Source organism: Mycobacterium sp. (assembly GCF_965229105.1).
Classification (GTDB): domain Bacteria; phylum Actinomycetota; class Actinomycetes; order Mycobacteriales; family Mycobacteriaceae; genus Mycobacterium.
The window spans coordinates 2,612,775-3,535,520 of the sequence record NZ_OZ245858.1; the positions used below are offsets into that span (position 1 = coordinate 2,612,775).

Genomic DNA, 922,746 nt, shown 5'->3' on the forward strand with positions numbered 1-922,746 from the left:
ATCTCTACGCCGCCAAGACCGTTCAGCTCTGCGATCCCGGTGACCCGGTGTGCTTCCCCGGCGGACTGGATCGAGCGGCGCACAGCGCATACAAGAGCAACGGCTCAGCTGATCAGGCCGCCGCCTTCGTCGCCAACTTGTTGGCACCGGTTCCAGCATCGGCGGCTCCGGGGTCGGCCGCGTAATCGCTCAGAGCACCAACCCGTCCACCGCGATGATCCCCGACGGTGACACGATCACCGGATTGGCTTCGACGGCATCGAGTACATCGCTGAGTTCGGTTGCCATGTCCGAGAATCCGACGATGACATCGACAAGGCCGTCGACATCCACAGCGGGGGAACCCCGCCAGCCGTCGAGAAGCGGCCGAATCCGCAGACCATCGAGCAGGCTCCTCGCCTGCGGGCGGGCCAGCGGCGGACACGCCACCACCCGGTCGGCGAGCAACTCGACGAGCACCCCGCCCGCGGCCACCACGATCAACGGCCCGAAGGCTGGATCGCGGACGAACCCGACCGAGATCTCGACGCCGGCACCGGCCATCGTATCGACGCTGACCGCCGGGCCGAGCGCATCCGACATTGCGGCATACGCGGTGCTCAGGGCGGCGCCGTCAGTGAGCCCGAGGACCACTCCGCCGACATCGCTCTTATGGGCGGCACCAAGGGTTTTCAGGGCAACGGGGTAGCCGATCTCGTCGGCCGCGGCCAGTGTCTCGCTCAGGGAGTGCGCAGACCGGGACTGGACCACAGGCACGCCGTAGTCGGCCAGCAGATCGAAAGCGCGTACGGCCCCGGACGCCAACCGGTCTGTCCAGCGCTGCTGGCGCTCGACGTTCACCACATCCGCAGCGACGGGACGTTCACGCGGCCAGGACGCCAGGTGACCCAACGCCGCAAGTCCGCTGCGGGTGCTCTCCAGAACGGGAATACCGTTGTCCCGTAAGTGCTGCGCCACGACGGGATCGATCGCCGACGGTACCGAGGCCATCACGGCCAGTGGCGCATCGGTGTGCGCAGCGATATCGAGCACGGCATCGGGATAGGCCGTGTCACCGTCATATTCGGTCACCAGATCGACGGCCAGCGCGGTTACCGCGACGGCGTCATCGTCACTGATCACCCGAAGGCACGCACCAAACAGCGCCCTGGTATCGGCCCCGGTGCCCCAGACATCGAGCGGGTTGGTGGCGACCAGACCATCGTCGAGCACGTCGCTGATCGACGCCAACGTCGAAGCATTCAGGTCGGCAAACGGCACCCCGAGGTCATGGGCCAAATCAGCACACAGCGCCCGCTCGGCCCCGGAGTCGTGCACGGTGGCGACACCACCCTTGACCTTGGCGCGCCGGCTGGCAGCGAAAAGCTCAACAGTGTCGGTGAATTCGGCCAGATCGGTGACCCTCACCGCGCCGGTGGCTGCGCAGAACGCCGCCCAGCCCGCGGCGTCGCCGGCCAAGGCACCGGAATGTGCGGCCACCATCGCGCGGCCCTGCGGAGAACCGCCGACGGTCAGTATCACTACCGGTACGTCCTGTTCGGCGGCCCGGCGCAACGCCGCCTGTAGCCGCGGAGCTGCGCGTGGGGTCTCCAGGAGCAGGGCGATGAGCCGGGTGCCGGGATCGTCGAGTGCGTACGAGACGTAATCGGCGGTATCGGTCACCAGCTCCTGACCCGACGATACGGCGAGCCGGAAGCCGAATCCGCGGTGGCTGCGCAGCAGGGTGGAGAAGGCCGAGCCGGAGTGCGTGACGAGCGAAACATTTCCCGCTGCAACGGGATCGGGCTCCAGATAACCCAGTGCGCGTACACCGAGAGCATTGTTGACGAATCCCATGCAACCCGCACCGCAGACGGCCATCCCGGCCTGATCGGCGATCGTCCGCACCGTGTCGCGCAGACCGTCACTGTGTGCCGAGCCGAACAGCACCGCCGAGCGTGCTCCAATCTCCGCCGCAGCGGAAAGCTGTTCGGCAAGTGCGGCATCGGGCACCCCGAGCAGGACCAGATCGGGTGAATCGTCCAGCGCCGCCAATGACGGCAGGCACACCCGTGAGCCGATGCGCTCATAGCGCGGGTTCACCAGATGCACCTGAGCCGAGCCGCGCTGTGCCTCGAACACCATCCGGGCGCCGAAGCTGTCGGGACGGGCGCTCGCACCGACAACCGCCACCGTGCGGGCACCGAGCATCGCGGCGACAGCCGCGGCGCGGTCGGTCACCTCGGCCGGATCGTTCGGCAGCGCGCTCAGGAGCGCCTGCTCAGCACCGCGCGAATCCTGCTGTTACTGCGCTTCTTATCGGCCAGTGCGGCCTTGGCGGCCTGCCAGCCGGGTATACCGCAGACACCGCCGCCGGCGTGGGTGGCCGAGCTGCCGTTGTAGAGCCCGGCAACGGGGGTGCGGTAGTCGGCGAACCCGGGCGCGGGCCGCATGTGGAACAGCTGCTCAAGAGACAGCTCGCCGTGGAAGATGTTGCCGCCGATGAGGCCGTACTCCACTTCCATCTCGTGCGGGCCGACGATATCGCGGTGCAGGATCGACGATTTGAAGCCCGGTGCCACCTGGTCGTAGAGGTCGATGAGCCGGTCGGCGTAGGCGTCGAGTTCCTCGGTGTGTGGTGCGGCGGCCCATTCGGCGGGGCACCATTGCGTGAACAGCGACATGATGTGTGTGCCATCGGGATTGAGTGTTTTGTCCAGCGTGGTGGGGATGACCCCGTCGCTGAAGGGTGCCAACGCGGCCTTACCGGTGCGGGCATCCTGGAATGCGGCTTCGATGTAGTCCATGGTGGGCGCCATCTCGACCGATCCAGTGTGATGCTCGGCCTGTCCCGAACTCGGGTCCGCGGTGAAGTTCGGCAGCTCGCCAAGGGCCAGATTGATCTTCACCACGCCGCTGCGGGTCTTCCAGTGCTCGATATCGTTGACGAAATCGTCCGGGAGTTCGTTACGGGGGATCTGGTCGAGGAATGCGATCCGCGGATGCAGCGTGGTGACCACCAGCGGCGCGGTGATCTCATCACCGTTGTCGAGCACCACACCCTTGACCTGTCCGCCGCGCACCAGAACCCGTGAAACACCTGCCTTGGTGCGGATTTCGGCGCCGAAGCTGCGGGCGGAGCGGGCGATCGCCTCAGATACCCCGCCCATACCGCCTTCGGGGTAGCCCCAGCTGCCGAGCTGGCCGTCCCCGACGTCGCCGATCGAGTGGTGTGCCATCACGTAGGCGGTTCCCGGCTCGTAGGGCCCAGCCCACGTTCCGATCACGCCGTTGACCGCCAGCGCGCCTTTAATCTGCGGTGATTCGAACCAATCGTCGAGTAGGTCGGCGATGCTCATCGTGAGTAGGCGGGTGACGTCTGCGGTCATCCGGGTGGTGATGCCCTTCTGGCTCCAGGCCAGCTTCGCCAGATCGATCAGATCGCCCGGTTTGTGGGACCCGATGTTGGGTGGCACCTGGGTCAGCAGGGGGCCCATCACCTCGGCGATACCCTCGAGCCACTCGTTCCATTTGGGAAACGCGTCGGCGTCCTTCTTCGAGAATTTGGCCAGTTGTTCGTGCGTGCGGGCCGGGTCGTCCTCGAAGATCGTCAGCGATCCGCCTTCGGGAAAGGCCTGGTAATAGGGGCCCATGGGGTGCACTTTGTAGCCGTGGCGTTCCAGATTGAGCTCGTTGACGATGGTCGGCGGCATCAGGCTCATCACGTACGAAAGCCGGGTGACCCGCAGATGCGGGGCGTCCTCCCAGGGGGACTCGGTGGTGGCCGCGCCGCCGAGGGTGGCACGGGATTCCAGCACCAGCGTCCTGGCGCCCGAACGCGCCAGATACGCCGCTGACACGAGCCCGTTATGGCCACCGCCGATGACGATGGCGTCATAGGCGTTCTGATTCATCGACATCCGAGTCTCGACTTTCCGTCCCCCGTCGGGGCATCGACAGGCACTTCCTGACTGACTGTTCAATCTAACCAAGTGTTAGGCTTCGGACAAGAGGCAGCGTTGCCACGCGAAGGGGAGACTGAGGGAACCATGGCCGAACCTGCACCCGCGACAGAGAACAACGAGGGCAGGCGCATCCAAATGCTGCGCGCTGCCGCGGAGCTCATCTGCGAGCGCGGCTTTTCCGAGACACGCATCGCCGATGTGGCCAAACGGGCCAGCGTCAGTTCCGCGCTCGTCATCTACTACTTCGGCACCCGCGACCGGCTGCTCGTCGACGCGCTGCGTTACTCGGAGGAATCGTTCTACGAGGCCGGCGAAAAAATGCTGGCCGAGGTGACCTCACTGCGGGAGCGGCTGTCTCTGCTCATCCGCTGGACCTGTGTGCCCGAAGGGCATGGCGCAGACGAAATCCCTGGCGCCTGGGGGTTGTGGTTCGACTTGTGGGCCCAGGCATTTCGTCATGACGAGGTCAAGGCGGGCCGGATTGAGCTCGATGCCCGCTGGCGGCGCATGATCGTCGACGCGCTGCGGGTGGCCGACTCGACTGAGATCGGCTCAGAGGTCGACGCCACCATGTTCGCCCTGGAATTCTCCGCATTGCTCGACGGGCTGTCCATTCAGGTGGCGCTGGAGGATCCCGAGGTCGATTCCGAAGTGGCTTATCAGATCGCGATGCGCTTCGCCGAGCGTGAGCTCGACCTGGCTCCCGCGGCGAGACCGGCGCGCAAGAGCACCAGAGCCGCCAAGCCCGACAAGCTCACGCCTGGAAAGGTGTTATCGCGCGGCAGGCGTTGACATTTCAGGCTCGTTGAGCTTATGACCGGGTCAGTGCGGTCTGTGGTTCGACAGGAGTTTCCGCCACCGGGTCGTCGATGACAGGTGTCTCGCTGCGCTTGAGGACCCGCACCGCATCGGTGGTGCACACGCAGTGCACCCGTGCGCCGAGCTGGTGCATCACCGATCGAGGCCCGGCGTGGTTGGGCACCTCCACCACCAACTTTGTCGGCTCGCCGACATCGACGTGGACCTGGGTGGCGGAGCCCAGGTAGACCACCTCGGCGACCGTCCCGGCGATCACATTGCCACCAGGGTCGACAGCGTCATCGGGATTCTGCAGCGTGATCCGTTCCGGCCGGATCACAATCGCTGCCGGGCCGAGGGGGTAGTGCCCCAGAACATCTGAGCCGGCGGCGTGCACGCGCGTCGACATCGCCGAACACATCGCAACCCCGCCGCTGGATTCGATCACCTCGGCGTCAAAGATGTTGGCAGCGCCGAGGAACCCGGCCACGTATGTGGTCGCCGGCGCGGAGTAGATCTCCTCCGGCGGACCGATCTGCTCGACGCGACCACCGGCCATCACGGCGATCTGGTCACTCATGGTGAGCGCCTCTTCCTGGTCGTGCGTCACGTAGACGAAGGTGATCTCGACTTCGCGCTGGACGGCACGCAATTCCAGCTGCAGCTGCTTGCGCAGTTTGGCGTCCAAAGCCCCGAGAGGCTCGTCGAGCAGCAAGACCCGCGGCCGCAGCACCAGCGCCCTGGCCAGTGCCACGCGCTGCTGCTGACCACCGGAGAGCTGAGCAGGGCGGCGTTTGGCGAAATCACCCATCCGAACCAGCTCGAGGGCTTCCCCGACGCGACGTTTCGTCTCGTCCTTCGACGTCTTGAGGTAGCGAAGTCCGAACGCGACGTTATCGGCGACGCTCATGAACGGGAACAATGCGTACGTCTGGAAGACGGTGTTGACCGGTCGCTTATGCGGAGGGTCGCCTGCAACATCTCGGCCGTCCAGCTCGATGCGGCCGGAGTCCGGTTTTTCGAATCCCGCGATCATCCGCAGCGTCGTCGTCTTCCCGCAGCCCGAGGCGCCCAGCAGTGAATAGAACTGTCCGGCCGGGATATCGAGGTCGATACCGGTCACCGCGGGAACGCCGTCGAAAGCTTTGACCAGCTGGTGCAGCCGGATCGCGCCGCCGGTCACCGGACGGCACCTTCCCAGGCCGGTCCTAAGGCCGGCACTGAGGCCGGTCCGGACGGGATCAGGGCGTCACCGCCGAGGCGAGCCGCGCGAAATTGGTCGCGAACCGGTCGACATCGGCGGTGTCGTGCTGGACCGAAAGCAGCCATTGCTCCACCTTCCCCCATGGCGGCAGAAAAACGCCGCCGTTGTGCTGCATCAGCCAGTGAAGATGGCCCAACCGATCATCGACACCCAGGAAATCGCGGAATTCACGGACCGGGTCCCGGCGGAATGTCACGCAGCCCTTCGCGCCGACGGTGACCACGTGCCAGTCCAGACCGTTATCGGCGATCACGGTTTCCAGTCTGGCGCGCAGATGCTTCGCCAGCATCTCGAGATGCTCATAGGCCTGCGGAGTCAGCACATCGGTGAGCGTGGCCCTGGTCGCGGCCATCGCCAACGGGTTGCCATTGAAGGTGCCCACCTGCTCGTAGCGCCCATCGGCGATCTGCGACATCACGTCCTCGGTGCCGCCGATCGCTGCGACCGAGATCCCGCCACCGAGCGCCTTGGCGAGGCAGACCATATCGGGCACCACGCCTGAGAGCGCGGTAACCCCACCCGGGCCGGTGGTGAATCCGGTCTTGACTTCGTCGAAGATCAGCAGCGCACCCGCCGCGTGCACGAGATCGCGGATGGCGGCCAGATAGCCGTCGTCGGGCGGGATGATGCCGGCGTTCATCATCACCGGTTCCAGAATCATCGCGGCGATCTGACCCTCGTGTTCGGCCAACGCGCGGGCCACTGCCGCGGGATCGTTGAACGGGACCACGACCACCAGATCGCGGATCGCTGCCGGGATACCGCTGTTACCCGCAACGCCGATGGGGTGATCGCGGGGTCCGATCTCGTCGGCCTCGGGCAACACCGAAACCTGCACCGAGTCGTGGTGGCCGTGGTAGCAGCCCTCGACCTTGATGATCAGGTCGCGACCGGTCAGCGCTCTGGCCAGGTGCACAGCGTCCATGGTGGCCTCGGTACCGGAGTTGGCGAAGCGCCACAACGGCAGGCCGAAGCGGCGGGAGAGTTCCCCGGCGATCCAGATCGCGTCCTCGGTCGGCTGGGCGAAATGTGTTCCACGCCTTACCTGTTCGCTAACAGCGGCGACGATCGCCGGATGCGCGTGCCCGGCGATGGACGCACCGTAGCCGCCATGCATATCGACGTACTCGGTACCGTCGACGTCATAGACCTTCGAGCCCGCGCCGTGGCTCATCCAGACCGCCTGCGGCTGGGCGATCTGCCAGTTCGAGGTGGCGCCGCCGGCGAGGTGTTCACGAGCCTGCGCGATGAGTTCGGTACTGCGCGGCTGGCGCCGAAGGAACACCTGCTCCTCATCGGCGATCAGTTGACCAATCGAATCCTCTTGGACAACATCTGCCGGACTTTCGACCACCGACGAAGACACGGGGTTTACCTCCACTCAGAGATCAATTTTCAAACACCCGAAACGGGTGCTGAAATATTGACTGAGCGTTCAGTCTATGCGAGAGTCCATGCAGCGACAAGGCTGCGAATCTGGGAGGCCCGGATGTCCGTACCCACCGGAAGTGAACTGCCGCATGGGATGCCCCGGCGCGGCCCAACGCGACGACAGTTCATTACGCGCGCCGCGCTTGTGGCGGCCAGTGCCCCTGCGCTGGCCGCGTTTCTCGACGCATGCTCCAAGGGTGGTCCCGCATCGTCGGGTCCCAGTCTGACCCTTGCGGCGCCGAACAATCCGGTCAAGTGGAAGATCGCCGACGACAACAAGGCGATTGCCGACGGCCTTGCCCCAGAGCAGGGCGCGACGCTCAAGATCTACAACTACGCCGATTACCTCAGCCCGCAGGCCATCAAGGGTTTCGAGGACAAATACAACTGCAAGGTCGAGGTGTCGACCTTCAATGACGGTGACGAGGCGATCACCAAGCTGCGCAGCGGTGTCGACTTCGACATCTACAACGCGAACTACACCGAGATCGGCAGACTGGTGACCGGTGCGCTGGTCCGCCCGCTGAACCACAGCTACATCCCCAACATCTCCAATGTCTGGCCGACCTTCACCAACCCCTGGTACGACCAGGGCTGGCAGTTCACCGTGCCCTACACCATCTACACCACCGGAATTGGTTGGCGCACAGACCAAGTGCCCGCCGATATCGGTAAGCTGGCGAACCCCTACGAATCCCTGTGGGATCCGCAGTACAAGGACAAGACGGCCATTCTCGACGACTGGCACACCGCGATGGCGATGGTCTTGCTCAAAGAAGGCAAGACCGACGTCAACACCTCATCGGCCGACGATCTCAAGATGGTGGGCGAACAGCTGACCGCCCTGGTGGCGGCGACCTCGCCGAAGGTGACCATCACGATGTACAGCGATCTGCCCGCCGGGCAGATGGGGTTGTGTCAGATGTGGTCGGGTGACGCCATCAATGCCCAGTCCTACCTGCCCGAGGGCGTGGGCACCGAGATCCTGCGGTACTGGTTCCCGCAGGACGGTAAGGGCCTGGTCGACAACGACATGCTGGTCACGCTCAAGGGTGGCAAGAACCCGGTCCTGGCGCATCTGTTCCTCAACCACATGCTCGACCCCGACGTGGCCAAGGAGAACTTCTCGGCGATCGGCTACCAGCCGCCACAGAACACCATCACCGCCGATGCGCTCGTGGCAGAGGAGTTCATCCCAGAAAACCTGCGAGAAGCAATCGTCAAGCCGGAGTACTTTGACGCCGGCTATCGATTGCTGGAACTCGATGCGGCCAATGATGCTGCCTGGCACAATGTCTGGAACGCGTTTAACGCCGGCGGATCCTGATTCACCTACCAAAGAGATAGAAAGTGCTGCAACGGCGCCCGAGCGAACGCAATAACCGGCTGTGGATGGCGCTGGCCGCGCCGGGTGTCGGCTGGTTGCTGCTCTTCTTCCTGGCCCCGCTCTATGTCGTCCTCGCCATTGTCTTCGGGCAGATAGATCCACTCTTTCGCACCGCAGTCCCGGTGTGGAATCCGTTGGAGTGGAACCCCGATCAGTTCATGTACGTGCTCACCCGGATCGGTCCCGGGGGGGTGTACTTTCCGGCGCTGATGCGCACCGTGGTCTATGTCGGCGCGGCCAGTATCCTGTGTCTGGCCATCGCATTCCCGGTCGCCTACTACGTATCGCGCCTGGCGGGCCGGCGCAAGGGCGTGCTGATCGCCCTGCTGATCGCACCATTCTGGATCAGCTACATGATGCGGATGTTGGCCTGGGTCAACCTTCTTCAGAACGACGGCCTGGTGAACCGGGTACTGAACTTCGGAGGGCTGTTCCACGTCCAGGTGGACTGGCTCACCGGTCAGCCTGCGGTGGTGATCCTCGGCCTGGCATACGGCTATGTGCCGTACATGATCCTGCCGCTCTACGCGGGCCTGGACCGGCTTTCGCAATCGATGCTTGAGGCGTCACGCGATCTCGGGGCCAGCCGCGTCTCGTCGTTTCTGCGGGTGACGCTGCCGCTGTGCCGGCCGACGATCCTGGCGGCGGTCCTGCTGACGTGTCTGCCCATGCTCGGTGACTACTTCACCAACGACCTGTTGTCCGCATCGCCGAAGACGGCCATGGTCGGCAACCTGATCAACGACAGTGTGCAGGCGCCAGGCCAGACCGGTCAGGCCGGCGCCTTCGTCATGCTGGTGCTGATCGCCACGGTCCTGCCGATGATCTACTACGTCCGAACGACGTTGCGCGGTGACGAGGTTCGCACATGAGCACTGCGAGTGCATTGGGGGCACTGCGAGGTCCGGTCGCCTGGTACCGCGATCCGTGGCGCCGCCCCAGGGTTCTGGCCGGCGTCACCGTGCTCTATTTGGCGTGGTCGCTGCTGCCGGTGCTGATCGCGGTGATGTTCTCGTTCAACGACGGTCGCTCCCGAACCAATTGGCAGGGTTTTTCTTTTCGGTGGTACTGGGGTGACCAGACGCGGTCGGTATGGCACGACGCTGCCCTGCATACCGCCTTGCTGCAGACGCTGAAACTCGGTGTCATCACCACGCTGATCACCATTCCGCTCGGTGTCTTGTTCGCGATCGGTATCGACCGCTGGCGCGGCAGGCTGCCGTCCGGGGCGAATGTCTTGATGCTGATCTCATTCGTCATCCCCGAAGTCCTTCTCGCGGTCGCGCTGTTGTTCGTCGTGACGACGCTGGCGCTGCCCATCGGGCTCGGGACGTCGGCGCAGGTGATCGGACTGGTGACCTATCAGGTGGCCTATCCCGCTGTGCTGGTGCGGGCCCGGCTCGCCACCATCGGTAAGCAATACGAGGAAGCCGCAACAGATCTCGGTGCTTCGGCGTTTGGCGCGTTGCGTCGGGTCACGCTGCCGATGCTGATGCCCGCCATCTTCGCCAGCACGGTCTTGGTATTCGCTGACGTCATCGACGATTTCGTCTTGGTGCGCTATCTGTCCATGGGGGCGTCCACCGAGCCCGTCTCGGTGAAGATCTACAACACCGCGCGCGCCGCCCCGACGCCGGCGCTGAACGCATTGGCCACGCTGCTGTTGGTGGCCTCATTGGCGGCGGTGGTCATCGGCTTCCTGATCTTCCGGCGCCTGACCCGTAACGATGACACCGCCGGTGACCGCGGTATCGGCACATTCGCCGGCGAACTCTAAACCGCTCGCGCTGTCACATCTATGGACCAGCGACGCCGGAGCCAGTATCCTGACTGTATGTTCAAACAGCTTGGTCCGGCCCCCGTTCCTGCCGATGATCTCGCCGCTTCGCTGGCGCCGTTCGGGCAGTCCCGCATGCTGCCCCGCGAGGCCTACGTGGACCCAGCCGTTTTCGAGTGGGAGCAGAGCGGGATCTTCTCCGGGTGGAGATGCGTCGGGCACGCCGACGATATCGCCGCGATCGGCAGCCAGAAGGCAATCGGATCGGGCGCCAACGGCGTGTTGCTGGTTCGTGGTGAGGACGGTCAGGTCCGCGCCTTCGCCAACACATGCCGGCACCGCGGTCACGAATTGCTCACCTGTGGAGCCGAAACCAAGCGTCGGACCATTGTCTGCCCGTACCACGCGTGGTCCTACCGCCTGGACGGAAGTGTCCGCAACGCACCGGGTTTCAAGGACTCCGACGGTTTCGACGCCAGCGGTTTCGGGCTGGCTGAGCTGCGCCTGGTGAATTGGCACGGTTGGCTTTTTGTCGACCCCAGCGGTCAGGATGTGGACTTCGACGCACACGTCGCCGGTCTGGAAGATGTCGTCGCGCCCTATCGGCCCGAAGAGCTGACGGTCGTGGCGCGCCATTCCTACGAGCTGGCGACCAACTGGAAAGTCATCGCCGAGAATTACCAGGAGTGCTACCACTGCTCGTCGATCCATCCGGAGCTGTCCCGGATCAGCCCACCGGACAGCGGAGAAAACCTCGACCTGCCTGGCTCCTGGATGGGCGGCTGGATGTCGATGATCGATGGCGCCGAGACGATGTCGCTGGACGGCAAGAGCGGCGGCGTGGCCATCAAGGGTCTCTCCGAGCATGAATTGCGGAGCGTGATGTACCTGGTGGGATTCCCGAATCTGTTGGTCAGCCTGCACCCCGACTACATCATGACCCACCTGATGACGCCGCTGGCGGTAGACCGGACCCACGTCGAATGCGCATGGGCCTTCCCCAAAGAGGTGGCCGAGAAGCCAGGCTTCGACCCGTCCTATGCCGTGGACTTCTGGGACCTGACCAACCGGCAGGACTGGACAGCCTGCGAATCGGTCCAACGGGGGCTGAGCTCACCGCATGCCCGACCCGGGCCGTTGGCGCCCGATGAAGACGGCGTCTACCAATTCGTCACCCGGGTGGCCAAGGCCTACCAAGGGTCCACCGGCGGCTAGCTCGGGTCCTGTTCAGTCGTCTTCGGCGACACCTGGACGAGCTTTGGGCGGCGAACAAGGCAACTGATATCGACCTCGCGTGACACCCTAGGGAGTCAGGCGGGCCCGAGACGAGCGTGGCCCGCCCCGGCCCGAGGGGGAGTGTCACGTCCGCCTTGCACCCTGATGTCACATTGCGCCAGCTGAGGTACTTCGTCGTGCTCGGTGAAGAGCTGAACTACCGGCGGGCCGCAGAGCGACTTTTCATCACCCAGCCCGCCCTGTCGACGGCGATCAAAGCGCTCGAGCATCAGTTCGGCGTGGCGTTGTTCACCCGGAGCACCCGCGAGGTGTCCATGACGGAATGTGGCACCGCGTGGCTACCGCAGGTCCGGGCGGCGCTACGCGGGGTGGATTCGGCCGTCGAGAATTTGGTTGTGCTGTCGCGGGGTAACCGCCGGATCAGGTTGGGCTACCTGATCGGCACCGGGGCCGACATCTTGTTCCGCCTGGTTCGGCACTTCGAGGCTGCCTATCCTGAAATACGGGTGGATTCAAAGGAATTCGACTTCAACGACCCCACTGCCGGGTTGGCCGATGGCAGTACGGAAGTGGCCATCATCCGGCCACCGGTAGACCTACCTGACCATCGGATGCTGATCCTGGATGCCGAAGACTGGGTGGCCTGCCTGCCGAGGGACCATCCGCTGGCGCGGCGGTCTGAAGTGCAGATCACCGAATTGCTGGACGACCCGATCGTGGTCGCGCCTGGCAGTGCAGGCCGGTGGCGCGACTACTGGATGGCCATGGACGCGCGCGACGGTACTCCGCCGACCATCGCCGCCATCGCCGCCACCTACGAGGAGGAGACGACGACGATCGCCCGCGGTCTCGGCATCAGCTTCACCAGTGAGGCCAGCGCCCGGCTCTATAACCGGCCGGGTATCGCGTACGTGCCCATCGTCGGTCGCCGTCGCAATTACACGGCCTTGGCCTGGCATCCGGATCGGTTGAGTGAGGATGCCGCACTGCTGATCCGCCAGGTCCACGACGAGTGGAGTTTCGACGAGGGGCAGTCGATGGAACAGCCCGCCACCTATTTCTAGACACGGGACACTCGAAAGGTTGAGCACATGAAGGTTGCACTCGCAGTAGTGGGTATCGCCGCAGCACTGGTATCGGCCCCGCAGGCGGCCGCGGAACAGGACGGCGTCTTTTTCGTATCGCCGCTCGCAGGGCTCAGCTGCGAAATCGACTGGCAACGTGATGGCATCCCGAATCAGGTGTATTGCCAGACCGACTCGCCCCCACAGACCGTGACGATGGATGACGGCGGAGTCATCAAGAGCTGTATGGACATCGACCGCCCCGATTTCAACTCGAAATGTGAACACGGCGACCCCGGCGACGCGCCTACCCTTGCCTATGGTCAGAACGCGGCAGGCGGTCCGTTCACGTGTCTGTCGGCGGCCACCGGAGTGACCTGCACCCTGCCCACCGGGCACGGCTTCTCTATCTCGGCGGCAGGAATCACCAGGGTCAACTGAAGTTATCGGTGCCCACTGATAACCCAGGGTTATCAGTAGATCAGAATTTGCAACTTCCGCTGTGGCCCCCACATGGGGTTATCTCGCTTCACTTGGCCACGATCTCTTCACGACGGCCTCATTCTGATCTGGAGCACCGATGACCGAAATCGCACCACCAGCGACATCACCAGCATCCTCATCGCCGACCGATGACGAAGACAGCAAGCTCGCCGAGTTCGGCTACACCCAGAAGCTCGACCGCTCGGTCGGTCGGCTGGCCTCGTTCGCGATCGGCTTTGCAACCATCAGTGCCACCACAGCGGTCTTCACCGGATTCGGTGCCGGCTACTTCACCGCGGGTGGGCCGTTCGTCTGGACGCTGCTGCTCGCCGCGGCGGTCTTCATCATCTGGACGCTGATCGCCGCAGACCTGACCGCCAAGATCCCCTTGGCCGGCTACTCGTACCAATGGACCAGTCGCCTCGTCGGCTCGACGATGGCGCTGTTCACCGGCGTGCTGGCGCTGGCCGGATGGATCTGCGGCATGACCGGCGTCGGCTACATTCTGTCCGGTTACCTCGGCAGCCTGTTCGGTTGGAACATGGGCCAGACCGCACAGATCCTGGTGGCCATCGGCGTGATGGCGGTCTGCATGCTCATCAACCTCTACGGCGTGCGGTTCGCCACGATGGTCAACAACATCGGCGTCAGCCTCGAATTCGTCATCACTGTCGGTGCAACGATTCTCGTCGCCGTGGTCGCGTTCTCCTCGCCGGACAACCATCAATCCGTCTCAGTACTCTTCACCGGCGGCACGTCGGATGGCAGTACCCCGTACGTGTTGGCCTGGCTGGCCGCGTCGCTCGGTCCCTTCTTCGGGCTCATCGGAGTGGAGGCCAGCGCGGACATCGCCGAGGAGACCGTCAACGCCCGCCGCGTCATTCCCCGCACGATGTTCTACGCGTTGACCGCCTCAATCGTGATCGAGTTCGGCATGTACGTGGTCTACGTGCTGGCGATCAAGGACCAGGCCGCAGTTCAGGCCGCCACCGCCGCGCCGATCGAAGAAATCATGACCCAACAGGTCGGCCCGGTGATCAGCAGGATCGTCGTCGCGGTGGCATTGACCAACGTGTTGGCCTGCATTCTGGCCAACATCCTGGTAGCCACCCGGCTGACCTACTCGATGGCCCGCGACAACATGCTGCCGTTCTCCCACATCTGGCGGCATGTGTCCCCGTCCAACCGCACGCCTACCTACGCCGTGCTCGGGATCTTCGGTTTCTCGACGATTCTGTTGCTCTTCGCACTGGTCAGCGAGAAGGCGTTCTTCCTCATCCTCGGGCTCTCCTCACTGGCGGTCTGCGCGATGTACCTGCTGCAGACGATCGCGGTACTGATCGCCACCCGACGCGGGACCATCCCAGCGCCCGAGCCGGGAACGTTCGATCTCGGCAAGGCCCGCATTCCGGTGGCCGTGCTCGCGGCAATCTGCTTCACGCTGGTGTGCGCCGCGCTGATCTTCCTGCCACAGTTCGCCGGCAATGGCTATGTGTTCCTCGGCCTTCTCGCACTCGCCACGCTCTGGGCCTTCACCGGCCTGCGTAAGCGGCTGGCCACCGGCGAGGCCGGACCGGACTACGCGCGAACCCACACGGCCAACACTCAAATCTCCTGAAAATTACTAGCTGTCAAAGGAATTGAACTGACATGACACTGACCACCAGCCTCACGAGCAATCTCGTCGCCGTCGAACCCGGCGCCATCCGCGAGGACACCCCGCCGGGATCGGTGATCCAGTACAGCGACTACGAGCTCGACACCACCAGCCCGTTCGCCGGGGGAGTGGCCTGGATCGAGGGCGAGTACATGCCTGCCGAAGAAGCCAAGATCTCGATCTTCGATACCGGCTTCGGGCACTCGGATCTCACCTACACCGTCGCGCATGTGTGGCACGGCAACATCTTCCGCCTCGGTGACCACCTGGACCGGTTGCTCGACGGTGCGAGCAAGCTGCGCCTGGATGCCGGTATGAGCAAGGACGAGCTGGCCGAGATCACCAAGAAGTGCGTATCGATGTCGCAACTCCAGGAGTCGTTCGTCAACCTGACCGTCACCCGTGGCTACGGCAAGAAGAAGGGCGAGAAGGATCTCACCAAACTCACCCATCAGGTCTACATCTACGCCATTCCCTACCTGTGGGCTTTTCCGCCGGCCGAACAGATTTTCGGCACGACGGCGATCGTGCCGCGCCACGTGCGCCGGGCGGGCCGCAACACCGTCGACCCGACGATCAAGAACTACCAGTGGGGTGATCTGACCGCGGCCAGCTTCGAGGCCAAGGACCGCGGCGCCCGCACGGCGATCCTGCTGGACTCCGATGGCTTCGTCGCCGAGGGGCCCGGTTTCAACGTCTGCATCGTCAAGGATGGCAAGCTGGCCTCACCGTCGCGCAACGCGCTGCCCGGTATCACCCGCAAGACGGTGTTCGAACTCGCCGACCAGATGGGGATCGAAGCCACCCTGCGCGACGTCAGCAGCCGCGAGCTCTACGACGCCGACGAGATCATGGCGGTCACCACAGCAGGCGGTGTGACGCCGATCAACTCGCTCGACGGCGAGGCGATCGGCAGCGGTGAGCCCGGTGCGCTGACCGTCAAGATCCGGGATCGCTTCTGGGCGTTGATGGATGAGCCGTCGCCGCTGATCGAGGCCATCCAGTACTGACCCTGCTCAACCGGCGGTGTCGAACCCCTTGATCACCTTGCTGGGAGCGATGCGGACGACCAGCTCACCGGGTACGCCGTTGCGCTTGCCGAACTCCTCCGCCCGGTCGGCGCCCATATAGCGGCCACCGGCCCTGGTGGCGATGTCCAGGACCTCGCCGGGTTCCTCCGAGAGCGTCGCGATCCCCTGAACCTGTACAAACCCGTACGGCGGATGGGGATCGTCGACGCAGAGCACCACCCGTGGATCACGGGCCAGGGCCCGGCCTTTCGCAGTGTCTTTCCCGGTGTTGAACACCAGCTCGTCGTTGTCGACGATGAACCAGATGGGGGCAACCAGCGGGCGTCCGTCGGAGGCGAGGTAGCCGAGCATCCCGGTTCTGGTCCCCGTCGACAGGAACTCGATCACGTCATCTGTCAGTGCACTCATAGCGATAACGGTAGAACCTTGTGGGTTGGTCGTCAGAAGCGGTAACGCTCGCGACCCATCGCACCCGGTTCGAAATAGCTGATGGAGCGCGCCGACCGCCTCTTCGGTGTCGACGCCACCGGCCGGCGGGCCATGAGTCCTCGGTTGATCAGGTGAGCGAATATCCTTGCGGGACTGGTCAAAACGTCTGTTCGTGGCGCGATTGCGGTCATTGGATCTCTCCCCGGCCGGTGAAGTCTCGGCCCGGCGGGTGCCGGGTATGGGAGAAATGTAGAAGGGCTACCCGGGGGCGATCACGCGTAGTTGCCTACCTGTGACGGGTGACGCAGTACCCAGTGTGGGTGGATCGGAGCGATCACCGCATGGTCCGGTGTTCGTCGAAAAACTCTAAGAGATACTGACTTTCGTCGATATCGCCGATGGTCTTGCGGGCTTTCTTGCGGGTGACCAGAACCGCGACGACGGCGATCGCCCAGATCACGTACTGCACCGTCCAGGCCAGATGGAATGATTCGAACGAGTACCCGCCTGCGGCACCGATGATCATTCCCATCGACTGCATGACGAGCAGCGACGCCAGGAATCCGCCCATGTTCACGATCCCGACGGCCGTACCGAGTGTCCTGCTCGGGTTGAAGGTGCGCGCGAAGTCGAAGCCGACCATCGACCCAGGGCCGCCGGCGGAGATCACCACGATGAGTAGGACCAGCAGCCAGAGCGGCGCCGGCCCCGGCAGTGCCAGGACGACCGTCCAGATCAGGGCATTGCTGACGATGATGCCGAGAACCACGAGGGACCGGCGATGCGGATTCCGGCCGGTGAAGATACCGATGACGATGCCCGATGCGATCGCTGCGGCGACCGATACCGTCAGCAGGGTGCCCGCGAGCTCGCGGGACAGGCCCTGCGCGACGGTCAGGTAGGGCACGCCCCACATCAGGGCGAAAACGGTGACCGAGAACTGGGTGCCCATATGGGTGAAAAATCCCAGCCGGGTTCCTGGCCGAAGCCAGGTGGTCTTCAGGCTGTGCAGCGTCTCGCGCACCGTTGCCGATTTCACCGGCGCGGCCCGGCCCGTCGGGGTGTCCCTGACCAAGGCAAGGCCCAGCACCACGGCCAATACGCCGAACGCCGTCACTGAGAGGTACGCGGTACTCCACCCTGGCCCGAGCAGAAGGGCCAGGAACGGTAACGCCGACAGCACCTGGCCGAGCTGGCCGAAGATACCGGTCAACTGCGTGACCAACGGGATGCGTCGCTCTTCGAACCAGTAGGGGACCAGGCGCAGCACCGAGATGAAGGTGAAGGCATCACCGAGGCCCACGATCGCGCGTGCGGCGACGGCCGTGGGCAGCGATTCGGTGAGCGCCATCGTCAGCTGCCCGCCGGCCATCAGCAATCCGCCGCTGACGATCATCACCCGCGACCCGTAGCGATCCAGCAGCAGCCCCGCTGGTATCTGGGCGCCCGCGTAGACCACGACCTGCAGCACGACGAAGGTCGACAGCATGCTGGGGCTGGCGCCGAACCGCTCGGCGGCATCGAGGCCCGAGACGCCAAGTGTGGTCCGATCCAGCACGGCGACGACGTAGGCCAGGAGTCCGGTGGACCATACGATCCAGGCGCGCACGGTTGGTTCCACCTTTCCGTCGGTATACCCGGGCAGCATCGGAAGCGGCAGAGACGACGCAGCAGACACGACGTCGTCGTCGACGGCGGGAACGGCCGAGCTGGCGAGCGAACGCCGCGATTTGTTCGAATGTCCGGCCTTGCCATCGTGCCTCATCAGGGCGTGTACCCCGTAATTTGTTTCCGGTGAGATCTCTCACCAAGATGAGGGGTCGGCGCCCATGTTCGGTGGGCTCGATCTTGGCTGATTTTGACTGCTCGTGCGGTGTTTTTGGGTATGCGCCGGGAGTAAAGCCAGTTGGAACGAGATTTCGCCGGGGATATGGATTGGTCCGGACACAGTCGATAACTTTGCTAAGAATGCACTACTCCGTATAAAGTCATCGTCATGCACCACTGCGCTCAGAGGTCGGGTAGGCACCGTGGCTGAATATCGGATCGAGGACTTGGCGCAGGTTTCGGGTGTGAGTACGCGCAACATTCGCGCCTACCGGGAACGGGGACTGCTCGAACCGCCACGTCGAGTCGGTCGCACGGCTATCTATGACGAGCACCACCTGACCCAGCTGCAGATCATCAATCGATTGCTTGCCAAGGGTTTCAGTTCGGTGCACATCGCCGAATTCTTCGAGGCCATGCGTGAAGGCCAGGACCTCGCGGACCGCCTCGGCCTGCGGGCGATGGCACAGCATCGACGGCTCGAAGCCAAACGCGCGCCATCCCAGCGCGCCGCAGGCTAGAAGGCCGACTCAGACCCTGGTGGTCGCGGGATCGCCGCCGATCCTCTGCGCAATCCAGACCGGCACGATCGCGACCAATGTCAGCGCCGCGGCGACGACGTTGATCACCGGCGCCTGGTTGGGCCGGAACAGGTTGCCGAAGATCCAGATCGGCAGGGTCTGCACTGCCGGTCCCGCGGTGAATGTGGTCACGACGATCTCGTCGAATGACAGAGCGAAGGCAAGAATTGCCCCTGCCACGAGAGCGCCACGCATCATCGGGAACGTGACGAACCGGAAGGTCTGCCAGGTTGATGCACCGAGATCGGCCGAGGCGTCTTCAAGGTGGGTGCCAAGGCGTCGCAACCGCGCCTGGGTGTTGTTGAAAACGATGACGACACAAAACGTAGCGTGCCCGACGATCACCGTGGCCAGGCCGAGCGTGACGCCGAGCGCCGAGGTGAAGGTCGCATTCAACGCGATACCCGTGACGATTCCGGGCAGCGTAATCGGCAGCACCACAAGGAAACTGATCACGTTCTTGCCGAAGAACTCGTACCGCTGCACGGCAAAGGCGGCCATGGTGCCGAGGACAAGCGCGAGAGCGGTCGCCCCGAGTCCGACGACTACCGAGTTGGCCAGGGAGTGCCACATACCGTCGCTGTGCCATGCGACTTTCCACCACTGCACGGTGAAACCACTGGGTGGGAATGCGAACGACTTCGACGAGTTGAATGCGTTGACGACGACGAGAAGCAGTGGTGCATAGAGGAATACCAGCACCAGGATCGTCCAGATCCGGGTGGCACGGCGCATACCCGTGGAGAGCATCAACGCACCGCCTTAGACATTTTCCAGCGCACCCGTGCGTCGCATCGCCAGCAGATACAAGATGATCGCCGCCAGCGGGATGATCGACAGGGCGGCGGCCAGTGGCTGGTTGTTGGCCGTGACCAATTGGCCATAGATGATATTGCCGAGCATCTGGGTCTTTCCGCCGACGATCGTCACCGCGATGTAGTCGCCAAGCGATAGCGAGAAGGTGAAGATCGAGCCCGCGGCGATACCGGGAAACACCAAGGGGGCCATCACCGATCGCAGCGTCATCAGGCTGGAGGCACCGAGGTCGGAGCTGGCGTCAATCAGCGGGTCCGGCACCCGTTCGAACGCGGCGAACACCGGTATCACCATGTAGGGCAACCACAGGTAGGACAACGTGATCACCGTCGCGATCAGGCCGTATCCCGGTGTGTACCCGGTGGCCCAGGACAGCGGGCCCTCCGGGGACAGCATCATCCGCCACGCGTAGGCCTTGACCAGGTAGCTGGCCCATAACGGTGTGGTCACCGCGATCACCAACGCCAGCCGGATGGCCGGTGTCGCGACCTTCGCCATGTACAGCGCCAGGGGCACCGCCAGCGCCATGCAGATCACCGTGACCGTCAGTGCGACGCCGATGGTGCGCACCGCAACGGTCCGATACACCGAGTCGGTGAAAACCTTCACCAGGTTATCTCCTGTGAAGGTGTGCACCACCGCACCAGTGAAGGTGTTGGTACCCCAGAACGCCGAAACCAGAAGCACGGCAAGCGAACCGAGATAGGCGATGCCCAGCCACGCAAGTGGCGGGATCAGCAGGAAGGCCAGGCCTGCCCGCCGTCTCATTGTTGAGTCAACTCCGCCTCTACCCCTAGCCCTTCATTTGCTGCCACTTGGTCACCCATTCGTCGTAGGACGTGCAGTTATCCCCACTGCCGTCAACGCATTTGGTCTGCGGTGTGGTCCAGTAGTGGATCTGTGCTGCGTACTTCTCGTCGGTGGCGTGGTAGATATCGCAGAAGGACTTATCGGAGGTCAGCTCGCAGGACTTCGTCTGCGCCGGCGCTTCACCGAAATACTCGGCCACCTGGGCGTTCACCTCGGGGGAGGTGATCCAATCCATCCACTTGTACATGCAATTGGGGTGTGCGGCCTTCGATGAGACCATCCAGGTGTCCGACCAGCCGGTGGAACCCTCCTTGGGCAGCACCGTGTTGACCTGAACCTTGTTATCGGTGCCGATGGTGTTCGCGATCACCTGCCAGGTGGTGCCGATCACCGAGGTTCCGGTTTCGAAGGCCTGCACCTCTTTGGTGTAGTCGGACCAGTATTCGCCGACATTCTCCTTCTGCTGGGTGAGCAGCTCAACCGCGGCGGTGAGCTGATCATTGGTCAGCGAGTACGGGTCTTTGATCCCGAGCTCCGGCTTGGTCTTCGACAGGTACAGCGCGGCGTCAGCGATGTAGATCGGCGAGTCGTAGGCGGTGACCTTGCCCTTGAACTCTGGAGCACCGGGGAACACTGCGCCCCAGGAATCCGGCGCGCCCTTGACCACTTCGGTGTTGTACATCAACAGGTTGGCACCCCAGCCGTGCGGAATGCCGTACATCTGGCCGTCGACCGCGTTCCACGGCTTGTCCTTGAGGAAGGACGAGATCGTCGAGTAGTTGGGCACCAGATCGGTGTTGACCGGTGCGACATCCCCGGCGTAGATCAGCCGCAGGGTGGCGTCACCGGATGCCGATACCCCGTCGTACTGTCCGCTGCGCATCAGCTGCACCATCTCGTCAGAGGTGTTGCCGAGCTTGACGTTGACCTTGCAGCCCGTCTTCTCGGTGAACGGGTGCACCCAGTCGATCGTCTTGTCGTTGGAGCCGTCCTCGGCGTAACCCGCCCAGGCGATCAGGTTCAGCTCGCCTTCACCGTCGCCAAGTGTTTTGGGCTGCTCCAGCTTTGGTGGTGCGCCCGATGAGCCGGAGCTGTCTGAGCCCGAACAGGCGGCGATCAATGCCGAGCACGCCACCAACGCGAACGTGAGGCGGCGGGCTCTGGATGTCGTGGTGATCATCGGGGGTCCTGCACTTTCTTTCAGGTCGGCGAGCGGGGGCTAGTTGTTGAGGTTTCGGACGGCGCTGTCGGGCCAGGCAAGGACGACCGCCGTGCCATGGGCCAGTTCGTCGGAGGCTTCGGCGCTGAGCAGCGTCGCGGTCAGCGCGACGCCAGCCTGATTGCGTGCCGCGATCCGGGTGATAGGTCCGGCGTAGACCACTTCGTCGACCGTGGCCTCGATACTGCGCATACCTGTCGGCGGGGCACTGGCCGGATCGAGGACCAGGATGCGTTCCGGCCGAACTGCATACGAGCCGCTGCGGCCGAGGACGGCCTCGGCGGCCTCCCCGTCGAGCACGTTGGAGGTGCCGACGAAATCGGCGACGAATCGGTTCGCCGGATTTTCGTAGACCTCGCGGGCGGCGCCAATCTGCTCGATACGGCCGTCGTTGAAGACGGCGAGCCGATCGCTGAGCGTCAGCGCTTCGTCCTGGTCGTGGGTGACGATGACGAAGGTGATGCCCACCTCACGCTGGATGGCCTTGAGTTCGACCTGCATCTGCTCTCGCAGTTTGAGGTCGAGTGCGCCCAGTGGCTCATCGAGTAACAACACCTTGGGCCGCCCCACCAGGGCACGGGCCAAAGCAACGCGTTGCTGCTGGCCGCCGGAGAGTTGCGCGGGTTTGCGCTCCGCCAGTCCGGACAGCTGAACCATTTCCAGAGCCGCACCTGCGCGCTGGCGTCGTTCGGCTTTACCCACCCCGCGCACCCGCAGTCCGTACTCCACATTCTGGGAAACGGTCATATGGGGAAACAAGGCGTACTGCTGGAACACCGTGTTGGTATCGCGTTTGGCCGGGGGGAGTGCGGTGACGTCCTGGCCGCCGAGTCGGATCACTCCCGACGTGGGTTGCTCGAAACCCGCGATCATCCGGAGCACCGTGGTCTTACCCGACCCGGATGGGCCCAGGATGGCGAAAAGTTCGCCATCAGCCACGGTCAGGTCGGCGCCCTCGACAGCGATGACGTTCGTGCCACTGGCGCCGCTGCCGAACTCTTTGCGAACGCCGATCAACTCGATCTGTGGATTCGTGACCGGGTTGCCACTGGAGTGCTGACGCAGCGACGCTGTCCCAGATGGCATGCAGGGATCCTATGGATACCGTTGTGAGAGCGCAGCGCCATCGCGGATTTCGTGGTTCCAGCGTTGATAGGTCGCTGAAATCCCCGGTTCCGCGCGGTACGGACCGATCTCGCACGGTGAGTCTCAATGCTCGAATTTTGATATGGCTGTGACCTCGGCCGTCGTCGGCCTCGGTGCGGCCGCCTCTGCGGTCTCTGCTCCCACTGTTTCGGCGGCCCCCCTGGGGGTCTTGCTGGACTACGCTGCGGGCGTAATCGGGGCCGACGCACTTGCATCTTCCGGAGCCATCGGAGCTATCCGGTACGTCCCCGATCGGCGACCGGGTGGGCAGTGGATGTTGAGCAAGCCGATACAGCTTCCCGAGGCCCGTGACCTGTATCACAAGGGTCTCAAGATCGTCTCCTGCTACCAGTACGGGAAGCAGGACACCGCAGACTGGCTCGGCGGTCAGGCGGCCGGCGCCGCGCATGCCAAGCGGGGCTGGCAGCTGCACCGTGCGGCGGGTGGCTCATACGGTGCACCGATCTACACCTCGATCGACGACGATCCCAGCCCGGAACAGTACAAACACCAGGTCGCGCCGTATCTTCGCGGCTGGGAGGCTGTTCTCGGCCATCAACGTGTCGGTGTGTACGCCAACTCCACAACCATCGACTGGGCACTCCAGGATGGACTGGGGACCTGGTTCTGGCAGCACAACTGGGGATCGCCGAAGGGCTTTACCCACCCGGTCGCGCACCTCCATCAGGTGGAGATCGATAAGCGCACCGTCGGCGGTGTCGGCGTCGACCTGAACAACATCATGAAGCCCAGTTTTGGGCAGTGGGACTAGAGAAACGGACCCAATTCACTCGCAAATCCCCGACCCGGCGGCCGCACAGAGGCCGCCGAAGCGGGTGTGCACGGTTGGTTCCAGCAAACTTTTTCAGGCTTTTTTTGAGACGGTGTGACGTCCGATACGTTGACGGGTGTCATTTTGCCGCCCTCGGACGAGGCGCTTCGCGCCACGGCCCGGGTCCAAAACTATTACATAACGATTTCATAACAATACTGCTTTGATCTGCGCGGTTATAGCTACTCAACCGTAACCACCTGCAAGCAGGACGTTTGTCCTCTTAGTCACGGGGTGCTGTTGAGCGCCCTGTTACCGAACGTGTGGTTACTCGTGCGTAGAACTCGCCAGTAACCATATCGAGCGCCAAAATAGCCTTGGTCCTTATGACACTCTTAGTGCAGTCGGGATTGCCCGGAATCGGGCCGAAGAACCTCCCGGGACGCATCGGAAGCTGACCGCAGGTCGCGCACCGATCTCAGCCCGGCCCGGACTGAGAGGCCGCACGAGACGCCAGGACGCCAGGACTGATTCGACGGTGAATCACCGACTACCTCCGCAAGGCCGCGCAGGTCGGAAACGCAGTTCTCAGACGTAGTTATCAAACGTTGGCCCCAACGGCACATCGCCGGGCCACAAGAACACTGACTTAAAAGCAACACCGAAAAGCACTAGGGAGATATACAAGGTGACGATTTTCGAGCACGACAGAGTTGCTGACGGTTCCACCACCCCGCATGGCAGCGCTGCCGAGCCCGCGAACACTACCCACGCCCTGGTTGACCGGTTGACCGCAGGTGAGCCCTACGCCGTCGCCTTCGGCGGCCAGGGCAGTGCCTGGCTGGAGACCCTAGAAGAACTGGTGTCCTCGGCAGGTATCGAGTCGGAACTGGCGACGTTGGCCGGTGAGGCAGATCTGCTGCTGGAGCCCGTCGCGCGCGAGCTCGTCGTGGTGCGGCCCATCGGCTTCGAGCCGCTGCGCTGGGTGCGCGCGCTGGCCGCTGAGGAGCCCGTGCCGAGCGCCAAGCAGCTGACGTCTGCGGCAGTGTCGGTTCCGGGCGTGCTGCTCACCCAGATCGCCGCCGTCCGGGCGTTGAAGCGCCAGGGCATGGACCTGGCCGAATATCCGCCGGTGGCCGTTGCCGGGCATTCGCAGGGTGTGCTGGCTGTCGCGGCGCTGGCGGCCCATGGCGCACAGGACGTCCAGCTACTCGCATTGGCTCAGCTGATCGGCGCGGCAGGCACCTTGGTGGCCCGTCGCCGCGGTATCTCGGTCCTCGGTGATAAGCCGCCGATGGTGTCGGTGACCAACGCCGACCCCGAACGCATCTATGCACTGCTCGAAGAGTTCTCCCAGGACGTGCGGACGGTGCTGCCGCCCGTGCTGTCGATCCGCAACGGCCGGCGGTCCGTCGTCATCACCGGCACCCCCGAGCAGCTGTCCCGCTTCGAGCTGTACTGCCAGCAGATCGCCGAGAAGGAAGAGGCCGAGCGCAAGTCCAAGCTGCGCGGCGGCGCCGTCTTCGCGCCCGTCTTCGACCCGGTTGCGGTCGAGGTCGGTTTCCATACCCCGCGCCTGTCCGACGGTATCGATATCGTCGGCCGCTGGGCCGAGGCGGTCGGTATCGACGTCGGACTCGCCCGTGAGATGGCCGAGGCGATCCTGGTGCGCCAGGTGGACTGGGTCGAAGAGATCACCGCACTCAATGACGCCGGAGCCAAGTGGATTCTCGATCTCGGCCCCGGTGACATCCTCACCCGGCTGACCGCTCCCGTGATCCGCGGACTCGGCATCGGCATCGTGCCCGCTGCCACCCGCGGCGGCCAGCGCAACCTGTTCACCATCGGCGCCGTGCCCGAGGTGGCGCGCCCGTGGTCGAGCTACGCGCCGTCGTTGGTCACCCTGCCCGACGGTTCGGTCAAGCTGTCAACGAAGTTCACCCGGCTGACCGGGCGCTCGCCGATGTTGTTGGCGGGTATGACGCCGACGACGGTCGATGCCAAGATTGTCGCCGCCGCGGCCAATGCCGGTCACTGGGCCGAGCTGGCCGGTGGCGGTCAGGTCACCGAGCAGATCTTCAACGATCGCATCGCGGAGCTGACTTCGCTGCTGGAGCCGGGTCGCGCGGTGCAGTTCAACACGCTGTTCCTCGACCCGTACCTGTGGAAGCTGCAGGTGGGCGGAAAGCGCCTGGTGCAGAAGGCCCGTCAGGCCGGTGCGCCGATCGACGGCCTGGTTGTCAGCGCCGGTATCCCCGAGCTCGAAGAGGCCGTCGACCTGATCGACGAGCTCAACGAGATCGGCATCAGCCATATCTGCTTCAAGCCCGGCACCGTCGAGCAGATCCGCTCGGTCATCCGTATTGCTGCCGAAGCCCCGACCAAGCCGGTCATCGTCCACGTCGAAGGCGGTCGCGCCGGCGGCCACCACTCGTGGGAGGACCTTGACGACCTGCTGTTGGCCACCTACTCCGAGCTGCGCAGCCGGTCCAACATCACCGTGTGCGTCGGTGGCGGTATCGGCACACCCGAGCAAGCCGCCGACTACCTGTCCGGTCGCTGGTCAGCGGCCTATGGCTACCCGCTGATGCCCGTTGACGGCATCCTGGTCGGCACTGCGACGATGGCCGCCCTGGAGGCCACCACCTCACCCGCGGTCAAGCAGCTCCTGGTCGACACCGTTGGTACCGATGTCTGGGTTGGCGCCGGTAAGGCGCAGGGCGGCATGGCATCCGGGCGCAGCCAGCTCGGTGCCGATATCCACGAGATCGACAACGCCGCATCGCGCTGTGGCCGCCTGCTCGACGATGTCGCCGGTGACGCCGAGGCAGTTGCCGCGCGCCGCGAGGAGATCATCGCGGCGATGGCCGTGACCGCCAAGCCGTACTTCGGCGATGTCGCCGAGATGACCTACGGGCAGTGGCTGCGGCGCTACGTCGAACTGGCCATCGGTGCAGGCGATTCCACCGCCGACACCAAGAAGGCAGACTCGCCGTGGCTGGATATCAGCTGGCGGGACCGCTTCACCGAAATGCTGCAGCGCGTCGAGTCGCGGCTGAACACCCTTGACTACGGTCCGATCGAAACCCTTTTCGGCGCAACCGAATCCGGTGAGGCTCTGCTGGAGAACCCCGAGCAGGCCATCGCCGCTGTCAGCGCCAGGTACCCGGATGTCGACAGCGTCATCCTGCACCCGGCCGACGTCCCCTTCTTCATCACGTTGTGCAAGACACTGGGCAAGCCCGTCAACTTCGTGCCCGTCATCGACAAGGACGTTCGCCGTTGGTGGCGCAGCGACTCGCTGTGGCAGGCCCACGATGCCCGCTACACCGCCGACCAGGTATGCATCATCCCGGGCACTGCCGCGGTCGCCGGCATCACCGTCGTCGACGAGCCCGTCGGTGACCTGCTGGACCGTTTCGAGCAGGCCGCCATCGACCAGGCGCAGACCGCAGGTATCCAACCGACACAGGTGATCTCGCGCCTGCAGAGCCGCACCGACGTGTCCGGCCCGCTCGCCTTGGTACTCGACGCGCCCGACGTGCTGTGGGCCGGTCGCACTGCGTCCAACCCGGTGCATCGGATCGCCGACCCGGCAAGCTGGCAGGTCCATGGAAGTGCGGATAGCACTGGAAAGCTAACAGCCACAGACCATTCCACCGGTGCCCGGCTTGAAGCCGTCTCCGCGGATCAGGTCGTGCTGAGCGTGCCGCTCTCGGATACCTGGATCGACATCAGGTTCACGTTGCCGGCCACCACTGTCGACGGCGGCGCCCCGGTGGTCTCCACCGACGACGCCTCCGCCGCCATGCGGTCGGTGCTCGCGATCGCCGCCGGTGTCGACGGACCGGAGGCCCTGCCCGTCGCGGTTGACGGAGCTGTCACCGTCACGGTCGACTGGGATCCGGAGCGAGTGGCCGATCACACCGGCGTCACCGCCACCTTCGGTTCGCCGCTGGCCCCGACGCTGACTGTCGTGCCCGACGCACTGGTCGGCCGCTGCTGGCCGGCGGTCTTCTCCGCGATCGGTTCGGCCGTCACCGATTCCGGGTTCCCGGTGATCGAGGGTCTGCTGAGCCTGGTGCACCTGGATCACGCCGCAGAACTGGTCGATACGCTGCCGACGGTTCCGTCTCAATTGACCGTCACCGCAACCGCTTCCGTTGCCTACGACACCGAGGTCGGCCGGGTTGTTCCGGTCTCAGTCACCGTTAGAGAAGGGGGAGCTGCCGACGGCCGCATCATCGCCACCCTCGAAGAGCGTTTCGCGATCCGCGGACGCACGGGTGCCGCCGAGCTCACCGATCCGTTGCGGGCCGGCGGTGCGGTCTCCGATAACGCCACTGACACCCCGCGCAGGCGCCGTCGCGATGTCACCATCACCGCGCCGGTCGATATGCGGCCGTTCGCAGTGGTCTCCGGTGACCACAACCCCATCCACACCGACCGGGCAGCGGCGCTGCTTGCTGGTCTGGAATCGCCCATCGTGCACGGTATGTGGCTCTCGGCTGCCGCCCAGCATGTCGTCACCGCGACCGACGGTCGGGCCACCCCGCCCGCGCGTCTGATCGGCTGGACCGCCCGCTTCCTCGGCATGGTCAAACCCGGTGATGATGTCGACTTCCGGGTCGACCGGGTGGGTGTCGACCTCGGTGCCGAGGTGCTCGAGATCTCCGCCCGCATCGGGTCCGATCTGGTGATGTCGGCAACCGCGCGATTGGCCGCGCCGAAGACGGTCTACGCCTTCCCCGGCCAGGGCATCCAGCACAAGGGCATGGGCATGGAGGTGCGTTCGCGCTCCAAGGCCGCGCGCAAGGTCTGGGACGACGCCGACGTCTTCACCCGCGAGAAGCTTGGCTTCTCGGTGCTGCATGTGGTGCGCGACAACCCGACCAGCTTGATCGCCGCCGGTGTGCACTACCACCACCCCGAGGGCGTGCTGTTCCTGACGCAGTTCACTCAGGTCGCGATGGCGACAGTCGCCGCGGCGCAGGTCGCCGAGATGCGTGAGCAGGGTGCTTTTGTCGAGGGCGCCATCGCCTGCGGCCACTCTGTCGGCGAGTACACCGCACTGGCCTGTGTCAGCGGCGTCTACCAGTTGGAGGCTCTGCTGGAGGTGGTATTCCAGCGCGGCTCCAACATGCACGACATCGTGCCTCGCGACGAGAAGGGTCGATCGAACTACCGACTGGCCGCGATCCGGCCGTCGCAGATTGACCTCGACGACGCCGACGTCACCGCATTCGTCGCCGAGATCGCTGATCGCACCGGTGAATTCCTGCAGATCGTGAACTTCAACTTGCGCGGTTCGCAGTATGCGATCGCCGGTACGGTCCGTGGGCTGGAAGCACTTGAGGCCGAGGTCGATCGTCGTCGTGAGATCAGCGGCGGCAAGCGGTCATTCATCCTGGTGCCCGGCATCGACGTGCCGTTCCATTCCAGCGTGCTTCGGGTGGGCGTCAACGATTTCCGCCGCAGCCTCGAGCGTGTCATGCCCCGCGACGCCGATCCGGCACTGCTGGTCGGGCGCTACATCCCGAACCTGGTGCCCCGGCCCTTCACCCTGGACCGCGATTTCGTCCAGGAGATCCGGGATCTGGTACCGGCCGAACCGCTCGACGAGATCCTCGCCGACTACGACACATGGCGTAACGAGAAGCCGACGGAACTGTGCCGCAAGATCGTCATCGAACTCCTGGCCTGGCAGTTCGCCAGCCCGGTGCGGTGGATCGAAACCCAGGACCTGCTGTTCATCGAAGAGGCCGCTGGCGGTCTCGGGGTGGAGCGGTTCGTCGAGATCGGGGTGAAGTCCGCGCCGACTGTTGCCGGACTGGCCACCAACACCTTGAAGTTGGCCGAATACGCCCACAGCACAGTCGAAGTGCTCAACTCCGAGCGCGATGCCGCAGTGCTGTTCGCTAACGACACTGATCCCGAGCCTGAGCCTGACGTCGATGAGGCTCCCGCCGCTTCGGCCGACAGCGCTCCGTCGGCTGCGGCCGCACCGGCACCTGCTGCCGCGCCGGCCGCCCCGTCGGGTGGGCCACGCCCCGATGATGTCGTTTTCGACGCGGCCGATGCCACCGTGGCATTGATCGCACTGTCGGCGAAGATGCGGATGGATCAGATCGAGGCGCTGGACTCCATCGAATCGATCACCGACGGTGCATCGTCGCGACGTAACCAGCTGCTGGTCGACCTGGGTTCCGAGCTGAACCTCGGCGCCATCGACGGTGCGGCGGAAGCGGATCTGGCCGGGCTCAAGGGCCAGGTCACCAAGCTGGCGCGGACCTACAAGCCGTTCGGACCGGTGCTCTCCGATGCGATCAACGATCAGCTGCGCACGGTGCTCGGACCCTCCGGTAAGCGACCGGCCTATATTGCCGAGCGTGTCACCAAGACATGGGAATTGGGCCCCGGCTGGGTCAAGCACGTCACCGCTGAGGTGGCACTTGGTACCCGCGACGGGTCCAGCGTCCGAGGCGGCAGCCTCGGTGGGCTGCACGAAGGTGCACTGGCCGACGCGGCATCGGTGGACAAGGTCATCGATGGTGCAGTCGCTGCGGTCGGGGCCCGAAAGGGGATCGCGGTGTCCCTGCCGTCCGCGGCGGGCGCCGCTGGTGGTGTCGTGGATTCGGCGGCGCTCACCGAGTTCGCCGAAACGGTCACCGGCCCCGACGGCGTGTTGGCCTCGGCGGCGCGGACGATCCTCGGCCAGCTCGGGCTCGATACCCCGGTGTCGACCCCGGAAAAGTCCACCGACGCCGAACTGATCGACCTGGTCTCGACCGAACTCGGCTCGGACTGGCCGAGATTGGTCGCGCCGGCATTCGACTCGAAGAAAGCCGTCGTCTTCGACGACCGGTGGGCCAGTGCCCGTGAAGACCTGGTCAAACTGTGGCTGGCGGACGAAGACGAGATCGACGCTGACTGGCCGAAGCTCTCTGAGCGGTTCGAGGGTGCGGGGCATGTCGTTGCCACGCAGGCGAACTGGTGGCAGGGCAAGGCGCTCGCAGCCGGGCGCAACGTGCACGCATCGTTGTTCGGCCGCATTGCCGCCGGTGCCGAGAATCCGGGCAAGGGCCGCTACACCAACGAGATCGCTGTGGTGACGGGCGCGTCGAAGGGTTCGATCGCCGCATCGGTGGCTGCCCAGCTCCTCGAGGGCGGCGCCACCGTCATCGCCACGACGTCCAAGCTCGACGACTCGCGCCTGGGCTTCTACAAGAAGCTCTACCGCGACAACGCCCGCTTCAACGCGACGCTGTGGGTAGTGCCCGCCAATATGGCCTCCTACGCCGATATCGACGCACTGGTGGCCTGGGTGGGTAGTGAGCAGTCTGAAAGCCTTGGGCCGCAGTCGATTCACCTCAAGGATGCGCAGAACCCGACGCTGCTGTTCCCGTTCGCGGCGCCGCGAGTGGCCGGCGATATGTCGGAGGCCGGATCGCGCTCCGAAATGGAGATGAAGGTCCTGCTGTGGGCCGTGCAACGGCTGATCGGCGGGCTGTCCAACATCGGTGCCGAGCGCGATATCGCGTCCCGACTGCATGTCGTGCTGCCCGGCTCGCCCAACCGCGGCATGTTCGGCGGTGACGGCGCCTATGGCGAGTCGAAGGCCGCACTGGATGCCCTTGTCACCCGCTGGAGTGCGGAATCGTCCTGGGCGCAGCGGGTCAGCTTGGCGCATGCGCTGATCGGCTGGACCAAGGGCACCGGGCTGATGGGGCATAACGACGCCATCGTCAGCGCCGTCGAAGAGGCCGGCGTCACTACCTACAGCACGGCCGAAATGGCCGCCATGCTGTTGAGCTTGTGCACTGTCGAGAACAAGGTGGCCGCGGCGGCGTCGCCGGTCAATGTCGACTTCACCGGCGGTCTGGGTGAGATCGACATCGATATGGCCGAACTGGCTGCCAAGGCGCGCAAGGACATGGAAGGAGAAGCGTCCGAGTCCTCGTCCGACGAGGACGATCTCAGCGGGACCATCCCGGCTCTGCCGTCACCGCCGCGCGGGTACACCCCGGTCCCGCCGCCGGCCTGGGCCGATATCAACGTCGACCCGGCCGACCTGGTGGTCATCGTCGGTGGCGCCGAGCTCGGACCCTTCGGGTCATCGCGCACCCGCTTCGAGATGGAGGTCGACAACGAACTGTCCGCCGCCGGTGTCCTCGAATTGGCCTGGACCACCGGACTGATCAAGTGGGAGGACGACCCGAAGCCGGGTTGGTATGACACCGAATCCGGTGAACTCGTCGACGAGGCGGACCTGGTCGAGAAGTACCACGACGTGGTCGTCGAGCGCGTCGGCATCCGTGAATTCGTCGGGGACGCCGCGATCGATCCGGACCATTCGGCATCACTTCTGGTGTCGGTGTTCCTGGACAAGGACTTCTCGTTCGTGGTGTCGTCCGAGGCCGATGCTCGATCATTCGTTGAATTCGACCCGGAACACACCATCATCACGCCGGTGCCCGACAGCGCTGACTGGCGGGTTATTCGCAAGGCCGGCACCGAGATTCGCGTGCCGCGCAAGACGAAGCTGTCCCGTACCGTCGGTGCTCAGATCCCGACCGGATTTGATCCGACGGTCTGGGGCGTCACCCCGGACATGGTCAATTCCATTGACCGGGTGGCGTTGTGGAACCTGATCGCCACCGTCGATGCGTTCCTCTCTGCCGGCTTCAGCCCGACAGAGCTGATGCGCTGGGTGCATCCCAGCCTGGTGGCCAGCACGCAGGGCACCGGTATGGGCGGCTTGACGTCGATGCAGACCATGTTCCACGGCAACCTGCTCGGGGTGAACAAGCCGAACGACATCCTGCAGGAGACTCTGCCGAACGTTGTTGCCGCGCACGTGATTCAGGCGTACGTCGGTAGCTACGGTTCGATGATCCACCCGGTCGGCGCTTGCGCCACCGCAGCGGTGTCATTGGAAGAGGGTGTCGACAAGATTCGTCTCGGTAAGGCCGAACTCGTGGTGACCGGTGGTTACGACGATCTGACCGAGGAAGCCGTCATCGGCTTCGGTGACATGGCGGCCACCGCCGACACCGCGATGATGCGGGCCAAGGGCATCAGCGATGGCAAGTTCTCCCGCGCCAATGACCGGCGCAGGCTGGGCTTCGTCGAGGCCCAAGGTGGCGGCACGATCCTGCTGGCCCGTGGTGACCTCGCGCTGAAGATGGGTCTGCCGGTGCTGGCCGTCGTCGCCTACGCGCAGTCCTACGCCGATGGTGTGCACACCTCGATCCCGGCTCCCGGGCTCGGCGCGCTGGGCGCCGGACGCGGCGGTAAGGACTCGGTGCTGGCCCGATCGCTGGCCAAGCTGGGAGTGGGCGCCGACGATATCGCCGTCATCTCCAAGCACGACACCTCGACGCTGGCCAACGATCCCAACGAGCAGGAGCTGCACGAGCGGCTCGCCGACTCGATGGGCCGCTCCGAAGGCGCACCGTTGTTCATCGTGTCGCAGAAGAGCCTCACCGGGCACGCCAAGGGCGGCGCCGCGGTGTTCCAGATGATGGGTCTGTGCCAGATCCTGCGTGACGGGGTGATCCCGCCGAACCGCAGCCTGGACTGTGTCGATGACGAGTTGGCCAGTTCAGGTCACTTCGTCTGGGTGCGCGAGACACTGAAGATGGGCGAGAAGTTCCCGCTCAAGGCCGGTCTGGTCACCAGCCTCGGATTCGGACACGTATCGGGTCTGGTTGCGCTGGTGCATCCGCAGGCGTTCCTGGCGACGTTGAGCCCGGCAGAGCAGGCGGACTACACCGCAAGGGCCAACGAACGGACCGTGGCCGGACAGCGTCGACTGGCCTCGGCCATCGCCGGTGGTCAGCCGATGTACGAGAAGCCCGCCGACCGTCGTTTCGATCACGATTCGCCGGAGAAGCGTCAGGAGTCGGCGATGCTGCTGAATCCTGCCTCACGACTCGGGGACGATGACATCTACATCGGGTAGGGGATCGACTAAGGTCGCGGACGTGAGAATGGTCGCCAGATGTCGATAGTCGGAATTGGTATCGACCTGGTGTCCATTCCCGAATTCGCCGAGCAGGTGGACCAGCCCGGAACGGTATTCGCCGAGACGTTCACTCCCGGCGAGCGTCGCGACGCCGCCGATAAGAGTTCGGTCGCCGCGCGGCATCTCGCCGCGCGGTGGGCGGCCAAAGAGGCGGTCATCAAGGCGTGGTCGGGTTCGCGTTTCGCGCAGCGTCCGGTGCTGCCCGAGGCCATCCATCGCGATATCGAGGTGGTCACCGATATGTGGGGACGGCCCAAGGTCCGACTCACCGGTGCCATCGCCGAGCATCTGGTCGATGTGACGATTCACGTGTCGCTGACCCATGAGGGAGATACGGCCGCAGCGGTCGCCATCTTGGAGACCACCTAGCTCTTCTGTGCCGAGCAGACGCAAACGGGTACAAAATCCGCCCAGATACTGCCAGTTTGTGTCTGCTCGCGGGGGATTAATCTCGTAGGCATGAGCGATCTCGTCGAGCGTGTCAAAGAGGTACTGCCATCAGTCCGCAAGGACCTTGAGGACCTGGTGCGTATCCAGTCGGTCTGGGCGGACCCCGCTCGGCGCGATGAAGTGCACCGCAGCGCGCAGGCAGTCTCCGATCTGTTCACCGGCGTCGGCTTTACCGATGTACGCATCGTCAGCGAAGGCGGCGCGCCCGCGGTCATCGCCCGTCACCCCGCCCCGGCTGGGGCGCCGACCGTGCTGCTGTACGCCCACCACGATGTCCAGCCCGAAGGCGACCCCGCGCAGTGGGAGTCCGCACCGTTCGAGCCGACCGAGCGCGACGGCCGGCTCTACGGACGCGGCACCGCCGACGATAAGGCCGGTATCGCAACACATCTGGCCGCGTTGCGCGCCTTTGACGGTAAACCGCCGGTGGGTGTCACGGTCTTCGTCGAAGGCGAGGAGGAGTCCGGTTCGCCGTCATTGGGCAAGCTGCTGACCGCTCACAAAGATCTGCTGGCCGCCGACGTCATCGTCATCGCCGACTCCGACAACTGGAGCACCGAGATCCCCTCGCTGACGGTATCGCTGCGGGGGATGGCCGATTGTGTGGTCGAGGTCGAGACACTCGATCACGGCCTGCATTCGGGCATGTGGGGCGGTGTGGTGCCCGACGCCGTGTCAGCACTGGTCCGGTTGCTCGCCACCCTGCACGATGACGACGGCAATGTCGCGGTGGCGGGTCTGCACGTCGGCACTGCCAGCGAGGTGGATTACACCCCGGAGCGGGTGCGCGCGGACACCGGCATGCTCGACGGCGTCCAAGAGATCGGCTCCGGTTCGGTGCCGCAACGACTCTGGGCCAAACCCGCGATCACCATCATCGGCATCGACACGACGTCCATTGCGGCGTCCTCGAACACGTTGATACCCCGTGCCCGCGCGAAGGTGAGCATGCGGATCGCCCCCGGCGGCGATGCCGTCGCGCATCTCGAGCTGCTCCGCAAGCATCTGGAAGAGCACGCCCCGTGGGGAGCCCACGTGACGGTCACGCCTGGCGATTCAGGTCAGCCGTACGCCATCGATGCCACCGGCCCGGTGTATGACGCCGCCCGCGTGGCGTTCCGCCAAGCGTGGGGAGTCGACGCGGTCGACACCGGGGTGGGCGGATCCATCCCGTTCATCGCCGAATTCGCCGATGCGTTCCCGGCGGCGACGATCTTGGTGACCGGCGTCGAAGATCCAAATACGCAGGCCCACAGCATCAACGAGAGCCTTCACCTTGGGGTGCTCGAACGCGCCGCCACCGCAGAGGCACTTCTGCTGGAAGCTTTGGCGGGGTTAGACCGATAGGTCGCGACGCAGCTTGGCGACGTGGCCGGTGGCCTTGACGTTGTACTGCGCCACTTCGATGTTGCCCTTTTCGTCCACGACGAACGTCGACCGGATGACGCCCTGCACGGTCTTGCCGTAGAGCTTCTTCTCGCCGAACGCACCCCAGGCGGCCAGCACCGACTTGTCGGGGTCGGAGAGCAGGGGGAAGGTCAGACCCTCGGCGTCGCGGAACTTCGCCAGCTTCTCCGGCTTGTCCGGTGACACTCCGATGACGTCCAACCCGGCCTCGTTGAGCTGGGCGAGGCTGTCGCGGAAGTCGCACGCCTGCTTGGTGCACCCTGGTGTCGACGCGGCCGGGTAGAAGTAGACGATGACCTTGCGGCCCTTGAAGTCGGCCAACTTCACCGTGTTGCCATCAGCATCGGGGAGGCTGAATGCGGGGGCCTTATCGCCCTCAGCGAGTCGCGCAGTGTCGGTCAACGCTTTTCCTTTCGGCTCATGTGGTCAGGCCTCGTCCTACCGGTGCAGCGGTACGGGGCCGGGCTGATCTAGGGTAGTTCCGCAAGGCGGCAAACTGAGCGACCAGCCCACGCAGGCGGCGCCGGTAGCGATGGCGAGGAGAGCGAGGAATCGTGGCGGACCGGGATCCCGATGTCATCAAGCAGGAGATCGATGCTGCCCGCGATCAGCTGGCCGCGACGGTCGACTCGCTCGCGGTTCGGGCGAATCCGCGCAGGATCGCAGACGACGTCAAAGCGGGCATCGTGAATTTCGTGAAGAAGCCTGCGGTGGCGGCCTCGCTGGTCGGGGTGGGCCTGGTGACTGTGGTGATCGTCATCCGCAGAATCCGCAACAGCTGATCGCTGCGCCAAAACGGCTTCGCTGAATCAGCGGCGGCGAAACCAGCCGCTGGGTGACAGCCATGACGTGGGCGGGTTGGCACGTAAGCCGATTCGGCTACAACTGTGCACATACGACGGGCCGGGTTCCGATGCTTGCGCAGTTACGTCGGTGTGCACGTGGGCATTCGATGCGCCTACCCCGCAATGACACATTGTCATCGGCATTGGCTAAGCCCTCGATCCGTTACGTGATTACTGGTTGCTCCGCTAGCGCGGAAGTTCAGCTAACTAGATGCTAACAGCTCCCAGCTAGATCTGTGCTGGAAGAGTGACTAATCTTGTCCGACACGCGGGGTATCCGTTACCGCGGGTATGACCCGAAAGTACCTTCCGCGGTCACCCGTGCGGGCCTCACCAGCACATAAAGGTCTGGTCCGGCACAGGAAACCCGCAGGTGGTGTCGATCCAGGCGAGGCAAATACTCGAATGTTGCTCGACTTATTGACGTTCGCTGTGCAGGTGCCCGAAAAGCATGGCCGTCCCGCCGACATGCGTGCCGTCGCCAACTATTTACGCCCATATCAGGAATCGGCAATACGACTACCGCTCGGATGGCCTAACTGGACCGTCACCAGACCAACAGGTGTCGTCACCCGGCGTGTGAGGTGTTGTCGGCGCGCAGCTGGACTGGCCCAGCCAGTGAGGTAGCGAGACACCGTGACGGCGCGGCGCACTACATCGTCGGCTTCGTCGTGAAGCGGGTCGCTGTAGGCGAGGTGGACCTGCGCGGCGGCGATGGTCTGCTCGGCGGTAGCGCCGTCGCTTCGAGGCATGTCGAAGGGCGGCAGGCCACCACGCATCAACGCTGCGGACACGTATCCGTCGGGGGTGTCGTCCCGGAGCAAATATGACGGAAGCGCCAATATTGGTTTTTCTCAGGTTTTTCTCAGCTATGTTGACCTCGTCACTGTCGACACATCAAAAGGACTGCGAAATGCAAATCTCACTACGTTCACACCTCATTGCGGGAGTCGCCGCGGTAGTCGGGGCAAGTGCCATCGCTATGACGCCGGTCCCTCAGGCCGACGTCCATTTGCCCGCGCCTCACGTGCCGTCGGTTCAGCAGATTGCGTTGAGCGGTTTCGACAACCCCATCTCAGAGTTATTGCTGAGCGCGGGTGTGTTGAATACCTACACATTCCTTGACGCTGGTCCGGTACCGCTGCCCGGCCCGTGGTCGACCTTGAAAAAGACAGGCCTCATTCCGCAGATCATCGCCGACGGTCTGCCGATCATCAGTCAGTTGGGCTTCAACGGGTCTGATTATCTGTACAACTCGGTCAAGGGTCTGGGGACCAGCGCACTCGCACTCAGCGAAGGATTCTGGAATGCCACCGGTTACCTGCTGACCCTCAACATTCCCGCCGCAATCAACACGTTGAGCCAAGCCATTCAGGTGGCGGGCCAGGCTGCTCTGAACTCAGGGATCTACGTCGCGACGGGCGTCATCACCCGCGCCGTGGCAGTGGTCACCGCGGTTGCCGCGCTGGCGCCCGACATGATCACCGCGTCGATCAACCGGCCCCTGGTCGTGCTCGGTTCGCTAGTGCAGACCGTGCAGAACACGATCGCCGCGCTGAGCCAGCCGAACCCTGCCGAAGGGGCATGGAACGCAGCCGTCAACGGGCTCTTCGGTCCCACCGGTCTTCCCGGCGTACTGACCGCTCTGACTGTCGGGGTGGGTGTCCCCGCACCGGCTCCGATCTCGGCATTTGTCCCGAGTATCCGCACAGAGATCTCCACGGTCGTGCAGACGATCAAGGGGGCTCTTGCGACGGCGAACCCCGCGCCGCCGGCTGCGGCGGCGCCTGCCCAGGCACCAAAGGCACTTGCTGCGGCGCGGAACGTCTCGGCTGCGGCGACCGATGAGGACCAGGCCGCCACATCCAACGACAATTCCGTTGGGGGCAGCAGTTCCACGCCGGCTGACGTCAAAGGCAGCGGTTCAGCTGGTGGCAGCAGCGCCACACCGGGCGACAACTCCACGGGCAGCAAGTCCGTCGGTGGCAGCGACAGCCCCAAGACCGGCAAGCACAGCGGCGCTGCGGGCTCCAAGAGGACGACAGCTAAATCGGGCAGCAACTCGTCTGAGTGACATCCGCAACTGACGGTAGGCCCCCTCTTTTCAGAGGGGGCGTATCGCCATTATTTAGGGTTTCTTCACTATTAACCCCACTCCTCTGATCATTTCTCTCGAGGTGTGGGCCTCATTCATCCTTATCTCCGAATCCGTAGGCTCCTCGACCTCGTCCACGCGCCGTCGAAAAATGGACCCGGCGCGGCGACCTCGGTGAGAATTGCTGGCCCATCATCGGTGCGGTCCGCAACAAATTCGGCATGCAGAAAATTGCGACCGTCGGACTATTCCTGTCGCGGCCATCCTGTTCGATCCGGTAAACCTTCCACCGTCCTGCGGAAAGAGCTCCGCTGCGAGGGCTCTCGCGCGATAGTGAGAAGTGCAGGAATCGATGTTGAAACGCAAACTAAGCAGGTGACATCCGCACGGCCGGTGCGGAAGTACCCGCCGGGCAACACGAGTCTCCGAGACTTTTCTGCCCCGAGGAATGGTGATCCATGACCGCGTACCCCCTCTCGGTTTCCAAGCTCGCCTCTCGTGGTGCCAGTCCCGGCTATGCCCGTTACGTGGGGCGTGTGGGTGCGTTGGCGGTGGCGTTGGGTGTGGGTGCCTTGTTCGCCTCGACTGCGGTGGCGCTCGCTGACACCACCGGTTCGGCGGGGTCGGCCGACTCAAGCGCGGGGCCTGCGTCGTCGTCGCCATCTCCGGCGCGGGGTGCGTCACGATCAGGCGCGCGCGTCAGCCCCGTAGTTGCAGGACCGTCCGCGGGTGGCATTGAGGTGCGTTCCGGTGGGCGTGGTTCCGGACCAGGCGCAGCGTCGGTGGTTTCGCTCAGCGGCCAGTCGGTGGTCGTGCATACGCCGGCCACCGCCGCGGCGCAGGCGGACGTTGGTGACACCGGTGACGGTTCGGCGCCGAGAACCTCAAGTGGAGGGCTGGCAAGCCCACCTGAATTCGGTGGGGCTGCTTCTTCGGCGCGACTCTCGCCCAGAGTCGTCGCGACCGGCGTGAAAACCGTGGCCACGCCGCTGACGGTCGCGCCGGCCGCCGTCGTGCCGACCACGCAGATCGGTGGCATCACTTTGCCGATGGGTCCGGTAAGGGCGGCGCTCCTTGCCGTGCAGGCCTACATCTACGGCTATCCATTGCTGGCCGTACAACGCGTCCAGGCACTCCTTGGCCCGTTGAACACTCTCAACCTGAACACCACCTTCGCCTCCCCGGATGCGGCCCCGTTCTGGAAGGCGATCGGCGGGGGATCTCATCCGAACGTCAACGTGCTCTACTCGTTGGCCTCACTCGACCTCAGTAATGGACCGGTGGTGTTGTCCATCCCGGATATGGGCGACCGGTACTACAGCTTTCAGCTGACCGACCCCTACATCAATGTCGACAACTACATCTCGTCCAACCCCACCGAGGCGAATCCGATAGGGGGGTTGGGGCCTGGTACATACGCCATCACATGGATCGGAAAGCAGGTGGCTGTCCCGGGCGCACAGACCGTACTCGTCGACTATTCCAGCGAGTTGTTGCTCGGACGCGTTGAAGCCACGCCAGCCGACCAGCAGCAGGTGGTCGATCTGATGCATCAGTGGACGCTGACTGCGACCGGGGCGACCTCCGTCAACAATGCGGTGATCCCGGCGGCCTACCTGTCGCCGATCTCCGTGCTCAACGCCATCAGTACCGCGATCACCCAGAATCCGCCGTACCCGCCTCAGCAGGATGCCGCGGAACTGGCCAATCTGGCCCTGATCGGCGTCGGGCCGGACCCCACCGATCCGACGATAGCCCTGCAGGTCGGTGACCGTCTCGGCCCGCTGTCACAGCTGGCCGCGGCGATGGCGGTCCAAGTGACCGCCATCCTGCTTCCCCCATTAACCGACGTTATTCAGGCGGTGTCGGCGATCCAGCACCATGGCTGGGCCGTCACCCGACCCGAGATCGGCGACTTCGGCACCAACTACCTCTACCGCGCGGGGGTGGCCTACGTCGGTTTGGTCGCCAACACCCCGGACCAGGCGCTGTACTACCCGGGCATGCTGGACGCGAATTACCTACCGCTGAACGGCAATAGGACTTATGTCCTGCATTTCGCACCCGGGCAGGCGCCCCCTGTCGATGCCGGCGGATTCTGGTCACTCACGGTGTACAACAGCGCTGGGCAGCTGGTGAATTCGACGACTCCGAACGTGTACAGCAACGGGCAGTTGATCACGCGGCCGGACGGGTCGATCGATGTCATCCTCTCCCCGCAGGACCCAGGCGATTCCGGAGCGAACTGGCTGCAGGTGCCCGCCGGCGGATTCAGCGTCTATCTGCGGATCTACGCCCCCGCGTCGGCAGCGTATGAGGGGATTTGGCTCCCGCCGGCCATTGCGCCCACCTCAGGTCTGTTTGGGGTCTGAACAAAAGGTGACGACTTGACCTGGGTCACCCGATGGGGGAGTGCGGCTCGCGACGACTGCGCAGAAATGACAAAAACCCCGCCAAAGCAGGGTTTTTGGGTGGTGCGCCGTCAGGGTTTCGAACCCCGGACCCGCTGATTAAGAGTCAGCTGCTCTACCAACTGAGCTAACGGCGCGTCAACTGCGTGTGAGACGATAACAGGCCCGAGCGTTCCCGGCGAAATCCGTACACTTAGCAGCAGCTGGAGACCCGTGACGCTGTAGTCGCGTTCGGTGTCCATGTGCCCTTAGACTATTGCCAAGATTGCTGGTTGGCGGTCCGTTTGACGAGGTGGAGCAAAGTATGTCGCAGGTCCGTTCCGTGACCCGTCGGCGAGGCTATCGGCCCTGGTTGGCGGCTTTGGTGCTGCTGCCTGCCGTCGTCTTGGGCATGAGTGCATGCACCACCAACTCTGCTCCGCCGGCACCGCAGGTCATCTCCGACAAGGGAACGCCGTTCGGTGACCTGCTGGTACCCAAGCTGGCCGCGTCGGTCACCAACGGCGCCGTTGGAGTCTCTGTCGACCAACCGGTGACCGTCACCGCCGAAGATGGCGTTCTGGGGGCGGTGACCATGACCAACCAGGACGGCACCACGGTGCCGGGCAAGCTGAGCAAGGACGGCCTGACGTGGTCGACCTCCGAACCGCTGGGGTACAACGAGCGCTACACCCTCAGCGCACAGTCGCTGGGCCTTGGTGGCGTCACCAGCAGGCAGATGACGTTCGAGACGCATTCGCCGGAAAACCTGACCATGCCCTACGTCATGCCCAACGACGGTGAGACGGTCGGTATCGGACAGCCGATCGCGGTGCGGTTCGACGAGAACATCCCCAATCGCGCAGCGGCCGAGCGGGCCATCAAGGTGACCACCACACCGGCGGTCGATGGTGCGTTCTATTGGCTGAGCAACCGCGAAGTCCGTTGGCGGCCACAGAACTACTGGAAGCCGGGCACCACCGTCGACGTTGCGGTCAACACCTACGGCGTTGACCTGGGCGACGGCCTGTTCGGCCAGGAGAACGTCACCACGCACTTCACCATCGGTGACGAGGTGATTGCCACCGCCGACGACAACACCAAGACGCTGACCGTCCGCATCAACGGTGAGGTGGTCAAGACCATGCCCATCTCGATGGGCAAGAACAGCACTCCGACCAATAACGGCACCTACATCATCGGTGATCGGTTCTCGCACATGGTGATGGATTCATCGACCTACGGTGTGCCGTCCAACGCGCCCAACGGATATCGGACCGAGGTCGACTACGCCACCCAGATGTCCTACAGCGGTATCTACGTTCACGCCGCGCCGTGGTCGGTGGGCAGTCAGGGCTATTCGAATGTCAGTCACGGGTGTTTGAACGTCAGCACCAGTAACGCGCAGTGGTTCTACAACAACACCAAACGCGGCGATATCGTCGAGGTGGTCAACACTGTTGGCTCCGTCTTGCCCGGTGTCGATGGTCTTGGCGACTGGAACGTCCCGTGGGAGCAGTGGCGCGCGGGTAACGCGAACATCTGACCACCGCGCGGACTACGGTTCTGGCAGCGCACATTTGCGCAAGGCTGACCGGGGGGTTGCGCGCAATGTCTGGATTCACTTCACCCGCGCTGCGTCGAGTTGCGGTCGTCAGCCTCAGCGCCGCGGTGATATGCGCCGCGACCACAAGCAACACCCTCGCGCACCCGACCGCCGTGGTGGCCAGGGCGCTGCACCTCCCCGTCGTGCTGACCGGGGCGATCGACGAGACGCCGACCACCTTGGGCATCGCCGACTCTAATCTCTACAGGTTGTCCGACGCGGACATCGACGCCACGCTTGATCGGCTGAAAGGCATGGGCGTCAACGATATTCGCATTGCGGTGCCCTGGATTTACACCCAGCCGGCGGACAACGAGGACTACGACTGGACCAAGCTCGACTACGTCGTGCACGCCGCTAGCGAGCGCGGGATGAACATCGTCGGCGCGATCTCCGGGACCCCGGCATGGGCCGGCTTCCCGATCAACGGGCACTCCGACCCCGCCGACTACGCCCGGTTCGCCGCAGCCGTGGCGGACCGCTACAAGGACGACACCATCGGTGAGATCGACGCCTACGAGGTGTGGAATGAGCCCAACGGCTCGCTGTTCTATAACCCGATCGACGCCGCGGCCTACACGGCGATGCTCAAAGCCGCCTACCCGGCGATCAAGGCGAGCAACCCGAACGCGGTGGTGATCGCCGGCGTGCTGGGGTCGGTGTCGACGATCCCCGGACTCTCACTGCAACCGGAGACGTTCCTCGCGCAGATGTATGACGCGGGCGCACAGGGCAACTTCGATGCTTTGTCGTTTCACCCGTACCACTACACGCTGCCGTTCTCGCTGGGGGAGGACGTCACGAATTCGCCGTTGAATCAGGTGAAGGCGATCCGGGCACTGATGGATGCCCACGGTGACGAGGCGTTGAAGATCTGGGCCACCGAATACGGTCTGCCGACCAACCCGCAGATCTCGCAAGCGCAGCAGGCCGCCTTTATCCACGACTTCGTGGTGTCCTGGCAGGGTGTCGACGGGGCCGGGCCGATCTTCATCTACACCACGCGCGACACCAACACCGGCGCCTTCGACGACGAGGACAACTTCGGGATCTTTCACACCGATTGGACGCCCAAGCCGGCGGTGGACACCGTCGAAGACCTGATCGAGGACCTCGCCGACGGTACGGCGGAACCATTCGACGTCACCCCCTTCGTGCCGGCCAACAACTTCCTGGACCAGCTGCTGATCGTGGGGCGGCAGGTGATCAGTCTGCTGTTGATCGTGCCGAGGGCGCTCTTTCAGATCGCCGTCTCGGCGGTGACGTACGTCGTGCAGGCCGTCGGTGCACTGCTCGGCGGGGCCTCGGCCGCCAAGGTACCGGCGGCAGTCGGCGTTGCCGCCGCGGTTGAGCGAAACGCGACAGCCAGCGGCACGTCGCCAGCGCCGAGAGCTGCGGCGGCGAAGAGTAGCCGCAACCCGGCCGAATCTCCCGCGGCAACAAAGACATCCGCTGCGGCTAGCGCGGGTGGGGTGGGCAGTCGTAAGAGCAATGCGGCCCCGAAGCGGGTGCCTGCGGGCGCTGCGGCGCGAAGCGCAACCGACCATCAACAGACCTCACCTGGGGCGTCGAAAAAGACAACATCGCGTTCCGCGGCAGGCGCGTCGGGATAATAAAAAAGGTCAGGGGGCGAAAACGCCCCCTGACCTGGTGGGGTGGCTGACGGGACTCGAACCCGCGACAGCCAGGATCACAACCTGGTGCTCTACCAACTGAACTACAGCCACCATTGCTGAATTCGGGCTGACCCGACGTGCAGCGTGGTCGATCTTAACCGGTCCGACCGCCTGTGGCCGAATCCATTCACTCGTGCGTTGCCGCCGGCGGTCCGAGCTCGGCGGCTACAGCCGCAATATCGCTGGTAGAGGGTCCGGGAGGGGCGACGAACGCGGTACGGCGGTAGTACTTCAACTCGTTGATCGACTCATGGATATCGGCCAGCGCGCGGTGGGCGAGGCCTTTTTCCGGCTGACCGAAGTAGATGCGCGGGTACCACCGGCGGCACAGTTCTTTGATAGAGCTGACGTCGATCATCCGGTAGTGCAGGAAGTCGTCGAGCGCGGGCATATCGCGGGCGATGAAGCCCCGGTCGGTGGCGATCGAATTACCGCACAGCGGCGCGGTCTTGGCCGCTTTGACGTGTTGGCGGATGTAGTCCAGCACCGCGGTCTCCGCGGTAGCCACATCGATGGTGGATGTCTTGACCTCGTCGATCAGCCCCGACCGGGTGTGCATCCGCGTGACGATTTCGACCATTCCGTCCAGTGCGGCGTCATCGGTGTGAATGACCACGTCAATACCGTCACCGAGGATGTTCAGGTCGGCGTCGGTCACCAGGGCCGCGATTTCGATGAGGCGATCTGAACCGAGATCGAGCCCCGTCATCTCGCAGTCGATCCATACCAATTCTTCGCGCACGGGGTTCAACAGTATTCGCCCGCAATCTGCCGCGCGCGCCCACACCCGCCTGCGTGAACTTTGCCAAGTAATGTGCGTGGATTGCTGGATCCAGAAAACCCGCCAGGAGGACCGCGTCTGTGAGCTCTCAAAGATGAGCACCGATTCCGCGCCCGCCGGGCCACCGTTGACACCGTCGCAGAAAATCGCCGCGGGTTACGCCGTCGATGGTCCCGCACTGCAACTGGGTTCGGTCGTCGTCGACGGTGTGGCCGATCCGGCCGCCCACGTCCGCATTCCGCTGGCCACTGTCAACCGCCACGGCCTGGTGGCCGGCGCCACCGGCACCGGAAAGACAAAGTCGCTGCAGGTGATCGCCGAGCAGCTGTCTGCTGCCGGGGTGCCTGTGCTGATGGCTGACGTCAAGGGTGATCTGTCCGGACTGTCGCGTCCCGGCACGCCGGGGGAGAAGACGGCCCAACGGGCTGCCGACACCGGGGACGACTGGACCCCGACGGCATATCCGGTGGAATTTCTGTCACTGGGCACCTCTGGTATCGGTGTGCCGATCCGGGCGACGATCACCAGCTTCGGCCCCATTCTGCTGTCGAAAGTGTTGGGGCTCAACGCCACCCAGGAATCCACCCTGGGCCTGATCTTTCACTGGGCCGACCGGCAGGGCTATGCGCTACTCGACCTCAAAGACCTACGCTCGGTCATCCAATTCCTCACCAGCGATGAGGGCAAGCCCCAGCTCAAAGCACTTGGTGCGGTGTCCCCGACGACGGCAGGGGTCATCCTGCGGGCGCTGGTGAATTTGGAAGCCGAAGGCGCAGATACGTTTTTCGGTGAACCGGAACTGCGGCCAGAAGATCTGATGCGGGTCGACGCCCAGGGCAGGGGCATCATCACGCTGCTCGAGCTCGGTAATCAGGCCGCCCGGCCGGTGATGTTCTCGACGTTCTTGATGTGGGTGCTTGCCGATCTGTTCACGTTCCTGCCCGAAGTCGGCGATATCGAAAAGCCAAAACTGGTCTTCTTCTTCGACGAGGCGCACCTGCTGTTTACTGATGCCTCCAAAGCGTTCCTGGAGCAGGTGGAACAGACCGTCAAACTGATTCGCTCAAAGGGCGTCGGCGTCTTCTTCTGCACGCAGTTGCCGACCGATATCCCCAATAATGTTCTGTCGCAGCTCGGTGCACGTATCCAGCACGCGCTGCGGGCGTTCACCCCCGACGATCAGAAAGCGCTCAGCAAGACCGTTCGGACCTACCCGAAAACCGATGTCTACGACCTGGAGTCGGCGCTGACGTCATTGGGTACCGGCGAGGCGATCGTCACGGTGCTCTCCGAGCGGGGCGCGCCGACACCGGTGGCTTGGACCCGGATGCGTGCACCCCGGTCATTGATGGACACCATCGGTCCCGACGCGATCGCCGCGGCCGCGAAAGCCAGTCCGCTGCAGGCCGAGTACGGCCAAACCATCGACCGCGATTCGGCCTATGAGCGGTTGGCCGCAACGCTGGCGCCACCACCCCCGCCTCCCGCCGCACCCGCGCCTGCTGATCTGCCACCGCTCCCACAGCAGGTGGAGGTGCCGCCGATGCCAGCGCCGGCGCAACGCGAGGAGCCGGGCATGTTCGACAAGATGATGGACAATCCGGCCGTCAAGAGCGCACTGCGTTCGGCGGGCACCGTCATCGGCCGCGAGATCACCCGCAGCATTTTCGGTACCGGTCGCCGCCGACGCCGTTGAGTCTGTTACTCGCCGCCGAGCTTCTTGTACACCGCACCGACGATCGGCGAGACGATACTGCGGGGCGCGTACCCGCTGGCGACCGACATGGCTTTGGACGTCAGCCCCGGGACCACCCGCATCTTGTTGTGTACCAAGCCATCCAGTGACACCTTGGCGGTGTATTCGGTGTCGATCCACAGGAAGTCGGGGATGAGTTTTTCCACCAGCGAGCGTTCCGAAGGGTCGGGCAGATCGGTGCGCACGGGCCCCGGCGCCAGCACCGTCACATGCACGCCGGCCTTGCGCACCTCACCGCGCAGTGACTCGCTGAAGGTGTTCGCAAACGCCTTCGACGCGGCGTAGGTGGCGTTGTTCGGAATGGGCGAATTGCCCGCCGCCGAACCGGATATCAGGATTCCGCCGGCACCGCGGGCGATCATCCCCGGCAGCACAGCCAGCGTAAGGTCATGTACCGCATTGACATTGAGCTGGACTTGGGACTTCTCGCCGGCGGGGTCGAGGGTGGCCACGGGTCCGAAGGTGGCCGTTCCGGCGTTATTGCACAGGATCGAGATATCCCGCCCGGCCAATTCGTCGGCGAGGATGTCGCGTTCCATCTCGTCGGTGAGATCGACCGCGCGCACCTCCACGGTGACGCCGTAGCGCTCGACGAGGCGCGCCGCCAACTCGGTCAGCACCTCTTCTCGTCGTGCGGTCACGATCAGGCTGTAGCCACGGGCAGCGAGTTCGGTCGCCAATGCCTCACCGATGCCTTGGGAGGCGCCGGTGACGACGGCTCGGGCGTCCGGACGGGGTGGGGGAACTGGCATGCCGCAATGGTAGACAACACGCTGCCCGCCGCGAACGACGGACAGGGCACCGTCCCGCGGACCGATAGAGTGCCCGGCATGAGCAACCCCGCAGTGGGTTCGCGCATGTCCGACCGATCCAGGGTTATCGCCTGGGCTTTGTGGGACTGCGGTAACACTGGTATGAGCGCGATCGTCGTGACGTTTGTGTTCTCGGTGTATCTGACGGGCACGGTCGGCGAGGGCATGCCGGGCGGCGCTTCCCCGGCGAGCTGGCTGGGCCGAGCCCTGACCCTCGCCGGCCTTACTGTGGCGGTGCTGGCGCCGGTGACGGGGCTGTGGGTGCAGGCCCCACGGCGCCGTGGACGAGCGCTCGGTGTCCTGACCGGTGTGGTTGTCGCGTTGACGTGTGTGATGAGCTTGATCCGCGACGACCCGGCCTATCTCTTCCCGGGACTGGCCCTGCTGGCGCTTACCGCGGCCTTTGGCGAGCTCGCGAGCGTTCCCTACAACGCGATGCTGAAACAGCTGTCCACGCCGGAGAATTCTGGGCGAATATCTGGATTCGGTTGGGCGTCAGGCTATCTGGGTAGCGTCACGCTACTGCTGCTGGTTTATGCCGGGTTCATCGTGGGCGATGGGTCCACGCGTGGATTGCTCGACATCCCAACCGCCGACGGTCAAAACGTCAGGTTCGCGATGCTGTTGGCCGCCGCCTGGTTCGCGGTGTTTGCGCTGCCGTTGCTGTTCACTGCCCATCACACCGTGCCGGCGGTGAGCGAACCGCAGCACCGTGTCGGAATATTCGGCGCATATCGCAAGGTGTGGGCAGACATCGTGCTCGAGTGGCACCGCGACCGTAACCTCGTCTACTACCTGCTTGCCAGCGCGATCTTCCGCGACGGCCTGGCCGGTATTTTCACCTTCGGTGCGGTGCTGGGGGTATCGGTATATGGGATCTCCCCAGCCGACGTCCTGATCTTCGGGGTGGCCGCCAGTGTGGTCGCCGCAATCGGTGCGGTGATGGGCGGCTTCCTCGATGACCGCGTCGGGTCCAAACCGGTGATCGTCACATCCCTGATGGCGATGATCGCCGCCGGACTCGCGCTGCTGGCGCTGTCGGGGCCGGTGTCGTTCTGGGTGTGCGGTCTGGTGTTGTGCCTGTTTCTCGGCCCGACGCAATCATCGGCGCGGACGCTGCTGCTGCGGATGTCCGCCGACGGCCGTGAAGGTGTCTCCTTCGGGCTCTACACGATGACGGGCCGGGCGGTGTCATTCCTGGCGCCGTGGTTGTTCTTTGTCTTCGTCGACGCGTTCCACGCCGACCGGGCCGGCATGGGTGGGCTGTGCGTGGTGCTGGCTGCGGGCCTGTTGGCGATGCTGGCCGTGAAGGTGCCGCGCCGCTAGCCCTGAACCGCTAACCCGCTGGATCTGATTGCCGGGCTATCCTCTGCGGGAGCTCGTTCCTCGCTCCCGCATCGTCACCCGGCTGAAGCGCAGATCGTCAGGCCCGTACCCGTCCGCTGCCGCACCTGATCGCCATCGACGGTGACCGAGCAGGTGACCTGTCGACCCACGTTGAGCACCGTCACGCTTGCGGCGCTGGAGGCCGGCGCGGTCAGGCTGACCTGCCTGGTCCACGGCAGCACCACGTTGAACTCCATCTGCAGCACGCCGCCGTCATCGACGTAGGTGATGCTGATGGCCCTGCCTTCGCCGGTCACGCTGTACGTCACGGTCTGGGCGACGCCCGGCTCGGAGGTGGTCGAGCGGGTCGGCGGGATGGCCGCGGTGGTGCTCGGTGCCGTCGACCGGGTGGTACTGGGGCTCGGTGTCCGGGACGTCGTCGTCGGAGCCGAGCTGGTGCTGGCATCGGGCATCGGGGGCAGTGGCGCAACGAGCGTGTCGTCCTTGGACGAACCATTGGCGATCACCAGCGCGATCACCAACCCGACGACGAGCAGAACTGCCAGGCCCGCAACGATCCACAGCCAGCGTGGCGACTTCGGTGGCCCGGCCGGCGGCTCACCGGGCGGTGGCGCACCCGGCGGTTGGTACTGCGTCGTCTGCGTCCAGTACGGCGGGAGCTGCTCGGTGGGGTTGGGCGACGACGGCGGAACGTAACTCGGATAGGTGTACTGGCCCGAGTACGCCGGATCGGTATAGCCCAGCTGCTGGGTCGGTTGCGACCAAGGGGGCTGATTTGGATCAGGCCCATCTGGTCGACGTGGATCGCTCATGCCCACCTCATGCCTGCAGGCTACCTCCGGTTTGAAGTCGCAGAGTGTCTCCCACTGTGTTTACCTCTTCTCAGCAGTGTGAATACAGGGGCCCTAACTATCCCGTCAATACCCTGACGAAACGAGGCTCCATGCCGAGATCGCTGGGAATCGAGGAGGAGTTCCACCTCGTCGATCTCAAGTCACGACGGCTGGCGGCGCGCGCACCTGAGTTGTTGGACCGGTTGTCCGACACCTATGTCGCGGAGCTGCAACGCTGTGTGATCGAGATGAACAGCGGTGTCGTGCATACGCTTTCGGGCTTGCGTGACGAATTGGTCACCCATCGCCGGGTCCTCGTCGACAATGCCGCAGAGCTCGGGATGGGTGTCGTCGCGGCCGGGGCGGTGCCGTTGTCGGTCCCGGCGGAAATGGCTGTCACGGCAACCGCACGCTACCGCCAGATGCTTGCCGACTACCAATTGTTGGCTCGCGAACAACTCATCTGCGGCACTCAGGTACATGTCGGAATCGACAGCCGAGACGAGGCTGTCCTTGTTGGGCACCGGGTCGCGCCCTATCTACCGACTCTGCTCGCGCTCAGCGCCAGCTCACCGTTCTGGTCCGACGGATCTGATACCGGTTACTGCAGTGCCCGCACGTTGGTCTGGCAGCGGTGGCCCACCACTGGTCCCGCCGCACCGGTGGAGTCGGCCGCAGAATACGACGCCTTGATCGCGGACCTGGTGGCCAGCGGGGTCATCGCCGACAGCGGGATGGTGTATTTCGATGTCCGCCCGGCCAGTTCGGCACCATCGCTGGAGCTGCGGATCTGCGACAGCTGTCCGTCCGTCGACACCATCGTGCTGATCGCCGGCCTCTTTCGCGCGCTGGTGGAACGCGAGGCGCAAGCGCATCGGGCCGGCATCCCTGCGTTGCAGATCTCCCCGACGATCGGTCGGGCCGCGCTTTGGCGAGCCGCCCGCTCGGGTCTGGAGGGCGAACTCGTCGACGTGTCTGGACCCGTCGGCAGACCGGCCGCGGAAGTCGTCAGCGAGCTGGTCCGCTCACTGCGACCCCAGTTGGAGGATGCCGGTGACTGGCCGTTGGTCAGCAATCTGACCCACGAAGTACTGATCGCGGGCACGTCATCGGCTCGGCAGCGTCGTGCCCTGCGCCGTCGCGGCAGGCTCACCGATGTCGTCGACCAGTTGATCGCCGAAACCGCAGGTCGGTGGCCGAACACTGCCGCCGCCGTCGTCCAGACCCCGACGCTGTTGTTCGGCTATCAGGCCGAAACCGTCTACCAAAGCTATGACGAGGCGGTGGACCCCGATGGCCGGCCCCGCCCGCGCTACACAGAGATGCTCGACACCGTTGCCACGCTCGGGGTGTCCGCGCTGCGGTCGCGGGAAGGCGGTATCGAGCAGGAGCAGCGTGCCGACAACATTCTGTTCAAGGTCAGCGGTCAGAGTCGCGCGCAGGTCTTCCCGATCGACCTCATGCCCCGGGTGATCGAAGCCGACGAATGGGACCAGTTGGCGGCCGGGCTGGGGCAGCGGGCCAGGGCATTGAACGCTTTCCTGCGCGATGTCTACTCCGAACAGCGGATCATCGCCGATGGTGTGATGGAGGTGGCGGCACTCGATCGCGCGCCCGGCTTCCGCTCCACCGGGCGGCTCAGTCCCGCGGCGGTACGCGCCCATGTCAGTGGCACCGACCTCGTCTGTGACGATCGTGGGCACTGGATGGTGTTGGAGGACAACCTGCGCATTCCCTCCGGTGCCGCCTACGCGATCGTCAACCGCAGGCTGCTGAATAAGCACCTGCCCGAACTCATCCGGCCCGCTGGTATTGGCGACGTCGAAGACCTCCCGCGCATGCTGCTCGAGACGCTGCGCGCGGCCGCTCCCGCCGATGCCGGGGCGGAGCCAGCCGTGGTGTTGTTGTCCGCTGGTTGGGAAGACTCAGCCTGGTTCGAACACACCTTTCTCGCCGAACAGATGGGCGTACCGCTGGTGCGTTCCTCTGATCTGTCGGTACGCGACGGAAAACTGATGCGCCACAACGGTTCTGCCACCCACCCAGTCGATGTGGTCTACGCACGGATCGACGAGGACATGTTGTTGTCGTCGATCGGTCACGATGGACAACCGTTGCGGATGGGTCTGATGGCAGCCGTCGCGGCCGACACTCTTACGATCGCCAACGCGCTGGGCAACGGCATCGGCGACGATAAGGCCATCTACCCCTACGTGCCGGCGATGATCGAGTACTACCTCGACGAGAAGCCGTCATTGGCGCAGGTGCCCACCTGGATCTGTGCGGAACGCACCCAGCGCGACTATGTGCTGGCGCATTTGGACGAACTCGTCGTCAAACCCATCGACGGTTTCGGTGGCAACGGTGTGGTGATCGGACCCGACGCGTCGCAGGAGGCGTTGGATGCCCGCAGGCAGGAGCTGGCGACCCATCCCGAGCGCTATATCGCCCAGGAGGTGGTGGCGCTGTCGACGCACCCGACCTTCGACGGCGAGGGCATGTACCCGCATCACGTCGATCTCCGTACCTTCGTGCATCTACGTGCCGATCGCGACGGCGATGTCACCGCCTTGGTGATGCCGGCCGGACTGACCCGGGTGGCCAGCCGAGGGTCACGAATCGTGAACTCGTCATCGGGTGGCGGCAGCAAGGACACGTGGGTGCTGGGCGCGGCGAGTTGAGTGCGCGCGTGAACAGAGGGGCGACCTGTGTGTGGCTTATGCGGTGAGATTCGGTTCGACGGAAATGCCGCCGACGTCGATGCGGTGGCGCGGATGACCGGTGCCATGGTCTCCAGAGGCCCTGATTCTGACGGTGTCGTCGCGCACGGCCGGATCGCGCTGGGTCACCGCAGGCTGTCCATCATCGACCTGTCGGCGCGCGGTGCCCAACCGATGACCGATAGCGAACTCGGGTTGACGCTGGTGTTCAACGGCTGCATCTACAACCACGAGTCTCTGCGAAAAGAGTTGGAGGCCTTCGGTTACCGCTTCTTCTCCAACGCCGACAGTGAAGTGCTGATCAAAGCGTTCCACCGGTGGGGTCCACGCTGCGTCGATCGTTTCAAGGGTATGTTCGCCTTCGCGATCGTCGACCGCGAAACCGGGGTGGTGACGCTGGGGCGCGACCGGCTCGGCATCAAACCGCTCTATCTGGCCCAGCGGCCGGGGCGGTTGCGATTCGCATCAACGGTGCGCGCCCTACTCGACGCCGGCGATGTCGACACCGGCATCGACCGAGACGCTCTTCACCACTACATGACCTTCCATTCGGTGGTGCCCGCGCCGCTGACCCTTTACCGCGGTGTCCGCAAACTCCCACCGGCGACGGTCCGGGTGATCCAACCCGACGGGACCTACGAGGACATCGTGTACTGGGCGCCGGGCTTTCGCCGCGATCCCGCCCGTGCCGACTGGTCAGCCGTTGACTGGCAGGACGCGCTGATGGAGTCGCTGCGGACCGCCGTCGAACGACGGATGGTGGCCGATGTCCCCGTCGGTGTCCTGCTGTCCGGCGGGATCGATTCCTCCATCGTCGTTGCGCTCCTGGCTGAACAGGGGCAGCAGGGATTGTCCACCTTTTCCATCGGATTCGATTCAGCCGGTGGGGAATCCGGTGATGAGTACGCCTACTCCGATCTGATAGCGAAGACCTTCGCCACTGACCATCACCGGATCCACATCGATTCGTCACGGCTGTTGCCCGCAGTGCCGAAAACCGTTGCCGCGATGAGTGAGCCGATGGTCAGCCATGACTGTGTGGCGTTCTATCTGCTGTCCGAAGAGGTCAGCAAGTCGGTGAAGGTCGTCCAGTCCGGGCAGGGTGCCGACGAAATTCTGGCCGGCTACGACTGGTATCCGCCCCTTGCCGACACCCCACGCGGGCAGACCACCGACGCCTACGCGAACGTCTTTTTCGATCGAGGGCATGCGGGTGTCCAGGCGCTGCTCGCGCCGGACTACAGCATCGCCGAGGATGTCAGCCGCGCGTTCGCGGCCGCGCACCACGACGCTCCGGGAGCCGATACCGCAGTGGATGCCGCGCTGCGCCTCGATACCACCGTGATGTTGGTCGACGACCCGGTCAAACGGGTCGACACGATGACGATGGCCTGGGGTCTTGAGGCGCGAGTGCCGTTCCTCGATCACGACTTCGTCGACCTCGCGGCGACCTGCCCGCCGGAACTGAAACTGGCCGGCGGCGGCAAAGGCGTACTGAAAGAGGCGTCCCGCGCACACCTTCCGGCCGAGGTCATCGACCGGACCAAGGGATATTTCCCGGTGCCGGGTATCCGTCACCTGGATGGGCCCGTGCTGGATCTGGTCCGCGACGCGCTGACCAATGACGCGGCGCGCGCCCGAGGGTTGTACCGTTCGGAGACCGTCAACGCGATGCTGGCCGCCCCGAACGACACCCGCACCACGCTGGGTTCGAATGCGCTGTGGCAGCTCGCCGTGCTGGAGATGTGGCTGCAGGCTATGGAGGAGTAATCGTGGGACAGCAGGTGCGCGCTATCTACGGCGCATCCATCTCACCCGATGCGACAGCCTTCGCCCATATCGTCGATGACGGCGGATATCCCCGCGCGGTGCAACGCTTCATGCGCGGCTCGCGGGCCAGTTCCTCCCGTGATGTCGATCTACCGGTGGAGGGTCCGGTCACCAAGGTCATCCACTCCGCCGACGGTCACTGGCTGGCGTGCGAAGTGGCTCCCGACGGAGCGTCCCGGACCCAGATCTGGGTGGTGACCACCGACCCGGACGATCGCGACGCGCGGCGCATCGACGGCAAGGCCGGATTGGACGATCAAGGCTCAGACGACGGCACAGCCGAACTCATCGGGTGGGACGGCACCCAGGTGGCGGCGATCCTCACCGGGCAGGACGGGGTCGGTCAATCCTGCCTGATCGACCCGGCCACCGGGGACCGCATCATCTTGGACCGGCGCTCGGCTGGCCGGTTGGTGGATTCGTGGGCAGGTTCGGCATTGATCCGGGTGGGCCCGCGTGGCTACCGGGAGTTGATCATGCTGCACGGGCTGACCGAGATAGCTCTGCTTCCATACGAACCGGGCTCGACCACCGATGCGGGTGTGATCCTCGATGACCACAGCCCACGGCGGCTGCGATATGGCACCGACGGCGACGCAACCAAGCTCTATCAGCCCGCCAACACCTACGGCCCGAACAGCTCCGAAGGTTTCGTCCGCGCGCTCATCCGCAGTGACAACGGATCCGACCACGCCCGCCTGTTGGAGGTGACGACCACCGAAGACGGGGTGCTCTACCACGTCGTAGCGGAGAAGCCGGGGTTCGAGCTGGAGGAATTCGTCATCAGTGATGACCTCTCGACGGTGGCTCTGCTATGGAATATCAATGGCTGCAGCGAATTACAGATTCTGCAGTATGTCGACAACACGCTGAGCGAGCCGATCCCGTTACCAGGTCCGGTGGTGGGGGAGCTGTCGATCAGCGCCGGCGGATCCATGGTCGCCATGACAGTGCAGGGCCCGTCGCAGCCGCCGACGGTCGAACTGATCGACACCCGAACAGGGGTCTGGGAGCCGGTCGACCGGGTGCCGACATCGGGCCCGTTGGCTGCGGCGCCGACGCTGGACACCATCACCGCACGCGATGGATTGACCCTGACGGCCTGGCGTTACAGCCCGCCACCTGGCGCCGGTGATCACGGCGCACTGATCTATCTGCATGGCGGACCGGAGGGGCAGTCCCGGCCGGACTACAGCGAGGTGTTCCCCCTTCTGCTCGACGCCGGCATCACCGTGTTCACGCCGAATGTCCGGGGATCCGGCGGATTCGGCAAGGCCTTCATGCACGCCGATGACCGCGAACGGCGATTCGCCGCCATCGACGATGTGGCCGACTGCGCGAACTATTTGATCGCCAACGGCTTTGCCGATGCTGCGCGGATCGGTTGCGCCGGTTGGTCCTACGGTGGCTACCTCACGTTGGCCGCCTTGACGTTCCATCCTGACCTGTTCGCCGCTGGGATCAGTATCTGCGGGATGAGCGACCTCAGCACGTTCTACCGAAACACCGAAGCGTGGATCGCGGCGGCGGCCTATCCCAAGTATGGACACCCCATCAGCGACCGGGATCTGCTCGATCAACTCTCACCTCTGCTACGCGTTGATGCCCTCACCGCACCGCTTCTGTTGATACATGGCGGCAACGACACCAACGTCCCGGTCAACGAGTCCACCCAGATGGCCGAGGCGTTGCGAGAGCGCGGCCGCACGGTGGGCTATCTGGTCTTTCCCGATGACGGCCATGACATCGCCAAGCGAGAGAACCGGGCCACTTTGGCGGCCGCGGTCAAGGAATGGCTAACGTCAGCCTTCGTCGCCGGTCAACCTGTGTAGCTAGCTGTAGCTAACAATCTCCTAGCGGTGCTCATTTGTGATGTTTGGATAACTTGCGCGCGGGTAAACCTGCTCACGCAGCAATGGTGCGAACACGAAAAACGGAGGCGACAACATGCGAGGTGGCGGACTTCTCGGCGTGATCGTGCTGGTCTGGTTATTGATCGGGGTGGTTGCGGCGTTCCAGCGTGGCTATTTCGAGAACACCCAAACCAATTGCGCCACAGCAGGAACCATCGCACTGACGGTGGTTGTGGGGCCCTTGAATTATGCGGGTGTCAACCCGAAGGTTGAGGGTTGCAATCTTCCTCAGCCCAGCCAGTAGTAAAACCCGCAACTGGTTATTCACTCATCGAATGGAGTAACAATGATCGTCCTCGGAGCAATTTTGCTCATCCTCGGGTTCGTTCTTCATATCAGCATCCTGTGGACCATCGGCATCATCCTGCTGGTCATCGGTGCGGTCTTCTGGATCCTCGGCGCCACCGGCCGGGCCGTGGGTGGCCGAAAAGTCTGGTACTGACCCGCGTAGCACCTAACGCCGCCTACTGGCCCTCCTCATTGGGGAGGGCCAGTAGGCGTTTGCGTGCGTGACCCGATGACAGGCGCTCGGATTGTTCGTAGGCAGAAGCGCACTGGCACCGGGAGCTCATCATCTGCAACGAGCGCTGCGACACCGATGTCTCGTTTCATCGTCCCTTCTCGCCCGACATCGGGCCACAGGAGTCTAAAACTGGTTGGACTCACTCACCGGGAACATGTCACGCGAATCTTACTGCAGGACTTGACAATTACCTTCGCTACTACAACCATGGACAAACGGCACAGCTCACTGGGAATGATCTCACCCATCAACTTTAAGATCACCTCACGGATCAATCAGCAATCAAGCTAACCGTGTCCACTTTTCCAGGGGAATCCCACTCGAGGACTTCGGCAGCGAAGAGCGTCGGAGCGTCCCGGCTATGTTTCGTGGAAATAGCGATTATCCATGTAGGCGTGGTCGCGGTGCGCCGAGGTGAGTTGACGGCGACTCCCACGGCAGATATTTCGCGCAAAAAGCGGAGAATTCGTTATCAGTACGAGCGCTAATCATCGCGCCGGCGGTCACCTGGGTTTCCCGGAATTACAGTCGCGATGAGGGCGCCGATGAATGCCGCAGCAAGGCCCGCAATAATCCACTTCCGATACGCTTCGATGTCGGCTATCCACCATTCTGCGGTGGTGCCGCGGATCGAGATGTCTTCGCTGGAATTTCGGAGGGTCCAGAGGGCGACGTCTGCTTTCACGTCAACTGGTGACGGGTCTAGGCTGCTGAAATCTATGGCGACATCGTCGCGCTTAGAATCGTAATCAGAGTTTGGTTCTAGCGTGACGCCGAAGCCGCGTTCAAGTCCACCAAGTCCGGGCGTGAGCCCAATTGCAGCTGCTTGCCGCGGCAAGTAAGAGAGTTCGAAGTTTTTTGAGGCGATGCCGGCGGACGTAGTATTGAAATCCTCCGAATCACATGATATTTCGTACCGCGCCATCGAGCGACCCGAACCTTGATCTAGCGTGCGCGAAATCGCTCGCACTTCGAAGACAGCGCTGTCCCCTGCCGAGGGGCGTCTCTTGATTTCGGAATTGTAGGTCGTGAGCTTTTGGACTGTGCCGTCCGAACCGTAGGCCACCTGTGGGCCAGGTTCGCAATTTGTCGCGAACAGCGGCATCACGACGACGACGGGTGGGAGGTCCTCCGGCCGGCTGTCTTCGGTGGGTAGCAGCACGCTGACTGTGAAAAATACAGTCCAGCTCAGGTTCGAGTGCACTCTGAACTGAAACATCGGGGGTAGACCCCATGAAAGCCCATTAAAGTCGTTAGGATTGTCTACCCCGACCGCAACGGTTCGAAATTCCTTGATGCGAGCAAGGGGACGGGGCTCCGCAACGACCTCTGACGAATAGAGCGATATCCCGATCATTAAGATCGAGATCACCGCAGCTGCGGCCGCGACCTTCCGCCAGAATTTATGCGAGCCCATTTGCCATCTCCCCAAGTCCCCGTAGCGGCAACCGTCAAGATAACCCACAAGCGAAATCTGTGCACGGCTCCGCTGGATTGCAATGTCATTGGTAGGAGGACGGGCCTGGCACACCACGCCCTACGATTCGCCGCATCAATGCCAGCTTCGTCACTCGTACGCAACCGCTGCGCGACGGAGGAGCATTTCCAGCGCGATCCGGTTGAGTCACAAATCCCTCGACGCTATCAAGACGGAACCGCCATATGACGGCGCTTCCATGGAAGCCTTCATGCGCCGTCTTGGTTAGCTAATTGCATGCTCCTCAGGCTGTCAGTGATAGGCCCCGTTCCTGGGCCATCCGGGCTGCAGTCACCTCCGGCAGTCAGACGACACCTCGGCTCCCACACCGCTCCCGGTCGGCGCTCGACTTCGACCGGATGGGGGTGCAGAATTCAGAGGTCGGCGAGAAACGACGCGAACCAGGCCGGCCGGCGATCAGCTGGGAAGGTCTCATTCACTCCATCAGTATTTTCATGGAAAATAACAACTATCCATGAATCTCCGAGGTCACTGCTTAGGAACCCAAGACACTGCATTGGGTGGGGGAGTGGACGATTGCGACGCGAATCACGCTTTACCATGGTTTGCGCTACAACCCGCTTGGCTGAATTTGGTTGCCGCGAATCCTGGTGAAACAGCGTTCAGTGCCTTGATCGATCGGATATAGGCAGCGTTGCCCTCAGCAGGTCGCTCTGCCTGGATTGTCCACGAAGTTGACTGGCGCCAACAGTTTTGGGCACTGGTGCGGGATGTCGATGGCGGTAAGATCCTCGAACAGGGACGTGACGGAGTGCGGGACAGGTCTGCCTTGCTTCACAACCACCAGTCAAGAAAATCGGCATGCTCATGCGACGCGTATGCCCGTGGCCATCAATTTCGAGTGTGAATCCGCCCGTGAGCGCGGGCAGAAGCTCAAGAGTGCCTGTGATGATCGCTTCAACGGCGATCCCGAGTTCTATTACTCCCGCTCCTGCTATCACGGTACTTTTTGTTGTCATACCGTCGCCCGCGGTATGACGCCGCAACGTAGCGCGAAACCCCCTACCGACTACGTTTCCAGCGTAGTCATAGATGTTGTCTGCCCGACCTGAGTCTTTATCGATGCCGACCACCGATTCGTGCTCCTTTCGCCATCTGTGAAAGTTTTCCGCGCCGACCTGACAGAGGGCTTTCCAGGCAGTTGAATCAGCGAGCTCTTTTAGGGCGGTGACGGAGCGGCTGTGGCATTCCGGGATGGTTTTGCGCAACGACTTGACGGTCTCGATGTTCAGTGACAACCACGCGTCATAATCCTCGGTGACGAATGGGATGTAGTTGTCCCCGAGCAGGCGGAGCTTCGGATGGGAAGAGAACTGCGCGCGGGTCTCTGGGGCGGTCCTCGCCACTCTTGCGACAAAGTTGATGAGTCGGTGTCCGACACTTACCGCGGTATCTATCGCGCTATCGGCCAGGTAACGCTGTGCGATGGCCATTCCTGCTCGCGCAGTTCCCGCTGTGATAGCTCTGCTGTGCCAAACTGCCTCCAGATAGGTTGCGCTGCTTAGAGTCAGTGACTCTGCAATCCAGCCGGCGAGCGCACATGTCTGGCGCCACTGGCTGGTCCGCAAGTCGGCGACGCCGCTGGGTTCAAAGTCGGCGCGGCTATACGCCCGTGCCCGGTCGCAGATGCGGTAGACCTCGTCGAGGCCAAGATCGCTGAGCTCTGGCCTGAGATCGACCGCCCCTTGATGGACCCCAATGTGCCATAGCTTGGACCAGTACGGTAGTTAGGGTGGCCGACGCCTTCATCCGTGTTCCTAGCCAGAGTAGTTGCGGTGCTGTAGGTTTCGGCGTACTGGGCGATCACTGCGGCGATCCCGTACTTCGGCAGCCTCTTCGATGCGCGAGGCCGGCCGACCTGGGGCATCGGGTGCGGAGACGTCATCCACTGCGTCAGTATTTCACGGATAATAACAGTTCTCCATGACTGCTGAAAATCAGAAACATTACGCTGCTGCATCTTTCATGGCAACGTTGCTCCACTCCCTGTACGGTCGCCCCGGCACGGCGGGCGACTCGGTGGTCGACGATTCACCGTCAGAGTCCGCTTACCAACAACGACTGGACAAGTCGGTAGGTTGTGCTGATCGGAAGTCCGGTGCGGGCCGCGATCGAGGTGAGGGTCAGATCGAGGTCGGCGTCACTGAGGGCGCTTAGCGCAGCAATGGCTCGGTGCACAGACTGTGGACTCGATGTCGACACTCTGGGGATGCTCGTGCCTGGCTACCACTTACACAACGGTTCGCAGGCCCAGCGATTTCTAATCACGACGCGTGGTCTTTGCGGTGCAGGGAGCCTCGCCTACAGCTGTGTAGCGGCCTTATCAAGGACGACGGTCGCCCGCTGAGAGCAGCGCGGCGACCGTCATCGCACGTAGCACCGCTCGGGATCGCGCAGTGCCGCCGGCCGGTTTACCCCCGGCCGGCTTTGTGCTGTACGGGGTCGAGTTGAGCAACCCGAATGCCGCGTGCGCCACCAACCGCGCATCCGCTTCGTCGAGGGCGCTATCGACGTCGCGCAACACCCTGACCCAGATCTCGACGTATTGGCGCTGACTACGGCGCACCTGACGCAGGGCCGCGGCCGGAAGATGAATGAGGTCGCGATCCTGAATCCGGATCAGATCCGGCTCGCCGAAGGCGAAATCCAGGTGGAAATCCACCAGGCCCGCCAAGGCGTCATCGGCCGAATCCGCCTCTGCGACAACGGCCCGCCCACCGTCGAGTAACCGCGCGCTGATGCCGACGAGTAACTCGACCAGCAGAGCTTCCTTATTGGGGAAATGCCGGTAGATCGCGGGTCCGCTGACATCGGCGACGCCGCCGATGTCTTCGAGTCGGACTGCAAGGAATCCTCGTTCGGCGAAGAGCCGCTCCGCCGCCGACAACAACTGCGACCGACGATCGGACTTCATCCGACTGCGTCGGGTGGGTTCTTGGTCGTCGGGCGATGCGTTGGTAGACACGGTGCTCCCATCGACTCATCGAACTCAACCTGGACAACTCGGTTAATCGTGACTAACATACCACCAGTTAGTGGTGATTAACTCAAACGATATCGATGGGCGGCACGATGACAGTGGGGGTGGTCAACCGCAACGAGCATCTCGTGCTGGTGACGCAGCTGCGCGAAAAGCTGGCGACGGCGGCACTGGGCGGGCCGGAACGCTCCCGCGAGCGGCACGTGTCGCGCGGCAAACTGCTACCCCGTGACCGGGTCGACGGTCTGCTCGATCCCGGTAGCCCGCTGCTGGAAATCGCCCCCTTGGCCGCCGACGGGATGTATGACGACGATTGCCCCGGTGCGGGCATCATCACCGGAATCGGCAGGGTCTCGGGCCGCGAGTGCATGATCGTCGCCAACGACGCGACGGTCAAAGGCGGTACGTACTACCCGGTGACGGTCAAAAAGCATCTGAGGGCGCAGGAGATCGCGGGCCAGAACAGGCTGCCGTGCATTTACCTGGTCGACTCCGGTGGTGCCTTCCTGCCGCGGCAGGACGAAGTGTTCCCCGACCGCGACCACTTCGGCCGGATCTTCTTCAACCAGGCGACGTTGAGCGCCCAGGGCATTGCGCAGATCGCAGCAGTGCTCGGCTCGTGCACCGCCGGCGGCGCCTATGTGCCGGCCATGAGCGATGAGGCGGTCATCGTCCGCAATCAGGGCACGATCTTCCTCGGCGGCCCGCCGCTGGTGAAGGCGGCGACTGGCGAGATCGTCACGGCCGAGGACCTCGGCGGCGGTGACCTGCATTCGAAGGTGTCCGGGGTTACTGATCACCTGGCCCACGATGATCGCGACGCCCTGCGGATCGTGCGGCGGATCGTGTCGACCCTCGGGCCCGTCGAAAGCCCACCGTGGAACGTGCGGCCCACCGTTGCGCCGCTCGCCGACCAAAGCGAGCTTTACGACATCGTTCCCGTCGACTCCCGGGTGCCCTACGACGTCCACGATGTCATCACCCGCATCGTCGACGGTGGTGAGTTCACCGAATTCAAGGCCGAATACGGGACCACCCTGGTGACCGGCTTTGCCCACATCCACGGTCATCCGGTCGGCATCGTGGCCAACAACGGTGTGCTGTTCGGTGAATCAGCACTCAAGGGAGCGCATTTCATCGAGCTCTGCGATAAGCGCATGGTGCCCTTGCTGTTCCTGCAGAACATCGCGGGCTTCATGGTGGGCCGTGACTACGAGGCCGGCGGGATCGCCAAGCACGGCGCGAAAATGGTCACCGCGGTGGCATGCGCGCGGGTACCGAAGCTCACCGTGGTTATCGGCGGATCGTACGGAGCCGGTAACTATTCGATGTGCGGCCGGGCGTACTCGCCGCGCTTCTTGTGGATGTGGCCCAATGCGCGCATCTCAGTGATGGGCGGTGAGCAGGCCGCCTCGGTATTGGCGACCGTCCGTGGTGACATGACCGCGGAGCAGGAAGAAGATTTCAAGGCCCCGATCCGGGCCCAGTACGAAGAGCAAGGCAACCCCTACTACTCGACCGCGCGGTTATGGGACGACGGCGTCATCGATCCAGCTGATACCAGAACCGTGGTGGGTCTGGCACTTTCAGTGGTCGGTAACGCGCCGGTCGAGCCCGTTTCCTACGGCGTCTTCCGGATGTGAGCGACATGACGTTCGATACCGTGCTGGTGGCCAACCGTGGCGAGATCGCGGTCCGTGTCATCCGAACGTTGCGGTCGATGGGTATCCGTTCGGTCGCGGTGTACAGCGATGCTGACGCGGGAGCCCGCCACGTGGCCGAAGCCGATACCGCGGTACTGATCGGGCCGGCGGCCGCGCGGGATAGCTATCTGAACATCGCTGCGGTCGTCGACGCCGCGGTACGCACTGGTGCCGATGCCGTCCACCCAGGGTATGGGTTCCTCTCGGAGAACGCCGATTTCGCTGCCGCGCTGCGCGATGCCGGCATCGTCTTCATCGGGCCGCCGGTGAGCGCCATCGCGACGATGGGCGACAAGATCACCGCCAAGAAGACGGTCTCGGCGTTCGGCGTTCCGGTGGTACCCGGTATCGCGCGTCCCGGTCTGACCGATCCGGAGCTCATCGCCGCCGCCGGTGACATCGGCTACCCGGTGTTGGTCAAACCCTCCGCAGGCGGCGGGGGCAAAGGGATGCGGTTGGTCGAGGACCCCAGCGAGCTGGGAGCTGCCCTGGTCTCTGCACGACGGGAATCGGCCGCCGCCTTCGGTGATGACACCCTGTTTCTTGAACGATTCGTGCTGCGCCCCAGGCATATCGAGGTACAGGTGCTCGCCGACGGTTACGGCAATGTGATCCATCTCGGCGAGCGGGAATGCAGCCTGCAGCGCCGCCATCAGAAGGTCATCGAGGAGGCGCCGTCGCCACTGTTGGATGAGGCCACCCGGGCACGGATCGGCGCGGCCGCCTGCGATACCGCGCGCAGCGTCGACTATGTCGGCGCCGGCACGGTGGAGTTCATCGTCTCCGCCGATGCCCCCGACGAGTTTTTCTTCATGGAGATGAATACCCGCCTGCAAGTGGAACATCCGGTCACCGAAATGGTCACCGGCTGGGACCTGGTCGAATGGCAGGTGCGGATCGCGGCAGGGGAGAAGCTGTTGGTACCCCAGCAGGACATCGTCCTGCGCGGGCACGCCATCGAGGCGCGCGTCTACGCCGAGGATCCGGCCAGGGGTTTCCTGCCCACCGGCGGGCACGTCTTGGATCTGGTTGAGCCAGAAGGGGATGGCGTGCGGGTCGACTCGGGCTTGCGCGCGGGCACCGACGTTGGCAGCGACTATGACCCGATGCTGGCCAAGGTGATTGCCTATGGTCAGGACCGGGCTGCGGCGCTACGCGGACTCGACCGCGCCCTGGCCGGCAGCGCCGTGCTCGGTGTCGTCACCAACATCGAGTTCCTACGATTCCTGTTGGCCGACCCCGAGGTGATCGCCGGACGCCTGGATACCGGGCTATTGGACCGTCGGGTCGCGGATTTCGTGCCGGCAGCCGCGGACGATACCGAATTCATCGCCGCCGCGGCGTACCGGTGGCTGCAGCGCTGGCGCGCGGCCGATGACCTGTGGTCGACCCCGTCGGGCTGGCGCATCGGGGCACCCGCGGCGACGATCACCCGGTTACGGGCGGGGGAGCGGACCGACCATGTCAGCATTACCGGCACCCCAGTGTCGGCGACGGCCACTGTCGAACACGGTGAAACGCATTCGCTGACAGTGCATCTGGATGATCCCTATTTGACTGTGACGTTGGACGGACTGCGCACCCGCTACCGCGTGGCGAGTTGCGGTGACAGCATCGGTGGCGGCCAGATCTGGCTGTCCTGCGCCCGCGGCGTCGCGGTGCTGGACGAAGTGCGGGAAGCGCCGGTACGGGCGGAGGACGAGCACAGCGGTGACGCGGAGCTGACCAGTCCGATGCCGGGGGCGGTCGTGGCCGTCAACGTCGACGACGGTGCGCAGGTGACCGCGGGCACCGTCGTCGTCGCAGTCGAGGCGATGAAAATGGAGCATGCCCTCTCTGCGCCGGTCGATGGTGTGGTCGAACTTCTTGTCGCCGTGGGCGATCAGGTCAAGGTGGGCCAACTGTTGGCCAGGATCACCGCAACCGAACACTCGATAAAGGAAGAAACATCATGACCGACTATTTGTCGACTGGGTCGCTGCCCGAGGATTACGCGCAGCTGGCCAAGACGGTGCGCGACTTCGCGCAGAGTGTCGTGGCACCTGTGGCCGCCAAACATGATGCCGAGCACTCCTTTCCATATGACGTGGTCGCGGGGATGGCCGAGATGGGCCTCTTCGGCCTGCCCTTCCCGGAGGAATACGGCGGCATGGGCGGTGACTACTTCGCATTGTGCCTGGCGCTGGAGGAGCTCGGGAAGGTCGACCAAAGCGTCGCGATCACTCTGGAAGCCGGTGTCTCGCTGGGCGCCATGCCGGTATTCCGATTCGGCAACGACGAGCAGAAGCAGGAATGGTTGCCGCAGTTGACCAGCGGGCAGGCGTTGGGTGCGTTCGGCCTGACCGAAGCCGGCGGCGGCAGCGATGCGGGAGCCACCAAGACCACCGCGCGCCTCGATGACGGGCACTGGGTGATCAACGGCTCCAAGCAGTTCATCACCAACTCCGGCACCGATATCACCAAACTGGTGACAGTCACTTGTCTTACTGGGGGTTCACCGGCTCGCCGGGAGATCTCCTCGATCCTGGTGCCGGTTCCCACCGCGGGATTCACGGCGGAACCGGCCTATAACAAGGTCGGCTGGAACGCCTCGGATACTCATCCGCTGAGCTTCGACGATGTGCGTGTGCCCGAGGAGAATCTGCTTGGCGTGCGCGGTCGCGGCTACGCGAACTTCCTGCGCATCCTCGACGAGGGTCGCATTGCGATCGCCGCGCTGTCGGTGGGTGCGGCACAGGGCTGCGTGGACGAAAGCGTCAAATACGCCAAAGAGCGTTCTGCGTTCGGACAGCCGATCGGCAAATATCAGGCCATCGAGTTCAAGATCGCGCGGATGGAAGCCCGGGCGCACGCCGCACGCACGGCCTACTACGACGCGGCTGCCTTGATGCTGGCCGGGAAGCCTTTCAAGAAGGAAGCGGCTATTGCCAAGCTGGTGTCCAGTGAGGCGGCCATGGACAACGCCCGTGACGGCACCCAGATCCACGGCGGCTACGGGTTCATGAACGAATACGCCGTGGCACGGCACTACCGCGATAGCAAGATTCTCGAGATCGGTGAGGGCACAACCGAAGTGCAGTACATGGTGATCGCCAGGCAGATGGGCCTCTAAAATGAGTGCAGAAGAGAAGGTCATCGTCCAGCGCGGCTTGTGGTTTGAGGAACTCGAGCCCGGCGTGCGCTACCTGCACCGACCGGGGCGCACCATCACCGAAGCCGATAACGTGCTTTTCACGACGCTGACGATGAATACCCAAGCGCTACACCTCGATGCGGCTTTCGCCGATGCGCAGCCGCCGTTCCATCAGCGGCTCGTCAACTCGATGTTCACTCTCTCGACGTTGGTCGGCTTGTCGGTCGCGCAGTTGACGCAAGGCACCATCGTCGGAAACCTTGGCTTCTCCGATATCGCCTTCCCCAAACCGCTTTTCCACGGCGACACCCTGTACGCCGAAACCGTGATCAGCGAGAAGCGTGAATCGAAAAGCCGCCCGGGGGAAGGCATCGTGACCTTCGCCCATACCGGCCGCAACCAGCATGGCGATATCGTTGCCACCGCCAGCCGGAAAACGATGGTGCGTAAACAACCCGCCGCGGGGTCAGACACAGAGGAGAGCTAGTGCCGCTCGACAACGCCGGACCTGGGTGGCTGTTCTGCCCCGCTGACCGCCCCGAGCGATTCGAAAAGGCCGCTGCTGCAGCCGATATCGTCATTCTGGACTTGGAGGACGGCGCCGGTGACAAGGCAGCTGCCCGCGATGCGCTGGTGCGCACGCCGCTGAATCCGGCACGCACGGTCATTCGGATCAATGCGGCCGACTCCGGTGAGCAGGAGCTCGACCTGCAGGCGCTGGCGCGTACCGACTACGTAACCGTGATGCTGCCGAAATGTGAGTCCGCCGAGCAGGTGACTGCGCTGGCTCCGTTGGAGGTGGCGCTGATCGTGGAAACGCCGCTGGGTGCACTGAAAGTGGACGAGACGGCGGCCGCTGCCAACACCGTCGCCGTCATGTGGGGTGCGGAGGACCTGTTCGGATTCCTCGGCGGCACGGCGAACCGTTTTGCCGACGATTCCTATCGGGATGTCGCGAAGTATGTGCGGTCGCGCTCGCTGCTGGCCGCGAAGGCCTACGGCAGGCAGGCGCTGGATTCGGTGTACATCAACATCAAGAATCTTGACGGACTCCGCGTCGAGGTCGACGACGCCGTCGCCGTCGGTTTCGATGCCAAAGTTGCGATCCATCCCAGCCAGGTGGCGGTGATCCGAAGCGGATACGCGCCGACACCTGAACAGGTCACGTGGGCCCGGCATGTCCTCGACGCAGCCTCCGATCAGCGCGGAGCCTTCGCTTTCGAGGGCCTCATGGTGGATGCGCCGGTATTGCGGCGAGCCGAGCGGATCGTCTCACTGGCGCCGTAGCAGTCCACCCGTGGCTACGAACGCTGCTCGATGGCGCGGATGGCCAGCCAGGCTGCGGTTCGATCGTCCGGGTTCGACATGGACAGGCCGGTGAGTTCCTCGATGCGACGGATCCGGGTGGTGAGCGTCTGACGGTGCACCTGCAGCCTGCTGGCGGTCGCACCCCACACGCCATGCTCGGCCAGATACACCTGCAAGGTGCGCAATAGGGTGTCATGGTGGCCGTCCTCGCCGCGTAACGGGTCGAGGACGGCGGCAATCCGGGTCGTGGCGCTGTCATCGAGGTGCTCCAGCACGTAGGACACCGTGGCCAGCGAGCGGTACCAGACGACCGGGTGGGCGTCGACGATCGCGATCTCCAATGACTGCTTGGCCTCGGCGGCTGACCGGGCCAGAGCATGTGGTTCCGCCGGTGAACCCAGGCCAAGGCGCAACGGCATACCTGCATCGCCGGTGACGCGTTCGACGATGGCGGCGAGCTCGGCGGCGCGGTTATCGCCGATGAAGCCGAGCACCCGGCCCTGTGATGCCGCGAGCACATGGGCCGCACCCAGTTCGTCGAGCCAGCGGATCGCGAGGCGCTCAGGATCGATGGCCCTGGACCGGGAGGCGACGGCGAACGCCGTCAGCGAATCCTCGTGCACTCCCCAGCGCCGCAGCAGCGCAGCCGCTTCTGGCCCGCCACGCAACAAGGCAGACAACATGACCTCTCTGCCGAGTCGCTCGGTCGCCGGCAGATCAGCAGTACGCAGCAGCAGGTCAAGTAACGCCGCGGCCTGGGACCCCAGATCCCGACTGCGACTGGTGGGTCCGCGTGCGCTGATCACCAAGTGGGCACTGATGTCCTCGCCTTGGCCGACCGGATGTACCTGTAGGCCGCGATGACGTACGCGCACAGGACGATTGAACGCCACGGCCACCGCATCGCGGACGTGCAGCCCGCCCGCCCCTGCGGTGGTGATCATCTGGCCGTGGGCGTCGAGCAGGACCACCCAACCGTCGATCCGATGGGCCAGCTCGGCGACCACGGCGACGACGCCACCGCGGCGGGCCACCTGGGTGAGCACCTTGGTTCCGGTGGTGACGCGGCGGTCCTCGGCAGCCTGGTCCGACGCGATCAACGCAACCACGCGCAAATGCAGCACCTCGACCGACAACAGAGGTGCGTACAGCGTCGTGATAGCGCTCTGTTCGAGAGTCGCGCGTAACTCGGCATCGGCCACCTCGCCGGCGATGACGACGACGCAGTCGGCCAACTCCGCACGTCGAGACTCCTGCGACAGCGCTTGGCGCACCTGAGCCGGGGACCCGATCACCAGGGTCGCGAATCTGGCCGAACCGGCCATCACGAACTCCGTCAGCTGCACCGACCCTTCGACCGGCGCCGCGGCCTCGACACTGCCCACCGAGAGCTCTGCGGCCAGGAACTCGCCGATCGACCGAACGTCGTACGCCACGGTGAGAGTGTACGAAATGTCGAAGAGGCGTATCGCATCCACACTTTTTCTCAATGACGGATGGGTACCTGACTTCGTAGCATTCGACGGATTCATCCCCGAGCTGAGGATTCATGTGAAAGCTGTCGTCTTCCGAGACCCTGCCAGTGCGATCGAATTCACCGACGTCGAGCTCGCGGGTCCCAAACGGGGCGAGGTCCGGGTGAAGATCGCCGCAGCCGGTGTCTGCCACTCCGATCTGCACGTCAAGCGCGGCGACTGGGAAGCGCCCGCACCGTTGGTGATGGGACACGAAGGCTCAGGCGTGGTGGTCGAACTCGGTGAGGGCGTGACGTCACTGGCTCTCGGCGATCACGTCGTGCTGTCGTGGGTCCCCCCGTGCGGCGAATGCCGCTACTGCCGCTCCGGCCACGAGGCCAGGTGCCAGAAGGTCGCCACCGAGGTCGCGCCGAAAGGCGTTCTCTTCGATGGCACTTCGCGGCTGTCGAAATCAGGCGAAACCTTGCATCACTACCTCGGGGTCTCATCCTTCGCCGAAGAGGTGGTGGTGCCGGCGTCGGGCGCGGTGAAGGTGCGCGACGACGCGCCACTGGACGCCATCGCGGTCGTTGGTTGCGCGGTGGCTACCGGCGTTGGCGCGGTACTGAACACCGCCGCCGTCGAACCCGGTGCGACAGTGGCGGTGATCGGCTGCGGCGGCGTGGGACTCAACGTGGTGCAGGGAGCCAAACTGGCTGGCGCAGAGCGGATCATCGCCATCGATGTGTTGGCCGACAAGACTCAGCTTGCCATCCAGTTCGGGGCCACCGATCGGATCGATGCATCCCGTGATGACGCGGTGGCGCAGCTGTTCGAACTCCTGCCCGACGGGGTGGATTACGCGTTTGACGCGATCGGGCACACCAGTACCACCGAACAGGCCATTCGCATGCTCGGACTCGGTGGGGCCGCCGTCGTGGTCGGCCTGCCGAAGACCGGTGCCAGAGCGTCATTCGAGCCGCTGGTGCTCGCCGAGGCGGACCAACGAATCCTGGGCTCCAACTATGGATCGGTGCGGCCCTCGATCGATATCCCGGCATTGGTCGACCGGTACATGGACGGTCAGCTCAAACTCGATCCGCTGATCTGGGCGCGTCGTCCGCTGTCTGAAGCTGCTGCCGCGTTCGAGAACCTCGAATCCGGCGAAGCTCTGCGCACCCTGCTGATTCCCTGACCGCTCGTCTCCACCCGAAACTCGTAGGAGAACACAGCATGTCCACCCCCACTCGCGACGCCGGACCCACCGACGCGGGACTTCGCCATGGCGTCATGTCAGGCCCCGAACTTGCGGCCCAAGCCATCGCCAACATCGCCCCCAGCGCCGTCATCGCCTTCACCGCAGCGGCGATCTACCTCAGCGCGGGCAAGGCCACCGTCTTGTCGTTCGCGCTGGCCACCGTGGCGATCCTGGCCGTCGGCTACTGCGTCGTCGTGTTCGCGCGCCGCAACGCTTCGGCCGGTTCGCTCTACACCTACGTCTCCAAGGGCCTCGGTCCGTTCGGCGCCTACCTCGCCGGCGTCGCACTGCTGATCGGCTGTTGGGGCATCGCGGCCGGCTCACTCGGCGGTGCGGTCTCCTATATGAACGATTTCCTGAACCTGATCGGAATCCCCATCGCGGGTGCCGGCTGGCAGATCGCGTTGGCAGTCGTACTCGGTGGTCTGGCAACCCTTTTCACCATTCGTGGCATCCGGCTCTCGGCGCGAGTGTCGCTGGTGTTGGAGCTGGTCTCGGTCACCATCATCACCATCCTGCTTGTGCTCGCCCTGGTGTGGGCGGGCAAGTCGGCGTGGGATCCGGCGCAGTTCTCCCTGACCGACGTGCCGGCTCAAGGGGTGGCGACCGGCATGGTGCTGGGCATCCTCGGCTTCGTGGGGTTCTCCTCGGCCGATGCCTTGGGGCGTGAAGCGCGAAACCCCTACACGGCCATCCCGCGAGCGATCATGTGGAGCGCCGTGGTCGTCGGGGTGCTTTATGTGTTCGCTGCCTACACCCAGATCGCCGTTCTCAAAGAGGGATTGGCGGACAGTGCGAGCCCGCTGCAGGACATCGCCACGCTGATCGGCATGCCGTCGTGGTTCGCCCCCATCCTCACCTTCGGCGTCGGTGCGTCGTTCTTCGCCGTGGTCGTCGCACCACTGAACGTCGTCGGCCGCATCGTCTACGTGATGGGCAAGGAGGGTGTCGTCGCCGAACAGTTCGGCCGCACCCACGAAGGCCACCTGACCCCGCACCGGGTGTTGTTGGTGGCGGGCCCGTTGGCCGTCCTGTGCGACGTCATCATGTTGGCCTTCGGGGTGCACCCGATGGACATCGTGGTCTGGGTTGATACCTACGGGACCTACGGCTACATGGTCGCCTACGCGTTGGTGGCAATCGCCTGTGTGGTCTACACCAAGCGTGAGGGCCTGCCCAACGGGCTGGTGTGGGTGGCCGCCGTCATCGCGGTCGTCACGATGGCGTATTCGTTCTTCGCCAACGTTTACCCCGTTCCGGCGTTCCCGCTCAACGTCATTCCGTATCTGTTCCTCGCGACGGTCGTCGCAGCACTGGCGTGGTACTTGTTGCTCGCGCAGCGTCGTCCCGAGGTGATCGCCCGCATCGGCAAGACCGAAACCGATTTCTTACAGGGCGTGGGCTGACCGAGGGTCAGCGACGTTGCGCGGCGGCAAGGCGGGCAGCGAACTCCGGTGAGGCGATGGACGTCGCCTGAGGTCCGAGTTCCGTGCGCAGCGCGAGCTGATGCAGATCGGTATCGATGAAGCCAGGTGATGCGGTGGCGCGCATGCTGGCTTTCGTTGCCAGCACGACTTCCCGTGGTGCTGACGCCGGGCCTGCCGCCAGCGCCAGCGCAGCGGCCACCGGATCGTCGGCGAGGCTGAGAGCCAACCCGTGGGCAACGGCGGCATCGGCATCGAAGCGCATACCGAACAGCAGCGCCGCCCGGGCGGCCTGTGGACCGATGGCTCGTTGCAGCATCCACGTGGCACCGCCGCCGGGGTGAATGCCCAACTTCTGGAAGCGCGGGTCGAACAGTGCATGCGGTCCGGCGATCCGGACGTCGGCGGCCAGTGCGAGATTGAGCCCGGCCCCCACCGCGGCACCGTTGACCGCGGCGACTGTCGGGAGGGTGCAGTTGGCGATCGCCATGAAACCGTCGTAGATCCGCAACAAACCCTCTTCGGCAGCCGCGCCGAGTGCACTGAGATCAGCGCCTGCGCAGAAGGCCTTGCCCGCTCCGGTGACGACGACGGCGTGGACGCCGGTATCGGCTTCGGCCTCGTCCACCGCGGCGCGAAGGGCCGCCGACATCGCGTCGGTGACGGCGTTGCGTCGGTCTGGATCATTGACGGTGATGAGTGCGACGCGATCGTCGACGCGGTACTGCACGAGGTCTGAGCTGGCCATATCGGGCACGCTACCTTGCGGTTCACCGGCGCTATCGCGGGCCCGACCGCGGTGCGGTCAGTGGCTGTCCTTGCTGATATTCGAGAAGAACACGTCCAGATACACCCGATAGAGGTCAACACCGTCGATATGGCTTGCCAGAACAAGCCCGTCACTGGTGGCCATCAGCACACGGGCCAACCCGACAGCTGGGATGCGGAGCGTGCCGCCGAGCTTGTCGACGCGGGCCGTGATGAATTCCGCCAGCGATTCGACCGTCTGGTTGCGCTGTTCAGCCAAGCGAGCCCTGGCCTCGGGATTGCGGAACAAGAACAGCGTGAACTCGTAGCCCAGGGCAGCCTGAGTTGCGTCGTTGGCGTTGAGTTCACGCCATGTGGCGGCGATTTCGTCCAGATCAAGGTCACTGACTTCGGTGAGCGACGAGACGATATCGGCGAAACCGTCCAGAAAGCGGTCCCGGTAACGCTGACTGACCGCGAGAAACAAGTCTTCCTTTGCGCCGAAGTGGGCGTAGATCGCCCCGCGCGTGTAGCCGGCCTCCTCGGCGATGTCCTCGAGCGCCGCGCCACCGAACCCTTTGCGTGCGAACACGTCTTCGGCTGCGTCGAGCAGAAGGGTGCGGGTGTGCTCGACCCGTCGCTCCCTCGTCCACCGCTCTGCCATCCGCACATCATGCCAAACGCGCAAATACACCGATATGCATCGATGTATTTGATATACATCCTTGTATATCCCCGCATTCGACCGTCCAAAGGAGGCGCCGTGACCACCGCCGCGCTGGTGTTCGATCCGTTTTCCGAAGACTTCTTCAATCAGCCGTATGACACCTACCGGCGGATGCGTGATGAGGCGCCGGTCTACTACAGCCAGGAGTACGACTTCTATGCGCTGAGTCGTCACGACGACGTAGCCAGTGCGCTCAAAACGCCTGAGACGTTCTCCTCGGCCAAGGGCATCACGATGGACCAGGTTCAGTCCGACGAACCGTTGCCGCCATCGCTGATCTGGATGGATCCGCCCGATCACCGGCGTTTTCGCGGCCTGGTCAACAAGGTCTTCACCCCACGCGCGATCACCTCACAAGAGGAGATGGTGCGCTCGACCATCGAGAAGTTCCTCGATGCTGTGGACCCTGCCGGATTCGATGTGGTCACCGATTTTTCGGCATTGTTTCCCGTCGAGGTCATCACCGCCATGCTCGGGGTTCCGCCCGAACATCGGCAGTCGGTGCGGATGTGGATCGACAAGTCGCTGGAGCGTCAGCCAGGTCAGATCGGGATGAGCGAGGAAGGTCTGCAGGCCGGCTTCGCGAGTTGGATGCTCTATTACGACCTGATCCAGCAGCGCCGAGCACAACCGCAGGACGACATGATCAGCGCCTTGATCACGGTCGAGGTGGAACGCGACGATGGCGAGCGCACCTGCCTTGACGACGGTGAGATCGCCGGTTTTGCCGCCCTGCTGGGCGGCGCGGGGGCAGAGACCGTGACCAAGTTGATCGGTAACGCGGTCGTGACGTTCGGGCGTGAGTGCGATCAGTGGCGGCAGCTGCGCGATGACCGCAGCAAGATACCGGGCGCGGTCGAGGAATTGCTGCGCTTCGAAGCGCCGGCGCAGTACGTCGTGCGCTTCACCAAACAAGAGGCCCACCTGCACGGCGTGACAATCCCCGCAGGTAAGGCGGTGCTCCTGATGGTCGCCGCGGCGAACCGCGACGACCGGGCGTTCACCGACGCCGATACCTTCGATATCAACCGCGACCGCACCCAGGCCCAGAACATCGGCCTCGGTTACGGCATCCACAGTTGTCTTGGTGCTGCGTTGGCTCGGATGGAAAGCGCCATCGCCATCGACTACCTCTTGGACTTCATGCCCGAGTTTGAGTTGCAGCACGACGGTCTGCGTCGTGTGGCGATGACGAATGTGGCCGGCTGGTCCAACGTCCCAGTCCGGGTGAATCGGTAGGTCGACGCACTGAGGAATTTCTTCCTGACATTCACGGTTTCTCAGCTTTCCTTAAGGTAGGGTTTGCTGGAATCCGGAATCAGTCTGCGCAGGAAGGGGGTCACATGCAGGCCGCAGTTCGTACGTGTTTGACAGCGGGTGTCGCGCTCGTCGGCGTCGGCGTCATTGCCATGGCCCCTGTCGCACCCCCGATGCCCGATGTCGAGATTCCTGCGATGGCTGCATCTGCGTCCGGAGTGCATCTTGCCGGCACCAGCGGAGCGAACAAGCCCGGAAATGCGTGGCTGCAGGTCTTCGAGCACGTCTTCCAAAACGTCACCCAAGTCGGTACTTCGGTGGCCGGCGAGCCAGTTCCTGAACTACAGCAGCTCATCGCCAGTCAATTCGATTACGCACACGGTCTCGCGGACGGGACCATCGGCGCTGGCCAGGCGGTCGGGGAGTGGGCGGCGGCCGTCATCTCGACGGAACTGCAAAACATCACCGCGGCCATCGACAAGGGTGACTACGTCGCCGCTGCTGCCGCTGTCAACAGTGCCCTCAACGGCGGCATCTTCGTCCCATTGGCACTGGAAGTCCTGCAAATCCCCGTTCAGATCACCGGTCACCTGGCGAATGTGGTTCGCGCAGTTGTCAGCCTGGACACCCTGCTCACTCTTCTCGTCGGTGCTGTCGGTCCCATCGAGGCCGTGCTCACGGCAGGTATCGACAGCAGCCAGGCGATCCTCGCTGGGATTAGCGCCGGAGACACCGATGCGGCACTCGCCGCGCTCATCAGTACTCCAGGTGTGCTTGCCGGCGCGTTCCTCAACGGATATCGAAATGCGGCGGGCGATCTTTACCCGGGCATCTTCACCGTTGACATGAACAACCCAAGTCAGGGCGGCCTGCTCCAGACCCTGTTGGTGACTTTGCCGCGCGCGATCGCGGTGGCGCTTGGTCTGAAGCCGACGCCCGTCGAGCTGGAGTCCACTAAGACCGTGACAGCGGTTCCCGATTCGAACGCACCCAGCGTGACGGTGAAGGTTACGCACGCACCCGCCTCGACCGGGCCCAAGACTGAGCCGACATTGGAGGCTGCAGACGCCCCGGAGACCGCGGCACCGGTCACCACGAAGGTCGCTGAAAGCGCCGATGACACCGCAGTAGTCAAGGGCGGCAACAAGGTTGGCGAAGGCCCCAAGCGTGCCACCAGCAAGCCCAGCGATGGGTCCACGCCGGGTGCGACGAAGTCCACCGGTAGTCGCAGTAGCGCGGGCAACCGCAGCAGCGCAAGCAGCGGCAGCGACGCAGGCAGCGACAGCGAGTAACGCTGCCGGCCTAGGTATTTCGACGATCGGCCATCGTGTGCGGGTTGGGGCCGGCGAAGATCGATTCACCCCAGCGAGACAACGAGTAGTCCGTCAGTTGCCGCTGCACGTTGACGGCAACGAGGATGTACTCGATCTGTGGAACCGATAGGCCTGACGCAGCACTGATTTCGACCAGTGAGCTGCCGCCGGTGTTCGCGACTGCCACTTCCTGCGCGATGTCGGCACTGACATCCCTGGCAGTGTTGAGTGCGGTCAGGTAGATGCCGCCGAGTTCTCGAAGGCGCTCCATGGCGTCGTCGCTGTCAGGCCGGCACGCTGGCTGTCGGAGCATGGCTTTCCCCCTGTCGTCGGGCACTCGACTTCGTGACCGACGATCGTTATATCTCTGACCTATCCGAGCCCGCAGTCTCCGTGGCGAGGGCCTGTGGATACACGGTGCGTCCACCGCCCGCCAGGGCGTCAGCCGCTTTCCGGACATGGTTTGCTCGGCTCGGTGCATATGACGACGTTCGGTCAACCGTCGGGATCGGCCGTCGCACCACATTTCGGTTTCTAATAGTTTCATAAAAGTAACTGCCGAGTAACAAGCGAATCACGCGTAACAGTTAATTTGCGCGGATCAGATCAAAAGATAAGTCTTTGTGTTTGGCACGCTGGTGGCAGGCACTTTGTACCGTGGGTTGTGTCGATCTTGCGTCTTCGACTGACGTAGATAGCAAATGAGCTGCGAAATCAGCCCATCGGGGCGCGGCAGAGAATCAAAGGTCGGACAATTTTTTCATCGTCAGATGTGTCACTTCTCAGGTTTTTATCAGGTAGCTTCACCTTCATCAGCCAGTCATCTGGGTAGTGAAAGGGATCACATGCAAATCACAGTTCGCTCATGTCTCACGGCCGGTGTGGTATTCGCGAGTGCTGGTGCGATTGCCATTACTCCGATCGCGCCGACGTTGCCAAACGTCCATACTCCTGCGGTCTATATGTCGGCCGCGGCCGTCGATCTGGCAGCCACTGTCAACCCCATCGAGGCCTGGCTGCAGGTGTTTGGTCAGGGAGCGCAGAACGTGGCCACGATCGGCGGTCAGGTGATTGCCGATCCCGCGCCGGCCCTGCGGCAGCTTCTGGTCAATCAACTCGGCTATGCGCAGACCGTCACCGAGGGACTCATCGGTACGACGCAGGCCTTGTTCGACTATGCGACCCAGACAGTGCCGGCGGCTTTGCAAGCAATCGCCGTCCAAATCGCCCAAGGCGATATCACTGGCGCTGCTGCCACATTGAACGACGCCCTCGGCGGGCTGGTACTGGCTGCCGCTCCTCTGTTCGAGACCTTGGCCATCCCAGCTCAGATGACGGAGAACTTGAACCGGGTCGTCCAGACTCTCACCGGTTTACCAACTCTGCTACCTATCGTCATCGGCGTACTGGGACCGGTGGAGGCCGTCGTCGCTGCCGCGGGTAACAGCGGACAGGAATTCGTGGACGCCCTTGGCGGTGGTGATGCGATCGCGGCCCTCAATGCACTCATCAACACTCCGGCAGCTATTACGGGTGCCTTCATCAACGGCTACGCGCCCGGCGACGGGTCGGTCATCCCTGGTCTGCTCACGGTGAGTGATGATCAGTTCAATACCGGCCTGGTGCAGACACTCTTCGTCAACCTGCCGAAGGCAATAGCCGCTGCTTTGACCCCGCCGGTGAATCCCCTGACCGCCAACCAGGAGGTGAGTGCGGTGCCGAAGCTCGACACCGCCACGCTGGTCAGTGTCGGCTCAACGGACAATGCGGCGCCCGCGCCTGAGGTCAATGCGCCAACAACCAAGAGCGGCAGCAGTGTTCGGACCTCTGGCAGCAAGAGCGCCGCCACGGCGGCGCCGAGTGCCCGGACTCAAGCGGCAGCGGTGCAGTCTGGCGGCGATAACAAGTCCGCAGCGCCGGCCAAGGCCGGTGGCGGAGGCAAGAACGCCGGCGGCGGAGCCAAGGGCACCGGTGCTAAGAGTGCGCGCGGTGGCGACGGCGAGTAACCAAAGCGACATGAGGGGTCAGCAGCCCCCGCTTCCGGTAGGAAGTGGGGGCTGCTGTCATCACTACACCTGTGGGTCAAAGTGTCTCGCCCCCTTCTAGTATCAATGTTATGGAGTACACCGACGTCGATGAAAACACCCGCATCATCAGTCTTCTCGACGCCCAGGACAAGGCCGCCCAACTGTTCGACGCAGTTGCGGCTCAGGGTTTGGTTCGGGCTGGGATCAGCGAGCGGGTGCTGTCCGACGAAATTCGCGATCTGGCCAACAGCATGTTTGGCCTGACACGCCATTGGCACAAGCGCATCGCACGAGCAGGCGAGAACACCCTGGAAACCGCCCGCGACAACCCGCCCGACCGGGTAATCGCCGACGATGACATCCTGTTCCTCGATTTCGGGCCGATCTTCCAAGAGTGGGAAGCCGATTTCGGGCGCACCTACGTAATTGGCACGGACCCAAAGAAATTGGCGCTGCGGGATGATCTTCCCAAAGTGTGGCAGGCAGGTCGTGAGCATTTTCTGGCCCGCCCGGACATCACCGGGGAGCAACTGTTCGACCACATCGTCGCTCTCAGCCAAGACGCTGGGTGGGACTTCGGCGGTGTGATCGCCGGACACCTCGTCGGTGAGTTTCCGCACGAGAAAATCCCTGGTGAGGAGATCGACTCCTACGTCGCACCGGGGTCAACCCTCCCGATGCGACGAAAAGACCGCTCCGGCAGGCAATGTCACTGGATCCTGGAGGTGCACCTCGTCGATCGGGGTCGCCGCTACGGGGGCTTCCACGAGGAACTCCTCGACATTTCCTGACCGGACGTTCGGCTCAGTGCCGCAAAGCGGCGAAGACCGCGCCTCGTGTCAATGGCGCCAACTCGATATCACCCGGCGCCGCCGGGTCAACCCACGCGATCTCGTCGATCTCTGCCGCCGCCCGGGGTGCGCCCGGCAAGCTCACCATGAACAAGTCGGCCTCGACGAGGTGGCCGGGTTCGTTGGCCGCGTCGGCGACATGGCGCCCGAGCGGGCGCAGGTCCGACGCTTCGACGACAACACCGAGCTCCTCGGCGATTTCGCGCCGCAACGCCGCCGCTGCGGTCTCACCTGCCATGAATTTGCCGCCCGGCTGCATGTACGCCGTGGTTCCCCGTTTGCGGACGACAAGGACACGACCCTCTGTGTCCACGATCACCGCAGCGACGATGCGGATGACTGGTCGAGAGTCTTTATCTGCCAACGCTTCAGCGGACCGGGTGGCGTGCACATAGACCCAGGCGTGGTCGCCGGTGCGCAGCGGCACGGAGACCCGCTGATAGTCACCGACCTCATACTCGTCAGCGGCAAGGAGATCTGAATCGCTGACCGTGAACACCGTGCCGTCGACTGCGGCGTTGCCATCGTCGCTGGGATGCAGAATCGGATGGCGGTCACTACCGCTGGCCGAGATCACGTCCGGATCGGTGATGGTGACGTACTGCAGATCGAAACCGACGATCGCGTCGGGATGTCCGTCGAGTTCCCGGCCGAAAATGCGACGCTGCACGTCGCGTTGGCGCAGTGTGCCGTAGGAGAACAGCAGCTGGGTCATACCTGCCAGTCAACCAGGCGCCCCGTCGAGCCTCGGTCTGGCCGGCGCGGCGACCGGGCCGAACGAGCTCTAACTAGCCGCGCCGTACTCCAATGCCGGCTCCGCGGAGTCCACGTGACCGTTGCTCAGGATCGTCAGCTCGCCGGGGCGCACCTGGTACCTGGCACCGTCGGCGGGGTTCGTCGCATCGAAGCCGCCGCCCGTTGGAATGGCGTTGGCCAGCTGCACATTGGCACCGTCACGCAGCCGTTCGCCGTGGTAGTAGTAGGCGCCAGATGTCGTTTCGCAGATCACCGCCAGCGAACTGGCGGTCCTGATCGCCGCGGTGAGCGAGCTCCCCGGGTCGCAGCGCGCCGCGTGACCGGTGAAGCCCTGCGCGTCGGTGCCCGATACGCCGGAGATCGGAGCGGCGCGGTTCGAGGAAGTCGTCGTCGTCGTCGACGTGGTGGTCGGGTCGGTCGTCGACGGTGCCGGCGTGGCCAGCCTGCTCGTCGGCCCGGCGGGACCGGTGGCATCGGTGGACACGATCGCTACGGCCAACCCCGCCGCCACGACGAACATGGCGACCGTCCCCCCGAGCAGCGCCACCTGCATCCGGCTGAACCGTGACCGCTTGACCGGTGCCGGCGGTCGGGGAGGGGGAGACGGCGCATACGGCCTCGGTTGCCCGGCGGGGAACTGGCGGGTGCTGTGCGGCGGGCTCGGCCGAACCGCCGCTGCAGGCCCGGATACCCCGTGCATGGCAGCGGCCGCCGCTCTGGCGAGTTCACCGGCCGAGGCGAACCGCTCGACCGGGTTCTTCGCCATGCCCCTGGCGACGACGTCGTCGAACGCTGGGTTGATTCCCTGCCGCACGTCGCGTGGTCGCAGCGGTGGCGCGAACATGTGCGCGCTCATCACCTGCCGAATGTCTCCGGCTTCGAACGGCGCCCGACCCGTCAGGCATTCGAACAGCAGACACGTCAGCGAATACACGTCCGACGGGGGCCCGCCGGGCAGGCCGCTAAGGCGCTCGGGCGCCATGTAGGCGCACGAACCGATGATCAGACCGGTTTTCGTCACGGTCGCCTCGCCACCGCCGTTGGCGATACCGAAGTCGACCAAGTAGGCGAAGTCCTCCGGTGTGAGCAGCACGTTCTCCGGTTTGATGTCACGGTGCACCAGGTCGTTGGCGTGCGCAGCATCGAGTGCGGCTGCGACCTGTCCGATGACCGACACCGCTCGGGCTGGCGGAAGGACGCCATTGACGCGGAGCTCTTCCTTGACGCTGGCGCCCTCCACGAGGCGCATGTCGATGAACAACACCCCGTCGATCTCACCGAAGTCGTGCACGGGGATGACGTGCGGCTCCTGCAGCCGCGCCGCGATGCGCGACTCGCGCCGAAACCGGTCGCGATAGCTCGGGTCAGCTGCCACATCGGTTCGCAAGAGCTTCAAGGCCACCATCCGCTGCCGGACGGTGTCGTAGGCGCGATATACCTCGCCCATCCCGCCGAGGCCGATCAATTCGTGCAGCTCGTACGGGCCGAAGCGCGTGCGCGGACGCGGCCCAGCACCCGGGGGGCCCATAGCTGTTCCTTCCGCCTTTTTCGCGTTCATCGCGGCACGTTCGTGGTGACCACGCGTGTGTACACCACCCAGTGGTGTTCCCGCTTCTTCGCAGCTCAACCGGCTGGCCGCAGCAGATGTGCACGGGAGAGCCGAAGTCGAAGCGACGCAAGACAATTGCTTGTTGGCCAGGGTACAGGTTCGGTGCGACGGTCTCCGCGTCCACACATCCGAGAGGGGCCAGAAACCTGTATCACCATCTCCACCCGTTGGCCGAATTCCATATCCGGAATCGGGCGCCTGATTGGGACCACACCCAATTCGTGATTGATGATTCGTGAAGTGGCTTTGGTGTCAATGTGCTCTGGCCATCGACAGGCGTAGTGCACTAAGACGAGCTGGTTTTCCTATCGTCAGGGAGTCGGTCTCCCGCGGTTGAGGAATAGCCGCTGATTGGCCATCGCCACGTCAATCCCTACGCCCAGGTGGCGGCGCTTTACCTCGGATACGTGCCCACATCGGAGACACCCTGCCAACCATCGCCTACGTGGGCTGATGCCGCGGACCGAGGCGCGTCTGTCCGCTGTCAGACCGTTGAAGGGTGATTTGGGTGGCACGCTGGCCAACAAATGCGCGCAGTGGTCTCATTCGAATTCAAATCTCTGACCGAGCACTGGACCCAAGGAAGTCTCGAGAATTGTTCGCAGGCTTGATTTGCTTTCCGCATACGTCTGCGGTGGATGCAGCTGGGCCTGGCCAGTAGTTCAATTCCGGTCAGCTTTGGATCACCGACACGTACCATCCGCATTTATGCGCACACGTTTCATCGCGCTTGGCGCGTCAGGCCTTATCGCTATCATCGGCGTCGTTGGGTGCGGAAACGACAACAGCGCCGTTGGCACGTCTACACCTGCGATGCCGGCGACGGCTACCTCTTCAGCCGCTGCGGCGTCGAGCCCGCCTGAGAATCCCTATGGTGCGCCCTCGGTCGACCCGCCCGCGCCGAACGAGCCCGTCCTCACGGTGACCGGCGGTCGGACGCCACTGTCGTTGACGATGGACCAGCTCAACGCGCTGGGGAACACCACGATCACGGTCGACGAACCATTCGTCAAGAAGCGTCAGACCTTCAGCGGGGTGCCGCTGGCTGTTCTCCTTGAGAAGGCGGGTATCCCGGAGAGCGCGACGATCAATACCGTCGCGTTGAATTCGTACCACTACGCCAGCGCGGCCCAACCGATGACTGCCTCGGATGCGTTGATAGCGACGATGCGCGACGGTGCGCCGATTCCCTACGACCAGGGCGGACCGACGCGCCTCGTATTTCCCGACGGCACGGCGCTGTCGTCGGTACTCGACGCGTGGAACTGGAGCCTGGAGTCGATCTCAGTCGCCGATGCGAGTGCCGGCGGTTCCTAATGCCCGATCAGCCGGCGTCGTTAGCTCCACGTCTTCGGCCGACGCGCGGACAATTGATAACGGCGGGAATCCTCGCCCTGGTGCTCATCGCCCTGACGGTGACCCATTTCGCGGACTCGGCTGCCCAGAATAGGCACACAGAGGAGTACGCCCGCACCGAAACTGGCACTAACAACTTGCTGTACACCATGCGTGAGACGCTGGCGTACGTCGACGCTTCGGAGCGCTATCTGCTGAGTGTTCTGCCTCGGCGCAACGTGCAACTGGCCCGCGCGCTGCTCGGTCAACGGTTGGCGGTGGTGGGTGAGAACGGGATCACTGCCGGTGACAGCGCCACCGCCGAATACCGGACCGCCCTCAAAGCGATGGACGACGCGGTCCAGGAGATGCCACCAGGTGTCCTGCCCGCCGACCAGCGCGACCGGGTGGCCGCCGATGTTCTTCCCCGAGCTCGTGACCTGTCCGACGCCGGCCGCCGGCTGGTGGACACGACGGCGGCCGACCTTCATACGGACGCGCGGGCCAGCGATGCGGCTCTGCTGCGCAGCCGGTTAACGCAGCTGGTGCTGCTTGTCGCTTCCCTGGTTATCGGTGCGGCACTCCTCGTCTGGGTGGCGATCAACGTCGCGCGCCAATACCGCGGTGCGCGCGAGGCCCTTGATAAAGAAGGCCGCGAGCTACGCGAGACCCAGAATCAACTGGAACGTGTGTCGGCGCTCGAGCGCGGGCAGGCTCAGGTGCTCGAGCGGATCGCCACCGGCGCACAAGCCTCGGTCGTCGTGCGGCTGATAGCGGAACTGGCATCGGAGGTGTCCGCGGGGTGCAGCGTGTGCATCACCACTGGCGCCCGATTGGTTGTGCATCCCGTCGGCGCCGATATCTCGGGGCCGACGGCGTGGAAAGACACGCTCGAAGCCAATGTGGCGGCCGCTACGGGGACGATCGAGGTGTTCGGGGAGCCCGACTCTCTCGACGATCTGGTCCGCACCGCACTTCGCCGGTGCCGGGACCTGGTCACCCTCGCCCTCGACCGCGAAGCGGCAGCCCGGCAGCTATCGCACCAGGCCAGCCACGACGCGCTGACCGGCCTGGCTAACCGAGGCCTGCTGATGGCGCGTCTGGCAGATGCTTTGGCCGCGGCGCACGAGACCCATGTGTACCTCGCCCTGCTTTTTTGCGACCTCGATCGTTTCAAAATGGTCAATGACTCCATCGGCCATGCGGCGGGGGACCAGCTCCTCATCGAAGCGGCGCGGCGCCTGACTTCGACGGTTCGTGACTCGGACACCGTGGCCCGGCTCGGTGGAGACGAATTCGTGGTGCTCTGCCCCCAGCTGCCTGATCGCGAACAAGCGATCGGTCTGGCCGAGCGGGTGCGCTGTGAGTTGAGCCAGCCTTATCAGATCGACGGTAAGGAAGCCTTCGTCGGTGCGAGCATCGGGATTACCTTCGCTGACGAGTCCACGTTGTCGGGGGCAGACCTCATGCGCGAGGCCGACGTGGCGATGTACCGCGCCAAGCTGACCGAGGGCAGCCACATCAATATCTTCGACTCTGAGCTGGAGGCCGAGGTCGCGCAACGCCTTGATCTGGACGCGGCCCTACGACGGGCACTGGAGCGAGACCAGCTCAGGGTCGCGGCTCAGCCCATCGTGATGCTCGAATCCGGCGTTGTCACCGGCTTCGAGCTGTTGTTGCAGTGGCAGCGTCCGGGACTGCCCGATCTCAGCCCGGTCGCCTTCATCCCACTCGCCGAGGACAACGGGGTGATCGTGGAGATCGGCCGGTGGGTGCTGCAGGAGGGGATATCGGCACTCGCGCAATGGCGGGCAGCGGGATTGGCGCACAAGCTGACGATTTCGGTGAACGTATCGGCACGTCAGGTACGCGAAGCGGGTTTCGCCGATGAGGTGCTCGCGATGCTGCATGGCGCGCACGTCCCACCGGAGTGCCTCGTCATCGAGCTCACCGAGCACGCGCTCATTGACCTCAAGATTGTGCACGGGACGTTGGGCCAGCTGCGCGATGCGGGTGTTCGAGTTTCCCTGGACGATTTCGGTACCGGCTATTCGTCGCTGACCCAACTGCGTACGCTGCCCGTCGACCAGCTCAAGCTCGACCGTTCGTTCGCTGCCGCCCTTGACGACGGTAACTTCAAGCACGGCGCCGTCGTGAAGTCCGTTGTGTCGCTTGCCAATGCGCTAGCCCTCGATTTGGTGGTCGAAGGCATCGAGACTGTCGCCGAACGGGATGCGCTCGTCAACATGGGCGCCTGCAAGGGCCAAGGCTTTCTCTATCGCCGGCCGATGACATTCGCCGATGCCCGCCGGTTGCTGGAGGAGGGCGCCGTCTGCGCCACTCCTGCGGCCCGGCAGCTGGTTGGCCCGAGGAGGGCGGAGCCTCGGGAGCGTCGAACAGAGGTAGTGGCATGCCCGGAATAGTTCGGACTTGTCCAGATCCGGCCCGTGCCGACTGGTCTGTTTTTCCGTCACCTGCTAGGCAGCTGACGCCAACTCGTATCCATAAGGGAGTGTCGAGATGAGCGATTCATTGGGGGGCACAGGCGAATCCGCCGACGTGCGTTATGTGCTCGGTAGCGATGGCGAGCCAGTAATCGGGCCCGATGGTCAGCGGATCATCGATCGGCGCCGCAGCGCGAACGAGCGGCGCCCCGCCGATCCGCGGATCACTGTTGTCGTGCCCGCCAAGAATGAGGCGCCGAACATCCGCGAGATCCTGCCCTATCTCGCAGAGTTCCACGAGGTGATCGTCGTCGTCAGTGAAGACGACCATGAATCGGCGGAGGCCGCTCGCACCGCTTTGCCGTCGGCGAAGGTCATCTACCAAACCCGCAAGGGTAAAGGCAACGCATTGGCATGCGGTTTCGCGGAGGTCACCGGCGATGCCATCGTGATGTTCGATATCGATGGTTCTGCCGATCCGCACGAAATCCCCCGCTTCGTCAAGGCTCTGACCGACGGTGCTGACCTGGCGAAGGGGAGCCGGTTCTGCCCCGGCGGTGGCAGCCAGGACATCACGCTGATTCGTTCCTGGGGTAACACTGGGCTGAACCTGTTGGCAAGTGTGCTCACCAATACCCGGTTCACTGACCTCTGCTACGGCTATAACGCGTTCTGGAAAGACCAGCTGTACATGCTCGATCTTCCTCAGACAGATGTCGGGGATGCCCCCGAGATGATGCGCGGTGACGGTTTCGAGATCGAGGCGCTGATCATCGGCCGCTTTGCACTCTCCGGAGCCGCGATCACCGAGGTGCCGAGCTTCGAATACGACCGATATCACGGTCGCACGAATCTCAACACATTCAGAGACGGGTTCCGGGTGCTGTGGACGATTCTGCAGGATCGTCTCTACGCCAGGCAGACTCGCGCCTTGGCGAAGCGGCGGCACGCGAGCAGGATGGGCACTCCCCAACGTCCTGGATGGATGCGAGAAGAGGTTGCGCAGCACGGGGTCCGTCGCCTCAAGCGCCTCGAACCAGCCGACGATATTGCCACTATCGGTTCGTGGCAGGCCAATTCGCATTGACATTGGCCCTGCTTTAGCCGCCCGCCTTGTTCGGTGGCTCCGCATTGCGTTGTCGGTCGTCGCTGGGCTCGGTTTCCTTATCGCCTCGGCAGGCCTCGCGGCGCGATACATGCCGGTCACCAACCACATCATCCTGCGCTGGGCGGCGTTATCGCCCTATCTGATGGGTGGTACGGCTGTGGCCGCCGTCCTGCTGCTGTTCACCCGACGGTGGTGGGCTGCGGGAGCTGCTGCGATTCTCACCGGGGTGGTGGTCTTTGTGGAATTGCCGCTGTTCCTGGGCGACCAGGTGCCGCCCAATAGTGTCCCAGTGCGGGTATTGACGGCGAATCTTCGTGAGGGAAAGGCGAATTCGCGGGCGTTGGTCGCGATCGCTCGGACGCGCGCCGACATCTTGATCTTCGAGGAGCTTACTCCCGGGCTCGTCACCGCCCTTGTACACGATGGCCTCACTGCGGATTTTCCATATCGGGTAACAGACGCACAACCCGGCGCGGGCGGAGTCGGTATCTGGAGCCGGTACCCGGTCACCGGATCGAGTTTGATCGCGGGTTACGAACTGGGGGTTCTCAGCGCTGACATTCGAGCACCTGGCACGGCCGATGACCTGGCGGTGTTGGCCGCCCACCTCGCGGGGCCCTGGCCGCAACCGATCGATGATTGGCGCGACGAAATAGCCCGCCTGCCTGCCACGATGGGCGAGATTGCAGCGAAAGTCGGCAACGGGGCCGTGATAATCGGCGGCGATTTCAATGCCACCTTCGACATGGCGCCATTTCGCCGGCTGTTGCGAAACGGCTTCCGCGATGCCGCTGAACAGTCCGGCTCCGGATTCACCCCCTCCTTCTCAGCCGAGAGCTGGACACCGCCACTGATCGGAATCGACCACATCCTGACCTACAACAGCGCAGCGGGTTCTGTCGAGACCGTCCGGATCCCAGGTTCAGACCATCTCGGGCTGATCGCGACGGTGTACGTCCCAGGTCGGTGACCTAAGGCCGCTGCCGTTTATTGCTCAAGTATGTCGTTGATCGAGCATCTGAGTTCGTCTCGGTCGTTCCACACCATTGTGAAATTGGGATGATTTTCTTTGATGGTCAGCGCTTGCTGATACAGCTCAATGCAGGGTTTCGGTGCTATCGGTTCAACCGTTTCGGCAGCCCATACGGTTAGTGCCGGAGCCGGTATTGCTATCAGCAGGGGACCTATCAGCCATTTCAGATATAACCCAGCCCGACCCAGCTCATGGGCCGATACTGTTTCCTGCGGGGTCTCGACCTCGTGGCCGTACCCGTCAAAGTGTCGCAGCGCGATCGCATACACAATCAGCGCGAGGCCGATAAAGAAGCTTATCGTCATCAGCGTGAAGCAGACGGTGTTTGGTAGATTAGCCCGGGATAGTAATTCCAAATTGCTGAAATATACCGACCGCCACAGGCGGGTTACTGCCAAAAGATTCAGAGCACAAATAAATAAACCCAGCAGTATGGGAAATGTGAATAAGAGGCGAAGCTGTTTTTCCCGCACCGATGGGACGTCTTCTGCGCCGTGCGCACTGTCCTCAGCGAAGGCGTCGTTGACATGGTCCTTCGGGGTCCCGCCATCAGTCCCCGCATGGTCTGGCACGCAGGAAATACTAGTACGCACCCGGTGGAATTTTGGCTGCTCTCCGCAAACCCAAGCGAAAGATCCGGGACCGTAAAAGCCTGAGTCGCCATCGTCCCCGAAAACGACTGGGTCGAGTCTAATACTCGGTGCGGACAACTATGACCCAGGTGTGAAAATCAGCAAGCACCGTCGCTCGTCCCAGCGGCCGTCGGGCAGCGTGATTACCTTCGTCGCTTCGAAGTTCGTGAGAGACGAAGATTCATAATCGTCGATGACATGGCGCTGGATTGCCTACCATTCGGGAGTGGATAATCTGCTGCGTCGCCTTGGAGCATTTGCTGGGGTCTTCGCAATGCTTATCTGGGTGGCGCCGTGCGCAATCGCAGAACCATCCGGCGGCGGTCCTCTCCTCGATTCTCCGACGATTTCCCTTGCCGACTTGGGCTCCTCCACAATGCTGACGTTCAAGGGGGATCGGCAGACCACCACTGCGACACTGTCGTTTCCAGTCCCGGTGGGACTGATACCTGTCTCGCTGACCGCGACTCTCAAGCTGCCGACGCCCGCTCGATTCGGCAGCCTGACCGTCACCCAGGACGACAGGTTCATCAGCAGGATCGTTGTGGGCCCCCCGGACGTCGCTCCGGTGAACATCCCACTCGCCGGAACGCAGGTCTTCGGCAACTATGTGAGTCTCACGTTGACGTCCACCATCCTCCCGGTCGACGGGTATTGCTTCGATGCGCTGAATCCAGTGCAAATCTTCGACGGCGCGGTCACATTCGCCGGAACTGAAACCGCACCGACCACCGTCGCCGCATTCCTGCCGCCGGTGCTTCGCAAGCTGACGGTCGCCTTGCCGCCGAAGCCGTCACGGGCGGAATCCAATGCGGCAGTGCAATTGATCGCCGCCGTCCAGGCCCGCTATGGCGGGTCGAAGAGGGAGTACGCCGTCGTACCCCTCGCCGAAGGCGCGACCACACTGCCTGGCCCATCGGCACCCCTGGAGCGGCAGATCATCATCAAAGAGGGTCCAGACCAAGGACTTTCACTGCAGGGCGGCCCAGGCGTTCCTGCCTTGCTGGTTTCGGGGCCGGGCGATGAACTCACGAACCAGGCGCGGTTGCTGACCGACGATTCAGTGAATCTCGCGCTGACTCGCAAAACGATAGCCGGACCGCTGGAAACCAAGCAGAAGATCGTCGGCGACACTACGACGCTGGCAGGAATGGGTATGGGTGAGTTCACCTCGATAGGGCTCTGGCCGGAGGTGGGAATCGATCTCGATCAAAGCAAGTTCGGTCACGCCCTGCAGGGGGTGCGGGTGCATCTGCTCGGCTCGTACACGCCCCTTGCACCTGATTTCGGCGCTGAGGTGACCGCCGAGGTCGGCGGGGAGACGATCGGTCGATGGCCGAGTGAAGCCAACGCGACCATCGACCACTGGGTGGACATTCCAGACCGCTTGCTGAAGCGCAGCACCAGCCTCACCGTTTCGGTCCACACCACCGGCGACGCTGGATACTGCGGCGCCTACCTGCCGCTGACTCTCAGGATCGACGGCAGCACCGAAGTTCAGGTCGCCGGCACATCCAGACCGCCTTTGCCGCCCGGGCTCACGTCACTGCCCCAGGCGTTGATGCCGTCCGTTCAGATCGGCATCGGTGAGGATGCGTTTGCCGACACCGTGCGCGCAGCCCAGATCATGGTGGGACTCCAGCGGTTCAGCTCGGTGCCCATTGTGACCCGGGTGACCAGCCTCCAGGAGGCTGTCGGAAGCAAGGACCCGGCGATTCTGATCGAAGCGGATAACTGGACGGAGAAGTCGATCGGACTTCCGATCACCGCGGAGAACGGGCAGATCACCGTCAAGGGCTTCGACGGCGACGGCACGTTCGTGACGCTGACCCTGGAGCCCGCGATGGAGGTGGGATCGCTGCAGGTCGTGTTCGACGGGCAACGCACGGTACTGATCGCGACGTCCAATGGTTCGGCCGCGCAGCTCGACGAACTGCTGACGTGGCTGTCTAGCGATCCGCAACGATGGCCAGGGCTGAACGGCAGGGCGATCATCTCGGTCCCCGGCCAGTTGCCGGTGGCCATTCCCATCCCGGTCACCGACCTCCTGGCAGAGGGGGCATCGAGCAGCGCAGATGGCGGGTTCGGTTTGGTCTGGTGGATCGCCGGCGGTGTGGTGGCTGCCGCAACGGTCGGTGCCGTCCTGATACTGCTGAAGTTGAGGGCCCGCCGATCGTAGTTGGACGGCGGACGGCGACGTAGTGATTCCGCTTCGCAGACACCTTGCGCACGGCTTGAGTCGTTGCCGTACTGATAAACGCGATGATTACCGTGTGATCCTCCTGGTCTGGCAGACGTGTGGGCTGGCCCTCCAGGTCGGCGCCGTGTATCTGGCGCGCCGGAGTCACGGCTATGAGGCCGCGCTGTTGGGATTTGCCGGGTTTGCGATCGTGTACGGCAGCGCGCTCTGGGTTCTCATCAGCCCGCAGCTGACCCGACGGGCACGCAACACCGCTGTGCTCTGCCTCGGCGTCGTGCCTACGTTGATGTGGCGCACCACCAATCCGCTGCTGTTCACCGGATTCGACGAGCAACTCCATATGCGCACGCTCGGTGACATTCTGTCGTCCCACCGACTCTTCGAAGCTAACCCTCTGCTGCAGGTCAGCCCGCGGTACCCGGGCATCGAGACGATCACCGTGCTGGTGCATCAGACCGGCATCCCGACGATGGCGTCAGCGGTGATCGTCGTCTTTGTGTGCCGTGTCGTACTGGTCACAGTGCTGTGCGATGCCGTCGAGCAGTTGACCGGCAATATGCGGGCCGGCGGACTGGCCGTCGCGGTGTACGCGCTGGGGCCTCAATTCATCTTCTTCAACTCCCAGTTCTCCTACCAGACGCTGGCTATCCCGCTGGCCCTGGCGGGGGTCAGCCTCATTGCCCGCTCACGCTGGTCCGACGATCCGCTCCCGCTGTTCTTCGGTGCGACGGTCTGCCTGTTCTGCGCCGGTATGTCGCATCACGTGACCGGTTTCGTCACGATGGCGTTCCTGCTCCTGTGGACGCTCGTTCAACGGGGGCCCGCCAGGTTGCGCGTCCTGTACGGCGCGCTGGCTGCCATAGCGACGACGGTGGCCTGGATGATCGTGCAGCGCGCACTTCTGGAGGAGTACTTCGGTCCCATCATCGATGACGTGACCGGGTCGGCCGCGAAAGGCGAGAAGCGCGAGGCCTTCAAGGACTCGGCGGGAACGCCCACACCATTTCGGGACACCCTCCTGCTTCTCTATTACGCCGCGGCGGTGGTGTTGGTGGTGACGGCGTTGGCGATGCTCGCCTTGTACTGGTGGCGACGGGGTGATCGCCAGATCTTGCGGTGGGGTCCCCGCTTGTTCGTCTTCATGCTGTCCGCGTTGATCCCGGTGACCATGGCAGCACGCGTGCTCCCCAAGGGCGGCGAGCTCTTCGACCGAGGAAGCAGTTTTCTCTTCTTCGCGCTCGCACTGACCGTCGCGATCTTCGCCATCCGGCTGTGGTGGCCGGACTCCCGTGACCCACCGACCAGGCCTCCGGGACGGCTGAGAGCGCGGTTGCAGACGATTTCGACAGCCGCGAGCGACCGCGTCGGCCTGAGCCGCCGACCATGGATGACACGCCTGCTGGTGGTCATCATCGCCTCGGGAGTCTTCGTCGCCGGCTTCGTGCTGGGCGCCGGGCCCTTCTGGGCCCGGCTACCCGGTCCCTACCTGGTTGCCGCCGACACCCGGTCGATGGACGCCGAAGTCCTCGCAGCCGCCAGGTGGGCTCGCGACGAACTGCCCGCAGGCAGCCGCATCGTCGGCGACCGGGTCGGCTCAGACCTGCTGGCCTCCCAGGCCGGTGTATGGCCGGTGATGAAGGCGAACGGCGTCTCCGCGCCGCCGCTGTACTTTGCAGACGAATTCGGGCTGACGGAGCAGGACATCATTCGCAGTCTGCGATTGCGTTTCCTCTACGTCGATCGCCGGCTCGCCCTCGAGCTGCCTCATTTCGGATCTTATTTCGAAAGCGGCGAGCCCGGCGACGGCCACTTGAAACTCACGGACGCCCAACTCAGCAAGTTCGACACGGTGCCCGGGATCAAGGAGATCTACCGGCATGGACCGATATCGATCTACGACCTGAAGGAGCTCGGCGTGCCGGAGCAGCGCAACGGCTGGTACGGGGAAACCCCGTCGGTCAGTCTCGCGCGACAGTTGTTGCTAGGCCTGCTCTTTGGACTCCTGTTCGCGTTCGTCCCTCGTAGCCCGATCTGGCCCCGCGTGGTCAAGACGGTCGGCAGGCTACGCCGCGCCGCCGGGCCCGCCCTTGTCGGCGCGATCGCCTTGGCCATGACGAGCGTCCTGTCGGCAGCCATGATTCTGATGGGAATCTGGCTGACTCCACTCGTCTTCGGCGCGGCTGCGATCGTCGTCGTACTCTGCGCCCCTCATCGGACCGCCGCCGTCGTGCGGCGCGCCGCAGCCACGGTCACCCCACGGCGAGTTCGTTTTTGGGGACTTTTGGCCCTACCGCTGGCCCTCATCGTGGCGGTGTCGGTGTACGACGCTGCCAGAAGCGACATTATCGGTGTCCGGCAAATTCTTGATGACCCGAAAGCGGTGCATATATCGCCGAACGCCCCACCAGGCTGACAGTTTGGAGAAGTATTCGACCATGCTGACCAACCCTGTCGGGCACGAGCAAGGCGGAGTTACTCTGCCTGCCTGCACGGTGGTGATCTGCGCCTACACCGAGGACCGGTGGGACGAGACGCTCGAGGCGATTGCCTCGGTGCAGTCGCAGCGACCGCCGCCCCACGACCTCATCGTGGTGGTGGACCACAATCCGCAGCTACAGGCCCGGCTGGCCGAGAAACTTCCCGATGTCCGGATCGTGGCCAATCACAACGCCCGCGGCTTGTCAGGAGCCAGGAACACCGGGGTGGAAATCACCGACGCCGAGGTGATCATCTTCCTCGACGACGATGCCGCAGCGGAACCAGGATGGCTCGCGGGCCTCGCACGCCACTATGCCGACCCGAATGTCCTCGGGGTGGGCGGACGGATCGATCCCGCTTGGGCGACCGGACGACCGAAGTGGTGGCCGCCCGAATTCGACTGGGTGATCGGCTGCAACTACATCGGTCAGCGGGCCGGCGTCGTCCGGAACCTCATCGGCGCCAACGCCTCCTTTCGGCGCGAACTCTTCGCCGACGGCGGATTCGTCACGGGGATCGGTCGATCGGCGACCGTGCAACGGCCCATCGGATGCGAGGAAACCGAGTTCTGCATTCGGGCAGGCAAGGCGCGACCGAATGGAGTCTTCCTCTACGACGACCAACCCGGGGTCCGGCACCGCGTGCCGGCCCCGCGGCAGACCTTCGCGTACTTCCGTACCCGCTGCTACTCCGAGGGGCTGTCGAAAGCGCAGGTCACCGACAGTGTCGGAGTCGGAACCGGGCTCGCCTCCGAGTGGACGTATTCGACCGTGGCGCTTCCGCTGGGAGTGCTGCGCGGGCTCGGCCGGGCGCTCCGCGGTGACCTCGCCGGGCTTCAGACCGCAGCAACCATAGTCATCGGCTTGGCCTACACCACCGTGGGTTACGTGGTGGGCGTGCTGACGGGGCTGCGGCACAGATTACGAGGGGGATCACGATGAACGAGCCGGAAAGGCAACGCCCACTTCGTGTTGCGATGGCGTGTGCGAGAGCGCTGCCGCTGATGGGGGGTATCGAGACCCACGTGCATGAGGTCAGCCGCCGACTTGCCGCTGTGGACGGTGTGGAGGTGACGGTGCTGACTACCGACACCTCCGGCGCGCTACCGAGCGAGGAGTCGTTGTCCGGCTACCGAATTCGGCGATGGCCGGCCTACCCGCGCTCCCGCGACTACTACTTTGCGCCCGGACTTGCGCGCCATCTCCGCAACACCCACGACTATGACGTCGTGCACATCCAGGGCGTGCACTCGCTCGTAGCGCCGATGGCACTGGCGGCAACGCGGCGGGCGGGCGTCCCGTCGGTTCTGACATTTCACACCGGAGGAAATTCGTCAGGCCTGCGAGAAAAGTTGCGCCCTCTGCAATGGAAGCTACTTGCGCCATTGTTGCGCTCGGCCGCGGCGCTGGTGGCCGTATGCGAATTCGAACGCAAGAATTTCGCCAGCACCCTCGGCGTCCCGGAATCGAGCATCCGCTTGATCAGGAACGGTTGCGATCCGCTGCCTTTCGATCCTTCGACGCCCAAACCGCCGGGCGACCCGCTGGTCATCTCTGTCGGCCGGTTGGAGCGCTACAAGGGCCACCACCGAATCCTGCAGGCGATGCCGGCCATTTTGGCGCGGAAACCTGACGCCAGGCTGGTCCTGATCGGAGGTGGCCCCTATAAGCAACCGTTGCAAGACATGGCCGAAGAACTCGGTGTCGCCGACCGACTGACTATCCGCAGCTTCGGTCCCGACGAGCGCGCCGATATGGGCAATATCGTCGGCAATGCCGACGTGGTGTGCCTGCTCAGCGAATATGAAGCCCATCCGGTCGCGGTGATGGAGGCGCTGGGCACCGGAAGCAAGGTGCTCGTTGCCGATACCTCGGGGTTGTCTGAACTCGGACGCGACGGGCTTGTCACCACCGTCGCACTTGAGGCGTCGCCCGAACAGGTCGCGTCCGCGACGCTCGCCTTGGCGGCGGCGCCGCGCACGGCACCGCCGCATGTGCCCACCTGGGATGACTGCGCGCAGGACCTTCTCCGGTTGTACCAGGAGGTGAGGGCGTGAAGATCCTGCTGCTGGCTCAGTTCCTACCGCCGGTATCCGGCGGCGAGGAGCGGCACGTCTGGAATCTGGCCCGGGCCTTGGCATTCCGGAAGCATGATGTCACCCTGCTCGGATTCGCCACGGGCGGTGACGAACCCGGCGAAGCCGTGTCGGAAGGTGTTCGGGTGGTGCGGGTCCGCACGGCGGCCTCTCGGCTGCCAGTGCTCTACAGCGATCCGACGCGCCCACATGCGCTACCCGTGCCCGATCCCGTGGTCAGCCGCGCGATCCGCCACGAGCTCTCCGCCGGAGACTACGACGTGGTGCATGCGCACAACTGGATCGTCAACAGCGCACTGGGTCCCGCGGCGCGCGCCAAGGTGCCGTTGGTCATGACGCTCCACGATTACAGCCACATGTGCGCGACGAAGCGACTCATGGAACACGGGAAGGCAAGGTGCCCCGGCCCGGCGCGGTCACGCTGCTTATCCTGCGCCACAGCACATTACGGCCGTGTCAACGGGACGGTCACGTTGGTCGGGAACGTGTGGTCGGCGCGCCGTAGAGCGAAACGTATCACCGATGCCGCGGCGGTCAGCAGTGCCGTCGGCGACGCCGTCGCGCTCCGCGGTAATCGCTGGTTGCATAACGCCGGGCTCGATGCGCGGGTCATCCCGAACTTCATCCCCGACGAGATCGTCCTCGATGAAATCCCCCCGACAGCGCCGGATGCGCCGTTGCTGTTCGTCGGCGACCTCAGTCCGGACAAAGGGGTGCAGACGCTCCTCGACGCCTACGAGCGGCTGAGTTTTGCCCCGCCCCTCGTGCTCGCCGGCCGCTCCGCGTCTCCTACCGCATGGCGGTTTCCGCCCGGGGCCCACTGGGCGGGTCCACTGCCGCACGACGCCGTCGTGACACTGTTCCGGACGGCCCGACTGGTGGTCGTCCCCTCGGTGTGGGCCGACCCGTGCCCGACCGTGGTCCTCGAGGCCATGGCGGCGGGTAGGCCTGTCGTGGCCGCCGCATCGGGAGGCATCCTGGACATGGTCGTCGATGGCGTTACCGGCCTGCTGGTGCCACCGGGTGACGCCGCCGCGCTTGCCCAGGCGATCGTCTCAGTGCTGGGCGATCCTGACTCCGCACACGACTTCGGTGTGGCGGGACGGGACCGCGCCCGCCAGTTCACCGTGAGTTCCGTGGTGCAACGCATCGAGCAGATGTACGCCGACGCCGTTGCCGGCGCGTAGGTTTCGGTAAATGAAATGACAAATGCTGGCACGTCCGGCAACGACGATGCCGGCGCGATGAACGACGATGAAATTCACGCCGAGCATAGGAACAAGCTCCGCTTCCTGCTCCGCAGTGCCGCCGCGCTGGTCTCGACGTCGATCGTCACCTCGGGTCTCGGATTCATCTACTGGGCGGTTGCTGCCAGAGCCTTCGCGGCGGTAGACGTGGGTGAATCCGCGACGGCAATCGCGGCGATGAGCCTCATCGCGCCGTTTACCGTGCTCGGGTTGGGCACGGTGCTGGTGACCCAGCTCCCCGCCATGCGTGAGGGCCGCGCCGAATTGGTCGCCACCGCCGCCTTGGTCAGCGGGGTGGTCGGAACCATCGTCGCTCTCCTTTGTGCGTTCACCTTGCCCAGTGACTTCCTTGGGTTGCCCGGTATCGGCAGGGACGTCGGCATCACCGTCCTTTTCACCATCGCTGTCGCGACCCAAGGCATCGGGTACATGCTCGACCAGGCGCTTCTGAGTCTTATCGGCGGTGGAATGCAGCTTGGCCGCAATACAATTCAAGCGATCGTCAAGCTGGTATTGCTGATCGTCATGGCGCTGACACTGGCCCGGTTCGGCTCGCTCAGCATCTTTGCCAGCTGGTTCGTCGCCAACATCGTTTCGGTCGTGGTGGTCACCGTCGTGCTGATGCTCCGATACCGGGTAACGGTCCGTCGGATCATGCCCAGGCTGTCGGTCCTACGTGGACTGCATTTCGACGCAGCCAAACACCACATGCTCAACATCGCGTTGTTCACGCCCTTCTTCGCCATGCCGATCCTGGCCAACGTCATCCTTGGCTCCGAGCAGGCCGCCTATCTCTATGCGACGTGGTCGGTGGCCGGGTTCCTTTTCTACGTGCCTATTGCGTTGGCGACGGCACTGTTCGCTTCCGGCTCGCGTGATTCCCGGACGTTCGTCATGGAGTTTCGTTTCACGCTGCGCTCGGCCCTGCTCATCTGCACCGCCGCCAATCTCGCGGTCCTTCTGCTCGGCCATTGGGTGCTGCGCATTTTCGGCGCCGAGTATGCCGCCAATGGTCGTGCGGCGCTCATTCTGATGTGCTTGGGCGGGTTTGGGCTGATCATCAAGGACCACCACGTGGCCCTGGCGCGGGTCACCAGAACGGTGGGGCGCGAAGCGATCCTGATCGGCGCGCTGGGCGTGGGGGAGTTGGTCGGGGCGGCGATCGGCGCTTCGCGTGGTGGGCTCACCGGACTCGGTCTGGGCTGGCTGGCTGCGGTGGTGCTGGAGGCCCTGGTCTGCGGGCCCCTGGTGTGGCGTGCCTACCGGGGCCGCCTCGAGCTGAAAGCGCATGTGGCCGACAGTCAGGGAGGGTCGAACGAATGCGGCAGCTGACGGCGACGGATTCTCGGACCGGTATTTCTCGGATAGCACCCGCCGATGCGTGGTATCTGTTTGCGAAAGATCGCCATACCGACCAGTTGTTGGTCTATGGGTTCGCTGGCTGCCCACCCTCCGTCGAGCGGGCGGTCGAGGAGGTTCTCGCCCGCGCTCGATCGTGTCCGGAACTGCGATTGCGAGCCGGCTATCGCCATGTCCACCTGGGATTTCCCGAGTGGGTGTCGGCGGATGTCGACCCTGGGCAGATCGTCGTGCACAGCTCCGACGAGCGCGACTGGTCGGGATGCTTGAAGACCTTCGGCCGCCTGGCCGAGCAGCAACAACTCGACCCCCGGCAGGCGTTGTGGCGGGTTCACGTTTTCATCGGGGTACGCGGCGTGCCGGCCAGCCCTGGGCAACCGTCGACGGTGATCATCGTCCAGATCAGCCACGCGTTCGCCGATGGCACACGTTCTGCGGCCTTGGCGGGCATCCTGTTCGGGCGCACCGCGGAGCTGCCAGCCTTGACGGCACCACCGGTCCGTGGGCGGGTCGCCCGTGTCGTCGAAGCCGTCCGGCGGCGCCGGCAGCTGGTCCGCGATACCGAGACCGGGGCCATTCCACCTCCGCCGGCGCCGGTGCCGGCACTCAGCATCAACGACGAGCCGACCGGCGCACCCATCCTGCGTACGTTCGTCCGACACCGGACGCAGCTGCCCGGTCCGTCGGCAACGGTGGGAGCCCTCGTCGCGATCTCTGAGGCGCTGTCCGGTTACCTGCGCGAGCGGGGCGAGGATGTGTCGGCACTTACCGCACTCGTACCGATGACCAAACCCGGTGTCGCCCATGCGCGTAACCACTCTGGGCCTGAATTCATCAGGCTGCATCCCGAAACCACCGCGAAGGATCAACGGGCGACTCTGATCGCCGCCGAGCTCGAAGTCTGCCAACGCCGGCGCCTGCATCCATCGTTTGCCGCCGACGAGTTGGCGTTGGCTGCGCTGCCGGGGCCGTTGCTGCGCTGGTTTGCGACGCGGGCGAAACCTTCCACGGTAATGGCCCACACAGTGGTCTCCAGTGTCAATCGCGGACCAGCTGATCTCAATTTCGGTGGTTGTCCGGTGATCATGACCGCTGGATATCCTTTTCTCACAACCAATCTCGGCCTGACGCACGGGGTGCACGGCATCGGCGACATGATCGCGATCAGTGTCAACACCACCGAGTCGATCATCACCGATATCGACGACTACCTCGACCGCCTGTCAGCTAGTCTGCGCCCGTAGGACACCAGCGCAAGCCGACGGCCACGGGCCAAGAGTATCGAATACCTTGGCTCACATGGGCAGTGCAACCCGTTTGTCATCTCTGCGGGCTACTTGTTGTCAGGGTGGGCGGGCGCCGTAGCTCGGCGGTATGGGACTCCCGGTAGGCGTGCCTTGATCGACAGGCGGGCCTGGTGCAGGACTGTCGCCACGACCGGCAACGGGTCGTCGCCGGCGAGCCATGCCGCTCGCGGCCGGCCGAACCCGCCAGCCCACGGTATGGGTTGACGCCTGTTGGCGATCAGACTGGCTACGTCCCACGGCTCGACGATGAACCGCTCTCCCTCGATCATGTTGCCGGACGGGATGTCTCGCCCTGAGAGGTCCAGATGTATCGCCCGCACAACGTCGATCCCTGCGTCGTCTTCGAACATCCTGAATTGGGCACCGACTCGGGGGTTGAAGTCCAACAGGTTGTACTGCCCGGTACGGAGGTCGCGGCGCCAGTCGAGGTCGAAGATCCCGCGGTAGCCCACCTTCGCGCAAAAGGTAGCGGTGAGCTGGGCCAGCTCGGTGTTGGCCGCCGTGAAGCCGGCGGCTGTGGAGCCGCCGCGAGCGGGCCAGGATCTCACCTTCCTGCCGGTGAAGACAACCCGCGCCACGGCATCTGCGTCGCAGTACCCATGAACGAACCAGTCCTCGGACGCCTCGTCCGGAATGTACTCCTGGATCAGTGTGCGAAACGGCTCCGTCCATGTTCGGGCCAGATCCATCAGGTCCGAGCGGGTGGGGACGACGGTGGTGTTTTCCACGCTCTGGGCTTGGCCGCGAAGTGCCGTGCTTTTCACCACTACAGGTGGATTCAGGTCATCGATGACGCTCTGCAGTTGATGCATGGAGTCGATGAACACAGATTGCGGGGTCGCGACACCGTGGCGCTGACACAGGTCGTGCAGCGTGCGTTTGTCGGCCAACTCGGCGGGGAGGTGCGGCGCTACATGAGGCAGTACGAAGAAATCCTCGAGAATGTCGCGATGGGTGGCGACAAGTACCGCCATCTCGTCGCTGGTGCACACGATCAGCGAACGTCTGCCCAACTGGCGCCCGAAGTCCACGAGGTGATCGACGAAATGGGCGGGCGTGTCGCGCCAATCAGGCGGCGACAGGCTCGTGCCGATGACATGGCGGGACCGGGCAACGGGCGCATCACTATTGGCGACCACCGCGTATACCGGGACTCCGGCTCGGCCGAGACTGCGAAATATGCCCAGGCAGCCGTGTTGGAGCGGAAAGGGCGAGACCCACAGCACCAGGGCCGGCAGAGTGGTGTCGAGTCCCGAACAGGGTCCAGATCGGTCCAGGCGCGGTACCAGGTCAAGGAGCCGTTCCATCCGGGAGCGTCGGCCCTGGCGCCGATAGAGCGGTCCAGGCCTTGCGGGGTCGACGGCCATGGTCGGATTGTGGCACTTGCGGCACTCAACTTCACCGGCTTCCTCGCTTCTAGAACGAATCCATACTGATTCTCGCCTCGAAACACGTTGGTGGCGTTGCAGGTAATGGACGTCCGGGACTGGACAGTGCTCGACTGGGTGGATCAGGGTGCGGCAGCTCGCCATGTGAGCGCGAACCGGCGGGGCAGCACGTGTTCTTCCGTTATCGAGAATCGATGCCTAGGCCGTAGCTAAGCTGATGGCAACGTCATTTTGACGTGGTGGAGGGCAGGGGGCTGCCGGTGCTCAGGACTGCACGTGTCGCCGCCGTCGCAGCCGTTACTTTCGCCGCCATCGCAGTCTGGATCCTTGGTGGTTGGTCGTCGGGAACGACGCTCAAGATTATCGATGACATCGTTCTGTTGGTCCTCGCAGTGGTAGCCGTCGTGTTGACGGGTCTGGCAGCTGGTGCCACCCATGGCAGACTGCGTGCCGCCTGGTTGTCGATGATGGTTGGCGTACTCGGCTGGGCCATCGGCGAACTCATCTGGACCTACTTCGAGCTCAAACTGCACCAGGTGCCGTTCCCAACCGTCGCCGACGCTGCGTACCTGGTGCTCCCCGTCGGCGCGTGTTTGGCCCTACTTCTGTTCCCCGCCGAGTACACCACTCATTCCATCGGCCGCCTCTTCCTCGACGGTTTGATCGTGGCGGGATCCTTGTTCCTGGTGAGCTGGGTGACGATCCTTGGCGCAGTGTACGAAGCCGGTGCGAACAGTCGGCTCGAACTCATCGTCTCGTTGGCCTATCCGGTTTCCGATGTCGTCCTGCTCACCGTGGCCGCCGTCGTCCTGGTCAAAGCGGGCACGGCCCAGCGTCTGGCCCTCACGCTGCTGACCGTGGGAATGGCCTGTATCGCGCTGTCGGACAGCACGTTTAGCTATCTGGCTGCTAGGGACGAATACGCTTCAGGCAATCCGATCGACATTGGTTGGGCGGCTGGTTTACTCTTCATCACAGTCGCCGCGGCCGCCGGTAGGGAGGACGCGCATTACGACCAAAGTGCGGCGGGACTACCCGGCTGGGCATCGATATGGTTGCCTTACGCGCCACTGCTTTTGGCGGCGATCGTCGCGGCAGCTAACCCGCCCAGGATCATGCAAAGTGGACCGGTCGAGGCCATCGGCGCTCTGCTCGTGGCTGCCGTCCTGTGCCGGCAGTTCCTGGCCGTCAGCGAGAACCGCCGCCTGTTGGCGACGGTAGCTGAGCAGGCGCTGCGAGATCCGCTCACCGGGTTGGCCAACCGCATGCTCTTCAATGACCGTCTCAACCAGGCCATGAAGCTGCGCGACCGCGATCGCCTTTCTGTCGGAGTCATTGCACTTGACCTCAACGACTTCAAGCTCGTGAACGACACTCTCGGCCATCCAGCGGGAGATGAGCTGTTGAATCGCGCCGGTGAGCGGATTCTCGGTTGCGTCAGGGCCGGCGACACCGTCGCACGGCTTGGCGGCGATGAATTCGCGGTGTTGATCGTTGGCACGGACGATCACTCGCATCTTCTCGCCCACCGGATTGCGGAAGCATTCGACCAGTCGTTCGAGGTCGCCGGCCACGAGCTGGCGATGCATCCGAGCATCGGTCTTGCGGTCGCGGAGCCGGACGAGCCCGAGGTTTCCGCAGCGGTGTTGCTCAGCCGTGCCGACCTGGCGATGTACGCAGCTAAGAGGTCGCGGACCCGGGGCGTGCAGACCTTCAGTTTGGAGATGGAATCGCTGGGAGTCGTCGACAAGAACCTACTGCGCCGCGCCCCGTCCCCGCGCGGCACCAGTGGGGCCGGACCAGTGCACTTACTCGCGGAACTGCGTCGGGCCATCGGTCAATTTGAGCTCACATTGGTGTATCAGCCGAAGCTTGACTTGCGGACGGGGAAGATTGTGGGAGTGGAGGCGTTGCTTCGCTGGCCGCATCCCGAGCGGGGCCTGCTCGGTCCAGCAGAGTTTCTGCCACTGGTGCGCCGGCACGGACTGATGGGAGCGGTCACCGAGTTCGTGTTGAACAAGTCTCTCGACGACGCCGTGACGTGGCGTGCAGCATCGGTTGACGTGCCGGTGGCTGTCAACATCTTCGCGCCGTCGCTATCCAACCTCAGCTTGCCTGCGAGTATCGCCACAGCGTTGGCCGACCGAGGTCTCAGTGCGTCTGCGCTCAGCGTAGAGATCACCGAAGACCTGTTCCTCGATAACCTAGAACGAACTCAATTGGTTCTAGAGAAGTTGCGGCAGAACGGAATTCGAATCGCGATCGACGATTTCGGCAGTGGCTACTCGGCGCTGTCCTATCTGCGCGATCTACCCATCGACGAGGTGAAACTGGACCGGGACTTCATTGCGCCGATCTTGGTTGACGAGCGAGCCGCGGCGGTTGTGCGGGCGGTGGTGGAACTCGCCCACGTCCTGGGTCTGGTCATCGTCGTTGAGGGTGTCGAGGATGCTGAAACCGCCGCCCGCCTTGCCGAATACGGATGCGATATGGGGCAAGGTTACTTCTACAGCCCGCCCGTCGCATCCGGTGAGTTGATCGAATTGTTGAAGCGACGCTCGGGGGAGCCCCGCACCCTCGCCGGCATCTGATCCGGACACGCCGCCAGCTGATGCCACCGAAGCGCCCCCGGCAGGACTCGAACCTGCGACCGACCGCTTAGAAGGCGGTTGCTCTATCCGCTGAGCTACGGGGGCCAGTGTCACCTCACCCTATTGGCCTCGGGGTCGATGGCTAGACATCACACGAAGGATAAATGGCGTTTTGGGCATGGCCAAAGTGCACGCCGACTGGCGGCAACGCGAGTTCAGCGTGTCGAGCACAAATCGTGACCTTTCCGCAGCGCGCCACGCGACCCGGAAAAGGTGTGGAGACGGCCCGTCTTTGGTTAATGTGATCCGCGACACGGCTCCAGGCAGTCGGCGGTGTCCACAGTCGGGCGACGATGCCCGTCCTCCCAGTGCGAAGGTGCGTGCGATGAGCGTGGCAGCTCGTTGTTCACAGGCGTATGCAGACGCGATGAGTCTGGCCGCCCATCCAGTTGATACGTTCCGCGCGGCTTCGCTGCTGGTGCGTGGCTGCCCGCAGGTCGCAGCATGGGCTGCCGGCTGGGCGTCGCGCGAGTTCACCGCGCGGGTGGTGACAGGGCATGCGCTCTCGGCCATTCCTGCGTCGCAACTGGAACAGATCACCGCCGGTCTGGCCGCGCAGCGTGCCGACACGGTCCTCACCACTGCGCTGACCGACACCTTCGGGGCGGACTACGCGACGCAGGTCGAGCACCCGGTCACCCTCGCCGCCCGCCGTCCGACCGTGGCCGGCCTGTGGCACGCCACCCAGCACCGGCGTCGCTACGCCACCCACACCACCAACATCGCGTACGGCCCGAACGGGCGGGACCATCTGCTCGATATCTGGCGGATGCCCGAACAGGTCGCCGGTCGCCGTGCCCCGGTGCTGATTCAGGTACCCGGCGGTGCCTGGGCGATCAGCGATAAACGTGGCCAGGCCTACCCGCTGATGAGCCGGATGGTCGAGCTCGGTTGGATCTGCGTCTCGATCAACTACAGCCGGAGCCCGCGCAGCGCATGGCCCGCCCATATCGTCGACGTCAAGCGCGCCATCGCCTGGGTGCGCGAGAACATCGCCGACTACGGCGGCGACCCGGACTTCATCGCCATCACCGGCGGTTCCGCAGGCGCGCACGTCGGTGCATTGGCCGCGCTGACCGCCAATGACCCGGGCCTGCAACCCGGCTTCGAACATGCCGATACCACTGTCCAGGCGGCGGTGCCTTACTACGGTGCTTACGACCTGACCGATGCCAGCCAGATGCACCCATTGATGTTGCCGTTCCTGGAGCAATTCGTGATGCGCGCCCGCCTCGCCGATAATCGGGCAATGTATGAATCGGCATCGCCGATTTTTCACGCCCACCACGACGCGCCGCCATTCTTTGTTCTGCATGGCCAAGACGATGCGGTCATCCCCAGCGCGCAGGGCCGGTCCTTCGCGACCGCCTTGCACGGCGCCGGTGCGGAAACCGTGGCATATGCCGAACTGCCCAACGCGCACCACGCTTTTGACATGGTCGCGACCGTTCGCTCACAGCTGGTCGCCAACGCCGTCGCTCAGTTCCTCGGTGTCACCTATGGCAGGCACATCGCGGCAGAGGCCAATTCGATCGAGGCGTTTGCCGCCCCGGCAGGCTGAAATTTCGCGGCCAGAAAATCTCAATTCGGCAGGCCGCCAGAATATTTCGCGGAGAAGCGATTTGACGCTTTTTTGACATCTCCGATCCGCACAATTGACTCCCGTCGTCGCGCGCAGCGGACTAGCGTGGTGCTCGCACCGCAGAGGGATGGGGACGTGACTGGAGGGTTTGAGTGACGAGCAAGTCGCAGATCGGAGCCGACCGTGGGTGATGCCGGAGGTCGCGACGAGCTTGGCGCGGTTGATCAGTTGCTACATCGCGGTGAGGCCAACCCGCGGACTCGGTCTGGAATCATGGCGCTGGAACTGCTGGACACCGTCCCCGACTGGGAGCGCTACCGCACCAACTTCGAAAACGCCTCCCGCAGAATTCCGCGGCTGCGCCAGAAGGTGGTCACACCGACGCTGCCGACGGCCCCACCGCGCTGGGTGATAGACCCTGATTTCAACCTCGACTTTCACGTGCGCCGCGTCCGTGTCCCCGAGCCTGGCACCTTGCGTGAGGTCTTCGATATGGCCGAGGTCATCCTCCAGTCACCGCTGGACATCTCACGCCCGCTGTGGAGCGTCACGCTGATCGAGGGCCTTGCTGACGGTCAGGCCGCGCAGTTGCTGCACCTGAGCCACGCCGTGTCCGACGGTGTCGGCAGCGTCGAGATGTTCTCGACGATCTACAACCTCGAACGCGATCCCGAAGTCCAGCCCGCACCGCCGATGCCGATTCCCGAGGACCTGACTGCCAACGACCTGATGCGCCTGGGCATCAATGGGCTTCCTGGCGCGATCGCCGGCGGGCTGCGTGACGCTCTGACCGGCACGATCGGCACGGTAGGTAAAGCGCTGAGCAATCCTGGCTCCACAGTCTCGGGGATCCTGGAGTACGCGTCATCGGGTACCCGGGTGATGCGCCGGGCCGCTGAGCCGTCGCCGCTGCTGCGCCGGCGCAGTCTGTCCAGCCGCAGCGAGGCGATCGATATGCGGCTCTCAGATCTGCGTCAGGCCGCGAAGGCGGCCGGTGGCTCGATCAACGATGCCTACCTCGCGGGAGTGTGTGGTGCACTGCGGCTTTACCACGAGGCGCTGGGGATTCCGATCGAGACATTGCCGATGGCAGTACCGGTGAACCTGCGCTCCGATGCCGACCCGTCCGGCGGCAACAGATTCGCCGGGGTGAACCTCGCCGCCCCGGTCGGTGTCGTCGACCCGGCCAGCCGGATCCAGCAGATCAGGGCACAGATGATCCAGCGCCGCGAGGAATCCGCCATCGATATGCTCGGCTCGATCGCGCCGGTGCTGTCCTTGCTGCCCTCGGCGGTGCTCGAAGCCATGACAGGTTCGGTGATCGGCTCGGACGTGCAGGCCAGCAATGTGCCGGTGTTCCAGGAGGACACTTTCATTGCTGGAGCAAAAGTGCTGCGGCAGTACGGACTTGGGCCGTTACCGGGCATCGCCATCATGGTGGTGTTGGTCTCGCGCAGCGGCTTTGTCACGATCACCGCGCGTTACGACAGGGCGTCGATCACCAGAGAAGCGTTGTTCGCCCGCTGCCTACAGGCAGGTTTCGACGAGGTACTCGCCCTGGCGGGCGAACCGGCACCCCGGTCGACGCCGGCGTCGTTCTCGGCGGCTGAAGCCGCCACCGGTAGCAGCCCTGACCCCTCGACCAACGGATCGGTGAGCTGATGGCACCAGCGAAAGACCTGCGACTACCCGGCTCGATCGCCGAGATCAAGGCCAGCCCGCCAGGTCCGAAGATCGGCGCCTTCTTCGATCTCGACGGCACCCTGGTCGCCGGCTTCACCGGCGTCATCCTTACCCAGGAGCAGTTCCGCAGCCGTGAACTGGGCCTGGGCGACATGATCGGCATGATCCAGGCCGGCCTCAACCACCAGTTGGGGCGCTCGGAGTTCGATGACCTGATCAACCAGGCCGCCAAAGTGTCGCGCGGCCGGCATCTCAGCGATATGGACGAGGTCGGAGAGCGGCTGTTCAAGGACAAGATCGAAGCCCGGGTCTACCCCGAGATGCGCGATCTGGTGCACGCCCATCTGGCCCAGGGTCACACCGTCTGTCTCAGCTCATCGGCACTGACCATCCAGGTCGAACCGGTGGCCCGTTTCCTTGGCATCCCGAACACGCTGACCAACAGGTTCGAGCTCGACGATGACGGACTGCTCACCGGCGGGATCGTCAAGCCGATCCTGTGGGGACCCGGAAAGGCCAATGCCGTACAGAAATTCGCGACTGAACGCGGTATCGACCTCAAGGACAGCTACTTCTACGCCGACGGTGACGAAGACGTTGCCTTGATGTACCTGGTGGGCAACCCCCGACCCACCAACCCTGAAGGCAAGATGGCCGCGGTCGCCAACCGGCGAGGCTGGCCCATCCTGAGGTTCAGCAGCCGCTCCGGCACCGGAATCAGCGGTCCCATCCGGACATTGGCCGGAGTCGGGACGATGTTTCCCGTGGCGGCCGGTGCGATCGGCTGGGGCCTGCTCACCCGCAATCGGCGACGCGGGGTGAACTTCTTCACCAACAACTGGTCGAATCTGCTGCTGGCAGCCAGTGGGGTGAACATCAATGTCATCGGCGAGGAGAACCTCACCGCACAGCGGCCCGCGGTGTTTATCTTCAACCACCGCAACAACTTCGACCCGTTCATCACCGGATCCCTGATCCGAGACAACTTCACCTCGGTCGGAAAGAAAGAGCTGGAGAAGGACCCGCTCGTCGGAACGATCGGCAGGGTGTTGGACGCCGCCTTCATCGACCGCGACGATCCCAAGGCGGCAGTCGAAGGGCTGCGCAAGATCGAGGAACTGGCCAAGAAGGGCATCTCGGTGATGATCGCCCCCGAGGGCACCCGCTACGACACCGTCGAAGTCGGCCCGTTCAAGAAGGGGCCGTTCCGGATAGCGATGGCGGCCGGTGTCCCGATCATTCCAGTGGTCATCCGCAACGCACAGGTGATCGCGGCCAAGGACTCCACCAGCATGAATCCCGGAACAGTGGATGTTGCTGTCTTCCCGCCCATTTCGGTCGCCGACTGGACCCCGGAAAACCTCAGCGAGCGGATCGCCGAGGTGCGTCAACTGTATCTGGACACCCTGCTCGACTGGCCAGAGGGCGAATTGCCCGTCCCGGACTTGTACACCAGGGCGCCGGCCAAGACGGTGCCGGCCAAGAAGGCGCCCGCCAAGAAAGCGCCCGCCAAGAAAGCTCCTGCGAAGAAGGCTCCTGTGAAGAAGGCGGCGGCCAAAAAGGCTGCCGCTAAGGAAGTTCCGGCTCAAAAAGGTGTGAACAAAGCCGTGCGGGGTCGGCCGTGACGAACCGCACCGACACCTCCGACGACGTCGTCGCCGCCAGCACGTCCGATGACGTGCTGGTGCTGGCGTCGGTGTCATCCGCTGCCGAGGCAGGTCTGCTCAACGACTGGTTGCGTGAGCAGCGTTCCGCCCATCCCGGTTCCAAGATCGACGTACTCGAACTGCCCGGTGACGAGCCGCCGCCGGCCGTCGTCGCCCGCCTGGTAGCTGAGCTCGAGGCCGGTGAGGACCGGTCCGTGGTTCCGGTGCGGGTGTTCTGGGTGCCTGCGGGGTTGCCGACCCGCGTGAAGGTGGTCGGCTGGCTATCAGGGCGCGACACCTACCGCCCGCCGGAATTGCTGCAGCGACGCATCCTGCGTAAAGACGCCTCTCGCGCGAAAGTCGTTGCCGGCGAAGCGGCTAAGGTGTCCGAGCTGCGCCAGCTATGGCAGGACACGACAGTGGGGGAGAGCCCGCGCGAGTTCGCCCGGTTCGTCCTGCGCCGGGCCAGCCTGGCTATCGAACGCATCGAATACCGCATGCTCGGGCCAGAGTACAAATCGCCGCGCCTGGTCAAGCCGGAGATGCTGGAGTCGGCGCGGTTCCGGGCCGGGCTGGCAGAAATTCCCGGTGGAACCATCGAGGCGGCGGGCAAGATCCTCGACGAGCTGGCCACCGGGTGGAGCCGATTCTCCATCGACCTGATCCCGACGCTGTCGCGCCTGATTTACAGCCGCGGTTTCGAACCCAAGATCGATTACGACCGCGAGCAGGTCGACTCGATGCGCCACGCCCTGGAGACCCATCCGGCGGTGATGCTGTGGTCGCACCGGTCCAACCTCGACAGCGCGGTGCTGGCGGTCGCGCTGCAGGAGAACCAGTTGCCGCGGGCCAACCTGTTCGCCGGTATCAACATGTCGTTCGGGCTGATGGGTCCGCTGTTGCGGCGCTCAGGGGTGATCTTCATCCGGCGCAATATCGGCGCGGATCCCGTCTACAAATACTCCCTCAAGGAGTACGTCGGTTACCTCGTCGCCAAGAGGTTCAACCTGAGCTGGTCCATCGAGGGCACCCGGTCGCGCACCGGAAAGATGTTGCCGCCCAAGCTCGGTCTGCTCAGCTACGTCGCCGATGCCTACCTGGATGGCCGCAGCGAAGACATCCTGCTGCAGCCGGTTTCGATCAGCTTCGATCAGCTGCACGAGACCGCCGAGTATGCCGCCTATGCCCGCGGTGGCGAGAAAGCCCCTGAAGGTGTCGGCTGGTTGTACAACTTCATCAAAGCCCAGGGTGAGCGGAACTTCGGCAAGATCTATGTCCGCTTCCCCGAAGCGGTGTCGATGGCCCAGTACCTCGGCGAACCCGGCGGGGAGATGGTCGATGACGAAGATGCCAAACGGCTGGCCATGCAGAAGATGGCGTTCGAGGTGGCCTGGCGCATCCTGCGCACCACCCCGATCAACGCGACCGGCCTGGTCGCTGCGCTGCTGCTGACCACGCACAACGTCGCGCTGACATTGAATCAGGTCCATCACACGTTGCAGGACTCGCTGGATTATCTGGAACGCAAACAGACCCCGATGACCGGTAGCGCGCTGCGGCTGCGATCCAACGACGGCGTCCGGTCGGCTCTGGACGCGCTGTCCAACCGGCACCCGGTCACCCGCGTCGACGGCGGCCGAGAGTCGGTCTGGCAGATCGCGCCTGAGCAGGAGCACGAGGCGGCGTTCTACCGCAATACGATCATCCATGCGTTCCTGGAGACCTCGATCGCCGAACTTGCTCTGGCCTATGCCCGCCGCGCCGACGGGGACCGGTTGGAAGCATTCTGGCGGCAGGCGATGCGGCTGCGCGACCTTCTGAAGTTCGACTTCTACTTCGCCGATTCGGCGGCGTTCCGTGAGCATCTCGCCGAAGAGATGGCGTGGCAAGAAGACTGGGAAGCGCACGTCGCTGCCGGCGGTGAGGAGATCGACGCGCTGCTGCACGACAAACAACCCCTGATGGCGCACGCCATGCTGCGACCCTTCTTCGAGGCATACGAGATCGTCGCTGACGTCTTGCGCGATGCTCCCCCCGAGATCCCGGAGAAGGACCTGACCAACCTTGCGTTGGGGGTCGGTCGCCAATACGTCGCGCAGACCCGCGTGCGGAGCAACGAAGCGGTGTCGGCGCTGCTGTTCGCCACCGCCCGTCAGGTCGCCGCCGATCAACATCTACTGGAACCGGCAACCGACCTCGCCGAACGGCGCAAAGCCTTCATGCTCGAGCTGCGCGGGATTCTCGGCGATATGGACCGGGTGCACGCGATGTCGGGCCAGCAGTTCCGGGAACGTGAGATGCGCTCGCGTAGCCAGTCGAACGGTCACACAGCAAGGGCTAATACGCTGGACGGGTGACGCTATCGGTTGATTCGGCCCCCGTGACCCGCGGTCGGTCCGTGGTGTGGCCGATCCTGGTCGGCGTCGCCCTACTGGCGGGATGCACTGCGGCCGGTCTGGCGGCGTTGTCGATCGCCGATGCGCTCACTGCCACCGGGCTGCCCGACCCGGGTCCCGTCACCACAATCGGACTGCCTTTCGTCCGCGCTGCCGGAGAGATCGCGGCAGTTCTGGCAGTCGGATCATTCATGTTCGCGGCGTTCTTCGTGCCGCCACAGGACTCCGGTGTGCTCGATGCGGCCGGTTACCGAGCCTTGCGGATGGGGACAGCCGCCGCCGGCGTCTGGGCGGTGTGTGCTGCTCTGCTGGTGCCGCTGGCCATCTCCGACGTATCTGGACAGCCACTGCTGGACAACCTGAGCCCGACCACCCTGTGGTCGCTGGCCGGCCTCATCGAAACCGCTTCCGCATGGCGCTGGACCGCTGTCCTTGCTGCCGCGGTCGCCATCGCCAGCATCCCCGTGCTGCGCTGGGCCTGGACGCCCGCCCTGTGCGCTGCCGCCCTGATCACGCTGCTGCCGTTGGCCCTGACCGGGCACTCGGCGGGCGGCGGCTCACACGACGTCGGGACCAACAGCCTGCTCATCCACCTGTTCGCCGCCGCGCTATGGGCCGGTGGCCTGCTGGCCCTGCTGGTGCACGCGCTGCGCGGGGGCGGGCACACCGTGCTGGCGGCGCGCAGATTCTCGGCGGTCGCGCTGTGGTGCTTCATCGCGATGGGGCTGTCCGGGGTGGTGAACGCCCTGGTGCGCGTCCAGCTCACCGACCTGCTGCACAGCAGCTACGGCTACCTGGTGATCGCCAAATTCATCGCACTGTGCGCGTTGGGGTTCCTCGGCTGGCGCCAACGCCGCAGCGGCCTCGTCGCGTTGCAGAAAGACCCCGATGCCCGCGGACCGCTGCTGCGGCTGGCCCTGATCGAGGCCGGGTTTTTCGGGCTCACCTTCGGTATCGCCGTCGCTCTTGGCCGGACACCTCCGCCGCCGCCGGAAGTGTTCAACCCCTCGATCCCGACCGTCGAGATCGGCTACGACTTCGCCGGCTCACCCACGCTGGCCCGGGTGCTCTTCGACTGGCGGTTCGACCTCATCTTCGGTACCGCGGCGATTGTGCTGGCCTTGGTCTACCTCGCCGGGGTGATCCGGTTGCGCCGACGTGGCGACGCCTGGCCGGTTGGTCGGACGGTGGCGTTCCTCTGCGGCTGTGCGGTGCTGCTGTTCGCGACGTCCTCAGGTGTCGGCCGGTACATGCCGGTGATGTTCAGCATGCATATGGCCGCCCACATGCTGCTGTCGATGCTGACTCCGGTACTGCTGGTCCTCGGCGCACCCGTGACGCTGGCGTTACGGGCGTTGCCCGCCTCAGGACGCAGCGACCCCCCGGGGCCGCGTGAGTGGCTGCTGGCGGCGCTCCACAGCCGGATATCCCAGTTCTTCACCAACCCGATCATCGCCACGGTGATCTTCGTAGCCGGCTTCTACGGGCTGTACTTCGGCGGTATCTTCGACGCCGCGGCAGGCAACCACGCGGCACACCTGGCGATGAATCTGCACTTCCTGGTGTCGGGGTACCTGTTCTACTGGGTGGTCATCGGTATCGATCCGACGCCCCGGCCGATCCAACCGCTCGTCAAGCTGGCGATGGTGTTCGGATCGCTACCGCTGCACGCCTTTTTCGGGGTCGTGCTGATGAGTATGAACACGGTGCTCGCGGGTACGTTCTACCGCTCGCTGCAACTGAGCTGGCAGACCGATCTGCTCGGTGACCAACGAACAGGCGGCGGAATCGCTTGGGCGGCAGGCGAAGTCCCACTGGTGGTGGTGATGCTCGCCTTGCTGGTGCAGTGGACCCGTAGCGATCGGCGCACCGCGACCCGACTCGATCGAGCCGCCGATCGCGATGATGATGCCGATCTGGTCGCCTATAACGCGATGCTCAAGCAACTGTCGGAGCAGGATCCGGCGCAACGCGGTGAGCGCTACTAGCCGGCTAAGTCTGGGCGGAAGCGAATCCGAGGTATAGCGAGTACAGCCAGAAGGTCACGAGGAAAGCTAGCCAACCCACGCTGGCAGCTATAAATCCGGTCGCTAACGAGCGCGCGCCCTTGAATAACCACAGTAGGACGCCGATGACGCCGGGTATCAACCAAATGTAGGGCAGCAGCGTGATCAGTCCGGGATTGAACACAGCAGATAGCGCCCCGAGAAATAGCCCGACAAGCATCTGCAGTGGCTTAGGTGAGAAGGACAGGGTTCTTGGCGGCAGTTTGGGCTCGCCTACCTCATCCCAGTTTTCGGTCATGGCTTCCGTTTCTAATCGCCAAAGATCGCAAAGTATCCGAGGACTGGCAGACCGAGAAGTGCACCGATCGCAATCGCCAGGCCGATGCTCTTCGCTTTCCTACTCGGGATCAGGTAGATCACAACACCAATGATCGTTACGGACCCTGCCGAGATCAGCACACTGATGTGTTCGCGAGGGTCGGTCGGTGAGTGCAGAAATCTCAACTTGGCTGCCAGGACCATCCAGAACGCGCCACCGAAAATAGCGCCGGCATATAACGTCGGAATCCAGTCCTTCGCCGGAATCGCCCACTGTCGCTTACTCATTTGGAGACTATTCCGGGAACAATGACGACCGCAAGCTCATCAATTTCGACGCGCAATGTCATCGTCCACCCCCTTCTTAACAGCTGGGGCGAGGGTTCGCCAGTCACTCGGGCGCCGGGTACAGAGGACTCGTCCGCGCTCGTCATCATATGGTGACGACTTGTGAACGACCTAGCCCGGTCGCGCGATCCACCGTCAGCCGAGCGCGCCGGCTTCCTTTGCCGCAGGCCAGCTTCCGTAGGAGCTGATGTCTTTGCCGCCTGCCGCGGCGACGCCGTCGCAGCCGAATGCGGTTCGCCATGTGCCGTCGGCGAATTCGACCTTGCCCAATTGCATCGGGGCGGGCAGCGCGGCCAGGAAGATACCGAGCCCGGCAGGGGAGAGCACCCACCGATGCCCGTATAGGGCCGCGCCGTCATCACCGTCGGCGACCCGGCCGATCGCGGGTTTGACGGGCACGGTGTCCAGCACCGACATCCGGTAGTGCGGTGCGGTGTGGAACTCACCTGCCCAGCGGGCACCGACGTCGGTCAGCTGATGCACCAGTGGGCCGCCACGAAGATGTGCGCCGAAGACCAGCAGCTCGGTGCTTGCTGCGGCCGCCAGCGGCCAGACCTCTTGTGGTGCTTCCGTATTCGTCACCAGCGCAGCGATGTCGAGCGCGACCGCATCGTCGAATGCGCGGCCCAAGATGGTGACGCCGAACTGAGCATCGCCGGCCATTCCGGCGGGTACCGAGACCGCGCACATATCGAAGAGATTGCAGAAATTGGTGTAGGTGCCCATTGTCGAATTGACCCCGACCGGGTCGGCGGCCACCTCAGCGAGGCGCGGGTGCATCGGTGCGGTCGGCACCATCATGGCGTCGGCGCCGTCGAGCAGGGTCATTGCGGTGCGGCGCAACTCATCGACGTCACGGCGGTCGCGGACCAGTCGGTGCGCGGGGATATCGCGGGCTTTGCTCACGATGGCGGCCACTACCGGGTCGAGTGCTGCGTCCTGGTGTGCATCGATGAATTCGCCTACGGCGGCGTACCGTTCGCTGACCAGGGCGCCGTCGTAGAGCAGCTTGGCGGCGGCCAGGAACGGCGCGATGTCCACGGTGATGATGCGCGCTCCGGCGGCGGCCAGTCGGTCGACGGCGGCGTGGAACGATTTCTGCCACGTCGCGTCCAGGCCGGGCAGTTCGTCGGGCACCGCGACCACCGGCTGAGGCGGTGCGGCCAACGCGGTGTCTGCGGGCCACGCCCGCCCGGGTGCTCCGCTGGCCATCGCTGACATCGCGCGGTTGGCCAACTCCAGATTGGCAGCGAATATGGTTACGCAGTCATAGGATTCGCACGCCGGGACGACGCCGACGGTGCTGATGACACCGACGGTCGGTTTGATCCCGACGATGCCCTGCAGCCCGGCGGGCACCCGTCCCGATCCGGCCGTGTCGGTGCCGATCGCGATATCGGCTTCGCCGAGCGCGACGGCGACCGCTGATCCGGCGCTGGATCCGCCGCTGATGTACTCCGGTCGACGGCTGTCGGAGACTGCGCCGTAGGGAGAGCGGGTGCCGACCAGGCCGGTCGCGAACTGGTCCAGGTTGGTCTTGCCGACCACGACGGCGCCTGCCGCACGCAGGGCCGCCACGACGGGGGCGTCAGCGGCCGGTGCGTAGGCGAATTCAGGGCATGCCGCGGTGGTCGGTAGGCCGGCCACGTCGACGTTGTCCTTGACTGCGAGCCGGATACCGGCCAGTGGGCCCTCGAGGGAACGGCTTTGCGCCAGCTCAGCATCGGTGTCTGCCTGTGGTCGGCGGCTGATCCAGACGGCCATCCGACAAACCTAGCGGGCGACAGGTATTTGCGCGACTCCACAGTGCGGCCTTTGTCCACAGCCCGGCGCCGTACTGCGGTCGACCGCAGTTCCCTGTCACCGGTCCCGAGGTCAATGGCAGCTACGGCACCGCGGGGTGTCGCCTGGAATGCACCATCCGAGAGAAGGAATGTAGTGATGTTCGAAACACCATTGACCGTGATCGGCAGAATCGTCACCGACCCACAGCGCCGCCGTGTCGGCGAACAGGAAGTCGTGAAGTTCCGGGTGGCCAGCAATGCGCGGCGCCGCACCGACGAGGGCACCTGGGAGCCGGGCAACTCGCTGTATGTCACCGTCAACTGCTGGGGCAGGTTGGCCACCGGGGTCGGCGCCAGCCTCGCCAAGGGTGACGCGGTGATCGTCGTCGGTCAGGTCTACACCAGCGAGTACGAAGACCGCGAAGGTATCCGGCGGTCCTCGATGGAACTGCGGGCCAATGCGGTCGGACCCGACCTGTCGCGCTATATCGCCAAGATCGAGAAGCACGGCCAGTCAGGCAACGCGGCGGGTTCCGCCGAAACTTCCGAAGGGTCCGATGCCGTCGAGTCCACCGAGGTCGATCCGGCTGGCGGCGCCGCCGAAGAGACGGAGGAGGCTGCGGCCTGACGCTACGTGCGCCGTCTGGCCGCGGCGGACGCGCGCATAGGATGGTCTGCGAGCAATACATATATGTGCAGACCAGAAAGGCAATACTGCGGCATGGCTGAGTTCATCTACACGATGAAGAAGGTCCGCAAGGCGCACGGCGACAAAGTCATCCTCGACGATGTCACCCTGAACTTCCTTCCGGGAGCCAAGATCGGCGTCGTCGGTCCCAACGGGGCTGGTAAGTCGAGCGTCTTGCGGATCATGGCAGGTCTCGACCAGGCCAACAACGGTGACGCCTTCCTCGCGAACGGCGCGACGGTCGGCATCTTGATGCAGGAACCGAAGCTGGACGAGACGAAGACGGTCCGCGAGAACGTCGAAGAAGGCGTTCCGGTCAAGGCGAAGCTCAACCGGTACAACGAAGTCGCCGAGCTGATGGCCACGGACTACACCGACGAGCTGATGGAGGAGATGGGTCAGCTCCAGGAGGAGCTGGACGCGGCCGACGCCTGGGATCTTGACTCCAAGCTCGAGCAGGCGATGGATGCGCTGCGCTGCCCGCCGCCTGACGAGCCGGTCACTCACCTCTCCGGTGGTGAGAAGCGCCGCGTCGCGCTGTGCAAGCTGCTGCTCTCGGAGCCCGATCTGTTGCTGCTCGACGAGCCCACCAACCATCTGGACGCCGAAAGCGTGCTGTGGTTGGAGAAGCACCTGGCCGATTACCCGGGTGCCATTCTGGCGGTCACCCACGACCGGTACTTCCTCGACAACGTCGCCGAGTGGATTCTGGAACTCGACCGTGGCCGCGCGTACCCCTACGAGGGCAACTACTCCACCTACCTGGAGAAGAAGGCCGAACGTCTGGCCGTCACCGGCCGCAAGGATCAGAAGCTGCAGAAGCGACTGCTCGAAGAGCTGGCCTGGGTCCGTTCGGGCGCGAAGGCCCGCCAAGCCAAGAACAAGGCGCGGCTGAGTCGCTACGAAGAGATGGCGGCTGAAGCGGAGAAGACCCGCAAGCTGGACTTCGAAGAAATTCAGATCCCGACCGGCCCGCGTCTGGGCAACATTGTGGTCGAGACCAAGAACCTCGACAAGGGCTTCGATGGTCGGATCCTGATCAAGGATCTGTCCTTCACCCTGCCGCGCAACGGCATTGTCGGCGTCATCGGTCCCAACGGTGTCGGCAAGACCACGCTGTTCAAGACCATCGTCGGGTTGGAGCAACCCGACAGCGGCACGGTCAAGGTCGGTGAAACGGTCAAGCTGAGCTACGTCGACCAGAACCGCGGCGGCATCGATCCGAAGAAGAACGTCTGGCAGGTTGTCTCCGACGGTCTGGACTACATCGAGGTCGGTCAGAACGAAGTACCGTCTCGTGCCTACGTCTCGGCGTTCGGCTTCAAAGGCCCCGATCAACAGAAGCCGGCGGGGGTGCTCTCCGGTGGTGAACGTAACCGCTTGAACCTGGCACTGACGCTCAAAGAGGGCGGCAACCTGATCCTGCTCGACGAACCGACCAACGACCTGGACGTCGAGACGCTCAGTTCTTTGGAGAATGCCCTCCAGGAGTTCCCCGGCTGCGCTGTGGTGATCTCGCACGACAGGTGGTTCCTGGACCGCACGTGCACCCACATCCTGGCCTGGGAGGGTGACTCCGACAACGAGGCGAAGTGGTTCTGGTTCGAAGGCAACTTCGGTGGCTATGAGGAGAACAAACTGGAGCGCCTCGGTGCCGACGCCGCGCGTCCGCACAGGGTGACCCACCGCAGGCTCACACGCGACTAATGTGGGCGGCTGCGTGCCAGCGCCGGTACGCAGCCGAGTCAGGGAGCGATCCGCATGACGGTGAATCCAGGGTCAACCGGTGTCGACGGTGGAGCAGAGCTCGACCGCAGCGTCAGCGATGACCTCGCTAAGGCCTACGCCGATACCTATCGGGGCCCGCACGGCGATGCGCCATCGGCAGAGGCCGATGCACTGAGCTCCGGACCGCTGCACCGTGTGGTCGATGCCGACGTCGCCTCACCGGCTCTGGTGGCCGCGCAATACGCACTGGCCCGTCATCGTCAGGCCGGGGAGACCGCGGTGGCGATCTACCCTGCCGACGATCCGGGTGGTTTCGGCCCGGCGCTGCAGGTGGTGACCGAGAACGCGTCCATGCTGATGGACTCCGTCTCGGTGCTACTGCACCGGCTCGGTGTGGCCTATGTCGCGATCATGAACCCGGTACTGCGGGTGCACCGCAACGCCGAGGGCGATCTGCTCGACGTCACGAGCGTCGGGCCGGATGAGGTGCCAGGCAGCGGGACCGACGAGACGTGGGTCCATGTCGAGCTCTCACCGTCTGTCGATCGCAAGGCATTGGCCGAGGCGCAACGGCTGCTGCCTGACGTCCTGGCCGACGCGCGGCAGGTTGCCACGGACTCCACAGCTATGGCAACCACTCTGTTGGCACTGGCCGACGATGTCGACGCCGACCAGGGTTCACGGTTCCCGGGGCCGGACCGCACCGATGTCGCGACGCTGCTGCGCTGGCTGGCGGACGGACATTTCGTCCTGCTCGGTACGCAACGGTGCCCGGTGCGCGACGGGCAGGCGACAGTCGATCGGGCCAGTCGGCTCGGCGTACTTCGGCTGCGCAAAGATGTCCTGCCCCAGCTGACCGATACCAACGATCTGCTGGTACTGGCGCAGGCGACCATTCCGAGCTTCCTGCGCCACGGCGCGTACCCCTACATCGTCGTGGTCCGGGAAGACCAGGACGGTGCCACCGCCATCGAACACCGTTTCGTCGGGTTGTTCACCGTCGCCGCGATGAACGCCAATGTTCTGGAGATTCCGCTGATCTCGCGGCGCGTGCAGGAGGCGCTCGAGCTGTCGGCCAAAGATCCGAGCCATCCGGGTCCGTTGCTGCTCGACGTCATCCAAACGGTGCCCCGCTCGGAGCTGTTCGCGCTGAGCGCCCACGAACTACTCGATATGGCCCTGGCGGTCGTCGACCTCGGCTCCGGCCGACGGACTCTGCTGTTCATGCGGGCCGATCAGCTTGGGCACTTCGTATCGTGTCTGGTCTACCTTCCCCGTGACCGCTACACGACGGTGGTCCGGCTGGGGATACAAGACATCCTGGTCCGCGAACTCGGCGGTGTCAGCATCGAATACACCGCACGTGTCAGCGAATCACCCTGGGCGCTGGTTCATTTCACCGTCCGGCTGCCCGATGGTTCGCGCCCACAGGATATCGACGTCTCCCTGAGCAACGAGACACGGATCCAGAGCCTGCTGACCGAAGCGGCCCGAACCTGGGGCGACCGGCTGGTCGGCGCGGTACAGGTTGGTTCGATCGGGCTGGCCGAGGCCAAGCACTACGCGATGGCATTCCCCGAGATGTACAAGCAGGCTGTCGCGCCGGTCGACGCGATCAACGACATCGCCATTATCGCTGAGCTGCACGATGATTCGGTCAAGCTGGTGTTCTCTGATCGCGGGGAGGACGGTAATGCCCAGCTGACCTGGTACCTCGGCGGCCGATCGGCATCGCTGAGCCAGTTGCTGCCGATGCTGCAGTGCATGGGCGTCGTGGTACTCGAAGAACGACCGTTCACCGTCGTGCGACCCGACGGCCTGCCGGTCTGGATCTACCAATTCAAGATCGCGCCGCACCGCAGCGTGCAGGAAGTCGAGCAGGGACCAGCCAGGCAGGAGCAGGCCGAGCGGTTTGCCGATGCTGTCACCGCGATCTGGCAGGGCCGCGTCGAGATCGACCGGTTCAACGAGCTGGTTCTGCGGGCCGGCCTGACCTGGCAACAGGTGGTGATTCTGCGGGCCTACGCAAAGTACTTGCGGCAGGCTGGTTTTCCGTACAGCCAGGCCCATATCGAATCCGTGCTCAACGAGAACGCGGGCACTGCGCGGTCCCTCGTCGAATTGTTCGAGGCGTTGTTCGATCCGGCGGTCGGCTCGCCCGATGCGCCCAGCGGCCGCGACGCGCAGCGGGCCGCTGCCGCCGTAGCCGCCGATATCGACGCCTTGGTCAGCCTCGACACCGATCGGTGCCTGCGGGCGTTCGCCGCGCTGGTTCAGGCCACCCTGCGAACCAATTACTTTGTGACGCGGCCAGATTCCGCGCGGTCACAGAATGTGCTGTCGATCAAACTGAACCCAGGACTGATCGACGAGCTGCCCTTGCCGCGGCCCCGGTTCGAGATCTTCGTCTACTCCCCGCGCGTCGAGGGCGTACACCTTCGGTTCGGTCCGGTGGCGCGTGGTGGGCTGCGCTGGTCGGACCGCCGGGAAGACTTCCGGACCGAGGTCCTTGGACTGGTCAAAGCTCAGGCCGTCAAAAACGCCGTCATCGTGCCCGTCGGAGCCAAGGGTGGCTTCGTCGTCAAGCACCCACCCGAAGCCACCGGTGACGCGGGTGTGGACCGAGAGGCGACCCGTGCCGAGGGTGTCGCCTGCTACAAACTGTTCATCGCCGGTCTGCTCGACGTCACCGATAACGTCGACCAGACCAACGGCCTGGTCGTCACCCCGTCCGAGGTGATCCGGCGCGACGGTGATGACGCCTACCTGGTGGTGGCCGCCGACAAGGGCACGGCCACGTTCTCCGATATCGCCAACGATGTCGCCAAGTCCTACGGCTTCTGGCTCGGAGATGCTTTCGCCTCCGGCGGCTCCGTGGGTTACGACCACAAGGCGATGGGAATCACCGCGAAAGGCTGCTGGGAGAGCGTCAAACGGCACTTCCGCGAGATGGGCATCGACACCCAGTCCGAGGACTTCACCGTCGCGGGCGTCGGCGATATGAGCGGCGACGTGTTCGGTAACGGCATGCTGTTGTCCAAGCACATTCGGCTGGTCGCGGCATTCGACCATCGGCATTTCTTCCTCGACCCCAACCCCGATGCCGCGACGTCCTGGGCCGAACGGCGGCGCCTGTTCGAGTTGCCGCGGTCGAGTTGGGATGACTACGACAAGTCCTTGATCAGCGCGGGCGGCGGTGTGTTCAGCCGCGAGCAGAAGTCGATTCCGCTCAGCCCGGAAGTGCGTGCCGCCCTTGGCCTCGACGACGACGTCACCGAGCTTTCGCCACCGAAACTGACCAGCGCAATCCTGCGGGCCCCGGTGGATCTGTTCTACAACGGCGGTATCGGCACCTATTTCAAGGCCGAAAACGAGTCCGATGCGGCGGTCGGTGACCGTGCCAACGATGCGGTCCGGGTGAATGCAAATCAAGTGCGTGCCAAGGTGATCGGTGAAGGCGGCAACCTGGGCATCACCCCGCTGGGCCGCATCGAGTTCGAGCTCAACGGTGGTCGGTGCAACACCGACGCGCTGGATAACTCTGCGGGTGTGGATTGTTCCGATCACGAGGTCAACATCAAGATTCTCATCGATGCGATGGTGACAGCGGGCAAGGTCCAGCCGGCTGACCGGACGAACCTGCTGCTGTCGATGACCGATGAGGTCGGCGAGCTGGTGCTCGAAGACAACCGCGATCAGAACGACCTGATGGGCACCAGCCGGGCCAACGCCGCGAGCATGCTCAACGTGCACGCCAGTCAGATCAGGTATCTGGCCGATCAGCGCGGATTGAACCGTCAGCTGGAGGCGTTGCCGTCGGAGAAGGAGTTCCGGCGCAGGCACGAACTCGGGTTGGGGCTGACCTCACCGGAACTCGCGACCCTGATGGCGCATGTCAAGCTAACGCTCAAGGACGATGTGCTCGCCACCGACCTGCCCGATCAGGAAGTCTTCGCGTCCCGGTTACCGCGCTACTTCCCGGCCCGGATGCAGGAGTTGTTCGGCGCCGATATCCGGTCGCATCAGCTGCGTCGAGAGATCGTCACCACGATGCTCGTCAACGACCTCGTCGACACCAGCGGTATCACCTACGCGTTCCGGATCACCGAAGATGTCGGCGTCGGCCCGGTGGACGCCTTGCGGACCTACGTCGCCACCGATGCCATCTTCGGCGTCGGAGATGTGTGGCGGCGGATCAGGGCGGCGGATGTGCCAGTGCATGTTTCGGACCGGATGACGCTGGATCTGCGACGCCTCATCGACCGGGCGGGCCGCTGGTTGCTGAACTATCGGCCGCAACCGTTGGCGGTCGGTGCGGAGATCAACCGGTTCGCCGCGAAGGTCGCCACCCTTACTCCGCGGATGTCGGAATGGCTGCGCGGTGCAGATCAAGCGATCGTGGAGAAGGAGGCCGGTGAGTTCGCGGCCAGTGGCGCCGCGCAGGACTTGGCCTACACCGTCGCGACCGGTCTGTACCAGTACAGCCTGCTCGATATCATCGATATCGCCGATATTCTCGACCGAGACGAAGCCGAAGTGGCCGACACTTACTTCACGCTCATCGACCACCTCGGCACGGACGCGCTGCTGACCGCAGTCTCCGGTTTGCCCCGCGATGATCGCTGGCATTCATTGGCGCGCTTGGCTATTCGCGATGATATTTATGGCTCGCTGCGCGCGTTGTGCTTCGATGTACTCGCCGTCGGTGAGCCGGAGGAAAACGGCGAGGAGAAGATCGCCGAATGGGAGCACACCAACGGGTCGCGGGTGGAGCGCGCCCGCCGGACGTTGGGCGAGATCTACGCCGATGACGAGCGTGACCTGGCAACGCTCTCTGTCGCGGCACGACAATTGCGCAGCATGGCGCGCACCAGCGGAACGAGGTCCAACGGTTGAGTGAGGGTGTGGCAGCGAGCCCGGCCAAGAAGGGGTTCGTCGCGGCTGTGCCGGTGCGGTGGTCGGATATCGACATGTATCAGCACGTCAACCACGCCACCATGGTTACCATGTTGGAAGAGGCCCGGATCCCTTTCCTGGCTGACGCATTCGGTGCCGATATCACCACCACTGGCCTGTTGATCGCGGAAGTGAAAGTGGGCTACAAAGGCCAGCTGCGGCTGGTCGATTCACCTCTGCAGGTGACGATCTGGGTGAACAGGCTGCGTGCGGTCGACTTCACCCTCGGATACGAGGTGCGCTCGGTCAACGCCGATCCGCAATCCAAACCTGCCGTGATCGCCGAAACCCAGCTGGCCGCATTCGATATCGACGAACAGCGGCTGGTGCGGCTATCGCCACATCACCGGGAGTACCTGCAGCAGTGGCAGCGGTAGCGGAGCGGGGGGTATGGCTGGCCGATGAGGCTCAGCGGGTCGACCTCGCCGCGTTCACCGAACGGGCCCTACGCCTGGACGACGCAGCTGTGCTGCGCTTCCGGAAGCGCTCCGATACGACGGTGATGGCCTGGGTGGCAACAGGGTTCGATGTGCTGGCGGCGCGCGCATTGCGCGCCACGGTGCGGCCCGACGATTTGTCTGCCGGCGCCGATGCCCTGACTCGGGCGTTGTCGGCGACCGAGGACTCGGGATATGTGAACCCGGGCTTCGCGATGGATTCCGCATGGCGCGGTGTGCTGCCGCCCGACGCGGGCTTTGTGCACCTCGATGACGTACCGGCACGGGTGATGTTGGATCTGGCGCAACGCGGGGTGGCCCTGGCCCGCGAACACGGTGCGCAGGGTCCGCCGGTATCGCTTCTCGATCAGGAAGTGGTCAGCGTCAGCTCGGGGGAGCACTCGGTGGGCATCCCGATGCGATGCGTATTCGCTTTGACAGCAATGGGTTTCCTACCGCAGTCGGTCAGCGCTGGTGATGACTTTGCGCCGGATTCGGTCGCCGCCGACGAGATCGTGCGGGTACGGGTGATGCCCACCTGGCTGCGGATCGACGCCAGGTTCGGTTCGGTGTACCGCAGGCGTGGTGACCCTGCGGTGGTATTGCGCTAGATCTCCCGCGAGCAGCATGGAAACGGCTTGTGCGGTCCGATGATGGCGGTGCTTATAAACTGGGTCAGCTCGAAGGACCGGGCCGTCGCAGTTTCCTGATTAATTAAGCGGGGGAGGTCTGCTCATGTCTGACGCCGAGGTGGCAGACGGTAGTTCTAGGCTGAGGCAACTTATTGATCAATTGCCAGCGATGGTTGCCTACTGGGACGGCAACCTTCGCAACGTCGTTGCCAACCAGGCCCATGGCCTGTTCTTCGGCAAGACTCCCGAAGAGATCCACGGTTGTCACATCTTCGAGTTATTGGTCGGGGAACTCGGCGAGGTGAGCCGTCCGTATGTCGAAGCCGCTATGGCCGGCCACGACCAAGTCTTCGAAAAGACACTGACCGACCACAACGGCGTCACTCGTCACGTGCAGGCGTCCTACATACCCGAAGTGGTCGACGGGCAGGTCCAGGGTCTATACGTCCAGGTGGCCGATGTCACCGCGCGAGTGGAGGCCGAACGGGCTCGCGACGACGCGCAACGGCTGCTCCACATCAGCAGGGAAAACGCCCCATTCGGCGAGGCGCTGTTCACGACGTCCGGGTACGCCCTCTATGTCAATCCGTCGCTATGCCAGATGCTGGGCTATCGCCGCGAGGACGCACAGGGGTTGGGTTATCTCGACGGTGTGCATCCCGACGACCGTGACGCTGCAGAGCGGGAGTGGCGTGAGCTCGTCGAGGGTTCGGTGTCCCAGGTCTTTGCCGAATCGCGTTACCTTCGGCGCGATGGCACCACGATATGGGTACAGCGCCACTCGGTGTTGGTGCCTGGCGCTCGCGCCAGCACCAGCGCCGATGTCGTACTCAGCCAATTTCAAGATGTCACCGACCGGAAGGTGGCCGATGCGGAATTCGCTCGGCTGGCGGTGACTGATCAGCTCACAGGGCTGCACAACCGGCATTCGCTGGTGGCCCAGATCGCCGATCGCCGAACTGTCGATCCCTCGGCGTTGGTCGGAATCGTGTTCGCCGACCTCGACGGGTTCAAACACGTCAACGACGTTTACGGCCATGCTGCGGGGGACGCGGTCCTGCAGGCCGCGGCCCATCGTCTGGCTGATGCGGTGGCGCAACCAAACTCGGTCTATCGGCTCGGCGGCGACGAGTTCGTTGTCTTAGTGGTCGACTCGGTCACCGAAGGTCTGGTCGCGCGGCTGGCCGATCGTGTTGGCGCGGTGTTGAGCGGGAGCTATCCCGTTGACGGCGGCGAGGTGACGCTCACTGCGTCGGTGGGGTGGACGTGCAGCGCCACCAACGACATTGGCGAACTCATCCGTGAAGCCGACATGAACATGTACCGCCATAAGGCACGGCGGAGAGTCGCCGAGGAGGTCGACGCTGAGCCTGGATTCGGCCCTTGAGGACCTACCGGGTCGGTTTACCCTAGTCGGCGAGACCTTGCTGGTGCTTACCGGCTTTCCCCGTTGACCGCCTCGACCACGCTTGCGGTTTTGCGCGCGGTGAGCGCAGAGCGAATCCTGTTGGCCAGGCGCGGGACCGTGACGCCATCCAAGTCCACCGGATCAACGAAGACCTACCCTCGACCCTCTTCACTGGCTGGGACAGCCCGAAGGGCAAGCTCTTCGAGGACGCCGCCGTCGTAGACGAACATGACGGAGTCACCCCGTTCCCCCTCGTCGGTCTGGTGATCCAGCACCAGCAGTCGCCCGACTGCTATATCGATGCCCAGTTCTTCCAGGCACTCTCGCGCGCACGCTGCTGATGGCGACTCGCCACCTTCGACAGCACCACCTGGTAGTTCGAGATGGTCGCGGTATGTCACGTCGTACATCACCACACGCCCATCAGGGGTGGTGATCAACGCCCCGGCACCTTGTCTCACTCGGGCGAGCTGCGCGTAGTACTGCTCCGGGGTCACGAAATCCTTCGGCATCGGCTCAAGTATCGAGCACCCGTTCAGGAGTTGTCCACGGACACAGGCGCTATGGCCGTGTGCCTCCTTGGATCGTGCGTCCTGGCTGCGAAGATGTTCTGCGTTAGGCCCAAAGTGCGTCGAGGTCCTCAACGTTGGTGACGTGGCTGTGTACGGGAAACAGCTTGGTGACGAGAAAGCCATGGGTGTCCTGGTCGCGGTCGGCGCAGGCGTCGCGCAGGACGATGATCTGGTAGTCGAGGTCCATTGCTTCGCGCACGGTGGAAAGGACGACGCCGCTGGTGCTTATCCCGGCCAGGATGAGGGTGGTGACTGCGCGTGCGCGCAGTTGCTGCTCGAGGTCGGTGGTGGAGAACGCACCGACTCGTGTCTTGCGAACGGTGATGTCGCCAGGCTGAGGTTTGAGGTGGGCATGAATTTGGGTGGCAGGGTCATCGGCGTGCAGCGTCGATCGTCGCTCACCGGAGGTTATCGTGGCGAAGATGCTGGTCTCGGGGATGGCGTCGAAGTCTGTGTCGGTGAACGCGACCCGTACCCAGCCGATGTGCGCGCCGCACTCGCGAACGTTGTTAACCGCGGTAGCAGCCCGGTCGAGGAGAGACTCGGCGTGGGGTAGCTGAGCGACGATCCCATTCTGGTAGTCCATCACGAGCAATGCTGTGTGTTGGGGATCGAAGATGGGTCGGTCAGGCATCTATCTTGTCCTTTCGAGCAGTGTCGGTTTGAGCGAAAGTTGGTTACTGCCCGTAGAGGAGGGACGGTCCACGTCGAGCGAGTGGGGCACGGTGCCGTCAGTTTATGCCCGGTAGTTTGCACATCGTCGATCGTCGCAGCTGGATCTGGGACCTGTCGTATGCGTCGAGATGGAGAGCACCCTGTAGTTCGTGTCTTGATGCGCAGTACGGAAAGCCATTGCCTAGGAAGGGATCTGATCAACTATCTCATCCTTCGAAAATGAGTAGGCCGGCGTGACTGCTTCCCCTAGGGTGAGTATGTGCAGTCAGTAGGGACAGTGCGCGAGTGGCATCGCGAGCAGGGGTGGGGAGTTATCGATTCCCCCGACACTCCAGGCGGCTGCTGGCTGCACTTCAGTCATCTTTGGAACGATGACATTCCCAAGGCTGGGCCCGGTGAAGTCGTCGAGGTATCCGGCGGATTCCGCGAGGTGTTCGAGGGTGACACCGTGGATTTCGACTGGGAGGCGCCGGGTCAGGACGGATACGATTTCCGCGCCACCACCGCGCGGCCACGCGGACGGCAAGCACCGCATCGCGTCATCCGTCACTACAAGGCTGGTGAACATCCAAATCCTTCCGCTGGATTCGAGTTGGAGATAGGTCCTTTCTCAAGCGGAGAGAAGTAAAGCCGGCCAGAACCAACTGAATTGCCCTGACTCTGCAGACGCAAAAGTCCCCCGACACGCCGGGGCGGCAGGGATATATACGTCTGCTCGCGGGTACGAGGTGGGCTCAGGCCAGCCACACCGCGGTGTCGGGCGGCAGTTCGTCTCCGGTCAGCGGTCCGCTGGCCAGCAGCACTTCGCCGGACGGAAGGGCAACGGGGACGCTGCCGGTGTTCAGCGCACAGACCAGACCGCCGGCGGTGCGAAATACCAACGTGTCATCGTCGGTGTGCTGCCAGGTGAGAGTGCCACCCCTGAATTCTGTTCTGTCCTTGCGTAAGTGGATGGCGGCCTGAAAGAGCGCCAACGTCGACTCGGGGTCGTCGCGCTCGTTCTGCACCGTCAGGTCAGCCCATTCGGCGGGCATCGGTAGCCAGGTGTCCGGGTCGGTCGAGAAGCCGAACGGCGGCGCGTCACCCTCCCACGGCATCGGCACCCGGCAGCCGTCGCGGCCGCGCTCCTGATGCCCGGAGCGCTCCCACGTCGGGTCCTGCAGCACCTCGTCGGGCAGATCGACGTTGGGCAATCCAAGCTCTTCACCGTTGTAGATGAACGTGATTCCCGGCAGTGCCAGCATGACCAGGGCCATCGCCCTGGCCCTGGTGATGCCTAAGGCTCCGCCGCCGTATCGGCTGACTTCCCGCTCGACGTCGTGATTGGACAGCGTCCACGTCGCGGGCGATCCTGCCAGATCTGCTGCGGCCAAGGAGTTTTCGATCGCTTCACGAATCTCAGCCGCGTCGAACTTTGCCCGCACCAGCCGGAAGTTGAAGCCCAGATGCAGTTCATCGGGTCGGAGATATTTGGCGAAGTCATCGTTGTTGAACACCCAGATTTCGCCGATCGCAACGGCATCCGGGTAGTCGTTGAGGACGCGACGGATGAAGCGATGGACCTCGTGCACACCGGGCTGGTTGAACCGTGGGTCATCGTCATCGGTGTGCAGGATCGCTAAATCAGCGTTCTTCATATCGGGCAGCCCGGCCGGTTTCGCCATGCCGTGCGCGACGTCGATGCGGAACCCGTCGACACCGCGGTCCAGCCAGAACCGCAGCGTCTCCTCCAGATCCTGGTAGACCGCGGGATTGTCCCAGTTCAGGTCTGGTTGCTCGGGGTCGAACAGGTGCAGATACCACTGACCCGGGTTACCGTCCGGCTCCACGACGCGGGTCCAGGCAGGTCCGCCGAATACCGAGACCCAGTTGTTCGGCGGATGCAACCCGCGTGGACCGCGCCCGTCGCGGAAGATGTAGCGCTCACGCTGTGCACTGCCGGGACCTGTCGCAAGTGCTTCCTGAAACCATAGATGTTGTGAACTGGTGTGATTGGGCACCAGATCCATCGTGATCTTGATATCGCGGGCGTGGGCTGCCTCGATCAACCGGGTCAGTGCGTCGATCCCGCCGAATAGCGGGTCGACGTCGCGGGGGTCGGCGACGTCGTAACCGTGATCGGCCATCGGCGAGACCATCACCGGATTGAGCCAGATGGCGTTGATGCCAAGCCGGGCCAGATAGTCCAGGCCGTTGGTCACCCCGTCGAGGTCACCGACTCCGTTGCCGGTGGTATCGCGGAAGGAGCGCGGATACACCTGATAGAAGACGGCATCTGACCACCAGGGGGCATCGAGGTCTGTCACTACACCGACTGTAGTCAGAACGCCGAGTTCACCATCGACTGTGCAGCCATCTCCAGGTAGTCGAGCAACTGCTTGCGGTGCTCGTCGTCCAACGTCTCCCGGTCGATCGACGCGATGGCGTTGTGCATGCACCGCAGCCACGCGTCGCGCTCGATGAAGCCGATCTTGAACGGGTGGTGGCGCATTCGCAGCCGAGGATGTCCGCGCTGCTCGGTGTACGTGCGCGGCCCACCCCAGTACTGCTCTAAAAACATCCGGAGCCGAATCTCGGCACCGGGCAGGTCGTCGTCTGGATAGAGCGGACGCAGGACCTCGTCCTCGGCGACCTGCTCATAGAAGCGGGCAACGATCGTATGGAACGTGGCGGCGCCGCCGACGGCGTCGTAAAAGGACTGCAGTTCGTCAGGCATCTCCACCATTGTCGCCGATGGCGTTCAGCCCGGAACTTTGGCCAGGATTTGATCCGCAATGATGGCCGGTTGATCGGCCAACGTGCGGGAGAACACATTCAGGTCGACGATGACGTTGTTCTTGGCCGCCACGATGCGGACCTGTGGTTCGGACCGCGCGGCGGCGATGACGTTGTTGAGCGTTATCCGGTCGCCGAGCGTCGTGACAGTCCCGACAGTCCAGTTCAGCGTGGGCTGGCCGGGGGTCGAAAACGTCACCCGTTTTCCGGCACAGCCGCGCCACTGATCCACCATCTTGGAGACGAACCTTTGCGCGGAGTCAGCGTTAGCGAGGGCGAAGACGGATTCGCCGACGAATGTGCCGGTAGACGGGTCGGCGAAGCCGGCTTGCTGGAAACCCTGGGCGCCTGAGCTGGCGTAGACGGTGTCGATACCGTTCAGCACCGCACCGACGCATTCGGGCGGGTTGGTCGTCGCTTCACCGCTCGGGGCGCCGGGAGGGCTGTCGGGGCGCGGTCGTAGGGGCGGCGTTCCCATGGTCTGCGTGAGCTTCGGCGTATCCATGATCGCTTTGACGTCGTCGATCGTCAGCAGCAGCTGCGGCAGGTCCGTCGGGGTCACCAGGGGTGTGTTCGGTCTGGGCTTGGTGCTCGGCGCAGAGAACGACGGCGTGGGCATCGGTGGGGGAGTCAGCGTCACTTTGATGGGCGCGGTCGCGGAAAGCAATGGGCGCGTCGGCGTGATCGACCACACCACCAGGGCTCCGACGGCGATCACGATGAACGTGTAGGACAGCATCAACCCGAGTACGGCACGATCCCGGCCCCGCTGGTGATAATCGCGGATATTAGCCAGTGCAAAGTGACCCAGCACCGCGCCGATCGGGGCGAAAACAAACGCAAAGACGATCGACCAGGTGGCCATCTTGCTGGTCTGTAGCAGGGGATAAGACTGGGTGTGTCCTGGCGACCACTCGTAGCTGTACGGGTATTGCGGTTCATTCGGGCCGGGACCGTCGGGGCCGTAGGTCATCTGTCTTTCCCCCTCGTGCGTCCCGGTATTCAATCGCACCTTGGCTGCTCAGCGCACTCAGGTGGGTCGCATACCGCCCCGGTAGGGAAAACGTCAAATGAAGTTCACCGGATTGACCTGCGAACACGACACAAATTGCCGTGCGACGAAACCAGATCCGTGGTGGACTGTCGACGGAGGATCAATGTCGCAGCGCAAACGTAGCCATCTGAATAGGGTTGGTCACCGCGCCGCTGCTGGCGGGTCTGTGCCGCCCCCACCTTCGGGTCTGCACAGCGTGGAGGCCCTGGAGAAGCTAGCTCCGCAGCTCCACGCCCCGCATGATGGCGGGTCGGTATGGGGTCGGCGCCGGGTGCTCCTGCTCAATTCCACCTACGAACCGTTGACTGCGCTGCCGATGCGCCGCGCCGTCGTCATGCTGCTGTGCGGTAAGGCCGACGTCGTGCACGACGATCCGTCGGGGCCGGTGATCCACTCGGCCAGCCGGACCATCACGGTTCCGTCGGTGATCCGGCTGCGCAGCTACGTCCGGGTGCCATACCGGGCCCGAATCCCGATGACCAGAGCCGCGCTCATGCACCGCGACAGGTTCCGCTGCGCTTACTGCGGCGGCAAAGCCGACACGGTCGATCACGTGATACCACGCAGCCGAGGCGGCGAGCACACATGGGAGAACTGTGTGGCGTGCTGTTCTAGCTGCAATCACCGTAAGGCCGACAAGCTGTTGTCCGAGCTGGGCTGGGCACTTCGGATGGCCCCGATGCCGCCGAAAGGCCAGCACTGGCGGTTGCTGTCGACGGTCAAGGAGCTCGACCCGGCGTGGGTGCGCTACCTCGGTGAAGGCGCCGCCTGACGACCGGTGCGGCGAGGTGTGGGCTTAGCCCGACATCGCTGTGGCCGTGCGATAGATTTACCGCGTGTCCATCGCTGAGGTTCACCTGATTTTCGTGGGTATCCCGCTGCTGCTGACCGCGGTGCTGGCGGCGCTGATCTACCGCCACAAGGGACCGCATCCAGAGCCGTACACAATGTCCGAGTCCTGGACGCATCCGCCGATTCTGTGGGCAGCCACCGAAGAGGTCGTCGGAGACTCGCACGGCCATGGCGCCGGTGAGCTGACAGTAGGAGGTGGCGCAAGTGGCAAGTGGTGAAGTGCGTAGCGACGTCGCGACGATCGTTGAAGAGGATCTGCCCATCGGCTGGGCGCTGACCTACAGCGGGCGGCTCTCGGGCGTGATCGAACCGGGCACGGTCTCGGAGACGTACCCGTTCTCGATCAAGGATCGGGTCGAGTTGGATGACGCGCTGAAATATGGCTCGCGGGCGTCGAAGGCCAGGTTTGCCGTCTACATCGGTGACCTCGGTGCCGACACCGCAGCCAAGGCGCGTCAGCTCCTGGCCAGTGTCCCCACGCCAGATGACGCGGTGCTGATCGCGGTCTCACCTGATCAAAAGGCAATCGAGGTCGTCTACGGCTCGCATCTGCAGGGCCGCGGCGCCGAATCGGCCGCCCCGCTGGGTGTCGCTGCCGCCGCGTCCGCCTTCAAAGAGGGCAACTTGATCGACGGCTTGGTCAGCGCGGTTCGGGTGCTCTCGGCCGGTATCGCGCGGCCCTAGCTTTCTTTCGCAAGCGCGCGTGCCTGTATGTGGGCACGCGCGTTTTTGCGTACCCCGGTGAGTGTCCGGCCGTACACCCTCGCGAGCGCGCAAATTTGTCCAGATATAGCGGCGTGTCGCCGGACAAACACGCGCGCTCGCGGGGGGTGGAAAAGGGTCAGCTGGCGTCGAAGATGCGGGCCTTCAGCGCTCGCTCCACACCAGCCCGGCCTTCCAGGACCAGTCGGCGCAGCGCGGGCGGAATATCCCCGGCCAGGAATCGGTCGGCGGCGTCGAGCCCAGCCTGGTTGATATCCCACGACGGGTACAGGCCGACGACGACGGTCTGCGCGACCTCGCTGGAGCGTCGCTCCCATACCTGGGCAATCGCCTCGAAGTACCGCTCGGTGAAGGGCAGCAGTAGTTCGCCCTGCCCCGGTCGCACGAAGCCACCGATGATCGCGCGGCTGGTGATATTGGCCAAGGTGTCATCCTCGACGACCTGCTCCCAGGCCGCCTCCTTGACGGCGATCTGCGGCCTGGCTGCCGCAGCAGCTGCGGCCTGGCGCTTACCGGCAGCCGTGGGATCGTTCTCGGCCTCGCCGTCGATGAACGGTGATTCGATGCCTTCGGAATCCAGGTCGCCGCTGGCGGCGAGAGCGGTGACGATCCGCCAGCGCAGATCGGTGTCGATCACCAGCCCGGCCAGGTTCACCTCGGCCGGCTCGTTGTCCAGCAGTGTCGCCAGGACCGCGACGTGCCGCAGCGACAGCACCGACGTGCAGAGTGCGTTGACGAAGGCCAGCTGATGATCCGAGCCCGCTTCGGACTCGCGCGCCAGATCGAGCAGGGTGTCGGCGAACGCGGGCCAGCCGTTCTCGCACGCCCAGCCCTGCTCGGCGTAGGAGCCCAGCGCGGTCTGCGCCTGCAGCAACAGCCGTTGCGCGACGCCCACCTCGGATTCGGCGTGCACCCCGCTCATCACCAGCGCCACGAAATCACGGGCGGTCAGTTCGGCGTCGCGGGTCATCTCCCACGCCGCCGACCACGCCAGCGTCCTCGGCAGGGGTTCGGCGATATCGGCAATCCGGGACAGCACCGTCTGCAGCGACTCCGGATCCAGCCGGATCGAGCAGTAGGTGAGGTCGTCGTCGTTGACCAGGATCAGCTTGCCGCGCGAAACACCCTGCAGCGCAGGGACTTCAGTGAGCGGGCCCTCGACGTCGAGCTCTTCGCGGTGCACGCGGACCAACTTGCCCGTGACGGGGTCGTCGTCGTAGATGCCGATCGCTAGCCGATGCACCCTGGTCTCACCCGCGCCCGGTGCCGCCCCGCTCTGGGCAACGGCGAAACGGGTGAAGGTGCCGTCGTCGGCAAGGTCGAAATCGGCGCGCAGCGTGTTCAGGCCGGTGGTCTTGAGCCACTGCTGCCCCCAGTTCGACAGGTCGCGACCCGACGACTTCTCCAGGGCGCCAAGCAGATCAGAGAAGCCGGCATTGGCGAATGCATGGTCGCGGAAGTAGTCCCGCAGCCCGGCCAGGAAGGATTCGAGACCGACGTAGGCCACCAGCTGCTTGAGGACGCTGGCGCCTTTGGCGTAGGTGATGCCATCGAAGTTGACCTCGACGGCGTGCAGGTCGGGAATGTCGGCGGCGACGGGGTGCGTCGACGGTAACTGGTCCTGTCGGTAGGCCCACGATTTCTCCACGTTGGCGAACGTCGTCCAGGCCTGCGTGTACTCGGTGGCCTCGGCCTGGCACAGCACCGAGGCGAAGGTGGCGAAGGATTCATTGAGCCACAGGTCATCCCACCAGGTCATGGTGACCAGGTCGCCGAACCACATATGCGCCATCTCGTGCAGCACCGTCTCGGCACGCCGCTCATAGGAGTAGCGGGTGACCTTGGACCGGAAGACGTAGTCCTCCAGGAACGTCACCGCGCCGGCGTTCTCCATGGCACCGGCATTGAACTCCGGGACGAAGAGTTGGTCGTACTTGCCGAACGCGTAGGGTGTGCCGAAGTTGTTGTGGTAGAAGCCGAATCCCTGTTTGGTTTCGGTGAAAAGCCGCTCGGCGTCCATGAACTCACCCAGCGAGGCGCGGCAGAAGATGCCGAGCGGAATCTCGCCGTGCTCGTCGGAGTAGACGTCGTCCCAGCGGGCATACGGACCGGCGATCAACGCCACCAGGTAGGTACTCATCCGCGGTGTGGTCGCAAAGGTGTGCAGCTTGCCTGCGCCGGCGTCCTCCACCATGGTGGTGGCGCCGTTGGAGATGACCTGCCAATGCGCGGGTGCGGTGACGGTGATGTCGAAGGCGGCCTTCAGGTCGGGCTGGTCGAAGCAGGCGAACATCCGCTTGGCATCGGCGGTTTCGAACTGCGAGTACAGGTAGATCTCGCTGTCGACGGGGTCGACAAATCGGTGCAGGCCCTCGCCGGTGTTGGAGTAGCGGCAATCGGCGTCGACGATGACGACGTTGTGTTCGGCCAGGCCCCGCAGGGCGATGCCGGTGGACTCGTCGTAGCCGGAGACGTCGATATCGTGGCCGTTGAGGCTGGCGCTGCGGATCGTGTCGGCGGCGATGTCCAGCACCGTGTCGGCGCCGGCGAGGGCGTTGAACTCAACGGTGGTGGTGGAGCGGAAGGTGCGCTCATCGGTGGTGAGGTCGAGGTCGATGCGGTAACTGTCGACGGTGACCAGTGCTGCGCGTTCGCGGGCCTGGTCCTGAGTCAGATTGGGGAGTGCCACGTCGATCAACACTAATCGTCGCAGCGCGGGTTGGCCGCCCGGTCGGCCGTTAGGTCAGTCCGGGGATCCCCATACCGCTCAAGCCGTCCAGCCCCGGAATTCCGGTGAGTCCGCCCAGCCCGTTGAGCCCGCCCAGCCCGTTGAGCTGGTTGAGTACGGTGCCGTCGCCGATGGAGTTGATCATCGACGGGCAGTACATGGAGATCGCGATCCCGGTGAAAAAGGACGACATCTCGGGGGAGATGCCGTTGTTGTTGCCGCGGATGGACGACGCGACGCTGGCGAAGTTCTTACCCGGTTCGACCAGGGCGGGGCAGATGGACTGGCCCAGCGACACCGTGTCGGCCGGGTTGCCGTAGTTGATCCCGGCATTGCTCAGCGCGGCCAAGAATGCGTCGCTGGTGGTGTCAGCGTCCGCGGGGACGTCCGTCGTCGCGGAAACTGTGGCCAGCGCTGTCACGCCCACCGCGACCGCGAGCACGCGCTTGCGCATCGACCAGATACCCGCTCCGACAACAGAATTTGAATAACCCGTAGGTGTGGTCACAGTGAACTCCTCGATTTCGGGGAGTGCACTTCAGTCACCCCATTCGCAGGGGTAACACTGCTCTACAACAGTCACAGAAGTAACACGGTCCGGTAAAGGTTCGCACCCTATGCGTGTCCTGTGCGAGTCCGGCGACGGCGTTGAGGTAGCCCGCCCGGCGGGTATGTGGAACACACCGTCGCCGCGCAGGGTTGTGTTGACAGGATGTCTGTGCCCGCCGCTTGATCGAGAGGAACAACGCAATGAAGGACAAGGCCGATTTCTGGTTTGACCCGCTCTGCCCGTGGTGCTGGATCACCTCCCGCTGGATCCTCGAAGTGGAGAAGGTTCGCGATATCGAGGTGAACTTCCACGTCATGAGCCTGGCCGTGCTTAACGAGGGCCGCGACCTGCCGGAGAACTACCAGGAGATGATGAAGAAGGCCTGGGGCCCGGTACGGGTGGCGATCGCCGCCGAGCACGCCAAGGGGCCGGACATCCTCTCGCCGTTGTACACCGCGATGGGCACCGAGATTCACAACAAGGGCAACAAAGATTTCGACGACGTCATCCTCAAATCGCTTGAAGAGGCCGGTCTGCCCGTCGAACTGAGCGAAGCGGCGACGTCGGAGAAATTCGACGAGGCCCTGCGCAAGAGCCACCATGCCGGAATGGACGCGGTCGGCGATGACGTCGGAACCCCGACCATCCACGTCAACGGTGTCGCGTTCTTCGGCCCGGTGCTATCGCGCATTCCGCGCGGCGAGGAAGCCGGCAAGCTCTGGGACGCCTCGGTGATCTTCGCCAGCTACCCGCATTTCTGGGAGCTGAAGCGGTCTCGCACGGAGTCGCCCGAATTCGATTAACGCCACTCCGGTTGCGCGTCGGCACGGCGGGCATCACGGTATACCGATGACAGTCGCCGAGCCCAGTACCGACGGTTCCTACGGCAAGAAGATCGTCGCCGTCGAACCCGGCGGAAACGAGTTCATCGCCGAGGCTGACCGACACGGTAAGCCCAGCCAGTTGTTCTGGACGTGGACGTCGCCGAACCTGGAGTTCGCGACCATCTTCGTCGGCGTGCTCGCGGTCGCGGTCTACGGCATGAGCTTTTGGCAGGCCGTCGTCGGCATCGTGATCGGCACCGGGCTCGGGGCGCTGGCGCACTACTTCCTGTCGGCGCGTGGTCCGCTGCACGGTGTGCCGCAGATGGTCCTCGGCAGACTGCCGTTCGGCTTCAAAGGCAATGCCCTGCCCGCGGTGCTGATGTCCGTCACCGCGGGCGTGGGCTGGTTCGCCACCAACAGCGTCAGCGGCGCCTACGCGCTGGCCGCGCTGTTCGGCATCGGACCGCTGCTGGGTCTGGTCATCATCGTGCTGGTCCAGACCTCATTTGCGTTCTTCGGCCACAACCTGGTCCAGGCGTTTGAAAAGTATTCGTTCCCGGTGCTCGCGATCATCTTCGCGGTCGCATCGGTCGCCATCTTGACCAAGTCCCACGTCGGGGCACCCGCGCTGGAGCCGCTGGTCGGCGACGGTTCGCTGGGCGGTTTCCTGCTGACCGTCGGCACCGCGTTCGGCTATGCGGCCGGCTGGACGCCGTATGCCGCCGACTACACCCGCTACCTGCCGTCGACGGTGTCCACGGCCCGGACCGGCCTGTTCGCCTCCGCGGGGCTGTTTCTGTCCTGTGTGGTGCTCGAAGTTGTCGGTGCGGCCTCGGTGACCATCGGCCCGGCCATCTCCGAGAACCCGACTGAGGCTTTCACCGGCGAGCTCGCCTCACCGATCGCCAAGGCCACCCTGTTGGCCATTGCAATCGGTGCGATCGCGGCCAACTCGATCAACATCTATTCCGGTGCCATGGCGTTCGTGACGATCGGGATCAAATTGCCCGCTCACATCGCCCGCGCGCTGGTCACCGTGTTCTTCGGAGTCGCCGGCTTCCTGGTGGCCTGGTGGGCACTGCCCGACGCCGCCGCGAGCTATGAGGCGTTCCTGCTGATCATCGCCTACTGGATCGGACCATGGCTGGGCGTGGTGTTCGCCGATCAGTATCTGCGCCGCGGCCAGAAGATCGCCGGGTTCCTCTACGACCGGTCCTACACCAACTGGAACGGCCTGCTGTCCTTCATATTCGGTCTGGTGGTGTCGGTGCTGTTGTTCTCCAATCAGGAGAAATTCACCGGTTTCATCACCAGGGCTGTCCCGCAGCTCGGCGATATCACCTTCTTCGTGGGCTTCGTGCTGGCCGGCGGTGCGTACCTGCTGGTGTGCCGGTCGAAGATCGCCGCGGAACGCGCCGTTTACACTTCCGGAGTATGACCCCCCAGGAGATGCTCGAGGTTGCCGTCGCCGAAGCCCGAAAAGGACTGGCGGAGGGCGGTATTCCGATCGGAGCCGCACTGTTCAGCAACGACGGTGTGCTGCTGGGCAGCGGCCACAACCGGCGGGTGCAAAACGATGACCCGTCGGTGCACGGCGAGACCGATGCCTTCCGCAACGCCGGACGCCAGCGTGATTACCGTTCGACGGTGATGGTCACGACGCTCTCGCCGTGCTGGTACTGCAGTGGCTTGGTGCGGCAGTTCAACATCGGCGCTGTGGTGATCGGGGAGAGCCGAACGTTCAGCGGCGGCCACGACTGGCTGGCCGAGCACGGTGTGGCGATTACGCTGCTCGACGACGAACGCTGTGTGTCCATGATGACGGAATTCATCGCGGCCAACCCGGCGGTATGGAACGAGGACATCGGGGTTGCAGAATGAGGATGCGATGAGTGCTATTGCCACCATTGACATTTCGCGCTGGTATGCCGGCGGCGCGGCCGCCGACGAGGTGGCTGCCGAAGTCGACGAAGGTCTACAGCGCGCCGGTTTCATCGTCGTCACCGGTCACGGTGTCGACACCGACCTGGCCGCCAGGGTGCGCGCCGCCAGCCGGGAATTCTTCGCCCTGCCCCATGAGGTCAAGCAGCGTTACTCGGTGCCGGTCGGCGGGCATGGCTGGATCGGCCCCGGCGCGGAGGCCAACGCCTACGCCGAAGGCACCGAGACGCCGCCGGATCTCAAGGAGAGCTACAGCCTGGGCGCCGAAACCGCCACCGGCGACGAGGACGTGGACCGAATCTGGTTCGCCCCCAACGTGTGGCCCGCAGAGGTACCGGCACTGCATGCGTTGGTCGATGAGTACACCGCGGCGATGCGCAAAGTCAGCGACGACCTGCTCGCGCTGTTCGCGCGGGCCCTTGGCCTGCCCGCCAACCCGTTCGCGGCCCTGGCCGACCGGCCGACGTGGACGATGAATATCAACCACTATCCACCGGTCAGCGTGGTCGGCGAGCCCGAGCCGGGCCAGTTCCGCATCGGACCGCACACCGATTTCGGCACCGTCACCGTCTTGGACCGCGAACCCGGCGCCGGGGGACTGCAGGTCTACTCCGAGGCGCAGGGCTGGGAGGACGCCCCGTGGGAACCGGGTGCGTTGACGGTCAATATCGGTGACCTGCTTGAGTATTGGAGCGGGCGGCGATGGCCGTCGGGACGGCACCGCGTCCTGCCGCCGCAGCCGCACGCCCCTGAAGAAGATCTGGTGTCACTGATCTACTTCTATGAGGCCAACCACGATGCGCTGGTCACGCCGATGGAACCGCCGATCGGGAAGGTGTCAGGACTGCACCCCGTGACTTGTTCGGACTTCATCAAGGAACGCCTCGACGCCATCACCGTGGGGTAGCTCCGCGTTCGGCACCGCGTCGAGTTCGGCGAGCTGCGCGGCGGTCAACGTGATTTCGCCTGCCTGCACGTTGTCCTGGAGATGGCCGATCGAGACGGTTCCCGCGATCAGCAGGGTGTTCGGCGCGTGGGCCAGTAGCCAGGCCAGTCCAACTTGGGCCGGCGTCGCACCGATTTCGCCGGCGATGCGGCGCACGACGGCGTTATCGGCCACCTTGGGAAAGCCAGGAAAGGACGACCCGAGCGGAAAGTATGGCGCCCAGGCGATGTCCTGTGCGGTGCAGAAATCGAGGGTGGCTTCCTGGCTGCGATCGAGCACGCTGTACGCGTTCTGGACGCAGACGATGCCCGCGGGTAAGGCCCGTTCCACCACGTCGAGTGGAACGGCGCTGATCCCGATCGCGCCGATCTTGCCCTCGTCGCGCAACGCGATCATCTCGGCCAGTTGGTCGTCGAGGTCGACGATCTGATCACCCTCGGCCCGCAGACCCGGTCCGAGGTCGAGTCGGCGCAAGTTCACCACCGGTACCCGGTCGATACCCAGTTGCGTCAGATCGGCCTCGACGGCGGCCCGCAGATCCGCGGGCTTCTGGGCGGGTGCCAGGGGGATGTCACCGGCGACGCTGCGGGCACCGACCTTGCTGACGATGACGAGGTCTGTAGGAAAGGGCGCCAGCGCGTGGCGGATGCGCCGGTTGACCTCGCCGTCGGAGTAGAACGAGGCGGTGTCGATGTGGTTGATCCCCAGGTCGATAGCCCGACGCAGCAACGCGTCTGAATCGTCCATCGACATCGTGTCGTCCCGGAACATCGCCCCGTAACCGATTCGGGCCACGGGTAGTTCGCCGATGTGGCCGAGACCGCCGGGGTGTTGCGTGGGTGCCATGGTGCTCCTCAGGGCATACTGGGCAAAGGCGGAGGAACCTCCGCTTAATCGACCGTAGCAGAAACGGAGGCACCTCCGCTATGGCTGATCGCGTCCGTGCCGATGCATCGCGCAACCGAAATAGCCTCATCGCAGCGGCGACCGCCGCCTTCACCGCCAGCGACGGCACCACCGTCTCGCTGGAGGGCATCGCCCGTGACGCCGGCGTCGGCATCGGCACGCTGTACCGGCACTTCCCCAACCGCGAGGCGCTGGTCGAAGCTGTCTTCTGCAACGAACTCGCTGAGGTAGCGGCCTCGGCTGGGGAGTTGCTCGGCCAGCATCCACCCGTGACGGCGCTGCGCCGATGGATGGATCGGTACGCCGGGTTCGTCGCGGCGAAGCGGGGGATGGCTCAATCGCTGCACGCGATGTTCGCCTCCGGTGCCGTGCAGCCCAGTCAGACCCGAGAGAGCGTCGTCGGTGCGGTCGAGACCTTGCTGAAAGCCGGCGCCGAAGACGGCAGTCTGCGCGCCGACGTCCACGCCGACGACGTCGTATCCAGCCTGATCGGCATCTTCCTGGCTAGCCACTCCACCGAGCAGACGCAACGCATGCTCGATCTGTTGGTCGATGCTCTGGTGACAACCCGCTGAGCCCCGCGACGCGCGAAGTAGGGTTACCGCCATGCGCGTTTACCTCGGCTCTGACCATGCCGGCTTCGAGTACAAAGAGAAGATCATCGAGCACCTCAAGGCGACCGGGCACGAGCCGATCGACTGCGGGGCCTACGTCTACGACGCCGCCGACGACTACCCGGCGTTCTGCATCGCCGCCGCTCTGAAAACTCGCGACGACCCAGACAGTCTCGGCATCGTGCTCGGGGGATCGGGCAACGGTGAGCAGATCGCCGCCAACAAGGTGCCGGGGATCCGCTGTGCACTGGGCTGGAGCGTCGAAACCGCTTCGCTGGCAAGGGAACACAACAACGCCAGGGTGATCGGCATTGGTGGCCGGATGCACGAATGGCCCGAGGTTCTCGCCATCGTCGATGCGTTCCTGACCACGCCATGGTCGGGTGCCGAACGGCACCAACGGCGTATCGACATCCTCTCCCAGTACGAGAAAGATCACGTGGCGCCGCCAGTGCCTGGCGCACCCGCGTAGCCCATGCCAGAAGGTCACACACTGCACCGACTGGCCCGGCTGCACCAACGCCGGTTCGGTCGTGCGGTGGTGCGCGTCGGTAGCCCCCAAGGCCGCTTCGTCGACGGTGCCGCCACGGTCGACGGCCGCATCCTGCGCAAGGCCCACGCGTGGGGTAAGCACCTGTTCCACGAGTACGACGGCGGCAGCACCGTGCATGTGCACCTCGGCCTGTACGGGACGTTCACCGAGTTCCCGGCGGCCGACGTCGACGAGATTCCCGATCCGGTGGGCCAGGTGCGGATGCGGATGATCGGCGCCGAGTACGGCACCGATCTGCGCGGCCCGACGGTGTGTGAAGTGATCGCCAAGGCCGAGATCGCCGATGTCATCGCCAAACTCGGACCCGACCCGTTGCGCCCCGACGCCGATCCTTCACCGGCTTGGGCGCGGATCACCAAGTCCCGCAGACCTATCGGCGCACTGCTGATGGACCAGTCGATCATTGCCGGAATCGGCAACGTGTACCGCAACGAACTGCTCTACCGCCACCGCATCGACCCGTTCCGACCCGGTGTGCAGATCAGCGCCGACGAATTCGACGCGATGTGGACCGACCTGGTGGCGTTGATGAAAGTCGGGGTGCGACGCGGCACCATCGTGGTGGTCCGTCCCGAAGATGACCACGGCGCCCCGTCGTACCGGCCGCACCGGCCGCGCACCTACGTGTACCGCCGGGCCGGTGACCCCTGCCGGGTCTGCTCCACAGCGATCCGCACCGTGGAACTGGAAGGTCGCAACGTCTTCTGGTGCCCCCACTGCCAGACCTGAGTTTGCCCACATCCCTCGGTGGGCGCGTGCACAATGAACCACAGCGCAATCGCCCAGTGGCTGTCTCGGCCGGGCAGGTTCGGGTAATCCGATCTCTTCGTAGGTCAGAAGCGACGCATTTCTGGGGTGGCGTGCTGCGTCAAGGGGAGGGGGGTAGAAGCGTTGGCCATCGGTGATGGAGAGGAACGCGCACTACGGGCGAAGCTGAGGATCGCGACAAGTCAAGAACGTATCGACGAGTTGCGACAGCGCCTTGAGCAGTTGTCCCACACGCTCGCATCCACCCGCGATGATGCGGAGCGGGCCCGGGCGCGGGCGGCCGAGGCTGCGCTCTACGCCGCCGAGGCGCACTTGGGTGCAGCCAATCAATATGAACGGACGGCGCTTGCACATGAGAGCACCGCCAGGGTCCACGCCGCCGCCGCTGCCCTCGAACGCGATCTCCTGCGCATTTCACACCTGCACGCCGCCGAAGCACACCGCAACGCCGCGAGACAAAACCGTGTCCTGGCCGACGAGAAGCGGCGCCAGGCAGAGGCGGCGGGCATCTGCCAGCACTGACCGGGCGCGTCACCGCATTTGACGGGACAATCTGCGGGTGGAACTGATCCTGGTTGTCGTCGGTGCGATCGTGGTCACCGCTTTGGCACGCCGGCGCGGCCTCGAACCGGCGCTGATCATCGTCGTGGTGGGCATCGCCGTCTCGTTCCTGCCGGGCTTCGAGGCTCCCGAACTCGACTCCCACATCCTGCTCGCCGTGGTGCTGCCGCCGCTGCTGTACTCGGCGGCGTTGAATTTCTCCTTTCCGACGTTCGTGCGCAATATCCGCCCGATCCTCGGCCTGGGTGTCGGGCTGGTGGTGGTCACGGCCTTCGCGGTGGCAGCGGTGTCGGCATGGCTGGTGGTCGTGCCGTTGACCTTCGGCACTGCGTTGGTCTTGGGTGCGATCGTGGCCCCACCCGACGCGGTCACCGCCGTCGCCGTCGGCCGCAAACTCGGACTGCCCAAAAAGGTGATGGCCATCCTGACCGGGGAGAGCCTGATCAACGATGCCGCCGCGTTGGCGCTGTTCTCGGTGGCCGTCGCTCAGGTAGCCGGTACCCACACGTTCATCGCCAACCCGTTGCTGCTCTTCGGCTACAGCGCCGTCCTCGGCCCCATCGTGGGTGCCGCGCTGGGTTACGTGACACTGTGGATCCGCAAGCGATTGGCGAGTCCGGGACTGGAGACGGTCCAGGGGTTGGTGGTGCCTTTCGCCGCCTTCCTCGCCGCCGAAGAAATTCACGCCTCCGGGGTGCTGGCGGTGGTGGTGGCCGGGTTCGTCGTCGGTAGCGGGACGCTGGGGTCCGGCTACCAGACACGGTTGCAGGAACGCTACGTCTGGAACTCGGTCGACGTCCTGTTGGAGGCGTTCGTTTTCGCCTATATCGGCCTGCATCTGCGGTTCGTCCTCGAAGACCTGCGCGAGGCGCACGAGTCGCTGACGGAAGTGTTCGTCGCATCGGCGATCGTCCTGCTGGTGGTGCTGGTGATCCGGCCCGTGTCGGTGTTTTTGATGTTCGGTCGCGGGGTGCTCTCTCGCCACGTCGAATCGCGGCTCAGCGTGCCGGTTCCCGAACACGGCGGCCGCGGTGCGCTGGGTACTCGCAAGCGGCGACGAGAGCCGGGGAAATGGCGGTCGATGATCGACCGCCGCACCCTGTCCTGGCAGGACAGTGTGGTGGTGTCGTGGACGGGGATGCGGGGGGTGGTGACGCTGGCCGCGGCCGCCGCCATCCCGCTCACCACGGTCTCCGGTGAACCGTTCCCGGAGCGCGCGACCATCCAGGCCATCGCGTTTGTGGTCAGCGTCGGCACGCTGCTGCTGCAGGGCTGGACGCTGCCGCTGCTGATCCGTCGCCTCAAGCTGTCGTCGCATGACGACGACACCATCTACGACCGGGAAGAAACGCTGAAAGCCGAACGGCTGGTGCACGAGGCGGCCGATGAGGTGTTCGCCGGTTTCCGGGCGAATCCACCCGACGGCCTCGACCCACGGGTGCTCACCGAAATTCGCAATCTGGTCGCCCGGCAATCCCAGGACGCCGACGAAATGCCCGACCCAGAAGCCCACACCCTGCGGGCCGAAGTGTTCGCGGCGCTCTACCGGGATGTGCTCGCCGCCCAGCGAGCGGCGCTGATCGGCGAGCGGGACTCCGGCACGATCGACGACGAGGCGGTCCGCGCGATGCTCGAGCGCCTCGACCTGCAGGAGGCCGGCGTGTCCGCGCGGCTGGAAAGCCGGCTTTAACCGGCGGGGTAGGTGGCCGGGAAGTTCGCGGAGGCCAGGTCAAGGATCTCGGCGCGGTCCTCGGGCACGATGAACCCCCCGGCGATCGCCAGTTCGAGTGCAGCAGTGAAGCGTTCGAGGTAGTCCTCGACACCACCGGGATAGCGCCGCGCCAGTGTATCGGCGTCGAACAGTTCCCCCGAGCCGAACAGGAACGCCATATCGACGTCACTGTCGACGACGCCGGACGTGCGGGCAATGGGCACATCCACCCACGGGGTTCGGATGCCACCGACGGCGATACCGGCTGCGTCGAGCTGCAACTGAGGCGGAGCGTCATCCGTCAGCTGCAGCAGCGGGCCGGACGGGGCTGGGTCACCGTCGCGCACCCACGAACACAACCCGGCCAACGCCGCCTGCAGCACGTAGTGGTGCTGAGGTGCGAAGTTGATGGAGTGCGCCAACTGCCGGCCCATCAGCGTGTCGGTGGGCGCATAGGCCGCGACGATATCGCTCAGCGGTGCCGCACCGGTGTCGATCGGCGCGACCTGGATTGTGTAGTTATCGGCGTGCGCCGTCCCCGGGATCTCCCACGTCCGCAGCATGCCGTTGTCCGGTTGCCGGGCCGCGTGATAGCCCGGTAGCCGACCGTCGATCAGGTCAGTTTCGGTGATCACCGTCATCGTCGGCACCCGAAGCCTGGGCCGGAACCGGACCTGTTGGGGCACATCGGGTGAGTCGAGAATCGACTGGCCGTCCAGTGGGGCGGCGGGACCGAACCGCGAATGGACCAAAAAGCCGTCGAATACTCCTGCCAGCGGGTCCACGGCATTGATGTAGGTGGTCAGGAACATCGCTGACTGCGATTCACCCACTGCCACAACCGCTTCGATGGCGTCGGGGGCGTCTAGATTCGGTGCCGTCAGCTCACCGCTGCGGACCAACCGGCCGACGTGGGTGAATATGTCGTAGGAGAAAGCGTCGCCGGGATGCGACAGCGACGCATACCGTTGCGGATCAAGCGTTTTCAGCGACATATCGAGACCGTTGAGGCTGGCTCCGCCCTGGACTCCGACCTGTTGCGCGGAGACGGCGACATACATACAGCCCTGTCGAAGCACCTCGCGGTGCGCCATGAACCACAGCGCAGGCGCATCGATACCGCCGCTGACGTTGAGCCACTCGACCAGGACAGTGCCGTTGAACGATGCAGTATCCACCGGCGCCAGCACGACCACCCGAGTGGTGAAGTCTGCGGCATCCGCTGGCGCAGCGTCCCAATGCCCATCCGAAAGGGCTTTCGTGACAAGGGAATACGAGGTGGCCGACCCAGAGACGAAGAACTCGGTGGCGCTGTAACCGACATCGGCAATGGAGAATGCTCCAAGGAGCAGGTTCGGTTTGCCCGGAACTGGCGTGACGATCGGTTGCGACATCTGACCGATGTTAGAAGTCGCCGAAACCGCCGAAGTCGCCGCCACCGAAATCGCCGCCGCCCCAGCCGCCGCCGTCACCGCCGCCGCCCCAACCGCTGTCGCCGCCGCCACCGCCCCATCCGCCGTCACCGCCGCCGCCATCCCAGCCGCCGCCGTCACCGCCACCAGTGTCGCCGCCGCCCTGGTCGAACCCGGCGTCCTGGCCCTGATCAAAGCCCTGGGCGAAGCCCTGCTCGTAGCCCGAGCCGGACATGCCGGAGAACATCGCATCGAACAGCAGTACCGAACCGAGGCCCCAGGCGCCGGCGACCAACGCCGGTTTCCACCACGGTTCGGAATACCAGCCCGCGGGGACCGGGCGTCCGGCCACGCGGCCGCCGGGGTAATAGTTCGGTGTGTTCTGCGACGGCGACGGGGAGGCTTCGATCTGACGGCCTTCGAACTCCACCCGGCGGTCCTCGGTGACGGTGCCCGCGGAGCGTTGTCCGGCCAGCGTCTCGAGCTCCGGTCCCGGATCCATTCCCATCGCGACGCGCGCGGCGCGCACGTAGTAGAGCCCTTCTACGGCGCTCTCCTTAGCCAGCAGCGCCTGCTTGGCGGTGGTGGCCTGCTCGATCTGTGAACCCGCCGCGGTGTAGCGCTCCGACGCGTCGGCAAGCGCCTGCTTGGAGGCTTCATCGGTGCCGGTCAGGCCGATCACCTGCCCGCCGAGGCGTTCGATGAGGCGACGGGCGTCGGCTTTGGCGTCGGCCAGCGACGCGGCATTCCGCTTCCCCGACGCACGTGATGACGACACCACGGCCAGTGCGATGGCAGCGACGACAATGATGATCAGGACGAGCAGGACGCCGTTCATGACGTCCAGCGTACCCACAGGAAACAAGCACTCAGCATGGCTTTACAACGCTGGGGGTGGTCGATGAGTTCCTTGGGCAGAGGTGATGGCGTGGGTCGACGGTTCGGGTCAGTGCGCGTCGACAAATCGCTGACGATAGGTGTCGAAGCGTGCCGCCAGTTCCGCGGCGTCGAGGCCAACATCCTCCGGGTGATAGGTGACGCCTCCGTAGCGGCCGCGGGGGTGCTCGGCGCGAAATGCGGCCATCGCTGCCCGGGCCGCCTCGTCGAAGGGCTGCCCGGCGAGTGCGTAAATGGCTGCGACAGTGGACTCTTCGTCGGCCATGAAATCGTCGAACCGCACATCGATCGACTGCCCCGCGGGCAGTACCTCTCGGTCGCGCACGCAACCGTCGAGAAGATCTCCGCCCCGGTAAACCCACTGGCGCGCGATCTTCTCGGGATCGGGCTTGCTGCAGGCCATCCGCGCCGCGTAGCTGATCATGGTGGTCATCGACTGCATCACCTCCACGGGATCGCGATGTGTGACAACGAATGTCGCGTCGGGAAAGGTGGCGAGCAGCGTCGGGAACTGTTCGAGGTGTTGTGGAGATTTCAGCAGCCAACGCGTGCCGCCACGCAGCCACTGCAGCGCCTGCAGACTCCGCTTCAGATAGGCATACGACGGGCCCTGGTCATGGGCTTTGTAATGTTCGGCGAAGCTCGGCAGGTGGTAGGTGGTATCGAACAACATGCCGGAGATGTCATTGGCCAGCAGCTGGATCTCTTCGTGCGCATGGTCGACCGTCATATCGTGCATACGCTTGAATTCGGGCATCGAGGTGTTCAGCAGATCGAGGCCGACGGCGCACCGGTCCCGGCGGGCCTGCTCGTCAGGCTCATCGGGTACCGGGAAAGGTTCCAGGCTCTCCCAGTACGGCAGGTACCGGATCGCGGGGTCGGCGGCAATCAGGTTGTGCAGATGAGTGGTTCCGGTGCGCGGCAGGCCACAGATGATGATCGGGCGTTCGATCACCACGTCTTCGATCTCGGGATGCGCCGTGATCAGCGCCTCCAGCCGCAGCCGGTTGGCGAGGTTGCCGACGAGCTGCTCGAACACGATGGCAACCCCGACATCGGAAAGCCCCGCCTCATCACGCAGCGAACGGCACAGGACCTCTAGTCGCTCCCGGAAGGCAGGATCACCCCAATCGGACAAACCGGTCCGCTCCTGGGCTGCTGCGAGCATCGCCGCCGGCGTCAGCTCCAGGGTCGCGCCGTAGTCGGCCAGCGCGTCGCGGATCGGCTGCGCTTCAGCTGGATAGGTGGGTGCGGCCAGGTCTGTCAGCCGAATCGGAGCGGGTCGGGCTGTGCCGGTGGTCATTTCGCGATCCCGGGAACATCAGCGAGCGCCACCACCCGGCACACCTGCCGGGTCGGGGTTTCCTCGGGCAGGAACCAGCGCAGCCAAATCAGGCCCTTGTGCCGTCCGGCGGTGGACACCCAGTTGGGGTGACCGGGATCGGTGTCGCTGATCACGATTCGCCATGACCCGTCGGGTTCGTAGGTGACCTGCGCGCCGTTGATCGTGACCCGCTCGTGGGTGTGGTCGTAGGTGTGCAGGAACGGGTTCCACAGGCACAGGTTCCAGAACACACACTCCGGGGATGTGCCCTCGACGACGAGTGCCTGACCGGGTTCGAGTTCGTACGCGCCCATCGCGTATGCGGCGTCGGCCGCAGACCATCCATAGGCGTTCTGCGGCACCGGGAATGGCTCATGGATCTCGTTGGCGGGCTCGATGCGGGTAGGCAGGAACGACAGCTGTTCATGCAGCCAGGTGCGGGCAGCCCGGAATCGTCGGGTCAGGTCCTCGGGGCTGTCGTGTCGACGGGCGGGCGGGTCGACCGCCTCGATCTTCCACTGCACGCGTTTGTCGGTGGTCGGCTCGTTGAGGTAGTCGCGGGTCAGCGCCACCACCGCATCGGGGTCGAGCTTGAGCCAGGTGCCTGGCTGCGGGTCGGGGCTGATGGTGAATTCGAAGTTGCCGTCCGCGTCGAACTCCAGGTCGCGATCGTTGATGGTCCCGACGATGCGGTTGCTGTAGCTGCCGTCATCTGGGCCGCCATAGACGGTGATCGACAGGTAGACCGAGTCGCCGCGATTGCCGGTGACGCGGTAGGTGCGCGCCGGGTCGACGGGCGCGAGCTGGTAGAACGCGTCGGAGTTGTCGCCACCCCATTTCAGGTAGGGCCCGATGACGTCGACCAGGATCGGATTGTCCTTGTCGCCCCATACGTAGGCGTCGACGGCGACCCGCAACAAGCTGAAGGCCAGGCGGTAGCCGTCGAGGAGATCAGGTTCGGGTAGTGGTGGATCGGCGGTGAGCAGTTTCTGCTCGATGGCTCGGACCTCGTCGAGGAGTTCGTTGTATGCGCCGGACAGGGTGGGCACTATCTCGTGATTCTGGGCGAGGTCCGTCATGGGGTTGCTCCATTCGTGTGCGGTGGATCGGGTGGTGCGGGTCGTGCTCCTTGCAGGGCCAGGGAGCAGAGTCTTTCGATCACGTCGTCGACGTCGTCGTCGCGCTGTAGCACCTGTGAGGTGTAGAAACTGGTGCCGACCAGCAGGTCGAAGAGCATGTCGATGTCGACATCCGGTCGGACGGCCCGTTGCTCGATACCGGATTGGATCAGGGCGCCGAAGGACGTTCGGGTCGCGGCGTCGAGGAGCTGCTGGGCGCGGATCTGCAGCTGTGGGTCGCGGGTGCGCTCGGCGAGGATTCCCAGCGCGGCCGCGGCGACCACCGGTTCACGCCAGAACTCCACTACGCCGCGGACAAACCGGCGCAGGTCGCTGGCGAATTCTCCGGAGCTGGCCAGGATGTTCTCGATGCCGGACGGCAGACCGAAGGCGGCATCGAAGACCACGTGCGCCTTCGACGGCCAGCGCCGGTAGATGGTCGGACGGCCGACGCCGGCTTCCCGCGCGATCGATTCGATCGACACCTGGTCATAACCGGTTTCGGTGAGCTGCCGCCGGGTGGCCAGCATGATCGCCTGATCGGTGCGGGGATCGCGGGGTCGGCCAGGGCCCGGGGTCGGCGCACTCACCACGTTGTGATCCACTTCACGATGATTATGTTCCGTAACGTAACGTAATTTGTCAACGGTGTCGTACTCATGCGGCGCGCGCGCCGCCGCATTAGAGTGCGTCTCGCTAAGTAGGTGCAGTCGACTCAGAAGGGCATCGATGCCGCGGTGGCGCACCCTTTCCGGCTCGGCGCACTCGCTGACTCCGTACGCACCGCCAGGACACCTCTGCGGGTGGGGATCGCGCTGGTCGCCGTCGTGGCGCTGGTGCTGGCCGTGATCGAGATCCGTCGCGCCCCGGATTCTGGTGTACCACAGGCGATTTCAGGCCCGTTTGCGCTGCTGCTCGGAGCCTCGACCAAGCTCGGGACGTCGAAGGTGGCCACCGTCGAGATCACTGCCGAGCTCCGCGGCCACGACAGTCCGGACCGCTTCATCGGCTGGGCGAAGGACAGCGGTCTGTCGGTGCGCTGGCACCCCGGTGACAACTGGGCGGTGCTCCAGGGCCCACCCGCCGCCGTGGCCACAGCGTTGCAGGTGCCCGTCGACGACTATCGCGGCCGGCGAGGACAGGTGTTCTACGCCTCGGCCAGTCAACCCCTGGTGCCGGTGTCGGTGCGCGATGACGTGGCCGGCCTCGGCAGGATCCTCAGCTACACGCCGTACCACTCCAAACGTCCGTCGATCCTGCCGCTGGAAGTGCCCAACCAAAGTCTGCAGCCCGACGCCCTACGCACCACGTACAACGTCACCCCGCTGACCGCGGCGGGTTTCACCGGCAAGAACACCACCATCGTGGTGTTCGCCTTCGACGGTTTCAATCAGGCCGATCTGGATAAATACGCCGAGACATTCGCCATGCCGAAGTTCGCCCCGCAGGTTGTCGGCGGTATGCCAGAGCAGCGCAGCGGCGAAGCCACGATGGATCTCCAGGTGGCACACGCCGTCGCCCCTGACGCCAAACTTGTTCTGGTCAATGCCCGTTCGACGGTCGAGGGTGGCGGCACCTACGTCAAGATCGCTGAACAGATGGCCTCGGTCGATGAACAGTTTCCCGGTGCGGTCTGGACCCTGTCGATCGGCTGGGGATGCGACAAACTGCTGACCGCGGCCGATCTCGCGCCGGTTCGCTCGGCGATGGCCGCGGCGCTGGCCAACGGAACCACCGTGTTCAACGCCAGCGGTGATCTGGCCGGCCTGGAATGCAAAGGGGGACACGACTGGTCGTCACCGCCTGGGCCGGCCGATGTCGGGTTGGATGCGGTGGCCTCGTTGCCGGAGGTGACCAATGTGGGCGGCACCGCATTGACCACCGACGAGAACTACCGGTGGCTCGGCGAGCAGTCGTGGATGGACCCGGCATTGACCCAGGGCAGCGGAGGTGGGGTGTCGAACCTCTTCGATCGGCCGCGCTGGCAATCCGGGGTGTCCGCCCCGACCAACACCTTGCACCGGATGACACCGGATATCGCCGCCGTGGCAGACCGCTCCACCGGCGTCATCATCGTGGTGAATCAGCAGTTGGCGGTTGGCGGCGGTACATCGCAGTCGGCGCCGATCTGGGCAGGGATGGCCGCGGTGATGAACCAGTTTCTGACGGCCAACGGTGGCCGCCCACTCGGCGAGCTCAACCCCACCCTGTACCGCCTCGCAGCGGGTGCGCCCCGGCCCGGTTTCAACGACATCACCCTTGGCGCCAACGCCGTGGCCGTCGCCGGACCCGGCTACGACATGGTGACCGGGCTGGGCAGCCCGAACGTGGACAACCTGGTGCGCAACATCCTCGATCTGCAGCAGTCACCGCGATGACCGATCAGCCAGCCGCCACCGACGACGTTCGCCCCGCGACCATGCCGTGCCAGCGGTGTGAGCACGACGTTCCGCCCGGCAGGTTCTGTGGGCGTTGCGGTGCATCCCTGACTCCGGCGGGCGGTGACGGCCCCGGGTGGCTCAGGATCCGTGATTACGCCGCGGCTCCCGGCGAGAACGTGCTGACGCCGTCGATCGTCAGCTCGATGTTTCCGTATCTGCCGAATCGGTCTTGCGGCACGTTCCGGGTCGCGGTCTGGTTGGTGGCTGCCGTTTTGGCGATCCTGTGTGTGCTGCAGCAGGAGGTGGCGATGGTGACCACCACGACGTTCGCACCGCCGCTGCTGTTGCTGATCTATCTCAAGGAGACGGGGGTCATCACCGATCTGCTGTGGCGGGTGTGGGTGCCGACGCTGGTGGTCGGGATTGGCGTCGGCGTGTGTTGGGCGCTGTGGACCAATGCCATCGTCGCCGAGTCCTACAGCCTCGGGCTGGGTATCGAAGTGCCCACCGCACAACTGATGCGCGATGCGTTGGTGATTCCCTTCGGCGGCTTGTTCGCGTTGCAGCTGCCCGCCGTGCTGATCCGGCTGACCCGCCCACCTGCCCGAGAGTCCTTATACGGCTTCGGTGTTGGCGCGCTGGGCGGCACGATGTTCGCGGTGGGTGCCACCATCGTCAGGTTGGTGTCACAGATCGACGCGGGGGAGCGGGTCAGCGATCAACCCGTCGCGGACCTGCTGTTGGAGGCGGGTGTTCGCGGGATCACCCAGCCGTTGATGGCGGGCGCGATCGGTGGACTGATCGGCGCAGCACTGTGGTACCGGGGACCCGACGGCCAGGGTCGTCGCGGGCTGTGGACGGCCATCGTGGTCGGTTCGCTGGCCGCCCCTGCCATCTACGCCAGCGTCGGCCTGGTCGATGTTCTACGCGTCACGCCGTACCTCCAATTCGTCGTGCACGTGACGATCGCGGTGGTGGCCCTGTTGGCGCTGCGGATCGGTCTTCAGCTGGCTCTGCTGAACGAACGCCATGACGTGACCGACGCCGAATTGCCGATCCTGTGCGCCGATTGTGGCCATGTTGTGCCCGATATGGCGTTCTGCCCCGCCTGCGGGGTGGCTTCGCAGGCGGCGTCGCTGGAGTCACGGGCGGTGCGCAGGCGCGACCGGCCCAGGCCGACCGAAGAACCCAAGCCGACCGAAGAATCGGTGGACCGATGACCGCGCCGACGATTGACGCGCCGACACACGAACTGTTCCCCGGCTACTCGATGCAGTCGCCGACCTACTCGGCCGCGCCGCTGCGGTACACGCCGCTGTATCGACTGCTGCTCATTCTCGGTGTGACCCTGGGGGCGATCGTCATCGCGGTTGCGACGGTGTCGACGCTGACCATCAAACCGGCTGCGGTATATCTGTGTCCGCCGGAGTGTGGTCGGCCGCCGACGGGAATCCCGGTGCAGGAGAGCCCGCGCTTCACCGCCGCCGACGACAGCTTCTCGGTGGCCTATCCCTCACCGGGGACCAATTACACCGTCACCAAGGAAGACGACGGGGTCTCGGCGGTCTGGACCGGCGGTGACGGCGGCACGCTGGAGCTGTTCGGTGTCCCCGCGGCGGGCCGCACCCCGGCGCAGGTGCTCGACGATCTGATCCGGAAGGCGCAACCCGACGCGACCGTTGCCTACCAGCTGCCCAACGCGATGGTGGGATTCCAGCTCGGTCACGGCGAAGTGCTCGATGTGTACCCGCAAACAAGTTCCGGAGATCGCAAGCGCACGCGAATCGTGGTGCTGGTCGCCGTCAAGAACGATGTCGCACTCATCGGTGCCGCGATAGGCCCATTCCGCGAATTCGGACCCAACAGTGGGCCAGGACTCCCGTCGGGGGCCAACCTTCAGTTGGCCGAAGATCTCGGTAAGTACGTCAACAGCTTTCTCTGGAAGGGCGATCCGCCCCGCTAGGTGTCGAATTCGAAGGATATTCGACAACCGTTCAGGCACATTTCGCTCAGCGTTGCGATGGCGCCAGATCGGCGCAACACTAAGGAATCTCGTTAATTTCGCGCTCGGCCGCCGCGGACATGACGCCACCTTCAGGTTTCCCCTTACCTGCGATCCTGGTCAAAGCCCGTCGTAGAGCGGCTAATTCGGCTGCCGATGCACTTTGCTACGGGATGCTCAGCTGATATCGGCATTGCGGTGCTGCTGCGGGATTCTCTGGGATTGAATGAATCTCAGCCGTACGGCGACCTGGGAACGACGATATATTGACGCGCCGAGAGAATTGGCCGCTGCGAACGAAACTTTGATAGGTGGGGCCGGTGAGCAACGACAAGCGCATCAGCGCCGCGCTCCCGGCCTACGTACTCGGTCAGGTAATAGGCCACGGCAGATGTGGACAGCTTTGGCTGGCTTCTGAGGAGACGCCGCAGCGCACGGTGGCCATCAGGCTGATCCCGGCGCAGTTTGCCGACGATCCTGTCGCACGACGCCGATTCAAGGACAAAGCAAAGCTCCTGGCCGACCTCAGCCAACCTCATGTCGCGTCGGTCTACGACCTTGTCGAAGACGGCGACCTGTGTCTGCTGGTGATGGAATACCTTCCGGGTGGAAGCGTCGCGAGCAGGTTCACCGACGATGGTCTCAGCGCGGCCGCGGCGGTGGCGATCGTGCTGGCCGCCGCCGCCGGGCTCGAGGCGGCGCACCGGCAGGGAATCCTGCACCGGGACGTCAGGCCGGCCAACATGCTGTTCGCCGAGGACGGCACGGTCAAGCTCGCCGACTTCGACATCATCGACGGTGACGGATCGCCGTTGTACTCCGCCCCGGAACATGCTCGTGGAGAACAGGTTTCGCCGGAGACTGATGTCTATGCACTGGCCACGACGCTCTATGAACTGTTATCGGGCGTGTTGCCGTTCCCCTCCGGTGGTGGCACCTCGGCAATAGTGTCCAGGCGCAAGTTTGAGGATCCGATTGCTCTTACGGCGGTCGCGCCCGGTGTGCCCGGATCGATCGCGGACGTGGTGATGCGGGGCTTGGCGCGTGAACCGGCCGACCGATTTGGCTCGGCGGAGGACTTCGGGGTTGCTTTGGCCGCCTCCGCTAAAGAGTCCTGGGGGCCGCACTGGCTGACCGTCAGCGGTATCGCCGTCAACGGCAGTGACCCGATTGTCGAAGCCGCGACAAAGTCGAATTCCGGTGAAGCCAAACAGCATTCCACCGTTCTCCCCGAGAGTGCGACCACCAAGACCAAACCCACACAGACTGCACCGCCGCACCGGGTGGAGACCGCCGATAGCGCCGCGCCTTTTTCGGCGATCGCGGCGTTCGGTATCGCCGGGGTGCTCGCCTTGGCGGCACTGGTCCTGGGGCTGGTGGGCATCGGGGGACCAGAACACGGTGGCGATCTCCTGCCCGGTACGGTCCGGGTCGCCGGGCAGGATCCCGTCACGACCCGCGACATTGCCGTAGACGCGACAGTTCCCATCCCCATCACGATGACCGGACGCCCGGGTGAGCAGGTCACCCTGGCGCTGAACATCCTCGGTCGGTCGGTGGGTAGGCGCGCCACCGAACCTCTGCCCGCCGGCCAGCGGAGCGTCGCGACGGCCCTGACGGTGAATCCGTGGTTACTCGCCGGGCGCACCACCGCAGAGGTGACGGTGATCAAAGGCCAGTCGACGATCGCTATCCACCGTTTCCGGATGTCTGCGACGCAACCCGCGTCCAGGACCGCCGCCGCCGCAGTCGCCGTCGTGGCGGCGTTCCTCGCGGTGGCCGCGATGGAGTCACAGCTGCGTGCGCTGGCCAAGGGGGCTGCGCCTGCCGGCGGGGCGATCGCCGTCTCGGTCAGCGGGGCCGTGCTCGGGGTGGCCGTCGTCGGCTTGGCCTGGATCCTGTTGGGCCAGGAGCCGTCGGTACCCGGGCTCATCGGCTGTGCAGCGCTGACCACAGCGGCCGCTGTGGTGGCCAGGCTGGGTGCCCTAAAAGTCGGGCGCCGGGTCCGCAAGGGCTGAGCAGCCTGCCCGTACAACAAAAAAACCGCCCTATCAGGGCGGTTCGTTGGAGCGGGCGACGGGAATCGAACCCGCGTAGCTAGTTTGGAGTTATATACGCGACCGAACAAACGATCGAGAAACGCCTGGTGGGAGACTCGGCCGTTGCGACGAAAGAGCAGGTGGAAGCCACCTTGGCCGGTACGACGCTCCGCCTAGGAAACGCCATCGCCGGAGGGACGAACAAGGGACCGTAAGGGTGCTACCGAGGTCGCTCACTTCTCGTTGATCTGGCTTTGGCTCGTCCGGCTCAAGAGGGGCACTTTGTAAGCACGCATCGCGACGGCTACGTCCCTCAGACACTCAGTGTTGTTCGTCTTTAGAACCACGAATACGCAGAATGACAGGTAGGCCAGGAAGCAGATCGCAGCGATCACGGGCACGGCTAGTAGCGCCAATCCGAGGTACATCGCGGCGTCCACCGGCCCTCTGGTCCTGGACTCAGTTGCCGTCGACAGCGGGTGGGTAGACTTCGCCTGAAGCAGGTTCCGGTGGAGGCTTCAGCAGTTCCTCCATCTTGGCGGCGACTTCTGCCATCTCCGCCATCAAGGCGTAGATCGCGGGAGGCATCGCCTTGGGGGTCCTAATGACGAACTCAATCTCGCCTCCGTCGATGGGCCAGGCCTGACGCAGAGCGACTGGGATGTCCTGCTCGCGCTCGGCATCCGCAATGAGGCGACGTTGCAGCTGTTGGCCCTCCCGCACCTGTTCCATTGCCGATGGGCCTTCTGATGACACGGAAGCCGACGGTGGGTCGGCATCGACCGGGCCGTCATTGGGCTGTCCAGCGGCCTTGAACGCGCCGTCGCGGGGGAAGAGTACGAGCCGTGTGCCGTCGTACTTGCCAAGGCCCGCGTACACAGCGCTATCCGTAAAGGACTCGATGAACTTGTCTGCCTGCTCGGTGGAGACGCCATGACGCATGACGACCACATTGCGCAGTCGCTGCTCTTCCAGGGGAGTTTCTTTTGCGCTATCGGCGTAGAGCATGCCGAAAACACGGCAGGATTCAAATGCCGCCAAAAGCAGGTGTCGAGCGCTCTCGTGGTAGGGCGCTTCCAAAACCAGCTGCTGCGCTAACTCGCTGAGTGTTACTCGGCTGCTGTCACCACGAGCTAGGAGTCCCCAGTCGCGCAAGGCGGCCAGCTTGGTTCGGAACGCGCCACTGTTCGCGGTCTGGTGGCCGAGGTAGGCGGCTGCGGCGTCGTGGCTGTGGTCCGCGCCGTGTTGCCCGATCGCGATGATGGCCTCGACCGCGTCTCGCAGCGAAAGCTGTGGGAATCCGATCCCCCGTTTCTTCGATGGTGATGCGGGAGTCGATGACTGTTCGTTCATTACTAATCTCCTGTTGTACTCAGGATGTTAGTCTATACACGGACTAACAGACTTTTCAAGCACGTACGCGCAAATCTGGCAAAGTTCAACGCCGGGTAGCCGAGGCGCACGCGGTTCACCTGATGCAGTGGGCTCCAGCCCCGCCCCGACCGTTCTAGGGGTCCGTCGTCCTAAAGCCCTGCACTGTCGCTGCACCGCTGCCGAGTACCGACCGGTGGATCGGGCCGGTAACCCGATCGGCAGTGGCTCTCAAGCGACCAGCGGACGTGCTGGCCCGGCGCGTCGGGTGGGTGACTCGACGGCCCGAAGTTCAGGCCCGCCGCTGCCGGGCTCACCGCCGGAAAAGCGGTGGCGTCCAGTGCGGGAAAGTCGCGATGGAATTTCAGCAGGTCCGTGGAACGCATGGAGGCGAGCGCAGGCCGCAAAAGCCAAGGCGCGCAGGCTGTATGAGGAAGCTACCGTCCCCATGGCAAAGATTCAGATTGCGATGGTGCACGATGCTGAAACGCCGCCGCAGGTGAAGCTGAACGCGATCAAAGACATTGTGGGCCGCGGTGTCGGCGGTTGTTCTGTTGCGTATCTGCAGTTGCTGGCAGGCCATAGCCTGGGTGCATGCCTGCTCTTGACCCCCGTGACCGGGTACAGCGTTTCGTCCTCCGCGCCCGAAAGATGATGGCGCACTCCTTGGTGCGTGAGAATTTCGATCTCCTGAACGATCTCGCTGCAGGCACGTACAAGGCCACCATCGAGGTGAGAGACATCTCGCCAGCCGCCGTCGCCCGGGCGAACCGGCAGCACCCCGGAGCCTCCTTGCCGCCAAACACCCACCCCCACACCTACGCGAGCCTGTGCGTCGCCGCAGGTATCCCGATGTTCGAAATCAGCCGGTTCATGGGACATGCGAAGCCGAGCACGACGGAGACCGTGTATGCGCACCTGCTACGCGACGACCACAGCACCGCAATGGCTGCGCTCGGTGCGATTGGAGCGCCAACCATGCGGAATGTCGTACACCTTCGGCGCTAGAACGGCGGGGTCATGTCTTCTAGTCGGGCCACGAACCTGCGCAGAGCGGGGTCGCCGTCCGTGATCTGTCGCAATTTCGAGACAGCCTCCCATTCGATTTCACGCTTTTCGAAGTAGACCAGCTCAAGCATCTCAATCAAGGTCCGCCGGATTGTGCTATCCCGCGTCTTAGATGGACCTCTCTCGAAGGGGTTTTCCATCTTGCGGAGTCGGAGATCGATGCGCTCGACGGCCTCGCCGATTTGAGCAAGTTCCTGCCCCCGAGGGTCCGTCGACTGCTCAAGTTGCTGCCTGTTCACTGCATGGGTAACGGGTGACTGGATAGGAGCGCCCCCTTCGATGTCCTTGACCATGTTCTGCAACGTCTCTTTAGCTTTCGCCGCACTCTCAAGATCCTTATGATTGACAAAGATTGTTCGGTAAGCCCGCACATCGAACGGGATATCCTCGCCATCTTCGATCAGTTGAACGTAGGGCTTTCTGAATGAGTGCCGGATAGCAAGCTCGTAGAACACATTCGCGTTGTGACCAGTGAGATCGGCAATCAATAGGTCTGCTTCTATGAGATCTCCGACGATTTGGGTCGTGATCTCCCCTGACTTGTCGATCTCGTCCGCACGGCGAGTTTCATACCCGAGAGGGATCAGCGCCTCATCGATGATGTAACGCTTAACAAGGTCGCTGCGCCTTCGGCTGTCGCTGCCGGTCGCGCCAATCGGTGAAGCGATGAAGCACACCTTGGCACCGAACAACGTGCCAGTGTCTTCGTTCGCCTGTGGTTCTGCTTCGATGTCGTGCGTGTCGTCCCCCATGAGCTGAGATCATGCCAAACTCGCTCGTTTGCGTTGTGGTTTGTGGGTTCAGCCGCTGCCGTCCTTCGGTAAAGGAACAGGAAGCGGAGACACGAAAGTCGATCTAGCGGCAGAAATGACTCTGGGCGCTTCGTCTGGATTGCGCCTTGTTACCCAGGCGCAAAAAGCGAGCCACGAAGTCCAGCGGATTATGCGATAGCCGGTATACACCGCGACGGGAACAACCATAGGGTCAGTAAGCACGACAACCTCCAGGCACTGTTCCTGGTTGCGTCGGAACCAAGGGCCGTGCAGAGGTTGAGCGGACAAAACAGGCCGATCGCCTTCGAGCACTGCCGACGCTGTGCTCATCCCTTTCGAGTCACCTGGACTCGTCCGGTACCTCTGGGTCTCCTGGACTCAGAGTGGGTACTACCCCGCCGGTTCGCAGGCCGGACGGTATGTCATTCCCGGCACATAGCACAGGACAGAACGACGACCCGACGATACCAGCAACGGGCACAAGCGTTCGATGTGGCAGTCGGCGGCGTGTCGCAGCAGACGGCGATCTGCACCTGACCTCAGAGAAACCGCTGATCCTGCAGGAGCAGGGCCAACCTGCGCGTTTACCCCAGAAACAAAAAACCGCCCTATCAGGGCGGTTCGTTGGAGCGGGCGACGGGAATCGAACCCGCGTAGCTAGTTTGGAAGACTAGGGCTCTACCATTGAGCTACGCCCGCGTGTATTACTCGAGCCACAATGTACGGCCCGCCGGAGAACATCTCCAAATAGGGGCCGTTCTCGACGTCACTGTGAATGTCGGTGCCGATATGGCCCGTGTCCGGTCATGCGCGTGGGGGCCGTAGGATGCCGTGGGCTTGTGAAGCGAGTTTGCGGCATCAAAAACGCAAGACATGCAGCACGGGGTGTAGCGCAGCTTGGTAGCGCATCCGCTTTGGGAGCGGAAGGCCGCAGGTTCAAATCCTGTCACCCCGACCAGCACGACCCTGTCCCCCGAACGCACAGATGAAGACAGCCAAGGAGTTACCCGTGAAGAGCACCGTCGAACAGTTGAGCCCCACCAGGGTTCGCATCAATGTGGAGGTGCCCTTCTCGGAGCTGCAGCCCGACTTCGATCGTGCCTACAAGCAGCTCGCCAAGCAGGTTCGGCTGCCCGGCTTCCGTCCGGGCAAGGCACCCGCGAAGCTGCTTGAGGCGCGCGTCGGTCGTGGTGCGGTGCTCGATCAGGTCGTCAACGACGCACTGCCGGCTCGCTACAGCCAGGCCGTCACCACCACCGAGATCAAGCCCTTGGGCCAGCCCGAGATCGAGATCACCAAGATCGAGGACGGCGAGCAGCTGGTCTTCACCGCCGAGGTCGACGTCCGGCCGGAGATCACCCTTCCTGACCTCAGCGAGCTGAAGATTTCGGTCGATCCCATCGTCATCGCCGATGAGGACATCGATACCGAACTGCAGAACCTGCGCGCGCGCTTCGGCACCCTGACCGGTGTTGAGCGTCCCGCCGCGGACGGCGACTTCGTCTCGATCGACCTGAGTGCCACCGTCGATGGCGAGGACGTGCCGGAAGCCAAGACCGAGGGCCTGTCCCACGAGGTCGGCTCGGGTCAGCTGATCGAGGGTCTCGACGAGGCGATCATCGGGCTGTCCTCCGGCGAGAGCAAGGTCTTCACCACCACCCTGGCCGCCGGCGAGCACGTCGGGCAGGAAGCCCAGGTCACCGTCACCGTCGGTTCGATCAAGGAGCGCGAGCTGCCTGAGGCCGACGATGAGTTCGCGCAGCTGGCCAGCGAGTTCGACACCATCGACGAGCTCAAGGAGAGCCTGTCCGAGCAGGTGCGTCGGCTCAAGAGCATCCAGCAGGCCGAGCAGATCCGCGACGCGGCCCTCGAAACGCTGCTCGACCAGGTCGAGGTCCCGCTGCCCGAGAAGATCGTCCAGGCCCAGATCGACGACACCGTGCACAACGCCATCCACGGCCTTGACCACGATGAGGCCAAGTTCGAAGAAGCACTCAAAGAACAGGGCAGCTCACGCGAAGAGTTCGACGCCGACGCCCGTAGCAGCGCCGAGAAGGCCGTCAAGACCCAGCTCCTGATGGATGCGATCGCTGACGATCTCGATATCCAGGTCGGCCAGAACGATCTGACCGAGCGCCTGGTGCTGATGTCGCGGCAGTACGGCATCGAACCGCAGCAGCTGCTGCAGGTCCTGCAGGAGAACAACCAGCTGCCCGCCATGTTCGCCGATGTGCGCCGCGGCCTGACCGTCGCCGCCGTCGTCGAGGCCGCCACGGTCAGCGATACCGACGGCAATGTCATCGACACCAGCGAGTTCTTCGGGTCGCCGACGACCGAGGCGGATATCGCCGAAGCGCTGCAGGCTGACGACGATGTGGAAGAGGCGCTCGAGGAGGCCGACCTCATCGAGGATGAGGCCGACCAGGATGCCGATGTCGCCGAATCCGACGCCGAGGCAGCCGACGCGAAGTGACGCTGTGAGCGAAAGCGCGCTCCTGTGGGAGTGCGCTTCGCTGGTGTTTGGTTAGTGTCGATTAGACGAAGGCGGACGCCAGCTCGTCCGTAACACAAGAAAGCAGGTAACCGGTTGTGAGTGACATGCGATCTGGTTCGGGGCTCAACCTGACCGATTCGGTCTTTGAACGGTTGCTGTCCGAGCGCATCATCTTTTTGGGGTCACAGGTTGACGACGAGATCGCCAACCGGCTGTGCGCACAGATTCTGCTGCTGGCCGCCGAAGATCCCACCAAGGACATCAACCTCTACATCAACTCGCCTGGCGGCTCGATCAGCGCCGGCATGGCGATCTACGACACGATGGTCCTCGCGCCGTGTGATGTGGCGACCTACGCGATGGGAATGGCCGCTTCGATGGGCGAGTTCCTGTTGGCCGCAGGCACCAAGGGCAAGCGGTTCGCCCTGCCGCACGCCCGCATCCTGATGCACCAGCCCTTGGGTGGTGTCACCGGTAGCGCGACCGATATCGCTATTCAGGCCGAGCAGTTCGCGGTCATCAAGAAGGAAATGTTCCGGCTCAACGCCGAATTCACCGGCCAGACGCTGGAACGTATCGAGGCCGACTCGGATCGTGACCGTTGGTTCACTGCCCCCGAGGCCCTTGAGTACGGCTTCGTCGACCACATCATCACCCGCGCCCACCTCAACGGGAGTGCCTCATGACCAACCCCATTCACCCCTCTCTGGACGCCCGGGTGCAGCCGCAGGCTCGGTACATCCTCCCGTCCTTCATCGAGCACTCCAGCTTCGGTATGAAGGAATCCAACCCCTACAACAAGCTGTTCGAGGAACGCATCATCTTCCTCGGCGTGCAGGTCGACGACGCGTCGGCCAACGACATCATGGCCCAGCTGCTGGTGCTGGAGTCGTTGGATCCCGACCGCGACATCACCATGTACATCAACTCGCCTGGTGGCTCGTTCACGTCGCTGATGGCGATCTACGACACCATGCAGTACGTACGCGCCGACATCCAGACGGTGTGCCTTGGCCAGGCGGCGTCGGCCGCAGCGGTGCTGCTGGCCGCCGGTACCCCCGGCAAGCGGCTCGCGCTGCCGAACGCCCGCGTGTTGATCCACCAACCTTCTCTCGGTGGCGTCATTCAGGGCCAGTTCTCCGACCTGGAGATCCAGGCCGCTGAGATCGAGCGGATGCGCACCCTGATGGAAGTGACACTGGCCAATCACACCGGCCGGACACCGGAGCAGATTCGCAAGGACACCGATCGCGACAAGATCCTGACGGCCGCGGCGGCCAAGGAATACGGGATCATCGACACGGTGCTGGAGTACCGGAAGTTGTCCGCTCAGAACGCGTAAAACTGCTCGGCGCCCCCCACTAGACGTGACCCAGTGGGGGCGCCGCGCATCCCGGTTCGGTAAAGCCAGCGACACGCCAGAGACACGGCCGCGCGTTGCGGGCGCCCGGAACCGAAACAGGGGATATGTTTTGGCGACAAACGAATACCACCGACGCTATTCGCTTTATCGGTCGCCCCTCGCGCGAAGATACGGGTAGCGTCGGAACAGGATCGAGTAGAAACCGACACTCCGGTGAAGTTGTCCGGCGGACAGGAAGAAGAACCTACGCACCATGGCACGCATCGGAGACGGCGGTGACTTGCTCAAGTGCTCGTTCTGCGGAAAGAGCCAGAAGCAGGTCAAGAAGCTCATTGCGGGCCCTGGCGTATACATCTGTGACGAGTGCATAGACCTCTGCAACGAGATCATCGAAGAGGAGCTGGCCGACGCTGATGACGTCAAACTCGACGAACTGCCCAAGCCCGCGGAGATCCGCGAGTTCCTTGAGGGCTACGTCATCGGGCAGGACACGGCCAAGCGCACACTCGCTGTAGCGGTTTACAACCACTACAAGCGCATCCAGGCTCAGGAGAAATCGCGCGACTCCCGCGCCGAGCCCGTCGAGTTGGCCAAGTCCAACATCTTGATGCTCGGCCCGACCGGCTGCGGTAAGACCTACCTGGCTCAGACGTTGGCCAAGATGCTCAATGTCCCGTTCGCCATCGCCGACGCGACGGCACTGACCGAGGCCGGCTATGTCGGTGAGGACGTCGAGAACATCCTGCTCAAGCTGATCCAGGCCGCCGATTACGACGTCAAGCGCGCCGAGACCGGCATCATCTACATCGACGAGGTCGACAAGATCGCCCGCAAGAGCGAGAACCCGTCGATCACCCGCGACGTCTCCGGTGAAGGCGTGCAGCAGGCCCTGTTGAAGATCCTCGAAGGCACGCAGGCCTCGGTGCCGCCGCAGGGCGGACGCAAGCATCCGCACCAGGAGTTCATCCAGATCGACACCACCAACGTGTTGTTCATCGTCGCCGGCGCGTTCGCCGGGCTCGAGCGCATCGTCTCCGACCGGGTCGGCAAGCGTGGCCTCGGCTTCGGTGCCGAGGTGCGCTCCAAGGCCGAGATCGACACCCAGGACCACTTCGCCGAGGTCATGCCCGAGGACCTGATCAAGTTCGGGCTGATCCCCGAGTTCATCGGCCGCCTGCCGGTGGTGGCATCGGTGACCAACCTGGACAAGGAATCCCTGGTCACCATCCTGTCGGAGCCGAAGAACGCGCTGGTCAAGCAGTACAACCGGCTGTTCGAGATGGACGGTGTCGAGCTGGAGTTCACTCCAGAGGCACTGGATGCCATCGCCGATCAGGCCATCCACCGCGGCACCGGTGCCCGCGGCCTGCGCGCGATCATGGAAGAAGTCCTGCTACCGGTGATGTATGACATCCCCAGCCGCGATGACGTCGCCAAGGTCGTCGTGACCAAGGAGACCGTGCAGGACAACGTGCTTCCGACCATCGTGCCGCGCAAGCCGACCCGCAGCGAGCGTCGCGACAAGAGCGCATAACTCGCCTCACATTCGTCGAGATCGACATCAGGGCTGCGATTCCTTGCGGAGGATCGCAGCCCTGATGTCTTTTTCGGTGCGATTGCGCGGGGTCAGCGTGCGGCAGGGTTGCGTTCGCGTACGAGTTCGTCGACGAGCGCACCGATTTCGGCAACCCCGTCCCGGCGCGCATACGCGGATTCAAGCTCACGGGCCCGGCGCAGATAGTCCGGGTTGTCCAGGATGTCCCGTACCGCGCGGCGGACCTGCGCAGCCGACGGGGTTCCGGTGCGCAGATTGATGCCGACCCCCGCCCATTCGGTTCGGGCGGCGACCTCGGGCTTGTCCTCGGTGTTGCCCGCCACCACCAGAGGCACACCAGTGGCCAGCGCTCGCTGCACTGCGCCGAAGCCACCGTTGGTCACCATGACGTCGACCTTGGGCAACAGTTCGTGGTGCGGAATGTATTCGGCAACATAGGTATTGCGCGGGAGTCGGTTGCTGATGCTGAGCTCACTGACATCACGACCGCCGGTGGTGGCGACGACGATGACGTCTTCATCGCGCAGCGCCTCGATGGTCGGTTCCAGAAGCCGGCCGAGATCGGCGTTGTCGATAGTGCCTTGCGTGACATGCACGATGGGCCGGTCCGTGTCGAGTTCCGACCACCAGGGTGGCGGACGGAATCCGCGCGCCGGTGCGGGATGCACGGCCCCGACATAGCGGACATTGGCAGGCAGGTCGCTGCGCGGATAGTCGAATTCGGGAACGGTCGGTGCGATGTAGCGGTCCGCCAGCGTCCCGGCATCGAGAACGAACATGGGCAGCTTCTTTGCGTTCAGGCGATCGAGCTCACGGTTGGCGGCGTTGTGGCAGTCACGCAGGAGAACCTTGTGGGACAACAGGTTCAGTGCCCGATTCCGCATGCGACCCAGTGCTGTCGACGACGGGGCAAGACCCACACCGAACGGCGCGGTATCGCAACTGCTCACCATCAGCGGTGTGGTGGAGTACATCAGCACCGGTGGTCGCTGGGAGGCTTCCCCAAGCAGGAACGGCAGGATCCCGAAAAACCCGGCGTCGACAATGATCGCGTCGAACTGGGTCTCTTTCATGACCTGAGCCAACGCCGCGGTCTGGTATCGCATCGGCGCGAGAAACAGGTGCTCGATATCGAAGTTCACCCGCTTGATCCCGGTGGTCGCTGCGCGGGCCGGCAGGTCGATGTCGAGACGGCTTTCGTCGAATTCGGCCTCTGCCGGCAAGGCGTAAGCCCGGGCACCGACCGCGCGGATTTTGGCCGCGTGGCGCTTGGCGGTGAGAAAGCTGACCCGGTCGCCGCGGTCGATCAGACCTTCTGCGACGTTGAGCAGCGGACCGAAATGGCCGACCGGTTGCATGGCGGCAATGAGAATCTCTGCCATCGTTGGCTCCTTGGATAAATGTGATTTCCGTCGGAGTCGATGGTCGTGGAGGTGGGGGTGGTCGAGCTTGGAGGATGGGTGGAGATCGGGTGGAGATTGTTGGTAGAGGGCTAGGCGCTCAGTGCGTGATGCGATCGGGCCGGCTGTAGACGTTCATCGAGTCGCCACGCAGGAATGCCACCAGGGTCAGCCCGGACTGGGTGGCCAGGTCGACCGATAGCGATGACGGTGCGGACACCGCAGCCAGGATCGGGATGCCTGCCATGACCGCCTTCTGGGTGAGCTCGAAGGAGGCTCGACCGCTGACCAGTAACACGGTGCCGGACAATGGCACTCGGTCCGCTTCCAGTGCCCAACCGATGACTTTGTCCACCGCGTTATGGCGGCCGATATCTTCCCGCACCGCCAACATGGTTCCGTCTGCGCTGAACAGCGCCGCCCCGTGTAGGCCGCCGGTGCTGTTGAAGACCTTCTGCGCCTGACGAAGTTGGTCGGGCATCGCGGTGAGGGTTTTCACCTCGACCCGAGCCGGGTCGTCGCCAGGACCCCACTGGCTGATTTGGGTGATGGCATCGATCGAGGATTTACCGCACACGCCGCACGACGACGTGGTGTAAAAGTTGCGGGTGACATCCAGCGACGGTGTGGCCACCCCCTCGGCGAGGGTGACGTCCAGGACGTTATAGGTGTTCATCCCGTCGTCGCCGGTGCCACGGCAGTATTGGACCCTTGACACCTGATCCCGGTGGGTGATGATGCCCTCGGTGAGCAGAAACCCCTGAGCGAGTTCGAAATCCGCGCCGGGGGTACGCATGGTCACCGTTGTGGCCGAGCCGTTGATCCTGATCTCCAGCGGCTCTTCGACAACGAGGGTCTCCGGGCGCATCACCGCCTGGCCGGCAGTCAGGTGACTGACCCGTCGGCGCGCGGTCACCCTACCCACCGCTGACCGCCTCCAGCCGGATGACGACGGCCTTGGACACCGGCGTATTCGACCTGGCCGCAACGTGATCCAGTGCGACCAGTGAATTGGTTTCCGGATAGTAGGCGGCCGCATTGCCCACCGGGGTGGAGTACTCCACGATCATGAAGTCCTTGGCCCGTCGCTCCTCGACATGTCCGGTGCTGTCGGGGAATTCGGAGACAAGGTCGACCCGGTCACCTGCGGTCAGCCCGAACCGGGCGATATCAGCCGGGTTGACGAACACCACCCGCCTGCCGCCCTTCACGCCACGGTAACGGTCGTCGAGCCCGTAGATGGTGGTGTTGTACTGGTCATGGCTGCGCAGGGTCTGCAAGATCAGCCGACCCTCGGGCACCGGCAACCATTCCAGCGGGTTGACCGCAAAGTTGGCTTTGCCTGTGCTGGTATGGAACTCACGCGAATCTCGGGGCGGGTGGGGGAGCTGGAAACCGTCGGGTTGGCGCACCTTCCGGTTGTAATCGGCGCACCCGGGAACTACTGCGGCGATGGCGTCGCGGACGCGGTCGTAATCGGCCGGGAACTTCTCCCATGGCACCGGGTGGTCGTGGCCCAGCACCGCGCGGGCCAACTGCGAGACGATGGCCACCTCGCTGCGGACCTCCGGTCCCGGCGGTTGCAGACTGCCGCGGGACAGATGCACCATCGACATCGAATCCTCAACGGATACCTGCTGTTTGACACCGGACTGTAGGTCCTTATCGGTGCGGCCGAGCGACGGCAGGATCAGCGCCGTGGTGCCGTGCACGATATGGCTGCGGTTGAGTTTGGTGGAGATCTGCACGGTCAGTGAGCAACTGCGCAGGGCAGCTTCGGTGACCTCGGTATCCGGCGTCGCCATGGCGAAGTTGCCGCCCATGCCGACGAACACCGAGGCGCGCCCGTCGCGCATCGCCCGGATCGCGTCGACGGTGTCCATCCCGTGTTTGCGCGGGGAGACGATGCCGAACTCGGTGTCGAGCGCGGCCAGGAACGTCTCGGGCATCTGCTCCCAGATGCCCATGGTGCGGTCACCCTGGACGTTGGAGTGCCCGCGCACCGGGCACAGGCCTGCACCGGGTTTGCCGATCATGCCGCGCATCAGCAGCACGTTGGTGATCTCGGAGATCATCGCGACGGCGTGGCGGTGTTGGGTCAGACCCATCGCCCAACAGGCGACGGTGCGATCCGATGCGATGAACATCTGCGCCACGCGCTGGAGCTGCTCACGGTCGATACCCGTGGCCTCAAGGACGGTGTCGATATCGACAGCTCTGGTCTGAGCTTCGTAGGCCTCGAAGTTGGCGCAATGGGTGGCGACGAAGTCGCGGTCGATGATGGTGCCGGGGGCCCGGTCGTCGGCCTCGAACAGCAAGCGACCGATGCCGGCGAACAGGGCCATGTCGCCGCCGAGGCGGATCTGCACGAATTCGTCGGCGATACCGATGCCGTGCCCGATCACCCCATGCACCTTTTGCGGGTCCTTGAACCGCATCAGGCCGGCTTCGGGCAGCGGGTTGATCGCGATGATCTTTGCGCCGTTCTCCTTGGCCTTCTCCAGCACCGACAGCATTCGGGGATGATTGGTGCCGGGGTTCTGCCCGGCGATGACGATGAGGTCGGCCAGTTCGAGATCCTCGACGGTGACCGAACCCTTACCGATGCCGATCGAGTCGCTCAGCGACGTGCCCGACGACTCGTGGCACATGTTCGAACAGTCCGGCAGGTTGTTGGTGCCGAAGCTGCGCACCAGCAATTGGTAGAGGAAAGCGGCCTCGTTGCTGGTACGTCCCGAGGTATAGAAGACCGCTTCGTCGGGGCTGTCGAGCGCGTTGAGGTGCGTGGCGATCACGTGAAAGGCGTGCTCCCAGCTGATCGGCTCTTAGTGGTCGCTATCTGCTCGCAACACCATCGGATGGGTCAGTCGGCCCTGTTGGCTGAGCCAGTATTCGGGTCGCTGGGCCAGATCGGCAACGGAGTGCCTGGCGAAAAAGTCGGGAGTGACAACGCGTTTGGTGGCCTCCTCGGCGACCGCCTTGGCCCCGTTTTCGCAGAACTCGGCGAACTTGCGCCCGCCGTGCTCCTCCGGCCACGCGCAGCCAGGACAGTCGAACCCCTTTTGCTGGTTCAACCGGATCAGGGCGGCCGCGGTGCGCAACGGTCCCATCGATGTCACACCGCGTTGCAGCGACACCATCACGGCTTTCACCCCGGCCGCTTCGTGCTCGGCACCGGTGCTGACAACCGCGTGTTCGTCATAGGTCACTGCGATGTCTTGAGTGACATCGCGGCCAGTCAGTCGGCGCCGAATTCCCATGGCTTCTAATCTATGCCGGTACGTCGATGATCTGAACCACGCCTGCTGTGACACCCGCGACGAACAGTCTCCCGGTGGTCGCGTCGACGCCGAGCGTGTAGGGGTTCTGCACGGTTGGGATTCGTTGCACCTCCCGCGGCCGCGGATCGGTCATGTCGTAACCGATGACTTCGTTGGTGCCCGATGACGCCACCCATAGCCGGTCGCGCACCGGGTCGTAGGCGATGCCGTAGGGGCCGCCGGGCTGGGGAACAGTGGCGAGCTCGCGGGGTTCGGTGCTGAAGACCCGCACAGCATCCCCGCGGGTGTCGGCGGCGATCAGACGACCGTGCTTATCGGCCACCAGATGGGTGGGGCCCGCACCGGCTTGCGTCGACCCGACGATCGTCAGCGACTCGGTGTCATAGACGGTGAGATCGTTCTTCCTGACGTCCAGCAGCCCCATTGCGGTGCCGACGGGGGCCAGCCCGGCAGGTTGCACGCTGTCGGTGAACACCTTCACGATCTGATCGCCGCGCAGCACCGTGACCGTGCCGCCGTGCTCGTTGGCGACGAAGACGGTGCCATCGGGGGCTTCGGAGGCATCGTGGGGCACGGTGCCGGTGATGATCTGTGGCTCGGCCCGTCCGTCGGGCAGCTCGACCCGAACCAGGGCGTTGGCGCTTTCGACGGGCACCAGCACGGGACCGCCGGGCGCGGCCAACTGCAGATGTCGCACCACCCCTGGTAGCGGGGTGCGGCCCCGGACTGCCCCGGTGTCGGCGTCGAGCAGGACGAGTTCATTCGGATTCCTGGTCGCGACGGCGACGGTGCGGGTCACCGCGTCGACGACGACGCCCTCGGGGGCCTGGCCGACCGGTACGAGCCGGCCGGGGATTGGCCCGGTCGGCGCGGGCGCGTTCTGCGGCTCGGCTGGTGGCGGCAAGTTATCGGCCGGCGGGCGAGAACCCTCGGTGGGCACCCCGCTCGGCAGCAAGCCTGTTGTCGTAGGGGGAGTGGGGCTCTGTCCGGCAACCGGCTGCGGTGAGGCGCAACCCGCCAGGAAAATGGCCACAATTATTACTGTGGCGAATCGTCGGGTGACCATTACTACTCGATACCCGTTGTCGGGGCCGTTGACGCGTAGAGATAGCGAACTCTGCATTCTGTCGTTGACGCGCACGTAACAGAATCGGAACTCGACGTTTCTAGTGTGGGCCGGTCAGTGCCCGCGATCCACGGTGGGCGCATCGCACGAATAGGAACTCAATTGAGCGGAAATGCAGTTCGTCTCCAGGCGATCAACAACGTCGAGGCGTACGTGCCTCCCCCTATCAGCTTCGATCCCGGTGAGGCGCCCGGTGAGATCTTCGGCGCCAACGTCTTCACCCAGGCGGAGATGCGCTTGCGGCTGCCGAAGTCGGTCTTCAAGTCTGTCGTCGCGACCATCGAGAAGGGCGCCAAGCTCGACCCGGCCGTCGCCGACGCCGTCGCTTCGGTGATGAAGGACTGGGCGCTGTCCAAGGGTGCCACCCACTACGCACACGTCTTCTACCCCATGACCGGGCTGACCGCGGAGAAGCACGACAGCTTCCTCGATCCGGTCGGCGACGGGACCACGCTCGCCGAATTCGCGGGCAAGACTCTGATCCAGGGTGAGCCAGACGGCTCCAGCTTCCCCTCGGGTGGCCTGCGCAGCACGTTCGAAGCGCGCGGTTACACCGGCTGGGACGTCACCAGCCCGGCCTACATCCTGGAAAACCCCAACGGCAACACCCTGTGCATCCCGACGGTCTTCGTGTCGATGACCGGTGAAGCACTCGACTACAAGACCCCGCTGCTGCGCAGCCAGCAGGCGATGGGCGCGCAGGCCGAACGCATCCTGAAGCTGTTCGGGCACAAGGATTTCGATCACATCGTGTCCTTCTGTGGACCCGAGCAGGAGTACTTCCTAGTCGACAGGCACTTCTTCCTGGCGCGCCCGGACCTGATCAACTCCGGCCGCACGCTGTTCGGTGCAAAGCCGCCCAAGGGCCAGGAGTTCGACGACCACTACTTCGGCGCCATCCCGGACCGGGTGCTGGCCTTCATGATGGACACCGAGCGTGAACTGTTCAAGCTCGGCATCCCGGCCAAGACCCGGCACAACGAGGTCGCGCCCGGCCAGTTCGAGATCGCGCCGATGTTCGAGCGGGCCAACATCGCCGCCGACCATCAGCAGCTGTTGATGACGACGTTCAAGGCCATCGCCAAGAAGCACGGCATGGAATGCCTGATGCACGAGAAGCCGTTCGCCGGCGTCAACGGATCGGGTAAGCACGTCAACTTCTCCTTGGGCAACGCGCAGTTCGGCAGCCTGTTGGTGCCCGGTGACACCCCGCACGAGAACGCGCAGTTCCTGGTGTTCTGTGCCGCGGTCATCCGCGCCGTGCACAAGTTCTCGGGCCTGTTGCGGGTGTCGGTGGCCTCGGCCACCAACGACCATCGCCTCGGCGCCAACGAGGCCCCGCCCGCGATCATCTCGATCTTCCTCGGCGATCAGCTGGCCGACGTGTTCGAGCAGATCGCCAAGGGTGCCGCTACGTCGTCCAAGGGCAAGGGCACCATGATCATGGGCGTCGACACGCTGCCTGCGCTGCCGACCGATCCGGGCGACCGCAACCGCACCAGCCCGTTCGCGTTCACCGGTAACCGCTTCGAGTTCCGCGCGCCCGGCTCGGGGCAGACCATCAACGTGCCGATGATCATCATCAACACGATCATGGCCGATTCGCTCGATTACATGGCGAGCTGGTTGGAGAAGGCCGTCGAAGGCGGCGAAGAGTTCGATATGGCCGTGCAGAAGCTGCTCACCGAGATCATCACCGAGCACGGTGCCGTGGTCTTCAACGGTGACGGCTACTCGGAGAACTGGCAGACCGAGGCAGCCGCCCGCGGGCTGCCGAACCTCAAGACCACCATCGATGCCATTCCGGAGCTGGTCAAGCCGGAGGCCATCGAGGTCTTCGAGAAGTACGGCGTCTTCAACTCACGAGAGCTGCACAGCCGCGAAGAGGTCCGCTACGAGACGTACATCCTGACCGTCGGCGTCGAGGCCAAGCTCACCCTGGAGATCGGCTCGACGGTGATTTTGCCTGCGGCCGTGCGCTACCAGACCGAGTTGGCCTCGAATGTCGCAACGCTCAAGGCGGCGGGGCTGGAGCCCGATCTGACGCTGCTGGAGTCTGTCAGCACGCCGATCTCCGAGCTCACGAGTGCACTGACTGCGCTCAAGACGGCGATGGGCGAGCACGGCGGCGAGACGGCGGCCGAGGAGGCAAAGCATGCGCAGAGCCTGCTGCCCCTGATGGACGCGGTCCGCGCGGCCGCTGACACGCTCGAAGGTGTGGTGGCCGACGACCTCTGGCCGCTGCCGACCTACCAGGAGATGCTCTACATCCTCTGAGTTCTCCGCGCGAACAGTCCCCCAGAGGGGGTACCCCCAGCAAAGGCCCCCTTTTCTCGGCGAAAAGGGGGCCTTTTGCGTCTGCTCGCGCAGAAGGCGGGCCGGTCAGCTGACCAGCGCCACCGAGTGGGCGCGCCGTAGCTTGCCCGACGGTGTCTTCGGGATGGTCCCCGGACCGAGCACCACGACGTTGCGCGGCCGCATATCGACCTCTGCGACCACCTCGTGGGCCACTTCATGTTTGATCCGACGGACCTCTCCGGCGTCTTCGAACGCATTGGATTCCACGGCCACCGCGAACGATTCCCTGGAATGACCGGCGTCGAGGCGGACGGCCACGGCGCACCCGGGTCGGACGCCGACGACGCGGCTGGCGGCGCGTTCCACATCGGTGGGAAAGACGTTGCGGCCGCCCATGATGATGACGTCCTTGATCCGGCCGCAGACCACGACGTGGCCGCGCTCGGTCAGGTAGCCCAGGTCGCCGGTGTTGAACCAACCCTGCCGGTCCTGGGTGGCGACATATCCGCCCATGGTGAGGTAGCCGCGGCTGAGCGGCTTTCCGCGCAGCTCGATGACCCCGACGCCGCGCGCGGGCAAGATGGTGCCCACCTCGTCGACGACGCGGGCCTCCAGATCGGCCAGTAGCGGTCCCAGCGTCGCCAATCGGATGGTGTTGCCCTTGGCTGCGGGGACCGCGCGGTGCAGCGCGCAGAGCATGTCGGCGTCGACCTCGTCGATGACCAGGCCGGCGGACAGCTCGGAGAAGGACACCGCGACCGTCGTCTCCGCCATACCGTAGGCAGGCAGGATCGCTTCGGGTTTCAGTCCGAACGGCGCACCGGCCGCACAGAGTTCCTCGACGTCTCCTGGATCGACAGGTTCAGCGCCGGAGAGCGCAAAGCGCAGGCTGGACAGATCGAATCCGCCCGGCGTGGTCTGTTTGCGCAGCCGCTTCGCCAGTAGCGCGTACGCGAAATTGGGCGCCGCTGTCATGGTGCCCTTGTACTTGTCAATCAGCTTGGCCCACAACAGAATATCGCGCAGGAAGTCCATCGGCGTGATCTTCACCAGCTCGGCGCCGAAGTACATCGGCACTGTCAGGTAACCGGTCATCCCCATATCGTGAAACAGCGGCAGCCAGCTCACGATCACATCGGTGTCCATATCGAACCCCGCCCCGACGAACATCGCCTCGGCATTCGACACCAGGTTGCTGTGGGTGATCTGAACGGCTTTGGGGGACCCGGTGGAGCCGGAGGTCAACTGCATCAGTGCCAGGTCGTCCTCGCCGGTTGCTACCGGGTCGATCGGGTCACCTGCCAGCAGTTCGGGTGCGGTCAGCACGGTGACCCCGCGCTCGGCGAGTACCGGAGCGGCGACCATGAAGGGTTCGGAGACGATGACCGCGCGGGCCGAAATCATGTCGATGACGTTGGCGGTGTCCTCGGCCCACTGCACCAGGTCGGTGCGAGGAGTGGGCTGATGCAGCATGGTCAAACTGGCGCCGCGCATCCACAGCCCCTGCGTGACCGGCGCGATCTCTACGGGTGCGCCCGCCAGTACGCCGACGGCGTCACCGGGCCCGACCCCCGCGGCGGCCAATGCGCCGGCCACCCGGCGGGCCCGCTGGTGAACTTCGCCCCAGGTCTGTCGAACAGGCGCCGAGGGTTCGCCGGTGACCAGTCCGTTGCGGCTGGTGCGGGCGTTTTCGTACATGGTTTCGGTGAATCTGCTCATGACTGCTGCCTTTCGCGGGGGAAAAGCGCGGAAGCCAGGGTCCGGCGGCGGCGGCGCTGAACATGTCGAGACGGGCGTCCCCGGGTTGCTCGCGAGGACGTCTTTAACGGTCCAATAATCGCACCGTAAGAGATCACTGAGAAGATGGTAAGGCCCAAAAGCCCGATAACGCGTGCTCCGGCGCTCGGGCGATTCGTCTCACCGGCCGCCTCCGTAGCTCTGACGTGCAGGTACGGCCCACATGTGAAATTTCCTCAAAGCGTCCGCCCGCCAGCGGTATCGGGGGCGCGCTGGTGATTGCCCAGGCTCGCCTGCGGCCGGGCACCTACTTTCAATAGGGTATTGACACGCTCCGCGTAATTGCCTGTTCACAGTAGGCAAGTGGACTTCTGGGACGGTCGATAATTTCAATACTCCATTCATCACCGGGAAACAGGACGGCAACAGTGCACTTCTATCGTTCCCACTGTCGCAACGGTGATGACGCCGCCCAGGCACGGAGCTTCGCCTCCGTGCCGTCCAGAAGACTTTCCTGGTAAAGGAATCCGAACACATGAGCTTCGACTACTCGCGGATGTTGGCCACCTGCGCGGTGGAATCTCCGGATAAGGCAACCACCCTGCCGCCGGAGGCGTACGGCAGCGACGACCTCTACGCCGACGAGGTGGACCTGGTCTTCAAGCGAGGCTGGATCCCGCTGTGCCGTATCGAGCAGGTATCCAGCTGCGGGTCCTACTACAGCATCGACATCCTCGGCACGCCGATGGTGGTCACCCGCGACCGCCAAGGCGATATCCGGGTGTTGTCACGTAACTGCAGCCACCGTTGGATGGAGGTGTGCTCGGGCGCGGGGGAGGCCAGCGTTCTGCAGTGCCCCTATCACCTGTGGTCCTTCGGTATGGATGGTCACCTCGCCGGCGCTCCGGAGATGAAGGAATCGACCGGTTTCAACCGAGCCGACTACGGGCTCAAGCAGTTTCGGCACGAGATTTGGAAGGGTTTCGTCTTCGTCAACATGGACGGCCAGGCGGCGCCGGTCGCGGAGCAACTCGCCGGCCTTGACTCGTTCGTCGATCCCTACGATTTCGAGAACTACCAGACCGTTGAGCAGACCGATTGGGGTGTCTGCGAATGGGATTGGAAGATCATGGTGGACAACTTCATGGAGTGTTACCACCACCTGGGGCCGCATAGGCAGTCGCTGGAATCGCAGTTCCCCGCCGCCTTGAGCCACGCGGGCGGTGGCGGTGACTACTTCACCACGATGTGGGCGCAGCAGGCGCCCGGCTATCCCGCTGACCCCCCGTTCCTTGCGCCGGGTGCGGACACCCTGAGCCCCGAGCACAGTCATAAGAACCTCATCTTCATCGCCTACCCGTTGCTGCAGGTCTCGCTGGGGCCGGGATTCATGTACTGGCTCAAGACACTTCCGCTGGGCGCGGGCCGCATCGAACTGCAATTGGACATCGCGATGTCGCCCGCAGCGCTCGCCGCGCCGGGTGTCGAGGAACGTCGCAGCCAGCTGGTGAAGTCGATCTGCGATATCCACCGTGAAGACCTCGACGTGTGTGCCGCGGTGCAACGGGCAGTGCGCTCGGGCGTCACCAGCGTAGGTCGGCTGTCACATCTGGAGGCGCCGTTATGGGAGTTCTACCGCTACCTCGGACGCGAACTCGGTCTCTTGACCGGAGACGCCGATCTTGCGTCCGCGGGCTGAAAGGAGCAGGGCAGATGACCGGCACATTGAATGGTAAGGCCGCGCAGACGGTCGATGAGCCGTCGGTTCATGAGGTTGCCGAACGCCTTGGGGCCGCCGGCGTCAAGTACGCGGCGATCAGCTTCGTCGACATGCACGGTAAGCCCAAGGCCAAGATGGTTCCGCTGAACCATCTTTCGCAGGCAGCAGCCGGGTCGGAGATGTTCACCGGTGCGGCACTGGATGGCGTACCGCAGGATGTGAACGACGATGAAGTCGCTCCGCATCCGGACCTGGGCGCGGGAGTCATCACCCCGTTCAACCGTGAGGTCGCATGGTTTCCCGGCGACCTGTGGATCGGCGACACTCCGTTCGAGGCATGCAGTCGGCAGATCCTCAAACGCGTCACTGCCGATGCTGCTTCGTTGGGGTACACGTTCAACCTCGGGATCGAGACGGAGTTCTTCCTGCTGAGTGACGCGAGCGGGACACCGCAGCCGGCCAGCCGCGACGACAGCTTGGACAAACCCTGCTACGACCTCCGCGGGATGCTGCACAACTACCCGGTGATCGACGAGATCGTCTCGGCCATGAACGAACTCGGTTGGGACGTCTACTCCTTCGACCACGAAGACGGTAACGGCCAGTTCGAGACCGACTTCATCTATACCGACGCGGTGGCCATGGCCGACCGGTTCGTCTTCTTCCGGATGATGGTCGGCGAGATCGCCCGTAAGCACGGCCTTTTCGCGTCATGGATGCCTAAACCGTTTGCGGACAAGACCGGTAGCGGCGCCCATTACAACATGTCACTGGCCAACACCGATGGCGTGAACGCTTTCGAGCAAGCCGATGACCCACGCGGTTGCGGCCTATCTAGGCTCGGCTACCAGTTCATCGCAGGTATACTGCGGCACGCCCCGGCCATCTGCGCCGTCATCGCCCCGACAGTCAACAGCTATAAGCGACTGGTCAAGCAGGGCAGCATGTCCGGTCTCACCTGGGCGCCGGTATTTGCCTGCTACGGCGATAACAATCGGACGAACATGCTTCGGATCCCGTTGGGCGGCGGTCGAGTCGAATGCCGTGCCGCCGACAGTGCGAACAACCCGTACCTGGGTGCGGCACTGATGCTTGCCGCCGGTTTGGAGGGTATCCGCGAAGGCCTCGATCCCGGAGACCCCAACCGCGACAACCTCTACCGGCTATCCGAACCAGAGCTCGCCGACCGTGGTATCGGCTGGCTACCGAGAACACTCGACACCGCTCTGGATGCGTTCGAGTCGGACCCGCTGGCACGCGCAGTCTTCGGGGACGCGATGTTCTCGGCATTCCTAGCGGAAAAGCGACTCGAATGGGAAAGCTACAGCGCCCACGTGTCGGCTTGGGAGTCCGACCGCTACCTGAGGTTCTTCTGATGACGGCCGCGTCGGGCCACCGCTGGGAGGAATTCACTTCTGCAACGCTTGCCCGCCGCGTCGCGGGCGATCCGGCGTGTGTGGCATTGATCCCGGTCGGAGCGATCGAGCAGCACGGCCCGCACCTGCCCGTGGGTACCGACACCATCATTGCGACCGCCATCGCCGAAGCAGCCGCTGGTGATGAAGCGATCGTGCTCCCGCCGATTGCGTTCGGCGCCAGCTTCTTTCACGGTACTGATCTGGCCGGTACCGTCGCCTTCGCGAGTGAGGACATCGCGGCGACGGCGCTGCAGGTGGCGGAGGCCTGCCTGGAATCGGGTCTGCGGCGGGTGATGTTCGTCAACGGCCACGTCGGGAACTCGGCGGCGTTGTGGATCGCCTGCGATCGGTTCCGTCGCCGCCATCCAGACGATCGGATCGGTGTCATGCAATGGTGGGATTCGACGCCCGATATTGCGCGGCGCGCTACAGCCGATGCCCTCGATTGGCATGCGAACGCCGCGGAAACTTCGATCATGCTGGTGCTCCGGCCCGAACTGGTCGATACGGTTGCCATGGCAGGTGCCGATGACCCCGACCGGACGGCGGGCAGTGTTTTTCGGTACGCAGTGCAACACGTCTCCACCAACGGGGTCACCGGCAGCCCGTCGTTGGCGACGAAAACCGCGGGTCTTGAACTATGGCGGGATATCGTCGCCGCTGCTCGCGATATCGTCCGGCGCGCCCACGACGAGGTGGCACCGCTGAGTTGACTTCGGACATCTCCGACCGGCCGGGCTCTAGACTTCGCCACGTGTCGTCCCCCGGTGACCCCCAGGCCCAAATCCGGGCAATCGGGCGTCCGCGCAACACCGATTCCACGCCGATCGGATCGCCGCGGGCGGCGATCATCGACGCGGCGACGCGACTGTTCGCCGAGAAGGGCTACGCCCAGACGACGATGAGCGATATCGCCCGCGCTGTCGGTCTCCAACAATCGTCGCTGTACTACTGGTTCCGAAATAAAGAGCAGCTGCTGCAGGAAACGCTGCTGGTCAACCGTGCGCCGCTGAAGTTCATCGCCGACGTCGGTGCCGGTTCCGGGTCGCCGGCGCTGAAGCTGTACCGGCTCTTGCGGTTTGACACGATGCAACTCGCCCTGTCACCGATCGACTTCAACGAGATTCAGCGGACCGCGCATCAGCAGCGCACCGAATTCGCCCAGTTCTGGACAGACTACGAACGCCTCAAAGACTGGGTGGTCATGTTGATCGGTGCGGCTATTGCCGAGGGCAAGTTCATCGATTGCGATAAAGACGACACTGCGAGCCTGCTGTTGAACTTCGACGAGGGTGCGCAGAAGCGGACCCGGCTGCACACCGATGAGGGTGACCGGGTGGAAGAGGCCATCCGGGTCGCCGAACAGGTCGCCGTCATCTCCGTGCGGGGACTTCTCAAACGTCCCAGCGATATCGCCAGGATCACCGCACAAGCCGCACAGTTCGATGATCTGGCCCTTGTGCTGAAGGATGACCACACCCGATAGATCATTAAGTCTGCGATGGTTCTAACCGTCTGATCTCAGGTTCGATAGCAATGTCATCAGATTCGCCCGCTAAATCATTGATGACTCTATTGTTCGGGGATGACTTCACTGGAGGGCAAGGTTGCGATCGTCACCGGGACCAGCCGCGGGGTCGGCGACGGCATCGCCGAGGAATTGCTGCGGGCAGGTGCCACCGTCGTCGGGTGTTCTCGTTCGCCGCTCGATGAGCTACCCGCGGCAGCCAGGGTGCCCGGCGGCCGCGAACGCTCGGCCCAGTGGGTGTGCGATCAAGGCGATTACCACGCCATCGACGCCTTCGTCGGCAAGGTCGTCGACACCTACGGGCGGATCGACATACTGGTCAACAACGCCGGCGGGACGGTGCCCAGTCCCAGCGTCGAAGCGGTTCCCGAGCTGGTGCAACGCATTCAGGGCACCACGCGCAGCGCGGATGATTTCGAGCGCAGCGTGCTGTTCCACTCCTTTGCCATCCAGATGAACCTGATCAGCCCGCTGTGGTTCGCCATCCGGGTCTGTCCCGAAATGCGCCGCGACGGCGGCGGATCGATCATCAACATTTCCAGCGGCGCCGGGCATCCGGCCGGCTCACCCACCCTGGTCTCCTACGGGGCCGCGAAATCCGGCCTCAACCATCTGACCCGGTCGCTCGCCGAGGAGTGGGGCCCGACGATCCGGGTGAACTGTCTTGCCCTCGGTCCGACGATGACCGACAACTTTCAGAGTTTCGTGCTCCCCGCCGACGACAAAGATGGCAGCACATATTTCGCCAAGGTGCCGCTCAAGCGGGCCGGCGGCACCGACGAAGTGGGTCGGACATGTGTCTTTCTGTGCAGTGGGCAGGTCGACTACATCAACGGCACCACCATCGAGATCGACGGCGGAATGCTGCCCGGCGTGCTCTACGAAGCCGGACTGAAAACGATCACGGACCTGATGTAAACCCTCAACCAGTGGAGTTCCTTTGACGTATCGAGTGATTCAGTTCTCTACCGGCAACGTCGGGCAGCATGCGCTGCGCCATATCATCGAACACCCTGATCTTGAGTTGGTCGGTGTGCACGCCAGCAGCCCGACGAAGCTTGGCCGCGACGCCGCAGAACTGTGCGGGCTCTCAGCGCCGACGGGTATCACCGCCACTGACGACCTGGCTGCGCTGGTCGGGCTCGGCGCGGATTGTGTGGTCTACACCTCGCAGGGGGAGACCCGCGGCAGTGGTGCCCTGGAGGAGATCACCGCATTCCTTCGTGCGGGCACGAATGTGGTTGCATCATCAATGGTTTGGCTGGTAAACCCCGATACCGCTGACGCATGGCTGCGCGAGCCGCTGGAGGCAGCGTGCCGCGAAGGCGGAACGACGATGTACGTCAACGGAATCGATCCCGGGTTTTCCGGTGACATGCTGCCGTTCGCCGCCTTGAGTCTGTGCCAGTCCGCGACGTCGGTTCTCGTGCAGGAGATCTTCGACTACGGCAGCTACGACGATGCGGAGTTCACCGGGGTAAGTTTCGGTTTCGGCTTCACCCCCGAGCAGGATACGCCGGTGATGTTCCTCCCCGGCGTCCTGCGCTCCATCTGGGGTGGGCCGGTCGCGCACCTGGCGAAGTGCCTCGGCATCGAGCTCGACGAATTGCGCGAGAGGCACGAAACCTGGGTGACGCCAGTGGAGATCGAGTGCACGATGATGCGCGTCCCGCCCGGGCATATCGCCGCTGTGCGTTTTGCCGTCGAAGGGATCAAGGACGGCCAACCCGTCATCGTGATGGAACACGTCAACCGCCTCACGCAGGCCGCCGCCCCTGACTGGGCATACCCGCCGGACGGTCGCGGTGGGGTGCACCGCGTTGTCGTGACGGGCAGGCCCGGTGTCGAGATCAATGCCCACGTGGGTTCTGGTGACCTCGACCAGAACGACGGCGGTGTGATCTCCACGGCCGCAAAGGTTGTCAACGCCGTCGCGGCGGTGTGTGCGGCGCGGCCGGGGTTGGTGGCGCTGCGGGACCTACCCATCGACCAGGTCCATGGACTGATGCGGTGACCGCGCCCACTCGGCGCGGGGAAACCCGGCAACAACGCGGTGATGACACCCGAGCGGTGATCATCGCCGAAACCGTCGCCTGCATCCTGGAAGAGGGATTCGGCGCGGCCAGCGCCAAGCACATCACCGAGCGGGCCAACGTGTCCTGGGGTGCTATCCAGTATCACTTCGGTGACCGGGATCAGCTGCTGATGGCGGTGGTGGACCAGGGTTTCGCCGGGCTCCAGCAATGCCTTGCCGAGATAGATATTCCGAACGGCCCACTGCGCGACCGGGTGGCCGCGGTCGTCGAGGCCGCCTGGCCGGCGTTTAGTGAATCGACGTCGATGGCTGCCATCGAGATCCTGGTGGCCACCCGGGTCACCCGCGATAAGAAACTCAACCGGCACCTCGTCGAGATGAACGACGGACTCAACGCGCTGGGTACCAGGCTGGTCCCCGACCGGGACGGCACCGATATCGCCGATCTGATCTGGGCGTGCCTACGCGGTTTGATGTTGCCGCAGATGATGTCGGCGGTGCCCTATGATTCCAGCCGGCAACGGCGCACGCTTATCGACGTCTTGACGTTGTATCTGTCGGCCCAAAGCCTCTTCGCGGGTGGTTAAAGCACCGTCAGTGCCGAGTCGGCGGCGAGCTTGAGGGCTTCATTCACCGGAAGTGCCCGATAGGTCATGGACAAGATTTCCACCCCCCACGGCCCGTGGAAGCCGAGCTCGCGCAACACCGCCACCAGGCCGGGCAGGTCGAAAATGCCCTCACCACACAGCAATCGGTGTTCGACGGTGTCCTCGAACAATGTCCCGACGGTATCGGCTGCGGCATCGTCGAGTTCCACGGCGAAAATCATCTCTGGCGCCAGTGTGGCGCGTAGCTCGGTCAATGTGGTGCCAGCCCGAAAGACGTGCCAGGCGTCCACCAGGAGCCCGGCGGCCGGATGACCTGCTGCGGCAACGATTTCGGCACCCATGGGTACTGTCGCGATGGCCGAGAACGGCATCGTCTCGATCGCTATCCGGGTGCCATGTGCGACGGCCTGTTCGGCCAGTTCCCGGAGCGGCGCAACCAGGGCCAGCGGATCCGACGCCGGCGGACCGTTCTCCGAACCGATCTTGATCTGCACCGGACCCAGCACATCGGCAGCCTCGAAGAGCAGGTCGCGGGTGTCGTAGGTGTGTCCGGGGTGCCCGCGTGGAATCCACCAGCGCTCCAGCAGTTCGATCTCGACGTGGGACAATCCGGCGTCGGTGATCAGCCCGCGCAGCGCGTCGAACCCAATGCTGTTCCGGATTGCCGCCAGGTCGTCGGCGATCAGACCGAACCCGATGAAGCCCGCAGCGGCGACGGCGTCGATGCGGTCGGCGATGGGCACCGGGCTGGTCCCCGGAGTCCGCATCGGTGACGCGTTACCGGCACTGCTCCATGACGTGGCGACCAGTTGTGGCGCTACCACTGGATTCTCCTTCTAGGCGCGCGGTGGAACGGGCGGAGCGTTGTTGACGAAATGAGTGATCGTCTTGGTCGACATGGCGTATCTCAATTCTGATACTTGTTGAAGTACTCGGTCATCGTGGCGAGCTGATAGCGCGAAACATCCTGCGCACTTTCGTCTTCGGCAAAGACTGACGACACCATCACTGTGTCGGGGCGGTCATAGAAACCGATTTCGCTGAGGCCGCCAAAGAACTCGTCCCAGTTGACGTCACCGTCTCCGATCTTGAGGTGCTGGTGGACCCGGGCTGCGTTCCCCGGCGGGTTGGTGATGTAGCGCAGGCCGTGGCTGCGGTGATGGTCCATCGTGTCGGCGACATGCACCAGGCGCAGCTTCTCGCCGGCCGCGCGCATGATGGCGGTCATGTCCCCACCCATATGGAAGCTATGGCAGGCCACGTAGACCATGCCGATATTGGGGGAGTTGACCCCGCGGATGATCCGCACTGCTTCGAGCCCGTCCTCGACGAAATCGTCTGGGTGCGGGTCGATCCGGACGTCAATACCCTCGCGCTCGAAGATCGGCACCAGTTCCTCCATCGAGCGGAAGAACGCGCGTTCGGATTCCTCGGCCTTCTCTGGCCGGCCGGAGAACTCGGTGTTGATCACGTTGACGCCCAGGTCGACGGTGATCTGGATGACCCGCTTCCAGTTGCGCACCGCGGCTTCACGGGCATCCTCGTCGGGCCCTGACCAACGCAACACCGGCAGCACCGAGGCGATCCCGACACCGGCATCGGCGCACGCCTTGCGGAACTTGGCCACCAGGTCGTCATCGGCGCGGGGATGGTTGTAGAACGGGATGAAGTCCCGGTGCGGGGTCAGCTGTAGGTTCTCGTAGCCGAGATCGGCCACCACACGGGGGAAGTCAAGCAACTCGTAGTCGTGATGGAACGGCGTCGGATCCAACGCGATCTTCATCAAGCCCTCGGAACCGTTCGGCGGTCGACCATCTTCACCTCGACGGGGCGGCCGCTTTCCAGCGACTCGACCCCGGCTGCGCACACGGCGGCGGCGGCGTAGCCGTCCCACGCCGTCGGCCCGTCGGTGAAGTCGCCGGTGGATCGACCCAGGTGCACAGCGTTGACCCAGCGCTGGATCTCGGTGTCGTAGGCCGCGCCGAACCGCTCACGGAAGCCGGGCGTGATCTGGCCGCCCCAGTGGCCGGGTGCGGTCTTGCGGACCAGCCCGACATCCAGACCGATCATCGCGCTGCCCTTTTCACCGACCACCTCGGTACGTACCTCGTAGGCGACCCCGGTGGTGACGAACACCTCGACATCGACGTGCTTGCCCGTCGCGGTGCGCATGATGGCGATCTGGGGGTCGGCAAGCCCGTGTGGTGCTGCGGGATTCGCGGCCGGCTTGATGATCTGGATCGACGTAATCTCCTCATCGAACAGGAACCGGGTGACATCGACCTCGTGGACCAGGGAATCCTTGACGATCATCGCCGAGTCGAAGTGCGGCGGCACGGCCGGATTGCGGTGCACGCAGTGCAGCACCAGCGGGGTGCCAAGCTCACCGTCATCGAGCATCGCCTTGAGCGCGGCGTACTCGTGATCAAACCTGCGCATGAAGCCCACCTGGATGAGACGGGTGGACAGCTCGGCTTCACGCCTGACCACGGCGAGGGAGGTCTCCACGTCGGTGGTCAGCGGCTTTTCGCACATCACCGGTTTGGTGTGTTCCAGACATGCCAGCAGCTGCTTCTCATGCGTGGGCCCGGGCGTGGCCAGCAGGACTGCGTCCACCTCCGGGTCGGCAATGGCATCCAGCGGATCGGCGATGGCCCGGCAGCCGGGAATGGTCGCGGCGAGCTGCTCGGCCTTCTCGGTGACGTAGTCGTTGACGACCGACACCCGGGCACCGGAGATCCTGTTCTCGATTCGGGCGACGTGATCGGCGCCCATGATGCCGACGCCGAGGACCGCGATGCGCAGGTCAGACATGTTCGGATCCTTACTCATTGAAGCGGACGGACGGGATGCCGCAGGACCCCAGGTATGTGCGGGTGCGCTGGGCGATGGGCAGCGGCGCGTCGACGTCGCAGGGGTACATGTCCTGCTCGACGATGGCGAACACGTCGATGCCGAGGCGTTCGATCGCGGCCAGCAGCGGTGGCATATCGGGGATTCCGCGGGGCGGTTCGGTCATCGCGCCGAGTTTGACGGCCTCACCGAAGGGCAGGTCCTCGACCGCGACCCTGGCCCGCACCTCTTCGTCGACCTGTTTGAGGTGCAGGTAGCCGATGCGGTCGGGTGCCTTCTCGATGATCGCGATGTTGTCGCCGCCGCAGTAGCTGATGTGACCGGTGTCCAGGCACAGGTTGACGAACTCGCCGTCGGTGCCGTCGAGGAAGCGGTAGACGTTCTCCTCGGTATCGACGTGGCTGTCGGCGTGCGGATGGTATTGCGCACGCACGCCGTACTTCTCGAATATGGCCCGGCCCAGCTCGTTCATCCCGTTGGTCTTTTTGGCCCACTGCTCGGGGGTCAGGTTGCGGTCTTCGAGAACCGCTCCGGTAGCCGGGTCACGCCACATCTCCGGGATGACCACGACGTGCTTACCGCCGACGGCCGCAGTCAACTTCGCGACGTCTTCGATCTGTTTCCAGACCGCATCCCACGAGTCATCCTGGTGCAGATGCTCGAAAACCGTTCCTGCCGAGAGCTTCAGACCGCGCGAGCCCAGTTCCTCAGAAAGCTGTTGAGGATCAGTGGGCAGATAGCCGAAGGGGCCGAGCTCAATCCACTGGTAACCGGAGGCGGCCACCTCGTCGAGAAAACGCTTATACGGGGTCTGGTTCGGGTCATCGGGAAACCAGACACCCCAGGAGTCGGGCGCAGACCCCACCAGGATGGTGCTCATTGATGTCGGCCTTTCACTGGCGCTAGCTGGGGTTGAAATACGGGCGTTGGATCTTCTTCCAGTCCGCATACGTCTGGTAGGCCTTCTGGGTGGATTCCAGGGTCGATGCCTCGGAAACAGGTACATCCCACCAGGATTCGCTGTCCGGGGCGAAGATCATCGGGTCGGTCTCGACATGGATCACCGTGGTGCGGTCACTGGCCTTGGCCACTTTGACCGCGTCGGTGAACTCGGCGGCGGTGACCACCCGGATGACATCGGCGCCGAGGCTGGCGGCATTGGCGGCCAGGTCGACCGGCAGCTTCTCGCCGTCGAGGCGGCCGTCATCGCTGCGGTACCGGTAGGCGGTGCCAAAGCGCTGGGACCCCAAAGCCTCTGACAATCCACCGATAGAGGCGAAGCCGTGGTTCTGCACCAGCACCACGATGACTTTGATGTTCTCCTGCACCGCGGTGACCAACTCGGTCGCCATCATCAGATAGGAGCCGTCGCCGACCAGGACGAACACATCGCGGTCAGGCTCAGCCATCTTGGCGCCGATACCGCCCGCCACTTCGTAGCCCATGCAGGAATAGCCGTACTCAACGTGATAGCCCTTGGGGTCGCGGGTCCGCCATAGCTTGTGCAGATCGCCCGGCATCGAGCCGGCCGCACAGACCACCACATCGCGTGGGTCCGAGAGGGTGTTTGCCAGGCCGATCACCTGGTTCTGGTTCAGTGCCGCCCCCTCTTCGACGCGGTACGCCGCCGACACCGCGTCCTCCCACTCTCGGGCGAGGTCGGCAGTGCGGGTGCGATATTCGGCGGCGACCGAGTAGTTCGTCAAGGCGACCCCCAGAGCCTCGATGGCTTCGCGGGCATCGGAGACCACGCTGACGCCGCCCTGTTTGACCGAGTCGATCGACGCCACGTTGATGTTGACGAAGCGGACGTCCGGGTTGTTGAACGCGGTGCGCGAGGCGCTGGTGAAATCGCTGTAGCGGGTGCCGATTCCGATGACCACATCGGCCTCGGTGGCCAGCGCATTGGCCGCGGTGGTCCCAGTGGAGCCGATCGCGCCGACGGATTGCGGATGGTCATAGCGCAACGAGCCTTTACCGGCTTGGCTCTGACCGACGGGGATACCGGTCTGCTCGCAGAAGGCCGCCAGTGCGGCGGTCGCGCCGGAGTAGATAACGCCACCGCCCGCCACGATCAGCGGTTTCTTCGCCGACCGAATGACCTCGGCGGCATGAGCGATCACCGAGCGTTCCGGGAGTGGTCGCGCGACGTGCCAGGTGCGTTCTGCGAAAAGGGATTCCGGCCAGTCATGGGCTTCGGCCTGCACGTCCTGCGGGATGGCGACGGTCGCCGCCCCCGTTTCGACGGGATCGGTGAGCACGCGCATGGCGCCGAGTAGGGCAGCAGGCAGTTGCTCGGGCCGCCACACCCGGTCGAAGTAGCGGGACAGCGGTTTGAACGCATCGTTGACGGTGACATCGCCGGAGGAAGGCAGCTCGAGCTCCTGCAGTACCGGGGAGCTGACCCTGGTGGCGAACGTATCGGCGGGCAGCAGCAGAACGGGCAGCCGGTTGATGGTGGCCAGCGCCGCGCCGGTCAACATATTCGTCGCGCCGGGACCGACGCTGGCGGTGACCGCCCAGGTCTGCAGGCGGTCCTTCTGCCGGGCGAAGGCGACGGCGCTGTGCACCATGGCCTGCTCATTGCGGCCCAGCACGTACTTCAGCGCGGGCTCGCGATCCGCAGCGGCAGCGTCTATTTCGTCCTGCAGCAACGCCTGGCCGAGACCGGCGACGTTACCGTGGCCGAAGATGCCGAAGGCGCCGGCGAAGAATGTGGTCCGTTCGCCGTCGCGCTCGACAAACTGGTTGCCCAGAAAGCGAATGGTGGCCTGGGCGACGGTGAGCCGCACAGTCGCTTCGGCAGCGGGGGTCTTCTCCGCCTTCTTGGGCGCGGTGGAAACCATTGACTCAGGCTCCTCGGGGGTCGTGAAGGGGTAGTCGTGGATCGATGGGCTGGTCATCCCAGGTACCGCGGAGCCAGGCGTGTTCGGGATCGTCGACGATCTTCCAGGCCCGTTCGGCGCCCGGTCCGGCCATCACGTTGAGGTAGTACATGTGGTAGCCGGGCGCGGCCACAGACGGCCCGTGGTATCCGTGCGGTACCAGAACGACATCACCGGTGCGAACTTCTTCGAGGACTTCGATCGGGCGGTCCGGAGTGCCGTACACCCGGTGATAGCCGAAACCACGCGAATCATCCGGTCCGGCAGCGATTTCGAAGTAGTAGATCTCTTCGAGCTCGGACTGGGTGGGCGTGTTCTCGTCGTGCTTGTGTGCGGGGTAGCTCGACCAGTTGCCGCCCGGGGTGATGACTTCACACGCAATCAGCGAGTCGGCTTCGAACACGCCTGCGGTACCGAAGTTGTGCACCTGCCGACTGCAGTTGCCCGCACCGCGGAGTTCCACCGCGACATCGGCTGCCGCCACCCTGCGGTTGGGAAATGACCGGGTGGCCCTGGCGCCGCAGATCGCATGCCTACCTTCACCGCTGAGCGAGTAGGTCTGGTCGATGCCGACGTAGACCATGTCGGCGGGTCCGTCGAAAACCGATGCCCGCGGTGACAACTCGAATGAGCCGTCGTCACAGGTCACCTGGCCGGAACCGGCCAGCGGCAGGATCATCACCTCGGTGTCGCCGGTGCTCAACGTGATGGCCTGACCCGCGACGAGTTCGACGACCTGTAGAGAGGATTCGGTCCACCCGGCCGACTCCGGCGTGACATCGACGGTGTAGGGCGCCGCCGCGCTGCGCGCTGGGATGTAGAGCTTGCTGTGCATATCAGCGCACCATCGCGACTGCGGTGGCGACCGCCGAGCTGACATCGTCGTCGGTCGGATACAGCAGCGTGCGGCCCACGATCAGCCCGCGCACCGACGGCAGGGCCAGGGCCTTCTCCCAACTGGCGAACGCTTCGTCGGGGTCGGCCGGGTCGCCGCCAAGGAGCAGGGTCGGCATCGTGGTCGAGTCCATCACCCGGTCCATCTCGTCGACCACCGGCAACTTCATCCAGGTGTATGCCGACGTGGAGCCAAGGCCTTGGCCGATGTGCACCGATTTGATGACGGCATCAGGGCTGAGGTCGTTGCGAACCTTGCCGTTGACCCGAGATGACATGAACGGCTCGAGCATCGCGATCAAACCGTGCGAGGCCAGCTCGTCGACAGCCTGCGCGCACGCGGTCATGGTGTCGACCGTGCCGGGATCATCGAGAGCGATGCGGCACAACATCTTTCCGCCGTTCATCTTCGCGGCGGCGGTCGATGCCGCAGTTGCCCCGGTCATCTTGTCGTCGAATTCGAATGACGATCCGGACAGGCCGCCGCGGTTGAACGACGAGAACACCACCTTGTCTTCGAGCGCACCCAGGAGCAGTAGGTCGTCGAGAATGTCCGAGGTCGCCAGCACGCCGTCGACACCTGGATCGGCCAGGGCGGCGCGGAGTCGGTCGAGCAGATCGGTCCGGCTGTTCATCGCGGTCGGGCGGGCACCGACGGACAGGGCGCCGCGGGCGGGGTGGTCTGCCGCGACGATCATCAACCGGCCGTTGCCGCGCAGCGTGGGACGGGTGGTGCGGGCTTGCCATGCGCGGGCAACGGCGCCGGGGTCCGACGCGCGCACATCAGTGATTGCCGCGTAGTCCTTGCAGACCGGCATGTTGGTCATGGTGCTAGACATTCACGGCCTCCACGGCGGTTTGGTCGGCGAGTTCGGCCACCTCTGCGGCGGTCGGCATCGCAGTCGAGCATTCGAGTCGGGAGGCGACGATGGCGCCGGCAGCGTTGGCGTAGCGCAGCGTCTTCTCCAGTGGCCAGTCATGGAGCAGCCCGTGAATCAAGCTGCCGCCGAAGCTGTCTCCTGCGCCGAGGCCGTTGACGACGTCGACATCGTTGGGCCGGACTGTCACCGACGAGTGTCGGGTCTTACCGAGCACACCCCGGGGCCCCTGCTTGACGATCGCCAGTTCCACACCGAGGTCCAGCAGGGCGTCGGCGGCTTTTTGCGGGTTGGTCTCACCGACAGCGATCTCGCATTCTTCGCGGTTTCCGACGGCGACGGTGACGTGCTGCAAGGCCCGCTGGACCTGCGCTGAGGCATCCGCCGGGGTGGCCCAGAACATCGGCCGGTAGTCGAGATCGAGTACCGTCAGGGGAGCCCGACCGCGCGCCGACCACGCTGCGAAATGTGCGCTCCGGCTTGGCTCTTCGGACAATCCCGTCACCGTTGACCAGTACAACCGGGCAGCGCGCACGGCATCGAGATCGAGCTCGTCGGAATGTATCTGAAGGTCAGGTGCCGACGGTTTGCGGTAGAAGTACAGCGGAAAATCGTCGGGCGGGAAGATCTCGCAGAAGGTGACCGGTGTCGGGTACTCGCCGTGCGTGGTGACAAAGCGGTTGTCGACACCGAGTCGGGCTAGTTCGTTGCGCACGAACCTGCCGAACGGATCATTGCCGACCCCGGAGATCAACGCGGTCTGATTACCCAGCCGTGCTGCTGCGACGGCGACATTGGCCGCACTACCACCGAGGAACTTGCCAAACGACGTGACGTCTTCGAGGCCGACGCCGACCTGGAGCGGGTAGATGTCGACACCACTTCGCCCGATGGCGAGGGCGTCGAAACGCTGTTTTGCTTGGTCGGACACGACTGACTCCCGGGTTGCGTACGTCTACAAACGTGGGCTGGCTCAAGATCTCCTGACGAATGCCTGGCGCCTTTTTCACTGTGCGCCCGGTCACCACGTGATGTCAAGAGTTTGTCCTGACATTCTTACTTTCGAACATCGCAAGGTACGCTGAGGCGCACTGATAGCAACCCGCCGTGGGTGGTAAACGGATCGGAGCGAGGGTGACGACGACGCTGCCAATAGAACTCGAGCGGTCTAGCCCGATTCCGCTGTACTTCCAGGTTGCGCAGGCATTCGAAAAGGCCATCGTCGACGGTCACCTCAAGCCTGGCGACCGGTTCGAAAACGAGCTTGCTCTGGCAAAGCGATTGAGCCTTTCCCGGCCCACGACCCGACGTGCGATACAGGAACTGGTCGACAAGGGCATGCTGGTGCGCAAGCGCGGTGTCGGCACCCAAGTTGTCCAGACGCCGGTGCACCGCCCCGTCGAACTCACCAGCCTGTTCGACGATCTGGCCCGAGCCGGGCAGGAACCCGCGACCAAAGTCCTGGACTACAACATCGGCCCGGCGCCTGACGATATTGCCGCGCAGCTGAACCTTCCGGTGGGTAGTGACGTGCTGACGATGCGCCGATTGCGCAGTTCCGGTGGACAGCCGCTGGCACTGATGACCAATCATCTGCCTGCTGCCATTGCTCCCGACCAGGACGAACTCGAACGGGCCGGGCTCTATCAGGCGCTGCGGTCGCGCGGCGTGCACATCCGACTCGCACGTCAACGCATCGGAGCCAAGGCTGCCGACCGCGAAGAAGCACGACTGCTCGACGAAAAGCCCAAGGCGCCCCTGTTGGTGATGAACCGGACGGCCTTCGATGACTCCGGTCGCATTGTCGAGTACGGAAGCCACGCCTACCGCGCCTCGCGCTACTACTTCGAGACCACGCTCGTCGATCGCTAGCGAAATTGCCTGTTGCACAGGGCGTTACGCTGTTCAGCGTAAGCTCCGCCGCAATGGCAGAGCTGCGGCAGCCTCTGGTTTCACGCTGGGCTGGCCTGCGGCCGCGGCGACGTGCACGGCGTACCGATCGCTTTCCTGACATTTGACATGCGGTCCTAATGTCAGAACAAAGTCTTGACTTTCCGATGTGATCGGTATTACATCGGTGCGGAGGCCGTATCGCTTGTCACTGGAGTCCAGGCGCCCAAGCATCGCGGCGATGTCGAGGACAAGGAGAAACAATGAGGTTCAGTCGACTCGTGGCGACAGCCGGAGCGGGCGTGCTGGTCTTAGGGGTTGCATCGTGTTCATCCACCGGAGGTAAGCCGGACAGCTCCGGCGGCGGTATGGGTGCCGGCTCCGCGGACACCCCACGGATGACGATAGCGATGATCACCCACGAGGCACCCGGTGACTCATTCTGGGATCTGGTTCGCAAAGGCGCGGAGACCGCAGCCAAAAAAGACAACATCGAACTGCGTTATTCCAGCGACCCCGAGGGGCCCAGCCAAGCCAACCTCGTGCAGACCGCGGTCGACAGCGGCGTCAAGGGCATCGCGGTCACCCTCGCCAAGCCGGACGCCATGAAGCCCGGTGTCGCAGCGGCAATCGCCAAGAACATTCCGGTGGTGGCATTCAACGCCGGCCTGAGCGATTGGCAGGCAATGGGCATCAAGGAGTACTTCGGCCAGGACGGTTTCATCGCCGGGCAGGAAGCGGGTAAGCGGCTGGCTACCGAAGGCGCGAAAAAGGTGGTCTGCGTCATCCAGGAACAGGGCCACGTCGACCTCGAGGCTCGCTGCGCCGGAGTGAAAGACGCTTTCCCGGCGACCGAGGTTCTGAACGTCAACGGTAAAGACATGCCTTCGGTGGAAGCGACCATCACCGCCAAGCTGCAGCAGGATCCAGCCATCGATTACATCGTGGCTCTTGGTGCGCCGTTCGCGCTGACCGCCGTGCAGTCGGCCAAGAGTGTGGGCAGCACCGCGAAGGTCGGCACGTTCGACACGAACGCTGCGCTTGTCGACGCAATCAAGGGCGGCGATGTCCAATGGGCCGTTGACCAGCAACCGTTCCTGCAGGGCTACCTCGCGGTTGATTCGCTGTGGCTGTACCTCAACAACGGAAACGTCATCGGCGGAAATCAGCCCACCCTGACCGGGCCGTCCTTTATTGACAAGACAAACGTCGAGGCCGTCGCCGAATATGCGAAGAACGGAACTCGATAATGTCCACTCAGGCGGATCTCGACCTTGGTACGCACAAGGTGGTCACCGACGAACGGGTAAAAGAGCAGAACAAGCTGCAGCGCATCCTGATTCGTCCTGAAATGGGTGCCGCCGTAGGCGCCATTGGCATCTTCATCTTCTTCCTGATCGTGGCTCCACCGTTCCGATCTCCGGAGTCACTGGCAACCGTGCTCTACGCCAGCTCGACCATCGGGATCATGGCTGTCGGTGTCGGTCTGCTGATGATCGGCGGGGAGTTTGACCTATCGACGGGCGTCGCGGTCACCACTAGTTCCCTTGCGGCATCGATGCTGGCCTACAACTTGCATCTGAACCTCTGGGTGGGCGCGGTGTTGGCCCTCGGCGTCGCGCTGGCCGTCGGATTCTTCAACGGTTACATGGTGATGAGGACCAAAATCCCGTCCTTCTTGATCACCCTCAGTACGTTCTTCATGCTGGCTGGTATCAACTTGGCCGTCACCAAGCTGTTGTCCAATCAGGTTGCGACGCCCAGTGTTTCCAATATGCAGGGCTTTGAGTCCGGCCGGACCGTCTTTGCCTCGACCATCTCCTTGGGTCCGGTCAACGTTCGGATCACGGTGCTGTGGTGGATTCTGTTCACGGTGATCGCCACCTACGTCCTGTTCAAGACCCGAATCGGAAACTGGATTTTCGCGGTGGGCGGCAATCAAGACAGTGCGCGGGCGGTCGGTGTGCCGGTCACCGCGGTCAAGATTGGTCTGTTCATGTTCGTCGGATTCTGCGCCTGGTTCGTCGGTATGCATCTGCTGTTCTCGTTCAACACCGTTCAGTCGGGTCAGGGTGTGGGCAACGAGTTCTTCTACATCATCGCCGCGGTCATCGGCGGCTGTCTGCTCACCGGCGGCTACGGCACCGCGATCGGAACTCTGATCGGCGCGTTCATCTTCGGGATGACCAACCAGGGAATCGTCTATGCCGGTTGGAACCCTGACTGGTTCAAATTCTTCCTGGGCGCGATGCTGCTGTTCGCGGTGATCGCCAACAACGTGTTCCGTAACTACGCAGCGAAGAGGTAGATCGATGAGTACTACTGCTGAAGCTCCCGTCGCCGAAAGTCCTTCTGGCGCTGAGACACCGCTGATCGAGCTCAAGGGCGTCGGGAAGAGCTACGGAAACATCATCGCGCTCAAGGACATCAACCTGCGGGTGGGTGCCGGCCAGGTCACCGGAGTGCTCGGTGACAACGGTGCGGGTAAATCGACGCTGATCAAAATCATCGCCGGACTGCACAAGCAGACCGAGGGGGAGTTGCTGGTCGACGGCAAAGCGATGACCTTCGACTCGCCAAAAGACGCACTGGACAATGGCATATCGACGGTGTACCAGGATCTCGCTGTCGTCGCGTTGATGCCAGTCTGGCGGAATTTCTTTCTCGGACAGGAACTCCGGAAGAAAGGCATCCTCAGGTCGCTCGATATCAACGCGATGCGTGCAACCACCATCTCCGAGCTGCACAAGATGGGCATCGATCTGCCTGATGTGGACGTACCCATCGGCTCGCTCTCGGGTGGTCAACGTCAGTGCGTTGCCATCGCCCGGGCGGTGTTCTTCGGTGCACGCGTGCTGATCCTCGACGAGCCGACCGCCGCCCTCGGCGTCAAGCAGTCCGGAATGGTGTTGCGCTACATCACCGCAGCCAAAGAGCAGGGTTTCGGCGTCATCTTCATCACGCACAACCCGCACCACGCGCATATGGTGGGCGACCACTTCGTCCTGCTCAACCGTGGCAGGCAGAAACTGGATTGCACCTATGACGAAATCACCTTGGAGCACTTGACCCAGGAGATGGCCGGCGGTAACGAGCTCGAGGCCCTCTCGCACGAGCTCGGTCGCAAATAGGTCCGACGACGACGATCCAGAACTGAGAGCGAAGAATCTGAGAATTCTTCGCTCTCAGTTCTGGATCGATGGGAAGTTCTCGCCCACATCGAATTGACATCGTGACACCCCTTGGCCCAGTTAAGGTGCCCAAAGATGCTCTGGTCAAGAGCATTTCGATTGTGTGACCACACGGGAAAGCTCATCTGCCGGTAGCGCAAGTTTCGATGAGCGAGCGCTGGGGTAGGCGGGCATGATGGAAACCGACACCAGCTCGCCCGATGAGGTGAGCGTGCCCGAATCGATCGGCGACGCGCAGATCAGCGAAATCGTCGAGCAAGAACTCGCCATCGCGGTCGCTGACCCGGATTCGGTGTACGTGGTGTTCCTGCAGTACCACGGCGACAGCTACACATCGGTGCATACCTCGCAGGACGGCGCGGACGCCCGAGTGCTGGAAATCGCGGCCCAGTGGGGGATCAGCGACATCCTCGTCGCCGATCAACTGACGCACCAGATCACCAAGGTGCCCGTCGAGACGCCGTAGCCGTAGTCGCCGGTGTCCACCGATTGGGGGACAGCGGCCTCCACCGGCTTAGGGTCCGATCACCCGACAGACCCCAACTCCTCTGTGCAGCACAGTTGAGCTATCTCCGCCGATCCCTCGGCGGATAAGCGGACTGCAAGTTACACAGGAGAATTCACAATGAGCACGAGTGCGCGTCGTTTCGCGGCCTTCACCGCCATCGCGGTGGCGCCTCCACTGCTGGCTCTGGGTTTCGCCGCCGCCAGCAAGGCCACCTGCGAAGTGACCACGCCGAATGGACAGATCCAGGTCACACAACAGTGCGAGGGGCGCTGACAGCCTGCCGTCAGCACCGCGTCAGTGCGAACAACCGGAGCTCACGGTCGGTCCGGGTCAGGTACGCGCGGTACATCGGGTACTCGCAGAAGCGCTGCAGTGCGCGGTCGTGATCGTCGCCGGTGAGTAGCGTCGCCATCACGGGCACCTTGGCGCCCCCGATGGCTGCGGTTGCGTGCGGGTTCGCCAGCAGATTCGACGACCATGCCGGGTGGTGGTCCTGGCCGAAGTTGCTGCCGATGATCAGCAACCGGTCACCATCGCGGAGGAAGCTGAGCGCACTACTGCGCGGCTGTCCGGACTTCCTGCCGATCGTGGTCAGCAGCATCTCGGGGATCGTGGTGGGCCCGAAGAGGGTGTACTTGCCGTTGGTCGCCTTCAACACCCGACGGTCCCAGGGCACCAGCACGCGGATGAAACGTGAGCCCCATGAGGTCGACGCGAACGCGACCACTGGTTTGAACAGGGCAGGCAACGAGTCTTTACCCCAGTGGGTCTGTGGGAACGCATCACCTGGCATCAGGTGATCGTCGCATGCGCCACTCAGACGCTAAAGGCTGCCCTGAAGTCCGCCAACGCGGTGACACTGTCACCTGACGCCCAGCCTTCCATCGCGACGGTCCCGGTAAAGCCCATCTCGTGCAACGTCTTAGCGATGGCCGGAAAGTGGATCTCCCCGGTACCGGGCTGGCAACGGCCGGGAACGTCGGCGACCTGGATCTCGCCGATGGCGTCACCGCACCGACGAATCAGCTCGATAAGGTTCCCCTCGCCGATCTGAGCATGGTAGAGGTCGAGGTTCATTTTCACGTTCGGATGCCCGACAGCTTCCACCAGCGCCAGGGTGTCCTTCGCGCGGGCTAACGGGACGCCGGGATGGTCGACGATGGTGTTGAGGTTTTCGAGGCAGAACGTGACGCCCGCGGAGTCGCCGAGTTCGCCGAGGGCTGCCAGCCCACGCTGCGCGCTGAGCCACATCGCGCCGGTGGCCCGGTACTTCGGCCGGGCAGCCTGTCCGTCGATGAGCTCACCGGTGTGCAGATTAAGACGCGGAACACCCAGGACTGCAGCGGCTTTGATGCTCAACTCGGCAGTGCGCAGCACCTCACGAGCACCGTCAGGATCGGTCAGGTCGCCATGCAGATAACCCGTCATCGACCCGAACCGCGCCCCGGTCGCGGCCAGCGCATCCACGTCTTTGTCATCCCAACTCCAGATCTCGACGCCGAAACCCAGGTCGTCGATCCGACGGACCCGCTCGACGATCGGAAGATCGGCGAAGACCATCTCGGCGCAGACGGCCAGATCGAAGGTGCTCATCGGGGTTCCATTCCGGCGGCGAGATACGCCTGATCGATGAAGGCCATGTTCGCCACGGCATCGGCGGTGTCGATCGGCAGGGTCGCCCCGTGCAGCACGTGGGCTGCGAACGCCTCCAGCTGGTAGGTGTACGACGCGCGGTTACCGTGTTTCTCGACCCAGGTGTCAGCATCTGTGCGAATAGTCAGTCGATCATCGTCGTTGGGTTTGATGAAGTTGTGCACCAACGGATCTCCGGTGCTGCCGATGACGCGAATGGTGAACCGGTACTGGTCAGACACCATCGTGACGCTGGCGTGCCCGGTAGCCCCACCGGGATATACCAGATCGACGTCACAGCTCTCATCGACACCGGGGTGGCGCTGCACCGCCGCAGCACCGGTTATTTCTGGCGCGCCGCCGGCTGTTTCGCCGACCATCCGCATGACGTGCAGGGCGTAGCAGCCGAGGTCCATCAGTGCGCCGCCGGCCAGGTCCAGCACCCATCGCGGATCGTCGTCGCCGGGCGTCGGCATCGTCATGTGCACTTCGATGCGCTGGAGCTCACCCAAGGTGCCGTCACCGGCGAGTTCCAGCAGCCGTCGAGTGACCGGATGGAACAGGTAGTGAAAACCTTCCAGGACGGGGACGCCGGCAGCCTCCGCCGCCTGCGCCACCGTTTGAGCCTCCAGGAGATTGCTCGCGAACGGTTTCTCCGAGAGCACCGGCTTGCCCGCTGCGATCGCCGCAAGATTCCACGGTGCGTGCAACGAGTTGGCCAGCGGGTTGTAGATGATATCGACCTCGGGGTCGCCGATCACGTCGTCGTAGGAATCGAGAACCCGCTCGACACCGTACTTTTGGGCAAAGTTGTTGGCGCGCCCACGATCACGGGCGGCCACCGCCACCAGTCGGTAACCCAGTTCGTTGGCAGGCCCGACAATGGCTTGCTCGGCGATGCGGGATGCGCCGAGCAGGCCGATGCGCAGGCTCATGCCGGGCTCTTCACGCCCCGCAGGAACTCCACGCTGGCCAGCACATCGGCCAGTGGTCCGGTGCCCGCCGGCTCAGCTTCGAGGATGTTGTCCTGCTCCATCACGTACCAGCCGTCATAGCCGTTGTCCTCCAACGTTTTCACGATGCCGGCAATATCGACATCACCGGCACCGAGTGGCACATACATACCCGCTGCCACCGCCTCGGTGTAGGTCATCGCACCGGACTGCACCTTCGCAGCCAGTTCGAGGTTGACGTCCTTGAGGTGGGCATGCTTGATGCGCTCGGGAACTTGGCGGGTCAGCGCCAGTGGATCGGTACCGCCGATGAGCAGATGCCCGGTGTCTAGGCACAGCGCAATTGTGGAACCGGCCAGCACCCGATCGACATCGTCACGGGTTTCGACCATGGTGCCCACGTGGGGATGCAGTGTCGCGGTCAGGCCACGCGCAGCCACCACTTCGCCGATCCGGTCCAGGTTGGCGAAGACGGTGGCCCACTGGTCGTCATCGAGCGTGGGACGAGAGTCGTAACCATCGGAACCCGTTGCGGCAGCGAGCACCACCACCTCTGCGCCGGCGGCCACCAAGGATTCCAGCGGACCGGCCAATTCGTCCATCGGGTCGTGGGCAGGATCGTGCAGCAGTACCGGTACGAACCCACCGACACAGCTCAAGTGAAAGTTCGCCAGCGTCGCCGTCAGCTCCGCGGTATCGGTAGGCAGGAAGCCGTCGGGACCGAGTTCGGTGGCGGTCAGACCGGCGTCGCGCATCTCGGCGAGCACACGATCCGGGGAGAGTTGATAACCCCAACCAGGTACTTCGCAGACACCCCACGAGATCGGGGCGCCGGCAATGCGAATCTCACTCATGCTCCGCGAACCTCCTTGATGGTGACCGGGGCGCCGCGGCGCAGTGACTCGGCGGCGGCCTCGGCAATCCAGGCCACCTCGACGGCATCGGCCACGGTGGCGCCCAGGACGGGACCACCCTTGACGACATCGACGAACCCGGACAGTTCGGTCCGGAACGCCTCGGTGAACCGGTCCATGAAGAAGTTGTGGGGCTGTCCGGAGGGAAAATCGTTCTGCGGATCCATGTTTCGCACCGGGACGCTCTGGTCCCAGCCGGCCACGACCGTGTCATTGAAGCCGTGTACTTCAAGGCGGCAATCGTAGCCGCGGCCGTTGTAGCGGGCATTGGAGATCACGCCGAGGGCGCCGCCATCGAACCGCACCACGATGGCAGCGGTATCGACATCGCCGTACTCGGTGAACAGCGGGTCACCCTGCACGGTGCCGGTGGCGTACACCTCGACGGCCTCCTGGCCGGTGATCCAGCGGACCGTGTCGAAATCATGCACGGCGCAGTCGCGGAAGATGCCGCCGGAACCCTTGATGTAGTCCAACGGCGGGGGAGCGGGGTCCATCGTGGTGCTCCGGACGGTGGTCAGTGCGCCAAGCGCGCCGCTGTCGACGGCCAGCTTCGCCGCGGCGAACGCGGCGTCGAAACGGCGCTGATAGCCGATCTGGACGGGGACGCCGTTGCGCGCGATTGCCTCGGCGACCTTCGCGCTGTCGGCGGCTGTCGAGGCGACGGGCTTCTCGCAGAAGGTGGGCAGGCCACGTTCGACCGCGGCCAGCGTCAGCGACGCGTGTGCCGGGGTGGCGGCCGCGATGACGATGCCGTCGACACCGGAGTCGAACAACGCCTGGACCGAATCAACGGGGGTGGCACCGTATTTGGTGGCAACCTGCTTGACGACATCGAGTCGCTCATCGGTGATCACCAGGCCGTCGAGCCCGGGGAGGTTCATCAGCGTCTCGGTGTGGAAGGCGCCGATGCGGCCGAGACCGATCAGTCCGAGGGTGGTCATGGAATTCTCCGTTCGTCGTGGCCGCGAAGTGCGGCATCGAGTTGTGCTGGGGTGTGATCACCGGCGAGCGCGGCCAATACGACATCGACTTGGCTGGGTGGGGCCAGGCTGCCGATGGGCTGGTCACGATCGAGGTTGGTGGGGAAGGGGTAACCCTCGGCGGTGGCGACGACGGCGTTGAGAATTTCCTGCGGGGCGCGACCGGCGGTCTGCATGGCGCGCAGCGACGGATAGATCGCCTTGACCATGGCGCTGCGATCCATTGCCTCCATCGCGCGACCGAACGGTGAAGACACCTGCAACAGGTTTGCCATCCGCTCGATATCGGCCGACTTGTTCGTACCCGCACCGTGATAGAGCGCCGGGTTGAAGAAGACGGCGTCGCCCTTGCGCAGCGGAACCTGCACGTGGTGCTCGGCAAAGAATTCGATGAACTCGGGACGGTAGAAGGCGATATAGCCGGCGGCGAACCGCTGTGAGTTCGGCAGCAACATGGTCGGTCCGCTTTCCACTGGCATATCGCAGTGCGCGACCGCCCCCTGCAGCGTCAGCACCGCCGACATGCGGTGCATGTGAGGCGGGTAGGCGTGCAATTGGTCTTCGTTGACGAAACCCAGGTGATAGTCGCGGTGCGGAACCTGTGCTGCGCCTCCGGGATTGACGACGTTCACCTGCGAGGTCACCTGATAGCGCGGTCCCAGCCACGCTTGCGAGACCATGGCCAGCGCATCGTTGGCGTAGTAGTCGGCGAAGACCTCCGGCGAGTGCAGCGCCAATTTTTGGGCGGCATTCCAGATGCGGTCGTTGGCGCCCGGTTTACCGAAGTGGTCGCCTGCGGCTGTGCCCGCGGCGCGCTGGGTGGCGATCAGATCACGGAACGCCGCGGTGGCCGCGTCGACACTTGCTTCGGGGAATGCGCCCTCGATGACGACCACGCCGGGTCCGTCGGCGAAGGCGCGGATCAATTCGGCCTGCAGGGCCCGTCGGTTCGCGGTCGCGGTAGCCGCGGCCGAATAGACCAGCACGCCGGATCGGAGGTCGTGGGCGTGCGGGTAGTCGGCGAGATCGGTGTCGCGGAGCACCTGATCGCGGAAATCGTCGAGACGACAATCGGACTCGTCGATCCAGGCGTCGTCCCAAGCCGGCGACGCAGCCTTCGCGGAGGTGAGAAACGGTGTGGACATGGCCATCAGTCTTGCTGTGTACTGGGGCACAATCAACACCAGAAAACCGTCAAAAAACCATCACCAACGCGACGGCCCGAGCGAGGAGGCGAAATCGTGGCACACCGGTACAAGGTTCGCGAGATCGCCCAGCAGTCCGGACTGAGCGAGGCCACAGTCGACCGTGTCCTCAACGACCGGCCCGGCGTACGCGAGAACACCAGGGCCGAAGTGCGGCAGGCCATCGCCGACTTGGACAAACAGCGCGCTCAGCTGCGGCTCAACGGGCGCCGCTACTTGATCGACGTCGTCATGCAAACTCCGCGACGGTTCTCTGATGCGTTCCGCGATGCGGTCGAGGCGGAGTTGCCCACGTTCGCCCCGGCCATGCTGCGGGCACGCTTTCACCTCTGGGAGACCGGCGCGACGGAGGCGACAGTCGACCAGTTGGCGCGCCTGCGGGGCAGCCATGGCGTCATCCTCAAGGCGCCGGACGAGCCCGCGGTGGCAGATGCGATCGATGGGTTGGTCGACAGCGGTATTCCGGTGGTCACCTATAGCACCGACGTTCCCACCAGCTCGCGGTGCGCGTATGTGGGTATCGACAACCACGGTGCGGGGGTGACTGCGGCCTACTTGATGCAGCAGTGGCTGGGGCCTGATCGTGCGGCAGTGCTGATCACCTTGTCGAAGAATGTCTTTCGGGGTGAAGGCGAGCGGGAGGTCGGATTCCGGTCGGCGCTGCGCGGGGCGGGGCTCGACGTCATCGATGTCACCGACAGTGACGGTATCGATGCCACCAACGAACGGCTGGTGCTCGACGCGCTGCAGCGCCACCCCGAGATCGAGGCGGTCTACTCGGTGGGAGGCGGCAACGCGGCCACGGTCTCGGCATTCGAGAGATTAGGGCGGGTCTGCCGAGTGTTTATCGCCCACGACCTCGACGCCGATAATCGCTTGCTTTTGCGCGACGGCCGGATCTCGGCGGTGCTGCATAACGACCTGCGGGCGGATGCGCGGCTGGCACTTCGGTCGATCCTGCAAGCGCGCGGCGCGCTGCCGGTCGAACCGGTGCGGCCGGTGCCGGTGCAGATCGTCACGCCCTACAACATTCCGGGCTGATTCCTGTGCGCTGAGCGGACGCTCAGCAAGAGCTCAGAAGGTCTGAGGGCTAAGTTACTCACGCGTACGTAACTGTTCTTAGACTTTCTCGGCCAGCAAAAGTGACGAAAACCACAATATTGTCTCAATCACTGCTTGTTCAGCTTCCTGAGCTGCGCGTTAATCTGAACGTTACCGGCGTGTTGACATGCATCAGCGTCAAGGCGTGACTAAGGAAAGTGCAATAATCGGTACTGCGAGTGACACCAACTTTTGCAGGCATTCACTTGACGGCGCGTCCGTGCGGACAGCGACGGGAATGTAGGTGGCAGCGCGCGGCGATGCAGTCGACTGAAAGACACTGAGAAAGGCGGGGACGTGGGCCCGAACGGGAACGAGACCGTCGAGGGAACACCTTCGCATCCTCGGGAAAAACTCGAAAAGGTCGTAATCCGTTTCGCGGGTGACTCCGGCGACGGTATGCAGCTCACGGGCGACCGATTCACCTCAGAGGCAGCGCTCTTCGGCAACGACCTGGCGACGCAGCCCAACTACCCCGCAGAGATCCGGGCACCTCAGGGCACGCTGCCCGGAGTGTCGTCGTTCCAGATTCAGATCGCCGACTACGACATCCTGACTGCCGGTGACCGCCCCGACGTGCTGGTGGCGATGAATCCCGCAGCGCTGATGGCCAATATCGCTGACCTGCCGCGTGGTGGCCTGATCATCGCCAACTCCGATGAGTTCACCAAACGCAACCTGGCCAAGGTCGGCTACGAAGCCAACCCCCTGGAAGACGACAGCTTGTCCGACTTCGTCGTGCAGGCCGTCGCGATGACCACGCTCACCCTCGGCGCCGTCGAGCAGATCGGTGCGTCCAAGAAGGACGGGTCGCGGGCCAAGAACATGTTTGCGCTCGGTCTGCTGTCGTGGATGTACGGCCGCCCGATCGAGACCAGCGAGACCTTCATCCGCGAGAAGTTCGGCCGCAAGCCCGATATCGCCGAGGCCAACGTCCTCGCCCTCAAGGCCGGCTACTACTACGGCGAAACCACCGAGGCGTTCGGCACCACCTACCTGATCTCGCCGGCCAAGCTGGCCTCAGGCGAGTACCGGCAGATCTCCGGAAACACCGCACTTGCGTACGGGATCGTCGTGGCCGGCCAGCTGGCCGATGTCCAGGTGATGCTCGGCAGCTATCCGATCACCCCGGCGTCGGACATCCTGCACGAGCTGTCCAAGCACAAGAACTTCAATGTGCTGACGTTCCAGGCCGAAGACGAGATCGCCGGCATCGGTGCCGCCATCGGGGCGTCCTATGGCGGTTCGCTCGGCGTGACCACCACCTCAGGCCCGGGCATCTCGCTGAAGTCCGAGGCGATCGGACTCGCTGTGATGGCCGAGCTTCCGCTGTTGGTCGTCGACGTTCAGCGTGGCGGCCCGTCCACCGGTCTGCCGACCAAGACCGAGCAGGCCGACCTGCTGCAGGCGCTGTACGGGCGCAACGGAGAGTCTCCGGTTGCCGTTTTGGCGCCGCGCTCACCGTCTGACTGCTTCGAGGTTGCCGTCGACGCCGTGCGGATCGCGCTGAAGTACCGCACCCCGGTGATCATCTTGTCGGACGGTGCCATCGCCAACGGCTCCGAACCGTGGCGCATCCCGGATGTCGAGAGCTTCGAATCGATTCCGCATATTTATGCCAAGGCCGGCGAGCCGTTTCAGCCCTACGCGCGTGATCCCGAGACGCTGGCCCGGCAGTTTGCCATCCCCGGCACACCTGGCCTAGAGCACCGCATCGGCGGCCTCGAGTCGGCCAATGGCTCGGGCAATATCTCCTACGAGCCGGCGAACCACGATCTGATGGTGCGTCTGCGGCAAGCCAAGATCGACGGCATCACTGTTCCTGATCTAGAGGTCGACGATCCGACCGGTGACGCGGAGCTGTTGTTGCTGGGCTGGGGCAGTTCCTACGGCCCGCTCGGTGAGGCCTGCAGGCGGGCTCGCCGCAAGGGCATCAAGGTCGCGCATGCGCAACTGCGGCACCTGAACCCGTTGCCTGCCAACCTCGGTGAGGTTCTCCGCCGTTATCCCAAAGTTGTCCTGCCCGAGATGAATCTGGGTCAGCTGGCGCTCCTGCTGCGCGGCAAGTACCTGGTGGACATTCAGTCGGTGACGAAGGTGGAAGGCATGGCGTTCCTGGCTGAAGAGGTAGAGGGCATTATCGATGCCGCCTTTGATGGAACGCTGGGCGACAAAGAACGCGATAAGGCCAAGTTCGCACGGTTGGCAGCGGCCACCGTCGAAAGCGGCGTAGGAGCTGACGCATGACTGACGTAATGGGAAGCCTCTCGGGTGTCGATCTCGGTCTGACCGCCGGCTTGACGAAGACCAGCCTGGTGCCGACCACCGACGAGCCGCAGAAGGCCAAGGACTTCGCCACGGACCAGGAGGTCCGTTGGTGCCCCGGCTGCGGTGACTACGTCATCCTCAACACCATCAAGCAGTTCCTGCCCGAGCTCGGACTCCGGCGCGAGAACATGGTCTTCGTCAGCGGCATCGGTTGCTCCAGCCGTTTCCCGTACTACTTGGAGACCTACGGCCTGCACTCGATCCACGGCCGGGCCCCGACGTTCGCGACCGGGTTGGCGCTGGCTCGGGACGACCTGTCGGTGTGGGTGGTCACCGGTGACGGCGATGCCCTGTCCATCGGCGGTAACCATCTGATCCACGCGCTACGACGCAACGTCAACCTCACGATCCTGTTGTTCAACAACCGGATCTACGGTTTGACGAAGGGCCAGTATTCCCCGACCTCCGAGGTTGGCAAGGTCACCAAGTCGACGCCGATGGGTTCGCTGGACCATCCGTTCAATCCGGTGTCGCTGGCGCTCGGCGCCGAAGCGTCCTTCGTCGGTCGCGCGCTCGACTCGGATAAGAAGGGTCTGTCCGAGGTGCTGCGCGCTGCGGCCGCCCACCGCGGGTCCGCATTGGTCGAGATCATGCAGGATTGCCCGATTTTCAACGACGGTTCCTTCGACGCGCTGCGTAAAGAGGGCGCCGAGGAGCGGGTCATCAATGTCCGCCACGGCGAACCGATCACATTTGGCGCCAACGGTGAGTATTGCGTGGTCCGATCCGGTTTCGGCCTCGACGTAGCCAAGACAGCAGACGTCTCGGTCGACGAGATCGTGGTGCACAATGCCACCGCAGAAGACCCGGCCTATGCGTTCGCTCTGTCGCGGCTGTCTGATCAGAACCTCGAGCACACCGTGATGGGTATCTTCCGGCAGTTCAGCCGGCCGACCTATGACGATATGGCGCGCGGTCAGGTCAGCTCCGCTGTCGAAACGATCCCGAGCGATCGGTCCGCGTTGCAGTCACTGCTTCGTGGTCGCGATACCTGGACCGTCGACTGACGCTTGGCGTAACCTGACCGCCATGTCTTCGGAGTTGGCCGGTGTCGTGCTGGCAGGCGGAGCGTCGCGGCGAATGGGCCGAGACAAGGCGACCCTGGTGATCCCCGGGGCCGACTCCGGCCCCGATGGACCCAGAACCATGGTGGAACAAGTGGTTTCGGTCGTCTCGTCGACCTGTACACCGGTTTTCGTCATCGCGGCACCCGGTCAACCGCTGCCTGAGCTGTCCGCGACGGTGCTGCGCGACGACGTCCGCGGTGTAGGGCCGCTGCTGGCCACGGGGCGCGGACTGCGGGCGGCGGCCGAAGCCGGTGCCGAGCGCGCCTTTGTGTGTGCGGTAGACATGCCGCTGATGACGGCAGCATTGATCGATGAACTCGCCACCCACCACGGCGTCGATGTGGTGCTGCCATGGGACGGTCGTGACCATTACCTCGCCGGGGTGTACCGCACGTCTTTGGTGGCCCGGATCGACGAGTTGGTGGCCGCGGGGGAGCGCAGCATGCGCGCCTTGGTCAATTCAGTGAACACACAGCGGATCGTCATGCCGCATTCGGAGGCGCTGACCAATATCAATGCCGCCGCTGATATCGCCTGATAACTCCCAGCAAACAGAGCTGCCAATCCGCTCCGGCCTTGCTGGTGCAGTTTGTACACGTCATATCCTTGCTACCCGGATCGGCGCCGACCTGAGGTTCGAAGCGGTTGGTGGCACCTTTCGCACTGATAGTGTTGCAGCGCAACATCTTTAGGCTTCTGGCTCCGATTCTGACCCGTTTGGTCGACCACCTACCGGTCGATAGCCCAGAACGCGGCAACAAAGAGGTGGATATCCGAAGGTTTGAACTGATGGTGGTCGATACTTGACCGTGTCGAGAGCCGGATAGCTGAGCTTCCCGAAAACGTTTGATGTGCGTCATATTTGGGACCCGATGGGTAGATGCCCAGTGGCAAGTCCTCGGCCACCGACAGATTCGACTATTGCACTGCAATTCGCGACGTGTCAGCCTAAATGGCTGCGCCACAGCCTATTTGGATGTCCTTACTGACAGGTGGCGGTCGAGTGCATCAGCTAATTTGCTGGGGCGCAGACCTTCTCGCCGTTGCGGCCTAAGTCTCATTGGTCACTTCGGCAACGCAAACACCAAATTGCGTTGTGGCGCAAAGGGATTTGAAGAGCCCTCTGAGGTGGCCCAGCTCACAAAATTGTGGTGATTTGGATCACGTTGGGCGATTTGGCGGATCGTTCGCAGTGTCTGGAGAATCGCAGTCTTGACCTGCGCAGACAGTTATTCGAGCGTTCCGTGATCTGTCCGTTATCTAAACGAGATACCCGCTCCACCGATGTGACTAAACGGAATCTGATCCGTACGGTCCAATCTGTCCCGCAAGGGAGCAAATAACTCAAGAAACAAACCCTGCGTGTGAGTGGGGCTGGCGGAGGCCCGAGCGGGCTCGCCAGCAGCCGGATGAAAACTCCTCCGGCGAGGCGTCTGCCTCCCCTGTCGTGCCTGACCGAGATGGCACGCCTCAAGAAATCACTCGGTCTCTCAGAGGGATCTGAGAGACAGATCAACGCCCACCCCGGTGGGTGTTGCCTTGGCGCGCGCGTGGCGAAAGGAACGATGTTGAAGAACCTCCGCAAGAAGCTCTCCATGGCTGCAATCGGTGGAGCGCTCATTGCGGCGCCCATGGCCCTGTCCACGGCCACCGCGAACGCGGACGTGAACTGGGACGCGGTTGCCACGTGCGAGTCTGGCGGAAACTGGTCCATCAACACCGGTAACGGTTACTACGGCGGCCTGCAATTCACCATGGGCACCTGGAAGGCCAACGGCGGCAGTGGATCGCCCCACAACGCCAGCCGCGACGAGCAGATCCGCGTGGCCAACAACGTGCTGCACAGCCAGGGCATTGGTGCCTGGCCGGTCTGCGGCCGGCGCGGTTAGTCCGACCACACACTTTTATGACGGTGCCGGGCCTGTCCGATAGGCCCGGCACTGCTCGTCCTAACCAGACGGCAGCGCCTAACCAGACGGCAGCGCGAAAGCCGACCGTGATGCCAGACGTGCCAGGTGGCGCGTCACCAGCGCCTCGGGAATCAGCGCGGTAGAGCGACTGGCCGCGGCACTGAACACCGCTGGACGCAGGTTGACGATCCGGCCGATCATCCTCGATTCACGGGTCAGGCCGGTGGTTCGCGGTCGCCGGAACGCCTCGAAGCGGCTAAATGCAGTCGGCAGGTCGTCGGACAGATCGACGAATTCAGCCAGGATGGCCGCATCCTCCAGTGCCTGGCAGCCACCCTGGCCCAGATGTGGGCGCATCGGGTGGGCCGCATCCCCGACCATGACCACGGGCCCGCGGGACCACTGCCGCACCGGCGTCCGATCGTAAAGGTCGTTGCGCAACACATTCTGCGGCGCCGTCGCCGCCAAGATCGCCGGTACCGGCTGCGCCCAGTGCGCGAACTTGCGGCGCAGATAGTCGAGCTCGCCTCCGGGCATCTGCTGACCCTGCGGTAGCCGTTCCGTTGCGAACCAGTAGGTGCGGTCCGGACCGAGCGGCACGTGGCCGACCTCTTCGCCTGGTGCCATCGTCTCGCCGGCCAGCTCGGCGGGCAGCGCGTAGTCCGCGATGCCGCGCCACGCCGTGTATCCGGCGTAGGTATCGACAAGGCGGCCATTGAGATGGCGGGCCACCATCGAGTGCGTGCCGTCGGCACCGATCGCTGCCGCGGCGTCTATTCGGGTTCCGTCGGAGAGCGACACCTGTACCCCATCGGCGGTGGCGATCAGGGCGGCCACCCCGGCCCCGTATCGGAGGGTGCCCGGCGCGATCGCGCCGGCGAGGATCTTCCTCAGCGCGGCGCGCTCGATCACCGCCAACGGCTCACCCAACGCAGTGACCAGTCGCTCGGGCGATGGTCGGCGCAGCCAGGTGCCGTCATACCAACGCACCGCTCCTGCCGTTACCCGACCGCCAGCGGCTCGCACTGCATCGCCGAGCCCGATCTCATCCAGCGCGGCCAACGCGTTGGGCCAGATGCTGATCCCGGCGCCTTCGACAACGCCGGCGGTGTCGTCACGCGCCTCGATCACCGTGACGGCGCGTCCCCGACGCTGTAACGCGACGGCCGTGGCCAACCCGGCAATCCCTGCTCCCGCAACGACGATCGGCTCGGACATCCATCGAACGTAGCCGACTACAGGTCGAAGATCAGAAGCGTGCTCGTAGCGGTCGCCACCAAGGCTCCCGATTCGTCGATCACCGTACCTTCGGTGAAGCCAACTCGCGCACCGGATTTCACGACGGTGCCGGTAGCGGTGAGCAGGCCGCTGGTCAACCGGACCGCCTTGAGATAGTTCACCTTGATTTCCACCGAGGTGTAACCCTTACCCTGCGGCAGTGCGCTGTGCAGAGCGCAGCCGGCGACGGAATCCAGCAGGGTGCACACCAACCCGCCGTGGATGGCTCCGATCGGGTTATAGGCGGATTCGTCGGGTTTGCAGGTGAACACGACCCGACCGACCTCGGCCGAGATGAGGTCGAACGCCATCAACCCCGCGATCGGTGGCGGCGGGAGTTCGCCGGCGACCATCGCGTTGAGGTAGTCCACGCCAGGCATCGCAAGACCTTTGGCAGTGGACGGGCCGGGCTCGTACCAACTGACGGTCTTCGAGCGTTGCGGGCCCCATTCGTCGCGGGCGGTATCGGTGAGCTCTGCGGTCATGTGGCTGCGCTCTCTGTGCTGGTTACGGCTGGGTGGGGTCGGATTCTGCTGAGATGGCGGTCGCGGTCGGGATCATCGGGCGCCACCGCGTGCTGCGTGCCCCACATCAACAGCGCATCCAGGACGGGCAGCAGTGCCCGACCCGACTCCGTGAGCTGGTAGTCGAACCGAGGGGGTGCGGATTGGTAGGCCACCCGGGTGAGGACGCCGGCGTCTTCGAGGGTTTTCAACCGCGCCGAGACCCGGTCGCGCGGCGCGCCGATACCGGCCACGATGCCGCTGAACCTGCTGTTCCCCAGCGCGAGCTCACGGATCACCAGAAGCGTCCACCGGTCGCCGACGACCTCGAGGGCGGCGGCGATGGGGCAGGGCCGTCCTGGCAGGTCGGCCAGCGGCAGGAGGGGCATCAAACCAGCCTGACACTTGTAGGTTTGATTATCAAACTGACATATGGAGACACTCGGGCGCGGAGCTGGGAGACTGAACCGCAGTATGAGACCCGCTCTGGAATCGACGAGCGTGCCCAGCTGGGCCAGCGCACCTGAGCGCCCGGACGCCGACGTGTCCGGGCGGTACTGGACCGTGGTCGCGTTGTGCAGGGGGGCCGAGGAGGTCGCCGCCGACTGGACCGCGCAGATTTTCGCTCACGATCCGCGCGCCGACGTGCGGGTCCACCTCGTCGCCGACGATCGAGCGGCAGCTCAAGCAGTGACTGACGACCTCGCCGACGCGGTGGTCGGGTGGAGGTTGATGATCGCCGGACCGGCCGACGCCTGCCTGCGCCTGCGCGCCCTCGCTCTGCAGGCCGGGGTGGCCGACGACGAGATCACCGTGGCCAGCATCGCCGTGGCCGCCCGCGATGTGCGTTGCGCTCATTGCGGGACAGTCACCAATGCCGAAGTGGACCTGGAGGATGTCCTGCAGTGCTCCGGCTGCGCCCGCAAAGTGGTTGTGCACTATCACGTTTCGCGGCGCCTCGGTGCGCACCTTGGCTTCATGACCGGTGCGGGCGGCTCATGAGTGCATTGGCTCTGGTGGTGCGTGCCATCGACGATGACGTGCCCGGTATCCGTACGCTGACACTCATCCGAGCCGACGGTGCGGTATTGCCGTCGTTCACCCCGGGCAGTCACATCGTGATCGAGTGCGGCCCCGGCTTGTCGGCCAACGCTTATTCGTTGACCGGGGAGAGCGTGGCCCCACACGATTACGTCGTATCGGTGCTGGAGTGCCCGGCCGGATCCGGCGGATCGCGCTGGATCCACCAACTGAGCGTGGGGGACAGCGTCATGGCCCGCACGCCGCGCAGCGCCTTCGCGCCGGTACTTCTGGCCAAGCGTCATCTGCTCATCGCGGCGGGGATCGGCATCACTCCGATGATCTCCCATCTACGCAGCGCCAAGCGATGGGACCGCGACGTACGTCTGCTCTATCTGCACCGCGACGGCCGCGGTGCCTACGTCGACGAGATCAAGGCCCTCACCGACAACGCGCAGATCTTCACCGACCGCGCGGCGTTCATGGCCGAAGTGGCACCGGAACTCGGCGACCAGCCGTTGGGCACTCACCTGTATGTCTGCGGCCCATCGGCATTCATGGCCGATGTCACCGCCATGGCCGCCACGCTCGGCTGGCCACCAAGCCGAATTCACGTGGAACGCTTCGGAATCGACACGTTCGACCCAGGCCAACCGTTCGCGGTGACACTCACCGAAAGCGCGGAATCCTTTGTCGTCGAACCCAGTATGTCGCTGCTGGAGGCGCTGCTCGCGCACGGCCATCAGATCCCCAACCTGTGCCGACAGGGCGTGTGCGGCGAGTGCCGAATTCCCGTGGTCGGCGGCGGGATCATGCATCGGGACCTCTATCTCAGCGACGCCGAAAAGGCCGCCGGGGACTCGATGATGAGCTGTGTGTCCCGCGCCGACGGTGACCGATTGGAGCTGCGCCTGTGACGATCGCGTCCGAACCGCTGTCCGCGCCGGATCTGTTGGCGGGCTTTCCATTTCCGTTCACCGGCGACACCTACCGGTACAGCACCAACATCGAGCCGGCCGGAACCACCGTCACCACCCCGACCGGCAGCTGGGGCCGGCCGGTGATCGACATCGACAGCGAATACGAGCACGAGCTGGCCGACCGGGCTCGAATTTTGGCGGCCGACCCCTCCCGGTACGCGGTGCTGCCCCATATGCGCCCTGCCGGCTGGGACGCGATGCTGGCATTGATGACCGAACTGGCCACCGCCTACCCGGACGTCATGTCGCTGACTCAGACCGAGAGCGGTTGGCGATGGTGCAACCAAAGACTAGGTTTGTCACAGGTTTTCGTTTTCGGTGACGAGTCGACACTCCCCGCGGACCCGTTGGCCTATATCGGTGCTCAGGTACAAGAAGACATCGTCCTGCTCGATCAGCGCGACGGCGACCTTTTCGCCGATGCCGGTGTGGTCACCTTCGCCTCCGGCTGGTCCTTCGGTTTCAACGTCGGCATGACATTTCTGGAAATCCACGGCCCCGTTCCGCGATTACGCGCATCCGGTGTGATCGATCGCGCCCGAGAATTCCTGCTGCGACTGCAGGCCGGCGAGGTGTACCGACGCACGAACTGGACTTTGGGTGTCGGCCGTCGACTGGATGCCTCCACCGAGTCCTATCCCGAATGGGGCCCGGAGGTGGCGACGGCCGGGACGGTCGACGACGAGACATTCGGGCGGCTGATCCAGCTGCGGGTCGAGGTTCAGCATTTGATCCGACTACCCGAGTCCGCGGCGATCTGCTTTCTGATCCGCACGTACATGCTGCCGCTCGCCGATGTGGCCGGGGTGGTGTCATGGCGGACCCGGATGGCGTCGGTCCTGGCCGAACTACCCGACGACCTGGCGGATTACAAAGGTTTCCTGTCGTATCGCGACCGGGCAGTGTCCTGGCTGAACCAGCATTGAGCAGCTACCAGGCGGATATCCTCGCGCGGGGACTCGATGTGGTGTTCTGCGGACTCAATCCTGCTGCCAGCGCCGCAGCCGATGGTCACAATTTCTCGAACCGGAGCAATCGCTTCTGGCCGGTGCTGCATCTGGCGGGGTTCACCGATGTGCGCCTGCAGCCGCAGGACGAGCGTCGGCTGCTCGAATACGGCTGCGGCATAAGCGCAGTGGTGGCCCGTCCGACCAAACGGGCTGAGGAAATTCAGACGGCAGAGTTCCGGCTGGCCCGCCCCGAATTCGAGGCGAAGATGCAGCGGTACGCGCCGCGGGTGATCGCCTTCCTCGGTAAGCGGGCGTTCTCGGCAATGATCGGTCATCCAGATATCGGCTGGGGTCGCTATCCGCAGGAGTTCGCCGCGACGACGGCCTGGGTCCTGCCTAATCCGAGTGGTCTTAACCGAAGTTTCACCCTCGATGCGCTGGTGCAGGCCTACGCCGAGTTGCACCGCGCGCTGACGACCTGACCCCAGTTGTGCTACCACGTAGCGATGGCTGACGTTCCGCAGGCAACCCCCCTTGCTGGTCCTTTTGGTGACCTCGACGATTACCTCGCGTACCCACGCGTAGCGGGGCTGGCGGTCAGCGCCGACGGATCGCGGGTTGTCACGACCGTCGCCGAACTCAATGCCAAACGCACCGAATACATCAGGTCCGTCTGGGAGCTGGATCCGACGGGCGCGCGTCCGGCGCGGAGGCTGACTCGCGGAGCCAAGGGTGAGACGTCGCCGGTGTTCGCCGCCGACGGCGATCTGCTGTTCGTTGCCGCCCGGCCCACCGATGACGATGACAAACCGCCGGCGGCGTTGTGGCGGTTGCCCGCCGCGGGTGGTGAGGCGCAGGAACTGCTGTCGCTGCCCGGCGGGGTGAGCGCGGTGCACACCGCGAGGGCGGCCGGTCGCATCGTGGTCACCGGGCCCATGCTGCCGTCGGCCACCGATATCGACGATGATCGCCGACTGCGAAAGCTGCGCAAAGACAACACTGTGACAGCGATCCTGCACACCGGATATCCGGTGCGCTATTGGGATCACGACCTGGGACCCGACGAGCCCCATCTGTTGGAAGCAGCCGGCCCGGCTGATCTCACCCCAGCCCCGGGCTCGGCGCTGCGGGAGACCGATTTCGACATCAGCCCCGACGGAGATTTCCTCGTCACCTCCTGGCGAGTCCCTGGACCGGGAGCAGCGCAGCGGTCGGTCCTGGTCCGCATCGATCTCGGCACCGGTGCCAGGGAGGTGATCGTCGATGATCCCGACGCCGACCTTGAGCACCCCGCCATCGCACCCGACGGGACAGCGGTGGCCTACACCAGGGAATCGATCTCGACCCCCCACCAGGCGCCCCGAATCACCCTGTGTTGCTTGCACTTCGGTTCCGATCCGGTGCCGGTGGCCGATGGCTGGGACCGCTGGCCGGAGTCGGTGACCTGGACGCGCGACGGCTCGGCGCTACTGGTGACCGCCGACGACGCCGGCCGCAAGCCGGTGTTCCGGGTCGAGCTGGCCGGACAGGTGAGCGCGCTGACCGCAGATGATTTCGCCTATACCGATGTCACCGCCGCACCCGATGGAACGGTTTACGCGCTGCGCAGCTCCTATGCCGCACCGCCACACCCGGTACGCATCGACACCGATGGCAGTGTGACTGTGCTGCCGAGCGTCGATCTACCGGCGCTGCCCGGTTCGCTGACCGAGATCTCAGCGGTGACCGCCGACGGCCGGACGGTCCGCTCGTGGCTGGTGCTTCCACGCGGTGATCAGCCGGCACCGCTGCTGTTGTGGATCCACGGCGGCCCGCTGGGTAGCTGGAACGCCTGGTCGTGGCGATGGAACCCATGGCTGCTGGCGGTCCACGGCTATGCGGTGCTGCTGCCGGACCCGGCACTGTCGACCGGATACGGCCAGGATTTCATCCAGCGGGGCTGGGGCGCGTGGGGTGGCCCGCCATTCGAGGATCTGATGGCCGCCACCGACGCCGCCTGCGCAGATCCGCGGATCGACGCCACCAGGACAGCCGCGATGGGCGGTTCCTTCGGCGGTTATATGGCCAACTGGGTGGCCGGGCACACCGACCGCTTCACAGCCATCGTCACCCACGCCAGCCTCTGGGCACTCGACCAGTTCGGTGCCACCACCGATGCGTCCTACTACTGGATGCGGGAGATGACCAGAGAGATGGCGCAGGCGAATTCCCCGCACCGGTATGTCGGGCAGATCAGCACCCCGATGCTGGTCATCCACGGCGACAAGGACTATCGCGTCCCGATCGGCGAGGCGCTGCGGCTGTGGTTCGAGCTGCTGACCGAGTCGGGCCTGCCTGCCGCTGCCGATGGCAGCACGGCCCATCGCTTCCTGTACTTCCCGTCGGAAAACCACTGGGTGCTCACACCGCAACACGCCAAGATCTGGTACCAGGTGGTGACGGGCTTCCTGGCCGAGCATGTCCTGGGGCAGACGGCCGAACTGCCGGAAGCGCTGGGTTGACCACTCTGGGCCCTGGGTAAGTTGGGCGGCATGACTGCATCGCAGCGCGAATTCGATATCGTCCTCTACGGAGCCACCGGTTTCGTCGGCAAACTGACCGCCGAGTACCTGAGCCGGGCGGGCGGGGACGCGCGCATCGCGCTGGCCGGCCGGTCCACCGACCGCATTCTCGCGGTGCGGGAGACGCTGGGGCAGGCCGCGCAAGCCTGGCCGATCATCGCCGCTGATGCCGATTCGCCGTCGACGCTGAACGCGTTGGCGGCGCGCACGCAGGTCATTGTCACCACTGTTGGCCCGTACGCGAAGTACGGGCTGCCACTGGTGGCGGCGTGCGCGGCGGCGGGTACCGATTACGCTGATCTCACCGGCGAGCCCAACTTCATCCGCGACAGTATCGACCAGTACCACAAGCAGGCCATCGACACTGGCGCCCGCATCGTGCATTCCTGCGGATTCGATTCCATCCCTTCAGATCTCACCGTCTATGCACTGCATAAACGCGCGCAGGCCGATGGGGCAGGCGAATTGGGTGACACCAATCTGGTGGTGCGGTCCTTCGCCGGTGGCGTCTCCGGTGGGACCGCCGCCTCGATGGTGGAGCTGTTCCGAGCCGCCTCCAACGATCCCGATTTGCGGGCCCAGATCGAGGACCCGTACACACTGACACCGGACCGCGGGGCCGAACCTGAGATCGGCCCGCAGCCTGATCTGCGCTGGCGGCGCGGTGCGGCCATCGCACCGGAGCTTGCCGGATACTGGACCGGCGCCTTCGCGATGGCTGGGGTCAATACGCGAATTGTGCGGCGCAGCAACGCCTTACTCGACTACGGGTATGGTCGCCGATTCGCCTATGCCGAGCAGATGAGCGTCGGGCGTTCGCTGGCTGCGCCGGTGGCGGCACTGGTGACCACCGGGGTCAGCGCGGCGGTGTTCGGGCTGGGATCGCGTTACCTGCGATTGCTGCCTGCGGGGCTGGTGGAGCGGGTTATGCCCAAACCGGGTACGGGGCCAAGCGAACATGCCCGCGAGAACGGTCACTACACCGTCGAGACCTATACGACCACCGACACCGGAGCGCGCTACCGCACCACGATGGCGCAACGCGGAGACCCCGGTTACAAGGCCACCGCGGTTCTGCTCGGCGAGAGCGGCCTGGCACTGGCGCTCGACCGCGACGGGTTGTCTGACCTGCGCGGGGTGTTGACGCCGGCTGCGGCCATGGGCGATGTTCTGACCCGCCGGTTACCTGCCGCAGGTGTCACTCTCGACACCGTTGCGCTCGGGTAAAGCGCTTCTGCACGAACAGCTGTCAGACGCTCGCGATGGGGCTAATGTCGTCTCCGAAATTGCCCCAAACCCAGCAATGAAGGTGGCGACGTGGCCGGTCTCGACGATCTTTACGCACAGATTCCCGTCCAGGACATCGCGAAGCGGCTCGGTGCGCCCGAAAGCGACGTCACCACCGCCATCCACACCCTGGTGCCAGCCCTGGTCGGCGGCGTGCAACATAACTGCGCGGCCGATGACATCGACTCCAGCACGCTGGAGAACGCCGTCACCACCCAGGGCGCCAGCGGCCTGCTCGACGGCGGCGTCAGCCTCGATCAGGTCGATGAGCGTGAGGGCGACAACATCGTCGCGAACATCTTCGGTGGCAATGACAGCACCGCGGTGGCATCCGCGTTGGGCGGTAAAGGCGCAGGCGGCAGTGACCTGATCAAACAGCTGCTGCCGATCCTGGCGCCCATCGTGCTGGCCTACATCGGCAAACAGCTGACGCAGAAGACGGGCGCACCGGCGGGTGGCGGTGGCCTCGGCGACGTGCTCGGCGGCATCCTCGGTGGCGGTTCCGGCGGCGGTAATAACCCGCTCGGCGGCATTCTTGGCAGCGTCCTCGGTGGCGGTTCCGGCGGTGGCGCAGGCGGCAAAGGCAACGTCATCGGGGACATCCTGGGTGGTCTGCTGGGCGGAAAGAAGTAGCCCACTAGAATTGCCCGGTGACTGCCAGCCCCCAATCCGATGCCGACACCGCGCCGACTGCCCTGCCGAAATCATGGGAGCCGGGCGCGGTAGAGAGCGAGCTGTACCAGGGCTGGGTTGAGGCGGGCTACTTCACGGCCGATCCGGCCAGCACCAAACCGCCCTACTCGATCGTCCTGCCGCCGCCCAACGTGACCGGCAGCCTGCACATGGGCCACGCACTGGACCACACCCTGATGGATGTGTTGACCAGGCGTAAGCGAATGCAGGGCTTCGAAGTGCTGTGGCTGCCCGGGATGGACCATGCCGGTATCGCCACCCAGTCGGTGGTCGAGAAGCAACTGGCAGTCGACGGTAAAACCAAAGAAGACCTCGGTCGTGAATTGTTCATCGACAAGGTGTGGGACTGGAAGCACGAATCCGGTGGCACCATCGGCGGCCAGATGCGCCGCATCGGCGACGGGGTGGACTGGAGTCGCGACCGGTTCACCATGGATGAGGGGCTCTCTCGCGCCGTCCGCACCATCTTCAAACGGCTCTACGACGCCGGTCTGATCTACCAGGCCGAGCGGCTGGTCAACTGGTCACCGGTACTGGAGACCGCGATTTCCGACCTCGAGGTCAAATACGACGACGTCGAGGGCGAGTTGGTGTCGTTCCGGTACGGGTCGATGGACGACGCCCAGCCGCATATCGTCGTGGCCACCACCCGCCTGGAGACAATGCTCGGAGATACCGCGATCGCCGTGCACCCCGACGACGAGCGTTACCGAGACCTCGTCGGCACGTCCCTGCCGCACCCGTTCCTCGATCGGCAGATCATCGTCGTGGCCGACGGGCATGTGGACCCTGAATTCGGCACGGGTGCAGTCAAAGTCACTCCCGCGCATGATCCAAATGACTTCGAGATCGGCCTACGGCACAACCTGTCGATGCCGACCATGCTGGATACCAAGGGCCGAATCGCCGACACCGGAACAGATTTCGACGGGATGGACCGCTTCGAGGCGCGGGTCGCGGTCCGCGAGGCGTTGGCCGCCCAAGGTCGCATCGTCGCCGAGAAGCGACCGTATCTGCACAGCGTCGGCCATTCCGAGCGCAGTGGTGAGCCGATCGAGCCCAGGCTGTCACTGCAGTGGTGGGTGAAGGTCGAGTCGTTGGCGCAAGCGGCTGGGGATGCGGTTCGCAACGGCGACACCGTTATTCACCCCGCGAGCCTGGAGCCGCGGTGGTTCGGCTGGGTCGACAACATGCACGATTGGTGCATCTCGCGGCAGCTGTGGTGGGGGCACCGGATTCCGATCTGGCACGGCCCGGACGGGCAGAAAGTCTGCGTCGGCCCCGACGAGACGCCGCCGCCGGGATGGGAACAGGATCCCGATGTGCTGGACACCTGGTTCTCGTCGGCGCTGTGGCCGTTCTCGACGATGGGCTGGCCCGATCAAACCCCTGAGCTGGCAAAGTTCTATCCGACCAATGTCTTGGTGACCGGTTACGACATCCTGTTCTTCTGGGTGGCGCGGATGATGATGTTCGGCACGTTCGTCTCCGGCGACGGTGTGATTGCGTCCAATGAGCATGGGCGCCCACAGGTGCCGTTCACCGAGATCTTCCTGCACGGGCTGATCCGCGACGAGTTCGGCCGCAAGATGAGCAAGTCCAAGGGCAACGGAATCGATCCGCTGGACTGGGTCGAGACCTTCGGCGCTGACGCGTTGCGATTCACCCTGGCCCGCGGTGCCAGCCCCGGCGGTGACCTCTCCATCGGTGAGGACGCCGCGCGTGCCTCCCGTAACTTCGCCACCAAACTGTTCAATGCGACGAAGTTCGCCTTGATGAACGGTGCCGCTCCGGCCGCGCTGCCCGATACCGCCGAGCTCACCGATGCCGACCAGTGGATCCTGACCCGGCTCGAACAGGTGCGCGTCGAGGTGGATGCGGACTTCGATGCCTACGAATTCAGCCGCGCCTGCGAAGCGCTCTATCACTTCGCATGGGACGAATTCTGTGACTGGTATCTCGAGCTGGCCAAAGTCCAACTCGCCGATGGTATTTCGCACACCAATGCGGTACTGGCGACGGTTCTCGACACCTTGCTCAAGATGCTGCACCCGGTGATGCCGTTTGTCACCGAGGCGCTGTGGAAGGCGCTCACCGGCTGCGAATCGTTGGTGATTGCCGACTGGCCTTCCCCGCTTGGGCTGCAGCTCGATACCGCTGCTGAGCGTCGGATCGCCGACCTGCAACGGTTGGTCACCGAGATCCGCCGGTTCCGCAGCGATCAGGGTCTCAATGACCGGCAGAAGGTGCCGGCGAAACTGTCGCGCATCGCCGAGGCGGATCTGAGCAACCAGGTCTCCGCCGTCGCCGCCCTGGCGTGGCTGACCGAGCCTGCGGACGGTTTCACCCCGTCAGCCTCTATCGAGGTCTCACTGTCCGGAGGCATCGTGCTGGTGGAGGTCGACACCTCGAGCACCATCGACGTCGCCGCTGAGCGTCGACGCCTGGACAAGGACCTCGCCGCCGCGCACAAGGAATTGGCAGGGACCACAGCGAAACTCGGTAACGAGGCGTTTCTGGCCAAAGCCCCAGATGACGTGGTGGCCAAGATTCGCGATCGTCAGCGACTGGCCGGCGAAGAGGTCGACCGGATCACGGCACGCCTGGCCGGATTGGCATGACAGACGAGACTTTCGAACAGTTTCCGGAATCGCTGCCGGACCCGGAACCGACTCCTGATGAGATCGCCGCGCTGCTTCAGGTCGAGCACCTGCTCGATCAGCGGTGGCCGGAGACCAAGATCGAGCCGAGTACCGCGCGGATCAGTGCGCTGCTGGAACTGCTCGGTTCACCACAGCGCGCCTATCCATGTATCCACATCGCCGGCACCAACGGTAAAACCTCGGTGGCACGGATCGTCGATTCGTTGCTGACCGCGCTGCATCGGCGCACCGGCCGGACCACCAGCCCGCATCTGCAGTCTGCCGTCGAACGAATCTCCATTGACGGCAAGCCGATCAGCCCCGCCAGGTACGTGGAGACCTATCGGGAAATCGAACCCTTCATCGAACTCGTCGACCGGCAGTCTCAAGAGGGTGCGCTCGGTGAGCCTGGGCCGCGCCTGAGCAAATTCGAGGTACTCACGGCGATGGCGTTCGCGGCATTTGCCGATGCGCCCGTCGATATCGGCGTCATCGAGGTAGGTCTTGGCGGCCGCTGGGATGCCACCAACGTCGTCGATGCCCCTATCGCGGTGATCACCCCGATCAGCGTCGACCACACCGAATACCTCGGCACCGAGATCGCCGATATCGCCGGCGAGAAGGCCGGCATCATCAAGAAGGCGGAGGATGACCTGGTCCCGGTCGACACCGTCGCGATCATCGGTCAGCAAGTGCCGGAGGCAATGGAAGTCATTCTGGCGCAGACAGTTACCGCCGATGCCGCGGTCGCGCGGGAGGGCTCGGAATTTGCCGTACTGACTCGCCAGGTGGCGATCGGCGGACAGCTCCTCGAGCTGCAAGGCCTCAGCGGTGTCTACTCCGATATCTTCCTGCCGCTGCACGGTGAGCACCAGGCCCATAACGCCGTGGTGGCGCTGGCCGCAGTAGAGGCGTTCTTTGGCGCCGGTGCCGATCGGCAACTCGATATCGACGCCGTGCGTGCCGGTTTCGCCGCGGTGACCAGCCCCGGCCGGTTGGAGCGGATGCGCAGCGCGCCAACGGTATTCATCGATGCAGCGCATAACCCCGCCGGCGCGGCCGCGCTGGCGCAGGCCCTGGCGGACGAGTTCGACTTCCGGTTGCTGATCGGTGTGGTCGCCGTGATGGCCGATAAGGATGCCGGCGCCATCCTGGCCGCACTGGAACCGGCGTTCGACCAGGTGATCGTCACGCACAACGGTTCGCCGCGGGCCATGGACGTCGATGAACTCGCCCTGCTCGCCGAGGAACGCTTCGGTCCCGAGCGGGTCATCACGGCAGGGACCCTGGCCGACGCCATCGAAACCGCGACCGCGTTGGTGGAACAGGCAGGCGAAGACGATGGGCTCTCCGGCAGCGGGATCGTGATCACCGGGTCGGTCGTCACCGCGGGTGTCGCCCGCACCCTCTTCGGTAAGGATCCGGCGTGACCCAGGATTCCGGCGAGGGCGCCGACCGCGACGAGATGCGACCGACTCCACCGGATCCGTGGAAGAGCTTCCGCGGGGTGATGGCCGGCACGTTGATCCTGGAATCGATCGTTGTGCTGCTGGCCCTGCCGGTGGTCGGGACGGTCGGCGGCGGCCTGACGGCCTTCTCGATGACCTATCTGATCGGTTTCGCCGTGCTGCTGGTGGTGATGGCCGGAATCCAGGGTCGGCCGTGGGCTATCTGGGCGAACCTGGGGGTGCAGGTCGTACTGATCGCAGGTTGGGTGATCTACCCGGGCGTCGGGCTGATGGGACTGCTGTTCGCTTTGGTGTGGCTGGTCATCGTCTACCTGCGGGCCGAGGTACTGCGCAGGCAGCGAAACGGCCTACTCCCGAGCCAGCAGCAGCCGCCGGAGTAGAACCACCCGTTCGAGCTTGGGTACGCTGTGCGCCGTGACTGAGCGGACTCTTGTCTTGATCAAGCCTGATGGTGTGGAACGGCAGCTGGTAGGTGAGATCATCGGCCGCATCGAGCGGAAGGGTCTGTCCTTCGCGGCGCTGGAGCTGAAAAGTGTCAGCGACGAGCTGGCCCGGGCCCACTACGCCGAGCATGAAGGTAAGCCCTTCTTCCCGTCGCTGCTGGAGTTCATCACCTCGGGACCGGTGGTTGCGGCTGTCCTTGAGGGTCCCCGTGCCGTCGCGGCCTTCCGTCAGCTGGCCGGCGGGACCGATCCCGTCGAGAAGGCCACACCGGGAACCATCCGGGGCGATCTCGGACTGGAAACACAGTTCAACTTGGTGCACGGATCGGATTCGCAGGACTCTGCAGAGCGCGAGATCGCACTCTGGTTCCCAGACCTGTAGATCGGGTCAGGACGCGGCCCCAGGTCCGCTAACCGCTACTTGGTCTGTTCACTGTCGCCGGTATGGGATACTGACAAAGGGTGTACGACGTCACACAGGCGAAGAACGCCCGGATGAAGACTTAGACGAGCGCGACCACCGCTATAGCGATGCGGCGCCGACCGTCTCAGCCCTCATTCAACCCAGGCACCGGGTGTGTTCCACACGAGCCGCACGGGGCGAGACCATGACAAGTCCGGGTGAAGTTAACCGGGCACATAGCGGAAGTCCTCGCGCGGCCGCGTCTATGTATGACGCGCCCGGGGGCTTGAAGGAGATTACGTGGACGACGATGCCCGAATCCAAGAACAGCCAGTCACCGAAGCCGCAGGCACCACGCCTGAAGCTGACCTGCCTGAGCGCTTGAGGGTTCACTCACTGGCGCGGGTGCTTGGCACCACCAGCAGGCGGGTGCTCGATGCGCTGGCTGAGCTGGATGGCCGATCGCGCAGCGCGCACTCCAGTGTTGACCGCACCGACGCCGTCCGGGTGCGCGACGTACTGGCAGCTGCCGAGACTCCTGAGGTTGCCGCCCCCGCCGAGCCGGTGGCCGAACCGGCCGCCGCTGAGGTCGTCGTCGGATTCGACGAGACCCCGGCGCCACCGGCCGACGGTGCTGTCACAGACGAACCGGAGTCACGGCTTCTCCTTGAGACGCCGCTGGATAACGAGGACGCCAATCCCGCCGAAATCCCGCAGCATGAACAGGTTAATCAGGCCGATTACCTGCCGTTGTTCGTGGCTCCTCAGCCCGTTCAGGACATGCCCAAACGCAGACCCGCGCCCATCGTGGAATCCGCGGTGGAACCCGTCGCCGACGATGATGACGACGACGCCGATGAGGCCGATGCTGACACCGATACCGACGGTGACGGTGACGACGATCAATCGGGCCGACCCGCAGCCAACCGGAGGCGACGTCGTGGTCGCCGCGGCCGTGGCAGAGGCCGTGGCACCGAGGGTGACACCGAGGGCGGCGACGACGACTCGGATTCCGAGGACGACACCGAGGCCACTGCCGAGGACGACAACGACAACGGTGACGCCGACGGGGACGAGGAGTCCGGGTCAGGCGACGGTGCCACCCGGCGCAGGCGTCGCAGGCGTCGGCGCAAGTCCGGCACCGCCGATGACGGCGAAGCGGTCTCACCCGATGACCCGCCGAACACTGTGGTGCACGAGCGGGCGCCGCGGGAGAAGGCGGCCAAGGGCCGCGATCCCGACGAGATCCAGGGCATCAGCGGGTCGACCCGGCTAGAAGCCAAACGGCAGCGCCGGCGTGACGGCCGCGACGCCGGACGCCGTCGGCCCCCGATCCTGTCCGAGGCCGAGTTCCTTGCCCGTCGCGAGGCCGTCGAACGGGTGATGGTGGTGCGCGACAAGGTGCGCTCCGAACCCCCGCACGAAGGTGCGCGCTACACCCAGATCGCCGTCCTCGAAGACGGTGTTCTGGTCGAGCACTTTGTGACGTCAGCGGCATCTGCATCGCTCGTCGGCAATATCTACCTCGGCATCGTGCAGAACGTGCTGCCCTCGATGGAAGCCGCGTTCGTCGACATCGGTCGCGGCCGCAACGGTGTGCTCTACGCAGGCGAAGTGAACTGGGAGGCGGCCGGTCTCGGTGGCGCCCAGCGCAAGATCGAACAGGCGCTGCGACCGGGGGACTACGTCGTCGTCCAGGTCAGCAAGGACCCTGTCGGACACAAGGGCGCCCGTCTGACCACGCAGATCTCGCTGGCCGGCCGGTACCTGGTTTACGTACCCGGGGCATCGTCGACGGGGATCAGCCGCAAGCTGCCCGATACCGAGCGCCAACGGCTCAAGGAGATCCTGCGTGAGGTGGTGCCGTCCGACGCCGGGGTGATCATCCGCACCGCATCCGAGGGTGTCAAAGAGGACGACATCCGCGTCGATGTCACGCGGTTGCAGGAGCGTTGGAACGAGATCGACGCGCGCGCCAAGGAGACTCAGGCCAAGGCCGCGGGTGCCGCGGTATCGCTCTACGAAGAGCCCGATGTGCTGGTCAAGGTCGTCCGCGATCTGTTCAACGAGGACTTCTCGGGGCTCATCGTCTCCGGTGACGACGCCTGGTCGACGATCAACGATTACGTCAATGCCGTTGCACCGGAACTGATGCCGAAGCTGACCAAGTACGACGCTGCCTCCCGCGGCGGTCCCGACGTGTTCGCCGTGCACCGGATCGACGAGCAGCTGACCAAGGCGATGGACCGCAAGGTATGGCTGCCCTCGGGTGGCACCCTGGTCATCGATCGAACCGAAGCGATGACCGTCGTGGACGTCAACACCGGGAAGTTCACCGGTGCGGGTGGCAACCTCGAACAGACCGTCACCAAGAACAATCTCGAAGCCGCCGAGGAGACCGTCCGCCAGCTGCGGTTGCGCGATATCGGCGGGATGATCGTCATCGACTTCATCGACATGGTGCTGGAGTCCAATCGGGATCTGGTGCTGCGACGGCTCACCGAGGCACTGGGCCGCGACCGCACCCGGCATCAGGTCTCCGAGGTCACGTCGCTGGGCCTGGTTCAGTTGACCCGTAAGAAGCTCGGAACCGGGCTGATCGAGGCCTTCTCCTCCACCTGCCCGCACTGCGCAGGCCGCGGCCTCGTGTTGCACAGCGATCCGGTGGACTCCGAGTCGGCGCCGGCGCGTAAGTCGGAGCCGGGCACCAGCCGCCGAAGCAAGCGCTCCAAGAAGGTCACCAAACCCGAGGATGAAGCGCCCGTGGTGCGGTTGCCGTCCCATACCGTCGGCGAGCACCCGATGTTCAAGGCGATGGCCGCGGCCAATGGCAAGCCTGAGGGCGAGCACGACGCCGACTATGACGGCGACGCCGACGAGGACGACGACACCACGTCTGAGGATTTTGTCGGTGACGACGAAGACTCCGCCGTCAGCACCGCGCAGCAGGTCGCCAGGGAAGTCGCCGATGACGATCTGGACGACGATTCCGACGAGGACTCTGAGGACGACGATTCCGATGAGGATGACATCGACCTGGTCGCCGATGACGACGATGACGATGACGAAGATATCGAGGTCATCGTGATCGACGACGACTCCGACGACTCCGATGATGACGATGATGACGACGACGATGACGACGACTCGTACGATGATGACGACTCAGACGAGGACTCAGATGACGCCGACGAGCCGCAGGAGCTGCAGCCGGTGGCGGTGGCAGCCGGTCGTCCACGGCGGCGTCGCGCGGCCGCACGACCCGCAGGTCCACCCGTGTGACAAGGCACAGGCAGGCGGTTTGACCCTTTAGCCGCTGGTCACGTAACCTTGAGCAGTTGTCGCCAGGCTCTGACGAAGAATTGAGCCGGTGACAGTGGGATGAATAACGTTCCCGCACCGAGTTTTCGCAACACGTTGCGCAAACCAGACCCGCGCTCGCAGCCCTCGGGTGGCGCGCGCCCGCAGATGAACCGAACGAACAGAGGACAGGCAACGATGGCGACGTACGCAATCGTCAAGACCGGCGGCAAGCAGTACAAAGTCGCGGTCGGGGACATCGTCAAGATCGAGAAGCTCGAATCGGAGCCCGGCGCTTCCGTTTCGCTGCCCGTGGCGCTGGTCGTCGACGGAGCCACCGTGACCACCGACGCCTCGGCCCTGGCCAAGGTCGCGGTCACCGGCGAGATCCTCGAGCACACCAAGGGTCCCAAGATCCGCATCCACAAGTTCAAGAACAAGACCGGCTACCACAAGCGGCAGGGTCACCGGCAGCAGCTGACGGTGCTCAAAGTCACCGGCATCAAGTAAGGGAGCGGAACACATGGCACACAAGAAGGGCGCTTCCAGCTCTCGCAACGGTCGTGACTCGAACGCGCAGCGCCTCGGCGTCAAGCGCTTCGGCGGTCAGGTCGTCAAGGCCGGCGAGATCATCGTCCGCCAGCGCGGCACTCACTTCCACCCCGGCATCAATGTCGGTCGTGGCGATGACGACACCTTGTTCGCCACGGCCTTCGGCGCCGTCGAGTTCGGTGTCAAGCGCGGTCGCAAGACCGTCAACATCGTTCCGGTCGAGGTCTAACACGTCGAGGACTTTCACGCGCATGTGACGCCGCTGCGAGTTTTCGAGATAATTTTCGCAACAGCGTCACGTTCGTCCTGTGAAAGGACCTGTAATGCCTCGGTTTATCGACCGGGTGGTCATCCACGCCAGGGCTGGTTCCGGTGGAAACGGCTGCGCCTCAGTGCATCGGGAGAAGTTCAAACCCCTCGGTGGTCCTGACGGCGGTGATGGCGGTCGGGGTGGCAGCATCGTGCTGGTCGTCGACCCGCAGGTGCACACACTCCTGGATTTCCACTTTCACCCGCATGTCGATGCCCCTTCTGGCAAGCAGGGCATGGGCGGCGACCGCGACGGTGCGGCCGGTGCGAATCTTGAGGTCAGGGTGCCCGACGGCACCATCGTGCTGGACGCGAACGGTCGGCTTCTTGCCGATCTGGTCGGTGCGGGTACGACCTTTGAGGCCGCCGCTGGTGGTCGGGGTGGCCTCGGCAACGCGGCCTTGGCGTCGCGGGCCCGTAAGGCACCCGGCTTCGCTCTCCTCGGGGAAAAGGGTGAAGAGCGCGACCTGACTCTGGAACTCAAGACCGTCGCCGATGTCGGCCTGGTCGGTTTTCCCTCGGCAGGCAAATCATCGCTCGTCTCGACCATCTCGGCAGCCAAACCCAAAATTGCCGACTATCCCTTCACCACGCTGGCGCCCAACCTCGGGGTGGTTTCCGCCGGCGAGCACACCTTCACCGTCGCCGACGTCCCCGGCCTGATCCCCGGCGCCTCGCAGGGCCGTGGTCTGGGCCTGGACTTCCTGCGGCATATCGAGCGTTGCGCGGTATTGGTACACGTCGTCGACTGCGCCACCCTGGAACCGGGTCGCGATCCGATCTCCGATATCGACGCACTGGAAGCAGAGTTGGCGGCCTATCAGCCCACCCTGCAAGGCGATACCACCCTGGGCGATCTCGCCGATCGGCCACGGGCAGTGGTGCTCAACAAGATTGACGTACCCGAGGCCAGGGAGCTCGCGGAATTTGTGCACGAGGAGGTCGCGGCGCGCGGCTGGCCGGTCTTCGAAGTGTCGACCGTGGCTCAGGAAGGCCTGCGGCCGTTGATCTTCGGACTGTGGGAGATGGTGTCGGCCTACCGCGCGGCGCAACCGGTGCAGGCCGCCCGACGCCCGGTGATTCGCCCCGTTGCCACCAACAGCAGCGGTTTCACCATTGAGGTCGACCCGCAGAATCCCGGTGGTTTCATCGTTCGTGGCGTCCGGCCCGAAAGGTGGATCAGCCAGACGGATTTCGTGAACGACGAAGCCGTCGGCTATCTCGGCGACCGGCTGGCCCGCCTGGGCGTCGAAGACCAGCTGCTCAAGCTGGGCGCCAAGCCTGGTTGTGCGGTCACCATCGGCGACGTGACGTTCGACTGGGAACCACAGACACTTGCCGGCGTCGACGTCACGATGTCCGGACGCGGCACCGATATTCGCATTGAGCAGAACAACCGGATCGGCGCCGACGAGCGCAAGGTCGCGCGAAAGAAACGACGCGAGCACGACGAGGGTTGAATAGCATCGTGACCAGCCCTTCACCCCATCGGCAAGCGGTACGCACCGCGCGCAGCATCGTCGTCAAGATCGGCACCACCGCGCTGACCACACCTGCGGGCATGTTCGACGCCAGTCGGCTGCAGCAGCTGGTCGACGCCATCGAGGCGCGGATGAAGGCGGGCTCCGATGTCGTCATCGTGTCATCGGGTGCGATCGCAGCGGGTCTCGAACCTCTCGGATTGACCAGGCGCCCAACCGATCTGGCCACCAAACAGGCGGCTGCCAGTGTGGGGCAGGTGGCGCTGGTGAACTCATGGAGCACTGCCTTCAGTCGCTATCAGCGCACCGTTGGGCAGGTCTTGCTCACCGCGCATGACATCGCGATGCGCGTGCAGCACACCAACGCTCAGCGCACTCTGGACCGGTTGAGGTCGCTGCACGCGGTCGCGATCGTCAACGAGAACGACACCGTGGCCACCAACGAAATCCGTTTTGGCGATAACGACCGGCTGTCGGCGTTGGTCGCGCACCTGGTCGGCGCCGACGCACTGGTGCTGCTGTCCGATATTGACGGCCTCTACGATGCCGACCCGCGAAAGGGTAACGCGCGCTTCATCTCTGAGGTAGCTGGGACGCAGGACCTCGACGGTGTGACAGCCGGCGGCGGCAGTCGTCTCGGCACCGGCGGGATGGCGTCGAAACTGTCGTCGGCGCTGTTGGCCGCCGATGCGGGAGTGCCCGTGCTGCTGGCGGCGGCCTCCGATGCGGCGGCGGCGCTCTCGGATGCGTCGGTGGGCACGGTGTTTGCGGCCAGGCCGGCCCGGATGTCGGCGCGACGGTTCTGGGTGCGCTACGCCGCGGAATCCGTTGGCGGCCTTACCCTCGACGACGGTGCGGTACGGGCCGTGGTCAAACAGCGCCGTTCCTTGCTGCCTGCCGGTATCACCGCGGTGACGGGCCGGTTCTTCGGCGGTGACGTGGTCGAGCTGCGCGCCTCCGATGGGACCGTCGTCGCGCGCGGTGTGGTGGCGTATGACGCGGGTGAGCTGACCACCATGTTGGGCCGGTCGACCTCGGATCTACCCGCCGAGATGCGCCGCCCTGCCGTGCACGCCGACGATCTGGTTGCTCTCTAAGGGTTACGCCGAAGCCGCTTTGAGATACAAAGTGGCGACGACGATTTGGGTCAGAGTCTCGGCCAGTTGGGCGTCGTGTTCGGGACCCGTGAACGGCAGATTCTGGTGACATGCCCGCTCGACCATCCACGTCAGGGCATCGGCGGAGGAGCGTGCGTCCAGTTCGGGCCGGATCGACCCGTCGGCCTGGCCGTCGGAGATGACGTGGCTCAACCGTTCGACGATGCCGGTCAGGATGTCCCGGTAGGCAACGGATACCTGCGGGTCGTAGGCGGCCATCTCATTGAGCGCCACCAGCAGCGGCTGATGACTGCGATAGCCGGCGATGACGCCGGCCATGGCCGACCGGACGTCGGCGGGGTCGCGCCGGGCTGCCACGCTCCACCAGCGCTGGGCGGGATCGGCCAGATCGTCGAACACGCCGACCGCCAGCCGTCGCAAGAGTTGGCCCTTGTCTTCGAAGTAGATGTAGAAGCTGGCCCGCGAGATACCGGCCTCGGTCGCCAGTCGGTCGACGCTGAGCTCGGTGAAGCTGGTGCCGTCACCCATCAGGCGCTCGGTGGCCACGAGCAGGCTGCGCTCGATTTCAGCGCGTCGTTCCTGGCGGGTGGCCTGCGGTTTACGGGTGACCGACGGCATGACACGCAGCGTATCGGACTGATCCACACCTTGACTAGACATACCGTCTAGACCTAGTGTCACCCACTATGAGTGTGCCCTCCATCACATCGGTTACCCCACGCCCCTATGACCCGATCGATCTGTCGTCGCGGGCGTTCTGGTCCACCACCGCGGCCGAACGCGAACGGTCCTTCGCGGTGCTGCGCGCCGAGCGTCCAGTGAGCTGGCATCCGCCGGTGCAGGACTCACTGCTGCAAGACCCCACCGATCCGGGTTACTGGGCGGTGACCAAACATGCCGATATCGTCGCGGTCAGCCGTAACAGTGAGGCGTTCCTGTCAGGCAAAGGCGTGCTGTTCGAGAGTTTTCCCGAGGAACTCCTGGAGGCGTCGCAGTCCTTCCTGGCAATGGACCCGCCACGACACACCCTGATCCGCAAGCTCGTGCACGCGGCATTCACCCCGCGCCAGGTCCGCCGCATCGAGGATTCGATCAAGGCCAACGCCGCGGCCATCGTGGCCGAACTCAAATCCGAGGGCAGCGGCGCCGATTTCGTGGACCACTGCGCGAAGGAACTACCCATCCGCACGTTGTCGGACATGATCGGGATTCCGGAATCCGAACGTCAACAGGTGGCAAGCGCCGCCGACGCACTGGTGTCCTCCGGTGACCCGGTGTTCCTGGCGGGCCGCAACCCGCTGGAAGTCCTGATGGAAAACCAGATGTATCTGCATCAGGTGGCGGGCGCGCTGGCCGCCGAACGGCGCGAGAATCCCGGTGATGATCTGATCAGCGCCCTGGTGCATGCCGAGGTCGACGGTGACCGGCTCTCCGATTTCGAGGTGTCCGCGTTCTTCGTTCTGCTGGCGGTGGCCGGTAACGACACCACCCGGCAGACGAGCAGTCACGCGATGAAAGCGCTGACCGACTTCCCGGACCAACGTGCTTGGCTGAGTGAGGATTTCGATGGCCGGATCGGTGGTGCGGTCGAGGAGTTCGTGCGGTGGGCCAGCCCGGTGATGACCTTCCGCCGCACGGCGGCGACAGACATCGAGCTCGGCGGTCAGCAGGTGGCCGCGGGGGAGAAGGTGGTGATGTTCTATTCGTCCGGCAACTGGGACACCGAGGTGTTCGACCACCCAGAGCGATTCGATCTCGGCCGAACACCGAACTCGCACCTCGGGTTCGGCGGCGGCGGTAGGCACTTCTGCCTTGGCGCGCACGTCGCCAGAACCCAGCTGCGGGCCCTGTTCGGCGAGCTGCTGCGGCAGTTGCCCGATATTGCGGCGGGCGATCCGGCCTACGTTCCCGGTAACTTCATCCACGCCATCCGGTCGATGCCCTGCACCTGGTGATCCGGGCGCGCAAACCCGCGCTCAGCGCGGCTCAGCGCGCCGAAATCGCGGGGGAGAGCTCGTCGGCGAGCAGCGCCAGCATCTCCGAGCACCCGCTGTTGACCTTGACGGTCGCCAGGTCGTCACCGCGGGTGGGGCCACGGTTGATGATGGCGACGGGTTTGGCGTGCGCGGCGGCGTGCCGCACGAATCGGTAGCCGGAGAACACCGTCAGCGACGAGCCGGCCACCAGGAGCGCATCGGCGGCGTCGACCATCGAATATGCCTGGGTGACACGGTCTTTGGGCACATTCTCGCCGAAGTAGACGATGTCGGGTTTGAACATCCCGCCACAGCGCGGACAGTCCAGATACCGGAACGTCGAGGTCTCCTCGACCATGGCGTCGGCGTCTGGCGCGACGGCGATCCCGCCGACCTGTTCGGCGCGTTCGATGAACCCCGGGTTCAGTGCTTCCAGCTCCGTGGCCAGCTCGGCGCGCGTCATGGTCAGCCCGCAGGACAGGCACACCACCTGCGCGTAGGTGCCGTGCAAGTTCACCACGGCCCGACTGCCTGCTTTGGTGTGCAGTAGATCGACATTCTGGGTGATGAGTCCGGTGACAACCCCGGCGTGCTCAAGACCGGCCAGCACCCGATGTCCGGCATTGGGCAGGGTGGAGTCCATATGGCGCCAGCCCACATGGTTGCGAGCCCAGTATCGCTGCCGGAAAACCGGATCGGAGGTGAACTGGCGGATGGTCATCGGATTGCTCGGCGGCGAATCCGGTCCCCGGTAGTCCGGGATTCCCGAGTCGGTCGACATGCCGGCACCGGTGAGAACGGCGATGGTGCGACCGTCCAACAGCGCGACGAGCTCGGGTGCTTCCACCCCATCGAGAGTAGCGCCGAGCCACCCAAACCAGCCCAATGGGGCTGTGAGCAGGGGTCTCAGGAGATACTGGAGAGGTGAGCTTCTTCTCCGCGTACCGCCACGGGTTCGTTCGGGTCGCCGCCTGCACGCTGCACACGACGATCGCGGACCCTGCGGCGAACGCGCAGGCAGTCCTGCAGACCGCCCGCGAATGCCACGACGACGGTGTCGCGCTGGCGGTGTTCCCCGAGCTCACGTTGTCCGGGTACTCGATCGACGACATTCTGCTCCAGGACACGCTGCTTGAGGCGGTGGAGACCGCGTTGCTCGATATCGTGGCGGCATCGGCGGATCTGCTGCCGGTCCTGGTGGTCGGGGCGCCCCTGCGCTATCGGCACCGGATCTACAACTGCGCGGTCGTCGTGCACCGCGGCACTGTGCTCGGCGTCGCGCCCAAGTCCTATCTACCGACGTACCGCGAATTCTACGAGCGACGCCAGGTCGCTGCCGGCGATGACATCTACGACGAGATCAGCGTCGGCGGGGTATCGGTGCCATTTGGACCGGATCTGCTGTTCGCCGCGACCGACCTGCCCGGCTTCGTGTTGCACGTAGAAATCTGCGAGGACATGTGGGTGCCGGTGCCGCCCAGTGCCGAGGCGGCGCTGGCGGGTGCGACGGTACTGGCCAATCTGTCCGGTAGTCCGATCACCGTGGGGCGCGCCGATGATCGCAAGCTGCTGGCCCGTTCGGCATCGGCGCGTTGCCTGGCCGCCTACGTCTATGCCGCTGCGGGAGAGGGCGAATCGAGTACCGATCTGGCCTGGGACGGGCAGACCATGATCTACGAGAATGGCGTCCTGCTCGCCGAATCCGAGCGATTCCCCAAGGGGCCGGCCCGCAGCGTCGCCGATGTGGACACCGAGCTGTTGCGCTCCGAACGCCTCCGGATGGGCACCTTCGACGATAACCGTCGACATCACGGTATCGACGACGACGCCGTGCGGCGGGTGGAGTTCACCCTCGATCCCCCCGAGGACGATATCGGGCTGCGGCGCACTATCGAGCGCTTTCCGTTCGTGCCTGCGGATCCCACACGGCTACAACAGGATTGCTACGAGGCATACAGCATCCAGGTGGCTGGCCTTGAGCAGAGGTTGCGGGCATTGCATTATCCGAAGGTCGTCATCGGGGTGTCCGGCGGCCTGGATTCCACGCATGCGTTGATCGTCGCCGCCAGGGCGATGGACCGGGAAGGCAGGCCGCGCAGCGATATTCTGGCCTTCACGCTGCCCGGCTTTGCCACCAGCGACCACACCAAGGGCAACGCGATCGCGCTGAGTAAGGCGCTCGGTGTGACATTCGAAGAGATCGACATTCGAGACACCGCGACGTTGATGCTCAAAGAGATGGATCATCCCTTCGGTCGCGGTGAGAAGGTGTACGACGTCACCTTCGAGAACGTCCAGGCGGGGCTGCGCACCGACTACCTGTTCCGGATCAGCAACCAGCGCGGCGGGATCGTGCTCGGCACCGGTGATCTCTCCGAACTCGCCCTGGGCTGGTCGACTTACGGTGTTGGCGACCAGATGTCGCATTACAACGTCAACGGCGGCGTCCCGAAGACCTTGATCCAGCATCTGATCCGCTGGGTCATCTCTTCGGGACAGTTCGAAGACGAGGTCGACCGGGTGCTGCAGTCGGTACTGGACACCGAGATCACGCCTGAGTTGGTGCCGGTCGGGGAGGACGAGGAGATTCAAAGCAGCGAGGCCAAAGTCGGACCGTATGTGCTGCAGGACTTCTCGTTGTTCCAGATACTTCGTTACGGGTACCGCCCGTCGAAGGTCGCGTTCCTGGCCTGGCATGCCTGGCGCGATGCCGACGAGGGGCACTGGCCCTTGGGCTACCCGCTGGACAGGCGGCCGGCCTATACCCTCGCCGAGATCCGCGGCTGGTTACAGGTTTTCGTGGCTCGGTTCTACTCGTTCAGTCAGTTCAAACGCTCAGCCATGCCGAACGGGCCGAAAGTCTCGGCCGGGGGCGCCCTGTCACCGCGTGGGGACTGGCGGGCACCGTCAGATATGTCCGCGCGGATCTGGCTCGACGAGATCGAGCGCAACGTCCCGGAGTCCTGAGCGCGACCAGAGCCTCAGAGCGCGACCGATGCAGAGCGAGGAACGAGCGATGAGGAGGAGCGCGACCAGAGCCTTAGAGTCGGCCGTCGATCCGAAGATCGGGATGCACCCAAGACGGTGACCGTCGTTCCTTGAAGGCCATGAACCCTTCGATCGATTCGGGCGCACCCAGGCTGGTCTGCATCCCGATGCGGTCATAGAGCCCGATGTAGTTGTCCAGACTCGATTTGACCACCGCCCGTGCCACCGGGGCGGTCCTGGCGCATTGAGCCAGCACGTCGGCGGCCGTATCCAACAGCTCGTCGTGCGGGACCATGCGGGCCATCAAACCCCAGTCGAGCGCTTCCTGGGCCGTCAGCACGCGTCCGGTGAACATCAGGTCGCGGGTGCGAACCGGGCCGATCAGCCGGGCCAGCATATGGCTGTAGTAGGTATCGGCGATGCCGCGGTAGAGCTCAGGGACCCGGAACGTGGCGCGGTCGCTGACCACCGCCATATCGCTGCATAGTGCGATTTGTAGCCCGCCGCCCTGGCACAGGCCGTTCACGGCAGCCACCACCGGCTTCGACGATTGGCGAAGCGTGTCGAACGGCAGGATGTCCAACCCGAAACCGGCGCCGCCGAAGTTCATCCAGTCATCGATGCCACCGCCACCGCCGAGGTCTCCGCCGGGTGCGAAGACGTCACCGGTCCCGGTCAGCAGCAGCCCGGCGAGGTCCGGGTCGGCGTCGACATGGCTGACGGCATAGCGGATTCCGAAGTACATCGCCGGGGTCATCGCGTTGCGGGCCTGCGGCCGGTCCAGTGTGACGATGGCCAGCGGCCCGCGGCGTTCGAATCGCAGGAACGGGGTGCCCAACCAGTCGCCGTCCGGGGGGCGTGGAGCGTCCGGTGCAGGGGTGGGTGCTGACATCGCGTCTCCTCGGCAGGTATGTGCGACCTGACTATAACGACAACAGTTGTCACCTCAGTCCGGCGCCAGCGCGTCCTCGATCGATTCGTCATACGGCGCACAGTCACCGGCACCGGCGACCAACGTCGCCAACGCACCTGCCGCGCACGCCCGGCGCAGCGCATGGTGGCGGTCAGCGGTCCAGCCCGCAGCCAGCACACCGGCGAACACGTCTCCCGCCCCGGTCGTATCGAAGGCTTCGACCGGGGGTGCGGGTATCGCGGTCTCCTGGCCGTCATGCAGATAGGTGGCGCCCCGCTCGCCGCGGGTAGTCACCAGATGCGGTACCGGCCACTGCCAGGCCCGGCCCTCGGACTCGTTGACGATCACCACGTCGGCAACCCCGGCGAGATCGGCCAGTCCGGATGAATCGGCGCCCGCCGGTGAGGCGTTGACGATCACGACGGCCCCCGCAGACCGCGCTTGACGGGCAGCGGCGAGTGCCGTCGCAATCGGAATCTCCAACTGCACCAACAGCACATCGCAGTCGGCGACGATCTCGCGTAACACGGGCGAATCCAGCGTCAGGTGGGCGTTGGTGCCCGGTGCGACGACGATCGTGTTCTCGGCCTCTGCGTCGACGACGATGACCGCCGTACCGCTGGGCCCCGGCAGCGTCACCAGCCCGTCGAGTCCGACGCCGTTGGCCTGCAGGTGGGCACGCAACTGTGCGGCATGCCCGTCGCCGCCGACCGCGGCCACCAACTGCACATCGGCACCCGCCCGGGCCGCCGCGACCGCCTGGTTGCCGCCCTTGCCGCCGGGCAGCGATTGCGCCGAGGTGGCCAGCACGGTCTCCCCGGGTGTCGGCAGCGTCGGCACGGCAAATACGGAGTCCATGTTCACGCTGCCGACGACGCACACCCGAGCGCGGGGCACGGTGGTCACGCGGTCACCGAGAACGACAGCGGCAATGGCGCGCGGCCGGTCAGCGCCCGCAGCACCGGCTGGCCGTGACCGAGTACCACCGCGATGCGCGCAGCCAGGGTGGTAGTCGCCATCAGTACCTCCTCGGGTAGCTCGAACTCGAGGCCGGTGGCGTCGGCGATATCGAGGCTGTGCACGGCCAATTCGAAGACCCGGGTCGGCAGATAGGCGAACAATCGCATCCCGGCGCCGCCCAGGACGGAAATCAGATCGTCGCCCCGGCCGTCGAGTTTCGCCAGCGCCTCGGTGGCCAGGGCGGCGACGGCGGCGGCCGGATCGTTGCCGAGTTCGGCACCCGCCCGTCGACCGCGGTCGAGAACGCCAGCGCCCTCCGCCGCCGCGATGGCCGCCGCTCGCCGGTAGTACTCCTCGGGACCGGGGATCTCGACACGGTCAGCGGGGATGTCCAGGTAGGTGATGACGGTGGTCAGCGACCGGGAAGTGTGCCCGACCAGCGCCCGCAGGTCCCACTCACCGAGGCCGGGGCCGTCGAAACGGTCGGCAGGAATCACCCGGACCAGGCCGGCGAAACCGTGCGCGGCGGCCCGATAGACCTCGACGACCTCCGGGCCGACAGTTGGACCGCTGTAATCTTGACCGCGAAAATCAGTCATGCCGGAGAACTTACCGGGGCCGACCGCCGCGATCGGGGTGCGCTCTGCCGTCGCGTGGCAAGCCCGTTAAGCTGCGGTAATGACTCTGCAAGCATCGCTGCTTTCGGAACTGACCCCGGAGTTGCGTGACTCCGTGCACGACGCTGCCCGGCGTGCCCGGGTGGCCGCCCGAACGCTGGCGTCGCTGACCACCACCGCCAAGGATCGTGCTCTGCACGCGGCCGCGGATGCGGTACTGGCTCACGCGCATCAGATCCTGGCCGCCAACGCCGAGGATCTGGAAACCGCCCGCGCGGCGGGCACTGGAGAGGCGATGCTCGACCGGCTGGCGCTCAACCCGCAACGGGTCGACGGTATTGCCGCGGGACTGCGGCAGGTTGCCGGTCTGCCCGACCCGATCGGTGAGGTGCTGCGCGGCCGGACGCTGCCCAACGGACTGCAACTTCGTCAGCAGCGGGTACCCCTCGGGGTGATCGGCATCGTCTACGAGGGCAGGCCCAATGTCACCGTCGACGCTTTCGGCCTCACCCTGAAATCCGGCAATGCTGTTCTGCTGCGCGGGAGTTCGTCGGCGGCGCGATCCAACGAGGCATTGGTGTTCGCACTGCGCGGAGCGCTGGACGCCGAAGGCCTGCCTGCCGATGCGGTGCAGTTGCTCTCCAGCGTGGACCGCTCCACGGTCACCCATCTGATCCGGGCTCGCGGGCTCGTCGATGTCGTGATCCCACGTGGGGGAGCAGGTCTGATTGACGCGGTGGTGCGGGACGCGTTGGTGCCGACCATCGAGACCGGGGTCGGCAACTGCCATGTCTACGTCCATTCGGCAGCCGATCTCGATATGGCCGAACGGATTCTGCTGAACTCGAAGACCCGGCGCCCCAGTGTCTGCAATGCCGCCGAAACCCTGCTGATCGATCAGGCGGTCGCCGATATCGCCGTGCCGCGGCTGCTGGGTGCGCTGCAGGACGCCGGGGTGAGCGTGCATGTCGACCCGACCGAAGAAGAGTTGCGGGCCGAGTTCCTTTCGATGGATATCGCGCTGGCCGTCGTCGACGGACTCGATGCGGCCATCGAGCATGTCAACGAATACGGGACGGGTCACACCGAGGCCATCGTGACCACCAATCTTGCTGCGGCACAACAATTCACCGAACAGGTGGATGCGGCCGCGGTGATGGTCAACGCGTCGACGTCGTTCACCGATGGTGAACAGTTCGGCTTCGGCGCCGAGATCGGCATCTCCACCCAGAAGTTGCACGCCCGCGGCCCCATGGGGCTGCCGGAATTGACCTCGACCAAGTGGATCGTCTGGGGAGACGGCCACACCCGACCGGTCTAACCCGACCGGTCGCAGAAGAAGGAGCTCACCAATCTTGGACACCCCCGCACCTCCTACGCCGTTGTTCGCCGATATCGACGACGTCGCGCGCAGGCTGGCCGAAACCGGCTATCTTCCTGATACCGCCACGGCCACCGCGGTTTTCCTGGCCGACCGGCTCGGGAAGCCCCTGCTCGTCGAAGGCCCGGCCGGTGTCGGCAAGACCGAGCTGGCGCGGGCGATCGCCCAGGCGACGGGGTCCGAACTGGTCCGCCTGCAGTGCTACGAGGGTGTGGACGAGGCACGTGCGCTCTATGAGTGGAACCACGCCAAGCAGATCCTGCGGATCCAATCCGGTTCCGATAACTGGGATCAGACCAAGATGGACGTCTTCTCCGAAGAGTTCCTGCTGTCGCGACCGCTGCTGACGGCGATCCGGCGTACCGAGCCGACGGTGCTGCTGATCGACGAGACCGATAAGGCCGATATCGAGATCGAGGGTCTCCTGCTGGAGGTGCTCTCCGATTTCGCGGTGACCGTGCCGGAGTTGGGCACCATCACCGCCACCCGGCGACCGCTGGTCATCCTGACCTCGAACGCCACCAGGGAGCTGTCCGAAGCGCTCAAACGGCGGGCCCTGTTCTTGCACATCGACTTTCCCGATGCCGATCTGGAGCGTCGCATCCTGCTGTCGCGGGTGCCGGAGCTGCCGGAGAAGCTGGCCGAGGAGCTGGTCCGCATCATCGGGGTGCTGCGCAACATGCAACTCAAGAAGGTGCCGTCGGTCGCCGAGACCATCGACTGGGGACGCACCGTGCTGGCGCTGGGCATGGACACCATCGATGATGCGACGGTGGCCCAGACGCTGGGCGTCATCCTCAAACACCAGTCCGATCAGCAACGCGCGACCAGTGAGCTCAGGCTGAACTGATGGCGACTCGACGCACCCGCCCCGCACAGCCGCTGGCCCCCCACGGGTTGCCGGGCCATCTGGTCGGATTCGTCGAAGGACTGCGCGCGCACGGTATTTCGGTCGGTCCTTCGGAGACGGTCGACGCCGGCCAGGTGCTGGCCACTCTCGGGCTCGGTGACCGCGAAGTGCTGCGAGAGGGCCTGGCGTGTGCGGTGTTGCGCCGGGCCGATCATCGTGAGACCTACGATGCGATGTTCGACCTGTGGTGGCCGGCCGCGTTGGGCGATCGCACGGTCATCTCCGACGAAGATGACAGCGACGACGACTCCGATGCGCCGCAAGGGTTACCGCCCGAGGACGCCGAAGCCATGCGGGGCATGCTGCTCGACCTGCTCAACGACAACGAAGACCTGGCCGGCCTCGACGACCGACTGATGGCGATGATCGCCCAGATCGTCGAGGCCTACGGCCGTTACAACTCCAGTCGGGGGCCCTCGTACTCGTCCTATCAGGCGCTGCGCGCCATGGGACTTGACGAACTCGAGGGCAAGTTGCTGGCCGGGTTGCTGGCACCCTACGGTGACGAGCCCAGCCCGACGCAGGAGCAGATCGCCAAAGCCCTTGCCGCACAGCGGATCACCCAGATCCGCAAAATGGTCGAGGCCGAGACCAAGCGGCGCACCGCCGAACAGCTGGGCCGTGACCACGTGCAGATGTACGGCATCCCGCAGCTGGCCGAGAACGTCGAGTTTTTGCGGGCCTCCGGCGAGCAGCTGCGTCAGATGCGCCGCGTCGTGCAACCGCTGGCGCGCACCCTGGCCACCCGGCTGGCCGCCAAGCGGCGCCGGCACCGGCACGGGCAGATCGATCTGCGTAAGACGCTGCGCAAGTCGATGTCGACCGGCGGGGTGCCGATCGACGTCGTGTTGGCCAAACCCCGACCGGCCAGGCCCGAACTGGTGGTGCTCTGTGACGTATCGGGTTCGGTGGCCGGCTTCAGTCACTTCACGCTGCTGCTGGTGCATGCGCTGCGCCAGCAGTTCTCGCGGGTCCGGGTCTTCGCGTTCATCGACACCACCGATGAGGTGACCCATTTGTTCGGTGCCGACGCCGACCTGGCCGTCGCGGTCCAGCGGATCACCCGCGAAGCGCGCGTCTACACCCGCGACGGCCACAGCGACTACGGCCACGCCTTCGTGTCGTTTCTGAACCAGTTCCCCAATGTGCTCTCGCCGCGCAGTTCGCTGCTGGTGCTGGGCGACGGCCGAAACAACTACCGCAATCCCGAGGTGGAGCTGCTGACCCAGATGGTCAGCGCCAGCCGGCATGCGCACTGGCTCAATCCCGAACCCAGACATCTGTGGGGCAGCGGCGATTCCGCGGTGCCCAGATACGAAGGTGTCATCCCGATTCACGAGTGCCGTTCGGCCAAACAACTCGCCAGTGTGGTCGACAAGCTGTTGCCGGTCTGATTTCGCCTGCCGCTGCCCCGCCAGCGGCCAGACCTGACCTGGGGACGGGCTCCAGTAAGCTGGCCTACCGTGCAAACAGGCGGCCCGCGGCCGAGACGACTGGGCGTGATGGGTGGGACATTCGACCCCATCCACAACGGTCACCTAGTCGCGGCCAGTGAGGTCGCCGACAGGTTCGGACTCGACGAAGTGGTGTTCGTGCCGACCGGGCAGCCCTGGCAAAAACACGGTCGCTACGTCACGGCCGCGGAGGACCGCTATCTGATGACGGTCATCGCCACCGCATCCAACCCGCGCTTCTCGGTCAGCCGGGTCGACATCGACCGCGGCGGCAAGACGTACACCACCGACACCCTGCGTGACCTGCAAGCACTGAACCCCGACACCGATCTCTACTTCATCACCGGCGCCGATGCGCTGGCGTCGATCCTGTCATGGCAGAACTGGGAGAACCTCTTCTCGATGGCCCGGTTCGTCGGAGTCAGCAGGCCGGGTTTCGAACTCAACGGCGAACACATCGCCGCCGCCATGGCCGAGTTGCCCGCCGACGCACTGTCGCTGGTGGAGATCCCGGCACTGGCCATCTCCTCGACCGATTGCCGCCGACGGGCCGCACAATCGCATCCCATTTGGTATCTGGTGCCCGACGGGGTGGTCCAGTACGTGTCGAAACGCGGCCTGTACCGAGACGACGCTGCCGGCAACGGCGGCCTCAACCGACCCACCCAGTCCACGCCGACGAAACAGGACATGCCATGACTGCAAATGATGAAGCCATCACCATGGCAACCGTGGCCGCCAAGGCCGCCGCAGACAAACTCGCCGAGGACGTCATCGTCATCGACGTCTCCGGGCAGCTGGTGATCACCGATTGTTTCGTGATCGGCTCCGGCGCCAACGACAGGCAGGTCAATGCCATCGTCGACGAGGTCGAGGATCAGATGCGGGCGGCCGGCTACAAACCGGCCCGCCGGGAGGGCACCAGGGAAGGCCGCTGGGTGCTGCTCGACTACGTCGACATCGTCGTGCACATCCAGCACCGCGACGAACGTGACTTCTATGCCCTCGACCGGCTGTGGCGCGACTGCCCGGTGATCGCGGTCGATCTCGAGGCCAGTACATGAGCATCGAATCCATGCCGTCTCGGGTTCGTCGGCTGGTGATGCTGCGACACGGGCAGACGGAATACAACGCAGGCAGCCGGATGCAGGGTCAGCTCGATACCGACCTGACCGACCTGGGTCGGGCGCAGGCGGTGGCCGCCGCCGAAATCCTGGCCAAGCGCCAACCCCTGCTGATCGTGTCCTCGGACCTGCGCCGCGCCTCGGACACCGCCGCAGCGCTAGGGGAGCGCAGCGGACTCCCGGTCGGCCTCGACACCCGGCTGCGCGAAACACACCTCGGCGACTGGCAGGGACTGACCCACATCGACGTCGACGGGGTAGCTCCGGGGGCGAGGGTGGCCTGGCGTGACGACGCCCGGTGGGCGCCGCATGGCGGCGAGAGCCGGGTCGACGTCGCCGACCGCAGTGTCCCGTTGGTCGCCGAGCTGGTCGAGTCCCTTGGCGAATGGGGGTCCGCTGACGGTGGGGCGCCTGAGCGCCCGGTGGTGCTGGTGGCGCACGGCGGTCTGATCGCGGCACTGACCGCCGCCCTGCTCGATCTTCCTGTCGATAACTGGCCCATCCTCGGGGGCATGGGTAACGCCAGCTGGGTGCAGCTGTCCGGGCATTCCGCCGCCGATGCCGACCTCTCCGGAGTGAAGTGGCGTCTGGACGTGTGGAACGCGTCGGCACAGGTTGCCAACGATGTGCTCTGAGCCGACGCCCCCCGCTCGGCGTACGCTGCTGGTTTTCGCCGACTCGCTGGCCTATTACGGCCCGACCGGGGGACTGCCCGCCGACGACCCCAGAATCTGGCCGAATATCGTTGCCACTGCGCTTGGTTGGGATTTGGAGCTGATCGGCCGGATCGGCTGGACCTGCCGCGATGTGTGGTGGGCGGCCACTCAGGACCCGCGGTCGTGGGCAGCGCTGCCGCGCGCGGGTGCGGTGGTGTTCGCGACCAGTGGGATGGACTCGTTGCCATCGCCGGTGCCGACCGCGCTGCGTGAGCTGATCCGCTATGTCCGTCCGCCGTGGCTGCGGCGCTGGGTCCGCGACGGGCACGGCTGGTTACAGCCCCGGCTCTCGCCGATCGCCCGGTCCGCGCTGCCACCGCATCTGAGCGTCGAGTACCTCGAAATGACCCGTGGTGCTATCGATTTCAACAGGCCCGGGATCCCGATGGTGGCTACGCTGCCGAGCGTGCACGTCGCCGACGCCTACGGCCACTCGCACCGCGGCCGGGCGGGTACCGTTGCAGCGATCACCGCCTGGGCGGCCGAACATGACGTACCGCTGGTCGATTTGAAGGCGGCAGTCGCTGAGCATGTCTACGGCGGTGACGGCAATCCCGATGGGATCCACTGGAATTTCGCTGCCCATCAGGCGGTGGCCGAGCTGATGCTCAAAGCGCTGGCCCAGGCCCAGGCCCAGGCACACCCAGAGACGGCCGGCTGAGCGATGGCCGTGGTCGTCGTCACCGACTCGTCATCGCGGTTACCAGCCGATCTGACCCAGCAGTGGGGTATTCGGGTTGTGCCCCTGCATATTCTGGTCGACGGCACCGATCTGCGCGACGGCGTCGACGAGGTGCCCGCGGATATCCACGAGCGCAACGCCACCACCGCGGGTGCCACCCCGACTGAGCTTTGCGCGGCCTACGAGCGAGCGCTGGTGGCCAGCGGTGGCGACGGGGTGGTGGCGGTGCACATCTCCGCGGCCCTGTCCGGCACCTGCGGTGCCGCGCAGCAGGTCGCCGAACAGCTTGGCGTGGGCATCGTCGTGGTGGATTCGAAATCGGCGGCGATGGGCACCGGATTCGTCGCTTTGGCTGCGGCGCGATCGGCTGCCACCGGCGCTGATCTGAATACCGTTGCCCACGAGGCGCTTTCGGCGGTGGGTAGGGGGCACAGCTATATCGTCGTGCACCGGCTCGACAACCTGCGGCGCAGTGGTCGGATCGGCCGCGGCACATCGTGGCTCGGCAGCGCGCTGTCGCTCAAGCCGCTACTGCGCATCGACGACGGTAAACTCGTTCTGGCCCAACGGGTCCGAACGGCGACCAAGGCGACCGCAGCGATGCTCGAGCAGGTGTGTCAGCTCGCGGGCGACCGGCCCGTCCGGCTTGCTGTGCACCATGTGGCGAATCCAGAAGGGGCCGCTGAAGTGGCCGATGCGCTACGGACCCGGCTTCCGGCCCATACCGAGCCGATCATCATCACCGACCTGGGGCCGGTGCTGGCGTTGCACGTCGGGGCGGGCGCAGTCGCAGTGGCACTGGACATCCCGGACTAGCCGCGAAAACGGCCCGTCACCGGTGGCAGATCGGCCAGCGTCACGATGCCGGGCCTGGCCGCGACCACCGATGGCACCGCATTGGTGACCGGCATCGCCGTGTAGATCATGCCCAGTCCCATGAACCCGGGTTCGGTCCAGTCCTTCGGTGGCAGGCAGTGCAACACGGTGCGCATATTGGGCATCCCGAACACCTGGATGACATGGCCGTGTTCGAGGGGCTTTGGTGGTGTGACGTGATCACCCATCGTCCAGTTGAACCCGACACTGACGACGTTGCGCTCACCGACCCAGCCGCGGTGGTACCCGTAGACACTACCCACGGTACCGGCAGGGATCTTCATGAATCCGAGGTCGGAATCACCAGTGGCGGGGGTGAATTGGACGTCGAAGGTCAGCTTGTCGAGATCTGCTCCGATGGCGTCTGCCATCATGGCGGCCGACTCGGCGAAGACTTCGCTTTCCTGTCGCACACTTTCGGCCAGCCCTGGCGTCTCGGGATCCTGGCCAAAACCCATCGCCGACTGGGTGTCCGCCGACTCATAGGTGGAACAGTCCACCGACTCGGTGATCCTGATCTCGTCGACGCGCTCGCACGAACCGGTCAACACCATGCCGACCATATTCGTCATACCGGGATGCGCGCCGTTGCCGAAGATGGTCGATTTGCCTGTCTCACAGGCAGTCAGGATGCGCTCGCGGTCCTGCGGGGTTTGTTTACCCCCGGTGATCCAGGCCGCGCTGGTACAGACATTGACGCCGGATTCCAGCAATGCGACGAGTTCGTCGATCTTCGGCCACAACGGGTTGTAACAGCAGGCATCCGCCTGCAGTGCGAGTAGCGCGTCGATATCGTTGGTGGCCTGCACGCCGGTGGGTTCCGGCCAGCCGGCCAACTCCGCCGCATCCTTCCCGACCTTGTCCGCGCCATGTGCGTACACCCCGACCAGTTCCATATCCGGCCTGCCGATGATGGCGTGCAATGATCGGCGCCCGATGTTGCCAGTGGTCCACTGGATCACCTTGAGGGGGCTGTTGGCGGACGTGGCGGTCATCGACACTCCTTAGATCGCTCTGTAGATCATCGGCAAGGTAGACAGTATTGCGAGTATGTACACAGCACTGTCGGTCGATACCGTCGGGGTGGCCGGTCCGCGCGGCGCAGTGGCGGGCTCAGAAGGTTTTCGACAGCCCTCGGGTGACATCGGCGAACTCGGCAAACGTATCCACCAGCCGTCGAGACATCAGGTCCGGAAGGCTCTCGGCAGAGCTGATCTGTGGCCCGGCGGGTGTGCCGAGGGCGCCCCAGGCGTTGGCGATGATGGCCGCCCAGACCGTGCTGATCAGTTTGACGGCGCGATCGTCGGCGCTGACCCTGAGCCGCTTCGCCATCGCGTCGCCGATTCCGTGCCGTCGAACGTCGGTGGCTGGGCTCTGCAAGGCCGGTGAGTTGTTCAACGTTCGTAAAAACGACAGGATCCGCTGACCGCTCATCGGCCCCGCACCGCGCCTGGCCTGTGCGATCACCGTGAGGCTCGCGGCGAGCAGTGCCTCGAATGGGGGCACGTCGGTGGGCTGGCGGGCCAGCTCTGCCTGCACCTCGGCGGTCACCTTCTCCAGTACGGACAGGATGACGCTGTCCTTCGTCGGGAAGTAGCGGGTGAAGGTCCGGGGTGAAACGTCAACCGCATAGGCGATTTGCTCCACCGTGGTCCGGTCGTACCCCTGGCGTTCGGACAGCGCGAGCGCTGCATCGACCAGATTGTCGCGGGTCCGACGCTTCTTGCGTTCGCGTAGCCCCTCGCCAACTGCGTCATTACCCCGCGACATCAGGCAAAGATTACCGCGATCGATAGCGAAGGTGTCGGCGCTGTTGACTGGCACGGTCAGACGCAATGTTCGCGATCGGCAGAATGGTCGGCACAGGCCGCTGAGCAGCTGTTTTACCAATCTTTGGCGATCTGTCGCTCACTAGGGAGGTCATTGGTGGGCTACCCACGTAGTTCTGCGTGCAATTGCCGAAGCGGCCAACTAGAGTTCGGGTCACCGTGATCTGTCGGGGAGGCGACCTCGCTGCTTGCGGATAGATGGGAATTGATCATGAAGCCGACTCGGATGGCCCGCCGCCGCGTTGCGGCCGGTGTTGGCGCACTCGCATTGGTTGCGATGGGCGCCCTGTCAGCCTGCGGTGGCGGCTCAGAAGAATCCCCGTCGACCACAACCACGACGACGACCACCGCACCCTCGGTGTCGCCGACGGAGAAAGGCCTCGAACCCGGTGGCGGTAACAAGTTCACGCCCACGGTCAAGGCGCCGACACCGGCGACGGCCATCCCTGGCGATAACTAGCACCGACCGCACGAGGGTCAACCGACGATCTGAAGGCGGCGCGCGGCGATGACGGTGTGGCGCCGTTCCTGGCAGCGTTATCTGGCGATCGTCTGCGCCGTGGTGCTGGCGGGTGCGTTGGTGTTCTCGGGTGATATTCGTGCCGGTATCAGCGACGAGGCCCGCGACGACGGCGGCATTATCGGGGGTCCGTACGCGCTATTACTCGGCGCATCAACCGATCTCGGCCCGGCGACCGCCGAGGAAGTGCAGTTGACTGCCGCCCTGCGCGATACCGCCAAGCCCAATGACCTGATGGTCTGGGCCAGGGATGTCGGGCTCTCGGTGCGTTGGCGTCCCGGCGATGACTGGGCGATTGTCGAGGGTGCACCCGATGACGTGAGTAAGGCGCTCGGCGTGGAGGTGCACGACTACCGCGGACAGCAGGGCCAGGTCTTCTACGCGTCACCACAACAGCCTGCGGTACCGGCGAACCTGCGTACCGTGGTCTCCGGTCTGGGCCGGATCATGAGCTACACACCGCATCACATGTCGCTGCCCACGATTGCCCCTGTGCCCCTTGATGTCCCGGATCAGGGTCTGGCGCCGACCGCCTTGCGGAACACCTACAACGTGGCACCGTTGACGGCGGGCGGCTACACCGGCAAAGGCACCACCATCGTCATTTTCGGGTTCGATGGTTTTGATCAGGCCGACCTGGATTTGTTCGCCACCAGTTTTGATCTGCCGAAGTTCACGCCGCAAGTGGTCGGCGACATGCCCACCCAGCGCAGCGGCGAGACCACGATGGATCTCGAAGTGGCGCATGCGATCGCACCTGATGCCAAGAAAGTTTTCGTCAACGCCAGGCCGACCGTCACCGGTGACGGCCCGTACGAAAAAATCGGCCAGCTGCTGGAATCGGTGGATGAGCAGTTCCCCGGCGCGGTGTGGAGCTTCTCCATCGGCTGGGGTTGCGACAAGCTGCTGACCGCCGCCGATCTCATGCCAGTGCGCTCCGCGCTGACCACGGCGCAATCCCATGGCACCACGGCCTTCAATGCCAGTGGCGATCTGGCCGGATTGGAATGCAAGGGCGGCCAGGACTGGTCGGCGGCCCCGTCCGATGACGATGTCGGGCTCGATGCGGTGGCCTCGCTGCCGGAGATGACCAATGTCGGTGGGACCACGTTGTCGACGAACGACAAAGGTGACTGGCTCGCGGAGCAGGCCTGGTTCGATGTGCCGCTGTCCCAGGGCACCGGCGGCGGGGTGTCCTCGCTGTTCGACCGACCGTCCTGGCAGCAGGCGGTCCTGCCGGATACCAGTCCCGACCGGCGGTTGGTGCCCGATGTGTCCGCGGTTGCCGACGCGTTCACCGGGGTGAAAATCGTCTTCAAACAGCAGGTTCTCGTCGGCGGCGGCACCTCCCAGGCTGCCCCCATCTGGGCCGGGATGACCGCGGTGATGGACCAGTACATGGTCGAAAACGGTGGCCGACTGATCGGCGACCTCAACCCGCTGCTGTACGGGGTGGCGGCCATGGGTTCCCGCTTGCCGTCCTTCCGCGATGTCGTCCTCGGCGGCAACGCGGTCAGTTCGGCGGCGCCCGGCTACGACCTCGTCACCGGACTCGGTACCCCCGACGTCGACAATCTGGTGCGCAACCTGCTGATCGCCCAGGCGGTGGTCCAGTGAGCACCGGAGACGACACGGAGAACCCGCAGGAACCGCCAGTGCCGGTAACCGAATGCCCGGTGTGTCGGGTCGACGTTCCCGCAGGCGAGTACTGCGGGTTGTGCGGCCTGCCCTTAGACGAGCACAAGCGCAATGGTCCCACCTGGTTGCGCATGCGCGCTTTCGCATCGGCGCCCGGAGAGCACCTGCTGCTGCCGTCGGTGGCCAGTTCGCTGTTCCCGCATCTGCCTGCGAAGTCGCGTGCGCCGTTCCGGATCGCGCTGCTCATCGTGGTGGTCGCGCTGGTCGTCTTCGCGGTGTTGCGGTTACCCGCGGCGCTGATCGCGGTCGCCGCGTTGGGGCTGCCGTTCCTGTTCGTGCTCTACCTGCATGAAATCGATGCCCACCGCGATATAGCGCCAAATATTCTGGTCCTCACCGCGGTACTGGGTATCGGTCTTGGTGTCTGCTGGGTGCTGCTCACCGGGGCCATGGTGGCGCGTTCCTACGGTATTCCCCTCGGCAGCGGTGTCGCGGCCACCCGACTCATGCGGGAGGGGCTAGGCGTCCCATTGGGCAGTGCGATCCTGGCGCTCATGCCTGCGGTCCTGGTCCGGTTCACCCAACCGACTGACCGAGAGGCATTGGACGGCTTCATGATCGGCGCACTGGGTGCGCTCGCCTTCGGTGGCGCCGCCACCCTGACGCGGCTTGCGCCGCAGTTCGCGACGGGCATGATCGCCCGCGCCCGCCCGATGGAGGGCCTGTTGGTGGAGGCCGGTATCCGCGGGATAGCCATGCCGTTGACCGCCGCAGCAGCCGGCGGACTGATCGGCGCCGCCCTGTGGTTCCAGCGGCCGCCGAGCAAAGCCGATCAGCACCCCGGACTGGTTCGGGCGGTATTGCTGTCTTTCGGTCTGATTGTGCTGCTGGTGTACATGTCGCTGGGGCTCATCGATGTGGTCAACATGCCGCAGCTCCTGCAGCTGGCCTGCCATCTGGTCGTCGCCGCCGTGGCGCTGCTGGCGCTGCGCATCGGCCTGCATCTGGCACTGCTGCACGAGGCGCATGACGAGGTCCACTCCGATCAGCCGATTCTGTGCCCGCACTGCGGACACGTGGTTCCCGATATGCCGTTCTGCCCCGCCTGTGGTGCCGCCACCCACGCATCGTCGCGGTCCTCGCGAACGGCGCGCCGGGAACTGCGGCCGGTGCGCACTGCCATAGAGGGAACTGCCACAGAAGGTCCAGCAGGTGAGCAGCAATGAGCGCGCCTACCACGCCACGACAGGAGTTTTTCCCTGGTTACGCCGTCCCGGCGGGTTCCTACGCCGCCGAGGCGCCGCATCGGACGTCGCATCTGCGGCTGGCGGCCACCTGGGGTATCGCCATCGCGGTGGTGGTGGTGGCGCTGGTCGGGTTATCGGGCATCGTGACGAAACCGTCAGCGCGGTTCATGTGCCCACCTGAGTGCGGCAGTCCTCCGACCGGTACCCCGGTGACCACCAACCCCCGTTTCACGGCCGCGGATGGCAGCTTCTCCGTTTCCTACCCGGCCGAGGGCACCGCCTACAAGATCACCCAGAACCCGAATGGAGTGACGGCCGAGTTCACCGCCGGCGACGGCGGCACGTTGCAACTCTTCAGCACGCCCGCGAGCGGCCGGACGCCGAAGGAGATCGCGACCAGCCTGGTCAAGAAGACCTTCCCCGACACCAAAACCGCATATCAGATCCCGAATGCGATGGTCGGCTACGTACACGGATACGGCGAGGCCGCCGACTGCTGGCCGCAGGGCGCCAACAGCAGCTACGCCAGGATGCGCATCCTGGTGATGGTCGCGGTGAAAGACGATCTGGCCCTGGTCGCTGCTGCGGTGGGCCCGTTCCACGAGTTCGGACCTGATTTCGGTCCTGGGCCACCGTCCGGGGCGAACCTGGAGATCGCCCAAGACATGGGCAAGTACGTGAACAGTTTCAGCTGGCGGGGCGATCCGCCTCGCTGAGCCGGTAGGACTACTGGCTGTTCACAATCACGTTGCTGCGGTTGGGCACCTGCACCTGACCCGGGCTGTTCACGAACTGCGACAGGCAGCCGGGGATGTTGCGGCACGCCACGATCGCGCCCGCGCTGGGGGCAGCGCCGATTGCCGCAGGAGGCTGCACCGCGAGGTCACAGTTGGTCGTATAGGCGCCGAGTCCTTCGAGGCCGACGGGTATGCCGCTGCAGTCCGCGAGTGGCTGCGGAGCGGAATCCACCGAGGTGCCTGACATCAGAATCACCGCAGGCGCCGCCAGTGTTGCCGCAGCGAATGCCCCCGCAGTAAGGAAACGCCGCACAGACTGTCCACCAAAAGCCATCATCACGCCCATCCACAAGGTAAAACCCGACCCGCCGAGACTACCCCGGTGACCCATGCTGCGGGGCAGCTGCGCAGCCCCCAGATGTTATGCAGTTGCTATGTGAGCTCGACGGTGACGTCACCGCCGGCCGGGTTCGCCCCGGAGACCAGGCTCCAAGGGGCCCGGTAGATACGGCCGGGCGCGGCGGGCCACGGTGTCCGTTTGGTCGCGATGACGCGACCATCCTGAACGGCCCGCAGCCGGGGTGCGCGGCGGTACTCGTCAACCCACAGCAGCAGATCCCCGCGCGGCGCTGCGCCACCAGCGGGGTCGACGAGCTGCGGGGTGACCCAACGGAACGGTGCTGCGGCCCGCACGCGAATACCCTGCGCACCGCGCCCACGAGAGGTGTCAGCGCGCAGCCAGTCCCGGACCTTGGCGGCGACGTGTCGGCCGTCGAGGGCAGCGCCGTCGGCGGTATCGACGGGATGCACCAGGTTGCCCACCGCGAACACACCGGGGGTGGTGGTGCGCAGGCCGGCATCGACCAATGGGCCGCGGGTGCCGGGATCCATGTCCAGACCGGCGGTGCGGGCGAGTTCGTGATCAGGGATCCAGTCGCCGGTGGTGACGACGGTGTCGCACGCGATGCGCGATCGTGTTCCGGTGTCCAGGTTTTCGACGATCACCGAGGTGACGCGGTGCTTACCCTCGATGCTGATCAGTCGGGTTCGGGTGAGCACCGGACCGTCCAGGAGGAACCGGCCGGGGATCCGGAACGCCGCATAGGCCTCAGAGTGGGGGTAGCTGCTGGTCATCGCGACAGTGGCGCAACCGGCCTCGCGCAGCGTCATGACCGCCGACCAGCTGACCAGTTCGGCACCGACGACGACGGCACGGGTACCGACGTCGGCGTGATGCAGATGCACCAGGTTCTGCAACTGGCCGGTGGTGTAGACGCCATCGGGTCGGCCGCCGGGGATCAGGCGCGCCGGGCGGGGCCGTTCGCGGGCACCGGTGGCCAGGACGACGGCGTCGGCGTGCACCACGCGTCGGCCACGCGGTGAGGTGACCTCGAGTCGACGGTCACCGGTCCAGCCGGTCACCATGGCCTCCGTCTCGAGCTGTGCGCCCGCCTCGCGGGCGCTGTCAGTGAGGCGCCGCGCATATGCCGGCCCGCTGATGAAGCGTTTCAGATCGCGGATGCCGTAGCCGGGATGGTCGCTGTGCCGGGGGATTCCGCCGGTCTCGGCTTCGCGTTCGATGACCAGCACCTCCCCGTCGATCAGGGGGGCGAGCGTGGCGGCTGTTGTCAGTCCGGCCGGACCGCCGCCGACGATCGCTACCGCAACCTTGTGAATAGTCTTCTCCTGGTTTGTCATCGACCCGTACCGGACTGCAGGAGCGCCGTGGTGTTGGCGCCGCAGTAGAAGCCCTGGCACCGGCCGTTCATCACCCGGGTCCGTCGGCGCAGACCGTCGAGGTCGGCAGGGGGGATAGGGGAGGTGAAGGTATCGCGGATCTCGCCTGCGCTGACCCGCTCGCAGAAGCAGACGATGCGGCCGTACTCCGGGTCCGCGGCGATGCGTTCGGCGTCCTGGTAGGGCCTGGTGTACGCCTCACCGATGTTGGGCATGTGCGGTGCCGGCGGGAGGTCGGACCGTGGCGTCAGGTCCAGATCGGTGGCAGCCAGTAGGCCCATCAGGTGTTCGGCGATGGCCATGCCCGCGGTCAAGCCGGTGGAGCGGATGCCACCGACGAGGACGTAGTGCTGGGTGTCGTCGACGTCGATCAGGTAGTCGCCGTGGTCGATTGCGGCGCGCAGACCCGCGTAGGAGGCAGTGATCTCCTCGTCGAACAGGGTCGGCATCAGCGCGCGGCCTTTGCTGAGCAGGAACTCGAAGCCCTCCTCGGATGTGCCGGTGGCACTGCGGTCTTCGAGATCCTCCGACGTCGGTCCGACCATCACATTGCCGTAAATGGTCGGGCTGATGAGCACGCCTTTGCCTCGCGAGGACGGCACCGCCAGCACGATGCACGGCACCATTGGACGGGTGAGTTTGTCGAAGACGAACAGTTCACCGCGACGGGGGGTGACCGTGAAGCGCCGATAACCGAATTTGTTGTCCAGATGGTCGGCGCCCAGCCCCGCGGCGTTGATGACCCAGCGGCCGTGGAGCTCGCCGTCGGTGGTGACCAAGGTGGTGTGGTCGGTCTCGGCGGACCGGGGGATGACGTCGGTGACTTCTGCGCCGCGGCGCAGCTCCGCGCCGCGCTGGACGGCTTCGGTGGCCAGCGCCAGATTCGTGGTCCAGGTGCAGATGATCGCCTCACCCGGCACGGTGAGCCCGGCCAGGGCGCCGGCCCCGAGTTGGGGCACGCGGCGGTACACCTCGGCGGCGTCGACGATCTCGCAGGCGTCATACCCGTTGCGCTCGGCTTTGGCCTTGAGCCCGGGCAGCGCCTGGACCTCCTCGTCTGTCCAGGCGACCAGCAGGGCACCGGTTCGCTCGACGGGGATCCCGGTCTGCTCGGCGTACTGACCGAGTAACTCGTAACCTCGTGCCACCAGCCGTGACTCCAAAGTGCCAGGGGGAGCATCGAATCCGGTGTGCAATAGGGCGGTGTTGGCCTTGCTCGTGCCGTCGCCGACGTCGTCGCGGCCGTCGACCAGCGTTACCGTCAGGCCGGTGCCCGCCAGTTCGCGGGCGATGGCACTGCCGACAATCCCGGCGCCGATCACGATGACATCGCGGATGTCCGCCGGGGCGATCATGTACTGCTCTCCTTCGTTGTGAGCGTGGATGAGCGCTCGCGCGAAGACCTTGTCGTCGCCTCGGCCGCCTGCTTCCACCTTGCGAGGTGGTCGGCGGCCCGGTCGGGTGACCAGACGGGCTCGTAGGTGTGTTGTGGTGTCCAGGTTCCGACGATCTCGGCGGGACTGCGTGACGGGTCGAGCGCCAGTCGGGCACAGGCGGCGGCGCCCAATGGCGTGGCATGCGCGGACGGATAGATCTCGACGGGTACGCGGGTGAGATCAGCTTGGGCCTGCATGAGGACAGCGGAGCGGGTCAACCCGCCGTCGACGCGGAGCCGGTTCAACGGTTGGCCCAGGTCTTGGGCCACCAGCTCGGCCAGGCAGGCGACCTGCGCCGCAATACCTTCCAGCAGTGCACGCACCAGATGTCCCCGGCTGCTACTGAGCGTCATACCGGTGAACGACGCGCCGGCCTGGGCGTCCCACCACGGTGCGGCCAGACCGGCCAGCGCCGGGACACAGAACACGCCGTCGCTGGTCTCACCCGCCGAGGCCGATACGGCGTCCAACTGATCGGCGGCAGGGACCAGACCGAGGTCGATCGCCCAGCGCACCGCCGAGGCGGCGGTATAGACCTGCCCGTCGGCGCAGTAGGAGGTGTCACCGCGCAGCTGCCAGGCCACCGATGTGGTCAGGCCCGCACTGGATCGGGCGGGGTTCTCTCCGAGTTGGGCCAGCAGGAACGCCCCCGTGCCGAAGGTGCACTTCGCGGCGCCGGGTTCCAGGCAGCTCTCGGCGAGCAGCGCGGCCTGCTGGTCGACGATCAAGCCGGCCACTGGTAGCGCTGTCGGGCCGAAAGCATCTGTGGCGCCGACGATCTGGTCGCAGGCAACCAGTTCGGGAAGTGCCTCGCCGGACAGGCCGAACAGCTCGAGGAGCTCCTCGCTCCACGTCGCGGTATCCAGGTCGAGGAGCAATGAGCGACTGGCAGTGGAGGTATCGGTGACGAACGCCCCACACAACCTGTTGATCAGCCAGGTATCGGTGGTCGTGACGACACCGTCGCGGGTCAGGTTTTCTCGGATCCAGGCCATCTTCGGTGCGGAGAAGTACGGGTCGAGCACCAGCCCGGTTCTGGCGGCGACGGCGGTGGCCGACGAGGCGAGTGGCGCGCAGATGGACTCTGCGCGGCGGTCCTGCCAGACGATTGCCGGGGTCAGCGGTCTGCCGGTGTTGCGCTCCCAGGCCAACACCGTCTCGCCCTGATTGGCCAGCGCCACCGCAGCGACGGCCACCCCGGCCTCGTCGAGAGCGCGCCGGCCCGCGACGAGGACGGAGTTCCACAGCGCTTCGGGATCCTGCTCGACGCCACCGCCGGGCAGGTAGGACGGCCGCAGGGCGACCTCGGCGATGGAGACCACCTGGCCGGCGTCGTCGACGACGATGGCCTTGGTGCCCGAGGTGCCCTGATCAACGGCCAGTACGTGGCTCATGGCCTCCCGCTGCCTGCTTCCTGATCGAGGACTGCGTCGATCGAGATCTGATCGGGCATGGCCAACCCGTCGCGTCCGTGCCGAGCCAGCAGATAGCCAAGATAGCCCGCGCCGATCACGACCATCACGATGACATAGAGCCAGGCGTCGATGAAGCTGGCATCGCGGAACAGGGCCAGTTCGAATACCAACCAGATCACCGCGACCACGAGGATCGGCTTCTCCCACGCGCCGAGGTCGAACTTGCCATTGACCGGCAATTCCTTGCGCTTGACCAGATACAGCAGCACTGTGGCGGCATAGATGATGGCAGGCAGCAGCGTCGCCGCGCCGAACAACGTGAACAGCGCGGTTTCTGACTGCGAGAAAATCGCGAGAATCAGTTCAGCAAGGACGACGAACAACACGGTGGCCTTGAGCGGGGTGTGGAACCGCGGCGAGATATCGCTCCACTGCTGCCAACCGGGGAAGCGCTCGTCGCGAGACATGGCCCACGTCAAGCGAACTCCGGTCATCATGATCACCAGCCCGCAGGCGAAGATGGCGATCACCACCATCAGCAGAAGCAGCGTGCTGACCGTCGAACCGAGGGTGTGCTTGATGACGTCGGCGATCGGCGTGCCGGATTCTGCCAGCGCCACCGGATCGCCTGCGGCCAGTGTCACCGCGATCAGGAAGAGGAAACCGAGCACGCCGGAGGCGAGCACGGCCTGGCACATCGCTCGCGGAACCACGCGCTCCGGGTCAGTGGTTTCCTCGGCGAGGTTGGCCGCGGATTCGAATCCGACGATGGTGAATGCGCCGAGCAGAAAGCCCAGCATCCACGGGCCGGCTGAGGTCCAGTCGCCGAAACTCCAGAACCCTTCTGCGGCAACAGCTCCCTTGCTGAACAGGTTACTGGCATCCATATCGCCACGGACGGCGGCGACGATCAGCAGCAGCACCGTCAGCGCGACCATCCCGATTAGTTCCAGTGACACCGCGCCATTGTTGAAGCGCTGACTCCACTTGGTGGACAGTGCGAGCAGAACGGCCTGAGCCAACAGCACCAGTGCGGTCACCGCCCAGGTGACGGTGCTGGTGCCCTCGTAATTGAGCAGCACCGGCAGCACGGTCGAGGCGATCGTGTAATCGACTGCCACCACGACGATGGCCAAGAACGTGAACGAGATCCAGCCGATGATCCAGCCGAGAATCGGGTTGGCCAGCCGCGACATCCACTGGTAGGCATACCCGGTCACCGGCATCCTCGACGCGATCGTGCCGAGCACGAACGCCACCGCGAGTTGGCCCACCACTGCGATCGGCCAGGTCCAGATTCCAACGGGCCCAGAGGAATTCAGTACGGCGCCGTAGGTGGTGAAGATGCCGGTCGCGATGGAGACGAAGGCGAACGCCACGGCGAAGGACGCGAATTTGCCGGTGCGGCGCTCCATTGACTGCCGGTACCCGAACTGGGCGAGTTCGGCCGCGTCACCGCCGCCGGGGGTGGTCGGATGTGCCATGTGCTGGTTCCTCCAAGTGGTATAGACCATGCGGTTGAGCCAAAGTATTGGGTGTGGCGCACCGCACTGTCAATCCCGGAAATCAACTGTTAACACGCCCATGGCCTAGACCAAGTGGTTCACATGCGTCACAAACTCGCCGCGGGCGTTTACGCTGGCGAGATGCCGGCCCCGCGCTATATCAGCATCGCGGAGTCGGTGCGGGACCGAATACTCACTGACCAGCTCGGACCGCACACGTTGCTCCCGTCGGAACGCGAACTAGCCGAACAGCACGCGGTCAGCCGGATGACGGCGCGTCAGGCGCTGACCCTTTTGGAGAGTGAGGGTGTGGTTTACCGGAAGCCGCCCCGCGGGACGTTCGTCGCCGAGCCCAGGGTGCGCTTTCACGTCGGGAGCTTTTCCGAGGAAGTGGCCCGGCTCGGTTTACATCCCGCCGCGCGCCTGCTCTGGGCCGAGCGCCAACAGCCCAGCCCCTCGGTGCGGCTGGCCCTGGAACTCGACGATGAGGCCAGCGTGCACGTGTTCCATCGGCTGCGGACTGTTGATGACGTGCCCTTCGCCCTGGAAACGACGTATCTGCCCGCTGACCTGACACCGGGCATCCTCGACGAATCGGACGAGGGTTCGCTGTGGGCGGTGCTTCGAGACCGGTATGGGATAGCACTGTCCCGGTCGACGGCGGTGCTGGAATCCATCGTCCTGGACGACGCCTCCAGCGCCCTGCTCAAACTGCGGCCTGGCTCGGCCGGCACCCTGCTCACTCGCCGAACGCTCGACACCTCCGGTCGCTGTATCGAGTATGCCCGTGATGTCTACCGTGCGGACCGGACCGCCTTCGAGGTCTCTGAGAACCTGGCGTAAATCTCGGCCCAGTTGTGCACAGTCTCGAATTCATGCACAGGCCGGGCTGATTCGGATTCGCCGACGCCTGTGGTGACTGGCGGCGTCCCTACGGTTTACCCATGCGAGAAGAACTGCCGGCCGCGCTGTTGCATCGCCGCCTGGGCGGACTGCGGCAGGGCGCCGAAACCGCCGGCGCGGTCGCTGACGACCCCCACGGTGATCCCGACGATCCCGACGATCTCGACGCCGGTGATGATCCGAAGGCGCTGCTACCGCGTTGGTTACCCGACGGCGCGGCCGGCAGTGGCCGCGGCTGGGTGGCGGCGGCGCGGGCAGACCCGGGCCGGGCGGGAGCGCTGGCCCTGGCGGTGGTCGCCGGCCTGGCCGTACTCGTCACCGTGTTCACCCTGATCCGCGACGATCCAGCACCGGTCGTATCAGCGAAACTACCGCCGGTGCAGATGGTCTCATCGGCCAGCCCACGTCCCAGCGGCGCCCCGAGCCTGTCGCCTGATCAGCCCGTGGTGGTCAGCGTGGTCGGTCTGGTCACCACACCTGGCCTGGTCACCCTCGCCCCGGAAGCACGTGTCGCAGATGCACTTTCGGCTGCCGGCGGAGCGCTCGACGGCGCCGATACCATCGGCCTGAACATGGCCCGCCACCTCGCTGACGGTGAACAGCTTGTTGTCGGGCTGGCCCCGATACCGGGTCAACCCGCGGCCCTTGGCAGCTCGGTGTCCGCAACCGATACCAGCGCCCCTGCACCCGGCGCGCCCGCGCCACCTGCGGGCGCCGCCGCATCGGGTGGACCGGTCGACCTCAACGCAGCCACCGTCGAACAGTTGGACACCCTGCCGGGGATCGGCCCCGTCACCGCGGCGGCGATCGTAGCGTGGCGGGACGCCAACGGATCATTCGCCAGCGTCGAACAGCTCGGCGATGTCGACGGGATCGGCCCCGCTCGCCTCGACAAACTGCGTGACCTGGTGCGTGTCTGAAGCGCCGTCGACCGAAGCCGTCGACCTGCGGTTGGTGCCCGCGGCATTGACCGGCTGGGCGGTAACTGCGCTGGGCATCGTCTGGGACGTCGGTGCCGCGGTTGCGGCTCTGTGCGTGGCGATAGCGCTGGTGGCTGCCCTGATCCGAGGCCGAACACCGGCTCACCGCCCGCTGGCTCGTGCGGTCGGTACCGGACTGATCGCGGCCGCGGTGGTGGGCGCCGGATTCGGGTTCGCTGTTGCCCTGCGCGCCAACGGAGTTCGCGATCACCCCGTCACCCAGTTGTTCGGCAGCGCCACCGAGGTGACGGTCACGCCGACAGAGAGCCCTCGATCGGTCGGCACCGGCAGGGTGTTGTTCAAGGCCGATCTGGTCATCGTCGGCGATCGCGAAACCAGCGGCCGCGTCGTGGTTTTCGCCCCAGCGGGAGACTTCGGCCACATCGACGCCGGTCAGCCGGCGCGTTTCGCTGCGCGGATTGGCCGTCCCACCCGGCGCGACCTGACCGTCGCATTGCTGATGGCCACGGGGAAGCCCACCCTGGGGCAAGCGTCGGTAGTGCAGCGGTTCGCCGCATCGGTGCGTAGTCGTTTCGCCGTCGCCGCCCGCGATGCGCTGCCTGCCGGTCAGGCGGCGATATTGCCCGCACTGGTGCTCGGCGACACCAGTGCGATGACGAATGCGGTGACCGCCGAATTTCGCGCGGCGGGATTGACCCATCTCACGGCAGTATCGGGTGCCAACGTGACGATCGTCTGCGGCGCGGTGCTGATGACCGCCTACGTGGTGGGGCCGCGGCTCGCGGTCGGGATGGCGGCGGTGGCACTGACCACCTTCGTTATCGTGGTGCAGCCGACGGCCAGCGTCCTACGTGCCGCCGTGATGGGTGCGGTGACGTTGTTGGCCATCCTGTCCGCACGGCGCCGACAGGCGATTCCGGCGCTGTCGACGACGGTACTGGTGCTCTTGATCACCGCCCCGCAGCTTGCAGTCGACGTCGGCTTCGCGCTATCGGTGTCGGCGACCGCGGCATTGGTGGTCATCGCCCCGGTGTGGTCGAAGCGACTCGTCGCTCGCCGGTGGCCCAAGCCACTTGCCGACGCGGTCTGTATCGCCGCCGCGGCCCAGCTGGTGACCGCACCACTGGTGGCAGGCATCTCGGGGACATTCAGCCTGGTGGCCATCGTCGCGAATCTGGCTGTCGCTGCGCTGATCGCTCCGATCACGGTGTTCGGCACCATCGCGGCGGCGGTGGGTCTGTTCTGGCCCGCCGCCGGGCAGCTGCTGATCCGATTCACCGGTCCTGAACTGTGGTGGTTGAGCACTGTCGCGCACGGCGCCGCCGGCATCCCCCATGCGACCGTGCCGGTTCCGGCGGGGGCCGCCGGGGTGCTGCTGGTCGCTTTGGCAGGGGCGGCCGTGGTGATGCTGTGGCGGCGACGGTGGTTCCGGTGGACGCTGGCGGGGGCACTGGCGGTCCTGCTCGCCTGGTCGATTTCGGGGCTGGTGGGCGGGCACGGTGCGACGGTGTCGGCGGACCGTGGCACCATCGTCGCGTGAGCCAACAGGTCCCGGGGTTGCATTTGGTCCTCGGTGAGGAAGATCTTCTCGTCGACCGGGCGATCACCGCCGTGCAGCGTGCCGCCCGCAAGCAGGCAGGCACCGACGATGTGCCGGTAAATCGGTTGCGGGCCGGTGAGGTCAGCACCAACGAGCTGGCCGAGCTGCTCAGCCCGTCACTGTTCGCCGACGAGCGGGTGGTGGTCCTCGAATCAGCTGCCGAGGCCGGCAAGGATGCTGTCAACCTGATCGCTGCCGCGGCCGCCGACCTACCTGAGGGCACCGTGCTGGTCGTGGTGCACTCCGGCGGGGGGCGGGCCAAGGCGCTGGCGGGTCAGCTGCGGGACCTCGGCGCCACCGTCCACCTCTGCGCCAAGATCAGCAAGGCAACCGAGCGGGCAGATTTCGTCCGGCGCGAATTCAAAGCGCTCAAGGTGTCGGTCGGCGACGCCACGGTCACCGCGTTGATCGATGCCGTCGGCTCCGATATCCGCGAACTCGCCTCTGCCTGTTCACAATTGGCGGCCGACACCGACGGAAATGTCGACCCCGCCGCGGTCCGCCGCTATCACAGCGGTAAAGCGGAGGTGAAAGGCTTCGATATTGCCGACAAAGCCGTCGTCGGCGACGTCGCGGGTGCTGCCGAGGCCCTGCGGTGGGCGATGATGAGTGGCGAGCCCCGTGTCGTGCTGGCCGATGCGCTCGCCGAGGCCGTACACACGATCGCGCGGGTCAAACCGCTGACCGGTGACCCCTACCGGCTGGCCGGCGATCTGGGGATGCCGCCGTGGCGCGTGCAGAAGGCGCAGAAGCAGTCGCGTCGATGGTCACGGGACAGTGTTGCCACTGCAATCCGGTTGGTCGCGAAGCTCAATGCTGACGTCAAGGGTGCGGCCGCAGATGCTGACTATGCGCTCGAAGCCGCCGTGCGCGGGGTGGCCGAGTTGGTCGCCGACAACGGCAGATAACGGCCTGGGTCGCTATGACCGGGCGGGCTCGGGTATCCCGAGCCCCTGGTGATCGTTAGTTCAGAGCTTGTTCAGCGCGAGAGCGAGAGCCGACTTCTTGTTGGCTGCCTGGTTCTTGTGGATGACACCCTTGGTGGCGGCCTTGTCCAGGCTGCGGCTGGTCGCGACGAGCAGCTCGGCGGCCTTGTCCTTATCGCCGGCGTCCAGCGCCTCACGGAACCCGCGGACCGCGGTACGCAGCGCCGACTTCACCGACTGGTTGCGCAGACGGGCGCGCTCGTTGGTGAGAATTCGCTTCTGCTGCGACTTGATGTTGGCCACGCGTGTTAGTCCTTCGTACTGTCTGGGTTCGAATACTGGATTGCTGATCTTGAAGTTCTGGCGCGCCCGGCGGCGGGCAGCGACTGTTCAGGTTACCAGTTCGGTTACTAAACACCCAAAGCTGAGGTCACAGTCCTGGTACTGGCCTGCCGAAACTCCGATCGTGGGGCAGCATGTCACACGTGAGTCTTCGATCCTTGCCCAACGAGACCGGACGGCAGTCGCGCAGTTCGTCGCGCTCGCCGAAAAAGCACGAGCAAATCTTCGACGGCTATAACAAACGTGGCGGCTACGCCAAGGCGTTCGACGAGATGTTCGACGCCGATGGCAACGTCCGCGGGCCGTACAAGGGCATCTATGCCGAACTGTCGCCGTCGAATGCTTCCGAACTGGAGGCCCGGTCGGAGGCGCTGGGCCGGGCGTTCATCGACCAGGGCATCACGTTCTCCCTGTCGGGGCAGGAGAGACCCTTCCCGCTCGATCTGGTGCCGCGTGTCATCTCGGCGGCGGAATGGTCGCGGTTGGAGAAGGGCATCACCCAGCGCGTCAAGGCGCTGGAGATGTACCTCGACGATATCTACGGTGACCAGGAGATCCTGCGTGACGGTGTGATCCCTCGTCGGCTGATCACCTCGTGCGAGCACTTCCACCGGGAGGCCGCAGGCATCGTCCCGCCGAATGGGGTGCGCATCCACGTCGCCGGTATCGACCTGGTTCGGGACGGACAGGGCACCTTCCGCGTGCTGGAGGACAACCTGCGGTCACCGTCGGGCGTCTCCTATGTCATGGAGAACCGCCGCACGATGGCGCGGGTGTTCCCCAATCTGTTCGCCACCCATCGCGTGCGCAGCGTCGGCGATTATTCGTCGCATCTCTTGCGGGCACTGCGTAATTCGGCGGCTACCAACGAAGCCGACCCGACCGTGGTGGTGCTGACCCCTGGCGTCTACAACTCGGCGTATTTCGAGCATTCGCTGTTGGCCAGGCAGATGGGTGTGGAACTCGTCGAGGGCCGAGACCTGTTCTGCCGCGACAACTCCGTCTATATGCGCACCACCGAAGGTGAACGTCAGGTCGACGTCATCTACCGCCGTATCGACGATGAATTCCTCGATCCGATGCATTTCAAGCCTGATTCGGTATTGGGCGTGGCCGGTGTGCTCAATGCCGCGCGCGCGGGCAACGTGGTGATTTCCAGTGCCGTGGGCAACGGCGTCGGAGACGACAAACTCGTCTACACCTACGTACCGACCATCATCGAGTACTACCTCGGTGAAAAGCCCGCGTTGGCCAATGTCGACACCTTCCGGTGCTGGCTCGACGATGAGCGCGAGGAGGTGCTCGACCGGATCGATGAGCTGGTGATCAAACCGGTCGAGGGTTCCGGCGGCTACGGCATCGTGTTCGGCCCCGACGCGTCGGAGAAGGAACTCGCGACCATCTCCAAGAAGGTTCGTAACGATCCGCGCGGCTGGATCGCCCAACCCGTGGTGCAGCTCTCCACCGTGCCGACGCAGATCGACGACTGTCTGGCGCCGCGCCACGTGGACCTGCGCCCATTCGCGGTCAACGACGGCGAGAAGGTGTGGGTGCTCCCTGGTGGCCTGACCCGCGTGGCGCTACCGGAGGGCTCGCTGGTGGTGAACTCCAGCCAGGGTGGCGGTTCGAAGGACACCTGGGTGCTGGCCTCGCGGTCCTCGGTCGCCGATCGTGAGCTGGCGGCCGCCGAGATCGTCCGGTCTCTACCGAAGAGCGCGAAGGCGCCAGCGGGGGATAAGGGTCCGGAGATGTCGACTCAGCAGCAGCAATCCAGGACGCTGAGGCAAGGCGAAGAACAGCAGCAGCAGCAACAGCAGCAACAGCAACAGCAGCAGGCGGTGATCGGCTGATGCTCGCTCGTAACGCCGAGGCGCTGTACTGGATCGGGCGCTATGTCGAACGCGCCGATGACACCGCCCGCATCCTCGATGTCACCGTGCACCAGCTGCTCGAAGACTCCAGCGTGGACCCCGACCAGGCCTCGCGGACCCTGTTGCAGGTGCTCGGCATCGACTCGCCCGATGATGCGGCGCTCGATGTGTGGTCGCTGACCGATCTGGTGGCGTTCGGCCGCGGTACGACGGGCGCCTGTTCGATCGTGGAGTCGATCACCGCCGCCAGAGAGAATGCGCGATCGGCCAGGGAAGTCACCTCCAGCGAGATGTGGGAGTGCCTCAACACGACCTACAACGCGCTGCCCGAGCGTGAGCGAGCCTCCCGCCGCCTGGGCCCGCACGAGTTCTTGTCCTACGTGGAGGGCCGGGCCGCGATGTTCGCCGGGTTGGCGGACTCGACACTGTCGCGTGACGACGGCTACCGCTTCATGGTGCTGGGCCGCGCGATCGAACGCGTCGATATGACCGTGCGGATGCTGTTGTCCCGTGTCGGTGACAGTGCGTCCTCACCGGCGTGGGTGACGGTGTTGCGGTCGGCCGGAGCCCACGACACGTACCTGCGGACCTATCGCGGCGTGCTCGACGCCAATCGGGTGGCCGAGTTCATCCTGCTCGACCGGCTGTTCCCTCGGTCGATTTTCTACTCGCTCAAGCTGGCTGAGCACAGCCTCGAGGAGCTGCTGCACAGTCCGCACAACCGGGTCGGTGCGACCGCCGAAACTCAGCGCCTGTTGGGCAGGGCGCGTAGCGAGCTGGAATTCTTACGGCCCGGCGTGCTGCTCGAATCGTTGGAGGAGCGGTTGGCGGGTCTGCAGCAAACCTGCTCGGATGTAGGAGACGCGTTGGCACTGCAGTACTTTCACGCTGCCCCCTGGGTGGCCTGGACCGACGCCGGCCGTAACGGAACAGTGGTCATCGAGGAGGGGGAAGTCTGATGTGGCGCATGCGGGTCGTTCACGCAACTGGTTACGCCTACAAGACGCCGGTCACCGCCTCCTACAACGAGGCACGCCTTACGCCACGGTCGGACTCGCGGCAGAACGTCATCCTCAACCGGGTGGAGACGACGCCTGCCACTCGCTCCTACCGGTACGTCGACTACTGGGGGACGGCGGTCACCGCCTTCGACCTGCACGCGCCGCACACCGAACTGGAAGTCACCGCGTCCTCAGTGGTGGAAACGGATAAGGCTGAGGCGCCGACCGAGGTGGTCACCTGGGAGGACCTGGCGTCCGCAGCGGTGATCGACCGGTTCGACGAGCTGCTCACGCCCACCGCCTACGCACCGGCCAGCAGGCGCATCCAGGCAGTGGGCAAGCGCATCGCGAAGTACCACGATCCGCAAGAGGCGGTCATCGAAGCCGCGAAGTGGGCGAACAGCGAATTGGATTACGTGCCGGGAACCACCGGCGTGCACTCGTCAGGTCTAGATGCGCACCGGGAGGGTAAAGGGGTGTGCCAGGACTTCGCACACCTCTCGCTGATCCTGTTGCGCAGCATGGGAATTCCGTCGCGGTATGTGTCCGGCTACCTGCACCCGAAGAAGAAGGCGGCCATCGGCGAGACCATCGACGGGCAGAGCCACGCGTGGATCCAGGCGTGGACCGGTGGCTGGTCGAGTTACGACCCGACCAACGACACCGGAATCAACGAGCAATACATCAGTGTCGGCGTCGGCCGTGACTACGCCGATGTGACGCCGCTGAAGGGGATCTACTCCGGCGCGGGCTCGACCGACCTCGACGTCGTTGTCGAGATCACCCGCCTGGCCTGACTTTGCGCGCCGCGGGCTAGCCGACTTCGACCTTCAGCAGATCGTCGCCCAGTGCGATGGTGCCGGCGAATTCCGTTGCGGCCAACGCGCGCCACTGGTCTTCGGTGCCCGGCACCAACGGTGGCACATAGTGGGTCAGCACCAGGGTGCCGACGCCCGCGCGGGCCGCGGTGGCGCCGGCCTGTTCGACCGACGAGTGGTAGTCCAGGATGTCCTTGAGCCGTTGGTTCGGTACCAGCGCGATAAGATCTTTCCGAATCACCGTGTGCACCAGGGCATCCGCACCCGCGGACAGCCCGTCGAGGGTGCTGCACGGCACTGAGTCGCCGGCCAGCACCACCGATGTGCCGTCGTATTCGATCCGGAAGGCGATTGTCGGCTCGACGGGCCGGTGGTCCGTCGGCGCGACGCGGATGTTCACGCCGCCCTGATCCCACACCGGGCCGTCGGTGTACTCGTAGACCTCCAGCGTCGGCGGCTCGGTGATATCTGCGTGGTGGGCGATGCGGTAGCTGATATCGGGGGCGAGCGCCGTCAGGAGGCCGTCCACCACCGCCTTGGTTCCAGGAGGGCCGATAATCGGCAGCGGCGTGCGGACGAACGTCGTCACCCAGCGCGTCGTGATGACATCGTTGAGATCGGTGATGTGGTCGCTGTGCAGATGCGTGAGCAGCACCGCGGTCAGGTCCGCCGCGCCCACCCCGACCGCCGCCGCCCGCTGAAGGACGCCGCGGCCGCAGTCCACCAGAAACGTCTGGTCCCCAGCCTTTACCAGCGTCGACGGCCCAGCCCGATTCGGGTCGACCATCGGGCTTCCGGTGCCCAACAAAGTGATCTCGATCATGACGTCATCCCTCCGAGCCCGACCAAAGCGCGGGCGTGTTCGATTTCGCCCATATGGCGAAGACCGTGTTGGTAGATCCAGCACTCAGTGCCGTCGAGGCGGGTGATGCCGGCCGGTCCGGCCACCCGCGCGCTGTAGGTGGTGGCGATGTGCGGTGGGAACGGACGGGTGACGAGCACTTCCGTCAAGGACTCCGGGTCGAGGTCGGCCAGCCACGCCTCTGTTTTGTCGAACACCTGCCGCTGGTAGTCACGGAACGCCTCGATATCGTCGATACGCTGTGCCATCATCTCGTCGACGCTGCGGTGCTTGCCGTGATCAGGCACACCCAGGCCGATCCGCTGCTCCCAGGTCGGATCCCAGATCGGTGGCAGCCCGCTGAGCATCACCAGCGACACATCCTCCATTTGAGTCAGATGAAACAGCGAAAAAGCAATGGGCAGAACACCTTCTCGCTCGACATGGTTGACCTGTTCGGTATCCATATCGCTTATCGCCTGGTACCACAGCGAGTGCATCGCGGACATTCGGCGCTGCAGGGAATCGAGGATCAGCTCAGTGCTCACGGGTATCAGCTCCTTTGATCACGCCTAGGTATGCCACATCGGGCAGGCATCTGCGCTGGTTCGTCCAATTTCCCGCGTGTCGCGGTGACATCGACCTAGCCTGGTGTGAACTGAATCACACCTTGGGGGTAACGATGCGCATCGCAGACGTCTTGAGAGTCAAGGGTGCATCAGTGGCAACGGCCAGCCCGGAGATGACCGTCAGGCAACTGGTCGCCGCACTCGCGGCCTACAACATCGGCGCCATGGTCGTGGTCGGGCCGGAAGGGGTAGCGGGCATCGTCTCCGAGCGCGACGTGGTGCGCCAACTCCATGAGCGCGGAGCCGACATTCTCGACAGCCCGGTGTCGGAGATCATGACCACGGTCGTGGCAACGTGCGGACTGGCCGCGTCGGTGGATGACCTGAGCGTGGTGATGACGCAGAACCGGGTGCGCCATGTGCCGGTGATCGACGGCGGTCACCTGGTCGGGATCGTCAGCATCGGCGACGTGGTGAAAACACGGATGGAAGAGCTGACCACCGAACAGCAACAACTACAGGCCTACATCAACCAGGGTTGAGCGTTTTATGCGAAAGTCGATCGGTGAATTTCGTCGATGTCCGGCCGGCGCAGAAGGCCGATCTCAGGCAGATGTCCCGGGCGCTGGCTCGGGCCTTTTACGACGATCCGGTGATGTTGTGGCTCTACCCGGACGAAGCGATGCGACGCCGGAGGCTGCCGCGGCTCTTCGACGCCCTGGCCCGGCATCACCACCTGGCCGCAGGCGGGTGCGAGGTCGCCGTCAACGATTCGGCGATCATGGCCGCTGCTGTGTGGGATCCACCGGGGCTGTGGCGTTACACCCCGGCCGAGCAGCTGCGCGCAGTCCCGGGCCTGCTTCGCGCCCTCGGTGCGGGTTTCGGCCGGTCGTTCGCCATCAACGCGAAGATGGAACGGCTACACCCGGAGGAACCGCACTGGTATCTGGGGTTCATCGGTTCTGATCCCGCTGTGCGCGGAGGTGGCTTCGGTCATGCGCTGATGCGCTCCCGGCTGGACCGGGTAGATGCCGAGCACGCACCGGCCTATCTGGAATCCAGTAAGGCCGACAACCTGCCCTACTACTTACGGTTCGGATTCGACGTCACCGGCGAGATACAGCTTCCCAACGGCGGTCCGACATTGTGGCCGATGTGGCGGGCGCCGCGCTAGATCCCCGTCGACCGGGTTAGCTCCAGGCGTATCTGGCTCGCAGCCGCGCCGCCACCACGTCGAACACCGGGCGGTCGATGATCGCGCCCTCGCGGCGGATCCCTTCCTCCGGCACGTCGAGCACGCGGTCCAGGCGGACCCAGCTCGGCCTGCCTTCGTGGTCCCACGGCCCGGCGCCGATGCCGACCCAGTCGGTGTCGTCGGCGTGATAATTCTGGCTGGACAGCATCAACCCGAGCAGCGTCTGCCGGTCGCGGCCCACCACCAGCACCGGTCGGTCCTTGCCACGGCTGGGATCGTCTTCGTAGACCACCCAGGTCCAGACAATTTCACCGGGATCGGCACGTCCGTCGAGGTCAGGTGCGTAAACGATGCGACGGGCGCGGTGTGCGGTCGGCACGATGTTATTGGTCACAGGCCGACCGGCGGTGATCGCGATCTGCGGCTCGGCGGCCGCGTTCGCGAGCACGTCGATACCGATCTTGATGCCCTGGACCAGGCCCCTTTGCAGGCCTTCCTGCAGGTTGCGCTGCATGGCCTGCGGATTCTGCAGTTGCCTGATGAGTTTGGGGGCCTCGTTGAACACCAGGTGCTCGGTGACCTTTACAACCCGCTGCAACGTCTTCCACTGCGACGCCATAGGGGAAAGCATAGGCGAGGTTCGCGGTGCGCGATTGTGTCGCGACGGCCACCTCTCGATACTCTTGACGTGCGAGTCCCGGGGTCGACCTGGGGCTTAGAAGGATTCGGATAGCCATCCACCAGGAGATTCCCATCAGCAGTTTCGCCGACAAGACCTTCACAGCGCCGGCGCAGATACGGAACTTCTGCATCATCGCTCACATTGACCACGGCAAGTCGACGCTGGCGGACCGCATGCTGGGGATCACCGGCGTGGTCTCTGATCGCAATATGCGGGCCCAGTACCTCGACCGGATGGATATCGAACGCGAGCGCGGGATCACCATCAAGGCGCAGAACGTGCGGCTGCCCTGGCAGGTCACCGACGCCGACGGCACCGTCACCGATTACGTGCTGCATCTGATCGACACCCCCGGACACGTGGACTTCACCTATGAGGTGTCGCGCGCGCTGGAAGCGTGCGAGGGTGCGGTGCTGCTGGTCGACGCTGCCCAGGGCATCGAGGCGCAGACCCTGGCGAACCTGTACCTGGCGCTGGACCGAGGACTGACGATCATTCCGGTGCTCAACAAGATCGATCTGCCCGCCGCCGATCCCGATCGCTACGCCGGCGAGATCGCCCACATCATCGGCTGCGAGCCCGACGACGTGCTGCGGGTGTCGGGTAAGACCGGCGTCGGTGTGCGGGAGTTGCTCGATGAGGTGGTGCGGACCGTGCCGGCGCCCGTCGGTGACTCCGACGCCCCGGCCAGGGCGATGATCTTCGACTCCGTCTACGACATCTACCGCGGCGTCGTCACCTACGTTCGGGTGGTCGACGGCAAGCTCAACCCGCGCGAGAAGATCAAGATGATGTCGACGGGCACCACGCACGAACTCCTCGAGGTGGGCATCGTCTCACCCGAGCCGAAGGCCACTGTCGGCCTCGGAGTCGGCGAGGTCGGTTATCTGATCACCGGTGTGAAGGATGTCCGCCAGTCCAAGGTCGGCGATACCGTCACCTCGGCGCGGCACGGCGCCACCGAGGCGTTGACCGGTTACCGCGAGCCGCGGCCGATGGTCTACTCCGGGCTCTATCCGGTGGATGCCTCGGACTATCCGAACTTGCGTGACGCGCTGGAGCGCCTGCAGCTCAACGACGCGGCCCTGACGTGGGAGCCGGAAACGTCGGTGGCCCTCGGGTTCGGGTTCCGCTGCGGCTTTTTGGGCCTGCTGCATATGGAGATCACCCGGGAGCGGCTGGAACGCGAATTCGACCTCGACCTGATCTCGACCGCGCCGAACGTGGTGTACCGGGTGGTGATGGAAGGTAAAGCTGGAGTTGACGCTGAGGCCCTGAAACTGACCGTGACCAACCCCGCCGACTGGCCCGAGGGCAAGATCCGCGCCGTCTACGAGCCGATGGTGAAATGCACCATCATCTCGCCGAGCGAATTCATCGGCACCATCATGGAACTGTGCCAGTCCCGACGCGGCGAACTCGGCGGCATGGATTACCTTTCGCCCGAACGGGTTGAGCTGCGTTACACGATGCCGATGGGCGAGATCATCTTCGACTTCTTCGACATCCTGAAGTCCCGCACCCGCGGCTATGCCAGCCTCGATTACGAGGAGTCGGGTGAGCAGGAGGCGGACCTGGTGAAGGTGGACATTCTGTTGCAGGGTGAGGCCGTCGACGCGTTCAGCGCCATCGTGCACAGGGACTCAGCACCCGCCTACGGCAACAAAATGACCTCGAAGCTCAGGGAGCTGATACCGCGTCAGCAGTTCGAGGTGCCGATCCAGGCCGCGATCGGCGCGAAAATCATTGCCAGGGAGACTATCCGGGCGCTACGCAAGGATGTGCTGTCGAAATGCTATGGCGGTGACATCACCCGTAAGCGCAAACTTCTGGAGAAGCAGAAGGAGGGCAAGAAGCGGATGAAAACCATCGGCCGGGTCGATGTGCCCCAAGAGGCATTCGTGGCAGCCCTGTCCACTGATTCCGCCGCCGACGCCAAAAGCGCCAAGAAGTAGCTGACCATGCGACGGTCCCGGCTGGCGGGCAGCCTGTGCGCGGTCGTCCTCCTCGCGGCGGGCTGTGTTCAGACCACGGACGGAACGGCCCGACCCGCGGACGCGGCCGGACCGAGTTCGTCGAGTACGCCGACGAAATCGGGCCAGCCAGGCGGCGACCTCGAACGTATCCTGCTCAGCGCAGCCGACATCAACAAGCTGATGGGCGCAACGGATATCGAACTGATGGATTCGGCCAACGATATGGCCGATCACAGTGCCGATATCTCGGAGGCCAAATGCCTTGGTGCGCTGTATAACGCCGAAGAGTCGGTGTACAACGGGACCGGTTGGAAAGACGTCGTCGACCAGGTGCTCACCGAGCCAGAGGACGACAGCGCGCACTGGGTGGAACAGACGGTCGTGCAGTTCCCGGCAGCGACCGGCGCCAAAGCGTTCCTGGAGTCATCGTTCAAACAGTGGATGGATTGCATCGGCAAGTCCGTGATGGTCAACGACGGCGAGTACGAGTACCACTGGCAGTTCGAAGGTATCTCCCGCGACGGCGGCACCATCAGCCAGACCGCCCGGCAGACCGACAGTGACGGCTGGGCCTGCCAGCACGCACTGGCCGCGGTCGACACCTACATCATCGAGGGATCGGTCTGCGGGACGTCGCTGCAGGACGAGGCGGTCACCCTGGTGAATGCGCTCACCGCCAACGCGAAATAGGGATTTGAATCCACCCTGATTCTAAAGCCGGCGGGGAAATGACATCGTCGGGCATCTTCGCTAAATATCTTGCTGGCCAGGCTCTTCCGCTGATGTGACGGTGCGCTTTGCACCGTATCCCAGCGATGTCGGTCGACAGCACGGACAGTGCCGGTCCGGTGATCGCTCTAGCCTTTCGGCGGGGGATCACTGACTGACTAATGCAACCGGAGCTGCACTCGAATGCCTGCACCTGGCAAGAATCGTCCACTTTATTTCTCGGCGTTCGTGATGAACACGCCTTCGCACGTGATCCACGGCCTGTGGCGGGACGAGGCAGCGGCCAACCATGAGATGAACTCGCTGACGCACTGGGTGGACCTGGCCCGCTATCTCGACGGCGCCGGGTACGACCTGATGTTCTTCGCCGATGTCATCGGGCTGCGCTCGCCATGGAACGGGTCCTATGAACTGGTGGCCCGCGAAGGGATGCAGATACCGACCAACGACCCGTCGGTATTGATTTCGGCGCTGGCGACAGCGACGAAGAACCTGGGTCTGGTGTACACCAGCTCGATCGTGCAGAGCCAGCCCTTCGACTTCGCCAGGCGCATCTCCACTCTGGATCACTACACCGGTGGTCGCGTCGGCTGGAATATCGTGACCAGCTTCTCGGATAACACCTACCGCAATTTCGGGCACGAGAAGCTGATCGAGCACGACCTGCGCTATCAGATCGCCGACGAGTACGTCGACGTGCTGTACAAGCTGTGGGAGGGCTCCTGGGACGAGGACGCCCTGCGTGCGGACAAGGTAGCCGGAGTCCACGCCGACGCGTCGAAGATCCACAAGATCAACCACGTCGGCGAGCACTACTCGGTGGAGGGCCCGCACTTCGTCACGCCGTCGCCACAGCGCGTACCGCTACTGTTTCAGGCCGGGTCATCGCCTGTGGGACAGCGGTTTTCGGCCCGCAATGCCGAGGGCGTCTTCATTGCCAGCCCGGATCCGGCGTCCGCAGGCCGGCTGATCAACGAAACCCGAGAGTTGGCCGCCGGATACGGGCGGGATCCTTACGACGTGAAGTTCTTCCAAGGCCTGTCACTGGTGGTGGGCCGCACCTCCGAGGAGGCCAGGGAGAAGGAAGCGCGGATGGAGGAACAGCTCAGCGTCGAGGGTGTGCTGTGCCACATCCTCGGTGACGCCGGAATCGACGCTGGTGCGCTACCCCTGGACACCCCGATCTCCGAACTCGGTGAATTCCGTGGCATCCAGGGTTGGTTGCGTTCGGTAGAGGATGCGGCCACCACCGCCGAGCCGACCATCGCCGACCTCGGTAGGGCTTTCGAACGCAGCAGTCGTATCGTCGGGTCAGCCGAGGAGGTAGCCGACAAGCTCGAGGAGTGGCGCGACGCCGGCCTCGACGGGGTCAACGTGTTCCACGCGGTGCGACCCGACACCTTCAAGGACATCGCCGACCTGCTGTTCCCGGAGCTGCGCCGTCGCGGTCTGCTCAGCTCGGACAAATCAGGCACGTTGCGGCACAAGCTTTCTGGTGGGGGTCCCGACCGGCTGCCTGATACCCATCCCGCCGCGAAGTATCGCGGTGCCTTCAGCGACAACTCGCTGGCGGACAAAGTGTCCGAGCCGCTGACGGTGCCTGCGCGGGTAACGGTATGACCATCACTGGACACACCGAAGACGCCGTACGCACCGTGCCCCTGCTCGGCTCCGTCGACGACGCCATTGCGGCTGCCCATGCCGTCGCCGCTGAGGTGGCCGCCGGCGCCGTCGAACGCGAGCTGAACGGACAGTGGCCGCTGGAGGCACTGGGCCTGGTGGCCGATTCCGGTCTGCTCGGCATTCTGGTACCTGCCCAGTTCGGTGGACCTGAACTGCCGCTGTCCACTGCGGTCAATGTGCTGCGCATCTTGTCCACCGCGGATTCTGCTGTGGGACAGCTGTTATTGGCGCATTATGTGCTCACAGGCGTGTTCCGCGGGCTAGGTGATACCCAGCCTGCCCCGCAGCTGTACCGCGACGTCCTCGGTGGTGCTCACCTGGGCAACGCCACCGTCGAGCGGGGAACCCGCACCAGCGCCGACCGCCTGACCACTGTTTCCCGCAGAGCAGAGGGCGGCTGGGTGCTGACCGGCAAGAAGTACTACGCCACCGGCTCACTCGGTGCCACCTGGATCGCGGTGGCCGCCCGCATCGAAGGGACCGAACCCTCACATGGGGCAACGGCTTTCGTCCGGCCGACGGATCCGGGTGTGACACTGAACCTGGAGAAGTGGTCGGCGTTCGGCCAGCGGGGTACCGCCAGCGGCGAGGTCGTCCTGGACAATGTCGTCGTCGATGATGTGTTCGTCATCGACGAGGGTCCTGATCTGGATCCCTTCACCGCACCACCGACTGTGCTCGGCGCGTACGACCAGGCTCTTCATGCCGCCATCGATATCGGAATCGCGAGGGCTGCCTTGCAAGACGGTGCCCGCTTCGTGACGACCAGAAGCCGGCCCTGGTGGGAGGCGGAGGTCGACTCGGCGGCCGAGGAACCGCATATCGTGCGCCGGTTCGGTGAGCTGACCGCACGGCTGTATGCCCTCGAAGCCCTGCTGGCCCACGGCGCCGCATTGGTCGACGCCGCCTCTGCGCTGCCCGAACTGACCCGCGAAGCCGCCGCGGAGGCGTCATTGCAAGTGGCGGCCGCCAAGGCGCTGGCCCAGGAATTCGCGGTCGAGATCGCCAGTGGGATATTCGAACTCGCCGGAACCTCGGCCACCGACGGGCAATACGCACTGGACCGGCATTGGCGCAACGTCCGGGTGCATTCGCTGCACGACCCCGCCCGCTGGAAGTACGTCCACCTCGGCAACTACACGCTCAACGGAACCCTGCCACCGAGGCGTGGTCTGCTGCTGTAGCACTTCTGATCAGGCCGATTCGTAACCTGTGCGACGCCGCGCCCCATTCCAACCCAGAGAGCCGACATGATCGAAATCGAGAATCTGACCACAAGATTCGGGGATCGCACAGTCCTCGCCGTCGTCGACCCCAGCCGCCTCGAAGGCGTCATCTTCCAGACCGCGCCCCTGCTTCGCCGGCGCGCACGTGAGCGGGGCCTGATCAGAAGGGACAAGTCTGGGACGTTGCGGCAGAAGTTGGTTGGTCGAGGTGACGGGTTGCCTGACACACACCCGGCTGCGGCCTATCGTGGAGCGTTCACCGATAACGACCTGCTGGACAATGTCGGTGTGGCGGGTTGAGGGAGAGAAGAACATTGAGTGCCTTGAAGTTTCACTGGTTCCTACCGACCAACGGCGGTGATAGCCGCAACGTCGTCGGTGGCGGCCACGGTGTGATGGCCGGCGCCGCTGGGCGTCCTGCGTCGGTGCAGTACCTCGGGCAGATAGCGCGTAGCGCCGAGCAGCTCGGATTTGAGGCCGCTCTGACCCCCACCGGAGCCTGGTGCGAGGACGCCTGGGTCACCACCGCGATGATCAGCAGTCTCTCGGAGAGTCTGAAGTTCTTGGTGGCTTTTCGTCCTGGTGCGGTCGCCCCGTACCTGGCCGCTCAGATGGCCGGATCGTTCCAGAAGCTCTCTGGTGGTCGGCTCCTGCTCAATGTCGTCACCGGTGGCGAGGACCACGAGCAACAGATGTTCGGTGACTTTCTCGGAAAAGACGAGCGCTACGCGCGGGCGGATGAGTTCCTCGAAATCGTCCGGCGGCTGTGGACCGGCGAGACGGTGAACTTCGAGGGGGAGTACCTGTCGGTAGCGGATTCCGCGCTGCATCAGATCCCCAACCCACAGCCGCTGATCTATTTCGGTGGCTCGTCCCCGGCTGGTATCGCGGTGGCAGCCAAGCACGCCGATGTCTATCTCACGTGGGGTGAGCCCCCCGCAGCTGTCGCGGAGAAGCTCGACCGGGTCCGCAAGGCCGCCGCCGACGTCGGTCGCGAACTGACCTTCGGCATTCGTCTGCACACCATCGCCAGGGAGACTTCGGCCGAGGCCTGGGCGGAAGCAGACCGGCTGCTGGAACACATCTCTGAAGATGAGATCGCGAAAGTCCAAGCCGGACTGAAACGGTCGGCGTCCGAGGGACAGCAGCGGATGCTCGCGCTCAACAACGGTTCCAAAGATGGACTGGAGATTTATCCGAACCTGTGGGCCGGTGTCGGGTTGATCCGCGGCGGAGCCGGGACAGCGATGGTCGGCTCCTTCAGCGAGATCGCCGATCTGATCGAGGCTTATCGTGAGGTCGGGATCGAAGAATTCGTGCTCTCGGGCTATCCGCATCTGGAAGAGGCGTATTGGTTCGGCGAGGGCGTGCTGCCCGAACTGGCCAGCCGGGGCTTGTGGCAGCACCCCGCGGGATCGGACGTGCCGCTACGGTGACCCAGGCGTCGAGTGAGTCATCGGGGCCTACCCGCATCGTCATCATCGGCGGTGGATACAGCGGTGCCATGACGGCGGTGAACATTGCCCGCCTCAGCGACCACCCGGTACACATCACCGTTGTCAACGACCGTGGGCCGGTGGGTCGGGGCCTCGCCTACGCGCTGCGTCGACCCGAATATCTGCTCAACGTGGCGGCGCGCAATATGTCGGCGTTTCCCGACGAGCCCGACCACTTCCTGCGGTGGCTGCAGACCCGGTCAGACTTCGGCTCCATGTCAGAAACCGAGCTGCGGGAGCGCTTCATTCCCCGCCAAATCTACGGTGATTATCTGTGTTCCATCGTGCAGCACCACTTGCAGAGCCACGGTGGCAGGTCCCCGGTCTCCGCGGAGTTCGTCATCGGTGAGGCGATCGATATCGAACCGGGGGAGCCCGGCTGCGTGGTGCGGCTGGCGGACGGGACGGCATTGGAAGCTGACCGGGTGGTACTGGCCACCGGCAATGAATCACCGGCACCGCTACCAGGAGCCGAAACACTCGCGGACCACCCCGCGTGGGTCGGGAATCCCTGGGAGACATGGGAAGACCGCCTGGCGAAGTTAGACGTCGGTGCAGGGGCCAGTGTTGTCATCCTCGGGACCGGGCTGACGGCCGTCGACATCATCATCACCCTGCGCGCGATGGGATGGATGGGCAGCATCCACACGGTCTCTCGCCACGGCTGGTTCCCGCATGCCCACTTCCGCGGCATCGAGTATCCGGAATTTCCGCCGACGGACGTCGATCTGGCGGCGCTGGGGCTCGACGGTTTGCTGGAACTGATCCAAGAACATTGCGCAATCCTCAACGAGCGCAATGAAAATCCCGCAATCATCGTCGACAAACTGCGGCCGCATACCCAGCGCATCTGGAGTCGCTTCAGCTATGAAGACCGCCTGGCCTTCGCGAGAAAGCACGCTGCCCGCTGGAATGTATACCGGCATCGGATCGCACCGGTCCTGCACGCCCAGATCACCGGTTCACAACTGACCGGACAGCTGCGGGTACACGCGGCCAACATCGAGAATCTGGAAGCGTCCAGGGACCGGATTCTCACCAACGTGGAGAATCGTCAGCCACTTCTCGGCCACCTGGTGATCAACGCCACCGGACCTTCCACGAAGTTCACCGCGACCCGCTCGGTGCTGCTGCAGAATCTGCTGCGACGCGCACTGGTGGCTCCGGACGAAACGAATATGGGCGTGCGCATCGACCCCGACCACACTCTTGTCACCGCCGATGGGAGTCGGTCGCCGTGGCTGCTCGCGCTGGGCCCGCTCCTGCGCGGCACGTATTGGGAAACCATCGCCGTGCCCGAGTTGCGCGGGCAGGCCAGGCGGGTTGCCGAGACCGTGCTCGGCAGTGCGGGCACACGGCACGAGCCCGAACAGCTGGTCCTGGAATACATGATCTGACCTCCGTCAGAGTTGGAGCAATGATGAGTCACATTGAGACGCTGGAACGTTGGGTGGCATCCAGTGATCTCCGCAGTCACCCGGTTCTGCGCTGGTGGCCGTGGGCGACTCTGATTCTTGGTGTGGTCATCATTGGCGTCGGGGCGGTGCTATTTACGCCAGGACGGTAATTCGACTCGTGGCGAGCGCAATGCTGAGCCCCTGGCGGTGAACGCAATAGCGTCAGAGCGATGGTACAGAGCCTGGCCGACGCGCGGATTGACGGTGACTATTGGCACCAGCGGGCCGACACCCGGCTGCGGCGGGAGCGCCAGGCCAAGCAGATCTGCGCATCCTGGTTGTGTTGCTGTGCCGCAGCTAGGCGATGAATGTCAAAGAGAATTAAGGGATTTGGGGGGCAACCACACCACGTGAGCGCCAGCGCCTGACGCACGCGCCCTAGACCGCCTTGCCGGGCATGCTTATTCCGGCTCGTTTCCCTGGTCCTTGGGTGGGTGGAGGAGTTCTTCGGGGTGGTGGTTGAGGTTGACGCGGCCTTGGCCGGTGTCGAGGTGTGGGGGTGGGATCCATTCGGTGCGGCCGTCGCGGCGTTTGCGGGTGCGCCACCCACCGGGTCTGACGAACTTGTTGTGCGATCCGCAGGCCGCGGCGAGGTCATCGACATCGGTCAATCCACCCTCGGCCCAGTCACATTCGGCGTGGTGAGCTTCGGTGAGATAGCCGGGCACATCACAACCCGGGAAGGTGCAGCCCCGATCCCGGGCGTGCAGCACGATACGTTGATCCGCTGAAGCGATCCGTTTCGAGCGACCCAAATGCAGGGCCCGGCCATTGTGGTCGAAGATCACCAGATAGTGGTAGGCGTGGCTGGCCATCCGGATGACATCAGACATCGTCAGCAATGATCCGCCGGCGGTGCGGGCCACCCCGATCTTGGCTTCCAACTCCGCCAGGGTGGTGGACACGATGATCGTGACCGGCAGGCCGTGGTGTCGGCCCAGTTTTCCCGACGAGAGCAGGGAGCGGCCCATCGCGACGGTGGCGTCGTGGCGGCGTTGCGCCGGAGTGCGGTGATCACCTTTGATATGGGCTTCGGAGGGGGTGCCCTTGGTGCACGGGACGTCATCGTCGGGGTTGCACATCCCGGGGCCAGCCCACTTACTGAAGATTGCTTCCAGGGTGGCCCGCGCTTCCGGGGTGAGTTGCCCGCTAATCGAACTCATCCCGTCGGGGCCTTGCCGGCCGAACGTGACACCGCGCTTGCGGGCCCGATCGGCATCAGAGAAATCCCCATCGGGGTTGACCAACGCCGCGATCAACGCTGCCGCCGACCGGAGCTGCTCGGGACCGAACTCACTGGCCACCCCGGCCAGCTCGGCTTCGGCTTTGTCCCGGGTCGGCAGGTCCACCCACACCGGCAACTGCGTGAAGAACGTACGAATGATCCCGATGTGTTCGGCACCGATGCGCCCGGCGGCTTGCCCGGCCGCGACGTGCGGCATCACCGGTGGCAGGGGTTCACCGGTCAACGATGTGCGCTCACCCAGAACCTCAGCATCAGCAAGGCGCCGTTTGGCGTCCTTGCCTCCGATCCGCAGGGCGGTGGTCAACACATCAGCGAAGTTCTTGGCACCCAACTCTTTCGCGGACCCCTCGCGCACCAGCTTGGCCAACAACCGATGCTCAATCACCGGTTGGCGCCGGGTCAGGGTTTCCAGCCGGGCTAGGACATTGACCACTTCGGGGTTGGTCAGCCCGTCAAAGGACACCCCGGCCATGGCGTCGACTGCGGCTTCCAACCCCGACAACGCCGCAAGGACGGTGTCACGATCAGAAACCAACGCCGAACTCATACCCAAACACTACTAACCCCCACCGACACAAAACCCACATCTGAAACACAAGTGACAGAAGAGGTTTCACTAATTATCGAGATCGACGCAATGCCGAAAACCACTCGCACTTATCGGCCCAAAGGTGAATATGGGCGAACGCCGCGTTCATCGAAAGCCTGCTGCACGAGGCAGGCGCGTTAGACCGACGAGGACACCCACAGGGATGCTTATCACCCGTCGGGAGTGCGGGTCGCACACCGTACGACGCTTGGTGCCGAGCACGTTGCGCAAGCAAGGAAATCGACCGGTTGAGTGCCCGCCGCCGTGCGCCCGGAGTCGTTGTGCGGCGACCGCGTGTCACACTGCACAGATGGCAGGTCCCGGGCGAACGACCCTAAGTGCAGCCCGGATCGTCGATGCGGCTATTGAGCTGATCGGGGATCGCGGTTTGGACGAATTCAGCATGCCTAAAGTGGCGGCGTCGCTTGGAGTGCGGACATCGTCTCTCTACCGATACTTCGCCGACAGGACTGCAGTGCTGGCGGCGGTGGCCCGCAAAGTGGCGACGATGGACGAAGCGCCCAAGGTGCCTCCAGCGGGTTCTGGGTGGACTGAGTTCATGGTGGCGCAGGCCGTCGGATTGCGGAGCCGCATCCTTCGATATCCGAACTGCTCGCCGCTGATCATCCAGTTCAACACCAAAGAGGGCGTTTTCGACGAGTACGAATTGATGTGCCAGTTTCTGACCTCGGCCGGTGTGCCGGCGGCGTACCACGTCCGGATCGTCGACGGGCTGACGGCGGTGACCGTGGGATCGGCGGTCTTAGCCGAGAGCGCGGCGGATTACGCGCCTGGCGGATCCGGACCTACCCCAGACGCCGGGCAATACCCGTTGTTGACGACAGCACTGACCGCAATCGGCACCGAAACTGCCGACGAGTTGTTCGCCGGGTTTCTTCGCACGTATCTCCGCGCCATCGTGGACGAAATCGCCGCCGCGCACGACCTCCAGGGCAGCGTCGTCAGCTAGCCAAAACTCTTTAGCAATGTGAATTGTCAGCGCTTGTGGACATTGTCGATAGGGGGTCAGTGAAAAGATTTCGCTAAAAGATTTTGCGAGTTATCTAGCAACTTGCCCCGGATGGCCCCTAATATCCAAGCGCGACCGCTTACTGAGACGTCAATAGGGCGTCCGGCGCGCTGCAGGCAGGGGGATGGGTGTCGATGGCTACCAAGTCTGAGTCGGAGCGGTTCGACGGTGTCGGGACGGCCGGCGTTGCGGGGCGCCGTAAACGTGCAGGCAAGGCACATCGGCGGTCGCAGGATTTCGGGGTCCGTCAATGGCTGCAACTAGGCGCTGCCTCTGGTGGTCTGGGTGCCGCCCTGGTCGGATTCTCATTGATGAGCCCGCAGGTCGGTGTTGCCGCGGCCGATGACGGCGGAAGCTCCTCATCGACGTCCGCAAGTTCCTCATCGAGTTCGTCGCATTCGAATTCGGCTGGGCCCAAGGTGAATTCCAGCTCAAAGCAGTCAGGTGCAGCCGCCAAGCACACCAATGCGGTGAGTACCGCGGTGTCCTCGAGAACGGTGACGGCATCGAAGACTCCTGCCACCGCCAACGCACCCAGCGATGCATCAGGCGCGAGTCCCACGACAACCACCGCTTCGGCGAAGAACTCGGTGACCCTCAAGTCCGCCGCCGCCGTGACACCTGCCGCCGCGCCAGATCTCGCGCAGATCTTCTTCGGCAACGGCACCGCAGACCACCCCAACGGGGGCATCATCGTCGGCAATGGCTACACGTGGACCGCTGACACCTGCGCAGGGAGCGCTGCCTGCAAGGGCGGTAACGGTGGGATCTTGGGCAACGGTGGCAACGGTTTCAATGGGGGTAACGGCGGGCAGGCCGGCTGGTTCGGAAACGGTGGAAATGGCGGAAATGGTGTCGTCACCATCAACGGCGGTGCCGGCGGCGACGGTGGCAACGGTGGGCTGATCACCGGAAACGGTGGCAAGGGCGGTGCCGGGGCCCAGATTGCGAATGGATCGTCGGGTGGCAGCGGCGGCGCTGCTGGGCTCTCCGGGAACGGCGGCAGCGGCGGCAAAGGCGGGGCGTCCACGGGCGCCTTCCACGGCGGTACCGGCGGCCAGGGCGGCGCCGCGGGCTTGCTGCAGGGTAACGGCGGCGCTGGCGGCGTCGGTGGTAACGCGATCCTGATCGGCCAGACCGGCGGTGCCGGGGGCCGGGGCGGGGACACGGGACTGATTTCCGCGAACGGGAGCGCCGGCAATGGTGGTGCTGGTGGAAACGCCAGCTTCGGCGGTGTGGGTGGCAATGGTGGAAGTGGAGGCGCGCTTGCGTTATTCGCCCTCGGCGGCGCCGGCGGAACCGGCGGCAACATTCCGCCCGACGGTGCGCCGGGCGATTTCCGCGGTGTCGGTGGCGACGGCGGCACTGGCGGTACCGGCGGCCTGTGGTCGGGTAACGGCGGTAGGGGCGGTGACGGCGGTCTCGGTGCCGGTGGCGGTGGAGATGGCGGCAACGTCGGATTGCTATCGCTGGTCGGTAAAGGCGGCGACGGTGGAAATGGCGGCGAGGGCCAGGCAGGCTTTGTCGGCTTCAACGGTACGAAGATCAGCCCCAACGGCCAGGTCGGAGAAGTCGGTGGCATCGGCGGTGTAGGCGGCAGCGGCGGTTCAGGCAGCCTGATCATTGGTAGCGGTGGAAATGGTGGCGACGGTGGCGCCGGTGGCACCGGAGGTCAAGGTGGTACCGGGCTGAGCCAGTACGGCGGTAATGGCGCCACCGGTGGTGTCGGTGGTCCGGGTGGCGCCTCCGGCGGTGCGGCCGGAACGGGCAGCTTCTTCTTCGTGATTTCCGCGAACGGTACGGCGGGCGGCAGTGGTGCCGGCGGTATCGGCGGCAAGGGCGGGAAAGGTGGCGACGGGGGCGATGAAGCCGGCGCCATCAGCACAAACGGTGGTCGTGGCGGCAACGGCGGCCTCGGTGGCGTCGGTGGTCCGGGTGCGGCTGGCGGTGCCGGCGGTGCAGGTGGCGCCGGCGCAGACGGTGCCGACGGCGGCGAGGGAGCAGGCGGACGGGGCGGCGACGGTGGTACCGGTGGAGTCGGCGGCGCAGGCGGTCCGAGCACAGCCACGGACCCCGGCGGCACCGGTGGTGTCGGCGGTTACGGCGGCAACGCCGGTAACGGTGCGGGTGGCGTCACCGCCGGAGTCGGCGGTAACGGCGGCAATGGTGGAAATGGTGGTGCCGGCGGTGCGACAGGTGGCACTGGTGGTGAGGGCGCGGGTGGCGGTAAGTCCGGAATTGGCGGAACCGCAACAGATCAAAGTCAAGGCGCACCCGGTACCGACGGCACCAAGGGTGCCGACGGCCCCAGTGCGACAACGGCGAGTGCGACAACCTTCACTGCTGCCACCGCTGCGGTCAGCGCGGTTACGGCAGAGCCCGCCAACCCGCTGTCGGTGTTCTCCGATATCGGGCGCCAGCTCGCGTACATCCTGTTCAATCGGGCTCCTAGTGTTTCGGAGAACGTCGGCGGTTCAGACGAACAAACCGGGCAGGTCAGCGTCGACATGAACGGATCGAGCAACAACGGGTATGGGTTGACCTACACCATCAAAACCCAACCCAAATACGGGACACTGGAAGCCGGCGAGACTCCCGGCTCGTACACCTACATTCCGAATAGTGCGCTGATCACGCCCGGAATCGTCGACACATTCACGATCACGGTGGACAACGGCCAAGAGGCGAAATTGCCTGGATTCGCCGGTGTGCTACAGGGATTCGTGCATGACTTCGCCGTCAAGATAGGTCTCGCTCAACCTGACACCATCGACAAGGTCGTCACTGTCACCGTGGACGGTAACGGCGTGTACGGCAACCTGGTGGAGGGCAAGAAGTACTGGGTGAGTCAGAGCTACGACAATTGTGTCCTGCAGGCGGCCGCCTCGGCGACACTCCAGGCCACCGGGACGTTGCCCACGCCGACGACCGAAGCGCAGTGGGTCGAATGGGCGAAGACCAATGACAGCGTGGTGACGCCAGGTAAGAAGATGTACCTCAGCGAGAACACCAACGAAGCCATCGCTCCCGGCGACGCGCGGGTGCTGATGGAGAAGTACTTCGACGTGACGGCGACGGTGAAGCAGTACGGGACTTTCGATGCCGACGGTAAGCGGCTGACCCAGGCAACTCAGGACGATGGACAGCAGGCCCTCAGAGATATGGAAGCCGCACTGGCCCAAGGGAACGCGATCATGATCGGCTATCCCACTGCCGTCGTCTGGTCCGCTGTCACCGACGTCAAGCCTTCCGGTGATGACAGCTTCACCGAATCCGACCATGCGGCAACGGTTATCGCTGTCGATCTGAAGAAGGCTGTCGTCTATGTCAACGACAGCTCGATGACGAATAAGGGCCAGCTGGTCGGGCAGGGTAAAGCTATCCCGATCGGTGTGTTCATGAACGGGTGGCAGGCCGATAACTACGAGCTGACCATCGTCTCGCCCAACGCGCCGGTGGCCAATGTCAATGCTGCCTAGTTAGTTCCACATCCGAGTCAGGCTCTCAGCTCCATGCTGGGGGCCTGATTCGCTGGTTAACCGGGTGATGCAGGGGTGCGCACTGCGGTGAACCAGGTATCGCGGCGCAGCTGAAAGCCCAGCGATTCGTAGAGGCGGATGGCGTTGGTATTGGTCGCTGCCGTGTGCAGGAACGGTCGCTCGCCGCGGTCTCGAATCTGTTGCACCAGAGCATGTATCAGCCGCGTCGCCAGCCCGGCGCCACGGAAGTCGGCGTCGGTGCAGACGGCGCTGATCTCGGTCCACCCCGGAGGATGCAGTCGCTCACCGGCCATGGCGACCAACCGGCCGTCGCGCCGGATACCGAGGTACGTGCCCATCTCGATGGTGCGCGTGAGAAATGGCCCCGGCCGGGTCTGCTCGACCAGCGCCAACATCTCGGGCACATCGGCGGCGGTCAAGCGGACCGCCTCGGAATCGGCGGTGCCCGAGACACCGTCATCGGCCAGCTGCACGCCCTCCAAACGCCAGGTGGTCTCCCAGCCATTCGGCGGATCGGCGTCGACACCGGCGAGGGCGACCTGCGCACCCGCACCGGCCAGCTCTGCGAGATCGGACCAGTCTTGCGGACCTGGATCATCAGGTAATCCGACAAAGGGGCACATATCGATGGGATACCGCGCCACCCCACCCTTGCGCTGCGCGAAATGTGCGTGCGGACCGGTCAGTGAGGCGTAGGCAGCGTTATCCAACAGGTGAGCGGTCACCAGTTACGAAGCGACGCTGGACTGACCAGGTTTCGCAGATAGGGGTGCCAGACCGAGGTGATCGCGCAGCGTGGTGCCTTCATACTCGGTACGGTATACCCCCAATTCCTGCAACAGCGGCACCACCTTGTCGACCAGTGGGGCCAGCCCGTCTGGCGTGACGTGCGGCACCAGAATGAAACCGTCGGAGGCATCGGCCTGGACAAATTCGTTGATGGTGTGCGCGACGGTTTCCGGTGCGCCGATGAAGTTTTGGCGGCCGGTGACTTCGATGATCAGTTCACGGGACGTCAGATTCTCGGCTTCGGCCTTGGCGCGCCATTCCTTGGCGGTGGCGATGGGGTCGCGGTACATGCGGACGCTGGCGCGACCGCGCGCGATCGTATGTTCGCCAAGGGTCGGATCGACAGTGGGCAGCGGACCGTCGGGATCATGGTCGGACAAATCCCGATTCCACAGTTGCTCAAGGAATTTGATGGCCGTCTGCGGTGAAACCTGGGCCAGCCGCACCTCATGTGCCAACTCCGCAGCCTCGGCGTCGGTATCTCCGAGTACGAAGGTGGCGGCAGGCAGGATCAGCAGTTGGTCGCGCTGGCGTCCGTATTTGGCCAGCCGTCCTTTGACATCGGTGTAGAACGCTTGTCCGGCATCGAGGGTGCTGTGCCGGGAGAAGATCGCATCGGCTCCGGAGGCGGCGAACTCCCGGCCCTCCTCGGAGTCACCGGCCTGGAAGATCACCGGTCTGCCCTGCGGGCCGCGCGGCACGTTGAACTGGCCGGCAATATCGAAATGTGCGTCCTGGTGGGCGAATGCGCCGGGATTCGGGTTCGCCAGGAATGTGCCCGTCGCCTTGTTCGCCACGATCTCGTCGCCACGCCAGGAATCGAAGAGTTCCTGCGCCGTCTGAAGGAAGCTGCGGGCCCGTTCGTAGCGCTGATCCTGTGGTAGGAAGCCGCCACGGCGGAAGTTCTCACCGGTGAACGCGTCCCAGGAGGTCACGACGTTCCACGCGGCACGGCCCCCGGAAAGGTGATCGAGGCTGGCGAACTGACGGGCCACGTCGTAGGGCTCGTTGAAGGTGGAGTTGATGGTGCCCGCCAGCCCGAGGTGCTCGGTGACCGCCGCAATCGCCGCCAGCACGGTGAAGGTATCGGGGCGACCGACCACGTCGAGGTCGTAGATCTGGTCGTTCTGCTCCCGTAAGCGCAATCCCTCGGCAAGGAAAAGGAAGTCGAACTTGCCTCGCTCGGCGTCCTGGGCGAAACGGGCGAACGAACTGAACTCGATATGGCTACCTGCCGCCGGATCGCTCCACACCGTCGTGTTGTTCACGCCGGGGAAGTGGGCAGCCAGATGAACCTGCTTGAGGGGTTTGCTCATGGTGTCGTCCTCTATCTGCTCAGGCGTTCGCGTAGCGGTTGGCTGGGCGCGCCAGCCCGAGCAGCCCGCGCAAGGTATCGGCTTCGTAGGTCGTGCGGAACAGGCCCCGCCTGCGCAGTTCAGGAACGAGCCCTTCGGTGATCTGGACCAGGTCATCGGGCAAGGCGGCGGGGCGCAGTCGGAACCCGGCCAGCCCGCCCGCGTGCCACTCTTCGATAAGGTCGGCGAGCTGGCTCGGCGTTCCGACGAAAGTGTGTGCGTCGCTGACATATTCACTGCCGGCCAGCTCATCGAGGCGTGCGCGCCGGGCCGCGGCGGCCTGCTCGGTGTCGGCGAGGAACACGGTCAGGTCAGAAAACACCCGTACCGGTGCATCGGTCCGGTCGCTGCGGTGTTGCTCGTCCGTGATCTGTTCGACGATGGTGGCCACCTCCGCGGCGTCGTGGGGCGTGACGAAGCCGACGTCAGCGCTGCGGGCGATCAGCCGATATCCGTCAATGCTGTGGGCGAGCGCGGCGACAATCGGTTGACCCTGGGGCGGTCGCGGCGTGATCGACGGTCCCTTGACCGAGAACCACTCGCCCTTGAAGTCGATGTAGTGCAGTTTGTTTCGATCGACGAACCGCCCGGTGGCCACATCGCGGATCTCGGCGTCGTCCTCCCAGCTGTCCCACAGTCGACGCAGTACCTCGACGTAGTCGGCGGCCTCGTCGAAATGTGCGACGACGGTTTCCGGTGACAACGGTGGAATCTCGCGACGACCGAAGAGCTTGGCCGCGTCGGGCCGCACAGAGATCTGCACCCGCACGCCCGCCCGGCCGGTACTCACGTAGTCCAAGGTGGCGATCGCCTTCGACACATGGAACGGCTCGGAGTGTGTGACCGTCGCGGTCGGGACGAACCCGATGTGGCTGGTCCGTGGCGCGACCCGGGCGGCGATCAGCACCGCATCCAGACGTCCACGGACCCGGTCGAGGCGTTGATCGGGGGTAAATGTGTCATCGGATTGCAGGGTGAAGCTGTCCTCGATGGTGACCAAGTCCAGCGTGGCCCGCTCGGCTTCGGTGACCAGGTCGGTCCAGTACTTGGCGGTCAACAACTCGGCAGGGCGCGCGTTGTCTGCACGCCACGCGGCTGGGTGCCACCCGGCGCCCTCGAGCGCGACGGCGAGATGAACGAGATTCGACGGATCAGTCATGGGAGCTCAGCTTTCGTCTCAGGATGCAACTACGCGGCCACTGAGTACATTCCTGGCGCGGCGAACGCGATTTACAGCGGGTTGAGAATGCGGTCCAAGAACTGCCGCGTCCGCTCTTCCTTGGGGTCGCCGATGACCTGGTCCGGCGGGCCCTTTTCCAAAATGATTCCTTGATCGGTGAAGAGCACCTGATTGGAAACCTGCCTGGCGAACTGGATTTCGTGCGTCACGATCACCAGCGTCCAGCCTTCGACGGCCAGATCCTTGATGACAGAAAGCACTTCGCCCACCAGTTCGGGGTCGAGGGCCGATGTGGGCTCGTCGAACAGCACCAGCTTCGGTTTGAGCGCTAAGGCCCTGGCGATACCGACGCGCTGCTGCTGCCCACCGGAGAGCTGATAGGGGTACTGGTCGAGCTTGTCAGCCAGACCGACCTGGTCAAGCAACACTTCGGCCTCGGCGACGACCTCGTCCTTGGGCCGCTTCTGCACGATCACCGGCCCCTCGATGACGTTCTGCAGCACCGTCTTGTGCGGGAACAGATTGTGCCCCTGGAACACGAAACCGCTGCGCGATTGGAATCTGCGCACCTCGGGTTTCGGTGTCGGCGTGGAGAAGTCGATCTCCACATCGTCCACTCGAATCACCCCGGCATCGGCCCGGTCGAGCGCGTTCAGCGTGCGCAACAGCGTCGTCTTACCAGACCCGGACGGCCCGATGATGGCGGTCGCTGTCCCTGTTTCCACGGTGAACGAGACACCCTTGAGGACCTTGATATCGCCGAACGCCTTCTCGACGCCCTCGGCGGTGACGCGGTACTCGACCTTGTCCGTTCTGGGTTCGCTTGCGGTGTCAGTCATCGAGCCACGTGCCTTTCCAGTCGATGTTCAAGGCGGCTCTGACCGAAGGAGAGCACCAGGCAGATGATCCAGTAATACACAGCCGCGGTCCCGTAGAGCGCGAAGAATTCGAACGTCGGTGCAGCGACCACCTGGGCAGCGCGCAGTAGTTCGGTCACCAAGATCGTCGAGGCCAGCGAAGTATCTTTGACCAGGGAGATCAGCGTGTTCGACAGCGGGGGGACGGCCACCCTGGCGGCCTGCGGCAGGATGATCCGTCGCAACGCTCCGACGTAGTTGTAGCCGATCGTCTCGGCCGCCTCCCATTGGCCCTTCGGGATGCTCTGGATCGAACCGCGGATGATCTCGGCGGCGTAGCCACCGACGTTGAGGCTGAACGCGATCACCGCGGCCGGGAACGGTTCGAGTTTGATCCCGAGCTGGGGTAACGCGTAGAAGATGATGAACAACTGCACCAGTAGCGGCGTACCCCGGATGATCGAGATGTAGAACCGCGCGATATTCGACAGGACGGCCTTCGACGACAACCGGGCCAGTGCCACCAGCAGCGCGATAGCCAACCCGATCACAAAGCTGATGATGGTCAGCGGAACGGTAACGGTCAGAGCGGCTTTCGCCAACGGCCACAGGTTGTCTGCAATCAGCTTCCACACCGAGCGATGCGCGGGTTGGACGCCCTCGGGCGACGGGGCTCCGGTGACGTTCGCGTTCAGGTACTTCTGCGAGATACTCGCCAGTGTCCCTTCGGCCTTCAACTCATCGATGGCCTTGTTCAGCTCCGGCAGCAGGCCGCTGTCCTTACGGGCGGCGAGGCCTTGCTCGCTCTTCTCCCCGATCGTCGCTGAAATCTTGACGGACTGATCGTTGGTCTCGGCCTGGTAGGCGTGGAAGGCGATGCTGTCGTTGACCACTGCGTCGACGCGACCCTGGTTGAGCAGGGTGATCGCTTGGGTGAACCCCTCTACCGGAGCCACCGTCGCACCGGCTTTGCGGGACACGTCGGCCCAGTTGCTGGTGATGGTCGCCCCGACAGTCCTGCCGTTGAGGTCGTCGAGTGACGTGATCGAGTCGTCGTCCGCCCGGGTGATGATGACGCCTTCACCCACCGAATAGGGCTCGGACAAGTCGTACTTGCTCTGCCGCTCCGGGGTGATGGTGACCTCGTTGGCCACCACGTCGAACCGGTTGGCTTCCAGCGCGGCGAAAATCGAATCCCACGGCGTCTGGACGAATTCCACTTTCTTACCGAGCTTCTCGCCGATGGCGTTGGCCACGTCGACGTCGAAGCCTGCGAGCTGCCCGGTCGCTGGATCCTGGAAACTGAACGGCGCGTAGGTGCCTTCGGTGCCGACCCTGAGCACATCAGAGGACGCGCTGTCTTGATTTGATCCGCAGGCGGCGGCGGTCAGGAGTGCGGCGAGGAGGGCCACCGCAAGCAGAGCTCTTCGGAGGTTATGGGCCACCGGCGCAATCTAGCAATTAGCTGGGGGTCGCCCAAGGGTTCTGCTCATCCGGGTTGCTAAGGCCTCGGCGACGGCAAGCACTGCCCGCGGTAGTCATGGTGTTCTCTTTGCTGGGGTCAGCGTGAAACCACCCGCCGCGGGCGCGGCGATCAGGTCCGCGCAGCGCCGCGGGTCATACCGGGCGATGAACTCGACCTCCTGTGCCGCCCACCGATCCCAGTGCGGCCGATAGGTGTCGCCGTCTCGGCGCAGGGCCCGTCGCTTTCGGTCGTCATCGTCGGCATCGACCCAGATGGCGAGGTCGGCCAACATTCGCGTACGCGGGGTCAGCGTTCCGATTCCTTCGATGATGAGCCGACGTTGCGGTTGCACCACGTGCCAGCTTCCCGGTCGGTCTGTCGCCCAGTCCCAGCTGCGCCAGCGCCCCGCGCGGTGCTCGGATCGAGGTTGCAACAGGGACGTCTCGATGTGTTCGGCCGCCCACTGCAAGCCATCCCAGCCGGGATAGATATCGTCCAGCCGAACCAGCAGGCTGTCGGCCCAGACCTGGCATAGCTGGGTGGCCAGCGTTGTCTTGCCCGATCCGGACCGCCCGTCGATCAACACGGTTGTCGCAGCGGCGGCGTCCAACAGGCGCAGGGCCTCATCGAGTGCCAATGAAGTTCCATGCTCCCGTGGCGACGGAGACTGTGATCGCCGTCGCCGCGATCACAATGCCTGCGCCGATGAGGGCGATCTCGCGACCCCCGAACGGCGATGGCCGAGCCCAGGTCCGTGTCGGATATGCGCCGAAGCCACGCGCCTCCATCGCAGTGGCCAACTTGGATCCGCGGCGCACCGCGAAGACCAGGAGCGCGAACGCCTGCCCGGCTGTTCGACGCAGCCGGGCCTGATCTGCGACGCCACGTGCCCTGCGCGCATAACCGAGGTAGCGCCAGTCCTCGCCGAGGAGCCCGATCAGTCGCAGGCCCGCCAGCGCGCCGAGCACAAATCGAGCGGGCAGCCTGACCACTTGGCCCAGTCCGTCAGCGAGCTCGGTGGGTTCGACGTCGAGGAACAGAAACACCGAGGGTAATGCGATGGCCAGGACGCGCAGAAAGGTCGCGAGCGATAAGGCGATGGAACCGTCGCTGACGTTGATGAGCAGAAAGTGCCAATGCACGGTACCGCTCGGTTCCCCGTACAGCAGGATGGTGATGGCGGTCAGGCCGGCGGCGACGGTAATCACTGCGCTGCGAACGAGGAAGGGCCGCAACCGAACCCCGAGCGCAAAGATCAACACGATCTCAAGAATCAAGGCGGTCAGGGCCGAGACCCAGTCGACGCTGAGAACCAGGGCGGCGGCGATCACGAGTGCGGTCAACAGTTTCGCGACGGGGTTCAGGGTTCTGGTCAGCGCGGGCGCGTCGATGGCGTCGTGCGCTGTCATCGCGCACCGTCCGGCACTGACACTGGGGCCCGCGCTGGCAACGTGATGGTGTGATCGGCCAGTGTGACCGCAAAGTCGAGATCGTGGGTGATGGCCACGACGGCCGTCCCAGCATCGACGATCTCAGCGAGCAATCGGATCAGTTCCTCCCAGGTGCGGCGGTCCTGGCCGAAGGTGGGTTCATCAAGGACGATCACATCGGGTGTGGTCGCGAGCACGGTGGCCACCGACAACCGCCGCTTCTCACCACCGGAGAGGGTGTACGGATTGGCTTCCGCGAGGTGGGTGAGCCGAAGTCGTTCGAGCAGTTGATCTCCGAGGGTGGCGGTCGCGTCGCGGCTGTGTTTGAGCGCCCGCGGTCCGAGCTCAAGTTCGTCGCGGACGGTACCGGTGAGGAACTGGTGCTCAGGGTCTTGGAAGACACTACCGATCCGATTGAGCAGCTCCTTGGCGCGCCACCGGATAGGCTCGCGGCGCTTCGAGGCCGGGGAGAAGTCCACGTCGGCCACCAGATGTCCCGCGGCCGGGGGAAGCAGGCCGCCGAGTGTCAGCGCCAGGGTCGATTTCCCGGCTCCGTTCGGTCCGGTCACGACAGTGGTTCGGCCCCTGGCGATCTCGAAGTTCAGACCGGTGTGCAGCGCAGGACCGGACCCGTAGCCGAGCGCGAGATCGGTCGCCGTCAGCAGCGTCCCCGCTGGGGTCGATCCAGTGCGGCTGATCGCGGGTAGAGGTGCCCCGGGAACCCACACCCCGGACTGCAGGAGGTAGTCATGTTCGTGCTGGATGACGTGCTCTGGCGTACCGTCGGCCACGATCTCACCATCGGAACCCAGGACGATGACCCGGTCGACGACGGGTAACCAGACCTCGGTGCGGTGTTCGATCACGACCACCGTCGCCCCGGTCTGGTCGGCGGTGGCGGCGATAGCGTCGCGCACCTCGATGACACCGGCCGGGTCAAGGTTGGCCGTCGGCTCGTCCAGGAGGATCAGGCCGGGATCCATCGCGATGACGCCCGCGAGCGCCAGCCGTTGTTTCTGGCCACCCGATAACGTAGATGTGTTGTGGCCCAACGGTACCTGCAGGCCGACCGCGCGCAGTGCCTGGCTGACGCGCGGCCAGATCTCTTCGCGGGGGACGTTGAAGTTCTCCATCCCGAACGCGACATCGTCGCCGACGCGGGACAGGATCACCTGCGAATCCGGATCCTGTAACACCATGCCGATCCGCGACCGTCGCTGGCTGGGATGCGCACCGTCCACCAGCAGGCGGCCGGCTTCCACACCGTCTTCCGAACCGCCGAGCAGTCCGGCCAGACCGTGCAGCAGGGTGGATTTGCCCGCACCGGACGGGCCGAGGAGCAGCACCCGTTCACCGGGGGTGATGGTCACTTCGAGGTCGTGTATGGCCCAGTCGGGACGGCCCGCATGGCGCCAGCCCCAGCCGGTGGCACTGACGGCGGCCCCGTCGGCGGTAGTCGGCCGTGCAGTCATCGATCCAGCTGATCAGCCAGTGCCGCGCCAAGCCGGTGACCGGATAACCAGGCCGATTCGACGCGTGGCGCACCGGTAGGACACCACGAGTCACCGCACACTCCGAGCGGGCGGCCCTGATGTGTGGTCAGTTCAAAGGCCTTGTCGCCGTGTGTGCCCGCTGGTTTGGCGAAGGTCCAGCGGTGCGCGTGCGTCCACTGTGGTTCGGCCGTGATGTTCAGAATCCGCCGGAGCGCGCCGATGAGGGGCGCGACCGCATCATCGGGTGTCTGCAGGTGGACTTCGGCGCGTTGTGCTGTGGTGTGCGCGACAAGGACCGCGGCGCCGTCGCCGCGGCGGGCGCCGTCGTCGGCGACCAAGGTGAGATCGGGATCATCGTTGATGAAGGCGGCATCGGTGACCGGCCAACACCGCTGCGGCCAGGCCGCGGCCACCGCGATCACCGGTTCGTAGACCACCCAGTCGGCTGCCTCCGGGGCCAGTCGTGCGGCCTGCGGGTCGGGCATCGCCAACACCACCGCATCGTGGTCCAGTTCCCCCAGCGTGCCGATCGCCCGATCCGGCTGGACCTCGTCCGACGCCAGGCCTGTCGCCAGGTCCCGCACCAGCGCGCGTAGGCCGTCGGGGGAGGCGTACCGCATCGGACCAGAGGTACGACTATGGCCGCCGGCGCCGAATACGTCGAAGGTGTCGGTCCAGTCCCGGACCAGGCCGCGCGACGCCCACCTCTCGGCGACGGCGATGAACTCCGGCTCTTTGGTGGTGAAGTACGCCGCGCCCACGTCGACCCGGCGGCCGTGCAATGTCGGTGACGCCATCCGCCCGCCGGGGACCCGGCCTCGGTCGATCAGGTCGACATCGACACCGCGGTCGCGCAACGCGCGGGCGCAGGCCGTCCCGGATAGCCCGGCTCCGATGACTGCTACCCGCGATGACATAGGTCAACGCTAGTCGCGTGAGTCAGCGCGGGTTCTTCTCCCCGGCTTCGACCGCGATGGCCAGACGGTTCTCCGGGGGAGCCACCGGGCAGGTCGCATAATCGGTGAACGAGCAGGGCAGGTTGGCCGCCCTGTTGAAGTCAAGTGTCACCGTACCGGCAGCGTCCGGTGCGCCGATCGGTAGCGATCGGGCACCGGGATAGGTGGTCACCCCGCTGGTGGCGTCGGTGAACAACACGTGCATTTCGCCGTCCGCGCGGCCGAAGGCGATGAGCTGCAACGCGGTACCGGCCAGTTCGAAGTCGATGCCGCCGACCGCGGTGTGATGGTGTTCTAGTCCTTCGACGACGGCCCCGGTGGTGACGGTTGTCGGTTGCTCGTACGGGGTGAACGTGCCTGCCACCCGCCAGGTTTCGCTCGGAGCGTAGGTAGGGATGCCAGTGTAGTTCTGCAGGTGCGGAGATTTCGGATCGTGCACCCGCAGGGCGACGGAGCCGGTTCGGCGAATGACCTCGATGCGGCGGTCGCCGGCGTCGACCAGCAGCCCTGGTGCCCCCTCGGCCGGTGCGAGCCGCTGGGTGCCATCGATGCCTTCGACATACACCGCTTCCGCGTCCGCCCGCCAGCGGCCGGGGAGATCGGCGATACTCGCGAATTCATTTGTGAGCCAATGCAATCCGGTGATACTCACCCAGCCCAGGGGCTCACCGTAGTAGCGCTCCCGTTCACTGTGCCATTCGTTCCAGGCCGTTTCGAACGTCGCTTCGGTGGTGGTTGTCATCTCACGCCTTCCTGATCGTCGTGTGTGACCTCTCGGGCCGGCTGAGTCCGAGGCGCTCGATCACCAGTGTGCACTCAGGGTCGTGATTTTCTAGAGCACACGACCTTGAGTGCAATTTCGTGCAAGGCCAGCACAACTCACACTTGACGTTCTACCAAATTGCTGACCCTTGAGTACCTCAAGTCCGGCACCCTGGCCGTTATGGAGTACTCCATTATCCTTGATGCGACCACCCCCGACTGACACGCAGGGAGACTACTGATGAGCGGTTACAACACAGCGATGCAAAAGGCGAGTCTCGCTGATGTGCCGCTGGACGTGCACGGGTTGATCTCGAAGCGAACCGCCGAGCTCGACGGTGTCTCGGTCACCGAAGTGACCTTCGGAGTCGGCGCTCGATGGTCAAACGACCTCAAGGATTACGCGGGCACCGACCTGTGCCAGCTGCCCCATGTGGCGTTGGTGACCGGTGGGACATTGGCCGTCGTGATGGCCGACGGGACCAAAGAGGAATTCTCGGCCGGCGACGTGATGCTCTTGCCTCCTGGCCACGACGCGTGGACGGTCGGTGAGCAGGCGTGCACCTTCGTCGAGTTCTCCCGCGGTGGCGATTACTACGAAAGTCACTGAGCGGTTAGGGGCCCGCCGATGTCACCTTGGCTCACCAGGTTGGTTGCACTCGCATTGAGCGCAGAGGTTGACGCTGTGGCGAGACTTCATGACGATGTCTTCTATGACCGCACCTGAGCCGTACGAAACCGATACCACCCCGGGGCTCGCACCGATTGCCTCGAAGCTCGAGAGCATCGCGGCGCGGCTAGGAGTGAAATCGATTTTGGTGATGCGCTCCGAACCCGACTCGATGGTGGTGGCCGCAACGGCGGGGGAGGCAACCAAGCATTACACGGTGGGTGCCGCGGGAAAGAAAGCCGGTGACGACTCCTCCCGGGTCCCGTTGTACTGCGAGCGGGTGGTCGATACCGATTCTGATCTGTTCGTTGCGGACTCACGTGCGGATCCGACGTTCGCGGGCAACGAGGATGAGACGGAATTCGGACTGCACAACTATTTTGGTTTGGCTGTGCATGACTCGGCCGGAGCTGTCGTCGGGACTGTCTGTGTGTTGGATGACCATGCCAGGGACTACACCGAGGATCAGCGCGACGAACTTCGTCGACTGCGCTCCGAGATCGAAAGCGTCGTCGGCCGCGACGGTGGCGCGCTGAAATGACCTCACCCGCTGCCTAGTCGGGCTGATGATCCGGCTGAGGCCAACGGAATCACCTCGGTCAGCAAGGTGTTGGATCGGTCCATGGCGATAGAAGACTTGTTCCAGCCCCTCACCGTCGGTTCCCTGACCGTGCCGAACCGGTTCGCGATGGCGCCGATGACCCGCCAAGCGTCACCCGGCGGCGTGCCCGGTGCCGATGTCGCCGAGTACTACCGGCGCCGCGCCGCAGGTGGCGTCGGGCTCATCATCACCGAAGGCGTCCGCCTGCCTGACCCTGCGGCTGGGTACCCGTACGCCATTCCCACGCTGGCGGGTGACGACGTCCTCACAGGATGGAGCCGCGTCACCAAAGCCGTACACGGTGAGGGTGGCACCATCGCCGCGCAGCTATGGCACCAGGGCATACAACGTGATGACTCCGACGGTGTGGTGCCGGTCGGCCCGTCTGGCGTGGACGGGCTCGGTGCGCCGAGAGGCCGAGCACTAGAGACCGACGAACTCCCACACATCGCAAACCTGTTCGCGCAGAGTGCGGTCAACGCTCGCGACGTCGGTTTCGACGCGGTCGAGCTCCATGGTGCGCACGGCTACCTGCTGGACGAATTCTTCTGGGAGCGAACCAATCTGCGCACCGATGGATACAGCGGATCACTGGCCGCGCGCAGTCGCTTCCCCGCCGAGGTGGTGGCCGCTGTCCGTGCCGCGGTCGGGCCGGACTACCCGATCATCTACCGCTTCTCCCAGTGGAAAGGCACCGATTACACGGCGTCGATCGCTGATGACCCGACCCAGCTGCAAGAGCTGTTGGCACCGCTCGTCGATGCCGGTGTCGACGTTCTACATCCATCCACCCGCAGGCATTACACGCCGGCATTCCCCGATTCGAACAGCGACTTGAGCCTGGCGGGCTGGACGAAGAAGGTCACGGGCCTTCCGGTGATCGCCGTCGGCTCCGTCGGGCTGGAGACCCAGTTCCGCAGTGAGAAGCGGGGTCAGGTGATTCAGCCTGCCCCGGTGGACCGTGTGGTGGAGCAGTTTGAGGCGGGGGAGTTCGATGTGGTGGCCCTTGGCCGTGCGCTCCTGGCCGACCCAGGATGGGTGAATCGGTTGCGCGACGGTGAACTCGACGGCTTCGCGGGGTACAGCCCTGAGGAAGCACTTTCGGCGCTGCGCTGAAGCGGGAGCGTCACCCCTTAGATATACATCGCCGGATCGATGTAACTGGTCGGATCAACCCCCTGTTCGCGCTGCTTCTCGGTACGTGACCGGATCACCGCGGGAATACCGGTCGCGATCGAATCGGGGGGAACGTCATGGGTCACCACGGAGTTGGCGCCGATAGCGCTGTCGTCGCCGACCCGGAGCGGTCCGAGGATCTTTGCGCCCGCGCCCACCGTGACCCGATTGCCGATCGTCGGATGCCGCTTGACCTGTTGCAGGGTCCGTCCGCCCAGTGTCACTCCGTGATAGAGCATCACATCGTCGCCGATCTCGGTGGTTTCCCCAATCACCACACCCATACCGTGGTCAATGAAGAACCGGCGTCCGATGGTCGCGCCCGGATGGATCTCGATGCCGGTCAGGAAGCGGGTGAGTTGCGCGAGGATCCGTGCAGGGCCGCGCAGAGCAGGCCTCGCCCAGAGTCGGTGGGACAGCCGATAGGCCCAGATTGCATGCAGCCCCGAGTAGACCAGCGCGTTCTCGATATCCCCCCGCGCGGCCGGGTCATGCACCCGGGCGTTCTGTAAATCCTCACGCAGGGCAGATAGCAGATTCACCCGAGATCAGTCCCTGATGTGCTCGAAGAGCAGGGTGGAGATATAGCGCTCACCGAAGTCGCACACCACCGTGACGATGAGCTTGCCTGCGTTTTCGGGGCGCTTCGCCACCTCCAGCGCGGCCCAGATGTTCGCGCCGGTGGAGATACCTCCGAGGATGCCTTCCTCGGTGCCAAGTGCCCGAGCGACCGTGATGGCGTCATCGAACGCGACGTCGATGATTTCGTCGTAGATTCCTCGGTCCAGCGCCTCGGGGATGAAGTTGGCGCCGATGCCCTGGATCTTGTGTGGTCCTGGATCTCCACCGTTGAGGATCGGGGAGTCCACCGGTTCGACACCAATGATCTGCACCCCGGGCTTGCGCGCCTTCAGATTGCGCCCGACGCCGGTGATCGTTCCCCCTGTGCCGATACCGGCGATAAAGATATCGACCTTACCGTCGGTGTCGTCCCAGACCTCGTTGCCGGTGGTGGCCTCGTGGATCGCCGGGTTGGCAGGGTTGGCGAACTGGTCGGCGGCGACCGAGTTTTCGGTCTCGGCGATGATCTGCTTCGCTTTCGCGACGGCACCTGCCATTCCTTCGGCGCCAGGGGTGAGGACGATCTCCGCGCCGAATGCGCGCAACATCACCCGCCGCTCGGTCGACATGGTCTCCGGCATCGTGAGGATCACCTTGTAACCCCGGGCGGCGCCGACCATCGCCAACGCGATGCCCGTATTGCCGCTGGTGGCCTCGACGATGGTGCCACCGGGTTGCAGTTCACCGGAGCGCTCGGCGGCGTCGATGATCGCTACGCCGATGCGGTCCTTGACGCTGTTGGCCGGGTTGTAGAACTCCAGCTTGGCCACCACCTCGGCGTGCAGCCCCTCCGTCAGCCGGTTCAGCCGCACCAGCGGTGTGCGCCCGACGAGCTGGGTGACGTTGTCATAGATCCGCGCCATAACCGAACCCCTTCTTACGGTGCGAGCATCCGTCCGCACACGTCACGGCAGTTTGCTTACACCGTAACCGGTTCCGCCGACTGGGCACCACCGCGGGCAGGCCCACTTAAGCTGAGAGCAGATTCCGGCACTTAAAATCATCGTGCAATTAACTGGCGACACGAATCGAAAATGTTGGTATAAGGGCTCTTTGAGCGGGTGTTGAATTCACCGCGATTCGTACGGTCGGCGATACCGGCCTCCGACACTAGCGTCGAGTTTGCAGGGCCAGCACTGTCGCGTTCGGCGACAATCGCGGGCCGCTGCAGCGAAGGAAAGTCCTAGTGTCCGATCTGGGTTCGTACGACTGGATGCGCCACGTCATGGGTGACGACGAAGCCGAGCAGGTGTACGTCGAGCTCTGCAGCGGGGGGAGCGCCAACGCGCGTGCCATCGCAGGCGCCGCGTCCTATCGGGCCCGTGAGTATTGGCCTGACTTCTTCTCCATCGCCAACGTGCCCGCTCTGGCGGCGTGCGCACGACTGTTCGACAACTACTTCTGGCTCAGTCCCACCCTGGTGGAGCGTGCGGTCGAGCAACTGCGGGGCAGGAGATTCATCTCGCCAATGGATATCGTCGAGGCGGCCCAACTGCTGGACGACGTGCCCTGACCTCGGGCGGCGGAGGGCCTCGGCTCACCAACGACAACGCCGCGCTCTTTGCCCGTCACTTCTTGATCGGATGGTTCTTCGCCCGCCGCAACAGGTTTGGTCGCAAGCTCATCGTGAAATGGCCCCGACGTGGACCCCTCGGGGTACAACCGAGCCCAAATCCCAAGCTACATAGGGGCGTTGGCGGGTTGGAACACCCCGGAGCTGTCTGACTCGTCCTCGGCGCGGATGACGTGGACGACGGCGTTGATCAGTGCCAGGTGGGTGAACGCCTGCGGGAAGTTACCCAGATGGCGGCCGGTTCGTGGCTCGATCTCCTCGGCGTAGAGATGCAGCGGGCTCGCGAAGGACAACAGGCGCTCGCACAGGTGGCGGGCGCGATGGATCTCACCGATCTCCACCAGCGCCGACACCAGCCAGAACGAGCAGATGGTGAAGGTGCCCTCCTCGCCGGCCAAGCCGTCGTCGGTCTCCTCGACGCGATACCGCAACACCAGTCCGTCCTCGGTGAGCTCGTCGGCGATCGCCAGCACGGTGGCGCGCACCCGCGGATCATCCGGGGGCAGGAACCGGGTCAGTACCACCAGCAGCAGTGAGGCATCCAGCGCGTCATCGCCGTAGCGCTGGGTCAGCACCCCGCGGGCGTCCACGCCGTGTTCGAGGATGTCGGCCTTGATCTCCTCGGCGATGGCCCGCCACTGCTGGGCGTAGCTCTTCTCGCCTTCGATTTCCGCCAGTTTCGCGCCACGGTCCAATGCCACCCAGCACATCACCTTGCTCGAGGTGAAGTGCTGCGGTTCACCGCGGACCTCCCAGATCCCGCGGTCGGGTTCGCGCCAATGTTTGATGGCTTCCTCGACTTGATTTTTGAGCACCGGCCACAGCGTCTCCGGGATCTGCTCGCGGGATTTGGTGTGCAGGTACACCGAATCCAGCATCGTGCCCCAAATATCGTGCTGCATCTGGTCGAAAGCACCGTTTCCGATGCGCACCGGTCGGGAATTGTCGTAACCGGAGAGGTGGTTGAGCTCCTCCTCGACCAGGGTCCGCTCGCCACCGACGCCGTACATCACCTGAAGTGGGTGGCGCTCACCGTTGTTCGCACCAGACACGTCGGCGATGAAGGCGAAGAAATCGTCGGCCTCCCGGTCGAGCCCCAGGGTGTAAAGGCCCCACAAGGCGAAGGTCGAATCACGAATCCACGCATAGCGGTAGTCCCAGTTGCGTTCACCCTGCGGAGTTTCCGGCAGCGACGTGGTGCTGGCCGCCAGTAGGGCACCCGTGGGCGAATAGGTCAGCCCCTTGAGCGTGAGGGCGCTGCGCTGCAGGTACGCCCGCCACGGGTGGTCGGGGAAATCGCCGACGTTGATCCACTGACGCCAGCATTCGCTGGTCTTCCACATCTTGTCGGCAGCCTCTTCGTAGGTCTGCGGCGCCGGGTGCTTTGACCAACTCAACGCGACGAAGACGTTATCGCCCTCGGTCAGGCGGGTACGGGCCCGCGCCTCATGGCCTTCGAGGCCCAGGCGCAGGTTCGTCGTCAGGCGCATCGTCGGGTGGGCATCCGGATCCTTATGCGCCCGCGCGATCGCTTCACCGTAGGCCCCGGCCGAGTATTCCCAGGTGGCGCTGTTGCGGTGGTAGTCGAAGGACGGCTCACAACTGAGCACCATCTCCACGGTGCCGCTGACGCACCGCACGGTACGCAGGAGAATGTGCTCGGCGTCCCAGTCCATCGGTGTGCGGCGGTGGGTCCGTGACCGCGACTCGATGTCATGCCAGGGGCCCATCACCAACGCGTCGCGGACGATGACCCATCCGGTATGCGTCTGCCAGGTGGTCTCCAGGATCAGGCTGCCCGGCAGATAACGACGGGCAGCCGGGACGGAGACGCCGTACGGTCCGAGCCGGAAATGCCCGGCGCCGCGGTCGAGGATGGCACCGAAGACGCTGGGGGAGTCGGGGCGGGGCACACACATCCACTCCACCGACCCGCTCGATGAGATCAGGCAGGTGGTTTCGCAGTCCGAAAGAAACGCGTAGTCCGCGATCGGCGGGAACGGATTGCGCAAGGCGCCGGAGGCGACATAGGGCACCGGTGCGGTGACGGTCAGGGGGGCTTCCACAACGTGACCTGCCGTGTTGTCGCCGAGCTCGGTGTCTGTCGTCATGCGGACATCATCGACCGCAGGGACCATCGGCGTCTACTCGTGGCCGGGCGTGTTGAGCAAGTCCTGCCGGGTCGCCACGCAGCTGATCGTAGGGTGGTGTGAATGGATGGGTTTCTGAGTTGGTGGGACGGTGTCGAATTGTGGCTTTCGGGCCTCGGGTTCGTGCTGCAGACCATCGTGGTGATGCCCGTCGTGCTGCTCCTGGCCTACGGCACCGCGCTACTACTGGACGGGGCGCTGGCAAGGGCCATCGTGTTGGTCCGCTGGGTACGAGGTAAGGACCGGTCGCCCCAGTGAACGGCCTACCGCGTTCACGGGTGACGCTGATCCTGGTGATCCTGATCGTTCTGGTGTTGGTGACCTGGCTGCTGGCTCGCTGAGCTGCAGTGGAGGAGTTAATCGGCCGTTGGCAGGTGGTTCACAACAACTCTGTTAGGCTTCCCGCCATGCACGCAGCGTCCGGCATCACCGAGGGCCATATTCTGGCCCTCATTGCCGTGGGTACATGCGCCGTTGCTGATATCGCTTGTTGTCGCTGACCCCATACCCGCCCGCGGTCTGGTGTCGGTTTCGGCGATTGCCTTACGTCTGAACCAAGTCGTTTTACCTTTCCGCGAGGTCGAGAAATGTCGTTTTGCGCATTCCCGAAAAACACCCTCGAATACATTCAGGAAAGGTCACCCATGAAAATCCCCACACCCACACTGCGTTGGCGAACCGCCGCCGCACTCGCCGTGACAGCGTCAGTTGTCGCGGCATGTGGTGGCGGGGCCAGCGATGTCGTGGGCGAGAGCGCGGGCCCGGCGGCGGCGACCACCTTGACGCTGGTCGCGTACGCGGTGCCCGAACCAGGGTGGAGCAAGATCATTCCGGCCTTCGCCGCCACGCCGGAAGGCAAGGGCGTCGCGGTCACCACGTCCTATGGCGCTTCGGGCGACCAGTCTCGTGGCGTGGTCGACGGTAAGCCCGCCGATATCGTGAACTTCTCGGTGGAACCCGATGTCACCCGCCTGGTCAAAGCCAACAAGGTCGACAAGGGCTGGAACGCCGACGCCACCAAGGGCATCCCGTTCGGCTCGGTGGTCACCCTCGTGGTGCGCAAGGGCAATCCCAAGAACATCAAGGACTGGGACGACCTGCTGCAGCCGGGGCTCGAGGTCGTCAGCCCCAGCCCCCTGAGTTCCGGCTCGGCGAAGTGGAACCTGCTGGCGCCGTATGCCGCGAAGAGCAATGGCGGCGCGGACGCACAGGCCGGTCTGGACTTCGTCAGCAAGCTCGTCGGCGAGCACATCAAGACCCGGCCGGGGTCGGGCCGCGAAGCCACCGACGTGTTCCTTCAGGGCACCGGCGATGTGCTGATCAGCTACGAGAACGAGGCGATCAACACCGAACGGGCGGGTAAGCCCGTCGAGCACATCACCCCGCCACAGACGTTCAGGATCGACAACCCAGTCGCCGTGGTGAGCACCGGAACACATATCGAGCAGGCCACCGCGCTGAAGAACTTCTTGTTCACCCCGCAAGGCCAGAAGCTGTGGGCCGAGGCAGGATTCCGGCCGGTCGACCCGTCGGTGGCCGCCGATTTCGCCAGCGATTTCCCGACGCCGCAGAAGCTGTGGACCATCGACGACCTCGGCGGTTGGAGTGCGGTGGATCCGGCGCTGTTCGATAAGGACAACGGCACCATCACCAAGATCTACAAGCAGGCCACTGGATGACAGTAGGTCCAGCGGTTCGGCCCGAACTCACCGAAACCGGTGATTCGGGCCGGCCGTCCGGTCTTTTCAGGCATCGGTACGGCAGCACCTCGCTGCGGGTGGGCGCCGCGACGCTGTGGCTCAGTGTCATCGTGCTGCTGCCGTTGGCTGCCATTCTGTGGCAGGCGGCCGGCGGTGGCTGGGGAACCTTCTGGTCGGCCATCTCCTCGAATGCCGCGATCCAGTCGTACCGGGTGACGTTGACGGTGTCGATCGGGGTGACCGTGATCAACCTCTTCTTCGGTCTGCTGGTCGCCTGGGTCCTGACCCGCGACGACTTCCCCGGTAAGCGACTGGTCGACGCTGTCATCGACCTGCCGTTCGCGTTGCCCACGATCGTCGCGAGCCTGGTGATGCTGGCGCTGTACGGCCCCAACAGCCCCATCGATCTGCACCTGCAACACACCCAGTGGGGTATCGGTGTCGCACTGTTGTTCGTGACGCTGCCGTTCGTCGTGCGATCAGTTCAGCCGGTGTTGCTCGAGCTCGACCGGGAGGTCGAGGAGGCGGCCGCCTCACTGGGCGCCAGCAACTACACCATCTTCGCCAAGGTGGTGCTGCCCGCGCTGTTGCCGTCGCTGTTATCCGGAGCTGGGTTGGCGTTTTCGCGCGCGATCGGCGAATTCGGCTCTGTGGTGCTCATCGGTGGCGCGGTCCCGGGGGAGACCGAGGTGTCGTCACAGTGGATCCGGACCCTGATCGAGAACGACGACCGCACCGGTGCTGCTGCCATTTCGATTGTGTTGCTGGTGATTTCGTTCGTCGTGCTGTTCGTCCTGCGCGCTGTCGGTTCACGGGCGGCCCGGCGTGAGGAACTGGCCCGATGACGCTGTCGCCGGTGGTGCGTTACCTCATGCGGTACCTGGCGCTGGCCTATATCGGCGTGTTGGTCGTCGTGCCGGTGGCGTTGATCCTGTGGCGCACCTTCTCCCCGGGGATCGGAGAGTTCTTCGCCTCGATCACCACGCCCGCGTCGCTGTCAGCGCTGCAACTGTCGCTGTTGGTCGTCGCGATCGTGGTACCGCTCAACGTGCTGTTCGGCGTCCCAACCGCACTGGTGTTGGCGCGCAACAAGTTTCGTGGGAAGAGCGCGCTGCAGGCGGTCATCGACCTGCCGTTCGCCGTATCCCCGGTGGTCGTCGGTGTCGCCCTGATCCTGTTGTGGGGATCTGCCGGGCTGTTGGGCTTTGTCGAGACCGATCTCGGCTTCAAGATCATCTTCAGTTTCCCTGGCATCGTGCTGGCCAGCATCTTCGTCACGGTGCCGTTCGTCATCCGTGAGGTCGAACCGGTCCTGCACGAGCTGGGCACCGATCAAGAAGAAGCCGCCGCGACGCTGGGCTCCCGGTGGTGGCAGACGTTCTGGCGGATCACGCTGCCGTCGATCCGGTGGGGGTTGACCTACGGCATCGTGCTGACCATCGCCCGCACGCTCGGCGAGTACGGCGCGGTAATCATGGTGTCCTCCAACCTGCCCGGTCAGTCGCAAACCATGACACTGCTGGTGTCGGACCGCTACCTGCGCGGTAACGAATACGGCGCGTATGCGGTGTCGACAGTACTGATGGGCGTCGCTGTTCTGGTGCTCATCGTGCAGGTGGTACTCGATGCCCGTCGCACCCGTGCGGCAAAATGATGGCCAGCCAAGGAGAACTGAGATGACCAACGCGATCACCGTGACGGGCGCCAATAAGCACTACGGCGACTTTGCCGCGCTGGACAATGTCGACTTCGTGGTGCCGAAAGGCTCACTCACGGCGCTACTCGGGCCCAGCGGTTCCGGAAAATCGACGCTCCTGCGTGCGATCGCCGGTCTGGATCAGCCGGACACCGGGACGATCACCATCAACGGCAAGGACGTCACGGGCGTACCACCGCAGAAGCGCGGGATCGGTTTCGTCTTCCAGCATTACGCCGCATTCAAGCATCTGACGGTGCGCGACAATGTCGCCTTCGGGCTCAAGATCCGGAAGCGGCCAAAGAGCGAGGTCAAGGACAAGGTCGACAATCTGCTCGAGGTGGTGGGGCTGGCCGGTTTTCAGACCCGGTATCCCAACCAGCTCTCCGGTGGCCAGCGCCAGCGGATGGCGCTCGCGCGTGCTCTCGCGGTCGACCCCGAGGTGCTGCTGCTCGACGAGCCGTTCGGCGCGCTGGATGCCAAGGTCCGCGAAGATCTGCGAGCGTGGTTGCGCCGCCTCCATGACGAGGTCCACGTCACCACAGTGTTGGTCACCCACGATCAGGCCGAGGCACTCGATGTCGCCGACCGGGTTGCGGTGCTGAACAAGGGCCGAGTCGAACAGATCGGCAGCCCGACCGAGGTCTATGACTCACCGGCCAATGCGTTCGTGATGTCGTTCCTGGGCACCGTCTCGTCGCTGAACGGAATCCTGGTGCGCCCGCACGATATTCGGGTCGGCCGGAATCCGGAAATGGCACTGGCATCCGATGACGGCACCGCGGAATCCACCGGTGTCACCAAGGCGACCATCGATCGTGTCGTGGTGCTGGGGTTCGAGGTGCGCGTCGAACTGACCAGCTCTACCACCGGCACGCCGTTCACCGCGCAGATCACCCGAGGAGACTTGGAGGCGCTTGGTCTCAAAGACGGTGACACCGTCTATGTCCGGGCCACCCGCGTGCCGGAAATCTCTGGCAGCCTGCAGGTGCCCGCGGCCGATAAGGCCGACGAGGCGCTCAGCACCGCCCGCTGACCTCAGTGCGGGGAGTCGCGCCAGGTAAAACTGTTGACGTACTTGCCCATATCCATCGCGAGCATGAAGTTTGCCCCCGAGGGGTGGCCGCTGCCATAGCTGGGGCTGAACTCGTGATACGGACCCGCCGCGGCGGCGATCAACGCGTAGCCGTTTTTCACTGCGACCATCACCATCACCCGTAGCCGAACCGGGTCACCTGTCGTCCCAGCCTTGTAGACGTCGGCGACGACGCCATACCCAAGTTGGTAACCCACTTGTGCGTTGGGGATCTCGTAATCGAAGGTCGCGTCGGGAAAGTTTTCGGCGAGTACGTCGTCGGCGATCTGCTGTGGCGTTCGGCCAGCCGCGATTTGGCCGAACAGATGGAGCGTGCCGCCATCACCGGCCTGCAGTTCCAGCACGACACCGTCGGGTTGCAGGGTGGCTGTGTACGCCGTTCCCGGCCCTGGATACGACACGAAGAACTCGCCGTCGGCGGAGGCGAAACGCGGATTGGTGAGCACCGGTTCACCGAATGGTGGGCGCCCGCAGTCGGGTGGACAGGTGTAGTTCGCCGGCGGCGGGGTGAGCCACAGCGATAGTGAGACCGACGCCGCCACGACCAGCGCCAATGTCGTGCCCAGCATGACAAAGAGGCGAAGTGGCGAGGTGTGATGCGCGGGGGCGGCGGCGTACGTCGCGTCGGGTACCGAACTGCCCGGCCACAAGCGTGCCGGGGCCTGGGGTGCGGGGGTATTCATCGATCTTCGGGCGCCGTGGTGGCGGGAACCGGGCGGCTGGCGCGTCGCGCCGCCCGCGCTGATGGCGATGCCACATCGGCCGCGCCGCCGCAGTTTACGCAGAACGTGAGGTCGGGCACCACGTGATCACACTGAGGACACAGCATGGGCTGATGGGCGGCGATGCCGTCGGTCGCCGCATCGAGAAGCGCGAAATGCAGCACAACTCGCAGCGCCAGGACCGTCAACAGCGCGATGGCCACGTATAGCGCCACGATCTGGCCGTAGGAGATCCATGCGTAGTCGATGCTGTTCTGCCCGATGTAGGCCAGGACGACGAGGAGAACCGTGAATGGCGACGACGTGATGAAACGCCAGCGGCGCGCCAACGTCGGGGCAGGTCGCCGTCGAAACCACAGTGCCGCACCCATCATTCCGCCGGCCGCCAGTGCGGTCAACGGGGCGGCGCAACCTCGGACGGCTGCGGATGCAACGAGCGCGTCGAGGGGAAAGTCCTTGGCCACCAAGCCGTTCGAGAATTCCGTTGCTTGCTGGGTGACGGTCCCTGCTGAGGTGAAGCACAGTCCTGCAAGTGCGCCGATACCGAACCCAGCCAATGGTTCGCGGCTCCCGGGCCGCCACACCCGAACAATGATGATCGGTACGAGAATCAGTGCCACAGCGGCGATGGGGATGATGACAAGGTTGATCAATCGCTGTGAGCTGGTCATCGGTGTGCCGAGGACATCGTCGAACGTCAACGACCAGATGGTGTCGAGGGCACGTGCCCAGCCGACGCCGATCCCCGCGGCCAGGATTGCGGTGGCTGCCAGTGCCGTGACGGATATGTCCTTGAACGCATCCGTCTCTTTCAAGTAGATGACGAAAAGCAGTGGCAGTCCGAGGGTACTGATTCCGATCAGGGCAGGTTGCCAGCGCAGGAGGGCGAAGAGCAACAACAGGAACGTCACCGCCACCAAGCCGGCGCGGAACGCCGATCGGGAGCGACGGGGTACCCGCGGAAATACCGATGTGGTGAGCCACGGGCGAATGACGTGTTCATCTGGCGCCACGGCAAATGTGTTCAACCGCAAGCTCGCTCGCGCGCCGGGCGGTCGCGACGGGTCGGCGCCGCAATACCCACAGAATCTGCCTGCTGGTCCGTCATGCCCGCACGAAGGACACGACGTGTGCGCAACGGACTGCCAGTCGTCTGTCGAATCGGCTGCGGTCACCGCGGCGCCTTCCCGCGCTGAATGTCGAGGAGATCTTTGACCAATGCTTCGACGTTAGGACTGCCGAGTCCGGTCACCGGGTCGAATCCCGGCGCAGATACGTCCACTGCGTTGGCGCCGAGGGTGACGTCGCGGAAACCGGGCGCGTTCGCCCCGGCGGCCACCCGGTACAGAAGCGGGTTGAGAAATCCGAGCGCATGTCCGCCGTTGGCGATCAGGTATTGATTCATGATCGCGGCGAGCGCGGCCCAGATCGGCGCGGACACCGACGTTCCTGCACCGACGAGATCCTGGTCGTTGAACCGGATCCGGACGCCGGTGAACGGATCTGCGACTGCGGAGACATCCGGGACCAACCGACTCTGTGCCTCCGGGTCGCGGGCGGCGACAACACCGCGCTGCCAGGCCGGGCGCGGAAAGAGCCGCGACACCCCGCCGCTGCTGCCCAATGACTGCGGCGAGTCGACCCACGCTTGCTCGGCCAGCCACTGCCCCTTGTCGTCGGTTGAGAGGGTGGTGCCGCCGACCGAGGTCATCGCAGGTAGGGAGGCGACGGCGTCGAGGCCGATATCGTCAGGACCGGGCGGTGACGAATAGTTTTCCCCGCCTTTGCATTCCAGTCCGGCAGTGTCCCCTGAGGCGTCGAAGGCGGTGGTGCCGTGTGACAGCGCGCGTTGCAGTGCCGCCTGCACTGGCCGCAGATCGGCGGCGGTTACCAACGCATCGCAACCCCAGCCGATGGACAGACTCCAGATCGCACCGGGGAACTGCTTGTCGACGGAATCGAACAGTTTCCCGACCTCCACGTAGGTACCGCCGTTGGGTACCAGGGTATTTCGCGCGTTGACCACCACCAGCCGCGCATCGGGTGCGATCGCGTGTGCCACTTCGAGGTCCTGGACGATTTCGCCGTGTGGCTCACCGGGCTGCCCGCCGACCAGAATGGGCTTCAGTGGCGGTAGATCGAACGCGTCGGCGAAATAATCCAGGTCGTCCTGGTCGTAGCCGTCAAACGAGTAGAAGACGATGGTCTGCCCCTTGCCGGTGAAACCCGCCGCCGCCAGGGGGGCGGCGTTGTACGCCGTCAGCAAAGCGCTCGGTGTCAGGCCGTTGTCGGGGACATCGAGGGGGATCAGGTCGGGGCGGGACTCGTGGTGCGGGCTGTATCCGAGAATGCGGCCCAGCTCGGTAACCGTGCCCAGCAAGGCTTTCGGAATGGCGGGTTGCTGGGGCGAGGCGTAAAACGTCTGTCCCTGCCTGCCCCGATAGTCGTGCACCGAGACGTTGAATGCCTCGGCGACGTCACGGGGCGCGCCGTGCACGACGGCCCAGTTGTCACCGATCTGCCAGTGCACCAACAGATCGTTGGCGGCAGCCCATGTGATTAACGGCTGGGGGCTCGCAGAGTGGGTCAACGCGACGGTCAATTGAGCATGGTCGAGGCGGGACGGCCCGAGGTCGGTGGAACTGGCGAGTAAATGTGCATAAGGGCCGCCGATGGCGCCCGATTGCGCTGCCGGTGAAGGGGTCTGGCGATCGGATATCAGCACGACGATGGCAGCGACCATCGATGCTGTCAACCAGCATGCGAGTAGACGTACCCACAGCTGACGTGGCCGACCCCCGCCCTTCACGGCTGATGCCGTAGTGGGCAGGGGTCGGCCTACGCGATTATTCGTAGCGGACATCTAGGGACTTTCGGGCCTCGTACTAATGGGTACCGATGTCATGTCGCTACGCTGATCGATTCAAGTTCTTGGGAGAACGGCTTCGCGGCGCCGTCCTCCGTACTGAACACCTCCGCTGGATTACCGGTACTTCGGCGCCTCGGCGGAAAAGCGGTGCGTTCTTACGTCAGCGTGCAATCGGTCCGAATTACGGGCCGGTGTTGCGCTCGTTGCCGGGGACTGCTGTCTTCGGCGTCGGAGCAAGCACGGTCGGTGAGAACTGGTTACCGCCGGTGGGGTTCAGATTTTTCTCGGTCGGCGAAGGAGCCGGTGCCGATGTGGTGGTGGTTGTAGTGGTGGTTTCGGCTGGCTTTTCGCTGCTACTGCAGCCAACGGCCAACGTACCCATAGCGATGATCGCCGCACCCCCGGCAAGAACCGGAAGACGACGAGCCATGAGACCTGTCTTCATATTTCTTTCCTATCTAATCCGCAACTTGCTCATGCGAATGTTGCGAACCCTGGTTGTTGGAACGAGAACGTCAATATGATGTCATACTCCGAGCAAACTCGTCGAGCAAATCTCCGAGAGCGGAATCAACAGCGGTGCGCATCGGCGGAAATTGCCCTCATCTTCGCCTCTATGCAGCCCTTCGGTGTTTCTCTTCGGCGCTGCAGAGCGCGTGAGAATCACACTTCAGTTACCTCGCCCAGAGTCATTCGCCGGTCCACTTCAGGCGGTCAATGCACGACGTCGCGCACCCGGGTGGCGGGTGATTGAAACGATCCAACGCGGACACAGCGATATCAGGCGGCAGTGCGCACGGCGAATACGTCGTCGAAACGGTCGAGCACGGTGGCGGCTACCAGGTTGTGTGAACCCAGCGGCTCTGACATCGAAAAGCCGTGTCGGACAGCGAATTCGGCCACCCGGTCGGTGATTCGGCCCGGCGCGAGGAACCATGGTGCGATCATCACGTGCTGCGCGCCGCGTCGGCGAAGGTTGTCCACCGCGGCGTCGAGATCGGGGCTCGGACCGGTCGCAAACGCCACCTCGGTGCCCGTCCAGCTGGTGCCCGCCGCCAGCGCGGCCGCCACGGTGGCGGTGCTCGCGTTGGCTGCGGCGTTGGTCGAACCCACAGCCACCACGACCACACCGAGGCCTTCGTCGGCCGCGGAAACGCCCGCCTCGGCCAGTCGATGCCGCAACACCGTCAGCAGAGCCGGATCCTCGCCGAGCACCGCTGCCTGTCGGATTCCGGAACCCTCCCGGTGATCAGACGCCTGGATCGCCGCGGGGATATCGACTCGCGCATGATAGGCGTCGGCGAGCAGGAACGGAACCACCACGCCACCGCATACGGTGTCCAACACGTCACTCAGGTTCGGTTCGGTCTTCTCCAGGAACGCCACCCGCACATCGAGCCAGGGCCGCAACCGGCGGATCCGGCCCGCCATCGCCTGCGTCACCGCTGCCGACCGCGGATCGGCGCTGCCGTGTGCGGTGAGGATCAGCGGGTGGTGGGTGGGCGGTCCTAGCGGGTGGTGGGTGGGAGGTCCTAGCGGGTGGTGGGTGGGAGGTCCTAGCGTCACGAGACGTGCAGTCCGCATTCTGTCTTGTTCAAGCCCTGCCAGCGTCCGCTGCGCGGATCGGCGCCCGCGACGGGTTTCGCCGTGCACGGTGCGCATCCGATCGACGGATAGCCCTCATCGACGAGCGTATTGACCAGCACCCCGTTGGCGTTGACGTAATCCTGCATATCGTCATCGGACCAGGCGGCCAACGGGTTGATCTTCACCAATTTGAACGCTTCGTCGAAGCTGATCAGCGGCGCGTTGGCGCGGGTGGGAGCCTCGACCCGGCGTACCCCGGTGACCCAGGCCGAGTAGCCGCGCAACGCCTTGCTCAGCGGCTCGACCTTGCGCATCCGGCAGCATTCGTTGGGTTCGCGGGCGAACAGGTCCTTACCGAAGAGCGCGTCCTGTTCGGCGACGGTGTTCTCGGGCGTGACGTTGACGATGTGCACGTTGTAGACGGACTCGACGGCGTCACGCGTGCCGATGGTCTCGGCGAAGTGATAGCCGGTGTCCAGGAACAGCACGTCGACACCGGGCCGGACCTTAGCGGCCAGGTCAACCAGCACCGCGTCCTGCATATTCGAGGCGACCACGTATCCCGATGTCGCCGCTAGCGCGGCTCCGGCCGGCCCGCCAAAGTTCTCATCCGTCCAGCGCAGCAGCTCCTCGGCACTGGCTCCCTCGAGTTCGGCCGCACCACGTGCCGCCAGCTCCCGCAGGTCCGTCTCCGTCAAACCACTCACCTCAACAGTCATCGTCAATCCTCAAGTTCAGCGCAAATCGGAATCGTCGGCTCGTACCGCCCACTGGGCGAAACGCTCACCGGACTCTCGTTGTTTCACGAAGTTGCGAACAACCCGTTCGATGTAGTCGCCGAGTTCAGCGCTGGTGACCTTGTGCTGGCGCAGTTTGCGGCCAAATCCGCTGTCCAGGCCCAGGCTGCCGCCCAGGTGAACCTGAAAGCCCTCGACCTGATTGCCTTCGCCATCGTCGACCATCTGGCCCTTGAAGCCGATGTCGGCGATCTGGATGCGTGCGCACGAGTTAGGGCAGCCGTTCAAGTTGATCGTCACCGGCACGTCGAGCTCGGCGTTAATGTCCTCGAGGCGTTGCTCCAACTCGGGCACCAGCACCTGGCTGCGCTTGCGGGTCTCGGCGAAGCTCAGCTTGCAGAATTCGATGCCGGTGCAGGCCATCAGGTTCTTGCGCCAGTGCGACGGCCGCGACGGCAGCCCGAGCGCGTCCAGTCCGGCGCGCAGCTGATCGAGCTTGTCGTCTGGTACGTCGAGGATGACCAGCTTCTGGTACGGCGTGAACCGGATTCGGTCGGAACCGGCCTGCTCGGCCAGGTCGGCCACAGCAGAGAGAATGGTGCCGGACACCCGCCCGGCGATCGGGGCCACCCCGACGGCATTGAGGCCGTTCTTGAGACGCTGCACCCCGACGTGGTCGATGGGGCGGGGGGCGGGCTCCAGAGCAGGGCCGTCGATCAGCGGACGCTTGAGGTACTCGGTTTCGAGGACTTCCCGAAACTTCTCGATACCCCAGTCTTTGATCAGGAACTTCAGCCGCGCCTTGGCCCGCAACCGGCGGTAGCCGTAGTCGCGGAAGATGCTGACGACACCCTCCCAGACGTCGGGTACCTCGTCGAGCGGCACCCAGGCCCCGACCCGCTGGGCGAGCATCGGGTTGGTGGACAGACCGCCGCCGACCCACAGGTCAAAACCGGGTCCGTGTTCGGGGTGATTGACGCCGATGAATGCGACGTCGTTGACCTCGTGCACGACGTCCTGCAGGCCGGAGATCGCCGTTTTGAACTTGCGCGGCAGGTTGGAGTATTCGGGCTTGCCGATGTAGCGCTTGACGATCTCGTCGATGGCGGGGGTGCCGTCGATCACCTCATCCAGCGATTCGCCGGCCAGCGGTGACCCCAGCACCACCCGCGGGCAGTCGCCGCAGGCCTCGGTGGTCTGCAGGCCGACCTCATCGAGGCGCCGCCAAATTTCCGGCATGTCCTCGACCCTGATCCAGTGATATTGGACGTTCTCGCGGTCGGAGATATCGGCAGTGTCACGCCCGAACTCGGTGGAAATGCCGCCGAGGGTGCGCAGCGATGCCGCGGTCAGCGCGCCGCCGTCGCAGCGGACCCGCAGCATGAAGTACTCGTCTTCGAGCATGTCGGTGTTGTCGTCGCCGGTCCAGGTGCCGTCGTACCCGGGCTTGCGCTGGGTGTAAAGACCCCACCAGCGGAAACGGCCCCGCAAATCGCCCTTATCGATGCTTTCGAAGCCGCCCTTGGCGTAGATGTCCTCGATGCGCGCCCGCACATTGAGCGGGTTGTCGTCCTTCTTGGCCTGCTCATTGGCGTTGAGCGGCTCACGGAAACCGAGCGCCCACTGACCTTCGCCCTTGGGGCGCTTGTCGGGCTTCGGCTTGGGTTCTGCGGTGGTCATGCGATGAATGCCCTTCGAGAGGGCTGGCGTGAATCGCGCACACGTACCGGTGGCTGTTCCGGCGGCGCAGATCCGGCGGCCAGCTGGGTAACAGGTGGTCTGGTTCTACGGCGTCAAAGCAAACAGGTACAGCTGCATACGCGCTTGAAATCAACGTGCCGACGCACCACCAGCGAGACGCCGTGATTCAAACTGCGGGCTGCGGACACCCGGCCATTCTGCCACGAATCGGGGGACCCCTCCTAACCGGCCAATACTTTGGCTCACGGTGAGTGGAATGGTGGGCACCTTGGTTCTGGGAGACTTGCCTGATGGCGGTCAGCTCAGAGTTGACGAGCCCGCTCCAGCTGACGATGCGGCCGGGCGGGCCATTCGGCATCTATATCCACGTGCCGTTCTGTGCCACACGCTGCGGGTATTGCGATTTCAACACCTACACACCTAGCGAGCTGGGTGGTGCCAACCCGGACGGCTGGCTCGACGCGCTGAGGATCGAGTTGGAACTGGCCGCGGCGGCGCTACCGGCGCCGGTGGTGGACACCGTGTTCGTCGGGGGCGGAACTCCGTCGCTGCTCGGCGGTGACGGGCTGGCTGCCGTACTCGACGCGGTGCGGTCCACCTTCGTCCTGGCCGCCGACGCCGAGGTGACCACCGAAGCCAACCCCGAGTCGACCTCGGCCGCGCTGCTCGACCGCATTCGCGGTGCCGGTTACACACGGTTGTCGTTGGGTCTGCAGTCGATGGCCCCCAACGTCCTTGCGGTTCTGGACAGGGTGCATTCGCCGGGCCGGGCGCTACAGGTCGCCCACGATGCGACGACGGCAGGTTTCGAACACGTCAGCATCGACCTGATCTATGGCACGCCGGGCGAGTCCGACGACGATCTGCTGCGCTCGGTCGATGCGGCCATCGGCGCCGGGATCGATCATCTCTCGGCGTATGCGCTGGTCGTCGAGGACGGCACCGCGTTGGCTCGGCGGGTGCGCCGTGGTGAGATGCCGCTGCCCGACGACGACGTCCTCGCCCAGCGTTACGAATTGCTGGACGCACGGCTCTCGGGCGCCGGTTTCGACTGGTATGAGGTGTCGAACTGGAGCAGAGCAGGCGGTGAGTGTCGGCATAACGTGGGCTACTGGAACGGTGGCCAGTGGTGGGGCGCCGGCCCAGGCGCGCACGGCTACGTCGGCCGGCATCGGTGGTGGAATGTCAAGCACCCCAATGCCTATGCCCTCGCGTTGACGGGCCGGGCACTGCCGGTCGCCGGATTCGAGGAGCTCAGCGATACCGATATGCACACCGAGGATGTGCTGCTGCGGATCCGCTTGCGCAGCGGCCTGCCGATCACGGCACTACGCCCCGACGAGCTGGCCCGCGCCGAAAGTGTTGTCGCGGAAGGACTTCTGGTCAAGGAATGCGATCGGCTGGTCTTGACCGACCGGGGTCGGCTGCTGGCCGACGGTGTGGTGCGGCGCCTACTGGATGACCGCCGATAGTACGGCCGCGAGCGTGCACTGACGTGCACCTGCCGGCCGGAAAAATGCACATAGGTGCACCCTCGCGGCTGAATCGGGGCGACAGCTCAGGATTGCGGGCCTAGGTTTGAGCAGCTAGGGCGTCCAGATCGAAGACACGAGCGTGCATCACCGTGCGATTTCGCAGGGCCGCCCGCACCGCACGATGCAGACCGTCTTCGAGGTAGATGATGCCCTGCCACCGGACGGCATGCGGGAAAAGATCGCCGTAGAAGGTGGAGTCCTCGGACAGCAGCCGGTCCAGCGCGAGCACGGTCGTCGTCGTGACCAACTCGTCGAGACGAATCTGCCGTGGCGGAATCTGAGACCAATCGCGGTATGACAACCCATGCTCGGGGTAGGGCTTACCGTCGCGAACACCCTTGAAGATCATCCGACATTCGTCCTGGCAGTAACCCCCCGAGCAGTAACCCCCCGAGCCGATATCGCCATGGCAAAAGGCTAGCCCCTACCGGTGGAAATGCCACCGGTACGCGCGTACCGGTTACGCCACGGGGTGTTCGTGCGGTGCGGGGTCCGCGGGTGCCGGTAAAATAGGCAAACTCAGGAGGTGACATCTATGGGCAGCGCCGACGATCGTCGTTTTGAGGTACTGCGCGCCATCGTCGCCGACTTCGTTTCCACCAAAGAGCCCATCGGCTCCAAAGCACTGGTGGAGCGTCACAATCTCGGTGTCTCCAGCGCGACGGTCCGCAACGATATGGCCGTTCTGGAGGCCGAGGGCTACATCGCGCAGCCGCACACCAGTTCCGGTCGAGTCCCCACCGAAAAGGGCTACCGCGAGTTCGTCGACCGGCTCGCCGACGTCAAACCGTTGTCCACGCCCGAACGGCGCGCGATCCTGACCTTCCTGGACACCGGCGTCGACCTCGACGACGTCCTTCGGCGCGCGGTCCGGCTATTGGCGCAGCTGACCCGGCAGGTGGCCGTCGTGCAATATCCGACGCTGTCGGCGTCGACGGTCCGGCACCTGGAAGTGGTGGCGCTATCACCGGCCCGGCTGTTGTTCGTCGTCATCACCGATTCCGGCCGGGTGGATCAGCGCATCGTCGAACTCGGCAACGTCATCGAAGACCACCAGCTCTCGCAATTACGTGAGCTCCTCGGTCAGGCGCTGGAGGGTAAGAAGCTGTCCGCGGCCTCTATTGCGGTAGCCGACTTGGCCAGCCAGCTCGACGGTTCTGGGGGACTCGGTGACGCCATCGGCCGCTCGGCGACGGTATTGCTGGAGTCACTGGTCGAACACACCGAAGAACGCCTGCTCATGGGCGGTACCGCCAACCTGACGCGCAATACCGCTGACTTCGGCGGCTCGCTGCGGTCGGTGCTGGAAGCCCTTGAAGAACAAGTGGTGGTGCTCAAGTTGCTGGCCGCTCAGCAGGAGGCTGGAAAGGTCACCGTCCGCATCGGGCACGAGACCGATTCAGAGCAGATGGCGGGCACGTCGGTGGTATCGACGACATACGGCACAATAGACACGGTCTACGGCGGCATGGGCGTGCTCGGACCCACTCGAATGGATTACCCGGGAACTATGGCCAGCGTCGCCGCTGTTGCCTTGTATATCGGTGAGGTGCTGGGCGCCCGCTGAAAACGGGTTCAGCACCACCAAAACGGTTCCACTACGACGGTTACACCAAGAAGAAGTATGGGGAAAAAGCGTGGCACGCGATTACTACGGTCTGCTCGGTGTGAGCAAGGGCGCGAACGATGCGGAGCTCAAACGCGCCTACCGCAAGCTGGCTCGCGAGCTGCATCCGGACGTCAACCCCGATGAAGAGGCACAGGCCAGGTTCAAGGAGATCTCTGCCGCCTACGAGGTGCTCAGCGACCCCGAGAAGCGCCGGATCGTCGATCTCGGCGGTGACCCGTTGGAGAACGCCGCCGCCAACGGCGGCGGTTTCCCCGGCGGTTTCGGTGGTCTCGGCGATGTCTTTGAGGCCTTCTTCGGCGGCGGTGGCGCATCCCGAGGCCCGACGGGCCGCGTCCGGCCGGGTTCGGATTCACTGCTGCGGATGCGGCTGGACCTGACCGAATGCGCGACCGGCGTGACCAAGCAGGTCACTGTCGATACCGCGATCCTGTGCGACCGATGCCAAGGTAAGGGCACCAACGGGGATTCCACCCCGGTCTCGTGTGACACCTGTGGCGGCCGCGGCGAGGTGCAGAGCGTGCAGCGCTCGCTGCTGGGCCAGGTCATGACGTCCCGGCCGTGCCCCACCTGCCGCGGCGTCGGCGAAGTGATTCCTGACCCGTGCCACCGCTGCGGCGGCGACGGACGCGTACGGGCCCGCCGGGAGATCAGCGTGAAGATCCCGGCCGGTGTCGGCGACGGTATGCGGGTCCGGCTTGCCTCCCAAGGTGAGGTCGGTGCAGGCGGCGGCCCCGCGGGCGACCTGTATGTCGAGGTCCACGAGCAGGCCCATGACATCTTCGTGCGCGATACCGACGATCTGCATTTCACCGTCGAGGTACCGATGGTCGATGCCGCGCTCGGTACCACCGTCACCGTCGACGCCATCCTCGATGGCCTCATCGAGATCACCATCCCGCCAGGCACCCAGCCCGGTTCGGTCACCACACTGCGCGGCCACGGGATGCCGCATCTGCGCTCGGGAGTGCGTGGCGATCTGCACGCCCATATCGACGTTGTCGTTCCCGCCCGGCTCGACCAGCAGGACACCGAACTTCTGCGGCAGCTCAAGAACCACCGTGCCAAGGACGTGGCCGAGGTCAAGTCCACCCATTCCGCCGCCGCTGCCAACGGCGGTATCTTCAGCCGGCTACGCGAGACCTTCAGCGGTCGTTGAGCGGCGAAGTCCCCGATGTCTGGGCCGCTGTTCTATCTCGACGAGGTGCCCGAGGACGGCATGCTCGCCGTCCTCGACGGTGACGAGGGTTTTCATGCGGCCTCGGTGCGCCGCATCCGGGTCGGGGAGCGCATCGTTCTCGGCGACGGGGCGGGGCAGCTGGCCGACTGTGTGGTGGAAGAGACAGCCAAACAGAGCCTCTCGGCCCGGGTCCTGACCCGCCGGACGGCTGTCCCTGCACAACCACCTGTGATCGTCGTTCAGGCCATCCCGAAGTCCGAACGTTCGGAATTGGCAATCGAATTGGCCACCGAGGCCGGCGCCGACGGGTTCTTGGCCTGGCAGGCCACCCGGTGTGTGGCCCGCTGGGACGGTCCGCGCGCCGAGAAGGGCCTGCGGCGTTGGCGGGCGGTAGCCCGCTCGGCGGCCCGGCAGTCGCGGCGCGCCTATATCCCGGCTGTCGATGGGGTGGCGTCGACGTCCGCACTGGTACAACGGATCCGCGATGACGTCGCCGGGGGAGCGCTGGTCTTGGCGTTACATGAATCGGCCACCGTCCCACTCACCGATCATCGCGTGGCCCAAGCGGTCTCGCTGATGCTGGTGGTCGGCCCGGAGGGTGGACTGACCGATGAGGAAATCGCCGCGCTCACGGCGGCGGGCGCGCATGCGGTTCGGCTGGGGCCCACGGTGTTACGCACGTCGACGGCCGCGGCGGTCGCGCTCGGCGCGTTGGGGGTACTGACCTCGCGCTGGGATTAGCCGCGCTAGGCGACGACGGTGACGAAATTCATCGTCGGATCCGAGGAACTGATCGGATTGCCTGCCGCGCGTAGGGCTTTCAGCAAACCGAGAATCTCGTCATTGAGCAGTTCCCCAGGCATGACCAACGGGATACCCGGGGGATAGGGGGTGATGGCCTCGGCCGCGATCCGTCCCGCCGCAGCCGACAGTGGCACCGACTCCGCGGGTGCGAAAAACGCCTCCCTCGGTGTGAGCACAGTCTCGGGGCGGACGGCCAGCAGATCGGCGACCAAGGGCGCCGCCGCTTGCTCCGCGCGCACACCGGCGTACCGAGCGACCTCGGTGAACGCTGCTACCAGCCGCTCCATATCGGCATCAGTATTGCCGATTGTGGTGATGCACAAGACGTGGCCGGCACCGGCCAACTCCGGCTGGACTCCGTGCACCCGGTTGAGCCGGGCGAGGATGTCGCGGGCATCGAGTGCCAGGCCGGCGGTTCCGATCAGCAGCTTCGTTTCGTCGAGCTGATGCAGCCCAGTGCCTGCGCCGGCGAGATGCTCGCGCCGCAAGACCTTCAGGCCCGGCACAGTGGCCAACCGGATCGCCGCACGCCGCGCCCGGTCGAGGGCTTCGTCCAGCATGTCGCGGCCGTGCAGCGCCATCTGCCGCCGGGCCAGATCGATCGACGCCATGATGGCGAAGTGCGGGCTGGTGGTCTGGATCAGCTGCAGCCCGCGCCGCACCGATGCCGGGTCGAGCACTGTTGGGTCGATGTGCAGCACCGCCGCCTGGCTCAGGCCCGACAGAATCTTGTGTACCGACTGCACGGTGGCCGCCGCCCCGGACTTCTCACCCGGCGTCGGCAGGTCGGGATGAAAGGCGAAGTGCGGTGAATGTGCGCCGTCGACAAGCAGTTTGGCGTCGTGGCGGCGGCAGAGCCCGGCCAGCGCCGCGATATCGCCGGTGGTGCCGTAATAGGTGGGATGAAGCACCCAGAGCGCGTCTGCGTCGTTGTCGGAGAACGCCTGCGCCACCACATCGGCGTCAAGCCCGTGCGCCACCCCGAATTCCTCGTCCCAGCGCGGATCCAACCAGATCGGTTGGGCACCAACCTGTACCAGGCCGGCGAGGACGGATTTGTGGGCGTTTCGTGCGACCAGCACCGACGCGCCGGGTCGTAGCGCCGACAAGGCGACGGCGATGTTGCCGGTTGTCGAACCCTGCACCAGGATGAAGCTCTGGCCGACACCCCAGGCATCGGCGATCAGCCGTTCGGCTTGCAGGATCGGCCCCTCGGGGCAGTGCAGGGTGTCGGTGTCGGGCAGGTTGTTCAGGTCGACGGCGGCGAGGTGCTCGCGAAACCACGGATCCAGCGTCCGGCCGCCCTTGTGGCCGGGGCTGTAGAACGGTGCCTGATCGCGTTCGACGAATCGCCGTAAGGAATCGAATAGCGGTGCGGCTTGATGTTTTTCGTCTTGGTGTGTTTCGGAGCCTGTCACACCCCGTACACCCGCGAGGCGTTGTGCACGCCGATCATATCGACGATCGCAATCGCATCGGCGGTGGTGCAGTCGCCGGTACGTACCCAGCTGCCGAGCACCAATCCCATTGCGCGACGCCACAACACCGAACCGAGCACATGCAGTTCCGGTGGCCCGAACGCGTCGGACGAATAGAGTTGTTTGGCGAAGGGTGCCGTTTCGAGCGCTTCGGCCACCAGACCCGTCGAACGTACACCCAGGTAGTTGATGGCCAGTCCCACATCGAAGTTGACGTGATCGAACGCCTGTGCCAGATAGCCGGCCTGCCGCTGGAACGGGTAGCAATGCAACAGCAGAACCGGGACCGGGGTCATCGACCGCAGCAATGGCAGCAACAACATCGGGTCGGTGCGATGCAGGTCGAGATCGCGGTCACCGAATCCGACGTGCACCTGGATCGGCAGACCGTGCGCCGCCGCCTCGTGCACGGCGAAGGCGATCAGTACCGGGCTGTCGAGTCGAAGTGACCCGGATCTGTCGGCGAGTTCGTGCGCGTGCCTGACCACGTCAGCATCGTCTGGTCGGGACCAGTCGATATCGAACCCGCAGCGATAGGCGCAGATTGTCTTGGTGCCCACCACATCCGGATTGTCCACCGCGGCCCCGAGTGCGGCGCGGAACGCATCGGGGAAGTCCGAGGGTGGCGTGCCGTCGGCCAGCAGGTCCTCGGCGAGGCGTTCGAGCCGCAGGATCTCCGACGATGGGACATCGCTGAGTTTGGTGAGCTGCTCGGGGGTGGTGATGAGGTCGCCCTTGAACCCGGTGTCGACGATCCACCGCCCGACGTTCGCGGCGGGCAGCATGGTCCTGGCCAGCTCGTCGGGGGAGAATTCAGCGCGTCGCGCCCAGTACTCGTCGGCGCTCGCGAGGGGCTCGAGCCCGAGCAACGGCGAGCACCAACGCCGAATCGACAGGCCCAGCGGCGAATCGAATTGGGTCATGAAATCGGGAACGGGGTCGGTCGAGCCCTCGTTGATCGACGCCTCGAACGTGCCGCGGTCGACGGGTTCGTTGTAGTTGCCGTGCACGTGGTGGTCGATCAGTGCGACCGCGCGCAGGTGCTGGGCTAGATCATCGGGCACCTCGGCGGACACCCCGTCGAATACGTCGGGCAATTCACCAGCCGGCATAACGGGCCACCTCCTGTGCGTTCACTTTTCCAGCTGCGGCGTCGGCGATGGCGGCGCCGAGGATCTCGACCGCCCGGCTCGCCTCGGCTTCGGTGAGCACCAGCGGCGGCGTGATCTCCAGGACATTGCCGCCGACGTAATAGACGACCGCTCCCAGCTCCCACGCACGGTAGACCACCTCCGCGGCGAGGCGGGCATTGCGCTCCCCAGTCTGTGGGTCGACGAGTTCAAGTCCGATCGCCAGGCCGCGCCCGCGGACGTCACCGATGTGCTCGCCACCAGGTGCGCCGGTCAGGGCGCGCAGCCCGTCGATCAGTAACGCGCCGATGGTGGCGGCGCGGTCTGCCAGGTGATCGCCGACGATGGTGGCCAACACCGCCCGACCCGCCGCGGTGCAGACCGGGTTGCCGGCGGTGGTCAACAGCGCAGCTGCGGGCGGGTTGTCCAGAATCTCTGCCGGTCCCACCGCCGCCGACAATGGCAGGCCCCCGCCGAGCACCTTGCCGAAGGTGACGATGTCGGGCGCGATGCCGTCGTGGTCGAAGGCGTGCAGGGTGCCTGGCCGGCCCAGCCCCATCTTGACCTCGTCGCAGATCATCGGCACGCCGTGGCGACGACACAGTTCCAGCAGCCGGGCCAGGAAACCGTCAGGCGGCACGATGAGGCCGCCGTCAGACAGGATCGGCTCAACGATCAGGCACGCGATGGTACCGCTCCTGAGGTGGGTGTCGGCGAGCTCAAGGCAGGCGGTGACGTCGGCGTCGACGTCACCGCGGACGGGCCGAAAAGGATTGGGGAAAGGCAGAAAAACGGCATCGGGATCCGGTGGCACGCCCGCATCGACGTGCACGCCCGACACACCCATGGCGACCCCGACACCGCCGTGGTAGCTGTGCTCGAACGCGATGACCGTGCGTCGTCCCGTGGCGTGCCTGCAGGCGCGCAGCGCGACGTCATTGGCGTCCGAACCTGCGTGCCCGAGGTAGACCCGCCGTTCGCCGTCGCCGGGGACCAACGCCAGCAGGTCCTCGGCCAGGCCGACCGAGTCCGGGTGGACCGCGGACAGACCACTCGAACCGGGGGCGTCCCGAACGGCGCGGGTCACCGCCTCGACGACGGCCGGGTGCCCATGCCCGAGGCCGCTGGCCGTCCAGGTCGCCGACAGATCGAGCAGCTCACGGCCGTCGGGGGTGACCAGCGTCGAGCCGTGCCCCGAGACCACTTCCAGGGGGAAGAAGCGCAGCTTCTCGATGCCCGCGACGGCTGCCTCGTCACGCGCATACAGCGTGCTCATTCGGTCTGCGCGGTCAGATCGAGCTCTCGCGTCAGCGACTCACCGACCCGTTTGGCGATGCGCGACGCGGCGATGGCGATAACCAATCCGATTGCGCACCAATAGAGTCCGAGCAGGGGAGCTGCGGACCACTCGGTGGCATCCTTGACGTTGAACCACAAGACCACTGCGATGACCACGGCGCCAAGCAGTGGCAGCAGCAGCCCGAGCACCTTGCCCTTGCCGCCGTGCACGTGGGCGAATTTCGGCGCGCTGGTGAACCAGGCGGCGGCGATCTCAACCAGCAGATAGCAGACCATCAGGCAGACCGAACCGGCGACCGCGAACAGGAAGTAGGTGTTGATCGCGGGGTTGCCCGTCCCCATGTCGGGCCATCCTGTGGCGCCGCAGATCACATCGACCACCAGGGCGACGCCGACCACCAACCAGGTGGCGCGACGCGGACCGCCGGTGCCTTCGTGGATGTGAGCCAATGCCTTCGGGCCGAAGCCGTCGCGTCCGAACGCGTAGAGCATGCGGCCGGACGTCGCCGAACAGGCCAGATGACACCCGAACGCCGAGACGATCGCCGTGAAGATGATCAGCAGACTGAACCACTGCCCGATGTACGTATTGCCGAGGTCGCCCAACGTGTTTCCCGAACTTCCGAATGCTTCCAGACCTGCTGCGTCCGTGCCGAAGCCGACGACCTGTGCGAACATCACGACGACGAACAGCACGCCGGTCAGGATCAAGGTTCCAGCGAGCGCGCGAGGGATGTTGCGACCGGGGTTATCGGTCTCCTCGCCCATCGACGCACAGGCCTCGAAACCCGCCCAGGACAGGAAGGCGGCCACCACACCGCTGATCACCGCCGAGGCGGAGACCCCGTCGAACGTGAATGCGCTGAAGTCGACGCCGGTGGCCGGCGCCCCGCCCTTGGCGAAGATCACCACGACGAGCACGACCATCGACACGATGCCCACGCCCTCGATAGCCAACAAGATCTTGCCCAGCAGTCGGACGTCACGGCCGGAGAGCAGAAACGAGATCACCGCGCCGACGACCACGACGGCCAGCCATGGCAGCTGATACGGATTATCGTTCCCCGATTGCAATTTCGCGATGAACGCGTTGACGAACGCCGCCGTCAGAGCCAGCGTGCCGATGGCGAAGCCGACATACGCCCCGAGCATCGCGAAGCCGGAGAAGAATCCCGCTCGCGGCCCGATGGTGCCGCCAACCAACCCATAGGCCGAACCAGCGTGATTGAGGTGGCGGGTCAGCCGGACGAAGCTGTAGCCGACCAGTGACACTCCGATCAGGCCGATGACGAACACCAGCGGGATGGCCTTGCCCACGGTGGCGATCAGCCCCTGACCGTTGCCTGACATCGCCAGCGTCGGGCCGACCAGGGCCACGGACATGGCCAGTGCCACCCAGAACGGCAGCCTGCGGTGCGGTATCTGGTCGGTTCCCTCTGGCGGGGTCGCCGGCGAGGTGCTGGTGCTCATCGATATCTCCTTGCGGTGGTGGGTCAGCGGTGGTGGGTCAACAGCTCCACGCCAGGCGCAGTGCCTGGGTGGTCTCGGCCGGTGAGAGGTTGCCGAAGGTGTTCAGCTCGTAGCGGCGCACCGCCACCACGGCTTCGATGACCTCCGGTGTGAGTAGCTCCGCTGCCACCACCGACGCCTCGAGAGCCTCGATCGCGGCACGCTGACCGGTGGGCAGCGCGGCCGGGGGCGACGCCGACTGCGCAGGGTTCTCCGGTATCTCGGCGGGCAGCTCGAGTCCGGCGTCGATACCGCGCAATGCGCTGCTCAGAAACGCCGCCGCCGCCAGGTACGGGTTGGCGCTCGGGTCGATCAGTTTGAGCTCGGAGTTGGCCCCGTGCGGGCTGCCGGGGGTGGCGGCGATGAATCGCACCGCAGCCTCGCGGTTCTCCAGGCCCCAGCAGGCGGCGGCGCCGGCCCAGTTGCCCGGCTTGAGGCGCAGCGCCGACAACGCCGAGCCGGCATACACCCCGATGAGGTCCGGCAGGGTGTCGATGACACCGGCGATGGCCGATCCGCCGGCCGGTCGGATGCCGTATGGCCCGTCGCCGCCGGAGAGGAGCGGACCGTGTTCATCGGTCAACGACAGGTGCAGATGTGCCCCGTTACCCGCCGCGCCCTCGAAAGGCACCGGCGCGAACGAGATTCGCAGGCCGTGGCGGGCCGCCGCCCGGCCCAGCACGATGCGCGTCAGGATGACGGCGTCGGCCGCGGCGACCGGGGTGGTCGGTGCCAGCGACACCTCGAGTTGATCGTGGCCGTACTCGGTGTGGATCTGTTCGATGCTCAGCCCGGCGCGTTCGGCGGTGGTGGCGAGGTCGACCAGGAATGACGAACGGTCCAGTGAGGTGCGGATTCCATACGGCGACCAGGGTTCGGTCGAGGCTGGGCCTGCGTCGGGTGCGAGCATCGTGCATTCGAGTTCCGCGCCGATGCGGGCCGTCAGACCGCGTTCGGCGGCGGCCTGTTCGGCGCGGGCCAGAACGGATCGCATGCACAGTGGTGCGGGATCCCCGGCCTGGTCGGTGAGGTTGCCCGGGGCCCAGGCGACGCCGGCATCGACGATTCGGGCTTCGTCCGGGTCGATGCGGATGCGCAGGTCGCCGGCGACGCCGATGCTCGGGGTGAAGGCGATACCGCTATCGACGCAAAAGACGCTCCACGACGGAGACACCCCCATTCCGGAGCGCTGGAAGTCGCCGAGGCGACGCAATGGGGCGTACTTGGCCCTGGTGACGCCGGCCGGATCTGTCACCGAACCGGCAATGAGCTCAACACCTTTCGCGCGCAATTCGTCAATCTTTCGCGCGACCTCACTTCCGTCGGACTGCACCCCGGCATCACTCGCCCTCGGCATCGGACCTCCTTCGACATTTTGAGTCTGCGAGAAATCTATGTCATGAATGTTTCAGAATCTTTAAATTCGACGGTTTATGGTTGATCCGTTAGATCCGAGATCGGAGGATGAACACATGTGTCGACTTCTGGGCGTCGTGTCCGCTACGCCGATCTCGATTGCCGACGCTGTCGGGGACGGGGTGCTCAAGGATTTTGTCGCGTTGACCAAAATTCACGGCGAGGGTTGGGGAGTGGCCGGTACGGACCACGTCGGGGGCACGCCGCACGTTGAGGTGTCCGCGGGTAGCGCACTGGGTGACCCCCAGTTCGATGCGGCCACGCACAACCTGCGTTCGGAAGCCGCTCTGGTGCACCTGCGCTGGGCGACGAACGGACTCGCCGTCGAACCGCAGAACTCCCATCCGTTCCTCGCCGACGGTCTGGCGATGGCCCACAACGGCTCGATCAAACCCATGGCGCCGCTCGACGCACTCCTTGAACCAGCGATCGCCGCCGCGTTGCGCGGGACCACCGACAGCGAGCGGTATTTCGCCGTCATCCGTCAACATCGCCGCACCGCACCGAATCTCGCGGAGGCGGTCCGACGCGCTGTCGTTCAGCTGCGACAGATCTATCCCGATGCCAGCCTCAACGCGCTCGTGCTCGGCGAGGACCAGTTGGTCGTTGTCCATGCGCACGCCCGCAGCCGCCTGCTCGATGAGGACATCGAGGAGATCAGTGCCACCGATCTACCGACAGAACACCTCGAGGACTACTTCTCCCTGCGGATTGCCCGCCCCGCCGACGGGGTGCTGGTGGTCGGTTCCACCGGTTTCGGCGACCTGGCGTGGGAGCCCATGGAGCCGGAGTCGGTGACCGCCATCTCGATGGGTGACCTGGCAGTAACTCAGATGCCCCTCATGGCAGATTGATGGCCGTGGCCGTCGAGAGCGCAGACACCGTGGACCCTGAACCCACCGTAGCTGCGCGCGCCGGTGCCGCCCTGCCGGTACTCAGCCGGGCGGAGCGGCGGGTAGGGCGGACGTTGCTCGCCGACTACCCCAGCGCGGGGCTGACGAGTGCGGCCCGGCTGGCCGAGCGGGCCGAAGTCAGTCCACCGACCGTGCTGAGGTTCGCGCAATCCCTTGGCTACGAAGGCTTTTCGGACCTACAGGTGGCGCTGCGGGCCGAGCTGACAGCGCGGTCCAACGGGCCGATCACCCGGTTGCCGAGCACGCCGGCAGCCGACGGGCTGCTCGACCGCCTTCTATGGCAGGCGCACGCGCAGAACGACAGGGCCGAGGAGACGCTCGGCCAGTTACCTGCCTCTGCGGTCGAAGCCGCCGTGGCTCTGCTCTCGGATACGCGCCGCCCGCTGCACCTGCACGGTGGGCGCTTCTCGCACCTGCTGGCGATGCATCTGGGCGCCCACCTCGAGCAATTGCGTCCAGGGGTGCGGTTCCTCGCCGACCCGATCGGTCAGGACCTCGGCACAATGATCGACTTGACGCGCAGGGACGTCGTGGTGCTCTTCGACTATCACCGCTATCAGCGCAGCGCGGCCGAACTCGCGGCCAGTGTGCACCGCGCGGGTGCGACGGTCCTCCTGATCACCGATGACCTCGCCTGCCCCGTGGCACCGGAAGCCGAAGTCGTGCTGGCGGCGTCGAGCACCGTGGGGACGACGTATCAGAGCATGGCGGCGGGCTTTCTTCTCACCGAATTACTTGTTCCCCTGGTGATGGATGCCGTCGGTGAGTCCGCACGTACCCGGATGGCGCTCTGGGAAGACCAGCGCAGCACCGAGCTACTGGACTGACCTCGCGCTGAATTGCCTGCGATGCACAACCTAGGTTTCACGTACGTCGTACGTCTATGGAACGCGTACGATGTACGTGTCAACTTTGTGGAGATCGTCGCGAGGAGCGAATGCCATGCGGGCGCGGTACACCCTTGCTGAGGTCCAAGCCGCAGCGTTGGGAATCGTCGACCGAGACGGCTTGAGTGCGCTGAGCATGCGCACCCTGGGCACGGTGCTCGGTACCGGGCCGATGACGCTCTACAACTACGTCAAAAACCGCGATGAGCTCGAGGAGCTGGTCGCGCAGGCGGTGATCGCCGATATGGAATTGCCGGATCCGTGCGACGAATGGTCCGCCGAGGTGCGGGCGGTCGCCGGCGCCATGTGGGACGGGGTGCGGCGCCACCCCAATGCCGTACCGCTGGTGCTGACGCGACGAACTGTCTCAGCGTCGAGTTACGAGTCGGCCGAACGTCTCGTGGGTGCCTTCACCAGCGCCGGACTGGCTGATGAAGCTCTGCTGGCCGCCTTTCGTGCCGTGCTCGCCCTGATCATGGGCAGTGTCCAGGTGGAGCTGGCCGGTCCGTTCGCCGATGACCGCGAACTGGGGGCGGCCGCCGCCCAGATCGGCTCGCTGGCCGGTGATCAGTACAAAAAGCTTTCAGCGCTGGCCGAGGTCAGTCGGCGCTCAACCCCCGCCGACGATTTCACCCGCGCCCTGGACATGCTTCTTGCGGGTCTTCCGTCTGGCGCAGGAACATAACCGCTGGGCCAGCAGAGCGCCCGGCGCTAGACTGGGCTATCCGATCAACCGGCGCGGCACAACATCGCGCCACCGTGAGAAAGCAGGCAAGCAAACCCACGTGACGCCCCGCGAAACCAACGCTGCTCCCGCTGGCAACTCCGTACGCAGCAGCATGAATGTTCCGCCCGACCTCGTCGTGGGCCTGCTGGGTTCCGCCGATGAGAACCTGCGTGCGCTCGAACGCACCCTGACCGCCGACCTGCATGTGCGGGGTAACACCGTCACCCTGTCCGGTGAGCCTGCCGACGTCGCGCTGGCCGAACGGGTGCTGACCGAACTGATCGCGGTCGTGTCCAGCGGGCAACCGCTGACGCCCGAAGGGGTGCGGCACAGCGTGGGGATGCTGGTCGGTACCGGCAACGAGTCACCCGCCGAGGTGCTGACGCTTGACATCTTGTCGCGGCGCGGTAAGACCATCCGGCCCAAGACGCTCAACCAGAAGCATTACGTCGATGCCATCGATAACCACACCATTGTGTTCGGCATCGGCCCGGCAGGCACCGGTAAGACGTATCTGGCGATGGCCAAAGCCGTCAACGCGCTGCAGACCAAGAAGGTCACCCGCATCATCTTGACCCGCCCCGCGGTGGAAGCCGGTGAGCGCCTTGGCTTTCTGCCGGGCACGCTGAGCGAGAAGATCGACCCGTACCTGCGCCCGCTCTATGACGCGCTGCACGACATGATGGATCCCGAGCTGATCCCCAAGCTGATGGCCGCCGGCGTCATCGAGGTGGCACCGCTGGCCTACATGCGTGGCCGCTCCCTCAACGACGCGTTCATCATCCTCGACGAGGCGCAGAACACCACGCCCGAGCAGATGAAGATGTTCCTCACCCGCCTCGGGTTCGGCTCAAAGATGGTCGTCACCGGCGATATCACCCAGATGGATCTACCCGGGGGCACCAAGTCCGGCCTGCGGGCCGCCGTGGACATCCTCGACGATATCGACGATATCGGGGTCGCCGAGCTGACCAGTGCGGACGTGGTCCGGCACCGGTTGGTCGGGGAGATCGTGGATGCGTATGCGCGAGCAGAAGATCCGGGCTCAATGAACCGGGCGCAACGACGGGCGTCCGGATCCGGCTCCGCCAGCCGTCAGCGACGGTGACGGCGGTATGAGTATCGAAGTTTCCAACGAGTCCGGCCTTGACGTCTCCGAAGAGGAGTTGATCAGCGTCGCCCGCTTCGTCATCGCGGCGATGAAGGTCAATCCAGGCGCCGAGCTCTCCATGGTGCTGCTGGACACCGCAGCCATGGCCGACCTGCACATGCGCTGGATGGACCTGCCCGGTCCGACCGACGTGATGAGTTTCCCGATGGACGAGCTGGAACCCGGCGGCCGACCCGATGCATCAGAACCCGGTCCGTCGATGCTGGGTGACATCGTGTTGTGCCCGCAGTTCGCCGCTGACCAGGCCGCCGCCGCAGGACACGGGCTCGAACACGAACTCGCACTGCTGACCGTGCACGGTGTGCTGCATCTCCTCGGCTACGACCATGCTGAGCCGGACGAGGAGAAAGAGATGTTCGCGCTGCAGGGTCAGCTCCTGGAGGACTGGTACGCCGATCAGGCGAAACTGTTTCATCAGGGACGGCAGACCGAGAAGGACCGCCGCCTGCTCGACAAGTCAAGGTATTTCGACGAATCGTGAGTGGATTAGCGCCGCTGCTCGGCGCGATTGCATTGGTAGCACTGGGTGGTCTCTTCGCGGCGATTGACGCCGCCATCAGCACGGTATCGCTGGCGCGGGTGGACGAAATGGTCCGCGACGAGCGCCCAGGCGCCGCCCGGCTGAGCCGACTGATGGCGGAACGGCCCCGCTATATCAACCTGGTGGTGCTGCTGCGGATTGCGTGCGAGATCACTGCGACCGTACTGCTGGTGGCCTTCCTCTATGAGGATCTCGGGCTGGAATGGGGGTTGGTCGCGGCCGCCGCCATCATGACCGTGACGAGTTTCGTGGCGATCGGGGTGGGCCCGCGCACCGTCGGCAGGCAGAACGCGTACTCCATCGCGTTGGCCGCCGCGCTTCCGCTGCAGGCGATTTCCGTCCTGCTGACGCCGATCAGCCGGCTGCTGATCCTGCTCGGCAACGCGTTGACGCCCGGCCGCGGTTTCCGCAACGGGCCGTTCGCCTCCGAGATCGAGTTGCGCGAAGTGGTCGACATGGCCCAGCAGAGCGGTGTGGTGGCCGACGACGAGCGCCGGATGATCCAGTCGGTCTTCGAACTCGGCGACACCCCGGCCCGCGAGGTGATGGTGCCGCGGACCGAAATGGTCTGGATCGAATCGGATAAGACCGCCGGGCAGGCGACGTCGCTGGCGGTGCGCAGCGGGCACTCCCGAATGCCCGTGATCGACGAGAACGTCGACGATGTCGTCGGCGTCGTCTATTTGAAAGATCTTGTCCAGCAGACCTATTACTCGACCAACGGCGGCCAGGACACCATGGTGTCGCAGCTGATGCGGCCCGCGGTATTCGTGCCGGACTCCAAACCCCTCGACGACCTCCTTCGGGAAATGCAGCGCGACCGCAACCACATGGCGTTGCTGGTCGACGAATACGGTGCGATCGCGGGTCTGGTCACCATCGAGGACGTGCTGGAGGAGATCGTCGGGGAGATCGCCGACGAATACGACACCGACGAGGTGGCCCCCATCGAGGATCTTGGGGATCTGACATTCCGGGTGTCGGCCCGGTTGCCCATCGAGGACGTCGGCGAGTTGTACGACGTCGAGTTCGCCGATGACCTCGACGTGGATACGATCGGCGGCCTGCTGGCACTGGAACTGGGCCGGGTGCCGTTGCCGGGAGCCGAGGTCGAATCGCACGGTCTGCGCCTGCGCGCCGAGGGCGGCCATGACCACCGCGGTCGGGTGCGCGTCGGCACGGTGCTGATCAGCCCGACCGAGCCGCTCGCCGGGGACGACGAGACCAACGATGACAGGGAGTCCCACCGCGATGACTGAATTCCATTCCGGCTTCGTATGTTTCGTGGGCAGGCCGAACACCGGCAAGTCGACACTGACCAACGCACTCGTCGGGGAAAAGGTCGCGATCACCTCGAACCGCCCGCAGACCACGCGGCACACCATCCGCGGCATCGTGCACCGCGAGGACTTTCAGATCATCCTCGTCGACACGCCCGGTCTGCACCGTCCGCGCACCCTGCTCGGTAAGCGACTCAACGAGTTGGTCAAAGACACCTACTCCGATGTCGACATCATCTGCCTGTGCATTCCGGCCGACGAGACCATCGGGCCGGGGGACCGCTGGATCTACGAACAGGTCTGCGCCGTCGCACCGAGAACCACGCTGATCGTCGTCGTCACCAAGATCGACAAGGTGTCCCGCGACCGGGTGGCACTGCAGTTGATGAAGGTCAACGAGGAGTTCGGCGAGCACGCCAGCGAGATCATCCCGGTCTCGGCCACTGCGGGTGAGCAGATCGACGAGCTGACCGCGCTGCTGGCCTCGAAGCTACCGCCAGGCCCGGCGTTCTACCCCGACGGTGAACTGACCGATGAGCCAGAAGAAACGTTGATGGCCGAACTCATCCGCGAAGCCGCGCTGGAAGGGGTGCACGACGAACTGCCGCACTCCCTGGCCGTGGTCATCGACGAAGTGGAACCTCATGAGGGTCGTGACGACATGATCGACGTGCACGCCATTCTCTATGTCGAGCGTGACAGCCAGAAAGGCATCGTCATCGGCAAAGGCGGCGCCCGTCTGCGTGAGGTCGGTACCGCCGCGCGCACCCAGATCGAAAAACGGCTCGGCACCAAGGTGTATCTGGACCTGCGGGTCAAGGTCGCCAAAAACTGGCAGCGCGACCCCAAACAGCTTGGCCGGCTCGGCTTTTAAAGCTTGGGGCTTTTAAAGCTTGGGGGCTTTTGGCCGATTGAGGCTAGGGCGTCCAGCCGGGGACCTGGCCGAACTGCCGGACCGGCGGCGCCGTCACCGGCTGCGCCGAATCGCCCTTACCGTAGACCGCGACGACGACGCTGCGGTCGAAGCTGTTCACCGACCACACGCCGATATCGACATTGCTGCAGTCCGACATGGTCGCGAAGTAGTCGGGGCGGTAGTACCAGTTGTTCATGATCTCGATGCCACTGATCGCCAGAGCGGGGTTGATGGCGGTGGTCTCGGCGACGGCGCCCGCGTAGCCCGCATTGCGCGCTCGGTCGGCCACGGTGGTGCCGTCGGAGCCGATATCGCCATCCAACGCGCGGTTGTTCACCACATCGTTGGCCTGCCATTCCGCGGCGAGGCGCAACTTCGGGTTGATCTTGATATTGGTGGCGCAACCGGCCTGGCCTTGGATGGTGTACACGTTCTCGACGACGCTGTTGTTGAGGCGTCGGTTGTCGGCGTGCGCGGTGGGCACCGTCATCGCCACGCTCGCACTGCACAGCACCGCCAATGCCGAGATCGCGGTGGCGCGCCCGCGTGCGGTCAGTCCGGCAGTCATCGTCTCAACCCCTGGTGTACGCGTGTATCCGATCGGTGGATGACATTACGCGAGCCGCGGTGCCAGGGAGTCACGAACTGACTCAATCGAGGAGTTCAGCGGCCGGTTCCTTGTTGACCGGCGTGTTCCACCAGATCTCGGGTTGGCGGACACTCCAGTCGCTGACCGCTTCCAGCTCGGCGGCCAGCGAGACCAGCAGCGGCTCGCTGTTCTGCGGTCCCATCAGCTGCACACCGATGGGCAGGCCGTCGGAGGTGAACCCGGCGGGCACGTTGATCGATGGCCAACCGAGCATGTTCCACGGCCAGGTCACGGGGCAGGCGGCGATCATTTTCCGGTCGGTGCCGATACCACCGAGGTCGTCGAACGCGCGGGCCAGCGGCGGCGGCTGGGCGGTGGTCGGCGCGAGGATGACATCGACCGCATCGAAGATCGCCCCGATCCGCCGTTGCGACTGGGCCTCGTGGGCGCGGGCTTTGCGCAGCACCTGCTCCGAGAGCAGCCTGCCCATCCGCATATTCGCCAAGGTGCGACGGTCGAGGTGCACCCCGTCACCGACTCGGTCCGACCAGTCCAGCAACCCCGACGTCGAGCGGGACAGGAAATTCCACGACAGCCGCAGGCCGTAGTCGGGGTTACCGTCCATGATGGTGTGGCCGAGGTCCTGGAGCTGCTCGCCGACGGCCTTGTGTGCGGCGCGGATCTCCGGATGCAGTGTGGCGCGGAAACCGGTGAACGGGAACCGTGTCGACATCGCGACCCGCAGCGGTCCAGGGCTGATCCCGACCCGCTCGGTCAGTGATACCGGCGGCGGTTGGTGCAGATCGCCTGCCACGTTGCCTGCGGCGGCATCGAGCACCAGCGCGGCGTCGGCTACCGTCCGCGCCAGCACCCCGTAGACGGTGATCCCGTTGAACGCCTCCGGGAGCGGCCAGGTGGAGATGCGGCCGCGCTGAGGTTTGATGCCAACGAGGTTGGTCCAGGCTGCCGGGATCCGGACGCTGCCTGCGCCATCGGAACCTATCGCGGCGGCGACCAACCCGGCCGCGACGGCCGCGGCGCTGCCGCCGGACGAACCGCCGGGCGTGTGTTTGCGTTCCCAGGGATTGCGGGTGTGCCCGAACCCCGGTCCGCTGGTGAACGGCCACTGGCCGAACTCACAGGTGTTCGTCTTGCCGACGATGACCGCGCCCGCGGCGCGCAGTCGGCGCACCACCTCGGCATCGGCCGTCGCGGGCAGCACGCGGCCGGAGGTGCCGAAAAATGTTGGCAGCCCGGCAATATCGACATCGTCTTTGACCGCGATCGGGATCCCGAGCAGCGGTGCGGTATCGCCGGCGGCGCGGCGCCGATCGGCCTCGCTCGCCTCGGCCAGCGCCGATCCGGTCAGCACCACCCGGAACGCGTTGAGGGTGGACTGGCTTGCGGTGATCGCGTGCAGCGACGAGCGCACCAGCTCATAGGACGTGGTCCTTCCGCTGGCCAGCTGGTACAGCTGGTCGCCCAGGGTCGGGAACCGCTGCGATGTGGGCCGCATCTTGTGGACACTATCGGCGCGCGATACCCGATTTGTCGCATTGCAATGGGAAACTTGTGCGATGCGGTTGTATCGGGATCGGGCGGTGGTGCTGCGCCAGCACAAGCTCGGCGAGGCCGACCGCATCGTCACCCTGCTGACCCGCGAGCACGGTCTGGTCCGTGCGGTGGCCAAAGGGGTGCGCCGCACCCGCAGCAAGTTCGGCGCCAAGCTGGAACCGTTCTCCCACGTCGACGTGCAGCTGCACCCGGGACGCAACCTCGATATCGTCACCCAGGTCGTCAGCCTGGACGCGTTCACCACAGACATCGTCAGCGATTACGGTCGCTACACCAGTGCCTGCGCGGTACTGGAAACCGCCGAACGCCTCGCAGGTGAGGAGCGCGCCCCGGCGCCGGAGCTGCATCGGCTCACCGTCAGTGCGTTGCGCGCAGTAGCCGATGGCACCCGTCCGCGTGAACTGTTACTCGACGCCTATCTCTTGCGGGCCATGGGTATCGCGGGCTGGGCGCCAGCGCTGATCGAATGCGCCCGATGTGCAGCACCCGGTCCGCACAGGGCATTTCACGTCGCCGCGGGTGGCAGCGTATGTATGCACTGCCGCCCGGCCGGTTCGACGACGCCGCCCCAGGGCGTGCTCGATCTGATGGCGGCGCTGCACGACGGTGACTGGGAGGCCGCACAGGCGTCGACGTCGTCGCACCGCAGTCAAGCCAGCGGCCTGGTCGCCGCTCATCTGCAGTGGCACCTGGAACGTCAGCTCCGGACATTGCCTCTGGTAGAGCGCATGCACCGGGTTGATCGCACGGTCGCTGATCATCGGCTGTCGCTGGTCGGGCAGGATGTCGGGGACCAACATCGCGGCGGACACCCGCCCGTCAACAGTTACAGCCCGCTGGTCGGGCAGGATGGGACGCATGGCTACGACACGGGGCAGGAGCAAGAAAGCGACCTACCCCCAGCTGCCGCCGGCGCCTGACGACTATCCGAGTTTCCCGGACACGTCGACGTGGCCGGTGGTATTTCCGGAATTGCCGCCCAAGACCAACGGTGCCTTCTCGCGACCACCGCAGCACACGTCGAAGGAGGCCGCGCCGCAGATCCCTGCCGATCAGGTGCCCAACCACGTCGCCGTCGTGATGGACGGGAACGGCAGGTGGGCCACCCAGCGGGAGCTCGGGCGGACCGAGGGCCACAAGATGGGCGAGGCGGTGCTGATCGATATCACCTGCGGCGCCATCGAAATGGGAATCAAGCACCTCACGGTCTATGCGTTCTCCACGGAGAACTGGAAGCGCAGCGCCGAAGAAGTGCGGTTCCTGATGGGGTTCAACCGGGAGGTCGTGCGGCGCCGTCGGGAAAACCTCAATGCGATGGGCGTTCGGATGCGCTGGGTCGGTTCGCGGCCGCGCATGTGGAGCAGCGTTATCAAGGAATTCGATATCGCCGAGCAGATGACCGTCGACAATGACGTCATCACCATCAATTACTGCGTCAACTACGGCGGTCGCACCGAGATCGTCGAGGCCGCGCAGGAACTGGCGCAGCTGGCGGCCGACGGCAAGATCAAGCCCAGCCGGATCACCGAGGCCGCCTTCGCAGACCATCTGCACCGCAAGGACATTCCGGACGTCGACCTGTTCATCAGGACATCGGGGGAGCAGCGGGCCAGCAATTTCCTGCTGTGGCAGGCGGCTTATGCGGAGTTCGTGTTCCAGGACAAATTGTGGCCCGACTACGACCGCCGCGACCTGTGGGAGGCGTGCGAGGAGTACGTCTCGCGCAACCGTCGCTTCGGCAGGGCTTGAGCGTCCTGATGGACCTGTCGGAGCGACTGCCCGCGGTACTCGAAGCGATTCTCCCCGTCACCCGTGAGGACGACGGAGCACTGACCGTGCATCACGCCGACACGTTCGCCTCGCTGCGAGTGGTCACCATCGCCGAGGACCTCGACCTGGTGTCCCTGACGCAGGTGCTGGCGTGGGATCTGCCATTGGACAGCAAGATTCGCGCACGAGTCGCCAAGCACGCAGGCGACACACTACTGGGCACCGTGTCGCTGGTCGAGAAGATCGGCGCGGGCAACAGCGGCGCGAAGAAAACTGGTGACGTGTTGCTGCGCTACAACTTCCCGGCCGCCGGGCTCACCGACGACGCGCTGCGCACGCTGGTGGTGATGGTGTTGGACACCGGTGCCGACGTACGGACCGCGCTCGTTAGCTGAACACCTGGTCGCGTTGTGGGTGTTTTTCGACGTTGCCGTCAATTGTGGGCTATCTTGCGAGCCTCATCCCTGGACGGAAGGTCTTTCCTGTGCCCGTATGCAACCTTGGTCGGGCAGGCGTCACCGTCGGCGCGATTGTCCTGGCTTTGTCTTTTGGGCTGCCGCTCGGCGAAGTGTTCGCGGAGCCCTCCGGTTCCGGTTCCGGTTCCGGTTCGTCGTCGGACTCAGGCAAGTCGGAGTCGAATGGCACCGACCCGGGTCCTGATACCGGTGTTGCTAGCACCGCCGTCAGTGTCGGCCCCAATGCCTCGGACGACGACATCAAGAGGGCCGAAGACATCGAGGACAAGGCGTGGCGAGAGGCCGAAGAGATGACCGCTAACAAATTCACGGACCTCGGGAGCGACGCGCTCGACGATGTCGTTGGGATGATGAACGAGGCCAACGAGCTGAACCGGGCAGCCATAGAAGCGAGATTGCGGATGCGCGACGACGCCCGCGCAATGCAGGAAGCTGCCCGAGCGGATGAGCAGGCCGCCCTGGACTTGTTGCGGATGAACGAGCCGCAGCTGGCGAGCGGGATTGTCTCCGGCGTGATCGGGATAGCCCCTGAGCTCAAGGGTTTGGCTTCACAGCGCAAAAAGTCGACGGCCGACATGGATGCCGCGGTAAAGGATCGGGCGGCGGCCATCGAGTCGATCAAGCCACTGGCTGCGGGCAATTACGCGAAGATAGGTGCTCTTGCTGAGCTGCAGCACGAGCAGACTGCGCTGACTCAACTGCAGACCGGGCAGTCTGCCAAAACTGACCAGATCATGGCCGACGCCGCGAAGGCGGAGGCGGAGGCGGGTCAGGCGCCGATCGATAGAGCCGCGTTCGTCAATGAGATTTTGGCGAATTCGGCGGATATTCGGGCCAAGCTGCAGCAGATCACCGATGCGCAGACCGCAGCACTGGGAACCATCGCGCGCCCCTGACAAGCAACCAATTGCAGGCTCAGTGTCGTGACGCGTCAGCCCCGGCACGCTGCACAGGTGCCGAAGATTTCGATGGTATGGCTGACATCTGAAAAGCCTTGGGCGGCTGCCACTTCCGCGGCCCACGTTTCAACTTCGGGCCCGGCGACCTCGACAGTGGCGCCGCAGTCGCGGCAGACCAGATGATGGTGATGGTGCGACGAGCAGCGCCGGTACACCGACTCGCCGGTGTCGGTGCGCAAGGTGTCCACCAGATTCGCCGCCGACATGGACTGCAGTGTGCGGTAGACGGTCGTCAGGCCGATGTTGTCGCCGCGCCTGCGGAGTTCGTCATGAAGCTCCTGCGCGGAGCGGAACTCGCCGATGCTGTCCATCAAAGTGGTGATGGCTGAGCGCTGGCGGGTGGCGCGGGTGACGCGGGTGACTTCGGTATCTGTCACTGGCGGTCCTCAGCTGCATGGGCTTCGGAGTGAGCTTCGCCCGCATGAGCGATGGCATCGGCGACGATGTGGGCCAGGTGATGGTCGACCAGGCGGTAGAGCACCTCGCGCCCGGACCGTTCCCCGGCGACCACACCCGCTGCCTTCAGGATGCGCAGATGCTGGCTGACCAGCGGTTGGGGCACCTCGAGGGTGTCGACCAGTTCATGAACGCACCGCTGCGACTCCTGAAGTTGGAGGACGATCGCGATCCGGACCGGCGCCGCCAGCGCGCGCAGGATATCGCCGGCGCTGTCGAGAATTTCGCGCGGCGGCAGGGTGGATAGATGACCGTGTCGATGCTCGTCTTCGGTCGCGATGGGCACTTGTTCCACTCCAGGCACAATCTATTGGAAACCGTTTTCACTTACGCAGTCCACTTTTACATGCATGATGACGCATGTCAAAGGTGACGCGTGACCGCGTGCCGCAGGAGCACGGCTAGGCTGATTGGGTTGTATCCCCATCCAGCACAGGAGTTCATACACCGTGGCGTCCGTCATCGACACCATCGCGAACCTGGCCAAGCGTCGCGGTTTGGTCTACCAGTCCGGCGAGATCTATGGCGGTACCAAGTCGGCGTGGGATTACGGCCCGTTGGGCGTGGAGCTCAAGGACAACATCAAGCGCCAGTGGTGGCGCTCCATGGTGACCAGCCGCGATGACGTCGTCGGCCTGGACAGCGCGATCATCCTGCCGCGCCAGGTGTGGGTGGCCTCCGGTCACGTCGAGGTCTTCAACGATCCACTTGTGGAGTGCCAGAACTGCCATAAGCGGCATCGGCAGGACCATCTGCAGGAGGCGTACGCCCTCAAGAAGGGGACGCGCGACACCGCCGTTGATCCAGATAGCGTGTCGATGTCTGAGATCGTCTGCCCGGACTGCGGCACCAAGGGGCAGTGGACCGAGCCTCGCGACTTCAACATGATGCTCAAGACCTATCTCGGCCCGATCGAGTCCGAAGAAGGGCTGCACTATCTGCGCCCGGAGACTGCTCAGGGCATCTTCGTCAACTTCGCCAACGTGGTCACCACCTCGCGCAAAAAGCCGCCGTTCGGCATCGGCCAGATCGGCAAGAGCTTCCGTAACGAGATCACCCCAGGCAACTTCATCTTCCGGACCCGCGAGTTCGAGCAGATGGAGATGGAGTTCTTCGTCGAACCGTCGACGGCCCCGGAGTGGCACAAGTACTGGATCGACACCCGGCTGGCCTGGTACCACGACCTCGGGATCAATCCGGACAACCTTCGGCTCTACGACCACCCCAAAGAAAAGCTGTCGCACTACTCCGATGGCACGGTCGACATCGAGTACAAGTTCGGTTTCGCCGGTAATCCCTGGGGCGAGCTCGAGGGTATCGCCAATCGGACAAACTTCGATTTGTCCACCCACTCAAAGCATTCCGGCGTCGACCTGTCATTCTTCGATCAGGCCACCGACACCCGTTACGTGCCGTACGTGATCGAGCCGGCAGCCGGGTTGACCCGGTCGCTGATGGCCTTCCTCGTGGATGCCTATTACGAGGACGAGGCACCCAACGCCAAGGGCGGCGTCGATAAGCGCACCGTGCTCAAGCTGGATCCGCGCCTTGCGCCGGTGAAGGCTGCGGTGCTGCCGCTGTCGCGGCACGCCGACCTGTCGCCGAAGGCCAGGGATCTCGCCGCGGAACTGCGGAAGTCGTGGAATATCGAATTCGACGACGCCGGTGCGATCGGGCGGCGCTACCGCCGTCAGGACGAGATTGGCACACCGTTCTGCGTGACGCTGGACTTCGACTCACTTGAGGACCACGCGGTCACCATTCGCGAGCGCGACACCATGGCCCAGGAGCGGGTTTCCCTCGACGCGGTATCTGATTACCTGGCGGTGCGGCTCAAGGGCGCCTAAACCTCTTTCCGCGAGCGCGCGTGTTTGTCCGGCGACACGCCGCATTTTCTGTGCAAATACGCGCGCTCGGCACGGGTATCCACAGGCCTGACTACCCCTGGCGATGTCGTGATTCCACACTGCGTGGGTGGTTTACGACCTTGACGCTCTGCTCCGTGAGCAGGGTGGTGTGGCGACGTCGGGACAGCTCCTTCGTATCCTGAGCCGACGGGAACTGGCGGCCAGGCTCGATTCGGGCGCACTCGCCAAAGTGTGGCCGGGAATCTACGGCTGTGGCGAGCTCGACAACGCAATGCGGTTGCGCGGGCTTGATTTACGGGCCGGCGAACCAGTCGCGGTGTGTCTGGGCACCGCGGCGGCAGCGTATGGATTCGACACCGAGGACGTCTTGGATCTGCATGTGCTCAATCCGCACGGCCACTTGCTTCGAGATAGCGATGGCTTGGTGGTGCACCGACGTGATGGCGCACCGTTGGTCGCAATCGACGACAGACCTGCGGTAGCGCCGGCCTGGACGGCGGTGGAGGTTTCGCGCGGGCTGCGACGGCCCCGTGCGCTGGCGACACTGGATGCGGCGCTGCGCAGTGGAGCGTGCAACGGTGGCGACCTGTTGAGGTCCGCGGCCCGACAGGCGGGCCGGCGGGGCATCGTCGCGACGCGCGAGCTGATCCCGCTGGCCTCGCCGCTTGCCGAATCGCCGATGGAGAGCGAAGCCAGGTTGGCGATGCACGATCACGGCTTGATGCCGCCGGTGCTGCAGTACGAGATTGTCGACAGGAACTGGCGGACCTGGAGGGTTGATTTCGCCTGGCCTGAGTACAAAGTCGCGGTGGAGTACGACGGATTCGACTGGCACAGCGGTCCCGAGGAGTTCCGGCGCGATCGGCAGAAGAAAGCCGCGCTTGGCGAGCTGGGTTGGTCCGTTCTGTCGATTGTCAGCGACGATGTCCGACGACAGGCGTGGGACATGGTGCGGCGCATCAGGGTTGAGATGGAACGGTCGGTCGCGTGAGCGTACAGATTTGTACGAAAAATGCGGCGTGTCGGCGGACAAACACGCGCGCTCGGCAGGGAAGGCGAAAGTCCTAGAAACGGCCGCCGCCGCCACCGCTGTAGTTGCGGCCGGAGGAATGCGACGACCCTCCGTATGAGGTCGGGCGACCCATGCTGCGGCCACCGCCGTAGCTTCCGCCCCAGCTGCCACCCATCCCGGTGCCGCTGAAACCGCCCCGCAGCACGCTGCCGATGATGATGCCGCCGAGCACCGACCCCAGATCGGAACTGTTGCCGCCGTACTGCGGGGCGTAGGCCTGCGCGGCGTTGCGAACGTCGTCGTTGGCCAGTGTCTGCGCCTGGGCGGCGAGAGTGGCCGCCCCATTGGCATAGGCGATTGCCTCGGCCGGATTGGTCGTCTTGGTGGCCTGGGCGGCGTCGAGTTGGCGAATGGCCTCCGAGAGTCGCGTTCGCGCCTCGGGACCGATGCTGCCGCGCCGGGTGTCGATGAAATCTGACACCGCCGTGACCCTGGACTGCCCGGTGAACAGCGCCTGCTCCAACGTCCTGGCCTGTTTCTCGGCCTCTTGGCGAAATTCCGCGATACCCGCCAGCACCCGGTCGAGGTCGGCATCGGCCTTGATGAGTCGGGTGAACACGCCCAGCGGATCGGTACTTCCGCCGCTGTTGGCCTCGCCGACGGCCTTGACGGCGGCATCCCTGGCCGATGTCAGCTCGGCCGATTGCGGTGTATTCGGTTGTCTCAGTTGCTCACCCGCCGCATGGATACCGTTTTGGATATCGGCGATGGCCGCGGGCAGTCCGGCGATGGCCCGGTTGATATCGGTCGATGCGTTGTCGACGGCATCGAGCAGCGTCTGAGCCTGACCCAGCGCGCCCTCGGCGGCCCTGATGGCGTCGATGAGACCCGTCTGGTCACCAGCGGGTCTGCTGACCAGATTCCGTCCTGTGCTGATGTTCTGGTCGGCGAACGTCAGGCGTTGTTGCGCAGCCTCGACATTGCCTGCGATCGATGCCAGCGCCGCGTCGGAGAACTGTTTGTGCAACCCCGCCAGTGTCTGCTCAGACGGGGTGAGCCTGGCGCTTTGCGCCACCATCTGCTGGGTCAGCGCGTCAAGGCGCGTCGGGGCGTTGATCAACAGGTCGCGCAGCTTCTCGAAGGCCTCGCTCTGCGTGTCGAGGGCCCGGTCGGCCCTTGCGGCCGCGACGATCACCCGGGTCAGAAGGTCCCGTTGCTGCAGTGGTGTCTCCGGGGCGGCGTCATCGAGGATCTGGCGCACGTTGAATGCCTGGGCCAGTGTGGCTTTCGCGTTCGTCACCGCTGCGGTGAAGGGTTCGGTCTGCTGGGCGCCGAATTCCTCGACCGCAAGCGCGAGTTCGCCTTCGCTGGTGCGGACGGCGTTGTCCACATCCACCACGATGGTCTTGGCCAGGTCATCGAGCGCTTCGAGGGACACCCCCGCCAGCGCAGTCGGATCGGTGGGGTCCACCTGTTTGGCCGCGGCGAACTCGGCGTCGCGGCGCCTGCGCTTGCGGTGCCGCATCCACAGCCAGAGCGCCACGACCAGCACGGCCAGGATCGCGCACGCGATGAGCAGGCCGATCCAGGACACCCCCGAACCGGTCGAACTGGAGACATTCAGACCGGTCGCGGCGGCGATGGCCGCACCGGTCCAGTTGTCGTCGTGCAGCGCCGGCTCGATGTTGTTGCGCCGCAACGACGCCGCATCCGAGTCACGCATACCGCCCGGTGGCTGAAAGTAGTAGGCCCGGTCGGTGACGGCAACGGCCAGCAGCGCGTCCTGTTCGCCGAAGCTGCTGTCGTCCATGGTTTCTTGGGCCCATTTCACCGGGGTGCGCCCGGAGAAGGTGTCGACGTACACCACCCACAGGCGGGTGCGGTTCTCGGTGTAGAGCTGATCGACGGCGTCCTGGACCTGCGTGCGCTGCGCACTCGACAGCACGTTGGCGCTATCGGTGACATAGTCCCGCAGGCGCAACGGGGGATCGGCGGCAACGGACGGAGCGAGGAAGGCGGCCGCGGTGAGAATCGTGAGCAGCATGCCGAACACCCGGACAATGGTGATGCGCATGACCGCCAATGTAATGCGCACGACGATAGAGACGGACCTCCCTGGCAGACTGTGCCCCAGTGAGCACCAATCAGAAGGACCACTACGACGATTTCGATCGTGAGCGTCCGGTGCGGGAAGTCGAGAAGACCGCGTCGCTGCCCGGGACCAACACCGAGCACCGCAGCGATTTCGCCCGCGACCGGGCCCGCGTGCTGCATTGTGCTGCGCTGCGGCGGCTGGCGGATAAGACGCAGGTGGTCGGTCCACGCGAGAGCGACACTCCACGCACCAGGTTGACGCATTCCTTGGAGGTGGCCCAGATCGGTCGCGGGATGGCGATCGGCCTCGGCTGCGACCCGGACCTGGTGGATTTGGCGGGCCTGGCCCATGACATCGGCCACCCGCCCTACGGGCACAACGGGGAGCGGGCGCTCGCGGAGATCGCCGACTCGTTCGGCGGGTTCGAGGGGAACGCGCAGAATTTCCGGATCCTCACCCGGCTGGAACCCAAAGTGCTTGACAGCGAAGGTCGTTCGGCAGGTCTGAACCTGACCAGAGCGGCGTTGGATGCGGTGACGAAGTATCCGTGGCGGCGGTCGCCTGGCCGCAGGAAATTCGGCTTCTACGACGACGACGCCACCGCTGCGGCCTGGTTGCGCGCCGGCGCCCCCGCGGAGCGGCCGTGCCTGGAGGCCCAGGTGATGGACTGGGCCGATGATGTCGCCTACTCGGTGCACGACGTCGAGGACGGCGTGATCTCCGGACGCATCGATCTGCGGGTACTGGCCGATCCGGTGGCCGCGGCGACGCTCGCGCGCCTCGGGGTCGAATCGTTCCCGGCCGCAGCATCTGATGACCTGCTGGCCGCCGCGGACCGGCTCTCGACAATGCCGGTGGTGGCCGCGATCGGAAAATACGATGGCACGCTGGCCGCATCGGTCGCCCTGAAGAGGTTGACCAGCGAGCTCGTCGGGCGGTTCGCCAATGCTGCGATCTCCGAGACCAGGGCCGTTGCCGGGGCACGGCCGTTGGGCCGGTTCGACACCGATCTGGCCGTGCCCGACCTGGTGCGTGCCGAAGTGGCGATTCTGAAGATGCTGGCGCTGCAGTTCATCATGTCTGACCACCACCACCTTCAGATTCAGGCCGACCAGCGAACGCTGATCCACGAGGTGGCGCTGGCGCTGTGGGCACAGGCCCCTGGCAGCCTGGATCCGCAGTTCGCGCCCGAATTCGTGTCGGCGAATGATGACGGTGCCCGGCTGCGTGTGGTGATCGACCAGATCGCGTCGTACACCGAGGGGCGATTGGAAAGAGTGCATGAGGCGCGGTCGCCTCGCCCGTTGTGACTGGCCACTAGACTGACCGAATGGCCGGCCGCATCCCCGATCGCGATATCGCGGCCATCCGAGAACGCACCCGCATCGAAGACGTCGTCGGTGACTACGTTCAGCTGCGCCGCGCCGGGGCCGACTCCCTCAAAGGGTTGTGCCCGTTCCACGACGAAAAGTCGCCGTCCTTTCACGTCCGGCCCAACCACGGTCATTTTCACTGCTTCGGGTGCGGTGAGGGTGGTGACGCGTACGCCTTCCTGCAGAAGATCGAGCACATCTCGTTCGTCGAATCCGTCGAGATGCTGGCTGACCGGATCGGCTACACGATCACCTACACCGGTGCGTCGACCACCAACGTGCAGCGCGACCGGGGTAGCCGAAGCCGGCTGATCGCCGCGAACGCCGCCGCCGCCGAGTTCTACTCCGCCGAGCTGGAAACCGCGGAGGCCGAACCGGGTCGCAAGTATCTGACCGACCGCAATTTCGACGCTGCCGCGGCCAAACACTTCGGCTGTGGCTGGGCGCCGTCGGGCTGGGACAAGCTGACAAAGCATCTGTTGCGTAAGGGTTTCGAGTTCAAGGAGCTCGAAGCCGCCGGGCTGTCGCGCGAGGGTAAACGCGGCCCGATGGACCGGTTCCATCGCCGGCTGCTGTGGCCGATCCGCGCGGCCAGCGGTGAGGTGATCGGGTTCGGTGCGCGCCGGATGTTCGACGACGACCCGATGAGTGCGAAATTCGTCAACACCCCGGAAACGGTGCTCTACAAAAAGTCGTCGGTGCTCTACGGGCTCGATCTGGCCAAACGCGATATCGCCAAGGGGCATCAGGCGGTCGTCGTCGAGGGCTATACCGACGTGATGGCGATGCATCTGGCCGGCGTCACCACTGCGGTCGCCTCCTGCGGTACCGCGTTCGGTGACGAGCACCTCTCGATGCTGCGGCGACTGATGATGGACGACAAGTTCTTTCGCGGTGAGCTCATCTACGTCTTCGACGGTGATGCTGCCGGTCGCGCCGCGGCGGTCAAGGCGCTCGAGGGTGAACAGAATCTGGCCGGGCAGTCGTTCGTCGCGGTTGCCTCCGACGGGATGGACCCGTGCGATCTACGGCTGAAATCTGGCGACGGCCCGCTGCGGGACCTGGTGGCGCGGCGAACTCCGTTGTTCGAGTTCGCGATTCGTACGGCCCTGGCCGAGATGGACCTCGACAGCGCCGAGGGCCGAGTCGCGGCGTTGCGTCGCTGTGTGCCGATGGTCGCACTGATCAAGGACCCGACCCTGCGCGACGAATACGCCAGGCAGCTGGCCGGCTGGGTCGGCTGGGATGACGTCGCGCAGGTGATCAGCCGGGTCCGCGACGGTGCCAAGACCGGCAGGAGCGCCCAGGGCGGCAACGGCAACCAGGCTCAGCACGGCAGGGGAGCCCGCACCGACAGCCGGCGACCGGGCACCGCGCCGGCACCGGAGCATTCTGCCGCGGCGCAGCGGCCCAACCCGAAAGATCCCACGCTGTGGCCGCAGCGGGAGGCGCTGAAATCGGCGCTGCAGTACCCGGCCCTGTCCGGGCCGGTATTCGACTCGTTGACCGTCGAGAGCTTCACCCACCCCGGGTACGCCGCCGTCCGCAGCGCGATCGAGGCGGCCGGCGGAACGGCCACGGGGATCGGCGGCGCGCAGTGGATCGATGCCGTACGTCAGCAGGCGCCGTCACCGGCCGCGGGCGCACTGGTCAACGAACTGGGTGTCGAGGGCATCCGGGTCGAAGACGAGGAGAGACTGCCGCGCTACATCTCCAGCGTGCTGGCCCGCCTGCAGGAGGTGTGGGTCGGCCGCCAGATCGCTGAGGTGAAATCCAAGCTGCAGCGGATGTCGCCGGTCGAGCACAGTGATGAATACCACGCACTGTTCGGTGACCTGGTCGCGATGGAGGCCTACCGGCGCAGCCTGTTGCAGCAGGCCAGCGGCGACGATGTGACGGCGTGAGGTTGCGGACGGGTTTACCCTGGTACTGCTGATGTCGAAGAAGGGGCTTGTCATGGGAATCGTTGCGGGTCGTGCACGTCGGATCATTGTCATCGGTGCGTTCGCGGCGGCAGCTGTCGCGGCGCCGGCCTACGCCTCCTTCAGCGCCCCCGCGGTCAGCTCCACGCAGGCAGAATGCATCTCCTGGCTGGGCGCGCGCGGGACCGGGACGTGCCTGTCGTATTCGAATTCCAGCGGGGCAGGCCAGACCGGCTTCGGCAGCCCCGGCATCTCCATCGGCGGCCCCTACAGCGGTAGCCCCGGGATCAGCACCGGCCCGCTGCTTCCGGGCCAGACGATCAACGTCCCGCTGGGCTGACCTTTAAGGCCGCGGTGGTTGCCGCGGCGGGATCACCACGGTCTGACCATCGACTTCGGTGAGTTCGACCATGCCCGCATCAGGGGACACCCGGTTGGCGATCTTGCGCCGTCCCGCGTCGATCACCGATTTGGCCACCGGGCTGTCGGTCACGGCGTGATACGTGCCGACGATCTGTTCGTAGCGGCGCCGGCCGGCCTTAGAGCCCAGCACGTAGCCAACTCCCAGTACGGCGACAAAGCGGATCACTCAGATGCCTCCAGGTCCTTCTTCAACGAAAATACGCAAGTTTGTTGCTCTCCATCCTGCCTCACCCGCGGCCGTGCGCGCCGCCGCAGGAGCGACTTTGGGTAGGACGGGGCCAGTACGCTAGAGTCACTCCTCGGTCCGCGGGAGTGCACCGCGGAGATGCCAATCCCCTGTAGCTCAATTGGCAGAGCAGCCGACTGTTAATCGGCAGGTTCCTGGTTCGAGTCCAGGCGGGGGAGCAAGTACGTCAGTCGGCCAGGTTCTCCGGGTGCAGCATCTCGGCGTAGCGCAGCTGCTCCGGAATACCGAAACCGTCGACCAGGATCTCCGCGTAGGGCCGCAGCAGCCGGCAGCGGTCATTGATACCCCGGGTCACCGCCTTGGCACGTTCGGTCGACAGATACCGGTGTTCGATGTACCAGGCCTTGTCGGCCTCGATCACCGACAGCGCGTACAGATCACACACCAGGCCGAGTACCTTGCGGGCCTCTGGGTCTTCACACGTGTCGATACCCGCTACGAACGCTTCCAGCACGATCCGGTCGATATGGGCCTTGGCGGTGTGCAGGACGTGGTCCTGGACGGCGTTGAACGCGTCGAAGGCCGACATCTCTTTGGACTTGCGCTGCAGGCGTCGGGCCACCGACGAAATCAGGTACTCCTCGCGGTCCTCGAACATCTTGACCTGGGTGCCGCGGTTGAAGAGGCTGCCCTCCTCCTCGTTGTCCTGGCGGGTGTCGAGGATGGTCTGCATAATCGCCTCGGCGGCGGTGCGCTTCATGACGCGGTCGCTGGCGAAGTTGGCCGCGAACTTCACCCACTCGACCGGGCTCATACCCTTGACGTCGTCGGCGTAGGCCGTCAGCAGTTCCTTGGCCACCAGTTGGGTCAGGACGTGGTTATCGCCCTCGAAGGTGGTGAAGACGTCGGTGTCGGCCTTCAACGCGATCAGCCGGTTCTCGGCCAGATAACCGGCGCCACCGCAGGCCTCGCGGGCCTCCTGGATGGCGTTGGTGGCATGCCAGGTGTTGGCGGCCTTCAGGCCGGCCGCGCGCGATTCCAGCTCACGCTGTTCCTCGGCGTCGGGTGACTCCGCGGATTGCAGCTCGTGGCATTTGGCCACCAACTCGTTCTGGGCGAACTGCAGGGCATACGAGCGGGCGATCAACGGGAACAGCCGACGCTGATGCACCAGGTAGTCCATGATCACGACCTCGTCGTCACCGTCGGGTGCACTGAACTGCTTGCGCTGCAACGCATACCGCGTGGCGATGTCCAACGCGACCCGCGCCGCGGCGCCGGCACTGCCGCCGACGGTGACGCGGCCACGGATCAGGGTGCCCAGCATGGTGAAGAACCGGCGGTTCGCATTCTCGATCGGCGAGCTGTAGGTGCCGTCTGCGGCGACGTCGCCGTACTTGTTCAGCAGGTTCTCCCGCGGCACCCGGACGTGGTCGAACATGATCCGGCCGTTGTCCACCCCGGGCAGGCCGCCCTTGTAATGGCAGTCCGAGGTGGTCACACCAGGCAGGTCGTTGCCGTCGGCGTCGCGGATCGGCACCACCAGACAGTGCACACCATGACTGACCGGCTTGCCGTCCTCTTCTGTCACCAACTGGGCGAATACTGCTGCGACCGTGGCGGTCTGAGCGGCACCGCCGATGTAATCCTTACGCGACGACGGCGTCGGGGAATCGATGACGAACTCGGCGGTGGCGGGGTCGAAGGTGGCCGTGGTTTCCAGGGACTGCACATCGCTACCGTGACCGGTCTCGGTCATCGCGAAGCAGCCGAGCAGGTCCAGCTCGATGATGCGCCGGACGTAGGCCTCGTGGTGCCGTTCGGTGCCCAGATTCTCGATCGCGCCGCCGAACAGGCCCCACTGGACACCGGCCTTGACCATCAAAGACAGGTCGGACATGGCCAGCATCTCGATCTGGGTGACTGCGGCGCCGACGTCGCCGTTGCCGCCGTGTTCCTTGGAGAAGCCGTCCTCGGCGGCACCCGCCGCGGCCATAATGCGTAGCTGCTCACCGACCTTCGTGCGTGCGATCACGGTGTTCGGGGTGTAGTGCGGCCGGAAAACTTCGCCGCTGAGTTCCTCTCGTACCCGGTTCTTCACGTCTCGCCAGCGACCGTCGAGGGTATTGCGCAAATGTTCCGCCGTGGAAGTCATACTCGACGGTAACCCGTGCGGCCGATTCGCAAACGTGAGTCGGCTAACGCAGGTCAACCTGAGTGAAGGGCGTGATTCTGCAGGGCGTTCAATAGCCCCATGTCCGAGGTTCAGCCAGGAGCGCAGCCACCTGATCAGGAGTTGCCGCATGACTTTGACCACACGCACGCCGACGTCAGCGGCGGCTGGCTGCGGGCCGCCACGTTCGGAGCGATGGACGGACTGGTCAGCAATACCGCGTTGATTGCTGGTGTGGCCGCCAGTGCGAGCGCCCACACGGTGGTGCTCAGCGGTGTGGCGGGTCTGCTGGCCGGCGCCTTCTCCATGGCACTAGGTGAGTACACCTCGGTCACCACCGCCAACGAGCAGATCGACTCCGAGGTCAGGGTGGAGCGTCGCTCGTTCGCCGATCATCCCAGGGCAGAGCGGGCCGAGCTGACCAAGATGTTCATCGATATGGGTCTGAGCCCCCAGACCGCCCAGCAGGCCACCATCGACATCCATCGGGACGAGACCAAAGCCGTCAACTTTCACCTGGTGCAGGAGCTCGGGGTGGATCCAGACGGTAAGCCTTCGGCGAAGGTGGCCGCGATCTCGTCGTTCGTGATGTTCGCGCTCGGCGCGATCATTCCGCTGCTGCCATATCTGTTGGGATTCGAATCGCTACCGGCCGGGCTGGTGTGCGGTGGGATCGGTCTGCTCATCGCGGGCGGGTTTGCGGCTCACTTCGCCGGCAGGCCCAAATGGGCGGGGTCGCTGCGCCAACTGGCCTTCGGTGGTCTCGCGATCGCCGCAACCTACCTGGTGGGGCATCTCATCGGTGCAGCGCTGTCGTGAATGGCTGAGTGACACAATGATTCGAAGCGTCGGGCCCGTCGGCCCGGTCAAAGTCGCCGGTAAGGTCATCGTGGCGTTGCGCTACGACCTGCTCGCCATCCTCGTCGTCGCGGCCGTCCTGCTTCCGCTACCCGACAGCCTGCAGCTGGAGAACTCGGTGGCGGCACTGTCGGTGCTCGGCATCGCCGCGTCAGTCTTCATCGCCTTTCGCAATACCAACGCCTACGCCCGGTGGTGGGAAGCGCGCACGTTATGGGGTGCGGTCATCAACGACTGCCGTTCCATGCATAACGACCTGTGCGCCGTTGATGACGGCTCACCGGAGATGGCCGCGGTACTCGACCGGATGCGTCGTTGCCAGGTCCGCTTCGCCTGGCAGTTGGCCGCCGAGTTGCGCGGTGTCGCGCCCCCGCCAGGAGTCACCGACCTCACGCCCGAGGACGCCGCCGATACGACCGCCAACAGCTTGCTGAATCGCCAGGCACGCGACGTGCAGGCACTGGCCGCCGGTCGCCATGTCGACGATTCGGCCAGGGTCATGTTGATGACGGTCAACCGGGGGTTGGTGTCCTCGCAGGGCGGGTTGGAACGGATCCGCAATCAACCCATCCCGGTTCACTACGACTTGTTCATCCGAGCGCTGGCCTGGCTGTTTGCGATCGTCGCGTTCAACCGGCTCGATGGTTCCGGGCACTACGTGGGCAGCATCGTTGTCGGCTTCCTGCTGATGGCTGTCTTCGTTGTCGCCGAACGGCTGGGGCATTTCATCGAGCAGCCGATGAGCAACCGCGTCTTCGATCTTCCGATGTACCGGTTCTGCTCCACAATTACCGCCAATCTCCTCGGCCGCGACCATCCGTTGGCCGTCCCGCGCGAGGGAGATCGCGCCTCAGTCTGGTGGTGAGGTCCTCAGTCCGGTGCGACGCCATAGCCGCCGCGCAGGTCTTTTCGTGCAGCGAGGACAGTGCGGTCACACAGCGCTAACAGCGCGTCGACGTCCAGGTTCGATGCTTCGCCAAGTCGCTTGAGCCACAACGCTTCTTCGGTCTTCAGATCAGTCCATTCCTGCTGGTCGTCGCACGGCTGCAGCAACTGCTGTTTGCAGGTATCCAGCTGGGCCAGCGAGTATCCGTGCTCGCGGAACTGTCGGTCCCATTCGTCGAGCAGCTCTTCGGTGAGCTGGCGAACGGGCTCCGCGGCGTAGATCAGCACCTCGGCCACCCCATCGTCGAGACCCAGCCTGGCCCGGAATTCGTAGAGCTCTTCGATCGCCTCCGCACGACGTTGGTCTTCGGTCTGGTCCGCGCCTGCCAGCGGCTCGGCTCCGCGCCGGACCCGCATGGTGGCGGAGAGCAGGTTCTTCAGTGCGGCCTTCTTCTCCTCAGCGGCCCGCTTCTCGAAGTCCAGCAGCAGCGCCTGGGCTCTGTCGTCTGCCCGTGCTTTTGTGTCAATGCGTTTCGACCAGATCGCCACGGTCGCGGTCGATACGACCGAGATCACCGGCACCAACGTGGTCGACAGCAGGGTCAGCACACTCATGGTGGCTTAGTCTGCCCGACTCCGCGTTCGTCGACTCCGTGTTGGTGCAGGCGAATTCGCTCAGCTGTCGCTGCCGACGGTCAACGCGATTGCCTCATCGCTGGTTTCCTGCTCAGGCGTTTCCTCGTCATCGATGTGCGTGAGGTACCGACGCGTGGCGAGCAGGACGCCCGCGGCCGCCAGCACCGCACCCGCGCCCACCCAGAACGGCACGTGCGCGTTGAACGTTTCGCCGAGCACGCCGGCCAGCCATGGTGCGGCGGCAGCGCCACCGAACCGCAGGAAGCTGTAGGCCGCCGATGCGACGCCACGCTCGACGGGGGCGGCCTTCATCACGGTCTCGGTGATCAGGGTGTTGTTGACACCGATGAACAGCCCCGCCACCACCACGCATGCCGCGAGCACGGCCTTGTGGTCGGCGCCGACCGCCATCACCGCAAGCAGCAGTGCGAAGGCCGTCAGATTGATGACCAGGACCCGCACGGTGCCGAACCGGTGTTGCAACCGCGGCGCCACCACCACCGAGGTGAAGGCCAGCGCCAGTCCCCAGCCGAAGAAGATCAGGCCGATCTGATGGGCGTTCATATCGAGGGGGAACGGAGTGAAGGCCAGCAGGGTGAAAAAGCCAAAGTTGTAGAGCAGAGCGGTGATTCCGACGCCGAGCAGTCCGCGATGGCGCAGTGCGCGCAGGGGATCGACCACACTTGTGGTCTGTGCGGCACGGGGTGTCGCGGGCAGCAGGAAGACCGTCACCACCAATGCCACAGCCATCAGCGCCGAGACGCCGAAGAACGGACCGCGCCACGAGATAGAGCCCAGCACGCCACCGACCAGAGGTCCGACGGCGATACCAAGTCCCAGCGCGGCCTCGTACAGGATGATGGCTTGGGCGACGGACCCCCGCGCGGAGTTGACGATGGTCGCCAGGGCGGTCGCGATGAACAAGGCGTTACCCAACCCCCACAGCGCGCGCCAGCCGACAATGCCCGTGACGGTGTCCGACATACCGGCCAGCCCGGCGCCGGCAATGATGATCACCAGGCCCAGCAGCAGGGTGCGTTTGGGTCCGATCCGGCTCGATACGACACCGGTGATGAGCATTGCCACCCCCATCACCGCCATGTAGCTGGTGAACAACAGCGACACCTGCGATGGCGACGCGTTGAGGTTGTCGGCGATGGGCTTCAGGATGGGGTCGACGAGGCCGATCCCCATGAAAGCGACGACGGAAGCAAAGGCAACGGCCCAGACGGCCTTGGGTTGGCGCCACATACAGTGCTGGCACTCCTCACTATTTTCAGTATTTGGGTGTTTGTGCGTTATCGAGCAGACGACGAATGACCCCGACGGCCACCCCGAGAACCTCGCGGTCGCCGTCATCCAATTGCGCCAGCAGGGGATCGATGACAGCCGCCCGGTCAGCGCGCACCCGGGTCAGGGTTGCCACCCCCTCAGGGGTGATCCGGATCAGGACCGCCCGCGCATCGCCAGGATCGACGGTGCGCGTCACCAGGCCGGCATCTTCGAGCCGTCTGACTTGGGTGGTCATCGTCGGTTGCGAGCAGTGATCCAGCGCGGCGAGGTCCGATATTCGGGCCTCGCCCTGGAGCTCGATGGTCGACAAGAGCCGGGCCTGAGCCCACGGCAACGGGGGTTGCGTGCGCTGGCTGGCCAAGCGGTTGAGCCGGGCGACAACACCGAGCAGGCTGGACCCGAGCTCGGTATCGGCAGACGGGGCACTGGCGGGGGTCATGGGGCCCAATTTACATAGAATTACTATGTAGATCAACCGTGGCGGCGAAGGTGCGGCACCGGCCACCCTCGGCTGGCTGGCAGAATCGAGAAATGACAGCGACCAGCCAGCCAGTTCCACCGCGGCGGGCACGGTCAATGCAACCCGGTGAGATGGCGCAGGCAGCGGTGATGGCCGCGTTGTGTGCGGCGACCGCCATCATCGCTGTCATCGTGCCCTTCGCCGCGGGGTTGTCGCTGCTCGGGACGGTGCCGATGGGTCTGTTGGCCTATCGCTACCGGATCAGGGTGCTGATCGCCGCGACCGTGGCAGCGGGCATCATCGCGTTCCTGATAGCCGGGCTCGGTGGGTTCATGACGGTGGTCAACTGCGCTTATATCGGCGGTTTGACCGGCATCGTGCGACGTCGGGGCCGGGGGACTCCCACGGTGGTGGTCACCTCGGTGGTGGCCGGCGCCGTCTTCGGGGTCGTGATGATCGGCGCGCTGAGCGTGCTGACCCGGCTGCGGCACCTCATTTTCGAATCCATGGGCGCCACCGTGAACGGGATGGCCGCGATGCTCTCGCGGATACCGCCACTGGCTCCCGCCGCCGATGAGCTCAAGCGCCTTTTCGCGGTCACCTTGGCGCACTGGCAGTGGCTGATCCTGGGCTACGCCATCCTCGCGATCATGATGGTCTCGCTGCTCGGCTGGTGGGCACTGTCGCGCGTACTGGAGCGATTGCGCGGCATCCCCGACGTGCACAAGCTGGAACTGTCCGGAAGCGACTCGCCGGTCGGTCCCGTACCGGCGCGGCTGCGCGACGTGAGTTTCCGCTACCCGGGTGCCGGGCATGACGCGCTCAGCCCGACGAACATCACGATCGACGCCGGCGAACACGTCGCCATCACCGGCGCCAACGGATCCGGGAAGACGACGTTGATGTTGATTCTGGCCGGCCGCCCACCTACCGCGGGGGTCGTCGAGCGACCAGGGGTGGTGGGTCTCGGGCGGTCCGGCGGTACCGCGGTGGTCATGCAACATCCCGAGAGTCAGGTGCTGGGCACCCGGGTGGCCGATGACGTCGTCTGGGGACTGCCGCCGGGGACGTCGACCGATATCCCACGGTTGTTGGACGAAGTCGGTTTGGCCGGTATGGAGGAACGGGACACCGGCGGACTGTCCGGCGGTGAATTGCAGCGTCTGGCCGTGGCCGCGGCGTTGGCCCGCGAACCCGCCTTGCTGATCGCCGACGAGGTCACCAGCATGGTCGATCAGGTCGGCCGGGAACAGCTTCTCGACGTGCTGTCAGGCCTGACCAGCCGCCGCCGAATGTCGTTGGTGCACATCACCCATTACAACAACGAAGCAGCGTCGGCCGAGCGGACCATCAGCCTCAGTGAATCGTTGGACAACGCCGCCATGGTCGAGCAGGCAGAGGCGCCCGCCGCCACCGTCACCGACACCGTCGGCAGGCCGCAGTCCGGGGTGCCCGTCCTCGAACTCGACCGGGTCAGTCACGAATACGGACACGGAACGCCATGGGCCAAGGAGGCGCTGCGCGATATCAGCTTCGTGGTCGGAGAAGGCGACGGCGTCCTGATCCACGGTGGCAACGGCTCCGGCAAGTCGACGCTGGCCTGGATCATGGCCGGGCTGACCACCCCGAGCATCGGCACGTCTCTGATCGGCGGCAAACCCGCGCACGAGCAGGTCGGTGAGGTGGCGATCGCGTTCCAGGCGGCTCGACTTCAGCTGATGCGGGCCAGGGTCGACCTCGAAGTCGCCTCAGCCGCCGGCTTTTCCTACCACGATCGTGAGCGCGTGAGTGCCGCCTTGGCTGCCGTCGGACTTGACGCCTCACTGGCCAAACGCCGTATCGACCAACTCTCCGGTGGCCAGATGCGCCGGGTGGCGCTGGCTGGTCTGTTGGCGCGGTCACCGCGGGCGTTGATCCTCGACGAGCCACTGGCCGGTCTCGACGCCGACAGCCAACGCGGACTGCTGCGGCTACTGGAGGACCTTCGCCGCGATACCGGCCTGACGGTGGTGGTGATCTCCCATGATTTCGCCGGACTGGAGGGGCTGTGCCCGCGGATCCTGCATCTGCGCAACGGTGTGATGGAACCGACGGTCGCCCCGACGGGAGGCATGTCATGACCGCCGGTATGTCAAACGCGAAAAACGATGCGCCGCCGAACAACCCGCAGCCCAAAGCTGTTGTGCTGCTGAGGCCAGTCCCCGGCCGCACCGTCATCCACGAAATGTGGGCAGGCACCAAGTTGATCGTGGTGGCCGGCCTCGGCGTGCTGTTGACTTTCTATCCGGGCTGGGTGCCGATTGCCGCGGTTGCAGTGATGGTGGCAGTCGCGGCACGTCTGGGCAACATTCCTCGCGGCACGTTGCCGTCGCTGCCGAAGTGGTTGTATGTCTTGCTGCTTCTCGGTGCGGTGACCGCGGCGTTCGCCGGTGGAAGTCCATTCATCGACGTCGGCTCGGTTCATCTCGGGCTTGGTGGACTGCTGAACTTCCTGCGCATCACCGCACTGTCGATCGTGTTGTTACTTCTCGGGCTGATGGTGTCGTGGACCACCAACGTCTCCGAATTCGCCCCTGCGGTAGCCACATTGGGACGACCGCTGCGCTGGTTTCGGATTCCGATCGAGGACTGGGCTGTGGCACTGGCGTTGGCATTGCGGGCCTTTCCGATGCTGATCGACGAATTCCGGGTGCTCTTCGCCGCGCGTAAACTACGGCCGCGGCCTGTCCTGACCTCGCGCCGGGATCAGCGCAGGCGATGGGCGCTGGAGATGGTCGACCTGCTGGCAGCGGCGATCACCGTCGCGCTGCGCCGTGGTGACGAGATGGGCGATGCGATCGCCGCACGCGGTGGCAGCGGTCAGATCTCTGCCGCGCCGTCGGGACCGAAAGCCCGTGACTGGGTGACGTTGGCGATCGTCGTTGCGGTCAGCGCCATTTCGCTGGCTCTTGAGCTCACGATTCTCGGCACCAGCGCGGCCAGTTAGCAGCTCACTAGGCCGTGAACAACGTTCCGGCGGCCGAGGCGGCCTGTGCCGGCTGGGGAATCGTCAGGTCCCCCCAGCCGGTGTTGACCGGGCCCATCGTTGACCCCAGCCATGGCACCACCCCGGGGTCGGGGCTGACACCCAGGTTGTAGGCCTGCATACCGGGCAGGTGATGCTCGAAGAAGTTGCCCAGCAGATCCACCGAGAAGATGATGTCCCCGATGAGGTTTGTGCCTTGCAGCGACGAGGCATTGATCAAGGGGTACATGGCCTCCGGGTCGCCGATCATCACGATCGAGCCGTAGTGCGGTTTGCTGCCCCCGCCGGGCACGTAGGGCGGCATGAACGGTTGCAACCCGGGCAGATCGGTGGAGAAGTACGCCGCCGGGTCGCCATAGGTCTCGACGTTGAGGAACCCGGAGTTGACCCCGTTACCCGGCACGGTGGTGTTGATGCCGGGACTCTCAAATCCGATGCCGCCCAGGCCGGTCTGCTGTGCCACGTACTCGGCTTCCCAACCGCCGAGCGAATGTCCGGTGAGGAAGATATCGGTTCTGCTGTACCCCTGCTCGGCCGCCGCGGCCTCGACCTGCTGCTGGAACACCAGTGCATCGGTGAACGCCTGCGGGGTGGTGTCGGTAAACATGATCTGCAGGTCGGTGATGAGTTGGGACACGGCGATCAGCGGATTGAACAACAGGTTGGTGCCGCCCGTCGTGCCCTGATAGGCGATGATGATCTGCTTTTGCGGCGTCACCCACACCTGTGCGGATTCACCCGAGAGAAGATTGGTCGACGTCATCTGAACACCGTTGACCGTGAACGGCTTCAGCCCGCCGGGGGTGCCGCCGAGCACGTATCCGGCGGCCGCTGCGTTGAGGAACTGCTCGACCGTCGGCGTCGCCGTTGTGGTGGGACCGGTATAGATCTCGGTCGGGGGCACCAGGACGACGGCCGGTGTCGCGGCCAATCCCAGTGCGCCTTCGATGCGCCGGAAGACGGCAAATAACGCCTCGTCGAGCGGTGCAAAATTCAGCGGGCTCTGGGGGCCGTCGGCAGCGACGGTGAGATCCAGCACCTGCAGCACCGTGTTGATGACACGGCCGGGCAGGGCGACGATCTGCGCGATCGGCGACAGCGGCTCGGGATCACCGGGTGCGGTGATCGGTGTGGAGGGGCTTGTTGTGGAGGGTTGTGGTGTGGACGGATCGGCGGTTCGGGCGGCGGTGTTGGCGGCACGAGGGGGCTCAGGAGCCAGGACTGCGGCGGGTGCGCGCGTCGCAGTCATTGTATAGCGCTGCGGTACAGCTGAATTCGCTGCAGCGCTGGACGACGTGTCAGTGGTGGTGCTGTTGGTGTGGGCTGAGTTCGGGTTCTGATGGCTACGGCCGTAGGTGGACTTTTTGGGTCCGTTACCGGTTCCCGCACTCGAATGAGCCGAGGAGTTGCCTGATGAACCGGTGTGGTCGGTATCTGCCCAGGCCACCTCGTGTCCGTGGGTGAGCGCGATCCCTACCCCCACAGCGGCCGCGACCAGGCAGCAGCGGCGTAGGACGTGATTGCCCTGGTGTGCGCTCTGCGAGGCAGGCACCGTCATCAACGTCCCCTTTGACATCCGCGATGTGGTCGTCGAGAGCCTATGACATCGCGTGATGTCAGTCTGGGTTTTGTCGCCACTTCAGGGCGTGGCCGTGGAGTTGGCCGCCGCCTGAGCCTGCGCCAACGCTTCCTCGACCGGCAGCCGGCCGAGGAACATCTCATCGAAGTACGGGGTGATCGCCTGGTATCCGGCGGCGAACCCGGCTCCGCCGGGTGCTGGAATCCGCGGCCCGTCGAGCACCCGGAAGAAGGGGCTGACATCGACTCCGCGTCCTGACCAGTAGTCGAAGTAGGCCCGCTGCGCCCCCAGCACGGCCGGGACCGCGGCACCGTCGGCGCCGACGAATGCGTTGCCTTGCGCGCTGCCCAACCAGGCCAGCACCTGGCGCACCTCGGCGGGGTGTGTGGTCGCGGAATTGCCTGCCGCAGCAATGCCATTGGTTACGCTGACCCGACCCGCGGGCCCCTCAGGCAGCATCGCCAGACCCCAGTGGAAGCCGGCCTGCTCGGCGATGGCAGCGAGGTTGTAGGTGCCGGACTGGAACAACGCCATCCGCCCGGCCAAGAACTGGTTGCGGGAGAAGTCGCCGTTGTTGTTGGTGTCCGATGCCGGCGGCGACACCTGATCGGTGTTGATCAGTGACACCAGATAGCGGAAAGCCGTTGTCGCCTGCGGATTGTCGAAGGCATACCGATCGCCCTGCTCAAAGACGCCGCCGGCCGAGCCGATGTAGTTGAGATAGATGCCCTGCAGATCGTTGGCGGCGTTATAACCCCATTGTCGTGGGCCGGTGAGCCGCGCCAGGAGTGGGCGCAGGGTGTCCACGGCTGGGTTCGGGTCCCAGCGCAGCGTAGCCAGTGTTCTCGGCGAGATACCTGCAGCGGCGAGCAGGTCGGCGTTGTAGTACACCGCGATCCCCGCGTCGGTGAGTTGCGGTACGCCCCAGAGCTTTCCGCCGCGGCTGAACTGTGCGACGACCGAGGGATCCCAATCATCAGTGGGCGCGATGTCCATCAGTCGACCGTTATCGGCGTAGCCGGACAGGTAGGCATTGGACAGCCAGAAGATATCGTCGGCGCCGCCACCGGCCACGTCGGTGCGCAAGGTGTCGAAGTATGACGAGTAGGCCACGACGTTGATCCGCACCTCGATACCGGGATGGCCGCGGGTGAACTCGTCCAACGACTGCCGGTACGCCGCGGCCACCTGGGCATCCCATAACCGCACGGTGATGACCGTTTTGCCGCTCGGCTCGGTGCTGTTGCCCAGGGCCACCGCGACGGCCAGCAGCAGCACCGCCAACAGTGCCAGTCCGCCCGCGAACAGCGTCGAGAATCGGGGCCGCGTCATTTGAGTCCCGTCACGACAATCGACCGCACGATATGGCGCTGGAAGACCAAGAACACCACCAACAACGGCACGATCGCCACCGTCGTCGCCGCCATCACCAGCGTCCACTGCGCGTTGTACTGTGACTGCAATCCGGCGGTGGCAACGGTCAGTACCTGCCAGCTGCGGCCGCTGGTGATCACCAGCGGCCACATGAAGTTGTTCCACTGCGATACGACGGTGATCAGCGTCAGGGTCACCAGAATCGGTCGGCTGGCCGGTAATACGACGTGCACGATCACGTCCAGGGTGTTGGCCCCGTCCAGGCGGGCGGCGTTGATCAAGTCGTCGGGGATCGAGCGGAAGTACTCGCGTAACAGGAAGATCGCGTAGGGCGAGCCGAACACGAACGGCAAGACCAACGCCCAGAAGGTATTTCGCAGGCCAACCTGAGCCATCATCAGGTAAAGCGGGACCACCGTCACGGTGGCGGGAACCATCAGCGTCGCCACGTACGCCCAGAACAACGCGTCCCGGCCGGGGAAGTGGAGGCGGGCGAACGCATAGGCGGCCAGCACCGAAAAAGTCAGCTGACCGAGCACGATCACCGCGGTCATCAGCGCGGTCACCACGATGGCGCGGCCGAACCCGGCGCCGGCCAGATCCGAGTAGTTCTCCAGTGTCGGCGGACTGGGCAGAGATAACGGCTGATCGGTGGCGAACTGGTGCGCTGAGGTCAGCGACGTCAACAACCCCAGCAGCAGCGGCAGCAGGGTGACTACCGCCCCGACTGCCAGCCCGAGATAGATCAGGCCGGCCGAGCCTGCCCGGTTAGCCAGCAACGTCATAGGTGATCCGTCGTCGGAAGTACAGATGCTGCACCAGGGTGACGCCAACCAAGATGACGAACAGCACGATGGCCATCACAGCGGCCCGGCCGATCGCCGCAGCGCCGAATGCTTCGGCGTAGATGCGGTGGGCGATCAGGTCGGTCCGTCCCTTCGGGCCGCCGTCGGTCAATGCGTAGACGGTGTCGAAGACCTGCGCGGCACTGACGAAACCGGTGACGAGAACGAAGAACAGTGTCGGGCGCAGCATCGGCAGGGTGATCCGTCGGAACCGCTGCCAGGCGTTGGCGCCGTCGGTGCTGGCAGCAGCGTGCACCTCGGCCGGGATCGCCAGAATGCCCGCCACGAAGAACAGCGTCACGTAACCCACATTTGTCCACACCGTCACCGCCGATACCACCGGCAATGCCAGCCCGGGATCGGTCAGCCATTCGATTCGGGTGCCCAGCACGGTGCTGACGGCGCCGTCGGTGGGGGCCAGGATCCAGCGCCACAGCACGCCGATCGCCAACGGCGCGCAGATCCACGGCAGGACGTAGATGGTGCGAAAGATCCCACTACCGGGTAATTCTCGGGCCAGCATGGCGGCCGCGGCCAGCCCGAGCATCGTCTGCACGGGGACCACGATCGCGATGAAAACCATCGTGACCACCAGCGAGTTGCCAAACATCGGATCGGTCAGCACTGCCCGCCAATTATCCAGGCCCACATAGTCGATGGGCCCGAGCAGATCCCACCGGTGCAGGCTGAGCCAGACCACCACCAGCATGGGTAGCAGCAGGAACACCACGACGCCAAACAGGCTCGGTGCCAGCAGTGCGTAGCCCAGCGCGGCGTTGCGATGGTGTGGCCGGGCCATGTAGGTATTAAAGCGGTAGCTGGGGCGTGGGCGTTACGGTGGAGCCGTGACAGCCCGGACCGTGGACGCAGACTTCGTTGCCATCCCGCGCCATAGCCTGGCGGATGCCGCGCTATCGGCAGCTCGTGCCGCCGGCGCCAGCTACGCCGATCTGCGCATTCATCGCATCACCGACGAGATCGTGCAGCTGCGCGACGGTGAGCTGGAGACGGCGGTGGTCGGTCGGGAAATCGGGCTGGCGGTGCGGGTCATCGTTGCCGGTACCTGGGGCTTCGCCTCCCATGCGGAGTTATCGCCGGAGGTCGCGGCCGAGACCGCACGCCGTGCCGTCGCGGTGGCGACCACCCTGGCACCGCTCAACGGTGAGCGGATCGAGCTGGCCGCCGAACCCGTCTACCGCGACGCCAGCTGGGTGTCGAGCTATCTCATCGACCCGTTCGACGTGCCGACCACCGAGAAGATCGCGGTCCTGGCTGAGTACTCGGGACGATTGCTGGCCGCCGACGGAGTCGACCACGTGTCGGCCTCCCTCAACGCCGTCAAGGAGCAGACGTTCTACGCCGATACGTTCGGCACGAGTACCACCCAGCAGCGGGTGCGCATCATGCCGACGCTGGAGGCGGTCACCGTCGACTCCGCGCAGGGCAGCTTCGAGACCATGCGCACGCTGGCCCCGCCGATGGCGCGCGGGTGGGAGGTGCTGCGTGGCGATGAGGTGTGGGACTGGTCGCAGGAGTTGGCCCAGATTCCGACGCTGCTCGCCGAAAAGGTCAAGGCCCCCGGCGTGACACCCGGTCCCACCGACTTGGTGATCGACCCGTCGAACCTGTGGCTCACGATTCACGAATCTATCGGTCATGCAACGGAATACGATCGAGCCATCGGATACGAGGCGGCCTATGCGGGCACCTCGTTCGCCACGCCGGACAAGCTCGGTGTGATGCGCTACGGGTCGCCGGTGATGACCGTGACTGCCGACCGAACCGTCGAATTCGGTTTGGCAACAACCGGATACGATGACGAGGGGGTGGCTGCGCAGAGCTGGGATCTGGTGCGCGACGGCAGCTTCGTCGGCTACCAGTTGGACCGGGTGTTCGCCCCGAAGTTGGGTCAGCAGCGTTCCAACGGCTGCTCGTACGCCGATTCGCCCCACCACGTGCCGATTCAGCGGATGGCCAATGTGTCGTTGCAGCCCGCCTCCGGGGTAGACGCTGAGACGACGACTGCCGATCTGATCGCCAAAGTCGAGAACGGTATCTACATCGTGGGTGATAAATCTTGGTCAATCGATATGCAGCGCTACAACTTCCAGTTCACCGGCCAGCGGTTCTTCCAGATCCGCGACGGTAAGCTCGACGGCCAGGTGCGTGACGTCGCCTACCAGGCCACCACCACCGACTTCTGGAACGCGATGGAAGCCGTCGGTGGCCCGTCGACGTGGCGGCTCGGGGGTGCGTTCAATTGCGGGAAGGCGCAGCCAGGCCAGGTGGCCGCGGTCAGTCATGGTTGTCCCTCGGCGCTGTTCCGTGGCGTGAACGTGCTCAACACGCGTGAAGAAGGGCGGGGCCGATGATCACCGCACAGCAGGCCATCGATATCGCCCTGGATGCGGCTGCCGCGGCCGGTGGCGCCGACGAAACAATCGTGTTGGTCACCGACAACGCCGAAGCGTCACTGCGCTGGGCGGGCAATTCGATGACCACCAATGGCGTCTCCATCAGCCGCAGCACCACGGTGGTTTCCGTTGTCCGCCAAGGAGATACCGCCCACGTCGGGTCGCGCCAATCCAGCGAAGTCGATCCGGGGGCGATCCCGGGGCTCGTCGCGGCGTCCCAACTGGCGGCCCGCTCGGCACCGGAAGCGCGCGACGGTTATCCGCTGCTGACCGGTTCCGATGTCCCCGATAACTGGGATGCGGCGGTACCTGGCACCGGCGCGGAGGTGTTCGCGAATATCGCCGACTCGCTGAGCCGGGGTTTCCGCGGACCTGACACCCTCTACGGGTTCGCGCACCACGTGGTGGCGACGACGTTCCTGGCCACCTCGACGGGTGTGCGCCGTCGCTATACCCAACCCACCGGTTCGGTTGAGATCAACGCCAAGCGGGACGGCGCCAGCGCGTGGGCCGGTACCAGCACTCCGTGGTTCATCGATGTGCCCACCGATCGGCTGCTCGAGGATCTGTCGCTGCGGCTGGGCTGGGCGCGGCGCACCGTGGAACTGCCCGCCGGCCGTTACGAGACGATCATGCCGCCCTCGACGGTGGCCGACATGATGATCTACCTGGGTTGGTCGATGGACGGCCGGGGCGCGCAGGAAGGCCGGACCGCACTCTCAGCTCCCGGTGGCGGAACGCGGGTGGGGGAGAAGCTGACGGCCCTGCCCCTGACCCTGTACTCCGATCCGTACGCCGCAGGCCTGGAGTGCTCGCCCTTTGTCGCCGCGGGCAGCTCCTCGGAGACCGTGTCGGTATTCGATAACGGGCTGGATATCGGGCGGGTGGACTGGATCCGCGACGGCGCCATCAATGCGTTGGCCTACCCGCGGCCCACCGCGGCAGAATTCGGCACGCCCGTCGCCGTGCCGGCCAGCAACCTGCTGATGAGCGGGGGCACCGCGGAACTGGCCGACCTGGTCGCCGGAACCGAACGCGGTCTGCTGCTGACCACCCTGTGGTACATCCGCGAGGTCGACCCCACCACGCTGCTGCTGACCGGACTGACCCGCGACGGTGTCTACCTGGTCGAGGACGGCGAGGTGACGGCGGCGGTGAACAACTTCCGGTTCAACGAGAGTCCACTTGATCTGCTGCGTCGGGCGACCGAGGCCGGCGTCAGCGAGGTGACCCTGCCCAGGGAATGGGGCGATTGGGCGACCCGCGCCTCGATGCCGTCGCTGCGGATCCCCGACTTCCACATGTCATCGGTCAGTCAGGCGCAATAATCGGGCGATGACTTCAGCCCCGTCTTCGACGGCCGCGCGTGATGTGCTCACCGGTGAACTGGCCCGCCTGGTCGCGCATTCACCTGACGGGGATGCCCGGGTGACGACGCTGGTCCGCACGGCGTGTGCGGCGGCGGTGTCACTGCCGTCGCTGCCTGTCGAGGTCGCGGCCACGCAACCGCAGACCGACACCGAGACCGTCATCGTCGAATTCGCCGAGCAGTTCAGCACTGACGTTTCGGCACTGACCGCCGATCAGCGCGCCCGATTCCTGGCCGCGGTCGGCCGCAAAGCGTTCAGCGTTGCGGCGCTGACCTTCATCGCCGATTTCGTGCCGCGGGTCTCCTCGGGTTTCGACGCGCTGGGCGTGGACTGGTCGGTAGGCGACGTCGAGTGGGACCACACCGGTGATCCCGGGGATGGGTTGCTCAACGTGTTCGCGCCCGCCGTCGCCCGGCTCCGGGGGCTCGACCCGTTGACCACCGAGATCATCCGGTTGCGCGGCGCCGTTGCGCATAACTGCCGGCTGTGCCGGTCGCGACGCGAGGTCGCCGCCCTCGATCAGGGAGGCAGCGAATCGCTGTACGACGATATCGAGCGGTTCGAATCGTCTGTGGTGCTCAGTGAACGTCACAAGGCGGCGCTGCGCTACGTCGATGCCCTGATCTGGTCACCAGCCGACATCGATGCCGATATCGCCACCGGCGTGCGCGCACACTTTTCTCAAGACGAGGCGATCGAGGTCACACTCGATGTGATGCGTAATGCCACGAACAAGATCGCCGTCGCGCTGGGTGGGGATACGCCGCGTGTCACCGACGGGGTCGAGCACTACCTACTGGACGCTGACGGCCAGGTGAAGGACGTCTAGCACGGTCGCGGCTAGGCGGCGTTCTCCAACGGGGTTCCGATACCGCGCAGCTCTCTGGGGACGAATCGCACTGCCGGTGCGCTGATGGCGACGGACCGCGAACGGACAAGTCGGAGCGGCTGCGGAGGTGCGAATCGGGCCAGGCCGGATGCCGGTAGTGACAGAGCGGCCTTGGCCTGGCGGTACCCGAACCGGATGCCGGCACCGGTGATGACGAACAGTCCGAGGACGCCGGGGAGCGCGAGGGCGGCCAGCGCCGACAGTGACGGCGAGCGCAGCACTTCCCGGACCGCGTTGCCGAAGAATTCCTTCACACTCATCGGAATAGCGGCGATGCTGGGCAGCGGCTCTACAGGCGCTGTCTCCAGTTCACCCGCGCGCGTTGTCGCAGCGGTCCCGACCGTGGCGATCTCGGTTTCGTTGCTCATCCGCAGTCCGGCCAATGCCTCGGCGGGAATCTCAGGCAGAGGTGAGAGCACCGATGATGCCGCGGACAGCGGCACGGCCGTACCTGGCACCGGTGCCGGGCCGTCGGAGCGGATGGTGTTGACGGCCGGACTCCACTGCGCGACGCCAAGCAGCGAGCTCAGATCGTTGGCGATCGGGGTGAGGGTATAGACGACCGAGGTCACCATGTACTGCACCGAGGAGATGACATCGATGACGGGATTGGTGGGCCAGGAGATTGCTACGGGGACGGGAAGGGGCACGGGCGCGGGGAGGGGCGCCGCTGGAACGGGCGCCGGGTCCACAACCGGCGGCACGGCCTCGGTGACGACGGGCGTCGCGGGGTCAACAGCAGGAGGGTCGGTGTTGGTCACCGGGGTGGTGATGGACGGGGTGGGCGAGACGGTGTCTGAGGTGCCCTCGCTCGGGGTGTCGGCGCTGGCGGCAGAGGCCACGCCCGCGTCGTTGTTCTCCGAAGAGGCGGTGACCGGGGTGTCGACTTTCGCGGGTTCCGGAGTCTTCGGCGGCTGCTGTCCAGGCAACCGGCCCGAACCGAACACGCTGGTGACGTCGGAAATGGTTTTGCGCAGAATCTCCGCGGCCCTTATTGCGGGGTTCTCGCCCGGTGCGGCCTTGCTCCGGTGCTGCGGGCCTGGCCCGGCGCCGCTGCTCTGAGATTGCCCGGGCCCGCCGGTATCTGGCTCGGCCGCCGACACCGCGGTGCCGGTACCCATCATCAGGCCAGCGCAGACCACGCAGCTACCCACTGCGCGGTACACGTTAGACCGAACCACGGTGTCAACCCCCATGTGATGGACCCGGAGAGCGGTCCAATAGTGAAATGGTGCCACAATTTCACCGGAAAGCCGCATTGATTCGAGTCAAACTTCTTTTCGGGATTTCGGCGCCAGGCGTTACAGATGCCGATGGGCGCCACATAAAACGTGGATCCAAATAAGGCCGAGAGGCCGGATGTGATAACTGCCCGGCCTTCGGCCCGCTTCCGCGGCAGTGGTGGCACACGTGTTGTGCTGGTGACCGTGGTGCTTTGGGGTGCCGGGCCTGATCGTTGTTGCGTTGACGCCCGAGGGGCCGGCCGGAAGCGGCAACTCCGACGGCGAGCGGTGGGCGCGATGGCCATGGCGGTGCCGGTGAGTGCGCGGCGACAGTTACATACAAGGATGAATTTCCTTGTCTGAGCTGGCTTTTAGTCCCTCTGCCAGTGCTTTTCCGGTGATGAGACACCGATGTCGCACTCACCAGCCCCGACCTGTCAGCCGACTGGCATCCACCGATCGAGGAAGAGTTGCCGCAGAGGCAGGTCGCGTGCAGGTGGGTCCGACACCCGCAGGATTACTCGATGACGAAGGTGGCCGAGAGGCATGCGAACATTGTTGCCGCGCAAGTTGCAGGCCAGCTGCGTACGGGGCGGTAGCTCAGTCGGTTAGAGCCGCGGACTCATAATCCGTTGGTCGTGGGTTCGAGCCCCACCCGCCCCACCGATATCAGAGTCTTTTTCAAGTTCGTTTTCGTAACTAACGTTTATTCGAGTTTTCTTTCTTCGATCGCCGGTCCAGCACGATCACTACCTGGGTACGTATTCGGCCGTGGGTTGGCGCCGATGCGGGCCGAATGACATTCGCCGTCGATCAGGGTCGCCGACGGTCCACTTGGTGGACCGGAAGATCATCGTCTGCTCGCCGAGGTAGTAGGCCCCTTGCCGTATCCGGTGTCGGGGCCTGGTGCACGGCGTCGCGCAACTGATCGGCAACGACGGCAAGTTCGTCGAACCGCCACGACTCGCATCACGTGGTCATGTGGGTGCGGATGAATGCGCCGGCGCTGGCCAATGCCGCGCCTGCTTCATCGAGGATGCCGGCAAATCCTTGGAAGACGTGTGGCACATTGGCTGTGATCTCGAGGCTGACGGTGAGGTCGGCGGAAGCGGCGTGCACGGCGAGTCGTGTTGCGTCGTCGAGGAGGACTTCGTGCGATCCAGCTTGAATCAGCAGCGGCGGGAGACCGTGAAGGTCGGCGAACAGCGGGCTGATCAGCGGCGTGGTGCGGTCACGATTTCCGACGTAGTCGTCGGCACGCCGCCGCAGAGCAGCTGCACTCAGCACGGGATCCACGGCGGCCTTTGTTGTCATGCTGGTCGCACCGAGCGACAGGTCGACCCAGGGTGACATCAGGACGGCGGCGCAGGGCAAGGGTAGGCCGGCGTCCCTGGCCGCGATGAGGGTGGCCAACGTCAGTCCGGCCCCGGCTGATTCGCCGGCGACCGCGATGCGCGACGCCGGTCGGCCCTCCTCGAGCAGCCCCCGATACGCGGCGAGTGCGTCGTCGACTGCGGCGGGGTGGGGATGTTCGGGGGCGAGTCGGTAGTCCACCGAGATAGCTCGGGTCTTCGCTCGGCGGCTGAGGTCTGAGACCAGCCCTACCGACGCTGAGGCCGATCCCAATGCGTATCCGCCGCCGTGGAAGTAGACGATGACGTCGGTGGTGTCGACAGTGGCGATCTCGACGTCGATAACGGGGATGCCGCCCAGGAGGCGCTGGGTGACCGCTACGTCACCAGGCAGTGGCTGTGCGCCTGCCATCGCTTCGAAGACGGGGCCGTTGGACCTCCAGGTCGCCGCCGATGTCCAGCGGCCCATCCCGCAGCAGTTGGTCCAACGCGTCGCGCTGTTGTCGGGTCATCGGGTCGCCGCGATCACATGCGCCCGCCGGAGGCGTCGATGGTGGCGCCGGTTAGGTAGGACGCCTCCGGGGAAAGTAGAAAGGCTGCGACGGAAGCAATTTCGCTGGGTTCGGCGCGTCGACCCAGAGCGCAAATCGACTTCAGTATGGCCTCGGGTGGAGCAACGCCGCGCAGTGCCGGCGGGGTGTATTTCGGCCCATTCTCCGCTGCCATGTCGGTCACGGTGCCTCCGGGGGCGATGGCGTTGATGGCGATGCCCCGTTCGGCCAGTTCCGGCGCGAGGTTGAGCACCATGGCAGACACCGCGGCCTTGCTGGCGGCGTAGAGGGAGTGCTGATAGACGGCGATGCGAGCGCTGACCGATGACATGAGCAGGATGCGGCCACCCGATTCCATTGAGGCTGCGGCAGCTTGGGCGGTGAACAGTTGACCGGCCACGTTGATGTGGAAGACGCGGTCGAAGTCGGCGGCGGTGATGGTCTCGAGCGCGCCGAAGTGCTCGACGCCGGCGTTACTGGCCAGCACGTCGAGGCCGCCGAATTCGGCGACGACCCGCGCCACCAGGGCCTGGGTCTGCTGGGGATCGGCGACGTCGGCCTGGAACGCCGAGGCGCGATGGCCAGCCTCGTTGAGCTCACCGACCAGCGCTTCTGCAGAGGCCGCGTCGTTGACGTAGTTGACGGCGACGAGGGCGCCGTCGGCTGCCAGGCGCCGCACGATCGCCGCGCCGATGCCACGCCCGCCTCCGGTGACCAACGCCCGCCGGCCCGCGAGCCGTCCTTCTGTAGCCACGTTTACCGCCTCCCGTTTCCGGACGAAATCGTCCGCTTCAGTGTAGGCCGGTATTGCAGCGCGCGTCAGCCGGCAGCGTCGTTGGCGAAGGCGGATTCAACGTCCTGGCTGCTTATGGGCGGTGCCGACAACCCCGGGGCATCGGTGGCCCGCAAGCCGGATACGAACAACGCGACGTGACGATGGGCGAGGCGCTCCCAAGTCGGACCATGAGGCAGCGGCTGGGTGATCATCGCGCCGCAGGCGATGACGTCGGTGGCATTGACGTCCGCGTGCACGGTGCCTTCGGCCCGCCCATCGGCGAGGAACTGCTCCAGGGCGTTGTTGATGCGTCGCCGCGCATCGATGGAGGTGGGGTCGGTCAAGGGTGGCGCCCCACGCAGGGGGAGCACCAGTTGGTCCCCCAACCGCAGACATTCCTCCAGATAGGCCTGCACCGCAGGGGCGCCGGTACGCCCGGATTCGCCGATGTGGTCGAGTGCGGCAATGAGCAGACCGTAGGCGCGGTGTTCCAGGGCGTGCAGCAGCGCGGTGCGGTCGCGATATCCCCGATAAAGAGTGCCCACGCCGACGCCGGCCGCCTCTGCAATGTCGGCGAGCGGAACGTTGCGCCCACGGCGGCCCATCAACTCGGCGGCGACCGTGAGAATGCGTTCCCGATTGATCCGAGCGTCATGGCGTACCGCGCGTCGGCGCCCTGTCTGGCCTGTGGGCTCTTCGGTCATTCGTCGAGTGTTCCACCGCCTGCAGACGCCAGGAGCCGCGACGGAGCGATGTAACGGTCGGTGGCGCGACGTGCCTCCGGACAGGCCGACGCGGCGCGGCTCGCATTGCCTAAACGCCGGTAAGCGACCTACCCTACTTTTATGCGGAATAATTCGTCCGCTAATGAGCGCCGCCGCACCCGCAACGACGCAACTGCTGCACTTCGCGAATGGAGAGAACGTGGCGCTATCTGGCGTGTTCGCGGTCGTCGGAGCAACCGGACAGCAGGGCGGCGCGACCGCGCGGGCTCTGCTGAGCGCCGGGGTGGAGGTACGCGCGTTGGTCCGCGACCCGGAGAAACCGGCCGCACAGGCCCTCTTCGCCGCGGGGGCGCAACTGGCCGTTGCCGATTTCGACGACCCGGCGAGTCTCCAGACGGCCCTCGATGGGGTTGCGCGGGTCTTCGCGATGACCACGATGGCCTCGGGTCGCGGCACGACGGGTGAGATCGACGATGGCATCCTCATCGCGGATGCGGCCAAGTCCGCCGGCGTGGAGCACCTCGTGTACAGCTCGGTCGGCGGCGCGGAGCGGCACACCGGGATCCCACACTTCGAGAGCAAGCGCCGCGTCGAGGAGTACATCGAAAGCCTCGGAGTACCGACCACATTCGTGCGACCGACGTTTTTCTACGACAACCTTCTGAGTCAGTCGCCGGTGCCTGAGGACGGCGAAATGGTGGTGCGTCTGCCGATGCCCGACGGCGTTCCACTACAAATGGTGGCCGTCAACGACATTGGCGCCGTCGCCGCCGCGGTGCTCATCGACCCGTCTCGCGTACCAACGGGTGCGATCGAAATCGCCGGCGACGAGTTGACCGGCTCGCAGATCGCCGACGCGTTCGGGCGCCAGGCAGGACAGCCCGCCCGTTTCGAAGGGCTGCCGCCCGCAGCCGCTGGTGACGACGACCTGCGCGCGATGTTCACGTGGTTCGCCACACCGCCGTCCTATCAAGCAGATCGGGCGCTCACCGCCGACCTCGATCCGCAATTGCAGACATTCGAACAATGGCTCCATGAGCGCTGGAGCCCATAGGCGCCCCACGTGCGCGCATGCGAAGCCCACTGAGCGCGGGAAAAGAGTGGCTACGAGGTGTTCACCGCAGAGCCCGCCGCGTTGTCAACACTGTGGAACTCGCGGGACGTCGAAAGGACACACCAATGCCTCAGAGCTCCGGATTGATCTGCGCACCACCAACCCGATCGAATCGGGTGTGACCGTGGCGATCCCTGCCCTCATTACCACGGCCTTTACCGCAACCAGTACCGCAGCCGAGGTCCTCCAGGGAGTCGATCTCACCGGTCTGCGGGCGATCGTCACCGGCGCGTCCTCCGGCATCGGCGTCGAAACAGCACGCGCCCTGGCCGTCGCCGGCGCCGAAATCACACTCGCAGTTCGCAACACGACAGCCGGGGCGGGCGTCGCTGACTGGATCGAGAAGGGCAACGGCAGGGCTCGGCCACACGTTGCCCGACTCGACCTGGCCGACCAGGCATCCGTCCACGAATTCGTCGACGAATGGCAGGGGCCGCTTCATCTGCTGATCAACAACGCCGGCCTGGTCACCAGCGGACTGGAACGAACGTCCCAGGGATGGGAGCTGCAATTCGCGACGAACCATCTCGGTCACTTCGCTCTGACCAGCGGCCTACACCGTGCCCTCGCGGCCGGTGCTGCCGAGCGAGACGGGGCAAGGATCGTCTCGGTCAGCTCGACGGCTCATATGCGAGCCGGAATCGACTTCGCCGACATCCACTTTCGCGATCGCGACTATGACCCGCAGATCGCCTACGCCCAATCCAAGACAGCGAACTCTCTGTTCGCCGTCGAAGCAACCCGGCGGTGGGCAGCTGAGGGAATCGTCGCGAACACTGTCAGCCCCGGCGGCGTCGCCACCGGTCTGCAACGCAATTTCACTGTGGCGCAGAGGGAGTCACTCGATGCGGCGGAGGCTGCAGGCGTGTTCGCCTACAAGACCATAGAGCAGGGTGCCGCAACCAGCATCGTCGCTGCAGTCGCTCCCGAGTTTGCCCACACAGGTGGTCACTATCTTGATGATGGGCAAGAGGCTTACACCGTCTCCAACGACGCCGACCTGGCCCAGCACCCCCATGGCGTCAAAGAGTGGGCGCTGAACCCCGCAACCGCCGAGCACCTTTGGGCGATCTCCTCACAACTGGTCCACCAATGACCTCACCAGTGGCATGCGGTCTTCGACTGCGCGACAAACTATTTCGTCACAGACGTGCTGTCGGCCCAATTGCGCGATCTGAGCCTTAGGCTCCGGGAGTCGTGAGCGTGCTGAGGGCGCTGAGCGGATTCTCAGTAGCCGCTCCGGTGATGGAGGACAGCGGGTTTGCAGCTGGTGTCGCCATCCCGAGCATGCTTGCCGCATTGGACAGCACCGAAAAGTCGCCGTTGGCCAACGAAGTCATGAAGTTGGGGCACTGGGATTGAATCGCCAGTCCCGCAACCCCGCCCGCTAACTGTGATCCTAAGGTTCCGCCCTGACCACTTGCAGTCGTCGCCGTGCTGGCGAGCTGGCTGCCAGGTTGAACAAACAGCGGACACAGCGATACGCCGATTTGCGCGATCGCCTGGCTGACTGCACCATTGCCGCCGATCCCTATCTCGCTCAACAGAGTTGACGTTCCGTTGTCGGCGTTCGCCGATGCTGACAATGCGGTTGCGAGGCCGGCCGCTGCGCCAGTCAGCGCGATGACGCGGATCACGGCCGAGGTAGCGGTGACGACGTGCGACGTGGACGCGGTCCGGTGTCTTGGAGCCTTGACTTCGCATCTAGTCAATGGATTGAGTTCATCCAACGGAGTCGGTGTTGTTGTAGCCATGTTGGTGCCTTCCGGTTCCAGTGATTGCACCCAGACATCAAGCACAAGAGGTACTCGGATAACAATCTGGCACACCAGTCACATTAGTAACACGAAACGGTCACCATCTGGAACCTATGTGTTTCGCATCAGCGAGCTGTGTAGAACATATGTATATTTGCGAGTTTTTTCGCATGGGGCACCCGCAGGTTTCCTCTACCCGGCCCAACTACGTTCACGGTCAGGTGCCCCGAAACTGTCAGCGGGGCAGAGCTTTTCGCTCACAAATATGGATGGTTTCGCCAGGTCCGGATTTGCGGTGAGGTATCACAAGAACGCTGTTGTTGCGTAAAAGGTTTGTGCTCAAGGGAAGTGATGTAGGTGGAGTGCGACGGTCTGGCCACCAGGGGTGCCCCGGCACTTCGATAACCGGACAGGTAGTCGACTACTCACCACATGCATATCGCAGCGACGGATGCTCAGTGCAGTTTCGGACACTCCGAAGTGGCGACAGCAGAAAGCGGTGCAACGTGACTACTCAAGGAACATTTTCGGTGCGGCGGTTCATCATTGAATCGGCGCGCAGGGCCGCTGCGGCCACCGTAGCGGCCGCGACGTGTTTTGCGCTCGTTACGGCGCCCCCCGCGCAGGCGGCCGCAGGTCGGATCTATGGATGTGTGTACAACGCCAGGGCACAATTGGTGGCTTACGCCAACATTCAGCTCCTGCTGGCGCCTCCTGGCAGGCCAACGTCGCTGTACCGGAACGGGCAGACAAACGCGCAGGGTTGCTACGAGTACATCAATCTCCCAACGGGAGTTACGTTCAGGGCGAGGTCTTGTAACTCATTTCTGAGCGGGTACTCGGACAACTTTGGACCTCTCGGGGCCAACCAAAAGCAGCCCGTCTATCTGATGTACATGCGTCCGTGTTGATGAGCCCACCGATCTGCAGACTGCTGGTCGCAACCACTACCGCGATGCACACAGCCACGTCCCGGCCGCCCGGTTCGCGCCAAGCCTGGTCGGACTGCATTAATGTAAGGTTCGTCAACATCGCGCGCGGAAGGGCCAGGCACTGAGTACACGAGCGTCCCGTTCCGGCGAGGACACCTATCATCACGGCAACCTGCGGCAGACCCTTCTTGAGCACGCCGTGGAACTGGCGCGCTCGGGTGGGCCAGAGGCGGTGGTGTTACGCGACGTCCAGCGCATGGCGGGGGTGAGTAATTCCGCGGCCTACCGGCATTATTCCGATCGCAACGCATTGCTCGCCGCGGTGACCGATTACGCCGAGACGTGCCTGGCCGATGCGATGGTGGCCCGGCTCAATGCGGTGCCACGTCGGGGGCCCAAGGGCATCAGGGCGCTTGGGCGCCTGCGCGCCACCGGCCAGGGGTATATCGACTTCGCGCTTGCCGAACCCGGCTTGTTTAGGACAGCTTTCGCGCACCAGGACGCGGCGCGCCTTGCGCACACCCGCCCGACAGAGGATGCGAAAGTCTCTGTCCCAGAGCATCATCCGTTCCAGATCCTGGTCGGCTGCATCGACGACCTTGTCGCCACGGGTGTGCTCTCCCCGGACCGGCGCGACGGTCTCGACGAAGGTGCCTGGGCCGCGGTGCACGGTCTGTCCACCCTGTTCCTCGACGGCCCCTTGAGTGAGGCCGATGCGACGCGCAAGCAGCTGATCGCCGACCGGCTGCTCGACGTGATCTCCGAGGGACTCCACTAGCCTCCGCCTAGATGTTGACAGCAGTTACATTCTCTGTCATTCTCGGCATGTTACTGCTGTCAACATTAGGGCGTTAACCATGGCAACCATCGCTTCGCGTGACCACTCCCGGGGCGCCCACTCGGCTCCTGCGCGCGCACGGCCGATCCTGATCCTGACCGTCGTGCTGGTGGCGGCCCTGTCCATCAACGTCGAGACCACGATCGTCAATGTGGCTCTCCCGACGCTGAATTCGGCACTGGGCGCCTCGACGCGCGGCCTGCAGTGGATCGTCGACGCCTACAACTTGGCCTTTGCCGCGCTGGTCCTGGCCGGCGGCACCGTCGGTGACAAGTTCGGCCGGCGCGGCACATTGATCGCGGGTCTGGTGCTGCTCGCGGCCAGTAGCGTCGGGGCCGCGTTGTGCACGGCGACTGGGCCGCTGATCGGTATGCGGCTGGTGATGGGCATCGCGGCGGCATTGATCTACCCGACCACGCTGGCGATCATCACCGACACCTTCCGCGATCCCAAGCACCGGGCCGCAGCCATCGGCGTGTGGGGAGCGGTGACCGGTCTCGGCGTCGCCATCGGGCCCATCCTCGGTGGCGCACTGCTGGAGACGTTCTGGTGGGGCAGCCTGTTCTTGGCGCTCGTGCCCATTGCGCTGGTCGCCGCGATCGGTGCCGTGGTGTTCGTACCGGCGTCGGCCACCGAATCTTCCGCACGGCTCGACCGTGGTGGGTTGCTGCTGTCGATCGCGCTGCTCGGTGCCTTGGTCTACACCATCATCGAGGCGCCCGATCGCGGCTGGACGGCCAGCTGGACCCTGCTCGGCTTCGGTGTGGCCGCGGTGGCCATGGTGGCCTTCATCTGGTGGGAGCGGCGCTGCGATGATCCGCTGATTGATGTCAGCCTGTTCACCAATCTGCGGTTCAGCGCGGCCAGCGCCGCGGTAACCGTCGCCTTCTTCGCTCTCTTCGGCTTCATCTTCTTGATCACCCAATTCTTCCAACTGCTACAGGGTTTCGGCCCGCTGGAGACCGGTGTGCGCATCCTTCCGGTCGCACTGTCGATTGCTGTCGGCTCAGTCCTGGGTACCCGCCTCGCGGTGACCAGGATAGGCACCAAGGCTGTCGTGTTCGTCGGCCTGGTGATGCTCACCGCAGCGTTCGCGTGGGTGGCCACTGTGGCGGTCGACGTGTCCTATCTTCAGGTGGCCGGGCAGATGGTCCTTCTCGGCGGCGGCCTCGGGCTCACGACAGCGCCTGCCACCGACTCCATCATGGGGGTGGTCCGGCCCGAACAGGCCGGCGCGGGTTCAGCCGTCAACGATGCGACGAGGCAGATCGGCGGCACGCTCGGCGTGGCGGTGGTCGGCAGCATCTTCTCGACGCTCTACATCAGGCACCTCGCTGATAGCGAAATTCTTCGGGCGGCACCGCAATTCGCTCAGGACACCGCACGCGAGGGACTGGCCCAGGGTTTGCAGGTCGCCGCTTCGTCACCGCCGTCAGTGGCAGCAACGCTCCGAGACACCGTCAGTGACGCATTCATGTCCGGCCTTCACGCAGGGTGTCTGACCGCCGCGGGCGTATGTCTGGTGGGGGCATGCTTCGTGCTCGCGTTCCTGCCCGCCCATCCTGCGAAGGCCATCGCATCATGAGAAGCGGGTATGGGCCGTGGGCCCTGGTCACCGGCGCCAGCGACGGGATCGGGCGGGCGCTGGCCTTCCACATCGCCGCGGCGGGCATCAACGTCGTGCTGGCCGCTCGTCGCGAAGGTGCGCTCCAGGCCTTGGCCGCGGAACTGGTGGCCGCCCATGGCATCGAGACGATAGTGGCACCGGTCGACCTCACCGAGCCGGGGGCCGCCGACACCATCGAGGACCTCACCAGCCGGCTCGACGTCGGGTTGGTCGTGCTCGCTGCCGGGTTCGGCACCACCGGCACCGTCCTGGAGACACCACTGGCGGCCGAGCTGGACCTACTCGCGGTCAACGTCACTGCGGTGATGCACCTGTCGCACACCTTCGCGCGCCGTCTCGTGGACCGCGGGCGGGGCGGGATTGTGCTGTTCGGTTCCATCGTCGGGTGGCAGGGCGTTCCGGGCCAGGCCAACTACGCCGCATCGAAAGCCTATGTGCAGGCCCTGGCCGAGGGCCTGCACGACGAACTGGGCCCGCAGGGCGTCGACGTGATCGCCGTAGCTCCCGGTCCGGTCGATTCCGGGTTCGGTCAGCGGGCAGGCCTGACGATGACGTCGACCACGACACCCGACATCGTCGCCGAGGCCGCGTTGACGGCACTCGGACGCCGACGGACCGTGGTGCCCGGGGTACGCGGGAAGGTCCTGACCTCGTCGTTGGCGCCGTTGTCCCGACGGATGCGCAGCCGCATATTGGGCAGGGTGATCCACGGTATGCGCACGCCGGTTACTGCGGCGCGCTAAGGGGACAGCACTACCTCGACCTCGGCTAAGTCAGCGACGATCACATCAGCGCCGTTAAGCAACAGTTCCTGGGCGTGGCCCGTGCGATCGACGCCGATGACGAGCGCGAATCCACCATTGCGGCCGGCGGCGACGCCCACTTCGGCGTCCTCCACGACGACCGACCGCTGCGGCTGCGCACCCAACCTGCGCGCCGCTTCGGCCAGGACGGCAGGATCGGGCTTTCCGGGAAGTCCGAGTTCGGCGGCGACGACACCGTCGACGCAGACACCGAAGAGGTCACCGATCCCGGCGGCACGCAGCACATGTCCGCAGTTGCGGCTGGACGTGACGACGGCAGTTCTCACCCCCACCTTCTGGAGCGTGCACACCAGCGCAACCGTCGAATCAAACAGCGGCACACCGTTGTCCAGCAGCCCGAGAAACACCTGTTGCTTGCGGTTACCGAGGCCGTAGACGGTGGCGTCGGTCGCGTCAGACGGCGTACCCGGCGGCAGGGACACCCCGCGCGAGGCCAGAAAGTCGGCTACCCCGTCATAGCGCAGTTTGCCGTCGACGAATCGCCGATAGTCGTCATCGGTGAAGGGGGAGTGGTCCTCGTTCACCCGCTGTGGGCGGCGCGCCAGAAACTCGTCGAACGACATCGCCCACGCGCTCCGGTGGATCGACGCGGTATCGGTGACGACGCCGTCGAGATCGAAGATGACCGCGTCGTAGCAGCGCGGGTCAATCGTGACCGGAGGCTGCAGGGTCGAGTTACTCATGTCGTGTTCTCAGGCAACGTTGGTGGCTGCCGGATCGTCGTGGGGATCGGGATGCCAGGAGTCCAGCGTCGGCATGAGGGCGGTCTTCTTGTAGTGGTGATCCGCCATCCGTTGCAGGATGTTGGCGAGGACCGACACCGCCTCGTCGATATAGGGACCTTTGTTGAGCATCACGCATTCGGCGCGTTCGCTCAGTGCCGCGTCGCTGATCTCGGCCCGGGACGGGTTGCCTGTCTTGGCCAATTGTTCGAGCACTTGGGTTGCCCAGATCACCGGGAGGTGCGCGGACTCACACAGCCACAGGATTTCCTCCTGTAGTTCGGCGAGTCGTTCGTATCCGCATTCCACGGCAAGGTCACCTCGCGCGATCATCACCCCGACTCGCGGACGACGCATCACGGTCAGCAACAGCTGCGGCAGATTCTCGAACGCTTGCCGGGTCTCGATCTTCAGCACGATCCCCAGTGACTCGTCGCCGAGACGGCTCAGCTCGTCGAGCAACTGTGTGACGTCGGCAGGGTCTCGAACAAAAGACATCTCAACGAGATCCGCCAGCTCGACCACCGTGGCCAGGTCAACGATGTCCTTCTCGGTGAGAGCGGAGATCGGCAGCTTTGCATCGGGCACATTGATTCCCTTGCCCCCGTGCAGTCGCGACCCGTTGTCGGCGGCGTGGTCGATCCGCACGCCCAGCAGTGTGGAACTCACGCTGATTACCTCGCCGCGGATCAGTCCGTCGTCGAGGTGCACTTTCTGGCCAAGGCGTGCGTGGTCGAAGACCTCGGGCAGTGTGCAGCCGATGCGCGGTGGGCGATCGGAGGCCACTGAAGCGGGTGCACAATCCCTGGTCAGCTGCAGGGTGTCGCCCCGGTGCAGGGTCAGGTGCTGTTCGGTTTGAGGCAGTTCGCACAGGTGCGTCGAATCCTTGGCGCCGTGGACATGCAGAACTGTCCCGGTGGCGAGGTAGGTCGTCTGGTCGGCATGGACCACGAATCCACCGCCGTGTGCGGCTGACTGATCGACGGATTCAAGTACCAGTCGGCGCTTCGAACCGCGGGTGTCGTGCAGATCCACGGTGTCCCCGTCCTGGCGGCGGCGCAGCCAGTCCCCGGACACCGGTAACGACAACAGCTTTGGGTCGGGTGGGTCGATGGGGTCTTCGGCGGCGGTCAGCCAGGCACGTGCCGGGGAGGTCACCTGTCCGAGTTGGTTTCTGGCCGGCCGGAGTTTCACACATCGTGGCCCGGGTTCGAGTGGACCGGTGCGCAGCTTCGGTCCGGCAAGGTCCATCGCGATGAGACAAACTTTGCCGGTGGCCTGGGCGGCCTGCTTGACATGATCTGCCATCGTGCGCCATGCCTCGGCATCGTCGTGCGCACAGTTGATGCGTGCGACGTTCATCCCGCGCTCCACCAGATCGCGAACCAGATCGGCGTCCTTCGCAGCCGACGAGGGCAATGTGACCATGATGCGGGTCACGCGGTCGACCGGCTCTGGCCCCAAGAGCATTCCGGTTCGGTGCCGCAGCAGTTCAGCTCCCTGGTCGGTGAGCACGCCTGCTGCTAACGGCTGTTGCCACCGACCGCCGAGCATGGCGGCGATGGCTGATTTGACCAACAGAAGTGTGGCCTGCACATGCGGTTCACTACGCCCCAGTGACGACAGTCCATATGCGCTGAGGCGAGCTTGCAGGTCGCGCAGATCTTCTTGTCGAAGAGCCCAGTAATGCAGCATGTTTCGGGCGCTGGACCGATGCGTTGCGGCTACTTCGCGCAGCCACCAGGACCACAGCGACTCGGCACCGGCCAGCCTGCCCAAGAGCTCGTCTACATCGTCGCGTAATTGGATCAATTGCGCCGCCGTGTTATCGGCGTCGATCTGTGTACCCGGCACCGGAGGCTCCTGTGTGTGTTGCTCTTGTCTCCACCCCGACATTACGGCGGCCCCGACGCCCCGCCCTAGAGGCTTTGGTCCCCTCACGTCATTGGCCGGCGAGCAGCAGCGTCGATGGCAGGTGAGGTGTTCAGCAACTATTCACCGATATCGGGTTGCGCATCAACGGATTTGGGCGAGACCGCTTTAGTGGATGTAGGCCAGCACCGCGAAAGTCTCAGGCGAGCGCCGATTCGTTATCGGGTGCGGAGACGAAATCGAATCGACGGCCGGAGATGCTCATTGGGCGGATGCGGACAAAATGCGGATGTGGTGTTGGCTGCCAAGGAGATAGACATGCCCGCCGGGCCTCCTCGATCTCCTCGTCGGAGCGAAGCGCGCGGGCTGTCCCCTTGACGATCACGCTCCAGCCCTCCTGCGCTGTGCTTCCGTCGGCCTCGAACAGCACCTGATTGTTGATCGCCGCGCTGACCAACTTTGTACCTTCCGCGGTGCGGAACAGTACGGTGCGGTTCTGCACGACGAAGTTGACGGGAAAGATCTCGGGTTGGCCATCAACGCTTGTGACGAGTCGTCCCAGCGTGACGCCCCCCATGAGATCCCAGCTCTCGGAATCCGAGAGAACCGACACTGCCGGCGCATTTGTGGACATGGCGGCAACGTTATCGAGAGGTATCGGCTACCGGGAGGGCCATTGGTCCCAAAGTGCCCGGTCCGAAAGACTTTTCAGGTGCAGTTTGCGCTCGCCGCTGTGCGCAGCGCTCGATCAGGTGTAGAGGGCATCGAGGATGTGCTTGTTCTGTTCGGCGACCACCGAGCGCTTCACCTTCAATGAGGGTGTCAGCTCACCGCCCTCGATGGACAGGTCGTGGTCCAGCAGCTCCCATTTCTTGATGGTTTCCCATCGGTTCAGTGCGGCATTGAGCTTGACGACGTGCTCCTCGATCAGCGCGTGTACCGCTGGAGCTTTGGACAGTTCCGCGTAGGTCGCCCCTTTGAGGCCGTTCACCGCAGCCCACCCCGCGATCAGGTCGGCATCCAGGGCGATCAACGCCACGCAGTAGTTGTGGGCTTCCCCGAACACCATGAACTGGCTGGCGTAGGGGCACAGCGCCATGAACTTTGCCTCGATCGCCGGCGGGGCAACGTACTTGCCCCCGGAGGTCTTGAAGATCTCCTTGATCCGGCCGGTGACGGTGAGGAAGCCGTCGGAGTCGATGGTGCCTACGTCCCCGGTGCGCAACCAACCGTCATCGGTGAACGCTTTCGCTGTCATGTCCGGCAGGCCGTGGTAACCGTCCATCACACTGCCGCCGAGGATCTGGATCTCCCCTTGGTCGTTGCTGATCCGAATCGACGTGCCCTCAAACGGCAGGCCAACGGTGCCCAACTTGTAGTGATCAGGCCGATTGATGCATGCGCCCGCCGCACATTCGGTGAGTCCGTAACCCTCGAGGATCAGCAGTCCTGCCGCGTGGAACCACTCACCGATATCGCGATTCAACGGTGCCGCACCCGAGACGAAGAATCGGATTCGCCCGCCGAAGACCTCACGTACCTTGCTGAATACCAATCGGTCGAACAGGCGAGAAAGCAGCGACATCGGCAGAGATGGCGCACGGCCTGCGCGCTGTCGACGGTCCACCTCGAGGCGAACCTTGAATGCCGCCGCAAACAGTCGCGCCCGCAGTCCTCCTTGGGCTTGCGCGGTGGTGACAATCCGGGCGTGCGCCTTTTCGAAAATGCGGGGTGCGGCGCCCATGAACGTCGGCTTGACGACCGCCAGGTTATCGACGATCTTGTCGACCCGCCCGTCGATCGCAGTGGCGAACCCGCAGGCCAGCTGCGTGGTGACCAGCACCTTGCCGAACGCGTGTGCCATCGGCAACCACAGCAACTGCACATCGTCTTCGCCGAGGAAATTCAAATTGGCGACCGAGGTCCCCTCATATACCCACGCAGAATGCGGTAATCGCACGCCTTTGGGCCGTCCGGTGGTCCCCGAGGTGTAGATCAACGTCGCCAACTGTTCCGGACGGATCGCGTCGACTCGTGTTCGCACACATGACGGATGCTCAAGCAGATACTTCTCACCCAACTCGACCAGGTCGGCGAGGGTCAGCACCCAATCGCTGTCGTCGGTGCCGTCGAACAGCACCACCTGGGTGAGACCGGGAAGCTCGGCGCGGCGCTCGGTCAACTTGGCCAGCTGGGTGGTGTCCTCGGCGAACACGATTCTGCATTGCGAGTCGGCAAGGATGTACACGGTGTCATCGGCGTTGGTGTTGGAATACACGGTGGTGGTCGCGGCGCCCGCACACATGATCGCCAGGTCGGCCAGGATCCATTCGTATCGCGTGCTCGAGCCGATACCGACGCGCTGTTCGGTGTCGATGCCTAGCGCCAGCAGACCGGCCGCCAGTGCCTCGACGCGATCCGCGGCTTGCTGCCAGGTCGCCGAGACCCATTCGTCGGCAACAAGATAACGAAATGCCTCCTTATCCGCCGACTTGCGGACCCGGTCGAGAAACATCTCCGCCACATTCGCGGCGCTTACCCTGGTAGAGCTGAGGGTGCCATCAATGGTCATGGCTGTCTTTCGGCGTTCGTGATGCTCGCGATGGCCATGTCGACGCCCCCTTCGCTGGCTCGTACCCCTGACTGCTCTCGACTCAACGCCGCTGTCGGCGATGCCATAAGGGCACAAAGTCCTCAGTTGCGCCGAGTGTGCTGACGTGCTGCGTCGCGGCACGTACGTTTGCGTATGGGAGTAGAGATGACTGAATTCATGCGCAGCAGCGACGCATTCACCTGGGCAATGGAGAGCGATCCACGACTGCGATCCACTGTTGTGACGGTGTTGACACTGGACAAGGCGCCGGACTGGGATGACGTGTGCGAGCGGTTCGACCGCATCACCCGCACACTGCCGATGTTCCGGCAACGAGTGGTGGAGTCGCTCGCTCCCGCCCCGCCCCGGTGGGAGCAGGCCCCGGATTTCGATCTGCGCTTCCATATCCGGCGAGCAGCAGCACCCAGTCCCGGTGACATCGACGGGGTGCTCGAGATGGCCCGCCTGGCCGCGATGGAGGACTTCGACCGGGCTCGTCCATTGTGGAACGTCACGCTGATCGACGGGCTCGATGACGGGGGAGCGGCGATGCTGTGCAAGTTTCACCACTGCCTCACCGACGGTGTCGGCGGGGTGCAGATCGCCATGACCCTGTTCGACCTCTCAGAACTGCCTGAACAGCAGGGCCGGCTACTGGCTCTACCGGTGGTCGCCCCGCAGCCGTGGTTGCGTGGTTACCGTGATGCGCTGGGCTACGACGCCGGCCTCGTTGCGACTGCGCTGTCGAGAACAATCACCTCGGCCCCGAAATTCTTCTTCAACAGCCTCCGGCAGCCGGTGGGGACCATCGAGTCGGTAACGGCCACAACGGCTTCGATCTATCGGACCGTCCGGCCGGTGAACCGCACCGGGTCCCCGCTGATGAAGAACCGCACCCTGACCCGTCATCTCGGCGTCTATGACGTGCCGAAGTCTCAGCTGCGGCAAGCGGCGCACAGGTGTGGCGGGGCGTTGAACGACGCCTTTGTGGCAGGCCTGGCCGGCGGGTTGCGCCTGTACCACGAAAGGCACGGCGTCGTAGTCGGCGACCTACACCTGAGCATGCCGATCAACCTGCGCGTCGAGGGTGACGAGATGGGTGGTAACCGGATCACGCTGATGCGGTTCGACGTACCCGTCGGAACGGTTGACCCGGCAGAGCGAATCACCGCCATCAAAGAGCAGACCGCCAAAATTCGAGGTGAGAAATCCTTGCCCTATACCGAGGTGATCGCGGGAGTGCTGAACCTGATGCCCCGCTGGTACATCGGCTCGATCTTGCGCCACGTCGACTTCCTGGCCAGCGATGTTCCGGGCATCCCGGTTCCGGTGTTTCTCGGCGGGGCCAGCGTGCTCAGACAGTATGCGTTCGGTCCAACGGTCGGCTCGGCGGTCAATGTCACACTGCTCACCTATGTGGACACCTGTGCGTTCGGCATCGACGCCGACACCGGCGCGATCCCCGATTTCGACGTCTTCTACGAATGCCTCGTGGCCGGCTTCGCCGAGGTCCTTGCCCTCGCCGACTGACGCATCACCATGAACCGAAGTCTCTGCTGTTAGCTCCCCGCAGTGCGCTGACGTAGTCGCCGCGCTCACGAGTGGCCTCGTCGGCGCCGATGGGGACGGCGAGCAGCCCGCGAAAATCGTCGACTGTGCTGTATCCCTTGCGTGCCATCCATTCCCGCAGTCCGTCCAGCAAGGCGGCGGCATACTCCGGGCCGTGCCGCAGCAATGCTGACGCAGTCATCACCACATCCGCGCCGGCAAGCAGGTACTTGATCAGCTCGGTGGAACTTTCGACGCCGGTGGTCGCGGCCAGCGATGCACCAATCCGTCCGTGCAGCAACGTGATCCAGGTCAGCGGCAGGCGAACTTCCGCCGCGCAGGACAGTGATACCGCGGACACGACGGCCACGGTCTCGGGGTCGATGTCAGGTTGCAGGAATCGGTTGAACAACACCAGCCCGTCCGCGCCGGCCAAGTCCAGGCGCCTGGCCATCTCAGCGGTCGCGCTGAAATACGGGCTGAGCTTCACCGCCACCGGCACGCTCACGGCATCCTTGACCCCGGAGAGGATCTCGAGATGACGTTGCTCGACATCGCGGCCGCTGATATGCGCATCGCCGGGCAGGTAATAGATGTTCAATTCGATTGCGGCCGCACCACACTCCTGCATCGATCGCGCGTAGCGGGCCCAACTGCCGGGGCTGCTGGCGTTGAGGCTGCCGATCACCGGAACCGATGCTGACGTCGCCGCCCGCTCGAGCAGGCTCAGATACCGGCGTGGACCGTGGTCGTCGTCGGCTCCGGCCGGAAAGTAGGACAGGGCTTCGCCGAAGCTGTCGGAGCCGGCATCAGCCAGCCGGGCGTTCCGCTCCGCCTCGCGGTGCAGTTCCTCCTCGAACAGCGAATAGAGCACCACTGCACCGACACCGGCGTCGGCCAGGCGTTGCACACCCTCGACGGTGCGCGACAGCGGGGACGCCGACGCGACCAGTGGATTGCGCAAGTTCAGGCCTAGGTAACGCGTTGAGAGGTCCATCAGCGCTCCCTGCGGGCGTCGGGGTGGAAGTGCTCCGGGCCGCGAGAAGCCATCTCCTCGTAGGTATTCCACCGCTGCTCGATCGCCAGCTCGGCCAGCGCGAGCAACCGTTCGGCCTCGACCGGATCGGAGTTGGCCAGGGTGCGGTACCGCAACTCCCGGTAGACATAGTCCGACAGTGGTATCCGCGGGCGGTGCGAATCGAGCAGGAACGGGTTCTTCCCGGCGGCCCGCAGTACCGGGTCATAGCGCAGCAGCGGCCAGTGCCCGCTGGCGACCGCCCGATATTGCTGATCCATCCCCAGCCGCATATCGATGCCATGCGCAATGCACTGGCTGTAGCCGATCACCAGTGACGGCCCGTCGTAGGCCTCCGCCTCGCGGAATGCCTGGAGTGTCTGCTGCGAATCGGCACCCATGGCGACCTTGGCGACATAGACGTTTCCGTAGGCGATCGCTTGGAGGGCAAGGTCTTTCTTCGGCACCGTCTTGCCTGCGGCGGCGAACTTCGCGACCGCGCCCAGCGGTGTCGACTTGGACGCCTGGCCGCCGGTATTGGAGTAGACCTCGGTGTCGAGCACCAGCACGTTGACGTTGCGTCCGGTGGCCAGCACGTGGTCGAGCCCGCCGGATCCGATGTCGTAGGCCCAGCCGTCACCGCCGACGATCCACACGCTGCGCCTGACCAAGCTGTCGACCACGCTGAGCAGGTCGGCGCTCAGAGCGGGATCGAGTCCGCCCAGACGCGCTCTGAGTTCGGTCACCCGCTCACGCTGCGCCGCCAACTCCGACTCCCGCAGCTGTGGCGACGAGAGGAGATCGTCGACAAGTCCGCCGCCGAGGATGTCGCGTAACTCGGCGAGGCGTCGGCGGGCCAGCGCGGCGTGCCCGTCGCTGGCCAACCGCAGGCCAAGGCCGAACTCCGCGTTGTCCTCGAACAGCGAGTTCGACCAGGCCGGGCCCCGACCGTCGGCATTGGTGGCCCAGGGGGTGGTGGGCAGGTTGCCGCCGTAGATCGACGAGCAGCCGGTCGCGTTGGCGATCATCAACCGGTCACCGAACAACTGTGAGAGGAGCTTGAGGTACGGCGTCTCGCCGCACCCCGCGCAGGCGCCGGAGAATTCGAACAACGGCTGCAGGAACTGGGTGCCACGCACCGTGCCGAAGTCCACCCTGGCCCGGTCATTGGTCGGCAGTGTCTCGAAGAAGCCGATGTTCTCGCGCTCGATCGTCAACCGCGCCTCGGCGGGAGCAAGGTTGATCGCCTTGGTCACGCCCACCCCGGGGATGACGGTCCCCGCGGGGACGGTGACGGGGCAGGCCTCGACACACAGGCCGCATCCGGTGCAGTCTTCGACGTATACCTGCAATGAGTACCGGGCGTTCGGCAGGCCGACGGCATCCAACGGCGCGGAGGCGAATTCCTCAGGGGCCCCGTCCAGTTGGGAACCGTCGTAGAACTTGGACCGGATCACGCTGTGGGGGCAGACGAAACTACAGTTGCCGCACTGGATGCAGCTCTCGGAATCCCATACCGCGACCAACTCGGAGATGTTGCGCTTCTCGAAGGCAGTCGTACCGCTGGGATAGGTGCCGTCCACCGGAAGTGCGCTGACCGGCAGCAGGTTTCCACGTCCGGCCATCATCTCCGCGGTCACGGTGCGGACGAACTCCGGTGCCGACTCCGGCACCGTCGGTACTGGTGTCGCGGTAGAGGTGGCTTCGGAAATGCCGGCCGGCAACGCGATTCGCGCCAGCCCGGCCACGGCGCCGTCCACGGCGGCCAATTCCTTGGCCAGCACCTCGGCGCCACGGTTGCCGTACATCTTGTGCACCGATTCCCTGATCCGGTCGATGGCCCGTTCCCGGGGCAGCACCTCCGAGATCGCGAAAAAACACGTCTGGAGCACGATGTTGATGCGGCCCGCCAACCCGGCCTCGCGCGCGATCCGGTCGGCGTCGACGGTATAGAGCGTGATCCGTTTGTCCAGGATCTGTTTCTGGACCAGACGGGGCAGCGCGTCCCACACCTTCTCCGGCGCAAGTCGGCAGTTCAGCAGCAGCGTCGCGTCGGGGGCGGCGCGACCGAGAACGTCGATCTTGTCGAGGAAGCGGAACTGTTGGCAGCCAACGAAATTGGCGCCTCCGACCAGATAGGGCGCGTGAATGGGATCTGGCCCGAAACGCAGATGCGACTCGGTTTGCGAACCCGACTTCTTCGAGTCGTAGACAAAGTACGCCTGGGCGAACAGGCCTTCCGATCCCATGATCTTGATCGTGTTCTTATTGGCACTGACGGTCCCGTCGGAGCCGAGCCCGAAGAAGACCGCTCGAAATGTGGTGGGTGACTCGATGTCAAAGGACGGGTCGTAATCGATGCTGGTGCCCGAGACGTCGTCGTCGATACCGATGGTGAACCGTCGCCGCGGTCGCTCGCGGGCGAGTTCGGCGAACACCCCCGCGACCATGGCGGGGGTGAACTCCTTCGATGACAAGCCGTAGCGTCCGCCGGTGATGCGCGGCATGACCGGTCGTTCGCCGTCGGAATGGGCCTCGGCGAGTGCCGCGACGACGTCCAGGTACAAGGGTTCGCCGATCGATCCTGGCTCCTTGGTGCGGTCGAGCACGCCGATTGTGCGCACGGTTGCCGGCAGCGCATCCAGTAGCGCCCTGGTGGGAAATGGTCGGTACAAGCGCATCTGGACCACGCCCACCCGCTCACCTTGTTCGACGAGGGCGGCGACGGTCTGCACCACAGTCTCGGCGCCCGAGCCCATCAGCACCAGTACGCGCTCCGCCTCCGGATGCCCGCTGTAGTCGACGATGCCCATCCTGCGACCGGTGCGCTCGCCGAACCGCGCCATCAGGTCCGCGACCACACCCGGCACCCTGGCGTAGAACGGGTTCACCGTTTCACGCGCCTGGAAGTAGACATCCGGGTTCTGTGCGGTGCCACGGATGAACGGCCGCTCGGGAGACAGTGCGCGTCCACGATGTGCCCACACCAAGTCGTCGGGTATCAGCGCCCGGAGGTCGTCGTCGGTCAGCGTCTCGATCGTGTTCAGTTCGTGCGAGGTGCGGAAACCGTCGAAGAAATGCACGAAAGGTACCCGGGTGGCCAGCGTGGCTGCCTGCGCGATGAGCGCCATGTCCTGGGCCTCCTGGACCGAGGCCGAGGCCAGCATCGCGAACCCGGTTTGCCGCACGGCCATCACGTCCGAGTGATCACCGAAGATCGACAATGCCTGCGCAGCAACCGATCGCGCTGCGACGTTGATGACGGCCGAGGTCAGCTCGCCGGCGATCTTGTACATATTCGGGATCATCAGCAGCAGGCCCTGCGACGAGGTGAAGGTGGTGGTCAACGCCCCGCTCTGTAGGGCACCGTGCAGAGCACCCGCCGCGCCACCCTCGCTTTGCATTTCGACCACGGTCGGGACGGTGCCCCAGACGTTGGTCCGCCCGGCGCTGGACCATACGTCGGCCAATTCGGCCATCGGCGAGGACGGCGTGATCGGGTAGATGCAGCACACCTCGTTGAGTCGGTAGGCGACCGAAACGGCGGCCTCGTTCCCGTCGACCGTGGTTCGTGTCATATGGGCTCCGGGAACATGTCGATGGCGTGGACTGGGCACTGGTCGGCGCAGACACCGCAGCCGGTGCACGCGTCGTAATCGAACTCGTAGCGGTGCCCGACCCCGAGTTTGATCACCGCGTCCTCGGGGCACGCGCCGAGGCAGCCGTCGCATTCGAAGCAGTTGCCGCATGACAGGCAACGACCCGCCTCGTAGATCGCCTGGTCGGCGGATAAGCCTCCGACGACCTCCTCGAAGTTCGTGACGCGCTGTGCCGGTTCGAGTTCGGGCTGCTGGCGCTGTGATGCGTCGCCGAAGTACCACAGGTGTAGCGAGTCGAACGTCGCCGTCGGGTGTTTCGTCGTGCCTACCACCGGTGCGTCACGTAGCCAGGCATCGATGCGGTGGGCGGCCTTCTTCCCGTGCCCGACACCGACGGTCACGGTGCGCTCACTGGGCACCATGTCACCTCCGGCGAACACCCCCGGGCAGCCGGTCATCAGCGATTCCGAGACGCACACGCTGCCGTCGGCGTCGAACTCGACTCCCGGCAGTGTCCGCATGAACGCCGATTCCGTCTCCTGACCCAGCGCCATGATCAGGGTGTCGGCGGCTAGGCTCTCGAAGCGTCCGGTCGGCCGCGGGTAACCCGACTCGTCGAGTTCCATCACCTCGACCTGCAATTCGGGGCCGTCGAAGGCGGTGATCGTACGTAGCCAGTTGATTCGGACGCCCTCACGTTCGGCATCCTCGGCCTCCTGCTGGTGGGCGGGCATCTGCTCACGGGTGCGGCGGTAAACGATGACCGCGTCGTCGGCACCGAGGCGCCGCGCCACCCGGGCGGCGTCCATGGCGGTGTTGCCGCCACCATAGACAGCGACGTGCCGCCCGATCGTCGGCGTTTCGCCGGCGGCAACACCGTGCAGAAATGACACCGCGTCCAGCATCGAGCCGGCGTCGCTGGCCGGGATGTCGATACGTTTGGCCAGGTGCGCACCGATCGCGACGAACACCGCGTCGAAGCCGCCCTCGTCCCGCTCGGCCGCGAGGTCCTCGACCCGATGGTTAGCGGTCAACCGCACGCCCATGGCCGTGACCCGGTTCAGCTCGTCGTCGAGCACGTCTCGTGGCAGCCGGTAGGCCGGAATGCCGTAGCGCATCATCCCGCCCGGTAGCGGACCCGCGTCACGAATCTCGACCTCGTGGCCGAGCCGGGCCAAATGGTAGGCGGCCGAGAGCCCGCTGGGCCCCGCGCCGATCACCAAGACGCGCTTGCCTGTTCGGATAGGCGGTGGATCGAAGGTCCAACCGCGTTCCCGGGCCAGGTCGCCGAGGAACCGCTCCACCGAATGGTTCGACACGGAGCTGTCGAGTTGTGCGCGGTTGCAGACGGTTTCACACGGGTGATAACAGACCCGGCCGTGGATCGCGGCAAACGGATTGTCGGAAACGAGCTGCCGCCAAGCCTTTTCGTGGCGGCCAGCGGTGGCATGGGCAAGCCAGGATTGGATATTCTCCCCGGCTGGACAACCGGAGTTGCACGGTGGCAGGAGGTCGACGTAGACCGGTCTGTGCTCGCGTACCGGGCCGGCCCGCGACTGTCCGTGAGCCAGATCGGCAAGCGGCGTGACATCTTTCGTCGGTCCGGTAGCGGGCCGGTGGAGCGCATCGTCACTCATGGCGGTGTCCTCTCGCTGTCAACGCGATACCCATCCCGGCGAAAGCAGCTGCTCGCAGTACCGCGGCCACCAGTTGCACGCCCGCGGGCGCAGTTTGGGTCGCGGCGACAGCCACCACTCCCAGCGCCAGGGCGACGCCTGTCCGTCGAGGCAGAACCCCGGCCCGGATCACCGCCAGCCCGAAGCCGATCCCGGCGATCACCATGATCGCGCCGTGAATGGTCATCGACGCACCCAGTTTGTCCGTGAGTGCCGCGTAGTCCCTGGTGCCGTTCATCATCGCGTAGATGACTGTGCCGCTGAAGAATACGTAGCTATATGCATACGCGATGGCGCTGAATAAACCCAACCGGGCCATCTGCGGGCGCTGCACGACGTAGAGGCCCACTACAAAGAACGGGATCGCGGCCTCGCCCACGAGGGTGAGGATGAGCTGTAGGCCGGAGAAGCCTCCCTGAGCGGCTTCGATCACGTCGGAAACCACGTATAGCCCGGAGAAGACGACGGTGGCCAAGCCGAGTGTGCGTGCTTCGGCGGCAGTTGGTCTGTCCGCAAGCGGCGTGAGACCCCGTGGGGCAACCATCAGCCGGGAAATCGAACGGTGGTTCCGGGCATCAGCTGAACGATGCGGCCGTGGCATTCCACGTCGATCCCTGCGGCGTCGCGCGGATCAACACTGATGATGACGCCCTTTCCGCTGACCCGCAGGTGCAGGTGCAGTCCGCGGTAGTGGATCGGGATGGCCAGCACCCCAAGTGATTCAGGCCAGTGCGGTGACAGAATCAAGCGATTGGACCGGGTTTCCAGTCCGGTGAAGCACCGCTGCATGAGGTCGACGGTTCCCGCCATGGCGGCCAGATGAATACCCTCGGATGTGGTGCCGCCCTGGATGTCCGATACATCGGACTTCAATGCCTCGCTGAAGAACTCCATGGCCCGGTCGCGGTTGGCCCTGGCCAGTACCCAGGTATGCACCACCCCGCTGAGTGTCGAACCGTGCGAGGTGCGGGCCAGGTAATAGTCCACCATCTCCGGCACTTGTTCTGGTGAAAGGTGATAGCCGAGCCGGCCTAGGAGCTCGCGCAACTCTGTGGCCGAGAGAAGGTAGAGCAGCATCAGTGCGTCGGCCTGCTTGGACGCCTTGTAGCGGTTGACGTCGTCATGTTCTGCCTCGAGGATGCGATCCAGGCGTTGGATGTTGCCGTACTGCTGACGAAGGCGGTCCCAATCCAATTCCGCCAGCTCGCCGTACCCCTGGAACTGGCTGATGAACCCATCGTGGAACGGGACGTACATCCGGCGGCTGACGTCGTCCCAGTGCGCCAGTTCGGCACTGCTCAGTCCCAGCGTCTCCAGCAGATCCAACCGGTTCGGTAGCGGCAGAAGGTCCAAGGCGTCGATGGCCCGCATGATCACCCACACCGCCATCACGTTGGTGTAGGCATTGTTGTCGATACCGTCATACGGGGCGTCGGGATAACCCGAGTGGAACTCGTCGGGCCCGATAACGCCCCGGATGCCGTACCGGGCGAGCTCGACGTCGTAGGTCGCCCTGCTGACGAAGAAGCGTGCCACCTCGGCCAGCAGCTCTGTGCCGTAGTCGATGAGGTAAGCCAGGTCGCCGGTGACCTGGTAGAACTGCCAGGCGCTGTAGGCGACGGCGATGCCGATATGGTGTGCACGAGCGCTGGCGTCGGGGTTCCAGTGGCCGCTGCGCGGATTGAGATGCAGCCGTTGACTTTCCTCGCGCCCGTCGCTGCCGGACTGCCATGGGAACATCGCACCCGCGTAGCCGGCTGCCGCGGCGGCATGCCGGGCTTCTGGCAGCCGCCGATACCGGTAGCCGAGCAGTGAGCGGGTGATCATCGGCAGCCGCAGGTTCAACACCGGGTAGATGAACAGTTCGTCCCAGAAGATGTGACCGCGGTATGCCTCACCATGCAATCCGCGGGCCGGCACCCCGGCATCGAGGTCGGAGGTGTTGAGCGAAACCGTCTGCAACAGGTGCAGCATGTGCAGCCGTAGGATCCGCAATTCGTCGGTGAAGCCGTCGAATTCGATGGAGAGCCGCTCCCACAGATGCACCCAGTCGGTCAGATGCCCGTCCAATATCTCGGCGAACCGGCCTAATCGGGCGAGGCAGCGCTCGGCGTCGACGGCAGGTTCGGATGTAGCGGCATCCCGGCCCGTGTACAGGGTGACGATCTTCTCGACCGTGACCGACTCACCAACCGACAACCGAACAGTGATGTCGTGACCGATCCTGGTGGCGTCCTCGAACAGCCGATAGGAGGTGGGCACGGCTTCGCCGTCGCGCCACACGGCGGTTCGCTGCGCCATCGCGATGGGGATGCGAGATTGCGTCGTCTGGGTGGAAAGCAGCACCGAATCATCAGAGATCTCGTGCTTCTGCGGCGGGCCGAGGTGCTGGTTGGCCAGATCCCGGTACCGCTCGACCAGCGAGTTCGTCACGCCGCCATCCAGGGCGGAGCGTATCTCGATGGTCCCCGACCAATCCTCGGCAAGGATCGTGGACTCAAGAGCGCCGACGTGGGGCATGTGCATGGCGACGAAACGTCGTTGTTTGAGTGTGGTCGTCTGGCCGGCATCATCACGGAACCGAACATCCCGGGTCAGCACCGCGCCGCGAAGATCCAGTGTCTGCCGGTAGGACAAGATTTCGACCTCGTCGAGGTCGAACCAGTTGGCGCCTTCGCACCGGAACGTCAGCGCAAGCCAGTTGGGCAGGTTTACGAGGCTTTCGTTGTCGATCTCGGTGCCGGAGACGTTGTCGACGAGACGGTTGTACACCCCGGCCGCGTAGGTGCCGGGGTAGTGCACCTGCCCCGCCGCCGATTCCGGTGCGGCCCCCCGGGTAGCGAAATAGCCATTTCCCAACGTGCACAATGCTTCCCGAAGCTTCTCGCTCTGTGGGTCATATCCATCGAAGGTGTATTCCCACGACTCGCCCGACGCAAGGTGCTTGTAGGCAAGCCATTTCGAACCGCGCTGCATGAACTCGCATACCTGCTGGGGACTCTGCAGACTGAATTGAGCAGCAGTCTTACGATCCCCGTCCTCATCGTGTCCGACGACGATCCCGATTCCGTCGAAGTGCACCGCGTCGAAGGCGTCCTCGTCGGTGAGGTCGTCGCCTATATAGATCGGCAGCAGGTCACCGGCCGGGTCGATCCGATCACGGATCCAGGCCAGCGTGGTGCCCTTGTCCCACTCGATATCCGGCCGCAGCTCGACGAGCTTGCGTCCGCTGGTCACTCGTAGGCCCTCCTGCCGGCCGACCTGGTGGACCAGTGCGACGATCTCGTCGACGTGCTCTGGTGCGACCTCGCGGTAGTGCACCGCGACGGCAAAGCGCTTGTGCTCGACGCGAACACCCGCAATCGAGGCCAGCGCGTGGGTCAGTTCGGCGGCGGCTTGCTCGAGCAGAGGGACCGACGGCGCGGCCGTTTCGTTGCAGTGGTAGGTGCCATCCGGTTCGATCAGCTCGAAACCGTGGCTGCCGGCATACCAGATGCCGGGTGTGCTGACTCGCGTGCGGATATCGGCAAGGTCCCGGCCGCTGAGGATGGCTACCGGGCAGACTGCCGCAACGAGTTCCAGTGCCTCGGCCGCGCCGTCGACAAGCGCGGCCGCATCGGGGTCGGAAACGATGGGCGACAGCGTCCCGTCATAGTCGAGGAATACCAACGACTCTCGAGCACCGGTTATCCCGATCAGTTGACCGTAGGACGCCAACGCATTAGGGAGTTCGGAGACCCGTTTGTCGCCGCGCCGGACGGTGACATCTGTCAAGTCGGCGACGATGGCGCCTGCGCCGGCGCGGAGCAAGTCCCCGTTCCCGGTGCGGTCGATACCGATGACGATCGCGAACCCGGCTTCGCGGCCCGTTGCCACTCCGGCGTAGGTGTCCTCGACAACAACGCACCGTTGCGGGCGCACACCTAGTCGGCGCACCGCTTCCTGCAGAACAGCAGTCCCGTGTTCGCCACCCATTCCATCGATGCACACGTCGAACAGGTCATCGACCCCGGCGGCCTTCAAGGTGCCCTGACAGTGCGGGCTCGACGAATGGGCCGCCGTGGCGACGCCGATGCTCTGGAGTTTCCTCGCCAGATCGACGGTCGACTCAAAGAGCGACGCGTCGGTGGTCGGCGCTCCGTCGAGGTTGAACAGCACCGCGTCGTAGTGACGCGGGTCGATGGTGATCGGCAGTTTCATGGCGCGACCATGAGCTGTCGTTCCAATTCCAGGATCTGACGGGTGGTCTTGACTACGGTGTCGGGGTTCAGGCTTATCGAGTCGATGCCGAGCCGGACCAGGAACTCGGCCATGTCCGGGTAGTCCGACGGTGCCTGCCCGCACAGACCGGAGTGAATCCCGTTGCGGCGACATCCTTCGACGGCCAACCGGATCATTTCCTTGACACCGTCGTCGCGTTCGTCGTAGTCGAACGCCACGATCTCACTGTCCCGATCGACACCGAGGGTGAGTTGAGTCAGGTCGTTGGAGCCGATGGAGAAACCGTCGAAGCGCTTGGCGAATTCGTCGATCAGGATCACGTTGTTCGGGATCTCGCACATCGCATACACCTTGAGCCCGTGCTCACCACGCTTCAGCCCGTGTTCTGCCATCGTCTTGAGCACGAGGTCCGCCTCGGCGATTCTGCGCACGAACGGGAGCATCAGAATCACGTTGGTCAGGCCCATCTCCTCGCGAACCCGGCGCATCGCGCGGCATTCCAGCGCGAAGCCTTCGGCGTAGGCCGGATGCGCGTAGCGCGATGCGCCGCGGAAGCCCAGCATCGGGTTGCTCTCGGACGGTTCGAAGCCCTGCCCGCCGACCAGGCTGGCGTACTCGTTGGTCTTGAAGTCCGACATTCGCACCACCACGGGCTTGGGCCAGAAGGCGGCGGCGATGGTGCCGATCCCCTCGGAGAGTCGCTCGGTGAAGAATGCGCTGCCGTCCGCGTAGCCCTGGGTGAGTCGGGCGATCGTCCGGCGTGCCTCCGGGTCGTCGACCTTCTCCGGGTGCAGCAGGGCGAGCGGGTGAACTCGGATGTACTCGCTGATGATGAATTCCATCCGGGCCAGTCCCACACCGTCGTTGGGCAAGAACGACGTCTTGAACGCGAGGTCGGGGTTGCCGAGGTTGAGCATGATGTGCGTCCGGGGCCGGGCCATGTCGCCGACTTCGGTGCGATCCACGTGGAAACCCACCGCACCCTGGTAAACCCGGCCCGAGTCGCCCTCGGCACACGAGACGGTCACCACCTGGCCGTCGGGCACACAGGTGGTCGCGTCGCCGGTGCCAACCACGGCGGGGATGCCGAGCTCGCGGGCGATGATGGATGCGTGGCAGGTGCGCCCGCCGCGGTTGGTGACGATCGCCGCGGCGGTCTTCATCACCGGTTCCCAGTCGGGCGTGGTGGTGTCGGCGACAAGCACCTGGCCTGGCCTGAATTCATTGAGCTGCGTGAGGTTCTCGATCTTTTTCACCGCACCGGAGGCGATCTTCTCACCCACCGACCGGCCCTCGGTGAGGATCTCGCCGCGCCCTTCGAGCACATAGCTCTCCAGTGCGGTCACGCTGTGCTGGGAGGCCACCGTCTCGGGGCGGGCCTGGACGATGTAAAGCTGACCGTCGAGTCCGTCCTTGGCCCACTCCATGTCCATCGGCCTGCCGTAGTGCGCCTCGATGGTGCATGCGTAGCCGGCCAGCTCGAGGACATCGGCATCGGAGAGGCAGAACCGGGAGCGGTCGGCCTTCGGAGTGGGGATGTTCCTCGTGGTGTTCTTGGTCTCGCCCTCGACGAGGATCATCTTCACGGCCTTGTCGCCGAGGAGGCGGCGCAGCACGGTGCGATGGCCTGCGAGGTAGGTCGGCTTATGCACGTAGAACTCGTCCGGGTCGACGGCTCCCTGAACCACGTTCTCGCCGAGTCCGTAGGCGCCGGTGATGAAGACGGCATCGCGGAAGCCCGATTCGGTGTCGAGGGAGAACATCACCCCTGACGAGGCGATGTCGGAACGCACCATCTTCATTACGCCGATCGAGAGCGAGACCTTGAAATGGTCGAAGCCCTGGTCGATCCGGTAGTGGATGGCGCGGTCGGTGAACAGGCTGGCAAAACAACGGCGACAGGTGTCGAGTAGGCTCTCCTCGCCCTTGACGTTGAGGTATGAATCCTGCTGTCCGGCAAAGCTTGCCGTCGGCAGATCCTCTGCGGTCGCCGAGCTCCGCACAGCCAGGCTGACATCCTCGCCGTACTCCTGCTGGAGTGCGCGATAGCCGTCCAGGATCTCAGCCGCCAGGTCGGGTGGGAGGCCGGCGCCGTAGACGATCTCCCTGGCACGCTTGGCTTTCCGGGCGAGCGCGGCCACATCGGTGGGGTCGAGTTCGTCGAGTTCGGCATGCAGACCCTCCCAGGCGCCGGCCTGGTCCAACATGTGGCGGTAAGCCGCGGCGGTAATGGCGAACCCGTGCGGGACACGGACGCCGTTGCTGGACAGCTTCTGCAACATCTCGCCCAGCGAGGCGTTCTTGCCGCCGACCAGCGGTACATCGTCTATGCCGAATTCCTCGAAGAAACGGACGTACTCAGATGTGCTCATAACCTGTCCCTCTCGTGGCGGGTCATCCACGTCGTACAGCCAACGTCGTACAGCCAACGTCGCACCCCAGCGCACCCGATGACAGAGCCGAAGGTCACTTGATTTGGTTACAACATCGAGTAGAAGAGGCCGAAGCACGGACGGGAAGGAAGGAAGGCGCGAAATCGAGGACGTTGTGCTCTGCTGCTCGGCCGTATGCGAGGTCAGACTCGATTTTGCCCGCAGCCGAAGCGGAGCTGGGCCACAACATATGAGGAGAATTCATGGCGATTCGAGTGGGCGTGAACGGCTTTGGCCGGGTCGGTCGAAACTTCTTCCGAGCGGTGGCCGCGCAGCAAGCGGCGGGAACCACGGACATCGAGATCGTGGCGGTGAACGACCTCACCGACAACGTGACCCTGGCGCACCTACTCAAGTACGACTCCGTCCTGGGACGCCTCCCACATCAGGTGTCGGTCGATGGCGAGAACATCATGGTCGGGGACCAGGTGATCAAAGCGTGGTCCATCTCCGATGGCCCGACAGCGATACCGTGGGCAGATCTTGGTGTGGATGTCGTCGTCGAAGCCACCGGCCGCTACACCAGCGCGGAAAAGGCCCGAGGTCACCTACATGGTGGGGCGAAGAAAGTGGTGGTGTCCGCGACGTCGAAAGGCGCCGACCTCACCGTGGTGATGGGCGTCAACCACCGCGACTATGACGGCACCCAGACCGTCGTATCGAACGCTTCCTGCACGACCAACTGCCTGGCCCCGATGGCGAAGGTGCTCGACGAGGCTTTCGGTATCGAGCGCGGCCTGATGACCACCATCCACGCGTACACCCCTGATCAGAACCTGCAGGACGGTCCGCATCGCGACCTGCGCAGGGCGCGCGCGGCGGCTATCAACGTGGTGCCAACCTCAACCGGCGCTGCCCGTGCGATCAGCTTGGTGCTGCCACAGCTGGAGGGCCGCCTCGACGGATACGCATTGCGGGTGCCGGTTCCCACCGGTTCCGCCACCGATCTCACCGTTACCGTCCGCAAGCCGGCCACAGTGGAAACCGTCAACGCCGCGTTTGCGGCCGCCGCCGACGGAGAACTCAACGGCTTCCTTACCTACACCGAGGATCCCATTGTCTCCTCCGACATCGTGACCGATCCGTCGTCATGCATATTCGATGCCGGACTGACCAAAGTGACAGGCGACCTGGTCAAGATCGTCGGTTGGTACGACAACGAGTGGGGCTACTCTCAGCGGCTGGTCGACCTGACCGGCCTTGTCGCATCCACCCTGTGAACCGCTGCAGCCTCGCCGATGCGAACCAGGCCATCACTACCGTTGGGGCGCTTACGGATTCGCCCACCCATCCGCTGATCCACATTATAACCAAAACGACTACTCGGCACGGCGAAAGTAGGTCGATCGTGGTAGCGTCGCGGCCTCGCTTACTTCTGACGTGGAGCGGCGGATGACTACCGATATCGCGACGATTCTCGACCGGTATGCGCGCGACCGCACCGGGCTCATCGACATCTTGTGGGATGTGCAGCGCGAGTCCGGTTACATCTCTGCGCAAGCCGCTGCCGGGATAGCCGACTGGCTCGGGTTGAGCGTAGGAGACGTGCTGGAGACGGCGACGTTCTACCACTTCTTCCACACCACTCCGTCGGGCCGTCACCGCATCTATCTGAGCAACACCGTCATCGCCAAGACGCGCGGCTACCGCCAGGTCTATGCCGCCCTGGAAGACGTGACCGGAACACGTTTCGGCGGGCCCGGATCGGCCGATTTCGGATTGTTCGAAACCGCGTGCATAGGGTTGAGCGACCACGAACCCGCGATGCTGATCGACGATGTCGTCTTCACCGATCTGACACCGGAGACCATCGCCGAGATCATCGGCCGCATGAAAAACGGTGAGTCCGCGGCGAACATCGCCAATCCCGCGGGCCTGCCCCGCGACGAGATGGCGTACGTCGAGGCATTGGCACCCAGCACAGTGCATACGGCGGGGCCGGCGTTCTTCTGTGGCGATACCGATTACCGAGCGCTACTGGAGGTTTGCCTGGGCATGGCGCCCGACGATGTCATCGCCACCATCGCCGAATCCGGCCTGCGGGGACGCGGCGGTGCGGGTTTCCCCACGGGCACCAAGTGGAGTCTGTGCCGGGCGACCGCCGGCGACGAGAAGTACATCATCTGCAACGCCGATGAGGGCGAACCGGGGACTTTCAAGGACCGGGTATTGCTGACCTACTCACCCAAGCAGGTCTTCTCGGGTATGGCGATCGCGGCCCACGCCGTCGGTGCCCGCCACGGAATCCTCTACCTGCGTGCGGAATACGTGTATCTGCGGGACTACCTGGCCAGACAGTTGGCCGAGCTACGCGTCGATGGGGTGCTCGGCGCAGGGTTCGACATTCGCATTCAGCTCGGCGCCGGCGCCTACATCTGTGGTGACGAATCCGCGCTGATCGAATCGAGCGAGGGTAAGCGTGGAACGCCGCGCCTCAAGCCGCCTTTCCCGGTCGAGCACGGTTTCCTGGGCCGGCCGACATTGGTGAACAACGTCGAAACTTTTGCCGCGGCGAGCCGCATCATGTCCGAGGGCGCCGAGTGGTTCGCGACGATGGGGGTGCCGGGCTCAACGGGTACCCGGTTGCTCAGCGTCTCCGGGGACTGCGCTGCGCCAGGGATATACGAGGTGGCGTGGGGGGTGACATTGCGTGAGGTACTCGACATGGTCGGGGCAGGCGATGCCAGGGCCGTTCAAATCAGCGGACCGTCGGGCGAGATGGTTTCATCGGCCGCCGATGCCGACCGCAGGATCGCCTATGACGATCTGTCCTGCAGCGGCTCGTTCATGGTGTTCAACCACGATCGGGACTTGATCGATGTCGTCGCGGACTTCACGCAGTTCTTTGCCGATGAATCCTGCGGCATCTGCCTGCCGTGCCGAGCCGGTAACCTGCTGCTCCGCCAAAAGGTGGGTCTGGTCGCCGCCGGACGAGCAATGCAGTCCGATCTCGATGACTTGCGCACCTGGGGCGGGATCATCGCGCACACCAGCCGATGCGGCTTGGGCGCCACCTCACCGAACCCGATCCTGACCTCCCTGAACAAATTCCCCGAGCTCTATTCGGCCGGGCTTCGTGAGCGCAAAGACACTGTGCTGCCGTCCTTCGACGTGGAAGCTGAGCTAACTGGCTATGCCCAAGCCGTATCCGAACTCGCACAACGGGAGTCACTGTGACCATCCGGTTCGAAATCGACGGCCGTTCGATCACCACCGAAGAGGGCAGGGTGCTCGTCGACGTCGCTGCGGAGGCTGGTGTCTACATCCCTACGTTGTGCTACCTGCCCGAACATCCGGCCCTGGGCACCTGCCGGGTGTGTTCGGTCAGAGTCGACGGCACCGTCGCCGCCGCGTGTGCGGTCCAGGTCAGTGACGGGATGCGCGTGCAGGTCGACGACCCCGAACTCATCGACGCGCGCAAAGCGTTGGTGGAGATGCTGTTCGCCGAGGGCAACCACAACTGTCCCAGCTGTGAGAAGTCGGGCCGGTGCACCCTCCAGGCGGTGGGCTACGAGGTGGACATGGTGGTGTCCCGCTTTCCGTATCAGTTCCCCGAGCGGGCGGCTGACCATGCCTCGGAGACGATCTGGTTGGAGCGAGACCGTTGCATTTTCTGCCAACGATGCGTGGAGTTCGTCAGGGATCGCGCAACTGGCAAAAAGATCTTCAGTATCAACGGCCGTGGGGCACAAGCTCGTATCGAGATTGACGCAGAACTTGCCAACGCCATGCCCCCCGAGCAGGTTCGGGAGGCCGTCGATATCTGCCCGGTGGGAACGATCCTCGAAAAGGGGGTGGGTTATGACCAGCCCATCGGCCAGCGGAGCTACGACGTCGAATCTGTCAGGGACCGGGCGCTGGATCCGTCATCCAGGTGTGACTCGTGACCACCTCGGACGCTAATGAGGTTGCGTCGCATGAACTTCCAGCGACGCCACTTGACCCTGAATTGGTCGCCAAACGCGCCGACAAGATCAAGGTGTCGATGATCAGCCTCTGCGGCTGCTGGGGATGCAACTTGTCGTTGCTCGATATCGACGAGCGAATGATCACCTTGCTGGACAAGATCACGATACTGCGATCATCGTTCACCGATATCAAGCGCATTCCGGAGCGGTGCGCCATCGGATTCATCGAGGGCGGGGTCGCCAACGAAGAGAATATCGAGACATTGCGGCACTTCAGGGAGAACTGCGACGTTCTGATTTCGGTGGGGGCCTGTGCGATCTGGGGTGGCGTGCCTTCGCTGCGTAACCTGGTTGGGCTCAAGGATTGTCTTGCCGAGGCCTACACGGACTCTCCGACAGCGCCGCCGGGCGCACGTCCGGCAGTGCCTCTCGACCGGCGGATCCCGCTGCTGACCAACAACGTGTACCCGTGCCACGAGGTCGTGCACATGGACTACTTCGTTCCCGGTTGCCCGCCGAGTGCGGATGCGATCCTCGACGTGCTCGAGGATCTGATCAACGGGCGCCCAGTGCATCTGCCCACATCACTGAACCACTTCGACTGATCGGGGACAGCGGGCATGGCGACGACGATTGTGATCGATCCGATCACCCGCATCGAGGGACACGGGAAGGTGGTCATCGAACTCGATGACCACCACAACGTCACCGATGCCAAGCTGCACGTGGTGGAGTTTCGCGGCTATGAGCGATTCATCCAGGGCCACCCCTACTGGGAGGCACCGGTTCTCATGCAGCGGATCTGTGGCATCTGCTGTGTCAGCCATCATCTGGCTGGAGCCAAGGTACTCGACGACATGATCGGGGTGGGGCCGGTATCCGGGACTTGTCTGACTCCCACCGCCGTCAAGATGCGCCGTCTCGGTCACTACGCGCAGATGTTGCAGTCACACGTCACGGCCTACTTTTACCTGGTCGTGCCGGAGATGCTGTTCGGTATCGACGCCGCGCCCGAGCAACGCAATTTTATCGGGCTGATCGAGGCCAATCCAGAACTCATGAAACGTGTTGTCCGGCTGCGTAAGTGGGGTCAGGAGATTCTGGAGGCCGTCTTCGGAAAGCGCATGCATGGCATCTCCTCGGTGCCCGGCGGCGTGAACAAGAGCCTCTCTGCCGCCGACGTGGATCGATTCCTGCGTGGCGAGGATGGGCTGCCGTCTGTCGACGAGGTCATCACCGACGCCCAGTTGGGTCTGCAGATGTTCTACGACTTCCACGAGAAGCACCGTGACGAGGTCGACGGCTTTGCCAACGTCCCCGCGCTGAACATGTGCCTGGTGGGCGATGACGGGAATGTCGACTATTACGACGGCCACCTCAGGGTGACCGACGAGCACAGGAAGCTCGTACGTGAGTTTGATTACCGCGACTATCTCCAACATATCTCCGAAGGAGTGGAGACGTGGAGCTACATGAAGTTCCCCTACCTCACCGACCTCGGCCGCGATTCCGGTTCGGTGCGAGTGGGTCCGCTGGCGCGGCTCAACGTCACGCGATCGCTGTCGACCCCGATTGCCGCGGAGGCGCTGGAGAAGTTCCATGCCTATACCGGTGCGCGTGCCAATAACAAGACGCTGCATACGAATTGGGCGCGAACCATCGAAATCATCCATGCCGCCGAAGTGGTTAGGGAGCTGTTGAACGACCCGGACATCGTGAAGGACGACCTGATAGTGACACCGGGTGTGGATGCCTGGGTCGGGGAGGGAGTCGGCGTCGTGGAGGCACCTCGGGGCACCCTGGTCCATCACTACCGTGCCGACCGCGAAGGGAACGTCACTTTCGCCAACCTGATCGTGGCAACCACCCAGAACAACCAGGTCCTCAACCGGACGGTGCGCAGCGTCGCCGAGGACTATCTCAACGGCCAGACGGAGATCACCGAGGGCATGATGAACGCGATCGAGGTGGGGATTCGCGCCTATGACCCCTGCTTGAGCTGCGCCACCCATGCCCTGGGCCAAATGCCGTTGACGGTAACGATTCTCGATGCGAAAGGCCGCGTGCTTGATGAACATCAACGCTGAGCCGCACTGCCTATCGCGCGAATTCTTCGATAGCCCGACCTCGCTGATCTATGGGATCGGAAACGTGGGTCGTCAGGACGACGGACTGGGCTGGGCATTCATCGACCGGCTCGAGCAGTGCTTCCCTGCGCGACCCCTGCGCCTGCGGCGTACCTATCAGCTGGGCTTCGAAGACGCGGATCTGATCAGTCGATACGCGCGGGTGCTGTTCGTGGACGCCACGAAAGATCATGCGGTCGAATCGTTTTCGCTCATCCGGCCGGAGGCCAAACTGGACATCAGTTTCACCTCGCACGCAATCTCGGTGGGGGCGATTCTGGCGACCACCCGGCAGTGTTTCGGACAGCTCCCCGACGCACACCTGTTGGCGATCCGCGGCTACGAGTGGGAACTCCAGGAGGGATTGACCGGACCCGCCGAACGCAACCTTGAGCAGTCACTGGACTTGATTCTCGGGTTCGCGCGCGACGTCGACAGCGTGCCGGGCTGAGCGCGCAGGCGTCGTCGAGGTGATTCGGGGGAGCTCAGTCCAGGTCGGCCAGAGCCCGGCGGGCGGCTTCCAGTTCGGTTTCCAGCGCGGCAACCTTGGCGGCCTGCTGGGAACGAGCCTCTTCGATGACCGCGTCGATCGGGGTGGAGAGGTCCTCGTGCAATTCCTTGGCTGCGCGGGAGACCGCGGCGGCCGCAACCGCGAGGTCGCGGGCCAGGTAGGCGGAGCCCTGCTTGAGCTCGGCGCGCCATTCGCCGTCGGCGGTACCTGTGACAGTCAGGGTCAGCTCGAGAGTCTTGGTCTTCTTGCCCGCGGCCCTCTTGGCCGGAGCCTTCGTGGGCTTTTCCTCGATAGCGGCCTCGGCCGCGATAGGCGCCGCCGGACTTTCCGATGTTGCGGTGTCGAAAGAGGGGATGGGCGGCGCTTCTACTGTCAGGGTGTCTACAGTCATCGTTGCGGCGAACTCCTTTTCGAATATCGCCCGCAGTGAGCGGGCCGGCACTACCGAGATATTAGAACACATGTTCGACTGCTGGCCAACTTCGCCACGCCAGGCGGCCATCAGCCCATCGTCGATCACCAGCGCGTCGGTCACGGTGTCGCTGCGGCCAACGCCCTTGTCTCGCAGCGCAACCGGACCGCCAGCAGCACAGCGTTCAGAACGGTAAATGTGACGGCGGTGATCCACGCCGAGCCGGCCAGGGGGAGCGCCGCGCCCTCGAGGACGACCGCCACGTAGTTGGGATGCGAAAACCATTGGTACGGGCCGGTATTGACCAGCGGTAGGCCGGGAAGGACGATCACTCGCGCCGTCCATCGCGTGCCCAACGTGGTGATACACCACCAGCGCAGCACATTGGCGGCCACTACGAGGGCGATCATCGGCCACATCAAAGCCGGGACGAAAGTGCGGTGCAGCGCAATGGGTTCCACCCAGCAGCCAACCAACAACGCCACGTGAAGCACCACCATCACGGGGAAGTGTCGTTGGCCGTATTCGACACCACCGCGACGCAGTAGCTCGGTGGCGTGTCGCTGCGATACCACCAACTCGGCCAGCCGCTCGAAGGTGATGATGACAAGCAGCGTGTAGTAGACGGTCACCACCGCAGCAACACCAACTCGACACTCACCCCTGGGCCCAGCCCGATCATCAGGCCGGTCGATCCCTTCGGCGGCGGTTCTGCGGCGATCGTCTTCTCCAGCACGTGCAGGACAGACGCCGAGGACAGGTTGCCGACTTCGGCGAGCGAGCGACGGGTCATTTCCACCGCGCTGTCGGGCAGCTTGAGGCTGTGCTGGATGGCGTCGATGACCTTCGGTCCGCCCGGATGGCACACCCAGGTGGTGATGTCGTCGACGGTCAGTCCGTGTTCGGCCAGGAAGGAGGTGACGCTGCCTTCCAGTCGTCGCTCGATCACATCGGCGAGTTCCGCCGTCAGCACGATCCGGAAGCCGTCCGATCCCAGCCGCCACCCCAACATATCGCCGCTGTCCGGGTAGACCTCGCTGCGCGAAGCGAGCACCCTGAGGTCGTCGGCGGCCGGTCCTGTGGCCGCCCGCCTGCCGCTGGCCACCAGGGCTGCCGCCCCGTCACCGAACAGGCCGCTGCTCACCAGGTCTGCCGTGGTGACGTCGGTCATCGGCCAGCTCAGCGTGCAGAGTTCGACCGCGAGCACTGCTGCGTGATGGTCCGGCCAGGCCAGCAGGTAATCGTGCAGCCGGCCCAGTGCGGCGGCGCCCGCGACGCAGCCGAGGCCGAAGATGGGCAGCCGCTTGATGTCGGGCCGCAGCCCGAGCCGGGGGATGAGGCGGGCGTCGAGGGACGGCACGGCCACTCCGGTTACCGACGTCACGATCAGCAGGTCCAGATCGCGCGCGGTCAGCTCCGCCGCGTCCAGGGCTCCGCGGAGCGCCCGCTCCCCGAGGTCGGCAGCTTGGTCGATATAGAGGTCGTTGGCCAGCTCGATCCCGCGCAGGCTTTCGTATTGCGGCAAGGGCAGGACGGTGTGGCGGTAGTCGACGCCGGCTTTACCGTGCAGCCGCTCCAGCAGTTCCCGCTCGGTCGGGCCGAGGCCGCTGAGCTCGGCGACCTTCGAGGTGAGCTCGGCCTGTGGGTATCGGTGCACCGGGAAGGCGGACTGCACCGCCATGATCCGGGTGCTGTCAGGTCTGGGCATAGCCGCCTGCGGCTAACACAACGACGTCGACGGCGGCGATACCGAACGCGGCCGCGAACGGCACTCGGCCCGCACCGCGGGCACCGATGGCGGTGAACACGACGGCGACGCCCAACCCGATCAACGCCACCCACCGCAGGCTCGACGCCAGCAATAGCAGCACCGACGCCGATAGCAACAACACCAGTGCGATGGCGCGCACCGCTCCCGCGCCCCAACGGGCGTACACCAGTTGCGGTAAACCGCTCACGCCGGTGGCCCGGTCGGCGGCGAGATCGGGGAGCACGTTGGCGAAGTGGCCGCCGAGGCCGACCAGGGCCGCCGCCGCCGTCGCATACCAAATGGGGATGGGCTGGCCCGGCAGTGTGCTTGCCGCATAAGCGGGAATCGGGCCGAACCCGAGGATGTACATCAGGCCCGACGCCGGCGACGACTTCAGTCCGAGGTTGTAGGCCCACGCTGCCCCGACGATCACCGCCAGGATGAGCGCGGTCAGCACGCTGATGAACAGCGCCATGGCCAGCGCGGCAAGCAGCGATACACCGGCGGCTATCCACACCGCGCGAACACTGATCGCACCGCTGGCGACCGGCTTGTCTGTCCGGCCCGCCGCAGCGTCTCGGCCCGCGTCCGCGGCATCATTGGACCAGCCGATAGAAAGCTGGCCGGCGAGCATCGCGGGCGCCGTCAGTGCGGGGCCGATGCCGTGAGGTGCCGCCTGCGCCGCCAACACGGTGGTGATGGCCGTGATGGCCAGCGACGGTCCCGGGTGGCTGGCGATGATGAGTGCTCGCGTGCGGCTCACGACGAAGGGCGCTGTCCGAGTGCGGACCGTAATCGTCGGTCTCCCCTCGTGTCTGCGCGTATGCGGCGCCAGAATCCGTAAGTCGGCATGGAATAGAGCATTTGACATGGTAGTAAATTCCGTGACGAAAAATCGCAAAAGGTGAGGCTTGCTCTGCGCGGCGCCAACCCGGCCGAGTGGCTGGCACTGCGGGCGGGCATCGTTCCGACCGCCGCTGCCGAGGCATGGGGTGGGATGGCGCTCTCAGCGGTCGTCACCACCGCGGTCCGGACCGGCATCACCGCCCGCCTGGCGCGGCAACCATCGAGCGCGGCCGATCTCGCCGCGGATCTTGATCTTGATCCGGTGCCGACCCAGCTCCTGCTCGACTGTCTGCGATCGGGCGGTCACGTCACATTCCGGGCCGGGCGCTACCGGCTCAGTCGCGCGTCACGGCGCTGGTTGGACCCCGAGTCCGCGTTGTCGGTCGCGCAGTATGTGGCCGGCACGTCCGATTACTGGTCGTGGTGGTCGGAGCTGGACGAGGTAACTCGCAGCGGACAGCCCGCCGGGCATCACGATGCGCCGCCAGGAGATCCCTACTGGCGGCGGTACATCGGCGGACAGGTTGAACTCGCCAGGCTCAGCGCTGACGAAGTCGCCAAAAAGCTTGTGTTGCCTGCTCATTCGCGAACCCTGCTGGACATCGGTGGCGGCCACGGCTGGTATTCGGCGCAACTGTGCCGCCGCTATCCGCAGCTGAGCGCCACGGTGTTCGACCTGCCTGGCAGCGCTGAGATCGGCCGCGAGGTCATCGCCAAAGCCGGAATGTCCGACCGGGTGACGCACCGCGACGGAGACGCCACGACAGACGATCTGGGCGACGGGTACGACGTCGTACTGTGCTTCAACCTTCTGCACCACCTCACCGCCGATCAGATCGTCACGCTCTTCGGCAGGATCCATGACGCGCTCGCGCCGGGCGGGATGTTGGCCGTCATGGACGCCTTCGCCGAGCCGAACCGGCGTAGCTCGGCGCAGGCCAACGTCCTGGGACTGTTCATGTACCTCAGCTCCGGGTCACAGGTGCATCCCCCGGAGAGGTTGTACAGCTGGCTTCGGGAGGCGGGCTTCGCGCAGCCGCCTCGGCGTATTCGGATTCTCCGGATTCCCGGGCAAGCCATGTATGTGGTCAGTAAAGGCAATTAGGCGGAGTGCATTGCTAGACAGGCGATTTGGGAAACTTGGCTGTCACCGCGTCGTCGTCGTATTCGTCTAGGTGCAGCAACTCCCGCACCATCTGGCGGGTCCCTTCGGACCGGAGCATTTGACTTGCCGGCCGCGGCCGAACGATCTGTGGCCACCAGAACCACCGTCCGAGCAACACGGCGATGGTCGGTGTCATGAACGACCGCACGACCAGGGTGTCGAACAGCAGGCCCAGGCCAACGGTGGTACCGACCTGACCGATGATCTGCAGATCGCTGGCGACCATCGCGGCCATGGTGAACGCGAACACCAGGCCGGCGTTGGTCACGACCTTGCCGGTGCCGCCCATGGCCCTGATGATGCCGGTGTTGATACCCGCGGACAGTTCTTCTTTTATTCGGGATACCAGGAGCAGGTTGTAGTCGGAGCCGACGGCCAAGAGCACGATCACCGACATCGGTAGCACCATCCAGTGCAATTTGATGCCCAGAATGTATTGCCAGAGCAGCACCGACAGCCCAAATGACGCACCCAACGAAAGCGCCACCGTGCCCACGATGACCAGGGCTGCGACCAGGCTGCGGGTGATGATCAGCATGATGATGAAGATCAGGCAGAGTGCGCCGACCGCCGCGATCCAGAGGTCGTATTTGGAGCCGTCGCTGAAGTCTTTGAACGTCGCTGCGGTGCCGGCGATAGAGATCTTTGCGCCCTGCAGCGGAGTGGTCTTGAGGGCTTCCTCGGCGGCCGTTCGTATCTGGGAGATGCTGGCTATACCTGCCGGGGACGCGGGGTCGTCCTTGTGCGAAATGATGAATCGCGCGGATTTCCCGTCGGGGGACAGGTAGGCGCTCATCGCCCGCTGGAAATCCGGGTTTTGGAAAACCTCAGGCGGCAGATAGAAGGAGTCGTCGTCCTGCGCGGCGTCGAATGCCTGCCCCATGGCGCCGGTATTCGTGTTTGAGTCGTCCAACACGCCAAACGTGCCGGACATGGTGCTGTGCATTTTCAGCAGCATGTCCCGCATGCCCTCCATGATCGTGATTATCTGCGGGATCTGTGCGGTGAGCTGGGGCATCAGCTCGTCCAATGTCGCGAACTGGACGAGTGTCTCTTTGAGCTTGTCATTCAGCTGGCTGATGCCATCGATGGCGTCGAATAGCGATCGAGTTGCGAAGCAAATGGGAATGTCGTAGCAGTGGGGTTCCCAATATAGATAAGCGCGGATTGGCCTGAAGAAGTCGTCGAAGTCAGCCGCGCTGCCCATGAGCAATTTGACCAATTGCGACATTTCTTTCGTCGTGACGAATGAGTCGTGCGTAATGTCGTTGAGTTGCTTCTGGAGTTCATACATGCGCTTCATCAACACGATTTGTCTGTCGAGCATCTTGACTTGCGCCAGCAGGTCGGTCATGCGGGCCTTGAGGAAATTAATGCTGCTCTGCATACCCGCGTTCTGCATGTCCATCAGGAATGGCACCGAGGTGTGCTCGATCGGTGTGCCCTCGGGTCGGGTTATTCCCTGTACCCGGGAGATGCCGGGTACCTTGAAAATCGCCTTGGCCAATTTATGCAGGACAAGGAAATCGGCCGGATTCCGCATATCGTGATCGGATTCGATCATCAGAATTTCGGGCATCATCCGCGCTTGGGAGAAATGGCGATCGGCGGCAGCGTTCCCGACGTTCGCCGGAAGATCCTGTGGAATGTACAGCCGATCGTTGTAGCTGGTTTGATAGCCGGGCAGCGCAAGCAGGCCAACCAGGGCGATCGCTATGGTCGCGATGAGAATCGGAACGGGCCAACGAACCACCGCCGTGCCGATCCGCCGCCACCGCGCAGTTTTGATCCGGTGCTTGGGATCGAACAGTCCTAGGCGGCCTCCGATGGCAAGAAGCGCAGGAACCAAGGTGACCGCGACGGCGACGGCGACGAACAGACCCACCGCGGAAGGAATGCCCATGCTCTGGAAGATCGGTATCCGGGTCGCGCTCAGGCACAGCATTGCGCCGGCAATGGTTAAACCGCTACCCAGGACGACGGGCGCGACGCTGCGGAAGGTGCTGTAGTAGGCGGTCTCGATGTCCTCGCCCGCCTGACGCGCTTCCTGGTAGCGACCAAAGAAGAAGATCCCGTAGTCGGTTCCGGCCGCCATCGCCAGGCCTACCAGCAGGCTGGTGGCAAACGTGGATAGGCCAATGACGTTGTGATCGGCCAGAAATGCGACAGCGCCACGGGCGATCAGAACCTCGAGACCGACCGTGAGCAACAGTCCCAGGACCGTGACTATCGAACGGTAGACGAAAAGCAGGACCACCAAGATGATGACAGCGCCGACAGCGGTCATCTTGATCATGGAGTGGTCGCCCGCATGCTGCATATCGGACACCAGTGCCGCGGGTCCGGTCACGTACACCTTGATGCCGGGCGGAGCCGGAGTCTGTTCGGCGATGTTGCGGACCGCGGCAATTGACTGCTGGCCCAACGTCGTTCCGGTGTTGCCGGCCAGATTCAATTGGATATAGACGGCCTTGCCGTCTTTGCTTTGCGCGCCGGACGCGGTGAGTCGATCACTCCACAGATCCTGTACGTGCTGGACATGTTTCGTATCGCTCTTCAGCGCACGAATCAGTTCGTCGTAGTAGGTGTGCGCTTCGGCGCCGAGCTCCTGCTGCCCTTCCATCACCAGCATGGCGAAACTGTCGGAGTCAGACTCCTTGAAGTTGCTCCCCATGTGCTGCATCGCGATCACCGATGGCGCGTCCTGCGGTGCCATCGGCACGGAATGGTCGCGGCTGACGGTCTCCAGCCAGGGAACGAAGAACGTCACCAGAACGGTGACCGCTAACCACGCCAGAACGATGACCGGTGACAGTGTGCGGATCATCCGCGCTATCGCCGGTCGACGGATCGGGGTGGTCGGTTCGGCCGGCTGCGCTGCGAGTTGGGTGTCCGTCACTTACCGCTCTTGGTTCTGCAACAACGCGCGCACCAACGGACGCGGTCCGGTGGGGCGCAGCATCGTGCTGGCGGGGCGGGGACGAACCTGTTGTGGCCACCAGAACCAGCGGCCCAGCAGTGCGGCGATGGATGGTGTCATGAACGCGCGCACGACCAAGGTGTCGAACAGCAGCCCGACGGCAATCGTCGTACCGACCTGGCCAATGCTGATCACGTCGCTGACAATCATCGACGCCATCGTGAAGGCGAACACGAGGCCCGCAGTGGTCACGACTTTGCCGGTGCCCGCCATCGCGCGAATGATGCCGGTATTGATACCGGCATGGAGTTCTTCCTTCATTCGTGCGACCAGCAGCAAATTGTAATCAGAGCCGACGGCCAGAAGAATGATCACCGTCATCACGAACACGGACCAGTGCAACTGTATTCCGAGCAGATATTGCCAGATGAAAACAGCCAAGCCGAATGATGCACCCAATGAAAGCAGTACCGTTCCGACGATAACCATGGCGGCAATTAAGCTTCTCGTCATGATCAGCATCACGACGAAGATCAGGCACAGGGCAGAAACGACGGCGATGATCAGATCGTATTTCGTGCCAGTGACCGTGTCTTTGACGAGGGCCGCGGTACCGGTGAGAGAGATTGGTGAGCCCTCCAGCGGGGTGCCTTTGAGGGCCTCCTCGGCCGCGCTCTTTATTGCATCAACTCGGCCGATCCCGTCGGGTGAGGTGGGGTCGCCTTTTTGGGAGATGAGCATGCGGACGGCCGTGCCGTCGGGTGAGATGAAGATCTTCATGACCCGCTTGAAGTCCTCGTTCTTGAAGACCTCCGGCGGAACGTAGAACGAATCATCGTTCTGCGCGGCGTCGAACGCCTTACCCATGGCGGTCGAATTCGTGCTGTTGTCGTCCATCTGGCCGAAGACGCCCGACATGGTGCTGTGCATGGTGAGCAGCATTCCCCGCATGCTCGTCATGATCGCGATCATCTCCGGGAACTGCGCGAGCAGCTGCGGCATGATGACGTCCATTTGATCGAGATTTGCGGTCAGCTGTTGCAGTTTATCGGTCAGCCCGTCGACCCCGTCGAGGACGTCGAAGATACTTCTGATTGACCAGCAGAGCGGAATGTCGAAGCAGTGCGGTTCCCAGTAGAGGTAATTTCGAATGGGCCGGAAGAAATCTTCGAAGTCGGCAATATGGTCACGCAATTGCATAGTGATGTCAGCCATCTCATGCGTGCTCTTGACCATTTGGTGCATCGTGTCCGCCAACTGCTTCATCAAGTCGTACATATGCGACATGATGGTGATCGTTTGCCCTAATTGATCGGCCTGAGTGAGAAGGTCCTCCATGCGCTGTTTCTGGAAAAACATGAACTGCTGCTGGCCGGCCTGCTGCGCGCTCATCAGATACGGGATCGTCGTGTGGGCGATCGGCGTTCCCTCGGGACGCGTGACGGCCTGAACTTTTTCAATACCCGGAACGGCGAGGACGGCCTTCGCCAGCTTGTTCAACACGAGGAAATCTGCTGAATTGCGCAGATCATGATCGGTCTCCACCATCAGGATTTCGGGGGTCATCATCGCTGACGGCGGAAAGTGTCGGGCTGCTGCGTTGATGCCTTGAGTGGCGGGAATGTTCTTGGGCAGGAAGTGCTGGTCGTTGAAGTCGGGCTTGAATCCGGGCAGGGTCAACAGTCCGACCAGCGTGATTGCCAACGATGCGATGAGGATGGGCCCAGGCCAACGGACGATCGCCGTTCCTATTCGTCGCCATCCACGAGTGTTGGCAGTCCGTTTGGGCTCGAACAGGCCGAAACGGCTGCCGACGGCAATGACGGCCGGAACAAGGGTGAGGGCGACCGCGACGGCGACCAAGATGCCTACGGCACAGGGCACGCCAAGGGCTTGGAAGGCGGGGAGTCGGGTGAAGCTGAGGCAGAAGGTGGCACCGGCGACTGTCAGGCCGGTGGCCAACACGACATGGGCGACTCCGTGGTACGTCGTGTAGAACGCCGTCTCCCGGTCTTCGCCGGCCAGGCGCGCCTCGTGATAGCGCCCGATGAAGAAGATCCCGTAATCCGTTCCAGCCGCGATCACGAGGGCCACCATCAGGTTTACCCCGAGGCTGGTCAGTCCGATGATTTCGTGGTGGCCGAGCAGTGCGACGATTCCGCGGGCGGCTTGCAACTGGACGAAGACCACCAGCAACAACGCAATTACGGTCAGGGGCGAGCGGTAGACGATGAGCAGCGTCACCAAGATGACGGCGATGCTCACCAACGTGATGGTGGTGACCGTGCTATTGCCGCTGACGCTTACATCGGCGGCGAGCGCCGCGGGGCCGGTGACGTACGTTTTGATCCCTGGCGGCGCCGGAGTCTCCGTGACGATGTGCTGCACGGCTTGGACCGACTCGTTGGCTGCGGCGTCACCGGGTTTGCCGGTGACAGCTATCTGAACGTATGCGGCCTTACCGTCATCGCTCTCTGCGGCCGCACTGGTGAGCGGATCACCCCAGAAGTTCTGGATGTGCTCTACGTGTTTGGTGTCGCTTCGCAACTGGCGGATCAGCCGGTCGTAGTACTCGTGTGCGTCGTCGCCGAGGCGCTGCTGACCTTCCAGCACGATCATTACCGGGGCGCCGGAGGACGTTTCCTCGAAAACCTCGGACATGCGCTGTGACGCCATGAATGACGGCGCATCGGTCGGGTTTTGCGATACCGCGTGCTCCGCCTCGACCTGCTCCAAGGTGGGAACTCCGAGGGTCAAGCCGACGACGATCGCCAGCCAGCCCAAGATGACGAGTGCCGAGAATCGGCGGATCGTATCCGCAACGAATGGGCGGCGCGCCTGCAACTGATGGTTACTCATGCGGCCTTCAGCAGACAGGAGATAAAGGAACTCACTTCATGAGTCGTGGTCTTCTCGTCCTTGACGACGCCGTCCACGGAGATCCGGCAGCCGACGGTGTCGCTGTCGGCCTGTGCGGCGATGCTTCCAATACCCGCTGCGGGGGAGATCGGGAATTCCAATGACCACGGCAGCGTCGCGTCTGTATGCACCGGGTTGCCGTTTTCGTCGAAATAGCTGATCTGGGCCGAGGTTCCCGGTGGTCCGAAGATTTCGTATTTCATCTTCTTGGGGTTGTAGGGCTTGCCCTTGTCGCTCTTGGTGTCGCCATAGGAGAGGGATTTCTCGGATCCGAATATGCCGTGTAGGCGCGACACGGTGAGCCCGCCGCCTGCGAGCACGGCGACGACGACCAGCGGAATCCACAATCGCTTCACCAATGTGGACACGAGTCCCCCATCTCGCCTGCCTTTGCGAGGTCGACCACCCGCTGCGGGTGGGGGCGAGGGTCGCTCGGCAGGCTCCGGAGGGTCGTCCTCGCGGGGTGTGTCGGTGACATCGGGCTGAGTTTGCTCAACGTCGGGCAAACGTCCATCGATCACCGCAAGACGACCTTTCCCATCTTCCAAGCGTTTCCGTTCCTAGTGCCAGCCGTCGGATGGAGAGCACAGCTACACATCGACGCGGTACTTCCGATTACCGCCGATGTGGCGGGCGTCACAGTCCACTCGTCCGGCGATCCCCGCAAACGAGCGGAGTCGCGGAGTGCGCGACCGATCTCGACGAGAGTCAATCATGCTGATGGCCTCCGTAAGGGCTCTTTCGAGATGCAACAGTGGGTATACGCTCACGCGCTTACGCACTGCTGCACTGGTAGCTAACTCGCATCCGGCTTCCAGGCTGGCTAAATTAACGCGTCCGCAAGCAAAAGGGCGGTGTGGGGCCACGGCCCACTTGGAGACGAATTCACTAATCGATCTCGCCGGTGAGGCCGAATTCAGTCAGCGTGCGCTCGGCCAACTCCCGTAACTCGGACTTGGTAGTCACAGATCCTGATTGGTAGCCACGGACGCAGACGCCAACCTGGTTCATCTCGTTCGAGGTGCCGACGAAAACGTGCAACTGGCTGCCCGTTCGCTCAAGCCAGCCTCGCGTGACGTTCTGGCTGGCCCCTCGAGCGAACATCCCGTCGCTGAGCGTGCCATCGGGGCGGCTCGCCGCCGGACCTGTGTCGCCGAGATTCGAACACACAGCCGGTTGCTCCGGGTCGCTGACCGCGTAGTCCATCAGATGCTTCCACGCCCGCTTGGGTGTGAATGGCGTCAGGGCGACAAGCTCCGCTGATTCATCGGGGGTGTCTTTCGCATCCTTGAGCGCCCGTTTTATGGCGGCCCGGGCATCAGTGAGATCGGTCGTCGCCCCCGCCGGGTCGATGCCGACCCGGACGAACGAGACGGCGACCGCCCGCGCATCGTCCATGGTGCGGGTGTTGACGGTGAGCAGCAATCTGACATCGTCGGCATCCCCGTGCTTGCGTCCCATGTGCCGGTCGAGTCTCGCGGTGAACGCCGCAGCCAGCGCGCTCACCGTCCCGCCCAAAGCCTCCGCACGCGCATTCCACTCGTCCAGCCGGATTCGGATCCAGATGTTGGGCACGATCACGGGGTCGCCCGCACCGCTGGTTGGCGGGGCCGGCAACGACGCCTGCGCCTGAGTGTGGACAACATCCTGCTGGCGGCGTCGGGCCTCTTTCACCGCGGCGAGAAATGCCCGTCCAGTATCCGGGGCGTCCCGTGCAGTTTCGCGGGCGTCTTGAACAAGGGCCTGCAGTCGAGAGCGCGACCGAGGGGGTGGGTAGCCAAGATCGACGGGCAGGGAGAGGAGCGCCTGGGTCACCGCGACTGCCGCGCCGATGCCGTCGATGACGTAGTGGGACAGCACCAGGCTGATAGCGGTCGAGCCGTCGCCGAGGCGGACCACGCTGATACGCCAGCCGGGTCCCGATTCCGGGTCGATAGGGAGTTGCGTGCACTCGTCGAACCAGTCACCGAGCTCATCTCGCGGGCGAACGGCCTCAGCGATATCGAGTGGGGCCGGATTGGGGTCCGATACCCACCGCCACCGGCCGAATGGCACCGGTGAGCGCTCGATGAGCCGCCCCATCATCCCTTGGCTGAGTTTCTGGCGAAACCGTTCCAGCGCGTCAAGGTCGACCGCGTGCTGATACACCCATCCGACCTGCATTACTTCCCGCTGGCCGGCGGCGTGATGCCCGGAATAGAAGGCTTGATCCATCAAAACGAGCCGATTGTCCAGCCGTGCATCGCCGTTGGACGCGTGTGCGAGACGGTCTTGAATTGACACGAGCGTCAGAGTAGCTGACCGGTTGTTCGATTTTGCGAGGTTGAGCGGGGTACCGCAATGGCGCAATTTCTTGTCGAAGCGCTCGCGAGAACCCTATTCTGCGGCGGTGACCACAAGCCGGCCCAGTGCCGAGAATCCTCAAGAGGCCCCGCCGTCGCAGACGCGGAGTCGCCCGGTAGCGCTCTTTGTGTTGGGCAACGGCCGGTCTGGCACGTCGGCGCTGGCACGTGTTCTCTCCCTGTGCGGCGGCGCGCTGCCGCCAGGTCTGCTGGGCGCCACTTCGGAGAACCCGCGCGGCTTTTTCGAACCGCGCGAAGTCATCACCCTCAACCAGGCGATCCTGCACGACCACGGCAGCTCCGGGTACGACATGGCCCTGACGCCGCACGATGACGGCTTGTTCGATGTCGAACGCAACGCGGCCTGGGTCGCCAAGGTGAAGGACTATCTCAGCGGATTGTCCCCAGCGCCGGTTGTGGTCATCAAGGAGCCGAAGACGACGGCGGTGTCCGGCATCTGGTTCGAGGGGGCGCGGCAGGCCGGCTTCGCCGTCGCGACCGTGATAGCCGTGCGCAATCCGGACGAGATCATCGGGTCGCTGGAGAAACGGGCCGGCCAGCAGAACTACGTCGATTCCTCGCCTGAGCTCACCACCGCGTGGTGGCTCAAATACAGCCTGCTGGCCGAACGCGACACTCGTGGCGTGCCGCGAGTATTCATCGAATACAACAACCTCCTCGAGGATTGGCGCCGCGAGGTCAAGCGAATTTCCACTGCACTCGCAATCGATCTCGACGCACAAGACGAAGCAGTGGTCGACGCATTCCTCACGCCAAGCCTTCGGCACCACCAGAACCGTGGCCCGGTCACTGAGCCCTTTGGTACGGATTGGATCAGCGCGGTCTACGAAACGCTGGCGGCGGCCGCACGGGACGAGCACGTGGATGAGGCAGCGCTGGATCGTGTCTACAAGGCCTATGGGGCGAGCGCACGTGGCTTTGGGCAGGCGTTCAAGGACGCGCGTCGGTACGAGAACCTCGACCGGCTGTTGCCGCCGTTCGTCGTGAAGCTGGGTCTCGAGACCCTGGCGCTGGCTCACCGACGCAAAGGGACATGGGCATAGTCGAATGAAAATTGTGCTGGCTTTCTACGGAACCCGTGGGGACGTCGAGCCCGGCATCGCTATCGGCCGTGAGCTGATAAGACGCGGCCACGATGTGCTCATCGCCGTCCCGCCCGACCTGATCGGCTCGGCCGAATCGGTTGGCCTCGCGGCGATCTCATACGGACCCGACACCCAGGCGTGGCTAGAAGATACCCGCGACTTCTGGGGGTACTTTTTTCGCAACTTCTGGAGAGTCCGGGATGTGCAGAAATACTTCCGTGAGTCTCGGGAGCCCGGCATGCGAGCGTGGACCGAGATGAGCAGGACGCTCACATCGGTAGCGGGTGGAGCCGATGTGCTCGTGACGGGCGTCAGCTACGAGGAACTCGTGTTCGACGTCTCGGAATACTGCGGTGTCCCGCTGGCCACGGTGCTGTGGTTCCCGATGCGGGTCAACGGTCGGCTCTTACCGAATCTACCTGCGCCGGTGCTCCGCACAGCGATGAAGCTATATGAGTGGCTGATCTGGCGCGGCGTGAAGAACGTCGTTGGCGTGACGCGGCGTGAGCTGGGCCTCCCGCCGGCGACAGGTCCCGTGCCGGATCGGATCGCCGAACGCGAACTGCTGGAGATCCAGGCCTATGACGAGGTGCTCTTCCCTGGGCTGGCCGCCGAGTGGGCGCAATGGCGTGACCAGCGGCCCTTTGTCGGCACACTCACGCTGGAGCTGGCGACCGAAGCGGACGAAGACGTCATGTCATGGATCGGGGCGGGGACGCCGCCGATTTGCTTCGGGTTCGGCAGCATCCCAGTGGAGTCGCCCGCCGACATGATCCGGATGATCGCGGGTGCGTGCGCTCAGGTGGGTGAGCGGGCGCTGGTGTGTGCCGGCTGGACCGACTTCAGTAATGTCCCGCAGTTCGACCACGTCAAGGTGGTGGGTGCGGTGAATTACGCGACGATCTTTCCGTCGTGCCGGGCGGTCGTTCACCACGGCGGGGCGGGCACCACGGCGGCAGGCCTTCGCGCCGGCGTCCCGACGCTGGTCCTGTGGATGGCCGACGTCCAGGTGATCTGGGGAGCCGCTGTCAAGGGACTGAAGGTGGGGGCTTCGCGGCGCTTTACGGCCGCCACGGAGAAGACGCTGGTTACCGACCTGCGCACGATCCTGGCGCCGGATTACCTCACCCGCGCGCGTGAGGTCGCGGCCCGGATGATCAGCCCCGCCGACAGTGTGACAAAGGCTGCCGACCTCCTGGAAGATTTCGCCCTTCGCCAGCAGGTTGGCTGACGTGACGATCCGATCCGGGGAAACGCCGTAAATTGACGGCGCTGCAAGTTTAGACTCAGCGCCGAATTGCCGGCAAGCGAGATAGGGCCATTTTGACCATCACCGACTACGACGTGCGTTCGCTGTACCTCGACCTGCTCCGACGTAACTTGACCAGGTTCGGGATGCATGAGCGGATGCCCTCCGACTGGCCGTTGCGCCGGCGCCTCCTGCTCAAGGCGGCCAACACCTTCGGTCCCAAACTTCGCGGTGCGGGCGTGCGTGATCAAAACCTGCGCGAAGCGGGCCTGGACTGGCCGGCCGAGGCCGAGACGATGATCGGGATGAAGCGGCTCACCAGTCTGCAGGAGTGTGTGGAAACGGTACTGGCCGAAGATGTCCCCGGTGATCTCGTCGAAACCGGCGTGTGGCGCGGTGGCGCGTGCATCTTGATGCGGGCGGTCTTGGCCGCCTACGGCGACACCACCCGCAACGTGTGGCTGTGTGACTCCTTCCAGGGTGTCCCGCGCTCGGACACGGTGAACTACAAGGCGGACAAGGGAATTCGGGCCGAGCTCGCCGCAGGCATCCTGGGTGTGTCGGAAGCCGACGTCAAGAAGAACTTCGAGCGCTATGGGCTGCTGGATGGCCAAGTCCGCTTTCTCCCGGGCTGGTTCAAAGACACGCTGCAGGACGCCCCGATCGATGCCATCTCTGTGTTGCGGCTTGATGGCGACCTCTACGAGTCCACGATTCAGGCTCTCGACGCGCTCTACCCGCGTCTGTCGCCCGGTGGCTTCTGCATCGTCGATGACTATCTGGCGGTGAAGGCATGCGAGCAGGCCGTCACCGACTACCGCACGCAGCATGGGATAACGGCGGAGATCATCGATATCGACGGCACGGGCGTGCTGTGGCGCAAGTAGCGCATGCCTGACGGTTTGGTACGGATCGGAGTTCTCGGGGCGGCGGGTGTCACGCCAACGGCGGTGATCAAGCCGGCACAGGGCAACGCTGAGGTCGAGGTTGCCGCGGTGGCCGCGCGCGATGTGGTGCGCGGCCGCGCCTATGCCGCCAAATACGGCATCCCACGGGTGCACGACAGCTATGCAGCGCTGATCGCGGATACCGGAGTTGACGCGGTGTACATCCCGTTGCCAAACGCCCTGCATGGCAAGTGGATTCGTGCCGCGCTCGAAGCGGGCAAGCATGTGCTGGTGGAAAAGCCGCTCGCCGCCAATGCTGCCGAGGCCCGGGAGATAGCCGACCTCGCGGCTGCCTCGGGTCGCGTGGTGATGGAGGGTCTTCATCATCGCTATCACCCTGCGTCGGTGCGGATCGAACAGATCCTCGCCTCAGGAGAACTGGGAACGATTCAGAGGGTCGAGGCAGTCAATTGCTATTGGCTGCGCGACTTCTCGGGTTCCCGCTACAGCTATCCGCTCGGCGGCGGGGCAACGATGGATCTCGGGTCATATATCGTTGACACCGTTCGCACATATGGCGGTTCGACCCCGGAAGTTGTTTCCGCACAGGCAAAACTGCGCGGCCCGCTGATTGACCGGGTGATGACGGCCGAGTTGCGGTTCGCCGGCGGGCACACTGGCCGGCTGCACTGTTCGATGTGGTCCGCCGAGCCTCCGCATTACAGCACCAAAGTGGTCGGTGACCGCGGCGAGCTGCGGCTGCATCCGCTGCAACCGTTCCAGCGGTTTTCGGTTCGATCCTCCGACGGCAAACGCGACGAGAAGTTTCCGTTGCGTGCAACCTACGCGTATCAATTGGATGCGTTCGCCGCGGCGGTGCTGCGTGGCGAGCCGGTCAGGACGTCCGTGGCGGACGCGGTCGAGAACATGACGGTCATCGATGCGATCTATCGCGCCGCCGGCCTTCCTGTCCGCGAACCGGCCTAACCACTAGTCGGCGGGCAGTGTGCCGGCTCCCACATCCACCCGCTCATGATTCCGCCGTGCAGGAACACGATGGCGGGCGCGTCGACTGGGCCGGAGTCGCGCACGAGCAGATAAAGGTGGCGATGCTATGTCAGTTAGCGAAGTGCACTTCACTGATGTGTTCGGCGACCCGTAACGCATTGGCTGCCACGGTCAGGCTCGGGTTGATGCCGCTGCTGGACGGGAAGAACGATGCGTCAACCACATACAGGTTGTCCACCTCGTGTGCGCGGTTCTGCGGGTCCAGCACGCTGGTGGCCGGATCGGTCCCGAACCGGACGGTGCCGCAGACATGGCCCAGGGTTCCGTTGTTCTCACCCGTGCGCAGCGTGAGTGTCCGGAACGGCTGCAACACCTCATTCAGCGCGCTCAAGAACACCTCGCGCCGCTCAATTTCGTTGGGATGCAAGCGGTACTGAAGTCGCAGCCGCTGGCGTCCGTCGACAGTCGGCCGATCGCTTGGCAGGACGCGGTTGTCCCGATAGGGCAGGTCTTCCATGATCGCGGCCAGGACGAGTCCGCCGCTGATCACCCTGTCGTAGATCGGCCGCGCAATGGGGCTACTCCAGCGCAGCGCCTTCGACACGAAGCCCGGCTGGTTCATCATCATGTCGAGCGGTGCCAACGAGGCCATCGAGCTGGCTGATTGCACCGTGCCGTACTTCTGGCCGTCGATGAAATAGAAGTCGTTGAGCCCGATCTCCTTGTTCTCGGCGGTGATCTTGCTGCCGCGTTGTGGCCAGATCTCGATCCAGTCCATGACGTGGCGCATGAGATTACGGCCCACCATGTCTGAACCGTTGGCCAGCCCGCGGTTCCAATCCCCGGACCGGGAATTGAGCAACAGCACGGGGGTGGCCAGCGCGCCGGCCGCCAGCACCACCACTTTGCCTCTCAGGGCCAGCATGTCGTTGCGGCGCTGGCAGATCACCTGTCGCACGCCGGTGCGGTCTGACTCGAGTCGCAAGACTCGGCATTCGGCGAGCAGCTCAGCGCCGTATTCGGTGACGGCGGGCAGCACACCGGCGCGGGCGCCGTCGTTCTTGCACCCCTTGGGGCAGAGGTACGCCTGGCACGTCGCGCAGTCGTCGGTGTAGTCACAGGCCATCGGCAAGTGATAGGGATGCAGGCCTCGCCCTGCCAGATAGTTCACCAACGGCTGATTGTCGGCGGAAAACGGTGGTGCGGCAGGCAGCCTGACATCGGCCGACTCTGGCCGCAGAGGATCCGGCTGGCCGCGCACCCCGAGAAGCTTCTCGGCCTCCGCATACCAGGGCGCCAGCTGTTCGTAGGAGATCGGCCACGACTCGGGGACGGTGGATTCGCCGGGATCGGTGAAGAATTGGCGAGGCGCGAAGTCGTCGACGAAGAACCGTTCGCAGACCATGCCGTAGAGCGCCGACGATCCGCCGGGACCGGCGCCGATATATGGCACGAACTTTCTCGGGAATCGCCCACTGATATCAGTGATTTCGTCGTTGCTGCGCCCTGCCCGGGCGAGGGTGTCGTAGTAGGTCTTCTTCGACCGGGACGCCTGTGGCTCGGCCATTTCGGGCATCGCCGCGCGAATCGTGCCTTCAGTGCCGGGCAGTGTCGAGCGGCCCTTTTCGACGAAAAGCACTCGGCGGCCCGCGCGTGCCAGCCGTTGCCCGAGCATGCCGCCACCCATCCCGGCGCCGACGACGATGACGTCCCACTCGATGCGCTCCGCCTCGCGCCCGGTCAATTCGCCCTCAGGCACTATCTGGCTCCTCGGTGCTAAGGCCCACTGCCGGCCTGTTCTGGGCGATTCGGGATGCTATCAACGCAGGCCGAGAAAGGTGGCGAGTTCGTCGTCGTGACGGTCGCGCTGGAAATGCTGCGAAGACTTCTGTGCGCCTTTGGCGAGACGGCGGCGGAGGTCTTCGTCGGCTTCGAGTGTCATCAGGTTGGTGGCGAGGGCGTCGGCGTCTCCGGTCGGGCTCAATAGTCCGGCGACCCCCGGTTCGATGATCTCCGGGGTGCCACCGGAATTGGTCCCGCAGACGGGGAGCCCGGCCCTCATCGCCTCCACGGTCACGCGACCGAACGCCTCGCATTGGCTGCACATCAAACCGATATGGGCGGCGGCCCAGTAACTTGGGACATCGCGGGTCGGTCCGTCGATGGTTACCAAGTCGTCGACGCCCAAATGCCGCGCAAGGTTGCGAAACGGTTGGTGACTTCCAGCACCTACCAGCGTCAGCTCGATATCGATGCCAGCTTTTCGAGCGATGGCAATAGCTTCGATGGCCAGCTTTTGCCCCTTGGCGTCGGAAAGGTAACCGACGAGGACGGTGCGCATGCGCTCGCCGGGCTGCCGCTGTGGCGGCGTGCCCATTGCGCTGTCGACGACGGGGTAGATCACGTTCGCCGTCATCGTGGGGTCCAGGTCGAGCATCGCTTGCTCGACCGCGTGCGAGTTGCAGATCACCGACTCCGACAGCCACCCGACCAGTCGCACGGTTCTGCGATAGCCGAACAGAAACCAGAGTTGATGGTCGTCCCTCCCGAACTCGCGGATGATCCAGTGGTGCGGGATGCCGAGGATCTTGGCGGCGATAGCGTGCGAGGGGATGGTCATCGTATTGGTCAAGACCATCGTCGGACGTTGTCGGCTGAAGTACACCAGCGCCTGCACGATGCCGGGCAGAAGTATGACGGTATAGGGAAGCCAGCCGATCACCACGTGCGGATCGACGTATCGGAACCGCGACCATTTTCCAAAACCCCACCACGGAGTCCAGGCGATCTTCGTTTCGATACCGTCGTGCGCGCACCGCTGCGATACGTCTCCTCTTTGTGGGAGGACAGCGACCAGATGAACATCCGGTCGCTGTCGACGGATTGCGAAGAGTATGTCGCGGAAATCGACTACACCGCCCCCACCGAAGCTGCTTACGTTGGAGACCACCACGATTCGTGTCGGCGGCTTCGCCTCGTGTGTGGTTCTGTTCGTGCGACGCCGGGCCGTTAGGCGGCGCAACGCTCGAGCGGAAAACACGGCCAGAGTGTAGCGACAATGTGCTGGCCTCGATCCGTAATGGTTGTGACGACCGTTGCGCCCGGGGAGGGCTCAGACTCTTCGCGTCCTGGGCTGCAGGCCAGGTGTTAGCATCGCGCGCATGACTGACGGCCGGGGGCCGGTACGGATCGGTGTCCTGGGGGCAGCCCAAATAGCGCCGGAGGCGCTGATCAATCCGGCGAAGAACAACGCCGAGGTTGTGGTGGCCGCGGTGGCAGCGCGGGATGTGTCGCGCGCCCAGGCTTTCGCGGCCAAGCATGACATCGTTCGGGTGCACGACAGCTATGAGGCGCTGATCGCGGACCCGGACGTGGATGCCGTGTACAACCCGCTCCCAAATGGCTTGCATGGCAAGTGGACTCGCGCCTCGCTGGAGGCGGGCAAACACGTCTTGTGCGAGAAGCCATTTACCGCCAATGCAGCAGAGGCTCGCGAGATCGCTGATCTGGCGGCGCGCTCGGACAGGGTGGTGATGGAGGCGTTTCACTACCGGTACCACCCCTTCGCCTTACGGGCTGAGGAGATCATCGCCTCGGGAGAGCTGGGCACCCTGCAGCGGGTGGACGTTGCCTTCTGCTTTCCGTTGCCCAAGTTCTCCGACATCCGCTACAACTATTCCCTCGCCGGTGGAGCCACCATGGATGCCGGCTGTTATGCGGTGCACATGCTGCGCACGTTCGGCGGTTCGACGCCGGAAGTTGTTTCGGCACAAGCGAAGTTGCGTGACAGCACGGTGGACCGGGCGATGACGGCCGAAGTGCGGTTTCCGGCCGGGCACACCGGCCGGCTCCGCTGCTCCATGTGGTCGGCAGACCTTCTGAGGATAAGCCTGCGAGTAACAGGTGACCGCGGCGAGTTGCGCGTGATCAATCCGTTGCTGCCGCACATTTTTCATCGGTTCTCCGTGCGGTCCGGCGGCAAGAAGCGGTTCGAGCGCTTCCCGCGGCGTGCCACGTATGCCTATCAGCTGGACGCATTTGCCGGGGCGGTGCTGCGGGGCGAGCCGGTCAAGACGACACCCGAGGACGCGATCGAGACCATGACCGTCATCGACTCGGTCTACCGTGCCGCCGGCCTTCCCTTGCGGCAGCCGACTTGAGTGAGGTTACTGACGGTTATGTCAATAACTGAAATTTTTAGTTACCCGTCTTCTAGTATCGCCGCGGTGGTGTGACGGAGGAGAGAGAACGCAATGCCAGACAGCGCTGGGCGGGTACGTATCGGCATCTTGGGAGCTTCGAGCTTCGCGCCGACGACGATGATCAACCCGGCTAAGGACAACGACGACGTCGTGGTGACGGCGGTGGCGTCACGTGATCAGCCCAGTGCCGACGAATTCGCCGCCAAGTACGACATACCGACGGCCTATGGCAGCTACGAGGCACTGATCGACGATCCTGACCTCGACGCCATTTACGTCCTGGTACCGACCAGCATGCACGGCAAGTGGACGAAGTTGGCATTGGCGGCGGGCAAGCATGTGCTGGTCGAGAAGCCGTTCACCGCCAATGCCGCCGAGGCTCAAGACATCGCCGACCTGTCGGCCAAGTCTGACCGCGTGGTGATGGAGGCGATCCAATTCCGCCACCACCCGCTCACTCGTCGTGTCGAGCAGATCATCGCCTCGGGCGAGATCGGCACCTTGCGAAGGGTGGATGTCAACCTCTGCGTGTTGCTGCCGAGGTTCAAGGCCAACTGCTACAACTACGCCATGGCAGGCGGGGCGATGATGGATGCCGGCAGCTATGTGACAAACATGGCCCGCACGTTCGGTGGATCCACCCCGGAAGTTGTTTCGGCACAAGCGAAGTTGCAGAAGCCCCAGGTGGACCGGGCTATGACGGCCGAGTTGCGGTATGCCAGCGGCCACACCGGCCGGCTGCGGTGCGCGCTGTGGTCGGGGAATCTGTTTCGGGCGAGTGCCAAAATCGTGGGTGATGACGGTGAGCTGCGCTGGCTCAGTCCCGCGGCGCCCAACGTCTTCCCGCTACTCTCGGTCCGGTCGGGCAACGGTAAGAGGAACGAGCGGTTCTCCCGTCGCACCACCTATTCCTTCCAATTGGAAGCGTTCGCCGGGGCGGTGCTGCGCGGCGAACCGGTACGTACGTCGCCGCAGGACGCGGTCGAGAACATGAGCGTCATCGACGCGGTGTACCGCGCCGCCGGCCTTCCAATCCGCGAGCCGAGCTGACCGATTTGGTCGGCCACCAGCACGGGACCTGCCAGTTGGCCGAACGCTTACTTGGCCGTCAAAAAGCCGGCAATACTGACCGGTGTTCGAAGGAACGTGCGCATTCCGCACGTGGTTGAGAGGCTAGATCAGCGATGAAAGTGGTCCTGGCATGCCACGGCGTGCGTGGCGATGTTGAGCCCAGCATTGTGATCGGCCGGGAATTGCTGCGCAGGGGCCATGACGTCCATATCGTCGTCCCGCCAAATGTGGTCGGCTTTGCCCAGGCGGCGGGTCTTTCGGCGATCGCCTGGGGGACGGACTCGCAGGTCATGATGGACGCTCAGCGCGACTACTGGACGTGCTTCTTCCAGATGCCCTGGAAATCGAAGGATCTGGCCAGGCTGGGAGAAGAAATCGGGGAGATCGTCACCCGATGTTGGACCGAGGAAGCCTTCTCGACCCTGATGTCGGTAGCCGAAGGCGCCGATCTCATGATCGCCGGCAACGGTTTCGAGCAGTTCGCGGCCAATGTCGCGGAATATCACGGTATCCCGCTGGTCACTGTGGATTTCTTTCCGATGCGAGCCAACGGGAAGGTTCTGCCACTTCTGCCGGCACCGTTGGGCCGTGCCGTGATGACGGGCTACCAGCGGATGTCCTGGAGCGGTGTGGTGAAGGACGTGGAGGACACGCAACGTCGTTTGCTTGGGCTGCCGCAGGCAACGACGCCCTGGCCAGGTCGCATCGCGGACCGTGGATCCTTGGAAATCCAGGCCTATGACGATGCGTTCATTCCCGGGCTGGCAGCGGAATGGGCGACATGGGGTAGCCGGCGCCCCTTCGTCGGCACCCTGACGCTGGAGTCGCCGACGGAATCCGACGACGAGGTCACGTCGTGGATCGCCAAGGGGACGCCGCCGATCTTCTTCGGGTTCGGTAGCGTGCCGCTCGGCTCGCCGGCCGACACGATCGCCATGATCAGCGCCGTCTGTTCGCAGTTGGGCGAGCGGGCAGTGGTGGGTGCCGGCTCCTCTGACCTCAGCGCGATCTCCTGCCCGGAACATGTCAAGTTGGTGGGCCTGGTGAATTTCGCAGAGATCTTCCCGCTCTGTCGCGCGGTCGTGCACCACAGCGGCGCAGGCACGATCGCCGCGTGCTTGCGGTCAGGAGTTCCGCAGGTGGGTCTCTGGACGCTGCCTGATCAGTGGTTGCGGACCACTCAACTCAAGCGGTTGAAGGTGGGCACGGGACGGCGCTTCGCCACGACGACCGAGAAGTCACTGATCGCGGATCTGCGCAAGATTTTGGCCCCGCAATACCTTACGCGGGCGCGCGAGTTCGCGAACCACGTGACGACGCCTGCCGAAAGTGCTGCTGCTGCCACCGATCTCGTGGAAGATTTCGTCCGCGTCGGTCGTGTTTGCTGAACGATGAGCGCAAATCCGGAAGTCGTCGGCGATAGCGAAGGCGAGAGCGTTAGTCGCCGGTGGAAACGCTCCCTCGGCGAGGTATTCGACCCGCAGAACAATGCGCTCAATGTGTGGCGTTTGATCTTGGCGACGGGCGTCATCCTTTGGCATGCGTGGCCGCTGACGGGTCGTACCATTTCGTTTGAGCCAATCCACCAGCTTCTTCGTGACGGGTGGGTCGACGGGTTTTTTGCAATATCTGGATTCCTCATCACGTGGAGCTGGTTCAGAAAACGACGGATTCGGGATTATTTTTTCGCCCGAGGACTGCGCCTGCTACCTGGGTTGTGGGTGTGTTTGGCCGTCACCGCATTCGTGATCGCACCGATTGCCGTGCTCATACAGGGGGGCTCGGCCAGCAAGCTGCTGTTATCGCGCGCTCCGTTCGAGTACGTCCTCGGAAACAGTGCGGTGTTGTTGACCAGACACGATATCGCCGGAACGCCGGGTGGGATCCCGTGGGCTGGGGAGTGGAACGGTTCGCTTTGGACGCTGTATTGGGAGGCGTCGTGCTACATCGTGATCGCTGGACTCGGTGTTGTCGGCGTACTGCGCCGTAAGTGGGTGATCCCGGCGCTGGTGGCGTTGATGCTGGTTTGGTCGGCGATACTGCCGCCCTTCGCCGATCTCACCGACGCTCCTCCTGGCGCGCATGTGCACCTCGACGCAGCGACCCAGCAGTTGGTGGCGAGCGGAATGGCCGCGCGGTTCGGACTCATGTTTCTCGCCGGTGCGCTCCTGTATCACTTCAAGGATCGGATTCCCGCGCGATGGTCACTGGTCGCACTGAGTCTGGTGCTCGTTCTCGCTGCGAGTTTCATGCCCAACTACCGAGTGCTTGGCGCTATTCCGCTGGCTTACGCCATCATCGTGTCGGGTGCTCTTATCCGCAACAAGCGTTTGACGCTTCGGACGGACTTGTCGTACGGCGTCTATATCTACGCATTCCCGATCCAGCAACTGCTCGTCATATGTGGTCTTGCGTTCCTGGCTCCGCCCGTGTTCGCGATCATTGCCGCCGCGGTCACGCTGCCGTTGGCCGCGCTGAGTTGGTTCCTGATCGAAAAGCCCGCGCTCAAGCTGAAATCGCGCCTCAATCGGAAGAAAGGCGCTCAGGCTGATCAGCCGGCGCCGGGCGACAGCGGTGTTAAAAGCGGTTGAACCGTCGCTTATCTCTGCGTCATCTGGCTCAGATTACTTGATGAGCGTCGTAGCGAAATGTGCCTCGTTAAGATGTTCGGCCACCCGCAGCGCGTTGGCTGCCACCGTCAGACTCGGGTTCAAACCGGCGCTGGATGGAAAGAACGAGGTGTCCACGACGTAGAGGTTGCCCACTTCGTGCGCGCGGTTCTGAGCATCCAGCACGCTGGTGGCGGGATCGGTGCCGAATCGGCAAGTGCCGCAGACGTGGCCCATGTTCGAGTTGTCTTTGCCGCTGCCCAGCCCGCGGGTGCGAAACGGCTTCAGCACATCCTTGAACAGCCGCAGGAAAGTCGCGTGGCGCTCGAGTTCTCCTGCGTGCAAACGGTATTGCATCCGCATCCGCTGGCGACCGTCGGAGCCGGGGCGGTCGGACAGCAGCACGCGGTTATCCCGATAGGGGAGGTCCTCCATCATCGCGGCCAGGATCAGCCCGCCGGTGAAGAATTTCTCGTAGACCCGGCGCACCGCGGGGCTCATCAGACGCAGCGCCCGCCCTTGTGGGCCTGGGCGGTTGATCAGCCATTCCATCGGCGGTATCGCACCGAACGACTGCACGGTTCCGTATTTCTGGCCTTGGTGGAAATAGAAGTCGTTGAGCCCGATCTCCTTGTTGGCGGCCGTGATTGTCGAGTCGGATTCTGGCCAGACTTCGATCGGGTCGAGGAGGTGGCGCATCAGGTTGCGGCCCACCATGTCTGAACCGTTGGCGAGTCCACGCGGCCAATCGCCCGATCGGGAATTGAGCAGCAGCACGGGGGTCGCCAACGCGCCCGCTGCCAGGACCACCACCTTCGCCTTCAAGGCAAGTCGGCCGGATGGATGCTCGCAGATCACCTGTCGGACGCCGGTACGGTCGGCTTCCAGATGCACGACCCGACACTCGGTCAACAGCTGGGCACCGTGCTCGGTGACGGCGGGCTCGACGCAATTGCGGGCCGAGTCGTTTTTGCACGACTGGGAGCACAGGTAGGTCTGACACGTGGAGCAGTCGGCGGTGTAGTCACAGGCCATCGGCAAGTGATAGGGGTGAAGGCCACGCCCTGTCAGATGGTCCACCAGCGGCTGGTTATCGGCCGAAAATGGCGGTGCAGCAGGCAGATTGACGTCAGCGGCCTCGGGCCGCAGCGGATCGAGCTGACCGCGGACCCCTAACAGCTTCTCGGCATCGGCATACCAAGGCCGCATCTCGTCGTAGCTAACCGGCCAGGCCTCCGGCACAGTGGAGTCGCCGGGGTCAGCGAAATTCTGTCGAGGAGTGAAGTCCCGGGCGAAAAATCGCTCGCACACCATGCCGTAGAGCGCGGAAGAGCCGCCGGTTCCGCTGCCGATGAAGGGGATGAACTTCTTTGGCATGCGTCCGCTGATGTCCTCGACCTCGTCGGTCGAGCGTCCGCCACGGGCCAAGGCGTCATAATAGGTTGCCATGGACCGCGCTGCCGCCGGCTCGGCCAACTCCGGCACCGCCGAACGAATCGTTCCTGGTGTCCCGGGCAGTGTCGAGCGGCCCTTTTCGACGAAAAGCACTCGGCGGCCCGCTTGGGCCAGCCGATAACCCAATGTCCCGCCGCCCATGCCGGTGCCCACCACGATCACGTCCCACTCGATGCGTTCCGTCTCGCGCGCAGAGAATGCGCTGTCGGCCAAAATCGAGCTCCTCAGCGTGATGGCCCAAAGTTTGGCCTGGGCGCGGCGATTCGGGATCGTATCAACGTTGAGCCGGCGGCATGGCCGAATGCTTACGGCCGCGTCAAAAAACCGGTAATAATGTCCGTTGCTGCTGACGGTGTGCCCGCAGGACGACCGAGAGGCCAGAACCGGCGATGAAATTTGTGCTCTCCAGCTACGGCGGTCGCGGCGATATCGAGCCCGCCGTGGTTGTCGGTTGCGAGCTGCTGCGCAGAGGACATGACGTACTCATGGCCGTCCCGCCCAACCTCGTCGGATTCGCCGAGGCCGCGGGTCTTCCCGCGGTCGCCTACGGGCTGGATTCCACGGACATTCTCGAGCTGCAATGGCGGTACTTCACCGTTTACGGGCGCACTCCCTGGAAGCTCAAGGACCTCAACCGGATGGCCGGCGAGACCGCGCGATTCGCCGACGAGTGCTGGGCGGACATGACCAGGACGCTGGCCTCGGTGGCGCAGGACGCTGACCTGCTTCTCACCGGTCTGATTTTCGAACAGCCCGCGGTCAACGTCGCCGAGGCCTACGACATCCCGCTGGTCACCCTGCACTACTTCCCCTACCGGGTGCACGGGCAGCTTCTGCCCCTGTTGCCGGCGCCGCTGAGCCGGATGGCGATGACCGTGAACGAGTGGACCGCGTGGCGCGGGACTCGCAAGGGAGAGGACGCCCAGCGCGCCGAATTGGGGCTGCCCCCCGCCACCAGTCCCGCACCGCGCCGCGTCGCCGGCCGAAGTTCGCTAGAAATCCAGGCCTACGACGAATTGATCTTTCCCGGACTGTCGGGCGAATGGGCCAAAGGGAATCGCCGTGGGCCTGTCCATCGGCCGTTCGTCGGGGCGCTGGCAATGGCGTCGCCGACGGATTCCGATGCGGAGGTGGCGTCGTGGATCGCCGATGGGACGCCGCCGATTTTCTTCGGGTTCGGTAGCGTGCCGATCGGATCACCGACCGACACGATCGCCATGATCGCCGCAGCGTGCGCGCAGTTGGGGGAGCGCGCAATCGTCGGCGCGGGCGGTACCGATTACAGCAACGTCCCACGGTTCGACCACGTCAAGGTGGTCGGCCAGGTGAACTACGCGACCATCTTCCCGTCGTGCCGTGGGGTAGTGCATCACGGCGGCTCGGGCACCGTGGCCGCGTGCCTGCGGGCGGGGGTGCCGCAGCTGGTTCTCTGGACGCTGCCTGACCAGCCGTTTTTCGCGGCCCAGCTGAAAAGGCTGAAGGTGGGGGCTGGCCGGCGCTTCTCGACTACCACAGAGAAAACGCTGGTCAGGGACTTGCACCGGATTCTGGCTCCGGAATACGCCGTGCACGCCCGAGAGATCGCCCCGGCGATGACGACGCGCTCCGACAGTGTCGTTGCTGCAGCCGACCGTGTGGAGGATTTCGCCCGCCTGACGTGTCGGACTTGATCATTTCGGTCAGCACTTCGATTTTCCTGTCGAGGGCGTCAATATTCGATTAGGCTGCCGAGCGACCAGCCGAGGGCGCGAGGCCCGGTTCGTTCGCAGGACGCGCACAGGGGAATCGAAGGGGCTAGGTACGGCGATGGCTAGAGGCGCGTTCGGACGCAGCGATGCCGAGATTGACCTCCTGATCCGTGGCATGCGGTCGGGGATAGCAGTGGTGGGCTTCGGCTACATCGGCACGGTGATCGGTGCAGTTTTGGCTGACCGAGGCTGGCCCGTGACAGGTATCGACGTGCGACCAAATATCGTCGACGAGATCAATCAGGGCATGACCAGTGTGCCCGAGCCGGGACTCGGCAAGCTTGTCGCCGACAGCGTCCAGGTCGGTCGCCTTCGCGCCACGTCGGATTACAGCGTCATCGCCGATAACGACTTCATCATCGTGACGGTCGGTACACCACTGGGTCCGGACTACGAGCCCATCGTCGATGACATCAAGGCAGCGGCGCGGGCAGTCGGGGAGCACCTGCGCCCCGGCCACCTTGTCATCCTGAAGAGCACCGTGCCGCCTGACACCACCGAGACTCTGGTGCGGCCGATCCTGGAAGAGGCGTCCGGGCTGCGGGCCGGCGTCGACTTCGGCTTGGCGTTTTGCCCGGAGCGGCTCGCCGAAGGGCAAGCCATCCGAGAGCTGACATCGATTCCCGTCGTGGTTGGCGCCGTGGACGAACGCAGCGCGCGCAGCTGTGCCACGTTGTGGCGCCACGCACTTGGGCTGGAATCGATCATCGTCGAGGACCCGCGGACGGCCGAGATGGTCAAGCTCGCCGACAATCTCTGGATCGACCTCAACATCGCGATGGCGAACGAGCTCGCGAAGGTCTGCGACCGCCTCGATATGGACGTACTGCAGGTCATCGCCGCGGCGAATTCGATGCCGAAGGGCAGCCACAACGTCAACATCCTGGCGCCCAGCATGGGTGTCGGCGGCTACTGCCTGACGAAGGATCCTTGGTTCGTCAACCACCTGGGTGAGACGTTGGGACTCGATCTGCAGGTGCCGAAGACGTCGAGGACCGTCAACGACACGATGCCCAGCTACACCTACGGATTGCTCACCCAGCTGTTGGCGGATCAGGGCAAGACGATCGAGGACAGCAAGATCGCAGTGCTGGGCATCGCGTTCAAGAACAACACCGGTGACTGCCGGCTCACGCCCACCAAGTACGTCGTCGCCTTGCTCGAAGAGTCGGGTTGCCAGCTGTCCGTCCATGACCCGTGGGTGCCCGACGAGGAAGCCCACACGGTGACGAAGATCCCGCTGAGCCCGGACATCGAGTCCGCGGTCAAGGATGCCGATGCCCTGGTCGTCCTTGCGGGGCACCGGGAATTCCACCAGATTCCTCTGGTCCGGCTCGCGGACCTCGCAGCAGACCGCTGCGTATTTCTTGACGGACGCAACAGCTTCGACCCGGCGGCCGCGCGGGCGGCCGGCTTTGTCTATAAGGGGATCGGCCGATAATCGGCTGCTAGCAACTCGATAACCCACCCGCACAACGAAAGAGCAACTATGTCTAATGTCGTCGTCACGGGCGGCTACGGCTTCATCGGATCGCATTTGGTGTCTGCTCTGCTGGAACGCGGCGACAACGTGACCATTTTCGACTTCGCGAAGAACACCCGTGATAGCAGCATTGATTTCGACAGCCATCCCAACTTTCGGTTCGTACAAGGCGATGTCACCGATCTGGTGGCCCTCGAGAAGGCCTTGACCCCCGAAATCGACAGGGTGTTCCACTTGGCGGCGGTCGTCGGCGTCGAGAACTATATGAACGACCCGCTTCGGGTTCTCGATGTGAACGTGATCGGGACCCGCAACGTGCTGGAATTGAGCCAGCGCAACGGAATTCGGGTGGTGTTCGCCAGCACGTCGGAAGTGTTCGGCAAGAACCCCAACCCACCATTCGCCGAGGACGACGACCGGGTGCTCGGTTCGACGAAGACCGCGCGTTGGAGCTACAGCACCAGCAAGGGGATGGCCGAGCATCTGGTCTTCGCGATGCATGCCGCCTACGGACTACCGGTGACAGTGGTCCGCTACTTCAATGTGTACGGTCCGCGACAGAATCCGATTTTCGTGGTGTCCCAAACCATCCACCGGATCCTCAACGGCCGCCAGCCGTTGCTCTACGACACCGGTGACCAGACCCGCTGCTTCACCTACGTCGACGACGCCATCGCCGGCACCCTGCTGGCCGCTGATAGTGATGCGGCGATCGGTGAGGCCTTCAACGTCGGCAGCATGGTCGAGACAAGCATGCGTGAGGCGGTGGATCTGGCGATCAAACTTGCCAGTGTCGACTCGGTGTCCAGCGCCGAAACCGTAGACACTGCAGCACGTTTCGGCACCCGTTACGAAGATATTCTCCGTCGCATCCCGGACTCGACCAAGGCGCAGCGAGAGCTGGGCTGGAGCCTGACGATCGACGTCGAAGAAGGGATCCGTCGCACCATTGAGTGGGCACGAGCCAATCCGTGGTACCTCGAAGAGCCCGCTGGAAATCGGTAGGCAACGGTCCCAATGAAATTCGTCTTGGCGAACTGGGGAACTCGTGGCGAGGTGGAGCCATTCGCCGCTGTTGGCCGCGAACTGGTTCGCCGCGGACATGATGTGCATCTCGTTGTCGCGCCGGAGATGGTGGGATTCGCCGAGTCCGCTGGCCCGCAGGCCGTCGCCTACGGGCCGAGCCTGCGCGTTGCCGACGACCAGCACCACGAATACTGGAAATTGTTCTTCAGCAAGCCCTGGAAACTCCAGGAATTGAACAGGCTACTGCGGGAGTTTTCGACACCCCTTGACGAGCACCGGGGACAGGTTGAAAAGTCCCTTCTGTCCTTGGCTGACGGGACTGACCTGCTGCTGACCGGCATGAACTACGAGGACGTCGCTTCCAACGTTGCCGAGTATTGCGGCACCCCGCTTGCCACGTTGCAGATTTTCCCGTTGCGGAGCAACGGTTTTGAGATGCCGTTCCTCCCGCCAGCGTTGTGTCGCGCGGCGATGACCGCACTGGACTGGCTGACCTGGCGCGGACACAAGGCGCAGGACGACGCCCAGCGCCGTGCCCTCGGCCTGCCGAAGGCGACGGGCCACTGGACGCAGCGGATCGCCGAAGGCCGAGCGATGGAAATTCAGGCCTACGACGAAGTGTGCTATCCCGGGCTGGCGGACGAGTGGTCACACTGGAATGACCAGGACATTCCCGAACGTCCCTTCGTCGGGGCGCTGACGATGCAATTGCCTGCCGCCGGAGACGCCGACATCGCGTCATGGATAGCCGTCGGGACGCCGCCGATCTTCTTCAGCTTCGGCAGCATGCCGGTCGACTCCGCGGCCGACACGATCGCGATGATCGCCGCGGCGTGCGCGCAACTGGGAGAACGGGCCTTGATCGGCGCTGGTTGGAGTGACTTCAGCGGCGTTCCCACCTACGACCATGTCAAGATCGTCGGCGCGATGAACTACGCAGAGGTTTTCCCGGCCTGCCGCGCGGTTGTCCACCACGGCGGTGCCGGCACCACCAACGCGGGTCTGCGCGCCGGGCGCCCCACGTTGATCACCTGGATGTTGCCCGATCAGGCGTGCTGGGGCTCTCGGGTCAAGAAGCTCGGGGTGGGGACCGGTCGACGCTTTGTTGCCACCACGGAGAGAACTCTGGTGGCCGACCTGCGCACGATCCTCGCTCCCGAATATGCCGACCGCGCCGAACAACTCGCCGCCCGGATGATAAGACCGGCTGACAGTGTTGCCCTCGCTGCCGACCTAGTGGAGAAGTTCGCCCTGTCCCGCCGCGGCTGACGTCAACCGCGGACGCCTCCGGATTCGGCGGCAGCCCGGTATCCGCGAACAGCCAGCGGGCCGACCACTGCGGCGCCGGCAATCGTCCAGAGAACACCCCAGAGCAGTGGCCACCATGGAAGACCACCTTGAGCGAGTGTCCGCATGGACTCCACGATCGGTTCCATTGGCTGAAAACGCAGCAGCGGCCACATCCAGGACGGTAGCGATTCAACCGGTGGAGAACCGGAGCTGGCGAATACGGCCGTAATCGCGGGCAGCCCAAGCCAGATCAACACTGTGCCGTCTTTCGCTCGCACCGCGATCGCTATCACAGCCATCGCGAACACGATCACCACCATCACCGGGACTAGCAGGTACAGCAGCAACTCGACAGGGCCGCCACGGAACCGCAGTCCCAGCCCGATGCCGACCGCGGTGATGACGGCGGTGCTCACCAAAGTCCGTACCGCTTCGGCAATAAGCCGGCCAGTCAGGGCGCTGGCACGGTGAACCGGCAGCGCCCATAAGCGGCTGAGAAGGCCGGTGTCGCGTTCGAATGAGATGCCGAGGCCCACCGCGAGCGACCCGGAGAACGCTCCGGCGATCGCGCACGTCGGCACCAGACCGTAGAGGCTGTCGGTGCCGGTGATGCGCATCACGGATCTGCCGACGAGCAAATAGTACGTAATCAGCAAAACAGTTGGGAAAACGACAGATTGGATCGGCACCAACGGACTACGACGCCAGTGGGCGAAATGCTGGCGAGCGAACACCCAACTTTCGTAGGGTAGCGAGCTGCGCAGCGGCGCGGAGGTAGTCACTGGGTCCGCCTCTGCATCCGCACTGCAATCGCCCCGAACGCCACCAGCAGGCCCAGACACCAGGCGAAGCTACTCGCCACGCTGCTGCCCGCGACATTGCCGGCGGCGAGCCCGCGAAGGGTGTCGGTCACCTGCGAAACCGGTTGGTAGCGAACGAAACCGTGCAACCAGTCAGGAAACGAATCGACAGGAGCCATGCCTGTAGACAGCATGGTGAGCATCATCTGGGGAACGAGGAGGATCTGACTGGATCCGCCGGTCTTTCCGATCTGAGCATTTGATACTCCGACCCCGATCGCATCCGCGCCTAGCGATAGCGCCAAGGTCAACGCCAGGACGAACAAGACGAAGAGTGCGAGGTGACCAGGGCCACCGAGCAATCGGAAGCCGAATGCATACCCGGAGACGATCGTGGCGACGAGGGCGACGACGCCGCGGAGGAGGCAGTACAGCATGCGAGCCGTCAGCGGTGTCAATGACGATATGGGCAATGTGCGAAGTCGAAGACCTAGCTCGGACTGATGATCTCGGGTGGCCCGGTCGACGGTTGTCAGCGCGCCGAGCAGGGTCACCTGGACGATGATGACCGGCAGTAGGTACTGGGGATAGCCGATTCCGCCGGTGTCGATCACATTGCGCAGCGCGAGGTTGAAGATGATGAAGTTACCGACCGGCGCTAATACCGCGAACGGCAAATCGCTGCGCAGCGTATTGCGGACCATCCGTTCGGTGAGAGCAGCAACTGCGGTCACGCGGTGACGTTCCCCGTGAGATGGAGGAAAACCTCGTCCAAGGACGGCTTACGCAGTGAAATGTCGGCCAGCTCGACGTCGAGCTGGTCGACCCGGCGAAACACCTCACTGAGTGTCGCAACGCCGTTGGGCGCCAACACCGAAACGGTGTTGGCGTCTTCGTCGGTCTGAGCGTCTTCAAGATCGGCGACCACGGCGAGGATCTTCGGCAGGTCGTCGGGATTGACCGGACTGACTGTGCAGTAGCTGAATCCGACGCGGCCCTTGAGTTCCTCGGCGGTCCCGGTGGCGACCACGCGGCCCTGGTTCATTACCACGATCGAATCGCTGAGTACGTCGGCTTCTTCGAGATACTGGGTGGTGAGTAGCACCGTCGTACCGCCGGATTTCAATGAGGACACCAGGTCCCAGACGCTGCGGCGGCTGCGCGGGTCCAAGCCGGTTGTCGGCTCGTCGAGGAACAGTACCTTCGGCGGAACTACCAGTGCTGCAGCGATATCCACGCGTCGTCGCATACCGCCGGAGTAGGTGACCACGTTCCGGTCGGCGGCGGCGGTCAGATCAAACTGCTCGATCAACTCGTCGGCGCGCGCTCTGGCCTCCTTGCGGCGCATACCGTGCAGCCGGCTGAACATCACCAGGTTTTCCCGCCCCGTGAGCTGCCAGTCGATGGCCGCGACCTGCCCGGTCATCGAGATGGATGCACGCACTTTCGTCGGATCCTTGGCGACGTCGTAGCCAGCCACGATCGCTTTGCCGTAGGAGGGCTTCATCAACGTGGAGAGGATGTTGATCGTGGTCGTCTTTCCCGCGCCGTTATGGCCGAGCAATGCGCAGACCGATCCAGTGTCAACGGAAAAGCTGACATCCTGCAGGGCCAGGATGTCTCCGTCGAACGTCTTTGCTACGTTTTCAAGCTCGATCACAAATATTGACCATAGCGTTAGCGGAGGCGCTGCGGGCCAAGTCGCGCGACCTTGGTAAGAGGTTCACGCGCTGAGACGACCTAGGCTGGTGATTTCGATGCTGACGGACTTTCGCTGCCCAACTGCACCCAGCATGAAGCGGATGTCGTGCCACGGGGCACTTAACCAGAATCGCCAAAATCGCCTGTCCCAGACCTTCCACACGAAACTGCCGTCCCCTATCAGTCGCTGCGCCTGGAACGCCTCGATCCGGTGGATAAGTCGCTTCAGGCGATTGTTGACCATGGCGGTGTTCATCTCCATGATCTCTAAACCCCATGCGCGATAGCGGAATTCGAGACTGTACTTCTTCTGGAACTGGTAGAAGGCGCTCAGCTCACCATTTGTCACCAGGTATTCGTCGAATACGAGGACTGATCCCACCTCGAAGCGTCCCTTGCACGTTTCGAGTGCGTGCAGGCAACTCTCATAGGTGTCCAAGTCCATGTGGAACAATCGGATCGGCCCTGGGTGGGCATCGAGGAAGGGCGCCAACGTATCGTAGGTGCTTCCCTTGACGAACTCGACGTCACGGCCTAGTGCGGTGGGAATTCCGTCCTCGAGTGTGACGCCGGTGTCCTCGATGAGGCGCTGCGCGTACGGCTCCGAGATCGATAGGGCACCCGCCTTCACTAGTGGCCTGTCGTCGACTTGCCAATCCTCGACGAGACCCTCGAACGTGTCGAAGCCGAATACCCGGCGGCCCGTCTCATCGGCTAGCAGTCGGGTCGACCAGCCGATCCACACGCCGAGATCGAGCACCAGCCCGTCTCCCCGCAGCCGAGATGCTTCCCATAGCAAGGTGTGGCCGGGAATCGTGCGTTGCCGCAGATCCGCCAACGTCCGGCGAATGAAGTCCTGATATTCCACGTCGTAGACACCGATGTCGCGGGAATAGAGGTTCGGGATATACCGATCGACTTGTCGCGCCACGTAAGTCCTCATTTTCGGGTCGTTGATCGCTTTCGTATGTGCGGCTAGTCAGTTCGACAGGGGATCGGCTACTTGCCGATCCAGTCGAGTAGGGCCCGCATACCTTCCTCGAGCGACCACTTGGGACGCCAACCGATTTCGTTCGTAGCGGGCTCGATATCGCACCGCGCGGCCCGTACGTCGCCGTCGCGGAATTTCGCCACGATGACGGGCTCGGGTGCACCGCAGATGGTCGCGAGTTGTTGTGCGAGCTCATGGATCGTGGTCGGGACGCCCGACCCGATATCGACGTAACGCGACGGCGCGGCAGGACTCTCGATCGCCATAAAGAGCGCCTCGACAACATCGTCGATATAGACGAAATCCCTGATGATTCTGCCGTCTTCGTAAACTTCCAGGGCCTGCTTCTCCCGCGACAGCCGGGCGAAGAGCGCAACGATGCCGGTGTAGGAATTCGTCAGCGACTGGCCCGGTCCGTAAACATTCTGCAAGCGAAGCACGCTGAGCTTTGTGTCGTGCGCGCTCGTCCACGCCGCGAGGATGTGCTCTTGGGCGAGCTTGGTCGCGGCGTAAATGTTGGTGGGCCGAGGCTCGGTCCGCTCTGTGCTGCTTGCAAGCGGGAGGGCGGGATCGCCGTTGGGTCCCTGCGGATCCCAGATTCCGGCGACGAGCTGAGCATGGCTGCGCGGCGGCGGATAGAAGACGTGGTCGCCGGATTGCCAGGCGCCCTCGCCGTATACGGCCCGTGACGATGCCAGTACCAGCTGGGCGGGCACGTGCCCGCAGCGACTCAGTGCGTCGAGCAGTTGAGTGGTCCCGACAACATTGACCGAACCGTGGCGGCTGGCCTCCGAAAGCGATTGCGCCGTGCCAGTTTCGGCCGCCAGGTGCACGATCTGCGAAGGCTTGAACAGGCGCAGCACAGCATCGCAGTCAGGGGCGTGCGTGACGTCACCGGTGAGCAAACGCACCGATGGCGGTAGGTCGATCGTGGCGCCTTCGGCGTGCACCTGCGGGTGCAATATGTCCATCACGGCGACCTCGTAGCCGGCTTCGACGAGACGGCGCGCGAGCGTGGACCCGATGAAGCCGGCACCGCCAGTGATGAGTACCGATCTTGACGTTGACAAGGTGAGCCTCCTGATAGCTAACCGTGGGCGAGTGCGCGGTCGCTCAGCGCTCCGACGGCTGGTGCTAGCGCTCGCGCGTACTGGGACGTCAGGTGACTCTCGTCTTGGTAGACCAGAGTGTCTCCGACGATGACGGGACAACGTTGTGGGGTGCAGAACAGGTCGGTGATATCGACATACTGTCCGCCGCCGGCCATTGTCGCTGCGGCCTCACCGGCGATACCGGGGCTGTTCACCGCGGCAGACCTTGGCGGCGAGCATGCGGTCGCGTTATCAAGATGAACTGACAGACAGTTCGGCACGACTGAGCCTGGGTCTGGAATCGGCCCAAGCACGAGCACTTGTGCGCCGGTCGCGCGCAGCTGTTTTACCAGGCGGGTCATGCTGTCGAGCCACGGCGTTTCGTATGACGTGAAACCCACCGCCCAGCCGAAGCGAGCACCGTATCGCCGCAGCATGCTGAGGACGATCAGCCGCGGATGCTCGGCCTGCAACCGGTCGATGATTTGTGTGCGCCACTGCTCGCACTCGATGTATTCCCGGCTCACAATTGGATTGATGATGGGCAGGTCCAGCATAGGACAAACACCCTTAGTGAGGGTCTCGAGGCGCCAGTGCCGCTGCGCGGCGAGCTGATCGAAAGCCGGGCTCCACATTGCGGCATTCGAGTCGCCAATCACGGCAACCGTTGTCTTCGACGCGGTATCACCGGTCGCGCACTCAGGCTGCTTGACGTCGAAGTAGCCAAGAACGCAACCATTGGAGGCGGTACGTGATTTCTTCGACGTGTCAGCTAACGGCGGCTGCAGGTTTGATGGCACCGCCTTGAGGTCGGCTGATGCTGCGACGGCGGCCTGCGCTTGGGCGAAAGTCTGCTGCACTGCGCCGTCGTATGCGCCGCTACTCGAACCCGGGGGAGGCGGTGAGGCACTTAGTTCCATACGTGCAGCCGGCGCGCCATGTCCGACCGGGTCGGTCGGTAGCAACGCGGCGCCGACACACACGGCCACCACAGTGGCGACGGCGCCGACTGCGAGGCTGCGCTGCGGCGACTGCCGCAGGCCGGGGGCGAAGCGCAACGGATTTTCGACGAAACGCAGTGTGAGGGCCGCAAGCCCGAGTGAAAACAATGCACCACCAAGGCCCAGCCAAAGGCCATGACCTGTGAACGGCGCGACAGACCAAAGCGCCACCATCAGCACTGGCCAGTGCCACAGATACCACGAGTAGGACACCCGGCCGATCGCCTGCATTGGCCGAAATGCTAGGACGCGTGCGCACCCTTTGGTTGGTGTGGCGCAGCCCGCGCCGATCACCATAACGGTGCCCAGCACGGGCAGCAGCGCCGCAGTTCCCGGGTAGGGGGTAGTCGCACCCAACTGATTGCAGGCCACCAGCACCACGCTCAACCCGGTCCAGCCGACGACTGCCGCGCCGCGTGGTGACAGGCGATGCCACTGGTCGGCGGTCATGGCCACCAAGCCGCCAGCAGCCAACTCCCAGGCTCGCGTGGGCAGTGAGAAGAACGCGACGATGGGTGCCCAGTTCGTGACGAACAGTGACAGCGTGAATGATCCGGCCAAGACCACCGCGAGAACTACCAGATAGGGGCGTCGCGAAATCGTCGCCTCCGCCGCCGGTCTTCGGCGTGCACGCTGGATCAGCCAGGTCGTGCCCAGGATCAGGGGAGCCCACACCAAGTAGAACTGTTCCTCGACGCCCAATGACCAGTAGTGCTGAAACGGCGAGGGCGGCGTGATGACAGCGTGGTACTCGGTTCCCTGCAGGATGAATCGATAGTTGCTGACATACAGCGTGCTGGCGATACCGTCCGCGATGATTGCCTTGGCCTGCAGCGGGGGCAGTAGGAAAGCCGATCCCAGCATGATGAAAACGCCGACGAAGGCGGATGCCGGCAGCAACCGGCGCGCCCGGGCGCCATAGAACCGCGCCAGCCGTACTTTTCCGGTGCCGTGCACTTCGCGCCATAGCAATCCGGTTATCAAGAAGCCCGAGATGACGAAGAAGACGTCGACGCCGACGAAGCCGCCACTGACGCCCGGGATATCGGCATGGAACAGGACCACCGCGAGCACCGCGACAGCACGCAAACCCTCGATATCGGGGCGAAATTTGCTCTGTTCTGGGTGCCGGCTCTGCTGTGTTTCAGCAGAGCTGAGGCTGTCGGCGTGGGCCAAGGTCATCTACTTTCTAGATCTGTCTTGCTCACCGACGGCGAGCGCGCGGTCGGTCAGCGCGGCGATCGCAGGCGTCAGCACCCGCGAGTATTGAAGGGTCAGATGGCTCACGTCGAGATAGATCAGCGTGTTGCCGACAATGACGGGGCAGCGATCCGCGGTGCAGAACAGATCGGACAGATCGACGTACTGCCCACCGCCGGCCGTCGTGGCGCGGGCCTCGGCGCTGATACCAGCCGATTCCACCGCCGCCGACCGGGACAGCGAGCAGGTCGCGGCATCGTCCAGATGGCCGGACACGCAGATCGGCACATTGGCGTGTGGGCTCGGTATCGGCCCGAGCACCAGCACCTGTGTGCCCATATCGCGCAGTTGCCGCACCAACTGGGTCATGCCGTCCAGCCAGGCCTTGTCGTAGGCGCGGAAGCCCGACATCGTTTCGTCGATGCCGTATCCCCGCCACACGCTCACCACGACGAGGCGAGGGTGTTCGGCCGCGACGCGCGCCAGGATCTCGTCGCGCCAGTGCTGGCAGTGCTGAAGATCCTCGACCAGGTTGGCGAAGGCGCCGCCAGCCCGGGCGTCCATCAGGGCGCAGGCTTCCTTGGCCATCATCTGCAGACGCCAGTGCCGTTGGGTGGCGATCTGCTGGAACGCGGGAGTCCACATCGCGGCGTGCGAATCACCGATCAGCGCAATGGTATTCGTCGACGCGGTGTCACCCATGAAGCAGTCGGGTTGTCCGTTTTCGTAGGGCGTGCGCAGGCAGCCCTGGTAGGTGAAGTCCGCCTGTTCAGCCGCCAGGTTGTTCAGCGGCGGGGTCAGGTTGGACGGTACGGCGGCGTTGCTGCTGACCGCAGCCGAGAGCGCGGTTTGCACCTGCGCGAAGGTCTGAGCAACGGCCGCGTCGTAGGCCGCGATGGCTGAGCCGCTGGCGACCGCCGGACCGTTGAGGGTCACCGCGGTTGCCGGTGCGCCGCGCCCGACGGGGGTTGGCACAACCTGCAGGAGCCCGAGGCCGACGACGACGGCGATCACGGTGGCCACGGCGCCGAGGCCGAGACTGCGCCAGGGCGAGTCGCGGATCTTGGGGGCGAAGCGCAGCGGATTCTCCAGGTAGCGCAGCGTCAGCCAGGCCAACCCCGCGGAGATCAGGACCGCGATGATCCGCTCGGCCAATCCCAACGGGTGACCCAGCAGCGCCGGCGCGAGTACCAGGACCGGCCAGTGCCATAGGTACCAGGAGTAGGAGATGCGGCCGATAGCGCGCATCGGCGAGGTGCTCAGGAACTGTCCGCAGCCCTGCGACGGTGTGGCACAGCCGGCGCCGATCACGAGCACTGCACCAAGAGTGGGCAGTAGTGCTGCTGTGCCGGGAAAAGGTGTGGTGGAGGTGTACCACACGCTGGCGAGCGCGATCATGCCCAGGCCGGACCAGCCGACAATCGCCGCCATCTGGGCGGAGAGGCGTTGCCAATGAAGAGCGGTCAGCGCAACGAGCCCGCCGATGGCCAACTGCCAAGCCCGAGTGGGCAGCGAGAAGAACGCCATGGTGGGCACGACATAGGTGATCACCAGCGACAGCGCGAACGATACGACGGTGACCAGTGTGAGGACGACGAGGTAGGGGCGTGGTGACGACGAGACGGCACGCGCCTTGTTCCGTCGGAAACGCCGGATGGCCCACGCTGTGCCGAGGAGCAGTGGCGCCCAGACCAGATAGAACTGCTCTTCGACGCCCAACGACCAGTAGTGCAGGAACGGCGAGGGAGTCAACAGGTCCGAGAAGTAGTTGATGTCGTCGATGACGAACCAGTAGTTGCCGACATAGAGCGCGCTGGCGATGCCGTCGTACAAGACAGTCGGAACCCGCAACGGAGGCAACAGGAGTATCGACGCGACCATCGTGACGACGCCGACCGCGGCTGATGCGGGCAACAGCCGACGGGCGCGGGCCCCGTAGAACGTACGTAGTCGAACGCTGCCGGTGCTGCTCACCTCTCGCCACAACAGTCCGGTGATCAGGAACCCAGAGATGACGAAGAACACGTCGACGCCCACGTAGCCGCCCCCGATGCCAGGTACGGCAGCGTGGAACAACACGACGGCTGTCACGGCAATGGCGCGTAAGCCCTCGATGTCCGGGCGGAAGTGGGACTTTTCGGGGCGCCGACTCTGCTGTACTTCGCTAGCCCTGAGGCTGTCGGCGTGAGCCAAGATCACCTACCTGCCTTATTAGCGAACGCGTCAATTGAGTCGAGGCATTCTTACACTCAGGCGGGGGCCGTGAGTGGTGGTTTTGCGAACGGGTTGTCTTTGACTAGCTCAGCGCGAGTGCACGATCCGCCAGCGCTCCGATGACCGGTGTCAACAACCGCACGTATTCGATCGTCAGATGATTCTTGTCGAGATAGACCAACGTGTTGCCGACGATGACAGGGCAACGCTCTGAGGTGCAGAACAGGTCAGTGAGGTCGGCGTATTGACCGCCGCCCGCCGTAGTAGCGGCGGACTCGGCTCTGATACCGGATTCGTTGACCGTGGTCGACCTCGCCAGCGAGCACACCGTCGCATCGTCAAGGTGGCCGGACAGGCAGATCGGCGGAACCGATCGCGGGTCCGGGATCGGTCCGAGCACCAGCACCTGGGCGCCGGTTTCGCGCAGCTGCCGGACGAGGCGCGTCAGACTGTCGATCCACGCCGGGCTGTATGACGTGAAGTCTGCGGTGTAACCAGAGCCCGGGCCGTACTGCCGCCACATGTTCACCACAATCAGTTGGGGGTGCTCGGCACGGAACCGGTCGACGACCTGGCTGCGCCACGTCTCGCACTCGGTGTACTCCCGGTGCAGTTGTGGGCTGGTGATGGGCAAGTCCAGCAATGGGCAGCCCGCCTTGACCACCATCTCCAGGCGCCAGCCGCGCTGCTCGGCGATCGTGCGGAAACCCTGATTCCACATCGCGGCATTCGAGTCACCGACCACGGCGACCGTTGTCTTCGATGTTGTGTCGCCTGACGCGCAATCAGGCTGCGCGACTTGCCAACCGCTCAGCATGCAGCCGCTGAGGTACATGTCGTTGAGCTCGGCTGCCGCATCGGCCAATGGCGGCTGCAGGTTCGACGGCACCTCTTTGAGGTCTGCCGATGCTGCGACCGCAGCCTGCACTTGGGCAGTCGCTTCCTTGACCGCCTTGTCATAGCCCGCTATGTCCGCCCGCGCGAGCGGCGGCGGCAGTGCGGTGAAGGTCAGGGGCGCGACCGGGGCTCCGCGTCCCACCGGGGTCGGTACTACGACGAGCAGCGCTACGCCCACACACGCTGCGGCAGCGGTGGCCACCGCACCCAGCCCGAGACTGTGCCACGGTGAATCGCGAATTTTGGGGGCGAACCGCAACGGATTCTCGACGAAGCGCAGCGTCAGAACGGCGAGCCCGGCCGACAGCAGGGCCGCGGTCAGCCGGGCGGCCAGCCCCAGCGAGTGGCCGAAGATCAGCGGCGCGAATATCAGTACCGGCCAGTGCCACAAATACCACGAGTAGGAGATGCGGCCGATCGCGCGCATCGGTGCCAATCCCAGGAAGCGGCCGCATCCCTGCGCAGGCGCAGCGCAACCGGCACCGATGACCAGAGCCGCGCCCAGGGTCGGCAACAAAGCAGCCGTACCTGGATACAGCGTGCTGGCGCTCAACTGATTGCAGGCCACCAGGATCACGCCGAGCCCGGCACACCCGATGATCGCGGCGGTTCGCGACGACAAGCGGCGCCACTGGCCGGCAGTGAGTGCGATCAACCCGCCGACCGCCAACTGCCAGCCCCGGGTGGGCAACGAGAAGAAGGCCACGAACGGTGCAAAGTGAGACGCGACCAGCGACAGTGCCAGGGAGACAACGGCGACGATCGCGAGGAGCACCAGATAGGGGCGTTGAGAGGCGGTCGCCTCGCCCCTGGTGCGCTTACGCACCCGCCGGATCAGCCACGCTGTGCCGAGGATCAGTGCCGGCCACACCAGGTAAAACTGTTCTTCGACGCCGAGCGACCAGTAGTGCAGGAAGGGCGACGGCGGGAGGTACGGCGCGGAGTAGTCGACTCCCTGCAGAAGAAACCGGTAATTGCTGACGTACAGCGCGCTGGCGATCCCGTCGCCGAACGCGGTGCGGGCTTGTAGCGGTGGCAGCAGCACCGCCGCGCCGATCGCGGTGACAATGCCGACCAGTGCCGAGGCCGGCAGTAGCCGGCGGGCCCGGGCGCCATAGAAGCCACGCAGCCGAACCGTGCCGGTGGAGTTCGCCTCGCGCCACAGCAGTCCGGTGATCAAGAACCCCGAGATGACGAAGAACACGTCGACGCCGACGAATCCGCCGCCGACCCCAGGCACCTCGGCGTGGAACAGGACCACGGCCAACACCGCGATGGCGCGCAGTCCCTCGATGTCCGCACGAAACCCTGGTTTCCCCATCCGGACCCGGCCCCTCTACTTCTGCGCCAGGGCGCGATCGGCGAGGGCCTCGGCCACCGGCGCCAGCGCCCGCGCGTAGGTCTGAGACATGTGGTTGTCGTCCAGGTAGACGAGGGTGTTGCCGACGATGACCGGGCAGCGTTCGGCAGTGCAGAACAAGCCGGTGGTGTCGATGTACTGTCCGCCGCCTGCTGTGACTGCGGCGGTTTCGGCGGCGATACCCGACTCGTTGACTGCGGCTGACCGGGTGGGTGTGCACGCTGGTACGTCGTCCAGAAACCCGGACAGGCAAGCCGGTACGTGGAAGCGCGGGTCCGGGATCGGACCGAGCACCAGCACCTTCAGCCCGGAATTGTGCAGTCGCTGCACGAGGCGGGCGAGGCTGTCGATCCACGCGGCGTCGTAGGCCTGGTAGCCCGAGAGGGATTCCGTGGTTCCGTAGCCGTGCCAGAGGCTCAGCACGATCAGCTGGGGCCGCTCGGCTTCCAGCCGGCTGACGATCTGATCCCGCCATTCCGCGCAGTGGGCGAAGAGCTCCGCCATCCGGCTCAGCGGATTGGCGATCGGCACATCCAGCAACGGGCAGGCACCCTTGGCGAGCAACTCCAACCGCCAATGCCGTGCCGTGGCGACCTTTTGGAACGCCGGGGCCCACATTGCGGCGTGCGAGTCACCGACGAGGGCGATCCTCGTCGGCGACGACACATCGCCCATCGCGCATTCGGGCTGTCCACGTTCGAAAGGCTCGCGCAGACAGCCACTGAACGACATGGCCTGCTTCTCCGCGAGGGCATCGAACAGCGGGGGCGCCAGGTTGGATGGCACGGATTTGAGGTCGGCCGACGCCGCAACGGCGGCGCGCACCTGGGCGAACGTCTGCTGTACCGCTTCGTCGTATGCCCCGACAGGGGAGCCGCTGGGGACGGTAACGCCGGTGATGCTCAACGGGGCTGCGGCAGCACCGCGCCCGACGGGAGTGGGCGCCACCTTCAGAAGCCCGAGGCCGACACAGACCGCGATGATGGTGGCGACAGCGCCGAGTCCCAGGCTTCGCCAGCCAGAGTTTCGGATCTTCGGGGCGAAGCGCAGCGGATTTTCCAGATACCGCAGCGTCAGCCACGCGAGCCCCGCGGACAGCAGAGCCGCAATGATCCGTTCGGCCAAGTTGAGAGAGTGGCCCAGCGCGAACGGGGCGAGAACCAACACGGGCCAATGCCACAGGTACCACGAGTAGGAGATCCTGCCGATGGCGCGCATCGGCGGTACCCCGAGCAGGCGTCCGCCGCCCTGTGTCGGTGTCGAGCAGCCGGCGCCGATGACGAGTGCCGCGCCGAGCGTCGGCAGCAGTGCCGCGGCACCCGGGTACACGGTGGTCGGGCGCAACCACACGCAGGCCAGCACGATCAGTGCGAGCCCGGTCCAACCCCCGATGGCGGCGATCCGCGGCGAAAGGCGTTGCCATCCAACAGCTGTCAGCGCCACCAACCCGCCGATGGCGAGCTGCCAAGCCCTGGTCGGCAGGGAGTAGAACGCCGCGGCAGGCAAGATGTAGCTGCCCAGGAACGAGAGGAGAATCGAGACTGTCGCGACCACGGTGAGCAACGCGATGAACGGGCGTTTCGATGCGGTGACGTCCGAGGTTGGTCGTCGTCGTGCACGCCGCAGCAACCTGATCAGCCACACGGTGCCGAGCAACATCGGTGCCCAGACCAAGTAGAACTGCTCTTCGACGCCTAGCGACCAATAGTGCAGGAATGGCGACTGCGCGATGTGGTTGCTGAAGTAGTCGACGCCTCGCAGCACGAACTGGTAGTTGCTGACGTAGAGGGCGCTGCCGATGCCGTCGGTGATGGCAGGCCGAACCTGCAACGGCGGCAACAGGATTACCGACGCGATCATGGTGATGACGCCGACGGTGGCCGATGCCGGCAACAGTCGGCGGGCGCGGGCGCCCCAGAAGTTGTGCAACCGTACCGAACCCGTGCTGCTCACCTCACGCCAGAGCAATCCGGTGATCAAGAACCCGGAGATGACGAAGAACACGTCGACGCCGACATACCCGCCGCTGATACCGGGGACCGCCGCGTGGAACAGGACGACGGCCAGCACGGCGACGGCGCGCAATCCCTCGATATCCGCGCGGAATGTCTTCTGTTCGGGGCGCTGAGTCTGCTGGTTCTCGGTAGGGCTAACGCTCTGCGCCTGGCGCAAGTTCACCTACTTCAAATGAGTGACGCGTCGGTGGGTCGAGGCATTGTTACATTCGCGCGCGTCAATAAGGGGTGCTTTATCCGTGTTCGGCCACCCATGTGGTCGTGTAGCGCAGCGTCGCGGGGATGCTCGTGGCGAGACTCGCGCCGATCGACTTCTCGAGTTTGCCGCCGACCAGAGGGATTTTGACGTCGACTTTTCCGGCCGCGCGCAGCGTGGAGGCGGTGCCCGCCGGCGTCAGCCAATTGTCTGCGCGGCTTGATCCCAATCCGCCGGAAGCCGAGACATTGCTTTCGCCACGCACGTGGCCGTCGCCGGTTGGTCGCCACGTCTCGCGGTACAGCAGCTTGAGGTCGCCCCTGACGAAGTTCGCAATCAGGGCGGGAAGGATCTGGAGTCCGAGGTGTTGGGTGATGTGGACTTCCACCGCACCGTCGTCATCGACAATCAGTGAATCGAGGGTGGATCCGGCGTCGCCGGCCAGCCGGTCCAGCCAATAGTCCTCACGGCGGAATGCCGCGTGAATCGCCTCGACGCTGGCGGCTGACTCGCAGACGATTTCGAATGAACGCGACATAGCCGACCATTCTTACGCCACGTGGTATCGAGCCGAAACACTCATGCCACGGAACTGCTTTGTGGTAAGGATCTTCGCGTGAATATCAACGGCGTCAGTTTCAACAGCGGCCTGGTCATGTTGGCAGATGCGATGCCAGGCGTGAACCGGATCAGGGCCGTGCAACAGGCCCTCGGCATGCGACCCAACCCCGTCTACCTGGAAATCGGCGTTTCCCGTGGACAGGCCTTTCAGCGGATCAGCGCCGATCTGAAGATTGCCGTGGACCCGGCGTTCCGGCTCACCGAGCGCACCCGCGAGCTTGCCAACGCCAAAGGGCGCGTCACCAAGTATTTCGAGACCACCAGCGACGCATTTTTTGACAACGAGACAGCTCTTCTGGAACAGCACCCCGTTGACGTCGCGTTGATCGACGGGCTGCACACCTACGAGCAGGTGGTGCGCGACGTGGAGAACACGGTGCGCTATTTGAACGACGACGGCGTCATCTTCCTGCACGATTGCAACCCGCCGTTCGAACTGGCCGGCCGCCGCGCCGAGTCGTGGGACGAGTTCATGGCGCAGCAGTCAGGGCCGTTGAAGATCGGCATCTGGAACGGCGATGTCTGGAAGGCCATCGTCGAGCTCCGCAGCACCCGCCCTGACCTGGTGGTCGGGGTGCTCAAGTGCGACCAGGGCGTCGGATTCGTCCGAAAAGGCTCCCCGGAATCGACGCTGCCCTACTCACCGGAGCAGGTCCGAGCGCTCACCTACGCCGATCTCAAGGCAAACCGCAAGCGACTGCTCAACCTGAAACCGCCCGGGTTTCTCGACGAATTCCTCGCAGCATCCACCGCGTCCCCGCAGTAAAGGTCGACGAGCGATGAAGTTCGTCTTGGCCACGTGGGGGAGTCGTGGCGATATCGAGCCCACCGCGGCTGTCGGCCGTGAGCTGGTGCGCCGCGGGCATGACGTGTCCATGGCGGTCCCGCCGGACCTGGTCGAATTCAGCAAGGCGGCGGTGCCTGCCACGAAAGGATTCGGGCCGAACTCGCGGTCGATTCTGGACGCGCACCGTGATTACTGGACGTGCTTCTTCAGCAGCCCGTGGAAAATCCGGCAGATGGCCAGGGCACGGGCGGAAATATCCGGGCCCCTGTTTCAGGGCTGGCAGGACATGAGCGCGACGTTGATGTCGCTGGCCGAGGGAGCCGACCTGTTGTTCAGCGGCATCAATTTCGAGGACGCCGCCTCCAACGTCGCCGAGCATTACGGCATCCCACTAGCGACGTTGCATTACTTTCCGCTGCGCCCCAACGCCAGGGTCCTGCCTTTCCTGCCGGCACCCCTGGGCCGTGCGGTCGTGCGGGCGTTCTGGTGGATGTCGTGGCGCGGGACCAAGAAAGTCGAGGACGCCCAGCGCCGTGAACTGGGCTTACCGAAGGCGACGAGGTCGGCACCGTGGCGGATCACCGAAAATGGGTCGCTGGAAGTGCAGGCCTATGACGAGGCATGTTTTCCCGGGCTCGCGACCGAATGGGCGCAATTCGAGGACCAGCGTCCGTTTGTCGGGACGCTGACATTGGAGTTGGCCACCGAGACCGACGACGAGGTCGCGTCGTGGATCGCTTCGGGCACCCCGCCGATTTTCTTCGGCTTTGGCAGCATTCCGGTCGAATCTCCAGCCGACACGATCGCCATGATCGACGCGGCATGCGCCCGGCTAGGGGAACGGGCGTTGGTCGGCGCCGCCGGAACGGACTTCAGCAACGCCCCACATTCCGAGCGTGTCAAAGTGGTCGGCCTGATGAACTACGCGACCGTCTTTCCCGCCTGCCGTGCCGTCGTTCACCACGGCGGCTCGAGCACGACGCCCATCGGCATGCGCGCAGGAGTCCCGCAGCTGATCCTCTTCTGGGACCTCGTCCACGCCATCTATGGAGCCGCAGTCAAGCGGCTGAAGGTGGGCACCGCCCGGCGGTTTTCCACCGTTACCGAGGACTCGTTGGTCGCGGACCTGCGCGCCATCCTTGCCCCCGACTACGTGGCCCGGGCGCGCGCGTTGGCCACCCGGATCACCGAACCGGCGGCGAGCGCTGCATTTGCCGCCGACCGCCTGGAAGAGTTCGCTCGCCTGGGACGGGTTCACACACGTTAGTCACGTCGGACCTACCAGCGGACCAGCATCGCCGATGATCCCGCGTTTGCTGGCCTACAACTACTGGTCGTAGCTAGAACAATCGATCGCACCGAGTGTGGTCGCGGCATCTCTCGAACCCGACGCAAACTTCACTATCCGATAGAAGTAGCTGGTCAATACCCGTTGTCGGTTTGCCAGAGTGTGACAAGGCCGCTGCTAGTGATGTGAGTCACAGTCGACTTCGTGACATGCGTCATAGCCGCGAAGTATGGTTTGGAACTTGTTCTACTTATATTGACGAGACTGTCAGGAGATGCGGTGAGCGCCAATCCGTTCGATGACGACGAGGGCAGCTTCATCGTCTTGGTCAACGACGAGGAGCAGCACAGCCTGTGGCCGACATTCGCTGATGTCCCCGCTGGTTGGCGGATTGCGTACGGCGAGGCCGACCGCGCGTCATGTCTGGACTACATCGAAGCGAACTGGCCCGACATACGGCCGAGGAGTCTGCGCGAACGGTTGGCAGATAGCCGAGCGTCTGACAGTTGAGCGGTTCGGGTCGGGGAGTTTCAATGGAGTTCAACCAGGGCGCGTTTCCTCTGACGCGCGCACAGCTGGACATTTGGCTGGCTCAGGAGACGGGTCACGCCAGTACCGACTGGCAGCTCGGCATGCTGCTGAAAGTGGAGGGCGCGCTGGAACGTGACGCGTTCGAGTGGGCACTGCACCGTGCGACGCGAGAAGCCGAACCGGTCCGGGCGGCGTTCTTCGAGGAGGATGGCCAAGTCGTCCAGCGGGTGATCGATTACCCCGAGATCGACCTGGGTTTCTATGACTTCACCGACTCGAGCGATCCGGCGCGCGACGTGCAGGAGACTGCGCTGTCGATCCAGCGCACGCCAATGCCGTTCACCGGCCCGCTGTTCAAATACGCATTGTTCGAGACCGGTCCGGCGGAGTTTTACGTATTCGGGTGTTTCCATCACATCGTGATAGACGGTGCTGGAATTTGGCTGCTGGTCAACCGCGTCGCATCGATTTACTCGGCCACCATTTCTGGAGACCTCATTCCGCCCGCGTTCTTTGGTTCATTGCGGGACTTGCTCGAATGCGAATCGGAATACGAACAGTCCAGCGATTATCGCGAAGACCAGGCCTACTGGACCGCGAACCTTCCTGCCGAAAGTGGACCGGACAGCCGGGCGACACAAGCCGCCGAGGAACCCGATCCGGGTTGGCGTTCGGTGCCGGTTCCGCTGGACCCGGCAGTCCTGCGGCGAGTCGACGAGCTGGCCCACGAATGGGATATCCCCCGCACGTCGGTGATCGCTGCGGCGAGTGCACTCTTGGTGCGCGGGCGCTGCGCCGAGGGCTCCGACGTGGTGTTCGACTTCCCCGTTAGCAGGCGAATCCGTCCGGAGCTGAAAACCCTGCCAGGGATGGCTGCCGGTTTGGTGCCGCTGGTCGTGCGCACCCCGGCGGAGTCGTCGGTGCGCGACTTCTGCAGGCAGGTCGACACGCAAATCTCTGATGCCGTACAACATCAGCGGTTTCCGGTGCACGCGCTCGAGCGCGGCGCGCACACCGCCAACCGGATCGTCATCAACTTCTTCCCGGCCGCGTTCACGTTAGATTTCGGTGGCGCGCCGGCATCGGCAAATATGACCAACTCCGGTCTTGCCGGAAGCACCGGGTTTACCTTCTCCGGGCTTGGCGACGAGCTCTATCTGAGCACGCTGGGGACAGGTCACCTGTTCGCGGATTGGGACGCCGACGAGGTGACCAGGCGTCTGCTGGAGGTCTTGGTGGCGATGACTGCTGATCCTGCGCGGCGGTTGTCGTCGATTGATGTTCTCGATGCTGCGGAGCGGGATTGCCTTGGGGTGTGGGGTAATCGGGCGGTGCTCGGGGAGCCGATGGGCGCGCCGGTGTCGATTCCTGCTCTGTTTGCCGAGCAGGTGGCTCGTGTTCCGGAAGCTGTGGCGCTGTGCTGTGGTGAGCAGTCGTGGACGTACCGGCGGTTGGACGAGGCGGCGAATCGGTTGGCGCATCTGCTGGCGGGTCGTGGTGCGGGACCGGGGCAGCGGGTGGCGTTGTTGTTGCCGCGGTCGGCTGAAGCGATTGTGGCGATCCTGGCGGTGTTGAAAACCGGGGCGACGTATGTCGCGGTGGATCCGGCGGTGCCGGAGTCGCGGATGCGGTTCGTGCTCGATGATGCGGCACCGGTTGTCGCGATCACGACGACTGAGCTGCGCTCGCGTCTGGACGGACGGGACCTGCTGGTCGTCGACTTCGGTGATCCGGCAGTCGACGATCAGCCCAGTACCACATTGCCGGGGCCTGGTCCAGACGATATCGCTTACATCATCTACACCTCGGGCACCACGGGAACGCCTAAGGGTGTGGCGATACCGCACCATAACGTGACCCGTCTGCTTGAGGCGTTGGCTACCGAGATGGACCTGGCGGAGCAGGTGTGGACGCAGTGTCATTCGTTGGCTTTTGATTTCTCGGTGTGGGAAATTTGGGGCGCCCTGCTTTACGGCGGGCGGGTGGTGGTGGTTCCCGACGCGGTGGTTCGGTCGCCGGAAGATTTGTACGCCTTGTTGGTATCTGAGCGGGTCAGTGTGCTGAGTCAGACCCCGACGGCGTTCTATGCGCTGCAAAGCGTCGATGTGCCCACCGCCGACCCGACCCAGCAGCTCGCGCTCAAGGCTGTGGTATTCGGAGGCGAAGCCCTTGAGCCGCAGCGTATTCGGGCGTGGTTGCACAGCCATCCGGGGTCGCCGCGGATGATCAATATGTATGGCATTACCGAGACGACCGTGCATGCGTCGTTCCGCGAGATCGTCGAGGCTGACACCGAGAACGCGGTCAGCCCGATCGGGCGTCCGTTGGCCAATCTGGGTTTTTTTGTGCTCGACGGTTGGTTGCAGCCGGTTCCCGCGGGCGTGGTCGGTGAACTGTATGTGGCTGGATCCGGGTTGGCCTACGGCTACGTGGGCCGGGCGGGGTTGTCTGGAACACGGTTCGTGGCATGCCCGTTCGGGGTCGAAGGGGGCGCCGCGGGACAACGGATGTATCGCACCGGTGACTTGGTGCGCTGGAGTGTCGACGGGCAGCTGGAGTACGTGGGGCGTGCTGATGAGCAAGTCAAGATCCGCGGTTACCGCATCGAGTTAGGTGAGATCCAGGCTGCGTTGAGCGATTTGGGCGGTGTGGAGCAGGCGGTGGTGATCGCCCGTGAGGACCGTGCCGGTGACAAGCGGCTGGTGGCTTACATCACCGGTTCCGCCGATCCTGCGGCGGCGCGTGCTGCCGTGGCCGAGCGGCTCCCGGCTTATATGGTGCCGTCGGCGGTGGTGGCGATCGGCGTGTTACCGCTGACGGTCAACGGCAAACTCGACACCAAGGCCCTGCCGGCGCCGGAGTATCAGGATGCCGATTCCTATCGCGCTCCGGGTGACGCGGTCGAGGAGATCCTGGCCGGGATCTATGCCCAAGTCCTCGGGCTGGAACGCGTCGGCATCGACGAGTCGTTCTTCGAGCTAGGCGGCGACAGCATCCTGTCGATGCAGGTCGTGGCTCGGGCGCGGGCCGCGGGCGTGTTGTGTCGTCCCCGCGATGTTTTCGTCGAGCAGACCGTCGCCCGGCTGGCCCAGGTCGCCACGGTGATCGACACCGACAGCGACCTGGCGGCCGACGGAGTGGGCCCGGTGATCGCGACCCCGATCATCCGTTGGCTCGAGAGTCTAGAAGCCGCGGGCAGCCCGGTTGCCCACTTCAATCAGACCGTGGTGGTACAGGCACCCGTCGGAACCACCGAAGCCGATGTGCTGGTGATGCTGCAGCTCTTGCTGGATCAGCACGCCATGCTGCGGCTGCGGGTCGACCGCGACGATGCCGGCTGTTGGTCGCTGGAGGTACCCGAGGCCGGCTCAGTGGATGCCCGTTCGCGCTTGCACACCGTCGATGTGCTCACCGACGACGCCGTGTTGCACGCCGGAACGCAGTTGAACCCGGCCGCCGGCGTGATGCTGAGCGCTGTGTGGGTGACCTCGACGAGTCGCTTGGTGGCGATCATCCACCACTTGGCCGTCGATGGGGTGTCATGGCGAATCCTCTTGGAGGACCTCAATTTTGCCTGGGCGCAGCACCGTGCCGGCCAACAGGCTGTGCTGCCAGAGCCGGGGACGTCATTCGCCCGCTGGGCGTCCCTACTCGCAGAGCACGCACACCGAGCCGATGTCGTCGGCGAGGCTGACACATGGCGGCAGATCGCAGCGACACCTGCCGCATTGCCCGCGGTAAACCCCGAGACGGACACGTTACGCACCGCCGGGAACCTGCCGGTGTACCTGGACACCGAAACCACCCAGATGCTGCTCGGTGAGGTACCGGCGGCGTTTCACGCTGGAGTGCAAGACATCTTGCTGATCGCATTCGCCCTCGCGGCAACGGAGTTCCTGGGTACAGGTGGGTCGCCGATCTCCATCGATGTCGAGGGCCACGGACGGGACGAGGAGCTGGCAGCGTCCCCGGGCGAGCCCGTCGACCTGTCGCGCACCGTGGGATGGTTCACTGCGAAGTACCCCGTATCGCTGGACGTAGGCGGACTCAGCTGGGCACAAGTCGTGGCCGGTGATGCGAGGCTGGGCGCGGTGATCAAGGCCGCAAAGGAACAACTGCGCGCGATCCCGGAGGGCCTGAACTACGGTGTCCTTCGCTACCTGCACGGCGACGTCGACTTGGAAGGATCCGATCCGGTGATCGGGTTCAACTACCTGGGACGCCAGGGTGCGACGTCGGCCGAAACATCCGGTGACGCATGGCAGATCGCCTGGGACGGGTTGGCGAATATCAGCCCTAGCGTGAAGCCGGCCATACCGCTGATGCATACCTTGGAACTCAATGCCGGCACCATCGATACCGACGCTGGTCCGTGCCTAGGCGGAGCGTGGATGTGGGCACCCTCGGCGCTGAATCAAGCGCAGGTTAGCCGCCTGAGCCAGTTGTGGTTTGACGCACTGACCGGCATCTGCGCGCACGTGCAAAGTGGCGGGGGCGGGTTGACGCCGTCGGATATCGCGGCCTGTCTGACTCAGGAGCAGATCGACGAGCTTCAGCGGCAGTATGCGGATAGCTGATGTTCTGCCGTTGACTCCGCTGCAGCAGGGGCTGTTGTTTCATGCCAGCGCGGCGTTGGGTGGCGATGACGTCTATGCGGTGCAGCTGTATGTGAGTTTGAGTGGTCCGCTGGATCAGGATCGACTGCACGGCGCGGTGCAGGCGGTGGTGGCCCGGCATCCGAACCTGGCGGCCCGGTTCTCCCAGCAGTATGCCGAGCCGGTGCAGATCATCCTCGCCGAGCCCGAAGTGCCCTGGCATTACGTTGAACTGGATGTCGAAGACCAGATCGCGCAGGTGTGCGCGGCTGAACGTGTTGCGGTGTGCGCGTTGGGCAATGGGCCGGTGTTTCGGGCGGCGTTGATTCGCACGGGGCCCGATCAGTACCGGTTTGTGTTGACCAACCATCACATTGTGCTCGACGGGTGGTCGCTTCCGATTCTGCTGGGTGAGGTGTTTGCGAGCTATTCCGGGCAGCGGTTGCCGCCGGCGGCACCCTATCGGAGGTTCGTCACGTGGTTGGCCGGTCGTGATCTCGATGCCGCCCGTGCGGCGTGGGGTCGGGTGCTGGCCGGTTTCGATACCCCGACGCTGTTGGGTGCCGCAGGCCGTGCGAGTCTGGGACAGCGCAACGTTGTCTCATCGGCGATGTCTGAAGAGATGACCCGAGCGCTGGGCGCATTGGCGCGGTCGTGTCACACCACGGTCAGCACGGTGTTGCAGGGTGCGTATGCGCGGGTGTTGATGTCGCTGACCGGGCAGGGTGATGTCGCGTTCGGCACCACGGTCTCGGGGCGGTCCGATGAGGTGTTGGGTGCGGACTCGATGGTGGGCCTGCTGATCAACACGGTGCCGGTCCGGGCCAGGATTTCCCCGGCGACCACGACCGCCGAGTTGCTCGATCAGCTGCAGAACGATCATGCCCAGACGCTGGATCATCAGCATCTGGCGCTCAACGAGATTCATCGGGTGACCGGTCAGGATCACCTGTTCGACACGTTCTTCGTCTACGAGAACTATCCCATCGACGCCGCCACGTTGTCGGGAACCGACGGGCTGTCCGTCACCAACTTCTCACACCACGAATACAACCACTATCCCATCGCAATCCAAGCCGTGCCGGGCGTCGAACTGACCCTGCGCGTTGAGTACGACACCGATGTGTTCGACGCGGCCGGCATCGAAGCACTGATCGGGCAACTCAAACGCGTCTTGGTGGCGATGACTGCTGATCCTGCGCGGCGGTTGTCGTCGATTGATGTTCTCGATGCTGCGGAGCGGGATTGCCTTGGGGTGTGGGGTAATCGGGCGGTGCTCGGGGAGCCGATGGGCGCGCCGGTGTCGATTCCTGCTCTGTTTGCCGAGCAGGTGGCTCGTGTCCCCGAAGCGGTGGCGCTGCGCTGCGGTGAGCAGTCGTGGACGTACCGCCGGCTGGACGAGGCGGCGAATCGGTTGGCGCATCTGCTGGCGGGTCGTGGTGCGGGACCGGGGCAGCGGGTGGCGTTGTTGTTGCCGCGGTCGGCTGAAGCGATTGTGGCGATCCTGGCGGTGTTGAAAACCGGGGCGACGTATGTCGCGGTGGATCCGGCGGTGCCGGAGTCGCGGATGCGGTTCGTGCTCGATGATGCGGCACCGGTTGTCGCGATCACGACGACTGAGCTGCGCTCGCGTCTGGACGGACGGGACCTGCTGGTCGTCGACTTCGGTGATCCGGCAGTCGACGATCAGCCCAGTACCACATTGCCGGGGCCTGGTCCAGACGATATCGCTTACATCATCTACACCTCGGGCACCACGGGAACGCCTAAGGGTGTGGCGATACCGCACCATAACGTGACCCGTCTGCTTGAGGCGTTGGCTACCGAGATGGACCTGGCGGAGCAGGTGTGGACGCAGTGTCATTCGTTGGCTTTTGATTTCTCGGTGTGGGAAATTTGGGGCGCCCTGCTTTACGGCGGGCGGGTGGTGGTGGTTCCCGACGCGGTGGTTCGGTCGCCGGAAGATTTGTACGCCTTGTTGGTATCTGAGCGGGTCAGTGTGCTGAGTCAGACCCCGACGGCGTTCTATGCGCTGCAAAGCGTCGATGTGCCCACCGCCGACCCGACCCAGCAGCTCGCGCTCAAGGCTGTGGTATTCGGAGGCGAAGCCCTTGAGCCGCAGCGTATTCGGGCGTGGTTGCACAGCCATCCGGGGTCGCCGCGGATGATCAATATGTATGGCATTACCGAGACGACCGTGCATGCGTCGTTCCGCGAGATCGTCGAGGCTGACACCGAGAACGCGGTCAGCCCGATCGGGCGTCCGTTGGCCAATCTGGGTTTTTTTGTGCTCGACGGTTGGTTGCAGCCGGTTCCCGCGGGCGTGGTCGGTGAACTGTATGTGGCTGGATCCGGGTTGGCCTACGGCTACGTGGGCCGGGCGGGGTTGTCTGGAACACGGTTCGTGGCATGCCCGTTCGGGGTCGAAGGGGGCGCCGCGGGACAACGGATGTATCGCACCGGTGACTTGGTGCGCTGGAGTGTCGACGGGCAGCTGGAGTACGTGGGGCGTGCTGATGAGCAAGTCAAGATCCGCGGTTACCGCATCGAGTTAGGTGAGATCCAGGCTGCGTTGAGCGATTTGGGCGGTGTGGAGCAGGCGGTGGTGATCGCCCGTGAGGACCGTGCCGGTGACAAGCGGCTGGTGGCTTACATCACCGGTTCCGCCGATCCTGCGGCGGCGCGTGCTGCCGTGGCCGAGCGGCTCCCGGCTTATATGGTGCCGTCGGCGGTGGTGGCGATCGGCGTGTTACCGCTGACGGTCAACGGCAAACTCGACACCAAGGCCCTGCCGGCGCCGGAGTATCAGGATGCCGATTCCTATCGCGCTCCGGGTGACGCGGTCGAGGAGATCCTGGCCGGGATCTATGCCCAAGTCCTCGGGCTGGAACGCGTCGGCATCGACGAGTCGTTCTTCGAGCTAGGCGGCAATTCGCTGTCGGCGATGCGCCTTATCTCGACGGTCAATACCGCTCTCGATACGCGGCTTTCGGTGCGGGCGCTGTTCGACGCGCCCACGGTCGCCAGACTCGGCGCGCTGATCGGCGGTGGGGAAGCCAGGCCGGAGGTCGTGGCGGCCCAGCCGTCTGCACCGCAGCGTGTTGTCGCCAAGGTCAGCTCGACGGGCTCAAGCGGGCCGATGCGGATTGCTGATGTTCTGCCGTTGACTCCGCTGCAGCAGGGGTTGTTGTTTCATGCCAGCGCGGCGTTGGGTGGCGATGACGTCTATGCGGTGCAGCTGTATGTGAGTTTGAGTGGTCCGCTGGATCAGGACAGGTTGCACGGCGCGGTGCAGGCGGTGGTGGCCCGGCATCCGAACCTGGCGGCCCGGTTTTCCCAAAGGTTCGACGAGCCCGTGCAGGTGATCCCGGCTGATCCGGTGTTGCCGTGGCAGTATTTCGAACTCGACGGTGGCGATGTCGAAGACCAGATCGCGCAGGTGTGCGCCGCTGAACGTATCGCGGTGTGCGCGTTGGGCAATGAGCCGGCAATTCGGGCGGCGTTGATTCGCACGGCACCCGATCAGTACCGGTTTGTGTTGACCAACCATCACATTGTGCTCGACGGGTGGTCACTGCCCATTCTGCTGGGTGAGGTGTTCGCGAGTTATTACGGGCAGCGGCTACGTCCGGTCGCGCCGTACCGGCGGTTCGTCACGTGGTTGAACGGTCGTGATCTCGATGCCGCCCGTGCGGCGTGGGGCGACGTGCTGGCCGGTTTCGACACCCCGACGTTGGTTGGCCCGGCGGGCCGGGTGCCGGCCGGGCGGGACGTTGCTTCGTTTGCGCTGCCCGAGGACACCACGCGGGCGCTGGGTGAGCTGGCACGGTCGTGTCACACCACGGTCAGCACCCTGTTGCAGGGTGCGTATGCGCGGGTGTTGATGTCGCTGACCGGTCAGCGTGACGTCGCGTTCGGCACCACGGTCTCGGGGCGGTCCGACGAGGTGTTGGGTGCGGACTCGATGGTGGGCCTGCTGATCAACACGGTGCCGGTCCGGGCGAGCATCGCGGCTACGACGACCACCGCCGATCTGCTCGATCAGTTGCAGAACGATCATGCCCAGACGTTCGATCATCAGCATCTGGCGCTCAACGAGATTCATCGGGTGACCGGTCAGGATCACCTGTTCGACACGTTCTTCGTCTACGAGAACTATCCCATCGATGCCGCCACATTATCCGGCACCGATGGATTGACCGTCACCAACTTCTCACACCACGAGACCAACCACTATCCGCTTTCGTTGCAGGCGATTCCGGGCGATGAGCTGACGATGCGCGTCGAGTACGGCACCGATGTGTTCGACGGGGCCGGCATCGAAGCGCTGATCGGGCGACTCAAGCGCGTCCTGGCGGCCATGATCGCCGACCCCACATCGCCGTTGGCCTCGATCGACATGCTGGATGTCGACGAGCACGCCCGGCTGGATCGGTGGACTAACAAGGCGGTGCTGGAACAGCCAGCGCCAGTGTCGTCCTCGATTCCCACATTGTTCGCCGCCCAGGTCGCGCGTGCCCCGGAAGCGGCGGCGCTGAGTTTCGAGGGCCGTTCGCTGACGTATCGCGAGCTGGACGAAGCTTCCAACCGGTTCGCGCATATGTTGGCGGCCAAGGGGATTGGCCCGGGCCAGCGGGTGGCGTTGCTGTTGCCGCGGTCGGCGGAGGCGATCGTGTCGATTCTGGCGGTGCTCAAGGCCGGCGCGGCGTATGTGCCGATCGATCCGACCGCGCCGTCGGCGCGGATGCAGTTGGTGCTCGACGATGCCGCGCCGGTGGCCGCGATCACCAACGCCGATCTGGCCGGACGGCTTTCGGGGCAGAGCCTACGCATTATCGATGCGACCGACCCCGCCCTCGCCAGCCAACCCAGCACCGCGCTGGCCGGTCCGGCTCCCGATGACATCGCGTATCTGATCTACACCTCGGGCACCACTGGTATCCCCAAGGGTGTTGCCATCACGCATCGCAACGTTGCCCAGCTGATGAACTCCCTGAATGCGGCACCCCTTCCGCCGGAACAGGTTTGGTCGCAGTGTCGGTCCTACGGCTTCGACGTCTCGGTTCAAGAGATCTTCGGCGCGCTGTTGGGTGGCGGGCGATTGGTGGTGGTGCCCGAATCGGTGGCCCGCGCCCCGGAAGATCTCCAGGCCGTACTGGTCGCTGAAGGCGTCAACGTATTCAGCACCACCCCATCCGAAGTCGGAATGCTGTCGCCTGCGGTTCTCGAATCGGTGGCGCTGATCATCGGCGCCGAGCCCTGCCCGACCGAGCTGATGGACCAGTGGGCGCCGGGGCGCGTCATGATCAACGCCTACGGTCCCACCGAGACGACCGTCGATGTGGCCCTGAGTGCGCCGCTGGCAGCGGGATCTGGGTCGGTGCCGATCGGGCCGCCGATATCGGGGGCGGCCCTGTTTGTGCTCGACAGTTGGTTGCGGCCGGTTCCGCCCGGGGTGGTCGGCGAGTTGTATGTCGCCGGCCACGGCGTGGGCGTCGGTTACCTGGATCGCGCCGGTCTGACCGGATCACGTTTTGTGGCATGCCCGTTCGCGGGGGCGGGAGCGCCCGGAACAAGGATGTATCGCACCGGAGACCTGGCATGGTGGGGTGCTGACGGCCAGCTGCGTTATTCGGGGCGCGCCGACGAGCAGGTCAAGATCCGCGGCTACCGTATCGAACTCGGCGAAGTTCGCGCGGTACTGGCCGGGGTGGTCGGCGTCGAACAGGCGGTCGTGATCGCCAGGGAGGACCGCCCCGGCGAGAAGCGACTCGTCGGTTACGTCACCGGAGCTTCGGCTGAGCTCGACCCCGCCGCGTTGCGCGCCGCCGTGGCGGAACGACTCCCGGAGTACATGGTTCCGGCCGCGGTCGTGGTGATCGATGCCGTGCCGTTGACGGTCAACGGAAAACTCGACCGGCGCGCGCTTCCCGCACCGGAGTTCTCTGACACTAACTACCGCGCCCCGACCACCGTCGTGGAAGAAGTGCTGGCCGACATCTTCGTCAAGGTGCTCGGTGTGAAGCGCGTCGGCGTGGACGAGTCGTTCTTCAATCTTGGCGGCGACTCGCTGTCGGCGATGCGGCTGATCGCTGCGGTCAATACCGCTCTCGATACTCGGCTTTCGGTGCGGGCGCTGTTCGAGGCGCCCACGGTCGCTCGGCTCGCGGCGCTGATCGGCGGTGAGGAGGCCACGCCGGAGGTCGTGGCGGCCCATCCGTCTGCACCGCAGCCTGTTGTCGCCAAGATCAGCTCAAGCGGGCCGATGCGGATTGCTGATGTTCTGCCGTTGACTCCGCTGCAGCAGGGGTTGTTGTTTCATGCCAGCGCGGCGTTGGGTGGCGATGACGTCTATGCGGTGCAGCTGTATGTGAGTTTGAGTGGTCCGCTGGATCAGGACAGGTTGCACGGCGCGGTGCAGGCGGTGGTGGCCCGGCATCCGAACCTGGCGGCCCGGTTCTCCCAAAGGTTCGACGAGCCCGTGCAGGTGATCCCGGCTGATCCGGTGTTGCCGTGGCAGTATTTCGAACTCGACGGTGGCGATGTCGAAGACCAGATCGCGCAGGTGTGCGCCGCTGAACGTGTTGCGGTGTGCGCGTTGGGCAATGAGCCGGCGATTCGGGCGGCGTTGATTCGCACGGGGCCCGATCAGTACCGGTTTGTGTTGACCAACCATCACATTGTGCTCGACGGGTGGTCGCTTCCGATTCTGCTGGGTGAGGTGTTTGCGAGCTATTCCGGGCAGCGGTTGCCGCCGGCGGCACCCTATCGGAGGTTCGTCACGTGGTTGGCCGGTCGTGATCTCGATGCCGCCCGTGCGGCGTGGGGTCGGGTGCTGGCCGGTTTCGATACCCCGACGCTGTTGGGTGCCGCAGGCCGTGCGAGTCTGGGACAGCGCAACGTTGTCTCATCGGCGATGTCTGAAGAGATGACCCGAGCGCTGGGCGCATTGGCGCGGTCGTGTCACACCACGGTCAGCACGGTGTTGCAGGGTGCGTATGCGCGGGTGTTGATGTCGCTGACCGGGCAGGGTGATGTCGCGTTCGGCACCACGGTCTCGGGGCGGTCCGATGAGGTGTTGGGTGCGGACTCGATGGTGGGCCTGCTGATCAACACGGTGCCGGTCCGGGCCAGGATTTCCCCGGCGACCACGACCGCCGAGTTGCTCGATCAGCTGCAGAACGATCATGCCCAGACGCTGGATCATCAGCATCTGGCGCTCAACGAGATTCATCGGGTGACCGGTCAGGATCACCTCTTTGACACGTTCTTCGTCTACGAGAACTATCCCATCGACGCCGCCACATTATCCGGCACCGATGGATTGACCGTCACCAACTTCGCACACCGCGAATACAACCACTACCCCATCGCGGTGCAAGCCCTGCCGGGTGAGGAACTGACCCTGCGCGTTGAGTACGACACCGACGTGTTCGACGCGGCCGACATCGAAGCACTGATCGAGCGACTCAGACACGTCCTGGCGGCCATGGTCGCCGAGCCCTCCCGCCCGCTGTCCTCGATCGACATGCTTGACGACGCCGAACTCACGCATCTGTTTGAGTGGGGCAACCGAGCCGCGTTGACCGGACCCGGGACGGCATCGTCCTCGATTCCCACGTTGTTCGCCGCCCAGGTCGCGCGTGCCCCGGAAGCGACGGCGCTGAGTTTCGAGGGCCGTTCGCTGACGTATCGCGAGCTGGACGAAGCTTCCAACCGGTTCGCGCATATGTTGGCGGCCAAGGGGATTGGTCCGGGTCAGCGAGTGGTGTTGCTGTTGCCGCGGTCGGTGGAGGCGATCGTGTCGATTCTGGCGGTGCTCAAGGCCGGCGCGGCGTATGTGCCGATCGATCCGACCGCGCCCTCGGCACGGATGCAGTTGGTGCTCGACGATGCCGCGCCGGTGGCCGCGATCACCAACCCGGAGTTCGCTGCGCGGCTTACAGGTGCGAACCTGCGCATTATCGACGCGACCGACCCCGCTCTGGCCAGCCAACCCAGTAGCGCGCTGGCCGGTCCAGCTCCCGATGACATCGCCTACCTGATCTACACCTCGGGTACCACCGGTATCCCCAAAGGCGTTGCCATCACCCATCGGAACGTGACCGAGCTGCTGGGCGCCATGGACGCCACTATCGATATGGCGAAACAGGTGTGGTCGCTGTGGCATTCGTTGGCCTTCGACGTCTCGGTCTGTGAGATATGGGGCGCGCTGCTGTACGGCGGCCGACTGGTCGTGGTGCCCGAATCCGTTGCCCGCGCGCCGGAGGAATTCCACGCCCTGATCGCCGCCGAACAGGTCACCGTCCTGTCCCAGACGCCCTCGGCGTTCTACGCGCTGCAAACCGCGGACGCACTGCAGCCCGACGTCAGCCGTCAGCTGAAGTTGAACGCGGTGATATTCGCCGGTGAAGCGCTTGAGCCACAACGTCTTCGGACCTGGTTCGATAGCCACTCAGATTCACCCCGTGTGTTCAACCTGTTCGGCACCACCGAGACCACGGTGCACGCGTCGTTCCGGGAGATCGTCAAAGGCGACGCTGGCGCCGATGTCAGCCCGGTCGGTGGGCCGCTCGCGGACCTGGCGTTCTTCGTGCTGGACCAGTGGTTGCGCCCCGTGCCCGCTGGAGTTGTCGGTGACTTGTATGTCGCTGGGCCGCAGACTGGTTTGGGGTATTGGCGCCGTCCGGGGTTGTCGTCGTCGCGCTTCGTCGCCTGCCCCTTCGGCGCGCCGGGGATGCGCATGTATCGCACCGGGGATCTGGTGTGGTGGGGCGCCGATGGCGAGCTGCGGTATGTGGGGCGCGCGGACGAGCAGGTCAAGATCCGTGGGTACCGGATCGAACTCGGCGAAGTGCGCGCCGTACTCGCGGAGGTGGACGGAGTGGCGCAGGCGGTTGTGATCGCCCGCGAAGACCGGCCCGGTGAGAAGCGCCTTGTTGGTTACGTCACCAGCGCTTCGGCTGCCCTCGACCCCGCCGCCCTGCGCGCGGCAGTGGCCGAACGCCTGCCGGAGTACATGATTCCCGCCGCCATCATGGTCATCGATGCCCTGCCGTTGACCGTCAACGGCAAACTCGACCGGCGGGCGTTGCCTGCACCGGAATTTGCGGGCACCGACTCCTACCGCGCCCCAACCACTGCAGTCGAGGACATCCTGGTTGGCATCTACACCAGGATCCTCGGTCTGAGTCGTGTCGGCGTGGATGACTCGTTCTTTGATCTCGGTGGGGATTCGCTGTCGGCGATGCGTCTGATCACTGCGGTCAATACCGTTCTCAACACGCGCTTTTCGGTTAGGGCGCTGTTCGAGTCGCCCACGATCGCGAAGCTCGCGGCGCTGATCGGTGGGGAAGAGGCTCGGCTGAAACCGCTGGTGCCGATGGAGCGGCCGTCGGTGATCCCGTTATCGTTCTCGCAGAACCGGTTGTGGTTCCTCGACCAGTTGCAAGGGCCGTCACCGACCTACAACATGGCAGTGGGTCTGCGATTGAACGGCCCGCTCAATGCCGGGGCGCTCGGCGCTGCACTGGCCGACGTGGTCGGTCGGCACGAGAGCCTGCGCACGAAGTTCGCCGCGCCCGAGGGGACACCGCGTCAACTGGTGGTGCCCGCGGAGCAGGCTGACTTCGGCTGGGACGTCATCGATGCGGGTGGGTGGTCACAAGAACAGTTGGATGAGGCTGTCGGCGCGGTTGCGCTGCACTCGTTCGACCTGGCCGCCGAGATTCCCATGCAGGCAAGGCTGTTCCGCGTCACCGACGACGACCACGTCGTGGTGGCCGTGGCACACCACATCGCTGCCGACGGTTTGTCCATGGGCCCGATGGTCAACGACCTGGGGGTGGCGTATGTGTGCCGAAGCGCGGGGATGGACCCTGTTTGGACCGAATTGCCAGTCCAATACGTCGATTACACGTTGTGGCAGCGTGCGCAATTCGGTGACCTGAACGACGGCAACAGCCTGATTGCCGCACAGCTTGCGTACTGGCAAGACGCGTTGGCTGGCATGCCCGAGCGGACGCAGTTGCCGACCGACCGGCCGTATCCACCAGTGGCAGACCAGTGCGGCGCAACCATCGGCTGGCAATGGTCCATCGAGTTGCAGCAGCGGATCGCTGCGGTGGCCCGGGAGCACAATGCGACCAGCTTCATGGTGGTTCAGGCTGCGCTCTCCCTGCTTCTGGGCAAGATGAGCGCGAGTTCCGATGTGGCGGTCGGATTCCCGATCGGTGGGCGCAATGACCCCGCGCTTGACGCTCTGGTGGGATTCTTCGTCAACACCTTGGTGTTGCGGGTCGATATCGGCGGTGACCCCACTGTCGCCGATCTCCTGGCTCAGGTGCGCACGCGAAGTCTGGCCGCCTACGAGCACCAAGACGTACCGTTCGAAGTGGTCGTCGAACGGATCAACCCCACTCGATCGCTCAACCACCATCCGCTGGTCCAGGTGATGCTGGCCTGGCAGAGCTTGCCGGGGGAGACCAGCGACGATATTGCGCTGGCGTTGGGGGACCTGAAGGTCACCCAGCTGCCCCTGGACACCCACACCGCCCGGGTCGATCTCGCATTTTCGTTGACCGAACGCTTGACCCACGCGGGCGAGCCGACCGGGGTCTTTGGCATGGCCGAATTCCGTACGGACGTCTTCGATGCCGCGAGCATCGAGACATTGGTCCAGCGGCTAGAACGGGTGTTGGTGGCGATGACCGCTGACCCAGCCCAGCAGGTGTCGTCGATCGATATTCTCGACTCCGCCGAGCATGCGCGTCTCGACACGGTGGGCAACCGGGCGGTCTTGACAGAGCCTGTGCCAGCGGCCTTCTCCGTGCCGGAGTTGTTCGCCGCGCAGGTGATTCGTGCCCCGCAAGCCGTCGCGCTGACCTCCGGTGAGAAGTCGATGACCTACCAGGAGCTCGAGGACTCGGCAAACCGGTACGCGCACCTGCTGTCCAGCCACGGTCTTGGTGCCGGTGATTGTGTCGCGCTGCTGGTGGACCGCTCGGCCGACGCCGTCGTCGTCATGCTGGCCGCACTGAAAGTTGGGGCGGCGTATCTCGCGATCGACCCCGCGCTGCCGGAGGCCCGCATCGAGTTCATGCTCGCCGATGCCGCGCCGGTCGTCGCCGTCACCACCGACGCCCTGCGGTCGCGGCTGCACGGCCACGATGTCGCGGTCATCGACATCGACGACGAGGGTGTGGATCGCCAACCCAGCACCGCGCTGCCTGCGCCGTCCGCGGACAACATCGCGTACCTGATTTACACGTCAGGCACCACCGGCACCCCCAAAGGTGTTGCGCTGTCACACCGTAACCTGGCGCACCTGGCGGCCTCGGCGCATCCGGCCCTGCCGGCCGACCAGGTATGGACGCAATGCCACTCGTATGCGTTCGATTTCTCGGTGTGGGAGATCTGGGCTGCGCTGCTAGGCGGTGGGCGACTGCTGGTGGTGCCCGACGCGGTAGTCCGCTCACCGGAGGACTTTCACGCCCTGCTGGTCGCTGAACATGTCAACGTGCTCACCCAAACACCGTCGGCGGTGGCAGCCCTGCGCCCGCAGGGGCTGGAGTCGGTGGCGCTGCTACTTGGCGGCGAGGCCTGCCCGCCCGAGGTCGTGGAGCAGTGGGCGCCCGGTCGGGTGGTCGTCAACGCCTACGGCCCCACCGAGGTGACGGTATATGCGTCGATGAGCGCGCCGCTGGTGGTGGGTGCTGAGGTGCCGATTGGCGCGCCGCCACCGACGGTCGCGTTGTTCGTCCTCGATGAACGGTTACACCCCGTGCCGGAGGGGGTGGTCGGCGAGCTGTATGTGGCCGGTCGCGGCGTGGGCGTCGGGTACATCGGCAGGACCGGTTTGACAGCTTCCCGGTTCGTGCCCTGCCCATTCGGCGAGCCCGGCACACGCATGTATCGCACCGGAGACCTGGTGCGGTGGCGAGCTGATGGGCAGCTGCAGTATCTCGGGCGCGCTGACGAGCAGGTCAAGATCCGCGGGTACCGCATCGAGCCCGGTGAGATTCAGGCCGTGCTCGCCGGTCTCGACGGGGTCGAGCAGGCAGTGGTGATCGCCCGCGAGGATCGCGCCGGTGACCCGCGCCTGGTTGGTTATTTCACCGGCACAGCGGATCCGGTGAAGATCAGGGTCGCGCTGGCCGAGCGGCTACCGGCCTACATGGTTCCCGCCGCGGTCGTGGAGTTGTCAGTGCTTCCGCTGACGGTCAGCGGCAAATTGGACCGGCGGGCGCTACCGGCGCCGGACTACCAGGACGCGGAAAACTACCGTGCCCCAAGCACTCCCACCGAGGAGATCCTGGCCGGAATCTTCGCCGAGGTGCTGGGCACCGACCGGGTTGGGCTGGATGACTCGTTCTTCGATCTGGGCGGGGATTCACTGTCGGCGATGCGTCTGGTCGCGGCGATCAACACCAGCCTTGGCTCCGCTCTTGCGGTGCGCGCGCTGTTCGAGACACCCACCGTTGCGCAGCTGGCGCCCCGTGTCACCGGGGACGAGACCCGGTCCGAGCCATTGGTGGCCGGCCCGCGGCCTGAGGTGGTGCCGCTGTCGTTCGCCCAGAACCGGTTGTGGATCGTCGACCAGCTGCAAGGGCCATCCCCGATTTACAACCTGCCGGTCGCGCTGCGGCTGCACGGGCAGCTGGACGCCGATGCGTTGGGGGCTGCCCTTTTCGACGTGCTGGACCACCAGCAGAGCCTGCGCACGCGGTTCCCAGCGGTGGACGGCGTACCTGCACAGCTCGTCGTTGCCACCGATGTTGCCGACTTCGGCTGGGCCGTGATCGATGCCACCAGCTGGTCGGACGCCGAATTGATGGATGGCATCGAAACGGCGACGCGCTACACCTTTGACCTGGCGGCTGAAATCCCGATGCAGGCAAAGCTTTTCCGTATCGCCGACGATGAACACGTACTCGTGGCCGTGGTGCACCACATCGCTGCCGACGGCTGGTCCATCGCCCCGCTGGTGCGCGATCTTGGCGTCGCCTATGCCAGCCGGTCAGCCGGCGAGGCGCCCGGGTGGGCCGATCTGGCGGTGCAATACGTTGACTACACGTTGTGGCAGCGTTCGCGACTGGGTGAGCTGTCTGACGCCGACAGCCGCATTTCTGCGGAACTGGCCTACTGGGAAGACGCTCTGGCCGGGATGCCCGAGCAGTTGGCGCTGCCCACCGACCGGCCGTACCCCTTGGTCGCCGACTACCGCGGCGCTCGGCTGGATGTGGAGTGGCCGGCCGAGTTGCAGCAGCAGGTTGCCCGGGTGGCCCGCGAGCACAACGCGACCAACTTCATGGTGATTCAGACCGCCCTCGCGGTGCTGCTGTCCAACCTGAGCGCCAACAACGATGTGGCGGTGGGCTTCCCGATCGCAGGCCGCGGTGACACCGCGCTCGACGAGCTCGTCGGTTTCTTCGTCAACACCCTGGTGTTGCGTGTCGACCTGACCGGTAATCCCACCTTCGCCGATCTGCTGGCCCAGGTGCGCCGGCGGAGCCTGTCCGCCTACGAGCATCAGGACGTGCCGTTCGAGGTGCTGGTGGAGCGGCTCAAGCCGACCCGCAGCATGGCGCATCATCCGCTGGTGCAGGTGGTGTTGGCGTGGCAGAACTTCGGCTGGCAGGCCGGCGACGCCGCCGGGTTGTCCCTGGGCGACCTGCGGGTCGAGCCGATGGCGGTGGACACCGAGACCGCTCGCATGGACCTCACGTTCAACCTGGCTGAACGCTGGAACGATGCAGGCGACCCGGCCGGGATCGGTGGCGGCGTCGAATTCCGCACCGACGTATTCGATGCCGCCAGCATCCAGAATCTGGTGGACCGGCTGCAACGGGTGCTGACGGCGATGACCGCCGACCCGGCTCAGCCGATGTCTGCGCTGGATATCCTCGATGCCGCCGAGCATGCCCGTCTCGACCAGGTCGGCAACCGCGCGGTACTGACCCGGTCGGTGAGTACCCAGGACACGATCGCGTCGATGTTCGCCGCGTCGGCGGCCCGCACCCCCGACGCGTCGGCGGTCACGTTCGATGGCCTGTCGATGACGTACCGCGAACTCGACGAGGCGGCAAATCGCGCGGCGCACGTATTGGCCAGTCGCGGAGCAGGACCCGGACAACGGGTCGCGCTGTTGTTGCCACGCTCGGCCGAGGCGATCGTGGCAATGGTGGCGGTGGTCAAGACCGGGGCCACTTATGTGCCGATCGATCCCTCGGTGCCCGAGGCGCGGCGCCAGTTCGTACTCGGCGACGCCAAGCCGGTCGCTGCTGTGACCACCGCTGAACTTGCCGAACTGCTTGACGGACACAGTCTCTCCGTCATCGATGCGGGCGACCTGATTGACCCCGCGGTCGATACCGGGGCCGCGCTGCCGGTGCCGTGCGCGGATGATATCGCGTACATCATCTACACCTCCGGAACCACGGGAACGCCCAAGGGCGTGGCGATTCCGCATCGCAATGTGATTCGTCTGCTGCAGACGTTGGACGCCGACATGGACATGGCGGGGCTGGCTTGGTCGCAATGCCATTCGCTGGCCTTCGACTTCTCGGTGTGGGAGATCTGGGGGGCGCTGCTCTATGGCGGCCGGGTGGTCGTGGTACCCGATGCGGTGGTGCGCTCGCCCGAGGATCTGCACGCCTTACTGGTTTCCGAGCAGGTCGGTGTGCTGAGCCAAACCCCTTCGGCGTTCTACGCGCTGCAGACCGCCGTCGCCGCGCATCCCGAGCTCGGCGCCCAGCTGAAGCTCGAGGCCGTGGTGTTCGGTGGGGAAGCGCTTGAACCACAACGGATGCGGTCGTGGCTGGAGAATCATCCTCCGGGCACGCCGCGGTTGCTCAACATGTACGGCATCACGGAAACGACGGTGCACGCCTCGTTCCGGGAGATCGTCGCAGCAGATGTGGCCGGCTACGGCGGCAGCACAGCGAGTCCGATCGGCGTGCCGCTCGGTCATCTCGGCTTCTTCGTCCTCGACACCTTGCTGCGGCCGGTGCCGGCGGGCGTCGTCGGTGAGTTGTACGTGGCCGGCGCCGGGGTCGCCGACGGATACATCGGCCGGGCTGGGCTGTCGTCGACCCGGTTTGTGGCGTGTCCGTTCGGGGAGCCGGGGGCGCGGATGTACCGCACCGGTGACTTGATGGCGTGGGGCGCCGACGGCGAGCTGCGCTACATGGGGCGCTCCGACGAGCAGGTCAAGATTCGCGGCTACCGGATCGAACTCGGCGAAATCCAGTCGGCGCTCAGCGAATTGGATGGTGTCGAGCAGGCGGTGGTGATCGCGCGCGAAGACCGTCCGGGCGACAAGCGTCTGGTTGGGTATGTGACCGGCGATGTGGACCCGGCCGCCGCGCGTGCCGCACTCGGTGATCGGCTGCCGTCGTACATGGTGCCATCCGCTGTGGTGGCCATCGACGCGCTGCCGCTCACGGTCAACGGCAAACTGGACACCAAGGCGCTGCCTGCACCGGACTACCAGGACGTCGACTCCTACCGTGCGCCCTCGGATGCGGTGGAGGAGATCCTGGCCGGCATCTACGCGCAGGTCCTCGGGCTGGAGCGGGTCGGCGTCGACGAATCGTTCTTCGAACTCGGCGGCGACAGCATCCTGTCGATGCAGGTGGTCGCACGAGCACGGGCCGCCGGGGTGCTGTGCCGCCCGCGTGACATCTTCGTCGAACAGACCGTGGCCGGACTTACCAGGGTCGCAACGCTTTCCGACGGCGACAACGACGTCATCGACGAGGGCGTCGGCCCACTGCTGGCCACCCCGATCATCCGGTGGCTGAACGATGTCCAGGGCCCGGTCGATCAGTTCAACCAGACCGTCTTGATCCAGGCGCCGGTCGGTGTGACCGAGGACGACGTGCTGGTGGTGCTGCAAGCGATTCTGGACCGGCATGCCATGTTGCGGATGCGCGTCTCGGCCCAAGAAGGGGAAGACGGTGCCGGGGGCTGGACGCTGACCGTGCCCGAGCCCGGATCGGTGGACGCCCGCGCGTGCCTACACACGGTCGACGTGTTGTCGGACGAGACGGTCGCCAAGGCTCGATTCAGGCTGAACCCGGCGGCGGGTGCGATGGTGAGCGCGCTGTGGGCAGCGCCCACTGGCCAACTGCTGATGATCGCGCACCATCTTGCGGTCGACGGTGTCTCGTGGCGAATCTTGCTGGAGGACTTCAACCTCGCATGGGCGCAGCTGCATGGCGGGCAGCAGGTTGAACTGCCACCGCCGCGGACATCCTTCGCCCGGTGGGCATCGGTGTTGGCCGAGCATGCCTACCATCCGGAGGTCGTTGAGCAGGCAGCGCATTGGCGGCAGATCACGGCGGTTCCCGCACCACTGCCCGCGGTCCAGCCGGCGATCGATACCTACGCCAACGCCGGCAGTCTGTCGGTTGAGCTTGACCCCGAGACCACCAGGATGCTCCTCGGTGAAGTGCCAGCAGCCTTCCATGCCGGTATCAACGACATTCTGCTGATCGCGTTCGGGTTGGCGCTGACCGAATTCTTGGGCACGGCAGGCTCACCGGTCGTTATCGACGCAGAGGGACATGGGCGCCAAGAAGAGGTCGCTGATGCCGACCTGTCGCGCACGGTCGGTTGGTTCACCACCAAGTACCCGGTATCGCTCGCGGTGGGTGGGCTGGACTGGGATCAGGTGCTCGTCGGCGACGCGGACCTGGGGCCAATGATCAAGGATGCCAAGGAGCAACTTCGCGCGGTGCCGGATGGTCTGACCTACGGCTTGCTGCGTTACCTGAACAACGATGTCGATCTGGCCGGCGCCGACCCGACGATCGGCTTCAACTATCTGGGCCGCATGAGTGGCGGTGGCGGCCAGATGTCCGGTGACTACTGGGAGATCCGTGAGGACGGCTGGAAGGTCACCGGCGCCGCCGCAGCGGTCCCGATGCCGCTGATGCACACTGTCGAACTCAACGCAGGCACCGTGGAAACCGCTGACGGCCCACGCCTTCGTGCCGGCTGGACCTGGGCGCTGTCGGCGCTTGACCACACACAGGTCACCCGCCTATCGGGGCTGTGGTTCGATGCTTTGGCCGGCATCTGCGCCCACGTCCATGGCGGCGGTGGGGGATTGACGCCGTCGGATATCGGGCCCGCCCGGTTGTCTCAGCAACAGATCGACGAACTGTGCCAGGCACATGACGTCGTTGATATCCTGCCGTTGACTCCCTTGCAGCAGGGATTGCTGTTCCACGCCAACGTGGCTCACGCTTCCGGCGATGATGTGTACGCGGTGCAGATGGGTGTCACGCTGAGCGGGCGGCTCGATCGGTACCGGCTGCAGGAAGCCGTGCAGGCGGCAGTCCAGCGGCATCCGAATCTGTTGGCGCGGTTCTGCAGTGCGTTCGACGAGCCCGTCCAGGTCATCCCGGCTGATCCCATGGTGCCGTGGCAGTATGTCGACCTCAGCCGAGTGTCCGACCGCGATGAGCAGATCGCGCAGCTGTGCCTCAACGAGCGCGTTGCGGTCTGTGATCTCGCCGCGCGGGCTGCTTTCCGCGCCACGTTGATCCGTATCTCACCGGATCAGCACCGTCTGGTGCTGACCAATCATCACATTCTGCTCGATGGCTGGTCGCTGACCGTGCTGTTGCAGGAAGTGTTCGCAGGCTACTACGGGCAGCGGCTGCCCGCGGCGGTGCCCTACCGCAGGTTCATCACCTGGTTGGCCGATCGCGACGTCCCCGCGGCTCAGTCGGCTTGGCGCGAGGCCCTGGCCGGCTTCGACACCCCGACCTTGGTGGGCCCAACGGATTTGGGAGTGGGGCCGCGAAACGTTATCTCGCTTCGGGTTTCGGCGGAGACCACGCAGGCGCTGAACGAGCTGGCGCGCACGCACCACACCACCGTCAGTACCGTCCTGCAGGCTGCCTGGACGCAGCTCCTGATGGCGATGACCGGTCAGCGTGATATCGCCTTCGGTGTGGTGGTGGCAGGGCGGCCAGCCGAGGTGGCCGGTGCGGATTCGATGGTGGGCCTGCTGATCAACACGGTGCCGATGCGAGTGCGTACCTCGGCTGACACAGGCGTCGCCGGCCTGCTCGATCAGCTGAAGGACAGCAGAAGCCGCACATTTGAATATGAGTACCTGGGGCTCAATGAGATTCACCGAGTCGCCGGTCAGGCAAAGCTGTTCGACACCGTGTTCGTCTACGAGAACTATCCGACCGACACGTCATTGTTGTCGGGTGCGGATGGGTTGACGGTCGCCGATGTCGCCAGTCGCGACTACTACCACTACCCGCTCACGGTCCAGGCGGTCCCGGGCGATGAACTGGACCTTCGTATTCAGTATCGAACGGATGTGTTCGACGACAACAGCATTCACCAGCTGATCGGGCAACTCGATCGATTCCTGGAGACGATGGCCGCCGATCCTGACCAGCCGTTGCCTGCTGTTGACGCGTGGAGCATCGAGCCGCAACCGTCAGCGCCATTACCGGACCGCCGCGCCTACACTGCGCCGGCCACCGACGTCCAACACATCCTCTGCGGCATCTATGCCCAAGTGCTGGGCGTAGAGCATGTGGGACTGGATGATTCGTTCTTTGATCTCGGTGGGGATTCGCTCTCGGCGATGCGGACAGTCGTAACAATCACAGCCGCACTCGGCGTTCAGGTGACGCTGTCCGAGTTGTTCGCGACGCCGGCGGTGCGCGAGTTGAGTCAGCGGGTGGCGGGTTAGCCCTGCGATGCGTGGTTCTCCGCGGTGTACCACCGGGTGACGTCGTAGCCAGCGTCGTAGCGGGCAAGCCACTCAATGGCGAAGCGGGGGATCTTCTGTTTCGCGGGATTGTGGCCGGGCAGCTGGCTGCAAATCACCCCGTATGCAGCGGCCGCCTGCTCTCGGAGCGGAATGTGCGAATAGAGTCGTTGGAGCGGCCCGTCGCTGGGCAGGGCGAACCGCCGGTACTTCCGCAAGGAGGGAAACCTCTTTGTGAGTACGACTTTCCACAACTCACTGCCGAATATCGATGTGGCGTCGACTCTCCGCTCCTCGAGCGGGATGCGTTTGTTGAAGCTGCTGGCGGTCTTCACCATCAGCGCCTCGCCGTGTCGGAAGACTGTCGGCGCTATCCGCATGCGGTACCACGGGTCGGCGACGACGGCGTCGTAGATGATCAATGCCGAACTGCGGTGCTCGATCTCTTCGACGAAGTGCCACAGGAACAATGAGGCCACTCGATCGTCGCCGGGTGCGAACAAGGTGTCGGCGTTGTTGAGCATCATGCTGAACGTCGGTGTGAAGGTTGCCTCGAGATCGGCGATGTACGCCAACCGATACTTCACCGGCGTGGTGGCGGTCAGCTCGTCGTAGACCGCCATCACTTCATCGAGGGTTTCCTGCAGCGCGGGATAGGCCTTGATCAGACCCTTCGCATGCTGACGGTGCGCCATGCTGTGCTGGCCCTCTTGGCGGACAAATGCCAGGGCCTCCTCAGCGACCTCCGGATCGGTGATCGTGGGCAGCACCTCCTGGACCGTCGCGCTGATCATCTTCTCGATGGCGAGAAACAGGAAGGACAGCATGTTGGTCGCGCAGGAGAACGCTGGATCGGCTGGATTCCAGTTGAACGGAACGGGATAGTCGGCGAAGCCGAAGCGCATCTTTCGCACTTGCAGATCAGTCACCGCAATTGCACCTCACCTTCTCGAGTCTGCCGACAACAGGAGTGGGTCATCCGGCGGTCACCATACTTGCGGAATCAGCCGCGAGCGGACCTTTTTCGTGTACTCGCGGTAACCGTCCAATTCGTCGCCGAGCAGCTTCTCCTCGTCATGGATCCGCGCGGCAAGCACGGCCACGCCGGGCAGCACAAAGATGAGTGCCCAGTAGGAGCTGAGCGCCAGGGGCAGGCCAACCAGCATCAGTACGTTGCCGGTGTACATCGGGTGCCGTACCAGCCCATAGAGCCCGGTACTGACGACTTTCTGATCCGACTCCACCTGCACGGTTGTGGACGCGTATCGATTCTGGATGGTCACCAATACCACCACGCCCAGGCCAACGGCCACCACAACATCACCGATGATGCTGAAGGCCACCGGCATTGATGACCAGCCGAAGCGATGGTCGACGCCGCTGACCACACAGATCGCTACCAGTGATCCATAGAGGCCGGCCATCACGATTTTCTGTACCGTCCGGCCTTCCGCCACCGGGCCGCTCCGCATCCGCCGCTCCAGAACAACGGGATTCGTGATCTGCAGGTAGATGCTCGGGAACCACGCAGTCAGGGCAAAGACCGCCAGAAAAACCCAGGCTTGCCAGTAGTCGAACGTGCCTGCCGGCAAGAAAATCAGCAATCCGATTGCGACCAGCTGAGCAAAACCCAGCGCGGCCACTTTGAGAACTGCGTTCACGATCCTCCCAAACTGTCTGTCTCGTAGCACATGCCGGCTAAGGTGACGCGTCACTGCCCGCAGGTGCCAGCTTTTCGCACAATAGCTCCGCCAAACCGCGAACGGTGCCGACGGCAAGGTCATTAGGCGTCAGCCGCACTCCGGTCTCAGCTTCGAGGCGGGTACGTAACTCCAGAGCGCCCAGCGAATCAACGCCGTATTCGGCGAGCGGCCGGTCGGGCTCGATGTTGCGACGCAGGATGAGGCTCACCTGGCCCGAAATCAGATGCCGCAATCGGGTGGGCCATTCCGCGCGCGGCAGGCCGTTCAGCTCTGCGCGCAGTTTGGCTGTGCCCGAATGGCTTTCGCCGACAGCGCCGTACGCTTCAGCGAACGGGCTCCGCTCGGCGAACGCGGTCAACCACGGGCTGTCGACGATCGGCGCGTATCCGGTGTAAGCACGGTCGTGGCGCAACAGCACGTCGAGTGCGTAAGCTCCATCGTCCGGGTCGATCGCAGCGCCAGCACTCGCGGCGATTTCTGTGGCGCGCCCGATCTGGCTCCAGGCACCCCAGGCGATCGCGGTGCCCGGGAGGCCGTTGCTCCGCCGCCAGCGGGTGAAGGCATCCAGCCAGCTGTTGGCCGCTGCGTAGGCTCCCTGCCCGGGCGAGCCCACCAGTGCGGCCGCCGATGAGAACGAGCAGAACCAGTCCAACGGCTGATCGGCGGTGGCGCCGTGCAAATTCCAGGCTCCGTAAACCTTTGGCGCCCAGTCGCATTCGATGATCTCGTCGGTGATGTTGGCTAAGGTGGCGTCCTCGATTACGGCGGCGGCGTGCAGTACGCCCCGCACTGGCAGACCGGTGGCTGTACCGGCCTCCACCATCCGCTGCGCAGTGCCCGGATCGCCGATATCACCGCAGTGCACCACGACCTCGGCGCCCATTGCCCTGATCAATTCGATCGTTTCCAGCGCCTTGAGTGTCGGCTGTGAGCGGGATGTCAGCACGATGCGCCCGCAACCGGCTACGGCCATCTTCTCGGCGAGGAACAAACCAAGGCCCCCGAGGCCGCCGGTGACCAGGTACGCGCCATCGCGTCGGAAGGGGTTGGCCTGCTCCGGGAGCACTACCGCGCGACTGCTCCCCGTTCGAGGAATCTCGAGTAGGAGCTTGCCGGTGTGTTGGGCCGCGGCCATCACCCGGATCGCGGTGGCGGCGTCTGCCAACGGATACTCGGTGTGATTGGCTGGCGGCAACTCACCGTCTGCCACCAGCTTGTAGACGGTGCGAAGCAACTCGCCGACCCGTTGGGGGTGGCTGAGGGACATCAGCGCCAGGTCGACGTAGTAGAACGTGAGGTTCCGCCGGAAGGGGAACAATCCCAACCGGGTGTTGCCGTAGACGTCGCGCTTACCGATCTCGACGAACCGTCCGCCGGTGGCGAGCAGTTCGAATCCCGCCCGCTGGGCTGCGCCAGTCAGAGAGTTGAGCACGATGTCAACTCCATAGCCATCTGTGTCATGGCGGATCTGGTCGGCGAATTCGGTGCTGCGTGAGTCATAGACATGCTCGATCCCCATGTCGCGCAGCATTTGCCGGCGCTCTTCGCTACCCGCGGTGGCGAATATCTCGGCACCTGCCGCTCGCGCGACCCCGATGGCGGCCTGGCCCACGCCACCGGTCGCGGAGTGAATCAGTACCCGGTCACCGGTCGCGATCCGGGCCTGGTCGTGCAGGCCGTACCACGCGGTCGCGGTCGCCGTCGCCACCGCCACCGCCTGGTGATCAGTCAGGGCGGGCGGAAGCGTAGCGGCCAGTCTGTCGTCGCACGTGACGAACGACCCCCAACAGCCTTTTCCGGAGAACCCTCCGACCCGGTCACCGACGCGATGATTGACGACGTCGGGACCGATCGCGGTGACCACACCGGCGAAATCCATACCCAGCTCGGGCAACCCGCCGTCGATAGCCGGGAACAGGCCCATGGCAACCAGCACGTCGGCGAAGTTGATGCTTGATACGCCGACGGCGACCTCGATCTGTCCCGATCCGGGCGTAACCCGTTCGCAGGCAACCAATTCCAGAGTCTGTAGGTCGCCGGGTGTGCGGATCTGCAGCCGCATTCCCTCGGAGTCGTTGTCGGCGAGGGTGTTTTGACGCTCATCGGGCCGCAATGGGCTTGGCAACATGCGGGCCGTGTACCACAAGCCGTCCCGCCAGGCGGTCTCGTCTTCCTTGGATCCACTGAGCAGCTGCCGGGCCAGCTGCTCGGGTTCGGTGCTTTCGTCGAGGTCGATCTGGGTGGCGTGCAGATGCGGGTACTCGGCGCCGATCACCCGGACCAAGCCACGCAGCCCGCCCTGCTCCAGATTGGCCACGTCGCCGGTCAGGACGGCTTGGGCAGTGCGGGTCACCACGAAGAGGTGCGGAATATGGCCCGACGTCTGGGCCAATTCGCGGGTGATACGTGTCAAATGTTGGACATACTCCCGGCCCACCACTGGGGACTGGTCATCGTTGTTGTTCTTCGCTCCGGTCAGGATCACGGCGCCGGTGACTTTCCCGGTCCGCAGCTGCTCGGCCAGATGCCCGGCGTTGGACGTGTGGTCGGCGTTCGGTGGCCAGTACATCGTGCTGCACTGTGCGCCTTGAGCTTTCAAGGTGTCGGTGAGGTTGGTGGCGACCAGATCCGGGATGGCGGTGGTGCTGATCAGCAGCCAGATTCCGGCGTCGGCGTGCGGCGGCTCTGGCAGCTGCCGCTGCTGCCAATCGATGGTCAGCAGCCGCTCGCTCAGTACCCGGTCCAGCTGGGCGTCCTCGGATTCCCCAGTGCCGCAGCGTAACCCCTGCACGCTGAGCAGGACTACCCCGTGCTGGTCAAGCACGTCGAGGTCGGCCTCGATCCCGCCGGCGTCGACTTGGGTCACTTGTGCATAGCAGTAGTGGGCGTTTCGAGCCGAGCCGAATGCGCGCAGTCGCCGGGCACCCAGTGGTAATCCCAACACACCTTCGGCCATTGCCTGGATCTGCGGATTGGCGGCAACGGACTGGAAGCAGGCATCCAGGATTGCCGGGTGCACTCCGTAGGAAACTTGCTGCGTGCGTATTTGGCTGGGCAGCGTGACTTCGGCCAACACTGTGCCGGTTGCGGCGTCGCCGACGTGGATCGCGCCGAGGCCGCAGAACGCCGGGCCGTATTGGACGCCGCGCTGATCTAGTCCCTTGCGCACCGCATCGCCATCGGTGCGGTGCGGATGGGCGGCAAGGAGTGCGGCGATGTCGTATGCGCTCGGCTGCTCATCGTCTGCTGCGGACAGGACTGCGCTGGCCTGGCGCTTGGGCCGACCGCCCTCATTGGATTCAACGAGGAAGTCAACGACACCGGGTGACGAGAGCGATGCCGAGGCGGCGACGGTGGTTTGCGCATCGAGCAACAACGCCTGTTCGAAGCGGATGTCGCGGACCTCGGCAGTGTCGCCCAGAACCGTCTGTGCGGCAGCCAAGGCCATCTCGCAGTAGGCCGCCCCGGGGAGGACCGCCACGTTGCGGATCATATGGTCGGCAAGCCAGGGCTGTGCAGCGGTGCCGACTTCGGCCTGCCACACGTGGCGCTCCGGCTCCTCCTGCAAGCACACGTGCGGGCCCAGGAGCGGATGCACCGAAACGGTGTTGCCCCCGTGTGTCTGGGACTCGTCACTCTCGTGGTCCAACCACAGCCGACGGCGTGTCCAGGTCGGCAGCGGCGCATCCATCAGTCGCCCATTCGGATACATAACAGAGAAATCGATTGCGGCGCCCGCACTATGCAGGTCCGCTACCAAGTCGCGCAGTCCGTGCGTCAGCGTCTGCTCACGACGCATGCTGGCAAACGTGGCAACCGGCGCGTCCAAACTGGCCGCCGTCCGGTCAATAGCGTGGGTGAGCATCGGGTGTGGTGACAGTTCGGCGAACGCCCGGTACCCGTCCTCCAGGGCGGCCCGCACTGCTGCGGCGAACCGCACTGTGTTGCGCAGATTGCGCACCCAGTACTTGTTATTGCAGAGCGGTTCTTCGCGCGGGTCGAACCCCGTTGCCGAGTAGAACGGAACCTCCGGCGGTAGGGGCTTGATTTCTGCGAGCTCCTGCGCGAGGTCGTCGAGGATCGGATCAACAAGGGGAGAGTGCGCCGCAACATCGATGACGGCTTGGCGAACCATCAAATCGCGTAATTCGAAAGCTGCCATCAGATCGCGAACGGTTTGTGTTGAGCCACTGATCACCGTGGACTGTGGTGAGGCAACCACCCCGACGACGACATCCTTGATGCCGCCCAGCGTCAGCTCCGAAAGCACCTGCTTTGCCGGCATTTCCACCGACGCCATGATGCCGGCACCAGCGATTCTCGACATCAGCCGCGAGCGCCGGCAGATCACCCGCACCCCATCTTCGAGTGACAGCGCGCCAGAGACCACCGCCGCGGCGACCTCACCCATCGAGTAACCGATAACCGCGCCGGGACGCGCGCCGTACGCCTTCATGGTGGCCGCCAGCGCAATTTGCACGGCGAACACCGTTGGCTGCAGCCGAGCGTCGCCGGTCACTACCTCGGGTGCGGTCATCGCAGCGGTGACCGAGAACCCTGACTCGCCTGCGATCAGTGTTTCTAACTGAGCGACCGTGGCTGCAAAAACTGGTTCGGCGACAAGCAGCTGAGCACCCATCGCAGGCCATTGCGAGCCTTGTCCGGAGAACACCCACACCGGTCCGCGGTCGTCGTGTGCCAGCACTGTCTGATAAGGAGCATCGCCGCCGGCGACCTCCAGCAATGCCTGTGTCAACCCCGACCGGTTGCTTGCATGTACAGCGGTGCGTACCGGGCGGTGGGCCCGCCGTCGCGCCAGGGTGTAGCCAAGGTCCGGTAACGACACGTCGTCGTGAGCTTGAACCCAGTGGGCCAGCTGGCCGGCTGTACGTCGCAGCTCGTCTGCCGAGGTCGACGAGAGCGGAAACAGCAGTGGTGCGGCCAGGGTCCCGCTGGGATCTGCGCTCATCGACGGTGCTCCCGGTGGTTCGGGAGCTTGCTCCAGAACGGCGTGAACATTGGTTCCCGACACCCCGTACGACGACACCGCCGCCCGGCGGGGATGTTGCCCGAGCGTCGGCCATTCTGTGTTCTCTTGTGGCACAAATAGATTCGTGGTGATCCGGGCCAAATCGTCAGGCAGGCGGGTGAAGTGCAGATTCTGGGGGACCGTACCGTGCTGCAAAGCGAGGATCGCCTTGATCAGACCGATGGCGCCGGATGCCGATTGGGAGTGCCCAAAATTGGTCTTCACCGATCCCAGCGCGCAGGGTCCGTCGACGCCGTATACCTCGCTGAGACTGGCGTATTCGATGGGATCACCCACCGGGGTGCCCGGGCCGTGCGCCTCGACCATGCCGACGCTGCTTGCGTCGACGTTCGCGGCCGCCAGCGCTGCCCGGTACACCTCGGCCTGGGCGCTGGCCGACGGTGTGGAGATGTTCACGGTGTGGCCGTCTTGGTTTGCCGCCGTGCCGCGGATGACAGCGAGGACTCGGTCGCCGTCGCGTAGCGCGTCCGGTAAGCGTTTGAGAAGTACCATCGCGCATGCTTCTCCGCCGACGTAGCCGTCCGCAGCCACGTCGAAGGCATGACAACGTCCGGTCGGAGATAGATGGCCCGCCGCTGTCCCCGCGACGTATTTGAGCGGGTCCAGCATCACGTAGGCGCCGCCGGCGAGCGCGAGATCGCTTTCGCCCTCACTTAGGCTGCGACACCCCATATGGACCGCGACCAGCCCAGATGAGCATGCGGTGTCTACAGCCATCGCGGGGCCACGGAGGCCCAAGGTGTAGGCGATGCGCCCCGACGCCAAGCTGAACGTGTTGCCCGAGTAGCCGTACGGCCCCGCCATGGCGTCGGACTCGGCCGATACCAGCCGATAGTCGTAGTGCGTCAGCCCGGTGAACACGCCGGTGAGCGACTCTTTCATCTCTTCCGGAGTGAGCCCGGCGTGCTCCATAGCCTCCCAGGAGGTTTCCAGCAGCAACCGGTGTTGCGGATCGATCGCGGCGGCCTCGCGCTCGTTGATGCCAAAGAACTCGGAATCGAAGCCCGCAACATCGTCGAGGAATGCACCCCACTTCGACGTCGTCCGGCCTGGCACGCCTGGCTCGGGGTCGTAGTACTTGTCGTTGTCCCAGCGGTCCTGTGGCACTTCGGTGACCAGGTCAGCGCCGCGCAGCAATGCCGCCCAGAGCTGCTCGGGGGACTCGATACCGCCGGGAAGCCGGCAGGCCATGCCGATAACGGCGACCGGAGTGGTCGATTTGGTGCTCATAGTGGTCGGCAAGTTCGCCGCGCCCGAGCTGCCTGGTCGATCGTCGATCGCACCGAATGAAACCATCCCGTCTCTCACAGCAACGAATCACTAGTTCGGTTCGCTGCTTGTCTCGCCTGGTTTCACCACCGCAGGCAAGGCAATTATTGACGCAGACGCAGTTTCTTGGGTCGTGTTTGCCCGATTCGCAAGCAAGCGCACCGCGCATCCGGGTCGCTGTGCGCTCACCACGGAGCGTTGTCGGCGGGTTACCGGCGCGCGGTTATTGACCCAGGCGTCACTCATCTTCGTTGTTTGAAGGCGTCGCAACGACGGCTACTGATAACTTGCTTCGCGTGACAAAGGCGATTGAGGCTTCAATTCCGGCTCTGTTGCGCGAACGCGCCAGCCTGCAGCCGGATGACGTCGCGTACACCTTCATCGATTATGACCAGGACTGGGCCGGCGTACCCGTGAGCCTCACGTGGCCGCAGTTGTATCGGCGGGTGGCCAACTTGGCCCGTGAGCTCAGACTGTGCGCGGCGCCGGGCGATCGCGCGATGATCATCGCTCCTCAAAGCCTGGAATACATCGTTGCCTTCCTGGGCGCGCTGCACGCCGGGGTGATCCCGGTTCCGCTGTCGGTCCCCATGGGTGGCGTTACCGATGAGCGGGTCGATTCCGTCATGCGCGACGCGTCGCCCGCTGCCGTTCTCACGACGTCTTCCGTGGTGGCTGAGGTGGCTCGGAGCATCGTCCCGCAGCCCGGGCAAGCGCCGCCGACCATCATCGAGGTCGATTTGCTGGATCTCGACGCTCCGCCTCGGCCTGGCGCGCCGGCGATGTACGAGGACGATAATCCCCTCGCCACCGCATATCTGCAGTACACGTCCGGTTCAACCCGTTCACCCGCTGGCGTAATGATTTCGTACACAAATCTTTTCACCAATCTGCAGCAGATCACCACCGACTACTCGAGGCATGCTGGCGTCACCCCGCCCGACCTGACATTTGTGTCGTGGCTGCCGTTCTTCCATGACTTGGGGTTGATCTTAGGAGTTTGCTCACCGATTGTCTTGGGAACCAGCGCGGTGCTGACGAGCCCGACGTCGTTCTTGGTGCGGCCTGCGCGCTGGATGCAGTTGCTCGCGACCAATCCGTGCCCCTTCACCGCCGCGCCGAACTTCGCGTTCGACCTGGCGACACGGAAAACCTCCGACGAGGACATGGCTGGGCTCGACCTCGGCGGCGTGCACACCATCCAAAGCGGGGCCGAGCGGGTTCAGCCGGCGACGATCAAGCGGTTCACCGACCGATTCGCGCGCTTCAACCTCAGTGACACGGTGATCCAGCCGTCGTATGGCATGGCCGAGGCCACGCTGTACATGGCGACCCCGAAGCCGGAAGATCCCATCAAGGTCGTGTACTTCGACACCGATGCCCTGACCGCAGGCGAGGCCAAGCGAGTCACCGGCGAGGACGGTACGCCGTTGGTCAGTTACGACGGCCCGATCAGCCCGCGTTCGCCCGTCCTGCGGATCGTCGACCCAGAGACCCGCACCGAGGTTCCTGACGGCAAGACCGGCGAGATCTGGTGCCACGGTGACAATGTCAGCATCGGCTACTGGGAAAAGCCGGAGGAGACCGCACGCACATTCGGCGCCACGATTGTCGGGCCGTCGGCGGGCACGCCGGAAGGTCCGTGGCTGCGGACGGGTGATGTCGGCTTCATCTCTGACGGAGAGCTGTTCGTGGTGGGCCGCATCAAGGACCTGCTGATCATTTATGGACGCAACCATTCCCCCGACGACATCGAGGCGACGGTCACGGAGATCACCAAGGGTCGGTGCGTGGCGATCGCCGTTCCGGACGACGCAGTGGAGAAGCTGGTCGTTGTGATGGAAGTCAGGATGCGTGGCGGCTCCGATGAGGAGGCCAAGGAGAAGCTCGACAGCATCAAGCGTGACGTCACATCGGCTATCTCCAACACACACGGCATCGCAGTGTCAGATCTGGTTTTGGTTGCAGCGGGATCGATTCCGGTCACAACCAGCGGCAAGCTCAGGCGCCAGAGCTGTGTCGGCATCTATCAGCGCACAGGGTTCGATCGCTTGGATGCTTAGGCGGCGCCGCTTCGCCGCTTAACCCAAGCAGACAGAGATCAGACAGCTCCCCACGGCTGCCAAGTCGGGCATTGGGAGGCCGACGCCGGGAAGACCACCCAGAGCCAGACCGGCGAAGCCGATCCCGCCAGCGCCGCCAGCGCCACCTGAGGCATTGGCCGGATCTACCGCGTAGCCCGTGCCGCCGGCGCCGCCGACTCCGCCCACTGCTCCCAAGTCCAATAGTCCTGTCGCGCTACCGCCCGCGCCGCCGATTCCGCCCTTGGCCGCTCCCGTGAGGACCGATCCGGTGCTCAGGAAGTTGTACGCATCGCCGGCGGCGCCGCCGGCGCCGCCGATCAACGTCCCCGTTCCGCCCGCCCCACCGGTCCCGCCAACAGCGGTAGCCGGATCGGCGGCGATGCCGGTGAACTGGGTGACCGCAGTCAGGAAATAGGTCGTCTGGTCGAGCCCCCAGACGATGGCGGTCCCGCCCGAACCGCCGGCGCCACCCACCCCCAGCGCGCCGGTGCCGGCGCCGCCCGCCCCTCCGGTCCCGCCCGTGACGGTTCCCGAGTGGTAGGCCCCGTCGAAGTATCCGAGTGCGAGGCTGAACGCGTAACCGCCGGAACCGCCGGCACCGCCGATAACGCCGGTCCCGCCTGCGCCACCGGTTCCGCCGTCACCCTTGAGTAGGCCACCGCTGCCGCCCTTACCGCCGCTCCCACCGATGCCGGCAGCACTGTCGCCACCCGCGCCGCCTGTGCCACCGGTGCCGAATAACAGTGCTGTCCCGCCATTTCCACCGTTTGCGCCGCTCTGAATACCGGTACCGGCCGCACCGGCACCACCGCTGCCGCCATTGCCAATCAGCCCGGCGGCACCGCCGTTACCGCCGGCCAGCCCTGAGCCGGCTGGCTGCGAATAACCGTCGCCACCGTTGCCGAATATCCACCCACCGGACTGGCCGTCCGGACTGGCCGCTGTCCCGTCAGCGCCGTCGCCGATGATCTGCCGCCCCTGCCACTGATTGGTGGTCAGCGCGATGTAAACGTCCTCGAGGCTGATATCTATCGGAGTGACGAAGATGTTGAGCAACGTGGGGCCGGTGCCGTTGATCACCGCGGCGAGGGCGTCGCAAGCCACCTGCTGGATTGGAGTCAGCAGGGGGTTCGCAGCGCTGGCCTCAGAACGGGACGTACTCGGTGAGGCGGTTGCCGCGGTGGATGTTCTACTCGCGGACACGCGGGCGGATGGCGCCACCGCGGCGGCTGTCTCAGTGGTGTCCGACGCCGTGGACGTCGAGTCGGGGTCGACCGCAGCGCTCGTCGAGACGGTGGCTGTGGTGGACGCTGCGCTGGCCGTCGACCGTGGTGCGTCCGTTCCGCCGGTGGCTGCGACCGTGGAACTGGTGATGCGCGGGGTCGATGAATCAGGTTTGCCTGATGCCTTTTTCGCGCCGGTTGCAGTGCCGTGGCTCGATGAAGTGGTGCGCCCGGTGGCTGCTGCCTTGGAGGTGGCGCTGTGGCTCGAGGAGGTGGAATCGCCCGTATCGGGGCTGGCGTGCGCGACGCCGATCGGGCCGGCCAACGAAGCGCCGACCCCGAGCGCGACAGCGCCAGTCCCGAGCCATGCGGAAACGTTGCTGCCGTCCTGCTTGACCCGATGGCGTGCCTCAGCACTCAGCGGCTTGGCCTTCGCCCGGACATTCGCCCGGTGTTTTGCCGCCATTTTTCGTTCCCGGTTCTCTAGTGATCCAGGATCGCATCGTAGCTAGGCGCGAGGTGAGTTCGGGGCAATTACGACATCAGCCTGTCGTCGTCGTTCGACGGCCGCTCCGGCGAAGTGCCCCGGAATGGGCACCGCTATTTCTTTGCGTTCGTCTTGCTGCCGGTGGACTTCTTGTTGCCGGTGCCTGAGTTGGCCGCGGCGCTGTTTTTGGCGGAGTCGGTGTCGGTGCTGGAGTTGGCTGCGGCGCTCTTCTTGTTGTTACCGACGATCGGCGCCGCCGTGGCCGAGCTCTTGGCGAGGCTTCGGGCAACCGGGGCCGCAGTACTGCCGAAGCCGTTGATGTTGACACCGGGACCGGTTTGGGTGACGGTCGCACCGTTCTGTGAGATCGACCCTGCAAATGCCAGCGGCCCGCGACCGGCGGTCACGGTGTTGCCGTTGCCGAAAAGATTGAACGATGTACTCAACGTGGTGTCGGGGATGGGTCCCACCGTCGACACGGTGCTGTTGCTGCCCGCGACGTTGGCGGCTGTGCTCAAGACGCCCTGCGAGAATACCGAGGTGTTGTGGCCAAGAACGTTGATGGCCGAGGTCAGGAAGCCCTGTGTAACTGCGGAATTACCGCTATCCGGGTCCGCGGTCCCGAAAAGGTTGAGGGCGAGGGTGCCAAAGAGGCCCGCAGTGGTGGTCTGGCCGACAGTGCCTGGGGCAGAGGCGCCGATCGCGAAGTTGATGATGCCGATCGCTGTCGCAAGCCCCGGTCCGAATTGCGCGACGATGTTACCGATGCCGCTGGCGCCGGTGGATGCCCCAGCGCCGGAGCCGATGGCGAGGTTGGCAGCGCCGACCGTCGCTGAACTGCCCGGTCCGAATTGCGCTGCGATGTTGCCAATGCCGATAACGCTAGTGCTCGATGCTCCGCTGCCGGATGAAGCACCAACCGCGAGGTTGAGTGCGCCAATATTGGCCGCGGAACCGGCACCGAATTGCGCCGCGGTGGCAAAAGCAGAGAAAAGTGCCGTTGCTGAGGCGCCGTCACCGATCGCCGCCGTAAAGGTTCCGAGACTGACACTGTTGACGGATTTGGCATTGGTGCCGATGGCGAGCGCTGAGCCGAAGAGTGCGGCGCCGGCGTCTGCCACCGCACCATCGCCGATACCGATCGCAATAGTGGTCAGGTTGCTGGTACAGCCATTGCCATTGCCGATCCCGAAGAATGAAGCGCACGACGCATTTGCGCTCTGAGCGCCGGATAGCGCTCCAGTGGCAAGCGCACCGGATACCAACGCGCCGAGTAACACGCCGCCAGTAACTCGAACCTGATCCATCGAAATCCGCCATTACTTGTAGGTGGCTATACGGGGTGGGACCATACGGGAACACGGGCCCTTGGAGTGCAGCTTTCTGCCAGATAGTACGCAGTGGATTAAATCTAGCAACCGAACCTCAGATGCCGCGTCGTGCTTGGTCACTACGCCAAAGGGCGCCATCATCTTTGCCAATCTGGGCCCGGTGCCAATGACACCTTCCACCCTCGACCCGGGGCGGAGCAGGAAGTCCAACATTGGGGCCGGTGGTGCAACGCCCTTATTCTGCGTGATCGCAGCATTCGGATCTGCATCGTCTGGCGTCCATGCCGGTAGGTCGCAACCGGGCAACTGCAATAGCAGCAAGCAATCCACCCGGAACCCCACGCGCCCATCCTTGCCTGCATGTACTGCTGAACTCTCGCTCCCACGCATGTGCGGGTGGAGGGTCGCAGGTACGTCGACCGGGCGCCAGTCGCCCACTCCCGCGAGCTGATCAAACGCGGTGTCATTTTGTTCACTTCGCAAATAGTTTTGTTGATCCCGTCGCGGAGGGCGCGGGGCTCGAGCTCGCCGTTTGGGCGACGTTTCGTTGCTAAAATCTGCGGCAACGTCAAAAACCGGGACTGGACACCCGTCCACCCGTTACAGTCCCGCATCATGCGTGCTTCGTTGGCCGCGTCTGGTCGGGCAGACGTCGCCTCGACGGCGTTGATCCCTGGATCAAACGTCGACGAGGCGCTTGCCGCGATCCGGACGCCAGTAGCTGTGGTGGGGTCGGCCCTGGGGCCGTCCCCTGTTGTGCTGTACGACGGCGGGCTGACGCCTGAGATCCTGCAACAGGATCTCCTGGCCGTCCTGCCGCCCATCTATCCGGAATGGCTGGGCGATCGCAGCTTCACCGCGGCGCACGGGGTGCGTTTCCCGTACGTGGTCGGTGAGATGGCCCGCGGAATCGCGACAGCACGGATGACGGTCGAAGCCGTACGTGCTGGTGTGATGGGATTTTTCGGCAGCGCGGGGCTCGATCTGGACACCGTCGAGACGGGCGTGCGCGAGATACAGAATGCCCTCGGACGCGACGCTGGCGGCTGGGGTGCCAATCTCATTCACAACGTCCAGGACGATCGTCTCGAGCTCGCGACGATCGACCTCTTCCATCGTCTTGGCGTGCGCTGTGTTTCGGCATCGGCGTTCATGCGACTCACGCCCGCGATCGTCCTTTACGCCGCGAAAGGCCTGCGCCGTGGTGCGGACGGTCAAATTCTGCGTGCGGGACACATCTTCGCGAAGGTTTCCCGAGACGAGGTCGCGCGGCACTTTCTGTCCCCCGCTCCGGAACCGATGTTGCGTGCGCTGGTCGCCGAGGGCCGGCTCACAGCGGACGAAGCTCAACTCGCCAGCGGGATTCCGATCGCGGAAGACATTACCGCCGAGGCGGATTCGGGTGGTCACACCGATAATCGCGCGCTGACGGTATTGCTTCCGCGCCTGATCGCCCTGCGCGACGAACTCGCTGAGGCTTACGGCTACTCTGTGCTGCCACGCGTGGGTGCGGCAGGGGGGCTCGGCACGCCCGCCGCTGTGGCTGCAGCATTTGCCGCGGGTGCGGCCTATGTCCTCACCGGCTCGGTCAATCAGTCGGCAGTGGAAAGTGGTCTGTCCGAAGACGGCCGGAACCTGCTGGCGCTGGCCGCCTCCACCGACGTGGCGATGGCGCCGGCCGCCGACATGTTCGAAATCGGCGTGACGGTGCAGGTGCTCAAACGGGGCACGATGTTTGCCCAACGCGGCCAACGGCTTTCCGACTTCTACCGTCGTTACTCCTCCCTTGAGGACGCACCGACGCATGAGTTGCAGAATCTCGAGACGACCGTGCTCGGGCGCAGCATCGAACAGATCTGGGCTGAGACCGAGTCATTTTTCTCCACGAGGGATCCCCGTCAGGTGACCCGTGCGGCGGAGGACCCCAAGCACCGCATGGCGCTGGTGTTCCGGTGGTATCTCTTCAGTGGCGCCCAGTGGGCGCGCGAAGGTCATTCCGAGCGGCGCGGCGACTATCAGATCTGGTGTGGCCCGGCGATGGGCGCCTTCAACGAATGGGTTCGGGATAGCTTCCTCGAACCGGTGAGCGCACGCACCGTGCGCCAGATCGCACTGAATCTGCTCGAAGGCGCGGCAACGGTGACGCGCGCAGGGCAACTCCGTGCTGCCGGCGTCGCGATGCCGGCTTCCGCCTTCGATTTTCGTCCACGACCCCTCGGATGACTGTCGTCCCCGCCCTCTACCACAACGTCCTTTCCGATAACGGATAAGAGGTATCTTGACCGAGAACACGAAGGCTCCGAGCGCTATTCCCGTCGCGGTAGTCGCGATGACCGCCATCTACCCGGGGGAGTCGGGGCTCGATGGCTATTGGCGCACAGTCACCGGTGGTCGTGACGCCATCGGTGATGTGCCGCCGTCGCACTGGCTGATCGAGGACTATTACGATCCCGACCCCAAGGCGGTCGACAAAACCTACTGCAAGCGCGGCGGCTTCATCGACCCGGTGTCATTCGACCCGATGCAGTTCGGACTGCCGCCCAACGCGTTACCGTCGACCGATACCGCGCAGATACTCGCGCTCATCGCGGCCAAGCAGGTGCTCGACAAGGCAACGCGGGTCAGCGCCGTCGACCTCGACCGCGTGGACATCGTGCTGGGCGTTGCTTCCACGACCGAACTCGTCGTCCAGATGGGCTCGCGGATGCAGCAACCGGTCTGGCGGAAGGCGATGCTGGAGAACGGTTTGCCCGAAGATGAAGCGGACGAGATCTGCCGCGATATCGCCGACCACTACGTGCCGTGGCAGGAGAGCACGTTCCCCGGCCTCCTTGGCAATGTGGTGGCCGGCCGTGTCGCCAACCGCCTCAACCTCGGTGGCAGCAACTTCGTTGTTGACGCCGCCTGCGCCAGTTCGCTTTCCGCGCTCCAGGTAGCACTGCACAAGTTGTATTTGAACGAAGCCGATATGGTGCTGACGGGCGGCGTCGACGCACTGAACGACGTGATGATGTACATGTGCTTCTCCAAGACGCCGGCGTTCTCCCAGACGGGCGATTGCCGGCCGTTCTCGGACGGCGCCGACGGCACCATCATCGGCGAAGGCGTGGGCATGGTTGCGCTGAAACGCCTCAGCGACGCTGAACGCGACGGTGACGAGATCTACGCCGTCATTCGCGGTATCGGCTCATCGTCTGACGGGCGGGCCTCGAGTGTCTACGCGCCTCGTTCTGAGGGACAAGCCAAGGCGCTGCGCCGGGCCTATGAGCGGGCCGGTTATGAGCCGTCCACAGTCGGGCTCCTCGAAGCGCACGGTACCGCCACCAAAGCCGGTGACCTCGCCGAGTTCGCTGCGCTGAAGTCGGTGTTCACCGATCCCGACTCACGCATCGCGCTCGGCTCGGTGAAGTCCCAGATCGGTCACACCAAGGCCGCGGCCGGCGCGGCCGGCCTGATCAAAGCAGTTCTTGCACTGCAGCATTCGACCCTTCCCGGGACGCTCAAAGTCGGGCAACCCAATCCGGCCATGGGGTTGGAGGAGACACCGTTCTACCTCAACGCGCAGACCCGCCCGTGGGTGCGCACGGGTGACCAGCCTCGTCGCGCCTCGGTCAGCTCCTTCGGTTTCGGTGGGAGCAACTTCCACGTGACGTTGGAGGAGTACCAGGGCGTCCAGCGCGCGAAGCGACTCAGGACGCTGCCCACCGAGTTGGTGGTGCTCAGTGCCGGTAGCCAGGCCGACCTGGAGAAGCGGGCCGCGGAGGTCGTGGCCGCGGTGCGCTCGGGGGAGAGCCTCGCTCGCATCGCATTCGAGTCCGCAGGTGAGTTCGACGCATCGCAGGTGGCTCGCGCGGGTTTGGTTGCTGCGGATGCCAAAGCCCTTGAGGCGCTGGCAGAGCGGTTGCGCACGGCGCTCGCCGACGACACTGCCGCCGGGCTTCAGGACCCCAACATCGCAGTGGGGTTCGGGCCTGCCCGCGAAGGAAAGACGGCATTTCTGTTCCCGGGCCAGGGCAGCCAGTACGTCGGGATGGGCGCCGATCTGGCACTCGATTTTCCCGAGGCACTCGGGGTGTGGGACGGCCTGGAAGGCGATCTCGCCGATCTGCACGGGGTGGTATTCCCCGAGCCGGCTTTCGACGCATCGACCTCGGAGGCCCAAAAGGCCGAGCTGACCGCGATGGCCAACGCCCAGCCGGCCATCGCGACCACCAGCCTTGCGCAGCTCGCTCTGCTCGACGTGCTGGGCGTCAGCGCAGATGCGGCAGCGGGGCATAGCTTCGGCGAGGTCACCGCTCTTGCGACCGCAGGCGTTATCCCGATGGAGCGACTGGTCGAAACGGCTCGTACCCGCGGGGTTCTGATGAACGAGGCCGGGCAGGGCAAGGATGGCGCGATGCTGGCGATCGCTGCCAGTGCCGCCGACGTGCGCGCACTGCTCGACGCGCAGCCGGAGGCGGCTGGATCGTTGGTGATTGCCAACGACAATGCGCCCAAGCAGGTGGTGCTGGCTGGACCGGCGTCTGATATCGCCTGGGCCGAAACCGCGGCGAAAGCGGCGGGTTGGACCGCGCGCCGGCTGCCGGTGGCGTCGGCCTTCCACTCGCCGATCGTGGCCGCGAGCTCAGCACCGTTGGCGGAGTACCTCAAGACCCTCAAGCTCGGGGAGCCGAACTTGGCGGTCTATGCGAACGCGACAGCGCAGCCGTATGGCAAGCAGGTGGCACAGCAGCTCGCCGATCAGGTGCGCCAGCCGGTGAAGTTCCGCGAGATGATCGAGACGATGGCTCGCGACGGGGTCACGCGGTTCATCGAGGTCGGTCCGGGACGGGTGCTGACAGGATTGGTCGGTCAGATCCTCGATACGCCGCATATTGCGGTACCGCTTGATGATTCGAAGGCCGGCGGGTTGCGGGGTTGGCACCGCGGGCTGGCGGCGTTGGCCGCCGACGGCGTGGCGCTCGATCTCGTCTCGCTCTTCGACCATTTCGACGTGCCGGATAAGCACGTGCCTACGCCTGCGCATGCCGTCTTGGTAGGCGGCGCGAACCTCGGAAAGCCTTATCCGCCTGCAGACGGCAAGAAGTCGATCACGCCCAAGCGCACCCGTGCGGCTGCGCCACCGGCACCGGCACCAGTTAGCAAAGGACACCAGGTGAGCCCAGCAGCTCAGCGCATCGATGTGCCTGCCCCGGCCCCGGCACCTGTGCGCGTGGCGGCGCAGACGCCCGCAGTCCAGGTGCTGACACCCTCGGTTGACGAAGTCCAGGCGCCACGTGCTGACCTGTCGGTTGACGCGTGGAGTGTGATCGACCGCATCCAGCAGGAGACCGCCGAGCAGCACCAGCGCTATCTGGACGTGGTGACGCACAGTCATCAGGCGTTCCTTGATGTCGCCACCCAGATGATGGCCGAGATCGTGGGCGGTCGTTCGGCCGTCCCGCAGGCCGCCCTGCCGGCCTCGACCGGCGTCATGCAGGCGCCGAGGCCGGTGGCGAATGCGGTTGTGCAGACGACGGTTGCCCCTGTCGTCACCGTGAGCCCGGTCCAACCCGTTCCCGAACCGGCCGTGGCGCCGGTGCCGCGGCCGACGCCGACGCCGGTCGCCGAGGTGCGGCCGGCCGCCCCTGCGGTGTCCGCGGGTGATGTGGTGTTGGCGATTGTGTCGGAGAAGACGGGTTATCCCGCCGATATGCTCGGGCTGGATATGGAGATGGAAGCCGAGCTGGGGATCGATTCGATCAAGCAGGTCGAGATTTTGGCTGCGTTGCAGGCGAAGTTCCCTGGTGCGCCGGAGATTCCCGCGTCGGAGCTGTCCCAGTTGCGGACGTTGCAGGACGTCGTGGATTCCATTGCCGATTTCGCTTCCGCGGTATCCGCGGGACAGCCTGCGGCAGTGTCGCATTCGGCCCCAAGTGTCTCGGCCGCACCTGCGGTGTCCGCGGGTGATGTGGTGTTGGCGATTGTGTCGGAGAAGACGGGTTATCCCGCCGATATGCTCGGGCTGGATATGGAGATGGAAGCCGAGCTGGGGATCGATTCGATCAAGCAGGTCGAGATTTTGGCTGCGTTGCAGGCGAAGTTCCCTGGTGCGCCGGAGATTCCCGCTTCAGAGCTCGCCAGTCTGCGGACCCTGCAGGACGTCGTGGATTCCATTGCCGATTTCGCCTCCGCGGTATCCGCGGGACAGCCTGCGGCAGTGTCACATTCGGCCCCAAGTGTCCCGGCCGCCCCTGCGTTGCCCGCGGGTGATGTGGTGTTGGCGATTGTGTCGGAGAAGACGGGTTATCCCGCCGATATGCTCGGGCTGGATATGGAGATGGAAGCCGAGCTGGGGATCGATTCGATCAAGCAGGTCGAGATCTTGGCCGCGTTGCAGGCGAAGTTCCCCGGCGCGCCGGAGATTCCCGCCTCAGAGCTCGCCAGTCTGCGGACCCTGCAGGACGTGGTCGATGCCATCTCGGGTTTCGCCGGTGAGCCCACCGACGCTCCTGCAGAGGAGGATTCGGCTCCTGAAGGTGCACCGTCGGGAGGTCTGCGGTCCACCGAGGCGCAACTTCGGGACGTCCCGCCCAGCGGCTTTGCGATGGCTGGTCTGCGCGACGGGGAAGTCTTCATCACCCGTGAAGACCCGGTATTCGCCGATGCCCTCGAGCGCGTGATGACCTCACACGACATCAAGGCTCGTGCGGTCGATGACGTGCCGGAGGGGGCGGGCGCGGTGATCTGCCTGGCTGCCCTGGCGCCGGTCGCCTCGGCGGAAGAATGCCTGGATTTACACGTTCGGGCCTTTCATGCGGCCCGCAGCGTCGCCAAAAGCAGTTCGCACTCAAGACTTTTCGTCACCGTACAGTCCACCGGCGCTTCCTTCGCAGCGGCGGAGGTGCCGGTCGGCGTGGCCAGCCTGGTGAAGACCGCCGCATGGGAGTGGCCCAATGCCTCCGTGCGGGCGATCGACATGGAGACACTCGATGCGGAGCGTTTGACCGCCGAGTTGCTCGCGGGTGGTAGCGGTGTTGAGGTCGCTTTGCGCGCCGACGGCCGGCGGCTGGTTGTCGACGATGTCGATATCGCGCTGCCGACGGAGACGATCAGCGTCGCCGATGGTGGCGTCGTGGTCGTGACCGGCGGGGCACGCGGTGTGACGGCGGAGTCGGCCCTGGCACTGGCCAAGCGGCACGGTCTGCGGTTGGCCCTCCTCGGTCGCACACCCCTACGTGAGACGACGACGGCGGAGCCTGCTGGTGCCACCGTCACCGAAATTGCCACGGCACTGGCGACTTCGGCCCGTGCCAGGGGCGAGACCATCGGTCTGCCGCAAGCGAGGGCGCAGGCGGAGAGCGTGTTGGCCGAGCGGGAGGTTCGGGCGACGCTCTCGACCGCGCAGCAGCAAGGCACACCGGCGCGGTACTTCCCCACCAACATCACCGATGGCACGCAGCTGCGGCGCATCCTGGATGAGGTGCGGCAGGACTTCGGGCCGATTGTGGGCATTGTCCACGGTGCAGGCGTGCTCGCAGACAAGCGCCTGGAAGACCTCGACGATGACCAGTTCGTCCGGGTGTTCAGCACGAAATTCCTTGGCGCAGAGACGCTGCTGGAGGCCACATCGGCTGACGAATTGCGGTTCATCTCGCTGTTCTCCTCGATCGCGGCGCGAGCCGGTAATCCCGGTCAATCCGCCTACGCCGCGGCCAACGCAGCACTGGAGGCCATCGCGGCGCGAGAAGCGGCGCGGCGCGGCAGCGAGTGCGTGGTCCGCGCGTTCGGCTGGGGCCCATGGGACGGCGGGATGGTGGACGCGACTCTCAAGAGCCGATTCGCCGACGCCGGTGTTGGTGTCATCCCGATAGCCGAAGGTGCGCAGTTTTTTGCCGACCACGCGTTGTCACGGTCATCGGCGACGGCGGTGGTCGTCGCGGCGCCGGCGGGCCCGCGTATGCGTGCAGCGCGCCTGGAATGGGATGTGTCGACCGATAACCTGCCGGTCCTCACCGATCATCAGGTGCGTGGTCGCGTCGTCGTTCCGGTGGTGATCGCACTCGATGCGATGCTGCGCGCCGCACGCGGCCTGGTGGGCCACGGATGCCCTGTCGTACGCGATTTCCAGGTGCTGTCCGGGGTCACGTTCGCCGAGCATGAGCAACAACCACTGACCATCGATTTCGATCCGGTCGGTGCGTCCTACACAGTGACCATTCGTGACTGTGAGGGCCGCCCGCGTTACCGTGCCACATTGGACACCGAACCCGATGGTTCCCCAGATGTAGTGGTCCCCAAGCTGTCTGGAACGTCGTGGCCGCTGAGCGTCGAGGACGCCTACGCGGGCCCACTGTTCCACGGGCCGAGCTTTGCCGTGATCGACAGCCTCGATACCTTCGGCCCTGCCGGTGGCACAGCGAGTCTCAAGGGTCTCGATGATCTCGGCTGGCCGGACAGCGGCTGGGCCATCGATGCCGCCACTATCGACGGTGGGCTGCAACTGGGTATCGTCTGGGCCAGTGCGCACGGTCGGCCACTGGTGCTGCCGGTGCGCATCGAACGCGTCGTGCTTCATCGCCCGTTCGGCGAGGGCGCCATTCGGCGCTGCCGGTTGGTCGCGCGTCCGGTCAACGACAAACGGGTCGACGTCGATATCGCTTTCGAAACCGCTGACGGTGCACCGGTCGCGACGCTGGCGGGTGTGGAGTTCTACGCCGCAGGCACCGTGGCGGATGCCTCGGCGTGAGCAGTTTTGAACCGGTCGCCATTGTCGGCCGCAGCTGTGTGCTGCCTGGTGCGGCCACCCCGGAAGCGCTGTTCGAGGCAACGCTGGCTGGGCGAAGCCTGCTCACGCCCACCCCGCGCGGTCAGTGGCGTGGAGTGGATCCCGCGTTGCTCAAGGCCAGCCAGAAACCCGGGCTACGGGTTGCCTCAGCCACCGGAGGCTATGTCGACGCAACCTTCGATCTCACCCATATCGCTTCGCAGATAAGCGATTTCGATCGACTCGATCCGATCGTCCCGTGGCTCGCGCAATGCGCTGCGCAAGCGCTCGGGGCGCCCCTTGCGGCACCGCGGACCGGGTTGGTCGTCGGTAACCTGTCGTATCCCAGCACCCTGGGCACCGCGTTCGTGGAAAGTGTGTGGAACGGGCGCGGTGACGTCGATCCCCGCAACCGCTTCTCGTCGGGACTGCCGGTACACCTGATCGCCGGCGCGATGCAGATGACGGGGCCGGCGTACGCGCTCGACGCGGCCTGCGCCTCGTCGCTGTACGCAATCAAACTGGCCTGCGACGCTCTTCACGACGGCGAAGCCGATGTGATGCTGGCCGGCGGCGTCAACGGTTCCGACGACCTGTTCCTGCACCTGGGTTTCACGTCACTGCAGGCCCTGAGCCCGTCGGGCCGGTCACGTCCGTTCCACGCCGAAGCCGACGGGCTGGTCCCGTCAGCGGGTGCCGCCCTGGTGGTTTTGAAACGCCTCGCCGATGCCGAGCGCGCGGGCGACCGGATCTTCGGTGTGGTGATGGGAATCGGGTTGTCCAACGACGGACGCCAGAGCGGCTTTCTGGCACCTGCGGTGGCCGGGCAGACCAGGGCCATGGCGGCGGCGCTCGAGCAGTCCGGCCTCGCTCCGGCAGATATCGACTACGTGGACTGCCACGCCACCGGAACCCCACTCGGCGATGCGACGGAGCTTCGCAGCATCGCCGCCGCGTATGGCGATGTGCCACTGCGGCTGGGGGCGCTGAAGGGCAACCTGGGCCACACCATCACCGTCTCCGGTGCGGCGAGCCTGGTGAACGTGCTCTCGGCCATGCAGGCATCGGTGACACCACCGACACGCTGCGATAAGCCGACACCGGCACTGCAGGACACCGCTTTCACATTGACGACCGAGCCCGCACCCTGGGACTCAGAGATCAAACGGGCAGCGATCAGCAACTTCGGGTTCGGCGGAAACAACGCGCACCTGATCGTCGAGAACTACGTCGGACAAAAATTCGCGGGCCACCACAACGGCTCCCACCGACCGGCGCCGCCACCGTCCGATGACATCGTCATCTGCGGGATGGGCGTGCTGACCGGCGATGCACGCGACGTCGGGGCGTTTCGTCGTCGAGCCCTGGGTCCCACGGTTGAACCCAGCCCGCTGGAGACCGTCGAGCTCGACCTTGTCGGGCTCGGCTTTCCGCCCAACGAACTCGCGGGCAGCCTCACCCAGCAGACCGCGATGCTGGCGGCCGCGGCGCAGGCACTCAACGACGTGGACACCGACCCGGACCGAACGGGGGTGATCGTCGGCATGGGCTGCGACGCCACCATCGCCCGGCAACGGTTGCGGGTCTTGCACACTGACGATGACGCATGGCTGGCCGCCAACAAGGACGCGGCCCCGCAACTGACGGCCGACGGTGTCATCGGAACCATGCCGAACATCCCGGCCAACCGCATCCACGCGCAGCGCGACTTCCGCGGGTTCGGTTTCACCGTTTCCAGCGAAGAGCTGTCTGGGATCGACGCCCTGCGGATCGGCGCGCGGGCACTGCGGCACGGCGAACTCGACGCAGTCGTCGTCGGTGCCGTCGACATGTGTTGTGAGCCAGCACATGCGCGGGCAGCAGATGCGCTGGCAGCGGATATCAGCGTCCCACACGGTGATGCTGCAGTGGCCTTCGTGTTGAAGCGACGAGCAGATGCACAGGCGGCCGGAGACGACATCATTGCCGTCGTCGATACCGCCGACGCCGACGGCGTGCAGAGTGGCGTGGATGCGAATTCCGCCCACGGTCGCTTCGGTCGCACGCATGCGGCGAGTGCCGCCACCGAGGTGGCCGCCCGCGCAGCGGCGGTGCGGTCACGGGTCCGCGTGGACCAGGCCGGCGCGCAGCCCGCGCCGGGCGGAGCGCAGACGCAGGTCTGGCTGGAGTCGATGGCAGGACGGGCAGGCGGTATCACCGTCTCAGCCGTCGACGGTGCACCCCTGCCGCTGGCCCTTGGCACCGTGCCCTTCGCGGAGCGTTACGCCGGCGACAGCAGAGCCGATCTGCGCAGCCGGATGGAGCGGCAGGAACCGGGCGGGACCGGGCCTGTGCGTTGCTCTTTGGTGGCCGGGAGCGAATCCACCCTGGACGGATTGCGGCGTGAGTCAATCCAGCGATTAAGCCGTGGCGAGGCACCGGCAGGTATCGGTGTGGCGTTTGCCGACGCCCCGATCGCCGGTGAACTCGCCTTCATGTTCACCGGGGCCGCAGCGGCCTATCCGGGTGCGGGCCGAGATCTCCTCTTGGCGTGGCCTGAGATCGGTGACGCACTCGCTGCGCGTCTGCCCGGCGTCGGCGATTTGGCGCGCGCACTCTACGGGGCGGGTATCACCACGCTGGATCCGCGCACGCAACTCACCGGTTGCGCCCTGGTCTGTCAAGCGCAGGCCGAATTCTCCCGCACCGTCCTCGGTCTGGAACCCACTGCGGCGATTGGGCTTTCGTCGGGGGAGACCAACGCGCTGTTGGCCTTCGGGGTCTGGCGTGATCTGGAACCGATGCTCGACGAGATCGAGGCTTCGGGTATGTACGGTGACGAGCTGACCGGCACCTGCCGGGTGGCGGCGCAGGAATGGGGTGTTGGCGATGCGCCGGCGCCGTGGGAGTGCTGGCGGATCACCGCGCCAAGGGCGGCTGTCGAGGCCGCGCTGACCCGCGAACCGCTCGCCTACATGACGATCGTCCAGGCACCTGATGACTGTGTTATCGGCGGCGATCCCGCGGCGTGCCGACGGGTGATCGACTCGATCGACGGCGCACGCGCGATGCCACTGGGTCTGGATATGGTCATCCACTGCCAGGCGATGGCACCGTTCGCCGATGTGTGGCGCAGTATCCACACCAGGGACACCTATCCGGTCCCAGATGTGCGGTTCTACACCAACGCCGTCAACCGTGCCTACACCCCGACGCGGGATGCGGCCGCCGAAGCGATCACCCGGCAAGCCCTGGAGCCCATCGACTTTCCCAAGACAGTGCTCCAGGCGTGGGAAGACGGGGTCCGCATTTTCGTCGAGCACGGGCCCCGCGGCATCCTGACCGGTGCGATCCCGAAAATCCTCGGCGACCGGCCACATCTGGCGGTCACCTTGGACGCTCAGGAACGCCGCGGGCTACGGGCGCTCGCCGAGAGCGTGTCCAAGCTGTGGGTGCACGGGGTGCCGGTCCAGATCGAGGCTTTCGAGACGCGGATGCGCCAATTGCATGAGCAGAATGCCCCCTCGGCACCTCGCACCGCCCGCACGTTGACCTTCACCGCCCACTGGCCCGATATCGCTTCGGTCCCTGAGGCCGCCGCAAACGCGGTTGCACCGAAACCGGAATCAGATCCGGAGACTGACCAGGAAAGGATGCCGGACGTGGATAACGGAAGTTTCCAGCCCATGCCATCGGCTCCGCTGCACCCGGCGCCGCTGACCGTCGTTGCACCCGCAGTGACTCAAATGGTCACGCGGCCAAGCCCTCTGACCATCCCGGCGCCTGCGGCAACCGCTGACCGCGCGATCAGCGACCAGACAGCCGCCGCGTTGAGTCTGGTCGCGTCGGTCAGCCAGGCGCATGCGACGTTGGTTGCCCGACAAGCCGAGGCGCACGCATCGTTTTTGAAGACGCGTGGCGATATCTTCGCGCTGGCGGCGGGCCGGCGCGGACCCCTGCCGACGATCGCACCGGTGACAGCCACGGCGATCGCGAGTGCGCCGACGGCAGCGCCGAGCGTGCCATTGCCGCCTGCCGTGCAGAAACCTGCCGTGCACACGCCTGCCGTGCACACGCCCGTCGTGCCGAAGCCCGCACCCGTACCGAGCCCGCCAGTGGCCGCGCCGGTGGTGCCGCAACAACCTCTGTGGTCGCGCGCCCAGCTTGAAGTCCTTGCCGGCGGCAAGGTTTCGGAGGTGATGGGGCCGAAGTTCGCCGAGTACGACCGGTACGAGCGTCTGGTGCGGATGCCCATGCCACCGCTGCTGCTGGCCGATCGGGTGATGAGCATCGAGGGTGAGCCCGGCGCGATGGGCACCGGCCTCATCGTCACGGAAACCGACGTCGATGGAGGCGCCTGGTACATCCATAACGGCCGGATGTCGCCGGGTGTGGTGATCGAGAGCGGTCAGGCCGACCTGCTACTCGCCTCCTATCTGGGCGCGGATTTCACCAACCGCAGTGAGCGCGTCTACCGTCTGCTCGGCTGTGATCTGACGTTCATGGGCGAACTGCCCAAGGGTGGCGACACGCTGCACTACGAGATCCACATCGACGGCCACGCGAAAACCGGTGATACCCGGTTGTTCTTCTTCCATTACGACTGCTACATCGGCGACCGGCTGATGATCTCGGTGCGCAACGGACAGGCCGGGTTCTTCTCCGACGCGGAGCTCGCCGAGTCCGACGGGGTGTTGTGGGATGCCGCCGACGACGCACCGCGGGAGGGCGCAGTTCGCGACGAGCCACCCGTTGTCACCCAAAAGCGTTCGTTCGGCCGGGACGATCTCGACGCCTTCACCCAGGGGCACGCGTATCGGTGCTTTGGCGCCGGTTTCGAGCGGGCGGCCGCCCACACGCGGACACCGTCGCTTCCGACCGGGAAGCTGCGGTTGATCGACGAGATCGCCGAGTTCGATCCGACTGGCGGGCCGTGGGGCCGGGGTTACCTGCGTGCCACGGCCGCCGTGCCGAAGGACATGTGGTTCTACGACGGACATTTCAAGAACGACCCTTGCATGCCCGGGACGCTGATGGCCGACGCAGCCACCCAGGCCCTGTCCTTCGCGATGGCTGCCTACGGCTTCACCATCGAAAAGGATGGTTGGCGCTTCGAGCCGGTGCCCGACGATATGGCGCGCTTCGTGTGCCGGGGGCAGGTGACTCCGGACGCCGACCACATGCTCGATTACGAGGTGTTCATCGAGGAGATCATCGACGGGCCGACACCGACGGTCTTCGCCGCATTGCTCTGCCGCAGTGACGGTTTCAAGGTTTTCCACGCGCGGCGATTCGGTATGCGCCTGGTGCCGGACTGGCCGATGCCCCCCGGTGCGCCGGGCCCGGTGCAGATCCTGGCCGGTACGAATGATGTTCGCGGCGACCAGGGTGCGCTGCTGGCCTGCGGCCGGGGCATGCCGTCCGACGCGTTTGGCGCGTTGTACGCGCCGTTCGATGGCACCCGCCGGGCCCCTCGCCTGCCCGACGAGCCCTACCACTTCATGTCGCGCATCATCAGCGTCGACAGCCCGCCGGGAGTGCCGACCAAGGGCGGCACGGTCGTCGCCGAATACGACGTGCCCGCCGGCGAATGGTATTTCGAGGACGGCAAGACCGACGCGGTGCCGATGCCGGTGCTCATCGAAATCCTGCTGCAGCCCTGCGGCTGGCTGTCCTCGTACAACGGCTTCGCTGCCAATCGACCCGATGACGTGGTGTTCCGCAATCTCGACGGTGGTGACGTCGTGCAGCGCCGTCCAGCTCGGGTCGGGACGCTGCGCGTGACGTCGACGCTGGAGCGGTTCGCCGACGGGGCCGGGTCGACCATTGTGTTCTTCGAAGTCCTCTGCACCCAAGACGACGAAGTCGTGATGACGATGAAGACAGCCTTCGGATTCTTCAGTCCCGACGCGTTGAAAAATCAAGTGGGCCTGCGGGCGAAGCCGGGTGCGCTGGAAGCACTTTCCGAGCCCGCTCCGGTCGCATTGTCGTACAACTCCTCAGAACTCACCGGCGCACCATGGCTGGACCAGGGCCGTCTTCAGGTTCTCGACCGGGTCAACTTCTGGCCGGGCGGGGGACAAGCAGGTCTGGGCCGACTGGTCGCCGAATACGACGTCACCCCCGAGGCGTGGTTCTTCAAGGCCCACTTCTTCCAGGACCCGGTGCAGCCCGGATCGCTCGGCCTGGAGGCCATGCAGCAGGCGGCTCGCGCAGCGGCCAAACTTGCGGGATTGGCCGACGGGGGAACAGCATTCGAGCCCGTCGCATTGGATCAGGTATTCAGCTGGAAGTTCCGCGGTCAAGTGACGCCGACCAACAAGCGCACCCGATCCGAAATCGAGATCCTCTCCACGGAGCGAGATGACCGTGGCATCCTGATCGTGTTCGACGGCACGTTCTGGGTCGACGATCTCTGCATCTACGAAACCCGGGGGATGGGTGTCCGCGTCATCGAGCGGCCGCACCCATGAAGGGAATCATTCTGGCGGGCGGTTCGGGCACCCGCCTGAATCCGATCACGCTCGGAGTGTCCAAACAACTGATCCCGGTCTACGACAAGCCGATGGTGTACTACCCGCTGGCCACGCTGATGCTGGCGGGTATCCGTGACATCCTGGTGATCACGACGCCGCATGACGCGTCGGGTTTCGAGCGGTTACTGGGGGACGGATCGCGGTTCGGCGTGTCGATCACCTTCGCCCAACAGCCGTCGCCGGATGGGCTGGCCCAAGCCTTCACCATCGGCGCTGAATTCATCGGGTCCGACAAGGTCGCCCTGGTGTTGGGCGACAATCTGCTCTACGGGCCGGGATTGGGTAATCAGCTCAGAGGCTTCACCGATATCGACGGTGGCGCGATCTTCGCGTACTGGGTGGCGGAGCCCTGTGCGTATGGCGTGGTGGAATTCGATGCCGGCGGCACGGTGGTATCACTTGAGGAGAAGCCCACCAAGCCGAAGAGCAATTACGCAGTACCGGGGCTGTATTTTTACGATAACGACGTCGTGGCGATCGCGCGGGACCTCACCCCCAGTGCACGTGGTGAATACGAGATCACCGATGTCAACCGCGCCTACCTGGGGCAGGGCCGATTGCGGGTGCAGGTGCTGCCACGGGGAACCGCCTGGCTCGATACCGGGACGTTCGACCAGATGACCGACGCCGCCGACTTCGTCCGCACAATGGAGAGGCGGACCGGTTTGAAGATCGGGGTGCCCGAGGAAATTGCCTGGCGCCAAGGCTATCTCACCGATGACGAGCTCAAGATTCGTGCCACCACCCTGGTGAAGTCGGGCTATGGCGGCTACCTGCTGGATTTGCTGGAAAGGGGTTCCTAGTGGCTCGGCTCCTCGTCACCGGGGGCGCCGGCTTCATCGGATCCAATTTTGTGCACTATCTGGTCGAGCACACCGACCACCACATCACGGTGCTGGACAAGCTCACCTACGCCGGCAATCGCGCGTCGTTGGCCGACCTGCCGGAAAGCAGGATGAGCTTCGTCCACGGTGATATCGCCGATGCCTCCCTCGTCGACCGGCTGGTGGCGGCTGTCGATGGGGTGGTGCACTACGCCGCGGAAACACACAACGACAACTCACTTGAGGACGCGCATCCCTTCCTGCACACCAATGTGATCGGTACGTTCACGATCCTGGAGGCGGTACGCAAATACGGGGTCCGCCTTCACCATGTATCCACTGACGAGGTCTACGGGGACCTGGAGTTAGACGATCCGAGCAGGTTCACCGAATTCAGTGCCTACAACCCGTCTTCGCCGTACTCCTCGACAAAGGCCGCCAGCGATATGTTGGTGCGCGCCTGGATCCGGTCTTACGGTGTGGCGGCAACGATTTCGAACTGCTCCAACAACTACGGCCCGTACCAGCACGTCGAGAAGTTCATCCCGCGCCAGATCACCAACGTGCTCTGGGGTATTCGACCCAAGCTGTACGGCGAGGGCCGCAACGTCCGCGACTGGATTCATGCCGATGATCATTCGTCGGCGGTGCTGCGGATTCTCGACGACGGTCGAATCGGCGAAACCTACCTGATCGGCGCCAACGGCGAACGGGACAACAAGACCGTCGTCGAATTGATCCTCACCACGATGGGTCACGACGCCGATGCCTACGATAACGTCGTGGACCGCAACGGTCATGATCTGCGATATGCCATCGACTCGACAAAACTGCGCACCGAACTCGGCTGGAGCCCCGGGTACCGCGATTTTGAGCACGGCCTGTCTGCGACCATCGAGTGGTATCGCGACCACCGGGACTGGTGGGCGCCCGCCAAGGATGCCACCGAAGCGTTCTACGCTCGCATCGGGCAGTGACGACAGGAGCTCAAAGCGTTGACGGAGCATGGACAATCACTCTTCGGTAAGGCGTTGCACGCCGTCAGCACACCCATCCCTGGGCTGACGGTGTGGGAGCTTCCCGTACACGGTGACAACCGCGGATGGTTCAAGGAGACCTGGCAGCGCGAGAAGATGCTGGCCGCCGGAATGCCGGATTTCGGGCCGGTACAGAACAACATCGCATTCAACGAATCAGCAGGTACCACACGGGGTATCCACGCCGAACCGTGGGACAAGTTCATCTCGGTGGCGACCGGACGGATTTTCGGCGCCTGGGTCGATATGCGCGCCGGCCCGACGTTCGGGACCGTGTTCACCGCGCAGGTCGATCCGTCGCGCGCGGTCTTCGTGCCGCGCGGAGTCGGTAACTCGTATCAGACGTTGGAGCCGAATACCGTCTTCACCTACCTCGTCAACGATCATTACTCACCTGACGCCAGCTACCCGTCGGTGAACCCTGCGGACAGCACCCTCGCCATCGACTGGCCAATCCCGTTGGAGCAGGCCGAACTATCGGCCAAGGACCGTGCCCAGGGGGGCCTGGCCGAGGTCACCCCCATTGCGCCGCTAAAGACGCTGGTGTTGGGTGCCGGCGGGCAGCTGGGCCGGGCATTGCGTGAGGCGTACGCGGGCGCATCGCACGTCGAATTCGCCGACCGGGCCGATCTCGATCTCACGGCCGCTGACCTCGAGGGTGCGCGCCCATGGCGCGACTACGACACGATCATCAACGCCGCGGCCTACACGGCTGTCGATGCGGCTGAAACCGCGGACGGGCGCGCCGCCGCGTGGGCCGCCAACGTCACCGGGGTCGCCGCACTGGCCCGGGTCGCCACCGCGCATCGCATCACCCTGGTGCACATTTCCAGTGACTACGTGTTCGACGGTGCCGCAACGCAGCCCTACCGCGAAGACGACGCGATAGCCCCCCTCGGTGTGTATGGGCAGACCAAGGCGGCCGGCGACCAGATCGTGGCCACCACGGCGCGCCACTACATCGTGCGGACATCGTGGGTGATCGGCGATGGGCGCAACTTCGTACGCACCATGGTCTCGCTTGCCGCCAAAGGTGTTGACCCGTCGGTGGTTAACGACCAGTTTGGCCGACTGACCTTCACCTCGGAACTGGCAAGGGCGATCCGGCATCTCACCGAAACCCTGGCGCCCTACGGGACCTACAACGTCAGCGGGTCCGGTTCGGTGAGTTCGTGGGCTGAGGTCGCCCAACGCGTCTTCGCCTTGGCCGGCCACGACCCGGATCGGGTCAGTGGAGTCTCCAGTGCCGAGTACTTCGGCGCCGCCGTGGCGCCCGTCGCGCCGCGCCCAGCTCGGAGTGTGCTTGATCTGGCGAAGATCACGTCCACTGGCTACGTGCCTGCCGACGCCGACGAGACCCTGGTCAACTACGTTCGGCAGGCAGGAAACACGCCAACTTAGCGGAATTGACTCCGGCGCAGGTTTTCTCCCGTAGACAGAATCAATGGAGGCGTCTGCATATATCGGTCGTGTCGGGGGTTTGGCCATCTCGCTGGGTATCGGCGTCGCGCTGACCTGGGGGGCCGGCGCCGCGTGGGCTGATACCGGTGACTCAACCGGCAGCAGCCACGCCAGTGGTGCGGCAAGCTCGTCAGGACCGAAGGCGTCCGCCGCGAAGACTTCCACCTTCAAAGCAGAGCCCCCGATCCTCAGGGCGGCGGCCACCCCCTCTTCGCGAATCACAGCGCTGAGGGCAACGTCAACACAACAGCCGACGACGCCCATCGCGCCTGCGGATCCGCCACTGGCCCTACTGACGATGGCCGCATCGCGCCGTGAAACCTTTGGCGCCGCGCCGACTCCTCGGGTTTCCACCACCGTGACGAATCCGAGCACCGCGGCGGCAGGCGGGACGCCCACGTCATCCATCAACCTGACTGCGGTGTTCCAGCACATCGTCTACACCCCGATCCATGGCGTCGTCGAGGCCTGGATCGACAGCGACCTGGGCCAGCAGATCGACGGTGTGATCAACACGTTGGCCGGGTCCTACGTGATCGGCGACGGCGCCGACGGCACGGCGGCCCATCCCGACGGTGGGGCAGGCGGCTGGCTGTTGGGCGATGGGGGAGCCGGTTGGGATAGCACCGGGTCGGGTGTCGGTGGTGGTAGTGGTGGCGCTGCCGGATTCCTGGGCAACGGGGGCAAGGGCGGCTCCGGCGGCGCGGGCGCGGCGGGCGGGACCGGTGGCGTCAGCGGCCTGCTGGCAGGTATCGGCGGTGTCGGTGGCGCGGGGGGATCAGGCGGACCTGGTGTTGGCGGAGTCGGCGGTGCGGGTGGCGACGCCCGTGGCCTGGTGTTCGGTGTCGGCGGGATGGGCGGCGCGGGCGGTGCTGGCGTCGACGGTGGTCGAGGCGGTAACGGCGGTGACGGCGCGGCACTGCTGGGCAGCGGCGGCGACGGCGGTAACGCGGGCAACAGCGGGGTGGGCGGTGACCCCTCCGGACTGCCTGCCCTTGGCGGGGCAGGCGGCAATGCCGGGTTGCTCGGCAGCCATGGCGCGGTCGGTGCCTTCGGCACGGTGCCCGACAGTTCGGCACCGCAGCCCGCCGATGGAGCGTTAGGGCCCATCTCGACCACCGGCACGTGGTTGACCAACAGCGCCGGACAGGTCGTCATCCTCCATGGCGTCAACGAGGTGTACAAGCTGGCGCCGTACCTACCGTCGGCCAGTGGATTCGACGATGCCGACGCAGCGTTCCTGGCGGCCAACGGTTTCAACGTGGTGCGGTTGGGTGTCATCTGGGCTGGTGTGCAGCCGCAGCCCGGCGTCACCGACACCGCCTACCTCGCCTCCATCAAACAGACCGTGCAGATTCTGGCCGACCACGGTATTTACACGATCATCGATATGCACCAGGACAACTACAGCGAGATGTTCCAAGGCGAAGGTGCCCCGGACTGGGCGACGCAAACCGCCGGGCTGCCCAATCCGGAGTTCGGGTTTCCCGGAAACTACTTCCTCAACCCCGCCGAGAACTACGCCTGGGACAGGTTCTGGTCGAATGCCGATGCCCCGAACGGGCTTGGGCTGGAAGATAATTTCGCGCTGGCCTGGCAGAGCATTGCGAGTTCGCTGGCCGGAACCCCGGGTGTAATCGGCTACGACATCATGAACGAGCCGTGGCCGGGCTCAACGTGGATCCCGACACTGGTCGGCAGCGGGTTCTTCGCCGAGCAGCAGTTGGCCCCGATGTACAACCAGGTGGCCGCCGCGATCCGCTCCGTCGACCCCAATACGACGCTCTATATCGAACCCGCTAATCCGGGTGCGGTCGAAGAGGGCAATATCTTCGGTCTTCCCGTCAACATCGGCACCATCGATGACCCGAATATTGTTCTGGCGTTTCATAATTACTGTGGTGGATTCGGCCCCCTGTGCTCGTTTATCGCCAACGCGCTGTCCGACGGGGCGCAGCGGTACGCAGTGCAGCACAACATCCCGGCGTTCATGAACGAGTTCGGCGCCACCGGTAACACCGCGGAACTGACCGATGAGATGCGTTCCGGTGACAAGTGGCAGATGAGTTGGACGGAGTGGGCCTACACCGGCGTTGGTGACATCACCACCAGCGACACCAGCGGCGAAGAGGGGCTGGTCTATGACCCCGCCTTGGCGCCGATCGGTGACAACGTCAACACCTCCAACCTCAAGACCCTCGCCGCGCCCTATCCGCAGGTGACCTCGGGCACCCCGCAGGGCTGGTCGTTCGCCGACGGCAACTTCGAGTTCAGCTACACCACCGAAAAGGTAGATGGCTCAGGCAATTTCGCCGTGGGTGCGCAGACCATCATTTCGGTACCTGCCATCGAGTTTCCCAACGGCTACTCGGTGAGTGTCACCGGTGGGCATGTCGTCTCGGTCCCGAACGCTCCGGTGTTGGTGATTGCCTCCGATACCGGCGCGGGCACCGTCAGCGTCGTCGTGAACGGTAATGCAGCGGGCACGCAAACATCACAGCTGTGACGGTCCGCTCGTCAGGGCCGCGCCACCACCCTGGTCTTCTTCTCGGCGTACATCAGCTCGTCGGCCCGGGCGAGTAGTTCGTCCACGGTGGCAGATTCCCCGGCAGGCGCGCTCATCAGGCCGATACTGGCCGACAACCGGTAGGGTCTGCCACCCACCGCGTTGAAAGTGTTGAACGCATTGACAAGTCGTGTCCGGAGCAATTCCGCCTCGGCCGAGGCATCGGTGATCAGGACACAGAATTCGTCACCGCCCATGCGGGCCACGATGTCCGATGGGTGCAGCGTCGCGCGCAACACCTCGGCGACATCGACGATCAGGGCATCACCGACGAGGTGCCCCTTGTCGTCGTTGACGCCTTTGAGGCCATCGACGTCGATGAAGGCGAGTAGACAGCTGTGACCATCACGGCGCGCGGCGTAGAGCGCCGGCTCGGCCAGGTAATAGAAGCCGCGCCGGTTGTTCAGCCCGGTCAGCTCGTCGGTCACCGACAGCTGGCGGATGTCCTCGTTGGCCCTTTCCAGCTCGGCGGTGCGATCGCGGACCCGCTGTTCCAGTTCGGCGTAGACCTGGATGTTCTCCATGGCGATCGAGGTCGAGTCGGCCAGCGCCTGTAGTAGAGAGATCTCCTGGTCCGACGGCTGCCGCTCGTCGGCCCAGTAGTTCCCGATCGCCCCGACCGGCGCGAGCGTGCGAATCGGCACCATCACCAAACTCTTGACGAAGGTCGGACGGTAGACGGCATGTGGGATGCGGTGATCGACATAGATGTCTGGGATCACCGCCGCTTCCCTGTTGAGCATCGACCAGCCACTGATGCAGGCATCGAGCGGGAAACGACTGCCCTTCCACAGCGGGGCGACGGCATCCTCGTCGGCGTAGTAGCACATATCGTTTTCTCGCAGGACGAAGGAAACGCCGTCACACCCGGTCAGCTCGCGCGCGGCGGTGCCCACGATGCGCTGGACATCGGCGAGGGTACGGGCCAACGACAGTTCTTGGACGGCGCGAAGCAACCGCTCCATCCCACGGAGATAGTCGGCATCACCACAATGTGGATCGGTCATGCATACCCCCGCGCAGAATCGGTAGCCGGAGATCAAAGATCCGATACCGTTGCGCCGACTGTAGAGCACAAAACTGGGCCACGCCGCCTTGGGATCACGACGGAGCGGGCCCGGTGAGCAACTGCCGGAACACCGGCCCCGCCCAGCGGGTGAGTTCCTCGCGGCTGAGATTGGCCACCGGTCCGTTGGCCAGAACCATTCGGGTCATCGCCAGCCCGATGACGAAGGCATCGGTCAGCGCCACCCGCTTGACGTGGTGATCCGGCGTGGCGGACTTCAGCGTCGGCGCCACGTTCGTCGCTAGCGTCCGGTTCAAGGTGTCGGCGGCGACCCGACTCGTACCCGATGCCCGCAGCAGCGCCAGGAAGGATTGGTCGTCCTCCCAGACCGCGAAGTACCGCGGGAGCAGGACGTCGGCAATAGCGTCGGGGCGCACCGCAGACATATCCGGCAGCTCGATGGTGAAGTCGGTGGCCGTCGCGAACAGGTCCTGTTTGTTTCCGAAATAGCGACTCACCAGCGCGGCGTCAATCCCGACATCCGCGGCGATGGCGCGCAGGGTGGTGCGCTCGTAGCCTTCCGTCGCAAATCGCCGGCGCGCGGCGGCGAGGATATCGGCCCGCGTCTGGGCGGCGTGGCGCGGCCGTGGGATAGGCATCCCCAAACTCTATGTCGGCGACTGTTGACTTAGGTCACCGGCGGGCGTAATTTCCTAAGTCACCAACTGATGACAAAAGTCTTCGGGTGTTGAAATAGTTGATTCCGAAGGGTTGGTGGTCCAGTGATCGGCGATATCGGGCAGGCGTCAACGACACCACGGACCGGCGCGCTGGAGCGCATCGCCTGGCTCGCTATCGGCGCACCCAAGGCGACGATTGCCGCCGCGGTCCTGCTGATGATCGCAGCGGGAATCTTCGGCATTCCGGTGGCCAATCACCTGTCGGCGGGCGGATTTGCCGACCCGTCTTCTGAATCAGCCCGCGCGACAGCGGTTCTTGTAGACAAGTTCAACCAAGGCGACCTGCAACTGTTGTTCGTGGTGTCCGCGCCGGACGGTTTCGACAGTGCATCGGCCCGGGCTGTCGGCACCGAGATCACCGACCAACTGGCCCAGTCGGCGCACGTGACGAGCGTGACCTCGGCATGGACGGCGCCACCGGGTGCGGCGTCCGCACTGGTCAGTGAGGACCGCACATCGGGGCTGATCGTCGCCGGTATCGGTGGTGGCGAAGCCGTCGCGCAGACCTACGCCGATGCGCTGTCGGGCCGACTCGCCCATGACCGCAACGGCGTCACCGTGCAGTCCGGCGGTGTCGCGATGGTGAATGCACAGATCACCGAACAGGCGCAGCGCGACATGCTGGTGATGGAGGCGATCGCCATTCCATTGAGCTTCCTGGTGCTGGTCTGGGTGTTCGGCGGCCTGCTTGCGGCCGCGTTACCGGTGGTGATCGGCGGTGTCGCTATTCTCGGCGCGCTTGCCGTGCTGCGGGTGATCACCTTCGCCACCGACGTGTCGATCTTCGCGCTCAACCTCACCACGGCATTGGGCCTGGCTCTGGCGATCGACTACACACTGCTCATCGTCAGCCGGTTCCGTGACGAGATGGCCGGTGGCGCAACACGTAACGATGCACTGGTGCGCACCATGGTGACAGCGGGCCGCACGGTGATGTTCTCGGCGACGACGGTCGCGCTGTCGATGGCAGCGATGATTCTGTTCCCGATGCACTTCTTGAAGTCGTTCGGCTACGCCGGAATTGCCACGGTCGCGTTCACGGCGATCGCCGCGGTGGTGCTGACCCCGGCGGCCATTGTGCTGCTCGGAGACCGGTTGAACAGCATGGCCGTCCGCCGGCCGGTGGCGACGGAGTCCTGGTATCGCTCAACAAGATTCGTCATGCGCCGCGCCCTTCCGATCGGGCTGGCTGTCGTCGCGCTGCTCGTGGCCCTCGGCGCCCCGTTCCTCGGCGTGCGGTGGGGATTTCCCGATGACCGGGTGTTACCCGGATCGGCCTCGGCGCGCCAGGTCGGCGACCAGCTGCGCACCGATTTCGCGAACGACTCCGCGACCGCTGTCAGTGTCGTGATCTCCGATGTCAACGGGCTCGGGGATGCCGACATCGCCCGCTACGCCACGGAGTTGTCACGGGTGTCGGATGTGGCGGCAGTGTCGGCACCGACCGGCACTTTCGTGGCGGGGATGCTAGCCGGTCCGCCGTCGGCACCCACCGGAATCGTCTCGGGAAGTGCGCTTCTCACCATCAGCAGCACGGCGCCGTTGTTCTCGGATACTTCGCAGGCTCAGTTGCGCAGCCTGCACGAGGTCGCTACCCCCGAGGGGCGGACGGTGGAGCTGACCGGTACCGCGCAAACCAACAGCGACAGCGTCGATGCCATCACCGCACGCCTACCGCTGGTGCTGGGGCTGATTGCCGTCATCACCTTCGGCCTGCTCTTCCTGCTGACGGGCAGTGTGGTGATGCCACTGAAAGCACTTGTCCTGAACCTGCTTTCACTGACGGCAGCCTTCGGTGCGATGGTGTGGATATTTCAGGATCACCATCTCGGCGGGTTCGGCACGACATCGACCGGGACGCTCGTGGCCAATATGCCGGTACTGCTGTTCTGCATAGCCTTCGGATTGGCGATGGACTACGAAGTCTTTGTGGTGTCCCGGATTCGTGAGTTCTGGCTCGAATCCGGCCGAACCCGCGCCGATAACACCGAGAGCGTGGCGCTCGGCGTGGCCCGCACCGGGAAGGTGGTGACCGCGGCGGCGCTGGTGATGTCAATTTCGTTCGCCGCGTTGATCGCCTCGCAGGTGTCGTTCATGCGGATGTTCGGCGTCGGGCTGACACTCGCCGTCATCGTCGACGCGACGTTGGTCCGAATGGTGCTGCTACCAGCGTTCATGCACGTTCTTGGCGCCCGCTGTTGGTGGGCGCCGGCCTGGCTGAGGGGTTTCCATCAGCGGTTCGGCATCAGCGAGGGACCACCCCGGATCTCGGGGGCCGGCAATGGCGCCGGCACACACACAAACGCCACAATAGCTGAGAGGAATTAAGAGAATATGTCAAAAGCGCAGAGCGCCAACATGTTTGGGGAACGACAGGCCGGCAGCGTGATAGCCGGGGTGCAGGGCGCGTTACCGCCCCATCGCTACACCCAGGACGAGGTGACCGAAGCATTACTGGCCATTCCAGGCTATGCGCAGTACGCCGAACCGATCCGCAAACTGCACCGCAGCGCGAAGGTGGACAGCAGGCATATGGTGCTGCCGCTGGAAGATTACGCCGCGCTCAACGACTTCGGGCAGGCCAACGACATCTTCATCGAACATGCCGTCAAGCTGGGTTCTGCCGCGGTCCTCAGCGCGTTGGAGGAAGCCGGTCTGACACCGGCCGACGTCGACTTGATCATGTCGACGACGGTCACCGGCCTCGCGGTTCCGACGCTGGACGCCCGTATCGCGGCCCACATCGGCCTGCGCCCCGATGTCCGCCGGGTGCCGCTGTTCGGGTTGGGCTGTGTTGCCGGCGCCGCCGGAGTGGCCAGGCTCAATGACTACCTGCGCGGCGCTCCTGACTCCGTGGCAGTGCTTGTCGCCGTGGAATTGTGCTCGCTGGTGCCCAAACGCAATCCGTCGATGGCCACCGTCGTCGGCAGCAGCTTGTTCGGTGACGGCGCTGCGGCGGTGGTGGCCGTCGGTGAACGACGTGCCGAAAGCATTGGCGCGAGCGGTCCGGAAGTGCTCGATTCACGCAGCCATCTCTACCCTGACTCGCAGCGCACGATGGGCTGGGACGTCGACTCCAGCGGTTTCCGCCTGGTGCTCTCGCCCGACGTGCCCAAGGTCGTCGAACAGTACCTCGGTGATGACGTCACCAATTTCCTTGGCAGCTATGGCCTTGACGTCGATGAGATGGGGGCCTGGGTGAGCCACCCCGGAGGCCCGAAGGTCATCGAGGCGATCACCGCCACCCTCGGCCTGAGCAACGATGCGCTCGAGTTGACCTGGCGCTCACTGGCCGAAGTCGGCAATCTCTCATCGGCGTCGGTGCTGCACGTCCTGCGGGACACCATTGCCAAGCGCCCACCCGCAGGCCGCCCAGGGCTGATGATGGCGATGGGCCCGGGGTTCTGCTCGGAGCTCGTGCTGCTGCGTTGGCGGTGATTGCATGACCTGGTTTGCGTTGTTGATCGGGCTCGTCGCGGTGGAACGTCTCGCCGAAATGGTGGTGGCAGAACGTAACCGGTCCTGGAGCCGCGCTCAGGGCGGTATCGAGTTCGGCGCGGGTCACTACCCGGTGATGGTCGTGCTGCACGTCGGGTTGCTGGTCGGCTGTTTGGTCGAGCCAGTTGTGTGGGACCGCCCCTTCATCCCCGTGTTGGGCTGGCCGATGCTGGCGATTGTCGTTGCCGCCCAGGGTTTGCGCTGGTGGTGTATCAGCACGCTGGGGCGCCAGTGGAACACCCGCGTGGTGATCATCCCGGGCGCCGCCAGGGTCAGCGGCGGTCCCTATCGGTTTGTGCCCCACCCGAATTACGTCGCGGTGATCATCGAAGGGATCGCGTTGCCGTTGGTGCATACCGCCTGGCTCACCGCGGTGGTGTTCACGGCGCTCAATGCTGTGCTGCTGAGCACCCGGATCGGCGTGGAGAACACGGCGCTTTCGAGCCTGCGATGATCGACCTGTTGGTGGTCGGCGGAGGGCCGGCCGGGTTGGCGACTGCGGTGCGCGGGGCCAAGGCGGGTCTTGAGGTCGCGGTCGTCGAGCGGCGCACCGGGCCGATCGACAAGGCCTGCGGCGAAGGGTTGATGCCGCACACACTGCGCCAGCTCGACGGCCTCGGTGTCACCGCACCCGGCCAGCCGTTTCATGGCATCAGCTATACCGACGGTGTCCGGCAGGTCAACGCACCGTTCAGCTTTGGCAGCGGGCGCGGAGTGCCGCGGACGGCGCTGCATGCCGCACTGCTGGATGCGGCGACGACGGCGGGTGTGCAGATCGTCAACGAAAAAGTCGACGAGATCAGCCAGGACGCGGACTCGGTTCGGGTCAACGCGCTGCGGGCGCGGTATCTGGTCGCCGCTGACGGGTTGCATTCGCCGATCAGGCGGTCACTCGGTCTTGAACAACCCAATTCGGGGCCACGTAGGTGGGGTATCCGCAGACACGTGCAGATGGCGCCGTGGTCCGATTACGTCGAGGTGCACTGGGCGGCGGGGGCTGAGGCGTACGTGACTCCGCTCGGTGACGACTGCGTGGGTATCGCGCTTTTGTCATCGCGGCGGGGCGGATTTGATTGTCATCTCAAGGAATTCGCCGTGCTGCAGGACCGGATCGCCGGCCGGACCCATGGCCCCGACCGCGCCGCAGGCTCACTGCGACAGCGGGTTTCGCATCGTCGGGCCGGACGGGTGCTCTTGGTCGGTGATGCGGCAGGATATGTCGACGCGCTGACGGGGGAGGGGCTCGGGCTGGCGTTTGCCGCCGCGGAGCTGGCAGTGAAATGCGTTGTTGCGCAGCGGCCGGAGGACTACGACCGGCAATGGCGGACGATGACGCGTCGCTACCGGATGATGACCGCCGGCCTCCTTGCGGCCAGTGGCTGTGCTCCGGTGCGCGCGGCCATCGTCCCCGCCGCCCACGCTCTGCCTCACATCTTCGCCAGACTCGCCAACCTACTGGCCCAATAGCGCTAGAATCCGCGAAGTTCACATCGAGGCACCGGGGGAGTCATGGGACGCATTTCACGCGGCTGGGCGCTGACACGGCAAAGCTGGGAGGTGTTGAAAAGCGATAAGTCGCTCGTCATCTTCCCCGTCCTGTCGGCGATTTTCGCCATCGTCGCCACAGCGGCGATCTGGGTGCCGGCCGCGATCATCAGTGGCCTGTTCACCGGCCAGGAAGTGGATCAAAGCAACCCCGTTTACTACATCGCCGCAGCGGTGACGGCCTACGTCGCCACGTTCATCGCAATCTTCTTCAACGCAGCGCTCGCCGCCTGCGCGGTGCGCGCCATGCGGGGCGAAGACACCACGGTCGGCCAGGGTATCGGCGCCGCCATGAGCCGGCTCGGTCCGATCCTGGGCTGGACGTTGGTCACCACCACGGTAGGACTGCTCCTGCGGGCACTGGAGCAGCGGTTACCGCTGCTGGGTCAGATCGCGGTATGGCTGGTCGGCGCCGCATGGTCGGTCGCTTCATTTTTCGTCATCCCGGTCGTCGCACTGGAAGGCGGCGGCCCGGTGCATTCGCTGAAACGCTCGGCGTCCATCGTCAAGGCGCGCTGGGGTGAGGGTGCAACAGGGGCTGCCACCATATCCGTTGGGACTTTCGTGATCAGCGCCGTCATCGTGCTCGTCGGCTTTGGGGCCGGTGCCGCCCTGGTGTCGATCGGGCAGCAGGCGCTGGCCATCGTCGTCGCGGTGTTCGCGACCGCCGCGATCATCGTCGTGGCGATGATCTCGACCGCTTTGAGCCAGATCTTCCGCGTCGCGGTGTACCAGTTCGCCGTGACCGGTGAAACGCCAGCAGGTTTCGACGGTGCGATGATGCAGGCCGCGTTCAGCGGGCGCTGATATGTGACGCAGGTCGCCCACCGTCCCGCCCTGACAGGACGCGGTATCGCGGCTACCGTCGATGGGAGTCCCTGACCCCAATCTCCGGAGCTGATCTTTTTAATGCCCGAAGAAACTCAGTTGGAAAACGCCACAAACTTCGCGGTCACCGCAGCATGGGTGGTCGGCGCCGTGGTCGTCGCCTTCGTCATCGGAACAGCGGTGTCGTGGTTACTGGCCCGCATCGGCAGGCGTAGTCACGTGCTCAGCGACGTCGCGGCGCTGACCCGGATGCCGGTGCGCGCGACACTGGTGGTGCTCGCCGCCACCGCCGCAGTACGGCGCACCTCGGACCCGTCGGCCAGCTGGCGTGGCTGGTTTGACCATGTCCTCGTCATCGCGCTGATCGGCGCCATCACCTGGCTGGTCGCCGGTTTCGTGAAGGTCGTCGAGCGTCGGATGATCTCGCGATTCGGTGGCGGCGACGCCGAGATGACCGATGCCGACCGCCACCAGCGACGGGCCCGCACGCAGATCACCACGCTGCGCAGGCTGGTGATCGCCGTCGTGGTGCTGCTCGGCGCCGCCGCTGCGTTGATGACGTTCCCTTCGTTCGCCAATATCGGCGCCACCCTCTTTGCGTCCGCGGGGGTGTTGTCGGTGGTCGCCGGCCTGGCCGCGCAGACCTCCCTGGGGTCGGTGTTCGCGGGAATGCAGATCGCCTTCTCCGATGCCATCCGCGTGGGTGATGTGGTGGTCCTGGAGGAGGAATGGGGGCGGATCGAGGAGATCACCCTGACCTATGTTGTGGTCCAGCTCTGGGATCAACGCCGCCTCGTGCTGCCGACCACCTACTTCACCGCGAAACCGTTCCAGAACTGGACCCGCAATGCGACCGAATTGCTGGGCACCACCGAACTCGACGTCGACTTCACGGTGCCCTTCGACGATATGCGTGCCGAGTTGGCCCGGATCTTGGCGCGCAGCGAGCTGTGGGACGGCCGGGTCGGCATCCTGCAGGTGACCGACGCCGTCGGCGGCTACGTGCGGGTCCGCATGCTGGTGAGCGCGCCAAATGCGGCCGCCCTCTTCGACTTACGCTGCGAGGTGCGCGAGGGCATCATCGACTGGCTGCAACGTGAATGTCCCGCAGCGATGCCGCATATCCGGACCGAGCAGGCGGCGCCGCGCAGCCACACTGTGCGATCGGGCCGTCCGACACGACGAGCCAAGGCCGAGTCGGGGCTGTTCACCGGCAGCGCCGAGGCCGAGGAACGCGGTAAGGCCTTTGAGGCGGTCGGCGATGATGCTGGCGCAAACATGTCCGTCAACGCCGGTACCAACGGACACTCGCGCTAGCCAGGCGACCAATATGTTTGGCGGTGCTATGGCCGAGTTCACCATGACGGCTGTGGATGGTTGTGGATCCGTGGAAAACCACAGCCATGCGCGACCCTGACGGTGAACTCGGCCATAGCACCTCGAGAGAACTAGTCGGCCTCGTTGGCAGGTTGGCCGCTTTTTCGCCCACGCCAGTGTCGATAACCGCGATGCGCGGCGAACGCCCCGATGACGGCTGTCACGCACCACACGGCGATCGCCGCATAGGCCAGCGGCGCCGATAGATCCCCGATCGAGGCGCCCAGCGCGGTATAGACGAATGCCCGCGGTGCAGAACCGATGAACGAGCCGATGGCCATCTGCCACAACGGAACTCCAAAGGCCCCGAACGTGTAGGAGGCCAGCGCATCGGAGATGCCGGGGATGAAGCGCTGACCGACCACCGCCCACAGGCCGCGCCTCTGGATCTGCGCGTCGATCTTGTCGGCCCGCTCCTGGCCGAGCAGCGCGCGGGCGCTCTCGCGACCGGCCCGTCGCCCCAGCAGACTGGCGATCATCGCGGTGCCCATGGCCGAACAGAGCGTCACGAACGTGCCGAGCACCGGGCCGAACAGCACCCCACTACCCGCGGCCAGAATCGGGCCAGGCACGAAAAGTGCACCGAGAACCGCAGATAGCACTACATACGTCAGTGGAGCGGCAGGCCCCGTTGCCGCGACGGTGTTCCGCACATCGTCGATATTGATGACACGGGTCACCGCAACGACATAGAACAATCCGAGCAGGAACGCGGCGAACAACGCCAGTCGGACAATGTGGCGCCGTCGGCTGATGGTTAGTCTTCCTTGCGGATCAGCCGCTGCAGCGCCGCGCGGTCGGGTGCCAGCAGCTCGTCGATCCGCGGCTGGTTGACATCGGCGACGACGATCTCGCCGACATCCTCATGCACGTTGCTGAAAATGCCGTGGGATTTCATCTTTTCGGTCTGATAGATGTTGTCCTCGGTGGGCGTGACGTAGTAGACCGCCTCGGCCTTGAAGCGGTGCACCAACCAGAGGTGCACCAGCGTCATCAGCCGCTTCTTACGCAGCTTCTCGGCGAAGGTGTTCTGATCTCGGACCGTCAGGATGCTGCGGCCGTGCCGGTCCTTGATGGGGTCGACCAGGACATTGGCGACCAGTTCCTCTTCTTTGTCGTCACCGCCGCCGTCCCTGACGCCGTAAATACCGAGTTCGAGCACTTCGCCGCCGGCCCGGCGGGGCCGCAGCTGCACCCGCAGCGTCTCGTCGAGCTGGTAGTGCTCGCTCCACAACGCCAACCATTCCTCCAACAACTTCTTGGGCACCTCGGTTTGCACGAGATGTTGGTGCTGGGTGGAACCCTTACCCATGGACTTCGTGGTCGCCGTGCGTCCCGACGACGCGGCCAACGCGGCATCGCTTCGCGGTCCACCGACGAGCGTTTGTGGTGTGCGGTAGGGCGATTCGACCAGGCGCATCTTGCGCTGCAACCGGGCCAGCGCCAGCATGCCGTCCTGAACGAGTGCCGTGGCGAACTCTTCGGCCGCCACCCCGTCGATCTGGTGACCGCCGTAGGTCATGAAGTTGAAGACGAAGCCCATCTTGCCGATTTCCTCGGGGAAGGCTCGCATCTCGTCGTCAGTCATCCCGGTGGTGTCCCAGTTGAACGAAGGCGACAGGTTGTAGGCCAACATCTTGTCCGGATACACCGCGTGGATGGCCCTGGCGAACTGCCGCGCATCGGCGAGGTCCGCGGTCTTGGTCTCCATCCAGAGGATATCGGCGAAAGGTGCTGCGGCCAGCGACTTTGCGATGGCATAGGGAATACCGCCGCGGACCTGGTAGTAACCCTCGGGGGTTTTCGCCCGTTCGCAATCCCACGGGACGTCGACGCCCAGTTCCCTGGCCTTCTCCCTGGCGGCATACAGCGACGCATTCTCGGCGAACTGCCGCCACTCATCGACCTTCAGATCGAGTGGCTCGCCCTCGCGTTCGCGGAAGGCCAGCAGTTCGGCCACGGCCTCGCCGTAGGTTTCCAGACCGGCCTCGGCCTGCCAGGCGTCCACGAACTGGGACTCGACCCGGTCGAACAGGTCGTCGATCGACGACTCGCTGCCCGAGCGCCACGTTGCCGCAGCGTCGGCGACAGCGCTGGCGATGCCATGACGGTCCAGCCATGCGTCCGCGGTGACGTACTCGCCGTCGGGAATCGCATAGAGCAGGTGCCCACGGATCTCGGTGACACCCAGGTTGTAGAAGCTCCGCATCATCGCCAGGTAACAGGACTTGTACGGGGGCACCTTCAGATTGGTCACGCCGAGCAGGAACGGTTGATCACGCTCGTCGGCGCGGCTGTCGATCAGGTTCGCCGCCTCTGCGTCGGTGCGCGCCACGATGATGCCGGGCACCCGCATGATGTCGAGCTGGAAGCGGGCGGTGTTGAGACGCTTGATCTGCTCATCCGACGGCACCAGGACTTTGCCGCCCTGATGACCGCACTTCTTGGTGCCTGGCCGTTGATCCTCGATGTGATACCCCGGCACGCCCGCTTCGACGAAGCGGCGGATCAGGTTGCGCACGTGCGGATCTCCGCCGTGTCCGGTGTCCGCGTCGGCGATGATGAACGGCCGGAAGTCTGTCGCAGGCGTGGCGGCGCGTTGGGCATCGGTCATCTTCAGGCGCAGATACTGCTGGTTGCGATCGGCGGTCAGCAACGCCCGCACCAGACCGGCGGCTTCCTCCGGTACCTGACTCAGGGGGTAGCTGGCCAGGTCCGGGCCGGGATCCTCGCTGATCGAGCCCTTCGCCGAGGTGGCCCAGCCGCCAAGGTAAATGCCCTCGATTCCGGTCCGCTTGATCGTCACGGCCTGACCGGGGGAGTAGGGGCCGAAGGTGGTGATGCTCTTGTGCTCGGCAAACAGTTCGCGCAGCCGAGCGTAAAACGCGGCGGCGGCGTCGCGCGCCACGGTGTACTCGGTCGGTATTGTGCCGCGCTGTTCGACCACCTGGCGGGCCGTGTACAGCCGAACAATCCCGTCAAAGCGCGGACTGTCGATGTACCGCTGGGTGGCGGCGACATCGTCGTCGTAGGGGTTCGCGCTTGTCTCGGTGTCCGCCTCGATGATCGACATGGGTTAACGCTCCTCTTTGAGCCAGGTACGACTGATATCTGTCGAGTGTATGGCGGCTCACTGCAGTGGTAAGGAAATCTCGATTTCGGTACCAGGAGATTTCTTGCGGATGTCGAAGCGCCCACCGCAGGCCAGGATCCGCGCGCGGGTCGAGGCCATCCCGATATGGCCGTTGGCCACACTGCGTTCCAGGGCGTCATCGCTGATGCCGATACCGTCATCGGCGATTCGCAGCACAGCCGTCCCGTCCGCGCGCTCCAGATCGAATTTGATGGTGTCGGCGTGCGCGTGCTTGATCACATTGGTCGAAATCTCCCGCGCCGCACCGTAAAGCACATAGTCGGCATCACTTCGTTGATCGTCCGGCCAGGTGTCTGCGTCGAGTTCGACGGCAAGTTCGTTGCGGGCGGCGATGCTATCGGCCAGTGCGGCAATCGCCGCCTTGAGACCAGACCGCGACAGCACCTCCGGATGCAGCTCACGCACCACATCGCGCAGTAGTTTGGCACACTCGGTCAGCGCCGAGTTCACCCGGGCGATTTCAACGGTGGACGCCGTTTCGACCTCTTCAAGATCGCCGCGCGCGACGAGGACGTATTGCAGCGCGCCGTCATGGAGGCGTTCGGACAACGCCTGGCGCTCGCGTTTCTCCAGGCCGACGAGTTCCTCCAACAGATGTGTCCGCTGCAGCGCCAGGTTTCCGATGACCTCCTCTTTGGCCCGCTGAATGATCGACAATGCGACAGCCCCGCAGGCCAGGCCCACCAGGACCACCGCATTGAGCAGGATCGAATTCCACGGTTCGACGTTTTCGGTTCGCGTTATCAAGGCCACGGCAAGGTAGGCGCCCAGGGTGGGGATGGCCACGATCGCGCTGATGAAGGGATCGAGTTGCGCCGCCGCGATCAACGGGATCAGGAAAAGCCCGATCCGCAGCACATTGGAAGTCCAGCTTTCCGGCGAGGACCAGCCGGTCAGGACCGTCAGCACCGAGATGACCGCGACATCACAGCCGATGGTCAGCAGCGTGATGGATTCCCGCGTGGACACACTCGCGGGTCCGGTCCGGCGAAATGCCCACATCCCCCACGTTGCCGCGATCACCACGTATGCGGCCAGAATCGCGAAGCACACCTCGACGTCGACGGTGGGCGGGATGAGTAACAACGTGGCCGAGATGAAGGCAATCAGCAGCACGCGCAGCGCGGCCTGCAACGAATCCTGACGAAGCCGCGCGGTGTGGCTGTCGGGTTCGCGCAGGTGGAATCCGAGCATGGCGGCCCCCGTTGCGCGCATTGGTCGACGATCAGAAGTGGGGGAAGTATAGCGGCGCGCAATCGTTCGGAAAGCGGCTCAGCGCCGCTGCGGCCATCGCTGTCAGGCTAAGACAGTCACGCTAAAACGTCGAGGCAGTAGATCGTCAGGAATCCGACGAAGAACATCACCGCCATCCAGGGCCGATGTGGTGTCTCGTGCGCCTCGACGAGGAGCTCCTCGACGACGAGCCAGAGCAGTGCCGCCGCGGCCAGGGCCAGCACCACGGTCAGGGTGCCGGAGCCGGCGTGGGGCAGGACCAGCGCGCCGAGTAGTGCGCCGATACCGATCAGCACGGTGAGGCTGCTGGTGATCAGGGCGGCGCGGGTCCTGGCCACGCCTGCGGTGGTCAGTTGCAATGAGGTGGCCACACCGAGGAACAACACCTCAAGTGTCAGCGCGATGGTCACCAGGACCGCGGTGCTGGTGGACACCACTGCACCAGCGCCGACCAGCAGCCCATCGATGAACAGGTCGACGCCCAGCACGATGAGGAAGGACACCGGTACCACTCCGCCTGCCTCGGGCTCCTCACCTTCGAAACGCTCAAGAACGACCAGAAGTGTTACACCGCAAGAGAATCCGATAACAACCAGCCACAACGGTCCGCGTTCGCGCAGATCGGGCAATACCTCGACCGCGACGGCGGCCATCACCACGCCGGCGGCCAGATGCTGTACGCCGGCCACCAACGATGCCGGCGGTGTTCGCCGGACAGCGACGAACGACCCGATAATGCCTGCCGCGATCGGGAACATGACAAGCAGTGCGGCAGTGGCGAGAACGCTCGTAGGCACGGGGGGAACATACCGTCGCGGCGAGCTGTCCGCGCAACGTTGCCCGTTAGTGGGCCGACGTTCACCTCGGCGCCGTACGGTGCCGGACGACAGGCAGGGCTCACTTCAGGGAGAGATCACGATGACCGACGTCATTTCACAGCCAGTCGTACAGCGCACCGTCGGCGACCTGCGCCAGGCGGTCGCCAACCATCTGCGTTACTCGATCGGGCGCCCCGCCGCCGCATTGCGTCCCGAGCACTACTACCAGGCCTTGTCGCTGGCCGTCCGGGATCGCATGCAGGACAACCGCTCGGCGTCGACGCAGACCTCTCTCGACGCAGGCGCAAAGGTGACCTGCTACCTGTCGGCCGAATTCCTGATGGGTCCGCAGCTCGGTAACAACCTGCTCAACCTCGACATCGAAAGTGAAGCCCGCCTCGCGCTGGCCGAGTTGGGCCAGGACCTCGACACCGTGCTGGCCTGCGAGGTCGAGCCGGGTCTGGGCAACGGTGGTCTCGGGCGGCTCGCCGCGTGCTATCTGGACTCGCTGGCCACCCTCGAGCGGCCAGCGATCGGCTACGGCATCCGCTACGAGTTCGGCATCTTCAAGCAGGAACTGCACGACGGGTGGCAGGTCGAGAAGACCGACAACTGGCTGGTCAACGGAAACCCCTGGGAGATACCGAAACCCGACGTGAACTACCTCGTCTACTGGGGTGGCTTCGCCCAGCACTACCTCGACGAGAACGGCGTCGACCGGGTCAGGTGGGTCCCCGGCCGGGTGATCAAGGGCGTCGCCTATGACACCCCGATCCAGGGATACGGTGTACACACCTGCAACGTGCTGACGTTGTGGAGTGCGCGGGCCGTCGAGTCATTTGCGTTGGACGCCTTCAACACCGGCGACTATTACAAAGCGGTCGAGGACGAAGTCACCTCCGAAACCGTGACCAAGGTGCTGTATCCCAACGACGAGCCGGAAGCCGGCAAGCGACTCCGGCTGTTACAGCAGTACTTCTTCGTGTCGTGCTCCTTGCAGCATGTACTGCATATCGTCGATGATTTGGCTGATCTCTCCGTCTTTCAGCTCCCTGACCGCTTTGCGTTGCAGCTCAATGACACCCACCCGTCGATCGGCGTCGCCGAGCTGATGCGGCTGCTGGTTGACGAGCGTCGGCTCGGCTGGGATGAGGCCTGGGCGATCACCGTCGCCACCTTCGGCTACACCAACCACACGTTGCTGCCGGAGGCTCTGGAGAAGTGGCCCCTGGAGATGTTCGGGGAGTCGTTGCCCCGGCACCTGGAGATCATCTACGAGATCAACCGCCGCTTCCTCGACGAGGTGATGGACAAGTTCCCCGGCGACACCGATCGCCTGCGCAGGATGTCGCTGATCGGCGAGGACGGCGGAAAGACCGTCCGGATGGCGCACCTGGCCACCGTCGGCAGCCACGCGATCAACGGGGTGGCAGCGCTGCATTCCGACCTGCTGAAGTCCAGCACACTCAAGGACTTCTACGAGATGTGGCCGGAACGCTTCTCCAACAAGACCAACGGTGTGACGCCCCGCCGGTTCCTCGCCCTGTCGAATCCCGGTCTGCGCGGGCTGCTGGATCGCAGCATCGGAGAGGGGTGGCTGACCGACCTCCAGCGCCTGCGCGGGTTGGAGGCGTTCGTCGACGACGCCGACTTCCGTCGGCAGTGGCGCGATGTCAAGGTCGCCAACAAGACGCGGCTGGCGCAGTTCGTGTCGTCGAGCACCGGGATCGAGCTGAATCCGAACTCGTTGTTCGACATCCAGGTCAAGCGCATCCACGAGTACAAGCGGCAGCACCTGTCCGTGCTGCACATCGTCGCGCTGTATCACCGACTCAAGAGCAACCCCGGGCTGGAGATTCCCCAGCGGTCGTTCATCTTCGGCGGTAAGGCTGCGCCCGGCTACTTCATGGCTAAGCGAATCATCAAGTTGATCAACGCTGTTGGGGAGACTGTGAACGCTGACCCCGCGGTCAACCAGTTCCTCAAGGTGGGCTTCATCCCGAACTTCAGCGTGCAGAACGCCGCGCTGATCTATCCGGCCGCCAACCTGTCGGAGCAGATCTCGACGGCAGGGAAAGAGGCCTCGGGCACCGGCAATATGAAATTCATGCTCAACGGTGCACTGACGATCGGCACCCTCGACGGGGCGAACGTAGAGATGCGCGAGGAAGTCGGCGCCGAGAACTTCTTCCTGTTCGGTCTGACCGAGTCGGAGGTGGAACAGGTCAAACGAGACCGTTACCGACCGGCGGACTACATCGAGCGCGACGCCGAACTGAGCGTGGTCCTCGACCTGATCGCGGACGGCGCGTTCTCCCACGGTGACACCGAGGTCTTCAAGCCGGTGGTGGACAACCTGCGCTACGACGATCCCTTCCTGGTTATGGCCGACTACCGGGCCTATGTCGATTGCCAGGGCCAGGTCAGCCAGGCGTGGCTGGATCAGGAGCGCTGGACGCGGATGTCGATCCTCAACACGGCCCGCAGTGGGAAGTTCTCCTCCGACCGCGCGATCACGGAGTACTGCGATGACATCTGGAAAGTGGGGCCCGTATCGGTGCGGGTCTGATCGCACCATTTGGCGGGCGAATAAATCATGAACCACCGAAATTGACGAAGCCGCTGCTTTACTGTGAATTCTGCCCAGAATGTCGGCATCTCAAAGGGGACAAATTCGTCATGGTTGTCATGAATGGTTCGCACCAACGGGTAGCGCTCAGATTTGCCATCGCCGGTATGGCGTTGGGTTTGGTGGTTGCCGGTTGCAGTAAGGACGACAAGTCCGCCGATTCGTCGACGAGCTCATCGGCGAGTTCGGCCACCTCGTCCGCGGCCGCGGCGACCAGCAGCGCCACCAGCGACGCACCGTCCTCGGAGGCGGCCGGTCAGCCGGACTACGCATCGCTGTTGATGAAGCCCGAAGATGTTCCCGCCACGCCGGATGGACCGTTCACCGCCGATGCGCCCAAGGTCAACACCAGTGAGCCGCCGGACGTCGAGCAGAACTACAAGTCGGGCCCCAACACGATCAACTCGTCGATCCTGATCGCTGCCGATCCGGAGGCGGCCGCCAAGGCGCTCGCGGACGTGACGGGCAAGGTCACCTCGACGATCACCGGCGCCAGCACCCCGTTGCCCTCGGTCGCACCTGATGCGACAGTCGTGGCCGGGACGTCGACCGACAAATCGAAGGCCATGACGGCTCTGATGTTCACCGAGGAGAACACCGCTGTGGTGATCCTTTTCGACAGCGCGCCAGGTGATCTCAACCCCGTCCCGACCGACTATGTGGAATCGGTGGGCAAGGTTCAGCAGGCCGCCATTGCCCAGGCTCTCCCTGAGCTCGGATGACCTACTCCGGCAATCGGACCGCGGCGGGTTGTGCCGCCGCGGCTCTGGCGGTGGCCTTATTGGTGGCCGGCTGCGGCAAGAGCGGTGATTCCTCCAGCGAAACCTCCTCGGCGGCTAGCACGTCAGCGGCGACATCGTCGGCGGAGACCTCAGCTCCGGAGACCAGCGCCGAGGCCAGTGCGGCTCCGGGGTCGGTTGCGGCGCCCGCCGCCTACTTCCCGCTCCTGATGAAAGCGGAGAGCATCCCGCCCACCCCCGCAGGACCGTTCGTCGGTGAGCCGCCGGAGGACCACACCAAGGCCGGTGGCGCTCCGGATGTGCGGCAGACGTACAAGTCTGGAGACAACTCCATCATGAGCTCCATCGACGTTCTCCCTGATGCGGCGACCGCCACCGAGTACGCCAAGGCCACCGCCGACGCGACAACGTCCGAGATCGTCGGTGGCGCGCCCGCACCCGCGCCCAACGTCACCACTGACGCGAAGGTGGTCAACGGCACGTCGAAGGACGGCACGGCATCGATGTCAGTCCTGGTGTTCAGCGAGGAGAACACTGTGGTGACGCTGATGTTCATGGGCAAGCCCGGTGACGCTGTGTCACCTGATTATCTGGACTCGGTCGGTGTCATTCAGCTCGACGCGATCCAACAGGGACTGCCGGAAATTGGCGGATAGGGGGGTTGCTGACGCATGTGCCGTGCCGTAATTCGGCGCGGCGCAGATGTCGTTCGCGAACCCGTTCGCAATTTGTTTGCATTTGCAACAATTGACGGCCTTGTCCGTTTGCGGTAAACCTCTGAGTCGCGGGTGCTTCTTTTTGAAACCGCGTCCACATTTCGTGTACGGATGTGCATGAATTGCAGCCACGAGAAACTAGGAGCACGTCGCCATGAACGTTCCCCACAAGCGAGCGGCCGCAAGCGTAGCCGTCGCGGGTCTGGCCCTAGGATTGGTCCTCGCCGGCTGCAGCAAGGATGAAGAAAAGTCGACGACGTCATCGTCGTCGGCGTCTTCGTCGGCCGCTGAGACGACGACCAGCGCCGAGTCGAGCGAAGCATCAACTCCCGCCGCCGCGGCCGCGGACTACAGCTCACTGCTGATGAAGCCGGAGGCCGTTCCGCCCGGCCCCACCGGTCCCTTCATTCAGGATGCGCCCCAGCTGAATCCGAACGGTGTTCCCGGCGCGGCTGCGCTCTACCACACCGAAGACAACACCGCGCTGATCGGCGATACCGTCCTCATCGCCGATAACCCGGAGCAGGCCGGGAAGATCCTGGCGAAGACCATCGAGGGCCTTGGCAGTGCGGTGACGGGCACACCGACACCGTCGACCATCATCAGCCCCGATGCTCAGATCATCGCCGGAACGTCGCCCGACGGTAAGAAGGCCGTGACTGTGCTGGTGTTCACCGAGCAGAACGCCATCGTGACGCTGGAGTTCGACAGCGCCGAAGGCGATCTCAATCCGGTGCCGACCGATTTCGTCGAGACTGTCGGCGTCATGCAGCAGGACGCGACCAAGACCGGACTCGCGGCTCTGCCGAAGTAGCTCTCCAGCATGACTTTTCGCGACCGCGCTGCCGCAGGGATCTCCATGGCCGGTTTGGCGCTGCTGCTGGCGGTCGTCGGTTGCAGCACTAGTGACAGAGCATCTACGGCAGCCACCTCCTCGGCGTCCGACACCAGCAGCTCTCCTGCGGCACCGACATCGGCGGATGCAGCGCAGGCCGGACCCGCCACACTGACCATCGACGGCCAACCGGCGAATGCCGCAGGTGCAGTGGTGTGTTCCACGACCGACGGTAAATTCTCGATCGCGGTCGGCGATCTGGGAACCGGTTTCATCGTTGGGCTGGAGCCTGATGGTTCTGTGGTCCACAACGTCGGGCTGCCGATCATGGACAACGGTTTGGTGCTGTCGTACACCGAGGGTGTCCCCGGTAACGAGGCCTCCGCCAGCAAGGACGGCAGTACCTATACGGTCACCGGCACCGCGACCGGTACCGACAACGCCAATGCACCGATCAGCAAGCCGTTCGAGATCGAGGTCACGTGTCCATGACGGTCCGGACGCGCCGCTTTCGCTAGGCCAATGAAATGCTCATCGAGGGCCAAGAATTCGACGATCGCCGAACGGCCGGTGACAAATCGAGTGTCCGGCTGGGCTAACGCTCGAGGCCGAGTGTGCGGCGTGGCCAACACTCGGCCTCGGTCACTGCGCTATACGTCTACCTCCATGGGCCAGACCTTCCAGATATCGTCGCAGTACTCCGCGATGGCCCGGTCTGACGAGAATTTCCCGCTGCGCGCCGTGTTCAGAATCGACATATGCGACCAGGTGTCCCCGTTCTCCCAGGCCGCGCTGACCTTCGCTTGACAGTCCACATACGCGCGGTAGTCGGCCAGGGCCAGGAACGGGTCGTGGTAGAGCAGCGAATCCAGCACCGGACGCAGAATCTCGGTGTCGCCATGGGTGAACCGGCCCTCGGCGATGAGCTGCAGCACGTCGGCCAGTTCGGGGTCGTTCTCGACGAAGGTCGCGGGCCGGTATCCCTCAGCCTTGACCCGCTCGACCTGATCCTCGGTCAGACCGAACAGGAAGAAGTTTTCCGGACCGGCCTCCTCGCGGATTTCGACATTTGCGCCGTCGAGGGTGCCGATCGTCAGCGCACCGTTGATCATGAACTTCATGTTCCCGGTACCGGAGGCCTCTTTACCGGCGGTGGAGATCTGCTCGGAGAGGTTGGCCGCCGGATACACCAGATGGGCGCTCTTGACGTTGAAGTTCGGCAGGAACACCACCTTCATGCACCGATTGACATCGGGATCGGCGTTCACGGTTTCGCCAACGGCGTTGATCATCTTGATGATCCGCTTGGCCATGAAATAACCCGGCGCGGCCTTCCCGCCGAAGATGAAGGCGCGCTGCGGGATTGACATGCCGGGATTGTTCTTGAGCTTGTTGTACAGGGCGATGATGTGCAACACCATCAGGTGCTGGCGCTTGTACTCGTGGATGCGCTTGACTTGGACATCGAACATCCAGGTGGGATCCAGCTCGATACCTGTCGACGAGTGCACGAACTCAGCCAGGCGGGACTTGTTGGCGCGCTTGACTTCCCGCCAACGTTCACGGAAGGACGGATCGTCGGCATAGGACTCGAGGCCGCGCAGTCGGGTCAGGTCCGTCAGCCAGCCGGCACCGATGGTCTCATCGAGCAGTCCGCGCAGCCCCGGGTTGGACAGCGCCAGGAACCGCCGCGGGGTGACACCGTTGGTCACATTGCCGAACTTCTCCGGCCACAGCTCGTAGAAGTCTTTGAGCACACTGGCTTTCAGCAGCTCCGAATGCAGAGCGGCCACCCCGTTGACGGCGTGGCTGCCGACGGTGGCCAGATGCGCCATCCGTACGCTCTTGCCGCCACCCTCGCCGATCAGCGACATCCGTGACACGCGTTCTTCGTCGTCGGGGAACTTCGCGCGGACCTCGTCGAGGAAGCGGTCGTTGATTTCGTAGATGAGCTCCAGGTGCCGCGGCAGCGCCTCGCCGAAGATGGACAGCGGCCAGGTTTCCAGCGCCTCGGGCAGCAGCGTGTGATTGGTGTAGGCGAACGTGGAGACCGTGATGTCCCACGCCTCGTCCCAGCTCATCTGATGGTCGTCGATCAACAGCCGCATCAGCTCGGCGACGGCGATCGACGGGTGGGTGTCGTTGAGCTGGATCGCCCATTTCTGCGGTAACGCGCTCAGCGGAAGATTGGCCCGGTCGGTGTGGATCCGCAGGATGTCCTGCAGCGAGCAGGTCACGAAGAAGTACTGCTGCAGCAGTCGCAGCCGCTTACCGGCCTCGGGCTCGTCGTTGGGGTAGAGCACCTTGGACACCGTCTCGGAGATGACCTCCTCGTCGACGGCCTTGTAGAAGTCGCCGGTGTTGAAGGCTTCCAAGGCGAACGATTCGACGGCCCGCGCGCTCCACAGCGTCAACGTATTGCAGGTGTTGACGCCGTAGCCCTGCACCGGGGTGTCGTAGGAGACGCCCTGGAGGACACGCTGGGGAATCCACCGGACCCGGAACCTGCCGGTGACGTCCTCGTAGGTCTCGGTGTGGCCGCCCCAGTTGACCAGGTAGCTGGCGTCCGGCTTGTCGATCTCCCAGGGATTACCCCGAACCAGCCAGTTATCGGTCTTCTCGACCTGCCAGCCGTCCTGGATCTCTTGCTTGAAGATGCCGAACTCGTAGCGGATGCCGTAGCCGATCGACGGCCGCTCCAACGTGGCCATCGAATCCAGGTAGCAAGCAGCGAGCCGGCCGAGGCCACCGTTGCCAAGGCCCGGTTCGGGCTCGACGGCGATGATCTCGTCCAGGTCCTGGCCGAGCATCGCCATGGCTTCGCGGACCTGTTCCTCGATCTGCAGGTTCAGCAGGTTGTTGCCCAGCTGGGGGCCCATCAAAAACTCGGCGGACAGGTAACACGTCACCTTGTTGGTGAGGTCGAGCCAGTCCTGGGTGGTGGCCATCCAGCGTCGCTGCATGCGATCGCGCACGGCCAGCGACAGGGCTCGGTAGTAGTGCTCGGCGGTCAGCACTGCCGCCGGTCGCGCAATCGAATACAGCAGGTGATCGGCGACCGCCTGACGAAGCGCTTCTGCCGTCATCCCGCTGCGGGTCTGCCCGGTCGGGCCGGGCACCGTCTCTGCCCCGTTGATCGCCGTATCGGTCACTGGCCTTCTCCCTGCCGCTGCATGCTGCCATCCTGGTAGAGGCGGGCAACTCCTGCATCTCGGCGGGAGCCGGGCGGGCTTAGACGGTGGTGGTCTTGAGCGAGCTCAGATCGGTCTGCATCATCACGACGTTGTAGTCGCCCCAGATCGACATGTTCCAGTACAGATTGCTGACGTCGGGGTTGCCGGTGCTGTCGGTCAGCTCGCCCGTCCCGGACCAGGGATGGATGAACGGCGCGTACAGGCCGGGGTACTGCAGCGATGTCGCGACTGTGATCGGAGCCGACCACGTACCTTCCGGGGTGTCGGCGATCCGCATCTGGACGTTGTTGTTGCCGTCGCCGTACATCATCACGTACTTGCCGAGGTACTCGTTGTACTGCACCGACATCTCGCTGACGTTGCCGCCTTGCTTGGCGCCGACCAGACCGCCGAACACGCCGCCGAAGAAGTTCGGGTCGTTGGCGATGTCGACGAACGTGCCGATGATCGGCCGGGTGTCGGTCTGGCTGCCGACGACGGCGGTGGCCACCGCCGGGTTGCCCTTGACCCAGGTGCTGGTGTTGCCATTCCAGTACTCGTACTGGGACAGGTCGGTCACGTCACCCTCGGCAACCCGCGACAGATAAGCCGAACCCTGCCGGCCTGACGGGGTACCGAAGGCGTACAGGTAGCGGACGCCGTCGGCGCCGACCTGGTCTTCGGGCTGAAGTACGTACGCGGCCTGCTGGAAGTTCTGGCTGCCGGCGACGTATGGCGTCGATGACCGGAACCAGCCCGCCGAGCGGATGGTCGACGGCGCCAACACCCACTTGTCGGTGATCGGGTTGTATACCGAGACCGCCGAGTAGTTGGTGGTCCACGATCCCGGGGTGTCCCACGACTTCACCGACATGTAGTTGACGTACTGGTTGCCGAGCACGGCGATACCCGAGGTCGGGATGATCGTGACCTCGGTTCCGCCAAGGCCCAATGCGCTGGGCGAACGCGGGATGAACTGGTAGGCGGGACCGGTCTGCAGCAGGGACAGCCCGTTGTACAGCTTGGTATCAGTGCTGAGCAGCAATACGTTGGAGCGCCAGTCGCCGGTCATATTCGGGCCGCTGAAGGTGTCCCCGAACGCCGTCAGGATGTAGTGCGTGTCACCCGACTGCATGTTGTCCCACATGATGCCGAGGTCGGTGCCGTAGATGTTGAAACCCGACGTGTTGTTGGTCTGCGGGATGTAGGGGGTCAGGACCCCGATGGGCTGGGGGTTGTTGACGCCGGTCACCCAGCCGACCGGCTTCGAGGGCAGGCTGCTCGGCACGGACGGCGTGACCGCGGCTGTCGTCACGGCTGCCGCTGATGTGACCGTCGGCGTCGATACCGCTGACGTGGATGCCGCTGAGGTGGATACGACGTCCTTGGCAGTCGCGCTGGTGGTCGTCTTGGCCAGGGGAGTGACGCCGAATTCGCGACGGGCCGCTGCCAATGCCAACAGGGTCAGCGGTTCGGTCGGCGCGACGGGGGGATCGACGGCCGGCGCCGCAGATACTGCGGGTTGCGGTGTGGCCGCGACAGCGGAAGTGACGGTGGCTGTCTTGGTTTCTGCCAGTGTGGTTGTCGTCGTTGTCGCACTGGCCTTGCTACTGCTCGCCGTGGTTTGCGAGCCCGTGGCCGCGGCGGTGGATGGCGAAGCCTTGGCGGCTTTGCGCTTACCTGGCGACGTGCTGGCCGATTTCGACGGCGCGGACGACGAGTCCTTCGCCGAGGTTCCGGTGCTCCCGGTATCGGCCGACGCCACCCCGTGACCGGTGGCTATCGCCGCGCCGACACCGAGGGCTACCGCCAGTGCACCGATTCGGCCTACCTGTGCGGCGGCGCCCAGAGCTGGTCTCATTTGTCGTCATCCTCTGTTGTGGGTCGCGTCAATTATTGCCGCTGCAAGTACCAACGGAAGCGTTTCGGTCAGATCGTGGCTCGGCTCCGCAAACGAGAATCGCAGACCAGCCGCCCATCATTGCGTTCACTCTAACCACTCCAGTCGCACACTGGGAAAAGGCGCGACCAGATTGCTCTGGCGCTATTGCCCTGGGCGCAAGGCCGCTGTTCGACCAGTCGACCCGGGATCGCCCCCCGGGCCAGCCGCGGTCGCGTCATTTGCTGGGGTTTGTGCAAAAGGTGCGCACAATGCTCCCGGCAGTGCGAAGATGGTCGTCTCTCATCGGATGCATGTTGGCCCGGTCGGAGTGTCATTGGTCGATGACGGGGGCTTTCCTTGGAGGGGAACAGTGCCCGCATCTGCATGTATAGGACGAGTGGGGGGGTTGGCCGTCGCCCTGGGTATCGGGGCCGCGATGGCCACCAGTCACGGGGTGGCATCGGCCGATACCGCCGGATCGTCATCGACGGGCAGTGCTTCATCAGCCTCACGAGGTTCGCCATCGGGATCCTCGGCGGCTGATCAGCCCAGGCGTGAGCCGGCATCGCGGAGCTCGCGCCGGGCGACGACCTCGGCACCTTCGCCGACCCAGACACCACGACGCTCGGTGGTGGATGTGCCGACCACTGCCGCACCGGCCCGCAAAGCACCAGCGGGCAAGGCTGTCCCAGTCAGCGAGAGCACACCTGCCAGCGCCAAGCCAGTGACAGCCGCTCCGCCTGCTGTGCCACGGCGGGTGCCCAGCACGCTGCAGGCGGAGCTGCCTGCGGCGGCGGCACCACCTAGCCCGCAAAGCGTGGTTCCCAGCTCGGTGGCGCTGGCACTCCCAGCCGCTGCGCTACCGGTCGCTGCGAGTGCACCGATGGTCGCCACGGTCACATCTGCTACGACCACCGTGCGCACCGTCGTCCAGGGCGTGCTCGCCGCCCTCGGCTTCGGCTCATCGGCCACCAACTCACCGGTGGGTCCCGCGCAGTCGCCGATAGCGTTGGCGCTGATGGCTTTTGGGACACGACGCGAGGTCGCGCAGACCGCTACGCCCGTGGCGGCCGCGACATTCACTGCCGCGCCGCTGGCTGCCGCGGCGGTCACCACACCCGTCACGACACGGGTGGGGTGGGTGACCGGCGCAAACAGCATCAACAACACCGTGAGTCGGTTCGGTATCAACGGCACCGACGTCGGACTCATGTGGGACAACGGGATCACCGGCGATAACCCCGCCACTGCGATCGTCGAACAGCGTCAGGTTCTCATCGCGTTCGGCGATACGTTCAGCGGCGCCGGGATGACCGGGGTGTGGCGCAACAACGTGTTGCTGCGCAGTGCCGATTCCGTACTGTCCAACGGGTTGTACGTGCCCGACGGCATCATCCACGATCCGGGCGCCTACAGCGGGTCACCGATGTCGAACCCGAATTTCTCGCGGGAGATCATCGGCAAGTACGGCTACGCCGTGGGCTCGGAAGTCACCATCATTCCGACCGCGGCCATCTCGGTCCCCGGCGCGGGCGCGAACGGTGCCACCAGGCAATACGTGAACTTCATGTCGGTGCGGTCCTGGGATACGCCGGGCCGCTGGACCACCAACTATTCGGGCGTCATCTATTCCGATGACAACGGCCAGAACTGGACCGTCGTCCCGAGGTCGTCCATCCGGGCGGCCGCGACAGGCCGCTCGACGGTGCCCTTCATCTCCGGCAACCAGAACTTCCAGCAAGGCGCGTACGTCAAGCCGCCCGCAGGAACCGCGGACGCCGCCGCCGGCTGGGTGTACTCCTACGGCACGCCCGCGGGGCGTGGTGGGACGGTCTACGTGTCCCGGGTGAACCAGTACCAAATTCTCGACCAAACGAAATACCAGTACTGGAACGGGTCGTCATGGGTGGCGAACAAACCGTCGGCCGCCACCCCGATCCTGCCGGGCACCACCACCGCCGGCTTCTTCGGTTTCGGGAAGACCACCACATATCCGTCCGTCAGCGAGATGTCGGTGCAGTACAACCCGTATCTGAAGAAATACGTGATGCTCTACGGCGATCAGAACAACAACATCGTCATGCGCACCTCGACGACACCGCAGGGCACATGGTCGGCACCGCTGACACTGGCCACATCGACGCAGTACCCCGGTCTGTACGCGCCGATGATCCATCCGTGGTCGGGCTCGACGCTGCTGCGCAAGGCGGACGGCACTCCGGAGGATCCGCAGTATCTGTACTGGAATCTGTCGCAGTGGAACGAATACAACGTGGCCTTGATGCGCACTGACCTGAGCCGGGTGTAGCGCGCAGGCCGGCGCCTACGATACGTCGAGCATGAAGCAGACCAGAGCAGTGCCCGTGACGGTGTTGCTGGCGGCGGCATTGCTCGCCGCGCCCGCAGCCGCGCACGCAGATCTCGTTGAGCCCCAGCTCGGGGCGCCCTGCCTGGAGACCCTGGCCGGCGCGCTCACCGAGTTGCCCAAAGAGAAGACGTTCCTGGAGTGCACTGCGGTCGCGGGCCGCTATCAGTGGTCGGCGTTCACCAGTCCCTATCCGTCCAGCGACCGCTGGTTCTCCTACGGGCCCGCGCTCACGCTGCATGGTCAAGGCATGCGCAATCCACAAATCCTCTCCGGCCACTGGATCGGGTCCCCGCAGGAATCCGGCACATTGTGTGCTGCCGAACAGGCCGCGGTCGTCAGCGCGGGGGAGGTCGGTCCACCGCAGATCACCACCGGTGAACCCGGTCAACCCCTGGACGTCGAGGTGCTGCCCGTCGTCTTCTCCATCACGCTGACCGGCAATTGTTTGTGGGAAGCTGTTCACTGAACCAATGCCAGAGACCGCGCACCCCCCGCCGACGAGGCTTCAGCGCTGGGAGGCCATGACCGAGTGGCCGTTGGCCACTATCGCCCTGATTTTTCTCGTCGACTACTCGGTGTGGGTGCTGGCCCAGCCACACGGCCGCAGCGCCGAACTGGCCAACGGCATCATGTTGGCGCTCTATCTGGTGTTCGTCGTCGACTATGTCGCGCGCTTGGCCCTGGCCTCTGACCGTCGCAGTTGGTTCTTCCACCACCTACTGGACCTGGCGGTCGTGGCGTTACCGTTCCTGCGGCCCTTGCGGGTGCTGCGGTTGATCGTGCTGTTCGGTGCCATGCAACGCGCGATGGGGCAGGCGGTCCGCGGCCGGGTGATCGCATACACCGGGGCGTGCGCTGTCTTGCTGGTTTACGTTGCGTCGCTGGCCATTCTGGAGGCCGAGCGGTCCGATCCCAGTTCGCCGATCAATAATTTCGGTGACGCGCTGTGGTGGTCGATCTCGACGATCACCTCCGTCGGCTACGGCGATCTGGCGCCTACCACGCTGGCGGGTCGGCTCATCGCGGTCATGCTGATGCTCGGCGGAATCAGCCTGATCGGTGTCATCACCGCGACGGTGGCGTCGTGGATCGTGCAGCGGGTGAGCGAAGAGGAAGTGGCGCACCAGGCGGCCACCGTCGAGCAGATCGATCTGCTGCGCGACGAGATCGTCCGGTTGCGCGAGCGGATGGATCGCGAACCGACCCTCGGTGGTCAGGCGGTGTCGGGGGACCAGTAGGCGAGCAGCTCGGCGAAGGTGTCGAACGCCGGCGCGGAAAGGCCGTAGGCGGCTTCGAAGTGAATGCTGAGCGGGAAGCCCAGATCGGCGACGCCGTCGATGACCCGCTTGTATAAATCGACGATGAGCTGGCGCTTCTTGGCCGGTTCGCTGGTCGCCAAGGTGGTGACGAAATCCTGTTCCGCGGCGACGGCAGCGTTGCCGGGATCCTGGATGAGCCAATTGATCAACCCCACCCGGGTTTCCACCTTCGGCACGAAACCGAAGGACAGCAGGATTTCGGGCCGGTGCTCGCTGGTTTTGGCGAAGTTCTGCAGGAATCCCACGATGGCGTCGGAGTACAACAGCTGCGTCATGCCGTAGGTCGCGCCCTGATTGCATTTGAAGGTGAATCGGCCCTGCTCACCCTCGCGGGTCGGGATCAGGATCGCACCGCGGTTAGCGACCAGCTGGTCATAGAGCGACAGCGCATCGGTCGGGGCGACGCCGCCGCCCTCGCCGTCAGACATGGTGCGGGGCACGCCGACAAACGCAATGCCCTCGACGTCGGCACTGACCAGATCGCCGAGTCGCTGGCGCAGGGCAGGCTCGTCCATGAAGGCCGTGACCTGGGTACATAGCCCCTTGACCCCGGGCAGTTTGGGCTTAATGAGCGTCCAGAAGTCCAAGACATCCATCTTCGGCTTCATCTCGAGCGGGCGGTCGCCGTCCTCCTCGATCATCCCGGGGATCATCACGTGCCCGATGCGGCCGTCAAGGCCGGCGCCCTTGGAGAACTCCAGCACTTTGCGCGCTTCGTCCAGGGCGTGGTCGTGCCCGAGTTCGACGTTCGGTGGCACAAGCTCCAGTGCGATGGTGTTGAGGGGCACGAACCTGGTCTCCTGGGGTTCTCGAGGATGAATCAGCGCCAACCGTACCGGGGCCCGAATGGGTTCGCTGAGGGGCGCAGCGCTACGGGCGGTTGTAGAGAATCCCTGGGTTCAGAATCCCGGCGGGGTCGAAGCTCTGTTTGATCCGGCGCATCAGCTCAATGTTGACGGGGTCTTCCAGCTCCAGGAAATAGTCTGCCTTGCTACAACCCAGACCGTGTTCGCCGGAGATCGCACCGCCAAATCCCATGGCGCACCGAAAGATATCGAGGAGAAGGTCTTTGCGGATATCCGGGTCCTTGCAGAAGACTCCGAGGTGCACGTTGCCGTCTCCGGCGTGGCCGCAGCCGAGCACGTTGGCGCCGACGGCCAAGGCAAACCCGCGGGCCTCGTCGAGGAACTGGGGCATCGATGCGCGCGGGATGACCACATCGATGATGTCGTCGACGCCGAGCGCCTTCGCGGCCCAGAAGGCCTTCTCCCTTGCCTCGATCAGCTTGCGGGCTGAGCTGCCTTCGAGCACATAGATATCCGCAGCGCCCAGCCCGATCAGCAACTCACCGATGGTCTCGGCGTCCTCTTGGAGGCGGCCCGCATCGCGGCTGTCGAGCGCGACGATGAGGTAGGCCTCGCAGGTGTCGCGAATATGGTCAGGTACACCGAGTTCGATGTGCTGACTGGAGACGATCGCGCCCATCGTCATGGTGTCGAGGTACTCCAGGATGGTGGGACCGATCCCACTGGCCAGAATTTTCGGCACGGCCCGCATCATCTGGTCGAGGTTGTTGAACGGAGCCAGCACGGTGGCGCCGAATTCCAACCGAGGGTGCAACTTGACGATCACTTCGGTGGCCAGGGCCAATGTGCCCTCGGACCCGATGATCAGCTGGGTGAGGTCGTAACCGCTGGAGACTTTCGCAATTTTGCCGCCAGTCCGGATGATGTCACCGCTGGGCAGCACCGCCTGCAGACCGAGAACGTTGTGCCTTGTCACGCCGTACTTGACTGCGCGCATCCCGCCGGCATTTGTCCCGACGTTGCCCCCGACACTGGCGGACAGCTCTCCTGGGTAGACGGTGTAACTCAGCCCGACTGCGGCAGTTCTGGTATCCAGCTCGGCCAGCGTCACCCCGGGTTGGACCACGGCGACCTGATTGGTCTCGTCGACCTCCAGTACTGCGTTCATCCGCTCGAAGGTGATCACCAGCCCGCCCTCGCGCGGTTGGGCCGCACCGGACAGACCGCTGCCGGAGCCTCTGGCGGTCACGGGCACCCGGTACTGCGTTGCGGCTTTCAACAGGTCGGCGACTTCTTCGGCGGTGGCGGGCTTCGCCACGTACGCAGGGCGTTGTGGTGTGGCGGTGAGGGATTCGTCGTGTCCGTAGTCATCCGGGATCGCGTCACCGACCAACACGTGCTTGGCCCCGACGATCTCTGCCAGCCGGATCGCCAACTCCGTCATCTGACTACCCCTCCCCGCCGGTTATCGGCAGCGTAGCCCGTAGCACTGCGCTGTCCACCGATTGGTGGACACGTGGTTCATCTCATGCAGGGGCCGGTCGGGTGACAGGTCGGGGTGCCTGGGTGCGACATAGTTATCTCAACGCCGGAACATACCGGACCAGAAACTTAAAAAGCCACTCGCACAAGGAGATTCACATGAACGCCGTTACTCGCCGCATTGCAGCTGCCACCGCTCTGCTCGCCGCCCCGGTGATGATCGCCCTGGGTACCGCCACCATCAGCCACGCTGCCACCTCGGTGACGAACACTGGGCCGTCGATCAGCCACCCGGCCTTCCCGCACCAAACCAACACCCCGCAGCCCGGCACCGCGGTTCATCACCACCACCAGAACCACAAGTAATCCACAAAGAAAAGCCACCACTGTCGCGGAAGTGGGGTCAGGGCCCGGATGCTCACGCATCCGGGCCCTGGGCTTATCTGTAGGGCACCGTAGGAGAGTGCGGTCAGACGGCGAGCAACCGGTCGAAGAAATCGCGGTAACGCTTCAGTGCCAGGCGTAGATCCTCGGTCGACGCCTGTTCGCCTCGCGCCCACTGCTCTTCGAGCCGGGACCGGGCGTGGGAGAAGCTGCTGGTCAACTGCTCGACGGTGTCGGAAACCAGGCCGTCGGCCTTCTGGACGCATTGCCTGGGGTCATCGACGAAGGTGGCCTGGACGTCGTTCCAGCGCGACCGCAGATCCGAGAGATCGTGATCGGCGAAGAGCGCCTCGTCGGTGGTATCAACTGCGGGTGCGGGGTTGCCGGCGGCAGGGGTGGTGGCAACCGCTTCGTGAGGAACCGGATCATTTCGGACAGCATCGCTGGCGAGCCCGTCGTCGGCCCCTGGCCGCGGGGCCAGACCTTCGGACGGATCGGCCACGGGCGGGGGGGTGCTACCGGTTCTGTCGGCGAAATCGGCAGGGGAGCTGGTGAATTCGGGGTCTTCCTGGTGCTGGTTATGAGTGGTCATGCGCGTGCCTCCTTTGGCTCGTCCTGCGTGGTTTCCAATAATTTCTCGAAGAGCGCCCGGTAATGGACGAACGCTTCGCGCTGGTCCTCCGTGCTGATATCGCCGTGCTCCTGCGACAGATAGATGTTGTGCGCTGCGCGGTAACTCTCGACGACCTGTGGGTGGTCAACCGAGATATCCGCCGCGCGCTGGTCGAAATCGTCGACGGGATAACCGCGTTCGCGCATGACATCGTTGACCAGCCGATCGGCGTCGCCGACGGCGTCGGACGGACTGTCGATGAACGATGTCTGCACGGCCCGCCATCGATCGGCGTAGTGCTCCGCGGTCTCCGGCGCCAATGCGACGATGTCGAGTTTCTCGCGGTTTCGTTCCCGCGCCTCGAGTTCGCTTTCCGCGGCCCTTGGGTCATCCGCCTCGGCGACGACACGCTCATACTCGGGACCGAAGCGTTCCTTCAGTCTCTGCGTTTTGTTCCGAGTGCTGCTTGTTGCCCTGACCGCGACGATAACCGCCACGACGGCAACGACAGCCAGCACTGCGATGAGAATCCAACCCCAGTTAGGCATTGTGTGAACCTCCTCGTTCGCACAGACGCATACCCAGGCGAGGCTTGCAGAAACGTCAATAGCTCGCCGGTCCTCAAAGTCGCGGCGCCCCTTACCATCAATCGATGGGGTCGGTCGTTGCCGGTGCGGGGCTCGACCAGCTGGGTGACTGGGTGTGGCAACGCCACCACAACGTCCTCAGCTGGTATATCCGTCCGCTGTTCCTCATTCCGCTGGCCTGGCTGGCCTACCGGCGCAGCGGGTCGGGTATTGCCATCACGCTGACGGCCCTGGCCACCAGCATGTTCTGGTTCCCCGCGCCGACCGACACCGATCCGCGGGTCGAAGAATTTCTAGCGTTCGAGCGAGACTGGCTGACGGGGGATTGGGATACCGCCAAGATCCTCCTGACACTGCTTGTTCCGTTTTCGCTGGCTGCATATTGCGCCGCGTTCTGGCGTCGGTCGTTGTGGTGGGGTCTGGCAGTCCTCAACGTCATGGCGCTCGGGAAGCTGTGCTGGGGTGTGGTTGCCGGGCAGGGCACCGGTTGGGCGATGACCGTTCCTGCGCTACTCGGGTTGGCCATCGGTAACGCAATCCTGATCGGTACCATCGCCGCCAGTCGACGTCGGGATCGTCGGCAGCAAATCTGACCTCGGCCCAACGTTGAGGTCGCGACATCAAGCCGGTAGGGCTGGCAGCGATCTCTACTGGCTAGGCGGCGTGCACGTTGCGCTGCCCGACGGCGTTGCGCAGACCAGAGCAGTTGAAGCAGCCCACGCAGCCGACGCAGTCGGTGCACCCGACGCAGCCAAAGCAGGCAAAACACCGTTTGCAGAATGCGCAGGCCACACAACCGATGCTGCCGGCGATCGCCAAAGACATTGCAGTGACGATGCTTCCAGCCACCGCGGTGCTGGCCACGGTGGCCACGGAACCAGCCACACCGGTACTGGCGACGGTGGCTGCCGAGCCGACGACGCCGGCGCTGGCCACCGTGGCAGCCGAACCAGCCACTACGGTGCTGGCGACGGTGGCGGTCGAGCCGGCCACGATGCTGCTGGCTGAGGTAGCCATGGATCCGGCTACGACGGTGCTGGCCGCCGTGCCGTCCGAATTGACGACGCTATGTTCGGTATCGGGCAGTTGGTCCACGGCAGTCATCCTGCCAGTTCAGCCGGCGCTTTTCCCGTTATCGACGGTGTACACGGCGCCATGGATGGCCACCGCGTCATCGCTGGCCAGAAAGGCAACCATCTTGGCGACATCCATCGGATCCATCAGTCCGCGTGGTGACGCGATCCGCATGATCAGGTTCCAGTCGGCGTCCTCGGGGGCGGCGAACTCCGTTGCCTGAGGTGTCACCATGCCGCCTGGGCAGACGGCGTTGACCCGGATCCGGTCCTTGGTGAACTCGATGGCCAGCGCGCGGGTCAGCCCGACCAGTCCGTGCTTGGCGGCGCAGTATCCCGCGGAGTAGACCTCACCCTCGATACCGGCAATCGATGACACGTTGACGATGTTGCCGCCGGACTCCAGCAGGTGTGGAAGGGCGGCCCGACAGAGCTGAAATGGTCCGTGCAGGTTGACGGCAAGGTCGTGGTCCCACTCCTCGTCGGTCATCGTCAGCGTGTGCCGCATCTGATGGAAGCCGGCGACGTTGGCCAGGACATCGAGACGGCCGAACTGCTCGACGCAATCGGCGACGGCTTTCCGGCAGGCGGCCGGATCGCTGATGTCGACCCCCGAGTACGTGCCACCGGGCACCTTTTCGAAAACGCCTGCCATCCGCTCGGTGTCACGGGCTATCCCGAAAACGGTGGCACCCCGTTCGGCGAATAATTGCGCCACTGCGGCGCCCATGCCTGAGGAGGCTCCGGTGACCAACGCGACTTTCCCATTCAATGCAGTCATGTTGTGAGCTTCGCATGGGCCTGATTTCGCCAGTTGGGCGCCTGCCATCGTCGATATTTCGACACCGACTTCACCGACCAATCCCCATGTGGCGCAGGGTGGGCTGTCGGACGAAAAACGCTGTCCCGCAGAGACCCTCGTCGGCCGGCCTAGTCCTGAGCCGGGGTGTCAATCTTTGGCGGTGTCCGCCGGGTTGGTGGGGCCGAGATCCGTGGTGGGCCTCTTGGCGCTGGCACCGGCTGACTTCTTCGGGGTGAGAGCTTTGAGAACCGATCGCACCGGCTTGGGTAGTGCCGGTCGTTGGGCGGTGGCGGCCACCGGCGAGACGACCTTCGCCGGCCGCGGTCTGGCTTCGGACCGGGGTGCTTGCGCTTTGGGGGCGTCTGCCTTCGCCGCCGTCGGGCTTGGCGTTTTGTCAGGCGCAGTCGAGGGTGTCGCGGCCGGGGCGACGGGGCTGAGCGCCGGAATCAGTTTGAACGGTGTCGAAGCACTGTAATCGGTTCTGTCATAACCGAGTTCGATGATCGCCCGCAGCGGCGCGTCGAGCGCATCGAGGATCGAGGCAGGCACGATTCCGTTGAGTGGCATCAGCAACGGAAGCTGCGCTGACGGGATCACGTAATACGTCGAGCTGCCGTGTTGCTGGTAATACATCGGATCGCCGTCGTTTTTGATATCGGTCAGCACAGCGGGATCGACGATGTTCTGGGTGTTCCCATGCAGCAGAATGATTCCCGCGATGGCGTTGGCGGTGGCCAGCGCATTGAGGGGATAAGTGGGGAAGTCCGACCAGCCATCGTATTGGCGGGAGATGTCGATGGTCGGGGCACCGGTGTCGGCCGTCGCGCCGTTGAAGGAGACGTCCAGAATGGGGATATAGAGGCCGTGAAACCGCTCGAGAATCCCACCGTTGGGCCGGTTGGGATTCTCCACCAGGACGTAGGTGATATTCGTATTTGGATCAGACGCTTTGTATTTCGAGGCGACCACGGCGCCCTGGGAGTACCCGAAGATGACATCGCCATCACCGGGATGCGCGGCATTGAGCTTGCCGAGGCCGATATCGACGGAGTTGTCATACGTCGGATCACCCAACCCGCCAACCGATACCGGCCAGAATCCGCCGGGATAGTCGATGTAATCCGGTGTGCTGCCGGTGACTCCGCTGCCCGTGATCATCGCATCGGCGAATGTCACGTACTCGGCCTCGGGTCGAAAATCGCCGATCTTGGTGCCGGGCAGATAATGCACCTGGGCCATCAGAGCCGGACTGTTCGCCACCATCGGGGTCACGCCGAGCAACGCGGCACCGGCGACGGCAATGCCGGCGGCAGGCAGGGCGCTGCCGCCTCGGGCCAACGCCCTACGCCGTGGGCTGGCCTCGACCGCACGATGCCGACCTGTGAATTTGCGCACGCGCTTCGCCCCTCACGACTTCCCTGTCCCAAGCCGATCGGATCGTTCGGGATGACTTTGCTGTGACGGTACCCGGGCGGGGCGTGTGCGTGGGCCACTATGGCGTTCAGTTAATGATTTCGTCGTCGTGGGGGTGTCCGTCGGGTGCGATGCCGACGCGATCTTCGATGGTGCAGGCCTCGACTGTGCGGCTTTGGTTGTCGACGGTTTGGGTTTGACAGTGGACGTTTTCGACGGCACCGACGCGGGAGCTGACGCCGCGGCAGTGCTCTCGGCCACCCCAATACCGATGCCGGTGATGATGGCATTGACCAGATCCTTCGTCACCGTGACGGGATCGATCTGAGGTATCAGCGCCGCGGCGGTCGCGGCGCCGTAGTCCGTCCTGTCATAAGCGAGTTCGACCAGAACCCGCAGCGGTGGGTCGAGTGCGTCGAGGATGGCATCGGGGACAATCCCTTCGAAGGGCATCAGCAGGGGGAGTCGGTCGGTGTGGACGAGGTAATAGGTGGTGCCCGTCTCTGCGTCAACCTGCTTGTCGGTTTTGGTGGGGTCATTCAGATCAGCAGCCGAGATCTCCGTGTCATACCAGCCGTGGAGGTAGTAGATGCCGAGCAGGGCATTCGCAGTCGCCAGCAGATTCAACGGGTATTTGGGGAAGTCGGCCCACCCGTCGTACTGCCGGGCGATGTCATAGGTGTTGTCGCCAGTGGCGGGGGTCGGTTCGTTGAACGTGAAATCGAGGATCGGGATGTGCAGCCCGCTGAAACGGGCCAGCAGTCCGCCGTTGGGCCGATCGAGGTTGGCCACCAGCACATAGGTGGCACCAGATCCTGGGTTGTCGCCTTTGTACTCCGACGCCACCACCGCGCCCTGGGAATAGCCGTAGATGATGGTTCTGCTGATACCGGCGACCGCAGCCGAGAGGCTGGCCACCCCGTCGGCCACCGAGACATCCCAGGTCGGATCGCTGAGGTAGCCGTGTGAGAACGGCCAGAACGAGCCCGGATAGTCCACCTTGGCGGCGTCCTGATGGACACCGACGATGTCGGTGATGACAGCGTTGACCCACGCCGCATAGTCCTGATCGGGTGGCACGTAGCCGACGTTCGATCCCCGCACATAGAACGTGGTCGGCGTCTCGGCGGCCGCGAGGCGGGTGCCTGCGGAAATCTCCGTAGTCGTGCTAATTGCCGTGATGCTGGCAACCACCATGCCGGCCAGCAGTAATTTGCTGGTCATCGGTCTGATCCCCGTCCGCCGAATGTTATTGCCAGCGTAGGGGTTTCGTGCGTCCGCCGCATTTCCGCGCGAGGTGATTTCTGGCACTTATGTATCAGGCCCAGATCGGATAACGACGACCTTCGCGAATCGATGCCTCCCATTTAGTGCCTGCAGATGCCGATGACATGCCACTGTGGAGGCGCTGAATCGGGGGATCGAGAGAAAGGGCATTCATGGCAGTGCGGACACCGAAGAGGGTCGTGATCTGGGGTACCGGATTCGTCGGCAGGATGGTGATCGCCGAGATCGCCAAACATCCGGATTTCGAACTGATCGGTGTCGGTGTCAGCAATCCCGACAAAGTCGGTCGCGACGTCGGCGAGATCTGTGGCCTGGCCGAACCGCTCGGCATCTCCGCCACCGACGATGTCGACGCCTTGATCGCACTCAAACCCGACGCGCTGGTGCACTACGGCCCGACGGCTGCCCATGCCGACGACAACATCCGGTTGATCGGCCGTTTCCTGCGTGCGGGGATCGACGTCTGCTCAACAGCCATGACGCCGTGGGTGTGGCCGCAGATGAAGGTCAACCCGCCGAACTGGATCGAGCCGATCACCCAGGCGTGCGAAGAGGGCGGGGCGTCCTGTTTCACCACCGGCATCGACCCGGGCTTCGCCAACGATTTGTTCCCCATGACGTTGATGGGTCTTTGCTCTGAGGTGCGCACAGTGCGGGCCTCCGAACTGTTGGACTACACCAACTACGAGGGCGACTACGAGTTCGAGATGGGTATCGGTCGCGAGCCCGAATTTCGGCCACTTCTGGAGAACCCGGACGTGCTGATCTTCGCGTGGGGCGCCACCGTGCCGATGATGGCCTACGCCGCCGGTATCGAACTCGACGAGATGACCACCACCTGGGAGAAATGGGTGACCCCGACCGAACGGAAAACGGTCAAGGGCGTCATCCAGCCCGGCCAGGTGGCCGCCGTCCGATTCACCATCAACGGCATCTACCAGGGCAAAACGCGGATCCAGCTCGAGCATGTCAACCGGATCGGGCATGACGCCGCACCCGATTGGCCGTCAGGCAACGACAACGACGTCTATCGGGTCGATATCGAGGGAACCCCCAGCATTTTTCAGGAGACGGCGTTCCGGTTCACCGACGGTTCGGGACGCGATCCGGCCACGGCAGGCTGCCTGGCCACCGGGATGCGCGCTTTGAATGCCGTGCCTGCGGTCAATGACCTGCCACCGGGCTGGGTGACGCCGCTCGATCTGCCGTTGATCGCGGGGGTTGGCACCATTCGCTGACGTAGCGCGGGGGCACCGGGGAAGGTAACGCTGCGGGCGGAAAAACCGACATCTCTACCGAGATGACACACGCAACGAGGTCCGCGCTGGGCTTGTCGGTTGGGGCGACCCAACTGACGGCTGTGACGGCCGATAACGCCGTCTCCCGGACGCCGGTCCTGACGCTGTCCGATCACCGTCCACCCGAGGTGGGGTTGCTCTCCGAAATCAGTGGATACCGCCAGGGCGAGCGTGGCCTGGTGATCGGCGATTTCGTCGACCGCGTCGGCGACCCGGTCGCGATGCTGGCCTCGGACGGTTCGAGCCACCGTAGCGAGACACTGCTGGCCGACGCGCTGCGCGCGCTGGCCTATGCGGCCACCGGTGGTCGGCCACTGCCCGATGTCACTGCGCTCAGCTATCCGACGCACTGGCGGCCTGCTGCGGTCGATGCACTGCGCCGGGCGTTGCGACAGGTACCTGAATGGTCGCGGAAGCCGGTCACTCTGCTGCCCGATGTGACGGCAGTGCTGACAGCGCTCGCGAGTGATCCCGGGCTGCCGACCCGTGGCGTCATCGCGGTCTGCGATTTCGGCGGTAGCGGCACCAGCCTGAGCCTGGTCGACGCCGCCGCAGGCAATCGGCCGATCGGGCCCGTCGTACGGCATCTGGACTTCTCCGGTGATCTCGTCGACCAGGCCATCCTCACTCACGTGATCAGCGACCTGGCCGGCGCAGGTTCGGTCGATCTGGCCTCCACGTCTGCCATCGGCTCGCTGGGCCGGTTGCGCGTGCAGTGCCGCGCCGCCAAGGAACGTCTCTCGGCGAGTGCAGTGACAGCGCTGTCGGTCGAGCTGCCCGGTTACCGCGGCGACGTGCGACTCACCAGGGCCGAACTCGACGACGCGATCCGCGCTCCGCTGGACGACATCGTCGAACTGATTCATGACACCATGCAGCGCAACGGAATACGCCCCGGCGACCTGGTTGCCGTGGCGAGCGTCGGTGGCGGCGCCAGCATGGCTGCGGTGACAGCGGCGCTGTCGGAGCACATCCGCGTACCCGTGATCACCACAGCGCGACCGGCGTTGTCCGCCGCCATCGGGACCGCCCTGCGGGCTCTGCGGGGTCCGGCCGATGACAGCGCGACGGCCGGATTTTTCGAGGCAGCCGCACCGCTGGCGACGACGTCGGCCGCGGTGGTCCGGCCATCCTCAGAACGGGTCCCGGCCCTGGCCTGGTCGCAGGCCGAGGAGCTGCCCGAGCTGGAACTGACCGGTTTGGAGTTGGCGGACGGCGTTTTTTCCAACGACACCCCCGGCGGCCTGACCAGCGCACGGCCGCAGATCGCGTTCGAAGAGGAGCCGGCCATCCCGGCGGTCGCCGAACCCAAGAGTCACTGGTACCGCAGCCCGCTGGCTGTGATGGCTGCGGCGGTCGTCGTGATCGCCGGCGCAGTCAGCGCCGTCGGCGTCGTCCTGGCTAACGACTCCATCAGCACCCCGGCCAGCACGCCCACCCCGAGTATCAGTGCCACCCCCGATGCGCCTGCGCCTGCTCCCGCGGCAGCGCAACCCGAACCGCAACAGCAAGATTCGGCCCCCGCGCAGGCGGTCCGGACGGTCACCGCCATACCGCCGCCGGCGACCCGGACGCAGGTCGTCCAGCAGGCGGCCCCCGCACCGCCTGCACCGCCCGCGCCGGAGGCTCCGGCGCCGGTCACCGTCACCGAAACTCCGCCGCCGGACACTCAGACGGTGGCGCCGAGTGCCGAGCCGCCGGTGGAGCAACCCGCTGCGGAACCCACAAGCGCACCGCCGCAATGGTTTCCGCAGATACCGACGATCCCGCCGATACCCACCATTCCCGGTTTACCGCAGCTCTTCCAGCCGGCTGGCTAGCCGCGGCGGCGCGTCCCTGACACCGCCGAACGCGGCAGCCGTCCCGCCCGGGAGTGTCCGGTGAGCTGGTCGCCGTCGACGTCGACCTCGAAGGCGAGATTCAGTCGCATTGGCTTGGTAATCGACTGCCGCCAGGTCACTCGGTCACCGTCGACGGCGATATCGACCAGGGGCACGGTGTCGCCCCGCAATGTCGCCGCACCGGACAGTCCGTCGATATCAGCAGTGAAGACGTATTCGACGGCCAGTGAGCCGATCGGAGTCTTGATCGCCACGTCCCACGTCCCTGCAATGCCCGTCATACCGTCACCGGGGTCCGACCGGTACTCGTCCACACCGTGCCCCGGCGTTCGTATTCGAACAGCGCCTCGACGGCCAGGGCCACGCGGGCACCATAGGTGCGCTCCAGCAGATGCAGCGCCAGGTCGAGTCCGGAGGTCACGCCGCCCGCGGTGACCAAGTCACCGTCGTCGACGACACGGGCATTGATGACATTCACGCCGGTGGCCTCGAGCACGTCGTTGCCCAGTACATGGGTGACCGCGTTGCGGCCCTGGATCAGACCGGCCATCGCCAACGCCAGTGAGCCGCCGCAGACGGTCGCGACGGTGATCTCCGGGTTCGCCAAAACCTTTGCCAGCAAGGGATTCAGCGCGGTTTCGCCGACGCGGGCCAGCAGGACCGGGATCGTCTCGACACCGTCGTCGGGATCGCCGTCAATCGGACCTGCTGCACCAGGGACGATGACGAACCCCGGTTTGTCTGGATCCAACGCAGCGGTGGCTTGCAGGACCAGCCCACGGCTACCGCTGCGCACGGCACGAGGCCCGTCGGCCGACACCAGTTCCACGGCTAATTCACCGCCGACGGCATCACTGCCGGCGACCAGCACTTCGAAGGGTGCGATGACGTCGAACGGGTCGAACCCGTCGAACAACACAATTTGAGCGATCATCCGATAACCCTGTCGCACTGAGGCACTCGCTCGCGAGTGGCCAGATAGCCAGGTTCCGATGGGATATTGCCACTGCGACTGCTACCGTCGGGCCATGCATACCGTGGGTGTTCTGGCGTTGCCCGACACCATTGCGTTCGACCTGGCCACGCCGATCGAGGTATTTGGCCGGGTGGTCCTGGCCGACAACACCCCTGGCTACCGCGTGCTGGTCTGTGGTTCCGAACCGGTGGTGAGTGCAGGTCCGATGCGGATCGCCACCGACCACGGGCTGGACGCGCTTGCGGCAGTGGACACCATCATCGTGCCCGCGCGCTACGACCCGATGGCGCCAACACCGGAGGGGGTCGACGCCGCCCTGCATGCGGCGCTGACCCGCGGCACCAGGATCGCATCGATCTGCGCGGGCGCCTTTACCCTGGCCGCCGCGGGATTGCTCGACGGCAAGCGCGCCACCACGCATTGGCTGGGGGCTGAACTGTTCCGGGCGGCCTTCCCTGCGGTCCATCTCGACGCCGACGTGCTCTACGTCGACGAGGGGCAGGTGCTCACCTCGGCGGGGGCATCGGCAGGTCTGGACTTGTGCCTGCACATGGTGCAGCGTGATTACGGCGCCTCAGTCGCCGCCGACGCCGCCCGCCTGGCCGTCGCTCCGCTGCATCGCACCGGCGGGCAGGCGCAGTTCATCGTCCGCAATCGACGCGCGACAGGAACCGAACTGCCCGACCTGCTGGCGTGGATCGAGACGCACGCGCATCGTGAACTGACGCTGGAAGACCTTGCGGCACAGGCATCGACGAGCGTGCGCACCCTCAACCGCCGATTTCAGGCCGAAACCGGGCAGACCCCGATGCAGTGGGTCAACGGAGTGCGGGTGCGCCACGCCCAGGCACTGCTGGAGTCCACCTCACACAGCGTGGAACGCATCGGCCGTGATGTCGGGTTCAGCTCCGCGGCGAACTTCCGTGAGCAGTTCCGCCGGATCGCCGGGGTGGCACCGCAGGGCTACCGCACCACGTTTCGCGAGCGGTCAGCGTGACCGGCCGGCTTTGACCAGCACCACCTTCGCCTGCGGAATACGCATCTGCTCTGGCGCGGCCGCCAATCGCTGCGCCAGGCCCTGTTCCAGACGGTCGAAGAACTCGGCGCGGCGCGGATCATCGGCACCACCAGATAGCGCTGCGGCCAACGCGGGAGCCGCCGCGGCCCGGGCAAACGAGGCCCACTTCTCGCCGAATGCCTTGGCGTCCTTGTCATTTTGGTACTGCGTCCAGAACCGGTCCTCGGCGTTGAACACTTCGAGATGCTCAACTGTGAGGTGCTCGAATTTTCCCTTGGGGGAGAACGGGGCGACGAAATCCGCCGCCGACCTACCGACGATGGGTAGCGACATGGCGGCCAGTTCATCTTCGGTCAACAGCCCGTCGTTGACGAGGTCGCGTAACACGGTGAGCAAATGATCGAACACCGGGCGCAGGCCGGGCTCGCCTGACTCGTCGATGGCCATCGTCAGCACCACCAGACGGCCGTGCGGACTTAGTTCGCGGCCACGGAATGCCACGAATTCGTGCCAGTCCTGCGCGCCCTGGCGGGCGTGGGCGGCCCGGACACCAGGATCGGCACTGCAGTCGGCCTGAATGTGGTCCGGGATCGGTCCGGGCGTCTTGCTCAGCCACTGAATCGCCCAGGAACTCCAGCCGAGTGTGACGCTGTCGGACGGCAGAATCTGCTGGTAGAACGAGCGTCCCACCGCGGAGGCGTACGTCGCGGTGTCGTGTTTGAGGTAGCTGGCCGGATCCTCGGCCAGGGTCTTGAACATCTCGGTGAAATCATTCTCGCCGGCATCGGTATGGGCGACGAGGATGGACTGGTCGCGTCGGGTCCGGGTGCGCAACTGGGTGATCGCCGTGCCGATCGGCAGCAGCGAGTTGTGCCCTGTGCCGGCGCCGTAGTCGGCGATGACGATCGGATGCGGAGCTCTCGGCAGCGGCACTTCATTCGCGGCATTCTCGAAAAGCCCTATCGCGGCGCGTAATCCGGCGGCCTGCAATCGCAGCGACTCGGTGTAGGAGGCGCTGCCGATCGGTTCGGGGCGGACAACGATGCTGGACTCAGGCACGATCACCCCCGGCGGCGCCGACGTAACAGGAGACCTACGAGGATGCCCACCGCCAGCATCACCGTCAGAATGAACCACATCGGGGACTCCACGGTGATCCACAAAACGTGGATCTGCGGCCGGTCGCGGTTCTGCGCGATGAAGATCGCGGCCAGTGCGACGAGGATCAACGCGACCCAGAACCGAAACGGAACCCGCCTGGACCGCCGCGGGGACCCTCCCGCTGCGGGGGCCTCAACCTCGTCTGCAGCCATAGCGAACAACGTAGTCGTCAGCCACCGCTCGCACCGCCCGGATGCGTAATCAGCCCGGCACGATGCCCGTCGTGGCACACTTCGCCGATGAGCAGGCGAAGTGTCCCGCGCATCTTGCGCGCTGTTGCGATCGCGACCATGGTGATCTCGCTCATCGGTTTCGTCGTGACACTGATCCTCAACGCGTTCGTGCTGGACAAATACGACGCCTACGGTGAGGTGCCGATCCCCGGGTCGGCGAGTCTGCAGTTGCCTGCAGGCGAGGCCACCATCAGTTTCCACACGCAGATCATCGGAACCACCAGTGGCGGCGGGTTGCCCGTGCCCAACCTCGGGATGGACATCGATCCACCGCCCGGCGTCGCGAAGCCCGTGGTCACTGAAAGCTTCGGTAGCACAACAACTGTCAACAGCGATTCCCGGGTGCGGGTGTGGGTGGTGCAGATTCCCGAAGCGGGCACGTACACGATCCGCACCCAGGGTGATGTCAGTGCCTACATCAGTCCCCGGCTGGCATTCGGCCATTCCAGTTCCTACGGCATGCTGCCGTGGATTTTCGCCGCGGTGTTCGCCATCGCCGTGCTGGACCTGATCATTTCGCTGATCTGGTTATCGCGGCTGGCCCGGCGGCCAGTGCCGATACCGATGTCGGACAGCGGGATGTACGGCGGCCCAACCGTGTCGCCGTTCCCCAACCCACCGATACCGCTGTTCTCGCCGAGTTCGTCGTCAAAACCCGCCGACTCGTACACCGTGTCCGATGACGGGGTCCGGATCGAACAGCTGAAAACCCTGGCCGCACTGAGACAATCCGGCGCGCTGACCGAGGACGAGTTCCAATCCGAGAAGCGCAGGCTGCTCGACGGCCGCTAGTTCCGCATCGTGACGCGGGTATTCGGGTAGTCGACTACGCGAGTCTTCGTATTGCCCTGATCGGACGATTGTGGGGTCCGATCCGTCGGGGATCGGCACCGATCACGGGGGGAACTATGTTGCCGATCAATGCCGACGTCATGTGGGCTGTCGCACCGTCTCTAACAGGCGAGAGAGGCCAGAATCAGTCGCGGATCATCACCGCCGTCGGTGCGGTGCTCCAGGAGACCCTGGAGCGATACGACATCAGCACGCGCTTTCGGATCGCACATTTCGTGTCCCAGACCTGTCATGAGTCGGCAAGCTTCTCAACCACCGAGGAGTTCGCCACCGGCGACCAGTACGAGGGAAGAGCCGACCTTGGGAACACCCAGCGCGGCGATGGACGTCGCTACAAGGGGCGCGGTCTTCTTCAGTTGACCGGGCGTTTCAACTACCGCAAGTACGGCCAGGCGCTCGGTATCGATCTGGAGGGCGATCCGTTCCGGGCCGCCGACCCCGTGCTTTCACTGCAGATCGCGTGTGAGTACTGGAAGAGTCGCGATATCAACGCGGATTGCGACCGCAACGAGGTAGTCCCGGTCACCCGAAAGATCAACGGCGGCACCAACGGACTGGCGCAACGTCGAGAGTTCTTGGCCAAGGCGCTGGCGGCGCTGTCGCGCATCGAGGCGCTCGGCCTTGATGCGCTGGTGCATGATTCGCGACCGGTGGTGCGCCGAGGATCGCGCGGGGATGCGGTCGCCAAACTGCAGACATTGCTGCGTCAGGCAGGTATCGACCTGTTGGTCGACGGGGACTTCGGGCCCGCGACAGAGCTCGCGGTCACTGTCTTCCAACGCGACCGCAACCTTGTCACTGACGGTGTGGTCGGGCCGATGACGTGGGACGCGCTTGAGCACGTGACACCGCTTCCGCCAGCGGAAGTGCCTGCCGTGGCGCCGCCTGCCGTGCAGTCGACACGTTTCTGGCCGGTCGGATTTGGCAACGTGATCACGTCACCCTTTGGGCCACGTGACGGCGGCTTCCACACCGGTGTTGACTTCGGATGGCCAGGTGGCGCGAGTAATAAGCCGGTGTATGCCGTCCAGTCCGGCACCGTCATCCATTCCGGTTCCGCGCAGGGATATGGCGGCCCCGACCCTGCTGGCTGGCTGGTCATCGATTCGTCCACCGAAGAGGGTGGGGGTTGCGTCGAGTACGGACACATCGTTCGTGAGGTCGAACCTGGAGCCCATGTGACCGCCGGTCAGCGCATCGCCCACATCAATCCGAGCAGTAACAGCAATGGTGGGGTCGCCCCGCACCTGCATCTGGCAGTGATGCCGCGGGAGTACAACCCCGGCGCCAAGATGGACCCGCTGCCGTGGCTTGGCAATGCACCGTCTCCCGAGACCGTCGCAGCTCCGGTGCTGGTCTCAGCCGTCAACGGCGCGCACGCGTGAGCGGGCCATCCCAATTCCGCGCATTGACTTCTGGGAAAGGACAGTGAAATGGCAGTTATCTCAATGGGAATCCGCGCTGCGCTTCGCACAGTGCAGGACGCTGAAGGCTCGGGTGGTGGGTCGGTGGTGGCCGCTATCGCTCAGACCGACGGGCAGAGCAGACTGATCGGCGCGCCGGCGGTCGCAGTCAGCGCCCCCACCGAGTGGGTGGAGAAGATCGCGGCGTGGATACCGTCGGAATCGATTGCGGTGTTCCTGACTCTCGGCGGCACCGCAATCGCCGCCAGGGGGACCGAAAAGGAGCTCGTGCTGGTGGTTTTCATCGTTGGACTGACGGGGCTACTCGCCGCGATATCGACAATGCAGGCGCATAAACGCCGAGATACAGCGCGTCAACGTGGGAAGGCAGTGTCGGCGGCCGTCGTCTCAATGCTTGCGTTCCTGGTGTGGTGGGTGGCGATACCCGGCACAGCTCCGACCGCCGACTGGCATCTCGACCCGCTTTACGCCAGTTTGGTCTTGGTCGCAGGCGTCATCGGGTTGCCGTATCTTGCACAACTTCTGCGCCTCGATCCGCTGCGGAACTCGAAGTCGCCCAACGACTCTGACGTAGCCAAGGAGCCAGACTCGCCGGCGTCGTCATCAGTGACTCGTGGTCAGTGAAGCGCCGTAAGTGGCTCTGCTCGTACCTCGCCGCTCGTCGTCAGTGGCCGCGGACCATCCACTCGTAGTAGTGCGGCATCTCGTCACCGATGGTGGTGTTATCGCCATGGCCGGTATAGACGACGGTCTCATCGGGTAGCTTGCCGACCTTGTCCGAGAGCGACGCCAAGATGGTGTCGAAATCTGAATACGACCGGCCGGTCGCGCCCGGGCCGCCCTGGAACAGGGTGTCGCCCGAGAAGACCGCTTTGAGCTCGGGGGCGTACCAGCACACCGAGCCGGGGGAGTGTCCCGGGGTATGCAGGGCGCGTAGCTCGACGCTGCCTGCGGTGAGCGTCAGCCCGTCTTCGACAGCGTGGAAGTCGGTGTCCGGGTGCGTCATCCGCCACAGCACGTCGTCGGCCGGGTGCAGGAAGATCGGCGCGTCGAGCGCCTTGGAGAGTTCGGGGGCGACAGTGACGTGGTCGTTGTGGCCGTGCGTGCACACCACGGCGACGACGTTGCGCCCGCCGACGGCCTCAATGATCGGTGCCGCGGTATGGGCCGCGTCGAACACGATGACATCGGAGTCGTCGCCGACGATCCAGATGTTGTTGTCGACATCCCAACTGCCACCATCGAGTTCGAAGGTACCGCTGGTCACCAGGCGCTGAATTGCGTCGGACATCAGAGGATCACCACCGAGCGCAAGACCTCACCGGCGTGCATCTTGTGGAACGCGTCTTCGATACCGTCGAGGCCGATGCGTTCGGAGACGAACTTCTCCAGCGGAAGCCGGCCCTGCATGTAGAGGCTGATCAGGGTGGGGAAGTCACGTTCGGGCAGGCAATCGCCGTACCAGGACGATTTGAGTGACCCGCCGCGAGAGAAGAAGTCCACCAGCGGCATCTCGAGTGTCATCGACGGTGTCGGAACACCCACCAGCACAACAGTTCCCGCCAGGTCGCGGGCGTAGAATGCCTGCTTCCAGGTTTCCGGCCGGCCGACCGCGTCGATCACCACGTCCGCGCCGTTACCGTCGGTCAGATCCTGGATGGTCTCGACGACGTCGAATTCCTTGGCATTGATGGTGTGGGTGGCGCCAAACTCGCGGGCCCAGTTGAGCTTCTGATTGTCGGTGTCCACGGCGATGATCCGTTTTGCGCCGACCAGCGCCGCGCCGGCGATCGCCGCGTCGCCGACTCCGCCGCAGCCGATCACCGCGACGGTGTCATCGCGCGACACATTGCCGGTGTTGATCGCCGCGCCGATTCCGGCCATCACACCGCAGCCCAGAAGGCCGGCCACCGCCGGGTCGGCCTCGGGATCGACCTTGGTGCACTGGCCTTCGGCCACCAGGGTCTTATCGGCGAACGCTCCGATACCCAGCGCGGGGGTGAGCTCGGTGCCGTCGGTCAGCGTCATCTTCTGCGTGGCGTTGTGGGTGTCGAAGCACAGGTGCGGGCGGCCCCGCTTACAGGCGCGGCACTGACCGCACACCGCTCGCCAGTTCAGGATGACGAAATCGCCGACCTCGACGTTGGTGACGCCTTCGCCGATCGCCTCGACTGTTCCCGAGGCCTCATGTCCGAGCAGGAAGGGGTATTCGTCGTTGATACCGCCCTCGCGGTAGGTCAGGTCGGTATGGCAGACGCCGCAGGCGATGATATCGACGACCACCTCACCGGGGCCTGGATCGGGAATCACCACGTCGACGATCTCGACGGGCTCGCCCTTCTTCCTGGAAATGACGCCGCGCACTGTTTGACCCATGCGTCAGACTTTAGATCACCCGATCCGCAAGTAGGCTCCAGCGCCATGGGCGCACTCGAAGTCCTCAACGATTGGCCGGTGCCGACCTCCGCTGCGGCCGTGGTCGGGACCGCGGGCCTGTTGGCCAGCCACGGCGCCACCGATCAGGTGTTCCGGCTGGCTTCGGTGACGAAACCGTTGGTGGCGCGGGCGGCGCAGATCGCGATCGAAGAGGGTGCGGTGGAACTCGACACTCCAGCCGGTCCGCCCGGGTCGACCGTTAGGCACCTGCTGGCGCATGCGTCCGGTCTGGCGATGCTCGATGACAAGGTGCTGGCCGCGCCGGGCACGCGGCGGGTCTACTCCAATTACGGCTTCCGGGTACTGGCCGAGGAGATCGAGCGCGCAGCTGGCTTCGGGTTCGACCGCTATGTGCACGAGGCGGTGTTCGAACCGCTCGGGATGACGGATTCGACGCTCGACGGTGGTGCCAGCGCTGCGGGTTACGGGGCGTCGTCGACGGTGGCTGATCTGGCGCGGTTCGCCGGTGACCTGCTGGCCCCGGTGACGGTCTCAGAAGAGATGCATACCGACGCGATATCGGTCCAGTTCCCCGATCTGGCGGGAGTACTGCCCGGTTATGGGGTGCAGCGGCCCAACGACTGGGGTCTGGGCTTTGAGATCCGCGCCACCAAATCGCCGCACTGGACAGGGTCGGCCAACTCGCCCGCGACGTTCGGGCATTTCGGTCAGTCAGGCACCTTCATCTGGGCTGATCCGGTGGCGAAGCTGGCTTTGGTGGTGCTTACGGACCGGGATTTCGGCGACTGGGCACTCCCGCTGTGGCCCGCAATCTCTGATGGAGTCCTGAGAGAATTCGGCGCACACTAGCGCAACAGGCGCCTCACAAGGCACACTAGACACGCGCGACACACGGATTGTGATGGTCGTTCGGATTTCAGCAAGGTCGTTGGGGAAGACGTCCCTTGTGGAGCCGAAGGAGCAGCCATGCGTGAGTCGAACCAGTTCGCCGAAGCGACAACAGGCGTGGTCTACATCCATGCCTCGCCCGCGGCGGTGTGCCCACACGTTGAGTGGGCGCTTTCGTCGACCCTGAACGCCAGGGCCGACCTGAAGTGGACGCCGCAGGCGGCCATGCCCAACCAGCTTCGTGCTGTCACCAACTGGGTTGGTCCCGTCGGGACCGGTGCTCAGTTGGCCAACGCGTTGCGGTCCTGGTCGGTGCTGCGCTTCGAGGTCACCGAGGATCCCAGCCCTGGTGTCGACGGGCATCGCTTCAGCCATGTTCCTCAGCTGGGACTCTGGCACGGCGCGATGAGTGCCAACGGCGATACGGTCGTCGGCGAGATGCGCCTGCGATCCTTGATGGCCGCCGGCGCCGACGTCTTGGCTGCCGACCTCGATTCGGTGCTCGGCACCGCCTGGGACGACGCTCTGGAGCCCTATCGCAGCAATGGCGATATCGGCAGTGACATCACCTGGCTTCGAGGCGTCGGCTAACCCCCGCGCACACCGAGAACCGGCTGCCGTCGTCGGGCGTGGTTGAATTTCGCGCTCCACGGCCAGTGGCCGAACTCGTCTGCCCACACCACCTGCTTCGCGCTGATCCTCGGGCCTTCCAAGGCGATGGCCATGCCCATATGTGCGTCCGGGTGCTCGACGTCCACGATCTCGATACGCGGACCGTTAGGCAGCACCAGCTGTTGCCCGGCGTCGGGTAACTTGCCGCGGCCAACCAGGTCGATCATCCGATTCATCAGCGTCACAGTTGGTTTCGGGTCGAGACCGGTGACAAGAAGCTCGGGTAGACCGAGCGGATGCAGGCCGATGGTGTAGGCGAATGGCGCGTCTTCGTCTTCGATGTATTGGATGACCCAGCCGCGTCGATCGACAGCGGCGCGGATCTCCTGTCGCCAGTCTTCGAAGGTCGCTTCGGGGTGGTCGCACTTCCAGCACATGGCGGCGTTACCTTTCTGTCTGAGTTACCGCCATGGTGTCCCCGGGCTACGACAAATTCAGGCCGGCACCAGGATCTGCAGCGCGCCCGGCACAGCACTGATCTCGGCGGGCAACGGACAGGCGTATTCGCCGTCGGCGTAGGCGTTGATCCCCAGCGATTCCACGGTGACCGTCGCGGCGCGGGCGGTGGTGACCTCGGCGAGGTCGATGTGGGTGCCCTTGAACACGGTCGGGAACAGCCGGACCAGTTTCGTCCGTGAGGCCGAATGCACCATGGTGATGTCCAGCAGTCCGTCGCTGTGATCGGCGTTCGGGGTGATGCGCATTCCGCCGCCGTAGGTGCGGGTATTGCCGAATGCGACCAGCGTCAGATCAGCTTCGATGGTGCGCTCACCGTCGAGGACCAGCCGGAACGGCAACAGTCGGAGCTTCGATAGTTCGGCGACCATCGCCAGGTTGTAGCGCATCCGGCCATGCGGCCAGCTCATCCGGTTGGTCCGATCGCTGACCAGCGAATCGAAACCCGTGGCGACGACGGTGCCGAACCATTTCTGGGTGCCATCCGAGGCCACGATTCGGCCCAGGTCGACGGTTTCAGCCCAGCCGTCGGCGACGATATCGGCCGCTGCCTCGGGGTCGCCGGTGGGCAGCCCGTATTCCCTGGCGTGGTCGTTGCCGGTACCCGCGGGGATGATGCCGAGCGGGACGCCACTGCCGGCCACCGCCTGCAGCGCGATGGAGATGACGCCGTCGCCGCCCACCACGACCAGCGCGTCGGTGCCGAGCTCAAGGCTGGCGCGGACCAGGCGGCCGGCATGTTCGGCGTCGGTCCCGACAATCTGCACGACGTTCACCCCGGCCTGCTGGAACCGGGCGATGGCGCGCTCGGCCGCGTGCGGGGCGTTGCCATGCCCGGAGGCCGGGTTGGTCAGCATGGTGACGCGGCCGATCTCCAGCCGGGCCCCGTGCCGGGTCATGGGATGAGCTTGCCGGGGTTCAGGATTCCCGCCGGATCAAGCGTTGCTTTCACCGCGCGCAGCACCTGCACGCCGAGATCGCCCACCTCGGCACTCATCCACGGCCGATGGTCCGCACCGACGGCGTGGTGATGGGTGATGGTGCCGCCGGTAGCCATGATCGCCTCCGACGCTGCGACTTTGGCGGTATGCCACTGTTGCAGGGGGTTACCCCGCTGGCCCGCAACGACAGTGAAATACAGGGATGCGCCGGTGGGGTACACATGCGAAATGTGGCACAACACCAGTGCGGGCGTGCCGGTTTCGGCCAGCGCGGTGGTCAATGCCTCGGTGACGGCGGATTTCAGCGTCGCCAGATTCGACCATGTGGTGGCGGTTTCCAGCGTTTCGCATAGTGCGCCGCCGGCCAGCAGCGAGTCGCGCAGGTACGGCGCATTGAACCGACCGCTCTCCCAGGCGCGGGCGGGTTCCTCACCCAGTGAGGTGGCGCCATGCGCGATCAGCAGCTCGCGTGTTTCGGTGTGCCGACTCTCGGCATGGGCGGCCGTACCTTCGAAAAGGGTGATCGCGAGGCAGCCGCCGGTGATCTGCTGTTCGCCGATGTGCTCGGTTGTGGCCAGGTTGACGCCCGTCTCGGCCTCGTCGGAGAGCCGGACCACCGTTGCGCCGGTGGCCGTCTGCGTCACTGCGCGCAGCGCAGCAGCGCCCGTGGCGAAATCGGGAAACGACCACGCCTCGTAGCGGGTGGTCTCCGCGACAGGATGTACCCGCAGTCGGACCCGAGTGATGATCCCGAAGACGCCTTCGGACCCGACGATGAGTTCGCGCAGGTCAGGTCCCGCTGCCGAGGCAGGTCCGCGTCCGAGCTCAAGTACGCCGGCCGGGGTGACCGCCGTCAGGCCGCGGATCATGTCATTGATGCGGCCGTAGCCGGCCGAGTCCTGACCAGACGATCGGGTCGCGGCGAATCCGCCGATGGTGGCGAACTGAAAGCTCTGCGGGAAGTGGCCGAGGGAGAATCCGCGCTCACCCAGGAGTCGCTCCGCGTCGGGGCCGGTGACACCAGCGCCGAGTTCGGCGACACCGGACACTTCGTCGAGGGTGTACAGCTGGTCGAATCGGCGTAGATCCAGCGTGACCGCGGCAGTGAAGTCGCCGCGGATCGGGTCGACACCGCCGACGACGCTGGTCCCACCGCCGAACGGGACGACGGCGATGCCGTGCTCGGAGCAGTACCGCAGGACCTCGGCGACCTCGTCGTCGGAACCGGGGGTCAACACCGCGTCAGGTGCATCCTGGGGACCGGTTTCGGCCCGCCGCAGCAGGTCAGGGGTGGACTTGCCGCCGGCCCGCAGTAACCGTGCATGGTCGTCGACCGCGCAGTTCTCGGGCCCGACGATAGCCGCCAACGCGTCGTTGTCGGCCGCTGACAGCGCTGACGGAATCAGCGCCACGTCCCCGGGTTGGAGTTCGGGCTTATCCGATGGGGTGACGCCCAGCGCCTGCTCGAGCAGGGACCGGATTTCATCGGAGAGGGGTTTGGCCGCTGCCGGATCGCCCCAGGCATTCCACTTCATTGTCGGATGCTGCATGAGTTACAGTATTACAGATGCTGTCAATCAGTAATGCAACCGACATGGGCGACCGGATTCTCGCGGCCGCCGCCAGTTGCGTGGTGGACTACGGCATCGACCGGGTCACGCTGGCGGAAATCGCCCGCCGGGCCCGGATCAGCCGACCGACCATCTACCGGCGCTGGCCTGACACCCAGTCGATCCTGGCGGCGCTGCTCACCGATCGGGTCGTCGCTGTCCTGCGCGAGGTGCCACAAGTAGGGACCGGCCGCACTGCCGTCGTCGAACGCGTCATCACCGTCGCCGCCGGACTCCGCCAGGACGAGATCATCATGGCGGTGCTGCATTCCGCGCCCGAATTGGCGATGACCTACATCTCCGAACGCCTCGGCTCGAGTCAGCACATCCTGATCGACGCCCTGGCGGCGGATCTCAAAATTGCCCAGGCGGACGGCAGTGTGCGCGCCGGGGACCCGGGCCAATTCGCTGCGATGGTCCTGCTGATCGTGCAGTCGACCATCGCGTCAGCACAGATCGTCGAAGACATCCTGCCGGCCGATGTGCTGGCCACCGAACTGCGGCACGTGCTGAATGGATACCTGATCTGATGGCGCCCAACACTATTGGATCGACCGCACTCAACGCCACGCGTCGCAGCGCAGAACTGGCGGCGCTGGCAGACTCGTCGCACCCCGTGGATGTCCTGGTCATCGGCGGCGGCATCACCGGCGTCGGTATCGCACTTGACGCGGCGTCGCGTGGGCTGTCGGTGGCGTTGGTGGAAAAGCATGATCTGGCGTTCGGTACCAGCCGGTGGAGCTCCAAACTTGTGCACGGCGGCCTGCGCTACCTGGCGACCGGCAATATCGGCATCGCCAGGCGCAGCGCGACCGAGCGCGGAATCCTGATGACCCGCAACGCTCCTCACCTCGTGCACGCGATGCCACAGCTCGTTCCGCTGCTCCCGTCGATGGGTCGTGCCGAACGGGCCATGGTGCGTGCGGGATTCCTGGCCGGCGACGGGTTGCGAAAGATGGCCGGGACGTCCGCGACGACGTTGCCGCGATCGCGGCGGATCGGACCCGGCCGGACGGCCGAACTCGCCCCCACGGTGCGTCGCGACGGGCTCGACGGAGGCCTCCTGGCCTATGACGGCCAGCTCATCGACGACGCCCGGCTGGTTACCGCGGCCGCCCGCACCGCCGCCCAGTACGGCGCGCGCATCCTGACCTATGTCGCGGCCTCCCACGTCACCGGAACCTCGGCCCGGTTGACCGATCAGCGCACCGGTGAATCCTTCGACGTGACAGCCCGCGCGGTCATCAGCGCGACAGGCGTGTGGGCGGGGGAGATCGATACCGGCGTCAAGCTGCGGCCCAGTCGCGGTACGCATCTGGTGTTCGATGCCGCGGCATTCGGCCACCCGACTGCGGCCCTCACGGTGCCGATTCCCGGTGCGCTCAACCGGTTTGTCTTCGCGATGCCAGAACAACTGGGTCGGGTCTACCTCGGTCTGACCGATGAGGACGCCCCGGGGCCGATACCTGATGTGCCAGAACCGACTTCGGCGGAGACCGACTTTCTCCTCGATACCGTCAACACGGCGCTCGGCGTCGCGTTGACCACCGGGGACGTGATCGGTTCGTATGCCGGGCTGCGGCCTCTGATCGACACCGGTGCCGGGAATACCGCCGATATCTCGCGCAACCATGCGGTCATCGAGTCGTCGACCGGAGTGATCAGCGTCGTCGGCGGCAAGCTCACCGAGTATCGGCATATGGCGCAGGACGTCCTCGATCGTGCTGTCGCCCTGCGGGGATTGCCGGCCGGGCCGTGCTGCACCCGCAACCTGCCGTTGATCGGGGCGCCGGCCAACCCGGGCGCGCAGGCGAGCACGTCGGGACCGCTGCCGTCATCGCTGGTCGGGCGATTCGGGGCGGAGGCGGCGAGCGTCCTGGCGTCGGCCTCGTGCGAACGTGCCGGTGAACCCGTCGCCGACGGTATCGATGTGCTCCGCGCGGAATTCGCCTACGCGGTCACCCACGAAGGCGCGTTGACTGTCGACGACATCCTGGACCGTCGTACCCGTATCGGCCTGGTGGCCGCCGACCGGGCCCGAGCCGAGCCCGCAGCACAGGACTTCCTGTGATTCGGGCGCGCAAACCCGCGCTCACCCTCTTTGCCAGGCTGGTTGTGAGTCAGTTGCAGCCAGTGTGAAGAGGTTGGGTTATGTCGATCAGTCCGGGGTTCACCCCCACCGAGATTCGTGAGCTTGTCGTGGACTACCAGCTGTTGGGTCGTGGGCAGAAGGGGCCGTTCCTTGCTGCTGTGGGGGTGTCGAACCGCCAGTTCCGGCGGTGGCAGTCGGCGTTGTTCGACGGTGACCTCGACCGGGGACTGATTCCGCGAGAAGGTGGAGCCATGACAGTTCCCCCAGCGAAACGCAGGGCGTTGGCCAAGGCGGAGGCGGACAAGCACGATCGCGACGAGATCGAACTGGTCCGGCTGCAGGCACGGGTGCGCGAGCTCGAGGTGACCAACGAGGCGTTGGGAAAAGCTATCGGGCTCTTGCACGAGATGAACGTGCACGAGCCCGACGTGACCCCGACGATCCACGATCTCGGTGCTTCCTCGACGCCGAGAACGGACTCGTCGCCGAGCTGACCGCGGCGATCGGATCGCAGCGCCGGGCGCTGGCGATGATCGATCTGTCACGTTCGACGTGGCATTACCGATCGCATCCGCGCACCCCGGTGCCCGACCCGTTGCCGCACCGGGACCGGGCCTACCCGTCGCGTATCGGTGAGGCCGACCGCACCGCGATCCGCGACGAGATCATCGCCGGCTGGCTCGCGGGCACCTCGGTGGACCAGGCGTTCGCCTCGACCTGGGATGCCGGCACGATGCTGGCCTCGCGGCGGTCGTGGTGGCGCATCGCCGCAGCCATCACCGATCAAAGTGTGCGGCCGATCGCACCGACCCGGGCGACGAACCAGACGCCGCGGGTCGCGCCGGTGCTCAAAGCAACGGGACCGCAACAGATCTGGAGTTGGGACATCACCGATCTACGCACCCCGTGGCGCGGGGTGGCGTTCAAGGCGTACTCGGTCATCGACATCTACTCCCGCAAGATCGTGGGCTGGCGGGTCGAGGAACGCGAGTGCGACGACCTCGCCGTGGACATGTTCGAGACCGCGTTCACCGACCACGGACTGCCCACGGTGGTGCACGCCGATTCCGGACCCGCGATGCGCTCGACACTCCTCAAGGACCTGCTGGCCGATCAGGGCGTCGGCCAGACGCACAACCGGCCGCGGGTCAGCAATGACAATCCGTTCTCCGAATCGGAATTCCGCACGATGAAATACCGGCCCAACTACCCGGGCGTCTTCGACGACCTCGAAACCGCCCGGCAGTGGGTGGACGCCTATGTGTCCTGGTACAACCAGCATCACCGCCACACTGGCATCGCACTGTTCACTCCCGACGAGGTCCACAACGGCACCTGGACGCGGCACTGGAATTGCCGCGACCACGCCCTACAGGCCTACTACGACGCCCACCCAGAACGATTCCGCAACCGCCCATCCACAACACAGCCCAGCCCCATCGTCGGCATCAACCTCCCCGCCGAAAACAATCCCGACCGACTCCACGCAGCTTGACAACGCCCGTCACCGCGGCTTAGCGCGCCCGAATCCCAAGGGCTACAGCGGGATGTTCTTGTGGCGGCCGCGACGGGCGGGCGCCTCGGCCAGCGCCTGGGTGACGACGCTGCGGGTGTGCGCGGGATCGATCTTGGCGTCGACCACGCCGATCTCGATGGCGCTGTCCACACCGCCGGCGATCCGCTCGTGCTCAGCGGCCAGCTCTTCGTGCAGGGCCTCGCGATCCTCGGGGGCAGCGGCGGCCAGCTTCTTCTTGTGCAGGATGCCGACCGCGGCCTTGGCGCCCATCACGGCGACCTCGGCGTCCGGCCACGCGAACACCTTGGTGGCGCCCAGTGATCGGGAGTTCATCGCGATATAGGCGCCGCCGTAGATCTTGCGGGTGACCAGCGTGACGCGGGGAACGGAGGCCTCACCGAACGCGTGCAGCAGTTTGGCACCGCGGCGAACCACGCCGCCCCACTCCTGGTCGACGCCGGGCAGGTAGCCCGGCACGTCGACGACGACGACGATCGGGATGCCGAACGCATCGCAGAGACGGACGAAACGTGCTGCCTTCTCGGCACTTTCAGAGTTCAGGCAACCGCCGAGGCGCAACGGATTATTGGCCAGCACGCCGACCGTCCGCCCGGACAACCGGCCGAGGCCGACCACCATCGACGGGGCCCACTTGGCTTGGAACTCCTCGAACGGCGAGTCTGGATCGTCTCCATCGAGCAACGCATTGACCAGCGGGTGCACGTCGTAGGCGCGGCGAGCCGAATCCGGCAGTAGCGCGCGCAGATCGGTATCGCCCGCCTCGGCCTTGGCGCGGTCGAAGAGGCCCTGCTGGCAGAAGTAGCCGACCAGGCGGCGGCCACGGGTGTAGGCGTCCTGCTCGTCATCGGCGACGATGTGGCAGACACCGGACTTCTTGTGGTGCGTGTCGGGGCCGCCGAGGGAAGCCATATCGACGTCCTCGCCGGTGACACTGCGAACCACATCGGGGCCGGTGACGAACACGCGGCCTTCCGGGGCCATGATCACCACATCGGTCAGTGCGGGCCCGTAGGCCGCACCACCCGCGGCGAAACCGACGACCACCGAGATCTGGGGGATGTAGCCCGACGCCCGGATCATCGCCTCGAAGACCAGTCCGACCGCGTGTAGGGCCTTGACGCCCTCGGCGAGTCGGGCGCCACCGGAGTGCCAGATACCCACAATGGGGCTCTGGTCCTCGATAGCGGTGTCATAGGCATTGACGATGTGGCGGCAGCCGTCGACGCCCATCGCGCCGCCCATGACCGTGCCATCGGTGCAGAACGCGACGGTGCGCACACCGTTGACGGTGCCTGCGCCGGCGAGCACGCCGGAGCGGTCCCGCTCATGCAGCAATTCCACGGCGCCGTCATCGAAAAAGCGGCTCAGACGCAGCAGCGGGTCACGCGGGTCGAGCGATTCGTTTACGGCTTCAGGCGCCATGGTCGTCATGTAAATCTCCTAAGTGGGCGTGTCAGTACCGGCCAAAGGCGAGAGCGACATTGTGCCCGCCGAATCCGAATGAATTGTTGACGGCGTACCGGTAGTTACCGGTTCGCGGTTGTCCCGCCACCACATCGAGATCAATCTCGGGATCGAGGTTGACCAGATTCAGTGTGGGCGGGATGACGCCGTCCCGCAGCGCCATCACGGTGAGGATCGATTCCACTGCACCGACCGCGCCGACCGAATGGCCCAGCGCGGATTTGGGCGCATAGACAGCCGCATGGTTGCCTACCGCTTTGTTGATGGCCTTGCCTTCCGCCACATCTCCTACGACGGTGCCGGTGGCGTGCGCGTTCACGTGATCGATGTCACTGGGTTGCAGGCCGGCCAGTTCGATGGCCCTGGTGATTGCGTGCGAAGCCTGTTCGGCGTTGGGATCGGGTGCGACGATGTGGAAGCCGTCCGAGTTGACGCTGGCCCCCATCAGCCGGGCCAGGATGTTCGCGCCACGCGCCTTTGCGTGTTCTTCGGTTTCGATCACCAGCAGCGCGCCGGCCTCGCCGAATACGAACCCGTTACGGTCTTTGTCGAAGGGCCTGCAGGCGCCCTGCGGATCATCGTTGGTGGTGGACAACACGATTCGCATCTGTGCGAACCCTGCGATCGGCACGGCCTCGATCCGGGTCTCGACTCCGCCGCAGATCGCCACATCGGCCTCACCGAGGATGATATTGCGCCACGCATTCGCGATGCCCTCCGAGCCGGAGGCGCAGGCGGAGATCACGGTGGTGACACCGGCCCTCGCCTTGCGCTCCAGCCCTACCGCGGCTGCGGCGGAGTTCGGCATGTACATCTGTACTGCCAGCGGGGAAACCGCTCTGAGGCCCTTCGCTTTCAAAGCTTCGTAGGCAAAGAGCAGTTCCTCGCTTGACCCCATCCCCGTGCCGATGGAGACCATCAGACGCTTGGGATCGACCTCGGGTGAGCCGGCGTCCTTCCAGACCCGCCTGCTCAACACCGTCGACATCTTCTGCAGATAAGACAGCCGCCGTAGCTCGACCTTCGTCAGTTCACTGTCGAAGTCTTCGAGAAGGTGACCACCGATACGAACCGGTAGATCGAATTCCGTCACGAAGGGGTCGTCGAGTGTGCGGATGCCGCTCTGTCCGTCAAGCAGCGCTTTCCATGTCGACTCAGCATCAGTCGCCACGGCAGTCGTCATCGCGATTCCGGTGACGACTACATCAGGAAGTCCGTTACCCGTTGTCAGCGCTGCCATTGGTAGTGCAGATGCCTTTCTGGTCCGTTTCGGCGAAACCCCGTCCTAGTACCGCCCGAAAGCGAGCGCCACGTTGTGCCCGCCGAATCCGAAGGAGTTGTTGATGGCGTACTGGTAGTCGCCGTAGCGCGGTTCACCCGCGACGACATCCAGGTCGATCTCCGGATCAGGTGTCTCGTAGTTCAGCGTCGGCGGGATGACCCCGTCACGCAACGAGAGCACCGTCAGGATCGACTCCAACGCACCCACGGCGCCGATCGAGTGGCCGAGCGCACCCTTGGGTGCGTAGACCGCGGCATGCCCGACACCGGCGACCCGAAGCGCGTTGGCCTCGGCGGTGTCACCGATCGGAGTGGCAGTGGCGTGCGCGTTGACATGCTGAATGTCCTTGGGGGACAACCCAGCTGTCTCCATCGCGCGCTTCATGGCCGCGCCGGCTCGAAGACCGTCCGGTGCAGGTGCCACCATGTGGTAGGCGTCCGACGAGATGCCAGCACCCATGATGCGAGCCAGTGGCTTTGCACCGCGGGCCAAGGCATGGTCTTCGCGCTCGATGACCATCATCGCGCCGGCCTCGCCGAAGACGAAGCCGTCCCGGTTCTTGTCGAACGGACGCGACGCGCCTTCGGGATCGTCGTTGTTGGTCGACATGGCCCGCATCATCGAGAACGCCGCGATCGGCAGCGCTTCGATGATGCCTTCCACACCGCCGCAGACGGCGAAATCGGCGTCACCCATGACGATCTGCCGCCAGGCGTGGGCGATGGCCTCCGACCCCGACGAACAGGCGGACACCGGGGTGATGACCCCAGCGCGCGCGCCCAGTTCGAGGCCGACGACCGCCGCCGCACCGTTTGGCATCACCATCTGAACAGCAAGCGGGGATACCTTGCGGGGCCCGCCCTCGTTCATGGCGTCATACATCTCGACGATCTTCTCGCCGCCACCGATTCCGGTGCCGATCACGACCGAGAAACGGTCCGGGTCGACCTCAGGCGCGCCTGCGTTTTCCCAGATTCGCTTGCTCAGGTACTTGCCCATCCGCTGGACATACGACATGCGTCGCAGGTCCAACCTGGTCATTTCGTCGTCGATGGGCTCCTTGAGGTGCCCGCCGATTTTCGCTGCCAGATCCCACTTGTGGACGAACTCGTCATCGAGGGCGCGGATACCGCTCTCGCCGGCTAGCAGGCCCTTCCACGTGCTCTCGATGTCCGCCGCGAGGGAGGTCGTCGCCGCGACCGCGGTGACGACGACGCTGGGAAAGTTGCCGTTAGCAGTGGAAGGACGGGTCACTGTGCGAACTTCTCGCGGAGAGCTGCGGCCGCCTCGGGGTTCTCGCTCTCGAGCTTCTGGATGTAGGAGACGACGTCACCGACGGTGCGCAGTCCGGCCAGATCCTCATCGGGGATCTTCACGCCGTACTTGTCTTCGGTCTGCACGGCGATTTCCACCATCGACAGCGAGTCGATGTCCAGGTCGTCGACGAACGACTTCTCAGGGGTGACCTCGGACGGCTCGATGCCCGTGACCTCTTCGATGATCTCGGCGAGGCCGGCGATGATTTCTTGCTCGTTAGCCACAGTGTGGCTCCCTTCATATTGGTTGTTACTGCGTAAAAAAGATCGAGATGTCGTACTTATCTGGTTGTCCTGGCGGACCCGGGGCGATTTAGAGCCCGGCGAGTCCATCCAGATCTGCAGGGGATTTGACGGCGTGCGTCGGCACCCCCCGAAGCTCACGCTTGGCGATTCCGGCGAGGGCGCCCGCAGGCGGGAACTCGACGATCGCACTCACGTTGTTATCTCGCATCCAGTCCGTGCACAGATCCCAGCGCACCGGCCGGGTCAGTTGCGATACCAACTTGGTCATGGCGTCCGCGGCCGAGGTGACGGGCTGGCCGTCGGCATTCGACAGGAGGATAACGCCAGGTGCCAGTTCGGCGGTTTCCACCTTTGATGCCGCGGTGGAGTAGCCCTCCAGAGCAGAGGACATGAACTCGGTGTGGAAGGCGCCCGCGGTGGCCAGCGCGCGAACTCGGGCTTTGGCCGGCGGGTTCTCCGCCAGCTTCTGCAGTGCGTCGAGGCGGCCTGCGGCGACGATCTGGCCGGCGGCATTGCGGTTCGCGGGCACCAGGTCGAGATCTGCCAGGGTGGCCAGCACTTCGGCCTCGTCGCCGCCGAGGATGGCGGACATGCCGGTGGGCTCGTTGGCGCACGCCTTGGCCATCTCGGCACCGCGGGTGGCGGCCAGCGCGACGGCGTCGTCGGCGGAGATGAGTCCGGCGATGGCATATGCGGCGATCTCACCGACCGAGTGGCCGGCGATGATGGTGTCGGTACCGGCGAGCAGACCGCGCTTGGTGAGCTCCTGGTGGGCCAGCAGCGTCGCAGCGACGACCAGGGGCTGGGTGATGGACGTGTCGGTGATTTCCTCCGCGGTCGCGGTGGTACCGAGCTGGGCGAGATCCAGACCGCTGGACTTTGACCAGGACGCGATCTGGTCGCCCGCGCCGGGCAGTTCCAGCCACGGGGCGAGCATTCCAGGAGTCTGCGAACCCTGTCCGGGTGCAAGCAAAGCGATCACGTAATTAAGAGAACACTGTGAAGTCGGATTTAACCGGTGTAAGAGATTATGAACCTTGTCTTAGGTTTTTGTGGAGACCCCACAAAACAGCACGTGATGGGACTTCATCGATACCGCGCTGCGACCTATTACATGGGATGCGTCACAGTCTGGGGCAGGCCCAAGTGCCCAACGACCGCCACATTGGGCGCAGTTGACGTGCTCGAATGATGCTCTTGACGGGCAAGCCGACCCACAGTTGAGGCAACTCTGAGAACGTAGGCGTCGCGGGGAAGGGTGGGATCGCGACCGGTGAAGTCTCCTATCCGCTTCAGGCGGTATCGCACGGTATTTGGATGAACGAACAACTTGCGGGCGCAGGCCTCGATGGCACCCCCAGAGTCCAGGTAGGCATCGAGGGTTTCGGTGAGGGCGGGACCCGCATCAGTCAGCGGCCGCATCACATCGGTATGCAGTGCGGCGATCGCCGCCGTATCGCCCATCAAGGCCCGCTCGGGCAGCAGTTCCCTGGCCAGCACTGGCCGCGGCGCGCCCGTCCAGCCGCCCACGGCATTCATTCCCGCGATCGCCTCTGTCGCGCTGTGATAGGCCGCGGTCAGCATCGGCACCGTCGGCCCGATCACCACCGGGCCCTCGGAATACGCGCCGAGGAGGTCACCGAGGAATCGGTCGGTGTGCGACAGCGGACCGGAGACGATCGCGATCAGCCAGGTGCCGTGCACATCGGTCAGGGCGGCCCGGCCGTGATTGGTGGCGACCTGCCGAATGTCTTCGCTGGCCATGGCTACTCGGCCCTCGGGTGGGGTGCCCACGATCACTGTTGCCGGAGCCGTGGTGTCCCAGTTGAGTGCCGCTGCGCGCGACAGGAGTTCCGCGCCGGCGTCACCGCGGACGACGGCGTCGACGACGCTGGCTTCCATCCGGCTGTCCCAGGCGCCGCGGGCTTCTGCCGCATCGGCGTAGCCCGACGCCGCCGCGAAGGCGAGGTTGCGGCTGTAGCGCAGGATGCCGACCGTCAGGGCGATCTGCTGTTCGTCCGAGCGGGCCAGCATGGGCACCACTTCCTCGAAGAACTCCATCGTGACGCGCACCATGTCGACGGTTTGAGCCAGCGCAATGTGGCGGGTCAATTCCTGGGGGACCAGCGCAAACGCCTCGGCGGTATAGCCGACGTTGCTGCGCGGATCCCGCATCCATTCGGCGAAGTTCACCAGGGCCGTCTGTACGACGAGTTGCACGCTGGCTCGCTGCGAGGCCTCCAGCTCGGCGAAGAACGGCAGTCGTTCCTGCATGACGTGCACGGCTTCGGTCGACAACCGGCCCGAGTACTGCTTGAGCCGACGGGTCAGCGACTCGGGGAGGTTCTCCAGCAGCGCCAGTGGCGTGCGCGTCGGAGTGGCTTTGTCGGTCACCCCTAAAAGCTACGCCCGAGTTCTGGCGGGACTCCACAAAGTGGCCGAGCCGATCCGACTCGGCCACTTGTCAGTGGGTTACGCGGCGGGGTTACGCGCTGCCGGTGTCCTTGAAGGACACGCCGGCTGCCAGCACATCGTCGATCTTGTATTGCTTGGCTGCCGCGACGGCCACCGACGGGTCGATCTCGCCGTCACGTGCCAACGCCTCCAGCACCGCGACGACGACGGATTCGGCGTCGGTGTTGAAGTAGCGCCGGGCCGCCGGGCGGGTGTCGGAGAAGCCGAACCCGTCCGTGCCGAGGGTGACGTAGGTGCCGGGCACCCAGGGCCGGATCAACTCCGGCACACCGCGCATCCAGTCCGAAACCGCGATCACCGGGCCCGAAGCCTTTTCCAGCGCCTTGGTGACATACGGGGTCCCTGCCGGTCGTTCCGGGTGCCGCAGCATCTCCTTCTCGATGGTGACGCCGTCGCGGTTGAGCTCACCCCAGCTGGTCACCGACCAGACGTCGGCAGCGACATCCCATTCGGCGGCGAGCATGTCGGCCGCGCGTAGCGCCTCTGGCATGGCGACGCCGGAGGCCAGGATCTGCGCCACATTGCTGCGTTTCTCCGTGGCCGTGCGGTAGCGATAGATACCGCGCAGCAGACCCTCCGGGTCGAAATTCTCCGGCTCGGCGGGCTGGGTGTAGGGCTCGTTGTAGATGGTCATGTAGAAGAAGACGTTCTCCGGGTCCTCCCCGAACATCCGAGCCAGACCGCTTTCGATGATGTAGGCGATCTCGTAGGCGAAGGCCGGGTCGTAGGCGACCACCGCGGGGTTGGTGGACGCCAGTAGCAGTGAGTGCCCATCGGCATGCTGCAGACCTTCACCGGTCAGCGTGGTGCGACCGGCCGTGGCGCCCAAGACAAATCCGCGCGCCATCTGATCAGCGGCCGCCCAGAACCCGTCACCGGTGCGCTGGAAACCGAACATCGAATAGAAGATGTAGATCGGGATCATCGGCTCGTTGTGGGTGGCATAGGACGTACCCACCGCGGTGAACGAGGCCGTCGACCCGGCTTCGTTGATGCCCTCGTGCAGGATCTGTCCGATCTCGCTCTCCTTGTAGGCGAGCATCAGTTCGGCGTCGACAGCGGTGTACAGCTGGCCGTTGCGGTTGTAGATCTTCAGGCTCGGGAACCACGAGTCCATGCCGAACGTGCGCGCTTCGTCGGGGATGATCGGGACCAGACGCGGTCCAATTTCCTTGTCGCGCAGCAGTTCTTTGAACGTGCGTACCGTCGCCATGGTGGTGGCGACCTCCTGGTTGCCCGACCCCTTCTTCAGCGCCTTGTAGACATCGCGCGGCGGAAGCGGGAGCACCTTGGCTTTGGTGCGACGTTCAGGAAGGAACCCGCCCAGCGCGCGGCGCCGGTCGAGCAGATAACGGATCTCCGGGGACTCCGGTCCTGGGTGGTAGTACGGCGGAAGGTACGGGTTCTCTTCCAGATCGGCATCGCTGATCGGGATCCGCTGAGTATCGCGGAAGTCCTTGAGGTCTTGCAGCGCAAGCTTTTTCATCTGATGCGTGGCGTTGCGGCCCTCGAAGTGCTTGCCCAGTGTGTAGCCCTTGATGGTGTGGGCCAGGATCACCGTGGGCTGACCCTTGTGATCGTTGGCCGCACGGTAGGCGGCGTAGACCTTGCGGTAGTCGTGGCCGCCACGTTTGAGGTTCCAGATCTCGGCGTCGGTCATCGGATCGACCAGTGCCTTGGTACGGGGATCCCGCCCGAAGAAGTGGTCGCGGACGTAGCCGCCGTCGTTGGCCTTGTAGGTCTGGAAGTCCCCGTCGGGGGTGGTATTCATCAGGTTCACCAGCGCGCCGTCGCGGTCGGCGTGCAGCAGCGCATCCCACTCGCGGCCCCACACCACCTTGATGACGTTCCAGCCGGCGCCGCGGAAGAACGACTCCAGCTCCTGGATGATCTTGCCGTTACCGCGGACAGGGCCGTCGAGGCGCTGCAGGTTGCAGTTGATGACGAACGTCAGGTTGTCCAGGCCCTCCAGGGCCGCCATATGGGTCAGGCCGCGGCTCTCGGGCTCGTCCATCTCACCGTCGCCGAGGAATGCCCACACGTGCTGATCGGTGGTGTCCTTGATGCCGCGGTCGCTCAGGTAGTGGTTGAAGCGGGCCTGGTAGATGGCGTTCATCGGGCCAAGGCCCATCGACACCGTCGGGAACTCCCAGAAATTGGGCATCAATCGCGGGTGCGGATAGGACGGGATTCCGCCACCGGGGTGGCTGTGCTCCTGGCGGAAGCCATCAAGTTGGTCAGCGGAGAGGCGACCCTCCAGGAAGGCGCGCGCGTAGATGCCGGGGGAGGCGTGGCCCTGGATGAACACCTGGTCGCCGCCGCCGGGGTGCGATTTACCGCGGAAGAAGTGGTTGAACCCGACCTCGTAGAGCGCAGCCGACGATGCGTACGTCGAGATGTGTCCACCGACGCCGACGCCGGGCCGTTGCGCGCGGTGCACCATGATCGCGGCGTTCCACCGGATCCAGGCTCGGAACCGTCGCTCGACGTCCTCGTCGCCGGGGAACCACGGTTCCAGCTCGGTCGGAATGGTGTTCACGTAATCGGTGGACGTCAGCGCGGGGATGGCCACCCGCTGCTCGCTGGCACGTTCCAACAACCGCAACATCAGATAGCGGGCACGAGCCGGACCCGACCGCGACAACAGATCATCGAAGGATTCCAGCCATTCGCCGGTTTCCTCGGGATCGATATCGGGCAGGTAGGACGCAACGCCTTCACGAATCACCCGTACCCGATCGGGTTCGGCTGCGGTGCCGGAGTTTTGGGCCAGGTCTTGGCGCACGAACTCGGTTGTCAACGCACTACTCCTAGTTAGAGAAGACAAGGAGTACCCCTGCCAGTGTCTATCGTGCCGCACTTCGACCGTTCGCGGTGACCGGATCCCCATTGGCGATGACCTGCCCGCGGTAGCCGTGGACTGGCCATGTGCCAACCAACTAGCCGGTAACGTTTGCGGCTGTGCTGATCAGATGGCCGCGAGAGGTATCACGCGGGTCCCGGATCGGCGCACTCATCGTCGGGGGTACTGCCGCAGCCCTGATCGGGCTGCTGGGGTGTACCGCCGTCGTCGACGGGTCGGCGGGTGTCGACACCAACGATGCGCCCGTCTACAAAGCGTCGGTGACGGCGTCGGTCGAGGAATCGGCGGCCAGTTCCAGCGCGATGGAAACCGAACGGCAGCTGTCATCGACCACCCAAGTGGTGCACACCGCGTGCGAGTCGATGAGCACCAGCAGCGCTGAGGCCATCGATGCGCTCAACTCTTTCGTCGCCGCGATGAACTCCGGCACCGACCCCACCGGACCCGAGGGCGCGGCAGGCGCGGCGCTCAATAGCAGCGCGGACCTCGTGGTCAGCAGCGTCAACAGCACCTTGCCCCAGGCCATGCAGGACGCGTTCAACGCCTGGGGCGACGCCGCGCGCGCGACGGCTACCGCCGTCCTCGGGCACCTGCCGCCGGCGGATTTCAACGCCGCCGTGACGCGGCTGAACGACACCAGGGCGAATGCCTTGAATCTCTGCGATGCGGCTTACTGAGCCGCCGCTACCGTGTTGCCTGTGACCAGCTTGTCCGCACTGTGCGACGATTAGTCCCATCGCACATTCAGCGCACACTTCTGAAGGAGGCCCTATCTTGGTCGCGGCGGACGACGCCCCGGACTACGCCCGCAAACTGGGCATCGTAAAAGAGCAGATCGTTCAGGAACTCGGCTGGGATGAGGACACCGACGACGACATTCGTGTCGCCATCGAAGATGCCTCTGGCAGCGAGTTGCTCGACGAGGACGCCGACGAGGTCATCGACGTAGTGCTGTTGTGGTTTCGCGACGGTGATGGTGACCTGGTAGATGCTCTGATGGATGCAATCACTCCGCTGGCGGACGACGGTGTTATCTGGGTTTTGACACCCAAGACGGGGAGGCCGGGCCACGTGATTCCGGCTGAGATCGCGGAATCAGCACCGACAGCTGGCCTGATGCCGACTTCATCGGCCAACCTCGGTGATTGGAGTGCCAGCCGACTGGTGCAGCCAAAGTCGGAGGGCAAGACGCGCTGATGCTGGCGGTCGGGACACCCGCGCCCGATTTCACGTTGAAGGATCAGAACGGACAGCCTGTTTCGTTGGGCGCGTTTCGTGGCGCCAAGAACGTGCTGCTGGTGTTCTTTCCGTTGGCGTTCACCGGTATCTGCCAGGGCGAACTGGACTATCTGCAGGAGCATTTGGCCTCGTTTAGCCATGACGGCCTGGCGACGCTGGCGATTTCTGTCGGGCCGCCGCCGACGCACAAGGTGTGGGCCACCCAGAGCGGGTTCGGTTTTCCGGTGCTGTCGGATTTCTGGCCGCACGGTGGCGTCGCGTGTTCCTACGGGGTGTTCAACATTGACGCCGGTTATCCGAATCGGGGCACCTTCGTCGTCGATCGCTCCGGTGTCATTCGATTCGCCGACGTGAAAGAACCGGGCGAGGCTCGCGATCACAGCGTGTGGACGGCGGCGCTGGCAGCGGTGGGTGGTTAGGTCGCTTGGCGGGGCCGTCGCGTTTTGAGTGACGGGCCCGTCGCCGCTGCGTCGAGTCAGACATCAGGGTGGTGAATTGGCCGTGGTAGCAGCACCAGCGTCTGACTCGATGGTTTTGAGTTGGCCGCCGGTTCCCGTGTAACCTGCTCCGGCACGGGCGTGTAGCTCAGTGGTAGAGCTCTGGTTTTACACACCAGCGGTCGGGGGTTCGAAACCCTCCGCGCCCACCATTATTTCCGCAGTTCAGAGGCTTTTGATCCTCTTTCGAGACTCACAAAATCCCTGGGTTGACTGCGGTTCAGTCGCGCCGCCCGGTGCGTTCGCGGTCCATTGGTTCCCAACGAACGCTCTCGTAGGTGACAGGGCGAAGTTACGTCATCGCTCCTGCGTTGACTTCACTTGAGATCGGTAGGGCGACCGCTGAGGTCTGGTTGCATATCGCGCGGAACCACTACGGCGCTTGATCCATGCCGGTGGCAGTTGCGGTACGCCGCGAAGTTCGATGTCTGACAACGATATTGGCAGTCAGCGCGGGCGCCCCATAGGCCGGGGTAGACGACGCCCGCCCCGGCTCGTCCTGTTCCCATTCTCACTATAAGCCCAGGGTGGGGGCTTGCCGCAAGACCCCGAGCGTCGTGCACAATCGCCCGGCAACTGACACTCCAGGAGGTTCTTGATGGCAGCAGAGATGGCCGATACGCCGGAACGTTTCGTGGCACACGAGTCCGGCGCGTACTTTCACGGCACCAAGACCACCCTTCGGGTGGGGGATTATCTAGAGCCTGGTCATCCGTCGAACTATCGGCAAGGGCACATCTCCAATCATGTCTATATGACCAGGGTCTTAGACGGTGCGGTGCTGGCAGCGGAGATGGCTGTGGGGCAGGGTCGTGGTCACGTGTACATCGTCGAACCGCAAGACGCCGTCGAGGATGACCCGAACGTGACTGACAAGAAGTTCCCGGGAAATCCGACCCACTCCTACCGCACCCGGAAGCCGGTGAAGATCGTCGGTGAGATTACCGACTGGGTGGGGCACTCGCCTGAGTATCTTCAGGCGTTCCGCGATGGATTGAACGACCTCAGGCGTAGAGGACTTGATGTCCTCTACGACTGATGGGCCATTTTCTTCAGGGGACCCCACGGTGTGTATCAGTTCGCGTTCTGGATCCAGACGGCCCAGGGCACGACTGAGGGGGCTGGGTCGGCGTAGGTGTCGGGGGTGGCGACCATGCCGCCGTGGCCGTCGAAGGTGACGTCGGCGCTGGCCGTGCTGGCCAGTCCCAGTGCCCCACCGAGGATTCCGGCGGTCAGCAGGGGCAGGGCGAGGATGCGGGTGATGCGGGCCATGATGAAAGTCCTTTTCTCTTCGGTGGGCTCCGGTCGGAACCGTTGAGAAAAGACTGCGCCGGGGCCCTGCAAGGATTCTTGGCAGATTCTCTATGCGAGCGCCGCTGCCTCCCAGACGCGCGAAAATTAGGCCATTCGCCCGATGAACTGAGCCAGGCTGCCGCCGCAGAATCGTAGGCAGTCCAACTCAGAGCAGACACTGGGGAGAAAACGATGAATCGAACAGCCATCGTCGGCGCGGCCGGTTTCGCCACCGCCACCGCGCACGCCGACACCATGACGCCGGGCCGGTGGTGTTCAGGCGATCCCAAACAGATGCCGTATGTCGTCAACAGCGATATCGATTGGGATTGGAACATCTGCCATACCTGGTAGCCCACCAATTACGGTTGGGGCAATGTGACGAGCCAAGGTCGGCCGAATTCGCTTTGGGACGGCGACAATCCGCCGCCGGAAGCTATTGGGAGACGGCATTGCCCGCCGATTGCGTTCCTTTGTCCGTGAGTTCGCGCGAGTCGGGGACAGTCGCGGTGGCAGAACGCCGAAGGTTCATGCGAAGGTGCTGGTATGACAGTTTTTGTCATCGATGCACAGGTGGCCATCGACCTCGCCGTTGACGGCGCGACCATCCCGCCGGAACACAGCCTGGCGGCTCCCACGCTGCTGCGCTCGCAGGCGCTCGCCTTGGTCTACGCATCGGTGCACCGCGGCGAGATCGATGAGCGGGCCGGCCGAAAGGTTCTCGACGATATCCGCGGGCTGCGCATCCGACTCCTCGGTGACCGATCGTTGCAGGACCGCGCATGGCACATAGCTGCCCAGCTGAACTGGCCGGATACCTATCAGGCCGAGTACATCGCACTGACCCAGCTGCAGGCGGACGCGCTGGCCACCGCGGACCGGGAACTCGCCACCGCGGCCCGCGTATTCGTCGAAACCGTATCTCCTGCTGAGATTCTGCGGCCGTAGAGTCGGCTCACCGACCCGGCTCGATAGCATGCACCACATGCCCATCAAACTCGAGAACGTCGGAATCGCCGTTCGAGACCTGGAAGCAGCGATCGCCTTCTTCACCGACCTCGGTCTCACGGTCATGGGCCGTGACACCGTCTCTGGCGAATGGACCGACACTGCTGTCGGCCTCGATGGCAACCACGCCAACATTGCGATGCTCCAGACGCCGGACGGACACGGTCGCCTCGAGCTCTTCGAGTACATCCACCCCACCGCAATCGAGTCGAAGCCCGTTAGTCCCAACGAAATTGGCATGCACCGCGTCGCTTTCTCCGTTGACGACATCGACACAGCCCTCGAGATAGCCGCGAGGCACGGCTGCCGTCCGCTTCGCGGCGTGGCGACCTATGAGGACGCGTACAAGCTCACTTACGTTCGCGGTCCCAGCGGCATCATCGTGATGCTCGCGCAAGATCTGAAGAAGAACTGACGGCTCTACCAGGCTATAAAAACCAGTTGGCTTTGCGCGGCTGAGTGCGGATGCTGTGTCAGGTGGAGGGTCTCACGCGCTGGTCATCGTTGAGCGATCAGGTCGAGCTGGCGCACCAACTGTTCGGCCGGCCCACCGGCAAGCAGAAGGTAGCCGATTGGCTGGCCGAGCAGATGAGTCTGGTCGAAAACGTCGACTTTGCAGAGGAATTCGCCGCACACGTTCAGCTGCCCGGCATTGAGGCCCTGGACTACGCCCACCGGCGCGTTGGCTCCACACGCGGGGAACTGCTCGGCGGAATTCGGTTCTACGGGCGCGATACCGCGCGCCCGTTCGTCGACGTCCTCGCCCACAGCTTCGATGACATCGACGCTCTCACCGACTGCGTTCGTAGCGAATGGTCGGCTTTTAAGGCCCCCTATCTCCGCCTGCGAACCGCGCCGGGGCTCCTCGCTGATCGACCTGACGTCATCGTCGATGAGACCATCCACTTAGCCCGTTACCGGGATATGGCAGCTCCCGACGGCCGTGTCACCCTCGACAGGTTCGACGACGTCGATGACGCCCTCGAACTCGTCGCCACCCGCTATGCCCGTCTCGCCGACGCGGACCCGGCCTTGGCCAACAACCTCTCCCCAGCAGAACCCGAGGACCTTCGGCACTGGCAGCACTGCGATCAATTGCGCGCGATCCGACGGCACGGCAATATCTTTGGCGTCCTGGCGATAGGGCCGGGCGCGATCGGCTGGATTGCTGGTGATGAAATCAAAGAGGAGGTCATCGGCGAAGCACACGCCGGCCAGGGCTACGCCGCCTCGGCGCAAACTGCCTGGGCACGTTGCGTGGCCGCCGATACCAACCAACTGCTCATCGGCACGATCGACCGCCACAACCACGCCTCACGTGCCACCGCCGCCAGGGCAGGCAGACCACGGGTGCTCGACGACATCTTCATCGCGCTGCGTTGCACTCTGGGGCAGGGGCCTTCGGCACGGTCGGCGGACGCGATGGATCCATAACCTGGCTGTTGCGGAAGCGAGGTCCGATTACGGGCAGTGGCACATTGCGGCGGGCGACTATCCGAGCGACCGGCACACAGTCGATCGTATCGAGTTTCTTCTGAGGGATGGATTCTGGCGCCCGCCGTCGGCTTGCGCACGGCGACTGCGTCAAGTCGACCCGCCTACCGATACGCAGATTGCCCGGGGTAAGGCAGCAGGGCCATCTCACGGGCGTTCTTGATTGCGGCAGTGACCTGTCGCTGTTGTTGGACCGTCAACCCAGTCACTTGTCGCGACCTGATTTTCCCGCGCTCGGAGATGAACAGCCTCAGGTGCGTGGAGTCCTTGTAGTCGACGGCGTCCAGGCCCAGACCCTTGAGGATATTTTTCCGACCGGGTCTGATCTCCGTGCGGTTGGCACGGCGCGGTTTCACAGATTTCTTGGGGGCCATTTACCAGCTTGCCTTCCGTACGCCCGGCAGTTGGCCCTCGTGCGCGAGTTCGCGCATCCGCACCCGGGACAGCCCGAATTTCCGCAGATGTCCACGGGGGCGCCCGTCGACCGCGTCGCGGTTGCGCAAGCGCACGGGGCTGGCGTCCCTGGGTTGGCGGGCCAGCGCTGATTGCGCGGCGAGGCGCTCCTGGGGACTGCTCATCGGCGAACGAATGATCTCTTTGAGGGCGGCGCGACGGTCTGCATAGCGGGCGACGGTGGCCCGACGTTGTTCGTTCTTGGCGATTTTCGACTTCTTGGCCATCAGCGTTCCTCTCGGAACTCGACGTGCCGTCGAATGACGGGGTCGTACTTCTTCAGGGTCAAGCGGTCGGGGTCGTTGCGGCGATTCTTGCGGGTGACATAGGTGTACCCGGTGCCTGCTGTCGACTTCAGTTTGACGATGGGGCGAATAACATTGGCGGACAAAGGAAACCTCCTTCAAGGTTTGTGTGGATCTTCAGTTTCTGACCCGTTGCGCGGCCAGGTTTGCCCCGGCGCGCAGGTGATCGGGCAATGCCGCGTCATCCCAGTTGCCTTGTCCGATCCAGTCGCACACGCTGTCTACATCTGCGGCGTCATCGATGGGGCCCACCCACTGTGCCGGTCCAACAGGCGTACGGGCCCTGGTGCAGGGTTGCAGCACCAGCATCACCCCGCCGAGCCCCGGCCGGGCGGCGCAGTTGAGTTGTCCAAGAAGGCACCCTGTCGTGACCAACATGCCGTGCGGGCACGCGCGAACGGCTGCGCGCAGCATCGGCACGAGGCCAGACTGCGAGTCGTTGGTGCATTGCGTGCACAGGACCACCGTGAACGGTTGACGGGTCGGGAACCGGGCCGTTGTCATCACGGTCTTCTGGGCTGCCGCTGGCCGTAGCGGCGATGGAACTTCTCAATCTGCCCGGCGGTGTCGGTGTGGCGTTGCGATCCGGTCCAGAACGAATGAGACTCCGACGACACATCGACGACGACCAACGGAAGACTTTGGACCCCAGCAGGAGTCGGCCAATCGATAGTGCGAGAACTCGCGATGGTGGACCGGGTCATAAAGGCTGTGCCGGTGTTGGCGTCTTGGAAGACCACTTGGTGGTAATCGGGGTGGATTCCTGGTTTCACTTGTCGTCTCCATCTGTGGTGCCGTGGGTGGCTATCTCGTCGAGGAATTCGGACGCGGATCCGCAGGGGTCCTCGTGCCAGTCGCCGAACGGGTCGTCGTATTCGGACCATTCCCACGGTCGGGCCAGTTCGTCATCGGTCAGCAGGGCGCGCTGCAGTCCCTCGGTGATCAGGCGCGGGTCGGCGCCACACACCAGGACCGTCATCGACACATGCCGATCGCCATAGCGGGGATCCCAGTGCAGCGCCGCCATCGCCTGGCGTTCGCGATCGGCATAGGCCAGCTGGGAGGGACCCATTGCGGCTAGCCAAGCACCGGCCCTGGCAACCCGCAGACCGCCACCCGCCGACTCGACCCACACCACGCTCTCGGGTTGCGAGGCCAGCCAGATGCGGCCCCGTGCGCGGATCACCCCATCAAGGACAACGTCGAGTGCGGAATGCAGGCGCTGCGGATGGAACGGCCGTTGCGCGGAGAACTCGATCAACGCCACGTCGCCCTCGGGACTCAGCGGGGGTTGGCCGGCAAGCAGCGGTTCGTGCGGGTCGGAGTCAGCGCCGCGACGGGCCCGCGGGTCGAGATGGTGTAGAGCCATTTCCAGGTTGTGGTTGCCAACGGTGATGCGGGCCAAGGGCGTCAACCTCTTGAGGACGGCGAGGGTGGTGCGCTCGGGCTGATTGAGCACCACGACGTCAGCGAATTCGGCCTGGCCCACAACAACTTGCGCGATGGTGCGACCGTCGTCGAGATCGTCGTCGCTGAGCGCGTGCCCCAGCCAAGTGTCGGCCTCGATCGACGTGACGACCGCGTGTATCTCGACATCGCGGGCGGCCGGGCCGTCGATGTATCCGATGCCCACTCGCACGCACACGTTGTTGATCGCGTAGCAGACCGGTTCTGGCTCCATCCACGGTGCGAGTAGCACCACGATCCGTTGCACGTCGTCGCGTCGATGCACCCGGCGCAGCAGAACCAACAGGTCGTTGCGGGTGGTGCAGCAGACGCAGCCCTTACTCAGCTCCAACGCGACTTCGCTGGTGCAGACCTCGCCGTGGCGCACGATGCTCACCCAGCGGCGCACCACCTGGCCGTCGAACTCGTGGCCGATCACCGCCGTACCCGGTGTTTTCATCAGTGTGCCGGCTATGCCGTCGCTATCGCCTTGGCCGCAGACCATCACTACGGGAGTACGCATCGCCCTCCTTATTGAAAATGATTATCATTAAGTTCGAGACCCAGGCTACCGTCCCGGTGGCCTGTTGTCGAAAATGATTTTCATTAAGCGTGTCGAGGAGCGGTTGTGGGCGCCATGGGAGTGCAACCCAAGCTGGACGGATTCGATGTCGGGTGCGCGGGTCTTGACGAAATGTTTTACGGCTCGGTGTATCTGAGCGTTCCGCTGCTCGATGACACCATCCAGGTCGGTGTCGGCGGTGACCTCGCCACCGCCACCATCGTGGTGACCAGATCGTCCGCGGCGTTGTCCGTGCGGCGAGCCGACGGCACGCCAATGCAAGTGCAGATCCATCACGAACAGCAGGGTTGTCCCGGCGCCACTGTGCGCAGGGATGTCTTTCGACGACCCGTGCACTCCCTGCATCTGCGCCGGGTGGCCGGCGGTGATGGCAATGGTCGCTGGTTGGTCGTGGGAATGCGCGACGAGCCACGACGCAGTGAGTTGGCGCAGTTCATCGCCACCGTCGCGCGTTTCGCGCTGACGAAGCAACGCGAAGAGGGTCCCAGCTAGATTCGCTGGCCCTGACGGCGCAGGCGGGCCACGACGGCCTCGATACCGTCGCGGTCGATGACCTTTATGCCTTTGGTGCTGACGCGCAACCGAATTCGGCGACCTTCAGACGGTAAAAAGTAGGTCTTCCGTTGAATATTCGGCGACCATCGTCGCGGACTACGGCGATGCGAATGGGACACGGAGTTCCCGAATCCTGGTGTGCGGCCGGTGACTTGGCAGTGGGCAGACACAGCGGTGCTCTTCCTGGTCGTGATCGATGCGACGGCTCGGTGTAATCGTTGTCAACACCTCGTGCAGGCACTGTACCGCCCGACGGGCCATTATTGAAAACGATTGTCGATAAGGCCACATCCGGCCCGGGTCAACCGCTACCGCGGCGTGACCGCTACCGCTACCTCATTGCGTCTGCGGAACGGGATCGTCCACGGTGGATCGTAGAACCACGCAACCGGTGTGCCGTTGGGCTTGAAGCCGTTGTCCTGCAACGTATCCAGCAGCTGGGCAGTATGCGACTCAACTGCTGATGGGCTGCGGTCGCCGGTGAACCGCAGCACAGCAACGGTTTCCCCGGGCACCGTCACCAGCACGACGCTGTCGTCGTCGGGCGTCGGCAGCATCTCCATGGTGTATTCGGTCGGCATGAAGAACCGGATCACCGACCCGCCATCAGGCCCGGGTTCCTGGGCTACCGGCGCTGTCATGGCGATCTTCTCACCGGCCTGCTGGGACACCGGCGCCGTCATGGCAATCTTCGTGCCCTGGTGGTTCTTCCCGAAGATGTAGCCCGCCAGCCGCCGAAACCCGGCGCTGCGCGCAGCGGATTCATCGCCGCCGAACACCGTCGTCTGCGCCGCGATCCGGGTGTCGTAGTGCCGGATCTCCACTCTGCGGGTGAGCGCGGTGTGCGTGTACGGCGGCTCCTCGGTCCCGAAACGCAGGCCAACCACCGATCCGAGTCCGTCGAGCACCTGATGAGCAATCGTGCCAAGAGAAATCCCCATGCTGGCATCTATACCCGCTCACACGCCGGCCGCGCCGCCGGAAAGTGTGGCTATTGTCTTACGAAGCTGTCTTACGAAGCCATCGGACCTGGTCAGCAACAGCGCGGAGCGTTCGGTTGTTCTGCCAGTGCAGCGTGTTCGGCGGCGTCGACCCCGCCGACGGCTCCGAGGAACGTATCGAGGTCGACGCGCTGCCCACCCACCCACGTGCCGGCCACCTGTGCCGTCGACGCCAGCTGAGCCGGGTCGACGCTGTAGGGATCGGCTGTCAACTCCACGAAGTCGGCGTACTTACCGACGGCGATCGAACCCACCAGCTTGTCTCGATGCAGGGTGCGCGCGGCATTGATGGTCTGCGCGCGTAACGCGTCATCGAGGGAGATGGCCTGCTCGGGGCCGTGCACGTTGCCGGCGCGGGTGCGTCGCGAGACCGCCGTCTGGACGTTGAGTACCGGCGTCGGCGGTGACACCGACCCGTCATTGTGCAGTGACACGCAGGCCCCGGAGGCGACAGCGTCGGCGAATGACTGCCAGGGTCCGCCATGCTCGTGGTCGAAGATCTGCCCGTCGAGCAGGTCGCCCCAGTAGTAGTACTGGAATGGCGACATCGAGACATACACCCCGAGCCTTGCTGCCCGGTCGAAATGCTTGCGGGTGCCTGCGCCTGCGTGTTCGAGGCGCCAGCGATGGTCGGTGCCGATCAGGTGATGTCGTTGCAGCGCATCCTCATACGCATCGAGCGCCAGGTCGATCGCCAGATCGCCGTTGGCGTGAAAAGCCATCTGCCAACCCGCGGGTGCGGCCCGATCCAGGATGGCGTCCAGTTGCTCACGGGTGTAGTTCATCGACTCAGGTCCGCCGGCCACCGCGGGATCGATCCCCGCGAGCCGGGTGGCCTCACTATCGAGATACGGGAACGAGATCGCGACATTGCCGACCCACACCGACCCGTCGGTCCACAGCTTCACCCCGGCCTTGGTGAGCATCGCCTCACCGGTGGAGAACGTCACCGGCTCGGTATAGGTGTCGGTGGTCGACACTTCCCACATGCTGACCCGCAGTGGACAAGACGGCGCCGACGCCAGCGCCTCGTACCCGGCTTGGAACTTGGGGTCGTAGGTCATATCCGAGGTCGAGGTGTAACCACCGCGGGACATCAACGCGAAATAGTGCGCGGCACTGACCAACGGATTGGCCATCTCGGCCATCAACGGCCCGGCGACGGCCATCACCGCGGGCAGCTCGAAGCCCTGGCCGTCCAAGCTGCCGTCGGGATTGCGTCCGAAATGCGAAGCCACCGGGTCGGCTGGCGGGGCGACATCCCAGCCGTAGCGCTTGATCAACGCGGTGTTGAAGTACACGCCGTGCCCGGAGTTGTCGCTGACCATCGTCACCCGGTCGCCGAAGATCGCGTCGAGGTCGACGGCCTTGGGGGAGGGATGCTGATGCAGCAGTGCGTCGAATCCGGCGAACCACAACGGTGCGGAGGGGTCGGTATCGGCGATCGCGTCGGCGAAGATCGCCTCCACGTCGGCCCACGTCGGGGCGTCCCACGGCGCAATCGACCGAGCCGGCGGTTGGGTAGCCACCCCGCTGACCAGCGGATGACCATGGGGCTCAACGAAACCCGGTAACAACGCGGCCGCGCCGGTGTCGATCACTTGGGCGTCGGGCAGTGCCGCGGTGCACTCTTGCAGTGACCCGACCGCGACGATCCGGTCACCTGACACCGCCACCGCCTGCGCGCGCGGAGTGTCCTCGTCCATGGTGATCACCGTCGTCGCGGTCAGTATCCGATCGGTCATGGCCTCAGTGTGCCCGTCTCACGCCGGAGGTGCGAAGAACTCCAGCGCAATGCCGTCGGGGTCGCGGAAGCTCAGCCCGGAACCGTAATGTGCATCGACGATGCCGCCGTGGTCGATGCCCAACGCGTCGAGCCGCTCCACCCAGGCCTCCAATTCGGTCCGCGACGCGCACCCGAATCCGACGTGGTCCAGACCGGCCCGGTATTCGCTGAAGGGTTGATCGGCCCCGCTGACACTGTGCTGGTGAATGCCGAATATGGTGCCGTCACCGAAGGCCCAGACGACGTGGTGGAAACCGGCGTCGGTGTCCTCGTCGAGGATCGGGTCGGCGCCGATGAGCTCGCGGTACCAGGGGGTGCTCACTGCCAGGTCACGCACCGTGACGGCGACGTGATTCAGGGATGGGAAGGTGGGCGAGGGAGACATTCGGACGTCCTTGTTCGAGTGTGTTGGTCACCCAGAGTACGAAGTGGCCGACCAAACGGTTCAGACAATCCCCACCGCGTCGTAGGCGTCGGTGACCGCCTGCAGCTGGGCCGCGGTGAAGCCGTACTCCGTGGCCGTGTCCAGCACTGCGGCCCGGCCGTCGCTGAAATCGGCGCCAGGGAGCAGCCGGTACATCGAGTGGTAGTACACCTGGGCCCAGGTCGCTTCCGAGATATCGGCAGTATCAGAATCGGTCATCATCAGGTACGCGGCATGGCTGAAGATGGTGCTGTTGTAATGTTCGCCGCCATTGTCGTCAGTACCGGTGTAGCGGTCGGCGTAGTTGTCTTCATACCCTGCGATCGAGGTCGGATCCGCCAGGTTGCGCAGTGGCCCACCCGGGAAGTCGGAATCCTCGCCCATCAGCCAGCGGTCGGCGCCCGTCTTTCCTTCAACCAGGCTGCCCATGATATCGGCATAAGCTTCGTTGAGCGCGCCTGACTCTCCGCCCGACAAGGGCGAATCACCATCTCCGACAGCGTAACTCACGACCGCATGGGTGTATTCGTGTGCCACGATATCCAGTGCCGAGCCCAGGTTGCCCGCATCGCCAAAGGCGAATTGCTGTGCGTCCGGATCCCAGTAAGCGTTGTTGTATCCGGACAGGGCGCCGAGCAGTGCGCCGCTGGGGTTGTACCGCACGCTGAGGTTGACCGCCGCACCGTTACCGTCGAACGAGGTCAGCCCGAGTACGTCGCTGTAGTAGTCGTAGGTTTCCGCGATGTTGGCCTGTGCGGAGATCGCCTGGGGATCCCAGCCGAACAGAGTCTCGAAAGTGATGTTGCCCGGCAGCGTCGGGAAACCGATGAAGAAGAAATATGTGGTCTCGTATGTCGAGATGGCCCGTTGCACATCCTGCAGCGTGTTCAGGCTGAACAGAAGCAGGTTCAGGCTCGACGTATTCACCGTCCGGGAGTTGCCGAGCTCGTCTTGTGCGGTGACCGTCGCGGCGTCCGCGTTGGAACTGCTGACGATCACCTTGCCCGCGTTCGCGCCGTTGGCGGCTACGTAGTACGTCACCCCGGTGTCGGACGCGGTCACTCCCAACGCTTTCGCTGTCTGGGATGGGTCGACCACCACCTTCCAGGCCAGCTGCGGGGTGGAATCCCCGTTGAGTGCGTAGACCACCAATTGCGGTTCGACTGTCGGCTGGGCCAGGACTGTCGAGATCGCCCGGCCCAACGGATCGCCGGTGCTCGTGCTCGCATAGGCCGAGAGGGCCGCGGACGCGGCCTGAGCACTGGTGGAGCTGGTGGTCAGGTCGACATCATCGATACGGGCATCGAGATAGTTGAACACCGACGTCACGGTGCCGCTGTCATCGGTCACCACGATCACCTGGCTACCCAATACAGGGACGCCGTTGACGGTGTCGTGGAAGCGGTAGAACGTCTCGGAGATATCGCCGGTGGACGGATCCGTCGTACCCACCTTTTGCACGGTGATGGCATCGGCGGTGGCGAAATTGGCGGACGCGCCGAGCACCGGCGCCAACCCGTTGAGCAGCGTCGCCGCCTCCTCGGCGGAAGTGATCTTCGTATCGGTGAACGTGCCGTCGATGACGCGGACGGAACCGTCGGTGTTCTGGCTAACGGTCACGTCGGGCTGGGCCGCCAGATCGGCGATTTGGTCCGGGTCGACGGTTGCGCTGGAGCGGTCCGGGCTCTGGCTGGTCACGGTGGTCTGTGCGACGGCGCGACTGCTACTGGAATGAGTGGAGCGGACGCCCACCAACAACGATTCCAGGACGGCCTGCGCGGGGGCGGCGGTCTTCTTCGCGGTCGCCGACGTCGAGACAGCGCTCTTCTGCGATGACCGGGCCGAGCTCTTCGCATTGCCCGCGGGCTTGGCGCTGGCACCAGCGCTGGCGCTGTGTGTCGAATCAGACGAGTCCGACGGACTGGCCGACGCAACGCCCTGGCCGACGGCGACGGCGGCTCCCAGCCCGACGGCCGCGGCCGCAGCTCGAAGCCACATGGTCTGGGTATCCGCGGGTCGGCGGTGTCGTGCAGTCACATTTCCCCCTTGGCAGTGCTCACAAGCTACCAACACAGCAACCCTGTGGCGCGGTTTCCGACATCGAACCGGCTTTGCTGTGTCATACCCCGGCTGCCAGCCCCCTGGCGGTGTGAGACGCTGCCGGGGTGATTGCGCCGACAGATTCGAAACGGGGCAGTCGTGCCGCCGGGGTGCTCATCGGTTATCTGTCCGACGTCGCATTCGCAGATCCGCGGCGGGGCCACCCGGTCGCAGGCTTCGGGACGGCTGCAGCGCAGCTGGAACGGCTCACCTATCGCGACTCGCGGGCTGCGGGTGCGGCGCACACCGCGGTCCTGCTGGCCGCCGTCGTTGTCGGCGCTGCAGGGCTCGACCTCGCCGCGACCCGGCGTGGCGGGTTCTGGTCGACGACCGCGGTAGCGGCAGCGACCTGGGTATCTCTGGGTGGCACATCGCTGGCGCGGACCGGTCTGCAGATGGCCGAGCTACTCGACGACGCGGATATCGCCGGTGCGCGGATGCTGCTGCCGTCGCTGTGTGGGCGCGACCCCGCGCTGCTCGATATCGACGGCCTGACCCGTGCGGCGCTGGAATCGATTGCCGAGAACACCTCCGATGCTCAGGTCGCGCCGGTGCTGTGGGCGGCCCTGGGCGGGACGCCGGGTGTTCTCGTCTACCGCGGTATCAACACCCTCGACGCGATGATCGGACACCGGTCACCGCGCTACGCGAAGTTCGGTTGGGCGGCGGCACGCATCGATGACGTTGCCAATTATGTGGGCGCCCGTGTCGCCGGGGCCCTGGTGGTGGGTTGCGCACCGCTGGTCGGCGGGTCGGCGTTGGGTGCGCTGCGAGCGTGGCGCCGCGATGCGCGCAAACATCCCAGCCCCAACGCCGGTGTGGTCGAGGCCGCCTTCGCCGGCGCCCTCGGTGTCCAGCTCGGCGGGCCCACGCAGTACCGCCACGAACTGCAGATCCGGCCGACCCTCGGCGACGGACCTGCCCCCGGGGTGGCGGATCTGCGGCGCGCGGTGGCGTTATCTCAGGTGGTGCAGGCGGCGGCGGCCGTGGGGGCGGTCGCAGCGGCGGTCGTGCCCAGTATGTTCAGTGCCGTCGGCCGTACCGGTCGGCGAGCTTCTGTTCGACGGTGATCGGAGCCGGCTGGTCCTCAGCTTCGTTGTGGGCCAGGACCGATGCCTCGGCTCGCTCGCGTTCGCGTCGACGCACCTTGATCTCCGAATAAGCGAAATACCCAAGACCGATCGGCGCGACGATGCCGAACACGATCCACTGGATGCCGTAGGACAGGAATGGGCCGGCGTCCAGATGCGGCAGCGCGATGACGCCGAGGCCACCGGGCTGGTTGTCCACCAACTGCAGATAGGCGCCGGTCAGCGGGACGCCGACCAGGGTCGAGATCTGCTTGGTGTCGATGGCATACACCTGCTGACCGCCCTCGGCCTGGAACGGATCCTTACCTACCGGTGCGGTTTCGGAATCCCGCAGCCGGGCGGTGATCGTCACGGTGCCCGTCGGGGCCGCGGCGAAGGCAGGCACCCGCGAACCCCCTTCCGGTCGCACGTAACCGCGGTCGACCAGCACCGTCGGACCGCCATCGACCACGAACGGAACCAGCACCTCGAAGGCCGGATCGCTGTCGATGACGCGGAGCCGGGCCAGCACCTGGCGGTCCGGCAGGTAGTGCCCCGTCGCCGTCACCCGGCGCCATTGCGCATCGGGGGCGGACGAATTCTGTTGTGGCAGAACAGATGTCAACGCCACCGGATCTGCCGTCAGCGACGAGGCGATCTGGTTGTTCTCGCGTGAGGTCGTGGTGTTCTTGCCCAGCTGCCACGGGGCCAGCACGGTGAAGCACAGGTAGGCGAACGCCCCCACGACGACGGCCAGTGCCAGCCACCCCGGCTTGAACAGGAACGCCAGGCGCCTCATGAGGTGGCTGCCCCGAGTTGTTCGTCGACCCAACTGTGCAACCCGGGCAGCGATGCCTCGATAACGGTGAAGACGTCCTCGAATTCGCTCTGGTCGCCGTAGTACGGGTCTTCGACGTCGTCGGCGTGGGCCCCGGAACGCGGGTCGAACGATCGCAGCATCCGGATCCGCTCGGGCTGCACGCCGAGCTGAGTCAGCAGCCGGACATGGTTACGGCCCAACGCCACCACCAGATCTGCCGACAGATGGTCCTCGGCGAGCTGGGCCGCAGCATGCGCGGTGGGGTAACCGTGCGCGTCGAGCACCCGATTCGCGCGCGGGTCGGCACCGTCGCCGACATGCCAGCTGCCGGTGCCCGCGCTGCTCACCCTGACCTGATCACCCAGCCCGCGACGCTGGATCTGCTCGGCGAACATCTTCTCGGCCATCGGCGAGCGGCAGATGTTGCCGGAGCAGACGAACGTCACGTGTAGCGGTTCAGACACCGAGCACCTCCCGCAGTGCGCTCACGTTCGCGACGTGCGCGAATGGGGTAGGCCCGGCGTGGCCGTCCGGACTCTCGCCGAAATCGCTCTTGCCATAACCCCAGCCGACGATCACGGTGGAGATCCCATGCTCGGCGGCACCTTCGACGTCATGGCTGCGGTCACCGACCATCAACACGTGCTCCGGTAGCGGGGCCAACTGGGCCAGTGCATGGGCCACCACATCGGCCTTGCTCGACCGAATGCCGTCGACGCTGGCACCGGCGATGACCTCGAAATACTCGTCGAGACCGAAGTGGGTGAGGATCCGCCGGGCGGTCGGCTCGGCCTTCGACGTCGCCACCGCCAGCCGCACACCGGATGACTTCAGGTCGGCCAGCAGTTGCTCGACACCATCGAACAGGCTGTTCATCGACCAGCCCCGGGTGGTGTAGTCGGCGCGGTAGGCCGCGATCGCGGCATCAGCCTGCTCGCCGAGGCCCATCCCGCTCAGTGTGTGATGCATCGGGGGTCCGACGATCCGGCTGGCCAGGTCGCCGTCGGGGGCCTGCGCGCCGATCTGAGCCAGCGCGTGGCGGAAGCTGGCCACGATTCCTTCGGCGGAATCGGTCAGGGTGCCGTCCAGGTCGAAGATCACCAGCTGAGGTTTGTCGGTCCGGAACGGTTCGGTCACGCTCGCTATTCTCCCTGATCGTTTCGCCGACCGAATCGCCAGCGCACTACTGTTCGGTGTGTGGTGAAGCTCGCGGACGTGATCGACGTGCTGGATGCGGCGTACCCCCCGCAGTTCGCGCAGTCGTGGGATTCGGTCGGCCTGGTCTGTGGCGATCCGCGCGACACCGTTGATTCGGTCACGATCGCAGTGGATGCGACGGCCGCCGTGGTCGACGACGTCCCCGACGGCGGGCTATTGCTGGCTCACCATCCGCTGCTGCTCCGCGGGGTGGACACCGTCGCGGCCAGCACGCCCAAGGGCGCGCTGGTGCACCGGCTGATCCGGTCCGGACGCGCACTGTTCACGGCCCACACCAACGCCGATTCGGCCGCCCCCGGGGTTTCCGACGCTCTGGCGCACGCGCTGGGCCTGACCGTGGCGGGTGTTCTCGAACCGCGGTCGAGCGGTGCGGAGCTGGATAAATGGGCAATCTTCGTGCCGCCGGTCAACGCCGATGCCGTCCGCGCGGCTGTCTTCGGCGCCGGCGCCGGGCAGATCGGCGACTATTCGCAGTGCAGCTGGAGCGTCACCGGTGCCGGGCAGTTCCTGCCGCGCGATGGCGCGCAGCCGGCGATCGGCACCGTCGGCACCGTGGAGCGGCTGCCGGAGGACCGGATCGAATTTGTCGCACCTGCGGCGCTGCGCGGCGCGGTGCTATCGGCGATGCGTGCAGCCCATCCCTATGAGGAACCGGCCTTCGATGTGATCGCACTGGCGCCGTTGCCTGCCGGGGTCGGGATTGGCCGGATAGCGGTATTGCCGCAACCAGAACCCTTGCGTGACTTCGTCACCCGCGTCGCGGCCCGACTACCGGCCACCAGCTGGGGAGTGCGGGCAGCGGGCGATCCCGAGCTGTTGGTATCCCGGGTTGCGGTCTGCGGCGGGTCAGGTGATTCATTATTGGACGCGGTGGCCCGTGCCGACGTGCAGGTCTATCTGACGGCCGACCTGCGACACCACCCGGCCGATGAACATCGTCGCGCATCGTCGGTGGCCCTGGTCGACGTGGCGCACTGGGCCAGCGAATACCCATGGTGCGGACAGGTGGCTGAGCTGTTACGCACCCATTTCGGCGCGGCACTGGACGTGCGGGTATCAGATATCCGCACCGATCCTTGGAACCTGGACGCACGTCCAACGAGTGAGAGCGATACCGAAGACAAATATGAAAGCTGAAGTGATACAGCAGCGTTCGCTGCTGGAGTTGGCCGAACTGGACGCCGAGCTGAGTCGGCTCGCGCATCGCGGGACCCACCTGGCTGAGCAGCAGGAGTACGAGAAGCTCCAAGGTGAACATCAGGCCGCCAACGATCAGCTGGCCGTCCTGCAGATCGCGCTGGACGATCTCGATGGTCAGGCGGCCCGATTCGAAGCGGAGATCGACGGGGTCCGGCAACGCGAAGACCGAGACCGCTCGCTGCTTGCATCCGGGGCCACGGGCGCCAAACAGCTCGCCGAGCTGCAACATGAGCTGGAGACGCTGGAGCGGCGTCAGTCGTCGTTGGAGGACTCGCTGCTTGAGGTGATGGAACGCCGTGAGGAACTGCAGAAGCAGCAGTCCGAGGCGCTGGGTGTCATCGACCGACTGCAGAACGAGCTCGGTACCGCGGGACAGGCCCGGGATGCCGCCACCGACGATATCGAGTCGACCCGCCGGCTGAAGATCCAGCGGCGGGACGGTGTCATCGCCTCTCTCAACGCCGACCTGCTGGCACTCTACGAACGGTTGCGCGCCTCATCGGGTATCGGCGCGGGTGCGCTGCAGGGCCGGCGCTGCGGTGCGTGCCGGATCGAGATCGACTCCGGTGAGCTGTCGCGGATTGCCGCGGCAGATGAAGACGAGGTGCTGCGCTGCCCCGAGTGTGGCGCAATCCTATTGCGGGTCAAGGGGTTCGCGTAGTGAAGGTGGTCGTCGAGGCGGACGGCGGATCGCGCGGTAATCCAGGTCCGGCCGGTTACGGGTCGGTGGTTTTCACTGCTGATCGGTCGACGGTGCTCGCCGAGGCCAAACAGGCGATCGGGCGAGCCACCAACAATGTGGCCGAATACCGCGGTCTGATAGCAGGTTTGGAAGAGGCTGCCAGTCTTGGCGCGACAGAGGTCGCCGTGTCGATGGACTCCAAATTGGTGGTCGAACAGATGTCGGGACGCTGGAAGGTCAAGCATCCCGACCTGATCGAATTGCACCGGCAAGCCAGCGCATTGGCATCGCAGTTCGAGCGGATCACCTATCGGTGGATACCGCGGGCGCAGAACTCACATGCCGACCGGCTGGCCAATGAGGCGATGGATGCGGCCGCCGACCTCGGTGCCGTCGTTGCGGCTCCGGCGGAAGTGGCCAGCACCGAGGTGCGGACCAACCCGGCCGGCTGGACCGGTGCCCGCGGCGAGCCGACCCGACTGTTGTTGCTTCGGCATGGGCAGACCGAATTATCCGTGGAGCGGCGCTATTCCGGCCGCGGGAACCCGGCGCTCACGGAGCTGGGCCGACGCCAGGTCGACGCGGCGGCGGCTTTTCTCGCCGACCGCGGTGGTATCGACGCCGTGGTGACCTCACCGTTGCAGCGGGCGTATGACACCGCCTCGGCGGCCGCCAAGGCGCTCGGCCTCGATGTGACCGTCGACGATGATCTGATCGAAACAGATTTCGGCGAGTGGGAAGGGTTGACCTTCGGCGAGGCGAACGCGACAGACCCAGCGCTGCATGGTCGTTGGCTCGGTGACACCAGCGTGCCGCCACCGGGCGGGGAGAGCTTTGATCAGGTGCACGACCGCATCCGTCGCGCCCGCACCCGCATCATCTCCGAGTACGGTGGCTCCACCGTACTGGTGGTATCGCATGTGACACCGATCAAAACCATGCTGCGGATGGCGCTCGATGCCGGCCCGTCGATTCTGTACCGGCTGCACCTGGACTTGGCGTCGCTGTCCGTCGCCGAGTTCTATCCCGATGGTGCGGCATCGGTCCGATTGGTGAATCAGACGTCGTATCTGTAATGGCGGTACATTTTCCCAGCGTAAGGCGCTAGTTAAGAGCCTCAGTCCGCAGACAGTGCGCACGGAGCAGTCTTCAGTGAAGATACCGAAGGCCTTCGAGTCGCGGAACTGTTCGCAACGTTCGACCGGATTTTCACTTTGCAGGTCATGTGAAGTCGTCGCACTCCTTCCTTTTAGCGGCCAGACAATCACATGGCTACGGCCGCCACGTTGTCGGAGGTTCGAGAAGCTTCGGTCCACGAAATGCCTTGGGCGGCATGAACTCTTTCATGGAGCAAGGCCAGGTAACATGGCGTCACCCGCGGACAGGCCCTTATCTTGCATCAGCCGATCTACCGTGCACGCGGCGCAACGGTCGCCTGCGCGGTGCAGGTAGGCGGTCATTTTGCGTCGCCCGTACCTGTCCTCCGGGGTACCTATCGTGGCCCGCAGTGCGTCCGTGAGCTCGGCATCGGTGATGATCCGATCCGACGGCGGGGCGGTTTCCAGTTGCGGTACGTGCGTGGGGCGACCTGGACACTTTGTTCGGTGAGCACTCGGGAGATCGACTCGACCCGGAATCCGCGGGCCCGCATCTGGTCGATGAATCCGCAGATCAGCGGTGGCGCGGGTCGAGCTCCCGCGCGAAGAAAATCGAGACCCTTCTCAGAATCTCTTTGGCCCCTTGATATCTCGTACTTCTTGCTCAAAAATCGCGGATGCGCTGTTGCTCAGTAGTTGTGATGCCCGGACGTGCGCTGTCATCGACCTGGGCCTGCAATACCCACCGCCTCAGCGACTCGACTCCGACACCGACCTTCGGGCCGATCGCCACCCAGGCGGCGTACACCGACCGGTACTCGTCCAGATGGTCGAGCACCATCTTCACCGCACGCTCACGCTGCTCGACCGGGTAATGCTTGGCCATAATCGCCATCCTCCACACAGAAGGAAGCGGCATCAAACCTGGAACGGTTCACGTCTCGAAATAGACCACATACGAGGGTCGCGAAACTCGGTGTCGAAGGGCTATTGCGAGCGCTGAAATTCCGTCGTGTGGTGTCAGCCGTTTGTATGAAAACGCAAGTACCTCAAGGAGGTTTGCTGATTTTGAACGCTCCTTCGTCACAGCATTCTGATATATATCGTCCAGCACAGTGACAGGAAAGTTGGGGGCAGCGGTAATGGCCAGTAGGCATCGGGCGAAATCGTCAGAACGCCGCAAGGGCGCTAAGGGCTGCCGTCGGACTTACCGCCTCGCGCCCTATGTGTGGCTCGGTGCCGGTGCGATTTCACTTGGCGTAGGTGCTGCGTTGTCGAGCGGATCTGGGCTGGCCCACGCCGATGACTTCGGATCAAGCCGCGCATCGATGGACCGCGATTCTCGGAAAATCGCATCGACGGCGCCACACACGGTGCGCTCGACGGCGCAAGTGGCCGGCGTTAGTTCATCGGGAAAGCCCCCCGTTACCCGACAGGGCAAAACGAGCACGACGGCAGCGCCATTCACTCATTCGATGTCGCTGCCCGCCAAGTCAGTGCATTCTCCGGCTTCGACTGTCAGCAGACCTTCTGCAAACACTTCGGGGGCACGTCAAACGCCAACAGAGCAAACGTTTGCGGCTGCTAACCCCCCTCTCTCCACGTCGGTGGTGGCCTCAGCTGATTCAGTGATCGAAACCGTCTCCGCAACAACGGAATTGACTGCCACTGTGGCTGATTTTCAGGTGCTGGAGAGTGCGACACCCATTGTGCCTGTGGGTGATTCGGGTGATTCGGTCTTGGCTGCGATCCGCAGCGAAGCTGACGACATAGTCAGCAGTCAGGTATCAACCGCTATCGTTTCGACTACTGATGTGGTGAAAGCTTCTGCGGCGACTGCCAGGGCCGCTGCACTTAGTGCGGCCGCCGCCAGCTCGGCGGTCGTCGCGACGATCCCGCTCGGCGACAATTTCGAGTATGGAGGCGATCTGGCGGTCAGCCCCGATGGCAGCCGCGTCTATGTTGTTGGTTATTCCAACGCCGACGATGACGCTCTGGTGGTGATCGATACAGCCACGAACACCGTCGCCGCAACTATTGATGTTGAGTCCTACCCCGTAGGTGTCGTAGTGAGTCCGGACGGTAAACGCTTATACGTCAGCCACAGCAGTGTCGGGATGCTATCGGTGGTCGATACGGCAACCAATACTGTTACCGGCACAATCTCGCTGAACGACGGTGCCCTCGATGTGACCAACGGTGGCGCTCTGGCCGTTAGCCCCGACGGGACCCGCGTCTACGTGACCGGATGGCAACCTTTAAGCGACCCATACGACGGCCACGGCACCTATGTAATTGCAGTGGTCGATACGACCAGCGACACCGTTACGGCCAGGATCTTCGTCCCTGGAAACGAGGTGCTCGGGCCCAATGGCGTGTGGTATGTCAACGGGGGGGCTCCCCTTGGTGTGGCGGTAAGTCCTGACGGTAGCCGCGTATACGTCGGCGTCGACGGCATCGAAGGCAATGCAGGCGTTCCCTTGACCGTCGGTTCGCTGACGGTAATCGATACCGCCAGCAATTCAGTCATTGACACGGTCTCCATCGGCCACCCACGCGTGCGTGTGGCGGCCGTAAGTCCAGACGGCAGCGGCGTGTACATCATCAGCGAAGCCTGGAGGAGCGACGCCGGTGCGGTGTCAGTCTGGGATACGGCCACAGGTGCCTTCTCTAACATCGCTGCGATTGATGCGCCCCACAGTCTGGCAGTCAGTCCTGACGGCAGCCGCGTGTACATCAGCTCACGTAACAACATCGTGTCGGCAATTGATGCAGCCACCAACACCGTCATTTCAGCAGCTACGATCGACAACCCCGGCGTTCTGGCAGTCAGCCCAGACGGCAGTCGCGTCTACGACCTCAACTGGCATGCCAACGGGTTGGACCCCACCCTTTCGGTGATCGATGCGGGGCAGTTAGCCACAGATACGGAGCTGGACCCCCTGTCGGCGCTGGCGTTGGCTTTCAATAATGGACTGCTGTCGTTCCGCGATTTCAGCAACATGCTGGCCAATACCTTCAGCGGATGGGTCAACGGGGTGGTTAGTTCTATCCGCGAAAGCCTTCCCACCGGCGGTAGTGGCCAAGTCCGGATCGATACTCCGACGACGACGGTGGGGCTGTGGAATCGTCTCCTCACCGTCACTGGTGGCTTCTTCAATGACGGTTTCTATATCGACAAGGTGAAGTCTGCCGACGATGGTCAGGCAAAGCTGGTCGTATACATCGGTGGTACCGATCCCTTCAGTCCGTTCAACCAACCTGCTTTGCAGAACAGTGTGGGATGGACGGGCCAGGCACAGTATTGGCAGGTCAGTCAGATCGAGGCCGCTCGCGGCGGCAACCCGAATATCGAGATCATGCTGGTTGGCTTCAGCCAGGGAGGTATGGATGCGCAGAACCTCGCAGCGCATGCTGATGACCTGGGCCTCAACGTAACGACAGTTGTCACCTTCGGATCGCCGGTTGTCCAAGACGCCCCGACAGACACCGACGGGTATCAGGTAGTCCACCTCGAAGCCAAGAAAGATCCAGTTCCGGACTGGGGACGCCCAGGGGAACGTTCGGCAGCGCGGAAAGCAAAAATCCTGTTTGAGGGAACAACCGCAACAAGCAATAATTTCTGGGCGAACGTGAACGGCCTCGGGGTAGTTCACGGCGACCCCGCCACCTATCGTGAGCTGGCGCAGCAATTTGACACTTCTCAACAGTTCAAGACGATCAAGGCGAACATCGATGGATTTGAAGGGCAGTACCTCGGCCACTACTGAATAACCACGCCTTAGCTTGCCGAAGAGGCTGTGGGCGGAGAATCTCAAATCAGACCACATATTAGGCATTCTGGGTGACCCAGTGCCGCTCGATGATTTCCCAGGCCGTGGTGTCTCAATAATTATGCTGATCGCATTGTGAGGCAACAAGAATTGGTCGCAGCGTTTTCGACTCAGTCCGGCACTCGGATCGGATATGTGCGCGTCAGTACAGTAGCCCAGACTCTTGATCAGCAGCAGTCAGCTTTGGAAGCAGCTGGTGTTACAAAGATCTTCTCGGACGTTATGTCCGGTGCACGGGATGACCGGCCAGGCCTAGCGAAGCTACTGGCCTATGTGCGCGAGAGTGACACCGTTATCTTACGCAATCTAGATCCTATGGGCTGCAACATCTTTCATAGTCTCGAGACGGTCAGTGCACTGACCAGCCATGGGGCCACCTTGGTGTTGGTCACCGATGGGATCGACTTTTCCACTGCCGCAGGCAGAATGATTATCAGAACTTTTATTTCCGAGACAAACTGATGATGGGAGTTTGGGCTCGACTGCGGAGTGCGGGAGGGAACTCGCGAAGGAGCGAACTGCCTTAAAGTGCGCATTGTCGCGTGCGAACGGCACCAAATTCGGTCGACCATGCAAAGTATCCGACGCCGACCACCTCGCGACGGCCAGGAACATCAAGGCTGACAGTCACACCGGCAAAGACAAAGCGAGGTTCCTCGGGGTAAGCAGGGCGACGTTATATCGGAACTTCGACGACGATGTTCCTAGTGCATCCGTCCTGCGATGAAATCAATTAGCTGTCCGGACGAATGACTGGCCCCGGTAAGCGCGTCGCCGAGTGTGCAGTCGCCAACGGCGTCCCACACTGACACCCTGCAGAGACGGAGAGTGTCGGAGTGAAGTGCGGCCATGTCGTCACCCATCAGCAAGACCAGACGTCGTATCTGTAGGTACCTGCGGTCCCTACTCGTGCAGGTGCAGTCGTTCGCCGTGCGCGCCGAAGATCGCGATCAGTTCCACCGGGCCGTCGACGGCGCCGAACCAATGCGGTGTCCACGTGCTGAATTCGGCGGCCTCGCCGGGTTTGATGACGAAATCCTTCTCGCCGAGCAGTAGTCGCAGTCGACCGGACAGCACGTAGATCCAGTCCTGGCCTTCGTGCACCCGAAGTTCGGTCGGCGGGGTGTTGCGTTTGGCGCTGACCCGGATCTTGAAGGCATGCAGGCCACCTGCGGGACCCTGGCGCGTCAACGGCCAGTATGTCGCGCCGTCACGCGTGTGTGCGCTGCCACGCACCCGCGGATCAGGACGCTCCGGCTCACGGAGAAGTTCGTCGGTGGTCACCGACAGTGCCTCGGCCAGTCGGGGCAGATGATCCAGCGCGAGTCGGCGTTTCCCGGACTCCAACCGACTCAAGGTGGACACGTCGATACCCGCCTGGCCGGCGACGTCGTCGAGCGTCATACCCTTGCTGATCCGGAGTTCCCGCAGCCGACGCCGGACCCTCAGGTCGACATTTCCGACCGTGGCGTCGTCGGAGTCTTTTGCCTGCATGGCAAATGAGCTTGGCAGAATCGGCGACTGTCGGCAACCATCGGGGGTATGGACATTGTTCTGGATTGCGTGATTGTGGGCGGTGGGGCTGCCGGACTGAGCGCCGGGCTGGTCCTCGGCCGGGCGAGGCGACGGACGCTGATCGTGGATGCGGGACAGCAGAGCAATTTGGCCGCACACGGTATCGGTGGGTTGCTCGGCTCCGACGGACGCCCGCCGGCCGAGCTCTATGCGGCCGGACGCGTTGAGCTGTCGGCATATCCGAGCGTTGAGATCCGCGACGACGAGGTGGTGACCGGTGCCCGCGACGGTGACGAGTTCGTCCTGACTCTCGGCGGCGGCGAGAGCGTGCGGGCGCGCCGGGTACTGCTCGCCACGGGTATGCAGTATCGACCACCCCCACTGCCGGGACTTGCCGAACTGTGGGGCCGATCGGCCTTCCACTGCCCGTTCTGTCATGGCTGGGAGGTGCGCGATCAACCCTTGGCCGTGCTGGCTGCGGGGGAGCGGGGCGTGCATTCGGCGCTTCTGTTACGCGGCTGGAGCGACGATATCGTCCTGTTGACCGACGGCCCCGCCGAGTTGAGTGACGACAGCATGGCCCGGCTGAGAGCTGCCGGTGTCTCCGTGGACGAGCGACCGGTGGCCGAACTTCGCGGTGTGGAAGGGCTTCGCGGTGTGGAAGGGCAAATGGCGGCAGTGGTGTTCGCCGACGGCAGCCAGCTGCCACGTGCAGGGCTGCTGGTCGGCACCACGTTGTATCAACGATCCACCCTGGCGCAGCAGTTGGGCGCCGACCCGGCCGAGCCTGGACCCGTCGCCGCTGATGCAGCGCACGTCGATGCGTTTGCGCGCACCACGGCGCCTGGGGTTTTCGCGGCGGGCGATATCAGTGCCCAGATGCCGCAGGTGGCTACGGCGGTGGCGGGCGGGGCGATGGCCGCGGCGATGATCATGCAAACCTTGATGGCGGACGATTTCGGTCTGCCGCTACCTATCGGAGGAGATTCACGTGTCGGAACCCGTTGATCTGCAGGCTATGTGGAATGAGCGTTATGGCCAGGTGGACCGCATCTGGAGCGGCAGGCCCAACGCCCGACTCGTCGAAGTGGCCTCGGGGTTGACGCCCGGCCGGGCGCTCGACCTCGGTTGTGGCGAGGGCGGTGACGCCCACTGGTTGGCGCAGCAGGGTTGGCACGTTGTCGCTGTCGATGTCTCCGACACGGCTCTGCAGCGAGCGGCCGCCGATGCCGGAGAGCTCGCCGCGCGCATCGACTTTCGGCGCCACGACCTGATGCAGACGTTCCCCGATGGTTCCTACGACCTGGTGTCCGCCCAGTTCCTGCATTCGCCAGTGCCGTGGGAGCGTGACCGACTCTTGCGTCGAGCCGCCGACGCCGTTGCCTCGGGCGGCACGTTCTTCATCGTCGATCACGGCGAGGCGCCGCCGTGGGCGTCGCACTCGGACAAGCACGTTCACGATTTTCAGAGCCCGCAGGAAGTGATCGACGGGCTCGATCTCGATCTCGCGCAGTGGGATATCGTGCGGGCCGAACCCGCATCGCGTGAGGGAGTTGGGCCCGACGGTCAGACCGGCACCCTGGTGGACAATGTGATCGTGCTACGCCGCCAGGCCCGGTAATCCTCGGGTAGACAACGCGCGCACGGCCGATAGCCGGCGGCCACGGCGGCGCCCTGCGCGGCGAAGAAGACCCGGTGGGATACATAGCCCCCACGCGCGATCGCACGTAATGCCGAGGGGCAGTCGAGCCGGCCGTAAATCCGTGTCCGGCGATGACCGCCGAAGACACCCGGTTTCGTCGACATATACGGTGTACCGTCGGCACCGATCATGCTGTAGCGCTTCATTTTACGAGGCATCGTGCAACACCAGGCCGAGGGTGAAGCGTTCGCCGCTGCGCACTTCGGACACGCCGTGTCGCATCGGTGCCGCCGACCAGCCGCGGGCTGAGCGCACCGGGCGGTCGCGGGTGGTGAACACCAACCCGTGGCCGGCCGGAATCTGGATGGAGGTGCCCCGGGATTGTGCTCGTGGGCGTTGTTCGACGAGCAGGAATTCACCACCGGTGTAGTCCGCCGTGGGATCGCTGAGGTTGATCACCACTTGGAGGGGAAAGACCGCATCACCGTAGAGGTCGCGGTGGAGGGCATTCCAGTCGCCAGGGCCGTATTTCAGCAGGATCGCGGTGGGCTTGCACTGCCCGGCCTGATGGCATTGGTGCAGCCATTCATCAAGGGTGTCCGGCCACGGAGTCGGGCGGCCCAGCCGTGCGTACCAGTCGCGGGCGATCGGCAGCAGCTGCAGGTACAGGGCCTGTTTGAGTTGCTCGATCGGCTCTGGGTACGGCGTGCGGAAATACCGGTACTGTCCCGCGCCGAATCGGTAGCGGGCCATCTCAATCGTGGAGCGGAAACGGTCGTCGTCATACATTTCCCGCAGCGCCTTCGCCTGGTCGGCGCTGAGGAGTCGGGGGAGTAGTGCGGCGCCGCATCGGTCCAGTTCGGCGGTGATAGATGCCCAGTCTGGCTGCATCAGAACAACTTCGAGAGCCGGGACGCGCTGGTTTCCTCGCGTTCCAACAGGAACCGCTTACGCGCCAGCCCGCCGGCATACCCCGTGAGCTTGCCGTCTTTACCGACGACGCGGTGACACGGCACGACGATGCTCAGCGGGTTTCGGCCGACGATCTGGCCGACCTGCCATGCGGTGGTTGTGCCGAGTGTCGCTGCCAATTCGCCGTAGGTGACGGTCTCGCCGTAGGGAATGTCGGTCAGCAGCTGCCAGACGCGCCGGTGCAGCGGTGAGCCGTCCAGGGTGGTCGGGAGATCGAAGCTGGTGCGTGCGCCGTCGAGAAACTCGTGCAGCTGCACCTCTGTTCGGCTGAACAACGCGTCGTCGGCCGGATGTACCAGCGGCCCGAAGTCGGTGCGCGCCGGTCGATGCCAGTGTTTGGGGAAGTAGACACCGGTCACGGTGTCGTTCCGGGCGACAAGTGTCAGCTCGCCCAGTTGCGATTCGATGGTGCAGTGTTTCGTGCTCATAACCGGTAGACGCCAGGGGCGGCGGTTATGTGAGATCTGAACAGACATGCTTAGGCAAGCGGCGACAAGGCCGCCGCTCACCGTCCGCCTGCGACTAGTTGGACAGCGTCAGGTACCAGAGTCCATCGTCATGCTTGTCGCATGAGAAATGGGTCCAATCGCCGGCAACTGCGCCACCTGCGGCGCCGTCTGCCTGGCATGCCTCTGCGGTGGCGTAATTGCCCTCCACGAGCACCGAGTCGGCGTTAGCCACACCCAGAGCCGTGGTCATCAGGCCGCCAACGACCAGCAAGCCGGCTCCCAGGATTTTCTTCATATACGTCCCCTTCCGCGGGATCTCAACCTCTCATCGACATTGATGGTTGAACGATTACCGTAGCGTGCCCTAAACGTTATGGAGCAAATTTTTACGATTTAGTCAATGCGACACGCCGTGCATTTGGCGATTTCCTGCTGTTGTGATGTCTTGCGGGCCATGTATGGGTGTCCCATATACGACTAAAAGCTTTGCGGCGCAAAAGCATAACCCTTATGCATGCAAGCGAAGAACGTCGTCATGCTTGTGTGGCGCAAGAGTCCTACTGAGACGGCTGTTGTTGCAACTGAAACCAAATATGGTGTCGATTTCAACGAATACGGCCTATTTGAGGCATTCTGGCGCACCTCCGAGTGCTATCTACCGGGAGGACGCCGGCCATTCGTGGGACGCCAATATCGGTTTTCCGGAGGCCGGAAATTCGGATTTTGGTCGCCTCAGGGGTTCGAGCCACCTGGGCGCGGGCTCCGGGGGCTTCGCGTTAGCCGTTCATCGATGTCGAGCAAGCCAATTTTGTCACCTGTCATGTCGCAGGACATCGGTGACAGTTCGGGTGGTCTTGGTGGTGACACTTCGGCCCCCAAGCTCCCGGGGTTGTCCGGCGTTGTCTTCTCCCCGTGTACCGCGACGGACGGCAACATGGCCCAATTGTGGCTCGTTGGCCTGCGGGCGGTCACTACGAGTACCTTTATCTGCGCGAACGAGTTGGCTGGGCGGCCGCGGTGGACCGCCGGTGTCCTTGGGGGAGGAAACCGGAGGTCGATCGAGGAAAGTCCGGACTTCGCAGAGCAGGGTGATTGCTAACGGCAATCCGAGGCGACTCGCGGGAAAGTGCCACAGAAAACAGACCGCCTCCTGAGCTTTCGGGCTTGGGCGGTAAGGGTGAAACGGTGCGGTAAGAGCGCACCAGCATCCCGGGTGACCGGGGTGGCTTGGTAAACCCCACCCGAAGCAAGGTCAAGAAGGTCGCAAGGGGGAGCGATTGCGCAGGCGTTCGAGGGCTGCTCGCCCGAGCCTGCGGGTAGACCGCTTGAGGCACCCGGCAACGGTGTGTCCAGATGGATGGTCGCCGCCACGTGCCTCGACAGAGACGCGCGGAACAGAATCCGGCTTAGAGGCCAACTCGTTCGCTCACCAGCTGGCCTCTACCCCCCGCTAATCGGCTTTGCGAACCGCCTTGTCGAGCTTCGCCAGCGTCGCCTCGACTTGTGCCCTGGTTGTATCGGCCAGATCGTCCTCACGCTGATACAGCAGGCCATAGGTGAACGTGTCCTCACCTAGGTTGTGTGCGACCTCGGCCTGCTGGCTCAGGTGTGTCCGGCTCACCACGCTGTCCTGGTGATCGCCGAGCAGCGTCTGAATCGCCTTGGCCGCATCGGATACTTTGCTGGCTCCCGTCGCGGCCGCGGTGTATCGCAACCGTTTGGCGCCCTTACGGATTCGGTGCAGGGCCTCGTCGGCTTCTGCCACCGGAGCCCCTGCGGCGGCCTTGGCCTTCTTTGCCGCCTTGCGCACCCGCTTGTAGGCGGCGTCGATGGTCACCGGCTGGGGTACCTCGCCGGATTCGGTGGGCTGCGGCTCTGCGGCAACCAGAGCCTCCAGTGCGTCGAGCAACCGGAAGTACCGCTCAGATCGCATGGCGGTGAGCGAACGTCGCCAGCCTGTCTCGTACCGGCGGTTGGCGCCTTCGATCAGCCGTTCGCGAACCCGTCCGCGAATCAGTTCCGCGGGCAACCCGTCGAGCGCCTTCTGGTAGCGCTGCGCGAGCACCTCGGCGTCACGGGCCACGCCGAGAATGCCGGCCAGCTGGCGCAGCTCGTCGAGCACCCACGAATCGTCGGTGAGGCCGAACGACTCCTCGGACTCCTTGAGCAGGCTGCGGATCTTGCGGGTGGTCACCCGCAGCTGATGTACCGAGTCGTAGACGTCGGCCCGCACGGCGCGATCCCACGTGATCAGCTCGCCTACCTGCTCGGCGACGGCCACATGCACGGGGTCGCGCGGCGCGGTCTCCTTCGGTTCGTCCTCGTCGTCGGCTGGCTCGGGTTGTGCGGTGGCAAGGACCCGCGCAAGTTTGGAACCATGGCCGGCCGGCACCGCGCCGGCATCGAGCAGTCGGTTGCCCAACCGGCCCAAAAGGTCGACGTCGGGCTCGGTGCCTTCGGGGCGCTCGGCAAGTTCGAGCTCCCATTCCCGCCACTGCTGCTCTTCCCCGCCGACGGCTGAGGCAGTGACGTGGTCATCGCAGAACTCGGCGAGTGCGGTGCCATCGGCGCCGAACAAGAGATGAATGTGGCGTTTCGTACTGATTCGCGCCACCGGCGCGATCGGCCGGTCCCGCACAATCGCCAACACCACATCGAGCAGTTCGGCGGGCACGATTTCTGTTTCGTCGGCCGATCCGAGCGGGACGCGCACCTCGGTGCGCGCATCCGCGCCAGCGGGCAGCTTCAGGTGCCAGCCCTCGTCGGCACCGCCGGTACGATGGCGCAAAGTCACCTTGTTCCTGGCCAGATCGTGGCCGGCGGTATCGAAGTACACCGCATCAAGGGATTCCGGCTCCGGGCGATCGACGCGGGCCACCGCCCAGATGCCGTCAAACGACGGTGACACCGACGATTCGGAGACGTCGAACTTGCGCTCGACCTCCGTGTGCCGAGTGGTATTCGGCTTTTGAGCAGGCATTTCCACCTTCATTGGGACGCGCGTACAAGGTCAATTGTGAACAGAGTGCCACATTGAAGTGAACGGACAACCGCAACGAAGTCGGCCTGAGTAAGTCAGCCGGGCTAACTGGCGATCTGGCTGGCGAACTCACCCGCACGGTCCCACGCCTGCCGCTCGGCCGCGAATGCAACCGCCTGCTGCTGGCGGAATGTGGCAATCGGATCGGCCTCGTCGGCAAGGAACGTCAGGTACTCCGGCATCGAGAAGATGCCGTCGGAGATCGCGACATCACCCCGGCCCGCTGCCATATCCGCGCGCAGATCGAGCAGTTCCTCCGCACTGACCGGGTAGAAGCTGATCCGGTCGAAGTACCGCAGCAGCCACGGCGTGCCCGGCTCGAAGGAGCCTGCGTCGAGGGGATGACGGTGGTTCCACACCTGGGTGGTGCGGCCGACGAACTGGTAACCGCCGGGCCCCTCCATCCCGTAGATGCACAGATATGCCCCGCCGATGCCGACAGCATTCTCCGGTGTCCAGGTGCGCGCCGGGTTGTACTTGGTGGTCACCAACCGGTGCCGCGGATCCAGCGGGGTGGCGACGGGGGCGCCGAGATAGACATCGCCAAGGCCGAGGACCAGATAGCTGGCGTCATACACGGTGTCGTGTACCTGCGACACATCATCGAGACCGTTGATCCGCCTGATGAATTCGATATTCCAGGGACACCACGGGGCATCTGAGCGCACGCCGTGCATATAGCGCTGGATCGCTTCATGAGTGGATGGGTCGTCCCAGGACAGCGGTAACCGGACGGTCCGACTGGGGACGACGAGTTCGTCGTTGGCCGGAAGCCCTTCGTCGAGTTCGGCGAGCACATCGGCGACTTCGCTCATCGACACGACAGCTGGGTCGAACTGCACCTGCAGTGACCGGACCCCAGGGGTCAGCTCGGTCAGGCCAGGAACGGCGCGGGCGCGCAACTGTTGGTCGAGGACATGGACACGGGCCCGCATCGCGAGATCGAGCACCATCGGACCGTATTCGACGAGCACGCCGCCGTCGCCGGCCCGTCGCAGGGTGACATCGGTACCGTCCTTGGCCGAATATCGGTTCAGGACACCGTCATCTGAGTCACTGGAATTGGAGATGACCAACGGGAACGACGCCCGCCGGTCGATATCGAGGCTGCGCAGCGAAGGGGCCCGGTCGGCGCGGACCGGCACGAACCTCACGGCGTCGCCCGGGGCCATCTGGCCCAGTTTCCAGCGGTCACCCCCCACCACGGTGACGGGGCAGACGAAACCGCCGAGGCTGGGTCCGTCGGGGCCGAGCAGGATCGGGGTGTCCCCGGTGAAGTCAAGGGCACCAACGCAATAGGCGTTATCGTGGATATTCGACGGGTGCAGACCGGCCTCACCGCCATCGGTGCGGGCCCACTGCGGTTGCGGACCTTCCAGGCGGACACCGCTGCGGTCGGAGTTGAAATGCACCTTGTAGTCCGTGCTGATCATCGTGTCCATATCGGCGCGGGTGAAGAACTCCGGCGCGCCGTGCGGACCTTCGGTGACAGCCACCTCCCAGCGGTGTCCGATACTCGGTTGCTCCTCGATCGCGGCCCTGGCGTCGCGTTCCGGCCGCTTCTCATGCGGCCCGGCATCGGCGCCGAGGGTCAGGATGTCGCCGGCCCGCAGCGACCTGCCGTCATGACCGCCGAACTGGCCCATCGTGAAAGTGGCTGCGCTACCCAGGTATTCGGTCTCCGTCAGGCCGCCGGCCACCAGCACGTAACAACGCATCCCCGGGCCGGTGAGCATTCCGACCTGCAGGGTCGCCCCGGCAGGGATGGTGATCGACTGCCACTGCGGCACGGTGGCGCCGTCGAGGGTGATCGTGACGGGGGCACCGGTGACGCAGACCCGCCCACCGTCGGGAAACCGCAGCGTCGGACCGCCGCGGGTGCATTCGAGCCCGGGTGCGCCTTCGGGGTTGCCGAGGACGCGGTTACCGAGCCGGAACGACAGGTCATCCATCGGGCCCGATGGCGGGACGCCGATATTCCAGTAGCCGACGCGACCGGGCCAGTCCTGCACCGTGGTCAGCATGCCTGGGCTGACCACTTCGATAGTGGGGGTCATCAGGGCGTGCTCACGTCTCCGAGATCAGCATGCGCACGGGTGTGGGGTTGAATCCGTTGCACGGGTTGTTGATCTGCGGGCAGTTGGACACCAACACCAGGGTGTCCCGCTCGGCACGTACGGTCAGTGATTTTCCTGGACCCGACAGGCCATCGACGATGCCCAGTGTGCCATCGGCTTCGATCGGCACGTTCATGAAGAAGTTGATGTTCGGCACGATATCCCGTTTGCCCAGCCCCCATTTCGCGCCCTCGGCGAGGAAATTCTCCGCACAGGCATGCTGGTGCACGGTGTGGTGTCCATAGCGCAGGGTGTTCGATTCCTTGGAGCAGGCGCCCGCCAGGGTGTCGTGGTTGCCGACCTCGTCGGCGACGATGGTCACCAGCGGGGTACCGTCGGCGGCCCGCAGCACCGAACCGGTGGTCAGGAAGATATTGCCTTGGGCGGCAACGGTTGCCTGGCCGCTGTAGCGCTTGGTGGGATCACACACGCCGTTTCGTACCCCAAAGAACAGTGTGTCGACGGCCTGGTTGCCGTGCAGGTCGATGATCTGCAGCTGCTGGCCGGTGGTGAGCAGCGCCGACCATGGGGCGCAGGCCGCAACGATGTCGTCGGAGACGATCTGGTGTTCGGTGAGGGTGGTCATGACTCGGCTCAATTCTCGGCGGCTTCACGAAGGGCTTCGGGACGGGGAGTGTTTTGGCTTGCGGCCCAAGTGCTTTCGGTGTTGAAAAGGGCGCGCAGGTATTCGGGCTCGGTGCTCACCGGTGTGCTCAGCTCGTCGTCGGCACGCCAGGCCACCACATCCAGTGGGGTGAGGGTGGGGTCGGGGTCCAGCGGATGCGCGGCGTTGACCAGGGCGACCACCACCGGCAGGTGGATGAGCAGATCCACCGATGTGCCCGGCCCGGCCGACCCGGTGAAGTTCAGCGATCCATCCGCCTCGGCGTGAACGCCTTTGAAGAACGATGCGGACGGCGCAACGTCACGGGCGTCCATCCCGTGCTTGATCGCGGCCAGCAACATGGCGTTCTGCGCAACGGGTGTCATTCCGCAGATCAGGTCGTGCCGTCCGGAGGTGTCGGTGACGACGGTGGCCAGCACTCGGCCCTGATCCGATAGCAGGGGATGACCCGCACTGAGGTAGGCCTGCCACGGCACCTTCATCGTGTCGGCCACGTTGAGACGTTCCCAGGTCGCGTCGGCGCGAAAGAGCAGCAGATGCCCACAGGCGCCACCGTCGGGATCGGCCAGGCGCAGCCGGGTTCCCCTGCCGAGGACCCGCGTCGCATATGACCCCGCGGGGATGGACTCGGCCCACACCAGCCGCGACGGATCGACCTCAGCCGGCATCGCGGGGATCCGCATCGCGGCGTGTTCTGCCTGGGCGCGGGCATGTGATCGGGCCCCGGCTGTCGACGCGGTGGTCATGGTGTCCTCCCTGTCCGGTCGACATGCGACCGATTAACTGTCACTTGAAAGTTTTATGGACACGGATTCCGGTCGGGTGTCCCAACTGTTACGTCTTCGTTGACAGTATTTCTATCAAATGACAGATAACCTGGCACGGCGAACGCGTGATGCGACAATGTGCCCATGCGTAGCGACGGCCGTGGACGACCCCGTCTGGAGCAATCCCGGCGTCCCGGAAAGACGGCACGGGAAGAAATTCTCGATGCCGCTGCCGAACTCTTCACCAACCAGGGCTACTCAAGCACCTCGACAAGGGCCATCGCCGACGCGGTCGGGGTCAGGCAGGCCTCGTTGTATCACCATTTCGCCACCAAGGACGACATCCTCGACGCGCTGCTGGCCGGTACGGTCGACGCTCCGCTGGAGCTGGCGGGGGAGTTGCTTGTCGAAACCGGGCCCGCCGCACCGCGGCTGCACGTCCTGATCGTCAGCGATGTCACCCAGCTGTGCGGAAGTCGCTGGAACCTCGGCGCCCTGTACCTGCTGCCCGAACTCCGCGTCGACCGATTCGAGCAGTTCAGGCTGCGTCGCGATGCCCTGCGCGCCCACTATGGGGATCTGGCCCGCCAGGTGATCGCCGAATGCAACGGACCCACTGATGCGATCGATCTGCCGTTCCGGCTGGTCGAATCAGCCATCAACCTCCGCTCCGACGATAACGGCTGCCCACCGGAGCAACCCTGGGTGATCGCCGACGGCGCGTTGCGCACACTGGGCTGGGACCGGGACTTCACGAGGATGCGACAGGGGACCGCGCAACGGCTGCAGATCGGAGGAGTTAACGTCTCGGCATGACTTCTGCCGCCCCGGCGTACGAGAGCCTCCTGTTCGAGCAGTCCGGCCCGATCGCCCGCATCATCCTCAACCGCCCCGATGCCGCAAACGGCATGAACGACACACTGCTTCGTGAACTGGCCGATGCCGCCAAACGCTGCGACGTCCCGGGGATCAAAGTGGTGACGCTGACCGGCGCGGGGCGGTTCTTCAGCGCCGGTGGCGATTTGAAAGCAGTGGCCACCTCACCACTTGCGCCCGGCCGCTACATCAAGGGCATCGCCGACGACGTGCACAAGGCCATCTCGACCTTCGCGCGGATGGATGCGGTGCTGATCACCGTTGTCAACGGCGTCGCCGCCGGCGCCGGTTTCAGCCTGGCGGTCGGCGGGGATCTGGTGCTGGCCGCCGCATCGTCGTCGTTCATGATGGCCTACACCAAGGCGGGGCTGAGTCCCGACGGTGGCGCCTCGTATTACCTGCCGAGGCTGATCGGCCTGCGTCGGACCCAGGAGCTGATGCTGACCAACCGCAGGCTCTCGGCCGAGGAGGCCGTGCAGTGGGGACTGGTCAACGAGGTGGTCGACGACGCGAACCTGGCCGCCCGTGCCGATGAGTTGGCGCGTCAGATCGCCTCTGGCCCAACAGCATCGCAGTCCGCGGTGAAGAAACTGCTGCTGGCAACGTTCACCAACGGTATCGAGGTCCAGATGGAACTCGAGGGCAGGTTGATCGCCGAGAATGCCGATTCGCCCGACGGCAGGGAAGGCATCGACGCGTTCCTGAACAAGCGCGCGCCGAAGTTCGCCTGACTAGAAGGAGTGCTCCTCGGCGGGGAAGCTGCCGCTGGCCACCTCGGAGCTGTACTGCTCTGCGGCACGGCGCAATTCGCCACCGACATCGCCGAAGCGCTTGACGAACTTCGCCGTCTTACCGGTGGTCATCCCCGCCATGTCCTGCCATACCAGCACCTGCGCATCGCAGTTGGGTCCGGCACCGATACCCACGGTCGGGATGGTCAGCTTGCCGGTGATCTGGGTGGCCAGTTCGGCGGGCACCATCTCCAGCACAACCGCCACGGCGCCGGCCTCGGCGACGGCGATCGCGTCGTGAATGGTCTGCTCGGCGGCGTCGCCGCGGCCCTGCACCCGGAAACCGCCGAGGCCGTTGACACTCTGCGGGGTGAAACCGATATGCGCGATCACCGGGATGCCGGCCTGGGTCAGCATGGCGATCTGCTCGGCGACGCGCTCGCCACCTTCGAGCTTCACGGCGTGGACGCCGGTTTCCTTCATGAACCGGGTGGCCGTTGCGAGAGCCTGCATGGGCCCGGATTCGTAGCTGCCGAAGGGGAGGTCGGCGACGACCAGCGCATGCGGCGCGCCCTTGACGACGCCCCGCACCAGCGGGATCAGTTCGTCGATCGAGACCTGCACCGTGGTGTCATAGCCGTAGACGACGTTGGCGGCTGAATCGCCCACCAGCAACACCGGGATCCCGGCGTCATCGAAGGCCCTGGCGGTGGAGTAGTCGTATGCCGTCAGCATCGACCACTTGTGGCCTTCGGTCTTCCACTGCTGCAGGTGGTGGGTGCGTACTTTGATGCGCTTGGTCGGAGCCCCGGAAGCCGTAGAGAGGGATTCGGAGGCAGCACCATAAACAGTCTGCTCAGACATCATTGTCCTTCGTGGTGGGTTCGTCCGGTCGATCCTCGAGGCCTTGTGCGGGTCCCCGGGTTCGTCTGACGGCGTCCAGTCTGCCACCCGTGCCGACAAACTGGGAAGCAGTAGTTGAGTGGACTTCCTCACACCGCACACATGCCGGACATACCATCGCGGGCATGCCCGCCTACCAGAGGCTCAGCGGCCTCGACGCCAGCTTCCTCTACCTCGAAACCCCGTCGCAACCGCTCCACGTATGTTCGATCCTGGAAATCGACACCTCCACGGTGCCCGGCGGCTACACCTTCGAGGGGCTGCGCAACGAGCTGGCGGTGCGGATCAGGGCGATGCCCGAATTCCGGGAAAAACTGATGGACAGTCCGTTCAACCTCGATCATCCAGTATGGGTGCAGGACAACGATTTTGATGTCGACAGGCATCTGCACCGGATCGGTCTGCCCGCGCCCGGTGGCCGTGCGGAGTTATCGGAGATCTGCGGTCACATCGCGTCGCTGAACCTCGACCGCAGCCGCCCGCTGTGGGAGATGTGGGTCATCGAGGGTGTGGCCGGGACCGATGCCCACGACGGTGGTCGCCTGGCGGTGATGACGAAGGTGCACCACGCCGCCGTCGACGGGGTGACCGGGGCCAACCTGATGTCTCAGCTGTGCAGCACCGAACCGGATCCGCCGGCGCCGGACCCGGTCGAGGGGGCCGGTGACGCCAATCAGGTGGAGATCGCGGCCAGGGGACTGGTCAAATTCGCTTATCGCCCGGTGCATCTGGCCACCAAGGTGCTGCCGGCGACCGTCACCACGGTGGTCGACACGGTGCGCAGGGCGGTCGGGGGCGTGGCGATGGCCAGCCCGTTCACCGCGCCCCAGACGGCGTTCAACGCATCGGTGACCGGGCACCGCAATATCGCCTACGCCCAGCTCGATCTCGAAGACGTCAAGAACGTCAAGAACTACTTCGGCGTCAAGGTCAACGACGTGGTGATGGCCCTGGTCTCCGGCGTGCTGCGGCAATTCCTGCTCGATCGTGGCGAGCTGCCCGAACATTCGCTCATCGCGATGGTGCCGGTATCGGTGCACGGAAAGTCCGACCGGCCCGGCCGCAATCAGGTATCGGGGATGTTTTCCAGCTTGGAAACTCAGATCGCGGATCCGGCCGAGCGGATCAAGGCCATTGCCGAAGCGAGTTCGCTTGCCAAAGAGCACAGTTCGGGGATCGCGGCGAACCTGCTGCAGGACTGGTCGCAGTTCGCCGCGCCTGCGGTGTTCGGTGTCGCGATGCGGTTGTATGCCAGGACGAATCTGACCGAGGCCCGGCCGGTGCACAACCTCGTCGTCTCCAATGTGCCCGGTCCCCAGGTTCCGCTGTACTTCCTGGGCTCCGAGGTCAAGGCGATGTACCCGTTGGGCCCGATCTTCCACGGGTCGGGTCTGAACATCACCGTGATGTCGCTGAACGGCAAACTCGATGTCGGGCTGATCTCTTGCCCGGAATTGCTCCCCGACCTGTGGGATATGGCTGACGACTTCGCCGTCGGCATGGCTGAGTTGCTCGCCGCGACTCGGTAGCGCCCCGCCGCGCTAAAACACCGGTCCACCAGCGCATCGAGGATTTCCCCCGAGCTCATGGCAGCATGTGTTGCCATGAGCTTGCTTCACCGCCACCCGCACCAGCGCAGGATCTTGCGCACCACGTTGATGGGGGTGCTCGTAGCGGTGCTTGCGCTATCCGGGTGCAGCCGCATTGTCGATGGGCATGCGCTGATCGCTGAGCCCCGGATCGGCGATCCCGTGGCGTGGGAGCCGTGCAGGTTCGAAAGCGGTGCCGAAACCCGGCTGCCCGCGGGCACTCAATGCGGGCGGATTGCGGTCCCCGTGGACTACAGCAAGCCCGATGGGGCGCTGGCCGACATCGCGATGATCCGCTTTCCCGCCACCGGCGACAAGATCGGCTCGCTGGTGATCAATCCCGGCGGACCAGGCGAGTCGGGGATCGAGGCCGCGGTGGGCATGATCGACACCCTGCCGCCCGAGATCAGGCAGCGTTTCGACCTGGTCGGCTTCGATCCGCGTGGTGTGGGATCGTCCAGCCCCGCGCTGTGGTGCAACTCCGACGAGGACAACGACCGATTGCGCGCGGAACCCCAGCAGGACTACACCCCGGCCGGCGTCGCGCAGATTGAAAAAGAAACCAAAGAATTCATCCAGCGCTGCGTCGACAAGATGGGCAAAGATTTCCTGGCGAATATCGGAACCGCCAGCGTGGCCAAGGATCTCGATGCCATCCGCGCGGCAGTCGGCGACGATAAGCTGACCTATCTCGGCTACTCGTACGGAACCCGGATCGGTTCGGCCTACGCAGAGGAATTCCCGCAGAATGTGCGGGCGATGATCCTCGACGGGGCCGTCGATCCCAATGCCGACCCGGTCGAAGAGGACATCAAGCAGGCCAAGGCTTTCCAGGACGCGTTCAACGATTTCGCGGCTGACTGCGCCAAGAACACCTCCTGCCCGCTGGGCACCGACCCGGCGAAGGCCGTCGATGTGTACCTGGACATGGTCGAGCCGTTGGGAACCAAGTCGGCACCCACCAAGGACCCGCGTGGGCTGTCCTACAGCGATGCCGTCGTCGGCACCATCATGGCGCTGTACTCGCCGAGTCTGTGGACTCATCTTTCGCAAGGCCTGACCGAACTGAAGGCCGGGCGCGGGGACACGATGCTGGCACTGGCAGATATGTACATGCGGCGAGACGCGCAGGGTCACTACACAAATGCCACCGATACCCGCGCTGCGGTGTCATGTGTGGATCAACCCGCGCTGACCGACCCGGTCAAGGTGATCGAAGAGGACCGCCGGATACGAGAGGTCGCGCCCTTCATGAGCTACGGGGAGTTCACCGGCCACGCGCCGATGCCGACCTGTGCGTTCTGGCCAGTCCCGCCGACCAGTGAGCCCCACCAGATCAGCGCTACCGATTTGCCGCCCATCCTGGTGGTCTCGACCACCGGCGACCCGGCCACGCCGTATGAAGCCGGCGTGGAACTGGCCAAAGAGCTCAAGGGTGGACTGCTGACCTATCAGGGCACCCAGCACACTGTGGTGTTCCAGGGCGAGAGCTGCGTCGACGATTACGCAACGCAATATCTGATCAACGGCGCGCTGCCGCCACCCGATTCGAAATGCTGACCCGGCCGTGCCCGGACTGAGACCCTAGCGTTACCGTCTCGCGCCGCTCGGTCGGCGCGCTCATGCGACCATGTGCGGATGCGGCGCGTTGGATCAGTGGGCTCAGTGCTGCTTGCCTGCGCACTGATCACCGTCGCACCGCTGCCGGTGGCGATGGCCACCCCGGAAGGGGCGCCCGATCCGGCTGCGCCACAGCAGAATTGGAGCGATTGCTCGGCGTTCTTCACCGGCGGTGACGGGCCGCCGACCGCGCTGTGCACCATGGTGGCTGTCGGTGGCAGCGGGGGCGAAGCGCTGGCCAACCTCGCCGTGATCCGGATCCCGGCGACGGGATCGCGGATCGGATCGCTGTTCATCAATCCTGGCGGGCCAGGGGCGTCGGCGGTGGACAGCGTCGCGGGGATGGGTACCGCCCTGGCGGGCACCGAGATCACCGAACATTTCGACCTCGTCGGTGTCGACCCACGCGGCGTCGGACATTCCACCCCGCAACTGCGCTGTCGCACCGACGCCGAATTCGATGCCTGGCGCCGTGAACCGATGGCCGATTACAGCCCGGCCGGCGTCGCCCATATCGAGGCGCTCTACCAACAGTTCGTCGACCAGTGCGCGCAGCGGATGGGCCCGGCGTTCTTGGCTGGTGTCGGTACCGCGGAAGCGGCCCGCGATATCGACACCGTCCGACGGGTCATCGGTGACGACCAGATCAACTACCTGGGCTTTAGTTACGGCACCGATATCGGCACGTCCTACGTCGAGCAGTTCGGCGATCATGTCAGGGCGATGGTGCTCGACGGCGCGATCGATCCGAGCCTCGGCCCGGTCGAGAAGAACATCCGACAGATGGCCGGCTTCCAGACGGCATTCAACGACTACGCCGCAGACTGCGCGCTTTCGCCCGGCTGCCCGCTGGGCCAAGACCCCGCGGCATGGGTCAACCGCTATCACGCACTGGTTGACCCTCTGGTCGCCACACCGGGCCCAACGTCGGACCCGCGGGGGTTGAGCTATGCCGATGCCATCACCGGCACCGTCAATGCGCTGTACTCGAAGCAGTACTGGAAATACCTCACCAGCGGGTTACTCGGATTGCAGCGCGGTAGCGACGCAACCGATCTGCTGCTGCTCGCTGACGAGTACCAGGGCCGTGGGCCCGACGGGCATTACCGCAACCTGCAGGATGCGTTCAATGCGGTCCGCTGCGTTGACGACCCGTCGCCGACGGATCCGGCCGTCTGGGCCCAAGCCGACCAGCAAATCCGCGAAGTCGCGCCGTTCCTGTCCTACGGCGCGTTCACCGGTTACGCCCCCCGCGATATCTGCTCGTTCTGGCCGGTGCCCGCGACGTCGAGCCCCGGCCCGGCCGCGCCGGTGCCGCCGGGCAAGGTCGTCGTCGTCTCCACCACGCACGATCCGGCGACGCCGTACCAGGCCGGGGTGAACCTGGCGCAGCAGTTGGGCGCCCCACTGATCACCTTCGAGGGCACTCAGCACACCGCCGTGTTCAACGGATATCAGTGCCTCGACACCGCCGTCGTGCGTTATTTCGTCGATCTGACACCGCCGCCAGACAACCTGCACTGCTAGTAGATCCAGCGCCGTAACACAGAATTAACAGCCGGTGCATACGCTCGCGGTCATGGATCGTCAGAAGGAGTTTGTCCTCCGCACGCTGGAGGAACGCGATATCCGCTTCGTCCGGTTGTGGTTCACCGATGTGCTCGGATTCCTCAAGTCTGTCGCGATCGCGCCGGCCGAACTCGAGGGCGCTTTCGAGGAGGGCATCGGCTTCGACGGTTCGTCCATCGAAGGCTTCGCCCGCGTCTCGGAATCGGACACCGTGGCCCGGCCCGATCCGTCCACCTTCCAGGTGCTGCCGTGGATCACCAGCGGCGGCGATCACCATTCCGCGCGCATGTTCTGCGATATCACCATGCCCGACGGTTCGCCGTCCTGGGCGGACTCGCGGCACGTGCTGCGCCGCCAGCTCGCCAAGGCCAGCGACCTCGGCTTCTCCTGCTACGTGCACCCCGAGATCGAGTTCTTCCTGCTGGAGCCGGGACCGTATGACGGCTCCGAGCCCGTCCCGGCCGATAACGGCGGCTACTTTGACCAGGCCGTGCACGATTCGGCGCCGAACTTCCGGCGCCACGCCATCGACGCGCTGGAGTCGATGGGCATCTCGGTGGAGTTCAGCCACCACGAAGGCGCCCCCGGCCAGCAGGAGATCGACCTGCGGTACGCCGACGCGCTGTCGATGGCTGACAACGTGATGACGTTCCGCTACGTCGTCAAAGAGGTCGCGCTGAAAGAGGGCGTGCGGGCGTCGTTCATGCCCAAGCCCTTCACCGAGTACCCGGGCTCGGCGATGCACACCCACATGAGCCTGTTCGAGGGTGAATCCAACGCGTTCCACAGCCCTGATGACCCGCTGCAGCTCTCCGACGTGGGCAAGTCGTTCATCGCCGGCATCCTGGAGCACGCCTCGGAGATCAGCGCCGTCACCAATCAGTGGGTGAACTCCTACAAGCGACTGGTCCAGGGCGGGGAGGCCCCGACGGCCGCGTCCTGGGGGGCCGCCAACCGTTCGGCTCTGGTGCGTGTGCCGATGTACACCCCGCGCAAATCGTCATCGCGGCGTATCGAGGTGCGCAGCCCGGATTCGGCCTGCAACCCGTATCTGACGTTTGCGGTGCTGCTCGCTGCGGGTCTGCGCGGCGTGGAGAAGGGCTACGTGCTCGGACCGCAGGCCGAGGACAACGTCTGGAGCCTGACGCCTGAGGAGCGCCGCGCAATGGGCTACCGGGAGCTGCCGTCCAGCCTCGGTCTGGCGCTGACCGAAATGGAAGGCTCCGAACTGGTCGCCGAGGCGTTGGGCGAGCACGTTTTCGACTTCTTCCTGCGCAACAAGCGTGCGGAGTGGGAGAACTACCGCAGCCAGGTCACTCCGTTCGAGCGGAAGACCTATCTGTCGCTGTAGCCGGTCGCGGTAGCGCTTCGCACCGTGCGCCGCCTGCGGGTGTCCCAAACGGCCCCGCCGGTGAGATACCGTTTTGTCGTGGCCAAACCTGCGACGCAGCGTCCCAAGCTGCCCAGCGTAGGCCGGCTCGGACTGGTGGAGCCGCCCGCTCGTAACGATCTGGCGCGACTTGGCTGGACCACCGACGCCCATGTCGAACTGTTGTGGTCGCTGTCGCGCGCGCCCGACGCCGATGCCGCGCTGCGCGCCATGGTCCGGCTGGCCGATGCGGCAGGCGCGGACTGGGATGAGCTCAACACCGCGGTGATCAAGGACCGCAGCCTGCGTGGCCGGCTGTTCGCGGTCCTGGGGTCCTCGCTGGCGCTCGGTGATCACCTGGTCGCCCACCCGCAGTCCTGGCATCTGCTGCAGGGCCGGGTGGAGTTACCGTCCGCCGACGAACTCACCCGGATGTTCACCGACTGCGTCACCCGGATACCAGCCACCGAAAACCTCAGAGCGGCGGTCCTTCCCGCACTGCAGAAGCTCTACCGTGACCGGCTGCTGGTGCTGGCCGCACTCGATGTGGCGCCCACGGTGGAAAACGAACCCGTGCTGGCCTTCGCCACCGTCGGCAGCCACCTCTCCGATCTGGCGGACGCGGCGCTGGGCGCGGCGCTACAGGTGGCCGTCGCGACGGTCTGCAAAGAGGGCACCCCGGCACCTCGCCTCGCGGTCATCGCGATGGGCAAATGCGGGGCGCGGGAACTGAACTATGTCAGTGACGTCGACATCATCTTCGTCGCAGAGACCGCGGACGCGATCACCACCCGCGTGGCCGGGGAGATGATGCGGCTGGGCTCGGAGACCTTCTTCGAGGTCGACGCCGCGCTGCGGCCCGAAGGCAAACACGGCCAGCTGGTCCGGACGCTGGAGAGCCACATCGCATACTACGAACGCTGGGCCAAAACCTGGGAGTTCCAGGCGCTGTTGAAGGCGCGGCCCGCCGTCGGCGATGCCGAATTGGGCAGGCAGTACATGGCCGCGATGATGCCGATGGTCTGGATGGCCTGCGAGCGTGAGGATTTCGTCGCCGATGTGCAGGCGATGCGCCGTCGGGTCGAACAACTGGTGCCCGCCGACGTGCGCGCCCGTGAGATCAAGCTGGGCACCGGCGGGCTGCGCGATGTCGAATTCGCGGTGCAACTGCTGCAATTGGTGCACGGCCGCACCGATGAATCCCTGCATGTCACGTCGACGGTGGAAGCGCTGGCCGCGCTTGGCGCCGGCGGGTACGTCGGTCGCGACGATGCCGCCAATATGACTGCGTCGTACGAATTCCTGCGGTTACTCGAGCACCGACTGCAGCTGCAGCGGCTCAAACGCACGCATATGCTGCCTGCCCCCGATGACGATGAGGCGCTGCGCTGGCTGGCCCGGGCCGCGCATGTGCGTCCCGACGGGCAGCACGACGCGCTCGGGGTGTTGCGTGAGGAAATGCGGCGCCAGAGCCTGCGGGTGTCGCGGCTGCACGCCAAGCTGTTCTACCAACCGCTGCTGGAATCCCTTGGCGGGTCAGTCGATATCACCTCGGGGATGACCGCCGACGCCGCCGAACGTCAGCTCGCCGCCCTTGGCTACCAGTCGCCGGCCTCTGCGCTGACCCATCTGTCCGCGATGGCCAATCAGAGCGGACGCCGCGGACGGGTCCAGGCGGTGCTGTTGCCGACCCTGCTGGACTGGCTTTCCGATACTCCCGACCCCGACGGCGGCCTGCTGGCCTATCGCCGGGTCAGCGAGGCGCTGGCCGAACAGCGGTGGTATCTGAGCACGCTGCGCGACGAAAGCGCCGTGGCCAAACGGTTGATGCACGTGTTGGGCACATCGGCCTATGTCCCCGAACTGCTGATGCGGGCCCCGGAGGTCATCCAGTCCTACGCCGACGGCCCCGCCGGTCCCAAGCTCCTCGACGTCGAGCCCGATGTGGTGGCGAGGGCGCTGGTCGCCGCGGCCGGGCGCCAGCCCGATCCGATGAAAGCGATTGCCGCAGCCCGCACGCTGCGCCGCCGCGAGTTGGCCAGGGTCGCATCGGCGGACCTGCTCGGCATGCTCGACGTGCGTGAGGTCTGCCGGGCTTTGACGTCGATCTGGGTGGCCGTGCTGCAGGCCGCGCTGGAAGCGGTCATCCGCGCCAACACCCCGGCCGACGGCCGGGTCCCCGCGACGATCGCGGTGATCGGGATGGGGCGCCTCGGCGGCGGCGAACTCGGCTACGGCAGCGACGCCGACGTCATGTTCGTCTGCGAAGCCACCGACGGTTTCGATGACGCGGCCGCGGTGAAATGGTCGGTGACCGTTGCCGAGCAGGTACGGGCGCTGCTGGGCACCCCGAGCGCGGACCCGCCACTGGAAGTCGACATCAACCTGCGGCCCGAGGGCCGCAACGGACCGTTGGTGCGCACCTTGGCGTCCTACGCCGCGTATTACCAACAGTGGGCGCAGCCCTGGGAGATCCAGGCGCTGCTCCGCGCGCACCGGGTGGCCGGTGACCTTGACCTGGGTGGGCGCTTCCTGGTGTTGATCGATAAGACCAGATACCCGTCCGGTGGGGTCTCGACCGACGCCGTCCAGGAGATCCGGCGGATCAAGGCCCGCGTCGACGCCGAGCGCCTGCCCCGCGGCGCCGACCCCAACACCCATACCAAGCTGGGACGCGGGGGACTGGCCGATGTCGAGTGGACCGTGCAGCTGTTGGCGTTGAGGTTTGCGCACCGAATTCCGGCCCTGCACAACACATCCACGTTGGAATCACTCGACGCCATCGGCGCTGCCGAACTGATCGCCGAGGGCGATGTCGATCTGCTGCGGCAAGCCTGGTTGACCGCGACCAGGGCCCGTAATGCGCTGGTGCTCGTCAAGGGCAAACCGACCGATCAACTGCCCGGCCCTGGCCGCCAGCTCAACGCGGTGGCGGTGGCAGCGGGTTGGCCCAACGATGACGGCAGCGAATTCCTCGATAACTATCTACGCGTCACCCGCCGGGCGAAGGCCGTTGTGCGCAAGGTGTTCGGAGACTGATTTAGCACCCCTGCGCACCCCGCCGAAGGTTTCGTAGACCCCTTGATGTTATTAAGGACAGCAAGGGGCGGGCGACGGTCAGGAGTTCACACGGGTGCATCAGTTCACGCACGAGGCGATCGACAGTGCCGAGTTCGACCGGCAGAAGGCGCTGTATGCACCATTTACCCAGTCCGTGCGCGAACTGCTCGACGCGGCGATCCGTACCCAGGTCGACGACGACACCATCCGCGAGGTCCAGTTGGCCATCGACGCGGTGACCGAGCGACTGCGGACGAAGCAGTCCGAAGGCCCCTACGGGGTGCGCTATGCCGTCGACGGTCGCGGTCAGGCCTGGGGTAACCCGGTGATCGGGGTGCGCAATGCGATGGCGCCGCCGCTGGTGATTCATACCGACCCCGATCTTCGGTGCTGGTCGGATTTCGAACTCGGTGCGGCCTATGAGGGTCCACCGGGACATGTGCACGGCGGTGTCTCGGCATTGGTGCTCGATCACATCCTGGGTGAGGCGGCCAGCGCGGGGATGACCAAGCCGAACTTCACCGGCACCATCACCTGCCGCTACCTGCGCGGGACACCACTGGGCGCACTGCGTGCCGAGGCCTACATCGACCGTGTTGAGGGTGTGAAAACCTTTGCGCGCGGCTTCATTTCGGATGCCGAAGGACACACCGTCGAAGCCGAGGGCGTATTCATCAGGCCCGTCTGGGCCAGGGAGGTCAACTGATGGCGTTACAGCACTACGTCAGCGCAGCGTTCCTGGACACCCGCCAAGCGATCGATATCGCCAAGGCCGCAGACGATCTCGGATACGACGGGCTGGCCATCCCTGATCACGTGATCAACCTGGAGACGTTGGCCACGCCCTATCCCTACACCAAGGACGGTAAGCGGCGCTGGGAACCTTTCACCGATTGGCCGGATCCGTGGGTGTTGATCGGGGCCGTCGCGCAGGTGACCACCCGGCTGAAATTCGTCACCACCGTTTACATTCCCGGTATGCGCGAGCCCTACACGGCCGCGAAATCCATTGGTACCGCGGCCTATCTCGCCGAGGGCCGATTGCAGCTCGGTATCGGCGTCGGCTGGTGCGAGGAAGAGTTCACCCTGCTGGGTCAGCGCTTCGATCGGCGCGGTAAGCGCACCGACGAAATGCTCGAACTGATGAAGGAGCTGTGGAAGCCGGGCTGGACCGAATTCGACGGCGAGTTCTACCAGACACCCCGACTCGAAATGCAGCCGACGCCGCCGCCTATCCCGATCTACGGTGGTGGGCTGTCTGAGATCGCGTTACAGCGGGCCGCGCGCAACGACGGCTGGATCGGTGATCTGATCTCCACCGACCAGGCGCTGGTGCGGGTGGCGCGGGTCCGCGAGATCCGTGCCGAAAAGGGTTTGGGAATGGATGGTTTCACGGTGTTGACGCCACTGACCGACGCCTTCACCCCGGAACATTTCGAGCGCGCCGAGGCTGGCGGTATCACCGGCATCGTCACCATGCCGTGGATGTTCTACACCGGCCCCGACGCGCCGCTCGCGGACAAGATCGACGGGATGAAGCGCTACCGCAAGGATTTACGACTCGACACCTGACGGCGGGAGTCCAGCGCGTACAGCCCGCCGCCGGTGAACACCAGCAGGAAGAACGCGAAGCAGTAGAGCACCGCGGCTTCACCGCTGACGATCGGTGGGAAGCCGGCCTCGATGTGCTGAGTGAAGTAGGCGAACGCCATGATCCCTGAGGCCACGAAGGCGGCGATCCGGGTGAACAGTCCGATGGTGATCAGGATGCCGGTCACCAGTTCGAGCAGGCCTGCCCACCAGAAGGGGAATGACCCCACGGCAGCCGCCGGGCCTGCGGCGGCGGGCCAGCCGAACAGGTGCGACACGGCGTGGCAGAGGAAAAGCAGTCCGAAGATCACGCGGAAGAGGCTCAGGACAGCGGGGGCGTGCGGGTTGAGTCGGGCGTCCAATTGCTGTGTCATAGCTGTGAGCCTACTATCCGGACCGGAGTCCGAATAATTCCAGGAGATTACATCTCCAACAACACCGTCACTGGACCGTCGTTGACGAGGGCCACCTGCATATCCGCACCGAACACCCCCGTGGCCACCTGCGCGCCCAATGCGCGCAGGGCATCGGTGAACGCGGTGACCAACGGTTCTGCGACGTGGCCGGGCGCGGCGGCATTCCACGACGGTCGCCGGCCCTTGACCGTGTTGGCATACAGGGTGAACTGGCTGACCACCAGGATGGGTGCGCCGATGTCGGCGGCGCTGCGTTCGTCGTCGAGAATCCTTAGCTGCCAGAGCTTTTCGGCCATCCGGCGGGCTTTTTCGACGTCATCGTCATGGGTCACCCCGACCAGCGCGAGCAGTCCCTGGGTCTGCGGAGCGATCGCGCCGACCACCTCGCCGGCAACGGTCACACTCGCCGACGACACTCGTTGTAGGAGAATTCGCATCGATATCGGCTCAGTCCACGGTGCCAGTAAGGGCGAAGTCGCCGAGGGTGGCCACGATGAGCTCGCGCAGGTCGGGGCCCGACACGTCCGCACCGGGCCGGTTGAATCGGACCGTGATGAAGACCTTCCCGCAGACCCGGCCCGACATCAGATAGAGCTCGCCGTAGCGGACGTCATGATTGCTGGTGGTGAGATTCTGCTTCAGCAGTCGAATCGACACCGACCCGGCTTCGGTGCCGTCGGCCCGCGTCACCGCCGGGTCGATATCGCCCAGATTCGAGCAGCCGACCGGCAGGCTGGCGAACCACACCGCGCCGGCAGGCGCGTTGCGGATCGCGGTCTTGGGGATCAACGGGGTCAACGCGAAACCAGCCTCGAGCTCCTCGAAAATCCCGAGCCCGTGAGTCAGTGCTTCCTTGGTCTTTTCCCGGACCGCGCGCAGATCGTCGGTCACCCCGCGGGGGTCGACGGTGAAGTCCACGGCGCGCAGCGCATTGGCGCGGGTATCGCCCTCGGTGCGGTCGTTGACCGGATAGGTCAGGCTGACCAGCCCGGTCGCGGCACCGAGGCGTCCGACCTTCTGCGCGAGCTGCGCGCAGAATCCGGCGAACAACGAGTTACTCGATCCGCCGAGCGCCACCGCGCGGGCGTCCCAGTCGGCCTGGTCGATGTGGACCGTCGCCGTCGCGACAACCGCGATCTGTCCGTCGCGTGTCTTGGCGTGGGAGGCCGGCGGTGGCGCGTCGGACTTTGTCGACTCCCGAGCGGTGCGGACCGCGATCTTCGCGGCGGTGGCCAGCCCGTGCGCGACTTTAGGGATATCCCTTGCGGTTTGGCGGCTGTCTTCGCGCAGGGCCCGTGACCGCAGCCGCGAGCCGGGCGGCGGATAACCGTAATCGTGCGTGACGCCCCCGACGGCGTCGGCCAGTGCACGACAGAGCCCGACGGCGTCGATCACGCTGTGGGAGGCCACCAGGGTGACCGCGGTTCCGTCGTCACCCATGGGCAGGACAGAAAGATGCCAGCTGGGACCGAACTCGGCATCGGTGGGCAGCTCGGCGCGCTCGTCGACCCAGGACCGCAGCTCGGCGCGCGGTCGGGCCGCGGCGATATCGATACCGGGGGAGGTGTTGACCGCGACCCAGCGGTGCCGGCCGAATGGGAGGGCGGAGCGTTCGATGCGCCTGCCGAGCAACCCGTGGGCGAGGTTGTCGTTCAACCGGCGCAACCCGTCAATATCGACGGCGCGGTCATAGACCCACGTGCACTGGATGCCGTGCTCGGTGCCGTTGGCCCGCATCGACAAAAACAATGCCTGGTCGACGTAGGCAATCGTGTTGTCGGGCAAATTCCTGTCAGGCACGGTCTTGAACACTAAAAGGCCGGGTGGTGCGAACACCACCCGGCCCTTTGAGATGTGTGACTTAGACGTCGGCTTTAAACGTCGTAGTAGAGCGCGAACTCGTACGGGTGCGGACGGATCTGCACCGGCAGGATCTCGTTCTCCCGCTTGTAGGAGATGTAGGTCTCGATCAGGTCGGGCGTGAAAACACCACCCTCGGTGAGGTATTCGTGATCCTCTTCGAGGCGATCGATCACCGCCGACAGCGATGTCGGGGCCTGCGGGATGTTGGCGGCCTCGTCCGGCGGCAGCTCGTAGAGGTCCTTGTCCACCGGCGACAACGGCTCGATCTTCTTCTTGATGCCGTCGATGCCGGCCATCAGCATGGCCGCGAACGCCAGGTACGGGTTACCCGAGCTGTCGGGGCAACGGAATTCGAGCCGCTTGGCCTTCGGGTTGTTACCGGTGATCGGGATGCGGACGCAGGCCGAACGATTTCGCTGGCTGTAGACCAGGTTGATCGGGGCCTCGTAACCCGGGACCAGACGCTTGTAGGAGTTCGTGGTCGGGTTGGTGAACGCCAGCAGCGACGGCGCGTGGTGCAGGATGCCGCCGATGTAGTGCCGCGCCAGGTCTGAGAGGCCGGCGTAACCGGACTCGTCGTGGAACAACGGCTTACCGTCTTTCCACAGCGACTGGTGGGCGTGCATACCCGAGCCGTTGTCACCGAAGAGCGGCTTGGGCATGAAGGTGACGGTCTTACCGTTCTTCCATGCCGTGTTCTTGATGATGTATTTGAACAACAGCACATCGTCGGCCGCGTGCAGCAGGGTGTTGAACTTGTAGTTGATCTCGGTCTGCCCGCCGGTACCGACCTCGTGGTGACCGCGCTCCAGGATGAAGCCGGCGTTCTGCAGGTTGGTGGCCATCTCGTCGCGCAGGTCGACGTAGTGGTCATAGGGTGCGACGGGGAAGTAGCCGCCCTTGGGACGGACCTTGTAGCCGAGGTTGGGGCCGCCGTCGGCCTCGAACGGTTCGCCGGTGTTCCACCAACCGGACTCGGAATCCACCTCGTAGGAGGTGCCGTTGATATTCGAGTCGAAGGTGACCGAGTCGAAGATGTAGAACTCGGCCTCGGCACCGAAGAAGCAGGTGTCGGCGATACCGGTGCTCGTCAGGTAGTTCTCGGCCTTGCGGGCGACGTTGCGCGGGTCACGCGAGTATGCCTCGCGCGTGAACGGGTCGTGGACGAAGAAGTTCAGGTTCAACGTCTTGGCCGCGCGGAACGGATCGATCCGCGCGGTCTCGGGATCCGGCAACAGCATCATGTCGGATTCGTGGATCGACTGGAAACCGCGAACCGATGAGCCGTCGAATGCCAATCCGTCCTCGAACACACTCTCGTCGAAGGCCGAAGCCGGGATCGAGAAGTGCTGGACGACACCCGGCAGATCACAGAACCGGATGTCGACGTACTCGACCTTCTCGTCCTTGATCTGCTTGATGATGTCGTCGGCGGTCTTTTCTGCCACTGAATGCTCCTTTGCGCGTGTAAAGAGACCAGGTCTGTATTGCACCCGCTGATTGACGCTATGAAGGCAGTGTTACCGGCCAGTCAAACGGACGTTGCGCCAACGTTACGCAATCCAGTTATCCCTATGCTGACAACATGGCCCGTTCGATCTCCTCCTGGCTCTCCGGCCCAGCATCCGCGGACCCGAGCCAAGCCGCCGGCTATCCCGGTGAAGCCCTCGGCCTGCCCGAATCAGGGCCGCGCTCACTGGCCCGATCGGGTCGCCGCTTCCTTGCCCTGCTGGTCGACTGGTTCATCGCGTACGGGCTGGCCGCGCTGGCCATGGAGGTGGGCCTGATCTCGGCGGCGATGGTGTCGACGGCCGTGCTCGGCATCTGGTTCGTCATCGGTGCCGCGACGGTGCGGCTGTTCGGTTTCACGCCGGGGCAGTACGCGCTCGGACTGTTGGTGGTCCCCGTGGACAGGCCAGGCGGTGTTGGCCTCGGCCGTGCCGTGGCACGCGGGCTGTTACTGGCCCTGGTGATCCCTGCGCTGTTCACCGACGCCGACGGCCGCGGCTTCCAGGACCGGCTGACCTTGACCGCGGTCGTGCGGCGCTAGCAGGTCCGTCGCTCAGGCCTCCTGGCGGATCTGGCCGTTCATCATCGTCATCGCCACCTGTGCCGTGTGAATATCGTGCGGGTCGATCTCCAGGATGTTCTTGTCCAGGATGATCATGTCGGCAAGCTTGCCGACCTCCAGTGAGCCCACTTTGTCGTCGAGGCGGATCTGGTAGGCGGCGCCCATGGTGTTGGCGTGCACGGCCTCGGCGACTGACAGCGCCTGGTCAGCCGGGGCCAATACCGGATTGTCAGCCTTACCGATCAACTGGCGCGTGACGCCGATCTGGATGGAATCCAGCGGCTTATAGGTGGAGAAGTAGCCTGCGGCCGGCCAATCGGTCCCCAAGGAGATGCGGCCGCCGGATTTGAGCACCTCCTGCGGACGGTAAAGCAGCTCCTTGCGGGGGGATCCGTAACGTGCGCCCATATTCTGGATGGTGTCCGGATCGGCCGACATCCAGTTCGCGGAGAACTGGGCGATGACGCCGAGCTCACCGAATCGTTGATTATCGGGATCCTCGACGTAGACCAGGTGAGCGATGGCGTGCCTGCGGTCACGCGGCGGGTTCGCCGCGATCGCCTCCTGAACGGCATCCAGTGCCACGCGGGCGGTGTGTTCGCCACAGGCGTGCATGTGCAGGTCGAATCCCGCCGCATCGGCCTCGCGCACAATTTTGTGCCATTGCTCGACGGTGAACGGTGAACCGCCGGTGGAGTCGGGTTTATCCGCATACGGCTCCAGCAGCCACGCGGTGTAACCACCCTGAGTGCCGTCGCCGACGATCTTGAGCACGGGCGCCTGCACCAGCTCGGTCGAGATGCGGTCACGGACCTCAGTCATCTTGGCGACCGCATCGTCAATCGGCGGTCCCTTGACGCTGTAGGAGGCAATCACCCGGAACGGCAGTTCACCGCGTTGCTCTGCTGCGGTGTACAGCCCGATAATCGCGGCCTGGTCTTCGCCGATGGGCGGCACCCCGGCATCGAAAACCGAGGTGATTCCCGCCGCCGATGCCTTCGGTGTCCAGGACGCGAGCAGCTTGGCCATGGTGTCGGCGGAGATCGGCTCGACGGCGTTGACGACGTTGAGTTCGGCGACTACTTCGAGGACGTAGCCGGTGGGATCACCGTTTTTGTCCCGCATGTAATAGCTGAATCCGGGGATGGGATCGGGGGTGTTGCGGTCGACCCCCGCCATCTGCAGCGCCTTGCTATTGACCCACAGGCTGTGGCCGTCGATGGCGAAGAAGAAAGCGGGCCGGTCCGGCAGGATGCGGTCCAGGTCCGCGCGGGTGGGTCCCTCGGGTCCGAACATGTCGACCCGCCAACCGAATCCGCGTATCGGACCCTCGGGATTCTCCTTGGCGTACTTCTCGATGGCCGCCAGGGCGTCGGCGCCGGTCGGTAGCTGCAGATCGAGCCCTGATGTCAGGAAGGCACCCATGAACGGGTGGGTGTGCGCTTCGACGAATCCCGGCATCAACAGCCTGCCGCCCAGGTCGATCACCCGGGTGTTCGGGCCCGCCTGTGCCATTGCGCCCGTGTCATCGCCGACGTGGGTGATGGTGTTGCCCTTGACGGCGACGGCTTCCGCCCACGGCGAGGGACCCGCGACGGTATAGACCCGCCCGTTGTGGAACACGAAGTCCGCCGCGCCTTCGGCATTCGCTCCGGAACCGGTTGGCGCGGCATCGGAGCCGCCACTCGGTGCCGGGGACTTCGTGGTCGGAGCGCAGGCGGTGATCGCAGCTGCCGCGGCAACCACGGTCGCGGTCTTCAACACCGTCCGGCGCGAGGCGATCTTGCCGGTGCCATACGCGGCGAAATGAGGCGCCCATTGACATGCCGTACACATACATTCCCCCGAGACGTGTTAGTTAGCCTGCGCTTTCGCACCGCGCTCGGCGCGAGACGAACAATATCGGGCCAACGGTTTCACCGTCGGGCTATTGGCAGATTTCGTTGCTAACGAAAACAGATCAAGAGGGCAGAGTCATGACACAGCTACTTGCGGCGCACCGATCGCTGAACGCCACGAACTTTCGCGCCGGCGGGCATCGGCCCCTTCGGCATGGCGGCCGGCCCGACTTTGGTGCCGAGCGCGGCGAGCCGGGACTCCAGGGAATCCATCTGCTTGACGGTGATGTTGGCGGGCAGCTTCGTCAGGTGGCGCTCCAGCTTGGCCAGCGGCACCTCACCCTCACCGTTGCCCACCACGATGTCGTAGATCGGCACATCGCCGACCAGCCGGGCGGTGCGCTTCTTCTCCTGGGCCAGCAGCGGCTTGACCCGGGTGGCCGAACCCTCGGCGACGAAGATCACGCCGGGCCGACCGATCACCCGGTGCACGGCGTCGAAGTGTCCCGTCGCGGCGACACCGGGGGTGACCCGCCACTTACCCCGCAGGTTGTCCAGTGCCCACGCCGCGGCGCCGGTTTGGCCCTCGGCCTTGCGGTAGACCGACTTCTGCGCGCGACGACCGAAGATGATGAAGGCGACCAGGGCGCCGAGCAGCACACCGAGCGGAATCAGCATGAACATGGTGAAGCCGCCGATGACCACACCGGCGGCAACGGACGCAGCGACGATCACCACGAACGCACCGATCATGTACGGGAGCAGGCGCTTGTCTTCTTTGCGCTGCATCTGGAACGCCTGCCACAGCTGGCTGCGCCGCTGTTTCGACGCGGCCTTGCGGGCCGTCTTCGCCTCGGCCTTAGCGGCCTTGTCGGCCGCTTTCTTCGCGGCGGTATTGGAGGATTTGGCCATAACTACACAGGATACGGCTCAGCTGGTGGTGGTTGAGCGCTGCGCCGCCTGGGCGTACAGCCGGCCGGCTCGATAGGAGGACCGGACCAGTGGACCCGACAGCACCCCAGCGAATCCGAGGCCCTCGGCGAACGCCGCATGCTCGACGAATTCCTCGGGTTTGACCCAGCGCTCCACCGGATGGTGGCGCAGCGACGGCCGCAGATACTGGGTGATGGTGATGATGTCGCAGCCCGCGTTGTGCAGATCGGTCAGCGCCACCCGCACCTCCTCGGGGGTTTCCCCCATGCCGAGGATCAGGTTGGACTTGGTCACCAGGCCGAACTCGCGGGCGTCGGTCAACACGTCGAGGCTGCGCTGGTAGCGGAACGCCGGGCGGATCCGCTTGAAGATGCGCGGCACCGTTTCGACGTTGTGCGCCAACACTTCTGGCCGGGACTCGAAAACCTCGATCAGCTGCTCGGCGATACCGTTGAAGTCGGGGATGAGCAGTTCCACACCCGTCGACGGGTTGAGCTTCTTGATCTGACGCACGGTCTCGGCATACAGCCACGCGCCACCGTCGGGCAGATCATCGCGGGCCACGCCCGTCACCGTCGAGTAGCGCAACCCCATGGCCTGCACGCTTTCGGCGACCCGACGGGGCTCGTCACGGTCGAGGTCGGCGGGCTTACCGGTGTCGATCTGGCAGAAGTCGCAGCGACGGGTGCACTGCTCGCCGCCGATCAGGAAGGTGGCCTCGCGGTCTTCCCAGCATTCGTAGATGTTCGGGCAACCGGCTTCTTCACACACTGTGTGCAGGCCCTCGCGCTTGACGAGGGCTTTCAGCTCGGTGTACTCCGGACCCATCTTGGCGCGGGTCTTGATCCAGGACGGCTTACGTTCGATCGGGGTCTGCGCGTTGCGGACCTCAAGACGCAGCAGTTTTCTTCCCTCTGGGACCACGCTCACTGTGACGATGCTACGCGCGCAGGGGTGTCCTGGTGGACGGGCGCAGCGCCGTCGAGTGCGTCACAGACCGCCTCGGCCACCGCGGCGCGTACCTCCTCGACACCGACGGGCCTGCCCAGTTCGGCGGATAGCGAGGTGACGCCGGCGTCGGCGATACCGCATGGCACGATCGCGCCGAACGCCGAAAGGTCGCAATCGCAGTTCAGGGCGAAGCCGTGCAGTGTGGTCGCCCGTGCCACCCGGATGCCGATGGCGCCGATCTTGCGGGCGGGTCGCAGATCATCCGCCGGTAGCCATACCCCGGAGCGGCCATCGACCCGGCCGGCGTCGAGACCAAGTTCACTGCACACACCGATGAGCGATTCCTCAAGGCGACGAACGAAATTCACCACATCGAGGGGTTGAGCCAGGCCCACGATCGGATAACCCACCAGTTGGCCGGGGCCGTGCCAGGTGATCTTGCCACCGCGATCGGTGTCCACGACGGGGATACCGTCTTGCGGCCGCTCATGCGGTTCGGTGCGTTTACCCGCGGTGTACACCGGCGGATGTTCGAGCAAAAACAAGGTGTCCGGTCCGCCGGCGATGCGCGCGTCGGCGGCATCGCGTTGCAACTGCCACGCCGTCAGATAGTCGACAGTGCCCAGCTGACGAACGCTGACCGGTGCCGTACTGGACCGAATGGATTGCATACTTCGACGGTACTAGCGCTAGCCCGCACGCACGGTGGCGTACGCCAGCGCCTCACCGATGGTGTCGTGATGGAACGTGAACCCGGCCCGCTCGAGGGCGGCGGGAATCGCGCGCTGGCCGGTCAGCAGGCCCTCGTCGGCGAATTCGCCGAGCGCCGTGCGGATGACGAAAGCGGGCACCGGTAGCGGTGTGGGCCGGTTGACGGCGCGGCCGAGTGCGGCGGTGAACTCGGCATTGGTCACCGGCGCGGGACCGGTCAGATTCACCGGTCCCGACACCTCGTCGTGGGCGATCGTGAACAGCAGGGCGCGGACTTCGTCTTCGAGGCTGATCCACGGCATGTATTGGCGGCCGTTGCCGAGGCGGGCGCCGAGGCCGAACTTGAACAGCGGTTTGAGCCGACTCAGCATCCCGCCCGACGGGGACAGCACGAGTCCCGTCCTGGCCAGCACCACGCGGGTGCCCGCAGCTTCGGCCGGCGCGGCCGCGGCCTCCCAGTCGATACACAACGTGGCCAGGAAACCGGTTCCCGCCGTTGAGGTTTCGTCGACGACGCGGTCGCCGGTGTCGCCGTAGAAACCGACCGCGCTGGCATTGATCAAGGTGGGCACGCCTGCGGCGGCCACGGAAGCTGACAGCACCTCGGTGGGGGTGATGCGGCTATCGCGGAGGCGCTGTTTGAAGGCGCCCGACCACCGACTGGCGGCGACGCTGACCCCGCACAGGTTGACCACGGCATCGACACCCGCCAGGCCGGCGGAATCGAATTCACCGGTATCCGGGTTCCAGTGCAGCTCATCGGCATTCGACGGGGCGCGACGCACGATGCGCAACACCCGGTGGTCACTGGCGCGCAGCGCCGAAACCAACGCCGAACCGATCAGCCCAGAAGAACCCGCAATGGCGACGACAGCTTTTGCCACGGCTTACAGTCCGAGGTCGGCCTCGAACGCTCCCTCTTCGAGCCGCTTCTTGATGGTGGTCAGGAACCGTCCTGCGTCGGCGCCGTCGACCAGTCGGTGGTCATAGGTCAGGGGTAGGTAGCAGATCGACCGGACGCCGATCGACTCGTTGCCGTTACCGTCGACGACCACCCGCGGACGCTTGACGATGGCACCGGTGCCCAGCATCGCCGCCTGCGGCGGGACCAGGATCGGGGTGTCGAACAACGCACCCTGGCTGCCGATATTGGTGATCGTGAAGGTGCCACCGGACAACTCGTCGGGTTTGAGGTTGCCCGACCGGGCCCGCGCCGCGATATCGGCGATGGCCCTGGCCAGACCGCCGAGGGACAAATCGCCCGCGTTGTGGACCACGGGGGAGAGCAGACCTTGCTCGGTGTCTACCGCGAAGCCCAGGTGCTCGGCGTCGTAGTAGGTGATCTCCTTGGTGTCTTCGTTGTAGCTCGCGTTGACGTTCGGGTGCGCCTTGAGTGCGTCGATCACCGCGACCGCGAAGAACGGCAGATACGTCAGGTTGACGCCTTCCCGCTCGGCGAACGTGGCCTTGGCGCGGGCACGCAACGCCACGATCTTGGTCAGGTCGACCTCGTGGGTCTGCGTCAGCTGTGCGGTCTGCTGCAGCGACTCCCTGGTCTTCTTCGCCGTGATCTGACGGATCCGGTTGGCCTTCTGCGTGGTGCCACGCAGGTGGCTCAGCGGACTCGCGGCCGCCGCAGGCTTGGCCGCCGCCGCCGGGGCCGCACTGGGTGCTGCCGCGGGTGCGGCAGGCGGTGCCTTCTTGGCCGCTTCCTTGGCTTCGGCGGCCGCCAGGACATCCTGCTTGCGGATGCGCCCACCGACGCCGGTGCCCTTCACTGTGGCCAGGTCGACGTCGTTATCTCCTGCCAGCTTCCGCACCAGCGGGGTGACATACGGAGCTGCATCGCTGCCGCCGGACTGCTCGGCTTTCGGCTCCGGTTCCGGCTTGGGCTCGGGCTTGGCTTCGGCTTTGGGTTCCGGCTTGGGCTCGGGCTTTGGTTCCGGTTTCGGTTCGGGCTTCGGCTCTGGTTTGGCTTCGGCTTTGGGCTCGGGCTCGGGTTCCGGCTTGGGCTCGGGGGTGCTGGCGGCGGCGCTCTTATCGCCGATCTTCGCGAGCTCGCCACCCACGGCGACGGTGTCGTCTTCCTCAGCGGTGATGCTGAGCAGTGTCCCCGCCACCGGCGACGGGATCTCGGTATCAACCTTGTCGGTAGACACCTCGACCAGAGGTTCGTCGACCTCCACAGAGTCGCCGACCTTCTTCAGCCACCGCGTGACCGTGCCTTCGGTCACCGATTCGCCGAGCTCGGGCATCGTGACAGAGGTGGACTCGCCACCGCCGGACGACTCCGTGGATGCCGCAGCCGGCTCGGGCTCGGGTTCCGGCTCTGCTTCCGGTTCGGGCTCGGGTTCCGGTTCGGGTTCCGGTTCCGGTTCAGCCTCGGCGGGGGCCGAGTCTTCCTGATCGGGTGCGCCTTCTTCGCCTGCCTCGCCGATCACGGCGAGTTCCCCGCCGACCTCGACGGTGTCGTCTTCTTGCGCGACGATCTTGGTCAGCACTCCGGCTACCGGCGAAGGGATCTCGGTGTCCACCTTGTCGGTGGAAACCTCAAGTAGCGGCTCGTCGACTTCGACTGTGTCGCCTTCTTGTTTCAGCCAGCGAGTGACAGTCCCTTCGGTGACGCTCTCACCGAGTGCGGGCATCTGTACTGAGACGGCCATGTCTTTTGACTCCTAGAAGGTCAGTCGCACGGGTCGAATCTCTGGCTTACCACAGCGTCGTGTACCGAGTCGGGAACCCAGGTGGTTTGTCTGAACCATCCTGTCACTGTCCGGTGCACGTCACTCACTCAGGGTTGCCCGCGAGCTCTGGCACTATCGAATGTGAAGGAACGAACCGCCCACAGCGAGGAGTGCAACCGAGTTGGGATTGTTCGACAGGCTCCGACGCGGCCGTGGCGCACGCGCCGATGGTGCCGCCGATCTGACATACATGCGTGAGTGGACTGCGCAGCACACCGGTGTGGAAGCGTTTGTCGAGCCCAAGACCACTGTCACCGAACTGACGGTCGTCCTGGTGGCCAGCGACGGCGAATGGACCCGCCGCCGCGTCGGTGGCGAGGCCGGCGCACGCCGGCTGTCCGGTCAACTCAAGATCCCGGTCTACGACGTGCAGAAGGTCGGCTACCCGCAGCGGATGCGCGACCACGATGCCCGGCGCCGGATCCAGCGCCAACGGGAGCTGCGCCAGGAATTGGAGGAAGGCTAGTGTCTTACTCCAGCGGTACCAGCGGTATGAGTTACTTCTAGTCACAGTAACCATGGACACGGAGGTCCACAGTGGTGGCAGCGCGTTACGTCGACAGCAGCGAGGGCGTCCGGATCGCCACCTACGAGGAGGGCAACCCCGACGGGCCCACCGTGGTGCTCACGCACGGCTGGCCCGATTCCCATGTGCTGTGGGACGGCGTGGTACCCCTGCTTGCCGAACGCTTCCGGATCATCCGCTATGACAACCGCGGTGTCGGCGCATCGTCGGTGCCCAAGCCGGTCGGCAGCTACACGATGGAGCGCTACGCCGACGATTTCGCGTCGGTGATCGGTGCACTCAGCCCGGATGGGCCAGTACATGTACTCGGTCATGACTGGGGCTCCGCGGCGATGTGGCAGTACTTGAGCCGCCCCGGTGCCAGCGATCGCGTCGCCTCGTTCACCTCGGTATCGGGTCCGAGCGCCGATCATCTGACCCGCTACATCCGCGACGGGCTGAAGCAGCCTTACCGGCCAAAACGTTTCGCGCGCTCGGTATCTCAGGCGGCACACCTGAGCTACATGGCTGCCTTCTCGATTCCGCTGCTGGCCCCGGCGTTGGTGCGGGCGGGGGCCAAGCAGCTGCGGCCGATCGTGACCAAGGGCATTGTGCCCGATCGGGTGCATCACTCCGGCGATTTCGCCAATGATGCCGCACGCGGCCTGAAGGTATACGGCGCCAACTTCTTTCCCTCGGTTGCCCGTTCGCGCCCCAAACGTTACGACGTGCCCGTGCAGATCATCGTCAACACCCAGGACGCCTATGTGCGGCCCTTCCTCTACGACGAGACGTCGCGGTGGGTGTCGCGGTTATGGCGCCGCGACATCAAATCCGGCCATTGGGCTCCGATGTCGCACCCGCAGGTGCTCGCGCAGTCGGTGACCGAGCTGGTCGAGCACCTCGAAGGCGCCCCGGCTGCGCGCGGCTTGTTGCGTGCCCAGGTCGGTCGATCGAGTGAATCCTTTTCTCACGCACTGGTTTCGGTCACCGGAGCGGGCAGCGGTATCGGCCGCGAAACCGCGTTGGCATTCGCGGGTGAAGGTGCGGAGTTGATTGTCAGTGATATCGACGAAGCCGGCCTCAAGGACACCGCCGCACAGATCGCCGCCCGCGGCGGAATCGCCCACGCCTACACCCTCGACGTCGCCGATGCCGAGGCTGTCGAACGATTCGCCGACGAGGTCTGCGCCGCCCACGGCGTCCCCGATATCGTCGTCAACAACGCCGGCGTCGGGCAGGCCGGGCGATTCCTTGACACCCCGGCCGACCAGTGGGACCGCGTGCTCGATATCAACCTCGGCGGAGTTGTCAACGGCTGTAGGGCTTTTGCCCGTCGACTGGTCGAGCGTGGCACCGGCGGCCACATTGTGAATGTGTCGTCGATGGCGGCCTACGCACCGTTGCATTCGATGAACGCCTACTGCACGTCCAAGGCGGCGGTGTACATGTTCTCCGATTGCCTGCGGGCCGAACTCGACGCCGCCGGTGTGGGTTTGACGACCATCTGCCCGGGCGTCATCGACACCAATATCGTGCACACCACGCGCTTCGACGCGCCACCGGCCATGGCACGACAACTCGCCAAACGACAGGCGCAGGCCGAAAAGCTGTTCGCGATCCGCCGCTACGGCCCCGATAAAGTCGCCAAGGCGATCGTGTCGTCGGTCAAGAAGAACACCGCGATCCGACCCGTGGCCCCCGAAGCACACGTGCTCTATGGGGTGTCCCGGGTGCTACCGCAGGTGCTGCGCAGCACGGCCAGGGGCGGTGGGCTCTAAGGGGCAATTGACTTCTGTCACTGCGACGTCTGCCCATGCTCGACGGGACACCGAGAAGTCGTTGTCATCCCACTAGTTGCTGGTGAGTGGTGGTGGTGGTTGGAAGGGTGTGTACCACCACCATTGGGCGCGTTCTCCGGTCGGCCCGGTGCATGGTGGAACCTGGGGTGGGGGTGTGGTCGGGGGCCGGGCCAGTGACCCGGGTTGGAGTGGGTTCCCGGAGGTGTCGGTGACGGTGAGGCGGTCGGCGGGGCCGGTGATGGTGATGCCACCCCGATGATGGAGCCGGTGGTGGAACGGGCACACCAAGACCAGGTTGGCCAGCTCGGTGAGTCCGCCGTCTTCCCAGTGTGTGATGTGGTGTGCGTGCAGACCGCGGGTGGCCCCGCAGCCCGGGATCACGCAGGTGCCGTGGTCGCGGTGTTCCAGGGCGCGGCGTAGTCGGCGGCTGATGGTCCGGGTCTCCTGGCCTGAACCGATGACCTGGCCGGCGCGTTCGAACCACACTTCGCAGGTGGCGTCGCAGAGCAGGTTTTGGCGGTCGGCGTCGGACAGCAGCGGGCCCAAATGTAGTGAGGCGATGCGTGAGTCGATGTCGAGATGCACGACGACGGTGGTGCGTTGTCCGTGTGGTCGGGCTGCGACGTCGGTGTCCCACCCGGCGTGGATCAGACTCATGAACCCGTCCACGGCGTTCGGGAATGGTGGGGTGTGCTCGGACACGGTGTCGGCGTGGTCGCGTTTCCACTCGGCGACCAACCTGTCCTGATGGGAGCGCAGGGCCGCGTCGAGCACCGCTGCTTCATCGTGGGGCAAGGTGATGTGCCAGGTGGTGGAGTCCTCGTCGCAGGTTTGGCTGATCGACCGTGGCGGTTCCGGGCGCAACTCCGCCTCCGGCTCAGGTGCTGATTCTGGTTGGGGTTCGAGTTTGACGGCGGTGCGCAGTTGGCTGACGGTCGCGCTGCGGGCCAGCTGCGCGTAATGCTCGTCGGATCCGTCGGCCGCTTTGTGGGCGATGACCCCGATCTGATCGAGGGAGAATCGGCCCTCACGGATCCCGGCCGCGCACTGTGGGAACTGCGGTAACCGGTGGGCGATGGCGGCGATCGCGCCGGCATTGGCCGAGGACAGGCCCAGCTTCCACGCCACCAACCCCTGGACCGATCGTGCCCCGGTGTTACCCCATAATCCGTCGTGGTCGATTTCGGCGACGATCTCCACGATGCGCCCGTCGATGGCGTTGCGCTGACCGGTCAGCTCCGCGAGCTGTTCGAACAACACCTCCAGCCGCTCCTTGGGACTGAGCTCAGTCACCAAAGATGTTGCGGTCGAAGACATGACACCATCAAAACAGAGGGGTACGACAGAAACCTCTGCCACGTACAACGCGTAACTAACCGTTGGCGACTAGCCGTTTTCTACGATGTCTTCCAGCACCGCGAACATCGTCCGCGCCGGCACGCCGGTACCACCCTTACCGGTGTAACCCCAGGGGCCACCGGAGTTGTAGGCCGGTCCGGCAACGTCGAGATGCGCCCACTGCACGCCCTCGGCGACGAATTCACGCAGATACACACCGGCCACCAGCATCCCGGCGAACCGCTGGCCACTGATATTGGCCAGATCGGCGACGCTCGACTTCAGGTCGTCCTTGAGATCGTCGGGTAATGGCATCGGCCAACCGTTCTCGCCGACCCCCTGGGAGATGGACGCGACACGATCGCGGAACTCGTCGCTGCCCATGATTCCTGGGATGCGCGCGCCGAGCGCGACGGTCTGGGCACCGGTCAGGGTGGAGGTTTCCATCAGGTAGTCGGGCTTGTCCTCGCAGGCCCTGGCGATGGCGTCGGCCAGGATCAACCGGCCCTCGGCGTCGGTGTTGAGCACCTCGACCGTGATACCGCCGTACTGGGTCAGCACATCACCGGGCCGCTGCGCCGTCGACGATGGCATGTTCTCCGCCATCGGCACCGTGGCGATGACATCGATCGGCAGGCCCAGCTGGGCTGCCAGTGCCACAGTCACGATCACCGCGGCCGCGCCGCTCATATCGGAGGTCATGTGATGCATGGACGCCGCGGGCTTGATCGAGATGCCGCCGGTGTCGAAGGTGATGCCCTTACCGACCAGGGCCACCCGTTTGGCCTTCTTCGGATTCTTGGCCAGCGCCGACCCACGGTGGGTCAACCGGACCAACCGTGGCGGGCGTGAGGACCCCTTGCCCACGCCGACGACACCGCCGTAGCCGCCCTTCTCCAGAGCCTTCTCGTCGAGCACCTCGACCTCGAGTCCGGCAGCTTCCCCGAAAGCCTTTGCGCGCTTGGCAAATTCGGCCGGGAAGAGATGACTCGGGGGAGTGTTGATGAAATCGCGGGCGGTGGCTACTGCCGTCGCGGTGGCGGTGGCGCGAGCCGCGAGCTTCTTAGCGTCCTTGGCGGTGGACAGCACGGTGATCTTCTTCAAGCCGGCGTCCTTCGGCGCGGTCTTCTTGCTGCGGAAGTCGCTGAACCGGTAGGCGCCGAGGATCAGGCCTTCGATGGTGGCAGACAGGATGTCGGTGCCAGGTAGTTCCGACAGCGTCGTGATCACCGTTTCGGTACCGGTCAGCGACCGGGCGGCAACACCCGCGGCGCGCCGGACCAGGTCGGCGGGATACTCGTCGCGCGGTTTACCCAACCCGACCGCGAGCACGCTGCCCACCGCCAGCGACGGCACCACCAGGCGGGTGAGCGATTCAGCGCCAGCCTTGGCGCCGAGGGCGGTCAGCGCAACTTCGATCTCACCGATCGCCTCGGCGTCCAGAAACGGCCCAGGTGCGACGCTGACAGTGGATTTATCGTTCCCATCGTCGGCCCCGCTGACTGAGTCGTACACGATGGGAACGATCAAGACAGCCGATCCCGCGCCGCGCTTGGGCAGCGACGTGGCCACGGTGACGGACGGGGACTGGTAGCCAGGTTGGGTGCTCACGCTGATCACCCTATCGATGGACCATTAGTGTGGGTGGTCGTGACTGACAACCTGTTGCACGGCCCACTCGAGGACCAACACCGGGCGCTGGGCGCCAGCTTCGCCGAATTCGGGGGTTGGCTGATGCCGGTCTCCTACGCGGGGACGGTTGCCGAGCACACCGCCACCCGCAACACCGTCGGGCTGTTCGACGTCAGCCACCTCGGTAAGGCATTGGTACGGGGCCCCGGCGCCGCCGAGTTCGTCAACGCCGCGCTGACCAACGACCTCAACCGAATCGGCGCCGGGAAGGCGCAGTACACGTTGTGCTGCACCGAAACTGGTGGTGTCATCGACGATCTGATCGCCTACTACGTGGCCGATGACGAGATCTTCCTGGTGCCCAACGCCGCCAATACCGCCGCGGTGGTCGCCGCGATGGCTGCCCTTGCACCTGAGGGGTTGACGATCACCGACGAGCACCGGTCCTACGCCGTGCTTGCGGTGCAGGGACCTAAATCGGCCGAGGTGCTGGGCGCGCTGGGACTGCCGGCCGATATGGATTACATGGAGTACGCCGACGCCGAATACGCCGGTGTTCCGGTGCGCGTCTGCCGGACCGGCTACACCGGTGAGCACGGTTACGAGCTGCTGCCGCCGTGGGACTCCGCGCCGGTGGTGTTCGACGCGCTGGTCGCGGCCGTCGGGGCGGCGGGCGGCGAGCTGGCCGGACTGGGTGCCCGCGACACCCTGCGCACCGAAATGGGCTACCCGTTGCACGGCCATGAGCTGTCCTTGGACATCTCGCCGCTGCAGGCGCGGTGCGGCTGGGCCATCGGTTGGAAAAAGGACAGTTTTTGGGGTCGCGACGCCCTGGTCGCCGAGAAGGAAGCCGGCCCGCGGCGGCTGCTGCGCGGATTGCGCGTTATAGGCCGCGGGGTGCTGCGGCCGGACCTGACGGTGCTTGCCGGGGATCGGCCCGTCGGCGTCACTACCTCGGGAACCTTCTCTCCGACACTGAAAGTCGGTATCGCGTTGGCCCTGATCGACGCCGACGCCGGAGTGCTCGACGGTCAGTCGGTCACCGTCGACGTGCGCGGCCGCTCGGTGGAATGCGAAGTGGTCAAGCCGCCGTTTGTGGAGGCCAAAACTCGGTAGCGCCGCGGTTATACAATCGCTGCATGACAAACGGCCACCTCGAGTTCACGCTTGCCCGCAATTCGACACCGGCAAGCGACGAGGTACGTGCACAGATCCTGAGCGATCCGGGCTTCGGCCGCTACCACACCGACCACATGGTCTCGATCAGCTACACCGAGGGCCGCGGCTGGCATGACGCGCAGGTGCTGCCGTACGGCACGATCGAACTGGACCCGTCGGCGGTGGTGCTGCATTACGCGCAGGAAGTCTTCGAAGGTCTGAAGGCCTATCGGTGGGCCGACGGGGCGATCGTGTCATTTCGCCCCGAGGCCAACGCCGCCCGGCTGCGTAGCTCGGCGCACCGGCTGGCCATGCCTGAGCTGCCCGAAGAGCTGTTCATCGAATCGCTGCGCCAGTTGATCGCCATCGACGGTGCCTGGGTGCCACCGGCCGGTGGTGAGTCCTCGCTGTATCTGCGGCCGTTCCTGATCGCCACCGAGCCGGGCCTGGGCGTGCGGCCGGCCACCGAATACCGCTACCTGGTGATCGGCTCACCGGCGGGCGCCTACTTCAAGGGCGGTATCAAACCGGTCAGTGTGTGGTTGTCCACCGAGTACGTCAGGGCCAGCCCCGGCGGCACCGGCGCCGCCAAAACCGGTGGTAACTACGCCGCGTCGCTCTTGGCCCAGGCTCAGGCCGCCGAACACGGCTGCGATCAGGTGGTCTGGCTCGATGCGATCGAACGTCGCTACATCGAGGAGATGGGCGGCATGAACCTGTTCTTCGTGTTCGGTAGCGGCGGGACGGCCCGGCTGGTCACCCCGGAGCTCAACGGCTCACTGCTGCCGGGGATCACCCGCGATTCGCTGTTGCAGTTGGCAGGAGATGCCGGCTACTCGGTGGAAGAGCGCAAGATCGACGTGGAGGAATGGCGTAAGGGGGTCGCCGCGGGTGAGATCACCGAGGTGTTCGCCTGCGGTACCGCAGCTGTCATCACACCCGTCTCGGTCGTCAAATTCGGTGACGGTGAATTCACCATCGCCGACGGCGAACCCGGTGAGGTCACGATGGCACTGCGCGACACCCTGACCGGCATCCAGCGCGGCACCTTCGCCGATACGCACGGCTGGATGGCCCGGCTCAGCTAGAAGCCGGAGCCGGCCGCCAGTCCCAGCGCGGTCAGCACCGTCGTCACCTCGACGGCGGCGCCGAGCACGTCACCGGTGATCCCGCCGAATCGGCGCACACAATGGGCGACCAGGGCTGCCGTCAACCCGACGGCGCCCAGCACCACGATCGGGCCCTGCCAGGGGCGGGGGGTCGCGAACACCGCGGCCGCTGCCAGGGCGATCACCCACACCGCCACCACCCAGCGCGGTTGGGTGCCCGCCACCAGGGCGCCCAGCGTGCTGCCCTCGGCGGCAGGGACCGACCGGCGGCACGTCAGCACGGCGGCTACCCGGCCCGCTGCGACCGCGACCACAATCGCCACCGCACCGGCTTGGGCGAATGCCAGACCCTGCAACACGATCGACAGCACCACCGCGGCGACGCCGAAGGGCCCGGCCGGCCCGTCGCGCATCACCGCCAGCGCGCGCTGCGGCGGTCCGTAGCAGCCGAGGCCGTCGGCGGTATCGGCCAGACCGTCGATATGCATGCCGCGGGTGACCAGCAGCAGCACCGCGACCGCCAGCAACCCGGTCAACGGATTACCGGCACCGAACAGCACACCCGCGCCGTAGGCCACCCCCGCGGCGAGCGCCCCGAGGGCAAGACCGACCAGCGGCAGGGCGGTCAGGGCACCCCGACCGAACGGTCCGCTGGTCCGTACCGGCAACACCGTGGCAAAAGCGAAAGCCTGTGCCGTCGATGACATCACAGCACGGATCACTCGCGACCCGAGACCGCAGCCGAATCGAAGGTCGCCATGGTGGCCAGGGTGGCGATCGCGGCCCGCACCACGGGCAGCGCCACAGCGGCGCCGGTACCTTCGCCCAGTCGCATGCCCAACTCGATGATCGGCTCCAGCTCAAGCTGGGCGAGCGCCAACGTGTGGGCCGGCTCGGTCGATCGGTGTCCGGCCTGCCACCAGGCCCGTGCGCCGGGCGCCAGGCGCTCGGCAACCAGCGCCGCCGCCGTCACCACGACCCCGTCGAGCAGCACCGGCGTGCGCCGGACCGCGGCCTGGGCCAGAAAGCCGGCCATCGCGGCGAGATCGGCGCCACCGCCCACCCGCAGCACCGCCACCGGGTCGAACCGCACGGGGTGTACGCGGTACAGCGCGTCCCGCACCGCAGCCGTTTTGCGGATCCAGCCCGCGTCGTCGATACCCGTGCCACGCCCGACGGCCACCACCGGTTCGGTGTTGGTCAGCGAAGCGATGAGAACTGTTGCCGCAGTGGTATTTCCGATGCCCATATCGCCCGCGATGAGCAGGTCGGCGCCGGCGTCGACCTCGTCGTCGGCGATCCGGCGGCCGGCCTCGATCGCGGCGATCACCTCGTCCTCGGATAAGGCGTCCTCGACCGCGATGTCACCGCTGGACCGCCGCACCTTATGCGCCCCGATCGCAGCGCTGAGGGCATCGGCGTCCACCGAGATGTCGACCACGCGGACCGTGGCCCCAGCGACACCGGCCAGCACGTTGATCGCCGCGCCACCGGAGTCGATATTTGCGACCATCTGCGCGGTCACCTCCGGCGGGTACGCGGACACCCCTGACCGGGCGACGCCGTGGTCGCCGGCGAACACCACCACCCTGGCGCGTTCGAATTGCTTTGGGGGACAAGCACCCTGGCATGACGCCACCCAGATCGACAGCTCCTCCAGGCGGCCGAGTGCACCCGTCGGTTTGGTCAGCGTGTCCTGGCGCGCGCCGGCCGCGGCCGCGGCGGCCGCATCCGGCGCTGTCACTTCTGGGATGGAAAACTGCATTACGACGTCCGTTCCGGTTTGATCGGTACCGCCAGGCCTGCGACCACCAGCACCACCCGGTCACATGCCGCGGCGAGGTGCTGGTTGAGGGTGCCAAGAGCATCGGCGAACCGCCGGCCGGCCGCGGTGGCTGGCACCACCGTCAGCCCCACCTCCGGGCTGACCAGCACCAGCGGTGAACCGAAGGTGCCGACCGCGGCCACCAGATCGGCGATGTCCTCGGTCACCGACCCGTGCTCCCAGGCGCCTCGACGGTCCATCGCGGCCGTCAGCCAGTTCCCGATATCGTCGACCATCGTCGGCGTACCGGCGAATTGCCGCAATTCGGTTGCCACCGCAGTGGTTTCAGCTGTCGTCCAGTTCGCCGGCCGACGCTCGCGGTGGGCGGCGACCCGGGCGGACCAGGCGGCATCGTCGGGTGCCGAATAACCCGTCGCGAGGTAGCGGACCTGCGTGCCAGGACTGACCGCTTCGGCGATCGCCTCTTCGGCCCAGCGGGACTTGCCCGACCTGATACCGCCGAGCACCAGCGTGCGCATCGCAGGCCTAGAGGGCTCGGCCGGCTTCAGGAAATCTTGTCGCCGCGGTTGACCTGCGGCTTCGGCGCGCGCATCCGGCGGATCTGCGATGCCCGACCGGCAGCGTAGAGGCCCAGCTTCCAACGGCTTTCGGTGTTATCGGGGAATTTGATATCCACCAGGTTGCCGATCTTGCGGGCCAGCACGACACCGTCGACCGCCATCAGCGCCATCAGCACCAGCATGGCGGGGGAGATGAACAGCTGGACTTGCGGGACGCCGAGCATGACGAAGATCAGCAGCAGGGCGAACGGCATGAACAGACCAAGCAGGTTGCGCCGGGAGTCGACGATATCGCGGACATAGCGGCGCAGCGGACCCTGATCGCGGGGCAGGAGATAGGCCTCTTCACCGGCCATCATCTTCGCGCGCCGGTCGTTCATCGACGCGCGGCGCTCATTGCGTTCGATCTTGCGCTCTTCGCGGCTGAGCTTCGGGCCGGCTGTTGCTTTACGCCGCGCCCTGGCTTCGGCGGAGGTCATCGGTGCGGGTGCGACCGGACCGCGTTTGCGGCTGTCGGTGCGTTTCGGGGTGGGGCGGCCCTTGGGGGCGGTGCGGATCGGCGCACCCACCGTCGCGTCGGTGGCCGTCGTCGGCTCGGCCGAGTCGGCAGAGGGATTGTCGCCGTCATCTTTTTTGCGGCCCAGCAGCTTCACATCAGCAAGGTTACTTCGCACCGTGGCCCGCCCGGCATGCACCTCCGCGTGACCAGCCTTAATCTGCACAGATGACGGGTGCCCAGAACGCGAGCCTGCGGGTGCTGATCGCACCTGACTGCTTCGGTGACACCCTGACCGCCGTGGAGGCGGCGCAGGCCATCGCGGTCGGTTGGCAGCAGGCCCGGCCCGATGACGAACTGTCGCTGGCGCCACAGTCCGACGGCGGCCCCGGTTTTGTCGGCGTGCTCGCCAGCCGGCTCGGCCAACTGCGCCACATCCGGGTGTCCGGGCCGTTGGACACCGACGTCGACGCGGACTGGGTGTATGACCCGTCGGACCACACCGCCTACATCGAATGCGCACAGGCCTGCGGGCTGGCGCTGCTGGGCGGTCCGCCGACCGTGGCGACCGCACTGGCCGCGCACAGCACGGGCGTGGGGCAGCTCATCGCTGCGGCGCTGGCTGCGGGTGCGACGCGCATCGCGGTCGGCCTGGGTGGCAGCGGCAGTACCGACGGCGGCCGTGGCATGGTCGACGCCTTGGGCGGCCTGCTCGCGGCAAAAAGCGCGCTGGCAGGCGTCGACCTCATTGCCGCCTCTGACGTCGAGCACCCGATGCTCGGCACCCGTGGGGCCGCGCACGTATTCGGACCGCAGAAGGGCGCCGACCCGGCCACCGTCGCCGTGCTTGAGGATCGGCTCACCCAGTGGGCCGATGAACTGGACCGGGTGGCCGGCCGCACCATCAGCACCGAGGCGGGAGCCGGGGCCGCGGGCGGCATCGGTGCGGCGCTGCTGGCGCTCGGCGGGCGCCGGGAATCCGGTGCGGCGATCATCGCCGAATATACCCACCTCGCCGACGATGTCGCCGCCGCCGACCTGATCATCACCGGGGAGGGGCGCTTCGATGACCAGTCGCTGCACGGCAAGGTCGTCAGCGCGCTGGCCAACGGTGCCAAAGCGCACCGCACACCGGTGCTGGTACTGGCTGGTCAGGTGACCCTCGACGAGGCGACCTTGCGCGGTGAGGGCATTCTGGCGGCATTCGCTGTCGCCGACTTCGCCGGCTCGGTGCAGCTGGCCATCGACGACGCGGCGAATCAGCTGGCTGGGCTGGCCCGCAAGGCCGCCGTAGAACTCGGGAATAGCGGGGAAACCAGGTACCGTTGACAATGAAGCCGTACCCGTGGGTGTTTCCCACGTGAAGCGCAAGCTTGGGCACACCAGCCGATAAGCAATGAGGGAGACGCAATGTCTGTTCAGCAAGAGTCCACCACCAGCACCGAGACCCACGGCGCCATGCTGACCGACGCCGCCGCCGCCAAGGCCAAGTCGCTGTTGGAGCAGGAAGGTCGCGATGACCTGGCGCTGCGTATCGCTGTGCAGCCCGGTGGCTGTGCCGGACTGCGCTACAACCTCTTCTTCGACGACCGCACCCTCGACGGTGACCTCAACGCCGAGTTCGGTGGCGTCCGCCTGACGGTCGATCGGATGAGCGCGCCGTACATCCAGGGCGCACAGATCGACTTCGTCGACACCATCGAAAAGCAGGGCTTCACCATCGACAACCCGAACGCCACCGGCTCCTGCGCCTGCGGCGATTCGTTCAACTGACCCCGGCGCGGAATATCAGCGGCTGATCAAGCCGCTAGAACATGCCCGCGGTGCGCAGTACATACGAGCAGACCAGAACCTCGTTGTTGTAGGCGAGGACCTGCGCCACGCCTTGGCGTTCGGCGCCGGCGCCGTTTCGACCGCCGCTGGCAGGGATGACGTCCATCGTGAAGAGCACCTGCGCGGCGGTGGGCGAGGCGAAGACGACGGTATCCACCGATGTCACCTTTGCCGAGGAAAACTGCTTCTGGAAGGCGTCGCTGGACAGCGTGGCCAGCGCGTTATCAGACCGCTTGTCCTTCACCCCGTCGTAGAGGCCGCACAGGTTGTTGCGGGCAATGGTCTCGACATCGTCTTTGGACAGGGCATCTAAGTAGGTCTGGATGGCCTGCTGTGCCGATGACGCGGTCAACACGGTGTTCTTGGTGGCCGCGTCGTCGCGACCGGCGAAGATGATGGTCGTCACCACCGCGCCGATCACCGCGATCGCGACCAGCACTCCTGCCACCACCGGCCACCGGCGTCGTTTGGGGTAGGGCGTCGGGGGGAGTTGGCCGGCCGGGGGGAGCTGGCCGGGATAGTGCGCCGATGTGTACGGATTGGCATACGCTTCTGCGAAGGTGGGCGGCACCGCAAATGGCTGGTTCGGTTGGGCATTAGGGTGGGGACCCGTGTACGGCCCCGCGGCTCCAATACCTTGGTGCGGCGGATACGGGCCGGCCATGGTTTCTCCCCGGGGTTGATTGTCAATCGCGGACACCAGCAAGAAGCCGGTCCAACTGGCTCTGGTACGCAGGTTAGCGCACGGGGTAGAGACAAGTACGCCGTGCTTATCCTGACTGTCGGGGTGGGTAGCCTTAGATAGCTAAGCTTACGAATGAAGGGTGGAGCACTCCGTGACCATTGCCGTGACCGGCTCGATTGCGACCGATCATCTGATGCGATTTCCCGGCCGCTTCTCCGAGCAGCTCCTCGCCGAGCACCTCCAGAAGGTGTCGCTGAGCTTCCTGGTCGACGACCTGGTGGTCCATCGCGGCGGGGTCGCCGGGAATATCGCCTACGCGATCGGCGTCCTCGGCGGTCAGGCGACGCTCGTCGGTGCCGCAGGTGTCGACTTCGGTGAGTACCGCGCCTGGCTGGAATCGGCTGGGGTGAACACTTCCGGTGTGCTGGTCTCCGAGAAGGCCCACACCGCACGCTTCGTCTGCACCACTGACGAAGATATGGCCCAGATCGCTTCGTTCTATCCCGGCGCCATGTCCGAAGCGCGCAACATCTCGCTCGCGGATTTCGTAGCGTCCAGTGGCGCACCGGAACTGGTGATCATCGGCGCAAACGACCCCGAGGCGATGGTCCGGCATACCCAAGAATGCCGTGAGCTGGGCCTGGCCTTTGCTGCCGATCCGAGTCAGCAGTTGGCCCGACTCTCCGGTGAGGAGATCCGCACCCTCATCGACGGCGCCGCAATTCTGTTCACCAACGACTACGAGTGGGATCTGCTGCTGCAGAAGTCGGGATGGACCGAGGCTGAGGTGATGGCGCAGATCGGGCTGCGGGTCACCACCTTGGGCGCCAAGGGCGTCGACGTGGTCAGCCCAGATGGCACATCCGTGCACGTGGGTGTGGTGCCCGAGACCAGCCAGACCGACCCGACCGGTGTCGGTGACGCTTTCCGCGCCGGCTTCCTCACCGGACGCAGTGCGGGGCTGAGCCTGGAGCGCTCCGCGCAGCTGGGGTCGCTGGTCGCGGTGCTGGTGCTGGAGACAACTGGCACACAGAATTGGTCATGGGACGCCGTCACCGCTGTTGCCCGGCTCGAGGGCGCGTTCGGCGCCGACGCCGCCAAGGAGATCGCCGCCGCCCTGGCTTAGTCGCTGGGCGGGAAGGTCACAGCTCGACGGGGTAGGTCGGTTCGCTGATCTGCGGTACCACCGTGCCGTCGATGAAAATGGCGTGCCAAAGCATGAAGATCAGTACGGTCCACAACCGTCGGCTGTGATCGGTTGCACCCGTGCGGTGCTCGTCGAGCATCCGTCGGACCGCGGGGATGTCGACGAGTTCGCCGGCGTGGGACGAGTCGATCATCTGGTACGCCCAGTCCAGGAGTTCGCCGGCTCGCAACCAGTGCCTGATCGGCACCGGGAAACCGAGTTTGGCGCGATGCAGCACGTGCGCGGGCACGATGGGTTCCAATGCCCGGCGTAGGGCGTACTTGGTGGTCGTCCTGGTGATCTTCTGCTCCAGGGGCAGCCGCGAGGCCACCTCGAAGACCTCCGGGTCCAGGAACGGCACCCGCAGTTCTAGCGAGTTGGCCATCGTCATCTTGTCGGCCTTGACCAGGATGTCGCCGCGCAGCCAGGTGAACAGGTCGATGTGCTGCATCCGGGCCACCGGATCCCAGCCAGCCGACTCGGCATACAGCGGCGCCGTCACATCGGTGTGCGTCCAGTCCGGCCGGAAGCCCGGCAGTACCGCGCGCAACTGCGCGTCGGAGAAACTGCGGGCGTTGCCGTAGTAGCGCTCTTGCAGCGTCAGCGACCCGCGGTGCAACAGGCTTTTTCCGCGCATCCCTTCGGGCAGCGGTTTGGCGGCCTTGCCCACCGACCGTCGCACCGGGCCGGGAAGATAGTCGAATGCCTTGAGCGACAACGGCTCCCGGTAGATGGTGTAACCGCCGAAGAGTTCGTCGGCGCCTTCGCCGGACAGCACCACCTTGACGTGTTTACGGGCTTCGCGGGCGATGAAGAACAGCGGCACCAGCGCGGGGTCGGCGACGGGTTCGTCGAGATACCAGACGATTTCGGGCAGTGCGGCGACGAACTCGGCCTGGCTGACCACCTTGGTGATGTGTCGGGCCCCGATGGCTTCTGCCGAAGCCACCGCCACGTCGACCTCGGAGAAGCCCTCCCGTTCGAACCCCGTGGTGAACGTGATCAGACGCGGGTTGTGCCGGATCGCCAGCGCGGCGATGGCCGTGGAATCGATCCCGCCGGACAGGAACGCGCCGACGGTCACATCGGCGCGCATGTGCTTGGCCACCGAGTCCTCGAGAACGGCGGTGATCTCGTCGTAGCGGGCTTGCTCGCCGCCTGCGGTGAACGGCACCGGGGCGAACTTGGGCACGAAGTACCGGGTGACGACGGGCCCGCTGCCCGGCCGGATACGGGCATAGCTGCCCGATTCGAGCCGGCGCACCCCGCGCTGCAGCGTTTCGGGCTCGGGCACGTACTGCAGCACCGTGTAGTGCTGGACCGCACGCTCATCGATCGCGGTGTCGAAACCCACCTCGTCGGCCAGGCCGAGCAGGCACTTCTTCTCGCTGCCGACGGCGGTACCCCCTGGGCCGGTCGCCATGAACAGCGGCTTGATACCGAACGGGTCCCGTGCGCAGAACAATTCACCGGTTTCGGTGTCCCACAGGGCGAAGGCGAACATGCCGCGCAGTCGCGGCAGCGCGTCGGCACCCCAGTGGTGATAGGCGGCGACGATGGCCTCGCCGTCACCCTCGGTGGCGAACTGCGCGCCATAGTCGGCACGCAGAACTGCTCGTATCTCCAGGTAGTTGTAGATCTCGCCGTTGAACACCAGTACGTAGCGGTCGGGGGACTCGGGTGGACCCCAGCGCAGCGGCTGATGGGAGTGGGCGATATCGATGATCGAGAGTCGGTTGAAACCGAGGACCACGCGGTGATCTGACCACGTGCCTGGTTCGTCGGGCCCCCGGTGGCGCATCAGGTGCGACGCACCCGCTACCGCGTCGTCGATCTCGTTCGTGACGACCCGATCAGGGGCACACACCAGGGCAAGGAGACCGCACATCGGTGCCAAGTATGCCCCACGGCGCCGGGCCCCGGCCGACCCGATGGCCATGGGTGAAATTGATAGGGCAGGTGTGTCGAGCTTGGTGGGTGGGCGTGGTCTACGCTGCGTAGTATTCGATTCGCGATCACGCGTGTTGCAATGCGACTCGTTGCGCGCGAGATCCGTTGAGATGCTGGTGAGCACGACCTGACACAGGAGGCGCCGACGTGTTGATCCGCGGGCTTGGCTTTTCCCGAAGCCGTTCTCGTCGGTTCCGGATGGTGGCTCTGGCGGTCACGCTGGGAGCCGCCGCGATGATGCTGAGCGGTTGCAGCTGGTCCGAAGCAGTCGGACTGGGCTGGCCGGAAGGCATCACCCCGGAAGCGCATGCCAACCGCGAGCTGTGGGTGGCATCGCTGATCGCCTCTCTGGTGATCGGCGTGATCGTCTGGGCGCTGATGTTCTGGACATCGGCGTTCCATCGCAAGAAGCCCACCGACACCGAACTTCCCAAGCAGTTCGGCTACAACATGCCGTTGGAGCTGGTGCTCACGGTCGTGCCGTTCCTCATCATCTCGGTGTTGTTCTACTTCACCGTTGTGGTGCAGGAGAAAATGCTGCACAAAGAGCCGAACCCCGAAGTGACCATCGACGTCACCGCCTTCCAGTGGAACTGGAAGTTCGGCTACCAAAGCGTTGACTTCAAAGACGGCACGTTCGACTACGACGGCGCCGACCCGGCCCGTAAAGAGGCGATGCAGTCCAAGCCGGAAGGCACCGACGAGCACGGCGAGGAAATCGTCGGTGCGCTGCACGGCCAGAACCCCGAAGACCGTTCGTACCTGAACTTCGACAAGGTCGAGACGCTCGGGTCCAGTAACGAGATTCCCGTGCTCGTGCTCCCCGCCGGTAAGCGCATCCAGTTCGAGATCGCGTCGGCCGACGTCATCCACGGTTTCTGGGTGCCGGAGTTCCTGTTCAAGCGCGATGTTATGCCGGAGCCGAAGGCTAACCACTCCGATAACGTCTTCCAGATCAGCGAGATCCTGAAAACCGGTGCCTTTGTCGGCCGGTGCACGGAGATGTGCGGCACGTTCCACTCGATGATGAACTTCGAGGTCCGGGTCGTCGAACCCAACGATTTCAAGGCCTATCTGGAGCAGCGGATCGCGGGTAAGACCAACGCCGAGGCGCTGCAGGCGATCAACCAGGAACCGCTGGCTGTCACGACGCACCCGTTCGACACACGTCGGGGACAGCTGGCACCGCAGGCGAGTAAGTAAGGACAGGGCCAACCATGCATATCGAAGCCAGGCTGTTCGAGATCCTCACCGCGTTCTTTGTGTTCGCGGCCGTTCTCTACGCCGTGCTGACTGCGATGTTCCAGCTGGGCGGCGTCGAATGGGCGGGTACCACCGCTCTGGTGCTGACCGCAGGGCTGTCCCTGATCATCGGTACCTTCTTTCGTTTCGTGGCCCGACGCCTGGACACCAGGCCTGAGGACTACGAGGACGCCGAGGTCAGTGATGGTGCCGGCGAGCTGGGCTTCTTCAGCCCGCACAGCTGGTGGCCGGTTCTGATCGCGCTGTCCGCCTCGGTGACCGCCGTCGGTATCGCGTTGTGGCTGATCTGGCTGATCGCTGCCGGCGTCGTCTTCGTGCTCAGCTCGGTGGCGGGTCTGGTTTTCGAGTACTACCTGGCGGCCGAGAAGCACTGACGCGTTCGCACAGCGTCCCGGCCTGAAAAGGTCACAATCATGGCGTCACTTGGCATTGCGTTGGCTGCGCCATATCCGCTTCGCCCGCCCGGTTGGGTAATGTGGCCGAGGCGCGACAGGCAGGTGGAGCACCCCCGGGGGTGCTCACGGGCAGGCCGCGGTGACGTCATCGAGAAGGACAGGCAGAGATGAGCGGGCCTCCAACCCCGAATAAGCCCCCGGGATCGGAACCCGGCGACGAACCCACGCGGGACAGCGGGGGCTCGGACTTTCCCTCGCAGGCATATTCGGCGCCGGAATCGGAGCAGTTCACCAGCGGCCCCTACGTGCCGGCCGACCCGAATCTGTACGACTACGACAGTTACGACTCGACCGACGGCGATGACGACGGTGTCCGACCGCCGCGCTGGCCGTGGGTGGTGGGCGTCACGGCCATCATCGCGGCGATCTCGCTGGTGGTTTCGGTGGCGCTGCTTGTGACCAGTACGGACACCGACAATCTGGCGACGCCTGCGACGACCACGACGACGGCCCCGCCGGTTCAGGACGAGATCACCACCACCACACCGCCGCCTCCGCCACCACCTCCGACCACCGAAGAGCCGCCGCCGCCTCCGCCACCACCGGAGACGGTGACCGTGACACCGGAGCCGCCACCTCCGCCGCCGCCGGTCACCGAGGAAGCGCCGCCACCGGTGACGACCACACCGCCACCTCCGCCACCCCCGACGACGACCACACCGGCCGGACCGCGTCAGGTCACCTATTCGGTGACCGGGACGAAGGCGCCGGGTGACATCATCTCGGTGACGTTCATCGACGCCTCGGGCCGTCAGCGGACCCAGCGCAACGTCTACATTCCCTGGTCGCTGACGGTGACACCCATCTCGAATTCCGATGTCGGCTCGGTGCAGGCTTCCAGCCTGTTCCTGGTCAGCAAGCTCAACTGTTCGATCACGGCCAATGACGGGACAGTCCTGTCGTCCAATACGGGCAACGCCGCGCAAACCAGCTGCTGATGGCAGCACGGGGGAGAAGTTACGTGGACCGACGTGTGCCAAGCCGGTTCGCCGGTTCACCAGAGACCGTCGACCGAATCCTGGTGATTGTGGCGGCTGTGGTCTGGCTGGCGGCCCTCGGTGTGGGCGTCGCTGCCGCTGTCGCGTTGGTCGACCTCGGCAGTGGCCACCCGGTCGGTCCGCCGAAAACCGATAGCGCCCACACGCCGTGGCTGTTGTACGTGGTCATCGGGGTGTCGGCGCTTGTCATCGTGGCGGCCATCCCGCTGCTGCTGCGTGCGAGGAACACTGTCGTGGACGAGCCCGCGCCGTCAGCCCGGCCACAGGCCCGTCTGGCCGTCGATCGCGATCCGCCTGACTACCCGGGGCCCACTCCGGCTCGCGCCCCGGCCAACGTCCTCTCCGTGGGCATGCTGGACCGGATGTGGCTGCGGTGCGGGGTCGGCGTGCTGACCGCGATGGGCGCGGCGATGATCGCCGTCGCCACCGCCACCTACCTGATGGCCGTCGGCAGCGATACCGCTGCCTGGGCCGCCTACATCGTGGCTGCCGTCATCACCGTGGGGATGGCGGCGATCCCGGTGGTCTATCTCCGCCAGTTGCGCGCAGCGCTTGCCCCCGACGCGGGCTGAACTTCGTTACGGCCACAGCAGGCTGTGTGACCAGTTGTCGTCGTGACGCCGATATTCGACACGCACATGGCGGCGCGCAGGATCCGATTGCCAGAACTCGACGGTATCGGCGATGACGGCATAGGACGTCCACTCAGCGGGCACCGTATCGGGCGTCGCGGTCAGCTCGGCGTGGGTGGCGTGCAATGCCGCGTCGAGCTCCGCCGGATCTGAATAGGGCTGACTCTGGCGGCGGGTCAGTGCCATTGCGCGTGAACCTGTTGGGCGCGCACGGAAGTCGTCTTCGGCGACGCTGCGGGGATCCTGTTCGACGTGGCCGGTGACCCGAATCTGCCTACCCAGTTGCGGCCAGTAGAAGGTCAGGGCCGCAACGGGATTCGTGGCGAGCTGCTGGCCCTTGCGGCTGACAGAGCTGACCGCGAAGTGCCAGGTGAAACCACTCGACGAACAGCGCGATCGGATCGGCAGGCACCCGTGCCGTATCGAACGGCGGCCCTGCGCCCGTGAGTACCGGCAGGCCGCGCAGCGTCTCGCGCAGCGCGGATCTGCCGGTTGCTCTAGTGGTGACCGTTATGCCCGTTGGAACCGTTGGAGCCGTTGGAGGAACCGTTGGTGACACCGTGCTCGTCATCTTGGTATTCCTTCAGCGCCGTCAGCGCCCGGTGTTCGGAAGCATGCGCCGCTTCTCGCAACGCCTGATCCTCGGTGACCGGGTCGGCGAACAGGAAGCTGCCCGAACCCGTTGCGCCACCGGAACCGAGCTTGTTCATCTTCTTCGGCACAGCGGCGCCCTGGTACTCCAGCGGAATCGGGTGGCCATGGTCGTCGACCGGACCGATCGGCTGATGCAACTCGATGTAGGCACCGTGCGGCAGGCGCTTGAGGATGCCCGTCTCGATACCGTGCTCGAGCACTGCGCGGTCGCTGCGCTGCAGGCCGACGGCCCACCGGTAGGCGATGAAGTAGACCAGCGGGGGAAGTATCACCATGCCGATGCGCGCGATCCAGGTGGTCGCGTTCAGCGAGATGTGGAACTTCAGCGCGATGATGTCGTTCATGCAGGCGAACGTCAGCAGGATGTAGAACGCGATCGCCATGGCGCCGATCGCGGTGCGCACCGGGGCGTCACGCGGCCGCTGCAACAGGTTGTGGTGCGCGTTATCTCCGGAGAACTTCTTCTCCAGGAAGGGGTAGATGACCAACAGGCCCAAAATGAGGCCCATCAGCACGGCAATCCAGACCGGCTGCGGAATGGTGTAGTTGCCGATGTAGAACTCCCAGGCCGGCCAGATACGGATCAGGCCGTCGGTCCACATCATGTAGAAGTCGGGCTGCGAACCGGCCGAGATCTGTGATGGCTTGTACGGGCCGAGGTCCCAGATCGGGTTGATCTGCAGCAGGCCACCCATCAGGCCGAGGATGCCGACGGTCATGGCGAAGAACGCGCCTGACTTGACGGCGAACACCGGCATGACGCGCACGCCGACGACGTTCTTCTCGGTGCGGCCGGGGCCGGGGAACTGAGTGTGCTTCTGGAACCAGACCAGCGCGAGGTGCATACCGATCAGCGCCAGCATGATGCCGGGGATCAGCAGGATGTGCAGGGCGTAGAGCCGGGGGATGATGATCGTGCCCGGGAAATCGCCGCCGAACAGGGCCCAGTGCATCCAGGTGCCCATCACCGGGATACCCATGGTGATACCGGACAGTGCGGCACGGAGGCCGGTGCCGGACAGCAGGTCGTCGGGCAGCGAGTAGCCGAAGAAGCCCTCGAACATGGCCAGGATCAGCAGCAGCGAGCCGATCACCCAGTTGGCCTCACGCGGCCGGCGGAAGGCGCCGGTGAAGAAGATGCGGGCGAGGTGGACCATGATGGAGGCGGCGAACAGCAGTGCCGCCCAGTGGTGGATCTGCCGGACGAAGAGGCCGCCACGGATCTCGAAGCTGATGTTCAGCGCCGACTCATAGGCTTTCGACATCTCGATACCGCGCAGCGGTTCGTAGACACCGTTGTAGGTGACCTCGGCCATCGAAGGATCGAAGAACAGGGTCAGCCAGACGCCGGTGAGCAGCAGGATCAAGAAGCTGTACAGCGCGATCTCGCCGAGCAGGAACGACCAGTGGGTGGGGAACACCTTGTTGAGCTGCCGTCGCACGGCTGCCGACGGGTGATAACGCGAATCCATGGCATCGCCTTGCTTGCCCATGACTTCGCCGAGGTTTGGACTCATGATGTTTTCCGCTCCCAGAAGGCCGGTCCTACGGGTTCGATGTAGTCGCCGTTGGCGACCAGATAGCCATCCTCATCGATCGTGATGGGCAGCTGCGCCAAGGCGCGGGCCGCCGGGCCGAAGATGGGTTTGGCGAAATGCAGCGCGTCGAACTGTGATTGGTGGCAAGGGCACAGGATGCGGTAGGTCTGCTGTTCGTACAGCGACGACGGGCAGCCCAGGTGCGAGCAGACCTTCGTGTACGCGAAGAGATCGCCGAAGTTGAAGCTCTCCTGGCCTTGCCGCTTGACCACCCGGCTCATGTCCTGTGGCCGGATCCTGATCAGCATGACGGGGTTACGGACGCCCATCATGATGGTGCTCAGCTTTTCGTGGGATTCGACCGTGGTGCCGTCGCCATCGGATTCGCGCCACGGCATGACGGTTTCCATACCGCCTGCGTCGAGATCCTCCGGTCGCATCTTGACGAACGGGGAGTGGCTGTCACCGGTCATGCGCGCCAGGAAGATGGTCTCGCCGGTGAATCGTGGGGTCCAGCCTGAGGTCCACAGCACCGCTTTTTTACCTTCGGCGGTGGGCACCACCGGTTTCCACGGGTTCTTGATCAGGCCGCCGATGAAAGCAACCGCGGTGGCTGCCCCGAAGGCGCCGAGCCCGACGCCCAAGGAGACGCCGATCATCTTGCGGCGCTTGATGGTAGAGGTCTCAAGAGCGTCAGTCAGGTTGGCCGCGACCGTCTTGCGATGCAGCTCGGCAGATGCCCCGTCGTGGCGATCCTGGATGGAGATTTCTTCCGGGATGAACTTCTTCTGGAAGAGCACCGCGCCGATGCCGATCGCCAGGATCGACAGGCCGAAGGTCAGGCCGTAGAGCGGGGTGGCGAGGCTGTAGATGAAGTTGCCGTCGCTGCCGTCGGGTTTGTACTCCCACGGCCAGAACAGAAAGATCAGTAGCAGCGCGAGGCCGCTGACGCCGCCGAGCAGCAGCCACAGCGACACCGACCGGCTGGCGCGCTTCTCGGCCTTGGTGCCCTCGACGGGCCACCGGGATTCCTTGAAAACCGTTTCCACGCCGTCGATCCGGCCACCGAGGGCGACCAGTTCTTCGCGCGACATTGACGCCAACTGCTCGTCGGTGGGGTCCAGATCGTTCCGCTGGTCGCCACTCATGCTCGTGCCCCGATCCACAACGCCACGCCGATGACGGCGACCATTCCAATAATCCACGCCGCCATGCCCTCAGACGTCGGGCCGAAACCGCCGAGGCCATATCCGCCGGGGCTGCGTGCTTCCGCAGCGCCACGGACATAGGCGACGATGTCCTTCTTCTCGTCAGGGGAGAGCTGGCGGTCGGAGAACTTCGGCATGTTCTGCGGGCCGGTCAGCATGGCGGTGAAGATCTGCTGCGGCTCCGCGGTACCGAGATCCGGTGCGTATTTACCCGACGACAGTGCGCCGCCCTTACCGGTGAAGTTGTGGCACGAGGCGCAGTTCAACCGGAACAGGTCGGCGCCGCGCGCGACGTTGTTGCCGAGCAGTGAGTCCTGTGCGAGCTGGCCGTTCTCGTCGCGGACCACCGTCGGGCCGCCGCCGTTGGCCTGCACGTAGGCGCCGAGCGCGTCGATCTGCGCTTCGTCGAAGTTGGGCGCCTTCTGCGGGGCCTGCGAGTTGAGGCTCATCGCGGGCATGCGGCCGGTGGACACCTGGAAGTAGACGGCCGCCTCGCCGACCCCGACCAGGGAAGGCCCGCGCTGATCCACACCCTGCAGGTTCGCGCCGTGGCAGGTGATGCATGCCGTCTCATAGAGCTGCTTACCGTTGCGCAGCAGGGCAGACGCGGATTCGTCGGCCACCGCCACCTGCGGTCGCGGGGTCAGGATTGCGGCGAGGCCACCAGCCATAGCCAGTGCTATCAGCAATAGCAGCCCACCGGAAAGTCGGCGGCGCAGTCGGCGGCGTTGACGGGGGGACCGGTCACCGTTGGCCGATCGGGTCAACCGCGAGATCTTCAACCCGGCACTCCTGTTCTGAAGTTTCTTCGAACCTATCGGGGACTGCTTGCTCATCGGACGAAATAGATGGTGGCGAACAGTGCGATCCACACAATGTCGACGAAGTGCCAGTAGTACGACACGACGATCGCGGCGGTGGCCTGAGCGGGGGTGAACTTGGCCATCGTGGTTCGGGCGAGCAAGTACACGAAGGCGATCAGGCCGCCGATGACGTGCAGCCCGTGGAAACCGGTCGCCAGGTAGAAGACGGTGCCGTAGGCGCTGCCGGGGATGGTGGTGCCGTGCTCGACCAGGTGCATGTATTCATAGCCCTGGCCACCGACGAAGAAGGCGCCCATCACCAAGGTGAGCAGATACCAGCGGCGCAGCCCGTAGACATCGCCGCGCTCCGCCGCGAACACACCCATCTGACAGGTGAACGACGAGGCGATCAGCACCAGCGTGACCGGTACCGCGAGAGCCAGATTCAGCTCCGTCGGTGCCGGTGGCCAGTCGCCACCCGCCTGGGCGCGCGCAGTGAAATACATCGCAAACAGTCCAGCAAAGAACATCAACTCACTGGAAAGCCACACGATGGTGCCAACACTGACCATATTTGGTCTGTTCAGCGAATGTACGCGCGACGTGATTGCCGTTCCCGAGGTCCCTACAGCGCTCGTCACACATGAAGTATGACGCTTTGTAGTTGTCGAACTCCACCCGGGGAGGCAATTGGTAAGAAGTGTCGGGTTTCTTACCTGGCTCCGGCTTGCCTCCCCCCGTCGGAGGCCCGCACGCGACGTGGGAAAATCGGCCGGTGAGCGAGTCTTCCCCAACCACTACATGGCCGCGGATTCTGGGCCGCCTGACCGAACGGCAGCCGTTGGCGCCCGGTGAGGCGGCGTGGTCGATGGACCAGATCATGTCCGGTGCCGCGACGCCGGCGCAGATCGCCGCCTTCGGGGTCGCGATGAAGATGAAGCGGCCGACGGCTTCGGAAGTCAGTGAGTTGGCCGACACCATGCTCAAGCATGCCCGCCGCGTGCCCACGGAGGTGATCGGCACCGACACCGTCGACATCGTCGGAACCGGTGGCGACGGTGCCAACACGGTCAACCTGTCGACGATGGCCGCCATCGTGGTGGCCGCCAGCGGCGTACCGGTGGTCAAACACGGCAACCGGGCGGCGTCGTCGTTGTCGGGCGGAGCCGACACTCTCGAGGCGCTGGGAGTGCGGATCGATCTCGGTCCCGACGAGGTGGCGCGCTGCGTCGCCGAAATCGGTATCGGGTTCTGTTTTGCACCCCAGTTCCATCCGTCGTACCGGCACGCCGGGGTGGCCCGTCGCGAGATCGGCGTCCCCACGGTCTTCAACCTGCTTGGGCCACTGACGAACCCCGCCTCGCCGCGGGCCGGGCTGATCGGCTGCGCATTCGGCGACCTCGCCGAGGTGATGGCCGGAGTCTTCGCGGCGCGCCGGTGCAGTGTGTTGGTGGTGCACGGCGACGACGGGCTCGACGAGCTGACCACCACGACGACGTCGACGATCTGGCGGGTGCAGGCCGGCACCATCGACCGCCTGACCTTCGACCCGGCCGGCTTCGGATTCGCCAGAGCTCAGCTTTCCGAGCTCCTCGGTGGCGATGCCGAAAGCAATGCCGCCGAAGCGCGTGCGGTATTCGGTGGTGCGACGGGGCCGGTGCGCGACGCGGTGATCCTCAACGCCGCGGGTGCCATGGTGGCCCATGCGGGGCTGACGAGTAATGCGGAATGGTTGCCGTCCTGGGAGTCCGGCCTGGCCCGGGCTGCGCAGGCCATCGATTCAGGCGCAGCCGAACAGCTGCTGGCCAAGTGGGCTCAGTTCACCCTGAAACTCTGACCCGCCGATTGGGGATCGGAGTCCGGGCGGGGTGCACAAGGTCGTCGTAACCGGCACCGCGCTCGGGGGTGAGTTGTTCGGCGGCCATCCGCGCCGAGCGGGCTGCGGCCGACCAGCTGGCCCACCGGCCCGCCGAGTGCGCCGGCGACGCCCACCCGTCGCTGGTGCGGACAATCCGGGTGCCAGGCGTGGCCAGCCAGCGGGCGATCAGTCCGGTCTCCTCGACGAGCGCGCCGCCCAGTGGTGCCGGTTCGGCCAGGATGGTCTGGGCCCCGGCGCAGATGGCGTCCACCACCGGCATCGGTGGCACCCCTTTGCGGGCCGTCCCTGCGGCGGCCAGTTGACCGTGCCGGATTACCGCGAGATGCCAGCCGCCGTGGCCGTCCGGTTGCGCGGCGACCAGTTCAGACACTGTGACCAGCGCACGCAGGCGTTGGCCGCGCCATAGCGCGTCGACGGCCGCGGCCGTGTGGTCCCGCAGCCTGGCCGCGCTCTCGAAGTGTCCACGCTCGGCCAGGGTCGCGATCTGCGCGACCGCCGCCGCCAGTGCTGGATTCTCGCCGCCCTCGATGACCTGGGCGGCTCGTCCTGCGGTGGCGGCGTACTCAGCGGCGGTGGTGTCGCGGCCGGCCGGGCACGGTGACACCTCTCGCTGCGGGCAGGACGGCCCGTGCAGCGCGGAAGCGCCCAGGCGGGAGGTGCAGGTGCGCAGGCCGGTGAAGCGGGCCAGCAGCGCGGCCGTCTCGGCCGCGTCGGCGCGGGCGCGGAATGGGCCGATGCACCGATCGTGGCGCGGGCGCCGCACGACGACGAAGCGGGGGAAGGCCTCATCGGATAACGCCACCCACCACCATCGGTGCGGGAATTTCGAGCGCCGGTTGTATGGCGGCGCGTGCGCGGCCAGCAGTCGCAGCTCGCGGACGCCCGCTTCGAGGGCATGGGCGCACACCACATGGTCGACGCCGATGGCCAGTGCCACCATCTCCCGCATCCGACCACGCGGGTCGGCACCATTGAAGTACTGCCCGACGCGACGGCGCAGATCGACGGCGGTGCCGACGTAGAGCACCTCACTCGAAGGCCCGCGGAACAGATAGACCCCCGGTTGCTGTGGGAGCCCCTCGGCGTACACCCGCTTACGGCGTTGGACCGGTGTCACGTTGGGCAGGTAGGACCGCAGTTGGGTGTAGGTGCCGATGCCCTGGTTGCCGACGCGCTCGATCAGGGCATGCAGCACATCGACGGTGGCCTTGGCGTCGTCGAGGGCGCGGTGGGTGGGCGTGCAGGAAGCATTGAAGATCCGCGCCAGCTCCGAAAGCCGGACGCTGGGCGCTTCCTCACGGGTCAGGACCCGGCGCGCCAGCCGCACAGTGCACAACACCGGCGGCCGCGGCCAGGCCAGATCGCACTGCGCCGCGGCGGCCTTGAGGAAACCGATATCGAAGCCCGCGTTGTGCGCCACCAGCACCGCACCGCGGGCGAACTCCAGGAACATCGGCATGACCGAGGCGATGGTCGGGGCGTCGCGGACCATCGCGGTGGTGATGCCCGTCAGCTGCACAATCTGCGGCGGGATGGCGCGACCGGGGTCAACCAGGGTGCCGAATTCGCCGAGCACCACCCCGCCGCGCACCTTGACCGCACCGATCTCGGTGATGGCGTCACAGCTCTCGCCCGGGTTCTTGGCGCTGGCGCGGCCGCCGGTGGTCTCCAGGTCGACGACGACGAAGGTGATCTCACGCAGCGACAGATCTGCAGTCGCATGAAAATCGGAGCTGTCCACATCGGCGAAGCTCAGTTGCGCGCCGCCCGATACGTCCACGGCGCCGACGTTAAGCAGTGGCACCGACAAACCCCGCCAGGTGCGATCGGACGCGCCGGGCCGGGCCGAATTCCGATAAATCGGACCAACTTTCTCTAAGAGTTCCCAGTGGGTGGACGCCACGCCGACACCGACGAACTTGTCAGTGGCCACCTCTAGCGTTGCGAACAGGGGAAATCGACATCGACTGAAACACGGCGAAAGAGGCAGCGAGATGGGACCGAGAGATCGTCCGGACGATAACGGTGAGCCGGTCACCATTGATTGTGATGACTGTGCGGTACGCGGTCTCGGTTGTCGCGAGTGCGTGGTCAGCGTGTTACTAGGTGTTCCTGATACGTTGCTGGCAGACGAGCGAGCGGCATTGGAGATACTTGCTGACGCAGGGATGGCGCCGCGGCTGCGGTTGGTGCCGATTCATCGGGACCGAAAGCCGGGGGTTGCCTGAGAGTCTGGGGTCGTTGCGCGCGACGGCTCACGAGAACTGTTAAGTTTGCGTCTCTTGTTGGACAACGCCGATGCTGTTTCGTAACCTATCTGAGACCTAAGGCGGTTCGACGGCGACGCAGCAGCGGCCCGGCGAAGGCAGTTTAAGGACAAGCAATCTTGAGGCCCAACGGCGTAGACCGGATCAAACGCGGTGTTAAACGACCCGTTTTCGGATTGATAGCCGTGCTGATGCTGATCAGTAGTCTGCTGGCGTCGGGTGTGCACGCCGATCCCGCCGACGATGCGTTGGCAAAGCTCAACGAATTGTCGCGGCAGGCAGAACAGACCACTGAGGCCATGCACAGCGCGCAGCTCGACCTGAGCAACAAGCTGGAAGCGCAGGCGGCAGCGGAGCGCAAACATACCGACGATCTGGCCGCTGCCGACACATCACGTGCGCAGCTGGCAACCTTTCAAGCGGGTGTGGATAAGTTTGCCGCGGCGATGTACATGGGTGGCAGAACCGATGGGCTCAACGCCATGCTCACCGCTGAGTCGCCGCAGGGTCTGATCGACAAACTGGCGGTCCAGCGGGTGATGGCCACCGAGATGTCAGCGCAGATGGCCAACTACAAGACGGTCAGCGCGCAGGCCGCCGCCGCAGAGGCCGCGTCGGGTGCATCCGCCGCCGAAGCCAAGACCGCCGCCGAACAGGCCGCCGCCGTGCGCGCTGATCTGCAATCCAAGCAGAGCAAGCTCCAGCTACAGATCGCCGTCGTCAAATCGCAGTACATGGCGCTGACGCCGACCCAGCGGGTCGCGCTCGCCGCACCGGCACCGGTACCGCCGCCGGAGGCGCTGCCGCCCGGCCCCGACGTCCTTGCCGGCGGACCCCTGCCTGGCCTACCGCCGGACGCACTCCCACCTGATGCCCCTCTGCCACCCGAAGGTCTGCCGCCGGCCCCAGAAGGGGTACCGCCGGGTGATCTCGCACCACCGGAGGGCGCTCTTGCTCCCGGCACTGGCGAGGGTGCGATCGCGGTCCAGGCCGCACTCACCCGGGTCGGCTCGCCGTACTCGTGGGGGGCCGGCGGTCCGAGCGCCTTTGACTGCTCCGGACTGGTGATGTGGTCCTTCCAGCAGGCCGGTATCTCACTGCCGCACTCCAGCCAGGCGCTGGCTGCGGGTGGACAGCCGGTGTCGCGTGATGACCTGCAGCCCGGCGACGTGATCAACTTCTACTCCGACGCCTCACACACCGGTATCTATGTCGGCGACGGCATGGTGGTGCACGCGTCGACCTTCGGACAGCCGGTCAAGGTGGTGCCGCTTGACGGCGCCGGCCCGTTCTACAACGCACGTCGTTACTGACGATCCTCCGCGCGGTCGCCGCCGCTGGCCGGTTCTGCTGGCGGTGGTGCTGCTCGTCGTTGCTCTGATTGTCGGCGTTCGTCTGCTGACGGCCACCCCAGAAACACCAGGGCCTGCCAGCACCTCAGCGGCGGTGGCTCCGTCCGCGCCTTTGGTGGTGGGGGATGACCGCACGGTCACCATGATCAGTCTCGGCGGCGCGCGCACCGACGCGTTGCTGACCCGGGTCGGTGCCGATATCGGTGCCGCTGTCACCGCCGTCGAAGCCTTCTGGGGGACCGACTGGTCGCATGAGATCCTCGTCGTCGCGACCGGCTCCGAAAGTGAATTCATCGCGCAGGCGGGCCGGGGGAGCGCCGCCGGCGCCGATATCGCCGCGGTTGCGGTTGCCGACCAGGTGGACCCGGCCCGTGGCCTGGCGATCGGCCAACGGATCGTCCTGGCCCCCGGTGCGAGTCAGATGAGCGCTCCCGCATTGCGAATTGTGTTGGGACATGAGCTTTTTCATTACGCTAGCCGGGCGCAGACCGCGCTGGACGCGCCCCGCTGGCTGACCGAGGGAGTCGCTGATTACCTCGGCCGCCCTGCCACCGCCCTGCCAGTCGGTGGCGAGCTGCCGACCGCGCTGCCCTCGGACGCCGACTTTGCCACCGATGGCCCGCAACTGTCGCAGGCTTACGACCGGGCGTGGCTGTTCGCCCGCTTCGTGGCCGACTCCTACGGTGCGCCGACCCTGCGTGAGCTGTATCAGCGGGCGTGCGGCCCCGGCCACCCCGATGTGCCGACGGCTCTGCAGGACACCCTTAATGCCACGCCAGAACAGGTGCTGGCTCGCTGGCGGCAGTGGCTCAGCGGCTAGCCTTACCCTCGATGACCCGAGTCTTGCTCGTCACCAACGACTTTCCACCCCGCAGCGGCGGTATCCAGTCGTATCTGGAGGAGTTCGTCACCAGGTTGGCCGCGATGGGCAGCCACGAGCTGACGGTGTATGCGCCGCGCTGGAAGGGTGCTGAGGCGTACGACGTTGAAGCCGCGGCGGCCGGGTTCGACGTGGTCCGGCATCCCGGGACGCTGATGGTGCCCGAGCCGACGGTGGATGCGCGGATGCGCCGACTGATCAAGAGCCGGGAGATCGAGACGGTGTGGTTTGGGGCGGCCGCTCCGCTGGCGCTGCTGGCGCCGCGGGCCCGCCAGGCCGGGGCCACCCGGGTGGTAGCCAGCACCCACGGTCATGAAGTCGGCTGGTCGATGCTGCCGGTGGCCCGCTCAGCGCTGCGCCGGATCGGCGAGGGCACCGACACGGTCACCTTTGTCAGCCGCTACACCCGCGGTCGCTTCGCATCGGCGTTCGGTCGCAACGCCGCCCTGGAGCATCTGCCGCCGGGGGTGGACACCGACCGGTTCCACCCCGATCCGGCCGCGCGGGCCGAACTGCGGCGCCGCTACGGCCTCGGCGAGCGGCCGACCGTGGTGTGTCTGTCGCGACTGGTCCCGCGTAAAGGCCAGGACATGCTGATCCGGGCGCTACCCGAGATCCGTCGACGGGTACCGGGCGCTGCGCTGGTCATCGTCGGGGGTGGCCCGTACCTGGGCACCTTGCGCACCCTGGCGCTCCAGCACGGCGTGGCCGATGACGTGGTGTTCACCGAAGGCGTACCCGCCGCCGAACTGCCCGCTCATCACGCACTGGGCGATGTCTTCGCGATGCCGTGCCGGACCAGGGGAGCCGGCCTGGACGTCGAAGGGCTTGGGATCGTTTTCCTGGAAGCGTCGGCCAGCGGCGTGCCTGTTGTCGCAGGTGATTCCGGCGGGGCACCAGAAACGGTCCTGGACGGCCAAACCGGCCGCATCGTGAACGGCCGCAAGCTGGAACAGATCACCGACGCCGTCAGTGAACTACTGGCCGACCCCGACCGGGCCGCGCAACTCGGTGCCCGCGGACGCGACTGGGTCACCGAGCACTGGCGCTGGGACGATATGGCCGCTCGATTGTCCGGCTTGCTGGGTTGAATTGCGCCACTCCTGCGCCCCTCGTTCCTCGGCGCTCGTCGTGACGCTGGGCTAGTCCTTGGAGTAAATGGCGTCGATATCGTCGGCGAACTTCTCGGCGACGACCTTGCGCTTGACCTTCATCGTCGGGGTGAGTTCGCCGGTGTCCTCGGTGAAATCGACCGGCAGGATGCGGAACTTCCGGATCGACTCGGCGTGCGAGACGATCTGGTTGGCCGCCTTGACCGCGACGTCCACCTCGGCGTTGAGGTCCGGATCCTTGGCCAGGTCACCAACACTGGCGCCGGCACTTTTACCGTTGCGCTGTTTCCAGCCCTCGAACGCTTCGGGATCGATGGTGATCAGCGCGCCGATGAACGGCTGGTTATCGCCGACGACCATGGCCTGGCTGATCAACGGGTGCGACCGCAGCTGGTCTTCGAGTACTGCGGGCGCGACGTTCTTGCCGCCCGCGGTCACGATGAGTTCCTTCTTGCGGCCCACGATCTTGAGGAAACCGTCCTCGTCGACCGCGCCCAGGTCGCCGGTGTGGAACCAGCCGTCTTCGATGGCCTCATTGGTGGCCTGCTCGTTATGCCAGTATCCGGCGAACACCACGCCGCCCTGGACCAGCAGCTCGCCGTCCTCGGCGATGCGCATACTGTTGCCGGGCAACAGCTTTCCGACGCTGCCGACCTTCATATCGCCCACCCGGTTGACGGTGATGGCCGCACTGGTCTCGGTCAGGCCGTAGCCCTCGTAGATATTGAGCCCGACGCCGCGGTAGAAGTGGCACAGTCGGGCGCCCAGCGGTGCACCGCCCGAGATCGAGGCGCGGCAGTTGCCACCGAGGGCGGCGCGCAGCTTGGTGTAGACCAACCTGTCGAACACGGCGTGCTTGGCGCGCAGCAGCAGAGACGGCCCGCCGGTGTCTTGCGCCTCGCTCCACTCGATGGCCGCCTTCGCTGCGATCGCAAAGATCTTGCCTTTACCGTCGTTGGCCGCATTCTGTTCGGCGGTGTTGTAGACCTTTTCGAAGACTCGCGGTACCGACACCACCAGCGTCGGCTTGAACACCGAGAACATCGGCACCAGATTCTTGATGTCGCTGGTGAACCCGACGGTGACTTTGTTCTGGAAGGCTGCGATCGTGATCGCCCTGGCCAGCACATGCGCCAGCGGTAAGAACACCAGCAGGCGTTCGCCCTTCTGCAGCAGCGTCGGGCAGGACGCCTTCGCGCCGCGTGTCTCATAGATCAGATTCGAGTGCGTGAGCTCGCAGCCCTTGGGGCGGCCGGTGGTACCGGAGGTGTAGATCAGCGTGGCCGGGTCAGCCGAGCGCAGGGCCGCGACCCGGGTGGCGTACTCCTGCGGATCCGCCGATGCACCCTCTTCGGCGAGCTGGTCGAGCGCCTTGGGTCCCGAACCGTCGATATGGAATACGCGGCGCAGCTCGGGCAGCTCGCCGATCAGCTCGGCGACCAGGGTGGCGTGCGCGTCGGTTTCAGCGAACAGCAGCACCGCCCCGGAGTCCGCCAGGACCCAGCGGACCTGTTCGGCCGAGCTGGTCTCATAGATCGGCACCGTCAAGGCGCCGACGGACAGGATGGCGAAATCGAGGATCGCCCACTCGTACCTGGTAGCGCTGAGGATGGCCACGCGGTCCCCGGGCGCCACGCCCTGGGAGATCAAACCCAATGCCGCAGAACGAATTTGAGCTGCCGCCTGGGCAGCGGTGACATCGGTCCACGCGCCGTCGACCAGGCGCTGGTAGATCACGAAATCGGGATCGTCGCGCTCATGGTCGAACACGGCGGCAACGACGGTGTCATTCTCTTCCACCGGAAACGATGCGGGAACACTCAACTCACGCAATTGTCAGACCTCTCCACAGGTGGCGGGCCGCTACTGGTGGCTGGCCGCAGGTGCTGGCCACAGGTGGCCGTGTAGCCAGCCTAGTCGGCACAACGGGCGGTATGTGAGCGGCTTCACTGTTCCGGCATGGCTGTCGACGGGGGAGGCCGATATGTGAAGCTATGGCGATGAACAGCATCCAGGTGGCCGACGAGACATTCGTCGCGGTGGATGGCGCAACGGTGGGGGCGGCTATCTCGCAGGAAGCCCGCTGGCGTCGGTGGTGGCCAGATCTGCGACTGCATGTCGTCGAGCAACGCGGCGAGGCGGGCATCCGGTGGACGGTCACCGGCGCGCTGACGGGCACCATGGAGATTTGGCTGGAGCCGATGCTCGACGGCGTCATCCTGCACTATTTCCTGCACGCTGAGCCCTCCGGTGCCGCGGCCTGGGAATTGGCCAAGATGAATCTGGTCAAGATGACCCATAGCCGCAGGGTGGCCGGCAAGCGGATGGCCTTCGAGATCAAGACCGAACTCGAACGGTCGCGCCCCGTCGGTGTGGCACCACAGCCCTGATACACCGGTGGTGAAGTTTCGGGCAGGGTAGCGTTTCACCGGAGGGCGATGAACTTTTGCCGGCTCCGCGAATACGGCTCGGAATAGGCTCGGAATAGGTAGGACAACGATCAGGTGGCAGACAAAACCGCGCAGACCATCTTCATCGATGCGGACCCGAAAACGGTGATGGACGTCATCGCCGATATTGGGTCCTACCCCGAGTGGGTCAAGGAGTACAAGGAGACCGAGGTCCTGGAGGCCGACGCCACCGGTCTGCCGAAGACCGCCAGGCTGGTGCTGGACGCGGCCGTGCTCAAGGACACGATGGTGCTGGCCTACCAGTGGCCGAACGACCGCACCTCAGTGCAGTGGTCCCTGGTGTCGAGTTCTCTGCTCAAGGCGCTGGACGGGGCATATCGGTTGGCGCCCAAGGGATCTGGTACCGATGTCACCTATGAGCTCGCGGTCGACCTGATGATCCCGATGATCGGGCTGCTCAAGCGCAAGGCCGAGCGTCGGTTGACAGATACCGCGCTGAAAGATCTGAAGAAACGAGTCGAGGGCTGACGGAGTCCAGCGAGGCCGGCACTGCTGGCCGGGCCCGGATCAGCCTGTTTGTCGGCAAGGGCGGGGTCGGTAAGTCGACGCTGGCTGCGGCCACCGCGGTGCGCGACGCTTCGGCGGGGCAGCGGGTGCTGGCTGTCTCCACCGACCAGGCCCATTCCCTGGGTGATGTGTTCGGGATGGCGGTGCCGCCGACCGGGCAGCGGTCGCCGGTGCGGGTGCTCACCGATGTCAACGCCGGCGCTGACGCGCTCAACACCGGCGGCTTCCTTGATGCTCTCGCCCTGGACACCCTGGAACTTCTGGAGACGCGGTGGCGCGAAATCGCCCAGCCGCTGGGTGAACGGTTCCCGCAGTCAGAGCTGGGTAGTGTTGCGCCAGAGGAACTTTCGGCAGTTCCGGGGATTCAGGAAGTGCTGGGCCTGCACGAGGTGGGTGAGCTGGCCGCGTCGGGGCGCTGGGACCACATCGTGGTGGACTGCGCATCCACCGCAGATGCCCTGCGCATGCTGACCCTGCCCTCGACCTTCGGTCTGTATCTGGAGCGGGCCTGGCCGCGGCACCGTCGGCTCAGCACCGGCGCCGACGGGCCTTCCCTGGCCATCGTCGACCTTATCGAGCGCATCACCGCCGGGGTCGAGCAACTGTCCACCTTGTTGACCGACGGCACCGCGGTCAGTGCGCATCTGGTGCTGACCGCCGAGCGGGTGGTAGCCGCCGAGGCGGTCCGCACGTTGGGTGCGTTGGCGCTGATGGGTGTGAGTGTCAATCAGCTCATCGTCAATCAGGTTCTCGTACAAGACGATTCTTACGAATATCGCAACCTGCCCGATCACCCGGCCTTCGACTGGTACGCAGAACGCATCGCCGAACAGCGCACCGTACTCGACGAACTGGCCTCGACCATCGGGGACGTCGAACTCGTGCTGGCTCCGCACCTGGCCTGCGAACCGATCGGCGCAAAGGCGCTGCATCAGCTGCTCGACCACGTCATCCGCAGGGACGGGTCGCCGCCACCGGGGCCGTTGCGGCCGGTCGTCGATCTGGAGTCCGGGTCGGGGCTGGGATCGGTCTATCGGATGCAGCTACAGTTGCCCCAGGTCGATGCTGGCTCACTGACTCTGGGTCGCGTCGACGATGACCTGATCATCGGTGTGGGAGGGATGCGGCGTCGAGTTCGCCTGGCGTCCGTTCTGCGCCGGTGCATCGTGCTCGACGCGCAGCTCAAGGGCGCCGAACTAACCGTACGTTTTCGACCGAATCCGGAGGTGTGGCCCGCGTGAGTGGCTCCAGCACCCACGGCGACCTGGGTCCAGAGCTGCGACAGTTGGCGCAGGCCATCCTGGACCGGATCGACCCGGCAATACGCGGCGCGGCCGCGATGGCCGCGGCGCGGTCAGGGGGTGAGCCAGGCAAATGCCAACAGGTTTGGTGCCCCGTCTGTGCGTTGGCGGCGGTGGTGACGGGGGAGGAACACCCGCTGCTCACCATCATCGGCGAGCACAGCGTCGCGTTGCTGACCGTCATCCGCATGATGGTCGACGATTCCCCCACGGACCCGCCCAACCCCACACCGGAGCCCCCGGAGTCGGCGGACGCAGCGGGCCCGACGACTGCGACGAGCCGGTACCAGCCGATCACCGTCACCGTCACCGACGAGGAGTAACCGCAGCTGTGGTCCCATCCACACCCGGTGGGTAAAGTTGGCGCAGAGCACTGGCTGGTGCGCCCTGAAGTGGGAGGGTCCATGTGGTATTGGCTTTTTAAGTACATCTTTATGGGACCACTGTTGACCCTGCTCGGGCGGCCGAAAGTCGAAGGACTGGAGCACGTTCCGTCAGGCGGTGCGGCCATCCTGGCCAGTAACCACCTGGCTGTCGCGGACAGTTTCTACCTGCCGCTGGTCGTGCGTCGCCGCATCACCTTCCTGGCCAAGGCCGAGTACTTCACCGGCACGGGACTCAAGGGTTGGTTCCAGCGCTGGTTCTACACCGTGGCCGGTCAGGTACCCATCGACCGCACCGACGCCGACTCCGCACAGAGCGCGCTGACCACGGCGGAACGCATCCTGGGCCAGGGCAAACTGCTCGGCATGTACCCGGAAGGCACCCGCTCGCCAGACGGCCGGTTGTACAAGGGCAAGACGGGGCTGGCCCGGCTCGCGCTGGAATCCGGGGTGCCCGTGATCCCGGTCGCGATGATCGGCACCAACGTCGTCAACCCGCCCGGGAGCAAGATGTGGCGGTTCGGACAGGTGACGGTCCGGTTCGGTAAGCCGATGGATTTCACCCGGTTCGAGGGCTTGGCCGGTAACCGGTTCATCGAACGTGCCGTCATCGATGAGGTCGTCTACGAGCTGATGCAGCTCTCCGGGCAGGAGTACGTCGACCTGTACGCCGCCACCCTCAAAGAGGATCCGGCCGCTACTTCGACGTCCGCTGTGCCGCCGCCAGCCGCTCGGATTCCCGAGTCGGCTGCGGGCTGACTCCGCGCGCGGTGGCGGTCAGCCCGGCCACTGCGATGACGGCCAGCGCCCACCACACATACGATCCGCCGGCCAACTGCCGCCACCACGAGGCCGTGGCCTCGTGGTGTTTGGGCAGCAGGTCGATCGGCGTCCACACCATCAGGGCCACACCCACCAGCCCCAACACGGCCAGCGCCACACTATGGCGACGGTAGGCCAGCACCGCGATGACGATCAACGTCGGCAACACCCAGACCCAGTGATGCGACCAGGAAACCGGCGATACCACCAGGCCGAATAACGCGATACAGACCAACGCCAGTGGCGCCGCTTCGCCGGAATCTGGCCGCGATGAGCGCAGCACCCGTCGAACCGCCCACACCGTCAGTCCCAGGGCGGCGAAACACGCGGTGGTCCACAGCGCGAACTGGGCGGTCTCACCGAGTTCGAGGCGGGCCAGGGCGGCGGCGATGTTCTGGTTGGTGTTCAGCGCGGCGCTGCCGATCCGGTCGGTATGAGAGATGGTGGCCGTCCAGTACTCCCACGAGTCCCGCCACGCCAGCAGTGCACCGAGCAGTGTCGCGACGATGAAGGACACCAGCGCGGTGACGGCGGCCCGGCCGTCGCGCCGCAGCAGGAAGTACAGCAGGAACACCGCGGGGGTCAGCTTCAGCGCGATCGCCACGCCCACCAGGACTCCGCGGGGCCAGGGGGTCCGGCGCGGTACGCAATCGGCGATCACCAGCGTCATCACCACCACGTTGATCTGGCCGAAATCGAAGTTGGCCCGGATCGGTTCCAGATAGATCATCGCCGCGGCCACGACTGCCATTGCCAGCCACGACCTGCGCAGCCAGGCCGGCTCGGTGGTGACGCGCGCCCAGGACTCGGACGTGGCCCACACGTCGAGTCGAGTCAGCACCAGCACCGTCGAGACGAGCAGCAGAACCAGCGTCGTGGCGGTGATGGCGACGCTGGCGGCCTCGAAGGGCATCCAGGCGAAGGGTGCGAAGGCGATCGCCGACAGCGGCGGATAGGTGAACGGCAGGTCAAGGCCGATGGCGGTGGAGAACGTGGCATCGCCGGCGTACAGCGGACGGCTATCAAGCCAGGCCTGCCCGCCCATCCGGTAGACCTCGATATCGATGCGGTACGGGAGGTGCCCGAGCACTCCCCAGGCGGCGTAGCCAAAGAGCAGCACCGATGCCACCTGGAACGCGCGCCAGGCGATCCGCCGCCAGTTGCGACCGACCCAACTGCCCGCGCCGGGCCACCGCCGATTACTCATGACCCGAACAGCCTAACTGGGTGGCCATGGGGAACGGGGTATCCCACTAGCGAGAATTCTCTGCCCAGGTGGGCGTATGTTTTGCGCGTGCAGGACGACTGGAACCCCGACCTCCATTTCGAATTGGCGATCCCGCCGGGCCGAGTGCCGTTGGTGTGGTGCTTGATCGCGTTTCTCCTGACCTTCTTCGTGACCCGGACGATCGTGCGGTACATCCGGGCGCAGGCCGACAACGATGGCCCCAAGAAATGGTGGCAACCACGCAACATGGGCCACGGCACTACCCATATCCACCACATGGTCATCGGTGTGATCCTGGTCATGATCTCTGGGTTGACCATGGTGACCCTCGCCGTGGACGGGGGAGTACCCGAATTCACGGCGGCCGCAATCATTTTCGGAATCGGCGCCGCTCTGGTCCTCGACGAGTTCGCGTTGATCCTGCATCTGCAGGACGTCTACTGGTCAGAGGACGGCCGAACCTCGGTCGACGCGGTTTTCGCCGCGGTCGCGGTGGCCGGTCTGCTGATCCTCGGGTTCAACCCGCTGTCGTTCTTCGATATCACCATCTGGCGCGACGACGCTTCCGTCCTGTCGCGCACGTTGGTGATCGGGGCGGCGGTCTGCACCTTGGGGATGGCGGTGATCGTGCTGCTCAAGGGCAAGGTGTGGACCGGCATGGTCGGCATGTTCATCACCCCGCTACTCATCATCGGTGCCATCCGACTGTCTCGCCCGCATGCGCCGTGGGCGCGCTGGCGCTACACCACCAGACCCAAGAAGATGCACCGCGCTCTGGAGCGGGAACGGTATTTGCGGCGCCCGTTCGTGCAGGCGAATCTGTGGCTGCAGGGGGCGATCGCCGGCATGCCGAGGTTCCCCGACGATGACGCGGTCGAAGCCGAACTCGACAAAGAGATCCACGCGGCCGCCCCGCCGCCGTCGGCCGTCATCCCGGCACCCGAACCCGCAGTACAGAACGCTGGATAGGGTATTGAGCCGTGCGCTATTTCTATGACACCGAGTTCATCGACAACGGGCGCACGATCGAGCTCATCTCGATCGGCGTCGCGGCGGAGGACGGCCGCGAATACTACGCGGTTTCAACCGAATTCCCGATCGAGCGGGCCGGCAGCTGGGTGCGCACCAACGTGCTGCCAAAACTGCCGCCGCCGTCGTCGCAGCTGTGGCGCGATCGACGCCGGATCAGGGAGGACCTCGAGGAGTTCTTCGGCATCGACGGTGATGAGCCGATCGAGTTGTGGGCGTGGGTGGCCGCCTACGACCATGTGGTGCTGTGTCAGCTGTGGGGTCCGATGACCAGCCTGCCGCCGCAGATTCCGCGATTCACCCGCGAGCTGCGGCAGTTCTGGGAGGACCGCGGCTGCCCGCGGATGCCACCGCGGCCGCGGGATTCCCATGACGCGCTGGTCGACGCGCAGCACAACCTGCGCCGCTACGAGATCATGCGGGAGCTGGAGGGCGGATACCAGAGCTGGGAGCAGGCGTGATTGATCGTCTAGCTGCAGATCCGCCTGGTCAGAGCACCTATTTCACCCGGCTACCATAGACGGGTGAACTGGACCGTCGACGTACCCATCGAACAGCTGCCGTCACTGCCGCCGCTGCCCGATGACCTGCGGCAACGCCTGGACACCGCGCTCGCGAAGCCGGCTGCTCAGCAACCCAGCTGGGATGCCGATCAGGCGAAGGCAATGCGCACGGTCCTCGAAAGCGTCCCGCCGGTCACCGTGCCGACTGAGATCGAGCGCCTCCAAGGGCTGCTCGCCCAGGTGGCGCGTGGCGAGGCGTTCCTGCTGCAGGGCGGCGACTGCGCCGAGACCTTTGCCGATAACACCGAGCCGCATATCCGGGCCAATATTCGGACGCTGCTGCAGATGGCGGTCGTGCTGACCTACGGCTCTTCCATGCCGGTGATCAAGCTGGCCCGGATCGCCGGTCAGTACGCCAAGCCGCGGTCATCGGATATCGACGCGCTCGGACTGCGGTCCTACCGCGGCGACATGATCAACGGTTTCGCACCCGATGCCGCCGTCCGCGAGCACGACTCATCGCGGCTGGTGCGCGCCTACGCCAACGCCAGCGCCGCGATGAACCTGGTGCGCGCGCTGACCTCCGGTGGATTGGCTTCCCTGGACAAGGTGCACGAATGGAACCGTGAGTTCGTCCGCAACTCCCCAGCGGGTGCCCGGTACGAGGCGCTGGCCGGGGAGATCGACCGCGGGCTGCGTTTCATGAACGCCTGCGGCGTCACCGATCCCAATCTGCAGACCGCCGAGATCTACGCCAGCCATGAGGCGTTGGTGCTCGACTACGAGCGGGCCATGCTGCGGATGCACGAGAACGAGGCGGGCGAGAAAAAGCTCTACGACCTGTCCGCGCATTACGTGTGGATCGGCGAGCGCACCCGCCAGCTCGAGGGCGCGCACATCGCGTTCGCCGAGGTGATCTCGAACCCGATCGGGGTGAAGATCGGCCCGACGATGACCCCGGAACTGGCCGTGGAATACGTCGAGCGGCTCGACCCGCACAATGTCCCTGGCCGGCTGACCATCGTTACCCGGTTGGGCAACAGCAAGGTTCGCGATCTGCTGCCGCCGATCATCGAAAAGGTCCAGGCCACCGGTCATACCGTGATCTGGCAGTGCGACCCGATGCACGGCAATACCCATGAGTCATCCACCGGCTACAAGACCCGGCACTTCGACCGCATCGTCGACGAGGTGCAGGGCTTCTTCGAGGTGCACCACGCGCTGGGCACCCATCCCGGCGGTATCCACGTCGAGATCACCGGTGAGGATGTCACCGAGTGTCTCGGTGGTGCACAGGACATTTCGGACAGTGACCTGGCAGGCCGCTACGAGACGGCGTGCGATCCGCGGCTGAACACCCAGCAGAGTCTTGAGCTGGCGTTCCTGGTCGCGGAGATGCTGCGGGACTGAGCTTGGATCCAGATCGCGAGGTTGTCGAACTCCCGGCGGTTCGGCAAGCACAGCTGGTGCGCACAGGTCAGATCAGCGCGGTGGGACTCGTTCGTGCTCATCTCGACGCGATCGACGAGCTGAACCCGAGGATCAACGCGATCGTCGCGCTGGACCGTGACGGCGCGCTCGGGCGGGCCGCGGCCGCCGACGCCGTGCCGGCCGATCGACGCGGGCCGCTGCACGGGCTGCCGGTGGCGATCAAGGACACCGCCCAAACTGCCGGTATGCGAACGACTTTCGGGCATCCGCTGTTCGCCGACAACATACCTGCCGTCAATGATCCGCACGTCGACCGCATCCTGGCGGCAGGTGCGGTGCTGATCGGCAAAACCAACGTGCCGGAGTTCGCGGCCGGATCCCACACCGTCAACCGGGTGTTCGGTGCGACCCGAAACCCCTACGACGTCACCCGGTCGGCGGGCGGGTCCAGTGGAGGTGCGGCCGCGGCGCTGGCAGCGCGCCTCGTCCCGATCGCCGACGGCAGCGATATGGGTGGGTCGCTGCGCAACCCGGCGTCGTTCTGCGGTGTGGTCGGTATGCGTCCCACGCCCGGGCTGGTGCCCAACAGCGCTGAGCGCGACGCGTTCAACCCGCTCGCCACCAACGGTCCGCTCGGCCGCACGGTCGACGACGTCGCCCTGCTGCTGTCGGTGATCGCCGCGGCGCCGTCATCGGATATGTATGACGCGCAACTGAATACCGCCGACCTACGGTCACTGCGACCGGCGCAGCTGCGCGGCCTGCGCGTGGCATACACCGCCGACCTTGGCGGCCGGGTGCCGGTGGATCCCGAGGTCGCTGACGTGATCGCCTCTGTCGCTGCGGTTCTCGAGCGTGCCGGTGCTCGGGTCGAGGATGCGTGCCCCGACCTGGAGGGATCCGACGCCGCGTTTCGCACCTTGCGCGCCGCGGATTTCGACGCCAGCTGGCGGGACCTGCTGGCGGCGCACCCGGACGGCTTTGTCGACTTTCTGGCCGACAACATCCGTGCGGGCGTCTCAGTGTCGGGCCGCGACGTCATGACCGCCTATGCCGAACTCACCCGGCTGCGCCAGTCGGCGGCGCGATTCTTCGACGACTACGACCTGATCCTGGCTCCGGTGACGCAGATCCCGGCGTTCCCCGTCGAATGGACCTGGCCGCGATCCGTCAACGGCGCACCGATGCACGACTATCTCGACTGGATGCGGTCGGCGTGGCTGTTCACCCCGTTGGGGATCCCGGCGCTGTCCCTGCCGGCGGGGTTCACCCCCGCGGGTTTACCGGTCGGCGCGCACCTCCTCGCCGGGCCTGGCCGCGATTTGACGCTGTTGAGCATCGCATCCGCACTCGAATCCGCGCTGAATCTGCCCACCGCCAACCCGCTGCGAAGAAGCTGACTCGAGCCGTTTCTGATGTCGAGCCTGTGGCCGGGACTTCTTCGCTGCGCGACTAGCGGCTCTGCCGACCGACAAGCTGGGGTGCTATGGCCGAGTTGATCGTGATGGCTGTAGATGGTTGTAGATCGGCGGGAAACCGCAGCCATGAACGACCCTGATGGTGAACTCGGCGATAGCACCGGGAAGAGACTGGTCAGCAGGTTCCTAGCCCCCGAGCAGCGCGCTCAGATTGCTGCCGATGGTCCAGGCTGCGGCGGCCACCCCACCGGTCAGGATCAACACCACCGCGAACCAGAACAGCGTCATTCGGCGCGCTCGGGCACGGGCGTAGGCGAATTCACTGATCTCGATACCGGCGAATTGTCCTGCTGCGGAGTAGGTTTCGTCGCCGGTGTGCACCGGCGCAGTGGCAGGCTCGGGCCAGTCGTCGGGTCCGCGGGTGAATTGGCGCGTCGCGTTTCGCACCGGCTGCGCTTCGGTGCTGCGGTGCTCGTCGCCGCGGCTGTGGTACAGCGCCGCGGAGGTGTGCTGGGCGGATTGGCGCGGGGCGGGCACCCGGAACGCAGGCAGGTTCAGCTCGGAGGCAATGGCGTCCAGTTCGGCTTTCATCTCCAGTGCATCGGCATACCGGTCGGCCGGATCGCGCGCGGTGGCCCGCAGTACCAGCTCGTCGAATTGTGCTGGTACACCATCGATTACGCTGCTTGGGGCAACGACGTCATTGTCCATCCGCTGATAAGCAACGGTCAGCGCGTTATCGCCGGTGAACGGTGTGGCGCCGGTCAGCAGTTCGTAGGCCAGGATGCCGACGGAATAGACATCGCTGCGAGGCCCGGCGTTACCGCTGCTGACCTGTTCGGGGGACAGGTAGGCGGCGGTGCCGAGGATGACGCTGGTGGAGGTGATACCGGCCTCGGCGACCGCGCGCACCAAACCGAAATCGGCGAGTTTGACCTCACCCTCATCGGAGATCAGCACGTTCTCGGGTTTGACGTCGCGATGCACCAGACCGGCCCGGTGCGCCACGGCCAGCCCGCCCAGTAACGGGCGCAGGACGGCGGTCGCGGCGTGCGGCGGCATCGGCCCACGTTCGCGGAGCAGCTCCCGCAGGGTGCCACCCTCGACGAGTTCCATGACCAGATAAGGAAGCCCGACGCCGTGATCTCCTAAACCTTGGTCATAAACGGCGACCAGCCCGGGATCCTTGAGCCGGGCCACCGCCCTGGCCTCCAGCTGGAATCGGCTCAGGAACTGGTTGTCCCCGGCATAGCGGGAATCCATCACCTTCAACGCGACCGGGCGGTCGAGGCGGTTATCGGTACCGCGGTACACCGTCGACATGCCCCCGGTGGCGATCCTGGCCTCGACGAGATACCGGTCGTCGAGCACAGTCCCTTCCAGTGGGTCGGGTGGGATGGGGCCAGTCACGAGGCCATCGTAGGGGGACACCCTGCGTCAGCCAGAAACCCAGACTCAAACGCCTGCCCGCGGACTTGGTCATAGACTCTGGGGCGTGAGTGGCATTCCGGCGTGCGAAGACGTCCTCGACCCCGACGAACCTGTCTACGACCTGCCCAAAGTCGCCGAGCTGCTCGGGCTCGTCGTGACCAAGGTGCATCAGCAGTTACGCGACGGGCATCTGATCGCGGTGCGTCGCAAAGGCATCCTGGTGGTACCGGCGCAGTTCTTCAGTGAAAGCGGGGCAGTGGTCAAACCGCTGGGCGGGCTACTGTCCGTGCTGCGCGATGGCGGGTACAGAGACACCGAGATCCTGCGGTGGCTGTTCGCCCCCGATCCCACGCTGACGGTCACCGTCGACGGGTCAAAGGAAGCACTGGAAAACGCGCGACCCGTCGACGCGCTGCACGCGCATCAGGCCAGGGAGATCATCCGTCGCGCGCAGGCGATGGCGTACTAACGGCGTCATCGTCGGTGGTAGTCCGGTACAGCGAGTACCAGGCCGCGGTCGCCAACGCGGTCGCCAACCCCACGTGGATCCACGAGTACATCCCGTGCGACCCGTCGGGTTTGAAGATGACCATGATCCATGTCGAGAACCCGGCGATCGCCGCGATCGCGGCCCTGGACTGGGCTAGCCCGGAGATCACCGCGAGCGGCCAGGTGTAGTACCAGGGCAGCGCGGCAGGTACGAACAGGCAGACCACCAGCATCGCCCAGGCGATACCTTTCAGCGCATCCCGGTCGTTATGGCGGAACCGCCACCACAACAGCGGCAGCGATACCGCGATGATGCCGACCCCGACAATCCGGGTCACTTCCAGCACGGCGTAGAAGTTCACTGGGAAGAACAGTCCGCCAATGGCATTGGTGAGATTGGCCACCGCGGTGGGAATCGTCAGCCAGTTGATGATCTTCACCGAGCCGGCGAGCGCGGTCAGCCAGCCGAGCCCGACCCCGGCCAGCCACGACAACACGGCGAACACCGCGACGAAGATCGCCACCGACGCCGCGGTGGCGATCGCGAAGGCGGCCAGTGGGCGTTGGTTGCGTCGTTCGCGCAGATCACGCATCCACACCCAGACCAGGAACGGTAGTGCCAGCCCGGCAGTGGCTTTCACCGCCACCGCGATCGCGACCAGCGCCACCCCCGGCACGGGATGATGCGCGAAGGTCAGCGCGATACCCGCCATCATCAGGCCGACCATCAGCATCTCGTTATGGACGCCGCCCATCAGGTGGATGATCACCAGCGGATTGAGCACGCAGATCCACAACGCCGGCGCGCCGAGACCACCGACGTGGCGGGCGATCCGGGGCGCCGCCCAGATCAACAGCACGAGCCCGGGCAACATGCACAGCCGCAGCACCATGGTGCCTGCGATCACGTTGTCGCCGACCAGCATGGTGACGAACTTGGCGACCAGGATGAATGCCGGTCCGTACGGCGCGGTGGTGGTGGTCCAGATCGGACTTACGTTGTCCAGCAGATCATTTGGGTTCTCGATCGGCCCGACCGCATACGGGTCGAGGCCGTCGCGCAGCAGCGCCCCCTGCGCCAGATAGGAGTAGGTGTCGCGACTGAACACCGGCACGCTCAGCAGCAGGGGCAACAGCCAGAACCCGGTCGTCGCGACCATGGTGTATTCGGACACCTCGCGGTCGACAACCCGCCTGCCCAGCCACAACCAGGCGAACAGCATCATCGCCACGCCGCCCCACAGCAGCACCGACGACAGCACCAGGCCATGGCCGAATCGCAGCCACGACAGGTGTAGCGACTCAAGCACCGGGTCGTGTAACCGGGTGCTGCCTGCGCCGAGACCACCGGCGGTGATCAGGATTGCGCCGAGGCAACCCAACAACGCCGGGCGGGCCTCCTGCGCGGTGCTGAATTCGCGCAGACGGCTCACTGCGCCAGTGCGCTCGGGCGCAGTTCTCGCGGGCGGAGACAACGGAGTGCTGGACATCGCTTCTTCAAACCTGCGCCTCAGGCGGTCCGGTTCGCGGCCAATCTGGCGAGCTCGCCGAGTCCAGCCTTGGCTTGGGTGTTGATGGGCGCGGCGTGCAGCATCTCCAGTGCGCGTCGGGTCAGCAGTTCGATACGTTCCTCGACAGCGGCCAGCGCGCCGACCGATTCGATGACCAGGCACAGCTCGCGAACCTGGGGGTCGGTGAGCTCGGTGCCGATGGAGGTGCGTAACAGCTTGGCCGCCAACGGATCTGACTTCTCGGCCCGCTCGACGGCTTCTGCCAGCAATACGGTGCGTTTGCCGGCGCGCAGATCATCGCCGGAGGGTTTTCCGGTGACAGCGGGGTCACCGAACACGCCCAGCACGTCGTCGCGCAGCTGGAAGGCGATCCCGAGATCCTTGCCCATGTCCTGGAAAATCGCCTGCACATCAGGTCGGTCGGCAGCGGCGGCGGCGCCGATCTGCAGGGGCCTGACCACCGTGTAGGACGCCGTTTTGTAGGTGTTCACGGTCATCGCCATGGCTATCGATTCCGCTCCACTGGATTCGGCGACGATATCGAGGTACTGACCGCCCAGCACCTCGGTGCGGATATCGGACCAGACGCGTTGCACCCGTCGGTGGGCATCGGCGCCCAGCTCCGCGCCCGCGACGATATCGTCGGCCCACGACAGCGACAGGTCACCGAGCAGGATGGCCGCGGACATGCCGAACTGCCGCGAGGATCCGCGCCAGTTTTGGCTGCGATGCAGCTCGGCGAAGTGCACGTGGGCGGTCGGCCACCCTCGGCGAGTGGCGGAATCGTCGATGACGTCGTCGTGCACCAGCGCGCATGCCTGGAGCAGTTCCAGCGCGGCGAACAACGTCAGCGTGTCGTCGCCGACCGGTTCTTCGGTTACCGACCGCCAGCCCCAGTAGGCGAACGCGGGCCGAAGCCGTTTTCCGCCGCGGAGCACGAAATCTTCGAGGACGGCGATCAGGCCGTCGTATTCGGGGCCGATGTAGGACGCAGCACTGCGGCGGTCACGTAGGTAACCCCGCAGCTGGTCGGTCACAGCGCCGGCCAGTTCCGCGGCTGACGGTGCAGCTGCTTCGACGCTCAGCGCGGCGCCCCTTTCTCTTGATGCCCCTGGCTCCCCGAGTGCACCCAGACTAGAGCGTCGCGGCAGATTTGCGTGATTCAGGCCACCGGATGGTGTCGTCAGGTGTTCGTGTCGTCGCCGGCGGCGGCGAAGCGCGGCGAGCGATCGCGCGCCACCCAGGCCACCGCGCCGATCACACCGGCGACCAACAAGGCCGAGATACCGAGCACCATGGCGCCGCCGGTGAAGGAGCGAGTGCTCGGGTCGGTGACTCTGGCTTGGGCGCTCATGGTGTTCACGATGCCCGGTTTGAGCGTCCACTGGACCACGTCGGTGTCGATCCGGTCACCGTTGGTGGAGGTGATCTCGCCGGGGAACGACACCGTCAGGGAAACCTCGGCCTCGGTGTCGTTGAGCGAGGTCAGGTCGACGCGGCCTTCCAGGATCACCAGATCGCCTGCCCGGCGCAGCGAGAGATCGACACCAGCTGCTTCGCGGTTCATATTCGCCAGCTGGGGGAGTTCGGCGAAGGTCAGGTTGGAGAAGACGGCCTCGGAGCCGACGAAACCGTCCTGGCTGTAGTCGGAGACCGCGACCTTCTGGGCGAACGGGACGTCGCTGGAGAGCTGCGGGCCCTTGTCGTCACCATCGCGCGGTTTGGCCGCGGCGATGATCTGACCTGATACCTGGTCATCGGGGGACACGGTCAGCGACGCCCGGATGCGGACGCAGCCCACGGCGAGCGGGGCGACCACGAGCAGCAGCATGATCAGCGCCAGTAGACGCTTGCGGCGGTAGGTGTTTCCGCGCCGTTCGGGGGCTCGCACGTGGTCATCGTGCCAGACCAGAGGGCTGATCGAAACCGGACTACCTAAGCCGGGCTTTCCAGCGGTAGGCCACGGCCGAGGATCGCGAACGAACGCGGGTCGCCGGCGAAATGGTAGTCGCGGATGACGTCGGCAAATCCCAACCGTCGGTAGAGCCGCCAGGCGCGGTTCGCCTCGCCGTTGATCTCGGGTGTGGACAGCAGGACATTGGCTTCGGTGCGGTCGCTGAGCAGCTTGCGGGCCAGCGCCTCGCCCAGTCCCTGGCCCTGAGCGCGGGGATGGATATGCAGTTCGGTCAGTTCGAAATAGCTGGTCATCAGTCGGTCGATCTCCGCGGGCAGCATCCCGCTGCGGCGCAAACCGTGGATGACCTGCTGTTGCCACCATTGGTCGGGGGCACCGCAGTAGCCGTAGGCGACACCGAGCAGCGGTGCGTCGGCGACAGCGTCGGCCACATCGCCGGAATAGCCCTGCTGGCTGCGCGTTGGCTCGTTCGCATCGTCCACGCTGACGGCGCCGACCGCCTTCCAGCCGGTACGACGGGTGTGTTCGAGCCACATGGATGCGCGTTGATCCTCGGTTCCGCGGGGATAGCGCATTGCATCTACGTACACGCTCAGCGCGTCGCCGAGGCGTCGTGCCATCTCCTGCGACGACAGATCGATGAGGTACATCGTCAACGCCAGGTGCCCTCCGTGCTAGCCAGCCTTGGTGCACTGCGGTTCGGTCGTGGCGCGCAGTCGTCCCCAACCATTATGTTCGGTTGTGGGTCCGTGCATCCCATCCGCCGTCGGCGTCATACAATCGACAGTCGAACTAGGTGGTACAGCGCAGATTCACCTCGTATCATGAAGGTGCCCGTGCGATCCGGGCAGTAGTAAGCCACACCCGGACCCTTGGGTCCTGAACCGCCGCGCCGGCAAGGAGGGCGAATGCCACTCTCCGATCATGAGCAGCGCATGCTCGACCAGATCGAGAGCGCTCTGTATGCCGAGGACCCGAAGTTCGCTTCCAGTGTCCGCGGCGGGAACCTGCGCGCTCCGTCCGCCCGGCGACGACTGCAGGGTGCCGCGCTCTTCGTCATCGGGTTGGCCATGCTGGTGGCCGGCGTGGCGTTCTACGGTCAGAACCATCTGATCCTGATCGTCAGCGTCATCGGCTTCATCGCGATGTTCGCCGGCGTCGTGTTCGCCGTCACCGGCCCGCGGGTCGCCGGCGGTAAGGACAAGTCCGCGCCAGGTCCTGGTACGCCACGAGCGAAAAAGTCCAAGGGTGGCGGCGGCTCGTTCACCAGCCGCATGGAGGATCGCTTCCGTCGCCGTTTTGACGAGTAGCAGACCGACACACGTCTTTCGACAAGCGGGGCAGCCCTAGCGGGCTGTCCCGCTTTTTTGTTATCGCATTGGGATCAGCCGTGTCGCGCCCCTAGGGGCGGGCCCCCACTTTCCCCCCACCTTCCCCCACGACGGCCGCTGCTGCCGCTGATAGGGCAGTGAACTGCGGTTTTACCAGACCGCGGCGCATTCGTGCCGGAGTGCCCGCGGCCCCATTTCGGCCCCATCGATGCGCAGTGGGGTGAACGCGCCCTGCTGGTGTCAAATATTGGAGAAAAGTGGGGGGTTGTGGGGTATGGTGGCCGAGTACGGAAGAGCGTGGGAGGTGACGAGTGTTCCTCGGCACTTACACGCCCAAGCTGGACGACAAAGGGCGGCTCACGTTGCCCGCGAAATTCCGCGACGCACTGGCAGGAGGGTTGATGGTCACCAAGAGCCAAGACCACAGCCTGGCCGTGTATCCGCGGGCGGAGTTCGAAGAGCGGGCACGGCAGCGCGCGGCAGCATCGCGCAGCAACCCCGAGGCCAGGGCTGCCCTGCGCCTCATTGCCGCCGCCACCGATGAACAGCATCCCGACGCCCAGGGCCGCATCACCTTGTCGGCCGACCATCGCCGCTACGCCGGCTTGTCGAAAGAGTGCGTGGTGATCGGCTCGGTCGATTACCTCGAAATTTGGGACGCGCAGGCCTGGCAGGACTACCAGCAGACACACGAAGAGAACTTCTCCGCGGCCAGCGATGAAGCGCTCAGCGACATTATTTGACCGGCCTGACCGGCATGCCCGTGCAACGTGGCCTCTGCCCGATATCGCGACCCTGGCGTACTTCCCCAACGCCAGGTTCGCGGTATCGGACGGGGACCTCGATGCAGGGGACGCCCGCCGGATTCGGCCCCTCCGAGTAAGCGGAAGTGCTTCCTGCATGGACGACCCCGTTGACGATCACGTGACTGGAAATCCAGGCGAATTCGGCCATGTCCCCGTCCTGCTCGACCGCTGCGTCGAACTGCTCACCCCGGCGCTGACCCGCCGTAGTCCGGACGGGTCTGGGGCATTGCTCATCGACGGCACCCTCGGTGCGGGTGGACATACCGAACGTTTCCTCTCGGATCTGCCCGGGTTGCGGGTCATCGGCCTTGACCGTGACCCGAGCGCACTACAGATCGCGGGCCAACGGCTCGCCCGCTTCGGTGACCGCATCAGCCTGGTCCGGACCCGCTACGACGGTATTGCCGACGCCTTGATCCAAACCGGTTACCCGCCAACGGGATCTACCGACGCCGTGCTGTTCGACCTCGGCGTCTCGTCGATGCAGCTGGACCGCACCGAGCGTGGCTTCTCCTATTCCGCTGACGCGCCGCTGGATATGCGGATGGACCCTGATCTGCCGCTGACCGCCGCGGTGATCCTCAATACCTATGACAAGTCCGCGCTGACGCGGATTCTTCGGGAGTTCGGTGACGAGCGATTCGCGCCCCGGATCGCGGGTTTCATCATCCGTCGCCGGGAGCAGCAGCCGTTCGCCTCGACCGGCGAGCTGGTGGAACTGCTCTATGACGCCATTCCCGCGGCCACCCGGCGCACGGGTGGCCACCCGGCCAAGCGCACGTTTCAGGCGCTGCGGGTGGCGGTCAATGCCGAACTGGACTCGTTGCGGGCGGCACTGCCTGCTGCGATGGATGCGCTCACCGTCGGGGGACGAGTGGCGGTGATGGCCTACCAGTCGCTGGAGGACCGCATCGTCAAGAACGTGTTCGCCACGGCCACCGCCAGCCGGACACCGGCCGGTCTGCCCGTGGAACTACCCGGCTACGAGCCGGAATTCGAGTCCTTGATCCGTGGTGCAGAGCGGGCGGACGAAGACGAGATCGAACGCAATCCGCGCAGTGCTGCTGTGCGGTTGCGGGCCGTGCAGAGATTGACAGGGAGGGGCAAGTCGTGAAGACCAAACGTGAGGTGGAGCCCAACGGCTCGCAGGCGCCAGAGCGCAGAGGTGCCCGCACCGACCCCGCGGCCCGTCGGGCTGCCCGCAAGCCCCGTCGCGACGACGAACCCGGTCGGCGCTCCGGCCCTGAAGGCACCACGCAGGCCCGTGGCACGGGCCGCAGCAAGAGTCGTAAGCCCACCGAGGCGCCGACCAAGGGCAGTCGGCCGGGCAGCCCGAAATCTGCGAAGGTCTCCGGTCCCGCCAGGGAATCGCGCGGACTGCAGCACGGCCCTGCGACAACGCCGGTCCGCCGTCCCGCCCCGCCGAAGAGCACAAGCCAGGCCAAAGCCCGGGCCAAGGCTCGCAAAGCCAAGGCGCCCAAAGTCGTTCGCCTTCCGCTGCGGGAGCGGATGCTGCGCAGATTCGCGGTGCTGGTCGAGACCGTCGAGCTCAACCCGCGCACGCTGGCCGCGCGGGTCCCATTCGTCGTTCTGGTGATTGCCGCCCTTGGCGTCGGTCTTGGCGTGACGCTGTGGCTGTCCACCGCTGCCGCCGAACGCTCGTATCAACTCGGACACGCCCGTGACGTCAATACGGCACTGGCGCAGCAGAAAGACGCACTCGAGCGCGACGTTCTCGAAGCGCAGGCCGCACCAGCACTCGCGGAGGCCGCCCGCAATCTGGGGATGATCCCGTCGCGCGATACCGCCCACCTCGTGCAGGACCCGGCGGGTAACTGGATCGTGGTCGGCACGCCCAAACCCGCCGAGGGCGTCCCGCCGCCGCCGCTGAACAACAAGTTGCCCGATGACGTGCCGCCGTCACCGAAACCCGCACCGCCGGTGATGGTCAACCCTCTTGAGCGCCCGGTCCGCATCGCCGGTGTTCCGCCGCTGACCGCGGCGGGTACGCCCGCCGGTCCCGAGGTGCTGGTCCGGATGACCCCGCCCGGTGGGGCCACCCCGCTGGATCACGCGGGAGCTCTCGCCCCCGGCGCTGTTGTCCCCGGCGCGGCACTGCCCGCGGTACCAGGTATGCCCGTCGCCGGTCCGCTACCAGGACCGGTTGACGCGGCAGGGATCCCTGCGGCGCCGCTACCCGCCCCGGTGGACGTGCCGGCACCAGCAGCAGCACCTGCACCCGTACCTGCGCCCGTTGACGGTGCCGTTGCGCCCGTCGCGGTACCGGCGCCGCCGGCATGAGCCGCGCTGACCGCACACGCGGTACGGCGAAGCCCACGAAAGGCCCCAAGAAACCAGCCAAAACGCAGCAGGGAAAGTCGGCACGGGAGCGGCGCACCAGGGAAGCCACCGACACCGACACCGGCACCCGCACCGCGTCCTTCAGCTTCCGGCACCGGGCAGGCAACTGTGTGATCGCCCTTGTGCTCGTCGTGGCCGGCGCCCAGCTGTTCAACCTGCAGGTGCCCAAGGCCGCCGGCCTGCGCGCCGAGGCCGCCAGCCAGCTCAAGGTGACCGACGTCGAAAAGGCCGTCCGCGGCAGCATCGTCGACCGCAACTTGGACAAGCTGGCGTTCACCATCGAGGCCAAGGCGCTGACCTTCCAACCGGTCAAGGTCCGCAAGCAGCTGGAGGAGGCCCGGGCGGCGTCATCGGCCGCACCCGATCCGCAGAAACGGCTACGCGACATCGCCAAAGAGGTGTCGGCCCGGCTGGACAGCCGACCCGATCTGGCCACCGTGCTCAAGAAGCTGCAGAGCAACGAGAACTTCGTGTACCTGGCCAGGGCGGTCGATCCGGCGGTGGCGAGCGCGATCATCGCGAAGTTCCCCGAGGTCGGTGAGGAACGCCAAGACCTGCGGCAGTACCCAGGTGGCGCCCTTGCGGCCAATATCGTCGGCGGCATCGACTGGGACGGCCACGGACTGCTGGGGCTGGAGGATTCCTACGATTCCCAGTTGGCCGGCGCCGACGGCTCGCTGACCTATGACCGCGGCTCGGACGGCGTGGTGATTCCGGGCAGTTACCGCAACCGGCACGACGCTGTCGACGGCTCAACCGTGCAGCTGACGATCGACGACGACATCCAGTTCTACGTCCAGCAGCAGGTGCAGCAGGCCAAGGATCTGTCCGGTGCCAAGAACGTCTCGGCGGTCGTGATGGATTCCAGGACCGGCGAGGTGCTGGCGATGGCCAACGACAACACGTTCGACCCCAGCCAGGACGTCGGCCGCCAGCAGGACAAGCAACTCGGTAACCCGTCGGTGTCGTCGCCCTTCGAGCCTGGCTCGGTCAACAAGATCATCACCGCGTCGTCGGTGATCGAATACGGCCTGTCCAACCCCGATGAAGTACTGCAGGTGCCGGGGTCGATCAACATGGGCGGCGTCACCGTCGCCGACGCCTGGAACCACGGTGTGATGCCGTACACCACGACCGGCGTGTTCGGGAAGTCTTCCAACGTGGGCACGCTGATGCTGGCCCAGCGCATCGGCCCTGAGCGGTATTACGACATGTTGCAGAAGTTCGGCCTCGGTGCGCGGACCGGGGTCGGGTTGCCCGGTGAGAGCGCGGGCCTGGTGCCGCCGATCGACCAGTGGTCGGGCTCGACGTTCTCCAACCTGCCTATCGGACAGGGTCTTTCGATGACGCTGTTGCAGATGACCAGTCTTTACCAGACCATCGCCAACGACGGTCTTCGCATCCCGCCGCGCATCATCAAGGCCACCATCGCGCCCAACGGCACCCGCACCGAAGAACCGCAGCCCGCGGGCATCCGGGTGGTATCGCCCCAGACCGCGCAGACCGTGCGCAATATGTTCCGCGCGATCCTGCAGAAAGACCCGATGGGTATTCAGCAGGGCACCGGGTCGTCCGGTGCCGTCGAGGGCTACCAGTTGGCAGGTAAGACCGGCACCGCCCAGCAGATCAACCCGGCCTGCGGTTGCTATTACAGCGACGTCTATTGGATCACCTTCGCGGGCATGGCCACCGTCGACAATCCGCGTTACGTCATCGGCATCATGATGGACGCCCCGGCGCGCGCCGCCGACGGAAAGCCCGGTTCTTCGGCCGCACCCTTGTTCCACAACCTCGCGTCGTGGCTGATGCAGCGCGAGAATGTGCCGCTGTCGGCCGACCCCGGCCCCCCGCTGATCCTGCAGGCCGACTAGAACCGGTGGCCGACGAGGGCCCGGACCCTCGGTAGGGTGTCATGGCCGATCATGGCCGGACAGTATTTCCCAGCGCAGCCCGAGACGGAGGTGACAATCGATGTCGTCACCGCTTCGGCCGAGCGCCACCGCAGGCGTGCCGTTGGCCGTGTTGGCCGCGGGTATCGACGCGGTGGGCGCCGCCGGGCCCATCCCTGCCGTGCTGGTCACCGGCGTGACGCTGCGGGCGCAGGACGCGATGCCCGGTGACCTGTTCGCGGCGCTGCCGGGTTCATCGGCGCACGGCGCCAAATACGCCGCCGACGCCGTGGCGCGCGGGGCGGTGGCGGTGCTGACCGACGCCGCCGGCCTAGCTGCGCTGACGGTGCCGCCCGGGGTGCCCGTGCTGCTGCACCCGGACCCCCGTGCCGTCCTCGGCGGACTGGCCGCGCAGGTCTTCGGCAATCCGTCGGATTCGCTCACGGTCGTCGGGATCACCGGAACCTCAGGTAAGACCACCACCACCTACCTTGTCGAAGCCGGTCTGCGGGCGGCCGGGCGGACCGCGGGCCTGATCGGGACGGTCGGGATCCGGATCGCCGGTGTCGACGTGCCGAGCGCCCTGACCACACCGGAAGCCCCCGCGTTGGCCGGTCTGCTCGCGCTGATGGTCGAGCGTGGGGTGGATACCGCGGTGATGGAGGTCTCCAGCCACGCGTTATCGCTCGGCCGGGTGGACGGGATTGCGTTCGCGGTCGGCGGTTTCACCAACCTGTCGCGCGATCACCTGGATTTCCATCCGACCATGGCCGATTACTTCGAGGCCAAGGCGCGGCTTTTCGATCCAGACTCCCCGCTGCACGCGCGCACCGCGGTGGTGTGCGTCGACGATGACGCCGGTCGCGCGATGGCCGCCAGGGCCGGCGCTGCGGTCACGGTCAGCGCGACCGGGGTGCCGGGGAAGGCCGACTGGACGGTCCGCGACATCGCACACTTGTCCAGCGGTGCACAGGAATTCACCGCCATCGATCCGGCCGGCGTGCATCACCGCATCGGTATCCGGCTGCCCGGTAGCTACAATATTGCCAATTGCCTTGTCGCACTGGCTATCTTGGACAATGTCGGCGTGGCACCCGAGCAGGCGGCACCTGGGTTGGTTGACGCGCGGGTACCCGGACGGCTCGAACCGGTGGAACAGGGGCAGGAATTCGTGGCCCTGGTCGACTATGCGCATAAACCCGGTGCGCTGCGGGCAGTACTGGAAACCCTGCGCGGGCAGGCGACCACCAAACGCCTCGCCGTCGTCTTCGGTGCCGGCGGTAACCGCGACCCCGGTAAGCGCGGCCCGATGGGCGCGGTCGCGGCGGAGCTGGCCGATCTCGTCGTCGTCACCGATGACAACCCACGTGATGAGGACCCCGCGGCGATCAGGGCTGCGGTCCTGGCCGGGGCGGCCGGCTCGACGACCGAGGTCGTCGAGATCGGCGATCGCCGTGCGGCCATCGACCATGCCGTCGGCTGGGCCCGGCCAGGAGATGTGATACTGATCGCGGGTAAGGGCCACGAGTCGGGGCAGACCGCCGATGGGCAGACCAGGACGTTCGATGACCGCGCTGAACTGGCGCAGTCCCTGCAAGCGTTGGAACGCCGGACATGATCGACCTGACGGTGGCGCAGATCGCCGAGATCGTCGGCGGTGAGCTCGCCGATATTTCCGCAGCCGACGCGCACCGCACCCACGTCACCGGCACGGTCGAATTCGATTCGCGCGCAGTGACTTCCGGCGGACTATTCTTGGCACTGCCCGGCGCCCGGGTGGATGGGCACGAGCACGCGGTGGCTGCGGTGGCCGCCGGTGCCGTCGCGGTACTGGCCGCCAGGCCGGTCGGCGTGCCAGCGATCGTGGTGACCCCGGAGCTGGGGGATCTCAGCGCGAGTGTCTTAGAACATGATCGGGACGGGTCCGGCGCTGCGGTGCTGGCCGCACTGGCGAAGCTGGCGGCGGCCGTTGCTCGCCAACTCGTGGCAGGCGGGCTGACGATCGTCGGGGTGACCGGTTCCTCGGGTAAGACCTCAACGAAGGATCTGCTGGCCGCGGTGCTCGCCCCCCTCGGTGAGGTGATCGCCCCGCCGGGTTCGTTCAACAATGAGCTCGGCCACCCCTGGACCGTGCTGCGCGCGACGGAAAAGACCGACTACCTGATCCTGGAGATGTCGGCCCGACACCCGGGCAATATCGCCGCGTTGGCAGCTATCGCACCGCCGCAGATCGCGGTCGTGCTCAACGTCGGCACCGCCCATCTGGGCGAATTCGGCTCCCGGCAAGCCATTGCGGATACCAAAGCGGAACTCCCCCAAGCGGTTCCGGAGTCCGGGGTGGTCGTTCTCAATGTCGACGACTCCGCGGTGGCGGCCATGGCGAAGCTGACCGCGGCGCGGGTGGTGCGGGTCAGCCGCAATCAGACCGATGCCGAGGTGTGGGCCGACAATGTCGACCTCGACGAGCTGGCCCGGCCCCGTTTCACCCTGCACACGCCCGCCTTCGCCGTCGATATCGCCCTCGCCGTGCATGGTGACCACCAGGTGTCCAACGCGCTGTGCGCGGCGGCCGTCGCCGTGGAATGCGGAGCCACCGCACAGCAGCTGGCCACCGCCCTGGCCGGGGCGGGCCCGGTATCGCAACACCGGATGGCGGTGAGCACCCGCGGCGACGGGGTCACCGTCGTCAACGACGCCTACAACGCCAACCCCGATTCGGTGCGGGCCGGGCTGGCTGCGCTGGCCTGGATGGCGCGGGCCGGTGATAGCAGAAGGCGCAGTTTTGCCGTCCTCGGCGAGATGGGCGAGCTCGGCGATGACGCGATTTCCGAGCACGACCGCATCGGCAGGCTTGCGGTGCGCTTAGATGTGTCACGACTTGTCGTCGTCGGAACCGGGAGGGCTATGAGCGCCATGCACCATGGGGCGGTCATGGAGGGATCGTGGGGCGCCGAGGCTTCGCAGGTCGATGACGTCGAGGCTGCGCTGGCCCTGTTGCGGGCCGAACTGCGCCCCGGGGACGTCGTCCTGGTCAAGGCGTCCAAATCGGCGGGCCTGGTTACCCTGGCGCAGGCCCTCATAGAGGACACCGGCCGATGAGACTCATCCTGATCGCCGTCGGGATCTCGCTGACGGTGTCCATCCTGCTGACCCCGGTGCTGATCCGGCTGTTCACCCGCCAGGGATTCGGCCACGAGATCCGTGAGGACGGTCCGCCCAGCCATCAGACCAAACGGGGCACCCCGTCCATGGGCGGCGTCGCGATCCTGGCCGGTATCTGGGCCGCCTACCTGGGCACCCATCTGGTCGGGATGGCTCTCGATGCCGACGCACCGTCGGCAACGGGCCTGCTGGTGCTCGGCCTGGCCACCGCCTTGGGTGCCGTCGGATTCATCGACGATCTGATCAAGATCCGGCGCTCGCGCAACCTTGGTCTGAACAAGACCGCCAAGACGATCGGTCAGCTCACCGCCGCCGTGCTGTTCGGCGTACTGGTGCTGGGTTTCCGCAACTCCGACGGGTTGACTCCCGGCAGCCCGGAACTGTCATATGTACGCGAGATCGCCACTGTCACACTGGCTCCCGCATTATTCGTGCTGTTCGTGGTGATCGTCGTCAGCGCGTGGTCCAATGCCGTCAATTTCACCGACGGTCTCGACGGCCTGGCCGCGGGCAGTATGGGGATGGTCTCGGCCGCGTACGTCCTGATCACGTTCTGGCAGTACCGCAATGCGTGCGCCACCTCACCCGGTCTCGGCTGCTACAACGTGCGTGACCCTCTGGATCTGGCGATCATCGCCGCCGCGACCGCAGGCGCATGTATCGGATTCCTGTGGTGGAATGCCGCGCCGGCGAAGATCTTCATGGGGGATACCGGCTCGCTCGCGCTGGGCGGCATCATCGCCGGAATCTCGGTGACCAGCCGCACCGAGGTGCTCGCGGTGGTCCTGGGTGCGCTGTTCGTCGCGGAGATCGTCTCGGTGGTCGTCCAGATCCTGGCGTTTCGCACCACCGGCCGGCGGGTGTTCCGGATGGCGCCCTTCCATCATCACTTCGAGTTGGTCGGTTGGGCCGAGACCACGGTGATCATCCGGTTCTGGCTGCTCACTGCGATTGCGTGCGGCCTGGGCGTGGCGCTGTTCTACGGTGAGTGGCTCAGCGCCATCGGCGCCTGATGGCGCAGCCATCGGGGCTTAGTGCGGAACTGGAGCCGTTGGCGCCCGGCGTCAGGGTTCTCGTGGTCGGCGCCGGCATCACCGGACGTGCGGTGTTGGCGGCGTTGACGCCACTGGGAGTGCTCGCCGACCTCACCGATGGCAACCCGATGGCGCTCGAACCGTTCGCCTACGACGGGGTGCGGGTGATCGACGCGGATTCGGCTGCGCAGCGGGTAGGCGAATACGCGCTGGTCGTGGTCAGTCCCGGGGTGCCGCCGAGCGCGGCGATACCGGTGGCCGCCGCGGCCGCCGACGTGCCGGTCTGGGGGGACGTCGAACTCGCCTGGCGCCTGGACCGTTCCGGACGGTACGGCCCGCCGCGCCGCTGGCTGGTGGTCACCGGGACCAACGGTAAAACCACCACTACCTCCATGCTGCAGGCCATGCTCACCGCCGGCGGCCTGCGCAGCCTGTTGTGCGGCAATATCGGCGCCCCGGTGCTCGACGTACTCGGTGAACCGTCCGAACTGCTGGCGGTCGAGCTGTCGAGCTACCAGCTGTACTGGTCGTCGTCATTGGCTCCTGAGGCGGGCGTGGTGCTCAACGTCGCCGAGGACCACCTGGACTGGCACGGGTCCTTTGCGCACTACGCCGCAGCTAAAGCGCGCGCACTCGACGGCCGGGTCGCCGTGGTCGGCCGCGATGATCCGATCGCCGCCGGTCTGCTCGCCGGCGCAAGTGCGACAGTCAAGGTTGGTTTCACCCTGGATGACCCGGTGCCCGGTGAGCTCGGTGTGCGCGACGGGATGTTGGTCGACCGGGCGTTCGGCGCCGATACGACGCTGGCGCCCGTCGATGCCATCGGCGTTGCCGGGCCGGTCGGTGTGCTCAATGCCCTGGCCGCCGCCGCGCTGGCCCGCGCCGTCGACGTCGCGCCGCCGGCCATCGCCGACGCGCTGGCCGCGTTCCGGGTGGGCCGGCATCGCGCCGAGGTGGTCGCGGTCACCGACGACGATTTGACCTGGGTAGACGATTCCAAGGCGACCAATCCGCACGCCGCGCAGGCCTCCCTGCTGGCGTATCCGCGGGTCATTTGGATCGCCGGTGGACTGCTCAAGGGCACGTCGGTCGAGGACCTGGTGATGGCCACGGCGGACCGGCTGGGCGGCGTGGTGCTGATCGGCCGGGATCGTGGCGAGATTGCCAAGGCGTTATCACGACACGCGCCCGATGTACCCGTCGCAGAGGTTGTGACGGGGGAGGATGCTGGGGTGCATGAGACTAATGGGTCTGTTGTGACTCATGTGACTACCGAGCCGGGGGCTCCGATCGGTCCGCAGGTGATGGCGGGCGTGATCGCCGCCGCGCGCGGGCTTGCGACGCCGGGTGACACGGTGCTGCTCGCCCCCGCGGGAGCCTCATTCGACCAGTTCACCAGCTACGGCGACCGTGGCGATCAATTCGCTGCTGCCATCGCTACCGCATACAACTCGGCGCAGTAGTCGGGGCTTTTTCATGCCCAAACTCCTCACCCGGTGGCGCAACCGGGCCGACGACTCTGAGGTCAGCCCGGACGCCGCGACCGGTCCGGTGGAGACCCCCGCGGCGACCAAATTCAACAAGCGGCATGCCGTGCGCAACCCGTTCGGCGCCTGGCTCTCGCGGCCCATGACCTCGTTCCATCTGATCGTCGCCGTCGCCGCCATCCTGGTCACCCTCGGGCTGATCATGGTGCTGTCGGCCTCGGGTGTGCACTCCTATGACGAAGACGGTTCGCCGTGGGCCATCTTCGGTAAGCAGGTGCTGTGGACTGTCGTCGGACTGGTGGCCTTCTACGCTGCGCTGCGGATGCCGGTCGCGATGTTGCGCCGGATCGCGTTCCCCGGTTTCGCCTTCACCATCGTGTTGCTGGTACTGGTCCTGATCCCGGGAATCGGCAAGGAATCCAACGGTTCTCGTGGTTGGTTCGTCGTCGCCGGATTGTCGATGCAACCGTCGGAGCTGGCGAAGATCGCGTTCGCGATCTGGGGCGCGCACCTGCTGGCATCGCGGCGTCTTGAGCGGGCGTCGCTCAAGGAGTTGCTGATCCCACTGGTGCCTGCCGCGGTGATCGCGCTGGCCCTGATCGTGGCCCAGCCCGACCTCGGCCAGACCGTATCCCTTGGCATCATCCTGCTCGCCCTGCTCTGGTACGCCGGGCTGCCACTGCGGGTCTTCGTCAGCTCGCTGCTGGCGGTGATGGCCGCGGCTGCGGTACTCGCCGTTTCCGAGGGGTACCGGTCCGACCGGGTCCAGTCCTGGCTCGATCCATCTGCTGACTCCCAGGGTTCGGGCTACCAGGCCAAACAGGCAAAATTCGCGCTGGCCAACGGCGGTGTGTTCGGCGACGGGCTCGGGCAGGGCACCGCCAAATGGAACTATCTGCCCAACGCGCACAACGATTTCATCTTCGCGATCATCGGCGAGGAACTCGGTCTTGTCGGCGCGGTGGCGCTGCTGGCCCTGTTCGGGCTGTTCGCCTACACCGGGATGCGGATCGCCCGCCGCTCGGCCGACCCGTTCCTGCGGCTGCTCACCGCGACCACCACCATGTGGGTGATCGGCCAGGTGTTCATCAACGTGGGTTATGTGATCGGCCTGCTCCCCGTCACCGGCCTGCAGCTGCCACTGATATCTGCGGGCGGAACATCCACGGCCACAACACTTTTGATGATCGGCCTGATGACCAACGCGGCCAGGCACGAACCCGAGGCGGTCGCGGCGCTGCGGGCGGGCAGCGTCGACAAGATGAATCGGCTGCTGCGGCTGCCCCTGCCGGAGCCGTACTCACCGACCCGGGTCGAGGCCCTGCGTGATCGGCTACGGACCAAACCGAAGCAAGTGACTGCCGCGGGTAAGAGTGCCCCGGGTAAGAGTAAGGACAAAGCCGCCGCCGCGATATCCGGGAGGCAGCCTGCCAAGAAGGCAAAGGCGCCGGCGGCCCGCCGACCCGCACCGCAGTACGCAGCCGACGGCACGTCGCGTCGGTCGGCACGCACCGGGGGCCAGCGCGCCACACGTGAGGCAGTTGGCCAGCAGGCCCGCAAGAGTGGAAAGATCACCGCGCGTGACGGCGGGAAATCGTCGCGGAGCAGACAAGCGCTGGAAGGTCAGCGTTACGGGTGACTGACGGGTGAATACGCAGGGTGAATAAGCGAGATGCTCCACTGTCGGTGGTGCTCGCAGGCGGCGGTACAGCAGGGCATATCGAACCAGCAATGGCTGTCGCGGATGCGCTGAGCGCCCTTGACCCGCAGGTACGCATCACCGCACTGGGCACGGCCCGCGGTTTGGAGGTCCGGCTGGTGCCGCAACGTGGCTACCACCTCGAGCTGATCACCCCGGTCCCGCTGCCGCGCAAGCCGAATATCGATCTGGCCAGGTTGCCGCTACGGGTGCGCCAGGCCGTTCGGGAGACCAGGGCGGTCCTGGACAACGTCGATGCCGACGTGGTCATCGGTTTCGGTGGTTACGTTGCGCTGCCGGCCTACCTGGCCGCCCGTGGCGGGCCCCGTAACCGTCGGGTTCCCGTCGTCATCCACGAGGCCAACGCCAGTGCCGGGATAGCCAACAAGGTCGGGGCTCGTTCGGCGGCCGCGGTGCTGGCCGCAGTTCCTGGCTCAGGGCTCCGCAACGCCGAGGTGGTCGGTGTGCCGGTCAGGGCCGCCATCACCGACCTGGACCGAGCGGCGCTGCGCGCCGAGGCCAGGGCGCACTTCGGCTTCGCCGACGACGCCACCGTGCTGTTGGTCTTCGGCGGTTCGCAAGGCGCGGTGGCGATCAACCGCGCGGTCAGCGCCGCGGCCGGGCCGTTGGCGCAGCGGGGGATCGCCGTCCTGCATGCGCATGGGCCGAAGAACACCCTCGACCTGCCCGCCCAGACGCCTGGTGCTCCGCCCTATGTAGCCGTGCCCTATCTGGACCGGATGGACCTGGCCTACGCGGCGGCGGATCTGGCGATCTGCCGGTCCGGAGCGATGACGGTCGCGGAGGTTTCCGCAGTCGGTCTGCCTGCGGTTTATGTCCCGCTGCCGATCGGCAACGGCGAGCAGCGGCTCAACGCGCTGCCGGTCGTCGAGGCCGGTGGCGGCCTGCTGGTCGCCGATGCCGATCTGACCCCGGCCTTCGTCGCCGAGGTTGTCGGTGACCTGCTGGCCAATCCGGTGCGGCTCGCCGCGATGACGACGGCGGCGGCACACGTCGGGCACCGCGATGCCGCACAGCGGGTGGCGCAGATCGCGACCGACATCGCGCTGCGGGCCAGAGCGGCGAGCGGGCGATGACCGCGCCGCTGCCCGAGGAATTGCGCCGGGTCCACATGGTTGGCATCGGTGGCGCAGGGATGTCGGGTATCGCCCGCATCCTGCTCGACCGCGGGGCCCTGGTTTCCGGTTCGGATGCCAAGGAATCCCGTGGCGTCCTGGCGCTGCAGGCGCGCGGCGCGCTGATCCGGATCGGCCACGACGCGTCGTCGTTGGACCTACTGCCCGGCGGCCCGACCGCGGTGATCACCACGCACGCCGCGATTCCCAAAGACAACCCGGAATTGGTCGAGGCCCGCACGCGTGGAATCCCGATCGTGTTGCGACCGGTGGTGCTGGCCAAGCTGATGGCAGGGCACACCACCCTGCTGGTCAGCGGTACGCACGGTAAGACCACCACGACCTCGATGTTGACCGTCACGCTGCAACACTGTGGTTTTGACCCGTCCTTCGCGGTCGGCGGCGAATTGGGGGAGTCCGGCACCAACGCGCACCACGGCAGCGGTAGCTGTTTTGTGGCCGAGGCCGACGAGAGTGACGCCTCGCTGCTGGAATACACCCCGAATATCGCGGTGGTGACCAATGTCGAATCCGATCACCTGGATTTCTTCGGCACCACCGAGGCCTATACCGCGGTATTCGACGCGTTCGTCGAGCGGATCACTCCTGGCGGCACATTGGTGACCTGTGTCGATGACCCCGGCGCGGCAGCGCTGGCCGATCGTGCTGCCGCACAAGGAATTCGGGTGCTGACCTACGGCACACCGAACTCCGAGACGCCGAATGTTGCGCTGGCCGGTGCACTGGTCAGCTGGCAGCAGCAGGGCACCGGTGCGGTCGCCGAGATCCAACTGGCCGGCGAGCCGGCGCCGCGCGCGCTGCGATTAGCGGTGCCCGGTCGCCATATGGCACTCAACGCACTGGCCGCTCTGCTCGCCGCGATCGAGGTCGGTGCACCCGTTGGGGCCGCGCTGGACGGGCTGGCCGGCTTCGAAGGCGTGCGGCGACGATTCGAACTCGTGGGATCCGCGAACGGTGTCCGGGTCTTCGACGATTACGCCCACCATCCGACCGAGGTGCGCACGGTGCTCTCCGCGCTGCGCACTGTCACCGAACAGAGCGGCGGTGGACGCACCCTGGCCGTTTTTCAGCCGCACTTGTATTCGCGGACAAAGGATTTCGCCGAGGAGTTCGGTGCGGCCCTCGATGTCGCCGATCGAGTGTTCGTGCTCGATGTCTACGCCGCACGTGAGCAGCCGCTGACCGGGATCAGTGGGGCCACCGTCGCCGAGCACGTCAGCGTGCCGGTGGCCTACCTACCCGATCTGTCCACAGTCGCGCAGCGCGTCGCGGAGGCGGCCAGGCCGGGCGACGTCGTCGTGACGATGGGCGCGGGTGATGTCACCATGCTCGGCCCGGAAATCCTGACCGCAGTGCGGCTCAAAGCCGAGCGTGACACCCCGGGGCGACCCCGTTGACCGAGTCAGATGACGCCCCGCTGACCGAGCCGGTACCGGCTGGACCACCCGCGACGGAGCCGGGCGAACCCGAAGCCGACCCCACCGAACCGGATGACGACGTCGAGGGGCCGCGTCGGCGGGCGCGCCGCGAGCGTGAAGAACGCCGGGCTGCTCAGGCCAGGGCCGTCGCGATCGAAGATGCCAGGCGTGAGGCGAAACGCAAAGTGCTCGGCGCCCAGACCGCCGAGGTCAAACCCGTTGCGCGCGGTGCTATCCGGGGTTTGAAGGTGGTGATCTGGACCGTGCTGCTGGTGTTGGCCGCGGTCGGGCTCGGCCTGCTCCTGTATTTCACCCCGCTGATGTCGGCGCGCGATCTGGTGGTCACCGGCACCGGTGTGGTGACCCGCGAAGAGATCATCGATACCGCCAAGGTGGCGGTCGGCACGCCGTTGTTGCAGATCAACACCGACCAGGTGGCCGACCGGGTTGCGGCCATCCGGCGTATCGCGAGCGCTCGGGTGCAGCGGGAGTATCCGTCCACGCTGCGGATCACCGTGGTCGAGCGGATCCCGATCGTGGTGAAGGACTTCCCTGACGGCCCGCATCTCTACGACCGCGACGGTGTCGATTTCGCCACCGCTCCGCCACCGCCTGCGCTGCCGTATCTCGACGTCGACAACCCGGGACCTGCCGATCCGGCGACCAAAGCTGCTCTTGAGGTGATGACCGCCTTGCGCCCCGAGGTGGCCGGGCAGATCGGCCGCATCGCGGCGCCCTCGGTGGCGTCGATCACGCTGACGCTGGCCGACGGACGGGTAGTGGTGTGGGGGACTACCGACCGCACGCAAGAGAAGGCGGACAAACTCGCTGCGCTGCTGACCCAACCGGGGCACACCTACGACGTCTCCAGTCCGGATCTGCCGACCGTCAAGTAGTCCGTCGCCGCGCGGTAGGACGAATATGCGGATTCACACACAAAACACCGGCGCGCCTGACTCGCTACCGCGCACGGCCGCCCTACCGTTCTGAATACGCGGAACTACTTGACATAACTCTAAGCCTATGGTTGAGGTTGAGGGTTTTGATTCAAGAAGTTTCGCTTCCAGACCAGAAACTCAGGGAGGAAGGCGACAGATGACCCCCCCGCATAACTACCTCGCAGTCATCAAGGTGGTCGGCATCGGCGGCGGCGGCGTCAATGCCGTCAACCGGATGATCGAACAAGGCCTCAAGGGTGTCGAGTTCATTGCCATCAACACCGACGCTCAGGCGTTGTTGATGAGTGATGCCGACGTGAAACTCGACGTCGGTCGCGATTCCACCCGTGGTCTCGGTGCCGGTGCAGACCCAGAAGTGGGCCGCAAGGCCGCCGATGACGCCAAGGACGAGATCGAGGAACTCTTGCGCGGCGCCGACATGGTGTTCGTGACCGCAGGAGAGGGCGGCGGCACCGGTACCGGCGGCGCACCCGTCGTCGCGACCATCGCCCGCAAACTCGGTGCGCTGACTGTCGGCGTCGTCACCCGGCCGTTCTCCTTCGAGGGCAAGCGCCGCTCGAATCAGGCCGAAGCCGGTATCACCGCGCTGCGGGAGAGCTGCGACACCCTGATCGTCATCCCCAATGACCGCCTGCTGCAGATGGGCGACGCCGCGGTATCGCTGATGGACGCCTTCCGCAGCGCCGACGAGGTCCTGCTCAACGGCGTGCAAGGCATCACCGACCTGATCACCACCCCCGGTCTGATCAACGTCGACTTCGCCGACGTCAAGGGTGTGATGAGTGGCGCTGGTACCGCCCTGATGGGGATCGGTGCAGCCCGCGGCGACGGCCGGGCGCTCAAGGCCGCTGAGATCGCGATCAACTCGCCGCTGCTCGAGGCTTCGATGGAAGGCGCCCAGGGCGTGCTCCTCTCGGTCGCCGGCGGCAGTGATCTCGGCCTCTTCGAAATCAACGAGGCCGCCTCGCTGGTCCAGGACTCGGCCCACCCCGAGGCCAACATCATCTTCGGCACCGTGATCGACGACTCGCTCGGTGACGAGGTGCGCGTGACGGTGATCGCCGCCGGCTTCGAAGCCGGTTCGGCCAGTCGCAAACCTGTGGTCGGTGCGACCGGTCAGTCGATCGCGGCCGCGCGGGCGGGCAAGGTGTCGTCCGGACTGTTCGAGCCGTCGGAAGCCATCAGTGTCCCGCTGCACACCAATGGTGCGACGGTCAGCGTCGGCGGCGGTGACGATGACGATGACGTCGACGTGCCCCCGTTCATGCGGCACTAGAACGTCCGTCCCCCGGCTGAGCTGAGCGGGCGGAGAATACTGGAAGCCGTGACTGCTCTGATCCGACGTGTGATGACCACTCGCTCCGGCGGTGTCTCAGCGCCTCCTTTCGACACCTTCAATCTTGGTGACCACGTTGGCGACGATCCCGCGGCCGTTGCGGCCAACCGCACCCGGTTGGCCACTGCGACCGGCCTTGGCGTCGAGCGGGTGGTGTGGATGAACCAGGTGCACAGCGACCACGTCGAAGTGGTGGACGAGCCGCAATTGCGCGCCTTTGACGACACCGATGCGCTGGTGACCACGACACCGCGGCTCGGGCTTGCCGTCGTGACCGCGGACTGCGTGCCGGTCCTGATGGGTGATGCCAACGCCGGAGTCGTCGCGGCGGTGCACGCGGGCCGCGTCGGCGCCCAGAAAGGGATCGTCGCGCGCACGCTGGAGGTGATGGTCAAGGCCGGTGCCGATCCCGGAAATGTCTCCGTACTGCTTGGTCCGGCGGTCAGCGGACGCAATTACGAAGTGCCTGCCGCCATGGCCGATGAGGTCGAGGCGGCGCTGCCAGGCAGCCGGACGGTGACGGCCAAAGGTACGCCCGGCCTGGACCTGCGGGCCGGAATCGCCAGGCAGCTCACGAGTTTGGGTGTCAAGGCCGTCGGGATCGACCCTCGCTGCACGGTCGCCGATCCCGCGCTGTTCAGTCATCGCCGCGATGCCCCGACGGGCCGGCTTGCGTGTCTGGTGTGGCTGGAATGACCGAGTCGAGCAACCGCGCAACCGTATTGGCCGATGCGTTGGCAACGCTTCGCACGCGATTGGATCGGGCAGCGGAAAACGCCGGCCGCAAAGCCGAGGAAATTGAACTCCTGCCGATTACCAAATTCTTTCCGGCTTCCGATATCGCCATTCTGTTCGAATTGGGTTGCCGTTCCTTTGGCGAGGCGCGCGAGCAGGAGGCATCACAGAAGGTGGCGGAGCTGCCTGATCTGGTGGGGGAGTCCGCGACGGACACGCACTGGCACATGGTGGGCCAGATCCAACGCAACAAGGCCAAGGCGATCGCGGGCTGGGCGCACACTGCGCACTCGGTGAGCACCGCCAAGGTCGTGACGGCGCTGGACCGCGCGGCGGGTCAGGCACTGGCTGACGGCACCCGCACCACCCCGCTGCACATCTATATCCAGCTCAGCCTCGACGGCGATAGCTCCCGCGGTGGCGTCGATCTCAACGATCCGGCGGCCGTCGACACGATCTGCGCCCAGGTCGCCGATGCGCAGGCATTGACTTTGGTTGGCCTGATGGGCGTCCCGCCGCTGGGGGCCGACCCGGAGACGGCGTTTGCCCGGTTTGCGGCCGAACAACGTCGGGTAATGGGAAATCATCCGCAGGCCACCGGCCTGTCTGCGGGGATGTCTGGCGACCTAGAGGTTGCTGTCAAACATGGCTCAACATGTGTGCGTGTCGGTACCGCGCTCATGGGGGCTCGACCGCTAACGTCACCGGGAGTAGTCACTCCAGTCACATCTTCATCACAGGTACCAAACTTTCAGGGCTAGCCTTCGGGGCGGAAAAGGGTCACGCGATGAGTACATTGCACAAGGTCAAGGCCTACTTCGGGATGGCGCCGATGGAGGATTACGACGACGAGTACTACGACGACGACGACCGTGGTGCGGCCCGGGCCTACCCTCGCCGCGAGCGGTTCGCCGACGACGGGTTCGAGCGTGGCCGGTATGAAGGCCGCGAATACGACGAGGCGCATGACCCCCGCGACCCGCGCGTCGAGGCCGAGTACCAGCCGGCCTACCGCGGCGGCTACGCAGACGAGGCCCGCTTCCGTCCCCGTGAATTCGAGCGTCCCGCACCGCGGCTGGGCTCTTTGCGCGGTTCCACCCACGGCGCCTTGGCCATGGACCCACGCCGGATGGCCAAGCTGTTCGAAGAAGGCAGCCCGATGTCGAAGATCACCACGCTGCGTCCCAAGGACTACAGCGAGGCTCGGACCATCGGTGAGCGCTTCCGCGACGGCACCCCGGTGATCATGGACCTCGTCACCATGGACAACGCCGACGCCAAGCGCCTGGTCGACTTCGCTGCCGGTCTGGCGTTCGCCCTGCGTGGGTCATTCGACAAGGTCGCGACGAAGGTCTTCCTGCTGTCGCCGGCCGATGTCGAGGTCACGCCGGAGGAGCGCAGGCGGATGGCCGAGGCCGGCTTCTACGCTTACCAGTGATCCGGCGGGCACCGCTACGGTGTGCTGACTCGGTAGGCTGGTAGAGGCCCGTCGGGTCGATCCAGCCGGTGTCGCCGACTCTTGGTTCCAAGTTGTCGGCTACACCAACCCCTCTTCATTAAGGTCAGGCTCTAGTTGTCGCTCTTCTTCGAAATCCTGGGCTTCGCGCTGTTTGTTTTCTGGCTGCTGCTCATCGCCAGGGTCGTGGTCGAGTTCATCCGCTCGTTCAGCAGGGACTGGCACCCACGCGGGTTCACCGTGGTGATCCTGGAAGTGATCATGACGGTCACCGACCCACCGGTGAAGCTGCTCCGCCGGCTGATTCCGCAGCTGACCATCGGTGCGATCCGGTTCGATCTGTCCATCATGGTGCTGCTGTTGGTCGCATTCATCGGCATGCAATTGGCCTTCAGCGCCGCGGCGTGAGTGTCACCAGGACTTCGGTTCGCTTATTCCCGAATCTTTGAAATTCGCTCTTAATTATCGACCTCGCCCGCAACCGGCGGTTCTGGTGTGACAGGATGGACGCCAGTTACCAGTACGGCTACCAACTCGGTCTATCGTTCTACACTTTCCAGATCGGTTCGACCTTCCAGACTTGAGGGGGCAGACAATGCCGCTTACACCCGCCGACGTCCACAATGTGGCGTTCAGTAAGCCGCCTATCGGTAAGCGCGGCTACAACGAGGACGAAGTCGACGCCTTCCTCGACCTGGTGGAGAACGAGCTCACGCGCCTCATCGAGGAGAATGCCGATCTGCGGCAGCGTGTCAACGAACTCGACCAGGAGCTGGCGTCCGCCCGTTCCGGTGGTGGAGTGCAGCCGACCCAGACCATTCCGGCGTACCAGCCCGAACCGGAGCCCGAACCGGCTCCCGTTCCGGCGCAGCCGGTATACGAGGCACCGCCGACGCAGGCGCCTGTGGTCAGCGAAGAGTCGCATCTGAAGGCTGCGCGCGTGTTGGCGCTGGCCCAGGACACCGCCGATCGTCTGACCGGGACCGCCAAGTCCGAGTCCGACAAGCTGCTCGCAGACGCCAAGGCGAACGCCGACGCGATTCTCAGCGACGCCAAGCGCACCGCCGAGACCACCGTGACCGAGGCCCGCAACCGCGCGGATGCTCTGCTCTCCGATGCACAGACTCGTTCCGAGACCCAGCTGCGGCAGGCTCAGGAGAAGGCCGACGCACTTCAGGCCGACGCCGAGCGCAAGCATTCAGAAATCATGGGGACCATCAACCAGCAGCGCACCGTGCTGGAAGGACGGCTCGAACAGCTCCGCACCTTCGAGCGCGAGTACCGCACCCGCCTCAAGACCTACCTGGAATCCCAGCTCGAAGAGCTCGGCCAGCGCGGTTCAGCTGCACCGGTCGATTCGAGCGCGAATAACGACGGCGGCGGGTTCAATCAGTTCAGTCGGGGCAACAACTAACCCGATCGTTCGTCGCTCGTTACGGACCGGATGTAACCCGCTGAGGGGATGATCGATCCATGTTGATCGTTGCGTTGGTACTTGCTGTTATTGGTCTTGCTGCTCTGGTGACCGCGGTGGTCACCAGCAATGAACTGGTCGCCTGGGTGTGTATCGGTGCCAGCGTCATCGGCGTGATCCTGTTGATCATCGACGCGATCCGTGAGCGGCAGCACGTCGACCGGGGTGACGAGGTCACTGATGCCGAGCCGTCGACCGAAGCCATCGGTAGCGGTGAGGCCATCGACGAGACCTATCAAAATTTCGACGCCGAGTATCCCGATGAGGATGAGGCCGCACCTGCCGCCGAAACCGAAAATCTGGAGACCGTCTCAGCCGATCAGGTCAGCGCCGAGGAGACTCCGCCGTCATCTGATCCTCCGCGCTAGTCGGGCAGATTGCGCTGACGCAGGAGCGCGCACACTGCGTCGTCATCCACCTTGGTGAAACCGTTGTACGAAATCACCACTGCCAGAAAATCTTTCGGCATATGCGGGCAGCGGCCACCTCGCGTCCGGCGTCAGCCCGGTTCGCGTACGTCGCCGGGGTGCCGGCCTTTTTCCTTGCGGTCGCTCAGTTGCGCACGGACGAACTGTGCGGTCAGGGAGTTCCACGTCGTCAAGCCTCGCAGCATGTAGTGGCCCGCACCGGGTATTCCGACCCACTGCGCATCCACGCCGCGTTTCGCAGCCCGCTCGCATTGCCGACGGGATGATGCCGGATCGGTCCAGGTGTCGGCAGTGCCGTGCACGGTGAGTAGGCGGGTGCCGGCCGGGATGAGATCACCGTCGATGGTGGGCCACCAGGGTGCGAGTGCGACGACGCCGCCGACGTCGCGGCGCGCGGCCAGGTGGGCGGCCACCCGAGCGCCCATCGAGTGGCCGATGAGGACGATCTGCCCGGGTTCGAACCGCTCGAGCAGGCCGTCCAACACCAGCTCGGCGTCGCGGACCGGATCGAGCTGCGGGGCGTTCCAGCCGCGCACCCGATATCGGACCTGCACCACCTGCACGGCCCGGCCGAGCCGGCGCCGAAGGGCCGCACTCAGCAGCGTCATGCGCACATTCGCCAATTGCCGGGCGCTCGATGGCGCCGAGCTCACCGGCTTACCGCCAGGGAGCACCAGGACCGCGCCCGCCAGTGTTTTCTGTGCTTCCACCAGGGCTATTCGGAGCAGGTCGCCGCCCGGACTGGTATCGCGGCGCTGACCTGGTCGTGAATGGTAGAACAGCACTGGCTATATTTGCCCAGAGAATGGCTTCTACGGCTCAGTGCAGATCAGACCAGGAATAACTCTCTGCGATATTGTTGCGAACAATTCATCGGCGTGAACCGGCGGCGCCCTCTAGCCGAGATAGGCTGTGGTACAGCACGTTCTACGATCTGACGCAGTGCTGATCGGCTGGCCGGATGATGAAATTGGCAGCGAATTCACAGTATTTTCCTGGCAAGTTTGCAGCCTTTATCGACAAATTTTTGAGCGTGTGAATTCGGCGCGCAAAGTTGCGATCGTACTGTTATCTTCCTGAGGTCAACTAGTTAAGCGCAGGGTTAAGGGCAGATGTGCAACGCCCTCATATGCGCCGACGAACCAGGGAGAACATGAAGGTATTCAGTCGTGTGCTGGTGGCGATGATCGCCGCCATCGGTGCGCTTTTCATCGGCACAGGCACCTCGCATGCTGGCTTGGACAACGAGCTTTCCCTGGTGGATGGCCAGGGGCGCACCCTGACCATTCAGCAGTGGGACACCTTCCTCAACGGCGTGTTCCCGCTGGATCGCAACCGCCTGACCCGTGAGTGGTTCCACTCCGGTCGTGCGGTGTACTCGGTGACCGGCGGCGGTTCCGACGAATTCGCCGGGACCTTGGAACTGGGCTACCAGGTTGGCTTCCCGTGGTCGCTGGGCGTGGGCATCAACTTCTCCTACTCCACCCCGAACATCCTGCTCGACGATGCCAACTTGTCGCCGACCGGTTTCAACCCGCTGGGCTCGGTCATCACCCCGAACCTGTTCCCCGGTGTGTCGATCTCGGCTGACCTGGGCAACGGCCCCGGCATCCAGGAAGTCGCCACCTTCTCCGTGGACGTCTCCGGTCCCAACGGCGCGGTTGCGGTCTCCAACGCGCACGGCACCGTCACCGGTGCCGCCGGCGGCGTGCTGCTGCGGCCGTTCGCCCGACTGATCAGCAAGGCCGGTGACAGCGTCACCACCTACGGCGAGCCCTGGAATATGAACTAGCCCATGAACTAGCAGACTTCTCCCTAGCAGAGGAAGTGCAACGGCCCCGCCGGAAACGGCGGGGCCGCTTGTATGTGGTGGCGGTTTGTTCGTGGGTACCCGTCACGGCACAGCCAATCTGCGGCGCGTTCTGATCCGAATGATCATCGGATCAACAGGAGGATCATGGGTATCGAGTACAGCAGCGTCGTCGACCACCCGGTCGACGAGGTGTTCGCCTGGCACGGCCGGCCGGGCGCGTTCCTTCGTCTCATCCCGCCGTGGCAGCCGATGACCGCGGTACAGGAAGCGTCATCGCTGGCCGATGGCACCGCAATCCTGGGCCTGCCCGGTGGCTTGCGGTGGATCGCCAAGCACGATCCCACCGCCTACGCTCCGCCGCACCGGTTCGTCGACGAACTATCCAGCTCGGGGCCGCGAACCTGGCCGGCGCGGGTCATCGGCTACTGGCGGCACACCCACGACTTTGCCGATTACGGTGACGGCACCACCTTGATGCAAGACCGGCTCGAAACCCCGATTCCCGCGGCCGCGCTGCGCTCGACGTTCGTCTACCGGCATCGCCAGCTGGCCGACGATCTGGCCGCGCACCGCGACGCCGCCCGTTACCGGAGCGAGCCGATGACGGTGGGGGTCACCGGACCCTCGGGTCTGGTGGGGTCGGCACTGTGTGCGCTGCTGTCCACCGGCGGGCACCGGGTGATTCGGCTCGTTCGCGGCCCGGCACAGGGGCCAGATCAGCGGCAATGGAACCCCGAAGTGCCGGCGGCGGACCTCCTGAACGGGCTCGATGCCGTCGTTCATCTGGCGGGCACCTCGATCGCGGGCCGGTTCAACGCCGAGCACAAAGCCGCAATTCGGAACAGCAGAATCGACCCGACCCGCCGGCTGGCCGAGGTCGCGGCCCAGACAGCTGACGGCCCAAGGGTTTTCGTCAGCGCTTCGGCGGTCGGGTACTACGGGTACGACCGTGGCGACGCGCTGCTATGCGAGGACAGCTCGCGCGGTGACGGGTTCCTCGCCGATGTGGTGGCGGATTGGGAGGCCGCGACCAGTCCGGCAGCCGACGCCGGCCTTCGGGTGGTGGCTGTGCGCACGGGCATTGTGCAGGCCGCCCGCGGCGGCACCCTCAAGCTGCTGCGGCCGCTGTTTTCGGCGGGCCTTGGTGGGCGGCTCGGCAGTGGCAGGCAGTGGCTGTCGTGGATCGGCCTCGACGATCTGATCGATATCTACTACCGCGCGCTCTATGACGACAGGCTCACAGGTCCGGTCAATGCGGTCGGTCCGGCTCCGGTTCGCAACAGCGAGTACACGGCGACGCTCGCGGGTGTCGTGCATCGGCCCGCTCTGCTTCCGGTGCCCTCGTTCGGGCCCAAGTTACTGCTGGGCGCCGATGGAGCCCGCGAGCTCGCGGAGGCCAGCCAGCGGGTGATGCCGACGAAACTGCTCACCGTTGAGCACCGGTTCCGGCACGCGACGGTGCACGACGCGCTGGCCCACCAGCTCGGTCGCGCCTGAGGGCTATGCCGAGGGGCTTACTCCGGCAACCCTGCTGAGGAAACCGCCCACCAGCGTGCGTAGCCGGGCGATGGCCGCGTCCTGCTCGGCGGCCGTGCGGGCCCGCAATTCACTCACATCGACACCGAGGCGGGCGATGTCACCACTGTCCCCGGCCAGCCACAGTTCCAGCAACGGCGAATCCAGTTCCGGATGGAACTGCAGCCCGACGGCGGAACCCAGGGCGAAGGCCTGCGACGCGTCGGCGGTCCTGGCCAGCTCGGTGGCTCCCGGCGGTGGGGTGAACCGATCCGAATGCCACTGAAAAAACGGCCCACTCGGGATGAAATCGGGTGCGTCACTGTCGATCTGATACCAGCCTAGTTCTGGCGCCGGTGAGCGGGCGACCGAGCCGCCGAGTGCCTGTGCGACCAGCTGGCCACCGAAGCACACCCCGAGCACGCCGATGCCTGCAGCGGCGGCGTCACGCACCATCTGCATTTCGGTGCCCACCCAGGCCCCGCGGAGGCGGTCGTCGTACACCGACCATCGCGAGCCGAGCGGGACGATGACGTCGTAGCCTCTTGCGTCGGGGAATTCGGTATCCAGCACCGGATTATCGACCTGGTCGGCCGGAACCGCCTCGACGGTATCGATGTCGAACCCGTTCTCGCTGAACACGTCGCCGAGCAGAGCCTCGGGTGCAGTCGGATCGTTATAGATGAACAACACCTTGCGCGCCACGGCGTAGACGATACTGCGATCGGGGCCGGGCCCGCTATTTGGCCGGCGGTACCGGTGGCGCATCATCGGGGGCCAGCGCGGCACCGATCGTGCGGAACAGGACTTCGGCGGCATTGGCGTAGTTGCCCTGGTCGTCGAACGCCGCCGGTTCGTAGGTGACGGCGGTCGCTATCGCGATCTTCTTCGACGGCAGATACGCCTCCACCGCGGCAGCGCCGGCGAACAGTGGGTTCTGCAGCAGCCAGTGGCCGGAGATCACCAGACCCAGGCCGTAGGTGTAGCCCTCACCCATGGCCGCGCACGTCGTGCAGCCGGGCTGGGGATGGGTTTTACCGCGCAGGTCGGTCGATGTCATCAACGCATACGACGCGGGGCTCAGCAGCTGGCCGGAGCCGATACCGCGGGCGGTGGCTTCCAGGTCATAGATGTTCGAGGTCTGGATGGCGCCATGGGTGATCGTCCAGGACGGGTTCCAGTACGTCGACTCCTCGTAGAAGGGTGTCCCAGCAGGAATCTTCAGCGCGCTGCGGCGCTCCGAGGTGAACGAGTGCAATACCGGCGCGGGGATCTCCGGGGTGAAGGAATTGGCCGTGTTCTTGAGGTTCAACGGTCCAAGTACGTTGTCCTGTAATAGTTTCGGCATCTGCTCACCGGTAGCCTTCTCCAGCGCCAGGCCGAGCAGCACGTAGTTGGTGTGGGCGTAGTTCCAGTTGGTGCCCGGTTCGTAGAGCAGTGGTTTCGAGGTGGCGAAACCCAACAGTTCTTCGGGTTCGAACTGTGTGAACGGATCCTGGTACAGCGCCGTGGCGAAGGCGTCGTTGCCGATCACGTAATCGACGTAGCCCGATGTCATCTGGGCGAGCTGGTGCAAGGTGACGCGGTCGGCATGGGGCACATCGGGCAGCCATCTGGAGAGTTTGTCATCGAGGCTGACTTTGCCTTCGTCGACCAGTTTCAGTAGCAGTGTTGCGACATAGGAGATGGCCACCGCGCCGTTGCGGAAGTGCATATCGGGGGTTGCGGGTACGCCTGTCATCGAGTCACCCATGGCCGCGGTCACCACGTCCTTACCGTCGATCGTCACCCGGACGATCGCGGATTTCAGGTGCTGGGCGGCCATCGTGTCGTGCACGATCTGCAGTACCGTCTCCGCTTCGGCGGCGGCGGTGGTGGTCGGCGGATGCTCCGGTGAGGTGCAGGCGGACAGTAACGCGAGCGCGCCGATGACGGCGACGAGTCGGCGGCCGTCCGATACGATCCGTTGTATCGAGTCCATAGGTCGCAGTCCTCGTCATCGTCACGGCCGCCAGGTGTTTTGCGGCCCTCACAGTAGCGCGGGGCGACGGTGACGACCGTCGAGACGTGGTTCCTCACCGATGACGAACGGGGCAATCCTGCAACCGATCTGCCCGCCTGGTCGGCGGGCAATCTGGTGGTGCCGTTGGTTCACGGCGCTACCTATTTCGATCAGTTGGTCACCGAGGTCGAATCGCTGCGGCGCGGTGATCACCTCTTTTTCACCGACTGGCGCGGCGACCCTGATGAGCGCCTGCGGCAGGCCGGTCCGACAGTGGCCGAGCTGTTCAGCAGCGCCGCCGAGCGGGGAGTGATCGTCAAGGGTCTGATGTGGCGGTCGCATCTGGACAAGCTGCAGTACAGCAAGGAGGAGAACCAGCACCTCGGTGAGGCGATCCGGCGGGCGGGTGGCGAAGTACTCCTGGATCAGCGTGTGCGCGTTGGTGGTTCGCATCACCAAAAGCTCGTCGTCATCCGACGGCCCGGCGCACCCGATCGGGACGTCGCGTTCGCCGGCGGTATCGACCTGTGTCACAGCCGTCGTGACGACGAATCGCATAACGGTGACCCACAGGCGGTGGCGATGGCCGAGCAATACGGTGACACCCCGCCCTGGCACGATGTGCAGTTGCGCTTGCAGGGACCGGTCGTCGACCTGCTGGACACCACCTTCCGGGAACGCTGGACCGACCCCACCCCGCTGGATGTGAATTCGCCGATCGCCCTGGTGCAGGACCGGCTGCGCGGCGCCGACTTGACGGCCGACCCGTTGCCGGACAAACCGCCGCCGCCGCCGGTCTGCGGTCCGCATTCGGTGCAGGTCTTGCGCACCTACCCAGACGCCGGGCGGGAGTACGCATTTGCGCCCCATGGTGAGCGCAGTGTGGCCCGCGGCTACACCAAGGCGGTCGGCCGGGCCAGGCGGCTGATCTACCTGGAGGACCAGTACCTGTGGTCGACCGAAGTCGCCGAACTTTTCGCTGGGGCGCTCAGGGCCAATCCCGAGCTGCATCTGGTGGCGGTGGTCCCGCGCCATGCCGATGTCGATGGCCGATTCTCGTTACCGCCCAACACTGTTGGCCGCCAGAAGGCCCTCGAGCGGTGCCGCGCTGCCGCCCCCGACCGGGTACACGTGTTCGACGTCGAGAACCACCACGGCACACCGGTTTACGTGCACGCCAAGGTCTGCGTCATCGACGATGTCTGGGCGACGGTCGGCAGCGATAACCTCAACCGCCGGTCCTGGACCCATGACAGCGAGTTGTCCTGTGCGGTCATCGATGACACCCGTGACGGGCGGGCACCGACGGATCCGGCCGGGCACGGCGACGGTGCCAGGGTGTATGCCAGGGACCTGCGGCTGCGGTTGTTGCGTGAGCACCTCGATCGTCCCGCCGACGGCAGCCAGGACTGCGGTCCTGGGGCGGGGCTGGTTGATCCGGCCACGGTAATCGAGGCGCTCACCGCTGCCGCCGATGGACTGCAGGCCTGGCACGACGGCGGCCGGGTCGGACCACGACCACCGGGGCGGTTGCGACCGCACCGGCCAGAACACCTGGGCCTGTTCACCCGGTTGTGGGCGGTACCGGCCTATCGGCTGCTGTATGACCCCGACGGTCGATCGCTGCGTCATCGCCGCCGGGGGAGTTTCTGACTAGCGAACTAGCCGGTAGCGCCGTTCTGGTCGCCCGACGCCATACTGCAGCCTGATCTCCAGAGCGCCCGCACCCAGATAGTGCTCCAGGTAGCGACGCGCACTGACCCGGGAAATGCCGACGGCTTCGGCACATTCGGCCGCCGATACCTCACCGGCGGCGCGGACCGCGTCTAGGACGAGACGGCCGGTCTCGGCGCTGAGTCCTTTCGGCAATGGGACGCCTTTGGGCAGCACCGCATCGCTCACCTCGCTGGCCGGGGCGCCGAACAGCGAATCCACCAAAGACTGATTCGCACCGCCATCGGAGCCCAGGGCGGCCGCGCGCGCCGCGAAGGCCTCCAATTTGGCGCGCAACTGGGCGAACTCGAAGGGTTTGATCAGATAGTCGGCGGCCCCACCGTCAAGGGCGGCGCTGACCGTACCCAGCTCACGCGCCGCGGTGATCATGATGACACCCACCCGGTCGCCATCGGATCGTAAGCGCCGCAACACTTCCAACCCCGTCATATCCGGCAGGTACACATCGAGCAGAAGAAGGTCCGGCTTCAGTTCGGCCGCTGCGCTCAGTGCCTCGGCGCCCGTGCGGGCCACTCCGACCGGGCGAAAGCCGTCGACCTGTTCGACGAACCGACGGTGGATCTCGGCCACCATGAAATCGTCGTCGACGATCAGGACGTCATGCATGCGTGGGCAGCCGTACGACGAAAAGGGCTCCGCCGGTGGGGGCGTCACTGATATCGACCCGGCCGCCGTGTTGCGCTGTCACCAACCGCACCAGGGCAAGGCCGATCCCTCGCCCGCCGGGGACATCAGGTTTGGAGGTGACACCGCGGGCGAATATCGATTCCCGGAGGTGTTCTGGCACACCGGGTCCGGAATCGGCGACGGTGATGGTCAGGCCGTCCCCGTCATTGACGGTGACATCGACACGCGCCGCGCCGGTGCCTTCGGTGACCACCGAGACATCGACCGCATTGTCGATCAGGTTGCCCAGCAGCGTGATCACATCGGTGGCCAACGCGGGTTCCAGTGCGGCCAGATGGGAATCCGGTCCGATCGCGAGAACGACACCGCTCTCGGCCGCCAGGGTGGTCTTGGCGATCAGCAGGGCGGAGACCGCCGGGTCGGAAATATGTTGGGTGACAGCATCGCTGATCTCGGCCCGGCGCCTGGTCAGCGTGCCGACCAGATCGCGTACCGAATCATATTCGCCCAGTTGCACCAGACCGGAGATGGTGTGCAGCTGGTTGGCGAATTCGTGGGTCTGGGCGCGCAGGGTGTCGGTCACGCTCTTGTGTGAGGACAGCTGGCCCTGCATCGAGGCCAACTCCGTACTGTCGCGCATCGTGGTGACGGTACCGATCATCTGGCCGTCGCTGGTCGCGGCCCGCCGATTCAGGGCGAGCACCCTGCTACCGGTGGCGATCACGACATCGTGGCGGTCATCCCCGGATTGCAGGAACTCCACCACCGAGGGGTCGATGCCCACCGAGTCGACGGGACGGCCCACCGCGGCATCGGTCAGGTCGAGAAGTTCCTGGGCGCTGTCATTGAGTAGGGTGATCTCCCCGTCGTTGTTCACCGCGACGACCCCTTCACGGATGCTGTGCAACAACGCTTCTCGGTGATCGGCCAGGCTGGCGATCTCGGCGATTTCCAAACCGCGGGTGTGGCGTTTGATCCGTCGTGACAACAGCCAGGAGGCCAGCAGGCCCAGAGCCGCACCGAGCCCCAGATAGAGCAGCAGGCGCTCACCGGCACCCGAGAATAGTTGCCAGATGGAGGGATAGCCCTCGCTGACCGAGGCGATGGCCAACACTTCACCGTTGATGCCCAGGATCGGTACCTGACCGACCAGGCTGTGGGTCCCGTCCACATCGAGATCGCCGGACCAGGCTCGGCCGTCGACGACCAGGCTGTCGCCGAGATCGAAACGCTGCCCGATCCGCGAGGGTTGCGATGACACCCGGATCACCCCGCGCGGGTCGAGGATTTCAGCCAGCCCCGCCCCGGAGAGTGCGACGGCGCGATCCACCTCCGGTGCCAGCACCTGGCCGGCGAATGGGTCACCGTAGCGGTCGCGGACGATCGGGGTGGAGGCCATGTTTTCCGCGACGGCGATCATCCGCTGGCCGCGAACCTCGCGGAACTCGTTGGTGGACTGTGCTACCGACACCGCGCCGACGGCCAACAGCACCACTGCGACCACGACGATCTGGAACGCCAGGAATTGCCCGGCCAGGCTGGCGCCTCTTCGTGAACTCAAAGACCAATACTTCCTTTTCGTACGAAAGAGTGACTCACATCACTTCTGGGAACAGTATTGCTGTGCATCACTGTGCACCGAAGACTCAACGAGGGGTGAGATGTCCAAAATACGAAGGTACGGCGCAGCCGCGGCCATAGCCGTGCTGGTCACCGTCCTCGCCACCGGATGCGGGGTGACCAGGGGCGATGACCCGTCGGGCATGCACCGCCTGCGGATGATGGTGCCCAACAGCCCCGGTGGCGGTTACGACCTGACCGCGCGCACCGCGGTGAAGATCATGGAAGACGAAGACATCACCAAGCGCGTCGAGGTGTTCAACGTCATCGGCGCCGGTGGCACCGTCGCGATGGCCCGCCTGATGAACGAAAAGGGCAACGGCGATCTGATGATGATGATGGGCCTCGGTGTGGTCGGGGCCGTGTTCACCAACGGTTCCTCAGCGCGGGCCTCGGACGCCACCGCCTTGGCGAAAATGGTCGAAGAGCAGGAAGGCATCCTGGTACCGGCCGATTCTCCGTACAAGACGATGGCCGATTTCGTGGCCGCGTGGAAGGCCGATCCGGCCAAGGTGACGATCGGCGGCGGATCCTCTCCCGGCGGTCCCGATCACCTGTTCCCGATGGAAACCGCGAAAGCCGCGGGCATCGATCCCAAACAGGTCAACTTCATCTCCTACGACGGCGGCGGTGACCTGCTGACCGCAATGCTGGGCAAGAAGATCTCCGCAGGTGCGACCGGTCTCGGCGAGTATGTCGACCAGATCGAGGCCGGGCAGGTCCGCGTCCTCGCGGTCTCCGGTAAGGAACGCGTCGAGGGCATCGACGCGCCCACCCTGACCGAGGCCGGTATCAACCTGACCTTCACCAACTGGCGCGGCGTGCTGGCTCCGCCGGGCATCTCTGACGAGGAGCGCCAGGCGCTGGTGACAACCCTGGAGAAATTACATTCGACCGACGCCTGGAAGGCGGCCCTGGTGAAAAACGGCTGGACTGATGCGTTCATGACCGGACCCGAATTCGAGCAGTTCCTCACCGATCAGGACAACCGGGTCTCGTCAACGCTGACCGAACTGGGCCTGTTATGAGCGCGCCGGTGGAACAGCATGAGACCTCGGTGGATAAGGCCCAATACGTGGTGGTGGCCGTCCTGGTCGCCGTCGGGGCCTTCCTGCTCTACAACGCGATCACCCTGCCCGGCGGCTACGCCAAGGTGGATCCCGTTGGCCCGAAGATGTTTCCGATGATCGTCGGGGTCGGGCTGCTGGTGACGGCGCTCATTCTGGCGATCGCCATCCCGCGCGGATCCAAGGGCGAAGCCGATGCGGGGGAGGATATCGACCCCGAGTCTCCCGCGGACTGGCGCACGGTCGGGATGCTGGTCGGCTTGTTCGTCGCCACCATTTTGCTGGTGAACTTCCTCGGCTGGGCGATCATGGGTGCCCTGCTGTTCGCCGGCGCGGCAACGGTATTGGGTAGCAAGCACTACATCCGCAATATCGCCATCGGTGCGGTGCTGTCGGTGGCCAGCTTCTACGCGTTCTACTCAGGGCTCGGAATCCCGCTGCCCGCAGGCATTCTGGACGGGATTTTGTGATATGGACAACCTGAACTGGCTGCTCCAGGGTTTTGAACAGGCCGCCACCCCGATGAACCTGCTGTACGCCGTGATCGGCGTGCTGCTCGGCACGGCCGTCGGTGTGCTGCCGGGTATCGGACCTGCGATGACGGTCGCCCTGCTGCTACCCCTGACCTACAGCCTTCCCCCCAGCGCCGCGTTCATCATGTTCGCCGGGATCTTCTACGGCGGTATGTACGGCGGCTCAACAACGTCGATCCTGCTGAACACACCGGGAGAGTCGTCCTCGGTGATCACCGCGATCGAGGGCAACAAAATGGCGAAAGCCGGTCGAGCCGCGCAAGCGTTGGCGACCGCGGCCATCGGATCCTTCGTCGCGGGAACCATCGGCACCATGCTGTTGGTGCTGTTCGCCCCCGCGGTATCGCGTTTCGCGGTCACCCTCGGCGCGCCGTCCTATCTCGCGATCATGCTCTTTGCGCTCGTTGCGGTGACCGCGGTGCTCGGCTCGTCGAAATTGCGGGGCTGCATCTCGCTGCTGCTCGGTCTGGCGATCGGGTTGGTCGGTATCGACTTCCTCACCGGGCAGGCCAGGGCGACATTCGGCATTCCGCAGCTGGCCGACGGCATCGATATCGTCGTCATCGCGGTGGCCATCTTCGCTGTCGGAGAAGCGCTCTGGGTCGCCGCGCACCTGCGGTCGCGGCCCGCTGAGGTGATTCCCGTCGGGCGGCCATGGATGGGCCGCGACGACTGGAAACGGTCATGGAAGCCGTGGCTGCGCGGTACCGCGTTCGGGTTCCCGTTCGGCGCGTTACCGGCCGGTGGTGCCGAGCTGCCGACATTCCTGTCCTATATCACCGAAAAGCGGCTCTCCAAGCATCCCGAAGAGTTCGGCAAGGGTGCGATCGAAGGTGTTGCCGGACCGGAGGCGGCCAATAACGCCTCGGCGGCAGGCACTTTGGTGCCGATGCTGTCACTGGGGCTGCCCACCAACGCGACCGCCGCGGTGATGCTCACCGCCTTCGTGTCCTACGGGATTCAGCCGGGTCCGACGCTGTTCTCAAAAGAGCCGCTGCTGATCTGGACGCTGATCGCCAGCCTGTTCATCGGCAACTTCCTGCTGCTGGTGCTCAACCTGCCGCTGGCGCCGCTGTGGGCCAAGCTGCTGCGCACCCCGCGACCGTATCTGTATGCGGGCATCCTGTTCTTCGCGACACTGGGTGCGTTCGCGGTCAACGTGCAGCCCCTCGACCTGGCGCTGCTGCTGATATTCGGGCTACTTGGATTGATGATGCGCCGGTTCGGCTTACCGGTACTGCCGTTGATCATCGGCGTGATTCTTGGACCGCGGATCGAACGTCAACTGCGGCAAAGTCTGCAACTCGGCGGTGGCGAATGGAATAGCCTGTTCACCGAGCCGGTAGCGATCATCACCTACGTCCTGATGGTGCTGCTGTTGCTGGCCCCGCTGGTATTGAGACTGATGCACCGCAGCGAGGAGACCCTGCTGGTGGTCGAGGACGATAAGGATCAACGAGAGAAGGCGTCCCACTCATGATCGTCGTCGGATACACCACGGACCGGTTCGGAATGGCAGCGCTGGAGCACGGCATCGCCGAGGCCAAGCGACGCAAAAGCTCGCTGCTGGTGGTCAACTCCACCCAAGGTGATTCCTACGTGGACGCCGCATTCGCGCACAGGAGCGAAGTGCACGATCTTGAGGACATGCTGACCGAATGCGGTGTGCCGTTCGAGGTGGAGCAGCCGGTCGGGGTCTACGCCGCCCAAGCGCTGCTCACCGCGATGGACCGACCGGACGCCGAACTGTTGGTGATCGGCATCCGGCACCGCAACCCGGTCGGAAAACTGCTGTTGGGCAGCATCGCTCAGCAGGTCATCGTGGAATGTCCGAAACCGGTACTGGCGGTAAAGCCTGCGGAGTAAAGACGGGCGTGAGTTCGTCCCTCTACCCTGGGTTGGGTGCCCTCAGAACACGATCACATCCCCCCGCAGGTTTTCCTTCTCTTCGGAGCCACCGGCGACCTTGCCAAACGCAAGTTGTTTCCCGGCCTCTACCACCTGGCCGCCGCTGGCCGACTGCCCGATGAGTACTTCATCATCGGCTCGGGCCGGCATTCACCAGGCACCGATGAAGAGTTCCGCGCGCATATCAAGGAAACGTTCGGTGAGTTCGTCAAGGATCTCGACGAGAAGGTCGCCGACACCCTGCTGAGCCGGTTGTCGTTCCAAACCTCCACCGATGACGACGGTGCGGATCTGGCGGTGGCAGTACAGGCCGCCCACGACAAACTCGGTGACGGATCGCGCACCTTGGTCTATCTGTCCGTCCCGCCGGCCGCGACGAAGGCGATGTTCGCGATGCTGGGGAGGGAAGGGATCGTCAGCAACGATCCGGACGGCGCCAGGATCGTGCACGAAAAACCGTTCGGTACCGACCTGGAAAGCTCCCGCGAACTCGATGCCGCCGTCAAGGCCGTCGTCAGTGAGGAGCAGGTCTACCGGATCGACCACTTCCTGGGTAAGGAAGCGGTGCAGAACATTCTGGCGCTGCGGTTCGCCAACGGCCTGATCGAACCGGCCTGGAATCGCTCGAATGTGGTGTCGGTGCAGATCGATGTTCCAGAGTCCCTGACCGTCGAGGGTCGCGGTGCGTTCTACGAAGAGACCGGCTGCTTCCGGGACATGATCTCGACGCACCTCATCCAGGTGCTGGGCTTCGTGGCGATGGAGCCGCCCGAGCGCTTCGACGCCCTGGCGCTGCGCAACGAGAAGTTCAAGGTGTTCGCGGCGATGAAACCGCTGGACCCGACGCGGGTGGTGTTCGGCCAGTACGACGGCTACCTCGACGTCGACGGTGTCGCCAAGGATTCCACGGTGGAGACGCTGGTCGCGCTGGAAGCATTCGTCGACACCGACCGTTGGCAGGGGGTGCCGTTCTACCTGCGTACCGGGAAGGCGATGGGGGATAACCGCAAGACGGTGACGTTGACCTTCCGCACCCCGCCGAGCGGCCGGTTCGGTGACAACTCCTACGGCCCCGACGAATTGGTCCTCGAACTCAACGATTCACCCACGGCGGCCATCCACCTCAACGTCAAGCGGCCGGGGCCGGATATGGCGCTCACGTGCGCCACCTTCGCGCTCGACCTCGCGCAGGAAGACCCTGACGACGTTCCGCTGGAAGCCTACGAACGGCTGCTGCTCGACGTCATGCGCGGTGACCAGACGTTGTTCACCCGCTCCGATGAGGTGGAGCGGGTGTGGGAGGTCTGCCAACCGGTGCTCGACAATCCGCCTGCCGTGCAGCCGTATGAACCGGGGTCGTGGGGGCCAGAGGCTGCCCTGACCCTGCCTGGCGCCCGCGGGTGGCGGCTACCCGATGCGTGATGGGCCAGCTGCTGCTTGGCCTGCAATCGCTGACCACGGTCTGATCGGTGACCTGAGAACCTGTGCGCTGGTCGGCACCGACGGCACCATCGATTGGTTCTGCGCGCCGCGGTTCGACTCGGCGAGCGTTTTCGGGGCCATCCTCGACCCGGAGCGTGGCGGCTGCTGGCGTCTGTCGCCGGTCGGGGAGGTCACCCGCACCCAGCAGCTCTACTACCCGAACTCCGCAGTGCTGATCACCCGGTTCCTCACCCCCGACGGGGTGGCAGAAGTGCACGATTTCATGCCGATCGTCGCCGAGCACGACAGTGAACACCGGCAGCGACTGGTCCGCCGGATCAGCGCTGTGCGCGGTAAGACGGTGGTCCGGATGCGCTTGGACGCCAAACCCGATTACGGTCGCGCGCAATGCATCGCGGAACGTACCGAGGGCGGAGTGTTGCTCACCGGTGACGGGGTGCGGATGGGTCTGACGGCCTCGACGGGTCTGGACATCGAAGACGGTGTGGTCAGCGCAGAGGTTGAGTTGACCGACGGCGACACTGCCATGTTCGTTCTCGAGATGCTCGACAGCGGGGATATGCCGTCATGTGCGGCGATCGACACCACCGATGCGCTGTTGGACGCCACCACCGCCTTCTGGCGAAAGTGGTTATCGCAGTCCACCTATCAAGGCCGGTGGCGCGAGATGGTCCATCGGTCGGCGATCACGCTGAAACTGTTGACGCACGAGCCGACCGGTGCTGTCCTGGCCGCCCCGACCACCAGCCTGCCGGAATACATTGGTGGCAGCCGCAACTGGGATTACCGCTATGTCTGGATCCGGGACGCGGGGTTCAGTTTGTATGCGCTGCTGCGGCTCGGCTTCACCGATGAGGCCGCGGCGTTCGTCCGCTGGCTCTCCGAACGCCTGGGCGACGAAGAGGCTGACCGCAACGGACTCGGACCGTTGCGGGTGCTCTACGACATCGACGGTAACGTGCCCGCCGAGGAAGCCGAACTTCCGCAGCTGTCCGGCTACCGGGATTCGCGCCCCGTACGGGTCGGCAACGCGGCAGTCGATCAGCTGCAACTGGATATCTACGGTGAGATCATCGACTCGGTCTACCTGTTCAACAAGTACGGCCCCGGTATCAGCAATGACGCGTGGCGTGACGTGGTCGACGTCGTCGACTGGGTCGTCGAGAACTGGGACCAGAAAGATGCCGGCATGTGGGAGATGCGCGGCGCACCAAAGGCATTCACCACTGCGCGACTGATGTGCTGGGTGGCCATCGAACGCGCGATCCGGGTGGCCCGGCAACGTGGCCTGCCCGGTGATCTTGTCGCCTGGTCCAAGGCCCGCGATGCCATCTACGACCGCATCATGACGAAATGCTGGAACCCCGAGTTGGAGGCCTTCACTCAGACCGAGGACGGGGACACCCTCGACGCCAGCGTGCTGTTGATGCCGATGGTGAAATTTCTCTCCGACGCGGATCCCAAGTTTCTGTCGACTCTGCGCGCGGTGGAGCGCACCCTGGTCACCGACAGTCTGGTGTTTCGCTACGAACCCGAGACCGACGGCCTTGACGGCGAGGAGGGAACCTTCTCCATCTGTTCGTTCTGGTACGTCGAGGCACTCACCAGGGCAGGCCGGCTCGACGATGCGCAGCTGGCGCTGGAGAAGATGTTCTCCTACGCCAATCACGTCGGGCTGTACGCCGAACAGGTCAGCGCCACCGGCGATCTGGTGGGGAACTTCCCGCAGGCGTTCACCCATCTGGCGTTGATCAGCTCGGCCCTCAACCTGGACCGCGCCCTGAACGCGTAGGTCTGATTTCGCCCAAACTCACCTTTGGGCCGATAAGTGCGAGTGGTTTTCGGCATTGCGTCGATCTCGACAATTAGTGAAACCTCTTCTGTCACTGGTGTTTCAGATGTGGGTTTTGTGTCGGTGGGGGTTTGTAGTGTTTGGGTATGAGTTCGGCGTTGGTTTCTGATCGCGATACCGTCCTTGCGGCGTTGTCGGGGTTGGAAGCCGCAGTCGACGCCATGGCCGGGGTGTCCTTTGATGGGCTGACCAACCCGGAAGTCGTCCGAGTCTTAGCGAGGTTGGAGACTCTGTCGCGGCGCCAACCGGTGATTGAGCATCGGTTGTTGGCCAAGTTGGTGCGCGAGGGTTCCGCGAAAGAGTTGGGGGCGAAGAGTTTCGCTGATGTGTTGACCACCGCCCTGCGGATCGGAGGCAAGGACGCCAAACGGCGCCTTGCTGATGCTGAGGTTCTGGGCGAGCGCACATCGTTGACCGGTGAACCCCTGCCGCCGGTGATGCCGCACGTCGCGGCCGGGCAGACCGCCGGTGTCATCGGTGCCGAACACATCACGATCATTCGGGGATTCTTCACCCAGTTGCCGGTGTGGGTGGACCTGCCGACCCGGGACAAAGCCGAAGCCGAGCTCGCCGGGGTGGCCAGTGAGTTCGGTCCCGAACAGCTCCGGTCGGCCGCAGCCCTGATCGCGGCGTTGGTCAACCCCGACGGCGACTTCTCCGACGCCGATCGGGCCCACAAACGCGGCATCACGATCGGCCGGCAAGGCCCCGACGGGATGAGTTCGATCAGCGGGAACCTCACCCCCGTAGCACGCGCCACCCTGGAAGCAATATTCACTAAATGGGCTGGCCCCGGGATGTGCAACCCCGAGGACGACAAGCCCTGCACCAAAGGCACCCCGAGTGAAGCGCATATCAAAGGTGATCACCGGACCCCGGCGCAACGCCGCCACGACGCGACCGTCGCGATGGGCCGCTCCCTGCTCTCGTCAGGAAAGCTGGGCCGCCACCACGGGCTACCGGTCACGATCATCGTCTCCACCACCCTGGCGGAGTTGGAAGCCAAAATTGGGGTGGCCCGCACCGCCGGCGGCTCGCTGCTGACGATGTCTGATGTGATCCGGATGGCCGCCCACGCCTACCACTACCTGGTCATCTTCGACCACAACGGCCGGGCCCTGCACTTGGGTCGCTCGAAACGGATCGCTTCAGCTGATCAACGCATCGTGCTGCACGCCCGGGATCGCGGCTGCACGTTCCCGGGTTGTGATGTGCCCGGCTATCTCACCGAAGCCCACCACGCCGAATGCGACTGGGCCGACGGTGGACTCACCGATGTCGATGACCTCGCCGCGGCCTGCGGATCGCACAACAAATTCGTCAGACCCGGCGGGTGGCGCACCCGCAAACGCCGCGACGGCCGCACCGAATGGATACCCCCACCACACCTCGACACCGGCCAAGGCCGCGTCAACCTCAACCACCACCCCGAAGAACTCCTGCAACCACCCAAGGACGAGGGTAAGGAGCCGGAATAGCTCACGCCCCTCAGGTGCTGATCCGGATCGTCCCGTCGATGGCCTCGACCGGATAACTGCGCACGGCCATCCCAGTTCCGGAAACCTCAGCGCCGGTGGATATGTCGTATGCGTAATTGTGCAGCGGGCACACCACCACCTTGTCGTCGGTCAGGCCGTCGGCCAGCGGTCCACCCTTGTGCGGGCACACGGCACTCAATGCCCGCAGCGAACCGTCCCGCAGGCGATACACCGCGACCTGCTCCCCGTCGACGGCGAATGCCCGGCCCTCGCCGAGGGGTACGTCATCGACCGGGCCGACCACCACCTCGCTCATCGGAACCCCTCGCTCTTCGCGCGGGCGCTCATCGCACCGGCACCTGCGGCAGCACCATCAGTGGCAACGACGTCCGGAACTGACCCTCGGTGGCCGGCTGCTTGCCGTCCTGCCACGGATCGCGATAGGCAGCAACCGATTTCGCCATCCGGGCGTCCAGCCCATCGGCGACGTCCTCGTCCACCCGATCGACCACCACAGCGCGGATCTTCTCGATCCCGACGCGGGGCACCCACGCATAGGTGCGCTCCAACCAGTTTGCGTCCTCGCGGTAGTACTGCAGGAAGCGCCCGGTCAGCACCATCACCTCCTCGGCACTGTCGACGGTGGCCAACAGATCGCCCTTGCGGATATGCGCACCCGCGGCGCCGCCGACGTAGATCTCCCACCGTCCGCCGTCGACCGCCACCACGCCGAGGTCCTTACACAGCGACTCGGCGCAGTTGCGCGGGCACCCGGTTACGGCGAGCTTCATCTTGGCCGGACTGGCCAGCCCCTGATAACGCTCCTCGAGCGCAATGCCCAACGCGGTCGAATCGCCGACACCGAATCGGCAGAAGTCACTGCCCACACAGGTTTTCACCGTCCGGAAGCTCTTGCCGTACGCGTATCCGGACGGCATGTCCAGATCGGCCCACACCGCCGGCAGGTCCTCTTTGCGGATACCGAGCAGATCGATGCGCTGTCCGCCGGTCAGCTTGATCATCGGAACCTCGTACTTCTCGGCGACATCCGCTATCTTGCGGAGTTGCGAGATGGACGTCACCCCACCCTTCATCTGCGGTACCACCGAGAAGGTGCCGTCGCGCTGGATGTTGGCATGCACCCGGTCGTTGATGAACCGGGCGTCGCGCTCGTCGACGAACTCTTCGCCCCACATCATCTCCAGCAGCGACGCCAGCGCCATCTTCGAACCGGCATCCGGCTGACCATCGGGGGTCAGCGCGGCGAATACCGATGACACCGAATGCAATTGAAGTTCCCGGATCAGCCGCATCAACGTGGGCTTGTCGTAGGGCACACCCGGCACATACCAGGACGCCGACGGGTCCTCGGTGACCGCACCGTCGGCCGCCCATTCGACGATCTGCCCGACGAGTTGTTTACAGGAACCGCAGCCCTTGCCTGCCTTCGTCTTTGCCATCACACCGCTGACCGAGGTCGTCCCGTCGCGGACACATGCCACCAGGGCACCCTTGCTGACCCCGTTGCAGTTGCAGACCTGGGCGTCATCGGCCAGCTCGGCCACCCCGACCTCGACATCGGGGGTGCCGATATCGAACATCAGGGCGATCCGTTCCTCCGGCAGCGCCAACCCGTTGTCGAAGGCTTGAGTCAGGAAGGACACCTTGCTGACATCGCCGACCAGGGTGGCGCCCACCAGCTTCCCGTCCCGAATGACGATGGTCTTGTACACACCCTGTCGCGGCTCGGAATACTGCACGAACTCGTCATCGGGATGCTCCGGTGCTTTGATCCCCATCGCCGCGACGTCGACGCCGGCCACCTTGAGCTTGGTGGCCACCCGCGAGCCGTGATACGCGGCGGTGATATTGGTTTCGGTCAGATGCTCGGCCAGCACCTTGGCCTGCTCCCACAGCGGCGCCACCAGACCGTAGACCTGACCGCGGTGCTGGGCGCATTCGCCCACGACGTAGATATCGTCATCGTCAACCGACCGCATGTGATCGTCAGTGACGATCGCCCGCTCGACGGTGAGCCCGGCGCGCTGCGCCAGCCCGACATTGGGCCGGATGCCGGCCGCGACCACCAACATGTCGCAGTCGAGGCGCTGACCGTCGGAGAACACGATCCCCGCCAAGGTGCCGTCCTCCACCAGCACCTCGGTGGTCCGCTTCGAGACATGTACGCCAATGCCGAGGGCTTCCACCGACTTTCGCAGGATCGCACCGGCAAGATCGTCGAGTTGGGCGTTCATCAGCGTTGGGCCGGCATGTACGACGTCGACGGCCATCCCCCTGGTCTGCAGCCCGCGGGCCGCCTCCAGGCCCAGCAGGCCACCGCCGATCACGACAGCCTTGGAACGGGTGGCGGCCTCGGCGATCATCGTCTCGGTGTCATCGAGGGTGCGGAAGCCGAAGATCCCGTCCGCGAGGGTCTTATCGTCGGCCCACAGACCGGTCATCGGCGGGAAGAAAGCCCGACTGCCCGTGGCCAGAATCAGCTTGTCGTAATGCACCACCGAGCCGTCATCGGCGTGCACCAGGTGGGCGAAGCTGTCGATGCGCACCACCCGGACCCCGGCCCGCAGATCGATCGCGTTGTCGCTGTACCAGTCCAGGGTGTTCAGATAGATCTCCGCCGGATCATCGCTACCGGCAAGCACATTCGACAGCAGGATCCTGTTGTAGTTGCCGTAGGGTTCGTCGCCGAACACCGTGATGTCGAATGATTCCCCGCCGCTTCTCTTGTCTTGAAGCGCCAAGATCTCCTCGATGGCCCGGATACCGGCCATTCCGTTGCCGACGACGACAAGGCGCGCCATCTAGAACTCCACCAGCCCGAGATCGATGATCAGGGTGCCGGTCGATCCGGCGGGGGCGGCGATGAACAGCTCGACGACGGAGTCGGCCAGCAGATCCTCCACCACCCGCAACGCGACGTGGGTGGCACCTTTGGCGGCGATCGGGAAATACCGCATGGGCTCGCCGTCGCGGTAAAGCACCACGCTGACCATCTGCTTACTGGAGTTGCCGCCGCGGAAATACACTGGCTGGGTGGTCGCGCCGGGCGGGACGACGTAACGCAGCGCATCGTCGATCAGGACTGGCTTGTCATAGCCGGCACCGTCAAAGTCGAACGCGCCCTGCAGGAATCGTGGTTGGCTTCCGTCGGTCATGGGCTGTGCTCACCTTCTGGTGGGTGGCGGGAGTATCTGGCTCGAAGCTAGAAGCGGTATGTTTCCGGTTGGTTTCGCCGGCAATGCGCCCATGAATACCCCTGTGCACATCGGAACCGGCTCACGGTGAGGGTTGGCGCACTGTGAGCCAGTCTTGACATTTCAGTCACGCAAGGGCAACGGCTGCGGCATTCGAGCTCCGTAGACATATCCCAACTGCTTATTCAGGCTGGGAGGCCACATGCCCGCACCGTTGTCCCGCACCCGGGATATCGACCACTGGGATTCTGAGGATGTCGACGCCTGGGAATCGGGAGGAAATCGGGTAGCGAAACGCAACCTGATCTGGTCGATTGTCGCCGAACACGTCGGCTTCTCCATCTGGTCCATCTGGTCGGTGATGGTCCTGTTCATGCCGCAGAACGTCTACCACATCGATGCCGCCGGGAAGTTCTACCTGGTGGCGATGCCCACCCTGGTCGGTGCCTTCATGCGCATCCCCTACACCGTCGCCCCGGCTCGCTTCGGCGGGCGCAACTGGACGATCGTCAGCGCCCTGCTCCTGCTCATCCCGCTGATGATGACCTGGTACGTGATGAAGAACCCCGGCACCTCCTACACCACGTTCATGATCGTGGCGGCGTTCGCCGGGTTCGGCGGTGGTAACTTCGCGTCGTCCATGACGAACATCAACGCCTTCTACCCACAGCGACTCAAAGGGTGGGCACTGGGCCTCAACGCGGGCGGCGGCAATATCGGCGTGCCGGTGATCCAGTTGATCGGACTGCTGGTGATCGCCACCATCAGCAATACCGCACCGGAAATCGTCTGTGCCATCTACCTTGTCGCGATCGGCGTGGCCGCGGTGGGCGCCGCGTTCTTCATGGACAACCTGCGCAACCAGAAGTCGAACCTCGGCGCCATGTTCGAGGCGTTGCGGTACAAACATTCCTGGGTGATGAGCTTTCTCTACATCGGCACCTTCGGTTCGTTCATCGGGTTCAGCTTTGCCTTCGGCCAGGTGCTGCAGATCAACTTCCTCGCCGGTGGCGACAACGCCGCACAGGCGTCGCTGCATGCGGCACAGATCGCCTTCATCGGCCCACTGCTGGGTTCGATATCCCGCCCGTTCGGCGGCAAGTTGGCCGACCGGATCGGCGGCGGCAAGATCACCATGTACACGTTCATCGCGATGATGTTCGCCGCCGGCATCCTGGTGGTGTCGGGCATGTTGGATGACGCCACGGCGGGCGCGCCCACCGGCGCTCAGATGACCGGCTTCGTCGCCGGATTCATCCTGCTGTTCGTCCTCTCCGGGATTGGCAACGGTTCGACATACAAGATGATCCCGTCCATCTTCGAGGCCAAAGCCCAGGGCCATGACGAATGGAGCCGTGAGGAGAAGGCGGCCTGGTCGCGACGGATGTCGGGCGCCCTGATCGGTTTCGCCGGTGCCGTCGGCGCACTGGGTGGCGTCTTCATCAACATGGTGCTGCGCGCCTCCTATGTCGGCAGCGCACATTCGGCCACCAACGCGTTCTGGGTGTTCCTGTGCTTCTACGTGGTTTGCGCCATCGTGACGTGGTTTGTGTTCCTGCGGATGTCGTCCGCGGCAACCAGCACTGAGGTGGGTGGCCGGACGGCAGCACCCGTTGGCGCGGGGTGACGCAGCTGGTCACCACCCGCACGGCCTGCTCGTATTGCGGCGTCGGCTGTGGCATCACCGTGCAGACGCAAGTCGAAGACGGGCGCCCCGTTATCGCCAGAGTGTCCGGGGACAAGCTGCACCCCACCAACTTCGGTCGGCTATGCACCAAGGGTGCGACGCACGCCGAGTTGATGTGGGCCGATGAGGGTCGGTTGACCTCAGCGCTGATCCGGCCGGACCGCGCCGACGAACTGGTACCCGCCTCGGCGACCGATGCCATCGCCGAGGCGGCCCGGCGCCTGCAGACCGTCATCGACAAACACGGACCTGACGCGGTCGCTCTCTACGTATCGGGTCAGATGTCGCTGGAAGCCCAGTATCTGGCGACCAAGTTGGCCAAGGGATTCCTGCGCACCAAGAACCTGGAGTCCAATTCCCGGTTGTGCATGGCCAGCGCGGGCACCGGCTACAAACAGTCGCTGGGGGCCGACGGCCCACCGGGTTCCTATACCGATTTCGACGCCGCCGACCTGTTCTTCGTCTCCGGCTCGAATATGGCCGACTGCCATCCGATCCTGTTCCTGCGGATGGCGGACCGGATCAAGGCCGGCGCAAAGCTGATCGTCGTCGACCCGCGCCGTACCACCACCGCCGAACGGGCTGATCTGTTCCTGCAGATCAGGGCGGGCACCGATCTGGCGCTGTTGAACGGACTGTTGCATCTCCTGGTCGAAAACCAGTGCATCGACGAAGAATTCATCGCCGAACACACCAAGGGCTGGGCCGCGATGCCTGCCTTCCTCGCCGACTACACCCCCGATCGGGTCGCCGAGATCACCGGTCTGGCCGAAGCCGATATCCGGACCGCCGCCCAGCTCATCGGGGACGCGGGGGAGTGGATGAGCTGCTGGACGATGGGGCTGAACCAGAGCACCCACGGCACCTGGAACACCAACGCGATCTGCAATCTGCATCTGGCCACCGGCGCCATCTGCCGGCCCGGCAGCGGACCGATGTCACTGACCGGCCAGCCCAACGCGATGGGCGGCCGCGAAATGGGTTACATGGGACCGGGGTTGCCGGGTCAGCGCTCGGTGCTGTCCGCCGAGGACCGGGCCTTCGTCGAAGACGTCTGGGCGATCCCTCCCGGCACCATCAGATCCGATATCGGGCCGGGAACCATCGAGATGTTCGGCCGGCTTGCAGACGGTGATATCAAGGCCTGCTGGATCATCTGTACCAATCCCGTTGCCACCGTTGCCAATCGAAGTACAGTGATTCGCGGTCTTGAGGCCGCCGAGCTGGTGATCACCCAGGACACCTACCGGGCCACGGCCACCAACTCCTATGCCGATATCGTGCTGCCTGCCACATTGTGGGCCGAAACCGATGCGGTGATGGTGAATTCGGATCGCAACCTGACCTTGTTGCAACAGTCGATCCCGGCACCCGGGGACGCGCGCCCCGACTGGGAGCTGATCTGCGGTGTCGCCGAGCACCTTGGCTTCGGGGAATACTTCACCTATAAGTCCAGTGAAGAGATCTTCGACGAGATCCGCAGGTTCTGGAATCCCCGCACCGGATACGACCTGCGCGGGGCGAGCTATCAGCGGCTGCGGGAGACCCCGTTGCAGTGGCCGGTGCCGCCCGAGGGCAGCGAGCGGAATCCGATCCGCTACCTCAACGACGGGGTGAGTCAGCATCTGTTCACCGACGACACCGGTAACCGGCCACGACTAGCGTTCGCCACTCCGTCGCGCCGGGCCGTCTTCTTTGCCCGCCCGCATATGGATGCCCGCGAACTGCCCGATGACGATTATCCGATGGTGCTCAATACCGGTCGCCTACAACATCAATGGCACACCATGACCAAGACCGGCACGGTAGCCAAACTCAACAAACTCAACAGCGGGCCCTTCGTCGAGATCCATCCCGATGACGCTCACGCGCAGAACATCGGCGACGGCCAATCCGTCGAACTCGTATCTCGTCGCGGGCGGGCCGTGCTGCCCGCCGTCCTCACCGACCGGGTCCGGCCCGGGAACGTCTGGGTGCCATTTCACTGGAACGACGAACACGGTGAGTATCTGACCGTCAACGCACTGACCAACGATGCCGTCGATCCCGAATCGCTGCAACCCGAATTCAAGGTCTGTGCTATCAGCCTGCGGCCGGTGCCCAGGGAACTGCCAGCCGGCATGCCCGACGTCACCGAGGACGAAAAGGTCTACCTGTCCGGCTTTTTCGCCGGACTGGCCGACGGGTCGGCCGGGGTTCCGGTGCTACCTGATGCCGCACCGGTCGGCCGGATCACGCGACTGTGGGTGGACGGGCTGCTGGCCGGGAAGTACTCCCGGGCCACCGAGACGTGCACAGCACCGGCGCCCGCCGCAGGCCCCTTGGTGGTGTGGGCATCGCAGACCGGGAATGCCGAGGAGTTCGCCGCGCGGGTGGCCGGCGGCCTTGGCGCGGGTTCGCGCATCGTGAACATGAATGACTGCGAGATCACCGATTTGGCCGCCGCCACCGAGATCGTCGTGGTGACCAGCACATTCGGCGATGGTGGCCCGCCTGATAACGGTGCGGATTTCTGGGCTCGGTTGCAGTCAGCGGATGCCCCGGAGCTCGCAGGCGTGCGGTACGCGGTGCTGGGCATCGGTGACCGGTCCTATGACAATTTCTGCGGCTACGCCAAATCACTGGACCAACGATTGGCCGACCTCGGTGCCAGCAAGCTGATGGATCGCGCCGAGTACGAGGCCTACGATGACGAGCCGTTGGCCGACTGGGCGCAACGGGTCACCGACCTGGTCCGTGACACCGGCCCGAGCGCTGCACCCGCAGTCCCGACCCGCAGCCCCACCGCCCCGGCGTCCTTCACCCGGGCCACCCCGGTGGGTGCACCGCTGTGCCGCAATATCCGGCTGACCCCGTCGAACTCGGCAAAAGAGGTGCGCCAGTTCGGCTTCGACATCTCCGCGCACACCGCAGAACATGGGGTCAGCTACGCCGCAGGTGATTGTCTGGGTGTGTACGCCACCAACAATGACGCCGTGACCGACAGCTGGTTGTCCGCGACCGGCCTGGCCGGTGCCGAACACGTCGAGGTGGACGGCGTCGAGGTGGACCTGCGGTCGGCTTTGCGGTCCTCCTATGACATCTGCCGGGTCACCCCGAACCTGCTGAAGTTCGTGGCGCAGCAGTGCGGTGACCGGGCCGCGGCCAAGAAGCTGCGCGCGCCCCGTGCCGAGCTGGACACCTGGCTGCGCAACCGCAACGGACTCGATATCGTCGCGGAGTTCCCGGTGCGTGCCGATCCCCAGCAGTGGCAAGAGGTACTGGTGCGACTGACCCCTCGCCAGTACTCGATTTCCAGTAGCCCGCTGGTCAGTCCCAACGAAGTGCAGCTCACGGTGTCGGTGGTGCGCTACCCGGGCGGTGACGGTAGTCCGCGTGGGGGAGTGGCCTCGACGTTCCTTGCCGATTCACCCGACGGCACAACGGTTCCGGTGTTCCTTCAGCGGTCACCGCACTTTCGGCCGCCTGCCGAACCGTCGACACCGATGATCATGGTGGGCCCAGGTACCGGCATCGCGCCGTTTCGCGGCTTTCTGCAGGAGCGGCGCGCGCTGGGACACCAAGGACCCAACTGGCTGTTCTTCGGTGACCGGCACCGGGACGAAAATTTCTACTACCGCGACGATCTGACGGATATGGTGACTGACGGCCTGCTCAGTCACCTGGAGCTGGCCTTCTCCCGCGATCAAAAGCGACGAATCTATGTGCAGCACAAAATGATCGATCATGGCGCCCAGTTGTGGCGCTGGCTCGAAGACGGGGCGCACTTCTATGTGTGTGGGGATGCCGCGGCGATGGCCAAGGATGTTGATACCGCGCTCACCGAGATCATCAAGGTGCACGGCGGCATGTCTGATGAGCAGGCTCACGATTACAAGCGCACGCTGGTCGCCGATAAACGCTACGTGCGCGACGTGTACTAGACGCCGGCTTCAATACAAACACTGGCCAAACGGCACGTCGAGGATGCTGGGAGGTCAGGCGGGCGAAGGAGATGAAGTGACGGCTGACCAGGCACGGGCAGAGCTGATGTACGACATTACCGAATTGCGGAATTCATCCGCAAAACTCCGTTGGATCGGCGACTACAACGCCGTGAATCACATTCGCGCACTTGGTGATAGGTACCTGGATGCGCTCGATACCGCGCGGGAAGTGAGCCTGCAGATCGCACGTGAGATGGCGTACGTGGAGGCCGGTGGCCGCCCGTTGTCAGACCTGAGCGAGGCATCGGGGCTATCGGTCACCCAGATCGAGTACCTCTTCATGGCGGTGGACGTGCAAAAACATCTATCCGTGCGGTGAGATCCGTCGGGCCCTCGTCCCTCCAGACGAGGGCCCGACGATTGTCATTCGCCTGGCGAGGTTACTTCTTCGCGGTGTCCTTGCGGGAATCCTTGACTGCGTTGTGAACATCTTTCGTCGCAGTCTTTTTGGTGGACTTGATGTCCACATGGGCCGCGACCATCTCGACGTGATTCGTCTTGATCTCGGCATGTGAATCTGTCACGAGCGCATGGATCTCGTCGGACGTTTCGTCCCTGTCGATATCCCCGTCAGCGGCACTTCTGACGACGTCGTGGATATCGGTAGCGGTCGAGTGACGGATCGCTTTGTTCGACGATGCTTCGGTGGCGATCACCGAGCGGTCTGTCGTGATGGCGGCGTGTGCGGTAGCCACGATCCCGCCGATCTCTTCGACGGTTGAACCGTCGAAGTCGTCGGCGATAGCTGTCCGGATGTCGCCTACCGCGGCCGCACGCGCCTCCCAGATGTCCTGGTGCGTGTCGGCGATCGCTACGCGCAGGGTCTGGTTGTCAGTGAATGTGGCTGCAGCTACGGCCCGGATCTGACCTGTGAACGGATCAGTCTCGCCCCTGCGGACGCTGTCGATGACGGCAACGATGGCCTCGGCCGCCGCGTGCCGGTTCGCGACGATCATGACTCGCTCGGATCCGATCTCCGCGCGATAACCCTGAACCTCTACGTGGGTAGCAGCCAGGATGTCGCGGATTTGCGCGGGCAGCGCGGCGCTGACGAGGGTGACTGGTGGTGGCGGCGAGGCGAGGGTGGCGCACGCGGCGAGCACACCCAACCCGGTCAGGATGCTGGCTTGGAGAGAATGGCTGGACATTGGTTCCTTTCAATTTACGCGGTCATCTGCGTAATAAAAGTACCCCGTGGGTGTTTATAAATGCAGCGGCTTGATTAGCAAGTTTTGTAAACATCTGCTGCGAACCACTAACGCTGAACCAACACCCTACGTGTTACGTTCGATTGGCTTAATTGCACTTGCCTTCGAGAATCGCGGAATTTCAGAAAGGCCTGTTAGAAGGACAATTTAGCGTTAGAAGGCGAATTCATGACGCGATGTAGAGCTGGCTGAATCGTCATCCGCGAAAGCAATTCGAACGTGCGGTGGCTATAACGTATTTAGGCCGCGCGTGAGGGTCGGAATTCAATGGCTATCCATCATTTCCGGGCGATAGTAAGCGAACTACCCGGGGAACGGTTACCGGGCAGTCACGAATATCACTTCGACGGTGAGTCCGCCCTGTGGGTGGGCGGTTGCCCGGACTCGGCCCCCGTGCGCGGTGGCGACCGAACGGACAATGGACAGACCGAGGCCGGCGCCTCCGATCGTGGACTGTTGGCCGTTGAGGTTTTCGTCGTTGGTGAGTCTGCGGAATCTCTCGAAGAGGCCGTCAACTTCACCGGGCGGAACGACGGGGCCGGTGTTCTCCACCGTCAACCGCGCCGATCGTGCGTCGCCGGTCACCGTGACATGCACCCAGCCGCCGCCGGAAATGTTGTAGCGCAACGCATTGTCGACGAGGTTGCCTACAAGTCTTTCCAGCAGTGCGGTGTCGCCGATCACGGCCGCGCTCGTCAGCTGGGAAGATACGCGCACCCCGGCAATTCTGGCCCGAGCTTCAGTGCTGGACAGCACCCTGGCGGCGATCTCCGCCAGATCGGCGCGGGTGTGCTTTTCCGTGCTTTGCTCACTGCTGGCCAGCACAAGTAGCCCGTCGATGAGGCGGTCATGCCGGTGATTGACGGCCAGCAGGGTTTCACCGAGCTTTCTGGTCGACTCCGGCACTGCAGGGTCCTCCAGCGCGACTTCGATCAGCGTGCGATTGATCGCCAGCGGCGTGCGCAACTCGTGTGAAGCATTTGCCACGAAACGGTGCTGGCCGTCGAAAGCCCGGTCGAGGCGCTCAAGCATGGCGTCGAAGGTGTCGGCGAGTTCCTTGATCTCGTCCGACGGGCCTGTCAGTGAGATGCGTTCGTGGAGGTTATGGTCGGCGATCCGGCGCGCCGTCTCCGTCACCTCGTGAAGTGGATCCAAGACGCGTCCGGCCAGTAGCCAGCCGAAGACACCAGCGATCAACCCGATTCCGCCGAGCGAGGCCAGCGAGAAAGTCAGCATCGTGCGCAGCGTGTCGCGCCGTTGTTGTTCGGCCTGCTGGACCATTGCGTCGACGACGTTGTCGATCAGCGGGTAACGGTCGTCGCCGCGCTCGTTGAGGAAGTTTCGGGCAGCCGACAGTGCTGTGTCGCCGGGGCTGTGGTTCAGCGACTGATCCAGATAGAAGTACATCAGCGCGACCAGCGCGGCTCCGGCCACGAAGAACGCGCCCGCATAAAGGACCGTCAGTCGGGTCCTGATCGTCGATCGGGCCCAGAGGTTCATCGGATCCGGTATCCCACGCCGGGTTCTGTTTCGATTACCGGCGGGTCGCCGAGCTTCCTGCGCACCATCATGATGGTGTAGCGCACGACCCCGGTGAACGGGTCGATGTGTTCGTCCCAGGCCTTCTCCAGCAGATATTCGGCTGACACCACACCCCCGGCTGCCGATAGCAACTCTGATAGCACAGCAAACTCCTTGCGGGACAACGGAACAGGTTCACCATTCCGGGTGACTGTCCGGCGGTGCGGATCGAGCCGGATACCGTCGCGCTCAAGAACTGGCGGCACCGCCGCCCGTGATCGGCGCGACAATGCCTGCACGCGCGCGACCAGTTCGGCGAATGCGAACGGCTTGTTCAGGTAGTCGTCGGCACCCAGGCCGAGCCCGGCCACCCTGTCGGCCACCGCGGTGGCGGCGGTCAACATCAGGATGCGGGCGGTGCCACCGGCTTCGGCCAGCGTCGCACACACTTGGTCGCCTGACACCGCGGGCAGGTTGCGGTCGAGGACCACGACGTCGTAGTCGTTGATACTGGCGTACTCAAGTGCGGCGGCGCCGTCGTAGACCACGTCAACGGCCATGGCGTGTCGCCGCAAACCAGCCGCGATGCTGTCAGCCAGCAACTCTTCGTCTTCGACCACAAGGATTCGCACCTGTCTATGGTGCCTGGAGATGGTGTTTGGGCACTGTGAGGACCTTGGCTCGGAGGCGCGCGACCGCGCTCAGCCCCCGAGGAGTCCACCCGCGGGAATCGTCATCCCGCACTTTTGGCCGAATTCGGTCAGCGGCGACCGCAGCCCTTGAAGATCGGAACGCACCGCAGGATTGGCGGCGAGGTACTGCTCGGCACTTACTCGCATTTGTTGTCTGGGTTGACCTTTCATGTTCGTGAAGGCGGTGTTCACATCTGGGTGAGCATCGAGGTAATCTGCCACATCGCTGGTGACACCGGATACCGTGCGAGCCAGGCCGCTCGCGGTGCAATCATCTGCGGCGGCTGCCTGCCCCGGTAGTGAGACGAAGACTGCGGCGCCGAGTATCGACGCGGCACCGATGCTCAGCAGCGTTCCGCGGACGCGGGTTAACAGAGTGGTCATGATGTTCTCCTTGATTTGGTGATGTCTGGGCTTGTCGGATGGGTAGGTGGCGGGGGAGTGTGCCGCGCCATCGCGGACGCGGCACACTCCCCTCATCGACCAGGTCAGAGCAGGCCAGGACCGGGCAGGCCGACGCCGAGGCCTGGGAGCACTCCCAGCCCGGACAGGGGGCCACCCGTCCCACCAAGCCCGACTCCCGGCAGACCGAGACCGGCGCCAGGCAGCACGCCGAGGCCAGATGCCGGGCCGCCCCAGCCACCGATGCCCGGACCGGGAAGTCCCCAGCCCACGCCGGGGTCGGCCGTCGCGATCCCCGTGGCAGCCATTGGTACCGCGACGAGCGCGACGCCGGTGACAGCTGCTGCCGCCCAACGTATTACGGTGCGCCTCGTAGTCATGTGCAACTCCTCACTTTCCTTGAACCCGCTCAGCTCTTGAGCGGTAGGACACCATCGTGTCTGCGCACGTGTTTGGCGGGCGTGAGGCGGCGCGGGGGCCAAGAATCTCTGGTCGTGGCTATAGTCCAATGAAGTAAGCGAACAAATCGGAGGCGGCGACATGCCCGACACATCCGTCGTGCGGCAGCAAGCGAGTTTCGATGATGTCGACCTGCAGCTGGCCGTTCGCTCAATATCGGCCGATCACGGACCGCCGCTGAGTCTCACTGTGCCACTTCCCGTTCAGAGCGCAGAAGGTCCTAGTCGTGCGGAGTCGGTTGATCGCCGAGGATGGGGAGCCCTGCTGCTGCCCGGCGGTGTGCTCGGGGTGGGGGCAGCGTTGCTGTTCGTCGCGGTGGTCTCGGTGTCACAGCGCCCGGCCCCCGCACCACCGATGATCGCTATTCCTGCCGGTTCGGTTCCGACACATGCGGTTCCGGTGCCTGCGGCAGGGCCGACTGTGACGTCGGTCGTTATCGCGCCGCCAGTCATCGCGCCGCCGGTCGTCGCTCAGCCGGCTGATTCGACACCCGTGATCGGTATGCCACAACAACGATTGCGACAACTGTTGACCCGGCTCGCGGACCGCCGCTAGAGCCGCCCACTGCGGATGCCACTTTGAGTGCGTGATCCACCGTGTCCTGGCTAGGGTCGAACGGTGGGATCTCAACGTTTTGACGATCTGGACCTCCCCGGCCGGCTGCGCATTGTCGAGCAGGGCCAGACCTGGCTGACCGGGCACCTCGACGCGCTCGGCGACGACGGATTCGACGGCGCCTCGCTGCTGCCAGGGTGGCAACGTCGCCATGTCGTCGCCCATATCGGTTACAACGCCCGGGGACTGGCGCGGCTGGTGGACTGGGCCCGCACCGGTATCGAGACACCGATGTATCCGTCGGTGCAGGCTCGGGCCGCCGAGATCGAGGACGGGGCCCACGCCTCACCGGGCGTGCTGCGCGAATTCGTGGCCGCCAGCGCGGCGGAGCTGACCGAAAAGTGGGCCGCACTGCCCGGGCAGGCCTGGCAGGCGCGCGTCCGCACGGTGACGGGCGCGCAGGTACCGGCCAGTGCCACCCTGTGGATGCGGGCCAAGGAGGTGTGGCTGCATACCGTCGACCTTGCTACCGGTGCGTTGTTCGCGGAGTTCCCCGCCCCGGTGCTGGCGCAGCTGCTCGACGAGATCCCATCAACACAGGTGAGCGGAACACCCGCCGGAATCGCGCGCTGGGCGACCGGCCGCGGGGCCGATGAGCTGGATGCCGATCCAGGGTTCGCGCCGCCGCCCTGGATGTAACCGCTGCACAATGCAGAAACCCAGGTCAACAGCCGGGGATCTCTGCAAAAAAATCGTGTCCGAAGGGGGACTTCGCCACCTGCGATACAAGTTGAGATCTTTCAGTGGAGTGGCTGATCGTGGCAAGTCACCGCTTTTGCGACAGACTTTCCGTGTTGGCAATTCGGTGTGGCCGACACCGCGCTGCCACTCCTGGTCGCCACCCTGCCGTGGGTGGCCAACAGCCCCTTCATGAGCTGGGTCTACGAGATCCTCTCGGTGACGGCATTCTCGACGGCTACTGCCGCGATCGGTCTGTTCCCCGCCCCGGTCAACTTCCTGTTGATAACTCCAGCATCGGTGAGGAATCCGCGGGCTGCCTTCCGTTTTTGTTCTCGACCCGTCAATCCCTAGTCAAGGACGTCGGACCGGCGGATGTACTGATTCGTGGCCCTTGATCGGTGTAGTGCTGTCAGGTCACCTCAAACTGTCGAGCCTGGTGTGCAACATTTGTGCAAGGCGCTCTGTTTGCCGGTCGTCAAAACCTATCTCGCCACATCGATCCGGCCACGCAGTTGCGACGTCGATAATGGTGTCGATCATGTTTTTCGTAGCCCGTTCGCGTATCCCAAGCCGTTCGCCCGCCTCGATGAAGTTAGTGCGCGTGAGGCGGTTCGCACGTCCGTATAGGTTGAGCGCCATGGGGTCGTTCCACCCGGCGTACGGCTGTGTGCAGAGGAGATCGTAGGCGGGGGTCGGCTGCCATAATCCATCGGGGTTGTAGATCGACATGTTCTTTCCGTGCAGGTCCCCGTTCCCGATCAACCAGCTGAAGACAACAACTTTCAGCAACTCGACAAGTGCTATCACTCGCGACCCGCCTCCGCGTCCGCAAGCCTCGGCGAGTTTTGTCAAAGCGGTCTCCGTCTTGATGCGGTACTTCGATGCCGGATACAGGTCGGTTACTTGGCATGCATCTTCTTGCGGTATCCGTACCGGCCCAACCCGATCAAATCGATCTACCAATAGAGCGCTGCGACCCTGCCCATCGTGTAGCAACGTTGTCTGAGCGGCTCGCAGTCCGCATGCCGACGCCATCCGCATGAAGAAGTGCTCGTTTTCGACGAGGAGCGGGAAGCCGGCAGGGTTCAGCTTGAGTATTGCGGGTCCTGCACGAGTCTGAGTCGGTGTCGTCATCATGCCGGCACTGACTTTGGGTTGAACTCCTGCCAAACCGACAGGGTCGGCATCGACAGAACCCGTCAGCTTCGCAAAGACTGCGTGAAAGTCGTTGTCTCGCTCCGGTTCGAATAATGGCAGCGGCAGGAAGGGAGCGGCGCCGGCGGGGAACACTCGAATGTTGCCGATAGTGTCGGCGCCGATCGCGAGCAGCAATGTCAGATGGTCATCCGCGGAAGTCTTTGTTGATGAGGTGACGACGCCGAGTCGAACGCCCTCTGGCAAGAGTCCGGCGAAAAAGGGTGGAACGGCCCCTCCCGCGGCGATGACCGGATACTCGCCAGACCGCAGTAACGACCAGGAAACCGATCGATCTCGTACGCTGCCTTCGCCAGGTTCTTCATTCAGATAGCCGAAGCTGACGGCATCTCCGCGTTCGCGGGTCAGGTGGGCGGCGAGCACCTCGCCGATGTATACGTCGGCTTTCGTGACCTCGCGAAGGTCGAGGCCAATTCGGTCCGTCATTCCGGCGCCGAACTCACGTCGAGGTGCAGCCCAAGGACGTTGGCGATCTCCAGGACCGAACCGATCTTGGTTGCACCGGTCCCAGCTTCTAAGGTCTGGACGCTGTAGCGCGACACTCCGGCCAGGTCGGCCAGCATCTCCTGGGTGAGCTGCAGTGCCAATCTTCGCTCGATGAAGGCTTGGCTTATGCCTGTTAATTCAGGCATAAGGTCATCGCGTTGCGGATTCGTGCGCCTCGGGCGTGCCATGACTCTCCTTATGCCTGATAAATCATGCATAAGACAGGATGGCCCTTCATTAGGGCGCCGTCAAGCTGTTATGCCTGATTTTTCATGCATAAGGGCGGCTACGCGTCCTTCCGGACCTGGCTAGCGCCTTCTCAGTCCCTAATCTCCAGCCAGATCCTTGATGAGCAGCGAGACCAGAGACTCCTCGTGCACGGCTACGCCTATCCTGGCCATTGCCGAGGCCAACGAGGAATCCCACGTTGTCTTCACCGCACTCCCGACGAGTGGTAGACCCGAGGCACACCTCCGAACGGCATCAATGTAATCCGACTCTGCAAGTCGCCACGGGAGTGCTCCGGCATCAATGATCCGCGAAGCAATGGCGATCCCTGGCCAATCAAAGTCGCCGTGATAGCGAAGCGCGACGCGGTCGGACAACAATTGTCCGGCCACCGATGGGTTACCGCTGAAGCAGACCAGGGGTCGATCAATGGACGCATCAGCGATGCGTTGCAACACTTGTGGGTTTTCACAGGCGCTCACCATGGTTCCTGGACTCACTAGTGGCGCGGCCATCGCCGAAAGCTCCCGGATCGTCAAGTGTGTAACGAGTCCGAGATCAGCGCGCATTCGCATCATCGCCGACCACGGGTCGTCGCCCGGGGGGCGCAGCGCCCACGTGATCACCGTCCCAGAGATCGTGTCGACTGCGACGCCGACAGACTCCCACATCAGCATTCGATCACGTGGAGATACCGGTTCTTTCGTATCTGTGGCAAAGCCGAGCGCCCGCACCGCCAGTCGACCAGCCAACCTGTCGCCATCCAATGCGTGTGCGTCGCCCGCGATCTCGGACGCTAATTCACCCAGCACACGAGTGTGCGTAACCGGTTCTATGAACACCGTTGCAATCGCGCGTGCCGCAATTTCGAATTGGCGCACACCTCGATCAGGGCCGGTACGGACGAGGAGTCCGGACGTATGGAGCCACGAAATCCATTCGCGGGTCCAGGGATACGCACTGAGGCCATTGCGCGCCACGATGTCCTCAACATGCGCCCACAACGAGGTCGCGATCTCGCTTTGAAGTCTTCGTTCGGATGGCCGATCACGCAACGGTGTGCCGGTGAGTTCGGCCACGACGGCGGTCAGTCCGCGCTTAGCGGAGCTCAGTAGCAGCGCGTCGTCGACATCCGCCAGCAAGATGTTGCGCACGCCGGGCCGAATCTGTCTACCGAGTAGTCCGGACAACCGCTCCGCACCGGCCGGGTCCAGGTCGAGGCGAATCGAGCCGGCGATCGCATGTCCGTTACGTTCCAGCCGATCTCGTATCCGCAGCCACGTCGGCATTAAGCTGTAGTCAGACAAGTAATCGCGTAATGAAGGTGGGAGAGTCACGGCGCACGTACCGCGTGAATATGCCGACGCTTGCCATCCCAGTGAATACGAGTCGCAATCGCCGCGCTGTCGCCCATCCGGCGGATCTCGTAAATATCCAATTCGGGAACTTCCGGGACCGTGCCCCAGAGCGCATGACCGGTCATGACGAAATCGATATCGAATCGCACTAGCAGACCCAATAATTCGCCAATAGTACGATCGTCGATCTTTGCGAACGCGTCGTCGAGCAACACCAAGCGCAGGGCACCATCAGGCTCGGGCAAGCTGCTGAGGTAACCGTCCGCTGCGGCAAAAAGCGTCACGTAGGAAACGAATCTGGTCTCGCCTTGCGAAATCTTGGCGCGCCTTGAGATTCGGCGCTGCTGATTTGGACCCGGCCCAACAATGGTGACCTCAATGCTGTGCCACTGGCGGTAATCCAACGCTTCAGCCAGATGCGAGGCGTAGCCGGCCGACGGCTCCAAAGCATGCCGGCTTTCCACGCGCATGCGCAGCAGAGTGATGAGTTCGTCGTTGTCCTCCGCCGAGCGAACCGCGTCGGCAATCGAAACCAGATGCATGATGCGCGCCAGTTCGGTCTGTTCCCTATTAAGCAACCATCCGATGCGAACGCCTATACCGTGACTGGTCTCTATCGACGACAGGCTGCGGTTCATCGCCTGAACTAGATTGCCAGCCTGGGTGATTCGCCGTCTGAGTTCGTCAGCTACACCGCCAAGCACGAACGCAGTGAAGACTTCGCGCTCCCGCGCGCTTAACGCTTCGCGCCCCTCGTCGACACGACGCTCCAAATAGGTCAATACCGCGGTTGGCTCGTGGCGGTCTTCAGCGCCCTCGATCCGGATCGAATAAGCGTCGTGTTCGAACTCCGCGATCACATCGAGCTGGCCCGACGTGTCGGCTTGGAAGCGCTGCAAGGCATGCTGGAGTTGCGTCACGCTGAGCGTCTTGCTCGTTCCGATCAACGACAGTGCAGAGCTGGCAATGGCAGATACTGATTGCGCGTCATCAGCGATCGTGATCCGGTCGATCGGCGTGGTCGCCGCAGCCTGTGCTAGCCCGGGCAGTGCCAACTGCGCGTTGAACCGATTCGCGTGGTCGATGAGCGTGGCGCGGAGGGTGGTCGCGCTCGATTCTGCTACGGCTCCCAGCTTGTCGACTTCTGAGATTTTCGTTCGTAGCTCCTCGAGCGATTTGTTGACGTCAGTCAATCGGCGGCCAGTGTGTTTCTGTGCTGACTCGGTGCGGCCCAGTTCTGCAGTCAGTTCGGCCAATGGCACGTCGAGCACCGCGTGTTGAGCAGCGAGTCTTGCTGCGGCTTCGAGCCAGCTGGAGCGTTGTGCTTCTGCCTCGGACTCCGCAACCTTTCGCGCGCCGATCGCATCATCGAACTCTGCGGCGGCCCGATTTGCCTTCGCGACGGCGGTCATAACGGCTCGGCAATCGGTGACGAGACGCCGGCACGCCTCGCTCGCCGCTCGACAACGCTCGACGGTCGTGCGCAATTCGGTGGCGGCGATCGGCAGGCCGAGGCTGGCGCAATGTGCCTTATGCCCGTCAAACTCCACAGCCCATGTGGTGCGCTGTAGCGTAGCGGTCTCGGTGGCTCGGCGAGCCGCCGACTCAGACCTTTCGGCGCGGTCGATGAGGGTCGCTGCTGTTGCGCGAGCCTCGATGAGGGCAGCTGATGTGGGTGCGGTGGCCACATGATCTGTCAGTTGCTGTATGGCGCTGCCAATCATGCCCCGCCTGGCCGCCCGGTGCCGGCCACGTTCGGCCAATTCTTCCAGTCGGTGTGAAATCTGTTCTCGACGTGCCGCCCGTGCGGCGGCTCTCGCGGCGGCGCCAATGTGGCGTGCCTCGGCAATCACATATCGACCTGACAATGACCCATTACGCCAGTTTCCGTCGGCGTCGATCGACGTCACAGCATTTGGATCCGCGTATCCAATGGACCGGAGGGCTGCGTCCACGATTTCTGCTGGTACGTCGGACGAGGGGTCGCGTTTCAGCACTTGACTGAGAGGTCGGTTGGCGTCGGAAAGCCCGGCCCGCAGAACGACTTCGCCGTCTTCGACTTGGACCGACCCGTCCGCTTGCAGCGTTGCGGTCAGGATGCTTGAAGCAAGCAGAGCCGATTCCACTGCCGCTCGATCGGCCTGTGACACTTCCGGCAGGAAGTCGACTGTCTGCCAAAAAGGGACTCCCTGTTGAACGCTGTGCCAAGGCGCTACGGGCGGTGTGGGGTCTCGAGCTGCGTCGAGGTCGTCTCGTTCGGCGACAAGTGCTGCATGTTCGCTTTCGTCAATCGCTTCCTCACGTCCGAGGTTGTTCATCTCGACGGCGTGCGAGTCAAAAAATGGCTGGGCGGTTCTACTTGGCAGCAGATTCAGAGAATCCAGATGGTCGACAGCGGGGTCATCGCCACTGAGTGCCTCGATATCGGCCAGCAGGACGCCCATTGTCGCGTCCTGTTCCCAGGACGCTCCGGGCATCAGATCGTGCGTATCCGAGCTTGAAATCCACTGCCGCCAAGATTGATTCAATGCGATAGCGGTGTCATCTCGGCGGGTGACGGAGGCTTCGGCCCTGTCGCGATCCGCTTCGGCCTGCGCGGCGGCGCTCTCGGCCGCTGCCTCGAATTTCCGCACTGCTTCGAGTGCTGCGTCGAGGCGGCGAGCATCTTGTTCTCGTCGCTCGGCCTGCTTCGTGCGTTGTTGGGCTTCAGCTTGGTATCTGTCCGATACCGTCCGTACCGGTTCGAGATCGCTCGGTTGCACGGCAACCCTCGCCGCAGTCGGACGTTGGACAATCTGGGGTTCGCCATCGAGAGTGGTCATCACGATTCCGTTTTCGCAGGTGCCAATCGAATCGGAAAAATGGATGGCGGCGGGAAGATCGGGATGCGACACACCGCTGTCTGCCAACGCCGCCGACGCCGCGATGAGGGTGTCGCCGGCGGACCGGACTGTTTCGCGCAGCTCGTCGTACCGCTCGACCATTCTGCTGGCGGCGTTTGCCTCACCGCGTCGCGCAGTTTCAGACGAAGACAGAGTGGCTTCTGCAAGTGACCTGAGCGCTGCGACGGCATCGTCGCGCTGCTTGAGATCATCTGCCTGTTTGAAGAGCTCGTGCTCCATCAGCGCTGTGATGGCCGCATCGAGTTCCGCCAATTCGTCCTGAAGTGTCGTCTGGAGGGTCTGGTTTTCTTCGTGTCGATACTTCAGCTCTTGCAGCGAAACCCTCAGCTCTTCGCGGCGCTGGTCAGATTGGACGACGGCATCTGACGCACTGATAGCGTCCTTTGCGCTGGCGGTGAGAACCGTTGTCGCATAGGAGCGATAAGCCGAATGGAATGTGCGAACCTGATCGAGAGTGCTCGCGAGTCGATCCTGGGCAAGCCGGGTTTCCGTCAGGTTGTCGAGGCGCTCGCCGGCGTCCTGCAGCGTCTGCTCGCTCAGCGGTGGCAGTGCGTTCGATATGAGCTGAGGTAAGTTGCCTTCGTCGATTCGGTTGCCTACGTCTGGCGACCTCAGCGTGTGCATCAATTGGACAAGACCGGTGTACCGGTCGCGACCTGATTCGCCTCGCAGGCCGAATACTTTGCTCCGCACGGCTTCTCGATGACCCTCTGCGTCTGTCATATTGTGAGTGCCGACCAAGTCGCTCAACGCATCACGAGTTAGCGGGGTCCGGTTTTCCTCAATCAGATGCAGATCATATCCAACGCGCAACGGCGTATTGAAGAACTGAACATCGCTGCGATGCGCTGAAGCGCTGTACTTGACGTGAGCGCCAAGCGTCAGGTGCTCGGAACCGCGCACGAGTTCGATCCACAGGTATCCGGTTCGGTTGGTCTGACCTCGTGCCCCTGTCCGCATGAGCTCGTCGAGGCTCACCTTGTTGGAACCGGTCGCATCCATTCGGCGTCGATCGGCGTCGAGTAGATACGGCAGCAACATTTCCAGGGCGCGAGACTTTCCGGACCCATTGGCGCCGCGAAGGATAAGCCGCCCGCCGCCGATTTGGAATTCGGTTTCGTAGTAATGCCAAATATTGACTACGCCAGCGCGATTCAGCCGCCAACGCCGCGCAAAGTGCTTTGTAGTCTCGCCAGGGCTCACAATGGAGCCTCGCTGGCGTTCGGCTTCCGCGTGATTCTCGGACGATAACGCGCCGCTGCGGGGGAAACCGTCATTCCCGCCTCGTCGACGTTGGCGAGCGCAAGCGCCTCGAGTAATGCCACGACATCGCTTCGTAGCGTGGATGTTCCGTCGCTAAAGTCCGCCTTCCAGGAGCGGGCATGCGCGGCGACGAGCTCCTCCAAAACCGAATCCAGTTCGGCCCACACGACGTAAAGCTTGGCAGAGTCGCTTTCAGCGCGGCTGATCAGCGTGCCAAGCAGCAGCAGGGCTGCCTGCTTGAGGCTTCCGTTGCCAGGAAACTCAATATCAGTCAGGGAGCCTTCGGCATCGTAGGCAAGCACCCCCTCCGCCCGGACTTCGACGGTGAGCCCGAAGTTCTCGTCGAGTTGTCGAGTGATTTCTGTGCGTTCCCTGGATAGAACGTCGAGTTCTTCTGCGGAAAGGTCACGACGATCAACAACTGGATTCTCAACGAGTCGGCGGCGTAGCCGTCGTCGTGGCTGTTCTGGCGCGTTGGTGAGGATGCTGGCAGGATCAGCATTGGGCCCCAATCCGCGCGATAGCAGATGTGGCAACATCGGCCGGGAAACAGTCAGCAGTGCTTCGTTCCCGGAGCCCTCAGCCCAGTGCGAGATCGATCCGTCTGTTTCTGCGACGATGCCCCATTCCACGAGGACGGCGATGGCCGACACCAGTCGCCGGCGGTCGGATATGTGGTCCGTCAAGATGATGCCGTTCTCAGCCGCATCGGATCGAACCTGGCTGACCAGATGGGATAGCAGCACTTGCTCACCAAGCCCAGGAGCGAGTAGCGCGGCGCACGTCAGAGCCAGGACAGTGTACTGAGAAGCCCCGAAAGGGATTTCGCCGCGGCGCAATAAGGCGCGGTGTGGAGCAGTCGCTTCCAGCGGGGTCTTCGCGAGGCGAGCGAAGGACGACTCGACCGTCAATGTGTAACCGAGTTGGCTTGCGAACATTGCCTTCAGCGCCGGCGCATGCAGCCGAATCTTCGCCAGCGGTTCGGGCGAGCGCGCCGACGTCACGATTGGCGTCAGCAATAAGGCGCGCGCCGCCTCACGCTGTTCGGCCATGTCCTGAGCACGCGTTCCGCGCGTAGTCACAACGCGAACCGATCTGCGGAGGAGGCACTCTCGTGCGATGTGACGGTCAACCGGTAATCGAATACGGTCAGCGAGCCGTCACTCGATGTGATCGCCGTGCTATCTCCGGGCTCAGCTCGAAGAGTGATCCCGAGATCCTGGTTGCTGACTTCCCATGCCGCGCCAGATTCGGTTTGCAGGGCCAACAACCGGGCCAGCTCATCGAGCAGCAGGTCGCGGGCCGCGGGCGAGAGCGTTGCCCCATCGAGAGAGTTGGTCTTACGCAATTCGAACGCGGCTGCCGCGTTGCAGTCGGCCTCCTCCCGGGCTGCCAACTCGATCATTCGACGATCTGACGTCTGGTCGGGTACACGGGAGCTACGGCCGCGCAGTGAGCGGTCGCCGCGCTCGCGCAGGGATACCGGCACATCGACGGGATCAGTCTCGAGCCAAGAGCTGGTCGGATGTGTCCGGGGATCGGGTTCGTCAGGCCCCATGAGCAGATGACGGGCAGGGTAAGCGCCGAAGGTCGCATCGAATAGGCGGTGAGCCAGCCCATCTGAGGCCGTATCGAACCAAGTTGCCAGGCGAAGGAAGTCGGCACGCCGCGAGTAGCCAGTCGTCGATGCATCGAGCATGCGCTTCGCATTCGCCAAGAGCTGTCCGAGCGCCGCCCCGGCCGCTGCCCGAAGTTGCGCCGGACCCGACTCGGCTCCCGCGTCGGTGTACCAGCGATGAAGTTCTTCCCATTCCGTGCGGGTTCGGCCGCTGGACCGTTCCACCTGCACACCTGGGCCGAGATTCAGACTCTGAACACCACCGAGGATTTCGAGGGTCTGGTCAAGTTCGGCGATCACAGTTTCGAGACCGGTCGCGATGATCGCCGAGTGTCGATTGACGTCGGCAGTAATGAGATCGATGTAGTCGAGCAGCAGACTCTTGAATTCGGCGTATTCATTAGCGGCCAGGTCGAAGCGGCTCAGCACGCTCGAGAGGTATGCGTAGAAATCGGTCACGCTGGCCGTAAACAGCCGTTGGTTGTTGAAAATCGTCGTGACGATCCCGGCGAGCTGATCGGCCCGCTCTGCGTTGTGTTGTTGTCTGACCAACGGCGGAATTTGTCCGAGAAGCTCTGCGATTTGGCCTAAAAGCTCTCTGGCCACCTCCCGGGCGCCATCTGAGGCAGCCATTATCTCTAATGCGCTGCGGTGCACGCGACCGCCGAGGCTGGTGACCTGGTAACGCGACCTAGCCCGAAGATAGTCCACGACCGTATTCACTCGGGCGTCACGCAATGACGGTACGAGGTTGCCCCACCGCACCAACTGTTTGCACCGCGCTTCCACTAGATCGGTATCTAGGAGATAGCCGACACTGCGAAGCTGTTCAGTCACCGTTGTCGCTGACATGTCCGCAAGTAATGACGAAGTGAACCGCGTCATGACGGCGATGTAGTCAACTCGTTCGTCGGCCGAAAGATACCGGAACAGGTCGACGTGAGGCGGCGACTTCTCTTCGATTTGTGCCACCCAGACACCCCCTCCCATAGGACGGGAACCAAGGGTATCTGCGCGGCACGACAACCGTCGGCGCAAATCTAAATCGGTGTCCGAGGGGGGACTTGAACCCCCACGCCCGTTAATAGGGCACTAGCACCTCAAGCTAGCGCGTCTGCCATTCCGCCACTCGGACCTGCCCCGCTCTTCGAGTTGGGCGCCTTAGGTTATCGGATCGGCCGGTCCAGACCCAAACCAGCCGCTTCTGCAATGGTAGGAAGTGTGACTGTGACCGTCGAACCCCTCGAACCTGCCCACGAGGTTGTGGACCTTGTCAGCTCTCTGATCCGATTCGACACCTCCAACACCGGCGAGTTGACGACCACCAAAGGTGAGGAAGAGTGCGCCCGGTGGGTGGCCGCTCAGCTGGAGGCGGTCGGCTATGAATGTGAGTTCATCGAGTCCGGCGCGCCGGGGCGGGCCAACGTATTCGCCCGACTGGCCGGCGCGGACCGTTCGCGTGGCGCATTGATGATCCATGGCCACCTCGACGTCGTCCCGGCCGAGGCGGCCGATTGGAGCGTGCACCCGTTCTCCGGTGCGATCGTCGACGACTATGTCTGGGGTCGCGGCGCGATCGACATGAAGAACATGGTCGGGATGATGATCGCCGTCGCCCGGCACTTCAAACGGGCCGGAATCGTGCCGCCCCGCGATCTGGTCTGGGCGTTCGTTGCCGACGAGGAGGCGGGCGGTAAGTACGGCTGCGGCTGGCTGGTGGAGAACCGTCCCGACCTGTTCGCCGGTGTCACCGAAGCGATCGGGGAGGTTGGTGGCTTCTCGTTGACCGTGCCGCGCCACGACGGCGGCGACCGTCGGCTGTACCTGATCGAGACCGCGGAAAAGGGCATGCTCTGGATGCGGCTGACCGCACGTGGCCGCGCCGGGCACGGTTCGTTCGTGCATGACCAGAGCGAGAACGCCGTCACCACCTTGGCGCAGGCCGTGGCCCGCCTCGGCGCCCATCAGTTCCCGCTGGTGTTGACCGACCCGGTCAGGCAATTCCTGACCGCGCTCGGTGAGGAGACGGGGCATGCCTTCGATCCGGAATCACCCGACATCGAGGGCACCATCGCGAAACTGGGCCCGATCGCCGCCATCGTCGGTGCCACCCTTCGCGATTCCGCCAATCCGACGATGCTCAAAGCCGGCTACAAAGCCAATGTCATTCCGGCTACCGCCGAAGCGGTGGTGGACTGTCGGGTGCTGCCCGGTCGGCAGGCAGAATTCGAGGCGACCGTCGATGAGCTGATCGGGCCCAACGTGTCGCGCGAATGGATCACCGAGCTGCCGTCGTATGAGACCACCTTCGACGGCGAGCTGGTCGATGCGATGAATGCCTCGCTGCTGGCGGTTGACCCGGAAGCCCGCATCGTGCCCTACATGCTCTCCGGCGGCACCGATGCGAAACACTTTGCCCGACTTGGCATTCGCTGCTTCGGTTTCATCCCGCTACGGTTACCCCCTGAACTCGATTTCGCCGCGCTGTTCCACGGCGTCGACGAACGGGTACCCGTGGAATCGCTGAAGTTCGGCGCAGAGGTGCTCGAACACTTTTTGAAGAACTGCTAGATCTCACATCTACGAGAGGACGACGATGCCTTTTCCGTACAACCCCTACGACTTCCTGCCTGAGTTGCCGTCGTTCACGGTGACGTCGACGTCGCTGAGAGACGGCGAGCCGGTTCCGAATTCCTTCGTCAGTGGCCTGATGGGCGCTGGCGGAGAAGACGAGTCGCCGCAGCTGAGCTGGTCGGGCTTCCCCGAGGAAACCCGCAGTTTCGCGGTGACGATCTATGACCCCGACGCGCCGACGGCTTCGGGTTTCTGGCATTGGGCGGTGGCCAACCTGCCCGCAACGGTGACAGATCTGCCCGCGGGTGTGGGCGACGGCAGCCAGCAAGGTTTCCCAGGCGAGGCTGTCACCTTGGCCAACGACGCCGGGCTGCACCGGTTCGTCGGTGCCGCACCGCCGCCGGGACACGGCGTGCACCGCTACATCGTCGTGGTGCACGCGGTGAAGGTGGAAAAGCTTGAAGTGACCGAGGATTCCTCACCGGCGTACCTCGGCTTCAACTTGTTCTCGAATGCGATCGCGCGGGCCACCATCACGGGCACCCACGAACAGAACTAGTACAGAACTAGTACAGAACTAAAAAGCCCTCCCGCGGGCGCGCGTGTTTGTACGCGACACGCCGTGTGTAGACGTACAAACACGCGCGCCCGCGGGAGGGGGGACGGGCGGGTTAGCGTCGCGCCGAGCCGACGGCATCGGACAGCGAGGCGAACCCGCCGTCATGCAGGCGCTGGGCGATGCCGTCGTGAATGTTCTTGACCCACAACCCTCCGCCGTAGACGAAGCCGGTGTAGCCCTGTAACAGGGTGGCCCCTGAGGTGATGCGCTCCCAGGCATCGTCGGCAGTTTCGATACCGCCGACGCTGATCAGCACCAGACGATCTCCCACCCGGTCGTAGAGCCTGCGTAACACCTGCAGTGAACGTCGGGCCACCGGCGGGCCCGAGATCCCGCCGGAGCCCAACTCGCCCACACCCGGGGTGCGCAAGCCGTCGCGGGACACCGTGGTATTGGTTGCCACAATGCCCGCCAAGCCCAATTCCACTGCCAGGTCGGCGATTTCGTCGACATCAGCGTCGGATAGATCGGGGGCGATCTTGACCAGTACCGGTGTGGTGGTTTCTGCCAGCACCGCGGACAGGATCGGACGCAGCGATTCGACAGCCTGTAGGTCACGCAAGCCCGGGGTGTTGGGGGAGCTGACGTTGACCACGAGATATGCCGCCAGCGGACCGAGCAGCCTGGCGCTGGTCCGGTAATCCTCCACGGCATTCTCGGGCGGGGTGAGCTTGGTCTTGCCGATATTCACCCCGATCGGCACATCGGAGTAGTGCTGTGTCAGGCGCAGTCCGAGTGCGCCCGCGCCGTGGTTGTTGAAACCCATCCGGTTGAGCAGGCCGCGGTCCTGCGGCAGCCGGAACAGTCGGGGTTCGGGGTTTCCTGGCTGAGCCTGTGCGGTGACGGTGCCGAGTTCGGCGTACCCCCAGCCGAGTGTGCCCCAGGTATTCACCCCGAGGCCATCCTTGTCGAACCCGGCGGCCAGCCCCATCGGCCCGGGAAAGCGGATTCCGAAAACAGTGCTGGCCAGCACGGGATCGGCAGGCGCCAAATGGCGCCGTAGCCGCCTGCGGACTGCGCCGGGAACCGTCGCCCCGCGCAGTGCGGCGAACACCAGCGTGTGAATGCGTTCCGGCGGCACGAGGAACATCGCGCGGCGCAACACGGCATACGCGCCTGTTGAAGCTGCCATGTTAGAGCTCCGGGAGATCGTCGATGAACGGGTTCAACACGCGGGATTTCTTGCGGCGCAACAGCACCCGTCGACTGCCGTCGGTGTAGAGGCGCACCTTGGTCAGCTCCCAACCGCGGTACTCGGCTTCGATGGACAATCGCGTCGAGGCGGTGATCCTGGTGACGTCCGGCGGAAGTCGCAGCGGAACCCAGTCGTAGTCCTCAGAGAGGTCGACATCCCAGCCCGGTGGCATGCGCCCCCGGCTCGCGGTGCTCATCGCAGGGCCGTCGCGTGGTCGATGACCTGCACACCGGCGCCGGCTCCCGAGATCACGTACAACGTGTCCGAGGAGTCGTCGAAAGCCAAGATGTTCGGTTGCTGCACAGTCGGATAGCGCACCTTTTCCACGGGTATTCCAGTGGCCAGATCGTAACCAACAACGACGTTGGCCGCGGTCTGAGACACCCAGGCAAGTGTGGACGAGCCGGTCAGCCCGTACGGCGCCAGCGCAACGGGGTAGCGCTGGCGCATGATCAGCGGGTCGACGCCGAACACCAGCAGTTCGTCACCACGGGTATCGGCGACCAGCACCCGGCCGGCCGGATCGGCCGCCAGCGTGGTGGCGCCTTCCCCGGCCCGCAGCGACTGCTGGGCACGACCGTCGGGACCCACCGACGTCACCGACGTCTGCCCGCGATCCAGAACGACAGCGGTATCTCCCTGGGTGACAATCGAATCCACGCGCGCGAAGATCTTGGTGTGCTCGGCGACGGCGGTCGCGTTCTGGTCGGGGGAGGCCAGCACGAACACCGCGCCGTCGGCACTTCCCAGCACCAGTCTGCCGTCCGCGCGGCGGGCGATCGCGGTGAAATCGGTGTCCTGCTCGCCGGTGATATCCACCCGCGAAGCGGTTCCCGCCGCCAGGTCGACGACGAAATAGCCGCCGAGTGTGGAGAGAAAGGCGACGCCGCGGCCATCCCCGGCAAGGGCCGTCGCGGGCCCGGGCAAGGCGATGGTGCGTGGCGCGCCACCCTGGCGGGCGAATACGGTCAGCGACGATTCGGCGCGGGGATCCGCGCCTGGCGCCAGCACCGCCAGCGCGCCGGAGCCCTTATCGAGCAACGCCGCCAACGGCGAACCGGCCAATGGGCGCACCACACCGGCCGGTGTCGCCGTTGTCCGGGGAGAGACGGCCGGAGCTGCGGGTTCGATCGTCGGCGGCGGTGTGTCGACGGTCTTCGACGAGCACGCGGCCAGGCCCGGTGTGACAGCGAGCATCGCGATCAGGCAACCGGCGATGTGTAGCCGAGCTGTGGGTTTGTTGCGCCAGGGCAAGGGGTAACTCTCGATGGTGCGAACGAGCGGGATACGTGAAGGACTTTATCTGGCCGGAATTGGCTGTTCGAACAGCCTGCAGAACGGACAAAGCGTTAGAGTTGTCCGATGACGGTCACGGTGGACAGGTCAGCTGACGGCCTCGCGCTGACGTTCGAGGACATTTCCACCGGCATTCATGCCAGTGGCTTCGGCGAGGTTGGCGACGGCCGCACCTTCTCGTTCCATGTCGAACGCCAGCACTTGTTGGTTGAGGTCTATCGCAGCCGATTGGCTGGCCCGGTACCGCAGGCCGAAGACGTGGTGGCCGCCGCAACGCGTCGGCTGATCGATATCGATCTCAGCGATGAGCGCAGCCTGGCCGCCGCGGTCCGCGATGCGGTAGCTGCCGCCCAGCCGGTACCCCGCCAGCCGCGCTGAGCTACGGCCGGGGGATCTACCCGGTACGGTCATCGACGTGAATACCGCCGTGCCCGCCATGTCGTGGCTGCAGGTCGTTGTGCTTTCGCTGGTCCAAGGCGTGACGGAATTCCTACCGGTGTCCTCCTCCGGTCATCTGGTGATCGTGTCCAGGGCCTTCTTCGCGGGCGACGCAGGCGCATCGTTCACCGCGGTATCGCAGTTGGGCACCGAAGTTGCCGTGTTGGTCTACTTCGCCAAGGACATCTGGCGGATCCTGCGGGCCTGGTTCAACGGCCTGCTCGTCAAGGCGCACCGCGATAACGTCGACTACCGCATGGGCTGGTACGTGATCATCGGCAGCATCCCGATCGCGGTGCTCGGCCTGGTGTTCAAGGACCTGATCCGCAGCGGGGTGCGCAACCTGTGGATCGTGGCAACGGCAATGGTGGTGTTCTCCGCGGTGATCGCCGCCGCCGAGTTCTTCGGTAAACGGACTCGTCGCATGGAGCAGCTGACCTGGCGCGACGGCATCATCATCGGCTTCGCGCAGTGCTTGGCGCTGATTCCGGGCGTCTCCCGGTCCGGATCGACCATCAGCGCCGGCTTGTTTTTGAACCTCGACCGCGAACTGGCCGCCCGGTTCGGGTTTCTGCTGGGCATCCCCGCCGTGCTGGCATCCGGGCTGTTCTCGCTGCCTGATGCGTTCGCACCGGTGACCGAGGGGATGAGTGCCACCGGCCTGCAACTGCTGGTGTCGGTCGTCATCGCCTTTGTCGTCGGTTATGCGGCCATCGCCTGGCTGCTGCAATTCGTCAGCACCCACACCATGTACTGGTTCGTCGGTTACCGGGTAGCGCTCGGCGGCATGGTGCTGCTGATGCTGAGTACGGGCGTGATTGCAGCTACATGACCGTAATTTTGCTGCGGCATGGCCGGTCCACTTCCAATACCGCACACACGCTGGCAGGTCGCTCCGAGGGCGTCGATCTCGACGATAAGGGCCGCGAACAGGCCACTGGCTTGGTTGAGCGCCTCGGTGAGCTACCGATCAAGGCACTCGTGCGGTCGCCGCTGCTGCGCTGCCGCAGCACCCTGGAACCGCTGGCCGAGAAGCTGGGCCTGGAGCCCGTGATCGAGGACCGGCTCATCGAGGTCGACTACGGCTCGTGGACCGGCGCGAAAATCGCAGACTTGTTCAAGGAACCGTTATGGGCGGTGGTCCAGCAGCAGCCGAGCGCTGCGGTGTTCCCCGAGGGGGAAGGGCTCGCTGCGGTACAGGCCCGGGCCGTCGCGGCGGTGCGTGAACACGACCGCAGGTTGGCCGAGGAGCACAATGCCGACGTGCTGTGGGTGGCGTGCACACACGGCGATGTCATCAAATCCGTCGTCGCGGATGCGTTGGGCAGCCATCTGGACAGCTTCCAGCGCATCACCGCGGACCCGGCGTCCTGCAGTGTGATCCGCTACACCCCGCTGCGCCCATTCGTGGTTCACGTCAATCACACCGGCTCCGCATTGGCCGCGGCACTGACGGCACCACCGCCCAAGGAGGCAGACAAAGATGCCGCCCCCGCCGGCGATGCTGTCGTGGGTGGTTCCACCGATTAAGGGGCCCGACTGTGAACGTCACGACGGAAATCGGCCGTGAGCGTCGTGTGATTCACACTCGGGGGCGGCAGGCAGACTGAGTGCACCGGCTCTGCCGATTACGGTTGATCAGCTTTACCCGGTATTTTGGAAGGGCCATGTCCCGCGCCATTCACGTCTTTCGCACACCCGACCGCTTCGTCGCCGGGACCGTTGGGCAGCCAGGAAATCGGACCTTCTACCTCCAGGCCGTCCATGACGCCAGGGTGGTATCGGTGATCTTGGAGAAGCAGCAGGTCGCGGTGCTGGCCGAGCGAATTGCCGCACTGCTGGTCGAGGTCAACCGCAGGTTCGGGACGCCGCTGCCGCCGGAGGCTGTCGAGGTCGATGATCTGAGCCCCCTGGTTACCCCGGTCGACGCCGAGTTCCGCGTCGGCACCATGGGTTTGGGCTGGGATGCCGAGGCGGAGACCGTCGTCGTCGAGCTGCTGGCCGTCTCCGAAACCGAATTCGACGCGTCCGTCGTCCTCGATGACGCCGAGGAGGGGCCCGACGCGGTCCGGGTGTTCCTGACTCCGGAATCGGCCCGCCAGTTCGCAAATCGCTCCACCAGGGTGATCTCGGCTGGGCGCCCGCCGTGCCCGCTGTGCGACGAACCGCTGGACTCCGACGGCCATATTTGTGTGCGCACCAACGGCTACAAGCGGGCGGAGCTGTTCGGGTCAGACTACGGCTCTGACAACACTGACCCTGACGAATGACCCCGACAGATGAACAGGTTCTCGGCCGCGGTGAACTGACCATCCTCGGCCGGATCCGCTCGGCGAGTAACGCCACCTTCCTGTGTGAGGCCGTTCTCGACGACGGTGGCGACGGTGGCGATCAGGACCACCCGGTGCATTGCGTTTACAAACCGGTCGCCGGTGAACAGCCGCTATGGGATTTTCCCGACGGCACACTGGCCGGGCGCGAGCTCGCCACCTACCTGGTATCAGCGGAACTCGGCTGGAATATCGTGCCGCTCACCATTATTCGCGATGGTCCGGCCGGCCGCGGGATGCTGCAACGCTGGGTGGAGCAGCCCATCGATACCGAGCGCGACGACGACGATGACGATGACGATGCAGCTTCGACCGGGCCCGACCTGGTGGACCTGTGTCCCACCGGCAAGCTGCCGCCGGGCTACCTGCCGATCCTGCAGGCCTACGACTACGCCGGTGACGAAGTCACACTGATTCATGCCGACGATCTGCGGCTGCGGCGGATGGCCGTTTTCGATGTCTTGGTCAACAATGCCGACCGCAAGGGCGGGCACATCCTGCACGGGGTCGACGACGGTGTCTATGGCGTCGACCACGGGCTGTGCCTGCACACCGAGGACAAGCTGCGCACCGTTCTGTGGGGCTGGGCGGGTAAGCCCGTCGACGATGACACGCTGGAAACGGTCAGCAGGCTCGTGGAGAGCCTCACGGGCCCGGGGGACTCCCTGACCGACGCCCTCGCCCCGCATATCACCAGAGCGGAGATCGCCGCGCTGCGTGGCCGCGCCCGCAATCTGCTGGACAACCCGGTGATGCCGAGCCCCGACCGCCGCAGGCCGATTCCCTGGCCTGCTTTCTGAGCAGAGTTTCTGCGCTCGACTATTTTTCACGCCAGGTCAGGATGCCGCCGTCGGCCATCAGTGACATGTTCAGCTGGTCGTCCTTGATCAGGTAACTCGTCACATGCGGTAGCGCGGCGCCGACCTGCTGGTCCAGCTGGCCCTGGGCCGAGTCCGGGCAGCCCATCAATGTGGTGGCGACCGGACCGAAACTCAAGGCACCCGACGTACCGTCCCTGCTGGGTTTCGTCTCGAATGATCCACTGCCACTGTTGCAGTCGAGCGTGAAGGCGGCGCGGGCGTCGGTGCCGAATGTCACGGTGAACTTGGCCGGATCGGGAACCGGGGTGGTGCCTTGCGCGTCGTCCATCGACTGGATGGCAATCAGTTGCCAGCTGGTGCCGACCAGTGTTCGCGGCTGCGCCTCGGACGAGCAGCCCATCAGCGTGCTCGTAACGGCGACAACGGCCAGACTTGCGAACCTGATCACACCGTCATCGTCTCAGGTGGGGCCGGACCTGCCCCCACCCGGCGCCGACTTCACCCGCCCCGGATACTGAGACGATGAGTGCCGCCTACGACCAGACCGACGCCGAGTTGGCTGCCGATCTGGCCGAGGATGCGGGCCGGCTGCTGCTGGCGGTGCGCGACGAGGTGGGTTTCGACTATCCGTGGGAACTGGGCGACGCCGGCGACAGCAGGGCGAATGAGTTACTGCAGCGTCGTCTGCGCGCCGAACGGCCCGGCGACGCGGTGCTCAGTGAGGAAGCCCATGACGATCTGGTCCGGCTGCGCTCGGACCGGGTGTGGATCATCGATCCGGTCGACGGCACCAGGGAGTTTTCGATGCCCCGGCGCGAAGACTGGGCGGTGCATATCGCGCTGTGGCAGCGTGTCGGCGGTCCCGATGGTCAGATCACCGACGCCGCCGTCTCACTTCCCGCGCGCGGTGAGGTGTACCGCACCGACACCGTGATCGGCGGTGGCGCCCCGCATCCCGGCCCGATCCGGATCACCGCCAGCTCCAACCGGCCGCCCGCCGTGCTCTACCGGATGGCCGAGCAGCTGGACTTCGAAATGGTCGGAATCGGTTCTGCCGGTGCGAAAGCCATGGCGGTGGTGCGCGGCGACGTGGACGCCTACATCCATGCCGGTGGGCAGTGGGAATGGGATAACGCGGCCCCTGCCGGTGTGGTGCAGGCAGCCGGCATGCACGCCTCGCGCCTCGACGGCTCACCGATGATCTACAACCGTCCCGACCCGTATCTGCCCGATCTACTGATGTGCCGCAAGGACCTCGCTGAGGTATTGCTGGGTGCCATCGGCATGATGCGCTGACGAGACGCCTTAGAGTCAACGTATGCAATCGTGGTCGGCCGCAGGCGTTCCGAATCTGCCGGGGCGCGGTCCCCAGCTTCGCTTGTACGACACCGCCGATCGGCAGGTCCGTCCGGTGTCGCCCGGTGATGCCGCAAGCATGTATGTGTGCGGGATCACGCCGTACGACGCGACCCATCTTGGTCACGCCGCGACGTATCTGACCTTCGATCTGGTGTACCGGGTGTGGCTCGATTCCGGGCACCGCGTGCACTACGTGCAGAACATCACCGACGTCGACGATCCGCTGTTCGAGCGGGCGGCGCGCGACGGGATCGATTGGCGCGATCTGGGGGCGCGCGAGATAGCGCTGTTCCGCGAGGATATGGCGGCCCTGCGGGTGCTGCCGCCACATGATTACGTCGCCGCCACCGATGCCATCGCCGAGGTGGTCGAGGTGGTCGAAAAGATGCTGGCCTCCGGGGCGGCCTACGTCGTCGACGATCCCGAGTATCCCGACGTGTACTTCCGGGCCGACGCCACCGCGCAGTTCGGCTACGAATCGGGTTACGACCGCGACACCATGATGGCGTTGTTCGGTGAGCGCGGCGGCGACCCCGATCGGGCCGGTAAAGCCAATCCGCTCGATGCGCTGCTGTGGCGCGCGGCCCGCGACGGCGAGCCGCACTGGCCATCACCGTTCGGGCCCGGTCGGCCGGGTTGGCATGTGGAGTGTGCGGCGATCGCGCTGAGCCGCATCGGAACCGACCTCGACATCCAGGGCGGCGGCAGCGACCTGATTTTCCCGCATCACGAATTCTCGGCAGCGCATGCCGAATCGGTGTCGGGGGAGCGGCGTTTCGCCCGGCACTACGTGCACGCCGGGATGATCGGCTGGGACGGCCACAAGATGAGCAAGAGCCGCGGCAACCTGGTGCTGGTCTCGCAACTGCGCGCCGACGGAGTCGATCCGGCCGCCATCAGGCTGGGGCTGCTGGCCGGGCACTATCGGTCAGACCGGTCGTGGAGCGCCGACGTGCTCGCCGACGCGCAGGCTCGGCTGGCTCGCTGGCGCGCGGCGGCGGCGTTACCCGCTGGGCCGGATGCGGCCGATCTGCTCGCGCGGCTGCGCACCTATCTTGCCGACGATCTGGACACACCCAAAGCCCTTGCCGCCGTTGATGGTTGGGTAACCGATGCGGTGGAGTACGGCGGGCATGACACGGCTGCGCCGGGCCTGGTGGCAGCGGCGGTGGACGCTCTGCTCGGCGTGGCGCTCTAACCGCGTCATCGCGCAGCGAGCGTGCGTGCCCCCAATCGAACACCCGAGAACGCGTCCAGCAAATAGAGGCGAACACGCACGCCCGTGGGCCTTTTTATGGCGGCGATTGGAGTACGTTGCGAAACCATGGGAGTCATCCGCGGCAAATCTGTCGTCATCGTCATTGCCGCGCTATTGGTTTTGGCGGGTTGCGGGACCAACACCACATCCACGCCGACCAGCACGTCCAGCGCAACACCCACCGCGGCCCCGCCGGTCACCCCGGAGCAGGCCCGCGCGATCGCCAAAGAGGCCTATATCTACGGCTTCCCGATGGTCGACAACTACCGGGTGAACTACGCCTACTTCGTCGATAAGCAGGATCCCGAATACAAGGGCGGCTGGAACGAGATCCACAACACCGCGCGGGTGTTCACCCCCGCTGATACGGCGATCCAGACGCCGAACTCCGATACGCCCTACTCCGTCGTCGGTGCCGACCTGCGCGCCGAACCGCTGGTGCTGACCGTGCCGCCGATCGAACAGGACCGCTACTACTCGCTGCAGTTCGTCGATGGTTACACCTACAACTTCGCTTATGTCGGCAGCCGGACCACCGGCAACGGTGGCGGCAAATACCTACTGGCGGGACCGAACTGGACCGGGGTGAAACCCGACGGCATCGACGACGTGATCACGTCCGATACCGATCTGGCGATGGTGCTCTACCGCACCCAGCTCTTCGGCCCGTCCGATCTGGACAACGTCAAAAAGATCCAGGCCGGCTACCAGGTGGCCCCGCTGTCGGTCTATCTCAATCAGCCGCCGCCACCGCCGGCCCCGGTGATCGATTTCGTTCCGCCGCTGACACCGGATCAACAGAAGACGTCGCCGCAATTCTTTGAGATCTTGGACTTCGCGCTGAAATTCGCGCCGACCCCCCCATCTGAGACGGATCTGCGGGCGCGGTTCGCCACCATCGGCATCGGTCCCGACGGCAATTTCGACGCCGAGAAGCTCACCCCGGAGATGCGGACCGCAATCGAAGGGGGCATGGCCGACGCCTGGGCCGAGTTCGACGCCTTCAAAAAAGACAAGGTCGATACCGGCCAGGTCGGGTCCGGCGACTTTTTTGGCACCGCGCAGTACGTGAACGGCAACTACCTCTACCGAATGGCCGGAGCCGTCCTCGGGATCTACGGCAACAGCAAAGACGAGGCCATCTACCCGAGTGCGACGGTGGACTCCACGGGACAGCCTCTGACCGGAGCCAACAACTACACCTACCGGTTCGCGTCCGGGCAGTTGCCGCCGGTGAACGCCTTCTGGTCGCTGACCATGTACGAGATGCCGCAGAGCGCGCTGGTGCCCAACCCGATCGACCGCTACCTGATCAACTCGCCGATGCTGTCCAGCTTGGTCAAGGACCCCGATGGGGGCATCACCCTGTATGTCCAGAACCAGTCACCCGGGCCCGATAAGGAAGCCAACTGGCTGCCCGCCCCGAAGGGTCCCTTCTCGCTGGTGCTGCGGCTGTACTGGCCCAAACCCGACGCCCTCAACGGACAATGGCAGGCCCCGAAACCAGTGAAGACCTGATGGCCCGGGCGGACCTCGTCCTGTCTGGTGGCGGAGTCAAGGGCATCGGACTGGTCGGCGCCGTGTCTGCGCTCGTCGATGCGGGGTATGAACCGCACCGAATCTCGGGCACATCGGCCGGTGCGCTCGTGGGCGCCATGCTCGCGGCCGCGGTGCACAGCGGGCAGGTGGACTCCGCGCTGTTGAAGCAGCTGGCGATGGGTATCGACTACCCCGCCCTGCTGGATCAGGGCCCGATCGAACGGATACCGCTGCTCGGACCCGCCTGGGGGGTGTTATCCGGCGACGGCATCTACCTCGGCGATGCGTTGCACCGGTGGATCGAAGCCGAACTGGCCCGCTTCGGCGTCACCACCTTCGCCGATCTGGCCCTGGATGACCGCAGCCTGCCCGTCGAACAGCGCTATCGCCTGGTCGTCACCGTCGCCGACGTGACCCGCGGCGAGCTGATCCGGTTGCCGTGGGACTACCAGCGGGTCTACGGACTGGACCCCAACGAGCAATCGGTTGCCGACGCCGTGCGCGCGTCGACCGCGATCCCGTTCTTCTACCGCCCGGCCACGTTGACCAGTGCCTTCCCTGGAGAGCCGGCCCGGGAGTCGATCCTGGTGGATGGCGGTCTGCTGTCGAACTTTCCGATCGACTCACTCGACCGCACCGACGGTCACACACCGAAGTGGCCGACGTTCGGAATCACGCTGCTGCCCGGCCTGCCCGCCGATAACGAGAACGTGATCCCGGCCCTGCGGCTGCTGCACAAACTGCGCCCCCCAACGCTGCTCGAACACGTGATCACGACCATTCTGGTCGGACGCGACCAGGCGTACCTGAATCAGCCGTGGGTCAGGGCGCGGGCGATCACCGTCGACACCACCGACGTCGGCGTCCTCGACTTCAATCTGTCCGACCGGGACAAGGAGGCCCTCTACGAGGACGGCCTGGCCGCGGGCCGCGACTTCTTGACGACATGGGACTGGACGGATTACGTGACCCGGTTCCGGTGAGTCAGCCCCGTCGCGTCAACCCCTAAAGCCGGGGCCCCGTCGGCGCAGGTACCGCTCGAACTCCGCGGCCAGGGCGTCACCGTCGATCTTGCCGAGCGCCTCGTTCATATCGACCTCGGCATCGCCGCGCTGCTCCAACGCGGCGACGTATTCGGCGATCTCCTCGTCCTCAGCGGTCATCTCGGTGACCGCCTCCTCCCACTCCTCGGCCTGCGTAGGCAGGTCCGCCAGCGGTACCTCGATATCGAGGACGTCCTCGACCCGGCGCAGCAGCGCCACGGTGGCCTTCGGGTTCGGCGGCTGCGAGACGTAATGCGGCACCGCGGCCCAAAACGTCACCGCAGGGATCCCAGCTGCCACGCAGGAGTCCTGGAATACCCCGGCGATCCCGGTGGGGCCCTCGTAGCGGGTTTCCTCGAGGCCGAAATGCTTGGCCGATTCCGGTGAGTACGCGGCCCCCGAGACAGGGACCGGGCGGGTGTGCGGCGTGTCAGCCAGCAGCGCGCCCAGGATGACGACGGTATCGACGTCGAGTTTCTCGGCGATCGCCAACAGCTCGGCGCAGAAGGTACGCCAGCGCATATTCGGCTCGACACCGTGCATCAGCACGATATCGCGGTCGCTGCCGGGCGGGCGGCAGTGCGAAATCCGCATCGACGGCCACACCAGCTCGCGGGTGACGCCGTCGATCTGCCGGATCACCGGTCGGTTCACCTGATAGTCGTAATAGGACTCATCGTCGATCTCGACGATGGTCTCCGCCTCCCAGATGGCGTCCAGGTGCTCCAGGGCGTCGCTGGCCGCGTCACCTGCGTCATTCCAGCCCTCAAAGGCGGCCACAACAATGGTGTTGTGCAGTTCGGGCAGGTCGGCCCTGCTGGCCTCCGACGGTGTCACCGAATCAGCGTAAGGCCTGCATGGCGCCGGGAGGCAACCGGAACGCCATGACACGGACATGCCATTCGGATTGGCTGATGCCTAGGGATCCGCTCAGGACACCGCCGACGCCGTCGAGACGAAATACGTTCAGCTGCACTCTGGTTAACCTGGGTAGCTCGGATATTTTCGTTACATCGTCGACGCGATCTGTGAGCTGCGATGAGCGGGTGCCCAGACGTTCACCGGGCGACAACGTAGACTTTTCACCGTCGAGAGGCGTTGCAACGGTTATCGGGGGGCCAGTCCCTGACGATATCCGCCACGCTCGGCGGAGTTAAGGACGCCTTCCGTCATGGAAGGAGTGCACGTGAACGCCCCTGTGCCGAACACCTCTGCGTCGAGCGGCTTTGCGCCGAATATCCGCCCCGACTGCACCGACGAACTGACGGCAGCTCTACGCCAGCGGATCATGGTGATCGATGGCGCGATGGGCACGGCGATCCAGCGGGACCGGCCGGACGAGGACGGTTACCGCGGCGACCGTTTCCGGGAGTGGCCGACCGCTCTGCAGGGCAACAACGACCTGCTCACCCTGACGCAGCCGCAGATCATCGAGGGCATCCACCGCGAATACCTCGAGGCGGGCGCGGACATCCTGGAGACCAATACGTTCAATGCGAACGCGGTCTCGCTGTCCGACTACGACATGGCAGAACACAGCTACGAACTGAACTACGCGGGTGCTGCACTGGCGCGGGCGGTCTGCGACGAGTTCAGCACGCCTGGGCGGCCCCGCTATGTCGCAGGCGCCCTCGGCCCGACGACGCGGACCGCGTCGATCTCGCCGGACGTCAACGACCCCGGAGCCCGCAACGTCTCCTACGACCAGCTGGTCGCCGCTTACCTCGAAGCCGCCAACGGCCTGGTCGACGGTGGTGCCGACCTCCTCATCGTCGAGACCATCTTCGACTCGCTGAACGCCAAGGCGGCGGTGTTCGCCGTGGAGACGCTGTTCGAGGAGCGCGGGCGCCGCTGGCCGCTGATCATCTCGGGCACCATCACCGATGCCTCCGGCCGGACGCTATCCGGTCAGGTCACCGAAGCATTCTGGAACGCGATCAGACACGCGAAGCCCCTCGCGGTCGGCTTGAACTGCGCCCTCGGCGCGCCGGAGATGAGGCCCTACATCGCCGAGGTGGCGCGGATCGCGGATACCTTCGTCTCCTGCTACCCGAATGCCGGTCTGCCCAACGCCTTCGGCGAGTACGACGAGTCCCCAGAGGCTCAGGCCTCCTACATCGCCGAGTTCGCCGAGGCCGGCCTGGTCAATCTGGTCGGTGGCTGCTGCGGAACCACGCCGGAGCACATCGCCGAGATCGCGCGCGTCGTCGAGGGCAAGCCGCAGCGTGAACTGCCGAAGATTCCGATCGCCACCCGGCTCTCGGGCCTGGAGCCGCTCAACATCACCGACGACTCCCTGTTCGTCAACATCGGTGAGCGCACCAACATCACCGGCTCCGCGCGGTTCCGCAACCTGATCAAGGCCGAGGACTACGACACCGCCCTGTCGGTCGCCCTGCAGCAGGTCGAGGTCGGTGCGCAGGTCATCGACATCAACATGGACGAGGGGATGATCGACGGCGTCGCCGCGATGGACCGGTTCACCAAGCTGATCGCATCCGAGCCGGATATCAGCCGCGTCCCGGTGATGATCGACTCCTCCAAGTGGGAGGTCATTGAGGCTGGCCTGAAGAACGTCCAAGGCAAGCCGATCGTCAACTCGATCTCCATGAAGGAGGGCGAGGAGAAGTTCGTCCGCGAGGCCCGGCTGTGCCGCAAGTACGGCGCCGCCGTCGTCGTGATGGCCTTCGACGAGCAGGGCCAGGCCGACAACCTGGAGCGCCGCAAGGAGATCTGCGGGCGCGCCTACCGGATCTTGACCGAAGAGGTGGGCTTCCCGGCCGAGGACATCATCTTCGACCCGAACTGCTTCGCGTTGGCGACCGGTATCGAGGAGCACGCGACGTACGGGATCGACTTCATCGAGGCCTGCGCCTGGATCAAGGAGAACCTGCCCGGGGTGCACATCTCCGGTGGCATCTCGAACGTGTCGTTCTCGTTCCGGGGCAACAACCCGGTTCGCGAGGCGATCCACGCGGTGTTCCTGTTCCACGCCATCAAGGCCGGCCTGGACATGGGCATCGTCAACGCCGGTGCGCTGGTGCCGTACGACTCGATCGACCCCGAGCTGCGGGACCGCATCGAGGACGTCGTGCTGAACCGCCGCGAGGACGCGGCCGAACGACTGCTGGAGATCGCCGAACGGTTCGCCAGCAAGGACCAGGCCTTGGGAGATAAAGCTCCGGTCGCAGCGGAGTGGCGCAGCCTCCCGGTCCGCGAGCGGATCACCCACGCCCTGGTCAAAGGCATCGATGCCAACGTCGACGCCGACACCGAGGAACTGCGGGCGGAGATCGAGAATGCGGGTGGTCGCCCGATCGAGGTGATCGAGGGCCCGCTGATGGACGGGATGAACGTCGTCGGCGACCTGTTCGGCGCGGGCAAGATGTTCCTGCCCCAGGTCGTGAAGTCGGCCCGGGTGATGAAGAAGGCGGTGGCCTATCTGCTGCCGTTCATCGAGGCGGAGAAGGTGACCTCTGGTCAAGCCGCAAAGAAGGACACCAACGGCACGATCATCATGGCGACGGTCAAGGGCGACGTCCACGACATCGGCAAGAACATCGTCGGAGTCGTCCTGCAGTGCAACAACTACGAGGTGATCGACCTCGGCGTGATGGTGCCCGCCCAGAAGATCCTGGACGCGGCCAAGGAGCACGACGCCGACATCATCGGGTTGTCCGGCCTGATCACCCCGTCGCTGGACGAGATGGTCAACTTCGCCGTCGAGATGGAGCGCCAGGGCCTGCAGATCCCCCTGCTGATCGGTGGCGCGACCACCTCGCGGGCCCATACGGCCGTGAAGGTGTCGCCGCGTCGCAGCGGTCCGGTGGTCTGGGTCAAGGACGCGTCGCGCTCGGTGCCGGTCGCGGCGGCCCTGTTGGACGACAAGCAACGGCCGGCCCTGCTGGAGGCCACCGAGAAGGATTACGCATCTCTTCGCGAACGGCACGCCCAGAAGAGCGAACGCAAGATGCTGACGCTGGAAAAAGCGCGCGCGAACCGGACGCCGATCGACTGGGACGGCTACACGCCGCCGGTGCCCGCCCAGGGTCTCGGGGTGCGGGAGTTTCTTGACTACGACATCGCCGAGCTGCGCGAGTACATCGACTGGCAGCCGTTCTTCAACGCCTGGGAGATGAAGGGCAGATTCCCCGACATCCTCAACAACCCGGTCTCCGGCGAGACCGCCCGCAAGCTGTACGACGACGCGCAGGAGATGCTCGACACCCTGATCAAGGAGAAGTGGCTGACGGCCAACGGGGTGATCGGCTTCTTCCCGGCCAACGCGGTCGGAGACGACTTCGAGGTCTACACCGACGAGACCCGGACAAAGGTGTTGACGACGCTGCACAACCTGCGCCAGCAGGGCGAGCACCGCGACGGCATCCCGAATCGGAGCCTCGGCGACTTCGTCGCGCCAAAGAGCACCGGGTTGGCCGACTACGTCGGCGCGTTCGCCGTCACGACGGGGCTCGGCAGCCAGGCAAAGTGCGACGAGTTCAAGGCCGCCAACGACGACTACAACGCGATCCTGCTGGAGTCGCTCGCCGACCGGCTGGCCGAGGCATTTGCCGAACGCATGCACCAGCGGGTGCGCAAGGAGTTCTGGGGATTCCAGCCCGACGAGCAGCTGGACAACGAGGACCTCATCGGTGAGAAGTACGTGGGCATCCGCCCCGCCCCCGGCTACCCGGCGTGCCCGGAGCACACCGAGAAGGCGACGCTCTGGGAGTTGATGGACGTCAAGGAGCGCACCGGCATCGAGCTGACCGAGTCGATGGCGATGTGGCCCGGTGCTGCTGTCAGCGGCTGGTACTTCAGCCACCCGCAGTCGCAGTACTTCGTGGTCGGCCGGATGGCCCAGGATCAGGTCGCCGACTACGCCAGGCGCAAGGGCTGGACCCTGTCCGAAGCCGAGCGCTGGCTCGGCCCCAACCTCGGCTACAACCCAGAGGACTGAGTCGGTCGCAGCCGGGGCGCTACAACCCGGGTGGGAATGAGACAATGGGTGTCATGCGTGCGGTGCTCTGGGATATGGATGGGACACTCGTCGATTCCGAAAAGCTCTGGGACATCTCGATGCAAGCCTTGTACGCCCGCCTCGGCGGGGTGATGACGCCGGAGCTGCGTGAGGCGTCGGTCGGCGGTTCGGCGGACAGCGTGATCCGGTTGATCTTCACCGACCTCGGCCTTGATCTCGATCCGGCCGCCATGGCCGAGTCGACTGATTGGCTGCATGACTACACCGGCGAACTGTTCGAACGCGGGCTGCCGTGGTGCAGCGGCGCCAGGGAGATGCTCGATGCGCTCACCGCCGCGGGCGTGCCGATGGCACTGGTGACCAACACCCGTCGCGATCTCACCGAGCGTGCGTTGAATAGCATTGGTAGGCATTACTTTTCGGTGTCGGTCTGCGGCGACGAAGTGGAGCATGCCAAACCTGCCCCGGATATCTACCGCCGGGCGGCCGAGCTGCTCGGGTTCGCGCCGGGACAGTGTTTGGCGGTGGAGGATTCGGTGACCGGCGCGGCCGCCGCCGAGGGCGCGGGCTGCCCAGTGCTTGTGGTGCCCAACGAGGTCGTGGTGCCGTCAAGTCCGCGGCGACGGCACGAAAATTCGCTGGGTCAACTCGATGTGGAAGCCATGCGCGGCATTTACGCCGACCTCCTCACCCGGACCGACACCCTGGCCAGTGAACACAGCGCCTGAGTAGCGAAATACAGGCGGCCATATGGGTCCCTCGCGTGTCGGATTGTGCAATCGTGGGTAGTTCAAAGACTTCACGCAGCGCCGCGAAAGAAGGACGCCCATGGCCGGTCAAGGTCCGATCGATAATTCACCGTCCGCTATCACCGACGAAGATTTCTCCTCCGGTACCACTGCGATTCGGATCGCCTCGGTAGCTGCCCTGGGCGGTCTGCTGTTCGGCTACGACAGTGCGGTCATCAACGGTGCGGTGGATTCGATCCAGGCAGACTTCAACATTGGCAATGCCGAACTCGGTTTCGCTGTCGCCTCGGCGCTCCTTGGTGCCGCGGTAGGTGCGATGTCCGCGGGCCGGATCGCCGACCGGATCGGCCGCATCGCGGTGATGAAGATCGCCGCGACGTTCTTCCTCGTCAGCGCGTTCGGCACCGCGTTGGCTCCCAACGTCGAGCTGATCGTGCTCTTCCGGATCGTCGGTGGCATCGGCGTCGGCGTTGCCTCGGTCATCGCGCCCGCATATATCGCCGAGACCTCGCCGCCCAGTATCCGCGGGCGGCTCGGCTCGTTGCAGCAGCTCGCCATCGTGCTCGGTATTTTCCTGTCGTTCGTCGTCAACTGGATATTGCAACGCATCGCCGGCGGTCCGGGCGAAACCCTGTGGCTGGGCATGGAGGCGTGGCGCTGGATGTTCCTGGTGATGGCGGTCCCGGCGATCGTCTACGGGTCACTGGCGTTCACCATCCCCGAGTCTCCGCGGTATCTGGTTGCCACCCACAAGATCCCGGAAGCCCGCAAGGTCCTGTCCACGCTGCTGGGCCAGAAGAATCTGGAAATCACCATCAGCAGGATCAAGGAAACCCTTGACCGCGAGGACAAGCCGTCCTGGAAGGATCTCAAGAAGCCGACCGGCGGCGTCTACGGCATCGTGTGGGTCGGCCTTGGTCTGTCGGTCTTCCAGCAGTTCGTCGGTATCAACGTGATCTTCTACTACTCCAATGTGCTGTGGCAGGCGGTCGGTTTCGACGCCGATCAGTCCGCCATCTACACCGTGATCACCTCGGTGATCAACGTCCTGACCACCCTGATCGCGATCGCGCTGATCGACAAGATCGGCCGTAAGCCACTGTTGCTCATCGGTTCGTCCGGCATGGCCGTCACGCTGATCACGATGTCCATCATCTTCGCCAACGCGACCCTCGGGGCGGATGGCAAGCCCAGCCTGCCCGGTGCATCCGGTGTCATCGCGCTGATCGCGGCGAACCTGTTCGTCGTCGCCTTCGGAATGTCCTGGGGCCCGGTCGTCTGGGTGCTGTTGGGCGAGATGTTCCCGAACCGGATCAGGGCGGCGGCACTGGGTCTGGCTGCCGCGGGACAGTGGGCAGCCAACTGGCTGATCACGGTGACCTTCCCGGGCCTGCGCGAGCATCTGGGTCTGGCCTACGGGTTCTACGGCCTGTGCGCCATCCTGTCCGGGATCTTCGTCTGGAAATGGGTGATGGAAACCAAGGGCGTCTCCCTGGAGGACATGCACGGCGAGATCCTGTCGACACCCAAGCCTGCGACCACCTGACTTCTGCTACCTAGGTTTTGGCCGAGGCGGTGCTCGCCGCCTCGGCTGCCTTGGCCGCCCGACCCTGCGGGCTTTCCAGTGAGTTACCCGGGGATTTGGCCGACGCCAGCGCCGCGTCACAGTTGAGCGATAACAGCATCTGGTTGGTGGGGGAGGCGCTGCTGTTTTCCTGTGCCGCCTCGGTTCTGGGCTGTTGATTGACGACGATGCAGTCCGGCCGCGGCAGTTGATCGCCAACTGTGGTCGACACCACAACGGCGTAACCGGCGGTGTTGAGCGTGGTGTCGGCATCGCTGTATTTCTGCCCGACGACGCTCAATGGCGACGACGCCTGCGCGACGCCGCAGCCCACGGTGACCACCGCGGCTACGGTGAGCGCACAACCCATGCCGGCCATCACGGGTGTGCCCCAGGTTCGCCGGCGACGTGCTGATCTCATCGCTTCATCGTGACGCCGCGAGGTGGCAATCCGCTGACAGGTATCTGTCACACTCGGTGGGATGTGCTGAGAGCAACCATGTTTACAGCATTCCCGCCTGAGAGAACGCCGATGGCCGACGAACCCGCTCGCGTCGCGGGGCGGACCGCCACTTTTCGGTGAATCTGAAACTGCCTGTGCAATAACTTTATTCGCTCTGGCGGGCGGGATATGTGGCGCCGTTTCGCGCCGCCGGGGTGGACGCCCAAACTGCGATCAGGCTGATGATCGGCTACGAGTTTGAGCAAACCGGTCGCGGTGCGTTGACCCCCTGCGGGCTCGGGGGTACCACGGAGTGAGCCAGCTGAGCAGGTGGCCCCGGGCGCCGGCGACGGCGTACGCCGGTTGAACAGTCGAAGGACAGCCATGGACCTACACATGCGCGCGCAACGGATGAAATCACTCGGCGCGGCCCTGGGGCTGGCCGCTGTGCTGGCGGCTGTGGCGATGAGCCTCGACACCGGTGTCGCCGCACCCACCCGCGTGCTGGCGGGCGGGTCGGGCGATTCGGCCACCGGAACGGTCTATGTCTCTCCGACAGTTCCGGCGATGAAACTCGACCCTACCGACGCGACGATGGGAGCCACCATTACGGCTGAGGTGTCGGCAACGGCCCTGGCCACGACGATGGCGTCGCCCACGTTCAAAGCGAGCCCGCCGGCCGGCTGCGTCAACAACGGCCAGTGCCCCTGACGGCGCCGGGGGCGGACCGAAGGAAACCGCCGTGACTTTGTCCACGGCGGCATGGAACAATCGCAGGCCGTGAAGACCTTCGAGGAATTGTTCGCCGAGCTGGGCGAACGTGCCCGCACCAGGCCCGCTGGCAGCGGGACCGTCGCCGCGCTGGACGCCGGGGTGCATACGCTCGGCAAAAAGATCCTCGAAGAGGCCGGCGAGGTGTGGCTGGCCGCCGAACACGAAAGCGATGACGCGCTGGCCGGTGAGATCAGCCAGCTGTTGTACTGGACGCAGGTCTTGATGGTTGCGCGCGGTCTGACCCTCGACGACGTCTACGCGAAGCTGTGAGCATGTTGCGCGTCGCCGTCCCCAACAAGGGTGCGCTCAGCGAGTCCGCCGCCGAGATCCTGTCAGAAGCCGGGTATCGCCGCCGCCGCGACCCGAAGGATCTGACCGTCGTCGACCCGGCCAACAACGTGGAGTTCTTCTTCCTGCGGCCCAAAGACATCGCCATCTACGTCGGGTCGGGTGAGCTGGACTTCGGGATCACCGGGCGGGATTTGGCCGCCGAATCGGACGCCCCCGTGCAGGAACGCTTGGCGCTGGGTTTTGGCTCGTCGACCTTCCGCTACGCGGCCCCGGCCGGTCGCGACTGGGCGATCACCGACCTTGGTGGGCAGCGGATCGCCACTGCCTATCCCAACCTGGTGCGAAAAGACTTGGCGGCCAGAGGCATCGACGCCACTGTGATCCGGCTCGACGGCGCGGTGGAGATCTCGGTGCAACTCGGTCTGGCCGATGTGATCGCCGACATCGTCGGAACGGGCCGCACCCTGGGGCTACACGGGCTGGTGGCCTTCGGTGAAGCGCTCTGCGATTCCGAGGCGGTGCTGATCGAACGCGCCGATCCCGACGTCGCCACCGCTGCCGCCCGCGACCAACTGGCGGGCCGGGTGCAGGGGGTGGTTTTCGGTCAGCAGTACCTGATGCTGGATTACGACTGCCCGCGGGCGGTGTTGGAGGCGGCCACAAAGGTCACCCCAGGCCTGGAATCGCCGACCATCGCCCCGCTGGCGGACCCCGACTGGGTGGCCGTCCGCGCTCTGGTGCCGCGCAAGGTCGTCAACGCCATCATGGATGAGCTGGCTGCTATCGGCGCGAAGGCAATTCTGGCCTCTGACATCAGGTTCTGCCGCTTCTGATTAGTTCCGCGTCGAACCGTCCGCGGTGTTAGCGTCCTGTACGACACCACCGGTCGGAAGGCTGCCATGCATTACGTGCTGCTCGCTCTGCTGTTTGCACTGCTCATCGGGATCATCGCGGGCCTTCGTGCAATGACCCCGCTCGCGGTCCTCGCCTGGGGTGCATATCTCGGCTGGATCAACCTCGCCGACGCCCCGCACGGAGCGTGGTCGGCGTGGCTGGGCAGCCTCATCGCCGTCATCGTGTTGAGCATCCTTGCGGTCGGTGAACTCGTCACCGATCAGCTGCCGAAGACGCCAAGCCGTAAGGTGCCAGCCCAGTTTGGGGCGCGGATCGTCATCGGCGCATTGGCCGGCGCGGTGATCGGAACGCCATTCGGCCATATTTTCAGCGCGATCGGAGCCGGTATCGTCGGTGCTGTGCTCGGGACCCTTGGCGGTGCGCAGGTACGTGGCGCGCTGGCCGCCAGATTCGGTAAGGACCTGCCCGCCGCGCTGATCGAGGACGCCGTGGCGATCATCGGAGGGTTTGTCATCGTGTATCTCGCCGGCGTGAGCTTGCTGTGACCCAGCATTTCGATGCGATCATCGTCGGTGCCGGACAGGCTGGTCCGCCCCTGGCGGGGCGCCTGACCGACGCCGGGCAGACGGTCGCGGTGATCGAACGCAAGTTGGTCGGCGGAACCTGCGTCAACTACGGCTGTATCCCCACCAAAACCCTGGTTGCCAGTGCCCACACCGCACATGTCGCCCGCCGCGCCGCCGACTTCGGGATCGGCACCGGCGACGTCACCGTCGATATGGCTAAAGTCAAGGCGCGCAAGGACAAGATCGTGCTCGGGGATCGCAGCGGGGTCGAGTCCTGGATCGACGGGATGAACGGCGCCACACTGATCCGCGGTCACGCAAGATTCACCGGGCCCAAGACCATCGTCATCGACGGCGAACAGACCATCACCGCCGAGAAGATCTTTCTCAACACCGGCGGGCGGGCGATCGTCCCCAACATCCCTGGCCTCGACGACGTCGACTACCTGACGAATGTGGGAGTTCTCGAACTCGATGAGGTGCCAGCACATCTCATCGTTGTCGGCGGTAGCTACATCGCCTTGGAGTTCGCGCAGATGTACCGCAGATTCGGCGCGAAGGTCAGTGTCGTAGAGAAGGGCCCGAGGTTGACTTCCCGTGAGGATGAAGACGTCTCGGCGACCATCAAGGAAATCCTCGAAGCCGAGGGGATCGCGATACATCTCGACGCCACGGATATGCAGGTGGCCAAGCATGGCTCCGACTCATCAGGGGGCATCGCCCTGACTCCGACCGCAGGCGCCGACCCGATCATCGGATCCCACCTGCTCATCGCCACCGGTCGCCAGCCCAATACCGACGATCTCGGACTGGACGCCGCCGGTGTCGAAACCGACGCACGTGGTTACGTCAAAACCGATGATCAGCTGCGCACCAACGTCGAGGGCATCTGGGCGATGGGCGACTGCAATGGCAAAGGTGCCTTCACCCACACCTCGTGGAACGACTACGAGATCGTGGCAGCCAATCTGCTCGATGACGACCCGCGCCGGGTATCTGATCGGATCTCCACCTATGCCCTCTACATCGACCCGCCGTTGGGTCGAGCCGGGCTGACCGTCGACGAGGTGCGTAAGTCGGGGCGCAAGGCGCTGGTCGGCAAGCGGCCCATGACGAAGGTCGGGCGCGCTGTGGAAAAGGGTGAGACACAAGGCTTTATGAAGGTGGTTGTCGATGCCGAGACGAAGGAGATTCTCGGTGCGGCGATCCTCGGTGTCGGCGGCGACGAAGTGATCCACTGCATCCTGGACGTGATGACGGCGAAGCTGCCCTACACGGCGATATCGCGCACCATGCACATTCATCCCACCGTCAGCGAACTGGTGCCGACTCTGCTGCAGGAGCTTGTTCCGCTCGATTAGCGGGGCTGGACCAACAGGGTTTGTGCGGTGGTACCGATGAAACCGTCGCGATCGAAGATCTCGGCGGTGGTCACGCCGATACCGTCGGGTCCGATCGACCCCCGCGCCCGCACAGCGAAGTCGGTGCCGCGTGGCAATCGGTGTAGATGGAGCGCGGTATCGGTGTTCATGAACATGTGCTGCTCTGGATCCAACGCTGCCCCAACACCATTGGCCGAATCCACCACCAACGCCAGACGCTGGACCTCCGTTACGGGTTCATCGTCGACCACCGGTAACAGCGGACTCATCCAGGCCACCGATGCACCGTTGTCGGTGCCGCGCTGCCCGCGCCAGCTGATGGATTCCAGATATCCCGGCGCCCCCTGCCAGCCATGAGAGTCGGTCTTCGGCTCGCCCTCGATGATCGGCGGATACCGGTCAGAGGCGATGACGGTGGTATCGCTGGGCGCCAACAGCCACGCGGACAGTGTGGCCACTGACCGCCAAGTGCCATCGGGGCGTTGCGCCGACATCTCGGCGTTGTGGAGCGAGATCCGCGAACCCGGCCGCTGTATCCAGGACCGCACCCGTACCGGCGCCACCGGAATGGCACCGAGGATGTCGAGCAGCAGTCGACCGATTCGTTGGCCGGATCCCGCGGCCTGTTCCTCGATGAGTTTGGTCATCAGGGCCAGTGGCGGTGACCCGTGCTGAATGCTTGAATCCCAGTTGCTCGCCGTGTATTTCGTGCTCTCGAAGGCCTGGGCGTCACCGGCCGGTGCCAGTCGACGGTAGTAGCACTGCGTCATGCGGCCGACCCGGCATCGTGCAGGATCGCCCCGTCGTCACCCAGGGGGTCGCCCTCGTCGGGCAGCTGCGGCCAACCCGGATAGGGCGGGGGAGTGCCGCCGAATGCCGGGCAGAGACTCTGATGGGCACACCAGTTGCACAGCCGCGACCGGTTGGGCCGGAAATCGCCTGTCACACCGGCAGACTGGATGGCCTGCCAGATCGCCATCAACGTCTTCTCGAACCGCAGCAGTTCCTCGAGATCGGGTGTGTAATCCAGCAGCTGGCCATCGGCGAGATAGATCAGCCGCAACCGGGTCGGTAGCACCCCGCGTGAGCGGAACAGTGCCACCGCATAGAACTTCATCTGGAACATCGCCTTGAATTCGGCCATCGCCCAGGCCTCCGAAGGTGCCTTACCGGTCTTGTAATCCACCACCCGCAGCTCACCGGTGGCGGCGACGTCGATGCGATCGACGAACCCACGCAGCAGTGTGCCGTCGGCGAGTTCGACCTCGACCCGTTGTTCACAGCTCTGCGGGTCGAAGCGGGTCGGATCCTCCAGCCGGTAATAACGGGTCAGCAGGGCCTGCGCCTCGGCGAGCAGTTGCGCCTGCAACTCCGGCGCAATATCGGCGGCGCGTTCCGGCTCGGCCGTGATGACCTGTTCCCAGGCCGGGCCAACCAGTGCCAGCGCGGTGGCCGGGTCACGTTGCGGCGCGGGCAGCCCATAGAGCTGCTCTAACGCGGCGTGTACGACCGTGCCGCGCAGTTGCGCCGTCGAGGACGGCTCCGGAAGTCGATCGATGGCGCGGAACCGGTAGAGCAGCGGGCACTGCTTGAAGTCCGCCGCCCGCGATGGCGACAGTGCAGGCCTGGCGGCGGGGCGGGACCTGGGTGGGGGCTGCTGGTCCGGCATACGGTCAACCCTAGGCAGGGGTTCTGACAAAACAAGCGCAACCCGGCCGTCTGCGTCGATGCGTCTGCTGGCAGGCTGAACCGCTGTGTCGCTAACCGGTCCGTTCAGCGTGGGAGACCGCGTCCAGCTCACCGACGGTAAGGGCAGGCACTACACGGTGCTGCTCAACCCCGGCTCGGAGTTCCACACCCATCGCGGGGCGATCGCCCACGACGCGATCATCGGCGTGCCGGAAGGCAGTGTGGTCAAGTCCGCCAACGGCGACCAGTTCCTGGTCCTGCGGCCGCTGCTGATCGACTACGTGATGTCGATGCCGCGCGGCGCCCAGGTGATCTACCCCAAGGACGCCGCGCAGATCGTGCACGAGGGCGATATCTTCCCCGGCGCGCGCGTGCTGGAGGCCGGCGCGGGGTCCGGCGCCCTGACCTGTTCGTTGCTGCGCGCTGTCGGTTCGGAGGGAAAGGTGATTTCCTACGAACTGCGCGACGACCACGCCGTGCACGCCGACCGCAACGTCTCGACGTTCTTCGGTGAGCGCCCGGCCAACTGGGATCTCGTCATCGCAGATCTCAACGACTTTCCCGTCGCGGACGGCCCACAGATCGACCGCGCCGTCCTCGACATGCTCGCACCGTGGGACGTCCTCGAGACCGTCTCCGCGGCGTTGGTGCCCGGCGGTGTTCTGATCATCTACGTCGCGACCGTCACACAGCTGTCCAAGACGGTGGAGGCGCTTCGTGAACAACAGTGCTGGACCGAGCCGCGGGCCTGGGAAACGATGATGCGCGGCTGGAATGTGGTCGGCCTCGCAGTGCGGCCGCAACACAACATGCGCGGCCACACCGCATTCCTGATCTCGGCGCGGCGGCTGGCCCCCGACACCATCACGCCGACGCCCTTGCGGCGCAAGCGGTTGACGTCCACCAACGAGTTGTAGCGCGCAATCTGGCCGGGGCGGCTAGAAGTCGTCGCTGCGGACCAGGCCGCGCCGCACTGAGAGCAGGTCGATCTCAGGTCGACCGGCCACCAGTCGCTCGGCGCCGTCGAGAATGTCCACCACCTGGTGACGGTCACCGGCCACTGCCGAGACCCCGATCCCGGCCCGGCGGTGCAGATCCTGGTCGCCGGTCTCGGCCGCTGAGACGCTGAACTTGCGGATCAGTTCGGCCACGATCGGCCGGATCACCGATCGCTTCTGTTTCAGCGAATGGACATCGCCCAGGAGCAGGTCGAATTCCAGCCAGCCGATCCACATGGTGCGATCAGCGGGTCGGTGTCGTCGTCGGCGCGGTCGTACTGGGGCTCGCCTTATCGGGGCCGGCCGTATCGGCGCTGGAGTTCAGGAGCAGATCAGCCGTCTGCCGCGATAACTGCCACCCGCCCGATGCCGGGGTGAATTCCATCGGGTACGTGAACGGGGCGACCGCGGGGTCGGCCGGCGTCACGGTCACGTTGGCAGTCACATCGCCAGGGGTATCGGGCGACCAGATCAGGTCGGTCGCAGCGAACGTCAGTGGCAGCATCCGGTTGTCTCGCAGCGCCCTGGCGAATGTGTCCAGGTCGGCGGCTTCGGCATCGGTCGCACCCTCGACCAACACCAGCTTGTCCGCACCCGCTACGGCCGGATCGGACAGTTTGGCCAACACATCGGTCAGCGCGTCGGTCGGGGGCAGCCCGGTCGGCGCAGGCGTGGCCGCGACGGCGGGAGCCGTCGTCGTCGTCGACGCGGACTCTGGCGCCGTCGCGGAACACGCGCAAAGCCCAAACGCCGCCACTACCGTGGCGGCGCTTGAGATGATTTTTACTGCTCGGGTGCGGTTAATGCCCAACTTCTTCGGTTAGCCCACCGCGCCCAGCAGGTTCAGAGCCGACGCCTTCGACACCATCCAGCCGCTGGGGCTGGGGCCCGCAATGAACGTGATGTTCTGCGTTGCGGTGCCACCGCTGGCAGCCGTGGCGGTGACATCCGCCGTCACGATGCCACCGTTCTGATCGATGTTCGTCACGACGAAGCTCAGCGGGAAGGAGCCCTTGGCGGCGGCGTTGGCATACGCCCGATCCGCGGCGATGCCCTCGATCCGACCGATGCCACCCTCGACGTATGCGGATTTACTGCCCGAGAACGACCCGCCACCGGCGAGCGCGTTCAGGGTCTGGATGAGCGGGGCCTGCAGTTCTGGGGCCGGCGTCTGCGGCAGCGGAGCGCCGAATACGACCGCTTGCACCGCAGGTGATGCAACCGACGCGCCCGATGCAACAGACGTCACACCCACCGCCGCTGCTCCGGCGACCGCTACTGCACTCAGGCAGGCGGCCAGACCTGTGGCTAGGGATTTCAGGGTCACGGCTGTCCTCTCAATTAGCTCAACTTACCAACTAGGTTAACAGTGGTGCTGGTGTGTCGAATTCCTACACCGCACACAAAGACTGAATCGCCGGTAGCTTTGAAGTTGTTACTGCACCAACACCCAGTGTTGGAGAGGAGCGCACCATGAGCGAGTCAGAGCGTTCTGAGAATTTCGGAACCCCCATGTCCAGCGAGGACGCTGCCGAATTAGAAGAACTCCGCCGCGAGGCGGCGTTGCTAAGGGAGCAGCTCGAAGACGCCGTAGGGGCGCAGAGCGGGTTGCGTACCGCCCGTGACGTGCACCAGCTTGAAGCGCGTATCGACTCGCTTTCGGCCCGAAACGCCAAGTTGATGGACACCCTCAAAGAGGCGCGTCAGCAACTTCTGGCGTTGCGCGAAGAGGTCGATCGCCTGGGCCAACCGCCCAGCGGATACGGCGTACTGCTCATCGCCCACGAGGATGACACGGTCGACGTGTTCACCTCGGGCCGCAAGATGCGTCTGACCTGCTCGCCCAATATCGACACCAAGGCGCTCAAACAAGGTCAAACGGTCCGTCTCAACGAGGCACTGACTGTCGTCGAAGCCGGCAATTTCGAGGCTGTCGGTGAGATCAGCACGTTGCGCGAGATCCTGGCCGACGGACACCGGGCGCTGGTTGTCGGGCACGCCGACGAAGAGCGCATCGTCTGGCTGGCCGAGCCGCTGATCAAGCAGGAGGATCTGCCGCCGGAGATCGCCGCCGGGCTGACCGAAGCCGAAGTGAACCAGCGCCCGCGCAAACTGCGGCCCGGCGATTCGCTGTTGGTCGACACCAAGGCCGGCTATGCGTTCGAGCGCGTCCCCAAGGCCGAGGTCGAGGATCTGGTCCTCGAAGAGGTGCCCGATGTCAGCTATCACGACATCGGTGGCCTGACGCGCCAGATCGAGCAGATCCGCGACGCCGTGGAGCTGCCGTTCCTGCACAAGGATCTCTATCGGGAGTACTCCCTGCGACCGCCCAAGGGTGTGCTGCTCTACGGCCCTCCCGGCTGCGGTAAGACGTTGATCGCCAAGGCCGTCGCCAACTCGTTGGCGAAGAAGATGGCCGAGGTGCGGGGTGAGGATGCCCGCGAGGCGAAGTCCTACTTCCTCAACATCAAGGGCCCCGAACTGCTGAACAAGTTCGTCGGCGAGACCGAGCGGCACATCCGGTTGATCTTCCAGCGCGCCAGGGAAAAGGCGTCAGAAGGCACCCCGGTGATCGTGTTCTTCGACGAGATGGACTCCATCTTCCGCACCCGCGGTACCGGCGTCAGCTCCGATGTCGAAACCACCGTCGTTCCTCAGCTGCTCAGTGAGATCGACGGCGTCGAAGGCTTGGAGAACGTCATCGTCATCGGCGCCTCCAACCGCGAGGACATGATCGATCCGGCGATCCTGCGGCCCGGCCGCCTCGACGTCAAGATCAAAATCGAGCGACCGGATGCCGAAGCGGCACAGGACATCTTCTCCAAGTACCTGACCGAGAATCTGCCGGTCCACGCCGACGATCTGGCCGAATTCGACGGTGACCGGGCGTTGACGATCAAGACCATGATCGAGAAGGTCGTCGACCGGATGTACGCCGAGGTCGACGAGAATCGGTTCCTGGAGGTCACCTACGCCAACGGTGACAAGGAAGTCATGTACTTCAAGGACTTCAATTCCGGCGCGATGATCCAGAACGTCGTCGACAAGGCCAAGAAGTTCGCGATCAAGTCGGTGCTGGAAAGCGGTCAGCACGGTCTGCGGATCCAGCACCTGTTGGACTCGATCGTCGACGAGTTCGCCGAGAACGAGGACCTGCCCAACACCACCAACCCTGATGACTGGGCCCGGATCTCGGGTAAGAAGGGCGAGCGGATCGTCTACATCCGCACGTTGGTCACCGGGAAATCATCCAGTGCGAGCCGGGCCATTGACACCGAGTCCAACCTGGGGCAGTACCTGTAGCCGAGGGTCAGTCGGTGGGGTAATCGTTGCTGGCCAGCGCGGCCGCAGTCAGCGCTGGCATGGTGGTTGGGTCGCGCAGTAGACCCCGCACGAGCATGGTGGCGAGTTCGTCCGCGAGGTGATCGCTGGAAAAGCTCTGATGACGAAATGGGCTGGTGCTACCTGGGGCGTGGGCGGCCGAATTGCGGTACCGCCGCTGCACGCCCTGCTCGGCCGCGCAGATGTTGAGCGCGGCGAATTCTGCGTCGCACTCGACGAATTCGCCGCAGGCGATGCCATCGGTGATCAGCGTGCCGAGGTGCTGATGCAACGCTGCGGTGTCGGACCAGAATTCGCGGAACACGTCGGGCTGTTGGTCGGCGAGCAACTCGACCTCGCAGATGTCCACCGGGGCCTCGCAGAGCTCCCGGATGTCCAGCCGTAGCAGCCGCAGCAGCCGGACTGCGGGCGAGCCACCCTGGGCGACAAGCTCTTCGGCGAATTCCAGCGAGACCCGGTTGACCGCCAGCAGGCCGAGCAGGATGTCTTCTTTTTGTCGGAACCAGTAATACAGTGACGACTGGCCCAGGCCACACGCGCGGGCGATTTCGGTCATGGTCGTGTTGAGGTAGCCGTGTTCGCTGAACAGCCGTGCGGCCACCACCAGGATGTGATCGCGTCGGGCCGAGTCGCTATCGGCGCCGCGTGGGTGTCTCACGACATCAGCATCCCGCCATTGATCTGCACGCACTCGCCGGTGAATGATTTTGCCCCGGCCAGGAATACGACCAGATCTGCCACCTCGTCGGGGCGGACCAGTCGCCCCGTTGGCATGCCCGCCACGTAATACCGGTGCAGCTCGCTCAATTCGATGCCGTGAAACTCCGCGTCGCGGTTGAGCTGCTCGGTCTCGGTGGGCCCCGGTGCGATCGCGTTCACCCGGATCGCCGGGGCAAGTTCGCGAGCCAGTGACCGGGTCATACCCAGCAGTCCGGCCTTGCTCGCCGCGTAGGCGCTGAAGCCGGGTTCACCCCGCAGCGCCGACACGCTACACATGTTGATCACCTGGCCCCCACGTTCTCTCAGTGCCGGCGCCGCCGCCTGGGTCAACCACAGCGGGGCGGTCAGATTCACGTCGATATCGCGCCACCACAACGGCATTGTCTCAACGGTCGGTTCGACGACCGTCATGGTAGCCGCGTTGTTGACCAACAGGTCCAGCCGACCGCGCCGCGCCAGCGCGAGGTCGATCACGCCCTGGCAGGATTCGCGGGTGCGCAGGTCGGCCGGGATGGTCAGGTCGGCATCGGCACTTTCCGGCACGCCGGGCAGATCAGTGGCGGCGACGGTCCAGCCGGCCGCCGCCAGTGCGCTGACGATCGCGGTCCCGATCCCACCGGCCGCCCCTGTCACCAATGCCACGGGCGCGGTCACTGGATCACCACCCCTCCGTTGGGCGAAATGACCTGGCCGGTTAGCCATGTCCACTCCGCGACATCGACGATGGCGCGGGCGAGTTCATCGGGCGTGCCGAACCGGTCGAGGGGGATGCTGTGCCGGTACTCATCGCCCCGCCACCGCGGCCCGAGCATCTGGGTGTCCGTGGGGCCCGGGCAGATGATGTTCACCCGGACCTGATCGGGCCCGTATTCGCGGGCCACCGAGCGGACCAGGCCGATCATCGCCGATTTCGCCGTCACGTATTGCACGTGATTTTCGTCGCCGAGCAGGGCCAGCTCCGATGAGATGCCCACGATGGAGCCGCGGCGGCGCGCCCGCATCCGCGGCCCGACCGTTGCGATCACGTTCACACAACCGCCCAGGATGACTCCGAGACTGCTGTGCCACAGCTCGGGGGTGAGGTCCTCCAGGGGCACATCAACGTCGAAACCTGCACAGGCAACTGCGATTTCGATGTCGCCAAGGTCGGACTCGACGGCGGATACCAGCGCTTCGACCGCTGCCACGTCCGAAACGTCGGCTTCGTAGGCGATGCCGCCGATATCGTTGGCGACCTGGTTGGCTTCGGCTTCGCGATCCAGGTGGTCGACGGCGACGCGGTATCCGCGGGCGGCCAGGGCGTAGGCGGTGGCGCGGCCGATGCCGCTGGCTCCTCCGGTCACCAGGGCAGCGCCGGGCATCAGTGTTGCCCTTCTTTGGCCGGGAACTCGATGTCCAGGATCGAGATGATGTGTTGGACAATCCGATCCGCCAACAGTTCGCCTTTGGCTACGGTGGCCTGTGTGGCTGAGGCCAGCACCCCTGACGCGGTCGACATGGTGGGGTCGATGGGCAGTACATCCCACGGTACGTTGCGCGCAGGAGCGTCATCGACGATTCGGTCCATCCGCACGGTGGCGGGGCGAAGGTGCTCGAACAGGGAGGTCTCCATGACCGAGGCGTGTTCGAGTGCCAGGCCGGGAAAGCCGTCGGGGAAGATCACGTCCAGGTCGGCCTGCTCGAAGTCGGGCATGGCATTCTCCACGACCACGATCTTGACCTCGGGAAAGCGTCCCGACACCAGGTAGGCGGGTTCGTAGACGAAATTGGCGTTCTCGAAGTGCCAGCTGTACAACATGATTCGGCGAAAGCCGGTGCGGATCAGCTCTTCGAGCAGATCTTCGAGCATGGCGATAAACGTCGTCGCGCGAAGTGACAGGGTGCCGGGGAACTGTTGGCCGCCCCCGCTGGCGGGCCGCGAGCGGTACCCGAGTCGAACCGGGGGACCGATGATGAACGGTCGCGTGGCCGCGGCCAGTCGGAGCAGTGCCTGCGGCACCACCCAGTCGGCATTGACCGGCAAGTGCGGCCCGTGTTGTTCGGTGGAGCCGACGGCGATGACCACCGGGGTGTCGGCGGCGGCGGCGGCGGCGATCTCGGGCCAGGTCATCCACTCGTACTCCAGGGTTCCGGCGCCCACCACCGGGGTCATCGGGTCGTCACTCACGTCGCCTCCACACTCTCGGTCCGATGCGATGAGCCAAATCGATAATGTATCGATTTGGCTCACTGTTCTGCCATTGATAGCACGCATCGGGCGTGAGCGCGTTTTCGATACAGCATCGACTCTGGCTCTTATTGCATTGGAAACACGAGCTGGGGCCGCTGCCTGATCGCGGTGGGGTGAGCTCAGCTCCGCACGTACCCGACGGCCGGGTCGACGACGTTGTGCAACGGCTCGCCGCGCTGCCACCGCCGTAGGTTGTCGGTGAAAACGGCCATCATGACGTTCTCGAACCCGGTGTAGTCACCGGACATGTGCGGTGACACCAGCACATTCGGCATCGACCACAGCGGCGAGTCCACCGGTAGCGGTTCGGTGTCGAAAACGTCCAGGGCGGCGCCGGCGATGGTGCCGGCGTTGATGGCGTCGATGAGGTCGGATTCGACCACCGTCGGCCCGCGTCCGACGTTGACGACGAACCCGCGCGGCCCGAGCGCAGAAAGTACCTGCGCTCCGACGAGCGCGGTGGTCGCCGCTGTCAGCGGTACCGCGAGGATCAGCAGGTCAACCTCTTCGGCCACCGCGACCAGGTCGTCAGAAGAGCGGACCACCCCGAACGTCTCATCGTCGGCCGGAGCGCGCCCGACCAAGGTGACCTGCACGTCCAGGCGATCGAGAAGGTCAGCGATCGTCCTGCCGATCGAGCCGGTACCGACCACTGCAGCCCGCATTCCGGCCAGTCGTCCGGTCATCCGGTGCTGCCAGATTTTCTGCCGTTGCAGTGCCAACGTCTCGGCCAGTCCCTTGAGATGGGCGAGCACCGCGGTGAGCACCCATTCGGCGATCGACACGTCGAATACGCCACGGGAGTTGGTCAACGTGACCGCGGCCAGTTCTGGACAGATCAATCGATTGACCCCGACGGATGCGGCATGCACCCAGCGCACCTCGTCGGTCCGCCGCAGCAGCGGTGCCAGCTCAGCGAAGCGGTGGTCCCAGATGTAGAGGACCGAGGCGCCGCGCAGCTGATCGTCGGTGGGGGTCGAGTCGATCGCCACCACCTCGACGTCGCCGGTGATCAGATGCAGTGGTGGGGGCGGCATATCCGGATCGGGATCGGTCAGGACGAGGACGCGGGGCAGCGGTGGCACGGCCATTCCATTTCTTCGGGTAGCGGTATACGCCAGATTCGATACTATATCGAAAGCATGCTTGGGGTAGCACCTCGAAAGGCAATGATGTCACTTCCCGTCGAATTTATCGGTGCCTGGCGCCGCGTGGGTCTGGTGATCGACGGCGTGCGGCGCGTTGATTATTGCGATGTGCTGTGGCTGCAGTCGCCCGACTGGTTCGTAGACATCCGCACTCATCTCCAGCCCGGTGTTGGACCCTCCGCTGACGACCCGCACTCGGCCTTTGCCGCCGAGTTTGCCTTCGCCGGGACGACGGAGTTCATCGATCCGCGGCTGCGCTGGAATCACATGCTTGATTCACGTGAGGCCGCCCCGCCCGATGAGAACCCGGTGGCATGGCAGGACGATCTGCTCATCGAGACCGGGGCGTTCGAGTGGCAGGGCCGGCTCGTCCCATTCATCGAGGAATGGGGACATCTGGGCAGCAGCGAGGTCAGTGGCGTCGGCCGGGACGATTACGTGCGGGTGGAGGCGGCCGGTCTGGCGATTGAGGCCAGTGTGGACACCGGTGGCTTCCGCGCCGTGAAGCATCGCCACCGCGACGGCGCCTGGGTCGAGACGGCGCGGCTTTGCCCAACTTAGTGGTGATGTGATCGGCTCAAATGTGAAGGGAAGAACCGTAAATGCCTACAACGCTGCCTAGCGCATTCGATCTGACGGGTCAGGTGGCGCTGGTCACCGGATCGAGCAGTGACATCGGTATCGGATTCGCCTCGGCCAGGTTGCTTGGCCAGCTGGGCGCGTCGGTGATGGTCACGGGGACCACCGACCGGGCGGCGCAGCGCGCGGACGAGTTGCGCAACGACGGTATCGATGCCCGTTCGCACACCGCGGACCTGATGGATCCGCAGGCAGCCCGCGGGTTGGTCGAGGCCACCGAGGCTGCCTTCGGCAAGGTCGACATCGTCGTCAACAACGCCGGGTTGGCGTCGGTGAACATCCCGGAACGGCCCAATCCGCTGGCCGATATCACAGATGACGAATGGTCACTGGCGCTGCGGCGCAATATCGATAGTGCGCTGTTTGTCACCCGAGCCGCGCTGCCGGGTATGGTCGCGCGGGGCTACGGCCGCATCGTCAACGTGGGCTCCACAGCGGGAGCCGTTACGGCATACCACGGTGACGTCGGCTACCACTCCGCCAAGGCCGCGATGCTGGGCATGACTCGGTCGGTTGCGCTCGACTACGCCGCACAGGGTGTGACGGCGAACATCGTGTTGCCGGGCTGGATTGCCACCGCGGCTCAGCTGCCGTCCGAGGTGGCCCAAGGCAACGCCACTCCGGTGGGCCGGTCGGCCACCGCAGCCGAGGTAGCCGCAGGCGTCGCCTTCCTCGCCACCCCGGGTGCCTCCTACGTCACCGGCACCACTCTGTTGATCGACGGCGCAAATTCGATCGGTTAGCCGGCTTTCTCCAGCTCCAGGTAGGCGTCCCGGCCAGCCAGGCTGACCGCGACGTCGGCGATCAGGGGTTCGAAGAAACGTTCCCGGTAGATCGGGTCGACGCTGGTGCTCACCGTGAAATACAAACCGGAGAGCACCGCGACGAACAGCGACATGTGCACCACGGTCTGCGGAATCGGTACGTGAACTCCGAACCAGGTTCCAGCGCAAGGTGGTTGGCCGACTTGGCAGCTCTGTTCGGCCGACCACAACACGGTCACGTCGTCGGGCACCGCGACGATTCCCAGCGCCAGGAAGAACGCGAACAGCCCGGCGGTGAAGAACACCACCTGGATGGCTTGGGCCACCACCATCACGGCGACGACGTTCACCTGCTCACCGCGCGTGAGTGGGGTGCGGGCCGGTGCGTGCTCGACGAGGTCGGCCAGCGGGGTCCCGGCCAACAACGCTACGGGATCTGTTGTGCCGGCCCGGTCTTCGCGCAACGCCCGCACCTCGTCTCGAATCGTGGTGACCATGAACAGGATTGCCACCAGGGCAAGAAATCCGATTGTCTGCCAGAGGCGTTGGCGGGTCATCCGAGCCGACAACTGCCACAGTTCGCCGGTGAAATAGACCACCACCGTGATCATCAACAGTGGAAGGGCCCGGCTCATCAGCGTGCCCAGTGCGCCCACTTGTACCCAGGCGAACCGAAACGCCCACGACGCGATCGAGCCGAAACCGAGATACGTCAGCCAGATCGCCGCCACCGAGATGAGCAGGAAGGCGGGCGCCTCGGCGGCGGCCGCACCCGAGAGACCATTGACCGTCACCGGCATCACGATGACGAAGATCGCCATCACCAGGTACGCAGCGGACCGCCTCGCGGCCTCGCCGAGTTTGGTACCGGTTCGGTGGAGCAGATACAGGGCGTACGGGGCTGACAGCAGGACCGCGGCGATGATGCCCAGTCGTATTGCGTAGCCGTAATCTGGCTGTTCGCTGGTGATTTCGGCGAGCAGCATGGTGCAGGCGGTCAGTGCGCCGACACTGCTGATCATCGGTGCCGACCGGGCGATCAGCGCCCGGGACCGCACCCGTCGCGTCAGCACCAAGGGCAGTCCGCGATGCAGAAACCAGTCGTGTACCTGACGAATATCGGACACCTATCTCACCGCGTCGGAAGTGTTCGATAACGGTTGCGGGCGGTCAGGGTCAGTCGCAGTTCGTCGATGAGCGGGTCGAGGAATTTGGCGCGGTAATCGCCATCGCTGACAGCTTTTGCGCTGACATACATGAAGGTGAGGCTGCCCAGGAACATGGTGGTCTGCATCAGTGACTGCGGCACCGGCAGTGTCATCCCCAGTAGCTCGCCGTCGCTGGAGCCGCCGCGGGTCCATTCGCTGAGCAGCCGGGGATTGAGCAGGATCAGACCGAGCACGAAGAAGACCCCCGCGGACACCAGTGCCACCGTGGTGACCTGCACGATCTGCGATACCGTCAGCACGAAGATCACGTTCCAGCGTTCAGCCCGTGACAGTGGATCACCGCCGGGGGGGTCGGCGATATCGGCGAACGGCGTGGCGGCCAGCCTCCCGTCGTCGCCGTCGACGTGTTGTCCGGCCGCGGCCAACATCGGCCGCACCGTTTCTGCGGTGCTGGTGGTGATGAACGCGATGGCGATCAGGGCCAGGAAGCCCAGTGCCAGCATCAGCCGGCCGCGGCCGACGTATTCCGCCATCAACCAGACGTAGGTATTGAAGAACACCAGCACCGTCAGCAGCACCACCGGCAGCGACCGGACGAACAGCGTGCCGGCCAGCGACAGGTCGTCGAGGGTCACCTTGGCGGCCCAGCTCGCGATCGACCCCACCCCGGACGCGGTGAGCACCAAGATGATGACCACGACGGCGAGCGCGATGACCGCATTCATCGCCACGTGGGTGGTCGGGCCACCGAAGACGACCCCGATCGCGATGACGACCAGCGAGACCGTGGCGGCGATCGTGCGGTTACGAAGTGTCCGGATTCGGGCGACCAGCCAGCCGCCGAGCGCAGCCATCGGAATGACGAGCACGAGCAGCGCCAGGACGAACCATTCCGTTCTGGTCGGCTGGCCGTTGATGTCGATGGTGTGCTTATCGGTGATCAGGACAATCACGACCGACCACAACATGAACACCGCCACCCCCGCCAAGGCAGGTGCTGATCGCGGCCAGAGGCGGCGGACCAAGGCGCCGGGACGCAGCACCGCGGGCAGACCGTTGTCGAGGAACCACGATTCGGCCGCGCGCCGCGCCAGCACGTCACCGGACGTCATGGCGGCAGACTAGCGCCCAATGTGGGCGCGGTAGCGGTTCCTGGCCACGAGAGTGAACCTCAGATCGTCGATCAGCGGGTCCAGGAAGCTCTTGCGGTACTCACCGTCACCTACCGCTCTGGCACTGATGTACATGAACGTCAAGGCGCCGAGGAACATCGTCACGTGGATCAGCGGCTGCGGCACGGGCAGTTCCATGCCGAGCACGGTGCCCTGGGTGGGGCCGTTGTGGGTCCAGTCGGCCAGCACCTCGGGACTCAGCGCCAACAGTCCCATCGTGAAGAAAATCGCACAGGTCACGAACGCAACGGTGAGGATCTGTGCGATTTGCGATGCAGCGACGACGAAGACGACGTTGAGTCGTTCGAGTCGGCTCAGGGGGACGGCGGTTTCCGGGTCCGGCATGGTCTCGAAGGGTGTCCCGACCATTCGCGCGATGTCCTTGTTGCGCACCGTCTTCTTGGCCAGCATCGGGCGCACTCGTTCGATGATGCCGGTCAGCAGGAACGCACACGCGATGAGGACCATGAAGTCGACGACCAACCACATCCGGTCCCGGCTGATCTTCGTCGCCATCGCCCAGACATAGGTGTTGAAGAACACCAGCACGGTCAGCAGCACCACCGGCAACGCCCTGGCGAACAGTGCACCGGCCGAGGCCAGATGAGATCCGGTCAGGCGAAGCGCCCAGCCCAGTACCGAGCCGATGCCCAGGCCGACCAACAGCGCCACGATCACGATCGCTGCCGCCGTCGCCATCAGGAAGGACAGGTCGTCACCGAAGGCCCCCTGGAGAAAACCGCTGACGATCGCGACCCCGACGGCGACAAATGCTGCCGACCGGCGACCCGCGGCGGTATTGATCCGCGCCACCAGCACCCCGTTCACGACAGTGGCGGGCACGATCGCCGCGATGAGTACCAGAGCCACGATGTCCCAGCCGCTCGGCGAGCCGTCGATGGTGATGGTGTCGGAGTCGCCGTCCTCGCCGGGCAGGAGGTTGATCACCGTCATCACCGCCATGAATGTGGCGTAGGCGGCCAGCGCCGGTGAGGACCGCGCCCACAACCGGCGCCACCGCGCCCGACGGGTCAGCACGGCCGGCAATCCGCGTTTGAGAAACCAGCTTTCGGCCGCGACGCGCTGCGCTGCATCGGGGGAGCTCATCGCGGTCACTGTATCGGCAGATGGCTGCTCAATACGGGGCGGAACACTCCTCATCACTGCCCTCGCGCCGAAACCGGGAGGGCAATCTGGGGTCAGGCAGCGGCTCCGTCCCTACCTCCCTCTACGCTGGCCTCATGCAACGGATTATCGGAACCGAGGTCGAGTACGGCATTTCCTCGCCGTCCGATCCGACCGCGAATCCGATTCTCACCTCGACGCAGGCGGTGCTGGCCTACGCGGCCGCCGCAGGCATCCAGCGGGCCAAGCGAACCCGCTGGGATTACGAAGTGGAATCACCCCTGCGCGATGCCCGCGGGTTCGACCTCAGCCGGTCGGCGGGCCCGCCTCCGATTGTCGACGCCGACGAGGTCGGTGCCGCCAACATGATCCTGACCAACGGTGCCCGGTTGTATGTCGACCACGCGCATCCGGAGTACTCCGCGCCCGAGGTGACCGATCCGATCGATGCGGTCATCTGGGATAAGGCCGGCGAGCGGGTGATGGAAGCCGCGGCGCGCCACGTGGCGTCGGTTCCGGGTGCGGCACGACTGCAGCTCTACAAGAACAACGTCGACGGCAAGGGTGCGTCCTACGGCACGCACGAGAACTATCTGATGAGCCGTTCGACACCGTTCTCGGCGGTTATCGCCGGCTTCACCCCGTATCTGGTGTCCCGTCAGGTGGTCACCGGTTCTGGCCGGGTGGGGATCGGACCCTCCGGTGACGAGCCCGGTTTCCAACTGTCCCAGCGGGCCGACTACATCGAGGTCGAGGTGGGGCTGGAGACCACGCTCAAACGCGGCATCATCAACACCCGCGACGAACCCCATGCCGATGCCGATAAGTACCGGCGGCTGCATGTCATCATCGGTGACGCAAACCTGGCCGAGACGTCGACCTATCTGAAGGTGGGCACCGCATCGCTGGTGCTCGACCTGATCGAAGAGGGTGTCGACCTGACCGACCTGGCGCTGGCCCGGCCGGTGCACGCCGTGCATGTGGTCAGCCGGGACCCGTCGCTGCGTGCCACCGTCGCGCTGGCCGACGGCCGCGAACTGACGGCGCTTGCGCTGCAACGGATCTACCTGGACCGGGTGGCGAAGTTGGTGGACAGCCGCGACCCCGATCCGGCCGCCACCAGAGTCGTCGAAACGTGGGCGCACGTCCTTGACCTTCTTGAGCGCGACCCGATGGAATGCGCTGACATCCTGGACTGGCCCGCCAAGCTGCGACTGCTCGACGGGTTCCGGCACCGGGAGAACCTGACCTGGTCGGCCCCCCGCCTGCATCTGGTGGACCTGCAGTACTCCGACGTTCGGCTGGACAAGGGTCTCTACAACCGGCTGGTTGCGCGCGGTTCGATGAAGCGGCTTGTCACCGAGCAGCAGGTCATCGATGCCGTCGACAACCCGCCCACGGACACCCGCGCGTACTTCCGCGGCGAGTGCCTGCGCCGGTTCGGCGCCGATATCGCGGCCGCAAGCTGGGATTCGGTGATCTTCGATCTCGGTGGCGATTCCTTGGTTCGAATCCCGACGCTGGAGCCGCTGCGCGGTAGTAAGGCCCACGTCGGTGCGCTGCTGGACTCCGTGAACAGCGCCGCAGAGCTGGTCGAACAGCTCACGAACTAGGGGCTATGCCCGGCAATTCGGGCGCTGACCGGTACTGTGGTGGAACCGGCGGAACAGCTTTTCGAGCAACACTTAACCGCCGATGACAACGCAGGAGGCAGCGATGGCTCAGGAGCAGACCAAGAGTGGCGGTGGCAGCGGTGATGATGACGTCACCGGCACCACCGCAGCGGGCCAGGAGCGTCGCGAAAAGCTGACCGAGGAAACCGACGATCTGCTCGACGAGATCGACGACGTCCTCGAAGAAAACGCCGAGGACTTTGTGCGCGCGTACGTGCAAAAGGGCGGACAGTGACCTGGCCGTTCAGCGATCGTCTGGCCAGCTCACCACTCTCTGATCTGTCGTCGTTCTCAGATCTGCTGCGGCGCCAAGCTCCCCATCTGCTGCCGACGGGTGCTGTGCCCGTCAGCGGTTCGGGTGCTGACCTGCCCCATGGCACCACCATCGTGGCGTTGAAATACCCCGGTGGTGTGCTGATAGCCGGTGACCGGCGATCGACGCAGGGTCATATGATCGCCGGCCGCGATGTGCAGAAGGTTTACATCACCGACGACTACACGGCGACCGGTATTGCCGGAACCGCGGCGATTGCCGTCGAATTCGCCCGGCTCTATGCCGTCGAGCTGGAGCATTACGAAAAGCTTGAGGGCGTCGCCCTGACGTTTGCGGGCAAGGTGAACCGGCTGGCGATCATGGTGCGCGGCAATCTCGGTGCGGCCCTGCAGGGTTTCGTAGCGCTACCGCTGCTGGTCGGTTACGACACTCACGACCCGGACGCTTCGGGTGCGGGCCGGATCGTGTCGTTCGACGCGGCCGGTGGCTGGAATATCGAGGCTGAGGGCTACCAGTCGGTGGGCTCAGGCTCGATCTTCGCCAAGTCGTCGATCAAGAAGCTGTACTCGCGGGTGACCGATGCCGAGTCCGCGCTGCGGGTCGCCATCGAAGCGCTCTACGACGCCGCCGACGACGATTCCGCCACCGGCGGACCGGATCTGGTGCGCGGTATCTACCCGACCGCGGTCACCATCGGCGCAGAAGGCGCTGATGACGTCCCCGGTGAGCGGATCGCCGAGCTGGCCCGCGAGGTCATCGCCGCCCGCTCGCAGACAGATGTGACCGCCGCCGATAACCAAGCGCCTCGGGGTGACGCATGAGTTTCCCGTATTTCATCTCGCCCGAACAGGCGATGCGTGAGCGTAGTGAGCTCGCGCGCAAGGGAATTAGCCGCGGCCGCAGCGTGATCGCGCTCGCGTACGCCGGCGGTGTGCTGTTTGTGGCGGAGAACCCGTCGCGGTCACTGCAGAAGGTCAGCGAACTCTACGACCGGGTGGGATTCGCCGCGGTTGGGCGTTTCAACGAGTTCGACAACCTGCGCCGTGGCGGTATCCAGTACGCCGACACCAAGGGTTACGCCTATGACCGCCGCGATGTGTCGGGCCGGCAGCTGGCCAATGTGTACGCCCAGACACTCGGCACCATTTTCACCGAGCAGGCCAAACCGTACGAGGTTGAGCTGTGTGTGGCCGAGGTCGCGCACTACGGGGAGACCAAACCCCCGGAGCTCTACCGGATCACCTACGACGGATCCATCGCCGACGAGCCGCATTTCGTCGTGATGGGTGGTACCACCGAGCCGATCATCACCGCGCTCAAGGACACCTACACCGAGAACGCGGACCTCGCCGCTGCGGTGAAGATCGCCGTCGACGCGCTGCGAGTCGGTATCGCCAGTAGCAGTTCGGCCAGTGGTTCGGGAGCTGGGTCCACCTCGAGTTCGAGCACTGCTGAACCACGCACGCTGGATGTGTCCACACTGGAAGTCGCCATCCTCGACGCCAACCGACCGCGCCGGGCGTTCCGCCGGCTCACCGGTGCGGCACTGGAACCGCTACTGCCGCAAGCGAATGAGGTCAACGAAGAGTCGGCGACTCCGGCGGAGTAGGTGCCGATGACGACGTTCCGGCGGTGGTCGGCGATCGCCGTGGCGGTCGCATTGTTGGTCATGTCCAGTGGCTGTGACAGCGAATCGGGTTTGCCGGTGGCGCAGGCGCCGCCACCTCTGCTCACCCCCTCGGTAGAAGATCCGCAAGGGGAGCCCGATATCACCCCGGACGATGAACCCACCACTGAGTCCGACCCGCCCGCGGCGCCCGATATCGACGAGTCCGCCTATGTCAGTGGCGGATTCGCTGCCGACGGCGCCGGCGGAGAGGGCACCGTCGGGTACGGGTGGGTCGACGACTCAGGTTCGGTCCTCGGGCACATCACCGTCGACCACCTGGTGCGCGATACCAGCACAGCCGACGGGGACCAGAGTGACGTGGTTGATTTCGTACCCACCGATAACTTTCCCACGCCGTCCAACTCGCGGGTGTCGGTGCTCAACACGACGGGAAACGTCGACGTTGCCCTGGTGGGACCCTTCGATGACAAGCTGGCGCCCGTGGTGGAGCTCTCGGATGGAACACGTCTGACGGTCACCGATTACGCCGAGGCCGGTGACATCAGCGTCGGGCAGCGGGTCTGCCACAGCGGGCAGAACGAAGTCACCGTGACGCTGCACGAGGTCTGTGGGGTCGTGGCCACTGTCGGAGCGACGTCACACTGCCGGGCCAACAGCGGCTCCAGTACGTGTGTGGTGTCCGCACGCACCGACCGGGCTGATGGATTCGCCGGTGATCATGGTGATTCTGGTGCCGCGACCTACACCTACAACCCGGATGGCACCATCACCCTCGTCGGCACCTTCAAGAGCTCCGGTGACGGTTTCGCGGAATTTGAACCGACGTATGCGGCAATGGATGTCTTCGATGGCCATCCGTACACCACCATGGACCGCTCGAGCGAATAACCCCCGGGGCGCTGGGTTACATCCAGTCGCTCGCCGACGCGGTCGGCGCCGGGCCTAACCACGCCGAATCTCCCTGTTGACAGGTCCTATCCGCGGGGGGACGATTTGTTGCGTAGTGCACGCATAGTTGCGTCATAAGCAACAACCGGAGGTGCGCCCTGACCCAGCCCAGAGTGGTCATCATCGGCGCCGGGATTGTCGGCACGTCGCTCGCGGATGAGCTGACCGTGCGTGGCTGGACCGACGTCACCGTGCTCGATCGCGGTCCGCTGTTCGCCACCGGCGGTTCAACCTCACATGCGCCTGGTCTGGTCTTCCAGACCAACCCGTCGAAAACCATGACCGAGTTCGCGCGCTACACGGTGGAGAAGTTCGGCGCATTGGCACACCCGCAGGGCTGGGCGTTCAACGCCGTCGGTGGGCTCGAGGTGGCCACCACCCCGGAGCGGCTGGCCGATCTGCATCGCAAGGCCGGCTGGGCGCAGTCGTGGGGGATCGATGGCAGGCTGCTCGATCCGAAGGCCGCCGCGGCGCTGCATCCGATGCTGGATGTCGACCGGATCCTCGGCGGATTCCACACTCCGACAGACGGATTGGCCAAGGCCGTGCGTGCAGCGGAGGCCCAGGCGGCCCAAGCTACGTCCAGGGGTGCGGTGTTTCGGCCCAACACCGAGGTGCTCGGCATCGTCGAACGCCACGGTCGGGTGGCCGGCGTCGAGACCGCGGATGGCGTGGTCGACGCCGATATCGTGGTCTGCTGCGCCGGGTTCTGGGGCGCGCAGCTCGCGAAATCCGTCGACCTGGTGGTGCCCCTGGTTCCGATGGCGCATCAGTACGCCAAGACAGGGCAGATCGCCGGGCTGGTCGGTCGCAATACCGACCTGGCCGAGGCGGGATTACCGATCCTGCGCCACCAGGATCAGGACCTGTACTTCCGCGAACACGGCGACCGTATCGGGATCGGCTACTACGGCCATAAGCCCATGCCGGTCGACATGTCGACACTGTTGACCGACACCGCCGGTGAGGCGATGCCGTCCATGCTGCCGTTCACCGAAGAAGATTTCGTGCCTGCCTGGCGTGAATCGATGGAACTGCTTCCAGCACTGGCCGATTCGAAGATCGAGGAGGCGTTCAACGGAATCTTCTCGTTCACCCCTGACGGCTTCTCGATCATGGGCGAACACCGCGGGCTGCGTGGCTTCTGGGTGGCCGAAGCGGTCTGGGTGACCCATTCGGCGGGGGTCGCGAAGGCGACGGCCGAGTGGATCATCGACGGCACCCCCGGCACCGACGTCCACGAATGCGACCTGTACCGCTTCGAGGATGTCGCGCGCTCGGAGCGTTTCATCTCCACGACCAGTTCGCAGGCCTTCGTCGAGGTCTACGACATCGTCCACCCACACCAGTACCGGGACGCGTTGCGGGGGCTGCGGACCAGCCCGTTCTACGCGCGTCAGCAGAGCCTCGGTGCGCATTTCTACGAAGGTGGTGGTTGGGAGCGACCAGCCTGGTTCAAGGCCAATGCCGTACTGGCCCAACAACTTGAAGCCGACGGTCTGGCACTGCCCGAGCGCGATGAATGGTCGGCACGCTTCTGGTCGCCGATCTCGATTGCCGAAGCGCACTGGACTCGTCACGGCGTCGCGATGTACGACATGACTCCGTTGACCCGCTATGAGATCGCCGGTCCCGGCGCGGCCGCCTTTCTACAGCGGTTGACCACCAATAACGTCGACAAGTCGGTCGGATCGGTGACCTACACGCTGCTGCTCGACGACACCGGCGGTATTCGCAGCGATCTCACGGTCAGCCGGCTCGGTGACACCACCTTCCAGGTGGGCGCGAACGGACCGATGGACTTCGACTGGTTCACCCGCCACCTGCCTGCAGACCACAGTGTGGCGTTGCGCGATATCACCGGGGGGACCTGCTGTATCGGGGTCTGGGGCCCGCTGGCCCGCGATCTGGTGCAGCCACTGTGCGGCGACGATCTGTCCCACGACGCGTTCAAGTACTTCCGCGCACTGCACACCCACCTCGACGCCATCCCGGTGACGATGATGCGGGTGTCGTACGTAGGTGAACTCGGCTGGGAGATCTATACCTCCGCGGAATACGGTGCCGCACTGTGGGATCTGCTCTGGCAGGCCGGTGCGCTGCACGGGGTGATTGCCGCCGGGCGGATCGCGTTCAACAGTCTCCGCATCGAAAAGGGCTACCGCAGCTGGGGGACGGATATGACCGTCGAGCATCAGCCTGCCGCGGCAGGGCTCGATTTCGCGGTCCGGCTGGCCAAGGCGGATTTCATCGGTAAGCAGGCACTGGAAGCGGCGCCGCCGCCGACAAAGATCTTGCGCAGCATCGTCTTTGACGACCCAACCGCCGTGGTGCTCGGCAAAGAGCCGGTGTACGTCAACGGCAGCCCCGCCGGATATGTGACCAGCGCAGCCTACTCGGCCACCATCGGACGCAGCATCGCCTACGGCTGGTTACCTGCGGATACTGTCCCCGGCGACGCCGTGGAGGTCGCTTACCGCGGTGCGCGGTACGCCGCCACAGTGCACACCGAACCGGTGGTCGACCCCGAGATGGCAAGGATCAGGCGATGAGCGCTTGCGCGAAGAGCAGAAGGCACCGATGAGCTCCCATGACGTGATCGTGATCGGCCTCGGTGGGATGGGTAGTGCCGCGGCCTATCACCTGGCCGCCCGTGGCCAGCGGGTACTCGGGTTGGAGAGGTTCAACCCCGCCCACGACAAGGGGTCCAGCCACGGCGGGTCGCGGATCATTCGGCAGTCCTATTTCGAGGACCCCGCCTATGTGCCCCTGCTACTGCGCGCCTACGAACTCTGGGAGCAGCTGGCGCTCGACTCACAGCGGGAGGTCTACCGGATCACCGGGGGACTGTTCATCGGCCCTCCGGACTGTGAGACCGTCGCAGGTAGCCTGCTGGCGGCGCGCGAATGGTCCTTACAGCATGAGGTTCTCGACGCAGGTGAGCTGATGGCCCGGTTTCCGACCTTCACCCCGACGCGTGAGGATATCGCCGTCTACGAAGCCAAGGCGGGGTTCGCCAGGCCTGAGCTGACTGTGGCGGCACATATCGATCTGGCGATCGCGGCTGGGGCGGATCTGCGGTTCGGCGAGCCGGTACTGCAGTGGAGTGAAACTGCCGGCGGTGTCCGGGTCACGACCGCGGCGGGGACGTATACCGCCGGGCAGGTGGTGATCTGTCCCGGTGCCTGGGCGCCGGAACTCCTCGCCGATTTCGGCATTCCGATCACCGTCGAACGGCAAGTGCTCTACTGGCTCGATCCTGTCGGAGGCACCGGCGCATTCGACGGCCATCCAATCTTTATCGACGAAAATGCCGATGGACAGCAGATTTACGGATTTCCCGCGATCGACGGACCCGATGGCGGTGTCAAGGTGGCCTTCTTCCGCAAGGGGGCCGAATGCACGCCGGACACCATCGACCGAACGGTGTACCCGCAGGAGATCACCGAGATGCGTGACCGGGTCGGTCAACTGCTACCGGCGTTGGACGGTCCGTGTCTGCACTCGGCGACCTGCATGTACTCCAATACACCTGACCAGAATTTCGTCATCGCCCGCCATCCGGACTGCGCAGGTGTCACCATCGCGTGTGGGTTCTCGGGGCACGGATTCAAGTTCGTGCCGGTCGTCGGCGAGATTCTGGCCGACCTGGCAATGACGGGCACCACCAGGCACCCGATTGCTCTCTTCGACCCGCAGAGGTTGGTGAACTCATGACGGCCCTGGACCTGCCTGCTGCGACCACCAGCCCGCTGCTGCCGACGCTGGCCGGTGAGTATTACACCAGCGCAGAGCTTTTCACCGCTGAGCAGAACCATATCTTCGAAGACATGTGGTTCTGCGCGGTCCGCAGCTCCGATATCGCCGAACCGGGACAGTTCAAAAACGTCCAGGTCGGCCGCGAGAGCGTGTTGGTGGTGCGGGGTCGCGACGGCGTGGTGCGGGCTTTCCTGAATGTCTGCAGGCATCGTGGTGCGGCACTGTGTACCGAGGCACAAGGTCAGGTCAAACGTCACCTCCAGTGCCCGTACCACGCGTGGACGTATGGACTGGACGGAAAGCTGGTCGCCGCACCGAATATGGGTGCGCTCAAGAGCGCCGACGGCGTCGGGATCGACCGGGTCCGGTACGGACTGATCCCGGTGGCGCTGCGGGAATGGCTGGGTTACAGCTGGGTGTGCCTGGCTGATGAGCCACCGTCCTTCGACGATGAGGTGGTCGGCGAAGTCACCAAGCGACTCGGCGATCCGGCCGCGGTGGATCGCTACGGGATCGGGGAGCTTCGCGTCGGGCATCGGGAGGTCTACGACGTCGCCGCCAACTGGAAGCTCATCGTCGAGAATTTCATGGAGTGCTATCACTGCGCCACCATCCACCCGGAACTCGTGGAGGTGTTGCCTGAGTTCGCCGGTGGTCTGGCGGCGCAGTACTACGTGGGCCACGGCGCCGAATTCGGGCCGCAGATCGACGGTTTCACCGTCGACGGCAGTGCCGGATTCGACAACTTGCCGGGTATCACCGAAGACCAGGAGCGCCGCTACTACGCCATCACCGTCAAGCCGACGGTGTTCGTCAACCTGGTACCCGACCACATCATCTTCCACCGGATGTATCCGTTGGCCGCCGATCGAACCGTCGTCGAATGCGATTGGCTCTACACCGGCGAGGTCGTCGATGCCGATCGCGACGTGTCCAGGTCTGTCGAACTGTTCCACCGGGTCAACCAACAAGATTTCGACGCATGTGAGCGAACCCAACCGGCGATGAGCTCGCGTGCCTACCGTAACGGGGGTGTGCTCGTGCCCGCCGAGCATCACATCGCCGAATTTCACGACTGGGTGCGGGATCGGCTCGACGGGCACGGGGTCGTCGGAGACAGGGGTGTGCACGGATGAACGGTGAGCCGGACCTGTTGGTCGGCGGCCGGTGGCGCCATGCCTCCGATGGCGGAACCAGGCAGATCATCAATCCCGCCGATGGCAGCGTCGTCGCGGTCGTCGACGAAGCCACCGCCGATGACGCGCGCGATGCGATAGCGGCGGCCAGAGCGACCTTCGACGACGGCGACTGGCCTGCCACCCCGGTGGCTGAGCGCGCCGCCCTGCTCGACCGGATCGCTGACCTGCTGGTGCGTGACAAAGACACGTTGGCCGAACTTGAGACCCGCGATACCGGAAAGACGCTCGTCGAGAGCGGGATCGACATCGACGACGTGACATCGGTGTTCCGCTACTACTCACGGTTGGTGGCGGTGCAAGCCGACCGTCTCATCGATGTCGGTGACCCGACGGTGATCAGCCGGGTGGTCCGAGAACCCATCGGGGTCTGCGTCCTGATCGCGCCGTGGAACTATCCGCTGCTGCAGATGTCCTGGAAGATCGCACCCGCGCTGGCCGCCGGTTGCACGATGGTCGCCAAACCCAGCGAGGTCACGCCGCTGACCACGGTCGCCTTCGTGCATCTGCTCGAAGAGGCGGGTGTCCCTGCCGGTGTGGTCAACCTGGTGCAGGGCAGCGGTGCGGTACTGGGTTCGGCGCTGACCGACACCGCCGCAGTGGATTTCATCTCGTTCACCGGTGGGCTGGCCACCGGGCGCACCATCGCCGAGGTCGCCGCCAAACACGTCACCAAAGTGGCCGTCGAACTCGGCGGCAAGAATCCGCATATCGTGTTCGCCGATGCGCAGTGGGAAAGTTCCGTCGACCAGGTTTTGACCGGTGTGTTCCTGCATTCGGGCCAGGTGTGCTCGGCGGGCACCAGGTTGATAGTCGAGGAGTCGATCGCCGACGAATTCGTCGCCGCGCTGGTCACCCGGGCCGAGCAGATCCGGATCGGCGACGGGATGGACCCGGCCAGTGAAACCGGTCCGCTGGTCTCCGAGCAACACCGAGCCAAGGTGGAAGCCCATGTGGCCGCCGGTATTTCCGAGGGCGCCAAGCTGATGACCGGCGGGGCGCGGCCTACCGACCCCCGTCTTGCCAGTGGCAGTTTCTATCTGCCGACCATTTTCGACCACTGCGACCGGTCGATGAAGATTGTCCAGGACGAGACCTTCGGGCCGATCCTGACGGTGGAGCGGTTCACCGACGAAGCCGAGGCGATCCGCCTGGGCAATGACACCGAATACGGTCTTGCTGGGGGTGTCCGGACATCGGACCTCGCACGGGGCGAACGTGTGGTGCGGGCATTGCGGCACGGCACGGTGTGGCTCAACGACTTCGGCTACTACACGGCGGCCGCGGAGTGGGGCGGATTCAAGAAGTCCGGTAACGGGCGCGAGCTCGGACCCACCGGACTCGCGGAATACCAAGAGATCAAACACATCTGGCATAACACGGCACCGAAGCCGGCTGGCTGGTTCAAGGGTGGCACTGACTAAACAGGCCTGCATCGCCGCAGTTCGTTCGGACATGACTGTACTTCGGGAAGGACTCAAATTATGGTAGTCAACGAGGGCGATGTGGCGGCCGACAGCGGCGGCCTGGACGACTTCGGTTACAAGGAATCACTGGACCGCAGTATCGGGAAGTTCGCCAGTTTCGCTGCGGGCGTGAGCTATATCTCGATCCTGACCGGCACCTTCCAGCTGTTCTACTTCGGCTTCGGCACCGCAGGACCGGCGTATCTGTGGTCCTGGCCCATCGTCTTCGTCGGGCAGATGGCAGTCGCGCTGTGCTTCATGGAACTCGCCGCGAAATACCCGGTCGCCGGTTCGGTCTACAACTGGTCCAAGAAGTTGGGCAGTCGGATCGTCGGCTGGTCGTCGGGCTGGTTGATGCTGACGGCGTCGATCGTCACGATCTCGGCAGTGGTGCTGGCCTACCAGCTCAACCTGCCGAGGATCTGGAGCGGCTTTCAGATCATCGGCGACGGTACCGGCGAATACGACTTTGCGGCCAACGCCGTCGTCCTCGGCAGTGTTCTGGTGGTGTTCACCACGGTGATCAACGCCCTCGGTGTCAAGCTGATGTCGCTCATCAACAGCGCGGGTGTGTTCATCGAACTCATCGCCGCGGTGCTGATCGCCATCATCCTGGCGGCCAGCACGACCCGCGGACCGTCGGTGTTCTTCTCCACCAATGGTTATGGTGCCGGTGAGAGCGGGGGTTGGCTGGGCGCGTTCCTGATCGCGTCGCTGGCTTCCGGCTACGTGATGTACGGCTTCGACACCGCCAGCTCGCTCGGCGAGGAGACCGTCGAGCCTCGGCGGACCGCACCCAAGGCGATCTTCCGGGCCATCCTGGCCTCGTTCGTCATCGGCGGTGCGATCCTGGTCTTCGCCGTGATGGCGGCCCCTGATCTCAACGATCCGCAGATCGGTGAGAGCACCGGTGGTCTGCAGTACATCGTCGAACAGGTGATGTGGGGACCGCTGGGCAAGATCTTCCTGATCTGCATCGTCATCGCGGTCACGGTGTGCTCCCTGGCGGTGCATACCGCGGCGATCCGGCTGACCTTCGCGATGGCGCGTGACAACGCACTTCCGTTCGGAGAGAAGCTCGCCCGGGTCAACCCGAAAACCCAGACGCCGATCATCCCGGCTGTCGTCATCGGCGTCATCTCGGTCCTGATCCTGGTGATCAACGTCGCGAATACGCAGATCTTCACCGTGCTGACGTCGATCGCGATCATCATGATCTACCTGGCGTACCTGATGGTGACCGGGCCGATGCTCAAGAAGCGCTTCCAAGGCCAGTGGCCGCCCGCGGATCTGAAGACCGGCGGGTACTTCACCATGGGCAAATGGGGGATGGCGGTCAACATCGTCGCGGTCGTCTGGGGCGTCGGGATGGCGCTGAACCTGGCCTGGCCGCGCGAGGCTGTGTACGGCGAGGGTTGGTACAACGCCTGGGGCGCCTTCATCTACATCGGCGTCATCCTGGGGTTCGGCTTGATCTGGTACGGAGTCAAGGGCCGCCACCACATCGGCACGCTGGAATCGCATGCCGTGGCCAGCAAGGCAGAAGCCGAAGGTCGCTGAAGCTGATGCCCGACACCGTATTTGACTACGTGATTGCCGGCGGCGGGACGGCCGGCTGTGTGCTGGCCGCCCGTCTGTCGGAGGACCCTTCGGTCACCGTCTGTCTGGTCGAGGCAGGTCCGACCGATGTCGGCGATGCCAATATCCTGCCCTTGGCGGAGTGGATGCATCTGCTGGACTCCGGCTATGACTGGGATTATCCGGTCGAGCCGCAGGAGAAGGGGAACAGCTTCATGCGGCACGCCCGCGCGAAGGTGCTCGGCGGCTGTTCCTCGCACAACTCGTGTATCGCGTTCTGGCCGCCGGCGGAGTGCCTCGACGAGTGGGTGCAGATGGGGGCGACCGGCTGGAGTGCCACTGAAATCCTGCCGCTGGTCAAGCGTTTGGAGACCAACAACGCGCCAGGAGATCACGGTCACGATGGGCCGGTCCGGCTGCAGGACGTGCCGCCCAATGACCCGTGCGGGGTGGCGGTGTTGGAGGCGGCGGCGTTGGCCGGGCTGCCGACAACGGCGTTCAACCGCGGTGAGACGGTGCGCAATGGCGCCGGCTGGTTCCAGATCAACGTGGGCGAGGACGGCACCCGAATGTCGACCTCGCACGCCTACCTGCATCCCATCCTGGATTCCCGCAAAAACCTCGAGGTGCGCACTGACTGCTGGGTCAAGGAGATTCTCTTCGACGATGCCAACAACGCCACGGGGGTGCGGTACCAGCGGCCGGACCTGACGGGTTATGACACCGTCTCGGCGCGGCGTGAGGTCATCGTCACCGCCGGGTCGATCGATACGCCAAAACTGTTGATGCTCTCCGGTATCGGCCCCGCTGAGCACCTCAAGGAAATCGGGATTCCGGTCCGGGTCGACTCACCTGGGGTTGGCTCCAATCTCGATGATCACGTCGAGGGCCTGGTGTTCTGGGAGGCGTCCCGGCCGATGGTCACCACGTCGACACAGTGGTGGGAAATCGGGTTGTTCACCACGATCGACGCGGGCACCCCGCAACCCGATTTGATGATGCACTACGGCAGTGTGCCTTTCGATATGAACACGCTGCGCCGTGGCTATCCGACGACCGATAACGGCTTCTGCCTGACGCCGAACGTCACCCAGGGCCGGTCCCGCGGCACGGTGCGGTTGCGCAGTCTGGATTTTCGGGACCGCCCAAGGGTCGACCCGCGCTACTTCACCGACCCCGAAGGATATGATGAGCGCATCATGCTCACCGGCCTGCGATTAGCTCGCACGATCGCTGAACAGGCACCCCTGCAGGGTTGGATCGCAAGGGAACTCGCGCCAGGGCCCGAGGCGACCACCGACGACGAGTTGCTCGACTATGTCCACAAAACCCACAACACCGTCTACCACCCGGCGGCCACCGCCAAGATGGGCGCGGTGGACGATCCGATGGCCGTGCTTGACCCGCAGCTGAGGGTCAAAGGGGTGTCCCGCCTGCGAGTGGTCGATGCCTCGGCAATGCCGAAACTGCCCGCGGTCAACCCGAATATCACCGTGATGACGATGGCCGAGAAATGCGCGGATCTGATCCGCGGCGACAGCGCAGAGCGCTAGAGACACCGTGGAACTGGCGTCGTTTCTGGGCGCGCACAGTCCGTTCCAGTCGATGGATCGCGACGAGCGTGAGGCGCTGGCGGCAGGGTCGTCGTTCCAGGATTTCGCCGCCGGTGAGATCGTCACAGACTATTCGTCGCAGGTTCCTGACGATATCTGGATGGTCTGCACCGGTCACGTGACGCTGCAGGGCAGTACCGACGGCACCACCATCGATACGGTTGAGCCGGGCGGCATCTTTGGCTATATGCCGATGCTCACCGGTGGCGGAATGGGATTCGTGGCCCGTGCCACCGAGGACAGCACACTGATCCGGCTGCCAGGTGCCCTGGTGCGCACACAATTCGCCAAACCCTCCGGGTTGGCCTTTCTGGCGTCCTCGGCATGGAATACCGCACACGACAACCGGATTCCGCTGGTGCCGTTGTCCGAGGGCAGGCCGGTTGGCGAACTGGTCAGCGGGGAGGTACTGGTGGTGGCGCCGGATACCTCAGTGCGGGACGCGGTGGTGCAGATGACGGAGTGCCACGTCTCCTATGCGTTGATCCGGCTGCCCGATGGGGAACTCGGTATCTTCACTGACCGCGATCTGCGTACCAGGGTGGTGGCAGCCGGATTGCCGGTCGATGTGCCGATCTCCGCGGTGATGAGCGCACCTGCGCGGCGGGTGACCGCGGATTTGACCGCGGAGACCGTGTTGATGCAGATGTTGGAGAGCGGGCTGCGGCATATGCCCGTGACGTCGGTGCGCGGTGAGGTCCTGGGCGTACTCGAAGACGCCGACCTCTTGGCGGCTTCGGCGCGGCAGAGCTTTGTCCTGCGGCGCTCGATCGGGTTGGCCGCTGACGCCGATGAACTGCAACGGGTCGGTGGGACGATCACGGGCATCGCCGCCGGGTTGTTCCGCAGCGGGACCAAGGCCGCGGCCACCAGCAGCATCCTGTCGATCGTGCTGGACAGCCTGGTGCGCAAGGCACTTGAACTGGCGGTGCTGGAAGCCAAGGTGGCAGCACCGAATACCCCGACGACCGGATTCGCCTGGCTGACACTGGGCAGCATCGCCCGCCGCGAGGCGATGCCGTCGTCGGATGTGGACAGCGCACTGTCGTGGGCCGACGACTTGGCTTCGGCAAGTGGCGAGTTGCGGGCTGTGGCAGCACGGACCCACGAAATACTCTGCGGCTGCGGACTACCCGCGGACAGCAACGGGGCGCTGGCGTCCAAACCCCTGTTCTCGCGGTCCGCGTCGGAGTGGGCGGCAATTGCCCACCGGTGGCTCGATGACCCGTTGAAGAACAAGGGCTTGATCTTGTCCTCGTTACTGCTCGACGGCCGGGTGATCTGGGGTGACGAGGCGCTGCACACCGTGCCCGCAGCCTACCGACGTATGCGTGCCGAACACCCCAATGCCCTTCGCCTGCAACTGCTTGACGCGCTGGCTTCGCGTGTTCGCGCCCGATCGCTACGCGATGTGCTGTCCCGCCGCGGTGGCACCTTCGACCTGAAAAGCCATGCGCTGACCCCCATCGTGAATCTGGCCCGCTGGGGCGGGATGACGGCCGATCTGGCCTCGGCGTCCACCCCGGCCCGGCTGACCGCTGCGGCGGCGACGGGGGCGCTCAGCGAACGGGATGCCACCACGCTGGGGGAGGTGTTCACGCTGTTGCAGCGGCTGCGGATGGCGCACCAGGTCGATCAGCTCGCCGCAGGTCAACGCCCCGGCGATATCGTCACCATGTCCGAGCTGTCGCCACTGAACCGCAGCCTGCTCAACGATGCGCTGCGGGAAATCGCGGCGGTGCAGCGGCGAGTAGGGTCTCTCGGCTCACCCACCGGATAGGGTCGGCAACCATGGCATCCGAAGGCAAACCGCCCGCCGCGCAGGCCGCGGTGCAATCGGTGGACCGCGCCCTTGTGGTGCTGGAGATCATCGCCAGACGCGGCCAGGCCGGCGTCACCGAGATCGCCGACGAACTCGGCGTGCACAAATCGACAGCGTCGCGGCTGATCGCGGTGCTCGAATCGCGCGGCTACGTCGAACAGCTCACCGATCGGGGCAAGTATCGGCTGGGCTTTTCGATCGCCCGCCTGGCGCGCTCGACCAGTGCGCATATGAATCTGGCGAAACAGAGTCAGCAGGCCTGTGACGCGCTGGCCGCGCAGGTGGGGGAAACCGTGAACCTGGCGCTGCTCGATGACCGCCGCATCGTGAACATCGTCGAAGCCACCGCCCCTGCCGAGATCACCGTCCGGACCTGGGTCGGGCAGAGCTGTCCCGCGCATGCCACCTCAAGCGGCAAGGTCCTGCTCGCCGGTCTTTCGCCGGGGGAGTTGCGGTCGCGACTGGGCATGAAGCTGGATGTCTTCACCGCCAAAACCGTTGCCACCACCGCCGACCTCGAGATCGAGCTTGCCGGGGTTCGTGAAAACGGTTGGGCCAGTGTGGAAGAGGAACTGGAGATCGGGCTGAATGCCGTGGCGGCCCCGGTCTTCGACAGCAGTGCCGAAGTGGTTGCGGCGCTGAGTGTGTCGGGGCCGTCGTACCGGCTCAGCGCCGATCATTTCGGCGAGGTGGCCGCGCGCACCATCGCCGCCGCCGAGAGCGTCAGCCGCCGTTTGGGTTGGGTTTAGCGCACCACCAGCACGGGGCACTCGGCGTGGTGGATCACGCTCTGGCTGACCGAGCCGAGCGTGGACTCGGCGATCCGGCCCCGCCCATGGCTGCCCACCACCACCATCTGCGCATCCCCGGACAACTCGGTCAGGCCCTTCGCCGGACTAATATCTTGAAAGACCTTGTTCACATGGGCATTCGGATATTTCCTGGCAAACGGTGCGACGAGCTCGTCCATCCGTTGGCGCTGTTGAGTCTGCAACATGTCCAGCAGTTTCCAGTCCATCAACCCTTGGCTGTAGCCCAGTCCCACTGCGGCGCCGATCTCCCACATGTGCACCACCGTCAGCGGGGCATGCAGCACCCTGGCAACCTCGAAGGCGGCCCCCAGCGCTCCGGTGGCATCGTCGGACTCGTCGATACCCACCACAACGGGTAGCGGTTTCCCGGTTCGCCTCGCGGCGGGTTCCCGCCATGCCAGCACCGGGCACAGCGCGCGGTGCGCGAGCCGAATGACGTGACCGCCCAACACCCGCCGGTCATCGGAACCGGTACCGACCACCACCAACCGGGCACCGTCGGATGCCTCCTGCAGTGCGGTGGCAGGAGACTTTTTCACGATCGTGTTGCGCACCTCAAGGCCGGGATGCGCGGACCGCACTTCGGCGTCGGCGGCGGCCAACACGGTATCGGCGCCATCGGGAGATACCTCAGGGGCGTCGCTGGTGAAATGCCAGTCCAGGCGCGGCACCGCGTGAAGTAACACCAGTGGCGCCGCGCTTTTCGCGGCGAATTCCGCGGCCCAGCGGGCGGCGCCGAGGGCCGCCTCAGATCCGTCGATTCCCACCACGATCTCGGCTGCAGTGGGCGGTGCGTCCCTGACATCGGTGTCCATCGGAGCAGAGTAGCTGCCGTCAGTGCAGCGTCATCAGCCCGCGGTCACCGGTGATGACACCGAGAATGTTGCGCCAGGCGTCCGACGGTTCGCTCAACACATCGCTGTGCGCGGCCAGCCCGGACATCACGGTGCCGTCCATCCGGTGCCCGGTGTCGAGTCGGATGACACCGGGCATCTCGTCGGGATCGGCACCGTGCGGGCCGGTCGGAAAACCTTGCACCGCCTCGATCGGGTCACCGGGCGCTGTCATCGAAAATCTCAGCACGTGCGGATTGCGGTTGTGCCAATCACCGGAATCATGCACCCCGACACCGGCACCCGCTGCTTCCACGTAGATGGTCCGGTCGGCGGTCAGGCCAAGACTTTCGGCAGTGCCCAGGATCGATCCGCCGTAGGAATGCCCGATATAGGTCACCGGGATCGCCCGGCCGGAGGCCACTCCCGCGGCATCGAGGGTGCGGTCGACATCTTCGCTGAACGCCACCAACCGCGGCGCCATGGCCAAGGCGTAACGCGGTTCGGCCGCCTCGACCAGGCCGGTCAGTGGGTTACCGGTCGGAAACGGCCCACCGAGGTAGGTGATCATCGCAACGTCGCCCCGCCCGGCAGCGACGAACCTGCGCGCGGTCTCGGTGGTGCCCGACGACCCGATGACGGTGGTGTTGAGTCCCGGTACGAGCACTCCGACGCTGGCGGCGCTGCGCAGATCGCCGGTGAGCTCCACCAGCGACGCCCGGCCCGGATCGAAGGCCAGGATCTGCCGCTGCTTTTTCGAGTCAGAAGCCGGGGCGCCGCGCCTGGTCGGGTCGTCCATTTCGGCCAGCAGCCCCTGATAGAAGGTGGTGCGCCGGTGCGCCTCCGCATCATGCGCTGCGATCGCGGCCGCCCGCAGCGTCGGGTCGGCGTACACCGCCACCCACGCCCGTTCGGCGCTGGCCGGGTCGAGATCCCGCCCGACAACACGGCGGATCTTGTCGTCGTCGGCGCGGTCGATGGTCCGGCGCTCGTCGAGGATGGCGTCGGCGATGTTGATCCGATTGGCCGCGATCCGCATCTCCCACGGCACCCCGTCGGTGTTACCGACCTGCGCAGGCATCGTGGCGATCAGCTGTTCTTTCTGCGCCGGGCTCATCGCCGCGATCTGGCCGGCAATACGGTCCTGACTCATCGTCGGCCAGCCCCCGACGACAGCTACCGCATCCACGGGCCACGCCCCGGCCGGTTGCGTCGGCGCCGGTGCCGTCTCACTCACCGAGAAAGCCCGCTCGACAGCGCGTGCGGTGTCGGTGTCCGCCGCGCCGAGCCCGTCCAGTGCAGTCTGTAGTCGACGGGTGAGTTCTGTTGCGCGCGTTGCCATCATCAGGCGAGCCACCCCGTCGTCACCGCCGGAGGTCAGGTGCAACAGGGCCGGGATGTCACCACCGGGCGGTGTCACGACACCGTCATCGGTGACGACGTAGTGATCGGCGTCGGCATCGGCAACCGCGGTCAGCACGACGGCCCTGGCCGCCGAAATCCGTGCTGCGCCGTCGCGGGCGGCCACTGCGGCAGCGACAAAACTGCGGGCTATCGTCGTCGCCGCAAGGTTGACGGTGACCAGGCGCTCCCATGCGTTCGCCGCGGCGGCCCCGCTCCAGCCGTCGCGATCCCGCTCGGCAGCGCTGAGTACCTCCTCGGCCTCGGCGTGCAGCTGTCCGGCCGCGCTGTCCCAGCGCTCGGCGAGCTGGCGCAACGCCTCGGGGCGCCACTGCTGCGCCTGGCTGATGCTCGGGCGGGTCACGATCCGGCGATACGCGCTGCGCTGTGCTCTTCGGCAGCCTCGAATGCGCCTGCCGATGTTCGTGCCGCGCTCGCCCAACCCCTCATCCGGTCCACCACATCGTCGAGGCGGGCGGTAACGAGTGCAGGGGAGGCAACAGCGCCCACCGCCGAACCCACGAGGTCGTCCTCGCGCAGCCCGGGGACACCGAACCGGGCAATCGTGTCGGCGGCGCGCTCGACCCGGTCGGCGATGGCGCGTAGGCGGGTCAGGTCAACGGTCAGTGATGTTTGGGCCATCAGCCATGGTGTCGGTGCCTTTGCGTAATCCGCCGACGGTCATCCACAGGCTGCTGCGGGCGTCAACCAGCCCGCGAAGTGCCCAGGCTGGTGAGGAGATCGCGCAGCCGGGCTTCCTCATCGCAGCCGGCGTAGGCGTTCAGCCAGGAGGTAGCCCGGCTGACCAGGTCCGGTCCCAGAGCTGAGCCCAGTTGCTGGGCGTAGGACAGCAGGAGTTCGATGGCGTCATAGGTTTCGCCCGCGCCGATCTTGGCGAAGACATCGGCCCGGTCGGCGGCGGAGAGCACCGGATCGACTGCGGCGGCAAGATCCCAAGCCAGGTCGTATTCACCGATGCTTTCCACCCCTCAATCATCCTGGTAGTCGCGTAATTTGGCAGGGCGAGCCGAAGCATTTGCCCGCCGTTCACCCGACGGACACGGCAACGAAGTGTCAGCCGGCGAGCTCCGGTTCGGCGCGCTTGCCCACCGTGGCCATGCGGCAACCAGTAGGCTCGAACACGTGCAGCGACGAATCATGGGGATCGAGACCGAATTCGGTGTCACCTGCACGTTCCATGGTCACCGAAGGCTCAGCCCCGACGAGGTCGCACGCTACCTGTTTCGCAGAGTGGTGTCGTGGGGCCGCAGTTCAAACGTTTTCCTCCGCAACGGCGCGCGGCTCTATCTCGACGTGGGCAGCCACCCCGAGTACGCCACCGCCGAATGCGACAGCTTGCATCAGCTCGTCACCCACGATCGCGCGGGCGAGCGGGTCCTCGAAGACCTCCTCATCGACGCCGAACAGCGACTGGCCGATGAAGGTATCGGCGGGGATATCTATCTGTTCAAGAACAACACCGACTCGGCGGGCAACTCGTATGGCTGCCACGAGAATTACCTGATCGTGCGAGCCGGGGAGTTCTCCCGGATCTCCGATGTGCTGCTGCCGTTCCTGGTCACCCGCCAGTTGATCTGCGGTGCGGGCAAGGTGCTGCAGACACCGAAGGCGGCCACGTTCTGCCTGTCTCAGCGTGCCGAGCACATCTGGGAAGGCGTCTCCAGCGCCACCACCCGGTCCCGCCCGATTATCAATACCCGCGACGAACCCCATGCCGATGCCGAGAAGTACCGCAGGCTGCACGTCATCGTCGGTGACTCCAACATGTGCGAGTCCACCACCATGCTCAAGGTCGGTACCGCCGCGCTGGTGCTGGAGATGATCGAGGCGGGCGTACCGTTCCGCGATTTCTCTCTGGACAACCCGATCCGGGCCATCCGTGAGGTCAGCCACGACCTCACCGGACGTCGTCCGGTCCGACTCGCCGGCGGCAGGCAGGCCAGCGCGCTGGATATTCAGCGGGAGTACTACAGCCGCGCCGTCGAGCACCTGCAGACCCGGGAACCCAACGCGCAGGTCGAACAGGTCGTTGACCTGTGGGGGCGCCAGCTCGATGCGATGGAGAGCCAAGATTTCGCGAAGGTCGACACCGAGATCGACTGGGTGATCAAGCGCAAGCTGTTCCAGCGCTACCAGGACCGCTACAACATGGAGCTGTCCGACCCGAAGATCTCGCAGCTGGACCTGGCCTATCACGACATCAAACGCGGTCGCGGGGTGTTCGACCTGTTGCAGCGCAAGGGGTTGGCCGCGCGGATCACCACCGACGAGGAGATCGACGCAGCGGTCGATACGCCGCCGCAGACCACCAGGGCCAAGCTCCGTGGTGAGTTCATCAGTGCCGCACAGGATGCGGGTCGCGATTTCACCGTCGACTGGGTGCATCTCAAGCTCAACGACCAGGCGCAGCGCACGGTGCTGTGCAAGGACCCGTTCCGGTCGGTCGACGAACGGGTGAAGCGACTCATCGCTTCCATGTGACTCGCGTCGATGTAAGTCCAGAGCGGCTCGTTCCCATAGGGTGAGCCGGTGGGGACCTCCAAAGTCGAGCGTTTGATGAACCTTGTCATCGCGCTGCTGTCGACGCACGGTTACATCACCGCTGAACGGATCCGCACCAGTGTGGCGGGTTACAACGAGAGCCCCAGCGATGAGGCCTTCTCGCGGATGTTCGAACGCGATAAGAACGAGCTGCGTGACCTGGGCATACCACTGGAAACCGGCCGGGTGTCATCGTTCGACCCCACTGAGGGCTACCGGATCAATCGGGATACCTACGCGCTACCCGATATCGAACTCACTCACGACGAGGCCGCCGCCATCGCCGTGGCCGCCCAGCTCTGGGAGTCGCCGGAACTGGTCACCGCGGCCCAGGGTGCGGTGCTCAAACTGCGCGCGGCCGGGGTCGACGTTGACCCGATGGATAACGGTGTTGCGGTCGCCGCTCCCGCGGGTATGCCGGGCCTGCGGGGTTCAGAAGATGTCCTGGGCATATTGCTGTCGGCGATCAATTCCGGTCGGGCCGTGCAGTTTCCGCATCGTTCCTCGCGTACCGAGCCCTTTACGGTGCGGACCGTCGAGCCGTGGGGTGTGGTCACCGAGAAGGGGCGCTGGTATCTGGTCGGTCACGACCGGGACCGGGACGCCGTGCGCACCTTCCGGCTCTCACGGATCGGCGTGGACGTCACCCCGGTCGGCCCGGCGGATGCCGTGCACCGTCCCGACGGGCTTGACCTGCGCCATATCGTCGCGGCTGTGGTCGGTGAAAGCCCGACCGGCGTTCTGGCCAAGGTGTGGGTGGCCGACGGCCGCGCCACCGCATTGCGCAGGGCGGGCACCTCGTTGGGACCGCAGCGCCTCGGCGAACGATCCGGCGAGCTTCTCGAAGTCGATATCGGGCCGCGGGACCGGCTGGCCCGTGATATCGCCGGTTACGGCGCCGACGCCGTTGTGCTTGAGCCGCAATCACTTCGGGATGACGTCATCGAGCGGTTACGGGCGCAGAGCGGGGTGAGCGCATGAGCCCCGTCTCGACGCGGCTGGTTCGGCTGCTCAACATGGTGCCGTATTTCCAGGCCAATCCGCGGATCACGTACGCCGAGGCCGCGGCCGATCTCGGTGTGAGTACCAAACAGCTGCGCGAGGATCTCAACCAGCTGTGGATGTGTGGACTGCCGGGTTATGGCCCCGGCGATCTGATCGACTTCGAATTCTCCGGCGACACCATCGAGGTGACCTTCTCTGCCGGCATCGATCAGCCCCTGCGCCTGACGTCACCGGAAGCCACCGGGCTGCTGGTCGCGTTGCGGGCGCTGGTCGATGTGCCCGGCGTGGTCGATCCGGCCGCCGCCCGCAGCGCCATCGCCAAGATCGAATTGGCGGCAGGCACCGTCGCGCATGCCTCCGGCACCGCATCCGCCGAACCGGAGCCCGCACCGGTCGAAAACCAGGTGGCCGCGTCGGTGCGGGAGGCGGTCCGCGCAGGCAAAGCACTGGCCATCGAGTACTACTCGGCGTCGGGGGACACCCTGTCCAGCCGCACGGTCGACCCGATCCGGGTGGTGCTGATCGGCGATTACAGCTATCTGGAGGCGTGGTCTCGCGAGGCCGAGGGGGTGCGGCTGTTCCGGTTCGACCGGATCGTCGACGCGCGCACCCTGGACGAGCCGTCCGTCCCGCCCGCGCCCGCGCTTCAGGGCCCACCCGACACCTCACTGTTCGACGCCGACCCCGGGCTGCCGTCGGCCACGCTGCGGGTGGCGCCGTCGGCGTCCTGGATCCTGGAGTACTACCCGATGCGGGTGCTGCGGGAATTACCCGACGGCTACTGCGAGGCGGCCATGACCTACGCCTCCGAGGACTGGATGACTCGCCTGGTGCTCGGATTCGGGTCGGCGGTGACCGTTTTGGCGCCGGAACCGCTGGCCGTAAGGGTGCGCGACGCCGCATCGGCCGCGTTGCGGGCGTATTCCGCCGCCGCGCAGCCCGGCTAGCGCGCCATGCCCTGGGGTACCATCGTGGAGACGTTTGGAGGTAACCAAAATGGGCGGACTCAGTCCATGGCACTGGGCAATTCTTGCCGTAGTGATCATCCTGCTCTTCGGTGCGAAGCGGTTGCCAGATGCGGCGCGGTCGCTGGGCAAGTCGATGCGCATCTTCAAGTCCGAGGTCAAGGAGATGCAGAACGACGGAAAGTCGGAATCAGCTCCCACCCCGCCGGTGCCGCCGGTCCAGCCGGCCGTCACCTCGGTGCAGTCCGAGCGGATCGACACTCCGGAACCCAACCCCACCGACGCGCGTCCGGCCTGAGCGCAGCGCGTCACGCCACACCTGCCAGCACATCGCAAGGTGTGGCGTGACTGAATTCTGTCCGTGAAAACACCCGGCGTACTCAAGCGGCTTGACCCTCGTCGTCGCCGCAGCCAGACGAATCCCGACGGCACGATGTCGCTCGTCGACCACATCCGGGAGCTGCGTACCCGGCTGCTGATCTCCACCGCGGCTGTCGCGCTGACCACCATCCTCGGGTTCCTCTGGTACAGCCACGGGTTCTTCGGCGTGGAAAGTCTCGGTGAATGGCTGCGCGCTCCGTACTGTGCGCTGCCCGCGTCGGCCCGCGCCGATATCAGCTCCGACGGCGGCTGCCGGCTCTTGGCGACGGCCCCGTTCGACCAGTTCATGCTGCGCCTCAAAGTCGGCCTGTTGGCCGGCATCGTGCTGGCCTGCCCGGTGTGGTTCCACCAGATCTGGGCCTTCATCACCCCGGGGCTGTACAAGAAGGAGCGGCGCTTCGCGGTCGCTTTCGTGACCTCGGCGGCAATTCTGTTTTTCGCCGGCGCGGTGCTGGCCTACATCGTGTTGTCGAAGGCCTTGCACTTCCTGTTGACCGTCGGCAGCGATGTGCAGGTCACGGCGCTGTCGGGTGATCAGTACTTCAGCTTCCTGATCAACCTGCTGCTGGTCTTCGGTGTCGGCTTCGAATTTCCCCTGCTGATCGTGATGCTCAATCAGATCGGGGTGCTCACCTACGAGAAGCTCAAAGCGTGGCGCCGAGGGCTGATTTTCGGGGTTTTCGTCTTCGCTGCCTTCGCGACGCCGGGATCTGATCCCTTCTCGATGCTGGCGCTGGGTCTGGCGTTGACGGTGCTACTCGAGCTGGCCATCCAGATCTCGCGCATCAGCGACCGGCGCAAGGCCAAGCGCGCGGCGCAGGCCGAGGCCGCGCTCTCCGATGACGAGGCGTCGACGATCGACGCGCCGTCGCCGGTGCCCGCTCCGGCGACGGTCGCGGCGTCCACCCCTGACCCCCACCCTTATGACGAAGCCACCTGAGAATCTCTCCGGCTCCTCGGAACTGGAGAGGTTCACCGCTGATCTACCGTTCGCGCTCGACGGTTTCCAGCAGAAATCCTGCGAAGCCCTCGAACGGGGCCACGGTGTGCTGGTCTGCGCACCGACCGGAGCGGGTAAGACCGTGGTCGGCGAATTCGCTGTCCACCTGGCGCTGGCGGCCGGCCGAAAATGCTTCTACACCACCCCGATCAAGGCCCTGAGCAATCAAAAGCACACCGACCTGGTGCGTCGCTACGGGCCGGAGCGGATCGGCCTGCTGACCGGGGATATGTCGGTGAACTCCGACGCACCTGTCGTGGTGATGACCACCGAGGTGCTTCGCAATATGTTGTACGCGAATTCGCCTGCTCTGCATGGCCTTTCGCATGTGGTGATGGATGAGGTGCACTTCCTGGCCGACCGGATGCGCGGTGCGGTCTGGGAAGAGGTGATTCTGCACCTGCCCGAGGACGTGCGGCTGGTCAGCCTGTCGGCGACGGTCAGTAATGCCGAGGAGTTCGGCGGTTGGATCCAGACCGTGCGTGGCGATACCACCGTCGTCGTCGACGAGCACCGACCCGTCCCGCTGTGGCAGCACGTCCTGGTCGGCAAGCGCATGTTCGACCTGTTCGACTACGACGCCCGATCCGCCGACAGCCAGTTACTGGTCGACCCCGAACTGGTCCGCCATATCGCCCACCGCCGGGAGGCCGAGCGGTTGACGGATTTCCGGCCGGCGCGCTCGGATCGTCGTGGCGGCGGACCCCATCGCAACAACCACCGCCCCAGCCTCTACCGGCCACCGTCGCGACCCGATGTCATCACCGCCCTGGATCACGAAGGTCTGCTGCCGGCAATCACTTTCGTCTTCTCGCGCGCCGGCTGCGACGCCGCGGTCAAACAGTGCCTGCGTTCCTCGCTGCGGCTCACCACCGAAGAGGACCGGGTCCGGATCGCCGAGGTCATCGACCGGCGCTGCGGTGACCTCCTCGATTCCGATCTCGAGGTCCTCGGCTATTACGAGTGGCGTGAGGGTCTGTTGCGGGGGCTGGCGGCCCATCATGCCGGCATGCTGCCGATCTTCCGGCACACCGTGGAGGAGCTGTTCACCGCAGGCCTGGTCAAGGCGGTCTTCGCCACGGAGACACTGGCGTTGGGGATCAACATGCCCGCCCGCACCGTGGTGCTCGAGCGGCTGGTGAAATTCAACGGCGAGCAGCACGCCCCGCTGACCCCGGGGGAGTACACGCAACTCACCGGCCGGGCGGGGCGCCGGGGTATCGATATCGAAGGCCATGCGGTGGTGCTCTGGCACCCCGACCTGGAGCCGGCAGAAGTCGCGGGCCTGGCCTCCACCCGCACCTTCCCGTTGAAGAGTTCGTTCGCGCCGTCGTACAACATGACCATCAACCTGGTGCAGCAGATGGGGCCCGACGCGGCCCGTCGATTGTTGGAGCGCTCGTTCGCGCAGTATCAGGCTGACCGTTCGGTAGTCGGGCTGGTCCGCGGCGCGGAGCGTGGCGAGCGGATGCTTGAGGACATCGCTTCGGAAATGGGTGAGCACGGGGCGTCAACCCTGGAGTATGTCCGCCTGCGCGCGAAGATCTCCGAACGTGAGCGGACGCAGGCCAGGGCGTCGCGGATGCAGCGGCGCAATGCCGCCACCGATGCGCTGGCGGCGCTGCGCCGCGGTGACATCATCTCCATCACCCAGGGCAGGCGGGGCGGACTTGCGGTGGTACTCGAACCCGCCAACGATGCTGATGACCCCCGGCCACTGGTGTTGACCGAGGATCGTTGGGCCGGTCGCATCTCATCGGCTGACTATTCGGGGGCGGCGGCGCCGATCGGCTCGATGACGCTGCCCAAACGTGTCGAGCACCGCCAGCCGCGGGTCCGCAAGGATCTGGCCTCAGCGCTGCGTTCGGCGGCAGCGGGGCTGTCGATCTCCGGCGGGAAGCGCAATCGCGGCACGCCAGGAGCCGATCCCGATATCGATCCCGAATTGATCGCGCTGCGCGCGGCGATGCAGCGCCATCCCGCGCACCGCGCAGCCGATCGGGACGCCAATGCCCGCATCGGAGAACGCTATCTTCGCGTCGAACGCGATAACGCCGCGCTGCGGCAGAAGATCGCTACAGCGACGAATTCGTTGGCCCGCACCTTCGACCGGATCGTCGGCCTGCTCACCGAACGGGGTTTCATCCAGATCCGCGACGGCGAGCTTGGCGACTTGCGGGCCACTGATGACGGCAGGCTGCTGGCCAGGATCTACAGCGAAAGTGACCTGCTGGTCGCCGAATGCCTACGTGTCGGAACGTGGAACGGCCTGGCACCGGCCGAACTCGCCGCGGTGGTGTCTGCCGTCGTCTTCGAGACACGCGGTAGCGACGGGCCGGTCGCACAGATCCATGAGGTGCCCACCCCGGTTTTGCGCCGCGCATTGGCCCAGACGCGACGGCTCTCCGGCCAGCTGCGCGCCGACGAGAATCGACACCGAATCGCCCCGACGCGGGAACCCGATGAGGGGTTTGTCGCCGCCGTGTACCGCTGGGCCACCACCGGCGATCTGGCCTCGGCGCTGGAGGCATCCGATGCCACCGGTTCCGGGAACCAGCTCTCCGCAGGGGATTTCGTGCGTTGGTGCAGGCAGGTCCTCGATCTGTTGGATCAGGTCCGCAACGCGGCGCCACACCCCCCGCTTCGGGCTGCCGCGAAACGCGCGATCGACGACGTTCGGCGCGGCGTCGTCGCTGTTGATGGCGGGTAGGGTGATGCAAACGCTACGGTTGATGCCGGTGAGAGGGCCAGTGGGCCCCGTACATACCGGAGAACTCAAGGAGAGACGATGAGCGGACCGCAAGGACCTGATCCGACGCAGCCCTGGCAGGGTCAGGATCAGCCGGCCAGCGGTGCCTCCGAGCCCCAGCAGCCCACCGGCGATGCGCCCAGCTGGCAGCCGCCCAGCGGTGATCAGGCAGCACCGGCCGAGTCCGGTTGGCAACCGCCGGCCTACACCGCGCCGCAGCCGTATTCGCCGTACCAGGCGCCGCCGTCGACCCCCGGGTACGCCCAGCCGCAGCAGTACGCACCGCCGGCGGGATACGGACAGCCGCAGCAGTACGCGCCGCCGGCGTCGCCTCCGGGATACGGACAGCCGCAGTACGGCCAGCAGCCGCCGCAGCAATATGGTCAGCCGCAGTACGGCCAGCCCGGCCAGTACGGTCAGCCGCCGCAGTACGGGCAACCGGGCCAGCCGGGTCAGCCCGGCCAGTACGGTCAGCCGCCGCAGTACGGCCAGCCCGGACAGTTCGCCCCCTACGGCCAGCCCGGTCCCGAAGACGGTTCCAAGCGCTCGATGGCCGCGATCGGCACCATTCTTGGTGTGCTCGCCGTCGTCATCGTCGCGGTGATTCTGGTGCTCGGCTTCTGGAAGCCGGGATGGTTCGTCACCACCAAACTCGATGTCGCCAAGGCACAGTCGGGCGTGCAGCAGATCCTGTCGGATCAGGCCAACGGTTACGGTGCGAAGAACGTCAAGGACGTCAAGTGCAACAACGGTGAGAGCCCCACGGTGAAAAAGGGCGACACCTTCAACTGCGAAGTCAGCATCGATGGCACCAAGCGCCAGGTGACGGTGACCTTCCAGGACGATAACGGCACCTATGAGGTCGGCCGCCCGAAGTAGTCAGTCGAGCCCGGCTACCCAAGCTTGTCTAAAGCCGTCTGTAGCCGTCCGATCGACGAACCGACCCCCAGCGTGGTCGCCAGCTCGGCGACCCGTTGCGGGTCCTTGGCCACCAATGGCAGTGCGTCGGTTTCCGTGGACAGTGTCACGGGTGCATCGGTGGCCACCCGTACCACCGGCCCGGCCGCTTCGATATAGTCCGCCGCTGCCTTGAGTTTTGTTCGAACCCCTTTGGGGACAGATGATTTCGGGTCGTCGGCGGCCGCGAGGATGCCCTCGAGTGAGCGGTGCTGGGCCAGTAGCGTGGCGGCGGTCTTCTCGCCGATTCCCGGTACCCCCGGTAGTCCGTCGGAAGGGTCGCCGCGTAACAGCGCCAATTCGGCATAGGCAACGCCTGCCCGTTCGCTGGGCACGCCGTACTGAGCTGCCACCTCGGCGGGGCCGAACAGGGTCGCCTTGGCCAGACCGCGGCCGATATAGAGCACCTTGACTTCGACGGGGTCGTCGGTGACCACCTGCAGCAGGTCGCGGTCGCCGCTGACGACGACGACCGGATCGCGGCGCTCCTGGGCGGCCAGGGTGCCCAGCACGTCGTCGGCCTCGAATCCCGGTGCGCCGCCGGTGGCAATCCCGAAGGCGTCGAGCAGATCGGCGATCATCTGGACCTGCGGGGTCAACTCATCGGGAACTTCCTCGATATCGGGGTCGCCGGCCGGATTCTCCTGCTCCACCCGGTGCGCCTTGTACGACGGAATGCGGTCCACCCGGAATTGGGGACGCCAATCCAGATCGAGGCACACCACCAACCGGGACGGCCGGTGCGCGGTGACCACGGTCGCGACCGCATCGATGAAGCCGCGGACCGCGTTGACCGGTCTGCCGTCCGGTGCGGTGATCGACGATGGCACCCCGAAATAGGACCGGAACCACATGCTGGCGCCGTCGAGGAGGAGCAGTGGACCCGGTTTCGACGTCGTCATGCCGCCATCCTGCCAGTAGCGTTTGGTATGACCTTCTCTGTTGATCGTCTCGATCACGTCGTCATCAACACCCGTGATGTCGAGGTCACCGCGGACTGGTATGTCCGGGTGCTCGGCATGCGTCGCGAGAGCTATCGCGGCGGGCGTACCGCGCTGACCTTCGGGCGCCAGAAGTTCAATATCCGCCCCACCGGCGCCGAGAACTGGGTCACCGCGGCTGTGGATGCCCCCGGGTCGCTGGATCTGTGCTTCATCACCACGGCTTCGCCGCAGGAGATCGCCGCGCACCTCGCCGCCGTCGGTGTCCCCGTCACCGAGGGGCCGACCACTCGGACCGGCGCGCTGGGGGAGATGACGTCGTACTACTGCCGTGACCCCGACGGGAACCTGGTGGAGATCTCGCACTACCCGGAGTAGTTCGGGCCGCCACCTGCCCGACTAGATTGGCTCTCATGAGTTCGCGCAGCACAGGTGCCAGCCGTTTCGACTCGGGCGTCTACGCCCACCGGTTGCGGGCGGCCGCGGCCGCCACCGCCGACGCCGGTCTGGCCGGACTGGTCATCACCCCCGGTCACGACCTGCGCTACCTGGTGGGTTCACGCGCAGACACCTTCGAACGCCTGACCGCGCTGGTCATCCCGGCGGTGGGAGAGCCGACGGTGGTGGTGCCGCGAATGGAGCTGGCGTCTCTGAAGGAGTCGGCGGTCGTCGAACTCGCTCTGCCGGTGCGTGATTGGGTCGACGGCGACGACCCCTACCAGCTGGTGCTCTCGGCTCTGGTCGGCGACGGCGCCGGGCCGGTCCAAACGGCGCCAGTTCAAACGGCGGTCACCGATTCGATGCCGGCCCTGCACCTGCTGCCACTGGCCACCAAGCTCGGTGCGGTGCCGGTGCTGGCCACCGACGTGCTGCGCACCCTGCGAATGATCAAGGACGCGGCCGAGATTGACGCGTTACGCAAGGCGGGCTCGGCCATCGACCGGGTGCATGCGCGGGTACCGGAGTTCTTGGTCCCCGGCCGCACCGAGGCCGAAGTTGCCGCCGATATCAATGACGCGATCATCGCCGAGGGTCACACTGAAGCCGCGTTCATCATCGTCGGGTCCGGACCGCACGGCGCCGACCCGCACCACGGGTATTCCGACCGCGAACTGCAGGCCGGCGATATCGTCGTGATCGATATCGGTGGACCGTACGAACCGGGCTACAACTCCGACTCCACCAGAACCTACAGCCTCGGTGAGCCGAGTTCGGAAGTGGCCGAGCAGTATTCGGTGCTGCAGCGGGCTCAGCAGGTTGCGGTGGCCGCGGTCCGGCCAGGGGTGACCGCCGAACAGATCGATGCGGCGGCCCGCGACGTCCTCGCCGAAGCGGGGCTGGCGCAGTATTTCGTGCACCGGACGGGGCACGGCATCGGTCTTTCGGTACACGAGGAGCCTTACATCGTCGCCGGTAACGACCTACCGCTCACGGCGGGAATGGCTTTCAGTGTCGAGCCGGGAATCTACTTCCCCGGCCACTGGGGCGCGCGCATCGAGGACATCGTCATCGTCACCGAGGACGGCGCGGAACCGGTGAACCTGCGACCGCACGACCTGACGGTGGTGCCGATCTAGCCTCGGTCGAGTAGACCCGAGGAGCCAAGGACGCGTTCGATGTGTACTTCGATGACCACGCGACGCGGGTTGACCCGAGGCGTCCGGTACCGCTGCGCGTAGCGCAACTCGGCATCACGGACCGCATCGGCGTCGGTGCTGACAGTGGAACGGCCCTCCAGCGACAGCCAGCGGGCGCCGTCCACCTGGCTCAGCACCGCGACGCCACCACGTTCGGCGTTGAGCGCCTTCTGCGAGCCCCCGGTGGTGATCACACGGGCGATATGGGTCTTGGGATCGAAGGTGAAGCCGACGGCGACCACGTGCGGCGAGTTATCGGCGCGCAGGGTGGTCAGCATCGCCAGATGACGTTCGGTCAGGAACGCCATCGCATCGTTGGTCAGCCGGGTTGTTGAGATCGCCATCAGTCACCACGCTAGCGCAGGACATAATCGCAGCCATGAAAGACACGGGCGCAGATCTCGTAGTGATTTTTGGCGGGCGCAGCGAGATCGGCGTCGAACTGGCTGCACATCTCGTCCCTGGCCGGCCGGTGGTGCTAACCACCCGCGGTGGTGACAGCCTTGACCAGCAAGTTTCCGCGATGAAGGCGGCCGGGGCGACCGCCGTGCACGTCAAAGCGTTCGACGCCGACGATCTGGCCTCCCACGAGCAGGTGCTCGCCGAGCTGATCACCGAGCACGGCCCGATCGGGACCGCGGTACTGGCGTTCGGCATCCTCGGCGATCAGGCGCGGGCGGAAACCGACGCCGGGCACGCCGTCGCGATCGTGCACACCGACTTCGTCGCACAGGTCAGCCTGCTCACCCAGCTCGCCACGAGCATGCGGGCAGCGGGCCGCGGGCAGATCGTGGTGTTTTCTTCGGTGGCGGGTGCCCGGGTGCGCCGGGCCAACTATGTCTACGGCTCGGCCAAGGCCGGGCTGGACGGTTTCGCCAGCGGGTTGGCCGACGCGTTGGTCGGCACGGGCGTGCAATTGCTGATCGTGCGGCCCGGTTTCGTGATCGGCCGGATGACCGCGGGGATGGACCCGGCGCCCCTGTCGAGTACGCCGCAGCAGGTCGCGGCGGCGACCGCCAAGGCGCTGGCCGCGGGCCGACAACGGGTCTGGGTGCCATGGACATTACGGCCGGTCATCTTCGGAATGCGGCTGGCACCGCAGGCCATCTGGCGCAGGTTGCCGCGGTGAGCCACTACTCGATCACCGTCATCGGCATCGGCGCCGACGGGATGCCCGGCCTCGGTGCCGCGGCACTACGCGAATTGGCCGGGGCCACTGTGGTTTACGGCTCACCGCGCCAACTGGACCTGCTCGACGAGACCGTCACCGCGCAGCGCAGGCGGTGGCCGTCACCGCTGCTGCCCGGTCTGGAAGCCGAGTTGATCGAAACCGCCACCGACGTTCATGTGGTGGCGTCGGGGGATCCGATGCTGCACGGTATCGGCACCACGCTGATCCGGTTGTTCGGCGGTAACCGGGTCACGGTGCTGCCCCACGTATCGAGTGTGACATTGGCCTGCGCGCGGCTGGGCTGGCCGGTGAACGATACCGAGGTGATCAGCCTGGTCACCGCCGACCCGCATACCGCGGTCCGCGGCGGCGGGCGCGCCGTGGTGCTGTCCCGCGATGCCACCAGCCCGGCGGCGCTGGCCCGGCTGCTCACCGAAACCGGCCGTGGCGATTCACGATTGAGCGTTTTCGAACAACTCGGTGGACCCGCCGAACGCCGCAGGGACGCGATCGCGCGCGACTGGGCGGCGAACCCGCCCGATGATGTCGATGCCCTCAACGTCATCGCGGTGCAGTACCTGCCCGACGATGTGCTGCTGGCCGTCGCACCCGATAACGCGTTCGCCCACGACGGGCAGCTGACCAAACAGGCGATGCGCGCCATCACGTTGACTGCATTGGCGCCCAGGCCGGGTGAGTTGTTGTGGGACGTGGGTTCGGGTTCGGGCAGTATCGCCGTCGAGTGGTGCCGGCGCGGGCGTGGGTGTCGGGCCATCGCGTTCGAACGCGATCCTGCGCGTCGGGCCCGCATCGTCGATAACAGCATTGCCTTCGGTGTCGACATCGACGTGCGCGAGGGCGCCCCAGATGCGTTCGACGGTGCGCGCCAACCGTCGGTGGTGTTCGTCGGTGGCGGTGTCACCCAACCCGGTCTGCTGCAGGGGTGCCTCGATGCGCTGCCCGGTGGCGGGCGATTGGTGGCGAACGCGGTCACCGCCGAGTCGGAAGCATTTCTGGTTCAACAGTATTCGCGCCTCGGCGGCGAGCTGACCCGGTTCCAGCACTATCGCGGCGAACCGGTCGGGACGTTCACCGGATGGCGGCCCGCCATGCCGGTCACGCAGTGGGTGGTCATCAAAGAATGACCGTGTACTTCATCGGTGCCGGCCCTGGCGCCGCCGACCTGATCACCGTGCGCGGGCAGCGGCTGCTGCAGACCTGCCCGGTCTGCCTCTACGCCGGGTCGATCATGCCCGACGATCTGCTGGCGCTCTGTCCGCCGGGAGCCCGCGTCGTCGACACCGGGCCGCTGGACCTCGATGCGATCATCGCCGAACTCGCCGATGCCGATGCCGCCGGCCATGATGTCGCGCGGCTGCATTCCGGTGACCCGTCGATCTACAGCGCGCTGGCCGAACAGTGCCGCCGCCTCGACACGCTCGGGATCGCCTATCAGATCGTGCCGGGCGTCCCATCGTTTGCCGCCGCGGCCGCGGCGCTGGGTCGGGAGCTGACTGTCCCCGGTGTCGCGCAGACGATCACCCTGACCAGGGTCGCCACCCTATCGAGTGCGATGCCGCCGGGGGAGGACCTGCAAACATTGGCGTCCTCAGGGGGAACCCTGGTGATCCACCTCGCCGCAGCCCAGATCGACACCGTCGTCGCCGACTTGATCGCCGGCGGTTATTCCGGGCAAACCCCCACTGCGGTGGTCGCTTTCGCGAGCTGGCCGCAGGAGATCGTGTTGCGCGGCACGCTGGAGGACATCGCCGGCCAAATGCGTACTGTGAATGTCACCCGTACCGCGGTGATCGTGGTGGGTGAGGTGCTGGCGGCGGAGGGTTTCACCGACAGTTATCTGTATTCCGCCGACCGCCGAAGGGGTGCCAGGCACTGATGCGGGTTCTACTGCTCGGCGGTACCGCCGAGGCGCGTGCGCTGGCCGCGCGGCTGTTCCCCGATGTCGACGTCATCAGCTCGCTCGCGGGCCGGGTGCCCGATCCGGCACTACCGGCAGGGCCGGTCCGGATCGGTGGCTTCGGGGGTGAAGCGGGGTTGCGACGCTGGCTGGCTGCGCACGATGTCGGCTGCGTCGTCGATGCCACCCATCCGTTCGCCGCCACCATCACCGCACACGCCGCGGCGGTGTGCGCAGATATCGGAATGCCGTATGTGGTGTTATCGCGTCCGGCGTGGACCACCGAGAATGTCATCACTGCCGCCACCAATGCCGAGGCCGCAAAAATTGTTGCCAGGCATGACTATTCGCGAATCTTCTTGACCACCGGACGGTCCGGGGTGGCGGCATTCACCAATAGCAGTGCCTATTTCGTGATCCGGGTGGTGACGCCACCGGAATCCGAGACGCTGCCGCGGCGGCATCGACTGGTGCTGTCCCGCGGGCCGTACCGTTACGACGACGAGTACGAGCTGATGCGGGAATTCCGCATCGAGGCGATGGTCACCAAGAACAGTGGGGGCGCGATGACGCAGCCCAAACTTGCTGCCGCCGCGGCACTGGGCGTCGCGGTCGTGATGATCGAACGCCCGCCGCTGCCTGCCGGGGTCGAGACGGTCAGCACCGTGGATGCGGCGGTGGACTGGTTGTCGAAGCTGGCGGTCATTCCCTCTCGGTAGCGATCGCGTTGACGGCGGCGGCGGCCATGGCGCTGCCACCGCGGCGACCCGTCACCACCAGGTAGGACAACCCGCGCGGGCGGGCGATCAGCTCGTCTTTGGACTGCGCGGAGCCGACGAAACCGACCGGCCCACCGAGCACCGCGGCCGGCACGGGGGCGCCGTCGTCGAGCAGTTCGAGCAGCCGGAACAGCGCCGTCGGGGCGTTACCGATCGCCACCACCGACCCGCCGAGCCGGTCGGCCCACAAGTCAACCCCGGCCGCTGACCGGGTGGTGCCGAGCTCGGCGGCCAACGCGGGTGCCCGGGGATCGGCGACCAGCGACACCACCTGGTTATCGGCTGGTAGCCGCGCCGCGGTGATACCTGCGGCCACCATCGACGAATCGCACAACACGGGCGCGCCACCAGCCAGCGCGGCGTGTGCCCGGGCCACGACGTCGGAGGTGAATGCGACGTGTTCGGCCACGTCGATCTGTCCGCAGGTGTGGATCAGCCGGACGACGACGCGGGCGACGTCCTCGGGAAAGGCCGAAAGGTCGGCCTCGGCACGAATTGTCGCGAAAGACTGCCGGTAGATCTCTGCCGCGTCGCGGGTGTAGTCGAGCACGCGGATCACCCTACGTTTCGCGTGCGATACCCCTCCGGGGTGGCAATCAACACCTCGGCGTCCAGCGGACTGCCGCAGGCGCGCTCACAGCCGACGAAACGGTGATGTCGGCCGGTGGGAACGCCCGACGCCACCTGGGCCGCGACGAACGCCGTCGCGTCGGCCCTGACATCGGCCGCCGAGCGCTCACAACCCGGGCTACCGGTGCAGGCGCTGACGTCGACCCACGGCGAGTTCTCGTCGAAAACCAGCCCCATCGGGGCCAGGACCCGGACGGACGCCTCTGCGACTCCTTCCGCGAGATCGCAGATCAGCACTGTGCGCCATGGCGTGATCACCAGGGGCGCTTCGACGGCGGCCAAAAACTCCGCCGTCCGAGCAGGCAGGACACCGAGGGGTACCGCGGCGCCAAGGGCGACCTTGTCGCCAACCACGTGGCCGTCGACCTGGTCGAACCAGCCGACCGGCCCCCTGGTCAGGGTCTCGGCATCGGCAAGGGGAGTGGCGGTGGCCGACAGCCCGGTGAGAAGGATGCCCGGATCATCCAATTCGCTAACCCGCCAGCACTTCCCACGAATTTCGGCGAACCGGACCGCGACCGTCGTCAGGGTGGCGACGACCTCACCCGCAGCCAGGCGGATACCGGTGTCGGATCCCGCCAGCAGCAACGCAACGCCTGCTTCCGCTCCATCTGCACCTTGGTCGAGTACCTGCACGCCGACGTCGGCCCGCAGTCCGGACACATCGCCGCGGCCGTCGTCGAGGCCGAACCAGAACCGACCCGACAAGCCGGCCAGGGCCGGATCGGCCTGGATGGCCGCATCCAGGTCGGCGACCCACGGTCGGACATCGGCCAGTCCACCGAAGCGACCGGACAGCGGGGAGGCCACGATATTGCGCACTCGTTCGTGGGTGGCCGACGGCAGCAGACCCGCTTGCGCGATCTTCTCGGCGACGGCGGTCCTGGTTTCTGCGCTGCCGTCGATACCGCGCAGCTGCAGGCTGCCCCGCGACGTCAGTTCCAACGATCCCGAACCGAACTCGGTCGCGGCCTGCGCCAACGTCGTCAGCTGGGCGGCACTGATCATGCCGCCAGGCAGCCGCACCCTGATCAGGGCGCCGTCGGCGGCCTGGTGCACTTGCAGCGCGCTGGGGCAGGCGTCCTGGTCGCGGGTTCTGGCCACCTAACTACGGTACGACGGTTCGGAGGCAAAGATGTTCAGCCCGAGCACCCGGGACAGGTATGCCGTCGCGCGTTGCCCGCGGACGCTGTTGCCTGCCGCATCCAGTGGCGGCGAGAACACGCCGATACCGGCCTTTCCCGGCGCCACCGTGACGATCCCGCCGGACACCCCCGACTTACCCGGCAGGCCGATCTCGAACAGCCATTCCCCGGACCGCTCGTAGAGGCCGGTGGAGGCGAGCACGGCCAGCGTGTCGCGGCAGACCTCGGCGGAGACCACCTGATCGCCGGTGCGCGGATTCACCCCGCCGTCCGCGAGCGTCGCGCCCATCACCGCGAGGTCGGTCGCGTTGACCCGCAGCGCGCACTGTCTGGTGTAGACGTCGACCACAGCGAGCGGGTCGCGCTGGATACGGCCGTAACTTTCCAGCAGCCGGGCGATGGCCTGGTTGCGCTGATTGGTCTGCGCTTCGGATCGATAGACGTCCGCGTCGACCTCCAGCGACCGGCCGGCGAACCGCGACAGCCCGTGCGCGATGTTCTCCCACTGCTGCGCGGCAGTGTCACCTGGCATCAGCGCAGTGGTCGCTATCGCGCCCGCGTTCACCATGGGGTTCATCGGATGTCCGTCGTTGAGTTCAATCGCGACAACAGAATTGAACGCCAGCCCGGTGTTGTTCACCCCGATCCGGTCGCGCACCACGCCGTGCCCGAACTCCTCGCAGACCAGCGCGTAGACAAACGCCTTGGAGATCGACTGGATCGAGAATTCGGTGGTCACATCACCCGCGCCGTGCAGTTCCCCGTCGACTTCGGCAACGGTCACGCCGAACAGGTTCGGATCGACCTGGGCGAGCAGGGGGATGTAATCGGCGACTTTTCCATCGGTGTCGCCCCGGTACCGCCGGTGGGCCGCCTCGACCGCCGACTCGACTTCGTCCCAACCGGGGAGTCGGCCGGTCGACACCTGCTGGGCGACCCCTTCTGCGTCGAAGCCGCCGACGTCCATCGCCTGAGCATAGGGCCGCCGGGGCCGCCCCTAAGGAGTCACAGCCAACGCGGGCACGCCCGCGGCGACCACCTCCGAATAATGCGACGCATCGCCGGCGATGACCCGGCTGCTCTGGCCGTCGACACTGACCGGAATGTCACCGGCCAGGGTCACCCGGTGCAGCCTGCGGTACTGGTCGTCGTAATCGGCGACCGCATAGTGCTGGGTGGCGCGGTTGTCCCAGATCGCCAGGTCGCCGGCCCGCCACGTCCAGCGCACGGTGTTCTCCAGTTTGGTCACGCGGGCCTGCAACAGCGCAAACAGGGCGGCCGACTCGCCTGCGCCAAGGCCGACGAACCGTTTGACGAAGTGGCCGAGCAGTAGCACCCGCTTGCCCGTTTCCGGGTGTACCCGGACCACCGGATGCTCGGTCTCGTAGTAGGAGGATTCGAATTCCTGGCGGTACTCCTGCACCGACTCGGCCACCACTTCTGCGACCCCTCCGGCGGCGTAATCGTAGGTATTGGTGTGCACACCCCACAGGTTCTCGGCGAGCACCCGCAGCGGTTCGGGGAGCTGGTCATAGGCGGCCTCCGTCGAGGCCCAGGTGGTGGTGCCGCCGTACTCCGGCAGGGTCACCGCACGCAGCAGCGACGCCTTGGGGATGCGGTCGACGAAGGTGACGTCGGTATGCCAGCTGTTGGCCTTGTCGTAGGTGGAGTCGATGGGCAGGACCTGATGTCCGCGCGACGTCACCGTGGGATGGGCAATGGTCGGGGTGCCGAGACGCCCGGCGAACGCCAGCTGGCCCTCATCGTCGAGATGATGCTGATCCCGAAAGAAGATCACCTTGTGGTTCAGCAGCGCTGCGTTGATGTCGTCGACTGTCGACTGATCCAGGTCACCGCCGAGCGCCACCCCGTCGACCTGAGCACCGATATGTGCGCCGAGCTTTGTGATGTGCGGAGTCATGTGCCCGATCGTCGACGGTGCGCGGTGGTACGTACAGCATTTGCGTACCCGCGATCAAAAGGCGGGCAAGACATTAGGTAGTCAATTACTTACGTTAACGATCTGGCGCGGCTTTACCGTCGAGGAATTCGCAGCCAGATATCGGCTGCACAGCAACTGTTAGGGGGACAGTTGACATGTCGACCACAAAAATGACGTCAGCGCACGAGAGACAGGTGCAGCCCGCCGTCGTGCATTCGGCGCCCGTGCTCATCACCGAACAACAACTGCTGCTGGGCAGTGCAGCCGTCGTCGGGCTGCCTGCCGCTGGCAAACGGGGTTGGTTCGCGCGGCTGCGGCGCGTCTTCGCGTCGTCGGAAACCCATCGCGAGCACCGGCGGCGGACGTATCCGCCGCGCAGCGCATACCTGGAGAAGTCCAGGATGAGCCGGGAGATGCGCAGGCTCTAGGGGGCGCGACGCAACGGTGCTGCAACCGTTGTGGGGTAGAAAGAGCGTGTGCCTGATCCGATTGTGCTTCTGTTGTCGACCTCCGATACCGACCTGATCACGGCACGTGCCAGCGGTGCGAACTTTCGTTGGGCCAACCCGTCGCGGTTGCTGACCAGCGACCTCGCCGGTGAACTCGCCGCCCTGCTCGACGGGGTGGACATCGTGGTGGTCCGGTTCCTCGGCGGGTATCGGGAGTGGCAGGACGGTATCGACATCCTGACCGCCAGTGGGGTGCCGACCGTGGTGGTCAGCGGCGAACAGGCGCCCGACGCCGATTTGATGGAACGCTCCACCGTGCCGGCCGGTATCGCCGTGCAGACCCACATCTACCTGGCCCAGGGTGGCAGCGAGAATCTGGTCAACTTACATCGCTTCCTGTCCGACACCGTGTTGATGACCGGATACGGCTTCACCCCGCCTGCGGTCATCCCGAGCTGGGGCGTGCTGGACTGTCCGGCGGGCGGCGTTGTCAACGCAGACGGACCGACGATCGCCGTGCTCTTCTACCGCGCGCAGCAGTTGGCGGGCAACACCGCATACATCGGCGCTCTGTGCCACGCCATCCACACCGCAGGCGGTCGGCCACTGGCCATCTACTGTGCGTCGCTTCGCGCGCCGGCGCCGGAACTGATGGAGCTGCTGGCCACCGCCGACGCCATGGTGGTGACGGTGCTTGCGGCAGGCGCCGCCATCCCGGCCACCGTCGGGGCCGGCGGTGACGATGACGCCTGGAATGTCGAACACCTTGCTGCGCTGGATGTTCCGATTCTGCAGGGCCTGTGCCTGACCAGTGGGCGGGGCCAGTGGGTGGATAACGACGACGGCATGTCGCCCCTGGACGTCGCGACTCAGGTGGCGGTGCCCGAATTCGACGGCCGCATCATCACGGTCCCGTTCTCGTTCAAGGAGATCGACGACGAGGGCCTGATCTCTTATGTCGCCGACCCCGAGCGGTGCGCGCGGGTCGCCGGTCTCGCGGTCCGCCACGCCCGGCTGCGTCAGATCCCCGCTGCCGATAAGAAGGTGGCGCTGGTCTTTTCGGCCTATCCCACCAAGCACGCCAGGATCGGTAACGCCGTCGGTCTCGACACCCCGGCCAGTGCGGTGGCGCTGCTGCAGGAGATGCGCGAGGCGGGTTACCGGATCGGCGAGGTCCCCGGTGTGGCAGCCTCCGACGGTGATGCGCTGATCCACGCACTGATCGAGCGTGGGGGACAGGACCCGGACTGGCTGACCGAAACACAACTGGCGGGCAATCCGATCCGGGTGCCCGCCAAGGAGTACCGCGCCTGGTTCGCCACCCTGCCCACCGATTTCGCCGACGCCATCGTCAAGCACTGGGGCCCACCGCCGGGTGAACTGTTCGTCGACCGCAGTCAAGATCCCGATGGTGAGATCGTCGTCGCGGCAATGCAATCCGAGAATGTCGTGCTGCTGGTGCAGCCGCCCCGTGGTTTCGGGGCGAATCCGGTCGCCATCTATCACGATCCGGACCTGCCGCCCAGTCATCACTATCTGGCCGCCTACCGCTGGCTCGACAACAGCTTCAGTGACAGTTTCCACGCCGACGCCGTGGTGCACCTGGGCAAACACGGCAACCTGGAATGGCTGCCCGGCAAGACGCTGGGGATGTCCGCATCCTGCGGTTCGGACGCGGCGCTGGGTGATCTGCCGCTGGTGTACCCGTTCCTGGTCAACGACCCAGGAGAAGGCACCCAGGCCAAGCGCAGGGCGCATGCGGTCCTGGTCGACCATTTGATCCCGCCCATGGCCAGAGCCGAAAGCTACGGCGATATCGCCAGGCTCGAACAGCTTCTCGACGAGCACGCCAATATCGCCACCCTCGATCCTGGCAAGCTGCCCGCCATCCGCCAGCAGATCTGGACGTTGATGCGGGCGGCCAAGATGGATCACGATCTGGGTCTGGCCGAGCGTCCCGAAGAAGACACCTTCGACGATATGTTGCTCCACGTCGACGGTTGGCTCTGCGAAATCAAGGATGTCCAGATCCGTGACGGTCTGCACATACTCGGTCAACGGCCCACCGACAGTGTCGAATTGGATCTGGTGCTGGCGATGCTGCGGGCCCGTCAGCTCTTCGGCGGCGAGCATTCGGTACCAGGGTTGCGTCAGGCGCTGGGGTTGGCCGAGGACGGCACCGACGATCGGGTATCGGTCGACGAAGCAGAGAGCACCGCGCGCGCACTGGTCGCCGCGTTACAGGACACCGGGTGGGATCCTGAGGCGGTGCCCGCTCTGACCGCACACCTGCCCAACGCGGCGGACGTCGCGTCGGTGTTGCGGTTCGCCGCCACCGAGGTGGTACCCCGATTGGCTGGCACCGCAGGGGAAATCAGTCAGGTGTTGCGCGCCTTGGACGGTCGCTTCATCGCTGCGGGGCCATCCGGGTCACCGTTGCGCGGACTGGTCAACGTATTGCCGACCGGACGCAATTTCTATTCCGTCGACCCCAAAGCGGTGCCGTCGCGGCTGGCCTGGGAAACCGGTGTGGCAATGGCCGATTCGCTGCTGGAGCGTTATCAGGCTGATTACGGGGAGTGGCCGCAATCGGTCGGGCTCTCGGTGTGGGGCACCTCGGCGATGCGGACGTCCGGCGATGACATCGCCGAAGTCCTTGCGCTGCTTGGTGTTCGACCGGTCTGGGATGAGGCGTCGCGTCGCGTCGTCGACCTCGAGTCGATCTCACTCGAAGAGCTGGGCCGGCCACGCATCGACGTCACCGTCCGCATCTCCGGGTTCTTCCGCGATGCCTTCCCGCATGTGGTGACGATGCTCGATGACGCGGTACGGCTGGTCGCGGGTCTGCACGAGGCCGCCGAGGACAATTTTGTGCGCGCCCACGCCGAGGCCGACTTGGCCGAGCACGGCGACCAACGCCGCGCCACCACAAGGATTTTCGGTTCCAAGCCCGGCACCTACGGCGCTGGTCTGCTGCAATTGATCGACAGCAAAAACTGGCGCGATGATGCCGATCTGGCCGAGGTGTACACCGCCTGGGGTGGTTTCGCCTATGGCAGAGAGCTCGACGGCGCACCCGCAGCCGACGATATGAACCGCCAATACCGCCGGATAGCGGTGGCGGCCAAGAACACCGATACCCGCGAGCACGATATCGCCGATTCCGATGACTACTTCCAGTATCACGGCGGCATGGTCGCCACCGTCCGCGCGCTGACGGGTAAAGCCCCTGCGGCCTATATCGGCGATAACACCCGACCGGACGCGGTGCGCACCCGCACGCTGTCGGAGGAGACCACCCGCGTCTTCCGCGCCAGGGTGGTCAACCCGCGCTGGATGTCGGCGATGCGCAGGCACGGCTACAAGGGTGCTTTCGAGATGGCCGCGACGGTCGACTATCTGTTCGGCTATGACGCCACCGCACACGTGATGGCCGACTGGATGTATGAGCAACTCACCGCCCAGTACGTCCTGGATCCGGAGAACCGCAAGTTCATGGACGAATCGAATCCGTGGGCGCTGCACGGGATGGCGGAACGGTTGCTGGAAGCGGTCGGCCGGGGCATGTGGGCCGAACCCGAGCAGGCGACCGTCGACGCACTGCGAACGGTGCTGTTGGAAACCGAGGGCGACTTAGAGGGCTGACCCCAGCTAGATTGGCCGCATGGCGCCGACATTTGCCGATATCTCCAAGGCCGAGTACATCCTGCTGACGACCTTCACCAAGGACGGTAAGCCCAAACCGACAGCGGTCTGGGCCGCGCCCGACGATAAGGGCAGGCTCGTCGTCATCACGGTGGAGAAGTCATGGAAGGTCAAGCGGATCCGCAACACCCCGCGCGTCACACTCGCGATATGTGACCGCGCAGGCAAGCCGAAAAGTGAGGCCATCGAGGCCAGCGCCGCGATCCTCGACAAATCTGAGACGGGTGCGGTCTACGACGCGATCGCCAAGCGCTACGGCCTGCTGGGCAAGACGTTCAACCTCTTCAGCAAGCTGCGCGGCGGGATGAAAAACAACGTCGGGCTCGAGCTCAAAGAAGCGATCTGATGGCGCCGAGCTTCGCCGAGGTGTCACAAGAGAAGTACTTGTTGTTGACCACCTTCACCAAGGATGGGCGGCCAAAGCCCACCCCGGTGTGGGGTGTGCCCCACGAGGGCAAGCTACTGATCAGCACCGACGACGGCTCCTGGAAGACCAAGCGGATCAACAACACCCCACGGGTCACCATCCAGAAATGCGGCGTGCTCGGCAAACCCAAAGGTGAACCCGTAGAAGCGGTGGCCAGGAATCTGCCGAAGTCCGAGACCCGGCGGGTGTTCGACATGGTGACCAGGCGCTACTGGTGGCACGCGTGGTGGTGGATCCCGCAGGCCATCGTGCGCGGTGGTGTCGACAAGGTGCACGCCGCCATAGAGGTACAAGCGATAGAAGCTCCCTAAGCAGCTTCTTAGCCGTCACGCGGAACCCACACCTGCGCCGGTGCGTTGAACCCACATGGTCATGCGACTGTTTTTGGTCTACGCCCTCATCGAACTGGCGGTGGTGATCGCGCTGGCGTCGACGATTGGGATCGGCTGGACCTTGCTGCTGGTCCTCGGGGTCTCCGTGCTCGGCATGGCGTTGGCCGGCTCTCAGCTCCGTCGCCAACTGGCGAAATTGCGCCGCGGGGCAGGTGACCCCCAGGGCGCCGTCACAGACAGCGCGCTGGTGGCGATTGGCACCCTGCTGGTATTCGTGCCTGGGCTGGTCAGCACCGCGGTCGGAACGCTGATGCTGCTGCCGCCCACCCGGGCCGCTGTCCGGCCGCTGGCCGGCGCCCTCGCCGCCCGCACCTTCGCCAGGCAGATGGCGTTCGTCAACCTCAACGGAGTGAACCTCAGCGGTATCAACGTGCCCGGTCAGGGTCGCGGCGACTATATCGACGGTGAGGTCCTCGACGTGCAGGACACCAACCCGGGCACCCAGGCGCAACCGGATCCGGCGCTGCCCGTCGTCATCGCGCGCAAGCCCGAGTAGAAACGCGCCACGACCTGCAGCGTAGTTTTTCGTCCGTGACAACGACGCTGCTTGTGGGCGGGCGCATCCACAGCCCGACGCACCCCGATGCGACCGCGATGGCCGTTCGCGGCGAGACGGTCGCGTGGCTGGGCAGCGACGATATCGCCCGCACCCAATTCCCCGACGCCCAGATCGTCGACCTGGCCGGCGGCTTCGTGACGCCGGCGTTCGTGGACAGCCATGTGCATGTCACCGCCACCGGTCTGGCCATCACCGGGCTCGATCTGCGCGCTGCCACCTCGGTTGTGGACTGTCTGCGCCGGATCGCCGCGTACGCCGCCAGCCACGACCTCCCGATCATCTGGGGCCACGGCTGGGACGAGTCGGGCTGGCCTGAGCGCCGCGCACCGCTAACCGCCGAACTTGATGCCGCCGTCGGCGGGCGGGCGGCCTACCTGGCGCGGATCGACGTGCATTCGGCGCTGGCATCGACCGCACTGCGGGCCCGGGTACCGGATCTCTGCGATGCCGGAGGGTTCGATGAGCAACACCCGCTCAGTGCCGACGCGCACCACCGGGTACGTGCCCACGCCCGCGGACTGCTCACCGCTGACCAGCGCGCCGAGGCCAGGACCGCCACCCTCGATGCCGCGGCGGCCGCCGGGATCGTCGCGGTGCACGAATGCGCGGGACCCGATATCGGTGGTCTCGACGACTGGCACGAATTGCGCGCCACCCGGCACGGCGTGGACGTCACCGGTTACTGGGGTGAGGCGGTGACCAGCGCTGCCGACGCCCGCGCGCTGGTCGAGACCACGGGAGCGAACGGGCTGGCAGGAGATCTGTTCGTCGACGGTGCGCTGGGATCGCACACCGCATGGCTGGGCGCTCCGTATACCGACGCACCGAAGCGTTGCGGCAACTGCTACCTCGATATCGACGCCATCACCGCGCATCTGTTGGCGTGTACCGAGGCTGGGGTGACAGCCGGCTTCCATGTGATCGGGGACGCCGCGGTCAGCGCGGTCGTCGGTGCGTTGGAGCGAGTGGTCGAGCGGGTCGGTATCCCGGCGCTCGCCCGGTGTGGGCATCGCCTGGAGCACCTGGAGATGGTGGACGACGTCCAGGCGGCGAAGCTGGGTGCCTGGGGTGTGATTGCCAGCGTGCAACCCGCGTTCGACGCGCTTTGGGGTGGCAGCGATGGGATGTACGCCCAGCGCCTTGGGCCCGACCGAGCTCAGCGGCTCAACCCGCTGGCGCTGTTAGCATCGCAAGGCGTGCCACTCGCATTCGGTTCCGACACCCCCGTGACCAGCATCAATCCGTGGGAGAGTGTCCGCGCCGCCACTCGGCACCAGACTGCGGGCAGTGCGGTATCGGCACGGGCGGCGTTCTCGGCGGCCACCAGAGGTGCCTGGCGGGCGGGCGGGGTGAACGACGGCGTGACGGGCACGCTGGTGCCGGGGGCCATGGCGTCGTACGCGATCTGGGAGCCCGGTGACCTGGTGGTGACCGCGCCGGCCGATGACGTCGCGCGGTGGTCGACCGATCCTCGATCTCGGGTGCCCGCCCTGCCCCGACTGCACCCTGACGACGCCTTACCGGTGTGCCGCCAGACCGTGCACCGTGGTGTCGCGCTGTATGGGCGCGCCGATGCCTGACGCCGCCGAACAGGTCGATGAGGCCGACACCCCGCCGCACGACCCGCCCGGGCCCCATCGGCTGCGCAGGTATGGCGAGCGCGCACTGAACTCGCTGGTGCCGAGACTGCCGAGGTTGTGCGCCACCATCGGCGCCGGACTGTTGATGTGTGCGAGCTTCCCGCCGATCGGGTGGTGGTGGGCGGCCGTCGTCGCGGTGGCGATCTTCGCCGTCGTGCTGACGCGGCAATCGACCACCCGGGTGGGCGGTGTGGGGTACGGCTTCTTGTTCGGGCTCGCGTTTTATCTGCCACTGCTGCCGTGGGTCAGCGGACTCGTCGGCGCCGCGCCCTGGATCGGGCTCGCGGTGATGTGCGCGTGTTTCCCTGCGGTATTCGGGCTGCTGGCCACGGTCGTGCGTACTCTGCCCGGCTGGCCGCTGTGGTTTGCGTTGGTCTGGATCGTGGCGGAATGGCTCAAGGTCAACGTTCCCTTCGGCGGATTCCCTTGGGGGGTAGTCGCTTTCGGTCAGACAGGCGGTCCGTTCCTGCCGCTGATGGCTCTGGGCGGCGCACCTGCGGTATCGCTGGCGGTGGTGCTGGTCGGCAGCAGTGTCGCCGCGATCGGACTGGAAGTACTGGCCTGGTGGCAACGAGATCACCGCGAGAACAGCGCCGGCCGGCCACCGTCGGTGGTTCTGCCCGGTGTCGCCATCGCGGTGGTGCTGCTATCGACGGCGCTGGCGTTTCCGCACGTCCGCAAATCGGGTGCGGGGTCGGGAAATGAGCCGACGGTGACCGTCGCGGCAATCCAGGGCAACGTGCCGCGACTCGGCCTGGAGTTCAATGCTCAACGCCGCGCTGTGTTGGACAACCATGTCGCGGAAACCCTTCGGCTGGCCGCCGAGGTGCGTGCGGGGCGGGCACCGCAACCACAGTTCGTCATCTGGCCGGAGAACTCCTCAGATATCGATCCGCTGGCCAATCCCGATGCCCGCGCACAGATCACCACCGCCGCGCAGGCGATCGGCGCGCCGATCCTGGTGGGTGGGGTGGTGGCGCGTCCCGAGTCGAGCAGGGACAACCCGGCCGCGTCCAACACGGTGATCGTGTGGGATCCGGTCACCGGGCCGGGGGAGCGTCACGACAAACAGATCATTCAACCCTTCGGTGAATACCTGCCGTGGCGGAGTTTTTTCACCCACCTGTCGTCCTACGCCGAACGGGCCGGGTACTTCGTGCCCGGTGGCGGGAACGGCGTGGTGCACGCGGCGGGCGTACCGATCGGCGTGACCACCTGTTGGGAGGTCATCTTCGATCGCGCGGCACGGGAATCGGTGCTCAATGGCGCTCAGCTGATTGCTGTTCCCGCCAACAACGCCACCTTCAACCAGGCGATGAGTGAACAGCAACTGGCCTTCGCCAAGGCCCGCGCCGTGGAACACGACCGCTACGTCATCGTGGCCGGGACCACGGGGATCAGTGCGGTGCTCGCACCGGATGGCCGCGAACTGGCGCGGACGAATTTCTTCGAGCCGGCCTTTCTGGACATGCAGATCCGATTGAAGACGTCGCTGACACCGGCGTCGAAATGGGGGCCTATAACGCAATATGCGCTGGTCGCAGCCGGTATTGCCGCTGTTTTGGCCGCGATAATGCACAATGGAGGGTTGACGCGACTGACTCGCCGCCGCCGGCCCCAGCTGGAAAATGACGGCGACGAGCCCACGACCCAGTCGGATCTGGCCGTAGCCGAGTCCGACGATGACAGTTTTGACGATAAAGAGGAGCAACATGACCACCGGTGACGGCGAGCGTCCTAGCGGGCGCACCCTGGTGATCATCCCGACGTACAACGAGTTGGAAAACCTGCCCATCATCATGCGGCGGGTGCATGCAGCGTTGCCGGATGTGCACGTGCTGATCGTTGACGACGGCAGTCCCGACGGCACCGGGAAGCTCGCCGACGAGCTGGCGCTGGCAGATACCGACCGTGTCCATGTCATGCACCGGACCGCCAAGGACGGCCTCGGAGCGGCCTATCTGGCCGGGTTCGCCTGGGGTCTGAATCGCCAGTATTCGGTTCTGGTGGAGATGGACGCCGACGGCAGCCACGCACCGGAGCAGCTGATCCGACTGCTCGATGCGGTCGACGCGGGCGCCGATCTGGTGATCGGTTCCCGGTATGTCAGCGGGGGAACGGTACGCAACTGGCCGTGGCGGCGGCTGGTGCTGTCGAAGACCGCGAACACCTATTCACGGGTGCTGCTCGGTGTCGACATACACGACATCACCGCTGGTTACCGCGCCTACCGCCGCGAAGTGCTGGAGAAGATCGACCTGGCGGCCGTGGACTCGAAGGGCTACTGCTTCCAGATCGACCTCACCTGGCGGGCCATCAACAACGGCTTCAAGGTCGTCGAGGTACCCATCACCTTCACCGAGCGCGAGCTGGGGGTCTCGAAGATGAGCGGGTCGAATATCAGGGAAGCGCTGGTCAAGGTGGCCCGTTGGGGTGTGGGCGGCCGGCTGGACCACGCCCGCGGCATCGTGCGGTAGTTCGGCGCCGCTAAGACAACAAAAAACGCGAGTGTGCAGAGGCACACTCGCGTTTGTCGTCGCTGGGCTGGAATTTAGCCGCGGCGCTTGGTCTTGATGATGTCCAGGCGTTCCTTGAGCAGCTCGTCGAGCTCGTCGACGGAACGGCGCTCCAACAGCATGTCCCAGTGCGTACGCGGCGGCTTGACCTTCTTGGGCTCGGGCAGGTCACCTTCGAGCAGCGTGCCTTCCAAGCCGTTGCGGCACAGCCAGTTGCCGGGGATCTCGGCGTCATCAGCGAACGGGACGTCGAACTCTTCGCCATTGTCCGTCCGGTAACGGGCGACCTGACGCGGCGCCAGGTCGTGGTTGCGGTCGGTCTCGTAGCTCACAGCTCCGAGGCGACTACCCCTCAAAACACGATCAGCCATCGTCATCACTCCTTAAACGCAGTTCTACCGGATGTACAACGCGGCGGCAGTCGGCTGAGTTCCCCATCAACGCGACCGATTCAACGCGACCCGATTGTCCAGGATACCCGCAATGGGGCAGAAGCCGGTTTAGAGTCGTCCTCCGTGAGCCGCCGATCGCGTCCCCAGCCCTGCCGTTGGTGCGGGCGGGACGTGGCTGATGCCGGCCTGGGTCGGCGCAGGCAGTACTGCCGGCAGTCCTGTCGCCAGCGGGCCTACGAGCAGCGATCCATGGTCAAGGGGACGTCGGTACCGGAGGATGCGGTGGTTCTTTCCGCCGAGGAGGCCGCCGAGCTGTCCGACCGCGTCTTCCAGGTTCGATGCGCCGCCGAAGACGTCGCCACGGCGGTCGACGAGGGTGCCGATGGGCCGGAATTGCGGGAACTGTGCGATGCGCTGATGCGGGCCGCCAAGGCCGCCGACGGGTGGCGCTAACGGCACGAGCGTCCAGCTATCACAGGGCCATCGCGAGCCGCCTGCCCGGTGTTCGGCATCCCGCGTACAGCAGATCCACAGCTACGATATGCGCCATGACCTCGCCACCTGCCGCGCCGCCGCCTGGCCCGGTTGCCGGCGTCGTATGGCGATTCGACGACTTCGAACTCGACACCGCGCAATACGAATTACGCGGGAACGGCACCGCGATCCGGGTCGAGCCGCAGGTGTTCGATGTGCTCACTCAACTCGTCGGCAACCATGAGCGCCTCGTCACCAAAGAAGAACTGTTCGACGCGGTATGGGGCGGCCGGTTCGTCGGGGAGGCCGCGCTGACCAGTCGGATCAAGGCCGCTCGTCGTGCGCTCGGGGATGACGGCGAATCGCAACGCTTCATCCGTACCGTCCGCGGCCGCGGCTATCAGTTCGTCGGCACACTGCGGGAAGCGGAGGTATCGGTCCCGGCGGTACCAGAGCCCGCACCGGATACCGAGCTCCCGCCGCCGCGCCAGCACATCGCGTTCACCCGGGCACTCGACGGAGTCCGGTTGGCCTACGCGGTCTCTGGCGAAGGGCCGCCGCTGGTACGGGCCGCCAACTGGATGACCCACCTGGGCTACGACATCGAGAGCCCGGTGTGGCGGCATTGGGTGCGGGATCTGTCCGCGGAGCACACTTTCATCCGTTACGACGAACGTGGGTGCGGCCTATCCGACTGGGAGGCCGGTGAATTCACCTTCTCGGACTGGGTGGCCGACCTCGAATCGGTTGTCGATGCCCTTGGGCTGCAACGGTTTCCGCTACTCGGGGTATCTCAGGGCGGTGCGGTCGCAGTGGCCTATGCGGCCAAGCATCCCGAACAGGTCAGCAAACTGGTGCTCTGTGGTGCCTACGCCCGTGGCCGGGCAGCGCGGGCCGTCAGCGACGAGGAGAAGAGTGCCGCTGCACTGGATCTCGATCTCGCGCGGGTCGGCTGGGGTCGCGATGATCCCGCCTTCCGGCAGGTGTTCGCCGCGCAGTTCCTACCCGACGGCACGCGCGCGGACTGGGCGGCCTTCGACCAACTGCAGCGCCGCACCACCTCACCGGAGAACGCTGTGCGATTCCTGGAGGAATTCGCCACCATCGACGTGCGTGAACTTGCCCGCGCGGTGCGCTGCCCGACCTTGATCATGCATTCGCGAGACGATCACCGGGTCCCGATGCACGCGGGACAGGAGCTGGCCGAGCTGATCCCGAACTCCGAGCTGGTCGCCCTGGACAGCAAAAACCATCTCCTCACCGCCGCCGAGCCGGCCTGGGAGGTTTTCCGGGACGAGGTGTCGGCGTTCCTGCGCGCACCGGAATGACCGTGTACCGGACTGACACGGAACGATCTCCACGCAATCTCCATGGGATCTTCATGTAACGTGGGTGGCCGCAGACCATGCTGGTTGACATGAGAAAGCACATCCGCTCCCTGATCCTCGGTGCCAGCGCCCTCCTCGCCTTCAGCACCCTGACCGCATGCTCCGGTGGCACGTCGACCGAGGCCAGTTCCGCCCCGTCGACCGCCGCTCCGACGTCGGCGGAGGTCGCCGACGCCTTCCCGGCCGACGCCCGCTACATCGCCGATATGCCCATGGCCAATGGTGGCACCATGACCCTCGGGGTCGCCGTCGACGGCGAGAAGGTGGTCGCCTATGCCTGCGACGGCAGCAAGGACGAAGCCTGGTTCTTCGGCAAGCAGACCGACGGCGCCCTCGATATCACCGGCAAGTTCCAGGACACACTCAAGGCTTCAGTTGCCGGAACCGATGGCAACACTGTCGAGGGAGACCTGACGATGGACGGGGTGGCATATCACTTCAGCGCACCGCAGGTCGCGAACCCGGCCGGGATGTACACCGCTGAGCTCGACGGGGTTCGGGCGTCGTGGGTGGTCCGCCCCGATGGCACCTTCACGGGCGTGCAGTTCAACGGCGGCATCACCGGTCGCGATTTCGAGCAGGCTGAACTGCAGCAGCTCAAGGATCTGCAGTTCCGTAACGCCGTGCGCAACAAGCGGATTCTGCAGCAGGCCGCGCAGCTCCAGCTCGGCACGTTCACCTCGACCATCAACGGCAAACCGGTGACGGCCAAGCTGGTCACCGGAAACACCACCTTCGGCTGACCCTCCGCTGATAGACACTGTGGGAAATGCCCGTCCCGCCCCCGATCAGGGGCGGGACGGGTTTTTTTCACGCGGAATCTAACCCTGGGCACCCTCACCGCCGCTCCATAGCATCGTCTCGTGTCCAGCCCCCATGCGTTGGCCGCTTCTGCGGTCGCGCCACCTTCTGATGTCGGCTGGCTGTGGCAGCGCCGCTGGACAATCCTGCGTTTCGCGTCGCCGGTGGTGTTGCTGGCGCTCTGGCAGCTCGGTAGTGCGCTCGGCTGGATTCCGCAGGACGTGCTACCCGCGCCGTCGCTCATTGCCGATGCCGGCGTTGAGCTGATCCGCAATGGCCAACTCGTTGACGCTCTTGGTGTTTCGGGCTGGCGGGTGGTGCAGGGGTTGGCGCTGGGCGGCACGATCGGTATCGGCCTTGGCATCGCTGTCGGGTTGTCGCACTGGTTCGAGGCGACCGTCGACCCGCCGATGCAAATGCTGCGGGCGCTACCGCATCTGGGTCTGATCCCGCTGTTCATCATCTGGTTCGGGATCGGGGAGCTGCCGAAGGTGCTGCTGGTAGCGCTGGGCGTGAGCTTCCCGCTGTACCTGAATACCTTCTCGGCGATCCGGCAGGTCGACCCCAAATTGTTCGAAACCGCTCAGGTGCTTGGGTTTTCCTTGTGGCAGCGATTGCGGACCATCATCGTCCCCAGTGCGGCGCCACAGGTGCTGGTCGGCCTGCGTCAGTCTTTGGCCATCGCCTGGCTCACGCTGATCGTCGCCGAGCAGATCAACGCCGGCAGCGGTATCGGCTTCCTGATCAACAACGCCCGTGACTTTCTGCGCATCGACATCATCATTTTCGGGCTGATCGTCTACGCACTGCTGGGCATCACGACTGACGCGATCGTGCGGGCCTTCGAACGACGGGCGTGCAGGTACCGGTCATGACAGTCACGTCCGAGCGTAAGACGGCAGCGGCCGGCGAACTGCGCCATGTCGACAAGTGGTACGGCAGCCATCAGGTGCTCCGGTCCGTGTCGGTGCGGATCGGCGCCGGCGAGATCGTGGCGCTGATCGGCCGTAGCGGGTCAGGTAAGTCGACGGTGCTGCGCGTGTTGGCCGGTCTGTCCGATGACCACACCGGAGAGCGCGTGGTCTCCGGTGCGCCCGCCATCGCCTTTCAGGAGCCCCGGTTGTTCCCGTGGCGCGATGTGGCGACCAATGTCGGCTACGGCCTGACCATGATCAGGCTGCCGCGCGCCGAAGTGTCGGCCAGGGTGTCGCGCGCACTGACCGATGTCGGGCTCGCCGACCGCGCCGACGTCTGGCCGTCGACGCTGTCCGGCGGTCAGGCGCAACGGGTTTCGCTGGCACGAGCGCTCGTCGCCGAACCCGACCTGCTACTACTCGACGAGCCGTTCGGCGCCCTGGACGCGCTGACGCGACTGTCGATGCGGGCACTGCTGCTCGATCTGTGGCGCACCCACGAATTCGGCGTCCTGCTGGTCACCCACGATGTCGATGAGGCGGTCGCCCTGGCTGATCGGGTGCTGGTCCTGGAAGACGGTCAGGTGGTGCACACGCTCGAGATCACCGATCCACGGCGCCCACCGGGCGAGCCGTCCGCCGACACCGAGCGCAGCCGCGTCGAACTGCTCGACCGGCTCGGCGTCCGGTTCTGACCGCAATTCCGTACTGAGAAGGGAACTTCCATGCCCCAGATACGGCGATCAGCCTCGATCGCGCGCCTGGCCGCAGTCCTGTTGCTGCCGGTGCTTCTGGCATCCTGTGTGTCGCGCGAAAGCGGCGAGACGGCTTCTTCCGCGGCGCCCGAGACCGTCCCGGTGTCCGAGCTCGCCGGGCTGACACTGCAAGTGGGCGACCAGAAGGGCGGCACCGAATCGCTTCTGCGTGCGGCCGGGCAGCTCGACAACCTGCCGTATCAGGTGCAGTTCTCCACCTTCACGTCCGGACCGCCGCAGATCGAGGCCGCCACGGCCGGCAAGATCGACTTCGCGATCACCGGCAACACCCCACCGATTTTCGGTGCTGCCGCAGGTGCGAAGGTGAAAGTGGTATCCGCCTACGACGGTGGCGGGGTCGGTGACCAGATCCTGGTGCATGCCGATTCGCCGATCACGTCGATCGCGGATCTGCGCGGCAAGTCCATCGCTGTCGGCAAGGGCAGTTCGGCCCACGGCCATATCCTGGGGCAGCTGCAGAAGGCGGGTCTCACACCCTCGGATGTGACCCTGGTCTTCCTGCAGCCCGCCGATGCGCTGTCGGCATTCAGCCAACGCCAGGCCGATGCCTGGGCCATCTGGGACCCCTATACCGCGCAGGCCGAGCAGCAGATCGATGTGCGCAGCATCGGTGAGGCCAAGGGCGTCACCAACGGGTACTGGTTCGGTATCGCCTCCGATGCGGCGCTGGCCGACCCGAAACGCAACACCGCGCTGGCCGATCTGTTGGTGCGGTTCGAGAAAGCCGCGCGCTGGGCCAAGGACAACCCGCAGGAGTGGGCCCAGAGTTACGCCGCCGCAGTCGGTCTTGACCCGAAGGTGGCCGAGGTTTCCCAGGGCCGCAGCCAGCGGTTGCCGACGGCCCTGAACGACGAGGTGGTGGCCTCCGAGCAGGCCCTGGCCGATCTGTTCGCCGAATCCGGCCAGATCGCTTCGGCGCCGACATTCGCCGACTGGGTGGACCGGCGGTACAACGACGCCCTGAAGGCACTGCTGCTCGCCTGACTTTTTTCCCGCGAGCAGACGGAAAGTACCCCAGACACGCCGACGGGCGGGGGACGTCTCCGTCTGCTCGCGGGGAAAACGTCAGCAGCCGAACTTCCAGCCGACCAGTTCGTCGGCGGGTGGATCCACTGCGCGCAGGCAGCCGAACGCCACGACACCGGCATCACTGATGCGGGCGGCACTTTGATGTGCGTAGTTGACGCAGAACAGGCCGACCTGGTCCGTGCGGCACTGATAGTCGCCGAACTTCAGGCGTTGACCGTAGGCGAGTTCCTGGCCCGTGCCGTAGCCGAACTGCGCCGGGTCGCCGTGCAGGCCGCCCACAGTCAGGGTGGCGCCGGGATAGTCGATCCAGCCGGGGATCCATTGCCCGTCCGGGCCGGCAGCGGCCGGCTTGGCGGGCCCGGCGGTGAGCTCGGCCAAGCACGCCAGCTCGCCGTTGTCGTCGTTCGTCATACCCGTCATGCAGGTGGTTTTCCCCGACGGTGTGGTGAAAGCAACACCGTCGTCGAGTTGGGTGGTGCGGCCGTCGCGGGTGGCGCTGTGAAATCCGCTCAGTTCTGCAGGTTGTCCTGCCTCCACCCACGTGATGACGGCGGCGATCGGTGCACCGTCGACGGGCGGCGTGGCCGCAGCAGGGGGTGTCGTTTTCGGGGAACTCGAACTGCTCACCGGTGGTGGCGACGTGGCCGCCGAGGTGCCGTTGGCCTCGTCACCTGATCCGGAGCAACCCGCGATCAGCAGCAACGCCGCGACCGGCAGGAAAATCCGCATATCCGTCACGGTAGTGCCATCCGGCCGGTTCGACACCTGTTCGCTAACGTCGGGGTATGCACGAACACACCGTCCGCGCGAACATCTCCACCGGAACCGTCGAGGGATTCACCCGTGACGGCGTAAACCGTTGGCGTTCCATTCCCTACGCGAAGCCGCCGGTCGGCCCGCTGCGCTACCGCGCCCCGCGACCGGCCGAGCCGTGGCGGGGTGTGCGGTACTGCCACGGGTTCGCCAACTGCGCACCCCAGCAGCGTAAGTACACCGTCACCGGGCTCGGGAAATACCAGCCGATGGGCGAGGACTGTCTGACCCTCAACGTCGTCGCGCCGGCGGAACCCGCACAGGGCCCGCTGCCGGTGATGGTCTTCGTCCACGGTGGTGCCTATATCCTCGGCAGCTCGGCGACGGTGTTGTACGACGGTGCCGCTCTGGCGCGGCGCGGTTGTGTGTACGTCTCGGTGAACTACCGACTCGGCCCGCTGGGGTGTCTTGATCTGTCGTCACTGTCGACGAATGACGTCACCATCGACAGCAATTTGTTTCTGCGTGATTTGGTGCTGGCGCTGCAGTGGGTGCGTGAGAATATCGGCGCCTTCGGCGGTGACCCGGAAAATGTCACGATCTTCGGTGAAAGCGCCGGGGCGCAGGCCGTGGCCACCCTGCTGGCGGTTCCGTCGGCGAAAGGCCTTTTCCGCCAAGTCATTTCGGAGAGTCCCGCCGCGGGTATGGTTCGTTCTGCCGAGGTCGCGAAGCAGTTCGCGCAGCGCTTCGCCGGGATCATCGGGGCCAGGCGCGAGGATGCCGGCGCTGCACTGATGCAGGCCACGCCCGGTGAGCTCGTCGACGCGCTCGACGAACTGATCTCCCACGGCAACCGGGATATGCTCGGCGCCTTCCCGGCGGGCCCATCCTTTGGCGATGATGTGCTGCCACTGGACCCGATCGAGGCCATGGCTACCGGTAAGGCGCACCGGGTGCCGTTGATCGTCGGCAACAACGCCGAGGAGGCCAAACTGTTCACCCGGTTCCTCAAACTGCTGCCGACCACAGAACCGTTGATCGAGGCGCTGCTGGCCGAGGCGGGGCCCGACGCGAGGGACCGGATCACCGCCGCCTATCCGGGCTATCCCAGCACCGCCGCGTGTATTCGGCTCGGCGGTGATTTCGCGTTCAGTTCGGCGGCCTGGCAGATCGGCGACGCCCACAGCAGGTACGCCCCGACGTATGTGTACCGCTACGACTACGCGCCGCGCACCCTGCATTGGACGGGACTCGGCGCCACCCATGGCACCGAGATGCTGGCCGTCTTCGATGTGTACCGCGGGCGATTCGGTTCGGTGCTCACCGCGGCCGGTGATCGTAGTTCGGCACGCCGCGTCAGCAGGGATGTCCAGTCACGCTGGCGGTCGTTCAGCAGCAGCGGCGTCCCCGGTGAGGACTGGCCCGCCTATGACGCCGCCGAACGGGCGGTGATGGTCTTCGACCGCCGATCAAGGGTCGAATTCGATCCCCATCCTGATCGGCGGACGGCGTGGGAAGGGTTCACCCTCGCGCAGTAAAGGTCTGCGATTTCGGCTGCACGACTGAAACCGTTGACCGAGGATGGAGTCATGAGCCAAACCGTCAGCCCGACGCCCGATCACCCACTGGATCCGCTCTCTGCCGAAGAATTCAGTGCGGTCGCCGCCATCTTGAATCGCGAGCACGAGGTCGGGGAGGGTTGGCGCATCGCCTGCATCGAAATGCAGGAACCCGCCAAGGCGGCGCTTGCCGCATACGAACAGTCCGGCGGTGCGACCCGGCCGGCCCGCAAGGCCGTCGTGCTGTGCCTCAAGCGTTCAGAGAACGCCACCTACAAGAGCGTGGTGTCGCTGACCGATGACCGGGTGGAGTCCTTCGAACACGTCCCGGGGGTACAGGCCAACTTCACCGTCGATGAGTTCGTCGAATGCGACCAGGTCTTGCGCAACCATCCCGAGGTCATCGCAGCACTGGCCAAGCGCGGTATCACCGATATAGAGAACGTCTTCATGGACACCTGGACCTACGGTGAGGCCGTCGCGCCACCGGAGTACCGCGATCGCCGCATCGGCTGGTCGGACACCTGGCGCAAGAACGCGGCGGGCGCCAACCCGTACGCGAACCCGGTGAGCGGGCTGCATTGCGTCATCGACCTGAACTCGATGGAACTGCTGCGTGTCGAGGATTCCTTTGCCTCCGGGGGAGGGTTTGAATCACCGACTGTGATGGGCGAGTATGTGCCCAAACACATTCCGGAGCGCATCAAGGCCAGCTGGACCCGCGAGCCGCTCAAACCGCTGGAGATCACCCAGCCGGAAGGTCCGTCGTTCACCCTCGACGGCAACCTGCTGCAATGGCAGAACTGGTCACTGCGAGTGGGATTCAACCATCGCGAAGGCATGACCCTGCACACGGTGGGCTACCGCGACGGTGACCGGGTTCGGTCGATCGCGCACCGGATGAGCTTCGCCGAGATGATGGTGCCCTACCGCGATCCCTCCGTTGACCACTACCGCCGCACCGCCTTCGACATCGGCGAGTGGGGCCTGGGGTTCATGACGGTATCCCTGGAGCTGGGCTGTGACTGTCTGGGTGAGATCCGTTATCTCGACGCCACACTGCACAACAGCAAGGGGGAGCCGTACACGATCCGCAATGCGATCTGCATCCACGAGGAAGACAATGCGGTGTTGTGGAAACACGTCGACCATGACGCCGGTGCCGAGGTGCGCCGGACGCGCAGGCTGACCATCTCCTCGCACGTCACTGTGGCCAACTACGAATACCTGGTCTACTGGCGGCTGTACCAGGACGGCAATATCGAGTGCGAGGTCAGGGCCACCGGCATCATGGTGACCACGCCGCTGGCACCGGGTGCACCGAATCCGAACGGCACGCTGGTTGACGAGCGGACCTACGCACCGTTTCATCAGCACTTCCTGGTGGCGCGGCTGGACATGGACATCGACGGCAACGAGAACACCGTCTGCATGACGGAGTCCTACGCCGAGCCGATGGGCCCGGAGAACCCCTACGGGCTGTCGGTGGTGCAACGCACCGTGCCGTTGCGCACCGAGAGCGAGGGTATGCAGGACCCCAACTACGCCACCCAGCGGGCGTGGAAGGTGGTCAACCCCAACGTCACCAACGGTCTTGGCACCAACCCGTCCTACAAACTGGTGCCAGGGGGCGCGTTCCCGCCGATGTTCGATCCCGATTCCCCGGTCTTCCAACGCGCCACCGTCATCGGACATACGCTGTGGGTGACCCCGAACAACGCCGAAGAGCGTTGGCCTGCAGGCGAATTCGTCAACCAGTCGGCCGAAGACAAAGGCATCGGAGCGTGGACACGGGCGAACCGTTCGATCGAGAACACCGACGTGGTGCTCTGGTATGTATTCGGTCTGCATCACATCACCCGGCCGGAGGACTGGCCGATCATGCCCGTCGACACGGTGTCCTTCTGGCTCAAACCGTACGGATTCTTCGATCGCAATCCGTCCCTGGATGTAGCACCGTCCCCCCCGGCGCACTGCCACAAGCCTGACTGACCAGGGCGAGTTTGACACCCGTCAACTGATCGCGTCGAAAAGCCGTGGGCTCGTGGCCGGGTGCTCTAGGTTGGTCACGTGCTAGCCCACCCCGACCCTGTCATCGAAAAGCCTGCCGATGTGACGGCGGAGTGGCTGACCACCGTGCTCGGCGCACCGGTCAGCGACTTCACCATCGAGCGGATCGGCACCGGCCAGATGAGTGAGTGTTACCGCCTCACTCCGACATACGAGGCCGCCACCGACCGCGATGGGCTGCCCGAGTCCGTCGTACTCAAGGTCGCCGCCGGTGACCCGACCAGCCGCCAGACGGGTCTGGCGCTCGGGCTCTACGAACGCGAGGTTCGGTTCTACACCGATATCGCGCCGCGACTGGTCGCCGGCGATGGCGGTCCGGTTGCGCCCTGCCTGCACAGTGCGTTCGACCCGGCCACCGGCATCTTCGACCTGGTCCTCGGCGACGCCGCGCCGGCCGCAGTCGGCGACGAGATCCGTGGCGCGAGCATAGAACAGGCGTTGCTTGCGGTCCGTCAGCTCGGCGGTCTGCACGCACAGCTGCTCGGTGACGAAACCTTGGCGGGCACCGAATGGCTCAACCGCGATGCGCCGATCAATCAGCAGCTGATCGGCCAGCTGTACGCCGCCTTCGCCGACCGGTACGCCGATGCGATGACCGCCGAACAGCGCACCGTGTGCGAGCGGCTGGTCGCTGGTTTCGACGATTATCTTGCGGCCGAGGGATCTGCTGACAAGACGATGGGTCTGGTGCACGGTGACTACCGGCTCGACAACATGTTGTTCGGTGCGCAGGGTTCTGACCGTCCGCTGACGGTGGTCGATTGGCAGACCGTGACATGGGGTCCGGCGTTGACCGATCTTGCGTATTTCATCGGGTGCGCCCTACCGGTTGCGGTCCGCCGCGAGCATTACGCGGAGCTGTTGGGTGCCTATCACCAGGCGCTCGGTCCTGACACCGTGCTGAGCCTTGACGATGTGCACGACGGAGTGCGGCGGCAGAGCTTTTTCGGCGTGATGATGGCGATCGTGTCGTCAATGCTGGTGGAGCGCACCGTCCGTGGCGATGAGATGTTCATGACCATGCTGGACCGGCACAGCAGCCATGTGCTCGATACCGACGCACTGGCCGCGCTGCCCGACCCTGGCCACCAGGGGCCGGTGGCGCTGCAACCCGAGGCCGCTGACGAGAGCGCGCACACCCCGACCGACGAACCATTGTGGAGCGAGAGCTGGTACTGGGACTTCGTCGACCCGGCGCAGGGAGTGGGTGGGTGGCTGCGGCTCGGATTGATTCCCAACGAGGGCAAAGCCTGGCTCCAGGCCCTGTTATGCGGCCCCGATATGCCCACCATCGCCATCCTGGATTTCGCGGCGCCACTGCCGGGTGATCCGTCGGTGTTGACCACCGACGCATACGAATTCACCCACGCCGCAACGACACCGCTGCAGCGGTACACGGTGACCGTGCGTGGCCAGGGGCAGGCTTTCGACGACCCGTCGGCACTGCTGCGCGGCGAGGCAGGCAGACCCGTCGAGGTGATGATGGACCTGCAGTGGACCAGCGACGGTCTGCCGTACCAGTACCGGATCACCCCGCGTTATGAGATCCCTTGCACGGTCACCGGTGTCGTCACTGCCGACGGGCACTCGTATACCTTTGCCGATGCCCCCGGCCAGCGTGACCATTCGTGGGGCGTGCGTGACTGGTGGAGCATGGAGTGGGTGTGGAGTGCACTGCACCTCGACGACGGCACCCATCTGCACGGGGTGGATATGCGAATCCCCGGCATCCCGACTTTCGGTATCGGCTACGTCCAGGGCCCGTTCGACGGAACGTCGGCTCCGCTGCTCGAACTGGAAGCGGTCACTGCTCGGGAAGTATTCTCGCCCAACGATTTACCGGTCAGCACCGAACTGGTCCTCAGTGGCGCGGGCGGGGCGGAGGAACTGGTGGCGACTGCCGAAATCGTCGGGCATGCCCCCGTGCGACTGACGTCAGCGCACGGCAAGGTCAGTCTGTTTCCTCGCGCGTGGGCCACGGTGCGCACCGCTGATGGTCGCCGAGGAGTGGGCTGGCTGGAGTGGAACCGCAACCAGTAGCGCAGCTCTGTCCCAGCTTCAAGCGGTATCGACGTCGAGTTCGTTGCGGCGCAGCCCCATCGGTGTCTCGGCAGGCAGGTCGCCGCCGGCGATCACTGTTCTGGTGATCGGCGTCAGGGTGGCGAAGAGCTGCTGGATCTCGTCGTCGTCGAGTCCCTCCAGGGCGGATAGCGCGACAGTGTTGGTCACTGTTTCGATCTGCTCCTTGAGATCGCGTCCGGCCTCGGTCAAGGACCCGTCGCGGCTGAGCAGTCCGCGCTGGGTTAGGCTCTCGCAGCACTGATGCCATTCGTCGTCGTCGTAATCCCGGCTGCGGCGAATGAAGTCAGCGGGCACGCCACCTGAGGCACTGTGCAGGATATTGGATTCGCGTCCGCTGACGCCGGCCGCGACGAGGGCCGCGATATGCCCGTCGCCACGGTGTTCACGCAGTAAAGTCGCGGCGTGCCAGAGTGTTTCGACCGGATTCGACGGCCACGCCAAGCTGGCATTCGCCGCGAACAGTGCTCGGCCGGCTACCGGCGCGTGTTTCGCGGTCTTGGCCAGGAGTGCGGCCGCCTGCGCGACGCCGTCGGTGTCGTCGACGCCATATCTACCTAGCGCGGCGACTGCCGCCTCCGCCCGCACCCGCACCGCGTCGTGCGGCGGCGCTATATCCCACGCCGCGGGCAGCGCCTTGGCCACCCTGGCAGGGGAGAAGTTGTAGAACAGCGCAGTGACCACCTCGGCAGGGACCTGACCCAGTGGCGCGGAGCGGGCGGCAAAGTACCCCATCCAGTAACCGCGGTATCCGAGGGCGTCCAGCGCCTGTTTGACTTCGGGGGCGAAGTACACGACGCCGTGCACGGGCTCGAATCGATCAAAGAGGCGTCGAGCCAGCGAGGGTGCTCTTTCCACCCGATCAGTTAAGCACCATTGTGATAGTTGATCGGCACGGCCATCGACAACTTGCTATCTTGCCTGCAAACTTACTGTGAATGCGGATCTGGCAAATTCTGGAGGGACCACGCATGAGGACGTTCGGCACGGCTGTCGGGGCCGCGGCACTCAGCTGTGTCGCGTTGATCGCGGGGTTGTCGGGCTGCAGCTTCACCGTCGGTGGCGGCACCCCGACAGTCGCCAAGGCTGACCTGCAGTCCGATATCGCCGACCGACTGCAAAAGGCCGGCCAGAAAGCGGATTCGGTCACCTGCAAGGCCGATCTCGAGGGGGTGGTCGGCAAGACCACCACATGCGAGGTGGTGTTGAGCGCGACCAACGCCTTCGAGCCGATCGTCACCGTGACCAAGGTCGACGGCAGCACCGTTTCGTATGAGATGGCGCCCGCGCTATCGCAGGCTCAGCTGGAGAAATCGGTCAAAGACATCGTCGCCAAGAGCACCGGTGAGGACGTCGATTCCGTCGCGTGTGAATCAGGTCTGGAAGGCAAAGTGGGCAATAAAGCGCAGTGCGAGGTGACGACGGCCGGCGAAGCGTCGCAGGACACGGTGACCGTGACAGAGGTCGACGGCCTGATGATGAACTTCAGCGTCACCGCGGGCTGACCTCTGGCAGGGCTGTTATTGACAGATTCGGCCCCACTTGGCCGCCGAACTGCTATTTTCCCGACAATGCGAACGGGCTCGCAGCTCTAGCGAACAGTTCGGCGGGTCAATTCCGGGGGGGACAATGAAAACCTTCATCCTGTTGGTCGGTGCCGCGACGGTGGTGTGTGCGACGTTGTCGGGCTGCCAGTTCAATGTCCACACCGGTGGCAACCCGTCGGTGGCGAAGGCCGATATCGAGAAGACGATCACCGAGAAGCTGACGACCGGTGATCAGAAGCCGCAATCGGTGTCGTGTCCCGAAGACCTCACGGCCGAGGTCGGCAAGAGCACCACCTGCGACGTGGTGCTGAACGATGACGAATTTCAGACGACCGCCACGGTGACCAAACTTGATGGCGAGACGGCCAGTTACGACATGAGCCCGTCGCTGTCGAAGGCTCAGGTCGAAAAACGGGTCAACGTTTTCCTCACCGGCAACAACTGGCAGATTGATTCAGTGGCATGTGACTCCGGCCTGGAGGGCAAGACTGGCACGTCGGTGCACTGCCAGGTGACCCCGTCCGACGGCGAGCCGCCATTCGGCGAAACCGTGACGATGGGCGATATCCGCGGCTTGGCGATGGACCTGAATTTCAAGGGTGACTGACCTGCCACAGCACCGGGCGCACGCGCAGTATCGTCAGCCCATGGCGGTCACCGATCTCGGCACACTCGACGTTGGTCTGCATCCGCTGCACGGTATGCACGAACCGACATCTGCCACGCCTGCGCGGCGGCCGAATTCGATCCGGCGCACCACCTCGATGGATATCACTCGCGACGCCGGAACCGTTGACCCCGTTCGGATTCGGGGCCGCGGCCGCGATCTCGTCACCGTCGCCGATGGCACCGCGCGCGAACTCGATACCGCCGGCCTGACCGTCTCGGTGGCGATGATGGCCCGACGTGTCGAGTCGATCGACACCGATCCGCCGAACGCGGCCGTGGCCACCCTGGTCGGTGCACCCGCGATGGGTGGCTTCCGCGGTGCGGCGGACCGGGCCGCGCCGGAGTTGCGACAGAACCGGGAGCTGCTCTACACACTTCTCGACGATGTTCCGGTCTGCGCGCTGATTTCGGGGCACGCCCTGGGTGCCTCCCGCGCGCTCGGTCCGGTCAGCCGGTCGGGCTATCTGCCGATGGCCGACCAATGCGCAGGGTTCGCCACCGGGGGCATTCTGATGAACTCGTTCGAGGCGGGGGATCCGGTGATCGCGACGGGACCGGTGGCGCCGGATCTCGACGCTGGCGCCGACGGGTTGGCCTGGCATGCGATGGCACCGTTGCCGCTGCACGGTATGCGCCGCCGTCGGCGGATCGACGTCTATGAGATCGGTGCAGCGGGTGCGCCGACCATTGGCGTCGACGCGATGTTCCGCGACAGCTATGTGCGAGCCGACGGGGCCGAGACGATTGTGCACGAGTACACGCTGGCTGCCATCGTGGCGGCCGACACCGAAATGATCCTTGAAGCCAGCGCCACCCCGCGGGTGCTGCCGTGGCAGGAGTGCCCTGGCGCGGTGCAGAGTGCACAACGTATTGCTGATATGACGTTGGCAGAACTGCACTTTCGGGTCCGCGATGAACTCTCCGGCACATCGACATGCACCCATCTCAATGACCTGCTGCGCAGTGCCGGTGATGTGAGCGGTCTGCTGGCCCGGCTCAAAGGTCTTCGGTGACAGCCGAAGCCGCTTCATCGATGATGGCCCGCATCGCGTGTTCGGCGGCCTCCTCGTCGCGCAACCGGACGGCCCGCGCCACCTCATCATGCAATGCGATAGCCGCGGTGTTGGGCCGTTCGGGCATCATCCCGTGATGGGTCCGGCCGGTCAGCACCTCGGCAACGACAGCATTGAGTGCACGGAACATCTCGTTACCGCTGGCTTCCAACAGGGTGCGATGAAACACCTTGTCCGCCAATAGGTATGACTCCAGGTCTCCGGATCGGCCGTGTACCACCATATCGGAGACCGCCGCGGCCATGATCCGGCACTGGTGTGGATCGGCGCGACGGGCCGCCAGTGCGGCAGCGGCCGGTTCGAACCCCCTGCGTAGCTCGGACAACGAGAGGAGCTGCGCGGCCCGGTCGCCGGCGTCGAGGCGCCACCTGATCAGCGTCGGGTCGAAGACATTCCAGTTCTCGCTGGGCTGAATGGTGATGCCGACCCGCCTGCGCGAGGCCACCATACCCATGGACTCCAGCACGCGGATCGCTTCGCGCGCCACGCTGCGGGAGACGCCGTGTTCTGTGCTGACTCCGTCGAGGGTGAGGACTTGGCCCGCCGTGAGTCGGCCCGAGGCGATACCGCCGCCGAGCGCATCCAGCAGGCTCGCGTGCAATTCGCCGACAAATTTGGGCCCGGTCACGCCTTACATCGTGTCATATGCGCTGACGAACGCAGTTAAGACAGATCTTTGAGCCAGATACTTGCAATCGTATGACCATTGCGGCACAGTGTGTGATGACCAGCACAACAGGGTAGGTGGAGGGTATGGGCTCACCAATCGTCGTCATGGGGGTGTCCGGTTCAGGGAAGTCGACCGTTGGGGCAGCGCTCGCGCAACGTCTGCGTGTTCCGTTTGCGGATGCCGACGACTTTCATCCGGAGGCCAATATCGCCAAAATGACCGCGGGTCATCCGCTCGACGACGATGACCGAAGGCCCTGGCTGGAGGCCATCGGTGACTGGCTGGCCGCGCACCCTGCCGGTGGCGTGATGAGCTGCTCGGCGCTCAAGCGCACCTACCGCGATCAGCTCCGTGGCCACTGGCCGTTGGTCGAATTCCTGCATCTGGCCGGAACCCCTGAAGTGATCGGCCGCAGGCAGGCCAGTCGGCCGGGCCATTTCATGCCCGCATCGCTGTTGAAATCCCAATTCGACACGCTCGAGCCGCTCGAGCCCGATGAGCGCGGCGTCGTGGTCGACGTCGACCAGAACATCGACGCCATCATCGAAAACTATCTCGCCACCACCCGACAGGAGCATTAGATGATCTCGGGAATCACCTTTCTCGCCGACGACGCGCCAAAGCTGACGGAACCGGTCGCGTCCGGGTTGCAACTGGTCCTCGCGTTCCTCGCGGGCATCGCCGTGATCGTCGTGCTGATCACCCTGGTCAAACTGCACCCATTCCTCTCGTTGCTCTTCGGCGCCCTGACCGTGGGCATCGTCGCCGATGAGAACATCCAGACCGTACTGACCTCGTTCTCAAAGGGATTCGGTGATACCGCAGCGGGCGTCGGCATTCTGATCGCCCTCGGCGCGATGTTCGCCAAACTCCTCGCCGATTCCGGGGGAGCCGACGAGATCGTCGACACCATCGTCGGGCATGCGTCACCGCGAATGTTGCCGTGGGCAATGGCTTTGGTGGGCGCCATCATCGGCCTGCCCATGTTCTTCGAGATCGGTCTGGTTCTGCTGATCCCGGTCATCTACCTGGTGTCTCGCCGATCGCAACTGTCGCTGATCACCGTCGGAATCCCGGCTCTGGCAGGGCTTTCCGCCATGCACGGCTTCGTACCGCCCCATCCTGGGCCGCTGACCGCCATCGGGCTGCTCAACGCGGATCTGGGCGTCACGCTGGCGCTAGGCGTGGCCGTGGCCGTGCCGACGATCATCTTGGCGGGGCCGCTGTTTGGGAAGCTGGCCGGCAAATGGGTCGTCGTGGACGCCCCCGATACCTTCGACGCGGACCGGTTCGCCGAAGACGGAAACGTCCGTCGGCCGTCATTCGGGATCACGCTGTTCAGCGTTCTGTTGCCGGTAGTCTTGATGCTCGGTAAAGCGTTGGTGGATATCTTCATCGACGATAAGAAGAACTTCGTCCGGCAAGTCTTCGACACCCTGGGCACGCCGCTGATCGCTCTTCTCATCGCCGTTATCGTGGGCTTGTTCACGCTCGGTCGCGGTGCGGGAATGGGCCGTGACGAGGTCACCAAGTGCATTGAGTCAGGTCTACCGCCGATCGCCGGAATCATCCTGATCGTCGCTGCCGGCGGCGGCTTCAAACAGGTGCTGGTGGACAGTGGTATCGGTACGCTGCTGGCTCGCTGGGCGGAGGGCGCCAACATCTCGGTGCTGGTGCTCGCCTGGGTGATCGCCGTCCTGATCCGACTCGCCACGGGTTCGGCGACCGTCGCAACCATCACCGCGTCATCGCTGATCGTGCCGTTGGTCGCGGGCATGCCTTCCGGACAGGTTTCGCTGGTGGTGCTGGCCGTCGGTGCGGGATCGCTGTTCTTCTCCCATGTCAACGACGCCGGGTTCTGGTTGGTCAACCAGTACTTCCGGCTCACCGTCGGTCAGACCATCAAGACGTGGTCGATCATGGAGACCGTGCTGTCGGTCAGCGGGCTCGGCGTGGTCATGTTGTTGAGTCTTGTGGTCTAGAAACGAAGTGGTCTAGAAACGAAGAAGCCCCCGGCGCGAAAATCGCGCCGGGGGTTTTCTTTGTCAGCTGACGTGTCTAGCCTTTGACGACCTGCGTGCCGCCGGCGAGTTCATCATGCTTGCCCTGTTTGGTGGGACTGCTGTTGATGGTCACCGCAATGACGATCTCGGCGATGAAGGCCAGCAGGCCACCGATGAACGGAATGATGGCCAGCAGGGTGAAGGCGTTACGAATGGCGGACTGCTTGACGTCCGGTTTCGGCGCGCCACCCGGTCCATGGACACTGAGCCCGAAGATTTTCTTGGCCGGCGTCCAGCCCTGCGTCACCTCGAAACCCACGAAGTAGGCGAAGGTCAGCACACCCGAGAAGATGCCTGCCACAAGGACATAGCTGTCGCCGCTGATCAAGTACGCCAAGATCCACGAGACGGCGGCGACGATGATGCCGTCGATCAAGCGGGCGACAAAGCGGATGCCCAGAGTGCCGGGGACCTGCCCACCGACCGGTCCCTGTGCCGGGTATCCGTAACCCGGGGCTTCGCCGTACTGCGGCGGGGGTGGCGGATAGCCACCGGGCTGGCCGTAGGACTGCGGCGGCGGCGGTGGGGGATAGCCGCCCTGCTGGTAGCCGCCCGGCTGCTGGCCGTACTGCGGTGGCGGCGGCGGCGGCGGATAGCCGCCAGGTTGGGGCGGGTTATTCGGATCGTAATCACCCGTGGTCATCAGATTTGGCTCCCTGTCGAGGTCGTCGATGGGAGATAACCTACCGCGCCGGTCCACGACTGGGCGTTGTTCACCGCGCCGAGAATTAAATACACCGCCGGGCGAAAGTGCTCGCACACCCGGCGGTGTATCAGCTCGTGATCAGCGCTTCTTGAGGGCCTTCACCTTTTTGTCGGCCTTCTTCCGTGCCACCGTCGCCAACTCTTCGCCTTGGTCGCGCGTGGTGGCGGCCAGTTCGGCGCCACGCTCTCTGGCCAATTCGGCCCATTCGGCACTGCGCTTGCTGGCAACGTCGGCGAACTCGGCGCCACGCTTGCCCGCTTCATCGGCGAGTTCCGCGCTGCGTTTGGTCGCTAGATCGGCAAAGTGTGAGCCCCGCTTGCTTGCCACCTCGGCGAACTCGGCACCGCGCTTGCTTGCCACCTCGGCGAGTTCGGCGCTGCGCTTGCTTGCCACCTCAGCGAGTTCGGCACCGCGCTTCTTGGCCGCCTCAACCAGCGGCGCTGAGCGCTCAGAGGCTTCGATGGCGAGCTCGCGACCGCGCTCGGCGCCCACCGCCAGGGTGTGCCCGGCCTTTTCCACCAACTCTGGATCGATCAGCGTGGTATTCGATCCGCTCGGCAGCGCCGAGGACACGGTGGTTCCGAGTTTCTTCGCCGCGCGCTTCCCGCGCCAACCCAGTGACGGCTTGCCCGCGGTGTCCGCTGAGGCGATGATCAGCCCACCGAGCAGGCTGAGGTCGACGAGAAAATCCTGCCGCTTCTGTGCCTTCACCACGGGATCGGTCTCAGACCAGAACATGTGCGCGCCGAGATTGCCTGGGATCACCGTGGCTGCCAGCGCTGCCGACGCGAGCCGAGGAACCTTGCCGGTGGCCAGCAGAACGCCGCCACCGATCTGGATAGCGGCGTTGACGCGCGCGACGGTTTCGGCATTGGTCGGGACGTTCGCACCGACCGGGTCAGGAAGCTTCTGCAGACCCTCCAGCGTCGGTCGGGCGACGTCGGCGGCAGGTTTGGGGCTGCGTAAGGCGGCGATACCCTGACCGATGAACGCTGCGGACAACATGGGCCTGGCGATTCTGCGTAACAACATGGACGGGGTGTTCCCACCCTTTGTTGACCGCAAACCACCGGTTCAGGGCTGGTCAGGCCGGGTCGGCTTGGTGTCGTAGGTCAGCAGCACGGCACCGGAACGGAAGCGCATCGGCTCGCGCGCCAGCCGCAGTGCGCCGGCGGGCGCTCCTGGTGGGAACAGCGGGCGACCGCGGCCCTGCACGACGGGGTAGACGAACATGCGGTACTCATCGACCAGCCCGGCGGAGATCAGGGCGTGCGTCAACGCGATACTGCCGGTGACCACGATATCTTTGCCAGGTGCTGACTTCATCTCACGCACTCGGGCCAGCGGATCATGTTCCAGCACAGTCGAATTGGTCCATCCCGGATCGGTGAGCGTGGCCGACACCACGTATTTCGCGACGCCGTTGAGGAAATCGGTGATACCGGTGCGGTCATCGGTTTGGTGGGGCCAGTAGGACCGGAAGTCCTCGAATGTCCGCCGGCCCAGCAGCATGGCATCGCAATGGGCATCCTGGCGATGCGATTCGGCGAGCAACTGGTCGTCTTGGTCAGTGGGGTCGAACCAGTCGCCGAGCAATTCGATCGACCCGTCGAGCGTGACGTTCTGGGTGATGGCGAGTGTGCGCATATCAGGTAGACCCGAACGAGCCGACGTACTGAGCGCCACCCAGGTCAGGGGTTGTTCAGCTCGAGGAAAGGCCGTTGAGAAGAAGCGCGCTCAGGTGCGTCGTGGTCTCGGCGCCGTCGTCGTAGTCGCCTTGGGCGCCAAGGGAATTCATGATCGCCAAGGTGTAGCGCTGCCCGGCTCCGGCGAATCCCACCGAATTCGTCACCCACCCGCCCTGCTCCTGCGACCAGCCGTCCTTGTTGCCCGGTGTCATCGCGGGCCCGGCGCCCCAGACGCCCCACTGCTGGTTGGGGTCGACGTTCTGCAACTGGTGCACGATGCTGGCCGTGTCGGCCGGGTCCAGCCGGGTCAGGGTGTAGTTGATCAACCTGTCGAGATCGTTGGCGGTCGTCTTCTGGAAGCCCCAGTAGGGGTATGTGCTGCTGAATCCGCGTTGTGGCGTCAGGTCGGTCATGCCGTAGCTGGGGAACGCTGCGTTGAACGCTGTGTGGTCGGGACCGCCGTACCGCGACCACAGGGTGTCGGCGGCGTCATCATCGGAGGAATGCAGCATGGCCGCGACCAGCTGCTGATCACTTCCGCTCAGGTCGAGCTTTCCGGCGTAATGCCTGCTGAGCAGGTCAACGACCATCGCCAGCTTGATGGTGGAGGCGGTCCAGATCAGATCACCGGCATGGGTATTGCGGTATATCGCGCCGGTGCTGCGGTCGCGCACTACATAGCCGACCACCCCTGGCCGGGTGGCCAGATAGGCATCTGCCACCGCGATCCGCTGTTGCAGTTCGCAGTCGGGTGATTCCGTACAGGCCGCAGAGGCGACCGGGGCGGTGACACCGGCCAGCAGCACAGCGACGGTGCTCACAAAGATGACGAGGCTGCGGCGCACCCGGTCACGCTACGCCAAGAGCAGACGCGTCGAGTTCTCCAAGAGGTCTGCGATCTGCTCATACGACGCGTATCCCATCCCCGCCCGCACCAGCGCCCCGACGTAGATCAGTTCCAGCGCGGCGATGACGTCAGGGTCGCTGTTGTCACCGAGCGCGACGGCCAGCCGGTGCTGGATCTCCAACCCGATCCGCAGCCGTAGATGCTCGACATCGGGATCCTTGCCGAGTAGAGCGTTGGTGACCGCCCCGGCCAACTCGGGCTCGTCGGCGACCAGTAACGCGATATGGCGAAGCACGGCGACCACCCTTGCGGTCGTGTCAGGCGAATCATTGGGCGGCTCAGGGGTTATGGCGAGGCGACGCCAGAACACTTCGGCGACCAGATGCTCTTTGGAGGAAAAGTAGGTGTAGGCGGTGGCTGCGCCGACCCCGGCTTCCGCGGCGACCATGCGGATGGTCAGCCCGGCATAACCCTCCCGGCTGAGGACGTTGACGGCACACCGTCCGAGCCGGTCCACGGTATCGGCCTGTTTAGCCGTCAGCCGACGTCGAGTCGACTCCCGAGCTACCAGATCGGACACATGTCCGGACGCTACTACAACACTTTGGGGTGGGCAAGCATGCGCGCTGGCCATCGGTGGTGCCGACAGGTTAGGTTGGCGCCATGACGGACACCGACGCAGCCCAGATCGCGCAAACCCAGACCGAGCGACTGTTTGCCCTCGCCGACCGGGTGATCGGGTTCATGCCGGCCGATGAGGGTCAAGCGCTGTACGACGCCGCGGTTAAGTACCTGGCCGGCGGGGTCGGCGTCGAGATCGGCACGTACTGCGGGAAATCCACCGTGCTGCTGGGTGCTGCCGCCCTGAACACCGACAGCGTGCTCTACACCATCGACCACCATCATGGTTCTGAGGAACACCAGCCTGGCTGGGAGTACCACGACACCACGATGGTCGATCCGCAGACCGGTCTTTTCGACACGCTGCCGACGTTCCGGCATACGCTCGATGCGGCTGATCTTGCGGACAATGTCGTTGCCGTCGTGGGTCGTTCGACGGTGGTCGCCAGGGATTGGCACACGCCGCTGAACCTGCTGTTCATCGACGGCGGTCACACCGAAGCGGCCGCGCACCGCGATTTCGACGGGTGGGCCAAATGGGTCGAACGCGGTAGCGCGTTGGTGATCCACGATGTCTTCCCCGACCCGGCGGACGGCGGGCAGGCGCCTTACCAGATCTATCGTCGGGCGATCGACAGCGGCGAGTTCAACGAAGTGTCGGCCACTGGCACGTTGCGGGTGCTGGAACGGATCAAAGGTAGTGCAGGCCAGGCGGTTCCGGCCTAACTTACCTTTCGCTCGGGATGCATTCACAGTCGTAATCACCCTCGAGGCCGCGAGGCAACTCCAGGCCGCGAAATATGCCGCTACCGGGTGTGGCGTTGGACAACGCATCGGCGGCCAGGATGACGGCCGCCCCGGTCCAGGTGGTGCGTTCGACGGGCCAACGCTTGCCGTCGGCGTAGACCAGGCCGGTCCAGTACGAGCCGTCGCGTTCCCGGAGATGCTGCATATTGCCGAACTGTTCGAGCGCTTCATCGCCCCTGCCCAGCGCGTCGAGGGCGCAGACCAGTTCGCAGGTCTCGGCGCCGGTGACCCAGGGCCGGTCATCGACACACCGGATGCCTATCCCGTCGACGACGAATTCGTGCCAGCGCGAATCGATTCGACTTTCGGCAGCGTCGCCGCGTAATGCGCCACACATGATGGGGTAGTACCAGTCCATCGAGTGATGAGGCTTCTCGGTGAACGCGGCGGGGTGCGTGCCCAGTGCATGCCCGAGTCGCCCGAGCGCGATCTCCCATTCCGGTTGCGGTTCGCCGAGATGATTGGCCAGCGCCAACGCGCATCGGATGCTCTGGTAAATACTGGACGAGCCGGTCACCAGCGCTTCATCGGTGTGGCCGGAAGGTCCTTTACCCCAGGCGATTTCGCCACCAGCGAGCTGCAGGCCGAGCACGAACTCGATGGCCGCGCTCACTGTCGGCCACATCATGGCGGCGAAGGCGTCGTCACCGGTGACCAGGACGTGATGCCAGACGCCGGTGGCGATGTAGGCGCAGAAATTACTGTCGCTGTTGGCATCTTCGACGGCGCCTGCCCGGAACTGGATGGGCCATGAGCCGTCGGCGCGCTGTTGGCGCCGAGACCAGGCAAAGGCGGCCCTGGCAGGTTCGAGCAGGCCTGCGGCGGTCAGCGCCATCGCGCATTCGATGTGGTCCCACGGGTCGGTGTGGCCCATCGCCGACCACGGGATCGCGCCCGAGGGTTCTTGGGTGTGGGCGATCGACCTCGCCGTGTCCAGACACTGCGCCGCGGTGAGTACTCCGGGTACCTCCGGGATATCACCCGGGCGCATCGGCATCTTTCCCTACGTCTGTGGCTTTTTCGAAGTACAGCGCGACGCTCTTGCCGATCACCGGGTTCAGGGCCGCTTCGGCCGCCCTGGTCAACAGCGGGCGCGACATCATGTCCCAGACCAGCATCTTGTGGTAGGTCGACACGATGGGGTTGTCGGTCTTCTCCATGCCCACAGCGCATTTGAGCCACCAGAACGGCGAATGCAGGGCATGCGCGAAGTGGGTGTGGGTGAAGCGCATACCGCGCGCCTTGATCTTGTCGCGCAGTGCACTGGCCTGGTAGATCCGGACGTGCCCGCCCTCGTTGGCGTGATACTCGTCAGACAGTAACCAGCACACCCGCTCGGGCAGCCAGCGCGGCACCGTCACCGCCAGGGTGCCACCCACCTTGAGCACCCGCACCAGCTCGGCGATAGCAGCATCATCGGCGGGCACATGCTCCAGGATCTCCGAGGCGATCACCACATCGAAGCTGTTGTCGGGGTAGGGCAATGCCAATGCGTCACCGGCCCGGGCCTCGGCACTGGCCGTTGCCGGCACTTCGCCCGCCTCGGCCATCGCCTCGAACATCTTGGCCACATCGGCCAGTTCGGCGACATCCTGGTCGAAGGCGATGATGTCGGCGCCGCGCCGGTAGGCCTCGAAACTGTGCCGTCCCGCACCGCACCCGACGTCAATGACCTTGGTGTCCGGCCCGATACCCAACCGGTCGAAATCGACTGTCAGCATGCTTTCATCCGTTCGATTGCCCGCTGGTAGACGTTAACCGTCTGTGCCGCAACGGATTCCCAACTGTAAACATCCAGAGCGCGTCGTCGTCCCGCGGCGCCGAGGCGTTGCCGCTTGGCGGGGGAGTCCAGTAACTCGCCGAGCGCGGCGGTCAGTTCCTCGACATTACCCGGCTCCACCAGTTCCGCGCATGAGCCGTCGTCACCGAGCACTTCCGGGAGTGCGCCGGCCCGGCTGGCCACCACGGGTGTCCCGGAGGCCATCGCCTCGACCGCGGGTAACGAGAAACCCTCGTAAAGCGAAGGGATGCAAGCAACTTCAGAGGATGCCAACAACGCTGCAAGTTCGGCGTCGGTGACCCCGCTGGAGATGTGCACGATATCGGAGATGCCGAGTTCGGCGATCAGTTTTTCCGTGGGCCCCTTGCTTTCCAGCCTGGCCACCAGTTGCAGCTCGACATCGCGTTCGGTGCGAAGTTTGGCCACCGCCTGCAGCAGGTTCGCCACGCCCTTGAGTGGGACGTCGGCGCTGGCGATCGCGATGATCCTCCCCTCGACGCGGGGTACCTCGGTGGGGCTGAACACCTCGGTGTTCACCCCGAGCGGGACGATGTGCAGCTGATCGGGCCTGACCCCGAAATCGTCGGCGATATCGGTCGCCGATGTGCTCGAGACGGTGAGCAGGTCGGGGATGCTGCGTGCGACCCGCTTCTGCATTTCGGCGAAGCCGTACCACCGGTGCACGAGCGGTTTGCGCCACCAGCGCGCGGCGGCGAGGTCGAGGACCCGGTCGCGGGTGATGGGGTGGTGCACGGTGGCGACCACGGGCAGGCCGGCCGCGACGATCTTGCGCAGGCCGGTGCCCAGACTCTGGTTGTCGTGTACGACGTCGAAATCGTCGAGACGGGTGGCGAGCAGGCGTGCGGCGCGCAATCCGAACGTCCTGGGCTCGGGAAAGCCGGCGGTCCACATGGTGCCCAGCTCGAGCAGGTCGATCCGGTCCTTGATCTCGCTGGGCCGCGGTACCCGGAAGGGATCGGGTTCGCGGTAGAGGTCCAGGCTCGGCACCTCAACGAGCCGCACCCGCGGATCGAGACCGCCCGGATAGGGCGGGCCGGAGAAGACTTCCACGTGATGGCCCAGTTCCACGAGCCCACGGCTGAGGTGACGGACGTAGACGCCCTGCCCGCCGCAGTGTGTCTTGCTGCGGTAGGACAGTAGTGCGATCCGCATACCTAAACCTCTCCCGGAACTGTCGTGGCGGGGGACCCGGGAATCCCGCCGCTTTTTCTGGACAACTGTCTGGACTTTAATTCGCCTGGCTAGGTGACGCAACGCGCCAGGGTCTCGGCCCCTTCCTAAGGCTCTGTCAAGCGCCCCCGACCGGTACCCGCGACACTGGCACGATGAATCAGACCTGGGAGCCGCTCGCAACGGGTGTCTACCGCTGTAGGCTGGCATTTCTCGACGTCACTGTCGGATTGGTGCTGGGTCGAGACGGGGTTCTGCTGGTCGATAGTGGAACGACTTTCGACGAAGCCCGCTCCATCCAGAGCGATGTGCGGACCTTCGACGATCGTGATGTCAGCCATCTGGTGCTGACGCATGACCACTTCGACCATATCCTGGGTTCGGCCGTGTTCGCCGCCGCCGCCTGTTACGGCATGCCCGCGGTGGCGGACACCATGGCGCATCGCACTGACTATTTGCGTGAGCATGCGCTGCGTTACGGCGCTGACGCGGCGGATATCGACCAGGTGCTCGCGGCGATCCGGTTGCCGACGCGTCTGGTGCATCAGGCCACGATCGACCTCGGTGACCGCACCGTCGAAGTGGAGCATCCCGGCGCCGGACATACCGACCACGATCTGGTTGTCCGGGTGCCACCGCTGCGCGATACCGATCCGGTGGTGGTGTTCTGTGGTGACTTGGTCGAAGAGTCCGGCGATCCGTCGATCGAACCCGACTCAGATATCGCGCAGTGGGTGCACACCCTGGACCGGGTGTTGGCGATCGGCGGCCCTGACGCGGTCTATGTGCCCGGCCATGGCGCGGTGGTGGATGCCGACTTCCTCCGGCGTCAACAGCAGTGGCTGCGCAGTCGCGCAGTCACCACCTGATAGTCAGAAACCGGTAGTCAGAACCCGGTCGAGCATGTCCACGAAGTAGTCGGCCGAAGTCATCGACAAACACATCGGCGGCTTCATCTTCAACACGTTCACATGGTCGCCGGTGGGCTGCACGATCACCCCGAGCTCACGCATCCGTTCACAGATCGCTTCGGTCTCGGTATCGGCGGGTTCGAGGGTGACGCTGTCCCTGACGAGCTCCACACCCATGTAGAGGCCGCTGCCGTGCACCGCGCCGATGATCGGATGTCGGTCGGCGAGTTCGGTCAGTCGGGTCCTCAAATGCTCACCGACCTCGAAAGCGTTGGCCTGCAAACCTTCTCGCTCGATGATATCGAGCACCGTGAGCCCGACGACGCTGGATACCGGGCTGCCGCCCGCGGAGGAGAAGAAATACCCCTGCGTGCGGTACGCATCGGCGATGGCCCTGCTGGTGATCACAGCACCCAGTGGTTGACCGTTACCCATCGCTTTGGCGACGGTGACGATGTCTGGTAACACCCCCTGTTGCTGAAATCCCCAGAACCACGCACCGAGTCGGCCGTAACCCACCTGCACCTCATCGGCGATCGCCAGTCCGCCCGCCGACCGTACGGCGGCATACACATCGGCCAGATAACCGTCGGGCAGGGCCACCCCGCCCGCGTTGCCATAGAAGGGTTCACAGATGAACGCCGCCGGGGGGTTGCCTTGCGCGGCAAGCTCTTCGATGATTGCGGCGGCTTCCGGGCCGTACTTGCCGGCGTCGGGACCGCGGTGCTCACCGCGGAAACTGTTGGGCGATGGCACGGTGTGCACCCACGACGGTCGCGTCGCCAGCGCATTGGGGTTATCGGCGACCGAGGTGGAGATCGCATCGGTGGCGTAGGTCCAGCCGTGATAGGCCTCGGCGACTGCGACGATATCGTGGCGGCCGGTGACGGCGAAGGCCAGCCGCAGTGCCAGGTCGACCGCTTCGGAGCCGGAATTGACCAGGAAGACGGTGTCCAGCGGGTCGGGCAGGGTGGCGGCCAACCGCTCGGAGAAATCGACGACGGCCTGATAGTGGAAGCGTGAGTTGGTATTGAGCCGCCGCCACTGTCGCGCGACCGCATCGGCCAGCTCTGGATGGCCGTGGCCGACCGCCGCGACATTGTTGACCATATCGAGATAGCTACGCCCGTCGGTGTCCAACAGGTATTCGCGCCAACCCCGTTCAATTCGCGGCGGGTCGCGGTAGTACTGCTCCTGCACTGCGGCGAAGGCGTCACCGCGCCGCTGCGCCAGGCTCGCCGAGTCCGGCCCACCGGGCGCCGCGTCGGTGGTGATGCCCAACAACGACAGCGGATCGCGGGTCAGCGCCAACCACCCCGGGGCGTATTCCGGACGGACGAACGCTGGCACCCGGATATCGCCGTCGCTGCCGGCCTCGAGCTGGATCCACAGCCGCCCCGCGGTGGCTTCGCCCAGCGGAGTACCCGCGCTGACGGCGTGCCCTACTTGTACCGCCTCGCCGGGCCGCAACGCCCCGCGCAGGTGCAGGACGCCTATCTCGGCGCCGTCGCCGGCCAGGGCAAGCTCATGTTCGTTCACGGCGGTGACCAAGCCGCCGAACGGAGCCACCAGCGTCGTCTCCTGGCCCAGCCACACGTCGACCCCGGTGGGTACGGTGGCAGGCGATTCAGTGCTCAGCGCAACGGATCTGGTCAAACGTGGCCGCGCGTAGGCGGTCACCACCGCGGCTGCCCCATCGGCTAGCGCCGCCGCAGCCAGGGCGTCCTCGCTATCGGTGTGCAGCCAGCGGCCCGCGTCGAGGCCATCGGATTCCGTGCTCAGGTCGAGCTGACGCAGTGCGCCGGCTCCGATGGCGGGAAACAGTGGACTCGATACCGGAACGGACGGCGGTGCGGGCGCGCAGCCGAGCGCATCGGCGATCAGTGCAGTCATGACCTCAGACGGCACGGACAGCGATCGCTCGAAGATTCGCCACTCATGCTCCAAAGCGCTTGTGGCGTACTCATTATCGGTATCGATCGCGGTTTGCTGATGGCCGCTGACGATCAGAATTGCCGCCCGCAGCACCACCAGCGGCCACAGCGCGGTGATCTCTGCAGCGCTCAGCGGCCTTTCCCGATGGAAGGCGGTGATGATCGGCAGGGCTGCCGCGGGCTCGCCACCGGCATGCCGTAGCACCGACGAAACGGTCACGGCCAGCTCGCCGACGGTCCACGAGCGGGTCAGGTCACCGAAGTCGATGATGCCGTCGGGCCGCCCATCGCGCGGGGAGCACACAACATTGTCGTCGGTGATATCGCAGTGGATCACCTGGCTGCTCAACTCGCCGGCGACCGCGGACACCGCCCGCCAGGCCTGCGCTGCGGCCATCTCGATCTGGGTTCGTCGACCGCTGTCGGTGACATACGGCGCCAACAAGTCGATCGTCCGGTCGGCGTATTGCAGGTCCCATTGCAGCACCCGGTCCACGCCGGGGTGGTCGAACGCGGCCAGGGCGCAGCTGGCGCGGCCGGCCAGGGTACCCAACGCCGACCACCGGTGCGGTGCCACATACCGATCACCGCTCATCGTGCCGCCGTCCAGGTAGGCGATGATGCGGGCGTAGAGGGTGCCGCCGTCGGGGCCCCTCACCTCGGCAATGGGGGCCACCCCGGGCAGCGCGATGTTCTCCGCCGTGCGCAGGCCCGCCTGGCCGGCGGCGACGAAAGCCGCCGCCGCGTCCTGTGCCTCGACCTCAAGGCGACGAAACGCCGGGTTGGCGATCTTGAGCACCCCCACCGGGTGACCGTCGGCGCCGGCGAGCAGAAAGTTGGCGTCCTGCTGACTGCCCAGTGGGGTCACGCCTGCGGCAGGGATCTCGAGACCGAAATGGTCCCTGGCGATCGTCACCGCGTCGGCGACGGTAACGGTCGGCGCTGGCAGTTCCTCGGCCTGGAAAAAATCGAAAAGAGTCATGGCGACGTTCACGGTATCGGCTTTCTGCACCGGCCGATACGGTGGACTCATGCGTGCGCTGATCATCGTCGACGTCCAGAACGACTTCTGCGAGGGCGGCTCCCTGGCTGTTTCGGGCTGCGGCACGGTGGCGCGTGCCATCAGCAACCGGCTTGCCGGTGATCACGGCTACGACCATGTGGTGGCCACCAAGGACTTCCACATTGATCCGGGCGCACATTTTTCTGATCAGCCCGACTACGCGGAGTCGTGGCCCCGGCACTGCGTCGCGGGGACGCCCGGAGCGGAATTTCATCCCGGTCTCGATACCAGTGCGATCGAGGCGGTGTTCCTCAAAGGCGGCCACGCAGCGGCCTACAGCGGTTTCGAGGGTGTCGACGAGACACAGACCCCGCTGGCCGACTGGCTTCGCCACCACGACGTCGACGAAGTCGATGTGGCCGGTATTGCCACCGATTACTGCGTTGTCGCCACCGCCGTCGACGCAGTCCGTGCCGGATTCACCACCAGGGTGCTGCTGGATCTGACCGCGGGGGTTGCCCCGGAATCGACCGCACGGGCCATCGCGGAGCTACGCGGGGCGGATGTCGAGATCATCGGCCAGACAACGATTTCACCGATGACCGCGCAGTGAAACTTGATGACGCCGGTACCCTGGCCGCAGCGCAGAGATCGCTTCAGGCCGCGGGTCAAGGCAACCGTGGCGAGTGGGTCGGTCTTTTCACGCCCGACGGCCGGGTCGAGGATCCCGTCGGGTCCCGACCGCATATCGGGTCCGGCCAGATCGCGGCGTTCTACGACACGTTCATCGGGCCGCGGCAGATTGCGTATCGCAGCACCGCCGATATCGTCTCCGGGTCGACGGTGATCCGCGACCTGACGCTCGATGTCCGGATGGGTTCGACAGTGACGATGGCCATCCCGGCTTTTCTGCGCTATGTGGTGCGTGAGTCCCAAGGTGAGGTCAAGGTCGCTGAGCTGCAAGCATTTTGGGAGCTCCCTGCGATGATCGCCCAGTTCGCTGGAAACGGACTGCGGGCGATTCCCGCCGGGTTGAAACTCGGCGGCGCACTGCTGGTCAACCAACGACTCGACGGTTCGGTCGGCTTTCTGCGCGGGTTGCGCCGGGTCGGCCGTCCCGCGCGGATCGCGATGGGGGCGTTGTCGGCGGCGTTGTCTGGCGCCGACGAGATCACCACCCGCCGGCTGCTGTCTGGAGCCACCGTGATCCTCGGTGACGATAAACCCATCGGCATCGACAGGTTGGCTGACGGTTTACGTGGCGCCACCTTCACCAAGGAGATCGCGGCGGGGCGGTGTATCGCGGTGTCCACGACGACCGAGGCGGGCCGCGGGGTGATGATCGCCGATTTCGGCCCCGATCAGTCGATCGCCCGGCTGCGCTATTTCGCCCCATGATCCAGTGCACCCCGGCCACGTGGGTGGCGCAATAGCTGCGAAACAGAACGCGAACATCGCTGACGCCTCCGCGTAGTCGACTTGGGGCATGACCCGTGCCGGCGACCACATCCTGGACGGGATCATCGGGTGGGCGAGCGACCCCGCCATCGCAGAGCGACTCCACGAACTGAGCCATCGCGAGCGTGTGGAGTACGTCGACCTGGATGTGCACGATCTGGATCGCACCAGGCTGCGGATCACCTCGGATGCCGGCACCGACTACGCGGTCATCGTTGCTCGGGGCAGCGCGCTCGCTGATGGCGCAGTCCTGCTGCTGGAGACCGACCGTGCCGTCGTGGTGCGCGCCGGTGCGCCGCGGACGCTGACATTGCGCGCGACAGATCTCGCGGCCGCGCTGCGCCTCGGCTTTCTGGCCGGGCACCTGCACTGGAAAGTCACCCAGGACGACCACACGCTGGTGGTGCATCTAGAAGGTCCGGAATCCGACTACACCTCCCGGATCGCCGACCTGCTGGCGGCCGGGCGCATCGAATCGCCCACGAGCACGCCGGCGTCGGCGTGACCGATCTCGGACAGCTGCTCGCCGCAATCCGCTTCGCCGACAGCGCATTTCCGACCGGTGGATTCGCGTTCTCCTCAGGGTTGGAGGGTGCCTACCGGGATGGGTTGGTGCGCGACGAGGTCGATGTGACCGATTTCGCCGCAGAACAACTCGTGGGACGGTGGCACCAGTGCGACCGCGTCCTGATGCACCGCGCCTGGGCCCAGCCGAATCCGCTCGCCGTGGACGTCTTGGCCGAGACCGTCGGCACGATATCGGTGCTGCGTGAGGCCTCGCGGCGCGCCGGTGCCGCCGTTCTGACGACGTTCGCTGCGATCGGGGAGTGCGGGCAGCCCGCCGAAGTGGCCGACTACCGCGCCCTGGTGCTCACCGGGGCCGCGGCCGGTCACCTCCCGGTGGCGCAGGCGATCTGCTTTTGCGCCGTCGGTCTCACCCTGGAGACCGCAGATGCCGTCGCGGCATGGCAAGTGATATCCGGGACCACCGGGGCCGCACTGCGTCTCGGCATCTGCGGTCACCTCGGCGCCCAACGCATCCTGACCGCGCTGACCCCGCTTCTGCTCGACGTGTTGCGGCGTATCCCACCCGCCGAGCCCTGTCCCTTCACCACCTACGCCGATATCGCCGCCCAACGCCGCGACGATGGCGTCCGCCTGTTCGCCAGCTGAAGGAGGAGCCCCCAGTGAACCTGACGCCCACCGAGATGGAACGCCTCATCGTGTTCAATGCCGCTGAGATGGCGCGGCGGAACCTCCGCGAAGCCATCCCGTTGAGCCACCCGGAGGTGGTGGCGTTGCTGGCCGACGAGGTGATGTTTGCCGCACGCAAGAACCTGGCCTACGACGAGATCGTCGACCGCGCCACGTCGCTGCTGACCGCGCAGGACTGCGAGCCGGGCGTGCCCGATATGGTCCGCATCGTGGCAGTGGACGCCCCGTTTCCGGAAGGCACCAAGCTGGTGACGCTGATCGATCCGATCACGCCGCACGAGAACGATATTCGCCCCGGTGAGATCATCGTCGGCGCCGCACCGGTCGAACTGTTCCCCGGTGTGAGCCGGGTCGCGCTGACCGTGGTCAACCGCGGCGACCGGGATATCCAGGTGCGCAGTCAGACGCATTTCTTCGAGACCAACTCGGCACTGGAGTTCGACCGGCGCGCTGCGTGGGGTCACAAACTGGACGTGGCCTCGGGTGCGGGCGTGCGGTTCGAACCCGGTATGCCCGTCGAGGTCACACTGGTACCCATCGCCGGTGACCGTGTCGCACAGGGGTTCTCGGGACTGGTCAACGGGTCGTTGGACGCCGACGGCGCCCTTGACGCGGCGCTGGCCGTGCAGAACGACGAAGTGAGCGCGCAATGACATCATTAGATCGGCAGTCCTACGCCCGTGCGTTCGGCCCCACCACCGGGGATCGGATCCGCCTTGCCGATTCCGACCTTTTCGTCGAGGTCGAGCGGGACTACCTGCTTCCCGGCTATGAGCTGCTTGCCGGGGCGGGCAAGTCCGTGCGGGACGGCGAAGGGTACCGACCCTCGTCGAAACCATCGGACGGCATCCTGGACTACGTGATCGTCAATGCCGTCATCATCGACGCGGTGGCCGGAATCATCAAGGCCGACATCGGGATCCGTGACGGCAGAATCGTGGGCATCGGCAAGGCGGGCAACCCCGACACCATGCCTGGGGTTACCCCGGGATTGGTTGTCGGTACCACGACGACTCCGATTCCCGCCGAAGGCATGATCGTGACAGCGGGAGCGATCGAGTCGCACGCGCACCTGATCTCACCGCAGCAGGTCGAGCACGGTCTGTCGACCGGCACGACGACCCTGATCGGCGGGTCGCTGGGTCCTGCGTTCGATATCGCCACCGGTGGCCCGCGCAACCTCGGAATCTCTCTCAAGGCCGGCGAATACACACCGATGAACTTCGTCGCATTCGGCCGCGGCTCATCTGATCCGGGCGCGGTGCGTGAGTCGGTGGCCGCGGGCGCGGGCGCAGTGAAGATTCACGAAGACCTGGGGGCCTCGCCGGCCGTCATCGATAACACCCTGCGGGCCGCCGATGCCGCCGATTTCGCGGTGCACCTGCACACCGATTCGATCAATGAATTCGGATTCTCCGAAACGACGATGTCGACCATCGGCAGTCGGACCATCCACATGTATCACGTCGAGGGTGCCGGCGGTGGGCACGCCCCCGACCTCATCCGCTGCGTCGGCTACGAGAACGTCATACCTGGTACCACGAACCCCACTAACCCCTACACCCTGGCCGGGCTGGACGAGGGGGTGCCGATGACGATGCTGGCGCATCTGATGAATTGGGAAGCGCCAGAGGATATTGCGTTCGCCGAAGCCAGGATCAGGCCACAGACGATGGTGGCCGAGGACTTCCTGCACGACAGCGGCGCCATCTCGATCTTCGGCAGTGACACCCAGGGCATGGGCCGGCTCGCGGAGAACATCACCAACTGCTGGCAACTGGCCGCGGTGATGAAACAACGCGTGGGGCGTCTGCCGGAGGAGACGACGGCCGCGGCCGATAACGAACGGGTCAAACGCTATATCGCCAAGCTCACCATCAACCCGGCGATCGCGATCGGCGCCGATGCGCATATCGGTTCCATTGAGGCGGGCAAGGTGGCCGATCTGGTGATCTGGGCACCCGCATTCTTCGGCGTCAAGCCAAAGATGGTGCTCAAGAATGGGTTCGTCGTCTGGGCCGCGCTCGGTGACGCTGCCGGATCCATCTCCTCCTCGGAGCCGCTGATCCAACGTCCCAACTGGGGGGCACTCGGTGACGCAGCCGCGGAACTGGGATTTGTGTTCATGTCGTCGCTGGCGATCGACGCGGGTGTGCCGGCGAAACTGGGGCTGCGTAAGAACGTCCTGCCGATCACGTCGGTGCGCGGTCTGCGCAAGAAGGACATGATCCGCAACGACGCCCTGCCGCATGTCGAGGTCGATCCGCGCACCTTCGACGTTCGCGCCGACGGCGTGCTGCTGACCGCGGAACCCGCTACGGTCGTTCCGTTTTCGCGGAAGTACATGCTGCGATGACGGCGGCCAGGATCGGTATCGGCGGCCCCGTCGGATCCGGTAAGACCGCACTGGTCGAAGCACTGCTGGTTGCCTTCGCCCGCTCGGGGCGCGTGGTTTCGGTGATCACCAACGACCTGGTGACCGCCGAAGACGCCGACCGGATCCGTCGGTCCGGCCTGATCGACCCGCGGCGGGTGAGGGCCGTGGAAGCGGGCGGTTGCCCGCACACCGTGATCCGGGAAGACCCGTCGCTGAACATGGCGGCCGCCGATGCACTGGAGATGGAATTCCCCGATACCGAGTTGATCCTGCTCGAATCCGGTGGGGACAACCTGGCGTCGACGTTCTCGCGAGACCTGGTGGACTACTGGCTGTTCGTCATCGATGTGGCCGGTGGGGACGATATCCCACGCAAACGCGGTCCCGGCGTGGTGCGGTGCGATCTTCTGGTGGTCAACAAAGTCGACCTGGCACCGTATGTCGGTGTCGACCTGGCCCTGATGCTCAAGGAAGCCGACGAGGTGCGCGGCGGCAGACCCGTCGTCGCGATCAGCGCCAGAGGCGGGGAAGGCATCGACACGGTGGTCGCCGTGCTCGAACGCGAAGTACTGTTCGGTTGACTATCGCCGACCGGATAGCCCTCGACGTCACCTTCGCTGCGGTCGGCGGACGCACCGTCCTGACCCGGCGCCGGTACCGCTGGCCGTTGCTGATCGGGCGGGTTTTTCCCGACCCGGCCGGGACCGCCCGACCTTTGACGGGGTCGGTCACCATCCAGAATGCCGCGGGCACAGTCATTCCCGGCGATGTGATCAGAGCCAGGATCGAGGTGGTCGACGGCGGGTCGGCGGTGGTCAGGGGACAGGGCGCCACCGTGGTCAGCGGGGTCCCCGGCGGGGCGGTGGCCCTCGAGGACACCCGGGTGCGGGTGCACGGCGATAGTCATCTGCGGCTCGACCCGGCCCCGCGGATCCTCACCAGCCACGCCCGCTACCGCCAGCACACCCAGCTCTGCGTGGAACCAGGTGGCCGGGCGATCCTCGTCGATGCGATGGTTGTGCACCCCGCGCTCACCGACGACGATTTCGGGAGCTATGAGTCCACCGTTGTGGTGAGTGCACCCGACGGATCGGTCCTCGCCCTTGATGCGCAGCTGATGACCGCACTCCCGCGGGTTCGACGTGCCCCCAAGGCTTTCGGGACCGTGTATGTCGTCGGGGTGGGACTCGACACGGCGATGACAGCGCTAACACCGGAGCTGGAGGCGCTTGCCGAGTTGGGCGGAGACAACCTTGCCTACGTCGCGGTGACCGACCTTCCGAACGAGGCGGGCTGGGCGGTCCGGCTGGCCGCATCGGACGGTGGGACGCTACGGGCCGTCACCGGCGCGGTGACTGCCCTGATCGAGGCTCACGTGACCCCCGATCACATCCGCGCGAAGCGCGCCATCGCGAAACAGTAGGCGCCGTAGGCAGCGATCCCGAACGCGGCGATGAGCAACAGGATCTTGCCGAAGGGTGCCTGCCCCAACGTTTTCACGGCCGCGTCGACGCCGGAGGCCTTCGCGGGGTCAGCGGTCAGAGTTGCCACGATGACCAGCAGGCCGGCGCCGACAAAGGTCGCGCCCTTGGCGATGTAGCCGGTCATCCCGAGCGGGGTGATGACCGAGCCGCCGGAGACCTTGAGGTCCTTGAGGAACTTCTTGGTCGCGCCCTTGTAGATGTGGTAACCGCCGACCGCGATCACACCCAGCCCGATGACGATGAGAAGGGCTTTGCCCCAACCGGATTGCATCAGCGTCGCCGACATCCCGGCGTTCTTCTGTCCGCTGGACTGTCCACCGCCGGTGGCAAATCTGATCGCAGACACTGCCAGTGCGCAGTAGGTGACGGCTAGGGCCGCCGACTTCACCCGCTTGAGTTGCTTCTTGGCACCCTCGTCGTCCTCGGATGACTCGTTGGGATGCGAGCCGACCACCGTCTCGGCCACCCGCCAGGCCGCAAGGGCGAACAGCCCGATCGCGGCGATCCACAAGGTGATCGCTCCACCGCCCTTGCTCGACAGGGTGGCCAGGGCTCCGGATTGGTCGGCGTTCCCGCCGACGCCGAAGGCCAGCAGGACGACGATATAGGCGATCAGCAGGTGCAGGACACCGCTGATCGCGTACCCCGCCCGGGCAGCGTTCTCGAACGCGCTGGTACTTGTTGCCTGGTCTACCGCACCGTGAACACGACTTTCGGCCATGTCAATTTCGGTACCCGGGAACGGGTATCCGCAAACGGGTTCTGCCTTATATGTCGCGCTTGCGTCGATAGAGCGTGCCGACGCCGAGGATGACCAGGCTGATCAACAGGATCGCGGTGGCAATGACGTTGATCTGCGGTGGCACCGCGGCCTTGACCGCGGCATTGACGAACAGCGGATAGGTCACCGTCGAGCCGCTGACGAAGTAGGTGATGATGAAATCGTCGAGCGAGAGCGCGAAGGACAACATGGCCGCGGCGACGATGCCGGGCACGATCAGCGGCAGCGTGACCTTGAAGAACGTTCGGCCGGGACCTGCCCCCAGATCCATCGACGCATCTTCGAGAGTCCAGTCGAAGCCACGGACGCGGGCACGCACCGTCATCGCGATGAAGCTGATCTCGAACGCCACATGGGCGATCAGGATGGTCCCGAAACCGGTGGGCCAGCCCAGGTCGAGGAACAGTGTCAGCAGCGACGCGCCCATCACCACCTCGGGGGCGGTCAGCGGTAGCACCAGGAACGTCTCGACGGTTTTGCTGCCCCGGAAGCGTTGCCGCACAAGCGCGATGGCGAGCAGTGTGCCCAGCACCAGTGCGATCAGGGTGGATAGTGCGGCCACCTCGAGGCTCATCTTCATGGCCTGGGTCAGCGCCGGATATTTGAACGGGTGCGCCCAGTTGTCCAGCGTGAAGCCCTGCCAGGTGTAGTTGAACTTGCCTGCGGGGTGGTTGAACGAGAACAGCACGATCACGAAGATGGGCAGGAAGATGTAGGCCATCACCAGCCCGGCGATGACCCGCAGCGCGATATCGCCGAACTTGCCACCGAGGAAGCTACGTCCGGTCTTGCGCTTCTTGGTGTCCATCGCATCGAGGATTGCAGTGCCCTCTTGCAGCGTCATACCAGGTCCTCCGTGCCCAAGGCCCGGGTATAGGACAGCACGCCGGCCAGGATCAGCGCCATCAACAGAAAGCTCAGCGCTGCCGCACCCGGATAGTCCTTGACCACCAGGAACTGCTTCTGAATGACGTTGCCGATCATGGTGGTCTGGGTGCTGCCCAGGTAGTCGGCGTTGATGAAGTCACCCATCGCGGGGATGAAAACCAGCAGGCTGCCTGCCAGTACGCCGGGCAGTGATAGCGGCAGGATCACCCTGCGGAACGCACGGGCGGTGGAGGAGTACAGGTCCTTGGAGGCTTCCAACAACCGCGGGTCGATCTTCTCCAGGCTGACATAGAGCGGCAGGATCATGAACGTCATCGAGTTGTAGATCAGCCCGCCGATGACGGCCCAGCTGGTGGACAGTAACCGCCCGTCGCTGGGCAGCAGTCCGATGGCATCGAGGGTCTGCACGACGAAGCCGTCGTCGGCGAGGATCGTTTTCCAGGCCAGCGTGCGGATCAGGAAGGTCACGAAGAACGGCAGGATGACCAGGCCGAGCAGCAGGTTTTTGTAGCGGCCCGATTTGAACGCGATGACGTAGGCCAACGGATACGAAATCAACAGCGAGACAACGGTTGCGGTGAAGGCGTAGCCCAGCGAGCGCAGGATCTGATCCTGGTATGCCGAGAACGCATGGGCGTAGTTACTGAAGTCCCAGGCGAACGTCAAGGTCGGCATGTAGATCGACCCGCCGGATGTCGACAGCGACGTCCGGAACAGCGACCAGAACGGCACCACGAAGAAGATCGCCAAATAGGCGAGTGCCGGCAGGATCATCAAATACGGAGCGATCTTGCTCCGCTGCCTGCTGCTGCTGGCTACACCTGCCATCTCAGCTGCCGGTGACGGCGGCGTACGCGGTGTTGAACGCCTGGGTCTGCTCGTCGGTGAGCGCGGCCCATGACTTCATCTTGTCCAACGTCGACTGCGGCGGGACGATCAGCGGATTCTTCGACAGTTTGGGATCGATCTTGTCGAGTTCCTCGGTCATATCCGAGAGCACCGGCACGTACTGCACGAAGGCGACCAGCTTGGCGTAGTTGGCCCGGTCGTAGACGTAGTTGATCCACTCCTCGGCGGCCTTCTGGTTCTGCGTGGTGTACGGGATCACCTGGGTGTCGATGAAGTTGGTGCCACCGGATTCGGGAACGATGAACTCCAGATCGGGGTTATCGGCCTGCAGCTGCACGACGTCGCCCGAATATGCCTGGGCGATAGCGATATTGCCCGCAGCCAGGTCGTCGGCGTAGTCGTTGCCGGTGAAGCGCCTGATCTGTCCCTTGTCCTTCTGCTCCTTGACCAGGTCGACCGCCTTCTGCACGGTCTGCTCGGTCGGGTCCTCCAGTGAGCTGCCTTGGGACAGCATGATCATGCCGAGGCCGTCCTGCATGTCGGAGAGCAGGCTGACCTTGCCCTTGAACGCGGGGTCCCACAGGTCGTCGATCTTGGTGATCGCGCGACCGGTGGCCGCCTTGTTGTAGGCCAGGCCGGTCAGGCCCGTCATGTACGGCGCGGAGAATTTGCGACCCGGGTCGATACTCGAATTGAGTAGGTCCTCACGAAGATTGGTGAAGTTCTTCACCCGGTCATGGCTGATCTGGTTGAGCCAGCCGAGGCCGTTGAGGCGGGCGGCCATGAACTGGGTCGGCACCACCAGGTCGGCGCCGATGTCCTGCTTACGTGACAGCGGTTCCTTGTTCTTGGCGAACCATTCCTCGTTGTCGTTGAAGTCTTCCTTGTAGTCGACAGTCAGGCCGGACGCCGTCTGGAAGGCGGCGACGAAACCGTCGGCCATGTACAGCGGCCAGTTCGAGACTCGCAGTGTGCCGGTGGCCGGCGAACCGTCATCGGGTGCCGCGCTGGCGCTGCTACCGCCACCGGAGCTGCTGTTGGAACCGCAGGCGGCGAGGAAGGACGGGCCGAGGACGAGCGCCGCCGCCGCGGCCGCACCGCCGCCGAGGAACCGGCGCCGGGACGCGCGGTTGGCACCGAGACGGGCCATCAGTGCGGGATCGAAATTGTTCGAGGGGGCCATGGCGGCAATGCCTTTCGTAGGTCCGTATCGGAGGTCAGGAGCGGGCCGGAGGTGGGGCAGGTTAGGAGTCGTCGAGCATGTCTTCGAGGTCTTCAGTGGTCGGGATGTCGGCGGCCGGGAGTACCAGAGACGCCTCAGGGGCCCAGCCCACATAGACCTGATCACCCGGGCGCAGCATCGGCAGGTCCTGCTCGGCGCCGATGTGGGCCAGGATCGGCGATCCGTCAGCCGCTGCGAGCTGCAGGCGAATGACGGGGCCCTGGAACGTGAGATCGCTGACCGTGGCGGGCACCGAGACGACTTCCCCGGTTGGCGCGTCCATCGTGACCCTGACCCGCTCGGGGCGCACCATCAGCGTGGCCTGACCCCCGCTCTCGATCGTGGTGTCACCGGGTCGGGCCTGCAGCTTTGACCCGAGCACCTCGACCTCCACGAAATCGCGGTTGGCCCGCCCGGTCTGCTTACCGAGCCAGAGGTTGGCCTGGCCGATGAAGCTCGCGACGAACACTGTCGACGGGCGGTCGTAGATCTCGGTGGGGGAGCCGATCTGTTCGACGTTGCCGGCGTTCATGACCGCGATCCGGTCACTCATCGTCAGCGCCTCCTCCTGATCGTGAGTCACGTAGACGAACGTGATGCCGACCTCGCGCTGGATGCGCTTGAGTTCGAACTGCATGACGTGGCGCAGCTTGAGGTCCAGGGCGCCAAGCGGTTCGTCGAGCAACAGTGCGCTCGGGTAGTTGACCAATGCCCTGGCCAGTGCGACACGCTGCTGCTGCCCGCCCGAGAGCTGGCCCGGCTTGCGTTGGGCGAAATCGGTCAGCCGGACGACATCGAGCAGTTCATCGACGCGACGCTTGACCTCGGCCTTGCTGTGTTTGAGGCTGCGCGGCCCGTAGGCGACGTTGTCCCACACCGACATGTGCGGGAACAGTGCGTAGTGCTGGAACACGGTATTGACGTTGCGCTTATGCGGTGGGACCCGGGAGACGTCCTCGCCTTCGAGGCGGATCGCCCCCTCGGTCGGTGTCTCGAATCCCGCGATCATCCGCAGAGTCGTGGTCTTACCGCATCCGGACGGACCCAGCATCGAGAAGAACTCGCCCGACGCGATCGAGAAGTCGGCGTCGGATACCGCGACGTAATCGGTAAAACGCTTGGTGACGTGATCGATCTCGATGACCGGTGCGCCCGGTTCGCGGGTCGTACCGTCCTGTCCCTTTTTCTGGTCTGTGGCATCAGTGCCGGTCTTCGTCAGGACAGATCCTCCTCGTGCTTCGTTGGTCGAACCCTGGCAGGGTTCTAACCGCCGTGAGTAAAACAATCACCCATCGGAAGGGCCGCCGCAACCGATTCCGTCACGAATGTTCATTTTTGCGATGGATTCCCTCGGCTGCCGCCGGTTGGGCGTGCGACATTGATCTGTGGAGGTTCATTTTGCCGTGCCGGCCGCTCGGACAGCGTTACGCGGCCAATGTGTGTGCGTTGGCGCAGTTGCTGACGAGGGTTGCAGGCGGTCGAGCAGAAGCCGAAGCGGCGGCCAGGTAGAGCGCCCGCGGCGGGTGACGGCGTAGGCGGTCATCACCACCTCAGGCTCGGCTAGCGGAAGTACCGTCACTCCGGCGCGCGGTGGTCGGCCGGCAGGCAGCAGACCCACGCCGTAGCCCGCCTCGATCAGGTCCTCGACAAGGTCGAGACTGTCGATCTGATGCCAGATCCGAGGGGTGAATCCCGCGAGCGCAGCCAAGGTGCGAACGGCGTCCTCATCGGCGGTGTTACGGGAATTGACGATCCAGCGACGGTCCGCATAGTCGGCGAGGTCGGCGGACCCGTCGGGCTGGGCCGAATCCCCGTCTGGGACGCCGAGCCCCCAGCATGTCGACCACAGCGGTACGGCCTCGAGCACGGCGTCGGGCGAGGCGGGTGCGAGGTTGTAGTCGTAGGTCATCGCGAGGTCGAGGGTGTCATCGGCCAACAGCGCGAACGCCTCGACAGGTTCGTATTCGCTGATGACCACTTCGACGTTGGGGTGAGAAGCGGCGAGTTCGGTCAGCACGGGCATCAGCGACACCCGGATGCCGGTGGCGAAACCACCCACCCGCACGGTGCCTGCCGGCTCAGCCGCCGGATCGAGATCCAGTCGCGCGGCATCGACGGCGGCCAGGATCGTCACCGCATGCTCGGCCAGTCGGAGACCGGCGGGGGTGAGTCGGACGCGACGCCCGTCTGGTTCGATCAGTCGGGAGTTGGTTTCCTTGGCCAGTGCCGCGATCTGCTGGGACACCGTCGAGGTGGTCAAGTGATGTGCATCGGCGACTTCACGCATCGAACCCAGCCGCGACAACGCCAGCAGTAGGCGCAGTCTGCGGGTGTCCACGAGGTCATTGTCGGCCATCTTTGTCTGCCAACGTCCGCGATTGGTGAACAATTCGGCAGCGCTGAGGGCCGATCGTTGTACGGTTGGCCCGTGAATCTGGAGCCACTGTCCACAAACATCGAAGTCGCCGTCGTGACAACCAACCTGGATGCCATGGTGGCGTTCTACGGAGACTTCCTCGGCCTGGAATGTCAAGGTGATCTGGAGTTCCCCGGTGGCTCGCAGCGCCGATATGCCTTCGGCGGCAACGTGATCAAACTGGTGACCTACGACCCGCCGCCGCCGGAGCCGGTCGCGGCAGGCGGTGGCAGGGCGCAGGCAGGCATCCGGTACTTCACGTTCGGCGTGAAAAACCTCAACGGACTGGCCGAGAAGATCGCCGCGTCTCCCTACGAGTTCGCCGAACCGCTGACCGAGTTTGCCCCGGTGCCGGGCATGGGGTGGCTGTTCGTCACCGATCCCGACGGGAACTGGATCGAATTCTTCGGCACACTCTGAGCCGACTCACCCCAAAAAGGAGGGACACCCCGTGCCGGGGGTGTCCCTCCTTTGGGCCGATGCAGGTAGTTGTGGACGCTGGTGCCGGTCTGGACTGGTCAACAGGAAGGTCAGCGCTTTAATTCCGCTGGCGCTATCCGTCCGTAGGCTGGGAGAGGTGAGCATTGCACCGGCGACCGGCGCTCTTTTGAGCGACCAGTTCGCCCGCGAATTTCCGGAGCTGGCCCTCCGGTGGCAGGCTGAGGCCGCACCGGACCCGCGGCTGCTCATCCTCAACGAACCGCTGGCCGTCGAACTCGGTCTCAACCCCGACTGGCTGCGCAGCCCCGATGGGGTGGCACTGCTGGTCGGTGCCGCCGTCCCGACCGAGGCGACGCCGGTGGCGCAGGGGTATGCCGGGCACCAGTTCGGCGGTTTCGTTCCGCGGCTGGGCGACGGGCGCGCCCTGCTGCTCGGTGAGCTCACCGACGCCGCTGGGCGCCCCCGCGATCTGCATCTCAAGGGTTCCGGACGGACACCGTTCGCCCGTGGCGGCGACGGCCTGGCTGTCATCGGCCCGATGCTGCGTGAGTACGTGATCAGCTCGGCGATGGACAGTCTCGGTATCCCGACCACCCGATCGCTGGCCGTCATCGCGACCGGACGAGAGGTGTGGCGGGAGACGCAATTACCGGGGGCGCTGCTGGCCAGGGTCGCCAGCAGTCACCTGCGGGTGGGGAGTTTTCAGTACGCGGCGCAGATTTCCCAGGCCAACGGTGACAACGGTCTGCTGCGCCGCCTCGCCGACCACGCGATCGCGCGACACTATCCCGGCGCAGCGCAGGCCGAAAACCCTTATCTGGCACTGTTCGACGCGGTGATCACCGCCCAGGCGTCGCTGGTGGCGAACTGGATGCTGGTCGGCTTCATCCACGGCGTGATGAACACCGACAACATGACGATCTCGGGCGAGACCATCGACTACGGACCGTGTGCGTTCCTGGATGCCTACGACCCGAAGACAGTCTTCAGCTCGATCGACACCGGCGGACGCTACGCATATGGCAACCAACCCGCTGTGGCGCAATGGAACCTGGCGCGGTTCGCGGAAGCCCTGCTGCCGTTGTTGGCCGAGGACACCGATCGCGCCGTCGAACTCGCCACGGCGTCACTTGCCACGTTCCCCGCCCAGTACTACGACACGTGGACGAATGGGATGCGGGCGAAACTCGGGTTGCCTCCCGGCCTGGTCGGCGATGACGACGCGGCGGGTCAACAATTGATCGATGAACTGCTCGCACAGCTGCAGCAGAGTCGGGTCGACTACACCTCGTTCTTCCGGGCGCTGGCACAGGCGGCCCGCGGTGACGCCGAACCTGCGCGCGGACTGTTCCTCGATCTTGTCGCCTTCGATGACTGGGCCGGTCGCTGGCACGCCCTTCGCCCGGACGCCGACCTGATGGACCGGGTGAATCCGGTCTACATCCCACGGAACTACCTCGTCGAGGAAGCGCTGGCCGCCGCGACCGCCGGTGACCTTGCACCTGTCGAGCAATTGGTGGCCGTGCTGGCAGCGCCGTATGACGAACGTCCTGGCCTTGAGCGCTACGCCACGCCGCCACCCGAGGACTTCATCGACTACCAAACCTTCTGCGGTACCTGATCGTTCATCTTTCCTGAACGTTATGCTCACGAATAACACGTGGACATGAACGGTGGCGGGTGCGTTCAATGCAGGTATGACGAACACTCCGGCCCGGGCAGGCGCGCTTCTGGCGCTGGGCTCGATGCTGTGTGTGCAGGTCGGGCTGGCCATCTCGGTGTCGCTGATCGACCGCATCGGCGCCGAGGGTGCGGCCTGGCTGCGGCTGGCCTGGGCAGGCATCATCGTTCTTGTCGTCGTCCGGCCACGGCCCAGTCTGTTCACCCGTCGCGCGTTCGCCTTCTGTGTCGCTCTCGGAGTGGTGACTGCGGCGATCACCCTGCTGTTCATGGCCGCCGTGAGCCGCATTCCGCTCGGCACTGCCAGCGCTCTGGAATTCCTCGGTCCGCTCGGCGTTGCGGTGGCGGTAGGCCGGGGGAGAGCCAGGCTGATGTGGCCGGCGCTCGCCGCCCTCGGTGTGCTGCTGTTGACGCAGCCCTGGGCCGGGGCGATTGACCCGATCGGTGTGCTGTTCGCACTGATGTCGGCCGTCTGCTGGGCCGCCTACATTCTGTTGACCCAACGTGTCGGCGACGACGTTGCCGGCATCAACGGGCTGGCTGTGTCGATGCCGGTGGCAGGTCTGGTCGCGACGATCGCGGTCGGCCCGTCGGTCTTCGACCGCATCACGCCCGAGCTGATCGTCGTCGGCATCGGGCTGGCGGTATTGCTGCCGGTCATCCCGTTCACTCTGGAATTTCTGGCGTTGCGCAAACTCGACGCCGCCGCGTTCGGGACCCTGATGAGTCTGGAACCGGCCTTCGCCATGCTGATCGGCCTGGTCATCCTGCATCAGGTGCCGGGGCCGCTGGCGGTCGTCGGTATCGCCTTCGTGGTGGCGGCCGGTATCGGTGCCGCACGGTCGGGAGCACGAACAGCGCCGGTGCCTGCCGAGGTCTGTTCCTGAGTTACCGGCATGCGATGATGCGCCGATGACCGATCGCCCAGCGCATTTCCTGCCGAAAGACGGCCACTTTCTTCCCCAGAAGTACGCCAACAGCCACTGGGGTGAGGACCATCTGAATGGTCCGGCGATTGTGGGGCTGGCGGCGAGCACGCTGGAGCTGCAGTATGGGGCGCCGGACTTCATGCCTGCCCGGCTGACAGTCGACCTGTTCAAGGCGGCCCGCAATCAGCCGACTTCAGTGCGTACCAGATTGATTCGCGACGGCCGGCGGGTGCGCAATGTCGAGTGTGATGTCGTGCAGGGCAGTGGCAGTGGCAGTGGCGGGACCGAGGTGACGGTGGCGCGGGCCATCCTCGTCCTGTACCGGCGCTCGGCGGCGCCGCCGGGGGAGCAGTGGACTCCCGCAGCCGATTTCACGTTTCCGCCGGGCGTGCATACCTCTTCTGACGACTCGGTGCTGCCCCATACCGGCAGTGACGCCGTCGGGTGGACCAGGCAGGTGGGTGATCACCAGAATGGCTCGCGCACCAGGTTTCTCGACCGGGGTATCGATGTTGTTGCAGGACAACCTAATACGCCTTTTGTCAAAGCGGCCATGGTGGCGGAGTCGACCAGCCTGGTGACCAACCTTGGCACGCACGGTATCGGCTATATCAACGGCGATCTGACGGTCGCGCTGTCCCGGCTGCCTGTGGACGAGTGGATCGCTGTCCAAGCCGATTCCCATTGGGCCGCAGACGGTATCGCGGTGGGAACGGCCACCCTGTTCGACCGGTCCGGCCCATTTGGTACCGGCGTGGTCACCGCTGTTGCCAATCCAGCGGCCCAGATCGATTTCGCCACCACCGCCTTCCAAGACCTGCGAATCTGATCTGGTTGGATCAATCAAGGGAGCCATGCCATGCGACCCACCGGGATCGTCGCCAACCTGTCCGTGCCCGATCTGGGGCCAGCCCGTGAGTTCTACATGGATTACCTCGGGCTCAGCAACGAACCATTCAATCTCGGCTGGGTGGCCAATCTGCAGTCGCAGGACGGCCGCGCCGCCGTGCAACTGGTCACCCGTGACGAGACCTCACCGGTCGATTCGGTGATCTCGGTCCACGTCGGCGACGACGTTGAGGCTGCGTACGAAGAAGCGCAGCAGCGGGGTTTCGATATCGTGTATCCCCTCACCACGGAGCCGTGGGGCGTGCGCCGCTTCTTCGTCCGCGCGCCTGATGGCAACGTCATCAACATCGTCAGCCACGTCGACACGTAGTTCTGTTTTCGTGCCATCGACGGACCAATCATGTCAGTGGGCCGGGCTAGAGTCGCACGTATGTTCGATGGATCGCTTGCGGAGCCTGCGGCGTTGTCTGCGGTCTCTGATGGTGAGCTGATCGGGGCGATCCAGGGGTGGGCGCGGGCCTCGGCGGCGGCGGATGCGCGCCGGTTGGCGGCGATCGCCGAGCTCGCCTTACGGCGGTGCGGGGATGTCGATGACGAGCGGCACTGGTGGGTGTGTGATCCGACGGCGTCAGCGGCGGCCGAAGTAGCGGCGGCATTGAATATCGGTCACGGCCGGGGGGTGGGGCAGCTCAGGCTCGCGGTGCTGTTGCGTGATCAGCTCCCGAAGATCAATGCCCTGTTTATGGCGGGGTCGATCGACTACCGGATGGTGAACACGCTGCGGTGGCGCACCCTGCTCGTCGAGGACGATGCGGTACTGGCCGCCCTGGATGCTGCGCTGGCCGGCAGTGTGACCGGTTGGGGCCCGCTCTCGGATGTGAAGCTGGAACAGAAGATCGACGCGATCATCGAGGTTGTTGATCCTGAGGCGGTGCGCCGGTTGCAGACCGCGGCGCGCAGCCGCGATATCACCTTCGGTGATCCCAATGACGCCACCGGCACTACCTCTTTTTGGGGGCGGCTGCTCGCTACTGATGCCGCGATCGTCAAACAACGCCTCGATGTGATGGCCCACGGTGTGTGCAAAGACGATCCGCGCACACTGCGGCAACGACTCGCCGACGCCCTGGGGGCGTTAGGTGCGGGCTCGGATCATTTGGCGTGCCGGTGTGGTGCCCCGAGTTGTCCGGCGGCCGGCGATGACCGGCGGGCCACCAATGTGTTGGTCCATATCGTCGCTGACCCCACGGTCCTTGATGCTGTGCCCGATCCCGGCATGCACGGTGAGGGATCCACGGCCACCACACCCGCGACCCCACCCGAACCCACACCTGAACCAGCCGCGGCTGGTACTGCTGACGCGTCTGAGCCCGTCGCTGAACCCGAGCCCGCACCCCCAACCGCCCCTGTCGCTGAGCCGGTGCGGGTGCGTCGCCCTGGTCCGGGGATCATCTTGGGTGGGGCGATCGTGCCGGCCCCGCTGCTGGCGGAATTGATCCGCGACGGCGCCACCGTCCGGTATGTCAGCACTCCGGGACCTGATGCCGAATCGCATTACCGGCCGTCGGCGAAACTGGCTGAGTTCGTCTGGATGCGCGATATGACCTGTCGCCACCCGGGCTGTGATCGGCCCGCTGATCTCTCCGATATCGACCACACCCTGCCCTGGCCGCACGGTGCTACCCACCCCAGTGATCTGAAGTGTTACTGCCGGATTCATCATTTGCTCAAAACGCACTGGTCCGGTGATGGTGGCTGGTCAGACCGGCAGTTTCCCGATGGCAGGGTGGAAGTGATGACCCCGTCGGGGAGAACCTTCACCACCAAACCCGGCTCCGCACTGCTGTTCCCGGGCTGGGATATCACCACCACCGAAGCCCCACCGACCGGGTACCCACCGAAACCACCCGATCACAGCGGGCTGGGCGTGCCGAAACGAAAACGCACCCGCGCCCAAGACCACGCGTACCGCATCACAGCCGAACGCGAACGCAACGCCGCCATCATCGCCGCAACCCGAGCCCGGGCCGCGAAGGCCAAAGCCCAACGCGCCCAACGCAACACATCTGACGCGCGAAACGAACCACACACCTGGAAACCCGCCCCACCCATCACAGCCAACAACAACGACCCACCACCGTTCTGAGGGTCAGCCCCACTCGTGGTTCATCGCGCGCGAAGCCACGGTCGCCTCGGCCGATTCGACTTCCCGACGACGAGTGTGCGACAAGGCGATCAGCACCAGCGCCAGCGCGGCGGTGATGGCACCGATGATGAAGATGGTGACGAAGGCGCTCTCGGCGGGCTCGCCCGTTGGTCCGGTCGAGCGCTGCAACAGAACGGCGACCAGTGCGGCAGCCACGGAACTGCCGATGGTGCGGGCGATGGCGTTGACGCCGGTGGCAACGCCGGTCTCGCCGGGGTCGGCTTCACTGACGATCAGGGCTGGCAGGGCGCTATAGGCCAGGCTGATGTAGGCGTTGGCGGCGAGGCCGGCGACGATCACCTGCCATGGCTGTGAATGGGCGATCGCCAGGAAAGCGAAGCCGACGATGCCGGACGCGGCACCGCAGACCAGGACCGGGCGCGCCCCGAACTTGTCGATGAACCGACCGCTGGCAGTAGCTGTAACGAAACCCATCAACGCGCCGGGCAACAGAAAGACCACGCTGGCGTGCAAAACGCTTGCGCTGAAACCATATCCGGCGATATCGCGCGGGATCTGGACGAACTCGGTGAGCCCAAGGAACCCGAAGTACAGCCCCATGCCGACCAGCACCGTCGCCAAGTTGGTCAGGAGCATTGCCCGGCGGGTCAACGTCGTGGTCGATACCAAGGGATAGGTAATGCGTCGTTCCCAGAACCACCAGCCGACCAGCACCGCGAAACCCGCCACCGTAGAGCCGATGGTCGCCGGCGACAACCAGCCCCACGTGTTGCCCTGGGTGATGGTCAACAGAAGTGCCGTCAGTCCCAGGGCAAGACCAGCTGCGCCCAGCCAGTCGATGGTCCCGGTCGACGTCCGATCCCTCGACGGAACCAAAAGCAGCACAACGAGTATGACGAAAACGGTGAAACCGGTGGTCAGCCAGAACACCCGGTGGTAACCGGCGTCACCGTCCATCATCAAACCGGTCACCACCAGTCCGGCTCCGCCGCCGACGCCGAGAGTTCCCGACAGGATGGCCAGCGCGCCCACCACGCGTTCCTCGGGCAGCTCCTCGCGCAGGATCGCCACACAGATCGGATACAGCGAATACGACACCCCCTGCAGCACCCGGCCCAGGATCAGCAGTGCCAGGGATGTCGTCGTTGCCGCCAGGATGGAACCGATCAGCACGACCGCCAGCACCCCGAGCAGCACTCGGCGTTTGTTGTGCAGATCGGCCATTCTGCCGATCAGAGGAGTGGCAGCGGCGGCGGCGAGCAGATTGGCCGTCACGGCCCAGCTCACCCCGACCGTGCTGGCGTTGAGCTGGTGGGCGATGACGCCAAGGACCGGGACCACTGCGGTCTGCAGGACCGCGACGGTTAGGGCGACGACGCTCAGCGCGGCGATCAGGAGTCGGGGCCGGGCATCTCGCACTCTTTGATTATGTCGGCTATCTATACAAGTAACGCAGCCAGGCGGTCCAACGGCAGAGCGGGGGAGCGATGACCGTCGCGGCCGACCATGTCGGCGTTGACGACCAGCGCGTTGAGTACAGCTTCTTCGACGGATTGGGCGACAGCCTGATAGAAATCGTCCATCCGTCCCCAAGGGATGAAGGTCAATGACGAGAACTCGTCATCGCGAACCGGCCCGGACGGGAAGCTGCTGGCCAGGCCTGCGGCCTCAGCCGTGGAAAAGGCCAGAAAGATGTCCCCGGAGAAATGGCTTCCGGTGGTGCCGGTACGAGCCAGCCCCAGCGGGACGCGGCGGGCGAGTGCCTTGCATTGGCCTGGGAGCAGGGGAGCGTCGGTAGCGATCACGACGATCACCGAACCAGCTCCTGGCGGCGCCTTGCGCCCCATATCGATATCGAACCAGTCGCTGTCCATTGGGTTATCGTCGGCGAGAGCGGAGCCTAGGTGCCTGCCGGCGATCGTGAGTTCGGCGCGCGAACCAAAGTTGGCCTGGACGAAGGCCGCCACGGTGAACGTGCGCGATCCGTAGGGAACCTGGCGGGAGGCGGTGCCGTTGCCGCCCTTGAACTCGTAGCAGTTCATCCCGGTGCCACCGCCGACGGAACCTTCGGCGACGGGGCCAGACGTGGCTGCGTCCAATGCGGCTTCGACGTGCTCGGGGCGGACATGCCCGCCGTTGATGTCGTTGAGGTAGCCGTCCCAGGTCTCTGCGCAGACCGGTAGCAGCCATTGGCGAGCCAGGAGCGGAGCGACCCGGTTGATCCAGCTGATAGTTCCCGTATGACAGGCGCCGATGGCATGGGTGTTGGACACCACGATCGGAAGATTCAGCACACCAGCTTCTTCGATCCAGGTGGTACCCGTCATCTCCCCATTGCCGTTGAGGGAGTACCAGCCTGCGGCGCACGGCGCGCCCACCCCGGCACGGCCACGCGGCAGAATCGCGGTGACCCCGGTGCGGACGGTGTCCCCAGCGATCAGCGTCGTCACACCCACTTCGACACCGGGCACATCGGTGATCGCGTTAAGGGGACCGGGTTCGCCAGGTAGGTCGATACCGGCCGGGGCGAGAAGGCCGCGGGCCCGCGGATGACCGTCGGGGGTATGGGTGGCAGGTGAGCTCATGGTGCAAGCAGATTAAACCGAATGGTCTCAATCTTCAGCGGCGTCTGCCGGGGGCGTGGAGTCGCATCCCCAATGGCCCTGCCGGGCACGTAAGTTGATGCGGTGGTCAACGAAGATCGACCGGTCGCCGTCGTGACCGGCGCAAGCCGCGGCGCAGGCCGCGGTATCGCTGTGGCTCTGGGGGCGGCGGGCTGGCGGGTTTACCTGACCGGCCGGACGATCGAGGACACCGATACTGCACAACTGGTGAGCAAGGCGGGCGGAGACGGCATCGCAGTCCCGGTCGACCACCGCGATGATCCCTCAGTGGCCGAGCTGTTCAGCCGCGTCGCGGGCGACTGTGGCGGGCTGGATCTGCTGGTGAACAACGCCGCGGCCGTCCACGATGATCTGACGGGCCGAAATCCGTTTTGGCAGAGGCCTCTTGAACTTGTCGATATCCTCGACGTCGGACTGAGATCGGCATATGTGGCGTCCTGGCATGCCGCACCGCTGATGGTCGGTCGCGAACGCGGGCTGATCGTCTTCACATCATCGCCGGGATCGGTCTGCTATATGCACGGACCCGCCTACGGAGCGCAGAAGGCTGGCTTGGACAAGCTTGCCGCGGATATGGCCGTCGATTTCCGGGGGACTTCCGTGATTCCCGTGTCTATCTGGATGGGCATCCTGTGGACGGAGAAGCTTCGTAGTGCTTTCGCCGGGCAGCCCGAAGCGAGTGACGAGATGGAAAAGCAGGCGGAAACCCCGGCCTTCACCGGACGTCTGATCAACGCGCTGTACCGTGACTCCGCGCTGGCTGAACTTGCCGGGCACACCGTGATCGGCGCCGAGTTGGCCCAGCGCTACGGCATCACCGAGGACGATGGGCGGCAGCCTCCGTCGCACCGAGACTGGTTGGGTTCACCACGGCCACCCAGCTCGATGATCGTGCGCTAGGTGAAAACAGGTAGCGGATATCGTCGTGACCATTTACCAGGATCGCTAACAAAGGCATTGCCTTGCCAGCAGATTTGAGAAGTATCGCCGTAACTGGCCAGTATGTCCGCACGTGGTGGCGAGGATCGGTCGACTACGGCGCACACGTGCAGTACTTCGCCAAGCGGACAATGTCCGAGGCGGTCAAGATGGCTATCGGCCTGGGCACCGGGCTGAACGCAGTCGTCTGCTTGCTGATCCTGCTTCCGGTCGCAGGTACGCTAGCCTCGCGCATCGCCGTGGCAATGTTCGCCGTCCTGCAGTTTTTCTGGTCCTGGGTGTGGTGCTGGCGCCCGTGGCCGTCGCGGCGGATGTCGTTGGCATTTGTCATCTCCGCCGATATCGGGATCACTGCAGTGGCGTTGCTGGATGCGACTTGGCTGCTCGGCCTGTTCGCCTTCAATGCTCTGATGATGATCTCGGTGTTCCTGATGTTCTTCGACGGCCCGAGAGTCCTTGCCGGACATGTGTTGTGGATCCTATTGTCGACGACGGCATTTGCCATTCGGGTCGGCAGCGGGGGACCCTTGGACGAGCTGGCCTTCACCGGCAAGACACTCGCGACGGTGGCGTTGATGGTTGCGATACCCCTGGGAATCCAATTCGGGATCTGGGCGATGCGTAACGAAGCCATCGAGTCAGTCATCGATCCATTGACCGGATTGCTGAACAGGCGTGGTCTGCATCTGCACGTCGGCGATCTGCTGCGCGTAATTACCGCCACCGATACCGAGGTCGCCGTCATGGTCGTCGACCTGGACCACTTCAAAGAGATCAATGACACTTTCGGCCATCCGATCGGTGACGAGGTGCTGATTCGCAGCGCTCGACGTATCACCTCGGCGGTTCGGGGCAGTGCTCTGGTGGCCCGGGTGGGCGGTGAGGAATTCGTGATCGTCGACCTGGCGGGACCTGGCGAGGCGGAGCGGAGCGCTGACCGTGTCCGCAATGCGATAGCAGCTCCGGCCGATCGAGCCATCACCGCCAGCGTCGGCGTCACCAGCTTCGCCATTGCCAGTTTCGCCGCTGCCGGAAACGATCTGTTACCGCTTCTGGACACGATTATCGAGCGCGCTGACCACGCGATGTTCGACGCGAAACGCAACGGCGGTAACGCGACGGTCCACATCGCCCTCGACGACAGGAACACTGGGCGAATGGATGCCGACAATGAGTCGTGAGGTGGCCGCCACCCCGAGCGCACTTGATGCGCCCGCATTCACCGGTCGCCGGCCGACCCACGCCGGTGACCTCGCGGTCGAAACCCACGGCATCGCGCCCATCGGAGCGCACCAGCGGTACGGACGACCGGGGCGGTTGTTCACGGTGTGGTTCGCCCCGCAGGTCACCATGACCGGAGTGTTCACCGGCACCCTTGCCGTCGCGCTGGGGTTGGGTTTCTGGCTTGGCATGCTGGCCATGGTGATCGGCACGGTGCTGGGCTCGCTGGCTGTGGCGTACCTGTCGACCTGGGGGCCGAGGACAGGGTCGGGTCAGCTGCCGATCTCGCGGATGGCGTTCGGCGGCGGTGTCGTCGTACCCGCTGCCCTGCAATGGTTGTCGTCGATCGCCTGGGACGGATTGGTGGGCCTCTTCGGCGGCGAGGCCCTGTCGGTCCTGCTCGGGATCCCGTTCTGGGCGGCGGTACTGATCGTCCTCATCCTGCAGGGCGCGGTAGGTTTCTTCGGTTACGAGCTCATCCACCGGGTCCAGGCCGTCCTGACGGTGGTGCTGTTGACGACGTTCGTGGTGTTCGCCATCAAACTGATTGCCGGCCACCAGGTGATCACCCCGGCGACCGTTGCGGGCCCCGATCTGGTGGGTGCCTTTGTCATGGAGGTCACCATCGCTCTGAGCTTGGCGATCTCCTGGGCCAGTTATGCCGCTGATTTCAGTCGTTATCTGCCTGCCGACTCGTCTCGGGTCCGCGTGTTCGGCTTCAGTTTCGGCGGAATTGTGTTGGCCTACATCTTCGTTCAAGGTATCGGCATCGCCGGTGCGGGCCTACTGTCCGATCAGACGGCGGCCGGGGTGCACTCGGTGATGGGTGACGGTGTCCTCGGCACCGTCGCGCTGCTGGCCATCACGCTGGCCGCCATCGGCTCCAGCGCGATGAACGATTACAGCGGCTCGCTGGCACTGCAGACCGTCGGTGTGCGGGTGCGACGACCGATGTCCGCGGTGATCGTGACGGTGCTGGCATTTCTGCTCATCTTGTGGCTGCACGCCGATGACACCGCAGCGCGTTTCGAAAGTGTGCTGCTGCTGGTCGGTTACTGGATCCCCGCCTTTGTTGCGGTGATCGTCATCGACTGGATGTTGCGGGCGCGTGGGCGCGGCAGCATCAATCCTGCCGAGGAGGCGACGCTGCGGCCCGACGCCATCGCTGCAATCGTCGCCTTCGTGCTCGCGTATGCCGCCGCGATCCCGTTCATGAACACCACGCTGTTCCAGGGCCCGATCGCTGTCGCGTGGCATGGCGCCGATGTGGCCTACTTCGTGAATTTTGCGGTCGCGGCGGTGCTGTACGGCAGTTATCGACTCATCCGGCGCCGAGGGGCATCTCAGCCCATCGTGTAGCCGCCGTCGACCGGCACGTCGATACCGTTGATCATGCTGGCCGCATCGGAGGCCAGCCAGAGCACGGTATCTGCCACCTCATGCGGCTCGGCGAAGCGGCCCAACGGAATTCGGGCGATCATTGGTGCGGACTTTTCCTCCGCGCTCCATACCGAGCGGCCGAGGTCGGTCATCACCACGGTCGGACACACCGAGTTCGCCCGAATCCCGTACTGCCCGAGCTCGCGGGCGAGCACCTTGGTCGCCATCGACAGGCCGGCCTTGGAGGTGCAGTAGGCGTAATGATCAGGCAACGGTTGCAGACCCGCTGCCGAGACCACCGATACGATCGCCCCGCCGTTGCCCGCCTCGACCATCGCTGCGGCCACCGCCGCCGCCAACAGCGCAGGGGCACGCAGGTTGATGGTCAACGTGAGATCGAATCTCTTCGGATCCAGCGCCAGCACAGGCTCATTCAGCGCGACTCCGGCGTTGTTGACCAGGATGTCCAGGCCGCCAAAGGCATTCAACGCCTGCGCGGCGAGTTGCGCTGGGGCGTCGGCCTCGGCGAGGTCGGCGATGACGGTGCTGATCTCGCTGCCGTAGTCGGCGCGCAGCGTGGCCGCGACGGTTTCCAACTCGTCCTTATCCCGGTCGCTGAGCACCAGCCTGGCGCCTGCTGCGGCGAAGGTCAGGGCGAGCTCGGCTCCGATTCCCCGTGCGGCACCGGTGATGAGCGCACGCTTACCGTCGACGCGAATCGATCCGATATCTCTGTGCGTGGTCGGGGTTGTCACAATAAACCTTCACTTTTGTTCGGGCCGAACACTTTCTAGATATTCGGACTGTTGAGGATGGCGGTGGCCGTCGCCGGATCTGTGACCAACTGATTGAAGTACCCGCCGCGTGCGCCGGCGATGATGGAATCGACCTTGTCTTTGCCGATGGCGACGGCAATGGTCACCGGGATACGTTTGAGCGCTTCCAGTTCCACCGCGATGAGCCGCTCACTGCCGTCGAATTCGATTGGAGCGCCATTGCGGTCGTAGAACCGCGAGCAGACATCGCCGACGGCGGCGCGCAACGAACTGGACCCGGTCGGGACGAAATGCGGGTAATCGGATCGGATCAGCGGTGGTGCGCCGACACCCATCAGGACGCAGCGTGCCTGCGGCCACAGATGCAGCACTCGCTGGATGCTGGGATCCGCGAGCAATGAGGTGTACAGCGCGGGGCCCGGAAGTGCCGGTGCAAAAAGGTAATTCGCGCGGCCGCCGACACGATTGGCCACCAGGCGGGTGAGCTCGTTGGTCTGGTACCACTCTTCAGGCTGGTAGTTGCCGCCGACGGTCGGCGCAACCAGTACGCCGTTGAGCTCGGTCAAATCGAACTGGGCGATCTCGTAGATGGTGCGTCCCGAGGAGACCAGCAGAACGTCGCCGGGCAGCAGGTTGGCAGCACCGAGTGCATGCCCAACTGCAGGCGCCAGCGCGCCACCCATCACGTCCAGGACGGAGCGGCCGGGACCCGGATTGGGCAGTGGCAGGCTCAGATAGATGGCGTTGAGCCCGAGTGCCTGGGTCAGCCGATCGGTGATGTCGGTGGATGCCGCCGGGGCAGGCGGAACGACTTCGATGCGAACAATGCCCTGACGTTTCGCTTCGGCAAGCAGCCGGCTGACCGTTGCGCGACTGGTGCCGAGCTGGGCGGCCACCTCCGCCTGAGTGGCGTCGTCGGTGTAATACAGCTTGGCCGCGGCATACAACAGGGCGGGCGGGAAGTGTCCGGGTTCGCTGTCGTCACCGACGCCGAGTTTTGACGCATTCTCGGCGGGTCGGGGCATGCGACGAGTATGCCATCTGAACATCTGTCCGCAAGCAATTTCTCAATGAGAATGTTCTCTGGACATATGTGCAACGAGCACGTTACGGTGTTTGGAGGTTTCGACCCCGACCGTGGAGATCACCTGCGATGACCAAGCTATTCAACGATCCGGCCCGTTTCACCGAAGACATGTTGGCCGGTTTCCTGGATGCCAACGCGAGTTACGTCGCCGGTGTGCCAGGGGGTGTGGTGCGTGCGCGCCAGACCGCGCCAGGAAAGGTCGCGGTGGTGATCGGCGGCGGGTCCGGCCACTACCCGGCCTTCTGCGGAACCGTCGGGCCGGGCTTCGCCGACGGCGCCGTGGTGGGCAACATCTTCACCTCCCCGTCCGCTGATGACGCGGCCTCGGTGGCGCGCGCCGCCCACTCCGACGCCGGGGTATTGCTGACCACCGGGAACTATGCCGGCGACGTGATGAACTTCGGGTTGGCCGTCACCCAGTTGCGCAGCGAAGGCATCGACGCGCACTACTTTGCGGTCACTGACGATGTCGCCAGCGCACCGAAGGGCGAAGAGGCCAAACGCCGTGGAATCGCAGGCGATTTCACCGTCTTCAAATGTGCCAGCGCTGCCGCGGAGGATGGACTGGATATCGCTGGCGTCATCCGGGTCGCCGAAGCATCCAACGCCGCCACCCGCACTCTCGGTGTCGCGTTCGACGGGTGCACCCTGCCCGGTGCTGATCATCCACTGTTTACCGTGCCCGCCGGTCAGATGGGCGTCGGCCTCGGCATCCATGGCGAGCCCGGCGTGGCCGATGAGCCGATGCCGACCGCTGCGGACCTGGCGCGGACCCTGGTCGACGGTGTGCTCGCTGACCGCGATGACACGGAAACGCGGCGAATTGCGGTGATCCTCAACGGTCTTGGTCGTACCAAGTACGAAGAGCTGTTCGTGGTGTGGGGCACCGTGGCACAGCTCCTGCGCGAACGTGGCTACGAGATAATCCAGCCCGAGGTCGGCGAACTGGTCACCAGCCTCGATATGGCCGGCTGCTCACTGACCGTGATGTGGCTCGACGACGAGCTCGAAAAGTACTGGACCGCACCGGCAGACACCCCGGCCTACCGCAAGGGTGCCGCGGCCGTGGCACCCCAATCGGGTGAGCGACGCACGGACGCGACCGCCGACACGTCAGCACAGGGCCCGGCGCTGAGGGAGCGTTCCGATGACCAGGGACGCGCAGGCGGCGAACTTGTCGCGCGAGGGCTCGCCGCGATGGCCGACATGCTGGCCGGCGTCGAAGACAAACTGGGCCGCATCGATGCCGTCGCCGGTGACGGTGATCATGGTCGCGGAATGGTCAAGGGTTCGGCTGCCGCTCGCACTGCTGCCGATCGTGCGGTCGCCGACGGTGGCGGCCAGGCCTCGGTATTGGCCGCAGCAGGCAAGGAGTGGGCCGCCAAGGCCGGCGGCACCTCGGGAGTGCTTTGGGGCGCCATGCTTTCGGCGATCGGAGCCCGTCTCACCGACACCGGCCGGCCCGATTCGCCGACCGTAGCCGCAGCCATCCGTGATGGTTACGACGCGCTGATTCAGCTCGGCGGCGCGGCACCGGGGGATAAGACGATGCTCGATGCCCTGTTGCCTTTCGTCGAGGAATTGGAGCGGCGGACCGGCGACGGCGAACAGTGGCAGGGTGCCTGGCGCGCAGCAGCGGATATCGCAACTCAGTCGGCGGTGGACACCGCAGGATTGCGGCCCAAAGTGGGTCGGGCCAGGCCGCTGGCCGAACGCAGTATCGGCACCCCCGATGCCGGGGCCACGTCACTGGCGATGTGCGCGCACACCCTCGGTGAATGTTTCACCCTCACGGCCAACGGAGATCACTGACATGTCGGGATTGCGGATTGTCGTCGGCTCCGACGACGCCGGGTATGAGTACAAAGAGGCGCTCAAAGGTGACCTACGTGGCGACCCCCGCGTCGGTGAGGTCACCGATGTCGGTGTTGGATCCGACGAGAACACGGCGTACCCGCACGTCGCCGTGGCGGCCGCGCGGATGGTGGCCGAGGGTAGGGCCGATCGCGCATTATTGGTGTGCGGCACCGGACTTGGCGTTGCGATCAGTGCCAACAAGGTTCCCGGCATCCGCGCCGTGACGGCGCACGACGGCTTCTCGGTGGAGCGGTCTGTGCTGTCCAACAATGCCCAGGTGCTCTGCTTCGGGCAGCGCGTCATCGGCCTGGAACTGGCGCGGCGGCTGGCCAGGGAGTGGCTCGACTACGAGTTCGATCCCAATAGTGCATCCGCGGACAAGGTCGAGGCGATCTGCGGTTACGAGGCGTAACCGCCTACTTCGCCAGCGGTGACGGTGGGCCTGCCTTGGCGCCCGCGGCGTCCCGACGGCGAGCAGCCATCCCGGCGAGTGCCTCGAATACCACCCGGTGGGCGGCGTTCACGGTCAGCTCCGCATGGTCGTATGCAGGCGATACTTCGACCACGTCGACGCCGACCACATCGTGCTCGTGGCAGAGTTGGCGCACCATCCGGAGCAGGTCCGCGCTGGTGATGCCACCCGGTTCCGGTGTGCCCGTCCCCGGCGCATGGGCTGGATCGAGAACATCGATATCGACTGACACATAGAGCTTTTCGGCCTTCGCCAATGCCTCGCCGACGGCGTCCTTCATGACCGCCTTGAAGCCGCGCTCCCAAATCTCCTGCATGGTGTGCCACACCATGCCCTGCTCCTGCATCCACTCGAAGGTGTCCTGCGGCGGCCAGTAACCCCGCAGACCGACCTGCACGAAATGTGTGCCCGGCACGGCGCCGGATTCGATTAACCGCCGCATCGGGGTGCCGTGACTGGCCAGGTTGCCTTCGATGATGTCGGCGGTATCGGCATGGGCGTCGAAGTGCACGATGCCGACATTGCCGTAGCCGTGCACATCGGCGACCGCGGTGGCCGCGGGCCAGGTGATGGAGTGGTCACCGCCGAGGACAACGGGCACGATGCCGCGCGACGCGATGGTCGCCACCCGCTCCTTGATATTGGCGTGGGAGATATCGGTCTGGCCGTGCGGGCAGTACGCATCACCGAAATCGACGACCTCGAGCCAGTCGAAAATCTCCAGCCCGAGATCCATGTGGTACGTCCCCGGCTCATAGGCGGTGGCCCGAATCGCGCGGGGACCGAACCGCGCTCCCGGCCGATTCGTCGTCCCCACATCGAACGGAGCGCCGACGATCGCGACATCGGGCCGCCAGGATTCGAGCTGCTCAGGCTCGGTCAAAAAAGGTCGATGCCCGAACGACGCCAGCCCGGCGTACGGCAGGTCGAGCTGCTCGGCCATTCCAGGTGGCAATTCCCGTGCGGGCCCGTGATCGTGTCCATGGCTCATCGCAGTGACACTACTGCTCACCGGGGTGGGGAGTGGGCCAATCGAAACGTGTTGCAAGGGCGGTCACTACGTGGCAGGTAAATGCTTTGCCCGACGATCGACGGCAGCGTGCGCCGGCGCTGGCCATCCTGGCGCCGTGGCCCGACATTCGTACTTTGCTGTGGCTGGGGCTACTCGGTATCGCGATGGCAACCGGCCTGGCGGTCATCCTGCGGGCCGGTGGCGAGATCCCCGAGGGCTACTGGCGCACCATGCTGGACTACCGGACACCCGCGGCGACGCGCAGCGGCGGGCTACCGTCTGAAGAATGAAAGTCGCTGTCCTCGATGACTACCAGAACGTTGCGTTGCAGATGGCCGACTGGTCACCGGTGGCGAGGCGGGCCGAGATCACCGTGTTTACCGACCACATCGCCGACCCGCAGGAGTTGGTGGACCGGCTGACACCTTTCGATGTGGTCTTCGTGATGCGCGAGCGGACCCCGCTGCCGCGGGAGATTCTGCAGCGGCTGCCGCAACTGAAGATGATCGCCTCGACCGGACCGTTCAACGCGTCGATCGATATGGACGCCGCCGAAGAGCTCGGGATCCACGTCGGAACCACTGGTGGTTCGGTCGCTTCGACGATCGAGCTGACCTGGGCGTTGATCCTCGCGGGTGCCCGGTCGCTGGCGGCCGAGAGCCGGTCGGTGCGCGACGGCGGTTGGCAGACGGCGGTGGGTCAGGAACTGGCTGGGAAGGTGCTCGGCGTCCTCGGGCTTGGCCGGATCGGCGCGCGGGTCGCCAGGATCGGCAGTGCCTTCGGCATGGAGGTAATCGCGTGGAGCCAGAACCTCACCCCCCAGGTCGCAGCTGATGCCGGAGCCGGCTACGTCTCCAAGGACGACCTGTTTGCCATGTCCGATGTGCTCACCGTGCACATGAAACTCAGCGATCGCAGTCACGGATTGATCGGGGCTACCGACCTTGCTGCGATGAAATCTACTGCGCTGCTGGTCAATACATCCCGCGGACCGATCGTGGACGAGGCCGCGCTGATCGCCGCACTGCGGGCCCGCAGTATTGCCGGGGCCGCGCTCGACGTGTTCGATACTGAGCCGTTGCCAGCCGGGCACCCGCTGCGGACCCTGGACAACGTGCTCGCGACGCCCCATATCGGCTACGTCGCCGACCGGCCGTACCAGATCTTCTTCGGTGAGGCCGTCGCGGCGATCTCGACCTGGCTGGATCGGAGCTAGTCTCGGGTCAGTTCGTCAGCCGCTGCCGGAACCAGTCCGGCCACGGGGTCTTGACGAAGGTGTCGGCGTTGACGCAGACATGCGTCATCGCGCATTCGGCGATCAGCTCCTCGCCCCGCATGATGGTGAATTCGCTTCGCAGCGAGGTGTTTCCGGGTGTGGCGAGGCGAGTGTGCACCATCAACTCGTCATCGAAAGTCGCTGCGCGCCGGAAGGACAGCTCAGCCGCGGCCACCACCACGTCGATGCCGGCGTCGAGCATGGCGGTGTAGCCGCCGGCGATATCGCGCAGCGCCTCGGTATGCGCCATATCGACCCAGGTCAGGTAGTGCGCGTTGAACACGCGGCCCTGCATATCGCATTCGACGTACCGGACCCGCAGTGGCATCGCGAAGGTGGCGTTCGGCATGGCCTTACCGTAGCGCCGCTGCGGTGGCATCGTCAGCGGGGTGCAACGCCTCGATGCTCAGCTCTGCCGCAGTGAGATCCAGCGCAGTGCCGAAAGTGGTGACGGTGCTTAAAACGACAGTGTCGCAACGGATGGTGATCTCAGGCGAAGGGGGATCACGATATCGCCTGGGTCGTCGATATCAGCGGAATCTCCTGGGAAAGAACCAATTTCGACTAGCAGCGCGCTCAATTCTCCGGTGCCGCTGGCAGGTGCCAGCCCGCCCGGATGTAACGCCGCCGTCATCTCCGGATCGTCAAGGGATCGCTCGGTGTACTCCGGGGCCAGTCCTGCCGCGATCAGCAGGTGGTTCCTTTCCCGCAGGGGGACGCGGTCGGGCCAACAGTTGCCGTGCTTCCTGTGGTCACCCGTCCAGTGTCGCCCCGGCTGCTATCGGCGCGTGATTGCGGCTGCGGTGGATGAACGTGAGACCGTAGGGACACCATGGATACGCACGATTACGTCACCTATCAGGAATGGGGACGCAATTTCTTCGAAGTCGCCGTCACCGAGGGACGGGTCGCGGCGGCCTTTGCAGAGATTGCCGGCGACGAGTTCGAAATGGGCCCGATGAGCCAGGGGCCCGGCCGAATCGCCAAGGTCACCGCCAAAGTGCGCATTCAGCAGCCCCATGCCACCAGGCAGCTCGGGGACACCATCACGTTCGCGATCCACATCCCGCTGGAGATCGATCTGCTCATCGATCTGCGGGTGGACAAGCAGCGTTTCGTAGTCGACGGCGAGATCGCATTGCGGGCCACCGCACGGGCTGCCGAGCCGCTGCTGCTGATCCTGGATGTCGCCAAACCACGCGCGACGGATATCAGCGTTCACGTGTCGTCGAAGTCGTTGCGCGGAGAGGTACTCCGGTTACTCGCCGGTGTCGACGCCGAAATCCGACGGTTCATCGCCCAGCATGTATGCGACCAGATCGACGCGCCAGAATCACAACAAGCTCAGGTCATCGACGTCGGCAGTTTGATCGACTCGGCCTGGACGGGCGTGTAGCCCGCAGGCGTCACAAAATCGCCGGATCGGCCGGGCAATGCGTCACTGTGACGCGGTTCGGCGCAAACTCGAAAACTTCGCTGACCGTTCGGCACACCTCGTGCTGGGGCTGCGCACGACACGCCGGAGTCTGTGAACTCGCTCAAAACCACATTTGTGTAGTTCGCCGGGGTTTTTCGTCGTTTTGCGGTCCAAAATATGCCAGCTAGCTGCGGAGATTGCGCATCGAACGTGGCCGCAGGGTCCCAGGCAATGTCTCAGGCGGGTAACCGGACCGCCTCTCATCGGCAACGGTTCGATAAAGGCAGCATTTGACGCTTGAGCAAATACAGCAAACCGATACGTTCGCCCATGAGGAACCGGCGCAGAGATGAGTGGGGAAAAATGTCACGTACAACAAACCGATCGGCGATCGGCGCTGTTGTCACTGCTGGGATGTTCTGGTCGGTCACTGCCCTCAGCCCGGTTGCGTCGGCGGATTTGTCGACGCCCGCGCCGGCCAGTCCCGGCGTGCCGTGCCTTGGAATGCTGCAGAACTTGGTGACCTCGCCGCCTGACCTTTCTCAAGTGGGCCCTGGCGCGACGTCGACCTTCACCAATCTGCTGCCGGGCTCGACTCCGCCAGTACCGGGGAGCAACACAGTCATCCCGGCGGCGAGCCCGCCATTACCTGGCAGTCCCGTCCCAGGTGCAAGCACCTCGATTCCGGTGCGTACGCCGCCGGTACCTGGCTCCCCGGTGCCCGGCGGTAACTCGACGATTCCGGTGCGCACGCCGCCGGTCCCGGGTGCGCCCGTGCCCGGCAGTAACGGCAGCATCCCGCTCGTCAACCCGCCGCTACCCGGGGCACCAGTGCCTCCCGGTGGCGGGGGTATCCCGGTGAGTACGCCGCCGTTGCCGGGTGCGCCGTTGCCTCCCGGTGGGGGCGGTATCCCGGTGAGTACGCCGCCGTTGCCGGGTGCGCCGTTGCCTCCCGGTGGGGGCGGTATCCCGGTGAGTACGCCGCCGTTGCCGGGTGCGCCGTTGCCTCCCGGCGGCGGTGACATCCCGGTCGGCACCCCGCCGCTGGCCGCGCCTCCGCTGCCTCCTGCGGGTGGCGGCATCCCGGCAGGCACTCCGCCGTTGGCCGCACCTCCGGTGCCCAACGGCCCCGCCGGTCTCCCCGTGGGCGGACCGGCCGCGGCTGCCGTTTCCGATGCCTCGGCCGCGCTGCCGAACGCTGACGCGCTACCACCGGGTGCGCCCATTGGCTCCGGTGAGGTCGGTGTGGCTGGCCTCGGAGCGCCCGGCAGTATCGACGCAGCCGATATCGCGCAGGCGGCGGCGCCCGTCGGGCCGCCGCCGGCAGGTCCCGACGCGGCAGCCATTGCCCAGGATGCCGCGACCGCTCCACCCGCCCCGGCGGGACCCGTTCCCGGTGATGTGGCAGATCTCGCCGCGCACACCCCACCGGCGCCCGCCGCACCGTTGCCTCCTGGTGGCGGTGAGATTCCGGTCGCTTCCCCGCCGCTGCCCGGTGCACCGTTGCCTCCCGGTGGTGGTGAGATCCCGGTGGTGACCCCGCCGGTACCCGGTGCACCGTTGCCTCCCGGTGGTGGTGAGATTCCGGTGGTGACGCCGCCGGTACCCGGTGCTCCGGTTCCCGGTGGTGGCGGCGAAATTCCGGTGGTAACCCCTCCTGCGCCGGGTGTCCCCGTGCCCGGTGGTTCCTCGGAGATCCCGGTTCGTGTCCCGCCCGCACCCGGTGGACCGCTGCCCGGCGGGGAAACCGAGATTCCAGTGAGCAACCCGCCGCTGCCCGGTGCCCCGGTACCCGGTGACTCGACGGAGCGCATCGTGCGCATTCCGCCCGCGCCGGATAACCCGGTCCCCGGTGGTGGCACCGAGATTCCGGTGAGCACCCCAGGCGCGCCAGGTGTTTCGACACCCGGCGGCTCGACTGACGTCGCCGTGAACACCCCGCCGCAGCTGCTGAATACGCCTGGCGGCAACACCTCCATCATCGACAACCGCAGCGTCCCGCTGCCCCCGCCGGGGTACACGGGTGATTCGGGCGGCACCTCGATCAACACCCCGGGCTTCCCTGGCATGCACGTGCCGCCGGGTGGAACCCAGATCGATTCGTCCACGCCGCCTCTGCCGGGGTCGATGACACCGCCAGGGCAGCGCAATGTTTCGGTGGTCACCCCGCCCGCACCCGCGAATCCGGTGCCCGGCGGCTCTACCGAGGTGGCATTGAACACGCCGCCGGTGCCGGGGGCACCCGTGCCTGGCACATCGGTCGACGTGCCTGGGGGCACACCGGGGGTCGAGATTCCCGGCGCACCCGGTGACGTGACGGACCTGTCGCTGAATACCCCTGGCGCACCGGGTGTTCCGACCCCTCCCAGTGGGACCGATATCGCCGTCAACACCCCGCCCGCACAGCTGCCTCCGGTGCCGGGTCAGGTAACTGACACCTCCGCGAGCACTCCGGGTCTGCCTGGTGTTCCCACACCTCCCGGTGGGTTGGATGTTCCGGTGGATTCGCCTGGGCTGCCTGGTGTTCCGACGCCTCCGGGTGGCACGGATATCTCGTTGAACACCCCGCCCGCGCCGGGTGTCCCGACGCCTCCCGGTGGGTTGGATGTTCCGGTGGATTCGCCTGGGCTGCCTGGTGTTCCGACGCCTCCGGGCGGCACGGATATCTCGCTGAACACACCGCCAGGACCGGGTCTGCCAACGCCTCCCGGCGGAACGGGAATCCCGTTGGATACGCCGCCGGCACCGGGTCTTCCGGCTCCGGGGACGGTCACCGATCTGTCGGCGCCGCTGCCGCCGGCGCCGGGTGCACCGGTCATCGATGCATCCGCCCAAGGCATTCCGGAAGGCCTGCCCGCCGCGCCGATCGCTGACGCCTCCGCGCAGGCTGGTGGGGCGCCGACCTCCGACGCATCGGCGCAACTCGGTATCCCAGGAGGACCAGGTGGTGCCGGCGGTGGGGAAGGTCTCGCCGCACCGGCCGGAGCTTCGGGCGCATCCGGCGCTCCGATCGCCGACGCAGCGGCCCAGGCTGCCGCCGTGGGTTCGGCCGGACCCGCAGGCCCGCCGGCGCCCGCCGCGCCGATCGCGGACGCCGCGGGACCGGGATTGCCTGCGCCTGCTGCTCCGTTGGGCAACCCCGGAGTGCCTGCCGCGGTGGATACGCCACCGCTGCCCGGCGCCCCGTTGCCTCCTGGTGGAGGCGGGATTCCGGTCGCGACGCCGCCGGGGCCCGGTGCTCCGGTTCCTGGTACGTCAACGGGTATTCCGGTGGCGACGCCGCCGGGGCCAGGTGTTCCGGTTCCCGGTACGACGGGCGGTGTTCCGGTGGTCACGCCGCCGGGGCCAGGTGTTCCGGTTCCCGGTACGTCGGTCGATGTCCCGGTGGCGACGCCGCCGGGGCCAGGTGTTCCGGTTCCCGGTACGACGGGCGGTGTTCCGGTGGTCACGCCGCCGGGACCAGGCGCACCCGTACCGGGCACCTCGACCGAGACGGCGCTGCACACCCCGCCGCAGCCGCCCGTGATCCAGCCGCCGGTGCAGACGAACGTGTCGGTGAATACACCGCCGTTGCCGGCACAGCCGTCACCGCCCAGCTCGACTCACGTGTCGAATCCGACGCCGCCGCGGCCGCCGCAGCTGCTGCCGCCGGGACGTGGGCCTGCCAACGTGTCGACACCGCCCGCACCTGGCGCACCGATTCCTGGTGGGTCGACCTCGATCTCCACCTCGAACCCCGGTCTGATTCCAGAGATCCCCGGTGGATCGCAAGCATTCGACTCGATCTCATCTCCGGCAGGGGTGTTGCTCCCCTCCCTGGGGACCGTGACATCGACGTTCCTGCCGACGCCGGGTTGGGATCTGCCTGCAGTACCGGGTATGTCGATCCCGCTGCCCGGTCACGTCGGGATGCCGACTGACTTCCTGTGCTCCGGCACCGGATGGTCGGCGCCCGTGGAAGGCCAAGGTGCACACCCGGTCGACCAACTGATCCTGCCGGTCGGACAGGAGCCGCGGCGTGGGAACTGGTGATGCTGATACGACAACTGCCTCGGTAACGGGTCTGCGTGGGAATCGGTACGGCGAAGTGCTTCTGCTGCGCCAGCATGCCGATGGGTTCATCGCCGATGTCTACAACTCGTACGGCCTCAACGACTGTCCACAGGAGCTGTGGTCACAGCTCGACGCCGCCGAGCTGGCCAACGAGAACCACGCGCTGATCGCGGTGCTCAACGGGCCGCGCTATTGGCTGATGGACGGGATCACCAAAGTGACTACGGCAGACGAACAAAGGGAGGTAACCACTTTCGGTGGCATCTCGATGTTCAAGGCCGCGACGGTCGCGATCAACGATCCGCAGCCTCAGCTGGGTGGGTACGCACCCCAGGCGGTTAATCGCCAAACGGTTTTCACCTTCGACAAGGGCAGCGAGGTCTACGAGTTGGTGGACCCTGATGGCACGCACTGGGTGATGCAAAGCTGGAGCCAACAAGTGGACCCGACGCTGGCGGAGGCGGACTTGCCAGGGCTCGGTGCGAGGTTGAGCCCGCCGACAGGGTGGCGCTACGCGGTGAGCACGCTGTCGTCGACTCTCGATGTCGATACAAGGACCGAGGACGCGGCGGTGCTCCAGGACGAGTTGAATAACAGCTATTCGCGACGGGCCGGGTAGCGCCGGCTACTTGGTACCGAAGATGCGATCACCCGCGTCGCCGAGGCCAGGCAGGATGTAACCGTGTTCATCAAGCTCGCGGTCGATTGCCGCGGTGTAGATGGGCACGTCGGGATGGGCGTTGTTCATGGCGGCCAAGCCTTCCGGGCAGGTCAGCAGGCAGACGAATTTGATGGACTTCGGTCCGCACTCCTTGAGTCGTTCCACCGCGGCGACCGCGGAATTGCCCGTCGCGAGCAGCGGGTCGAGCACCACGACATCGCGCTCGTGTAGATCGGCTGGCAATTTGAAGTAATACTCCACCGCAACATGGGTTTTGGGGTCGCGGTAGAGGCCGATATGCCCGACCCGGGCGCCCGGTACGACGCTGAGCATGCCATCAAGGATGCCGGTGCCGGCGCGCAGGATGGCGACAAAGACCAGTTTCTTACCATCGATGACCCACCCGGTGGTGTGTTCTAGAGGTGTCTCGATATCGATTTGGTGCACCGGGATATCGCGAAGCACCTCATAGGCCATCAGAGTTGATATCTCGTCGACCAGCCGACGAAAGCTACTGGTCGACATATCTTTTCGGCGCATTAGGGAGATCTTGTGCTGGACCAGCGGGTGGTCGATCTGAAACACGGCACCCATGGTCAGAAAACCGTCCCATCGCTGATGATGTTCAGTGGTGGACTGCCACCGCGTAACCGTTGGGCAATGACGCGCCCGGCCGCCCAGGTCCCGCCCTCGAGCACGCAGGCCAAGGGCATCCGGGTTTCGTCGAGGCCGAGTTGCACCCGTATAAGGCAAGCGAGCTCGTCGAGCAGGGCGACGGTCAGCGCGCGCCATTCGACCACCAGCTCATCGGAGACCGCCCAGCTGCGCGCGGCCCAGGACGGGTCCTTCAGGCGGAGTACGCCGGTGTCCAGCAGCAGTCCGCCGTTGCGGTATTCGGGCAGGCCCGTCAGGGCGTCCAGGCCATGTACCTCTACACCGGCCCATTCGAACGGCTCCAGCAGCGAATACGTCAACCACTGCGACAGCTTGTGGAACGGCATCCAGCCATCTGTCAGGCCCGGACCGCAGACGCCGTCGTGCCGCCAGCAATCGCCCAATGCCTGACCGCCGATCATGTTGTCCGCCAACCAGATTCCGGACAGCGCCACCAGCAGCGCCGATAGAATCTCGGATGCGGCCAGCGCGGTGCGACCGGGCGGTACCAGCAGATCGAACAGACCACCGGGGCGGCCGTGGGTGCCGAACCGGTCGGGCTGTGCCGCCAGCGCGGCGCCGAGACGGTGCAGCAGCCGTACCCGACCGTCGAGGCCAACCAGCGGATTGGCTGGGCTCACCTGGAACAGCGTGGCCAGCCGCGCGTTATCCAGGCGCTGCAGTCCTGCCGCGTCGACCTGCAGCGGATTGTCGTCGGCACTGGAGAACGCGCCGCTGCAGAAGGCCTGCCAGCTCGCGACGCCCAGACCCTCGGAGCGGGTGAAGCGCTGCCCGCTGGCGGCTTCGTCGTAGTGCCAGTCGGCACCGGCGCCGGCGTCGAGGAGGACGCTGATGACGGTCAGATCGATCATCGCCCGGGCTCGTCCTGGCACATCCATGTCGGTCAAGTGGTTGTCCAGCAATGCTTTTCGATCCACACCGCCAGCCTCGAAATGACGCCATCGGCTGTGGTAGGGAATCACCAGATCGGGGTAGTGCGCGCGCGTGACGTCAGCGACCTCCGCCGCCGCCGCCGGCAGGTGGTCATCGTGCACGGTGAACCAGGTTGAACTGTCCTCCCTGGCGCGCCGCAGTAGCTGGTGGGCCCGCTCACGGACGGCGGCCGAGCTGCGTAGCGCCAGCGCGGCGCCGTCGGGCCGGTCGGTGACCAGCGTCGACCCCGCTGACGAGTCGACTGTCATCCGTCCAGGCCCCGGCCCTTGGCCACTTTCAGTTCCTCGGCATCGGGGATGGGACCGGGGGTGAAATAGCCGGCGGCCGTCTTCGCGTCGATCTCCACCCGGGCGTCGTCGGGGATCAGGTCATCAGGGAGGTTGACCCGCTCGCCGACCTCGATGCCGGAACTGGTGATCGCGTCGTACTTCATATTGCTCATCGACACCAAACGGTGGATCTTCTGGACGCCGAGCCAATGCAGGACATCAGGCATCAGTTCCTGGAAACGCATGTCCTGCACGCCGGCAACACATTCGGTGCGGGCGAAGTACTGATCGGCGGTATCGCCACCCTCCTGGCGTTTGCGCGCGTTGTAAACGAGGAATTTGGTCACCTCACCGAGCGCGCGACCTTCTTTGCGTGAATATGCCACCAGCCCGACCCCGCCGTGCTGGGCGCCCTGGATGCACTCTTCGATGGCATGGGTCAGGTAAGGCCGGCAGGTGCAGATATCGGAGCCGAAGACATCCGAGCCGTTGCACTCGTCGTGTACTCGAGCCGTCAGCTCGACCGATGGGTCGGACAGGTCCCGCGCATCGCCGAAGATGTAGACGGTCTGTCCGCCGATCGGGGGCAAAAAGACCTCCAGATCCGAACGCGTCACCAGCTCCGGATACATTCCGCCGGTCTCTTCGAACAGCACCCGGCGAAGATCGGTTTCACTGCAGTTGAACCGCTTTGCCACCCCCGGCAGATACCAGACCGGTTCAATCGCCGCCTTGGTGACCAGCGCCGCACCGCTGGCGAGCAGAAATTTCCCGTCCGGTCGGAGTCTGCCCTTCTGCACCGCCTCGATGATCTCCGGCAGGATCACGTGAGCCTTCGTCACGGCGATCGTCGGGCGCATGTCGTGGCCGGCCGCGAGTTCGTCGGCGAAGACGTCGGCGATGACGGCGCCCCACGGATCGAGGCTGACGATCGCGTCGGGTCGGCTCCATTGCGGATACGGGCCGATCGCAACGGTGGGCGCGGTATTGGTCAGGTCGGCCTTGTGCTCGCGCGACAGCGCGCCGGCGGCAACGGCCAAGGCGCGGTAGACGCTATAAGACCCGCTATGGGTGCCGATCACGTTGCGGTGCCCACGTTTGGTGGTCGTCCCGATCACCGGGCCGCGCTCGGTCGCGCTCGGCGCACCCCAGTGGATAGCCAGGGCACCGGTGCCACCGCTGTGTGAGGTCAACCGGATATGGCCCGCCGCGGATTTCGTCACGGCAGGCGGCGGTACTACGGGGCCTGCATCAGCGGACATCGGCGCTCCTCGGTCGAATTCGCCAGCATAGCTGCGACATGAGGCGTGCACCCACTCGAAATGAACTGCGAGCGTTGCGGGTTGCCCGGCAGATCGACGTGGCGCATGATGCGCCGTGCGTCAGAAGGGTTTGTCGTTGGCCGGCAACCCACCGCCCGGTCCGTCATAGCGGTCCGGGTCGTCGCTGTTGTCGGGTTCGTCGAAAATGCTGAGCACTGGCCGCACGACATATTGGGCCTGATTACCGCCGGCTTTACGCGCCTCATACATGGCACTGGTGGCGATGCTGAGGACTTCGTCGAGCACGTCGTGTGGCGGATACGGCGCCAGTGGCCGAAGGGGAGTGGTGACCACCCCGATGCTCGCTGTCATCCGAGACGGGGTGGTGGTGATCGCGGCGAGGGCGCGGTCGATGAGTGCGGACGGATCTGGCGCGGTGAACAGTTCAGCGATGATGAATTCGGCATCGCCGACATGGGAAACCAGCGCACCTCGCCGCACTGTTTCGCGGAGGCGCTGACCGACCTCCACCCGGGCACGGTTGCCGTGGGCACCGCCGCCCATCCCGACCAGGAGCGAGTAGCCGTCCAGACTCAACATCGCGATGACCAGATAACGGTCATCGTCGCGGCTACGGGCGCCGATCAGCGTCGCAACCTTGTCGTAGAACGCGTCGCGGTTCAAAAGTCCGGTCAGCGGTTCGATTTCCCCGTACACGGTTTCGGTGTCGACCAGCCGAATCACCATCCGGCAGGTGAAGGCGGCAAAGAAATTGACCATCACGACCAGGGCGATGCTGGAAATCGCCAGGGCGGTGCTGATTGCGGCCAGTCGAAACGCCAGGATGGCCAGCACGCACGCACCCACCGTCCAGGTGAATACCAGCAGCCGGTCGGTGTGGAAAAACCCGATGTATGCGGCGAGGACGCCGTAGGTGGTGGCGCCGAAGAGTCCTATCACCGGGTCGGCTTCGAGCAGACAAGACACCGCGATGAAGATCGTGCCCAAGACAACGCACAGTTGAGATTGCCAGCGGGTGGGCCAGCGGCGGCGCAGCCACAGGGATGCCATGGCCAGACAGCACACCGTCATGGCCCCGCCGATGATGCGGTTTCGCATGGCATCCGGGCCGGTGTAGGTACCCATCAACGCGAGCGGAATAACTCCGAGTCCGACGATCAGCACCGCGATGACCCGACAGGTTATCGGCTGCGCACCGCGTGCCGCGATCAGCGACGTCAACCAGTAGTAATGATCGGACTGGTGCAGGCGCCGGTTGTCGATGATCATCTTCGACTCACCTGACCGGAAGAAGCCGTTGGTGACAAGCTGGCCGACCTTTTATCTGACAGTTGCACGACAACAAAGCTGGTGAATGGACAGACGACATTAACACTTTGGCTGATCTGCACTGTAGGCACTGTCTACCCCGAATCGACCTGGCTGACATAGGCGCGGTGGCAGATGCGATTCCCGCCGTCGCGCTTTGCGTCATACATGGCCGTGTCCGCGTCCCGCATGAGGGCATCGATGAGTTGTCGATCAGCGCGGGCAGCGAGGTCATTCAGTGTGGCGCTGGCCGTCCCGATGCTTGCGGTGATCCGCATCGGGAGTGCGGCGATCGCTTGACGTAGCCGCTCGGCCATCGCGGAGGGGTCGGCCGTGGTGTCGGTATCGGCGATCACGAATTCTTCACCGCCTGCCCTGGCGATGACCGCGGTGTTGCGGCAGTTCTCCAGGAGCGCAGCGCTGACGCTCACCAGCGCCGCATCACCCGCGGCGTGGCCCTGGGTGTCGTTGAGCTGCTTGAAGTTGTCGAGATCGATCATTGCGACAATCAGGTATTTGCCTGGGGACTGCCGATGCTGAATGAGCAATTCGTGAGCCGAATGGTAGAACGAGCGTCGATTCAGCAGGCCGGTCAGTGAATCGCGATCGGTGCTGCGCAGGTCGGCCCGCAAGGTGTGCACCAAGGAGTGGATGCCGAACGGGACGCCGACGTTGACGGCAGTGATCGTGATGAGCGACGCCACCACCAATGCGATATCCCCGGTTGCGACGGCCAGCCTGTGCGCCAGGATCGCTGTGCAGGTCAGTGCGAGAACGAGATTGGCGGCTAGGTGCCTGGGGGAGTGGAAGTAGGCGATGAAGCCGCCGACGACCGCGAAGGTATGGCACCCTCCCAACCCGGCAAACGGATTGGACTGTGCCAAGCAACTCGCGGTGATGGAGCCACTTCCCATCAGGCAAAACAGCACGGATTGCCGGCGGGTCGGCCAGCGGATCAGCCAGAGGGTCGCGCCGGCGACACCGAACACGGCCGCCACGAGCGACAACGCGACGGTTGCGGCGGTGTCAGGTCCGTCGGGGCTCCACAGCATCACCACGGGTAGTGCCGCCAAGAGCATGGTGAAGCTGAATGTCGCACCTCGCCACTGTGTTTCGATTTTTCGGTCGCTGAGGTAAGCGCTGAACCAGTCGAATTGGTCCGACTGTTGACGCCAACGGTCTATCCACTGATACATCTACGTCTCCCGCGCCGTCCCGACGCGAAATATACCGCAAAACGGACGGATGAATTCATATTTTTAACTTATGCATCGCGTATGTGTTTGCTGTGCAGTGTTGCATTAAATCGATAGGAGTCCGCACGAACTAATCGATTGGGCAAACCCAGAAATTTGCACGTGGGATACCCGATATTGCGCGGTGGGTGCCCGATTCGCGGGCCGGGCAGCAGCGTTGAGACCTATCCGGCAGGGCCGATCTGCGGCACCGATACGGGAGCGTGACAGGATTGGCTGACGAAGATTTATCCAGCTCAAGGCAGAGAATGCTACTCAGGCGGTGGCGGTATCTGCATCGGCACAGGTCAGGGCGCACCTAGGTATTTATGGCAGTGTTAACGATTCCGTCGTATAAATAATTTACCGACGGTGACGTGGCGATATTTGCCGATGGCAAAAAATATCGCCACGTCGGTGCCATTCCACGGGATGGCTTCGGCTGGCGGACCACATTCGTTCGCGGCGTCAAGGATGCCGGCCGGTCGGTGGTGTAACTGACGGGCGACGATCTTCTCAGGTCCCCCCTGTGCGATCCTGCAACGATGGCGTACGCGATGAAGCGGTTCGACGGTAGCGGTGTACTGGTGACGGGCGCGGCGTCCGGTATCGGAAAGGCGACGGTCGCGCGGCTGTTGGCTGAGGGTGCGACGGTCGTCGGCGTGGACCTCGGACCCGACGCACCTGAAGACCTTGCTGGAGATGGCTTTACGTATCTGCGTGCCGACGTACTCGATGCTGACGCAGTGGGTGCTGCGGTGAGTGCGGTGGTCGCTGCCGCCGGTCGCCTCGACGGTGTGGTGCACGCCGCGGGTGTCGCAGGCGGTGGGCCGGTTCATCTGCTGCCCGACGAAGAGTGGGACAGAGTAGTGGGCGTCAACCTCAAGGGCACGTTCGTGGTGTCCCGCGCCGCGCTGGCACAGATGGTGCAGCAGGACCGGGTCGACGGTGAGCGCGGCGCCATCGTGAACCTGGCCAGCATCGAGGGTCTCGAAGGCACGGCAGGCGGAAGTGCCTACAACGCTGCCAAGGGCGGCGTGGTGCTGCTGACCAAGAACACCGCCATCGACTACGGGCCGAGCGGTATTCGGGTCAACGTGATCTGCCCGGGGTTCATCGAGACGCCCATGTTCGACTCGGTGATGGGTATGCCGGGGTTCGAGGTGCCGCGCGCCGGTCTACGTCACGAACATAAGCTGCGACGGTTCGGTCGGGCCGACGAGATTGCCTCGGTGGCAGCGTTTCTGCTGTCCTCTGATGCCAGCTTCGTCAGCGGGCAGGCCATTGCGGTGGATGGTGGCTACACGGCGGGGCGCGACCACAATGTCACCGAACTGATGGGCCTTGGGGAGCAGTAGGGTCCGCCGAGCACTTGTCTATGTGCCCACCTCTGCGCGACACCTCGGGATGTCGCTGATAGGTGGGCACTTCGGGTGTCGTCGGTGACCAGCGACTTTGGGCTGCGCTATTCGGTTTTTCCGGAACCGGCGTTCGACCACGTGCCGATTCGCCCACCTCTGCGCGACACCTTGGGGTGCGGTGACCGTTTGTCGCTATGAGGCGGACGACTCGAGGTGTCCCGACGCGCGCCGACGTGAAATGTCGTACCGTCGTGCCACGTTGGGGCGATGGATGATTCACTGCGGGTGCGGGGCACTGAGCTCCGCTACCTACTGACGTGGGAGCTTTCCCGGGTGGGCCAGGCGACCGTTCCGGAACTCATCGCCGCTCTGGAATCGCGGGGATTCGTGATCGGCGGGCGCCCATCCAAGACCGTCTCGGACGCACTCCGTTGGGAGATGAATCACTGCCGGGTGCGCCGGGTGGGGCGCGGACGATACGGGCCGGTGGAGATGCCGCGTGGAACCGAGCATCGAATCCGCAAACGCGTCCTGTCGTTGCGGGAGCGGGCTACGGCGACGGCGACGGCGACGGCGACGGCGACGGCCTAAGCCAGCAACCCCCTCGCGACGTGGGTGATCTGCACCTCGTTGCTGCCCGCATAGATCATCAGGGACTTCGCGTCGCGCGCCAGCTGCTCGACCCGGTATTCCGTCATATAACCGTTGCCGCCGAATAACTGCACGGCTTCCATCGCAACATCGGTGGCCGCCTGCGAGCAGTAGTACTTGATCGCCGAGGCTTCTGCCAACGAAATCTCGGTGCCGGTCTCGGCCGCCTCGATCACCCGAAACAGCATGTTGCGCACATTGATCCGGGCCACTTCCATATTCGCCAGCTTGAGCTGGATCAACTGGAACTGACCGATCTCTTTACCCCACAGGACGCGGGTCTTGGCATAGTCCACGCACAGCCTCAGGCACTCTTCGATCACCCCGAAGGCCATGGCCGCAACCCCGATGCGTTCGGCCGAGAAGCTGGACCTGGCGCTGTCGCGGCCGTCACCCGCGCCGTTGTTCTCCGTCTCACCGAGGAGGTGGTCGCGGCTCAACCGGACATTGTTGAAGAACAGTTCACCGGTGCGCGACGAATGAATGCCCATCTTGCGGAACGGTTTCGACTGTACGAAACCCTCCATCCCGCGCTCGAGCACGAACGTCAGGACCTTGCGGTCGCGTTTGTCGACGCTGGCCCCGGCTTCATCTGAGCCCTCGTCCAGCTTTGCGTAGACCACCACCACATCGGCGTCGGGACCGTTGGTGATGAACGTCTTCTGACCGTTGAGGATGTAGTCGTCCCCATCGCGCACGACATAGGACTTCATCCCGCCGAAGGCATCCGAACCCGAATCCGGTTCGGTGATCGCCCAGGCGCCGACCTTTTCATACGTCACCAATCCCGGCAGCCAACGTTCCTGCTGCGCCAGGGTGCCTCGGCTCATGATCGTCGGCACTGTCAGGCCGAGGCTGACACCCATACCGGTGACCACACCCATGCATACCCGGCACAGTTCAGAGATGACCACAAAGCCCATCCCCGGGGAGCCGCCGGCGCCGAACATGCCACCGCCACCGGAACCTGACTTCCCTGACGACTCACTGCCATCACGCATCCGGGCCAATCGCTTTTCCAGTGATTCCTTGGCCATAGCGTCAATGCCGAACGTGGAGAATAACTTTCGAATGACGGGGTAGGGCTCCATCTCGCCGCTTTCCAGCGCATCGACGTGGGGCCGCACCTCTTTGTCCAGAAACTGCCGAACTGCATCGCGCACGGCGAGGTCGACATCGGACCAGTCGATCATGAAATCTCAATTCGGTTGTGACAGTCGGGGAGAGCCCTACGTTACGCTGCGGGCCGGCGGCTCCTCGCGGGCCGTAGACCGGCCAGCGAAAACGTGGTGTGCACCAGCGACCCGGCCCGTTCGACCAGTGCCACCGGCAGCGGAGGCTTGCGGTGCGGCGTGTGATGCATGGGCATTCCCTTGCGGTCCCGTGGTGGGTCGGTGAAGAACGGAGCTTCCACCAACGGCGCATCAGCAGGATCTCGACCGGACGAGCGCCGGTAGGCGGCCAGCGCGCGGGGATGCAAGCGGATCTCGTCTGGCACCGCAAGGAACGCGACCTCGACCATCTTGCCGAATAGTCGCAGCAACACCTCGTCGCTGGGTGTCCAGCGCATACCGGCCTTTTCGCGTACCGCGGGGTCGAACAGTCCTGCGGCGATCCACCGTTGGCCGGCGACCATCGGCCGGAACAGTTGATCCCACAACGGCGTCGGCATCAGCACGAACTTTGGCTTGGGAATCCGGATGGCGAAGATGTCGAGAGTGGCCTGGTTGATCTCCAACTCGTCGCGGCAGGTCCGGTCCCAGTACTCGCAGAAATCCTCCCAGCTCGCCGGGACGGGCCGCATGCTCATGCCGTACATGGCGTACCACTGCACATGCTCGTCGAACAACTGGCGTTTCTCCGCTTCGGTCAGCCCGCCGCAGAAGTATTCGGCGACCTTGATGATCAACATGAAGAACGTGGCGTGGGCCCAGTAGAACGTCTCGGGATTCAGTGCGTGGTAGCGCCTGCCCTTGGTGTCGACGCCCTTGATGCCTGCGTGATAGCCCTTGATCTGCTCGCCGGTCGCATTGGCACGGTCACCGTCGTAGACGACACCCATGATCGGGTACACCGAGCGGGCAACCCGTTGCAGGGGTTCCCGCAGCAGGACCGAATGCTCTTCGACACCGGCGCCGAGTTGCGGGTACATGTTCTGGATGGCGCCGATCCAGATGCCCAACATCCCTGTCCTCAGGTCGCCGGAATACTTCCAGGTCAGCGAATCCGGGCCAAGCGGGTGGTGTTGTGAGTCAATTTCGGCTGCGCTCGTCATTGAGGTTGGCGTCATCGGGCACTCTCCCTGAATCGAAGCTCAGCCTAGTTGTGACAACAGTCGTTGTCGATAGCGCCGCGACCGCCTGGCGTGCACTGTTACTGACTCTGTACCGCAACGCCACCGGCGTGTGACCGGCGGCACAGCACCCGCATCGTTGCCGGGGTCCGGCGCCACCGCATAGCGTGGTGCGGCATGGAGCCCGAAAGACCTGGCGTGACGGGATGGCTCTCGGAAACCAATCGCAGTCCCAGTGTTGTTTCGTTCATCAAACGTGCCCGTCGCATCCTGCCCGGCGACCCCGAATTCGGTGACCCGCTCTCGATGGCCGGTGAGGGTGGTCCGCGCGCTGCCGCCCGCGCCGCCGATCGACTGCTGCCCGACCACGACGCCGCTTCCCGAGAAGTCAGCCTCGCGGGGCTGCAGGTCTGGCAGGCGCTCACCGAGCGGGTGTCGCGGCGCCCGTCGAATTCGGAGGTCACCATCGTCTTCACCGATCTGGTCGGGTTTTCCGACTGGTCGCTGGCCGCCGGTGATGACGCCACACTGAGGCTGCTGCGCAGGGTCGCCGCCACCGTCGAACCCCCGCTGTTGGGTCGTGGCGGTCATATCGTCAAACGCATGGGCGACGGGATCATGGCCGTGTTCCGCAGCCCGACGGTCGCCCTCGGTGCGGTGCTCACTGCACGGGAAGCGGTGAAATCCCTTGACGTGGACGGCTACACACCGCGGATGCGGTTCGGTATCCACACCGGTCGCCCGCAGCGGATCGGTGCGGACTGGTTGGGTGTCGACGTCAACATCGCCGCGCGGGTGATGGAACGCGCCACCCGCGGCGGTGTCATCGTGTCCGGACCGACGCTGGACCTGATCGCCCAGAGTGATCTCGACGAGCTGGGCGTCACCGCGAGGAAGGTGCGCAAACAGGTCTTCGCGCCCCGACAGAGCGGTGTCCCCGCCGATCTGATCATGTACCGGCTCAAGACGCGGCGCGACCTCTCGGGGCAGGATCCTTCGGGGCACGACGACGCTGACGACGACGAGTAGCGGTCCTCAGCGGAATTCGTCGGCGGACGCCTCGATCCAGTCCGACAGCCAGGACTCCGGTGGCCCATCGAGAAGCTCGCCGGGCATCAGCCAGTCGTAGATCTCGGCGTAGGTCCGGGTGCGTTGCCCCTCGATGCGGCGGTTGAGCATCGCCGGCGACAGATCGCCGAAATCGTCGAGACCCATCGAGGCCACGATCTGCGCCGCACTGGCGACGGTCGCGCGCTGGAAATTGAAGACGCGCTCGGTCTTGTCCGGCACGTTCAGCGCCCTGGCCCGCGCCGGGTCCTGGGTGGCCACCCCGGTCGGGCAGTGGTTGGTATTGCAACTCAAGGCCTGAATGCAGCCCACCGCGAACATCATCGCCCGCGCCGACAGCGTGAAATCGGCGCCCTGGATGATCCGGGTGACGATATCGACCCCGCTGGCCACCTTGCCCGAGGCGCCGATCCGGATGCGGTCCCGTAAACCGGCGCCGACCAGGCTGTTGTGCACCAGCATCAGCGCCTCGGTCAGCGGCATCCCGACGTGGTCCTCGAACTCCTGCGGTGCGGCGCCGGTGCCACCCTCAGATCCGTCGACGATGACGAAGTCGGGGGTGATGCCGGTGGCAAGCATGGCCTTGCAGATGGACAGGAACTCTGTCCTGGCCCCGATGCACAGCTTGAACCCGATCGGCTTGCCGCCGGACAGTCGCCGCAGCGTACTGATAAAAGCCATCATCTCCAGCGGGGTATGGAATGCGGTGTGCGCCGGCGGTGACACCACGGTCCGGCCCACCGGGACGCCGCGGGTTGCCGCGATCTCGGCGCTCACCTTCGCGCCGGGTAACACGCCGCCGAGGCCGGGTTTGGCGCCCTGGGACAGCTTGATCGAGATCACCTTCACCGTCGGCAAGGTGGCCTTCTGGGCGTAGAGCGCCGCGTCGAAGTTCCCTTCGGCGTCGCGACAGCCGAAATAGCCCGAGCCGATCTCCCAGATCAGGTCCCCACCGGGCTTGAGGTGGTACGGACTGATACCGCCCTCGCCGGTGTCGTGTGCGAAGCCGCCCCTGGCCGCGCCGCCATTCAGCGCTTCGATGGCGTTGCTAGAGAGCGCACCGAAACTCATCGCCGAAACATTGAGCAGCGCCATGTCGTAGGGCTGCGTGCAGTCCGGGCCACCGACCCGCACCCGCGGCGACAGCTCAGAGGCGAACTTCGCGCGCAACGAATGCCGCAGGAATTCGTAGCCGAGGGCGTACACATCGCGTTCGGTGCCGAACGGCTCGTCACCCTTGGTGCCTTTGGCCCGCTCGTAGACCATGTCGCGGGTTTCCCGGTCGAATGGTGTCGCCTCGGTGTTGGATTCAACGAAGTACTGCCTGATCTCGGGCCGGAGCTTTTCCAGCAGAAACCTGGCGTGCCCGAGAATCGGATAGGTCCGCAGAATCGTGTGTCTGGTCTGGGTCAGATCCCACGTGCCGACCGCGCCGAGCGCGGCGAACACCATCGCCGTCAGCCACCACCACGGGTTGACGCTGACTGCCAGCAGCGCCGAGACAGCCGCGACGAACCAGAGCGCTGCGACGATAGCGGGCCTGAGCACGGCGCCGAGGGTATCGCGGCGCATGAGCGGCCGTATCGCGATCACCTATGATCGGCACTTGCGTCACAGCCGGACGCAGGTATCTGTGAGGAGATTCTCGCCGCGTGGGAGACGTCAACCTGTCGGAGGAGTCGCTGACCGCAGCGGTGGAGACGGCCAAGGCCGCGTTCGAGGCAGCCGGTGACCTGGACGCTCTGGCGCGGGCCAAGACCGAGCAGCTCGGCGACCGGTCGCCATTGGCGCTGGCGCGTCAGGCGCTGGCGACGCTGCCCAAGACCGACCGTGCCGATGCCGGCAAGCGGGTCAACGTCGCACGCGGCGAAGCTGCGCGGCTCTACGACGAGCGACTGGTCGCGTTGCGGGCCGAGCGTGACGCCGCGGTTCTGGTGGCCGAACGCATCGACGTGACGTTGCCGTCCACGCGCCAGCCCATCGGCGCGCGCCACCCGATCACCATCCTCGCCGAGCACGTCGCCGACACCTTCGTGGCGATGGGGTGGGAGCTTGCCGAAGGGCCAGAGGTCGAGACCGAGCAGTTCAATTTCGACGCGCTGAACTTCGCACCCGACCACCCGGCCCGCAGCGAGCAGGACACTTTCCATATCGCCCCGGAAGGTTCACGGCAGCTGCTGCGCACCCACACCTCCCCGGTACAGGTCCGTGCACTGCTGGCCCGTGAGCTGCCGGTCTACATCATCTCCATCGGCCGCACCTTCCGGACCGACGAGCTCGACTCCACTCACACCCCGGTGTTCCATCAGGTCGAGGGCCTCGCGGTTGACCGTGGTCTGACGATGGCGCACCTCAAGGGGACGCTGGATGCGTTCGCGCGCTCCGAGTTCGGACCCGAGGCCGTGACCCGGATGCGTCCGCACTTCTTCCCGTTCACCGAGCCATCGGCCGAGGTCGATATCTGGTTCGCGAACAAGAAGGGCGGTGCGGGCTGGGTCGAATGGGGTGGCTGCGGCATGGTCAACCCAAATGTCCTGCGCGCCGCGGGTATCGACCCGCAGGAGTATTCAGGGTTCGCCTTCGGGATGGGTCTGGAGCGAACCTTGCAGTTCCGCAACGGGATTCCCGATATGCGCGACATGGTCGAGGGTGACATCCGCTTCTCGCTGCCGTTCGGAGTTGGGGCCTGATGCGTATTCCTTACAGCTGGTTGCGGGACGTCGTTGCCGCCGGAGCCCCGGGGTGGGATGTCACACCCGAGGATCTCGAGCGGGCGCTGATCCGGGTCGGTCACGAGGTCGAAGACGTGATCGTGCTCGGGCCGGTCAGTGGTCCGCTGACCATGGGTCGGGTGACCGCCATCGAGGAGCTCACCGAGTTCAAGAAGCCGATCAGGGCGTGCAAGGTCGATGTAGGCGAGCGCAATGTTGACGGGCAGCCGCGCGATATCGTCTGCGGTGCAACGAACTTCGCCGTTGGCGACCTGGTCGCGGTGGCACTGCCCGGTACCACGCTGCCAGGAGACTTTCATATCGCCACCCGCAAAACCTACGGGCACATCTCCGACGGGATGATCTGCTCGGCGGCCGAGTTGGGACTGGGCACTGATCATGCCGGCATCCTGGTGTTCCCGCCGGGGACGGCTGAGCCCGGCGACGATGCGGCTGCGGTACTCGGACTCGATGATGTGGTGTTCGACGTGGCGATCACCCCGGACCGCGGTTACTGCCTGTCGGTACGGGGCCTGGCCCGCGAGATCGCCTGCGCCTATGACCTGAACTTCGTCGACCCCGCCGATATCGCGCCGCTGCCCGCCGAACGGGACGCCTGGCCGCTGACCATTCAGCCCGGCACCGGGGTGAGCCGGTTCGCGCTGCGACCGGTGACCGGGATTGATCAGCACGCGCTGTCACCGTGGTGGCTGCGGCGGCGGCTGATGCTGTGCGGTATCCGGCCGATCTCGCCGGCCGTCGATGTCACCAACTACGTGATGATCGAACTCGGCCATCCACTGCACGCCCATGATCGCTCGCGCATCAAGGGTGCGCTGGACGTACGTTTCGCCCGCCCCGGCGAAACGGTCGTCACCCTCGATGATGTCGAGCGCAAGCTTGATCCGGGTGACGTGCTGATCGTCGACGAGGTCGCGACCGCGTCTATCGGCGGCGTGATGGGTGCCGGGACCACCGAGATCGATGACGACTCAAGGGATGTGCTGCTGGAGGCGGCAGTCTGGGATCCGGCGGCGGTATCGCGTACGCAGCGCCGCCTGCATCTGGTCAGCGAGGCCGGCAGGCGCTACGAACGCTCGGTTGACCCTGCGGTCTCCGTCACCGCTGTCGACCGCTGCGCCACCTTGCTCGCCGAGATTGCCGGCGGAGTGATCGAACCCGCCCTGACCGATTGGCGCGGTGACCCGCCCCGCGACGACTGGTCGCGGCCCCCGGTGCGGATGGCAGTGGACCTACCCGACCACACCGCGGGCGTCGAATACGGCGACGGTGTCACCGTGGCCCGCCTGACACAGGTGGGCGCCCGGGTGGTCGCCGACGACGCCGATCCCAGCGTGGTGGTGGTGACGCCGCCGAGCTGGCGTCCCGATCTGGTCCAGCCCGCCGATCTGGTCGAAGAGGTGCTGCGGCTCGAGGGACTGGACAAGATTCCGTCGGTCCTGCCGACCGCGCCTGCCGGCCGCGGTCTGACACCCGTCCAGCAGCGTCGCCGGGCGATCGGCAAATCGTTGGCGCTGTCGGGCTATGTCGAAATCCTGCCGACACCGTTTTTGCCCGCCGGTATTTTCGATACCTGGGGTCTGCCCGCCGATGACCCGCTACGCGTCACCACCAAGGTGCTCAACCCGCTGGAGGCCGACCGGCCGCAGCTGGCCACCACGTTGCTACCCGGGCTGTTGGAAGCGTTGGCCCGCAACGTCTCTCGTGGTGCCGTCGATACCGCCCTGTTCGCCATTGCGCAGGTCGTGCAGCCGACGCCGCAGACCAGGGCCATTGGGCTGATCCCGACCGACCGTCGTCCCACCGATGACGAGATCGCGATGCTCAACGCGTCGCTACCCACGCAGCCGCAGCATGTCGGCGTCGTCTTGACCGGCTTGCGCGAGCTCCGCGGACCCTGGGGGCCAGGCAGGCCCGTCGAGGCTGCCGACGCGTTCGAGGCGGTTCGGGTGATCGCCGCTGCCGCCGGGGTGAGCGTGAGCCTGCGACCCGCTCAGCGCCTGCCGTGGCATCCGGGGCGATGTGCGGAAGTTTTCGTCGGCTCTGCAGACACCGAGATCAGCGTCGGCTACGCCGGCCAGTTGCATCCGGCGGTCATCGAGCGGGCGGGCCTGCCCAAGGGCATCTGCGCGGTCGAACTCGATCTGGCGGCGATCCCCATTGCCGAGACCTTGCCGGCGCCGAAGGTGTCGCCGTTCCCGGCCGTCTTCCAGGATGTCAGCCTCATTGTCGACGATCAGGTGTCGGCGCAGGCTGTGGTCGACGCTGTCCGCAAGGGTGCGGGCGAACTGCTCGAAGACGTGGCCCTATTCGACGTCTATACCGGCCCGCAGATCGGTGAGCAGCGCAAATCGTTGACCCTGGCGTTGCGGTTCCGTGCGGCTGACCGCACGTTGACCGAGGACGAGGCCAGTGCGGCCCGCGACGCCGCCGTGGCGGCCGCAGCGCAGTCCGTCGGCGCGGTGCAGCGGGCCTAGCAGCTCACACCATGCGATCGAGAAGGTTGCGGGCAACGGCGGCGACCAGTGCACGGTCGTAGGTCACGGTGAAGTCGAAACGCCGGTCACCGTCGGATCGCAGGTGATTGTCGGCGTCATCCCATTCCCTGGCGATCAGGGCGACGGCGAGCTGCGCCCCCAGCGCCACCACGGTCCACTCCTTGCGCAGTGTGTCGGCCGGCTCGAGGTGAACGCCGCGGATACCGTGTCCCAGGTCGGCGGGCAGGCGTTCGCCGAAAATGGCGACCAATGGCGACACTGCCGCCAGACCGAGGTACCGCGCCCGGGTGGCCGTGGTGAAGTTCTGCGCCTGTTGCAGCGCGCTCAACACCATCGGCGGGTCCGCGGTCTGCAGCGCCTGATTCTCGATATGTCGGGAGAGCGCGATCAGAATCTGCTTGCGCGCGGTTCGCAGCGGTGCGCCGCTGGCGACAAGGTCGAACGGCGACCCCGGTACCAGCGGTGGTGGGGCAGTCGTCACGGGCAACGTCCAGGGTTGGATCTCGGCGGTGTGGACGTATTTGTAACCCTGGCCGAGCCGGGCCCCCAGTGCGAGCGCCTGTTCGAGATGGTCGTCATTCTCGATGCCCTCGGCAAGAATGACTGCACCTGTTCGTTCGTGATGGGCCAGGATGGCGGCCAATGTCCGTGTCTGATCCCGACTGGGCTTGTGCTGGATGAGGTGAAGATCCAGTTTGATGACGTCGGGCATGAGGATGTCGAGTAGCGGTAGCGAATCTGGTTCAGCACCAACATCGTCGAGTGCGATGGAAAAGCCGTCGCGGCGCATAGCGGCCACTTTGGCCAGCAGTGCGTGCGGATGGGCGAGGAGGTCGCGTTCGGTGATTTCGAATATCAACGCCAGCTCGTGATGCCCACGGGCCAGTAGCTCGTCATGGGCACGGCCGATATACGGGCTCGCCGGTTCGCTGTTGAGGGCCAGCATGGTCCCGCGGGGAAGTCGGCTTGCCAGGGCGGTGTGGATCGCGGCGTCGGTACACAGTTTGTCGAGTTCGTCTGACTGCCCTGCGGCCGAGGCGAAGGCGAACACATCGGCGGGACTCGGATCGTTCAATGACGGCCATCGCGCCAGCGCCTCGAAGCCGACAACCGCACCGGTCGGAAGGGCGACGATCGGCTGGAGCGTCGGTGCCAGACCGACTCCACGGGCCGCACTGTCCAGCGAATGAGGAGTTGGCGGTGATGCTCGCGCATGACTGTCCACGTGCCAAATGTAGTGTGAGGCCGCTGCTCGAGCCGACCACCCGGTGCCGGGCCAGCAAACCGGCGCAGAATGTATTTGCACCTACGTGCATAACAATGCAGAATGCGTGCATGGTTTCAGTAGCGCTGGCAGGCGCGAGCGGATACGCAGGCGGAGAAATCCTGCGGCTTCTCCTCGGTCACCCCGCATATGCGGACGGGCGACTGTCGATCGGCGCTCTCACGGCGGCGGCAAGCGCGGGTACCGCGCTCGGCGAGCACCATCCCCATCTGCTGCCACTGGCGCAGCGGGTCCTCGAACCCACCGACCTCGACACCCTCAAGGGACACGATGTCGTCTTTTTGGCGCTTCCGCACGGGCATTCGGCCGAGATTGCCGAGCAGCTCGGCCCCGACACCCTGGTGGTGGACTGCGGCGCTGATTTCCGGCTCACCGACGCTGCCGTGTGGGAACGCTTCTACGGTTCCCCGCACGCCGGCAGCTGGCCGTACGGGTTACCGGAGCTACCCGGTGGCCGGGACGCGCTGCGGGGCACCCGGCGCGTGGCGGTCCCTGGCTGCTACCCGACGGCTGCGCTACTGGCGCTCCTGCCGGCCGTTGCGGCGGATCTCGTCGAACCCGCGGTGACCGTCGTCGCCGTCAGCGGTACCTCCGGCGCAGGCCGGGCCGCCAAGGTAGACCTGCTGGCCTCGGAAGTCATCGGCTCGGCCCGGGCCTACGGTATCGCCGGAGCGCACCGGCACACCCCCGAGATCGCTCAGGGTCTGCGGGCGGTCACCGACCAGACCGTCACCGTGTCGTTCACGCCAGTGCTGATTCCCACCTCGCGCGGCATCCTGGCCACCTGCACCGCGCGTACCAGTGCGCCGGTCGCCGAGCTACGCGCCGTGTACGAAAAGGCCTATGACGCCGAGCCGTTCATCCATCTGCTGCCGGAAGGGCAACTGCCCCGCACCGGCGCGGTGATCGGCAGTAACGCCGCGCAACTGCAGGTCGCCGTCGACGAGGACGCCGGCGTCTTCGTCGCGGTATGCGCTATCGACAACCTGGTCAAGGGCACCGGCGGGGCGGCGGTCCAGTCGATGAATCTCGCGCTGGGTTGGCCGGAAACCGAAGGGCTGTCGATCGTAGGAGTGGCACCGTGACTGAGATCGTCAATAATCCAGCTACCGCGCGGCTGGTCCGGACCCAGGGAGTGACCGCTCCCGCAGGGTTCCGTGCCACCGGAATCTCCGCTGGTATCAAGGCATCCGGCGCATTGGATCTTGCGCTGGTGTTCAACGAGGGGCCTGATCACGCGGCGGCCGCCGTGTTCACCCGTAATCAGGTCAAGGCAGCTCCCGTGCTGTGGTCACAGCAGGTGCTCACCACCGGACGCGTGCGCGCGGTCATCCTCAACTCCGGTGGCGCCAACGCCTGCACCGGGCCCGGCGGATTCCAGGACACCCACGCCACCGCCGAGGCCGTCGCGGCGGCACTGTCGGCCTGGGGTACCGAGACCGGCGCGATCGAGGTCGCCGTCTGCTCGACCGGACTGATCGGTGACCGGCTGCCGATGGACAAGATGCGCGCCGGTGTCACTGAGATCGTGCATGAGATGGCCGGCGGGCTGACCGGTGGAGAGGAGGCCGCGCGGGCCATCATGACCACCGACACCGTGCCCAAACAGGTTGCGCTGCACCACCGGGACAACTGGACCGTCGGCGGGATGGCCAAGGGTGCGGGGATGTTGGCGCCGTCGTTGGCCACCATGCTCTGTGTGATCACCACCGATGCCGTGGCCAGTGCCGATGCGTTGCGGGCGGCGCTGACCAAGGCCACCGCGCACACCTTCGACCGCCTCGATGTCGACGGCAGTTGCTCCACCAACGACACCGTGTTGCTGCTGGCTTCTGGCGCCAGTGAGATCACCCCCAGCCAGGACGACCTCGACGACGCGGTGCTGCGGATCTGCGACGACCTGTGTGCCCAGTTGCAGGCCGATGCCGAGGGCGTGACCAAGCGGGTCGCCATCTCCGTGACCGGCGCTGCCTCCGAGGACGACGCCGTAGCCGCCGCCCGGGTGATCGCCCGCGACAGCCTGGTCAAGACCGCACTGTTCGGCTCCGACCCGAACTGGGGCCGGGTGCTGGCCGCCGTCGGCATGGCGCCGGTGGCGCTGGATCCGAATCGTATCTCGGTGTCCTTCAACGGCTTTCCGGTGTGTGTCGATGGGGCCGGCGCTCCGGGCGCCCGCGATGTCGATTTGTCCGGTGATGTCATCACCGTCACCGTCGACCTCGGTGCCGGTGATGCGCAGGCGACCATCAGGACCACCGACCTGTCCCATGCCTATGTCGAAGAGAACTCGGCCTACAGTTCATGACCGTGCCAGTGCAGACCCACACCAAAGCGCAGGTGCTCGCCGAGGCCCTGCCCTGGCTCAAGGCGCTGCACGGCAAGATCGTCGTCGTCAAATACGGCGGCAACGCCATGACCGACGACCTGCTCAAAGCTGCCTTCGCTGCGGACATGGTCTTCCTGCGCAACTGCGGCATCCATCCCGTCGTCGTGCACGGCGGCGGCCCGCAGATCAGCGCGATGCTCAAACGACTCGGTATCGCAGGCGATTTCAAGGGTGGCTTCCGGGTGACCACACCCGAGGTGCTCGACGTCGCGCGGATGGTGCTGTTCGGTCAGGTCGGCCGGGAACTCGTCGGCCTGATCAATGCCCACGGACCGTATGCGGTCGGGGTCACCGGTGAGGACGCCCAGCTGTTCACCGCGGTGCGACGCAGTGTCCTGGTCGACGGCGTGGCCACCGATATCGGCCTGGTCGGTGACGTCGAGCACGTCAATGCCGCCTCGATTCTGGATCTCATTGCGGCAGGTCGTATTCCAGTGGTGTCCACCATCGCGCCCGATATCGCAGGCGTCGTACACAACATCAACGCCGATACTGCGGCCGCAGCTTTGGCCGAGGCGTTGGGCGCCGAGAAACTGTTGATGCTCACCGATGTCGAGGGCCTCTACACCGACTGGCCCAATCGCGATTCGCTGGTCAGCGAGATCGACGCCGACACGCTGACCCAACTCTTACCGCAGCTGGAAAGCGGGATGGTGCCCAAGATCGAGGCCTGCCTGCGCGCGGTCAATGGCGGGGTGCCCAGCGCCCACGTGATCGACGGCCGGGTCGAGCACTGCGTGCTGGTCGAACTGTTCACCGATGAAGGCGCGGGCACGAAGGTGGTATCCAAGTGACGAATACTCAAGCGCTGCAACAGCGTTGGTCGACGGTGATGATGGACAACTACGGTACCCCCGCGCTGGCCCTGGCCAGCGGTGACGGCGCCGTCGTTACCGACCCGGACGGCAAGACCTACGTCGATTTCCTGGCCGGCATAGCGGTGAATATCCTCGGGCACCGTCATCCGGCCGTCATCGACGCCGTGACCAACCAACTGAACACGTTGGGGCACACGTCGAACTTCTATGCCACCGAACCCGGCATCGCGTTGGCCGAGGCGCTCGTCGCGCATCTGGGCACCCAGGCCAGGGTGTTCTTCTGCAACTCCGGTACCGAGGCCAACGAGGTCGCGCTCAAGATCACCCGGTTGACGGGCCGGACGAAACTCGTTGCCGCCGAAGGTGGTTTCCACGGCCGCACGATGGGCTCACTGGCGCTGACCGGCCAGCCGGCCAAGCGGGCACCGTTCGAACCGCTGCCCGGCGACGTCACTTTCGTCCCGTACGGCGACACCCAGGCGCTGGAAGCGGCCGTCGGCGACGACACCGCAGCGGTCTTCCTGGAGCCCATCATGGGCGAGGGCGGCGTCGTCGTGCCACCGGCCGGCTACCTGGCCGCGGCCAGGGAGATCACCACAAACCACGGTGCGCTGCTGGTGCTTGACGAGGTCCAGACCGGCGTCGGTCGTACCGGTGCGTTCTTCGCCCATCAGCACGACGGCATCACCCCGGATATCATCACCCTGGCCAAGGGGCTCGGTGGTGGTCTGCCGATCGGGGCCTGCCTGGCCATCGGCCCCACCGGAGATCTACTCACTCCCGGCCTGCACGGCAGCACCTTCGGCGGTAACCCGGTCTGCACCGCTGCCGCGCTGGCGGTCTTGCGGACCCTGGCTGCCGAGGACCTCGTCGAGAGTGCCGGCACCCTCGGCAAGACACTCAGCGCTGGTATCGAAGAGCTGAATCATCCTCTGGTCAAACATGTTCGGGGTAAGGGCTTGCTGCAAGGCGTCGTGCTCAGCGCACCCAAAGGCAAGGCCGTCGAGCTGGCCGCCCGCGAGGCCGGCTTCCTGGTCAACGCCGCAATGCCCGACGTGGTCCGACTGGCTCCGCCGCTGATCATCAGTGAGGCGCAGATCCAGGAATTCCTCGTGGCACTGCCCGCCATCCTCGACACGGCACAGGACGCATCATGATCCGGCATTTCATGCGCGACGACGACCTGTCCCCGCAAGAGCAGGCCGAAGTGCTCGCGTTGGCCGCCGAGGTCAAGAAGGCGCCGATGAGCCGGCGGCCGCTGGAGGGACCGCGCGGGGTGGCGGTGATCTTCGAGAAGAACTCCACCAGGACCCGGTTCTCCTTCGAGATGGGCATCGCACAACTCGGCGGGCACGCGGTCGTCGTCGACGGGCGCAGCACCCAGCTGGGGCGCGAAGAAACACTCGAGGACACCGGAAAAGTGTTGTCCCGCTATGTCGATGCCATCGTGTGGCGCACCTTCGCCCAGGAGCGGCTGACCGCAATGGCCTCGGGTTCGAGCGTCCCGATCGTCAACGCGTTGTCCGATGAATTCCACCCGTGTCAGGTGCTGGCGGATCTGCAGACCTTGGCAGAACGCAAGGGTGCGCTGGCCGGTCTGAAGATGACGTACTTCGGCGACGGCGCCAACAATATGGCGCATTCGCTGATGCTCGGTGGGGTGACCGCCGGGATCGACGTGACGATCGCCGCCCCAGAAGGTTTCGCCCCGCACCCGATGTTTGTCGCCGCGGCGCAGAAGCGTGGCGCCGAAACCGGTGCGTCGGTGACGCTGACGTCGGATCCGCGCGCGGCGGCCGACGGTGTCGATGTGCTGGTGACCGACACCTGGACGTCGATGGGGCAGGAGAATGACGGGCTGGACCGGGTGCGGCCGTTCCGACCCTTCCAGGTCAACGCCGACCTGCTTGCCCTGGCCGACCCGGAAGCCGTTGTGCTGCATTGTCTTCCTGCGCATCGTGGGCACGAAATCACCGACGATGTGCTGGACGGCCCGCAGAGCGCGGTCTGGGATGAGGCCGAGAATCGGTTGCACGCGCAGAAGGCATTGTTGGTCTGGCTGTTGGAACACTCCCGATGACCAGCACACCCAAAGCGGCTCCCGAGGTCGCGGCCACCAGGGCGGGTCGGCAAGCTCGCATCGTGGCGCTGCTGTCGGCGCATTCGGTGCACAGCCAGACCGAATTGGCCGGGCTGCTCGCCGAGGAAGGTATCGAGGCCACCCAGGCCACCCTGTCGCGCGACTTGGAGGAGTTGGGCGCGGTCAAACTGCGCGGCGCCGACGGCGGCGCGGGTGCCTACGTCGTGCCCGAGGATGGCAGTCCGGTCCGCGGCGTCTCCGGTGGCACCGAACGGGTCACGCGGTTACTCGGGGACCTGCTGGTATCCACCGATTCCAGCGGTAACCTCGCGGTGCTGCGTACTCCACCCGGGGCGGCCCACTACCTGGCCAGCGCGATCGACCGGGCGGCGCTGCCCTACGTGGTCGGGACCGTCGCCGGGGATGACACCATTCTGGTTGTCGCTCGCGATCCCATGACGGGGGCCGAACTGGCCGACGTCATCGAAAACCTGCAGTAGTTTTCCCGAAAAGAAGGAGATTGGTTCATGTCCGATCGCGTCATCTTGGCGTATTCCGGCGGTCTTGACACCTCGGTGGCAATCAGCTGGATCGGCAAGGAGACCGGCCGCGAGGTCGTCGCCGTGGCGATTGACCTCGGTCAGGGCGGTGAGGACATGGAGGTGGTCCGCCAGCGTGCGCTCGACTGCGGTGCGGTCGAGGCCAAGGTGGTCGATGCCCGCGACGAGTTCGCGAACGAATACTGCCTGCCGACCATTCAGTCCAATGCCCTCTACATGGACCGCTACCCACTGGTGTCGGCGATCAGCCGCCCGCTGATCGTCAAGCATCTGGTCGAGGCGGCCCGCGAGTTCGACGGCGGTATCGTCGCGCACGGTTGCACGGGTAAAGGTAATGATCAGGTCCGCTTCGAGGTCGGATTCGCCTCGCTGGCACCCGATCTGGAGGTACTCGCCCCTGTGCGTGACTACGCCTGGACCCGCGAGAAGGCTATCGCGTTCGCCGAGGAGAACGCGATCCCGATCAATGTGACGAAACGGTCGCCGTTCTCCATCGACCAGAACGTCTGGGGCCGCGCCGTCGAGACGGGCTTCCTCGAGCATCTGTGGAACGCCCCGACCAAGGATGTCTACGACTACACCGAAGACCCGACGGTCAACTGGAAGACGCCTGATGAGGTCATCGTCGGATTCGAGAGCGGCGTCCCGGTCTCCATCGACGGCCGCAGCGTCACGGTGCTGGAAGCGATCGTCGAGCTCAACCGGCGGGCCGGTGCCCAAGGTGTCGGACGTCTCGACGTCGTCGAAGACCGCCTCGTCGGCATCAAGAGCCGCGAGATCTACGAGGCGCCGGGCGCGATGGTGCTGATCACCGCGCACACCGAACTCGAGCACGTGACGATGGAACGTGAACTCGCGCGGTTCAAGCGCACCACCGATCAGCGGTGGGGCGAGCTGGTGTACGACGGCCTGTGGTACTCGCCGTTGAAGTCCGCGTTGGAGACCTTCGTCGCCAAGACCCAAGAGCATGTCACCGGCGAAATTCGAATGGTGTTGCACGGCGGGCATATTGCCGTCAACGGCCGACGTAGCCCGACCTCGCTCTACGATTTCAACCTGGCCACCTACGACGAGGGTGATACCTACGACCAGTCCTCGGCCAAGGGCTTCGTGCACATCCACGGTCTGTCGTCGAAGATCGCCGCCGCCCGGGACCTGAACCTGTGACGGGCCCAACCCGATGAGCACCAATGAGGGCGCGCTCTGGGGCGGGCGGTTCGCCGGCGGTCCTTCTGAGGCCCTGGCGGCGCTGAGCAAGTCCACCCACTTCGACTGGGTGCTGGCTCCCTACGACGTCACGGCGTCCAAGGCGCACGCCAGGGTGCTCTACCGGGCCGGTCTGTTGACCGACGAGCAACGCGACGGTCTGCTGGCCGGGCTGGACAGCCTCGGGGAGGATGTCGCCGACGGCAGTTTCGGCCCGATCGTCACCGACGAGGACGTGCACGGTGCGCTGGAACGGGGCCTGATCGACCGGGTCGGCGCCGATCTCGGTGGTCGGCTGCGGGCTGGTCGTTCGCGAAATGACCAGGTGGCCACCCTGTTTCGGATGTGGCTTCGGGATGCGGTGCGCCGTGTCGCCGACGGAGTGCTCGGCGTCGTTGCCGCGCTGGCGACGCAGGCGGCCGCGCACCCGACGGCGATCATGCCCGGTAAGACCCACCTGCAGTCGGCGCAGCCGATCCTGTTGGCGCATCACCTGTTGGCACACGCCCATCCGCTGTTGCGTGATGTCGACCGGATCGCCGACTTCGACGACCGCACCGCCATCTCACCGTACGGATCGGGTGCGCTGGCAGGCTCGTCATTGGGGCTCGATCCCGATTCCATCGCAGAAGAGCTGGGATTCGCTGCGGCAGCCGATAATTCGGTTGATGCGACGGCTTCGCGCGATTTCGCAGCCGAGGCGGCGTTCGTGCTGGCGATGATCGGTGTCGACCTGTCGCGACTGGCTGAGGACATCATCTTATGGAGCTCAACAGAATTCGGCTACGTCAAACTTCATGACTCGTGGTCGACGGGCAGTTCGATCATGCCGCAGAAGAAGAATCCCGATATCGCCGAGTTGACCCGCGGAAAATCCGGTCGGCTGATCGGTAACCTGACCGGCCTGCTGGCCACCCTCAAAGCGCAGCCGCTGGCCTACAACCGCGACCTGCAAGAGGACAAAGAGCCGTTGTTCGATTCGGTGGCCCAGCTGGAAATGCTGTTGCCCGCGATGGCCGGACTGGTCAGCACCTTGACCTTCGACACCGAACGGATGGCGCAACTCGCGCCGGCGGGCTACACCTTGGCCACCGATATCGCCGAATGGCTGGTGCGCAAAGGGGTTCCGTTCCGGGTGGCCCACGAGGCGGCCGGTGCGGCGGTCAAGGTGGCCGAGGCGCGTGGCGTCGGGCTCGACGAGCTGACCGATGACGAGTTCGCGGCGATCAGTCCGGAACTGACACCGCAGGTCCGCGACGTACTCACCGTCGAGGGTTCGGTGAACTCGCGAGACGCCCGCGGTGGCACCGCGCCCATCCAGGTTGCCCACCAACTCGGCGTCGTCCGCGACGTCACCGATCAACTCAGGCTGCGGTTGCGTCGTTGACCGGTCCGCCGACCGATTAGCATCGGCGCCCATGGGTGCCCCATCCGCCGAAGCAGCCCCGGTCGGGCTGCGCGGTCGAGTGCGGCACTGGTTCACCAATCTCGGCTTCCGCCAGATGCGCCAACTCGTCGTCGTGGTGATCCTGGCTGTCACCGCCCTCTTCGGTGGGCTCGACAGCGTCGCCACCACCGTGACCCACGTAAAACCGGGTCAGGAGTTCAGCGATGGCGAGTTCACCGTCACGGTGGATCGGGCCAGGGTGATCGACGAACTGCGCGGCGGAGGAACGTTCCTGCCGGCCAAACCGGGTCGCCGTTACCTCGGCGTGGTGGCCGATATCCGCAACGACGGCACGGTGCCCGGCAAGATGGCGGGGGAGCTCGATCTGCGCGGCGAGGTAGACACCCGCTTCGTCGGCGCGTACCGGATAGCGGACAGCACCTACCTCGGGGTG

The 922,746-nt window shown here is 65.0% G+C and carries 787 protein-coding genes, 9 tRNA genes, 1 other RNA gene and 10 pseudogenes (2 of these 807 running past the window's edge); 459 read left to right on the plus strand and 348 right to left on the minus strand.

What is annotated here, in order from left to right; translation table 11 throughout:
• Positions 1 to 185, plus strand: the 3' portion of a protein-coding gene (locus ADBZ9O_RS12500) for a cutinase family protein (protein ID WP_526531617.1). The gene continues 598 nt to the left of window position 1, outside the view; 185 of the gene's 783 nt are visible here — the last part of the coding sequence; its start codon lies off the left edge, out of view; it ends in the stop codon at positions 183 to 185.
• 4 nt (positions 186 to 189) lie between these two features.
• On the opposite strand, the gene ADBZ9O_RS12505 is transcribed toward ADBZ9O_RS12500, so the two are convergent.
• Positions 190 to 2,220 (minus strand): acetate--CoA ligase family protein, encoded by a 2,031-nt coding sequence (locus ADBZ9O_RS12505; protein ID WP_526531619.1) that lies wholly within the window; start codon positions 2,218 to 2,220, stop codon positions 190 to 192.
• A 26-nt stretch (positions 2,221 to 2,246) separates the two neighbouring features.
• The gene (locus ADBZ9O_RS12510) at positions 2,247 to 3,899 is read right to left on the minus strand and encodes a phytoene desaturase family protein (RefSeq protein WP_526531621.1); all 1,653 of its coding nucleotides are present in this window, start codon (positions 3,897 to 3,899) and stop codon (positions 2,247 to 2,249) included.
• 129 nt (positions 3,900 to 4,028) lie between these two features.
• Here ADBZ9O_RS12510 and ADBZ9O_RS12515 point away from each other — a divergent pair, with 129 nt between their 5' ends.
• A complete protein-coding gene (locus ADBZ9O_RS12515) occupies positions 4,029 to 4,736 on the plus strand; it encodes a TetR/AcrR family transcriptional regulator (RefSeq protein WP_526531623.1) in 708 nt (235 codons plus the stop codon).
• 19 nt (positions 4,737 to 4,755) lie between these two features.
• Here ADBZ9O_RS12515 and ADBZ9O_RS12520 read toward each other — a convergent pair whose 3' ends face one another.
• The gene (locus tag ADBZ9O_RS12520) at positions 4,756 to 5,925 is read right to left on the minus strand and encodes an ABC transporter ATP-binding protein (protein WP_526531625.1); all 1,170 of its coding nucleotides are present in this window, start codon (positions 5,923 to 5,925) and stop codon (positions 4,756 to 4,758) included.
• Between the two features lie 58 nt (positions 5,926 to 5,983).
• On the minus strand, positions 5,984 to 7,372 hold the full coding sequence (locus ADBZ9O_RS12525; protein WP_526531627.1) for an aspartate aminotransferase family protein: 1,389 nt from the start codon (positions 7,370 to 7,372) through the stop codon (positions 5,984 to 5,986).
• A 123-nt stretch (positions 7,373 to 7,495) separates the two neighbouring features.
• Here ADBZ9O_RS12525 and ADBZ9O_RS12530 point away from each other — a divergent pair, with 123 nt between their 5' ends.
• The 8 genes from ADBZ9O_RS12530 (at position 7,496) to ADBZ9O_RS12565 (ending at position 16,051) form a co-directional block, all read left to right on the plus strand.
• Complete coding sequence (locus ADBZ9O_RS12530) at positions 7,496 to 8,764, plus strand: polyamine ABC transporter substrate-binding protein (protein ID WP_526531629.1); 1,269 nt, start codon at positions 7,496 to 7,498, stop codon at positions 8,762 to 8,764.
• Between the two features lie 23 nt (positions 8,765 to 8,787).
• The gene (locus ADBZ9O_RS12535) at positions 8,788 to 9,696 is read left to right on the plus strand and encodes an ABC transporter permease (protein WP_526531631.1); all 909 of its coding nucleotides are present in this window, start codon (positions 8,788 to 8,790) and stop codon (positions 9,694 to 9,696) included.
• Positions 9,693 to 10,601, plus strand: a complete 909-nt coding sequence (locus ADBZ9O_RS12540) for an ABC transporter permease (protein ID WP_526531633.1) — start codon at positions 9,693 to 9,695, stop codon at positions 10,599 to 10,601. The genes ADBZ9O_RS12535 and ADBZ9O_RS12540 overlap by 4 nt, the downstream gene beginning before the upstream one ends.
• A 57-nt stretch (positions 10,602 to 10,658) precedes the next feature.
• Positions 10,659 to 11,816, plus strand: a complete 1,158-nt coding sequence (locus tag ADBZ9O_RS12545) for an aromatic ring-hydroxylating oxygenase subunit alpha (RefSeq protein WP_526531635.1) — start codon at positions 10,659 to 10,661, stop codon at positions 11,814 to 11,816.
• A gap of 173 nt (positions 11,817 to 11,989) precedes the next feature.
• Positions 11,990 to 12,901 (plus strand): LysR family transcriptional regulator, encoded by a 912-nt coding sequence (locus ADBZ9O_RS12550; protein WP_526531637.1) that lies wholly within the window; start codon positions 11,990 to 11,992, stop codon positions 12,899 to 12,901.
• Positions 12,902 to 12,928: 27 nt separating this feature from the next.
• Positions 12,929 to 13,342 carry a DUF6636 domain-containing protein gene (locus tag ADBZ9O_RS12555; RefSeq protein WP_526531639.1) on the plus strand — a complete coding sequence of 138 codons (414 nt, stop codon included), beginning with the start codon at positions 12,929 to 12,931 and terminating at the stop codon, positions 13,340 to 13,342.
• 139 nt (positions 13,343 to 13,481) lie between these two features.
• Positions 13,482 to 15,002: an amino acid permease gene (locus tag ADBZ9O_RS12560; RefSeq protein ID WP_526531641.1), complete on the plus strand. Its 1,521-nt coding sequence runs from the start codon at positions 13,482 to 13,484 to the stop codon at positions 15,000 to 15,002.
• Between the two features lie 32 nt (positions 15,003 to 15,034).
• Positions 15,035 to 16,051: an aminotransferase class IV gene (locus tag ADBZ9O_RS12565; protein ID WP_526531643.1), complete on the plus strand. Its 1,017-nt coding sequence runs from the start codon at positions 15,035 to 15,037 to the stop codon at positions 16,049 to 16,051.
• 6 nt (positions 16,052 to 16,057) lie between these two features.
• On the opposite strand, the gene ADBZ9O_RS12570 is transcribed toward ADBZ9O_RS12565, so the two are convergent.
• Both ADBZ9O_RS12570 and ADBZ9O_RS12575 read right to left on the minus strand, forming a co-directional pair.
• Positions 16,058 to 16,480, minus strand: coding sequence for a PPOX class F420-dependent oxidoreductase (locus ADBZ9O_RS12570; protein ID WP_526531645.1), 423 nt, complete (start codon positions 16,478 to 16,480; stop codon positions 16,058 to 16,060).
• A gap of 355 nt (positions 16,481 to 16,835) precedes the next feature.
• Positions 16,836 to 18,110, minus strand: coding sequence for an MFS transporter (locus ADBZ9O_RS12575; RefSeq protein WP_526531647.1), 1,275 nt, complete (start codon positions 18,108 to 18,110; stop codon positions 16,836 to 16,838).
• A gap of 421 nt (positions 18,111 to 18,531) precedes the next feature.
• On the opposite strand from ADBZ9O_RS12575, the pseudogene ADBZ9O_RS12580 reads away from it, so the two are divergent.
• A pseudogene (locus tag ADBZ9O_RS12580) lies at positions 18,532 to 18,813 on the plus strand (MerR family transcriptional regulator); the annotation flags it as partial.
• Between the two features lie 45 nt (positions 18,814 to 18,858).
• Here the strand turns inward: ADBZ9O_RS12580 and ADBZ9O_RS12585 are convergent.
• Genes ADBZ9O_RS12585 through ADBZ9O_RS12600 form a run of 4 tightly spaced genes read right to left on the minus strand, consistent with a single transcriptional unit; the run spans position 18,859 to position 22,840 of the window.
• The gene (locus ADBZ9O_RS12585; RefSeq protein WP_526531649.1) at positions 18,859 to 19,659 is read right to left on the minus strand and encodes an ABC transporter permease; all 801 of its coding nucleotides are present in this window, start codon (positions 19,657 to 19,659) and stop codon (positions 18,859 to 18,861) included.
• Between the two features lie 12 nt (positions 19,660 to 19,671).
• On the minus strand, positions 19,672 to 20,493 hold the full coding sequence (locus ADBZ9O_RS12590; protein ID WP_526531651.1) for an ABC transporter permease: 822 nt from the start codon (positions 20,491 to 20,493) through the stop codon (positions 19,672 to 19,674).
• 25 nt (positions 20,494 to 20,518) lie between these two features.
• Positions 20,519 to 21,715, minus strand: a complete 1,197-nt coding sequence (locus tag ADBZ9O_RS12595; RefSeq protein WP_526531653.1) for an ABC transporter substrate-binding protein — start codon at positions 21,713 to 21,715, stop codon at positions 20,519 to 20,521.
• Between the two features lie 39 nt (positions 21,716 to 21,754).
• Positions 21,755 to 22,840, minus strand: a complete 1,086-nt coding sequence (locus ADBZ9O_RS12600) for an ABC transporter ATP-binding protein (RefSeq protein ID WP_526531655.1) — start codon at positions 22,838 to 22,840, stop codon at positions 21,755 to 21,757.
• A 142-nt stretch (positions 22,841 to 22,982) separates the two neighbouring features.
• On the opposite strand from ADBZ9O_RS12600, the gene ADBZ9O_RS12605 reads away from it, so the two are divergent.
• The 4 genes from ADBZ9O_RS12605 to ADBZ9O_RS12620 all read left to right on the plus strand — a co-directional run bounded on the left by ADBZ9O_RS12605 (position 22,983) and on the right by ADBZ9O_RS12620 (position 35,496).
• Positions 22,983 to 23,672: a glycoside hydrolase domain-containing protein gene (locus ADBZ9O_RS12605; protein ID WP_526531657.1), complete on the plus strand. Its 690-nt coding sequence runs from the start codon at positions 22,983 to 22,985 to the stop codon at positions 23,670 to 23,672.
• A gap of 688 nt (positions 23,673 to 24,360) precedes the next feature.
• On the plus strand, positions 24,361 to 33,636 hold the full coding sequence (locus tag ADBZ9O_RS12610; protein ID WP_526531659.1) for a fatty acid synthase subunit beta domain-containing protein: 9,276 nt from the start codon (positions 24,361 to 24,363) through the stop codon (positions 33,634 to 33,636).
• A 39-nt stretch (positions 33,637 to 33,675) separates the two neighbouring features.
• Positions 33,676 to 34,068 carry a holo-ACP synthase AcpS gene (gene acpS, locus ADBZ9O_RS12615; RefSeq protein WP_526531661.1) on the plus strand — a complete coding sequence of 131 codons (393 nt, stop codon included), beginning with the start codon at positions 33,676 to 33,678 and terminating at the stop codon, positions 34,066 to 34,068.
• Between the two features lie 90 nt (positions 34,069 to 34,158).
• Positions 34,159 to 35,496, plus strand: coding sequence for a dipeptidase (locus ADBZ9O_RS12620; RefSeq protein WP_526531663.1), 1,338 nt, complete (start codon positions 34,159 to 34,161; stop codon positions 35,494 to 35,496).
• On the opposite strand, the gene bcp is transcribed toward ADBZ9O_RS12620, so the two are convergent.
• Positions 35,485 to 35,958: a thioredoxin-dependent thiol peroxidase gene (gene bcp, locus ADBZ9O_RS12625; RefSeq protein ID WP_526531665.1), complete on the minus strand. Its 474-nt coding sequence runs from the start codon at positions 35,956 to 35,958 to the stop codon at positions 35,485 to 35,487. The genes ADBZ9O_RS12620 and bcp overlap by 12 nt on opposite strands.
• Before the next feature lie 152 nt (positions 35,959 to 36,110).
• Here bcp and ADBZ9O_RS12630 point away from each other — a divergent pair, with 152 nt between their 5' ends.
• Complete coding sequence (locus tag ADBZ9O_RS12630; protein ID WP_526531667.1) at positions 36,111 to 36,338, plus strand: DUF3618 domain-containing protein; 228 nt, start codon at positions 36,111 to 36,113, stop codon at positions 36,336 to 36,338.
• 563 nt (positions 36,339 to 36,901) lie between these two features.
• On the opposite strand, the gene ADBZ9O_RS12635 is transcribed toward ADBZ9O_RS12630, so the two are convergent.
• Positions 36,902 to 37,243: a hypothetical protein gene (locus ADBZ9O_RS12635; protein ID WP_526531669.1), complete on the minus strand. Its 342-nt coding sequence runs from the start codon at positions 37,241 to 37,243 to the stop codon at positions 36,902 to 36,904.
• A 140-nt stretch (positions 37,244 to 37,383) separates the two neighbouring features.
• Between ADBZ9O_RS12635 and ADBZ9O_RS12640 the strand changes: the two genes are divergently transcribed.
• The gene (locus ADBZ9O_RS12640) at positions 37,384 to 38,475 is read left to right on the plus strand and encodes a hypothetical protein (protein WP_526531671.1); all 1,092 of its coding nucleotides are present in this window, start codon (positions 37,384 to 37,386) and stop codon (positions 38,473 to 38,475) included.
• A gap of 479 nt (positions 38,476 to 38,954) precedes the next feature.
• Positions 38,955 to 40,868 carry a DUF1214 domain-containing protein gene (locus tag ADBZ9O_RS12645; RefSeq protein WP_526531673.1) on the plus strand — a complete coding sequence of 638 codons (1,914 nt, stop codon included), beginning with the start codon at positions 38,955 to 38,957 and terminating at the stop codon, positions 40,866 to 40,868.
• 100 nt (positions 40,869 to 40,968) lie between these two features.
• Here ADBZ9O_RS12645 and ADBZ9O_RS12650 read toward each other — a convergent pair.
• A tRNA-Lys gene (locus ADBZ9O_RS12650) sits at positions 40,969 to 41,044 on the minus strand.
• 167 nt (positions 41,045 to 41,211) lie between these two features.
• Between ADBZ9O_RS12650 and ADBZ9O_RS12655 the strand changes: the two genes are divergently transcribed.
• Entirely contained in the window at positions 41,212 to 42,432 is a 1,221-nt protein-coding gene (locus ADBZ9O_RS12655; RefSeq protein WP_526531675.1) for an Ig-like domain-containing protein, read from the plus strand.
• A gap of 65 nt (positions 42,433 to 42,497) precedes the next feature.
• Positions 42,498 to 44,105: a cellulase family glycosylhydrolase gene (locus ADBZ9O_RS12660; RefSeq protein WP_526531677.1), complete on the plus strand. Its 1,608-nt coding sequence runs from the start codon at positions 42,498 to 42,500 to the stop codon at positions 44,103 to 44,105.
• A gap of 38 nt (positions 44,106 to 44,143) precedes the next feature.
• Here ADBZ9O_RS12660 and ADBZ9O_RS12665 read toward each other — a convergent pair.
• Together ADBZ9O_RS12665 and orn are read right to left on the minus strand one after the other, a co-directional pair.
• Positions 44,144 to 44,219: transfer RNA gene (locus ADBZ9O_RS12665), tRNA-His, on the minus strand.
• Between the two features lie 76 nt (positions 44,220 to 44,295).
• Complete coding sequence (gene orn / locus ADBZ9O_RS12670) at positions 44,296 to 44,910, minus strand: oligoribonuclease (protein ID WP_526531679.1); 615 nt, start codon at positions 44,908 to 44,910, stop codon at positions 44,296 to 44,298.
• 133 nt (positions 44,911 to 45,043) lie between these two features.
• Here orn and ADBZ9O_RS12675 point away from each other — a divergent pair, with 133 nt between their 5' ends.
• Entirely contained in the window at positions 45,044 to 46,645 is a 1,602-nt protein-coding gene (locus ADBZ9O_RS12675; protein WP_526531681.1) for a helicase HerA-like domain-containing protein, read from the plus strand.
• 5 nt (positions 46,646 to 46,650) lie between these two features.
• On the opposite strand, the gene cmrA is transcribed toward ADBZ9O_RS12675, so the two are convergent.
• On the minus strand, positions 46,651 to 47,457 hold the full coding sequence (gene cmrA / locus ADBZ9O_RS12680; RefSeq protein ID WP_526531683.1) for a mycolate reductase: 807 nt from the start codon (positions 47,455 to 47,457) through the stop codon (positions 46,651 to 46,653).
• A gap of 78 nt (positions 47,458 to 47,535) precedes the next feature.
• Between cmrA and ADBZ9O_RS12685 the strand changes: the two genes are divergently transcribed.
• The gene (locus ADBZ9O_RS12685; RefSeq protein WP_526531685.1) at positions 47,536 to 48,843 is read left to right on the plus strand and encodes an MFS transporter; all 1,308 of its coding nucleotides are present in this window, start codon (positions 47,536 to 47,538) and stop codon (positions 48,841 to 48,843) included.
• Positions 48,844 to 48,917: 74 nt separating this feature from the next.
• On the opposite strand, the gene ADBZ9O_RS12690 is transcribed toward ADBZ9O_RS12685, so the two are convergent.
• On the minus strand, positions 48,918 to 49,676 hold the full coding sequence (locus ADBZ9O_RS12690; RefSeq protein ID WP_526531687.1) for an MmpS family transport accessory protein: 759 nt from the start codon (positions 49,674 to 49,676) through the stop codon (positions 48,918 to 48,920).
• 131 nt (positions 49,677 to 49,807) lie between these two features.
• On the opposite strand from ADBZ9O_RS12690, the gene ADBZ9O_RS12695 reads away from it, so the two are divergent.
• The 5 genes from ADBZ9O_RS12695 (at position 49,808) to ADBZ9O_RS12715 (ending at position 56,602) form a co-directional block, all read left to right on the plus strand.
• Positions 49,808 to 52,378 carry a glutamate--cysteine ligase gene (locus tag ADBZ9O_RS12695; protein ID WP_526531689.1) on the plus strand — a complete coding sequence of 857 codons (2,571 nt, stop codon included), beginning with the start codon at positions 49,808 to 49,810 and terminating at the stop codon, positions 52,376 to 52,378.
• Positions 52,379 to 52,405: 27 nt separating this feature from the next.
• Positions 52,406 to 54,187 (plus strand): N-acetylglutaminylglutamine amidotransferase, encoded by a 1,782-nt coding sequence (locus tag ADBZ9O_RS12700; RefSeq protein ID WP_526531691.1) that lies wholly within the window; start codon positions 52,406 to 52,408, stop codon positions 54,185 to 54,187.
• Between the two features lie 2 nt (positions 54,188 to 54,189).
• On the plus strand, positions 54,190 to 56,079 hold the full coding sequence (locus ADBZ9O_RS12705; RefSeq protein WP_526531693.1) for a S9 family peptidase: 1,890 nt from the start codon (positions 54,190 to 54,192) through the stop codon (positions 56,077 to 56,079).
• Positions 56,080 to 56,194: 115 nt separating this feature from the next.
• The gene (locus tag ADBZ9O_RS12710) at positions 56,195 to 56,404 is read left to right on the plus strand and encodes a hypothetical protein (RefSeq protein WP_526531695.1); all 210 of its coding nucleotides are present in this window, start codon (positions 56,195 to 56,197) and stop codon (positions 56,402 to 56,404) included.
• A 42-nt stretch (positions 56,405 to 56,446) separates the two neighbouring features.
• Positions 56,447 to 56,602: a DUF6131 family protein gene (locus ADBZ9O_RS12715; RefSeq protein ID WP_526531697.1), complete on the plus strand. Its 156-nt coding sequence runs from the start codon at positions 56,447 to 56,449 to the stop codon at positions 56,600 to 56,602.
• A 565-nt stretch (positions 56,603 to 57,167) separates the two neighbouring features.
• Here ADBZ9O_RS12715 and ADBZ9O_RS12720 read toward each other — a convergent pair.
• The 4 genes from ADBZ9O_RS12720 to ADBZ9O_RS12735 form a co-directional block, all read right to left on the minus strand.
• The gene (locus ADBZ9O_RS12720; protein WP_526531699.1) at positions 57,168 to 58,100 is read right to left on the minus strand and encodes a hypothetical protein; all 933 of its coding nucleotides are present in this window, start codon (positions 58,098 to 58,100) and stop codon (positions 57,168 to 57,170) included.
• 683 nt (positions 58,101 to 58,783) lie between these two features.
• Entirely contained in the window at positions 58,784 to 59,614 is an 831-nt protein-coding gene (locus ADBZ9O_RS12725; RefSeq protein ID WP_526531701.1) for a hypothetical protein, read from the minus strand.
• A gap of 604 nt (positions 59,615 to 60,218) precedes the next feature.
• Positions 60,219 to 60,383 (minus strand): helix-turn-helix domain-containing protein, encoded by a 165-nt coding sequence (locus ADBZ9O_RS12730; RefSeq protein WP_526531703.1) that lies wholly within the window; start codon positions 60,381 to 60,383, stop codon positions 60,219 to 60,221.
• 121 nt (positions 60,384 to 60,504) lie between these two features.
• On the minus strand, positions 60,505 to 61,146 hold the full coding sequence (locus ADBZ9O_RS12735) for an SACE_7040 family transcriptional regulator (RefSeq protein ID WP_526531705.1): 642 nt from the start codon (positions 61,144 to 61,146) through the stop codon (positions 60,505 to 60,507).
• Between the two features lie 95 nt (positions 61,147 to 61,241).
• On the opposite strand from ADBZ9O_RS12735, the gene ADBZ9O_RS12740 reads away from it, so the two are divergent.
• Genes ADBZ9O_RS12740 through ADBZ9O_RS12760 form a run of 5 tightly spaced genes read left to right on the plus strand, consistent with a single transcriptional unit; the run spans position 61,242 to position 67,284 of the window.
• Complete coding sequence (locus tag ADBZ9O_RS12740) at positions 61,242 to 62,804, plus strand: carboxyl transferase domain-containing protein (RefSeq protein WP_526531707.1); 1,563 nt, start codon at positions 61,242 to 61,244, stop codon at positions 62,802 to 62,804.
• A gap of 5 nt (positions 62,805 to 62,809) precedes the next feature.
• Complete coding sequence (locus ADBZ9O_RS12745) at positions 62,810 to 64,819, plus strand: acetyl/propionyl/methylcrotonyl-CoA carboxylase subunit alpha (RefSeq protein ID WP_526531709.1); 2,010 nt, start codon at positions 62,810 to 62,812, stop codon at positions 64,817 to 64,819.
• The gene (locus ADBZ9O_RS12750; protein ID WP_526531711.1) at positions 64,816 to 65,976 is read left to right on the plus strand and encodes an acyl-CoA dehydrogenase family protein; all 1,161 of its coding nucleotides are present in this window, start codon (positions 64,816 to 64,818) and stop codon (positions 65,974 to 65,976) included. Before ADBZ9O_RS12745 ends, ADBZ9O_RS12750 begins: the two co-directional genes overlap by 4 nt.
• A gap of 1 nt (position 65,977) precedes the next feature.
• Positions 65,978 to 66,484: a MaoC family dehydratase gene (locus ADBZ9O_RS12755; RefSeq protein WP_526531713.1), complete on the plus strand. Its 507-nt coding sequence runs from the start codon at positions 65,978 to 65,980 to the stop codon at positions 66,482 to 66,484.
• Positions 66,484 to 67,284: an HpcH/HpaI aldolase/citrate lyase family protein gene (locus ADBZ9O_RS12760; RefSeq protein WP_526531715.1), complete on the plus strand. Its 801-nt coding sequence runs from the start codon at positions 66,484 to 66,486 to the stop codon at positions 67,282 to 67,284. Before ADBZ9O_RS12755 ends, ADBZ9O_RS12760 begins: the two co-directional genes overlap by 1 nt.
• 14 nt (positions 67,285 to 67,298) lie before the next feature.
• Here the strand turns inward: ADBZ9O_RS12760 and ADBZ9O_RS12765 are convergent, their stop codons facing one another.
• Positions 67,299 to 68,741, minus strand: a complete 1,443-nt coding sequence (locus ADBZ9O_RS12765) for a PucR family transcriptional regulator (protein WP_526531717.1) — start codon at positions 68,739 to 68,741, stop codon at positions 67,299 to 67,301.
• 115 nt (positions 68,742 to 68,856) lie between these two features.
• Between ADBZ9O_RS12765 and ADBZ9O_RS12770 the strand changes: the two genes are divergently transcribed.
• Complete coding sequence (locus ADBZ9O_RS12770; RefSeq protein ID WP_526533112.1) at positions 68,857 to 69,954, plus strand: alcohol dehydrogenase catalytic domain-containing protein; 1,098 nt, start codon at positions 68,857 to 68,859, stop codon at positions 69,952 to 69,954.
• A 38-nt stretch (positions 69,955 to 69,992) separates the two neighbouring features.
• Complete coding sequence (locus ADBZ9O_RS12775; protein ID WP_526531719.1) at positions 69,993 to 71,423, plus strand: amino acid permease; 1,431 nt, start codon at positions 69,993 to 69,995, stop codon at positions 71,421 to 71,423.
• 7 nt (positions 71,424 to 71,430) lie between these two features.
• On the opposite strand, the gene ADBZ9O_RS12780 is transcribed toward ADBZ9O_RS12775, so the two are convergent.
• Together ADBZ9O_RS12780 and ADBZ9O_RS12785 are read right to left on the minus strand one after the other, a co-directional pair.
• Positions 71,431 to 72,189, minus strand: coding sequence for an enoyl-CoA hydratase (locus ADBZ9O_RS12780; RefSeq protein WP_526531722.1), 759 nt, complete (start codon positions 72,187 to 72,189; stop codon positions 71,431 to 71,433).
• Positions 72,190 to 72,246: 57 nt separating this feature from the next.
• On the minus strand, positions 72,247 to 72,852 hold the full coding sequence (locus tag ADBZ9O_RS12785) for a TetR/AcrR family transcriptional regulator (RefSeq protein WP_526531724.1): 606 nt from the start codon (positions 72,850 to 72,852) through the stop codon (positions 72,247 to 72,249).
• Positions 72,853 to 72,951: 99 nt separating this feature from the next.
• Between ADBZ9O_RS12785 and ADBZ9O_RS12790 the strand changes: the two genes are divergently transcribed.
• Positions 72,952 to 74,154 carry a cytochrome P450 gene (locus ADBZ9O_RS12790; RefSeq protein ID WP_526531726.1) on the plus strand — a complete coding sequence of 401 codons (1,203 nt, stop codon included), beginning with the start codon at positions 72,952 to 72,954 and terminating at the stop codon, positions 74,152 to 74,154.
• A 104-nt stretch (positions 74,155 to 74,258) separates the two neighbouring features.
• Complete coding sequence (locus ADBZ9O_RS12795) at positions 74,259 to 75,464, plus strand: hypothetical protein (protein ID WP_526531728.1); 1,206 nt, start codon at positions 74,259 to 74,261, stop codon at positions 75,462 to 75,464.
• 10 nt (positions 75,465 to 75,474) lie between these two features.
• On the opposite strand, the gene ADBZ9O_RS12800 is transcribed toward ADBZ9O_RS12795, so the two are convergent.
• Positions 75,475 to 75,798, minus strand: coding sequence for a hypothetical protein (locus ADBZ9O_RS12800; RefSeq protein ID WP_526531730.1), 324 nt, complete (start codon positions 75,796 to 75,798; stop codon positions 75,475 to 75,477).
• A 532-nt stretch (positions 75,799 to 76,330) separates the two neighbouring features.
• On the opposite strand from ADBZ9O_RS12800, the gene ADBZ9O_RS12805 reads away from it, so the two are divergent.
• Both ADBZ9O_RS12805 and ADBZ9O_RS12810 read left to right on the plus strand, forming a co-directional pair.
• Positions 76,331 to 77,491 carry a hypothetical protein gene (locus tag ADBZ9O_RS12805; protein ID WP_526531732.1) on the plus strand — a complete coding sequence of 387 codons (1,161 nt, stop codon included), beginning with the start codon at positions 76,331 to 76,333 and terminating at the stop codon, positions 77,489 to 77,491.
• Positions 77,492 to 77,601: 110 nt separating this feature from the next.
• Entirely contained in the window at positions 77,602 to 78,303 is a 702-nt protein-coding gene (locus ADBZ9O_RS12810) for a M24 family metallopeptidase (protein ID WP_526531734.1), read from the plus strand.
• Between the two features lie 13 nt (positions 78,304 to 78,316).
• On the opposite strand, the gene ADBZ9O_RS12815 is transcribed toward ADBZ9O_RS12810, so the two are convergent.
• The 3 genes and pseudogenes from ADBZ9O_RS12815 to ADBZ9O_RS12825 all read right to left on the minus strand — a co-directional run bounded on the left by ADBZ9O_RS12815 (position 78,317) and on the right by ADBZ9O_RS12825 (position 80,647).
• Complete coding sequence (locus tag ADBZ9O_RS12815; RefSeq protein ID WP_526533114.1) at positions 78,317 to 78,754, minus strand: NUDIX hydrolase; 438 nt, start codon at positions 78,752 to 78,754, stop codon at positions 78,317 to 78,319.
• Positions 78,746 to 79,078: pseudogene (locus ADBZ9O_RS12820) on the minus strand (gamma-glutamylcyclotransferase family protein); the annotation flags it as partial. The gene ADBZ9O_RS12815 and the pseudogene ADBZ9O_RS12820, both read right to left, overlap by 9 nt.
• A gap of 69 nt (positions 79,079 to 79,147) precedes the next feature.
• Positions 79,148 to 80,647 (minus strand): serine/threonine-protein kinase, encoded by a 1,500-nt coding sequence (locus tag ADBZ9O_RS12825; RefSeq protein ID WP_526531736.1) that lies wholly within the window; start codon positions 80,645 to 80,647, stop codon positions 79,148 to 79,150.
• 789 nt (positions 80,648 to 81,436) lie between these two features.
• On the opposite strand from ADBZ9O_RS12825, the gene ADBZ9O_RS12830 reads away from it, so the two are divergent.
• The 4 genes from ADBZ9O_RS12830 (at position 81,437) to ADBZ9O_RS12845 (ending at position 86,585) form a co-directional block, all read left to right on the plus strand.
• Positions 81,437 to 82,045: a molybdopterin-dependent oxidoreductase gene (locus ADBZ9O_RS12830; RefSeq protein ID WP_526531738.1), complete on the plus strand. Its 609-nt coding sequence runs from the start codon at positions 81,437 to 81,439 to the stop codon at positions 82,043 to 82,045.
• A gap of 80 nt (positions 82,046 to 82,125) precedes the next feature.
• Positions 82,126 to 84,486: a putative bifunctional diguanylate cyclase/phosphodiesterase gene (locus ADBZ9O_RS12835; protein ID WP_526531740.1), complete on the plus strand. Its 2,361-nt coding sequence runs from the start codon at positions 82,126 to 82,128 to the stop codon at positions 84,484 to 84,486.
• Between the two features lie 97 nt (positions 84,487 to 84,583).
• Positions 84,584 to 85,594, plus strand: a complete 1,011-nt coding sequence (locus tag ADBZ9O_RS12840) for a glycosyltransferase family 2 protein (RefSeq protein ID WP_526531742.1) — start codon at positions 84,584 to 84,586, stop codon at positions 85,592 to 85,594.
• A 109-nt stretch (positions 85,595 to 85,703) separates the two neighbouring features.
• The gene (locus ADBZ9O_RS12845) at positions 85,704 to 86,585 is read left to right on the plus strand and encodes an endonuclease/exonuclease/phosphatase family protein (RefSeq protein ID WP_526531744.1); all 882 of its coding nucleotides are present in this window, start codon (positions 85,704 to 85,706) and stop codon (positions 86,583 to 86,585) included.
• A gap of 17 nt (positions 86,586 to 86,602) precedes the next feature.
• On the opposite strand, the gene ADBZ9O_RS12850 is transcribed toward ADBZ9O_RS12845, so the two are convergent.
• Positions 86,603 to 87,220, minus strand: coding sequence for a hypothetical protein (locus ADBZ9O_RS12850; protein WP_526531746.1), 618 nt, complete (start codon positions 87,218 to 87,220; stop codon positions 86,603 to 86,605).
• Between the two features lie 436 nt (positions 87,221 to 87,656).
• Between ADBZ9O_RS12850 and ADBZ9O_RS12855 the strand changes: the two genes are divergently transcribed.
• The 7 genes from ADBZ9O_RS12855 (at position 87,657) to ADBZ9O_RS12885 (ending at position 97,903) form a co-directional block, all read left to right on the plus strand.
• On the plus strand, positions 87,657 to 89,459 hold the full coding sequence (locus ADBZ9O_RS12855) for a hypothetical protein (RefSeq protein ID WP_526531748.1): 1,803 nt from the start codon (positions 87,657 to 87,659) through the stop codon (positions 89,457 to 89,459).
• A 94-nt stretch (positions 89,460 to 89,553) separates the two neighbouring features.
• Positions 89,554 to 91,893: a hypothetical protein gene (locus tag ADBZ9O_RS12860; protein ID WP_526531750.1), complete on the plus strand. Its 2,340-nt coding sequence runs from the start codon at positions 89,554 to 89,556 to the stop codon at positions 91,891 to 91,893.
• A gap of 22 nt (positions 91,894 to 91,915) precedes the next feature.
• On the plus strand, positions 91,916 to 92,899 hold the full coding sequence (locus ADBZ9O_RS12865) for a glycosyltransferase family 2 protein (RefSeq protein WP_526531752.1): 984 nt from the start codon (positions 91,916 to 91,918) through the stop codon (positions 92,897 to 92,899).
• Positions 92,896 to 94,014, plus strand: coding sequence for a glycosyltransferase family 4 protein (locus ADBZ9O_RS12870; protein ID WP_526531755.1), 1,119 nt, complete (start codon positions 92,896 to 92,898; stop codon positions 94,012 to 94,014). The genes ADBZ9O_RS12865 and ADBZ9O_RS12870 overlap by 4 nt, the downstream gene beginning before the upstream one ends.
• A complete protein-coding gene (locus ADBZ9O_RS12875; RefSeq protein ID WP_526531757.1) occupies positions 94,011 to 95,240 on the plus strand; it encodes a glycosyltransferase family 4 protein in 1,230 nt (409 codons plus the stop codon). Before ADBZ9O_RS12870 ends, ADBZ9O_RS12875 begins: the two co-directional genes overlap by 4 nt.
• Positions 95,241 to 95,255: 15 nt before the next feature.
• Entirely contained in the window at positions 95,256 to 96,632 is a 1,377-nt protein-coding gene (locus tag ADBZ9O_RS12880; RefSeq protein ID WP_526531759.1) for a lipopolysaccharide biosynthesis protein, read from the plus strand.
• On the plus strand, positions 96,620 to 97,903 hold the full coding sequence (locus tag ADBZ9O_RS12885) for a WS/DGAT domain-containing protein (protein ID WP_526531761.1): 1,284 nt from the start codon (positions 96,620 to 96,622) through the stop codon (positions 97,901 to 97,903). Before ADBZ9O_RS12880 ends, ADBZ9O_RS12885 begins: the two co-directional genes overlap by 13 nt.
• Before the next feature lie 89 nt (positions 97,904 to 97,992).
• Here ADBZ9O_RS12885 and ADBZ9O_RS12890 read toward each other — a convergent pair whose 3' ends face one another.
• On the minus strand, positions 97,993 to 99,333 hold the full coding sequence (locus ADBZ9O_RS12890) for a carboxylate--amine ligase (RefSeq protein WP_526531763.1): 1,341 nt from the start codon (positions 99,331 to 99,333) through the stop codon (positions 97,993 to 97,995).
• A 281-nt stretch (positions 99,334 to 99,614) separates the two neighbouring features.
• Between ADBZ9O_RS12890 and ADBZ9O_RS12895 the strand changes: the two genes are divergently transcribed.
• Positions 99,615 to 101,945 carry a putative bifunctional diguanylate cyclase/phosphodiesterase gene (locus ADBZ9O_RS12895; RefSeq protein WP_526531765.1) on the plus strand — a complete coding sequence of 777 codons (2,331 nt, stop codon included), beginning with the start codon at positions 99,615 to 99,617 and terminating at the stop codon, positions 101,943 to 101,945.
• Positions 101,946 to 101,977: 32 nt separating this feature from the next.
• Here ADBZ9O_RS12895 and ADBZ9O_RS12900 read toward each other — a convergent pair.
• Positions 101,978 to 102,050, minus strand: a tRNA-Arg gene (locus ADBZ9O_RS12900).
• A 271-nt stretch (positions 102,051 to 102,321) separates the two neighbouring features.
• Here ADBZ9O_RS12900 and lipQ point away from each other — a divergent pair.
• From lipQ to ADBZ9O_RS12925, 5 genes are all read left to right on the plus strand, one after another.
• Positions 102,322 to 103,566, plus strand: a complete 1,245-nt coding sequence (gene lipQ / locus ADBZ9O_RS12905) for an esterase LipQ (RefSeq protein WP_526531767.1) — start codon at positions 102,322 to 102,324, stop codon at positions 103,564 to 103,566.
• A gap of 204 nt (positions 103,567 to 103,770) precedes the next feature.
• Complete coding sequence (locus ADBZ9O_RS12910) at positions 103,771 to 105,249, plus strand: wax ester/triacylglycerol synthase family O-acyltransferase (RefSeq protein WP_526531769.1); 1,479 nt, start codon at positions 103,771 to 103,773, stop codon at positions 105,247 to 105,249.
• A complete protein-coding gene (locus ADBZ9O_RS12915; RefSeq protein ID WP_526531771.1) occupies positions 105,249 to 106,895 on the plus strand; it encodes an HAD-IB family hydrolase in 1,647 nt (548 codons plus the stop codon). The genes ADBZ9O_RS12910 and ADBZ9O_RS12915 overlap by 1 nt, the downstream gene beginning before the upstream one ends.
• Complete coding sequence (locus tag ADBZ9O_RS12920) at positions 106,892 to 109,273, plus strand: glycerol-3-phosphate 1-O-acyltransferase (RefSeq protein WP_526531773.1); 2,382 nt, start codon at positions 106,892 to 106,894, stop codon at positions 109,271 to 109,273. The genes ADBZ9O_RS12915 and ADBZ9O_RS12920 overlap by 4 nt, the downstream gene beginning before the upstream one ends.
• Positions 109,270 to 111,300: a bifunctional copper resistance protein CopD/cytochrome c oxidase assembly protein gene (locus ADBZ9O_RS12925; protein WP_526531775.1), complete on the plus strand. Its 2,031-nt coding sequence runs from the start codon at positions 109,270 to 109,272 to the stop codon at positions 111,298 to 111,300. Before ADBZ9O_RS12920 ends, ADBZ9O_RS12925 begins: the two co-directional genes overlap by 4 nt.
• A 4-nt stretch (positions 111,301 to 111,304) precedes the next feature.
• Here ADBZ9O_RS12925 and ADBZ9O_RS12930 read toward each other — a convergent pair whose 3' ends face one another.
• The 3 genes from ADBZ9O_RS12930 to atzF form a co-directional block, all read right to left on the minus strand.
• Positions 111,305 to 111,616 (minus strand): hypothetical protein, encoded by a 312-nt coding sequence (locus ADBZ9O_RS12930; protein WP_526531777.1) that lies wholly within the window; start codon positions 111,614 to 111,616, stop codon positions 111,305 to 111,307.
• A gap of 11 nt (positions 111,617 to 111,627) precedes the next feature.
• Complete coding sequence (locus ADBZ9O_RS12935) at positions 111,628 to 111,924, minus strand: hypothetical protein (protein WP_526531779.1); 297 nt, start codon at positions 111,922 to 111,924, stop codon at positions 111,628 to 111,630.
• 195 nt (positions 111,925 to 112,119) lie between these two features.
• The gene (gene atzF, locus ADBZ9O_RS12940; RefSeq protein WP_526531781.1) at positions 112,120 to 113,748 is read right to left on the minus strand and encodes an allophanate hydrolase; all 1,629 of its coding nucleotides are present in this window, start codon (positions 113,746 to 113,748) and stop codon (positions 112,120 to 112,122) included.
• A gap of 177 nt (positions 113,749 to 113,925) precedes the next feature.
• Here atzF and ADBZ9O_RS12945 point away from each other — a divergent pair, with 177 nt between their 5' ends.
• From ADBZ9O_RS12945 to ADBZ9O_RS12970, 6 genes are all read left to right on the plus strand, one after another.
• On the plus strand, positions 113,926 to 114,396 hold the full coding sequence (locus ADBZ9O_RS12945) for a single-stranded DNA-binding protein (RefSeq protein WP_526531783.1): 471 nt from the start codon (positions 113,926 to 113,928) through the stop codon (positions 114,394 to 114,396).
• A 93-nt stretch (positions 114,397 to 114,489) separates the two neighbouring features.
• Positions 114,490 to 116,163: an energy-dependent translational throttle protein EttA gene (gene ettA, locus ADBZ9O_RS12950; protein WP_526531785.1), complete on the plus strand. Its 1,674-nt coding sequence runs from the start codon at positions 114,490 to 114,492 to the stop codon at positions 116,161 to 116,163.
• A gap of 54 nt (positions 116,164 to 116,217) precedes the next feature.
• A complete protein-coding gene (locus ADBZ9O_RS12955; protein ID WP_526531787.1) occupies positions 116,218 to 121,080 on the plus strand; it encodes an NAD-glutamate dehydrogenase in 4,863 nt (1,620 codons plus the stop codon).
• A gap of 8 nt (positions 121,081 to 121,088) precedes the next feature.
• Positions 121,089 to 121,517 (plus strand): acyl-CoA thioesterase, encoded by a 429-nt coding sequence (locus tag ADBZ9O_RS12960; RefSeq protein WP_526531789.1) that lies wholly within the window; start codon positions 121,089 to 121,091, stop codon positions 121,515 to 121,517.
• On the plus strand, positions 121,505 to 122,188 hold the full coding sequence (locus tag ADBZ9O_RS12965; RefSeq protein ID WP_526531791.1) for a DUF8185 domain-containing protein: 684 nt from the start codon (positions 121,505 to 121,507) through the stop codon (positions 122,186 to 122,188). Before ADBZ9O_RS12960 ends, ADBZ9O_RS12965 begins: the two co-directional genes overlap by 13 nt.
• A 190-nt stretch (positions 122,189 to 122,378) precedes the next feature.
• Positions 122,379 to 123,596 (plus strand): diguanylate cyclase, encoded by a 1,218-nt coding sequence (locus ADBZ9O_RS12970; RefSeq protein ID WP_526531793.1) that lies wholly within the window; start codon positions 122,379 to 122,381, stop codon positions 123,594 to 123,596.
• Positions 123,597 to 123,769: 173 nt separating this feature from the next.
• Here ADBZ9O_RS12970 and ADBZ9O_RS12975 read toward each other — a convergent pair whose 3' ends face one another.
• Both ADBZ9O_RS12975 and ADBZ9O_RS12980 read right to left on the minus strand, forming a co-directional pair.
• Positions 123,770 to 124,129 carry an NUDIX domain-containing protein gene (locus tag ADBZ9O_RS12975; protein WP_526531795.1) on the minus strand — a complete coding sequence of 120 codons (360 nt, stop codon included), beginning with the start codon at positions 124,127 to 124,129 and terminating at the stop codon, positions 123,770 to 123,772.
• A gap of 103 nt (positions 124,130 to 124,232) precedes the next feature.
• Positions 124,233 to 124,823, minus strand: coding sequence for a cysteine hydrolase family protein (locus ADBZ9O_RS12980; protein ID WP_526531797.1), 591 nt, complete (start codon positions 124,821 to 124,823; stop codon positions 124,233 to 124,235).
• 318 nt (positions 124,824 to 125,141) lie between these two features.
• Between ADBZ9O_RS12980 and ADBZ9O_RS12985 the strand changes: the two genes are divergently transcribed.
• The gene (locus ADBZ9O_RS12985) at positions 125,142 to 125,492 is read left to right on the plus strand and encodes a hypothetical protein (protein ID WP_526531799.1); all 351 of its coding nucleotides are present in this window, start codon (positions 125,142 to 125,144) and stop codon (positions 125,490 to 125,492) included.
• A gap of 106 nt (positions 125,493 to 125,598) precedes the next feature.
• Here ADBZ9O_RS12985 and ADBZ9O_RS12990 read toward each other — a convergent pair whose 3' ends face one another.
• From ADBZ9O_RS12990 to ADBZ9O_RS13000, 3 genes are read right to left on the minus strand one after another with little or no spacing between them, the layout of a single operon-like run.
• Entirely contained in the window at positions 125,599 to 127,302 is a 1,704-nt protein-coding gene (locus ADBZ9O_RS12990; RefSeq protein ID WP_526533116.1) for a glycoside hydrolase family 13 protein, read from the minus strand.
• Positions 127,185 to 127,580, minus strand: coding sequence for a globin (locus ADBZ9O_RS12995; protein ID WP_526531801.1), 396 nt, complete (start codon positions 127,578 to 127,580; stop codon positions 127,185 to 127,187). The genes ADBZ9O_RS12990 and ADBZ9O_RS12995 overlap by 118 nt, the downstream gene beginning before the upstream one ends.
• Before the next feature lie 24 nt (positions 127,581 to 127,604).
• The gene (locus ADBZ9O_RS13000; RefSeq protein ID WP_526531803.1) at positions 127,605 to 128,612 is read right to left on the minus strand and encodes a sensor domain-containing protein; all 1,008 of its coding nucleotides are present in this window, start codon (positions 128,610 to 128,612) and stop codon (positions 127,605 to 127,607) included.
• 184 nt (positions 128,613 to 128,796) lie between these two features.
• On the opposite strand from ADBZ9O_RS13000, the gene ADBZ9O_RS13005 reads away from it, so the two are divergent.
• The 3 genes from ADBZ9O_RS13005 to ADBZ9O_RS13015 all read left to right on the plus strand — a co-directional run bounded on the left by ADBZ9O_RS13005 (position 128,797) and on the right by ADBZ9O_RS13015 (position 130,229).
• Positions 128,797 to 129,465, plus strand: coding sequence for an HNH endonuclease signature motif containing protein (locus ADBZ9O_RS13005; protein WP_526531805.1), 669 nt, complete (start codon positions 128,797 to 128,799; stop codon positions 129,463 to 129,465).
• A 64-nt stretch (positions 129,466 to 129,529) separates the two neighbouring features.
• The gene (ctaJ, locus tag ADBZ9O_RS13010) at positions 129,530 to 129,763 is read left to right on the plus strand and encodes an aa3-type cytochrome oxidase subunit CtaJ (protein ID WP_526531807.1); all 234 of its coding nucleotides are present in this window, start codon (positions 129,530 to 129,532) and stop codon (positions 129,761 to 129,763) included.
• The gene (locus tag ADBZ9O_RS13015; protein WP_526531809.1) at positions 129,750 to 130,229 is read left to right on the plus strand and encodes a DUF5130 family protein; all 480 of its coding nucleotides are present in this window, start codon (positions 129,750 to 129,752) and stop codon (positions 130,227 to 130,229) included. The genes ctaJ and ADBZ9O_RS13015 overlap by 14 nt, the downstream gene beginning before the upstream one ends.
• Before the next feature lie 157 nt (positions 130,230 to 130,386).
• On the opposite strand, the gene pepN is transcribed toward ADBZ9O_RS13015, so the two are convergent.
• Positions 130,387 to 132,957 carry an aminopeptidase N gene (gene pepN, locus ADBZ9O_RS13020; protein ID WP_526531811.1) on the minus strand — a complete coding sequence of 857 codons (2,571 nt, stop codon included), beginning with the start codon at positions 132,955 to 132,957 and terminating at the stop codon, positions 130,387 to 130,389.
• Positions 132,958 to 133,006: 49 nt separating this feature from the next.
• Positions 133,007 to 133,504: a DUF732 domain-containing protein gene (locus ADBZ9O_RS13025; RefSeq protein ID WP_526531813.1), complete on the minus strand. Its 498-nt coding sequence runs from the start codon at positions 133,502 to 133,504 to the stop codon at positions 133,007 to 133,009.
• Between the two features lie 242 nt (positions 133,505 to 133,746).
• Between ADBZ9O_RS13025 and ADBZ9O_RS13030 the strand changes: the two genes are divergently transcribed.
• From ADBZ9O_RS13030 to ADBZ9O_RS13045, 4 genes are read left to right on the plus strand one after another with little or no spacing between them, the layout of a single operon-like run.
• Positions 133,747 to 134,349, plus strand: a complete 603-nt coding sequence (locus ADBZ9O_RS13030; protein ID WP_526531815.1) for a mycothiol-dependent nitroreductase Rv2466c family protein — start codon at positions 133,747 to 133,749, stop codon at positions 134,347 to 134,349.
• A 46-nt stretch (positions 134,350 to 134,395) separates the two neighbouring features.
• Positions 134,396 to 135,808: a purine-cytosine permease family protein gene (locus tag ADBZ9O_RS13035; protein WP_526531817.1), complete on the plus strand. Its 1,413-nt coding sequence runs from the start codon at positions 134,396 to 134,398 to the stop codon at positions 135,806 to 135,808.
• Positions 135,805 to 136,251 carry a nucleoside deaminase gene (locus ADBZ9O_RS13040; protein ID WP_526531819.1) on the plus strand — a complete coding sequence of 149 codons (447 nt, stop codon included), beginning with the start codon at positions 135,805 to 135,807 and terminating at the stop codon, positions 136,249 to 136,251. Before ADBZ9O_RS13035 ends, ADBZ9O_RS13040 begins: the two co-directional genes overlap by 4 nt.
• Positions 136,252 to 136,258: 7 nt before the next feature.
• A complete protein-coding gene (locus ADBZ9O_RS13045) occupies positions 136,259 to 137,218 on the plus strand; it encodes an isopenicillin N synthase family dioxygenase (protein ID WP_526531824.1) in 960 nt (319 codons plus the stop codon).
• On the opposite strand, the gene ADBZ9O_RS13050 is transcribed toward ADBZ9O_RS13045, so the two are convergent.
• Positions 137,150 to 138,103, minus strand: coding sequence for an aldo/keto reductase (locus ADBZ9O_RS13050; RefSeq protein WP_526531826.1), 954 nt, complete (start codon positions 138,101 to 138,103; stop codon positions 137,150 to 137,152). The genes ADBZ9O_RS13045 and ADBZ9O_RS13050 overlap by 69 nt on opposite strands.
• Positions 138,104 to 138,183: 80 nt before the next feature.
• Here ADBZ9O_RS13050 and ADBZ9O_RS13055 point away from each other — a divergent pair, with 80 nt between their 5' ends.
• The 5 genes from ADBZ9O_RS13055 to ADBZ9O_RS13075 all read left to right on the plus strand — a co-directional run bounded on the left by ADBZ9O_RS13055 (position 138,184) and on the right by ADBZ9O_RS13075 (position 142,349).
• Positions 138,184 to 138,738: a TetR/AcrR family transcriptional regulator gene (locus ADBZ9O_RS13055; RefSeq protein WP_526531828.1), complete on the plus strand. Its 555-nt coding sequence runs from the start codon at positions 138,184 to 138,186 to the stop codon at positions 138,736 to 138,738.
• Positions 138,739 to 138,769: 31 nt separating this feature from the next.
• The gene (locus tag ADBZ9O_RS13060; protein ID WP_526531831.1) at positions 138,770 to 139,249 is read left to right on the plus strand and encodes a ribose-5-phosphate isomerase; all 480 of its coding nucleotides are present in this window, start codon (positions 138,770 to 138,772) and stop codon (positions 139,247 to 139,249) included.
• Between the two features lie 3 nt (positions 139,250 to 139,252).
• Positions 139,253 to 140,059, plus strand: a complete 807-nt coding sequence (locus ADBZ9O_RS13065; protein WP_526531833.1) for an Fpg/Nei family DNA glycosylase — start codon at positions 139,253 to 139,255, stop codon at positions 140,057 to 140,059.
• A gap of 162 nt (positions 140,060 to 140,221) precedes the next feature.
• The gene (locus ADBZ9O_RS13070) at positions 140,222 to 140,620 is read left to right on the plus strand and encodes a hypothetical protein (RefSeq protein ID WP_526531835.1); all 399 of its coding nucleotides are present in this window, start codon (positions 140,222 to 140,224) and stop codon (positions 140,618 to 140,620) included.
• Between the two features lie 37 nt (positions 140,621 to 140,657).
• Entirely contained in the window at positions 140,658 to 142,349 is a 1,692-nt protein-coding gene (locus ADBZ9O_RS13075) for a cation:proton antiporter (protein WP_526531837.1), read from the plus strand.
• On the opposite strand, the gene ADBZ9O_RS13080 is transcribed toward ADBZ9O_RS13075, so the two are convergent.
• The 5 genes from ADBZ9O_RS13080 to ADBZ9O_RS13100 all read right to left on the minus strand — a co-directional run bounded on the left by ADBZ9O_RS13080 (position 142,346) and on the right by ADBZ9O_RS13100 (position 147,726).
• The gene (locus tag ADBZ9O_RS13080) at positions 142,346 to 143,764 is read right to left on the minus strand and encodes an alpha/beta hydrolase domain-containing protein (protein WP_526531839.1); all 1,419 of its coding nucleotides are present in this window, start codon (positions 143,762 to 143,764) and stop codon (positions 142,346 to 142,348) included. The genes ADBZ9O_RS13075 and ADBZ9O_RS13080 overlap by 4 nt on opposite strands.
• Positions 143,765 to 143,774: 10 nt before the next feature.
• A complete protein-coding gene (locus ADBZ9O_RS13085) occupies positions 143,775 to 144,620 on the minus strand; it encodes a DUF1542 domain-containing protein (RefSeq protein WP_526531841.1) in 846 nt (281 codons plus the stop codon).
• Positions 144,621 to 144,728: 108 nt separating this feature from the next.
• A complete protein-coding gene (locus ADBZ9O_RS13090) occupies positions 144,729 to 145,982 on the minus strand; it encodes a sulfotransferase (RefSeq protein WP_526531843.1) in 1,254 nt (417 codons plus the stop codon).
• On the minus strand, positions 145,979 to 147,082 hold the full coding sequence (locus ADBZ9O_RS13095; protein WP_526531845.1) for a DUF1214 domain-containing protein: 1,104 nt from the start codon (positions 147,080 to 147,082) through the stop codon (positions 145,979 to 145,981). Before ADBZ9O_RS13095 ends, ADBZ9O_RS13090 begins: the two co-directional genes overlap by 4 nt.
• Positions 147,079 to 147,726: a TetR/AcrR family transcriptional regulator gene (locus tag ADBZ9O_RS13100; protein ID WP_526531847.1), complete on the minus strand. Its 648-nt coding sequence runs from the start codon at positions 147,724 to 147,726 to the stop codon at positions 147,079 to 147,081. Before ADBZ9O_RS13100 ends, ADBZ9O_RS13095 begins: the two co-directional genes overlap by 4 nt.
• A 198-nt stretch (positions 147,727 to 147,924) precedes the next feature.
• Between ADBZ9O_RS13100 and ADBZ9O_RS13105 the strand changes: the two genes are divergently transcribed.
• From ADBZ9O_RS13105 to ADBZ9O_RS13120, 4 genes are all read left to right on the plus strand, one after another.
• The gene (locus ADBZ9O_RS13105; protein WP_526533118.1) at positions 147,925 to 149,499 is read left to right on the plus strand and encodes a S53 family peptidase; all 1,575 of its coding nucleotides are present in this window, start codon (positions 147,925 to 147,927) and stop codon (positions 149,497 to 149,499) included.
• A complete protein-coding gene (locus ADBZ9O_RS13110) occupies positions 149,496 to 150,722 on the plus strand; it encodes a zinc ribbon domain-containing protein (RefSeq protein ID WP_526531849.1) in 1,227 nt (408 codons plus the stop codon). Before ADBZ9O_RS13105 ends, ADBZ9O_RS13110 begins: the two co-directional genes overlap by 4 nt.
• A complete protein-coding gene (locus ADBZ9O_RS13115; RefSeq protein WP_526531851.1) occupies positions 150,719 to 151,465 on the plus strand; it encodes a hypothetical protein in 747 nt (248 codons plus the stop codon). The genes ADBZ9O_RS13110 and ADBZ9O_RS13115 overlap by 4 nt, the downstream gene beginning before the upstream one ends.
• A gap of 359 nt (positions 151,466 to 151,824) precedes the next feature.
• A complete protein-coding gene (locus ADBZ9O_RS13120) occupies positions 151,825 to 153,522 on the plus strand; it encodes a serine/threonine-protein kinase (RefSeq protein ID WP_526531853.1) in 1,698 nt (565 codons plus the stop codon).
• A 480-nt stretch (positions 153,523 to 154,002) separates the two neighbouring features.
• Here the strand turns inward: ADBZ9O_RS13120 and ADBZ9O_RS13125 are convergent, their stop codons facing one another.
• Together ADBZ9O_RS13125 and ADBZ9O_RS13130 are read right to left on the minus strand one after the other, a co-directional pair.
• On the minus strand, positions 154,003 to 154,896 hold the full coding sequence (locus ADBZ9O_RS13125; protein WP_526531855.1) for a hypothetical protein: 894 nt from the start codon (positions 154,894 to 154,896) through the stop codon (positions 154,003 to 154,005).
• A 170-nt stretch (positions 154,897 to 155,066) separates the two neighbouring features.
• A complete protein-coding gene (locus tag ADBZ9O_RS13130; protein WP_526531857.1) occupies positions 155,067 to 155,300 on the minus strand; it encodes a hypothetical protein in 234 nt (77 codons plus the stop codon).
• 208 nt (positions 155,301 to 155,508) lie between these two features.
• On the opposite strand from ADBZ9O_RS13130, the gene ADBZ9O_RS13135 reads away from it, so the two are divergent.
• Positions 155,509 to 155,922 carry a hypothetical protein gene (locus ADBZ9O_RS13135; protein WP_526531859.1) on the plus strand — a complete coding sequence of 138 codons (414 nt, stop codon included), beginning with the start codon at positions 155,509 to 155,511 and terminating at the stop codon, positions 155,920 to 155,922.
• Here ADBZ9O_RS13135 and ADBZ9O_RS13140 read toward each other — a convergent pair.
• Both ADBZ9O_RS13140 and ADBZ9O_RS13145 read right to left on the minus strand, forming a co-directional pair.
• Positions 155,919 to 156,734: a hypothetical protein gene (locus ADBZ9O_RS13140; protein WP_526531861.1), complete on the minus strand. Its 816-nt coding sequence runs from the start codon at positions 156,732 to 156,734 to the stop codon at positions 155,919 to 155,921. The two genes, ADBZ9O_RS13135 and ADBZ9O_RS13140, sit on opposite strands and share 4 nt — an antisense overlap.
• 646 nt (positions 156,735 to 157,380) lie before the next feature.
• Positions 157,381 to 157,454, minus strand: a tRNA-Gly gene (locus ADBZ9O_RS13145).
• A gap of 182 nt (positions 157,455 to 157,636) precedes the next feature.
• On the opposite strand from ADBZ9O_RS13145, the gene ADBZ9O_RS13150 reads away from it, so the two are divergent.
• The 5 genes from ADBZ9O_RS13150 to clpX all read left to right on the plus strand — a co-directional run bounded on the left by ADBZ9O_RS13150 (position 157,637) and on the right by clpX (position 162,146).
• Positions 157,637 to 157,713: transfer RNA gene (locus tag ADBZ9O_RS13150), tRNA-Pro, on the plus strand.
• A gap of 51 nt (positions 157,714 to 157,764) precedes the next feature.
• Positions 157,765 to 159,228, plus strand: a complete 1,464-nt coding sequence (gene tig, locus ADBZ9O_RS13155) for a trigger factor (protein WP_526531863.1) — start codon at positions 157,765 to 157,767, stop codon at positions 159,226 to 159,228.
• 125 nt (positions 159,229 to 159,353) lie between these two features.
• Entirely contained in the window at positions 159,354 to 159,935 is a 582-nt protein-coding gene (locus tag ADBZ9O_RS13160) for a ClpP family protease (RefSeq protein ID WP_526533120.1), read from the plus strand.
• A complete protein-coding gene (locus tag ADBZ9O_RS13165; RefSeq protein WP_526531865.1) occupies positions 159,932 to 160,591 on the plus strand; it encodes a ClpP family protease in 660 nt (219 codons plus the stop codon). Before ADBZ9O_RS13160 ends, ADBZ9O_RS13165 begins: the two co-directional genes overlap by 4 nt.
• A 274-nt stretch (positions 160,592 to 160,865) precedes the next feature.
• Positions 160,866 to 162,146, plus strand: coding sequence for an ATP-dependent Clp protease ATP-binding subunit ClpX (clpX, locus tag ADBZ9O_RS13170; protein ID WP_526531867.1), 1,281 nt, complete (start codon positions 160,866 to 160,868; stop codon positions 162,144 to 162,146).
• A gap of 92 nt (positions 162,147 to 162,238) precedes the next feature.
• Here the strand turns inward: clpX and ADBZ9O_RS13175 are convergent, their stop codons facing one another.
• The 4 genes and pseudogenes from ADBZ9O_RS13175 to ADBZ9O_RS13190 form a co-directional block, all read right to left on the minus strand.
• Complete coding sequence (locus tag ADBZ9O_RS13175) at positions 162,239 to 163,549, minus strand: nucleotide disphospho-sugar-binding domain-containing protein (protein ID WP_526531869.1); 1,311 nt, start codon at positions 163,547 to 163,549, stop codon at positions 162,239 to 162,241.
• Positions 163,550 to 163,667: 118 nt separating this feature from the next.
• Positions 163,668 to 164,492 carry a formate dehydrogenase accessory sulfurtransferase FdhD gene (gene fdhD, locus ADBZ9O_RS13180; protein WP_526531871.1) on the minus strand — a complete coding sequence of 275 codons (825 nt, stop codon included), beginning with the start codon at positions 164,490 to 164,492 and terminating at the stop codon, positions 163,668 to 163,670.
• Positions 164,485 to 166,827, minus strand: a pseudogene (locus tag ADBZ9O_RS13185) (FdhF/YdeP family oxidoreductase). The gene fdhD and the pseudogene ADBZ9O_RS13185 overlap by 8 nt, the downstream one beginning before the upstream one ends.
• Positions 166,828 to 166,837: 10 nt before the next feature.
• Positions 166,838 to 167,881, minus strand: a complete 1,044-nt coding sequence (locus tag ADBZ9O_RS13190; protein WP_526531872.1) for a YncE family protein — start codon at positions 167,879 to 167,881, stop codon at positions 166,838 to 166,840.
• 195 nt (positions 167,882 to 168,076) lie between these two features.
• Between ADBZ9O_RS13190 and ADBZ9O_RS13195 the strand changes: the two genes are divergently transcribed.
• Positions 168,077 to 170,251: a glutamine synthetase III family protein gene (locus tag ADBZ9O_RS13195; protein ID WP_526531873.1), complete on the plus strand. Its 2,175-nt coding sequence runs from the start codon at positions 168,077 to 168,079 to the stop codon at positions 170,249 to 170,251.
• 105 nt (positions 170,252 to 170,356) lie between these two features.
• Here ADBZ9O_RS13195 and ADBZ9O_RS13200 read toward each other — a convergent pair whose 3' ends face one another.
• Positions 170,357 to 171,991: a long-chain-fatty-acid--CoA ligase gene (locus ADBZ9O_RS13200; protein WP_526531874.1), complete on the minus strand. Its 1,635-nt coding sequence runs from the start codon at positions 171,989 to 171,991 to the stop codon at positions 170,357 to 170,359.
• Positions 171,992 to 172,544: 553 nt separating this feature from the next.
• Here ADBZ9O_RS13200 and ADBZ9O_RS13205 point away from each other — a divergent pair.
• The 7 genes from ADBZ9O_RS13205 (at position 172,545) to ADBZ9O_RS13235 (ending at position 179,297) form a co-directional block, all read left to right on the plus strand.
• Positions 172,545 to 173,708, plus strand: coding sequence for an aromatic ring-hydroxylating oxygenase subunit alpha (locus ADBZ9O_RS13205; RefSeq protein ID WP_526531876.1), 1,164 nt, complete (start codon positions 172,545 to 172,547; stop codon positions 173,706 to 173,708).
• A 14-nt stretch (positions 173,709 to 173,722) separates the two neighbouring features.
• Entirely contained in the window at positions 173,723 to 175,105 is a 1,383-nt protein-coding gene (glnT, locus tag ADBZ9O_RS13210; protein ID WP_526531878.1) for a type III glutamate--ammonia ligase, read from the plus strand.
• Entirely contained in the window at positions 175,105 to 175,860 is a 756-nt protein-coding gene (locus tag ADBZ9O_RS13215) for a creatininase family protein (protein WP_526531880.1), read from the plus strand. The genes glnT and ADBZ9O_RS13215 overlap by 1 nt, the downstream gene beginning before the upstream one ends.
• A 41-nt stretch (positions 175,861 to 175,901) precedes the next feature.
• Positions 175,902 to 176,633 (plus strand): TetR/AcrR family transcriptional regulator, encoded by a 732-nt coding sequence (locus ADBZ9O_RS13220; RefSeq protein WP_526531882.1) that lies wholly within the window; start codon positions 175,902 to 175,904, stop codon positions 176,631 to 176,633.
• Positions 176,634 to 176,732: 99 nt separating this feature from the next.
• The gene (locus tag ADBZ9O_RS13225) at positions 176,733 to 177,593 is read left to right on the plus strand and encodes an SDR family NAD(P)-dependent oxidoreductase (RefSeq protein WP_526531884.1); all 861 of its coding nucleotides are present in this window, start codon (positions 176,733 to 176,735) and stop codon (positions 177,591 to 177,593) included.
• 22 nt (positions 177,594 to 177,615) lie between these two features.
• Positions 177,616 to 178,689 carry an NAD(P)H-dependent amine dehydrogenase family protein gene (locus tag ADBZ9O_RS13230; RefSeq protein ID WP_526531886.1) on the plus strand — a complete coding sequence of 358 codons (1,074 nt, stop codon included), beginning with the start codon at positions 177,616 to 177,618 and terminating at the stop codon, positions 178,687 to 178,689.
• Positions 178,686 to 179,297: a TetR/AcrR family transcriptional regulator gene (locus ADBZ9O_RS13235; protein ID WP_526531889.1), complete on the plus strand. Its 612-nt coding sequence runs from the start codon at positions 178,686 to 178,688 to the stop codon at positions 179,295 to 179,297. The genes ADBZ9O_RS13230 and ADBZ9O_RS13235 overlap by 4 nt, the downstream gene beginning before the upstream one ends.
• Here ADBZ9O_RS13235 and ADBZ9O_RS13240 read toward each other — a convergent pair.
• The 8 genes from ADBZ9O_RS13240 to iolC form a co-directional block, all read right to left on the minus strand.
• The gene (locus ADBZ9O_RS13240) at positions 179,294 to 180,142 is read right to left on the minus strand and encodes a sugar phosphate isomerase/epimerase family protein (protein WP_526531891.1); all 849 of its coding nucleotides are present in this window, start codon (positions 180,140 to 180,142) and stop codon (positions 179,294 to 179,296) included. The genes ADBZ9O_RS13235 and ADBZ9O_RS13240 overlap by 4 nt on opposite strands.
• An 83-nt stretch (positions 180,143 to 180,225) precedes the next feature.
• Positions 180,226 to 181,101 carry a sugar phosphate isomerase/epimerase family protein gene (locus ADBZ9O_RS13245; protein ID WP_526531893.1) on the minus strand — a complete coding sequence of 292 codons (876 nt, stop codon included), beginning with the start codon at positions 181,099 to 181,101 and terminating at the stop codon, positions 180,226 to 180,228.
• Entirely contained in the window at positions 181,101 to 182,132 is a 1,032-nt protein-coding gene (locus tag ADBZ9O_RS13250; RefSeq protein WP_526531895.1) for a Gfo/Idh/MocA family protein, read from the minus strand. The genes ADBZ9O_RS13245 and ADBZ9O_RS13250 overlap by 1 nt, the downstream gene beginning before the upstream one ends.
• Positions 182,133 to 182,142: 10 nt before the next feature.
• Positions 182,143 to 183,051, minus strand: a complete 909-nt coding sequence (locus tag ADBZ9O_RS13255) for a sugar phosphate isomerase/epimerase family protein (RefSeq protein ID WP_526531897.1) — start codon at positions 183,049 to 183,051, stop codon at positions 182,143 to 182,145.
• Between the two features lie 22 nt (positions 183,052 to 183,073).
• Complete coding sequence (gene iolD, locus ADBZ9O_RS13260) at positions 183,074 to 185,017, minus strand: 3D-(3,5/4)-trihydroxycyclohexane-1,2-dione acylhydrolase (decyclizing) (protein WP_526531899.1); 1,944 nt, start codon at positions 185,015 to 185,017, stop codon at positions 183,074 to 183,076.
• A gap of 4 nt (positions 185,018 to 185,021) precedes the next feature.
• Positions 185,022 to 185,891, minus strand: a complete 870-nt coding sequence (iolB, locus tag ADBZ9O_RS13265) for a 5-deoxy-glucuronate isomerase (RefSeq protein WP_526531901.1) — start codon at positions 185,889 to 185,891, stop codon at positions 185,022 to 185,024.
• A 1-nt stretch (position 185,892) separates the two neighbouring features.
• The gene (locus tag ADBZ9O_RS13270) at positions 185,893 to 186,789 is read right to left on the minus strand and encodes a Cgl0159 family (beta/alpha)8-fold protein (RefSeq protein ID WP_526531903.1); all 897 of its coding nucleotides are present in this window, start codon (positions 186,787 to 186,789) and stop codon (positions 185,893 to 185,895) included.
• Complete coding sequence (gene iolC, locus ADBZ9O_RS13275; RefSeq protein WP_526531905.1) at positions 186,782 to 187,759, minus strand: 5-dehydro-2-deoxygluconokinase; 978 nt, start codon at positions 187,757 to 187,759, stop codon at positions 186,782 to 186,784. The genes ADBZ9O_RS13270 and iolC overlap by 8 nt, the downstream gene beginning before the upstream one ends.
• A gap of 203 nt (positions 187,760 to 187,962) precedes the next feature.
• Between iolC and ADBZ9O_RS13280 the strand changes: the two genes are divergently transcribed.
• The 6 genes from ADBZ9O_RS13280 (at position 187,963) to ADBZ9O_RS13305 (ending at position 192,690) form a co-directional block, all read left to right on the plus strand.
• Entirely contained in the window at positions 187,963 to 188,700 is a 738-nt protein-coding gene (locus tag ADBZ9O_RS13280) for a GntR family transcriptional regulator (protein ID WP_526531907.1), read from the plus strand.
• A gap of 281 nt (positions 188,701 to 188,981) precedes the next feature.
• Positions 188,982 to 189,968 carry a substrate-binding domain-containing protein gene (locus ADBZ9O_RS13285; protein ID WP_526531909.1) on the plus strand — a complete coding sequence of 329 codons (987 nt, stop codon included), beginning with the start codon at positions 188,982 to 188,984 and terminating at the stop codon, positions 189,966 to 189,968.
• A complete protein-coding gene (locus tag ADBZ9O_RS13290; protein ID WP_526531911.1) occupies positions 189,968 to 191,026 on the plus strand; it encodes an ABC transporter permease in 1,059 nt (352 codons plus the stop codon). The genes ADBZ9O_RS13285 and ADBZ9O_RS13290 overlap by 1 nt, the downstream gene beginning before the upstream one ends.
• A 4-nt stretch (positions 191,027 to 191,030) precedes the next feature.
• The gene (locus tag ADBZ9O_RS13295) at positions 191,031 to 191,849 is read left to right on the plus strand and encodes an ATP-binding cassette domain-containing protein (RefSeq protein WP_526531914.1); all 819 of its coding nucleotides are present in this window, start codon (positions 191,031 to 191,033) and stop codon (positions 191,847 to 191,849) included.
• 232 nt (positions 191,850 to 192,081) lie between these two features.
• Positions 192,082 to 192,375, plus strand: coding sequence for a hypothetical protein (locus tag ADBZ9O_RS13300; RefSeq protein ID WP_526531916.1), 294 nt, complete (start codon positions 192,082 to 192,084; stop codon positions 192,373 to 192,375).
• Positions 192,376 to 192,534: 159 nt separating this feature from the next.
• Positions 192,535 to 192,690, plus strand: a complete 156-nt coding sequence (locus ADBZ9O_RS13305) for a hypothetical protein (RefSeq protein ID WP_526531918.1) — start codon at positions 192,535 to 192,537, stop codon at positions 192,688 to 192,690.
• A 10-nt stretch (positions 192,691 to 192,700) separates the two neighbouring features.
• Here the strand turns inward: ADBZ9O_RS13305 and ADBZ9O_RS13310 are convergent, their stop codons facing one another.
• Genes ADBZ9O_RS13310 through ADBZ9O_RS13335 form a run of 6 tightly spaced genes read right to left on the minus strand, consistent with a single transcriptional unit; the run spans position 192,701 to position 198,044 of the window.
• The gene (locus tag ADBZ9O_RS13310; RefSeq protein WP_526531920.1) at positions 192,701 to 193,210 is read right to left on the minus strand and encodes a nitroreductase family deazaflavin-dependent oxidoreductase; all 510 of its coding nucleotides are present in this window, start codon (positions 193,208 to 193,210) and stop codon (positions 192,701 to 192,703) included.
• Positions 193,211 to 193,233: 23 nt separating this feature from the next.
• Positions 193,234 to 194,010, minus strand: a complete 777-nt coding sequence (locus ADBZ9O_RS13315; RefSeq protein WP_526531922.1) for a TIM barrel protein — start codon at positions 194,008 to 194,010, stop codon at positions 193,234 to 193,236.
• Positions 194,007 to 194,984 carry a Gfo/Idh/MocA family protein gene (locus tag ADBZ9O_RS13320; protein ID WP_526531924.1) on the minus strand — a complete coding sequence of 326 codons (978 nt, stop codon included), beginning with the start codon at positions 194,982 to 194,984 and terminating at the stop codon, positions 194,007 to 194,009. Before ADBZ9O_RS13320 ends, ADBZ9O_RS13315 begins: the two co-directional genes overlap by 4 nt.
• Positions 194,981 to 195,856: a sugar phosphate isomerase/epimerase family protein gene (locus tag ADBZ9O_RS13325; protein WP_526531926.1), complete on the minus strand. Its 876-nt coding sequence runs from the start codon at positions 195,854 to 195,856 to the stop codon at positions 194,981 to 194,983. Before ADBZ9O_RS13325 ends, ADBZ9O_RS13320 begins: the two co-directional genes overlap by 4 nt.
• Complete coding sequence (locus tag ADBZ9O_RS13330) at positions 195,853 to 196,860, minus strand: Gfo/Idh/MocA family protein (RefSeq protein ID WP_526531928.1); 1,008 nt, start codon at positions 196,858 to 196,860, stop codon at positions 195,853 to 195,855. The genes ADBZ9O_RS13325 and ADBZ9O_RS13330 overlap by 4 nt, the downstream gene beginning before the upstream one ends.
• The gene (locus tag ADBZ9O_RS13335) at positions 196,857 to 198,044 is read right to left on the minus strand and encodes a phytanoyl-CoA dioxygenase family protein (protein WP_526531930.1); all 1,188 of its coding nucleotides are present in this window, start codon (positions 198,042 to 198,044) and stop codon (positions 196,857 to 196,859) included. Before ADBZ9O_RS13335 ends, ADBZ9O_RS13330 begins: the two co-directional genes overlap by 4 nt.
• A gap of 96 nt (positions 198,045 to 198,140) precedes the next feature.
• On the opposite strand from ADBZ9O_RS13335, the gene ADBZ9O_RS13340 reads away from it, so the two are divergent.
• From ADBZ9O_RS13340 to ADBZ9O_RS13360, 5 genes and pseudogenes are all read left to right on the plus strand, one after another.
• Complete coding sequence (locus ADBZ9O_RS13340) at positions 198,141 to 199,145, plus strand: LacI family DNA-binding transcriptional regulator (RefSeq protein ID WP_526531932.1); 1,005 nt, start codon at positions 198,141 to 198,143, stop codon at positions 199,143 to 199,145.
• Between the two features lie 357 nt (positions 199,146 to 199,502).
• The gene (locus tag ADBZ9O_RS13345; protein WP_526531934.1) at positions 199,503 to 201,452 is read left to right on the plus strand and encodes a 2-oxoacid:acceptor oxidoreductase subunit alpha; all 1,950 of its coding nucleotides are present in this window, start codon (positions 199,503 to 199,505) and stop codon (positions 201,450 to 201,452) included.
• A complete protein-coding gene (locus ADBZ9O_RS13350; RefSeq protein WP_526531936.1) occupies positions 201,449 to 202,540 on the plus strand; it encodes a thiamine pyrophosphate-dependent enzyme in 1,092 nt (363 codons plus the stop codon). Before ADBZ9O_RS13345 ends, ADBZ9O_RS13350 begins: the two co-directional genes overlap by 4 nt.
• 22 nt (positions 202,541 to 202,562) lie before the next feature.
• Complete coding sequence (gene mobA, locus ADBZ9O_RS13355; RefSeq protein WP_526531938.1) at positions 202,563 to 203,138, plus strand: molybdenum cofactor guanylyltransferase; 576 nt, start codon at positions 202,563 to 202,565, stop codon at positions 203,136 to 203,138.
• Between the two features lie 1,126 nt (positions 203,139 to 204,264).
• Positions 204,265 to 204,489, plus strand: a pseudogene (locus tag ADBZ9O_RS13360) (transglycosylase family protein); the annotation flags it as partial.
• A 78-nt stretch (positions 204,490 to 204,567) separates the two neighbouring features.
• Here ADBZ9O_RS13360 and ADBZ9O_RS13365 read toward each other — a convergent pair.
• From ADBZ9O_RS13365 to ADBZ9O_RS13375, 3 genes are read right to left on the minus strand one after another with little or no spacing between them, the layout of a single operon-like run.
• A complete protein-coding gene (locus ADBZ9O_RS13365) occupies positions 204,568 to 205,728 on the minus strand; it encodes an FAD-dependent oxidoreductase (protein WP_526531940.1) in 1,161 nt (386 codons plus the stop codon).
• A gap of 17 nt (positions 205,729 to 205,745) precedes the next feature.
• On the minus strand, positions 205,746 to 206,273 hold the full coding sequence (locus tag ADBZ9O_RS13370; RefSeq protein WP_526531942.1) for a PaaI family thioesterase: 528 nt from the start codon (positions 206,271 to 206,273) through the stop codon (positions 205,746 to 205,748).
• Entirely contained in the window at positions 206,270 to 206,680 is a 411-nt protein-coding gene (locus ADBZ9O_RS13375; protein ID WP_526531944.1) for a winged helix-turn-helix transcriptional regulator, read from the minus strand. Before ADBZ9O_RS13375 ends, ADBZ9O_RS13370 begins: the two co-directional genes overlap by 4 nt.
• 85 nt (positions 206,681 to 206,765) lie before the next feature.
• Between ADBZ9O_RS13375 and ADBZ9O_RS13380 the strand changes: the two genes are divergently transcribed.
• From ADBZ9O_RS13380 to proB, 16 genes are all read left to right on the plus strand, one after another.
• Positions 206,766 to 207,293: a dimethylamine monooxygenase subunit DmmA family protein gene (locus ADBZ9O_RS13380; protein ID WP_526531946.1), complete on the plus strand. Its 528-nt coding sequence runs from the start codon at positions 206,766 to 206,768 to the stop codon at positions 207,291 to 207,293.
• Positions 207,290 to 208,228, plus strand: a complete 939-nt coding sequence (locus ADBZ9O_RS13385) for a PDR/VanB family oxidoreductase (protein WP_526531948.1) — start codon at positions 207,290 to 207,292, stop codon at positions 208,226 to 208,228. Before ADBZ9O_RS13380 ends, ADBZ9O_RS13385 begins: the two co-directional genes overlap by 4 nt.
• Positions 208,225 to 209,217: a heme-dependent oxidative N-demethylase subunit alpha family protein gene (locus ADBZ9O_RS13390; RefSeq protein WP_526531950.1), complete on the plus strand. Its 993-nt coding sequence runs from the start codon at positions 208,225 to 208,227 to the stop codon at positions 209,215 to 209,217. The genes ADBZ9O_RS13385 and ADBZ9O_RS13390 overlap by 4 nt, the downstream gene beginning before the upstream one ends.
• The gene (gene mug, locus ADBZ9O_RS13395; RefSeq protein ID WP_526531952.1) at positions 209,214 to 209,723 is read left to right on the plus strand and encodes a G/U mismatch-specific DNA glycosylase; all 510 of its coding nucleotides are present in this window, start codon (positions 209,214 to 209,216) and stop codon (positions 209,721 to 209,723) included. Before ADBZ9O_RS13390 ends, mug begins: the two co-directional genes overlap by 4 nt.
• 24 nt (positions 209,724 to 209,747) lie before the next feature.
• Positions 209,748 to 211,742, plus strand: coding sequence for a S9 family peptidase (locus ADBZ9O_RS13400; protein ID WP_526531954.1), 1,995 nt, complete (start codon positions 209,748 to 209,750; stop codon positions 211,740 to 211,742).
• Between the two features lie 30 nt (positions 211,743 to 211,772).
• Positions 211,773 to 213,029 (plus strand): saccharopine dehydrogenase family protein, encoded by a 1,257-nt coding sequence (locus ADBZ9O_RS13405; protein WP_526531956.1) that lies wholly within the window; start codon positions 211,773 to 211,775, stop codon positions 213,027 to 213,029.
• A 90-nt stretch (positions 213,030 to 213,119) separates the two neighbouring features.
• Positions 213,120 to 213,722 carry a DUF937 domain-containing protein gene (locus ADBZ9O_RS13410; RefSeq protein ID WP_526531958.1) on the plus strand — a complete coding sequence of 201 codons (603 nt, stop codon included), beginning with the start codon at positions 213,120 to 213,122 and terminating at the stop codon, positions 213,720 to 213,722.
• Positions 213,723 to 213,739: 17 nt separating this feature from the next.
• Positions 213,740 to 216,403, plus strand: a complete 2,664-nt coding sequence (locus ADBZ9O_RS13415; RefSeq protein WP_526531960.1) for a valine--tRNA ligase — start codon at positions 213,740 to 213,742, stop codon at positions 216,401 to 216,403.
• Entirely contained in the window at positions 216,400 to 217,854 is a 1,455-nt protein-coding gene (gene folC, locus ADBZ9O_RS13420) for a bifunctional tetrahydrofolate synthase/dihydrofolate synthase (protein WP_526531962.1), read from the plus strand. Before ADBZ9O_RS13415 ends, folC begins: the two co-directional genes overlap by 4 nt.
• Positions 217,855 to 217,889: 35 nt before the next feature.
• Complete coding sequence (locus ADBZ9O_RS13425) at positions 217,890 to 218,273, plus strand: DUF4233 domain-containing protein (protein WP_526533122.1); 384 nt, start codon at positions 217,890 to 217,892, stop codon at positions 218,271 to 218,273.
• A gap of 34 nt (positions 218,274 to 218,307) precedes the next feature.
• Positions 218,308 to 218,718, plus strand: a complete 411-nt coding sequence (ndk, locus tag ADBZ9O_RS13430; protein WP_526531964.1) for a nucleoside-diphosphate kinase — start codon at positions 218,308 to 218,310, stop codon at positions 218,716 to 218,718.
• Between the two features lie 321 nt (positions 218,719 to 219,039).
• Positions 219,040 to 222,021 (plus strand): ribonuclease E, encoded by a 2,982-nt coding sequence (gene rne, locus ADBZ9O_RS13435; protein WP_526531966.1) that lies wholly within the window; start codon positions 219,040 to 219,042, stop codon positions 222,019 to 222,021.
• A 216-nt stretch (positions 222,022 to 222,237) separates the two neighbouring features.
• A complete protein-coding gene (rplU, locus tag ADBZ9O_RS13440) occupies positions 222,238 to 222,549 on the plus strand; it encodes a 50S ribosomal protein L21 (protein WP_526531968.1) in 312 nt (103 codons plus the stop codon).
• Between the two features lie 13 nt (positions 222,550 to 222,562).
• A complete protein-coding gene (gene rpmA / locus ADBZ9O_RS13445; RefSeq protein ID WP_526531970.1) occupies positions 222,563 to 222,820 on the plus strand; it encodes a 50S ribosomal protein L27 in 258 nt (85 codons plus the stop codon).
• A 94-nt stretch (positions 222,821 to 222,914) separates the two neighbouring features.
• Positions 222,915 to 224,360 (plus strand): GTPase ObgE, encoded by a 1,446-nt coding sequence (obgE, locus tag ADBZ9O_RS13450; protein WP_526531972.1) that lies wholly within the window; start codon positions 222,915 to 222,917, stop codon positions 224,358 to 224,360.
• A gap of 8 nt (positions 224,361 to 224,368) precedes the next feature.
• Complete coding sequence (proB, locus tag ADBZ9O_RS13455) at positions 224,369 to 225,478, plus strand: glutamate 5-kinase (protein ID WP_526531974.1); 1,110 nt, start codon at positions 224,369 to 224,371, stop codon at positions 225,476 to 225,478.
• Between the two features lie 3 nt (positions 225,479 to 225,481).
• On the opposite strand, the gene ADBZ9O_RS13460 is transcribed toward proB, so the two are convergent.
• Complete coding sequence (locus ADBZ9O_RS13460; RefSeq protein WP_526531976.1) at positions 225,482 to 226,117, minus strand: TetR/AcrR family transcriptional regulator; 636 nt, start codon at positions 226,115 to 226,117, stop codon at positions 225,482 to 225,484.
• A gap of 68 nt (positions 226,118 to 226,185) precedes the next feature.
• On the opposite strand from ADBZ9O_RS13460, the gene ADBZ9O_RS13465 reads away from it, so the two are divergent.
• Positions 226,186 to 227,454, plus strand: a complete 1,269-nt coding sequence (locus ADBZ9O_RS13465; protein WP_526531978.1) for a cytochrome P450 — start codon at positions 226,186 to 226,188, stop codon at positions 227,452 to 227,454.
• 31 nt (positions 227,455 to 227,485) lie between these two features.
• Here ADBZ9O_RS13465 and ADBZ9O_RS13470 read toward each other — a convergent pair whose 3' ends face one another.
• A complete protein-coding gene (locus tag ADBZ9O_RS13470) occupies positions 227,486 to 228,322 on the minus strand; it encodes an NAD-dependent protein deacetylase (protein ID WP_526531980.1) in 837 nt (278 codons plus the stop codon).
• Positions 228,323 to 228,399: 77 nt separating this feature from the next.
• On the opposite strand from ADBZ9O_RS13470, the gene ADBZ9O_RS13475 reads away from it, so the two are divergent.
• On the plus strand, positions 228,400 to 230,442 hold the full coding sequence (locus ADBZ9O_RS13475; RefSeq protein WP_526531982.1) for an NAD(+) synthase: 2,043 nt from the start codon (positions 228,400 to 228,402) through the stop codon (positions 230,440 to 230,442).
• Between the two features lie 73 nt (positions 230,443 to 230,515).
• Here the strand turns inward: ADBZ9O_RS13475 and ADBZ9O_RS13480 are convergent, their stop codons facing one another.
• Genes ADBZ9O_RS13480 through ADBZ9O_RS13490 form a run of 3 tightly spaced genes read right to left on the minus strand, consistent with a single transcriptional unit; the run spans position 230,516 to position 232,935 of the window.
• Positions 230,516 to 231,355: an enoyl-CoA hydratase/isomerase family protein gene (locus ADBZ9O_RS13480; RefSeq protein ID WP_526531984.1), complete on the minus strand. Its 840-nt coding sequence runs from the start codon at positions 231,353 to 231,355 to the stop codon at positions 230,516 to 230,518.
• 54 nt (positions 231,356 to 231,409) lie between these two features.
• Positions 231,410 to 232,273: a ribokinase gene (locus ADBZ9O_RS13485; protein WP_526533124.1), complete on the minus strand. Its 864-nt coding sequence runs from the start codon at positions 232,271 to 232,273 to the stop codon at positions 231,410 to 231,412.
• A gap of 5 nt (positions 232,274 to 232,278) precedes the next feature.
• Entirely contained in the window at positions 232,279 to 232,935 is a 657-nt protein-coding gene (locus ADBZ9O_RS13490) for a maleylpyruvate isomerase N-terminal domain-containing protein (RefSeq protein ID WP_526531986.1), read from the minus strand.
• Between the two features lie 79 nt (positions 232,936 to 233,014).
• On the opposite strand from ADBZ9O_RS13490, the gene ADBZ9O_RS13495 reads away from it, so the two are divergent.
• The 8 genes from ADBZ9O_RS13495 to ADBZ9O_RS13530 all read left to right on the plus strand — a co-directional run bounded on the left by ADBZ9O_RS13495 (position 233,015) and on the right by ADBZ9O_RS13530 (position 240,036).
• Complete coding sequence (locus ADBZ9O_RS13495; protein WP_526531988.1) at positions 233,015 to 234,274, plus strand: glutamate-5-semialdehyde dehydrogenase; 1,260 nt, start codon at positions 233,015 to 233,017, stop codon at positions 234,272 to 234,274.
• 34 nt (positions 234,275 to 234,308) lie between these two features.
• Entirely contained in the window at positions 234,309 to 235,184 is an 876-nt protein-coding gene (locus ADBZ9O_RS13500) for an AAA family ATPase (protein WP_526531990.1), read from the plus strand.
• Entirely contained in the window at positions 235,184 to 236,638 is a 1,455-nt protein-coding gene (locus tag ADBZ9O_RS13505; protein WP_526531992.1) for a vWA domain-containing protein, read from the plus strand. Before ADBZ9O_RS13500 ends, ADBZ9O_RS13505 begins: the two co-directional genes overlap by 1 nt.
• 108 nt (positions 236,639 to 236,746) lie before the next feature.
• Positions 236,747 to 237,397, plus strand: coding sequence for a nicotinate-nucleotide adenylyltransferase (gene nadD / locus ADBZ9O_RS13510; RefSeq protein WP_526533126.1), 651 nt, complete (start codon positions 236,747 to 236,749; stop codon positions 237,395 to 237,397).
• The gene (gene rsfS / locus ADBZ9O_RS13515) at positions 237,394 to 237,762 is read left to right on the plus strand and encodes a ribosome silencing factor (protein WP_526531994.1); all 369 of its coding nucleotides are present in this window, start codon (positions 237,394 to 237,396) and stop codon (positions 237,760 to 237,762) included. Before nadD ends, rsfS begins: the two co-directional genes overlap by 4 nt.
• 11 nt (positions 237,763 to 237,773) lie before the next feature.
• Positions 237,774 to 238,457: a glucosyl-3-phosphoglycerate phosphatase gene (gpgP, locus tag ADBZ9O_RS13520; protein WP_526533128.1), complete on the plus strand. Its 684-nt coding sequence runs from the start codon at positions 237,774 to 237,776 to the stop codon at positions 238,455 to 238,457.
• The gene (gene octT / locus ADBZ9O_RS13525; protein WP_526531996.1) at positions 238,447 to 239,199 is read left to right on the plus strand and encodes a diglucosylglycerate octanoyltransferase; all 753 of its coding nucleotides are present in this window, start codon (positions 238,447 to 238,449) and stop codon (positions 239,197 to 239,199) included. Before gpgP ends, octT begins: the two co-directional genes overlap by 11 nt.
• 3 nt (positions 239,200 to 239,202) lie before the next feature.
• Complete coding sequence (locus ADBZ9O_RS13530) at positions 239,203 to 240,036, plus strand: DegV family protein (RefSeq protein WP_526531998.1); 834 nt, start codon at positions 239,203 to 239,205, stop codon at positions 240,034 to 240,036.
• Here the strand turns inward: ADBZ9O_RS13530 and ADBZ9O_RS13535 are convergent.
• Positions 240,033 to 241,091 carry an NAD(P)H-dependent amine dehydrogenase family protein gene (locus tag ADBZ9O_RS13535; RefSeq protein ID WP_526532000.1) on the minus strand — a complete coding sequence of 353 codons (1,059 nt, stop codon included), beginning with the start codon at positions 241,089 to 241,091 and terminating at the stop codon, positions 240,033 to 240,035. The two genes, ADBZ9O_RS13530 and ADBZ9O_RS13535, sit on opposite strands and share 4 nt — an antisense overlap.
• Before the next feature lie 118 nt (positions 241,092 to 241,209).
• Positions 241,210 to 241,920: a TetR/AcrR family transcriptional regulator gene (locus ADBZ9O_RS13540; protein ID WP_526532002.1), complete on the minus strand. Its 711-nt coding sequence runs from the start codon at positions 241,918 to 241,920 to the stop codon at positions 241,210 to 241,212.
• A gap of 216 nt (positions 241,921 to 242,136) precedes the next feature.
• Here ADBZ9O_RS13540 and ADBZ9O_RS13545 point away from each other — a divergent pair, with 216 nt between their 5' ends.
• From ADBZ9O_RS13545 to ADBZ9O_RS13560, 4 genes are read left to right on the plus strand one after another with little or no spacing between them, the layout of a single operon-like run.
• Positions 242,137 to 242,385 carry a hypothetical protein gene (locus ADBZ9O_RS13545; RefSeq protein WP_526532004.1) on the plus strand — a complete coding sequence of 83 codons (249 nt, stop codon included), beginning with the start codon at positions 242,137 to 242,139 and terminating at the stop codon, positions 242,383 to 242,385.
• A 48-nt stretch (positions 242,386 to 242,433) separates the two neighbouring features.
• A complete protein-coding gene (locus ADBZ9O_RS13550; protein ID WP_526532006.1) occupies positions 242,434 to 244,062 on the plus strand; it encodes a S53 family peptidase in 1,629 nt (542 codons plus the stop codon).
• The gene (locus ADBZ9O_RS13555) at positions 244,059 to 245,309 is read left to right on the plus strand and encodes a zinc ribbon domain-containing protein (protein WP_526532008.1); all 1,251 of its coding nucleotides are present in this window, start codon (positions 244,059 to 244,061) and stop codon (positions 245,307 to 245,309) included. The genes ADBZ9O_RS13550 and ADBZ9O_RS13555 overlap by 4 nt, the downstream gene beginning before the upstream one ends.
• Positions 245,306 to 246,046: a hypothetical protein gene (locus tag ADBZ9O_RS13560; RefSeq protein WP_526532010.1), complete on the plus strand. Its 741-nt coding sequence runs from the start codon at positions 245,306 to 245,308 to the stop codon at positions 246,044 to 246,046. Before ADBZ9O_RS13555 ends, ADBZ9O_RS13560 begins: the two co-directional genes overlap by 4 nt.
• Before the next feature lie 10 nt (positions 246,047 to 246,056).
• Here ADBZ9O_RS13560 and ADBZ9O_RS13565 read toward each other — a convergent pair whose 3' ends face one another.
• The 5 genes from ADBZ9O_RS13565 to ADBZ9O_RS13585 form a co-directional block, all read right to left on the minus strand.
• On the minus strand, positions 246,057 to 246,380 hold the full coding sequence (locus ADBZ9O_RS13565; protein WP_526532012.1) for a hypothetical protein: 324 nt from the start codon (positions 246,378 to 246,380) through the stop codon (positions 246,057 to 246,059).
• 119 nt (positions 246,381 to 246,499) lie between these two features.
• Positions 246,500 to 247,765, minus strand: coding sequence for an NAD(P)/FAD-dependent oxidoreductase (locus tag ADBZ9O_RS13570; RefSeq protein WP_526532014.1), 1,266 nt, complete (start codon positions 247,763 to 247,765; stop codon positions 246,500 to 246,502).
• The gene (locus ADBZ9O_RS13575; RefSeq protein ID WP_526532016.1) at positions 247,762 to 249,159 is read right to left on the minus strand and encodes an NAD(P)/FAD-dependent oxidoreductase; all 1,398 of its coding nucleotides are present in this window, start codon (positions 249,157 to 249,159) and stop codon (positions 247,762 to 247,764) included. Before ADBZ9O_RS13575 ends, ADBZ9O_RS13570 begins: the two co-directional genes overlap by 4 nt.
• Entirely contained in the window at positions 249,156 to 250,634 is a 1,479-nt protein-coding gene (locus ADBZ9O_RS13580; RefSeq protein WP_526532018.1) for an FGGY family carbohydrate kinase, read from the minus strand. Before ADBZ9O_RS13580 ends, ADBZ9O_RS13575 begins: the two co-directional genes overlap by 4 nt.
• Positions 250,631 to 252,139: an amino acid permease gene (locus ADBZ9O_RS13585; RefSeq protein ID WP_526532020.1), complete on the minus strand. Its 1,509-nt coding sequence runs from the start codon at positions 252,137 to 252,139 to the stop codon at positions 250,631 to 250,633. The genes ADBZ9O_RS13580 and ADBZ9O_RS13585 overlap by 4 nt, the downstream gene beginning before the upstream one ends.
• Positions 252,140 to 252,301: 162 nt before the next feature.
• Between ADBZ9O_RS13585 and ADBZ9O_RS13590 the strand changes: the two genes are divergently transcribed.
• The 4 genes from ADBZ9O_RS13590 (at position 252,302) to holA (ending at position 256,512) form a co-directional block, all read left to right on the plus strand.
• On the plus strand, positions 252,302 to 253,003 hold the full coding sequence (locus ADBZ9O_RS13590) for a GntR family transcriptional regulator (protein WP_526532022.1): 702 nt from the start codon (positions 252,302 to 252,304) through the stop codon (positions 253,001 to 253,003).
• Positions 253,004 to 253,104: 101 nt separating this feature from the next.
• The gene (locus ADBZ9O_RS13595) at positions 253,105 to 253,983 is read left to right on the plus strand and encodes a ComEA family DNA-binding protein (protein ID WP_526532024.1); all 879 of its coding nucleotides are present in this window, start codon (positions 253,105 to 253,107) and stop codon (positions 253,981 to 253,983) included.
• Positions 253,984 to 254,008: 25 nt separating this feature from the next.
• On the plus strand, positions 254,009 to 255,544 hold the full coding sequence (locus ADBZ9O_RS13600) for a ComEC/Rec2 family competence protein (protein ID WP_526533130.1): 1,536 nt from the start codon (positions 254,009 to 254,011) through the stop codon (positions 255,542 to 255,544).
• A 17-nt stretch (positions 255,545 to 255,561) separates the two neighbouring features.
• Positions 255,562 to 256,512, plus strand: a complete 951-nt coding sequence (gene holA / locus ADBZ9O_RS13605) for a DNA polymerase III subunit delta (RefSeq protein ID WP_526533132.1) — start codon at positions 255,562 to 255,564, stop codon at positions 256,510 to 256,512.
• A 60-nt stretch (positions 256,513 to 256,572) separates the two neighbouring features.
• On the opposite strand, the gene rpsT is transcribed toward holA, so the two are convergent.
• The gene (gene rpsT / locus ADBZ9O_RS13610) at positions 256,573 to 256,833 is read right to left on the minus strand and encodes a 30S ribosomal protein S20 (RefSeq protein ID WP_526532026.1); all 261 of its coding nucleotides are present in this window, start codon (positions 256,831 to 256,833) and stop codon (positions 256,573 to 256,575) included.
• 173 nt (positions 256,834 to 257,006) lie between these two features.
• Here rpsT and ADBZ9O_RS13615 point away from each other — a divergent pair, with 173 nt between their 5' ends.
• Genes ADBZ9O_RS13615 through ADBZ9O_RS13625 form a run of 3 tightly spaced genes read left to right on the plus strand, consistent with a single transcriptional unit; the run spans position 257,007 to position 260,541 of the window.
• A complete protein-coding gene (locus tag ADBZ9O_RS13615) occupies positions 257,007 to 258,722 on the plus strand; it encodes a circularly permuted type 2 ATP-grasp protein (protein WP_526532028.1) in 1,716 nt (571 codons plus the stop codon).
• Entirely contained in the window at positions 258,722 to 259,702 is a 981-nt protein-coding gene (locus tag ADBZ9O_RS13620; protein WP_526532030.1) for an alpha-E domain-containing protein, read from the plus strand. Before ADBZ9O_RS13615 ends, ADBZ9O_RS13620 begins: the two co-directional genes overlap by 1 nt.
• Entirely contained in the window at positions 259,702 to 260,541 is an 840-nt protein-coding gene (locus ADBZ9O_RS13625) for a transglutaminase-like domain-containing protein (protein ID WP_526532032.1), read from the plus strand. The genes ADBZ9O_RS13620 and ADBZ9O_RS13625 overlap by 1 nt, the downstream gene beginning before the upstream one ends.
• A 16-nt stretch (positions 260,542 to 260,557) precedes the next feature.
• Here the strand turns inward: ADBZ9O_RS13625 and ADBZ9O_RS13630 are convergent, their stop codons facing one another.
• Both ADBZ9O_RS13630 and ADBZ9O_RS13635 read right to left on the minus strand, forming a co-directional pair.
• Entirely contained in the window at positions 260,558 to 261,385 is an 828-nt protein-coding gene (locus ADBZ9O_RS13630; protein WP_526532034.1) for a ribonuclease Z, read from the minus strand.
• On the minus strand, positions 261,382 to 261,951 hold the full coding sequence (locus ADBZ9O_RS13635; protein ID WP_526532036.1) for a DinB family protein: 570 nt from the start codon (positions 261,949 to 261,951) through the stop codon (positions 261,382 to 261,384). Before ADBZ9O_RS13635 ends, ADBZ9O_RS13630 begins: the two co-directional genes overlap by 4 nt.
• A 134-nt stretch (positions 261,952 to 262,085) precedes the next feature.
• Between ADBZ9O_RS13635 and ADBZ9O_RS13640 the strand changes: the two genes are divergently transcribed.
• Positions 262,086 to 262,514 carry a CBS domain-containing protein gene (locus tag ADBZ9O_RS13640; protein ID WP_526532038.1) on the plus strand — a complete coding sequence of 143 codons (429 nt, stop codon included), beginning with the start codon at positions 262,086 to 262,088 and terminating at the stop codon, positions 262,512 to 262,514.
• 71 nt (positions 262,515 to 262,585) lie between these two features.
• Positions 262,586 to 263,146, plus strand: a complete 561-nt coding sequence (locus tag ADBZ9O_RS13645) for a GNAT family N-acetyltransferase (protein ID WP_526533134.1) — start codon at positions 262,586 to 262,588, stop codon at positions 263,144 to 263,146.
• Positions 263,147 to 263,162: 16 nt separating this feature from the next.
• Here the strand turns inward: ADBZ9O_RS13645 and ADBZ9O_RS13650 are convergent, their stop codons facing one another.
• Complete coding sequence (locus ADBZ9O_RS13650; RefSeq protein WP_526532040.1) at positions 263,163 to 263,786, minus strand: type II toxin-antitoxin system PemK/MazF family toxin; 624 nt, start codon at positions 263,784 to 263,786, stop codon at positions 263,163 to 263,165.
• Here ADBZ9O_RS13650 and lepA point away from each other — a divergent pair.
• The 7 genes and pseudogenes from lepA to ADBZ9O_RS13685 all read left to right on the plus strand — a co-directional run bounded on the left by lepA (position 263,775) and on the right by ADBZ9O_RS13685 (position 272,356).
• A pseudogene (gene lepA / locus ADBZ9O_RS13655) lies at positions 263,775 to 265,804 on the plus strand (translation elongation factor 4). The gene ADBZ9O_RS13650 and the pseudogene lepA sit on opposite strands and share 12 nt — an antisense overlap.
• Positions 265,805 to 265,810: 6 nt before the next feature.
• Positions 265,811 to 266,515, plus strand: coding sequence for a sensor domain-containing protein (locus ADBZ9O_RS13660; protein ID WP_526532042.1), 705 nt, complete (start codon positions 265,811 to 265,813; stop codon positions 266,513 to 266,515).
• Positions 266,516 to 266,785: 270 nt separating this feature from the next.
• Positions 266,786 to 268,174, plus strand: coding sequence for an NtaA/DmoA family FMN-dependent monooxygenase (locus ADBZ9O_RS13665; RefSeq protein WP_526532044.1), 1,389 nt, complete (start codon positions 266,786 to 266,788; stop codon positions 268,172 to 268,174).
• Positions 268,171 to 269,421 (plus strand): acyl-CoA dehydrogenase family protein, encoded by a 1,251-nt coding sequence (locus ADBZ9O_RS13670; RefSeq protein WP_526532046.1) that lies wholly within the window; start codon positions 268,171 to 268,173, stop codon positions 269,419 to 269,421. Before ADBZ9O_RS13665 ends, ADBZ9O_RS13670 begins: the two co-directional genes overlap by 4 nt.
• Before the next feature lie 186 nt (positions 269,422 to 269,607).
• Positions 269,608 to 269,763: pseudogene (locus ADBZ9O_RS13675) on the plus strand (LLM class flavin-dependent oxidoreductase); the annotation flags it as partial.
• 14 nt (positions 269,764 to 269,777) lie between these two features.
• A complete protein-coding gene (locus tag ADBZ9O_RS13680; RefSeq protein WP_526532048.1) occupies positions 269,778 to 270,899 on the plus strand; it encodes an LLM class flavin-dependent oxidoreductase in 1,122 nt (373 codons plus the stop codon).
• The gene (locus ADBZ9O_RS13685) at positions 270,896 to 272,356 is read left to right on the plus strand and encodes an FAD/NAD(P)-binding protein (RefSeq protein ID WP_526532050.1); all 1,461 of its coding nucleotides are present in this window, start codon (positions 270,896 to 270,898) and stop codon (positions 272,354 to 272,356) included. The genes ADBZ9O_RS13680 and ADBZ9O_RS13685 overlap by 4 nt, the downstream gene beginning before the upstream one ends.
• Positions 272,357 to 272,817: 461 nt before the next feature.
• On the opposite strand, the gene ADBZ9O_RS13690 is transcribed toward ADBZ9O_RS13685, so the two are convergent.
• Positions 272,818 to 274,209: an HNH endonuclease signature motif containing protein gene (locus ADBZ9O_RS13690; protein WP_526532052.1), complete on the minus strand. Its 1,392-nt coding sequence runs from the start codon at positions 274,207 to 274,209 to the stop codon at positions 272,818 to 272,820.
• 445 nt (positions 274,210 to 274,654) lie between these two features.
• Between ADBZ9O_RS13690 and ADBZ9O_RS13695 the strand changes: the two genes are divergently transcribed.
• Complete coding sequence (locus tag ADBZ9O_RS13695; protein WP_526533136.1) at positions 274,655 to 275,221, plus strand: TetR/AcrR family transcriptional regulator C-terminal domain-containing protein; 567 nt, start codon at positions 274,655 to 274,657, stop codon at positions 275,219 to 275,221.
• A gap of 307 nt (positions 275,222 to 275,528) precedes the next feature.
• Here ADBZ9O_RS13695 and ADBZ9O_RS13700 read toward each other — a convergent pair whose 3' ends face one another.
• The gene (locus ADBZ9O_RS13700) at positions 275,529 to 275,882 is read right to left on the minus strand and encodes a hypothetical protein (protein ID WP_526532054.1); all 354 of its coding nucleotides are present in this window, start codon (positions 275,880 to 275,882) and stop codon (positions 275,529 to 275,531) included.
• On the opposite strand from ADBZ9O_RS13700, the gene ADBZ9O_RS13705 reads away from it, so the two are divergent.
• Positions 275,872 to 278,760: a hypothetical protein gene (locus ADBZ9O_RS13705; RefSeq protein WP_526532056.1), complete on the plus strand. Its 2,889-nt coding sequence runs from the start codon at positions 275,872 to 275,874 to the stop codon at positions 278,758 to 278,760. The two genes, ADBZ9O_RS13700 and ADBZ9O_RS13705, sit on opposite strands and share 11 nt — an antisense overlap.
• A gap of 56 nt (positions 278,761 to 278,816) precedes the next feature.
• On the opposite strand, the gene ADBZ9O_RS13710 is transcribed toward ADBZ9O_RS13705, so the two are convergent.
• From ADBZ9O_RS13710 to ADBZ9O_RS13755, 10 genes are all read right to left on the minus strand, one after another.
• The gene (locus ADBZ9O_RS13710; protein WP_526532058.1) at positions 278,817 to 279,506 is read right to left on the minus strand and encodes a GNAT family N-acetyltransferase; all 690 of its coding nucleotides are present in this window, start codon (positions 279,504 to 279,506) and stop codon (positions 278,817 to 278,819) included.
• 3 nt (positions 279,507 to 279,509) lie between these two features.
• Entirely contained in the window at positions 279,510 to 280,886 is a 1,377-nt protein-coding gene (locus ADBZ9O_RS13715; RefSeq protein WP_526532061.1) for an NtaA/DmoA family FMN-dependent monooxygenase, read from the minus strand.
• Between the two features lie 19 nt (positions 280,887 to 280,905).
• Positions 280,906 to 282,084, minus strand: a complete 1,179-nt coding sequence (locus tag ADBZ9O_RS13720) for an LLM class flavin-dependent oxidoreductase (RefSeq protein WP_526532063.1) — start codon at positions 282,082 to 282,084, stop codon at positions 280,906 to 280,908.
• Between the two features lie 71 nt (positions 282,085 to 282,155).
• Positions 282,156 to 282,944 carry an amino acid ABC transporter ATP-binding protein gene (locus ADBZ9O_RS13725; protein WP_526532066.1) on the minus strand — a complete coding sequence of 263 codons (789 nt, stop codon included), beginning with the start codon at positions 282,942 to 282,944 and terminating at the stop codon, positions 282,156 to 282,158.
• Positions 282,941 to 284,407 (minus strand): ABC transporter permease subunit, encoded by a 1,467-nt coding sequence (locus ADBZ9O_RS13730; protein WP_526532068.1) that lies wholly within the window; start codon positions 284,405 to 284,407, stop codon positions 282,941 to 282,943. The genes ADBZ9O_RS13725 and ADBZ9O_RS13730 overlap by 4 nt, the downstream gene beginning before the upstream one ends.
• 93 nt (positions 284,408 to 284,500) lie before the next feature.
• Positions 284,501 to 285,064, minus strand: a complete 564-nt coding sequence (locus ADBZ9O_RS13735; RefSeq protein WP_526532070.1) for a uridine kinase family protein — start codon at positions 285,062 to 285,064, stop codon at positions 284,501 to 284,503.
• Positions 285,051 to 285,836, minus strand: coding sequence for an energy-coupling factor transporter transmembrane component T family protein (locus ADBZ9O_RS13740; protein ID WP_526532072.1), 786 nt, complete (start codon positions 285,834 to 285,836; stop codon positions 285,051 to 285,053). The genes ADBZ9O_RS13735 and ADBZ9O_RS13740 overlap by 14 nt, the downstream gene beginning before the upstream one ends.
• Positions 285,833 to 287,329 carry an ABC transporter ATP-binding protein gene (locus ADBZ9O_RS13745; protein ID WP_526532074.1) on the minus strand — a complete coding sequence of 499 codons (1,497 nt, stop codon included), beginning with the start codon at positions 287,327 to 287,329 and terminating at the stop codon, positions 285,833 to 285,835. Before ADBZ9O_RS13745 ends, ADBZ9O_RS13740 begins: the two co-directional genes overlap by 4 nt.
• Positions 287,326 to 288,267 (minus strand): NAD(P)/FAD-dependent oxidoreductase, encoded by a 942-nt coding sequence (locus ADBZ9O_RS13750; RefSeq protein WP_526532076.1) that lies wholly within the window; start codon positions 288,265 to 288,267, stop codon positions 287,326 to 287,328. The genes ADBZ9O_RS13745 and ADBZ9O_RS13750 overlap by 4 nt, the downstream gene beginning before the upstream one ends.
• A 22-nt stretch (positions 288,268 to 288,289) precedes the next feature.
• The gene (locus ADBZ9O_RS13755) at positions 288,290 to 289,048 is read right to left on the minus strand and encodes a DUF1684 domain-containing protein (protein ID WP_526532078.1); all 759 of its coding nucleotides are present in this window, start codon (positions 289,046 to 289,048) and stop codon (positions 288,290 to 288,292) included.
• Positions 289,049 to 289,309: 261 nt separating this feature from the next.
• Here ADBZ9O_RS13755 and ADBZ9O_RS13760 point away from each other — a divergent pair, with 261 nt between their 5' ends.
• The 3 genes from ADBZ9O_RS13760 (at position 289,310) to ADBZ9O_RS13770 (ending at position 291,455) form a co-directional block, all read left to right on the plus strand.
• Positions 289,310 to 289,678, plus strand: coding sequence for a cupin domain-containing protein (locus ADBZ9O_RS13760; RefSeq protein WP_526532080.1), 369 nt, complete (start codon positions 289,310 to 289,312; stop codon positions 289,676 to 289,678).
• A 103-nt stretch (positions 289,679 to 289,781) separates the two neighbouring features.
• The gene (locus ADBZ9O_RS13765; RefSeq protein WP_526532082.1) at positions 289,782 to 290,279 is read left to right on the plus strand and encodes a GAF domain-containing protein; all 498 of its coding nucleotides are present in this window, start codon (positions 289,782 to 289,784) and stop codon (positions 290,277 to 290,279) included.
• Between the two features lie 81 nt (positions 290,280 to 290,360).
• The gene (locus tag ADBZ9O_RS13770; RefSeq protein WP_526532084.1) at positions 290,361 to 291,455 is read left to right on the plus strand and encodes an NADH:flavin oxidoreductase; all 1,095 of its coding nucleotides are present in this window, start codon (positions 290,361 to 290,363) and stop codon (positions 291,453 to 291,455) included.
• Positions 291,456 to 291,472: 17 nt separating this feature from the next.
• Here the strand turns inward: ADBZ9O_RS13770 and epsC are convergent, their stop codons facing one another.
• Both epsC and cysK read right to left on the minus strand, forming a co-directional pair.
• Positions 291,473 to 292,057 carry a serine O-acetyltransferase EpsC gene (gene epsC, locus ADBZ9O_RS13775; protein ID WP_526532086.1) on the minus strand — a complete coding sequence of 195 codons (585 nt, stop codon included), beginning with the start codon at positions 292,055 to 292,057 and terminating at the stop codon, positions 291,473 to 291,475.
• A gap of 6 nt (positions 292,058 to 292,063) precedes the next feature.
• Positions 292,064 to 292,999: a cysteine synthase A gene (cysK, locus tag ADBZ9O_RS13780; protein ID WP_526532088.1), complete on the minus strand. Its 936-nt coding sequence runs from the start codon at positions 292,997 to 292,999 to the stop codon at positions 292,064 to 292,066.
• A gap of 323 nt (positions 293,000 to 293,322) precedes the next feature.
• On the opposite strand from cysK, the gene ADBZ9O_RS13785 reads away from it, so the two are divergent.
• Positions 293,323 to 293,649 carry a hypothetical protein gene (locus ADBZ9O_RS13785; protein WP_526532090.1) on the plus strand — a complete coding sequence of 109 codons (327 nt, stop codon included), beginning with the start codon at positions 293,323 to 293,325 and terminating at the stop codon, positions 293,647 to 293,649.
• Positions 293,650 to 293,816: 167 nt separating this feature from the next.
• Here the strand turns inward: ADBZ9O_RS13785 and ADBZ9O_RS13790 are convergent, their stop codons facing one another.
• Positions 293,817 to 295,820: a glycoside hydrolase family 15 protein gene (locus tag ADBZ9O_RS13790; protein WP_526532092.1), complete on the minus strand. Its 2,004-nt coding sequence runs from the start codon at positions 295,818 to 295,820 to the stop codon at positions 293,817 to 293,819.
• Between the two features lie 102 nt (positions 295,821 to 295,922).
• Here ADBZ9O_RS13790 and ADBZ9O_RS13795 point away from each other — a divergent pair, with 102 nt between their 5' ends.
• The 6 genes from ADBZ9O_RS13795 (at position 295,923) to ADBZ9O_RS13820 (ending at position 300,291) form a co-directional block, all read left to right on the plus strand.
• Entirely contained in the window at positions 295,923 to 296,117 is a 195-nt protein-coding gene (locus tag ADBZ9O_RS13795; RefSeq protein ID WP_526532094.1) for a hypothetical protein, read from the plus strand.
• Positions 296,118 to 296,266: 149 nt separating this feature from the next.
• Positions 296,267 to 296,359, plus strand: a complete 93-nt coding sequence (locus ADBZ9O_RS13800; RefSeq protein WP_526532096.1) for an Ms4533A family Cys-rich leader peptide — start codon at positions 296,267 to 296,269, stop codon at positions 296,357 to 296,359.
• Positions 296,360 to 296,503: 144 nt separating this feature from the next.
• Positions 296,504 to 297,538, plus strand: a complete 1,035-nt coding sequence (locus tag ADBZ9O_RS13805) for a sulfate ABC transporter substrate-binding protein (RefSeq protein WP_526532098.1) — start codon at positions 296,504 to 296,506, stop codon at positions 297,536 to 297,538.
• Positions 297,535 to 298,404: a sulfate ABC transporter permease subunit CysT gene (cysT, locus tag ADBZ9O_RS13810; protein WP_526532100.1), complete on the plus strand. Its 870-nt coding sequence runs from the start codon at positions 297,535 to 297,537 to the stop codon at positions 298,402 to 298,404. The genes ADBZ9O_RS13805 and cysT overlap by 4 nt, the downstream gene beginning before the upstream one ends.
• On the plus strand, positions 298,401 to 299,213 hold the full coding sequence (gene cysW, locus ADBZ9O_RS13815) for a sulfate ABC transporter permease subunit CysW (RefSeq protein WP_526532102.1): 813 nt from the start codon (positions 298,401 to 298,403) through the stop codon (positions 299,211 to 299,213). Before cysT ends, cysW begins: the two co-directional genes overlap by 4 nt.
• Positions 299,214 to 299,235: 22 nt before the next feature.
• Complete coding sequence (locus tag ADBZ9O_RS13820; RefSeq protein ID WP_526532104.1) at positions 299,236 to 300,291, plus strand: sulfate/molybdate ABC transporter ATP-binding protein; 1,056 nt, start codon at positions 299,236 to 299,238, stop codon at positions 300,289 to 300,291.
• Positions 300,292 to 300,293: 2 nt separating this feature from the next.
• On the opposite strand, the gene ADBZ9O_RS13825 is transcribed toward ADBZ9O_RS13820, so the two are convergent.
• The 7 genes from ADBZ9O_RS13825 to ADBZ9O_RS13855 all read right to left on the minus strand — a co-directional run bounded on the left by ADBZ9O_RS13825 (position 300,294) and on the right by ADBZ9O_RS13855 (position 307,946).
• Positions 300,294 to 301,034 (minus strand): hypothetical protein, encoded by a 741-nt coding sequence (locus ADBZ9O_RS13825; protein WP_526532106.1) that lies wholly within the window; start codon positions 301,032 to 301,034, stop codon positions 300,294 to 300,296.
• Complete coding sequence (locus ADBZ9O_RS13830) at positions 301,031 to 302,086, minus strand: zinc ribbon domain-containing protein (protein WP_526532108.1); 1,056 nt, start codon at positions 302,084 to 302,086, stop codon at positions 301,031 to 301,033. The genes ADBZ9O_RS13825 and ADBZ9O_RS13830 overlap by 4 nt, the downstream gene beginning before the upstream one ends.
• A 158-nt stretch (positions 302,087 to 302,244) precedes the next feature.
• Entirely contained in the window at positions 302,245 to 303,816 is a 1,572-nt protein-coding gene (locus ADBZ9O_RS13835) for a S53 family peptidase (RefSeq protein ID WP_526533138.1), read from the minus strand.
• Positions 303,817 to 304,123: 307 nt separating this feature from the next.
• Positions 304,124 to 304,387 carry a hypothetical protein gene (locus tag ADBZ9O_RS13840; RefSeq protein ID WP_526532110.1) on the minus strand — a complete coding sequence of 88 codons (264 nt, stop codon included), beginning with the start codon at positions 304,385 to 304,387 and terminating at the stop codon, positions 304,124 to 304,126.
• Positions 304,388 to 304,722: 335 nt separating this feature from the next.
• The gene (locus tag ADBZ9O_RS13845) at positions 304,723 to 305,430 is read right to left on the minus strand and encodes a sirohydrochlorin chelatase (RefSeq protein ID WP_526533140.1); all 708 of its coding nucleotides are present in this window, start codon (positions 305,428 to 305,430) and stop codon (positions 304,723 to 304,725) included.
• Between the two features lie 74 nt (positions 305,431 to 305,504).
• The gene (locus ADBZ9O_RS13850) at positions 305,505 to 306,248 is read right to left on the minus strand and encodes a phosphoadenylyl-sulfate reductase (protein ID WP_526532112.1); all 744 of its coding nucleotides are present in this window, start codon (positions 306,246 to 306,248) and stop codon (positions 305,505 to 305,507) included.
• Positions 306,249 to 306,263: 15 nt separating this feature from the next.
• Entirely contained in the window at positions 306,264 to 307,946 is a 1,683-nt protein-coding gene (locus ADBZ9O_RS13855; protein WP_526532114.1) for a nitrite/sulfite reductase, read from the minus strand.
• Positions 307,947 to 308,257: 311 nt separating this feature from the next.
• On the opposite strand from ADBZ9O_RS13855, the gene hemW reads away from it, so the two are divergent.
• A complete protein-coding gene (hemW, locus tag ADBZ9O_RS13860) occupies positions 308,258 to 309,439 on the plus strand; it encodes a radical SAM family heme chaperone HemW (protein ID WP_526532116.1) in 1,182 nt (393 codons plus the stop codon).
• A 100-nt stretch (positions 309,440 to 309,539) separates the two neighbouring features.
• Here hemW and ADBZ9O_RS13865 read toward each other — a convergent pair whose 3' ends face one another.
• Entirely contained in the window at positions 309,540 to 309,851 is a 312-nt protein-coding gene (locus ADBZ9O_RS13865) for a type II toxin-antitoxin system VapB family antitoxin (RefSeq protein WP_526532118.1), read from the minus strand.
• Positions 309,852 to 310,037: 186 nt separating this feature from the next.
• Between ADBZ9O_RS13865 and hrcA the strand changes: the two genes are divergently transcribed.
• The 3 genes from hrcA to ADBZ9O_RS13880 all read left to right on the plus strand — a co-directional run bounded on the left by hrcA (position 310,038) and on the right by ADBZ9O_RS13880 (position 313,050).
• Positions 310,038 to 311,069, plus strand: a complete 1,032-nt coding sequence (hrcA, locus tag ADBZ9O_RS13870) for a heat-inducible transcriptional repressor HrcA (RefSeq protein ID WP_526532120.1) — start codon at positions 310,038 to 310,040, stop codon at positions 311,067 to 311,069.
• 70 nt (positions 311,070 to 311,139) lie between these two features.
• On the plus strand, positions 311,140 to 312,288 hold the full coding sequence (gene dnaJ / locus ADBZ9O_RS13875) for a molecular chaperone DnaJ (RefSeq protein WP_526532122.1): 1,149 nt from the start codon (positions 311,140 to 311,142) through the stop codon (positions 312,286 to 312,288).
• A gap of 15 nt (positions 312,289 to 312,303) precedes the next feature.
• On the plus strand, positions 312,304 to 313,050 hold the full coding sequence (locus ADBZ9O_RS13880; RefSeq protein WP_526532124.1) for a 16S rRNA (uracil(1498)-N(3))-methyltransferase: 747 nt from the start codon (positions 312,304 to 312,306) through the stop codon (positions 313,048 to 313,050).
• 5 nt (positions 313,051 to 313,055) lie between these two features.
• On the opposite strand, the gene ADBZ9O_RS13885 is transcribed toward ADBZ9O_RS13880, so the two are convergent.
• The 5 genes from ADBZ9O_RS13885 to ADBZ9O_RS13905 are packed head-to-tail and all read right to left on the minus strand — an operon-like array spanning position 313,056 to position 319,886.
• On the minus strand, positions 313,056 to 314,531 hold the full coding sequence (locus ADBZ9O_RS13885; protein ID WP_526532126.1) for an aminotransferase class I/II-fold pyridoxal phosphate-dependent enzyme: 1,476 nt from the start codon (positions 314,529 to 314,531) through the stop codon (positions 313,056 to 313,058).
• On the minus strand, positions 314,528 to 315,703 hold the full coding sequence (locus ADBZ9O_RS13890) for an amidohydrolase family protein (protein WP_526532128.1): 1,176 nt from the start codon (positions 315,701 to 315,703) through the stop codon (positions 314,528 to 314,530). Before ADBZ9O_RS13890 ends, ADBZ9O_RS13885 begins: the two co-directional genes overlap by 4 nt.
• Positions 315,690 to 316,997 (minus strand): class-III pyridoxal-phosphate-dependent aminotransferase, encoded by a 1,308-nt coding sequence (locus ADBZ9O_RS13895; RefSeq protein WP_526532130.1) that lies wholly within the window; start codon positions 316,995 to 316,997, stop codon positions 315,690 to 315,692. Before ADBZ9O_RS13895 ends, ADBZ9O_RS13890 begins: the two co-directional genes overlap by 14 nt.
• Positions 316,994 to 318,490: an amino acid permease gene (locus tag ADBZ9O_RS13900; RefSeq protein WP_526532132.1), complete on the minus strand. Its 1,497-nt coding sequence runs from the start codon at positions 318,488 to 318,490 to the stop codon at positions 316,994 to 316,996. Before ADBZ9O_RS13900 ends, ADBZ9O_RS13895 begins: the two co-directional genes overlap by 4 nt.
• Before the next feature lie 37 nt (positions 318,491 to 318,527).
• Complete coding sequence (locus ADBZ9O_RS13905; protein WP_526532134.1) at positions 318,528 to 319,886, minus strand: type I glutamate--ammonia ligase; 1,359 nt, start codon at positions 319,884 to 319,886, stop codon at positions 318,528 to 318,530.
• 115 nt (positions 319,887 to 320,001) lie between these two features.
• On the opposite strand from ADBZ9O_RS13905, the gene ADBZ9O_RS13910 reads away from it, so the two are divergent.
• The 7 genes from ADBZ9O_RS13910 (at position 320,002) to era (ending at position 326,339) form a co-directional block, all read left to right on the plus strand.
• The gene (locus ADBZ9O_RS13910; RefSeq protein ID WP_526532136.1) at positions 320,002 to 320,799 is read left to right on the plus strand and encodes a class II glutamine amidotransferase; all 798 of its coding nucleotides are present in this window, start codon (positions 320,002 to 320,004) and stop codon (positions 320,797 to 320,799) included.
• A 5-nt stretch (positions 320,800 to 320,804) separates the two neighbouring features.
• Positions 320,805 to 321,686 (plus strand): MurR/RpiR family transcriptional regulator, encoded by an 882-nt coding sequence (locus ADBZ9O_RS13915; protein ID WP_526532138.1) that lies wholly within the window; start codon positions 320,805 to 320,807, stop codon positions 321,684 to 321,686.
• A gap of 115 nt (positions 321,687 to 321,801) precedes the next feature.
• Complete coding sequence (locus ADBZ9O_RS13920; protein WP_526532140.1) at positions 321,802 to 322,431, plus strand: TetR/AcrR family transcriptional regulator; 630 nt, start codon at positions 321,802 to 321,804, stop codon at positions 322,429 to 322,431.
• Between the two features lie 100 nt (positions 322,432 to 322,531).
• Positions 322,532 to 323,581: a PhoH family protein gene (locus tag ADBZ9O_RS13925; RefSeq protein WP_526532142.1), complete on the plus strand. Its 1,050-nt coding sequence runs from the start codon at positions 322,532 to 322,534 to the stop codon at positions 323,579 to 323,581.
• A 7-nt stretch (positions 323,582 to 323,588) separates the two neighbouring features.
• Positions 323,589 to 324,125, plus strand: a complete 537-nt coding sequence (gene ybeY, locus ADBZ9O_RS13930; RefSeq protein ID WP_526532144.1) for an rRNA maturation RNase YbeY — start codon at positions 323,589 to 323,591, stop codon at positions 324,123 to 324,125.
• Positions 324,122 to 325,444 (plus strand): CNNM domain-containing protein, encoded by a 1,323-nt coding sequence (locus ADBZ9O_RS13935; RefSeq protein WP_526532147.1) that lies wholly within the window; start codon positions 324,122 to 324,124, stop codon positions 325,442 to 325,444. The genes ybeY and ADBZ9O_RS13935 overlap by 4 nt, the downstream gene beginning before the upstream one ends.
• Positions 325,437 to 326,339 (plus strand): GTPase Era, encoded by a 903-nt coding sequence (era, locus tag ADBZ9O_RS13940; protein WP_526532149.1) that lies wholly within the window; start codon positions 325,437 to 325,439, stop codon positions 326,337 to 326,339. Before ADBZ9O_RS13935 ends, era begins: the two co-directional genes overlap by 8 nt.
• Positions 326,340 to 326,382: 43 nt before the next feature.
• Here era and ADBZ9O_RS13945 read toward each other — a convergent pair whose 3' ends face one another.
• Together ADBZ9O_RS13945 and ADBZ9O_RS13950 are read right to left on the minus strand one after the other, a co-directional pair.
• Positions 326,383 to 326,949, minus strand: a complete 567-nt coding sequence (locus ADBZ9O_RS13945) for a CAP domain-containing protein (RefSeq protein WP_526532151.1) — start codon at positions 326,947 to 326,949, stop codon at positions 326,383 to 326,385.
• Positions 326,950 to 327,031: 82 nt separating this feature from the next.
• Complete coding sequence (locus tag ADBZ9O_RS13950) at positions 327,032 to 328,612, minus strand: amidase (RefSeq protein ID WP_526532153.1); 1,581 nt, start codon at positions 328,610 to 328,612, stop codon at positions 327,032 to 327,034.
• On the opposite strand from ADBZ9O_RS13950, the gene recO reads away from it, so the two are divergent.
• The 4 genes from recO (at position 328,548) to ADBZ9O_RS13970 (ending at position 331,687) form a co-directional block, all read left to right on the plus strand.
• Positions 328,548 to 329,465, plus strand: coding sequence for a DNA repair protein RecO (recO, locus tag ADBZ9O_RS13955; RefSeq protein ID WP_526532155.1), 918 nt, complete (start codon positions 328,548 to 328,550; stop codon positions 329,463 to 329,465). The genes ADBZ9O_RS13950 and recO overlap by 65 nt on opposite strands.
• Positions 329,404 to 330,294: a decaprenyl diphosphate synthase gene (locus ADBZ9O_RS13960; protein WP_526532157.1), complete on the plus strand. Its 891-nt coding sequence runs from the start codon at positions 329,404 to 329,406 to the stop codon at positions 330,292 to 330,294. Before recO ends, ADBZ9O_RS13960 begins: the two co-directional genes overlap by 62 nt.
• Positions 330,295 to 330,302: 8 nt before the next feature.
• Positions 330,303 to 330,710: a hypothetical protein gene (locus tag ADBZ9O_RS13965; protein WP_526532159.1), complete on the plus strand. Its 408-nt coding sequence runs from the start codon at positions 330,303 to 330,305 to the stop codon at positions 330,708 to 330,710.
• 89 nt (positions 330,711 to 330,799) lie between these two features.
• Entirely contained in the window at positions 330,800 to 331,687 is an 888-nt protein-coding gene (locus tag ADBZ9O_RS13970; protein WP_526532161.1) for a hypothetical protein, read from the plus strand.
• Between the two features lie 35 nt (positions 331,688 to 331,722).
• On the opposite strand, the gene ADBZ9O_RS13975 is transcribed toward ADBZ9O_RS13970, so the two are convergent.
• Positions 331,723 to 332,061, minus strand: coding sequence for a Fur family transcriptional regulator (locus tag ADBZ9O_RS13975; protein WP_526533142.1), 339 nt, complete (start codon positions 332,059 to 332,061; stop codon positions 331,723 to 331,725).
• A 62-nt stretch (positions 332,062 to 332,123) separates the two neighbouring features.
• Positions 332,124 to 332,501, minus strand: a complete 378-nt coding sequence (locus ADBZ9O_RS13980; RefSeq protein ID WP_526532163.1) for an ArsR/SmtB family transcription factor — start codon at positions 332,499 to 332,501, stop codon at positions 332,124 to 332,126.
• Between the two features lie 130 nt (positions 332,502 to 332,631).
• Here ADBZ9O_RS13980 and ADBZ9O_RS13985 point away from each other — a divergent pair, with 130 nt between their 5' ends.
• A complete protein-coding gene (locus ADBZ9O_RS13985; protein ID WP_526533144.1) occupies positions 332,632 to 334,053 on the plus strand; it encodes a glycine--tRNA ligase in 1,422 nt (473 codons plus the stop codon).
• 127 nt (positions 334,054 to 334,180) lie between these two features.
• A complete protein-coding gene (locus tag ADBZ9O_RS13990; protein WP_526532165.1) occupies positions 334,181 to 335,065 on the plus strand; it encodes a type IV toxin-antitoxin system AbiEi family antitoxin in 885 nt (294 codons plus the stop codon).
• A 73-nt stretch (positions 335,066 to 335,138) separates the two neighbouring features.
• Here ADBZ9O_RS13990 and ADBZ9O_RS13995 read toward each other — a convergent pair whose 3' ends face one another.
• On the minus strand, positions 335,139 to 337,154 hold the full coding sequence (locus tag ADBZ9O_RS13995) for a TPM domain-containing protein (RefSeq protein ID WP_526533146.1): 2,016 nt from the start codon (positions 337,152 to 337,154) through the stop codon (positions 335,139 to 335,141).
• A 65-nt stretch (positions 337,155 to 337,219) separates the two neighbouring features.
• Here ADBZ9O_RS13995 and ADBZ9O_RS14000 point away from each other — a divergent pair, with 65 nt between their 5' ends.
• The 3 genes from ADBZ9O_RS14000 to ADBZ9O_RS14010 are packed head-to-tail and all read left to right on the plus strand — an operon-like array spanning position 337,220 to position 340,816.
• Positions 337,220 to 338,491 (plus strand): deoxyguanosinetriphosphate triphosphohydrolase, encoded by a 1,272-nt coding sequence (locus ADBZ9O_RS14000; RefSeq protein WP_526532167.1) that lies wholly within the window; start codon positions 337,220 to 337,222, stop codon positions 338,489 to 338,491.
• 20 nt (positions 338,492 to 338,511) lie between these two features.
• Complete coding sequence (dnaG, locus tag ADBZ9O_RS14005; RefSeq protein WP_526532169.1) at positions 338,512 to 340,458, plus strand: DNA primase; 1,947 nt, start codon at positions 338,512 to 338,514, stop codon at positions 340,456 to 340,458.
• Positions 340,459 to 340,510: 52 nt separating this feature from the next.
• Positions 340,511 to 340,816: a DUF7155 family protein gene (locus ADBZ9O_RS14010; RefSeq protein WP_526532171.1), complete on the plus strand. Its 306-nt coding sequence runs from the start codon at positions 340,511 to 340,513 to the stop codon at positions 340,814 to 340,816.
• Between the two features lie 3 nt (positions 340,817 to 340,819).
• Here the strand turns inward: ADBZ9O_RS14010 and ADBZ9O_RS14015 are convergent, their stop codons facing one another.
• Complete coding sequence (locus tag ADBZ9O_RS14015) at positions 340,820 to 341,065, minus strand: hypothetical protein (RefSeq protein WP_526532173.1); 246 nt, start codon at positions 341,063 to 341,065, stop codon at positions 340,820 to 340,822.
• 166 nt (positions 341,066 to 341,231) lie between these two features.
• Here ADBZ9O_RS14015 and ADBZ9O_RS14020 point away from each other — a divergent pair.
• Positions 341,232 to 341,304: transfer RNA gene (locus tag ADBZ9O_RS14020), tRNA-Asn, on the plus strand.
• Between the two features lie 8 nt (positions 341,305 to 341,312).
• Here the strand turns inward: ADBZ9O_RS14020 and ADBZ9O_RS14025 are convergent.
• Positions 341,313 to 343,241 carry an acyl-CoA dehydrogenase family protein gene (locus tag ADBZ9O_RS14025; RefSeq protein ID WP_526532175.1) on the minus strand — a complete coding sequence of 643 codons (1,929 nt, stop codon included), beginning with the start codon at positions 343,239 to 343,241 and terminating at the stop codon, positions 341,313 to 341,315.
• A gap of 99 nt (positions 343,242 to 343,340) precedes the next feature.
• Between ADBZ9O_RS14025 and ADBZ9O_RS14030 the strand changes: the two genes are divergently transcribed.
• Positions 343,341 to 344,078 carry a VIT1/CCC1 transporter family protein gene (locus tag ADBZ9O_RS14030; RefSeq protein WP_526532177.1) on the plus strand — a complete coding sequence of 246 codons (738 nt, stop codon included), beginning with the start codon at positions 343,341 to 343,343 and terminating at the stop codon, positions 344,076 to 344,078.
• Positions 344,079 to 344,094: 16 nt separating this feature from the next.
• Complete coding sequence (locus ADBZ9O_RS14035) at positions 344,095 to 344,982, plus strand: bestrophin family protein (RefSeq protein ID WP_526532179.1); 888 nt, start codon at positions 344,095 to 344,097, stop codon at positions 344,980 to 344,982.
• 5 nt (positions 344,983 to 344,987) lie between these two features.
• Here the strand turns inward: ADBZ9O_RS14035 and ADBZ9O_RS14040 are convergent, their stop codons facing one another.
• From ADBZ9O_RS14040 to ADBZ9O_RS14050, 3 genes are read right to left on the minus strand one after another with little or no spacing between them, the layout of a single operon-like run.
• The gene (locus ADBZ9O_RS14040) at positions 344,988 to 345,617 is read right to left on the minus strand and encodes a hypothetical protein (protein ID WP_526532181.1); all 630 of its coding nucleotides are present in this window, start codon (positions 345,615 to 345,617) and stop codon (positions 344,988 to 344,990) included.
• Between the two features lie 60 nt (positions 345,618 to 345,677).
• Positions 345,678 to 346,889 carry an MFS transporter gene (locus ADBZ9O_RS14045; protein ID WP_526532183.1) on the minus strand — a complete coding sequence of 404 codons (1,212 nt, stop codon included), beginning with the start codon at positions 346,887 to 346,889 and terminating at the stop codon, positions 345,678 to 345,680.
• A 25-nt stretch (positions 346,890 to 346,914) separates the two neighbouring features.
• Complete coding sequence (locus ADBZ9O_RS14050; RefSeq protein WP_526532185.1) at positions 346,915 to 347,370, minus strand: MarR family winged helix-turn-helix transcriptional regulator; 456 nt, start codon at positions 347,368 to 347,370, stop codon at positions 346,915 to 346,917.
• A gap of 92 nt (positions 347,371 to 347,462) precedes the next feature.
• Between ADBZ9O_RS14050 and ADBZ9O_RS14055 the strand changes: the two genes are divergently transcribed.
• Positions 347,463 to 349,511 carry an ATP-binding cassette domain-containing protein gene (locus tag ADBZ9O_RS14055; RefSeq protein ID WP_526532187.1) on the plus strand — a complete coding sequence of 683 codons (2,049 nt, stop codon included), beginning with the start codon at positions 347,463 to 347,465 and terminating at the stop codon, positions 349,509 to 349,511.
• Positions 349,508 to 350,377 (plus strand): energy-coupling factor transporter transmembrane component T family protein, encoded by an 870-nt coding sequence (locus ADBZ9O_RS14060; RefSeq protein WP_526532189.1) that lies wholly within the window; start codon positions 349,508 to 349,510, stop codon positions 350,375 to 350,377. Before ADBZ9O_RS14055 ends, ADBZ9O_RS14060 begins: the two co-directional genes overlap by 4 nt.
• A gap of 7 nt (positions 350,378 to 350,384) precedes the next feature.
• Here the strand turns inward: ADBZ9O_RS14060 and ADBZ9O_RS14065 are convergent, their stop codons facing one another.
• The 4 genes from ADBZ9O_RS14065 to ADBZ9O_RS14080 form a co-directional block, all read right to left on the minus strand.
• Complete coding sequence (locus tag ADBZ9O_RS14065) at positions 350,385 to 351,974, minus strand: hypothetical protein (RefSeq protein WP_526532191.1); 1,590 nt, start codon at positions 351,972 to 351,974, stop codon at positions 350,385 to 350,387.
• 81 nt (positions 351,975 to 352,055) lie between these two features.
• Positions 352,056 to 353,327, minus strand: a complete 1,272-nt coding sequence (locus ADBZ9O_RS14070) for an ABC transporter substrate-binding protein (protein ID WP_526532193.1) — start codon at positions 353,325 to 353,327, stop codon at positions 352,056 to 352,058.
• A complete protein-coding gene (locus ADBZ9O_RS14075; protein WP_526532195.1) occupies positions 353,324 to 354,154 on the minus strand; it encodes a carbohydrate ABC transporter permease in 831 nt (276 codons plus the stop codon). Before ADBZ9O_RS14075 ends, ADBZ9O_RS14070 begins: the two co-directional genes overlap by 4 nt.
• Positions 354,138 to 355,013 carry a carbohydrate ABC transporter permease gene (locus ADBZ9O_RS14080; protein ID WP_526532197.1) on the minus strand — a complete coding sequence of 292 codons (876 nt, stop codon included), beginning with the start codon at positions 355,011 to 355,013 and terminating at the stop codon, positions 354,138 to 354,140. The genes ADBZ9O_RS14075 and ADBZ9O_RS14080 overlap by 17 nt, the downstream gene beginning before the upstream one ends.
• 46 nt (positions 355,014 to 355,059) lie before the next feature.
• On the opposite strand from ADBZ9O_RS14080, the gene ADBZ9O_RS14085 reads away from it, so the two are divergent.
• Genes ADBZ9O_RS14085 through ADBZ9O_RS14095 form a run of 3 tightly spaced genes read left to right on the plus strand, consistent with a single transcriptional unit; the run spans position 355,060 to position 358,827 of the window.
• The gene (locus ADBZ9O_RS14085; RefSeq protein ID WP_526532199.1) at positions 355,060 to 356,586 is read left to right on the plus strand and encodes a metallopeptidase TldD-related protein; all 1,527 of its coding nucleotides are present in this window, start codon (positions 355,060 to 355,062) and stop codon (positions 356,584 to 356,586) included.
• On the plus strand, positions 356,583 to 357,956 hold the full coding sequence (locus ADBZ9O_RS14090; protein ID WP_526532201.1) for a metallopeptidase TldD-related protein: 1,374 nt from the start codon (positions 356,583 to 356,585) through the stop codon (positions 357,954 to 357,956). Before ADBZ9O_RS14085 ends, ADBZ9O_RS14090 begins: the two co-directional genes overlap by 4 nt.
• Before the next feature lie 7 nt (positions 357,957 to 357,963).
• Positions 357,964 to 358,827 (plus strand): carboxymuconolactone decarboxylase family protein, encoded by an 864-nt coding sequence (locus tag ADBZ9O_RS14095; RefSeq protein ID WP_526532203.1) that lies wholly within the window; start codon positions 357,964 to 357,966, stop codon positions 358,825 to 358,827.
• 11 nt (positions 358,828 to 358,838) lie between these two features.
• On the opposite strand, the gene ADBZ9O_RS14100 is transcribed toward ADBZ9O_RS14095, so the two are convergent.
• Positions 358,839 to 360,068: a hypothetical protein gene (locus ADBZ9O_RS14100; protein WP_526532205.1), complete on the minus strand. Its 1,230-nt coding sequence runs from the start codon at positions 360,066 to 360,068 to the stop codon at positions 358,839 to 358,841.
• A 631-nt stretch (positions 360,069 to 360,699) separates the two neighbouring features.
• Here ADBZ9O_RS14100 and ADBZ9O_RS14105 point away from each other — a divergent pair.
• Positions 360,700 to 360,773 (plus strand) — tRNA-Ile (locus tag ADBZ9O_RS14105).
• 306 nt (positions 360,774 to 361,079) lie between these two features.
• Here the strand turns inward: ADBZ9O_RS14105 and ADBZ9O_RS14110 are convergent.
• The 3 genes from ADBZ9O_RS14110 to ADBZ9O_RS14120 all read right to left on the minus strand — a co-directional run bounded on the left by ADBZ9O_RS14110 (position 361,080) and on the right by ADBZ9O_RS14120 (position 363,492).
• Entirely contained in the window at positions 361,080 to 361,931 is an 852-nt protein-coding gene (locus tag ADBZ9O_RS14110) for an alpha/beta hydrolase (RefSeq protein ID WP_526532207.1), read from the minus strand.
• A gap of 56 nt (positions 361,932 to 361,987) precedes the next feature.
• Entirely contained in the window at positions 361,988 to 362,767 is a 780-nt protein-coding gene (locus ADBZ9O_RS14115; RefSeq protein ID WP_526532209.1) for an SDR family oxidoreductase, read from the minus strand.
• Positions 362,768 to 362,832: 65 nt separating this feature from the next.
• A complete protein-coding gene (locus tag ADBZ9O_RS14120; protein WP_526532211.1) occupies positions 362,833 to 363,492 on the minus strand; it encodes a TetR/AcrR family transcriptional regulator in 660 nt (219 codons plus the stop codon).
• A 163-nt stretch (positions 363,493 to 363,655) separates the two neighbouring features.
• Here ADBZ9O_RS14120 and ADBZ9O_RS14125 point away from each other — a divergent pair, with 163 nt between their 5' ends.
• On the plus strand, positions 363,656 to 364,567 hold the full coding sequence (locus ADBZ9O_RS14125) for an NmrA/HSCARG family protein (protein ID WP_526532213.1): 912 nt from the start codon (positions 363,656 to 363,658) through the stop codon (positions 364,565 to 364,567).
• A gap of 184 nt (positions 364,568 to 364,751) precedes the next feature.
• A complete protein-coding gene (locus ADBZ9O_RS14130; RefSeq protein ID WP_526532215.1) occupies positions 364,752 to 365,723 on the plus strand; it encodes an SDR family NAD(P)-dependent oxidoreductase in 972 nt (323 codons plus the stop codon).
• A gap of 85 nt (positions 365,724 to 365,808) precedes the next feature.
• Here the strand turns inward: ADBZ9O_RS14130 and ADBZ9O_RS14135 are convergent, their stop codons facing one another.
• Positions 365,809 to 366,426 carry a hypothetical protein gene (locus ADBZ9O_RS14135; protein WP_526532217.1) on the minus strand — a complete coding sequence of 206 codons (618 nt, stop codon included), beginning with the start codon at positions 366,424 to 366,426 and terminating at the stop codon, positions 365,809 to 365,811.
• Positions 366,427 to 367,515: 1,089 nt separating this feature from the next.
• Here ADBZ9O_RS14135 and ADBZ9O_RS14140 point away from each other — a divergent pair.
• From ADBZ9O_RS14140 to ADBZ9O_RS14150, 3 genes are all read left to right on the plus strand, one after another.
• Entirely contained in the window at positions 367,516 to 368,094 is a 579-nt protein-coding gene (locus tag ADBZ9O_RS14140) for a TetR/AcrR family transcriptional regulator (RefSeq protein ID WP_526532219.1), read from the plus strand.
• Positions 368,095 to 368,173: 79 nt separating this feature from the next.
• Positions 368,174 to 369,739: an MFS transporter gene (locus tag ADBZ9O_RS14145; protein ID WP_526532221.1), complete on the plus strand. Its 1,566-nt coding sequence runs from the start codon at positions 368,174 to 368,176 to the stop codon at positions 369,737 to 369,739.
• The gene (locus tag ADBZ9O_RS14150; protein WP_526532223.1) at positions 369,736 to 370,524 is read left to right on the plus strand and encodes an SDR family NAD(P)-dependent oxidoreductase; all 789 of its coding nucleotides are present in this window, start codon (positions 369,736 to 369,738) and stop codon (positions 370,522 to 370,524) included. Before ADBZ9O_RS14145 ends, ADBZ9O_RS14150 begins: the two co-directional genes overlap by 4 nt.
• Here the strand turns inward: ADBZ9O_RS14150 and ADBZ9O_RS14155 are convergent.
• The 4 genes from ADBZ9O_RS14155 to ADBZ9O_RS14170 all read right to left on the minus strand — a co-directional run bounded on the left by ADBZ9O_RS14155 (position 370,521) and on the right by ADBZ9O_RS14170 (position 375,771).
• A complete protein-coding gene (locus ADBZ9O_RS14155; RefSeq protein WP_526532225.1) occupies positions 370,521 to 371,288 on the minus strand; it encodes an HAD family hydrolase in 768 nt (255 codons plus the stop codon). The genes ADBZ9O_RS14150 and ADBZ9O_RS14155 overlap by 4 nt on opposite strands.
• Positions 371,289 to 371,297: 9 nt before the next feature.
• The gene (locus ADBZ9O_RS14160; RefSeq protein ID WP_526532227.1) at positions 371,298 to 373,223 is read right to left on the minus strand and encodes a pyruvate kinase; all 1,926 of its coding nucleotides are present in this window, start codon (positions 373,221 to 373,223) and stop codon (positions 371,298 to 371,300) included.
• Positions 373,224 to 373,398: 175 nt separating this feature from the next.
• Positions 373,399 to 373,833, minus strand: a complete 435-nt coding sequence (locus ADBZ9O_RS14165) for a pyridoxamine 5'-phosphate oxidase family protein (RefSeq protein WP_526532229.1) — start codon at positions 373,831 to 373,833, stop codon at positions 373,399 to 373,401.
• Positions 373,834 to 373,947: 114 nt separating this feature from the next.
• Positions 373,948 to 375,771 (minus strand): AMP-dependent synthetase/ligase, encoded by a 1,824-nt coding sequence (locus tag ADBZ9O_RS14170; RefSeq protein WP_526532231.1) that lies wholly within the window; start codon positions 375,769 to 375,771, stop codon positions 373,948 to 373,950.
• A 186-nt stretch (positions 375,772 to 375,957) separates the two neighbouring features.
• Between ADBZ9O_RS14170 and ADBZ9O_RS14175 the strand changes: the two genes are divergently transcribed.
• Positions 375,958 to 377,322 (plus strand): wax ester/triacylglycerol synthase domain-containing protein, encoded by a 1,365-nt coding sequence (locus ADBZ9O_RS14175; RefSeq protein ID WP_526532233.1) that lies wholly within the window; start codon positions 375,958 to 375,960, stop codon positions 377,320 to 377,322.
• Positions 377,323 to 377,326: 4 nt separating this feature from the next.
• On the opposite strand, the gene ADBZ9O_RS14180 is transcribed toward ADBZ9O_RS14175, so the two are convergent.
• The 6 genes from ADBZ9O_RS14180 to ppsA form a co-directional block, all read right to left on the minus strand.
• Entirely contained in the window at positions 377,327 to 378,337 is a 1,011-nt protein-coding gene (locus ADBZ9O_RS14180) for a dihydroorotate dehydrogenase-like protein (RefSeq protein ID WP_526532235.1), read from the minus strand.
• Positions 378,337 to 381,933: a pyruvate:ferredoxin (flavodoxin) oxidoreductase gene (gene nifJ, locus ADBZ9O_RS14185; RefSeq protein WP_526532237.1), complete on the minus strand. Its 3,597-nt coding sequence runs from the start codon at positions 381,931 to 381,933 to the stop codon at positions 378,337 to 378,339. Before nifJ ends, ADBZ9O_RS14180 begins: the two co-directional genes overlap by 1 nt.
• Entirely contained in the window at positions 381,930 to 383,591 is a 1,662-nt protein-coding gene (locus tag ADBZ9O_RS14190; RefSeq protein ID WP_526532239.1) for an NAD(P)-binding protein, read from the minus strand. The genes nifJ and ADBZ9O_RS14190 overlap by 4 nt, the downstream gene beginning before the upstream one ends.
• Positions 383,584 to 384,105 (minus strand): hypothetical protein, encoded by a 522-nt coding sequence (locus ADBZ9O_RS14195; protein WP_526532241.1) that lies wholly within the window; start codon positions 384,103 to 384,105, stop codon positions 383,584 to 383,586. Before ADBZ9O_RS14195 ends, ADBZ9O_RS14190 begins: the two co-directional genes overlap by 8 nt.
• Positions 384,106 to 384,173: 68 nt before the next feature.
• Positions 384,174 to 387,830 carry a trehalose-phosphatase gene (otsB, locus tag ADBZ9O_RS14200; protein WP_526532243.1) on the minus strand — a complete coding sequence of 1,219 codons (3,657 nt, stop codon included), beginning with the start codon at positions 387,828 to 387,830 and terminating at the stop codon, positions 384,174 to 384,176.
• Complete coding sequence (ppsA, locus tag ADBZ9O_RS14205) at positions 387,827 to 390,223, minus strand: phosphoenolpyruvate synthase (RefSeq protein ID WP_526532245.1); 2,397 nt, start codon at positions 390,221 to 390,223, stop codon at positions 387,827 to 387,829. The genes otsB and ppsA overlap by 4 nt, the downstream gene beginning before the upstream one ends.
• Positions 390,224 to 390,486: 263 nt before the next feature.
• Between ppsA and gap the strand changes: the two genes are divergently transcribed.
• The 6 genes from gap (at position 390,487) to ADBZ9O_RS14235 (ending at position 396,768) form a co-directional block, all read left to right on the plus strand.
• Positions 390,487 to 391,503, plus strand: a complete 1,017-nt coding sequence (gene gap, locus ADBZ9O_RS14210; RefSeq protein WP_526532247.1) for a type I glyceraldehyde-3-phosphate dehydrogenase — start codon at positions 390,487 to 390,489, stop codon at positions 391,501 to 391,503.
• A gap of 172 nt (positions 391,504 to 391,675) precedes the next feature.
• Positions 391,676 to 393,460 carry an NAD(P)H-dependent oxidoreductase subunit E gene (locus ADBZ9O_RS14215; RefSeq protein WP_526532249.1) on the plus strand — a complete coding sequence of 595 codons (1,785 nt, stop codon included), beginning with the start codon at positions 391,676 to 391,678 and terminating at the stop codon, positions 393,458 to 393,460.
• Entirely contained in the window at positions 393,457 to 394,170 is a 714-nt protein-coding gene (locus tag ADBZ9O_RS14220) for a 2Fe-2S iron-sulfur cluster-binding protein (RefSeq protein WP_526532251.1), read from the plus strand. Before ADBZ9O_RS14215 ends, ADBZ9O_RS14220 begins: the two co-directional genes overlap by 4 nt.
• On the plus strand, positions 394,167 to 394,796 hold the full coding sequence (locus tag ADBZ9O_RS14225; RefSeq protein ID WP_526532253.1) for an NADH-quinone oxidoreductase subunit B family protein: 630 nt from the start codon (positions 394,167 to 394,169) through the stop codon (positions 394,794 to 394,796). Before ADBZ9O_RS14220 ends, ADBZ9O_RS14225 begins: the two co-directional genes overlap by 4 nt.
• A 15-nt stretch (positions 394,797 to 394,811) precedes the next feature.
• Positions 394,812 to 396,278 carry a Ni/Fe hydrogenase subunit alpha gene (locus ADBZ9O_RS14230; RefSeq protein ID WP_526532255.1) on the plus strand — a complete coding sequence of 489 codons (1,467 nt, stop codon included), beginning with the start codon at positions 394,812 to 394,814 and terminating at the stop codon, positions 396,276 to 396,278.
• Complete coding sequence (locus tag ADBZ9O_RS14235) at positions 396,262 to 396,768, plus strand: hydrogenase maturation protease (protein WP_526532257.1); 507 nt, start codon at positions 396,262 to 396,264, stop codon at positions 396,766 to 396,768. Before ADBZ9O_RS14230 ends, ADBZ9O_RS14235 begins: the two co-directional genes overlap by 17 nt.
• A gap of 34 nt (positions 396,769 to 396,802) precedes the next feature.
• Here the strand turns inward: ADBZ9O_RS14235 and ADBZ9O_RS14240 are convergent, their stop codons facing one another.
• The 4 genes from ADBZ9O_RS14240 to ADBZ9O_RS14255 all read right to left on the minus strand — a co-directional run bounded on the left by ADBZ9O_RS14240 (position 396,803) and on the right by ADBZ9O_RS14255 (position 399,753).
• Entirely contained in the window at positions 396,803 to 397,219 is a 417-nt protein-coding gene (locus ADBZ9O_RS14240) for a DUF6319 family protein (RefSeq protein WP_526533148.1), read from the minus strand.
• A gap of 140 nt (positions 397,220 to 397,359) precedes the next feature.
• Positions 397,360 to 397,875 carry an isoprenylcysteine carboxyl methyltransferase family protein gene (locus ADBZ9O_RS14245; RefSeq protein ID WP_526532259.1) on the minus strand — a complete coding sequence of 172 codons (516 nt, stop codon included), beginning with the start codon at positions 397,873 to 397,875 and terminating at the stop codon, positions 397,360 to 397,362.
• Positions 397,869 to 398,948, minus strand: coding sequence for a type III polyketide synthase (locus ADBZ9O_RS14250; protein ID WP_526532262.1), 1,080 nt, complete (start codon positions 398,946 to 398,948; stop codon positions 397,869 to 397,871). The genes ADBZ9O_RS14245 and ADBZ9O_RS14250 overlap by 7 nt, the downstream gene beginning before the upstream one ends.
• A complete protein-coding gene (locus ADBZ9O_RS14255; protein WP_526532264.1) occupies positions 398,935 to 399,753 on the minus strand; it encodes a UbiA family prenyltransferase in 819 nt (272 codons plus the stop codon). Before ADBZ9O_RS14255 ends, ADBZ9O_RS14250 begins: the two co-directional genes overlap by 14 nt.
• Positions 399,754 to 399,894: 141 nt before the next feature.
• Here ADBZ9O_RS14255 and ADBZ9O_RS14260 point away from each other — a divergent pair, with 141 nt between their 5' ends.
• A complete protein-coding gene (locus ADBZ9O_RS14260) occupies positions 399,895 to 400,941 on the plus strand; it encodes an SAM-dependent methyltransferase (RefSeq protein WP_526532266.1) in 1,047 nt (348 codons plus the stop codon).
• 13 nt (positions 400,942 to 400,954) lie between these two features.
• Here ADBZ9O_RS14260 and ADBZ9O_RS14265 read toward each other — a convergent pair whose 3' ends face one another.
• The 4 genes from ADBZ9O_RS14265 to ADBZ9O_RS14280 form a co-directional block, all read right to left on the minus strand.
• Positions 400,955 to 403,828 (minus strand): MMPL/RND family transporter, encoded by a 2,874-nt coding sequence (locus tag ADBZ9O_RS14265; protein WP_526533150.1) that lies wholly within the window; start codon positions 403,826 to 403,828, stop codon positions 400,955 to 400,957.
• A gap of 72 nt (positions 403,829 to 403,900) precedes the next feature.
• Positions 403,901 to 406,780: an MMPL/RND family transporter gene (locus ADBZ9O_RS14270; RefSeq protein WP_526532268.1), complete on the minus strand. Its 2,880-nt coding sequence runs from the start codon at positions 406,778 to 406,780 to the stop codon at positions 403,901 to 403,903.
• Positions 406,777 to 407,196: an MmpS family transport accessory protein gene (locus ADBZ9O_RS14275; RefSeq protein ID WP_526533152.1), complete on the minus strand. Its 420-nt coding sequence runs from the start codon at positions 407,194 to 407,196 to the stop codon at positions 406,777 to 406,779. The genes ADBZ9O_RS14270 and ADBZ9O_RS14275 overlap by 4 nt, the downstream gene beginning before the upstream one ends.
• Positions 407,197 to 407,728: 532 nt before the next feature.
• Entirely contained in the window at positions 407,729 to 409,123 is a 1,395-nt protein-coding gene (locus ADBZ9O_RS14280) for a condensation domain-containing protein (protein ID WP_526532270.1), read from the minus strand.
• A 187-nt stretch (positions 409,124 to 409,310) separates the two neighbouring features.
• Here ADBZ9O_RS14280 and ADBZ9O_RS14285 point away from each other — a divergent pair, with 187 nt between their 5' ends.
• The 4 genes from ADBZ9O_RS14285 to ADBZ9O_RS14300 all read left to right on the plus strand — a co-directional run bounded on the left by ADBZ9O_RS14285 (position 409,311) and on the right by ADBZ9O_RS14300 (position 413,411).
• On the plus strand, positions 409,311 to 410,246 hold the full coding sequence (locus tag ADBZ9O_RS14285) for a sulfotransferase family protein (protein ID WP_526533154.1): 936 nt from the start codon (positions 409,311 to 409,313) through the stop codon (positions 410,244 to 410,246).
• A gap of 4 nt (positions 410,247 to 410,250) precedes the next feature.
• Positions 410,251 to 411,519: a glycosyltransferase gene (locus ADBZ9O_RS14290; protein ID WP_526532272.1), complete on the plus strand. Its 1,269-nt coding sequence runs from the start codon at positions 410,251 to 410,253 to the stop codon at positions 411,517 to 411,519.
• Between the two features lie 92 nt (positions 411,520 to 411,611).
• Positions 411,612 to 412,424, plus strand: coding sequence for a TylF/MycF/NovP-related O-methyltransferase (locus ADBZ9O_RS14295; protein WP_526532274.1), 813 nt, complete (start codon positions 411,612 to 411,614; stop codon positions 412,422 to 412,424).
• Positions 412,425 to 412,427: 3 nt separating this feature from the next.
• On the plus strand, positions 412,428 to 413,411 hold the full coding sequence (locus tag ADBZ9O_RS14300) for a Gfo/Idh/MocA family protein (RefSeq protein ID WP_526532276.1): 984 nt from the start codon (positions 412,428 to 412,430) through the stop codon (positions 413,409 to 413,411).
• 130 nt (positions 413,412 to 413,541) lie between these two features.
• Here ADBZ9O_RS14300 and ADBZ9O_RS14305 read toward each other — a convergent pair whose 3' ends face one another.
• Entirely contained in the window at positions 413,542 to 415,191 is a 1,650-nt protein-coding gene (locus tag ADBZ9O_RS14305) for a GMC oxidoreductase (protein WP_526532278.1), read from the minus strand.
• Between the two features lie 60 nt (positions 415,192 to 415,251).
• Positions 415,252 to 416,382, minus strand: coding sequence for a glycosyltransferase family 4 protein (locus tag ADBZ9O_RS14310; RefSeq protein WP_526532280.1), 1,131 nt, complete (start codon positions 416,380 to 416,382; stop codon positions 415,252 to 415,254).
• Positions 416,383 to 416,593: 211 nt separating this feature from the next.
• Between ADBZ9O_RS14310 and ADBZ9O_RS14315 the strand changes: the two genes are divergently transcribed.
• The 4 genes from ADBZ9O_RS14315 (at position 416,594) to ADBZ9O_RS14330 (ending at position 421,296) form a co-directional block, all read left to right on the plus strand.
• Positions 416,594 to 417,592 (plus strand): Gfo/Idh/MocA family protein, encoded by a 999-nt coding sequence (locus tag ADBZ9O_RS14315; RefSeq protein WP_526532282.1) that lies wholly within the window; start codon positions 416,594 to 416,596, stop codon positions 417,590 to 417,592.
• Between the two features lie 93 nt (positions 417,593 to 417,685).
• Complete coding sequence (locus ADBZ9O_RS14320) at positions 417,686 to 418,684, plus strand: Gfo/Idh/MocA family protein (RefSeq protein WP_526532283.1); 999 nt, start codon at positions 417,686 to 417,688, stop codon at positions 418,682 to 418,684.
• Positions 418,685 to 418,818: 134 nt separating this feature from the next.
• The gene (locus tag ADBZ9O_RS14325; protein ID WP_526532284.1) at positions 418,819 to 420,093 is read left to right on the plus strand and encodes a glycosyltransferase; all 1,275 of its coding nucleotides are present in this window, start codon (positions 418,819 to 418,821) and stop codon (positions 420,091 to 420,093) included.
• 3 nt (positions 420,094 to 420,096) lie between these two features.
• Entirely contained in the window at positions 420,097 to 421,296 is a 1,200-nt protein-coding gene (locus tag ADBZ9O_RS14330) for an acyltransferase family protein (RefSeq protein WP_526532286.1), read from the plus strand.
• 33 nt (positions 421,297 to 421,329) lie between these two features.
• On the opposite strand, the gene ADBZ9O_RS14335 is transcribed toward ADBZ9O_RS14330, so the two are convergent.
• Positions 421,330 to 422,982, minus strand: a complete 1,653-nt coding sequence (locus ADBZ9O_RS14335; protein ID WP_526532288.1) for a GMC oxidoreductase — start codon at positions 422,980 to 422,982, stop codon at positions 421,330 to 421,332.
• Positions 422,983 to 423,158: 176 nt separating this feature from the next.
• Here ADBZ9O_RS14335 and ADBZ9O_RS14340 point away from each other — a divergent pair, with 176 nt between their 5' ends.
• The 4 genes from ADBZ9O_RS14340 (at position 423,159) to ADBZ9O_RS14355 (ending at position 428,295) form a co-directional block, all read left to right on the plus strand.
• Positions 423,159 to 424,439 carry a glycosyltransferase gene (locus ADBZ9O_RS14340; protein WP_526532290.1) on the plus strand — a complete coding sequence of 427 codons (1,281 nt, stop codon included), beginning with the start codon at positions 423,159 to 423,161 and terminating at the stop codon, positions 424,437 to 424,439.
• 136 nt (positions 424,440 to 424,575) lie between these two features.
• Positions 424,576 to 425,958 (plus strand): nucleotide sugar dehydrogenase, encoded by a 1,383-nt coding sequence (locus ADBZ9O_RS14345; protein ID WP_526532292.1) that lies wholly within the window; start codon positions 424,576 to 424,578, stop codon positions 425,956 to 425,958.
• A gap of 48 nt (positions 425,959 to 426,006) precedes the next feature.
• Positions 426,007 to 427,005, plus strand: coding sequence for an NAD-dependent epimerase/dehydratase family protein (locus ADBZ9O_RS14350; protein ID WP_526532294.1), 999 nt, complete (start codon positions 426,007 to 426,009; stop codon positions 427,003 to 427,005).
• Positions 427,006 to 427,017: 12 nt separating this feature from the next.
• The gene (locus tag ADBZ9O_RS14355; protein WP_526532296.1) at positions 427,018 to 428,295 is read left to right on the plus strand and encodes a glycosyltransferase; all 1,278 of its coding nucleotides are present in this window, start codon (positions 427,018 to 427,020) and stop codon (positions 428,293 to 428,295) included.
• A 2-nt stretch (positions 428,296 to 428,297) separates the two neighbouring features.
• Here ADBZ9O_RS14355 and ADBZ9O_RS14360 read toward each other — a convergent pair whose 3' ends face one another.
• The 10 genes from ADBZ9O_RS14360 to ADBZ9O_RS14405 form a co-directional block, all read right to left on the minus strand.
• Positions 428,298 to 429,158: an ABC transporter permease gene (locus ADBZ9O_RS14360; protein ID WP_526532299.1), complete on the minus strand. Its 861-nt coding sequence runs from the start codon at positions 429,156 to 429,158 to the stop codon at positions 428,298 to 428,300.
• Positions 429,095 to 429,850, minus strand: coding sequence for an ABC transporter permease (locus ADBZ9O_RS14365; protein WP_526532301.1), 756 nt, complete (start codon positions 429,848 to 429,850; stop codon positions 429,095 to 429,097). Before ADBZ9O_RS14365 ends, ADBZ9O_RS14360 begins: the two co-directional genes overlap by 64 nt.
• Positions 429,847 to 430,776 carry an efflux ABC transporter ATPase subunit, DrrA-related gene (locus tag ADBZ9O_RS14370; RefSeq protein ID WP_526532303.1) on the minus strand — a complete coding sequence of 310 codons (930 nt, stop codon included), beginning with the start codon at positions 430,774 to 430,776 and terminating at the stop codon, positions 429,847 to 429,849. Before ADBZ9O_RS14370 ends, ADBZ9O_RS14365 begins: the two co-directional genes overlap by 4 nt.
• 63 nt (positions 430,777 to 430,839) lie before the next feature.
• Positions 430,840 to 431,748, minus strand: a complete 909-nt coding sequence (locus tag ADBZ9O_RS14375; RefSeq protein ID WP_526532305.1) for a class I SAM-dependent methyltransferase — start codon at positions 431,746 to 431,748, stop codon at positions 430,840 to 430,842.
• Between the two features lie 68 nt (positions 431,749 to 431,816).
• Positions 431,817 to 432,878, minus strand: a complete 1,062-nt coding sequence (locus ADBZ9O_RS14380) for an NAD-dependent epimerase/dehydratase family protein (protein WP_526532307.1) — start codon at positions 432,876 to 432,878, stop codon at positions 431,817 to 431,819.
• 17 nt (positions 432,879 to 432,895) lie between these two features.
• A complete protein-coding gene (locus ADBZ9O_RS14385; protein ID WP_526532309.1) occupies positions 432,896 to 435,082 on the minus strand; it encodes an SGNH hydrolase domain-containing protein in 2,187 nt (728 codons plus the stop codon).
• On the minus strand, positions 435,083 to 437,296 hold the full coding sequence (locus tag ADBZ9O_RS14390) for an SGNH hydrolase domain-containing protein (protein WP_526533156.1): 2,214 nt from the start codon (positions 437,294 to 437,296) through the stop codon (positions 435,083 to 435,085).
• A gap of 100 nt (positions 437,297 to 437,396) precedes the next feature.
• A complete protein-coding gene (locus ADBZ9O_RS14395) occupies positions 437,397 to 439,532 on the minus strand; it encodes an acyltransferase family protein (RefSeq protein WP_526532311.1) in 2,136 nt (711 codons plus the stop codon).
• Between the two features lie 15 nt (positions 439,533 to 439,547).
• Positions 439,548 to 441,749, minus strand: coding sequence for an SGNH hydrolase domain-containing protein (locus ADBZ9O_RS14400; RefSeq protein WP_526532313.1), 2,202 nt, complete (start codon positions 441,747 to 441,749; stop codon positions 439,548 to 439,550).
• Positions 441,750 to 441,819: 70 nt separating this feature from the next.
• On the minus strand, positions 441,820 to 442,320 hold the full coding sequence (locus tag ADBZ9O_RS14405) for a DUF2505 family protein (protein WP_526532315.1): 501 nt from the start codon (positions 442,318 to 442,320) through the stop codon (positions 441,820 to 441,822).
• Positions 442,321 to 442,437: 117 nt separating this feature from the next.
• Between ADBZ9O_RS14405 and ADBZ9O_RS14410 the strand changes: the two genes are divergently transcribed.
• The 5 genes from ADBZ9O_RS14410 to ADBZ9O_RS14430 all read left to right on the plus strand — a co-directional run bounded on the left by ADBZ9O_RS14410 (position 442,438) and on the right by ADBZ9O_RS14430 (position 468,331).
• Positions 442,438 to 443,169, plus strand: a complete 732-nt coding sequence (locus ADBZ9O_RS14410; protein WP_526533158.1) for a class I SAM-dependent methyltransferase — start codon at positions 442,438 to 442,440, stop codon at positions 443,167 to 443,169.
• Between the two features lie 13 nt (positions 443,170 to 443,182).
• Positions 443,183 to 444,457 carry a glycosyltransferase gene (locus tag ADBZ9O_RS14415; protein WP_526532317.1) on the plus strand — a complete coding sequence of 425 codons (1,275 nt, stop codon included), beginning with the start codon at positions 443,183 to 443,185 and terminating at the stop codon, positions 444,455 to 444,457.
• 300 nt (positions 444,458 to 444,757) lie between these two features.
• Positions 444,758 to 444,988 carry an MbtH family protein gene (locus ADBZ9O_RS14420; protein WP_526532319.1) on the plus strand — a complete coding sequence of 77 codons (231 nt, stop codon included), beginning with the start codon at positions 444,758 to 444,760 and terminating at the stop codon, positions 444,986 to 444,988.
• 23 nt (positions 444,989 to 445,011) lie between these two features.
• Positions 445,012 to 449,586 carry an amino acid adenylation domain-containing protein gene (locus ADBZ9O_RS14425; RefSeq protein ID WP_526532321.1) on the plus strand — a complete coding sequence of 1,525 codons (4,575 nt, stop codon included), beginning with the start codon at positions 445,012 to 445,014 and terminating at the stop codon, positions 449,584 to 449,586.
• Positions 449,573 to 468,331, plus strand: coding sequence for an amino acid adenylation domain-containing protein (locus ADBZ9O_RS14430; protein ID WP_526532323.1), 18,759 nt, complete (start codon positions 449,573 to 449,575; stop codon positions 468,329 to 468,331). Before ADBZ9O_RS14425 ends, ADBZ9O_RS14430 begins: the two co-directional genes overlap by 14 nt.
• Here ADBZ9O_RS14430 and ADBZ9O_RS14435 read toward each other — a convergent pair.
• Genes ADBZ9O_RS14435 through pks2 form a run of 3 tightly spaced genes read right to left on the minus strand, consistent with a single transcriptional unit; the run spans position 468,328 to position 476,398 of the window.
• The gene (locus ADBZ9O_RS14435) at positions 468,328 to 469,278 is read right to left on the minus strand and encodes a metal-dependent hydrolase (RefSeq protein ID WP_526532325.1); all 951 of its coding nucleotides are present in this window, start codon (positions 469,276 to 469,278) and stop codon (positions 468,328 to 468,330) included. The two genes, ADBZ9O_RS14430 and ADBZ9O_RS14435, sit on opposite strands and share 4 nt — an antisense overlap.
• A gap of 57 nt (positions 469,279 to 469,335) precedes the next feature.
• A complete protein-coding gene (locus ADBZ9O_RS14440) occupies positions 469,336 to 470,010 on the minus strand; it encodes a methyltransferase family protein (RefSeq protein ID WP_526533160.1) in 675 nt (224 codons plus the stop codon).
• 37 nt (positions 470,011 to 470,047) lie between these two features.
• Positions 470,048 to 476,398 carry a sulfolipid-1 biosynthesis phthioceranic/hydroxyphthioceranic acid synthase gene (gene pks2, locus ADBZ9O_RS14445; protein ID WP_526532327.1) on the minus strand — a complete coding sequence of 2,117 codons (6,351 nt, stop codon included), beginning with the start codon at positions 476,396 to 476,398 and terminating at the stop codon, positions 470,048 to 470,050.
• Positions 476,399 to 476,667: 269 nt separating this feature from the next.
• Here pks2 and ADBZ9O_RS14450 point away from each other — a divergent pair, with 269 nt between their 5' ends.
• Positions 476,668 to 478,434 carry a fatty-acid--AMP ligase gene (locus ADBZ9O_RS14450; RefSeq protein WP_526532329.1) on the plus strand — a complete coding sequence of 589 codons (1,767 nt, stop codon included), beginning with the start codon at positions 476,668 to 476,670 and terminating at the stop codon, positions 478,432 to 478,434.
• Between the two features lie 507 nt (positions 478,435 to 478,941).
• Here the strand turns inward: ADBZ9O_RS14450 and ADBZ9O_RS14455 are convergent.
• Positions 478,942 to 479,433: pseudogene (locus tag ADBZ9O_RS14455) on the minus strand (PGRS repeat-containing protein); the annotation flags it as partial.
• An 88-nt stretch (positions 479,434 to 479,521) separates the two neighbouring features.
• Between ADBZ9O_RS14455 and ADBZ9O_RS14460 the strand changes: the two are divergent.
• Positions 479,522 to 480,190, plus strand: a complete 669-nt coding sequence (locus ADBZ9O_RS14460) for a hypothetical protein (protein ID WP_526532331.1) — start codon at positions 479,522 to 479,524, stop codon at positions 480,188 to 480,190.
• Between the two features lie 88 nt (positions 480,191 to 480,278).
• On the opposite strand, the gene ADBZ9O_RS14465 is transcribed toward ADBZ9O_RS14460, so the two are convergent.
• Positions 480,279 to 481,472 (minus strand): hypothetical protein, encoded by a 1,194-nt coding sequence (locus tag ADBZ9O_RS14465; RefSeq protein WP_526532333.1) that lies wholly within the window; start codon positions 481,470 to 481,472, stop codon positions 480,279 to 480,281.
• A gap of 780 nt (positions 481,473 to 482,252) precedes the next feature.
• On the opposite strand from ADBZ9O_RS14465, the gene ADBZ9O_RS14470 reads away from it, so the two are divergent.
• The 7 genes from ADBZ9O_RS14470 to ADBZ9O_RS14500 are packed head-to-tail and all read left to right on the plus strand — an operon-like array spanning position 482,253 to position 502,585.
• The gene (locus ADBZ9O_RS14470) at positions 482,253 to 483,719 is read left to right on the plus strand and encodes a PfaD family polyunsaturated fatty acid/polyketide biosynthesis protein (protein WP_526532335.1); all 1,467 of its coding nucleotides are present in this window, start codon (positions 482,253 to 482,255) and stop codon (positions 483,717 to 483,719) included.
• 55 nt (positions 483,720 to 483,774) lie between these two features.
• Entirely contained in the window at positions 483,775 to 490,224 is a 6,450-nt protein-coding gene (locus ADBZ9O_RS14475; RefSeq protein WP_526532337.1) for an SDR family NAD(P)-dependent oxidoreductase, read from the plus strand.
• Positions 490,221 to 496,694: a beta-ketoacyl synthase N-terminal-like domain-containing protein gene (locus ADBZ9O_RS14480; protein ID WP_526532339.1), complete on the plus strand. Its 6,474-nt coding sequence runs from the start codon at positions 490,221 to 490,223 to the stop codon at positions 496,692 to 496,694. The genes ADBZ9O_RS14475 and ADBZ9O_RS14480 overlap by 4 nt, the downstream gene beginning before the upstream one ends.
• Complete coding sequence (gene rfbA / locus ADBZ9O_RS14485) at positions 496,691 to 497,560, plus strand: glucose-1-phosphate thymidylyltransferase RfbA (RefSeq protein WP_526532341.1); 870 nt, start codon at positions 496,691 to 496,693, stop codon at positions 497,558 to 497,560. Before ADBZ9O_RS14480 ends, rfbA begins: the two co-directional genes overlap by 4 nt.
• Positions 497,560 to 498,558 (plus strand): dTDP-glucose 4,6-dehydratase, encoded by a 999-nt coding sequence (gene rfbB, locus ADBZ9O_RS14490; RefSeq protein ID WP_526532343.1) that lies wholly within the window; start codon positions 497,560 to 497,562, stop codon positions 498,556 to 498,558. The genes rfbA and rfbB overlap by 1 nt, the downstream gene beginning before the upstream one ends.
• An 18-nt stretch (positions 498,559 to 498,576) precedes the next feature.
• On the plus strand, positions 498,577 to 500,019 hold the full coding sequence (locus ADBZ9O_RS14495; protein ID WP_526532345.1) for a sugar nucleotide-binding protein: 1,443 nt from the start codon (positions 498,577 to 498,579) through the stop codon (positions 500,017 to 500,019).
• A gap of 43 nt (positions 500,020 to 500,062) precedes the next feature.
• Positions 500,063 to 502,585: a glycoside hydrolase family 5 protein gene (locus ADBZ9O_RS14500; RefSeq protein WP_526532347.1), complete on the plus strand. Its 2,523-nt coding sequence runs from the start codon at positions 500,063 to 500,065 to the stop codon at positions 502,583 to 502,585.
• 11 nt (positions 502,586 to 502,596) lie between these two features.
• Here the strand turns inward: ADBZ9O_RS14500 and ADBZ9O_RS14505 are convergent, their stop codons facing one another.
• Positions 502,597 to 503,652 (minus strand): GGDEF domain-containing protein, encoded by a 1,056-nt coding sequence (locus tag ADBZ9O_RS14505; RefSeq protein WP_526532349.1) that lies wholly within the window; start codon positions 503,650 to 503,652, stop codon positions 502,597 to 502,599.
• Between the two features lie 94 nt (positions 503,653 to 503,746).
• A complete protein-coding gene (locus ADBZ9O_RS14510) occupies positions 503,747 to 504,310 on the minus strand; it encodes a TetR/AcrR family transcriptional regulator (RefSeq protein ID WP_526532351.1) in 564 nt (187 codons plus the stop codon).
• A gap of 123 nt (positions 504,311 to 504,433) precedes the next feature.
• Between ADBZ9O_RS14510 and ADBZ9O_RS14515 the strand changes: the two genes are divergently transcribed.
• From ADBZ9O_RS14515 to ADBZ9O_RS14540, 6 genes are all read left to right on the plus strand, one after another.
• On the plus strand, positions 504,434 to 506,719 hold the full coding sequence (locus tag ADBZ9O_RS14515) for an MMPL family transporter (RefSeq protein WP_526532353.1): 2,286 nt from the start codon (positions 504,434 to 504,436) through the stop codon (positions 506,717 to 506,719).
• A 6-nt stretch (positions 506,720 to 506,725) separates the two neighbouring features.
• Entirely contained in the window at positions 506,726 to 507,829 is a 1,104-nt protein-coding gene (locus tag ADBZ9O_RS14520) for a type III polyketide synthase (protein ID WP_526532355.1), read from the plus strand.
• A 4-nt stretch (positions 507,830 to 507,833) separates the two neighbouring features.
• Positions 507,834 to 508,343: an isoprenylcysteine carboxyl methyltransferase family protein gene (locus tag ADBZ9O_RS14525; protein WP_526532357.1), complete on the plus strand. Its 510-nt coding sequence runs from the start codon at positions 507,834 to 507,836 to the stop codon at positions 508,341 to 508,343.
• Complete coding sequence (locus ADBZ9O_RS14530; protein WP_526532359.1) at positions 508,340 to 509,356, plus strand: NAD(P)/FAD-dependent oxidoreductase; 1,017 nt, start codon at positions 508,340 to 508,342, stop codon at positions 509,354 to 509,356. Before ADBZ9O_RS14525 ends, ADBZ9O_RS14530 begins: the two co-directional genes overlap by 4 nt.
• A gap of 42 nt (positions 509,357 to 509,398) precedes the next feature.
• Positions 509,399 to 510,241 (plus strand): DUF6159 family protein, encoded by an 843-nt coding sequence (locus ADBZ9O_RS14535; RefSeq protein WP_526532361.1) that lies wholly within the window; start codon positions 509,399 to 509,401, stop codon positions 510,239 to 510,241.
• A 102-nt stretch (positions 510,242 to 510,343) separates the two neighbouring features.
• A complete protein-coding gene (locus tag ADBZ9O_RS14540) occupies positions 510,344 to 511,579 on the plus strand; it encodes a mechanosensitive ion channel family protein (RefSeq protein WP_526532363.1) in 1,236 nt (411 codons plus the stop codon).
• A 131-nt stretch (positions 511,580 to 511,710) separates the two neighbouring features.
• Here the strand turns inward: ADBZ9O_RS14540 and ADBZ9O_RS14545 are convergent, their stop codons facing one another.
• The 4 genes from ADBZ9O_RS14545 to ADBZ9O_RS14560 all read right to left on the minus strand — a co-directional run bounded on the left by ADBZ9O_RS14545 (position 511,711) and on the right by ADBZ9O_RS14560 (position 516,784).
• Positions 511,711 to 512,394, minus strand: coding sequence for a TVP38/TMEM64 family protein (locus ADBZ9O_RS14545; RefSeq protein ID WP_526533162.1), 684 nt, complete (start codon positions 512,392 to 512,394; stop codon positions 511,711 to 511,713).
• Positions 512,395 to 512,396: 2 nt separating this feature from the next.
• Positions 512,397 to 514,712 carry an isocitrate lyase ICL2 gene (gene aceA / locus ADBZ9O_RS14550; RefSeq protein ID WP_526532365.1) on the minus strand — a complete coding sequence of 772 codons (2,316 nt, stop codon included), beginning with the start codon at positions 514,710 to 514,712 and terminating at the stop codon, positions 512,397 to 512,399.
• Between the two features lie 57 nt (positions 514,713 to 514,769).
• A complete protein-coding gene (locus ADBZ9O_RS14555) occupies positions 514,770 to 516,008 on the minus strand; it encodes a sensor histidine kinase (RefSeq protein ID WP_526532367.1) in 1,239 nt (412 codons plus the stop codon).
• Positions 516,009 to 516,103: 95 nt separating this feature from the next.
• Positions 516,104 to 516,784, minus strand: coding sequence for a ZIP family metal transporter (locus tag ADBZ9O_RS14560; protein ID WP_526533164.1), 681 nt, complete (start codon positions 516,782 to 516,784; stop codon positions 516,104 to 516,106).
• 160 nt (positions 516,785 to 516,944) lie between these two features.
• On the opposite strand from ADBZ9O_RS14560, the gene ADBZ9O_RS14565 reads away from it, so the two are divergent.
• From ADBZ9O_RS14565 to ADBZ9O_RS14585, 5 genes are all read left to right on the plus strand, one after another.
• Positions 516,945 to 519,413, plus strand: coding sequence for a glycogen/starch/alpha-glucan phosphorylase (locus ADBZ9O_RS14565; protein ID WP_526532369.1), 2,469 nt, complete (start codon positions 516,945 to 516,947; stop codon positions 519,411 to 519,413).
• Positions 519,414 to 519,523: 110 nt separating this feature from the next.
• Complete coding sequence (locus tag ADBZ9O_RS14570) at positions 519,524 to 520,195, plus strand: hypothetical protein (protein ID WP_526532371.1); 672 nt, start codon at positions 519,524 to 519,526, stop codon at positions 520,193 to 520,195.
• Positions 520,192 to 520,869, plus strand: coding sequence for a hypothetical protein (locus ADBZ9O_RS14575; RefSeq protein ID WP_526532373.1), 678 nt, complete (start codon positions 520,192 to 520,194; stop codon positions 520,867 to 520,869). Before ADBZ9O_RS14570 ends, ADBZ9O_RS14575 begins: the two co-directional genes overlap by 4 nt.
• Before the next feature lie 214 nt (positions 520,870 to 521,083).
• Entirely contained in the window at positions 521,084 to 521,743 is a 660-nt protein-coding gene (locus ADBZ9O_RS14580; protein ID WP_526532375.1) for a hypothetical protein, read from the plus strand.
• A gap of 9 nt (positions 521,744 to 521,752) precedes the next feature.
• The gene (locus tag ADBZ9O_RS14585) at positions 521,753 to 522,256 is read left to right on the plus strand and encodes a lipoprotein LpqH (protein ID WP_526532377.1); all 504 of its coding nucleotides are present in this window, start codon (positions 521,753 to 521,755) and stop codon (positions 522,254 to 522,256) included.
• A gap of 158 nt (positions 522,257 to 522,414) precedes the next feature.
• On the opposite strand, the gene ADBZ9O_RS14590 is transcribed toward ADBZ9O_RS14585, so the two are convergent.
• The 3 genes from ADBZ9O_RS14590 to ADBZ9O_RS14600 all read right to left on the minus strand — a co-directional run bounded on the left by ADBZ9O_RS14590 (position 522,415) and on the right by ADBZ9O_RS14600 (position 527,713).
• Positions 522,415 to 524,850 (minus strand): glycogen/starch/alpha-glucan phosphorylase, encoded by a 2,436-nt coding sequence (locus ADBZ9O_RS14590; protein ID WP_526533166.1) that lies wholly within the window; start codon positions 524,848 to 524,850, stop codon positions 522,415 to 522,417.
• A gap of 145 nt (positions 524,851 to 524,995) precedes the next feature.
• Positions 524,996 to 526,798 carry a DUF4185 domain-containing protein gene (locus ADBZ9O_RS14595; protein ID WP_526532379.1) on the minus strand — a complete coding sequence of 601 codons (1,803 nt, stop codon included), beginning with the start codon at positions 526,796 to 526,798 and terminating at the stop codon, positions 524,996 to 524,998.
• 564 nt (positions 526,799 to 527,362) lie between these two features.
• Positions 527,363 to 527,713: a hypothetical protein gene (locus ADBZ9O_RS14600; protein WP_526532381.1), complete on the minus strand. Its 351-nt coding sequence runs from the start codon at positions 527,711 to 527,713 to the stop codon at positions 527,363 to 527,365.
• Here ADBZ9O_RS14600 and ADBZ9O_RS14605 point away from each other — a divergent pair.
• The 3 genes from ADBZ9O_RS14605 to ADBZ9O_RS14615 are packed head-to-tail and all read left to right on the plus strand — an operon-like array spanning position 527,703 to position 530,425.
• Positions 527,703 to 529,127, plus strand: coding sequence for a DUF4185 domain-containing protein (locus tag ADBZ9O_RS14605; protein ID WP_526532383.1), 1,425 nt, complete (start codon positions 527,703 to 527,705; stop codon positions 529,125 to 529,127). The two genes, ADBZ9O_RS14600 and ADBZ9O_RS14605, sit on opposite strands and share 11 nt — an antisense overlap.
• 31 nt (positions 529,128 to 529,158) lie before the next feature.
• Positions 529,159 to 529,653 (plus strand): hypothetical protein, encoded by a 495-nt coding sequence (locus ADBZ9O_RS14610; protein WP_526532385.1) that lies wholly within the window; start codon positions 529,159 to 529,161, stop codon positions 529,651 to 529,653.
• A gap of 4 nt (positions 529,654 to 529,657) precedes the next feature.
• Entirely contained in the window at positions 529,658 to 530,425 is a 768-nt protein-coding gene (locus tag ADBZ9O_RS14615; protein WP_526532387.1) for an ion channel, read from the plus strand.
• Here the strand turns inward: ADBZ9O_RS14615 and ADBZ9O_RS14620 are convergent.
• Together ADBZ9O_RS14620 and ADBZ9O_RS14625 are read right to left on the minus strand one after the other, a co-directional pair.
• Positions 530,401 to 531,294, minus strand: a complete 894-nt coding sequence (locus ADBZ9O_RS14620; protein ID WP_526532389.1) for a mycobacterial-type methylenetetrahydrofolate reductase — start codon at positions 531,292 to 531,294, stop codon at positions 530,401 to 530,403. The genes ADBZ9O_RS14615 and ADBZ9O_RS14620 overlap by 25 nt on opposite strands.
• A gap of 82 nt (positions 531,295 to 531,376) precedes the next feature.
• Positions 531,377 to 532,756, minus strand: a complete 1,380-nt coding sequence (locus tag ADBZ9O_RS14625) for an FAD-binding oxidoreductase (RefSeq protein WP_526532391.1) — start codon at positions 532,754 to 532,756, stop codon at positions 531,377 to 531,379.
• A gap of 197 nt (positions 532,757 to 532,953) precedes the next feature.
• On the opposite strand from ADBZ9O_RS14625, the gene ADBZ9O_RS14630 reads away from it, so the two are divergent.
• Positions 532,954 to 533,160 carry a hypothetical protein gene (locus tag ADBZ9O_RS14630; RefSeq protein WP_526532393.1) on the plus strand — a complete coding sequence of 69 codons (207 nt, stop codon included), beginning with the start codon at positions 532,954 to 532,956 and terminating at the stop codon, positions 533,158 to 533,160.
• Between the two features lie 103 nt (positions 533,161 to 533,263).
• Here ADBZ9O_RS14630 and ADBZ9O_RS14635 read toward each other — a convergent pair whose 3' ends face one another.
• Positions 533,264 to 533,770: a hypothetical protein gene (locus tag ADBZ9O_RS14635; RefSeq protein ID WP_526532395.1), complete on the minus strand. Its 507-nt coding sequence runs from the start codon at positions 533,768 to 533,770 to the stop codon at positions 533,264 to 533,266.
• On the minus strand, positions 533,767 to 534,339 hold the full coding sequence (locus ADBZ9O_RS14640; RefSeq protein WP_526532397.1) for a hypothetical protein: 573 nt from the start codon (positions 534,337 to 534,339) through the stop codon (positions 533,767 to 533,769). Before ADBZ9O_RS14640 ends, ADBZ9O_RS14635 begins: the two co-directional genes overlap by 4 nt.
• 104 nt (positions 534,340 to 534,443) lie before the next feature.
• Here ADBZ9O_RS14640 and ADBZ9O_RS14645 point away from each other — a divergent pair, with 104 nt between their 5' ends.
• A complete protein-coding gene (locus ADBZ9O_RS14645) occupies positions 534,444 to 534,971 on the plus strand; it encodes a hypothetical protein (protein ID WP_526532399.1) in 528 nt (175 codons plus the stop codon).
• A 61-nt stretch (positions 534,972 to 535,032) separates the two neighbouring features.
• Here ADBZ9O_RS14645 and ADBZ9O_RS14650 read toward each other — a convergent pair whose 3' ends face one another.
• From ADBZ9O_RS14650 to ADBZ9O_RS14665, 4 genes are all read right to left on the minus strand, one after another.
• The gene (locus tag ADBZ9O_RS14650) at positions 535,033 to 535,482 is read right to left on the minus strand and encodes a hypothetical protein (RefSeq protein ID WP_526532401.1); all 450 of its coding nucleotides are present in this window, start codon (positions 535,480 to 535,482) and stop codon (positions 535,033 to 535,035) included.
• A gap of 9 nt (positions 535,483 to 535,491) precedes the next feature.
• On the minus strand, positions 535,492 to 536,232 hold the full coding sequence (locus ADBZ9O_RS14655) for an SDR family NAD(P)-dependent oxidoreductase (protein ID WP_526532403.1): 741 nt from the start codon (positions 536,230 to 536,232) through the stop codon (positions 535,492 to 535,494).
• 168 nt (positions 536,233 to 536,400) lie between these two features.
• Positions 536,401 to 537,648 (minus strand): PE-PPE domain-containing protein, encoded by a 1,248-nt coding sequence (locus ADBZ9O_RS14660; protein ID WP_526532405.1) that lies wholly within the window; start codon positions 537,646 to 537,648, stop codon positions 536,401 to 536,403.
• Between the two features lie 12 nt (positions 537,649 to 537,660).
• Positions 537,661 to 538,890 (minus strand): PE-PPE domain-containing protein, encoded by a 1,230-nt coding sequence (locus tag ADBZ9O_RS14665; RefSeq protein WP_526532407.1) that lies wholly within the window; start codon positions 538,888 to 538,890, stop codon positions 537,661 to 537,663.
• A 215-nt stretch (positions 538,891 to 539,105) separates the two neighbouring features.
• On the opposite strand from ADBZ9O_RS14665, the gene ADBZ9O_RS14670 reads away from it, so the two are divergent.
• Together ADBZ9O_RS14670 and ADBZ9O_RS14675 are read left to right on the plus strand one after the other, a co-directional pair.
• Positions 539,106 to 540,191 (plus strand): NAD(P)H-dependent amine dehydrogenase family protein, encoded by a 1,086-nt coding sequence (locus ADBZ9O_RS14670; RefSeq protein ID WP_526532409.1) that lies wholly within the window; start codon positions 539,106 to 539,108, stop codon positions 540,189 to 540,191.
• Positions 540,192 to 540,253: 62 nt separating this feature from the next.
• Complete coding sequence (locus ADBZ9O_RS14675) at positions 540,254 to 542,071, plus strand: Hsp70 family protein (protein WP_526532411.1); 1,818 nt, start codon at positions 540,254 to 540,256, stop codon at positions 542,069 to 542,071.
• Here ADBZ9O_RS14675 and ADBZ9O_RS14680 read toward each other — a convergent pair.
• Positions 542,068 to 542,373, minus strand: a complete 306-nt coding sequence (locus tag ADBZ9O_RS14680; protein ID WP_526532413.1) for a hypothetical protein — start codon at positions 542,371 to 542,373, stop codon at positions 542,068 to 542,070. The two genes, ADBZ9O_RS14675 and ADBZ9O_RS14680, sit on opposite strands and share 4 nt — an antisense overlap.
• Complete coding sequence (locus ADBZ9O_RS14685) at positions 542,370 to 543,026, minus strand: DJ-1/PfpI family protein (RefSeq protein WP_526532415.1); 657 nt, start codon at positions 543,024 to 543,026, stop codon at positions 542,370 to 542,372. The genes ADBZ9O_RS14680 and ADBZ9O_RS14685 overlap by 4 nt, the downstream gene beginning before the upstream one ends.
• Positions 543,027 to 543,120: 94 nt before the next feature.
• Between ADBZ9O_RS14685 and ADBZ9O_RS14690 the strand changes: the two genes are divergently transcribed.
• On the plus strand, positions 543,121 to 544,065 hold the full coding sequence (locus ADBZ9O_RS14690; RefSeq protein WP_526532417.1) for a GlxA family transcriptional regulator: 945 nt from the start codon (positions 543,121 to 543,123) through the stop codon (positions 544,063 to 544,065).
• Here ADBZ9O_RS14690 and ADBZ9O_RS14695 read toward each other — a convergent pair.
• Positions 544,057 to 545,145, minus strand: coding sequence for a class I SAM-dependent methyltransferase (locus ADBZ9O_RS14695; protein ID WP_526532419.1), 1,089 nt, complete (start codon positions 545,143 to 545,145; stop codon positions 544,057 to 544,059). The two genes, ADBZ9O_RS14690 and ADBZ9O_RS14695, sit on opposite strands and share 9 nt — an antisense overlap.
• Positions 545,146 to 545,147: 2 nt before the next feature.
• A complete protein-coding gene (locus ADBZ9O_RS14700) occupies positions 545,148 to 545,399 on the minus strand; it encodes a LapA family protein (protein ID WP_526532421.1) in 252 nt (83 codons plus the stop codon).
• 87 nt (positions 545,400 to 545,486) lie between these two features.
• On the opposite strand from ADBZ9O_RS14700, the gene ADBZ9O_RS14705 reads away from it, so the two are divergent.
• From ADBZ9O_RS14705 to ADBZ9O_RS14715, 3 genes are all read left to right on the plus strand, one after another.
• Complete coding sequence (locus ADBZ9O_RS14705; RefSeq protein WP_526532423.1) at positions 545,487 to 546,272, plus strand: SHOCT domain-containing protein; 786 nt, start codon at positions 545,487 to 545,489, stop codon at positions 546,270 to 546,272.
• A 116-nt stretch (positions 546,273 to 546,388) separates the two neighbouring features.
• The gene (locus ADBZ9O_RS14710) at positions 546,389 to 547,717 is read left to right on the plus strand and encodes a peptidoglycan-binding protein (RefSeq protein ID WP_526532425.1); all 1,329 of its coding nucleotides are present in this window, start codon (positions 546,389 to 546,391) and stop codon (positions 547,715 to 547,717) included.
• Between the two features lie 48 nt (positions 547,718 to 547,765).
• A complete protein-coding gene (locus tag ADBZ9O_RS14715) occupies positions 547,766 to 548,380 on the plus strand; it encodes a hypothetical protein (protein ID WP_526532427.1) in 615 nt (204 codons plus the stop codon).
• A gap of 40 nt (positions 548,381 to 548,420) precedes the next feature.
• Here ADBZ9O_RS14715 and ADBZ9O_RS14720 read toward each other — a convergent pair whose 3' ends face one another.
• Both ADBZ9O_RS14720 and ADBZ9O_RS14725 read right to left on the minus strand, forming a co-directional pair.
• Positions 548,421 to 549,047, minus strand: a complete 627-nt coding sequence (locus ADBZ9O_RS14720) for an MBL fold metallo-hydrolase (RefSeq protein WP_526532430.1) — start codon at positions 549,045 to 549,047, stop codon at positions 548,421 to 548,423.
• Entirely contained in the window at positions 549,047 to 550,132 is a 1,086-nt protein-coding gene (locus tag ADBZ9O_RS14725) for an S-(hydroxymethyl)mycothiol dehydrogenase (protein ID WP_526532432.1), read from the minus strand. Before ADBZ9O_RS14725 ends, ADBZ9O_RS14720 begins: the two co-directional genes overlap by 1 nt.
• Before the next feature lie 45 nt (positions 550,133 to 550,177).
• Between ADBZ9O_RS14725 and ADBZ9O_RS14730 the strand changes: the two genes are divergently transcribed.
• Positions 550,178 to 551,002: a serine hydrolase domain-containing protein gene (locus ADBZ9O_RS14730; protein WP_526532434.1), complete on the plus strand. Its 825-nt coding sequence runs from the start codon at positions 550,178 to 550,180 to the stop codon at positions 551,000 to 551,002.
• Between the two features lie 117 nt (positions 551,003 to 551,119).
• The gene (locus ADBZ9O_RS14735) at positions 551,120 to 551,632 is read left to right on the plus strand and encodes a DUF3145 family protein (RefSeq protein ID WP_526532436.1); all 513 of its coding nucleotides are present in this window, start codon (positions 551,120 to 551,122) and stop codon (positions 551,630 to 551,632) included.
• Here ADBZ9O_RS14735 and ADBZ9O_RS14740 read toward each other — a convergent pair.
• From ADBZ9O_RS14740 to ADBZ9O_RS14750, 3 genes are read right to left on the minus strand one after another with little or no spacing between them, the layout of a single operon-like run.
• Positions 551,629 to 552,090 carry a DUF4262 domain-containing protein gene (locus ADBZ9O_RS14740; protein WP_526532438.1) on the minus strand — a complete coding sequence of 154 codons (462 nt, stop codon included), beginning with the start codon at positions 552,088 to 552,090 and terminating at the stop codon, positions 551,629 to 551,631. The genes ADBZ9O_RS14735 and ADBZ9O_RS14740 overlap by 4 nt on opposite strands.
• Positions 552,091 to 552,147: 57 nt before the next feature.
• A complete protein-coding gene (locus ADBZ9O_RS14745; RefSeq protein ID WP_526532440.1) occupies positions 552,148 to 553,068 on the minus strand; it encodes a diacylglycerol kinase in 921 nt (306 codons plus the stop codon).
• The gene (locus ADBZ9O_RS14750; RefSeq protein ID WP_526533168.1) at positions 553,065 to 554,645 is read right to left on the minus strand and encodes an FAD-binding oxidoreductase; all 1,581 of its coding nucleotides are present in this window, start codon (positions 554,643 to 554,645) and stop codon (positions 553,065 to 553,067) included. Before ADBZ9O_RS14750 ends, ADBZ9O_RS14745 begins: the two co-directional genes overlap by 4 nt.
• 32 nt (positions 554,646 to 554,677) lie before the next feature.
• Here ADBZ9O_RS14750 and ADBZ9O_RS14755 point away from each other — a divergent pair, with 32 nt between their 5' ends.
• The 4 genes from ADBZ9O_RS14755 (at position 554,678) to ADBZ9O_RS14770 (ending at position 558,307) form a co-directional block, all read left to right on the plus strand.
• A complete protein-coding gene (locus ADBZ9O_RS14755; RefSeq protein WP_526532443.1) occupies positions 554,678 to 555,250 on the plus strand; it encodes a TetR/AcrR family transcriptional regulator in 573 nt (190 codons plus the stop codon).
• Positions 555,250 to 556,791: a glycerol-3-phosphate dehydrogenase/oxidase gene (locus ADBZ9O_RS14760; RefSeq protein ID WP_526532445.1), complete on the plus strand. Its 1,542-nt coding sequence runs from the start codon at positions 555,250 to 555,252 to the stop codon at positions 556,789 to 556,791. The genes ADBZ9O_RS14755 and ADBZ9O_RS14760 overlap by 1 nt, the downstream gene beginning before the upstream one ends.
• A gap of 80 nt (positions 556,792 to 556,871) precedes the next feature.
• On the plus strand, positions 556,872 to 557,306 hold the full coding sequence (locus ADBZ9O_RS14765; RefSeq protein WP_526528211.1) for a hypothetical protein: 435 nt from the start codon (positions 556,872 to 556,874) through the stop codon (positions 557,304 to 557,306).
• A 35-nt stretch (positions 557,307 to 557,341) separates the two neighbouring features.
• Positions 557,342 to 558,307: a DDE-type integrase/transposase/recombinase gene (locus ADBZ9O_RS14770; RefSeq protein ID WP_526524875.1), complete on the plus strand. Its 966-nt coding sequence runs from the start codon at positions 557,342 to 557,344 to the stop codon at positions 558,305 to 558,307.
• Positions 558,308 to 558,349: 42 nt separating this feature from the next.
• Here ADBZ9O_RS14770 and ADBZ9O_RS14775 read toward each other — a convergent pair whose 3' ends face one another.
• The 7 genes from ADBZ9O_RS14775 to aceE all read right to left on the minus strand — a co-directional run bounded on the left by ADBZ9O_RS14775 (position 558,350) and on the right by aceE (position 567,932).
• The gene (locus ADBZ9O_RS14775; protein ID WP_526532447.1) at positions 558,350 to 559,780 is read right to left on the minus strand and encodes an acyl-CoA carboxylase subunit beta; all 1,431 of its coding nucleotides are present in this window, start codon (positions 559,778 to 559,780) and stop codon (positions 558,350 to 558,352) included.
• Positions 559,781 to 559,802: 22 nt separating this feature from the next.
• Positions 559,803 to 561,053: a 3-oxoacyl-ACP synthase KasB gene (gene kasB, locus ADBZ9O_RS14780; protein WP_526532449.1), complete on the minus strand. Its 1,251-nt coding sequence runs from the start codon at positions 561,051 to 561,053 to the stop codon at positions 559,803 to 559,805.
• A gap of 45 nt (positions 561,054 to 561,098) precedes the next feature.
• Positions 561,099 to 562,349 carry a 3-oxoacyl-ACP synthase KasA gene (gene kasA / locus ADBZ9O_RS14785; protein WP_526532451.1) on the minus strand — a complete coding sequence of 417 codons (1,251 nt, stop codon included), beginning with the start codon at positions 562,347 to 562,349 and terminating at the stop codon, positions 561,099 to 561,101.
• On the minus strand, positions 562,346 to 562,636 hold the full coding sequence (gene acpM, locus ADBZ9O_RS14790; RefSeq protein ID WP_526532453.1) for a meromycolate extension acyl carrier protein AcpM: 291 nt from the start codon (positions 562,634 to 562,636) through the stop codon (positions 562,346 to 562,348). Before acpM ends, kasA begins: the two co-directional genes overlap by 4 nt.
• Before the next feature lie 88 nt (positions 562,637 to 562,724).
• Positions 562,725 to 563,639, minus strand: a complete 915-nt coding sequence (locus tag ADBZ9O_RS14795; protein ID WP_526532455.1) for an ACP S-malonyltransferase — start codon at positions 563,637 to 563,639, stop codon at positions 562,725 to 562,727.
• A gap of 128 nt (positions 563,640 to 563,767) precedes the next feature.
• Positions 563,768 to 565,051 carry a PucR family transcriptional regulator gene (locus ADBZ9O_RS14800; RefSeq protein ID WP_526532457.1) on the minus strand — a complete coding sequence of 428 codons (1,284 nt, stop codon included), beginning with the start codon at positions 565,049 to 565,051 and terminating at the stop codon, positions 563,768 to 563,770.
• Positions 565,052 to 565,142: 91 nt separating this feature from the next.
• The gene (aceE, locus tag ADBZ9O_RS14805; protein WP_526532459.1) at positions 565,143 to 567,932 is read right to left on the minus strand and encodes a pyruvate dehydrogenase (acetyl-transferring), homodimeric type; all 2,790 of its coding nucleotides are present in this window, start codon (positions 567,930 to 567,932) and stop codon (positions 565,143 to 565,145) included.
• 161 nt (positions 567,933 to 568,093) lie between these two features.
• Between aceE and ADBZ9O_RS14810 the strand changes: the two genes are divergently transcribed.
• From ADBZ9O_RS14810 to arr, 5 genes are all read left to right on the plus strand, one after another.
• Positions 568,094 to 568,672, plus strand: coding sequence for an Rv2240c family protein (locus tag ADBZ9O_RS14810; protein ID WP_526532461.1), 579 nt, complete (start codon positions 568,094 to 568,096; stop codon positions 568,670 to 568,672).
• Positions 568,673 to 568,769: 97 nt separating this feature from the next.
• Positions 568,770 to 569,192 carry a DUF3052 family protein gene (locus ADBZ9O_RS14815; protein WP_526532463.1) on the plus strand — a complete coding sequence of 141 codons (423 nt, stop codon included), beginning with the start codon at positions 568,770 to 568,772 and terminating at the stop codon, positions 569,190 to 569,192.
• On the plus strand, positions 569,192 to 569,653 hold the full coding sequence (locus tag ADBZ9O_RS14820) for a peroxiredoxin (RefSeq protein ID WP_526532465.1): 462 nt from the start codon (positions 569,192 to 569,194) through the stop codon (positions 569,651 to 569,653). Before ADBZ9O_RS14815 ends, ADBZ9O_RS14820 begins: the two co-directional genes overlap by 1 nt.
• A gap of 155 nt (positions 569,654 to 569,808) precedes the next feature.
• Positions 569,809 to 569,883: transfer RNA gene (locus ADBZ9O_RS14825), tRNA-Val, on the plus strand.
• A gap of 446 nt (positions 569,884 to 570,329) precedes the next feature.
• Positions 570,330 to 570,770: an NAD(+)--rifampin ADP-ribosyltransferase gene (arr, locus tag ADBZ9O_RS14830; RefSeq protein WP_526532467.1), complete on the plus strand. Its 441-nt coding sequence runs from the start codon at positions 570,330 to 570,332 to the stop codon at positions 570,768 to 570,770.
• A 35-nt stretch (positions 570,771 to 570,805) separates the two neighbouring features.
• Here arr and ADBZ9O_RS14835 read toward each other — a convergent pair whose 3' ends face one another.
• Positions 570,806 to 571,003 carry a hypothetical protein gene (locus ADBZ9O_RS14835; RefSeq protein ID WP_526532469.1) on the minus strand — a complete coding sequence of 66 codons (198 nt, stop codon included), beginning with the start codon at positions 571,001 to 571,003 and terminating at the stop codon, positions 570,806 to 570,808.
• A gap of 213 nt (positions 571,004 to 571,216) precedes the next feature.
• Between ADBZ9O_RS14835 and ADBZ9O_RS14840 the strand changes: the two genes are divergently transcribed.
• From ADBZ9O_RS14840 to ADBZ9O_RS14855, 4 genes are all read left to right on the plus strand, one after another.
• Positions 571,217 to 571,378: a hypothetical protein gene (locus ADBZ9O_RS14840; protein ID WP_526532471.1), complete on the plus strand. Its 162-nt coding sequence runs from the start codon at positions 571,217 to 571,219 to the stop codon at positions 571,376 to 571,378.
• A gap of 192 nt (positions 571,379 to 571,570) precedes the next feature.
• A complete protein-coding gene (locus tag ADBZ9O_RS14845) occupies positions 571,571 to 571,972 on the plus strand; it encodes a type II toxin-antitoxin system VapC family toxin (protein ID WP_526532473.1) in 402 nt (133 codons plus the stop codon).
• 37 nt (positions 571,973 to 572,009) lie between these two features.
• Positions 572,010 to 572,447 (plus strand): VOC family protein, encoded by a 438-nt coding sequence (locus ADBZ9O_RS14850; protein ID WP_526532475.1) that lies wholly within the window; start codon positions 572,010 to 572,012, stop codon positions 572,445 to 572,447.
• A 62-nt stretch (positions 572,448 to 572,509) separates the two neighbouring features.
• Complete coding sequence (locus ADBZ9O_RS14855; RefSeq protein WP_526532477.1) at positions 572,510 to 573,466, plus strand: hypothetical protein; 957 nt, start codon at positions 572,510 to 572,512, stop codon at positions 573,464 to 573,466.
• Between the two features lie 164 nt (positions 573,467 to 573,630).
• Here the strand turns inward: ADBZ9O_RS14855 and rpsR are convergent, their stop codons facing one another.
• Genes rpsR through mrf form a run of 6 tightly spaced genes read right to left on the minus strand, consistent with a single transcriptional unit; the run spans position 573,631 to position 576,253 of the window.
• A complete protein-coding gene (rpsR, locus tag ADBZ9O_RS14860) occupies positions 573,631 to 573,900 on the minus strand; it encodes a 30S ribosomal protein S18 (protein ID WP_526532479.1) in 270 nt (89 codons plus the stop codon).
• Positions 573,901 to 574,206: a 30S ribosomal protein S14 gene (gene rpsN, locus ADBZ9O_RS14865; RefSeq protein ID WP_526532481.1), complete on the minus strand. Its 306-nt coding sequence runs from the start codon at positions 574,204 to 574,206 to the stop codon at positions 573,901 to 573,903.
• The gene (gene rpmG, locus ADBZ9O_RS14870) at positions 574,206 to 574,370 is read right to left on the minus strand and encodes a 50S ribosomal protein L33 (RefSeq protein WP_526532483.1); all 165 of its coding nucleotides are present in this window, start codon (positions 574,368 to 574,370) and stop codon (positions 574,206 to 574,208) included. The genes rpsN and rpmG overlap by 1 nt, the downstream gene beginning before the upstream one ends.
• Positions 574,371 to 574,401: 31 nt before the next feature.
• Complete coding sequence (locus ADBZ9O_RS14875) at positions 574,402 to 574,788, minus strand: hypothetical protein (RefSeq protein WP_526532485.1); 387 nt, start codon at positions 574,786 to 574,788, stop codon at positions 574,402 to 574,404.
• Positions 574,788 to 575,057 carry a type B 50S ribosomal protein L31 gene (locus ADBZ9O_RS14880; protein WP_526532487.1) on the minus strand — a complete coding sequence of 90 codons (270 nt, stop codon included), beginning with the start codon at positions 575,055 to 575,057 and terminating at the stop codon, positions 574,788 to 574,790. Before ADBZ9O_RS14880 ends, ADBZ9O_RS14875 begins: the two co-directional genes overlap by 1 nt.
• Positions 575,054 to 576,253 carry a ribosome hibernation factor-recruiting GTPase MRF gene (gene mrf, locus ADBZ9O_RS14885; protein WP_526532489.1) on the minus strand — a complete coding sequence of 400 codons (1,200 nt, stop codon included), beginning with the start codon at positions 576,251 to 576,253 and terminating at the stop codon, positions 575,054 to 575,056. The genes ADBZ9O_RS14880 and mrf overlap by 4 nt, the downstream gene beginning before the upstream one ends.
• Positions 576,254 to 576,358: 105 nt before the next feature.
• Here mrf and ADBZ9O_RS14890 point away from each other — a divergent pair, with 105 nt between their 5' ends.
• Positions 576,359 to 576,805, plus strand: coding sequence for a hypothetical protein (locus ADBZ9O_RS14890; RefSeq protein ID WP_526532491.1), 447 nt, complete (start codon positions 576,359 to 576,361; stop codon positions 576,803 to 576,805).
• Here ADBZ9O_RS14890 and rpmB read toward each other — a convergent pair.
• The 5 genes from rpmB to ADBZ9O_RS14915 all read right to left on the minus strand — a co-directional run bounded on the left by rpmB (position 576,802) and on the right by ADBZ9O_RS14915 (position 582,116).
• Complete coding sequence (gene rpmB / locus ADBZ9O_RS14895) at positions 576,802 to 577,038, minus strand: 50S ribosomal protein L28 (protein ID WP_526532493.1); 237 nt, start codon at positions 577,036 to 577,038, stop codon at positions 576,802 to 576,804. The genes ADBZ9O_RS14890 and rpmB overlap by 4 nt on opposite strands.
• Positions 577,039 to 577,176: 138 nt before the next feature.
• The gene (locus ADBZ9O_RS14900; protein WP_526532495.1) at positions 577,177 to 577,809 is read right to left on the minus strand and encodes a heme-binding protein; all 633 of its coding nucleotides are present in this window, start codon (positions 577,807 to 577,809) and stop codon (positions 577,177 to 577,179) included.
• Positions 577,810 to 577,901: 92 nt separating this feature from the next.
• Complete coding sequence (locus ADBZ9O_RS14905) at positions 577,902 to 579,614, minus strand: amidohydrolase (RefSeq protein ID WP_526532497.1); 1,713 nt, start codon at positions 579,612 to 579,614, stop codon at positions 577,902 to 577,904.
• Positions 579,615 to 579,632: 18 nt separating this feature from the next.
• Positions 579,633 to 580,040 carry a VOC family protein gene (locus ADBZ9O_RS14910; protein ID WP_526532499.1) on the minus strand — a complete coding sequence of 136 codons (408 nt, stop codon included), beginning with the start codon at positions 580,038 to 580,040 and terminating at the stop codon, positions 579,633 to 579,635.
• Between the two features lie 60 nt (positions 580,041 to 580,100).
• A complete protein-coding gene (locus ADBZ9O_RS14915) occupies positions 580,101 to 582,116 on the minus strand; it encodes a M4 family metallopeptidase (protein WP_526532501.1) in 2,016 nt (671 codons plus the stop codon).
• A 128-nt stretch (positions 582,117 to 582,244) separates the two neighbouring features.
• Here ADBZ9O_RS14915 and ADBZ9O_RS14920 point away from each other — a divergent pair, with 128 nt between their 5' ends.
• Complete coding sequence (locus tag ADBZ9O_RS14920; protein WP_526532503.1) at positions 582,245 to 583,249, plus strand: cobalamin biosynthesis protein; 1,005 nt, start codon at positions 582,245 to 582,247, stop codon at positions 583,247 to 583,249.
• Here the strand turns inward: ADBZ9O_RS14920 and ADBZ9O_RS14925 are convergent.
• From ADBZ9O_RS14925 to ADBZ9O_RS14935, 3 genes are read right to left on the minus strand one after another with little or no spacing between them, the layout of a single operon-like run.
• A complete protein-coding gene (locus ADBZ9O_RS14925; RefSeq protein WP_526532505.1) occupies positions 583,203 to 584,048 on the minus strand; it encodes an SURF1 family cytochrome oxidase biogenesis protein in 846 nt (281 codons plus the stop codon). The genes ADBZ9O_RS14920 and ADBZ9O_RS14925 overlap by 47 nt on opposite strands.
• Complete coding sequence (locus ADBZ9O_RS14930; RefSeq protein WP_526532507.1) at positions 584,045 to 584,533, minus strand: low molecular weight protein-tyrosine-phosphatase; 489 nt, start codon at positions 584,531 to 584,533, stop codon at positions 584,045 to 584,047. The genes ADBZ9O_RS14925 and ADBZ9O_RS14930 overlap by 4 nt, the downstream gene beginning before the upstream one ends.
• Positions 584,526 to 585,206: an HAD-IA family hydrolase gene (locus ADBZ9O_RS14935; protein ID WP_526532509.1), complete on the minus strand. Its 681-nt coding sequence runs from the start codon at positions 585,204 to 585,206 to the stop codon at positions 584,526 to 584,528. Before ADBZ9O_RS14935 ends, ADBZ9O_RS14930 begins: the two co-directional genes overlap by 8 nt.
• A gap of 60 nt (positions 585,207 to 585,266) precedes the next feature.
• On the opposite strand from ADBZ9O_RS14935, the gene ADBZ9O_RS14940 reads away from it, so the two are divergent.
• From ADBZ9O_RS14940 to ADBZ9O_RS14950, 3 genes are read left to right on the plus strand one after another with little or no spacing between them, the layout of a single operon-like run.
• On the plus strand, positions 585,267 to 586,424 hold the full coding sequence (locus tag ADBZ9O_RS14940) for a Nif3-like dinuclear metal center hexameric protein (RefSeq protein WP_526532512.1): 1,158 nt from the start codon (positions 585,267 to 585,269) through the stop codon (positions 586,422 to 586,424).
• Positions 586,414 to 587,148: a zinc ribbon domain-containing protein gene (locus ADBZ9O_RS14945; protein ID WP_526532514.1), complete on the plus strand. Its 735-nt coding sequence runs from the start codon at positions 586,414 to 586,416 to the stop codon at positions 587,146 to 587,148. Before ADBZ9O_RS14940 ends, ADBZ9O_RS14945 begins: the two co-directional genes overlap by 11 nt.
• A complete protein-coding gene (locus tag ADBZ9O_RS14950; RefSeq protein WP_526532516.1) occupies positions 587,148 to 588,245 on the plus strand; it encodes a bifunctional RNase H/acid phosphatase in 1,098 nt (365 codons plus the stop codon). The genes ADBZ9O_RS14945 and ADBZ9O_RS14950 overlap by 1 nt, the downstream gene beginning before the upstream one ends.
• A gap of 267 nt (positions 588,246 to 588,512) precedes the next feature.
• On the opposite strand, the gene ADBZ9O_RS14955 is transcribed toward ADBZ9O_RS14950, so the two are convergent.
• Together ADBZ9O_RS14955 and ADBZ9O_RS14960 are read right to left on the minus strand one after the other, a co-directional pair.
• On the minus strand, positions 588,513 to 588,629 hold the full coding sequence (locus ADBZ9O_RS14955; protein ID WP_526532518.1) for a hypothetical protein: 117 nt from the start codon (positions 588,627 to 588,629) through the stop codon (positions 588,513 to 588,515).
• Between the two features lie 301 nt (positions 588,630 to 588,930).
• Complete coding sequence (locus tag ADBZ9O_RS14960; protein WP_526532520.1) at positions 588,931 to 589,152, minus strand: hypothetical protein; 222 nt, start codon at positions 589,150 to 589,152, stop codon at positions 588,931 to 588,933.
• Between the two features lie 742 nt (positions 589,153 to 589,894).
• Here ADBZ9O_RS14960 and ADBZ9O_RS14965 point away from each other — a divergent pair.
• Both ADBZ9O_RS14965 and ADBZ9O_RS14970 read left to right on the plus strand, forming a co-directional pair.
• Positions 589,895 to 592,036: a hypothetical protein gene (locus tag ADBZ9O_RS14965; RefSeq protein ID WP_526532522.1), complete on the plus strand. Its 2,142-nt coding sequence runs from the start codon at positions 589,895 to 589,897 to the stop codon at positions 592,034 to 592,036.
• 198 nt (positions 592,037 to 592,234) lie between these two features.
• The gene (locus tag ADBZ9O_RS14970) at positions 592,235 to 592,561 is read left to right on the plus strand and encodes a recombinase family protein (protein WP_526533170.1); all 327 of its coding nucleotides are present in this window, start codon (positions 592,235 to 592,237) and stop codon (positions 592,559 to 592,561) included.
• A 441-nt stretch (positions 592,562 to 593,002) separates the two neighbouring features.
• On the opposite strand, the gene ADBZ9O_RS14975 is transcribed toward ADBZ9O_RS14970, so the two are convergent.
• A complete protein-coding gene (locus tag ADBZ9O_RS14975) occupies positions 593,003 to 593,593 on the minus strand; it encodes a helix-turn-helix domain-containing protein (protein WP_526532524.1) in 591 nt (196 codons plus the stop codon).
• Positions 593,594 to 593,641: 48 nt separating this feature from the next.
• Here ADBZ9O_RS14975 and ADBZ9O_RS14980 point away from each other — a divergent pair, with 48 nt between their 5' ends.
• Positions 593,642 to 594,622 (plus strand): NAD(P)/FAD-dependent oxidoreductase, encoded by a 981-nt coding sequence (locus ADBZ9O_RS14980; RefSeq protein ID WP_526532526.1) that lies wholly within the window; start codon positions 593,642 to 593,644, stop codon positions 594,620 to 594,622.
• Between the two features lie 10 nt (positions 594,623 to 594,632).
• Entirely contained in the window at positions 594,633 to 595,235 is a 603-nt protein-coding gene (locus ADBZ9O_RS14985; RefSeq protein WP_526533172.1) for a class I SAM-dependent methyltransferase, read from the plus strand.
• Here ADBZ9O_RS14985 and ADBZ9O_RS14990 read toward each other — a convergent pair.
• From ADBZ9O_RS14990 to ADBZ9O_RS15005, 4 genes are all read right to left on the minus strand, one after another.
• The gene (locus ADBZ9O_RS14990) at positions 595,181 to 595,462 is read right to left on the minus strand and encodes an Ada metal-binding domain-containing protein (RefSeq protein WP_526532528.1); all 282 of its coding nucleotides are present in this window, start codon (positions 595,460 to 595,462) and stop codon (positions 595,181 to 595,183) included. The two genes, ADBZ9O_RS14985 and ADBZ9O_RS14990, sit on opposite strands and share 55 nt — an antisense overlap.
• Position 595,463: 1 nt before the next feature.
• Entirely contained in the window at positions 595,464 to 596,147 is a 684-nt protein-coding gene (locus ADBZ9O_RS14995) for a 2OG-Fe(II) oxygenase (RefSeq protein ID WP_526532530.1), read from the minus strand.
• Complete coding sequence (locus tag ADBZ9O_RS15000; protein WP_526532532.1) at positions 596,147 to 596,656, minus strand: methylated-DNA--[protein]-cysteine S-methyltransferase; 510 nt, start codon at positions 596,654 to 596,656, stop codon at positions 596,147 to 596,149. The genes ADBZ9O_RS14995 and ADBZ9O_RS15000 overlap by 1 nt, the downstream gene beginning before the upstream one ends.
• Before the next feature lie 94 nt (positions 596,657 to 596,750).
• Positions 596,751 to 596,972, minus strand: coding sequence for a hypothetical protein (locus ADBZ9O_RS15005; protein WP_526532534.1), 222 nt, complete (start codon positions 596,970 to 596,972; stop codon positions 596,751 to 596,753).
• A gap of 701 nt (positions 596,973 to 597,673) precedes the next feature.
• Here ADBZ9O_RS15005 and rnpB point away from each other — a divergent pair.
• Positions 597,674 to 598,102: RNase P RNA component class A (gene rnpB / locus ADBZ9O_RS15010), an RNA gene on the plus strand.
• Between the two features lie 25 nt (positions 598,103 to 598,127).
• Here rnpB and ADBZ9O_RS15015 read toward each other — a convergent pair.
• From ADBZ9O_RS15015 to ADBZ9O_RS15030, 4 genes are all read right to left on the minus strand, one after another.
• Positions 598,128 to 599,657, minus strand: coding sequence for a CYTH and CHAD domain-containing protein (locus tag ADBZ9O_RS15015; protein WP_526532536.1), 1,530 nt, complete (start codon positions 599,655 to 599,657; stop codon positions 598,128 to 598,130).
• A 104-nt stretch (positions 599,658 to 599,761) separates the two neighbouring features.
• Entirely contained in the window at positions 599,762 to 601,774 is a 2,013-nt protein-coding gene (locus tag ADBZ9O_RS15020) for a 5-oxoprolinase/urea amidolyase family protein (RefSeq protein ID WP_526532538.1), read from the minus strand.
• A 10-nt stretch (positions 601,775 to 601,784) separates the two neighbouring features.
• Positions 601,785 to 602,420: an urea amidolyase associated protein UAAP2 gene (locus tag ADBZ9O_RS15025; RefSeq protein WP_526532540.1), complete on the minus strand. Its 636-nt coding sequence runs from the start codon at positions 602,418 to 602,420 to the stop codon at positions 601,785 to 601,787.
• Positions 602,421 to 602,428: 8 nt separating this feature from the next.
• The gene (locus ADBZ9O_RS15030; protein ID WP_526532542.1) at positions 602,429 to 603,205 is read right to left on the minus strand and encodes a DUF1989 domain-containing protein; all 777 of its coding nucleotides are present in this window, start codon (positions 603,203 to 603,205) and stop codon (positions 602,429 to 602,431) included.
• A 165-nt stretch (positions 603,206 to 603,370) separates the two neighbouring features.
• Between ADBZ9O_RS15030 and ADBZ9O_RS15035 the strand changes: the two genes are divergently transcribed.
• Complete coding sequence (locus tag ADBZ9O_RS15035; protein WP_526532544.1) at positions 603,371 to 604,042, plus strand: TetR/AcrR family transcriptional regulator; 672 nt, start codon at positions 603,371 to 603,373, stop codon at positions 604,040 to 604,042.
• Positions 604,039 to 604,833, plus strand: a complete 795-nt coding sequence (locus ADBZ9O_RS15040) for an enoyl-CoA hydratase/isomerase family protein (protein ID WP_526532546.1) — start codon at positions 604,039 to 604,041, stop codon at positions 604,831 to 604,833. The genes ADBZ9O_RS15035 and ADBZ9O_RS15040 overlap by 4 nt, the downstream gene beginning before the upstream one ends.
• Here ADBZ9O_RS15040 and panB read toward each other — a convergent pair whose 3' ends face one another.
• A complete protein-coding gene (panB, locus tag ADBZ9O_RS15045) occupies positions 604,834 to 605,697 on the minus strand; it encodes a 3-methyl-2-oxobutanoate hydroxymethyltransferase (RefSeq protein WP_526533174.1) in 864 nt (287 codons plus the stop codon).
• 164 nt (positions 605,698 to 605,861) lie between these two features.
• Here panB and ADBZ9O_RS15050 point away from each other — a divergent pair, with 164 nt between their 5' ends.
• The 7 genes from ADBZ9O_RS15050 (at position 605,862) to ADBZ9O_RS15080 (ending at position 616,515) form a co-directional block, all read left to right on the plus strand.
• On the plus strand, positions 605,862 to 607,265 hold the full coding sequence (locus ADBZ9O_RS15050; RefSeq protein WP_526532548.1) for a WS/DGAT/MGAT family O-acyltransferase: 1,404 nt from the start codon (positions 605,862 to 605,864) through the stop codon (positions 607,263 to 607,265).
• A 75-nt stretch (positions 607,266 to 607,340) separates the two neighbouring features.
• Entirely contained in the window at positions 607,341 to 608,885 is a 1,545-nt protein-coding gene (locus ADBZ9O_RS15055; RefSeq protein ID WP_526532550.1) for an alpha/beta fold hydrolase, read from the plus strand.
• 78 nt (positions 608,886 to 608,963) lie between these two features.
• Positions 608,964 to 610,472 carry an alpha/beta fold hydrolase gene (locus tag ADBZ9O_RS15060; protein WP_526532552.1) on the plus strand — a complete coding sequence of 503 codons (1,509 nt, stop codon included), beginning with the start codon at positions 608,964 to 608,966 and terminating at the stop codon, positions 610,470 to 610,472.
• A 52-nt stretch (positions 610,473 to 610,524) separates the two neighbouring features.
• Positions 610,525 to 611,865, plus strand: a complete 1,341-nt coding sequence (gene glnA / locus ADBZ9O_RS15065; protein ID WP_526532554.1) for a type I glutamate--ammonia ligase — start codon at positions 610,525 to 610,527, stop codon at positions 611,863 to 611,865.
• A 60-nt stretch (positions 611,866 to 611,925) separates the two neighbouring features.
• Positions 611,926 to 614,922 carry a bifunctional [glutamine synthetase] adenylyltransferase/[glutamine synthetase]-adenylyl-L-tyrosine phosphorylase gene (locus tag ADBZ9O_RS15070; protein ID WP_526532556.1) on the plus strand — a complete coding sequence of 999 codons (2,997 nt, stop codon included), beginning with the start codon at positions 611,926 to 611,928 and terminating at the stop codon, positions 614,920 to 614,922.
• 94 nt (positions 614,923 to 615,016) lie between these two features.
• Positions 615,017 to 615,649: a PaaI family thioesterase gene (locus ADBZ9O_RS15075; protein WP_526532558.1), complete on the plus strand. Its 633-nt coding sequence runs from the start codon at positions 615,017 to 615,019 to the stop codon at positions 615,647 to 615,649.
• Complete coding sequence (locus ADBZ9O_RS15080; protein ID WP_526532560.1) at positions 615,649 to 616,515, plus strand: TIGR03619 family F420-dependent LLM class oxidoreductase; 867 nt, start codon at positions 615,649 to 615,651, stop codon at positions 616,513 to 616,515. Before ADBZ9O_RS15075 ends, ADBZ9O_RS15080 begins: the two co-directional genes overlap by 1 nt.
• On the opposite strand, the gene ADBZ9O_RS15085 is transcribed toward ADBZ9O_RS15080, so the two are convergent.
• The 4 genes from ADBZ9O_RS15085 to glnA (ADBZ9O_RS15100) form a co-directional block, all read right to left on the minus strand.
• Positions 616,485 to 616,907 carry a DoxX family protein gene (locus ADBZ9O_RS15085; protein WP_526532562.1) on the minus strand — a complete coding sequence of 141 codons (423 nt, stop codon included), beginning with the start codon at positions 616,905 to 616,907 and terminating at the stop codon, positions 616,485 to 616,487. The two genes, ADBZ9O_RS15080 and ADBZ9O_RS15085, sit on opposite strands and share 31 nt — an antisense overlap.
• Positions 616,908 to 616,954: 47 nt before the next feature.
• On the minus strand, positions 616,955 to 617,386 hold the full coding sequence (dtd, locus tag ADBZ9O_RS15090; protein ID WP_526532564.1) for a D-aminoacyl-tRNA deacylase: 432 nt from the start codon (positions 617,384 to 617,386) through the stop codon (positions 616,955 to 616,957).
• Positions 617,387 to 617,396: 10 nt separating this feature from the next.
• A complete protein-coding gene (locus ADBZ9O_RS15095; RefSeq protein ID WP_526532566.1) occupies positions 617,397 to 618,749 on the minus strand; it encodes a hypothetical protein in 1,353 nt (450 codons plus the stop codon).
• A gap of 74 nt (positions 618,750 to 618,823) precedes the next feature.
• Positions 618,824 to 620,260 carry a type I glutamate--ammonia ligase gene (gene glnA / locus ADBZ9O_RS15100; RefSeq protein ID WP_526532568.1) on the minus strand — a complete coding sequence of 479 codons (1,437 nt, stop codon included), beginning with the start codon at positions 620,258 to 620,260 and terminating at the stop codon, positions 618,824 to 618,826.
• 137 nt (positions 620,261 to 620,397) lie between these two features.
• Here glnA (ADBZ9O_RS15100) and ADBZ9O_RS15105 point away from each other — a divergent pair, with 137 nt between their 5' ends.
• The gene (locus tag ADBZ9O_RS15105; RefSeq protein ID WP_526532570.1) at positions 620,398 to 620,862 is read left to right on the plus strand and encodes an RDD family protein; all 465 of its coding nucleotides are present in this window, start codon (positions 620,398 to 620,400) and stop codon (positions 620,860 to 620,862) included.
• 12 nt (positions 620,863 to 620,874) lie between these two features.
• Here ADBZ9O_RS15105 and ADBZ9O_RS15110 read toward each other — a convergent pair whose 3' ends face one another.
• The 6 genes from ADBZ9O_RS15110 to sucB all read right to left on the minus strand — a co-directional run bounded on the left by ADBZ9O_RS15110 (position 620,875) and on the right by sucB (position 627,979).
• The gene (locus tag ADBZ9O_RS15110) at positions 620,875 to 622,719 is read right to left on the minus strand and encodes an amidohydrolase (protein ID WP_526532572.1); all 1,845 of its coding nucleotides are present in this window, start codon (positions 622,717 to 622,719) and stop codon (positions 620,875 to 620,877) included.
• Positions 622,720 to 622,868: 149 nt separating this feature from the next.
• A complete protein-coding gene (locus ADBZ9O_RS15115) occupies positions 622,869 to 623,633 on the minus strand; it encodes a DUF4191 family protein (RefSeq protein ID WP_526532574.1) in 765 nt (254 codons plus the stop codon).
• Between the two features lie 18 nt (positions 623,634 to 623,651).
• The gene (lipA, locus tag ADBZ9O_RS15120; RefSeq protein ID WP_526532576.1) at positions 623,652 to 624,584 is read right to left on the minus strand and encodes a lipoyl synthase; all 933 of its coding nucleotides are present in this window, start codon (positions 624,582 to 624,584) and stop codon (positions 623,652 to 623,654) included.
• The gene (gene lipB / locus ADBZ9O_RS15125) at positions 624,581 to 625,276 is read right to left on the minus strand and encodes a lipoyl(octanoyl) transferase LipB (protein ID WP_526532578.1); all 696 of its coding nucleotides are present in this window, start codon (positions 625,274 to 625,276) and stop codon (positions 624,581 to 624,583) included. The genes lipA and lipB overlap by 4 nt, the downstream gene beginning before the upstream one ends.
• Positions 625,277 to 625,294: 18 nt before the next feature.
• Positions 625,295 to 626,200, minus strand: coding sequence for a TIGR01777 family oxidoreductase (locus ADBZ9O_RS15130; protein ID WP_526532580.1), 906 nt, complete (start codon positions 626,198 to 626,200; stop codon positions 625,295 to 625,297).
• Between the two features lie 3 nt (positions 626,201 to 626,203).
• Positions 626,204 to 627,979 carry a 2-oxoglutarate dehydrogenase, E2 component, dihydrolipoamide succinyltransferase gene (sucB, locus tag ADBZ9O_RS15135; RefSeq protein ID WP_526532582.1) on the minus strand — a complete coding sequence of 592 codons (1,776 nt, stop codon included), beginning with the start codon at positions 627,977 to 627,979 and terminating at the stop codon, positions 626,204 to 626,206.
• 202 nt (positions 627,980 to 628,181) lie between these two features.
• Here sucB and ADBZ9O_RS15140 point away from each other — a divergent pair, with 202 nt between their 5' ends.
• Positions 628,182 to 628,526, plus strand: coding sequence for an oxidoreductase (locus tag ADBZ9O_RS15140; RefSeq protein ID WP_526532584.1), 345 nt, complete (start codon positions 628,182 to 628,184; stop codon positions 628,524 to 628,526).
• Between the two features lie 71 nt (positions 628,527 to 628,597).
• Positions 628,598 to 630,346 carry an SDR family oxidoreductase gene (locus ADBZ9O_RS15145; RefSeq protein WP_526532586.1) on the plus strand — a complete coding sequence of 583 codons (1,749 nt, stop codon included), beginning with the start codon at positions 628,598 to 628,600 and terminating at the stop codon, positions 630,344 to 630,346.
• Between the two features lie 72 nt (positions 630,347 to 630,418).
• Here ADBZ9O_RS15145 and ADBZ9O_RS15150 read toward each other — a convergent pair whose 3' ends face one another.
• Both ADBZ9O_RS15150 and ADBZ9O_RS15155 read right to left on the minus strand, forming a co-directional pair.
• On the minus strand, positions 630,419 to 631,684 hold the full coding sequence (locus ADBZ9O_RS15150) for an HNH endonuclease signature motif containing protein (protein ID WP_526532588.1): 1,266 nt from the start codon (positions 631,682 to 631,684) through the stop codon (positions 630,419 to 630,421).
• 69 nt (positions 631,685 to 631,753) lie between these two features.
• A complete protein-coding gene (locus ADBZ9O_RS15155) occupies positions 631,754 to 633,316 on the minus strand; it encodes a leucyl aminopeptidase (protein ID WP_526532590.1) in 1,563 nt (520 codons plus the stop codon).
• Between the two features lie 27 nt (positions 633,317 to 633,343).
• Here ADBZ9O_RS15155 and gcvT point away from each other — a divergent pair, with 27 nt between their 5' ends.
• Both gcvT and ADBZ9O_RS15165 read left to right on the plus strand, forming a co-directional pair.
• Positions 633,344 to 634,453 (plus strand): glycine cleavage system aminomethyltransferase GcvT, encoded by a 1,110-nt coding sequence (gcvT, locus tag ADBZ9O_RS15160; RefSeq protein WP_526532592.1) that lies wholly within the window; start codon positions 633,344 to 633,346, stop codon positions 634,451 to 634,453.
• A 23-nt stretch (positions 634,454 to 634,476) separates the two neighbouring features.
• Positions 634,477 to 635,583 carry a branched-chain amino acid aminotransferase gene (locus ADBZ9O_RS15165; RefSeq protein ID WP_526532594.1) on the plus strand — a complete coding sequence of 369 codons (1,107 nt, stop codon included), beginning with the start codon at positions 634,477 to 634,479 and terminating at the stop codon, positions 635,581 to 635,583.
• On the opposite strand, the gene ADBZ9O_RS15170 is transcribed toward ADBZ9O_RS15165, so the two are convergent.
• The 4 genes from ADBZ9O_RS15170 to ADBZ9O_RS15185 are packed head-to-tail and all read right to left on the minus strand — an operon-like array spanning position 635,580 to position 638,603.
• Positions 635,580 to 636,311, minus strand: coding sequence for an adenosylcobinamide-GDP ribazoletransferase (locus tag ADBZ9O_RS15170; RefSeq protein WP_526532596.1), 732 nt, complete (start codon positions 636,309 to 636,311; stop codon positions 635,580 to 635,582). The genes ADBZ9O_RS15165 and ADBZ9O_RS15170 overlap by 4 nt on opposite strands.
• 11 nt (positions 636,312 to 636,322) lie before the next feature.
• Positions 636,323 to 637,369, minus strand: coding sequence for a nicotinate-nucleotide--dimethylbenzimidazole phosphoribosyltransferase (cobT, locus tag ADBZ9O_RS15175; RefSeq protein WP_526532598.1), 1,047 nt, complete (start codon positions 637,367 to 637,369; stop codon positions 636,323 to 636,325).
• Positions 637,369 to 637,908 (minus strand): bifunctional adenosylcobinamide kinase/adenosylcobinamide-phosphate guanylyltransferase, encoded by a 540-nt coding sequence (locus tag ADBZ9O_RS15180; protein ID WP_526532600.1) that lies wholly within the window; start codon positions 637,906 to 637,908, stop codon positions 637,369 to 637,371. Before ADBZ9O_RS15180 ends, cobT begins: the two co-directional genes overlap by 1 nt.
• 26 nt (positions 637,909 to 637,934) lie before the next feature.
• A complete protein-coding gene (locus ADBZ9O_RS15185; RefSeq protein ID WP_526532602.1) occupies positions 637,935 to 638,603 on the minus strand; it encodes a DUF3043 domain-containing protein in 669 nt (222 codons plus the stop codon).
• A gap of 95 nt (positions 638,604 to 638,698) precedes the next feature.
• On the opposite strand from ADBZ9O_RS15185, the gene ADBZ9O_RS15190 reads away from it, so the two are divergent.
• Together ADBZ9O_RS15190 and ADBZ9O_RS15195 are read left to right on the plus strand one after the other, a co-directional pair.
• Positions 638,699 to 639,775 (plus strand): glycerate kinase, encoded by a 1,077-nt coding sequence (locus ADBZ9O_RS15190; protein WP_526533176.1) that lies wholly within the window; start codon positions 638,699 to 638,701, stop codon positions 639,773 to 639,775.
• An 81-nt stretch (positions 639,776 to 639,856) separates the two neighbouring features.
• Complete coding sequence (locus ADBZ9O_RS15195) at positions 639,857 to 640,219, plus strand: HesB/IscA family protein (protein WP_526532604.1); 363 nt, start codon at positions 639,857 to 639,859, stop codon at positions 640,217 to 640,219.
• Positions 640,220 to 640,253: 34 nt separating this feature from the next.
• Here the strand turns inward: ADBZ9O_RS15195 and ADBZ9O_RS15200 are convergent, their stop codons facing one another.
• Positions 640,254 to 640,850, minus strand: coding sequence for an Rv0361 family membrane protein (locus ADBZ9O_RS15200; RefSeq protein ID WP_526532606.1), 597 nt, complete (start codon positions 640,848 to 640,850; stop codon positions 640,254 to 640,256).
• A 265-nt stretch (positions 640,851 to 641,115) separates the two neighbouring features.
• Between ADBZ9O_RS15200 and ADBZ9O_RS15205 the strand changes: the two genes are divergently transcribed.
• Positions 641,116 to 642,090 (plus strand): carbohydrate kinase family protein, encoded by a 975-nt coding sequence (locus ADBZ9O_RS15205; RefSeq protein ID WP_526532608.1) that lies wholly within the window; start codon positions 641,116 to 641,118, stop codon positions 642,088 to 642,090.
• Between the two features lie 16 nt (positions 642,091 to 642,106).
• Here the strand turns inward: ADBZ9O_RS15205 and asnB are convergent, their stop codons facing one another.
• Positions 642,107 to 644,038, minus strand: coding sequence for an asparagine synthase (glutamine-hydrolyzing) (gene asnB, locus ADBZ9O_RS15210; RefSeq protein ID WP_526533178.1), 1,932 nt, complete (start codon positions 644,036 to 644,038; stop codon positions 642,107 to 642,109).
• A 260-nt stretch (positions 644,039 to 644,298) separates the two neighbouring features.
• Between asnB and ctaC the strand changes: the two genes are divergently transcribed.
• The 4 genes from ctaC to ADBZ9O_RS15230 all read left to right on the plus strand — a co-directional run bounded on the left by ctaC (position 644,299) and on the right by ADBZ9O_RS15230 (position 647,388).
• Complete coding sequence (ctaC, locus tag ADBZ9O_RS15215) at positions 644,299 to 645,303, plus strand: aa3-type cytochrome oxidase subunit II (protein ID WP_526533180.1); 1,005 nt, start codon at positions 644,299 to 644,301, stop codon at positions 645,301 to 645,303.
• A gap of 14 nt (positions 645,304 to 645,317) precedes the next feature.
• On the plus strand, positions 645,318 to 645,737 hold the full coding sequence (gene ctaF, locus ADBZ9O_RS15220) for an aa3-type cytochrome oxidase subunit IV (RefSeq protein ID WP_526532610.1): 420 nt from the start codon (positions 645,318 to 645,320) through the stop codon (positions 645,735 to 645,737).
• Positions 645,738 to 645,925: 188 nt separating this feature from the next.
• The gene (locus tag ADBZ9O_RS15225) at positions 645,926 to 646,756 is read left to right on the plus strand and encodes an MmpS family transport accessory protein (RefSeq protein WP_526532612.1); all 831 of its coding nucleotides are present in this window, start codon (positions 645,926 to 645,928) and stop codon (positions 646,754 to 646,756) included.
• Positions 646,756 to 647,388, plus strand: coding sequence for a DUF2561 family protein (locus ADBZ9O_RS15230; RefSeq protein WP_526532614.1), 633 nt, complete (start codon positions 646,756 to 646,758; stop codon positions 647,386 to 647,388). The genes ADBZ9O_RS15225 and ADBZ9O_RS15230 overlap by 1 nt, the downstream gene beginning before the upstream one ends.
• 6 nt (positions 647,389 to 647,394) lie before the next feature.
• On the opposite strand, the gene ADBZ9O_RS15235 is transcribed toward ADBZ9O_RS15230, so the two are convergent.
• The 6 genes and pseudogenes from ADBZ9O_RS15235 to ctaE all read right to left on the minus strand — a co-directional run bounded on the left by ADBZ9O_RS15235 (position 647,395) and on the right by ctaE (position 652,292).
• Positions 647,395 to 647,634 carry a pyridoxine 5'-phosphate oxidase C-terminal domain-containing protein gene (locus ADBZ9O_RS15235; protein ID WP_526532616.1) on the minus strand — a complete coding sequence of 80 codons (240 nt, stop codon included), beginning with the start codon at positions 647,632 to 647,634 and terminating at the stop codon, positions 647,395 to 647,397.
• Between the two features lie 30 nt (positions 647,635 to 647,664).
• A pseudogene (locus ADBZ9O_RS15240) lies at positions 647,665 to 647,871 on the minus strand (hypothetical protein); the annotation flags it as partial.
• A 74-nt stretch (positions 647,872 to 647,945) separates the two neighbouring features.
• On the minus strand, positions 647,946 to 649,619 hold the full coding sequence (qcrB, locus tag ADBZ9O_RS15245) for a cytochrome bc1 complex cytochrome b subunit (protein ID WP_526532618.1): 1,674 nt from the start codon (positions 649,617 to 649,619) through the stop codon (positions 647,946 to 647,948).
• Positions 649,616 to 650,788, minus strand: coding sequence for a cytochrome bc1 complex Rieske iron-sulfur subunit (gene qcrA, locus ADBZ9O_RS15250; protein WP_526532620.1), 1,173 nt, complete (start codon positions 650,786 to 650,788; stop codon positions 649,616 to 649,618). The genes qcrB and qcrA overlap by 4 nt, the downstream gene beginning before the upstream one ends.
• Entirely contained in the window at positions 650,785 to 651,684 is a 900-nt protein-coding gene (gene qcrC / locus ADBZ9O_RS15255) for a cytochrome bc1 complex diheme cytochrome c subunit (RefSeq protein WP_526532622.1), read from the minus strand. Before qcrC ends, qcrA begins: the two co-directional genes overlap by 4 nt.
• Positions 651,681 to 652,292 carry an aa3-type cytochrome oxidase subunit III gene (gene ctaE, locus ADBZ9O_RS15260; protein WP_526532624.1) on the minus strand — a complete coding sequence of 204 codons (612 nt, stop codon included), beginning with the start codon at positions 652,290 to 652,292 and terminating at the stop codon, positions 651,681 to 651,683. Before ctaE ends, qcrC begins: the two co-directional genes overlap by 4 nt.
• A gap of 134 nt (positions 652,293 to 652,426) precedes the next feature.
• On the opposite strand from ctaE, the gene trpD reads away from it, so the two are divergent.
• Positions 652,427 to 653,488, plus strand: a complete 1,062-nt coding sequence (gene trpD / locus ADBZ9O_RS15265; RefSeq protein WP_526532626.1) for an anthranilate phosphoribosyltransferase — start codon at positions 652,427 to 652,429, stop codon at positions 653,486 to 653,488.
• Here trpD and ADBZ9O_RS15270 read toward each other — a convergent pair.
• The gene (locus ADBZ9O_RS15270; protein ID WP_526533182.1) at positions 653,472 to 655,340 is read right to left on the minus strand and encodes a DEDD exonuclease domain-containing protein; all 1,869 of its coding nucleotides are present in this window, start codon (positions 655,338 to 655,340) and stop codon (positions 653,472 to 653,474) included. The genes trpD and ADBZ9O_RS15270 overlap by 17 nt on opposite strands.
• Before the next feature lie 184 nt (positions 655,341 to 655,524).
• On the opposite strand from ADBZ9O_RS15270, the gene ADBZ9O_RS15275 reads away from it, so the two are divergent.
• From ADBZ9O_RS15275 to ADBZ9O_RS15290, 4 genes are all read left to right on the plus strand, one after another.
• Complete coding sequence (locus tag ADBZ9O_RS15275; RefSeq protein ID WP_526532628.1) at positions 655,525 to 655,758, plus strand: hypothetical protein; 234 nt, start codon at positions 655,525 to 655,527, stop codon at positions 655,756 to 655,758.
• Positions 655,759 to 655,988: 230 nt separating this feature from the next.
• Positions 655,989 to 657,110 carry a peptidoglycan hydrolase RipC gene (gene ripC / locus ADBZ9O_RS15280; RefSeq protein ID WP_526532630.1) on the plus strand — a complete coding sequence of 374 codons (1,122 nt, stop codon included), beginning with the start codon at positions 655,989 to 655,991 and terminating at the stop codon, positions 657,108 to 657,110.
• Positions 657,111 to 657,195: 85 nt separating this feature from the next.
• Entirely contained in the window at positions 657,196 to 657,969 is a 774-nt protein-coding gene (locus ADBZ9O_RS15285) for an eCIS core domain-containing protein (protein ID WP_526533184.1), read from the plus strand.
• Between the two features lie 11 nt (positions 657,970 to 657,980).
• Complete coding sequence (locus tag ADBZ9O_RS15290) at positions 657,981 to 659,120, plus strand: glycosyltransferase family 4 protein (RefSeq protein WP_526532632.1); 1,140 nt, start codon at positions 657,981 to 657,983, stop codon at positions 659,118 to 659,120.
• A gap of 51 nt (positions 659,121 to 659,171) precedes the next feature.
• Here ADBZ9O_RS15290 and ADBZ9O_RS15295 read toward each other — a convergent pair whose 3' ends face one another.
• Entirely contained in the window at positions 659,172 to 660,974 is a 1,803-nt protein-coding gene (locus ADBZ9O_RS15295; RefSeq protein ID WP_526532634.1) for an AMP-dependent synthetase/ligase, read from the minus strand.
• A gap of 167 nt (positions 660,975 to 661,141) precedes the next feature.
• On the opposite strand from ADBZ9O_RS15295, the gene ADBZ9O_RS15300 reads away from it, so the two are divergent.
• The 5 genes from ADBZ9O_RS15300 to ADBZ9O_RS15320 all read left to right on the plus strand — a co-directional run bounded on the left by ADBZ9O_RS15300 (position 661,142) and on the right by ADBZ9O_RS15320 (position 664,562).
• The gene (locus tag ADBZ9O_RS15300; protein WP_526532636.1) at positions 661,142 to 661,531 is read left to right on the plus strand and encodes a polyketide cyclase / dehydrase and lipid transport; all 390 of its coding nucleotides are present in this window, start codon (positions 661,142 to 661,144) and stop codon (positions 661,529 to 661,531) included.
• A gap of 114 nt (positions 661,532 to 661,645) precedes the next feature.
• Positions 661,646 to 662,080 carry an SRPBCC family protein gene (locus tag ADBZ9O_RS15305; protein WP_526532638.1) on the plus strand — a complete coding sequence of 145 codons (435 nt, stop codon included), beginning with the start codon at positions 661,646 to 661,648 and terminating at the stop codon, positions 662,078 to 662,080.
• Entirely contained in the window at positions 662,077 to 663,360 is a 1,284-nt protein-coding gene (locus tag ADBZ9O_RS15310) for an ArsA family ATPase (protein WP_526533186.1), read from the plus strand. Before ADBZ9O_RS15305 ends, ADBZ9O_RS15310 begins: the two co-directional genes overlap by 4 nt.
• The gene (locus tag ADBZ9O_RS15315; RefSeq protein WP_526532640.1) at positions 663,348 to 663,743 is read left to right on the plus strand and encodes a hypothetical protein; all 396 of its coding nucleotides are present in this window, start codon (positions 663,348 to 663,350) and stop codon (positions 663,741 to 663,743) included. The genes ADBZ9O_RS15310 and ADBZ9O_RS15315 overlap by 13 nt, the downstream gene beginning before the upstream one ends.
• Positions 663,744 to 663,824: 81 nt before the next feature.
• Positions 663,825 to 664,562 carry a lysophospholipid acyltransferase family protein gene (locus ADBZ9O_RS15320; protein WP_526532642.1) on the plus strand — a complete coding sequence of 246 codons (738 nt, stop codon included), beginning with the start codon at positions 663,825 to 663,827 and terminating at the stop codon, positions 664,560 to 664,562.
• On the opposite strand, the gene ADBZ9O_RS15325 is transcribed toward ADBZ9O_RS15320, so the two are convergent.
• The gene (locus tag ADBZ9O_RS15325) at positions 664,501 to 665,832 is read right to left on the minus strand and encodes a glycosyltransferase 87 family protein (protein ID WP_526532644.1); all 1,332 of its coding nucleotides are present in this window, start codon (positions 665,830 to 665,832) and stop codon (positions 664,501 to 664,503) included. The genes ADBZ9O_RS15320 and ADBZ9O_RS15325 overlap by 62 nt on opposite strands.
• 87 nt (positions 665,833 to 665,919) lie before the next feature.
• Between ADBZ9O_RS15325 and ADBZ9O_RS15330 the strand changes: the two genes are divergently transcribed.
• The 4 genes from ADBZ9O_RS15330 to ADBZ9O_RS15345 all read left to right on the plus strand — a co-directional run bounded on the left by ADBZ9O_RS15330 (position 665,920) and on the right by ADBZ9O_RS15345 (position 670,216).
• Positions 665,920 to 666,822 (plus strand): hypothetical protein, encoded by a 903-nt coding sequence (locus tag ADBZ9O_RS15330; protein WP_526532646.1) that lies wholly within the window; start codon positions 665,920 to 665,922, stop codon positions 666,820 to 666,822.
• An 11-nt stretch (positions 666,823 to 666,833) separates the two neighbouring features.
• A complete protein-coding gene (locus tag ADBZ9O_RS15335; protein ID WP_526532648.1) occupies positions 666,834 to 667,343 on the plus strand; it encodes a polyadenylate-specific 3'-exoribonuclease AS in 510 nt (169 codons plus the stop codon).
• Positions 667,344 to 667,406: 63 nt separating this feature from the next.
• The gene (locus ADBZ9O_RS15340; RefSeq protein WP_526532650.1) at positions 667,407 to 668,795 is read left to right on the plus strand and encodes a class II 3-deoxy-7-phosphoheptulonate synthase; all 1,389 of its coding nucleotides are present in this window, start codon (positions 667,407 to 667,409) and stop codon (positions 668,793 to 668,795) included.
• A 2-nt stretch (positions 668,796 to 668,797) separates the two neighbouring features.
• Complete coding sequence (locus tag ADBZ9O_RS15345) at positions 668,798 to 670,216, plus strand: amidase (protein WP_526532652.1); 1,419 nt, start codon at positions 668,798 to 668,800, stop codon at positions 670,214 to 670,216.
• A gap of 204 nt (positions 670,217 to 670,420) precedes the next feature.
• Here ADBZ9O_RS15345 and ADBZ9O_RS15350 read toward each other — a convergent pair whose 3' ends face one another.
• Positions 670,421 to 671,644: a protein kinase domain-containing protein gene (locus ADBZ9O_RS15350; RefSeq protein ID WP_526532654.1), complete on the minus strand. Its 1,224-nt coding sequence runs from the start codon at positions 671,642 to 671,644 to the stop codon at positions 670,421 to 670,423.
• Between the two features lie 85 nt (positions 671,645 to 671,729).
• Between ADBZ9O_RS15350 and ADBZ9O_RS15355 the strand changes: the two genes are divergently transcribed.
• A complete protein-coding gene (locus tag ADBZ9O_RS15355) occupies positions 671,730 to 672,134 on the plus strand; it encodes an Rv2175c family DNA-binding protein (protein ID WP_526532656.1) in 405 nt (134 codons plus the stop codon).
• Here the strand turns inward: ADBZ9O_RS15355 and ADBZ9O_RS15360 are convergent.
• The 4 genes from ADBZ9O_RS15360 to ADBZ9O_RS15375 all read right to left on the minus strand — a co-directional run bounded on the left by ADBZ9O_RS15360 (position 672,103) and on the right by ADBZ9O_RS15375 (position 676,236).
• Positions 672,103 to 673,644 (minus strand): alpha-(1->6)-mannopyranosyltransferase A, encoded by a 1,542-nt coding sequence (locus tag ADBZ9O_RS15360; protein ID WP_526532658.1) that lies wholly within the window; start codon positions 673,642 to 673,644, stop codon positions 672,103 to 672,105. The two genes, ADBZ9O_RS15355 and ADBZ9O_RS15360, sit on opposite strands and share 32 nt — an antisense overlap.
• A gap of 20 nt (positions 673,645 to 673,664) precedes the next feature.
• Positions 673,665 to 674,714 carry a bifunctional (2E,6E)-farnesyl/geranyl diphosphate synthase gene (idsA2, locus tag ADBZ9O_RS15365; RefSeq protein ID WP_526533188.1) on the minus strand — a complete coding sequence of 350 codons (1,050 nt, stop codon included), beginning with the start codon at positions 674,712 to 674,714 and terminating at the stop codon, positions 673,665 to 673,667.
• 134 nt (positions 674,715 to 674,848) lie between these two features.
• Complete coding sequence (locus ADBZ9O_RS15370) at positions 674,849 to 675,496, minus strand: DUF3153 domain-containing protein (protein ID WP_526533190.1); 648 nt, start codon at positions 675,494 to 675,496, stop codon at positions 674,849 to 674,851.
• 104 nt (positions 675,497 to 675,600) lie between these two features.
• The gene (locus tag ADBZ9O_RS15375; protein WP_526532660.1) at positions 675,601 to 676,236 is read right to left on the minus strand and encodes a GNAT family N-acetyltransferase; all 636 of its coding nucleotides are present in this window, start codon (positions 676,234 to 676,236) and stop codon (positions 675,601 to 675,603) included.
• 252 nt (positions 676,237 to 676,488) lie between these two features.
• On the opposite strand from ADBZ9O_RS15375, the gene ADBZ9O_RS15380 reads away from it, so the two are divergent.
• From ADBZ9O_RS15380 to ADBZ9O_RS15475, 20 genes are all read left to right on the plus strand, one after another.
• The gene (locus ADBZ9O_RS15380) at positions 676,489 to 676,890 is read left to right on the plus strand and encodes an SCO2097 family morphological protein (RefSeq protein WP_526532662.1); all 402 of its coding nucleotides are present in this window, start codon (positions 676,489 to 676,491) and stop codon (positions 676,888 to 676,890) included.
• Between the two features lie 332 nt (positions 676,891 to 677,222).
• Positions 677,223 to 677,654, plus strand: a complete 432-nt coding sequence (gene mraZ, locus ADBZ9O_RS15385) for a division/cell wall cluster transcriptional repressor MraZ (RefSeq protein WP_264065828.1) — start codon at positions 677,223 to 677,225, stop codon at positions 677,652 to 677,654.
• Positions 677,629 to 678,831 carry a 16S rRNA (cytosine(1402)-N(4))-methyltransferase RsmH gene (gene rsmH / locus ADBZ9O_RS15390; protein ID WP_526532665.1) on the plus strand — a complete coding sequence of 401 codons (1,203 nt, stop codon included), beginning with the start codon at positions 677,629 to 677,631 and terminating at the stop codon, positions 678,829 to 678,831. Before mraZ ends, rsmH begins: the two co-directional genes overlap by 26 nt.
• A complete protein-coding gene (gene ftsL, locus ADBZ9O_RS15395; protein WP_526532667.1) occupies positions 678,828 to 680,018 on the plus strand; it encodes a cell division protein FtsL in 1,191 nt (396 codons plus the stop codon). The genes rsmH and ftsL overlap by 4 nt, the downstream gene beginning before the upstream one ends.
• On the plus strand, positions 680,015 to 681,949 hold the full coding sequence (locus tag ADBZ9O_RS15400) for a peptidoglycan D,D-transpeptidase FtsI family protein (RefSeq protein WP_526532669.1): 1,935 nt from the start codon (positions 680,015 to 680,017) through the stop codon (positions 681,947 to 681,949). Before ftsL ends, ADBZ9O_RS15400 begins: the two co-directional genes overlap by 4 nt.
• Positions 681,950 to 682,049: 100 nt before the next feature.
• Positions 682,050 to 683,585 (plus strand): UDP-N-acetylmuramoyl-L-alanyl-D-glutamate--2,6-diaminopimelate ligase, encoded by a 1,536-nt coding sequence (locus ADBZ9O_RS15405; protein ID WP_526532671.1) that lies wholly within the window; start codon positions 682,050 to 682,052, stop codon positions 683,583 to 683,585.
• Positions 683,582 to 685,066: a UDP-N-acetylmuramoyl-tripeptide--D-alanyl-D-alanine ligase gene (locus tag ADBZ9O_RS15410; protein ID WP_526532673.1), complete on the plus strand. Its 1,485-nt coding sequence runs from the start codon at positions 683,582 to 683,584 to the stop codon at positions 685,064 to 685,066. The genes ADBZ9O_RS15405 and ADBZ9O_RS15410 overlap by 4 nt, the downstream gene beginning before the upstream one ends.
• Positions 685,063 to 686,142 (plus strand): phospho-N-acetylmuramoyl-pentapeptide-transferase, encoded by a 1,080-nt coding sequence (gene mraY, locus ADBZ9O_RS15415; protein ID WP_526532675.1) that lies wholly within the window; start codon positions 685,063 to 685,065, stop codon positions 686,140 to 686,142. Before ADBZ9O_RS15410 ends, mraY begins: the two co-directional genes overlap by 4 nt.
• Entirely contained in the window at positions 686,142 to 687,626 is a 1,485-nt protein-coding gene (gene murD, locus ADBZ9O_RS15420) for a UDP-N-acetylmuramoyl-L-alanine--D-glutamate ligase (RefSeq protein ID WP_526532677.1), read from the plus strand. The genes mraY and murD overlap by 1 nt, the downstream gene beginning before the upstream one ends.
• Positions 687,627 to 687,639: 13 nt before the next feature.
• A complete protein-coding gene (gene ftsW / locus ADBZ9O_RS15425; protein WP_526532679.1) occupies positions 687,640 to 689,289 on the plus strand; it encodes a putative lipid II flippase FtsW in 1,650 nt (549 codons plus the stop codon).
• Between the two features lie 11 nt (positions 689,290 to 689,300).
• Positions 689,301 to 690,446 (plus strand): undecaprenyldiphospho-muramoylpentapeptide beta-N-acetylglucosaminyltransferase, encoded by a 1,146-nt coding sequence (murG, locus tag ADBZ9O_RS15430; RefSeq protein ID WP_526533192.1) that lies wholly within the window; start codon positions 689,301 to 689,303, stop codon positions 690,444 to 690,446.
• Positions 690,443 to 691,903 carry a UDP-N-acetylmuramate--L-alanine ligase gene (gene murC, locus ADBZ9O_RS15435; RefSeq protein WP_526532681.1) on the plus strand — a complete coding sequence of 487 codons (1,461 nt, stop codon included), beginning with the start codon at positions 690,443 to 690,445 and terminating at the stop codon, positions 691,901 to 691,903. Before murG ends, murC begins: the two co-directional genes overlap by 4 nt.
• Complete coding sequence (locus tag ADBZ9O_RS15440; RefSeq protein ID WP_526532683.1) at positions 691,900 to 692,820, plus strand: cell division protein FtsQ/DivIB; 921 nt, start codon at positions 691,900 to 691,902, stop codon at positions 692,818 to 692,820. Before murC ends, ADBZ9O_RS15440 begins: the two co-directional genes overlap by 4 nt.
• Positions 692,821 to 693,019: 199 nt before the next feature.
• Positions 693,020 to 694,159: a cell division protein FtsZ gene (gene ftsZ / locus ADBZ9O_RS15445; protein WP_526532685.1), complete on the plus strand. Its 1,140-nt coding sequence runs from the start codon at positions 693,020 to 693,022 to the stop codon at positions 694,157 to 694,159.
• A 48-nt stretch (positions 694,160 to 694,207) separates the two neighbouring features.
• On the plus strand, positions 694,208 to 694,915 hold the full coding sequence (pgeF, locus tag ADBZ9O_RS15450; protein WP_526532687.1) for a peptidoglycan editing factor PgeF: 708 nt from the start codon (positions 694,208 to 694,210) through the stop codon (positions 694,913 to 694,915).
• Positions 694,912 to 695,715, plus strand: coding sequence for a YggS family pyridoxal phosphate-dependent enzyme (locus ADBZ9O_RS15455; RefSeq protein ID WP_526532689.1), 804 nt, complete (start codon positions 694,912 to 694,914; stop codon positions 695,713 to 695,715). Before pgeF ends, ADBZ9O_RS15455 begins: the two co-directional genes overlap by 4 nt.
• 26 nt (positions 695,716 to 695,741) lie before the next feature.
• Positions 695,742 to 696,392, plus strand: a complete 651-nt coding sequence (locus ADBZ9O_RS15460; protein WP_526532691.1) for a cell division protein SepF — start codon at positions 695,742 to 695,744, stop codon at positions 696,390 to 696,392.
• 135 nt (positions 696,393 to 696,527) lie between these two features.
• Positions 696,528 to 696,818 carry a YggT family protein gene (locus tag ADBZ9O_RS15465; RefSeq protein WP_526532693.1) on the plus strand — a complete coding sequence of 97 codons (291 nt, stop codon included), beginning with the start codon at positions 696,528 to 696,530 and terminating at the stop codon, positions 696,816 to 696,818.
• Positions 696,819 to 697,005: 187 nt separating this feature from the next.
• Positions 697,006 to 697,824 carry a DivIVA-like cell division protein Wag31 gene (gene wag31, locus ADBZ9O_RS15470; RefSeq protein ID WP_526532695.1) on the plus strand — a complete coding sequence of 273 codons (819 nt, stop codon included), beginning with the start codon at positions 697,006 to 697,008 and terminating at the stop codon, positions 697,822 to 697,824.
• A gap of 59 nt (positions 697,825 to 697,883) precedes the next feature.
• Entirely contained in the window at positions 697,884 to 698,252 is a 369-nt protein-coding gene (locus tag ADBZ9O_RS15475; RefSeq protein ID WP_526532697.1) for a hypothetical protein, read from the plus strand.
• A 131-nt stretch (positions 698,253 to 698,383) separates the two neighbouring features.
• Here ADBZ9O_RS15475 and ADBZ9O_RS15480 read toward each other — a convergent pair whose 3' ends face one another.
• Positions 698,384 to 699,025: an alpha/beta hydrolase gene (locus tag ADBZ9O_RS15480; protein ID WP_526533194.1), complete on the minus strand. Its 642-nt coding sequence runs from the start codon at positions 699,023 to 699,025 to the stop codon at positions 698,384 to 698,386.
• Positions 699,026 to 699,465: 440 nt separating this feature from the next.
• Between ADBZ9O_RS15480 and mspA the strand changes: the two genes are divergently transcribed.
• Complete coding sequence (mspA, locus tag ADBZ9O_RS15485; RefSeq protein WP_526532699.1) at positions 699,466 to 700,104, plus strand: porin MspA; 639 nt, start codon at positions 699,466 to 699,468, stop codon at positions 700,102 to 700,104.
• Positions 700,105 to 700,269: 165 nt separating this feature from the next.
• Positions 700,270 to 701,622 carry a TIGR01777 family oxidoreductase gene (locus ADBZ9O_RS15490; protein ID WP_526532701.1) on the plus strand — a complete coding sequence of 451 codons (1,353 nt, stop codon included), beginning with the start codon at positions 700,270 to 700,272 and terminating at the stop codon, positions 701,620 to 701,622.
• A gap of 3 nt (positions 701,623 to 701,625) precedes the next feature.
• On the opposite strand, the gene ADBZ9O_RS15495 is transcribed toward ADBZ9O_RS15490, so the two are convergent.
• Complete coding sequence (locus ADBZ9O_RS15495) at positions 701,626 to 702,345, minus strand: type 1 glutamine amidotransferase (RefSeq protein WP_526532703.1); 720 nt, start codon at positions 702,343 to 702,345, stop codon at positions 701,626 to 701,628.
• Positions 702,346 to 702,379: 34 nt separating this feature from the next.
• Positions 702,380 to 703,621, minus strand: coding sequence for a serine hydrolase domain-containing protein (locus ADBZ9O_RS15500; protein ID WP_526532705.1), 1,242 nt, complete (start codon positions 703,619 to 703,621; stop codon positions 702,380 to 702,382).
• Between the two features lie 69 nt (positions 703,622 to 703,690).
• On the opposite strand from ADBZ9O_RS15500, the gene ADBZ9O_RS15505 reads away from it, so the two are divergent.
• On the plus strand, positions 703,691 to 705,295 hold the full coding sequence (locus ADBZ9O_RS15505; protein WP_526532707.1) for a phospholipase D family protein: 1,605 nt from the start codon (positions 703,691 to 703,693) through the stop codon (positions 705,293 to 705,295).
• On the opposite strand, the gene ADBZ9O_RS15510 is transcribed toward ADBZ9O_RS15505, so the two are convergent.
• Positions 705,296 to 705,982, minus strand: a complete 687-nt coding sequence (locus ADBZ9O_RS15510; protein WP_526532709.1) for a response regulator — start codon at positions 705,980 to 705,982, stop codon at positions 705,296 to 705,298. It lies immediately after the preceding gene.
• Positions 705,975 to 707,564: a sensor histidine kinase gene (locus ADBZ9O_RS15515; RefSeq protein ID WP_526532711.1), complete on the minus strand. Its 1,590-nt coding sequence runs from the start codon at positions 707,562 to 707,564 to the stop codon at positions 705,975 to 705,977. The genes ADBZ9O_RS15510 and ADBZ9O_RS15515 overlap by 8 nt, the downstream gene beginning before the upstream one ends.
• A gap of 100 nt (positions 707,565 to 707,664) precedes the next feature.
• Between ADBZ9O_RS15515 and ADBZ9O_RS15520 the strand changes: the two genes are divergently transcribed.
• The 7 genes from ADBZ9O_RS15520 (at position 707,665) to ADBZ9O_RS15550 (ending at position 715,904) form a co-directional block, all read left to right on the plus strand.
• Complete coding sequence (locus tag ADBZ9O_RS15520; RefSeq protein WP_526532713.1) at positions 707,665 to 708,651, plus strand: Bug family tripartite tricarboxylate transporter substrate binding protein; 987 nt, start codon at positions 707,665 to 707,667, stop codon at positions 708,649 to 708,651.
• Positions 708,648 to 709,160: a tripartite tricarboxylate transporter TctB family protein gene (locus tag ADBZ9O_RS15525; RefSeq protein WP_526532715.1), complete on the plus strand. Its 513-nt coding sequence runs from the start codon at positions 708,648 to 708,650 to the stop codon at positions 709,158 to 709,160. The genes ADBZ9O_RS15520 and ADBZ9O_RS15525 overlap by 4 nt, the downstream gene beginning before the upstream one ends.
• Before the next feature lies 1 nt (position 709,161).
• Positions 709,162 to 710,703 carry a tripartite tricarboxylate transporter permease gene (locus tag ADBZ9O_RS15530; RefSeq protein WP_526532717.1) on the plus strand — a complete coding sequence of 514 codons (1,542 nt, stop codon included), beginning with the start codon at positions 709,162 to 709,164 and terminating at the stop codon, positions 710,701 to 710,703.
• A complete protein-coding gene (locus ADBZ9O_RS15535) occupies positions 710,700 to 711,089 on the plus strand; it encodes a universal stress protein (RefSeq protein ID WP_526532719.1) in 390 nt (129 codons plus the stop codon). Before ADBZ9O_RS15530 ends, ADBZ9O_RS15535 begins: the two co-directional genes overlap by 4 nt.
• A gap of 36 nt (positions 711,090 to 711,125) precedes the next feature.
• On the plus strand, positions 711,126 to 712,553 hold the full coding sequence (gene zwf / locus ADBZ9O_RS15540; protein WP_526532721.1) for a glucose-6-phosphate dehydrogenase: 1,428 nt from the start codon (positions 711,126 to 711,128) through the stop codon (positions 712,551 to 712,553).
• Positions 712,546 to 714,366 carry a glycoside hydrolase family 15 protein gene (locus tag ADBZ9O_RS15545; protein WP_526532723.1) on the plus strand — a complete coding sequence of 607 codons (1,821 nt, stop codon included), beginning with the start codon at positions 712,546 to 712,548 and terminating at the stop codon, positions 714,364 to 714,366. The genes zwf and ADBZ9O_RS15545 overlap by 8 nt, the downstream gene beginning before the upstream one ends.
• 146 nt (positions 714,367 to 714,512) lie before the next feature.
• Entirely contained in the window at positions 714,513 to 715,904 is a 1,392-nt protein-coding gene (locus ADBZ9O_RS15550) for an HNH endonuclease signature motif containing protein (RefSeq protein WP_526532725.1), read from the plus strand.
• A gap of 10 nt (positions 715,905 to 715,914) precedes the next feature.
• Here ADBZ9O_RS15550 and ADBZ9O_RS15555 read toward each other — a convergent pair whose 3' ends face one another.
• The 3 genes from ADBZ9O_RS15555 to ADBZ9O_RS15565 are packed head-to-tail and all read right to left on the minus strand — an operon-like array spanning position 715,915 to position 719,080.
• Positions 715,915 to 716,220 carry a Rieske (2Fe-2S) protein gene (locus tag ADBZ9O_RS15555; protein ID WP_526532727.1) on the minus strand — a complete coding sequence of 102 codons (306 nt, stop codon included), beginning with the start codon at positions 716,218 to 716,220 and terminating at the stop codon, positions 715,915 to 715,917.
• A gap of 28 nt (positions 716,221 to 716,248) precedes the next feature.
• Complete coding sequence (gene nirB, locus ADBZ9O_RS15560) at positions 716,249 to 718,726, minus strand: nitrite reductase large subunit NirB (RefSeq protein WP_526532729.1); 2,478 nt, start codon at positions 718,724 to 718,726, stop codon at positions 716,249 to 716,251.
• A complete protein-coding gene (locus ADBZ9O_RS15565) occupies positions 718,727 to 719,080 on the minus strand; it encodes a molybdopterin oxidoreductase (protein WP_526532731.1) in 354 nt (117 codons plus the stop codon). It lies immediately after the preceding gene.
• A 241-nt stretch (positions 719,081 to 719,321) separates the two neighbouring features.
• Between ADBZ9O_RS15565 and ADBZ9O_RS15570 the strand changes: the two genes are divergently transcribed.
• The 3 genes from ADBZ9O_RS15570 (at position 719,322) to ADBZ9O_RS15580 (ending at position 725,111) form a co-directional block, all read left to right on the plus strand.
• On the plus strand, positions 719,322 to 720,746 hold the full coding sequence (locus ADBZ9O_RS15570; protein WP_526532733.1) for a nitrate/nitrite transporter: 1,425 nt from the start codon (positions 719,322 to 719,324) through the stop codon (positions 720,744 to 720,746).
• Complete coding sequence (locus ADBZ9O_RS15575) at positions 720,743 to 724,729, plus strand: bifunctional nitrate reductase/sulfite reductase flavoprotein subunit alpha (protein WP_526532735.1); 3,987 nt, start codon at positions 720,743 to 720,745, stop codon at positions 724,727 to 724,729. The genes ADBZ9O_RS15570 and ADBZ9O_RS15575 overlap by 4 nt, the downstream gene beginning before the upstream one ends.
• A 76-nt stretch (positions 724,730 to 724,805) precedes the next feature.
• Entirely contained in the window at positions 724,806 to 725,111 is a 306-nt protein-coding gene (locus ADBZ9O_RS15580) for a hypothetical protein (RefSeq protein WP_526532737.1), read from the plus strand.
• Positions 725,112 to 725,172: 61 nt separating this feature from the next.
• On the opposite strand, the gene ADBZ9O_RS15585 is transcribed toward ADBZ9O_RS15580, so the two are convergent.
• The 5 genes from ADBZ9O_RS15585 to ADBZ9O_RS15605 all read right to left on the minus strand — a co-directional run bounded on the left by ADBZ9O_RS15585 (position 725,173) and on the right by ADBZ9O_RS15605 (position 728,995).
• Positions 725,173 to 725,940: a hypothetical protein gene (locus ADBZ9O_RS15585; RefSeq protein ID WP_526532739.1), complete on the minus strand. Its 768-nt coding sequence runs from the start codon at positions 725,938 to 725,940 to the stop codon at positions 725,173 to 725,175.
• Between the two features lie 378 nt (positions 725,941 to 726,318).
• On the minus strand, positions 726,319 to 727,500 hold the full coding sequence (locus ADBZ9O_RS15590) for a sensor histidine kinase (protein ID WP_526532741.1): 1,182 nt from the start codon (positions 727,498 to 727,500) through the stop codon (positions 726,319 to 726,321).
• Complete coding sequence (locus ADBZ9O_RS15595; protein WP_526532743.1) at positions 727,497 to 728,153, minus strand: response regulator transcription factor; 657 nt, start codon at positions 728,151 to 728,153, stop codon at positions 727,497 to 727,499. The genes ADBZ9O_RS15590 and ADBZ9O_RS15595 overlap by 4 nt, the downstream gene beginning before the upstream one ends.
• 69 nt (positions 728,154 to 728,222) lie before the next feature.
• On the minus strand, positions 728,223 to 728,597 hold the full coding sequence (locus ADBZ9O_RS15600) for a hemophore-related protein (protein ID WP_526532745.1): 375 nt from the start codon (positions 728,595 to 728,597) through the stop codon (positions 728,223 to 728,225).
• A 104-nt stretch (positions 728,598 to 728,701) separates the two neighbouring features.
• On the minus strand, positions 728,702 to 728,995 hold the full coding sequence (locus ADBZ9O_RS15605; protein ID WP_526532747.1) for a hypothetical protein: 294 nt from the start codon (positions 728,993 to 728,995) through the stop codon (positions 728,702 to 728,704).
• A 160-nt stretch (positions 728,996 to 729,155) separates the two neighbouring features.
• Between ADBZ9O_RS15605 and ADBZ9O_RS15610 the strand changes: the two genes are divergently transcribed.
• The 3 genes from ADBZ9O_RS15610 (at position 729,156) to ADBZ9O_RS15620 (ending at position 730,721) form a co-directional block, all read left to right on the plus strand.
• Complete coding sequence (locus ADBZ9O_RS15610) at positions 729,156 to 729,629, plus strand: hypothetical protein (RefSeq protein ID WP_526532749.1); 474 nt, start codon at positions 729,156 to 729,158, stop codon at positions 729,627 to 729,629.
• Positions 729,630 to 729,692: 63 nt separating this feature from the next.
• Positions 729,693 to 730,328, plus strand: coding sequence for a maleylpyruvate isomerase family mycothiol-dependent enzyme (locus tag ADBZ9O_RS15615; RefSeq protein ID WP_526532751.1), 636 nt, complete (start codon positions 729,693 to 729,695; stop codon positions 730,326 to 730,328).
• 168 nt (positions 730,329 to 730,496) lie between these two features.
• On the plus strand, positions 730,497 to 730,721 hold the full coding sequence (locus ADBZ9O_RS15620) for a hypothetical protein (RefSeq protein WP_526532753.1): 225 nt from the start codon (positions 730,497 to 730,499) through the stop codon (positions 730,719 to 730,721).
• A gap of 63 nt (positions 730,722 to 730,784) precedes the next feature.
• Here the strand turns inward: ADBZ9O_RS15620 and ADBZ9O_RS15625 are convergent, their stop codons facing one another.
• The 7 genes from ADBZ9O_RS15625 to ADBZ9O_RS15655 form a co-directional block, all read right to left on the minus strand.
• Positions 730,785 to 732,011 carry a type II toxin-antitoxin system HipA family toxin gene (locus tag ADBZ9O_RS15625; protein ID WP_526532755.1) on the minus strand — a complete coding sequence of 409 codons (1,227 nt, stop codon included), beginning with the start codon at positions 732,009 to 732,011 and terminating at the stop codon, positions 730,785 to 730,787.
• A complete protein-coding gene (gene relB / locus ADBZ9O_RS15630) occupies positions 732,008 to 732,217 on the minus strand; it encodes a type II toxin-antitoxin system RelB family anti-toxin (protein ID WP_526532757.1) in 210 nt (69 codons plus the stop codon). The genes ADBZ9O_RS15625 and relB overlap by 4 nt, the downstream gene beginning before the upstream one ends.
• Positions 732,218 to 732,397: 180 nt before the next feature.
• Positions 732,398 to 733,588, minus strand: coding sequence for a TIGR02679 family protein (locus ADBZ9O_RS15635; protein ID WP_526532759.1), 1,191 nt, complete (start codon positions 733,586 to 733,588; stop codon positions 732,398 to 732,400).
• Between the two features lie 44 nt (positions 733,589 to 733,632).
• Positions 733,633 to 737,763, minus strand: coding sequence for a TIGR02680 family protein (locus tag ADBZ9O_RS15640; RefSeq protein WP_526532761.1), 4,131 nt, complete (start codon positions 737,761 to 737,763; stop codon positions 733,633 to 733,635).
• Positions 737,760 to 738,875, minus strand: coding sequence for a TIGR02678 family protein (locus tag ADBZ9O_RS15645; RefSeq protein WP_526532763.1), 1,116 nt, complete (start codon positions 738,873 to 738,875; stop codon positions 737,760 to 737,762). The genes ADBZ9O_RS15640 and ADBZ9O_RS15645 overlap by 4 nt, the downstream gene beginning before the upstream one ends.
• Before the next feature lie 26 nt (positions 738,876 to 738,901).
• Positions 738,902 to 740,431, minus strand: a complete 1,530-nt coding sequence (locus ADBZ9O_RS15650) for a TIGR02677 family protein (protein WP_526532765.1) — start codon at positions 740,429 to 740,431, stop codon at positions 738,902 to 738,904.
• Positions 740,432 to 740,490: 59 nt separating this feature from the next.
• Positions 740,491 to 740,576: transfer RNA gene (locus ADBZ9O_RS15655), tRNA-Leu, on the minus strand.
• 74 nt (positions 740,577 to 740,650) lie between these two features.
• Here ADBZ9O_RS15655 and ADBZ9O_RS15660 point away from each other — a divergent pair.
• The gene (locus ADBZ9O_RS15660; RefSeq protein ID WP_526532767.1) at positions 740,651 to 742,012 is read left to right on the plus strand and encodes a M20/M25/M40 family metallo-hydrolase; all 1,362 of its coding nucleotides are present in this window, start codon (positions 740,651 to 740,653) and stop codon (positions 742,010 to 742,012) included.
• A gap of 25 nt (positions 742,013 to 742,037) precedes the next feature.
• On the plus strand, positions 742,038 to 742,574 hold the full coding sequence (locus tag ADBZ9O_RS15665) for a YbhB/YbcL family Raf kinase inhibitor-like protein (RefSeq protein ID WP_526532769.1): 537 nt from the start codon (positions 742,038 to 742,040) through the stop codon (positions 742,572 to 742,574).
• A 112-nt stretch (positions 742,575 to 742,686) separates the two neighbouring features.
• Here ADBZ9O_RS15665 and ADBZ9O_RS15670 read toward each other — a convergent pair whose 3' ends face one another.
• The 3 genes from ADBZ9O_RS15670 to ADBZ9O_RS15680 are packed head-to-tail and all read right to left on the minus strand — an operon-like array spanning position 742,687 to position 745,026.
• Complete coding sequence (locus ADBZ9O_RS15670; protein ID WP_526532771.1) at positions 742,687 to 743,766, minus strand: quinone-dependent dihydroorotate dehydrogenase; 1,080 nt, start codon at positions 743,764 to 743,766, stop codon at positions 742,687 to 742,689.
• A gap of 1 nt (position 743,767) precedes the next feature.
• Positions 743,768 to 744,025: a DUF5703 family protein gene (locus ADBZ9O_RS15675; RefSeq protein ID WP_526523364.1), complete on the minus strand. Its 258-nt coding sequence runs from the start codon at positions 744,023 to 744,025 to the stop codon at positions 743,768 to 743,770.
• Entirely contained in the window at positions 744,022 to 745,026 is a 1,005-nt protein-coding gene (locus ADBZ9O_RS15680) for a YncE family protein (protein WP_526533195.1), read from the minus strand. The genes ADBZ9O_RS15675 and ADBZ9O_RS15680 overlap by 4 nt, the downstream gene beginning before the upstream one ends.
• A 165-nt stretch (positions 745,027 to 745,191) precedes the next feature.
• Between ADBZ9O_RS15680 and ADBZ9O_RS15685 the strand changes: the two genes are divergently transcribed.
• The 5 genes from ADBZ9O_RS15685 (at position 745,192) to ADBZ9O_RS15705 (ending at position 748,693) form a co-directional block, all read left to right on the plus strand.
• A complete protein-coding gene (locus ADBZ9O_RS15685; RefSeq protein WP_526523366.1) occupies positions 745,192 to 745,503 on the plus strand; it encodes a hypothetical protein in 312 nt (103 codons plus the stop codon).
• A gap of 58 nt (positions 745,504 to 745,561) precedes the next feature.
• Positions 745,562 to 746,395, plus strand: coding sequence for an undecaprenyl-diphosphate phosphatase (locus ADBZ9O_RS15690; protein WP_526533196.1), 834 nt, complete (start codon positions 745,562 to 745,564; stop codon positions 746,393 to 746,395).
• Positions 746,392 to 747,093: a histidine phosphatase family protein gene (locus ADBZ9O_RS15695; protein ID WP_526523367.1), complete on the plus strand. Its 702-nt coding sequence runs from the start codon at positions 746,392 to 746,394 to the stop codon at positions 747,091 to 747,093. Before ADBZ9O_RS15690 ends, ADBZ9O_RS15695 begins: the two co-directional genes overlap by 4 nt.
• 137 nt (positions 747,094 to 747,230) lie before the next feature.
• Positions 747,231 to 747,833 (plus strand): Rv2134c family protein, encoded by a 603-nt coding sequence (locus ADBZ9O_RS15700; RefSeq protein WP_526523369.1) that lies wholly within the window; start codon positions 747,231 to 747,233, stop codon positions 747,831 to 747,833.
• Positions 747,830 to 748,693 (plus strand): Rv2133c family protein, encoded by an 864-nt coding sequence (locus tag ADBZ9O_RS15705; RefSeq protein WP_526523371.1) that lies wholly within the window; start codon positions 747,830 to 747,832, stop codon positions 748,691 to 748,693. Before ADBZ9O_RS15700 ends, ADBZ9O_RS15705 begins: the two co-directional genes overlap by 4 nt.
• Positions 748,694 to 748,712: 19 nt before the next feature.
• On the opposite strand, the gene ADBZ9O_RS15710 is transcribed toward ADBZ9O_RS15705, so the two are convergent.
• Positions 748,713 to 749,162: an META domain-containing protein gene (locus ADBZ9O_RS15710; protein ID WP_526523373.1), complete on the minus strand. Its 450-nt coding sequence runs from the start codon at positions 749,160 to 749,162 to the stop codon at positions 748,713 to 748,715.
• Positions 749,163 to 749,236: 74 nt separating this feature from the next.
• On the opposite strand from ADBZ9O_RS15710, the gene ADBZ9O_RS15715 reads away from it, so the two are divergent.
• From ADBZ9O_RS15715 to ADBZ9O_RS15730, 4 genes are all read left to right on the plus strand, one after another.
• On the plus strand, positions 749,237 to 750,010 hold the full coding sequence (locus ADBZ9O_RS15715) for a 3'(2'),5'-bisphosphate nucleotidase CysQ (protein ID WP_526523375.1): 774 nt from the start codon (positions 749,237 to 749,239) through the stop codon (positions 750,008 to 750,010).
• A gap of 22 nt (positions 750,011 to 750,032) precedes the next feature.
• Positions 750,033 to 751,271 carry a cysteine--1-D-myo-inosityl 2-amino-2-deoxy-alpha-D-glucopyranoside ligase gene (gene mshC, locus ADBZ9O_RS15720; RefSeq protein ID WP_526523377.1) on the plus strand — a complete coding sequence of 413 codons (1,239 nt, stop codon included), beginning with the start codon at positions 750,033 to 750,035 and terminating at the stop codon, positions 751,269 to 751,271.
• A 126-nt stretch (positions 751,272 to 751,397) separates the two neighbouring features.
• Positions 751,398 to 752,849: a DUF1254 domain-containing protein gene (locus tag ADBZ9O_RS15725; RefSeq protein WP_526523379.1), complete on the plus strand. Its 1,452-nt coding sequence runs from the start codon at positions 751,398 to 751,400 to the stop codon at positions 752,847 to 752,849.
• Positions 752,849 to 753,853 (plus strand): patatin-like phospholipase family protein, encoded by a 1,005-nt coding sequence (locus ADBZ9O_RS15730; RefSeq protein ID WP_526523381.1) that lies wholly within the window; start codon positions 752,849 to 752,851, stop codon positions 753,851 to 753,853. The genes ADBZ9O_RS15725 and ADBZ9O_RS15730 overlap by 1 nt, the downstream gene beginning before the upstream one ends.
• Before the next feature lie 15 nt (positions 753,854 to 753,868).
• On the opposite strand, the gene ADBZ9O_RS15735 is transcribed toward ADBZ9O_RS15730, so the two are convergent.
• A complete protein-coding gene (locus ADBZ9O_RS15735; RefSeq protein ID WP_526523383.1) occupies positions 753,869 to 754,750 on the minus strand; it encodes a PAC2 family protein in 882 nt (293 codons plus the stop codon).
• A 334-nt stretch (positions 754,751 to 755,084) separates the two neighbouring features.
• Between ADBZ9O_RS15735 and metH the strand changes: the two genes are divergently transcribed.
• The 3 genes from metH (at position 755,085) to ADBZ9O_RS15750 (ending at position 761,189) form a co-directional block, all read left to right on the plus strand.
• Entirely contained in the window at positions 755,085 to 758,873 is a 3,789-nt protein-coding gene (gene metH, locus ADBZ9O_RS15740) for a methionine synthase (RefSeq protein WP_526523385.1), read from the plus strand.
• Positions 758,874 to 758,926: 53 nt separating this feature from the next.
• Positions 758,927 to 759,622 (plus strand): HAD family hydrolase, encoded by a 696-nt coding sequence (locus ADBZ9O_RS15745; RefSeq protein WP_526523387.1) that lies wholly within the window; start codon positions 758,927 to 758,929, stop codon positions 759,620 to 759,622.
• Between the two features lie 100 nt (positions 759,623 to 759,722).
• Entirely contained in the window at positions 759,723 to 761,189 is a 1,467-nt protein-coding gene (locus ADBZ9O_RS15750; RefSeq protein ID WP_526523389.1) for a sugar porter family MFS transporter, read from the plus strand.
• Between the two features lie 10 nt (positions 761,190 to 761,199).
• Here the strand turns inward: ADBZ9O_RS15750 and ADBZ9O_RS15755 are convergent, their stop codons facing one another.
• On the minus strand, positions 761,200 to 761,628 hold the full coding sequence (locus tag ADBZ9O_RS15755; protein WP_526523391.1) for a hypothetical protein: 429 nt from the start codon (positions 761,626 to 761,628) through the stop codon (positions 761,200 to 761,202).
• 405 nt (positions 761,629 to 762,033) lie between these two features.
• Between ADBZ9O_RS15755 and ADBZ9O_RS15760 the strand changes: the two genes are divergently transcribed.
• The 5 genes from ADBZ9O_RS15760 to ADBZ9O_RS15780 all read left to right on the plus strand — a co-directional run bounded on the left by ADBZ9O_RS15760 (position 762,034) and on the right by ADBZ9O_RS15780 (position 765,496).
• Positions 762,034 to 762,360: a hypothetical protein gene (locus tag ADBZ9O_RS15760; protein WP_526523393.1), complete on the plus strand. Its 327-nt coding sequence runs from the start codon at positions 762,034 to 762,036 to the stop codon at positions 762,358 to 762,360.
• 51 nt (positions 762,361 to 762,411) lie between these two features.
• Positions 762,412 to 762,693: a phosphoribosyl-ATP diphosphatase gene (locus tag ADBZ9O_RS15765; RefSeq protein ID WP_526523395.1), complete on the plus strand. Its 282-nt coding sequence runs from the start codon at positions 762,412 to 762,414 to the stop codon at positions 762,691 to 762,693.
• A 2-nt stretch (positions 762,694 to 762,695) separates the two neighbouring features.
• Positions 762,696 to 763,547 (plus strand): ATP phosphoribosyltransferase, encoded by an 852-nt coding sequence (hisG, locus tag ADBZ9O_RS15770; RefSeq protein WP_526523397.1) that lies wholly within the window; start codon positions 762,696 to 762,698, stop codon positions 763,545 to 763,547.
• A gap of 66 nt (positions 763,548 to 763,613) precedes the next feature.
• The gene (locus tag ADBZ9O_RS15775) at positions 763,614 to 764,114 is read left to right on the plus strand and encodes a DUF4126 family protein (RefSeq protein ID WP_526523399.1); all 501 of its coding nucleotides are present in this window, start codon (positions 763,614 to 763,616) and stop codon (positions 764,112 to 764,114) included.
• A complete protein-coding gene (locus tag ADBZ9O_RS15780) occupies positions 764,111 to 765,496 on the plus strand; it encodes an FAD-containing oxidoreductase (protein ID WP_526523401.1) in 1,386 nt (461 codons plus the stop codon). The genes ADBZ9O_RS15775 and ADBZ9O_RS15780 overlap by 4 nt, the downstream gene beginning before the upstream one ends.
• Here ADBZ9O_RS15780 and ADBZ9O_RS15785 read toward each other — a convergent pair.
• Entirely contained in the window at positions 765,493 to 766,287 is a 795-nt protein-coding gene (locus tag ADBZ9O_RS15785) for an acyl-CoA thioesterase domain-containing protein (protein WP_526523403.1), read from the minus strand. The genes ADBZ9O_RS15780 and ADBZ9O_RS15785 overlap by 4 nt on opposite strands.
• Positions 766,284 to 767,186, minus strand: coding sequence for a RecB family exonuclease (locus ADBZ9O_RS15790; RefSeq protein WP_526523405.1), 903 nt, complete (start codon positions 767,184 to 767,186; stop codon positions 766,284 to 766,286). Before ADBZ9O_RS15790 ends, ADBZ9O_RS15785 begins: the two co-directional genes overlap by 4 nt.
• 85 nt (positions 767,187 to 767,271) lie before the next feature.
• Here ADBZ9O_RS15790 and ADBZ9O_RS15795 point away from each other — a divergent pair, with 85 nt between their 5' ends.
• Positions 767,272 to 768,123: a class I SAM-dependent methyltransferase gene (locus ADBZ9O_RS15795; protein ID WP_526523407.1), complete on the plus strand. Its 852-nt coding sequence runs from the start codon at positions 767,272 to 767,274 to the stop codon at positions 768,121 to 768,123.
• Between the two features lie 21 nt (positions 768,124 to 768,144).
• Here ADBZ9O_RS15795 and ADBZ9O_RS15800 read toward each other — a convergent pair whose 3' ends face one another.
• Genes ADBZ9O_RS15800 through ADBZ9O_RS15810 form a run of 3 tightly spaced genes read right to left on the minus strand, consistent with a single transcriptional unit; the run spans position 768,145 to position 769,531 of the window.
• Positions 768,145 to 768,441 carry a DUF503 domain-containing protein gene (locus ADBZ9O_RS15800; RefSeq protein WP_526523409.1) on the minus strand — a complete coding sequence of 99 codons (297 nt, stop codon included), beginning with the start codon at positions 768,439 to 768,441 and terminating at the stop codon, positions 768,145 to 768,147.
• A gap of 7 nt (positions 768,442 to 768,448) precedes the next feature.
• The gene (gene lppK, locus ADBZ9O_RS15805; protein ID WP_526523411.1) at positions 768,449 to 769,015 is read right to left on the minus strand and encodes a lipoprotein LppK; all 567 of its coding nucleotides are present in this window, start codon (positions 769,013 to 769,015) and stop codon (positions 768,449 to 768,451) included.
• Positions 769,016 to 769,024: 9 nt separating this feature from the next.
• A complete protein-coding gene (locus tag ADBZ9O_RS15810) occupies positions 769,025 to 769,531 on the minus strand; it encodes an MTB12 family secreted protein (protein WP_526523413.1) in 507 nt (168 codons plus the stop codon).
• 146 nt (positions 769,532 to 769,677) lie between these two features.
• Here ADBZ9O_RS15810 and arc point away from each other — a divergent pair, with 146 nt between their 5' ends.
• On the plus strand, positions 769,678 to 771,507 hold the full coding sequence (gene arc / locus ADBZ9O_RS15815; RefSeq protein WP_526523415.1) for a proteasome ATPase: 1,830 nt from the start codon (positions 769,678 to 769,680) through the stop codon (positions 771,505 to 771,507).
• A 7-nt stretch (positions 771,508 to 771,514) separates the two neighbouring features.
• On the opposite strand, the gene ADBZ9O_RS15820 is transcribed toward arc, so the two are convergent.
• The 5 genes from ADBZ9O_RS15820 to ADBZ9O_RS15840 all read right to left on the minus strand — a co-directional run bounded on the left by ADBZ9O_RS15820 (position 771,515) and on the right by ADBZ9O_RS15840 (position 775,587).
• The gene (locus ADBZ9O_RS15820; RefSeq protein WP_526523417.1) at positions 771,515 to 772,204 is read right to left on the minus strand and encodes a TetR/AcrR family transcriptional regulator; all 690 of its coding nucleotides are present in this window, start codon (positions 772,202 to 772,204) and stop codon (positions 771,515 to 771,517) included.
• Positions 772,201 to 772,920 carry an SDR family NAD(P)-dependent oxidoreductase gene (locus ADBZ9O_RS15825; protein ID WP_526523419.1) on the minus strand — a complete coding sequence of 240 codons (720 nt, stop codon included), beginning with the start codon at positions 772,918 to 772,920 and terminating at the stop codon, positions 772,201 to 772,203. The genes ADBZ9O_RS15820 and ADBZ9O_RS15825 overlap by 4 nt, the downstream gene beginning before the upstream one ends.
• On the minus strand, positions 772,917 to 773,627 hold the full coding sequence (locus ADBZ9O_RS15830) for an SDR family NAD(P)-dependent oxidoreductase (protein WP_526523421.1): 711 nt from the start codon (positions 773,625 to 773,627) through the stop codon (positions 772,917 to 772,919). Before ADBZ9O_RS15830 ends, ADBZ9O_RS15825 begins: the two co-directional genes overlap by 4 nt.
• Positions 773,627 to 774,433 carry a creatininase gene (locus ADBZ9O_RS15835; RefSeq protein ID WP_526523423.1) on the minus strand — a complete coding sequence of 269 codons (807 nt, stop codon included), beginning with the start codon at positions 774,431 to 774,433 and terminating at the stop codon, positions 773,627 to 773,629. Before ADBZ9O_RS15835 ends, ADBZ9O_RS15830 begins: the two co-directional genes overlap by 1 nt.
• A 182-nt stretch (positions 774,434 to 774,615) precedes the next feature.
• Positions 774,616 to 775,587: a D-2-hydroxyacid dehydrogenase gene (locus ADBZ9O_RS15840; RefSeq protein WP_526523425.1), complete on the minus strand. Its 972-nt coding sequence runs from the start codon at positions 775,585 to 775,587 to the stop codon at positions 774,616 to 774,618.
• 120 nt (positions 775,588 to 775,707) lie between these two features.
• On the opposite strand from ADBZ9O_RS15840, the gene ADBZ9O_RS15845 reads away from it, so the two are divergent.
• On the plus strand, positions 775,708 to 776,205 hold the full coding sequence (locus ADBZ9O_RS15845) for a hypothetical protein (RefSeq protein WP_526523427.1): 498 nt from the start codon (positions 775,708 to 775,710) through the stop codon (positions 776,203 to 776,205).
• Between the two features lie 41 nt (positions 776,206 to 776,246).
• Entirely contained in the window at positions 776,247 to 777,026 is a 780-nt protein-coding gene (locus ADBZ9O_RS15850; RefSeq protein WP_526523429.1) for an SDR family NAD(P)-dependent oxidoreductase, read from the plus strand.
• Here the strand turns inward: ADBZ9O_RS15850 and ADBZ9O_RS15855 are convergent.
• From ADBZ9O_RS15855 to ADBZ9O_RS15865, 3 genes are read right to left on the minus strand one after another with little or no spacing between them, the layout of a single operon-like run.
• Complete coding sequence (locus ADBZ9O_RS15855) at positions 777,023 to 778,174, minus strand: hypothetical protein (protein ID WP_526523431.1); 1,152 nt, start codon at positions 778,172 to 778,174, stop codon at positions 777,023 to 777,025. The two genes, ADBZ9O_RS15850 and ADBZ9O_RS15855, sit on opposite strands and share 4 nt — an antisense overlap.
• A 5-nt stretch (positions 778,175 to 778,179) precedes the next feature.
• A complete protein-coding gene (locus ADBZ9O_RS15860) occupies positions 778,180 to 779,328 on the minus strand; it encodes a hypothetical protein (RefSeq protein ID WP_526523432.1) in 1,149 nt (382 codons plus the stop codon).
• Positions 779,329 to 779,337: 9 nt separating this feature from the next.
• Positions 779,338 to 780,495: a hypothetical protein gene (locus tag ADBZ9O_RS15865; protein ID WP_526523434.1), complete on the minus strand. Its 1,158-nt coding sequence runs from the start codon at positions 780,493 to 780,495 to the stop codon at positions 779,338 to 779,340.
• A gap of 134 nt (positions 780,496 to 780,629) precedes the next feature.
• Here ADBZ9O_RS15865 and dop point away from each other — a divergent pair, with 134 nt between their 5' ends.
• The 13 genes from dop to ADBZ9O_RS15930 all read left to right on the plus strand — a co-directional run bounded on the left by dop (position 780,630) and on the right by ADBZ9O_RS15930 (position 797,221).
• A complete protein-coding gene (gene dop, locus ADBZ9O_RS15870) occupies positions 780,630 to 782,126 on the plus strand; it encodes a depupylase/deamidase Dop (RefSeq protein ID WP_526523436.1) in 1,497 nt (498 codons plus the stop codon).
• Between the two features lie 103 nt (positions 782,127 to 782,229).
• Positions 782,230 to 782,421, plus strand: coding sequence for a ubiquitin-like protein Pup (locus ADBZ9O_RS15875; protein ID WP_526523438.1), 192 nt, complete (start codon positions 782,230 to 782,232; stop codon positions 782,419 to 782,421).
• On the plus strand, positions 782,418 to 783,281 hold the full coding sequence (gene prcB, locus ADBZ9O_RS15880) for a proteasome subunit beta (protein WP_526523439.1): 864 nt from the start codon (positions 782,418 to 782,420) through the stop codon (positions 783,279 to 783,281). The genes ADBZ9O_RS15875 and prcB overlap by 4 nt, the downstream gene beginning before the upstream one ends.
• Positions 783,278 to 784,069 carry a proteasome subunit alpha gene (prcA, locus tag ADBZ9O_RS15885; RefSeq protein WP_526523441.1) on the plus strand — a complete coding sequence of 264 codons (792 nt, stop codon included), beginning with the start codon at positions 783,278 to 783,280 and terminating at the stop codon, positions 784,067 to 784,069. The genes prcB and prcA overlap by 4 nt, the downstream gene beginning before the upstream one ends.
• Positions 784,070 to 784,075: 6 nt before the next feature.
• Positions 784,076 to 784,978, plus strand: a complete 903-nt coding sequence (locus tag ADBZ9O_RS15890) for a chymotrypsin family serine protease (RefSeq protein WP_526523443.1) — start codon at positions 784,076 to 784,078, stop codon at positions 784,976 to 784,978.
• A gap of 158 nt (positions 784,979 to 785,136) precedes the next feature.
• A complete protein-coding gene (locus ADBZ9O_RS15895) occupies positions 785,137 to 787,590 on the plus strand; it encodes an FAD-dependent oxidoreductase (protein ID WP_526533197.1) in 2,454 nt (817 codons plus the stop codon).
• Between the two features lie 28 nt (positions 787,591 to 787,618).
• Positions 787,619 to 788,755: an N-methyl-L-tryptophan oxidase gene (gene solA / locus ADBZ9O_RS15900; protein WP_526523445.1), complete on the plus strand. Its 1,137-nt coding sequence runs from the start codon at positions 787,619 to 787,621 to the stop codon at positions 788,753 to 788,755.
• A complete protein-coding gene (locus ADBZ9O_RS15905; protein WP_526523447.1) occupies positions 788,752 to 789,933 on the plus strand; it encodes an aromatic ring-hydroxylating oxygenase subunit alpha in 1,182 nt (393 codons plus the stop codon). Before solA ends, ADBZ9O_RS15905 begins: the two co-directional genes overlap by 4 nt.
• On the plus strand, positions 789,930 to 791,417 hold the full coding sequence (locus tag ADBZ9O_RS15910; protein ID WP_526523449.1) for an aldehyde dehydrogenase family protein: 1,488 nt from the start codon (positions 789,930 to 789,932) through the stop codon (positions 791,415 to 791,417). The genes ADBZ9O_RS15905 and ADBZ9O_RS15910 overlap by 4 nt, the downstream gene beginning before the upstream one ends.
• 60 nt (positions 791,418 to 791,477) lie before the next feature.
• On the plus strand, positions 791,478 to 793,019 hold the full coding sequence (locus ADBZ9O_RS15915; RefSeq protein WP_526523451.1) for an amino acid permease: 1,542 nt from the start codon (positions 791,478 to 791,480) through the stop codon (positions 793,017 to 793,019).
• 5 nt (positions 793,020 to 793,024) lie between these two features.
• A complete protein-coding gene (locus ADBZ9O_RS15920) occupies positions 793,025 to 794,590 on the plus strand; it encodes a GMC family oxidoreductase (RefSeq protein WP_526523453.1) in 1,566 nt (521 codons plus the stop codon).
• A 52-nt stretch (positions 794,591 to 794,642) separates the two neighbouring features.
• A complete protein-coding gene (locus tag ADBZ9O_RS15925) occupies positions 794,643 to 796,430 on the plus strand; it encodes a putative nucleotidyltransferase substrate binding domain-containing protein (RefSeq protein ID WP_526533198.1) in 1,788 nt (595 codons plus the stop codon).
• A gap of 11 nt (positions 796,431 to 796,441) precedes the next feature.
• Positions 796,442 to 797,221, plus strand: a complete 780-nt coding sequence (locus ADBZ9O_RS15930) for an IclR family transcriptional regulator (protein WP_526523455.1) — start codon at positions 796,442 to 796,444, stop codon at positions 797,219 to 797,221.
• Here ADBZ9O_RS15930 and ADBZ9O_RS15935 read toward each other — a convergent pair.
• The 4 genes from ADBZ9O_RS15935 to ADBZ9O_RS15950 all read right to left on the minus strand — a co-directional run bounded on the left by ADBZ9O_RS15935 (position 797,218) and on the right by ADBZ9O_RS15950 (position 800,504).
• Positions 797,218 to 798,099: a universal stress protein gene (locus ADBZ9O_RS15935; RefSeq protein WP_526523457.1), complete on the minus strand. Its 882-nt coding sequence runs from the start codon at positions 798,097 to 798,099 to the stop codon at positions 797,218 to 797,220. The two genes, ADBZ9O_RS15930 and ADBZ9O_RS15935, sit on opposite strands and share 4 nt — an antisense overlap.
• 19 nt (positions 798,100 to 798,118) lie before the next feature.
• The gene (locus ADBZ9O_RS15940; RefSeq protein ID WP_526523459.1) at positions 798,119 to 799,882 is read right to left on the minus strand and encodes an alpha/beta hydrolase; all 1,764 of its coding nucleotides are present in this window, start codon (positions 799,880 to 799,882) and stop codon (positions 798,119 to 798,121) included.
• Positions 799,879 to 800,160 carry a DUF7162 family protein gene (locus ADBZ9O_RS15945; protein WP_526523461.1) on the minus strand — a complete coding sequence of 94 codons (282 nt, stop codon included), beginning with the start codon at positions 800,158 to 800,160 and terminating at the stop codon, positions 799,879 to 799,881. The genes ADBZ9O_RS15940 and ADBZ9O_RS15945 overlap by 4 nt, the downstream gene beginning before the upstream one ends.
• Before the next feature lie 62 nt (positions 800,161 to 800,222).
• Positions 800,223 to 800,504 carry a hypothetical protein gene (locus ADBZ9O_RS15950; protein WP_526523463.1) on the minus strand — a complete coding sequence of 94 codons (282 nt, stop codon included), beginning with the start codon at positions 800,502 to 800,504 and terminating at the stop codon, positions 800,223 to 800,225.
• 157 nt (positions 800,505 to 800,661) lie between these two features.
• Between ADBZ9O_RS15950 and pafA the strand changes: the two genes are divergently transcribed.
• From pafA to ADBZ9O_RS15985, 7 genes are all read left to right on the plus strand, one after another.
• A complete protein-coding gene (gene pafA, locus ADBZ9O_RS15955) occupies positions 800,662 to 802,020 on the plus strand; it encodes a Pup--protein ligase (RefSeq protein ID WP_526523465.1) in 1,359 nt (452 codons plus the stop codon).
• A 48-nt stretch (positions 802,021 to 802,068) separates the two neighbouring features.
• Complete coding sequence (locus ADBZ9O_RS15960) at positions 802,069 to 803,061, plus strand: helix-turn-helix transcriptional regulator (protein WP_526523467.1); 993 nt, start codon at positions 802,069 to 802,071, stop codon at positions 803,059 to 803,061.
• Positions 803,058 to 804,032, plus strand: coding sequence for a helix-turn-helix transcriptional regulator (locus ADBZ9O_RS15965; protein ID WP_526523469.1), 975 nt, complete (start codon positions 803,058 to 803,060; stop codon positions 804,030 to 804,032). Before ADBZ9O_RS15960 ends, ADBZ9O_RS15965 begins: the two co-directional genes overlap by 4 nt.
• Before the next feature lie 49 nt (positions 804,033 to 804,081).
• On the plus strand, positions 804,082 to 804,348 hold the full coding sequence (tatA, locus tag ADBZ9O_RS15970) for a Sec-independent protein translocase subunit TatA (RefSeq protein WP_526523471.1): 267 nt from the start codon (positions 804,082 to 804,084) through the stop codon (positions 804,346 to 804,348).
• Positions 804,349 to 804,483: 135 nt separating this feature from the next.
• Positions 804,484 to 805,371 (plus strand): twin-arginine translocase subunit TatC, encoded by an 888-nt coding sequence (gene tatC, locus ADBZ9O_RS15975; RefSeq protein WP_526533200.1) that lies wholly within the window; start codon positions 804,484 to 804,486, stop codon positions 805,369 to 805,371.
• Positions 805,355 to 808,141, plus strand: a complete 2,787-nt coding sequence (locus ADBZ9O_RS15980; protein ID WP_526523473.1) for a DEAD/DEAH box helicase — start codon at positions 805,355 to 805,357, stop codon at positions 808,139 to 808,141. Before tatC ends, ADBZ9O_RS15980 begins: the two co-directional genes overlap by 17 nt.
• 78 nt (positions 808,142 to 808,219) lie before the next feature.
• The gene (locus ADBZ9O_RS15985; RefSeq protein WP_526523475.1) at positions 808,220 to 809,059 is read left to right on the plus strand and encodes a DUF4333 domain-containing protein; all 840 of its coding nucleotides are present in this window, start codon (positions 808,220 to 808,222) and stop codon (positions 809,057 to 809,059) included.
• Positions 809,060 to 809,073: 14 nt separating this feature from the next.
• Here ADBZ9O_RS15985 and ADBZ9O_RS15990 read toward each other — a convergent pair whose 3' ends face one another.
• Positions 809,074 to 810,039 carry a 5'-3' exonuclease gene (locus ADBZ9O_RS15990; RefSeq protein WP_526523477.1) on the minus strand — a complete coding sequence of 322 codons (966 nt, stop codon included), beginning with the start codon at positions 810,037 to 810,039 and terminating at the stop codon, positions 809,074 to 809,076.
• Between the two features lie 27 nt (positions 810,040 to 810,066).
• Between ADBZ9O_RS15990 and ADBZ9O_RS15995 the strand changes: the two genes are divergently transcribed.
• Both ADBZ9O_RS15995 and ADBZ9O_RS16000 read left to right on the plus strand, forming a co-directional pair.
• Entirely contained in the window at positions 810,067 to 810,456 is a 390-nt protein-coding gene (locus tag ADBZ9O_RS15995) for a VOC family protein (protein ID WP_526523478.1), read from the plus strand.
• 35 nt (positions 810,457 to 810,491) lie between these two features.
• The gene (locus ADBZ9O_RS16000; RefSeq protein WP_526523480.1) at positions 810,492 to 811,655 is read left to right on the plus strand and encodes a M24 family metallopeptidase; all 1,164 of its coding nucleotides are present in this window, start codon (positions 810,492 to 810,494) and stop codon (positions 811,653 to 811,655) included.
• Here the strand turns inward: ADBZ9O_RS16000 and ADBZ9O_RS16005 are convergent.
• Positions 811,652 to 812,059 (minus strand): F420-dependent biliverdin reductase, encoded by a 408-nt coding sequence (locus tag ADBZ9O_RS16005; RefSeq protein WP_526523482.1) that lies wholly within the window; start codon positions 812,057 to 812,059, stop codon positions 811,652 to 811,654. The genes ADBZ9O_RS16000 and ADBZ9O_RS16005 overlap by 4 nt on opposite strands.
• Positions 812,060 to 812,094: 35 nt before the next feature.
• Between ADBZ9O_RS16005 and dprE2 the strand changes: the two genes are divergently transcribed.
• Genes dprE2 through ADBZ9O_RS16025 form a run of 4 tightly spaced genes read left to right on the plus strand, consistent with a single transcriptional unit; the run spans position 812,095 to position 815,523 of the window.
• The gene (gene dprE2, locus ADBZ9O_RS16010; RefSeq protein WP_526523484.1) at positions 812,095 to 812,844 is read left to right on the plus strand and encodes a decaprenylphospho-beta-D-erythro-pentofuranosid-2-ulose 2-reductase; all 750 of its coding nucleotides are present in this window, start codon (positions 812,095 to 812,097) and stop codon (positions 812,842 to 812,844) included.
• A gap of 41 nt (positions 812,845 to 812,885) precedes the next feature.
• Entirely contained in the window at positions 812,886 to 814,031 is a 1,146-nt protein-coding gene (gene cbiE, locus ADBZ9O_RS16015; RefSeq protein WP_526533202.1) for a precorrin-6y C5,15-methyltransferase (decarboxylating) subunit CbiE, read from the plus strand.
• Positions 814,028 to 814,783, plus strand: a complete 756-nt coding sequence (gene cobM / locus ADBZ9O_RS16020; protein ID WP_526523486.1) for a precorrin-4 C(11)-methyltransferase — start codon at positions 814,028 to 814,030, stop codon at positions 814,781 to 814,783. The genes cbiE and cobM overlap by 4 nt, the downstream gene beginning before the upstream one ends.
• A complete protein-coding gene (locus ADBZ9O_RS16025) occupies positions 814,783 to 815,523 on the plus strand; it encodes a cobalt-precorrin-6A reductase (RefSeq protein ID WP_526523487.1) in 741 nt (246 codons plus the stop codon). The genes cobM and ADBZ9O_RS16025 overlap by 1 nt, the downstream gene beginning before the upstream one ends.
• Here the strand turns inward: ADBZ9O_RS16025 and ADBZ9O_RS16030 are convergent.
• From ADBZ9O_RS16030 to ADBZ9O_RS16045, 4 genes are read right to left on the minus strand one after another with little or no spacing between them, the layout of a single operon-like run.
• A complete protein-coding gene (locus ADBZ9O_RS16030; protein WP_526523489.1) occupies positions 815,507 to 816,133 on the minus strand; it encodes a precorrin-8X methylmutase in 627 nt (208 codons plus the stop codon). The two genes, ADBZ9O_RS16025 and ADBZ9O_RS16030, sit on opposite strands and share 17 nt — an antisense overlap.
• A gap of 5 nt (positions 816,134 to 816,138) precedes the next feature.
• Positions 816,139 to 817,317: a precorrin-3B synthase gene (cobG, locus tag ADBZ9O_RS16035; protein ID WP_526523491.1), complete on the minus strand. Its 1,179-nt coding sequence runs from the start codon at positions 817,315 to 817,317 to the stop codon at positions 816,139 to 816,141.
• Positions 817,318 to 818,325 (minus strand): glutaminase A, encoded by a 1,008-nt coding sequence (glsA, locus tag ADBZ9O_RS16040; RefSeq protein ID WP_526523492.1) that lies wholly within the window; start codon positions 818,323 to 818,325, stop codon positions 817,318 to 817,320.
• Positions 818,326 to 818,355: 30 nt separating this feature from the next.
• Complete coding sequence (locus ADBZ9O_RS16045) at positions 818,356 to 819,279, minus strand: TauD/TfdA dioxygenase family protein (protein WP_526523494.1); 924 nt, start codon at positions 819,277 to 819,279, stop codon at positions 818,356 to 818,358.
• A gap of 176 nt (positions 819,280 to 819,455) precedes the next feature.
• On the opposite strand from ADBZ9O_RS16045, the gene ADBZ9O_RS16050 reads away from it, so the two are divergent.
• The 8 genes from ADBZ9O_RS16050 to ADBZ9O_RS16085 all read left to right on the plus strand — a co-directional run bounded on the left by ADBZ9O_RS16050 (position 819,456) and on the right by ADBZ9O_RS16085 (position 828,949).
• The gene (locus ADBZ9O_RS16050; protein ID WP_526523496.1) at positions 819,456 to 819,728 is read left to right on the plus strand and encodes a hypothetical protein; all 273 of its coding nucleotides are present in this window, start codon (positions 819,456 to 819,458) and stop codon (positions 819,726 to 819,728) included.
• 48 nt (positions 819,729 to 819,776) lie between these two features.
• Positions 819,777 to 823,394: a cobaltochelatase subunit CobN gene (cobN, locus tag ADBZ9O_RS16055; protein ID WP_526523497.1), complete on the plus strand. Its 3,618-nt coding sequence runs from the start codon at positions 819,777 to 819,779 to the stop codon at positions 823,392 to 823,394.
• A 19-nt stretch (positions 823,395 to 823,413) separates the two neighbouring features.
• Positions 823,414 to 823,800, plus strand: a complete 387-nt coding sequence (locus tag ADBZ9O_RS16060; protein ID WP_526523499.1) for a PPOX class F420-dependent oxidoreductase — start codon at positions 823,414 to 823,416, stop codon at positions 823,798 to 823,800.
• Positions 823,800 to 824,192: a PPOX class F420-dependent oxidoreductase gene (locus ADBZ9O_RS16065; protein WP_526523501.1), complete on the plus strand. Its 393-nt coding sequence runs from the start codon at positions 823,800 to 823,802 to the stop codon at positions 824,190 to 824,192. Before ADBZ9O_RS16060 ends, ADBZ9O_RS16065 begins: the two co-directional genes overlap by 1 nt.
• A gap of 55 nt (positions 824,193 to 824,247) precedes the next feature.
• Entirely contained in the window at positions 824,248 to 824,769 is a 522-nt protein-coding gene (locus ADBZ9O_RS16070; protein WP_526523503.1) for an FxsA family protein, read from the plus strand.
• Between the two features lie 98 nt (positions 824,770 to 824,867).
• Positions 824,868 to 826,412, plus strand: coding sequence for an amidohydrolase (locus ADBZ9O_RS16075; protein WP_526533204.1), 1,545 nt, complete (start codon positions 824,868 to 824,870; stop codon positions 826,410 to 826,412).
• Positions 826,393 to 828,198, plus strand: coding sequence for an apolipoprotein N-acyltransferase (gene lnt / locus ADBZ9O_RS16080; protein WP_526523505.1), 1,806 nt, complete (start codon positions 826,393 to 826,395; stop codon positions 828,196 to 828,198). The genes ADBZ9O_RS16075 and lnt overlap by 20 nt, the downstream gene beginning before the upstream one ends.
• Entirely contained in the window at positions 828,185 to 828,949 is a 765-nt protein-coding gene (locus ADBZ9O_RS16085) for a polyprenol monophosphomannose synthase (protein ID WP_526523507.1), read from the plus strand. The genes lnt and ADBZ9O_RS16085 overlap by 14 nt, the downstream gene beginning before the upstream one ends.
• Positions 828,950 to 829,023: 74 nt before the next feature.
• Here the strand turns inward: ADBZ9O_RS16085 and ADBZ9O_RS16090 are convergent, their stop codons facing one another.
• The gene (locus ADBZ9O_RS16090; protein ID WP_526523509.1) at positions 829,024 to 829,359 is read right to left on the minus strand and encodes an RNA polymerase-binding protein RbpA; all 336 of its coding nucleotides are present in this window, start codon (positions 829,357 to 829,359) and stop codon (positions 829,024 to 829,026) included.
• A gap of 144 nt (positions 829,360 to 829,503) precedes the next feature.
• Between ADBZ9O_RS16090 and ADBZ9O_RS16095 the strand changes: the two genes are divergently transcribed.
• The 6 genes from ADBZ9O_RS16095 to ADBZ9O_RS16120 all read left to right on the plus strand — a co-directional run bounded on the left by ADBZ9O_RS16095 (position 829,504) and on the right by ADBZ9O_RS16120 (position 834,717).
• Entirely contained in the window at positions 829,504 to 829,833 is a 330-nt protein-coding gene (locus ADBZ9O_RS16095) for a hypothetical protein (RefSeq protein WP_526523511.1), read from the plus strand.
• 95 nt (positions 829,834 to 829,928) lie between these two features.
• Positions 829,929 to 831,182 carry an alpha/beta hydrolase gene (locus ADBZ9O_RS16100; protein ID WP_526523513.1) on the plus strand — a complete coding sequence of 418 codons (1,254 nt, stop codon included), beginning with the start codon at positions 829,929 to 829,931 and terminating at the stop codon, positions 831,180 to 831,182.
• An 89-nt stretch (positions 831,183 to 831,271) separates the two neighbouring features.
• Positions 831,272 to 831,985 (plus strand): hypothetical protein, encoded by a 714-nt coding sequence (locus ADBZ9O_RS16105; RefSeq protein WP_526523515.1) that lies wholly within the window; start codon positions 831,272 to 831,274, stop codon positions 831,983 to 831,985.
• 138 nt (positions 831,986 to 832,123) lie between these two features.
• The gene (locus ADBZ9O_RS16110; RefSeq protein ID WP_526533206.1) at positions 832,124 to 832,918 is read left to right on the plus strand and encodes an ABC transporter permease; all 795 of its coding nucleotides are present in this window, start codon (positions 832,124 to 832,126) and stop codon (positions 832,916 to 832,918) included.
• Positions 832,915 to 833,652 (plus strand): ABC transporter ATP-binding protein, encoded by a 738-nt coding sequence (locus ADBZ9O_RS16115; protein WP_526523517.1) that lies wholly within the window; start codon positions 832,915 to 832,917, stop codon positions 833,650 to 833,652. The genes ADBZ9O_RS16110 and ADBZ9O_RS16115 overlap by 4 nt, the downstream gene beginning before the upstream one ends.
• Before the next feature lie 30 nt (positions 833,653 to 833,682).
• A complete protein-coding gene (locus tag ADBZ9O_RS16120; RefSeq protein ID WP_526523519.1) occupies positions 833,683 to 834,717 on the plus strand; it encodes an ABC transporter substrate-binding protein in 1,035 nt (344 codons plus the stop codon).
• A gap of 81 nt (positions 834,718 to 834,798) precedes the next feature.
• Here the strand turns inward: ADBZ9O_RS16120 and ADBZ9O_RS16125 are convergent, their stop codons facing one another.
• Entirely contained in the window at positions 834,799 to 835,491 is a 693-nt protein-coding gene (locus tag ADBZ9O_RS16125; RefSeq protein WP_526523521.1) for a hypothetical protein, read from the minus strand.
• Positions 835,492 to 835,547: 56 nt separating this feature from the next.
• On the opposite strand from ADBZ9O_RS16125, the gene ADBZ9O_RS16130 reads away from it, so the two are divergent.
• The 3 genes from ADBZ9O_RS16130 to ADBZ9O_RS16140 all read left to right on the plus strand — a co-directional run bounded on the left by ADBZ9O_RS16130 (position 835,548) and on the right by ADBZ9O_RS16140 (position 841,184).
• The gene (locus ADBZ9O_RS16130) at positions 835,548 to 837,053 is read left to right on the plus strand and encodes a carboxylesterase/lipase family protein (RefSeq protein WP_526523523.1); all 1,506 of its coding nucleotides are present in this window, start codon (positions 835,548 to 835,550) and stop codon (positions 837,051 to 837,053) included.
• Positions 837,054 to 837,104: 51 nt separating this feature from the next.
• Positions 837,105 to 839,066 carry a primary-amine oxidase gene (locus tag ADBZ9O_RS16135; RefSeq protein WP_526523525.1) on the plus strand — a complete coding sequence of 654 codons (1,962 nt, stop codon included), beginning with the start codon at positions 837,105 to 837,107 and terminating at the stop codon, positions 839,064 to 839,066.
• A gap of 78 nt (positions 839,067 to 839,144) precedes the next feature.
• Entirely contained in the window at positions 839,145 to 841,184 is a 2,040-nt protein-coding gene (locus ADBZ9O_RS16140) for a DUF7064 domain-containing protein (protein WP_526523527.1), read from the plus strand.
• Positions 841,185 to 841,202: 18 nt separating this feature from the next.
• Here ADBZ9O_RS16140 and ADBZ9O_RS16145 read toward each other — a convergent pair whose 3' ends face one another.
• Positions 841,203 to 842,081 (minus strand): SCO6745 family protein, encoded by an 879-nt coding sequence (locus tag ADBZ9O_RS16145; protein ID WP_526523529.1) that lies wholly within the window; start codon positions 842,079 to 842,081, stop codon positions 841,203 to 841,205.
• A gap of 113 nt (positions 842,082 to 842,194) precedes the next feature.
• Between ADBZ9O_RS16145 and ADBZ9O_RS16150 the strand changes: the two genes are divergently transcribed.
• From ADBZ9O_RS16150 to ADBZ9O_RS16160, 3 genes are all read left to right on the plus strand, one after another.
• Complete coding sequence (locus tag ADBZ9O_RS16150) at positions 842,195 to 842,728, plus strand: DUF4333 domain-containing protein (protein ID WP_526523531.1); 534 nt, start codon at positions 842,195 to 842,197, stop codon at positions 842,726 to 842,728.
• A gap of 124 nt (positions 842,729 to 842,852) precedes the next feature.
• Entirely contained in the window at positions 842,853 to 843,377 is a 525-nt protein-coding gene (locus ADBZ9O_RS16155; RefSeq protein ID WP_526523533.1) for a DUF4333 domain-containing protein, read from the plus strand.
• Positions 843,378 to 843,417: 40 nt separating this feature from the next.
• Entirely contained in the window at positions 843,418 to 844,452 is a 1,035-nt protein-coding gene (locus ADBZ9O_RS16160; protein WP_526523535.1) for a DUF2889 domain-containing protein, read from the plus strand.
• Here the strand turns inward: ADBZ9O_RS16160 and ADBZ9O_RS16165 are convergent.
• Complete coding sequence (locus tag ADBZ9O_RS16165; protein WP_526523537.1) at positions 844,436 to 845,140, minus strand: FadR/GntR family transcriptional regulator; 705 nt, start codon at positions 845,138 to 845,140, stop codon at positions 844,436 to 844,438. The genes ADBZ9O_RS16160 and ADBZ9O_RS16165 overlap by 17 nt on opposite strands.
• 125 nt (positions 845,141 to 845,265) lie before the next feature.
• Here ADBZ9O_RS16165 and ADBZ9O_RS16170 point away from each other — a divergent pair, with 125 nt between their 5' ends.
• Together ADBZ9O_RS16170 and ADBZ9O_RS16175 are read left to right on the plus strand one after the other, a co-directional pair.
• On the plus strand, positions 845,266 to 845,763 hold the full coding sequence (locus ADBZ9O_RS16170) for a gluconokinase (protein WP_526523539.1): 498 nt from the start codon (positions 845,266 to 845,268) through the stop codon (positions 845,761 to 845,763).
• Positions 845,764 to 847,164 (plus strand): GntP family permease, encoded by a 1,401-nt coding sequence (locus tag ADBZ9O_RS16175; RefSeq protein WP_526523541.1) that lies wholly within the window; start codon positions 845,764 to 845,766, stop codon positions 847,162 to 847,164. It begins immediately after the preceding gene.
• 76 nt (positions 847,165 to 847,240) lie between these two features.
• Here the strand turns inward: ADBZ9O_RS16175 and ADBZ9O_RS16180 are convergent, their stop codons facing one another.
• The 5 genes from ADBZ9O_RS16180 to ADBZ9O_RS16200 form a co-directional block, all read right to left on the minus strand.
• Complete coding sequence (locus ADBZ9O_RS16180) at positions 847,241 to 847,888, minus strand: RDD family protein (protein WP_526523543.1); 648 nt, start codon at positions 847,886 to 847,888, stop codon at positions 847,241 to 847,243.
• Positions 847,889 to 848,029: 141 nt separating this feature from the next.
• Complete coding sequence (locus tag ADBZ9O_RS16185; RefSeq protein ID WP_526523545.1) at positions 848,030 to 848,983, minus strand: DoxX family protein; 954 nt, start codon at positions 848,981 to 848,983, stop codon at positions 848,030 to 848,032.
• Between the two features lie 42 nt (positions 848,984 to 849,025).
• Positions 849,026 to 849,598, minus strand: a complete 573-nt coding sequence (locus tag ADBZ9O_RS16190) for a dihydrofolate reductase family protein (protein WP_526523547.1) — start codon at positions 849,596 to 849,598, stop codon at positions 849,026 to 849,028.
• Between the two features lie 55 nt (positions 849,599 to 849,653).
• The gene (locus tag ADBZ9O_RS16195) at positions 849,654 to 850,484 is read right to left on the minus strand and encodes a serine hydrolase (protein ID WP_526523549.1); all 831 of its coding nucleotides are present in this window, start codon (positions 850,482 to 850,484) and stop codon (positions 849,654 to 849,656) included.
• A gap of 9 nt (positions 850,485 to 850,493) precedes the next feature.
• Positions 850,494 to 851,066, minus strand: coding sequence for a TetR/AcrR family transcriptional regulator (locus ADBZ9O_RS16200; RefSeq protein WP_526523551.1), 573 nt, complete (start codon positions 851,064 to 851,066; stop codon positions 850,494 to 850,496).
• 83 nt (positions 851,067 to 851,149) lie between these two features.
• On the opposite strand from ADBZ9O_RS16200, the gene ADBZ9O_RS16205 reads away from it, so the two are divergent.
• Positions 851,150 to 851,833: a class I SAM-dependent methyltransferase gene (locus tag ADBZ9O_RS16205; protein WP_526523552.1), complete on the plus strand. Its 684-nt coding sequence runs from the start codon at positions 851,150 to 851,152 to the stop codon at positions 851,831 to 851,833.
• Between the two features lies 1 nt (position 851,834).
• Here the strand turns inward: ADBZ9O_RS16205 and mmpH are convergent, their stop codons facing one another.
• Genes mmpH through manT form a run of 3 tightly spaced genes read right to left on the minus strand, consistent with a single transcriptional unit; the run spans position 851,835 to position 854,867 of the window.
• The gene (mmpH, locus tag ADBZ9O_RS16210; protein WP_526533208.1) at positions 851,835 to 852,905 is read right to left on the minus strand and encodes an MMP endo-(1,4)-3-O-methyl-alpha-D-mannosidase; all 1,071 of its coding nucleotides are present in this window, start codon (positions 852,903 to 852,905) and stop codon (positions 851,835 to 851,837) included.
• Complete coding sequence (locus ADBZ9O_RS16215; protein ID WP_526523554.1) at positions 852,892 to 853,635, minus strand: class I SAM-dependent methyltransferase; 744 nt, start codon at positions 853,633 to 853,635, stop codon at positions 852,892 to 852,894. The genes mmpH and ADBZ9O_RS16215 overlap by 14 nt, the downstream gene beginning before the upstream one ends.
• Positions 853,629 to 854,867 carry an MMP alpha-(1->4)-mannosyltransferase gene (gene manT / locus ADBZ9O_RS16220; protein ID WP_526523556.1) on the minus strand — a complete coding sequence of 413 codons (1,239 nt, stop codon included), beginning with the start codon at positions 854,865 to 854,867 and terminating at the stop codon, positions 853,629 to 853,631. The genes ADBZ9O_RS16215 and manT overlap by 7 nt, the downstream gene beginning before the upstream one ends.
• A 173-nt stretch (positions 854,868 to 855,040) precedes the next feature.
• Between manT and ADBZ9O_RS16225 the strand changes: the two genes are divergently transcribed.
• On the plus strand, positions 855,041 to 855,754 hold the full coding sequence (locus tag ADBZ9O_RS16225) for an MBL fold metallo-hydrolase (RefSeq protein ID WP_526523558.1): 714 nt from the start codon (positions 855,041 to 855,043) through the stop codon (positions 855,752 to 855,754).
• A gap of 3 nt (positions 855,755 to 855,757) precedes the next feature.
• Here ADBZ9O_RS16225 and ADBZ9O_RS16230 read toward each other — a convergent pair whose 3' ends face one another.
• A complete protein-coding gene (locus ADBZ9O_RS16230) occupies positions 855,758 to 858,763 on the minus strand; it encodes an aminotransferase (protein WP_526523560.1) in 3,006 nt (1,001 codons plus the stop codon).
• Between ADBZ9O_RS16230 and ADBZ9O_RS16235 the strand changes: the two genes are divergently transcribed.
• The 8 genes from ADBZ9O_RS16235 to ADBZ9O_RS16270 all read left to right on the plus strand — a co-directional run bounded on the left by ADBZ9O_RS16235 (position 858,762) and on the right by ADBZ9O_RS16270 (position 865,206).
• Positions 858,762 to 859,346, plus strand: a complete 585-nt coding sequence (locus ADBZ9O_RS16235; RefSeq protein WP_526523562.1) for a nicotinamidase — start codon at positions 858,762 to 858,764, stop codon at positions 859,344 to 859,346. The genes ADBZ9O_RS16230 and ADBZ9O_RS16235 overlap by 2 nt on opposite strands.
• The gene (locus ADBZ9O_RS16240) at positions 859,343 to 860,131 is read left to right on the plus strand and encodes a nuclear transport factor 2 family protein (RefSeq protein WP_526523564.1); all 789 of its coding nucleotides are present in this window, start codon (positions 859,343 to 859,345) and stop codon (positions 860,129 to 860,131) included. The genes ADBZ9O_RS16235 and ADBZ9O_RS16240 overlap by 4 nt, the downstream gene beginning before the upstream one ends.
• Before the next feature lie 88 nt (positions 860,132 to 860,219).
• On the plus strand, positions 860,220 to 860,696 hold the full coding sequence (ureE, locus tag ADBZ9O_RS16245; RefSeq protein WP_526523566.1) for an urease accessory protein UreE: 477 nt from the start codon (positions 860,220 to 860,222) through the stop codon (positions 860,694 to 860,696).
• A complete protein-coding gene (locus ADBZ9O_RS16250; protein ID WP_526523568.1) occupies positions 860,693 to 861,364 on the plus strand; it encodes an urease accessory protein UreF in 672 nt (223 codons plus the stop codon). The genes ureE and ADBZ9O_RS16250 overlap by 4 nt, the downstream gene beginning before the upstream one ends.
• 14 nt (positions 861,365 to 861,378) lie before the next feature.
• The gene (gene ureB / locus ADBZ9O_RS16255; RefSeq protein WP_526523570.1) at positions 861,379 to 862,059 is read left to right on the plus strand and encodes an urease subunit beta; all 681 of its coding nucleotides are present in this window, start codon (positions 861,379 to 861,381) and stop codon (positions 862,057 to 862,059) included.
• Positions 862,056 to 863,762: an urease subunit alpha gene (ureC, locus tag ADBZ9O_RS16260; RefSeq protein WP_526523572.1), complete on the plus strand. Its 1,707-nt coding sequence runs from the start codon at positions 862,056 to 862,058 to the stop codon at positions 863,760 to 863,762. The genes ureB and ureC overlap by 4 nt, the downstream gene beginning before the upstream one ends.
• Positions 863,759 to 864,364, plus strand: a complete 606-nt coding sequence (gene ureG, locus ADBZ9O_RS16265; protein WP_526523574.1) for an urease accessory protein UreG — start codon at positions 863,759 to 863,761, stop codon at positions 864,362 to 864,364. Before ureC ends, ureG begins: the two co-directional genes overlap by 4 nt.
• Positions 864,361 to 865,206, plus strand: coding sequence for an urease accessory protein UreD (locus ADBZ9O_RS16270; protein WP_526523576.1), 846 nt, complete (start codon positions 864,361 to 864,363; stop codon positions 865,204 to 865,206). Before ureG ends, ADBZ9O_RS16270 begins: the two co-directional genes overlap by 4 nt.
• Here ADBZ9O_RS16270 and ADBZ9O_RS16275 read toward each other — a convergent pair.
• From ADBZ9O_RS16275 to ADBZ9O_RS16300, 6 genes are all read right to left on the minus strand, one after another.
• Complete coding sequence (locus ADBZ9O_RS16275) at positions 865,170 to 865,988, minus strand: DUF1206 domain-containing protein (RefSeq protein WP_526523578.1); 819 nt, start codon at positions 865,986 to 865,988, stop codon at positions 865,170 to 865,172. The genes ADBZ9O_RS16270 and ADBZ9O_RS16275 overlap by 37 nt on opposite strands.
• 46 nt (positions 865,989 to 866,034) lie before the next feature.
• A complete protein-coding gene (locus ADBZ9O_RS16280) occupies positions 866,035 to 866,892 on the minus strand; it encodes an ABC transporter permease (RefSeq protein ID WP_526523580.1) in 858 nt (285 codons plus the stop codon).
• Complete coding sequence (locus ADBZ9O_RS16285) at positions 866,889 to 867,764, minus strand: ABC transporter permease (RefSeq protein ID WP_526523582.1); 876 nt, start codon at positions 867,762 to 867,764, stop codon at positions 866,889 to 866,891. The genes ADBZ9O_RS16280 and ADBZ9O_RS16285 overlap by 4 nt, the downstream gene beginning before the upstream one ends.
• Before the next feature lies 1 nt (position 867,765).
• On the minus strand, positions 867,766 to 868,968 hold the full coding sequence (locus ADBZ9O_RS16290) for a polyamine ABC transporter substrate-binding protein (RefSeq protein WP_526523584.1): 1,203 nt from the start codon (positions 868,966 to 868,968) through the stop codon (positions 867,766 to 867,768).
• A 61-nt stretch (positions 868,969 to 869,029) separates the two neighbouring features.
• Positions 869,030 to 870,148 (minus strand): ABC transporter ATP-binding protein, encoded by a 1,119-nt coding sequence (locus tag ADBZ9O_RS16295; RefSeq protein ID WP_526533210.1) that lies wholly within the window; start codon positions 870,146 to 870,148, stop codon positions 869,030 to 869,032.
• A 252-nt stretch (positions 870,149 to 870,400) separates the two neighbouring features.
• A complete protein-coding gene (locus ADBZ9O_RS16300) occupies positions 870,401 to 871,345 on the minus strand; it encodes a LysR family transcriptional regulator (protein WP_526533212.1) in 945 nt (314 codons plus the stop codon).
• Positions 871,346 to 871,435: 90 nt separating this feature from the next.
• Between ADBZ9O_RS16300 and ADBZ9O_RS16305 the strand changes: the two genes are divergently transcribed.
• The 6 genes from ADBZ9O_RS16305 to ADBZ9O_RS16330 all read left to right on the plus strand — a co-directional run bounded on the left by ADBZ9O_RS16305 (position 871,436) and on the right by ADBZ9O_RS16330 (position 877,468).
• Positions 871,436 to 871,843, plus strand: a complete 408-nt coding sequence (locus ADBZ9O_RS16305) for a VOC family protein (RefSeq protein WP_526523586.1) — start codon at positions 871,436 to 871,438, stop codon at positions 871,841 to 871,843.
• 157 nt (positions 871,844 to 872,000) lie between these two features.
• The gene (locus tag ADBZ9O_RS16310; RefSeq protein ID WP_526523588.1) at positions 872,001 to 873,485 is read left to right on the plus strand and encodes a protein adenylyltransferase SelO; all 1,485 of its coding nucleotides are present in this window, start codon (positions 872,001 to 872,003) and stop codon (positions 873,483 to 873,485) included.
• 76 nt (positions 873,486 to 873,561) lie between these two features.
• Entirely contained in the window at positions 873,562 to 874,431 is an 870-nt protein-coding gene (locus ADBZ9O_RS16315) for an EamA family transporter (RefSeq protein ID WP_526523590.1), read from the plus strand.
• A gap of 25 nt (positions 874,432 to 874,456) precedes the next feature.
• Positions 874,457 to 875,302, plus strand: coding sequence for an acyl-CoA thioesterase domain-containing protein (locus ADBZ9O_RS16320; RefSeq protein WP_526523592.1), 846 nt, complete (start codon positions 874,457 to 874,459; stop codon positions 875,300 to 875,302).
• Between the two features lie 30 nt (positions 875,303 to 875,332).
• Entirely contained in the window at positions 875,333 to 875,692 is a 360-nt protein-coding gene (locus ADBZ9O_RS16325) for a VOC family protein (protein ID WP_526523594.1), read from the plus strand.
• 60 nt (positions 875,693 to 875,752) lie between these two features.
• Positions 875,753 to 877,468, plus strand: coding sequence for an HNH endonuclease signature motif containing protein (locus ADBZ9O_RS16330; RefSeq protein ID WP_526523596.1), 1,716 nt, complete (start codon positions 875,753 to 875,755; stop codon positions 877,466 to 877,468).
• 3 nt (positions 877,469 to 877,471) lie between these two features.
• Here ADBZ9O_RS16330 and ADBZ9O_RS16335 read toward each other — a convergent pair whose 3' ends face one another.
• Both ADBZ9O_RS16335 and ADBZ9O_RS16340 read right to left on the minus strand, forming a co-directional pair.
• Positions 877,472 to 878,908, minus strand: coding sequence for an MFS transporter (locus ADBZ9O_RS16335; protein ID WP_526523598.1), 1,437 nt, complete (start codon positions 878,906 to 878,908; stop codon positions 877,472 to 877,474).
• Between the two features lie 20 nt (positions 878,909 to 878,928).
• Entirely contained in the window at positions 878,929 to 880,074 is a 1,146-nt protein-coding gene (locus ADBZ9O_RS16340) for a DmpA family aminopeptidase (protein WP_526523600.1), read from the minus strand.
• A gap of 102 nt (positions 880,075 to 880,176) precedes the next feature.
• On the opposite strand from ADBZ9O_RS16340, the gene ADBZ9O_RS16345 reads away from it, so the two are divergent.
• The 3 genes from ADBZ9O_RS16345 to ADBZ9O_RS16355 all read left to right on the plus strand — a co-directional run bounded on the left by ADBZ9O_RS16345 (position 880,177) and on the right by ADBZ9O_RS16355 (position 883,632).
• Entirely contained in the window at positions 880,177 to 881,013 is an 837-nt protein-coding gene (locus tag ADBZ9O_RS16345) for an SDR family NAD(P)-dependent oxidoreductase (protein WP_526523602.1), read from the plus strand.
• Positions 881,014 to 881,075: 62 nt separating this feature from the next.
• Complete coding sequence (locus ADBZ9O_RS16350; protein WP_526523604.1) at positions 881,076 to 882,233, plus strand: GGDEF domain-containing protein; 1,158 nt, start codon at positions 881,076 to 881,078, stop codon at positions 882,231 to 882,233.
• Positions 882,214 to 883,632 carry a purine-cytosine permease family protein gene (locus ADBZ9O_RS16355; protein ID WP_526523606.1) on the plus strand — a complete coding sequence of 473 codons (1,419 nt, stop codon included), beginning with the start codon at positions 882,214 to 882,216 and terminating at the stop codon, positions 883,630 to 883,632. Before ADBZ9O_RS16350 ends, ADBZ9O_RS16355 begins: the two co-directional genes overlap by 20 nt.
• Here the strand turns inward: ADBZ9O_RS16355 and ADBZ9O_RS16360 are convergent.
• Together ADBZ9O_RS16360 and ADBZ9O_RS16365 are read right to left on the minus strand one after the other, a co-directional pair.
• Positions 883,617 to 884,408, minus strand: coding sequence for an SDR family NAD(P)-dependent oxidoreductase (locus ADBZ9O_RS16360; protein WP_526523607.1), 792 nt, complete (start codon positions 884,406 to 884,408; stop codon positions 883,617 to 883,619). The two genes, ADBZ9O_RS16355 and ADBZ9O_RS16360, sit on opposite strands and share 16 nt — an antisense overlap.
• A gap of 35 nt (positions 884,409 to 884,443) precedes the next feature.
• Positions 884,444 to 885,454, minus strand: a complete 1,011-nt coding sequence (locus ADBZ9O_RS16365; protein WP_526523609.1) for a sugar-binding transcriptional regulator — start codon at positions 885,452 to 885,454, stop codon at positions 884,444 to 884,446.
• Positions 885,455 to 885,582: 128 nt separating this feature from the next.
• Between ADBZ9O_RS16365 and ADBZ9O_RS16370 the strand changes: the two genes are divergently transcribed.
• Together ADBZ9O_RS16370 and ADBZ9O_RS16375 are read left to right on the plus strand one after the other, a co-directional pair.
• Positions 885,583 to 887,328: a dihydroxyacetone kinase family protein gene (locus ADBZ9O_RS16370; protein WP_526523611.1), complete on the plus strand. Its 1,746-nt coding sequence runs from the start codon at positions 885,583 to 885,585 to the stop codon at positions 887,326 to 887,328.
• Between the two features lies 1 nt (position 887,329).
• On the plus strand, positions 887,330 to 887,785 hold the full coding sequence (locus tag ADBZ9O_RS16375) for a ribose-5-phosphate isomerase (RefSeq protein WP_526523613.1): 456 nt from the start codon (positions 887,330 to 887,332) through the stop codon (positions 887,783 to 887,785).
• 4 nt (positions 887,786 to 887,789) lie between these two features.
• Here the strand turns inward: ADBZ9O_RS16375 and speB are convergent, their stop codons facing one another.
• On the minus strand, positions 887,790 to 888,788 hold the full coding sequence (gene speB / locus ADBZ9O_RS16380; protein WP_526533214.1) for an agmatinase: 999 nt from the start codon (positions 888,786 to 888,788) through the stop codon (positions 887,790 to 887,792).
• 158 nt (positions 888,789 to 888,946) lie between these two features.
• Here speB and ADBZ9O_RS16385 point away from each other — a divergent pair.
• Together ADBZ9O_RS16385 and ADBZ9O_RS16390 are read left to right on the plus strand one after the other, a co-directional pair.
• Positions 888,947 to 889,147, plus strand: a pseudogene (locus ADBZ9O_RS16385) (hypothetical protein); the annotation flags it as partial.
• A complete protein-coding gene (locus tag ADBZ9O_RS16390; protein ID WP_526523615.1) occupies positions 889,144 to 890,073 on the plus strand; it encodes a D-2-hydroxyacid dehydrogenase family protein in 930 nt (309 codons plus the stop codon). The pseudogene ADBZ9O_RS16385 and the gene ADBZ9O_RS16390, both read left to right, overlap by 4 nt.
• Positions 890,074 to 890,080: 7 nt before the next feature.
• On the opposite strand, the gene ADBZ9O_RS16395 is transcribed toward ADBZ9O_RS16390, so the two are convergent.
• Entirely contained in the window at positions 890,081 to 890,482 is a 402-nt protein-coding gene (locus ADBZ9O_RS16395) for an acyl-CoA thioesterase (protein ID WP_526523617.1), read from the minus strand.
• 4 nt (positions 890,483 to 890,486) lie between these two features.
• A pseudogene (locus ADBZ9O_RS16400) lies at positions 890,487 to 890,851 on the minus strand (transcriptional regulator); the annotation flags it as partial.
• 114 nt (positions 890,852 to 890,965) lie between these two features.
• Between ADBZ9O_RS16400 and ADBZ9O_RS16405 the strand changes: the two are divergent.
• The 3 genes from ADBZ9O_RS16405 (at position 890,966) to ADBZ9O_RS16415 (ending at position 896,222) form a co-directional block, all read left to right on the plus strand.
• A complete protein-coding gene (locus ADBZ9O_RS16405; protein WP_526523619.1) occupies positions 890,966 to 891,529 on the plus strand; it encodes a hypothetical protein in 564 nt (187 codons plus the stop codon).
• Positions 891,530 to 891,913: 384 nt separating this feature from the next.
• On the plus strand, positions 891,914 to 895,582 hold the full coding sequence (locus tag ADBZ9O_RS16410; RefSeq protein WP_526523621.1) for a hypothetical protein: 3,669 nt from the start codon (positions 891,914 to 891,916) through the stop codon (positions 895,580 to 895,582).
• Complete coding sequence (locus tag ADBZ9O_RS16415; RefSeq protein WP_526523623.1) at positions 895,569 to 896,222, plus strand: hypothetical protein; 654 nt, start codon at positions 895,569 to 895,571, stop codon at positions 896,220 to 896,222. Before ADBZ9O_RS16410 ends, ADBZ9O_RS16415 begins: the two co-directional genes overlap by 14 nt.
• 6 nt (positions 896,223 to 896,228) lie before the next feature.
• On the opposite strand, the gene upp is transcribed toward ADBZ9O_RS16415, so the two are convergent.
• The 5 genes from upp to ADBZ9O_RS16440 form a co-directional block, all read right to left on the minus strand.
• Entirely contained in the window at positions 896,229 to 896,858 is a 630-nt protein-coding gene (gene upp / locus ADBZ9O_RS16420; protein ID WP_526523625.1) for a uracil phosphoribosyltransferase, read from the minus strand.
• Positions 896,859 to 896,860: 2 nt separating this feature from the next.
• Positions 896,861 to 898,120, minus strand: a complete 1,260-nt coding sequence (locus tag ADBZ9O_RS16425) for a DUF1688 family protein (RefSeq protein ID WP_526523627.1) — start codon at positions 898,118 to 898,120, stop codon at positions 896,861 to 896,863.
• Positions 898,117 to 899,403 (minus strand): GTP cyclohydrolase II, encoded by a 1,287-nt coding sequence (locus tag ADBZ9O_RS16430; protein ID WP_526523629.1) that lies wholly within the window; start codon positions 899,401 to 899,403, stop codon positions 898,117 to 898,119. The genes ADBZ9O_RS16425 and ADBZ9O_RS16430 overlap by 4 nt, the downstream gene beginning before the upstream one ends.
• Positions 899,404 to 899,523: 120 nt before the next feature.
• Positions 899,524 to 900,693 (minus strand): GGDEF domain-containing protein, encoded by a 1,170-nt coding sequence (locus tag ADBZ9O_RS16435; RefSeq protein ID WP_526523631.1) that lies wholly within the window; start codon positions 900,691 to 900,693, stop codon positions 899,524 to 899,526.
• A 134-nt stretch (positions 900,694 to 900,827) separates the two neighbouring features.
• Positions 900,828 to 901,928: a GGDEF domain-containing protein gene (locus ADBZ9O_RS16440; protein ID WP_526523633.1), complete on the minus strand. Its 1,101-nt coding sequence runs from the start codon at positions 901,926 to 901,928 to the stop codon at positions 900,828 to 900,830.
• Positions 901,929 to 902,524: 596 nt separating this feature from the next.
• Between ADBZ9O_RS16440 and ADBZ9O_RS16445 the strand changes: the two genes are divergently transcribed.
• Entirely contained in the window at positions 902,525 to 903,325 is an 801-nt protein-coding gene (locus tag ADBZ9O_RS16445) for an SDR family NAD(P)-dependent oxidoreductase (RefSeq protein WP_526533216.1), read from the plus strand.
• 270 nt (positions 903,326 to 903,595) lie between these two features.
• Positions 903,596 to 903,919 carry a hypothetical protein gene (locus ADBZ9O_RS16450; RefSeq protein ID WP_526523635.1) on the plus strand — a complete coding sequence of 108 codons (324 nt, stop codon included), beginning with the start codon at positions 903,596 to 903,598 and terminating at the stop codon, positions 903,917 to 903,919.
• Here ADBZ9O_RS16450 and ADBZ9O_RS16455 read toward each other — a convergent pair.
• Both ADBZ9O_RS16455 and ADBZ9O_RS16460 read right to left on the minus strand, forming a co-directional pair.
• Positions 903,916 to 905,172, minus strand: coding sequence for an acyl-CoA dehydrogenase family protein (locus ADBZ9O_RS16455; RefSeq protein ID WP_526523637.1), 1,257 nt, complete (start codon positions 905,170 to 905,172; stop codon positions 903,916 to 903,918). The two genes, ADBZ9O_RS16450 and ADBZ9O_RS16455, sit on opposite strands and share 4 nt — an antisense overlap.
• Positions 905,173 to 905,213: 41 nt before the next feature.
• Positions 905,214 to 906,269 (minus strand): oxygenase MpaB family protein, encoded by a 1,056-nt coding sequence (locus tag ADBZ9O_RS16460; RefSeq protein WP_526523639.1) that lies wholly within the window; start codon positions 906,267 to 906,269, stop codon positions 905,214 to 905,216.
• Between the two features lie 180 nt (positions 906,270 to 906,449).
• On the opposite strand from ADBZ9O_RS16460, the gene ADBZ9O_RS16465 reads away from it, so the two are divergent.
• Complete coding sequence (locus ADBZ9O_RS16465) at positions 906,450 to 907,301, plus strand: adenylate/guanylate cyclase domain-containing protein (protein WP_526523641.1); 852 nt, start codon at positions 906,450 to 906,452, stop codon at positions 907,299 to 907,301.
• A 6-nt stretch (positions 907,302 to 907,307) separates the two neighbouring features.
• On the opposite strand, the gene ADBZ9O_RS16470 is transcribed toward ADBZ9O_RS16465, so the two are convergent.
• On the minus strand, positions 907,308 to 908,888 hold the full coding sequence (locus ADBZ9O_RS16470) for an FMN-binding glutamate synthase family protein (protein ID WP_526523642.1): 1,581 nt from the start codon (positions 908,886 to 908,888) through the stop codon (positions 907,308 to 907,310).
• A gap of 104 nt (positions 908,889 to 908,992) precedes the next feature.
• On the opposite strand from ADBZ9O_RS16470, the gene pheS reads away from it, so the two are divergent.
• Positions 908,993 to 910,030, plus strand: coding sequence for a phenylalanine--tRNA ligase subunit alpha (gene pheS, locus ADBZ9O_RS16475; RefSeq protein ID WP_526523644.1), 1,038 nt, complete (start codon positions 908,993 to 908,995; stop codon positions 910,028 to 910,030).
• Positions 910,030 to 912,549, plus strand: coding sequence for a phenylalanine--tRNA ligase subunit beta (pheT, locus tag ADBZ9O_RS16480; RefSeq protein WP_526523646.1), 2,520 nt, complete (start codon positions 910,030 to 910,032; stop codon positions 912,547 to 912,549). The genes pheS and pheT overlap by 1 nt, the downstream gene beginning before the upstream one ends.
• Before the next feature lie 4 nt (positions 912,550 to 912,553).
• On the opposite strand, the gene ADBZ9O_RS16485 is transcribed toward pheT, so the two are convergent.
• Positions 912,554 to 913,795: a sensor domain-containing phosphodiesterase gene (locus ADBZ9O_RS16485; RefSeq protein WP_526523647.1), complete on the minus strand. Its 1,242-nt coding sequence runs from the start codon at positions 913,793 to 913,795 to the stop codon at positions 912,554 to 912,556.
• Between the two features lie 95 nt (positions 913,796 to 913,890).
• Between ADBZ9O_RS16485 and argC the strand changes: the two genes are divergently transcribed.
• The 9 genes in view from argC to ADBZ9O_RS16530 are tightly spaced (at most 38 nt apart) and all read left to right on the plus strand, a layout consistent with a single transcriptional unit that may run on beyond the window.
• Positions 913,891 to 914,940 carry an N-acetyl-gamma-glutamyl-phosphate reductase gene (gene argC / locus ADBZ9O_RS16490; RefSeq protein ID WP_526523649.1) on the plus strand — a complete coding sequence of 350 codons (1,050 nt, stop codon included), beginning with the start codon at positions 913,891 to 913,893 and terminating at the stop codon, positions 914,938 to 914,940.
• Between the two features lie 5 nt (positions 914,941 to 914,945).
• On the plus strand, positions 914,946 to 916,160 hold the full coding sequence (gene argJ / locus ADBZ9O_RS16495; RefSeq protein WP_526533218.1) for a bifunctional glutamate N-acetyltransferase/amino-acid acetyltransferase ArgJ: 1,215 nt from the start codon (positions 914,946 to 914,948) through the stop codon (positions 916,158 to 916,160).
• Positions 916,157 to 917,035, plus strand: coding sequence for an acetylglutamate kinase (argB, locus tag ADBZ9O_RS16500; RefSeq protein ID WP_526523651.1), 879 nt, complete (start codon positions 916,157 to 916,159; stop codon positions 917,033 to 917,035). Before argJ ends, argB begins: the two co-directional genes overlap by 4 nt.
• 38 nt (positions 917,036 to 917,073) lie before the next feature.
• The gene (locus ADBZ9O_RS16505; RefSeq protein ID WP_526533220.1) at positions 917,074 to 918,216 is read left to right on the plus strand and encodes an acetylornithine transaminase; all 1,143 of its coding nucleotides are present in this window, start codon (positions 917,074 to 917,076) and stop codon (positions 918,214 to 918,216) included.
• A complete protein-coding gene (gene argF / locus ADBZ9O_RS16510; RefSeq protein WP_526523653.1) occupies positions 918,213 to 919,139 on the plus strand; it encodes an ornithine carbamoyltransferase in 927 nt (308 codons plus the stop codon). Before ADBZ9O_RS16505 ends, argF begins: the two co-directional genes overlap by 4 nt.
• Positions 919,136 to 919,639: an arginine repressor gene (locus tag ADBZ9O_RS16515; RefSeq protein WP_526523655.1), complete on the plus strand. Its 504-nt coding sequence runs from the start codon at positions 919,136 to 919,138 to the stop codon at positions 919,637 to 919,639. Before argF ends, ADBZ9O_RS16515 begins: the two co-directional genes overlap by 4 nt.
• Positions 919,640 to 919,666: 27 nt before the next feature.
• Entirely contained in the window at positions 919,667 to 920,866 is a 1,200-nt protein-coding gene (locus ADBZ9O_RS16520) for an argininosuccinate synthase (RefSeq protein ID WP_526523656.1), read from the plus strand.
• A gap of 13 nt (positions 920,867 to 920,879) precedes the next feature.
• Positions 920,880 to 922,292, plus strand: coding sequence for an argininosuccinate lyase (argH, locus tag ADBZ9O_RS16525; RefSeq protein ID WP_526523658.1), 1,413 nt, complete (start codon positions 920,880 to 920,882; stop codon positions 922,290 to 922,292).
• A 31-nt stretch (positions 922,293 to 922,323) separates the two neighbouring features.
• Positions 922,324 to 922,746, plus strand: the 5' portion of a protein-coding gene (locus tag ADBZ9O_RS16530) for a hypothetical protein (protein ID WP_526523660.1). 195 nt of this gene lie beyond the right edge of the window; only the first 423 of its 618 coding nucleotides appear in the window; the start codon lies at positions 922,324 to 922,326; its stop codon lies beyond the right edge, outside the window.

Coding starts and splice junctions, on each gene's coding strand:
- ADBZ9O_RS12510 (WP_526531621.1), bottom strand. CDS start 3,899: ATGTCGATGAATCAGAACGCCTATGACGCCATCGTCATCGGCGGTGGC.
- ADBZ9O_RS12515 (WP_526531623.1), top strand. CDS start 4,029: ATGGCCGAACCTGCACCCGCGACAGAGAACAACGAGGGCAGGCGCATC.
- ADBZ9O_RS12530 (WP_526531629.1), top strand. CDS start 7,496: ATGTCCGTACCCACCGGAAGTGAACTGCCGCATGGGATGCCCCGGCGC.
- ADBZ9O_RS12540 (WP_526531633.1), top strand. CDS start 9,693: ATGAGCACTGCGAGTGCATTGGGGGCACTGCGAGGTCCGGTCGCCTGG.
- ADBZ9O_RS12545 (WP_526531635.1), top strand. CDS start 10,659: ATGTTCAAACAGCTTGGTCCGGCCCCCGTTCCTGCCGATGATCTCGCC.
- ADBZ9O_RS12555 (WP_526531639.1), top strand. CDS start 12,929: ATGAAGGTTGCACTCGCAGTAGTGGGTATCGCCGCAGCACTGGTATCG.
- ADBZ9O_RS12560 (WP_526531641.1), top strand. CDS start 13,482: ATGACCGAAATCGCACCACCAGCGACATCACCAGCATCCTCATCGCCG.
- ADBZ9O_RS12565 (WP_526531643.1), top strand. CDS start 15,035: ATGACACTGACCACCAGCCTCACGAGCAATCTCGTCGCCGTCGAACCC.
- ADBZ9O_RS12570 (WP_526531645.1), bottom strand. CDS start 16,480: ATGAGTGCACTGACAGATGACGTGATCGAGTTCCTGTCGACGGGGACC.
- ADBZ9O_RS12585 (WP_526531649.1), bottom strand. CDS start 19,659: ATGCTCTCCACGGGTATGCGCCGTGCCACCCGGATCTGGACGATCCTG.
- ADBZ9O_RS12590 (WP_526531651.1), bottom strand. CDS start 20,493: ATGAGACGGCGGGCAGGCCTGGCCTTCCTGCTGATCCCGCCACTTGCG.
- ADBZ9O_RS12595 (WP_526531653.1), bottom strand. CDS start 21,715: ATGATCACCACGACATCCAGAGCCCGCCGCCTCACGTTCGCGTTGGTG.
- ADBZ9O_RS12600 (WP_526531655.1), bottom strand. CDS start 22,840: ATGCCATCTGGGACAGCGTCGCTGCGTCAGCACTCCAGTGGCAACCCG.
- ADBZ9O_RS12605 (WP_526531657.1), top strand. CDS start 22,983: ATGGCTGTGACCTCGGCCGTCGTCGGCCTCGGTGCGGCCGCCTCTGCG.
- acpS (WP_526531661.1), top strand. CDS start 33,676: ATGTCGATAGTCGGAATTGGTATCGACCTGGTGTCCATTCCCGAATTC.
- ADBZ9O_RS12620 (WP_526531663.1), top strand. CDS start 34,159: ATGAGCGATCTCGTCGAGCGTGTCAAAGAGGTACTGCCATCAGTCCGC.
- ADBZ9O_RS12640 (WP_526531671.1), top strand. CDS start 37,384: ATGACGCCGGTCCCTCAGGCCGACGTCCATTTGCCCGCGCCTCACGTG.
- ADBZ9O_RS12645 (WP_526531673.1), top strand. CDS start 38,955: ATGACCGCGTACCCCCTCTCGGTTTCCAAGCTCGCCTCTCGTGGTGCC.
- ADBZ9O_RS12655 (WP_526531675.1), top strand. CDS start 41,212: ATGTCGCAGGTCCGTTCCGTGACCCGTCGGCGAGGCTATCGGCCCTGG.
- ADBZ9O_RS12660 (WP_526531677.1), top strand. CDS start 42,498: ATGTCTGGATTCACTTCACCCGCGCTGCGTCGAGTTGCGGTCGTCAGC.
- ADBZ9O_RS12675 (WP_526531681.1), top strand. CDS start 45,044: ATGAGCACCGATTCCGCGCCCGCCGGGCCACCGTTGACACCGTCGCAG.
- cmrA (WP_526531683.1), bottom strand. CDS start 47,457: ATGCCAGTTCCCCCACCCCGTCCGGACGCCCGAGCCGTCGTCACCGGC.
- ADBZ9O_RS12685 (WP_526531685.1), top strand. CDS start 47,536: ATGAGCAACCCCGCAGTGGGTTCGCGCATGTCCGACCGATCCAGGGTT.
- ADBZ9O_RS12690 (WP_526531687.1), bottom strand. CDS start 49,676: ATGAGCGATCCACGTCGACCAGATGGGCCTGATCCAAATCAGCCCCCT.
- ADBZ9O_RS12695 (WP_526531689.1), top strand. CDS start 49,808: ATGCCGAGATCGCTGGGAATCGAGGAGGAGTTCCACCTCGTCGATCTC.
- ADBZ9O_RS12710 (WP_526531695.1), top strand. CDS start 56,195: ATGCGAGGTGGCGGACTTCTCGGCGTGATCGTGCTGGTCTGGTTATTG.
- ADBZ9O_RS12715 (WP_526531697.1), top strand. CDS start 56,447: ATGATCGTCCTCGGAGCAATTTTGCTCATCCTCGGGTTCGTTCTTCAT.
- ADBZ9O_RS12720 (WP_526531699.1), bottom strand. CDS start 58,100: ATGGGCTCGCATAAATTCTGGCGGAAGGTCGCGGCCGCAGCTGCGGTG.
- ADBZ9O_RS12725 (WP_526531701.1), bottom strand. CDS start 59,614: ATGGCCATCGCACAGCGTTACCTGGCCGATAGCGCGATAGATACCGCG.
- ADBZ9O_RS12740 (WP_526531707.1), top strand. CDS start 61,242: ATGGGCGGCACGATGACAGTGGGGGTGGTCAACCGCAACGAGCATCTC.
- ADBZ9O_RS12745 (WP_526531709.1), top strand. CDS start 62,810: ATGACGTTCGATACCGTGCTGGTGGCCAACCGTGGCGAGATCGCGGTC.
- ADBZ9O_RS12750 (WP_526531711.1), top strand. CDS start 64,816: ATGACCGACTATTTGTCGACTGGGTCGCTGCCCGAGGATTACGCGCAG.
- ADBZ9O_RS12755 (WP_526531713.1), top strand. CDS start 65,978: ATGAGTGCAGAAGAGAAGGTCATCGTCCAGCGCGGCTTGTGGTTTGAG.
- ADBZ9O_RS12775 (WP_526531719.1), top strand. CDS start 69,993: ATGTCCACCCCCACTCGCGACGCCGGACCCACCGACGCGGGACTTCGC.
- ADBZ9O_RS12780 (WP_526531722.1), bottom strand. CDS start 72,189: ATGGCCAGCTCAGACCTCGTGCAGTACCGCGTCGACGATCGCGTCGCA.
- ADBZ9O_RS12785 (WP_526531724.1), bottom strand. CDS start 72,852: ATGGCAGAGCGGTGGACGAGGGAGCGACGGGTCGAGCACACCCGCACC.
- ADBZ9O_RS12795 (WP_526531728.1), top strand. CDS start 74,259: ATGCAGGCCGCAGTTCGTACGTGTTTGACAGCGGGTGTCGCGCTCGTC.
- ADBZ9O_RS12800 (WP_526531730.1), bottom strand. CDS start 75,798: ATGCTCCGACAGCCAGCGTGCCGGCCTGACAGCGACGACGCCATGGAG.
- ADBZ9O_RS12805 (WP_526531732.1), top strand. CDS start 76,331: ATGCAAATCACAGTTCGCTCATGTCTCACGGCCGGTGTGGTATTCGCG.
- ADBZ9O_RS12810 (WP_526531734.1), top strand. CDS start 77,602: ATGGAGTACACCGACGTCGATGAAAACACCCGCATCATCAGTCTTCTC.
- ADBZ9O_RS12825 (WP_526531736.1), bottom strand. CDS start 80,647: ATGGGCCCCCCGGGTGCTGGGCCGCGTCCGCGCACGCGCTTCGGCCCG.
- ADBZ9O_RS12830 (WP_526531738.1), top strand. CDS start 81,437: ATGCGCACACGTTTCATCGCGCTTGGCGCGTCAGGCCTTATCGCTATC.
- ADBZ9O_RS12840 (WP_526531742.1), top strand. CDS start 84,584: ATGAGCGATTCATTGGGGGGCACAGGCGAATCCGCCGACGTGCGTTAT.
- ADBZ9O_RS12845 (WP_526531744.1), top strand. CDS start 85,704: ATGCCGGTCACCAACCACATCATCCTGCGCTGGGCGGCGTTATCGCCC.
- ADBZ9O_RS12855 (WP_526531748.1), top strand. CDS start 87,657: ATGCTGACGTTCAAGGGGGATCGGCAGACCACCACTGCGACACTGTCG.
- ADBZ9O_RS12865 (WP_526531752.1), top strand. CDS start 91,916: ATGCTGACCAACCCTGTCGGGCACGAGCAAGGCGGAGTTACTCTGCCT.
- ADBZ9O_RS12870 (WP_526531755.1), top strand. CDS start 92,896: ATGAACGAGCCGGAAAGGCAACGCCCACTTCGTGTTGCGATGGCGTGT.
- ADBZ9O_RS12880 (WP_526531759.1), top strand. CDS start 95,256: ATGACAAATGCTGGCACGTCCGGCAACGACGATGCCGGCGCGATGAAC.
- ADBZ9O_RS12885 (WP_526531761.1), top strand. CDS start 96,620: ATGCGGCAGCTGACGGCGACGGATTCTCGGACCGGTATTTCTCGGATA.
- ADBZ9O_RS12890 (WP_526531763.1), bottom strand. CDS start 99,333: ATGGCCGTCGACCCCGCAAGGCCTGGACCGCTCTATCGGCGCCAGGGC.
- ADBZ9O_RS12915 (WP_526531771.1), top strand. CDS start 105,249: ATGGCACCAGCGAAAGACCTGCGACTACCCGGCTCGATCGCCGAGATC.
- ADBZ9O_RS12930 (WP_526531777.1), bottom strand. CDS start 111,616: ATGACCGAAAACTGGGATGAGGTAGGCGAGCCCAAACTGCCGCCAAGA.
- ADBZ9O_RS12935 (WP_526531779.1), bottom strand. CDS start 111,924: ATGAGTAAGCGACAGTGGGCGATTCCGGCGAAGGACTGGATTCCGACG.
- atzF (WP_526531781.1), bottom strand. CDS start 113,748: ATGGCCGTCTGGATCAGCCGCCGACCACAGGCAGACACCGATGCTGAG.
- ADBZ9O_RS12945 (WP_526531783.1), top strand. CDS start 113,926: ATGTTCGAAACACCATTGACCGTGATCGGCAGAATCGTCACCGACCCA.
- ettA (WP_526531785.1), top strand. CDS start 114,490: ATGGCTGAGTTCATCTACACGATGAAGAAGGTCCGCAAGGCGCACGGC.
- ADBZ9O_RS12955 (WP_526531787.1), top strand. CDS start 116,218: ATGACGGTGAATCCAGGGTCAACCGGTGTCGACGGTGGAGCAGAGCTC.
- ADBZ9O_RS12970 (WP_526531793.1), top strand. CDS start 122,379: ATGGTTGCCTACTGGGACGGCAACCTTCGCAACGTCGTTGCCAACCAG.
- ADBZ9O_RS12975 (WP_526531795.1), bottom strand. CDS start 124,129: ATGCCGAAGGATTTCGTGACCCCGGAGCAGTACTACGCGCAGCTCGCC.
- ADBZ9O_RS12980 (WP_526531797.1), bottom strand. CDS start 124,823: ATGCCTGACCGACCCATCTTCGATCCCCAACACACAGCATTGCTCGTG.
- ADBZ9O_RS12995 (WP_526531801.1), bottom strand. CDS start 127,580: ATGCCTGACGAACTGCAGTCCTTTTACGACGCCGTCGGCGGCGCCGCC.
- ADBZ9O_RS13000 (WP_526531803.1), bottom strand. CDS start 128,612: ATGACCTACGGCCCCGACGGTCCCGGCCCGAATGAACCGCAATACCCG.
- ADBZ9O_RS13005 (WP_526531805.1), top strand. CDS start 128,797: ATGTCGCAGCGCAAACGTAGCCATCTGAATAGGGTTGGTCACCGCGCC.
- ADBZ9O_RS13030 (WP_526531815.1), top strand. CDS start 133,747: ATGAAGGACAAGGCCGATTTCTGGTTTGACCCGCTCTGCCCGTGGTGC.
- ADBZ9O_RS13035 (WP_526531817.1), top strand. CDS start 134,396: ATGACAGTCGCCGAGCCCAGTACCGACGGTTCCTACGGCAAGAAGATC.
- ADBZ9O_RS13040 (WP_526531819.1), top strand. CDS start 135,805: ATGACCCCCCAGGAGATGCTCGAGGTTGCCGTCGCCGAAGCCCGAAAA.
- ADBZ9O_RS13045 (WP_526531824.1), top strand. CDS start 136,259: ATGAGTGCTATTGCCACCATTGACATTTCGCGCTGGTATGCCGGCGGC.
- ADBZ9O_RS13050 (WP_526531826.1), bottom strand. CDS start 138,103: ATGGCACCCACGCAACACCCCGGCGGTCTCGGCCACATCGGCGAACTA.
- ADBZ9O_RS13055 (WP_526531828.1), top strand. CDS start 138,184: ATGGCTGATCGCGTCCGTGCCGATGCATCGCGCAACCGAAATAGCCTC.
- ADBZ9O_RS13060 (WP_526531831.1), top strand. CDS start 138,770: ATGCGCGTTTACCTCGGCTCTGACCATGCCGGCTTCGAGTACAAAGAG.
- ADBZ9O_RS13065 (WP_526531833.1), top strand. CDS start 139,253: ATGCCAGAAGGTCACACACTGCACCGACTGGCCCGGCTGCACCAACGC.
- ADBZ9O_RS13080 (WP_526531839.1), bottom strand. CDS start 143,764: ATGTCGCAACCGATCGTCACGCCAGTTCCGGGCAAACCGAACCTGCTC.
- ADBZ9O_RS13085 (WP_526531841.1), bottom strand. CDS start 144,620: ATGAACGGCGTCCTGCTCGTCCTGATCATCATTGTCGTCGCTGCCATC.
- ADBZ9O_RS13090 (WP_526531843.1), bottom strand. CDS start 145,982: ATGACCACCGGCACAGCCCGACCCGCTCCGATTCGGCTGACAGACCTG.
- ADBZ9O_RS13095 (WP_526531845.1), bottom strand. CDS start 147,082: ATGACGGACCTCGCCCAGAATCACGAGATAGTGCCCACCCTGTCCGGC.
- ADBZ9O_RS13110 (WP_526531849.1), top strand. CDS start 149,496: ATGACCGATCAGCCAGCCGCCACCGACGACGTTCGCCCCGCGACCATG.
- ADBZ9O_RS13115 (WP_526531851.1), top strand. CDS start 150,719: ATGACCGCGCCGACGATTGACGCGCCGACACACGAACTGTTCCCCGGC.
- ADBZ9O_RS13125 (WP_526531855.1), bottom strand. CDS start 154,896: ATGAACGAACAGTCATCGACTCCCGCATCACCATCGAAGAAACGGGGG.
- ADBZ9O_RS13130 (WP_526531857.1), bottom strand. CDS start 155,300: ATGCGTTCCACGGACCTGCTGAAATTCCATCGCGACTTTCCCGCACTG.
- ADBZ9O_RS13135 (WP_526531859.1), top strand. CDS start 155,509: ATGCCTGCTCTTGACCCCCGTGACCGGGTACAGCGTTTCGTCCTCCGC.
- ADBZ9O_RS13140 (WP_526531861.1), bottom strand. CDS start 156,734: ATGGGGGACGACACGCACGACATCGAAGCAGAACCACAGGCGAACGAA.
- ADBZ9O_RS13160 (WP_526533120.1), top strand. CDS start 159,354: ATGCGATCTGGTTCGGGGCTCAACCTGACCGATTCGGTCTTTGAACGG.
- ADBZ9O_RS13165 (WP_526531865.1), top strand. CDS start 159,932: ATGACCAACCCCATTCACCCCTCTCTGGACGCCCGGGTGCAGCCGCAG.
- clpX (WP_526531867.1), top strand. CDS start 160,866: ATGGCACGCATCGGAGACGGCGGTGACTTGCTCAAGTGCTCGTTCTGC.
- ADBZ9O_RS13175 (WP_526531869.1), bottom strand. CDS start 163,549: ATGGCAGAGATTCTCATTGCCGCCATGCAACCGGTCGGCCATTTCGGT.
- ADBZ9O_RS13200 (WP_526531874.1), bottom strand. CDS start 171,991: ATGAGCAGATTCACCGAAACCATGTACGAAAACGCCCGCACCAGCCGC.
- ADBZ9O_RS13205 (WP_526531876.1), top strand. CDS start 172,545: ATGAGCTTCGACTACTCGCGGATGTTGGCCACCTGCGCGGTGGAATCT.
- glnT (WP_526531878.1), top strand. CDS start 173,723: ATGACCGGCACATTGAATGGTAAGGCCGCGCAGACGGTCGATGAGCCG.
- ADBZ9O_RS13215 (WP_526531880.1), top strand. CDS start 175,105: ATGACGGCCGCGTCGGGCCACCGCTGGGAGGAATTCACTTCTGCAACG.
- ADBZ9O_RS13225 (WP_526531884.1), top strand. CDS start 176,733: ATGACTTCACTGGAGGGCAAGGTTGCGATCGTCACCGGGACCAGCCGC.
- ADBZ9O_RS13245 (WP_526531893.1), bottom strand. CDS start 181,101: ATGAAGATCGCGTTGGATCCGACGCCGTTCCATCACGACTACGAGTTG.
- ADBZ9O_RS13250 (WP_526531895.1), bottom strand. CDS start 182,132: ATGTCTGACCTGCGCATCGCGGTCCTCGGCGTCGGCATCATGGGCGCC.
- ADBZ9O_RS13255 (WP_526531897.1), bottom strand. CDS start 183,051: ATGAGCACCATCCTGGTGGGGTCTGCGCCCGACTCCTGGGGTGTCTGG.
- iolD (WP_526531899.1), bottom strand. CDS start 185,017: ATGGTTTCCACCGCGCCCAAGAAGGCGGAGAAGACCCCCGCTGCCGAA.
- iolB (WP_526531901.1), bottom strand. CDS start 185,891: ATGCACAGCAAGCTCTACATCCCAGCGCGCAGCGCGGCGGCGCCCTAC.
- ADBZ9O_RS13270 (WP_526531903.1), bottom strand. CDS start 186,789: ATGTCTAGCACCATGACCAACATGCCGGTCTGCAAGGACTACGCGGCA.
- ADBZ9O_RS13285 (WP_526531909.1), top strand. CDS start 188,982: ATGAGGTTCAGTCGACTCGTGGCGACAGCCGGAGCGGGCGTGCTGGTC.
- ADBZ9O_RS13290 (WP_526531911.1), top strand. CDS start 189,968: ATGTCCACTCAGGCGGATCTCGACCTTGGTACGCACAAGGTGGTCACC.
- ADBZ9O_RS13295 (WP_526531914.1), top strand. CDS start 191,031: ATGAGTACTACTGCTGAAGCTCCCGTCGCCGAAAGTCCTTCTGGCGCT.
- ADBZ9O_RS13300 (WP_526531916.1), top strand. CDS start 192,082: ATGATGGAAACCGACACCAGCTCGCCCGATGAGGTGAGCGTGCCCGAA.
- ADBZ9O_RS13305 (WP_526531918.1), top strand. CDS start 192,535: ATGAGCACGAGTGCGCGTCGTTTCGCGGCCTTCACCGCCATCGCGGTG.
- ADBZ9O_RS13310 (WP_526531920.1), bottom strand. CDS start 193,210: ATGCCAGGTGATGCGTTCCCACAGACCCACTGGGGTAAAGACTCGTTG.
- ADBZ9O_RS13315 (WP_526531922.1), bottom strand. CDS start 194,010: ATGAGCACCTTCGATCTGGCCGTCTGCGCCGAGATGGTCTTCGCCGAT.
- ADBZ9O_RS13320 (WP_526531924.1), bottom strand. CDS start 194,984: ATGAGCCTGCGCATCGGCCTGCTCGGCGCATCCCGCATCGCCGAGCAA.
- ADBZ9O_RS13325 (WP_526531926.1), bottom strand. CDS start 195,856: ATGAGTGAGATTCGCATTGCCGGCGCCCCGATCTCGTGGGGTGTCTGC.
- ADBZ9O_RS13330 (WP_526531928.1), bottom strand. CDS start 196,860: ATGACCACCCTCGGACTGATCGGTCTCGGCCGCATCGGCGCCTTCCAC.
- ADBZ9O_RS13335 (WP_526531930.1), bottom strand. CDS start 198,044: ATGTCCACACCGTTTCTCACCTCCGCGAAGGCTGCGTCGCCGGCTTGG.
- ADBZ9O_RS13350 (WP_526531936.1), top strand. CDS start 201,449: ATGACTGACGTAATGGGAAGCCTCTCGGGTGTCGATCTCGGTCTGACC.
- mobA (WP_526531938.1), top strand. CDS start 202,563: ATGTCTTCGGAGTTGGCCGGTGTCGTGCTGGCAGGCGGAGCGTCGCGG.
- ADBZ9O_RS13365 (WP_526531940.1), bottom strand. CDS start 205,728: ATGTCCGAGCCGATCGTCGTTGCGGGAGCAGGGATTGCCGGGTTGGCC.
- ADBZ9O_RS13370 (WP_526531942.1), bottom strand. CDS start 206,273: ATGACCGCAGAGCTCACCGATACCGCCCGCGACGAATGGGGCCCGCAA.
- ADBZ9O_RS13375 (WP_526531944.1), bottom strand. CDS start 206,680: ATGCCCCTCCTGCCGCTGGCCGACCTGCCAGGACGGCCCTGCCCCATC.
- ADBZ9O_RS13380 (WP_526531946.1), top strand. CDS start 206,766: ATGAGACCCGCTCTGGAATCGACGAGCGTGCCCAGCTGGGCCAGCGCA.
- ADBZ9O_RS13385 (WP_526531948.1), top strand. CDS start 207,290: ATGAGTGCATTGGCTCTGGTGGTGCGTGCCATCGACGATGACGTGCCC.
- ADBZ9O_RS13400 (WP_526531954.1), top strand. CDS start 209,748: ATGGCTGACGTTCCGCAGGCAACCCCCCTTGCTGGTCCTTTTGGTGAC.
- ADBZ9O_RS13405 (WP_526531956.1), top strand. CDS start 211,773: ATGACTGCATCGCAGCGCGAATTCGATATCGTCCTCTACGGAGCCACC.
- folC (WP_526531962.1), top strand. CDS start 216,400: ATGACAGACGAGACTTTCGAACAGTTTCCGGAATCGCTGCCGGACCCG.
- ADBZ9O_RS13425 (WP_526533122.1), top strand. CDS start 217,890: ATGCGACCGACTCCACCGGATCCGTGGAAGAGCTTCCGCGGGGTGATG.
- rplU (WP_526531968.1), top strand. CDS start 222,238: ATGGCGACGTACGCAATCGTCAAGACCGGCGGCAAGCAGTACAAAGTC.
- rpmA (WP_526531970.1), top strand. CDS start 222,563: ATGGCACACAAGAAGGGCGCTTCCAGCTCTCGCAACGGTCGTGACTCG.
- obgE (WP_526531972.1), top strand. CDS start 222,915: ATGCCTCGGTTTATCGACCGGGTGGTCATCCACGCCAGGGCTGGTTCC.
- ADBZ9O_RS13460 (WP_526531976.1), bottom strand. CDS start 226,117: ATGCCGTCGGTCACCCGTAAACCGCAGGCCACCCGCCAGGAACGACGC.
- ADBZ9O_RS13465 (WP_526531978.1), top strand. CDS start 226,186: ATGAGTGTGCCCTCCATCACATCGGTTACCCCACGCCCCTATGACCCG.
- ADBZ9O_RS13480 (WP_526531984.1), bottom strand. CDS start 231,355: ATGTCAGCACCCACCCCTGCACCGGACGCTCCACGCCCCCCGGACGGC.
- ADBZ9O_RS13490 (WP_526531986.1), bottom strand. CDS start 232,935: ATGACTGATTTTCGCGGTCAAGATTACAGCGGTCCAACTGTCGGCCCG.
- ADBZ9O_RS13495 (WP_526531988.1), top strand. CDS start 233,015: ATGACTCTGCAAGCATCGCTGCTTTCGGAACTGACCCCGGAGTTGCGT.
- ADBZ9O_RS13505 (WP_526531992.1), top strand. CDS start 235,184: ATGGCGACTCGACGCACCCGCCCCGCACAGCCGCTGGCCCCCCACGGG.
- nadD (WP_526533126.1), top strand. CDS start 236,747: ATGGGTGGGACATTCGACCCCATCCACAACGGTCACCTAGTCGCGGCC.
- rsfS (WP_526531994.1), top strand. CDS start 237,394: ATGACTGCAAATGATGAAGCCATCACCATGGCAACCGTGGCCGCCAAG.
- gpgP (WP_526533128.1), top strand. CDS start 237,774: ATGCCGTCTCGGGTTCGTCGGCTGGTGATGCTGCGACACGGGCAGACG.
- octT (WP_526531996.1), top strand. CDS start 238,447: ATGTGCTCTGAGCCGACGCCCCCCGCTCGGCGTACGCTGCTGGTTTTC.
- ADBZ9O_RS13530 (WP_526531998.1), top strand. CDS start 239,203: ATGGCCGTGGTCGTCGTCACCGACTCGTCATCGCGGTTACCAGCCGAT.
- ADBZ9O_RS13535 (WP_526532000.1), bottom strand. CDS start 241,091: ATGACCGCCACGTCCGCCAACAGCCCCCTCAAGGTGATCCAGTGGACC.
- ADBZ9O_RS13545 (WP_526532004.1), top strand. CDS start 242,137: ATGAAGCCGACTCGGATGGCCCGCCGCCGCGTTGCGGCCGGTGTTGGC.
- ADBZ9O_RS13550 (WP_526532006.1), top strand. CDS start 242,434: ATGACGGTGTGGCGCCGTTCCTGGCAGCGTTATCTGGCGATCGTCTGC.
- ADBZ9O_RS13560 (WP_526532010.1), top strand. CDS start 245,306: ATGAGCGCGCCTACCACGCCACGACAGGAGTTTTTCCCTGGTTACGCC.
- ADBZ9O_RS13570 (WP_526532014.1), bottom strand. CDS start 247,765: ATGACAAACCAGGAGAAGACTATTCACAAGGTTGCGGTAGCGATCGTC.
- ADBZ9O_RS13575 (WP_526532016.1), bottom strand. CDS start 249,159: ATGATCGCCCCGGCGGACATCCGCGATGTCATCGTGATCGGCGCCGGG.
- ADBZ9O_RS13580 (WP_526532018.1), bottom strand. CDS start 250,634: ATGAGCCACGTACTGGCCGTTGATCAGGGCACCTCGGGCACCAAGGCC.
- ADBZ9O_RS13585 (WP_526532020.1), bottom strand. CDS start 252,139: ATGGCACATCCGACCACCCCCGGCGGCGGTGACGCGGCCGAACTCGCC.
- ADBZ9O_RS13590 (WP_526532022.1), top strand. CDS start 252,302: ATGCCGGCCCCGCGCTATATCAGCATCGCGGAGTCGGTGCGGGACCGA.
- ADBZ9O_RS13595 (WP_526532024.1), top strand. CDS start 253,105: ATGCGAGAAGAACTGCCGGCCGCGCTGTTGCATCGCCGCCTGGGCGGA.
- ADBZ9O_RS13615 (WP_526532028.1), top strand. CDS start 257,007: ATGTCACACGTGAGTCTTCGATCCTTGCCCAACGAGACCGGACGGCAG.
- ADBZ9O_RS13620 (WP_526532030.1), top strand. CDS start 258,722: ATGCTCGCTCGTAACGCCGAGGCGCTGTACTGGATCGGGCGCTATGTC.
- ADBZ9O_RS13625 (WP_526532032.1), top strand. CDS start 259,702: ATGTGGCGCATGCGGGTCGTTCACGCAACTGGTTACGCCTACAAGACG.
- ADBZ9O_RS13630 (WP_526532034.1), bottom strand. CDS start 261,385: ATGATCGAGATCACTTTGTTGGGCACCGGAAGCCCGATGGTCGACCCG.
- ADBZ9O_RS13640 (WP_526532038.1), top strand. CDS start 262,086: ATGCGCATCGCAGACGTCTTGAGAGTCAAGGGTGCATCAGTGGCAACG.
- ADBZ9O_RS13645 (WP_526533134.1), top strand. CDS start 262,586: ATGTCCCGGGCGCTGGCTCGGGCCTTTTACGACGATCCGGTGATGTTG.
- ADBZ9O_RS13650 (WP_526532040.1), bottom strand. CDS start 263,786: ATGGCGTCGCAGTGGAAGACGTTGCAGCGGGTTGTAAAGGTCACCGAG.
- ADBZ9O_RS13660 (WP_526532042.1), top strand. CDS start 265,811: ATGCGACGGTCCCGGCTGGCGGGCAGCCTGTGCGCGGTCGTCCTCCTC.
- ADBZ9O_RS13665 (WP_526532044.1), top strand. CDS start 266,786: ATGAACACGCCTTCGCACGTGATCCACGGCCTGTGGCGGGACGAGGCA.
- ADBZ9O_RS13670 (WP_526532046.1), top strand. CDS start 268,171: ATGACCATCACTGGACACACCGAAGACGCCGTACGCACCGTGCCCCTG.
- ADBZ9O_RS13690 (WP_526532052.1), bottom strand. CDS start 274,209: ATGAGTTCGGCGTTGGTTTCTGATCGTGACACCGTCCTTGCGGCGTTG.
- ADBZ9O_RS13695 (WP_526533136.1), top strand. CDS start 274,655: ATGCCTAAAGTGGCGGCGTCGCTTGGAGTGCGGACATCGTCTCTCTAC.
- ADBZ9O_RS13715 (WP_526532061.1), bottom strand. CDS start 280,886: ATGAGCAAACCCCTCAAGCAGGTTCATCTGGCTGCCCACTTCCCCGGC.
- ADBZ9O_RS13720 (WP_526532063.1), bottom strand. CDS start 282,084: ATGACTGATCCGTCGAATCTCGTTCATCTCGCCGTCGCGCTCGAGGGC.
- ADBZ9O_RS13725 (WP_526532066.1), bottom strand. CDS start 282,944: ATGACTGACACCGCAAGCGAACCCAGAACGGACAAGGTCGAGTACCGC.
- ADBZ9O_RS13740 (WP_526532072.1), bottom strand. CDS start 285,836: ATGACAGCGCACGACGCCATCGACGCGCCCGCGCTGACCAGAACCCTG.
- ADBZ9O_RS13745 (WP_526532074.1), bottom strand. CDS start 287,329: ATGACTGCACGGCCGACTACCGCCGACGGGGCCGCCGTCAGTGCCACC.
- ADBZ9O_RS13750 (WP_526532076.1), bottom strand. CDS start 288,267: ATGTCATCGCGGGTAGCAGTCATCGGAGCCGGGCTATCCGGGACGGCC.
- ADBZ9O_RS13755 (WP_526532078.1), bottom strand. CDS start 289,048: ATGACAACCACCACCGAAGCGACGTTCGAAACGGCCTGGAACGAATGG.
- ADBZ9O_RS13760 (WP_526532080.1), top strand. CDS start 289,310: ATGAGCGGTTACAACACAGCGATGCAAAAGGCGAGTCTCGCTGATGTG.
- ADBZ9O_RS13765 (WP_526532082.1), top strand. CDS start 289,782: ATGACCGCACCTGAGCCGTACGAAACCGATACCACCCCGGGGCTCGCA.
- ADBZ9O_RS13770 (WP_526532084.1), top strand. CDS start 290,361: ATGGCGATAGAAGACTTGTTCCAGCCCCTCACCGTCGGTTCCCTGACC.
- cysK (WP_526532088.1), bottom strand. CDS start 292,999: ATGGCGCGGATCTATGACAACGTCACCCAGCTCGTCGGGCGCACACCG.
- ADBZ9O_RS13790 (WP_526532092.1), bottom strand. CDS start 295,820: ATGACGACAGACACCGAGCTCGGCGACAACACGGCAGGTCACGTTGTG.
- ADBZ9O_RS13795 (WP_526532094.1), top strand. CDS start 295,923: ATGGATGGGTTTCTGAGTTGGTGGGACGGTGTCGAATTGTGGCTTTCG.
- ADBZ9O_RS13800 (WP_526532096.1), top strand. CDS start 296,267: ATGCACGCAGCGTCCGGCATCACCGAGGGCCATATTCTGGCCCTCATT.
- ADBZ9O_RS13805 (WP_526532098.1), top strand. CDS start 296,504: ATGAAAATCCCCACACCCACACTGCGTTGGCGAACCGCCGCCGCACTC.
- cysT (WP_526532100.1), top strand. CDS start 297,535: ATGACAGTAGGTCCAGCGGTTCGGCCCGAACTCACCGAAACCGGTGAT.
- cysW (WP_526532102.1), top strand. CDS start 298,401: ATGACGCTGTCGCCGGTGGTGCGTTACCTCATGCGGTACCTGGCGCTG.
- ADBZ9O_RS13820 (WP_526532104.1), top strand. CDS start 299,236: ATGACCAACGCGATCACCGTGACGGGCGCCAATAAGCACTACGGCGAC.
- ADBZ9O_RS13825 (WP_526532106.1), bottom strand. CDS start 301,034: ATGAATACCCCCGCACCCCAGGCCCCGGCACGCTTGTGGCCGGGCAGT.
- ADBZ9O_RS13835 (WP_526533138.1), bottom strand. CDS start 303,816: ATGGTCGCTGCCATCGTCGTGCTGATATCCGATCGCCAGACCCCTTCA.
- ADBZ9O_RS13840 (WP_526532110.1), bottom strand. CDS start 304,387: ATGAAGACAGGTCTCATGGCTCGTCGTCTTCCGGTTCTTGCCGGGGGT.
- ADBZ9O_RS13850 (WP_526532112.1), bottom strand. CDS start 306,248: ATGACTGTTGAGGTGAGTGGTTTGACGGAGACGGACCTGCGGGAGCTG.
- ADBZ9O_RS13855 (WP_526532114.1), bottom strand. CDS start 307,946: ATGACCACCGCAGAACCCAAGCCGAAGCCCGACAAGCGCCCCAAGGGC.
- hemW (WP_526532116.1), top strand. CDS start 308,258: ATGGCGGTCAGCTCAGAGTTGACGAGCCCGCTCCAGCTGACGATGCGG.
- ADBZ9O_RS13865 (WP_526532118.1), bottom strand. CDS start 309,851: ATGATCTTCAAGGGTGTTCGCGACGGTAAGCCCTACCCCGAGCATGGG.
- hrcA (WP_526532120.1), top strand. CDS start 310,038: ATGGGCAGCGCCGACGATCGTCGTTTTGAGGTACTGCGCGCCATCGTC.
- ADBZ9O_RS13880 (WP_526532124.1), top strand. CDS start 312,304: ATGTCTGGGCCGCTGTTCTATCTCGACGAGGTGCCCGAGGACGGCATG.
- ADBZ9O_RS13890 (WP_526532128.1), bottom strand. CDS start 315,703: ATGCCGGCTGGTGAATTGCCCGACGTATTCGACGGGGTGTCCGCCGAG.
- ADBZ9O_RS13895 (WP_526532130.1), bottom strand. CDS start 316,997: ATGAGCACGCTGTATGCGCGTGACGAGGCAGCCGTCGCGGGCATCGAG.
- ADBZ9O_RS13900 (WP_526532132.1), bottom strand. CDS start 318,490: ATGAGCACCAGCACCTCGCCGGCGACCCCGCCAGAGGGAACCGACCAG.
- ADBZ9O_RS13905 (WP_526532134.1), bottom strand. CDS start 319,886: ATGCCGAGGGCGAGTGATGCCGGGGTGCAGTCCGACGGAAGTGAGGTC.
- ADBZ9O_RS13910 (WP_526532136.1), top strand. CDS start 320,002: ATGTGTCGACTTCTGGGCGTCGTGTCCGCTACGCCGATCTCGATTGCC.
- ADBZ9O_RS13920 (WP_526532140.1), top strand. CDS start 321,802: ATGCGGGCGCGGTACACCCTTGCTGAGGTCCAAGCCGCAGCGTTGGGA.
- ybeY (WP_526532144.1), top strand. CDS start 323,589: ATGAGTATCGAAGTTTCCAACGAGTCCGGCCTTGACGTCTCCGAAGAG.
- era (WP_526532149.1), top strand. CDS start 325,437: ATGACTGAATTCCATTCCGGCTTCGTATGTTTCGTGGGCAGGCCGAAC.
- ADBZ9O_RS13945 (WP_526532151.1), bottom strand. CDS start 326,949: ATGACTGCCGGACTGACCGCACGCGGGCGCGCCACCGCGATCTCGGCA.
- recO (WP_526532155.1), top strand. CDS start 328,548: ATGCGGTTGTATCGGGATCGGGCGGTGGTGCTGCGCCAGCACAAGCTC.
- ADBZ9O_RS13950 (WP_526532153.1), bottom strand. CDS start 328,612: ATGCGGTCGGCCTCGCCGAGCTTGTGCTGGCGCAGCACCACCGCCCGA.
- ADBZ9O_RS13960 (WP_526532157.1), top strand. CDS start 329,404: ATGGCTACGACACGGGGCAGGAGCAAGAAAGCGACCTACCCCCAGCTG.
- ADBZ9O_RS13965 (WP_526532159.1), top strand. CDS start 330,303: ATGGACCTGTCGGAGCGACTGCCCGCGGTACTCGAAGCGATTCTCCCC.
- ADBZ9O_RS13975 (WP_526533142.1), bottom strand. CDS start 332,061: ATGGACAGCATCGGCGAGTTCCGCTCCGCGCAGGAGCTTCATGACGAA.
- dnaG (WP_526532169.1), top strand. CDS start 338,512: ATGGCCGGCCGCATCCCCGATCGCGATATCGCGGCCATCCGAGAACGC.
- ADBZ9O_RS14010 (WP_526532171.1), top strand. CDS start 340,511: ATGGGAATCGTTGCGGGTCGTGCACGTCGGATCATTGTCATCGGTGCG.
- ADBZ9O_RS14025 (WP_526532175.1), bottom strand. CDS start 343,241: ATGACTTCCACGGCGGAACATTTGCGCAATACCCTCGACGGTCGCTGG.
- ADBZ9O_RS14030 (WP_526532177.1), top strand. CDS start 343,341: ATGTCCGAGGTTCAGCCAGGAGCGCAGCCACCTGATCAGGAGTTGCCG.
- ADBZ9O_RS14035 (WP_526532179.1), top strand. CDS start 344,095: ATGATTCGAAGCGTCGGGCCCGTCGGCCCGGTCAAAGTCGCCGGTAAG.
- ADBZ9O_RS14040 (WP_526532181.1), bottom strand. CDS start 345,617: ATGAGTGTGCTGACCCTGCTGTCGACCACGTTGGTGCCGGTGATCTCG.
- ADBZ9O_RS14045 (WP_526532183.1), bottom strand. CDS start 346,889: ATGTGGCGCCAACCCAAGGCCGTCTGGGCCGTTGCCTTTGCTTCCGTC.
- ADBZ9O_RS14050 (WP_526532185.1), bottom strand. CDS start 347,370: ATGACCCCCGCCAGTGCCCCGTCTGCCGATACCGAGCTCGGGTCCAGC.
- ADBZ9O_RS14055 (WP_526532187.1), top strand. CDS start 347,463: ATGACAGCGACCAGCCAGCCAGTTCCACCGCGGCGGGCACGGTCAATG.
- ADBZ9O_RS14060 (WP_526532189.1), top strand. CDS start 349,508: ATGACCGCCGGTATGTCAAACGCGAAAAACGATGCGCCGCCGAACAAC.
- ADBZ9O_RS14065 (WP_526532191.1), bottom strand. CDS start 351,974: ATGACGGTGCCTGCCTCGCAGAGCGCACACCAGGGCAATCACGTCCTA.
- ADBZ9O_RS14070 (WP_526532193.1), bottom strand. CDS start 353,327: ATGACGCGGCCCCGATTCTCGACGCTGTTCGCGGGCGGACTGGCACTG.
- ADBZ9O_RS14075 (WP_526532195.1), bottom strand. CDS start 354,154: ATGACGTTGCTGGCTAACCGGGCAGGCTCGGCCGGCCTGATCTATCTC.
- ADBZ9O_RS14080 (WP_526532197.1), bottom strand. CDS start 355,013: ATGGCCCGGCCACACCATCGCAACGCCGCGCTGGGCTACGCACTGCTG.
- ADBZ9O_RS14090 (WP_526532201.1), top strand. CDS start 356,583: ATGATCACCGCACAGCAGGCCATCGATATCGCCCTGGATGCGGCTGCC.
- ADBZ9O_RS14095 (WP_526532203.1), top strand. CDS start 357,964: ATGACTTCAGCCCCGTCTTCGACGGCCGCGCGTGATGTGCTCACCGGT.
- ADBZ9O_RS14110 (WP_526532207.1), bottom strand. CDS start 361,931: ATGGGCCGCTGGACATCGGCGGCGACCTGGAGGTCCAACGGCCCCGTC.
- ADBZ9O_RS14120 (WP_526532211.1), bottom strand. CDS start 363,492: ATGACCGAAGAGCCCACAGGCCAGACAGGGCGCCGACGCGCGGTACGC.
- ADBZ9O_RS14125 (WP_526532213.1), top strand. CDS start 363,656: ATGAGCGCCGCCGCACCCGCAACGACGCAACTGCTGCACTTCGCGAAT.
- ADBZ9O_RS14145 (WP_526532221.1), top strand. CDS start 368,174: ATGGCAACCATCGCTTCGCGTGACCACTCCCGGGGCGCCCACTCGGCT.
- ADBZ9O_RS14150 (WP_526532223.1), top strand. CDS start 369,736: ATGAGAAGCGGGTATGGGCCGTGGGCCCTGGTCACCGGCGCCAGCGAC.
- ADBZ9O_RS14155 (WP_526532225.1), bottom strand. CDS start 371,288: ATGAGTAACTCGACCCTGCAGCCTCCGGTCACGATTGACCCGCGCTGC.
- ADBZ9O_RS14160 (WP_526532227.1), bottom strand. CDS start 373,223: ATGTCGGGGTGGAGACAAGAGCAACACACACAGGAGCCTCCGGTGCCG.
- ADBZ9O_RS14165 (WP_526532229.1), bottom strand. CDS start 373,833: ATGTCCACAAATGCGCCGGCAGTGTCGGTTCTCTCGGATTCCGAGAGC.
- ADBZ9O_RS14170 (WP_526532231.1), bottom strand. CDS start 375,771: ATGACCATTGATGGCACCCTCAGCTCTACCAGGGTAAGCGCCGCGAAT.
- ADBZ9O_RS14175 (WP_526532233.1), top strand. CDS start 375,958: ATGACTGAATTCATGCGCAGCAGCGACGCATTCACCTGGGCAATGGAG.
- ADBZ9O_RS14180 (WP_526532235.1), bottom strand. CDS start 378,337: ATGGACCTCTCAACGCGTTACCTAGGCCTGAACTTGCGCAATCCACTG.
- nifJ (WP_526532237.1), bottom strand. CDS start 381,933: ATGACACGAACCACGGTCGACGGGAACGAGGCCGCCGTTTCGGTCGCC.
- ADBZ9O_RS14190 (WP_526532239.1), bottom strand. CDS start 383,591: ATGAGTGACGATGCGCTCCACCGGCCCGCTACCGGACCGACGAAAGAT.
- otsB (WP_526532243.1), bottom strand. CDS start 387,830: ATGAAACTGCCGATCACCATCGACCCGCGTCACTACGACGCGGTGCTG.
- ppsA (WP_526532245.1), bottom strand. CDS start 390,223: ATGAGCACATCTGAGTACGTCCGTTTCTTCGAGGAATTCGGCATAGAC.
- gap (WP_526532247.1), top strand. CDS start 390,487: ATGGCGATTCGAGTGGGCGTGAACGGCTTTGGCCGGGTCGGTCGAAAC.
- ADBZ9O_RS14215 (WP_526532249.1), top strand. CDS start 391,676: ATGACTACCGATATCGCGACGATTCTCGACCGGTATGCGCGCGACCGC.
- ADBZ9O_RS14230 (WP_526532255.1), top strand. CDS start 394,812: ATGGCGACGACGATTGTGATCGATCCGATCACCCGCATCGAGGGACAC.
- ADBZ9O_RS14235 (WP_526532257.1), top strand. CDS start 396,262: ATGAACATCAACGCTGAGCCGCACTGCCTATCGCGCGAATTCTTCGAT.
- ADBZ9O_RS14240 (WP_526533148.1), bottom strand. CDS start 397,219: ATGACTGTAGACACCCTGACAGTAGAAGCGCCGCCCATCCCCTCTTTC.
- ADBZ9O_RS14250 (WP_526532262.1), bottom strand. CDS start 398,948: ATGCCCAGACCTGACAGCACCCGGATCATGGCGGTGCAGTCCGCCTTC.
- ADBZ9O_RS14265 (WP_526533150.1), bottom strand. CDS start 403,828: ATGATCCGCACACTGTCACCGGTCATCGTTCTGGCGTGGTTAGCGGTC.
- ADBZ9O_RS14270 (WP_526532268.1), bottom strand. CDS start 406,780: ATGAGTAACCATCAGTTGCAGGCGCGCCGCCCATTCGTTGCGGATACG.
- ADBZ9O_RS14290 (WP_526532272.1), top strand. CDS start 410,251: ATGAAAATTGTGCTGGCTTTCTACGGAACCCGTGGGGACGTCGAGCCC.
- ADBZ9O_RS14300 (WP_526532276.1), top strand. CDS start 412,428: ATGCCTGACGGTTTGGTACGGATCGGAGTTCTCGGGGCGGCGGGTGTC.
- ADBZ9O_RS14315 (WP_526532282.1), top strand. CDS start 416,594: ATGACTGACGGCCGGGGGCCGGTACGGATCGGTGTCCTGGGGGCAGCC.
- ADBZ9O_RS14320 (WP_526532283.1), top strand. CDS start 417,686: ATGCCAGACAGCGCTGGGCGGGTACGTATCGGCATCTTGGGAGCTTCG.
- ADBZ9O_RS14325 (WP_526532284.1), top strand. CDS start 418,819: ATGAAAGTGGTCCTGGCATGCCACGGCGTGCGTGGCGATGTTGAGCCC.
- ADBZ9O_RS14330 (WP_526532286.1), top strand. CDS start 420,097: ATGAGCGCAAATCCGGAAGTCGTCGGCGATAGCGAAGGCGAGAGCGTT.
- ADBZ9O_RS14340 (WP_526532290.1), top strand. CDS start 423,159: ATGAAATTTGTGCTCTCCAGCTACGGCGGTCGCGGCGATATCGAGCCC.
- ADBZ9O_RS14345 (WP_526532292.1), top strand. CDS start 424,576: ATGGCTAGAGGCGCGTTCGGACGCAGCGATGCCGAGATTGACCTCCTG.
- ADBZ9O_RS14350 (WP_526532294.1), top strand. CDS start 426,007: ATGTCTAATGTCGTCGTCACGGGCGGCTACGGCTTCATCGGATCGCAT.
- ADBZ9O_RS14355 (WP_526532296.1), top strand. CDS start 427,018: ATGAAATTCGTCTTGGCGAACTGGGGAACTCGTGGCGAGGTGGAGCCA.
- ADBZ9O_RS14385 (WP_526532309.1), bottom strand. CDS start 435,082: ATGACCTTGGCCCACGCCGACAGCCTCAGCTCTGCTGAAACACAGCAG.
- ADBZ9O_RS14395 (WP_526532311.1), bottom strand. CDS start 439,532: ATGGGGAAACCAGGGTTTCGTGCGGACATCGAGGGACTGCGCGCCATC.
- ADBZ9O_RS14405 (WP_526532315.1), bottom strand. CDS start 442,320: ATGTCGCGTTCATTCGAAATCGTCTGCGAGTCAGCCGCCAGCGTCGAG.
- ADBZ9O_RS14410 (WP_526533158.1), top strand. CDS start 442,438: ATGTTGGCAGATGCGATGCCAGGCGTGAACCGGATCAGGGCCGTGCAA.
- ADBZ9O_RS14415 (WP_526532317.1), top strand. CDS start 443,183: ATGAAGTTCGTCTTGGCCACGTGGGGGAGTCGTGGCGATATCGAGCCC.
- ADBZ9O_RS14425 (WP_526532321.1), top strand. CDS start 445,012: ATGGAGTTCAACCAGGGCGCGTTTCCTCTGACGCGCGCACAGCTGGAC.
- ADBZ9O_RS14430 (WP_526532323.1), top strand. CDS start 449,573: ATGCGGATAGCTGATGTTCTGCCGTTGACTCCGCTGCAGCAGGGGCTG.
- pks2 (WP_526532327.1), bottom strand. CDS start 476,398: ATGGTTTCATTCGGTGCGATCGACGATCGACCAGGCAGCTCGGGCGCG.
- ADBZ9O_RS14465 (WP_526532333.1), bottom strand. CDS start 481,472: ATGGATCAGGTTCGAGTTACTGGCGGCGTGTTACTCGGCGCGTTGGTA.
- rfbA (WP_526532341.1), top strand. CDS start 496,691: ATGAAGGGAATCATTCTGGCGGGCGGTTCGGGCACCCGCCTGAATCCG.
- ADBZ9O_RS14500 (WP_526532347.1), top strand. CDS start 500,063: ATGGAGGCGTCTGCATATATCGGTCGTGTCGGGGGTTTGGCCATCTCG.
- ADBZ9O_RS14505 (WP_526532349.1), bottom strand. CDS start 503,652: ATGACCGATCCACATTGTGGTGATGCCGACTATCTCCGTGGGATGGAG.
- ADBZ9O_RS14510 (WP_526532351.1), bottom strand. CDS start 504,310: ATGCCTATCCCACGGCCGCGCCACGCCGCCCAGACGCGGGCCGATATC.
- ADBZ9O_RS14520 (WP_526532355.1), top strand. CDS start 506,726: ATGTCAAAAGCGCAGAGCGCCAACATGTTTGGGGAACGACAGGCCGGC.
- ADBZ9O_RS14525 (WP_526532357.1), top strand. CDS start 507,834: ATGACCTGGTTTGCGTTGTTGATCGGGCTCGTCGCGGTGGAACGTCTC.
- ADBZ9O_RS14530 (WP_526532359.1), top strand. CDS start 508,340: ATGATCGACCTGTTGGTGGTCGGCGGAGGGCCGGCCGGGTTGGCGACT.
- ADBZ9O_RS14535 (WP_526532361.1), top strand. CDS start 509,399: ATGGGACGCATTTCACGCGGCTGGGCGCTGACACGGCAAAGCTGGGAG.
- ADBZ9O_RS14540 (WP_526532363.1), top strand. CDS start 510,344: ATGCCCGAAGAAACTCAGTTGGAAAACGCCACAAACTTCGCGGTCACC.
- aceA (WP_526532365.1), bottom strand. CDS start 514,712: ATGTCGATCATCGAGGCGGACACCGAGACAAGCGCGAACCCCTACGAC.
- ADBZ9O_RS14555 (WP_526532367.1), bottom strand. CDS start 516,008: ATGCGCGCAACGGGGGCCGCCATGCTCGGATTCCACCTGCGCGAACCC.
- ADBZ9O_RS14560 (WP_526533164.1), bottom strand. CDS start 516,784: ATGTTCCCGATCGCGGCAGGCATTATCGGGTCGTTCGTCGCTGTCCGG.
- ADBZ9O_RS14565 (WP_526532369.1), top strand. CDS start 516,945: ATGACCGACGTCATTTCACAGCCAGTCGTACAGCGCACCGTCGGCGAC.
- ADBZ9O_RS14570 (WP_526532371.1), top strand. CDS start 519,524: ATGGTTGTCATGAATGGTTCGCACCAACGGGTAGCGCTCAGATTTGCC.
- ADBZ9O_RS14575 (WP_526532373.1), top strand. CDS start 520,192: ATGACCTACTCCGGCAATCGGACCGCGGCGGGTTGTGCCGCCGCGGCT.
- ADBZ9O_RS14580 (WP_526532375.1), top strand. CDS start 521,084: ATGAACGTTCCCCACAAGCGAGCGGCCGCAAGCGTAGCCGTCGCGGGT.
- ADBZ9O_RS14585 (WP_526532377.1), top strand. CDS start 521,753: ATGACTTTTCGCGACCGCGCTGCCGCAGGGATCTCCATGGCCGGTTTG.
- ADBZ9O_RS14590 (WP_526533166.1), bottom strand. CDS start 524,850: ATGACGGCAGAAGCGCTTCGTCAGGCGGTCGCCGATCACCTGCTGTAT.
- ADBZ9O_RS14595 (WP_526532379.1), bottom strand. CDS start 526,798: ATGAGACCAGCTCTGGGCGCCGCCGCACAGGTAGGCCGAATCGGTGCA.
- ADBZ9O_RS14605 (WP_526532383.1), top strand. CDS start 527,703: ATGGTCGCCACGGTCACATCTGCTACGACCACCGTGCGCACCGTCGTC.
- ADBZ9O_RS14610 (WP_526532385.1), top strand. CDS start 529,159: ATGAAGCAGACCAGAGCAGTGCCCGTGACGGTGTTGCTGGCGGCGGCA.
- ADBZ9O_RS14615 (WP_526532387.1), top strand. CDS start 529,658: ATGCCAGAGACCGCGCACCCCCCGCCGACGAGGCTTCAGCGCTGGGAG.
- ADBZ9O_RS14625 (WP_526532391.1), bottom strand. CDS start 532,756: ATGACGGAGTTGGCGATCCGGCTGGCAGAGATCGTCGGGGCCAAGCAC.
- ADBZ9O_RS14630 (WP_526532393.1), top strand. CDS start 532,954: ATGAACGCCGTTACTCGCCGCATTGCAGCTGCCACCGCTCTGCTCGCC.
- ADBZ9O_RS14635 (WP_526532395.1), bottom strand. CDS start 533,770: ATGACCACTCATAACCAGCACCAGGAAGACCCCGAATTCACCAGCTCC.
- ADBZ9O_RS14640 (WP_526532397.1), bottom strand. CDS start 534,339: ATGCCTAACTGGGGTTGGATTCTCATCGCAGTGCTGGCTGTCGTTGCC.
- ADBZ9O_RS14645 (WP_526532399.1), top strand. CDS start 534,444: ATGGGGTCGGTCGTTGCCGGTGCGGGGCTCGACCAGCTGGGTGACTGG.
- ADBZ9O_RS14650 (WP_526532401.1), bottom strand. CDS start 535,482: ATGACTGCCGTGGACCAACTGCCCGATACCGAACATAGCGTCGTCAAT.
- ADBZ9O_RS14655 (WP_526532403.1), bottom strand. CDS start 536,232: ATGACTGCATTGAATGGGAAAGTCGCGTTGGTCACCGGAGCCTCCTCA.
- ADBZ9O_RS14665 (WP_526532407.1), bottom strand. CDS start 538,890: ATGACCAGCAAATTACTGCTGGCCGGCATGGTGGTTGCCAGCATCACG.
- ADBZ9O_RS14670 (WP_526532409.1), top strand. CDS start 539,106: ATGGCAGTGCGGACACCGAAGAGGGTCGTGATCTGGGGTACCGGATTC.
- ADBZ9O_RS14675 (WP_526532411.1), top strand. CDS start 540,254: ATGACACACGCAACGAGGTCCGCGCTGGGCTTGTCGGTTGGGGCGACC.
- ADBZ9O_RS14680 (WP_526532413.1), bottom strand. CDS start 542,373: ATGACGGGCATTGCAGGGACGTGGGACGTGGCGATCAAGACTCCGATC.
- ADBZ9O_RS14685 (WP_526532415.1), bottom strand. CDS start 543,026: ATGATCGCTCAAATTGTGTTGTTCGACGGGTTCGACCCGTTCGACGTC.
- ADBZ9O_RS14690 (WP_526532417.1), top strand. CDS start 543,121: ATGCATACCGTGGGTGTTCTGGCGTTGCCCGACACCATTGCGTTCGAC.
- ADBZ9O_RS14700 (WP_526532421.1), bottom strand. CDS start 545,399: ATGGCTGCAGACGAGGTTGAGGCCCCCGCAGCGGGAGGGTCCCCGCGG.
- ADBZ9O_RS14705 (WP_526532423.1), top strand. CDS start 545,487: ATGAGCAGGCGAAGTGTCCCGCGCATCTTGCGCGCTGTTGCGATCGCG.
- ADBZ9O_RS14710 (WP_526532425.1), top strand. CDS start 546,389: ATGTTGCCGATCAATGCCGACGTCATGTGGGCTGTCGCACCGTCTCTA.
- ADBZ9O_RS14715 (WP_526532427.1), top strand. CDS start 547,766: ATGGCAGTTATCTCAATGGGAATCCGCGCTGCGCTTCGCACAGTGCAG.
- ADBZ9O_RS14720 (WP_526532430.1), bottom strand. CDS start 549,047: ATGTCCGACGCAATTCAGCGCCTGGTGACCAGCGGTACCTTCGAACTC.
- ADBZ9O_RS14725 (WP_526532432.1), bottom strand. CDS start 550,132: ATGGGTCAAACAGTGCGCGGCGTCATTTCCAGGAAGAAGGGCGAGCCC.
- ADBZ9O_RS14730 (WP_526532434.1), top strand. CDS start 550,178: ATGGGCGCACTCGAAGTCCTCAACGATTGGCCGGTGCCGACCTCCGCT.
- ADBZ9O_RS14735 (WP_526532436.1), top strand. CDS start 551,120: ATGCGTGAGTCGAACCAGTTCGCCGAAGCGACAACAGGCGTGGTCTAC.
- ADBZ9O_RS14740 (WP_526532438.1), bottom strand. CDS start 552,090: ATGTGCTGGAAGTGCGACCACCCCGAAGCGACCTTCGAAGACTGGCGA.
- ADBZ9O_RS14745 (WP_526532440.1), bottom strand. CDS start 553,068: ATGACCCGGCACGGGGCCCGGCTGGAGATCGGCCGCGTCACCATGCTG.
- ADBZ9O_RS14750 (WP_526533168.1), bottom strand. CDS start 554,645: ATGAAGTGGAATGCCTGGGGCGATCCGGCAGCGGCCAAACCCCTCTCC.
- ADBZ9O_RS14755 (WP_526532443.1), top strand. CDS start 554,678: ATGCTGTCAATCAGTAATGCAACCGACATGGGCGACCGGATTCTCGCG.
- ADBZ9O_RS14760 (WP_526532445.1), top strand. CDS start 555,250: ATGGCGCCCAACACTATTGGATCGACCGCACTCAACGCCACGCGTCGC.
- ADBZ9O_RS14765 (WP_526528211.1), top strand. CDS start 556,872: ATGTCGATCAGTCCGGGGTTCACCCCCACCGAGATTCGTGAGCTTGTC.
- ADBZ9O_RS14770 (WP_526524875.1), top strand. CDS start 557,342: ATGATCGATCTGTCACGTTCGACGTGGCATTACCGATCGCATCCGCGC.
- ADBZ9O_RS14775 (WP_526532447.1), bottom strand. CDS start 559,780: ATGACGACCATGGCGCCTGAAGCCGTAAACGAATCGCTCGACCCGCGT.
- kasB (WP_526532449.1), bottom strand. CDS start 561,053: ATGGCAGCGCTGACAACGGGTAACGGACTTCCTGATGTAGTCGTCACC.
- ADBZ9O_RS14820 (WP_526532465.1), top strand. CDS start 569,192: ATGCTGGCGGTCGGGACACCCGCGCCCGATTTCACGTTGAAGGATCAG.
- arr (WP_526532467.1), top strand. CDS start 570,330: ATGGCAGCAGAGATGGCCGATACGCCGGAACGTTTCGTGGCACACGAG.
- ADBZ9O_RS14835 (WP_526532469.1), bottom strand. CDS start 571,003: ATGGCCCGCATCACCCGCATCCTCGCCCTGCCCCTGCTGACCGCCGGA.
- ADBZ9O_RS14840 (WP_526532471.1), top strand. CDS start 571,217: ATGAATCGAACAGCCATCGTCGGCGCGGCCGGTTTCGCCACCGCCACC.
- ADBZ9O_RS14845 (WP_526532473.1), top strand. CDS start 571,571: ATGACAGTTTTTGTCATCGATGCACAGGTGGCCATCGACCTCGCCGTT.
- ADBZ9O_RS14850 (WP_526532475.1), top strand. CDS start 572,010: ATGCCCATCAAACTCGAGAACGTCGGAATCGCCGTTCGAGACCTGGAA.
- rpsR (WP_526532479.1), bottom strand. CDS start 573,900: ATGGCCCCCAAGAAATCTGTGAAACCGCGCCGTGCCAACCGCACGGAG.
- rpsN (WP_526532481.1), bottom strand. CDS start 574,206: ATGGCCAAGAAGTCGAAAATCGCCAAGAACGAACAACGTCGGGCCACC.
- ADBZ9O_RS14875 (WP_526532485.1), bottom strand. CDS start 574,788: ATGACAACGGCCCGGTTCCCGACCCGTCAACCGTTCACGGTGGTCCTG.
- mrf (WP_526532489.1), bottom strand. CDS start 576,253: ATGCGTACTCCCGTAGTGATGGTCTGCGGCCAAGGCGATAGCGACGGC.
- ADBZ9O_RS14900 (WP_526532495.1), bottom strand. CDS start 577,809: ATGGGGATTTCTCTTGGCACGATTGCTCATCAGGTGCTCGACGGACTC.
- ADBZ9O_RS14905 (WP_526532497.1), bottom strand. CDS start 579,614: ATGACCGATCGGATACTGACCGCGACGACGGTGATCACCATGGACGAG.
- ADBZ9O_RS14910 (WP_526532499.1), bottom strand. CDS start 580,040: ATGTCTCCCTCGCCCACCTTCCCATCCCTGAATCACGTCGCCGTCACG.
- ADBZ9O_RS14925 (WP_526532505.1), bottom strand. CDS start 584,048: ATGAGGCGCCTGGCGTTCCTGTTCAAGCCGGGGTGGCTGGCACTGGCC.
- ADBZ9O_RS14945 (WP_526532514.1), top strand. CDS start 586,414: ATGAAAGCTGAAGTGATACAGCAGCGTTCGCTGCTGGAGTTGGCCGAA.
- ADBZ9O_RS14955 (WP_526532518.1), bottom strand. CDS start 588,629: ATGACCGCCTACCTGCACCGCGCAGGCGACCGTTGCGCCGCGTGCACG.
- ADBZ9O_RS14960 (WP_526532520.1), bottom strand. CDS start 589,152: ATGGCCAAGCATTACCCGGTCGAGCAGCGTGAGCGTGCGGTGAAGATG.
- ADBZ9O_RS14975 (WP_526532524.1), bottom strand. CDS start 593,593: ATGCAGGCAAAAGACTCCGACGACGCCACGGTCGGAAATGTCGACCTG.
- ADBZ9O_RS14980 (WP_526532526.1), top strand. CDS start 593,642: ATGGACATTGTTCTGGATTGCGTGATTGTGGGCGGTGGGGCTGCCGGA.
- ADBZ9O_RS14985 (WP_526533172.1), top strand. CDS start 594,633: ATGTGGAATGAGCGTTATGGCCAGGTGGACCGCATCTGGAGCGGCAGG.
- ADBZ9O_RS14990 (WP_526532528.1), bottom strand. CDS start 595,462: ATGAAGCGCTACAGCATGATCGGTGCCGACGGTACACCGTATATGTCG.
- ADBZ9O_RS14995 (WP_526532530.1), bottom strand. CDS start 596,147: ATGCAGCCAGACTGGGCATCTATCACCGCCGAACTGGACCGATGCGGC.
- ADBZ9O_RS15000 (WP_526532532.1), bottom strand. CDS start 596,656: ATGAGCACGAAACACTGCACCATCGAATCGCAACTGGGCGAGCTGACA.
- ADBZ9O_RS15005 (WP_526532534.1), bottom strand. CDS start 596,972: ATGAAGAAAATCCTGGGAGCCGGCTTGCTGGTCGTTGGCGGCCTGATG.
- ADBZ9O_RS15015 (WP_526532536.1), bottom strand. CDS start 599,657: ATGCCTGCTCAAAAGCCGAATACCACTCGGCACACGGAGGTCGAGCGC.
- ADBZ9O_RS15020 (WP_526532538.1), bottom strand. CDS start 601,774: ATGACCCCCACTATCGAAGTGGTCAGCCCAGGCATGCTGACCACGGTG.
- ADBZ9O_RS15025 (WP_526532540.1), bottom strand. CDS start 602,420: ATGACCACCCTCACCGAACACCAGATCGTCTCCGACGACATCGTTGCG.
- ADBZ9O_RS15030 (WP_526532542.1), bottom strand. CDS start 603,205: ATGACCACCGCGTCGACAGCCGGGGCCCGATCACATGCCCGCGCCCAG.
- ADBZ9O_RS15035 (WP_526532544.1), top strand. CDS start 603,371: ATGCGTAGCGACGGCCGTGGACGACCCCGTCTGGAGCAATCCCGGCGT.
- ADBZ9O_RS15040 (WP_526532546.1), top strand. CDS start 604,039: ATGACTTCTGCCGCCCCGGCGTACGAGAGCCTCCTGTTCGAGCAGTCC.
- panB (WP_526533174.1), bottom strand. CDS start 605,697: ATGTCTGAGCAGACTGTTTATGGTGCTGCCTCCGAATCCCTCTCTACG.
- ADBZ9O_RS15050 (WP_526532548.1), top strand. CDS start 605,862: ATGCCCGCCTACCAGAGGCTCAGCGGCCTCGACGCCAGCTTCCTCTAC.
- ADBZ9O_RS15055 (WP_526532550.1), top strand. CDS start 607,341: ATGAGCTTGCTTCACCGCCACCCGCACCAGCGCAGGATCTTGCGCACC.
- ADBZ9O_RS15060 (WP_526532552.1), top strand. CDS start 608,964: ATGCGGCGCGTTGGATCAGTGGGCTCAGTGCTGCTTGCCTGCGCACTG.
- glnA (WP_526532554.1), top strand. CDS start 610,525: ATGGATCGTCAGAAGGAGTTTGTCCTCCGCACGCTGGAGGAACGCGAT.
- ADBZ9O_RS15080 (WP_526532560.1), top strand. CDS start 615,649: ATGGCGTTACAGCACTACGTCAGCGCAGCGTTCCTGGACACCCGCCAA.
- ADBZ9O_RS15085 (WP_526532562.1), bottom strand. CDS start 616,907: ATGACACAGCAATTGGACGCCCGACTCAACCCGCACGCCCCCGCTGTC.
- dtd (WP_526532564.1), bottom strand. CDS start 617,386: ATGCGAATTCTCCTACAACGAGTGTCGTCGGCGAGTGTGACCGTTGCC.
- ADBZ9O_RS15105 (WP_526532570.1), top strand. CDS start 620,398: ATGGCCCGTTCGATCTCCTCCTGGCTCTCCGGCCCAGCATCCGCGGAC.
- ADBZ9O_RS15110 (WP_526532572.1), bottom strand. CDS start 622,719: ATGTGTACGGCATGTCAATGGGCGCCTCATTTCGCCGCGTATGGCACC.
- ADBZ9O_RS15115 (WP_526532574.1), bottom strand. CDS start 623,633: ATGGCCAAATCCTCCAATACCGCCGCGAAGAAAGCGGCCGACAAGGCC.
- lipB (WP_526532578.1), bottom strand. CDS start 625,276: ATGCAATCCATTCGGTCCAGTACGGCACCGGTCAGCGTTCGTCAGCTG.
- sucB (WP_526532582.1), bottom strand. CDS start 627,979: ATGGCCGTCTCAGTACAGATGCCCGCACTCGGTGAGAGCGTCACCGAA.
- ADBZ9O_RS15150 (WP_526532588.1), bottom strand. CDS start 631,684: ATGTCTTCGACCGCAACATCTTTGGTGACTGAGCTCAGTCCCAAGGAG.
- ADBZ9O_RS15165 (WP_526532594.1), top strand. CDS start 634,477: ATGACAAACGGCCACCTCGAGTTCACGCTTGCCCGCAATTCGACACCG.
- ADBZ9O_RS15170 (WP_526532596.1), bottom strand. CDS start 636,311: ATGTCATCGACGGCACAGGCTTTCGCTTTTGCCACGGTGTTGCCGGTA.
- cobT (WP_526532598.1), bottom strand. CDS start 637,369: ATGCAGTTTTCCATCCCAGAAGTGACAGCGCCGGATGCGGCCGCCGCG.
- ADBZ9O_RS15180 (WP_526532600.1), bottom strand. CDS start 637,908: ATGCGCACGCTGGTGCTCGGCGGTATCAGGTCGGGCAAGTCCCGCTGG.
- ADBZ9O_RS15195 (WP_526532604.1), top strand. CDS start 639,857: ATGTCTGTTCAGCAAGAGTCCACCACCAGCACCGAGACCCACGGCGCC.
- asnB (WP_526533178.1), bottom strand. CDS start 644,038: ATGTGCGGTCTCCTTGCCCTGGTGTGTGCCCCTGATCGGGTCGTCACG.
- ctaC (WP_526533180.1), top strand. CDS start 644,299: ATGGTGGCTCTGGCGGTCACGCTGGGAGCCGCCGCGATGATGCTGAGC.
- ctaF (WP_526532610.1), top strand. CDS start 645,318: ATGCATATCGAAGCCAGGCTGTTCGAGATCCTCACCGCGTTCTTTGTG.
- ADBZ9O_RS15225 (WP_526532612.1), top strand. CDS start 645,926: ATGAGCGGGCCTCCAACCCCGAATAAGCCCCCGGGATCGGAACCCGGC.
- ADBZ9O_RS15230 (WP_526532614.1), top strand. CDS start 646,756: ATGGCAGCACGGGGGAGAAGTTACGTGGACCGACGTGTGCCAAGCCGG.
- ADBZ9O_RS15235 (WP_526532616.1), bottom strand. CDS start 647,634: ATGGCACTGACCCGCCGCCAGAGTCAGCCCTATTCAGATCCGGCGGAG.
- qcrB (WP_526532618.1), bottom strand. CDS start 649,619: ATGAGTCCAAACCTCGGCGAAGTCATGGGCAAGCAAGGCGATGCCATG.
- qcrA (WP_526532620.1), bottom strand. CDS start 650,788: ATGAGTGGCGACCAGCGGAACGATCTGGACCCCACCGACGAGCAGTTG.
- qcrC (WP_526532622.1), bottom strand. CDS start 651,684: ATGAGCAAGCAGTCCCCGATAGGTTCGAAGAAACTTCAGAACAGGAGT.
- ADBZ9O_RS15275 (WP_526532628.1), top strand. CDS start 655,525: ATGGGACCGAGAGATCGTCCGGACGATAACGGTGAGCCGGTCACCATT.
- ripC (WP_526532630.1), top strand. CDS start 655,989: ATGCTGATCAGTAGTCTGCTGGCGTCGGGTGTGCACGCCGATCCCGCC.
- ADBZ9O_RS15290 (WP_526532632.1), top strand. CDS start 657,981: ATGACCCGAGTCTTGCTCGTCACCAACGACTTTCCACCCCGCAGCGGC.
- ADBZ9O_RS15300 (WP_526532636.1), top strand. CDS start 661,142: ATGAACAGCATCCAGGTGGCCGACGAGACATTCGTCGCGGTGGATGGC.
- ADBZ9O_RS15320 (WP_526532642.1), top strand. CDS start 663,825: ATGTGGTATTGGCTTTTTAAGTACATCTTTATGGGACCACTGTTGACC.
- ADBZ9O_RS15325 (WP_526532644.1), bottom strand. CDS start 665,832: ATGAGTAATCGGCGGTGGCCCGGCGCGGGCAGTTGGGTCGGTCGCAAC.
- ADBZ9O_RS15360 (WP_526532658.1), bottom strand. CDS start 673,644: ATGTCCAGCACTCCGTTGTCTCCGCCCGCGAGAACTGCGCCCGAGCGC.
- ADBZ9O_RS15370 (WP_526533190.1), bottom strand. CDS start 675,496: ATGCTGCTGCTCGTGGTCGCCCCGCTCGCCGTGGGCTGCGTCCGCATC.
- ADBZ9O_RS15380 (WP_526532662.1), top strand. CDS start 676,489: ATGCCACTCTCCGATCATGAGCAGCGCATGCTCGACCAGATCGAGAGC.
- rsmH (WP_526532665.1), top strand. CDS start 677,629: ATGAAGCGCTCAGCGACATTATTTGACCGGCCTGACCGGCATGCCCGT.
- ADBZ9O_RS15400 (WP_526532669.1), top strand. CDS start 680,015: ATGAGCCGCGCTGACCGCACACGCGGTACGGCGAAGCCCACGAAAGGC.
- ADBZ9O_RS15405 (WP_526532671.1), top strand. CDS start 682,050: ATGTCGTCACCGCTTCGGCCGAGCGCCACCGCAGGCGTGCCGTTGGCC.
- ADBZ9O_RS15410 (WP_526532673.1), top strand. CDS start 683,582: ATGATCGACCTGACGGTGGCGCAGATCGCCGAGATCGTCGGCGGTGAG.
- mraY (WP_526532675.1), top strand. CDS start 685,063: ATGAGACTCATCCTGATCGCCGTCGGGATCTCGCTGACGGTGTCCATC.
- murD (WP_526532677.1), top strand. CDS start 686,142: ATGGCGCAGCCATCGGGGCTTAGTGCGGAACTGGAGCCGTTGGCGCCC.
- ftsW (WP_526532679.1), top strand. CDS start 687,640: ATGCCCAAACTCCTCACCCGGTGGCGCAACCGGGCCGACGACTCTGAG.
- murC (WP_526532681.1), top strand. CDS start 690,443: ATGACCGCGCCGCTGCCCGAGGAATTGCGCCGGGTCCACATGGTTGGC.
- ftsZ (WP_526532685.1), top strand. CDS start 693,020: ATGACCCCCCCGCATAACTACCTCGCAGTCATCAAGGTGGTCGGCATC.
- ADBZ9O_RS15455 (WP_526532689.1), top strand. CDS start 694,912: ATGACCGAGTCGAGCAACCGCGCAACCGTATTGGCCGATGCGTTGGCA.
- ADBZ9O_RS15460 (WP_526532691.1), top strand. CDS start 695,742: ATGAGTACATTGCACAAGGTCAAGGCCTACTTCGGGATGGCGCCGATG.
- wag31 (WP_526532695.1), top strand. CDS start 697,006: ATGCCGCTTACACCCGCCGACGTCCACAATGTGGCGTTCAGTAAGCCG.
- ADBZ9O_RS15475 (WP_526532697.1), top strand. CDS start 697,884: ATGTTGATCGTTGCGTTGGTACTTGCTGTTATTGGTCTTGCTGCTCTG.
- mspA (WP_526532699.1), top strand. CDS start 699,466: ATGAAGGTATTCAGTCGTGTGCTGGTGGCGATGATCGCCGCCATCGGT.
- ADBZ9O_RS15490 (WP_526532701.1), top strand. CDS start 700,270: ATGGGTATCGAGTACAGCAGCGTCGTCGACCACCCGGTCGACGAGGTG.
- ADBZ9O_RS15500 (WP_526532705.1), bottom strand. CDS start 703,621: ATGGACTCGATACAACGGATCGTATCGGACGGCCGCCGACTCGTCGCC.
- ADBZ9O_RS15510 (WP_526532709.1), bottom strand. CDS start 705,982: ATGCATGACGTCCTGATCGTCGACGACGATTTCATGGTGGCCGAGATC.
- ADBZ9O_RS15520 (WP_526532713.1), top strand. CDS start 707,665: ATGTCCAAAATACGAAGGTACGGCGCAGCCGCGGCCATAGCCGTGCTG.
- ADBZ9O_RS15525 (WP_526532715.1), top strand. CDS start 708,648: ATGAGCGCGCCGGTGGAACAGCATGAGACCTCGGTGGATAAGGCCCAA.
- ADBZ9O_RS15530 (WP_526532717.1), top strand. CDS start 709,162: ATGGACAACCTGAACTGGCTGCTCCAGGGTTTTGAACAGGCCGCCACC.
- ADBZ9O_RS15535 (WP_526532719.1), top strand. CDS start 710,700: ATGATCGTCGTCGGATACACCACGGACCGGTTCGGAATGGCAGCGCTG.
- ADBZ9O_RS15545 (WP_526532723.1), top strand. CDS start 712,546: ATGCGTGATGGGCCAGCTGCTGCTTGGCCTGCAATCGCTGACCACGGT.
- ADBZ9O_RS15550 (WP_526532725.1), top strand. CDS start 714,513: ATGAGTTCGGCGTTGGTTTCTGATCGCGATACCGTCCTTGCGGCGTTG.
- ADBZ9O_RS15555 (WP_526532727.1), bottom strand. CDS start 716,220: ATGAGCGAGGTGGTGGTCGGCCCGGTCGATGACGTACCCCTCGGCGAG.
- nirB (WP_526532729.1), bottom strand. CDS start 718,726: ATGGCGCGCCTTGTCGTCGTCGGCAACGGAATGGCCGGTATCCGGGCC.
- ADBZ9O_RS15565 (WP_526532731.1), bottom strand. CDS start 719,080: ATGACCGACGGAAGCCAACCACGATTCCTGCAGGGCGCGTTCGACTTT.
- ADBZ9O_RS15570 (WP_526532733.1), top strand. CDS start 719,322: ATGCCCGCACCGTTGTCCCGCACCCGGGATATCGACCACTGGGATTCT.
- ADBZ9O_RS15585 (WP_526532739.1), bottom strand. CDS start 725,940: ATGTCCAGCCATTCTCTCCAAGCCAGCATCCTGACCGGGTTGGGTGTG.
- ADBZ9O_RS15590 (WP_526532741.1), bottom strand. CDS start 727,500: ATGAACCTCTGGGCCCGATCGACGATCAGGACCCGACTGACGGTCCTT.
- ADBZ9O_RS15600 (WP_526532745.1), bottom strand. CDS start 728,597: ATGACCACTCTGTTAACCCGCGTCCGCGGAACGCTGCTGAGCATCGGT.
- ADBZ9O_RS15605 (WP_526532747.1), bottom strand. CDS start 728,995: ATGACTACGAGGCGCACCGTAATACGTTGGGCGGCAGCAGCTGTCACC.
- ADBZ9O_RS15610 (WP_526532749.1), top strand. CDS start 729,156: ATGCCCGACACATCCGTCGTGCGGCAGCAAGCGAGTTTCGATGATGTC.
- ADBZ9O_RS15625 (WP_526532755.1), bottom strand. CDS start 732,011: ATGACGGACCGAATTGGCCTCGACCTTCGCGAGGTCACGAAAGCCGAC.
- relB (WP_526532757.1), bottom strand. CDS start 732,217: ATGCCTGAATTAACAGGCATAAGCCAAGCCTTCATCGAGCGAAGATTG.
- ADBZ9O_RS15635 (WP_526532759.1), bottom strand. CDS start 733,588: ATGCCGACGTGGCTGCGGATACGAGATCGGCTGGAACGTAACGGACAT.
- ADBZ9O_RS15645 (WP_526532763.1), bottom strand. CDS start 738,875: ATGGCCGAACAGCGTGAGGCGGCGCGCGCCTTATTGCTGACGCCAATC.
- ADBZ9O_RS15650 (WP_526532765.1), bottom strand. CDS start 740,431: ATGGGAGGGGGTGTCTGGGTGGCACAAATCGAAGAGAAGTCGCCGCCT.
- ADBZ9O_RS15660 (WP_526532767.1), top strand. CDS start 740,651: ATGGTAGGAAGTGTGACTGTGACCGTCGAACCCCTCGAACCTGCCCAC.
- ADBZ9O_RS15665 (WP_526532769.1), top strand. CDS start 742,038: ATGCCTTTTCCGTACAACCCCTACGACTTCCTGCCTGAGTTGCCGTCG.
- ADBZ9O_RS15670 (WP_526532771.1), bottom strand. CDS start 743,766: ATGGCAGCTTCAACAGGCGCGTATGCCGTGTTGCGCCGCGCGATGTTC.
- ADBZ9O_RS15675 (WP_526523364.1), bottom strand. CDS start 744,025: ATGAGCACCGCGAGCCGGGGGCGCATGCCACCGGGCTGGGATGTCGAC.
- ADBZ9O_RS15680 (WP_526533195.1), bottom strand. CDS start 745,026: ATGCTCGCTGTCACACCGGGCCTGGCCGCGTGCTCGTCGAAGACCGTC.
- ADBZ9O_RS15685 (WP_526523366.1), top strand. CDS start 745,192: ATGACGGTCACGGTGGACAGGTCAGCTGACGGCCTCGCGCTGACGTTC.
- ADBZ9O_RS15690 (WP_526533196.1), top strand. CDS start 745,562: ATGTCGTGGCTGCAGGTCGTTGTGCTTTCGCTGGTCCAAGGCGTGACG.
- ADBZ9O_RS15695 (WP_526523367.1), top strand. CDS start 746,392: ATGACCGTAATTTTGCTGCGGCATGGCCGGTCCACTTCCAATACCGCA.
- ADBZ9O_RS15700 (WP_526523369.1), top strand. CDS start 747,231: ATGTCCCGCGCCATTCACGTCTTTCGCACACCCGACCGCTTCGTCGCC.
- ADBZ9O_RS15705 (WP_526523371.1), top strand. CDS start 747,830: ATGACCCCGACAGATGAACAGGTTCTCGGCCGCGGTGAACTGACCATC.
- ADBZ9O_RS15715 (WP_526523375.1), top strand. CDS start 749,237: ATGAGTGCCGCCTACGACCAGACCGACGCCGAGTTGGCTGCCGATCTG.
- mshC (WP_526523377.1), top strand. CDS start 750,033: ATGCAATCGTGGTCGGCCGCAGGCGTTCCGAATCTGCCGGGGCGCGGT.
- ADBZ9O_RS15725 (WP_526523379.1), top strand. CDS start 751,398: ATGGGAGTCATCCGCGGCAAATCTGTCGTCATCGTCATTGCCGCGCTA.
- ADBZ9O_RS15730 (WP_526523381.1), top strand. CDS start 752,849: ATGGCCCGGGCGGACCTCGTCCTGTCTGGTGGCGGAGTCAAGGGCATC.
- metH (WP_526523385.1), top strand. CDS start 755,085: ATGGAAGGAGTGCACGTGAACGCCCCTGTGCCGAACACCTCTGCGTCG.
- ADBZ9O_RS15745 (WP_526523387.1), top strand. CDS start 758,927: ATGCGTGCGGTGCTCTGGGATATGGATGGGACACTCGTCGATTCCGAA.
- ADBZ9O_RS15750 (WP_526523389.1), top strand. CDS start 759,723: ATGGCCGGTCAAGGTCCGATCGATAATTCACCGTCCGCTATCACCGAC.
- ADBZ9O_RS15755 (WP_526523391.1), bottom strand. CDS start 761,628: ATGAGATCAGCACGTCGCCGGCGAACCTGGGGCACACCCGTGATGGCC.
- ADBZ9O_RS15760 (WP_526523393.1), top strand. CDS start 762,034: ATGGACCTACACATGCGCGCGCAACGGATGAAATCACTCGGCGCGGCC.
- ADBZ9O_RS15765 (WP_526523395.1), top strand. CDS start 762,412: ATGGAACAATCGCAGGCCGTGAAGACCTTCGAGGAATTGTTCGCCGAG.
- hisG (WP_526523397.1), top strand. CDS start 762,696: ATGTTGCGCGTCGCCGTCCCCAACAAGGGTGCGCTCAGCGAGTCCGCC.
- ADBZ9O_RS15775 (WP_526523399.1), top strand. CDS start 763,614: ATGCATTACGTGCTGCTCGCTCTGCTGTTTGCACTGCTCATCGGGATC.
- ADBZ9O_RS15785 (WP_526523403.1), bottom strand. CDS start 766,287: ATGACGCAGTGCTACTACCGTCGACTGGCACCGGCCGGTGACGCCCAG.
- ADBZ9O_RS15790 (WP_526523405.1), bottom strand. CDS start 767,186: ATGCCGGACCAGCAGCCCCCACCCAGGTCCCGCCCCGCCGCCAGGCCT.
- ADBZ9O_RS15800 (WP_526523409.1), bottom strand. CDS start 768,441: ATGTGGATCGGCTGGCTGGAATTCGACCTGCTCCTGGGCGATGTCCAT.
- arc (WP_526523415.1), top strand. CDS start 769,678: ATGAGCGAGTCAGAGCGTTCTGAGAATTTCGGAACCCCCATGTCCAGC.
- ADBZ9O_RS15830 (WP_526523421.1), bottom strand. CDS start 773,627: ATGCCCGGCGCTGCCCTGGTGACCGGAGGAGCCAGCGGCATCGGCCGC.
- ADBZ9O_RS15840 (WP_526523425.1), bottom strand. CDS start 775,587: ATGGCCGTGCCACCGCTGCCCCGCGTCCTCGTCCTGACCGATCCCGAT.
- ADBZ9O_RS15850 (WP_526523429.1), top strand. CDS start 776,247: ATGCCTACAACGCTGCCTAGCGCATTCGATCTGACGGGTCAGGTGGCG.
- ADBZ9O_RS15860 (WP_526523432.1), bottom strand. CDS start 779,328: ATGACGTCCGGTGACGTGCTGGCGCGGCGCGCGGCCGAATCGTGGTTC.
- ADBZ9O_RS15865 (WP_526523434.1), bottom strand. CDS start 780,495: ATGAGCTCCCCCGATGCAGCGCAGCGCGTCGCGGCCGAAAGCTGGTTT.
- dop (WP_526523436.1), top strand. CDS start 780,630: ATGCAACGGATTATCGGAACCGAGGTCGAGTACGGCATTTCCTCGCCG.
- ADBZ9O_RS15875 (WP_526523438.1), top strand. CDS start 782,230: ATGGCTCAGGAGCAGACCAAGAGTGGCGGTGGCAGCGGTGATGATGAC.
- prcA (WP_526523441.1), top strand. CDS start 783,278: ATGAGTTTCCCGTATTTCATCTCGCCCGAACAGGCGATGCGTGAGCGT.
- ADBZ9O_RS15890 (WP_526523443.1), top strand. CDS start 784,076: ATGACGACGTTCCGGCGGTGGTCGGCGATCGCCGTGGCGGTCGCATTG.
- solA (WP_526523445.1), top strand. CDS start 787,619: ATGAGCTCCCATGACGTGATCGTGATCGGCCTCGGTGGGATGGGTAGT.
- ADBZ9O_RS15905 (WP_526523447.1), top strand. CDS start 788,752: ATGACGGCCCTGGACCTGCCTGCTGCGACCACCAGCCCGCTGCTGCCG.
- ADBZ9O_RS15910 (WP_526523449.1), top strand. CDS start 789,930: ATGAACGGTGAGCCGGACCTGTTGGTCGGCGGCCGGTGGCGCCATGCC.
- ADBZ9O_RS15915 (WP_526523451.1), top strand. CDS start 791,478: ATGGTAGTCAACGAGGGCGATGTGGCGGCCGACAGCGGCGGCCTGGAC.
- ADBZ9O_RS15920 (WP_526523453.1), top strand. CDS start 793,025: ATGCCCGACACCGTATTTGACTACGTGATTGCCGGCGGCGGGACGGCC.
- ADBZ9O_RS15925 (WP_526533198.1), top strand. CDS start 794,643: ATGGATCGCGACGAGCGTGAGGCGCTGGCGGCAGGGTCGTCGTTCCAG.
- ADBZ9O_RS15930 (WP_526523455.1), top strand. CDS start 796,442: ATGGCATCCGAAGGCAAACCGCCCGCCGCGCAGGCCGCGGTGCAATCG.
- ADBZ9O_RS15935 (WP_526523457.1), bottom strand. CDS start 798,099: ATGGACACCGATGTCAGGGACGCACCGCCCACTGCAGCCGAGATCGTG.
- ADBZ9O_RS15945 (WP_526523461.1), bottom strand. CDS start 800,160: ATGGCCCAAACATCACTGACCGTTGACCTGACCCGCCTACGCGCCATC.
- ADBZ9O_RS15965 (WP_526523469.1), top strand. CDS start 803,058: ATGAGCCCCGTCTCGACGCGGCTGGTTCGGCTGCTCAACATGGTGCCG.
- tatA (WP_526523471.1), top strand. CDS start 804,082: ATGGGCGGACTCAGTCCATGGCACTGGGCAATTCTTGCCGTAGTGATC.
- tatC (WP_526533200.1), top strand. CDS start 804,484: ATGTCGCTCGTCGACCACATCCGGGAGCTGCGTACCCGGCTGCTGATC.
- ADBZ9O_RS15980 (WP_526523473.1), top strand. CDS start 805,355: ATGACGAAGCCACCTGAGAATCTCTCCGGCTCCTCGGAACTGGAGAGG.
- ADBZ9O_RS15985 (WP_526523475.1), top strand. CDS start 808,220: ATGAGCGGACCGCAAGGACCTGATCCGACGCAGCCCTGGCAGGGTCAG.
- ADBZ9O_RS15990 (WP_526523477.1), bottom strand. CDS start 810,039: ATGACGACGTCGAAACCGGGTCCACTGCTCCTCCTCGACGGCGCCAGC.
- ADBZ9O_RS15995 (WP_526523478.1), top strand. CDS start 810,067: ATGACCTTCTCTGTTGATCGTCTCGATCACGTCGTCATCAACACCCGT.
- ADBZ9O_RS16000 (WP_526523480.1), top strand. CDS start 810,492: ATGAGTTCGCGCAGCACAGGTGCCAGCCGTTTCGACTCGGGCGTCTAC.
- ADBZ9O_RS16005 (WP_526523482.1), bottom strand. CDS start 812,059: ATGGCGATCTCAACAACCCGGCTGACCAACGATGCGATGGCGTTCCTG.
- dprE2 (WP_526523484.1), top strand. CDS start 812,095: ATGAAAGACACGGGCGCAGATCTCGTAGTGATTTTTGGCGGGCGCAGC.
- cbiE (WP_526533202.1), top strand. CDS start 812,886: ATGCCCGGCCTCGGTGCCGCGGCACTACGCGAATTGGCCGGGGCCACT.
- cobM (WP_526523486.1), top strand. CDS start 814,028: ATGACCGTGTACTTCATCGGTGCCGGCCCTGGCGCCGCCGACCTGATC.
- ADBZ9O_RS16025 (WP_526523487.1), top strand. CDS start 814,783: ATGCGGGTTCTACTGCTCGGCGGTACCGCCGAGGCGCGTGCGCTGGCC.
- glsA (WP_526523492.1), bottom strand. CDS start 818,325: ATGGACGTCGGCGGCTTCGACGCAGAAGGGGTCGCCCAGCAGGTGTCG.
- ADBZ9O_RS16045 (WP_526523494.1), bottom strand. CDS start 819,279: ATGACTCCGCACATCACAAAGCTCGGCGCACATATCGGTGCTCAGGTC.
- ADBZ9O_RS16050 (WP_526523496.1), top strand. CDS start 819,456: ATGTCGACCACAAAAATGACGTCAGCGCACGAGAGACAGGTGCAGCCC.
- ADBZ9O_RS16060 (WP_526523499.1), top strand. CDS start 823,414: ATGGCGCCGACATTTGCCGATATCTCCAAGGCCGAGTACATCCTGCTG.
- ADBZ9O_RS16065 (WP_526523501.1), top strand. CDS start 823,800: ATGGCGCCGAGCTTCGCCGAGGTGTCACAAGAGAAGTACTTGTTGTTG.
- ADBZ9O_RS16070 (WP_526523503.1), top strand. CDS start 824,248: ATGGTCATGCGACTGTTTTTGGTCTACGCCCTCATCGAACTGGCGGTG.
- ADBZ9O_RS16075 (WP_526533204.1), top strand. CDS start 824,868: ATGGCCGTTCGCGGCGAGACGGTCGCGTGGCTGGGCAGCGACGATATC.
- lnt (WP_526523505.1), top strand. CDS start 826,393: ATGGGCGCGCCGATGCCTGACGCCGCCGAACAGGTCGATGAGGCCGAC.
- ADBZ9O_RS16085 (WP_526523507.1), top strand. CDS start 828,185: ATGACCACCGGTGACGGCGAGCGTCCTAGCGGGCGCACCCTGGTGATC.
- ADBZ9O_RS16090 (WP_526523509.1), bottom strand. CDS start 829,359: ATGGCTGATCGTGTTTTGAGGGGTAGTCGCCTCGGAGCTGTGAGCTAC.
- ADBZ9O_RS16100 (WP_526523513.1), top strand. CDS start 829,929: ATGACCTCGCCACCTGCCGCGCCGCCGCCTGGCCCGGTTGCCGGCGTC.
- ADBZ9O_RS16105 (WP_526523515.1), top strand. CDS start 831,272: ATGAGAAAGCACATCCGCTCCCTGATCCTCGGTGCCAGCGCCCTCCTC.
- ADBZ9O_RS16115 (WP_526523517.1), top strand. CDS start 832,915: ATGACAGTCACGTCCGAGCGTAAGACGGCAGCGGCCGGCGAACTGCGC.
- ADBZ9O_RS16120 (WP_526523519.1), top strand. CDS start 833,683: ATGCCCCAGATACGGCGATCAGCCTCGATCGCGCGCCTGGCCGCAGTC.
- ADBZ9O_RS16125 (WP_526523521.1), bottom strand. CDS start 835,491: ATGCGGATTTTCCTGCCGGTCGCGGCGTTGCTGCTGATCGCGGGTTGC.
- ADBZ9O_RS16130 (WP_526523523.1), top strand. CDS start 835,548: ATGCACGAACACACCGTCCGCGCGAACATCTCCACCGGAACCGTCGAG.
- ADBZ9O_RS16135 (WP_526523525.1), top strand. CDS start 837,105: ATGAGCCAAACCGTCAGCCCGACGCCCGATCACCCACTGGATCCGCTC.
- ADBZ9O_RS16150 (WP_526523531.1), top strand. CDS start 842,195: ATGAGGACGTTCGGCACGGCTGTCGGGGCCGCGGCACTCAGCTGTGTC.
- ADBZ9O_RS16155 (WP_526523533.1), top strand. CDS start 842,853: ATGAAAACCTTCATCCTGTTGGTCGGTGCCGCGACGGTGGTGTGTGCG.
- ADBZ9O_RS16160 (WP_526523535.1), top strand. CDS start 843,418: ATGGCGGTCACCGATCTCGGCACACTCGACGTTGGTCTGCATCCGCTG.
- ADBZ9O_RS16170 (WP_526523539.1), top strand. CDS start 845,266: ATGGGCTCACCAATCGTCGTCATGGGGGTGTCCGGTTCAGGGAAGTCG.
- ADBZ9O_RS16175 (WP_526523541.1), top strand. CDS start 845,764: ATGATCTCGGGAATCACCTTTCTCGCCGACGACGCGCCAAAGCTGACG.
- ADBZ9O_RS16180 (WP_526523543.1), bottom strand. CDS start 847,888: ATGACCACGGGTGATTACGATCCGAATAACCCGCCCCAACCTGGCGGC.
- ADBZ9O_RS16185 (WP_526523545.1), bottom strand. CDS start 848,983: ATGTTGTTACGCAGAATCGCCAGGCCCATGTTGTCCGCAGCGTTCATC.
- ADBZ9O_RS16190 (WP_526523547.1), bottom strand. CDS start 849,598: ATGCGCACACTCGCCATCACCCAGAACGTCACGCTCGACGGGTCGATC.
- ADBZ9O_RS16205 (WP_526523552.1), top strand. CDS start 851,150: ATGACGGACACCGACGCAGCCCAGATCGCGCAAACCCAGACCGAGCGA.
- mmpH (WP_526533208.1), bottom strand. CDS start 852,905: ATGCGCCCGGGTGATATCCCGGAGGTACCCGGAGTACTCACCGCGGCG.
- ADBZ9O_RS16215 (WP_526523554.1), bottom strand. CDS start 853,635: ATGCTGACAGTCGATTTCGACCGGTTGGGTATCGGGCCGGACACCAAG.
- manT (WP_526523556.1), bottom strand. CDS start 854,867: ATGCGGATCGCACTACTGTCCTACCGCAGCAAGACACACTGCGGCGGG.
- ADBZ9O_RS16225 (WP_526523558.1), top strand. CDS start 855,041: ATGAATCAGACCTGGGAGCCGCTCGCAACGGGTGTCTACCGCTGTAGG.
- ADBZ9O_RS16235 (WP_526523562.1), top strand. CDS start 858,762: ATGCGTGCGCTGATCATCGTCGACGTCCAGAACGACTTCTGCGAGGGC.
- ADBZ9O_RS16230 (WP_526523560.1), bottom strand. CDS start 858,763: ATGAGTCCACCGTATCGGCCGGTGCAGAAAGCCGATACCGTGAACGTC.
- ureE (WP_526523566.1), top strand. CDS start 860,220: ATGACCCGTGCCGGCGACCACATCCTGGACGGGATCATCGGGTGGGCG.
- ureC (WP_526523572.1), top strand. CDS start 862,056: ATGACATCATTAGATCGGCAGTCCTACGCCCGTGCGTTCGGCCCCACC.
- ureG (WP_526523574.1), top strand. CDS start 863,759: ATGACGGCGGCCAGGATCGGTATCGGCGGCCCCGTCGGATCCGGTAAG.
- ADBZ9O_RS16275 (WP_526523578.1), bottom strand. CDS start 865,988: ATGGCCGAAAGTCGTGTTCACGGTGCGGTAGACCAGGCAACAAGTACC.
- ADBZ9O_RS16280 (WP_526523580.1), bottom strand. CDS start 866,892: ATGACGCTGCAAGAGGGCACTGCAATCCTCGATGCGATGGACACCAAG.
- ADBZ9O_RS16285 (WP_526523582.1), bottom strand. CDS start 867,764: ATGGCAGGTGTAGCCAGCAGCAGCAGGCAGCGGAGCAAGATCGCTCCG.
- ADBZ9O_RS16290 (WP_526523584.1), bottom strand. CDS start 868,968: ATGGCCCCCTCGAACAATTTCGATCCCGCACTGATGGCCCGTCTCGGT.
- ADBZ9O_RS16315 (WP_526523590.1), top strand. CDS start 873,562: ATGACGAACACTCCGGCCCGGGCAGGCGCGCTTCTGGCGCTGGGCTCG.
- ADBZ9O_RS16320 (WP_526523592.1), top strand. CDS start 874,457: ATGACCGATCGCCCAGCGCATTTCCTGCCGAAAGACGGCCACTTTCTT.
- ADBZ9O_RS16325 (WP_526523594.1), top strand. CDS start 875,333: ATGCGACCCACCGGGATCGTCGCCAACCTGTCCGTGCCCGATCTGGGG.
- ADBZ9O_RS16330 (WP_526523596.1), top strand. CDS start 875,753: ATGTTCGATGGATCGCTTGCGGAGCCTGCGGCGTTGTCTGCGGTCTCT.
- ADBZ9O_RS16340 (WP_526523600.1), bottom strand. CDS start 880,074: ATGAGCTCACCTGCCACCCATACCCCCGACGGTCATCCGCGGGCCCGC.
- ADBZ9O_RS16355 (WP_526523606.1), top strand. CDS start 882,214: ATGCCGACAATGAGTCGTGAGGTGGCCGCCACCCCGAGCGCACTTGAT.
- ADBZ9O_RS16365 (WP_526523609.1), bottom strand. CDS start 885,454: ATGCCCCGACCCGCCGAGAATGCGTCAAAACTCGGCGTCGGTGACGAC.
- ADBZ9O_RS16370 (WP_526523611.1), top strand. CDS start 885,583: ATGACCAAGCTATTCAACGATCCGGCCCGTTTCACCGAAGACATGTTG.
- ADBZ9O_RS16375 (WP_526523613.1), top strand. CDS start 887,330: ATGTCGGGATTGCGGATTGTCGTCGGCTCCGACGACGCCGGGTATGAG.
- speB (WP_526533214.1), bottom strand. CDS start 888,788: ATGGCCGAGCAGCTCGACCTGCCGTACGCCGGGCTGGCGTCGTTCGGG.
- ADBZ9O_RS16390 (WP_526523615.1), top strand. CDS start 889,144: ATGAAAGTCGCTGTCCTCGATGACTACCAGAACGTTGCGTTGCAGATG.
- ADBZ9O_RS16395 (WP_526523617.1), bottom strand. CDS start 890,482: ATGCCGAACGCCACCTTCGCGATGCCACTGCGGGTCCGGTACGTCGAA.
- ADBZ9O_RS16405 (WP_526523619.1), top strand. CDS start 890,966: ATGGATACGCACGATTACGTCACCTATCAGGAATGGGGACGCAATTTC.
- ADBZ9O_RS16410 (WP_526523621.1), top strand. CDS start 891,914: ATGTCACGTACAACAAACCGATCGGCGATCGGCGCTGTTGTCACTGCT.
- upp (WP_526523625.1), bottom strand. CDS start 896,858: ATGGGTGCCGTGTTTCAGATCGACCACCCGCTGGTCCAGCACAAGATC.
- ADBZ9O_RS16425 (WP_526523627.1), bottom strand. CDS start 898,120: ATGACAGTCGACTCGTCAGCGGGGTCGACGCTGGTCACCGACCGGCCC.
- ADBZ9O_RS16430 (WP_526523629.1), bottom strand. CDS start 899,403: ATGTCCGCTGATGCAGGCCCCGTAGTACCGCCGCCTGCCGTGACGAAA.
- ADBZ9O_RS16435 (WP_526523631.1), bottom strand. CDS start 900,693: ATGATCATCGACAACCGGCGCCTGCACCAGTCCGATCATTACTACTGG.
- ADBZ9O_RS16440 (WP_526523633.1), bottom strand. CDS start 901,928: ATGTATCAGTGGATAGACCGTTGGCGTCAACAGTCGGACCAATTCGAC.
- ADBZ9O_RS16445 (WP_526533216.1), top strand. CDS start 902,525: ATGAAGCGGTTCGACGGTAGCGGTGTACTGGTGACGGGCGCGGCGTCC.
- ADBZ9O_RS16450 (WP_526523635.1), top strand. CDS start 903,596: ATGGATGATTCACTGCGGGTGCGGGGCACTGAGCTCCGCTACCTACTG.
- ADBZ9O_RS16455 (WP_526523637.1), bottom strand. CDS start 905,172: ATGATCGACTGGTCCGATGTCGACCTCGCCGTGCGCGATGCAGTTCGG.
- ADBZ9O_RS16460 (WP_526523639.1), bottom strand. CDS start 906,269: ATGACGCCAACCTCAATGACGAGCGCAGCCGAAATTGACTCACAACAC.
- ADBZ9O_RS16465 (WP_526523641.1), top strand. CDS start 906,450: ATGGAGCCCGAAAGACCTGGCGTGACGGGATGGCTCTCGGAAACCAAT.
- pheT (WP_526523646.1), top strand. CDS start 910,030: ATGCGTATTCCTTACAGCTGGTTGCGGGACGTCGTTGCCGCCGGAGCC.
- argC (WP_526523649.1), top strand. CDS start 913,891: ATGCAGAATGCGTGCATGGTTTCAGTAGCGCTGGCAGGCGCGAGCGGA.
- argB (WP_526523651.1), top strand. CDS start 916,157: ATGACCGTGCCAGTGCAGACCCACACCAAAGCGCAGGTGCTCGCCGAG.
- ADBZ9O_RS16505 (WP_526533220.1), top strand. CDS start 917,074: ATGATGGACAACTACGGTACCCCCGCGCTGGCCCTGGCCAGCGGTGAC.
- argF (WP_526523653.1), top strand. CDS start 918,213: ATGATCCGGCATTTCATGCGCGACGACGACCTGTCCCCGCAAGAGCAG.
- ADBZ9O_RS16515 (WP_526523655.1), top strand. CDS start 919,136: ATGACCAGCACACCCAAAGCGGCTCCCGAGGTCGCGGCCACCAGGGCG.
- ADBZ9O_RS16520 (WP_526523656.1), top strand. CDS start 919,667: ATGTCCGATCGCGTCATCTTGGCGTATTCCGGCGGTCTTGACACCTCG.
- argH (WP_526523658.1), top strand. CDS start 920,880: ATGAGCACCAATGAGGGCGCGCTCTGGGGCGGGCGGTTCGCCGGCGGT.